Origin of the sequence: Streptomyces sp. SAI-170 (genome assembly GCF_049739565.1) — a bacterium.
GTDB lineage: Bacteria > Actinomycetota > Actinomycetes > Streptomycetales > Streptomycetaceae > Streptomyces.
In genome coordinates, this window is record NZ_JBMGQD010000001.1 from 5,227,844 (window position 1) to 6,141,629 (window position 913,786).

At 71.7% G+C, this 913,786-nt stretch carries 816 protein-coding genes, 14 tRNA genes, 1 other RNA gene, 15 pseudogenes and 3 riboswitches (2 of these 849 cut by a window edge); of the genes and pseudogenes, 435 read left to right on the top strand and 411 right to left on the bottom strand.

The genetic code is table 11. The features are described 5' to 3' along the window. Positions 1–68: the final stretch of a S16 family serine protease gene (locus RKD23_RS23375; protein WP_424855438.1), read on the top strand. It extends 724 nt beyond the left edge of the window; 68 of the gene's 792 nt are visible here — the last part of the coding sequence; its start codon lies beyond the left edge, outside the window; its stop codon occupies positions 66–68. On the opposite strand, the gene RKD23_RS23380 is transcribed toward RKD23_RS23375, so the two are convergent. From RKD23_RS23380 to RKD23_RS23410, 7 genes are all read right to left on the bottom strand, one after another. Beyond that, positions 65–238 (bottom strand): hypothetical protein, encoded by a 174-nt coding sequence (locus RKD23_RS23380; RefSeq protein WP_424855439.1) that lies wholly within the window; start codon positions 236–238, stop codon positions 65–67. The genes RKD23_RS23375 and RKD23_RS23380 overlap by 4 nt on opposite strands. Before the next feature lie 14 nt (positions 239–252). Beyond that, on the bottom strand, positions 253–828 hold the full coding sequence (locus tag RKD23_RS23385; RefSeq protein ID WP_424855440.1) for a helix-turn-helix domain-containing protein: 576 nt from the start codon (positions 826–828) through the stop codon (positions 253–255). Between the two features lie 75 nt (positions 829–903). Next, positions 904–1,872: a glycine betaine ABC transporter substrate-binding protein gene (locus tag RKD23_RS23390; RefSeq protein ID WP_424855441.1), complete on the bottom strand. Its 969-nt coding sequence runs from the start codon at positions 1,870–1,872 to the stop codon at positions 904–906. Beyond that, positions 1,869–2,678 carry an ABC transporter permease gene (locus RKD23_RS23395; RefSeq protein WP_424855442.1) on the bottom strand — a complete coding sequence of 270 codons (810 nt, stop codon included), beginning with the start codon at positions 2,676–2,678 and terminating at the stop codon, positions 1,869–1,871. The genes RKD23_RS23390 and RKD23_RS23395 overlap by 4 nt, the downstream gene beginning before the upstream one ends. After that, positions 2,675–3,913, bottom strand: coding sequence for a betaine/proline/choline family ABC transporter ATP-binding protein (locus tag RKD23_RS23400; RefSeq protein ID WP_424855443.1), 1,239 nt, complete (start codon positions 3,911–3,913; stop codon positions 2,675–2,677). Before RKD23_RS23400 ends, RKD23_RS23395 begins: the two co-directional genes overlap by 4 nt. Then, the gene (locus RKD23_RS23405) at positions 3,906–4,553 is read right to left on the bottom strand and encodes an ABC transporter permease (RefSeq protein WP_404047120.1); all 648 of its coding nucleotides are present in this window, start codon (positions 4,551–4,553) and stop codon (positions 3,906–3,908) included. Before RKD23_RS23405 ends, RKD23_RS23400 begins: the two co-directional genes overlap by 8 nt. 27 nt (positions 4,554–4,580) lie before the next feature. Then, positions 4,581–5,057 carry an Lrp/AsnC family transcriptional regulator gene (locus RKD23_RS23410; protein WP_404047118.1) on the bottom strand — a complete coding sequence of 159 codons (477 nt, stop codon included), beginning with the start codon at positions 5,055–5,057 and terminating at the stop codon, positions 4,581–4,583. A 122-nt stretch (positions 5,058–5,179) separates the two neighbouring features. Between RKD23_RS23410 and hppD the strand changes: the two genes are divergently transcribed. Then, complete coding sequence (gene hppD, locus RKD23_RS23415) at positions 5,180–6,325, top strand: 4-hydroxyphenylpyruvate dioxygenase (protein ID WP_424855444.1); 1,146 nt, start codon at positions 5,180–5,182, stop codon at positions 6,323–6,325. Here the strand turns inward: hppD and RKD23_RS23420 are convergent. After that, on the bottom strand, positions 6,322–7,725 hold the full coding sequence (locus RKD23_RS23420; RefSeq protein WP_424855445.1) for a tetratricopeptide repeat protein: 1,404 nt from the start codon (positions 7,723–7,725) through the stop codon (positions 6,322–6,324). The two genes, hppD and RKD23_RS23420, sit on opposite strands and share 4 nt — an antisense overlap. Before the next feature lie 92 nt (positions 7,726–7,817). Between RKD23_RS23420 and RKD23_RS23425 the strand changes: the two genes are divergently transcribed. Then, entirely contained in the window at positions 7,818–9,224 is a 1,407-nt protein-coding gene (locus RKD23_RS23425; RefSeq protein WP_424855446.1) for an FAD-binding oxidoreductase, read from the top strand. Positions 9,225–9,241: 17 nt separating this feature from the next. Here RKD23_RS23425 and RKD23_RS23430 read toward each other — a convergent pair whose 3' ends face one another. Continuing rightward, on the bottom strand, positions 9,242–9,718 hold the full coding sequence (locus tag RKD23_RS23430) for an SsgA family sporulation/cell division regulator (RefSeq protein ID WP_424855447.1): 477 nt from the start codon (positions 9,716–9,718) through the stop codon (positions 9,242–9,244). 253 nt (positions 9,719–9,971) lie between these two features. Here RKD23_RS23430 and RKD23_RS23435 point away from each other — a divergent pair, with 253 nt between their 5' ends. Next, positions 9,972–11,435: an RDD family protein gene (locus RKD23_RS23435; RefSeq protein WP_424855448.1), complete on the top strand. Its 1,464-nt coding sequence runs from the start codon at positions 9,972–9,974 to the stop codon at positions 11,433–11,435. An 87-nt stretch (positions 11,436–11,522) separates the two neighbouring features. Next, positions 11,523–12,218: an RDD family protein gene (locus RKD23_RS23440; RefSeq protein ID WP_424855449.1), complete on the top strand. Its 696-nt coding sequence runs from the start codon at positions 11,523–11,525 to the stop codon at positions 12,216–12,218. Positions 12,219–12,278: 60 nt separating this feature from the next. Here the strand turns inward: RKD23_RS23440 and RKD23_RS23445 are convergent, their stop codons facing one another. Beyond that, positions 12,279–12,539 carry a hypothetical protein gene (locus RKD23_RS23445; protein ID WP_424855450.1) on the bottom strand — a complete coding sequence of 87 codons (261 nt, stop codon included), beginning with the start codon at positions 12,537–12,539 and terminating at the stop codon, positions 12,279–12,281. A 359-nt stretch (positions 12,540–12,898) separates the two neighbouring features. Between RKD23_RS23445 and RKD23_RS23450 the strand changes: the two genes are divergently transcribed. Continuing rightward, complete coding sequence (locus tag RKD23_RS23450; RefSeq protein ID WP_424855451.1) at positions 12,899–15,244, top strand: immune inhibitor A domain-containing protein; 2,346 nt, start codon at positions 12,899–12,901, stop codon at positions 15,242–15,244. Positions 15,245–15,364: 120 nt separating this feature from the next. Further along, complete coding sequence (locus RKD23_RS23455; RefSeq protein ID WP_424855452.1) at positions 15,365–15,727, top strand: hypothetical protein; 363 nt, start codon at positions 15,365–15,367, stop codon at positions 15,725–15,727. Here the strand turns inward: RKD23_RS23455 and RKD23_RS23460 are convergent. Next, positions 15,720–16,307: an isochorismatase family protein gene (locus tag RKD23_RS23460; RefSeq protein WP_404047093.1), complete on the bottom strand. Its 588-nt coding sequence runs from the start codon at positions 16,305–16,307 to the stop codon at positions 15,720–15,722. The genes RKD23_RS23455 and RKD23_RS23460 overlap by 8 nt on opposite strands. 83 nt (positions 16,308–16,390) lie before the next feature. Then, the gene (locus RKD23_RS23465) at positions 16,391–17,722 is read right to left on the bottom strand and encodes a nicotinate phosphoribosyltransferase (protein WP_424855453.1); all 1,332 of its coding nucleotides are present in this window, start codon (positions 17,720–17,722) and stop codon (positions 16,391–16,393) included. 88 nt (positions 17,723–17,810) lie between these two features. Between RKD23_RS23465 and clpS the strand changes: the two genes are divergently transcribed. From clpS to RKD23_RS23500, 7 genes are all read left to right on the top strand, one after another. Then, positions 17,811–18,176 (top strand): ATP-dependent Clp protease adapter ClpS, encoded by a 366-nt coding sequence (clpS, locus tag RKD23_RS23470; protein ID WP_404047366.1) that lies wholly within the window; start codon positions 17,811–17,813, stop codon positions 18,174–18,176. A gap of 12 nt (positions 18,177–18,188) precedes the next feature. Beyond that, positions 18,189–18,782, top strand: a complete 594-nt coding sequence (locus RKD23_RS23475) for a DUF2017 domain-containing protein (RefSeq protein ID WP_424855454.1) — start codon at positions 18,189–18,191, stop codon at positions 18,780–18,782. Between the two features lie 351 nt (positions 18,783–19,133). After that, positions 19,134–20,552 carry an amino acid permease gene (locus tag RKD23_RS23480; protein WP_424855455.1) on the top strand — a complete coding sequence of 473 codons (1,419 nt, stop codon included), beginning with the start codon at positions 19,134–19,136 and terminating at the stop codon, positions 20,550–20,552. Between the two features lie 146 nt (positions 20,553–20,698). Continuing rightward, entirely contained in the window at positions 20,699–21,121 is a 423-nt protein-coding gene (locus RKD23_RS23485) for a Mov34/MPN/PAD-1 family protein (RefSeq protein ID WP_404047082.1), read from the top strand. Positions 21,122–21,200: 79 nt separating this feature from the next. Then, a complete protein-coding gene (locus RKD23_RS23490; protein WP_343234080.1) occupies positions 21,201–21,296 on the top strand; it encodes a putative leader peptide in 96 nt (31 codons plus the stop codon). Positions 21,297–21,410: 114 nt separating this feature from the next. Continuing rightward, positions 21,411–21,689, top strand: a complete 279-nt coding sequence (locus RKD23_RS23495) for a MoaD/ThiS family protein (protein WP_404047079.1) — start codon at positions 21,411–21,413, stop codon at positions 21,687–21,689. 6 nt (positions 21,690–21,695) lie between these two features. Continuing rightward, positions 21,696–22,646, top strand: coding sequence for a PLP-dependent cysteine synthase family protein (locus RKD23_RS23500; protein ID WP_404047076.1), 951 nt, complete (start codon positions 21,696–21,698; stop codon positions 22,644–22,646). 18 nt (positions 22,647–22,664) lie between these two features. Here RKD23_RS23500 and RKD23_RS23505 read toward each other — a convergent pair whose 3' ends face one another. Further along, the gene (locus RKD23_RS23505; RefSeq protein ID WP_424855456.1) at positions 22,665–23,075 is read right to left on the bottom strand and encodes a type II toxin-antitoxin system PemK/MazF family toxin; all 411 of its coding nucleotides are present in this window, start codon (positions 23,073–23,075) and stop codon (positions 22,665–22,667) included. Positions 23,076–23,280: 205 nt separating this feature from the next. Here RKD23_RS23505 and RKD23_RS23510 point away from each other — a divergent pair, with 205 nt between their 5' ends. Continuing rightward, the gene (locus tag RKD23_RS23510) at positions 23,281–24,033 is read left to right on the top strand and encodes an MBL fold metallo-hydrolase (protein ID WP_424855457.1); all 753 of its coding nucleotides are present in this window, start codon (positions 23,281–23,283) and stop codon (positions 24,031–24,033) included. Positions 24,034–24,099: 66 nt separating this feature from the next. Here the strand turns inward: RKD23_RS23510 and RKD23_RS23515 are convergent, their stop codons facing one another. Together RKD23_RS23515 and RKD23_RS23520 are read right to left on the bottom strand one after the other, a co-directional pair. Further along, positions 24,100–25,362 carry a PTS transporter subunit EIIC gene (locus RKD23_RS23515; protein ID WP_424855458.1) on the bottom strand — a complete coding sequence of 421 codons (1,263 nt, stop codon included), beginning with the start codon at positions 25,360–25,362 and terminating at the stop codon, positions 24,100–24,102. Between the two features lie 298 nt (positions 25,363–25,660). Further along, positions 25,661–26,950: a PTS transporter subunit EIIC gene (locus tag RKD23_RS23520; protein WP_424855459.1), complete on the bottom strand. Its 1,290-nt coding sequence runs from the start codon at positions 26,948–26,950 to the stop codon at positions 25,661–25,663. A 152-nt stretch (positions 26,951–27,102) separates the two neighbouring features. Here RKD23_RS23520 and RKD23_RS23525 point away from each other — a divergent pair, with 152 nt between their 5' ends. From RKD23_RS23525 to rdgB, 4 genes are all read left to right on the top strand, one after another. After that, on the top strand, positions 27,103–27,336 hold the full coding sequence (locus RKD23_RS23525) for a glucose PTS transporter subunit EIIB (RefSeq protein ID WP_404047046.1): 234 nt from the start codon (positions 27,103–27,105) through the stop codon (positions 27,334–27,336). Between the two features lie 77 nt (positions 27,337–27,413). Beyond that, entirely contained in the window at positions 27,414–28,139 is a 726-nt protein-coding gene (rph, locus tag RKD23_RS23530; RefSeq protein ID WP_424855460.1) for a ribonuclease PH, read from the top strand. A 137-nt stretch (positions 28,140–28,276) separates the two neighbouring features. Beyond that, entirely contained in the window at positions 28,277–28,678 is a 402-nt protein-coding gene (locus RKD23_RS23535) for a hypothetical protein (protein ID WP_404047041.1), read from the top strand. Between the two features lie 67 nt (positions 28,679–28,745). Then, positions 28,746–29,351, top strand: coding sequence for an RdgB/HAM1 family non-canonical purine NTP pyrophosphatase (gene rdgB, locus RKD23_RS23540; protein WP_404047038.1), 606 nt, complete (start codon positions 28,746–28,748; stop codon positions 29,349–29,351). Between the two features lie 42 nt (positions 29,352–29,393). On the opposite strand, the gene RKD23_RS23545 is transcribed toward rdgB, so the two are convergent. The 3 genes from RKD23_RS23545 to bcp form a co-directional block, all read right to left on the bottom strand. Further along, positions 29,394–29,478: transfer RNA gene (locus tag RKD23_RS23545), tRNA-Leu, on the bottom strand. An 18-nt stretch (positions 29,479–29,496) separates the two neighbouring features. Continuing rightward, positions 29,497–29,757: an HNH endonuclease gene (locus tag RKD23_RS23550; RefSeq protein ID WP_424855461.1), complete on the bottom strand. Its 261-nt coding sequence runs from the start codon at positions 29,755–29,757 to the stop codon at positions 29,497–29,499. A 687-nt stretch (positions 29,758–30,444) separates the two neighbouring features. Then, positions 30,445–30,912, bottom strand: a complete 468-nt coding sequence (bcp, locus tag RKD23_RS23555) for a thioredoxin-dependent thiol peroxidase (RefSeq protein WP_424855462.1) — start codon at positions 30,910–30,912, stop codon at positions 30,445–30,447. Between the two features lie 93 nt (positions 30,913–31,005). Here bcp and RKD23_RS23560 point away from each other — a divergent pair, with 93 nt between their 5' ends. The 3 genes from RKD23_RS23560 to sugE all read left to right on the top strand — a co-directional run bounded on the left by RKD23_RS23560 (position 31,006) and on the right by sugE (position 32,235). Then, positions 31,006–31,335, top strand: coding sequence for a DUF3618 domain-containing protein (locus tag RKD23_RS23560; RefSeq protein WP_424855463.1), 330 nt, complete (start codon positions 31,006–31,008; stop codon positions 31,333–31,335). A gap of 94 nt (positions 31,336–31,429) precedes the next feature. Next, entirely contained in the window at positions 31,430–31,732 is a 303-nt protein-coding gene (locus RKD23_RS23565; RefSeq protein WP_203634995.1) for a GroES family chaperonin, read from the top strand. A gap of 67 nt (positions 31,733–31,799) precedes the next feature. Further along, positions 31,800–31,882: riboswitch (guanidine-III (ykkC-III) riboswitch) on the top strand. Between the two features lie 32 nt (positions 31,883–31,914). Then, the gene (gene sugE / locus RKD23_RS23570) at positions 31,915–32,235 is read left to right on the top strand and encodes a quaternary ammonium compound efflux SMR transporter SugE (RefSeq protein ID WP_239766353.1); all 321 of its coding nucleotides are present in this window, start codon (positions 31,915–31,917) and stop codon (positions 32,233–32,235) included. A gap of 13 nt (positions 32,236–32,248) precedes the next feature. On the opposite strand, the gene RKD23_RS23575 is transcribed toward sugE, so the two are convergent. Continuing rightward, positions 32,249–34,654, bottom strand: coding sequence for a transglycosylase domain-containing protein (locus tag RKD23_RS23575; protein WP_424855464.1), 2,406 nt, complete (start codon positions 34,652–34,654; stop codon positions 32,249–32,251). Positions 34,655–34,864: 210 nt separating this feature from the next. Here RKD23_RS23575 and RKD23_RS23580 point away from each other — a divergent pair, with 210 nt between their 5' ends. The 4 genes from RKD23_RS23580 to RKD23_RS23595 all read left to right on the top strand — a co-directional run bounded on the left by RKD23_RS23580 (position 34,865) and on the right by RKD23_RS23595 (position 38,251). Next, complete coding sequence (locus tag RKD23_RS23580) at positions 34,865–35,665, top strand: ABC transporter permease (protein WP_424855465.1); 801 nt, start codon at positions 34,865–34,867, stop codon at positions 35,663–35,665. Between the two features lie 91 nt (positions 35,666–35,756). After that, positions 35,757–36,521, top strand: a complete 765-nt coding sequence (locus RKD23_RS23585; protein ID WP_424858317.1) for an ABC transporter permease — start codon at positions 35,757–35,759, stop codon at positions 36,519–36,521. Positions 36,522–36,527: 6 nt separating this feature from the next. After that, entirely contained in the window at positions 36,528–37,493 is a 966-nt protein-coding gene (locus RKD23_RS23590; RefSeq protein ID WP_424855466.1) for an ABC transporter ATP-binding protein, read from the top strand. Between the two features lie 32 nt (positions 37,494–37,525). Then, on the top strand, positions 37,526–38,251 hold the full coding sequence (locus RKD23_RS23595; RefSeq protein WP_424855467.1) for a DUF1707 SHOCT-like domain-containing protein: 726 nt from the start codon (positions 37,526–37,528) through the stop codon (positions 38,249–38,251). A gap of 3 nt (positions 38,252–38,254) precedes the next feature. Here RKD23_RS23595 and RKD23_RS23600 read toward each other — a convergent pair whose 3' ends face one another. Next, the gene (locus RKD23_RS23600) at positions 38,255–39,667 is read right to left on the bottom strand and encodes a GDSL-type esterase/lipase family protein (protein WP_424855468.1); all 1,413 of its coding nucleotides are present in this window, start codon (positions 39,665–39,667) and stop codon (positions 38,255–38,257) included. 152 nt (positions 39,668–39,819) lie between these two features. Here RKD23_RS23600 and RKD23_RS23605 point away from each other — a divergent pair, with 152 nt between their 5' ends. Together RKD23_RS23605 and RKD23_RS23610 are read left to right on the top strand one after the other, a co-directional pair. Beyond that, positions 39,820–41,187: a DUF445 domain-containing protein gene (locus RKD23_RS23605; RefSeq protein ID WP_424855469.1), complete on the top strand. Its 1,368-nt coding sequence runs from the start codon at positions 39,820–39,822 to the stop codon at positions 41,185–41,187. 75 nt (positions 41,188–41,262) lie between these two features. Then, positions 41,263–42,753 (top strand): MFS transporter, encoded by a 1,491-nt coding sequence (locus RKD23_RS23610; protein ID WP_424855470.1) that lies wholly within the window; start codon positions 41,263–41,265, stop codon positions 42,751–42,753. Between the two features lie 18 nt (positions 42,754–42,771). On the opposite strand, the gene RKD23_RS23615 is transcribed toward RKD23_RS23610, so the two are convergent. Then, the gene (locus RKD23_RS23615) at positions 42,772–43,224 is read right to left on the bottom strand and encodes a hypothetical protein (RefSeq protein ID WP_424855471.1); all 453 of its coding nucleotides are present in this window, start codon (positions 43,222–43,224) and stop codon (positions 42,772–42,774) included. Between the two features lie 95 nt (positions 43,225–43,319). On the opposite strand from RKD23_RS23615, the gene RKD23_RS23620 reads away from it, so the two are divergent. After that, positions 43,320–44,273: a GlxA family transcriptional regulator gene (locus RKD23_RS23620; protein WP_424855472.1), complete on the top strand. Its 954-nt coding sequence runs from the start codon at positions 43,320–43,322 to the stop codon at positions 44,271–44,273. Positions 44,274–44,371: 98 nt separating this feature from the next. Here the strand turns inward: RKD23_RS23620 and RKD23_RS23625 are convergent, their stop codons facing one another. After that, complete coding sequence (locus tag RKD23_RS23625) at positions 44,372–44,674, bottom strand: hypothetical protein (RefSeq protein WP_424855473.1); 303 nt, start codon at positions 44,672–44,674, stop codon at positions 44,372–44,374. 161 nt (positions 44,675–44,835) lie between these two features. Between RKD23_RS23625 and RKD23_RS23630 the strand changes: the two genes are divergently transcribed. Together RKD23_RS23630 and RKD23_RS23635 are read left to right on the top strand one after the other, a co-directional pair. Continuing rightward, positions 44,836–45,258 (top strand): Hsp20/alpha crystallin family protein, encoded by a 423-nt coding sequence (locus RKD23_RS23630; RefSeq protein WP_404036277.1) that lies wholly within the window; start codon positions 44,836–44,838, stop codon positions 45,256–45,258. A 217-nt stretch (positions 45,259–45,475) separates the two neighbouring features. Then, positions 45,476–45,931, top strand: a complete 456-nt coding sequence (locus RKD23_RS23635) for a DUF2267 domain-containing protein (protein WP_424855474.1) — start codon at positions 45,476–45,478, stop codon at positions 45,929–45,931. 8 nt (positions 45,932–45,939) lie between these two features. On the opposite strand, the gene RKD23_RS23640 is transcribed toward RKD23_RS23635, so the two are convergent. Continuing rightward, positions 45,940–46,284 (bottom strand): ArsR/SmtB family transcription factor, encoded by a 345-nt coding sequence (locus RKD23_RS23640; protein WP_424855475.1) that lies wholly within the window; start codon positions 46,282–46,284, stop codon positions 45,940–45,942. A gap of 96 nt (positions 46,285–46,380) precedes the next feature. Here RKD23_RS23640 and RKD23_RS23645 point away from each other — a divergent pair, with 96 nt between their 5' ends. Then, entirely contained in the window at positions 46,381–47,379 is a 999-nt protein-coding gene (locus tag RKD23_RS23645; protein WP_424855476.1) for a zinc-dependent alcohol dehydrogenase family protein, read from the top strand. 10 nt (positions 47,380–47,389) lie between these two features. Here the strand turns inward: RKD23_RS23645 and RKD23_RS23650 are convergent, their stop codons facing one another. Both RKD23_RS23650 and RKD23_RS23655 read right to left on the bottom strand, forming a co-directional pair. Then, positions 47,390–47,602 (bottom strand): DUF397 domain-containing protein, encoded by a 213-nt coding sequence (locus tag RKD23_RS23650; RefSeq protein ID WP_424855477.1) that lies wholly within the window; start codon positions 47,600–47,602, stop codon positions 47,390–47,392. After that, positions 47,599–48,447 carry a helix-turn-helix domain-containing protein gene (locus RKD23_RS23655; RefSeq protein ID WP_424855478.1) on the bottom strand — a complete coding sequence of 283 codons (849 nt, stop codon included), beginning with the start codon at positions 48,445–48,447 and terminating at the stop codon, positions 47,599–47,601. Before RKD23_RS23655 ends, RKD23_RS23650 begins: the two co-directional genes overlap by 4 nt. Before the next feature lie 219 nt (positions 48,448–48,666). On the opposite strand from RKD23_RS23655, the gene RKD23_RS23660 reads away from it, so the two are divergent. Next, on the top strand, positions 48,667–49,320 hold the full coding sequence (locus RKD23_RS23660) for an ATP-binding protein (protein WP_424855479.1): 654 nt from the start codon (positions 48,667–48,669) through the stop codon (positions 49,318–49,320). 146 nt (positions 49,321–49,466) lie between these two features. Here the strand turns inward: RKD23_RS23660 and drmB are convergent, their stop codons facing one another. The 4 genes and pseudogenes from drmB to RKD23_RS23680 all read right to left on the bottom strand — a co-directional run bounded on the left by drmB (position 49,467) and on the right by RKD23_RS23680 (position 61,258). Next, positions 49,467–51,320 carry a DrmB family protein gene (gene drmB, locus RKD23_RS23665; RefSeq protein WP_424855480.1) on the bottom strand — a complete coding sequence of 618 codons (1,854 nt, stop codon included), beginning with the start codon at positions 51,318–51,320 and terminating at the stop codon, positions 49,467–49,469. Next, entirely contained in the window at positions 51,317–54,562 is a 3,246-nt protein-coding gene (locus tag RKD23_RS23670; RefSeq protein WP_424855481.1) for a helicase-related protein, read from the bottom strand. Before RKD23_RS23670 ends, drmB begins: the two co-directional genes overlap by 4 nt. Further along, positions 54,559–56,467: pseudogene (locus RKD23_RS23675) on the bottom strand (UvrD-helicase domain-containing protein). The gene RKD23_RS23670 and the pseudogene RKD23_RS23675 overlap by 4 nt, the downstream one beginning before the upstream one ends. Continuing rightward, positions 56,464–61,258: pseudogene (locus tag RKD23_RS23680) on the bottom strand (DEAD/DEAH box helicase). The pseudogenes RKD23_RS23675 and RKD23_RS23680 overlap by 4 nt, the downstream one beginning before the upstream one ends. A 493-nt stretch (positions 61,259–61,751) precedes the next feature. Between RKD23_RS23680 and RKD23_RS23685 the strand changes: the two are divergent. Genes RKD23_RS23685 through RKD23_RS23695 form a run of 3 tightly spaced genes read left to right on the top strand, consistent with a single transcriptional unit; the run spans position 61,752 to position 65,767 of the window. Next, the gene (locus RKD23_RS23685; RefSeq protein WP_424858318.1) at positions 61,752–63,893 is read left to right on the top strand and encodes a helix-turn-helix transcriptional regulator; all 2,142 of its coding nucleotides are present in this window, start codon (positions 61,752–61,754) and stop codon (positions 63,891–63,893) included. Positions 63,894–63,896: 3 nt separating this feature from the next. Continuing rightward, on the top strand, positions 63,897–64,892 hold the full coding sequence (locus tag RKD23_RS23690; protein WP_424855482.1) for a hypothetical protein: 996 nt from the start codon (positions 63,897–63,899) through the stop codon (positions 64,890–64,892). Further along, entirely contained in the window at positions 64,889–65,767 is an 879-nt protein-coding gene (locus RKD23_RS23695) for a DUF6339 family protein (protein ID WP_424855483.1), read from the top strand. Before RKD23_RS23690 ends, RKD23_RS23695 begins: the two co-directional genes overlap by 4 nt. A gap of 9 nt (positions 65,768–65,776) precedes the next feature. Here the strand turns inward: RKD23_RS23695 and RKD23_RS23700 are convergent, their stop codons facing one another. The 4 genes from RKD23_RS23700 to RKD23_RS23715 all read right to left on the bottom strand — a co-directional run bounded on the left by RKD23_RS23700 (position 65,777) and on the right by RKD23_RS23715 (position 69,905). Next, entirely contained in the window at positions 65,777–67,324 is a 1,548-nt protein-coding gene (locus tag RKD23_RS23700) for a DNA cytosine methyltransferase (protein ID WP_424855484.1), read from the bottom strand. Positions 67,325–67,421: 97 nt separating this feature from the next. Continuing rightward, positions 67,422–68,393, bottom strand: a complete 972-nt coding sequence (locus RKD23_RS23705; protein WP_424855485.1) for a DNA cytosine methyltransferase — start codon at positions 68,391–68,393, stop codon at positions 67,422–67,424. Continuing rightward, positions 68,390–68,791 carry a very short patch repair endonuclease gene (locus RKD23_RS23710; RefSeq protein WP_424858319.1) on the bottom strand — a complete coding sequence of 134 codons (402 nt, stop codon included), beginning with the start codon at positions 68,789–68,791 and terminating at the stop codon, positions 68,390–68,392. Before RKD23_RS23710 ends, RKD23_RS23705 begins: the two co-directional genes overlap by 4 nt. Positions 68,792–68,882: 91 nt before the next feature. Next, complete coding sequence (locus RKD23_RS23715; protein WP_424855486.1) at positions 68,883–69,905, bottom strand: SEC-C domain-containing protein; 1,023 nt, start codon at positions 69,903–69,905, stop codon at positions 68,883–68,885. Between the two features lie 165 nt (positions 69,906–70,070). Between RKD23_RS23715 and RKD23_RS23720 the strand changes: the two genes are divergently transcribed. The 4 genes from RKD23_RS23720 to RKD23_RS23735 all read left to right on the top strand — a co-directional run bounded on the left by RKD23_RS23720 (position 70,071) and on the right by RKD23_RS23735 (position 72,954). Beyond that, positions 70,071–70,832, top strand: a complete 762-nt coding sequence (locus RKD23_RS23720) for a class E sortase (RefSeq protein ID WP_424855487.1) — start codon at positions 70,071–70,073, stop codon at positions 70,830–70,832. 41 nt (positions 70,833–70,873) lie between these two features. After that, positions 70,874–71,176 carry a DUF6412 domain-containing protein gene (locus RKD23_RS23725; RefSeq protein WP_424855488.1) on the top strand — a complete coding sequence of 101 codons (303 nt, stop codon included), beginning with the start codon at positions 70,874–70,876 and terminating at the stop codon, positions 71,174–71,176. Between the two features lie 97 nt (positions 71,177–71,273). Then, a complete protein-coding gene (locus RKD23_RS23730) occupies positions 71,274–71,975 on the top strand; it encodes a YidC/Oxa1 family membrane protein insertase (RefSeq protein WP_424858320.1) in 702 nt (233 codons plus the stop codon). Positions 71,976–72,096: 121 nt separating this feature from the next. After that, on the top strand, positions 72,097–72,954 hold the full coding sequence (locus RKD23_RS23735; RefSeq protein ID WP_424855489.1) for a fumarylacetoacetate hydrolase family protein: 858 nt from the start codon (positions 72,097–72,099) through the stop codon (positions 72,952–72,954). 22 nt (positions 72,955–72,976) lie between these two features. On the opposite strand, the gene RKD23_RS23740 is transcribed toward RKD23_RS23735, so the two are convergent. The 3 genes from RKD23_RS23740 to RKD23_RS23750 form a co-directional block, all read right to left on the bottom strand. Next, positions 72,977–73,840: a TIGR03620 family F420-dependent LLM class oxidoreductase gene (locus tag RKD23_RS23740; RefSeq protein ID WP_424855490.1), complete on the bottom strand. Its 864-nt coding sequence runs from the start codon at positions 73,838–73,840 to the stop codon at positions 72,977–72,979. A gap of 114 nt (positions 73,841–73,954) precedes the next feature. Continuing rightward, entirely contained in the window at positions 73,955–74,470 is a 516-nt protein-coding gene (locus RKD23_RS23745) for a heme-degrading domain-containing protein (protein ID WP_424855491.1), read from the bottom strand. Further along, positions 74,470–75,570: a Gfo/Idh/MocA family oxidoreductase gene (locus RKD23_RS23750; protein ID WP_424855492.1), complete on the bottom strand. Its 1,101-nt coding sequence runs from the start codon at positions 75,568–75,570 to the stop codon at positions 74,470–74,472. The genes RKD23_RS23745 and RKD23_RS23750 overlap by 1 nt, the downstream gene beginning before the upstream one ends. Positions 75,571–75,630: 60 nt before the next feature. Between RKD23_RS23750 and RKD23_RS23755 the strand changes: the two genes are divergently transcribed. Both RKD23_RS23755 and RKD23_RS23760 read left to right on the top strand, forming a co-directional pair. Further along, positions 75,631–76,845, top strand: coding sequence for an ROK family transcriptional regulator (locus RKD23_RS23755; RefSeq protein WP_424855493.1), 1,215 nt, complete (start codon positions 75,631–75,633; stop codon positions 76,843–76,845). A gap of 600 nt (positions 76,846–77,445) precedes the next feature. Beyond that, positions 77,446–78,045 (top strand): hypothetical protein, encoded by a 600-nt coding sequence (locus RKD23_RS23760; RefSeq protein ID WP_424855494.1) that lies wholly within the window; start codon positions 77,446–77,448, stop codon positions 78,043–78,045. Positions 78,046–78,137: 92 nt separating this feature from the next. Here the strand turns inward: RKD23_RS23760 and RKD23_RS23765 are convergent, their stop codons facing one another. Next, positions 78,138–78,266 carry a hypothetical protein gene (locus RKD23_RS23765; protein ID WP_424855495.1) on the bottom strand — a complete coding sequence of 43 codons (129 nt, stop codon included), beginning with the start codon at positions 78,264–78,266 and terminating at the stop codon, positions 78,138–78,140. A 294-nt stretch (positions 78,267–78,560) separates the two neighbouring features. Here RKD23_RS23765 and RKD23_RS23770 point away from each other — a divergent pair, with 294 nt between their 5' ends. The 4 genes from RKD23_RS23770 (at position 78,561) to RKD23_RS23785 (ending at position 81,837) form a co-directional block, all read left to right on the top strand. After that, positions 78,561–79,340 carry an HAD-IIA family hydrolase gene (locus RKD23_RS23770; RefSeq protein ID WP_404036195.1) on the top strand — a complete coding sequence of 260 codons (780 nt, stop codon included), beginning with the start codon at positions 78,561–78,563 and terminating at the stop codon, positions 79,338–79,340. A 143-nt stretch (positions 79,341–79,483) separates the two neighbouring features. Continuing rightward, positions 79,484–80,044, top strand: a complete 561-nt coding sequence (locus RKD23_RS23775) for a hypothetical protein (protein WP_424855496.1) — start codon at positions 79,484–79,486, stop codon at positions 80,042–80,044. Between the two features lie 5 nt (positions 80,045–80,049). Further along, the gene (locus RKD23_RS23780) at positions 80,050–80,712 is read left to right on the top strand and encodes a class F sortase (RefSeq protein WP_404036189.1); all 663 of its coding nucleotides are present in this window, start codon (positions 80,050–80,052) and stop codon (positions 80,710–80,712) included. A 114-nt stretch (positions 80,713–80,826) separates the two neighbouring features. Continuing rightward, entirely contained in the window at positions 80,827–81,837 is a 1,011-nt protein-coding gene (locus RKD23_RS23785) for a glycoside hydrolase family 6 protein (protein WP_424855497.1), read from the top strand. Between the two features lie 63 nt (positions 81,838–81,900). Here the strand turns inward: RKD23_RS23785 and RKD23_RS23790 are convergent, their stop codons facing one another. From RKD23_RS23790 to RKD23_RS23800, 3 genes are all read right to left on the bottom strand, one after another. Next, positions 81,901–83,838 carry a galactose oxidase-like domain-containing protein gene (locus RKD23_RS23790; RefSeq protein ID WP_424855498.1) on the bottom strand — a complete coding sequence of 646 codons (1,938 nt, stop codon included), beginning with the start codon at positions 83,836–83,838 and terminating at the stop codon, positions 81,901–81,903. Continuing rightward, the gene (locus RKD23_RS23795; RefSeq protein WP_424855499.1) at positions 83,835–85,784 is read right to left on the bottom strand and encodes a glycosyltransferase family 2 protein; all 1,950 of its coding nucleotides are present in this window, start codon (positions 85,782–85,784) and stop codon (positions 83,835–83,837) included. Before RKD23_RS23795 ends, RKD23_RS23790 begins: the two co-directional genes overlap by 4 nt. A 233-nt stretch (positions 85,785–86,017) precedes the next feature. Beyond that, a tRNA-Lys gene (locus RKD23_RS23800) sits at positions 86,018–86,091 on the bottom strand. Between the two features lie 186 nt (positions 86,092–86,277). On the opposite strand from RKD23_RS23800, the gene RKD23_RS23805 reads away from it, so the two are divergent. The 4 genes from RKD23_RS23805 to RKD23_RS23820 all read left to right on the top strand — a co-directional run bounded on the left by RKD23_RS23805 (position 86,278) and on the right by RKD23_RS23820 (position 90,052). Further along, the gene (locus RKD23_RS23805) at positions 86,278–87,603 is read left to right on the top strand and encodes a peptidoglycan-binding protein (protein WP_424855500.1); all 1,326 of its coding nucleotides are present in this window, start codon (positions 86,278–86,280) and stop codon (positions 87,601–87,603) included. Positions 87,604–87,684: 81 nt separating this feature from the next. Beyond that, positions 87,685–88,788, top strand: coding sequence for an SPFH domain-containing protein (locus RKD23_RS23810; protein WP_424855501.1), 1,104 nt, complete (start codon positions 87,685–87,687; stop codon positions 88,786–88,788). A 100-nt stretch (positions 88,789–88,888) separates the two neighbouring features. Then, on the top strand, positions 88,889–89,494 hold the full coding sequence (locus tag RKD23_RS23815) for a lytic polysaccharide monooxygenase auxiliary activity family 9 protein (RefSeq protein WP_424855502.1): 606 nt from the start codon (positions 88,889–88,891) through the stop codon (positions 89,492–89,494). 105 nt (positions 89,495–89,599) lie between these two features. Next, a complete protein-coding gene (locus RKD23_RS23820; RefSeq protein WP_424855503.1) occupies positions 89,600–90,052 on the top strand; it encodes a hypothetical protein in 453 nt (150 codons plus the stop codon). A gap of 46 nt (positions 90,053–90,098) precedes the next feature. Here RKD23_RS23820 and RKD23_RS23825 read toward each other — a convergent pair. From RKD23_RS23825 to RKD23_RS23855, 7 genes and pseudogenes are all read right to left on the bottom strand, one after another. Continuing rightward, a tRNA-Lys gene (locus RKD23_RS23825) sits at positions 90,099–90,172 on the bottom strand. A gap of 100 nt (positions 90,173–90,272) precedes the next feature. After that, positions 90,273–91,031: an IclR family transcriptional regulator gene (locus RKD23_RS23830; RefSeq protein ID WP_424855504.1), complete on the bottom strand. Its 759-nt coding sequence runs from the start codon at positions 91,029–91,031 to the stop codon at positions 90,273–90,275. Between the two features lie 228 nt (positions 91,032–91,259). Then, positions 91,260–92,093, bottom strand: coding sequence for an ectoine/hydroxyectoine ABC transporter ATP-binding protein EhuA (ehuA, locus tag RKD23_RS23835; protein ID WP_424855505.1), 834 nt, complete (start codon positions 92,091–92,093; stop codon positions 91,260–91,262). Then, positions 92,083–92,727, bottom strand: a complete 645-nt coding sequence (ehuD, locus tag RKD23_RS23840) for an ectoine/hydroxyectoine ABC transporter permease subunit EhuD (protein WP_424855506.1) — start codon at positions 92,725–92,727, stop codon at positions 92,083–92,085. The genes ehuA and ehuD overlap by 11 nt, the downstream gene beginning before the upstream one ends. Beyond that, complete coding sequence (ehuC, locus tag RKD23_RS23845) at positions 92,724–93,452, bottom strand: ectoine/hydroxyectoine ABC transporter permease subunit EhuC (RefSeq protein WP_424855507.1); 729 nt, start codon at positions 93,450–93,452, stop codon at positions 92,724–92,726. The genes ehuD and ehuC overlap by 4 nt, the downstream gene beginning before the upstream one ends. 15 nt (positions 93,453–93,467) lie before the next feature. Next, positions 93,468–94,368: pseudogene (ehuB, locus tag RKD23_RS23850) on the bottom strand (ectoine/hydroxyectoine ABC transporter substrate-binding protein EhuB). Positions 94,369–94,538: 170 nt separating this feature from the next. Continuing rightward, on the bottom strand, positions 94,539–95,270 hold the full coding sequence (locus RKD23_RS23855; RefSeq protein WP_424855508.1) for a maleate cis-trans isomerase family protein: 732 nt from the start codon (positions 95,268–95,270) through the stop codon (positions 94,539–94,541). 191 nt (positions 95,271–95,461) lie between these two features. On the opposite strand from RKD23_RS23855, the gene RKD23_RS23860 reads away from it, so the two are divergent. Beyond that, positions 95,462–96,550 carry an LLM class flavin-dependent oxidoreductase gene (locus RKD23_RS23860; protein ID WP_424855509.1) on the top strand — a complete coding sequence of 363 codons (1,089 nt, stop codon included), beginning with the start codon at positions 95,462–95,464 and terminating at the stop codon, positions 96,548–96,550. Here the strand turns inward: RKD23_RS23860 and RKD23_RS23865 are convergent. Further along, positions 96,529–98,382 carry a putative bifunctional diguanylate cyclase/phosphodiesterase gene (locus RKD23_RS23865; protein ID WP_424855510.1) on the bottom strand — a complete coding sequence of 618 codons (1,854 nt, stop codon included), beginning with the start codon at positions 98,380–98,382 and terminating at the stop codon, positions 96,529–96,531. The two genes, RKD23_RS23860 and RKD23_RS23865, sit on opposite strands and share 22 nt — an antisense overlap. Before the next feature lie 473 nt (positions 98,383–98,855). On the opposite strand from RKD23_RS23865, the gene RKD23_RS23870 reads away from it, so the two are divergent. Next, on the top strand, positions 98,856–100,118 hold the full coding sequence (locus tag RKD23_RS23870) for a M6 family metalloprotease domain-containing protein (protein ID WP_424855511.1): 1,263 nt from the start codon (positions 98,856–98,858) through the stop codon (positions 100,116–100,118). Positions 100,119–100,212: 94 nt separating this feature from the next. On the opposite strand, the gene RKD23_RS23875 is transcribed toward RKD23_RS23870, so the two are convergent. The 3 genes from RKD23_RS23875 to RKD23_RS23885 all read right to left on the bottom strand — a co-directional run bounded on the left by RKD23_RS23875 (position 100,213) and on the right by RKD23_RS23885 (position 101,407). Further along, positions 100,213–100,286: transfer RNA gene (locus tag RKD23_RS23875), tRNA-Lys, on the bottom strand. After that, a complete protein-coding gene (locus RKD23_RS23880; RefSeq protein ID WP_424855512.1) occupies positions 100,277–100,915 on the bottom strand; it encodes a bifunctional DNA primase/polymerase in 639 nt (212 codons plus the stop codon). Before RKD23_RS23880 ends, RKD23_RS23875 begins: the two co-directional genes overlap by 10 nt. A gap of 126 nt (positions 100,916–101,041) precedes the next feature. Beyond that, complete coding sequence (locus tag RKD23_RS23885) at positions 101,042–101,407, bottom strand: hypothetical protein (protein WP_404036139.1); 366 nt, start codon at positions 101,405–101,407, stop codon at positions 101,042–101,044. 129 nt (positions 101,408–101,536) lie between these two features. Here RKD23_RS23885 and RKD23_RS23890 point away from each other — a divergent pair, with 129 nt between their 5' ends. Then, positions 101,537–101,803, top strand: a complete 267-nt coding sequence (locus RKD23_RS23890) for a hypothetical protein (RefSeq protein ID WP_424855513.1) — start codon at positions 101,537–101,539, stop codon at positions 101,801–101,803. Positions 101,804–101,991: 188 nt separating this feature from the next. Here RKD23_RS23890 and RKD23_RS23895 read toward each other — a convergent pair whose 3' ends face one another. Genes RKD23_RS23895 through RKD23_RS23910 form a run of 4 tightly spaced genes read right to left on the bottom strand, consistent with a single transcriptional unit; the run spans position 101,992 to position 106,958 of the window. Further along, positions 101,992–103,332 (bottom strand): AAA domain-containing protein, encoded by a 1,341-nt coding sequence (locus RKD23_RS23895; protein ID WP_424855514.1) that lies wholly within the window; start codon positions 103,330–103,332, stop codon positions 101,992–101,994. Next, entirely contained in the window at positions 103,329–104,927 is a 1,599-nt protein-coding gene (locus RKD23_RS23900) for a hypothetical protein (RefSeq protein WP_424855515.1), read from the bottom strand. Before RKD23_RS23900 ends, RKD23_RS23895 begins: the two co-directional genes overlap by 4 nt. Next, entirely contained in the window at positions 104,918–106,111 is a 1,194-nt protein-coding gene (locus tag RKD23_RS23905) for a hypothetical protein (protein ID WP_424855516.1), read from the bottom strand. Before RKD23_RS23905 ends, RKD23_RS23900 begins: the two co-directional genes overlap by 10 nt. Continuing rightward, positions 106,008–106,958, bottom strand: a complete 951-nt coding sequence (locus RKD23_RS23910; protein ID WP_424855517.1) for a phosphatase PAP2 family protein — start codon at positions 106,956–106,958, stop codon at positions 106,008–106,010. Before RKD23_RS23910 ends, RKD23_RS23905 begins: the two co-directional genes overlap by 104 nt. Before the next feature lie 186 nt (positions 106,959–107,144). On the opposite strand from RKD23_RS23910, the gene RKD23_RS23915 reads away from it, so the two are divergent. Further along, positions 107,145–107,741 (top strand): histidine phosphatase family protein, encoded by a 597-nt coding sequence (locus tag RKD23_RS23915; RefSeq protein ID WP_424855518.1) that lies wholly within the window; start codon positions 107,145–107,147, stop codon positions 107,739–107,741. Positions 107,742–107,819: 78 nt separating this feature from the next. On the opposite strand, the gene RKD23_RS23920 is transcribed toward RKD23_RS23915, so the two are convergent. Beyond that, on the bottom strand, positions 107,820–109,253 hold the full coding sequence (locus RKD23_RS23920) for a hypothetical protein (RefSeq protein ID WP_424855519.1): 1,434 nt from the start codon (positions 109,251–109,253) through the stop codon (positions 107,820–107,822). 311 nt (positions 109,254–109,564) lie between these two features. On the opposite strand from RKD23_RS23920, the gene RKD23_RS23925 reads away from it, so the two are divergent. After that, positions 109,565–109,933, top strand: coding sequence for a hypothetical protein (locus RKD23_RS23925; RefSeq protein ID WP_424855520.1), 369 nt, complete (start codon positions 109,565–109,567; stop codon positions 109,931–109,933). Between the two features lie 45 nt (positions 109,934–109,978). Further along, entirely contained in the window at positions 109,979–110,842 is an 864-nt protein-coding gene (locus tag RKD23_RS23930; protein WP_424855521.1) for a spermidine synthase, read from the top strand. 37 nt (positions 110,843–110,879) lie between these two features. Here RKD23_RS23930 and RKD23_RS23935 read toward each other — a convergent pair whose 3' ends face one another. Beyond that, positions 110,880–111,416: a hypothetical protein gene (locus RKD23_RS23935; protein WP_424855522.1), complete on the bottom strand. Its 537-nt coding sequence runs from the start codon at positions 111,414–111,416 to the stop codon at positions 110,880–110,882. Positions 111,417–111,514: 98 nt separating this feature from the next. On the opposite strand from RKD23_RS23935, the gene RKD23_RS23940 reads away from it, so the two are divergent. The 3 genes from RKD23_RS23940 to RKD23_RS23950 all read left to right on the top strand — a co-directional run bounded on the left by RKD23_RS23940 (position 111,515) and on the right by RKD23_RS23950 (position 115,289). After that, the gene (locus RKD23_RS23940; RefSeq protein WP_424855523.1) at positions 111,515–112,213 is read left to right on the top strand and encodes a response regulator transcription factor; all 699 of its coding nucleotides are present in this window, start codon (positions 111,515–111,517) and stop codon (positions 112,211–112,213) included. Beyond that, the gene (locus RKD23_RS23945) at positions 112,210–113,619 is read left to right on the top strand and encodes a sensor histidine kinase (protein ID WP_424855524.1); all 1,410 of its coding nucleotides are present in this window, start codon (positions 112,210–112,212) and stop codon (positions 113,617–113,619) included. Before RKD23_RS23940 ends, RKD23_RS23945 begins: the two co-directional genes overlap by 4 nt. A gap of 191 nt (positions 113,620–113,810) precedes the next feature. Further along, on the top strand, positions 113,811–115,289 hold the full coding sequence (locus RKD23_RS23950; protein WP_424855525.1) for a cellulose binding domain-containing protein: 1,479 nt from the start codon (positions 113,811–113,813) through the stop codon (positions 115,287–115,289). A 67-nt stretch (positions 115,290–115,356) separates the two neighbouring features. Here the strand turns inward: RKD23_RS23950 and RKD23_RS23955 are convergent, their stop codons facing one another. The 4 genes from RKD23_RS23955 to RKD23_RS23970 all read right to left on the bottom strand — a co-directional run bounded on the left by RKD23_RS23955 (position 115,357) and on the right by RKD23_RS23970 (position 120,673). Further along, positions 115,357–116,793 carry a GH1 family beta-glucosidase gene (locus RKD23_RS23955; protein WP_424855526.1) on the bottom strand — a complete coding sequence of 479 codons (1,437 nt, stop codon included), beginning with the start codon at positions 116,791–116,793 and terminating at the stop codon, positions 115,357–115,359. 624 nt (positions 116,794–117,417) lie between these two features. Next, positions 117,418–118,323 carry a carbohydrate ABC transporter permease gene (locus tag RKD23_RS23960; RefSeq protein WP_424855527.1) on the bottom strand — a complete coding sequence of 302 codons (906 nt, stop codon included), beginning with the start codon at positions 118,321–118,323 and terminating at the stop codon, positions 117,418–117,420. Positions 118,324–118,334: 11 nt separating this feature from the next. Beyond that, positions 118,335–119,345 (bottom strand): carbohydrate ABC transporter permease, encoded by a 1,011-nt coding sequence (locus tag RKD23_RS23965; protein WP_424858321.1) that lies wholly within the window; start codon positions 119,343–119,345, stop codon positions 118,335–118,337. Positions 119,346–119,350: 5 nt separating this feature from the next. Continuing rightward, positions 119,351–120,673, bottom strand: a complete 1,323-nt coding sequence (locus RKD23_RS23970) for an ABC transporter substrate-binding protein (protein WP_424855528.1) — start codon at positions 120,671–120,673, stop codon at positions 119,351–119,353. Positions 120,674–121,634: 961 nt separating this feature from the next. On the opposite strand from RKD23_RS23970, the gene RKD23_RS23975 reads away from it, so the two are divergent. Beyond that, the gene (locus tag RKD23_RS23975) at positions 121,635–122,690 is read left to right on the top strand and encodes a LacI family DNA-binding transcriptional regulator (protein ID WP_424855529.1); all 1,056 of its coding nucleotides are present in this window, start codon (positions 121,635–121,637) and stop codon (positions 122,688–122,690) included. 114 nt (positions 122,691–122,804) lie between these two features. Here RKD23_RS23975 and RKD23_RS23980 read toward each other — a convergent pair. The 4 genes from RKD23_RS23980 to RKD23_RS23995 all read right to left on the bottom strand — a co-directional run bounded on the left by RKD23_RS23980 (position 122,805) and on the right by RKD23_RS23995 (position 125,598). Further along, positions 122,805–122,877 (bottom strand) — tRNA-His (locus RKD23_RS23980). A gap of 104 nt (positions 122,878–122,981) precedes the next feature. After that, positions 122,982–123,584: an oligoribonuclease gene (gene orn / locus RKD23_RS23985; protein WP_424855530.1), complete on the bottom strand. Its 603-nt coding sequence runs from the start codon at positions 123,582–123,584 to the stop codon at positions 122,982–122,984. Between the two features lie 130 nt (positions 123,585–123,714). Next, positions 123,715–124,932 carry a helix-turn-helix domain-containing protein gene (locus RKD23_RS23990; RefSeq protein ID WP_424855531.1) on the bottom strand — a complete coding sequence of 406 codons (1,218 nt, stop codon included), beginning with the start codon at positions 124,930–124,932 and terminating at the stop codon, positions 123,715–123,717. A 375-nt stretch (positions 124,933–125,307) separates the two neighbouring features. Further along, positions 125,308–125,598, bottom strand: a complete 291-nt coding sequence (locus tag RKD23_RS23995) for a hypothetical protein (protein WP_424855532.1) — start codon at positions 125,596–125,598, stop codon at positions 125,308–125,310. Positions 125,599–125,940: 342 nt separating this feature from the next. Here RKD23_RS23995 and RKD23_RS24000 point away from each other — a divergent pair, with 342 nt between their 5' ends. Together RKD23_RS24000 and RKD23_RS24005 are read left to right on the top strand one after the other, a co-directional pair. Then, a complete protein-coding gene (locus RKD23_RS24000; RefSeq protein ID WP_404036076.1) occupies positions 125,941–126,468 on the top strand; it encodes a universal stress protein in 528 nt (175 codons plus the stop codon). A 150-nt stretch (positions 126,469–126,618) separates the two neighbouring features. Next, positions 126,619–127,176: a GPR1/FUN34/YaaH family transporter gene (locus tag RKD23_RS24005; protein ID WP_424855533.1), complete on the top strand. Its 558-nt coding sequence runs from the start codon at positions 126,619–126,621 to the stop codon at positions 127,174–127,176. 150 nt (positions 127,177–127,326) lie between these two features. Here the strand turns inward: RKD23_RS24005 and glmS are convergent, their stop codons facing one another. The 13 genes from glmS to RKD23_RS24070 form a co-directional block, all read right to left on the bottom strand. After that, positions 127,327–129,144 (bottom strand): glutamine--fructose-6-phosphate transaminase (isomerizing), encoded by a 1,818-nt coding sequence (gene glmS, locus RKD23_RS24010; RefSeq protein WP_404036071.1) that lies wholly within the window; start codon positions 129,142–129,144, stop codon positions 127,327–127,329. A gap of 12 nt (positions 129,145–129,156) precedes the next feature. Continuing rightward, positions 129,157–129,414: a hypothetical protein gene (locus tag RKD23_RS24015; protein WP_399641824.1), complete on the bottom strand. Its 258-nt coding sequence runs from the start codon at positions 129,412–129,414 to the stop codon at positions 129,157–129,159. Positions 129,415–129,498: 84 nt separating this feature from the next. Then, positions 129,499–130,365 carry a DUF4429 domain-containing protein gene (locus RKD23_RS24020; RefSeq protein WP_424855534.1) on the bottom strand — a complete coding sequence of 289 codons (867 nt, stop codon included), beginning with the start codon at positions 130,363–130,365 and terminating at the stop codon, positions 129,499–129,501. An 85-nt stretch (positions 130,366–130,450) separates the two neighbouring features. Further along, positions 130,451–132,220: an IucA/IucC family protein gene (locus RKD23_RS24025; protein ID WP_424855535.1), complete on the bottom strand. Its 1,770-nt coding sequence runs from the start codon at positions 132,218–132,220 to the stop codon at positions 130,451–130,453. Then, a complete protein-coding gene (locus RKD23_RS24030; RefSeq protein ID WP_424855536.1) occupies positions 132,217–132,741 on the bottom strand; it encodes a GNAT family N-acetyltransferase in 525 nt (174 codons plus the stop codon). The genes RKD23_RS24025 and RKD23_RS24030 overlap by 4 nt, the downstream gene beginning before the upstream one ends. Then, entirely contained in the window at positions 132,738–134,012 is a 1,275-nt protein-coding gene (locus RKD23_RS24035; RefSeq protein ID WP_424855537.1) for a lysine N(6)-hydroxylase/L-ornithine N(5)-oxygenase family protein, read from the bottom strand. Before RKD23_RS24035 ends, RKD23_RS24030 begins: the two co-directional genes overlap by 4 nt. Next, positions 133,996–135,438: a lysine decarboxylase DesA gene (gene desA / locus RKD23_RS24040; protein WP_424855538.1), complete on the bottom strand. Its 1,443-nt coding sequence runs from the start codon at positions 135,436–135,438 to the stop codon at positions 133,996–133,998. Before desA ends, RKD23_RS24035 begins: the two co-directional genes overlap by 17 nt. A 176-nt stretch (positions 135,439–135,614) precedes the next feature. After that, a complete protein-coding gene (locus RKD23_RS24045) occupies positions 135,615–136,475 on the bottom strand; it encodes a siderophore-interacting protein (RefSeq protein WP_424855539.1) in 861 nt (286 codons plus the stop codon). Between the two features lie 126 nt (positions 136,476–136,601). Continuing rightward, a complete protein-coding gene (locus RKD23_RS24050) occupies positions 136,602–137,648 on the bottom strand; it encodes an ABC transporter substrate-binding protein (protein ID WP_424855540.1) in 1,047 nt (348 codons plus the stop codon). Positions 137,649–137,768: 120 nt separating this feature from the next. Then, a complete protein-coding gene (locus RKD23_RS24055) occupies positions 137,769–138,929 on the bottom strand; it encodes an acyl-CoA dehydrogenase family protein (protein WP_424855541.1) in 1,161 nt (386 codons plus the stop codon). 6 nt (positions 138,930–138,935) lie between these two features. Further along, the gene (locus tag RKD23_RS24060; RefSeq protein ID WP_424855542.1) at positions 138,936–139,880 is read right to left on the bottom strand and encodes a hydroxymethylglutaryl-CoA lyase; all 945 of its coding nucleotides are present in this window, start codon (positions 139,878–139,880) and stop codon (positions 138,936–138,938) included. Next, entirely contained in the window at positions 139,880–141,793 is a 1,914-nt protein-coding gene (locus RKD23_RS24065; protein ID WP_424855543.1) for a biotin carboxylase N-terminal domain-containing protein, read from the bottom strand. Before RKD23_RS24065 ends, RKD23_RS24060 begins: the two co-directional genes overlap by 1 nt. 6 nt (positions 141,794–141,799) lie before the next feature. Next, positions 141,800–143,416, bottom strand: coding sequence for a carboxyl transferase domain-containing protein (locus tag RKD23_RS24070; protein ID WP_424855544.1), 1,617 nt, complete (start codon positions 143,414–143,416; stop codon positions 141,800–141,802). Between the two features lie 88 nt (positions 143,417–143,504). On the opposite strand from RKD23_RS24070, the gene RKD23_RS24075 reads away from it, so the two are divergent. From RKD23_RS24075 to tesB, 3 genes are all read left to right on the top strand, one after another. After that, positions 143,505–144,101 (top strand): TetR/AcrR family transcriptional regulator, encoded by a 597-nt coding sequence (locus RKD23_RS24075; RefSeq protein WP_424855545.1) that lies wholly within the window; start codon positions 143,505–143,507, stop codon positions 144,099–144,101. Between the two features lie 146 nt (positions 144,102–144,247). Then, the gene (locus tag RKD23_RS24080) at positions 144,248–145,405 is read left to right on the top strand and encodes an acyl-CoA dehydrogenase family protein (protein WP_424855546.1); all 1,158 of its coding nucleotides are present in this window, start codon (positions 144,248–144,250) and stop codon (positions 145,403–145,405) included. Between the two features lie 8 nt (positions 145,406–145,413). Next, a complete protein-coding gene (gene tesB / locus RKD23_RS24085) occupies positions 145,414–146,280 on the top strand; it encodes an acyl-CoA thioesterase II (protein ID WP_424855547.1) in 867 nt (288 codons plus the stop codon). A gap of 14 nt (positions 146,281–146,294) precedes the next feature. Here tesB and RKD23_RS24090 read toward each other — a convergent pair whose 3' ends face one another. The 3 genes from RKD23_RS24090 to RKD23_RS24100 all read right to left on the bottom strand — a co-directional run bounded on the left by RKD23_RS24090 (position 146,295) and on the right by RKD23_RS24100 (position 149,103). Continuing rightward, positions 146,295–146,687 carry a peptidase inhibitor family I36 protein gene (locus tag RKD23_RS24090; RefSeq protein ID WP_424855548.1) on the bottom strand — a complete coding sequence of 131 codons (393 nt, stop codon included), beginning with the start codon at positions 146,685–146,687 and terminating at the stop codon, positions 146,295–146,297. Between the two features lie 99 nt (positions 146,688–146,786). Further along, complete coding sequence (locus RKD23_RS24095) at positions 146,787–147,575, bottom strand: phosphatase (protein WP_424855549.1); 789 nt, start codon at positions 147,573–147,575, stop codon at positions 146,787–146,789. Positions 147,576–147,642: 67 nt separating this feature from the next. After that, on the bottom strand, positions 147,643–149,103 hold the full coding sequence (locus tag RKD23_RS24100; protein WP_424855550.1) for a PucR family transcriptional regulator ligand-binding domain-containing protein: 1,461 nt from the start codon (positions 149,101–149,103) through the stop codon (positions 147,643–147,645). Between the two features lie 191 nt (positions 149,104–149,294). Between RKD23_RS24100 and RKD23_RS24105 the strand changes: the two genes are divergently transcribed. The 3 genes from RKD23_RS24105 to RKD23_RS24115 are packed head-to-tail and all read left to right on the top strand — an operon-like array spanning position 149,295 to position 153,471. Further along, on the top strand, positions 149,295–150,755 hold the full coding sequence (locus RKD23_RS24105) for a sodium:solute symporter (RefSeq protein ID WP_424855551.1): 1,461 nt from the start codon (positions 149,295–149,297) through the stop codon (positions 150,753–150,755). A gap of 56 nt (positions 150,756–150,811) precedes the next feature. After that, a complete protein-coding gene (speB, locus tag RKD23_RS24110) occupies positions 150,812–151,780 on the top strand; it encodes an agmatinase (RefSeq protein WP_404036023.1) in 969 nt (322 codons plus the stop codon). Next, positions 151,777–153,471: a thiamine pyrophosphate-binding protein gene (locus tag RKD23_RS24115; RefSeq protein ID WP_424855552.1), complete on the top strand. Its 1,695-nt coding sequence runs from the start codon at positions 151,777–151,779 to the stop codon at positions 153,469–153,471. The genes speB and RKD23_RS24115 overlap by 4 nt, the downstream gene beginning before the upstream one ends. Here the strand turns inward: RKD23_RS24115 and RKD23_RS24120 are convergent. Together RKD23_RS24120 and RKD23_RS24125 are read right to left on the bottom strand one after the other, a co-directional pair. Further along, a complete protein-coding gene (locus RKD23_RS24120; RefSeq protein ID WP_424855553.1) occupies positions 153,446–153,658 on the bottom strand; it encodes a DUF397 domain-containing protein in 213 nt (70 codons plus the stop codon). The genes RKD23_RS24115 and RKD23_RS24120 overlap by 26 nt on opposite strands. Next, a complete protein-coding gene (locus tag RKD23_RS24125) occupies positions 153,651–154,445 on the bottom strand; it encodes a helix-turn-helix domain-containing protein (RefSeq protein WP_424855554.1) in 795 nt (264 codons plus the stop codon). The genes RKD23_RS24120 and RKD23_RS24125 overlap by 8 nt, the downstream gene beginning before the upstream one ends. Positions 154,446–154,741: 296 nt before the next feature. Here RKD23_RS24125 and RKD23_RS24130 point away from each other — a divergent pair, with 296 nt between their 5' ends. Then, complete coding sequence (locus RKD23_RS24130) at positions 154,742–155,032, top strand: hypothetical protein (protein WP_424855555.1); 291 nt, start codon at positions 154,742–154,744, stop codon at positions 155,030–155,032. A 616-nt stretch (positions 155,033–155,648) separates the two neighbouring features. On the opposite strand, the gene RKD23_RS24135 is transcribed toward RKD23_RS24130, so the two are convergent. After that, positions 155,649–156,452, bottom strand: a complete 804-nt coding sequence (locus RKD23_RS24135; protein WP_404036009.1) for an endonuclease I family protein — start codon at positions 156,450–156,452, stop codon at positions 155,649–155,651. Positions 156,453–156,627: 175 nt separating this feature from the next. Between RKD23_RS24135 and RKD23_RS24140 the strand changes: the two genes are divergently transcribed. The 5 genes from RKD23_RS24140 (at position 156,628) to RKD23_RS24160 (ending at position 164,413) form a co-directional block, all read left to right on the top strand. Further along, positions 156,628–157,482: a serine hydrolase gene (locus RKD23_RS24140; protein WP_424855556.1), complete on the top strand. Its 855-nt coding sequence runs from the start codon at positions 156,628–156,630 to the stop codon at positions 157,480–157,482. A gap of 76 nt (positions 157,483–157,558) precedes the next feature. Further along, complete coding sequence (locus tag RKD23_RS24145) at positions 157,559–158,578, top strand: esterase-like activity of phytase family protein (RefSeq protein ID WP_424855557.1); 1,020 nt, start codon at positions 157,559–157,561, stop codon at positions 158,576–158,578. Between the two features lie 92 nt (positions 158,579–158,670). Continuing rightward, positions 158,671–162,384, top strand: a complete 3,714-nt coding sequence (locus tag RKD23_RS24150) for an ABC transporter ATP-binding protein (protein ID WP_424855558.1) — start codon at positions 158,671–158,673, stop codon at positions 162,382–162,384. Between the two features lie 161 nt (positions 162,385–162,545). Continuing rightward, a complete protein-coding gene (locus RKD23_RS24155) occupies positions 162,546–162,899 on the top strand; it encodes a hypothetical protein (RefSeq protein WP_404036412.1) in 354 nt (117 codons plus the stop codon). Between the two features lie 107 nt (positions 162,900–163,006). After that, the gene (locus RKD23_RS24160) at positions 163,007–164,413 is read left to right on the top strand and encodes a S28 family serine protease (protein ID WP_424855559.1); all 1,407 of its coding nucleotides are present in this window, start codon (positions 163,007–163,009) and stop codon (positions 164,411–164,413) included. Between the two features lie 53 nt (positions 164,414–164,466). Here the strand turns inward: RKD23_RS24160 and RKD23_RS24165 are convergent, their stop codons facing one another. From RKD23_RS24165 to RKD23_RS24180, 4 genes are all read right to left on the bottom strand, one after another. Continuing rightward, positions 164,467–168,606: a trypsin-like peptidase domain-containing protein gene (locus RKD23_RS24165; RefSeq protein WP_424855560.1), complete on the bottom strand. Its 4,140-nt coding sequence runs from the start codon at positions 168,604–168,606 to the stop codon at positions 164,467–164,469. 5 nt (positions 168,607–168,611) lie between these two features. After that, positions 168,612–168,944, bottom strand: a complete 333-nt coding sequence (locus RKD23_RS24170; protein ID WP_424855561.1) for a CU044_2847 family protein — start codon at positions 168,942–168,944, stop codon at positions 168,612–168,614. Positions 168,945–169,083: 139 nt separating this feature from the next. Next, entirely contained in the window at positions 169,084–170,910 is a 1,827-nt protein-coding gene (locus RKD23_RS24175) for a glycoside hydrolase family 3 protein (protein ID WP_424855562.1), read from the bottom strand. Positions 170,911–171,024: 114 nt separating this feature from the next. After that, positions 171,025–171,951, bottom strand: a complete 927-nt coding sequence (locus RKD23_RS24180) for a LysR family transcriptional regulator (protein WP_424855563.1) — start codon at positions 171,949–171,951, stop codon at positions 171,025–171,027. Between the two features lie 98 nt (positions 171,952–172,049). Here RKD23_RS24180 and RKD23_RS24185 point away from each other — a divergent pair, with 98 nt between their 5' ends. The 3 genes from RKD23_RS24185 to RKD23_RS24195 are packed head-to-tail and all read left to right on the top strand — an operon-like array spanning position 172,050 to position 174,845. Continuing rightward, on the top strand, positions 172,050–172,967 hold the full coding sequence (locus RKD23_RS24185) for an EamA family transporter (protein ID WP_424855564.1): 918 nt from the start codon (positions 172,050–172,052) through the stop codon (positions 172,965–172,967). A gap of 4 nt (positions 172,968–172,971) precedes the next feature. Beyond that, positions 172,972–174,213, top strand: coding sequence for a 3-phosphoshikimate 1-carboxyvinyltransferase (gene aroA, locus RKD23_RS24190; RefSeq protein ID WP_424855565.1), 1,242 nt, complete (start codon positions 172,972–172,974; stop codon positions 174,211–174,213). Further along, complete coding sequence (locus RKD23_RS24195) at positions 174,210–174,845, top strand: GNAT family N-acetyltransferase (protein ID WP_424855566.1); 636 nt, start codon at positions 174,210–174,212, stop codon at positions 174,843–174,845. Before aroA ends, RKD23_RS24195 begins: the two co-directional genes overlap by 4 nt. Here the strand turns inward: RKD23_RS24195 and RKD23_RS24200 are convergent. The 3 genes from RKD23_RS24200 to RKD23_RS24210 all read right to left on the bottom strand — a co-directional run bounded on the left by RKD23_RS24200 (position 174,829) and on the right by RKD23_RS24210 (position 177,484). Further along, positions 174,829–175,629 carry a sugar phosphate isomerase/epimerase family protein gene (locus RKD23_RS24200; RefSeq protein WP_424855567.1) on the bottom strand — a complete coding sequence of 267 codons (801 nt, stop codon included), beginning with the start codon at positions 175,627–175,629 and terminating at the stop codon, positions 174,829–174,831. The two genes, RKD23_RS24195 and RKD23_RS24200, sit on opposite strands and share 17 nt — an antisense overlap. Positions 175,630–176,363: 734 nt before the next feature. Continuing rightward, the gene (locus RKD23_RS24205; protein ID WP_424855568.1) at positions 176,364–176,960 is read right to left on the bottom strand and encodes a dihydrofolate reductase family protein; all 597 of its coding nucleotides are present in this window, start codon (positions 176,958–176,960) and stop codon (positions 176,364–176,366) included. A gap of 104 nt (positions 176,961–177,064) precedes the next feature. Then, complete coding sequence (locus RKD23_RS24210) at positions 177,065–177,484, bottom strand: nuclear transport factor 2 family protein (RefSeq protein WP_424855569.1); 420 nt, start codon at positions 177,482–177,484, stop codon at positions 177,065–177,067. Positions 177,485–177,583: 99 nt separating this feature from the next. Here RKD23_RS24210 and RKD23_RS24215 point away from each other — a divergent pair, with 99 nt between their 5' ends. Continuing rightward, the gene (locus RKD23_RS24215) at positions 177,584–177,964 is read left to right on the top strand and encodes a VOC family protein (protein ID WP_424855570.1); all 381 of its coding nucleotides are present in this window, start codon (positions 177,584–177,586) and stop codon (positions 177,962–177,964) included. 32 nt (positions 177,965–177,996) lie between these two features. On the opposite strand, the gene RKD23_RS24220 is transcribed toward RKD23_RS24215, so the two are convergent. After that, the gene (locus RKD23_RS24220) at positions 177,997–179,043 is read right to left on the bottom strand and encodes a LacI family DNA-binding transcriptional regulator (protein WP_424855571.1); all 1,047 of its coding nucleotides are present in this window, start codon (positions 179,041–179,043) and stop codon (positions 177,997–177,999) included. 332 nt (positions 179,044–179,375) lie between these two features. Between RKD23_RS24220 and RKD23_RS24225 the strand changes: the two genes are divergently transcribed. The 3 genes from RKD23_RS24225 to RKD23_RS24235 are packed head-to-tail and all read left to right on the top strand — an operon-like array spanning position 179,376 to position 182,508. Next, complete coding sequence (locus RKD23_RS24225) at positions 179,376–180,527, top strand: Gfo/Idh/MocA family protein (protein ID WP_424855572.1); 1,152 nt, start codon at positions 179,376–179,378, stop codon at positions 180,525–180,527. After that, the gene (locus tag RKD23_RS24230; RefSeq protein ID WP_424855573.1) at positions 180,524–181,675 is read left to right on the top strand and encodes a dihydrodipicolinate synthase family protein; all 1,152 of its coding nucleotides are present in this window, start codon (positions 180,524–180,526) and stop codon (positions 181,673–181,675) included. Before RKD23_RS24225 ends, RKD23_RS24230 begins: the two co-directional genes overlap by 4 nt. Positions 181,676–181,707: 32 nt before the next feature. Then, positions 181,708–182,508, top strand: a complete 801-nt coding sequence (locus RKD23_RS24235) for a sugar phosphate isomerase/epimerase family protein (protein ID WP_424855574.1) — start codon at positions 181,708–181,710, stop codon at positions 182,506–182,508. 9 nt (positions 182,509–182,517) lie between these two features. On the opposite strand, the gene RKD23_RS24240 is transcribed toward RKD23_RS24235, so the two are convergent. The 4 genes from RKD23_RS24240 to RKD23_RS24255 form a co-directional block, all read right to left on the bottom strand. Then, on the bottom strand, positions 182,518–182,934 hold the full coding sequence (locus RKD23_RS24240) for an effector-associated constant component EACC1 (protein ID WP_424855575.1): 417 nt from the start codon (positions 182,932–182,934) through the stop codon (positions 182,518–182,520). Positions 182,935–183,124: 190 nt separating this feature from the next. Then, entirely contained in the window at positions 183,125–184,093 is a 969-nt protein-coding gene (locus RKD23_RS24245; RefSeq protein ID WP_424855576.1) for a helix-turn-helix domain-containing protein, read from the bottom strand. A 92-nt stretch (positions 184,094–184,185) separates the two neighbouring features. Then, positions 184,186–184,812, bottom strand: a complete 627-nt coding sequence (locus tag RKD23_RS24250) for a rhomboid family intramembrane serine protease (RefSeq protein ID WP_424855577.1) — start codon at positions 184,810–184,812, stop codon at positions 184,186–184,188. A 153-nt stretch (positions 184,813–184,965) separates the two neighbouring features. Next, positions 184,966–185,817, bottom strand: a complete 852-nt coding sequence (locus RKD23_RS24255; RefSeq protein WP_424855578.1) for an MBL fold metallo-hydrolase — start codon at positions 185,815–185,817, stop codon at positions 184,966–184,968. Between the two features lie 169 nt (positions 185,818–185,986). Here RKD23_RS24255 and RKD23_RS24260 point away from each other — a divergent pair, with 169 nt between their 5' ends. Then, the gene (locus tag RKD23_RS24260) at positions 185,987–188,257 is read left to right on the top strand and encodes an ATP-dependent RecD-like DNA helicase (protein WP_424855579.1); all 2,271 of its coding nucleotides are present in this window, start codon (positions 185,987–185,989) and stop codon (positions 188,255–188,257) included. 229 nt (positions 188,258–188,486) lie between these two features. Next, entirely contained in the window at positions 188,487–189,776 is a 1,290-nt protein-coding gene (locus RKD23_RS24265) for a citrate synthase (protein WP_404035940.1), read from the top strand. Between the two features lie 975 nt (positions 189,777–190,751). On the opposite strand, the gene RKD23_RS24270 is transcribed toward RKD23_RS24265, so the two are convergent. Next, on the bottom strand, positions 190,752–193,013 hold the full coding sequence (locus RKD23_RS24270) for a heavy metal translocating P-type ATPase (RefSeq protein ID WP_424855580.1): 2,262 nt from the start codon (positions 193,011–193,013) through the stop codon (positions 190,752–190,754). Positions 193,014–193,093: 80 nt separating this feature from the next. Then, complete coding sequence (locus RKD23_RS24275) at positions 193,094–193,324, bottom strand: heavy-metal-associated domain-containing protein (RefSeq protein WP_424855581.1); 231 nt, start codon at positions 193,322–193,324, stop codon at positions 193,094–193,096. A 144-nt stretch (positions 193,325–193,468) separates the two neighbouring features. On the opposite strand from RKD23_RS24275, the gene RKD23_RS24280 reads away from it, so the two are divergent. After that, a complete protein-coding gene (locus RKD23_RS24280; protein ID WP_424855582.1) occupies positions 193,469–194,512 on the top strand; it encodes a zinc-dependent alcohol dehydrogenase family protein in 1,044 nt (347 codons plus the stop codon). Here the strand turns inward: RKD23_RS24280 and RKD23_RS24285 are convergent. The 3 genes from RKD23_RS24285 to RKD23_RS24295 all read right to left on the bottom strand — a co-directional run bounded on the left by RKD23_RS24285 (position 194,493) and on the right by RKD23_RS24295 (position 196,466). Then, positions 194,493–195,056 carry a GNAT family N-acetyltransferase gene (locus RKD23_RS24285; protein WP_424855583.1) on the bottom strand — a complete coding sequence of 188 codons (564 nt, stop codon included), beginning with the start codon at positions 195,054–195,056 and terminating at the stop codon, positions 194,493–194,495. The genes RKD23_RS24280 and RKD23_RS24285 overlap by 20 nt on opposite strands. A 53-nt stretch (positions 195,057–195,109) precedes the next feature. Continuing rightward, entirely contained in the window at positions 195,110–195,310 is a 201-nt protein-coding gene (locus tag RKD23_RS24290) for a helix-turn-helix transcriptional regulator (protein WP_221752785.1), read from the bottom strand. A gap of 238 nt (positions 195,311–195,548) precedes the next feature. After that, positions 195,549–196,466: a sugar phosphate isomerase/epimerase family protein gene (locus RKD23_RS24295; RefSeq protein WP_424855584.1), complete on the bottom strand. Its 918-nt coding sequence runs from the start codon at positions 196,464–196,466 to the stop codon at positions 195,549–195,551. Between the two features lie 143 nt (positions 196,467–196,609). On the opposite strand from RKD23_RS24295, the gene iolC reads away from it, so the two are divergent. Genes iolC through mmsA (RKD23_RS24320) form a run of 5 tightly spaced genes read left to right on the top strand, consistent with a single transcriptional unit; the run spans position 196,610 to position 202,700 of the window. Next, a complete protein-coding gene (iolC, locus tag RKD23_RS24300) occupies positions 196,610–197,560 on the top strand; it encodes a 5-dehydro-2-deoxygluconokinase (protein WP_424855585.1) in 951 nt (316 codons plus the stop codon). A gap of 11 nt (positions 197,561–197,571) precedes the next feature. After that, complete coding sequence (locus RKD23_RS24305; protein ID WP_424855586.1) at positions 197,572–198,489, top strand: Cgl0159 family (beta/alpha)8-fold protein; 918 nt, start codon at positions 197,572–197,574, stop codon at positions 198,487–198,489. A 7-nt stretch (positions 198,490–198,496) separates the two neighbouring features. Then, the gene (iolB, locus tag RKD23_RS24310) at positions 198,497–199,309 is read left to right on the top strand and encodes a 5-deoxy-glucuronate isomerase (RefSeq protein ID WP_424855587.1); all 813 of its coding nucleotides are present in this window, start codon (positions 198,497–198,499) and stop codon (positions 199,307–199,309) included. Further along, positions 199,306–201,183 (top strand): 3D-(3,5/4)-trihydroxycyclohexane-1,2-dione acylhydrolase (decyclizing), encoded by a 1,878-nt coding sequence (gene iolD / locus RKD23_RS24315; RefSeq protein ID WP_424855588.1) that lies wholly within the window; start codon positions 199,306–199,308, stop codon positions 201,181–201,183. The genes iolB and iolD overlap by 4 nt, the downstream gene beginning before the upstream one ends. A 14-nt stretch (positions 201,184–201,197) precedes the next feature. Next, entirely contained in the window at positions 201,198–202,700 is a 1,503-nt protein-coding gene (gene mmsA, locus RKD23_RS24320; RefSeq protein ID WP_424855589.1) for a CoA-acylating methylmalonate-semialdehyde dehydrogenase, read from the top strand. Between the two features lie 40 nt (positions 202,701–202,740). Here the strand turns inward: mmsA (RKD23_RS24320) and RKD23_RS24325 are convergent, their stop codons facing one another. Next, positions 202,741–203,571, bottom strand: coding sequence for a hypothetical protein (locus tag RKD23_RS24325; RefSeq protein WP_424855590.1), 831 nt, complete (start codon positions 203,569–203,571; stop codon positions 202,741–202,743). A gap of 237 nt (positions 203,572–203,808) precedes the next feature. Between RKD23_RS24325 and RKD23_RS24330 the strand changes: the two genes are divergently transcribed. From RKD23_RS24330 to RKD23_RS24345, 4 genes are all read left to right on the top strand, one after another. After that, positions 203,809–206,598 carry a CocE/NonD family hydrolase gene (locus RKD23_RS24330; RefSeq protein ID WP_424855591.1) on the top strand — a complete coding sequence of 930 codons (2,790 nt, stop codon included), beginning with the start codon at positions 203,809–203,811 and terminating at the stop codon, positions 206,596–206,598. Further along, complete coding sequence (locus RKD23_RS24335; protein WP_424855592.1) at positions 206,595–207,449, top strand: ABC transporter permease; 855 nt, start codon at positions 206,595–206,597, stop codon at positions 207,447–207,449. The genes RKD23_RS24330 and RKD23_RS24335 overlap by 4 nt, the downstream gene beginning before the upstream one ends. A 150-nt stretch (positions 207,450–207,599) precedes the next feature. Next, entirely contained in the window at positions 207,600–209,156 is a 1,557-nt protein-coding gene (locus RKD23_RS24340) for a YfbK domain-containing protein (protein WP_424855593.1), read from the top strand. Positions 209,157–209,251: 95 nt separating this feature from the next. Further along, a complete protein-coding gene (locus RKD23_RS24345) occupies positions 209,252–211,195 on the top strand; it encodes an AMP-dependent synthetase/ligase (protein ID WP_424855594.1) in 1,944 nt (647 codons plus the stop codon). A gap of 68 nt (positions 211,196–211,263) precedes the next feature. Here the strand turns inward: RKD23_RS24345 and RKD23_RS24350 are convergent, their stop codons facing one another. After that, the gene (locus RKD23_RS24350; protein WP_424855595.1) at positions 211,264–211,662 is read right to left on the bottom strand and encodes a rodlin; all 399 of its coding nucleotides are present in this window, start codon (positions 211,660–211,662) and stop codon (positions 211,264–211,266) included. A 279-nt stretch (positions 211,663–211,941) separates the two neighbouring features. Beyond that, on the bottom strand, positions 211,942–212,343 hold the full coding sequence (locus tag RKD23_RS24355) for a rodlin (protein ID WP_424855596.1): 402 nt from the start codon (positions 212,341–212,343) through the stop codon (positions 211,942–211,944). 227 nt (positions 212,344–212,570) lie between these two features. On the opposite strand from RKD23_RS24355, the gene RKD23_RS24360 reads away from it, so the two are divergent. The 4 genes from RKD23_RS24360 to RKD23_RS24375 all read left to right on the top strand — a co-directional run bounded on the left by RKD23_RS24360 (position 212,571) and on the right by RKD23_RS24375 (position 215,967). Beyond that, positions 212,571–212,987, top strand: coding sequence for a rodlin (locus tag RKD23_RS24360; RefSeq protein ID WP_424855597.1), 417 nt, complete (start codon positions 212,571–212,573; stop codon positions 212,985–212,987). A 301-nt stretch (positions 212,988–213,288) separates the two neighbouring features. Next, positions 213,289–213,522, top strand: coding sequence for a chaplin (locus RKD23_RS24365; protein WP_424855598.1), 234 nt, complete (start codon positions 213,289–213,291; stop codon positions 213,520–213,522). Between the two features lie 139 nt (positions 213,523–213,661). Next, positions 213,662–214,471 (top strand): LPXTG cell wall anchor domain-containing protein, encoded by an 810-nt coding sequence (locus RKD23_RS24370; RefSeq protein WP_424855599.1) that lies wholly within the window; start codon positions 213,662–213,664, stop codon positions 214,469–214,471. A gap of 233 nt (positions 214,472–214,704) precedes the next feature. Further along, positions 214,705–215,967 (top strand): glycoside hydrolase family 26 protein, encoded by a 1,263-nt coding sequence (locus RKD23_RS24375; RefSeq protein WP_424855600.1) that lies wholly within the window; start codon positions 214,705–214,707, stop codon positions 215,965–215,967. 38 nt (positions 215,968–216,005) lie between these two features. On the opposite strand, the gene RKD23_RS24380 is transcribed toward RKD23_RS24375, so the two are convergent. The 9 genes from RKD23_RS24380 to RKD23_RS24420 are packed head-to-tail and all read right to left on the bottom strand — an operon-like array spanning position 216,006 to position 225,728. Further along, positions 216,006–217,154 carry a GNAT family N-acetyltransferase gene (locus tag RKD23_RS24380; RefSeq protein WP_424855601.1) on the bottom strand — a complete coding sequence of 383 codons (1,149 nt, stop codon included), beginning with the start codon at positions 217,152–217,154 and terminating at the stop codon, positions 216,006–216,008. Next, a complete protein-coding gene (locus tag RKD23_RS24385; RefSeq protein ID WP_424855602.1) occupies positions 217,151–217,807 on the bottom strand; it encodes a lipopolysaccharide biosynthesis protein in 657 nt (218 codons plus the stop codon). The genes RKD23_RS24380 and RKD23_RS24385 overlap by 4 nt, the downstream gene beginning before the upstream one ends. Further along, positions 217,804–218,955 (bottom strand): glycosyltransferase, encoded by a 1,152-nt coding sequence (locus RKD23_RS24390; protein WP_424855603.1) that lies wholly within the window; start codon positions 218,953–218,955, stop codon positions 217,804–217,806. The genes RKD23_RS24385 and RKD23_RS24390 overlap by 4 nt, the downstream gene beginning before the upstream one ends. Next, positions 218,952–219,704, bottom strand: a complete 753-nt coding sequence (locus RKD23_RS24395; protein ID WP_424855604.1) for a polysaccharide deacetylase family protein — start codon at positions 219,702–219,704, stop codon at positions 218,952–218,954. Before RKD23_RS24395 ends, RKD23_RS24390 begins: the two co-directional genes overlap by 4 nt. Further along, positions 219,688–221,496 carry a lipid II flippase MurJ gene (locus tag RKD23_RS24400; RefSeq protein WP_424855605.1) on the bottom strand — a complete coding sequence of 603 codons (1,809 nt, stop codon included), beginning with the start codon at positions 221,494–221,496 and terminating at the stop codon, positions 219,688–219,690. Before RKD23_RS24400 ends, RKD23_RS24395 begins: the two co-directional genes overlap by 17 nt. After that, positions 221,493–222,851 carry an O-antigen ligase family protein gene (locus RKD23_RS24405; RefSeq protein WP_424855606.1) on the bottom strand — a complete coding sequence of 453 codons (1,359 nt, stop codon included), beginning with the start codon at positions 222,849–222,851 and terminating at the stop codon, positions 221,493–221,495. Before RKD23_RS24405 ends, RKD23_RS24400 begins: the two co-directional genes overlap by 4 nt. Before the next feature lie 5 nt (positions 222,852–222,856). Continuing rightward, entirely contained in the window at positions 222,857–224,275 is a 1,419-nt protein-coding gene (locus tag RKD23_RS24410; protein ID WP_424855607.1) for a sugar transferase, read from the bottom strand. After that, positions 224,272–225,450: a glycosyltransferase gene (locus tag RKD23_RS24415; protein ID WP_424855608.1), complete on the bottom strand. Its 1,179-nt coding sequence runs from the start codon at positions 225,448–225,450 to the stop codon at positions 224,272–224,274. The genes RKD23_RS24410 and RKD23_RS24415 overlap by 4 nt, the downstream gene beginning before the upstream one ends. A 50-nt stretch (positions 225,451–225,500) precedes the next feature. Continuing rightward, entirely contained in the window at positions 225,501–225,728 is a 228-nt protein-coding gene (locus RKD23_RS24420; RefSeq protein ID WP_424855609.1) for a hypothetical protein, read from the bottom strand. 235 nt (positions 225,729–225,963) lie between these two features. Between RKD23_RS24420 and RKD23_RS24425 the strand changes: the two genes are divergently transcribed. From RKD23_RS24425 to RKD23_RS24460, 8 genes are all read left to right on the top strand, one after another. Continuing rightward, entirely contained in the window at positions 225,964–226,203 is a 240-nt protein-coding gene (locus RKD23_RS24425) for a chaplin (protein ID WP_424855610.1), read from the top strand. Positions 226,204–226,368: 165 nt separating this feature from the next. Next, positions 226,369–227,199 carry a hypothetical protein gene (locus RKD23_RS24430; protein ID WP_424855611.1) on the top strand — a complete coding sequence of 277 codons (831 nt, stop codon included), beginning with the start codon at positions 226,369–226,371 and terminating at the stop codon, positions 227,197–227,199. 120 nt (positions 227,200–227,319) lie between these two features. Further along, on the top strand, positions 227,320–227,640 hold the full coding sequence (locus tag RKD23_RS24435; RefSeq protein ID WP_424858322.1) for a hypothetical protein: 321 nt from the start codon (positions 227,320–227,322) through the stop codon (positions 227,638–227,640). A gap of 294 nt (positions 227,641–227,934) precedes the next feature. Continuing rightward, on the top strand, positions 227,935–228,372 hold the full coding sequence (locus RKD23_RS24440) for a DUF5949 family protein (RefSeq protein WP_424858323.1): 438 nt from the start codon (positions 227,935–227,937) through the stop codon (positions 228,370–228,372). A gap of 5 nt (positions 228,373–228,377) precedes the next feature. Beyond that, entirely contained in the window at positions 228,378–228,980 is a 603-nt protein-coding gene (locus RKD23_RS24445; RefSeq protein WP_424855612.1) for a vitamin K epoxide reductase family protein, read from the top strand. Positions 228,981–229,089: 109 nt separating this feature from the next. After that, positions 229,090–229,608, top strand: a complete 519-nt coding sequence (locus RKD23_RS24450; RefSeq protein WP_424855613.1) for a hypothetical protein — start codon at positions 229,090–229,092, stop codon at positions 229,606–229,608. A gap of 213 nt (positions 229,609–229,821) precedes the next feature. Then, the gene (locus tag RKD23_RS24455; protein ID WP_424855614.1) at positions 229,822–230,337 is read left to right on the top strand and encodes a tyrosinase family oxidase copper chaperone; all 516 of its coding nucleotides are present in this window, start codon (positions 229,822–229,824) and stop codon (positions 230,335–230,337) included. Continuing rightward, positions 230,321–231,187 carry a tyrosinase family protein gene (locus tag RKD23_RS24460; RefSeq protein ID WP_424855615.1) on the top strand — a complete coding sequence of 289 codons (867 nt, stop codon included), beginning with the start codon at positions 230,321–230,323 and terminating at the stop codon, positions 231,185–231,187. The genes RKD23_RS24455 and RKD23_RS24460 overlap by 17 nt, the downstream gene beginning before the upstream one ends. 82 nt (positions 231,188–231,269) lie before the next feature. Here the strand turns inward: RKD23_RS24460 and RKD23_RS24465 are convergent, their stop codons facing one another. Then, positions 231,270–231,560, bottom strand: coding sequence for a chaplin (locus RKD23_RS24465; RefSeq protein ID WP_424855616.1), 291 nt, complete (start codon positions 231,558–231,560; stop codon positions 231,270–231,272). A 179-nt stretch (positions 231,561–231,739) separates the two neighbouring features. Here RKD23_RS24465 and RKD23_RS24470 point away from each other — a divergent pair, with 179 nt between their 5' ends. Next, positions 231,740–232,312, top strand: a complete 573-nt coding sequence (locus RKD23_RS24470; protein ID WP_424855617.1) for a DUF2087 domain-containing protein — start codon at positions 231,740–231,742, stop codon at positions 232,310–232,312. A gap of 335 nt (positions 232,313–232,647) precedes the next feature. Here the strand turns inward: RKD23_RS24470 and RKD23_RS24475 are convergent, their stop codons facing one another. Both RKD23_RS24475 and RKD23_RS24480 read right to left on the bottom strand, forming a co-directional pair. Then, entirely contained in the window at positions 232,648–233,001 is a 354-nt protein-coding gene (locus RKD23_RS24475; RefSeq protein ID WP_424855618.1) for a hypothetical protein, read from the bottom strand. A gap of 45 nt (positions 233,002–233,046) precedes the next feature. After that, complete coding sequence (locus RKD23_RS24480; protein WP_424855619.1) at positions 233,047–233,802, bottom strand: GntR family transcriptional regulator; 756 nt, start codon at positions 233,800–233,802, stop codon at positions 233,047–233,049. Positions 233,803–233,881: 79 nt separating this feature from the next. Here RKD23_RS24480 and RKD23_RS24485 point away from each other — a divergent pair, with 79 nt between their 5' ends. The 4 genes from RKD23_RS24485 (at position 233,882) to RKD23_RS24500 (ending at position 235,946) form a co-directional block, all read left to right on the top strand. After that, complete coding sequence (locus RKD23_RS24485) at positions 233,882–234,160, top strand: hypothetical protein (protein WP_424855620.1); 279 nt, start codon at positions 233,882–233,884, stop codon at positions 234,158–234,160. A 523-nt stretch (positions 234,161–234,683) separates the two neighbouring features. Next, a complete protein-coding gene (locus tag RKD23_RS24490) occupies positions 234,684–234,908 on the top strand; it encodes a hypothetical protein (RefSeq protein ID WP_424855621.1) in 225 nt (74 codons plus the stop codon). A 7-nt stretch (positions 234,909–234,915) separates the two neighbouring features. Then, positions 234,916–235,647: a GntR family transcriptional regulator gene (locus RKD23_RS24495; RefSeq protein WP_424855622.1), complete on the top strand. Its 732-nt coding sequence runs from the start codon at positions 234,916–234,918 to the stop codon at positions 235,645–235,647. Beyond that, positions 235,644–235,946, top strand: coding sequence for a hypothetical protein (locus tag RKD23_RS24500; protein WP_424855623.1), 303 nt, complete (start codon positions 235,644–235,646; stop codon positions 235,944–235,946). Before RKD23_RS24495 ends, RKD23_RS24500 begins: the two co-directional genes overlap by 4 nt. Positions 235,947–236,093: 147 nt before the next feature. Here the strand turns inward: RKD23_RS24500 and RKD23_RS24505 are convergent, their stop codons facing one another. Together RKD23_RS24505 and RKD23_RS24510 are read right to left on the bottom strand one after the other, a co-directional pair. After that, on the bottom strand, positions 236,094–236,327 hold the full coding sequence (locus RKD23_RS24505; RefSeq protein WP_424855624.1) for a TIGR02391 family protein: 234 nt from the start codon (positions 236,325–236,327) through the stop codon (positions 236,094–236,096). A gap of 83 nt (positions 236,328–236,410) precedes the next feature. After that, positions 236,411–236,869 (bottom strand): hypothetical protein, encoded by a 459-nt coding sequence (locus tag RKD23_RS24510; protein ID WP_424855625.1) that lies wholly within the window; start codon positions 236,867–236,869, stop codon positions 236,411–236,413. A gap of 382 nt (positions 236,870–237,251) precedes the next feature. Here RKD23_RS24510 and RKD23_RS24515 point away from each other — a divergent pair, with 382 nt between their 5' ends. Then, complete coding sequence (locus tag RKD23_RS24515; protein ID WP_424855626.1) at positions 237,252–240,464, top strand: tetratricopeptide repeat protein; 3,213 nt, start codon at positions 237,252–237,254, stop codon at positions 240,462–240,464. Between the two features lie 306 nt (positions 240,465–240,770). Further along, positions 240,771–241,082, top strand: a complete 312-nt coding sequence (locus RKD23_RS24520; RefSeq protein WP_424855627.1) for a hypothetical protein — start codon at positions 240,771–240,773, stop codon at positions 241,080–241,082. Positions 241,083–241,586: 504 nt separating this feature from the next. Here RKD23_RS24520 and RKD23_RS24525 read toward each other — a convergent pair. After that, positions 241,587–241,877, bottom strand: a complete 291-nt coding sequence (locus tag RKD23_RS24525; protein ID WP_424855628.1) for a hypothetical protein — start codon at positions 241,875–241,877, stop codon at positions 241,587–241,589. Between the two features lie 271 nt (positions 241,878–242,148). On the opposite strand from RKD23_RS24525, the gene RKD23_RS24530 reads away from it, so the two are divergent. Continuing rightward, positions 242,149–242,793 carry a hypothetical protein gene (locus RKD23_RS24530; protein WP_424855629.1) on the top strand — a complete coding sequence of 215 codons (645 nt, stop codon included), beginning with the start codon at positions 242,149–242,151 and terminating at the stop codon, positions 242,791–242,793. Positions 242,794–242,981: 188 nt separating this feature from the next. On the opposite strand, the gene RKD23_RS24535 is transcribed toward RKD23_RS24530, so the two are convergent. The 4 genes and pseudogenes from RKD23_RS24535 to RKD23_RS24550 all read right to left on the bottom strand — a co-directional run bounded on the left by RKD23_RS24535 (position 242,982) and on the right by RKD23_RS24550 (position 248,295). Then, positions 242,982–243,434: a hypothetical protein gene (locus tag RKD23_RS24535; RefSeq protein ID WP_352028936.1), complete on the bottom strand. Its 453-nt coding sequence runs from the start codon at positions 243,432–243,434 to the stop codon at positions 242,982–242,984. A gap of 470 nt (positions 243,435–243,904) precedes the next feature. Beyond that, positions 243,905–244,091: pseudogene (locus RKD23_RS24540) on the bottom strand (hypothetical protein). A 186-nt stretch (positions 244,092–244,277) separates the two neighbouring features. Beyond that, positions 244,278–247,433, bottom strand: coding sequence for a hypothetical protein (locus RKD23_RS24545; protein WP_424855630.1), 3,156 nt, complete (start codon positions 247,431–247,433; stop codon positions 244,278–244,280). A 400-nt stretch (positions 247,434–247,833) separates the two neighbouring features. Continuing rightward, complete coding sequence (locus tag RKD23_RS24550; protein WP_424855631.1) at positions 247,834–248,295, bottom strand: NUDIX hydrolase; 462 nt, start codon at positions 248,293–248,295, stop codon at positions 247,834–247,836. 18 nt (positions 248,296–248,313) lie between these two features. Between RKD23_RS24550 and RKD23_RS24555 the strand changes: the two genes are divergently transcribed. The 10 genes and pseudogenes from RKD23_RS24555 (at position 248,314) to RKD23_RS24600 (ending at position 255,628) form a co-directional block, all read left to right on the top strand. Then, on the top strand, positions 248,314–249,093 hold the full coding sequence (locus tag RKD23_RS24555; protein ID WP_424855632.1) for a GntR family transcriptional regulator: 780 nt from the start codon (positions 248,314–248,316) through the stop codon (positions 249,091–249,093). Between the two features lie 139 nt (positions 249,094–249,232). Next, complete coding sequence (locus RKD23_RS24560) at positions 249,233–249,583, top strand: hypothetical protein (RefSeq protein ID WP_392274716.1); 351 nt, start codon at positions 249,233–249,235, stop codon at positions 249,581–249,583. Between the two features lie 2 nt (positions 249,584–249,585). Continuing rightward, positions 249,586–250,941 (top strand): FtsK/SpoIIIE domain-containing protein, encoded by a 1,356-nt coding sequence (locus tag RKD23_RS24565; protein WP_424855633.1) that lies wholly within the window; start codon positions 249,586–249,588, stop codon positions 250,939–250,941. Positions 250,942–251,024: 83 nt separating this feature from the next. After that, positions 251,025–251,189, top strand: a complete 165-nt coding sequence (locus RKD23_RS24570) for a hypothetical protein (protein ID WP_190219733.1) — start codon at positions 251,025–251,027, stop codon at positions 251,187–251,189. Then, entirely contained in the window at positions 251,189–251,836 is a 648-nt protein-coding gene (locus RKD23_RS24575) for a DUF2637 domain-containing protein (protein ID WP_424855634.1), read from the top strand. The genes RKD23_RS24570 and RKD23_RS24575 overlap by 1 nt, the downstream gene beginning before the upstream one ends. Positions 251,837–251,855: 19 nt before the next feature. Further along, positions 251,856–252,047, top strand: a complete 192-nt coding sequence (locus RKD23_RS24580) for a mobile element transfer protein (RefSeq protein WP_424855635.1) — start codon at positions 251,856–251,858, stop codon at positions 252,045–252,047. A gap of 192 nt (positions 252,048–252,239) precedes the next feature. Then, complete coding sequence (locus RKD23_RS24585; RefSeq protein ID WP_424855636.1) at positions 252,240–252,560, top strand: SpdD-like protein; 321 nt, start codon at positions 252,240–252,242, stop codon at positions 252,558–252,560. Positions 252,561–252,647: 87 nt separating this feature from the next. Continuing rightward, a pseudogene (gene repSA / locus RKD23_RS24590) lies at positions 252,648–254,040 on the top strand (replication initiator protein RepSA). Next, positions 254,037–254,234, top strand: coding sequence for a helix-turn-helix transcriptional regulator (locus RKD23_RS24595; RefSeq protein WP_424855637.1), 198 nt, complete (start codon positions 254,037–254,039; stop codon positions 254,232–254,234). The pseudogene repSA and the gene RKD23_RS24595 overlap by 4 nt, the downstream one beginning before the upstream one ends. Beyond that, positions 254,234–255,628 (top strand): tyrosine-type recombinase/integrase, encoded by a 1,395-nt coding sequence (locus tag RKD23_RS24600; protein WP_424855638.1) that lies wholly within the window; start codon positions 254,234–254,236, stop codon positions 255,626–255,628. Before RKD23_RS24595 ends, RKD23_RS24600 begins: the two co-directional genes overlap by 1 nt. Before the next feature lie 166 nt (positions 255,629–255,794). Here the strand turns inward: RKD23_RS24600 and RKD23_RS24605 are convergent. Further along, positions 255,795–255,867 (bottom strand) — tRNA-Arg (locus RKD23_RS24605). A gap of 321 nt (positions 255,868–256,188) precedes the next feature. Between RKD23_RS24605 and RKD23_RS24610 the strand changes: the two genes are divergently transcribed. From RKD23_RS24610 to RKD23_RS24625, 4 genes are all read left to right on the top strand, one after another. Continuing rightward, positions 256,189–257,796 (top strand): dynamin family protein, encoded by a 1,608-nt coding sequence (locus tag RKD23_RS24610; RefSeq protein WP_424855639.1) that lies wholly within the window; start codon positions 256,189–256,191, stop codon positions 257,794–257,796. Between the two features lie 39 nt (positions 257,797–257,835). Beyond that, entirely contained in the window at positions 257,836–259,932 is a 2,097-nt protein-coding gene (locus RKD23_RS24615) for a GTPase (protein ID WP_424855640.1), read from the top strand. 383 nt (positions 259,933–260,315) lie between these two features. Continuing rightward, positions 260,316–260,807, top strand: coding sequence for a single-stranded DNA-binding protein (locus RKD23_RS24620; protein WP_424855641.1), 492 nt, complete (start codon positions 260,316–260,318; stop codon positions 260,805–260,807). A 279-nt stretch (positions 260,808–261,086) separates the two neighbouring features. Beyond that, entirely contained in the window at positions 261,087–262,508 is a 1,422-nt protein-coding gene (locus RKD23_RS24625; RefSeq protein WP_424855642.1) for a TQXA domain-containing protein, read from the top strand. 147 nt (positions 262,509–262,655) lie between these two features. Here the strand turns inward: RKD23_RS24625 and RKD23_RS24630 are convergent, their stop codons facing one another. Next, the gene (locus tag RKD23_RS24630; RefSeq protein WP_424855643.1) at positions 262,656–263,162 is read right to left on the bottom strand and encodes an HAD domain-containing protein; all 507 of its coding nucleotides are present in this window, start codon (positions 263,160–263,162) and stop codon (positions 262,656–262,658) included. A gap of 161 nt (positions 263,163–263,323) precedes the next feature. On the opposite strand from RKD23_RS24630, the gene ettA reads away from it, so the two are divergent. Genes ettA through RKD23_RS24645 form a run of 3 tightly spaced genes read left to right on the top strand, consistent with a single transcriptional unit; the run spans position 263,324 to position 266,086 of the window. Continuing rightward, positions 263,324–264,988, top strand: a complete 1,665-nt coding sequence (gene ettA, locus RKD23_RS24635; protein ID WP_404035760.1) for an energy-dependent translational throttle protein EttA — start codon at positions 263,324–263,326, stop codon at positions 264,986–264,988. Between the two features lie 4 nt (positions 264,989–264,992). Next, a complete protein-coding gene (locus tag RKD23_RS24640) occupies positions 264,993–265,424 on the top strand; it encodes an acyl-CoA thioesterase (protein ID WP_404035757.1) in 432 nt (143 codons plus the stop codon). Next, the gene (locus RKD23_RS24645) at positions 265,421–266,086 is read left to right on the top strand and encodes a hypothetical protein (protein WP_424855644.1); all 666 of its coding nucleotides are present in this window, start codon (positions 265,421–265,423) and stop codon (positions 266,084–266,086) included. Before RKD23_RS24640 ends, RKD23_RS24645 begins: the two co-directional genes overlap by 4 nt. Positions 266,087–266,142: 56 nt before the next feature. Here RKD23_RS24645 and RKD23_RS24650 read toward each other — a convergent pair whose 3' ends face one another. From RKD23_RS24650 to RKD23_RS24665, 4 genes are all read right to left on the bottom strand, one after another. Beyond that, a complete protein-coding gene (locus RKD23_RS24650) occupies positions 266,143–267,096 on the bottom strand; it encodes an ATP-binding cassette domain-containing protein (RefSeq protein WP_424855645.1) in 954 nt (317 codons plus the stop codon). 158 nt (positions 267,097–267,254) lie between these two features. Further along, positions 267,255–269,975, bottom strand: coding sequence for an FtsX-like permease family protein (locus tag RKD23_RS24655; protein ID WP_424855646.1), 2,721 nt, complete (start codon positions 269,973–269,975; stop codon positions 267,255–267,257). Between the two features lies 1 nt (position 269,976). Further along, entirely contained in the window at positions 269,977–273,213 is a 3,237-nt protein-coding gene (locus RKD23_RS24660; RefSeq protein ID WP_424855647.1) for an FtsX-like permease family protein, read from the bottom strand. A gap of 174 nt (positions 273,214–273,387) precedes the next feature. Then, on the bottom strand, positions 273,388–273,801 hold the full coding sequence (locus tag RKD23_RS24665) for a globin (protein ID WP_404035743.1): 414 nt from the start codon (positions 273,799–273,801) through the stop codon (positions 273,388–273,390). A gap of 83 nt (positions 273,802–273,884) precedes the next feature. Here RKD23_RS24665 and RKD23_RS24670 point away from each other — a divergent pair, with 83 nt between their 5' ends. Continuing rightward, positions 273,885–274,871, top strand: coding sequence for a methyltransferase domain-containing protein (locus tag RKD23_RS24670; RefSeq protein ID WP_424855648.1), 987 nt, complete (start codon positions 273,885–273,887; stop codon positions 274,869–274,871). Between the two features lie 6 nt (positions 274,872–274,877). Here RKD23_RS24670 and RKD23_RS24675 read toward each other — a convergent pair whose 3' ends face one another. From RKD23_RS24675 to RKD23_RS24740, 14 genes are all read right to left on the bottom strand, one after another. Continuing rightward, positions 274,878–276,344: an FHA domain-containing protein gene (locus tag RKD23_RS24675; RefSeq protein ID WP_424855649.1), complete on the bottom strand. Its 1,467-nt coding sequence runs from the start codon at positions 276,342–276,344 to the stop codon at positions 274,878–274,880. A 69-nt stretch (positions 276,345–276,413) separates the two neighbouring features. After that, entirely contained in the window at positions 276,414–277,760 is a 1,347-nt protein-coding gene (locus RKD23_RS24680) for a vWA domain-containing protein (RefSeq protein ID WP_424855650.1), read from the bottom strand. A 159-nt stretch (positions 277,761–277,919) separates the two neighbouring features. Next, positions 277,920–279,275: a PP2C family serine/threonine-protein phosphatase gene (locus tag RKD23_RS24685; RefSeq protein ID WP_424855651.1), complete on the bottom strand. Its 1,356-nt coding sequence runs from the start codon at positions 279,273–279,275 to the stop codon at positions 277,920–277,922. After that, positions 279,276–281,843 (bottom strand): tetratricopeptide repeat protein, encoded by a 2,568-nt coding sequence (locus RKD23_RS24690; protein ID WP_424855652.1) that lies wholly within the window; start codon positions 281,841–281,843, stop codon positions 279,276–279,278. A gap of 12 nt (positions 281,844–281,855) precedes the next feature. Then, positions 281,856–283,148, bottom strand: a complete 1,293-nt coding sequence (locus tag RKD23_RS24695; protein ID WP_424855653.1) for a hypothetical protein — start codon at positions 283,146–283,148, stop codon at positions 281,856–281,858. A gap of 71 nt (positions 283,149–283,219) precedes the next feature. Then, entirely contained in the window at positions 283,220–284,239 is a 1,020-nt protein-coding gene (locus tag RKD23_RS24700; protein ID WP_424855654.1) for a glutamate ABC transporter substrate-binding protein, read from the bottom strand. 14 nt (positions 284,240–284,253) lie between these two features. After that, positions 284,254–285,711 (bottom strand): hypothetical protein, encoded by a 1,458-nt coding sequence (locus tag RKD23_RS24705; RefSeq protein WP_424855655.1) that lies wholly within the window; start codon positions 285,709–285,711, stop codon positions 284,254–284,256. Positions 285,712–285,928: 217 nt separating this feature from the next. Beyond that, on the bottom strand, positions 285,929–286,897 hold the full coding sequence (locus tag RKD23_RS24710; protein WP_424855656.1) for an N-acetylglucosamine kinase: 969 nt from the start codon (positions 286,895–286,897) through the stop codon (positions 285,929–285,931). Further along, positions 286,888–288,153 carry a 6-phospho-beta-glucosidase gene (locus RKD23_RS24715; protein WP_424855657.1) on the bottom strand — a complete coding sequence of 422 codons (1,266 nt, stop codon included), beginning with the start codon at positions 288,151–288,153 and terminating at the stop codon, positions 286,888–286,890. Before RKD23_RS24715 ends, RKD23_RS24710 begins: the two co-directional genes overlap by 10 nt. Before the next feature lie 6 nt (positions 288,154–288,159). Next, positions 288,160–289,032 carry a carbohydrate ABC transporter permease gene (locus tag RKD23_RS24720; RefSeq protein ID WP_424855658.1) on the bottom strand — a complete coding sequence of 291 codons (873 nt, stop codon included), beginning with the start codon at positions 289,030–289,032 and terminating at the stop codon, positions 288,160–288,162. Then, the gene (locus RKD23_RS24725; RefSeq protein ID WP_424855659.1) at positions 289,029–289,973 is read right to left on the bottom strand and encodes a carbohydrate ABC transporter permease; all 945 of its coding nucleotides are present in this window, start codon (positions 289,971–289,973) and stop codon (positions 289,029–289,031) included. Before RKD23_RS24725 ends, RKD23_RS24720 begins: the two co-directional genes overlap by 4 nt. A 2-nt stretch (positions 289,974–289,975) precedes the next feature. Continuing rightward, positions 289,976–291,313 carry an ABC transporter substrate-binding protein gene (locus tag RKD23_RS24730; protein WP_424855660.1) on the bottom strand — a complete coding sequence of 446 codons (1,338 nt, stop codon included), beginning with the start codon at positions 291,311–291,313 and terminating at the stop codon, positions 289,976–289,978. Positions 291,314–291,374: 61 nt separating this feature from the next. Then, a complete protein-coding gene (locus RKD23_RS24735) occupies positions 291,375–292,586 on the bottom strand; it encodes an ROK family transcriptional regulator (RefSeq protein WP_424855661.1) in 1,212 nt (403 codons plus the stop codon). A gap of 197 nt (positions 292,587–292,783) precedes the next feature. Further along, positions 292,784–293,890: a mechanosensitive ion channel family protein gene (locus RKD23_RS24740; protein WP_424855662.1), complete on the bottom strand. Its 1,107-nt coding sequence runs from the start codon at positions 293,888–293,890 to the stop codon at positions 292,784–292,786. 304 nt (positions 293,891–294,194) lie between these two features. Here RKD23_RS24740 and RKD23_RS24745 point away from each other — a divergent pair, with 304 nt between their 5' ends. Next, positions 294,195–294,731 (top strand): HNH endonuclease, encoded by a 537-nt coding sequence (locus tag RKD23_RS24745; RefSeq protein WP_404035698.1) that lies wholly within the window; start codon positions 294,195–294,197, stop codon positions 294,729–294,731. 92 nt (positions 294,732–294,823) lie between these two features. Here the strand turns inward: RKD23_RS24745 and RKD23_RS24750 are convergent, their stop codons facing one another. From RKD23_RS24750 to RKD23_RS24760, 3 genes are read right to left on the bottom strand one after another with little or no spacing between them, the layout of a single operon-like run. After that, positions 294,824–296,191: an ABC transporter permease gene (locus RKD23_RS24750; protein ID WP_424855663.1), complete on the bottom strand. Its 1,368-nt coding sequence runs from the start codon at positions 296,189–296,191 to the stop codon at positions 294,824–294,826. Then, a complete protein-coding gene (locus RKD23_RS24755) occupies positions 296,188–296,892 on the bottom strand; it encodes an ABC transporter ATP-binding protein (protein WP_424855664.1) in 705 nt (234 codons plus the stop codon). The genes RKD23_RS24750 and RKD23_RS24755 overlap by 4 nt, the downstream gene beginning before the upstream one ends. Next, the gene (locus RKD23_RS24760; RefSeq protein ID WP_404035689.1) at positions 296,889–297,422 is read right to left on the bottom strand and encodes a PadR family transcriptional regulator; all 534 of its coding nucleotides are present in this window, start codon (positions 297,420–297,422) and stop codon (positions 296,889–296,891) included. Before RKD23_RS24760 ends, RKD23_RS24755 begins: the two co-directional genes overlap by 4 nt. Positions 297,423–297,600: 178 nt before the next feature. Here RKD23_RS24760 and RKD23_RS24765 point away from each other — a divergent pair, with 178 nt between their 5' ends. From RKD23_RS24765 to RKD23_RS24775, 3 genes are all read left to right on the top strand, one after another. Continuing rightward, positions 297,601–297,804, top strand: a complete 204-nt coding sequence (locus tag RKD23_RS24765; protein WP_424855665.1) for a hypothetical protein — start codon at positions 297,601–297,603, stop codon at positions 297,802–297,804. After that, a complete protein-coding gene (malQ, locus tag RKD23_RS24770) occupies positions 297,805–299,922 on the top strand; it encodes a 4-alpha-glucanotransferase (RefSeq protein ID WP_424855666.1) in 2,118 nt (705 codons plus the stop codon). A gap of 162 nt (positions 299,923–300,084) precedes the next feature. Then, complete coding sequence (locus tag RKD23_RS24775; RefSeq protein WP_424855667.1) at positions 300,085–300,348, top strand: hypothetical protein; 264 nt, start codon at positions 300,085–300,087, stop codon at positions 300,346–300,348. 94 nt (positions 300,349–300,442) lie between these two features. Here the strand turns inward: RKD23_RS24775 and RKD23_RS24780 are convergent, their stop codons facing one another. Continuing rightward, entirely contained in the window at positions 300,443–301,036 is a 594-nt protein-coding gene (locus tag RKD23_RS24780; RefSeq protein ID WP_424855668.1) for a TetR family transcriptional regulator, read from the bottom strand. A 128-nt stretch (positions 301,037–301,164) separates the two neighbouring features. Here RKD23_RS24780 and RKD23_RS24785 point away from each other — a divergent pair, with 128 nt between their 5' ends. Together RKD23_RS24785 and RKD23_RS24790 are read left to right on the top strand one after the other, a co-directional pair. Next, positions 301,165–302,667 (top strand): FAD-dependent monooxygenase, encoded by a 1,503-nt coding sequence (locus RKD23_RS24785; RefSeq protein WP_424855669.1) that lies wholly within the window; start codon positions 301,165–301,167, stop codon positions 302,665–302,667. A gap of 77 nt (positions 302,668–302,744) precedes the next feature. Next, positions 302,745–303,809, top strand: coding sequence for a DUF2332 domain-containing protein (locus RKD23_RS24790; RefSeq protein ID WP_424855670.1), 1,065 nt, complete (start codon positions 302,745–302,747; stop codon positions 303,807–303,809). Here RKD23_RS24790 and RKD23_RS24795 read toward each other — a convergent pair. Together RKD23_RS24795 and RKD23_RS24800 are read right to left on the bottom strand one after the other, a co-directional pair. Beyond that, on the bottom strand, positions 303,806–304,264 hold the full coding sequence (locus tag RKD23_RS24795) for a GNAT family N-acetyltransferase (protein WP_424855671.1): 459 nt from the start codon (positions 304,262–304,264) through the stop codon (positions 303,806–303,808). The genes RKD23_RS24790 and RKD23_RS24795 overlap by 4 nt on opposite strands. A 14-nt stretch (positions 304,265–304,278) precedes the next feature. Then, positions 304,279–304,797, bottom strand: a complete 519-nt coding sequence (locus RKD23_RS24800; RefSeq protein WP_424855672.1) for a MarR family winged helix-turn-helix transcriptional regulator — start codon at positions 304,795–304,797, stop codon at positions 304,279–304,281. 157 nt (positions 304,798–304,954) lie between these two features. Here RKD23_RS24800 and RKD23_RS24805 point away from each other — a divergent pair, with 157 nt between their 5' ends. The 5 genes from RKD23_RS24805 to RKD23_RS24825 all read left to right on the top strand — a co-directional run bounded on the left by RKD23_RS24805 (position 304,955) and on the right by RKD23_RS24825 (position 310,644). Further along, entirely contained in the window at positions 304,955–306,268 is a 1,314-nt protein-coding gene (locus RKD23_RS24805) for an MFS transporter (RefSeq protein WP_424855673.1), read from the top strand. A 72-nt stretch (positions 306,269–306,340) separates the two neighbouring features. Further along, entirely contained in the window at positions 306,341–307,300 is a 960-nt protein-coding gene (locus RKD23_RS24810; protein WP_424855674.1) for an EamA family transporter, read from the top strand. Between the two features lie 34 nt (positions 307,301–307,334). After that, on the top strand, positions 307,335–308,252 hold the full coding sequence (locus tag RKD23_RS24815; protein ID WP_424855675.1) for a DMT family transporter: 918 nt from the start codon (positions 307,335–307,337) through the stop codon (positions 308,250–308,252). Positions 308,253–308,267: 15 nt separating this feature from the next. Then, entirely contained in the window at positions 308,268–309,167 is a 900-nt protein-coding gene (locus tag RKD23_RS24820) for a LysR family transcriptional regulator (RefSeq protein ID WP_424855676.1), read from the top strand. A gap of 220 nt (positions 309,168–309,387) precedes the next feature. Further along, positions 309,388–310,644, top strand: coding sequence for a M14 family zinc carboxypeptidase (locus tag RKD23_RS24825; protein ID WP_424855677.1), 1,257 nt, complete (start codon positions 309,388–309,390; stop codon positions 310,642–310,644). A 47-nt stretch (positions 310,645–310,691) separates the two neighbouring features. On the opposite strand, the gene pepN (RKD23_RS24830) is transcribed toward RKD23_RS24825, so the two are convergent. Then, positions 310,692–313,259, bottom strand: coding sequence for an aminopeptidase N (gene pepN / locus RKD23_RS24830; RefSeq protein WP_424855678.1), 2,568 nt, complete (start codon positions 313,257–313,259; stop codon positions 310,692–310,694). Positions 313,260–313,473: 214 nt separating this feature from the next. On the opposite strand from pepN (RKD23_RS24830), the gene RKD23_RS24835 reads away from it, so the two are divergent. Continuing rightward, positions 313,474–313,944 carry a DUF1203 domain-containing protein gene (locus RKD23_RS24835; RefSeq protein WP_424855679.1) on the top strand — a complete coding sequence of 157 codons (471 nt, stop codon included), beginning with the start codon at positions 313,474–313,476 and terminating at the stop codon, positions 313,942–313,944. On the opposite strand, the pseudogene RKD23_RS24840 reads toward RKD23_RS24835, so the two are convergent. Further along, a pseudogene (locus RKD23_RS24840) lies at positions 313,941–314,958 on the bottom strand (aspartate-semialdehyde dehydrogenase). The gene RKD23_RS24835 and the pseudogene RKD23_RS24840 sit on opposite strands and share 4 nt — an antisense overlap. A 119-nt stretch (positions 314,959–315,077) precedes the next feature. Continuing rightward, entirely contained in the window at positions 315,078–317,201 is a 2,124-nt protein-coding gene (locus RKD23_RS24845; RefSeq protein WP_424855680.1) for a TerD family protein, read from the bottom strand. Positions 317,202–317,319: 118 nt separating this feature from the next. Between RKD23_RS24845 and RKD23_RS24850 the strand changes: the two genes are divergently transcribed. From RKD23_RS24850 to RKD23_RS24865, 4 genes are all read left to right on the top strand, one after another. Beyond that, positions 317,320–317,859, top strand: coding sequence for an RNA polymerase sigma factor (locus tag RKD23_RS24850; protein ID WP_404035640.1), 540 nt, complete (start codon positions 317,320–317,322; stop codon positions 317,857–317,859). 1 nt (position 317,860) lies between these two features. Beyond that, positions 317,861–318,643: a hypothetical protein gene (locus tag RKD23_RS24855; protein WP_424855681.1), complete on the top strand. Its 783-nt coding sequence runs from the start codon at positions 317,861–317,863 to the stop codon at positions 318,641–318,643. Positions 318,644–318,711: 68 nt separating this feature from the next. Further along, positions 318,712–319,233, top strand: coding sequence for an RNA polymerase sigma factor (locus RKD23_RS24860; RefSeq protein ID WP_424855682.1), 522 nt, complete (start codon positions 318,712–318,714; stop codon positions 319,231–319,233). A gap of 582 nt (positions 319,234–319,815) precedes the next feature. After that, positions 319,816–320,232, top strand: coding sequence for a hypothetical protein (locus tag RKD23_RS24865; RefSeq protein ID WP_424855683.1), 417 nt, complete (start codon positions 319,816–319,818; stop codon positions 320,230–320,232). Between the two features lie 57 nt (positions 320,233–320,289). Here RKD23_RS24865 and RKD23_RS24870 read toward each other — a convergent pair whose 3' ends face one another. Next, positions 320,290–323,583: a S8 family serine peptidase gene (locus tag RKD23_RS24870; protein WP_424855684.1), complete on the bottom strand. Its 3,294-nt coding sequence runs from the start codon at positions 323,581–323,583 to the stop codon at positions 320,290–320,292. 321 nt (positions 323,584–323,904) lie between these two features. Between RKD23_RS24870 and RKD23_RS24875 the strand changes: the two genes are divergently transcribed. Genes RKD23_RS24875 through RKD23_RS24885 form a run of 3 tightly spaced genes read left to right on the top strand, consistent with a single transcriptional unit; the run spans position 323,905 to position 325,616 of the window. Beyond that, positions 323,905–324,696, top strand: a complete 792-nt coding sequence (locus RKD23_RS24875) for a hypothetical protein (RefSeq protein WP_424855685.1) — start codon at positions 323,905–323,907, stop codon at positions 324,694–324,696. An 18-nt stretch (positions 324,697–324,714) separates the two neighbouring features. Then, on the top strand, positions 324,715–325,239 hold the full coding sequence (locus RKD23_RS24880) for a hypothetical protein (RefSeq protein ID WP_424855686.1): 525 nt from the start codon (positions 324,715–324,717) through the stop codon (positions 325,237–325,239). Beyond that, positions 325,236–325,616: a hypothetical protein gene (locus RKD23_RS24885; RefSeq protein ID WP_424855687.1), complete on the top strand. Its 381-nt coding sequence runs from the start codon at positions 325,236–325,238 to the stop codon at positions 325,614–325,616. Before RKD23_RS24880 ends, RKD23_RS24885 begins: the two co-directional genes overlap by 4 nt. A gap of 66 nt (positions 325,617–325,682) precedes the next feature. Here RKD23_RS24885 and RKD23_RS24890 read toward each other — a convergent pair whose 3' ends face one another. Continuing rightward, complete coding sequence (locus RKD23_RS24890; protein WP_424855688.1) at positions 325,683–326,222, bottom strand: CGNR zinc finger domain-containing protein; 540 nt, start codon at positions 326,220–326,222, stop codon at positions 325,683–325,685. Positions 326,223–326,374: 152 nt separating this feature from the next. On the opposite strand from RKD23_RS24890, the gene RKD23_RS24895 reads away from it, so the two are divergent. The 4 genes from RKD23_RS24895 to RKD23_RS24910 all read left to right on the top strand — a co-directional run bounded on the left by RKD23_RS24895 (position 326,375) and on the right by RKD23_RS24910 (position 329,510). Continuing rightward, on the top strand, positions 326,375–326,827 hold the full coding sequence (locus tag RKD23_RS24895; protein WP_424855689.1) for a VOC family protein: 453 nt from the start codon (positions 326,375–326,377) through the stop codon (positions 326,825–326,827). Between the two features lie 37 nt (positions 326,828–326,864). After that, positions 326,865–327,752 (top strand): pyridoxamine 5'-phosphate oxidase family protein, encoded by an 888-nt coding sequence (locus RKD23_RS24900; protein ID WP_424855690.1) that lies wholly within the window; start codon positions 326,865–326,867, stop codon positions 327,750–327,752. A 9-nt stretch (positions 327,753–327,761) separates the two neighbouring features. After that, the gene (locus tag RKD23_RS24905) at positions 327,762–328,220 is read left to right on the top strand and encodes an NUDIX hydrolase (protein WP_424855691.1); all 459 of its coding nucleotides are present in this window, start codon (positions 327,762–327,764) and stop codon (positions 328,218–328,220) included. 120 nt (positions 328,221–328,340) lie between these two features. Next, on the top strand, positions 328,341–329,510 hold the full coding sequence (locus RKD23_RS24910) for a serine hydrolase domain-containing protein (protein ID WP_424855692.1): 1,170 nt from the start codon (positions 328,341–328,343) through the stop codon (positions 329,508–329,510). 72 nt (positions 329,511–329,582) lie between these two features. On the opposite strand, the gene RKD23_RS24915 is transcribed toward RKD23_RS24910, so the two are convergent. Beyond that, positions 329,583–330,626, bottom strand: a complete 1,044-nt coding sequence (locus RKD23_RS24915; RefSeq protein ID WP_424855693.1) for a hypothetical protein — start codon at positions 330,624–330,626, stop codon at positions 329,583–329,585. 396 nt (positions 330,627–331,022) lie between these two features. After that, positions 331,023–333,611 carry an aminopeptidase N gene (gene pepN / locus RKD23_RS24920; protein ID WP_424855694.1) on the bottom strand — a complete coding sequence of 863 codons (2,589 nt, stop codon included), beginning with the start codon at positions 333,609–333,611 and terminating at the stop codon, positions 331,023–331,025. 147 nt (positions 333,612–333,758) lie between these two features. Between pepN (RKD23_RS24920) and RKD23_RS24925 the strand changes: the two genes are divergently transcribed. Beyond that, a complete protein-coding gene (locus RKD23_RS24925; protein ID WP_404035597.1) occupies positions 333,759–334,403 on the top strand; it encodes a DsbA family protein in 645 nt (214 codons plus the stop codon). Between the two features lie 19 nt (positions 334,404–334,422). Here RKD23_RS24925 and RKD23_RS24930 read toward each other — a convergent pair whose 3' ends face one another. The 9 genes from RKD23_RS24930 to RKD23_RS24970 all read right to left on the bottom strand — a co-directional run bounded on the left by RKD23_RS24930 (position 334,423) and on the right by RKD23_RS24970 (position 343,366). Then, on the bottom strand, positions 334,423–334,653 hold the full coding sequence (locus RKD23_RS24930; protein WP_424855695.1) for a hypothetical protein: 231 nt from the start codon (positions 334,651–334,653) through the stop codon (positions 334,423–334,425). Positions 334,654–334,839: 186 nt separating this feature from the next. After that, entirely contained in the window at positions 334,840–335,481 is a 642-nt protein-coding gene (locus tag RKD23_RS24935; RefSeq protein WP_404035593.1) for a superoxide dismutase, read from the bottom strand. Positions 335,482–335,586: 105 nt separating this feature from the next. Continuing rightward, complete coding sequence (locus RKD23_RS24940; RefSeq protein WP_424855696.1) at positions 335,587–336,972, bottom strand: amino acid permease; 1,386 nt, start codon at positions 336,970–336,972, stop codon at positions 335,587–335,589. A gap of 128 nt (positions 336,973–337,100) precedes the next feature. Next, complete coding sequence (locus tag RKD23_RS24945; RefSeq protein ID WP_424855697.1) at positions 337,101–337,997, bottom strand: TauD/TfdA dioxygenase family protein; 897 nt, start codon at positions 337,995–337,997, stop codon at positions 337,101–337,103. A 13-nt stretch (positions 337,998–338,010) separates the two neighbouring features. Next, positions 338,011–339,345: an LLM class flavin-dependent oxidoreductase gene (locus RKD23_RS24950; protein WP_424855698.1), complete on the bottom strand. Its 1,335-nt coding sequence runs from the start codon at positions 339,343–339,345 to the stop codon at positions 338,011–338,013. Next, a complete protein-coding gene (locus RKD23_RS24955; protein ID WP_404035582.1) occupies positions 339,342–340,067 on the bottom strand; it encodes an ABC transporter ATP-binding protein in 726 nt (241 codons plus the stop codon). Before RKD23_RS24955 ends, RKD23_RS24950 begins: the two co-directional genes overlap by 4 nt. Continuing rightward, positions 340,043–340,897 (bottom strand): ABC transporter permease, encoded by an 855-nt coding sequence (locus tag RKD23_RS24960; protein WP_424855699.1) that lies wholly within the window; start codon positions 340,895–340,897, stop codon positions 340,043–340,045. The genes RKD23_RS24955 and RKD23_RS24960 overlap by 25 nt, the downstream gene beginning before the upstream one ends. Continuing rightward, positions 340,894–341,961 carry an ABC transporter substrate-binding protein gene (locus tag RKD23_RS24965; RefSeq protein ID WP_424855700.1) on the bottom strand — a complete coding sequence of 356 codons (1,068 nt, stop codon included), beginning with the start codon at positions 341,959–341,961 and terminating at the stop codon, positions 340,894–340,896. Before RKD23_RS24965 ends, RKD23_RS24960 begins: the two co-directional genes overlap by 4 nt. Before the next feature lie 205 nt (positions 341,962–342,166). Further along, complete coding sequence (locus RKD23_RS24970; RefSeq protein ID WP_424855701.1) at positions 342,167–343,366, bottom strand: ROK family protein; 1,200 nt, start codon at positions 343,364–343,366, stop codon at positions 342,167–342,169. 417 nt (positions 343,367–343,783) lie between these two features. Between RKD23_RS24970 and RKD23_RS24975 the strand changes: the two genes are divergently transcribed. Beyond that, positions 343,784–344,365 (top strand): biotin transporter BioY, encoded by a 582-nt coding sequence (locus RKD23_RS24975; protein ID WP_424855702.1) that lies wholly within the window; start codon positions 343,784–343,786, stop codon positions 344,363–344,365. Here RKD23_RS24975 and RKD23_RS24980 read toward each other — a convergent pair. Further along, positions 344,355–345,683, bottom strand: coding sequence for an FAD-binding oxidoreductase (locus RKD23_RS24980; RefSeq protein ID WP_424855703.1), 1,329 nt, complete (start codon positions 345,681–345,683; stop codon positions 344,355–344,357). The two genes, RKD23_RS24975 and RKD23_RS24980, sit on opposite strands and share 11 nt — an antisense overlap. Before the next feature lie 145 nt (positions 345,684–345,828). Beyond that, positions 345,829–347,292, bottom strand: a complete 1,464-nt coding sequence (locus RKD23_RS24985) for an amino acid permease (protein WP_424855704.1) — start codon at positions 347,290–347,292, stop codon at positions 345,829–345,831. 228 nt (positions 347,293–347,520) lie between these two features. Between RKD23_RS24985 and RKD23_RS24990 the strand changes: the two genes are divergently transcribed. Then, positions 347,521–348,009 (top strand): ribose-5-phosphate isomerase, encoded by a 489-nt coding sequence (locus tag RKD23_RS24990; protein ID WP_404035562.1) that lies wholly within the window; start codon positions 347,521–347,523, stop codon positions 348,007–348,009. A 16-nt stretch (positions 348,010–348,025) separates the two neighbouring features. After that, positions 348,026–348,832 (top strand): Fpg/Nei family DNA glycosylase, encoded by an 807-nt coding sequence (locus RKD23_RS24995; protein WP_424855705.1) that lies wholly within the window; start codon positions 348,026–348,028, stop codon positions 348,830–348,832. 4 nt (positions 348,833–348,836) lie between these two features. Here the strand turns inward: RKD23_RS24995 and RKD23_RS25000 are convergent, their stop codons facing one another. Continuing rightward, a complete protein-coding gene (locus RKD23_RS25000; protein WP_424855706.1) occupies positions 348,837–350,087 on the bottom strand; it encodes a GNAT family N-acetyltransferase in 1,251 nt (416 codons plus the stop codon). A gap of 172 nt (positions 350,088–350,259) precedes the next feature. On the opposite strand from RKD23_RS25000, the gene RKD23_RS25005 reads away from it, so the two are divergent. Then, positions 350,260–351,435 carry a PP2C family protein-serine/threonine phosphatase gene (locus RKD23_RS25005; protein WP_404035554.1) on the top strand — a complete coding sequence of 392 codons (1,176 nt, stop codon included), beginning with the start codon at positions 350,260–350,262 and terminating at the stop codon, positions 351,433–351,435. 13 nt (positions 351,436–351,448) lie between these two features. Then, on the top strand, positions 351,449–351,880 hold the full coding sequence (locus tag RKD23_RS25010; protein ID WP_424858324.1) for an HD domain-containing protein: 432 nt from the start codon (positions 351,449–351,451) through the stop codon (positions 351,878–351,880). Positions 351,881–351,912: 32 nt separating this feature from the next. Here RKD23_RS25010 and RKD23_RS25015 read toward each other — a convergent pair whose 3' ends face one another. After that, positions 351,913–353,001, bottom strand: a complete 1,089-nt coding sequence (locus RKD23_RS25015; RefSeq protein ID WP_424855707.1) for an acyltransferase family protein — start codon at positions 352,999–353,001, stop codon at positions 351,913–351,915. A gap of 354 nt (positions 353,002–353,355) precedes the next feature. On the opposite strand from RKD23_RS25015, the gene RKD23_RS25020 reads away from it, so the two are divergent. Both RKD23_RS25020 and RKD23_RS25025 read left to right on the top strand, forming a co-directional pair. After that, entirely contained in the window at positions 353,356–353,550 is a 195-nt protein-coding gene (locus tag RKD23_RS25020) for a hypothetical protein (RefSeq protein WP_404035545.1), read from the top strand. Between the two features lie 117 nt (positions 353,551–353,667). Next, a complete protein-coding gene (locus RKD23_RS25025) occupies positions 353,668–356,571 on the top strand; it encodes a protein kinase domain-containing protein (protein ID WP_424855708.1) in 2,904 nt (967 codons plus the stop codon). A 68-nt stretch (positions 356,572–356,639) separates the two neighbouring features. On the opposite strand, the gene RKD23_RS25030 is transcribed toward RKD23_RS25025, so the two are convergent. Next, positions 356,640–356,710: transfer RNA gene (locus RKD23_RS25030), tRNA-Gly, on the bottom strand. A gap of 166 nt (positions 356,711–356,876) precedes the next feature. Between RKD23_RS25030 and RKD23_RS25035 the strand changes: the two genes are divergently transcribed. From RKD23_RS25035 to clpX, 5 genes are all read left to right on the top strand, one after another. Further along, positions 356,877–356,953 (top strand) — tRNA-Pro (locus RKD23_RS25035). Positions 356,954–357,134: 181 nt separating this feature from the next. Beyond that, positions 357,135–358,514 carry a trigger factor gene (gene tig, locus RKD23_RS25040; RefSeq protein WP_424855709.1) on the top strand — a complete coding sequence of 460 codons (1,380 nt, stop codon included), beginning with the start codon at positions 357,135–357,137 and terminating at the stop codon, positions 358,512–358,514. A 244-nt stretch (positions 358,515–358,758) separates the two neighbouring features. After that, a complete protein-coding gene (locus RKD23_RS25045) occupies positions 358,759–359,364 on the top strand; it encodes an ATP-dependent Clp protease proteolytic subunit (RefSeq protein ID WP_020136159.1) in 606 nt (201 codons plus the stop codon). A gap of 70 nt (positions 359,365–359,434) precedes the next feature. Further along, entirely contained in the window at positions 359,435–360,115 is a 681-nt protein-coding gene (locus tag RKD23_RS25050; protein WP_424855710.1) for an ATP-dependent Clp protease proteolytic subunit, read from the top strand. 194 nt (positions 360,116–360,309) lie between these two features. Beyond that, positions 360,310–361,596 (top strand): ATP-dependent Clp protease ATP-binding subunit ClpX, encoded by a 1,287-nt coding sequence (clpX, locus tag RKD23_RS25055; protein ID WP_424855711.1) that lies wholly within the window; start codon positions 360,310–360,312, stop codon positions 361,594–361,596. 70 nt (positions 361,597–361,666) lie between these two features. Here the strand turns inward: clpX and RKD23_RS25060 are convergent, their stop codons facing one another. Next, entirely contained in the window at positions 361,667–362,596 is a 930-nt protein-coding gene (locus RKD23_RS25060; protein ID WP_424855712.1) for a hypothetical protein, read from the bottom strand. Positions 362,597–362,733: 137 nt separating this feature from the next. On the opposite strand from RKD23_RS25060, the gene RKD23_RS25065 reads away from it, so the two are divergent. The 11 genes from RKD23_RS25065 to RKD23_RS25115 all read left to right on the top strand — a co-directional run bounded on the left by RKD23_RS25065 (position 362,734) and on the right by RKD23_RS25115 (position 378,244). Further along, positions 362,734–365,358, top strand: coding sequence for a valine--tRNA ligase (locus tag RKD23_RS25065; RefSeq protein ID WP_424855713.1), 2,625 nt, complete (start codon positions 362,734–362,736; stop codon positions 365,356–365,358). A gap of 114 nt (positions 365,359–365,472) precedes the next feature. Continuing rightward, on the top strand, positions 365,473–366,978 hold the full coding sequence (folC, locus tag RKD23_RS25070; RefSeq protein ID WP_424855714.1) for a bifunctional tetrahydrofolate synthase/dihydrofolate synthase: 1,506 nt from the start codon (positions 365,473–365,475) through the stop codon (positions 366,976–366,978). 10 nt (positions 366,979–366,988) lie between these two features. Continuing rightward, the gene (locus RKD23_RS25075; RefSeq protein ID WP_424855715.1) at positions 366,989–367,345 is read left to right on the top strand and encodes a DUF4233 domain-containing protein; all 357 of its coding nucleotides are present in this window, start codon (positions 366,989–366,991) and stop codon (positions 367,343–367,345) included. A gap of 65 nt (positions 367,346–367,410) precedes the next feature. Further along, on the top strand, positions 367,411–367,824 hold the full coding sequence (gene ndk, locus RKD23_RS25080; protein WP_399641489.1) for a nucleoside-diphosphate kinase: 414 nt from the start codon (positions 367,411–367,413) through the stop codon (positions 367,822–367,824). 275 nt (positions 367,825–368,099) lie between these two features. Then, entirely contained in the window at positions 368,100–369,119 is a 1,020-nt protein-coding gene (locus tag RKD23_RS25085; protein ID WP_004931372.1) for a rod shape-determining protein, read from the top strand. A gap of 158 nt (positions 369,120–369,277) precedes the next feature. Further along, entirely contained in the window at positions 369,278–370,225 is a 948-nt protein-coding gene (mreC, locus tag RKD23_RS25090) for a rod shape-determining protein MreC (protein WP_424855716.1), read from the top strand. A gap of 13 nt (positions 370,226–370,238) precedes the next feature. Then, on the top strand, positions 370,239–370,916 hold the full coding sequence (gene mreD / locus RKD23_RS25095) for a rod shape-determining protein MreD (RefSeq protein ID WP_424855717.1): 678 nt from the start codon (positions 370,239–370,241) through the stop codon (positions 370,914–370,916). A 215-nt stretch (positions 370,917–371,131) separates the two neighbouring features. Then, positions 371,132–373,435 carry a penicillin-binding protein 2 gene (gene mrdA / locus RKD23_RS25100; protein ID WP_424855718.1) on the top strand — a complete coding sequence of 768 codons (2,304 nt, stop codon included), beginning with the start codon at positions 371,132–371,134 and terminating at the stop codon, positions 373,433–373,435. Further along, on the top strand, positions 373,432–374,631 hold the full coding sequence (rodA, locus tag RKD23_RS25105) for a rod shape-determining protein RodA (RefSeq protein WP_424855719.1): 1,200 nt from the start codon (positions 373,432–373,434) through the stop codon (positions 374,629–374,631). Before mrdA ends, rodA begins: the two co-directional genes overlap by 4 nt. Before the next feature lie 74 nt (positions 374,632–374,705). Continuing rightward, positions 374,706–376,217: a CHAD domain-containing protein gene (locus tag RKD23_RS25110; RefSeq protein ID WP_424855720.1), complete on the top strand. Its 1,512-nt coding sequence runs from the start codon at positions 374,706–374,708 to the stop codon at positions 376,215–376,217. A gap of 71 nt (positions 376,218–376,288) precedes the next feature. Beyond that, a complete protein-coding gene (locus tag RKD23_RS25115) occupies positions 376,289–378,244 on the top strand; it encodes a TIGR03960 family B12-binding radical SAM protein (protein ID WP_424855721.1) in 1,956 nt (651 codons plus the stop codon). A gap of 49 nt (positions 378,245–378,293) precedes the next feature. On the opposite strand, the gene RKD23_RS25120 is transcribed toward RKD23_RS25115, so the two are convergent. Continuing rightward, positions 378,294–379,409 carry a tetratricopeptide repeat-containing glycosyltransferase gene (locus tag RKD23_RS25120; protein WP_424855722.1) on the bottom strand — a complete coding sequence of 372 codons (1,116 nt, stop codon included), beginning with the start codon at positions 379,407–379,409 and terminating at the stop codon, positions 378,294–378,296. Positions 379,410–379,546: 137 nt separating this feature from the next. Continuing rightward, the gene (locus RKD23_RS25125) at positions 379,547–380,296 is read right to left on the bottom strand and encodes a hypothetical protein (protein WP_424855723.1); all 750 of its coding nucleotides are present in this window, start codon (positions 380,294–380,296) and stop codon (positions 379,547–379,549) included. Positions 380,297–380,511: 215 nt separating this feature from the next. On the opposite strand from RKD23_RS25125, the gene RKD23_RS25130 reads away from it, so the two are divergent. The 14 genes and pseudogenes from RKD23_RS25130 to RKD23_RS25195 all read left to right on the top strand — a co-directional run bounded on the left by RKD23_RS25130 (position 380,512) and on the right by RKD23_RS25195 (position 399,472). After that, on the top strand, positions 380,512–381,636 hold the full coding sequence (locus tag RKD23_RS25130; RefSeq protein ID WP_424858325.1) for a hypothetical protein: 1,125 nt from the start codon (positions 380,512–380,514) through the stop codon (positions 381,634–381,636). Between the two features lie 46 nt (positions 381,637–381,682). Continuing rightward, complete coding sequence (locus RKD23_RS25135) at positions 381,683–382,465, top strand: TIGR03936 family radical SAM-associated protein (RefSeq protein ID WP_424855724.1); 783 nt, start codon at positions 381,683–381,685, stop codon at positions 382,463–382,465. A 263-nt stretch (positions 382,466–382,728) separates the two neighbouring features. Next, a complete protein-coding gene (locus RKD23_RS25140) occupies positions 382,729–386,943 on the top strand; it encodes an Rne/Rng family ribonuclease (RefSeq protein ID WP_424855725.1) in 4,215 nt (1,404 codons plus the stop codon). 253 nt (positions 386,944–387,196) lie between these two features. After that, a complete protein-coding gene (gene rplU, locus RKD23_RS25145; protein ID WP_356685366.1) occupies positions 387,197–387,517 on the top strand; it encodes a 50S ribosomal protein L21 in 321 nt (106 codons plus the stop codon). A gap of 14 nt (positions 387,518–387,531) precedes the next feature. After that, a complete protein-coding gene (gene rpmA, locus RKD23_RS25150) occupies positions 387,532–387,786 on the top strand; it encodes a 50S ribosomal protein L27 (RefSeq protein ID WP_404035488.1) in 255 nt (84 codons plus the stop codon). 177 nt (positions 387,787–387,963) lie between these two features. Continuing rightward, entirely contained in the window at positions 387,964–389,409 is a 1,446-nt protein-coding gene (obgE, locus tag RKD23_RS25155; protein ID WP_424855726.1) for a GTPase ObgE, read from the top strand. Between the two features lie 167 nt (positions 389,410–389,576). Beyond that, positions 389,577–389,866, top strand: a pseudogene (locus tag RKD23_RS25160) (hypothetical protein). Between the two features lie 390 nt (positions 389,867–390,256). After that, positions 390,257–391,756, top strand: coding sequence for an SDR family NAD(P)-dependent oxidoreductase (locus RKD23_RS25165; RefSeq protein WP_424855727.1), 1,500 nt, complete (start codon positions 390,257–390,259; stop codon positions 391,754–391,756). A 197-nt stretch (positions 391,757–391,953) separates the two neighbouring features. Beyond that, positions 391,954–394,038 carry a CDP-glycerol glycerophosphotransferase family protein gene (locus RKD23_RS25170; protein ID WP_424855728.1) on the top strand — a complete coding sequence of 695 codons (2,085 nt, stop codon included), beginning with the start codon at positions 391,954–391,956 and terminating at the stop codon, positions 394,036–394,038. Positions 394,039–394,258: 220 nt separating this feature from the next. After that, the gene (proB, locus tag RKD23_RS25175; RefSeq protein ID WP_424855729.1) at positions 394,259–395,386 is read left to right on the top strand and encodes a glutamate 5-kinase; all 1,128 of its coding nucleotides are present in this window, start codon (positions 394,259–394,261) and stop codon (positions 395,384–395,386) included. Positions 395,387–395,573: 187 nt separating this feature from the next. Further along, a complete protein-coding gene (locus tag RKD23_RS25180) occupies positions 395,574–396,020 on the top strand; it encodes a hypothetical protein (protein WP_424855730.1) in 447 nt (148 codons plus the stop codon). Between the two features lie 166 nt (positions 396,021–396,186). Further along, positions 396,187–397,473: a glutamate-5-semialdehyde dehydrogenase gene (locus RKD23_RS25185; RefSeq protein ID WP_424855731.1), complete on the top strand. Its 1,287-nt coding sequence runs from the start codon at positions 396,187–396,189 to the stop codon at positions 397,471–397,473. 104 nt (positions 397,474–397,577) lie between these two features. Beyond that, positions 397,578–398,228 (top strand): hypothetical protein, encoded by a 651-nt coding sequence (locus RKD23_RS25190; protein ID WP_424855732.1) that lies wholly within the window; start codon positions 397,578–397,580, stop codon positions 398,226–398,228. A gap of 170 nt (positions 398,229–398,398) precedes the next feature. Beyond that, entirely contained in the window at positions 398,399–399,472 is a 1,074-nt protein-coding gene (locus RKD23_RS25195) for a hypothetical protein (protein ID WP_424855733.1), read from the top strand. A gap of 482 nt (positions 399,473–399,954) precedes the next feature. On the opposite strand, the gene RKD23_RS25200 is transcribed toward RKD23_RS25195, so the two are convergent. Next, the gene (locus RKD23_RS25200) at positions 399,955–401,106 is read right to left on the bottom strand and encodes a M48 family metallopeptidase (protein ID WP_424855734.1); all 1,152 of its coding nucleotides are present in this window, start codon (positions 401,104–401,106) and stop codon (positions 399,955–399,957) included. A gap of 128 nt (positions 401,107–401,234) precedes the next feature. Here RKD23_RS25200 and RKD23_RS25205 point away from each other — a divergent pair, with 128 nt between their 5' ends. The 7 genes from RKD23_RS25205 to RKD23_RS25235 all read left to right on the top strand — a co-directional run bounded on the left by RKD23_RS25205 (position 401,235) and on the right by RKD23_RS25235 (position 405,726). Then, a complete protein-coding gene (locus tag RKD23_RS25205; RefSeq protein WP_424855735.1) occupies positions 401,235–401,396 on the top strand; it encodes a hypothetical protein in 162 nt (53 codons plus the stop codon). Between the two features lie 164 nt (positions 401,397–401,560). Continuing rightward, positions 401,561–401,725, top strand: a complete 165-nt coding sequence (locus RKD23_RS25210; protein WP_424855736.1) for a hypothetical protein — start codon at positions 401,561–401,563, stop codon at positions 401,723–401,725. 80 nt (positions 401,726–401,805) lie between these two features. Continuing rightward, entirely contained in the window at positions 401,806–402,510 is a 705-nt protein-coding gene (nadD, locus tag RKD23_RS25215; protein WP_424855737.1) for a nicotinate-nucleotide adenylyltransferase, read from the top strand. A gap of 16 nt (positions 402,511–402,526) precedes the next feature. After that, a complete protein-coding gene (locus tag RKD23_RS25220) occupies positions 402,527–404,332 on the top strand; it encodes a LytR C-terminal domain-containing protein (RefSeq protein ID WP_424855738.1) in 1,806 nt (601 codons plus the stop codon). Positions 404,333–404,433: 101 nt separating this feature from the next. Next, complete coding sequence (gene rsfS, locus RKD23_RS25225) at positions 404,434–404,880, top strand: ribosome silencing factor (RefSeq protein WP_404035445.1); 447 nt, start codon at positions 404,434–404,436, stop codon at positions 404,878–404,880. Continuing rightward, positions 404,877–405,548, top strand: coding sequence for a histidine phosphatase family protein (locus tag RKD23_RS25230; protein ID WP_424855739.1), 672 nt, complete (start codon positions 404,877–404,879; stop codon positions 405,546–405,548). Before rsfS ends, RKD23_RS25230 begins: the two co-directional genes overlap by 4 nt. 105 nt (positions 405,549–405,653) lie before the next feature. Continuing rightward, positions 405,654–405,726 (top strand) — tRNA-Ala (locus RKD23_RS25235). Positions 405,727–405,798: 72 nt separating this feature from the next. Here the strand turns inward: RKD23_RS25235 and RKD23_RS25240 are convergent. Continuing rightward, a complete protein-coding gene (locus RKD23_RS25240; protein WP_424855740.1) occupies positions 405,799–406,665 on the bottom strand; it encodes a helix-turn-helix transcriptional regulator in 867 nt (288 codons plus the stop codon). Between the two features lie 126 nt (positions 406,666–406,791). On the opposite strand from RKD23_RS25240, the gene RKD23_RS25245 reads away from it, so the two are divergent. From RKD23_RS25245 to RKD23_RS25260, 4 genes are all read left to right on the top strand, one after another. After that, complete coding sequence (locus RKD23_RS25245; RefSeq protein ID WP_424855741.1) at positions 406,792–408,261, top strand: MFS transporter; 1,470 nt, start codon at positions 406,792–406,794, stop codon at positions 408,259–408,261. A gap of 69 nt (positions 408,262–408,330) precedes the next feature. Further along, entirely contained in the window at positions 408,331–408,507 is a 177-nt protein-coding gene (locus RKD23_RS25250; RefSeq protein WP_424855742.1) for a hypothetical protein, read from the top strand. Between the two features lie 3 nt (positions 408,508–408,510). Continuing rightward, positions 408,511–408,744 (top strand): hypothetical protein, encoded by a 234-nt coding sequence (locus tag RKD23_RS25255; protein WP_003976229.1) that lies wholly within the window; start codon positions 408,511–408,513, stop codon positions 408,742–408,744. Positions 408,745–408,915: 171 nt separating this feature from the next. Beyond that, a tRNA-Ala gene (locus RKD23_RS25260) sits at positions 408,916–408,988 on the top strand. Positions 408,989–409,046: 58 nt separating this feature from the next. Here RKD23_RS25260 and RKD23_RS25265 read toward each other — a convergent pair. Further along, a complete protein-coding gene (locus RKD23_RS25265) occupies positions 409,047–410,657 on the bottom strand; it encodes an NADH-ubiquinone oxidoreductase-F iron-sulfur binding region domain-containing protein (RefSeq protein ID WP_404035431.1) in 1,611 nt (536 codons plus the stop codon). Continuing rightward, on the bottom strand, positions 410,654–411,970 hold the full coding sequence (locus tag RKD23_RS25270; RefSeq protein WP_424855743.1) for a cytochrome b/b6 domain-containing protein: 1,317 nt from the start codon (positions 411,968–411,970) through the stop codon (positions 410,654–410,656). The genes RKD23_RS25265 and RKD23_RS25270 overlap by 4 nt, the downstream gene beginning before the upstream one ends. A 387-nt stretch (positions 411,971–412,357) precedes the next feature. Here RKD23_RS25270 and leuS point away from each other — a divergent pair, with 387 nt between their 5' ends. The 5 genes and pseudogenes from leuS to RKD23_RS25295 all read left to right on the top strand — a co-directional run bounded on the left by leuS (position 412,358) and on the right by RKD23_RS25295 (position 421,010). Further along, positions 412,358–415,240: a leucine--tRNA ligase gene (gene leuS / locus RKD23_RS25275; protein ID WP_424855744.1), complete on the top strand. Its 2,883-nt coding sequence runs from the start codon at positions 412,358–412,360 to the stop codon at positions 415,238–415,240. A gap of 251 nt (positions 415,241–415,491) precedes the next feature. Further along, entirely contained in the window at positions 415,492–416,226 is a 735-nt protein-coding gene (locus RKD23_RS25280) for a hypothetical protein (RefSeq protein WP_424855745.1), read from the top strand. Positions 416,227–416,297: 71 nt separating this feature from the next. Continuing rightward, on the top strand, positions 416,298–417,143 hold the full coding sequence (locus RKD23_RS25285) for a DegV family protein (RefSeq protein WP_404035420.1): 846 nt from the start codon (positions 416,298–416,300) through the stop codon (positions 417,141–417,143). Positions 417,144–417,305: 162 nt separating this feature from the next. After that, positions 417,306–418,385 (top strand): helix-hairpin-helix domain-containing protein, encoded by a 1,080-nt coding sequence (locus RKD23_RS25290; RefSeq protein WP_424855746.1) that lies wholly within the window; start codon positions 417,306–417,308, stop codon positions 418,383–418,385. Further along, positions 418,382–421,010 (top strand): annotated as a pseudogene (locus tag RKD23_RS25295) (ComEC/Rec2 family competence protein). The gene RKD23_RS25290 and the pseudogene RKD23_RS25295 overlap by 4 nt, the downstream one beginning before the upstream one ends. 36 nt (positions 421,011–421,046) lie before the next feature. On the opposite strand, the gene RKD23_RS25300 reads toward RKD23_RS25295, so the two are convergent. Further along, positions 421,047–421,217 carry a hypothetical protein gene (locus RKD23_RS25300; protein WP_424855747.1) on the bottom strand — a complete coding sequence of 57 codons (171 nt, stop codon included), beginning with the start codon at positions 421,215–421,217 and terminating at the stop codon, positions 421,047–421,049. Here RKD23_RS25300 and RKD23_RS25305 point away from each other — a divergent pair. The 3 genes from RKD23_RS25305 (at position 421,200) to RKD23_RS25315 (ending at position 423,536) form a co-directional block, all read left to right on the top strand. Further along, entirely contained in the window at positions 421,200–421,445 is a 246-nt protein-coding gene (locus tag RKD23_RS25305; RefSeq protein ID WP_424855748.1) for a hypothetical protein, read from the top strand. The two genes, RKD23_RS25300 and RKD23_RS25305, sit on opposite strands and share 18 nt — an antisense overlap. Before the next feature lie 579 nt (positions 421,446–422,024). Beyond that, the gene (gene holA, locus RKD23_RS25310; RefSeq protein ID WP_424855749.1) at positions 422,025–423,011 is read left to right on the top strand and encodes a DNA polymerase III subunit delta; all 987 of its coding nucleotides are present in this window, start codon (positions 422,025–422,027) and stop codon (positions 423,009–423,011) included. Positions 423,012–423,140: 129 nt separating this feature from the next. Next, positions 423,141–423,536, top strand: a complete 396-nt coding sequence (locus RKD23_RS25315; protein WP_424855750.1) for a nuclear transport factor 2 family protein — start codon at positions 423,141–423,143, stop codon at positions 423,534–423,536. Positions 423,537–423,790: 254 nt separating this feature from the next. Here RKD23_RS25315 and rpsT read toward each other — a convergent pair whose 3' ends face one another. Beyond that, positions 423,791–424,057, bottom strand: coding sequence for a 30S ribosomal protein S20 (rpsT, locus tag RKD23_RS25320; RefSeq protein ID WP_007503526.1), 267 nt, complete (start codon positions 424,055–424,057; stop codon positions 423,791–423,793). Positions 424,058–424,294: 237 nt separating this feature from the next. On the opposite strand from rpsT, the gene lepA reads away from it, so the two are divergent. The 5 genes from lepA to RKD23_RS25345 all read left to right on the top strand — a co-directional run bounded on the left by lepA (position 424,295) and on the right by RKD23_RS25345 (position 432,301). Further along, the gene (gene lepA, locus RKD23_RS25325) at positions 424,295–426,163 is read left to right on the top strand and encodes a translation elongation factor 4 (RefSeq protein WP_399641416.1); all 1,869 of its coding nucleotides are present in this window, start codon (positions 424,295–424,297) and stop codon (positions 426,161–426,163) included. Between the two features lie 235 nt (positions 426,164–426,398). Further along, positions 426,399–428,273 carry an AMP-dependent synthetase/ligase gene (locus tag RKD23_RS25330; RefSeq protein WP_424855751.1) on the top strand — a complete coding sequence of 625 codons (1,875 nt, stop codon included), beginning with the start codon at positions 426,399–426,401 and terminating at the stop codon, positions 428,271–428,273. Positions 428,274–428,533: 260 nt separating this feature from the next. Next, complete coding sequence (locus tag RKD23_RS25335) at positions 428,534–430,342, top strand: SpoIIE family protein phosphatase (RefSeq protein ID WP_424855752.1); 1,809 nt, start codon at positions 428,534–428,536, stop codon at positions 430,340–430,342. 32 nt (positions 430,343–430,374) lie between these two features. Further along, a complete protein-coding gene (gene hemW, locus RKD23_RS25340; RefSeq protein ID WP_424855753.1) occupies positions 430,375–431,607 on the top strand; it encodes a radical SAM family heme chaperone HemW in 1,233 nt (410 codons plus the stop codon). A 103-nt stretch (positions 431,608–431,710) separates the two neighbouring features. After that, on the top strand, positions 431,711–432,301 hold the full coding sequence (locus tag RKD23_RS25345) for a Uma2 family endonuclease (protein ID WP_424855754.1): 591 nt from the start codon (positions 431,711–431,713) through the stop codon (positions 432,299–432,301). Here RKD23_RS25345 and RKD23_RS25350 read toward each other — a convergent pair. Further along, positions 432,279–433,094: a DUF3097 domain-containing protein gene (locus RKD23_RS25350; RefSeq protein ID WP_424855755.1), complete on the bottom strand. Its 816-nt coding sequence runs from the start codon at positions 433,092–433,094 to the stop codon at positions 432,279–432,281. The two genes, RKD23_RS25345 and RKD23_RS25350, sit on opposite strands and share 23 nt — an antisense overlap. Positions 433,095–433,126: 32 nt before the next feature. Further along, the gene (locus tag RKD23_RS25355) at positions 433,127–433,858 is read right to left on the bottom strand and encodes an MBL fold metallo-hydrolase (protein WP_424855756.1); all 732 of its coding nucleotides are present in this window, start codon (positions 433,856–433,858) and stop codon (positions 433,127–433,129) included. 160 nt (positions 433,859–434,018) lie between these two features. Between RKD23_RS25355 and hrcA the strand changes: the two genes are divergently transcribed. From hrcA to RKD23_RS25380, 5 genes are all read left to right on the top strand, one after another. Next, a complete protein-coding gene (gene hrcA, locus RKD23_RS25360) occupies positions 434,019–435,035 on the top strand; it encodes a heat-inducible transcriptional repressor HrcA (RefSeq protein ID WP_404035385.1) in 1,017 nt (338 codons plus the stop codon). Further along, positions 435,036–436,172: a molecular chaperone DnaJ gene (gene dnaJ / locus RKD23_RS25365; RefSeq protein ID WP_424855757.1), complete on the top strand. Its 1,137-nt coding sequence runs from the start codon at positions 435,036–435,038 to the stop codon at positions 436,170–436,172. It begins immediately after the preceding gene. Between the two features lie 99 nt (positions 436,173–436,271). Then, a complete protein-coding gene (locus RKD23_RS25370; RefSeq protein WP_424855758.1) occupies positions 436,272–437,357 on the top strand; it encodes a nitronate monooxygenase in 1,086 nt (361 codons plus the stop codon). Further along, positions 437,357–438,094, top strand: coding sequence for a 16S rRNA (uracil(1498)-N(3))-methyltransferase (locus RKD23_RS25375; RefSeq protein WP_424855759.1), 738 nt, complete (start codon positions 437,357–437,359; stop codon positions 438,092–438,094). The genes RKD23_RS25370 and RKD23_RS25375 overlap by 1 nt, the downstream gene beginning before the upstream one ends. Positions 438,095–438,125: 31 nt before the next feature. Then, the gene (locus RKD23_RS25380) at positions 438,126–438,518 is read left to right on the top strand and encodes a VOC family protein (RefSeq protein ID WP_424855760.1); all 393 of its coding nucleotides are present in this window, start codon (positions 438,126–438,128) and stop codon (positions 438,516–438,518) included. Here the strand turns inward: RKD23_RS25380 and RKD23_RS25385 are convergent. Continuing rightward, positions 438,460–438,855 carry a hypothetical protein gene (locus tag RKD23_RS25385; protein WP_424855761.1) on the bottom strand — a complete coding sequence of 132 codons (396 nt, stop codon included), beginning with the start codon at positions 438,853–438,855 and terminating at the stop codon, positions 438,460–438,462. The two genes, RKD23_RS25380 and RKD23_RS25385, sit on opposite strands and share 59 nt — an antisense overlap. 83 nt (positions 438,856–438,938) lie before the next feature. Between RKD23_RS25385 and RKD23_RS25390 the strand changes: the two genes are divergently transcribed. From RKD23_RS25390 to RKD23_RS25410, 5 genes are all read left to right on the top strand, one after another. After that, complete coding sequence (locus RKD23_RS25390; RefSeq protein WP_424855762.1) at positions 438,939–439,478, top strand: hypothetical protein; 540 nt, start codon at positions 438,939–438,941, stop codon at positions 439,476–439,478. A gap of 46 nt (positions 439,479–439,524) precedes the next feature. Continuing rightward, entirely contained in the window at positions 439,525–442,734 is a 3,210-nt protein-coding gene (locus RKD23_RS25395; RefSeq protein ID WP_424855763.1) for a S41 family peptidase, read from the top strand. 93 nt (positions 442,735–442,827) lie between these two features. Further along, positions 442,828–443,181 carry a histidine triad nucleotide-binding protein gene (locus RKD23_RS25400; protein WP_424855764.1) on the top strand — a complete coding sequence of 118 codons (354 nt, stop codon included), beginning with the start codon at positions 442,828–442,830 and terminating at the stop codon, positions 443,179–443,181. Between the two features lie 7 nt (positions 443,182–443,188). After that, entirely contained in the window at positions 443,189–444,094 is a 906-nt protein-coding gene (locus RKD23_RS25405) for a ribonuclease Z (protein WP_424855765.1), read from the top strand. Between the two features lie 20 nt (positions 444,095–444,114). Beyond that, the gene (locus RKD23_RS25410) at positions 444,115–445,104 is read left to right on the top strand and encodes an adenosine deaminase (protein WP_424855766.1); all 990 of its coding nucleotides are present in this window, start codon (positions 444,115–444,117) and stop codon (positions 445,102–445,104) included. On the opposite strand, the gene RKD23_RS25415 is transcribed toward RKD23_RS25410, so the two are convergent. Next, positions 445,101–446,288 carry an MFS transporter gene (locus RKD23_RS25415; RefSeq protein ID WP_424855767.1) on the bottom strand — a complete coding sequence of 396 codons (1,188 nt, stop codon included), beginning with the start codon at positions 446,286–446,288 and terminating at the stop codon, positions 445,101–445,103. The two genes, RKD23_RS25410 and RKD23_RS25415, sit on opposite strands and share 4 nt — an antisense overlap. Before the next feature lie 233 nt (positions 446,289–446,521). Between RKD23_RS25415 and RKD23_RS25420 the strand changes: the two genes are divergently transcribed. The 7 genes from RKD23_RS25420 to RKD23_RS25450 all read left to right on the top strand — a co-directional run bounded on the left by RKD23_RS25420 (position 446,522) and on the right by RKD23_RS25450 (position 453,494). Next, a complete protein-coding gene (locus RKD23_RS25420) occupies positions 446,522–447,808 on the top strand; it encodes a glucarate dehydratase family protein (protein WP_424855768.1) in 1,287 nt (428 codons plus the stop codon). Positions 447,809–447,902: 94 nt separating this feature from the next. After that, positions 447,903–449,024, top strand: coding sequence for a carbohydrate kinase family protein (locus RKD23_RS25425; RefSeq protein ID WP_424855769.1), 1,122 nt, complete (start codon positions 447,903–447,905; stop codon positions 449,022–449,024). A 149-nt stretch (positions 449,025–449,173) separates the two neighbouring features. Then, complete coding sequence (locus RKD23_RS25430; RefSeq protein ID WP_424855770.1) at positions 449,174–450,241, top strand: PhoH family protein; 1,068 nt, start codon at positions 449,174–449,176, stop codon at positions 450,239–450,241. Between the two features lie 13 nt (positions 450,242–450,254). Then, entirely contained in the window at positions 450,255–450,752 is a 498-nt protein-coding gene (ybeY, locus tag RKD23_RS25435; protein WP_424855771.1) for an rRNA maturation RNase YbeY, read from the top strand. Between the two features lie 21 nt (positions 450,753–450,773). Then, entirely contained in the window at positions 450,774–452,075 is a 1,302-nt protein-coding gene (locus tag RKD23_RS25440) for a hemolysin family protein (RefSeq protein ID WP_404035344.1), read from the top strand. Continuing rightward, on the top strand, positions 452,072–452,431 hold the full coding sequence (locus RKD23_RS25445; protein WP_424855772.1) for an MmcQ/YjbR family DNA-binding protein: 360 nt from the start codon (positions 452,072–452,074) through the stop codon (positions 452,429–452,431). Before RKD23_RS25440 ends, RKD23_RS25445 begins: the two co-directional genes overlap by 4 nt. Before the next feature lie 43 nt (positions 452,432–452,474). Beyond that, positions 452,475–453,494 (top strand): S66 family peptidase, encoded by a 1,020-nt coding sequence (locus tag RKD23_RS25450; RefSeq protein WP_424855773.1) that lies wholly within the window; start codon positions 452,475–452,477, stop codon positions 453,492–453,494. On the opposite strand, the gene RKD23_RS25455 is transcribed toward RKD23_RS25450, so the two are convergent. After that, on the bottom strand, positions 453,479–454,903 hold the full coding sequence (locus RKD23_RS25455; RefSeq protein WP_424855774.1) for an MFS transporter: 1,425 nt from the start codon (positions 454,901–454,903) through the stop codon (positions 453,479–453,481). The two genes, RKD23_RS25450 and RKD23_RS25455, sit on opposite strands and share 16 nt — an antisense overlap. Positions 454,904–455,012: 109 nt before the next feature. Here RKD23_RS25455 and RKD23_RS25460 point away from each other — a divergent pair, with 109 nt between their 5' ends. Together RKD23_RS25460 and RKD23_RS25465 are read left to right on the top strand one after the other, a co-directional pair. Further along, complete coding sequence (locus RKD23_RS25460) at positions 455,013–455,873, top strand: helix-turn-helix transcriptional regulator (RefSeq protein ID WP_424858326.1); 861 nt, start codon at positions 455,013–455,015, stop codon at positions 455,871–455,873. A 28-nt stretch (positions 455,874–455,901) separates the two neighbouring features. Continuing rightward, entirely contained in the window at positions 455,902–456,255 is a 354-nt protein-coding gene (locus tag RKD23_RS25465; protein WP_424855775.1) for a cytidine deaminase, read from the top strand. 136 nt (positions 456,256–456,391) lie between these two features. Here the strand turns inward: RKD23_RS25465 and RKD23_RS25470 are convergent, their stop codons facing one another. Both RKD23_RS25470 and RKD23_RS25475 read right to left on the bottom strand, forming a co-directional pair. Then, a complete protein-coding gene (locus RKD23_RS25470; RefSeq protein WP_404035333.1) occupies positions 456,392–456,730 on the bottom strand; it encodes a P-II family nitrogen regulator in 339 nt (112 codons plus the stop codon). After that, on the bottom strand, positions 456,727–458,049 hold the full coding sequence (locus RKD23_RS25475) for an ammonium transporter (protein WP_424855776.1): 1,323 nt from the start codon (positions 458,047–458,049) through the stop codon (positions 456,727–456,729). Before RKD23_RS25475 ends, RKD23_RS25470 begins: the two co-directional genes overlap by 4 nt. A 163-nt stretch (positions 458,050–458,212) precedes the next feature. On the opposite strand from RKD23_RS25475, the gene era reads away from it, so the two are divergent. Beyond that, complete coding sequence (gene era, locus RKD23_RS25480) at positions 458,213–459,166, top strand: GTPase Era (protein WP_404035327.1); 954 nt, start codon at positions 458,213–458,215, stop codon at positions 459,164–459,166. Between the two features lie 4 nt (positions 459,167–459,170). Here era and RKD23_RS25485 read toward each other — a convergent pair whose 3' ends face one another. After that, positions 459,171–460,019 carry a helix-turn-helix transcriptional regulator gene (locus RKD23_RS25485; protein WP_424855777.1) on the bottom strand — a complete coding sequence of 283 codons (849 nt, stop codon included), beginning with the start codon at positions 460,017–460,019 and terminating at the stop codon, positions 459,171–459,173. A 119-nt stretch (positions 460,020–460,138) separates the two neighbouring features. On the opposite strand from RKD23_RS25485, the gene RKD23_RS25490 reads away from it, so the two are divergent. After that, positions 460,139–460,993 (top strand): NAD-dependent epimerase/dehydratase family protein, encoded by an 855-nt coding sequence (locus tag RKD23_RS25490; protein ID WP_424855778.1) that lies wholly within the window; start codon positions 460,139–460,141, stop codon positions 460,991–460,993. Positions 460,994–461,070: 77 nt separating this feature from the next. On the opposite strand, the gene RKD23_RS25495 is transcribed toward RKD23_RS25490, so the two are convergent. From RKD23_RS25495 to RKD23_RS25505, 3 genes are read right to left on the bottom strand one after another with little or no spacing between them, the layout of a single operon-like run. After that, the gene (locus RKD23_RS25495) at positions 461,071–462,378 is read right to left on the bottom strand and encodes a GH1 family beta-glucosidase (protein ID WP_424855779.1); all 1,308 of its coding nucleotides are present in this window, start codon (positions 462,376–462,378) and stop codon (positions 461,071–461,073) included. A gap of 58 nt (positions 462,379–462,436) precedes the next feature. Continuing rightward, positions 462,437–462,703, bottom strand: a complete 267-nt coding sequence (locus RKD23_RS25500) for a protealysin inhibitor emfourin (protein WP_424855780.1) — start codon at positions 462,701–462,703, stop codon at positions 462,437–462,439. Between the two features lie 21 nt (positions 462,704–462,724). Next, a complete protein-coding gene (locus RKD23_RS25505; protein WP_424858327.1) occupies positions 462,725–463,789 on the bottom strand; it encodes a M4 family metallopeptidase in 1,065 nt (354 codons plus the stop codon). Positions 463,790–464,098: 309 nt separating this feature from the next. Here RKD23_RS25505 and leuA point away from each other — a divergent pair, with 309 nt between their 5' ends. From leuA to RKD23_RS25535, 6 genes and pseudogenes are all read left to right on the top strand, one after another. Beyond that, the gene (leuA, locus tag RKD23_RS25510) at positions 464,099–465,820 is read left to right on the top strand and encodes a 2-isopropylmalate synthase (RefSeq protein ID WP_424855781.1); all 1,722 of its coding nucleotides are present in this window, start codon (positions 464,099–464,101) and stop codon (positions 465,818–465,820) included. Between the two features lie 186 nt (positions 465,821–466,006). Next, on the top strand, positions 466,007–466,708 hold the full coding sequence (locus tag RKD23_RS25515) for a TerB family tellurite resistance protein (RefSeq protein ID WP_404035307.1): 702 nt from the start codon (positions 466,007–466,009) through the stop codon (positions 466,706–466,708). A 123-nt stretch (positions 466,709–466,831) separates the two neighbouring features. After that, a complete protein-coding gene (locus tag RKD23_RS25520) occupies positions 466,832–468,901 on the top strand; it encodes an MMPL family transporter (protein WP_424855782.1) in 2,070 nt (689 codons plus the stop codon). Between the two features lie 97 nt (positions 468,902–468,998). Further along, positions 468,999–470,165, top strand: coding sequence for a sensor histidine kinase (locus RKD23_RS25525; RefSeq protein ID WP_424858328.1), 1,167 nt, complete (start codon positions 468,999–469,001; stop codon positions 470,163–470,165). A 123-nt stretch (positions 470,166–470,288) separates the two neighbouring features. Next, positions 470,289–470,907, top strand: a pseudogene (locus tag RKD23_RS25530) (response regulator). Beyond that, entirely contained in the window at positions 470,907–471,383 is a 477-nt protein-coding gene (locus tag RKD23_RS25535; RefSeq protein WP_424855783.1) for a protein phosphatase, read from the top strand. Before RKD23_RS25530 ends, RKD23_RS25535 begins: the two are co-directional and overlap by 1 nt. Here RKD23_RS25535 and RKD23_RS25540 read toward each other — a convergent pair. Beyond that, entirely contained in the window at positions 471,371–472,897 is a 1,527-nt protein-coding gene (locus tag RKD23_RS25540; RefSeq protein WP_424855784.1) for an alpha/beta hydrolase, read from the bottom strand. The two genes, RKD23_RS25535 and RKD23_RS25540, sit on opposite strands and share 13 nt — an antisense overlap. A gap of 181 nt (positions 472,898–473,078) precedes the next feature. Here RKD23_RS25540 and recO point away from each other — a divergent pair, with 181 nt between their 5' ends. After that, on the top strand, positions 473,079–473,825 hold the full coding sequence (gene recO, locus RKD23_RS25545; protein WP_424855785.1) for a DNA repair protein RecO: 747 nt from the start codon (positions 473,079–473,081) through the stop codon (positions 473,823–473,825). 24 nt (positions 473,826–473,849) lie between these two features. After that, complete coding sequence (locus tag RKD23_RS25550; RefSeq protein WP_424855786.1) at positions 473,850–474,683, top strand: isoprenyl transferase; 834 nt, start codon at positions 473,850–473,852, stop codon at positions 474,681–474,683. A gap of 40 nt (positions 474,684–474,723) precedes the next feature. On the opposite strand, the gene RKD23_RS25555 is transcribed toward RKD23_RS25550, so the two are convergent. Genes RKD23_RS25555 through RKD23_RS25570 form a run of 4 tightly spaced genes read right to left on the bottom strand, consistent with a single transcriptional unit; the run spans position 474,724 to position 477,852 of the window. Then, positions 474,724–475,137, bottom strand: coding sequence for a Fur family transcriptional regulator (locus RKD23_RS25555; RefSeq protein ID WP_404035287.1), 414 nt, complete (start codon positions 475,135–475,137; stop codon positions 474,724–474,726). A 59-nt stretch (positions 475,138–475,196) separates the two neighbouring features. After that, the gene (locus tag RKD23_RS25560; RefSeq protein WP_424855787.1) at positions 475,197–476,099 is read right to left on the bottom strand and encodes a metal ABC transporter permease; all 903 of its coding nucleotides are present in this window, start codon (positions 476,097–476,099) and stop codon (positions 475,197–475,199) included. Continuing rightward, positions 476,099–476,896 carry a metal ABC transporter ATP-binding protein gene (locus RKD23_RS25565; protein ID WP_424855788.1) on the bottom strand — a complete coding sequence of 266 codons (798 nt, stop codon included), beginning with the start codon at positions 476,894–476,896 and terminating at the stop codon, positions 476,099–476,101. Before RKD23_RS25565 ends, RKD23_RS25560 begins: the two co-directional genes overlap by 1 nt. After that, positions 476,893–477,852 (bottom strand): metal ABC transporter substrate-binding protein, encoded by a 960-nt coding sequence (locus RKD23_RS25570; protein WP_424855789.1) that lies wholly within the window; start codon positions 477,850–477,852, stop codon positions 476,893–476,895. Before RKD23_RS25570 ends, RKD23_RS25565 begins: the two co-directional genes overlap by 4 nt. 160 nt (positions 477,853–478,012) lie before the next feature. On the opposite strand from RKD23_RS25570, the gene RKD23_RS25575 reads away from it, so the two are divergent. Continuing rightward, positions 478,013–479,395 (top strand): glycine--tRNA ligase, encoded by a 1,383-nt coding sequence (locus tag RKD23_RS25575; protein ID WP_404035275.1) that lies wholly within the window; start codon positions 478,013–478,015, stop codon positions 479,393–479,395. Positions 479,396–479,509: 114 nt separating this feature from the next. Here the strand turns inward: RKD23_RS25575 and RKD23_RS25580 are convergent, their stop codons facing one another. Together RKD23_RS25580 and RKD23_RS25585 are read right to left on the bottom strand one after the other, a co-directional pair. Next, a complete protein-coding gene (locus tag RKD23_RS25580) occupies positions 479,510–480,100 on the bottom strand; it encodes an NAD(P)-dependent oxidoreductase (RefSeq protein ID WP_424858330.1) in 591 nt (196 codons plus the stop codon). Beyond that, positions 480,021–481,055 carry an EamA family transporter gene (locus tag RKD23_RS25585; protein WP_424855790.1) on the bottom strand — a complete coding sequence of 345 codons (1,035 nt, stop codon included), beginning with the start codon at positions 481,053–481,055 and terminating at the stop codon, positions 480,021–480,023. The genes RKD23_RS25580 and RKD23_RS25585 overlap by 80 nt, the downstream gene beginning before the upstream one ends. 79 nt (positions 481,056–481,134) lie before the next feature. Between RKD23_RS25585 and RKD23_RS25590 the strand changes: the two genes are divergently transcribed. Continuing rightward, positions 481,135–482,043: a LysR family transcriptional regulator gene (locus tag RKD23_RS25590; RefSeq protein ID WP_424855791.1), complete on the top strand. Its 909-nt coding sequence runs from the start codon at positions 481,135–481,137 to the stop codon at positions 482,041–482,043. Here the strand turns inward: RKD23_RS25590 and RKD23_RS25595 are convergent. Then, complete coding sequence (locus tag RKD23_RS25595) at positions 482,021–483,064, bottom strand: chitinase (RefSeq protein ID WP_424855792.1); 1,044 nt, start codon at positions 483,062–483,064, stop codon at positions 482,021–482,023. The genes RKD23_RS25590 and RKD23_RS25595 overlap by 23 nt on opposite strands. 164 nt (positions 483,065–483,228) lie before the next feature. On the opposite strand from RKD23_RS25595, the gene RKD23_RS25600 reads away from it, so the two are divergent. Both RKD23_RS25600 and RKD23_RS25605 read left to right on the top strand, forming a co-directional pair. Then, positions 483,229–484,236: an aldo/keto reductase gene (locus RKD23_RS25600; protein ID WP_424855793.1), complete on the top strand. Its 1,008-nt coding sequence runs from the start codon at positions 483,229–483,231 to the stop codon at positions 484,234–484,236. Positions 484,237–484,259: 23 nt separating this feature from the next. Continuing rightward, entirely contained in the window at positions 484,260–484,847 is a 588-nt protein-coding gene (locus RKD23_RS25605) for a TetR/AcrR family transcriptional regulator (RefSeq protein ID WP_424855794.1), read from the top strand. Here the strand turns inward: RKD23_RS25605 and RKD23_RS25610 are convergent. Further along, on the bottom strand, positions 484,804–485,301 hold the full coding sequence (locus RKD23_RS25610) for a hypothetical protein (protein WP_424855795.1): 498 nt from the start codon (positions 485,299–485,301) through the stop codon (positions 484,804–484,806). The genes RKD23_RS25605 and RKD23_RS25610 overlap by 44 nt on opposite strands. 124 nt (positions 485,302–485,425) lie before the next feature. Then, on the bottom strand, positions 485,426–486,853 hold the full coding sequence (locus tag RKD23_RS25615) for an MFS transporter (protein ID WP_424855796.1): 1,428 nt from the start codon (positions 486,851–486,853) through the stop codon (positions 485,426–485,428). 101 nt (positions 486,854–486,954) lie between these two features. Between RKD23_RS25615 and RKD23_RS25620 the strand changes: the two genes are divergently transcribed. Continuing rightward, positions 486,955–487,860: a helix-turn-helix transcriptional regulator gene (locus tag RKD23_RS25620; RefSeq protein WP_424855797.1), complete on the top strand. Its 906-nt coding sequence runs from the start codon at positions 486,955–486,957 to the stop codon at positions 487,858–487,860. 81 nt (positions 487,861–487,941) lie between these two features. Here the strand turns inward: RKD23_RS25620 and RKD23_RS25625 are convergent, their stop codons facing one another. Then, entirely contained in the window at positions 487,942–489,333 is a 1,392-nt protein-coding gene (locus RKD23_RS25625; protein WP_424855798.1) for an MFS transporter, read from the bottom strand. Positions 489,334–489,410: 77 nt separating this feature from the next. Between RKD23_RS25625 and dusB the strand changes: the two genes are divergently transcribed. Then, complete coding sequence (gene dusB / locus RKD23_RS25630; RefSeq protein WP_424855799.1) at positions 489,411–490,553, top strand: tRNA dihydrouridine synthase DusB; 1,143 nt, start codon at positions 489,411–489,413, stop codon at positions 490,551–490,553. A 73-nt stretch (positions 490,554–490,626) separates the two neighbouring features. Here the strand turns inward: dusB and RKD23_RS25635 are convergent, their stop codons facing one another. The 3 genes from RKD23_RS25635 to RKD23_RS25645 form a co-directional block, all read right to left on the bottom strand. Beyond that, positions 490,627–492,303 (bottom strand): CDP-alcohol phosphatidyltransferase, encoded by a 1,677-nt coding sequence (locus RKD23_RS25635; RefSeq protein WP_424855800.1) that lies wholly within the window; start codon positions 492,301–492,303, stop codon positions 490,627–490,629. 102 nt (positions 492,304–492,405) lie between these two features. Beyond that, positions 492,406–494,346: a glycogen debranching N-terminal domain-containing protein gene (locus tag RKD23_RS25640; RefSeq protein ID WP_424855801.1), complete on the bottom strand. Its 1,941-nt coding sequence runs from the start codon at positions 494,344–494,346 to the stop codon at positions 492,406–492,408. Continuing rightward, positions 494,343–495,749, bottom strand: a complete 1,407-nt coding sequence (locus tag RKD23_RS25645) for an MGH1-like glycoside hydrolase domain-containing protein (protein WP_424855802.1) — start codon at positions 495,747–495,749, stop codon at positions 494,343–494,345. The genes RKD23_RS25640 and RKD23_RS25645 overlap by 4 nt, the downstream gene beginning before the upstream one ends. A gap of 130 nt (positions 495,750–495,879) precedes the next feature. On the opposite strand from RKD23_RS25645, the gene RKD23_RS25650 reads away from it, so the two are divergent. Together RKD23_RS25650 and ppdK are read left to right on the top strand one after the other, a co-directional pair. Beyond that, positions 495,880–497,082, top strand: a complete 1,203-nt coding sequence (locus RKD23_RS25650) for an ROK family protein (protein WP_424855803.1) — start codon at positions 495,880–495,882, stop codon at positions 497,080–497,082. A gap of 338 nt (positions 497,083–497,420) precedes the next feature. Beyond that, a complete protein-coding gene (ppdK, locus tag RKD23_RS25655; protein WP_424855804.1) occupies positions 497,421–500,207 on the top strand; it encodes a pyruvate, phosphate dikinase in 2,787 nt (928 codons plus the stop codon). A gap of 214 nt (positions 500,208–500,421) precedes the next feature. On the opposite strand, the gene RKD23_RS25660 is transcribed toward ppdK, so the two are convergent. The 4 genes from RKD23_RS25660 to RKD23_RS25675 all read right to left on the bottom strand — a co-directional run bounded on the left by RKD23_RS25660 (position 500,422) and on the right by RKD23_RS25675 (position 503,191). Then, entirely contained in the window at positions 500,422–500,652 is a 231-nt protein-coding gene (locus RKD23_RS25660; protein WP_424855805.1) for a hypothetical protein, read from the bottom strand. Between the two features lie 7 nt (positions 500,653–500,659). Further along, entirely contained in the window at positions 500,660–501,124 is a 465-nt protein-coding gene (locus RKD23_RS25665) for a hypothetical protein (protein ID WP_424855806.1), read from the bottom strand. Between the two features lie 193 nt (positions 501,125–501,317). Further along, positions 501,318–501,800, bottom strand: coding sequence for a hypothetical protein (locus RKD23_RS25670; RefSeq protein WP_424855807.1), 483 nt, complete (start codon positions 501,798–501,800; stop codon positions 501,318–501,320). Positions 501,801–502,030: 230 nt separating this feature from the next. Next, positions 502,031–503,191 (bottom strand): alkaline phosphatase PhoX, encoded by a 1,161-nt coding sequence (locus RKD23_RS25675; protein WP_424855808.1) that lies wholly within the window; start codon positions 503,189–503,191, stop codon positions 502,031–502,033. 221 nt (positions 503,192–503,412) lie between these two features. Between RKD23_RS25675 and RKD23_RS25680 the strand changes: the two genes are divergently transcribed. Continuing rightward, a complete protein-coding gene (locus RKD23_RS25680) occupies positions 503,413–503,841 on the top strand; it encodes an excalibur calcium-binding domain-containing protein (RefSeq protein ID WP_424855809.1) in 429 nt (142 codons plus the stop codon). Between the two features lie 74 nt (positions 503,842–503,915). On the opposite strand, the gene nirD is transcribed toward RKD23_RS25680, so the two are convergent. Genes nirD through RKD23_RS25695 form a run of 3 tightly spaced genes read right to left on the bottom strand, consistent with a single transcriptional unit; the run spans position 503,916 to position 508,066 of the window. Further along, positions 503,916–504,266, bottom strand: coding sequence for a nitrite reductase small subunit NirD (nirD, locus tag RKD23_RS25685; RefSeq protein ID WP_404035214.1), 351 nt, complete (start codon positions 504,264–504,266; stop codon positions 503,916–503,918). Then, a complete protein-coding gene (gene nirB / locus RKD23_RS25690; RefSeq protein ID WP_424855810.1) occupies positions 504,263–506,863 on the bottom strand; it encodes a nitrite reductase large subunit NirB in 2,601 nt (866 codons plus the stop codon). Before nirB ends, nirD begins: the two co-directional genes overlap by 4 nt. Continuing rightward, entirely contained in the window at positions 506,864–508,066 is a 1,203-nt protein-coding gene (locus RKD23_RS25695) for an NAD(P)/FAD-dependent oxidoreductase (protein WP_424855811.1), read from the bottom strand. Between the two features lie 212 nt (positions 508,067–508,278). On the opposite strand from RKD23_RS25695, the gene RKD23_RS25700 reads away from it, so the two are divergent. Further along, positions 508,279–509,061, top strand: coding sequence for a sulfite exporter TauE/SafE family protein (locus tag RKD23_RS25700; RefSeq protein ID WP_424855812.1), 783 nt, complete (start codon positions 508,279–508,281; stop codon positions 509,059–509,061). Between the two features lie 174 nt (positions 509,062–509,235). On the opposite strand, the gene RKD23_RS25705 is transcribed toward RKD23_RS25700, so the two are convergent. After that, positions 509,236–510,141 (bottom strand): NAD(P)-dependent oxidoreductase, encoded by a 906-nt coding sequence (locus RKD23_RS25705; RefSeq protein WP_424855813.1) that lies wholly within the window; start codon positions 510,139–510,141, stop codon positions 509,236–509,238. Between the two features lie 131 nt (positions 510,142–510,272). On the opposite strand from RKD23_RS25705, the gene RKD23_RS25710 reads away from it, so the two are divergent. Further along, positions 510,273–510,668, top strand: coding sequence for a winged helix-turn-helix transcriptional regulator (locus tag RKD23_RS25710; RefSeq protein WP_424855814.1), 396 nt, complete (start codon positions 510,273–510,275; stop codon positions 510,666–510,668). On the opposite strand, the gene RKD23_RS25715 is transcribed toward RKD23_RS25710, so the two are convergent. Together RKD23_RS25715 and RKD23_RS25720 are read right to left on the bottom strand one after the other, a co-directional pair. Beyond that, the gene (locus RKD23_RS25715; protein WP_424855815.1) at positions 510,603–511,235 is read right to left on the bottom strand and encodes a class F sortase; all 633 of its coding nucleotides are present in this window, start codon (positions 511,233–511,235) and stop codon (positions 510,603–510,605) included. The two genes, RKD23_RS25710 and RKD23_RS25715, sit on opposite strands and share 66 nt — an antisense overlap. 108 nt (positions 511,236–511,343) lie before the next feature. Then, a complete protein-coding gene (locus tag RKD23_RS25720; RefSeq protein ID WP_424855816.1) occupies positions 511,344–511,868 on the bottom strand; it encodes a hypothetical protein in 525 nt (174 codons plus the stop codon). A 309-nt stretch (positions 511,869–512,177) separates the two neighbouring features. On the opposite strand from RKD23_RS25720, the gene RKD23_RS25725 reads away from it, so the two are divergent. Next, the gene (locus RKD23_RS25725; protein WP_424855817.1) at positions 512,178–512,765 is read left to right on the top strand and encodes an NADPH-dependent FMN reductase; all 588 of its coding nucleotides are present in this window, start codon (positions 512,178–512,180) and stop codon (positions 512,763–512,765) included. Positions 512,766–512,780: 15 nt separating this feature from the next. On the opposite strand, the gene RKD23_RS25730 is transcribed toward RKD23_RS25725, so the two are convergent. Next, positions 512,781–514,403 (bottom strand): M4 family metallopeptidase, encoded by a 1,623-nt coding sequence (locus RKD23_RS25730; protein WP_424855818.1) that lies wholly within the window; start codon positions 514,401–514,403, stop codon positions 512,781–512,783. Positions 514,404–514,516: 113 nt separating this feature from the next. Between RKD23_RS25730 and RKD23_RS25735 the strand changes: the two genes are divergently transcribed. Then, the gene (locus RKD23_RS25735; protein WP_424855819.1) at positions 514,517–514,951 is read left to right on the top strand and encodes a gamma-glutamylcyclotransferase family protein; all 435 of its coding nucleotides are present in this window, start codon (positions 514,517–514,519) and stop codon (positions 514,949–514,951) included. Positions 514,952–514,954: 3 nt separating this feature from the next. On the opposite strand, the gene RKD23_RS25740 is transcribed toward RKD23_RS25735, so the two are convergent. From RKD23_RS25740 to RKD23_RS25750, 3 genes are all read right to left on the bottom strand, one after another. Next, entirely contained in the window at positions 514,955–515,407 is a 453-nt protein-coding gene (locus RKD23_RS25740; RefSeq protein ID WP_424855820.1) for a carboxymuconolactone decarboxylase family protein, read from the bottom strand. Positions 515,408–515,469: 62 nt separating this feature from the next. Continuing rightward, entirely contained in the window at positions 515,470–518,022 is a 2,553-nt protein-coding gene (locus RKD23_RS25745) for a molybdopterin oxidoreductase family protein (protein ID WP_424855821.1), read from the bottom strand. Positions 518,023–518,238: 216 nt separating this feature from the next. Further along, positions 518,239–518,916, bottom strand: a complete 678-nt coding sequence (locus RKD23_RS25750) for a SanA/YdcF family protein (RefSeq protein WP_424855822.1) — start codon at positions 518,914–518,916, stop codon at positions 518,239–518,241. Positions 518,917–519,071: 155 nt separating this feature from the next. Between RKD23_RS25750 and RKD23_RS25755 the strand changes: the two genes are divergently transcribed. From RKD23_RS25755 to RKD23_RS25775, 5 genes are all read left to right on the top strand, one after another. Continuing rightward, complete coding sequence (locus RKD23_RS25755) at positions 519,072–519,866, top strand: sirohydrochlorin chelatase (protein ID WP_424855823.1); 795 nt, start codon at positions 519,072–519,074, stop codon at positions 519,864–519,866. 108 nt (positions 519,867–519,974) lie between these two features. Beyond that, complete coding sequence (locus RKD23_RS25760) at positions 519,975–521,243, top strand: deoxyguanosinetriphosphate triphosphohydrolase (protein ID WP_424855824.1); 1,269 nt, start codon at positions 519,975–519,977, stop codon at positions 521,241–521,243. Positions 521,244–521,362: 119 nt separating this feature from the next. After that, positions 521,363–522,628 (top strand): NAD(P)/FAD-dependent oxidoreductase, encoded by a 1,266-nt coding sequence (locus tag RKD23_RS25765; RefSeq protein ID WP_424855825.1) that lies wholly within the window; start codon positions 521,363–521,365, stop codon positions 522,626–522,628. A gap of 46 nt (positions 522,629–522,674) precedes the next feature. Next, on the top strand, positions 522,675–524,576 hold the full coding sequence (dnaG, locus tag RKD23_RS25770; RefSeq protein ID WP_424855826.1) for a DNA primase: 1,902 nt from the start codon (positions 522,675–522,677) through the stop codon (positions 524,574–524,576). Between the two features lie 110 nt (positions 524,577–524,686). Further along, positions 524,687–525,955, top strand: coding sequence for an RNA polymerase sigma factor (locus RKD23_RS25775; RefSeq protein WP_424855827.1), 1,269 nt, complete (start codon positions 524,687–524,689; stop codon positions 525,953–525,955). A gap of 47 nt (positions 525,956–526,002) precedes the next feature. On the opposite strand, the gene RKD23_RS25780 is transcribed toward RKD23_RS25775, so the two are convergent. From RKD23_RS25780 to RKD23_RS25795, 4 genes are all read right to left on the bottom strand, one after another. Then, on the bottom strand, positions 526,003–527,931 hold the full coding sequence (locus RKD23_RS25780) for an ABC transporter ATP-binding protein (protein ID WP_424855828.1): 1,929 nt from the start codon (positions 527,929–527,931) through the stop codon (positions 526,003–526,005). After that, entirely contained in the window at positions 527,931–529,664 is a 1,734-nt protein-coding gene (locus tag RKD23_RS25785) for an ABC transporter ATP-binding protein (RefSeq protein ID WP_424855829.1), read from the bottom strand. Before RKD23_RS25785 ends, RKD23_RS25780 begins: the two co-directional genes overlap by 1 nt. Positions 529,665–529,800: 136 nt before the next feature. Beyond that, positions 529,801–531,234 (bottom strand): xylulokinase, encoded by a 1,434-nt coding sequence (locus RKD23_RS25790; RefSeq protein ID WP_424855830.1) that lies wholly within the window; start codon positions 531,232–531,234, stop codon positions 529,801–529,803. A 118-nt stretch (positions 531,235–531,352) separates the two neighbouring features. Beyond that, positions 531,353–531,658 carry a YtxH domain-containing protein gene (locus RKD23_RS25795; RefSeq protein WP_399641208.1) on the bottom strand — a complete coding sequence of 102 codons (306 nt, stop codon included), beginning with the start codon at positions 531,656–531,658 and terminating at the stop codon, positions 531,353–531,355. Between the two features lie 134 nt (positions 531,659–531,792). Between RKD23_RS25795 and RKD23_RS25800 the strand changes: the two genes are divergently transcribed. The 3 genes from RKD23_RS25800 to RKD23_RS25810 all read left to right on the top strand — a co-directional run bounded on the left by RKD23_RS25800 (position 531,793) and on the right by RKD23_RS25810 (position 532,221). Beyond that, a tRNA-Asn gene (locus RKD23_RS25800) sits at positions 531,793–531,865 on the top strand. 5 nt (positions 531,866–531,870) lie between these two features. After that, positions 531,871–531,943 (top strand) — tRNA-Asn (locus RKD23_RS25805). 201 nt (positions 531,944–532,144) lie between these two features. Beyond that, positions 532,145–532,221: transfer RNA gene (locus RKD23_RS25810), tRNA-Ile, on the top strand. Between the two features lie 37 nt (positions 532,222–532,258). Here the strand turns inward: RKD23_RS25810 and RKD23_RS25815 are convergent. Genes RKD23_RS25815 through RKD23_RS25825 form a run of 3 tightly spaced genes read right to left on the bottom strand, consistent with a single transcriptional unit; the run spans position 532,259 to position 534,525 of the window. Continuing rightward, positions 532,259–533,461, bottom strand: a complete 1,203-nt coding sequence (locus tag RKD23_RS25815) for an MAB_1171c family putative transporter (RefSeq protein ID WP_424855831.1) — start codon at positions 533,459–533,461, stop codon at positions 532,259–532,261. Beyond that, positions 533,458–534,033, bottom strand: a complete 576-nt coding sequence (locus tag RKD23_RS25820; RefSeq protein ID WP_424855832.1) for a hypothetical protein — start codon at positions 534,031–534,033, stop codon at positions 533,458–533,460. Before RKD23_RS25820 ends, RKD23_RS25815 begins: the two co-directional genes overlap by 4 nt. Before the next feature lie 51 nt (positions 534,034–534,084). After that, positions 534,085–534,525: a hypothetical protein gene (locus RKD23_RS25825; protein ID WP_424855833.1), complete on the bottom strand. Its 441-nt coding sequence runs from the start codon at positions 534,523–534,525 to the stop codon at positions 534,085–534,087. A 207-nt stretch (positions 534,526–534,732) separates the two neighbouring features. Here RKD23_RS25825 and RKD23_RS25830 point away from each other — a divergent pair, with 207 nt between their 5' ends. Beyond that, positions 534,733–535,155 (top strand): hypothetical protein, encoded by a 423-nt coding sequence (locus RKD23_RS25830; protein ID WP_424855834.1) that lies wholly within the window; start codon positions 534,733–534,735, stop codon positions 535,153–535,155. Positions 535,156–535,412: 257 nt separating this feature from the next. On the opposite strand, the gene RKD23_RS25835 is transcribed toward RKD23_RS25830, so the two are convergent. The 5 genes from RKD23_RS25835 to RKD23_RS25855 form a co-directional block, all read right to left on the bottom strand. Beyond that, positions 535,413–536,450 (bottom strand): rod shape-determining protein, encoded by a 1,038-nt coding sequence (locus tag RKD23_RS25835; protein ID WP_424855835.1) that lies wholly within the window; start codon positions 536,448–536,450, stop codon positions 535,413–535,415. Between the two features lie 220 nt (positions 536,451–536,670). After that, a complete protein-coding gene (locus tag RKD23_RS25840) occupies positions 536,671–541,305 on the bottom strand; it encodes an SAV_2336 N-terminal domain-related protein (RefSeq protein WP_424855836.1) in 4,635 nt (1,544 codons plus the stop codon). After that, a complete protein-coding gene (locus RKD23_RS25845; RefSeq protein ID WP_424855837.1) occupies positions 541,295–542,311 on the bottom strand; it encodes an AAA family ATPase in 1,017 nt (338 codons plus the stop codon). Before RKD23_RS25845 ends, RKD23_RS25840 begins: the two co-directional genes overlap by 11 nt. A 25-nt stretch (positions 542,312–542,336) precedes the next feature. Beyond that, complete coding sequence (locus RKD23_RS25850; RefSeq protein ID WP_424855838.1) at positions 542,337–543,992, bottom strand: trypsin-like peptidase domain-containing protein; 1,656 nt, start codon at positions 543,990–543,992, stop codon at positions 542,337–542,339. Further along, on the bottom strand, positions 543,989–544,453 hold the full coding sequence (locus RKD23_RS25855) for a CU044_2847 family protein (protein ID WP_424855839.1): 465 nt from the start codon (positions 544,451–544,453) through the stop codon (positions 543,989–543,991). The genes RKD23_RS25850 and RKD23_RS25855 overlap by 4 nt, the downstream gene beginning before the upstream one ends. A 152-nt stretch (positions 544,454–544,605) precedes the next feature. Here RKD23_RS25855 and RKD23_RS25860 point away from each other — a divergent pair, with 152 nt between their 5' ends. Beyond that, on the top strand, positions 544,606–548,211 hold the full coding sequence (locus RKD23_RS25860; protein ID WP_424855840.1) for a S8 family serine peptidase: 3,606 nt from the start codon (positions 544,606–544,608) through the stop codon (positions 548,209–548,211). A 239-nt stretch (positions 548,212–548,450) separates the two neighbouring features. On the opposite strand, the gene RKD23_RS25865 is transcribed toward RKD23_RS25860, so the two are convergent. The 13 genes from RKD23_RS25865 to RKD23_RS25925 form a co-directional block, all read right to left on the bottom strand. After that, entirely contained in the window at positions 548,451–549,806 is a 1,356-nt protein-coding gene (locus RKD23_RS25865) for a carboxyl transferase domain-containing protein (protein WP_424855841.1), read from the bottom strand. Beyond that, positions 549,803–551,245 carry an acyl-CoA synthetase gene (locus tag RKD23_RS25870; RefSeq protein ID WP_424855842.1) on the bottom strand — a complete coding sequence of 481 codons (1,443 nt, stop codon included), beginning with the start codon at positions 551,243–551,245 and terminating at the stop codon, positions 549,803–549,805. The genes RKD23_RS25865 and RKD23_RS25870 overlap by 4 nt, the downstream gene beginning before the upstream one ends. Before the next feature lie 103 nt (positions 551,246–551,348). After that, a complete protein-coding gene (locus tag RKD23_RS25875; protein WP_424855843.1) occupies positions 551,349–551,957 on the bottom strand; it encodes an O-methyltransferase in 609 nt (202 codons plus the stop codon). Between the two features lie 74 nt (positions 551,958–552,031). After that, entirely contained in the window at positions 552,032–553,099 is a 1,068-nt protein-coding gene (locus RKD23_RS25880) for a MerR family transcriptional regulator (RefSeq protein ID WP_424855844.1), read from the bottom strand. Between the two features lie 64 nt (positions 553,100–553,163). Then, complete coding sequence (locus RKD23_RS25885; RefSeq protein ID WP_424855845.1) at positions 553,164–553,754, bottom strand: hypothetical protein; 591 nt, start codon at positions 553,752–553,754, stop codon at positions 553,164–553,166. Next, on the bottom strand, positions 553,732–554,550 hold the full coding sequence (locus RKD23_RS25890) for an FkbM family methyltransferase (RefSeq protein ID WP_424855846.1): 819 nt from the start codon (positions 554,548–554,550) through the stop codon (positions 553,732–553,734). The genes RKD23_RS25885 and RKD23_RS25890 overlap by 23 nt, the downstream gene beginning before the upstream one ends. Further along, the gene (locus RKD23_RS25895; RefSeq protein ID WP_424855847.1) at positions 554,547–554,783 is read right to left on the bottom strand and encodes a Trm112 family protein; all 237 of its coding nucleotides are present in this window, start codon (positions 554,781–554,783) and stop codon (positions 554,547–554,549) included. The genes RKD23_RS25890 and RKD23_RS25895 overlap by 4 nt, the downstream gene beginning before the upstream one ends. Further along, positions 554,780–555,676 carry a hypothetical protein gene (locus RKD23_RS25900; RefSeq protein WP_424858332.1) on the bottom strand — a complete coding sequence of 299 codons (897 nt, stop codon included), beginning with the start codon at positions 555,674–555,676 and terminating at the stop codon, positions 554,780–554,782. The genes RKD23_RS25895 and RKD23_RS25900 overlap by 4 nt, the downstream gene beginning before the upstream one ends. A gap of 17 nt (positions 555,677–555,693) precedes the next feature. Continuing rightward, entirely contained in the window at positions 555,694–556,422 is a 729-nt protein-coding gene (locus RKD23_RS25905) for a class I SAM-dependent methyltransferase (RefSeq protein ID WP_424855848.1), read from the bottom strand. Beyond that, complete coding sequence (locus tag RKD23_RS25910) at positions 556,419–557,663, bottom strand: condensation protein (protein ID WP_424855849.1); 1,245 nt, start codon at positions 557,661–557,663, stop codon at positions 556,419–556,421. Before RKD23_RS25910 ends, RKD23_RS25905 begins: the two co-directional genes overlap by 4 nt. Further along, on the bottom strand, positions 557,660–561,781 hold the full coding sequence (locus RKD23_RS25915; protein WP_424855850.1) for an alpha-(1->3)-arabinofuranosyltransferase domain-containing protein: 4,122 nt from the start codon (positions 561,779–561,781) through the stop codon (positions 557,660–557,662). Before RKD23_RS25915 ends, RKD23_RS25910 begins: the two co-directional genes overlap by 4 nt. Further along, positions 561,778–562,557: a class I SAM-dependent methyltransferase gene (locus RKD23_RS25920; RefSeq protein WP_424855851.1), complete on the bottom strand. Its 780-nt coding sequence runs from the start codon at positions 562,555–562,557 to the stop codon at positions 561,778–561,780. The genes RKD23_RS25915 and RKD23_RS25920 overlap by 4 nt, the downstream gene beginning before the upstream one ends. A gap of 23 nt (positions 562,558–562,580) precedes the next feature. Further along, the gene (locus tag RKD23_RS25925) at positions 562,581–563,723 is read right to left on the bottom strand and encodes a glycosyltransferase family 4 protein (RefSeq protein WP_424855852.1); all 1,143 of its coding nucleotides are present in this window, start codon (positions 563,721–563,723) and stop codon (positions 562,581–562,583) included. A gap of 304 nt (positions 563,724–564,027) precedes the next feature. On the opposite strand from RKD23_RS25925, the gene RKD23_RS25930 reads away from it, so the two are divergent. From RKD23_RS25930 to RKD23_RS25945, 4 genes are all read left to right on the top strand, one after another. After that, positions 564,028–564,186: a hypothetical protein gene (locus RKD23_RS25930; protein WP_424855853.1), complete on the top strand. Its 159-nt coding sequence runs from the start codon at positions 564,028–564,030 to the stop codon at positions 564,184–564,186. Beyond that, positions 564,183–565,427 (top strand): PucR family transcriptional regulator, encoded by a 1,245-nt coding sequence (locus tag RKD23_RS25935; RefSeq protein WP_424855854.1) that lies wholly within the window; start codon positions 564,183–564,185, stop codon positions 565,425–565,427. The genes RKD23_RS25930 and RKD23_RS25935 overlap by 4 nt, the downstream gene beginning before the upstream one ends. 115 nt (positions 565,428–565,542) lie before the next feature. Beyond that, complete coding sequence (locus RKD23_RS25940) at positions 565,543–566,316, top strand: IclR family transcriptional regulator (protein WP_424855855.1); 774 nt, start codon at positions 565,543–565,545, stop codon at positions 566,314–566,316. Then, on the top strand, positions 566,313–567,158 hold the full coding sequence (locus RKD23_RS25945) for an SMP-30/gluconolactonase/LRE family protein (protein WP_424855856.1): 846 nt from the start codon (positions 566,313–566,315) through the stop codon (positions 567,156–567,158). The genes RKD23_RS25940 and RKD23_RS25945 overlap by 4 nt, the downstream gene beginning before the upstream one ends. 78 nt (positions 567,159–567,236) lie before the next feature. Here RKD23_RS25945 and RKD23_RS25950 read toward each other — a convergent pair whose 3' ends face one another. The 3 genes from RKD23_RS25950 to RKD23_RS25960 all read right to left on the bottom strand — a co-directional run bounded on the left by RKD23_RS25950 (position 567,237) and on the right by RKD23_RS25960 (position 570,507). Beyond that, the gene (locus tag RKD23_RS25950) at positions 567,237–568,613 is read right to left on the bottom strand and encodes an FAD-dependent oxidoreductase (protein ID WP_424855857.1); all 1,377 of its coding nucleotides are present in this window, start codon (positions 568,611–568,613) and stop codon (positions 567,237–567,239) included. Continuing rightward, positions 568,610–569,809 (bottom strand): MAB_1171c family putative transporter, encoded by a 1,200-nt coding sequence (locus RKD23_RS25955; protein WP_424858333.1) that lies wholly within the window; start codon positions 569,807–569,809, stop codon positions 568,610–568,612. Before RKD23_RS25955 ends, RKD23_RS25950 begins: the two co-directional genes overlap by 4 nt. 95 nt (positions 569,810–569,904) lie before the next feature. Next, positions 569,905–570,507 (bottom strand): toxin-antitoxin system, toxin component family protein, encoded by a 603-nt coding sequence (locus RKD23_RS25960; RefSeq protein ID WP_404035081.1) that lies wholly within the window; start codon positions 570,505–570,507, stop codon positions 569,905–569,907. A gap of 266 nt (positions 570,508–570,773) precedes the next feature. On the opposite strand from RKD23_RS25960, the gene RKD23_RS25965 reads away from it, so the two are divergent. The 8 genes from RKD23_RS25965 to RKD23_RS26000 all read left to right on the top strand — a co-directional run bounded on the left by RKD23_RS25965 (position 570,774) and on the right by RKD23_RS26000 (position 578,516). Then, positions 570,774–572,123 carry an extracellular solute-binding protein gene (locus RKD23_RS25965; protein ID WP_424855858.1) on the top strand — a complete coding sequence of 450 codons (1,350 nt, stop codon included), beginning with the start codon at positions 570,774–570,776 and terminating at the stop codon, positions 572,121–572,123. Next, the gene (locus RKD23_RS25970) at positions 572,120–573,061 is read left to right on the top strand and encodes a carbohydrate ABC transporter permease (protein WP_424855859.1); all 942 of its coding nucleotides are present in this window, start codon (positions 572,120–572,122) and stop codon (positions 573,059–573,061) included. The genes RKD23_RS25965 and RKD23_RS25970 overlap by 4 nt, the downstream gene beginning before the upstream one ends. Beyond that, positions 573,058–573,915 (top strand): carbohydrate ABC transporter permease, encoded by an 858-nt coding sequence (locus tag RKD23_RS25975; RefSeq protein ID WP_424855860.1) that lies wholly within the window; start codon positions 573,058–573,060, stop codon positions 573,913–573,915. Before RKD23_RS25970 ends, RKD23_RS25975 begins: the two co-directional genes overlap by 4 nt. Beyond that, positions 573,912–574,880 (top strand): arabinan endo-1,5-alpha-L-arabinosidase, encoded by a 969-nt coding sequence (locus tag RKD23_RS25980; protein ID WP_424855861.1) that lies wholly within the window; start codon positions 573,912–573,914, stop codon positions 574,878–574,880. The genes RKD23_RS25975 and RKD23_RS25980 overlap by 4 nt, the downstream gene beginning before the upstream one ends. Positions 574,881–574,961: 81 nt before the next feature. After that, entirely contained in the window at positions 574,962–576,467 is a 1,506-nt protein-coding gene (locus RKD23_RS25985) for an alpha-N-arabinofuranosidase (protein WP_424855862.1), read from the top strand. A 26-nt stretch (positions 576,468–576,493) separates the two neighbouring features. Further along, positions 576,494–576,955, top strand: a complete 462-nt coding sequence (locus tag RKD23_RS25990; RefSeq protein ID WP_424855863.1) for an RrF2 family transcriptional regulator — start codon at positions 576,494–576,496, stop codon at positions 576,953–576,955. 46 nt (positions 576,956–577,001) lie between these two features. Further along, positions 577,002–577,415, top strand: coding sequence for an ankyrin repeat domain-containing protein (locus tag RKD23_RS25995; protein ID WP_424855864.1), 414 nt, complete (start codon positions 577,002–577,004; stop codon positions 577,413–577,415). A 126-nt stretch (positions 577,416–577,541) separates the two neighbouring features. Next, the gene (locus tag RKD23_RS26000) at positions 577,542–578,516 is read left to right on the top strand and encodes an arabinan endo-1,5-alpha-L-arabinosidase (RefSeq protein WP_424855865.1); all 975 of its coding nucleotides are present in this window, start codon (positions 577,542–577,544) and stop codon (positions 578,514–578,516) included. A 112-nt stretch (positions 578,517–578,628) separates the two neighbouring features. On the opposite strand, the pseudogene RKD23_RS26005 reads toward RKD23_RS26000, so the two are convergent. From RKD23_RS26005 to RKD23_RS26040, 8 genes and pseudogenes are all read right to left on the bottom strand, one after another. Continuing rightward, positions 578,629–579,828, bottom strand: a pseudogene (locus RKD23_RS26005) (pyridoxal phosphate-dependent aminotransferase); the annotation flags it as partial. 82 nt (positions 579,829–579,910) lie between these two features. Next, positions 579,911–581,056 carry an aldose epimerase family protein gene (locus RKD23_RS26010; RefSeq protein WP_424855866.1) on the bottom strand — a complete coding sequence of 382 codons (1,146 nt, stop codon included), beginning with the start codon at positions 581,054–581,056 and terminating at the stop codon, positions 579,911–579,913. A 54-nt stretch (positions 581,057–581,110) separates the two neighbouring features. Next, positions 581,111–582,355, bottom strand: coding sequence for a multiple monosaccharide ABC transporter permease (gene mmsB, locus RKD23_RS26015; protein WP_424855867.1), 1,245 nt, complete (start codon positions 582,353–582,355; stop codon positions 581,111–581,113). Further along, positions 582,352–583,902, bottom strand: coding sequence for a multiple monosaccharide ABC transporter ATP-binding protein (gene mmsA / locus RKD23_RS26020; RefSeq protein ID WP_424855868.1), 1,551 nt, complete (start codon positions 583,900–583,902; stop codon positions 582,352–582,354). Before mmsA (RKD23_RS26020) ends, mmsB begins: the two co-directional genes overlap by 4 nt. Positions 583,903–583,934: 32 nt before the next feature. Then, positions 583,935–585,047 carry a multiple monosaccharide ABC transporter substrate-binding protein gene (chvE, locus tag RKD23_RS26025; protein WP_424855869.1) on the bottom strand — a complete coding sequence of 371 codons (1,113 nt, stop codon included), beginning with the start codon at positions 585,045–585,047 and terminating at the stop codon, positions 583,935–583,937. A gap of 97 nt (positions 585,048–585,144) precedes the next feature. Continuing rightward, entirely contained in the window at positions 585,145–586,113 is a 969-nt protein-coding gene (locus tag RKD23_RS26030; protein WP_424855870.1) for a hypothetical protein, read from the bottom strand. Positions 586,114–586,236: 123 nt separating this feature from the next. Further along, on the bottom strand, positions 586,237–587,241 hold the full coding sequence (locus tag RKD23_RS26035) for a zinc-dependent alcohol dehydrogenase (protein ID WP_424855871.1): 1,005 nt from the start codon (positions 587,239–587,241) through the stop codon (positions 586,237–586,239). Further along, a complete protein-coding gene (locus RKD23_RS26040) occupies positions 587,238–588,395 on the bottom strand; it encodes a mandelate racemase/muconate lactonizing enzyme family protein (RefSeq protein ID WP_424855872.1) in 1,158 nt (385 codons plus the stop codon). Before RKD23_RS26040 ends, RKD23_RS26035 begins: the two co-directional genes overlap by 4 nt. A gap of 236 nt (positions 588,396–588,631) precedes the next feature. Between RKD23_RS26040 and RKD23_RS26045 the strand changes: the two genes are divergently transcribed. Further along, on the top strand, positions 588,632–589,363 hold the full coding sequence (locus tag RKD23_RS26045) for an SCO2400 family protein (protein ID WP_424855873.1): 732 nt from the start codon (positions 588,632–588,634) through the stop codon (positions 589,361–589,363). 70 nt (positions 589,364–589,433) lie between these two features. Here RKD23_RS26045 and RKD23_RS26050 read toward each other — a convergent pair whose 3' ends face one another. Next, complete coding sequence (locus RKD23_RS26050) at positions 589,434–589,874, bottom strand: MarR family winged helix-turn-helix transcriptional regulator (protein ID WP_424855874.1); 441 nt, start codon at positions 589,872–589,874, stop codon at positions 589,434–589,436. 88 nt (positions 589,875–589,962) lie between these two features. On the opposite strand from RKD23_RS26050, the gene RKD23_RS26055 reads away from it, so the two are divergent. Next, the gene (locus RKD23_RS26055; RefSeq protein WP_424855875.1) at positions 589,963–590,961 is read left to right on the top strand and encodes an NADP-dependent oxidoreductase; all 999 of its coding nucleotides are present in this window, start codon (positions 589,963–589,965) and stop codon (positions 590,959–590,961) included. A gap of 93 nt (positions 590,962–591,054) precedes the next feature. Next, positions 591,055–591,474, top strand: a complete 420-nt coding sequence (locus tag RKD23_RS26060) for an organic hydroperoxide resistance protein (protein WP_424855876.1) — start codon at positions 591,055–591,057, stop codon at positions 591,472–591,474. A gap of 68 nt (positions 591,475–591,542) precedes the next feature. On the opposite strand, the gene RKD23_RS26065 is transcribed toward RKD23_RS26060, so the two are convergent. Both RKD23_RS26065 and RKD23_RS26070 read right to left on the bottom strand, forming a co-directional pair. Continuing rightward, entirely contained in the window at positions 591,543–592,694 is a 1,152-nt protein-coding gene (locus RKD23_RS26065) for a serine hydrolase domain-containing protein (protein ID WP_424855877.1), read from the bottom strand. 21 nt (positions 592,695–592,715) lie between these two features. Further along, complete coding sequence (locus tag RKD23_RS26070) at positions 592,716–595,256, bottom strand: M14 family zinc carboxypeptidase (protein ID WP_424855878.1); 2,541 nt, start codon at positions 595,254–595,256, stop codon at positions 592,716–592,718. Between the two features lie 102 nt (positions 595,257–595,358). Here RKD23_RS26070 and RKD23_RS26075 point away from each other — a divergent pair, with 102 nt between their 5' ends. Both RKD23_RS26075 and RKD23_RS26080 read left to right on the top strand, forming a co-directional pair. Next, positions 595,359–596,150 (top strand): EI24 domain-containing protein, encoded by a 792-nt coding sequence (locus RKD23_RS26075; protein WP_424855879.1) that lies wholly within the window; start codon positions 595,359–595,361, stop codon positions 596,148–596,150. Between the two features lie 48 nt (positions 596,151–596,198). After that, a complete protein-coding gene (locus RKD23_RS26080) occupies positions 596,199–596,813 on the top strand; it encodes a LysE family translocator (protein WP_424855880.1) in 615 nt (204 codons plus the stop codon). Here RKD23_RS26080 and RKD23_RS26085 read toward each other — a convergent pair. Beyond that, the gene (locus tag RKD23_RS26085) at positions 596,785–598,029 is read right to left on the bottom strand and encodes a pyroglutamyl peptidase (RefSeq protein WP_424855881.1); all 1,245 of its coding nucleotides are present in this window, start codon (positions 598,027–598,029) and stop codon (positions 596,785–596,787) included. The genes RKD23_RS26080 and RKD23_RS26085 overlap by 29 nt on opposite strands. A 73-nt stretch (positions 598,030–598,102) precedes the next feature. Continuing rightward, positions 598,103–599,044 (bottom strand): LysR family transcriptional regulator, encoded by a 942-nt coding sequence (locus RKD23_RS26090; RefSeq protein ID WP_424855882.1) that lies wholly within the window; start codon positions 599,042–599,044, stop codon positions 598,103–598,105. 49 nt (positions 599,045–599,093) lie between these two features. Here RKD23_RS26090 and RKD23_RS26095 point away from each other — a divergent pair, with 49 nt between their 5' ends. Both RKD23_RS26095 and RKD23_RS26100 read left to right on the top strand, forming a co-directional pair. Continuing rightward, positions 599,094–599,930 carry an NAD(P)-dependent oxidoreductase gene (locus tag RKD23_RS26095; RefSeq protein WP_424855883.1) on the top strand — a complete coding sequence of 279 codons (837 nt, stop codon included), beginning with the start codon at positions 599,094–599,096 and terminating at the stop codon, positions 599,928–599,930. Positions 599,931–599,940: 10 nt separating this feature from the next. Then, positions 599,941–600,342: a RidA family protein gene (locus RKD23_RS26100; protein WP_424855884.1), complete on the top strand. Its 402-nt coding sequence runs from the start codon at positions 599,941–599,943 to the stop codon at positions 600,340–600,342. On the opposite strand, the gene RKD23_RS26105 is transcribed toward RKD23_RS26100, so the two are convergent. Beyond that, positions 600,321–601,292 (bottom strand): aldose epimerase family protein, encoded by a 972-nt coding sequence (locus tag RKD23_RS26105; RefSeq protein WP_424855885.1) that lies wholly within the window; start codon positions 601,290–601,292, stop codon positions 600,321–600,323. The two genes, RKD23_RS26100 and RKD23_RS26105, sit on opposite strands and share 22 nt — an antisense overlap. A gap of 10 nt (positions 601,293–601,302) precedes the next feature. Then, positions 601,303–602,196, bottom strand: a complete 894-nt coding sequence (locus RKD23_RS26110; protein WP_424855886.1) for an SGNH/GDSL hydrolase family protein — start codon at positions 602,194–602,196, stop codon at positions 601,303–601,305. A gap of 262 nt (positions 602,197–602,458) precedes the next feature. Between RKD23_RS26110 and RKD23_RS26115 the strand changes: the two genes are divergently transcribed. After that, positions 602,459–602,953 carry a DUF3145 domain-containing protein gene (locus tag RKD23_RS26115; RefSeq protein WP_404035021.1) on the top strand — a complete coding sequence of 165 codons (495 nt, stop codon included), beginning with the start codon at positions 602,459–602,461 and terminating at the stop codon, positions 602,951–602,953. A gap of 108 nt (positions 602,954–603,061) precedes the next feature. On the opposite strand, the gene fabF is transcribed toward RKD23_RS26115, so the two are convergent. The 5 genes from fabF to RKD23_RS26140 all read right to left on the bottom strand — a co-directional run bounded on the left by fabF (position 603,062) and on the right by RKD23_RS26140 (position 607,961). Then, complete coding sequence (gene fabF, locus RKD23_RS26120) at positions 603,062–604,333, bottom strand: beta-ketoacyl-ACP synthase II (RefSeq protein WP_424855887.1); 1,272 nt, start codon at positions 604,331–604,333, stop codon at positions 603,062–603,064. A gap of 84 nt (positions 604,334–604,417) precedes the next feature. Beyond that, positions 604,418–604,666, bottom strand: coding sequence for an acyl carrier protein (locus tag RKD23_RS26125; protein ID WP_404035017.1), 249 nt, complete (start codon positions 604,664–604,666; stop codon positions 604,418–604,420). Between the two features lie 61 nt (positions 604,667–604,727). Next, positions 604,728–605,729: a ketoacyl-ACP synthase III gene (locus tag RKD23_RS26130; RefSeq protein ID WP_404035015.1), complete on the bottom strand. Its 1,002-nt coding sequence runs from the start codon at positions 605,727–605,729 to the stop codon at positions 604,728–604,730. A 25-nt stretch (positions 605,730–605,754) separates the two neighbouring features. After that, positions 605,755–606,666: an ACP S-malonyltransferase gene (locus RKD23_RS26135; protein ID WP_424855888.1), complete on the bottom strand. Its 912-nt coding sequence runs from the start codon at positions 606,664–606,666 to the stop codon at positions 605,755–605,757. Positions 606,667–606,755: 89 nt separating this feature from the next. Then, positions 606,756–607,961 carry a PucR family transcriptional regulator gene (locus RKD23_RS26140; protein ID WP_424855889.1) on the bottom strand — a complete coding sequence of 402 codons (1,206 nt, stop codon included), beginning with the start codon at positions 607,959–607,961 and terminating at the stop codon, positions 606,756–606,758. A 62-nt stretch (positions 607,962–608,023) separates the two neighbouring features. Between RKD23_RS26140 and RKD23_RS26145 the strand changes: the two genes are divergently transcribed. Next, positions 608,024–608,692, top strand: a complete 669-nt coding sequence (locus RKD23_RS26145) for a pirin family protein (protein WP_424855890.1) — start codon at positions 608,024–608,026, stop codon at positions 608,690–608,692. Between the two features lie 163 nt (positions 608,693–608,855). On the opposite strand, the gene RKD23_RS26150 is transcribed toward RKD23_RS26145, so the two are convergent. Together RKD23_RS26150 and RKD23_RS26155 are read right to left on the bottom strand one after the other, a co-directional pair. Continuing rightward, complete coding sequence (locus RKD23_RS26150; RefSeq protein ID WP_424855891.1) at positions 608,856–609,677, bottom strand: serine hydrolase domain-containing protein; 822 nt, start codon at positions 609,675–609,677, stop codon at positions 608,856–608,858. 19 nt (positions 609,678–609,696) lie between these two features. After that, positions 609,697–610,170, bottom strand: coding sequence for a GNAT family N-acetyltransferase (locus RKD23_RS26155; RefSeq protein WP_424855892.1), 474 nt, complete (start codon positions 610,168–610,170; stop codon positions 609,697–609,699). A 95-nt stretch (positions 610,171–610,265) separates the two neighbouring features. On the opposite strand from RKD23_RS26155, the gene RKD23_RS26160 reads away from it, so the two are divergent. Further along, positions 610,266–610,754, top strand: coding sequence for a MerR family transcriptional regulator (locus RKD23_RS26160; protein WP_424855893.1), 489 nt, complete (start codon positions 610,266–610,268; stop codon positions 610,752–610,754). Next, entirely contained in the window at positions 610,751–611,764 is a 1,014-nt protein-coding gene (locus tag RKD23_RS26165) for an aldo/keto reductase (protein WP_424855894.1), read from the top strand. The genes RKD23_RS26160 and RKD23_RS26165 overlap by 4 nt, the downstream gene beginning before the upstream one ends. 3 nt (positions 611,765–611,767) lie before the next feature. Here the strand turns inward: RKD23_RS26165 and RKD23_RS26170 are convergent, their stop codons facing one another. The 3 genes from RKD23_RS26170 to RKD23_RS26180 form a co-directional block, all read right to left on the bottom strand. Further along, positions 611,768–612,619, bottom strand: a complete 852-nt coding sequence (locus tag RKD23_RS26170; protein WP_424858334.1) for a DUF4429 domain-containing protein — start codon at positions 612,617–612,619, stop codon at positions 611,768–611,770. A gap of 57 nt (positions 612,620–612,676) precedes the next feature. Further along, on the bottom strand, positions 612,677–613,894 hold the full coding sequence (locus tag RKD23_RS26175) for an alpha/beta hydrolase (protein WP_424855895.1): 1,218 nt from the start codon (positions 613,892–613,894) through the stop codon (positions 612,677–612,679). Between the two features lie 81 nt (positions 613,895–613,975). After that, on the bottom strand, positions 613,976–614,602 hold the full coding sequence (locus tag RKD23_RS26180) for a TetR family transcriptional regulator (protein ID WP_424855896.1): 627 nt from the start codon (positions 614,600–614,602) through the stop codon (positions 613,976–613,978). Positions 614,603–614,668: 66 nt separating this feature from the next. Here RKD23_RS26180 and RKD23_RS26185 point away from each other — a divergent pair, with 66 nt between their 5' ends. Continuing rightward, complete coding sequence (locus RKD23_RS26185) at positions 614,669–616,288, top strand: MFS transporter (RefSeq protein WP_424855897.1); 1,620 nt, start codon at positions 614,669–614,671, stop codon at positions 616,286–616,288. Between the two features lie 207 nt (positions 616,289–616,495). Further along, positions 616,496–616,774: a small hydrophobic protein gene (locus tag RKD23_RS26190; protein ID WP_424855898.1), complete on the top strand. Its 279-nt coding sequence runs from the start codon at positions 616,496–616,498 to the stop codon at positions 616,772–616,774. 46 nt (positions 616,775–616,820) lie between these two features. Here the strand turns inward: RKD23_RS26190 and RKD23_RS26195 are convergent, their stop codons facing one another. Then, positions 616,821–617,582, bottom strand: a complete 762-nt coding sequence (locus RKD23_RS26195) for a potassium channel family protein (protein ID WP_424855899.1) — start codon at positions 617,580–617,582, stop codon at positions 616,821–616,823. A gap of 77 nt (positions 617,583–617,659) precedes the next feature. Next, the gene (gene aceE, locus RKD23_RS26200; protein WP_424855900.1) at positions 617,660–620,407 is read right to left on the bottom strand and encodes a pyruvate dehydrogenase (acetyl-transferring), homodimeric type; all 2,748 of its coding nucleotides are present in this window, start codon (positions 620,405–620,407) and stop codon (positions 617,660–617,662) included. A gap of 403 nt (positions 620,408–620,810) precedes the next feature. Here aceE (RKD23_RS26200) and RKD23_RS26205 point away from each other — a divergent pair, with 403 nt between their 5' ends. The 6 genes from RKD23_RS26205 to RKD23_RS26230 all read left to right on the top strand — a co-directional run bounded on the left by RKD23_RS26205 (position 620,811) and on the right by RKD23_RS26230 (position 625,298). After that, positions 620,811–621,248, top strand: coding sequence for a DUF3052 domain-containing protein (locus RKD23_RS26205; RefSeq protein WP_404034983.1), 438 nt, complete (start codon positions 620,811–620,813; stop codon positions 621,246–621,248). Positions 621,249–621,443: 195 nt separating this feature from the next. After that, positions 621,444–621,902, top strand: coding sequence for a peroxiredoxin (locus RKD23_RS26210; protein WP_404034981.1), 459 nt, complete (start codon positions 621,444–621,446; stop codon positions 621,900–621,902). A 112-nt stretch (positions 621,903–622,014) separates the two neighbouring features. Continuing rightward, a complete protein-coding gene (locus RKD23_RS26215; protein ID WP_059191513.1) occupies positions 622,015–622,590 on the top strand; it encodes a calcium homeostasis/redox stress adaptation protein in 576 nt (191 codons plus the stop codon). A 101-nt stretch (positions 622,591–622,691) separates the two neighbouring features. Continuing rightward, positions 622,692–623,267: a TerD family protein gene (locus tag RKD23_RS26220; RefSeq protein ID WP_404034979.1), complete on the top strand. Its 576-nt coding sequence runs from the start codon at positions 622,692–622,694 to the stop codon at positions 623,265–623,267. 50 nt (positions 623,268–623,317) lie between these two features. Continuing rightward, a complete protein-coding gene (locus tag RKD23_RS26225) occupies positions 623,318–624,460 on the top strand; it encodes a DUF475 domain-containing protein (RefSeq protein ID WP_424855901.1) in 1,143 nt (380 codons plus the stop codon). Positions 624,461–624,560: 100 nt separating this feature from the next. After that, the gene (locus RKD23_RS26230; protein WP_424855902.1) at positions 624,561–625,298 is read left to right on the top strand and encodes a TerD family protein; all 738 of its coding nucleotides are present in this window, start codon (positions 624,561–624,563) and stop codon (positions 625,296–625,298) included. A gap of 36 nt (positions 625,299–625,334) precedes the next feature. Here the strand turns inward: RKD23_RS26230 and RKD23_RS26235 are convergent, their stop codons facing one another. After that, a complete protein-coding gene (locus tag RKD23_RS26235; protein ID WP_424855903.1) occupies positions 625,335–626,153 on the bottom strand; it encodes a TerD family protein in 819 nt (272 codons plus the stop codon). Positions 626,154–626,340: 187 nt separating this feature from the next. Here RKD23_RS26235 and RKD23_RS26240 point away from each other — a divergent pair, with 187 nt between their 5' ends. From RKD23_RS26240 to RKD23_RS26250, 3 genes are read left to right on the top strand one after another with little or no spacing between them, the layout of a single operon-like run. Further along, positions 626,341–627,513, top strand: coding sequence for an HpcH/HpaI aldolase/citrate lyase family protein (locus tag RKD23_RS26240; RefSeq protein WP_424855904.1), 1,173 nt, complete (start codon positions 626,341–626,343; stop codon positions 627,511–627,513). A gap of 14 nt (positions 627,514–627,527) precedes the next feature. Beyond that, complete coding sequence (locus RKD23_RS26245) at positions 627,528–629,993, top strand: phosphoribosyltransferase (protein ID WP_424855905.1); 2,466 nt, start codon at positions 627,528–627,530, stop codon at positions 629,991–629,993. After that, positions 629,993–630,799, top strand: coding sequence for an HAD family hydrolase (locus RKD23_RS26250; RefSeq protein ID WP_424855906.1), 807 nt, complete (start codon positions 629,993–629,995; stop codon positions 630,797–630,799). The genes RKD23_RS26245 and RKD23_RS26250 overlap by 1 nt, the downstream gene beginning before the upstream one ends. Before the next feature lie 95 nt (positions 630,800–630,894). Here RKD23_RS26250 and RKD23_RS26255 read toward each other — a convergent pair whose 3' ends face one another. The 4 genes from RKD23_RS26255 to RKD23_RS26270 all read right to left on the bottom strand — a co-directional run bounded on the left by RKD23_RS26255 (position 630,895) and on the right by RKD23_RS26270 (position 634,140). Then, entirely contained in the window at positions 630,895–631,107 is a 213-nt protein-coding gene (locus RKD23_RS26255; protein ID WP_424855907.1) for an FmdB family zinc ribbon protein, read from the bottom strand. 30 nt (positions 631,108–631,137) lie between these two features. Next, positions 631,138–631,719 carry a DUF4383 domain-containing protein gene (locus tag RKD23_RS26260; RefSeq protein WP_424855908.1) on the bottom strand — a complete coding sequence of 194 codons (582 nt, stop codon included), beginning with the start codon at positions 631,717–631,719 and terminating at the stop codon, positions 631,138–631,140. 118 nt (positions 631,720–631,837) lie between these two features. After that, positions 631,838–633,232 carry a hypothetical protein gene (locus tag RKD23_RS26265; RefSeq protein WP_424855909.1) on the bottom strand — a complete coding sequence of 465 codons (1,395 nt, stop codon included), beginning with the start codon at positions 633,230–633,232 and terminating at the stop codon, positions 631,838–631,840. 131 nt (positions 633,233–633,363) lie between these two features. Further along, positions 633,364–634,140, bottom strand: a complete 777-nt coding sequence (locus RKD23_RS26270) for a DUF4097 family beta strand repeat-containing protein (RefSeq protein WP_424855910.1) — start codon at positions 634,138–634,140, stop codon at positions 633,364–633,366. Between the two features lie 194 nt (positions 634,141–634,334). Here RKD23_RS26270 and RKD23_RS26275 point away from each other — a divergent pair. Continuing rightward, positions 634,335–634,406: transfer RNA gene (locus RKD23_RS26275), tRNA-Val, on the top strand. A gap of 39 nt (positions 634,407–634,445) precedes the next feature. Here the strand turns inward: RKD23_RS26275 and RKD23_RS26280 are convergent. From RKD23_RS26280 to RKD23_RS26295, 4 genes are all read right to left on the bottom strand, one after another. Beyond that, positions 634,446–635,363 (bottom strand): RNA polymerase sigma-70 factor, encoded by a 918-nt coding sequence (locus RKD23_RS26280; RefSeq protein WP_424855911.1) that lies wholly within the window; start codon positions 635,361–635,363, stop codon positions 634,446–634,448. Positions 635,364–635,466: 103 nt separating this feature from the next. Further along, entirely contained in the window at positions 635,467–635,814 is a 348-nt protein-coding gene (locus RKD23_RS26285; protein WP_404034955.1) for a hypothetical protein, read from the bottom strand. Between the two features lie 163 nt (positions 635,815–635,977). Continuing rightward, positions 635,978–636,880 carry a ketopantoate reductase family protein gene (locus tag RKD23_RS26290; protein ID WP_424855912.1) on the bottom strand — a complete coding sequence of 301 codons (903 nt, stop codon included), beginning with the start codon at positions 636,878–636,880 and terminating at the stop codon, positions 635,978–635,980. Between the two features lie 55 nt (positions 636,881–636,935). After that, entirely contained in the window at positions 636,936–637,724 is a 789-nt protein-coding gene (locus tag RKD23_RS26295; protein WP_424855913.1) for an MBL fold metallo-hydrolase, read from the bottom strand. 99 nt (positions 637,725–637,823) lie between these two features. On the opposite strand from RKD23_RS26295, the gene RKD23_RS26300 reads away from it, so the two are divergent. Beyond that, positions 637,824–638,060, top strand: coding sequence for a DUF2277 domain-containing protein (locus RKD23_RS26300; RefSeq protein ID WP_424855914.1), 237 nt, complete (start codon positions 637,824–637,826; stop codon positions 638,058–638,060). A gap of 9 nt (positions 638,061–638,069) precedes the next feature. On the opposite strand, the gene RKD23_RS26305 is transcribed toward RKD23_RS26300, so the two are convergent. Then, the gene (locus RKD23_RS26305; protein WP_424855915.1) at positions 638,070–638,696 is read right to left on the bottom strand and encodes a DedA family protein; all 627 of its coding nucleotides are present in this window, start codon (positions 638,694–638,696) and stop codon (positions 638,070–638,072) included. Positions 638,697–638,941: 245 nt separating this feature from the next. Between RKD23_RS26305 and RKD23_RS26310 the strand changes: the two genes are divergently transcribed. Beyond that, on the top strand, positions 638,942–639,514 hold the full coding sequence (locus RKD23_RS26310; RefSeq protein WP_424855916.1) for a superoxide dismutase family protein: 573 nt from the start codon (positions 638,942–638,944) through the stop codon (positions 639,512–639,514). A 65-nt stretch (positions 639,515–639,579) separates the two neighbouring features. Here the strand turns inward: RKD23_RS26310 and RKD23_RS26315 are convergent, their stop codons facing one another. From RKD23_RS26315 to RKD23_RS26325, 3 genes and pseudogenes are all read right to left on the bottom strand, one after another. Beyond that, positions 639,580–640,032 carry a DoxX family protein gene (locus tag RKD23_RS26315; RefSeq protein ID WP_424858335.1) on the bottom strand — a complete coding sequence of 151 codons (453 nt, stop codon included), beginning with the start codon at positions 640,030–640,032 and terminating at the stop codon, positions 639,580–639,582. Positions 640,033–640,185: 153 nt separating this feature from the next. Continuing rightward, positions 640,186–641,835: pseudogene (locus RKD23_RS26320) on the bottom strand (alkaline phosphatase D family protein); the annotation flags it as partial. A gap of 62 nt (positions 641,836–641,897) precedes the next feature. After that, a complete protein-coding gene (locus RKD23_RS26325) occupies positions 641,898–642,542 on the bottom strand; it encodes an HNH endonuclease family protein (protein WP_424855917.1) in 645 nt (214 codons plus the stop codon). Between the two features lie 378 nt (positions 642,543–642,920). Here RKD23_RS26325 and RKD23_RS26330 point away from each other — a divergent pair, with 378 nt between their 5' ends. Together RKD23_RS26330 and RKD23_RS26335 are read left to right on the top strand one after the other, a co-directional pair. Next, positions 642,921–643,502, top strand: coding sequence for a TMEM165/GDT1 family protein (locus RKD23_RS26330; protein ID WP_424855918.1), 582 nt, complete (start codon positions 642,921–642,923; stop codon positions 643,500–643,502). A gap of 194 nt (positions 643,503–643,696) precedes the next feature. Then, the gene (locus tag RKD23_RS26335) at positions 643,697–644,365 is read left to right on the top strand and encodes an HAD family hydrolase (RefSeq protein WP_424855919.1); all 669 of its coding nucleotides are present in this window, start codon (positions 643,697–643,699) and stop codon (positions 644,363–644,365) included. A 10-nt stretch (positions 644,366–644,375) separates the two neighbouring features. Here the strand turns inward: RKD23_RS26335 and RKD23_RS26340 are convergent, their stop codons facing one another. Next, entirely contained in the window at positions 644,376–645,605 is a 1,230-nt protein-coding gene (locus RKD23_RS26340) for a peptidoglycan-binding domain-containing protein (RefSeq protein WP_424855920.1), read from the bottom strand. A gap of 160 nt (positions 645,606–645,765) precedes the next feature. Here RKD23_RS26340 and RKD23_RS26345 point away from each other — a divergent pair, with 160 nt between their 5' ends. Further along, a complete protein-coding gene (locus RKD23_RS26345; protein ID WP_424855921.1) occupies positions 645,766–647,829 on the top strand; it encodes a DHA2 family efflux MFS transporter permease subunit in 2,064 nt (687 codons plus the stop codon). Positions 647,830–647,852: 23 nt separating this feature from the next. On the opposite strand, the gene RKD23_RS26350 is transcribed toward RKD23_RS26345, so the two are convergent. Then, positions 647,853–648,353 (bottom strand): GNAT family N-acetyltransferase, encoded by a 501-nt coding sequence (locus RKD23_RS26350; RefSeq protein ID WP_424855922.1) that lies wholly within the window; start codon positions 648,351–648,353, stop codon positions 647,853–647,855. 179 nt (positions 648,354–648,532) lie between these two features. Between RKD23_RS26350 and RKD23_RS26355 the strand changes: the two genes are divergently transcribed. Next, positions 648,533–649,135, top strand: coding sequence for a hypothetical protein (locus RKD23_RS26355; protein WP_424855923.1), 603 nt, complete (start codon positions 648,533–648,535; stop codon positions 649,133–649,135). After that, a complete protein-coding gene (locus RKD23_RS26360; protein WP_424855924.1) occupies positions 649,132–649,656 on the top strand; it encodes a hypothetical protein in 525 nt (174 codons plus the stop codon). The genes RKD23_RS26355 and RKD23_RS26360 overlap by 4 nt, the downstream gene beginning before the upstream one ends. A gap of 84 nt (positions 649,657–649,740) precedes the next feature. Here the strand turns inward: RKD23_RS26360 and RKD23_RS26365 are convergent, their stop codons facing one another. Next, on the bottom strand, positions 649,741–650,163 hold the full coding sequence (locus tag RKD23_RS26365; RefSeq protein WP_424855925.1) for a DUF1992 domain-containing protein: 423 nt from the start codon (positions 650,161–650,163) through the stop codon (positions 649,741–649,743). A gap of 102 nt (positions 650,164–650,265) precedes the next feature. On the opposite strand from RKD23_RS26365, the gene RKD23_RS26370 reads away from it, so the two are divergent. Then, a complete protein-coding gene (locus tag RKD23_RS26370) occupies positions 650,266–650,658 on the top strand; it encodes a hypothetical protein (RefSeq protein WP_404034922.1) in 393 nt (130 codons plus the stop codon). Positions 650,659–650,671: 13 nt separating this feature from the next. On the opposite strand, the gene RKD23_RS26375 is transcribed toward RKD23_RS26370, so the two are convergent. Beyond that, positions 650,672–651,340, bottom strand: a complete 669-nt coding sequence (locus RKD23_RS26375) for an O-methyltransferase (protein WP_424855926.1) — start codon at positions 651,338–651,340, stop codon at positions 650,672–650,674. A gap of 32 nt (positions 651,341–651,372) precedes the next feature. Then, positions 651,373–652,569, bottom strand: coding sequence for a DUF2330 domain-containing protein (locus RKD23_RS26380; RefSeq protein ID WP_424855927.1), 1,197 nt, complete (start codon positions 652,567–652,569; stop codon positions 651,373–651,375). Positions 652,570–652,834: 265 nt separating this feature from the next. Between RKD23_RS26380 and RKD23_RS26385 the strand changes: the two genes are divergently transcribed. From RKD23_RS26385 to RKD23_RS26395, 3 genes are all read left to right on the top strand, one after another. Continuing rightward, positions 652,835–654,880 carry a bifunctional glycosyltransferase 87/phosphatase PAP2 family protein gene (locus tag RKD23_RS26385; protein WP_424855928.1) on the top strand — a complete coding sequence of 682 codons (2,046 nt, stop codon included), beginning with the start codon at positions 652,835–652,837 and terminating at the stop codon, positions 654,878–654,880. A gap of 51 nt (positions 654,881–654,931) precedes the next feature. Further along, positions 654,932–655,606: an SGNH/GDSL hydrolase family protein gene (locus RKD23_RS26390; protein ID WP_424858337.1), complete on the top strand. Its 675-nt coding sequence runs from the start codon at positions 654,932–654,934 to the stop codon at positions 655,604–655,606. A gap of 95 nt (positions 655,607–655,701) precedes the next feature. Continuing rightward, positions 655,702–657,090, top strand: coding sequence for an MFS transporter (locus RKD23_RS26395; protein ID WP_424855929.1), 1,389 nt, complete (start codon positions 655,702–655,704; stop codon positions 657,088–657,090). 25 nt (positions 657,091–657,115) lie between these two features. Here the strand turns inward: RKD23_RS26395 and RKD23_RS26400 are convergent, their stop codons facing one another. Then, positions 657,116–657,730, bottom strand: a complete 615-nt coding sequence (locus tag RKD23_RS26400) for a TetR/AcrR family transcriptional regulator (protein ID WP_424855930.1) — start codon at positions 657,728–657,730, stop codon at positions 657,116–657,118. 33 nt (positions 657,731–657,763) lie between these two features. Beyond that, positions 657,764–658,177, bottom strand: a complete 414-nt coding sequence (locus tag RKD23_RS26405) for an ATP-binding protein (RefSeq protein ID WP_424855931.1) — start codon at positions 658,175–658,177, stop codon at positions 657,764–657,766. Positions 658,178–658,270: 93 nt separating this feature from the next. Between RKD23_RS26405 and RKD23_RS26410 the strand changes: the two genes are divergently transcribed. Together RKD23_RS26410 and RKD23_RS26415 are read left to right on the top strand one after the other, a co-directional pair. After that, positions 658,271–659,107: a helix-turn-helix domain-containing protein gene (locus RKD23_RS26410; protein ID WP_424855932.1), complete on the top strand. Its 837-nt coding sequence runs from the start codon at positions 658,271–658,273 to the stop codon at positions 659,105–659,107. Next, positions 659,079–659,273, top strand: coding sequence for a DUF397 domain-containing protein (locus RKD23_RS26415; RefSeq protein ID WP_424855933.1), 195 nt, complete (start codon positions 659,079–659,081; stop codon positions 659,271–659,273). The genes RKD23_RS26410 and RKD23_RS26415 overlap by 29 nt, the downstream gene beginning before the upstream one ends. Here the strand turns inward: RKD23_RS26415 and RKD23_RS26420 are convergent. Further along, positions 659,257–660,426: a steroid 3-ketoacyl-CoA thiolase gene (locus tag RKD23_RS26420; protein ID WP_424855934.1), complete on the bottom strand. Its 1,170-nt coding sequence runs from the start codon at positions 660,424–660,426 to the stop codon at positions 659,257–659,259. The genes RKD23_RS26415 and RKD23_RS26420 overlap by 17 nt on opposite strands. 228 nt (positions 660,427–660,654) lie before the next feature. Between RKD23_RS26420 and RKD23_RS26425 the strand changes: the two genes are divergently transcribed. Further along, positions 660,655–661,890, top strand: a complete 1,236-nt coding sequence (locus RKD23_RS26425) for a cytochrome P450 (RefSeq protein ID WP_424855935.1) — start codon at positions 660,655–660,657, stop codon at positions 661,888–661,890. A 19-nt stretch (positions 661,891–661,909) separates the two neighbouring features. Here the strand turns inward: RKD23_RS26425 and RKD23_RS26430 are convergent, their stop codons facing one another. From RKD23_RS26430 to RKD23_RS26465, 8 genes are all read right to left on the bottom strand, one after another. Continuing rightward, on the bottom strand, positions 661,910–662,332 hold the full coding sequence (locus tag RKD23_RS26430; protein ID WP_404034900.1) for a transglycosylase SLT domain-containing protein: 423 nt from the start codon (positions 662,330–662,332) through the stop codon (positions 661,910–661,912). A gap of 328 nt (positions 662,333–662,660) precedes the next feature. Beyond that, the gene (locus RKD23_RS26435; RefSeq protein WP_424855936.1) at positions 662,661–663,491 is read right to left on the bottom strand and encodes an ECF transporter S component; all 831 of its coding nucleotides are present in this window, start codon (positions 663,489–663,491) and stop codon (positions 662,661–662,663) included. Beyond that, on the bottom strand, positions 663,488–665,329 hold the full coding sequence (locus tag RKD23_RS26440; RefSeq protein ID WP_424855937.1) for an ATP-binding cassette domain-containing protein: 1,842 nt from the start codon (positions 665,327–665,329) through the stop codon (positions 663,488–663,490). Before RKD23_RS26440 ends, RKD23_RS26435 begins: the two co-directional genes overlap by 4 nt. Then, a complete protein-coding gene (locus tag RKD23_RS26445) occupies positions 665,326–666,420 on the bottom strand; it encodes an energy-coupling factor transporter transmembrane component T (RefSeq protein WP_424855938.1) in 1,095 nt (364 codons plus the stop codon). Before RKD23_RS26445 ends, RKD23_RS26440 begins: the two co-directional genes overlap by 4 nt. Continuing rightward, positions 666,413–667,042, bottom strand: a complete 630-nt coding sequence (locus tag RKD23_RS26450; RefSeq protein WP_424855939.1) for an SCO2322 family protein — start codon at positions 667,040–667,042, stop codon at positions 666,413–666,415. Before RKD23_RS26450 ends, RKD23_RS26445 begins: the two co-directional genes overlap by 8 nt. Beyond that, complete coding sequence (locus RKD23_RS26455; protein WP_424855940.1) at positions 667,039–668,286, bottom strand: prenyltransferase/squalene oxidase repeat-containing protein; 1,248 nt, start codon at positions 668,284–668,286, stop codon at positions 667,039–667,041. The genes RKD23_RS26450 and RKD23_RS26455 overlap by 4 nt, the downstream gene beginning before the upstream one ends. A 98-nt stretch (positions 668,287–668,384) precedes the next feature. After that, a riboswitch (cobalamin riboswitch) is annotated at positions 668,385–668,499 on the bottom strand. A 59-nt stretch (positions 668,500–668,558) separates the two neighbouring features. Continuing rightward, positions 668,559–669,005 carry a nuclear transport factor 2 family protein gene (locus RKD23_RS26460; RefSeq protein ID WP_424855941.1) on the bottom strand — a complete coding sequence of 149 codons (447 nt, stop codon included), beginning with the start codon at positions 669,003–669,005 and terminating at the stop codon, positions 668,559–668,561. 41 nt (positions 669,006–669,046) lie between these two features. Beyond that, positions 669,047–670,072, bottom strand: a complete 1,026-nt coding sequence (locus RKD23_RS26465; RefSeq protein WP_424855942.1) for an MBL fold metallo-hydrolase — start codon at positions 670,070–670,072, stop codon at positions 669,047–669,049. A 94-nt stretch (positions 670,073–670,166) separates the two neighbouring features. Between RKD23_RS26465 and RKD23_RS26470 the strand changes: the two genes are divergently transcribed. From RKD23_RS26470 to RKD23_RS26480, 3 genes are all read left to right on the top strand, one after another. Next, positions 670,167–671,618, top strand: coding sequence for an aldehyde dehydrogenase (locus tag RKD23_RS26470; RefSeq protein WP_424855943.1), 1,452 nt, complete (start codon positions 670,167–670,169; stop codon positions 671,616–671,618). Positions 671,619–671,621: 3 nt separating this feature from the next. Then, complete coding sequence (locus tag RKD23_RS26475; RefSeq protein ID WP_424855944.1) at positions 671,622–671,855, top strand: ferredoxin; 234 nt, start codon at positions 671,622–671,624, stop codon at positions 671,853–671,855. Positions 671,856–672,008: 153 nt separating this feature from the next. Further along, on the top strand, positions 672,009–672,332 hold the full coding sequence (locus tag RKD23_RS26480; protein ID WP_424855945.1) for a hypothetical protein: 324 nt from the start codon (positions 672,009–672,011) through the stop codon (positions 672,330–672,332). A 258-nt stretch (positions 672,333–672,590) separates the two neighbouring features. Here RKD23_RS26480 and RKD23_RS26485 read toward each other — a convergent pair whose 3' ends face one another. Continuing rightward, positions 672,591–673,214: a TetR family transcriptional regulator gene (locus RKD23_RS26485; RefSeq protein ID WP_404034880.1), complete on the bottom strand. Its 624-nt coding sequence runs from the start codon at positions 673,212–673,214 to the stop codon at positions 672,591–672,593. A gap of 221 nt (positions 673,215–673,435) precedes the next feature. On the opposite strand from RKD23_RS26485, the gene RKD23_RS26490 reads away from it, so the two are divergent. Genes RKD23_RS26490 through RKD23_RS26500 form a run of 3 tightly spaced genes read left to right on the top strand, consistent with a single transcriptional unit; the run spans position 673,436 to position 676,637 of the window. Further along, a complete protein-coding gene (locus RKD23_RS26490) occupies positions 673,436–674,830 on the top strand; it encodes a glycosyltransferase family 4 protein (protein ID WP_424855946.1) in 1,395 nt (464 codons plus the stop codon). Continuing rightward, complete coding sequence (locus RKD23_RS26495) at positions 674,824–675,570, top strand: class I SAM-dependent methyltransferase (protein ID WP_424855947.1); 747 nt, start codon at positions 674,824–674,826, stop codon at positions 675,568–675,570. The genes RKD23_RS26490 and RKD23_RS26495 overlap by 7 nt, the downstream gene beginning before the upstream one ends. Then, the gene (locus tag RKD23_RS26500) at positions 675,567–676,637 is read left to right on the top strand and encodes a prenyltransferase/squalene oxidase repeat-containing protein (RefSeq protein ID WP_424855948.1); all 1,071 of its coding nucleotides are present in this window, start codon (positions 675,567–675,569) and stop codon (positions 676,635–676,637) included. The genes RKD23_RS26495 and RKD23_RS26500 overlap by 4 nt, the downstream gene beginning before the upstream one ends. A gap of 57 nt (positions 676,638–676,694) precedes the next feature. Here RKD23_RS26500 and RKD23_RS26505 read toward each other — a convergent pair whose 3' ends face one another. The 6 genes from RKD23_RS26505 to RKD23_RS26530 form a co-directional block, all read right to left on the bottom strand. Next, a complete protein-coding gene (locus tag RKD23_RS26505) occupies positions 676,695–676,988 on the bottom strand; it encodes a hypothetical protein (RefSeq protein ID WP_404034872.1) in 294 nt (97 codons plus the stop codon). A 52-nt stretch (positions 676,989–677,040) separates the two neighbouring features. After that, a complete protein-coding gene (locus RKD23_RS26510; RefSeq protein WP_424855949.1) occupies positions 677,041–678,042 on the bottom strand; it encodes an LLM class F420-dependent oxidoreductase in 1,002 nt (333 codons plus the stop codon). Between the two features lie 106 nt (positions 678,043–678,148). Further along, positions 678,149–678,985 carry a hypothetical protein gene (locus RKD23_RS26515; RefSeq protein ID WP_424855950.1) on the bottom strand — a complete coding sequence of 279 codons (837 nt, stop codon included), beginning with the start codon at positions 678,983–678,985 and terminating at the stop codon, positions 678,149–678,151. A gap of 97 nt (positions 678,986–679,082) precedes the next feature. Continuing rightward, on the bottom strand, positions 679,083–680,024 hold the full coding sequence (locus tag RKD23_RS26520; RefSeq protein WP_424855951.1) for an N-acetylmuramoyl-L-alanine amidase: 942 nt from the start codon (positions 680,022–680,024) through the stop codon (positions 679,083–679,085). A 174-nt stretch (positions 680,025–680,198) separates the two neighbouring features. Next, positions 680,199–680,849, bottom strand: a complete 651-nt coding sequence (locus RKD23_RS26525) for a class I SAM-dependent methyltransferase (RefSeq protein ID WP_424855952.1) — start codon at positions 680,847–680,849, stop codon at positions 680,199–680,201. Positions 680,850–680,960: 111 nt separating this feature from the next. After that, on the bottom strand, positions 680,961–682,697 hold the full coding sequence (locus tag RKD23_RS26530) for an MFS transporter (protein ID WP_424855953.1): 1,737 nt from the start codon (positions 682,695–682,697) through the stop codon (positions 680,961–680,963). A gap of 186 nt (positions 682,698–682,883) precedes the next feature. Between RKD23_RS26530 and RKD23_RS26535 the strand changes: the two genes are divergently transcribed. The 6 genes from RKD23_RS26535 (at position 682,884) to RKD23_RS26560 (ending at position 689,226) form a co-directional block, all read left to right on the top strand. Continuing rightward, entirely contained in the window at positions 682,884–684,329 is a 1,446-nt protein-coding gene (locus RKD23_RS26535) for an MFS transporter (protein WP_424855954.1), read from the top strand. Between the two features lie 100 nt (positions 684,330–684,429). After that, positions 684,430–685,935, top strand: coding sequence for an MFS transporter (locus RKD23_RS26540; protein ID WP_424855955.1), 1,506 nt, complete (start codon positions 684,430–684,432; stop codon positions 685,933–685,935). A 200-nt stretch (positions 685,936–686,135) separates the two neighbouring features. Beyond that, positions 686,136–686,630: a hypothetical protein gene (locus tag RKD23_RS26545; protein WP_424855956.1), complete on the top strand. Its 495-nt coding sequence runs from the start codon at positions 686,136–686,138 to the stop codon at positions 686,628–686,630. Positions 686,631–686,776: 146 nt separating this feature from the next. Then, a complete protein-coding gene (locus tag RKD23_RS26550; RefSeq protein ID WP_424855957.1) occupies positions 686,777–687,316 on the top strand; it encodes a SigE family RNA polymerase sigma factor in 540 nt (179 codons plus the stop codon). Then, the gene (locus RKD23_RS26555; protein WP_424855958.1) at positions 687,316–688,173 is read left to right on the top strand and encodes a hypothetical protein; all 858 of its coding nucleotides are present in this window, start codon (positions 687,316–687,318) and stop codon (positions 688,171–688,173) included. The genes RKD23_RS26550 and RKD23_RS26555 overlap by 1 nt, the downstream gene beginning before the upstream one ends. A 237-nt stretch (positions 688,174–688,410) precedes the next feature. After that, positions 688,411–689,226 (top strand): class I SAM-dependent methyltransferase, encoded by an 816-nt coding sequence (locus tag RKD23_RS26560; RefSeq protein WP_424855959.1) that lies wholly within the window; start codon positions 688,411–688,413, stop codon positions 689,224–689,226. 29 nt (positions 689,227–689,255) lie between these two features. Here RKD23_RS26560 and RKD23_RS26565 read toward each other — a convergent pair whose 3' ends face one another. Beyond that, complete coding sequence (locus RKD23_RS26565) at positions 689,256–689,888, bottom strand: response regulator (RefSeq protein WP_424858339.1); 633 nt, start codon at positions 689,886–689,888, stop codon at positions 689,256–689,258. 5 nt (positions 689,889–689,893) lie between these two features. Continuing rightward, a complete protein-coding gene (locus tag RKD23_RS26570; RefSeq protein ID WP_424855960.1) occupies positions 689,894–691,237 on the bottom strand; it encodes a sensor histidine kinase in 1,344 nt (447 codons plus the stop codon). 327 nt (positions 691,238–691,564) lie between these two features. On the opposite strand from RKD23_RS26570, the gene RKD23_RS26575 reads away from it, so the two are divergent. From RKD23_RS26575 to RKD23_RS26585, 3 genes are read left to right on the top strand one after another with little or no spacing between them, the layout of a single operon-like run. Further along, entirely contained in the window at positions 691,565–692,425 is an 861-nt protein-coding gene (locus RKD23_RS26575) for a MaoC/PaaZ C-terminal domain-containing protein (protein ID WP_424855961.1), read from the top strand. A 31-nt stretch (positions 692,426–692,456) separates the two neighbouring features. Beyond that, a complete protein-coding gene (locus RKD23_RS26580) occupies positions 692,457–693,533 on the top strand; it encodes a Zn-dependent alcohol dehydrogenase (RefSeq protein ID WP_424855962.1) in 1,077 nt (358 codons plus the stop codon). Next, a complete protein-coding gene (locus RKD23_RS26585; protein WP_424855963.1) occupies positions 693,533–694,483 on the top strand; it encodes a 3-oxoacyl-ACP reductase in 951 nt (316 codons plus the stop codon). Before RKD23_RS26580 ends, RKD23_RS26585 begins: the two co-directional genes overlap by 1 nt. A gap of 110 nt (positions 694,484–694,593) precedes the next feature. Here the strand turns inward: RKD23_RS26585 and RKD23_RS26590 are convergent, their stop codons facing one another. Continuing rightward, positions 694,594–694,752 carry a hypothetical protein gene (locus tag RKD23_RS26590; RefSeq protein ID WP_404034844.1) on the bottom strand — a complete coding sequence of 53 codons (159 nt, stop codon included), beginning with the start codon at positions 694,750–694,752 and terminating at the stop codon, positions 694,594–694,596. Positions 694,753–694,856: 104 nt separating this feature from the next. Beyond that, positions 694,857–696,050 carry a hypothetical protein gene (locus tag RKD23_RS26595; RefSeq protein ID WP_424855964.1) on the bottom strand — a complete coding sequence of 398 codons (1,194 nt, stop codon included), beginning with the start codon at positions 696,048–696,050 and terminating at the stop codon, positions 694,857–694,859. Between the two features lie 252 nt (positions 696,051–696,302). Here RKD23_RS26595 and RKD23_RS26600 point away from each other — a divergent pair, with 252 nt between their 5' ends. Genes RKD23_RS26600 through RKD23_RS26610 form a run of 3 tightly spaced genes read left to right on the top strand, consistent with a single transcriptional unit; the run spans position 696,303 to position 699,223 of the window. Next, on the top strand, positions 696,303–697,142 hold the full coding sequence (locus RKD23_RS26600; protein WP_424855965.1) for a Nif3-like dinuclear metal center hexameric protein: 840 nt from the start codon (positions 696,303–696,305) through the stop codon (positions 697,140–697,142). Further along, positions 697,139–697,882, top strand: a complete 744-nt coding sequence (locus RKD23_RS26605) for a zinc ribbon domain-containing protein (RefSeq protein WP_424858341.1) — start codon at positions 697,139–697,141, stop codon at positions 697,880–697,882. The genes RKD23_RS26600 and RKD23_RS26605 overlap by 4 nt, the downstream gene beginning before the upstream one ends. 12 nt (positions 697,883–697,894) lie before the next feature. Further along, positions 697,895–699,223, top strand: a complete 1,329-nt coding sequence (locus RKD23_RS26610) for a bifunctional RNase H/acid phosphatase (protein ID WP_424855966.1) — start codon at positions 697,895–697,897, stop codon at positions 699,221–699,223. On the opposite strand, the gene eda is transcribed toward RKD23_RS26610, so the two are convergent. Both eda and yaaA read right to left on the bottom strand, forming a co-directional pair. Next, positions 699,198–699,830 (bottom strand): bifunctional 4-hydroxy-2-oxoglutarate aldolase/2-dehydro-3-deoxy-phosphogluconate aldolase, encoded by a 633-nt coding sequence (gene eda, locus RKD23_RS26615; RefSeq protein WP_424855967.1) that lies wholly within the window; start codon positions 699,828–699,830, stop codon positions 699,198–699,200. The genes RKD23_RS26610 and eda overlap by 26 nt on opposite strands. A 73-nt stretch (positions 699,831–699,903) precedes the next feature. After that, complete coding sequence (gene yaaA, locus RKD23_RS26620; RefSeq protein ID WP_424855968.1) at positions 699,904–700,686, bottom strand: peroxide stress protein YaaA; 783 nt, start codon at positions 700,684–700,686, stop codon at positions 699,904–699,906. Between the two features lie 86 nt (positions 700,687–700,772). On the opposite strand from yaaA, the gene RKD23_RS26625 reads away from it, so the two are divergent. Next, complete coding sequence (locus RKD23_RS26625; protein ID WP_424855969.1) at positions 700,773–702,206, top strand: RNB domain-containing ribonuclease; 1,434 nt, start codon at positions 700,773–700,775, stop codon at positions 702,204–702,206. On the opposite strand, the gene RKD23_RS26630 is transcribed toward RKD23_RS26625, so the two are convergent. After that, a complete protein-coding gene (locus RKD23_RS26630) occupies positions 702,157–702,756 on the bottom strand; it encodes a hypothetical protein (protein WP_424855970.1) in 600 nt (199 codons plus the stop codon). The two genes, RKD23_RS26625 and RKD23_RS26630, sit on opposite strands and share 50 nt — an antisense overlap. Then, entirely contained in the window at positions 702,753–703,499 is a 747-nt protein-coding gene (locus RKD23_RS26635; protein ID WP_424855971.1) for a MerR family transcriptional regulator, read from the bottom strand. Before RKD23_RS26635 ends, RKD23_RS26630 begins: the two co-directional genes overlap by 4 nt. Before the next feature lie 137 nt (positions 703,500–703,636). Between RKD23_RS26635 and RKD23_RS26640 the strand changes: the two genes are divergently transcribed. The 4 genes and pseudogenes from RKD23_RS26640 to rnpB all read left to right on the top strand — a co-directional run bounded on the left by RKD23_RS26640 (position 703,637) and on the right by rnpB (position 706,367). Continuing rightward, the gene (locus tag RKD23_RS26640; protein WP_424855972.1) at positions 703,637–704,197 is read left to right on the top strand and encodes a Uma2 family endonuclease; all 561 of its coding nucleotides are present in this window, start codon (positions 703,637–703,639) and stop codon (positions 704,195–704,197) included. Positions 704,198–704,240: 43 nt separating this feature from the next. Continuing rightward, positions 704,241–705,059, top strand: a complete 819-nt coding sequence (locus RKD23_RS26645; RefSeq protein WP_424858343.1) for an AraC family transcriptional regulator — start codon at positions 704,241–704,243, stop codon at positions 705,057–705,059. An 85-nt stretch (positions 705,060–705,144) separates the two neighbouring features. Then, positions 705,145–705,861 (top strand): annotated as a pseudogene (locus RKD23_RS26650) (DMT family transporter); the annotation flags it as partial. A gap of 103 nt (positions 705,862–705,964) precedes the next feature. Beyond that, an RNA gene (gene rnpB / locus RKD23_RS26655) (RNase P RNA component class A) lies at positions 705,965–706,367 on the top strand. Between the two features lie 123 nt (positions 706,368–706,490). Here the strand turns inward: rnpB and RKD23_RS26660 are convergent. The 5 genes from RKD23_RS26660 to RKD23_RS26680 all read right to left on the bottom strand — a co-directional run bounded on the left by RKD23_RS26660 (position 706,491) and on the right by RKD23_RS26680 (position 709,374). Beyond that, positions 706,491–706,568 carry a DUF6087 family protein gene (locus tag RKD23_RS26660; protein WP_424858345.1) on the bottom strand — a complete coding sequence of 26 codons (78 nt, stop codon included), beginning with the start codon at positions 706,566–706,568 and terminating at the stop codon, positions 706,491–706,493. A 17-nt stretch (positions 706,569–706,585) separates the two neighbouring features. After that, positions 706,586–707,749, bottom strand: coding sequence for an ATP-grasp peptide maturase system methyltransferase (gene tgmC / locus RKD23_RS26665; RefSeq protein ID WP_424855973.1), 1,164 nt, complete (start codon positions 707,747–707,749; stop codon positions 706,586–706,588). Beyond that, entirely contained in the window at positions 707,746–708,705 is a 960-nt protein-coding gene (tgmB, locus tag RKD23_RS26670; protein WP_424855974.1) for an ATP-grasp ribosomal peptide maturase, read from the bottom strand. Before tgmB ends, tgmC begins: the two co-directional genes overlap by 4 nt. 5 nt (positions 708,706–708,710) lie before the next feature. Further along, entirely contained in the window at positions 708,711–708,968 is a 258-nt protein-coding gene (tgmA, locus tag RKD23_RS26675) for a putative ATP-grasp-modified RiPP (protein ID WP_424855975.1), read from the bottom strand. A 238-nt stretch (positions 708,969–709,206) separates the two neighbouring features. Further along, entirely contained in the window at positions 709,207–709,374 is a 168-nt protein-coding gene (locus tag RKD23_RS26680; RefSeq protein ID WP_424855976.1) for a hypothetical protein, read from the bottom strand. Between the two features lie 171 nt (positions 709,375–709,545). On the opposite strand from RKD23_RS26680, the gene RKD23_RS26685 reads away from it, so the two are divergent. Continuing rightward, positions 709,546–710,799 (top strand): helix-turn-helix domain-containing protein, encoded by a 1,254-nt coding sequence (locus tag RKD23_RS26685; RefSeq protein WP_424855977.1) that lies wholly within the window; start codon positions 709,546–709,548, stop codon positions 710,797–710,799. A gap of 16 nt (positions 710,800–710,815) precedes the next feature. Continuing rightward, positions 710,816–711,169: a hypothetical protein gene (locus tag RKD23_RS26690; protein WP_424855978.1), complete on the top strand. Its 354-nt coding sequence runs from the start codon at positions 710,816–710,818 to the stop codon at positions 711,167–711,169. A gap of 322 nt (positions 711,170–711,491) precedes the next feature. On the opposite strand, the gene RKD23_RS26695 is transcribed toward RKD23_RS26690, so the two are convergent. Further along, positions 711,492–712,505 (bottom strand): hypothetical protein, encoded by a 1,014-nt coding sequence (locus RKD23_RS26695; RefSeq protein WP_424855979.1) that lies wholly within the window; start codon positions 712,503–712,505, stop codon positions 711,492–711,494. 472 nt (positions 712,506–712,977) lie between these two features. Between RKD23_RS26695 and RKD23_RS26700 the strand changes: the two genes are divergently transcribed. The 5 genes from RKD23_RS26700 to RKD23_RS26720 all read left to right on the top strand — a co-directional run bounded on the left by RKD23_RS26700 (position 712,978) and on the right by RKD23_RS26720 (position 718,826). Continuing rightward, on the top strand, positions 712,978–714,351 hold the full coding sequence (locus RKD23_RS26700) for an MATE family efflux transporter (RefSeq protein WP_424855980.1): 1,374 nt from the start codon (positions 712,978–712,980) through the stop codon (positions 714,349–714,351). A 51-nt stretch (positions 714,352–714,402) separates the two neighbouring features. Beyond that, positions 714,403–715,539, top strand: coding sequence for a glycosyltransferase family 2 protein (locus RKD23_RS26705; RefSeq protein WP_424855981.1), 1,137 nt, complete (start codon positions 714,403–714,405; stop codon positions 715,537–715,539). Further along, positions 715,536–716,852, top strand: coding sequence for a DegT/DnrJ/EryC1/StrS family aminotransferase (locus RKD23_RS26710; RefSeq protein ID WP_424855982.1), 1,317 nt, complete (start codon positions 715,536–715,538; stop codon positions 716,850–716,852). The genes RKD23_RS26705 and RKD23_RS26710 overlap by 4 nt, the downstream gene beginning before the upstream one ends. A gap of 61 nt (positions 716,853–716,913) precedes the next feature. Further along, positions 716,914–717,795, top strand: a complete 882-nt coding sequence (locus tag RKD23_RS26715; RefSeq protein ID WP_424855983.1) for an HAD-IIB family hydrolase — start codon at positions 716,914–716,916, stop codon at positions 717,793–717,795. Further along, entirely contained in the window at positions 717,795–718,826 is a 1,032-nt protein-coding gene (locus RKD23_RS26720) for a Gfo/Idh/MocA family protein (RefSeq protein WP_424855984.1), read from the top strand. Before RKD23_RS26715 ends, RKD23_RS26720 begins: the two co-directional genes overlap by 1 nt. Before the next feature lie 2 nt (positions 718,827–718,828). Here RKD23_RS26720 and RKD23_RS26725 read toward each other — a convergent pair whose 3' ends face one another. From RKD23_RS26725 to RKD23_RS26780, 12 genes are all read right to left on the bottom strand, one after another. Further along, entirely contained in the window at positions 718,829–719,824 is a 996-nt protein-coding gene (locus tag RKD23_RS26725; RefSeq protein ID WP_424855985.1) for an aldo/keto reductase, read from the bottom strand. Next, positions 719,818–720,720 carry a lysylphosphatidylglycerol synthase domain-containing protein gene (locus RKD23_RS26730; protein ID WP_424855986.1) on the bottom strand — a complete coding sequence of 301 codons (903 nt, stop codon included), beginning with the start codon at positions 720,718–720,720 and terminating at the stop codon, positions 719,818–719,820. Before RKD23_RS26730 ends, RKD23_RS26725 begins: the two co-directional genes overlap by 7 nt. A 115-nt stretch (positions 720,721–720,835) precedes the next feature. Continuing rightward, positions 720,836–721,840: a glycosyltransferase family 2 protein gene (locus tag RKD23_RS26735; RefSeq protein ID WP_424855987.1), complete on the bottom strand. Its 1,005-nt coding sequence runs from the start codon at positions 721,838–721,840 to the stop codon at positions 720,836–720,838. Between the two features lie 8 nt (positions 721,841–721,848). After that, the gene (locus tag RKD23_RS26740; protein ID WP_424855988.1) at positions 721,849–722,820 is read right to left on the bottom strand and encodes a UbiA prenyltransferase family protein; all 972 of its coding nucleotides are present in this window, start codon (positions 722,818–722,820) and stop codon (positions 721,849–721,851) included. Then, positions 722,817–723,947: a glycosyltransferase family 4 protein gene (locus RKD23_RS26745; protein WP_424855989.1), complete on the bottom strand. Its 1,131-nt coding sequence runs from the start codon at positions 723,945–723,947 to the stop codon at positions 722,817–722,819. Before RKD23_RS26745 ends, RKD23_RS26740 begins: the two co-directional genes overlap by 4 nt. 57 nt (positions 723,948–724,004) lie before the next feature. Then, complete coding sequence (locus RKD23_RS26750) at positions 724,005–725,105, bottom strand: endonuclease/exonuclease/phosphatase family protein (protein ID WP_424855990.1); 1,101 nt, start codon at positions 725,103–725,105, stop codon at positions 724,005–724,007. 1 nt (position 725,106) lies between these two features. Beyond that, positions 725,107–726,174, bottom strand: a complete 1,068-nt coding sequence (locus RKD23_RS26755; protein WP_424855991.1) for an NAD-dependent epimerase/dehydratase family protein — start codon at positions 726,172–726,174, stop codon at positions 725,107–725,109. Beyond that, positions 726,171–727,601: an aspartate aminotransferase family protein gene (locus RKD23_RS26760; protein ID WP_424855992.1), complete on the bottom strand. Its 1,431-nt coding sequence runs from the start codon at positions 727,599–727,601 to the stop codon at positions 726,171–726,173. Before RKD23_RS26760 ends, RKD23_RS26755 begins: the two co-directional genes overlap by 4 nt. A gap of 154 nt (positions 727,602–727,755) precedes the next feature. Continuing rightward, a complete protein-coding gene (locus RKD23_RS26765; RefSeq protein WP_424855993.1) occupies positions 727,756–728,838 on the bottom strand; it encodes a LuxR C-terminal-related transcriptional regulator in 1,083 nt (360 codons plus the stop codon). A 1,172-nt stretch (positions 728,839–730,010) separates the two neighbouring features. Then, a complete protein-coding gene (locus RKD23_RS26770; protein ID WP_424855994.1) occupies positions 730,011–731,060 on the bottom strand; it encodes an aspartate-semialdehyde dehydrogenase in 1,050 nt (349 codons plus the stop codon). Positions 731,061–731,211: 151 nt separating this feature from the next. After that, positions 731,212–732,261, bottom strand: a complete 1,050-nt coding sequence (locus RKD23_RS26775; protein ID WP_424855995.1) for a LacI family DNA-binding transcriptional regulator — start codon at positions 732,259–732,261, stop codon at positions 731,212–731,214. Positions 732,262–732,364: 103 nt separating this feature from the next. Continuing rightward, positions 732,365–732,931 (bottom strand): DoxX family protein, encoded by a 567-nt coding sequence (locus RKD23_RS26780; RefSeq protein WP_424855996.1) that lies wholly within the window; start codon positions 732,929–732,931, stop codon positions 732,365–732,367. A 175-nt stretch (positions 732,932–733,106) separates the two neighbouring features. Between RKD23_RS26780 and RKD23_RS26785 the strand changes: the two genes are divergently transcribed. Continuing rightward, positions 733,107–733,430 carry a nuclear transport factor 2 family protein gene (locus RKD23_RS26785; RefSeq protein ID WP_424855997.1) on the top strand — a complete coding sequence of 108 codons (324 nt, stop codon included), beginning with the start codon at positions 733,107–733,109 and terminating at the stop codon, positions 733,428–733,430. 175 nt (positions 733,431–733,605) lie between these two features. On the opposite strand, the gene RKD23_RS26790 is transcribed toward RKD23_RS26785, so the two are convergent. Then, positions 733,606–734,370 (bottom strand): SDR family oxidoreductase, encoded by a 765-nt coding sequence (locus RKD23_RS26790; RefSeq protein ID WP_424855998.1) that lies wholly within the window; start codon positions 734,368–734,370, stop codon positions 733,606–733,608. A 134-nt stretch (positions 734,371–734,504) separates the two neighbouring features. On the opposite strand from RKD23_RS26790, the gene RKD23_RS26795 reads away from it, so the two are divergent. Beyond that, positions 734,505–736,145: an alkaline phosphatase D family protein gene (locus tag RKD23_RS26795; RefSeq protein WP_424855999.1), complete on the top strand. Its 1,641-nt coding sequence runs from the start codon at positions 734,505–734,507 to the stop codon at positions 736,143–736,145. Between the two features lie 9 nt (positions 736,146–736,154). On the opposite strand, the gene RKD23_RS26800 is transcribed toward RKD23_RS26795, so the two are convergent. From RKD23_RS26800 to RKD23_RS26815, 4 genes are all read right to left on the bottom strand, one after another. Further along, positions 736,155–737,141 carry a small ribosomal subunit Rsm22 family protein gene (locus RKD23_RS26800; protein WP_424856000.1) on the bottom strand — a complete coding sequence of 329 codons (987 nt, stop codon included), beginning with the start codon at positions 737,139–737,141 and terminating at the stop codon, positions 736,155–736,157. Further along, positions 737,138–737,434 (bottom strand): hypothetical protein, encoded by a 297-nt coding sequence (locus RKD23_RS26805; protein WP_404034767.1) that lies wholly within the window; start codon positions 737,432–737,434, stop codon positions 737,138–737,140. The genes RKD23_RS26800 and RKD23_RS26805 overlap by 4 nt, the downstream gene beginning before the upstream one ends. 97 nt (positions 737,435–737,531) lie before the next feature. Next, positions 737,532–738,707 (bottom strand): serine hydrolase domain-containing protein, encoded by a 1,176-nt coding sequence (locus RKD23_RS26810; protein ID WP_424856001.1) that lies wholly within the window; start codon positions 738,705–738,707, stop codon positions 737,532–737,534. Then, positions 738,668–739,963, bottom strand: coding sequence for a multidrug effflux MFS transporter (locus RKD23_RS26815; protein ID WP_424856002.1), 1,296 nt, complete (start codon positions 739,961–739,963; stop codon positions 738,668–738,670). Before RKD23_RS26815 ends, RKD23_RS26810 begins: the two co-directional genes overlap by 40 nt. Positions 739,964–740,063: 100 nt before the next feature. Between RKD23_RS26815 and RKD23_RS26820 the strand changes: the two genes are divergently transcribed. The 3 genes from RKD23_RS26820 (at position 740,064) to RKD23_RS26830 (ending at position 742,661) form a co-directional block, all read left to right on the top strand. Beyond that, complete coding sequence (locus RKD23_RS26820; protein WP_424856003.1) at positions 740,064–741,062, top strand: Gfo/Idh/MocA family protein; 999 nt, start codon at positions 740,064–740,066, stop codon at positions 741,060–741,062. Positions 741,063–741,177: 115 nt separating this feature from the next. Beyond that, complete coding sequence (locus tag RKD23_RS26825) at positions 741,178–741,801, top strand: TetR/AcrR family transcriptional regulator (protein WP_424856004.1); 624 nt, start codon at positions 741,178–741,180, stop codon at positions 741,799–741,801. A 137-nt stretch (positions 741,802–741,938) separates the two neighbouring features. Further along, positions 741,939–742,661 (top strand): bifunctional DNA primase/polymerase, encoded by a 723-nt coding sequence (locus RKD23_RS26830; RefSeq protein WP_424856005.1) that lies wholly within the window; start codon positions 741,939–741,941, stop codon positions 742,659–742,661. A 72-nt stretch (positions 742,662–742,733) separates the two neighbouring features. Here the strand turns inward: RKD23_RS26830 and RKD23_RS26835 are convergent, their stop codons facing one another. Genes RKD23_RS26835 through efeO form a run of 4 tightly spaced genes read right to left on the bottom strand, consistent with a single transcriptional unit; the run spans position 742,734 to position 746,993 of the window. Continuing rightward, positions 742,734–743,726, bottom strand: a complete 993-nt coding sequence (locus tag RKD23_RS26835; RefSeq protein WP_424856006.1) for a hypothetical protein — start codon at positions 743,724–743,726, stop codon at positions 742,734–742,736. Next, positions 743,686–744,558 (bottom strand): iron uptake transporter permease EfeU, encoded by an 873-nt coding sequence (efeU, locus tag RKD23_RS26840; protein ID WP_424856007.1) that lies wholly within the window; start codon positions 744,556–744,558, stop codon positions 743,686–743,688. Before efeU ends, RKD23_RS26835 begins: the two co-directional genes overlap by 41 nt. Before the next feature lie 3 nt (positions 744,559–744,561). Continuing rightward, positions 744,562–745,818 (bottom strand): iron uptake transporter deferrochelatase/peroxidase subunit, encoded by a 1,257-nt coding sequence (efeB, locus tag RKD23_RS26845; protein WP_424856008.1) that lies wholly within the window; start codon positions 745,816–745,818, stop codon positions 744,562–744,564. A gap of 17 nt (positions 745,819–745,835) precedes the next feature. Further along, entirely contained in the window at positions 745,836–746,993 is a 1,158-nt protein-coding gene (gene efeO, locus RKD23_RS26850; protein ID WP_424856009.1) for an iron uptake system protein EfeO, read from the bottom strand. Positions 746,994–747,235: 242 nt separating this feature from the next. On the opposite strand from efeO, the gene RKD23_RS26855 reads away from it, so the two are divergent. Beyond that, entirely contained in the window at positions 747,236–747,880 is a 645-nt protein-coding gene (locus RKD23_RS26855) for a PhzF family phenazine biosynthesis protein (RefSeq protein WP_424856010.1), read from the top strand. Here the strand turns inward: RKD23_RS26855 and RKD23_RS26860 are convergent. Beyond that, positions 747,829–748,608, bottom strand: a complete 780-nt coding sequence (locus tag RKD23_RS26860) for a heme oxygenase (biliverdin-producing) (RefSeq protein ID WP_424856011.1) — start codon at positions 748,606–748,608, stop codon at positions 747,829–747,831. The genes RKD23_RS26855 and RKD23_RS26860 overlap by 52 nt on opposite strands. Positions 748,609–748,656: 48 nt before the next feature. After that, complete coding sequence (gene map / locus RKD23_RS26865; protein WP_424856012.1) at positions 748,657–749,514, bottom strand: type I methionyl aminopeptidase; 858 nt, start codon at positions 749,512–749,514, stop codon at positions 748,657–748,659. A gap of 59 nt (positions 749,515–749,573) precedes the next feature. On the opposite strand from map, the gene RKD23_RS26870 reads away from it, so the two are divergent. Then, on the top strand, positions 749,574–749,807 hold the full coding sequence (locus tag RKD23_RS26870) for a hypothetical protein (protein ID WP_424856013.1): 234 nt from the start codon (positions 749,574–749,576) through the stop codon (positions 749,805–749,807). Here RKD23_RS26870 and RKD23_RS26875 read toward each other — a convergent pair whose 3' ends face one another. Continuing rightward, positions 749,808–751,103 (bottom strand): MFS transporter, encoded by a 1,296-nt coding sequence (locus RKD23_RS26875; RefSeq protein ID WP_424856014.1) that lies wholly within the window; start codon positions 751,101–751,103, stop codon positions 749,808–749,810. 172 nt (positions 751,104–751,275) lie between these two features. Next, positions 751,276–751,875 carry a hypothetical protein gene (locus tag RKD23_RS26880; RefSeq protein WP_424856015.1) on the bottom strand — a complete coding sequence of 200 codons (600 nt, stop codon included), beginning with the start codon at positions 751,873–751,875 and terminating at the stop codon, positions 751,276–751,278. A gap of 125 nt (positions 751,876–752,000) precedes the next feature. Between RKD23_RS26880 and npdG the strand changes: the two genes are divergently transcribed. Both npdG and RKD23_RS26890 read left to right on the top strand, forming a co-directional pair. Then, a complete protein-coding gene (gene npdG / locus RKD23_RS26885; RefSeq protein WP_424856016.1) occupies positions 752,001–752,708 on the top strand; it encodes an NADPH-dependent F420 reductase in 708 nt (235 codons plus the stop codon). A 4-nt stretch (positions 752,709–752,712) separates the two neighbouring features. Beyond that, positions 752,713–752,949: a hypothetical protein gene (locus RKD23_RS26890; protein WP_424856017.1), complete on the top strand. Its 237-nt coding sequence runs from the start codon at positions 752,713–752,715 to the stop codon at positions 752,947–752,949. Here RKD23_RS26890 and RKD23_RS26895 read toward each other — a convergent pair. Then, entirely contained in the window at positions 752,939–753,739 is an 801-nt protein-coding gene (locus RKD23_RS26895) for a site-2 protease family protein (protein ID WP_424856018.1), read from the bottom strand. The genes RKD23_RS26890 and RKD23_RS26895 overlap by 11 nt on opposite strands. A 162-nt stretch (positions 753,740–753,901) precedes the next feature. Between RKD23_RS26895 and RKD23_RS26900 the strand changes: the two genes are divergently transcribed. Beyond that, positions 753,902–757,198 carry a BTAD domain-containing putative transcriptional regulator gene (locus RKD23_RS26900; protein WP_424856019.1) on the top strand — a complete coding sequence of 1,099 codons (3,297 nt, stop codon included), beginning with the start codon at positions 753,902–753,904 and terminating at the stop codon, positions 757,196–757,198. Between the two features lie 10 nt (positions 757,199–757,208). On the opposite strand, the gene RKD23_RS26905 is transcribed toward RKD23_RS26900, so the two are convergent. The 3 genes from RKD23_RS26905 to panB form a co-directional block, all read right to left on the bottom strand. Next, the gene (locus tag RKD23_RS26905; protein ID WP_424856020.1) at positions 757,209–758,024 is read right to left on the bottom strand and encodes an ABC transporter permease; all 816 of its coding nucleotides are present in this window, start codon (positions 758,022–758,024) and stop codon (positions 757,209–757,211) included. Beyond that, positions 758,021–759,046: an ATP-binding cassette domain-containing protein gene (locus RKD23_RS26910; protein ID WP_424856021.1), complete on the bottom strand. Its 1,026-nt coding sequence runs from the start codon at positions 759,044–759,046 to the stop codon at positions 758,021–758,023. The genes RKD23_RS26905 and RKD23_RS26910 overlap by 4 nt, the downstream gene beginning before the upstream one ends. A gap of 227 nt (positions 759,047–759,273) precedes the next feature. Next, on the bottom strand, positions 759,274–760,149 hold the full coding sequence (panB, locus tag RKD23_RS26915) for a 3-methyl-2-oxobutanoate hydroxymethyltransferase (protein ID WP_404034723.1): 876 nt from the start codon (positions 760,147–760,149) through the stop codon (positions 759,274–759,276). 294 nt (positions 760,150–760,443) lie between these two features. Here panB and RKD23_RS26920 point away from each other — a divergent pair, with 294 nt between their 5' ends. The 3 genes from RKD23_RS26920 to RKD23_RS26930 all read left to right on the top strand — a co-directional run bounded on the left by RKD23_RS26920 (position 760,444) and on the right by RKD23_RS26930 (position 763,440). Then, positions 760,444–761,493 (top strand): endonuclease/exonuclease/phosphatase family protein, encoded by a 1,050-nt coding sequence (locus RKD23_RS26920; protein ID WP_424856022.1) that lies wholly within the window; start codon positions 760,444–760,446, stop codon positions 761,491–761,493. A gap of 102 nt (positions 761,494–761,595) precedes the next feature. After that, a complete protein-coding gene (locus tag RKD23_RS26925) occupies positions 761,596–762,819 on the top strand; it encodes an MFS transporter (protein WP_424856023.1) in 1,224 nt (407 codons plus the stop codon). 24 nt (positions 762,820–762,843) lie between these two features. Next, the gene (locus RKD23_RS26930) at positions 762,844–763,440 is read left to right on the top strand and encodes a hypothetical protein (RefSeq protein WP_424856024.1); all 597 of its coding nucleotides are present in this window, start codon (positions 762,844–762,846) and stop codon (positions 763,438–763,440) included. A 67-nt stretch (positions 763,441–763,507) separates the two neighbouring features. Here the strand turns inward: RKD23_RS26930 and RKD23_RS26935 are convergent, their stop codons facing one another. Together RKD23_RS26935 and RKD23_RS26940 are read right to left on the bottom strand one after the other, a co-directional pair. Continuing rightward, the gene (locus tag RKD23_RS26935) at positions 763,508–765,682 is read right to left on the bottom strand and encodes an acyltransferase family protein (RefSeq protein ID WP_424856025.1); all 2,175 of its coding nucleotides are present in this window, start codon (positions 765,680–765,682) and stop codon (positions 763,508–763,510) included. A 260-nt stretch (positions 765,683–765,942) separates the two neighbouring features. After that, positions 765,943–767,304 carry a glutamine synthetase family protein gene (locus tag RKD23_RS26940; RefSeq protein ID WP_399640534.1) on the bottom strand — a complete coding sequence of 454 codons (1,362 nt, stop codon included), beginning with the start codon at positions 767,302–767,304 and terminating at the stop codon, positions 765,943–765,945. 327 nt (positions 767,305–767,631) lie between these two features. Between RKD23_RS26940 and RKD23_RS26945 the strand changes: the two genes are divergently transcribed. The 4 genes from RKD23_RS26945 to RKD23_RS26960 all read left to right on the top strand — a co-directional run bounded on the left by RKD23_RS26945 (position 767,632) and on the right by RKD23_RS26960 (position 771,128). Then, positions 767,632–768,300, top strand: coding sequence for a DUF3105 domain-containing protein (locus tag RKD23_RS26945; protein ID WP_424856026.1), 669 nt, complete (start codon positions 767,632–767,634; stop codon positions 768,298–768,300). After that, complete coding sequence (locus RKD23_RS26950; protein WP_404034707.1) at positions 768,297–768,923, top strand: DUF305 domain-containing protein; 627 nt, start codon at positions 768,297–768,299, stop codon at positions 768,921–768,923. The genes RKD23_RS26945 and RKD23_RS26950 overlap by 4 nt, the downstream gene beginning before the upstream one ends. A gap of 67 nt (positions 768,924–768,990) precedes the next feature. Further along, the gene (locus tag RKD23_RS26955) at positions 768,991–770,745 is read left to right on the top strand and encodes an NAD+ synthase (RefSeq protein ID WP_424856027.1); all 1,755 of its coding nucleotides are present in this window, start codon (positions 768,991–768,993) and stop codon (positions 770,743–770,745) included. Positions 770,746–770,885: 140 nt separating this feature from the next. Continuing rightward, positions 770,886–771,128: a hypothetical protein gene (locus tag RKD23_RS26960; RefSeq protein ID WP_424856028.1), complete on the top strand. Its 243-nt coding sequence runs from the start codon at positions 770,886–770,888 to the stop codon at positions 771,126–771,128. A gap of 72 nt (positions 771,129–771,200) precedes the next feature. Here the strand turns inward: RKD23_RS26960 and RKD23_RS26965 are convergent, their stop codons facing one another. The 5 genes from RKD23_RS26965 to RKD23_RS26985 all read right to left on the bottom strand — a co-directional run bounded on the left by RKD23_RS26965 (position 771,201) and on the right by RKD23_RS26985 (position 775,071). Next, entirely contained in the window at positions 771,201–771,956 is a 756-nt protein-coding gene (locus RKD23_RS26965; RefSeq protein WP_424856029.1) for a hypothetical protein, read from the bottom strand. 314 nt (positions 771,957–772,270) lie between these two features. Then, positions 772,271–772,678, bottom strand: a complete 408-nt coding sequence (locus RKD23_RS26970; protein ID WP_404034701.1) for a peptidase inhibitor family I36 protein — start codon at positions 772,676–772,678, stop codon at positions 772,271–772,273. Between the two features lie 93 nt (positions 772,679–772,771). Then, the gene (locus RKD23_RS26975; RefSeq protein ID WP_424856030.1) at positions 772,772–773,074 is read right to left on the bottom strand and encodes a response regulator transcription factor; all 303 of its coding nucleotides are present in this window, start codon (positions 773,072–773,074) and stop codon (positions 772,772–772,774) included. A gap of 102 nt (positions 773,075–773,176) precedes the next feature. Next, the gene (locus tag RKD23_RS26980) at positions 773,177–774,418 is read right to left on the bottom strand and encodes a sensor histidine kinase (protein ID WP_404034697.1); all 1,242 of its coding nucleotides are present in this window, start codon (positions 774,416–774,418) and stop codon (positions 773,177–773,179) included. After that, a complete protein-coding gene (locus tag RKD23_RS26985; RefSeq protein WP_424856031.1) occupies positions 774,415–775,071 on the bottom strand; it encodes a response regulator transcription factor in 657 nt (218 codons plus the stop codon). Before RKD23_RS26985 ends, RKD23_RS26980 begins: the two co-directional genes overlap by 4 nt. Positions 775,072–775,214: 143 nt before the next feature. Between RKD23_RS26985 and RKD23_RS26990 the strand changes: the two genes are divergently transcribed. The 4 genes from RKD23_RS26990 to RKD23_RS27005 are packed head-to-tail and all read left to right on the top strand — an operon-like array spanning position 775,215 to position 778,838. After that, on the top strand, positions 775,215–775,766 hold the full coding sequence (locus tag RKD23_RS26990) for a hypothetical protein (RefSeq protein ID WP_424856032.1): 552 nt from the start codon (positions 775,215–775,217) through the stop codon (positions 775,764–775,766). Continuing rightward, positions 775,766–776,929: a peptidoglycan-binding protein gene (locus RKD23_RS26995; protein WP_424856033.1), complete on the top strand. Its 1,164-nt coding sequence runs from the start codon at positions 775,766–775,768 to the stop codon at positions 776,927–776,929. The genes RKD23_RS26990 and RKD23_RS26995 overlap by 1 nt, the downstream gene beginning before the upstream one ends. Continuing rightward, positions 776,926–777,639 carry an ABC transporter ATP-binding protein gene (locus tag RKD23_RS27000; RefSeq protein WP_424856034.1) on the top strand — a complete coding sequence of 238 codons (714 nt, stop codon included), beginning with the start codon at positions 776,926–776,928 and terminating at the stop codon, positions 777,637–777,639. Before RKD23_RS26995 ends, RKD23_RS27000 begins: the two co-directional genes overlap by 4 nt. Beyond that, positions 777,636–778,838: an ABC transporter permease gene (locus RKD23_RS27005; RefSeq protein ID WP_424856035.1), complete on the top strand. Its 1,203-nt coding sequence runs from the start codon at positions 777,636–777,638 to the stop codon at positions 778,836–778,838. Before RKD23_RS27000 ends, RKD23_RS27005 begins: the two co-directional genes overlap by 4 nt. A gap of 91 nt (positions 778,839–778,929) precedes the next feature. Here RKD23_RS27005 and RKD23_RS27010 read toward each other — a convergent pair whose 3' ends face one another. Next, positions 778,930–779,367 carry a VOC family protein gene (locus RKD23_RS27010; protein ID WP_424856036.1) on the bottom strand — a complete coding sequence of 146 codons (438 nt, stop codon included), beginning with the start codon at positions 779,365–779,367 and terminating at the stop codon, positions 778,930–778,932. Positions 779,368–779,528: 161 nt separating this feature from the next. On the opposite strand from RKD23_RS27010, the gene RKD23_RS27015 reads away from it, so the two are divergent. Continuing rightward, positions 779,529–782,546: a bifunctional [glutamine synthetase] adenylyltransferase/[glutamine synthetase]-adenylyl-L-tyrosine phosphorylase gene (locus RKD23_RS27015; protein WP_424856037.1), complete on the top strand. Its 3,018-nt coding sequence runs from the start codon at positions 779,529–779,531 to the stop codon at positions 782,544–782,546. A gap of 141 nt (positions 782,547–782,687) precedes the next feature. Here the strand turns inward: RKD23_RS27015 and RKD23_RS27020 are convergent, their stop codons facing one another. Both RKD23_RS27020 and RKD23_RS27025 read right to left on the bottom strand, forming a co-directional pair. Next, complete coding sequence (locus RKD23_RS27020; RefSeq protein ID WP_424856038.1) at positions 782,688–783,515, bottom strand: phosphatase PAP2 family protein; 828 nt, start codon at positions 783,513–783,515, stop codon at positions 782,688–782,690. Between the two features lie 97 nt (positions 783,516–783,612). Next, on the bottom strand, positions 783,613–784,647 hold the full coding sequence (locus RKD23_RS27025; RefSeq protein ID WP_424856039.1) for a LacI family DNA-binding transcriptional regulator: 1,035 nt from the start codon (positions 784,645–784,647) through the stop codon (positions 783,613–783,615). 378 nt (positions 784,648–785,025) lie between these two features. On the opposite strand from RKD23_RS27025, the gene RKD23_RS27030 reads away from it, so the two are divergent. The 8 genes from RKD23_RS27030 to RKD23_RS27065 all read left to right on the top strand — a co-directional run bounded on the left by RKD23_RS27030 (position 785,026) and on the right by RKD23_RS27065 (position 798,588). Then, entirely contained in the window at positions 785,026–786,294 is a 1,269-nt protein-coding gene (locus RKD23_RS27030) for an extracellular solute-binding protein (protein ID WP_424856040.1), read from the top strand. A 102-nt stretch (positions 786,295–786,396) separates the two neighbouring features. Next, on the top strand, positions 786,397–787,401 hold the full coding sequence (locus RKD23_RS27035) for a carbohydrate ABC transporter permease (RefSeq protein WP_424856041.1): 1,005 nt from the start codon (positions 786,397–786,399) through the stop codon (positions 787,399–787,401). A gap of 13 nt (positions 787,402–787,414) precedes the next feature. Continuing rightward, a complete protein-coding gene (locus RKD23_RS27040) occupies positions 787,415–788,329 on the top strand; it encodes a sugar ABC transporter permease (RefSeq protein WP_424856042.1) in 915 nt (304 codons plus the stop codon). Positions 788,330–788,553: 224 nt separating this feature from the next. Further along, a complete protein-coding gene (locus RKD23_RS27045; protein WP_424856043.1) occupies positions 788,554–790,227 on the top strand; it encodes a glycoside hydrolase family 13 protein in 1,674 nt (557 codons plus the stop codon). 94 nt (positions 790,228–790,321) lie between these two features. Beyond that, complete coding sequence (locus tag RKD23_RS27050) at positions 790,322–791,155, top strand: tetratricopeptide repeat protein (protein WP_424856044.1); 834 nt, start codon at positions 790,322–790,324, stop codon at positions 791,153–791,155. 120 nt (positions 791,156–791,275) lie between these two features. Continuing rightward, positions 791,276–792,655, top strand: coding sequence for an alpha-amylase (locus RKD23_RS27055; RefSeq protein WP_424856045.1), 1,380 nt, complete (start codon positions 791,276–791,278; stop codon positions 792,653–792,655). A 129-nt stretch (positions 792,656–792,784) separates the two neighbouring features. Beyond that, the gene (gene pulA, locus RKD23_RS27060) at positions 792,785–798,184 is read left to right on the top strand and encodes a pullulanase-type alpha-1,6-glucosidase (protein WP_424856046.1); all 5,400 of its coding nucleotides are present in this window, start codon (positions 792,785–792,787) and stop codon (positions 798,182–798,184) included. 50 nt (positions 798,185–798,234) lie between these two features. Continuing rightward, entirely contained in the window at positions 798,235–798,588 is a 354-nt protein-coding gene (locus tag RKD23_RS27065; RefSeq protein ID WP_424856047.1) for a 5-carboxymethyl-2-hydroxymuconate Delta-isomerase, read from the top strand. A gap of 9 nt (positions 798,589–798,597) precedes the next feature. Here RKD23_RS27065 and RKD23_RS27070 read toward each other — a convergent pair whose 3' ends face one another. The 5 genes from RKD23_RS27070 to RKD23_RS27090 form a co-directional block, all read right to left on the bottom strand. Then, positions 798,598–799,287: a TetR/AcrR family transcriptional regulator gene (locus RKD23_RS27070; protein WP_424856048.1), complete on the bottom strand. Its 690-nt coding sequence runs from the start codon at positions 799,285–799,287 to the stop codon at positions 798,598–798,600. Between the two features lie 69 nt (positions 799,288–799,356). Continuing rightward, the gene (locus tag RKD23_RS27075; RefSeq protein ID WP_424856049.1) at positions 799,357–800,397 is read right to left on the bottom strand and encodes a PDR/VanB family oxidoreductase; all 1,041 of its coding nucleotides are present in this window, start codon (positions 800,395–800,397) and stop codon (positions 799,357–799,359) included. Beyond that, on the bottom strand, positions 800,397–801,275 hold the full coding sequence (locus RKD23_RS27080) for a metal-dependent hydrolase (protein ID WP_424856050.1): 879 nt from the start codon (positions 801,273–801,275) through the stop codon (positions 800,397–800,399). Before RKD23_RS27080 ends, RKD23_RS27075 begins: the two co-directional genes overlap by 1 nt. A 142-nt stretch (positions 801,276–801,417) precedes the next feature. Continuing rightward, positions 801,418–803,352: a hypothetical protein gene (locus RKD23_RS27085; RefSeq protein ID WP_424856051.1), complete on the bottom strand. Its 1,935-nt coding sequence runs from the start codon at positions 803,350–803,352 to the stop codon at positions 801,418–801,420. Between the two features lie 49 nt (positions 803,353–803,401). Next, a complete protein-coding gene (locus tag RKD23_RS27090; protein WP_424856052.1) occupies positions 803,402–803,902 on the bottom strand; it encodes a tetratricopeptide repeat protein in 501 nt (166 codons plus the stop codon). Positions 803,903–804,015: 113 nt separating this feature from the next. Between RKD23_RS27090 and RKD23_RS27095 the strand changes: the two genes are divergently transcribed. Next, the gene (locus RKD23_RS27095; protein ID WP_424856053.1) at positions 804,016–804,396 is read left to right on the top strand and encodes a hypothetical protein; all 381 of its coding nucleotides are present in this window, start codon (positions 804,016–804,018) and stop codon (positions 804,394–804,396) included. 67 nt (positions 804,397–804,463) lie between these two features. Here the strand turns inward: RKD23_RS27095 and RKD23_RS27100 are convergent, their stop codons facing one another. The 3 genes from RKD23_RS27100 to RKD23_RS27110 form a co-directional block, all read right to left on the bottom strand. Further along, complete coding sequence (locus RKD23_RS27100; protein WP_424856054.1) at positions 804,464–806,023, bottom strand: DUF1996 domain-containing protein; 1,560 nt, start codon at positions 806,021–806,023, stop codon at positions 804,464–804,466. 139 nt (positions 806,024–806,162) lie between these two features. Further along, a complete protein-coding gene (locus RKD23_RS27105) occupies positions 806,163–806,816 on the bottom strand; it encodes a LuxR C-terminal-related transcriptional regulator (protein WP_424856055.1) in 654 nt (217 codons plus the stop codon). Further along, on the bottom strand, positions 806,801–808,063 hold the full coding sequence (locus RKD23_RS27110; protein ID WP_424856056.1) for a sensor histidine kinase: 1,263 nt from the start codon (positions 808,061–808,063) through the stop codon (positions 806,801–806,803). The genes RKD23_RS27105 and RKD23_RS27110 overlap by 16 nt, the downstream gene beginning before the upstream one ends. 210 nt (positions 808,064–808,273) lie before the next feature. Here RKD23_RS27110 and RKD23_RS27115 point away from each other — a divergent pair, with 210 nt between their 5' ends. Beyond that, on the top strand, positions 808,274–809,011 hold the full coding sequence (locus RKD23_RS27115; protein ID WP_424856057.1) for a hypothetical protein: 738 nt from the start codon (positions 808,274–808,276) through the stop codon (positions 809,009–809,011). Positions 809,012–809,014: 3 nt separating this feature from the next. Here the strand turns inward: RKD23_RS27115 and RKD23_RS27120 are convergent, their stop codons facing one another. Continuing rightward, entirely contained in the window at positions 809,015–809,869 is an 855-nt protein-coding gene (locus tag RKD23_RS27120; RefSeq protein ID WP_424856058.1) for an alpha/beta fold hydrolase, read from the bottom strand. A 68-nt stretch (positions 809,870–809,937) separates the two neighbouring features. Between RKD23_RS27120 and RKD23_RS27125 the strand changes: the two genes are divergently transcribed. The 4 genes from RKD23_RS27125 to RKD23_RS27140 all read left to right on the top strand — a co-directional run bounded on the left by RKD23_RS27125 (position 809,938) and on the right by RKD23_RS27140 (position 813,757). Continuing rightward, entirely contained in the window at positions 809,938–810,387 is a 450-nt protein-coding gene (locus RKD23_RS27125) for a MarR family winged helix-turn-helix transcriptional regulator (RefSeq protein WP_424856059.1), read from the top strand. 283 nt (positions 810,388–810,670) lie between these two features. Further along, positions 810,671–811,702 (top strand): glutamine synthetase, encoded by a 1,032-nt coding sequence (gene glnII, locus RKD23_RS27130; protein WP_424856060.1) that lies wholly within the window; start codon positions 810,671–810,673, stop codon positions 811,700–811,702. Between the two features lie 408 nt (positions 811,703–812,110). Next, entirely contained in the window at positions 812,111–812,683 is a 573-nt protein-coding gene (locus RKD23_RS27135) for a winged helix-turn-helix domain-containing protein (RefSeq protein WP_424856061.1), read from the top strand. Between the two features lie 72 nt (positions 812,684–812,755). Continuing rightward, a complete protein-coding gene (locus tag RKD23_RS27140) occupies positions 812,756–813,757 on the top strand; it encodes an SDR family oxidoreductase (protein WP_424856062.1) in 1,002 nt (333 codons plus the stop codon). Positions 813,758–813,805: 48 nt separating this feature from the next. Here RKD23_RS27140 and RKD23_RS27145 read toward each other — a convergent pair whose 3' ends face one another. After that, complete coding sequence (locus RKD23_RS27145; protein ID WP_404034631.1) at positions 813,806–814,168, bottom strand: arsenate reductase family protein; 363 nt, start codon at positions 814,166–814,168, stop codon at positions 813,806–813,808. Between the two features lie 263 nt (positions 814,169–814,431). Between RKD23_RS27145 and RKD23_RS27150 the strand changes: the two genes are divergently transcribed. Next, on the top strand, positions 814,432–814,746 hold the full coding sequence (locus RKD23_RS27150) for a hypothetical protein (protein WP_424856063.1): 315 nt from the start codon (positions 814,432–814,434) through the stop codon (positions 814,744–814,746). A 53-nt stretch (positions 814,747–814,799) separates the two neighbouring features. Here the strand turns inward: RKD23_RS27150 and RKD23_RS27155 are convergent, their stop codons facing one another. Together RKD23_RS27155 and RKD23_RS27160 are read right to left on the bottom strand one after the other, a co-directional pair. Continuing rightward, positions 814,800–815,987 carry a winged helix DNA-binding domain-containing protein gene (locus tag RKD23_RS27155; protein ID WP_424858346.1) on the bottom strand — a complete coding sequence of 396 codons (1,188 nt, stop codon included), beginning with the start codon at positions 815,985–815,987 and terminating at the stop codon, positions 814,800–814,802. 129 nt (positions 815,988–816,116) lie between these two features. Then, a pseudogene (locus RKD23_RS27160) lies at positions 816,117–816,866 on the bottom strand (alpha/beta hydrolase); the annotation flags it as partial. 125 nt (positions 816,867–816,991) lie between these two features. Between RKD23_RS27160 and RKD23_RS27165 the strand changes: the two are divergent. Continuing rightward, on the top strand, positions 816,992–817,273 hold the full coding sequence (locus RKD23_RS27165; RefSeq protein WP_404034625.1) for a hypothetical protein: 282 nt from the start codon (positions 816,992–816,994) through the stop codon (positions 817,271–817,273). Positions 817,274–817,357: 84 nt separating this feature from the next. On the opposite strand, the gene pspAB is transcribed toward RKD23_RS27165, so the two are convergent. The 5 genes from pspAB to RKD23_RS27190 form a co-directional block, all read right to left on the bottom strand. After that, on the bottom strand, positions 817,358–817,942 hold the full coding sequence (gene pspAB / locus RKD23_RS27170; protein ID WP_424856064.1) for a PspA-associated protein PspAB: 585 nt from the start codon (positions 817,940–817,942) through the stop codon (positions 817,358–817,360). Between the two features lies 1 nt (position 817,943). Then, positions 817,944–818,858 carry a zinc metalloprotease HtpX gene (gene htpX, locus RKD23_RS27175; RefSeq protein WP_424856065.1) on the bottom strand — a complete coding sequence of 305 codons (915 nt, stop codon included), beginning with the start codon at positions 818,856–818,858 and terminating at the stop codon, positions 817,944–817,946. A gap of 70 nt (positions 818,859–818,928) precedes the next feature. After that, complete coding sequence (locus tag RKD23_RS27180) at positions 818,929–820,338, bottom strand: hypothetical protein (RefSeq protein WP_424856066.1); 1,410 nt, start codon at positions 820,336–820,338, stop codon at positions 818,929–818,931. Between the two features lie 87 nt (positions 820,339–820,425). Next, entirely contained in the window at positions 820,426–820,692 is a 267-nt protein-coding gene (locus RKD23_RS27185; RefSeq protein ID WP_404034617.1) for a hypothetical protein, read from the bottom strand. Between the two features lie 85 nt (positions 820,693–820,777). After that, positions 820,778–821,617, bottom strand: a complete 840-nt coding sequence (locus tag RKD23_RS27190) for an NAD(P)H-binding protein (RefSeq protein ID WP_424856067.1) — start codon at positions 821,615–821,617, stop codon at positions 820,778–820,780. Between the two features lie 141 nt (positions 821,618–821,758). On the opposite strand from RKD23_RS27190, the gene RKD23_RS27195 reads away from it, so the two are divergent. Then, on the top strand, positions 821,759–822,238 hold the full coding sequence (locus RKD23_RS27195) for a MarR family winged helix-turn-helix transcriptional regulator (RefSeq protein WP_424856068.1): 480 nt from the start codon (positions 821,759–821,761) through the stop codon (positions 822,236–822,238). Between the two features lie 91 nt (positions 822,239–822,329). On the opposite strand, the gene glnA is transcribed toward RKD23_RS27195, so the two are convergent. After that, positions 822,330–823,739 (bottom strand): type I glutamate--ammonia ligase, encoded by a 1,410-nt coding sequence (glnA, locus tag RKD23_RS27200; protein WP_424856069.1) that lies wholly within the window; start codon positions 823,737–823,739, stop codon positions 822,330–822,332. Positions 823,740–823,949: 210 nt separating this feature from the next. Between glnA and RKD23_RS27205 the strand changes: the two genes are divergently transcribed. Then, positions 823,950–824,417, top strand: coding sequence for an RDD family protein (locus RKD23_RS27205; protein ID WP_424856070.1), 468 nt, complete (start codon positions 823,950–823,952; stop codon positions 824,415–824,417). A gap of 176 nt (positions 824,418–824,593) precedes the next feature. Here the strand turns inward: RKD23_RS27205 and RKD23_RS27210 are convergent, their stop codons facing one another. From RKD23_RS27210 to lipB, 4 genes are all read right to left on the bottom strand, one after another. After that, positions 824,594–825,295: a DUF4191 domain-containing protein gene (locus RKD23_RS27210; protein WP_424856071.1), complete on the bottom strand. Its 702-nt coding sequence runs from the start codon at positions 825,293–825,295 to the stop codon at positions 824,594–824,596. 59 nt (positions 825,296–825,354) lie between these two features. Beyond that, complete coding sequence (locus RKD23_RS27215) at positions 825,355–825,552, bottom strand: hypothetical protein (protein ID WP_424856072.1); 198 nt, start codon at positions 825,550–825,552, stop codon at positions 825,355–825,357. A 225-nt stretch (positions 825,553–825,777) separates the two neighbouring features. After that, positions 825,778–826,743 carry a lipoyl synthase gene (gene lipA, locus RKD23_RS27220; RefSeq protein ID WP_424856073.1) on the bottom strand — a complete coding sequence of 322 codons (966 nt, stop codon included), beginning with the start codon at positions 826,741–826,743 and terminating at the stop codon, positions 825,778–825,780. Between the two features lie 73 nt (positions 826,744–826,816). Beyond that, positions 826,817–827,617, bottom strand: coding sequence for a lipoyl(octanoyl) transferase LipB (gene lipB, locus RKD23_RS27225; RefSeq protein ID WP_424856074.1), 801 nt, complete (start codon positions 827,615–827,617; stop codon positions 826,817–826,819). A gap of 234 nt (positions 827,618–827,851) precedes the next feature. Between lipB and RKD23_RS27230 the strand changes: the two are divergent. Further along, positions 827,852–829,289 (top strand): annotated as a pseudogene (locus RKD23_RS27230) (regulator). 83 nt (positions 829,290–829,372) lie between these two features. Here the strand turns inward: RKD23_RS27230 and RKD23_RS27235 are convergent. After that, complete coding sequence (locus RKD23_RS27235) at positions 829,373–830,710, bottom strand: NAD(P)/FAD-dependent oxidoreductase (protein WP_424856075.1); 1,338 nt, start codon at positions 830,708–830,710, stop codon at positions 829,373–829,375. A gap of 197 nt (positions 830,711–830,907) precedes the next feature. Further along, complete coding sequence (locus tag RKD23_RS27240; RefSeq protein WP_424856076.1) at positions 830,908–831,798, bottom strand: TIGR01777 family oxidoreductase; 891 nt, start codon at positions 831,796–831,798, stop codon at positions 830,908–830,910. A gap of 104 nt (positions 831,799–831,902) precedes the next feature. Between RKD23_RS27240 and RKD23_RS27245 the strand changes: the two genes are divergently transcribed. Continuing rightward, on the top strand, positions 831,903–832,397 hold the full coding sequence (locus tag RKD23_RS27245) for an N-acetyltransferase family protein (protein WP_424856077.1): 495 nt from the start codon (positions 831,903–831,905) through the stop codon (positions 832,395–832,397). Positions 832,398–832,710: 313 nt separating this feature from the next. Here the strand turns inward: RKD23_RS27245 and RKD23_RS27250 are convergent, their stop codons facing one another. Continuing rightward, complete coding sequence (locus RKD23_RS27250) at positions 832,711–833,610, bottom strand: MarP family serine protease (RefSeq protein ID WP_424856078.1); 900 nt, start codon at positions 833,608–833,610, stop codon at positions 832,711–832,713. 146 nt (positions 833,611–833,756) lie between these two features. Here RKD23_RS27250 and RKD23_RS27255 point away from each other — a divergent pair, with 146 nt between their 5' ends. Further along, entirely contained in the window at positions 833,757–834,572 is an 816-nt protein-coding gene (locus RKD23_RS27255) for a peptidoglycan recognition protein family protein (RefSeq protein WP_424856079.1), read from the top strand. Positions 834,573–834,578: 6 nt separating this feature from the next. Here RKD23_RS27255 and RKD23_RS27260 read toward each other — a convergent pair whose 3' ends face one another. The 7 genes from RKD23_RS27260 to RKD23_RS27290 all read right to left on the bottom strand — a co-directional run bounded on the left by RKD23_RS27260 (position 834,579) and on the right by RKD23_RS27290 (position 845,127). Then, positions 834,579–835,097, bottom strand: a complete 519-nt coding sequence (locus RKD23_RS27260) for a DUF4240 domain-containing protein (RefSeq protein ID WP_404036363.1) — start codon at positions 835,095–835,097, stop codon at positions 834,579–834,581. Positions 835,098–835,149: 52 nt separating this feature from the next. Continuing rightward, on the bottom strand, positions 835,150–836,127 hold the full coding sequence (locus RKD23_RS27265; protein ID WP_424856080.1) for a helix-turn-helix transcriptional regulator: 978 nt from the start codon (positions 836,125–836,127) through the stop codon (positions 835,150–835,152). A gap of 60 nt (positions 836,128–836,187) precedes the next feature. Further along, positions 836,188–838,890 (bottom strand): pyruvate dehydrogenase (acetyl-transferring), homodimeric type, encoded by a 2,703-nt coding sequence (aceE, locus tag RKD23_RS27270; protein ID WP_424856081.1) that lies wholly within the window; start codon positions 838,888–838,890, stop codon positions 836,188–836,190. Positions 838,891–839,176: 286 nt separating this feature from the next. Further along, positions 839,177–839,806, bottom strand: coding sequence for a GntR family transcriptional regulator (locus RKD23_RS27275; RefSeq protein ID WP_424856082.1), 630 nt, complete (start codon positions 839,804–839,806; stop codon positions 839,177–839,179). A gap of 270 nt (positions 839,807–840,076) precedes the next feature. Next, entirely contained in the window at positions 840,077–841,873 is a 1,797-nt protein-coding gene (sucB, locus tag RKD23_RS27280) for a 2-oxoglutarate dehydrogenase, E2 component, dihydrolipoamide succinyltransferase (protein WP_424856083.1), read from the bottom strand. A gap of 57 nt (positions 841,874–841,930) precedes the next feature. Beyond that, positions 841,931–843,319 carry a dihydrolipoyl dehydrogenase gene (gene lpdA, locus RKD23_RS27285; protein WP_424856084.1) on the bottom strand — a complete coding sequence of 463 codons (1,389 nt, stop codon included), beginning with the start codon at positions 843,317–843,319 and terminating at the stop codon, positions 841,931–841,933. A 287-nt stretch (positions 843,320–843,606) separates the two neighbouring features. Next, on the bottom strand, positions 843,607–845,127 hold the full coding sequence (locus RKD23_RS27290; protein ID WP_424856085.1) for a leucyl aminopeptidase: 1,521 nt from the start codon (positions 845,125–845,127) through the stop codon (positions 843,607–843,609). 340 nt (positions 845,128–845,467) lie between these two features. Here RKD23_RS27290 and RKD23_RS27295 point away from each other — a divergent pair, with 340 nt between their 5' ends. From RKD23_RS27295 to RKD23_RS27315, 5 genes and pseudogenes are all read left to right on the top strand, one after another. Beyond that, positions 845,468–847,501, top strand: a complete 2,034-nt coding sequence (locus RKD23_RS27295) for a hypothetical protein (RefSeq protein WP_424856086.1) — start codon at positions 845,468–845,470, stop codon at positions 847,499–847,501. Positions 847,502–847,621: 120 nt separating this feature from the next. Next, positions 847,622–849,142, top strand: coding sequence for a GT4 family glycosyltransferase PelF (pelF, locus tag RKD23_RS27300; RefSeq protein WP_424856087.1), 1,521 nt, complete (start codon positions 847,622–847,624; stop codon positions 849,140–849,142). Further along, positions 849,139–850,533 carry a hypothetical protein gene (locus RKD23_RS27305; protein WP_424856088.1) on the top strand — a complete coding sequence of 465 codons (1,395 nt, stop codon included), beginning with the start codon at positions 849,139–849,141 and terminating at the stop codon, positions 850,531–850,533. The genes pelF and RKD23_RS27305 overlap by 4 nt, the downstream gene beginning before the upstream one ends. Further along, a complete protein-coding gene (locus tag RKD23_RS27310) occupies positions 850,530–851,165 on the top strand; it encodes a spherulation-specific family 4 protein (protein WP_424856089.1) in 636 nt (211 codons plus the stop codon). Before RKD23_RS27305 ends, RKD23_RS27310 begins: the two co-directional genes overlap by 4 nt. Further along, positions 851,162–851,950 (top strand): annotated as a pseudogene (locus RKD23_RS27315) (endo alpha-1,4 polygalactosaminidase); the annotation flags it as partial. The gene RKD23_RS27310 and the pseudogene RKD23_RS27315, both read left to right, overlap by 4 nt. A gap of 51 nt (positions 851,951–852,001) precedes the next feature. On the opposite strand, the gene RKD23_RS27320 reads toward RKD23_RS27315, so the two are convergent. Next, positions 852,002–852,766, bottom strand: coding sequence for an adenosylcobinamide-GDP ribazoletransferase (locus RKD23_RS27320; protein ID WP_424856090.1), 765 nt, complete (start codon positions 852,764–852,766; stop codon positions 852,002–852,004). A gap of 66 nt (positions 852,767–852,832) precedes the next feature. Between RKD23_RS27320 and RKD23_RS27325 the strand changes: the two genes are divergently transcribed. Beyond that, the gene (locus tag RKD23_RS27325) at positions 852,833–853,609 is read left to right on the top strand and encodes a hypothetical protein (protein WP_424856091.1); all 777 of its coding nucleotides are present in this window, start codon (positions 852,833–852,835) and stop codon (positions 853,607–853,609) included. Positions 853,610–853,642: 33 nt separating this feature from the next. Here RKD23_RS27325 and cobT read toward each other — a convergent pair whose 3' ends face one another. Beyond that, a complete protein-coding gene (gene cobT, locus RKD23_RS27330) occupies positions 853,643–854,722 on the bottom strand; it encodes a nicotinate-nucleotide--dimethylbenzimidazole phosphoribosyltransferase (RefSeq protein ID WP_424856092.1) in 1,080 nt (359 codons plus the stop codon). 173 nt (positions 854,723–854,895) lie between these two features. On the opposite strand from cobT, the gene RKD23_RS27335 reads away from it, so the two are divergent. Next, on the top strand, positions 854,896–855,609 hold the full coding sequence (locus RKD23_RS27335) for a class I SAM-dependent methyltransferase (RefSeq protein ID WP_424856093.1): 714 nt from the start codon (positions 854,896–854,898) through the stop codon (positions 855,607–855,609). A gap of 7 nt (positions 855,610–855,616) precedes the next feature. Here RKD23_RS27335 and RKD23_RS27340 read toward each other — a convergent pair whose 3' ends face one another. Then, positions 855,617–856,825, bottom strand: coding sequence for a bifunctional adenosylcobinamide kinase/adenosylcobinamide-phosphate guanylyltransferase (locus RKD23_RS27340; RefSeq protein ID WP_424856094.1), 1,209 nt, complete (start codon positions 856,823–856,825; stop codon positions 855,617–855,619). A gap of 130 nt (positions 856,826–856,955) precedes the next feature. On the opposite strand from RKD23_RS27340, the gene RKD23_RS27345 reads away from it, so the two are divergent. Then, positions 856,956–857,168, top strand: a complete 213-nt coding sequence (locus RKD23_RS27345; RefSeq protein ID WP_404034556.1) for a hypothetical protein — start codon at positions 856,956–856,958, stop codon at positions 857,166–857,168. Positions 857,169–857,390: 222 nt separating this feature from the next. On the opposite strand, the gene RKD23_RS27350 is transcribed toward RKD23_RS27345, so the two are convergent. After that, entirely contained in the window at positions 857,391–858,092 is a 702-nt protein-coding gene (locus RKD23_RS27350) for a methyltransferase domain-containing protein (protein WP_404034554.1), read from the bottom strand. Between the two features lie 83 nt (positions 858,093–858,175). Then, positions 858,176–858,808, bottom strand: a complete 633-nt coding sequence (locus RKD23_RS27355) for a DUF3043 domain-containing protein (protein ID WP_424856095.1) — start codon at positions 858,806–858,808, stop codon at positions 858,176–858,178. A 262-nt stretch (positions 858,809–859,070) separates the two neighbouring features. Here RKD23_RS27355 and RKD23_RS27360 point away from each other — a divergent pair, with 262 nt between their 5' ends. From RKD23_RS27360 to RKD23_RS27385, 6 genes are all read left to right on the top strand, one after another. After that, the gene (locus RKD23_RS27360; RefSeq protein WP_424856096.1) at positions 859,071–859,865 is read left to right on the top strand and encodes a PspA/IM30 family protein; all 795 of its coding nucleotides are present in this window, start codon (positions 859,071–859,073) and stop codon (positions 859,863–859,865) included. 20 nt (positions 859,866–859,885) lie between these two features. Next, entirely contained in the window at positions 859,886–860,164 is a 279-nt protein-coding gene (gene pspAA / locus RKD23_RS27365) for a PspA-associated protein PspAA (RefSeq protein ID WP_424856097.1), read from the top strand. 90 nt (positions 860,165–860,254) lie between these two features. After that, positions 860,255–861,466, top strand: coding sequence for a sensor histidine kinase (locus RKD23_RS27370; protein ID WP_424856098.1), 1,212 nt, complete (start codon positions 860,255–860,257; stop codon positions 861,464–861,466). A gap of 3 nt (positions 861,467–861,469) precedes the next feature. Continuing rightward, entirely contained in the window at positions 861,470–862,150 is a 681-nt protein-coding gene (locus RKD23_RS27375) for a response regulator (protein WP_424856099.1), read from the top strand. A 155-nt stretch (positions 862,151–862,305) separates the two neighbouring features. Next, entirely contained in the window at positions 862,306–865,413 is a 3,108-nt protein-coding gene (locus RKD23_RS27380) for an efflux RND transporter permease subunit (RefSeq protein ID WP_424856100.1), read from the top strand. A 112-nt stretch (positions 865,414–865,525) separates the two neighbouring features. Further along, positions 865,526–867,691 (top strand): protein kinase domain-containing protein, encoded by a 2,166-nt coding sequence (locus RKD23_RS27385; RefSeq protein ID WP_424856101.1) that lies wholly within the window; start codon positions 865,526–865,528, stop codon positions 867,689–867,691. A 24-nt stretch (positions 867,692–867,715) separates the two neighbouring features. Here the strand turns inward: RKD23_RS27385 and nadA are convergent, their stop codons facing one another. Next, positions 867,716–868,903, bottom strand: coding sequence for a quinolinate synthase NadA (gene nadA, locus RKD23_RS27390; RefSeq protein ID WP_404034538.1), 1,188 nt, complete (start codon positions 868,901–868,903; stop codon positions 867,716–867,718). A gap of 274 nt (positions 868,904–869,177) precedes the next feature. Here nadA and RKD23_RS27395 point away from each other — a divergent pair, with 274 nt between their 5' ends. Beyond that, positions 869,178–869,534 carry a HesB/IscA family protein gene (locus RKD23_RS27395; protein ID WP_402497558.1) on the top strand — a complete coding sequence of 119 codons (357 nt, stop codon included), beginning with the start codon at positions 869,178–869,180 and terminating at the stop codon, positions 869,532–869,534. Between the two features lie 141 nt (positions 869,535–869,675). Here the strand turns inward: RKD23_RS27395 and RKD23_RS27400 are convergent, their stop codons facing one another. Next, entirely contained in the window at positions 869,676–871,226 is a 1,551-nt protein-coding gene (locus tag RKD23_RS27400; protein ID WP_424856102.1) for a hypothetical protein, read from the bottom strand. Between the two features lie 121 nt (positions 871,227–871,347). Continuing rightward, a complete protein-coding gene (locus tag RKD23_RS27405; protein WP_424856103.1) occupies positions 871,348–871,560 on the bottom strand; it encodes a hypothetical protein in 213 nt (70 codons plus the stop codon). A 130-nt stretch (positions 871,561–871,690) separates the two neighbouring features. On the opposite strand from RKD23_RS27405, the gene RKD23_RS27410 reads away from it, so the two are divergent. Further along, positions 871,691–872,665, top strand: a complete 975-nt coding sequence (locus tag RKD23_RS27410) for a carbohydrate kinase family protein (protein WP_424856104.1) — start codon at positions 871,691–871,693, stop codon at positions 872,663–872,665. Between the two features lie 58 nt (positions 872,666–872,723). Here RKD23_RS27410 and RKD23_RS27415 read toward each other — a convergent pair whose 3' ends face one another. After that, positions 872,724–874,100 (bottom strand): cysteine desulfurase/sulfurtransferase TusA family protein, encoded by a 1,377-nt coding sequence (locus RKD23_RS27415; RefSeq protein WP_424856105.1) that lies wholly within the window; start codon positions 874,098–874,100, stop codon positions 872,724–872,726. Positions 874,101–874,340: 240 nt separating this feature from the next. Here RKD23_RS27415 and coxB point away from each other — a divergent pair, with 240 nt between their 5' ends. From coxB to RKD23_RS27435, 4 genes are all read left to right on the top strand, one after another. Further along, complete coding sequence (gene coxB, locus RKD23_RS27420; protein ID WP_404034529.1) at positions 874,341–875,300, top strand: cytochrome c oxidase subunit II; 960 nt, start codon at positions 874,341–874,343, stop codon at positions 875,298–875,300. Next, positions 875,297–877,036 carry a cytochrome c oxidase subunit I gene (gene ctaD / locus RKD23_RS27425; protein ID WP_424856106.1) on the top strand — a complete coding sequence of 580 codons (1,740 nt, stop codon included), beginning with the start codon at positions 875,297–875,299 and terminating at the stop codon, positions 877,034–877,036. Before coxB ends, ctaD begins: the two co-directional genes overlap by 4 nt. Beyond that, the gene (locus RKD23_RS27430; protein ID WP_424856107.1) at positions 877,033–877,431 is read left to right on the top strand and encodes a cytochrome c oxidase subunit 4; all 399 of its coding nucleotides are present in this window, start codon (positions 877,033–877,035) and stop codon (positions 877,429–877,431) included. The genes ctaD and RKD23_RS27430 overlap by 4 nt, the downstream gene beginning before the upstream one ends. A gap of 158 nt (positions 877,432–877,589) precedes the next feature. Continuing rightward, positions 877,590–878,849, top strand: coding sequence for an Ig-like domain-containing protein (locus RKD23_RS27435; RefSeq protein WP_424856108.1), 1,260 nt, complete (start codon positions 877,590–877,592; stop codon positions 878,847–878,849). Between the two features lie 5 nt (positions 878,850–878,854). On the opposite strand, the gene RKD23_RS27440 is transcribed toward RKD23_RS27435, so the two are convergent. Further along, positions 878,855–879,256, bottom strand: coding sequence for a hypothetical protein (locus RKD23_RS27440; RefSeq protein ID WP_404034521.1), 402 nt, complete (start codon positions 879,254–879,256; stop codon positions 878,855–878,857). A 166-nt stretch (positions 879,257–879,422) separates the two neighbouring features. Here RKD23_RS27440 and RKD23_RS27445 point away from each other — a divergent pair, with 166 nt between their 5' ends. The 6 genes from RKD23_RS27445 (at position 879,423) to RKD23_RS27470 (ending at position 886,534) form a co-directional block, all read left to right on the top strand. Further along, positions 879,423–880,043, top strand: coding sequence for a cytochrome c oxidase subunit 3 (locus RKD23_RS27445; protein WP_399640282.1), 621 nt, complete (start codon positions 879,423–879,425; stop codon positions 880,041–880,043). A gap of 79 nt (positions 880,044–880,122) precedes the next feature. Next, the gene (locus RKD23_RS27450; RefSeq protein ID WP_424856109.1) at positions 880,123–880,935 is read left to right on the top strand and encodes a c-type cytochrome; all 813 of its coding nucleotides are present in this window, start codon (positions 880,123–880,125) and stop codon (positions 880,933–880,935) included. Further along, a complete protein-coding gene (locus tag RKD23_RS27455) occupies positions 880,932–881,990 on the top strand; it encodes a ubiquinol-cytochrome c reductase iron-sulfur subunit (RefSeq protein ID WP_404034517.1) in 1,059 nt (352 codons plus the stop codon). The genes RKD23_RS27450 and RKD23_RS27455 overlap by 4 nt, the downstream gene beginning before the upstream one ends. Next, the gene (locus tag RKD23_RS27460) at positions 881,987–883,624 is read left to right on the top strand and encodes a cytochrome b (protein ID WP_424856110.1); all 1,638 of its coding nucleotides are present in this window, start codon (positions 881,987–881,989) and stop codon (positions 883,622–883,624) included. Before RKD23_RS27455 ends, RKD23_RS27460 begins: the two co-directional genes overlap by 4 nt. A gap of 143 nt (positions 883,625–883,767) precedes the next feature. Next, positions 883,768–884,832 carry an anthranilate phosphoribosyltransferase gene (gene trpD, locus RKD23_RS27465; RefSeq protein WP_424856111.1) on the top strand — a complete coding sequence of 355 codons (1,065 nt, stop codon included), beginning with the start codon at positions 883,768–883,770 and terminating at the stop codon, positions 884,830–884,832. A gap of 74 nt (positions 884,833–884,906) precedes the next feature. Beyond that, positions 884,907–885,024, top strand: a riboswitch (SAM riboswitch). A gap of 145 nt (positions 885,025–885,169) precedes the next feature. Further along, positions 885,170–886,534 carry an aminotransferase class V-fold PLP-dependent enzyme gene (locus tag RKD23_RS27470; RefSeq protein ID WP_424856112.1) on the top strand — a complete coding sequence of 455 codons (1,365 nt, stop codon included), beginning with the start codon at positions 885,170–885,172 and terminating at the stop codon, positions 886,532–886,534. Positions 886,535–886,610: 76 nt separating this feature from the next. Here the strand turns inward: RKD23_RS27470 and RKD23_RS27475 are convergent, their stop codons facing one another. Both RKD23_RS27475 and RKD23_RS27480 read right to left on the bottom strand, forming a co-directional pair. Beyond that, positions 886,611–886,892 (bottom strand): Lrp/AsnC family transcriptional regulator, encoded by a 282-nt coding sequence (locus RKD23_RS27475; RefSeq protein WP_404034509.1) that lies wholly within the window; start codon positions 886,890–886,892, stop codon positions 886,611–886,613. Next, a complete protein-coding gene (locus tag RKD23_RS27480) occupies positions 886,889–887,635 on the bottom strand; it encodes a rhomboid family intramembrane serine protease (RefSeq protein WP_424856113.1) in 747 nt (248 codons plus the stop codon). The genes RKD23_RS27475 and RKD23_RS27480 overlap by 4 nt, the downstream gene beginning before the upstream one ends. Before the next feature lie 155 nt (positions 887,636–887,790). Here RKD23_RS27480 and RKD23_RS27485 point away from each other — a divergent pair, with 155 nt between their 5' ends. From RKD23_RS27485 to RKD23_RS27505, 5 genes are all read left to right on the top strand, one after another. Further along, entirely contained in the window at positions 887,791–888,030 is a 240-nt protein-coding gene (locus tag RKD23_RS27485; protein ID WP_352348351.1) for a hypothetical protein, read from the top strand. Positions 888,031–888,067: 37 nt separating this feature from the next. Then, positions 888,068–889,417 (top strand): NYN domain-containing protein, encoded by a 1,350-nt coding sequence (locus RKD23_RS27490; RefSeq protein ID WP_424856114.1) that lies wholly within the window; start codon positions 888,068–888,070, stop codon positions 889,415–889,417. 241 nt (positions 889,418–889,658) lie between these two features. Further along, complete coding sequence (locus RKD23_RS27495) at positions 889,659–890,693, top strand: NlpC/P60 family protein (RefSeq protein ID WP_424856115.1); 1,035 nt, start codon at positions 889,659–889,661, stop codon at positions 890,691–890,693. 209 nt (positions 890,694–890,902) lie between these two features. Further along, complete coding sequence (locus RKD23_RS27500; RefSeq protein WP_424856116.1) at positions 890,903–891,919, top strand: NlpC/P60 family protein; 1,017 nt, start codon at positions 890,903–890,905, stop codon at positions 891,917–891,919. A gap of 29 nt (positions 891,920–891,948) precedes the next feature. Continuing rightward, entirely contained in the window at positions 891,949–893,139 is a 1,191-nt protein-coding gene (locus RKD23_RS27505) for a hypothetical protein (protein WP_424856117.1), read from the top strand. Here the strand turns inward: RKD23_RS27505 and RKD23_RS27510 are convergent. After that, complete coding sequence (locus tag RKD23_RS27510; protein ID WP_424856118.1) at positions 893,127–893,657, bottom strand: PadR family transcriptional regulator; 531 nt, start codon at positions 893,655–893,657, stop codon at positions 893,127–893,129. The genes RKD23_RS27505 and RKD23_RS27510 overlap by 13 nt on opposite strands. An 87-nt stretch (positions 893,658–893,744) precedes the next feature. Between RKD23_RS27510 and RKD23_RS27515 the strand changes: the two genes are divergently transcribed. Beyond that, positions 893,745–895,049 (top strand): MATE family efflux transporter, encoded by a 1,305-nt coding sequence (locus tag RKD23_RS27515; RefSeq protein WP_424856119.1) that lies wholly within the window; start codon positions 893,745–893,747, stop codon positions 895,047–895,049. Positions 895,050–895,142: 93 nt separating this feature from the next. Here the strand turns inward: RKD23_RS27515 and RKD23_RS27520 are convergent, their stop codons facing one another. After that, positions 895,143–896,378: a glycosyltransferase 87 family protein gene (locus RKD23_RS27520; protein WP_424856120.1), complete on the bottom strand. Its 1,236-nt coding sequence runs from the start codon at positions 896,376–896,378 to the stop codon at positions 895,143–895,145. A 67-nt stretch (positions 896,379–896,445) separates the two neighbouring features. On the opposite strand from RKD23_RS27520, the gene RKD23_RS27525 reads away from it, so the two are divergent. Continuing rightward, a complete protein-coding gene (locus RKD23_RS27525) occupies positions 896,446–897,588 on the top strand; it encodes a glycosyltransferase family 4 protein (RefSeq protein WP_424856121.1) in 1,143 nt (380 codons plus the stop codon). Between the two features lie 157 nt (positions 897,589–897,745). After that, complete coding sequence (locus RKD23_RS27530; protein WP_424856122.1) at positions 897,746–899,326, top strand: GMC oxidoreductase; 1,581 nt, start codon at positions 897,746–897,748, stop codon at positions 899,324–899,326. Between the two features lie 13 nt (positions 899,327–899,339). Here the strand turns inward: RKD23_RS27530 and RKD23_RS27535 are convergent, their stop codons facing one another. Beyond that, entirely contained in the window at positions 899,340–901,136 is a 1,797-nt protein-coding gene (locus tag RKD23_RS27535) for an AMP-dependent synthetase/ligase (protein ID WP_424856123.1), read from the bottom strand. 297 nt (positions 901,137–901,433) lie between these two features. Between RKD23_RS27535 and RKD23_RS27540 the strand changes: the two genes are divergently transcribed. The 6 genes from RKD23_RS27540 (at position 901,434) to RKD23_RS27565 (ending at position 906,339) form a co-directional block, all read left to right on the top strand. Continuing rightward, the gene (locus tag RKD23_RS27540) at positions 901,434–902,210 is read left to right on the top strand and encodes a metallophosphoesterase family protein (protein ID WP_424856124.1); all 777 of its coding nucleotides are present in this window, start codon (positions 901,434–901,436) and stop codon (positions 902,208–902,210) included. Positions 902,211–902,293: 83 nt separating this feature from the next. Then, the gene (locus RKD23_RS27545; RefSeq protein ID WP_404034483.1) at positions 902,294–902,737 is read left to right on the top strand and encodes an SRPBCC family protein; all 444 of its coding nucleotides are present in this window, start codon (positions 902,294–902,296) and stop codon (positions 902,735–902,737) included. Between the two features lie 19 nt (positions 902,738–902,756). Continuing rightward, positions 902,757–903,932 carry an ArsA family ATPase gene (locus RKD23_RS27550; RefSeq protein ID WP_424856125.1) on the top strand — a complete coding sequence of 392 codons (1,176 nt, stop codon included), beginning with the start codon at positions 902,757–902,759 and terminating at the stop codon, positions 903,930–903,932. A gap of 57 nt (positions 903,933–903,989) precedes the next feature. Next, entirely contained in the window at positions 903,990–904,454 is a 465-nt protein-coding gene (locus RKD23_RS27555; protein ID WP_424856126.1) for a DUF5304 domain-containing protein, read from the top strand. Between the two features lie 55 nt (positions 904,455–904,509). Next, the gene (locus RKD23_RS27560; protein WP_424856127.1) at positions 904,510–905,463 is read left to right on the top strand and encodes an ROK family glucokinase; all 954 of its coding nucleotides are present in this window, start codon (positions 904,510–904,512) and stop codon (positions 905,461–905,463) included. A 129-nt stretch (positions 905,464–905,592) separates the two neighbouring features. Further along, complete coding sequence (locus tag RKD23_RS27565; RefSeq protein ID WP_424856128.1) at positions 905,593–906,339, top strand: endonuclease/exonuclease/phosphatase family protein; 747 nt, start codon at positions 905,593–905,595, stop codon at positions 906,337–906,339. A gap of 19 nt (positions 906,340–906,358) precedes the next feature. Here RKD23_RS27565 and RKD23_RS27570 read toward each other — a convergent pair whose 3' ends face one another. Both RKD23_RS27570 and RKD23_RS27575 read right to left on the bottom strand, forming a co-directional pair. Next, entirely contained in the window at positions 906,359–906,949 is a 591-nt protein-coding gene (locus RKD23_RS27570; protein WP_424856129.1) for a hypothetical protein, read from the bottom strand. After that, on the bottom strand, positions 906,942–907,721 hold the full coding sequence (locus RKD23_RS27575; protein ID WP_424856130.1) for an alpha/beta hydrolase: 780 nt from the start codon (positions 907,719–907,721) through the stop codon (positions 906,942–906,944). The genes RKD23_RS27570 and RKD23_RS27575 overlap by 8 nt, the downstream gene beginning before the upstream one ends. A 138-nt stretch (positions 907,722–907,859) precedes the next feature. Here RKD23_RS27575 and RKD23_RS27580 point away from each other — a divergent pair, with 138 nt between their 5' ends. The 5 genes from RKD23_RS27580 to RKD23_RS27600 form a co-directional block, all read left to right on the top strand. Next, positions 907,860–908,600, top strand: coding sequence for a lysophospholipid acyltransferase family protein (locus RKD23_RS27580; RefSeq protein ID WP_424858347.1), 741 nt, complete (start codon positions 907,860–907,862; stop codon positions 908,598–908,600). Positions 908,601–908,641: 41 nt separating this feature from the next. After that, on the top strand, positions 908,642–909,859 hold the full coding sequence (macS, locus tag RKD23_RS27585; RefSeq protein WP_424856131.1) for a MacS family sensor histidine kinase: 1,218 nt from the start codon (positions 908,642–908,644) through the stop codon (positions 909,857–909,859). After that, complete coding sequence (locus RKD23_RS27590) at positions 909,856–910,527, top strand: response regulator (RefSeq protein WP_424856132.1); 672 nt, start codon at positions 909,856–909,858, stop codon at positions 910,525–910,527. The genes macS and RKD23_RS27590 overlap by 4 nt, the downstream gene beginning before the upstream one ends. A 131-nt stretch (positions 910,528–910,658) precedes the next feature. Beyond that, positions 910,659–911,687: a 6-phosphofructokinase gene (locus tag RKD23_RS27595; RefSeq protein ID WP_424856133.1), complete on the top strand. Its 1,029-nt coding sequence runs from the start codon at positions 910,659–910,661 to the stop codon at positions 911,685–911,687. 21 nt (positions 911,688–911,708) lie between these two features. Continuing rightward, positions 911,709–913,786: the 5' portion of a CHAT domain-containing protein gene (locus RKD23_RS27600; protein ID WP_424856134.1), read on the top strand. Its footprint extends 1,600 nt past the window's final position; the window shows 2,078 of its 3,678 coding nt (coding positions 1–2,078); the start codon lies at positions 911,709–911,711; the stop codon falls past the right edge of the window.

Sequence of the window (913,786 nt, forward strand, 5' to 3'; positions counted from 1 at the left end):
CCCTGAAGGGCGCGGTGGACTCGCTGGTGGCGCTGGAGACCGGCAAGGGGACCGTGCCGAGCTGCTAACGCGCCAGCGCCGGGCGCTGCTGCGGGGCGGCGAGGCGCAGCCCCACCTCGACGAGGGTCCAGCCGAGGCGCTCACGCAGGTCGGCGGGCCGGTGGGCGTCCTGGGCGAGGCGGTGGGCGTCGGCCTCGGTGCGCAGGTGGGTGTAGCGGGCGAGGTCGGGCGTCGTCATCGGGTGTGCCTTTCTCAGTCGGTGGAGATCGGGAAGGCGTGCGTGTGGATGCGGACGGCCGTCGCGTCAGGCTCTTCGCGGCCCCGGTAGCTGTCGATCAGCGCGTGCATCTTCGCGATGAGCTCCGCTGCCTCGGTGGGGGTCAGTCGCAGCGTGTAGTCGCTCAGGTCGGTGGACTGGGAGGACCACGCCGGAAGCCAGTCGTGGCGGGTGGCGACGAAGGTGGTCATCTCGCGGGCGTGGTTGGCCACCGCTTCGTGCATCAGGACATCCAGGGCGCCCCGGGTGGCGGGGTCGGCGTCGGGCACCAGGCCCTCGTCGAAGCTGATCCCGTCGTCGACCACCCGCCACCAGCGCTCACGGCCCTTGCCGCGCTCCGGGGCGTCCGTCACGAACCCGTGCGCGGCGAGCTGCCGCAGGTGGTAGCTGGTGGCCCCGCTGGACTCGCCGAGGCGCTCGGCGAGCATCGACGCGGTGGCCGGGCCGTGCAGGCGCAGCGCCCGCCGCAACTCCAGCCGCAGGGGATGCGCAAGGCCGCGCAGTGAACGGGCGTCCAGCTGGCGGGTTTTGGGCTTCTCGGGCTCGTCCATGCGTACAAAGGTAGCGTTGCAAAGAAAGCCTTGCAAGGGAGTCTTTGCAACGAACCTTTTGGAACCCGAAAAGCCTCAGCCCTCCTTCACGAACCCCTCGTCCTTCATCCAGTCCAGCGCCACGGCGTGCGGGTCCTCCCCGTCCACGTCCACGCGGGCGTTCAGCTCCTGCGCCACCGCGTTGTCCAGCTTCGCCGTCACCGGGGCCAGCACCTCCGCGATGGCCGGCCACTTCTTGAACGTCTTCGAGTTGATCTCGGGCGCGGCGTTGTAGTTGGGGAAGAACTTCTTGTCGTCCTCCATGACCTCCAGGTGCATCGACTTGATGCGCCCGTCGGTGGTGAAGACCTCTCCGTAGGTGCAACTGCCCTTCTCGGCCTGTGTGTAGATGATCCCGGTGTCCATCTGGGTGATCCGGGACGCCGGTACGTTCATCCCGTACAGCTCCTGCATGCCGCGCAGCCCGTCCGCGCGGTTGGCGAACTCGCTCTCCACGCACAGGGTGACGGCCCCCGGGTCGGACTTCGCCAGCGCGGCCACGTCGGACAGGGTCTTCGTGCCGTACTTCTTGAAGTTGTCCTGGTTCATCGCCAGCGCGTACGTGTTGTTCAGCCGCGAGGGCGGCAGCCAGGTCAGCCCGTTCTTCACATCGGCCTTGCGCACGGCCTCCCACTGCCGCTGCGGGTCGTCGATGGGCTCGCTGTTGCCCAGGTACGTGATCCAGGCCGTGCCCGTGTACTCGTACATGGCGTCCGCGTCGCCCTTGAGGACCGCCTCGCGCCCGCCGATGGAGCCCTGGATGCCGGTCCGGTCCAGGACGTCCGCGCCGGCCGCCTCGAAGGCGATGCCCGTGATCGCGCCGAGGATGAGGCTCTCGGTGAACGACTTGGACGTCACGGTCAGTTGGGCGCCCTTGAGCGGCTCACCCTTCCCGATCGAGCCGGGCCGTACGTCGTCGACCATGGGGGAGCCGCTGGTCAGACCGCAGCCGGGCAGCAGCGCGGCGAGCAGCACGGCCGGCGCGAGGAGTGCGGCCCGCCTCATCGTCCGGCCTCCAGTCCGCGCGGCCGCAGCATCAGTTCGGCCAGCGACGCGAGCCAGTCGACCAGCAGGGCGAGCGCGATGGTCAGGATCGAGCCGAGCACCAGCACGGGCATGCGCTGGTTGGTGATCCCGGCCGTGATCAGCACGCCCAGGCCGCCGCCTCCGCCGAAGGTCGCCAGCGTGGCGGTGCCGACGTTGAGGACGAGCGCCGTACGCACACCGGCCAGGATCAGCGGCACCGCGAGCGGCAGCTCCACCTTCGCCAGCACCCCGAGCTGCGACATCCCGATGCCGCGGGCCGCCTCCAGCAGGGTCGGGTCGTTGGCGCGCAGGCCCGCGATCGTGTTGGACAGCACCGGCAGCACGGCGTAGGCGATCATGCCGATCAGGGCGGCCCTGCGGCCGATGCCCAGCCAGATCACCAGCAGCGCGAGCAGACCGATCGCGGGGGTCGCCTGGCCCATGTTGGCGACGGCCATCACCAGCGGGGTGGCCCGGCGCAGGGCCCCACGGGTCAGCAGGATGCCCAGCGGGACCGCGATGACCAGCACGAAGAACGTCGAGATCACGGTGAGTTGGACGTGCTGCCACAGCGCCTTGGACACCTGCCCGTCGGACAGCGCGTTCTCGGAGATGGTGTCGAGGTCGGCCTGCTGGAACCACAGCCAGGTGGTGAGCAGCACGACGACCAGGAACACCGGCAGAAAGGTCAGCTTCTGCCAGGTGACCCGCCTGCGCTGCGGCGGACTCGGCGGCGGCGTGCGTTCCGCCTCCTGCTCCTGTTCCTCCAGCTCGGGCGTGCTCACGCCTTCCCCTCCCCCGAGAAGCCCTCCTGCTCCGCGTGGGTGCGCTCGGCCCGCGCCTCCTCCAGCTCGTGCTGGTGCTCCATGGCGTCCAGCCGGTCTGCCTCCAGCAGCTCGTGCACGGAGTTCATCAGCGTCTCCATGTCGACGACGCCGGTGTACTCCCCGCGCCGCCCGGTCACCGCCACCCGGCCGGCGTTGTCGGTGAGCACCGCCTCCAGCGCGTCGCGCAGGGTCGCGTCCCGGGTCACCGTGTCGTGCACGAGCGTGCCCGCGCGGGCGAGCGAGCCCTTGGCCCGCATCAGGTCGCCGCGCCGAAGCCACTTGTAGGGGCGGCCGCGCTTGTCGAGCAGCAGGATCTCGTTGGTGCCGCTGGAGCGCAGCATCAGGAAGATCTCCTGCAGCGGAGTGTCCACGGTCACCGTCGGATAGTCGGTGATCTCCACGTCCCGTACGCGGGTGAGGTTGAGCCGCTTCAGGGCCGCTCCGGCGCCGACGAAACCGGAGACGAAATCGTCGGCCGGGTTGGTCAGAATCGCCTCGGGGGTGTCGAACTGAGCGATGTGTGAGCGTTCGCGCAGCACCGCGATCCGGTCGCCCAGTTTGATCGCTTCGTCGAAGTCATGGGTGACGAACACGATCGTCTTGTGCAGTTCGTGCTGCAGCCTGATCAACTCGTCCTGGAGATGGTCACGCGTGATCGGGTCGACCGCACCGAACGGCTCGTCCATCAACAGCACCGGAGGGTCCGCGGCCAGCGCCCTTGCCACCCCGACCCGCTGCTGCTGGCCGCCGGAGAGCTGGCGCGGATAGCGGCCGTGGAACTCGCCCGGGTCCAGGCCCACCAGGTCCAGCAGCTCCTCCACGCGGTCCTTGATGCGGCCCTTGGACCAGCCGATCATCTTCGGCACCAGCGCGATGTTCTGGGCGACGGTCATGTGCGGGAACAGGCCGGCCGACTGGATCGCGTAGCCGACCTTGCGGCGCAGCTTGACCGGATCGATGTCCGTCACGTCCTCACCGTTGATCCGGATGCGACCACTGGACGGCTCGATCAACCTGTTGATCATCTTGAGTGTCGTCGACTTACCGCAGCCGGACGGCCCGACGAAGATGACCGTCTCGCCCGCCTTGATCTCCATGTTGACGTTGTCGACGGACGGCTGCGGATTGCCGGGATACCGCTTGGTGAGGTTCTCCAGCTCGATGGACGCCCCTGATGCACTGGACTCAGACACGGATCCCCCTCGGAATCGTCAGCCGCCCGATCAGGACGTACACGGCGTCGAACAACAGGGCCAGGACGATGATCCCGAGCGTGCCCGCGAGCACCTGGTTGAGCGCGTTCTTGCTGCCCAGGGACGCGATCCCGCGGAAGATCTCGTTGCCGAGGCCGGGCCCGGAGGCGTAGGCGGCGATGGCCGCGATGCCCATCAGCATCTGCGTCGAGACCCGGATGCCGGTCAGGATCGGCGGCCACGCCAGCGGCAGCTCCACCCGGGCCAGCCGCATCAGCCGGGACATCCCGATGCCCTTCGCGGCGTCCACCAGGGACGGATCGACCCCGCGCAGGCCGACGATCGAGTTGCGCACGATCGGCAGCAGCCCGTAGAGGATCAGAGCGATCACCGTCGGCGGCACACCGAGCCCGACGACCGGGATGAGCAGGCCGATCATCGCCAGCGACGGAATGGTCAGCACGGTGGAGGTGGCGATGGTGGCCAGGTTCCCGGCCCAGTCGCTGCGATAGGTGACGACACCGATCAGCACCCCGAGCACGGTCGCCACGACCATGCACTGGAACACGGCGCTGGCGTGCTGGAAGGCGTCCGTGAGCAGTTGCTGGTGGCGGTTGCCGAGGTACTCCCAGAAGTTCAAGCGCGCTCACCCCAAGGTCGGCTCAGATCACTCCCTCCGGTCCTCCGCGGCCTGCTCCACCAGCGGGATGACCCGCAGCGGAACGGGGTTCTCCATGACGATCGCGGTGGAGGCCCGGACGATCCCATCGAAACCGACGACCAGGTCGATCACACGCTGGAGATCGGCGTTCGAGCGGGCCACCAGACGGCACAGCATGTCCCCGCTGCCGGTCGTGGTGTGCAGCTCCAGCACCTCCGGCACGGTCGCCAAGTGCGCCCGCACATCGGCCCCTTGGCCCTGCCGGATCTGCAGCGTGGCGAACGCCGTGACCGGGTAGCCGAGGGCCGCCGGATCGACCTCGGGACCGAAGCCGCGGATGACTCCATTCGACGTAAGCCGGTCCAGGCGCGCCTGCACCGTGCCGCGCGCCACGCCGAGGCGCCGGGACATCTCCAGCACCCCGATGCGCGGCTCGCGCGCCAGCAGCACGATGATCCGGCCGTCCAGATGATCGATCGCCACAAGTCCCTCCGAGGTGGTCATCCTGTACAGAAAGCCCGCCACTACGGCCCGGTCACTGCACAGATTGCCCAGTGAATACGCGAACTATTGCGCACCTTGCAGGTCGGCGCGAGGCTTCGGCTATGACGCAGACCACACACCACACTCCCGACACCGCCCGGCAGGCCGATCCCTTCCCGGTCAAGGGAATGGACGCGGTCGTCTTCGCCGTGGGCAACGCCAAGCAGGCGGCGCACTACTACTCCACCGCCTTCGGCATGAAGCTGGTCGCGTACTCCGGACCGGAGAACGGCAGCCGCGAGACCGCGGCTTACGTGCTGGAGAACGGCTCCGCCCGGTTCGTGCTCACCTCGGTGATCAAGGCCGCCACCCCCTGGGGCCACTTCCTCGCCGAGCACGTGGCCGAGCACGGCGACGGCGTGGTCGACCTCGCCATCGAGGTCCCCGACGCCCGCGCCGCCCACGCCTACGCGATCGAGCACGGCGCCACCTCCGTCGCCGAGCCGTACGAGCTGAAGGACGAGCACGGCACCGTCGTCCTCGCCGCGATCGCCACCTACGGCAAGACCCGCCACACCCTCGTCGACCGCTCCGGCTACGACGGCCCCTACCTGCCCGGCTACGTCGCCGCCAAGCCGATGGTCGAGCCGCCCGCCCAGCGCACCTTCCAGGCCATCGACCACTGCGTCGGCAACGTCGAGCTCGGCAAGATGAACGAGTGGGTCGGCTTCTACAACAAGGTCATGGGCTTCACGAACATGAAGGAGTTCGTGGGCGACGACATCGCCACCGAGTACAGCGCCCTGATGTCCAAGGTCGTCGCCGACGGCACGCTCAAGGTCAAGTTCCCGATCAACGAGCCCGCCATCGCCAAGAAGAAGTCCCAGATCGACGAGTACCTGGAGTTCTACGGCGGCGCCGGCGTCCAGCACATCGCGCTGAACACCAACGACATCGTCGCCACCGTCCGCACCATGCGCGCGGCCGGAGTCCAGTTCCTCGACACCCCGGACTCCTACTACGACACCCTCGGCGAGTGGGTCGGCGACACCCGCGTACCGGTCGACACCCTGCGCGAGCTGAAGATCCTCGCCGACCGCGACGAGGACGGCTACCTGCTGCAGATCTTCACCAAGCCGGTCCAGGACCGCCCGACGGTGTTCTTCGAGCTCATCGAGCGGCACGGCTCCATGGGCTTCGGCAAGGGCAACTTCAAGGCCCTGTTCGAGGCGATCGAGCGCGAGCAGGCCAAGCGCGGCAACCTCTAACGCATCTCGGGCAGCGGTGTCTTCGGTGGCTCGCCGAGCGCGTCCAGCGCCCGGCGGGCCACCGGCGCGTGCAGAGGCGAGAAGTACGGATTGATCCGCAGCGCCTCCTGAAGATGCCGCCGGGCGGGACCGACCATCTCCAGGTCCCGCTCGATCATCGCGCGGTGGAAGGTGTACAGCGCGCTGCGCACCCCGCCCCCGTGCTCCGCGTCCGTCGCCCGTAGGGCGAAGGTGAGCGCCTCCTCGTCCTGCCCGGCCCGGTGCAGCGCCCAGCCCAGCGCGTCCGCCACCGCGATCCCCGGCTGCCGCTGCCACTCCGCCCGCAACCGCCGTACGGCCGCCGCCGGATCCCCGTGGTCCGCCTCCAGCACGCCGAGCACCAGCTCCTCGTCCACCCCGCCCGCGCCGGCCGCCCGCACCCGCTCGCGCAGCAGGTCGTACTGCACCCGCGCCGCCTGCCCCAGCCCCAGCGACTCGTACAACTCGCCCAGCTCCAGCGCGTACTGCGGCACCGGCTGCTTCTCCAGCGCCGCCCGGTAGGCGCTCAGCGCCTCCGTCGTGCGCCCCAGGGCCGCCAGCGCGCGCCCCTGCCCGGCCTGTGCGGCCCGTTGGTCGGGGTCCGTGCGCAGCGCCTCCTGGAAGTGGCTCAGTGCCGCCTCGCGGTCCCCGCGCTCGAACGCCAGCTGCCCGCCCCGCTCAAGCCACGCCGCCCGCTCGGCCGGCGTGCGGGCCGCCGCGGCCGCGTCCGACAGCGCCGCCGCCGCGTCCTCCCGCCAGCCCCGGTCCCGGTACACGGCCGCCGCCCGCGCCTGTACGGCCGGGCCGGAGCGCAGCTCCAGCAGCCGGTCGAGGGCCCGCTTCGCCGCCTTGTGGTCGTTCAGCCCGGTGCACGCCTCGATCAGCGGCCCGTACGCCGTCCAGCGCCGGGCGTCCGCCCTGAGCGCGGCCTCGCTGTAGCCGCGTGCGGTACGGAAATCCCTGCGGGCGTTCGCCAGCACGGCGAGGCCCTCCAGCGCCTGCGCGTTCCTGCGGCCCCGCAGGGAGGTCCGCAGCGCGCGCTCGGCCCGCGGGAACCACTCGGCGTCGGCCAGCCGCCGCCCCTGCTCCACGTACGCCGCCCCGAGCACCGCCCATGACTCGCTGTCCTTCGGATGCCCGCGCAGGTGCGCCTCCCGGTCGGCGATCAGCGCCGCCAGATCGGGCAGCGCGGCCGGCACCCCGGCCGTGACCGCCGTCTGCGCCAACGCGAGCGGCCCCGGCGACCCCGCCGCCCCGTCCCGCCCGTCCGGCGGCAGCGCCATCAGCCATCCGCCGAACCCCAGACACCCCACCAGCGCCCCGACGACCACCCCGTTCGCCAGGCGGACCCGCAGCCGTGCCGCCTTCTCCTCGCTCTCCATGCCGCTCACTGTGCGCCAGTACGACGACCGCACCCGGGCAGCCCAGGGGCGCCGCCCGCGGGGTTCACACCGATGGCCCCGGGTGCCAGGCTGTGATCATGAGCCGTATCGAAGCCGCGCCCGACGAGGCGCAGGGCAACCTCACCGACCGGCTGCGCGCGGGCCTCCCGGCCGAGGCCGTCCTGACCGACCCGGACGTCACCGCGTCCTACGCCCACGACATGGCGAGCTTCTGCCCGGCCGGCGCCCCCGCCGTGGTGGTCCTGCCCCGCACGGTCGAACAGGTCCAGCACGTCATGCGCACCGCGACCGAACTGCGCGTCCCCGTCGTCCCGCAGGGGGCCCGCACGGGCCTGTCCGGCGCGGCCAACGCCTCCGACGGCTGCATCGTCCTGTCCCTCACCAAGATGGACCGCATCCTGGAGATCGACCCGGTCGACCGCATCGCCGTCGTCGAACCGGGCGTCGTCAACGCCGCCCTCTCCCGCGCGGTCGCCGAACACGGCCTGGCCTACCCGCCCGACCCCTCCAGCTGGGAGATGTGCACCATCGGCGGCAACATCGGCACGGCCTCGGGCGGCCTGTGCTGTGTGAAGTACGGCGTGACGGCCGAGTACGTCCTCGGCCTGGACGTCGTACTCGCCGACGGCCGCCTGATGTCCACCGGCCGCCGCACCGCCAAGGGCGTCGCCGGATACGACCTCACCCGCCTGTTCGTGGGCTCGGAGGGCTCGCTGGGCGTCGTCGTCCGGGCCACGCTCGCCCTGAAGCCGCAGCCGCCCCAGCAGCTCGTGCTGGCCGCCGAGTTCGCCTCCGCGGCCGCCGCCTGCGACGCCGTCTGCCGCATCATGGCCGACGGGCACGTCCCGTCCCTCCTCGAACTGATGGACCGTACGACCGTCAAGTCGGTCAACGCCCTCGCCCGCATGGGGCTGCCCGACAGCACCGAGGCGCTGCTGCTCGCCGCGTTCGACAGCCACGACCCGGCCGCCGACCTCGCCGCCGTCGGCGCCCTGTGCGAGGCCGCCGGAGCCACCCAGGTCGTGCCCGCCGACGACCCCGCCGAGTCCGAGCTGCTCCTCAAGGCCCGTCGGCTGTCGCTGACCGCGCTGGAGGCCCTCAAGGGCACGGCGATGGTCGACGACGTGTGCGTACCGCGCTCCAGACTCGGCGACATGCTCGCGGGCGTCGAGCGCATCGCCGACAAGTACGCCCTGACCATCGGCGTCGTCGCCCACGCCGGTGACGGCAACACCCACCCCACCGTCTGCTTCGACGCCACCGACCCCGACGAGTCCCGGCGCGCCCGCGAGTCCTTCGACGAGATCATGGCCCTCGGCCTGGAACTCGGCGGCACCATCACCGGCGAGCACGGCGTCGGCGTCCTGAAGAAGGAATGGCTGGCGCGCGAGATCGGCCCCGTCGGGGTGGAGATGCAGCGGCAGATCAAGCAGGTCTTCGACCCGCTGGGCATCCTCAACCCGGGCAAGGTGTTCTGAACCACCGGGCCGACGGCTCACTCCCCGTCCATCGACTCGTCCGACGGCCACGGGTCGCGCAGCCACAGGTCGTCGGCCGGAGTCGGCGCCAGCAGCTCGGCGAGGCCGTCGTCGATGCCGAGCTGCTCCGCCTCGGAGCCCGGCGGGACCACCCGCAGCGTGCGCTCCAGCCAGGACGACACCTGCGCGGCGGGCGCCTCCAGCAGGGCGTCGCCGTCCGGCGAGCTGAGCGCCATCAGCACGACGCTGCGCCCCGCCACCTTGGTCGGCCACACCCGCACGTCCCCGTGCCCGCAGGGCCGGAAGACGCCCTCCACCAGCAGCTCACGGGCGAAGGTCCAGTGCACCGGGTGCTCGGAGTTGATGTGAAAGGTGATCTGCACCGCGAACGGGTCGTCGGTGCGGTAGCCGAGCCGGGCAGGGACCGGGATGCTGCGCTCGGGCGACAGGATGAGCTTGAGCTCCAGCTCGCGCTCCACGACGGTGTTGTGCATGTCCGTTCCTTCCTCGTACGGGTCTGGCGTACGGGTCTCACGCTGGCCCAGGGGCGGGCCCGTACGAGTGGAGAGCGGGGTGGGCCCGGAGCATTACGCGGGTTCTGAGAAATTTTTTTCCGGGCTGCGTGGAGACGGGGTACGGCGTTGCCCGGAAAGGAGTCGGTCCTGCGGGACGGGCCCTGCCGGTTGCGCGCGTCTGATAGATGTGGAGGCCCCCATACGACCCCCGAGCAGATACGGGACGACGGACATGAGCGCCCCAACCCCGGCCCCCGGTGACGACCGGCCCCGCGAGGGCTACTACCCGGACCCTTCCATTCCCGGATACGTCCGCTACTGGAACGGTTCTGCCTGGGTGCCCGGCACCAGCCGCCCGGCGCCGTCCGACGGCGAGCCGCTCGCACCGCCGCCGGGCATGGCGACGCCGCCGCCCGCCGTGGAGGAGACCGGCCCCCACTTCTTCGACGAGGACCCGCAACCGGAGCAGACTCCGGCCGAGCCGGCCTCCGCGTGGGGCGCCGACCGCAGCCGGCAGTCCGGCTTCGGCGGCGACCAGGACCGCCGTGTCTCCTGGGGCGCCTCGGGCGCCGACCCGCGCGTCCCCGCCGACGCGCCCGACGCCGACAGCGGCAACACCTTCGTCTTCCGCCGCCCGACGGCGGGCGGCGAGCAGCCCCCGGCGGGCCCGGCCGGCAGTCCGGGCGTCACCGGTTCGGGTACGAGTGCCCCCGGCACCGACGGCCCCGGCGGCGGCCCTCGCTTCGCGGGCGGGGCCGGCGGTTCCGGTGCCGCCTCGGCGGGGGCCGGTTCCCGTCCCGGTCCTTCCGACGAGGGGACCATGACCTTCCGGGCCGTCTCCCCGCGCGCGGGAGCACCCGGCTTCGGCGCGGGCAAGGCCGCCGCCGAGCGGGCCGCGGGCCAGGGCCCCACGGGAGCGGCCGCCACTCCGCAGGGCAACGCCCAGGACGGTGCTGCGCCTTCCGGCCCGCAGTCCGCCCCCGCGCCCTCGGCCCCGCAGCCCACCCCGGGCGTTCCCCCGCAGTCGGTGGGCTCGCCGCAGCCCTCCCCGGTGGCGGTCGGCTCCCCGCTCACCACCGGCCCCGGCGGGAGCCAGTCGTCCTGGGCGCAGCAGGTGCACCGCCTCGCGGCCGGGCCGGGGGAGGAGCAGCCCGTCGCGCCCTGGAAGCCGCCCGTGGAGGACATCTTCCAGGCGGCGGCACGCCGGCAGGCCTCGGCCCGCCCGGCGGGGCTCGGCAAGCGGCTGGCGGCCCGGCTGATCGACACCGTCGTCGTCGCGGGCGTCACCGCGGCGGCCGCCGTGCCCCTCGGCACCAAGGCGCTGGACCACGTCCAGGGCAAGATCGACGAGGCCAAGCTGTCCGGGCAGACGGTCACCGTCTGGCTGCTGGACGGCACCACGTCGGCGTACCTCGGCGTCGTGCTGGCCGTCCTGCTGCTGACCGGCGTCCTCTACGAGGCGCTGCCCACCGCCAAGTGGGGCCGCACGCTCGGCAAGCGGGCGCTGGGCCTGGAGGTGCGCGACATCGAGGCGCACGAGCCCCCCGCCTTCGGCGCCGCACTGCGCCGCTGGCTGGTCTACAGCGTCCCCGGCCTGCTCTGCTTCGGCGTGATCGGCGTCCTGTGGGGCCTGTTCGACCGCCCGTGGCGCCAGTGCTGGCACGACAAGGTGGCCCACACCTTCGTGGCCGGGTAGCGACGGACGGCGTAGCACGGACGGCCGGGTAGCCCGGACGGCCGCGCGCCGGATGCGCCGCCGGGGGCCTCGCGGTCCACTCGGGCCATGAGCACCGAACCGCCCCCCGGCTCCGGCGGCCAGCCGCCGGAGGACGACCCGTTCAGGAAGCAGCCCCCGCCCGGTGAGGGCTCGGGCTCGCCGTACGACGTGCCGCCGGGCGGCGGTGGCGCGCAGCCTCCCCCGTACGGCGGTCAGCCCCCGCCCCCCGGGGGCCCGTACGGCGGTGGTGGCCCCTACGGCGGCGGTGACGCCTACGGCGGGGGCGGGTACCCGGCCGACCCGCTGGCCGGCATGCCGCCGCTCGCCGACAGCGGCAGGCGCACCCTCGCGAGGATCGTCGACATGATCCTCGTGGCCGTCGTCGTGTGGCTGCTCACCTGGGGCTTCGGCGTCGACAACTACGACGTGGACGCCGACGACGTCGAGGTCGGCAAGTCCTTCGGGCAGTCGCTGGTCGCGGCTGTCCTCTACATCGCGTACGACACCTTCATGATCGCCAGGACGGGCCAGACGCTCGGCAAGAAGTGGCTCAGGATGCGGGTGGCCAACCTGGAGAACGGCGCGACGCCCTCGGTGCAGGCCACGCTGATCCGCTCGGTGGTGCTGTGGGTGCCGTTCGCGTTCTGCTGCGCCTGTCTGTGGACCGCGATCTGCGGCGGCTGGAGCTTCTTCGACAAGCCCTACAAGCAGGGCCTGCACGACAAGGCGGCCAAGACGGTCGTGGTCAGCACCAACGGCTGAACCAGCGGGAAGAAAAGGGGTGGATCAGGTCGAGCTGCCCCTTTTCGCTTGTCCGTGCCGTCAGTTGTCTGCGGCGACCGACGCCGCCACCGGCTCCTGCTGGGCGGGCGACGGCTGTGTCGCCGCGGCCGGACGCGTCGGCCGCGCGGGCGTGCGCGCCGGCACGGCCAGGGAGACCAGCAGCCCGAGCGTGAGCGCGACGGCGGCGACCACCGCGACACCCGCGGCCGAACCGGCCCCGGACAGCAGCAGCATGGCGAGCGTGGACAGGATCACGGTGCACGAACCGTAGACGAGCTGTGCGGCAGTCGGACGAGGCATGGCAATCGTGTCCTCGGAAGCGGGGGCAAGGCTCACCGCCTGCATGCCCGACCGGAACGGGGGGTAAGCGTGACCTTCCCTACAGGGCCGGTGCACAGGGGGCGCACCGAGTCATGCCGTCCATCAGCTGGACATATGCATGCGCCCGTTGAATATGACGGGAAGTCGGACCCGGCGTTCGCTGAGCGAGGCGGTGGTTCCGCATAGTGCACTTGACCTGCTCAAGTCAAGATCTGTCTTTTCCGCGCAACCTCTAGTCCAATGTCGTCACTTGAACACGCGTTGATCACGCGCGCGGGCGCCCATCCATGACCAGGACCCCTTCCTTCCGTGCGCGCGGACGCGGGGGAGGATCTCAAGTGACCAGCAGACCCTGGACGTTCAGAGCCGCGGCGACCGCCGTTGCGCTCGCTGCGGCCACCGCGACGTTCTCGACGTTCGCCGTGGCCCAGGCCGACTCGGCCGGTGCCCCCAAGGCACCCGCCGCCGACCGCCGGGACCCGGCGGCTCCCAAGGTTCTCGAGCAGGAGCACGACCTCGAGGGCCCGTTCAGCAAGACCCAGGCCGCTCAGCGCGAAGAAGCCCTGAAGCAGGTCATTTCCGGCAAGGCGGAAATCCAGAACCGCGGCGGCTCGCAGGTCGTCGAACTGGAGAGCCGTCGCGGCGACAAGTACGTCGAGCTCGGCCGGGAGAAGACCGACAAGATCTTCACCATCCTGGTGGAGTTCGGTGACCAGGTCGACAGCCGCTACGGCGGCACGCCCGGCCCGCTGCACAACAAGATCGAGCAGCCCAACCGCGCCGAGGACAACAGCACGGCCTGGCAGGCGGACTACAGCCGCGAGCACTTCCAGGACCTGTACTTCGGCCACGGCACCGCCTCGATGAAGACCTACTACGAGAAGCAGTCCTCGGGCCGCTACTCGGTCGAGGGCGAGGTGCAGGACTGGGTCAAGGTCCCGTACAACGAGGCCCGTTACGGCTCCAACGCCTGCGACCCGGACAACTGCGCCTGGTTCGCGGTGCAGGACGGCGTCAACGCGTGGGTCGCCGGCCAGAAGGCCGCCGGCAAGACCGACGCCGAGATCAAGGCGAAGCTGGCCGGCTACGACCAGTGGGACCGCTACGACCACGACAACGACGGCAACTTCAACGAGGCCGACGGCTACATCGACCACTTCCAGATCGTCCACGCCGGTGAGGACGAGTCCGCGGGCGGCGGCGCCCAGGGCGAGGACGCGATCTGGGCCCACCGCTGGTACGCCTTCGGCACCGACGCCGGCGCCACCGGCCCCGAGGGCAACAAGCTCGGCGGCACGCAGATCGGCTCCACCGGCGTCTGGGTCGGCGACTACACCATCCAGCCGGAGAACGGCGGCCTCGGTGTCTTCGCCCACGAGTACGGCCACGACCTCGGTCTGCCGGACCACTACGACACCCAGGGCGGCGAGAACTCCACCGGGTTCTGGACCCTGATGTCCTCCGGTTCCTGGCTCGGCACGGGCAAGGACACCATCGGTGACATGCCCGGCGACATGACCGCCTGGGACAAGCTGCAGCTCGGCTGGCTCGACTTCGAGACCGCCACGGCCGGCAAGAACTCCCGCCACAAGCTGGGCGTCGCCGAGTACAACAACCGCAACGCCCAGGCGCTCGTGGTGAAGCTGCCCAAGAAGGCCGTCACCACCGAGATCGTCCCCCCGGCCGGCGGCACCAAGCAGTGGTGGGGCGGTCGCGGCGACGACCTGCGCAACACCCTCACCCGCTCGGTCGACCTCACCGGCAAGACGTCGGCGGCGCTGAACCTCGACGGCTGGTACGAGATCGAGAAGGACTACGACTACCTCTACGCCGAGGTGTCCACCGACGGTGGCACCAACTGGACCGTCCTGGACGGCACGGTGGACGGCCAGCCGATCACCCGTGACGGCAGCGACAAGCCGGCCCTGACCGGCACGGTCGACGGCTGGAAGAAGCTGTCGTACTCCCTGGACGCCTACGCGGGCAAGAAGTTCGACCTGCGCTTCCGCTACCAGACGGACGGCGGCACCTCGCTGAAGGGCTTCACCGCCGACAACATCTCCGTCGTCGCCGACGGCACCGCGCTGTTCACGGACAACGCCGAGACCGACGACGCCGGTTGGGCGAAGAAGGGCTTCGACCGCGTCGGCGCCTCCTTCACCGCGCAGTACGACCAGTTCTACATCGCGGAGAACCGCCAGTACGTGTCGTACGACAAGACCCTCAAGGTCGGCCCGTACAACTTCGGCTTCGCCTCGAAGCCGTCCTGGGTGGAGCACTACCCGTACCAGAACGGTCTGCTGATCTGGAAGTGGGACACCTCGCAGACGGACAACAACACCAGCCAGCACCCCGGTGCCGGTCTGCTGCTGCCCATCGACGCCCACCCGGCCCAGCTGAAGTGGTCCGACGGCACCCTGATGCGTGCCCGCATGCAGTCCTACGACTCGCCGTTCAGCCTCTACCCGACCGACAGCATCACGCTGCACAAGGCGGACAAGGCGACCACCGTCCCGTCGCTGAAGGGTGTGTCGATCTTCAACGACCACCTGCACAGCTACTACGACGTGAACAACCCGCGCGTGGGTGTCAAGATCACTGACACCAACACCAAGATCCGGATCCTCAAGGAGGCCACGAACGGCTCCTCGATCCTGCTCCAGGTGTCGCCCGCGGTGAAGTAAACCGCATCTCTGCAGGTCACAGGCGTATCGGCGGTAACCCCTGGCGGGTTGCCGCCGATCGTGTTTAGGTGCGTGCTGTGGATTTCTTATTGACACCGGTGCGCACGGGGGTGTGACTGCATGGCCGCAGGAGGTTTCTGCAAGCTGCCGAACGGCAGCGTGGTGGTGGCGCTGAACCTGCCCAGCCCCGCCGCCGAGGGCTCCGCCGCGGTGCGGGTCCTCGTCCTCGCCCAGAACCGGGCGCGCGCCCTGACCAGGCTGCGCAATCTGGGCCTGAGGGCGGTCTACCTGCGCGGCAACGCGGCCCCGCCGACCCCGGACGAGATCACGGCCGTCCTGCACCACCCGGACGGCCTCATATGGCGCACCGCCCCCGACAACGGTGTCACCGTCGTCGGCGAGCTCTGGCACCCCATCCGCAGCCTGCTCAGACGCCCGGCCGGGCCTCTGCAGCAGCCCGCGGGCGGCCCCATGGTCAGCTGACGACCGGCTTGCCCGTCAGTTCCACCCCGGCCGCGCGCAGCTCCTCCAGGGCGCGGCCGGTGCTCTCCTCGGCGACGCCGGCCGTCAGGTCGAGCAGCACCTGGGTGCGGAAGCCCTCGCGGGCCGCGTCCAGGGCGGTGGCCCGTACGCAGTGGTCGGTGGCGATGCCGACGACGTCCACCTCGTCGATCTCCCGCGCTCTGAGCCAGTCGGCCAGCGAGGTGCCGTTCTCGTCGGTGCCCTCGAAGCCGCTGTAGGCCGCGGAGTACGCGCCCTTGTCGAACACGGCGTCGATCGCGCCCGAGGCGACGGCCGGCGCGAAGTTCGGGTGGAAGCCGACGCCCTCCGTGCCCGCCACACAGTGCGCGGGCCAGGAGTGCGCGTAGTCAGGGTTGTCGGCGAAATGGCCGCCGGGCGCGATGTGGTGGTCACGCGTGGCCACCACATGCCGGTAGCCGGCCGGAGCCTGTCCGATCAGCTCGGTGATGGCCGCCGCCACATCGGCACCCCCGGCCACCGCGAGGCTGCCCCCTTCGCAGAAGTCGTTCTGCACATCGACGACGATCAAGGCGCGACGCATGGTGGATGTCCTTCGACGAACGGCCGGAAACAAGCAAGCCTAGTGATTCGAGGCGGCCAAGGGGAGAGGGCCTTCACACGGTCTCAGCGCACATACTCGGTAGGAAGCACGGGTTCCCCCCGGGACAGCTGCGTAGCCGACAACGGCAACCCGTCCCGGGCGGCCACATGCCGGTCCCGTACGACGTCCAGCGGCTCACGAGCCACCACAGCGCCCCCCTTGATCAGCTCGACCAAGAGCTGCCGGTCCGCCAGCTCCGCCGGGACGGCCCCCGTGCCGACGACCTCCGCCTCGGCGACCCCGTCGGCGTCGACCCTCCGGGCCGCCCACTTGCGCCCGCCGATGGACGTCTTGCCGCCGGACGCCTTCTTGGCCACCGGCACCAGCGGCGCCTTGGGATCGCCCGACTCCGCCCGCGCGACCAGCTTGTACACCATCGAGCAGGTCGGATGCCCGGACCCGGTCACCAGCTGCGTACCGACGCCGTACGCGTCCACCGGAGCCGCCGCCAGCGACGCGATCGCGTACTCGTCGAGGTCGGACGTCACGATGATCTTCGTGTTCGTCGCGCCCAGCTCGTCCAGCTGCTGGCGCACCCGGTGCGCGACCAGCAGCAGGTCACCGGAGTCGATGCGCACCGCGCCCAGCTCGGGCCCGGCGACCTCGACCGCCGTACGGACCGCCTCGGCGACGTCGTACGTGTCCACCAGCAGGGTCGTGCCGCGGCCCATGGAGTCCACCTGGGCCCGGAAGGCGTCGCGCTCGCGGTCGTGCAGCAGGGTGAAGGCGTGCGCGGAGGTGCCGACGGTCGGGATGCCGTAGCGGAAGCCCGCGGCGAGGTCGGAGGTGGAGGCGAAGCCGCCGACGTAGGCGGCGCGGGCGGCGGCGACGGCGGACAGCTCGTGGGTGCGGCGGGCGCCCATCTCGATCAGCGGGCGGTCACCCGCGGCCGAGGACATCCGGGAGGCGGCAGCGGCGATCGCCGAGTCGTGGTTGAGGATCGACAGGACGACCGTCTCCAGGAGCACGCACTCGGCGAAGGAGCCCTCGACCCGCATGATCGGCGAGCCGGGGAAGTACACCTCGCCCTCCGGGTAGCCCCAGATGTCACCCGAGAAGCGGTAACCGGCCAGCCATTCCAAGGTCTCCTCGCCGACGATCCCGCGCTCACGGAGGAACGCGAGGACGCCCGCGTCGAAGCGGAAGTTCTCGACGGCGTCCAGGACCCGCCCGGTGCCCGCCACGACGCCGTAGCGGCGGCCCTCGGGCAGCCTGCGCGTGAAGACCTCGAAGACCGACCTGCGGTCCGCGGTCCCGGCCCGCAGGGCGGCCTGGAGCATGGTCAGCTCGTACTGGTCCGTGAAGAGCGCCGTCGAGGGAACATCCACCGGCAGCCCAAGGTCCGCTACGCCCACGACAGCTCTCCTCGTCATCTCGTGGCCGGTCCCGGAAGGTCGGCCGGGGGTCTGGGGGTTGTCCCCCAGGGGATGCAGCATGCGGGGCATGCTACCCCCATTTCGTCAGTGTGACGATTTATCGCGGGCATGGCAGCATGGGACTGTGACGTCAGCCGCTCCCATCGAGATCGAACGCACCGAGTCGGCGGAGGAGGTCTCTGCCGTACCGGAGCCCGACGTCCCCTGGGTCACGATCGTCCACAACGACCCGGTCAACCTCATGAGCTATGTGACGTACGTCTTCCAGACGTACTTCGGCTACTCCAAGGACAAGGCCACCAAGCTCATGCTCGACGTCCACCACAAGGGCCGGGCGGTCGTCTCCAGCGGGAGCCGCGAGGAGATGGAGCGCGACGTGCAGGCCATGCACGGCTACGGACTGTGGGCCACCCTCCAGCAGGACCGGAAGTAGACGACCTCCCCGATGCCTGGCACCTTCGAACCGATCCCCGGCGGCGGCGCGGCCGTTGCCCTCGACGACGTCGAGATCTCCATCATCCGGTCGCTGGCCGTGCAGCTCCTGGAGCTGATCGGCCCCGGCCCCGCCGAGGACGACGACGCCGACCCGCTCGCCGAGCTGTTCGCCGAGGGGCCCAGCGAGCCCCCGTCCGACCCGGTGCTGCGCCGGCTGTTCCCGGACGCCTACAGCGACCCCGAGGCGCCGGGCGAGGACGAGGAGCAGCGGGCCCACTCCGCCGAGTTCCGCCGCTACACCGAGAACGACCTGCGGGCAGGCAAGCGGGAGAACGCCCTCGCGGTGATCCGGTCGCTGGACGCGCTGAACCTCGTCGGCGACGGCGGGGCCGTGCTGAAGCTGTCGCCGGAGGAGTCCCGGCAGTGGCTGGGCGCGCTCAACGACCTGCGCCTCGCGATCGGCTCCCGGCTGGACATCACCGACGAGGACGACACCGACCTGCTCTACCGGCTGCCCGACGAGGACCCGCGCAAGCCGATGGTGATGGCCTACCTCTGGCTGGGCGGGCTGCAGGAGACCCTCGTCTCCACCCTGATGCCCTGACCGTCCGGGTGTGACCTGCGTTGCGTTCGCTCAGCGGACGCTCAGATCCGGATAACGATCCCGTCAAACGGACGGACACTTACGCCCCGTTTATGTCCGGTTGGTCCGCTTCTTCCTGTGTAGTACGTCACAAGCGGCCCGGGCGATCAATGTTGCGGCCGTGATAAATCTTCACGACCGCCCGGCGAACACCACCCTTGTTCCGCCGGGTGCGCCACCGAGCCGGCGACCGCCGGCCAGGCATTGGGCAGGCCCGCACAGTCTGCTCAGCTCCATCAATCCGGGGGGATCGAGACCCGATCCGAGGCCGACGAGAGGCCTTTGATCGGCATGGAGAAAGGCGCACTACACATGACCTCTGAGAAGGTCACCGAGGTTCCTGAAGAGGGCTACGAGCGAGGGCTCGGCAGCCGTCAGGTCCAGATGATCGCGATCGGCGGCGCCATCGGCGTCGGCCTGTTCCTGGGAGCCGGGGCGAACATCGCCAAGGCCGGTCCCAGTCTCATCCTCATGTACGCCCTGGCCGGCGTGATCATCTTCTTCATCATGCGGGCGCTCGGCGAGCTCCTGCTCTACCGCCCCGTCTCGGGCTCCTTCGCGGAGTACTCCCGCGAGTTCCTCGGCCCGTTCTTCGGCTACTTCACCGGCTGGACGTACTGGCTGATGTGGGTCGTCACCGGCATGGCCGAGCTGACGGCCGCCGCGATCTACGTCCACTACTGGTTCCCGGACGTCCCGCAATGGGTCACCGCCCTGGTCTTCCTGGTGATCCTCTTCGGGGTGAACCTGATCTCCGTCAAGCTCTTCGGTGAGCTGGAGTTCTGGTTCTCGATGGTCAAGGTCACGGCCCTCATCGGCATGATCGTGATCGGCCTCGGCGTGCTCACCTTCGGCTTCAGCTCCGCCGGTGACACCGCCGCCGTTTCCAACCTGTGGGAGTTCGACGGCTTCTTCCCCAAGGGCATCGGCTCGTCCCTGATGACCCTGCAGGGCGTCATGTTCGCCTACCTCGCGGTCGAGCTGGTCGGTGTCACGGCCGGCGAGTCGGAGAACCCGGAGAAGACCCTCCCGAAGGCGATCAACACCCTGCCCTGGCGCATCGCGCTGTTCTACGTCGGTGCCCTCACCGTCATCCTGTGCGTGGTGAAGTGGACCGAGTTCGCGGCGGGCGTCAGCCCCTTCGTGAAGGCCTTCGCGGTCATCGGCATCCCGGCCGGCGCCGGCATCGTCAACTTCGTCGTGCTGACCGCCGCCCTGTCCTCCTGCAACTCCGGCATGTACTCCACGGGCCGCATGCTGCGGAACCTGGCCGCGAGCGGCGAGGCCCCCAGGGTCTTCGAGAAGCTGTCCTCGACCAAGACGCCCGCCCTCGGCATCTTCGTCTCGGTCCTCTTCATGGGCATCGGTGTGGTCCTGAACTACATCGTCCCGGAGAAGGCCTTCGGCTACGTCACCTCCGTCGCCACCGGCGCGGGCATCTGGACCTGGCTCATGATCCTCGTCAGCCACGTCCTGTACCGCCGCGCGGTCGACGCGGGCCGGCTGCCGGCCTCCTCCTTCCCGGCGCCGGGCGGCGCGAAGTGCTCCTACGTCGCCATCGCGTTCCTGCTCTTCGTCACGGGCCTCATCGCCTACGACAAGGACTCCCGGGTCAGCCTGTACGTCATGGCCGGCTGGGCCGCCGCCCTCACCATCGGCTGGTTCGTGCTGAAGGCGCGCAACCCGCAGGTCGCCGAGCGCCGCGAGCCGCAGCTCGAGAAGGTCGGCTGACCTTCCCAGGCGTTCCTCCCAGGACGTCCGGCCGCCCGGGGACACTCGTGGAGTCCCCGGGCGGCTGCCGCTCAGGACGTCCGGCATATGGGCCGTTCCGTACCATCCCTCGGTACGGAACGGCCCTTCTGCTTATCCTTTCGGACATGCTGACCATCACCCAGGCCCTCGTCGACCAGATCGTCGCCCACGCGCGCAAGGACCACCCCGACGAGGCGTGCGGCGTCGTCGCGGGCCCGGCGGGCACCGGCCGCCCCGAGCGCTTCATCCCGATGCTGAACGCCGCGATGTCGCCCACGTTCTACGAGTTCGACTCCGGTGATCTCCTCAAGCTCTACCGCGAGATGGACGACCGCGACGAGGAGCCGGTGATCATCTACCACTCCCACACCGCGACCGAGGCATACCCCTCCCGTACGGACATCTCGTACGCCAACGAGCCCGGCGCGCACTACGTCCTGGTGTCCACGGCCGACACCGACGGGCTCGGCGACTTCCAGTTCCGCTCGTACCGGATCGTGGAGGGCGAGGTGACGGAAGAGGAGGTCAGGATCGTGGAGACCTACTGATTCCGTTATCCGGTCAGAAATCATCCAGCATGCGAGATCACACTCCGGGACCCGGGACGGGAATCGATACGATGAGCGCATGGTTCTGAACGACGTGAGCGACAAGACGCCGGGCATGCTGCTCGTGGCGCGGCTGCACGTCGACCTGTGCAGGCTCGCCAGCTCCATCTGTTGACGCTGCCCTGCCGCCGTACGGCCGTGGAGCCGCGGCGCTCACCGCACCACCCCGCATGATCCGCGCCGCCGCGCGCCCACCGACGTCATCCACTCCCGACAGGAGCCCACAGCCATGGCCATCGAGGTCCGCATCCCGACCATCCTCCGCCAGTACACCGACGGTCAGAAGGCGGTGGAGGGCAGCGGTGACACCCTCGCCGACCTGTTCACCGACCTCGAGACCCGGCACGCGGGCATCCACGCCCGCATCGTGGACGGCGAGCAGCTGCGCCGCTTCGTGAACGTCTACCTCAACGACGAGGACGTCCGCTTCCTCGACGGCATCAACACCAAGCTCACGGACGGCGACAGCGTCACGATCCTGCCGGCCGTGGCCGGCGGCATGGCCTGATCAGCGATGCGCTACGACTCTCCGCTGGCCGCGGTGGGCAACACCCCTCTGGTGCGCCTGCCGCGGCTGTCGCCGTCCGCCGACGTCCGCATCTGGGCCAAGCTGGAGGACCGCAACCCCACCGGCTCGGTCAAGGACCGCCCCGCCCTGCACATGATCGAGCAGGCGGAGAAGGACGGCCGTCTGACGCCCGGCTGCACCATCCTGGAGCCGACCTCCGGCAACACGGGCATCTCGCTCGCCATGGCGGCCAAGCTCAAGGGCTACCGCATGGTGTGCGTGATGCCCGAGAACACCTCCCAGGAGCGCCGGGACCTGCTCGGCATGTGGGGCGCGGAGATCATCTCCTCGCCGGCCGCGGGCGGCTCCAACACCGCCGTGCGCGTCGCCAAGGAACTCGCCGCCGAGCACCCCGACTGGGTGATGCTCTACCAGTACGGCAACCCGGACAACGCGGGCGCCCACTACGCGACGACCGGCCCGGAGATCCTCGCGGACCTCCCCTCGATCACCCACTTCGTGGCCGGCCTCGGCACGACGGGCACCCTGATGGGCGTAGGACGGTTCCTCCGGGAGCACAAGCCGGACGTGAAGATCGTCGCCGCCGAGCCGCGCTACGACGACCTGGTGTACGGCCTGCGCAACCTCGACGAGGGCTTCGTCCCCGAGCTCTACGACGCCTCCGTCCTCACCACACGCTTCTCCGTCGGCTCCGCCGACGCGGTGACCCGCACCCGCGAGCTGCTCCAGCAGGAGGGCATCTTCGCCGGCGTCTCCACGGGCGCCGCGCTGCACGCCGCGATCGGCGTCGGCCGCAAGGCCCTCGCCGCCGGCGAGCCGGCGGACATCGTCTTCGTCGTGGCCGACGGAGGCTGGAAGTACCTCTCGACGGGCGTCTACACGGCGGCGACGACGGAGGAAGCGATCGAGACGCTGCAGGGCCAGCTCTGGGCGTGACGCTGACGTGAGGCTGCCCTAGCTCGCAAGGTGACGGACCTGGTCCCAGAGAACCGGGTCCATCACCCCCACCCTCCGGCGGAACTCACACACCGGCACCTCCCGCAGCTCGTCGGTCTCCAGGAAGCTCGCCCGCCCCTGGGCATCGCCGACAGCGCCCGGCGGCAGCGGCACGACCCCGGCCCGCTCGTCACGGAACCGGCTGCTGATCTTCGCCACCGTGGCCCGCCGCCCCCGCACCGCCAGCACCAGACACGGCCGGTCCTTCGCCCCCGGTCCGTCCTCGAAGGGCACGTTCGCCCACCAGATCTCGGCAGGCCGCGGCCGCTCCACGCCCACCGCCCGCCCGGCCCGGCCCCGCCACACCACCGCGGCCGCGACAGCGAGCAGCGCCACCACACCGAGCGCCAGCCACCAGGACGTGTCCATACCGACGAAGGTACCGGCGCACCCACCACCCCGCGCGCCCTCCGACGCGCGGCACGCGCCCCCGGTCCAGCCGAACCGGTGACAGCACAGGTGAGTTCGCCCACAACAGCCCCTGGCGGAGGAGCGACCGGACGTTTTGCGCCTTACGCTCGACGGACCGCACGACCCCCGTCTTTCACATCCCGCCAGCGGAGGTTTCTGCTTCATGAAGCTCACCGTCGTCGGCTGCTCGGGGTCGTTCCCGTCCGCGGAATCGGCCTGCTCGAGCTACCTCGTCGAGGCCGACGGCTTCCGGCTGCTCCTCGACATGGGCAATGGCGCCCTGGGCGAGCTGCAGCGCCACTGCGGTCTCTACGACCTCGACGCGATCTTCCTCAGCCATCTGCACGCCGACCACTGCATCGACATGTGCGCGTACTTCGTCGCGCGCTACTACCGGCACGACGGCGGCCGCTGCGCCCCCCTCCCCGTGTTCGGCCCCGAGGGCACGGAGCATCGCCTGACCACGGCCTACGCCGACACCCCCTCGGCCTCCTCGATGAGCGAGGTCTTCGACTTCCACACGGTCAAGCCGTCCACGTTCGAGATCGGCCCGTTCACGGTCCACACCGAGCGGGTGGCCCATCCGGTGGAGGCGTACGCCATCCGGATCGAGCACGGCGGCAGGTCGCTGACGTACTCCGGCGACACGGGCGTCACGCCCGTCCTCGACGAACTGGCGCGCGACACCGACCTCTTCCTGTGCGAGGCCGCCTTCACGCACGGCAAGGAGAACATCCCCGACCTGCACCTCAACGGCCGCGAGGCCGGCGAGACAGCGACCCGCGCCGGCGCCCGCCGCCTGGTCCTCACCCACATCCCGCCGTGGACGGACCCCCACATCAACCTCGCGGACGCCCGCGCGGTGTACAGCGGGCCGGTGGAGCTGGCGGCGCCGAGGATGTCGTACGAGATCTGAGGGCTGAACAGGGGAAGGCCCCGGGAGCGTCCACCGCTCCCGGGGCCTTCCTCGTCCCGCGCGCTGTTACTTGGCCTCGGCCTTCAGCAGCTCGGCCAGTTCCTCGTCGGACTCGCGGCCCGGCGTCGGCAGGTTGAACCTGACGATCGCGAAGCGGAAGACGACGTAGTAGACCGCGGCGAAGCACAGGCCCACCAGGGCCAGGCCCCACGGGTTGTGCGCGATGCCCAGGTTCAGGAAGAAGTCGACCGCACCGGCCGAGAAGCCGAAGCCGTCCTTCATGCCGAGCGCCCAGGTCAGCGCCAGCGAGACACCCGTGAGGACCGCGTGGATCGCGTACAGCACCGGCGCGATGAACATGAACGTGAACTCGATCGGCTCGGTGACACCGGTGACGAAGGAGGTCAGCGCGAGGGAGAACATCATGCCGCCGACGACCTTGCGGCGCTCGGGGCGGGCGCAGTGGACGATCGCGAGGCAGGCGGCCGGCAGGGCGAACATCATGATCGGGAAGAAGCCGGTCATGAACTGGCCCGCGGTCGGGTCGCCCGCCAGGAAGCGGCCGATGTCGCCGCTCTTGCCCTGGTACTCGCCGGCCTGGAACCACGGGAAGGAGTTGAGCAGGTGGTGCATGCCGATCGGGATCAGCGCACGGTTGGCCACACCGAAGATGCCCGCGCCGACGGCGCCGGAGCCGACCAGCCACTCACCGAAGTTGTGCAGACCCGTACCGAGGATCGGCCAGATGTAGCCGAAGACGATGCCGATGATCAGACCCGCGAAGGCCGACAGGATCGGGACCAGGCGGCGGCCACCGAAGAAGCCCGCCCAGTCGGGCAGCTTGGTGCGGTAGAAGCGCTGGTAGAGCAGGGCCACGACGAGGCCCATGACGACACCGCCGAGGACCTTGGCGTCGACGGCCTGCTCGACCATCACGATCTTGCCGTCGACTATGGCTTCCTTCTTGGGCAGGCTGCCGTCCGTGAACGTGGCCAGCACGTTCTTGAAGACGAGGTAGCCGGCGACGGCCGCGAGCGCCGTGGAGCCGTCCGACTTCTTCGCGAAGCCGATCGCGATGCCCACGGCGAACAGCAGCGCCATGTTGTCGAGGATCGCGTTGCCGCCGGCCGCCATGAAGCCCGCGATCTTCGTGAGGAAGGCCGGGAACTCCGGGCGACCGAGCATGTCGGTGTTGCCGAGGCGCACCAGGAGGGCGGCGGCCGGCAGCACGGCAACCGGCAGCATGAGGCTGCGGCCGATGCGCTGCAGGACCGACATCACCCCGGCGCCCTTCTTGTCGGCCGCGGGAGCGGCGCTGGCCGTGGTCACAACTTCCTCCAGTGGGCAAGGCGCCGCCCAGGACATGGGAAGGGACGGCGGCGTCTTCGGTGGGTTGCGGCGCCCGTTCGGGACCTCCGCATGGTCTACACCACTCAGTGGTGTAGACCTGTTGTAGCACGGTGAAGGGCGTATAAGGAACCCGCGATTCCTGCTACCGCGGCGCTACGCGCAGTGCCCGGCGGGGCGACGCAAAAGGCCACGCAAAGGGCCACGGAAAAGGTCACGGAAAAGGCCACGGAAAGGCCCCTCGGACCGGGGGTCCAAGGGGCCTTGAGGGGCGGGGAGTTCAGGCCTTGGTGACGTCCTCGTGTTCCTCCTCCGGCTCGCGGCCGGGTGTCTTGAGGTCGAACTTTGTGATCGCGAAGCGGAAGACGGCGTAGTAGACGGCCGCGAAGACCAGGCCGATCGGGATGATCAGCCACGGTTTCGTGGCCAGGTTCCAGTTGATGATGTAGTCGATGAGGCCGGCCGAGAAGCTGAAGCCGTCGTGGACGCCCAGGGCCCAGGTCACCGCCATCGAGACGCCCGTCAGCAGCGCGTGCACCGCGTACAGCGCGGGCGCGATGAACAGGAACGAGTACTCGATCGGCTCGGTGATGCCCGTCACGAACGAGGTCAGGGCCACCGAGAGCATCAGGCCGCCGACCTCCTTGCGGCGCTCGGGGCGGGCGGTGTGGGTGATCGCCAGGGCCGCCGCCGGCAGGGCGAACATCATGATCGGGAAGAAGCCGGTGAGGAACTGGCCCGCGTCCGGGTCGCCCGCCAGGAACATGTTGATGTCGCCGTGCACCACGGAGCCGTCCGGCTTGGTGTACGTCCCGAACTGGAACCAGATCGGCACGTTCAGGAACTGGTGCAGCCCGATCACCAGCAGCGCACGGTTCGCGATGCCGAAGATGCCCGCACCCCAGGCACCCGCGTCGCTCAGCCAGTCGCTGAAGCTCTCCAGCGCGTCACCGATCGGCGGCCAGACCCACAGGCACAGGGCCGCGAAGGCGATCGCGACGAACGCCATGATGATCGGCACCAGCCGGCGGCCGTTGAAGAAGCCCAGCCAGTCCACCAGCCTGGTGCGGTGGTAGCGCTGCCAGAAGAACGCCGCCAGCAGACCCATCACGATGCCACCGAAGACACCGGGGTTCTGATAGGTGAACGCCGTCACCGTCGCGTCGATGTTGCCCTGGCAGCCGATGTTGGGGACCGGCTTCGTCCCCGCCGGGCAGTCCTCCGGGAACTGGCGCAGCACGTTGTAGTAGACGAGAAACCCCGCCAGCGCGGCCAGCGCCGTCGAACCGTCGGACTTCTTCGCCATACCGATGGCCACACCCACACAGAACAGCAGCGGCAGCCCCAACGCCCCGTCCAGCAGCGCCCCGCCCGCGCCCGCCATGACCTTGGACACGTCGGTCCAGCCGAGCCCGTCCTTGCCGAACACGTCCGGCTGGCCGAGCCGGTTGAGGATGCCCGCCGCCGGCAGCACGGCGATGGGGAGCTGAAGGCTGCGGCCCATCTTCTGCAGCCCCTGGAACAGGTTGTTCCAGTGAGCGCGCGGGGGACTGACGGCTTCTTCACTCATGGTTTGGCGACCGCCTGTCAGGTGGTGTAGACCAGTCACGGACGATTTCGTTGCTGTGACGTCATCCTTCGGTACCGGCGGCACAATCGCTCGCGAAAATGGGCCAACTGTGGGTTACTGCGACAAAGCGGTTCGGATCAGGGAGAAAGAACATGGCCAGCAAGGCTGAGAAGATCGTTGCCGGGCTCGGCGGCATCGACAACATCGAAGAGGTCGAGGGCTGCATCACCCGCCTGCGCACCGAGGTCCACGACCCGTCGCTGGTCGACGAAGCCGCCCTGAAGGCCGCCGGCGCCCACGGCGTCGTCAAGATGGGCACCGCCGTCCAGGTCGTCATCGGCACCGACGCCGACCCGATCGCCGCCGACATCGAAGACATGATGTGAGCCCACCGGTTCACCTGTAAGGGGCTCTTCCCACCGCGGGAGGAGCCCCTCGCGCTGCTCCCGATAGGCTCGTGGCCATGTCTCGAATCGACGGCCGCACCCCCGAACAGCTCCGCCCGGTCACCATCGAGCGCGGCTGGAGCAAGCACGCCGAGGGCTCCGTCCTCGTCTCCTTCGGTGACACGAAGGTCCTCTGCACCGCCTCCTTCACCGAAGGCGTCCCGCGCTGGCGCAAGGGCAGCGGCGAAGGCTGGGTCACCGCCGAGTACTCCATGCTCCCCCGCGCCACCAACACCCGCGGCGACCGCGAGGCCGTCAAGGGCAGGATCGGCGGCCGCACCCACGAGATCTCCCGCCTCATCGGCCGCTCCCTGCGCGCCGTCATCGACTACAAGGCCCTCGGCGAGAACACGATCGTCCTGGACTGCGACGTCCTCCAGGCCGACGGCGGCACCCGTACGGCAGCCATCACCGGCGCCTACGTCGCCCTCGCCGACGCCATCGCCTGGGCCCAGGGCAAGAAGCTGATCAAGCCCGGCCGCAAGCCCCTGACCGGCAGCGTCTCCGCCGTCTCCGTCGGCATCGTCGGCAGCGTCCCGCTCCTCGACCTCTGCTACGAGGAGGACGTACGGGCCGAGACCGACATGAACGTCGTCTGCACCGGCGACGGACGCTTCGTCGAGGTCCAGGGCACCGCCGAGGCCCAGCCCTTCGCGCGCGACGAGCTGAACGCCCTGCTCGACCTCGCGGTCGCCGGCTGCACCGACCTGGCCGCGCTGCAGACCAAGGCGCTCACGCAGTAACACACCCACAGTGACGGCGGGCGGTCCGGGCAACCGGGCCGCCCGCCGCCGCGTCACTAGGAATACGGGCGCACCGGCTCACCCCTGTGCGCCCGGCCGTTGAGGGGCCGCAAGGCCCAGAGGGAGGGACCGTTTCCATGGCCGCGAGCCGCCGACGCCGCCGTACCGCAGCCGTCGCCGCCACCCTGGCGGCCGTCGTGCTGACGGCCGGCCTGACCACCGGCTGCGACGCCGTCGACAAGGCGCTGAACTGCGTCGAGACCGCCGACGCCGTCGCCGATGCCGTGACCGACCTCCAGCAGGCGGTCGAGAACGCCGCCGACGACCCCGGCAAGACCGACGAGGCCATCGACGCCGTCGGTGAGAGCCTCGACAAGATAGACACCGAGACCGGCGACGCCGACCTCGACAAGGCCACCGAGGACCTGCGCAAGGCACTGACCGAGGTCACCACCGCCATCGACAACGGCGACGAGACGCCCGACATCAGCGGCGTCACCGACGCGGCCGGCGAACTCACCAAGGTCTGCACGCCGTAAGGCACTTCCTGGTGCCGCTCCTGAGGCACCGCGAGCGGGTCATGGCCGTACCGCGATACTGGACGCCATGACCCGCTTGATCCTCGCCACCCGCAACGCCGGAAAGATCACCGAGCTGAGGGCGATCCTCGCCGACGCAGGGCTGCCGCACGAACTCGTCGGCGCCGACGCCTACCCCGACGTCCCCGACGTCAAGGAGACCGGCGTCACCTTCGCCGAGAACGCCCTGCTCAAGGCGCACGCCCTCGCCCAGGCCACCGGTCTGCCCGCCGTCGCCGACGACTCCGGCCTCTGCGTCGACGTCCTGAACGGCGCCCCCGGCATCTTCTCCGCCCGCTGGGCCGGCCGGCACGGCGACGACAGGGCCAACCTCGACCTGCTCCTCGCCCAGCTCTCCGACATCGCCGACGAACACCGCGGCGCCCACTTCGCCTGCGCCGCCGCCCTCGCCCTGCCCGACGGCACGGAGCGCGTCGTCGAAGGCCGCCTCCTGGGCACCCTGCGCCACACCCCCGCCGGCACCGGCGGCTTCGGCTACGACCCGATCCTCCAGCCCGAGGGCGAGACCCGCACCTGCGCGGAGCTGACCCCGGCCGAGAAGAACGCGATCAGCCATCGCGGCAAGGCGTTCAGGGGGCTCGTGCCTGTGGTGCGGGAGCTGCTGGGGGGCTGACAGCGACCGGTTCGTCCCGCCGGCACACGAACCGAAGAAGAGTGCGGTCGGTGGGACTCGAACCCACACGGGATTTCTCCCACGGGCACCTAAAACCCGCGCGTATCGCCTATTTCGCCACGACCGCCCTAAAACGGACATCCGGCTAGCCGGTGCCGTCAGGTGACCACAGTGTACGGGGATGCCCGCTCGCCCCGCGCCGGGTCTTCTTACGACACCATGTGGCGGTCAGCGCATGGCAGTTAGGGCAGAGGTAGCGAAGGTTTTCCGCGCGATTGTCGAGCCAGTCGCCGTTGATGTGGTCGATCTGGAGCGTGATCGACTGCCCGAGCCATTCGCACTCAAGCGCCGCGTGGAGTCGTTCGCGGTTCGGGCGTGCCAAGCGGGGAGGGCGAATCCGAAGCACGTCCGCGGCGCGTGAGCGCGGTCGTGGAGCCGCCCCCCAGCTCCGCCGCTTGAAATGGCTGGTGTCGAGGCCCAGCCGTGATCCGCATAGCTGGACACCGCAGGGACGATCTCACGCAGACGATCTTCGGGGACGGTCGTTCGTGTGTGACGAAAGTGCGCTGTGCTGATGCCCCGTTCTCGCAGGAGGCGGCCTAGAGCTGCCCGTACTCGACCATCGTGAGGGATTCCGAGGGCCCTGGCTGTGGCCCGAATGCTGTCAGTCGACTGGGCGGCCGACCGGAGTTCGTCGTCCGTGAAGGGGAGATGGGCAAGCGTTCCGGGCCGCACAGCAGGGCCAGCCAGCGGTTGCGGGAGTCGCGCCGAGCTTCAGCGCCACCTCCCGCAAGGTCGAGGAGCACGCCGCCGCCGCGGCTATGGCCGTGTCCGAGTACTTGTGCCTGGTGAAGTGGCTGGTGTCGATGCCGTGTGCGGCAACCGCCCGCTGGAGCGCGCGCCGCTGCCCTCCGCTGGGCTTGAGGCCAAGTCGGCGCACCAGTTCGTTCCATGTGCGCGACTGGCTCACTGCGGAGGCGAGTGCCTCATGTTCCACGCGTCCCCCTTCCGGCCCGACCGGACGTTCCTCTCTCGAACGGATCAACGATCCGAAGGGCGGATGGTCACGCCGGGCCGGGCCGGGGTGGGTCGATCAGATGCCCAGATCCTTGATGATCTTGGCCACGTGCCCCGTCGCGCGGACGTTGTAGAGGGCTTGTTCGACCTTGCCCTCCTCGTCGACGACGATCGTGGAGCGGATGACGCCCATGTAGGTCTTGCCGTAGTTCTTCTTCTCGCCGAAGGCGCCGTAGGACTCCGTGACCGTCTTCTCCGGGTCCGCCAGCAGCGTGACCTTCAGGGACTCCTTGTCGCGGAACTTGGCCAGCTTCTCCGGGGCGTCGGGGGAGATGCCGATGACGTCGTAGCCGGCGCCGGCCAGGAGGTCGAGGTTGTCCGTGAAGTCGCAGGCCTGCTTGGTGCAGCCGGGCGTGAGGGCGGCGGGGTAGAAGTACACGATGACCTTGCGGCCCTTGTGGTCCGACAGGGAGACCTCGTTGCCGTCCGCGTCGGGGAGGGTGAAGGCGGGGGCCACGTCCCCGGGCTGAAGTCGTTCGCTCATGCCAACGAGACTAACGGGGGGTCCTGACAGTGCGGGCGGCCGTTGAGCTGACAGACTGTCCGGGACAGCATCAGCAGACACGGAGGCCGTACGGTGGCGGACACGTCGGACACCAGAACCCCGGCGCAGATCGAGGCGGACATCAGGCGCCGCCGCGAAGTGCTGGCCGAGACGCTCGACGAGATCGGCGTGCGGGTGCACCCGAAGACCATCGTCGGCGACGCCAAGGCCAAGGTCGTGGCGAATGTCGATCACACCCTGGGCAAGGCCTATGTACAGGTCAACCGGGTCGTGACCGAGGTCAGGGAGAAGTTCGTGGACGACGAGGGAGCGCCTCGCCTGGAGCGGGTCCTTCCGGTCGCGCTCCTCGCCGTCGGTGTCGTCGGGCTGCTCGCCCTCGGCACCCGGCGCCGCAAGGGCTGACCCTCTCGCGTCCCCAGGCGCCGAAGGCAGGTAGGTTCGAGGTGTGAGCGCCAACAGAAACGACAGCACCCATCACGACAAGCTGCCCATCCGCATGCTGCACGACCGAGTTCTCGTGCGGCAGGACACCAGCGAGGGCGAGCGGCGTTCCGGCGGCGGCATCCTGATCCCCGCCACGGCCGCCGTGGGCCGTCGGCTGGCGTGGGCGGAGGTCGTCGCGGTGGGGCAGAACGTACGGACCGTGGAGCCCGGGGACCGCGTCCTGTACGACCCGGAGGACCGGGCCGAGGTGGAGGTGCGCGGTACCGCGTACGTGCTGATGCGCGAGCGCGACCTGCACGCCGTCGCCGCCGACCGGTTCGAGGGGTCCGAGGACTCCACCGGCCTGTATCTCTGAGTACCTCTGAATCTGTGCCTGCGTGAGGGGCCGGTGACCATCGTCACCGGCCCTTCACTCATTTGCTTGCTAGATTCGAAGGAGACCCCCCGACGAGACGCGCCGTACCGGGGCCGCCGCACCTTGGCGGACGCGCAAAGACGACGCACCCCCTGACATGCTGTCTCTCGGAGGTGCTCCCCATGGCCTGGGTTCTGCTCGTCGTCGCCGGTCTGCTCGAGGTCGGCTGGTCGATCGGGATGAAGTACACCGACGGGTTCACCCGTCTCGTCCCCAGCCTGTTCACCGGCGCAGGCATCGTCGCCAGCATGGTGCTGCTGTCCTACGCCGCCCGCACACTGCCCATCGGCACCGCCTACGGCGTCTGGGTCGGCATCGGTGCGGCCGGTGCGGCGGTGCTCGGCATGGTGGTGCTCGGTGAGCCGGCCACCGCCGCCCGGATCTTCTTCATCTGTCTGCTGCTGGTCGCCGTGGTGGGTCTCAAGGCGACCTCAGGCCACTGACCTCTCGAACAGGTCACTGACCTCTGAGGTCTCCGCCGCCCGTGACCAGGCCGCCGTCCGTGTCGCCTCCGCCGCCGGCGTCCGTCCCGCCGTCCGTGGTGCCCCCGTCGCCGGTGGTGCCGCCGTCCGTGGTCGTCCCGCCGTCGCCGGTCGAGCCGCCGGTGACGACGCCCCCGCCCTCGGTCGTGCCGCCCGTGACGACGCCTCCGCCGCCGGTCACCACGCCGCCGTCCCCGGTGGTCCCGCCGTCCGTCGTGCCGCCGGGGGACGGCGTGTCGGAGGGCTCCTCTTCCTCCTCGGTCGGCTCCTGCGTGGACGGCTCGTCCGTGGGCTCCTCCTCGGAGGGCTCCTCCGTCGGCAGGTCCCACGTGCCCTCCTCCTCCTGCACCCACAGGTCGAAGTCGGTGACCGGCGTGCCCTCCAGGGCGTCCCGGGTGAACTGCGCCCAGATGTCCCCGGGCGGCCCGCCGCCGTTGATGCGGTCCAGACCCAGCGCGTTGTACAGCGGCTCGTGCTCGGCCGTCTCCGGGTTCTGGCCCATCACGGCGACCACGGTGGCCAGCTCGGGGGTGTAGCCCGCGAACCACGCGGCCTTGTCGTCCTCCGCCGTGCCGGTCTTGCCGGCGGCGGGGCGGCCCGCCTCCTGGGCGGCGTAGGCGGTGCCGTTCTCGACCACGCTCTGCAGGATCGACGTGGTGGTGTCGGCGGCCTCCCGGCTGACGGCCTGCTCGGTGCTGCGCGCGGGCAGCCGGATCTCCTCGCTGCCGTCCTTGGTGATCTTCTCGACCAGGGTGTACGTGCCGTGCTTGCCGTGGTTGGCGAGCGTCGCGTACGCCTCCGCCATGTCCAGCACGCTGGCCTGCGCGACGCCGAGCGCGATGGACGGCCCGGCCTCCTGCAGCTCGGGGGTGTCGGCGGGCAGGCCCAGGCCGATCGCGGTCTTCCTGACCTTCTCGACGCCCACGTCCACCGCCATCTGGGCGAACACCGAGTTCACGGACTTGTCGGTGGCCTCGCGGACGGAGATGTCGCCGTAGTCGACGTAGTCCTCGTTCTCCGGGGCGTAGTGGCCGCCGTCCCAGCCTTCGACCGGGCGCTCGTTGGTGCCGTCGTAGACCGTGTTCGGGGTGATGGGGCGGCCGTCCTGGGTGGTGGAGCCGTTCTGCGCGGCCGCGGTGAACACGAACGGCTTGAAGGTGGAGCCGACCTGGAAGTCCCGGCGGGTGGCGCCGTTGGTGTACTGCTTGACGTAGTCGATGCCGCCGTACATCGCGACGACCTTGCCGGTCTTCGGGTCGACGGCGGCGCCGCCCGCGCGGACGTAGTTGTCGACCTCGCGGTTCTTCTTGTCCAGCTTGGACATCAGCTGGTCGTTCACGGCCTTCACGAAGGCGTTCTGCTTGCTCTTCTGGAGCGTGGTGGTGATGCGGTAGCCGCCCCGCTCCAGCTCCTCGGTGCTGAGGATGTCGTGCTCGGTGAGGTACTGCTTGATCGCGTCGACGACATAGCCGCGCTGCCCGGACAGGCCGGTGGAGACGGTGGCCTCCTTGGGCGCCGGGAACTTGATGCCCTGCCGCTCGGCGGCGGACAGCCAGCCTTCGGAGACCATGCCGTCCAGGACGTAGTTCCAGCGGGCCTCGGCGGCCCGGCGGTTCTCCGGGTGCGCGACCACGTCGTACTCGCTGGGCGCGTTGAGCAGCGCCGCGAGGTAGGCGCCCTTGGCGGCGTCGAGTTCGGTGGCGTCGACGCCGTAGTAGGCCTGGGCCGCGGCCTGGACGCCGTAGGCGTTGCGGCCGAAGTAGCTGGTGTTGAGGTAGCCCTGGAGGATCTCGTCCTTGGACGTCTCGCGGTCCAGCTTGATCGAGATGAAGAACTCCTTCGCCTTGCGGGTGAGGGTCTGCTCCTGGGCGAGGTAGTAGTTCTTCACGTACTGCTGGGTGATCGTCGAGCCGGACTGCTTGCCCTTGCCGGTCGCGGTGTTCCAGGCGGCGCGGACCATCGCCTTGGGGTCGACGGCCGACTCGGAGTAGAAGTCGCGGTCCTCGGCGGCCAGGACGGCGTGCTGGGCGTCCAGGGAGATCTGCGCGAGGGAGACGTTCTCCCGGTTGATCTCGCCGTCGCGGGCCAGCTGGCTGCCGTCGGCGTAGAGGTAGACGTTGCTCTGCTTGGTCGCGAGCGCGTTCGCCGGCGGGATCTTGACCATCGAGTAGCCGAGGAAGAACAGGCCGGCGATCAGCAGGACGCCGACGACGAAGGTGCCCAGCACCATCCGCCAGGTCGGCACCAGTCGGCGCCACCCGGTGCGCTTGGGCCGCTTGGGCTTTCGGCCGTCCCCCGGCACCTCGCCCGCCGGGGTCCCCGGCTCGGTTCTCGGTGCCCAGCCCTCGGCCGGTCGCTGCGGCTGCGGCTCGTCGCTCATCTCGTGCACGGACTCCTGTGTCGCGTCGTACGTTCGTTCCCGTACGCCCTCGTACGCCTTCTTCGCCCCCAGATGAAGACTCTCGCACCACGCGTTCCGTTCCCGGCCAGCGGCACGCATTCGCCGGAAAACTGCGTGGCAGGTCGCCGCGCACCCCCGGTAGGCTCCTGCGCTTTGCGTGTGCAGGCGGTTCCTGGAGGGAGGTGCGGTGTGGGGACGGCACGGTTGTACGCGGCCGTCGCGGCGGGGGGATTCCGACGGTACGCCACTTATCGGGCGGCGACGGCCGCCGGGGTGTTCACGAACACCGTGTTCGGCGTGATCATCGTCTCCACGTATCTGGCGCTGTGGGACGAGAGACCTCACCTCGGCGGGTACGACCAGACACAGGCGGTCACCTACGCGTGGCTGGGGCAGGCGCTGTACTCGACGCTGGCGATCCAGGGCGGGGGCGCCGAGAAGGACCTGATGGCGCGCATCCGCACGGGCGAGATCGCGATCGACCTGTACCGGCCCGCCGACCTCCAACTGTGGTGGCTGGCGACCGACTTGGGCCGGTCGATGTTCCAGCTGATCGGGCGCGGGGTGATCCCGTTCACCTTCGGCGCGCTGGTCTTCGACATGGCGCTGCCCACGGACGTCACCGCCTGGGCCGCGTTCCTCGTGGCGCTGCTGCTCGCGATGCTCGTCAGCTTCGGCATCCGCTATCTGGCCGCGCTGGGTGTGTTCTGGCTCATGGACGACCGGGGGATCTCCCAGGCCGTGATGGTCACGGGCGTCTTCTTCTCGGGGATGCTGCTGCCGCTGAACGCCTTCCCGGGAGTGCTCGGCGATCTCGCCCGGGGGCTGCCGTGGGCGGCGCAGCTGCAGATGCCGGCCGATGTGCTGATGGGCACGTCCGGGGCGCTCGGGGCGTACGTCTTCCAGGCGGCGTGGGCGGTGGCGCTGCTGGCGGCGGGCCGGCTGGTGCAGCAGGCGGCGACCCGGCGGGTGGTGGTGCAGGGTGGCTGACAGCGCTGTGCGCGAGCCGGGCCGCGCGTACGTCGAGGGGCCGGGTTCCCGGTTCCGGGAGGGGCTGCGGGCCTACGGGCTGATCGCCGGGATGTGGATCCGCTCCACCGTCGCCTACCGCTCGTCCTTCGTCCTGACGGTGATCGGCAACCTGCTGCTGACCGCGCTGGACTTCGTCGGCATCCTGCTGATGTTCTCGCAGGTCGACTCGCTGGGCGGCTGGACCCTGCCGGAGGTCGCCCTGCTGTACGGCCTGTCGGCGACCGCGTTCGGCCTCGCCGATCTGACGCTGGGCTCGATGGACTCCCTCGGCGCCCGGATCAGGGACGGCTCCTTCGACACGCTGCTGGTGCGGCCCGCGCCGGTGCTCGCCCAGGTCGGCGCCGACCGCTTCGCGCTGCGCAGGCTGGGCCGGATCACCCAGGGCGTGCTGGTGCTGGCGTACGGGCTGGTGTCGGTGGACGTCGCCTGGAGCCTGCCGAAGGTGCTGCTGGTGCCGATGATGCTGGCCGGCGGCGCGGTGATCTTCGGGGCGATCTTCGTCGGGGGCGCCGCCTTCCAGTTCCTGGCGCAGGACGCGGCCGAGGTGCAGAACGCGTTCACGTACGGCGGGAACACCCTGCTGCAGTATCCGCCGGGCGTGTTCGGCAAGGACCTGGTGCGCGGGGTGACCTTCCTGCTGCCGCTGGCCTTCGTCAACTGGGTGCCCGCCGCCTATCTGCTGGACCGGCCCTACCCGATCGGGCTGCCGCAGTGGGCGGCGTTCCTGACGCCGCTGGTCGCGGTGGCGTTCTGTGTGCCGGCCGGGCTGGCGTGGCGGGCGGGCCTGAGGTCGTATCGGAGCACGGGGAGTTGAGGTCGGATGGCTGAGCGTTTCATCGAGGTGGACGGCGTCGAGAAGGTCTTCGACGTCCGCCGCAGGACGGGCTTCCTCAAGCGGGAGCGCAAGCAGGTGCGGGCGGTCGACGGGCTGTCCTTCACCATCGGGCGCGGCGAGATGGTCGGCTACATCGGCCCCAACGGCGCCGGGAAGTCGACCACGATCAAGATGCTGACCGGCATCCTCACCCCCAGCGGGGGCCGGCTGCGGGTGGCGGGCATCGAGCCCGCCCGGGAGCGGGTCCGGCTCGCGCACCGCATCGGTGTGGTCTTCGGGCAGCGCACGACCCTGTGGTGGGACCTGCCGCTGATCGACTCCTACCGGCTGATGCACCGCATGTACCGCATCCCCGACGCCCGCTACCGCGCGAACCTCGACCGCCTCGTGGAACTGCTGGACCTGGCCGACCTGTTGGAGGTCCCCGTACGGCAGCTCTCGCTCGGCCAGCGCATGCGCGGCGACATCGCGGCGGCCCTGCTGCACGACCCCGAGGTGCTGTACCTGGACGAGCCGACGATCGGCCTGGACGTCATCTCCAAGGCGAAGGTGCGCGCGTTCCTGCGGGAGCTGAACACCGAGCGCGGCACGACCGTGCTGCTGACCACGCACGACCTGCAGGACATCGAGCAGCTCTGCTCCCGGGTGATGGTCATCGACCATGGCCGTCTGATGTACGACGGCGCCCTCGCGGGTCTGCACGAGGCGGGGGAGAGCGAGCGGACGCTGGTCGTGGACCTGGAGCGCGAGATGCCGCCGATCGAGGTCGCCCCCGCCCGGGTGGTCCGGGTGGAGGGGCCGCGCCAGTGGCTGGCCTTCCCGGCGTCGCAGTCGGCGGCGCCGCTGGTCGCCGAGATCGCGGCCCGTTGCCCGCTGGTGGACCTGTCGGTGCGGGAGCCGGACATCGAGGCCGTGATCGCGAGAATGTACGAGGGCAGGGCGACCGCGTAGTGCGCGCGGCCCGGACCTCGTAGGCTGCTCGTATGACCGACGATGCCCCGGAGCTGCGGGCCTCCGACGCCGACCGTGAGCAGGTCGCCGAGATCCTGCGGGACGCCCTCGCGGAGGGCCGGCTGGACATGGCGGAGTTCGAGGAGCGGCTGGAGGCCACCTATCAGGCCCGTACTTACGGCGAGTTGGCCCCGATCACGCGTGACCTGCCCGGTCCGGGAGGCGCGCCGTCTGTTGTGTCCTTCACCAAGGCGCCTGCCGAGCAGGGGACTTGGGCGTCGCGGATCGTCGGCGGGGAGGGCTCGTCCACGGGCGCCTTCGCGGTGATGGGCGGCTTCCAGCGCAAGGGGCGCTGGACCGTGCCACGGAAGTTCACCTGCTTCGCCTTCTGGGGTGGCGGCGAACTCGACCTGCGCGAGGCCAACTTCGCCGACCGTGAAGTCGTGATCAACTGCGTGGCGATCATGGGCGGGATGCAGGTGACCGTGCCGCCCGGCGTCGAGGTCGTCGTACGCGGTATCGGCATCATGGGCGGCTTCGACCACAGCGAGGAGGGCGTGCCGGGTGAGCCGGGCGCTCCGCGCGTGGTCATCACCGGGTTCGCCTTCTGGGGCGGGGTCGGGGTGGAGCGCAAGGTCACTCGTGCCGAGCGGAAGGCTGCGCGGCGGGAGCGGCATGGGCGGTTGCGTGAGGACGTCGAGGGGGCGCATCGGAGGATGCTGGAGGGGCATCGGGAGCGGCGCCACGACGACGACTAGGCGTTACGGGGTAGTGCCACCCTGCGTCGTCGTTCGGCTGACGGCTCGTTGTGCTTGCTCGCGCAGTTCCCCGCGCCCCTTTGGGGCACTTCCCCTCAGGTCCGCAAGATCCACCGCCTCCGCCATCCGCGCGTACCCCCGGTCGCTCGGGTGGAGGTGGTCGCCGCAGTCGTAGTCGAAGCGCAGGCGGCGTGGGTCGTACGGGTCGCGCAGGGCCTCGTCGAAGTCGGTGACGGCGTCGAAGACGTGCCCCGCGCGGATCTCGGCGTTGATCCGCTGCCGTACGTCCTCGCGGGCGTCGGTGTGGCCGGGGTGGCCCTTGAAGGGCATGAGGGTGGCGCCGACGACCTTGATGTCCTGGGCGTGTGCGCGGCGGACGAGGGTGCGCAGGCCCGCGAGGATGCGGTCGGGGTCGGCGAGGGCGGGGTCGCGCAGGATGTCGTTGACGCCGAGGTCCACGACGACGACCTTCACGCCGGGAACGCCCAGCACGTCCCGCGAGAAGCGCCTGAGCCCGCCGGGGTTCTGCGGCAGGACCGTGCGGGCCAGGGGACGGACGTAGCCGTCGGCGAGTATGCGGTTGCCGCTGATGCCCTGGTTGACCACGCCGTGCCGCGGCACGTCCTCGCCGCGCTCGGCCGCCGCCCGCAGCCGCCGGGCCAGCACGTCGGGCCAGCGGCGGTTCTCGTCCACGCTGGAGGAGGAGCCGGCGGTGAGGGAGTCGCCGAGGACGACGACCGTGCCGTCGGCCTCGGCGCCGAGCACGTCCAGCGCGGTCACGTACCGCCAGACGTCGGCGCGCGAGGTGTAGGCGGTGCCCGCGAGGTCCCCGGTGTGCTCCCCGACGGCGGCGTAGCCGGTCTGCCGGGCGCTCGGATGGATGGTGACCGGGCCGGAGGGAACGGGGGAGTAGGTGGTGATCAGCACGTCCGCGTCGGCCGGGACGGGCAGCGCGACCGGGTCGCTGACCACCTGCCGCCCGGGCGGTACGACGACCGTGGTGCGGCCGGCGAAGGTCAGCCGGCGCATCGTGCCGGGTGCGGCGGCCGCGCCCTGCTCGTCGGCGGCCAGCGCGACCGTGGCATGGGTGAGCGTGAGGGGTCGTAGGCCGAAGAGATTGGACAGCGTGACGCGGGCACTCGTGCCCCCGACGCTGGTGTGCACGACATTGCGCACCGAGTGCCCGGCCAGCCCCCGGGCCTCGGTGCCGGGCTCGGCGGCCGCCGGGGAGGCCGACCAGGTGCCGGCCCAGACGCCCGTCGAGGCCGGGACGGCGCCGTACCCCCGCCCCGCGGCGAGCGTACGGCGGGCCGTGCCGTCGTCGGCGGCGACGGTGACGTAGATCGCGGCGGACAGCACCACGACCAGCGCGGTGATCGCGGCGAGCAGTGCACAACCCTGATGACGCCTGGTCATGCGGTGCGTTTCTCCTCGGACCGGGGAGCCCGAAGCTCCGGTGGATCACCCGATGTGATCACTTGGATAAACGCCGGGAACTCCTGTTCCGTTCCAGGAGTCGGTCATGTAGGGACAATGTCGATGTCGGGGACTGTGGACGGGTGGAGTGCATGAACCGTACGAAACCGGATCAAGCGGGCGAGAGGGCCGAGCCGGGCGCGCGCGCCACGGAGGTGCGTGCCGCGCGTGCCACGGAGGTGCGTGCCGCGCGCGCGATGAACGTCTTCAGCGCCGCCGACGAGGAGAAACAGCGCGGCGTCCGCCGGATGAAGCTGACCGCGACCGGGATGCTGCTGTTCGTCGCCCTGGTCTACGTCCTCGCGAAGTGGGGCGTGAACGCGGGCGCGGGCACCTGGGCGGGCTATGTCGCCGCGGCCGCCGAGGCCGGCATGGTGGGCGCGCTGGCCGACTGGTTCGCCGTCACCGCCCTCTTCCGCCACCCCCTCGGCCTGCCCATCCCGCACACCGCGATCATCCCCACCAAGAAGGACCAGCTGGGCGTCTCGCTCGGCGAGTTCGTCGGCGAGAACTTCCTGTCCGAGGACGTCGTACGACGCCGGCTGCGGGCCGTCGGCATCAGCAGCCGCCTCGGCGCCTGGCTCGCCGAACCCGAGCACGCCGACCGGGTCACCGCCGAGCTGGCCACCGCGCTGCGCGGCGCGCTGACCGTGCTGCGCGACTCCGACGTCCAGGCGGTCGTCGGCGAGGCGATCACCCGGCGGGCCGACGCCCAGGAGATCGCGCCGGGCATCGGCAAGATGCTGGAGAAGGTCGTCGCCGACGGCGGCCACACGCGGGTCGTCGACCTGGTGGTGACCCGCGCCCACGACTGGCTGGTGTTGCACAGCGACTCGGTCATGGACGCCGTACAGGGCGGCGCGCCCGGCTGGACGCCCCGCTTCGTCGACAAGAAGGTCGGCGAGCGCGTCTACAAGGAGCTGCTGCGCTTCTGCGCGGAGATGCGGGACATGCCGACCCACCCCGCGCGCGGCGCCCTGGACCGCTTCCTCACCGACTTCGCCTCCGACCTCCAGTCCGACACCGACACCCGCGCGCGTGTGGAGCGGCTCAAGGGCGACGTGCTGGGGCGCGGCGAGGTCCAGGACCTGATCGCGTCGGCCTGGACCGCCGTACGGTCGATGATCGTCGCGGCGGCCGACGACGAGCGCAGCGAACTGCGCCTGCGGGTGCGCGCCTCGCTGCTGTCGCTGGGCGCCCGGATGGCGAGCGAGCCACGCCTGCAGGAGAAGGTCGACCGCTGGGTGGAGGGCGCGGCCGTGCATGTGGTGACGACCTACCGCCAGGAGATCACGTCCCTGATCACCGACACCGTCGCGAGCTGGGACGCCGAGCACACCACACGCAAGATCGAGGCGAACATCGGCCGTGACCTGCAGTTCATCCGGATCAACGGCACGGTGGTGGGCTCACTGGCGGGCCTGCTGATCTACACGGTGTCGCGGGCGCTGGGGGCGTAGCTGTCCGCCGCGAAGGCGTGAAAGGGCCGGTCGGGGGCAATCGTCGGGGTGGTTTGCTCGACGAGGAGGGAGCCCATGACCGCTTCAGGAGCCAGGGCCGGGACCGGCCGCACCGTCACCACGAACATCCCCGCCCGTCTCGACCGTCTTCCGTGGTCCCGCTGGCACTGGACGATCGTCGTCGGCCTCGGCACCGTATGGATCCTGGACGGCCTGGAGGTCACGGTCGTCGGCAACATCGCCGGCAGGCTCTCCGAGTCCGGCAGCGGACTGCCGATCAGCTCCGGGCAGGTCACCGGCATCGCGGCGGCCCTCTATGTGGCCGGCGCCTGCTCGGGCGCCCTGTTCTGGGGCCGGCTGACCGACCGCTTCGGCCGCAAGAAGCTCTTCATGATCACCCTCGCGGTGTATCTCGCGGCGACGGCCCTGACCTCGGTGTCCTTCGACGCCTGGTGGTTCTTCCTGTTCCGCTTCCTGACCGGCTTCGGCATCGGCGGCGAGTACGCGGCCATCAACTCCGCGATCGACGAGCTGATCCCGGCGCAGTACCGCGGCCGCGTCGACCTGATGATCAACGGCAGCTTCTGGCTGGGCGCCGTGGGCGGCTCGCTGCTGTCGATCGTCGCCCTGGACACGGACATCTTCGCCATGGACGTCGGCTGGCGTCTGACCTTCGCCCTCGGCGCGGTCCTGGCCGTGGTCATCATTCTCGTACGACGTCATGTCCCGGAAAGTCCGCGGTGGCTGCTGATCCACGGCAGGGACCGGGAGGCCGAGGAGATCGTGACGGGGATCGAGCGGCAGGTGGAGGCGGAGAAGGGTGAGCCGCTGCCGCGCCCCGAGGGCGAGATCACGATCCACCAGCGCGGGTCCGTGACCTTCGCGGAGATCGCCCGGACGGTCTTCGGACGCTACCGCCGCCGCGCGATCCTCGGCTTCTCCCTCTTCATCGGCCAGGCGTTCCTCTACAACGCGATCACCTTCGGCTTCGGCGCGATCCTCACCACGTTCTACGACGTCCCGACCGGCGACACCGGCTACTACTTCGCGGTCATCGCCATCGGCAACTTCTGCGGCCCGCTGCTGCTGGGCAAGCTCTTCGACACGGTCGGCCGCCGGGTGATGATCTCCTCCACCTATCTGCTCTCCGGCCTGCTCCTGTTCGGCACGGCCTGGCTGTTCGACCGGGAGGTGCTGAGCGCCGGCACCCTGACCGCCTGCTGGTGCGCGGTGCTGTTCTTCGCCTCCGCGGGCGCCTCCAGCGCGTATCTGACCGTCTCCGAGGTCTTCCCCATGGAGACCCGCGCGATGTCGATCGCCTTCTTCTACGCCCTCGGCACCGCGGCCGGCGGCATCAGCGGGCCGCTGCTGTTCGCGGACCTGACGGAGACGGGCAAGGTCACGGACACGGTGCTCGCGTTCCAGATCGGGGCGGGGCTGATGTGCGCGGCCGGGCTGGTCGCGGCGGTGCTGGCGGTGAAGGCGGAGCGGCGGTCGCTGGAGGACATCGCGCGCCCGCTGACGGCGACGGCCCCGGCGGTGAAATCGCGGACGGCGGGGGCGTAGGCGGCCCGTTTGTGGGGATCAGGCGCCGGTCGTGGACCCCGGGCGGACGATCATCAGGACCGTCACCGTCGCCCACAGCAGGTTGAAGACGCCTGTCAGCATGGCGAGCCGGACGGTGGCCTCCCGACCGCCGCTGCCGCCCTCCACGAGGGCCTCCTGCCCGGGCAGGACGAGGGCGCCGAGGACGAGCGCGGCCAGGACGGTGAGGGCGATGGACACGATCAGCCAGGTGTCACCGAGCACGCCCATCGCACGGGCCGTGCCGAACCCGAAGACCGGGACGACCACGCCGACGACGGCGTACACCCGGCAGATACGGTGCAGCAGCCGCAGCGTCTGAGCAGCTTGCGGGTCGTCGGGCGCGGCCAGCGCTCTGCGCGCGGCGGGCGGGAACATGCTGGCGGCGACGGTGACGGGGCCGATCGCGACGATGGCGGCCAGGACGTGGACGGCGAGCAGGAACTTGGTCACGGCGGTGACGCTAGGCGGCGCCGGGATCATGGAGAAGGGGCGAGAATGCCAGGGTCCGACGGATTCTCGCCAGGTGGCGGTGGAGGGGTGGGGGCATGCATGTGGTGGCGGTCCTGGCGCTGGACGGGGTGATCCCCTTCGACCTCTCCGCGCCGGTCGACACGTTCGGCTGGGCGCGGCTGCCGGACGGCCGGGCGCCGTACGACGTACGGGTCTGCTCGGTGGAGGAGGAGGTCCGGGCGGGCGCGTTCACGATCCGTGCTCCGTACGGCCTGGACCTCCTGGCGGAGGCCGGCACGATCATCGTGCCGGGTGTGCAGGACCCGCCGCGCGAACTGCCCCCCGGCGTCGCGGAGGCGCTGCGCGCGGCGGCGGCGAGCGGCACGCGCATCGCGTCGGTGTGCGTGGGGGCGTTCCTGCTGGCGGCGACGGGCCTGCTGGACGGCCTGCGCGCGACGACCCACTGGATCGCGGCGCCGGACCTTTCCGCGCGCTATCCGAGGGTGACGGTCGACCCGAACGTCCTGTACGTCGACAACGGCCAGTTCCTCACCTCGGCCGGCGCGGCCGCCGCCCTCGACATGTGCCTGCACATGATCCGCAAGGACCACGGCTCGGCGGTCGCCGCGTACACGGCCCGTATGTCGGTCATGCCCCTCGAACGCGAGGGCGGCCAGGCCCAGTTCATCACCCACGACCTGCCCCCGGCCCCCGCGGGCGCCGTCCTCGAACCCCTCCTGCACTGGCTGGAACAGCACTGCGACCGCGAGTTGACCCTCGACGACATCGCCCACCAGGCCGGCATGAGCACCCGCACCCTCAACCGCCGCTTCCGCGACCAGACCGGCACGACCCCGCTCCAGTGGCTCCACCGGGCCCGCATCCGGCGCGCCCAGCATTTGCTGGAGACCACGAGCCATCCCGTGGAACACATCGCCGTCCGGTGCGGGTTCGGGTCTCCTACGGCTTTCCGGGAGCGCTTTCGGAGGGTGGTGGGGACGAGTCCTTTGGCTTATCGGAGGTCGTTTCGGGCGGGGCAGGGGGCGTAGGCGGGGGTGGCCTCCGCCGGCCGGGGGTGTGCACCGGGGCGGGGTGGCTTCCACGTAGAGGGGGCATGCACCGCGGCGGCGTGGCCACGGTCGGGTCGTCAGCCCCGCCGGTCCGCCACCGCCCAGGACGCGAGAGCCACCGCCCCCGCCACCCCGAACACCGCGGGCCAGGCCCCCACCTTCTTCGCCAGCGGGTGGGAGCCCGCGAAGGCGGCGACGTAGGCCGCGCTCAGGGCGCCGGCTGCCGGGCCGCCCGCCCGGGTGCGCCACTGCTGGGCGGCGGTGGCACCCGCGGCGGCCAGGACGACGCCGCCGAGCTGCCGCTTCTTGGTCCAGCGGGCCACGGCGTATCCGCCGACGAGTCCGGTCGCGGCGACGGCCGCGCTGGGGATCCGAGCCATGAGTGCCTCCATGCGCATGAGGTCCGAATTCAGCCCAAAGCTACGCCGGGGACGACTCGCACCTCAGACCTGAGTCAGGTCTTGTCAAGTTTCTGTCTGCGGGCTATATAAGAAGCCGTAGGGCATCGCACACCAGCACCTCAGCAAAGGAGTGACCCGTGATGCTCATGCGTACCGACCCGTTCCGTGAGTTCGACCGGCTCGCGCAGCAGGTCTTCGGTTCCGCGGCCCGCCCGGCCGCGATGGCCATGGACGCCTACCGAGCCGGTGACGACTTCATCGTCCACTTCGACATCCCGGGCGTTGACCCGGAGACGATCGAGCTCGACGTCGAACGCAACGTCCTGAACGTCCGTGCCGAGCGCAGGTCCCCCGCCCCCGAGGGTGCGGAGCTGATCGCCGCCGAGCGGCCGACCGGCGCCTTCAGCCGCCAGCTCTTCCTGGGCGACACCCTCGACACGGACCGCATCGACGCCTCGTACGACTCCGGCGTCCTCACCCTGCGCATCCCCGTGGCGGAGGCCGCCAAGCCGCGCCGCATCGAGATCAGCGGCGGGAACGACCACAGGCAGCTGAGTACCTGAGCCGGCGAGCGGCCGACTCGAACGATTCGGCCGACTCGGTCCATCCGTCCATCGCATCCCTGGAACGTCCACCGCACCCCTGGGACGTCCACCGCATCCCTGGAAGCGCCCCGCGGTCCGCACCCCCGCGGGGCGCCCGTCCGCGACCGCCGTCACCCCGTATCCCGTGACCCATGCCCCGTCTGGGGACCGTCCGTCGGCGAGGAGGAACCCCACCATGACCATGACGACGCAGGAGCGCTGCATAGCCCCGGAGGAACGGACCTCCGCGGCCCGCGCCGACTGGAACCTGCTGATCGACTCCGTACGGGAGTCCGGCCAGTACCCGACCAGAGCCGAGGCGGAACGCGTCACCCGGATCGTCCTGTCCACCCTCGGCGGCCATGTGACCGGCGACGAACGCGTCGACCTGGCCCGGGCCCTCCCTGAGGAGGCGGCCCGGCTGATCGCCGGCCAGATCCCGGTCACCAGCCCGCTCACGGCGCCCGGGTTCGTCGACTCGGTGGCGGCCCGCATCGAGGGCGCGACCCCGGCCACGGCCCGCTGGGACGTCAGCTCCGTACTGAGTGCGCTGCCGCCGCTGATCGGCGACGACCTCACGAACCGCGTCCTGGCCGCGCTCCCGCCCGGCTACGCCCTGCTGTTCGGCCGCGCCGACCTCGGCCGACGGTAGGTCGTAGGTCAGGCGGGGGACCGACGGCTGCCGTGGGCGACGGTGATCGCGTCCAGCAGCCCCGGGAACGCGGTGTCCATGTCCGCGCGGCGCAGGGCGTTCATCCGGGAGGTGCCGACGTAGTACTGCCGGATGACCCCTGCCTCCCGCAGCACCTTGAAGTGGTGGGTCGCGGTCGACTTGCTGACCGTGAGGCCGAAGCCGCCGCACGCGATGTCCTCGCCGGACGAGGCGAGTTGGGCGACGATGCCGCGCCGTACGGGGTCGACGAGGGCCTCCAGCACCTGTTGGAGATCGAAGGCGGAGACGTCGGGGTGGGGCGGGGTGCGTTCCAGGACGGACATGCGCTCCATAGTACGACGGCCATCAAAGTTTGACAGCGGTCGTACTTCGGGTCCAGGGTGGAGGTCGATCTCAAACGGGCTTCACTCAGGGGGAGTTGCTGCGCCATGTCCAGAACAGTGCGGTTCCACGAGTTCGGCGGTCCCGAGGTGCTGCGCGTGGAGGACCTGGACCCGGGCGATCCGGGCCCCGGCGAGGTGCGCGTCCGGGTGGACGCGATCGGCGTCAACCGGGCCGAGGTCCTTTTCCGCACCGGCCGCTACATCGAACCGGTCAGACACCTGCCCGCCCGCCTGGGCAACGAGGCCGCGGGCGTGGTGGAGGCCCTGGGCGACGGCGTCACCGGCCTCCGCATCGGCCAGCCGGTCAGCGTCGTCCCCGGCTTCTCCCACAACGACTACGGCGTCTACGCCGAACGCGCGCTCGTCCCCGCCCCGTTCGTCCTGCCTCGCGGCGAGGACACGGACCCGGTCACCGCGGCCGCGGTCTGGATGCCGTACCTCACGGCGTACGGCGCGATGCTCGACGTCGGCGGCATGCGCCCCGGCGACACCGCGGTCATCACGGCCGCCTCCAGCAGCGTCGGCCTCGCCGCGATCCAGACGGCCCACCGCATCGGCGCCACACCGGTCGCGGTCACCCGCACCCGCGCCAAGCGGCAGCAACTCCTGGACGCGGGCGCGACCGAGGTCATCGTCTCCGACGAGGACGATGTGGCGGCCCGCATCCTCTCCCTGACGCACGGCAAGGGCGCGGAGTTCATCCTGGACGCCGTCGCCGGCCCGGGGGTGACCGACCTCGTCCGAGCCACCGCCCCCGACGGCACCCTCTTCCTCTGGGGCGCCCAGAGCAACGCCCCGACCCCCTATCCCTCCTTCGACCTCGGCATGCCGGCGGTCAACATCCGCACCTTCACCATGCTGGAGATCACCCGCTCCGCGGAGCGGCTCCGGCGGGGGCGGGCGTACATCGAATCGGGGCTGCGGCTCGGCCACTTCGAGCCGGTCGTGGACCGGGTGTTCGAGCTGGGGGAGGTGGCTGAGGCGCATGCGTACTTGGAGGGGAACGGGCAGGTCGGGAAGGTGGTGATGCGGGTGGATCACTGAGGCGGGGCGATCAGAGGGGCGTCGCCGTGTGTTTGACGGCCTGGACGAAGACGCGCCAGGCCGCGGATCCGACGCTCATCGCGCCCCTCCCCACGGCCTTCGAGTCGCGCACGAGCGTCCCGTCGCCGGTGAACGCGCACTCGACGCACTCTCCTCCTGCTCCGTTGCTGTAGGACGAAGTGCGCCATGCGGAAAGGCCACCGGAGGGTGCTGCAGTACTCAACTCGCGAAATCCTTCAGGATCGACTCGATCAACGGGACCGAGCGCTGTGGGCTCAGGGCCGCGGCCCGTAGACCGTCGAACGCTCGGGTGTACTCACGGACATGATGCTCGCCCTCCAGGTAGACGGCATCCGTGATGCCGTCCCGGTACACGAGGTCGGGGTCCTCCGGAGCCGGGAAGCCCAGCATGGTGAACGAGCCTGTGGCCGGATACGTGCCCGAGTCGAAGGGGAGCACCTGCAGGGTCACGGTCGGCAACGCGGCCGTCTCCAGCACCCGTTCGATCTGCTCCCGCATCACCGAACGGTCTCCCATGACGTGGCGCAGCGCTCCCTCGTTGACGATGAACCACGCGTCGGGGGCGTCCGGTCGCCGCAGCATGGCCTGGCGTTCCATACGTACACGTACGGCCTTCTCGATGTCCTCGGCGGACATGTGCGCCCCGCTTCTGTGGAGCTCGCCGGCGTACGCCGCGGTCTGCATCAGGCCGGGCACGAGCTCGCACTGGTACTGGCGGAAGGTGGAGGCGTCCTGCTCCAGGCCGATGTAGATGTTGAACCACTCCGGGACTCCGGCGCCATGGGTCTGCCACCAGCCTCGGACCTTGGCCTGCCGGGCCAGTGACTTGAGGAACTCCCGCAGCTCGTCGCCGGTCCTGTAGAAGCGACACAGGGCGTCGATGTCCGACGGCTGCACCCTGCCGCTGCCCGTCTCCATGCGGTTGACCTTGGAGCCGCTCCAGTCCAGAGCCTCACCGACCTGGGCACACGTGAGTCCGCTCTGCTCGCGCAACCTCTTCAGCTCGAAGGACAGGCGTCGGCGGCGTGCCGTCGGAGATCCGGCCATGGTCAACACACCTTCCGGTAGCGGGCGTTCAGTCTCGCGCCAAGGGATGCGCATGCCAATCACTCGGAAGTGGGAATCCCTGCGTGCACATTGCACGACGGGATACGCCGGCCACACTCTGTTCTCGTGGCGCCACTCTTCGTGAGCGCCCGTGAACATTTCGTCGCCGATGCGGCGGCGACCGCTACGAAAGGGATCCGCGTGAGCCAGGGACTGTGCATGCCACGCAAGCCGTGGGACATCGCCTTCACGGCCGACCGGACGGAAGTCGCCGCGCTCCGCCGCATCATGCGGTCGCACCTGAGCACCTGGGGGCTGCACGAAGTCATCGACGAGGCACAGCTCTGTGTGAGCGAGCTGGTCACCAATGTGATCACGCATGTCGGCGCGGGCACACCGGCCACGCTCGCCGTGTCCATGCGCGGCGTCCGTCTACGCATCGAGGTGCACGACCCGGACACGCACGCTCTGCCCGTCCTGAGCGACTCGGCGCTCGACGCGGAGAAGGGACGTGGGATGGCCCTCGTCGCCGCCGTGGCCGACTGCTGGGGAGTCCAGATGCGTCTCGATCGAAAGGTCACGTGGTGCGAGCTGGCCACGCGGCTGACGTCTCCTCACGGCCACTTGGACGACCCTCGTGTCACCCGCGCCGAGTCCGTCCTGGGCCTCTACACATGGCCCTGGAGTCACCACCCATCCGATCCGGTGCGACTGGGCGCCACCGTCACCAGGGAGGCCGTGATCGAAGCGGTGACGGACCTCCTCCACTGGCTCCACGCCCACGGCTGGGACGGGGACGAGGCGCTCGACCTGGCGCAGACGCGGTTCGAGGGCCAGGTCGCGAGCCGGGACGTCCGGGCGGGACCCGAGTGAAGAGGACAGCGGGCCCCGGTGATCGGAGGATCGGTGTCGTCAGGCGGGCGAGACGCCTCGACGAGCGCCAGCCGCGAAGGACACGGATCCTCCGACCACCCACCCGGAGCTCCGTCTGTGGTGCTCGGCCTCCGGGGAACGCGGTGTCACCGTATCTGGGCGAAGAATCCCAGCCGCGGGTCCTCCGGTGTGCCGACGAGCAGGGCGCGGTCGAGCAGGATGTTTCCGTGCTCGCAGCTCGTCTCCGGCAGCATCACACAGGCATGGCAGGCGGCCAGGTTCGCGCCCGAGGAGCGTGCCTCGACGCACAGCGGATCCGCGGAGCACCAGGTGGCGCGCCGCAGCGCGGAGCGGAGCGCCTGCGCGAGGCGATCGGGCTCGCCCTGGGCCACCACTCCACCGAGACTGCCGGCGGAGTCGCTGGTCGCCGTGTAGACGAGGAGCCCGGCCATCCCGGCGTCCGTGTACAGGCGCTCGCGGAGAGCCGCGGCGGGGTAGCCGGCCTCCAGACTCCACTCATTGATCAGCACGTGCGCCAGGGTGTGCAGCAACACCATGCGGGGCGTCGCCGGAGAAGGGGGCACTTCATCGGAGGCGGTGGCACGCTCCCGCAGCATGCGGTCGTGGTTGGTGCGCATGCGCTCCACCCGAGCCGCCACCGCCACCTGCCGCGCCCAGTCGTCCAGCCGGTCCTCGTCCAGGCGCACGAAGACACCCTCGCCGCGCACCTCCATGGCCGGAAGCCAGTCGGTCGGCGTCAGGGACAGGGGCGCCTCGTGGCCCTCGGCATTCGACTCAGGGTCCGCGATGCGGGTGAACGCCTTGAGGGCGCGCACCTCGCGCAACCGCTTGACCAGCATGGGCTTTTCCACACCGAAGGGCACGAGGACGGCGGGGTCCGAGACCGGAGGCTCGCACACGAACTGTTCGTCACGGCCCTTGTCCTGCAGGGCGTTGCCGGCGCACAGCCGCTCGTACTCCTGGCGGCGCAGCGCCTGATAGCCGTTCGTCGGGCCCGCGCCCGCGCCGCCGTCCTCGTCCGGGTCCTCCGCCTGTTCGGCCTCGAGCAGCGCCATGACGGCGTCGACCGAGATCGAGTCGTCGCCCCGGAACGCTGCCTTGAGATGGATCTCGATCTCCATGCGCGAGGAATAGGCCCGCAGATCGTCCCAGTGTTCGGCGAGCCTGTCGGCAAGACCGTCGCTCCACGGCGGAATGGACAGAGCCGATTTCAGCACCGGCTGCCAGACGGACGACGAACCGCGCTGGAGCGTCCGCGGCGCCTGCGTGCAGAATTCGACGGGCGCGTCCTTGAGCCAGGGCCGCCTGCCCTCGCAGCGCACCCCGAGGTCGCTCAAGGCCGAGCGGCGGAAGGCACCCTCCATGGAGACCTCCGGCACGCCGCAGGTGCAGGAGATGAGGATGGAGCGCAGCGAGGCGCTCTGGCCGGCGAAACGCATGCGCATCTCGCCGCCGCAGTGCCCGGTTGCGCCTTCCTCCCGGTTGTTGCGGTGCAGCCACTTCCAGTACGGGAAGTCTTCGAGGTGTCCGTCCTCGCACGCGACGACGAAGCGGGACGGCACGAGCGGCTCGTCGTCGCACTCCGTGCACACATTCTTGCCCGGGGGAGGGTTGAAGCCCCGCACATGCTGCAGCGACTGACACTTCGGGCACGAGTGCCACAGCGGAAACCGTCGCACCCGCACTCCGTCCTTGCTCGTGTCCTCGGAGGCCGGGGGGAGCCGGAAGTGGCTCACACCCAGCACTCGGGCGAGCCGGTGCTCGTGGACGATCGGGGCCTCGTCGAGGGGCCAGGTCCGGTAGGCGTCGTCGATGCCGGAGACGATGAACGACTCGTTGTCGACGGCGATCAGCGATCCGACGCCGTACGTGGTGATCATCTGGGAGCGGCGGACCGCCCCGCGGCGGGGCAGTGCGAGACGGGGTGCGGCCGAAACGCCGTCGGCGCCACGCCGGCGACGCTCGCGGGGCGGGGTCATCGGGAGGCCTCCAGAAAGAGAGCGGACTGGGCGTCGACGTCGCGCAGGCTCCACAGGGTGGACCAGGCGTCGTTGTCCTCGGACTCGTCGTCGTAAGGCTTGAGCAGGGCGGGAGTGGGGTTGCCTCGGACAGGCTCGTAGAGCAGGCCGCCGTGGCCCCTCGCCATGTCCCTCCACCAGTCGACGAACTCGTCGAAGGCGTCGGAGGTGTCCTGGAGCTCCGCGCGGGCGACCTGGGAGACGCGGTCCGTCAGCAGCGGCTTGATCTCGGTCTCCAGGCGACTCAGATACGTGTCGATCCGACCGGCGGCGTCGTTCTCCCGCGCCTCCGGGATGAGAATGCGTGTCAGAGCCACCACCACGGCGTGCAGACCACGGTCGCGGGACCGGGCGGAGAACGGGGTCACGGACGTCGACTCCACCTCGCGGTACAGCGCGGAGTGGAAGTGGAGGAAGCTCTCGTAGTGCGAACGGTCCCGCGGCCGCGCCGAGTTGAGCATGACGGCCACCAGACCCGGATGGGCGCGGCCCACGCGGCTCGTGGCCTGGATGTACTCGGCCGTGGTCTGGGGCTGGCCCATCACCGCCATCAGGCCGAGGCGGTCCACGTCGACGCCGACGGCGATCATGTTGGTGGCCAGCAGGACGTCGCGGACGTCGGGGTCCGGGTACCGCTTCTCGATCTCCTTGAGTCGAGCGGGGATCAGGCTCGCGTCCACCCGGCTCGTCAGCTCCGAGTAGCGGTTGGAGACGCGTACCTCGGTGCCGTCCCGTTCGGCGAGGAGGCGCAGATAGTCCTCGACGTCGTCGTTCACCTGGAGCTCGGCGGCCGACAGCAGACGAAGGCTGTTGAAGTAGCCGACCAGCGTCCAGTACGCGTCCCGGACCTCGTCGTTCGTCCCCGCGCACATGGCCTGGTGCAGCAGGGCGGCGTATGTGCGGATGAGAAGGGTGGACTGGCTGGTGCCGGGGGCGAGCAGGCCCACGTAGCGGCGGCTGGCCTTCACCTTGCGGTCGGTCTCCACGGCGAACCAGGAGTCACGCGCGTCCAGGCCCGCCGGCGGGAACTGGCGTACGTCCCGGTCGAAGAGGTTGCGTCCCTGGTCGGAGGCACGGCGGATGGTGGCCGTGGAGGCGATCACCTTCGGCCGGCCGGCAAGAGCGTCGACCGCAGTCTCGTACAGGCCGGTCAACGTGCCCAGCGGTCCGGAGATCAGATGGAGTTCGTCCTGGACGATCAGTTCCGGGGGAGGAGTCCCGTCACCGGCGCGGTCGCGATTGAAGAGCGCGGCCGTCTGCTTGCGCCATGGCATCGAGGCGAACTTGTCGACCGTGGCGATGACGAGGGTGGGACGGGCTTTGTAGACGGTCTCGTCCACCAGATGCACGGGGAGGCCGGAGGCGAAGTCGCAGTCGGGGCCGGGACAACGCACGTCCATACGGACGTCGTCCTCGTCCACCGTGTAGTGGTGGGCGTCCAGCGCCGTCCCGCACCAGGGGCAGGCGTGGAGCTGCACCGGGTTCTCCGTCTGAAGGGTCTGGCCGCCGCGCAGCTTCAGCAGCTTGCCGGCGGCCGTCTTCAGGTCGTTGGGCGTGGCCGACCTGCCGACCCACATGCCGATGGAGATGCCTTCGTGGCCGAGACGCTCCGGATCCGCCCGGCGCATCGCCTCCATCGCGCAGATGAGGATCGTGGCACGCTCGAACTGCTGGAGGGTGAGCAGGCGCAGCGTGTATCGCATGAGCACGGTGACGCCACCGCCGTCGGCCCCGCGGCGCAGCCGGCGCAGGAACGTGGTGAAGGCGATCAGGCCGAGATAGGCCTCGGTCTTTCCACCACCCGTCGGGAACCACAGCAGGTCCGAGATCTTGCGGTCGGGGTGCTTCGGATCGTGGATGCCGCGGAGGCACAGCAGCATGAACGCGATCTGGAAGGGCCGCCAGCGCTGGACCGAGAGGTCGAGGGCGCCCCGACGACCGCCCTTCACCCACGCGCTGCGCGCACGCTGCTCCGCCATCGCGCGGTTGGCCAGCCGGAAGGCCTCCATGACGTCGGGTTCGTCGGCCAGCAGCCGGATGCCCTCGCGCATGCGGCCCAGGGCCTCCCGACAGACGTCGAGCTGAGCATGCGCGGCCTCCTCGTACGAGGTTCCGGCGAGAGAGGCCGCCTCCGAGGCCTTGGCCTCGATCCACTGCTCGTAACCGAGGGCCAACCCGCGCAGTGCGGCGAGCACCTCGTCGTCGGGCTTCTCGGCGAGCCCGAGCATGCCGAGAGCCGAGCTGTCGATCTCCGGGTTGGAGTCGGTCAGCAGCACCTCGTGCGTGGGCAGGAACTCGGTGCGGAGCTCGCTGATCGCGGCACGCTCTATGTCGGTCACTCCGACCGGCGGGGGCGCCCAGTCCCAATGGGCGGAGCAGCCGTGGCCCACGGCGAACGTGGGGGCGTGCCGGTACAGCAGACGGCTCGCCGCAAGCTCGATGTCGTCGGTCGCCACGGCGGGGGCTCGGTCGACGAAGGCGGACGCGCCGTCGGCCGCGCGGACCCGGAGACCGGGCTGGAAAAGGGCGAACGCGTCCTGGAGTTCTCGCTCGCCCACCACCTGCGCGTTGATCAGCGTCACCGTGACGGTGACCGTTCCGGAGGAGGCGTCCGCCGGTCGGACGAGGACGTGCAGTTTCACCTCGCCGGGAACGAGTTCCACCTCCTCGACCCCGGGTCGCGTGACGTCGACCGGCGTGTCCGACAGGTCCAGCTCTCTGCGCCGCCAGTGCTCGCGTTGATCGACCGTGGTCCTGGCCTCCGCGCGCCGGGCCGACACCGCTCGGCCCTCGGCGTCCACCGGGACGTACACGGCGGCTCGCGCGGAGACCACGATCTCGGAGCTGATCTCGGGCGCCACGGCGAAGGTGAGGCCCATGGTCGACGGACGGCGGTCACCGGAGACCGGCGGCTCGAAGGAGACGCCGACGTCCTCCGAGCGGTCGTCTCCGACGATGGGTGCCTCGTCCAGGCCCTCCTGTTCGGAGGCGTCCTCCTCCTGTCGCCGACGCGCCTCGCTGTCGGCCGCCCGGGGAAACAGCACACCGATCGGGTAACGGGTGATGGGGGCGTCCTGGGTGAGGACCTCGACCGGATCGTCCCCGGCGTCGACGTCCGGCCCGAGGAGCTCCCGTCGCAGCCGCGCCACCAGTTCCTCTCGGACCCGGTAGTGCTCGGCGTGCGGGCTGGTCGCGTGCGTCATCCCTCTTCCTCCCCGACACGTTCGCCGCGCCGATGCCTTCCGATTCCGGTGATCCGAGGCGCGATCCACACCCCGTGGCGGCCGAGCCCCGCGTTGGTGCCGGCCGCCGTGCTGCCCGCCACCGCTTCCAGCATGTCCACCCGCAGACCGACGATCTCCGCCGGCCAGCTGACCTCCCAGGACCGAGAGATCGTCTCCACCGCGCACAGGTCCCGCCGGAGGCGCTCGGAGGCCTCGCCGATGACTCGCTCGCGGTGCACCACGTCGTACGGCGGGCTCTCGTCGGGGCCCATGGGCAGGGCATGGCGCATCCGGAGCGTCACCGCGTCCCCCGGACGAACCTGGTCCAGCAGGTAGGCCTGCGTCTCCACGGCGGACATGCCCACCCCGTCCGAACCGGACGGCTGCTCGCGGTGGACGTCTCCCGGCAGGACCTGCATGCCGTAGCGCTCATGCTTCTTCCAACCGCCCAGGTACCAGCGGCCCGTGGGACGGTGACGTCGTATGCGAGCGGTGTCCGGACCGGTCACGTGGTACAGGTCCTCGCGGGCCCGGGTCATGGCGACGTAGAGCGCCCGCGCCTCGGCCGGTACGTCGGAGATCCTCGTGCGCCTTGTTCAACTCGGCGACCGACGGCGGAGACAACAGCAGCACCCGGTCGTACTCCAGGCCCTTGGCCCGATGCACTGTCGAGACGATCAACCGAGCGGTCTCCGGGTCCGCGAGCTCGTCGGGGAAGCGTCCCTCGGCCACGAGACGGCCCACGGCGGCGACGTCGACCAGACCCCTGCCGGTGCGTCGGGTCGCGGCGCGCAACGAACGCCAGCACCGCTGAGGATCCACCCCCGCGGACAGTGGGACACCCCCGAGCAGTTCCAGGAACCGGACCTCCGTGAGGGTCGACGACTCGGCCCGCCGCAACAGTTCGGCCACCCAGTACGGCACGGGTCGATCCTGCAACGAACGCTTCAGCGCGTGCTCGACGCCGTGTTCATGGAGCAGTTCGGAGACGGCGAGCGCCTGACGGTTGTCGCGGGTCAGGATCGCGCAGGTGCCGGGGTACGCCTTCAACGCCTGCAGCGTGAACTCGTCCGCCAGGTCCCCGAGCCCCGGCAGGTCGAACAGCCGGTCACGCAGCTCGGAATGGAGCACCGCGGCCTCCTGGCCGTCCGCGGATGCGGCCGACCTCTGCAGTCTGGCGCCGAGTCCGAGAGCGGTGCGCGCCTCGGGGCTCCTCGCCCGGAAGTTCTCGGTCAGTTCGAGCTCGACCAGGTCGTCGTAGGACGTCCGCAGCCAGGCGAAGAACCGGTCCGTCTCCCCTGCCCGCTCGGCAGGGTCGTCGATCTGGAAGCCGTAGATGCCCTGGGCCGAGTCGCCGACCACAGTGAATCCGCACGACCGCTGGAAACGGTCGAGCAAGGTCTCCACCAGGTCCCGGCGGTCGCCCACCAGATCCTGCGCCTCGTCGATCACCACGTGCGAGGGCCCCCCGAGCTCGCCGGCTTCCACCGCTCCCTTCATGATCGCGTCCGTGGCGGCACGAATCCGCTCGTCGAATCCGCGGGCGGTCCACTCCTCGTCCGGGTAGGCCGACGCGAGCAACTGATACGCCCAGGAGTCGAAGGTCTGGACCCGCACCCTGCGAGCCCGGTCGCCGTGCCGGGCGATGCGGTCCCGCAGCTCACGCACCGCGGCGCGGGAGAAGCTCAGGACGAGGATCTCGCCGGCCTCCAGCGCCTCCTCGGGATCCTCGTGCCCCACCAGGGCGTCGAGACGCCGCACCACCGTGTGCGTCTTGCCGGAACCGGCTCCCGCGGTGACGAGGAGGCGGGTGTCCCACGGGAGGTCGACGACGGCCCGCTGCTCGTCGGTGAGCGGAGGACTGTCGCCGTAGGGGTCGGTCACTTGCTGCTCCACAGGTGCTCGAACTGGGTGAAGGCCAGGGCGGTGTCGAAGTTCTGGACGTTGTCCCGGACGGTGAGGATCAGGCAGGTCTCCTTGCCACCGTTGAGGGGGCCGCGCAGGCCGCGCCCGATCATCTGCTGGTACACGTTGGGGCTGTACACGGGGCGGGCGACGACGACGGCCCGGGTGGCGGGGGCGTCGAAGCCCTGCGTGAGGACGCCGTAGTTGGTGAGGACGCGGATGCGGCCCGCCCGGAAGTCGTCGATCCGTCGGCGGCGGTCGTTGGCCGATGTCGTGGAGTCGACGGCGGAGGCGCTGATCCTCCGGTCGCGGAGCTTGGCCGCCAGGTACTTGGCGTGGTCGACCGACGTCGCGAACACCAGCACGGGCCAGTCCTCCGGCATGTCCGAGATCTCGGCCAGGATGCGAGCGTTGCGGTCGTGGTCGTCCGCCAGCCGCTGCTCGGCCGCCCGGGACAGCAGGCTCAACTGCTCGGCGCGCTGCTTCTCCTCATGGGTGAGGGTGATCGTGCCGCCCTGCAGGAGACGGTGCTCGACCTGCGCCAGCATGCCGAGGCCCTGCAGCTCGCCGTACGCGTCACCGCTCGGGAAGACGCCCTCGTCCAGACGTCGGCCGCCGAAGCGGTTGATCAGGCGGCGCGTCTCCTCCTGGTTGGTGTTACGGAAGGGGGTGGCGGTGAGGCCCAGAAGATGGCGGTCCGTGCGGGAGGCCGTGAGTCCCAGGTGGGCCAGGATGTCGGTGTAGCGGGGCGTGATGGCGGTGTGCGCCTCGTCGACGATGACGAGGGCGGCGCCCCGCAGCCACGCGTAGGCGTCGGCGGCCAGGCAGTTCGGCTGCTGGAGCTTGGCGTCCGTGGCGACGACCAACTGGGGCCGGTCGGTGACAGGAGCCGCCTCGTTCGTGGACCACAGCCGGTTGATGGCCAGCGGCGTCTCCGCGCCGACCTTCTCCCAGACGAACTTCCAGCTCTGCACCGCCTGCTCGCACAACTCCTCGGTCTGGGCGATCCACAGGATCGGCCCGTCGAGCCGCCCCACCTGCTTCACCCACCGGATCACAGCCTCGGCGGTGACGCGCGTCTTGCCCGCTCCGGTCGGCAGGGACAGCATGCCGCGCTGGGGGACGATGCGGTCCAACATGGTGAAGACGTTGGCGGCCAACCGCTCCTGGTAGTCGTGCAGTCGAGGGAAGTGCCGAGGCCCGTCCACGTCGATCCGCGGCTCCAGGGACGGCGCCCTGAAGCCGGCGAAGGCGTCCGGGAAACGGAGGTCCGCGACGAAGGCCACCGCGGTGGAGGCGCCCGTGAAGGACGCCGGAGCATGGCTGGGGTAGAGGTTCTGCAGGTCGCGGGCATGCGTCTGCAGGATGCCGTCCCCGTGCGCGTTGAACGCCATCTGCGCGATGCGGTGACCGTCGGGCTCGGCTCCGCCGTTCTCCGCGCGCTCACCGTCCATCAGGCCGGCGGGAAGACGGTCCCGGAGAGTCTCGGCCCCCAGCAGCAGAAGCAGCTTGGCCACCACGTCGTCGGCCTCGCGCACGGCCTTCAGCGCGTTCTTGACCTTCTGGTCCTGCTCCTGACGCTGCTGCGCCTCCAGTACCTGCCGGCAACCGGACTCGCCCATCCGCCAGTGGAGTTCCCGATCCACGGCCATCAGGGCCTCCAGCGGCGTGGCCGGCTCCAGCACGAGAACCACCGACCCCTGCAGGCTGCTGTTCAGCGTCTTCGGCTTCATGCCGTTGGGGGTGCGCGTCACTTCTTCGAGAGCGTTGCAACGCTGCAGGGTGTACTGGTCCACCTGCGAACCGCGCAGCTGGCGCAGCGTGGGGTACGCCTCCTTGAGCGGGACCGGCTCGCCGGCCGGCTCGTAGCGGGTCTCACGACTGATGACATCGGCGTACGGCAGCATGCCCCACTGCTTGACGAGCAGCGCGGCGTCGTCGACCGACGCGGTCAGCAGGGCGGGCAGCCCCTCGGCACGCAGCGCCCGGTACTCCTCCTGCGACGAGGCGACGGCGATCTCGCCGTCGGGGCGTGTGCCCCATGCGTCGCCGATCCGACAACGGGTGAGCGTGTCCTCGGGGAAGGACACCTCCAGACGCGTCAGGAGCACGTACGTGTTGCCGACGAACGCGTCGTCCTCGCTGTGCTGGAGCTTTTCCAGGAGCTGGTTCCAGAGGGCGTCCGGCACCTCCTCGACGCTCGCGGGGAGGCGAAGTTTCCGGGCCTTGTCGGCGCTGATCTGGGCGACCGGCAGCACATCGCTGTAGCCGGAGAGCTGCGGGCCGACCGCTTCGGAGACGCGACGCAGGCCCTGCGACGTCGGGACGAGGCCGTGCTGCTTGAGCATCCAGCGCACCGGCGAGGCCACGGCTCGACGGGTACCGACCTGGGCCCCCACCTGCAGCGTCCAGTTGTCGACGAGGGCGTCCTCGGGCAGCACCTTCAGGAAGTCGGCCCGGGCCCGGTCCGAGAGCCGGGGCAGCAGGTGCAGGGGTCCGCCGATGGCGGCGCCCTCCAACTTGATCCTTGCGAGCGTGGGGCGGGCCGTCTGGTCGGGCGGCAGGGCCGCGCAGTAGGCCCTGTGCATGACCTCCCGGTACTGCTCGAACCACGGCTCGTCCTCCGGGCGGTGCCCTCCGGTGGGCCGGTCACGCAAACCCACCTCGCGGAGAGAAGGCCATGTCGTCGGAGTGGAACCGGGCGTCCACGGCGACCTCGGGATCCGATTCCGCCGTCACGACCGGTCCGGGCAGCAGACAGTCCCGCATCGGGTGGAAGCGTCCGGCGGAGGTGCGGACGTGGAGAGTCGACAGCGGATCGGCCACCCGCCGAACCACCTCGTGCGACAGGCGACCACTCCCCGCCTGGTGGAACAGCTCCCAGAACCGGGTCCACTCCTGCGGCCCGTAGGAGGTGAATCCCTGCTCCAGCACGCTGACGAAGCGGCCCTGGACGTCCGCCTCGCGGATACCGAGCTCGGTGAGGGCGCTCGTGAGTGTCGGATCGTCGGACAGGGCGCTGTCGACGTAGACGAGGGACTCGCGCAGTCCGTCCTGGTCGGTGCGGCGGAACACCTTGCCGACGACCGGAGCCACCATGCCGTGCTCCTCGGTAAGCACGACGCGCGCCGCCCGTGCCTCGCCGGCGTACGGGGAGGCGGACCGGATCATGTCGGCGACGATGCGGACGGCGGTGGCGGACGCCTCGGGGGTCCCGTCGGCGACCAGCGCCTCCAACCACTCCCGGACCGAGGTGCGTTCGCGCCTGGCGGCCTTGAGGATGTGCTCGACCTTGCCGGAGCGAAGATCGGTGGCCTCCACCGACGGGTGCAGCCAGTCGGCGGGTCGGCCGGGGTGGGAGTTCCACAGCGTCAGCCAGCGCACCAGCGACTTGTTGTCCTTGCCCAGGGACGGGTGGATGTTCAGGTCGCGCGGCACCCGCAGCCGACCGTCCTGGTCCGGCAGCGAGGGACGGTGAGCGGTGGCCTCCCAGATCCGCTCGGTGAGATAGCGGTCGGCCCAACTGACCGTCTCGGACTCGCGGGAGCGTCCGGGAAGGAGCGGCAGATAGGCGGCCGGGTCCTCGGCGGGAGCCAGCTCGGGCAGCGACTCGACCACCAGTCGGGCCGCCACCCGGATCATCTCCTGGTTGAACGGGGAGGAGTCCAGCAGGTTCTGCCGGTCCTCGTTGGTCTTCCAGGCCCCGTTGAGGATGCCGCTCAGCGTCATCTCGTACTTGGTGGGGAAGAAGGACCAGAACCGACCCCGGCCCTGGTGAGAGGCCAGCAGCCCGTTGGCCGCCTTCTCGTACTCGCGCACCGCCCACGAGATGTCGAGCGAGACCCGGTCGTGCAGTTCGCCCGCACTGGAGCGGGCGTCGGCGGTCGGCTCGTGGGTGAGGGTGAAGACTCGCCACCGGATGGCCGAGGGGTGCCGGCCCGGGCGTTCCTCCCGCACGGTGTGCAGCTCGCGTTCCCGCTCCACCGTGAGGGTCCGTCGGACGACGGGGCGCGGGCGGCGGTCCTCCAGGGTCACCTTGGCGACGTGGGGGGAGAAGAGCTGGAACCCGACGGGGAACTCCTCCCGGCCGCCCGACGGGCCTCCGTGCATGTCCTGGCCGAGTCGATCGGCCGCTCCGTCGAGCAGCGGCAGCCGCACCACGGTGGTGGCCCAGCCGAGGAGTTCGTCGAGCACGGGGTCGGCGACCCGCTCGGCGGCCTCGTCCAGCGGGCGGGCCATGCGCAGCACGGGGGCCTCGAACTCCTCGCCCAGACGGGCCGTCACGCCGGGGACGGCACGGATCTGCGCATGGGCCCACTCGCGATCGAAGCCGAAGGCGCCGGTCCGACTGAAGAATTGGGGCGTGTCGGTCACGACGAGTACGGACTTCACGCCGACGCCGAAGCGTCCGATCTGGCCGCCGCGCTTTCGGGACATGCTCATACGGAGAATGGTTTCCGCGCCTTCGGCGGTGACGGGATCTCCCTCGTTGGCGCAGTAGAGACGTTCGTCCGTGAGGACGACGTGCACGCGGCCGCCGGGCTGGGCGGCGATTTCGTCGGCGGCGTTCTGCACGAGTTCGAAGAGCTGCCGGTCGCCGTATCCGCCCTGGGTGATTCGCCTTTCCCCGTTGGCATGTTCAGGAATGAGGCCCGGATCGACCGCGTACGTCTGGAGGACGCGGGAGGACTGTTCGAGCACGGTCTTGATCACGGGGAGCGCTTCGGGGGACACAGGACTCCGTTCCTGGAGCGACGGCCTGAGCGGCATAGGTGACGCTGAATCAGATGCCTTGCGAGGTAAGGATGATGGCATGGACGCTGCTTTGGTGAAGGCGGTTCCGAAGCCCTCGCTGAATTTCCGAGGGGAGACGGGGAATTGCGACGCGAGTGGCCTGGAAAAGTGAAGCGGGCGCGTTGAAGTGGCCCGAGGCGGTACTGCGTGTGCCGTCGCCGAAAGAGAGTGTTCAGAGAAAGACGGCACACTTCTGCCATGGCATCGGAGAAAATGTTTCTTCCGGGGCGGGTGGGGCCGCTGGAGGGACCGTACTCGGCAATGTCGAGGCGACGCAAGGGGATTCGGAGGACTGACTCTCGACTCAGATATGGATGAACGGGATGGATCGGACGAAGGTGATTGAGGGGATTCGGGTTCGAGCTCGGACCTCTGGTCAAAGGTTGTTTGACAAGGGAGTTGGCTGTCAAAGGGCGCGGTAGGGTGGACGTCGTCCGAGGCAGTGAAGCAGGACCGAGAGCAGGTGACCGTGGACGCAGGCGAGGACTTCGGCCCATGGCTGGCGCGGCAGTTGAAGCTCGCCGACATGACACAGACCGAGTTGGCCCAGGCGGTGGAGGTGACGCGAGCGGCCGTGTCGGCGTGGATCACCGGGCGGGCCGCACCGCGCCCGGAGACGATCGAGCGCATCGCCCGGGCCTTGAAAACCGATCTGGCCACGATGCACACCCGCACCACCGACACCCAGGCCGGCCTGCCCGTCGCCTGGTATCACCGGCCCGGCTATTCCGACGGCGGACGTGACGGCGGCAATGCCGCGGCCTTCGCCTTCGACGCGGACGTCCAGGTCCTCGCCCGGGAGACCTGTCAGAACAGCCTCGACGAGCGGTTGACGGAGAACGGTCGCCCGGTCCGCGTTCGGTACACCATCCATGAGCTCACCGGCGAGAAGCTGGAAGCGTTCCGCAAGGCCATCCTCTGGGACGAACTCCACCCGCACTACATGGCGGTGTCGCAGTCCGCTTCCCATCAGAAGGTGGGGCGGGTCGTGGACGCCGGTGTCCGAGACATGTTCGAGAAGGGCCGGTTGGTCCTGCTGCGTATCGACGACTACAACGCCTCCGGTCTCACCGGTGACGACTACGACGACGGCAAGTTCGCCGCCGTCGTGCGTCGCCAGCTGGAGAGCCTCAAGTCGGGGCGGGACGCGGGCGGTTCCTACGGCCTGGGCAAGGCGACGCTCTGGGCGACGAGCGCGCTCGGCATGGTGCTGATCAACTCCACACTGTCCGTACCCCACGAGGGCCGAACCGAGCGGCGCGTCATCGGACGACTGGAGTTGCCCTGGCGTTCCGTAGGCGACAGAACGTGTGCCGGTCCCGCCTGGCTCGGGCGGCCCGACCCCGATAGGCCGGGCGGGGACGTGGTTCGCTCCTGGTGGGCCGACGAGGAGACGGTCGAGAACCTCTACCTGACCCGTGACAGCGACGACCCCGGCACCTCCTTCCTCATCGTCGGTGCCCATGACGTGGCCAGCCTCGACCAGGGCGGTTCGAGCCCCGACACGGACGACGAGGACGGGGACGAGGACGACGGGACCCGTGACATCGAAGCCATGCACAGACGACTGGTCGAGGCACTGGGGCGGAACTTCTGGGCCGCGATGACCGGCGGTGAAGGCCGGCTCCCTCTCCTGGAGACCTCGGTACGCACTCTTCGCAACGGCGAGGTCGTCATCGAGGAGCAGAAGGTCGACCCGACCGACGAACAGCCCTCTCGGACCCGGGCGTTGCGTGCCTTCTACGACGGGACGACCGTGGACCGGCTCACCGAGGCCGGTCAGGTCGCCCTGCGCACGGTCCCGCTCCGGCTGCCTCTCTCAGGCGGACGCCGTGGCGTGCTCGGAACGCACCCCGCAGTTCTGCTGGTCACGAGTGCCGAGGACAGGGACGGCATCCCGAACCAGGTCCACTCGCTGCGCGGCAACCGCATGACCATCAAGAAGTCGGGTGTCGCCGGGCTCCCGCTGGGAGTCAACGCCTTCCAGGCCGTTCTCCTGACGGGGCACGCCGCCGGAGATTCGGCTCCCTTCGCAGACGAGGCCGAAGAGTTTCTGCGCGCCGCCGAGCCGCCGGAGCACGACAGTTGGGGACAGACCGAGGAGTTGACCCTCCGCTGGTCCCACACCGCGCACCATCGCATCAAACGGTTGACCACCGAGGTCAACGCGGCGGTGAAGGACCTGGTCGCCCGGCCGAGGCGTTCCGGCGGCGAGGGGGGCGCGAAACTGCGGAAGGCACTCACTGTTCCGCGCAAGTCCGGGCCCAGGCGTGGTTCGGGCGTGGTGCTTCCCGAGTTGGACGGACTCGACGCCTCCATCGGCGCGGCTGGGGAGTGGCAGATCACGGCCGAGGTGAAGCTGCCTCGTGGTGACGAACTGCCCATCATGACACCGGTGGTTCTGCTCGACGTGCGCTCCGGCAGCCGCCCCAAGCTCGATTGGGCCGAACTCGTCGCCATGGACGGCTGTGAGGTCGAGGACGGTGCGCTGCGCTTCACGCCTGGTGCCCGTCGCGCCGTCTTCCGGGGTTCCACCGACGTGAGCGGCCATCCGGTTCGTACCGCCCTCACCCGTCTCGTTCTCGAACTGCGTGCCGGCAAGGGGGAGTGAGACATGAAGTTCTACCCGTACAAGAGGCTGAACCGCCCGATCGCCCTACGTGTGACCTCGGCTTCCCTCAAGCTGCCCGACGGCTCCCGAGACCACCTGGACACCTCGGCGTTCTCCACGCAGCAGCGGACCGTGGCCCTCGGCGTGGCGCAGCACGAAGACTGGGTGTCGGCCAGGATCGGCCTCTCCGCCACTTTGCCGCCCGGCGCCACCGCTCCCGACGCCCCGTGGAGCGAACTGCGTGTCCTGGCGGTGCTCGCCGACGGGGAGACCAACGTGCGTACCTCCGTCGAGCTGCGGCAGGACGCCCCGGGGAGCAAGGAGTGGTCCGGAGCCATCGAGGTGTTCCGGGACGACCATGTCGGCCGTGCCGGTCTCGCCGTCCATGCCGTCGCCACGGTCGACGATGTGCCCGGCCGAGCGATCGCCGAGACCGACGAGGACTGGACCGTCGATGTGACCGCCGAGGAGCCCCTCGGTGGTCTGCGCCTCGACGTGAAGCAGACGAGTTTCTCCAAGAGCGCACGGGACTGGCTGAATGCCTACTCCGACGCGCCCTGGATCGTGGATGCCTCGGGCCGGCTACCGACTGTGCTGGTCAACACCGACATCGAGGGATTCTCCGATCTCCTCGGCGGTGAAAGCGGAGGCATCGAGAGCAGGGTCCACGAGATGCTGGTCTCGCAGATGGCCACCGACGTCTGGACCGCGGTGTTCCACAGCTCTGTGGGCGACCTGGAGACCGAACCCGACGGCTCGCCGATCTTCCCCACCGACTGGCAGGGCGAGGTGCTGCGGGAGATGCTCCCCGACGTGGTGCCGGGCATGCACGTCGAGGAGGCGCTCCGCCAGGTCCACCGGCGCCGCACCGGCGATGCGGGGTGGGTGGAGCTCCAGACGCGCATCCACTACGCGGCAGTGCGTCGAGCGGGAGCGAGTAAGGCGCTCGCCAACGCCTTGCGCGGACTCCAGCAGATGAACCGAGGGGACAGAGCATGATCGAGAAGCCGCACCACGTTCCCGACCGCCTCGGTCTGCTGTCCGCGGCGGCGGCCGAACCCTTCCTCACCGAGGACCTGCTCAAGGGGGTCGAGGGCCACGGGGGCGTCGATCTCGCCAGGGTCGTCGATCCGTTGCCGGAGGACGACCCTCGGTGGGAGGCCGAACCGTTGAGGGAACTCGTGGAGGACGCCATGCACGAGTTCCGGGACAATCGGACCCATGCCGATGCCTGGCTGGCCCCACGGCTGCACGCCGCTCTGCGGATCGTTCGGCGAGAGGCCGCGGACCGAAGACTCTGGAACCATCTCGCGTTGGCCGTCGCGCCGGACTACGTTGCGTGGCGGCACCTGTCGACGCCGGCGTCGGAGCAGAGCGAGTCGCGTATCAACCCGGCCCGCTTCAGGGGAGCGCTCGACCGTCAGTGCTTCTCGCGCCTGTGGTGGGCGGCGGAGATGTTCCGGGACGGAGCCGACTACTCCCCGGTGGTGACGGCCTGCGCCAACCAGGATCTGATCCACTCCGCTCTGCGACGAGATCTGATCGACCACCGTCCCACCGCGCAGGCACTGGTGCGCGTCCTGGGGCGAGGGATCGCCACCACCGGTCGTGAGATCGAGGGCCTCATGACGGCGATCAGCGCAGCCGGCGCGACCCTCGTCTATGACGCGCTGGCTCCGGACGAGCCGCGCGACCCCGAGGCGCTGCGCCAGTGGGTGGCGGAGGCCGAGTCCGCACCACCGGTCCCGCGGCGCTCCCTGCCGGCCGGGCCCGACGAGGAGCCCGTCCCGGAGGACTCGGTGGCCGCACTCACCGAGTTCTTCGCCGAACTCTTCGAGACGGCCCCGGTCAGGGGACGTACGCCCCAGGGCTGAGTTCGCGGATCAACTTCCGTCGAGAGCAGGCCTCTTCAGGTCGCGGTGGTCACAGATCTTCACGGGCTTCCCGGGCTTCCAGGACTCCAGGTCCGCGGCGGCCCGCTTCAACCTGTCCTTGGCCTCGTCGCGGCTCAGTTCGGGCTCGAGCACGTGCCGCAGCACATGCAGGGCAAGCCTGGGAGGCACGGCGTTGCCGATCTGCTGCGGCACGTCGTTGCCCTTCCAGGGGTAAGCGACAGGGAACGTCTGGAGCACTCCTGCCTCGGCGGGGCTGAAGCGGTTGAACTCGTCGAGGTCGGTGTCGGTGCCCTTGTGGACCACGCGGTTACGGGACACCTTCCCGGTGATCGTGGCCGAAGGGGCGTCGTGGTCGCGTCGGCCGCGCGCCTCGGGGATCCCGCCGGTCCCGTAGTTCGAGACAACGGTGAAAGCAGGGCGCTTGGGAAGATCCCGCTTGATGCCACGGGCCCTTTTGAGCGCCTTCTCCATGGAGACCCAGCTCTCCTTCGATGTCTCCAGCGGGAGCATGTCCGCGTGGCGACCGGCCTTCGACGACCGGGTGGCGGAGCCGCCCGGCTGGTAGCGCTCGTGGGTCTCCTCCACTTCCGGGAGGTGGCCGGGACGGACTCCGCCCTGGAGGGCGGCGCGATCGAGGCGAGCCATCAGCACTGCGCGTCGTCGGGTCTGCGGTACGCCGAAGGCCTCGGTGTGCATGAGCTGTGTCCCGGTCCGATAGCCGAGGGTGCCGAGGACCTTGGCATACTCCGTCCACACCGGCATCACCGCGGGCACCTGCTCCAGGACGACGGCTTCGTAGGGCTTCAGGCCGGGGCGCCTGCTGCGTTCGATGACCCACCACAGGGGTTGCAGAACCAACCCCGTCCGCTCGTCCCCCAGATCCTCGAGCTTGTCCTTCGCCTTGTCGAGCTCGTCGCTCAGGTCGCTGAACTCCCTGAGCAGACCCTTGAGCGTGTCATCCGTGGTGTCGAGGGTGTGCGGTGCCTTCAGCTTCTTCAGGAACTGCCGGACTTCTTCCGCAGGGGTCCCCGACTCCGCCAGCCTGTGCTTCATGGCCTTGCGCTTCGTGGCCCTGAGCTCCTCGATCCTGCGCTTGTCGGCCCTGACTTCCTTGGCTTCGAGCTCTCTGATCCTCAGCTCCTCGGAGATGTTCCTCCACGTGCGGAAGATCTGCGCCCAGTCCCGGCCGTTCTCGGGGTGCACGGCCTCGTGCAGGCGCTCGATGTACTGGATCACCTCGTCCAGCGCTCTACGGCCCGCCCCGTGTCCGGCCACGGTGAACGTCTGGCAAGGGGGCCCACCGGTCAGCACCTGGGCCGCAGGGAAGAAGGCGGCGCGGTAGCGTCGGACATCGCCCTGGAACGTGTGCATCCCCGCCTTGCTGCGGGTGGCGCACGCCCCCGGGTCCCACTCGATGCCGGTCACCTCGTAGCCCAGAACCGTCGCGGCCACATCCAGTCCACCCGGTCCCGCAAAAAGGTCGACGATCACGCGGGGTTTGTCCTGGTTTGCGTCCGGATGAGGTGCTGGGGTCATGAGGTGGAAGTGTAGCCGGCGATGCGAGGCGGCCGTTGCCGTACGTCGGGGTCGGTCGAATGGCCGCAACAACGGCTCCCACCTGGCATCTCTTCGCTCACGAGCGAAGTGCCTCGGCGACGGCCCGACCGAGCGCTTCGCCCACGGGCGGAGGAGAGGCGTGCCCGACCTGGCGGTAGCGGGCCGTCTTCTTCCCGGTGATCAACCATTCGGTGGGGAATCCCTGGAGGAGGGCCGTCTGCTCAATGGTGAGCCGCACCAGGCCGTCCCTGCCCAGTTCGGGCGCCCACGAGAAGTCCGGTCCCGGGATCTCGTCACCCAATGAGTGGGCGTTCACCCCCAGCTTCTCCCACTTCCTCTTGGCTCCGGAAGGTCCCAGGTCCGCCCCACCGCGGTTCTTCGATCCGCCGACCAACGTCGGAGCCACGGTGGCCGCCTGGACCGCCCACCGGTCGGCGTCCCGCCAACCGCGCGACCGCATGGAATCCTTCAGAGTCTCGCCGACCGACACGTGGTCCGCCGCAGTGGGGGCCGGGGGCCGAAAGGCCGGGAACCACTCTTTCTTGATGGCGATCAGCACGCCCTGCTTGCGATCCTGCGGCACGCCGAAGTCGGCGGCGTTGAGCACGAAAGCGCTGAACTGGTAGCCCAGATGCTCCAGTTCTGCACGGGCGAACTCCCGGAAGTCACGGAACCTGTCGCTGTGCGCCAGCGTGGGCACGTTTTCCACGAGGAGCGCCCGGGGCCCGACGGCGTGGGCGAGGTAGACGGCGGCCTTCAGGAGTCGCTCCTCGTCCCCGGACTCGGCCCGCACCGTCGTGGCGTTCGACTTCACCCGAGGCAGCCCCGCCGACAGCAGATCCACGTCGTAGCTCTCGGGATGCTCGCTCGGATCGAAGTCGAGAAGATCCGCCTGGAGCACGTTCCAGTGCGGACGGTTGGCCCGCAGGGTCCGGCAGGCGTCGTCGTCCTCGTCCAGCAGCAGGCGCGGCTCGAAGCCGGCCCGCTCCAGTCCCAGGGCGAGCCCGCCCGCCCCCGAGCACACGTCGACGAAGGTCAGCCCGTTCAACGATTTCTCCCCCGGCCCAGTTGTGTCTTGCGCCGCTCCACCGCCGCCGCGACCCTCACCGCCACATCCTCCGGTGCCTCGTGCTCCCAGAAGCGCAGCACCTGCCAGCCGGCGGACGTGAGGTGTTCGGTCGTCTCGGCGTCGCGGGCCATGTTGCGGTCCAGCTTCCGGCGCCACCACTCGGCGTTGGACTTCGGCTGGGTGGCGTGCTGCGGGCAGCCGTGCCAGAAGCATCCGTCGATCAGGACGGCGACCTTGACCGAGGTGAAGGCCACGTCGATGCGGCGGCGGGCCATGCCCGGGACCGGGTACTCGACGCGGTAGCGCAGTCCCGCGGCGTGGAGGAGGCGTCGGACGGCGAGCTCGCAGCCCGTGTCCTTGCTGGCCTGCCGGCTCATCCGGGCCGAGACGGCCGGGGACAACGGCTTCATCGTGATCGACACCGGCAGCGACTCCGGGTCGTGGCTCGGTCGGTTCGGCCGGTCCTCCTCAGACTCCCGGGACCCCATGACACTCCCCATACCCCCGCCCCGACCCACACCAACACCCAGCCCCCCGCCCCGGAGGCCAAGCCACAGCCCGCCCCCGCGAAGCCAAGGTCGTCGCGTACTGCGGCAGCAGCGTCGCGTCGGAAGGCGAGGCTCCCTCGGAAGCCGCGAAGGCCTCGTAGGAGGGGACCGTGCCGGTGACGATGCCGAGGTTGCCCGTGCCGGAGGCGGCGAGTTCGCGGAGGGCGGACTCGGTGGTGGTGAGGTGGTCCTCGTAGGAGGGGTACTCCGTCGCGAGGGCCGGGTACGCCTCCAGGAGTTCGGTGAACTCCTGTGCCGGCCAGTGGAGGATCGCGACCGGGAAGGGGCGGGACAACGCCTCCCGGTAGGTGCCCAGTTCGGCGCGCAGGCGGGTGATCTCCGCCTCCAGTTCGGCCGGGTTGTTCGAGCCGAGGGACCAGACGCGCTTCGGGTCGTGCAGTTCGTCCAGCGACACCGGGGAGGAGTGGAGCATGTCCGCCAGGGTGTCCCAGTCGTCGTGGGGGACGCCCAGCATGCGGCGGACCCGGTGGCGGCCGAACAGGAGAGGGTGCGCGGACTGGGCGGGGGTCTCCTGGTCCGAGGGGATCAGCAGGCGGGCGGCCTCCGTGAAGGTCGCCTCCGCCGCCTCCAGCTCGTCGTGCGACTCCAGGGCCTCGGCGACGATCACCCAGGGGGCCGGGTCCCGCGGGGCCGACGTGCGGATGCCTTCGATGATCGCCCTGGCCTCGGCCTCGTGGCCGTACTCCCACAGGTTCGACGCCTTCAGGGCGCGGATCAGGGCCGGGTCGTCCAGGCTCTCTCCCGACGCCAGCAGGCGGTCGTAGAGCGCGGTCGCCTCGGGGCGGGCGCCGGACAGTTCCAGGTGGGCCGCGGCGCGCAGCAGGAGGGCTTCGGCGTCCTCGGGATACAGGCCGGCGGTTCGCTCCAGGCGTGCCGCTTCGGCGGAGTGGTCGACGTTCTCGGCGGGCGTGTCGGGGCGCATGGTCCACACCGTACTGCCGGGCGCCGACAAAGGAGAGAGATCCTCGGGTCCCGAGCCTTCCCGACCCCTCCCGAGCCTTCCCGACCCCTCCCGACCCCTTCCGACCCTGGTGACCTCTGCCTCTTCCCTTTATCGTGCCCGCGGTCCCTGTCCCGGGAGGCTCCCATGCGCGTGCCCGTCGTCCAGCACCGCACCCTCCGCCGCCGCGCACGGCGCCGCCGTGCCTTACGGGCCGGCGGTGAGCTGCTCGTCACCCTCGGTGTCGTCCTGCTGCTACTTGTCGTCCATCAGACGTGGTGGACCAACCGGCAGGCCAGGGCCGGAGCCGAGCGCACCGTTCACGCCCTCGAGCGCCAATGGGCCGCCCAACCCTCCACCCGGGTTCCCCCTGCTTCTCCGACTCCTGCGCCCACCCGTTCCCGTCCCGGAACCCCTGCCCCCGTCGCTTCCGCCGCCACAACGGCCCCCGCCCCCCACCTCCCCGCCTACGCCATCCTCACCATCCCCCGCCTCCACCTCCGCGTCCCCGTCGCCGAAGGCGTCCGCCGGGCCGATGTCCTCGACCGCGGGTACGCCGGTCACTACCCCGGCACCCAACAACCCGGCCAGGCCGGGAACTTCGCGCTCGCCGGGCATCGCAACACCCACGGGGAGCCGTTCCGTCACCTCGACCGGGTGGGCGAGGGGGACCGGGTCGTCGTCGAGACGGCCCTCGCCTCGTACACGTACGTCGTCGACCGCGTCCTGGCGCGCACCTCGCCCCGCGACTCCGGTGTCCTGCGGCCCGTGCCCGCCAGCCTCGTCCATCCCGGGCAGGGGTACCGGGAGCCCGGGTACTACCTGACCCTCACCACCTGCACGCCCGCGTACTCGTCGGCGTACCGCCTCGTGGTGTGGGGAAAGCTGGCCTCGGTCAGGCCTCGTTGACCCGGGGCAGTAGCCTGGGGGCCGAGAGAAGGGAGCAGCCTGTGATCCGTCGCCATGCCGGCGTGCTGCTGCTCCTGGTGCTCGGCCTCGCCGCCGCCCTCCTGGACTCCGGCGGCCTCTACGCCACCGTCGCGCTCGCCGCGACCGCCGCGGCCGGGGCCGCGCTCACCGTCTGCGCGGTGATCACGGCGCGCTGCACGCCGTCCGTGCCGCCCACGCGCGTGCGTACGGCGATCCGCGACCGGGACCGGCGTACGGCCTTCCTGCCGCAACGCGACCCCGACGCACGGGGCCGCCGCCGTCCGCGAGCACCCGGGTACGCCCTCCCGGCGACCCCCGCGTAGAGCAGCTCTCCCAAGACGTCTGCCCGCGCGGGTCGTCATGCCGTCATGTCCGCATCCGGCACGACCTGCCCCGGAGGGCTCACCCATGTCTGCCTTCATGTCCGTCTTCGCCAGTCTTGTCGAGCAGCTCGCCGATCTGCTCGGCCCCGTGTTCCACGGGTCCGCGGCCGCCGCCGCCATCGTCCTGTTCACCGCTGTCGTACGACTCCTCGTCCACCCCCTCTCGCGGGCCGCGGCGCGTGGCGCGCGGGCGCGGGCCGCGTTGCAGCCGCGGATCGCCGAGCTGCGGAAGAAGCACGTGAAGAACCCCGAGAAGCTGCAGCGGGCCGTGCTGGAGCTGCATGCCGAGGAAAAGGTGTCGCCGCTGTCGGGCTGTCTGCCGAGCCTGTTGCAGGCGCCCGCGTTCTTCCTGCTGTACCACCTGTTCTCCAGCTCCGACATCGGCGGCGAGCCCAACGCGCTGCTCGGGCACCAGCTGCTGGCCGCGCCCCTCGGGGACCGGTGGGCCGACGCGCTGACCGCCGGTGGGGTCTTCGGGGGTGCCGGGCTGGTGTACGTCGTCCTGTTCGCCGTCGTCACGGCCGTCGCCGTCTTCAACTTCCGGCGGGCGCGGACGACGCCGGCCGGCAGTGCGTCGACGCTGGACACCACGGGCGCCGGGGGTGTCGCCAAGGTCATGCCGTTCCTGTCCTTCTTCACCCTGGTCACCGTCGCCGTCGTACCGCTCGCGGCCGCGCTGTACGTCGTGACCAGCACGGCCTGGAGCGCGGTGGAGCGCGCCCTGCTGTACCCGGCGTAGCGCTACGGTCCAGTACGTGAACCGGGTCTTGCGGAGTGGACGGTGAGCTTGGAGGATCGGCCAAGTCCTGAGATGGCTGCACACATCGGCGGGGCGAACGCGATCGAGGGAGATTGTGATCATGAAGCTGCTGCGTGTCGGGACGGCCGGAGCGGAGCGACCCGCTCTGCTGGACGCCGAGGGAACCCTGCGGGACCTGTCGGGGATCGTCCCGGACATCGACGGACCGCTGCTCGCCGACGACGCCGCGCTGGGCCGCGTCCGGGCCGCCGCCGACTCCGGTGAGCTGCCCGTCCTGGACGCGACCGGCCTGCGCATCGGACCGCCGGTGGGGCGCATCGGCAAGATCGTGTGCATCGGGCTGAACTACCACGACCACGCCCGCGAGACCGGAGCCGAGCCGCCCGCCGAGCCGGTCGTCTTCTTCAAGGCGGCCGACACGGTGGTGGGGCCGCACGACACCGTCCTCGTACCGCGGAAGTCGGCGAAGACCGACTGGGAGGTCGAACTCGCGGTCGTCATCGGGCGTACGGCCCGCTACCTCGACTCCGCCGAGGAGGGGCTCGCGCATGTCGCCGGGTACGCCGTCGCGCACGACGTGTCCGAGCGGGAGTTCCAGATCGAGCGGGGCGGGACCTGGGACAAGGGGAAGAACTGCGAGACGTTCAACCCCTTGGGGCCCTGGCTGGTGACCGCCGACGAGGTTCCCGATCCGCAGCGGCTGGGTCTGCGGCTGTGGGTGAACGGGGAGCTCAAGCAGGACGGCACGACCGCCGAGCAGATCTTCCCCGTCGGCGAAGTCGTGCGGTACGTCAGTCAGTTCATGACGCTGTACCCCGGGGACGTCATCAACACCGGGACGCCCGCGGGGGTGGCCATGGGGCAGCCCGAGCCCAAGCCGTATCTGCGGGCCGGGGATGTCGTGGAGCTGGAGGTCGACGGGCTCGGGCGGCAGCGGCAGGAGCTGAAGGACGCCTGACGGGGAGGGGCCGCGGGGTTTCTCACCCGAGCAGCGTCGCCAGGCGGCGCCACGTCTCCCTCGGCAGGGTCTCCCGCGGGTTGCCGTCCACCACCTGGAGGGCCACGTGGTCCGCGCCCGCGTCCAGGAACGCGTTGATCCGGTCGCGGATCGCGTCCTCCGTGCCCCAGGCGAACACCGAGTCGACCAGGCGGTCGCTGCCTCCGCCGCGCAGGTCGTCCTCGGTGAAGCCGTGGCGCAGGAAGTTGGACGTGTAGTTGGGCAGGGTGAGGTACGGGGCGAGGAAGGCGCGGGCGAGCGTGCGGGCCCGGGCCGGGTCCGACTCGGGGACGACCTTCAGCTCCGGGGCGAGCAGGGGGCCCTCGCCCAGGGTCTCGCGGGCGGCGGCCGTGTAGTCGGGGGTGACGAGGTACGGCACCGTGCCCGCGGCACGCTCGCGGACCAGGCGCAGGGCGCGCGGGCCGATCGCGGCGACGACCCTGCGGTCCGCGGGGACGCCCGCCGCGTCCAGGGCGTCGAGGTAGGCGGCCAGGGCGGACACCGGGCCCCGGAACGGCTTCGGGGCCCCGCCGTGCCCCACGCCCAGGCCCAGCACGAACCGGCCCGGGTGGGCGGCGTCGACCTGCGCGAAGGCGGCGGCCGAGACGGGTGCCTCGTACTGCCAGATGTTCTGGATGCTGGTGCCCACCGCGATCCGCCCGGTGGCCGCCAGCAGGGGTGCGGCGTGGCGGGCGGTGCTGTTGCTGCCCAGCCACAGGGCGCCGTAGCCGAGCTGCTCCAACTCGGCGGCGGTCTCGGCCTGTTCGGAGCGGCGGGCCGGGTCCTCCGCGCGCAGGCCGATGCTCCAGATGCCGTACCGGCCAACGCTTTGTTTCGTCGGGTTCATCGGGCGACCTCTCCGGTGGGCGGCGGTGAGTGCTGCTGTCTCGGCTCTCTGCGGAACCCTGCGGTTCCCGCGGACATCCCAACGCCGCCGGCCCTCCGGAGTCATCCTCGGCCGTCAGACTTTCAGGAACTCCTCCAGCGCCTCGACCACGAACCGGTGGTCCTGGAGCTGCGGCAGACCCGAGACCGTCACCGCGCCGATCACGCCGACGCCCTCGACGTTGATCGGGAAGGAGCCGCCGTGGGCCGCGTACTCGTCCGGGTCCAGGCGGGAGGAGTCCTCGAAGGTGGTGCCCTTGGCGCGGAAGCGGGCGCCGACGAGGTAGGAGGAGGAGTGGTAGCGCTCCACGACCCGGCGCTTGCGGGCGATCCAGGTGTCGTTGTCGGGCGTGGCGCCCGGCAGCGCGGCGTGGAACAGCTGCTGGCCCGCGCGGTGGATGTCGATCGCGACCGGCGCCTGCCGCTCGCGGGCCAGCTCCACCAGGAGCGAGCCGAGCCGCCAGGCGTCGTCGGCGGTGAACTCCCGGAAGACCAGGCGGCGTTCCTGCGCCTCCAGCTCCTCGATGCCGGGGGTGAGCTCGGGGGTGATCTTCGGGGTCATGGCCGGCTTGTGCGTGCTGTGCGTGTTCATCAGAGGGAGACCACCACTCCGTCTCGGGCCGAACGGCGGGCCGCTTCCAGTACGTCGAGGGCGGCGGCCGCCTCCAGAGCGGTCACCGGGTTCGGGGCGCCGTCGCGCAGGGCGGCGGCGACGGCAGCGTAGTACGCCGGGTAGTCGCCGGGCAGGGTCGGCACGGGGCGGCCGCCGCCGGTCAGCGGGGACTCCCCGGAGCCGAGGCCGCCCCACATCGCCTCGGGCTCCGTGCCCCACTCGGTGCCGTCGCCGGGGCGGGCGCCCTCGCGCAGGGCCGCCTCCTGCGGGTCCAGGCCGTACTTGACGTAACCGGCCTGCGAGCCGAGGACCCGGAAGCGGGGGCCGAGCTGGGCGGTGGTCGCCGAGACGTACAGGTGGGAGCGGACGCCGCCGGCGTGCGTGATCGCGATGAAGGTGTCGTCGTCGGCCTGCGCGCCCGCGCGCCGGACGTCCGACTCGGCGTACACGTGGGTGGCCGGGCCGAAGAGGACCAGCGCCTGGTCGACGACATGGCTGCCGAGGTCGTACAGCAGTCCGCCGATCTCCGCCGGGTCGCCGGACTCCCGCCAGCCGCCCTTGAGCTGCGGGCGCCAGCGCTCGAAGCGGGACTCGAAGCGCCATACGTCGCCCAGCTCGCCGTCCTCCATCAGGGCCCGCAGGGTGAGGAAGTCGTTGTCCCAGCGGCGGTTCTGGAACACGGACAGCAGCAGGCCGCGCTCCTCGGCGAGCGCCGCCAGCTCGCGCGCCTCCGCCGCGGTGCCGGCGATCGGCTTGTCCACCACGACGGGGAGGCCCGTCTTGAGAGCGGCCGTGGCCAGCGGGACGTGCGTCTTGTTGGGCGAGGCGATCACGACGAGGTCCAGCTCGTCGGCGCGGGCGAGGAGGTCGTCCGCACTCGCGGCGACGCGTACGTCCGGGAACTCGGCACGCGCCTGCTCCTGCCGCTCGGGGTTCGAGGTGACGACCGTGTCGAGAGCGAGGCCCTCGGTGGCCGCGATCAACGGGGCGTGGAACACGGACCCGGCCAGGCCGTATCCGACGAGGCCCACGCGCAGGGGGGCGGAGGAGCTGCCGAGGGGAGGAGTGCGACCAGTCATGCAGCCCACTTTCGCAACGCTGTTGCCAAAGTGCAAGCGCGGGGGAGAATGGGGGGTGTTATGAGGGGGGAGACGGGTGTGGATGGAGGGGGTGGCGTCGTCGCGGGCGGGGTGAGTGGCTTTGAGGGGGCTGGTGTGCAGCAAACTCCAGGAACGGTCGGTCGGGTCGGCGGAGCACGCCGTGCTGCCGGGGTGAACCTGCCCGCCCTGCGCAGTCACAACGCCGCGCTCGTGCTCGGGCTCCTGCGGGCGGCCGGGAGGGACGGGATCAGTCGGCTGGAGCTGGCCGAGCGGACGGGACTGACCCCGCAGGCCGTCAGCAAGATCACCGCGCGGTTGCGGGAGGACGGGCTGGCGGAGGAGGCCGGGCGCAGGGCCTCCACGGGAGGCAAGCCTCGTACGGTCCTGCGGCTGGTGCCCGGGGCCGGGCACGCGATCGGCATCCACCTCGACCGTGACGAGCTGCGCGCGGTGCTGGTCGACCTCGCGGGGGCGGTGGTGGGGGAGCGGCGTACGGCTCTGGACCTGGGCGCGGGTGCCGAGGCCGTCCTGGAGGCGGTGGGCCGGGAGGCGGCCGCGCTGGCCGAGGTGGAGTCCCTCGCCGACAGGCCCACCCTCCTCGGGCTCGGGGTCGCCCTGCCCGGCCCCCTCGACCACACCCGCGGCGTGCTGCACCGCGTCACCGGGTTCCCGGAGTGGGACGGGTTTCCGTTGCGGGACGCGCTCGCGGCTCGGCTCGGGGTGCCGGTGGTCGTGGACAAGGACACCAACGCGGCCGCCCTCGGGCTCGCCGCGTCCGGTGAGGGCGGGTCCTTTGCCTATCTCCACCTCGGTACGGGACTGGGGGCCGGCCTGGTCATCGGCGGGGCCGTGCACCGGGGTGTCCGCACCGGGGCGGGGGAGTTCGGCCACCAGGTCGTCGCCCTCGACGGCCCGCCCTGCCCCTGCGGCAACCGCGGCTGCGTCGAGGTGCTGTGCCTGGACGCCGTCGCCCGCGGCGAGGTCGCCGAGGCGGCCCGGGTGCTCGGGGTCGGGGCCGCCAACGTCGTCGGGCTGCTGGACATCGACCTCGTGCTGCTCGGCGGCCGTACCGTCGCCGCCGCGCCCGACGCCTTCGTACGAGGTGTCGGCGCGGTCCTCGACGCCCACGCCCGGCGCGGCGGCGGCCCCGGCTCCCCGGTCCGCGTCCGCCTCGCCCCCGGCGGCACCCGCGGCGTCGCGGAGGGCGCGGCCCAACTGCTCCTGGCCCCCCTCTTCGGCCGGGCCGACGGCTGAGAGGCCGAAACCGGCCCCTGTGCGGCAGCTGACCCGCCCTGGCGGCACTTGGGACGGACCCCGCCGAACTGCTCCTCGCCTCGGTGCCTGAGGCAGGCAAACGGGCCCCCATGCGGCAGCTGTCCCGCCCTGGCGGCACTTGGGACGGACCCAGCCCAACTGCTCCTCGCCCCGGCGCCTGAGGCACACAAACCGGCCCCTGCACGGCAAGCTGCCTCCGCCCCCGGCCGGCCATTCGCGGAGGGTGCCGCCCAACCCACCGCAACCCCTCCTCCTCCACCTACAGCAACCCCCTCCCCCGACCGAGCGCACTCGCCCACCCCCACGGTGCGGCACCCGTTCCGCCCCCACCCCGCCCGTCATGCTCATGTGTTCATGCGACGAATGTCCCCGCCCTCACCCCTCGCCCTCCGCCTCGCGGCAGCCGCAGCCACAGTCACAGCCGCCGCCGGGCTTCTCGGTGTGCCGGCCCCCGCACACGCCGTCGAGGCCGGCCCGGCGTGTGCTGCGCAGGAGGGGCGTGCCTTTCCCCTCACCACCCGTATCCATGGCGGCCCCGGCACCTATGAACCGGGCGGGGCACCAGGTGTGTGGTCGCTGGTGCTGACCAACACGACCGACCGCATCTGCACCGGCATTCACCCGGTGGTCGTGCTGACCGACGAGGAACGTGCCCTGCGCCCGGGCCAGCCGCGCCTCGACTTCTACGCCGGAGGCCGCCCGCACCCGGTGCGGTTCGAGGTCACCGACGAGGACGAGCTGGTCGGGGCGTTCGCCGACGACGCCGCGAAATTCCCGGGGTTCAGCGTGGGTCCGGGAAGGACGCTCACGGTGAAGGTGCGGCTCGCGCTCGCCGAGGGCACCGTGCCGAACGAGGTCACCGCCACCGCGGCCGTCGTACAGCGCCGGGACGACGACGGGGACTGGGTCGGCCACTCGAACGACTACCGCTTCACCATCGGCACCGACCCGGACGCCACGGATTCCACGGACGCCACCGACCCCACGGATTCCAGCGGCTCCACCGACCCCACCGATCCGACGGCCCCGTCCCCTCCCACTGCCCCCCGCTCCGACCGCCTCCCCTCCGTAGGAGAGCTCGCCCGCACCGGACCCGCCGCGCTGCCCGCCGCCCTCGCGACCGCGGCCCTGCTGCTGGCCACGGGAGCCGCGCTGCGACACCGCAGGAACGGCCGCTGACGGGAGCCCGGCCCTGCGGGCGGCGGTCACGCCCCGTCCGACCATGGTCAGCCAGTCCTCGCCGCCGTACGTGGAGCGGGACTTGACCGCGTTCACCAGTTGGCCGACCACACCGACGCGAGCGGCCACGGCGGCTCCACGTCCCCGAACGCCAGACCTTCCTGCACGGCCGCCCGCTCCAGCAGCCGCAGCCGGACGACTTCGACGCCCCGCGCGCCCAACTGCGCACCCGCACCGACGAGACCGGCATCCCGTCCGGCCTCCTCGTCCGCACCTACACCGCCGACGTCCCCTCCCGCACCGAGACCGTCCCCCTCCAGGTCCCGCCCGGCGCGACCACCGCCCGCGTCCGCTTCCGCTACACCGGCGGCAACAACTGGTACTGGGTGATCGACGGGGTACGAATCAGCGGCTCCTGACTAATCTTGGGGGCGTCGGTACGCCGTGGTTCCGGCGCCCCCGTTCCGCTCGTACGCATCGTTCCGCTCGTACGCAACGCCAGGAGACCGAAGCACATGGCAGACCGCAAGCCCATCGAGTCGTGGCTCACCGACATGGACGGCGTCCTGATCCACGAGGGCGTCCCGATCCCCGGCGCCGACTCCTTCCTGAAGAAGCTGCGGGAGTCCGGCAGGCCCTTCCTGGTGCTGACCAACAACTCCATCTACACCCCGCGCGACCTGCACGCCCGGCTCAAGCGGATGGGCCTGGACGTGCCGGTGGAGAACATCTGGACCTCCGCCCTCGCCACGGCCAAGTTCCTGGACGACCAGCGCCCCGGCGGCACCGCGTACGTCATCGGTGAGGCGGGCCTGACCACCGCGCTGCACGACATCGGGTACGTCCTCACCGACCACGAGCCCGACTACGTCGTCCTCGGCGAGACCCGCACCTACTCCTTCGAGGCCATGACCAAGGCGGTCCGCCTCATCAACGACGGGGCCCGCTTCATCTGCACCAACCCCGACGAGACCGGCCCCTCCACCGAGGGCCCGCTCCCGGCGACCGGTGCCGTGGCCGCGCTGATCACCAAGGCGACCGGGAAGCAGCCGTACTTCGCGGGCAAGCCGAACCCGCTGATGATGCGCACCGGCCTGAACGCCATCGGCGCCCACTCCGAGAACAGCGCCATGATCGGCGACCGTATGGACACCGACGTCCTGGCCGGCATGGAGGCGGGCATGCAGACCTTCCTGGTGCTGACCGGCCTGACCCGGCCCGACCAGGTCGAGAACTTCCCGTACCGCCCGTCGAAGATCGTCGACTCGATCGCGGACCTCGTCGAGCGGATCTAGGCGGAGCTCCGCGTCCTGACCGGCACCCGGCCTGGCTGAAACGTCTCTGCCGGGAAAAGTGACCCGTTCGGAGCAACCGGACCCCGCTCGAGGATGCGGGGTCCGGCCGCGCGGGGGAGGCTCCAGGGAACTGGAGGTTCACGATGGGTTCCCTACGAGTCACTCTCTGCACAGCGGTCCTCGCCCTCACCGCCCTCACCACCCCGGCGGCCCACGCGGCGGACCCAGGTGTCTCGATCCGGCCCCAGGCCCCGGCGCCCGGCGGCGAGGTCTCCCTCAAGGTCACCGGCTGTCCGGGCCGCACCGCCACCGTCGCCTCACCGGCCTTCGTCTCCGACGCCCGCCTCACGGGCAGCGAAGGCAGCCTGACCGGCGAGACCCGGGTGCGCACGAGCGCCGAACCCGGCTCCCACGCCCTCACGGTCAGCTGCGGCGACCTGCGCGGCAAGGGCTCGATCACCGTCGCCACCCACCCGTCCGCCCCCGCCTCCCCGATCGCGCCCGTCCGCGCGGGCGGCGGCGGTGCGGCGCACCTCGCCTCCCCCGTCGACGCCCGCACCACCGGACCCGGCACCGCCCAGGCGGTGACCGGACTGGTCCTCGCCGGCGCCGCCGCCTTGGCCGTCGTCCTGCTGCCCCGCGCCCTCGGTTTCGCGCGGTCCGGCAAGACCTCCGAGGCTCGGCGGAGCCGCGGACGGAAGTGACCGCCGTGTCCGGTCATGAACACCCCTCCGGGACGGGCCGGCTGCTGACCGGCCTGGCCTGGACGGTCCTGCTCCTCGGCCTGTGGCTGTGGGGCCACGGGATCACCGACGGCCACCACACGTCCGCCCCCACCACCGGCGACATGGCCGCCGTCGGCCGCCCTCCCCACGACAGACTGCCGCCCGCGGTGAAACCCCTCGGCGACGCCCTGCCGCAGCGCGTCGACATCCCCGGCCTCGGCATCCAGGCCCCCGTCGTCGCCCGCGGCCTGGACCGCGAGGGGGCCGTCGAGCCGCCGCCGTACGACCAGGCCGGTGTCGTCGGCTGGTACGCGGCCGGAGCCGCACCGGGTGCTCCCGGCGCGGCCCTCCTCGTCGGCCATGTCGACACCGAGACCCGCCCGGCCGTCTTCTACAAGGTCAGCGCCCTCCAGCCGGGCGAGACGGTCCGGGTGATCCGGGACGACGGCACGGTCGCCGAGTTCACCGTCGACGACGTCGACGTCATCGCCCGCGACCGCTTCGACGCGGCCCAGGCCTACGGCCCCCGCCAGGACGGCCGCGCCGAACTGCGCCTCATCACCTGCGGCGGCACCTTCGACCGGGCCAGCCGCAGCTACACCGCCAACGTGGTGGTGTCGGCGTACCTCACCGGCACCGGCGTCTGAGCGGACGTTCGGGGGGTAACAGGTCTCTGACATCGAGCCGGACGACCTCCAAGGCGTCCCCGCGCCTATGTCAGGATTGAGCCTTGAAACACTGCACTGTCGAGGGGGAGCTGGATGTACGGCAGCAGGGGGGCGGCCGGAGTACGGGCGACCGTGGCGGTGCTGGGGGCGGCACTGCTGGTCGCGGGGTGCTCCTCCGACGGCAAGGACGAGCCGGACAAGGCCGACATACGCATCACCCAACAGCCCAAGAACATCACGCCGTTCTGGGTCAACCCGGACGGCAACGCGGTCGACCAGGTCGCCGCGTACGAGAAGGACGGCAAGAAGGCCGAGGCCGGCCAGATCCGCAAGATCGCGCAGCAGCCGACCGGCGAGTGGATCAGCCCCGAGGACCCCGAGAAGGAGGCCCGCGGCTTCACCGAGGCCGCCGCGAAGGCCGACCGCACGGCCCTCCTCGTCCTCTACAACATCCCGCACCGCGACTGCGGCCAGTACTCCGGTGGCGGCGCCGCCGACGGCGACACCTACCGCGCGTGGATCGACGGCGTCGCCCAGGGCATCGAGGACCGCTCCGCGACGGTCGTCCTCGAACCGGACGCCGTCCTGCACCTGGTCGACGGGTGCACCCCGGACGAGTTCCACGAGGAGCGCTACGACCTCCTCGAGTACGCCATCGACAAGCTCACCGCCCTGCCGAACACCAAGGTCTACCTGGACGCGGGCAACGCCGGCTGGGGCCACCCGGACCAGATCCACGAGCCCCTGAAGTGGGCCGGCATCGACAAGGCCGACGGCTTCGCGGTGAACGTCTCGAACTTCTACACCACCGACGCCTCCATCGCCTACGGCAAGCAACTCTCCGCCAAGGTCGGCGACAAGCCCTTCGTCATCGACACCAGCCGCAACGGCAACGGCCCCTACACCGAGGGCGAGGAGTCGGAACGCTGGTGCAACCCCCCGGGCCGCGCCCTGGGCGAAGCCCCGACCACCAAGACGGCCGACCCTCTCGTCGACGCCTACCTGTGGGTGAAGCGCCCAGGAGAGTCGGACGGCGAATGCAAGGGCGGCCCGAAGGCGGGGGAGTGGTGGGCGGCTTACGCTCTTGGGTTGGCGCGAGGCTGATGCCCTAAGGGGCGCGGGGAACTGCGCGAGCAACCACGCAGTTCCCGCACCCGCCATCAAACGCTAGGGAACCCGAACCCACTGCGCCTGAGACGGCACCCCTTCCCCATCGGTCACAAACAGCATGTACCACCCAGCCTGCACCAGATTCCGATTCTCAGGCACGGTGACAGTCACCTTGTCCCCCTCCACGCCGAAGTCCAGCTCGATCGACCGCTGATCCACATCGGTCACATGCGTGGAGGCCGAAGGCCGAATCAACCGCACCTTCTTGATGGCAGAGGCCTGCGCCGAGGTGAACGTCCCCGACTCACCCCGCGCGATGCTCTCGGGCCCCCCGGACAGGGACGGCCGAGCCCCTCGGTAGAGATACGGCGGCGTGTAGATCTCGATCCGCTGCTCGAACTCCCCCGGCTTCGTGTTCGCCTTGTCCGCGTACAACGAGTCCGACCCGAAGAACATCACCCGCCCGTCGGGCAGCAGAATCGACCCGGAGTGGTAGTTGCGCCCCACCAGCGGATCGGCGACCTGCTCGAACGAGTTCGTGTCCGGGTGATAGAGCCGCGCCTGAAGGATGTTGGAGTCCCCGCGCCCGCGGTAGTCCTCCGAACCGCCCGACACCAGCACGGAGTCGTCCGGCAGGATCGACGTCTGCGGATACCGGGTCCCCTTCTCCAGCGTGGGCCCGTCCACGAACTTCGGCTGATCCGCCTTGAGATCGACGATCCGCGTCCTGTTGCTCGACTCCTTGGACTCGCCGACCCCGCCGCCACCGACGACCATGTACTTCTCGTCCTGCGCCGGAGGCAGCAGCACCGTGCCGGACGTCTCCATCCGGTCGGCGTCGCTCAGCCCGGGGATCTTGGTGAACTTGTTGGTGTCCACGTCCCAGACACCGGGCTCACGCCCCACGTCGTCGGGCCCGTAGCCCGCGTTGGACCCCGAGTAGAACAGCTTCCCGTTCTGCATCAGGAACAGCGCCGGGTACGTCGGGAACTGACGCATGGTGCCGGTGTAGGACCAGTCCTTGGTCTTCGGGTCGAACACCTCGTTCTTGCCCGGCACCAACTGCCCGATGTCGTCGAGCCCGGACACACTGAGGACCTTCCCGTCGCTCAGCGTGGTGAGCGTCGGGTACCAGCGGGCCTCGTTCATCGGGTCGACCTTGATGTACTTCTCGGCGACCGGATCGAACTCGTAGGCGTCCCGGATGCCCTGGAAGTCCTTCTTGTCCAACGCCAGCTTCTGCGCGATGCCGTACGTGTTCCTGGCATCCGCCCCGCTGAGCCCCTGCACCCGGTAGTTGTCCTGGGTGCCCGTCTCGTACTCGGCGCCGCTCTTCTGCGCCTCGACGTAGATCCGGCCGAGGCCCGGGTCGTTGCGCACGAACTCGCCCGTCACCGGGTCGAAGACCTTCTTCGCGCGCGGCACCAGCACCGGGTCCTTGGAGACGAACGTCTTGCCGTTGCGCTTGCCGGTGAACTTGGTGCCGGCGGGCAGCGTGATCGGCTTGTCCGGGTTCTCGTTGTGGACGATCATCAGGCCGCCGGCCTTGGTGACATCGCCCTTGAGCTTCTCGTACCGCTTGGTGCCGCCCGCGATCAGCAGATTGCCGTTGGCGAGCTGCGTGTGGCCGGTGCAGAACAGGTCGCTCGGGGTCGGCACCTTCTTGATCGTGCCCTTGACCGGGTCCCAGATCCGGGTGTCGAACTGCTTCGCGTCGAAGTTGTCCTGGTTGTTGCCGGAGCCCGCGACCAGCAGGATCTTGCCGGTGTGCAGCAGCGCCGCGTGAATGGTGTTCTGCCGGTACTCCTCCGGGAAATCGATGATCTCCCAGTGGCCGTTCTCGGCTTTGTACTCGGATTTGTTGATCTGGTACTGGTGGTACTTCTCGGTGCTGAAGCGGTAGAGCCACGGCCCGTTCGTCCCGGCCAGCGCGAGTACCACCGCCGTGCCTATCGCGAGTCGACGGGCGCGACGGCGGCCTGCACGGTCCTTCATTCCTTACGTCCCCCAAGGGCGATCTGCATGGTCTGGTCGGTGCCTCCGCCGGAGGCGGCCCACCGCTGCTGGTGCGGCACCCCGTGCGCGGGGGCCGAGGCGGGTACGGCGTCCTGTACGGGCAGGTCGGCGGCCGCGTTCACGGCGGGCTTCTTCCTCTCCCGGCGCAGTTCGTAGCGCCAGACGAAGATCGGCGCGGCGGTGATCAGCAGCGCGAAGGACGCCCAGATGATCATCGCGGGGTGGGAGTGGCCGAAGACGAAGCCGGCGGCGATCGAGCCACCGAAGATCAGGATGAAGTACCAGTGGTACCGGAACGTCCCGAACCAGCGGTCCGGGCTCGCCGAGTCGCCCTTGGGCGTGACCACGAACTTGCTCTTGCGGCGCAGAGCCGAGTCGATCAGCGCCTTGGCGTACAGCGGCGCGGACAGCGCGGACATCACCATGCCGGCCACACCGCCGGAGCCCTCCGGCTCGTGCGGGGAGACGTTGTGCCGCCGGTTCCAGATGTACAGGCCGATCTGCAGCGCCGAGGCGTTGCCGTACAGCATCAGCCACACGGTCGGGTCGATGTTCACACCCGAGGCGCCCAGGCCAAGGAACAGCGCACAGCTCAGGGCCGCCAGGATCCAGTTCAGGGCCGAGATCGGGTAGAAGATGATCATCATCGTGTAGTTGAAGAGCTTGCCGGGCGGCATCGTGCCCCAGCCCTTCCAGAACTGCTTGAGGATCGTCTCGTACGTCCCTCGCGACCAGCGCATCTGCTGGGTGAAGAAGTCCGTCCAGGCGCTCGGCCCCTCGCCGACCGCGAGCACGTCCGGCGTGTACACCGAGCGCCACTTGTTGCCCGTCGCCGGGTTCTTGTGGCGGTGGATCTCGAAGCCGGTCGCCATGTCCTCGGTGATCGAGTCGTACAGACCGCCGATCTGCTTCAGCGCCTTGATGCGTACGGCGTTGGAGGTGCCGACGAACATCGGGGCGCCGTACTTGTTGCCCGCGCGCTGGATGAGGGCGTGGAAGAGGAACTGCTGCGACTCGGCGGCCTTGGTGACGAACGAGTCGTAGTTGCCGTACACCTGCGGGCCGATGACGAAGCCGACGTCCGGGTCGCGGAAGAAGCCCAGCATCCGCTCCAGGTAGTTGGGCATGGGGACGTGGTCGGTGTCGACGGAGGCGAAGAAGTCGTAGTCGTCGCCGTGGGCTTCCAGCCAGGCGTTGTAGTTTCCGTGCTTGGTCTTGGCGCGGTGCGGGCCCTTGGCCTGGTTCCACTTGGCGACGCCCTTGCGGGAGAAGTGGTGCACGCCGAGGCGCGCGCAGACCTCCTTGACGGCCGGGTCGTCGCCCTCGTCGAGCAGCCATACGTGCATCAGGCCCCGGTGGCGCAGCTTGACGGCCGCTTCCAGGGTCTTGGTCACCATCTCCAGCGGCTCCTTGCCGGGCACGAAGGAGGTCAGGAAGGCGACCCGGGTGCCGGTCTCGGGGACGACGGGGATCGGGTCGCGGGCGACGAGCGTGGCGTGCGCGTTCGACAGAACGTTCATGCAGCGGAAGAACTCGATCAGACCGATCGAGACGAGCATGACGACGTCGAGGGCCGGCAGGAAGTCGTAGGCCGGATAGTCACGTTCCGTCCAGTGCTCCGGCTGCAGCAGCCAGAACAGCAGGACCAGCGAGAGCACAGGAGCCGCCGCCAGCATCAGGGCCACCCGGATGCGGTGCGGCTCCTGGGATATCAGCGAGCGGTACTGCACCCTGTACGGCTTGTTCGGGTCCGGCTGGGTGAGGGGCCCTGAGAGCCGGCTGTAGTGCTCGTAGTCGTAGCGCGGCAGTGTCGTCTTGATCCGGCGGAAGGCGCCGGTGTTGCCCGTTCGATGCCACGGCACCCGGAGCTGGGTGGTCTGTGACGGGTCGGAGTTCTGCCCGGCGCCCGTCGGCGTCGACGTCATGAGTCATCCCCCCACACGCGAGTCACTGCGTGTATGTCGGTCCTTTCGCCTGGTGACGGTCCCCCTCGACCTGCACAAGGCGTGTGTGTGGTGGGCCTGGATCCCACGTCGTGCACACCTTATAGACAGGGAACCCGGACCTTCCGGTTGCATGATGCACCCCTCGGCACCGGTACCGGTACCGGAACGGAAGAAGGCCCCCCGCTGCTGCGAGGGGCCTTCTTCTTCGTCTGTGCGCCGCCAGGGACTCGAACCCCGGACCCGCTGATTAAGAGTCAGCTGCTCTAACCAACTGAGCTAGCGGCGCCTGCTGACGTCGACAACTTTACATGACCTCCGGCGGTGCTTCCGACCACCCGGAACCAGGCGATCTACCCCGAACGGGCGCGCGTACACCATTCGGACCGTCAACATGCGCACCCATAAGCGGGTTGGGAAACTGCTCCATGTGCACAGGCCTGGACATTTCCACCTGGAGTGTGAGGGGAATCGCATGGAGCCTCCGGAGACTCCGGTTTTCGAGGAATTCGATCCCGCGAGCGATTGCGACTGCCCCGGCTGCGCCCTCGCCCGGCAGCGTCTCCCACCGCGTCCCGGGGCGGCGGGCCACCCGGCCGCCCATCGGGTGCTCGCGGTGACCACGGTCGCCACCGCCGCCCTCGGCGGGGCCCACGCCCTGCCGGCCGCCGCCGCTCCCGACACCGCCCAGCGCCCCGGCGTTCCCGCAGGTGACGAGCCCGACACCCCGCAGGGCAGCGCCGCCCCGCTGCACGGCCCGGCGGGCCGCCCCGCCCAGGGCTCGACCGTCACCGAGGCGCCCCCGATCACGCGCGCGGAGATCATCAACCGCGCGAAGAAGTGGGTCGCGGCGCAGGTGCCGTACAGCATGACCGCCTACTGGTCCGACGGTTACCGGCAGGACTGCTCGGGCTTCGTGTCGATGGCCTGGAACCTGCCGGGCAACGAATGGACCGGCACCCTCGGCCGCTTCGGCGACCGCATCGCCAAGGAGGACCTGCAGCCCGGCGACATCCTGCTCTTCCACAATCCGGTGAGCCCGCAGAGCGGCTCGCACGTCGTCCTCTTCGGCGGCTGGACGGACTACACCCACAGCTACTACATCGCCTACGAGGCGACCCGCCCGCACGCGCGCAGGCAGGCCACCCCGTACGCCTACTGGAGCCACTCCGGCCAGTACCTCGCCTACCGGTACAAGGGGCTGATCCCGGCCACGGGCGGCTCCGAGCCGGAGCCCGTGCCGGAGCCGGTGCCCCAGGCGCGGACGCCGTACCCGGGAGCGGCGTCCTTCGGCCCCGGTGCGAACAACGAGTACGTCACGCTCCTCGGCCGCATGCTCGTGGAACGCGGCGCGCGCTCCTACTACACCTCCGGCCCCGGCCCCCGCTGGTCGGACGCCGACCGCAGGGCGACCCGCGCCTTCCAGCTGGCCCAGGGCTGGACCGGCGCCGACGCGGACGGCCTGCCGGGGCCCCGCACCTGGGCGCTGCTGACGACGGGCGGGGGCCGTGACATCGCCACCGGCGCGGCAGGCCCCCCGGCCCCCTCCGTGCCGAGGGTCCCGCCCTTCCCCGGCCGGGCGGTGTTCCGCCCCGGAGCGGTCAGCCCCCAGGTCACGCTGCTGGGCCGGCAGCTCGTGCAGAAAGGGTTCGGCAGGTACTACACCACGGGCCCGACCCCGCGATGGGGCGAGGCGGACCGCAGGGCGGTCGAGGCGTTCCAGCGGGCCCAGGGCTGGAGGGGAGCGTCCGCGGACGGCTACCCGGGCCCGGAGACGTGGCGTCGCCTGTTCGCCCTCTAGGGGCGCGACAGCCACATACGGCCCGCATCCGCGGGCCGCGGCACACCCATGACGCATCTGGCGCGGAGGCTGGAGGCAAGCATGACCACGACCACTCCACAGACCCCGGAATCGGAGGGCCCGTCGAGGCCCGCCCGGCTGATCCAGAACGAGTCGACGACCGAGATCCCCGTCCACCTCCTCTTCCGGGACGACCCGGACCCGGAACTCCTGCCGCTGAAGCCCGCGGTGGTCGCCCGCAGACAGGGCACGGGAGAGCAGCCCCGTGTCCGCCGCCCGGCGGCAGCCACCCCGCGTCCGCTCCCGGAGCCGGACCCCTCGTTGGCGGAGCGGCCCGCCCGGGTCCTGCCCGGCACGGCGGGCGTACTGGCCGGAGCCTGCGGGGCGGCGGGCTGTGCGGCCACGTCGTGGTGGGCGGGCCTGCTGCCCCCCACCGCGCTGGAGGCCCTGGGCCTGCCCGTGCCGCACGCGGCGGGCCTCGGCCCGGCCCAGTGGGCGGCGTACGCGGGGGCGGGTGCGCTGGCCCTGGTCGGTTTCGGCGGTCTGGCGCGCGGCCGCACGGGCCGGGCGTGGGTGCTGGGCCTGTTCGGCCGCTACCGCGGCACGGTCCGGCGCACCGGCCTGATGTGGATCAACCCGCTGCTGCTGCGCCGCCGTGTGGACGTACGGCTGCGGCACTGGAGGAGCGAGGCCATGCCCGCGGCCGACGCGAGCGGCGTCGCGCTGCGGGTGGTCGTGCTGGTGGTGTGGCGGGTGAGGGACACCGCGCGGGCGGTGCTCGGGGTGGAGGACCACGAGGCGTACCTGCGCGAGTGCGTGGAGGCGGCGCTCGCCCGGGTGCCGGTGGAGACGCCGGGGGAGGGGTCGGTCGCGGCGACCGGGGAGGGCCTGACCCGGCTGGTGGCGGCGGAGGCCGCGCCGGTGGGGCTGGAGGTGTTCTCGGTGCAGCCGGTGCGGGTGGAGTACGCCCCGGAGGTGGCGGCCGCGATGCACCGCCGCCGGATCGCCGCGCTGGACGCCCGGAACCGGGCGAGCGTGCTGACGTCGGTGGTCGACTCGGTGGAGGACACCCTGACGCGGCTGACCGTACGCGGCCTGGTCGAGCTGGACGACTACGAGCGCAAGGCGCTGGTGAAGGACCTGACGGTGGCGTTCTGCGCGGGGCGGGGCGAAGCCGGGCCGTGATTGGTATGGACATGTTCAACTCACGGCAATAATCTCGAACTTGGTCTAGACCTACCCTGCACGGCTCACTGAACTCCCCACGTTCTCCAGGAGCGGCAGTATGCGCAAAAAGACCAAGTTCTACGCCGCCGCGGTGGGACTCGCCACCACCGGAGCGTTCGTGCTCTCCTCCGGCGGCGCCAGCGGCCACGGCTACACCGACCTCCCCATCAGCCGGCAGAAGCTGTGCCAGAACGGCACCGTGACCGGCTGCGGGGCGATCCAGTGGGAGCCGCAGAGCGTCGAGGGCCCGAAGGGCTTCCCCGGCTCCGGCCCCGCCGACGGACAGATCTGCAACGCGGGCCTGGGCCAGTTCGCCCCGCTCAGCTCGCCGCGCACGCCGTCCGGCGGTGCCTGGCCCGCCACCAGGGTCACCGGCGGACAGAGCTACACCTTCCGCTGGCAGTTCACCGCGATGCACGCCACGACCGACTTCAAGTACTACGTCACCAAGCCGGGCTGGAACCAGAACCACAACCTCGCCCGGTCCGACCTCAACCTCACCCCGTTCCTGACCGTCCCCTACGGCGGTCAGCGGCCCCCGTCCACCCTCTCCCACAGCGGGACCCTGCCGTCCGGGCTCAGCGGTCGGCACGTGATCCTCGCGGTCTGGACGATCGCCGACACGGGCAACGCGTTCTACGCCTGCTCGGACGTCACGTTCTGAGCAAGGCTTGAGCGAACACACCTCCCCCCGCGGGTAGGTTCCCCCTGCGCCGCCACGACCACGGCGGCGCCGGGGGAACACCGACACGACTTCGGGGGAAGCGTGATGGACGTCATCTTCTATCTGGGCCCGGCCCTGATCATGGCTCTGGCCGTCGGCATGGCCTGCTTCGTCGTACGCAGCTGGCTGCGGCTGCGCGCGGCCTGGAACAGCGGGCTCACCGCCGAGGCGCGCTGCCTGCGCGTGTACACGACCACGCACGGAGGCCGTGACTCCTCGGTGCGTACGGCCCTGCGCCATGTCTACGAGTTCACCGCGCGCGACGGCCGGGTCGTGCGGTTCGAGGAGGAGGGCGGGCCCGGCACCGTGATCGAGGGCGACTTCGTCACCGTGCGCTACGCGGAGGGGGCGCGGGTGGCGGCCACGGCTCTGGCCCCGCGGCGCGGTCTCGCTGCGGCGGGCACCGCTGGGGTCCTGGTGTTCCTCGGCGGGATCGTCGTCCTCTGCGTCGGCTTCATGGTGGCCTACGCGACGATCTCCTCGTATCTGCCGCTGTGACCGAACGCCGAAGGGCCTCTCGCTCTCGCGAGAGGCCCTTCCACTGTGCGCCGCCAGGGACTCGAACCCCGGACCCGCTGATTAAGAGTCAGCTGCTCTAACCAACTGAGCTAGCGGCGCATGACCCTCGCCTTCCGCTTCTCGCGGCCGGCGACGAAGAAAATACTACCTGGTCCCGAGGGGTGCTCGTGACCACCAGCCTCGGGACCGGGAGCAGCGGCTAGATCGCCAGGGAGAGCAGGACGGGAGCCGCGTTCCGGTTGAGGGTGTCGGCGGCCTGGCGGAGCCGGTGGGCGTGTTCCACCGGCAGGGACAGGGCGAGGCAGCCGACCGAGGAGCCGGCGGTGATCGGGACGGCCGCGCAGACCGTGCCGACGGCGTACTCCTGGAGGTCCAGGACGGGCACGGTCGGAGGCTGGGCCTCCAGCCGGGACAGCAGCAGCTTGTCGCTGGTGATCGTGCGCGAGGTGAGGCGGGCCATCTTGTGGCGAGAGAGATGGTCGCGCCGGCCGTTGTGGTCGAGCTGGCCCAGCAGGCTCTTGCCGACCGCGGTGGCGTGCGCGGAGTAGCGGAAGTCCACCCACTCGTTGACCGCGGGCGTGGCCGGGCCGTCGGCGTACTGGGTGACCTTGACCTCGCCGTCGACGTACCGGCTGATGTACACGGCGGCGCCGACCGAGTCGCGCAGCCGGTTCAGGGTCTGCTGGAGCTTCTCCCGCAGGGCCTCCTCGTGATGATGGGCCGAGCTCAGCCGGGCGAGCGCGTCGCCGGTGACGTACGCGCCGTCGGCGACCTGCTCGACGTAGCCCTCGCGGCGCAGCATCAGCAGGAGGCTGGTCAGGCGCTCCGTGCCGAGGCGGGTCTCGCGGGCGAGTTCGGCGTCGGTGACGCCGGTGGTGTGCCGTGCCACGGTCTCCAGGACGCGCAGGGCGTCCTGTGCCGAGTGGTACGGCGCGGTCGGCTCGTGCTTGAGCGCCACGGTTTCCCCCTGCGGTCGCTTCTCAGTGCCGTGATCCGAGGCTCGGACCCACTCAACGATAACTGTCAAACGGCTTGTAGTGAGCGGGTGTTGACGAGATTCCGGCCCCGTCAGCAGGCGGATGCCCCGCTGGCATATGCCAGCAGCAAGTCCAGTTGCTTGGCCTGTCGCGTGTCCGGCCACTGTGGGGACGCCGCCCGGCGGTTCGGCGCGGGCGGCGCCCCGGTGTCACAGGACCGCGCTGAGGAATTCCCGCGTCCGCTCCTGCTCCGGTTCGCCGAACAGCTTCTCCGGCGGGCCGGACTCGATGACCTTGCCCCGGTCGAACATCATCACGCGGTCGGAGACGTCCCGGGCGAAGTTCATCTCGTGGGTCACGCACAGCAGCGTGATGTCCGTGGTGTGCGCGATCTCCCGCAGCAGATCGAGCACCCCGGCCACCAGCTCCGGGTCCAGGGCCGAGGTCACCTCGTCGAGCAGCAGGATCTCAGGCCGCATGGCGAGGGCCCGGGCGATCGCCACCCGCTGCTGCTGACCGCCGGACAACTGGGTCGGATGCGCGGTGACCTTGTCCGCCAGGCCCACCGTCCCGAGCAGCTCCCGGGCCCGGTCCTCGGCCTCGGCGCGGTCCATGCCGAGCACGTTGACCGGCGCCTCCGTGATGTTCTGCAGCACGCTCATGTTCGGGAACAGGTTGAACTGCTGGAAGACCATGCCGATCTTCTTGCGGATCTCGCGCTGGTACTTCTCGTTCGCCGGCCTGAGCGAGCCGCTCGGGCCCGGCATGTGGGTGAGCGGCTGCCCGTCCACCAGGATCATGCCGTCGCTGACCCGCTCCAGCGTCATCAGCAGCCTGAGGATCGTGGTCTTGCCCGAGCCGCTCGGCCCGATCAGGGTCACGTGCTGGCCGCGCTCGACGGTGAAGTCCAGCTGGTCGAGGACGACATGGTCGCCGTAGCGCTTGACCACCCGGTCGAAGGCGACCAGATGGTCCGCCGCCTGAGGGAGCCGCGCGTCGCGCTCGTCGTCGGGACTCGTCTTCGTCAGGGGATCAGTGGCCAAGGCGCCTCTCCAGCTTTCTCATCAGCAGCGAGGTCGGATAGCTCGCCGCGAGGAAGATCAGGCCCGCGAGCGTGAAGGTCTCGGCGTAGACGAAGTGGTCCGCGCCGTACTCCCGGGCCTCCGCGACCATCTCCGTGACCGTGATCACGGCCAGGAAGGGGGTCTCCTTGAACATGGCGATGCCGTAGTTGCCGAGCGCGGGCAGCACCTTGCGCACCGCCTGCGGCAGGATCACCGCCTGCCAGGTGCGGCGCGGTGACATCGACAGCGCCCGGCACGCCTCCCACTGGCCCTTCGGCACGGCGTCGATGCCCGCCCGGTACACCTCCGACAGATAGGCGGCGTAGTGGATGCCGAGCACCGTGATGCCGATGGTCAGCGGTTCCACGGTGTCGAAGATCGCGTAGGCGCCGACCAGCTGCACCAGCAGCGGGGTGGACCGCACGAACTCGGTGGCCGCCCGCACCGGCCAGGTCACCAGCCGGGTCGGGGCCCGCCCGGCCATCGCGACCACCAGTCCGAGGACGGCGGCCACCAGCGTGCCGAGCACCGTGGCCAGCAGCGTCGTACGGAAACCCTCCAGCAGGATCGGCAGCGCGTCGCGGAAGGCCTCCCAGTCCCAGTCGTAGCTCACCGGACACCTCCCGGCACGCCGGGCGCCTTCACGGCGGCGCTGCCGGCGCGGGCGTTCGCGGGCCGGCCGAGCCGGGCCTTCGCGTGCCGCTCCAGGGCGTTCATCAGCAGCGTCAGGGCGTAGGCGAGGACGAAGTACATCACCAGCAGCGTCACGAAGGCCCAGGTCGTCTCGCCGGTGCGGTCACGCATCTGCTGCACCACCGTCGTCAGGTCGCTCGCGGTGATCAACCACAGCAGCGGAGTGCACTTCAGCAGCTGGATCAGCAGGTTCGTGAACGACGGGATCATCTGGACCCACGCCTGCGGCAGCACCACCCGGCGCATCCGCTGCAGCGGCGTCATGTTCAGCGCGACCGCCGCCTCCCACTGCCCCTTCGGTACGGCGTTCAGCGCGCCGCGCACCACCTCGGAGCCGTACGCGCCGTAGTTCATGCCGAAGGCCAGGACACCGCAGAACAGCGGGGTGAGCTCGTAGCCGAACAGGAGCGGGAAGGCGTAGTACAGCCAGAACAGCTGGACGTACAGCGAGGTGCCGCGGAAGAACTCCACGACGACCCGCGACACCCCCCGCGCGAGCGCGGGCCCGCTGTTCGCCATGAGACCGAAGACGAAGGACAGCGCGAGCGCGACGAGCGCGCCGAGCACGGTGGCCTCGACCGTCACCCACAGCCCGGAGCCGACGTCCGGGAGATGGTCGAAGAAGTATGCGTAGAAGTCACCCATGGGCAGGCGTCCCCGTCAGGCCTTGCACAGGTCGGCGGTGCGCAGGTTCGCCGGCGGGATGGTCTCCTTGCCGAAGCCGTACTCGCCGATGAGCCGCACATAGCGCTCGGCGTCGGCGGTGATCTTCTTCAGCTCGCCGTTGAAGGCGTCCCGCAGCTCCTCCTGGCCCTCGCGGAAGACCGCGCCGCCGGGGCTGTACTGCTTCACCCCGTCCAGTTCCGGGACGAAGGGGTCGGTGACCTCCAGGCCGCTGTTGTTCTTGGCGAGCCAGTTCAGCGAGATGCTGGTCAGCAGGAACGCGTCGATCCGGCCGCTCTTGACGGCGTCCGCGCCGTCCTGCGGCTTCTGCAGCGTCTTCAGGTCGTCCTCGGCGATCCCGGCGGCCGTGGCGTAGGTCTTCTCCACCGCTCCGGCCATCACACCGATGCTCGCCCCGGCCTTCTTCGCCGACGCCAGGTCGGTCAGCTTGCGCGGGTTGCCCCGCTTCACCAGCAGCGCGGTGGGGGAGATGAACTCGGGCTCGGAGAACAGGGCCTTCTCGCAGCGCTCCGGGACGATGGCCATGCCCGCGCTGATCACGTCGTACTTGCCGGCCTGCAGCCCGGGGATCAGGCCGTCCCACTCGGAGAAGGTCGGGCGCAGCTCGCCGATGCCCAGGGCCTTGAAGATCTCCCGGTGCAGCGTAGGCGCCTCGCCCTTGAGCTGCCCGGCCCTCCTCGTAGCCGTAGGGGGCCTCATTCGCGTACGCCACCCGGACATAGCCCTGCTTCTTCAACTGCTCCAGGCTCGAGCTCTCGCCGTCGGCGCCGGCCGTCTTGCTGCAGGCGGCCAGCAGCCCGGGGACGGTGAGCAGGCCGCCGACAGCCGCGGTTCTGTTGAGGAAGCCCCGGCGGGACAGGTTCGGGAACTCGGACATGGACACGCGACCTCCAAGAGCCTTGCCAGATCTGCCCGTACACAGACCGGTGGTGGCGCCTGCCCGCTCCCCGGGAGCTATGCGGACTCATGGAGGGACGTTATGCAACGGTGATATGAGCGTTATTTGTTCGTTTCCCGCTTCTTCGCTCTACGACTGTTCGTACGCACTCACACCTGAACGATCGGCTCCCGGGTGAACAGGGCGCCCAGTGCAGGCGCGTTCACCCGGCGGTCGGTCAGCCGCAGCGCCTCCCAGACCGTCACCTGGTTGGCCGTCAGGACCGGTTTGCCCAGCGACTGCTCCAGGGCCGGCAGATGGGCGGCCGTGTGCAGGGCCGTGTCCGGGACGAGGACCGCCTCCGCCTCGCCGCTGTCGGCCTGCTCGGCCAGCGCGAACAGCTCCGGCCCGCCCCAGGTCGCGGCCTGTGCCGCACTGCCGACCCCGGCGGCGCGCACCGCGACCACCTCCAGGCCGGCCGACCGCAGGAAGTCCGCGAACAGCCCCGCCACGTCGTCCGGATAGGTGGCCGCGAGCGCCACCCGGCGCACCCCGATCTCCTGCGCCGCGTGCACGAAGGCGAACGACGTGGAGGACGCGGGCATCCCGGCGGCGCGGGCCAGCGACCGCACCTGCTCATGAGCGCCCTCCCAGCCATGGACGAAGCTGCCGCTCGTGGAGGCCCACACCACCGCCTCGGCGCCCGCCAGCCGCAGGGCCTCGACATCCGCCGCGAGCCGGTCCGCGGCCCCCAGCCGGCGCAGCACCTCCACCCGGCGTGCGTCCTCGTCGGTGTCCGTGCCGATCACATCCACCCGGACGTCGCTCGCGAGCAGCTGCTCGATCCGCGGATAGTCGTCCTTCGGGTGATCGCTCGGGCAGAGGAATCCGAGTGCGGTCATGTCGCCCCTTCCGGCTGTTCGTCCGGCCGTTCTTCCTTGGCATGTCGAGCAGTACGGGTACCCAGCAGGCACGGCGTAGCCCCCCTCGTCACCCGACATCCCCTCGTACGGGCCCGAGCCCGGGGAAATAACCGGAGACAGTCTCCTGTTAAGGCGTGGAGGACAGCACAGCAGCACTCTGGAGGCACCCCGTGACGGCAGACGAGATCCGAGGCACGACCCGGGGGAGCGCCCCCGTCCCCCTCTCCGTACTGGATCTCGCGACCGTCGGTTCCGGCCGGACCGCCACCGACGCCCTGCGCACCAGCGTGGCGCTCGCCCGGCTCGCCGAGTCCCGGGGCTTCCACCGCTACTGGGTCGCCGAGCACCACTCCATGCCCGGCGTGGCCTCCTCCTCGCCGGCCGTGATCCTCGCCCACCTCGCCGCCCACACCGACCGCATCCGGCTCGGCTCGGGCGGCGTGATGCTGCCCAACCACGCCCCGCTGGTCATCGCCGAACAGTTCGGCACGCTGGAGGCCATGGCCCCCGGCCGTATCGACCTCGGCCTGGGCCGCGCCCCCGGCACCGACGGCGCCACGGCCGCCGCGCTGCGCCGCTCCGACACCCTGGACGAGGGCGCCGACGACTTCCCGCAGCAGCTCGCCGAGCTGACCCGGTTCCTCGACGACGACTTCCCCGACGGCCACCCCTACCGCCGCATCCACGCCGTCCCCGGCCCCGTGCAGGCGACCTCGCCGGGCGGCGTGCAGTCCCCGCACCGGCCGCCGCTGTGGCTGCTGGGCTCCTCCGGGTTCAGCGCCCGGCTGGCCGGCCTGCTCGGGCTGCCGTTCGCCTTCGCCCATCACTTCTCGGCGCGCAACACCGTCCCCGCGCTCGACCTGTACCGGGAGTCCTTCAAGCCGTCCGCCGTCCTCGACGCGCCGTACGCCCTGATCGGCGTGTCCGCGCTCGCCGCCGACGAGGAGAGGGAGGCCCGCCGCCAGGTCAGGGCCGCCGCGCTGAGCATGATCCGGCTGCGCACCGGCCGGCCGGGCCTGGTGCCCTCCCCGGAGGAGGCGGAGGCCTATGAGTTCAGCCCCCTGGAGCAGGAGTTCATGGACTCCTGGAACGCCAACGTCATCCACGGCACGCCCGACGAGGTCCGCTCTGGCCTGGACGACCTCCAGAAGCGCACCGGCGCCGACGAGCTGATGATCACCGGCAACGCCCACAGCGGCGAGTTCCGGCTGCGCTCCTACGAACTCATCGCCGACGCCTACGGCTTGCCGACGGCGTAGGACGTCGTCCTCGCCCGCAGGCCGGAGATACGATCCGGCGCCACCGGCCGTGAGTACAGCCAGCCCTGGCCGGTGTCGCAGCCGATCCGCCGCAGCCGTTCGGCCTGCGCGGGCGTCTCCACGCACTCCGCGGTGACGGTCAGCCCGAGCCGGTGGGCGAGCTGGATCATCGCCTCCACGACGACCTCGTCGGCCGGGTTCGGCGGCGCGCCCTCCCCCTCGTACTGGAAGCCGCGGACGAAGGAGCCGTCCAGCTTCAGCACGTCCACCGGCAGCCGGGAGAGATAGGCGAGGTTGGAGTAGCCGGTGCCGAAGTCGTCGATGGCGATGCGTACGCCCATGGCGCTGAGGGCCTGGAGCACCTGGAGGGGGCGGCCGGCGGAGCCCATCACGGCCGACTCGGTGAGCTCGATCTGGAGCAGTTCCGGGGCCAGCCCCGTCTCGGCCAGGACCCGGTCCACGTCCGCCACCAGGTCGGAGTCCCACACCTGGCGCACGGCGACATTGACGCTGACGAACAGGGGTTCCTCGGCGGGGTGTTCGAGCTGCCAGCGGCGGGCCTGACGGCAGGCGGTGGCCAGCACCCAGCGGCCGAGCGGCACGATCGCGCCGTCCTCCTCGGCCAGTCCGATGAACCGATTCGGCGTCAAGATGCCGAACTGCGGGTGGTCCCAGCGCACCAGCGCCTCCACCCCGCGCAGCCGCCCGTCCGCCATGCCGACCAGCGGCTGGTACTCCAGCCGGAACTCACCGCGTTCGATGCCGGGCCGCAGGGTGGAGGCGAGGGCCTGACGGGTCATGCGGTGGGCGTTGCGCTCGGGGTCGAACAGCGTCCAGCGGTCCTTGCCGTCGGCCTTGGCCCAGTACAGCGTGGTGTCGGCGGCCTGCATCAGCCCCGTCGCGGTGGTGTCGGCGGCGAGCCGCTCGACGACCCCGACGGACGCGGTCACCGACAGCCGCCGGCCGGACAGGTCGAAGGGCGCGCGCAGGGCGCGCAGCACCGACTCGGCGAGATCGGCGAGCTGTTCGGTGCCGGTGGAGTCCTCCACGAGCAGCGCGAACTCGTCGCCGCCGAGTCTCGCGACCAGCGGCGCGCCGGCGCGCGCGAAGCCGGCCTCGTCGGCGCAGCGGGTGAGACGTTCGGCGACGGCGGCGAGCAGGCGGTCGCCGACGCGATGGCCGAGGGTGTCGTTGATCGCCTTGAAGCCGTCCAGGTCCAGATAGCACAGGCCGATCCGGCCGGTGCTGCCGCGCTCCTCCGGCTCGGACTCCAGGGCGGCGGTCAGCCGTTCGAAGAACAGGGTGCGGTTGGGCAGCCGGGTCACCGGGTCGTGCATCTGCAGATGGCGCAGCCGCGCCTGGAGTTCGCGGCGGGCGCTGATGTCGGCGACGGACAGCAGCACGCCCTGGAAGCCCTCGTGCAGCGGGGCCACGGTGACCTGCACCCACATCGCGTGTCCGTCCGGGTGCTTGACCCGGCGGGTGCAGCGCAGCCGGGCCCGCCGGCCGCGCAGCACCTCGCGGTAGGCGTGCCAGGTGCGACCGTCGGAGGTCAGGTCGACCAGCTCGGCGGCGACCTGTCCGGCGGGCGGGCGCGCGGCGGTGCCGAAGAGCGCCGTGAAATTGTCGTTGGCGGTCACGACCAGTCCGTCCCGGTCGACGACGGCCATCGCCAGCGGCGCCGAGGCGAACGCGGACCGGAAGGAAGCTCCCGCGTCCGTCGCCCGGGTGACCTCCGTGCCGGTACGACGAGAAGCTTCGGGATCACTGTCTGTGACGGCCGGCCGGACGAGGTCTGCCGCGGCCGTCGGCCCTTCGGACGCTGCGCTCACCGCTCGCTCCCGCAGTGCACTCGATCTGCTGGGTCTGTGCTCGATCTCTGCTCGATCTCTGTCCGGGCAGGAAGTGTCAGGAAAGTGTGCCGATCATAGAGGCTGCCTTCCGGCCCTTCCAGCCGTTCTTCAGTGTCCCCCGTACGCCGCGTGATGACCCGCCTTTCTGATGGATCGTTTCTGCCCCTGGCTGGACGGGTTTCTTCGGCAGCCGACCGATTGTGACGGTCCGTGAGCGGTTCGGGGGTGTCGGGGGCGCGGCCCGGCGCTCGGTGGCGTATGCGCCGGCTCCTAGGAGGCGTGACCGCCGAGTGCTCGGGGCGTGCCTGCCGGGTGCTCAGGGTGTGCCTGCCGGGTGCTCGGGGAGGTGCCCACCGGGTGCTCACCCGTCCGATGCAGGCAAACAGGGCATATGTCAATGAAGTCGCACAGGCTGGACGCGGTGTCCCCGTGTACCGCATCCGGAGGTTCCTGTGCCGCGTCCTTTTCCGCGCCCCCCACTGCGCAGCACCGCGGCCGTCCTCACCACGATGTCGGCGCTCGCCGCCACGTCCTTCATCGGCGCCCCCTCGGTCGCCGAGCCCTTCTCTTCCTCCCCCTGCGCCCTCACGCGCACCGACGCTCATCACTCCGAGGGCGTCGACACCTGGAACGCCGCCTATCCGAAGCCGGTCCGCGAGCTGAACGCCGTCCTGGTCTTCCTGTCCTTCCCGGACGCCCAGCCGCTGACTAGCCCGGAGCAGCTGACAGCCGATCACTTCCCCGTCACCAGCGCCTTCTTCGAACGCGCCTCCTACGGCCGGTTCACCCTGCGCCCCCGCCCGCTGCGGCAGTGGCTCACCATGCCCCGCCCCTCCACCGCGTACGCCATACGGCGCGACTGGAACGCCGCCCATCGCGCCGCCTACCTGCGCGACGCCCTCGCCGTCGCCGACGGACGGGTCGACTTCTCGGCGTACGACATCGTGTACTTCGTCGCCGACCCGGACGCGCCCGGTGTGGACTCCGACGCCACCAAGGTCGTCAATCTGGACGTGCCGCTGCGGGCCGACGGCACGGAGATCCGCCGGTTCGTCACCGTGTTCGAGAGGCATCCGCCGGACCGGCTCGTCCTCGCTCATGAGACCGGGCATGTCTTCGACCTGCCGGACCTCTATCACCGGCCGGCCGACGACACCGGCGACTGGGACACATACGTCGGCGACTGGGACCTGATGGGCAGCCAGTTCGGCCTCGCGCCGGACCTGTTCGCCTGGCACAAGTGGAAGCTGGGCTGGCTGGAGCCGCGCCAGGTGGTGTGTGTGCCGGGAGGCGGGCCGACGTGGCTCACGCTGGAGCCGCTCGGCGCGGGCCCCGGCGTCGCGGTGGCCGGGGCCGCGGGCGCGCCGGTCTTCGGGCTGGGCCGCGGCACCAAGCTGGCCGTCGTGCGCACCGGGCCGGACAGCGCGCTGGCCTTCGAGGCGCGCGGCCCCGTCGGCAACGACGAGGATGCCTGCCGCTCGGGGGTGCTGGTGTACCGGGTGAGCAGCACGGCCGCCTCCGGGCGCGGGCCGGTCGAGGTGATCGACGCCCACCCGGAGACCGAGGCCTGCTGGGACACCTCCGTCTATCCGCCTCTCGCGGACGCGCCGGTCGGCGTCGGCGAGAGCTTCACCGTGCCGGGCGACGACGTACGGGTGGAGGTGGAGGGGCGGACCCTCGCGGGGGCGTGGACCGTGAAGATCGCCCCGGCGTGAGACCGCGTACGGGCAGCGGCATCGCGTACGGAGAAACAGATGAGCGCCCTCGGAGAACCGAGGGCGCTCATCCAGGTCAGCGACCTTTTAGCTGTGCGCCGCCAGGGACTCGAACCCCGGACCCGCTGATTAAGAGTCAGCTGCTCTAACCAACTGAGCTAGCGGCGCCTGCTGACGTCGTAGACCTTAGCATCCTGATCGGCGGGAGGAAAAATCGATATCCGCACCGCCGCACGGGCCGCCCGTACGGCCGCCCAGAGCAGTACCTCCGCCCCCGGCAGCCAGGGCTGACGGGTGTCGGGGGCCACGAGCCAGCGGGACTCCAGGGGGCCCGGTTCGCCGGGGCCGCCGGCCGGTGCGGGGACGGTCACGGCGTCGCCGGTGCCATGGCAGAGCAGGGGCGGGATCGCCGCCGTACGGCTGCCGCCGCCGAGGTCGGGGTCGTGGTCGCGGTCGTCGCGGTCGCGGTCGCGGTCGCGGGAGCCGAATTCCTCCCACTCCAGCAGCGACGGCAGCCGCTGGGCCGTGCCAGGCGCGGCGAACAGCAGCATGCGGCCGCGGTAGGCCGCCACCGGGCCGGAGCCCGGACCGTCGTCCCACAGCCGGTCCAGCATCCGGCGGCCGAACATCGTGGGCGCGCTCACCACGTCGAAGGCCGAGCCGCACGGCAGGACCACCGGGGCGTCCGGGCGCTCCTCCCAGAAAGCGAGCGTGCTGCGCGGATACGTTCCTGCCGAGGCGAGCCAGGCGGCTCCGTCCGGGGTGACCCCCGCGAGTTCGTTCCGAAAGCTGCTCATGCCCATCAGATGTACCGGGCGTGAGTGTGCCGTCTCCCTGGGTTGCCGGAAATCGGGACAGGGGCGGGCGGGCAGGAGTATCTTGCCCGCCCGGCTGGCATATGCCGGGCGGGCGGTCGGGTCGGGTCAGACCGGGTCGGCGTGGCCCGCGCCGTTCTCGCCGCGCAGCAGGCTCTGGCCGAACTCCACCATCTTCTTGGCATAGTCCTCGGTCCACTCGGCCCGCTCCGCGATGGCCGCGGCCGTGAGCCGGTCGAAGCGCCGCGGGTCGGCCAGCTGCGCCGCCGCGATCGCCTGGAACTCCATCGCCCGGTCGGCCGCCGCACGGAACGCCTGCGTCAGCTCCGTCGCCCGCGCGAGCAGCGCCCGCGGGTCGTCGATCGACTCCAGGTCGAAGAAGTGCTCCGGGTCCCCGGCGGCCTCGGCGGGCTCGAAGAGCAGGGGCGCGGGGCGTAGCCGCGGCTCGTTCGGGCGCGGCGTGTGCTCCGCCATGTCATGTCCTCCTCGTACGTGTCCGATGGCGCGCCTGCGGGCGGACCACCCTCCATTGTCGCGCGGGGGCGCAAGAGGGCCTCTGGCGCGAGCCCGTGACCGGTCGGGCTCCGCGGCGTTTGTCACGGCATGCGCAAGATCATCACCTGCGGCCTGCTGGCCGCCGCTGCCCTCATGACCACCACGCCCGCCTCCGCCGACGACGGCGACTCCAACTTCGGCCCGGGCGTCAACGCGGCCAAAAACTGGAACTTCACCGCCGGCGCCGCCTGCAGGCAGGAGGTCGCGGTCGTGCCCGTCCTGGGCGACTGGGTCGGCGACCACCTCGACAACTGCTCCAACGGCAACGTCATCGACCGGGCGGTCGAGGCCGTCGGCTCCCTCACCCGCCACTGACGCACCGCCCTGGCGGCCCGCCTCAGGGCCGCCAGCTGACCCGGTGTTCCGCCAGGCGGGCCAGGACCGCGTGGTTGTCCTCCCAGCCATCGGGGCTGTGTTCATCGGCCGCCTCCGGCGGCGTGCCGGACTCCGTCCGGCGGGCGGGAGTGCGATGCCGTCGATTTGTGGAGGGCGGCCGATCGGGGTCAGGGCCGCCAGCTGACCCGGTGTTCCGCCAGGCGGGCCAGGACCGCGTGGTTGGCCTCCCAGCCATCGGGAAACTTCACCACCGTGCCCAGCTGGACCGGCTCCGTGGACGGGTAGTCGTCCAGGAGGTCCGTCACGCCTGCGCGGCAGATCATGATGCAGGCGTGGCGGTGGCGGGAGGCGAGGACGCAGAGGCGGCCGGTCTCCAGGTGGAAGGCGGTGGCGTCGGGGCGGCCGGACAGGGGGTGAAGGACGACCGTGACATCGAACTCGCGGCCCTGAAGGCGGTTGGCGGTGTCGACGGTGACGTCCGCCGCGCCCAGCTCCGCCAGGGCCGCGCGGATCGCGGCCGCCTGGTCGCGGTGGGCCGTGCCGACGGCGATGCGGTCGGCCGTGAGGGGCGTCGGGTCCGGTGAGCGCTCCGAGAGCGCGGCCCCGCCCCGGTCCAGCAGGCGCCGTACCACCGCCGCGACCGCCCGTACGGCCTCCGGGTCCGTGCGGGGCGTGTGCCGGGCGGGCAGCTCCAGCAGGCCCCAGCCGGACTCCGCCGCCTCGTCGATCACCCGGTCGGGGCCCGAGCCGTCCGAGCGCACGGCGAAGGTGAGCCGCCGGTCGCCGTGCCCGGTGCCGCTGCGGAACGGCGTGTACGGGTAGAACGCGTCCGACACCAGCGGCGCCGCCGAGGCCGGCAACCGCCAGGACACCGGCAGGCGGTGCTGCGGCAGACCCGGGTTGTGCGCCAGCAGGGTCGTCACCGCCGATGCCGACGGGTCGTACGACAACCCCGCCCACTGCTCGCTGCCCACGATCGCGAACGGGTCCAGCTGGCCCGGGTCACCCACGAACAGCGCCCGCTCGAACAGGCCCGCCACGGCCAGCAGCCCGTCCGAGCGCATCTGGTACGCCTCGTCGACGATCGCGTGCCGCCAGGGCTCGTCGACCTTCACATGCGCCCACTTCGCCGCCGTGGAGATCACCACCGGCAGGCCCGCCAGCTCGCCCGCCTTCGCCGACTTGCGTACGTTCGGAAGGTCGTCCAGCGCCTTGTCGTACGGGTCCGAGTCGCTGCTGTGCAGGCGCCCCACCGGCAGCTCCGGGTTCTTCTCGGCTAGCCGCAGCACCAGGTCGTCGACCTGGGCGTTGGTCTGCGCGACCACCATCAGCGGGCGGCCCGCCTCCGCCAGCTCCAGCGCCGCGCGCACCACCAGCGTGGACTTGCCGGCCCCGGGCGGGGAGTCCACCACGACACCGCGGTCGGTGCCGTGCAGCGTGTCGTGCAGGATCGCCTCGGTGGCCCGGGTCGCGGCGGCGCCGGGGTCGAACGCGGTCTGCGTGGTCACAGCAGGTCCTCCTCGGTGACGGGGTCGGCCGCGGGCGCCGGCTCCTCGCCGGGCGGGCCGCCGTGGGTCCACGGGGTGTTCTCCGGGTCGGGCAGCTTCGCGCCGCCGCGCTGCTCGTGCTCGAAGGCGGTGAAGCAGAGCGCGTCGCCTTTCTCCGGCACCGAACCGGGCTCCGGCTCCTTGCCGCGGCCCATCTTGTCGAGGATGCGCAGCACCACCGATGCGTCCTGCGCGCTCTCCTCGTACCCCACCACCTCGGCCGTCTGCGGCTTGCCGCCCAGCGAGCGATACACCCGCGCGCGCTCCCCGAGGTGGGGCCGGTCGTCGGTGCGGAGCGTCACCAGCGGGCGGGGGCTGGGCCGTTTGCCTTCGGAGTACGCCATGACGACGTCGACGACCTCACCGGCGAACGCCTCCCCGGCCAGCCGTCGCCCGGCCATCACGAGCGGGTCGTCGAGGGCTTCCTGCGCCTCCAGGCGGGCCTGCTCGCGCTCGCGCGCGGCCAGCTTGTTCGCCGCCGTCACCGCGTCGTCGCGGCGCGGCTGCGGGGGCTCGCCCGCCAGCACCCGGTCGCGGTGCCCGGTGAACGACCAGCGGTCGCGCGTCCACCGCTCCTCGGCGTGTGCCGCCTCCGGCAGGGCCCGCAGCAGGTTCAGGCCCCGCCAGAGCGCGTCCCAGGTGGGGCGGGTGCGGCTGAGGACGAGGTCGCGGATGTGCTGCTCGGCCGCGGTGAGCTCGCCGAGGCGGTCGTCGGCCTGGAGGCCGTCCTCGGCGGCGGCGAGCGCCGCGCGCGCCTTGTCGTAGCGCTCGAACGCAGGCGCGAGCAGCTTGTTGTCGAACGCCGGGTCGGTGGCCGGGCCCGCGGGCGGCCACTCCAGCTGCCCTTCGGCGTCCCGCGCCAGCTCGGCCCGCAGTGCGGCCTCGGCGCCCGTCGAGCCCTCGGGCGGGTCGATCCACGCGAGCAGAGCGCCCAGGTGCTGGTCCTCCAGGGTGGACTGGCCGGTCGCCCAGTGCCGGGCGAGCACATCGGTCAGGGCCAGCAGCAGCGAGGAGCCCGGCACCCGCGCCCGCTCCCCGAAGTGGGTGAGCCAGCGGCCCAGCAGCGGCACGCGCGGCGGCGCCGGATACGGCGTCTCCGGGTCCTGCTCGGCCGTACGCCGAAAGCGCATCGAGCGCCCCAGCAGCCGTACGTACTCCACACCGGCCCGGCTCGGCACGATCAGCTGCGGCGCGTCCGCGCACAGGTCGACCTCGACCTTGACCCGCTTGCCGGTCTCCGGATCGGTCTCCGTGCGCTCGGCGGCCTCGACGACATCGGCGTACGACTCGATGTACGGCAGGACGACGTCCGCCAGGTCGGCGAGGAACGCGGACCTCAGGTCGCGGTCGCGCGGCTGCGGCACCACCAGCAGCCGGGGCGTGTCCCGGTCGGTGCCCACCAGCGCGCCCAGCGGAGCGCCCGCCTCACCCGCGGTGGTCAGCGGCACGCACACCAGCGGCCGCTCGGACAGATGCCGGTGCCGCACCGTGGCCAACGGCTGCGCGACCCCGGTCTCGACGGCCTCGAGCCGGGCGAGCGTGGCGATCAGCGACATACGGCGACCTCCGCCCGCGTCCCGCCCAGGGCCTCGGCCCGCAGCCGGGCCGCCCGGCGCAGTGCCGCCACCGCCGGGTCATCGGGGTCGCCGCTCTCCCCGCGCGCGGCCGCGAGGACGTCGGTGACCGTGGTCAGGGCGCCCAGCTCCGCGCGGACCGGGCGGCCCAGGGTGGTCACCACGTCGGCGGCGCGGGCCCGGTCGCGGCAGTGGAAGGCCAGCTCACAGGCGGACAGGCACTCCGGCGCGTAGGTCGCGGGCACGCAGGCGACGGCCGCCGCCAGCTCCTCGGCCGGCAGCTCGGGGGAGAAGCACACCCCCTCCGGCAGGGCGTCGGCGATCTCCTCCAGCCGGGTGAGCCGGGCCAGCTGGCGACGGGTCACCGCCCGCTGCTTGCGTACGTCGACAGCGGAGGCGGTGGGCTGGTTGGAGAAGTCCTTGGGGCACACCAGCACGACCCGGTGATGCACGCGCGGGGGCGCCTCCAGCCGCGCGGCGACCTCCTCCAGCGCCAGCACGTACACCGCGGCCTGCCGGGCGGCCGCGCCCACCTTCGCCGGGTCCGCCGAACCGTCCAGCATCGGGAACGACTTGATCTCCACCACCGACCAGGACCCGTCGGGGTGCACCACGACCGCGTCCGGCTCCAGGAAGGCCGGCGAGCCCGCGACGTCCAGCGCGAGCATCGGATGGTCGAGCAGCGTCCAGGTGCCCGGCGCCTCGACGGCCTCGCGCAGCGCCAGCGCGGTGCGCGCCGTACGGCCCTCGGGGCCGATCGCCGACAGGTCGGGCACGGACGCCTCGTGCGGCGGCTCGGTGCCCGGTGCCAGCGCCCGGTGCACCAGGCGCAGCAGCTCCGCGCCGCCGTCCGCCTTGACCTTCGCCTCGAAGGCGTTGCCGCGCGTGAGCGCGAACTGGGACTGGCCGAAGGCCGAGGGGGAGCCCAGGGCGCTCGCCAGCGCCGCCTTGTTCACCCCCGCCCCGTCGAGGATCGCGCGCCGCCGGCACCCGGGGTTGGCGGCCAGCGCCGCGAGGGCGCGCGCGTCCAGCGCCCTCGCCGCCACCTCGGGGCCGCGCAGCTCAGCGAGCCGCTGCCGGAGCCCCGTCGCCCGTGTCCGCGGGGGAGGCGTCCGGCCCGGCTCCCTGGGGGAGGGCGGACTCACGCTGCCGTGGAAATCGCTCACCCGCCGAAGTCTGGCATCCGCCACTGACAATCGGGGCCTGTGCGCCCTCGGAGACCTGCGGGGAACGCCCGGACCGCAGCGCCACGGACCCGCGGACGCGGTCCGCCGCCCGCAGCACCAGCGGCGTCAGCAGCAGGCCGACGCCCATCACGGCGGCGCCCGCGGCGGCGTCGAGGAAGTAGTGGTTGGCGGTGCCCATCACCACGATCGTGGTCACCAGCGGGTAGACCACACCGGCCGTCTTCGCCAGGCGCGTCCCGCCGAACCGCCACAGCATGACCCCGCACCACAGCGCCCAGCCCACGTGCAGGCTCGGCATCGCCGCGTACTGGTTCGTCAGATTGCCCATCCCGCGCGGTGCGCTCGCCTCGCCGCCCCACCAGCCGTACGAGCTGTACTGGGCCATCGTGTCCACGAAGCCGTGCCCCGCGTCGAGCAGCCGGGGCGGGCAGGTCGGCAGCAGCGAGAACCCGATCAGGCCGAGGAACGTCGAGGTCATCAGCCAGGTGCGGGCCGCGCGGTAGCGCACCGCGCGCGAGCGGAACAGCCACACCAGCAGCGCGGGCGTGATCAGGTAGTGCAGCGAGGCGTACCAGAAGTCGGCCGGCACGCCCAGCCAGGCGTGACGGGTGAACAGCCGGTTGAGCGGGTGCTCGGCGTTGAGGTGGAGGAACTTCTCGACGCGCAGGATCGCCAGGCCGTGGTCGACGGCCGTCGTGACGTCGTCCCGGGCGAGGAGCCGGCCCGCCGAGTAGCAGGCGTAGACCAGCAGGATCAGAGGCAGCTCGGTCCACCAGCGCAGACGCGGTGGTGCCGCCTCCGCGCGCAACATCTCGGACTGCGGCATCCGATCGCCCTCCCCCTGTCTCCGTGCGTGGCGCCGGATGGCCCGGTCGGCCACTTTACGCCGTATGCCACGCCTGTGCGGGGCTCCGGCCCTCAAAGACGCAGCCCCCGGCCCCGGGGTTGCCCCGGTACGGCGTGCGCGATGATGGAGGGGTTCCGCCTGTGGTTTCTCCCGGAAAGGCCCCCCATGGCACCGCGCATCCTGCTGGCCCGGCACGGACAGACCGAATGGTCGCTGTCCGGCAAGCACACCGGCCGGACGGACGTGCCGCTGCTGGAGGAGGGCCGCCGCGGCGCCAAGCTGCTCGGCGAGCGCCTGCACCGGGCGCCGTTCGACGGGCTGCCCGGCGTGGAGGTGCGCACCAGCCCGCTCGTCCGCGCGCGGGAGACCTGCGAACTCGCCGGTTTCGGCGACCGCGCGACCACCTGGGACGCGCTCATGGAGTACCACTACGGCGCCTACGAGGGCATGACCCCCGCCGAGATACAGGCGATACGCCCCGGCTGGCTGATCTGGCGCGACGGCGTCCCCCAGGGTGAGACGCTCGCCGAGGTGAGCGCCCGCGCGGACGAGGTCGTCGCCTGGGCGCGCGAAGCCGACCGGGACGTCCTCGTCTTCGCCCACGGGCACATCCTGCGCACCATCGGCGCGCGCTGGCTGGGCCTGCCGATCGACTTCGCCGCCCGTATCCGCCTCAACCCGACCTCCCTTTCGGTGCTGGGCTGGGCCTACGGCGAGCCGGCCGTCGAGAGCTGGAACGACCTGGGGCACCTGGCCGGCTGACCCGCGCCACCCGGCGGCCGAGGCGCTCACGCCGTACGCACACGCGTGAGCGTCACCTCGTACGCACACGCGTGTGCCTCACGCCGTACGCGGCAGCGAGGCGTGCTTCTCCAGGAACCGCGACACGCCCGACGCCCGCCGGTGCGGCAGCAGCACGCGCGCGGTGCCCGCGAGCATCGTCTGGATGCGGGAGGACTGCACCTCGCCCAGCAGCTCCAGCACCCGCAGCCCGGCGGAGGCCGCCTCGTCGGGGCGGCCCCCGCGCGCGAGGTCGTCCGCCAGCTCGGCCGTGTAGAGGGCGATGTTGCGGGTGAAGTGCGGGTCCTGCAGATGCGCGGCCCGTGCCGCGTGCCGGGCCGCGCGCGGCCAGTCGCCCAGCGCGGACCAGCACTGCGCCTTGAGGCCCTCCAGTTCGGCCTCTCCGTAGAAGCTCATCCACTCGGGGTCGGCGTCCGAGGGGCCTCGCTCGTAGAGGGCCTGCGCTCGCGCGAGGGCCTGTTCGCAGCCGGTGCGGTCGGCGAGCCCCGCCCAGCCGCCCGCCTCGCGCAGTGCCAGCAGCGACATCAGCCGGGGCGAGCCGAGCGGCCGGGCGATGCGCTGGGCGGCCTGCGCGGCACGCACCGCCTCGCGCGGGCGCCCGGCGTCCCGCGCGAGGAACGCGGTGTTGCAGAAGGCGTGCGCCTCCAGCCCCGCGTCACCGTTCATCCGCGCGGTCGCGAGCGCCTCCGCGTAGTGCGAGCGGGCGTCGTCGAACCGGCCCGAGTCGTGCGCCAGCCAGCCCACTGAGATCGCCAGCTCACCGGCGCCGGAGTGGAGCCGGTCGGCGGTCGTCTGCCGGGTCGTACCGGCGTCCAGCAGCGCGTACGCGGCGCGCAGCGGGGCCGCCGCGCGCCGGTAGAGACCGTCGGCGCCGTGCCGGTCGTCGAGCAGCCGGATCCTGCGGACGGCTTCCTCCAGGGCACCCGCCTCGCCCGACCCGACGCGGCGGCCGAGGTGTGGCGCGGCCGTGGCGTCGAGGGCCAGACCGAAGGGTCCCAGTGAGGCGGCGGCCACGGTCGCGCCCCCGCCGGTCATGAATGCGCGACGCAGCACGTCGCTCTCCTCATAGTTGTCGTACGTCTCGAAGGGGTCCTGCGGGTCATACGGATCGGGGCCCTCCCGTGTCTCACCGGTGGGGTACGCCGGGCTCGCGGGGGAGTCCGGCGGGGCGGGGCGCGCGGCGCGGCCGCGGACCGCCGAACGGGGCGCGAAGCCCAGGTCGGTGAGCGTGCGGCCGGGGAACATGTGCAGGAACACCCGTTCGTACGCGTAGTTGGGGCAGCGGATCTCGCCCGCCTCCACCCGGCCGATGTAGCGCGCGTCACAGCTGACCTGCTCGCCGATCTCGCGGGCGGCCCGCCGTACGTCCGCGGCGAACTCGGCCGGGGAACGCCGGCCGCGCAGCCGACGGAAGGCGAGGTTCGGCCGTGGGGGCCGGTGGGGCTGGGACGAGGTCACCATGGACGACGTCATGGCCGGGTCCTCTCGTGCGAACCGTCGAACCATGCCGGAGGACGGGCGACTTGACGGATGTGGCCTTATGTCTGACCTGTCCCACTGTGACGCCCGGATTCCGGCGGGCAAGAACGTACCTGCTGCGACCGGGCCGCCACGCGGTGTTTGGCTACAAACCGGATATCTCATCCAGGATCTGCCATGAACTGCCATCCTTTGCGGCTGACTTCCGCCGTAGCCGTTGACGCGGCCCCGCGTTGAACCCCATGGACCGGGAGCCGCCCGACTCCCGACCCGCACGAACGAGGAGGTTCGTAGTGGAGGGCGGGATGCAAGCCAGTACGCCGTCGCCCGCGTGGGACCTGGTGACGGTGCCGGCGCGGCAGGGTCTGGAGGCGGTCGACATCCTGCGGCGGGGCGCCGGTGACGGGGTCGGGCCGGTGCTGCACGACGACGGCTGCGGGACGCTGGGCTTCCTGGTGCCGTCGGGTACGGCGGCGGCGTGGGACGTGCCCGGCAGCACATGCGTGGAGACCGAGGGGCGAGGGCTGAGCCTCGTCGCCCCCGAGCCGCCGGTGGAGGGGTCCGACTGGCTGCTGCCGCCCGGGGACGCCGATCTGGCCACCGACCCGGCCGTCCTGCGGGCCGCGCTCGGGGAGGCGGCCCGGTTGATCGAGGCCGCCGACAGCTGCCGGTGAGGTCTCCCCGCGCCCCCCGGGTCCGTGTGCTGGGACAATGCCTTCATGGGAAAGTCCAGGAATGCCCGGCGGGGTGCCGTCGAGTCCGTCGTCGAAACCGTCGACGGGGGACTCGCCGAACTCATACCCGACCGGGACCGGGCGCGGGCCTGGACCCTGCTCATCGACGGGGCACCGCAGTCGCACGTCGACCTGGACGATCCCGGGTATCTGTCCTTCGAGTACCAGCGGCGGCTCGGGCACGTCGTCGATCTCGCCGCGCCCGCCGGGCGGCCCATCCAGGCGGTCCACCTCGGCGGCGGCGCCCTGACCCTCGCCCGCTACGTCGCCGCGACCCGGCCCCGCTCCACCCAGCAGGTCGTGGAGTTCGACGCGCCGCTGGTGCAACTGGTGCGGCGCGAGCTGCCCTTGGAGCCGGGCGCACGCATCCGGGTGCGGTCGGTGGACGCCCGCGAGGGGCTCATGAAGGTGCCCGACGGCTGGGCCGACCTCGTCGTCGCCGATGTCTTCAGCGGCGCCCGCACCCCGGCCCACCTGACCTCGACGGAGTTCCTCGACGAGGTCCGCCGGGCGCTGAAGCCGGGCGGCCTGTACGCCGCCAACCTCGCCGACGGGCCGCCGCTCACGCATCTGCGCGGCCAGATCGCCACGGCAGCCGCCCGGTTCGCCGAGCTGGCGCTGCTGGCCGACCCGACCGTCCTGCGGGGCCGGCGCTTCGGCAACGCCGTGCTGGTCGCGAGCGACCGCCCCCTGCCGCTGGCCGAGCTGACCCGTCGTACGGCCTCCGACCCGCACCCCGGCCGTGTGGAGCACGGGCGGCCGCTCACCGACTTCGCCGGGGGTGCGGTACCGGTGACCGACGCGGCGGCGGTGGCCTCGCCCGCGCCACCGGCGTCGGTGTTCCGCTGACCGGTCAGGCGGCGGACGCGGCGCGGGGTGCCGTCGCTCAGTAGGTGCCGACCTCGACCCGCGGCGGGCCGTCGTGCCAGGTGCAGAACACCGACACCCGGTCCGCGCCGGAGCTGAACTCCACGCGGATCCACGACTCCGTCTTCCACACCTGCATCGACCAGCCCGTCTCGGGCGTCGCCGTCACCAGCGTCGCGTACGACCCACGCAGGTCGAACACGGCCCGGCCGCCGTCGGTGGCGTAGCTCTTGACCTGGCCGGAGGAGGGGGACGGGGCCGGGCCCGTGGAGGCGGGCGACGACGGGGTGCGGGTCGGCGCCGGGGAGCTCGGCTTCGGGGACTCCTTCGCGGGCGCCGACGCCGACGGGCTCGGCGACGGGTGCGGCCGTTGCGTGCTCGCCGAGGTCGCGAGCGGCTTCGACCCTCGCGCGGTCGCGTCCGCCGTGACCGGCAGGGCGCGCGGCGGGTCGTACGCCGTGGAGTCCAGGACCGTGCGCACACCCCACCACGACAGCGTGACCGCCGCGCCCGTGGCGAGCGACCAGGCCAGTGCGTGTACGAGTCCTCTGCGCATCGCGGGCCATACTGCCTCACCCGCCTCGCCGTGTGCACAGGAGCCGAGTTATCCACAGGCTCCGATCCGGCTCGGCGGCATGGCGTACGGTGCGGCGCATGGCAAGTGTGCTCGTGGTCGAGGACGACCAGTTCGTCCGCTCGGCGCTCATCCGGCATCTGACCGACGCCGCCCACCTGGTGCGCAGCGTCGGCACCGCGCTGGAGGCGCTGCGCGAGGTCGCCCATCACCGTTTCGACCTGGTCATCCTGGACCTCGGCCTGCCCGATCTGGACGGGTCCGAGGCGCTGAAGATGCTGCGTGGCATCACCGACGTCCCCGTGATCATCGCCACCGCGCGGGACGACGAGACGGAGGTCGTCCGGCTGCTCAACGCGGGCGCGGACGACTACCTGACCAAGCCGTTCTCGGTCGAGCACCTCTCGGCCCGCATCGCCGCCGTCCTACGCCGCTCCCGTGCCGCCACCGCGGAGGCCGCGCCCTCGACGGTGCTGCGGGTGGGCGGGCTGACCGTCGACCCGCTGCGCCGCCAGGCCGAGCTGGACGGCGTCCGGCTCGACCTCACCCGCCGCGAGTTCGACCTCCTCGCCTTCCTCGCCGGCCGCCCCGGTGTCGTCGTACCGCGCCGAGAACTGCTCGCCGAGGTGTGGCAGCAGTCGTACGGCGACGACCAGACCATCGACGTCCATCTGTCCTGGCTGCGCCGCAAGCTGGGCGAGACGGCCGCCGACCCGCGCTATCTGCACACCCTGCGGGGCGTCGGGGTCAAGCTCGAACCGCCGGGGCCCGTGCGATGAGGTGGGCACTGGTCAAGGTCTCGCTCGCGGTCACCGCGATGGTGGTGGTCGCCTTCGCCGTGCCGCTCGGCCTCGTCATCCGGGAGATGGCCCGCGACCGGGCCTTCTCCAACGCCGAGCGGGACGCGGCGGAGATCGCCCCGGCGCTGTCCATCACCACCGACCGCGAGCAGTTGGAGCGGTTCGTCGCCTCCGCCGGATCCTCCGGCACCGCGCTGCACATACCGCGAGGCGAGGGCAGCCCGGCCGTGGAGATCGGCCGCCGGCGGGCCGCCGCCGAGGACATCGAGGCCACCCGCAGAATGGGCCGCGCCTCCACCGCCGAGGCGCCCGGCGGCTCGGTCCTGCTGCAGCCGGTCGCACTCGGCTCCGGCCAGATCGCGGTGGTCGAGGTGTATGTGCCCGACGCCGCCGTCGACAAGGGCGTCGGCACCGCCTGGGCCGTGCTCGCCGGGGTCGGACTCGCTCTGATCGTCGGCTCGGTGGCCGTCGCCGACCGGCTCGGGGTGCGCATGGTGCAGCCCGCCCAGCGGCTCGTCGAGGGCGCCCGCGAGCTGGGCGAGGGCAAGCTGGGCGCCCGGGTGCCCGAGGAGGGGCCGACCGAACTGCGGCTCGCCGCGGTCGCGTTCAACTCCATGGCCGACCAGGTCGTCCAGCTCCTCGCCAACGAGCGGGAACTCGCCGCCGATCTGTCCCACCGGTTGCGCACCCCGCTGACCGTGCTGCGGCTCAACGCGGCCTCGCTGGGCGACGGGCCGGCCGCCGAGCAGACCCGGGCCGCGGTCGCCCAGCTGGAGAGGGAGGTCGACACCATCATCCGTACCGCCCGGGAGGCCAAGCCGCAGACCGCGGCCGCCGGGCCCGGCGCGGGCTGCGACGCCGCCGAAGTGGTGCGCGAACGCATGGGGTTCTGGTCGGCGCTCGCCGAGGACGAGGGCCGCAAGTGGCGGGTGGCCGGCGTGGACCGGCCGGTGCGCGTACCCGTGGCCCGCGCCGACCTGGCCGCCGCGCTCGACGCCCTCCTCGGCAACGTCTTCCGGCACACCCCGGAGGGCACCGCCTTCGCGGTCGACGTCCACAACGGCGAGGACGCGGTCATCGTCCTCGTCTCCGACGCGGGCCCCGGCATACCCGACCCGGCCGCGGCGATGGCCCGCGGCCGCGGCTCCGGCACCGACGGCTCCACCGGCCTCGGCCTGGACATCGTCCGCCGCCTCGCCGAGTCCACCGGCGGCGACGTGACGATCGGCGCCTCCGTCCTGGGCGGCACGGAGATCCGCGTCTGGATCCAGCTCGACGCCCGGGCGGGCGAGCCACGGCGCCGAGGGCACCGGGGGCCGGTACGCCGCCGGCGAGGCGGCTCGCGCCGCGCCAGGGTGGAGAGACCGGGCGGGGTGACGGGCTGAGGGGCACCGGCCAAGGAGCCCAGGACCTCCGAATTGGTCTCGACCTTTAACCGGTCCCGATGCCTTCCTTAAGCGGGTCCTAAGATCTCGAACCCCCGTCCGGATCAGGCCGATTGCCCGATTCCGGCTCGCTAGCGTGCTGCCGCACCTCACCCCCGAGGACGCTCCGAACGGCAGAAGGCAGGCACGCGATGAGTACGCACCGGCGCAGGACCGGCGGCAGGACCAAGGCGATCGGCGGACTGGTCGCCGCGGCGGTGGTGGGCGGCGGGGCGTTCCTGTTCACCGGCACCGCACAGGCCGCGGGCGTCGGCGCCGCGTACACCAAGACCAGCGACTGGTCGACCGGCTACACCGCGCAGTACGTCGTGACGAACAACAGCGGGCAGAAGAAGGCCGACTGGAAGCTGGAGTTCGACCTGCCGGCGGGCGCGAAGCTGGGCTCGCTGTGGAACGCGGAGTCGAGTGTGTCCGGGCAGCACGTCACCGTGACGCCGCCCAAGTGGGACACGGACGGGCTGAGCGCGGGCGAGTCCGTCACCGTCGGCTTCGTCGTCGACGGCACGGCCGATCCCACGGGCTGCCGTATCGACGGCGCGACCTGTTCCACCGAAGGCGGCGCCACCCCAGAACCCACCGGCCGCCCGACCCAGTCCCCGACCCCCACCGCAAGCCCCACAGCACCCCCGAAGCCGACCGCGACCCCCACCGCGACCCCGACCGCGACCCCGACGGCCTCCCCCTCGGAGAGCACCGGCACCGGCACTGGCACCCCGGCCACCGCCGGCTTCGCCCCGTACGTCGACACCAGCCTCTACCCGTCCTTCGACCTGGTCGCGAACGCCCAGGCGACGGGCGTGAAGCAGTACAACCTCGCCTTCGTCACCGACGGCGGCGGGTGCACACCCAAGTGGGGCGGCGTCACCGACCTCGCGAGCGACGCGGTCGCCGCGCAGATCGGGTCCCTGCGGGCCAAGGGCGGCGACGTCCGGGTCTCCTTCGGCGGTGCCGCCGGCAGCGAACTGGCCACCGCCTGCACCTCCGTGGACGCCCTCGCGGCGGCCTACGGCAAGGTCGTCGACACCTACCGGCTCACCAAGGCCGACTTCGACGTCGAGGGCGGCGCGCTGCCGAACACGGCCGCCAACACCCGCCGCGCCCAGGCGATAGCCAAGCTCCAGCAGCAGCACCCCGGCCTGGACGTCTCCTTCACCCTCCCGGTCATGCCCGAGGGCCTCACCCAGGACGGCGTGAACCTCCTGGCGGACGCCAAGAAGAACAACGTGAAGATCAGCGCCGTGAACATCATGGCCATGGACTACGGCCCCGCCTACAGCGGCGACATGGGCACCTACGCCGAACAGGCCGCCACCGCCACCCAGGCCCAGATCAAGGGCGTGCTCGGCCTCTCGGACGCCGCCGCCTGGAAGACCGTCGCCGTCACCCCGATGATCGGCGTCAACGACGTCACCTCCGAGATCTTCAAGGTCGACGACGCCACCCAGCTGGTGAACTTCGCCAGGTCCAAGGGGATCGGCTGGCTCTCCATGTGGTCCGCCACCCGCGACCAGCAGTGCACCGGCGGCGCCAAGAACTACGCCGACGCCACCTGCAGCTCGATCCTCCAGGACAAGCACGCCTTCACGAAGGCGTTCGCGGCCGGCAACTGACCAAGCAGCCCCCCACGGTGAAACGGGGCGCGGCACCCGGGGAGGAGGGTGCCGCGCCCCGTTGCCGTCAGAGGGTGTCCAGCTCCGGCAGGACGCCGGACCGGGCGGCACGGCCGTACCAGTGGGCGCTGGACTTCGGGGTGCGGGCGAGCGTGGCGTAGTCGACGTAGACCGCGCCGAAGCGCTTGCCGTAGCCGTAGGCCCACTCGAAGTTGTCCATCAGGGACCACAGGTAGTAGCCGCGCACGTCGGCGCCGTCGGTGATGGCACGGCGTACGGCGGACAGGTGGCTGTGCAGGTAGGCGATGCGCTCGGGGTCGTGGACGCGGCCGTCGCCGTCGGGCTTGTCGTCGTAGGCCGCGCCGTTCTCGGTGATGTACAGCGGGACACCCGGGGCCTCGCGGCTGAAGCGCATGATCAGCTCGTGCAGACCGGTCGGGTCGATGGTCCAGCCCATCTCGGTGCGCTCGCCGGGCGTCTGGTGGAACGCCACGTCCTCCGAACCGGGCCACGGGGAGTGGTCGCTGGCGCCGTGACCGTCGGAGCGCGGGCCCTGCGGGGCGCGGTCGGGGGCCGAGACGAGGGTCGGCGTGTAGTAGTTGATGCCGAGCGCGTCCAGCGGCTGGTGCGCGGTGCGCAGGTCGCCGTCCTGGACGAACGACCAGTCGGTGACGTCCGCGGTCGCCGACAGCAGCGACTCCGGGTAGGCGCCGTGCAGCATCGGGCCGTGGAAGACGCCGTTGGCCAGGTCGTCGATCCGGCGTGCGGCCGCCAGGTCCGCTGGGTCCTGCGAGAGCGGGCGTACGACCGAGGAGTTGAGGCTCACCGCCACCGAGTTGCGGGCCGGCATCACCGAGCGCAGCGCGGTCGTGCCCAGGCCGTGCGCCAGGTTGAGGTGGTGCGCGGCACGCAGCGCGGCCGCGCCGTCGGTGCGGCCCGGGGCGTGCACGCCGGAGCCGTAGCCCAGGAAGGCGCTGCACCAGGGCTCGTTGAGGGTGATCCACTGCTCCACGCGGTCGCCGAGGGCCTCGCCGACGATCTGCGCGTACTCCGCGAACCGGTACGCCGTGTCGCGGGCCGGCCAGCCGCCGGCGTCCTCCAGCTCCTGCGGCAGGTCCCAGTGGTAGAGCGTGACCGCCGGCTTGACGCCCTTCTCCAGGAGCTCGTCGACCAGCGAACGGTAGAAGTCCAGGCCCCGCTGCACCGCGGGCCCCCGGCCGGTGGGCTGCACCCGGGACCAGGAGATCGAGAAGCGGTACGCGTTCAGGCCCAGGTCGGCCATCAGGGCCACGTCGTCGCGGAAGCGGTGGTAGTGGTCGACAGCGATGTCACCGTTGTCGCCGCCGGCCGTCTTGCCCGGGGTATGGCTGAAGGTGTCCCAGATCGAGGGCGTGCGGCCGTCCTCCCGCACCGCCCCCTCGATCTGGTACGCGGATGTCGCCGCGCCCCAGAGAAAGGCGGGAGGAAAGGTCACCGGGGTCACCGGCTGTACGGACTCAGGCATGGAAGCGCTCCCATCGAGGGTCGTCGAGACCATAGGAGGAACAGGGGGAAGAGGGGGGTGTCGAGAAGGGCCGGGGCGGCGGTGACCTGGCCCTGTGGAAGGGGGCGGCGGGCGTGGCACCCGGGTGAGGTGCCGTCCGTGGTCGCGGGGGTGTCACGGGGAGCTCCGCGTGATGCCGGGGGTGGTGCGGTGGGCGGTGCCTCGGGCTGGGGGGCGGTGACGCCGGAGCGCGGGGCGCCGGTACGACGTCCACCGGTACGACGTCCACCGGTACGACGTCCACCGGTACGACGTCCACCGGTACGACGTCCCGCGGTGCGAGGCCCCGGACGGCGAGGCGCCTCCGCGCTGAGGCATCCGCCGGCCCGTCGCGGCCGAGGCACCCCCGCATGGAGGTCCCGGATCGCCCATGGCGGCTGAGGCACCTCCGCGCTGAGGCACCGACCGGCCCGCAGCAGTCGAGGCACCTCCGCACCGAGGTCCCGAGCCACCCGCGGCAGCCGAGGCATCTCCGCACCGAAGTCCCGAGCCACCCGCGGCAGCCGAGGCGCACCGAGGCCGAGGCCCCCCGGCCCCAGCCCCGCCCCGCGGCACAGGCACCCCCGGCCCCCCGGCGCGGCCGGGTCAGCCCTTCACCGCGCCCTGCATGATGCCGCCCACGATCTGCTTGCCGAAGATCGCGAAGACCAGCAGCAACGGCAGCGTGCCCAGCAGCGCGCCCGCCATGATCAGGGACTGGTCGGGCGTGTAGCCGCGGCCCAGACCCGCCACGGCGACCTGCACGGTCGGGTTGCCGGTCTGGCTGAGCACCAGGAACGGCCACAGGAAGTCGTTCCAGGTCTGGACGAACGTCAGCATGCCGAGCACGGCCATCGCCGGCCGGGCCGCCGGGAACACGATGTGCCACACCACCCGCCAGCTGCTCGCCCCGTCCACCCGGGCCGCCTCGATGACCTCGTCCGGCAGCGCCTGGAGCAGGTACTGCCGCATGAAGAACACACCGAAGGCGCTCACGATCGACGGCAGGATCACCGCCTGCAACTGGTCCGACCAGTTGAGCTTGGCGACCATCATGTACAGCGGGATCACGCTGAGCTGCGGCGGAATCATCATGGTGCCGACGACGATCAGCATCATGGCGTTACGGCCCTTGAACCGCAGCTTGGCGAAGGCGAACCCGGCGATCGTCGACAGGAACACGATGGTGGCCGCGGACACCCCGGCCACGAAGGTGGTGTTGAGGAACGCCTCGCCCAGGTTGGCGTCGGTCCAGGCCAGTTCGAGGTTGTCGAAGAGGTTGGAGCCGAACCACAGCGGCGGCGGGGTCTGCGCCAGGCGCTGGTTGTCCCGCGAGGCGGCGATCGCGGTCCACACCAGCGGGAACAGCGAGCCGATCGTGAACAGCGCGAGCACGATGTACGCGATGGGCCCGGCGTGCAGCGTGCCGCCCGCCCGGGCGGCCCGGAGCCCGCGCGTACGGGCCTTGGGCGGCGCGGTGCTCTTGCGCGGCGGGGTCAGTGTCGTCGTCACGGCCGGTTCTCCTAACTACTGGCGCGCAGCCGGCGCGAGATGACGTAGTTGACGAGCCCGATCACGATGAGGATCAGGAACATCGTCCAGGCGATGGCGGAGGCGCGGCCCAGATGCTGGTTCACCCAGCCCTGCTCGTAGAGGTACAGGCCGAGCGTCTGGAACTGGTGCTCGCTGCCGCCCGAGGCACCCCGGGTCGCGTCGAACAGCAGCGGCTCGCCGAACAGCTGCGAGGCACCGATGGTCGACACCACACAGGTGAACAGGATCGTCGGACGCAGCGCGGGCAGCGTGACATGCAGGAACTGCCGCCAGCGGCTCGCCCCGTCCAGCGCCGCCGACTCGTACAGATCCTGCGGGATGGCCTGCATCGCCGCGAGGTAGATCAGCGCGTTGTAGCCGGTCCAGCGCCAGATGACGATCGTGGACACCGCGATCTGCGAGGGCCACTTGTCGTTCTGCCAGTCGACGTTGTCGAAGCCCACCGAGTTGAGGACCCAGTTGATCATGCCGTAGTCGCGGCCGAAGAGCAGCACGAACACCAGCGAGGCCGCGGCGATCGAGGTGGCGTACGGGGCGAGCATCGCGACCCGGTAGAAGGTCGAGGCCCGCAGCTTGTAGTTGAGGATGTGCGCGATGCCGAGGGCCATCAGCAGCTGCGGGACGGTGGAGATGATCCCGATGGTGAGGGTGTTCTCCGCCGCGTTCCAGAAGAACTCGTCGTCCAGGATGCGCGTGTAGTTGCGCAGGCCCACCCAGTCCATGTCGGTCGGGGCGGTCACCTCCACCTGGTGCAGCGAGGCCCAGCCGGTGTACAGCAGCGGGAACAGGCCGAAGGCGATGAACAGCAGGAAGAACGGGGAGACGAACGCGTACGGGCTCCAGCGCACGTCCCGCTGCCAGCGGCGGGACAGCCGGGCCCGGTGCCGCTGCTCCTGTGCGGTTGCTTCACCGGTCGGGCGGACCGGGGCCGCGCCCCCCTCCTTCACGGGGGGCGCGGCGGTTTCGTGCCGGGCGGCCATGCCGGTCACTGCTCCAGCTTGTTGTCGATGGTCTTCACGGCCGCGTCCCAGGCCTCCTGGGGCGACTTGCCCTGGGCGGCGAGAGCGACGCCGTTGTCCGTCAGACCCTGCTGGACGATCAGGTCCTTCGGGCCGATGATCTGTACCGGGATGTTCTTGGCGGCTTCGGCGAAGATCGTGCCGATCGGGGTGTCACCGGTCATCTCGTTCTTGGCGCCGGTCACCTCGGGCGAGGTGTACACCGCCGGGGTGCTCGGGAAGCTGCCCTGCTTCGCGAACAGCTTGACCTGCTGCTCGGGCGCGGTCAGCCAGGCGGCCAGCTTGGCGGCCTCCTCGGCGTGCTTGCCGGACTTGGGCACGGCCAGGAAGGCGCCGCCCCAGTTGCCGGACTTGGGCGCCTGGGCCACGTCCCACTGGCCCTTCGCCTCCGGCTTGGACTTGCCCTTGATGGTGCCGAGCATCCACGGCGGGCAGGAGATCGCGGCGAACTTGCTGTTGGCGATCGTCTGGTCCCAGGCCGGCTGGAACTGCGTCTGGTTGCCGACCACGCCGTCCTGCGCGGCCTCGGCGGTGAGCATGAAGCCGTTCTTGACGGCCGGGTTGGTCTTGTAGACGACCTCGCCGGACTCGTCGTAGAACTTCTTGGTCTCGCTGCCGAGGATCGCGTTCAGCAGGCCGCCGGGGGAGTCCATGAAGTACGTGCCCTTGGGGGCCTTCTTCATGTAGTCGCGGCCGACGTCGACGAGCTTCGCCCAGTCGCCCGCCCACAGCTTGCTGACCTCCTCGCGGTCGGTCGGCAGACCGGCCTGCTGGAAGAGGTCCTTGCGGTAGCAGATGGCCATCGGGCCGACGTCGGTGCCGAGGCCGACGGTCTGGCCGCCCTCGGTGGTGGCCTGCTGCCACTTCCATTCCAGGTAGTCGCTCTTCTTGCCGTACTTCGACAGGTCGAGCAGCTTGTCGGACTGGGTCTGGACGACCTCGGAGATGTTGGCCACCTCGACGGCCTGGATGTCCATCAGACCGCTGTTGGTGGTGAGGTGGTTGACGAGCGCGGGGTAGTAGTTCTCGTTGCGCTCGATGACGTTCTGCTCGATGTTGATGTCCGGGTTGAGCTTCTCGTACTCGTCGAACAGCCCGGCCTCCTTGAAGCCGAACGTGCCGAACAGGCCGACGGTGAGGGTGGTCTTGCCCTTGCCGCCGCCGTCGCCGCTCGAGGTGTTGTCAGACCCGTCGCCGTCGTCGGCACAGCCTGCCAGCAGTGCGGCGCCCAGCGACGCGACGGCCGCGAGGGCGATCGCCCTGCGACGGGTACCGATACGTGCTCGCATTGCGTCCTCCTGTTGCCCTGACGTGCCGACCCCCCGGCCTGAAAATGGTGCTGCTCGGGCCCCTTGTGACGTGCTGCGGCTCGGGCGGGGAACGTGCGGGATGTGTATGACCCAGGTACTGTGGGAGCGCTCCCATCAGTGATGTGTTGAAGGTTCGTCGCTGCGGGCGAGGGTGTCAAGGGAGTCGGCGGAGTCAGATGCGTTCGGTTATCGGGCTGTTAACTGGAACAGGGTCGGCGCGTGAAGCCGGACCGGAAGGGCGTACGGCACGGTGACAGCACGACCGGAATCCACACCCCCCTCCGCATGGAACCCGCCCACCGCCCGGAACGGAACCCGTCTGCACACCACGCTGCCGCTGGGCGAAACGGGAACGCGCTCGGCTGCTCCGAAGCCCCGCGCTCGGCCGACGGGGGAGCCCCGTGCCCGGCGAGACCGGAACGACTGCGCGGGCCGACCGGGAACCCTGTGCCCGACGAGACCGGAACGCCCACGCTCGTACGCCGGGGAGCCCGTGCTCAGCCGACCCGAAGCCCCGTGCTCGTACGGTGGGAAGGCCCGTGCCCGGCGAGCCGGAGGGCCCGTGCTCGTACGACAGGAACCTTGCGCGCGTGCGACCGGAACGACCCTGCGCGCCCATCGGGCAAGCCCGCGCCCTGCGAGACCGGAAGGCCTGTGCTCGTACGGTCCGAAGCCCCGGGCCCGTTACGGCCCGAAGCCTGTCCGTGTGCGCCCAGGCCGATCCTGCGCGCAAGGCCTGAACCCTCTCCACGTACGACCCGAAGGGCGCCCGCCGGGCGGCGACGGCGGGTCGGGCAGGGCGAGGCGGTGGGGGGAAACGGGGAGCTTCGGGGAGGGGTCGGCCGGTCTGCGGAGCGGGGATGCGGAATCCGGGACGATGGTCGTGTCCTGCGGGACTGTTAGATTCCAGGCCGATGTGTTGTGACGGGAGGGCGGACCCATGGCAAGCCACGGAGCACGAGGCCGCAGTGGCGGCAGGCCGACCCTCGAAGAGGTCGCCGCCCGGGCCGGAGTGGGCCGGGGCACGGTTTCACGGGTGATCAACGGCTCGCCCCGGGTGAGTGACGCGACGCGCGCGGCCGTAGAGGCGGCGGTCGCGGAGTTGGGTTACGTGCCGAACACGGCGGCGCGGGCCCTCGCGGCCAACCGCACCGACGCGATCGCGCTGGTGGTGCCCGAGCCGGAGACCCGCTTCTTCGCCGAGCCCTACTTCTCGGGCATGCTCAAGGGTGTCGGCGCGGAGCTGTCCGACACGCAGATGCAGTTGCTGCTGATCTTCGCGGGCAACGACCGGGAGCGGCAGCGGCTCGCCCAGTATCTGGCCGCGCACCGCGTGGACGGCGTCCTGCTGGTGTCGGTGCACGCCGACGACCCGCTGCCGGACCTGCTGTCCCAGCTGGAGATCCCCGCGGTGATCAGCGGCCCGCGGTCCGTGGACGAGACGCTGCCCTCGGTCGACTCCGACAACTACGGCGGCGCCCGCTCGGCCGTCGAGCACCTGCTCTCCCGCGGTCGGCGCCGCATCGCGCACATCACCGGCCGGCTGGACGTCTACGGCGCCCAGCGGCGCATCGACGGCTACCGGGACGCCCTGAGCGACGCGGGCCACGAGCCGGACGAAGGGCTGATCGAGGCGGGCGACTTCACCGAGGAGAGCGGGACGCAGGCCATGGCGGCGCTGCTGGAGCGCCGCCCGGACCTGGACGCCGTCTTCGCCGCCTCCGACGTGACCGCGGCGGGCGCCCGGCAGACGCTGCGCGCGGCCGGCCGCCGGATACCGGAGGACGTGGCGCTCGTCGGCTACGACGACTCCGCGATCGCCCGCCACATGGAGCCGCCGCTGACCAGCGTGCGCCAGCCCATCGAGGAGATGGGCCGGAGGATGATCGACCTGCTCCTCAGCGAGATCGCCGACCGCCGTCCGGCGGTGTCGCGGGGGCTGGAGCGCCGGCAACTGGTCCTGCCGACGAAACTGGTGCCGCGGGCGTCGTCCTGAGGCGTGTGGCCTGCGTCTCCCTCGGGAGGGGGCGTAGGCCACCGGCCCACCGGAGGCGCCGGGAAACGCATCAGGCGGTGACCTTCTCGCGAAGGTCACCGCCTGATCACACAGGGTGAGTGACGGGACTCGAACCCGCGGCATCCTGGACCACAACCAGGTGCTCTACCAGCTGAGCTACACCCACCATGACCGGTGTTCGAGGAGTGTTTTCCCCGACCGGCCGAGAAGAAGTCTACAGGGTCCGAAGGGGTGCTCGCGCACAGGTTTTCGCGCGGCCCCCGGGGACCGCTACTGAGCGGGCAGGACGTGCTTGGCGGCGATGGCCTTCGCGGTGTCGGAGTCCGGGCCGGGCTGCGGCACGAAGACGGCCTCGCGGTAGTACCGCAGTTCGGCGATCGACTCGCGGATGTCGGCGAGGGCGCGGTGGTTGCCGTTCTTCTCGGGGCTGTTGAAGTAGGCCCGCGGGTACCAGCGCCGGGCGAGCTCCTTGACGGAGGAGACGTCGACGATCCGGTAGTGGAGGTAGTCCTCCAGCGTGGGCATGTCCCGCAGCAGGAAGCCGCGGTCCGTGCCGACCGAGTTGCCGCACAGCGGAGCCTTGCCGGGCTCCTTCACGTGCTCGCGTACGTACGCCAGGACCTGCTCCTCGGCGTCCCTGAGCGTCGTGCCGTTCGGCAGCTCCGCGAGCAGGCCGGACGCGGTGTGCATCTGGCGCACCACCTCCGGCATCGTCTCCAGGGCGGAGTCCGGCGGACGGATGACGATGTCCACGCCTTCGCCGAGCACGTTCAGCTCGGAGTCGGTGACGAGGGCGGCCACCTCGATGAGCGCGTCGTCGGACAGCGAGAGGCCGGTCATCTCGCAGTCGATCCACACCATGCGGTCGTTCATGTGTCTCACCTTACGGGCCGTGGTGTGGGGCTGAGGAGCTGCGGGCGCCTACTGAGTGGGAGCTGTGAAAAGAGAAGCACCTTCCCCGCGCGGTCCCGGAAAGGACGGCGCGGGGAAGGTGCGGTTCCCGTCAGGTGCCCGTGCGGGGACCCGGGAGGCTGGCCAGCGGGACCGCTCCCGCGGTGGCCGTGCGGCGGGTCTGGAGCGGGACAGGGTTGTCCGGGTGGAGCACCTGCGGGGGGCCCGGCGGTGGGGGCAGCTGGGCGGACGGGCCGGTCGGGGCGGTGGCGGGGCTCGGTGTGCCCTCACCGCTGTCCGGGCGTTCGCTCTGCGGCCTGCGCGCGCGGTACGCCGCCCGGTACGCGGCCGGTGACGAGCCGAGCTGCCGCCGGAAGTGTCCGCGCAGCGCGACGGGGGAGCGGAAGCCGCACCGGCCCGCCACCTCGTCCACGGAGTAGTCGGACGTCTCCAGCAGGCGCTGGGCCTGCAGGACCCGCTGCGTGATCAGCCACTGCAGCGGTGCCGAGCCGGTCAGCGACCGGAAGCGGCGGTCGAACGTACGACGGCTCATGTACGCGCGCGCGGCCAGGGTCTCCACGTCGAACTGCTCGTGGAGGTGTTCCAGCGCCCAGGCGACGACCTCGGCGAGCGGGTCGGCGCCGATCTCCTCCGGTAAAGACCTGTCGAGGTAGCGCTCCTGACCGCCCGACCTGCGCGGTGGCACGACCAGCCGGCGGGCCAGCGCGCCCGCCGCCTCGTTGCCGTGGTCCGTCCGCACGATGTGGAGACAGAGATCGATCCCGGCCGCCGTACCGGCCGACGTCAGCACATCGCCGTCGTCGACGAACAGCTCACGTGGATCGACATGCACCGACGGATAGCGCTTGGCCAGCGTCGGCGCGTACATCCAGTGGGTGGTCGCGGGCCGGCCGTCGAGCAGTCCGGCGGCCGCGAGCACGAACGCTCCGGTGCACAGTCCTACGATCCGGGCTCCCTCTTCGTGGGCTCGGCGCAGTGCGTCGAGCGCCTCCGCCGGCGGCGGGGAGGTGATCGACCGCCAGGCCGGCACGACGACCGTGCCCGCCCGCGAGATCGCCTCCAGGCCGTGCGGCGCGGTGAGTTCCAGGCCCCCGGTGGTCCGCAGCGGGCCTTCCTCGCCGGCGCACACCAGCAGCCGGTAGCGCGGTACGCCGGCGTCCTGGCGGTCGATCCCGAACACCGACAGCGGAATGGAACTCTCGAAGATGGGCCCGCCGCTGAACAGCAGCACCGCGACGATCTCCTTGCGGCGTCGCCCGGTCAGTTTCCGGGCCGCGGCGTCCGCGGTGGCAGTGGAGTCGTGGCTCATACTGCTAAGCCCCCCTCGGTGGTCGCGGCTCCTCGGTTGTGTCGCTCCTGCACGTTTCCCCTCGGTCCTGCACGAGTCCCCCGCCGTAAGACAAGATCGAATCTACTGCGTCACGCCGTGCCTCGGTGACCAGTCTCTGCACCCGGCACATTGTCGACATGGCAACTTGGCGTAAAGCATTCGATCACGAAGGGTTGCACTCGCGAGCCGCAGAGGGAAGTGCGCCTCCTCGCAGTGGCCAATCCGCGTAGGGTGCGCGGGTCACCGGAGACCCTTTCCGTGCAGGTCGAACGGGGGTTGGGGGGTGTTCGGGAGGGGGGTTCGGCGGGTTTGGGAAGTTGGCCGAAAACAGGTGGGCAGGGGCGCCAAAACCGGTCAGTCAACCGGTGAATTCTCGCCCGCGTGACGGCCTCCGCGCGACCCCGCCCGCGCGGCGCAGCGCTCGGAGCGGCGCAGCAGCACCCGGCACACGGCGGTGACCGCGGCAAGCCCGAGCGCGCTGCCGGCGGCGCCCCCGAGCGAGGTGCCGTACCAGACCAGCACCACCGGGACGAGGACACAGCTGAAGGCCGCCCAACGGACCACGTCGTCGGCCGACTCCGGTGCGGCGGCGCCGTGTGCGGGCCATCCTTCGGGCGGGCGCGGGGAGGTGCGGGGTGAGGCCATGGCGTGCTCCCTGGGGCGGAGGTTCGCCGTGATCAACGCCCGTTCGACTGGTCGGTCACTGTCGACGGCGCCGTACCGGCGGCACGATGATCGTGTTCCCGGTGTGCCGGGGGAAATTTACTTGAATCCTGATCGGATCGCCTGTACAGGGCAGCAACCATTGCGTTCCGGGCGCCCCCTCGTGCATGCTCCCTGGAACCCCCGTGCAGTTGCGCGGGATCTGGGCTAAGGAGGCGTGCCGCCGTACCCTTGGGGGTATGGGGTTGGGAAGATGATTCCCGGACACAGCTCCGCCGCACACTGTCGTCCCACCCACTTAAGGATCACGACCCCGAGACAGCCATGGCCGGTCACGAATTCTTCGAACACGCGGACCGCAAGCGGCCCGTCGCCGACCCCACGGCGGCCGAGCCCCTGGCGGCGGAAGAGCCACGCCATCCGTGCGACCCCGCTTTCAAGCACGGGGTGGTCGTCGGCTTCGACGGCTCGACCTCCAGCGAGCGTGCCCTCGCGTACGCCATCGGCATGGCCCGCCGCTCCGGATCGGGCCTGATCATCGTCCACGTCGCCAACCGGCTGCCGACCACCGTGTGGGCGGGCTGTGAGCCGCCCGTCTTCGTGGACGTGCCGGACCACCGCACCGAGGTGCTCGGCCTGGAGCTCGCCTGTGCGGACTACCTCGCCGAGGTGCCGTGGATCCTCGTCGAGCGCGGCGGTGACATCTGCCACGAGCTCGAAGAGGTGGGGCGCGAGTACGAGGCCGACGCGATCGTCGTCGGCTCCACCCATGGCATCGTGGGGCGTATTTTCGGCTCCGTCGCCGGGCGGCTCGCCAAGCGCGCCAAGCGCCCGGTCGTCGTCATCCCGTAACTCGCCCTCGTCCCAGGTGAGATGCGGACTCGGCGTCTCCAACTCCCTTTGTGCAGTGCGCGAATCTACTCGCGCGTAGAGGTGTTTGTGCTCTTGTGAAGGGCATATACCGGTCACCGCACAACTGCACATGCATGAAGGGAGCCCGCCGTGGACAACGACGTCTCTGCGGGAGGCACCACCACGATCGCCGGCCGACTCGCCCTGGGGATCACCCTGTTGGCCTTCGGGCTGGGGTACACGGACGTGATCGACGGCGTGACGGCGGCCGACGCCGTATCCATCGCCCACTACATCGGCGGCGTCGCGCTGTTCGCCGCCGGTCTGTTCGCCTTCCGGGACCGTGACGCGGGGACCGGTACGGCATTCTCGGTCCTGGGTGCGATGTGGTTCACCTGGGCCGTGACCGACGCGGGTTCCGCGAACGCGGCGGGGCTGTTCTATCTGCTGTTCGCGCTCGTCGTGCTGTCGCTGGCCGCGGCGGGTGGGGATCAGCTGACTCGGGGGACGTACGGGCTGTTCCTCGTCGGGCTGGCGCTCATGGCTGTCGGTGCCTTCGCCGACAGTGGGTCCCTGGCCAAGGCCGGTGGGTGGTTCGCCGTGGCCGCCGGTGCCGTTGCCTGGTATGCCGCGACTGCGGCTCTCGCGCACTGGCCGACCGTGCTTCCGAAGCGCGCTGCCGGTCGGGGGGTGACGGCCGCCGGCTGATCGCAGCGCCGGGTCGGGGCGTGGCCCCGGGCCCATATGTGACAGACCCCCACGTGTTCGGTGGCGTACGTGGGGGTCTGTCCTGTTTTCTTGCCTGTTTCTGTTGTTTGTTGCTGGTCGCGCAGTTCCCCGCGCCCCCAAACAGGCCTACTACTCCACGGTCACCGACTTCGCCAGGTTGCGCGGCTTGTCGATGTCGCGGCCCAGGGCCAGGGCCGTGTGGTAGGCGAGGAGCTGGAGGGGGATGCCCATGAGGATGGGGTCGAGTTCGTCCTCGTTCTTGGGGACGAGGATGGTCTCGTCGGCCTTCTCCTGGGGCTGGTGGGCGACGGCCATGATCTTGCCGCTGCGGGCCTTGATCTCCTCCATGGCGGCGCGGTTCTTCTCCAGCAGGTCGTCGTCGGGGACGATCGCGACCGTGGGGAGGGCCGGCTCGATGAGGGCGAGGGGGCCGTGCTTCAGCTCGGAGGCGGGGTAGGCCTCGGCGTGGATGTACGAGACCTCCTTGAGCTTGAGGGAGGCCTCGCGGGCGACCGGGTAGCCACGGACGCGGCCGATGAAGAGCATCGAGCGGGCGTCGGCGTAACTCTTGGCCAGCTTTTCGATCTCCGCCTCCTGCTCCATGATCTCGGCGATCTGGGCGGGCAGCTTGCGCAGGCCCTCGATGATCCGCTTGCCGTCACGGACGGACAGGTCGCGGGTGCGGCCGAGGTGCAGGGCGAGCAGGGCGAAGGAGACGCAGGTGTTGGTGAAGCACTTGGTCGACACCACGCAGACCTCGGGGCCGGCGTGCACATAGATGCCGCCGTCGGCCTCGCGGGCGATCGCCGAGCCGACGACGTTGACGATGCCGAGGACCCGGGCGCCCTTGCGCTTCAGCTCCTGGACGGCCGCGAGGACGTCGTAGGTCTCACCGGACTGGGAGACGGCGATGTAGAGGGTGTCGGGGTCCACGACCGCGTTGCGGTAGCGGAACTCGGAGGCCGGCTCGGCGTCGGCGGGGATGCGGGCGAGCTCCTCGATCATCTGGGCGCCGATCATGCCCGCGTGGTACGAGGTGCCGCAGCCGAGGATCTTCACGCGGCGGATGCGGCGGGCCTCCCGGGCGTCCAGGTTGAGGCCGCCGAGGTGCACGGTGGAGAAGCGGTCGTCGATGCGGCCGCGCAGCACGCGGTCGACCGCCTCGGCCTGCTCGTGGATCTCCTTGTGCATGTACGTGTCGTGGCCGCCCATGTCGTAGGAGGCGGCCTCCCACTCCACGGTGGTGGGCTCGGCGGTGGTGCGCGTGCCCTCGGTGGTGTAGGTGCGGAAGTCGTCGGCCTTCAGCGTGGCCATCTCGCCGTCGTCCAGGGTGACGATCTGGCGGGTGTGGGCGACCAGGGCGGCGATGTCCGAGGCGACGAACATCTCCTTCTCGCCGATGCCGAGGACGACCGGCGAGCCGTTGCGGGCGACGACGATGCGGTCCGGGAAGTCGGCGTGCATCACGGCGATGCCGTAGGTGCCCTCGATGAGGCGGAGGGTCTCGCGGACCTTGTCCTCGAGCTTCTCGGCGCCCGAGCGGGCGATGAGGTGGACCAGGACCTCGGTGTCGGTCTCGGAGAGGAACTCGACGCCGTCCGCCTCCAGCTTGCGGCGCAGGTCGGAGGCGTTGTCGATGATGCCGTTGTGGACGACGGCGACCTTGAGGTCGGCGTCCATGTGCGGGTGGGCGTTCACGTCGGACGGGGCGCCGTGGGTGGCCCAGCGGGTGTGGGCGATACCGGTCGTGCCCTTGAAGCGCGCCGGGACCTTGGCCTCCAGGTCGCGCACCCGGCCCTTGGCCTTGACCATCTTCAGGGCCGGCGTCTTCGGGGAGGAGACGACGACACCCGCCGAGTCGTAGCCGCGGTACTCCAGGCGCTGCAGGCCCTCCAGAAGGAGGGGGGCGACATCACGCTTGCCGATGTATCCGACGATTCCGCACATACAGACGTATTCCTAGCCGTAGACGATCCGGCGCAGCTGCCGGAGCGAGAGCTCCGGCGGTGCCACCGCCCGGTATTTGAGGTCCGCCTCGATCCGTTCGAAGATCTCCGCGTTCAGCAGGCCCTGGGCCTGCAGCTCGCGGTGGCGGCGACGGACGAACTCGGTGGTCGTCTCGTCGAAGTAGGCGAGCACGTCCTGGATCACCCGCAGCGCCTCGCCCCGGTTCAGGGGTGTCGACCGCGTCAGATGATCAACCAGTTCGTCGTGCACCCGTAGATCCTGGAGGAGTCGAAAACGTTACGCAACAATCCTGCCCGATTTCGGGCAGGCGAGCGCGATGGATGGGCCTCTTTGTCACATTCGCTTGAGGATCGCCTGTTTCGCCAGGGTGAACTCCTCGTCCGTCAGGACGCCCGTGCGGTGCAGGTCGCCCAGCTCGCGCAGCCGCCGCAGCAGGGCGTCGTGGTCGTCCTCGGCCGTGGGGGACTCGAGCGGTGGCGGCTGGACGGCGTCCGCGGGCGCCACCGGGTGCGGAAGGCGGGCCTGGACGGCCGCCGCGACCAGGGCCATCAGCGGGTCCTTCTTGAAGCCCCACAGCTCGACGGCGTGCGGGTCGTACTTCGGCGGTGCCTTGGTGGGGGAGTGCTTCACCGTGAAGCGCAGATGGCCGTTCTCCAGGCCCGCCGCCGGCAGCCACTCGACCGCCGCTATGTCGGAGACCGCGATCGTACGGACGCCCGCCGAGGCCTTGGCGTCCTCCGTCTTCCAGTTCCACTCCAGGCGCACCTGCTCGCCGTCGAACGCGGCCGTGCCGTCCCCGGCGGACGCCGACAGCGGGACGGCCGGGCCCGGCAGGAGATAGCGGTCCACCGGGCCGGACGGCACATGGTCCAGCAGCAGCGCGTTGCGCACCTCGTCCGTGAGGTACTCCGCGACGCCGTAGCGGTCGGACTCGACGAGCAGCTGGTACGGGTCCTGCGGTTCGGTGAGCCGGCCGCCCGTCGCCTGGATCAGCGGATCGGCCCCCTCGCGCAGCCGCAGCCTCAGCCGCCCGGTCCGCTTGCCCTGCTCGAAGGAGACGCCCGCCAACGCCTCCAGCGGTACGACGAGTTCACCCAGATCGCGGCGGAGCAGTCCGACGCTCTTGTCCCGTCCCGGTGTCAGACGCAGCGCATCGCCGTCGAAGACCCACGTGCCGTCTCTCTGGATGATTTCCGCCATGTGGGGGATTGTTCCACCGGTTCCGGGAAACCGGCGGGCGCCCCGAAGGACCGTACTCCGGGGCGCCCGCTCGTTCTCGGGGACGTCAGAACCCGGCGATCGGGTTCCGCAGGGTGCCGACCAGCTGGAGCGCGGCCGACGGGTCCGCCAGGTCCACCATCTGCTTGTTGTTGCGCAGCTGGAGGCGGTTGAGGCAGGACAGGGTGAACTCGGGGGCGAACATGTCGTACTGGCGGAACCTGTCGGCCAGTTCGGGCGTCGCCTCCTGGTAGTCGCGGGTGACCTCGGCGACCGTGCGCCAGAAGTCGCCTTCCTCCAGGACCCCTTCGGCGGCGAGGTTCGCGGCGAGGAAGCGGAAGAAGCAGTCGAAGACGTCCGTGAAGATCGACAGCAGCTTCTGGTCCTCGGGGACCTCGACGCGGATACGGGCGACCTCGGGCGGCAGCACCGCGTCCGGGTCCATGACGACGATCTCCTCGGCGATGTCCTTGTAGATCGCGCGCTGCACGGCCCCGTCCTTCAGGACGAGGATCGTGTTCTCGCCGTGCGGCATGTACGCCAGGTCGTAGGCGTAGAAGCTGTGCAGCAGCGGGACGTAGTACGCCCGCAGATAGCGGCGCAGCCACTCGGCCGGGGCGAGGCCCGAGCGCTCGATCAGCGCGGCCGCGAAGCCACGGCCCTCGTGGTCGACGTGCAGCAGCGAGGCCATCGTGGCGAGGGACTCGCCGTCCTGGAGGGAGGGCACGGGGCTCTCCCGCCACAGCGCGGCGAGCATCTTGCGGTACGGCGAGTAGCGGTCGGTCGCCTGCTCGTACTCCAGGTGCCGGTAGCCGACGGCGGCCCGCTCGCGGATGATCGACAGGCCCGTCGACTTCAGCACCGGGTCGCCCTCGATCAGCTGGGCCAGCCAGTCGTTGATCGCCGGGGTGGCCTCCATGTAGGCGGCCGAAAGCCCGCGCATGAAGCCCATGTTGATGACGGACAGGGCCGTCTTGACGTAGTGCTTCTCGGGCCGCGAGCTGTTGAAGAAGGTCCGGATGGACTGCTGGGCCAGGTACTCGTCCTCGCCCTCGCCCAGGCACACCAGGTGCCGGCGGGCGACCTCGGCGGCGAAGGTGACGGTGAGCTTGTTCCACCACTGCCAGGGGTGGACGGGGATGAGGAGGTAGTCGGCCGGGTCCAGGCCCTGGTCCGTGAGCTGCCGCTCGAACCGCTCGACGGTTCCCTCGCCCAGCTCCTGCCGTACGAACGTCTCGTACTCGATGCCGACGCCGGCCGTGAACGCGGCCCGCGACCGGTGGGCGGCCAGCCACACCAGGCGGACCGGGCTCGCGGTCTCGGGGGCGTACGACAGGTACTCGTGGACGCCGAAGCCGAGGCGGCCGTTGTTGGCGACGAAGCAGGGGTGGCCCTCGGTCATCCCCGTCTCGATGGCCTGGAAGCCGCTGTCGATCAGCTCGGCGACCGGGATCTGCGGCTTGGTGAGCTTGAAGCAGGTGCCGGAGAGAGTGGAGGAGATCTCCTCCAGGTACACCGGGAGGATCTCCGCGCTCAGCCCGAGGGCATCCTTGAACTCGACGAAGAAGTCCAGCGCGGCCAGCGGGAGTTCGGCTCCGTCGCGGTGGCGGGATATGGAGTCGGCGTCGACCTGCCAGTGGTCCAGGGCGCGGCGTACGGCGGTGAAGCGGTAGGAGGTGAGGCCGTCGTCGCTGCGGACGACGTACGACTCGCCCTCCGGCTCGGGCGTGAGCAGCCGCTCGTGCGCGAACTCGGCGAGCGCCTTGCGGATCAGCCGGCGGTTGGCCTGCTCCCAGCGCTCGGGGGTGAGGTGGGCGACGGCGTCGGCGAGGGTCATGCCGCCACCGCCTTCTCGAACTGCTCACGGGTGCAGAAGCTGAGCAGGGCCTTCTTCTCCGGCTTCTGGATCTCGCGCTCGGGCACGAAACCGACGGCCGCGTTCAGCGCGTGCACCGCCTTGTTGGCGATGTCGGGCTCCACGACGACCCGCCGGACGGCCGGGTCCTCGAAGAGGTGGGCCATCACCGCGGTGATCACGGCCTTGGTGAAGCCGTGCACCGGCGTGTCCGTCGGCGGGGTCAGGAAGTGCATGCCGATGTCCCCGGGCTGCGGCTCGTACAGCCCGACCAGCTCCCGGCGGGCGGGGTCGTAGTGCTCCATCAGGAAGGCGGGCACACCGTCGCTCAGCCCGAGCAGCGCGTGGTGGTGCTCGTCGGCCGCGATCTCCATGTAGGCGCGCTCGACGTCCTCAAGCTTCGCGTCCTGCATCATCCAGAACGCGGCCTTGGGGTGGGTGACCCAGGTGTGCAGGAGCTCGGCGTCCTTCAGCGGGTCGAGGGGGCGGAACGTGAACGTCATACGGCGAACTCCTGGAAGGCGATCGACTTCTCGACCGGGTAGTACTCGGAGCCGAGCAGCTCCCTGATGATGCAGCTGTTGCGGTACGCGCCCATGCCCAGGTCGGGGCTGGTGATGCTGTGGGCGTGGACGCCGGCGTTCTGCAGGAAGACACCGCGGCCGGTGACGTCGATGGCGTAGTTGCGGGCCACGTCGAAGTTGCCGTGGGAGTCACGCACCAGCCGGTCGTCGATCGGCGTGAGGAACTCGGGCTCGGCGTAGGCGTAGCCGGTGGCGAGCACCAGGCCCTCGCTCTGGATCTCGTACTCCTTCTCCTGTTCCTCCTGGCGGAAGGAGAGGGTGTACGTGCCGTTCTCGTACCGTGCGCTGTTCAGCGAGGAGTTGGTGAGCAGGCGGGTGGGGACCGGGCCGCCGAGGTTCTTCTGGTAGAGCAGGTCGAAGATCTCGTTGATCAGGTCGCCGTCGATCCCCTTGAACAGGCCCTTCTGCTGCTGGGTGAGGCGGTAGCGGGTCGCCTCGGGCAGCGCGCGGAAGTAGTCGATGTACTCCGGGGACGTCATCTCCAGCGTGAGCTTGGTGTACTCCAGCGGGAAGAAGCGCGGGGAGCGGGTGACCCAGTTCAGCCGGTAGCCGTGGACGTCGATCTCGGCGAGCAGGTCGTAGTAGATCTCGGCGGCGGACTGCCCGGAGCCGACGATCGTGATCGACTCCTTCTTCTGCAGCTCCGCCTTGTTCTGCATGTAGCGGGAGTTGTGGAAGAAGTCCCCGCCCAGGTCGCGGACGGCCTCCGGGTAGTGCGGGGAGGTGCCGGTGCCGAGCACGAGGCGGCGGCCCCGGTAGGCCGTGCCGTCCGCCGTGCGTACGACGTACACCTCGTCCTCGTACGTCACTTCGGTGACGGTCGTGCCGAAGCGGACGTTGCTCAGCTTGTTCGCGGCCCAGCGGCAGTAGTCGTCGTACTCGACGCGCAGCGGGTAGAAGTTCTCGCGGATGTAGAACGAGTAGAGCCGGCCCTTCTCCTTCAGGTAGTTCAGGAAGGAGTACGGCGAGGTCGGGTCGGCCAGCGTGACCAGGTCAGACATGAACGGCGTCTGGAGGTGGGCGCCGTCCAGGAACATGCCGGCGTGCCACTCGAAGTCCGGCTTGGACTCCAGGAAGACGCCGTCGAGCGCGTCGACCGGTTCGGTCAGGCAGGCCAGGCCGAGGTTGAAGGGGCCGAGCCCGATGCCCACGAAGTCATACGTGTGGCTGGTTTCAGGAAGCGCGGTCAAGGGATTCTCCCAGGTACTGCTCGGCGTGGCCGGCGATCAGGTCGAGGACGGCGGCGATGTCGGACGCCTGCGTCTCGGGGTTGAGCAGGGTGAACTTCAGGTAGTGGCGGCCGGCGACCTTGGTGCCCGCGACGATCGCGTCGCCGGAGGCGAACAGAGCCTTGCGGGCGTAGAGGTTGGCGCGGTCGATCTCGGCCGGGTCGGTGACGGCCGCCGGGATGTAGCGGAAGACCAGGGTGGACAGCGAGGGCTCCACGACCACGTCGTAGCGCGGGTCGCCGGCCAGCAGCTTCCAGCCCTCCTCCGTCAGGTCGCACACCTCGTCGAAGAGCTGTCCGATGCCGTCGGCGCCCATCACGCGCAGGGTCATCCACAGCTTGAGCGCGTCGAAGCGGCGGGTGGTCTGAAGGGACTTGTCGACCTGGTTGGGGATGCGCTCGGCCGCGGCGCGGCGCGGGTTGAGGTAGTCCGCGTGGTAGGTGGCGTGGCGCAGGGTGGCCGCGTCGCGGACCAGGATCGCGGAGGAACTCACCGGCTGGAAGAAGGACTTGTGGTAGTCGACGGTGACCGAGTCGGCGCGCTCGATGCCGTCGAGCAGGGCGCGGCGCTTGAGGGAGGCCAGCAGGCCGCAGCCGTAGGCGGCGTCGACGTGCATCCAGGTGCCGAACTGCTCGCACAGCTCGGCGATCTCGGGCAGCGGGTCGATGGAGCCGAAGTCGGTGGTGCCGGCGGTGGCGACGACGGCCATGGGGACCAGGCCGGCGTCCCGGCAGCGCTGGAGCTCGCGGGCGAGGGCGACGGTCTGCATGCGCTTGTCGTGGTCGACGGGGACGGTGACGACGGCGTCCGGGCCGAGGCCGAGCAGTTTCGCGGACTTCTTCACGCTGAAGTGGCTGACCTCGGAGGCGAAGACGCGCAGTCTGCCGAATTCCTGGGTCTTGGCCTCCTCCCTCGCCAGCAGCAGCGCCTGGAGGTTGGACTGCGAGCCGCCGGAGGTGAACACGCCGTCGGCGGCGGGGCCGAGGCCGATGCGCTCGGCGGTCCAGTCGATCAGCCTGCGCTCGATGAGGGTGCCGCCGGCCGACTGGTCCCAGGTGTCGAGGGAGGAGTTGACGGCGGACAGGACGGCCTCGCCGAGCACGGCCGGGATGACGACCGGGCAGTTGAGGTGCGCGAGGTAGCGGGGGTGGTGGAAGTAGACCGCGTCCCGGAGGTAGACGTCCTCCAGCTCGTCGAGGACGGCGGCGGTGTCGTACAGGGGCCGGTCCAAGTCGATCCGCTCGATGCGGGGGGCGAGGGTGTCGACGGCCACGCCGGTGAACGGGCGGTCGGTGGTGGCGAGTTTGGCCGCCACCCGCTCGACTCCTTCGGTCACGGAGCGGCGGTAGTGCTCCGCGGTCGTGTCATTGAGCAGGTGCGAGCGCATGCGGGGGGCCTCCGGGTGGGGATGGACCGTGAGGGAGTCCGAGAGGACATAAGGAAGAGGGGCGGAGCCCCGGGCTTCGAACTTAGGTTAGCCTAACCTAAGTTGAATCCGCGACACTCCACCCCTCAAGTGACGGCCGTCACGCCGACGGGAACCGCCGGTCGGAAAACGGCAGTTCAGTCCTCGGGCTGCTCGCGCAACTGCTCTTCGCTCAGCCCACGCCGCCAGTACCCGACGAACGTGACCTGCCGCCGATCGACGCCGCGCTCACCGACGAAGTGCCGCCGCATCTCCTTCATGCAGCCGGACTCGCCCGCGAGCCACACGTACGGCTGCTCGGCGGGCGGCAGTTCGGCCTCCTTGATCGCGCCGAGGGCCATGGGGGACCCCTCGGCGCAGCTTCCGTCCTGCACCAGCCAGGTCACCTCGGCATCGGCTGCCGTCTCGACGTCCTGGATGTCCCCGGCATCCGTGACCTCGACCCAGGCACGCACCGGCATCCCGGCCGGCAGCGTCTCCAGGCTGGCCAGCAGGGCGGGCAGAGCCGTCTCGTCCGCCCACATCAGCACGAGGTCGGTCCCCTCGGGCGGCCGGAACCTGATCGCCCGGTTGTCGGCGACAGCGGGCCCGATCAGCACGACCTTGTCACCGGCTTTCGCCTTGGCGGCCCACCGCGAGGCGGGCCCGGCCGGAACGGCGGCCCCCGGCTCGACCCCGTGCAGCACGAAGTCGATGTCGATCTCGTCGGGCTCGCGCCGGAGGCTGCGCAGCGTGTACGACCGCATCACCGCCCGCACGTCATCGGGCTGTTCACGCCAGGCGGCGTACCAGTTCTCGCCCTCTTCGATCGGCACGCCGGGTTCGGCCCGCCCCTCGGCCGGGATGAACAGCGACAGCGACTGGTCACGCCCGTCGGAGTGGAAATGGGCGAGGTCGTCCCCGGCGAAGGTGACGCGCACGAGGGAGGGCCCGAGGGGCCGGGTCCTCACGACATGAAGAGAGAAGAACCGAAAGGCAAGGGCATCGGGCGTACTCATGAAGGCTCCTGGGGGTGATGTGCCCTTTTTAGGGGTGCGGGGCTGTGTCTGATATGCGGCTACCGCCGCGTGGGCGCGACCAGCCCCAGGCGGCCCGCAGCTCCCCACGGCGAGAAGCGACCAGGCTCAGGCGACCTTCTTGGCCTTCTCCAGCGCCTCGGCCAGGTCCTCCACCAGCGCCACACACTTGTCGTACGACAGAATCGGCTCGGGCGAACGCGCGATGACCTGCCCGGCCTTCACCGCGGGCAGCTTCTTCCACGTGCCCTCGGTGATGTCGGCGGGCTGAATCGTCGAGGACCGGTCGTCCATCATGATGATGTCGGCCCCGTACTTGTCGACGTTCTCCCAGCTGAGCGACTCGTACCAGCCGCCCCCGACCGCCTTCGCCTTCTCCGACGGCTCGATGAAGTTCACGCCGAGCGCCTTGAAGTACTCCAGGTCGAGGGACAGGTTGGAGCCGGAGACGTAGAACAGGTCCTGGCTGGCGGACCCGGCCATCACCTTGATGTTCGGCTTGGCCTTGGCGGCGGCACGCAGTCGCGCCGAGGCGTCCTCGAACCGCTTCTTCGCGTCGGCCACCTTCGCGGAGGCGACATCCGCGCCGAGGGACTTGGCGAGCTCCAGCATCCGCGCGAGGGAGACGTCGAGCTTACGGTCGTAGGCGGAGATGGCCACGCTCGGGGCGAGCTGGGCGATCTTGTCCTTGGACTCCTCGGGGACGTACCAGAGGGTGCCCGCGGAGTCGAAGGTGGTGGTGATGAGGACCTCGGGGGCGAGGGCCGCGTACTGCTCGACGTTGAACTGGCCCCAGACGTTGCCGAGGACCTTCACCTTGGTGATGTCCATGTCGCCGGCCTGGACGTCGGGCTTGCCGTCCTGCGTCTTGGTCGGGCCGAAGACGCCCTTGACCGAGATGCCGTAGTCGAAGAGGGCGGCGGCGACACCGGTGAACGCGACGATGTTCACCGGCACCTTGTCCAGCTTCACGGTCGTGCCGCGGTCGTCCTTGAACGTCCAGGGGCCCGACGCCTTGCCGGAGGCCTTGGTGTCCGAACCACCGCTTTTCGCGTCGTCGTCACCGCAGGCCGCGAGGACGGCACCGAGGCCGAGAACGCCACCGGCGGCGAGGATGCCGCGGCGGGTGAGGTGGGTGGCACGGGCATGGGACATGGCTGGCTGCTTTCGAACAGGGCGGAGGGCCCGCCGGACGATTCGAAAGGTAGGTTAGCCTAACCTCAGATCTTGTCCAGGGGCGGACCCTCCCGCAGCCGGACCCGTCGCCGGGACGGCTCAGCCGGTGAGCCCCAACTCCCGTGCGATCAGCATGCGCTGGACCTCGCTCGTGCCCTCGCCGATCTCCAGGATCTTGGAGTCGCGCCACATGCGGGCGACCGGGTACTCGTTCATGAAGCCGTAGCCGCCGTGGATCTGGGTGGCGTCACGGGCGTTGTCGACGGCGACCGTCGAGGAGTGGAGCTTGGCGAGGGCGGCCTCCTTCTTGAAGGGGGCGCCGGAGACCAGGCGGGCGGCCGCGTCGCGCCAGGCGAGGCGGGCGGTGTGGGCCTTCATCTCCATGTCGGCGATCTTGAACTGGATGGCCTGGTTCGCGCCGATCGGACGGCCGAAGGCGTGACGTTCCTTCGCGTACTTCACCGACTCGTCCACGCAGCCCTGCGCCAGCCCCGTGGCCAGCGCCGCGATGGCGATCCGGCCCTCGTCGAGGATGCGCAGGAACTGCGCGTAGCCGCGGCCCTCCTCGCCGAGCAGGTTCGCCGCGGGGACACGGACGTCGACGAACGACAGCTCCCGCGTGTCCGAGGCGTTCCAGCCGACCTTCGAGTACGGCGCCGCGACGGTGAAGCCCGGGGTGCCCGAGGGCACGATGATCGCCGAGATCCGCGGCCTGCCGTCCGGCTTGCGGCCGGTGACCGCGGTGACCGTCACCAGACCGGTGATGTCGGTGCCGGAGTTGGTGATGAAGCACTTGGTGCCGTTGATCACCCATTCGTTCGTGTCGGGGTCGAGCCGGGCCGTCGTACGGGTCGCCCCGGCGTCCGATCCGCCGTCCGGCTCCGTCAGGCCGAACGCGCCCAGCATCTCGCCCGAGCACAGCCGCGGCAGCCACTCCCGCTTCTGCTCGGCCGTGCCGAACAGATGGATCGGCATCGCGCCGAGCGAGACCCCCGCCTCCAGCGTGATCGCGACGGACGAGTCGACCCGGGCCAGCTCCTCCAGCGCCACGCCGAGGGCGAGATAGTCGCCGCCCATGCCGCCGTACTCCTCGTCGAACGGCAGCCCGAACAGGCCCATCCGGCCCATCTCGCGCACGATCTCGTACGGGAACTCGTGCCGCTCGTAGTAGTCACCGATCTTCGGTGCGACCACGTCGTGCGCGAACTCCTCCACCGTGCGGCGCAGTTCTTCCAGTTCGGGGGTGAGACGGTAGTCCATGGTGTGTCACTGCTCCTGGTGGGAGAGGGCTCGTACGGTGCGGGAAGGGCTGGGTCGGCCCAACTGGCCGGCCATCCACGCGCTGGTGGCGACGAGACGGCCGAGGTCTACGCCGGTGTCGATGCCGAGGCCCCGCAGCATCCACACCAGGTCTTCGGTGGCGAGGTTCCCGGTGGCGGACTTGGCGTACGGGCAGCCGCCCAGCCCGCCCGCGGAGGCGTCGACCGTGGTGACGCCGTGCCGGAGGGCGGCGTAGGTGTTGGCGAGTGCCTGCCCGTAGGTGTCGTGGAAGTGGACGCCGATCCGGTCCGTGCCGACCCCCGCCGCGTTCAGCGCGGTCAGCAGCGCGGTGACCTGGCCCGGGGTCGCCACGCCGATCGTGTCGCCGAGGCTCAGCTCGTCGCAGCCCATGTCCATCAGCGCCTTGCACACCCGCACGACCTGGTCCGCCGGGACCGGGCCCTCCCACGGGTCGCCGAAGCACATGGAGAGGTAGCCGCGCACATGGCCCTGTTCGGCCTTCGCCCGCGCCACCACCGGCTCGAACATGGCCAGGGCCTCGTCGACCGTGCGGTTGAGGTTGGCCTTGGCGAACGACTCCGTGGCACTGGCGAACACGGCCACCCGCCGGGCGCCGAGGGCCAGCGCCCGCTCCAGGCCCCGGTCGTTGGGCACGAGGACCGGCAGCTCCACGCCGTCGAGGTCGCGTACGAGCGGGAACAACTGCTCGGCGTCCGCGAGCTGGGGCACCCACTTGGGGTGGACGAAGCTCGTCGCCTCGATCGTCGTCAGGCCCGCGTCGGCCAGCCGGCGCACGAACTCCGCCTTGACCTCGGTCGGCACGGTCGCCTTCTCGTTCTGCAGGCCGTCGCGCGCGCCGACCTCGTGGATGCGCACCCGGGCGGGCAGGCCCGGTGCGGGGACCACCATGGGAAGCTGTGGCTCCGTCATCACTCCGCCTCCTCGTGCGGCGCGATGACCGCGAGAACCTGGTCCATGGCGACCGTGGTGCCGGGCGTGACGTCCAGTCCGGTGACGGTGCCGGCGTGCGGGGCGGAGATGACGTGCTCCATCTTCATCGCCTCCACCACCAGCAGGCTCTGACCGGCCGTCACCTCGTCGCCGACGGCGACCTTCACGACCGTGACCGTGCCGGGCATGGGCGCGGTCAGCGAGTCGCTGCCCGCGTGGGCGGCCCGGTCCAGGGACGCGGCGACCGGGTCGTGGTCGCGCACATGCCAGGCGTCGCCGTCGCGGCCGATCCAGTCGGCGGCGCGGTGGAAGGTGTGCCGGACGCCGTCCAGGGTCACGCAGACGGAGTCGTCCGTGACCGTGTGCGTGCCCCGCGGGGAGTACTCCACCGGCTCGGTCACCCGCAGCGGGAACGCGGCCGGCTTCGGCTCGCCGCCGAGGCGCCACCCGCTCGGCACCGAGAACGGGTCGGTCCAGCCCGCACCGGCGGGCCGCAGCGCGTCCAGCCGTACGGCCGCCGCCGCCTCGTACACCTCCTCAGGTACGTCGGTGACCACCAGGTCGTCGACCGCCCGCTCCACCAGGCCGGTGTCCAGCTCGCCCGAGACCACGTCCGGGTGGGCCAGCAGCCTGCGCAGGAACCCGGCGTTGGTCTGCACGCCCAGCGTGACCGTCTCCGCGAGGGCCGCCCGCAGCTTGCGCAGGGCCGTCTCGCGGTCGGGGCCGTACGCGATCACCTTGGACAGCATCGGGTCGTACAGGCTGCCGACCTCCGTGCCCTCGGTGAGCCCGGAGTCGGTGCGCACGCCGTCGCCCTGCGGTTCGCGCAGCCGCAGCACCCGGCCGCCGGAGGGCAGGAACCCGCGCGCGGGGTCCTCGGCGCAGACCCGGGCCTCGATGGCGTGCCCGGTGAGGCGTACGTCGTCCTGGCCGAAGGCCAGTGGCTCACCGGCCGCCACCCGCAGCTGCCACTCCACCAGGTCCAGGCCCGTGACCAGCTCGGTGACCGGGTGCTCCACCTGGAGGCGGGTGTTCATCTCCATGAAGTAGTACGCGGACGGGTCCCCGCCGGGCACGATGAACTCCACCGTGCCCGCACCGCGATAGCCGCAGGAACGGGCCGCCTGCACGGCCGCCTCGCCCATGGCCGCGCGGGTCTTCTCGTCGAGCAGGACGGACGGCGCCTCCTCGATGATCTTCTGGTGGCGGCGCTGCAACGAGCACTCGCGCTCGCCCAGGTGCACCACATTCCCGTGGCCGTCGGCCAGGACCTGGATCTCGATGTGCCGGGGCCGGTCGATCCACCGCTCCACGAGCAGGGTGTCGTCACCGAAGGAGGCGCGGGCCTCGCGGCGGGCCGCCGCGATCTCGTCCTCCAGCAGGCTCAGGTCCCGCACCAGGCGCATGCCCTTGCCGCCGCCGCCCGCGCTGGGCTTGAGCAGCACCGGCGCGCCCAGCTCCCGGGCGGCCTCGGCGAGTTCCGGGTCGCGGCCGCCGGGCACCACGGGCACCCCGGCCGCCTTCACGGTCTCCTTGGCGCGGATCTTGTCGCCCATCAGGGCGATGGCGTCCGCGGGCGGCCCGATGAACACGAGCCCCGCCTCGGCGCAGGCGCGCGCGAAGCCCGCGTTCTCCGCGAGGAAGCCGTAGCCCGGGTGCACGGCCTGGGCGCCGGTGCGGGCGGCGGCCTCAAGGAGCCGCTCGACGGACAGATAGCTCTCGGCGGCCGGCGCCGGACCGATCCGTACGGCGGTGTCGGCCTCCCTCACATGCCGCGCGTCGGCGTCGGCGTCGGAGAAGACGGCCACCGAGCGCACGCCCAGTGTCCGCAGCGTGCGGATGACACGGACGGCGATCTCGCCGCGGTTGGCGACAAGGACGGTGTCAAACATGGGTCCTCACATCCGGAAGACGCCGAACTGGGGGTCACCCAGCGGGGCGTTGGCGCAGGCGGTCAGGGCCAGACCCAGCACCTGGCGGGTCTCCAGGGGGTCGATGACCCCGTCGTCCCACAGGCGGGCGGTCGCGTAGTAGGCGTTCCCCTGGCGCTCGTACTGCTCGCGCACGGGCGCCTTGAACGCCTCTTCGTCCTCCAGCGGCCAGCTCTCCCCGCGGGCCTCCAGCTGGTCCCGCTTGACCGTGGCGAGGACCGAGGCGGCCTGCTCGCCGCCCATCACGGAGATCTTGGCGTTGGGCCACATCCACAGGAAGCGGGGGGAGTAGGCGCGGCCGCACATCGAGTAGTTCCCGGCGCCGTACGAGCCGCCGACGACGACGGTCAGCTTCGGTACGCGCGTGCAGGCGACGGCCGTGACCATCTTGGCGCCGTGCTTGGCGATGCCGCCGGCCTCGTAGTCCCGGCCGACCATGAAGCCGGAGATGTTCTGCAGGAACAGCAGCGGGATGCCGCGCTGGTCGCACAGCTCGATGAAGTGGGCGCCCTTCTGGGCGGACTCGGCGAACAGGATGCCGTTGTTGGCGACGATCCCCACCGGGTGGCCGTGGATCCGGGCGAAGCCGGTGACCAGGGTCTGCCCGAACTCGGCCTTGAACTCCTGGAAGCGCGAGCCGTCCGTGATCCGGGCGATGATCTCGCGGGCGTCGTAGGGCGTGCGGGAGTCGACCGGGACGGCGCCGTACAGCCCGTACGGGTCCACCTTCGGCTCGGCCGCCGGACGCACCTGCCAGGGCAGCGCCCCGCGCGCGGGCAGCGTGGCGACGATGTTGCGCACGATCCGCAGCGCGTGCGCGTCGTCCTCCGCGAGGTGGTCGGTGACGCCGGAGACCCGGGAGTGCACCTCGCCGCCGCCCAGCTCCTCGGCGGTGACGACCTCGCCGGTGGCGGCCTTCACGAGGGGCGGGCCGCCCAGGAAGATCGTGCCCTGGTTGCGGACGATCACGGCCTCGTCGCTCATGGCGGGCACATAGGCGCCGCCGGCCGTGCACGACCCGAGGACGGCCGCGATCTGCGGGATTCCCGCACCCGACATCCTGGCCTGGTTGTAGAAGATCCGCCCGAAGTGCTCCCGGTCGGGGAACACCTCGTCCTGCATGGGCAGGAAGGCGCCGCCGGAGTCGACCAGGTACACGCACGGCAGGCGGTTCTCCAGGGCCACCTCCTGGGCGCGCAGATGCTTCTTCACGGTCATCGGGTAGTACGTGCCGCCCTTGACGGTGGCGTCGTTGGCGACGACCACGCACTCGCGCCCGGCGACCCGCCCGATCCCGGCGATCACCCCGGCGGCCGGGGCCTGTCCGTCGTACATCCCGTCGGCCGCGAGGGGAGCGAGCTCCAGGAAAGGCGAACCGGGGTCGAGCAGGGTGTCCACGCGGTCGCGCGGCAGCAGCTTGCCGCGCGCGGTGTGCCGCGCCCGTGCCTTCTCGCCGCCGCCGAGGCGGGCCGCGGCGAGCTTGCCGCGCAGCTCCTCGACGAGCGCCCGGTGGGCCTCCTCGTTGGCCCGAAAGGCCTCCGACGCGGGATCTGCCGCGCTCTGAAGCTCCGGTGCCTCATCCATCCTTGCGGGTCCCCTCACCTTGTTAATGAGCGTTAACGCATTTCCTCCAGGTTAACGAGCGCTAACCTCCCTGTCTAGAATTGGTTCCATGGCCACCAGAACCGACGCCCCCACCCGCCGCGAGCAGATCCTCAAGGAGGCCGCACGGCTGTTCGCCGAACGCGGCTTCCACGGTGTCGGTGTGGACGAGATAGGGGCCGCGGTCGGCATCAGCGGGCCGGGCCTCTACCGCCACTTCCCGGGCAAGGACGCGATGCTCGCCGAGCTGCTGGTCGGCATCAGCGGCCGCCTGCTGACCGGCGCCAAGCTGCGGGTCGCCGAGGCGGACGGCGTCCCGGCCGGCCGGCTGCTGGACTCCCTGATCGAGGGCCACATCGACTTCGCCCTCGACGACCGGCCCCTGATCACCCTGCACGACCGCGAGCTGGACCGCCTGCGCGACAGCGACCGCAAGCTGGTCCGCCAGCTCCAGCGGCAGTACGTCGAGCTGTGGGTGGAGGTCGTCCGCGCGGTCTACCCCGACCTCGGCGAACCGGCCGCCCGCTCGGCCGTCCACTCCGTCTTCGGCCTCCTGAACTCCACCCCCCACCTCGGCCGCGCCGGCTCCCTCCCGGGCCGGGCCGCCACGGCGGAGCTGCTGCACCGGATGGCCCGGGGGGCGTTCGCGGCGGCGGGCAGCGACTGAGCCGGGCGGGGGAGGACTCCTGGGAGGAGCCGCACCGGCAGCCGCGTGACGAGCGTTACGGCCGTCGGTCTCTGGACGGCTCTCGCTACCGGCCGGTACGGTTGGGTCTGAGCAAGCGCTTAGACATGTGACCTGGAGGTGGCGGCGTGCGCCGTACGGTGTTCAACGAGGATCACGAGGCGTTCCGGGAGACCCTTCGCGCCTTCATCGAGGCCGAGGTCGTACCGGTGTACGACGAGTGGTTCGCGGCCGGCCAGGCGCCGCGCGAGTTCTACTACAAGCTCGGTGAGCTGGGCATCTTCGGCATCAACGTGCCGGAGGAGTTCGGTGGCGCCGGTATGGACAGCCACAAGTTCGAGGCCGTCCTGTACGAGGAGACCGCCCGCGCGGGCGTCCAGTTCGGCGGCTCCGGCGTGCACGTGCTGCTCGCCCTGCCCTACATCAAGATGCTGGCGACGGACGAGCAGAAGAAGCGGTTCCTGCCGAAGTTCGTCTCCGGCGAGGAGATGTGGGCCATCGCGATGACCGAGCCGGGCACCGGCTCCGACCTCGCGGGCATGAAGTCCACCGCCAAGCTCTCCGAGGACGGCACGCACTACGTCCTCAACGGCGCCAAGACCTTCATCACCGGCGGTGTGCACGCCGACAAGGTCATCGTCTGCGCCCGTACCGCCGCGCCGACCGCCGAGGACCGCCGCCACGGCATCTCCCTGTTCGCCGTGGACACCAAGTCCGAGGGCTACTCCGTCGGCCGCAAGCTGGACAAGCTGGGCCTGCGCACCTCCGACACGGCCGAGCTGGCGTTCGTCGACGTCAAGGTGCCGGTCGAGGACCTGCTGGGCGAGGAGAACAAGGGCTTCTACTACCTCGGCCACAACCTCGCCTCCGAGCGCTGGGGCATCGCCTTCGGCGCCTACGCCCAGGCCAAGGCCGCCGTCCGGTTCGCCAAGCAGTACGTGCAGGAGCGCACCGTCTTCGGCAAGCCGGTCGCGCACTTCCAGAACACCAAGTTCGAGCTGGCCGCCTGCCAGGCCGAGGTCGACGCCGCCGAGGCCGTCGCCGACCGCGCCACCGAGGCGCTGGACGCCGGCGAGCTCACCCCCGCCGAGGCCGCCTCCGCGAAGCTGTTCTGCACCGAGGTCGCCCACCGCGTCATCGACCGCTGCCTCCAGCTGCACGGCGGCTACGGCTACATGAACGAGTACCCGATCGCCCGCCTGTACGCGGACAACCGCGTCAACCGCATCTACGGCGGCACCAGCGAGATCATGAAGTCGATCATCGCCAAGGACATGGGCCTGTAAGGACACGGGTGACCCAGGCACTTCAGGATCTCCTCGATCTGCTCGACCTGGAGCAGATCGAGGAGAACATCTTCCGCGGCCAGTCCCGCTCCGCCGTCGTCCCCCGGGTCTTCGGCGGGCAGGTCGCCGCCCAGGCGCTGGTCGCCGCGGGACGCACGGTCCCGGCCGACCGGCTCGCCCACTCGCTGCACGCGTACTTCCTGCGCATGGGCGACCCGGGCGCGCCCATCGTCTACAACGTCGAGCGCATCCGCGACGGCCGCTCCTTCACCACCCGCCGGGTGGTCGCGGTCCAGCACGGCCGGCCGATCTTCTCGCTGTCCGCGTCCTTCCAGACGTACGAGGAGGGCCTGGACCACCAGGCGTCCATGCCGTCCGCGCCCGACCCGGCGACCCTGCCCACCTCCAGCGACCGGCTGCGCGGCTACGAGCACCTCGACCCCCGGGTCGTCGAGCACTTCCTCGCCGCCCGCGAGGCGATCGACCTGCGCTATGTCGACGAGCCGCCGTACGGCCGGTACGGCGCACCGCGCGAACCGCACTCCCAGGTCTGGTTCCGCACCAACGGCAAGCTGGCGGACGACCCGCTTCTGCACGTCGTCCTCGCCACGTACGTCTCCGACATGACCCTGCTCGACTCGGTCCTGCTCGCGCACGGCCGCGGCGGCTGGGCGGTCGGTGACGTGGTCGGCGCCTCCCTGGACCACGCGATGTGGTTCCACCGCCCCTTCCGCGCCGACGAATGGCTCCTGTACGACCAGGAGTCCCCGTCGGCGTCCGGCGGCCGCGGCCTCGGCCAGGCCCGCATCTACACCCAGGACGGCAGCCTCGCCGTGTCGGTCATCCAGGAGGGCGTGGTCCGCGTCCCGCGGTGACAGGACTCAGCCGGTCAGCTGCACCAGCGGAACGAGGCGTTGTTGTTGTAGGTGTTCACCAGCCGCCGCCACCCGGAGCCCGCGGCGATGGTGTCCGAGGCGCCCGCGTAGTAGCTGTTGTAGTACAGCCGCCCGCACCGCTCGGTGTAGTTGTAGGCGCTGGCCGCGTTGTTCTTCACCGGCTCGCCGTTGTCCCAGGTCCAGCCGGCGAAGTTGGCCACGTTGGCGTTGAGCGGGACCATGTCGCCGCCGTAGTCCGAGTTGTAGAAGATGCAGAAGTTCAGGCCGACCGGGACGTTGACCGCCTGGCAGTCCTGCAGCGGCGTGGCCTCGGCCGCCGTACCGCTCATCAGGCCGGTGACGGCGGCGAACCCCAGCAGGACGGTGCCGACTCGCTTGAAACGCACTTGATCCCCCTTGATCGAAATGTGGTCGAGCATGATCGTAGACCAGGGGATGTGCGACAACTACGGCAATGATCCGGCCAGTTGACGGCCGGAAAGTGCCTAGCCCAGCCCCGCCTCCGACAGCAGGTAAGCCGTCATCGGGTCGTAGTGGCGGGGGCTGACCACGTGGTCGTCGAGGGGGATCGTCACCTGGACGGTGCCCTCGGCCTCGGCGAGGAAGAGGGCCGGGTCGTTGCAGTCGGCGTAGCCGACGGAGTCGACGCCGTGCTGCCCCGCGTAGCCCGCCCAGCCGTGGTCGGCGACCACCAGGTCGGGCAGGGGGCTGCCCTCGCGCTCCAGGGCGGTGAGGATGGCCTTCATCGGCTCGCCCGAGTGGGTGTGCCACAGGGTCGCGCCGTGCTCCAGGACGGCCACGTCCGCGAACTGCATGACGTAGCCCTCGTCCGTCTGCAGCCCGTCCGGGATGACGACGATCTCGCAGCCGGCCGCGCGCAGGGCGGCCGCGGTCGCGCGGTGCACGTCGAGCAGGCCGCCCGGGTGACCGGTCGCGAACAGCACCCGCTGCCGGTCCTCGGCCGCCTTGCGCAGCCGGCCCGCGAGCCGCTCCAGCGCGTCCACCGTCAGCTCCGGGTCGATGGTGTCCTGCCCGTAGCGGTGCTCCGGGTCGTCGTTCACCCCGCAGCGCTCCGCCATCACCGCGAGCACGTCCTGCTCGTCGGTCCAGCGGTCGCCGAGCTCCAGGCCGAGCCAGTAGTGGCGGTTGCCGTTCGCCAGCTGTCGGTAGTGGGAGAGGTTGTTCTCGCGCGGGGTGGCGACGTCGCCCGCGATACGGGTTCTGACGAGGTGTTCGACGAGCTCGGCGCGGCTGGGTGTCCCGGGTATCGGCATGATTCCCATTGTGAGGCAGACCTCCCTGCCGGTCCCGGTCGTCCCGCGCGCTGGGACGCGCGTCACGTCACCCGGTGCGCCGCAGCGCGAACCACAACTCCATGCGTACGTCCGGATCGTCCAGGTCCGCTTCCAGCAGGGCCGCGCAGCGCGTGATGCGCTGGCGGACGGTGTTGCGGTGCACCGACAGGGCGACCGCGGTGCGGTCCCAGCTGCCGTGCAGCGACAGCCAGGTGCGCAGGGTCTCCGTCAGCGGCGGATGCAGCGGGGCGAGCAGACTGCGGGCGTGCGCCTCGGCCTCGTCCGCCGGGATCAGGTCCCCGAGGGCCGGGCGGTCGCCGTGCCGGACCAGGGCCGTCCGGGTGGCACGGGCCCGGGCCAGGGCGCGGGCCGCCTGTGTGTCGGCGACCGGCCACTCGGCGGGCTCCACGGCCGCGCTGACCCCCAGCGTCCAGCCCTGCTGCGGCCCCGGCTCCCGCCCGGCGGGCAGCAGCACCCGTACGACGTCGTCCGCCAGGTCGGCCAGCGGGGAGCCCAGCGCCGCCCCGAGCGCGGACGCCGCCACCGGGTCGGGGCCACCGGGCCCGTCCGGGCAGGCGTGCACCACGTGCCACGGCCCGGCCCCGAGCAGCCCGGCCACCTCACCGGGCGCCGCGCCCAGCAGCAGCCGTACCAGCGCCGAGGAGCGGGCCGCGCCCGGACCGCTCTGGTGCTCCCCGGTCAGCAGCGACAGCAGGACGGCCGCGACCGACGCGATGGTGTGGTCGCCGGGGTCCCGGCCGGGCGCCGCGACGGCGAGCACGAACCCGTGCCCGGCACCGAGGGCGTACGCGGTGAGGTGCGCCCCGCCGACGGTGTCGCTGGCGGAGGCGGACCCCCGCGCGACGACCAGCCCGGCGAGTGCCGCGAGAGCGGCCCCCACCTCCGGGTCCGGCCGTCCCGCCGCGGCGATCTCCGTCCCCTCCGGCCCGTACAGCACGGCCCGCCCCCCGACCCGCTGGGCGAGCCGGCGCAGCACCGACGGCACCGGGTCCGGGCGGGCCGCGGCGGCGGCGAGCGACTGCTGGGCCTCGGTGACCCGGCGCAGCTCCGCCGTGCGGGCCCGGGCCATGAGCTGCCACACCGCGCGGGCCACCCCGGAGAACGTGGTCTGCGGCGGCACCTCCAGCAGCGGCAGGCCGTACGTCTCGCAGGCCGCGACCAGGGCGCGCGGGACCGTGTCGTGGACGGGTGCGAGCCCGAAGCCGAGGGCCGCGCCGCCCGCGGCGACGATCCGGGAGACGTAATCGGCGAAGTAGTCGACGTACGTGCCCGAGCCCGCCGCCTCCGGGATGTGCACCCCGGCCGTCAGCAGCAGCTCACCGCCCAGCAGGTACGGATACGGGTCGGCCATCTCCGAGGTGTGCGCCCAGTGGACGACGACCCCCGTGGCGGGCGGCCCGGCGATCTGGCGCAGGCCGAGGTCCTCCCGGGCCAGGAGTGACGCCAGGGGCACGGGGGGAGTGGGTGGAACGGCCGGCTCCGGCATGGTGTGCGTTTCCTCCATCCGGCAGGGCTCGAATGGATGAAACGTACACTTCGCAGTCGCTTTCCGGCCACCTACTGTCGTTCGGGACCAGGCGGCCGCGGGTACGGGCGGATGTCCCCGCGTGAAGCCGCCGCACTCACCTCGTATCCCTGCACGACACGCCACCGAGAGTGCGCGAAGGAGGGCCCCGCATGGCCGTCGACTACACAGTGATCGTCGTCTATCTGGCCGGCATGCTGGCCATGGGCTGGTGGGGCATGCGCCGCGCCAGGTCCAAGAGCGAGTTCCTGGTCGCGGGCCGCAGGCTCGGCCCGGCCATGTACTCCGGCACCATGGCGGCGATCGTCCTCGGCGGCGCCTCCACCATCGGCGGCGTCGGCCTCGGCTACCAGTACGGGCTGTCCGGCGCGTGGATGGTCTTCACCATCGGGCTCGGCCTCCTCGCCCTGTCCGTGTTCTTCTCCGCCCGCATCGCCCGCCTGAAGGTCTACACCGTCTCCGAGATGCTCGACCTGCGCTACGGCGGCCGGGCCGGTGTCATCTCCGGCGTGGTCATGTGGGCGTACACCCTCATGCTCGCGGTCACCTCGACCATCGCCTACGCCACGATCTTCGACGTCCTGTTCGACATGAACCGCACGCTCGCGATCGTCCTCGGCGGCTCGATCGTCGTGGCGTACTCCACGCTCGGCGGCATGTGGTCGATCACCCTCACCGACATGGTGCAGTTCGTGGTGAAGACCATCGGCGTCCTGCTGCTCCTGCTGCCGATCGCCGTCGTCAAGGCGGGCGGCTTCGACGAGATGAAGGCGAAGCTGCCGACCGAGTACTTCGACCCGCTGGGCATCGGCGGCGAGACGATCTTCACCTACGTGCTGATCTACACCTTCGGCATGCTGATCGGCCAGGACATCTGGCAGCGCGTGTTCACCGCCCGCAGCGACAGGACCGCCAAGTGGGGCGGCACGGTCGCCGGCACCTACTGCCTGGCCTACGCCGTGGCGGGCGCGGTCATCGGCACGGCCGCCAAGGTGCTCTACCCGAACCTCGCCAGCGCCGACGACGCCTTCGCGACGATCGTCAAGGACGAGCTGCCCGTCGGCGTGCGCGGCCTGGTGCTGGCCGCCGCCCTCGCCGCGGTGATGTCCACCTCCTCCGGCGCCCTGATCGCCTGCGCGACCGTCGCGAACAACGACATCTGGTCCAGGCTGCGCGGCCTCGTGAGGTCCGCCGAGGAGGAGCACGACGAGGTCAAGGGCAACCGGGCCTTCATCCTGATCATGGGCGTCGCCGTGATCGTCACGGCCATCGCCCTGAACAACGTCGTCGAGGCGCTCACCGTCGCCTACAACCTGCTGGTCGGCGGCCTGCTCGTGCCGATCCTCGGCGGCCTGCTGTGGAGGCGCGGCACCGCCCAGGGGGCGCTGGCCTCCGTCACCGTTGGCGGCCTCGCGGTGATCGTCCTGATGGCCACGCACGGCATCCTCGCCAACGAGCCCGTCTACTACGGCCTGCTCGCCTCCCTCGCCGCCTACGTGATCGTCTCCCTCGCCACCCCGGCGACCGACGCCGCCGTCCTGGCCGCCTGGCGCGACCGCCTCGCCGGCCGGTCCCCGGAACCCGTGTCCGCACCCGTCCCGACTCACCAGTAGAGTCGTACGACAAGAAGTACATACGCGACGAAGCGTAAGAAAGAAGGCAATTGACCATGAGCAGCAACGAGACGCCCCGCGGCCCCGTCGACTCGTCCCGCATCCCGCGGTACGCCGGTCCCGCGACCTTCGCCCGGCTGCCCCGCCTGGACGAGGTCGGCCGCGCCGACGTCGCCGTCGTGGGTGTGCCGTTCGACTCCGGCGTCTCGTACCGGCCGGGCGCCCGCTTCGGCGGCAACGCCATCCGCGAGGCGTCCCGGCTGCTGCGCCCCTACAACCCCGCGCAGGACGCCTCGCCCTTCGCGCTCGCCCAGGTCGCGGACGGCGGCGACATAGCCGTCAACCCGTTCAACATCAACGAGGCCGTCGAGACCATCGAGGCCGCCGCGGACGACCTGCTCGGCACCGGTGCCCGCCTGATGACGCTGGGCGGCGACCACACCATCGCCCTGCCCCTGCTGCGCTCGGTGGCGAAGAAGCACGGCCCCGTCGCCCTGCTGCACTTCGACGCGCACCTCGACACCTGGGACACGTACTTCGGCGCCGAGTACACCCACGGCACGCCGTTCCGCCGCGCGGTCGAGGAGGGCATCCTGGACACCGAGGCGCTGTCCCACGTCGGCACCCGCGGCCCGCTGTACGGCAAGCAGGACCTCACCGACGACGAGAAGATGGGCTTCGGCATCGTCACCTCGGCGGACATCTACCGCCGCGGCGCCGACGAGGTGGCCGACCAGCTGCGCCAGCGCATCGGCGACCGCCCGCTGTACATCTCCATCGACATCGACTGCCTGGACCCGGCCCACGCGCCCGGCACCGGCACCCCCGAGGCGGGCGGCATGACCTCCCGCGAGCTGCTGGAGATCCTGCGCGGTCTGGCATCCTGCAACCTGGTCTCCGCGGACGTCGTCGAGGTGGCGCCCGCGTACGACCACGCCGAGATCACCTCGGTCGCGGCCTCCCACACCGCGTACGAACTGACCACCATCATGTCCCGCCAGATTGCCGAGGCTCGCTCGAAGTGACGCACGACCACGACCTGGTACTCCGCCCGACGCCGGCCCAGACGGAGGCCGCGCTGAATCCTCCCCCCGGCCGCAACGGCGGAGACCTGGTCGTGGAGACCCTGGCCGGGCTCGGCGCGACGACCGTCTTCGGCCTGCCCGGCCAGCACGCCCTCGGCATGTTCGACGCCCTGCGCCGGTCCGACCTGCGGTACGTCGGCCTGCGCGTGGAGAACAACGCGGGCTTCGCGGCGGACGCATACGGCCGCGTGACGGGTGAGGCCGCCCCCCTGCTCCTCTCGACGGGCCCGGGCGCGCTGACCTCGCTCGCGGCCCTCCAGGAGGCGGCGGCCGCCAGCGCCCCTGTCCTCGCCATCAGCAGCCAGGTCCCGACGGCGGGCCTGGGCGGCGGCCGCCACGGCTATCTGCATGAACTCCCCGACCAGGCGGCCTCGTTCCGGGGCGTGGTCAAGTCGGTCCACACCGTCCGCACCCAGTCCCAGATCCCGTCGGCCATCGCGGAGGCGTGGGAGTCGGCCCTGACCGCCCCGCACGGCCCCGTGTGGGTGGAGATCCCGCAGGACGTGCTGCTGGCGGAGACCCACCTGCCGGTGGTGACGGCGGTGGACGCGACGCCGGAGGAACTGGCGCCGCGGCCGGAGCTCACGGCGGTGGCGGCGGACCTGCTGTCTTCCGCCGCCCGGCCGGCGATCATCGCGGGCGGTGGCGTCGTACGATCCGACGCCTCGGGCAAGCTGAAGGCGCTGGCCGAGAAGCTCCAGGCCCCGGTGGTGACCACGTTCGGCGGCAAGGGTGCCTTCCCCTGGGAGCACCCGCTGTCGTTGCAGTCCTGGCTGGAGGACCGGCACACCACGGACCTCCTGGAGGACGCGGACGTCCTGCTGGTGGTCGGCTCGGGCCTGGGCGAGCTGTCGTCCAACTACCACACGTTCAAGCCGCGCGGCCGGGTCATCCAGATCGAGGCGGACCTCGGCAAGCTGGAGTCCAACCACCCGGCCCTCGGCATCCACGCGGACGCCCGGCTGGCGTTGCAGGCGCTGCTGGAGACGGTCTCGCAGCGGGACGATGCCTCTGCGCCTGAGCGGGTGCGGGCCTTGCTGGCGAGGGTGCGGGATCGTATCGCCGCCCAGGAACTCACCCTGGAACAGCAGGTGCTGGCCTCGGTCCGGGCGGCGCTCCCGTCCGACTCCCCGTCCTTCTGGGACATGACGATCCTCGCCTACTGGGCCTGGTCGGCCTTCGACCCCAAGGGCCCCAACCACATGCACTCCGCCCAGGGCGCGGGCGGCCTCGGCTACGGCTTCCCCGCCGCACTGGGCGCGGCCGTGGCCGACGGCAGCCGCCCCGTCCTCGCGGTGTCCGGCGACGGAGGCGCGCTGTACTCGATCGCCGAGCTGGCGACGGCCCGCCAGTACGACCTCCCGGTCACGTGGCTGATCATCGACGACGGTGGCTACGGCATCCTGCGCGAGTACATGACGGACGCCTTCGGCCAGCCGACGGCAACGGAGCTGACCCGTCCCGATTACGTGGCCCTGGCGGAGTCCTTCGGCGTACCGGGCGTTCGTACGACGCCGGAATCCCTGGAGGCGGACCTGTCGAAGGCACTGGCCACGCCTGGGCCTTCAGTGGTCGTACTCCCGGCCGTCCTGCGCATGTTCGCGCCTACGCACCTGCCTTCAACGCCCTGACGAAGCACGACCAACCGGCCGTGGAGAAGACCACGGCCGGGCCGTGGGGGTTCTTGGAGTCGCGGACGGGGACGCCGGTGGGGTGGTTGTCGAGCACTTCGAGGCAGCTGCCGGCTTGGTCATTGCTGTAGGAGGACTTGCGCCATCCGTGCAGTGCTGCCGCGTTGGTGATCGTTCGGTCAGTCATGGCGCTCGTAGTCCCTTGCTGTTGCTCTGAGCAGAGCCAGTGATTCCCTGAGTGGAAGTGCGTTGCCCAGCGCGAAATCGTAGCGATGTTGCAGCTCCTGGACTACGGAGGGGGCGTCGTGGATCTTGCCCATGTGCAGGCCCTCGGCGTACGCGGTGGGTGGCTGGTCCTCGAACCACATCAGAGTGAGCATGTTGCTCAGGAGCGGATGCTCGCCCAGCTCGAACGGCAGCACGTGCACCTGGATCCGGCCGCTCTCGCCGAGCTGTACGAGGTGCTTGAGCTGCTCCGCCATGACGCCCGGCCCACCGATCTGGCGCCGTAGTACAGCCTCGTCCAGCAGTGCCCACACGGCGGGCGTCACCGGATCGTCGAGGATTTTCGCGCGCTCCAGGCGTGTGACAAGGCGCCTGTCACATTCCTCGTCACTCACCCGCGGGAACGACGTGTTCAGAACCGAACGCGCGTACCCGGCAGTCTGGAGGATGCCCGGCACGAACGAGAGCGCGAACTCACGGATCATCACCGCTTGTTGTTCGAGCTCTAGGGCCACCTCGAAGTAGTCGGCAACCGCGGCCTCCTCCTCCGGCAGGAAGCTGCTCAGCACATTCCCCGTGTTCAGAGCCAAGTCCAGCCGCCGAGCATCCTCCCGGGACGGCACCCGTCGGCCCGCCTCGATGTGCGCGATGTGCGAACGCGTCATGACCGCCATGTCGGCCAGCTGCTGCTGCGTCAGGCCGGCCGTCTCGCGCTGCTGCCGGAGCCAGTCACCGTACGTGTTGGTCATGGCCAACTCCCTTGTGACAAATGCCTGGTCACATCCGACCCCCTGGTCAGGCTAGCCCGGCACGTCTCACTCTGTGAGTGGATCGCTACACAAAGCGATACCCCCGCGACCGTGCGACCGGTCCGGGGGCGTGGTCATCAACTCTTCCTAGGGGCCGACGACATGCGTCACCGTATCGCCGTTTTCTTCCTCCGTGCGCGACTTCGGCGCCAGGCGCCACCGCCTCCGGGCCCGGCACCGCTGCTCGGCATCGGCATCGGTTCTCTGGGGATGCCGCCCGCGAGGGAGGCGGTCAGGTGAGCGACGCCCGCCTGCTGCCCTGGGAAGGGACGGAAGGCAAACCCTGCTACCTGGTCACGGACGGAACCGGCTACCTCTCCCGCGTGGCCGACACCATCGAGTGCGTGCAGCTCGGGATGGCCGGCGACCTCCTCGGCCACGCGGCCGATCTGCTGGCCGACGACACTGCGACCAACGCCCAACTCCGGTTCATGCTGGCCCGGATGCGCGAGGCGCTGACGGATGTGCGCCGGATCGCCGAGAGCAGGGGCGCACGACTGCCGGCGCCCGGCGGCGAGGGCCCGTGATGCGAGCCGCTCCCGTCGTGCGAGGTCACGACGGGGGCGGCTCACGTGCGAGACCGGACGTACCGAGCGGCTCGCCAAGTTGCTTGCAGCACTTGGGCGTTGATGTCGAACAAGAGCCCGCCTGCTCGCCCGAAGCCCACTATGCTCTGCGCTACCGGTACTTCGTTCGCCGTCCAGTGCTCCGGTCCTGTCCCAGGGCCGGATCCCGCCGCGAGGCGGGACACTACGGCGAGAGGAGTCCGGCCATGGCAAGGCGAAGGCGTGGCACGGCAGGTGGCGAGCCGGAACCGCTTCCCCGATGGGCGCGGACGGCGGTCGCGATCCTGACACCGCTGGCGCCCCTTGTCGCGGTGTGTGTGCAGGTGTTCGCCAGGTAGAGGCGACGAGAGGTGTGGGGCGGACCGGAAGGTCGACTCGCGGCATGCTGGGCGAGTCCGACCGCCCATTACTCGGCCGGACCCACCCGGCGCACGCACTGCGGTCCGGCCCCGGTGCCCGCCGGGGTCGGACCACATTTCCGCGCCGGCCTGCTCCCGTCGTACCCGTCCCCCGACTCGGACCCGACAGGTGCCTGCCACCTCTACTCTGGCACGTTCGCCCTACGTGCGCGTCGGCGTTACCAGATCGCCTCGACCCACTCCGGGTGGTCGATGAACGGGTTCCGGTTGTGCTGGTAGGTGTCGTAGATGACCTGGTTGCGGCGCTCCTCGAAGGCGTCCGGCGGGTCCTCGGCGCTCCAGGCCTTCAGGACGGAGAGGCGGCCGTGGTACGGGGTGCCGCCGGTGTTCACCGCGTCCTTGGGCTCCAGGTTCGGCCAGCCGTCGTCGCCCTCGTAGCGGACGGCCATGTAGAGGATCATGCGGGCCACGTCGCCCTTGACCGCGTCGCGCGGCTCGAAGGAGTCGGAGTCCATCAGGCTGCCGCCGCTGTTGGTGAAGCTGGAGCCGCCGTTGTCGAAGTCCAGGTTGCCGCGACGGGCGTTGACGGTGACGTCCTCCGGGCGGATGTGATGCAGGTCCGTGCCGGGCCCTGCGGAGGTGCCGAAGTCGCCGTGGGACTGGGCCCAGACGTGCTCCCGGTTCCAGTCGCCGGTGTCGCCGCCGTTGAGGGACTTGCTGCGGGAGATGCCCGAGTACAGCAGCTTCACGTTGTTGCTGTTGTTCGGGTCCTGGTCGGTGACCTTCAGGGCCTCCCAGAGCCCCGAGTAGGACAGCTTGGTCTGGCTGCTGATGATGGTGTGCAGCGAGGACTTCAGGCTCGTGCCGGTCTTGCCGATCGCGTTCTTGTAGTACGTCGAGTCGTACGCGGTCGTCGTCGCGGCGGCGGGCGTCGCGGTGAGTGTGGGGGCGGTGAGCCCGGTCAGCAGGGCGGCGGTGGCGAGGGCCACCGACCTCCAGCGTCGGGCGCGGGAAGACGGCATGTGGGGTCCGTTCTACGCGGGTTGATGGAGCGGCACCCGGGAGAGTGACATGCACATGTACTCATTGGGGTGAACGAACAGTGTCGGTTGCATGACAGAAGCTGTGAAGGGCCGCCCGGGGAACTTCCGATCGAAAGCGTGCAACTATCCGTCAACTTCGTGAGTCAACAGGGGCATGACGCACCAGAGACGCGCGAGAGCCCTCGCCGCCACCCTCGGCGCCGGCCTCCTGATACCCCTTGCCGCCGCCTCACCCGCCGACGCGGCAACCCCCACGGTCAGCTGCACCTCCGCCAAGGCGGGGCTGGCCACCAAGCTGCGGCAGGACATCCAGGCCGCCGTCAACGCCCGCAGCGGCACCATCGCCGTCGGCGTCTACGACCGCAGCACCAAGACCATCTGCACTCTGCGTCCGACCGTGCGCTACGACTCGGCCAGCGTCGTGAAGGTGACCGTCCTCGCCGCCCTGCTCTACGACACCCAGCTGCAGGGCCGCGGACTCACCGACCGCGAGATGTCCCTCGCCCGGAAGATGATCACGGTGTCGGACAACGACGCCACCACGGCCCTGTGGAACCAGCTCGGCGTCACGAAGATCAAGCGCTTCCTCGCCGCCGCCAACATGACCCACACCGTGCCCGGCCCGTACGGCACTTGGGGCATCACCCAGATCAGCGTCACCGACGAGCAGAAGCTGCTGAAGATGCTCACCGCGAGCAGCTCCACCGTCCTCAGCCCCGCCCGGCGCGCCTACGCCCTGAAGCTGATGCGCGAGGTCGTCTCCTCGCAGCGCTGGGGCACCCCGTACGGCGCCCCCTCCACCGTCACCAAGGCCGTGAAGAACGGCTGGCTGCAGCGCTCGACCGACCACCGCTGGCGCGTGCACAGCATCGGCGCCTTCAAGGGCAACGGCCACGACTACTTCATCAGCGTGCTCACCCTCAACAACACCGGCAGCACCTGGCAGTACGGCATCAACACGATCCAGAACATCTCCAAGGTCGTCCACCGCGACCTGCACGCGAGCTGACGCCTGACCGACGTCCCACTCGCGACTTCACGGCGCGGTCTCCCGCCCGTCACCGGTCCGCCCTACGGTGGCGCCCATGCGCCTGAGAACCGTACTCGCGACCGCGACCGCCGTCCTGGCGGCGGCCAGCTCCCTGACCGCCGCCGGGACCGCCAACTCCGCGGAGAACCGCGCCTGTTCGCCGTCCGTCGCTGTCGAGGGCTTCTCCGACGCCCTCGACAAGACGACGTACGAGGGCATATTCGTCGGCAACTTCTCCGCGCTGGCGACCGACGCCGACGGCTCCCTCGCCGCAGTCTCCGACCGCTCCTCCCTGTTCCGCCTCGACCCGCGGACCCTCCAGCCGCGCGCCGTCGTCCCGCTCGCCGACGAGCAGGGCCGGGCGCTGGACTCGGAGGGGCTGGCCGTCGACCGGGACGGCACCTACCTCGTCTCCTCCGAGACCGAGCCCGCCGTACGCCGCCACGGCCGCGACGGCGCGATCCTCGACAGCCTCCCGGTGCCGGACGCCCTGCGTGTCGCCCCGGCCGGCCGTGCCCGCGCCAACCAGACCTTCGAGGGCCTCACCCTGCTGCCGGGCGGGCGCACCCTGATCGCCTCCATGGAGTACGCGATCTCCGGCGACACCCCCGGCCTCGTCCGCCTCCAGACCTGGCGGCGGCACGGCGCGGACTTCCGCCTCTCCGCCCAGTACGCCTACCGCACCGACGACGGCCTCGGCGTCCCCGAGATCCAGGCCCTGGCCGACGGCCGCCTCCTCGTCCTGGAGCGCGGCTTCACCGCGGGCGTCGGCAACACGGTCCGCCTCTACCTCGCCGACCCGCGCCACGCCACCGACACCAGCGGCGTCGAGGAGCTGACCGGGCAGGACGACGTACGACTGGTGCGCAAGACCCTCCTGGCCGACCTGGTGAACTGCCCGTCACTGGGAGCGACCGCCAAGCAGCCCCAGCCGAACCCCCTCCTCGACAACATCGAGGCCATGACGGTCACCGGGCACGGCCCCCACGGCCGCCTGCGCGTGCTGCTGGCCAGCGACGACAACCAGAACGCGGCACAGATCACGCGGTTCTACCGGCTGACCGTGCGCCCCTGAATTGTTGCGGAGGGATGAAATCCGCTTCGGTCCGTGTTGGAGCCTTCCGGTAGATCAGGACGACTGGATCAGCACGACCGGAGGGCACCGACGTGGAACCGAAACGGGGATGGGCACGGAGACTGGCGTCCTACGCCTGGCGATATCCCAAGGACGTCGTCCTGGCCCTCGCCTCCTCCCTCCTCGGCATGGCCGTCATGGCGCTCGTCCCGCTGCTCACCAAGGTGATCATCGACGACGTCATCACCGCCCGGACCCGTGACATGGCGCCCTGGGCCGCCGGCCTGATCGGCGCGGCCCTCCTCGTCTACGCCCTCACCTACATCCGCCGCTACTACGGCGGCCGCCTCGCTCTCGACGTCCAGCACGACCTGCGGACGGAGATGTACGAGACGATCACCCGGCTCGACGGCCGCCGCCAGGACGAGCTGTCCACCGGCCAGGTCGTCGGCCGTGCCACCAGCGACCTCCAGCTGATCCAGAGCCTGCTCTTCATGCTGCCGATGACCATCGGCAACTTCGCCCTCTTCCTGATCTCCCTGATCGTGATGGCCTGGCTGTCGATCCCGCTGACGCTGGTCGCGCTCGCCGTCGCGCCCGCCCTGTGGTTCATCGCCAAACGCAGCCGCGCCAAGCTGCACCCCGCCACCTGGTACGCCCAGGCCCAGGCCGCCGCGGTCGCGGGTGTCGTCGACGGCGCCGTCAGCGGCGTACGCGTGGTCAAGGGCTTCGGGCAGGAGGAGCAGGAGACCGGCAAGCTGCGCGAGGTCGGCCGGAAGCTGTTCGCGGGCCGGCTGCGCACCATCCGCCTGAACAGCAGGTACACCCCCGCCCTCCAGGCCGTCCCCGCCCTCGGCCAGGTCGCCATGCTGGCCCTCGGCGGCTGGCTCGCGGTCCGCGGCCACATCACCCTCGGCACCTTCGTCGCCTTCTCCACCTACCTCGCCCAGCTCGTCGGCCCCGTCCGCATGCTCGCGATGGTCCTCACCGTCGCCCAGCAGGCCCGCGCCGGCACCGAGCGCGTCCTGGAGCTGATCGACACCGAGCCGTCGATCAAGGACGGCACCAAGGAACTGCCCGCCGACGCGCCCGCGACCGTCGAGTTCGACGACGTCTCCTTCGGCTACGAGCCCGGACAGCCGGTCCTCGACGGCCTCAGCTTCGAGATCCGCCCCGGCGAGACCCTCGCCGTCGTCGGTTCGTCCGGCTCCGGAAAGTCGACCGTGTCGCTGCTGATGCCGCGCTTCTACGACGTGACGCGCGGCGCCGTCCTGATCGGCGGCCACGACGTGCGCGAGCTGACCCAGGAGTCCCTGCGGGCCGCGATCGGGCTGGTCCCCGAGGACTCCTTCCTCTTCTCCGACACCGTTCGCGCCAACATCGCCTACGGCCGCCCCGACGCCACGGACGAGCAGATCGAGGCCGCCGCCCGCGCCGCCCAGGCGGACCGTTTCATCGCCGAGCTGCCCGACGGCTACGACACCAAGGTCGGCGAGCACGGACTGACCCTCTCCGGCGGCCAGCGCCAGCGTGTCGCCCTCGCCCGCGCGATCCTCACCGACCCGCGGCTGCTCGTCCTGGACGACGCCACCTCCGCCGTGGACGCCCGGGTCGAGCACGAGATCCACGAGGCGCTGAAGCAGGTCATGGAGGGCCGCACGACCCTCCTCATCGCCCACCGCCGCTCCACCCTCAACCTCGCCGACCGCATCGCCGTCCTCGACGGCGGCCGCCTCGCCGACCTCGGCACCCACGACGAGCTGCAGGAACGATCCGCCCTCTACCGCCGCCTGCTCACCGACCCCGACGAGCTCGGCGGTGTCTCCCCGGGCCACACCCAGCCCCTCGCACCCGCCGAGGACACCTCCGTACGGGACGAACTGGACGCCGAGTTCGACGCCGAGCGCGGCATCACGCCCCGGCTGTGGGCGGGGGAGCGCGCACCGAGGGACGCCGCGATGTCCGGCACCCCCGCCACCCCCGAGCTGCTCGCGCAGGTCGAGGCGCTGCCCCCGGCCACCGACGCCCCTGAGGTCGACGAGGCCCGCGCGGTGCGCGCCGAGGACCAGTACGGACTGCGCAGACTGCTGAAAGGTTTCGGCCTGCCGCTGCTGATCAGCCTCGCCCTGGTCGCCGTGGACGCGGGGATGGGTCTTCTCCTCCCGGTCCTGATCCGGCACGGCATCGACAGCGGCGTCACCGAGGCCGCGCTCGGCGCGGTGTGGGCGGCCTCCCTGCTCGGCCTCCTCGCGGTCCTCGTGCAGTGGGCCGCGCAGACCGGCGAGACCCGGATGACCGGCCGTACCGGCGAGCGGGTCCTCTACGCACTGCGGCTGAAGATCTTCGCCCAGCTCCAGCGGCTCGGCCTCGACTACTACGAGCGCGAGCTGACCGGCCGGATCATGACCCGGATGACCACGGACGTCGACGCCCTGTCGACCTTCCTGCAGACCGGCCTGGTCACGGCCTTCGTCTCGGTCGTCACCTTCTTCGGCATCATGGTCGCGCTGGTGGTGCTGGACCTGGAGCTCGCCCTCGTCGTCTTCGCCACCCTGCCGCCGCTGATCGTCGCCACGTACTTCTTCCGCCGCGCGAGCGTGAAGGCGTACGAACTCGCCCGCGAGCGCGTGTCGGTGGTCAACGCCGACCTCCAGGAGACCGTGGCCGGGCTGCGGATCGTGCAGGCCTTCAGGCGCGAGCACGACGGGGCGCGCAACTTCGCCGAGCGCAGCGACAGCTACCGCCGGGCCCGCGTGCACGGACAGTGGCTGATCTCGATCTACTTCCCGTTCGTGCAGCTCCTCTCCGCGGCCGCCGCGGCCTCGGTGCTGATCGCCGGTTCCGGCCGGGTCACCGAGGCCAGCCTCACCACGGGCGCGCTGGTGGCGTACCTGCTGTACATCGACCTGTTCTTCGCGCCCGTCCAGCAGCTCTCCCAGGTCTTCGACGGCTACCAGCAGGCGTCCGTCTCCCTCGGCCGCATCCAGGAGCTGCTCCAGGAGCCGACCTCGACGAAGTCGGCACGGCAGCCGCGCGACGTGCCCTCCCTGCGGGGCGAGATCGCCTTCGAGGACGTGCACTTCGCCTACGGCTCCGCCGATGAACCGGAGGAGGCGCTGACCGGCATCGACCTGCGCATCCCGGCCGGGCAGACGGTCGCCTTCGTCGGCGAGACCGGCGCGGGCAAGTCGACGCTGGTGAAGCTGGTGGCCCGGTTCTACGACCCCACGTCCGGCCGGGTGACGGTCGACGGCGCCGACCTGCGCGACCTCGACCTCACCTCCTATCGGCACCGCCTCGGCGTCGTCCCGCAGGAGGCCTACCTCTTCCCCGGCACGGTCCGCGACGCCATCGCCTACGGCCGCCCCGACGCCACCGACGCCGAGGTGGAGGCCGCCGCCCGCGCGGTCGGCGCCCACGAGATGATCGCGCGCCTGGAGGGCGGCTACCTCCACGAGGTCGCCGAGCGCGGCCGCAACCTCTCCGCCGGACAGCGCCAGTTGACCGCCCTGGCGCGCGCCGAGCTGGTCGACCCCGACGTCCTGCTCCTCGACGAGGCGACGGCCGCGCTGGATCTGGCCACCGAGGCCCAGGTCAACCAGGCCACCGACCGCCTCGCCGGCCGCCGCACCACCCTGGTGGTCGCCCACCGCCTGACGACAGCCGCCCGCGCGGACCGGGTCGTCGTCATGGACCACGGCCGGGTCGCCGAGGACGGCACCCACGACGAACTCCTGGCCCTGGGCGGCCGCTACGCCGAGCTGTGGGCGACGTTCGTGGGGGAGCCGGTGCCGGCGCCGAGCTGAGCGCGAGGGGGCGGGCCCGTGTCCCGGGCCCGTCCCGGTTGTGCAACCATCCGACACACGCCTGGCGTCCGTACAGCAGTACGGCGATGGTCGTGTGGCTCGGGAGGACGACAGTGGACAGGGGTGACAAGGGCGCGATACGCCGACGGCTCGCGCTCGGCATGGCCGTGCTGACCGCGTCCGGACTGCTGGCGCTCGGCGCGCCGGGAACGGCCCAGGCCGCCTCGGCGGAGACCTGCGCGGGCCGCAAGGTGCGCACGCTGTCGTTCTCCACCGGCGCGGTGCACGTCTACAAGAGCGGCGGCGTCGTCTGCGCCGTCACCTACGCCAGACGCCCCGGCCCGCAGCACTGGATGACGGTGAGCGTGCAGGCACGGGGCTTCCGCCCGGCCCACAAGGAAGGCCTGCGCACCCGCCGGATCGGCCCCGTGCGCACCTACGCCGGACAGCGCTGCGTGCGGGTCAAGGGCTCGCGGGGCAACGGGTCGGTGGACTCGGGCTGGATTCTTTGCTGATCGCGTCCGATCAGTGCCTTTTGCGCAACTGTTAGCTCAACCTCCCCTGGTGTGAACCGAGTTGCTCCGATAGCTTCCGGCGCACATCTGTTTCCCAGGGAGGGTGCATGCGCAAGGCGCTCAGATGGCTGCTCGCGCTCGCCGTGCTCATAGGCACGCTGAGCACGGCCGGGGCGGCCACCGCCGCCCAGCCGGAGGCCACCGATATCAAGGACCGGCTGCTTGCCGTACCCGGCATCAGCCTGATCGAGGAGAAGCCGTACCCCGGCTACCGCTTCTTCGTCCTGAACTACACCCAGCCGGTCGACCACCGGAACCCGTCGGCGGGTACGTTCCAGCAGCGGATCACCGTCCTGCACAAGGACGTCAGCCGCCCGACCGTCTTCTACACCGGCGGCTACAACGTCTCCACGACCCCCAGCCGCCGCGAGCCGACCCAGATCGTGGACGGCAACCAGGTCTCCATGGAGTACCGCTTCTTCACCCCGTCCCGGCCGGCCCCGGCCGACTGGAGCAAGCTGGACATCTGGCAGGCCGCCAGCGACCAGCACCGCATCTTCAAGGCGCTGAAGGGGATCTACTCCAAGAACTGGATCTCCACCGGCGGCTCCAAGGGCGGCATGACCGCCACCTACTACGAGCGCTTCTACCCGCGCGACATGGACGGCGTGGTGGCCTACGTGGCCCCCAACGACGTGGTCAACAAGGAGGACTCCGCCTACGACCGCTTCTTCGCGTCCGTCGGCACCAAGGAGTGCCGCGACCGGCTGAACGCCGTCCAGCGCGAGGCGCTCGTACGCCGTGAGCCGCTGGAGAAGAAGTACGAGGCGTACGCCGCCGAGAACGGCCTCACCTTCACCACCATCGGCGGCCTCGACCGCGCCTACGAGGCGGTCGTCCTCGACTACGTGTGGGGCTTCTGGCAGTACAGCCTGCTCGCCGACTGCGAGACGATCCCGGCGGACGCGGCCCACGCCACGGACGACGCGATCTGGACCTCGATCGACACGATCTCCGGCTTCTCCGCGTACGCCGACCAGGGCCTGGAGACGTACACGCCGTACTACTACCAGGCGGGCACCCAACTGGGCGCGCCCACGATCCAGTTCCCGCACGTCGAGAAGCAGTACATCCGCTACGGCTACCAGCCGCCGCGCAACTTCGTCCCGCGTGACATCCCCATGACCTTCCAGCCGTGGGCCATGCGCGACGTCGACAGCTGGGTCCGCCACAACGCGAACCACATGCTCTTCGTCTACGGCCAGAACGACCCCTGGGGCGCCGAGCAGTTCCGCCTCGGCAAGGGCGCCCGTGACTCCTATGTGTTCACGGCCCCCGGCGCCAACCACGGGGCCCGCGTGGCCGGCCTGGTGGACGGCGAGAAGAACCTCGCCACCGCCCGGATCCTCGACTGGGCGGGTCTGTCCTCGACCGTCGTGTCCGAGGCCAAGCCGCTGGCCAAGTTCGACTCGAAGCTGGACCGGCGGATGCCGGAGCGGGGGCTTCGGCGGTAAGTGACTGTGAGTTGACTTCGACGGCGGGCTCTCGGGGGCCCGCCGTCGGGGTTTCAGGGGCAGACGGAGGCGTCCGAGTCGCCGGGGACGTAGGCCTTTTGCTCCAACGCGGTGAGGTCGCGGCTGAAGGTGCGGCAGACCTGCCGGAGCGCCTCGTCGGCCTCGGGGATGTCGTCGATCCTCCACAGCCGCGCCGTCCCGTCGTCGCCCGCCGTGGCGAGGGCGCGGCCGTCGGGGCTGAAGGCCAGTGAGTTCACACCGCTGAAGCTCGCGAGGACGGCGACACGGGCCTTGCCGCTGTTTGCGTCCCACAGCCGGACGGTTCCGTCGTCGCTGCCCGTCGCGAGGATGGCACCATCGGGGTGGAAAGCGACGGTCTCCACAGCGGCCCTGTGTTTGGTCATCTCGATGAGCGGCCGGCCCCTGTCCGCGTCCCACAGCCGGACCGTTCCGTCCAGGCTGCCGGTGGCGACCCTGCGGCCGTCCGGGCTGAATGCCACGGAAAACACCGCATCGTGGTGCCCCCTGAGAGTGTTGATCTTCCGTCCGGAGGCCACATCCCACAGAGTCGTCGTCGAGTCGTCGCCGGCCGTGGCGAGGACTCGGCTGTCCGGGCTGAACGCCACGTCGTAGATGGGTCCGCTGTGTGTGGCGAGCGGGTCGATGAGGACCGCACCCGTGTGTGCGTCCCGCAGATAGACGGTGCCGTCCTCGTCGGCGGTGGCGAGGATTCGACCGTCGGGACTGAACGCCGCCGAACGCACCAGGTTCTGATGCTCCTCAAGTTTGGCGCGCTCCTGAGTGGTGTCCGCATCCGCATCCCACAAGCGGACGGTCCAGTCGTCGCTCGCGGTGGCGACGGTGTGGCCGTCCGGGTGGAACGCCGCCACGTTCACCTCGCCCCCGAGCTTCAGTTCCCGGAGGCGCTCGCCGGTGTCCGGGTCCCAGAGCTGCGCGGTCTCGTCGGCGCTCGCGGTGGCGACCTTGTCACCGTCTCGGCTGTAGGCGACCTTGTAAACGGTGCCGGTGTGGCCCCTGAGAGTGGTGTTGTCCTTGCCAAGGCTCGCGTTCCACAAACGCACCGTCGTGTCGCGGCTGGCGGTGGCGAGGGTGCGGTTGTCCCGGCTGAACGCCAGCGCGAGTACGTCGTCGTAATGCCCGATCAGGGTGCCTCTGGGGCCCTTGGTGTCGGTGTCCCAGAGCCGTACGTAACGGTCGGTGGCGGTGACGAAGGACTTGCCGTCCGGGCTGAAGGCGATCAGAGACGCTGACTCGTACAGCGGGCTGTGCTCTTCGCCGCTTCTCGGGTCCCTCAGATAGACGTAGGCGTCGTCCGCGGTTGCGAGCATGTTGCCGTCCGGGCTGAAGGCCACTGATGTGACCGGCAGCAGGTGCTCATCGAGCGTTTTGTACGATCTCCGGGTCTCCAGGTTCCACAGACGGACGGTGGTGTCGTCGCTTCCGGTGGCGAAGGTGTTCCCGTCGGGATGGAAGGCCACCGCCCTGACCGGTTTGGTGTGCCCCTTGAGCGTGCCGAGGGGTTCACCGGTGTCCGGGTTCCACAGCCGGACCGTGTTGTCGTCGCTTCCCGTCGCGAGGATCTGTCCGTCCTTGCTGAACGCCACCGCCCTGACCGGCCCGGTGTGGCCGGAGAGTGTCCTGAGGAGTTCGCCGGCGTCCGGGTCCCACAGGCGGACGGTTCCGTCGTCGCTGCCGGTGGCGAGGCGTTCGTCCTTGCTGAACGCCACCGCGTTCACCGGCTGTCGGTGGTGGGTGAGCCTGAATCGGATCTTCAGCGTCTTCGCGTCCCGCAGGAGGACGATGTGATCGTCCCCGGCGGAGGCGAGGATGCTGCCGTCCTCGGCATAGGCGACGGCCCGCACCGGGCTGTCATGCCCGGACAGGCGACGGTGGGCGGGCAGAGCCGAGGCGCTGCGCACGGTGTCGACGGCCTCGGGCGTGTCCTTCGTCCGGTACGCCTTCACCGCCAACAGCGCGGCCAGCTCCGGGTCGGTGTAGAGCAGCTCGTTGGACTGTGCCGCCAGCTCCCGCGACAGGGACCTGTCCTTCGCATGCCCCACGCGCTGCCACTGCCAGATCACACCCACCACCGCGATCAGCGCGAGCGCCAGCAGTCCCGCCAGCACCGCGATGACACGCCGGCTCCGCCGCACGCCCGCCCGCTGCCGTTCCTGGCTCGCCGTCAGGAACTCCTCAATGTCCGAGGGGAGCCGCCGCCCCCCGGACAGCTCCAGGGCCTCGCCCAGGGCCGACCCAGCGAGCAGGTCGCCTGGGTGTTTGTTGGCCGCCACCCAGCGAGCCTCGCGTTCGCGGGTGCGGCGGAGCCAGTCCTGGAAGCGGTGGTCGTCATCGACCCAGTCGCGCAGGGCGCCCCAGTCACGGATGAGGGCCTCGTGGATCAGCTCGGCCACCGGTTCCCCATGGGGAGCACCGGCGCGCTCCGGGGCCTCAAGCTTCTGTGTGGTGATGATGCGGCGCCGCGCCAGGGTGACGATGACGGCGTCGACGTCGCCCTGATCCTCGGAGTGGCCGGGGTCGGCCGCCAAGTCGCGTAGTTCGTCCAGCGGCACCTGTGTGCGGACCGGGTTGATGTTGCGGCCAGGGTCCGCCGGGTGGACCAGGGACGTCAGCGCGCGCCGCGCGATGGCCCGCTGCGCTGGGGAGAGTTCCTCAAGGGTGCTGTCGCACCAGGTCGTGAGGCTTCCGCTGACGCCCCCGATGCGCCCGTAGGCATCGTGGGTGAGGTAGCCGTCCTGGCGCTGCTCCCACAGCTGCTGGAGCGTCATCTCCAGCAGCGGCAGCACCGTGACGGGCGCCTGATGGCGGTCGGCCGCCTCAGGGGTGATCTCGAGGACGTCGCTGGTGATCCGCTCGGGTAGCCCGGGCTGGAAGCGCAGGCCCACGTCGGCGGCGGGCTCGACGATGATGTCGTGCAGGTCGTCCTGGCTCAGCGTGCCCGGCACATTCAGCAGCCCCGGCATCGCGGCGTCCAGCAGCCGGGGCGCACGCGCGGCCAACTGGGGATAGAAGTCGTCACGCATGATCAGGATCACGGTGATCTTGGTGTACCAGTCTGCCGACGAGGTGACCTCGTCGATCACCGCGAGGGTGTCCCGCAGGCGGCCGTTGGTGCTCTGCACCAACAGCTCCTCGAACTGGTCGATGACCAGCAGGATGCGATGGTAGGAGGGCTCCGCGGCCAGCCTGCGGTTGACCGCCGCGATGATGCCGTCCCGTCTCGCCCCGGGAAGTCCCGCCTGCTCCAGCTCACCGAGCATGTCCTGCCGCGGCCGCGCCAGCACCGGAAGCCAGCGGTCGCTGCCCGGCAGTCCGCCCTTCGCCAGCTCGCGCAGCACACCCGCCTGGATCAGCGACGACTTGCCCGATCCCGACGGCCCCAGCAGCAGGGTCAGCCGCCGCTGCCGGCGCAGGTTCGCCACCACCTGCTCCACCGCGTCCGACCGGCCCTGGAACCAGCGCGCGTGCTCGGCCGTGAACGGCTCCAGGCCCCGATAGGGGCACACCCCTTGGTCGGCCAGCCCCGGCAGGATGTCCCGCAGCACCTGGGCCGGGGTGGCGTAGGCGATGCCCAGGCCCCGTTCGTAGGCGTCGGGCGCGGTGATCTCGGTGAGCATGCCGATGACCAGGCCGGTCACGTCGTCCAGCACGGGCCCGCCGCTGAACCCGGTGGTGAGGTCGTTCGCGTCGGTCAGTTGGAGTTGCGCGCCCCGGCCCTCCGAGGCGGGCAGCACGTCGCCCGCCTCGCCGTAGCCGTAGTGCCCCTCGGCCCTGGCCTGGGTGGGAAAGCCGTACGACCGCACCTCGTGGCCCCGGCAGCCCTCCGCCGACCCGAGCGGCAGGACGCGCGCCCCGGCCGGCGCGGCGGTCAGCCGGACGAACGCCACGTCCTCCGCGTCGGACGACCGCCACAGCTCCGCCGGGACCGTGCCCGCCACCCGGTCCGCGCCCGTCACGTGCGGGAAGGACAGCACCGCGCTCGTACCGGGACCGCCGCCCGCCGCCTCCACGACATGCGCGCAGGTCACCAGCACGCCCTCGGCCACCAGGAACCCCGTCCCGGCCACCCGGCCGTCCGGCGCGAGGACCTGGGCCACCGCCGCGAGCAGGTCGGACGTCAGGCCCTCACCCGGCCCGCTCTCCGCGCCCGTCACCGCGATCAGCCCCCGTCGTCGGGGCCGGCGTTCTTCCAGGACACGGTCACCTTCAGATGACAGCCGGCCTGAGTCTTGGTGATCACGGCTCCGGCCTCGAACGCCAGCTCCACACCGAACTCGACGGTGATCTCGTCGGGGCGGGCCTTGCGCAACTGCGCGAGTGTGGCGCGCGCGGCCTGAGTGACCGGTTCCAGGGCGGTTTCCAGTGTCACCGGCAGCTCGCGCACGGTGTCGCCGATCCGGCCGGCCTTCACCGGCCCGCCGTCCGGCAGGCCCGGCTGCTCCACCAGCACAAAACCCCCGCCGTCCAGCGGAATCTGAGTCAGAGCTGCCACGACGCCTCCTCGCCGGCCCGGCCCCGGCAGCGGCTCCTGCGGGACTCCACCACCGTCCTCGAAGGCGGAGCCCCTCGCACCCGGGAGTGGGCCGAACGCGTGTCCGGCATGCGCACACGCCGGACACGCCCGCGAGGGGTCAGTACGTCAGCCCGTGCCCGATCGGGTACAGCACCTTCGTCGGGTCGTCCGTCCGCTGCACCGGCACCGGCAGCTTCCCGCGCGGGGACACCTCCCCGGCGATGACCCGGGCGGCCGCCCGCAGTTCGACGTCCGTCCAGGAGTACGTCGCCAGGTACGCGCGTACGCCGGGCAGGCGGGCCACGTCGTACGGGTTGCGGACCGCCACCGCGACGACCGGCACGCCCGTCGCCAGCAGGCGTTCCACGAGGGTCTTCTGACTGCTGGTCGCCGAGACGTTGTACGTCCCGACCACCACCGCGTCGGCCTCCCCGGCCGCCGCGACCGCACGGTCGATCACCGCGGCCGAGGGCGCCGTACCGGTGGACATGACCGTGGTCGTGAAGCCCAGTTCGGCCAGCGCGCCGGCCAGGACGCCGGTGGGCGGGCCCGTCGTGCCCGAGGGGGAGGCGAGGTCGGCGCCGAGGACGAGGACCTTGCCGTGCGAGGCGGGGGAGAGGGGCAGCAGGCCGCCCTCGTTGACCAGCAGGGTCGTGGTGCGCTCGGCGATGCGGTCGGCCGTGGCCAGGTGAGCGAGGTTGCCGACCGCGCGGTCGACGCCGCCGGGGACGACGTACGGGTCGTGCAGCAGCCCGAGCTTCGCCTTCAGCCGCAGCACCCGCAGGACCGACTCGTCCAGCCGCTCCTCGGTCAGCTCCCCGTCCTGGACGGCCTTCAGCACCGCGTTCCACGCCACGTCCAGCTTGGGCGGGTTCAGCAGCTGGTCCACGCCCGCCTTCAGCGCCAGCACCGGAACGCGGTCGTCGCCGTACTTCTGCCGTACGCCCGCCATGTCGAGGGAGTCGGTGACCACGACCCCGTCGTAGCCGAGCTGCTCGCGCAGGATGCCGGTGAGGATGGGGCGGGAGAGGGTGGCCGGGTCGCCGGAGTCGTCCAGGGCGGGGACCAGGATGTGCGCGGTCATGATCGAGTCGATGCCCGCCGCGACGGCCGCGCGGAACGGCGGCGCGTCCAGCGCCTCCCACTGCGCGCGAGTGTGCGTGATGGTCGGGAAGCCGTAGTGGCTGTCGACCTCGGTGTCGCCGTGCCCGGGGAAGTGCTTGGCCGTCGCCGCGACCCCGGAGTGCTGGTACCCCTCGACCTCGGCCGCCACCAGCCGGGAGACAGCGGCCGGGTCGGCGCCGAAGGACCGTACGCCGATCACCGGGTTGGCCGGGTTGACGTTGACGTCGGCGACCGGCGTGTAGTCCTGCCGGATGCCCATCGCGTGCAGCTCCCGGCCCGCGATCCGGCCCAGGGTGCGGGCGTCCGCGCGGGAGCCGCCCGCGCCCATCGCCATCGCGCCGGGGAACAGCGTGGCGGGCTTGCCGACCCGGCACACGATGCCGTGCTCCTGGTCGGTGGAGATCAGCACGGGCAGGCCGCGCGGCTGGTCCAGGGACGCCCGCTGGATGCCGTTGGACAGCTCGGTGATCTGGCGCGGGTTGCGGGTGTTGTGCGCCCACACGAAGTAGATGACGCCGCCGAGCCGGTACTTGGCGATCAGTTCGGCGGCCGTGCGCACGCCGAAATCCTTGAGGTTGGCGTCGATGTCCGCCTGGTCGGGGGCCGTGGCCGAGTGGCCGTAGACGCGGGAGACGAAGAGCTGGCCGACCTTCTCCTGAAGCGTCATGCGGGAGATGATGCCGCGCAGCTTCTTGTCGTCGACGTCCCCGGCGGCGAGGGCGGGCCCCCCGACGGCGAGCGCGGCGGTGGCGGCCGCGCCGGCGGTGAGGACCGTACGTCTGGAGGGTTTCGCGGTGCTTCCCGTGCTGGTGTCGTGCACGTGCACTCCTTCCGGAGGCTGCGAGGGTCCGCTGAAGGAAACTTCCGAGGAGTCACCAATATCCAGGAAGTTTCTGCCAGTCAAGGGAGTGCACAGGGGGTGTTGCCGGGGGTGTCAGTCCGCCGTGACCGGTGTCCGCGCGGCCGGCGCGGGCCAGTGCTCCTGCAAGGTGCGCACCGTCTCGGCGATCGCCGGACGCCGGGAGACGCCGGTGCGCCACAGTGCGTACAGCCGCCGTACCGGCGTCGGATCGAGCGCCACCTCCACCACCCCGCCGGGCAGCGGGCCACGGCCGAGCCGCGGTACGAGCGACACGCCGAGCCCGGCCGCGACCAGTGCGACCAGCGTGGGGTTCTCGTCCGCCTGATGCACGATCTCCGGCTCGTGCCCGGCCGCGCGCAGCGTCCGCATCAGCCAGTCGTGGCACACCCGCCCCGGTGGCTGGCACACCCACCGCTGGCCGCCCAGCTCCTCGCGCCGCACCGACTCCCGCCCCGCGAAGGGGTGTCCCTCGGGCACCAGCAGCGTGCACCGGTCGTCGCCGATCACCGCCTGCTCCACCCCCGGCGGCACCCGCAGCGGCGCGATGTCCCAGTCGTGCGCCACCACCAGATCCAGCGCGCCCTTGGCGACCATGCCGACCGACAGATGCGGGTCGATCTCGCTCAGCCGGGTGTCCAGCGCCGGATGCCGCCGCGCCAGGTCGGCCAGCACGCCCGGCAGCAGCCCGCGCGCCGCCGACGCGAACGCCGCGATGGTCAGCCGACCCGCCGGCACCCCGCGCCGCTCCTCCAGCTCCGTCTCCGCCCGCTCGACGATCGCCAGCAACTCCTGGGCCGTGGCGACCAGTTGATGGGCCTCGGCCGTCAACCGGACGCCCCTTCCCTCCCGTTCCAGCAGTACGGTCCTGGTCTCCCGCTCCAGTTTGGCGATCTGCTGGGACACCGCCGACGGCGTGTAGCCGAGCGCGGCCGCCGCGGCACCGACACTGCCGTGCACCGAGACGGCATGCAGGGCACGCAGACGCTGGAGATCGAGCATGGAGGGCTCCTGAAGGCTCCTGGATTAAGCATCACTGAAACGAACCGTGCATCAATCATCGCTGGTCCTGCACAGTACGGGCGGGTGATCCTCGACGCATGCGCCCCGCACACCTCGCCCTCGCCGTCCTCGTCGCCGCCGTCTGGGGCGTCAACTTCACCGTCATCGAGATCGGCCTCGACCACTTCCCGCCGCTGCTGTTCTCCGCCCTGCGCTTCCTCGTGGCCGCGCTCCCGGCGGTGTTCCTGGTCGGCCGCCCGAAGGTCGCGTGGAAGTGGATCCTGGGCGTGGGCCTGGTGCTGGGCGTCGCCAAGTTCGGCCTGCTGTTCGTGGCCATGGACACCGGCATGCCGGCCGGGCTGTCCTCCCTGGTGCTCCAGATCCAGGCGGTGTTCACGGCCCTCATCGCCTACGCCGCCCTGCGTGAACGCCCCACCCGGACCGGGGTGGTGGGCATGGCGGTCGCCCTGTCCGGGATCGCCGTGGCAGCGGTCGACGAGGGCACCTCGGGCCCCCTCGGCGCCTTCGCCCTCTGTGTCGCCGCCGCGGCCTGCTGGGGCGCCTCCAACGTCCTCACCCGCAAGGCGGCACCCCCCGACGCCCTCAACTTCATGGTGTGGGTGAGCACGGTCCCCGTCCTGCCCCTGCTGGGGCTGTCCCTGCTGACCGAGGGGTGGGACCGCGACGCGGCCGCCCTGCGCGCGCTGGACTGGCAGGGCGCCGGCACCGTCGTCTACGTCGCCTGGGTCACCACCGTGTTCGGCTTCGGCGCCTGGGGCTGGCTGCTGCGCCGCCACCCGGCCTCCACCGTGGCGCCCTTCTCCCTCCTCGTCCCCGTGTTCGGCATGTCCTCCGCCGCACTGTTCCTGGGCGAGCCCGTCAGCGGCCTGCGCTGGGTGGCGGCCGCCCTGCTGGTCGGCGGCGTGGCACTGACGTCCTTCGCACCGGCGGGCCGCCGGAGCCGGGTCCACCCCGTGGACGCCCCGGCGCCCGAACCGGCCGTCGGCCGATCATGACGCCATGCCCGTAGCCGACATCCCCGGATCCAAGTCCATCACCGCCCGCGCCCTCTTCCTCGCGGCCGCAGCCGACGGCGTCACCACCCTCGTACGGCCCCTGCGCTCCGACGACACCGAGGGCTTCGCCGAGGGACTGGAGCGCCTCGGCCACCGCATCGGCCGCACCCCGGACACCTGGCGGATCGACGGCCGCCCCGAGGGCCCCGCCGTCGAAGAGGCCGACGTCTACTGCCGCGACGGCGCGACCACGGCCCGCTTCCTGCCGACCCTCGCGGCGGCGGGCCACGGCACCTACCGCTTCGACGCCTCCCCCCAGATGCGCCGCCGCCCGCTGGGACCCCTCACCCGCGCCCTGCGCGACCTCGGCGTGGACCTGCGGCACGACGAACGCGAGGGCCACCACCCCCTCACCGTCCGGGCCTGCGGTGTCGAGGGCGGGGACGTGGTCCTGGACGCCGGCCAGTCCAGCCAGTACCTCACCGCGCTGCTCCTGCTGGGCCCCCTGACCCGTACGGGCCTGCGCATCCGGGTCACGGACCTGGTCTCGGTGCCGTACGTCGAGATCACGACGGCGATGATGCGGGCGTTCGGCGCGCGGGTGGAGCGCGACGGGGAGGTGTTCGTGGTGGAGCCCGGCGGCTACCGCGCGACCACCTACGCGATCGAGCCCGACGCGTCGACGGCGAGCTACTTCTTCGCGGCCGCCGCCCTCACCGGCGGCGAGGTCACCGTCCCCGGCCTGGGCAAGGACGCACTCCAGGGCGACCTGCGGTTCGTGGAGGTGCTGGCGCGAATGGGCGCCGAGGTGGAGGTCGGCCCCGACACGACACGAGTGCGCGGCACGGGCGAGCTGCGCGGCATCACCGTCAACATGCGGGACATCTCCGACACCATGCCCACCCTGGCCGCCCTCGCCCCCTACGCCACCGGCCCGGTCCGCATCGAGGACGTCGCCAACACCCGGGTGAAGGAGTGCGACCGGCTGGAGGCCTGCGCGGAGAACCTGCGCCGGCTCGGCGCCGAGGTCGTGACGGGCGAGGACTGGATCGAGGTGCGGCCGGCCGCGCGGCTGCGGCCCGGCACGGAGATCAGGACGTACGGCGACCACCGCATGGTGATGTCCTTCGCGGTGACGGGCCTGCGCACCCCCGGAATCTCGTTCGACGACCCGGGGTGCGTCCGCAAGACTTTCCCCGACTTCCACGAGGCGTTCGCGGAGCTGACGAGGGGTTTGGGGCAATGACGTTCAAGCTGGAGGGGCCGGTCCTGGAGGGCGAGTCGGTCCGCCTGGAGCCGCTGAGCCCCGAGCACGCGGCGGACCTGGCGCGGGCGGCCGAGGAGGACCGCTCCGGCTACTCCTTCACCTGGGTGCCGAGGGCCGAGGAGGTCGACGCGTACATAGCCGAGCAGCTGGCCCGCGCGGCGACGGGCCGCCTCGCCCCGTACGCCCAGATCTCCCTGGAGTCCGGCCGGGCCGTGGGCGCGACAGCCTACTGGGAGCCCCGCTGCTGGCTCTCCGACGACCACCTGGACGCCGTCGAGGTCGGCTTCACCTGGCTCGCCGCCTCCGCCCAGGGCACCGGCCTCAACACCGAGTCCAAGCTGCTGCTCTTCCGCCACGCCTTCGAGGTCTGGCAGGTCTCCCGGGTCGACCTCAAGACCGACGCCCGCAACGCCCGCTCCCGCGCCGCCATCGCCAAGACCGGCGCCCGCTTCGAGGGCGTCCTGCGCAACTGGTCCCGCTCCTGGGCCCCCGGGGAGAGCGGCCTGCGCGACTCGGCGATCTTCTCCGTCACCGCGCAGGAGTGGCCGCACTGCCGAGGGCTCATGGAGGCTCGGCTGGCGAACGGGCGCCGGCCTACGCCGAGTCGTTGAGCAGCCGGAGCAGGTGGTCGTGGCCCCTGCGCAGGAGGCCGGGGAGCGGGCGGGCGCTGTCGTACCAGCGCTTCTCGTACTCCCAGCACAGCCAGCCGTCCCAGCCGTGCCGGGACAGCACGTCCACGCACTCGGTGAGCGGCAGGACACCCGCGCCGAGCGCGAGCGGCGTGGTGTCCTCGGCGGACGCGATGTCCTTGACCTGGACATAGCCGAGGTAGGGGCCGAGCGCGGCCAGCGTCTCGGAGGGCTGCTCCCCGCCCAGCCAGGTGTGCATCACGTCCCACAGCGCACCCACCTGCCGGTGCCCGACCAGCCCCAGGATCCGCAGGGCGGCCGCGCCGGTGCGGTGCGAGTCATGCGTCTCCAGCAGGATGCGTACGCCCGCGTCGGCGGCATGCTCCGCGGCCGTGCCCAGCCGCCGCGCGGCCGTCGCGTCCGCGTCCGCGGCGGGCTGCTCGGCATCGGCGCCCGGGAAGACCCGGATGTACGGGGCACCGAGGTCATGGGCCAGATCCACCAGCCCCCGCAGCTCGTCGATCACCGGCTCGTCGGGGCCGGGCGTCGCCACCCGCGCGTACCCCGCGACACACAGCGGCTCGATCCCGGCCTCCTTGAACCTCGCGGCCGCCTCCGCCCGTTCGGCCGCCCCGATCCCCGGATGAACCGGTTCCTCCGGATGCGCACGCACCTCCACCCCGTGAAAGCCGTGCTCGGACGCGAGCCGCAGGACATCGGGCAGAGGCATACCCGGTACACCGAGAGTGGAGAACGCCAGCTTCATGCTCAACGACCTTACTGGCGCGGGGGCCTCGAGGGGATGTCCTGCACGGCGTGACCCGAACCTGGCGTGGCCGGGCCTTGGCCGACGCGGCCGACTCCGGGCTCGACGCCTTCCGGCTTCGGCCCGCGGGGTCGTGTCCTGGCCGGGGCATTCGGCTTCGGCCCGCGGGTCGGCTTGGGGCCGCGCGTCATTCGGTCTCGATCCGCGGGTCGTCCTCGGGTCTGGCGTCGTTCGCCTTGGCCCGCGGGGTCATGTCCTGGCGGGGGGCATTCGGCTTCGGCCCGCGGCCTCGTCTTACGGCCTGGTGTCGGGCTGGACGTCACTCCGGGCCCGGCCTTGCTCCGCCTCCGCCCGCAGGGTCGAACCCGCATCTGGCGTCGTACGGCCTCGCCCGCGGGGTCGTCTCCGGGCCGGGGCCATTCGGCTTCGGCCCTTGCGGTCGGCTCCGCACCTGGCGTCGTTCGGCCGCGGCCCGCTCGGTCGTCTTACGGCCTGGTGTCGGGCCGGGCGTCACTCCGGGCCCGGCCTCGCTCCGCCTCCGCCCGCACGGTCGAACCCGCACCTGGCGTCGTGCGGCCCCGCCCGCGGGGTCGTCTTCGGGCCGAGGGCCGTTCGGCTTCGGCCGGTACGGCCCGACCTGGGCCGGGCCTATTCCGCCTCGGCCCCCGTGGTCGGCTCTCGCCGGGCGTCGCTCCGCCTCGGTCCGCAGGGCGGGACCGACCCCGGACCCGGCCTCACTCCGCCTCGGCCCGTCGGTACACGTTCACCAGCGTCCCCGTGTTCGCCCGCTCCGTGGAGACCAGCTCGAAGGGGAACTTGGCGCCGCCCTCGGGGAAGACCGACTTGCCGCCGCCCAGGACCACCGGCATCACGATGAGGCGCAGTTCGTCCGCGAGGCCCTCGGCGATCAGGGTGCGGGCGAGGGTGGGGCTGCCCATCACCAGCAGGTTCCCGCCCTCGGACTCCCGCAGCTTGCGGACCTCCGCGACGGCCCCGGCGCCCGGCAGCAGGGTGGTGTTGTCCCAGGTCAGGTCGGACTCGCCGAGGGTGCCGGAGACGACGTACTTGCGGATCGAGTTCATCCGGTCCGCGAAGGGGTCCCCGGCCCGCTCCGGCCACGCCGCCGCCATGGTCGCCCAGGTACGGCGCCCGAACAGCAGCGCGTCCGCCTCCCGCATGGCCGCGTCGAAGGCGCCGCCGACGACCTCCGGGTCGAAGAACGGGTGCGTCCAGCCGCCGTGCGCGAACCCGCCGTCGGTGTCCTCCTGCGGACCGCCCGGCGCCTGCACGACACCGTCGAGGCTGATGAACTCGCTGATGACGATCCGCATGGTGGTGCTCCTTCAATTCGTACGTATGCCTGGTGCTTCAAGGTCGTTACAGTCATACAGACGGACGCGGCATCGGAAAGTCATCGCACTGGAGGAGAAAAGTTTCAGCGGGTGACCTCCACCCCTGCGGGCGGCTTCCCCTGCGTCCACACCGCCCGCACCGCGACCCGCTCGAACCGCCAGCCCTCCTCGGTGCGGCGCAGGTCGCCCTCCCACCGGCCGCCGACCATGAGGACCGACTCGTCGGCGTGCACATGGGTCATCAGCGCGTTCCAGGAGGCGGAGGCCCGCTCCCCGGTGACCTCGGCCAGCACCCCGGAGGCGATGTGCTGCGTACGGACGTACCGCCCGAGCGCCACCTCGGTGTCCTGCACGGCCGCGTCGCCCGTGCTGGTGCCGAGCGGCGTCTCCATGCGGGCGTCCTCGGCGACGTAGGGCCGCATCCAGCCGGGCGTGAAGTCGCGGGCGTCCAGGGCGCGGAAGAGGCGGTGGACCAGGGTCTCGATCTCTGCGTGCGTGTTCATGCACCCCACCCTCGTCCCTCAAGCGGACTTGAGGTCAAGGGGGTTCCGCGGGCGCAATTCCCTTGCACCGTGAACGCCGGACATGGTCCGGTGTCCGCCATGACCTCACTCATCCGCCACATCACCGTGGACTGCGCCGACCCCTACGCCCTCGCCCAGTGGTGGGCCCAGGCCCTCGACGGCAAGCTCGGCGAGGACGACTTCCCGGGCGACCCGGAGGCCCTGGTGAGCACCCCGGGCGGCGACGTGCTCTTCATCCGCGTCGACGACCCCAAGTCCGTGAAGAACCGCGTCCACTTCGACCTCCAGCCCCAGGACCGCACCCGCGACGAGGAGGTCGACCGCCTCCTCGCCCTCGGCGCCGCCCTCCACGCCGACCACCGCCGCCCCGACGGCACCGGCTGGGTCACCCTGAGCGACCCCGAGGGCAACGAGTTCTGCGTGGAACGCAGCGCGGCGGAGCGAGCGAAGCAGGCGTAAAAGGGGGCTGGCTGCCCCCCCGGGGGCCGTGCTCAGCCCTTCGGCACCCCCGTCGACCCCCGCACCATCAACTCGCCACGCACCGTGGCGATCCCGCCCGGTGGCTGCTCCTCGCGGCCCATCGCGATCCGCCCGGCCCGCGCTCCCGCCTCGGCGAGGGGCAGTCGTACGGTCGTGAGGGACGGCACCGCGTCCACGCTGAACGGCAGGTCGTCGAAGCCGGCGACCGAGACGTCCTCGGGGATGCGCAGCCCCGACTCCCGCAGGGCCGCGCACGCGCCCAGGGCGACGGAGTCGTTCGCGGCCACGACGGCCGTCAGGTCGGGGTCCCTGCGCAGGAGTTCGAGCGTTGCGTCGTAGCCGGACTGGCGGTCGTAGCGGCCGTGGACGGTCCAGCCGGGCCGCTCCTCGATGCCGGCGGCGGCGAGTGCCGCGCGGTGGCCCTCCAGGCGGTGCCGGGTGGTGGTGCGCTCCTCGGGGCCCGCGATGTACCCGAGCCGCCGGTGGCCGAGGCCGATGAGGTGCTCGGTGAGTCGCTGGGCGCCGCCGCGGTTGTCGAAGGCCAGCGCGACGGCGTGCGCGTCGGGAGCCGGCGGCCGCCCGCACAGCACCACCCGCGTGCCGGCGTCCGCCAGCTTGCGCAGCTTCGCCGCGACGGCCGCCGCGTGCGGCTGGTCCTCGACCGCGCCGCCGGTCAGCACCACGGCAGCGGCCCGCTGCCGCTGGAGCAGCGTGAGGTAGGTCAGTTCACGCTCGGGGGAGCCACCGGTGTTGCAGACGACCGCCAGCCGCTCACCGCCCGCCCGCCCTCCCGGGCCGCCGATCTCCGACTGGATCGCGCTCGCCATGATCCCGAAGAACGGGTCGGCGATGTCGTTGACGAGGATGCCGACCAGGTCGGACGTGGCGGCGGCGAGCGAGCTCGCGGGTCCGTTGAGGACGTAGTCCAGCTCGTCGACCGCCTTGAGCACCCGCTCGCGGGTCGAGGCGGCGACGGGATAGTTGCCGTTCAGCACGCGCGACACCGTCGCGGGCGAGACCTGGGCGCGGGCCGCCACGTCCGCCAGGGTCACCGTCATCTCGTAGTCCTCCGGTCGCGCAATTTCGTCGTACCTCGTCGTACACGTGCCCCGCAGGGGCAGCGGTTTCATCCGACCGCACGTTCCCGGCCCCGTCATCGGTTCCGCGGCGATCGTCGCCGGTTCGGTATCGGGCCCATGGACCGGCGTGGTCAGCGCGGTGCCGTCGTACGACCGTCACCCCGTCGTTCGCCCCCTCGAACAACTCGAGGTGACCCGCGGCCTTGTCCGGCCGCTGATCAGAGGCTAGCTTCTTTCTGCATAGAAAGCGCTTGCTGTACTGCTGACCCGGCACGGCCCGGCAGTCGTACGACGCCAACGAAGGGAACGACGTGACACGCAAGACGGTGCGTATCGCCATGAACGGCGTGACCGGGCGCATGGGCTACCGCCAGCACCTGGTCCGCTCCATCCTGGCCATCCGCGACCAGGGCGGGCTCGACCTCGGCGACGGCACCGTGCTGTGGCCCGAGCCGGTCCTCGTCGGCCGACGCGAGCACGCGCTCACCGCGCTCGCCGAGCGGCACGGCCTGCAGTACTGGGCGACCGACCTGGACGCGGTCCTCGCCGACGACAGCGTCGAGATCTACTTCGACGCCCAGGTCACCTCCGCCCGCGAGGAGGCCATCAAGAAGGCCATCGGTGCCGGAAAGCACATCTACACCGAGAAGCCGACGGCGACCGGCCTGGAGGGTGCCCTGGAGCTGGCCCGACTGGCCGAGGCCGCGGGCGTGAAGCACGGCGTCGTCCAGGACAAGCTCTTCCTGCCCGGCCTGCTCAAGCTGAAGCGGCTCATCGACGGCGGCTTCTTCGGCCGGATCCTGTCCGTGCGCGGCGAGTTCGGCTACTGGGTCTTCGAGGGCGACTGGCAGGAGGCCCAGCGCCCGAGCTGGAACTACCGCTCCGAGGACGGCGGCGGCATCGTCGTCGACATGTTCCCGCACTGGGAGTACGTCCTGCACGAGCTGTTCGGCCGCGTCACCTCCGTCCAGGCCCTCACCGCCACCCACATCCCGCAGCGCTGGGACGAGGAGGGCAAGCCCTACGACGCCACGGCCGACGACGCCGCCTACGGCATCTTCGAGCTCGAGGGCGGCGCCATCGCCCAGATCAACTCCTCCTGGGCCGTCCGCGTCAACCGCGACGAACTCGTCGAATTCCAGGTCGACGGCACCGAGGGCTCCGCGGTCGCCGGCCTGCGCAACTGCCGTGTCCAGCACCGCAGCGCCACCCCCAAGCCGGTCTGGAACCCCGACATCCCCGCCACCGAGGTCTTCCGCGACCAGTGGCAGGAGGTCCCGGACAACGCCGAGTTCGACAACGGCTTCAAGGCCCAGTGGGAGCTCTTCCTCAGGCACGTCTACACCGACGCGCCCTACCACTGGGACCTGCTGGCCGGCGCCCGCGGCGTCCAGCTCGCCGAACTCGGCCTGCAGTCCTCGGCCGAGGGCCGCCGCCTCGACGTCCCGGAGATCGCCCTGTGAGCATCCGACTCCCCGACGGCCGAGGCGGCCTGCGCACCTACGAGCCGCGCAGCGAGCCCCTGACCGTGCACACCGGCGCGCCCCTGACCTCCCGTACGGTCTTCTCGGCGGCCCATGTCGTCGCCGACCCGTACGCGGACACGACCCCCGACTCGCCCGCCGCCGTCGACTGGGACGCCACCCTCGCCTTCCGCCGCCACCTGTGGTCCCACGGGCTGGGTGTCGCCGAGGCCATGGACACCGCCCAGCGCGGCATGGGCCTGGACTGGGCGGGCGCGGCCGAACTGATCCGCCGCAGCGCCGCCGAGGCGCGCAGCGTCGGCGGCCGGATCGCCTGCGGGGTCGGTACCGACCAGATCGCGGGCGGTTCCCTCGCCGAGATCCGTTCCGCCTACGAGGAGCAGCTCGCGGTCGTCGAGGAGAGCGGGGCCCAGGCCATCCTCATGGCCTCCCGCGCCCTGGCCGCGACGGCGCAGGGCCCCGAGGACTACCTGGAGATCTACGGCCACCTCCTGCGCCAGGCCGCCGAGCCGGTGGTCCTGCACTGGCTGGGCCCGATGTTCGACCCGGCGCTGGAGGGCTACTGGGGTTCGTCGGACCTGGACGCGGCGACGGAGGTGTTCCTGGAGGTCATCGCCGCGCACCCGGACAAGGTCGACGGCATCAAGGTCTCCCTGCTCGACGCGCAGCGCGAGATCGACCTGCGCCGGCGCCTCCCGCACGGCGTGCGCTGCTACACCGGCGACGACTTCAACTACCCCGAGCTGATCGCCGGCGACGACCAGGGCTTCAGCCACGCCCTGCTCGGCATCTTCGACCCGCTGGGCCCGCTCGCGGCGGAGGCGGTGCGGGTCCTGGACACAGGGGATGTGCGCGGCTTCCGCGAACTGCTCGACCCGACCGTCGAGTTGTCCCGCCACCTCTTCCAGGCGCCCACCCGCTTCTACAAGACGGGCGTGGTCTTCCTGGCCTGGCTGGCCGGCCACCAGTCCCACTTCACCATGGTCGGCGGCCTGCAGTCGGCCCGCTCCCTCCCGCACTTCGCCCGCGCCTACGAACTCGCCGACGGACTGGGCCTGTTCCCCGACCCGAAGCTGGCGGAGGAGCGGATGAGGAGCCTGCTCGCGGTGTACGGGGTGGACCAGTGAGCAACGGCCTTCGGCGCTTCAGCATCAACCAGATGACGGTCAAGCAGCTGTCTCTGCCCGAACTGGTCAGCGCATGCGGGGAGTTGGGCATCGCCCAGGTGGGTCTGTGGCGCGAGCCGGTCCAGGAGTACGGCCTGGAGGCGGCGGCGAAACTGGTCCGGGACGCGGGCCTGACGGTCACGACCCTGTGCAGGGGCGGCTTCCTGACGGCGATCGAGCCGGCAGCGCGTGCACAGGCCCTGGACGACAACCGCAGGGCGGTCGACGAGGCGGCGACGCTGGGCACGGACACCCTGGTCCTGGTGTCCGGGGGCCTGCCCGCCGGCTCGAAGGACCTGCACGGGGCCCGGGAGCGGATCGCCGACGCGCTGGGCGAGTTGGCGCCGTACGCGCAGGACCGTGGCGTACGCCTCGCCATCGAGCCGCTGCACCCCATGTACGCGGCCGACCGCTGTGTGGTCTCCACCCTCGCCCAGGCCCTCGACCTGGCGGAGAGGTTCCCCGCGCACCAGGTGGGCGTGACCGTGGACACGTACCACATCTGGTGGGACGACCAGGCGCCCGCGCAGATCGCACGCGCCGGGGCGTCCGGCCGTATCCACACCTTCCAGCTCGCCGACTGGACGACCCCGCTGCCGGAGGGCGTGCTCACCGGGCGCGGCCAGATCGGCGACGGCTCGATCGACATGCGCGAGTGGCTCGGCCACGTGGAGGCGGCCGGGTACACGGGCGCGATCGAGGTCGAGCTGTTCAACGACGGCCTGTGGGCGAGGGACGGACGGGAGGTGCTGGAGGAGACGGCGAGCAGGTTCGTGACCCATGTGACGGGCTGAGCGGAGCTCTCAGCGCACGCGGTCGCCCCCGTCGCTCTCCTGGCTCTCGCGGGCGGCGGCCGCGTCCAGGACCGTGCCGAGGTCGCGGACGAAGGCCGCCCGCTCCAGGAAGGTGAACCGGCGCACGATCGCCGAGGTGAGCACGATCCGCGTGCCGTCGGCCCGGGTCAGGGACACCGCGCAGTCGCGGCGCGCCGCGAGCCAGGCGACCAGGCTGCCGGCGAACGCCTCGGTGACAGCGCCGGGTTCGAGCACCGCGAGCAGCACCTGCGGACGCGCCTCGGCCGAGCCCGGCGGCAGGACCAGGGAGGTGTCGGCGCGGACCCGCCCGCGCAGGGCCGGTTCGGTCGCCAGTCTGCGCCACAGCTCATGGACGCCGGTTCCGGCGACCCGGCTCTCCACGGTGATCCCCACACGCATGTCCATCACCCCGTACGGTGGTGTGCGGCGACCACGGCTGCGTCCGCGGGCACCGCACACCGGCTTCCCCCGGCTTCCCCCTGCTTCTCCCCGACGGGACGAAGCGGTGCGGAGAAAAAGCATGGCCACGCCGGGCGGCGGAATTCATTGGCCAAGAGTGCACGGATCTTGGCGATTTCTGCACGTTCCTGTGCTCTCACGTGTGATGCCGGTAATCCCTGGGCGACATGCCGTACGCCCGCCGGAACTGCCGGCTGGACGCGGCCGGGTCCCGGAACCCCCACCGCGCGGCCAGCGCCGCGATCGGCCGCGACCGCAGCCCGGGGTCGGCGAGGTCCCGCCGGCAGTGCTCCAGCCGCCGGTGCCGTATCCACGCCGCCGGGGTGGCCCCCTCCTCGGCGAACAGCTGGTGCAGATGCCGTACGGACACCCCGTGCGCGGCGGCGACACTGGCGGGCGACAGCGCGGGGTCGCCGAGGTTGCGGTCGATGAAGTCCAACGCCCTGGTGTGCAGGGCCCGTCGCCGCGACTCGGGACTCATCGCGTCCTCGGCGTCGAGGGCCTGCCCCAGCACGGAGGTGAGCAGATCAGTGGTCACGCCCCCGAGCGTGACGGCGTCGGAGGGGGCGAACTCGTACGACCGGGAGGCGACTTCGGCGAGCCAGCGGTACAACACACCGCCGATGCCGTGCCCGAGGGGAAGGGGCACGGCTAAGACTTGGCGGAGGGTGCGGGGCGGCAGCGGCAGCAGCGCATGCGGAACGGTGACGACGACGCAGGTTCCATTCACCTCGGGCCCCGGCGGAAGGTGCCGGGCCTCGTACGGCAGGCTGCTGTCGACGATGACGAGGTCGCCCGGGCCGAACAGGTCCTGCCGCCCGTTGTGCGCGAGCCCGCCCTTCCCCGTGAACTGGCAGTTGATCTGGTACACCTCGGGGTCGAACCGCCGTATCGCCCGGGGCGTCCGCACCGACTCCAGCTGCGGGAACGACAGATCGGCCACCTGTACGTCCCCGAGCGCGAGCACCCGCATCACGGCCCGGAAGTCCTCGTCCTGCTCACTCCTGAGCAGGTTCGGCAGATGCGTCCGCGCAGCGATGTCCTGCCACAACTCCCACCGCTCCCCGGCGGCCACGACCTCGGTCCGGTATTCCTTCACCAGCATGGCCACGCCCCCACGCCCCCAACGCGTCCCGCACGGCTACTGCTTGAGAGCGCAACATCCTAGGGAGAGGCGGCGTGAATCGACCCCGTGGGTCAGGGGGTTGCCGGTCTGCCGACCGGCTCGTCCGTCCGCTGGAGCAGGGTGAGCCCCGTTCCCAGGGCGGCGCCGACCAGGAGGCCCACACCGTGGTTGTCGGCGAGCAGGCACAGCACGGTGCCGGCGGCGGGCACGAGCAGGGCCAGGCGACGCACGCCGGGGACAGAGCCGCGCAGCGCGTATCCGGCGGCCAGCGCACCGACCAGAGCACAGACGGCCACGGAATTACCCGCTCCGTGCGGACTCCAGCCCGCCGCGCTCACGACCTGTGCCGCTACGCCGCCGGTGACGTAGACCCCCAGCATGCGCACGGTGCCGAACAGCCACTCGGCGACCGGGGCGACGGCGATGAGCGCGGCCAGATTGAAGACGATCTGGAACCACCCCGAGGACTGCACCAGCAAAGCGGTCAGCACCCGCCACCACGCACCATCCGGCACGCGCTCCAGGCGCCCGACCATGGCGGGGAAGGCGCTCTGCGCGACAGCGAAAGCCGTCATCAACGCCACCAGGGCTGCCGCGCCCACGGGGAACGGCCGCCGCCAGGCCCCGAGCGGCACCAGCGGGCCGCCCGCCGCCCGCCCCGGCCCGATCACCGCCGCCAGGATCTGAGTCCCGGGCATGACGACAGCCGCTGCACAGCCATAAAGGAGCACGGTTCGCACAGTCATGATCCACAGCCTGCCAGGCCCGGGAGAGCGCGGGCATGGCCAGGGTGGGCCCGCTTTCTTGGCAAGGTGGGGCCGCCCGACAACGCCTCTCGGCCACGAGGTCCGTCACGTGGCCGACGGCCGTGGCTGTTCGGGCGGGACCGAGGTCTCGGCCATCTCCATCCACCGGTCGAGGTCGGCCTGGGTGAACTCCGTCCAGGCCGGAACCCCGGGCAGTTTGCGCAGAAGATCGAAGGCCGCCGCGACGCGTGATCCGTGCAGCACAGGTGTGTGGCAGCCGGCGACGACCTCGGCGCCCAGCCGCTGGAAGTCGTCCACCACCGCCCGGAACTTCTGGTCGTCCAGCAACGCCACCCAGGGAGAGACCAGCCGCCCGCCGAAGTACTGCCCGTCGCGGAACTCCTCGTCGGACAGGCCGGCGACGTCGGGCAGGGGAGCGGGCACGTTCGTCGCGAAGGTGTCCACCGCCCACAGGACCCTCGTCTTCGAGTCGAAGAGGGAGCGGGTCGTCGGGTTGTCGTACAGCGGCGGCCGTTTGGCCACCAGGGTGCGGTCACCGATGTCCACCGTGTCGCCGTCGATCATGAAACGGCACCGGTTGACCGGTGTCTCCCACTCCTCCGCCATCCGCCCGATCGAGAACCAGGTCGTCAGCAGGGTCGCGTTCGGGCATTCGGCGAGGACGGCCAGCAGGTTGCCCGCGTGGTCACGGTCGTCGTGGGTGAGGAAGATCCACCGCACGTCCAGCGGGTCCACCACGGACCAGGCGGCCTCCAGCCACTGGGATCGAACCGCCGGCGCCCCCGTGTCCACGAGCACCGGTTCGGCTCCCCGGATCACCATCGAGTTCATCGGGAAGTGGCCGACCGGCGGAGCCTCCAGGGCCCACGGGATGACGAACGTCTCCTCGGCGACTCTGTACGGCTGCAGAAGTTCGAAGGTGTCCGTAGTAGTCATCGCCGCGCTCCTTGGAATGGCCTCCGGCGGCTGTGCCTGTTCATCCAGTCCAGCCCCATGCCACGCCCGCGTCAAACGCGGGACGGCCCCTTTGTTCAAGGCTTGCGCCGAGGCGATCGAAATCGACACCCGCCCCCGGACTGTCACACCCCACCGCTACCGTCGACCCATGCCCCACGGAACGGCGAACCCCACCGGCGAGCGGCGTATGGCCGTGCTCGAAGGCGTGCTGGAGAGGATCACGTACGCCAACGAGGACAACGGCTACACGGTCGCGCGGGTGGACACCGGCAGAGGCGCCGGTGATCTGCTGACGGTCGTCGGGGCGCTGCTCGGTGCCCAGGTGGGGGAGTCTCTCCGGATGGAGGGGCGCTGGGGATCGCACCCTCAGTACGGCAAGCAGTTCACCGTCGAGAACTACACCACCCTGCTGCCGGCCACGGTGCAGGGCATCCGGCGGTATCTGGGGTCGGGGCTGGTGAAGGGCATCGGGCCGGTCTTCGCGGACCGGATCACGCAGCACTTCGGGCTGGACACGCTGCGGATCATCGAGGAGGAGCCCAAGCGGCTCATCGAGGTCCCCGGGCTCGGACCCAAGCGGACGAAGAAGATCGCGGACGCCTGGGAGGAGCAGAAGGCGATCAAAGAGGTGATGGTCTTCCTCCAGACCGTCGGCGTCTCCACCTCCATCGCCGTCCGCATCTACAAGAAGTACGGGGACGCCTCCATCTCCGTCGTGAAGAACCAGCCCTACCGCCTCGCCGCCGACGTCTGGGGCATCGGCTTCCTCACCGCCGACAAGATCGCCCAGTCCGTCGGCATCCCGCACGACAGCCCCGAGCGGGTCAAGGCGGGCTTGCAGTACGCGCTGTCGCAGTCCACCGACCAAGGGCACTGCTTCCTTCCCGAGGAACGGCTCATCGCGGACGCCGTGAAGCTGCTCCAGGTCGACACGGGCCTCGTCATCGAGTGCCTCGCCGAGCTGGCCGAGCCGGACGAGGAGAGCGGCGAACCGGGCGTCGTACGAGAGAAAGTGCCCGGGCCTGATTCATCGTCCGACGAGCCCGTCACCGCGATCTACCTCGTCCCCTTCCACCGCGCCGAACTGTCCCTGTCCGGCCGGCTCCTCCAGCTCCTGCGCACCGAGCAGGACCGGATGCCCGGTTTCCGCGAGGTCGACTGGGGCAAGGCCCTCGGCTGGCTGAAGGCCCGCACCGGGGCCGAGCTGGCTCCCGAGCAGGAGGCCGCCGTCAAGCTGGCGTTGACCGAGAAGGTCGCCGTCCTCACCGGTGGGCCGGGCTGTGGCAAGTCCTTCACCGTCCGGTCGATCGTGGAGCTGGCCCGCGCCAAGCAGGCGAAGGTGCTGCTGGCCGCTCCCACCGGGCGTGCCGCCAAGCGGCTGGCCGAGCTGACCGGGGCCGAGGCCTCCACCGTGCACCGGCTCCTGGAACTCAAGCCCGGCGGGGACGCGGCGTACGACAAGGACCGGCCCCTCGACGCCGACCTGGTCGTCGTCGACGAGGCGTCCATGCTGGACCTGCTGCTCGCCAACAAGCTCGTGAAGGCCGTGCCGCCCGGGGCGCACCTGCTCTTCGTCGGGGACGTGGACCAGTTGCCCAGCGTCGGGGCGGGGGAGGTGCTGCGGGACCTCCTCGTAGACGGCAGCCCGGTGCCCGCCGTGCGGCTCACGCGGGTGTTCCGGCAGGCGCAGCAGTCCGGCGTGGTCACCAACGCGCACCGGATCAACGCCGGGCAGCATCCGCTCACCGACGGCATGAAGGACTTCTTCCTCTTCGTGGAGGACGACACCGAGGAGGCCGGCCGGCTCACCGTCGATGTCGCGGCCCGGCGGATTCCGGCCCGGTTCGGGCTCGACCCGCGCCGGGACGTGCAGGTGCTGGCGCCGATGCACCGGGGACCGGCGGGCGCGGGCACGCTCAACGGCCTGTTGCAGCAGGCCATCACGCCGGGGCGGCCGGACGTGCCCGAGAAGCGGTTCGGCGGGCGGGTCTTCCGCGTGGGGGACAAGGTCACCCAGGTCCGCAACAATTACGACAAGGGGAGGAACGGTGTCTTCAACGGCACCGTGGGCGTGGTCACCTCGCTCGACCCGGTCGACCAGCGGCTCACGGTGCTGACGGACGAGGACGAGGAGGTGCCGTACGAATTCGACGAGCTGGACGAACTGGCGCACGCCTACGCGGTGACCATTCACCGCTCGCAGGGAAGTGAATATCCAGCGGTCGTGATCCCCGTCACGACCGGTGCGTGGATGATGCTCCAGCGGAACCTGCTGTACACGGCGGTCACCCGGGCGAAACGGCTGGTCGTCCTCGTCGGTTCGCGCAGAGCCATCGGCCAGGCGGTGCGCACGGTGTCGGCGGGCCGGCGCTGCACAGCGCTGGACTTCCGCCTCACAGGCGGCCGAACCGGCGGTTGAGCGCGCTTCATACTCCTTGCGACGAAAAATGATCGATCAAACGAGTCGCAAAGGTCACAGAGCACTTCCCGTGGCCCGGTGGAGGGGGCAGGATGGGCAAGTTGGCGGCACTGAGTGCCGCCGATAAGCCCAATGGTCGACCCCGAGTGCACTCTCCTGAGCCAAATGGGGGATGGTAGAGACAGTCAGGGCACCTCGAAGATGAGGCACTACGTCGGTGAGGGAAGACGTGAGCGACAACTCTGTAGTACTGCGGTACGACGGCAGCGAGTACACCTACCCGGTGATCGACAGCACCGTCGGGGACAAGGGCTTCGACATCGGGAAGCTGCGCGCCCAGACCGGTCTCGTGACCCTGGACAGCGGGTACGGCAACACCGCCGCTTATAAATCCGCCATCACCTATCTCGACGGCGAGGCGGGGATTCTTCGCTACCGCGGCTACCCGATCGAGCAGCTCGCCGAGCGCTCCACCTTCCTGGAGGTGGCGTACCTGCTGATCAACGGCGAGCTGCCGACCGTCGACCAGCTCACCGCGTTCAAGAGCGAGATCACGCAGCACACCCTGCTGCACGAGGACGTCAAGAACTTCTACCGCGGCTTCCCGCGTGACGCCCACCCGATGGCGATGCTGTCCTCGGTGGTCTCGGCGCTGTCCACCTTCTACCAGGACAGCCACAACCCGTTCGACGAGAAGCAGCGGAACCTCTCCACGATCCGCCTTCTCGCCAAGCTTCCGACGATCGCGGCCTACGCCTACAAGAAGTCGGTGGGCCACCCGTTCGTCTACCCGCGCAACGACCTCGGCTACGTCGAGAACTTCCTGCGGATGACCTTCTCGGTGCCGGCGCAGGAGTTCGAGCTCGACCCGGTCGTCGTCGCCGCGCTCGACAAGCTGCTGATCCTGCACGCGGACCACGAGCAGAACTGTTCGACGTCGACGGTCCGTCTGGTCGGCTCGTCGCAGGCGAACATGTTCGCGTCGATCTCCGCCGGTATCTCCGCGCTCTGGGGCCCGCTGCACGGCGGCGCCAACCAGTCCGTCCTGGAGATGCTGGAGGGCATCCAGGCCTCCGGCGGCGACGTCGACTCCTTCATCCGCAAGGTGAAGAACAAGGAGGACGGCGTCCGTCTGATGGGCTTCGGCCACCGGGTCTACAAGAACTTCGACCCGCGCGCGAAGATCATCAAGGCCGCCGCGCACGACGTCCTCTCCGCCCTCGGCAAGTCCGACGAGCTGCTGGACATCGCCCTGAAGCTGGAGGAGCACGCGCTCGCCGACGACTACTTCGTCTCGCGCAACCTCTACCCGAACGTCGACTTCTACACCGGCCTCATCTACCGGGCCATGGGCTTCCCGACCGAGATGTTCACGGTCCTGTTCGCCCTCGGCCGCCTCCCGGGCTGGATCGCCCAGTGGCACGAGATGATCAAGGAGCCGGGCTCCCGCATCGGCCGCCCGCGCCAGATCTACACGGGTGTCGTCGAGCGCGACTTCGTCCCGGTCGAGGAGCGCTGACACCTCCGGTGAGGGGCGTCGCTTTCCTGGCGCCCCGCCGCTGAGGGTGTGTGTCCGCCCTCGGGTCGAGTCCTACGGCATCGACGCGTGGTGGCTCCAAGGCGCTGCCGGGGGTCCGGGGGTTGTCCCCCGGGTCAGCACAGCACGGGTGTCGTCGAGCGCGACTTCGTCCCGGTCGAGGAGCGCTGACACCTCCGGTGAGGGGCGTCGCTTTCCTGGCGCCCCGCCGCTGAGGGTGTGTGTCCGCCCTCGGGTCGAGTCCTACGGCATCGACGCGTGGTGGCTCCAAGGCGCTGCCGGGGGTCCGGGGGTTGTCCCCCGGGTCAGCACAGCACGGGTGTCGTCGAGCGCGACTTCGTCCCGGTCGAGGAGCGCTGACCCTCACTTCGGAGGACTCGCACCTGATCAGGCCCCGCCCCGTTCCGATGGGTGCGGGGCCTCGTCGTAGGCGGACAAAGTCGTAGGCGGCAAAGAAGAAGGCGCCCCGGTGCGTCGGTCCCCCCACGGGCCGACGACCAGGGCGCCTTCCCATGTCCCGGTGCGGATTCCCCCCACGGGATCCGGCCGGGCGCTTGTGAGGACACAGCGCCTGAATCGCTGTCGAGCGGCAGGGGCAGGAAAACTGCCCGCGCCGCTCCAAAAAGGGGCTGCGGTCTGCCGGGACAACGCACGCTGGGAGGGCCGCTCAAAGCTTCCCGCGTGCGTGCCCCGGCAACGCAAACTCTGAGGCAGTCCCCCAAGACAACCTCAGACGTCGGTCAGCGCCCCCCAAGACGCCTTCCGACATCGCCAACTTAGACCTTCGAACCCCTTCGATGGTTACGTTCACATCACTGTGATCTGCGTCTCTTGCAAATGTCCCCTTAGATGAGCAAGAGACATGTTCGGCGAACGATGCCCCAGCGTAAGGAAGATGCGCGAGACTTGTGAAGAGCTTATGTGAGGCCCGCCCGGGACTCCAGAGGGCCCCCGTCCTTACCGTCCGGTACGTCCATGAGCCGCGTCCGCCGTACGGAACGTCCGCAGCCGCAGGCTGTTGGTGACGACGAAGACGGAGGAGAAGGCCATCGCGGCGCCCGCGATCATCGGGTTGAGCAGCCCGGCCGCGGCCAGCGGCAGCGCGGCCACGTTGTAGCCGAACGCCCACACCAGGTTGCCCTTGATCGTGGCCAGCGTCCTGCGCGACAGCCGGATCGCGTCCGCGGCCACGCGCAGATCCCCGCGGACCAGCGTCAGATCGCCGGCCTCGATCGCCGCGTCGGTCCCCGTGCCCATCGCGAGCCCCAGGTCCGCGGCGGCCAGCGCGGCCGCGTCGTTGACGCCGTCGCCGACCATGGCGACCACACGCCCCTCGGCCTGCAGCCGCCGTACGGCGTCCACCTTGTCCTCGGGCAGCACCTCGGCGACCACCCGCTCGATGCCCACCTCGTGGGCCACGGCCTCGGCGACCGCCCGGTTGTCCCCGGTGAGCAGCACCGGAGTGAGCCCCAGCGCGCGCAGCTCGCGCACCGCCTCGGCGCTGGTGTCCTTCACGGCGTCGGCGACGGCGAGAACTCCGCGCGCCTCCCCGTCCCAGCCCACCACCACGGCCGTACGCCCGCCGCTCTCGGCCTCGGCGCGCGCCCGCGACAACTCCTCACCCAGCGGCCCGAAGAGGCGCCCCACCGCCACCTCATGGCCGTCCACGCGCCCGCGTACGCCCCGCCCGGGGACGTTCTCGAAGTGCTCGACCTCCGGCAGCGGCCCGACGCGCTCCTCCGCGCCCGCGACGACCGCCCGGGCGACCGGATGCTCGGAGGCGTGCTCCAGGGCGCCCGCCAGCCGCAGCAACTGCTTCTCGTCGGTGCCCTCGGCCGCGTACACCTCGTGCAGCGTCATCCGGCCGGTCGTCACCGTCCCGGTCTTGTCGAGTACGACGGTGTCGACCCGCCGCGTCGACTCCAGGACCTCGGGGCCCTTGATGAGGATGCCGAGCTGCGCGCCCCGGCCGGTGCCGACGAGCAGCGCGGTCGGCGTGGCGAGGCCCAGCGCGCAGGGGCAGGCGATGATCAGTACGGCCACGGCGGCCGTGAAGGCCGGGGTCGGCCCGGCCCCCGAGCCCAGCCAGAAGCCGAGCGTGCCCAGCGCCAGCGCGATGACGACCGGCACGAACACCGCCGCGACCCGGTCGGCGAGCCGCTGCACCTCGGCCTTGCCGCTCTGCGCCTCCTCCACGAGCTTCGCCATCCGCGCGAGCCGGGTGTCGGCGCCGACCCGGGTGGCGCGTACGACGAGACGGCCGCCGGCGTTGACGGTCGCGCCGGTCACCGGGTCCCCGGGCGCCACGTCGACCGGCACGGACTCGCCGGTGAGCAGCGAGGCGTCCACGGCCGAGGCGCCCTCGGCGACCACGCCGTCGGTGGCGATCTTCTCGCCGGGGCGCACGACGAACAGGTCGCCGACGCCCAGCGCGTCGACGGGCACCCGCACCTCGCGCCCGTCCCGCAGCACGGCCACGTCCTTGGCGCCCAGCTCCATCAGCGCCCGCAGGGCGGCCCCGGCGTGGCGCTTGGCGCGGGCCTCCAGATAGCGCCCGAGCAGCAGGAAGGCCGTGACTCCGGCGGCGACCTCCAGATAGAGCGTGGAGGAGGCGTCGGTCCGGGAGACGGTGAGGTCGAAGCCGTGCCGCATGCCGGGCATGCCCGCGTCGCCGAGGAACAGCGCCCACAGGGACCAGCCGAAGGCGGCCAGCGTGCCCAGGGAGACGAGGGTGTCCATGGTGGACGCGCCGTGCCGGACGTTGGTGAAGGCGGCCCGGTGGAAGGGCAGGCCGCCCCAGACGACGACGGGCGCGGCGAGGGTGAGGGAGAGCCACTGCCAGTTGTCGAACTGGAGGGCCGGGACCATGGCGAGCAGCACGACGGGTGCGGCGAGCAGGGCGGAGACGAGCAGGCGCCCTCGCAGGGACACCAGCTCGGGATCGTCCTGCGGGGCCTCTTCCTGAAGAGCCTCGACAGGCGTCGGCTCCTCGGCCGTGTAACCCGTCCGCTCCACCGTCGCGATCAGGTCGGCGACCTCGACACCGGCCGGGTAGCTGACCCGGGCCTTCTCGGTGGCGTAGTTGACCGTCGCGGTCACGCCCTGAATGCGGTTGAGCTTCTTCTCGATGCGGGCCGCGCAGGAGGCGCAGGTCATCCCTCCGATGAGCAGCTCGACCTCGGCAGCGGGGGCCGTGGGTGCCTCGGGGGTGCTGGTCATCGTCGTACTCCAGAAAACGGACCGGGCCGTACCAGGCCAGTATCGGCGGCCGGTACGGCCCGTGGGGAGGCGGGTGGGGCTCAGGCGCGGCCGGTCAGCTCGTAGCCGGCCTCGTCGACGGCGGCGCGGACGGCCTCCTCGTCCAGCGGGGCGGTGGAGACGACCGTGACCTCGCCACTGGCGGCGACGGCCTTCACCGAGGTGACGCCGGGCAGCTGGGAGATCTCGGCGGAGATCGCGCCCTCGCAGTGGCCGCAGCTCATGCCGCTGACCTTGTAGACGGCGGTGACGGTGTCGGTCTGGGCGGTCATGTCGTTACTCCTCGTCGAGGCGCGGGTGGCTGGTGGGGTCCACGGTGGGTCCCGCACTCCTCACTGTATACCCCTGGGGGGTACTTCACCAAGCGGTGACACGCGCGTGCCGCGTTAACGTTCGGGCGGAGAGAGGGGTCGCACATGCGCGCAGTGGTGTTCGAGCGGTACGGCGAGACGGCCGAGGTGCGGGAGGTGCCGGACCCGCGTCCGGCCGGGCACGGCGTCGTGGTGCGGGTGGAGGCGACGGGGCTGTGCCGCAGCGACTGGCACGGCTGGATGGGCCACGACCCGGACATCACGCTGCCGCACGTGCCCGGTCATGAACTCGCCGGGACCGTCGAGGCCGTCGGCGACCGGGTGACCAGCTGGCGGCCCGGCGACCGGGTCACCGTGCCCTTCGTGTGCGGCTGCGGCACCTGTGCGTCCTGCGCGGCCGGCGACCACCAGGTGTGCGAGCGCCAGACGCAGCCGGGCTTCACCCACTGGGGCTCCTTCGCGCAGTACGTCGCCCTGGACCACGCCGACGTCAACCTGGTCGCGATACCCGACGACCTGTCGTACGCCACCGCCGCCTCGCTCGGCTGCCGGTTCGCCACCGCGTTCCGCGCGGTCGTGCAGCAGGGGCGGGTCGCCGCGGGGGAGTGGGTGGCCGTGCACGGGTGCGGCGGGGTCGGGCTGTCCGCGGTGATGATCGCGGCGGCCTCCGGCGCGCGGGTCGTCGCCGTCGACGTCTCGCCGCGGGCGCTGGAGCTGGCGCGGGCCTTCGGGGCGGCCCACGTCCTGGACGCCTCCCGGGTCCCGGACACGGCGGCCGCCGTCCTGGACCTCACCGGCGGCGGCGCCCATCTGTCGCTGGACGCCCTGGGCTCGCCCGCCACCTGCGCCGCCTCCGTCAACGGCCTGCGCCGCCGCGGCCGCCATGTCCAGGTCGGCCTGCTGCCCTCCGCCGACGGCACCACCCCCGTGCCGCTGGCCCGCGCCATCGCCCTGGAGCTGGAGCTCCTCGGCAGCCACGGCATGGCCGCGCACACCTACCCGGCGATGCTGGAGGCCGTCCGCGCGGGCGTGCTGCGGCCCGACCTGCTGGTCACGTCGAGCATCGCCCTGGACGCCGTACCGAAGGCGCTCGCGGAGCTGGGTACGGCGCCCGGGGCGGGGGTGACGGTCATCGAGCCGTGGCGCTGAGGGCGGCCCACTCCCGGTCCAGCACGGCCATGATGACCTCGTCGGCCCACTCGCCGTCCCGCAGGGCCGCCTCCCGGCGGATGCCCTCGACGGTGAAGCCGACCTTCTCGTAGACGTGCAGGGCCCGGTGGTTGTGGCCGTAGGCCGTCAGCTCGATGCGGTGCAGGCCCAGTTGCTCGAAGCCGTGGCCGACGATCAGCCGCATCGCCTCGGTGCCGAGCCCGCGCCCCCGGCCGCGCGGGCCCAGCAGGGTGCGGAAGGTGCAGCTGCGCGCGTGCGGGTCCCACTCGTAGAGCACCACCTCGCCGACGACCTCGCCGGTCTCCCGGTCGGTGACGGCCAGGTCGAGCCGGTCGGTCTGCTCGGAGCGTGTGGCGTACCAGGAGCGCACCTTGTCCAGGTCGAGGTCGCTGCCGGGCTCGTAGGTGAAGCGGAGCACCTCGGGGTCGCCGATGATCTCCCACATCGTGTCCGCGTCGGCGGCGGTGAAGGGCCTGAGCACGGCCCGTTCGCCGGTCAGCACCGGCTTGGTCGAGAAGTCCATGGACGGCACTGTGCCCCACCCGGCAGGTGGGGCACAGCTGGATTTCCCGGGGGTCAGTCGGCCCGGCGCCCCCGGTTCCCGGGCCGGGAGGCGACCCATGCGCGGACGGTGTCGGCGTACCAGTAGGGCTTGCCGCCCTCCACGTGGTCGGGTGGTGGCAGCAGCCCGTGCTTGCGGTAGGAGCGCACGGTGTCGGGCTGCACCTTGATGTGCGCAGCGATCTCCTTGTAGGACCACAGCCGTCGGTCGGTCATGAGTCGCACCTCCCTGCGTCGCGCCGCGGCGCGGCCGGGGGTGGCCGTCGGGGGAGCCGGGCGCAGTGCTGGCGATCACCAGGCCTGTGCCCGGTGAACGACGCGGCGTGACGGAGAGGAAGCGGCCGTGGGCAGGGTGTGACGGAGGGGCCGCGTGCACGGGACATCTGTGACAAGGGGGTGGTGTCGGTGACAGAAGTGATACATGGCGTACACGGGCCGCACAGGTGTAGGTCCGTCAGGCCCCGCAGGACCGCAGATAGGCCCGTGTCCTGCGGGCGATCGGCAGCGGCCGGTCCGGCTCGCAGGGGTACATGTCCTGCTCGACGATCGCGAACAGGTCCACGTCCAGCTTCCGCGCCGCCTCCAGTACGGGTCCCAGCGCGGGCACCCCGGCCGGCGGCTCGCACATGACGCCCTGCGCCACGGCCGGCCCGAAGGGCGTCCCGTTCGCCCGTACGTCCGCGAGGATCTCCGGGTCCACCTGCTTGAGGTGCAGATAGCCGATGCGCTCGCCGTAGGTCTCGATCAGCTTCACGCTGTCGCCGCCGCAGTAGGCGTAGTGGCCGGTGTCCAGGCACAGGGACACGAGCGAGGAGTCGGTGCCGTCGAGGAAGCGGGTCACGTTCTCCTCGGTGTCGATGTGGGTGTCGGCGTGCGGGTGGACGACGATTCCGAGCCCGTAGCGCTCGCGCACCTCGCGGCCGAGGCGCTCGGTCAGGGAGGTGAGGTCGCGCCACTGCCCGGGGGTGAGCGTGCTCGGCTCCAGCACCTCGCCGGTCTTGTCGTCCCGCCAGAAGGAGGGGATGACGACGAGGTGCCGGGCGCCCATCGCCTGGGCCAGGGCGGCGTTGTCGGCGACATGCGCCCAGGTCCGGTCCCAGACGTCCGGGCCGTGGTGCAGGCCGGTGAAGACCGTGCCCGCCGACACCTTCAGGCCGCGTTTCGCCGTCTCCTCGGCGAGCACGGCCGGGTCGGTCGGCAGATACCCGTACGGGCCCAGCTCGATCCACTCGTAGCCGGACGCGGCGACCTCGTCGAGGAAGCGCTGCCAGGGCACCTGGCGGGGGTCGTCGGGGAACCACACGCCCCAGGAGTCGGGCGCCGAACCGATGCGGATGCGGGACAGTGAGGACTGAGGCGACAGCGACGTCATGGGCGCCAGCGTGCGGGGCCCCGGAAAGGGTGTCAAGCACTGGTCCGAATGTCCGGACAAAATATTGACAGGGCCGCGGGGACAGGGCTAGAAACCGGAACAGACACCGGAGTCAGCCGATCCGACGGCACGAAGGGAACGCGATGGCGTACGACCTGATCACCATGGGGCGGCTGGGCGTGGACCTCTACCCGCTCCAGGCGGGGGTCCCGTTGGCCGAGGTGACGGCCTTCGGCAAGTTCCTCGGCGGCTCCGCGGCCAACGTCGCCGTCGCCGCGGCCCGCCTCGGCCGCCGTACGGCGCTGATCAGCCGGACCGGGGACGACCCCTTCGGGGCCTATCTCCACCGGGCGCTGCGGGAGTTCGGCGTCGACGACCGGTGGGTGACGCCGGTGCCCGCGCTGAAGACACCCCTCACCTTCTGCGAGATCTTCCCGCCCGACGACTTCCCGCTGTACTTCTACCGGCAGCCCAAGGCCCCCGACCTGGAGATCGACGCCCACGACCTCGACCTGGACGCCGTACGCGAGGCCCGCGTCTTCTGGATCACCGGCACCGGCCTGAGCGAGGAGCCCAGCCGTACGGCGACCCTCGCGGCGCTCGCCCATCGCGCGAAGGCCGGCACGACGGTCTTCGACCTCGACTGGCGGCCCATGTTCTGGCAGGACCCCGACACCGCCCGCCCCTTCTACGCCGAGGCCCTGCGGCACGCCACGGTCGCCGTCGGCAACCTCGACGAGGTGGAGGTCGCCACCGGCGAGCGCGAACCCCACGCCGCCGCACGGGCGTTGCTGGCCGCGGGCGTCCGGCTCGCGGTCGTCAAGCAGGGCCCCAAGGGCGTCCTCGCGGTCGGCGCCGACGGCGAATCCGCCGAGGTGCCGCCCCTGCCCGTGACCGTCCTCAACGGCCTCGGCGCCGGGGACGCCTTCGGCGGCTCCCTGTGCCACGGCCTCATCGAGGGCTGGGACCTGGAGACGACCGTGCGTCACGCCAACGCCGCCGGCGCGATCGTCGCCTCCCGCCTGGAGTGCTCCTCGGCGATGCCGACCCCGGCCGAGATCGAGGCGGCCCTGAGCGCGGGAGCGGTGCTGTGAGGGGCGGCCGGGTGGGCGGGTCGCACACCCACCGGGCGCTCGCGCTCCCCGACGTCGACGTCGCCGAGCTCGTACGGCTGCGCACCCGGCACCCCGAGGCCGTCGCCGAGGCGGCCGCGCGGCGGCTGCGCAGGCCGCTGATCGGGGACAGTGGCCGGCTGATGATCGTGGCGGCCGACCACCCCGCGCGGGGCGCGCTCGGGGTGGGGGAGCACCGCCTCGCGATGGCCAACCGGGCCGATCTGCTGGCACGGCTGGTCCTGGCGCTGTCCCGGCCCGGCGTCGACGGGGTGCTGGCCACCGCCGACATCCTCGACGACCTGCTGCTGCTCGGAGCGCTCGACCACAAGGTCGTCATGGGCTCGATGAACCGCGGCGGACTGCAGGGCGCCCGCTTCGAGCTCGACGACCGCTTCACCGGCCACCGCCCCGAGGACATCCAGCGCCTCGGCTTCGACGCCGGGAAGCTGCTGCTGCGCATCGACTACGACGACCCGGGTTCGCTGGCCACCCTGGAGTCCACCGCCCGCGCGATCGACGACATGGCCGCGCGCCGACTCCCCGTGTTCGTCGAGCCGTTCCTCTGCGGACGCGACCCGGACGGACGGCTGCGCAACGATCTGTCCGCCGACGCCGTCACCCGGTCCCTCGCCATCGCCTCGGGCCTGGGCGGCAGTTCGGCCTACACCTGGCTGAAGGTGCCCGTCACCGACGAGCCCGACGACATGGCCCGCGTCATGGAGACCACGACCCTGCCGGCCGTGCTGCTCGGCGGGGACGTCGGCGACGATCAGGACCGGGCGTACGAGAAGTGGCGGGGCGCGCTGCACCTGCCCACCGTGCGCGGCCTGGTGGTGGGCCGCTCGCTGCTGTACCCGGCGGACGGCGACGTGGCCGCCGCCGTGGACACCGCCGTCGGACTGCTGTGAGGGCCGCATGAGCAAGGAGCTGCACATTCCCCGGGGTGCCACCGCGAGCGGCCCGTACGCCGTCGACATCGACCCCGAACGGGCCGGCTGGACCTACAGCAGTCTGCGGGTCGTCGAGCTGGAGGCGGGCGGCGACCACACGTTCTCCACCGGGGACAGCGAGTGGATCGTGCTTCCGCTGCACGGCGGCTGTAGCGTGCACACGGCGGACGCCGACTTCCAACTCCTGGGCCGGGACAGCGTCTTCGCGTCGGTCACCGACTTCGCGTACGTGCCCCGTGACACCCGGGTCCAGATCGCCTCCGGTGCGGGAGGCCGCTTCGCCCTGGCAGGAGCGAAGTGCGAGCGCCGACTCCCCGCCCGCTACGGCCCCGCGCCGGAGGTCCCCGTCGAACAGCGCGGCAGCGGCGGCTGCGCCCGCCAGGTCCGCAACTTCGCGTCCGCCGACGCCTTCGACTGCGACCGGCTGATCGCCGTCGAGGTGATCACACCGGGCGGCAACTGGTCGTCGTACCCGCCGCACAAGCACGACGAGCACCGGCCGGGCGAGGAGGCGGAGCTGGAGGAGATCTACTACTTCGAGATCGAGGGCGAGCACGGCTACGGCTACCAGCGCGTGTCCCCCTCCCGCGAGGGCGGCGCGGACGTCCTCGCCGAGGTCCGCTCCGGCGACGCCGTCCTCGTCCCCGACGGCTGGCACGGCCCGTCGATCGCCCAGCCCGGCCACGCCATGTACTACCTGAACGTCATGGCGGGCCCCGGCGAGACGCGCGAGTGGCGGATCTGCTTCCACCCGGCCCACACAGAGGGGTACCGATGACCATCAGGCTCACCGTCGCTCAGGCACTCGTCCGCTTCCTCGCCGCCCAGCACACCGAGCGCGACGGCGAGCGGCGTCGGCTGATCGGCGCCACCTGGGGCATCTTCGGCCACGGCAACGTCGCCGGGATCGGCCAGGCGCTGGTGGAGTACGCCGACGTCATGCCGTACCACCAGGGCCGCAACGAACAGGCCATGGTGCACGCGGCCGTCGGCTACGCCCGCCAGTCGAACCGCCTGTCCACGCACGCGGTGACCACCTCCATCGGCCCCGGCGCGACCAACCTGGTCACGGGCGCCGCCCTCGCCACGATCAACCACCTGCCCGTGCTGCTCCTGCCCGGTGACATCTTCGCGACCCGGCCCGCCGACCCGGTCCTGCAGCAGCTGGAGGTGCCGTACGCGGGCGATGTGTCGGTCAACGACTGTCTGCGCCCGGTGTCGAAGTACTTCGACCGCGTCCACCGCCCCGAGGCCCTGATCCCCGCCGCCCTCCAGGCCATGCGCGTGCTCACCGACCCCGTCGACACCGGCGCGGTCACCCTGGCCCTGCCGCAGGACGTCCAGGCGGAGGCGTACGACTGGCCGGAGGAGTTCTTCGCCGAGCGCACCTGGGCCGTACGACGTCCAGGGGCCGACCCGGCCGAGCTGGCGGAGGCCGTCCGGGCGGTACGGCGAGCCCGCCGGCCCCTGCTGATCGCGGGCGGCGGCGTCCACCACAGCCGCGCCGAGGACGCCCTCGCCGAGTTCGCGCAGACCACCGGCATCCCGGTCGCCTCCACCCAGGCCGGCAAGGGCTCCCTGCCCTACGACCACCCTCAGGACGTCGGAGGCATCGGCCACACCGGCACCGCCACCGCCGACGCGCTGGCCCGCGAAGCCGACCTGGTGATCGGGGTGGGCACGCGGTACACGGACTTCACCACCGCCTCCGGCACGCTCTTCGCCGGCGACGGCGTCCGCTTCCTCAACCTCAACATCGCCCCCTTCGACGGGCACAAACTGTCCGGCATCCCGCTCGTGGCGGACGCACGCAGCGCGCTGTCGGAGCTGACCGAGGCCCTGGCGATGCACGGACACCGGGTCGACGACTCGTACATCGCCTCGTACACGCGGGACAAGACGCGCTGGGAGCAGCGCGTGGACACCGCGTACGCCGCCGACGACCCCGGCGTACGCCCCAGCCAGACCCAGGTGCTCGGCGCGCTGGACGCGGTGGTCGACGGGACGGACATCGTCATCAACGCGGCCGGGTCCCTCCCTGGCGACCTGCACAAGCTGTGGCGGGCCCGGTCGGCCGACCAGTACCACCTGGAGTACGGCTACTCGTGCATGGGATACGAGATCCCGGCGGCCATCGGGGTGAAGCTGGCCGCGCCGGAGCGCCCGGTGTGGGCGCTGGTCGGGGACGGCACGTATCTGATGATGCCGACCGAGATCGTCACGGCCGTGCAGGAGGGCATCGCGATCAAGATCCTGCTGGTGCAGAACCACGGCTACGCCTCCATCGGCGGCCTTTCGGAGTCGGTGGGCGGCGAGCGCTTCGGCACCGCCTACCGCTTCCGCGCCGACGACGGCAGCTACAGCGCGGCCCCGCTCCCGGTGGACCTGGCCGCCAACGCCGCCAGCCTCGGCATGCGGGTGCTGCGCGCGAAGACGGTGGCCGACCTGCGGTCCGCGCTGGCTCAGGCGCGGGCGGCCGACACTGCCACATGTGTCTACGTGGAGACCGAAACGGCAGACACAGTGTCGGGCGCGCCGCCCGCGCAGGCCTGGTGGGATGTTCCTGTGGCCGAGACCGCGACCCGCCCGTCGGCGGTGAAGGCCCGCGAGGAGTACGACCGGCACGTTGCGACCCGACGCCGCCATCTGTGAAGGAGTTACTGGGAATGACGAAGATCGTCAACCACTGGATCGGCGGCAAGACCGTCGAAGGCGCGTCGGGGAATTTCGGCCCGGTCACCGACCCGGCCACCGGCGCCGTCACCACCAAGGTCGCCTTCGCCTCCGTCGAGGAGGTCGACGCGGCGGTGCAGTCCGCGAAGGAGGCCTTCCTGACCTGGGGCCAGTCCTCGCTGGCCCAGCGCACCACCATCCTGTTCCGCTTCCGCGCGCTGCTGGACGCCCACCGCGACGAGATCGCCGAGCTGATCACCGCCGAGCACGGCAAGGTGCACTCCGACGCCCTGGGTGAGGTGGCGCGCGGCCTGGAGATCGTCGACCTGGCGTGCGGCATCAACGTGCAGCTGAAGGGCGAGCTGTCGACGCAGGTCGCCAGCCGTGTCGACGTGGCCGCGATCCGGCAGCCGCTGGGTGTCGTCGCGGGCATCACGCCGTTCAACTTCCCGGCGATGGTGCCGATGTGGATGTTCCCGCTCGCCATCGCGTGCGGCAACACCTTCGTGCTGAAGCCGTCCGAGAAGGACCCGTCGGCCTCGCTGAAGATCGCCGAGCTGCTGTCGGAGGCCGGTCTGCCCGACGGCGTCTTCAACGTCGTCCACGGCGACAAGGTGGCCGTCGACCGCCTCCTGGAGCACCCGGACGTCAAGGCCGTGTCCTTCGTCGGCTCGACCCCGATCGCCCGCTACATCCACACCACCGCCTCCGCCAACGGCAAGCGCGTACAGGCGCTCGGCGGCGCCAAGAACCACATGCTGGTCCTGCCGGACGCCGACCTGGACGCGGCCGCGGACGCCGCGGTGTCGGCGGCGTACGGCTCGGCGGGCGAGCGGTGCATGGCCATCTCGGCCGTCGTCGCCGTCGGCTCGATCGGCGACATGCTGGTGGAGAAGATCCGCGAGCGCGCCGAGAAGATCAAGATCGGCCCCGGCAACGACCCGGCCTCCGAGATGGGCCCGCTGATCACCGCCGCCCACCGCGACAAGGTGGCGTCGTACGTGTCCGGCGCCGCCGCCGAGGGCTGCGAGGTCGTCCTCGACGGCACCGGCTACAGCGTCGACGGCTTCGAGGACGGCCACTGGATCGGCATCTCGCTGCTCGACAAGGTGCCCACCAGCGCCAAGGCCTACCAGGACGAGATCTTCGGCCCGGTGCTGTGCGTGCTGCGCGTGGACACCTACGACGAGGGCGTGGCGCTGATCAACGCCTCCCCGTTCGGCAACGGCACCGCGATCTTCACCCGTGACGGCGGTGCCGCCCGCCGCTTCCAGCTGGAGATCGAGGCCGGCATGGTCGGCGTGAACGTCCCGATCCCGGTGCCCGTCGGCTACCACTCCTTCGGCGGCTGGAAGGACTCCCTCTTCGGCGACCACCACATCTACGGCAACGACGGCACGCACTTCTACACCCGCGGCAAGGTCGTCACCACCCGCTGGCCGGACCCCTCCGAGGCCCCGGCGGGCGTGGACCTGGGCTTCCCGCGCAACCACTGAGCCCGTTTCCTGTGAGCCCGGGCGCGCGGGGTGCCCGGGCTCAGCCCTGCTGCGTCTGCATCTGCTCGATCTGCTCCGTGAGGTCTCCCGTCTCGGCGGCGGGCGGAGCCTCGACCCCGGCGGTGGCGCCGAACTTCAGGAAGTCCATGGTCATGCTGACGTTGCCGATGTCCTGCTTCATGCGGACCGGCAGGTCGTCCGCACCCACCCAGATGTCCATCACGATGGTGGACGGGTTGCCCGCCAGGCTGGTGAACGGGTTGTCCTCGGTGTAGGCGTCGGCGAACTTGCCCAGTTCCTTCTCGCCCAGCTCGGCGCGGTAGTGCACCGTGCTCTTGCCGTTGATCGTCTCCTTGCCGAGGTCCTCGACGTCCTTGGCGAACTTCAGGCCCCGCATGGAGGCGGCCGGGCTGCTCGCGCCGGGGCTCGTGCTGAGCGCCTGGGCGCCCTTCTCGCCGAGCACCGCCGACGCGTCGATCTTCATCCACTCCTTGCCCGCGATCGGGCCGGAGGACTGCGGGTCGATGTCGTAGTAGTAGGCGCCGTCCACGAACAGCATGCGCGTGGTCGGCGCGTCCTGGAGCGCCTGCATCTGGGCGGCGGCGGTGTCCATCTCGACGTCGAAGGCGTACCCGTCGCCCCAGGAGTACGTGCCGTTCATGCTGACCGGTGTGCCGTTGCCCATGTCGGCGGTCATGTTCATCTGCGCCGACCCGATCTTCTCCGTCCGGTCGGTCGCCCGCGCCAGCGCCGCCATGATCGTGTCGGCGTTGTCGACAGCGGCCTTCTGCGCGCTGCCACCGCACGCGGAGGTCGTCACGAGCGCGACGGCCGTCACGCCTATCCAGGCAGCCGTGTGCCGCAGCTTCATGTATCCCCACCCCATAACTGTGTGTCAGTTGTGAACGGCGACTGTAGCGGAGCCCACTGACAGCCCCGTGACCGCCCGGGTTTGCCCAGGTGAACTCACCGGCGCCCCTCAGGGGCCCGGGCCTTCGTCCGTACCACGGCTGCGGTACACCCGGCGGGGCCCGTACGCCCGGGGAAGGTCGGAGGGTCCGACCGGAGGCTGTTCCGGGTTGTCGGTGGCGGCCCGTACCGTGGGCGCATGGATCTTCGAGTGCCCGGACTGCGGGGCCTGCTGCGCGGACCGCGGCGGCTGACGGCCGCCGTGGCCGCCGTCGTCGTGCTGGCCGGGGCCGGGACATGGACCGCGGTGGCCTCCGACGAGCAGTCCGAGGTGCGCCGCACCGACCAGGTGCTGGCCGGGGCGGGCGGTGCGCGGATCGACACCTCCTACTTCACGTCCGCGACCGGCGGCCGCCGCCCCGCGGTCCTCCTCGCGCACGGCTTCGGCGGCAGCAAGGCCGACGTCCGCGAACAGGCCGAGGAACTGGCCCGCGACGGATACGCGGTGCTGACCTGGTCCGCGCGCGGCTTCGGCGAGTCGACCGGGCGGATCGGGCTGAACGCCCCGGAGGGCGAGGTCGCCGACGCCTCGAAGCTGATCGACTGGCTCGCGCGGCAGCCCCAGGTCCGGCTCGACGAGCCGGGCGACCCGCGCGTGGGCGTCGCCGGTGCCTCCTACGGCGGCGCGGTCGCCCTCCTCGCCGCCGGGCACGACGACCGGGTGGACGCCATCGCCCCGGCCATCACCTACTGGAACCTCGCCGACGCCCTGTTCCCCCACGGCGTGTTCAAGAAGCTGTGGGCGGGCATCTTCGTCAACTCCGGCGGCGGCTGCCGGGCGTTCGAGCCCCGGCTGTGCGCGATGTACGAGCGGGTCGCCGAGTCCGGCACCCCGGACGCCGAGGCCCGCGCACTGCTTCAGGAGCGCTCGCCGTCCGCGGTCGCCGACCGCATCGACGTGCCCACCCTCCTGGTGCAGGGCCAGACGGACTCCCTCTTCCCGCTGGACCACGCCGACGCGGCGGCGAAGGCGATCCGCGCCAACGGCGCCCCCGTCGACGTCGACTGGATCGCCGGCGGCCACGACGGCGGCGACCTGGAGGGCGAGCGCGTCCGCTCCCGGGTCACGGCCTGGTTCGACCGCTACCTCAAGGACGACAAGGCCGCCGACACCGGCCCCGCCTTCCGGGTCACCCGCACCGGAGGCGTCGACTCCACCGACGGCACCGCCCAGTTGCGGGGCGCCGACGCGGACGCCTACCCGGGCCTGCGCTCCGCCGCGCGCGAGATCGCGCTCAGCGGCGGCGAGCAGACCTTCGCCAACCCGGCCGGCGCGAGCCCGCCCGCCGTCTCCGCCCTGCCCGGCCTCGGCACCGGCGGCGGCCTCGCCCAGCTCTCCTCCCTCGGCCTCGGCGTCTCCCTCGACTTCCCCGGCCAGTACGCCCGCTTCGACTCGGCGCCACTGCGGCAGAGCCTGCGGATCACGGGCACGCCCACGGTCAGGGTCCACGTGGCCTCGACGAGCCAGGACGCGGTCCTGTTCGCCAAGGTCTACGACGTCGGCCCGGACGGCAGGCAACAGGTGCTGCCGTCCCAGCTGGTGGCGCCGGTCCGGGTGGAGGGTGTGAAGGGCGGTGAGGGCGGCAGGGTCGGCGCGGGCGCCGGGAAGGCCACGAGCGGCCAGGGCAGCGCGGGCGCCGGGAAGCCCACGAGCGGCAACGGCAGTGCGGGCTCCGGGAAGGCCCCGACCGCCGAGCCCGCGACCGGCAAGGACGTCACCCTCACCCTCCCCGCCATCGACCACGAGGTCGACAAGGGCCACCGCCTGCGCCTGGTCCTGGCCTCCACCGACCTCGGCTACGCCTCCCCGGCGGCCCCGGCGGCGTACACGGTGTCCCTGGAGAGCGCCCTGTCCGTGCCGACGGCCCCGCGCGTGGAGACCGCCGCCGCCCCGCTGCCCGCATGGGTGTGGTGGCTGCCGCTGGCCGGTGCCGTGACCGCCCTGGCCCTGCTGCTCGGCGCCCGTCGCCGCACCGCCGCGCCCGCGCCCGACCCGGAGCTGGCCGAGGTGCCGCTGCAGATCACCGATCTGAGCAAGAAGTACGCCAAGGGCGACCGCTACAGCGTCCGCGACCTGTCCTTCCGGGTGGAGAAGGGCCAGGTGCTCGGCCTGCTCGGGCCGAACGGCGCGGGCAAGACCACCACCCTGCGCATGCTGATGGGCCTGATCCGGCCCGACGCCGGTGAGATCCGCGTCTTCGGTCAGGCCGTCCGCCCCGGGGCGCCCGTGCTGTCCCGGGTCGGCGCCTTCGTCGAGGGCGCGGGCTTCCTGCCGCACCTGTCCGGCCGGGAGAACCTGGAGCTGTACTGGCGGGCCACCGGCCGCCCGCCCGAGGACGCCCGTCTGGAGGAGGCCCTGGAGATCGCCGGGCTCGGCGACGCGCTGGCCCGCGCGGTGCGCACCTACTCCCAGGGCATGCGCCAGCGCCTCGCCATCGCCCAGGCCATGCTGGGCCTGCCCGACCTGCTGATCCTGGACGAGCCGACGAACGGCCTGGACCCGCCCCAGATCCGCGAGATGCGCGAGGTGATGATCCGGTACGCGGCCGGCGGCCGTACGGTGATCGTCTCCAGCCATCTCCTGGCCGAGGTCGAGCAGTCCTGCACCCACCTGGTCGTGATGGACCGCGGCCGCCTGGTGCAGGCCGGCCCCGTCGGGGAGATCACCGGCAACGGCGACACCCTGCTGGTCGGCACCGCCGCGCCCCTGGAGGAGGCGGTGGTGGAGAAGGTGGCCGCGCTGCCCGGTGTCGCCTCGGCGGCCCGCGCGGACGAGGGCCTGCTGGTCCGGCTGGACACCGAAGGCACGGCCGGCACCCCGCAGCGCCTGATCGCCGAACTCGTCCGGCTGGACGTGCGGGTGACCTCGGTCGGCCCTCACCGCCGCCTGGAGGACGCCTTCCTCACCCTGATCGGAGGTACCGCATGAGCACGCTCACCGAGGCCGCCTCCGGCTACCGGGCGGGCCGCACCCTGCCCCTGCGCGTCGAGCTGGTCCGCCAGCTCGGGCGCCGCCGCACCCTGGTCATGGGCGCGATCCTCGCCGCGCTGCCGTTCGTGCTGCTCGTCGCCTTCGCCATCGGCGGCGAGCCGGACGGCGCCGACGGCCGCGTCACCCTGATGGACACCGCGACCGCGTCCGGCGCCAACTTCGCCGCGGTGAACCTGTTCGTCTCGGCGGGCTTCCTGCTCGTCATCCCGGTCGCCCTGTTCTGCGGGGACACGGTCGCGAGCGAGGCCGGCTGGTCCTCCCTGCGCTATCTGCTCGCCGCCCCCGTGCCCCGCGCGCGGCTGCTGTGGTCCAAGCTGGCCGTCGGGCTGGGGATGAGCCTCGCCGCGATGATCCTGCTGCCGGTCGTCGCCCTCGCCGTCGGCACCGCCGCCTACGGCTGGGGCCCGCTGGAGATCCCCACCGGCGGCGAGCTGGCCGCGGGCACGGCCGCGCAACGGCTCGTGGTGGTCGTCGGGTACCTCTTCGTGTCCCAACTGGTCACCGCCGGGCTGGCGTTCTGGCTGTCGACCAAGACCGACGCCCCGCTCGGCGCGGTCGGCGGCGCGGTCGGCCTGACCATCGTCGGCAACGTCCTGGACGCGGTGACCGCCCTCGGCGACTGGCGCGACTTCCTGCCCGCGCACTGGCAGTTCGCCTGGGCCGACGCCATCCAGCCCCGCCCCGAGTGGTCCGGGATGATCCAGGGCACCGCCCTGTCCGTAACGTACGCGCTGGTGCTGTTCGCGCTGGCCTTCCGGGGTTTCGCCCGCAAGGACGTCGTCTCCTAGGTCACCGGAGGATCACCCACCGGTCTCGGCGGGCCCCTGTCGTGCCCGCTTCGAGACCCATCCGCAACACCCCGTCGCGCACGTTCCGGTCCGTCACGCCGTCACAGTCACAACAGACCACGGCGTCAACGGACCGAGGGGGCACAGCGGATGGAGCGACACGGGACACAGAGGCGGCGGTGCGGACGGCGGATCGGCGGGGCGCTGACCGCCCTCGCCGCCGCCGGCGGACTGCTGCTCACGGGCTGCTCGGGCACCGGGGACGGCAGCGACGCCTCGAAGGCCGAGCGCGGCTTCCCCGCCCCGCGGCAGAGCGCCGGCGACCAGGACCTGCGCGACGACACCTCGCGGGACCCCGACGACACCTCGCAGGACCCGGACGACACCGAGCGCGCACCCGACCTGCTCTCCACCTTCGCGCTCGACGTGGACACCGCCTCCTACGGCTACACCCGCCGTGTCCTGGCCGAGGGCCGCACCCCCGACCCGGCGCAGGTGCGGCCCGAGGAGTTCGTCAACAGCTTCCGCCAGGAGTACCCGCGCCCGGACGGCAACGGCTTCACCGTCACCGTGGACGGCGCCCGCACCGGCGAGGAGGACTGGTCGCTGGTCCGGGTGGGCCTCGCCACCCGGCTGCCCGAGCGGGAGAGCGAACGCCCGCCCGCCGCGCTCACCTTCGTCGTCGACGTCTCCGGCTCCATGAGCGAACCCGGCCGCCTCGACCTCGCCAAGGAGTCCCTGGACGTGATGACGGACCGGCTGCGCGACGACGACTCCGTCGCCCTGGTCACCTTCTCCGACGAGGCCGAGACCGTGCTGCCGATGACCCGGCTCGGCGGCAACCGGGGCACGGTCCACGACGCCGTGGACAGCCTGGAGGTCCTCGGCTCCACCAACCTCGGCGCGGGCGTCGAGACCGGCTACGCCACCGCCGTCGAGGGCCTGCGGGAGGGCGTCACCAACCGGGTCGTGCTGGTGTCCGACGCGCTCGCCAACACCGGTGACACCGACGCCGACACCATCCTGGAGAAGATCGGCGCGTCCCGCCGCGAGCACGGCATCACCCTGTTCGGCGTCGGCGTCGGCAGCGACTACGGCGACGAGCTGATGGAACGCCTCGCCGACCGCGGCGACGGCCACACCGTGTACGTGTCGGACGCGCAGGACGCCCGCGAGGTGTTCTGCGAGCAACTCCCGCGCCATGTCGACCTCACCGCCCGCGACGCCAAGGCCCAGGTCGCCTTCGACCCGGCCACGGTGAAGGAGTTCCGCCTGGTCGGCTACGACAACCGGGCCGTCGCCGACGAGGACTTCCGCGACGACCGGGTCGACGGCGGCGAGGTCGGCCCCGGCCACACGGTGACCGCGCTGTACGCCGTACGCACGGCTCCCGGAGCCTCGGGGCATCTGGCCACGGCCACCGTCCGCTGGCTCGACCCGAGGACACGGACCCCGCACGAGCGCTCCGGCCAGCTGGACGCGGTGGCCCTGCACAGCTCCGTGGGCGCGGCCGCCCCGCGGTTCCAGGTCACCGCGGCCGCCGCCTACTTCGCCGACGCCCTGCGCGCCTCGGGCGACACCCGCCTGCCGGGAGCGCCCAGCCTCGCCCAGCTCACCGAGGACACGGAGGAATTGGCCGACCGCACCGAGGACCCCGCGGTGGAGGATCTCGCCGACGCGGTCCGGCAGGCGGACCGGCTGCTGTGAACCCCGTCTGCCGGACCCATTGACCTTTCCTTACGCGCGAGTAAGTTGACGTCGCACCAAGGTCGTTCACCGGCACGTTCGCACCGGGAGCCGTCATGGGCGTACGCAGGGATCTCCAGCGGGCCAAGCAGCGCACCGACCTGGCCGGCCGTGCCCCGGTCGAGCTGACCAGGGACGACACCGGAGCGGTGCGCGAGGCCCGCGCCGCGCCCCTGGCGGCCGCCCAGGCCTCCGGCAGCATCGCGGACCTGCCCTTCACCAACGCGGCCGAGGCCCCCGACGCGGTGGTGCTGCGCCGCCGGGAACCGGCCGGCTGGCGCCCGGTCACGGCCGCCGCGTTCGCCCGTGAGGTCACCGCCGTCGCCAAGGGCCTGGTGGCGGCGGGCCTGGAGCCGGGCGGCCGGGTCGCGGTGATGTCCCGCACCCGCTACGAGTGGACGGTCCTGGACTTCGCGATCTGGGCGGCGGGCGGCCAGGTCGTGCCGATCTACGCCACCTCCTCCGCCGAGCAGGTGGAGTGGATCGTCCGCGACTCCGGCGCCCGGTTCGTGATCACCGAGACCGCCGAGAACACCGCGACCGTCCGCGAAGGCACCGCGGAGCATCCGGAGCCGCCGCGTGTCTGGGAGCTGACGCGGACATCAGCCGCTGACGCGGAGGGCGGCGCCATCGCCGACCTCGCCTCCCTCGGCCGGCATCTGTCCGACGAGGACGTCACCAAGCGCCGCACCGCCCTGACCACCGACTCGGTCGCCACCCTCTGCTACACCTCCGGCACCACCGGCCGCCCCAAGGGCTGCGTCCTCACCCACGCCAACCTGCACGCCGAGGCCGCCAACACCGTCGAGCTGCTGCACCCGATCTTCAAGGAGGTCACCGGCCAGACCGCCTCCACCCTCCTCTTCCTGCCGCTCGCGCACATCATGGGCCGCACCCTGCAGATCGCCTGTCTGCTGGCCCGTATCGAGATCGGCCACTGCCCCAGCATCAAGCCCGACGAACTGCGGCCCGCGCTCAAGGAGTTCCGCCCCACCTTCCTGGTCGGCGTGCCCTACCTCTTCGAGAAGATCCACGACACCGGCCGCGCCACCGCCGAGAAACTCGGCCGCGCCGCCTCCTTCGACCGCGCCCACCGCATCGGCGTCCGCTTCGGCGAGGCGTACCTGGAGAAGTTCCTGGGCCGCGGCAAGGGCCCGGGACCGGGGCTGTACGCCGCGTGGGCGCTGTACGACCTGCTGGTCTACCGCCGGGTCCGCAAGGAGCTGGGCGGCCGGGTGCGCTACGCCATCAGCGGCGGCTCCCCGCTGGACCGCGAGCTCAACCTGTTCTTCCAGGCGGCCGGGATCATCGTCTACGAGGGCTACGGCCTGACCGAGACCACCGCGGCCGCCACCGTCGTCCCGCCGCTGGAACCCCGCCCCGGCACGGTCGGCCGGCCCGTGCCCGGCACCGCGGTCCGGATCGCCGACGACGGCGAGGTGCTGATCAAGGGAGGCATCGTCTTCGGCGCGTACTGGAACAACCCGCGGGCCACCGAGGAGGCCCTGACCGACGGCTGGTTCGCCACCGGCGACCTCGGCTCCCTCGACGACGACGGCTATCTCACCATCACCGGCCGCAAGAAGGACCTCATCATCACCACCGGCGGCAAGAACGTCTCTCCGGCCGTTCTGGAGGACCGCCTGCGCAGCCGCGCCCCCGTCGGCCAGTGCGTCGTCGTCGGCGACAACCGGCCCTTCGTCGCCGCGCTGATCACCCTCGACCCGGAGGCGGTCGCCCACTGGCTCGCCGTACGCAAGCTGCCCGCCGACACCCCGATGGCCTCTCTGGTGCGCGACCCGCGGATGCGCGCCGAGGTGCAGCGGGCCGTCGACCACGCCAACCGGGCCGTGTCCCGCGCCGAGTCCATCCGCGCGTTCGCCCTGGTGGAGGGCGAGTTCACCGAGGACAACGGCCTGCTCACCCCGTCCCTGAAGGTCAGACGCCATGCGGTGACCCAGGCGTACGCGGAACAGATCGAGCAGCTCTACGCCCACTGAGCCCCGGGCATGCGAACGGCGGGCCACCGTGAGGAACCGGGGCCCGCCGTCGCGGAGAGCGAGATGGCTCAGCCGTTGCCGTCGCCGTTGCCCGCGAGGACCGAGATGTCGTCCAGGATGTGCGACAGCGGCTCGTCACCCTTGGCCTGGGTGGAGTTCTCGACACACTGCTGGTTCTGCGGCGCCGACAGGATCGGCACGTCCTGCAGGACTCCGACGGCGACGATGCCGAGGAGACCCTGTGCGTTGAGCTTGGCCGGCAGGCCGATGCAGGGCTTGTTCAGCGAGCCCTGGACCAGCGAGAGCTGCGGGCTCATCTTGCCGAACGTGGCCGAGTTGCCGAACTCCTGCGAGGCGCCGTTGCCGCTGGCGGACTGGGTGCCGTCGCCGTCGCCGATGGCCATGGCCGGGGAGGCGATGCCGGCGACGGAAGCGGCGATAGCCGCGGTTGCCCACAGCTTCTTCATGTTCGTTCCCTTCGAAAAAGCGGACTCCGGTGGGGAGTTGCATGATCGTCAACGGCAGGAACGCCGCCCAGGTTGCGGGAAATGGCCCGATCGGCGCAGCGCACTCCGATCATGGGACGAACGCCCCCTCGGCGGCCGCACCCCTCAGGGGCAGGCCGCTGGTCACGCGACGCAACGCAGAACAGCGGGCCGCCGGGAATTCGGCGGCCCGCTGGCGGACTGATTCGGAAGATCAGTCCGCGAGAGCTGTGCAAGACAGCCCGTTCACCCCGTACGACGTCAGCCGTTGCCGTCGCCGTTGCCCGCGAGGACAGAGATGTCGTCCAGGATGTGCGACAGCGGCTCGTCGCCCTTGGCCTGGGTGGAGTTCTCGACACACTGCTGGTTCTGCGGGGCCGACAGGATCGGCACGTCCTGCAGGACGCCCACGGCGACGATGCCGAGGAGTCCCTGGAGGTTGGCCTTGGCCGGCAGGCCGATGCAGGGCTTGTTGAAGGAGCCCTGGATCAGCGCCATCTGCGGGCTCATGTTGCCGTAGGTGGCCGAGTTGCCGAACGACTGGGAGGCACCGTTGCCGCTGGCGGACTGGGTGCCGTCGCCGTCGCCGATGGCCATGGCCGGGGAGGCCGCGCCGACAACGGAAGCGGCGACCGCGGCGGTGGCCAGAACCTTCTTGATCACTTGGTTAAGTCCCTTCTGGAGAAACCCCGTCCACCGGAGCGCCCTGACCAACATGCCCCGGCCCTGCTTGGTTGCCCCTATTCACTCCGATGGCTCAATCGGGTGCCCGGCGATCCTTACGGGTGAATGGCCGCAACCAATCCCGTGGCGACGGGTTGATGCGAGAGCAGGCACCCGCTTGAAGGGGCAGCAGGAACCCGCGTCGCGGGTCAGGAAAGGAAAGCGAAATGCTGAAGAAGGCAATGGCCGCGGCGGCGATCGCCGCGTCCGTCGTAGGTGCGTCGGCGGCTGCCGCACCCCAGGCGCTTGCCATCGGTGACGGTGACGGCACCCAGTCCGCGAGCGGCAACGGCGCGCACTCCGCGTTCGGCAACGCGGTGACCAAGGGCAAGATGAGCCCGCAGGCCACCCTGGTGCAGGGCTCGGTCAACAAGCTCTGCGCGGGTGTGCCGGTGAAGGCCAACCTCCAGGCCATCCTCGGCATCATCGCCGCCGTCGGTGTGGCGCAGGACGTGCCGATCCTGTCGGCCCCGCAGAACCAGCAGTGCGCCGACAATTCCACCCAGGCCAAGGGCGACGAGCCGCTGTCGAACATCCTCAGCGACATCTCGGCGCTGTCGGGCAACGGCGAGCGCAACGGCTGATCAGTCGTCAGAGGCCGCCCGGGAAACGGTGTTGCACACGCCGTCCCTGGGCGGCCTTGTTCGTGCCAAACATGTCCGCTGTTGAATATCCCCACTCAGGTGAACCGTTTCCTCTCCTGTGCTGCATCGGTGTCAATTCTATGAGGGCGGAAGAGTGAATTCCCCCGCGACGCGCGTTCATTAGTTTCTTCGGCTGTCTATCCCTCGTTCTACAGCCTGCCGGTCATGGTGCGAGCCATCCCAGTTGAGCTCGCTCGGCTTCGGCCGTCAAAAGGGCGTGACCGCAGAGAAGGGAAAGTCCATGAAGAAGACCGCTGCTGTCGTCGCGGGCGTGATCCTGGCCCTGGGCGGGGCCGCGCCGGCCTTCGCCGACGGCGGAGCCGAGGCCACGGGTGTCGCTGTCGGCTCCCCGGGATTCCTGTCGGGCAATGTCGTCCAGGTCCCGATCCACGTGCCGATCAACGTCTGCGGCAACACCGTCAACGTGATCGCGCTGCTGAACCCGGCCATCGGGAACACCTGCATCAACGACTGACGTCGTCGAGGCGAGCAGCAACCGCGCGGCTGCGCATCGGCCGGCCCCGGACTGAACCTCAACCATGTTCCGGGGCCGGCCTTTCCCATCCTCATCAAGCAGGAAGACAACGAGATTGCGACAGACCCTGAGTAGGGGAATGGTCGCGGCCGCTGCCGCGACGAGCATCCTGTCTCTGTGCGGCAGCCCCGCCCTCGCCGACTACGTCGCCGACGGGTCCGCCTCCGCCTCGCCCGGCGCGACGTCGGGCACCCACCGCACGGCTTCGGCCGACGACGTCCACGACGAGGACTCGCCCGACTCCTTCGGCGGCGGCTCCGGCCACACCGCCCACTCGCCCGCCGCCCTGCCCACCGACATCTGCGCCGACACGGCCGACGGGTTCGGCGGCGGCAGCGGCGTCCACGGCGAGTGCGACGGCTCCGGGGGCCCGTCGCACGACGAAGGCGGCGGTTATGGGGGCCCGTCGCACGACGAAGGCGGCGGATACGGGGGTCCGTCGGACGACGAAGGCGGTTACGGGGGCCCGTCGGACGACGAGGAGGGCGGTTACGGCGAGACCCCGACGAAGCCGCCCCACACCAAGCCGCCTCACACCAAGCCTCCTCACACGACGCCGCCGCCGCATACGACGCCCCCGCACACCACTCCGCCGCCGCATACGACGCCGCCTCACACGACGCCGCCGCATACGACGCCCCCGCACACCACGCCGCCTCACACCACGCCCCCGCACACGACGCCGCCTCACACGACGCCCCCGCACACCACCCCGCCGCACACGATGCCGCCGCACACGATGCCGCCCGGTGGGCACCACCACGGGCCCCCGCCGCACCTGCCCGACACGGGCAGTGAGGCGATGATCGCCGCCTCGGGCGTCAGCGCCGTGCTGATCGTGGGCGGAGTCCTGCTCTACCGACGAGGCCGAGCCGCGTCCCGTCGATGACCACAGGTGCCCGGCACCCGTGACCTGCCGCGCCCCGGCTGACGACCCGTTGTCGTCAGCCGGGGCGCGCGCATGTCCGCGCCCCCGTCACCCGTGCGGTGGCAAGGCGCACTCGGACGCCGTATCCGCACTGGCGTACCGCCCGTTCATATGACTCAGTGTCAATGACTCGTGACAAAAAAGACGAGAGAGCACGTCAGAAGAACAGCGCGAGAGTGGAGAAAGGAGCAGGCATGGCCCCACGACAACGTCGGTCCCCGTCCCGGCGGCTGGCGCTCGTCGCGGCGACGGTCGCGGCGTCGGCCGCCCTGGCGTCCGGTCCCGGTTTCGCCGCGGGACTGGGAGTGGTGGCGGTCGGCGACCCCTCCGCTCCCACGCCGACGTCCTCGGCGCCCGCGGTGACCGAACCGTCCCTGTCCCCCGAGGCGACCCCGACGAAGAAGCCGGCCTTCGGCGCCTACCTCGACTACGGGGCGCGCGGTGTGGCCCGGATGGCCGAGTTCAGCGAATGGCTGGGCGGTGCCGAGCTGCGTGTCGCCCACACCTATCTGCCCGGCGACCTCTGGAGCAACATCGAGGGGCAGCCCGGGTTCCTGGACGTGTGGGCCGACTGGCGCACCGAGCAGGCCGACCGGATGTTGGTCCTCAACGTCCCCATGCTGGAGCGCAACGAGGAGGGCCTGTCCGACTCCCAGGTGCGCGGCCTGCTGCGGCGCGGCGCGGCCGGGGAGTTCGACCATCACTTCCGGGCCCTGGCCGAACGGCTGGTCGAGCTGGAGGTGCCGGACACGGTCCTCGTGCTCGGCTGGGAGATGAACGGCATCACGTACACCCACCGCTGCGGCCCGGACCCGGAGTCCTGGAAGGCGTACTGGAACAGGATCGTCACCGCCATGCGGTCCGTGCCGGGGCAGAAGTTCAGGTTCGACTTCACCCCGAGCCGCGGCCGGGACGCCGTTCCCTGGACCCAGTGCTATCCCGGCGACGACACCGTCGACATCATCGGCATGGACGCGTACGACCAGCCGGAGGGCCTGTCGTTCGACGAACAGGTGAGGGAGCCCTACGGACTTCAGCAGCACGTGGACTTCGCGAAGGCCCACGGCAAGGCCGTCTCGTATCCGGAATGGGGACTTTTCCGCAACGGTGACAACGCGGAGTACATGCGGCGGATGCTCGCCTGGATGGACGAGCACGACGCGCTGTACCACACGGTGACCGACTACTGTCCGCACGGCGTGTGGCAGTGCTCGCGCAATCCGCAGGCCTCGCAGGTGTACCGGGCGATCATGTCGGGCCGTACGGAGGAACCGGCGCCCGAACCGACCACCCCGGCACCTACCACCCCGGCACCCACCACCCCCGTCCCGACGCGGCCTGCGCAGCCCTCGCAGCCGCCGGTCGACTGTTCGCCGCTGGAGCTGGGCGACTGGGTGGAGTACTGGCTCGGCGGGAAGCTGTGCGTCAAGTTCGACTGGTGGTCGCGGCTGAGCTGAGCGGACGAGATATACGGACCCGGTGGCGGCAGGCCCCGTCAGGACCTGCCGCCACCTTCGCGTTCCCGCCACCGCTGCAGCAGCTGCTTGGCCCGGCGCCGGGCCCCGGCCTGCGCGAGCGCGGCGCCGAGCAGCGGGGCGGTGCTCCGGCGGGCGAGCAGCAGCCGCTGGTTGACGACCGGTTCGGGCCGCCAGCGATGCTTGTACGACTCGTCACCGCGCAGCAGGCTCAGCGTGCCGCGGCGTCCGGTCAGGACGTGCTCGGCGCAGGCGTCGAGCAGCATCACCGCCACGTCCGCCTTGCGCTCGCGCAGGAGCGGGTGGGCGCCGTAGAGGTAGCCGCCGGCCAGGCGCGGGGACGCCAGAGCGACGTCGACCGCGACCACGTCGCCGTCGAGGCGGAACTCCGTGACCACGGCGTCCCCGGAGCGCACCATCGGGCCGACCGCGCGGACGAGGTGCTCGGCGAAGCGGGGCCGCAGATGCTCGCCGGTCACCTTGCGGCCCTGCCACTGCAACCGGTGCAGGGCGAGCAGCCGCCGCACCGCCCCGTCCACCTCGGCGGGCGGGACGACCTGCCGCCGGATGCCGAGCGCGCCCAGCTTGCGCAGCTTGGCGCGCACCCGCTGCTGGGTCTTGGCGGAGGGCAGCCGGGCGATCAGCTCGTCCATCGGCAGGGCGGGCAGCTCCAGGCACACGGAGTCGCTCACCCGTCGGCGCGGGCCGCTCCAGCGGGCGTAGATCCGCTCTGCGGCGGCGCCCGGTCGTACTTCGCGCAGGTCGATCAGCGCGGTACGGGCGGCCTCGGCGAGGCGGCCGGTGAGCGCGGCGGCCGCGCCCTCGGCGTGCTCGTCGTCCAGCAGGACGTCGCCGTAGTCGGAGATCGTGCCGCCGAGCGGCACCAGGGCGGGCAGGGGGCGGCGTACGGCCATCAGGGGGGCGGCGGCGAGGAGTTCGCCGTCGGCGCCGCGGACCAGGAACAGCCGCAGCCGGCCCGGTCGGCCGTACGACAGCCACCACGAGTGCAGCCAGGTGTGACTCTGGAACGGGGTCGCCGCCGAGCAGCGCCGGTAGAGCCGGTCCCAGGCGGGGGCGAGCGCGGCGAAGGCGGTGTCGTCGGTGACGAGTTCCGCGGTGCAGGCGGGGGCTCTTCTGGTGCGTACCGGGTTCTCGGTGCTCGTGGTCACAGCGCTCCGCGGGTGTCGGCGGCGACGGCCGGGGCGGGCAGGGAGGCGGTGGGGCCTTCGGGGCGCTCGGTGCGGCGCGGGCGGACCAGCAGCAGCATGCCGCCGAGGAGGCCGCCCGTGCTCGCGCCGACCAGGCCGGTGAGCGGCGGGGACGCCGAGGACGGCTCGGTGGGTGCGACGGCGCGGGCGAACTGCTGGAGTTCGACGTGGGTGGCGTCGGAGGCGTCGTTGGCGTGCCGGGTCAGCGCGCGGGAGACGGCGTTGGCCATGTCGGCGGCGAGGTCGGGCCGCGAGGACGTGGCGGTGACGGCGACCATCGGCGCGTCCGGCGAGGTCGCCGTCCGCACGCTGGACCGCAGGGTGCTCACCGGCACGCCCGCCCACACCTGGGCGTCCCCCAGCACCGCGATCTGTGTGGCGACGCGGCCGTAGGCCTGGGCGAAGCCGAGCGCGTCCGACGGGTCGGACCTCTCGGCGGGGACGGCGACGACATAGCTGGTCGCGCTGTAGGTGGGGGTCTTCAGTGCCCCGTACGCGCCGCCCAGCGCACCGCCCGCCAGGACGCCGGCCGCGACCAGGGCCCACGGCGGCAGGGCCTTGGCGCGGGCCAGCGGGCGGACCGCGCGGTGCTGTGCGGAGGTCTTGTCGGTCATGCGGAACTCACTCCTGGGGTGGTCGGGACGTCGAGGGGGCGGACCGCTGCCGCGTACACGTCCATGAGCCGGGCGGCGCTGCGGCTGATGCTGTAGTGGTGGGCCGCCTCGGGGGCGGTGCGGGGCGCGGCCCCGGCCGCACGGGCCTGGGCGATCGCGTCGGCGAAGGCGTCCGGGCCGCCGGTGACGCGGCGGGCGGCGGACGCGGCGCTCGCGGGCAGGTCCTCGACGGCGGGGCAGGAGGCGTAGAGCACGGGCAGCCCCGCCGCGAGGGCCTCCACGATCGCCAGGCCGAAGGCCTCCTCGGGGGACGGCGAGGCCAGCAGGTCCATGGCGCAGGTCAGTGACGGCAGGTCGGGGCCCGGGGAGCCGTCGGGCAGACAGGGGCGTTCGCCGGTGAACAGCACCCGGTCGGCGACCCGGGCCTCGTGCGCGAGGCGACGCAGCACGTTCTCCTCGGGGCCGCCGCCGACCAGCAGCAGCCAGTGGTCCGACGGCAGCCGGGAAAGGGCCCGGACCAGGACGTCGAAGCGTTTGCCCGCGGTGAGGCGGCCGACGCCGCCGACGACGTAGGCGTGTTCGGGCAGGCCGAGGCGCCGGCGGGTGCGACGGCGCTGGAGCGGGTCGAAGCGGAAGCGGGCCAGGTCGATGCCGTTGGGGACGACCTCGATCCGGGGTCCGGGGACGCCCCAGCGCCGGAGGCGGTCGGCGACCGTGGGGGAGACGGCGACGGTGGAGCGGCCCAGGCGTTCGGTGGCCAGATACAGGGCGCGCACGCCCCGGGTGAGCCGGCGGCCCTCCAGCTGGGAGTCGCCCAGGGAGTGCTCGGTGGCGACGATCCCGCGCACTCCGGCGAGGCGGGCGGCGAGGCGGCCGTAGACGCAGGCGCGGTAGAGGTGGGTGTGGACGAGGTCGTAGCCGCCGGTGCGGATGTGGCGGACCAGGCGGGGCAGCGCGGTGAGGTCGCGGTTGCCGCCCATGCCGAGGTGCGTGACCCGCACCCCGTCGGCCGTCAGCCCGTCGGCGACCGCGCCCGGGTTGGTGAGGGTCACCACGTCGCAGTCGACCGGCAGATGCCGCAGCAGCAGCCGCAGTTGCTGCTCGGCCCCGCCCACGCCGAGCCCGGTGATCACATGCAGCGCCTTCATCGCGCGACCTCCACGGGACGGCGGCGCAGCCGGTGCAGCCGGTGCTTGAGATACAGGCGTACGGCGGTGTCGCGCTGGCCGATGTGCACGCGGGGCAGCGCCAGCGGGCCGGTGAGCGGGCCCGGGTCGATGGCGCAGGCGTAGGCGTACCCGGCGTCGGCCACGGCGGTGACGGCTCGGCGGTCGACGGCGCCGTACGGGTAGCAGAACCCGGCGACCGGAGCACCGGTCAGCTCCGAGAGCAGTGCTCTGCTCTCGGCGACCTCCGCTTCCAGGACCGGGTCGGCGGCCCGGGTGAGGTCGATGTGGGTCAGACCGTGCGAGCCGATCTCCACGCCCTCGCCCGCGGCGCGCCGGATGCCTTCGGCGGTCAGCAGGGGCTTGCGCGGGCCCAGCGGATCCCACGCGTTGTCACCGCCGAGGCGGCCGGGCAGCACGAACAGGGTGGCGTTGCAGCGGTGGCGGCGCAGCACCGGCAGGGCGGCCGTGACGAAGTCGGCGTAGCCGTCGTCGAAGGTCAGGCCCACCAGGCCGTGGGCCTCGCCGCGGGCGCGGGCGGTGAGCAGGTCGGCGAGGGAGACGCCGGTCAGTCCGCGGCGGCGCAGCCAGGCCAGCTGCCCGTCGAGGCGTTCGGGGGTGACGGTGATGCGGTAGGGGTCGTCGGTGCAGTCGGCCACGGAGTGGTACATCGCCACCCAGGGGGTGGAACTGCCCGGCGGTCGTCTGTCGGTGTCAGCGGTTACGGCCATGCGCGTGCCTTCGGGTCGCGGGACGTACGGATCGGAGTGCGGGTGCGATGCCCCGGGCGCCGAGCGCCCGGCCGAGCAGGACGAAGACGACGGTGACGGTGGCGCCACCCGCGGCGAGGCCGGGCAGCGGGTCCGGGAAGCGGCTCGCGACGAACGCCCCGGCGACACCCGCGCCGAGCGCCGCGCCCAGCGGACGGGACAGTTCGCGCAGCACCGGTCGGACCCGGACGGGGACGCTGCGGGTGCGCATGCCGGCCAGCAGCAGGGCGGCGGTCACGGTGATGCCGACGGCGTTGGCGGCGGTGATGCCGAGCACCCCCCACGGGCCGACGGTGAGGGCGCCGAGCCAGGAGGTGGCGACGATGCCGAGGGCCATCGTGCCGACCGGGTACCAACTGGGGAGGGCGGCGGAGAAGTAGGAGCGCACCAGGACGCCGACCAGGGTGTGGCCGAGCAGCCCGAGCGCGTACACCCGCATCACGGCGGCGGTGGCGTCGGTGTCCCTCGCCGTGAACGCGCCGCGCTGGAAGAGCAGTTCGACGATCTGCGGGGCGCAGGCGGCGACCGTCGCGGCGCCGAGCAGCACCACCCACGCGGTCAGTACGAGGTCGCGCTCCACCCGGTCGCGGGCCCGCTCGGTGTCGCCGTCGGCCAGGGCGCGGGCGACGACCGGGAAGGTGACCGTGCACAGCATCAGCGCCAGCACCATCGGCATCTGCGTCACCTTCTGGGCGTAGTTGAGGTGCGAGATGGCGCCGGAGGGCAACTGGGAGGCGAGGAAACGCTCGACGAGGACCTGGGACTGGCGGCACAGCGCGAACAGCAGCACGGTCGCGATCAGGGCCAGGCCGACCGGGCGCTCCTGCTCCTGCCGCTCACCGAGGACGCGAGGGCTCTTTCGTCGCAACTGCCCCAGAAGAGAAGGTAGTTGCACGGCCAGCATCAGGCAGCCGCCCACCGCCACGCCCATCGCCGCCGACCGCACACCCCAACGGCCGCCGAGGACGAACATCCCGGTGATGATCCCGGTGTTGTACACGACGTAGATCGCGGCCGGCGCCAGGAAGCGGCGGTGGGCGCGCAGGGCCGCGCTGCAGTACCCGGCGAGCCCGAAGGTGAGCACGCAGGTCGCGGTGAGGCGGGTGCAGTCGACCGCGAGGTCCGGGTCGGGCAGACCGGGGGCGAGGGCCCGGACCACCTGGGGCGCGGCCAGCACGATCAGGCCCCCGACCGCGACGAAGGCGAACGTCAGCCGGGGCAGGGTGCTCGCCACCAGCGCCCGCACCGGGTCACCGGCTCCGCCCCGCGCCCGCCGGGCCAGCGCCACGCTGAAGGCGGGCACCAGCGCGAACGCCAGGCCGTCCTCGATCAGCAGGGTCGCCGCGAACTCCGGCACGGTCCAGGCCACCAGGAAGGCGTCCGTGTCACTGCCCGCCCCGAACAGCCGCGCCAGCGCCTGATCACGGACCAGGCCGAGGACGGCTCCCGCGAGGGAGAGCGAGGCGGTGACGAGGGCGGCTCGGGCGAGGAAGCGGTGGGAGGGGTGTTCGGCGACGTCCTCGGGGCGGGGGCTGGGGCTGAGGCCGGGGCCGTCGGGCGTGTCGCCGGGGCGGGCTTGCGGGAGTTGGGCGGTGCCCTCGGCTCGGGTGGTGGGGTGGGTCGGGGGAGGGGGTTGCGCGGAAAGGGGCTGCGCGGAAGGGAGCCGGGCGGTGCCCTCCGCACAAGTCGTGGGCTGCTGCGGAGGGTCGGTCGTCTCCTCCGCGCGAGGCGGCTGGGAAGGCGTGACCGTCATCGCGTCGCACCCTCCGCGCGCAGCGCGGCGTGAGCCGGAGTCATGCCCTCGGCCTCTGCGTCCCCGGCCTCCCGCCCGCCGACCAGCGCCCACCACGCCGCGAGCCCGAGGGCCACCGCGGTCAGGACCGTCGAGGGCCCGCCGATGTCGGCGTACACGAAGTCGGTGAGCTGCCAGACCAGCAGGCCGCAGGAGACCAGCGCGCAGTCCGGGCCCAGGCCCGTGCGGCGGGCGCGCCACAGGCCGGTCAGGGCGCACACCAGGAGAGCCAGCCAGCTGCCGGCGAGGGCGAGCAGGCCGACGAGTCCCTGCTCGGCGAGGACGAGCAGGTACATGTTGTGCGGGGACAGCAGCGGCTGACGGCGAAACGCGGCGCCGGCCCCCTCGGTGTCGCTGCCCGAGGACAGCGCGAGCGAGGCGTGGCTGTCGCGGTGCTCGGGGAAGCCCTTGAGGCCGACGCCGGTCAGCGGATGCTCGCGCCACATGCCGGTGGCGGCCGCCCACATGGTGTACCGGTCGGTCACGGACTGGTCGGGGGCGTCGGCGACCTGGGTGATGCTGGCGATGCGCTCCTGGAGCATGGCCGTGCCGATGCCGAGCCCGCCGACGAGCAGCACGCCCGCCGCGAGCAGGACCGCGCCCGCCTTGAGGGCCCTGCGCATCCCGGCCAGGCAGAGTTGGGCCGCGCAGGTCACCGCGGTGGCGATCCAGGCGCCGCGGCTGAAGGACAGCGCGAGCGGCACCAGCAGCGCGAGCGCGCAGGCGACGGCCACGGCCCGCTGCCGCAGGGAGGCCTGCCCGAGGGCGAGGCCGACCGCGCAGACCAGGCCGAACGACACCACGGTCGCCATGCCCATCACGTCCACCACGCCGAAGGTGCCGACGGCCCGGATCTGCTGACCCTGGTAGGAGGCGCCGGTCCCGGTGACGTACTGGTGGACACCGACCGCCCCCTCCCAGCCCGCGAGCCCGACGAACGCCCAGGCCAGCAGCCGGAAGTCGGCGCGGTCGCGGATCAGCAGCACGACCGCAGCGGGGACCAGCACGAACACCTGGAGGTAGCGGCCGAGGCCGGTCAGCCCGGCCCCCGCCGAGGACGCGCCGACCGCGGCGAGCGCGAGCCCCACCACCGGCAGGCCCAGCACCACCGCGGCCGTACGGGACAGGGGACGGCGGCGCCGGCGCAGCAGGCGGACCACGCAGAAGCCGACGACGAGCGCCGACAGCGCGTCCGCCGGGCCCGCCCCGCCCTCCGCGCCGGGAGTGAGGGGCAGACCGAGCAGGGCGACCACGGCCACCACCGGCCACACCGGCGACGGTGTCCGACGGGGAGCCAGCGGCAGGGCGAGGGTCATCGGTGTCAGCTCCCGGTCGGACGCACGAGCGAGGCCGCGGTGCGCAGCAGGATGCAGATGTCCTGCCACAGCGACCAGTTGTCGATGTAGGCGTTGTCGAAGCGGGCCCGGTCCTCGATGGAGGTGTCGCCGCGCAGCCCGTTGATCTGGGCGAGTCCGGTGATGCCGGTGCGCATGCGGTGGCGGGCCGCGTAACCGGGATAGGTCTGGCTGAACTGGCTGACGAAATACGGGCGTTCCGGGCGCGGGCCGACCAGGCTCATGTCGCCGCGGAAGACGTTCCACAGCTGGAGCAGCTCGTCGAGGGAGGTGCGCCGCAGGAAGCGGCAGAACCACGGCATGTCCCGCTGGCCGGCCACGCTCCAGCGGGTCGCGGCCTCGTGCGCGTCGACGGGGCGGTGGGTGCGGAACTTCAGCAGCGTGAAGGGGCGCCCGTCCTTGCCGATGCGCTCCTGGCGGAAGACCACGCCCGGCCCGTCGGTCAGCCGCAGCACCGCCGCGCACACCAGCAGCAGCGGGCTCACCGCGAGCAGCAGCGCCCCGGACACCACCACGTCCAGCGCGCGCTTGCCCGCGCTGTCACGCAGGCCCGAGCCGAGCCGCAGCCGCCGGCAGGAGAACCCGGCGAGCAGCTCCAGGGCCTCGTGGGAGGGCGAGTCGGCGTCCAGCTCCCACACCGCGCACCCCGATTCGGACAGGGCTCGCAGCAGCGGCGCCTGCCGCATCCGCGCGGAGGGGTGCACGACGAGGATGTCGCGTACGGCGTTCTGGATGAGGGCCCGCTGCACCTCGGCCCCGGTGGTGAGCACGGGCAGCCCGCCGGTGCCGTCGGGGTGGTCGGCGACCACCCCGACCGGCCGCACCCCGCAGCGCGGGTTCCGCAGCACCGCGGCGGCCACGCGCTGCGCGGTGTCCGCGGGCCCCACGACGAGCGCGGCGCGCGGGCGGCGCAGCAGGCCCGCGCGGCGCTCCCAGTGCACGAGTGCGCGTCCGGCGCAGCCCGCCGCCGCCTGGGTGGCGATGCCGAGGGCGAGCGTGCGGGCGGACAGGGCGGCCTGCGGGGAGTACGCCGCGACGAGCGCACCGAGACCGAGCCAGGAGACGGTGATACGGCCGCACACGGCGGGCAGTTCGTCGAGGACGCCGTCGACGCGCCGGGGGGAGCGCGGGTGCAGCAGTAACGACGCGGCGATCAGCAGCGCCATCAGGACCGGGCGGTGTTCGGCGAGCGCCAGCGCGCCCACCGCCGCGGCCGAGGCGTCGCACAGCAACAGCGGCAGGGGCGAGTCGGGGCGGGACCGGGGTCTGCGGGCGGGGAAGGGGAAACCGGCGGCGCGGCCGCGGGGCGGCAGCACCGACAGGGGGTGGAATCCGTGGTCCCGCGGCTGGGCGCCGGGCGAGGGGACGGTGCTTTCCGCGGTCACGAGTGGATGGACTCCCTGTACTCGGTGGGCGCGACACGCGCCGCAGTCCGTACGCCGTCCAGCAGTTCGCGGTACACGCCCCAGGCCGCGGCGGCGGTGTGCCGCACGTCGTGTGCGGCGAGGACGTGCCGGCGCCCCTGGTGGCCGAGCGACTCCCGCAGCAGCGGGTCGCGCAGCAGACCGGTGAGGGCGGCGGCGAGCGCCGCCGGATCGCCCGGGGGCACCAGGCAGTGGGGCGCGAGCGCGGGCGGCAGGCTCTCGCGGGCGCCGTCCACGTCCGTCAGGACCACCGGCCGCCCGCACGCCATCGCCTCCAGCGGCGCCAGCGCCATGCCCTCCCAGCGCGAAGGCAGCACCACCAGATCGGCGGCCTGGTACCAGGGCACGGGGTCGGCCACGTCCCCCGCGAACAGCACCGACTCCGGCGCGGACGCGGCCAGTTGCTCCCGCCCGGGGCCGTCCCCGACGAGCGCGAGCCGGGCGCCCGGCACCTGCCGTAAGACCGTGCCCCACGCGTCGAGCAGCACGTCCTGCCCCTTTTGCGGACACAGCCGCCCCACACACACCACGAGCGGTGCCGCGGGCCCGAAGTCCGGCAGCAGGGCGGCCCGTACGGTGTCCACGGCGGCCGGGTGGAAGACCTGCGGGTCGACGCCGTTCGCCACGACGCTCCAGTGCGCGGCGATTCCCGCGCGCACGCCCCGCTCCCGCTCGGCCTCGCTCACGCACACCGTGCGATGGGTCCAACGTGCCCCGAAACGCTCCCACTTGAGGGCGAGTGAGGCGGTGGCGCCGCCGACCGCCTCGAACGACCAGGCGTGCGGCTGGAACACCGTCGGGATCCGCCCGCGCACCGCGAGACGCCCGGCCAGACCGGCCTTCGCGCTGTGCGCGTGCAGCAGTTCGGGGCGTACCTCCTCGATCAGCCGGCCGAGGGAGCGCACTTCACGGGCCAGCGCGGGCCCCGGCGAGCGGGTCGCGGCCCACGGCCGCACCTCGGCACCGGCCGCGCGCAGTTCGGCGGTCAGCGGGCTGTCCGGACAGGCCACGGTGACCTGCGCACCGGCGTCGAGCTGAGCACGGACCAGTTGGGCGACCACGCGGGCGACCCCGCCGTCGACGGGCTGCGTGACGTGGAGGACCCGCAACGGAGGGTCGGTTGCTGACGGGTGCATGCGCGGCTTCCTCGCTCACGGGTGACGCTGGCAACGTGCGGGAACGCGCATCACTGCTTTGCGTCGACGGCCGCGAAGAGCGCGCCGGCCCACGCCGCGTCCCGTGAGGAAACGAGCCGGAAGGCCCGCTGGTCACCGCCGCGCCGCGCAGCCGCGCCCCGTTCGAATGCCTCCTCGGCGCGGCCGCGCGTGCGCGCGTACGCCGGTACACGCGCCCCCGACGCGCCGACCAGGGAGTAATGCGGACGGAGCAGCAGCGGACCGAAGGGAGAGCGCATGAGCGGCGATGTCCTTTCGTGCGATTTGCTGGCTATAGGCGTGGGGCGGGAGGTCCGCAACTCTAGCCGCTATCCGTATTAATCAACTGATATCGGGCAAGTGTGTCGAATGGTGAAGCCGGGCCCTCGGTGAGATCACCCCATTGGCGGCACAACTCCCCGGCGCGTCGCGCGTTTTCACAGCGCCGGGCATCCCCGCCCGGCTGTTTGCGTCAACCCCAAGGAGCACCTCTCCATGTCGCGTATCGCGAAGGGCCTGGTCCTGACCTCCGCCGCTGTCGCGGCCGTCGCCGGCGGTGCCGGTGTCGCGTCCGCCGGCGCCGACGCGGCCGGCGCCGCCGCCCACTCCCCGGGCGTGCTGTCGGGCAACGTCGTCCAGGTTCCGGTCCACGTGCCGATCAACGTCTGCGGCAACACCGTGAACCTGATCGGGCTGCTGAACCCGGCGTTCGGCAACACCTGCGTCAACGACTGACGTCGCGACGCGTACCTGCGCGACCGGCCGCCCTCCTCGTCCGGAGGGCGGCCGGTTCGTCGTGTGCGCCGTATGGGGGTGCATGGGGTGATCGTTCGGTTGCAGGAAGTGACCGTCACTCGCACGGTTGATCCAAGGCCCGACGCACCATCGAAAGGAACCCTCATGCGTGGTCTGCCCGTACTGCGTCTCGCGTCCACCGCCCTGTGCGCCACCCTCGTCCTCGGAATCGCCGGCCCGGCCGCGGCAGCGGCGGACAGCGGCTCCGCCCAGGACCGCACCCAGGCGGCGTCCCGAGCGTCCCTCCCCGGCGCGGCCGCGCTTCTCGCCCAGGCCGAGAGCCTGAGCGGATTCGGCTCCGTCCTCACCCCTGCCGGTGACCTCGTCACCGAGACCCTCCGGTCGGACGACGGCCAGCTGACCAAGGAGCAGGCCTCGGCGCTCGCCGACGCCGTCGCGAAGGCCATGGACGACCTCGAGACCGCGGCTCCTGCCCCGCCACCGGCCACACCACCGGTCGCGTCTACGGCACCGTCCGCGACGCCGTCGGTGACGCCGTCCACGGCGCCGTCCGGGACCGCGCTGCCGGCCGCGCCCTCGCTGCCCGCCGCGCCGTTGGTGCCGGCCGCCCCCTTGCTGCCTGCGGCGCCTTCGTCGCCGGCGGCGCCCTCGGTGCCCGTCGCGCCTTCGTCGCCCGCCGCGCAGGTGCTTCCGGCTCTCGACGCGAGCGACGACGCGGTGTCGTACACCGACGCCCTGGACGAGGCGCTCGCCGCCCTGGACGAGGCGGTCGACGCGTTGCTCGAGGCCGCGACCTCCGGTGAGGTCGTCGGAGTGCTCCCGGCGGCCGACGACGTGGTGACCGGGCTGGTCGACCTGCTCACGTCGTTGCTGCCGGCGGGCGCCCTGCTCGCGCCGGCCCTGCCGGACGTACAGCTGCCGTCCCTGACGGACGTACAGCTGCCGACCTTGCCGGACGTACTGCCCGGCACCTGACGCCACGCCGTATCTCGTATGAGGGATCGGAGGTGCAGAAGTTTTTCTGCGTACGGGGTTTCCGGCCCGCGGGGTAGGTCGTTGTGCACGGCGTCGGAATTCCTCCTGGAAAGGAACATGATGAAGTCCCTGAAGGCTGCCGCTGTCGTCGCCGGTTCCCTCGCCCTCGCCGGTGCCACGGCTCCCGCGTTCGCCCAGAGCCCCGCCGACCTCACGCCCACCAGCCTCACCGGCGCCGTGAACACCCTCACCAGCGCCGGCGGCGCCGTGAACCACATGACCAGCGGCAACCTCACGGCCAAAGACGTGATGCCGCTGCAGAGCCAGTCGGACGCGCTCAACACCGAGAACAAGGACTCCGTGCTGAACACCGTCAAGGGTGCGACCACGGCGCTGAACTCCAGCGGCGGGCTGCTCGGCGGCCTGCCGCTGCAGAGCTGAGCATTTCCTTTTCGAAAGCGGCGCCGCATTCCGCAGAGTCGATTCCGCAGAGCCGATTCCGTGGAGCCGATTCCGTCGAGCCGGCTCCACGGAATCGGCTCTCGGCGTCGCCCATAGCGCCTTTTCGCCGACCGCGTTCGAGGCGCGTCCCTCGTTCGTGTGGAGCGCCGGGAAAGCGTCCCCCGGGCGGGTGAGAACACGCCCGGCGGCATTCCGCCCCGCCGATAAGGTCGCGCGGTGACCACAACCCCCAGCGCACCCGTCCGCCCCGCCGACCTCGGCACCCTCGTCGTGATGACCTGGAGCGGCGAGGCCCCCGACGGCAGCGACATGCCCTACCTGCTCGCCTACCCCCTCGGCGACGGCCCCGACGGCCCGGAGGCGACCAGCGCAGCCGTCGCCCAGATGCTCGCCAACAACGGCCTGCCCGTCGGCGGCGACCTCGTGGACGGCAACGCCAGGCCCAGCCTGCCGGTCAGCCTGCTCGTCGAGGCGGGCCAGGCCGTCCTCAACCTGCCGCCGCTCAACGCCCAGTGCCCCGCGCCCCCGGAGTGGCTCGCCGCCGTCGGCGAACGCGGCTACGCCTACCTGGTGTTCACCACCCGGCCCTGGCCCGAGGCCGAGCCCGGCAAGCCGGTCGAGCCCGAGGCGCTCGCCGCGTTCGCGGGCGCCGACGAGACGCTGACCGCCGCCGCGCACGTCGTCCTGCCCGCACGCAGCCTGCGCGTCTGACCGGCGTGAGCGCCGCCACCGAGGAAGCGCGGGCGGAAGGCACCGGCCGGGCCTTCGCCCTGCTGCTGGTGATCACGGGAGCGGCCGGACTGCTGGCCTCCTGGGTCATCACCATCGACAAGTTCAAGCTCCTTCAGGACCCCGGCTTCACGCCGGGGTGCAGCCTGAACCCGGTGGTCTCCTGCGGCAGCGTCATGGAGAGCGACCAGGCCGAGGCGTTCGGGTTCCCCAACCCGATGCTCGGCCTGGCCGCCTACGCCGTCGTGATCTGCGTCGGCGCGAGCCTGCTGGCCGGCGCCGCCTTCCCCCGCTGGTACTGGCTGACCTTCCTGGCCGGCTGCCTGTTCGGCGTCGGCTTCGTCTCCTGGCTCCAGTTCGAGTCGCTGTACCGGATCAACGCGCTGTGCCTGTGGTGCTGTCTGGCCTGGGCCGCCACGATCGTCCTGTTCTGGTACGTCCTCTCCCTCACCGTCCGCCGCGGCTTCCTGCCCGCGCCCGCCTGGGCGAGGACGTTCCTCGACGAGTTCGCCTGGGTGCCGCCGGTGCTGCACCTGGGGGTGATCGGCATGCTCGTGCTGACGCGTTGGTGGGACTTCTGGACAAGCTGACCACTCGTACTACTGCGGCAGTCGGGGGAATTGTGCGCGCTCGCCGCGTACGGAGTCGTTACGAGGTACGGACGTTGAGAAGCCGATCCAGGAAAGGCCCGTACCTGACATGAAGCCGACCACCCGAGGAACCCTCGCCGCCGTCCTCACCGGCGTCGCGGCCGCCGTCGGTGCCGCCGCCGCGACCCCCGCCGCAGCGGTCGGCACGGTCCCCGTCCCCGTGCCGCTGCAGGGCGTCGAGAAGTCCCTGGGCATGGAACTGCCCGAAGTCGGCGGCGAGCTGCCCCTGCTGATGCCGGGCGCCCCCGAGGGCCCCCGGTACGTCGAGGGCCGGCTGCTGCCCGAGCGGGCCGTCCCACAGCTGCCGGTCAGCGGCGGCTTGCCCGGCCTCGGCCTGCGCGCCCCGGTGCCGCACGTCCTCGGCGACGACTTCGACCACGTCGCCCTCGGCACCCCCGCGTCCGACCTGCACACCCTCGCGCCCGGCCTGACCCTCGACGCGCCCCTCACCCCGCCCAACCCCGAGGCCTTCGGCCTCCCCGACCTCAAGCTCCCGCAGGCCGGCCTCCTCGCGCCGGTCCTGCAGACCGTGCCGGGAGCCGAGCTGGGAGCCGGCGGGGGGCTGTAGGCCTCACACGGCCGTACGGGGGACGGGACTTCGCCTGTACGGCCGTACGGCCCAAGGGGTGCGGCCGTGCGTGCGGGGCCCGGGCGGCAGGCGGCGTCCGGGCCCCGTGCGTTTGCCGGGGTGTTCCTCATATGGACGTACCGACGGTGACCGGGCGGGGCGATCGGCGGTTACCGATAGGAGTGCACAGCCCAACCGGACGAGGAGAGCGTGATGGTCGTAGGTGTCGGCGGAGTGCCGGTCGGAGCGGAACAGGGACCCGGGAGACCGGCGGGGCCGGCGCGGGTGAGCGGGACCCGGCGGGACGTGATGCGCGGGCTGCTCGCCTCGGCGGCCGCCCTGACGCTGGCGCCGGTGGTGGCGGCCTCCCGGCCCGTCGACCGGGAACAGCCGGACGACGGCCGGCCGGGTGACGGCCTGCCGGGCGACGACACGTTCGACGAGATGTACCAGGGCCACCACATCCGCGGCGTCAAGAACCTGCCCGGCCGCACCTTCGGCGACGGCGAGTGGCATGTCACCGTCGACGGCCGCCCGCTGCACCTGATGCGCCGCGCCGACGGCACCTGGCTGACCATGGTCGACCACTACGCCTCCTACGCCACCCCGCTGGAGGCGGCCCGCGCGGCCGTCGACGAACTGGGCCCGGCCCAGAAGCTGCGCGAGGAGGCCGGACGGCACGCACAGGAGCACATGCACCAGGGGGGACACGATGGCGTACGTCCGTAGGGACGTCAGCACCCTGACGAGCGCCGAGCGGCGCCGGTTCGTCAAGGCGATGCTGGAGATCAAACGGCGCGGCGAGTACGACGAGTTCGTGCGGATCCACATCGAGCACTACGTCTCCGACGGCGAGGGCGGACTGCGCACGGCCCATATGGCGCCGTCTTTCCTGCCCTGGCACCGCAAGTTCCTGATGGAGCTGGAGAAGGCGCTGCGCCGGGTCGACGCGTCCGTGTCGCTGCCGTACTGGGACTGGACCCGGGACCGTACGGCGTCCTCCGTGCCGTGGACGTCCGACCTGCTCGGCGGCAACGGCCGCAGCTGGGACCGGCAGGTGACGACCGGTCCGTTCGCCTACCGGACGGGCAACTGGACGCTCAAGGAGGGCGTGACCGACGGGGAGTTCCTCACCCGCGACCTGGGCCGCCGCCGCGATCCGATCGCCCTGCCGACCAAGAGCGACCTGGAGTGGGCGCTGAGCGACCCGGTGTACGACGTCTCGCCCTGGGACTCGACGTCCCCCCGAGGCTTCCGCAACAAGCTGGAGGGCTGGGGGAGCGGCCGGGGCAGCGCGGCCTGGCGCACCCACAACCGGGTGCACCGCTGGGTCGGCGGGGCGATGGTGGGCGGCGCCTCCGTCAACGACCCGGTCTTCTGGCTGCACCACGCCTTCGTCGACCTGCAGTGGCAGCGCTGGCAGCGGCGCCACAGCCCGCACCGCTACCTGCCCGCCACGCCGCCCGGTTCCGGCCACAGCCAGCAGGGCAGGGTCGTGGCCCGGCACGAGCGGCTGCCGCCGTGGGATGTGACGCCGGATCAGCTGGAGGATGTGAGCCGGGTGTACCGGTACGGCTGAGCCTGGTGGTTGTAGGACTGTGGAACAGGGGAGAGCCCCGGCGCTCGGAGTGCCGGGGCTCTCGGTTCGCGGACGCGAGCGGTCAGCTGCCGTAGCCGCCCTTGTCGTCGTCGTAGCCACCGTCGTGGTCGTCGCCGATGTTGGCGCAGGTGTTGCCGAACGCGGGGTTCAGCAGGCCGATCACGTCGACGGTGTTGCCGCACACGTTGATCGGAACGTGGATGGGGACCTGGACCAGGTTGCCCGACAGCACGCCGGGCGAGCCGACGGCCTCGCCCTGGGCGCCCGCCTCCGCCAGCGCCAGGCCGGCCCCGCCGAGGACCATGGCGCCGGTGCCGAGAGCGACTCCGGCCGCCTTCGCGATGCGAGACATCACGTTCTCCTTCTTGACTCGATGAGCACGACAGCTGGACTCGCCGCCGCACTTCTCGTTCAACGCGAGGGGTGTGGGCGGGTCACGGCGCAGACGGACGGATCACTCGTTTTGAAGCAGGACCACGACGGTTGGAAAACGACTCCGCCCAGGCAGGGACGCTCCACTAGCCTCGCGGAATGACGACGACGAACACACGAGCGGCACAGGAGCGGTCCGCCGTACGGCTGATCGGGCTGTGGGCGGAGGAGAACCGGGTACGGGCCTTCGCGGCCGTGGCCCTCGGCGCGGCAAGCCCGGCGGAGGTGGCCGAACGGGCCGGCCTGACCCCGAAGGCGACGGCCACGGCCCTGCTGCGACTGCGCGAGCAGGGCGCGGTGACGGCCGACCAGGACGGCGCCCTGCGCGTCGGCTACGACCTCTTCCGCGAGCTCGCCCGCGCCACACGCCCCGAGCCCGCGACCGACGCCCCGGCCACCGGCGACGAGCGCACCGACATGCTCATCCGCACCTTCGTCCGCGACGGCCGCCTGCTGCGCCTGCCGGCCCAGTGGACCCGCAAACAGCTCGTGCTCCGCTACATCGCCGAGCAGACCTTCGTGCCGGACGTCGACTATCCGGAGCGCGTGGTGAACGACAAGCTGCGCGCCTGGTGCGAGGACGGCGACGTCGACCATGTGACGCTACGGCGATATCTGGTCGATCTTCGGCATCTGAGCCGGAGCGAGGGGGTGTACCGGCGCTTGGCCTGAGCCTGGCCCCGCTGGGTCCCAGGCATGAAAAAGACCAGCGTTTCCGCTGGTCAGAGGGTGTTTGCGCCCCCGGCAGGACTCGAACCTGCGGCCAAGCGCTTAGAAGGAGCTTGGTGGTTGGGGTGCAGAGCGGGCGCTGACCTGCTGTTTGCTTGGTGTCGCATGCCTGCTCGACCGGGCTTCGACACGCATTCGACAGGCCGTGGCTAGGCCCCTCTCGCCGTGGTACCCGTGGCTAACTTTCCTGGAGTTCAGTCCGCATGAGTTCCCCGAACTGCCTGACAAGCCGCTGCATCGTGTCCAGGTCGTTGGCCTCTGTGGCCACCTGCCATGCCTCAGCGAAGCGGCGGGGCCTCCTCACTGCCAAAGGCGTGCAGGGCGATGAGGGCCTCCATGCTCATTTCGATGCGCTTGGTCTTCGTCCAGTACTGCTCGACTTCTCGAAGCTTCTCGGTCTTGCCGGACCGTTCGTACCTCAGACGGCGCACATCGAGGACGGCCACGCGGAGTGCTTCGAAGTACGCATCACGCCGCTCCTTCCGTAGGTATGTGCGCTGCTCGGCTTCTAGTGACTGCGCAACCATCCGCTCTGCATGTGCTCTACCTTGCGCTCCGGCGAGCCACGTGAAGGTGACTCCGAGGGCTCCTGAGACTCCGGTGACCACAGCGGGAATCCACTCCGATGCCATGCAATCATCCTGCCCGGATGCGTCAGCACCCAAGACGATCTAGGGCTAGCGGTTGATCGGAATCTCGTAGACGATCTCGCACTGAGCGGCGGGCACGACGATGTCCGCCGTCTCCACCGGCCGGCCCTCGTCGCTGTAGTACGTCCGCCTGATGTGCGTGACGAGTGCGGACTTCTGAATGCCCAGGAGCGAGGCCTCCTCGGCGGTCGCCTGCCGGGGCTCGGGCTGTTCCACGGCATGGCTGACGGTGATGCCGATCGCGGCCATACGGTTCACGACCCCGACACCGGCGTGTGGCCCTCCCTCGGGGAGGATGACGAGCGTGCCGGCGGTGAGGTCGTACGGCTCCCAACTGGTGGACAGTTGCAGCGGCCGGCCGTCGGCGAGGAACTCGTAAGTCGTGCGGACGCAGAGGTCGCCCTCGGCGATGCCGAGCCGCGCTGCGATGTCGGCCGGCGCCGGTACCTTGGCGTCGGTCCGGCTCTCCCAGTCCCCTTGCTTGCCCAGGGCCTTCATGTCTGCCCGGAACGGCGAGCCGTCGGGATGCTCACGCGCGGACGACCGCACCATGCGCACCCGCTGCCGGGGCTCGGCGACGTAGGTGCCCGACCCTGCGCGCCCCTCCAACACACCCTGCGAGATGAGGAGTTCCTGCGCCCTGCGGACGACGTTCTCGCCCACCCCGCACTCCTGGCCGATCTGGGCGCGGGACGGCAGGCGATCCCCGGGCTCCCATACGTGCTCCGCGATCCGCCGCCGGAGTTCGTCGGCGATGCGGAGATAGGGCGGCTGCTCAGGCATATGGAAAATCTAGTCCACTAGCTCTAACCTAGTTAACCAGCTTTACTTAAAGTGATCGCCGGTTGACGGAGGCTGCCCTGTGCCCGCTTCGGGAGTTAGCGCAGCGGCCATCGCTGCCCGGCTGTCCGCCGTCGGGTTTTCGGCACGCGTGGAGGAGCACGACCGGTTCACGACGGTCGAGGTGGAGCTGCCGGAATCACTCCCCGCCGACTTATGGCGGGAGGTCCTGGAGGCGGTGGCCGACGCCGACCGGTTCGGTCTCCTGGCCACCAGCCTGAACGGCCGCACCCTCTGGGCGGTCGTCGACAAAGCGGTCCCCACGACGGGCGATGTCGGGGGACCGAGCCGTCAGCGATAGGAGCTGAGCAGCGTGCTCAACCGTATCCGCCGTGCCGCCTCGCTCACCAGGGCGAGGTACTTCCCGAGGGGCAGGCATCGCCGCTCCTTAACGCCACCCGGAACGCCAACCAATCCGTTCTGCCGTACGGGGACTGACGGGGCGCCGGCTGTCCTGGGTCCGGCTCCCACGAGCGGGAGTCACTGGGACTCGCTCCCGGGTGAGGACGTCGCGCTCGTCCGCCCGTACGTGCTGGCCTGGGAGAAGCGAGCGCGTACGCGCCCTGTGGTCGTCGCTCCTCACTTACCGGCTGAGGCCTGGTCGACCCTTGCGGGGGCCCATTGATGTCTCCTCGCCGACAGCCCTACATCGCGGCAGCCTCGACAGCCCCCTACAGATCGACGGCATGCCGGATCGGCACACACCCAGCCTGCTCAGACTCCACCCCTGCCTCGGCGCCGACCGACCTCCCGGTGGTCTACGAGGTGTGCGACTGCCCATGCCACTCAGCGTCCGACTGGCCCACGCTCAGGGAGGTGCAGCGGTGATCGAACGAGCCCCTCACGGCGCGCTGGTCACCAACATCGAGGTCACGGCGGCCACTGTGCAGCGTGGCGACGTCATCCAACTCGGCGGCAGAGCCTACCGAGTGAGGGATCTCTTCCAACTCCCCCAGGGAGCCAAGCAACTCCTCTTCGAGTCGGGCGAGCTGCTGACCATACACACGCGAACGAGGCTCGACGCCGTGCGCATGCTGAGAAGGCGGTGACCGGCCTGTGTCCCCTCGCCATCTGGACATCGCCAACGACCTCCGGCACCAGATCACGAACGGCCACATCAAGCCCGGCGAACGCCTCCCGTCCGAGACAGCCCTCGCCGACCGCTACAAGGTCAGCACAGTGACCCTGCGGCGTGCCCTCGCAGTCCTCCAGGGGGAGGGGCTCGTCGAGAAGATCCATGGCAAGGGCAACTTCGCTCGCCGCCCACTCCGCAAGATCGTGTACGTCGGCGGATGGGGCACGCTGGACCCATGGACGGCCGCTGAAGCGGCTCTACGCGTCACCGTCCGCAGCAGCACGGTTCAGGCACACGGGCACCTGACGGCGCTGCTGAAGGTGCCCACCGGCAGCCCTCTCGCCGAACTCCGCTGCGTCACCTACGCGGGAGATTCCCCGCACGGACTGGCCCGCATCTACACCCCGCGCGACCTGGCGCCGGTCGGCGTACTCGACGACGAGTCCTCGCGCCGGGAAGCAGCCAGGAGATTCGGCCTCCTCGGCCTGCCGCCGGCGGCTGTCCAGGAAACGGCATGCGCCCGCCCACCGACACCGGACGAAGCATCGACCCTCCGAACCCACTCAGCCGCACCCGTCCTCGCAATCACCCGCGTGCCGACCGACTCCACCGGGCGGGTGGTGGAGGCCGCGCTTCTGGTGTTCCCGGGAGACCGCGTCGACGCGGTCTTCACCACCCGCCACGTGACCGACAAGGGGCAGACACAACCATGACGGCACCGAATGACCTACGCCTCCTCCCACGGTCGGGACCGGAGGGCAAGCCCTGCTATCTGAGCACCGACGACAGGGGCGGCTTCATGTCCCGCCTGGCGGACAACATCGAGGCGGTACAGCTCGGAACAGCGGCGGAACTGCTGGAGCATGCCTCGGAGACCCTCGACGACCAGGACACGGGCTTGGAAGACCTGCGCCGACTGGCGAAGGAACTGACCGGGTCTCTCGGTGCCGTGCTCCGCGTGGCGACCAGCCGCGGTCTCCTTCTGGCGATGAGTGAGCCGCATCGCCCCTGACAGCTCAGGTGCCCGAGGCGACGGCTGGCGTGCACGCACGGTCCACTCCGATGGGGAGAGTTGCGCGGGCCGAGATCCCGGGCAGCTCTCCTCGTTTATCGCGCAGCCTCAAGGGGCCGTCCGGGCTCGCGCAACCGCAACTTGCGATCACGTGCCCGATGAGGCGACCTCGCGTTTCTCGTCTTCGATGTCGAGGCGCCGCATCAGAAAGCTGGCAAAGACCAGCATTTCGTCAGCCTCGTCACGAGCATCTTTCTCGTCTGGGCCGTGCATGCGAGGGTTACGCAGCGCGCCCCTCGCGAATTGGCGCCTCAGGGGGCTCCAATGCAAGATCATCTCCAGGGTTTCTCCACGCCGGCGTTCCCGCTCACTGCGCGCCATGCGGGGGTCGGTGTGGGGTCCGCACATCCATGATTCTCTGACTGGCCGCCCGCCTAGCCGCGAAGTACCTCGGTCCTCGGAGGCTACGCCCTACGGCGCTGGCTCGGAACGGCGATGTATAGCTGTCGGAGACCGTGGAGAGCGGCATGGAAGGCAGCCGCGATCTCGCGCGCCTTCTCCTCGCTCTCGATCGCCCACATCGAGATGTAGTCAGCCGCAATGTTGGCCTGCGTCACTGTGCCAGCGACTACCAACGCTTCAGCCGCGGACTGCAGGACCTTCACTGCCCGGTCCGGGATGGTGGGCCCGCTGCTGGAAAAAGCGTCAAGCTCCACCTTCCAACGCTGGCCCTGGCGAGCGATGCACACAAAGATCGCGTTGTTGGTCTTGGCGCTTTTGTAGGCCGCGTGGTGAGCTTCCGGTTTGGTGCAGTCGGGGATGAGTGCAGCTGGGAGAGGCATTCCAGACGTCGGCATGCTCACATCGTCGCAGGTGATCACACCCTTAATCAGGCGAACGCCCATCATCACAGCCGTCCCCACGCCGTCTACCCGGGCTGTCGATAACCTGAAGCGAGAGAACGGCCCGGCATCGGCTGGAAATCGGGTGCGGGCTCTCCCAAGCGTATGCACGTGCTGTCGCATGGTCGCGCGGACGCGCCCTCTCTCCCCGACTTCCTCATCGCCACCACAACGGAACTACCAGGCCATCTCTCGCCGCCGCTCAGCCGATACTGGCCCGCCGTGGGGGACACGTACGCTCTGTGCTGGAGAGCGAGACATCCAGCCGGCCTGCAGAGGGGACTGAGATGAGGGCAGGCAGTAGGCCGTCGGTGCGGCAGACTTCTTCAGTACGGGCCATGCTCCGAAGCGGCAGAGCAAAGTCGACGGTCACCGTTCGCCACGAGAGTCGGCAGGTCCTACGGTGAGGGACTACACCTTCCAGGCCATGGGGGCCGGATCCGTCGCCGCCCATCACATCGGGACAGCGATCACCGGCTCGGTCAACGTTCTGACGGCCGAGTTGCTGAACTCGGCGCGCGATGTCCAGGCACCTGCCGGGCTCACCAACCTGCCGCCGCTCCCACTGTGTTTCGGCCGCGCGAGCGAGCTGGGCTGGCTGCGTGGCACGCTCGGGCAGCCGACCGCCGGGGCTGTCGTCGTTCAAGGCCTCGGCGGCGTCGGCAAGAGCACCCTGGCGCTTGCGTATGCCCACAGACACCGTCACGACTACACCGTGATGTGGTGGATTGCCGCCGCATCACCCGACCACATCGAGCAATCGCTGGCCGACCTCGCTCTGCGGCTGATCCCCGTGTGGGCCGGCGGCGCGTCTACCGAAGAGCGTGCCGCCTGGGCGATGTCGTGGCTGCAGTGGCATCCGGGGTGGCTGCTGATCTTCGACAACGTTGAGGATCCGGCCGATCTGCAGCCCTACGTCAGCACGTCTAATGGCCACGTCATCGCCACCAGCCGCCGATCAGCTAGCTGGCCCACCTCCGTCGCAACGCTGGCCCTCGACGTACTCGACCTGGCTGCAGCGAGTGAACTCCTCTGTAGCCAGGCGCTCGGCGCGACTTCGCCGACCCACCGTCAGATACAGGAGACCCGGGCCCTCTCAGCCGACCTGGGGCAGCTTCCCATCGCCTTGATGCAGGCCGGCGCCTACCTCGCGCAGAACCCCACGATCAGCATCGAACGTTACCGCCGAAGGCTGGTAGGCGCGTTGGACAAAGCTCCCGAAGGTGTAGACCCTGAGCGCACCGTCGCCCGAATCTGGCGCCAGACGATTAGCACCCTCACGGAGCGCAACCCCCTGGCAGTCCGGGTCCTGTCCACACTGGCGTGGCTGGCCCCCGACGACATTCCAGTTGGACTGCTGACCCCTATCACCGACGACAGCGACGACCTTCACGAAGCCCTTGGGGTGCTTGCTGTCTACTGCATGGTCATCCTCACCCAGGACTCGGTGAGCATCCACCGCCTCGTCCAGACCACACTCCGGAACCAGCCGCCCATCGGTGACAGCGCGCCAACCGGCAGGCTAGAAGCCGAACGGCTGCTGAGCGCTGCGGTCGCCCCCCTGGGAGAACCGCCCGACTCTGGCCGGTCCCCCGCCTGGGATCGACTGCTCCCGCACCTCGTCGCACTCGCGGCCACCACTCCTGACGGACACGCTGACACCTTTCCCGCCGGACGCTACGCGAGCGCTGCACTCTATCTCCAGGGCCTCGGTCATGACGCCCGCGCCGTCCCGCTGCTCACGGCGGCCCTCGCCCGCTGCGAAGCGCTCGCTGGTGCCGAGCACGAACTCACCATGAAGGTTCGTTCGAACCTGGGCAACGCCTACCACGGAGCCAGGGACTTCGAACGGTCCATCGCCATCCTCGAACCGTTGGTCGCCCAGTGCGCGCAGGTATTCGGCGACTTTCATCCGGGGACGCTCACCGTCGCCACTACCCTTGCCAACTCGTACCGTGACCACGGCGATCTGGCCCGTGCCATCACACTTCACGAGGAGACGTTGGCTCGGCGTAGGCACGCACTTGGCAATGATCACCCCGACACTCTCGTCAGCTGCGAGGAACTGGCCTGCACTTACCATGCGGCCGGCGACTTGGATCGCGCTGTCTCTCTGCATGAGGCCACACTCACGCAATACCAGAGACTCCTAGGACCAACCCACCCTGCCACGCTGTCCAGCCAGCACGGTCTAGCGGCGGTCTACCTCGCTTCAGGCGACCTGTCCCGTGCCATTCCGATGTACACCGCCGTCTTCGCACAACGACAGCAGGCGCTCGGCGACAGCGATCCCGAAACCATCACGAGCCGGAACAACCTTGCCTACGCCTATCTGACCGCCGGACGCCTTGACCAGGCGGCGCAGCACCTCAAGACGGCCCTGGCCCGGTGCGAGGAGGTGTACGGCGAGGCGCACCCAGAGACCATTGCCATCCGTGCGAACCTTGGCTGCGCCTACCGGGACGCTGGAGACCCCACCCGTTCGCTTCCACTGCTGGAGACCGCGGCCGCGCAGAGCGCCCACCTCCTCGGCGATGCCCATCCCCAGACCCTGACCACCAGGAACGGGCTGGCGCGGGCATACCAGGCCGCCGGCCACGATGGACGGGCGATCGCCCAGTACGACACCGTCCTCAAGCACCGTGCCGCGCTGCTCGGCGAGACCCATCCCCATACCCTCGCCACCCGAAGCGGCCTCGCGAATGCACACCTCGCGGCGGGCGACCCAGATCGCGCCGTCCCGCTGTTCGAAACCGTCGTCGCTGAGTGCGAGCAGGTCTTCGGCGAGTCCCACCCAGACACCCTGTCCAACTACATCGGCTTGGCCGACGCACTTCGCCAGACGGACAATCCGGTACGGGCCGTGTCCCTCTCGGAGTCAACCCTGGAGCGATGCGTCCGTTCGCTTGGCGAGGACCACCCGCACACCATCGTGTGTCGGAGCAACCTGGCCCTCGCACACCTCACAGTCGGCGACGCCCCAGGCGGCGTCCAGCTCCTTGAAGCCGCCGTGCGCAGCGCCAGCTTCATCTTTGGCGACACGCACCCGCATACGGTCACCAGCCGGACGAACCTGGCCGCCGCTCATCTGCAGTCCGACAACGCGGCACAAGCAGTCGCCGTCCTGGAGGACGTCCGCGCCCAACTGGACACCGAACTTGGCAGCGTCCACCCGCGAACACTTCACTGCACCGCCACGCTGGCCCGCGCCCTCGGCGGGGCCGACGGCCTCCCCCGGGCGACCGAGCTGCTTGAACAGAGCGTTGCGCTCACCGAGAAGGAACTCGGCATCACCCACCCGGACACACTCACGCAACGGCAGTATCTAGCTGAGATCTACCGGGCCAACGACCGACCCGACTTGGCTGTGCCGCTGTACGAAACCAACCTCACTCACTGGCAGCAGACCCTCGGGGATCATCCCAATGTCCTAAACGCCCAACTCACCCTGGCGGACACCCACCAGGAAGCCGGTGCACATCAAATGGCGATCGCCGTCTATCGCGTAGCCCTCGGCCGGATCGAACCCACCCTGGGCCCGGAGAACCCGCTCGTCGCACAGATCCGCGCAAGGATCGACGCAGCCGAGTACGCCGCTTTGAGGTCTGACCGTTAGTACTCCATTGAGGTGTCCCTGGTCAGCGAGCTGCCAGTCGGGAGCGTAGCCAGGCGGGCCAGGGGCGGGAAGGTGTTCGCTGGCTCGCGTGGAGGAAGACCGGTCGACGTTTCGCGTATGCAGAGTTGCCGTGTGCACGCTGGCTGGGCGACTAATCTGATGCCCTGGCGTCAGTCATTGACAGGATTTCGGGGGTGGGGTGTGGGAGCAGAGATCGTGCAGTTTCTGGGGCAGGCAGGGCCGTATCTAAGCGCAGCTCTAGGTGCCTATGGTGCGGGGGTCCTGGCCCGAGCTGAGGATGCTGCGGTGGGAGCCACGGCGAATGCAGGGCGCAGCATCTTGCACGCGATCTGGCGGCGTCGGAGCCCGGCCGAACGCCCCGAGCTGGAGGCAGCGGTGCGTGAGGCGGCCGAGGAGCCGGAGGACGCTGATGCTGCAGCCGCCCTCCGTCAGCAGATCAAGCGGACGCTAAGAGAGAATCCGCAGTTGCTTGCCGAACTGGCCGCCCAGCTTCCCCCGACTGGTGCGGTGACGATCACCGCGTCCGGTGAACGATCTATCGCCGCACAGACAATCGGCACGGCCGTCACCGGAGACAACACCACGATCCGTCCGTGACCCCACTCCGGCTATGAAGTTCTTGCCACCAGTCTTCGAACTGTGCGTGATGGCGTCGACCCTGGTTTGATCCACTCGGCAGGGCTTCAGTCTGTGGCAGACGACAGCGGACGTCGCCGGAATCAGTGCTGCTTGAGACCACGATTTAGACCGCTGTCAGCCTGTCGTCACGCCGGGCTCAACGCGCCCGCGGCGCGACGTCCGCGAAGCGCTTTACGGACTTCTCCAAGATTTCACCAGAGAGGCCCTCAGAGACAGGTCAGGCCCGGTGCTGATCTCTCAGTACCGGGCCTGACCTGGTGTTTCGCTGCCGGGGTGGCGGGATTTGAACCCGCGACCCCTGCATCCCGAAGCGACTCGCGCAGCCGCCGACCTTTGGCCCGTGTTCCCGTGACCTGCTGCGCTGGTCCGTGAGCGTCCGGGCTTGTCCGTCGCTGTCCGTCGGCGTTGTCACGCAGTTAGACACTCACCCTGCAGCTGGCGCGGCTCTTGCCGGTCCTGTCTTCAGGGACCAAGGACACCCAGCGCGCCGAGTATGAGGCAGACGGTACCGAAGAGGAAGAACCCGCCCATGGCGATCAGGCCTGCACCGAGCCTCCCGACGCCGGCGCTCTTGCCCCCTTGCGGCACCAACGAGCCCGACGCCTTTTGTCCGATGTCGAGATACGCAGGTAGCCGCCCGGTTCGCCGCAGCATCCGCCCGACACTGATGAGCGCTATGCCAAAGACCAGCGTCAGCACGCTCGTCTGGAGCTGATAGGCCGGGTCATGCCCGTCCGAAACAGCGATGATCACCGAAGTCCCCCCAGGATATGCCAGACAGGGCTTCTGTCCGGCGGAAAGAAGCGCCCCATCTTGCCGGACGGCTACCCCTGGGCGGAAACCCGTAGTGGTCGAGAGGCGCTGACCTTGGGTTTTGTTGCTGAGGACTGTGGGCCGGCTGTCGCTGTCGGTCGTCGTTGGTCGGCCTCGGGGAGCGTCGGACGGCCCAGGGACGGCCCAGTAGGTTGATCACTCGACCCTCATGCTTGACCTGCGGTCGGCCGCCTCCTGCCATGCTTAGGGCGTGCCGATGCCGATGTTCTCTGCCCACGAGCAGAGCTCCACGCTCCCTGCGGCAGCCGTTGTGGCAGGGTGCGCTTTGGTCTTCACTGTGGTCTCGTTCTGGTGGCTCAACGCACGTCAGGGCAAGCTCAAGGCGTACGAGCCGTACTCATTCGCGGGCGCCGCGACTCCGGGCCTGACGATCTTGCGGCTCCCGCTGGTCCTTTTCAACACCGGACCCGTGCCGATCGTTGTCCAAGATCTCAGGATCCGGTTCCCTGACGAGCCCGACTCGCTCCTTCCGTTGCCCTGGCGGAACTCGTGGCCTCAGCTCAAGCCAGTAGGCACGGACCAAGCTTCCATGCCCGGAGTCTTCGCCGTGGAGGGCCGGAAGGCTGAGCAAAGGTTCATCGAGTTCGGCGCGCCCTTCCCTGGCTTTGTGCCTCAGGCTCGCGACTACGTGGTCTCGCTTGAGGCCAAGCTCGGCCATCGCAAGGAATGGCGGCCGTTGCTCACCTTCACCCTCCGCCTCGCCCACATGACCAGCCCTGGTCAATACATCACCTACAGCAACTCAGCACGCGACCTGACAAAGAAGGACCGCGAAGCGGCCGATGCAGCATTGGAGGCCTTGGCAGCCAAACTTGCCGAGCAGCAAAACCCGTGAGGTGGCCGACAGTGAGCACCGATTTAGGAGTTCGATCTATGTCCGCCTCTGGCGGCGTGGTCAGGTGGTTCGACGCTCGTCCAAGGGCGTTGCTGTTCCTCCCTCCGGCCTCGTTGATGTCAGCCGTGGATGTCAGAACCTTCCGTAGCTCTTCGTCCAGTCGAGCGACGTCACCTTCCGGCGGCCGGTCAAGATTCGCGTCGGTTCGCTTCGCAGCGTTTGAAGAGATAGTAGCCCACGGTTTCACCCTTAATGGCGACGTTCTGACCGGACGACATGAACTTGTCGCGGCTCTGCTGTCCCTGCTCCACGAAGACGAAGGAACCGTTCACTAGCTCCCACCCCTCTCGGCATACGGCGTTGAGGACGACTACGGGATCTGTCGTTTGCTTGGTGGTCGTGCTGCCAACCATCGCGACGATGACCGCTTGCTGGCTCATGACGTCGATCGAGCATTGATATACGAGATCCCCCTGCTCGAAGCACTGGCGTGCCTGACCCACGGGTGTGGACAGAAACGCCCGTCGGTCGCGTTCGAGTCGCTCGGCCTGCTGCTTCTCCTCTGCCTCCTGCCGCTTGCGCTCCTTCTCTGCGGCCGCCTGCGCCTGTTGCTCTGGGCTCTTCTTCGAGATGAATGCCATGCCGCTCTCCTCCTGATTTGACGGCCGTCACGCTACCCTCCTGGCGTGCTCAATGACCGTCAGTCGTGACAGTTGGGCAGCGGCGTATGTGCTGATTCAGAGCGACGCCAGGGAGTCCCACTCCACCTACACCGTCACGGCCGCACCGTGGGACCCACATGTAAGGTTCAGCCCGTGACAGTCTGCCGCGATGGCGGGTGCTCCGACCCGTCAGGCGCGCGGGTGCCTCGCTGTACCCCCGCCTGCCTTCACCACGCTGCCAGTGCCGTCGACTAGAGCAAGCGACGACAGCCGGCATACGCTGCTAAGCCCTCAGCTTGGGAAGGTGCGATCATTTGGGGCTTATGTGGGAGCTGACCTGCGCGAATGGCCCGGATGTGGCGTCTTTGGACGGCTGCTTTCACCGTGATTCCCCGCTCGATCTGGTGCGCTTGTGGTGCGCGCACTCGTGATGCACGCTCCGGGGTCACCTACCGCTTCTGTGCCCTGTAGCGCTTCATCAACGCAGTGATCCGTGCGTGGTCCGCCTGGCCATTGAGCTCGGCCACGAGATCGTCAGGACACAGCTCGTACAGGTCGCCCCACCGACGTCCCCGGTTGTCCCAGATCCGGTAAACCACCCGGTACGCCCCTGGCAACGTAGCGTCTCCTGCTCACGGTTCCCCGTTCCCGGCACAGCCCGTGCCGCCCTTTAGCGAGTCACCGCTGACGCGCGAGCCGACCCCAAACGCTTTCCAACCCTCAGCAGCTTGATCAGCGCGGTTGAATTAACTGACCGAAAGGATATGTCGCCGCAAACGCACTTACCCTTGCCGTCTGCCGTCGTCGATGTCAGGCATGAACTCAATCCATTAGACCTCTCTCCATCAAGGTGTTGCGGAGGCGCCGGTAATTAGCAGTATCGACAAGTGAAGCAGCAGAGAGAAGCGAACTTCTAGCGTACGCTGCAACCTCTCTCCGGTCCCACTCTTGCTCAAGCCCTCTAATAAGTGAATCGAGTATGGCCAAAGTCTGTTCTGACTGTTCCTGATCCGCAGCTCTCTCAGCCACAGACTGCGACAAATCGATCTTTCCGTGCGTGGTACTCAGGGTGCTTAGCGTGAGGTCATTCCATGTGTCGTCGGCGATGATCTTCACTTCGGCCATCCAGCCAAAGCCGAAAAGCTCGCGCGGATGTTCCTTTACGGCTAGCCTCCAGAACTCTGCAGCCGTCCCCGCATACTCTTCCGGCATGTTGTCGCCTCTCAGTACGAGACCAAGCGCTTTACCTGCCTCGGAGATCTTGCCTGTAGTTTCAGAGAGGAAGCCGAGATTTTCACTCGGGGCATAACCCTGAACTCTCCAAAGCATTGCAATCATGCAATGGATGAGGGAGTTCTGCACTCCTCTACGAACGGAATCCCTAACGAAACCCCGGTAATTCTCAAGAAGCCATTCATAGGGTTGCCCCCACTGCAAGGCGAGATCGACAGCTGTCTGCCCCATTGTCGGAGGTGCTTCGTCGCCGAACAGTTTTGGTGCGATGACCTCAAGCCAATCGGGAGAAATGTATGCGATGAATCTGGCTTTGGGTGCGATGATTGCCCTAGCCTCGGCACCGTCACGGCCCGTTAGCATCAGCAGTGAGTCGATGATACGCAAGCCTTCTGGACGTACATTGCCCTCTTTGCGCTCCATCGAAATAACGGAGAAAACAGCCTCCAAGGCTCGCGTGAATGGCCTATTGATCGCCGTCGCTAGGTAATCAACTGAGCCTGAGATGATGCCGGAGGTTTCTGATCTGTCCTCGACTTCACTCGCGAGGACGGACCAGACATATTCATCGCGTCCCCCAAAACCTATACTCGATTGCGCGAGCGCCTGAATAAGAGATATGCCCGCGTGTTCCGTCGGTCGCCACGTAGGGTCGTAGTCGAAATCATCCTTTCCCATAACCACCACTGGCCAGGGGTGAGTACGAGTCAACTCGATCAGATCAACCATCTTGCCGGCAGCCTCCGCTCCTATTGCGGAAGCACCATTGGCCAAGCCTTGCATGTAATGAGCTATGTATGTGGGGTGGCGAAGCTGGCTGGCAATGACCACTGGATCTCGCGCCCATTCTTCGCAATTGGACGACACGGTCGATTCTAGCGCTCTTCCGAGCTCGCGTGCACTTACCAGCCACTCGGCATCGCTGGGTGACCAGTTGGCAATCCACTGCGCCGCTTCCTGAGGCGACATGGCGCTCAGTTCTTCGCTGGTTATCGGACTTCTGCCATATCCAAACGTTGCCCGAATGGGATCTTTGCGCTTTACCGGTGGCCCATAGGCGCCTGAGATCACCGCCACCGCAGTTGCCCATGGTGCGCACACTTGGGAGGGAAGGAAGGCGCTCCAGTGGTAAGCTCGACGCCATTCGTCATTTACATTTCGCTCGGCCAAGGCGGTCCCGAGCGCCTGCAGCTCAGGTGGAGTACCTAGCGAGGTCTGCCATGCGGAGACGTATGAGTCATCTGGGCATTCGTCAACTACGCGCTGAATCAATACATCATCATCTGCAAGTGGATCACGTTTCGCGATGGCAGACGTCAGCTCCTGAGCAATTGATTCAATTTCAGCATCCTGCGAATTCGCCAGAATGAACGCCCTGGCTCGTTCTCGAAGGGAATTGGGAAGCGGGCTGACCGACACCATCAGATCGCTGGGTGCACACGTTGTCACCAGAGTCTTGAGGCAGGAGGCCATCCCATCCAACAATGTTGGAAGGATCCCGCGATCGCTATCGTCTGCGGCATACTCGCCCAAAGATGCGTTCTGCATTACGAAGAGCGCGTAATTAAGTTCCTCCTCTGGAACATCGGATATTCGGTGTGCAAGAATCTTTAGGCGCCTGAGGCCATTATTCTGGGTCACCCCTGAGCAGTAGGCACTCATGAAGTTCTTGACGTAGACCTGAGAGTGCTCCCAGTTTCGGTGATTCAGTGCAACATTAGCAACGAACTCTATGAACGCCTCTGCGTCGGGGTGCTTTTCACAGGCGCTCACGGCGAAGCTGGATATAGCCGGTGATCGCGGGTGCTTTTTCAGGCATAGTTTAAGAGTTGGGTGGCCGTGCTCTCCAATATCAAGAGCTGCTCGTGCGGGATACCATGAGGCCGACTCGGTGTGGATGGATTTCTTAGCTATTCTTTCGATAATGCCTGCCAATTCAGGGGCGTGATCCTCCTTGAGCTTGTCAACCGCAGAGAACATTGGCCACCCTTGGTGATCTACGGGCGGGTCCAGTAGTTGCGTATCCACAAGAAGGTCAAGCCATGCCAGGTGATCGAGTTCTCCCATAAACCTACGAAGATGGTAGGGGCTCACAATCAACAACTTCAGCTTTTCAAGGTCTTGCGATGTTGGAGCCTGCAAGCGTGCCAATTCGTCGAGTTCCGCAATGCGAATCTCGGGGGGTGTGAATAGTTGCCGGAGTATCGACACGCATTCGTGCCACAGAGCTCTGGCTGCTCCGATCGCTATCCCGCTGTGCAGACCTCTATCTAGGCGGCTCAGAATCCGCTGATAAGAGGTGATCGGTGCTACGTCCCCAGCGGTAAGCGGCTGTGTACCAGTGCGGTTCACGATTACCGAAATCAATCGTCGCTGATGTACGGCGTCCTGTTTATGGAAAACGTCGAGAGCGTCAACCGTAGCGAAAAGATGCTGCATTGCACCTTCTCTATCTTCGGCAGTAAGGTCAGCCGTGGCCGCAAGTCGTTGTTTTGCCTCGACGACTTCGCGGGACAGGGTCTTCCATTCCCCGCCGGTACTAGCTGAGCTCTGCGAAGAAGGAATTGCCTTCATTGCTTCTCTTAGAGCATACGCAATAAGGGATCCGTGCTCTGGTATGGAGTCGTCGTCAAGAGCTATCAGAGCTTCGGCCGATCGTAGGAAACTAACCGCCCGCTTCCCGTCGTCGTTCAGCTCATCAACGAGGTGGGACAGCAGCGTCTCGTCCAGCTCCGGGGTCTCCATATTCCCTTTTAGCACATCGCTGCAATCTGCAACACCTCGTTGAACAGGAAGCTGAGCTACGTAGGTCGGCGGAGCGGCTTTGGGCTGGAGCTGCTTTGGCGCGAGTGATCATGGCCCCGTAAGCTTCCGGCGAGTCGGGCAGTCTGTTGACCTGCCCGTTAAAGCACGACGTTGGGGCCATGATCTGCGAGGCTCGCGCCAAAGTGGCTGCCTAAAGCCGTGGAGCCGATCGCCCCAGCCACAACGTATCCCTTCTCTGGGATCAGGCGGCTGCATGCTTTGAGTGCGGCACGGGCGCCGGCCGGGGTGGAGCGGGGCGGAGACAGGAGCGCAGGCCCGGCCGGGGGCCGGGCCGCGCGCGGGGAGCGGAGCGAGCCGCCTTGATGAAGTAGGGAAAGTCTTATCCCGCTGGGTTGAGCCGCTTGCCGTCGTGGCTCCGCACGTGCGGGCCGTTGCCGTCCAACGCGTCCAAGAGTCTGATCGCGAACACCTCGGCCATGCGTTCGCTGACCTCCTCGGGTGTCAGCCACTCCACGGCCGTCGACTCGCTCGACGTGCGCTCGGTGCCCCCAGAGGGCTTGCAGCGGAAGACCAGGGCCACGATGCCGCGGGTCGTGTTCTTGTAGACGCCGGTGAGTTGGTCCACCTCGACGTGGATGCCCGTCTCCTCGAGGACCTCGCGGGCTACGCCAGCCTCGGGGGTTTCGGTGAGTTCGAGTACGCCGCCGGGGAGCTCCCAGGTGCCGTTGTCGGCTCGGCGGATTGCCAGGAGGCGGCCGTCCTCGCGCACTACGACCCCGGCGACGGAGACCGAGTGGAGTGGCGGCAAAGTTGCTTCCTGGGTACTCATATACAGGAGCATAGGAGGCGGGGAAGGACTATGGGAACCGAAGCAGGTGGGGGCAGGTCCGGGCCTCGGTACGTGCAGATCGCGGACGAGATCGTGCAGCAGATCCGGGCTGGTGTCCTCAGGCCTGGTGACATGGTGCCGAGTGAATCCGAGCTGGTCGACCGGTACGGCGTGTCCGGGGGCACGATCCGTAAGGCCATGGTCGAGGTGCGGGCGAGTGGGCTCGTCGAGACCCGGCACGGTAAGGGCTCGATCGTGAAGGATCGGCCGCCGGTACGGCACCGTTCCTCCGATCGCTTCCGGCGCTCGCTCCGGCGTGGCGGCAAGGCTGCCTACCTCGCCGAGTCGGCGCAGTCCGGTGCTACCGCCAAGGTCAGCGTCCTGTACATCGGGCCGATGGAGGCGCCGGAGGATGCTGCTCGGCGGCTGGGTGTTGATGCCGGCGCCCAGGTGCTCGCCCGGCGCCGCCTCTACTTCCGCAACGGCACCCCGGTCGAGACCGCCACCTCCTACCTGCCGTGGGACGTGGTGAAGGAGATCCCCGAGCTGTTCGCCGAGAACCCTGGTGGCGGTGGCATCTACGCCCGACTTGAGGACCACGGGCACGAATTCGCCGAGTTCGTCGAGACGCTGCAGGCACGGCCGGCCTCCAAGGCCGAGGCGTCGGAGCTCGCGCTCAGCCCTGGTTCGCCGGTGGTTCATCTGATCCGTGAGGCTCGTACGACCGAGGGTCGCGTGGTCGAGGTCTGCGACACGCTCATGGCCGCTGACCAGTTCGTTTTCGAGTACCGCATCCCAGCCGAGGACTGACGGCTCCTCAACTCCCCGCAGCCCGTCGCGACTTCGTACTCGCGACGGGTTGACTCATGTATAGGAGTCATGCACTCTTCTTCATGTCACTCATGTACATGAGTGACGGAGTTCCACCCCTGTAGAGGAGTGCTTTGCCATGCGTCAGATCCCCGTCGACACCACCGCCGCCACCGTCATGGTCGCCAAGACCCCGCAGCCTAAGGTCCGTGACCGCCGCACCGGTGAGATCGCCACGGACGCCGACACCGGCGCCAAGCTCATGACGGTCGACGTGATGTTCGCGGCCAACGACGAGGTCGAGATCCTGTCCATCACCGTCCCCGAGACCGGCATCTCCGGTGAGCTGGGCATGGGCACCCCCGTTGCCCTCACCGGCCTCATCGCCCGGCCCTGGGAGAACGAGTTCAACGGTCAGAAGCGGCACGGCATCGCCTTCCGCGCCGTCGCCGTGACCTCGCTTGTCGACACCGCCGCGAAGGCGGCCTGATCATGACCGCCTTCACGGTCGCGCTTGTGCTGGTCGTCGCCACTGCGGGTCTCCTGCGGTGGCGGCGCCCCGCCTGGTACTGGCTGACCTTCGGGGTCATCCTGGCCGCGCTGCGCGTCCTGATCCGGTACGGCTCGGTCATGGACGCCTGCGGGCTGACCGTCCCGCCCTCGCGCTGGCGCCTCGCTTTCGCCCGGATGACCAACCGGCCGGTGCCCGAGTCGCGACCGCCGCGCATCCTGCGGTTACGGCCCACCCGCACCGGACTGGTCCTACGGCTCAAACTCCAGCCCGGGCAGGACGCGTTCGACTTCGCCGCCGCATCCGACCGGCTCCGCCACTCCTTCTCGATGTACGGCGTCACATCGCGTGAGCTGCGCTCGGGTGTGGTCGAGCTGAGGATGACCGGTTACGACGTCCTCAAGCGCGTGCAGATGCCGTCCAGGACCGACATCCGGCCGATGCGGGTCCCGGTCGCTCTGCGCGAAGACGGCTCGGTCCACTACCGCGACTACCGGGCGATACCCCACGCGCTCACCCTCGGTGCCACCGAGTCCGGCAAGTCCGTCTACCAGCGCAACCTCGTTGCCGGGCTCGCCCCGATGGACGTCGCCCTGGTCGGCATCGACTGCAAGGAGGGTGTGGAGCTGTTTCCGCTGGCCCGCCGGTTCTCCGCGCTCGCCGACGACCCCGACACGGCCGCCGAACTCCTCGACGCGCTCGTGAACCGCATGAAGGGCGTCTATCAACTCATCCGCGCCGAGCAGCGCATCACCGCCGACGTCCCGGACGCCGAGATCGCCGCCGATATCTGGAACCTGCCCGACCACGTCCGCCCGACCCCCATCGTCGTCCTGGTCGACGAGGTCGCCGAACTCGCCCTCTTCGCCAACAAGGAAGAAGAGAAGCGGCGCGACCGCATCATCACCGCCTTGGCTCGCCTCGCCCAGCTCGGCCGCGCGGCCGGCATCTACCTCGAAATCTGCGGCCAGCGCTTCGGCTCTGAACTCGGCAAGGGCATCACCATGCTCCGCGCCCAGCTCACCGGCCGCACCGCCCATCGCGTCAACGACGAGACCAGCGCCAACATGGCCTTCGGCGACATCTCCCCGGACGCCGTCCTCGCCGCCATCCAGATCCCCGCAGAGACGCGCGGCGTCGCCGTCGCCGGTGACTCGACCGGTGGTTGGCACCGCATCCGCGCCCCGCACACCACGCTCCGCCAGGCCGTCAACATCTGTAATCGGCACGCCGACCGCACCCCGGAACTGCCCGAACTGGCACCCTTCCGCCCCGCGCTGACCGGCACTGCCTCAGCCCCCGTGCCGCTGTCCAAGACAGCCGCCGTCACGGCCTGACCTTCCGCACTCCCCGGTCGGCGTGACCACCTTCGCGCCAAGTCCCTACCCCTGCCATGCCTGATGAAGGGAGAACGGCCGCCATGTGCCCCGACTGCGAGGACTTTGCCCGCACCGTCCTCCTCCTCGGTCAACTCGCCCTGTACGCCGACATGAACGGCGCCGACCTCGACTTCGTCGAAGCTGTCAGCCCCTCGCTGGCCGCCTCGCTGCCCGAGCCGCCTGACACCGCCGCGGAGGGCTCCTGATGGCTGCCCACGCCGGTCTGCGCGTCGACGCCGTCCTGGTCCAGGCCGTCATCGCCGGAGCCCTGTCCTTCGCCCACCTCCATGACCTCGCCGCCGCTGCGGGACAGGACGGCTGGAAGGCCTGGGCCTACCCGGTCAGTGTCGACCTGTTGCTGGTCGCCGCCTGGCGACGGCTCCGCAGTGAGGGACCCTCCCGGCTCGCCTGGTCCTGGTTCCTCATCGCCCTGTTCGCCTCGCTCGGCGCCAACGTTGCCACCGCCGGGTTCCTCGACCTGGCCGATCCGCCCGCTCTGCTCCGCTTGGGCATCGCCGGATGGCCCGCGCTCGCCTTCCTCGGCGGCACCCTCCTCGCCCACTCCGCCAAGCCTCAGTCGCAGCCGGAACCGTCGGCGCCCGAGCCCGAGTCCGCATCCGAGCGCGACCCGGCTCCGCTGCCCGAACCGGAGCCGCCGGCCCCCGCGGCCGACGAGACACCGGCCCTTCCGGCCCCAACCCCCGCGGTTCCTCCCGTCCTTGTCGACCACGCCCGCAAGGTCGCCGACGAGTACCGCATCCGCACCGGCTCACCGATCGACACCGACACCCTCCGGGCCCGCCTCGGCGTCCCGCCCCACCTGGCCGACGCGATCGCCGCCCAGCTCACCTGATCCGGAAGGAGAACCGGCCATGCCCGCCCGCGACCACTTCCACTCCGTGATGCGCATCGGCCCGGTGCAGATCGGCACTCACCGCGACCGCCGGGGCCAGACCAGGCACGCCGCCGTGTGCACCTCGGACGGCTGCGGCTGGTCAGCCGACTACACCAGCCAGTCCGCCGCCCAGCTCGCCGCCCGCACCCACCGCTGCCGCGTCCGCTAGGAGGCCACCGCCATGCAGGTCCCGCTCTGGCTCGCGCTGCTCGTCGTCGGCTACCTCGGCGTCAAGCTCATCCGCCCGCCCGCCCGCCTGGCTCATCGCCGTGCTGCTCCTCGGCGGTTTCCTCCTCGCCGACAGCGTCCTGGCCCCCGCGATCAACACCGTCGTCAAGTAGTCCGCGAAAGGAGACCCCCGATGTTCCGCCCGAAGATCCCCACCATGCCGATGCCGACGGGCGTCACCACCCCGCCCCTCGTCGTCGAGACGACCACCATCACGCCGAACGCCGCGACTCCGCCAGCCGCCTCCGCGACGCCAGAATCGCCGTCCCGGCCCACGGTCCAACTCACCCCTGGCGCCGCCCTCGCCCTCGTCGGCGGCGGCACCGCCGTCGTCCTGGTCCTCGGCGCCGTCCTCGTCTCGATGCTCCTGGCCGTCGCCGTCACCAGCGTCTCGGTCGCCATCTGCGCCCTGGTGATCCGCTCGCTCGTCAACGCGGACGCCAAGCGACGCTGACCGGCCCCCGGGCGGCCTCGATACCGCCAAGCATCCGCCGCCCGGGCGCCGCCCCGTCCGATCTCGCAACCGGAAGGAACCCCCAGCATGGCCTACCGCGCCTCATCCGCGACACCGAGTGCGCCCACGCCAGACACCTTGCTCGACCCGATCACCCTCGGCGACGTGCTCCGAGTCGCCTCGGCCTCCGACTACGCCCGGTGGGAGGACCAGATCCGCCGCACTGGCGGCTGCTCCGACCCGATCCACCTCACGGGATGGGTCCTCCACAAGGACAGGACCAGCGGCGAGACCCTGCGCCACTACTCCACCGCGAACGAGCCCGGCGGACGCCTCCGCCTCGCCTGCGGCAACCGGCGTGCCTCCCGTTGCCCCGCCTGCGCCTGGACGTACGCGGGCGACACGTACCACCTCATCCGCGCCGGTCTGGCGGGGGACGACCGCCGAGACGTCCCCGCCACCGTCCGCGATCATCCGCGCGTCTTCGCCACGCTCACGGCACCGTCGTTCGGCCCGGTCCACAACCGTCCCGACCGCGGCGCCTGCCGCTGCGGCGCCTCGCATGCGCCCGACGCCCCCGAGCGACCCGGACACGTACGACTACGCGGGCGCCGTGCTCTTCAACAACCACGCCGGGCAGCTCTGGCAGCGGTTCACCACCCGGCTCCGCCGCGAACTTGCCGTCCGCGCCGGCCTGACCCGCCGGGAACTCGCCGAGCACCTTCGCGTCTCGTACGGCAAGGTCGCCGAGTTCCAGAAGCGCGGGGCCCTGCACTTCCATGCCGTCGTACGCCTGGACGGCCCGGAGGGGCCCGGGACGCCACCGCCTGCCTGGGCCACCGTCGACCTCCTCACGGACGCCCTACGCGCCGCAGCAGCGCACTCGTACACGTCCGTCTCGGTCCCGGCTGCCGGGGGCCAACCCGCCCGCACCTTCCGTTGGGGCCGTCAACTTGACGTCCGCCCGGTCAAGGCTTTCGGGGACGGCTCCGACATCACCGAACAGGCCGTCGCCTCCTACGTGGCCAAGTACGCCACCAAGGCTGCGGAGAACACCGGCACGCTGGACCGCCGCATCGGTGAACTCGCCGAACTCGACCGCCACCAGGTCCCCGACCACACGCGCCGGCTCATCACCGCGTGCCGTGACCTGGACAGCCTCTACCCGGACCGGCGCCTCTGGGCCTGGGCGCACATGCTCGGCTTCCGTGGGCACTTCTCGTCCAAGTCGCGTACGTACTCCACCACCCTCGGCGCCCTCCGCCAGGAACGCGCCGACTACCGGGCCGCCCAAGAGCGCGAAGCCCTCGGGCTGGACGACACCGAGCCTGACACGGTCCTCGTCCTGACGGACTGGCAGTACGCCGGCCACGGCCACACACCGGGTGAGGCCGCACTCGCCGCGACCATCGCCCGCGAGCTCCAGACCAATCGCGAGACCGCCCGCGAAGCCCTCCTGAGCGAAGGGAGCAAGGAATGACCACGGCCGTTCGAGCACGCAGCATGCTCACCCTCGCGGAGGTCTGCGAGGAACTGGCCATCTCCCGCTCGACCTTCTACGACTGGCGCGCCAAGCGTCGTGCCCCGCGCTGCATCAAGCTCCCGAACGGTGACCTCCGGGTCCGGCGGAGCGACCTCGAACACTGGCTCGACGACAGTGAGGACGCCGCCTGATGGAGACGACGTACGACGTCAAGGTCTACAAGATCCTCACCTACAAGGGTGCACGGAAGACCACGTACACCGTGCGGTGGGTCGTCGCGGGGAAGCGCTGGCGTGAGCCCTTCGACACCGTCGCGCTAGCAGAAGGCTTCCGCTCCGAACTCATCCGGGCGACGGGCAAGGGTGAGGCCTTCGTCGTCGCCACTGGCCTCCCGGTGTCCCACCGCTCCAAGGCGGCGACCATGAGCTGGTACAAGTTCGCCGTCGAATACGTGGACGCCCGCTGGGCCCAGCTCGGTGGCAACAGCCGTAAGAACATGGCCAAGACCCTGACCGCCACCACCATCGCCCTGTTGAAGGCGAAGCCGAGCCAGTTCGAACCGGCGGCCGTGCGCACCGCTCTGCGGGAATGGGCGTTCAACACCAACCGGCGCCCGGACGCGCCGCGGGACGTGGTGACCATCCTCCGGTGGGTTGAGCGGAACTCCTTGCCCGTCTCGGTTTGGGAAGACCCCGAGAAGGTCGACGACGTCCTGCGCGCCATCGACACCCGCCTCGACGGCAAGCAGGCGGCGGCCTGGTCGCGGAAGCGCAACCGGCGGATTCTCAACGTCGCGATGAAGTACGCGGTCCGGCGGCGCATCCTGCGGGCCAACCCGCTGCCCAAGGGGAAGGAGTCGACGGCTGCCGTGAAGACCTCGAACGCCGTCGACAAGCGCTCGTTGCTGAACCCCGAGCAGGCCGCTGCGATCCTTGGCTGGGTACGCAGCCGGCCGCGCGGTGGCAAGCGGCTCCATGCCTTCTTCGCCACCTTGTACTACTGCGGTCCTCGGCCCGAGGAAGCCGTGGCCATGCGGGTGGAAGACGTGACCCTGTCCGCACCCGACGCTGAGGACCAGTGGTGCGAGCTGCTGATCCACACAGCGACCCCGGAGGTCGGGAGGCAGTGGACCGACACTGGGGAGATCCATGAACGACGCGACCTGAAGGGCCGCGCGGAGGGTGAGACACGGACCGTTCCCGGACATCCAGCACTCACGCGCATTCTGCGGCAGCACATCGAGGACGAACAGCTCCGGCCGGGTGACCTGCTCTTCCAGGGCGAGGGTGGCGGCATCCTCGCCGGTTCGGTCATCCGCCGGGCGTGGCGCAGCGCCCGTAAGGCCGTGCTTCCCCCGCATGTCGTCGAGTCGCCTACCGGGCGGCGCGTGTACGACAACCGGAACACCCGCCTGACGAAGTGGCTCAACGACGGGATTCCGCCCGCCCAGGTGGCGGAGTGGGCCGGGAACAGCGTCGCCGTACTTCTGGCCACGTACGCCCGATGCATCGACGGGCAGCTGCCGGATCTTAAGCGGCGCCTGGAAGCTGCGGGCGACCTGCCGGAGGCACCTGGCCTTGGCTGAGAACTTCGACACGTATTCGACACGGCCACCCGCGAAAACCCGGTGACAGCCGGACAGCCCCGGACTCTGCCCTTGATCATCGAGGGGGCTTCCGGGGCTGACGGGTGTCGAGCTTCACCCGGTCTGACCAGCAAAAATGCCCTCCCGGAGGGAGGGCGGAAGCTTGCGCCCCCGGCAGGACTCGAACCTGCGGCCAAGCGCTTAGAAGGCGCCTGCTCTATCCACTGAGCTACGGGGGCCGGTGTGGTGGCCTGGTGTCGTGGTGCCCCGGTGAGGGCTGTTCCCCGACGTCGCCGGGGACAAGGATAGGGCTCCGCGATCCATGTCCCTGTCGCCTCGCCTCCGTGGCTCGATGTGGAGGTTCGGTGAAGCGGTCCTGATAATCGCAGGCAGTTACGAATCGTGCAGCGGTTTTTGCGGGTTGAACCACGGGTGTTGTGCACTCGTTATGCCTGGCCTTGCCCGGTGTCCCGGTCGCACCTTCCGCCCCTTCTGTCCTGTCGGCGCGCAGAGATGCCTATATGCTTCAGAATTCCCCTAAAATTGGGCATTCTTCGCATGTGGTGACCTTGGACGTAAGGCCTCAACTGCTCGACGCACTCTCCGCCCTGCGCGACCGTGTCGCCGCCGCACGCTTCCCGCTGCCCCTGGCGGGGGCGCCACGCGCGCGTGCCAACCGCGACGAACTGCTCGCGCAGCTCGACGACTACTTGGTGCCCAGGCTGAGAGACCCCGAAGCCCCGCTGCTCGCCGTCGTGGGCGGGTCGACCGGCGCCGGCAAGTCGACCCTCGTCAACTCCCTCGTGGGGCGGCGGGTGAGCGAGGCGGGAGTGCTGCGGCCGACGACCCGCACTCCGGTGCTGGTGTGCCATCCGGAGGACCATCACTGGTTCAGCGGCATGCGCGTCCTGCCCGACCTCACCCGCGTGTGGGTGCCCCACCAGGAACCGGGCGACGACCTGCTGCTGCCCGGCGAGCACCCCGCGCGCGTGCTGCGCGTCGAGACCGCCGACTCCCTCCCGCGCGGCCTCGCCCTGCTGGACGCGCCCGACGTCGACTCCCTCGTCGCCGACAACCGCGTCCTGGCCGCCGAGCTGATCTGCGCGGCCGACATCTGGATCATGGTCACCACGGCCGCCCGGTACGCCGACGCCGTGCCCTGGCACCTGCTGCGCACCGCCAAGGAGTACAAAGCCACCCTCGTGACCGTCCTCGACCGGGTGCCCCACCAGGTCGTCTCCGAGGTGTCCCGGCAGTACGGCGCCCTGCTCACCAAAGCCGGGCTCGGCGACGTGCCCCGCTTCACCGTGCCCGAGCTGCCCGAGTCGGCCTGGGGCGGCGGTCTGCTGCCCGCCACCGCTGTGGCCCAGCTGCGCGCCTGGCTCGTCCACCAGGCCCAGGACCCCGCCGCGCGGCAGCACGCCATGGCCCGTACCGCGTACGGCGTCCTGGACTCCCTCAAGGCCCGGATGCCCGAGCTGGCCGGTGCCGCCGCCGCCCAGTACGCGGCCGCCCTGCGGCTCACCGCCGCCGTCGACGCCGCCTACGACAGCGAGCACACGCGCGTGCGCGGCCGGCTCCAGTCGGGCGCCGTCCTCGCCGGTGGCGCGCTGAAGCGCTGGCGGGCCTTTCCCCTCGACTGCACCGCGGGCGAGCTGCTCGACGCGCTCGTGGACAGCCTGAGCGCCCTGCTGGTGTGTGCCGTCACCGCCGCCGACGAGCGCATCGACGACGCCTGGCGCCGCGAACCGGCCTCCGACGCGCCGGAGCTCCGGGCCCGCGAGGCCGAGCCGGAGAGCGCGGAACACCGTATCGGGATGGCCGTACGGCGCTGGCGGCGCGAGTTGGAGGAGTACGCCGAGGACGAGATCCGCGACCTCGACCGCGGCCAGGCCCCCGACCCCGAGGTGATCGCCGCGCTGGTCGCCACCGCGCTCCTCGGCGGGCGCCGGGCCCGGACCGCGGGCGAGGGGCTCGCCGAGCGGCTCGGGGCGCACGGGGCGCTGCGGCTGCGCGACCGCGGCGGGCGGCTGCTCGCCGAGCACGTCGACCGCGTACTGCACACCGAACGCGAGCGGCGCCTCGCACCCCTGGACGCGCTCGACGTCCATCCCGAGCCGCAGGCCGAGCTCATCGCCGCGCTGTCCGTACTGCAGAAGGAGAGGTGACCGGTGACCGCCGTCGCCGATCAGGATCACACGGACCACATGAACCATATGGACCACACCGACCGCACCGAGAACACGGACCACACCGACAACACGGGGAGTCCGGAGATGGCTGTGAACAGCGACATCAGTGACAGCACCGGCGACCTCAGCGATAGCGGCGACAACGGGGACCGTGCTGCTCGTGATGAGGATTCGGTGAGTGGCGGGGAGCGCGCTGTCGAGCGAGAGGAGGCGGCCGAGCCGGAAGCCGGTGCGGCTGAGAAGTCGGCGGACAGGGGGCACGCGCGCGTGGCCGGGGAAAATCGGCGCAGCCGTGCCGATACCGGTGGTGCGTCGCGCCGTACCGACGACGACACCTCGCGTCGTACCGACGACGACACCTCGCGTCGTAGCGGCGATGACGCCTCACGTCGTCCTGGTGACGAGCCCGCGCGGGGTGAGTCCGGGGACGTCTGGGACGACGGGCTGATCGCGCGGCGGGTCAACGAGGGCGACCAGGCGGCGGCCTCGGTGATGGAGATCCGGGCGTCCGTGCCGCAGACCTCCGCGCCGCTGGCGTACGACGGGGGACTGCGGTCGCGGCTGGACGCGTTGCGGGAGCTGGTGGGGCTGTCCCGCACCCGGCTCGACAGCCGGACCCTCGCGGAGGCGGGCCGGGTCCTCGACGAGGCGGCCGCGCGGCGCAGGCTGTCCGGGCAGCACACGGTCGTCGCGATCGCGGGCGCCACCGGCAGCGGCAAGTCCCAGCTGTTCAACACGCTCGCCGGGGTGACCATCTCGGAGACGGGCGTACGCCGGCCGACCACCGCCTCGCCCATCGCGTGCAGTTGGAGCGACGGGGCGGCGCCGCTGATCGACCGGCTCGGGATTCCGGGACGGCTGCGCCGGCGGCCCGTGCAGAGCCCGGAGGGGGAGGCGCAGTTGCGCGGCCTCGTGCTGGTCGACCTGCCCGACCTGGACTCGGCGGCCGTACAGCACCGTGAGCAGGCGGACCGGGTGCTCGCTCTCGTCGACGCGATCATCTGGGTCGTGGACCCGGAGAAGTACGCCGACGCGGTCCTGCACGAGCGCTATCTGCGGCCGATGGCCGGGCACGCGGAGGTCATGTTCGTCGTCCTCAACCAGGTCGACCGGCTGCCCGGGGAGGCCACCGAGCAGGTCCTGGACGATCTGCGCAGACTGCTGGACGAGGACGGGATCGCCCTCGGCGAGCACGGCGAACCGGGCGCCCATGTGCTCGCCCTGTCCGCTCTCACCGGGGAGGGTGTCGGCGAACTGCGCGAGTGCCTCGGCCGGTTCGTCACCGAGCGCGGGGCGCCCGCCCGGCGTATCGCGGCGGACCTGGACGCGGCGGCGGCCGGGCTGCGGCCCGTGTACGCGACCGGGCGGCGGACCGGGCTCAGCGAGGAGGCGCGCGAGGAGTTCGCCGCCCGGCTCGCGGACGCGGTCGGTGCCACGGCGGCGGGCGAGGCCGCCGAGCGCGCCTGGCTGCGCAACGCGAACCGGGCGTGCGGGACGCCGTGGCTGCGGCTGTGGCGGTGGTACCACGAGCGGGGCGAACCCCCCACGGGGCGGCTGATGTTGCGGGCCCAGGCCGACGAGGAGGCCACCGCGCGGCAGCGCGTGGAGCAGGCCGTGCGGATCGTGGCCGACCGGGCCGTGGCCGGGCTGCCCGCGCCCTGGGCGCAGGCGGTGCGCGAGGCGGCCGCGCGGGGCGCCCATGGGCTGCCCGAGGCGCTGGACCAGCTGGCGGCTCGCGCGGGGCTTCCGCCGGGACGGCCGCCGCGGCCGGGGTGGTGGCCGGTGGCCGTGCTGGTGCAGGCCGCGATGACGCTGCTGCAGGTGGTCGGCGGGCTGTGGCTGGTGGGGCAGATCGTCGGTGTCATGGCGCCCAATCTGGGGGTGCCGGTGCTGCTGATGGTGCTGGGCATCGTCGGTGGGCCGTTGGTGGAGTGGAGCTGCCGGATGGCCGCGCGGGGGCCTGCCCGGCGCTACGGGCAGGAGGCCGAGCGCCGGTTGCGGGAGGCGGCCGCGGGGTGCGGGCGGGCGCGGGTGCTGGATCCGGTGGCGGCGGAGTTGCTGCGGTATCGGGAGGTGCGGGAGCAGTACGGGCGGGTGGTGGGGGTGGGGTGAACGGGGTGGGGTGAACGGGTTGGGGGTGGGTTGAGGCTGAGGGGATCGGGGGTGTGGTGCGGGGCCTGGAGGTGCGGTGAGGGGCGCGGCGGGCGGCTGACGCCCCAGAGGTGCGGCAAGGGCCGCGGCGGGCGCTGACGGGCTGGAGGTGGGTCCCGGAGGGGCGCTGAGGTGGGCCGATCCTCGTGGAGATCACCTGTGGGTGATCTCGTCCGCGCTGGGGTTCACCCGGGCGGGTGGCGGGGTTTTCCACAGGTGGGGGCGTGATCCACAGGGCCCGGCGAGAGGGGTGCGGTGCGGGGCAGTCTGGCTCCGCAGCCGTACGGGACTGGCCCGTACGCGAGTCCGTCCGGCACACAGGCCGGGCGCGGGAGGGGTTCGCGATGAACGAGACGATGATCTGCGTGGTGGGCCGGGTGGCGACCCAGCCGGTGTACCGGGACCTGACCTCGGGGCCGTCGGCGCGGTTCCGGCTGGCGGCGACCGCGCGCTACTGGGACCGCGAGAAGGAGGTGTGGACGGACGGACACACCAACTTCTTCACGGTGTGGGCCAACCGGCAGCTCGCCACCAACGCGGCGGCGTCCCTGGGTGTCGGCGACCCCGTCGTCGTCCAGGGCCGGCTGAAGGTGCGCCAGGACGTGCGCGAGGGGCAGAGCTGGACGTCGGCCGACATCGACGCGGTGGCGATCGGCCATGACCTGGCGCGGGGCACGTCGGCGTTCCGGCGGGGCGGCGCCAGGGCGGAGACCGGTGAGGCGGGGGCGGCGCAGCAGCCCGAGCCCAACTGGGAGACACCGGTGGAGGATTCGGCGGAGGGTGAGCAGAAGGAACAGAGGGGCCAACTGCCCGCCACGGCAGCGGCAGTGACGTGACGTCAGGCCGATCGTGACGACGCGTGGATGATCGGTGGCTTATCGGCGGATGCGCTGTGGATGAACTGGTGGATTTGTCGATAAGCCCTGCTCGGAGGCCCGTTCCGGCGATAACGATTGCGAGTCGGATCACCGGTCCGACTATCTGACGGGGAAGAGGGGTCCGCTGTCTCCCTAGGATGCGGGGCGTAGCTCTTGGGGCTTCTGATGCCGCTGGTGGGAGCCGGGTCGGGTCCTCCGGTGCCGCTCAACTGGTCCTGCTCGAAGGGGAATCGTGTGATGTCTTCGCTCTCCGCGCCGGCCGCGGTGCCCGCGCGCAGGCGGGGCGCGGCGCGCCTGGCCGCCGCGACGCTGGTGTCCGGACTCGTCGCCGCCGGTGCGCTGGTGGGCGCGGGCCCGGCCGCCGCCGAGGACGCGGCGGTGCGGGGGCAGGGCGGGGCGGTCGCCACCATGGACGGGCTGGAGACGTACGGCACGGCCGTGATCCACGGCGAGGACGGGGACCAGGAGGTCCCGGCGGGCCTGTTCGAGATGTCCGTCGAGGGCGGCGGCACCCTGCAGACCTACTGCGTCGACCTCTACAACCCCACTCAGCGGGAGGCCAAGTACCGGGAGACGTCCTGGAGCGGGACCTCGCTGGGCGCCAACAAGGACGCCGGGCGGATCCGCTGGATCCTGCAGAACTCCTACCCGCAGGTGAACGACCTCGCGGCGCTGGCCCGCCGGGCGGGCATCGGCGGAGGCCTGACCGAGCAGGACGCGGCGGCCGGGACGCAGGTGGCGATCTGGCGCTGGTCCGACGGCGCGGACGTGGCGGCCCTCGATCCGCAGGCCGAGCGTCTCGCCGACTACCTGGAGAAGAGCGCCCGCTCGCTGCCGGAGCCGCGTGCCTCGCTGACCCTGGACCCTCCCGCGGTGTCCGGGCAGCCGGGCGGGCTGCTCGGCCCGGTGACCGTGCACACCAACGCGCAGGGCGTGACGCTGACGCCGCCGGTGGACGCGGTGTCCAGCGGGGTGCGGATCGTCGGCAAGGACGGCAAGGACGTCACCGCCGCCCGGGACGGCAGCCAGATCTTCTTCGAGGTGCCCGCGGACGCGGCGGCCGGCTCCGCCGAGCTGACCGTGCAGGCCTCCACCACGGTGCCGGTCGGACGCGCCTTCGCCGCCGAGAGCCGCAGCCAGACGCAGATCCTGGCCGGCTCCAGCGAGTCGACCGTCTCCGCGACGGCGAGTGCGACCTGGGCGGAGACCGGGGCGATACCGGCCCTGTCGGCGCGGGAGAACTGCGCCGAGAACGGGGTGGACATCACCGCGGCCAACTCCGGCGACCAGCCGTTCACCTTCGAGCTCATGGGCGTCGAGCACACCATCCCGGCCGGCGCGTCACGCACCGTGACCGTGCCGCTCCAGGAGGACCAGGCCTACGACTTCACCATCGAGGGCCCCGACGGCTTCGCCAAGCGCTTCACCGGCGTCCTCGACTGCCACACCCAGGGCGACACGACCTCCGACGACCGCACCCAGCTGATGACCGAGCCCAGCCCGGCCACCGTCGGCGGCTCCACCACCGACGTCAACCTCGCCGAAACGGGCGGCACCGACATCACGCCCCTCATCGGCGGCACGGCCATCGGCCTGGTGGTCATCGGCGGGGCTGCCCTGGTGCTGCTGCGGGACCGACGGCCGGGGACGGGCGACTGATCGTTCGCCGTTCCTGGGGGCCCGGCCACCGGCGCGCCGGGTCTCCGCTCGGCGGGTAGGCCGTACCGCGGCCGGGTCCGGCTCACTCCATCGCGTCCGGCGCGGGACCGTGCGAGGGCGCGTACTCCCTCCGGCCCGCACCAGCCCTCAGCTCGACACCACGCCACGGAGCCAGTCGGCGAGCTCCGAGAAGTCGGTGTCGCGCAGGCCCTTGGCCGGGTCCACGCGGTGGAGGAGTGACGGGCCGGGGTGGGCGGCCGCCACCCACTGGCGGTCCATCGAGCTGATCTCGTCGTCAAGCCAGATGAAGGGCCGGCCGTCGGCTCGCTCGACGAGGGGGCGGGTCTTCCAGTGCAGGCCGTGGGGGCCGGGCTCGGGGGAGGTGGCCGGCCACTCCAGCACGGGCAGCCTGGGGAGTCCGATGCGTGGGGCGACGACGTCGTTCGCCTCCTCCTGCCAGGTCGTGGCCCAGACGAGGTCGCAGCCCAGGGCCAGCAGGCGCCTGCCGGTGGCGGGGTCGAGGCGGCTGAGCAGGGGATTTGCCCGGTCGGCGGGTGTGGGGGCGGGGCCGGTGACGGCCTGGGCGTCGCGGAAGGGGATGAGGGGGCCGTCGATGTCCAGGAAGAGAAGGGGGCGCTGTGGGGCGCTGGTCATGGGGGCACCGTAGCTCCGCTCGGTGGAGGAGGGGGAGTCGCGGGTGGTGAAAGCCCAGGTCACAGGCGACCGGCTATACGGGTTTCCCCCAAGGGGTGGCAGTCCGGCAAGATGGGGTGTATCTGCCCACTGCCTGATTTCAAGCTGCCGGACGGTTTCTCTTGGCTGAGTACATCTACACCATGCGCAAGGCGCGCAAGGCGCACGGCGACAAGGTGATCCTTGACGACGTCACGCTTAACTTCCTGCCCGGCGCGAAGATCGGTGTGGTCGGTCCGAACGGTGCCGGTAAGTCGACCGTTCTGAAGATCATGGCGGGGCTCGAGCAGCCGTCGAACGGTGACGCCTTCATCTCGCCCGGGTACAGCGTCGGCATCCTGATGCAGGAGCCCAAGCTGAACGAGGAGAAGACCGTCCTGGAGAACGTCCAGGAGGGTGTCGCCGAGATCAAGGGCAAGCTCGACCGGTTCAACGAGATCGCCGAGCTGATGGCGACCGACTACTCCGACGCGCTGCTCGACGAGATGGGCAAGCTCCAGGAGGAGCTCGACCACGCCAACGCCTGGGACCTCGACGCGCAGCTCGAGCAGGCCATGGACGCGCTGGGCTGCCCGCCCGGCGACTGGCCGGTCGTGAACCTCTCCGGTGGTGAGAAGCGGCGTGTGGCGCTGTGCAAGCTGCTGCTCGAAGCCCCTGACCTGCTGCTCCTCGACGAGCCCACCAACCACCTCGACGCCGAGTCGGTGAACTGGCTGGAGCAGCACCTCGCCAAGTACGCCGGCACCGTCGTGGCCATCACCCACGACCGGTACTTCCTCGACAACGTCGCCGAGTGGATCCTCGAGCTCGACCGCGGTCGCGCCTACCCGTACGAGGGCAACTACTCCACGTACCTGGAGACCAAGCAGACCCGTCTCAAGGTCGAGGGGCAGAAGGACGCCAAGCGGGCCAAGCGCCTCAAGGAAGAGCTGGAGTGGGTCCGCTCCAACGCCAAGGGGCGGCAGGCCAAGTCCAAGGCGCGTCTCGCTCGCTACGAGGAGATGGCCGCCGAGGCCGAGAAGATGCGGAAGCTGGACTTCGAGGAGATCCAGATCCCGCCGGGCCCGCGTCTGGGCTCGATCGTGGTCGAGGTCAACAACCTCTCCAAGGCCTTCGGCGAGAAGGTCCTGATCGACGACCTCTCCTTCACGCTGCCGCGTAACGGCATCGTGGGTGTCATCGGCCCGAACGGCGCCGGCAAGACCACCCTGTTCAAGATGATCCAGGGGTTCGAGACGCCCGACTCCGGTTCCATCAAGGTCGGCGACACCGTCAAGATCTCCTACGTCGACCAGAGCCGCGAGAACATCGACCCGAAGAAGACCCTGTGGGCCGTCGTCTCCGACGAGCTGGACTACATCAACGTGGGCCAGGTCGAGATGCCCTCGCGCGCTTACGTCTCCGCCTTCGGCTTCAAGGGCCCGGACCAGCAGAAGCCCGCCGGTGTCCTCTCCGGCGGTGAGCGCAACCGGCTGAACCTCGCCCTCACCCTCAAGCAGGGCGGCAACCTGCTGCTCCTCGACGAGCCGACCAACGACCTCGACGTCGAGACCCTGTCCTCCCTGGAGAACGCGCTGCTCGACTTCCCCGGCTGCGCCGTGGTCGTCTCCCACGACCGGTGGTTCCTGGACCGAGTCGCCACGCACATCCTCGCCTACGAGGGTGAGTCCAAGTGGTTCTGGTTCGAGGGCAACTTCGAGTCGTACGAGAAGAACAAGATCGAGCGGCTCGGTGCGGACGCCGCGCGTCCGCACCGTGCCACCTACAAGAAGCTGACCCGGGGCTGATCTCGTGCGCCACCTCTACCGCTGCCCGCTTCGCTGGGCGGACATGGACGCGTACGGCCACGTCAACAACGTGGTGTTCCTGCGCTACCTGGAGGAAGCCCGTATCGACTTCCTCTTCCGCCCGGAGAAGGACTTCAAGCAGGGGTCGGTGGTGGCGCGCCACGAGATCGACTACAAACGGCAGCTCGTCCACCGGCAGTCGCCCGTGGACATCGAGCTGTGGGTCACGGAGATCCGTGCGGCGTCCTTCACCCTCTCCTACGAGGTGAAGGACGGCGACGTCGTCTATGTGCGTGCCTCGACGGTGATCGTCCCGTTCGACTTCGAGGCGCAGCGGCCCCGCCGGATCACCGCCGAGGAACGGGAGTTCCTGGAGGAGTACACCGACGACGTCGACGACACCGTCGCGTCCGAGGAGGAGGCCGTCGCCGCATGACGGTGCTCCAGCTGGCCGACGACGGGGAGGCCGCGGATCTCGCGGCCTTCCTCTCCCGGCTGCTCCACTACGACCGCGCGGCCGCGGTGCGGCTGCAGGCCGCCGGGACCGCGCTGGCCGTCTTCGGGCGGCCGCCGTCCTTCGAGGTGCTCGCGATCCGGGCGGTGCGGCTCGCCAAGCCGTACGAGAACGGGCTCGACGTCACCCTCGATGTCACCGTCTCCGCCGGTGAACTCCTCGACGGCATCGAGGAGTCGGCCGCCACCGCCGTCGTGCCGGCCGCGGTGACCGGGCCTCCCTGGGCCGGCGTGCTGCCGCCGCGTGGGGGGTGGGCGGCCGTGGCCGGGCTGCCGGCCGCCGACTCGCTCCGCTCGATGGTGGCTTCTGTCGTGGCCGAGTTCCGGTCCCGTACGGAGGAGTTGGCGCCTGATCTCCGCACCCGGGCTGAGCTCGACCGGATCGGGCGCGATATCTGGTCTCGGACCGTTGCCGACACCGGGCTGCCTGTGCGGGCCGTGCATGCCGCACAGGCTTTGGGGTTTCTGCGCGGGGGTGATCCCGTACTTCTCTCGTCCGGGACTTGGCTCAGGCTGCGGACGCCCTTCGGCTCCATTGCTGTACGCCGTGCCGGTGTTGGCGCGCTCGGGATCACTGTTCGCTGATCAACGTCCTTCGGCTTTCGCGCCGTTGTGGCTTGTCGCGCCGTTCCCCGCGCCCCTCAAAGGCCGTCTTCATCAGGCCAGACTCCTATGTGATCCGGCTCCAGCTCCAGCGCCACCCTGTCGCGCATCCCCAGGGCCTTCGTGTACTCGGCCGGCAGCTGGAGGCGGCCCGCTCGGTCGAGCATGGCGTACTCGCGGGCCACGACCGTCTCGTGGCCCGTCTCTTCGTCGATGCGGCTGCGGCGCAGCACCTCGGTGGAGGTGCGGCCGTCGCGGATGGCGACGGTGCGGCGGACCTCGGTGGCGACGGCCTGGTCGTGGGTGACGATGACGACGGTCGTGCCGAGCTGCTCGTTGGCGGTGCGGAAGGCGCCGAAGACCTGCTCGGCGGTGTGGGTGTCGAGTTCGCCGGTGGGTTCGTCGGCGAGCAGGACGGCCGGGTCGCCGGCGAGGGCCACCGCGATGGCGCAGCGCTGCTGCTGGCCGCCGGACATCTGGTGCGGGCGCCGGTCGCGGCAGTCGGCGATCTGGAGCATGTCGAGGAGTTCCAGGGCGCGTTGGGCCTGGGCGCGGCGGCGTCGGAGCGCGCCGGACAGCCGCATGGGCAGCATGACGTTCTGCGCCGCGGTCAGATACGGCAGCAGGTTGCGGGAGGTCTGCTGCCAGACGAAGCCGACGACCTCACGGCGGTAGGCGAGGCGGTCCTTGGCCGTCATGGTGAGCAGGTCTCGGCCCGCGACCCGGGCGGCGCCCGCGGTGGGGGTGTCCAGGCCGGCGAGGATGTTCATCAGCGTGGACTTGCCGCTGCCGGACGCGCCGACCAGGGCCATCAGCTCGCCCTCGCGGACCAGCAGGTCCAGCCCTTGCAGGGCCTGCACCTCGACGCCGTCCGTGGTGAAGATACGGACCAGCCGGTCGCAGGTGATCAGCGCGTCGTGGCCGTAGGCGGGGGTGGCGCGGGCGGCCGTGGCGCGCTGGGCCAGGTCGGCGAGCGTGGGATTCGTCGTCATCGTGGCTCTCCTCCACAGCGGCATGGCGTGGTCGTCGCGCGTTCCCGGACAAAGGCTTCGTACGCGTAACGGCTTCGTACGGTCATCGCGCGTCCCCCGACAGGCAGCGGCCCTTCACGGTCATCGCGCGGCCCCCGGCAGGCAGCGGCCCTTCACGGTCACCGCGCATCCCCCACCCGCAACTCCGTCACCGACCCGCGCCGCCCCGTCCACCAGGCCTGCACCGCGGCCACGCCCACCGTGACCAGCAGCACCGCGGCCGCGGGTACGGCGAGGGACAGCGCGTCCGTGTGCAGCTCGGCGGGCACCGGTGCGGAGGTCGCAGGCGGCAGGGCGAGGGCCGTCAGGTCGATGCCCGGGGCGAGCAGGCGGATGGTGGCCCAGCCGGTGAGGACGCCGCCGAGTGCGGCGAGGCCCGCCTGGGGCAGGGACTCCAGGACCAGCAGGCGCCGGCCCTGAGCACGGGTCAGCCCCATCGTGCGCAACCGGGCCAGCAGCGCGCGGCGTTCGGGCGCGGTGCGCAGCAGGGACAGCAGCAGGGTGAGGACGGCGTAGCCGGCGCCGGCCGTGACGGCGGCGACGTAGACGCGCTCGGCGCCGGACTGGAGGGGCGAGTCGACGTAGCGGTCGCGCTCCTCGGCGCGCAGTCGGACGTCCGCGCGGGGTTCCGCGACCCGGCGCAGGGCGGTTCCGTCCAGGCCGCCGCCGGTCAGCAGCAGCACCGTCGGGCGGGCGGCCTCACGGCTGAGCCCGGCGCGGTCCACGATCAGGAAGTCGGTGCCCGAAAGGGCCGGGGTGCGGTCCCGTACGACGGTGATGCGGACGGTGATGAGCGTGCCGTCCTGCATACGGATCTCGAAGGGCGCGGTGCCGTGGTTCTGGGCCGTGGACGGGGAGGCCAGCGCGGGGAGCGGGGCCTTTGCGGAGGCCGGCCGCCGCAACTGCTCCCCGTCGAAGGCGCCGAGGTCCGTGCGGTCGGCGAGGGCCGCGTACGCGGTGGGGTCGACGCCCGCGACCGGCAGGGTCTGCTGGCGGCCGCCCGGCCGGGCCTGGTAGGCGATGCTCAGCTCGGTCAGGCCGGACACGCCGGGCGTACGGCGGACTTGGCCGGGCAGCGCGGACGGCAGGCCCTCGACGGCCTCGACGCGGGCGTCGGCGCCGACCGCGAGCAGCGCGGCGGCGTCCCGGGCCTCACGTACGCCCGCCAGGACCGAGCCGCCGAACGCGGCGGTGGTCAGGGCGGTCGACAGGGCGAGCAGCGGCAGGATCGCGGAGGTGGCGCCGCGGCCCGCGCGGGCCAGCGACAGATGGCCGATGGCGCCCCGCAGCCGGGCGGCCGGACGGGCCAGGCCCCGCAGCGGCAGCGGGTAGAGGCGCACCAGCAGCAGGGCGGCGATGATCGCGACCAGCACGGGTGCGGCGGACATGAGCGCGTCGCCGTCGGCCGTGCCGCGCCGGCGCAGCGTCTCCACCGCGCCCGCCGCCAGCACCAGCAGGGTGAGCTCGGCGACCGTACGGCGTCGGGAGGGCCGTACGGCGGTGATGTCGGTGCGGGCGCTGTGGACGCCGACGGTGCGGTGGGCGGCCGCGGCGCGCAGCGGCAGGGCGAGGGCGGCGACGGCGGTGACCGCTAGGGCGGCGAGCGCGGCGGGCAGGAGGCGGGCGTCGGGCACCGCGAGCACGGCGGCGGTGAGGCCGACGGCGGCCGCGGGCAGCGCCACGGTCGCGGTCTCGCCGAGCAGCCGGACGGTCAGTCCGCGCAGGGAGGCGCCGCGGGCGCGCAGCAGGGCGAGTTCGGCGCGGCGGCGGTCGGCGGCGAGACCGCCCGCCATCAGCAGCACGACCAGCGCGACCGTGCCCGCGCCGAACGCGGCGACGGCGATCAGCGGGGCGATGCCGTCGTCGAGCCGCTCGTAGGAGCCGAGGACGGCGTCGAGGTCGGTGGTGACCTCCGTGCGCTCGTCGGTGTGCAGGCGGGCCTCGCGCAGGGCGGGGCCGTTCTCCAGGGAGGCCAGGGCGGACTTGAGGCGGTCCACGTCGTAGCCGTGCAGGCCGTGCGGGTCGGGAGCCAGGTTCCAGTAGCGGACGGGGTCTCCCGCGGTGCCGAGGAGGACCGGGCCGGCCTCGGGCGGGAGCAGCAGCGCGCCGAGCCAGTAGGCCCGGCGGTCGGGGTCGCCCGGGAGGTAGACCAGGGCGGGGGTGCGCAGGAGGGACGCGGTCGACCAGTAGGCGCCGGACGGCTCGCGCGGGGTGACGATGCCGGTGACCCGGACGGCGACGGGGCCGCGCAACAGGCCGGGGACGTGGACGACCGAACCGACCTCGATACGAAGGTTCTCGGCCGTCTCGGCGGTCACCGCGGCCTCGACCTCGGCCGTGGTGCGGTGGACGGCTCCGGCGGCGGCGCGCGGCAGCCGGCCCTCGGTCAGCCGGGAGTGGCCGGCAAGCCCGCTCTGGGCGGCCAGCGTGACCTGCGCGGGCAGTCCGTGCGGGCGGGCGAGGAAGGTGTCCGGGACCTCCATGGGGACTTCGGTGCGCACGCCGTACGACGACTGGGCCGGGTCGACGGCGAGCGGGGCGGGGACGCTGTCGAGGATGCCGGAGTACTCCGTGGCCAGCCGGGCCGGCCGCATGGACTTCTCCTGCTGCTCCGGCGTCATGTCCGGGCCGGGCTGCGGCGCGTCCAGCCGGAGGGTGCTGCGGTCGGGCTGGGCGTCGGCGACCGCCCGGCGCAGGCCCGCGTCCTGGTGGCGGTCCAGGGCGCGCGGGAACGCGGCCGCCAGACACGCGGTCAGCGCCACCAGCAGGGCCAGCGCCCACGCGGCAGCGGGCGCGGCCCGCAGCCGGGTGCGCACCCAGGGGGCGTACAGGGATCGCATCTCACTCACCCCCCTGCCGCAGCGCCGTCGCCGGATCCGCGCGGCGCAGGGCGAGTACGGCCGTGACCAGCAGCGGGGTGAGGACCACCGCCGCGAGCAGGAGCGCCACCCGGCCGGGCGGGAGCTCCACCAGCAACTCCGGGACCGGGCGGGTGGCCTGCGCGGTCAGCACGATCAGCGGGATCACCGCCCGGGTCAGCACGGCGCCCAGGGCCCCGCCCGCCAGCAGCGCAAGGCCCACGAGGACGCCCTGTTCGGCGGCGATCGTCCGGGCCAGCCGGCGGCGGCTCGCACCGAGCGCGCGCAGCACCGCGAACTCGGCGTCCCGCTCGCGCAGCGACCCGGCCGCGCTCACCGCGAAGCCCACCGCGGCCAGTGCCGCCGCGACGATCGCCGCGGCCGCGAACGCGGCGCCGGGCCCCGCGCCGAAGGGGTCGTCGCGCAACTCGGCGGCGATCTCGTCGCGCACCAGCACCTGGGCCGGGTCCAGGTCGGGCCGGGCCCGCAGCGCGGTCGCCGCGGCGCGGGGGCTGTCGGAGGTGAGCCACCACTCGGTGGGGGTGATGCCGTTGTCGCGGTCGGCGAGGACCTGGTTGACCGAGCGCAGGTCGACGAGGATCGCCGCGCCGTCGTTCTCGGCGGGCGTGGTCGGCAGGGCCCGTACCGCGGCCACGATCTTCACCGGGAGGGTCTCGCCGCCGAAGGGGAGGTCGACCTGGTCGCCGGTGTGAGCGCCGGTCGCGGTGAGGTAGCCGTCGGTGGCGACGGCGGTCAGCTCGGGTGCCTCGGGCTGGGCGACGGCCAGCCGGACGGTCAGCGTGAAGGGCAGGACGTACTGCTCCGCGGGCGTGTGCCCGGTGCCGTACTCGACGGTGAAGGGCCGCTCGGAGGTCACCCGCGGCTCGGTCGGGATGGTGAGGGAGTCGGGGAAGGGGTCTTCCTCGTCGGTGGCCACCGTGGCGTCCCAGGTCGGGGGGAGTACGAGTGGCCGTACGGTGCCGTCGGCGGACTGCGCGGTGATCTCCCGCAGCGTGACGCGGTGCTGCTCGCTGACGCCGACCGGCTGCGGCATGACCAGCTCCAGGGCGGTGAGCCGCACCTCGGCGGGTACGGCGGGCAGGTCGACGGTGACGGTGTGCGGGCGGCCGTCGGCGGGGAGGGCGGCCGACGCGGGGAGCCGGTAGGGGACGCCGTGGCCGTCCACCAGGCCGACCGTCACATCCGCCGCCGTACCGGGGCCGGGACGCGCACCGAGGCTCAGCGTCAGCCGCAGCCGGGTGGTGTCCGCGGGCACGACGCTGCCGGCCGGGTCGTGCCGCGGGCCGAGCCCGGACAGCAGCCGGCGTACCGGCTCGGGGGAGAGGTCGGGGCGCAGCAGCACCGCGTCGCCGGCGTGCGCGGTGTCCAGCGCGAGCACGGTCGCCGAGCGGTCGCCGGACAGGGTCTGGGTCTGGCGGACGGCCGGGGCGATGCCGGTGACGTGCGGGGCGGCCGCGTAGCTCTCGGTGCGGCCGAGCCCGGCGTCCCCGGCGGCCAGCACCCGGATCGGCGCCCCGGCACGGAAGTCGGCCTGGTCGTCCTGCGAGCGCTCCCAGGAGGCGCCCTGGGCGAGCGCCAGCATGCCGAGCGCGATGGCCAGCACCAGCAGCAGCACCGGGCCCGCGCCGCGCATCGGGCGGCGGCTGAGCTGCCAGCCCGCCAGCGCCGCCGCAAGGCCCCGGCCGGCGGCCGCGCGGCGTTCGGCTAGCCGGGCCATCGGCGGCAGCAGACGCAGCGTCAGTACGGTGCCGGCGAGCAGGGCGAGAGCGGGCGCGGCCACCAGCAGCGGATCGATGCCGAGGGTGCCGGAGGCGTCGTCGGTCACCGCGCCGGAGCCCTGCTGGTCGAGCTGCCAGTACGCGACACCGGCCACGACCACCAGGGCCAGGTCCGCGCCCGCGCGCAGCGGGGCGGGCAGCGCCTGGGCCCGGCCCGCCCGGAAGCCCTGCGCGGTCAGCGCGGGCAGCGTCACCGCGAGGGCGCACCCGAGGGCCGTGCCGCCCGCGACCAGCCAGACCCCGAGGTCGCCACCGCCCGGGGCGTCCAGGTGCAGGCCGATCCGGGCCAGCGCCCCCTGCCCGGCGAGCAGCTCGGTCAGCGGCCCGGCCAGCAGCGGCGCCGCGACGACCGCGGGCAGGGCGAGCAGCAGCGCCTCCAGCGCGGCGTGCCCGGCGATCCGGGCGCGCGAGGCGCCGCGGGCCCGCAGCAGCCGGGTCTCGCCCGCGCGTTCGCTGCTCAGCAGCCGCGCCATGAGCAGCAGCGCGTACAGGGCGAGCAGCACGAGCAGCAGGGCGACGATCAGGAGCGTGGAGCGGGAGACGAGCTGGGAGCGCTCGACGCGGTCCAGGACCACGGGCAGGTCGGTGGAGGCGGCGGTGGTGCCGCGCAGCGCGGGCTCCTCGCGCAGGGAGCCGCTGTGGGTGCGGGCCGCCTCGCGCAGGGCGTCGACGCCGTCGGTGGTCAGAGTGGAGAAGTCCGCCGAGGCCAGCCAGCCGACGGGGCCCTCGCTCACCTGGCCGCCCGTCACGGTGGCGAGGGTGGTCAGCAGCGGCCCGTACGTGGTGAAGCCGCCCTGCTTGACGCCGCGGCCGCCGAGGTCGTCGAGCTCCCAGTACGGGTGGTCGGCCTGCGCGGGCCGGTAGACGCCGGTGATGGTCACGCGCGCGTCGGGGCCGTCGAGCCGGTCGGTGAGGGTGAGGCGGTCGCCCGGCTCCAGGCCCAGGCGCTCGGCGGCGCTCTGCGGCACGGCCGCCTCGACCGTGCCGCCACCGGCCGGCCGCGGCAGCCGCCCGGACACGAGCTGCACCTGGGCGGCGTCCAGCGCGGCGAAGTACGTCAGATCCGGTTCCGCGCCCTCGTCCGCGCCCGGCAGCCCGTAGGGGCCGGAGCGGGTCAAGGTGCGCACGGTCACCGGGAGGCCGCCGAAGGTACGGCGCGTACCGTCGCGTACGGCGGTGTCGGCGGCGGCGCGGTCCTCGCGCGGGACGTCCGCCTTGACGATCAGGGCGGTGTCGGCGGCGCTCTGCGGATCGCGCAGGGCGTGCCGCAGGGCGGCGTCGCCGATCGCGCCCGAGTAGGCGGTGAGGGTCGCCAGCACGGCGGTGGTCAGCAGGACGGTCAGCAGGGCGGCGGCCAGCAGCAGCCGGTGCGCGCGTGCGCGCAGCAGCACGAATCCCGCAGCCCCCGTGAACCCCGTCACCCGGCCCCCCGCCGTCGTGCCACCGCCGTTGCCAGACTTTCGGGCGATGCTGTCAGAGGGCGGCGACAGGGGTAAGCGCTTGTGGATCAGGCTTGACCGGATTGTGACCGGAAATCGGCGTAGAGGGACCGGAATGCGGAATTCAGGGTCGGGCCGGTGTGAGGGCCCTCGGACTCAGTCCGCGGTGTTGACCATCGACGCGGCCGCGTACTCCAGGTAGTTCCACAGCGTCCGCTCGTGCTCCTCGGACAGGCCCAGCTCGTCCACGGCCACCCGCATGTGCCTCAGCCACGCGTCGTGCGCCGCGCGGTCCACGGTGAAAGGGGCGTGACGCATCCGCAGCCGCGGGTGGCCGCGGTTCTCGCTGTACGTCGTGGGGCCGCCCCAGTACTGCATGAGGAACAGCACCAGGCGCTCCTCGGCCGGACCCAGGTCCTCCTCCGGGTACATCGGCCGCAGCAGCGGGTCCTCGGCGACTCCCTCGTAGAAACGGTGGACCAGGCGGCGGAAGGTCTCCTCCCCGCCGACCTGCTCGTAGAAGGTCTGCTCCTGAAGCGTGCCGCGCCGAATCTCTCTCACGTCCCCCATGGTCTCAGACGGGGGGACCGAGGACTCAAGGCTTAGGACCCGCGGTGCTCGCCCCCGGCCGGGATGCGCAGGACAGTGGAGGCATGGGCACTGCCGACGTGAACCTGGAGGATCTCGCCGCCGTCGCGCGGGCGGACCTGGTGCGGGAGATCGACGCGAGCGGGGCGTTCGACGCCGACCCGGTGTGGCGGGAGGTGTTCCGCGCCGTCCCGCGCCATCTGTTCGTGCCGTTCTACTACGTCACCGTCGCCGGCGGATACGAACGCCGCTGGGCCGAGCATCCCGACCCCGCGGCACGCCGGCGCTGGCTGCGCGGCGCGTACGCCGACGAGCCGCTGGCCACCCGGCTGCGCGACGGGGAGCTGCTGTCCTCCAGCAGCCAGCCCTCGCTCATGGCGGAGATGCTCGCCGCGATCGGCGTACGCGACGGCGACCGCGTCCTGGAGATCGGCGCCGGCACCGGCTACAACGCCGCGCTGCTGGCCCACCGCCTCGGCGACGACGCGCTCGTCACCACCGTCGACCTCGACCCGGAGATCACCGAGTCCGCGCGCCGGCACCTCGACGCGGCAGGCCATCAGCCGCTCGTCGTCACCGGGGACGGGGCTCGCGGGGTGCCGGGGCGCGCCCCCTTCGACCGGGTCATCGCCACCTGCGCGCTGCCGAGCATCCCCGGGGCGTGGCTGGAACAGTGCCGGCCCGGCGGCCGTGTGCTGACCCCGCTCGCCACCGGCCTCGTCCTGCTGGAGGTGACCGACGCCACACACGCCGAGGGAGGCTTCCTGAACACCCCCGCGTACTTCGTCCCCCTACGGGGCAGCACCCGGCCCGTCCCCGACCCGGCCTCGCTGGCCGGCGTCCCCAGGCATGCCCGCGAGGACGACCTGTTCCGCTTCCTGCTGGCCCTGACCCTGGGGGCCCTCGACCCGCAGGAGGCGTACGCCCTGTGGGAGAGGGAGGGCCGGCCCGGGAGGCAGCGCTACGGCATCACCGTGTCCGGCGAACACGCCTGGGCGTGGCTGGACGATCCGACGGGGCCGTACGGCTGGCCCCTGCCGAATCGCCCCTGACGGGGCTCAGCCGCGGCGCACCGTGATGGTGGTCCAGGCCCCTACATGCACCCGGTCGCCGTCCTGAAGCGGCACCGGCACGAACGGCTGGATCGGCTCCTCGGAGTTGTTCACGGTCGTACCGTTCGTCGAGTTCTGGTCGACGACGGCCCACCCGCCGTCCGGCTGCTGCACCAGCACCGCATGCTGATGCGAGACACCCGGATCCTCCGGCGGCACCGACAGGTCGATGTCGGGCGTCTCCCCGGTGGAGTGCCGACGCCGGCCGATGGTGAGCTGGTTACCGGTCAGCGTGCGCTGCTGCTCCGGCGAGTACGCGGGCAGGTTCAGCCCCGCGGCCTCGGGCCCGGAGCGCTGCATCATCGCCATGAAGTACTCGCGGTCCGGCCCGATCGTCGCCGTCCAGGTCGCCGGTCGCGGCGGCGCGGGCGGGGCGGCCTGGGCCTGGCCCTGGCCGGGCTGCGGGTAGCCGTAACCGCCGGGCTGCGGGGCGCCGGGGCCGCCCGGGCCGGTGGAGGACGGCGGCGAGAGCAGCCAGTCGTCGTCACCGCCGGTGGGGGCGCCACCGGGGTGCGGCCGGCCGTTCTCCTGAGGGAACGCGGGCGCGGGCGGCGGACCGGGCCGGTGGAAGGCCTGCGGAGCACCGGGGCCCGCACCGGGGGCGCCGGGGCCGCCGGGGCCCGGAGCGCCGGGGAAGGTCGGACCGGAGCCGGGGCCGCCCGGAGCAGCTCCCGGACCGCCGGGGCCGCCGGGACCCGGAGCACCAGGGAACGCGGGACCCGAGCCCGGACCGCCCGGACCCGGAGCACCGGGAAACGTGGGACCCGAGCCAGGACCGCCCGGGGCAGCCCCCGGACCACCGGGACCACCCGGACCGCCCGGACCCGGAGCACCGGGGAACGCGGGACCCGAGCCAGGACCACCAGGCATACCCGGACCGCCGGGCATGCCCGGCGCACCCGGTGTCGGTCCCGGCGGAGGCGGCACCGGTCGCGAGGGGTCGGAGCCGAACGGCGGGCCGGGCGGGATCGGCTCGGCGGGCCGGTTCATCTGGGACGGGCGCGAGCCCTGGTAGTCGAAGGAGTCCGTGCCGCCGTACGACGGCCCCGCGGGCGGCCGCTGGAAGGGCGCGCCCGGACCACCGGCCGGCGGGCGCGGTGCCGCGGGGGTGTACGAGGTGGCCGTGTTGGTGAGGAAGTTCCACCGGCACTCCTCGCAGAACGGCGCACCGCCCTCACGGGGCGTACGGCACTGCGGGCACAGCTCCGGCTCACGGTTCGGGGCCGCGCCCGGGTGCGGGGCGGGCCCGCCGCCGGGGCCGCCCGGTGCGGGAGGCGGCGGCGGGAAGCCGTAGCCGCTGGTCGGCGCGGGCGGCGGGGGCGGCGGGGGAGGTACGGCACCGGCCATGCGGTGACCGCAGACCTCGCACCAGTCGTCGGAACCCGACTGGTGTCCGTTCGGGCAGGTCGGCATGTCGGCGCGTCCCCCTTTCCTTCCGTGTCCTGCAAGGGTCCTACAAGGGCCGTACAGGGTCGTACGGCGTTACTTCTTTACACGAACAGTCTTTGTGGACCGGGTCTCGAGGGTCATTTCATCGGCCTCCGCGACCTTCGCCTTCAGTCGCACAGTACCTGTCGCCGCGTCGACCACGTCCACCACCTTCGCAAGCAGTTTCGCAGTATCGGCATTCCCGGAGGCGCTCGCGAGCTGAACGGCGCGGCCCAGTTTGGCCGTTGCTCCATCGGAATCGCCCGCTTTGCGCGCATCCAGCCCCTGTTGGATGACCTGCGCCAGTTCTGCCTGGCCGGTGTAGTGGGCGACCTGGGGGTTGATCGAGGTGGAGGCGGCCATGTCGTCGGTCCACACGGCCCGTACAAGGCCTTGTGCGCCCAGGTTCTGCACGCTGCCGTCGGGCTGCGGGATCACCAGGGACACCCGCGCGGCCAGCATCTCCTGGCCGATGCCGGCGGACGGCACCTCGACGCACACGTGGTAGTCACGGGACTCGTCTCCCCAGGAACCCGTCGGATAGTCCCCGGCGCGCGGCCCCGCCTCGGAGCGGCGGTCGGTCAACTGCTCGACGGTGGGCGCGACTTGCTTGACGAACTTGATGGTCGTGCCGACCGGCGTCCACAGCCTGAGGGCGACGTCGGCGACCTCCTTGCCCATCGCCGTCTCCATCATCTGCGTGAAGTCGGCGGCGAGCCCCGCCGGGTCGGCGACGATGTCGGCGGTGCCGAGCAGGGCCGAGGCGATCCCTGTGACTTCTTTCACTTCCCAGTCGGTGCCCACGCCGCGTGCGTCACAGGTGAAACGCCCGGCGCAGGCGTCCAGTGCGGCGCGCAGATCCTCGGGTGACTCGTGTTCGTTACGGCCGTCGGTGAGCAGGATGCCGTGCCGGATGGCGACGTCCGCGGAGGACAGCAGACGGTCGGCGAGCCGCAGCCAGGTGCCGATGGCGGTGCCGCCGCCCGCGGAGAGCCGGCGCAGCGCCTGCTTGGCCTGCTCGCGGGTGGTGGCGTCGGCGACCGCGAGGCGCCCGCCGCCCGGGTAGACCTCCTTGGCGACGTGGGTGCCGCCGATCACGGCGAAGTGCGTGCCGTCGCGCAGGGTGTCGATCGCGGCGGCCGTGGCGTCGCGGGCGTTGCGCATCTTGGTCGGCGGGTAGTCCATCGAGCCCGAGCAGTCGACCATGAGGGCCACCGCGGCGGACGGGCCGTGGCCGTGGGTGTAGACGTGGGACGCGGTCACCGCGGTGCCGATGGTGCCGCCGCCGGTCGCGGTGACCGTGACGATCGCGTTGACCTCCCGGCCGTCCTCCGGCAGGTACTCGTTCTGGTACACGTCCACCGAGAACTGCGGCACGTTCGACTTCGAGAAATTGGCCATGCGTGGTGAATCCCCCTCGACGGCCCCACCGCGGCGGGGCCGATGACTGTGGGCGGGCCGGTCCCCTCCGGCCCGCCGCTGCTTCCCCGTTGTGTCTGTGGTGTGTGTCTGTGACGTGCTGTGACGCGTGGTGCGGCGCTTCGCGGGCTCCTTCGAGCCTCAGGCCGATCCTGCCCCCTGGGGCGGCGCGGGGAACGGCACGACGGCCACTGTTACGTTGTCGTGGCCACCGCCGTCCAGGGCGTGGCCGACCAGAACGCGGGCGCTGTGCAGCGGGCGTACGGCCGCGTCCTGCGGGACGGCGTCGGCCATCTCCTCGGCAGCCTCGGCGTAGTTCCACAGGCCGTCGGTGCAGACGATCACCACGCCGGGCCGGTCCGGCTTGAACGACGCGGTGTGCGGCTCCAGTTCGTACGCGTCGGCGCCCAGCCAGCCGGTGATCGCGTGGGCGCGCTCGTCGGCGTACGCCTCGGCCTCGCTCATCAGACCCGCGGCGACCATCTGCGCGGCCCAGGAGTCGTCCTCGGTGAGCCGGGCGGCGGGCGCGGAGCGGTCCAGCGGCACCCAGTAGGCGCGGCTGTCGCCGACCCAGCCGACGACCAGCAGCCCGGCGGTCACCACCGCGCCGACGATGGTGCAGGCCGGGGCGTTCTGGTGCGGGGCGTGCTCACGGGCCGTCTCGGGCTCGTCGGCGAGGGAGTTGACGGCGTGCGAGGCCGCGACGATCGCCTCGTGCATCGCCGTCTGCGGGTGCGTGCCGCGCGGCAGCGCCGCGAGCAGGGACTCGCTCGCCGCCTGCGACGCCGCCAGCGAGGCCTCGTCGGGGCGGGTCGCGGAGGACACGCCGTCGCAGACGACGGCCAGCACGGCCGGGGTGCCGTCGGGCAGCGCGGCCCTGGCCACGGCGAACGCGTCCTCGTTGCGGTGGTGGCGCAGACCGCGGTCGCTGACGGCGGCGACCGGGCCGCACTCCTGCTCCATGTGGTCGCGCTCCCGCGGCTGGGCGTGCCCGCAGTTCTCGCAGTACCCGTCCCCGTCCACCCGGCCCGCCCGGCAGGCCACGCACAGCGTCGGCTCGTCGCCCAGCCCGCCGAGCTCCGCCACCCGCGGGTCGGGGGCCTGCAGCGGGTACTCGTCCGGCTCGGTGGCCGGATGGTCGAAGCGTACGTCCGCGGCGGGCGGGGCGGCCGGAGTGGCCGGAGCGGCGGCGGGCGGCGGCGGGACGGGCGGGGCCACGTGCAGCGGGCCGCCGCCGGAGTCCGTGCCCGCGAGGTCCGCCGGGACGTGCACCGGGGCCGGGGTGTCGGAGGAGTCCGGCTCGGCGGCTCCCGGCCAGGGCGCGGCGGCGGCCGGCGCGGAGCCGTTCATGGCCAGGGTCGGCTGGTCGTCGGGCCGTTGGGGCACGGCGGACAGGTCGTATCCGCACGCACCGCAGAAACGGTCACCCGACTCCAGCGGCTCCGCACAGCTCGGACACCTCGACAACGAGGCCTGCTGGGGCATCTGCGACATCAATTACACCCATGTCCGGGGGCGGTAACGGTTGGCACGTTCCACCAGGTCGATCCTCTCCTCGCCGCCCTGCGCCAGCCGGGCCAGCGTGCGGTACGAGCGTTCCAGGCCGAATCTGAGGCCCCGCTCGTCCAGTCCGCTGCCGAGCAGCGTCCGTCCTCCGGCGGCGGGAGGAACGGAACCCTGGCCACCGGAGAGTATCCAGTCCAGGGCGCAGCCGAGCACTTCCGCCGACAACTGCTCGCGCCGGGTCGGGTCCAGACCGTACGCGTCCAGCGCCTCGACCTGCCGCGCGGCGGCGGTCAGATCCTCCAGGAACGATACGTCGCCGGCGGTCGCCGTCCGCTGCCGCAGCCGGGCCCGGACCGCCGCGACCCGGGCCGCGGTGTAGTGGATGGACGACTCCGGCACCGACTCCAGCGTGGTCACGGCGGCCCGCCGGTCGCCCGTCGCGAGCTGCACCCGGGCCAGCCCGAACGCGGCGCTGACATGGCCGGGGTCGGTCGTCCACACCAGCCGGTAGTACTCGGCGGCGTTGTCCAGCTGGCCCAGCACCTCCGCGCACAGGCCGAGCGCCAGCTTCGGGGCCGTCTCGCCGGGGAAGGCGTCGTAGAGCGCGTCGAACGCGAGCGCCGCGCCCTCCCGGTCGCCGGTGACCAGCGAGGCCACGCCCCGGTACCAGACGACCCGCCAGTCGTCGGGCCGCTCCGCCTCCAGCCCGGTAAGGGCGTTGAGCGCGGCCGCCGCGTCGCCGTTGTCCAGCCAGGCCCGGATCTGCCGCAGCCGCGTCTCGATCGACGGGGCGGGAGCCGCCGCGAGGGCGCCCAGCAGTTCGGTCGGCGCGGTCGCCAACAGGCCCGCCAGGAAACCGGCGTTGGGGTCCGACGGGTCGACCCGCGGCACGGGCAGCGCGAGGGCGGCGGCCGGGGCGTTGACGGCCTTGACGAGCCCGGCCCCTCCGGCGCCCAGCGCACTCGCGCCTCCGGCGCCCGACACCTGTGCGCCTCCACCAGGCTGAGGCCCCCCGACCGCCCCGGCACCTCCGGTGCCGGCAGCCCGCCGGCCCGAACGCACCTCGCGCGTCCCCAGCCGCGACACCTCCCCCTCCAGCCGCGGCACCAACTCCGTGTCGGTCACCCGCAGTTCGGGCCCGAACAGCGTCGACAGCGCCGGACGCGCCCGACCCGTCTGGAGGGAGACCACCTCGCGCAGGACACCGGTGAGCTGCTCGCTCATCTCCTGCGCGGAGGCGAACCGGCGCGCCGGGTCGGGGTCCGTGGCGCGGACCAGGAGCCGGTAGAAGGACTCGTAGCGGCGGAAGACCTCGATGGTGTCCGGGTCGGGCAGCGAGTCGGCGTAGACGCGGGTGTAGCCCTGGAAGTCGAAGGTGAGGACGGCGAGCGTGCGGCCCACCGTGTACAGGTCGCTGGCCACCGACGGGCCGACGTCGGCGACCTCGGGCGCCTGGTAGCCGACCGTGCCGTAGATCGCGGACTCGTCGTCGTCCATGCGGCGCACCGCGCCCATGTCGATCAGCTTGAGCTGGTCCTCGGTCTGGATGGCGTTGTCGACCTTGAAGTCGCAGTAGAGGAGGTTGCGGCTGTGCAGGTGGCCGAGCGCCTCCAGGGCCTCGATGCCGTACGCGCAGGCCTGCTCCACCGGCAGCGGGTCGCGGTGGCCGTCGGGCGTACGGCGGGCGTTGGCGATCTCCTTGAGGGACTTGCCGCCGACGTACTCCATGACGATGTAGCCGTCGAGGGAGCCGGTGCGCTGGTCGAGGTGCTCGACGAAGTTGTAGATCCGCACGATGTTGGCGTGCTCGATCTCCGCGAGGAAGCGCCGCTCGGAGATCGCGGCGGCCATCGCGTCCTGGTCGCCGGTGTCCAGCAGGCCCTTGAGGACCACCCAGCGGTCGGAGACCGCCCGGTCGACGGCGAGGTAGACCCAGCCGAGGCCGCCGTGCGCGAGACAGCCCGCGACCTCGTACTGGCCGTGCACCACGTCACCGGACTTCAGCTTCGGCACGAAGGAGTACGGGTGGCCGCACTTGGTGCAGAAGCCCTCCGTGCGTCCGGGCCGGTCGCCGCGGGCCCGGCCCACCGGGGCCCCGCAGGAGGACTGCGAGCAGAACCGCTTGCGCTCGGGCACCTCCGGGTTCTCCAGCACCATCGCGCGCGGGTCGGGCCGCGGCACCTGCGGCACCTGCACCAGGCCCGCGCCCAGCCGGCCGCGGCCGGAGCTGCCGGAGGCGGAGCCGGAGCTGCGCACCGACACCGAACGGCTGGTGGCGGCGCCCGACAGCGAGCGCGAGAGCCGTCCCGACACCGAGCGGCGCGACTTCGACGACTGCGACGACGTACGGGAGCTGGCGCGTGAGCCGGAGCGGGAACTTCCGCTGCTCGACGAGCTGTTGCCGCCGCCGGTGATGCCGGTCGGCGCCGAACCGACGAGGCCGGACGCCGACACCACCGGCGCGAGACCGCAGGTGTCGCAGTACAGCTCGCCGCCGCCGACGTCCTCGTACGCGCCGCCGCAGCCCGGCCGCTGACAGGTCTGCTGTGCCTGACTCATGACCAACTCCCCCTAGCCTCTGCGGTCCTCGGGCCCGCCCTGCTCGGGCACGCGGGTGCCGCCGCCCAGCAGTTCGGCGGCCGCGTGCTGGTAGCGCAGCACGGCCTGTTCGGCTACGCGCAGGTCGCACGGCGCGCTCCACAGCATGCGCCGCGCGGCGTCGTACCGCTCGACCAGCAGCGGGTCCTCCGCCAGGCCGTGCCGGGCGACCTTCGCCTTGTACGCGTCGAGCCGGCCGCGCAGTTCGGCCCGTACCGCCAGTGGTGCGGTGACGGCCGTCAACGACTCGCGGGCGCGCAGCAGTTCGTCCTCCGCCTTCACCTCGAGGGACTCCAGGAGCGGTGACAGACGGTGCCACTGGGCCGTCCTGCGGAACTCGGCGGCCGTGGCCAGTTGCTCCTGGAGCACGGTCGGCGGCCCGCTGACCACCGGCACCTCGGTGGCGGCGATCTTCGCGAGGACCTCGCCGCGCGCGGTGCGCGCCTCGGCCAGTGTGCGGTCCGCGCGCGAGAGGACGTCCCGCAGCCGGATCAGCCGCTGCTCGGCGTCCTGGCGCACGGTGAGCACGGCGTCGATCTCCCGGCGCACCTCCTCCAGGGCGCGCGCCTCACGGTCGTACACCGTGGTGTCCGGACGGCCGCCGCCGGGCGCCGAACTGCCCTCGGCCGGCACCCAGTGGGCCAGCGGGTCGGACACCACCTCCTCACGCAACTGCGCGAGCGTGCGCGTGATGCGCTCCAGGTCGTCGCCCGCCGGGTGTTCCCCGGGGCGTACGCCGACCGAGTGCGCGAGCTGCCGGGTGCGCTGGAGCTCCGCGGCGAGGAGATCTATCCGGGCGGGCAGCGCCGACCACACCGCGTCCGCGGCGACGACCATGTCCAGCGAGGCGGCGTACAGCTCGTTCATCCGGTCGACAAGACCGGCCAGCGAGAAGCTCTCGCTGAGCCGGCCCGAACCCGAGCCCGAGCCGGGGACGGTGACGGACGTGCCGTGCAGCAGCTCGGTCAGCTCCACCAGGTCCTCACGGCTGGACCAGCGGCGCCGGGCGCGGATCTCCCGCGCCGAGCGCAGCGCGGCCGTGTAGGCGTCGAAGTACGACCACAGCAGGGTGATGGACGCCTCGGTGGTGTCCCACCGCTCCTTGGTGACGCCGGTGAGCTGCGCGCCCTCGAGGAGTCTGCGGCCCGCGTGGTCCTGCAGGGCGAGGAGCGAGGTCTCGATCGCCTCGTGCTCCGCGCCGAGCCGCGCCAGCGCACGGTCCACCTCGTCCCGGTCCATCACCGGCCCGGTGGGTCCCGCGCCCATCGATCACCTCTCGTCGCTTCGTGTCGCGTGGTCCGTCCGTCCGTCCCGTACGTCCGGCCGCGCGGTGTCGCCTACTGGTACGTCGGTACGGGCGCGGTCGCCGACTCGGAGTCCGCGCCCAGCGTGGGCCGCAGCCAGTGGTCGTAGGAGGCCCGCCAGCCGTCCGGGTCGGTGCGGTACTGCTCCAGTATCCGGTTGACCCGGCGGACCAGATCGGTCGCCTTCTGGTTCATCGCCACGCCGTAGTACTCGGTCGTGAACCGCTCGCCCTTGAGTTCCACCGTCGGGTCCTGCGCGGCCTGGCTGGCGGCGAGCGCGCTGTCGGTCACCACCGCGTCCACCTGGCCGAGTTGGAGCCGCACCAGGCAGTCGAGCTGGTTGGGGACGGTGGTGGAGATGTCCGCCGAGGCGTCCAGCTTCCCCGCCTTCTTGTCCTCGTCCAGCTTGTCGTACGCCGTCGAACCGGCGGCCGAGCAGATCTGCTTGCCCGCGAGGCTGCCGTCGTAGCCCTCGATGTCGGAGCTGACCGGGGCGAGGACCTGCTGGCCGGTGAGGAAGTACGGCGCGGAGAACGCGACCTGCTCCAGGCGGGCGCAGGTGATGGTCATGGTGCGCACCACCATGTCGACGCGGCCGCTCTGGATCGCCGGGACGCGCTGGTTGGTGGGGATCGCCTTGAAGCGGATCTTGTCGGGAGAGCCGAGCAGATCGGTGGCTATGCGGCGGGCGAGGTCGATGTCGAAGCCCTCCAACTGCACGTCCTCGTCCGTGCTGTTGGGGTTGCGGTAGCCCCAGCGGTAGCTGTTCTGGTCGACGCCGACCGAGAGATAGCCGCGCTTCTTGATCGCGGCCACGGAGGCGCCTTCGGCGGAGGACGGGGCGAGGCTCTGGTTCTGAGGGGCCTCGCAGTCGTCGGCCCTGACCTGGGTGCCGTCGGCGAGGCCGGGGCCGCCGACGCCGGTGCTGCCGTCGCCGTGCGGCTGGGTGAGCGGCAGCAGCAGCGCGAACACCGCCGCGACGGCGCACACGACCGCCATCGCACCCACGCCGCCCCAGCCCCTCAGGCCGGCGCGCAACTGTCGTGCCCGCATCGTCACGCCCCCTCTCACCGGTACTCCGACAGCCTGCGGCCGATGCCGATCAGGGCGCCGGCCGCGCCCAGCACCGCGAGGACGGCTGCGCCGACCGTCAGGCCGGTCATGGCGTCCCGGCCGCCGTCCGCGGCCTGCTCGAACTGGCTCAGCTCGTGCTTGAGGGCCACGTCCAGATTGCGGTCCACGGCGTCGAAGCACTCGCCGGTCGGCTTGTCGGCCGCCTCACCGATGACCTTGTCGCGTGCGGTCTGGTAGTCGCCCGCGTCGTCGGCGTCCCGGGCGTCCTGGTGCCGGGACTGCCACTCCTTCATGTTGCCGCCCGCCGCCTTCACCGGCTCGGTGCCTGCGGAGTCGTCGGCGAGGCCCTCGGCCGCGGTGAGCCCGGCGGCGAGGTCCTTCATCGAGTCCTTGAAGGCGACGTCGAACTTGTCCTGGAACTCGCCCGGCTTCACCTCGACCGTCTCCGCGCCGCGGTTGACCAGTGTCAGGTTCTCGTTGCCGCGGGCCTTCAGGGAGGCGATCCGGGCGTCGTTGAGGACGTTCAGCGAGCGCACGCCGTGGTCGTAGGAGTCGTTGAGCCCCGCCCGGGCCACGGTGTGCCCGACCACCACCCACAGCAGCACCACCGCGGTGGCGGCCGTGCCGGCGACCAGGCCGTGGTTCAGGACCCGGTTGGTGCGCCGGTAGTTGCGGTGCTGCGCCCAGCCGAGCGCGCCGAGCGCGAGCACGCCGGCGCCTATCGCGAGCCACGGGTAGGGCGTGGCGTCCGCGTAGTCGGCGCGCAGCCGTTCGTTCTGCGAGACGTACAGCTTCTCCGCCGCCGGGAGCATCTCGGTCTGCATCTTGTCGTTCGCGTAGCGCAGATACGCGCCGCCCAGCGGGTAGCCGAGCCGGTTGTTGGCGCGGGCGCGCTCGATCAGGCCCTTGTACTCGGGCAGCAGCCGGTTCAGTTCGGCGATGGTGGCGGACGCGGGGGAGTCCGGCTCGGAGTTCTCCGCGGCCTCGACCAGGCCCGCGGCGGCGCTGCGGATGTCCTTCTCGTAGCGGTCGCGGGACGCCTCGGTCTCCTGGCCGCCGGCCAGGAAGCCGCTGGAGGCGGCGGTGTTGGCGTCGGCGAGCGAGCGGTAGATGTCGGCCGCGGCGGAGCTGAGCGGCTGGCTCTCGTGCAGCACCGCGTCGGCGGCGGACGCGCGGTCGGAGGTCTGCCAGGCGGTGACGGCGCCGAACGCGACGACCAGGGCGGCCAGGACCGCGCCGATGATGCGCAGCCGGCCCGGCTCGGTCGTCGCGGCCGCGCGCAGCCGGTCCACGCCCTCGGCGAAGGCGGTCCTGCGCGGGGCGGCCGCGGTGTCCGGGCTGACGGGCACACCGGAGCGGCCACCGGGCCCCGGCTGGGCGGGCACGCCGGGCGCGCCGACCTGCGTCGGCGGCACCGGTGGCGCCGCGCTGCTCTTCGGCGGGTGTGTCACTGCTGACCTCCCCCATGGTCATCCGTCGCCGCAAGTATCGCTGTCGGCACCGACATTCGCACCGGCCGTGTCTGGATCTTGATCGGATCGCAGTGCGGCAGCCGTCTCCGACAGTGCGCCCTGCCCATGAATACGCCCCGCGAACCGGTTCGGTTCCCTCCTGTCCCGGTGGGAGGAGGGCGCCGTGTGCGGTGTGCGCGGGGCGTACTCGGGGCGCTCAGGCGAAGTGGGCGCGCGCCCTCTCCTGGGCGGTGGTCCCCGCCCCGACGTGGTCCAGGCCCAGGAGGGCTGCGCCCATGACCGGGCGGGCGGTGACGACGTGTGGGACGGCCTTGGGGGCGCGGGCGGCGAGGCGGGTGTGGATGCCGTCGTCGAGGAGGGCGTGCCGGGCGGCGAGGATGCTGCCGCCGAGGACGACGGGTGTCTCCTCGGCCAGCAGGTCCAGCCGGGTCAGGGCGACCGTGGCCATGGCGACGACCTCGTCGGCGAGCCGGTCCACCAGCGAGCGGGCGACCGGGTCGCCGTCGGCGGCCGTGGCGAACAGCACCGGCGTCAGCTCATGGCGCCGGGCCTGAGGGATGTGCTCCAGATACAGCGCCTCGATGAGCGCGTACATGGAGGCCAGGCCGAAGTGCGCGGGCAGCGTGCGCGCGAGGGCCGTCGGGCCGCCGCGCCCGTCCTCCGCGCGCGCGGCGTGGAACAGGGCCTCCTCGGCCATCCCCCAGCCGCCGCCCCAGTCGCCGGAGATCCGCCCGACCGCGGGGAAGCGGGCCGTACGGCCGTCGGGGCGCATGCCGACACAGTTGATGCCGGCCCCGCACACCACCGCCACCCCGCGCGGCTCGGCGACCCCGGCGCGCAGGATCGCGAACGTGTCGTTGCGGACATCCACGGACGTCCCCCACCCGCGCGCGTGCAGCGCCACCGCCAACTGCTCCTCCTCCACGGGGAAGTCGGCGTTGGCCAGGCATGCCGACACATGGTCGACGCCGGCCACCCCCGCCTGCGCGAAGGCCCGCCCCACCGTCTCGGCGACACTGTCCACGGCCTCCGCCACGCCCACCGCGGGCGGCCGGAAACCGCCGCCGCGCGCGGTGGCCAGCACCTCGCCGTCCGAGGTCACGACCGCGACGTCGGTCTTGCTGTTGCCCGCGTCGACGGCGAGCACGGCCGCTCTCACGCCCACGCGAGGTGCTCCCGGTTGTGTGCGATCAGCCGGTCGGTCAGCGCCTCGGCGTACTCGTACTGCCCCACCAGCGGATGGGCCAGCAGCGCCCGGAACACCCGCTCGCGTCCGCCGTGCAGGGCGGCCTGGAGCGCCAGGTCCTCGTACGCCGTCACGTTCGCCATCAGTCCCGCGTACAGCGGGTCCACCGAGGCGACCGGCAGCGGGGCCGGTCCCTGCGCGGCCACGGCCGCCTGGACCTCGATCACGGCGTCGTCCGGGAGGAACGGCAGCGTGCCCCGGTTCAGCGTGTTCACCACCTGGTACGGGCTGCCGCCGCCGCCCAGCAGCGCGGCCGCCAGGTCGACGGCCGCCTCCGAGTAGAAGGCCCCGCCCCGCCTGCCGAGCAGTTCCGGCTTCTCGTCCAGCGCCGGATCGCCGTACATCTGAAGCAACTGCCGTTCCATGGCCGCTACTTCCGCCGCCCTCGACGGCCGCGTGCGCAGTTCCCGTACGACCTCGTCGTGCGCGTAGTAGTAGCGCAGGTAGTACGACGGGACCACGCCGAGCCGGTCGAGCAGGGGACGCGGCAGGTGCAGGTCGGCGGCGATGGCTTCGCCGTGGTCGGCGAGCAGCTTGGGCAGGACGTCCTCGCCCTCGGGACCGCCGAGGCGGACGCCGGTCTCCCAGGTGAGGTGGTTGAGGCCGATGTGGTCCAAGTGCACCTGCGAGGGCTCGGTGTCCAGCAGCGCGGCGAACTTGCGCTGCAGCCCGATCGCCACGTTGCACAGCCCGACCGCCTTGTGGCCGGCCTGGAGCAGGGCTCGGGTGACGATGCCGACCGGGTTGGTGAAGTCGATGATCCAGGCGCCGGGGTTGGTGCGGCGGACCCGCTCGGCGATGTCCAGCACCACCGGCACGGTCCGCAGGGCCTTCGCCAGGCCGCCCGCGCCGGTGGTCTCCTGGCCGACGCAGCCGCACTCCAGCGGCCACGTCTCGTCCTGCTCACGGGCCGCCTGTCCGCCGACGCGCAGCTGGAGCAGCACGGCGTCCGCGCCGGCCACGCCCGCGTCCAGGTCGGAGGTCGTCACGATCCGGCCGGGGTGCCCCTGCCGGGCGAAGATCCGCCGGGCCAGGCCCCCGACCAGCTCCAGGCGCTCGGCCGCCGGGTCGACCAGCACCAGCTCCTCGACCGGCAGGGTGTCGCGCAGGCGGGCGAAGCCGTCGATCAGTTCGGGCGTGTAGGTCGAACCGCCGCCGACCACGGTGAGTTTCACGTGTGTCTAACCCTTCACTCCGGTGAGCGTGACACCCTCGACGAACGCCTTCTGCGCGAAGAAGAACACGAGGATCACGGGGGCCATGACCAGAACGGTGGCGGCCATGGTCAGGTTCCAGTCGGTGTGGTGCGCGCCCTTGAAGGACTCCAGGCCGTAGGACAGCGTCCAGGCGCCGGGGTTCTCGGAGGCGTAGATCTGCGGGCCGAAGTAGTCGTTCCAGGCGTAGAAGAACTGGAAGAGCCCCACGGCCGCGATGCCCGGCTTCGCCATCGGCAGCACCACCCGCAGCAGGGCGCGCAGTTCGCCGCAGCCGTCCACTCGTGCGGCGTCCAGATACTCGTCCGGGATGGTCAGCAGGAACTGGCGCAGCAGGAACACCGAGAACGCGTCGCCGAACGCCATCGGGATCAGCAGCGGCCACAGCGTGCCGGACAGGTCCAGCTGCTTGGCCCAGAACAGGTACATCGGGATCACGACGACCTGCGGGGGCAGCATCATCATCGAGATGACCAGCATCAGCGACAGATTCCGGCCCCGGAAGCGGAACTTGGCGAGCGCGTAGGCGACCGGGAGCGACGACACGACCGTGAGGACCGTGCCGAGCCCCGCGTACAGCAGCGTGTTGCGCCACCAGGTCAGGAAACCGGGGGTGTCGAAGACCTTCTGGTAGTTGCCCCACTCCCAGGTGTCGGGGACGAGATCGCGGCTGAGTGCCTGGCTGTCGCTCATCAGCGAGGTCAGGAACACGAACACGAAGGGAAGGGTGAAGAACAGCGCGGCGGCGATCCCGAGGGAGTGGACGGCGATCCACTCCAGGGTGGCCTTGCGGCGCGCGACGGGCGTCGACTCCACCGGCTTTTCCAGTACGTACGTCATCGTTCACCTGCCTGGATCAGACCGCCCCGGCGGCGCATCAGCAGCGCGGTGAACGCCATCGACAGCGCGAACAGCACCAGCGCCACCACGCACGCCGAGCCGTAGTCGAAGCGCTGGAAGCCCAGGTTGTAGACGAGCTGGGGGAGGGTGAGGGTGGATTTGTCGGGGAAGCCGGGCTCGAACTGCGTGCCGGAGCCCTGGATGACACCGGAGGCGACCTTCCCGGCGACCAGCGGCTGCGTGTAGTACTGCATGGTCTGGATCACGCCGGTGACCACGGCGAACATCACGATCGGGGAGATGTTCGGCAGCGTCACGAACCGGAACCGCTGCCACGCGGAGGCCCCGTCCAGCTCGGCCGCCTCGTACTGCTCCTTCGGTACGTCGAGCAGCGCGGCCATGAAGATCACCATCAGGTCGCCGATGCCCCACAGCGCGAGCAGCGTGAGGGCGGGCTTGGACCAGTCGGGGTCGCCGAACCAGCCCGGTGCGGGCAGGCCGACGCCCTCCAGCAGCGCATCGACCGGTCCGGTGCCGGGGTTGAGCAGGAAGGCGAAGGCCATCGTCGCGGCGACCGGCGGGGCGAGGAAGGGCAGGTAGAACAGGGTGCGGAAGACACCCGTGGCCGTCTTGATCTTCGTGATCAGCAGGCCGATGCCCAGTCCGAAGGCGACCCGCAGGGTCACCATCACCACGACCAGCCACAAGGTGTTGCGCAGGGCGGGCCAGAACAGCGGGTAGTGCTCGAAGACGTAGACCCAGTTCTTCGTCCCGCTCCAGGCCGGCGGCCGGAAGCCGTCGTAGTGCATGAAGGAGAAGTACAGGGTCGAGATCATCGGATACGCGAAGAACACGCAGAACCCGATGATCCAGGGCGACATGAAGGCGGCGGTACGCAGCGCCGCCCGGCGGCGCTTGGCACCCAACGTGTACGTGCTCATGGCTACTTCGCCTGCGCGATGTCCGTGTCGATCTGCTGGGCGGCCTTCTTCAGGCCGGCCTTCAGGTCGGTGACCTTGCCGCTCTCGTAGTCGTAGCCGAGCTGCTGGATCGTCACCAGGTACACACCGCCGTTGACGGACGCGGGCGTGGTGGTGGAGTGCGGGTTCGCGGCGATGTCCAGGAAGGTCTTGAAGCGCGGGTCGTACTTCAGCTTCGGGGACTTCAGGGCGTCCAGCGTGGAGGGCACGTTGTGGATGGCGTTGGAGAAGCCCACCACCGCGTCCGTGTCGGTGGTCATGTACTTCACCAGCTCCCAGGCGGCGTTCTGCTTCCGGCTGGTGGCCGCGACGCCGGCGATGGTGCCGGTGATGTAGCCCTTGCCGTACTGGTCCGCCTGGTCGTCGGGCACGGGCAGCGGGGCCACGCCGATCTCGAAGCCGGGCTTCGCGTCCGTCGCCATGCCGAGCCGCCACTCGCCGTCGAGCTGCATGGCGACCTGGCCGGTGTGGAAGGGGTGCTTGGGTCCCCACTCGTCGCCGAGACCGGCCCGGTAGGTCTCCAGCTTCCTGAACCCGCCGAGGTCGTCGACGAGTTGCTTCTGCATCTCGAAGCCGGCCTCGAAGGCAGGGTCCTCGGCGATGTTCGACTTGCCGTCGGGGGTGAAGTAGGTGGGGGAGAACTGCCCGAAGTAGTGCTCGGTGGTGGTCTCCCACCCGTGGTAGTTCGGCATGAAGCCGAGCTGCTTGTACGAGTCGCCCCGGGGAATGGTCAGCTTCTTGGCCGTGGCGGCGAACTCGGACCACGTCCTCGGCGGGGCGTCGATGCCCGCCTCCTCGAACGCCGTCTTGTTGTAGTAGAGGCCGTAGGCGTCGCCCAGCAGCGGGACCGCGCAGCGGTTGCCGTCGAACTGGGTGTACTCGTTCATCGCCTTCGGGAACGTCTTCGCCGGGTCGATGCCCGCCTTCTCGAAGAACGGGTTCAGGTCGACCAGCGCGCCGGAGGAGCAGAACTTGCCCACGTTGTTGGTGGTGAAGGAGGAGATCACGTCGGGGGCCTTGGAACCGCCCGCCCGCAGCGCCTGGTTGATCTTGTCGTCCGTCATGTTGCCCACGACGGTGACGTGGATGTTGGGGTGCTCCCTCTCGAAGCCCGCGACCAGGTCCTTGACCGCCGCGACCTCGGACGGCGCGCTCCAGCCGTGCCAGAAGGTGAGCGTGGTCTCCTGCGAGGGGTCGTCGGAGGCCCCTGCGTCCGAGGAGCCCGTACAGGCGGTGGTGAGCAGGGCGAGGGACGCGGAGGCGGCGAGCGCGAGCATGACTTTTCGCGATATTCCGGGCATGGCGAAGCTCCCAGGGGGACCGGGGGGACGGGTGAGGGACTGACGGGGGGTGGTTCGGGGCTCAGCGAGAGGTGTCGAAGACCTCGTCGCGCGTGGTCGCGAGCGCGCTCTCCAACGCGCCACGCAGCACAGGGTGTTCGGTCACATCGCCTACGACGAGACGGGGCCGGGCCGCGGCCAGCTCGGCCAGCTCCGCCTGGACCAGGCCGCGCAGCACCTCGCCGCCCGCGGTCAGACAGGCGCCGCTGAGGACGACGAGTTCGGGGTCCAGGACGGAGACCAGCGAGGCCAGACCGGTGGCCAGCCGGGTCGCGTAGGTCTCCAGGAGGCTGCGGTGGGGGCCGCTCGCATGATCGGCCGCGCGCGCGACGAGGGCCGCGGCGACCTCGGCGTACGGCCCGGAGGGGATGTCCTCGATGCCGAGCTCCCGGGCGAGCCGGGGCACCGCCTGGGAGCCGGCCAGCTCCTGGTAGCCGCCGCTGTTGGCCCGGGTCACCTGGCGGACCAGGGGCGCGCCCGGCACCGGCAGGAAGCCGACCTCGCCGGCGCCGCCGGTCCAGCCGCGGTGCAGCCGGCCGCCGAGGACCAGGGCGGCGCCGAGGCCCCCCTCGTTCCACAGCAGCACGAAGTCGCCGTGGCCCCTGGCCGCGCCCAGTCGCTGCTCGGCCAGGGCGACCAGGTTGACGTCGTTCTCGTACTCGACCGGCATCGGCAGCGCGGCGGCGAGTTCGTCGAGCAGCGTGGGGGAGTGCCAGCCGGGCAGGTGCGAGGCGTAGCGCAGCCGGCCGGTGGAGGGGTCGAAGGCGCCGGGGGTGCCGATGACCAGCCGGTGGACGTCGTCCCGGGTCAGGCCCGCCGCCTTCACCGCGCCGTCGAGCGCGGCGGTGACCTGCTGCACGACGGGCTGCGCGGGGCGGCGGCCGGGCGTGGCCAGCTCGAACTCCCCGACGGTCGCGCCGGTGATGTCGGCGACGGCGGCGCGGATGCGGTCGGGCGTGACGTCGAGCCCGGCGGCATGGGCGGCGCCCGGGTTCACGGCGTACAACTGGGCGCTCGGCCCCGGTCGGCCCTCGCTGGTGCCGGTCACGCGGACCAGTCCGGCGGCCTCCAGACGGGCGAGCAGCTGCGAGGCGGTCGGCTTCGACAGGCCCGTCAGCTTGCCGATCCGGGTGCGGCTCAGCGGCCCGTGCTCCAGCAGCAGATCCAGGGCGGCCCGGTCGTTCATGGCACGCAGCACGCGGGGGGTACCCGGCGTACCGGCGGTTCCTGCCATGTCGACACCTGCCTTTCGGGGGCCAAGCTTCTCACGCTGCGCCGCGCTCGGGAAGATCACTGTTAGGAAGGTTTCCTATCAGTGGCAGGAAGGTATGCCGGGCGGGGAGGGGCCGTCAATAGGCGACGAGGAGGCGTGCAAAAAGGAGGCGGTGCCCCGGGCTGTCCGGGCACCGCCTCCGTCCGTCCGTGCGCGAGCTACTTCGTCGTGCTCGGCGGCGTCAGCGGGGAGGCCGCCGAGGCCTGCGGGGACGAGGTGTTGGCGAAGGCCGAGGGGGCGGCCATGCCGGCGGTGGGGTCCGACTCGTCGGACTCGGCCGGAGCTGGGATGCCCCCGACCATGTGGATGCCCGCGTTGTCGAGAGCCCGCTTGATGCGCCAGCGCAGTTCGCGCTCGATGGTGAGGGACTTGCCCGGCATCGTCTTCGCGGAGACACGCACGACCATGGAGTCCAGCAGCACACTGTCCAGGCCGAGGGTCTCGACCGGCCCCCAGAGGAGCTCGTTCCAGGGCTCCTCCTTCGACATCTTCTCGCCGACCTCCGACAGGACGGCCTTCACCTCGTCCAGGTCCTCCGTCGGGCGGACCGTGACATCGACGCCGGCCGTGGCCCAGCCCTGGGAGAGGTTGCCGACCCGCTTGACCTCGCCGTTGCGGACGTACCAGATCTCGCCGTTGTCGCCGCGCAGCTTGGTGACCCTGAGGCCCACCTCGACGACCTCGCCGGAGGCGACGCCCGCGTCGATCTGGTCGCCGACGCCGTACTGGTCCTCCAGGATCATGAACACGCCGGAGAGGAAATCGGTGACGAGGTTGCGCGCGCCGAAGCCGATCGCCACGCCCGCGACACCCGCCGAGGCGAGCAGCGGGGCCAGGTTGATCTCGAACGTCGCCAGGATCATCAGCGCGGCCGTGCCGAGGATCACGAAGCTGGCCACCGACCGCAGCACCGAGCCGATCGCCTGCGAGCGCTGCCGGCGCCGCTCCACATTGACCAGCAGGCCGCCGATCGCCGTGCCGTCCACCGCCTGCGCGGTGCGGTTCATCCGGTCTATCAGCTTGGTGATCGCCCGCCGCACCGCCACCCGCAGCACCGCCGCGATCACGACGATCAGCAGCACCCGCAGCCCGATCGCGAGCCACGTCGACCAGTTCTCCTCGACCCAGCTCGCGGCCTGGGTCGCGCTCTCCTGGGCGTCCTGGATGCTCGGCACCGTGGGCGCCGTCTCCGAGGGGGACGGGGCCGGACTCGCGGCGGTGAACAGGGCGGGCAGGAACGACACGTCGGGTACCTCCAGGTGCAACGGTCCGCCCCCCGGCAGGTGGTCAAGTCGTTCAAGGTCACGAAAAGGTCACCGGAGGGCAGGCTCACCACACTATCGGGGCATCGTGTGCGGATCGGTGCGGTGTTCGAGGGAGAAACCGTGTGGACCCGGGGATGAACAGGGGGGATGAACCGTTCACGATCCAGGGGAGGAATCAGATGTGGTCGAAAACACTCCCAGCCCGTTACCGGGACATGGTGGCGCGTTCACCAGGCATGAGGGGAGACTGACTGCAGATCGTCCCGGCGCGAGCCACGCGCCGCCGGCGTACAAGGAGGCATCCGTGCCGCATGTCCTGGTCCTCAACGCGTCGTACGAGCCCCTCGGCGTCGTACCGCTCCGCCGCGCGCTCGTCCTCGTCCTCGAGAACAAGGCCATCTGCCTCGAGGAGTCCGGCGCCTTCCTGCACAGCGCAACCGTCACTGTCCCCGCACCCAGCGTGGTCCGGCTCAAGCGATTCGTGCGGGTTCCCTATCGGGGGCCCGTTCCTCTGACCCGCCGGGCGCTGTTCGCGCGCGACGGGGGCCGGTGCATGTACTGCGGTGGCGTCGCAACCAGCGTCGACCACGTCATCCCGCGCAGCCGCGGGGGCAAGCACGTCTGGGACAACGTGGTGGCGTCCTGCCGCCGCTGCAACCACGTGAAGGCCGACCGTCACCTCGGCGAGATCGGCTGGCGGCTGCGTCACAAACCCGCTCCGCCCACCGGACTGGCCTGGCGCATCATCGGCACCGGCCATAGGGACCCGCGCTGGCTGCCCTACCTGCAGCCGTACGGCGCGGACGACGCCCTGGCCCGGATCGACGGCATCTCCGCCTGACCCTCGATCCGGGCTTTCGCATTCCCGACGCCGCGGCGCCGCGACGGGACCGGGGAGACCCCCGTCCACCCCGGTCCCCGTGCCGCGCGCGCTCAGGTGTAGCGCAGTTCCGCCGGGCGCAGTGTGCGCCGCAGCAGGGGCAGGGAGGTCGCCGCGGCCAGCAGCGTCATGGCGTACACCGCGACCGGCACCAGCAGCCCCTCCCACGGCACCGACGCGGCGCCGTCGTCGGTGAGCGACGCGTACCCGGTGCCGATCACCATGCCGCCGAGCCCCGCCAGCAGCACCGCCGGCGCCAGCGGCAGCGCGGTCTCCAGGAGCAGGGCCCGGGCCAGCACCCGCTGGGGCACCCCGGCGGCGGTCTGCGCGGCCAGGCCGCGACGCCGCGAGGCCAGCGACTCCGCGGTGCCCACGGCGAGCGCGCCCAGCGTGATCAGCAGGGCCAGGCCGATCGCGGCGCCGGTCAGGTCGAGGCCGGTGGTGTAGAAGGACGTGTCCTCCGCGAGGTGCTTGTCCGAATCCAGCACCTCCAGCATCGTGTGCCGGACCCCGGCGAACCCGGTGCCGACGACCGTCACCAGCAGCACCGCCGCATGCGTACGGGCCGCCGCCCACGGGTCGTCGCGCAGCCGCTCCGCGGCGATCAGCACCGCCGGGCTGTCGGTGCCCGCCGCCAGCCGCCGCCCGGTCAGCTTCGAGGTGGCCCCCGCCAGCCACAGCGCGCCCATGCCGACGACGAGCACCCCGGCGAGCACCGTCAGCGGGCCCTCCGGGCCGGGCCGCGGCCGGTCCGCCAGCCGCACCAGCGACACCACCGCCAGGCCGATGAACGTCAGCGCCGCCAGCAGGAAGGCCGCACCCGGCCGGGACTGCCGCCGCACCCGGCGCACCTCGCCCAGCGGTGAGGCCACCACCCGCCGCAGCGCAAGGACGCTCACCAGCGCGCCCACCACCGGCACCGCGCACGCCACCACCGCGATCCCCGCCCAGGCGAGAGCGGGCGCCTTTGTCCACTCCCGCAGCAGGAACAGCACCACGAAGACGGTGACGACCACCGAGCCCACCGCGCACGCCAGCCCCGTCTCGGCCGCCGCGATCCGCCGCACCTGCCAGGGCGAGGCCCCCGCCAGCCGCAGCCCCGCCAGCCGCCGGTCCCGGTGCACGGCACCGATGCGGGCGCACTGCCCGAGGAACCCGAACACCGGCACCAGCAGCAGAAGCAGCGCCACGATCACACCCGAGCGCTCTCCCGGCCGGTCGAACAGACCGTTGCCCACCGACACCCGGTACTGGCCCTCCATCGCCGCCAGCACCGTCGCCGCCAGCGCGAACCCGGTCGCCAGCAGCGCCCCGAACGCGGTCAGCGCGATCCGCCACCACTCGCGCCGGTCCGAGCCGGACACCAGCAGCCGGGCCAGCCGCAGATCGGCGCCCAGTCCCCGCAGCGCCCCCGTCCTCATCGGATCACCGCCGACGCGTCCGCGCCCTCGGCCGCCACCGTGCCGTCGTGCAGCGTCACCTCGCGATCGGCGTACGCCGCCACCCGCGCGTCATGCGTGATCAGCAGCACGGAGATGCCCGACTCACGGGCCGTGTGCGCCAGTGCGGTCATCACCTGCTCCCCGGCCAGCGAGTCCAGCGCGCCGGTCGGCTCGTCGGCGAACACCACCTTCGGACCGGTCACCAGGGCCCGCGCCAGGGCCACCCGCTGTGCCTGGCCGCCGCTCATCTCACCGGGCCGCAGCTCGCCCTGCCCGCGCACCCCGAACCGCTCCAGCCACTCCGCCGCCACCGCCCGCGCCACCGTACGGCCCCGCCCGGCCAGCAGCAGCGGCAGCGCCACGTTGTCCAGCGCGGTCAGCTCCGGTATCAGCTGCCCGAACTGGAACACCACCCCGAAGTCGGTGCGCCGCAGCTCGCTCAGCCGCGCCTCCGGCAGCCGGTCCAGCCGCTCACCGCCGTAGACCACCTCGCCCTCGTCCGGGCGGACGATGCCCGCCAGGCAGTGCAGCAGCGTCGACTTGCCGCTGCCGCTGGGCCCGGTGACCGCGAGGATCTCGCCGGGCGCGAGTTCGACGGAGGCGCCGCGCAGCGCCTGGGTCGGGCCGTGCGTCTTGACCAGGCCACGGGCCGTGAGGAGCGGGGTCGTGTCGGTACTCATACGGTGTCCACCTCCGCGGTGAGGGAAGCGAGCCGGGCGCCGGTGGTCGTCATCCAGCGCAGATCGGCGTCGAGATGGGTCAGGGCGTAGTCGGCCGACAGGACCGTCGACAGATCCGCCCCGGGAGCGGTCTTGACCGCCGTCAGGTCACGCATGCGGGCCATGTGCGCCGCGCGCTGGTCGCGCAGGTACGCCTCCGGGTCGCCGGCCGCGAGGATCGCGACCACGACCTTGGCGAAGATCTCGTTCGCGACGAACGGCGCGGGCGGCGTCACCTCGGCCGCCCAGCGCGCCAGTTCGCGCGCCCCGGCCTCGGTGGTCCGGTACAGCGTGCGTTCCGGACCGCCGTCGGAGTCGGTGCCGTCGACCTCGGCCAGTCCGTCACGGACCAGGCGCTGCAAGGTCGTGTACACCTGCCCGTAGGCCAGCGGGCGGGCCTGCGGGAAGCGTTCGTCGTGCCGTCGCTTGAGGTCGTAGCCGTGGCTGGGACCCGTGGCGAGCAGCCCGAGCAGGATGTGGCGGGTGCTCATGGAGATCATTATGTACTCAGTACATGTACTGAGTGAATAGCGGGGAGGGGTGGATTCCCGAGGCCCGCAGGGATTGTGGCGACTCGCGGTATTCGTCATCTGTGACGTCTGCCGTCGCGCCCGCTGGGTAGGGCTGTGTTGGTCCGACGCATGTGTACCCCTACCGAAGGAGCCCCCCGTGGCCGCATCGGCACACCTTCTGCTCTCGGCCCTCTCCAAACGCCCGGCGGAGCCCGCCACGGCCGCGCCCGTGCGCGTGTTCTCCGCCGAGAGCGCCTGCTCGCAGACCCCGCTGACCAGCGAACCCCCGCTGCCCGACGCCGAACCCCTGACCAGCGAGCCGCCGCTCGCCGCCCCGGACGCCCACTCCACGAGGCCGTAGATGACCGCACCCAGCCCGGACCGCCCCCTGGACGAGGAGCTGGCCCGACTCGCCGACCTGCACGGCGTCGCCACCTCCTACCGGCCCGCCCCCGACCGCACGGTCACCGCCTCACCGGCCGCCCTCGTCCGCGTCCTCGCCGCCCTCGGCGTCGACGCGAGCACCCCGGACGCCGTACGCGCCGCGCTCGCCGCCCGGGAGCGGGAGACGGGCCTACGGCTGCTGCCGCCGACGGTCGTGGTGTGGCAGGGGGCGGACGGCGGCCTGCCCGAGCTGCCGGCCGGGACCCGGCTGCGGGTCGAGACCGAGGACGGGGCCGTCCACGAGGGGTCCGGCGGGACCGTCCACAAGGGGTCCGTCGCGGCGCTGCCCGTCGGGGTGCACCGGCTTCAGGCCCACGCGCCGGACGGACGCACCGCCCAGGCGCATCTGATCGTCGCCCCGGACCGGCTGCCGACCCCGCCGGGACGGTCGTACGGCCTGCTCGTCCAGCTCTACTCCCTGCTCTCCCGGCGCTCCTGGGGCATGGGCGACCTCGGGGACCTCGGCGAGCTCACCGCCTGGGCGGGACGGGCGCTCGGGGCCGGGTTCGTGCAGGTCAACCCGCTGCACGCGGCCGTGCCCGGCAGCCCCACCGACCCCTCGCCCTACCGGCCCTCCTCCCGCCGCTTCCCCGACCCCGTGCATCTGCGCGTCGAGGACGTCCCCGAACTCGCCTACGTCGACGACCGCGAGCGCGTCGCCGGGCTCCTGGAACGCGCCGCCCGGCTCAGGGAGTCCGTGCTCGACAAGGGCGCGCTGATCGACCGGGACGCCGTATGGGAACTCAAGCGCGAGGCCCTCGAACTCGTCCGGGCCGTACCCCTCGGCCCCGGCCGGCGGGCCGCCTACTGCGACTTCCTCGCCGCGCAGGGCCGCGACCTGGAGGACCACGCCACCTGGAACGCGCTCGCCGAGGTGTACGGCGGTGACGTGCAGCAATGGCCTGCCGCGCTGCGCGACCCGCGCTCGGCCGAGACCGCCCGCGCCCGGACCGAGCTGATGGACCGCGTCGACTTCCACACCTGGCTGGCCTGGCTCACCGACTCCCAGCTCGTCGCCGCGCAGCGCGTCGCCCGTGAGGCGGGCATGCCGGTCGGGCTCGTCCACGACCTGGCCGTCGGCGTGCACCCCGGCGGCGCCGACGCCTGGGCGCAGGCCGAGTACTTCGCCGCCGGCATGTCGGTGGGCGCCCCGCCCGACGCCTTCAACGCCCACGGCCAGGACTGGGGCCTGCCGCCCTGGCGCCCCGACCGGCTGGCGGCGTCCGGCTACGCGCCCTACCGCTCGCTGCTGCGGGGCCTGTTCCGCTACGCGGGCGCCCTGCGCATCGACCACGTCATGGGCCTGTTCCGGCTGTGGTGGGTCCCGCAGGGGCTCCCGCCCACCGAGGGCGCCTACGTCCGCTACGACGCCGAGGCCATGCTCGCCGTCCTGGTGCTCGAGGCGTCCCGGGCCGGGGCGGTCGTCATCGGGGAGGACCTGGGGACGGTCGAGCCGGGAGTCCGCGAGGCGCTGCGCGAGCGGGGCGTGCTCGGCACGTCGGTGCTGTGGTTCGAGCGCGACTGGGAGGGCGACGGGCTGCCCCTGCCGCCCTCCGCCTGGCGCGCCGACTGCCTCGCCACCGCCACCACGCACGACCTGCCGCCCACCGCCGCCCGGCTCACCGGCGAACACGTCGAACTCCGCGACCGGCTCGGGCTGCTGGGCCGTCCCCTCGCCGAGGAACGCGACGAGGCCGCCACGGACGTCGCCGAGTGGCTGGCCCTGCTCACCCGCCTCGGCTTCCTGGCCGGCACCGGCGGCGGCTCCGACCTCTCCTCCGAGGAGGCCGAGGTCCAGGCCGTCCACCGCTTCCTCGCCCGCACCCCGGCCCGCCTGGTCGGCCTCTGGCTCCCCGACGGCATCGGCGACCGCCGCCCCCAGAACCTCCCCGGCACATGGGACCAGTACCCGAACTGGCGCCTCCCCGTCGCCGACGCCGAGGGGCGCCCGGTGCCGCTGGAGGAACTGGCGGAGTCGGGGCGGTTGCGGGCTTTGGTGGAGGTGCTGAGGGAGGGGGTGAGGGGGAGGGGGTAAGGGGAAGCCGCCGACGGCGAGCGGGCGAAGAAGGAGAGCCGAGCCTCTCGGCTGACTTGTAACGGGCGGTGCGCGGGTGGGAGAAGGAAACAACAGCGCCGCGAGCCGACTAACGGACCCCCGGACGAGCGGCCCCGACAGACGTTCGCTAACTTTGGCACCGTGGACAAGAAGAACGCCCTGCGCGCCGGCGCCCTGGCCGCCGGTACGACGCTGATGATGCTGCTCATGTCGTCCCCCGCGCTCGCGCTGACGCGTGACGACGGTGACGACCCCGGCACGGGCCTGAGCGTCATCGAGACGCTGGGCCAGTTCGTGCTCGCCCCGCTCGCCCTCTTCGCGGTCATCGCCGGCCTGGTGATGGTCCTCGACCGTTCGAAGGACCGCACCCCGAAGGTGAAGGCCAAGGCCAAGGCCCGCGCCTGACCGTCCCCCGCTCTTCCCGAGGGCGCCGACCCCGCCGCACACCGCGGCAGGGGCCGGCGCCCTCGTTGCTTTTCGGGTGTGGCGGCCGCTGCTCTCAGGGGTGCGCGGCCGTCAGGTACCGCTGCACCGTGGGCGCCAGCCACGCCACGATCTCCTCCGGGTGCAGCGCGACGACCGGCGGCAGGCGCAGGACGTAACGGGTGAGCGCCAGCCCGAGAAGCTGTGTGGCGCACAGCGCGGCCCGGGTCGTCACCTGCTCGGCGTCCGGGCACACCACGCGCGCGACGGGCAGCAACTGGTCGCGGAAAATGCCCTGCATCCGCTCGGCCCCGGCCTGGCTGGTGGCGCCGACGCGCAGGAGGGCGGTGAGGACCTCGCTGTCCTCCCACAGGTCGAGGAAGTGCCGCACCAGCGCCCGGCCGACGTCCTCCCGGGCCAGGGCGTGTACGTCCGGCATCCGCAGATCGACCGCGACGGCGGCGGCGAACAGGCCCTCCTTGTTGCCGTAGTACCGCATCACCATCGACGGGTCGATGCGCGCGTCCCGCGCGATGGCGCGGATGGTGGCGCGCTCGTATCCGTCCGCCGCGAAGCGTTCCCGCGCTGCGTCGAGGATGGCGGCGCGGGTGGCGTCGGACCGGCGGTTGGGCGGGGCGTCCGAGGCGGGGGTGGTGGTGCCGTCTGTCATGTCAACGAGCGTAGGCCAACGCGTGTGTGCCAACAAGTGTTGACCCGCGCCGCCTCCCCCTCTATCGTCGTCCACGAGCGCTGGTCAACGGCTGTTGGCCAACAAGCGTAGGCACCCAGGAGGCCATCATGACCGGCACCACCGGCACCACTGGCACCGCCCGCTCCACCACCCGCTCCACCACCGGCGAGACCGTCCGGGACGCCGCCGTGATCGTCGTCGGCTCTGGCCCCACCGGCCTCCTCCTCGCCGGTGACCTCGCCACCGCCGGCATCCCCGTCACCCTCGTCGAGAAGCGCCCCGCGAAGATCAGCAACCTCTCCCGCGCCTTCGCCGTGCACGCCCGCACCCTGGAGCAGCTCGACGCCCGCGGCCTCGCCGACGAGCTGGAGGCGGCAGGCCGGCAGCTCGACCGGCTGCGGCTGTTCGGGCGGCTCACCGTCGACCTCGCCGCGCTGCCCTCCCGGTTCAACCACCTGCTGGTCATCCCGCAGTACGAGGTCGAGAAGGCCCTGCGTCGGCGCGCCGAGGAGGCCGGGGTCGACTTCCGCTACGAGACCGAGATGACCGGCCTCGCCCAGGACGCGGACGGCGTGACCCTGAAGGTGCGCACCCCCGAGGGACGCGAGCAGGAGCTGCGGGCCGCGTACGTCGTCGGGGCGGACGGGATGCGCAGCGCGGTGCGCCAGGAGATCGGGCTGCCCTTCCCCGGCCATTCGGTCATCCGCTCCGTCGTCCTCGCGGACGTCCGGCTCGCCGAGGAGCCGGAGGCGCTGCTCACCGTCAACGCCGTCGGGGACGCCTTCGCTTTCATCGCGCCCTTCGGCGACGGCTATTACCGGGTGATCGGCTGGGACCGCCGGCGGAACGTCCCCGACCACGAGCCGCTGGAGCTGGAGGAGGTCAAGGAGATCGCCCGGCTCGCGCTGGGGCGGGACTTCGGGATGTACGACGCCCGGTGGATGTCCCGGTTCCACAGCGACGAGCGCCAGGCACCCGCCTACCGCGTGGGCCGCGTGTTCCTCGCCGGGGACGCCGCGCACGTGCACACCCCGGCCGGCGGCCAGGGCATGAACACCGGCCTCCAGGACGCGGCCAACCTCGGCTGGAAGCTGGCCCAGGTGCTCGGCGGCCACGCGGGCGACGACCTCCTCGACACCTACCAGGCCGAGCGTCACCCCGTCGGCAGGTCGGTGCTGCGCAGCAGCGGCGGCATCGTCCGCCTCGCGATGGCCAAGCGGCCCTGGACCCTCGCCCTGCGCGCCGCTCTGGCGCACTTCCTCGGTGCGGTCGGCCCCGCCCGCCGCAAGGCCGCCGGCCAGATCACCGGCATCGGCTACCGCTACCCCGCCCCCCGCGGCGCCCACCGCCTCACCGGCACCCGCGTCCCCGACATCGCCCTCGCCGACGGCGGCCGCCTCTACGAAGCCCTGCGCGGCGGCCGGTTCGTCCTGATCACCCCGGACGCCTACGACGACGGCGGCACCCGCAAGGACCGGCTCAGCACCGCACGCTGGGCGAGCGACCGCCGTACGACCCTGCTGGTACGCCCCGACGGATACACCGCCTGGGCAGCCGACCGGCCCACCCCGGCCGAGCTCGAGGCCGCTCTCGCCGCCCACGTGGGCTGAGCACCTCCGGCCCCGGTCGACGCCGTTCGTGAAAGGGTCGCCGTAATCGCCAGGACCGACCGCAGGGAGCAGCACTCATGGCCAGGCCCCGCACGCTCGCCGAGGTGTACCGGCGCTTCGGGGAGGTCGATGCCGCCGGGACCTCGGCGCTGTACGAGCGGGTCGCCGTCGCGCTGAGCGAGTCCGAGGCGGCCCTGCGCGCCATCGAGGCGGCGCCGGCGAGGAAGAGGCAGCCCGCACTGATCCTGGCCGCGCTGTACGACCTGGCCCTCGCGGGACGTGCCCCGGAGCTGGCCGCCGCGTACGCCGCCGGGGACGGGGACGCCGCCGCGCGGGCGGCGGTCGAGACGCTGCTGGGCAGGGCCGACGAGATCGTGGCCCTTGCCGCGCACCGCCGGACGCGGACCGACGTGACGGGACGCTGCGCCGTGCTCTACCCGGCCGTCGCCGAGGCGGCACGTCGGGTCGGCGCGAAGGCGGTGGGGTTGATCGACGTGGGCTGTGGGGCGGGGCTCAACCTCGATGTCGACCGCGTCGGCATCACGTACGGCGACGGCCAGGTGCTGGGCGATCCGGCCTCGCCCGTGCAGTTCACCTGCTCGGTCGTGGGGGACCGGCCTGTCCCGGCGCGGGCGATCCCCGAGGTCGTCGCCCGTATCGGCATCGACTCCGAGCCGGTCGATGTGACGGACCCGGACGAGGTCCGTTGGCTGCGGGCCTGTCTGCCTCCCGACCTGCCGGAGCGCCGGGCGAGGCTCGACGCGGAGCTGGCGCTCGCGGCGACGGACCCGCCGCTGCTGCTGCGGGGCGACGCCCTCGACCTGCTGCCCGACGCCCTCGCCCGGGTGCCCGAGGAAGCCCTGCCGGTCGTCACCACGACGTGGGCGCTGTCAGCTCTGCCGCCGGAGAGCCGGCCGCGCTTCCTGCAACGCCTCGACGAGGCGGCGACCCGGCGGCCGGTGGCCTGGGTGTCGGCGGAGGGCGTCGGGGTCGCGCCGGCGATCCCGACGTTCGGCGACCGCCGCGCCTCCGGCCACAGCATCATCGGTCTCGCGGTGTTCGAGCACGCGGCCCTGCGTGCCGAGGCCGTCGGGCGGTGCTGGTCACGGGGCCGCATGCTGGCGTGGCTGGCGGACGCCTAGCTCTCCCGCTTGCGCTCGACAGGCTCGCGGACCATGAACACGTCCACCGGGTCCTCGCTCTCCAGCACGAACCCGTGCCGCTCGTACAGCCGGCGAGCCGGGCTGCCGTTGAGGACGTTGAGCCGGACCCGCACCCCGTCGGCGTCGCAGCGTTCCAGCAGGGTGCGCAGGACGGCGGTGCCGACTCCGTGGCCGTGCAGGGCGGGGTCGAGGTAGAAGTGCTCCAGCCAGTGGGCGTCCTCGGCCGGGCGCAGGGCCACGCAGCCGGCGAAGGCGCCGGACACCTCGATCGCCCAGGTGTGGGCGGGGTCGAAGGAGTCACGCAGACGCTGCCGGACCCGTACGTCGTCGTAGCGGCCCAGTCGTACGAGGTCGGGGCGCATGGCCTCGGCGCGTATCGCGACCGCCGGTTCGAGGTCGGCCGGTGTGGCCGGGCGCAGTTCCCAGTCCGCCATGGTCGTCCCCTTTCTCAGTGGTCCTGGGTGCCCGCGAGCAACTTGCGCAGCAGGCCCGCCAATTGTTCCGCCTCGGCGGGGTCCATCTCGGACAGGGCCTCGGTCTGGACGGCGAGGCCCGCGCCGACGGCTTCGTCGATCAGGGTCAGGCCCTCGTCGGTGAGGGTGACCTGGAGGCCGCGGCGGTCGTGCGGGTCGGGGGAGCGGCGCAGCAGGCCCGCCCGCTCCAGCTTGTCCAGGCGGCCGGTCATGCCGCCGGTGGTCAGCATCAGCGTGGAGGACAGCTGGCGCGGCGAGAGGGTGTAGGGCTCGCCGGAGCGGCGCAGCGTGGCGAGGACGTCGAACTCGCCGCGTGAGATCCCGAAGCGCGCGTACGCCTTCTCCATCCGGTCGCCCATCGTGCGCGCGAGCCGGTAGACGCGGCCGAAGACCTCCATCGCCTTGGTGTCGAGGTCGGGGCGTACGGCCGCCCACTGGCCGATGATCGCGTCCACCGCGTCCGGGCGGTCCTGGGGCTCGGGGTTCGGGTTCATGGGCAGGAGTATCCGCCGCGGACCGGTCGGCCGCAAGAAAGTAGCTCGGATGAAAGTAGGTCAGTGCAAAGTGGCTTGCATAAAAGTTGCTTAGCGCTAAGCTACTTCCCATCAAGCCGCTTCGGCGGTCGATCGCGGATCACAGCAGGGGGACGTCATGCGCAAGAAGCGCGAGCGCGTAGCAGGGGAGTGGGCGCTGCCCGTAGCGGCCGCCGTCAACGGCATCGGGACGGGCATGTACGTCCCCTTCACCCTGGTGTTCTTCCACTACGTCACCGGCCTCTCCTTCGCCGTCGTCGGCGCGGTCCTCACCGTCACCGGGCTCGCCGGACTCGGCGCGCTCCCGGCCGCCGGGGCGGCGATCGACCGGTACGGCGCCAAGCGGGTGCTGTACGTGCTGTACGGCGTGCGGGTGGTCGGCTTCGCCCTCTACCCCTTCGCCCAGTCCCTCGCCGCCTTCGCCGCGGTCGCGCTGGTCACCGCGGCCGCCGACCGGGCCTTCCCGGCCGTCAACCAGTCGCTGATCGGCGAGGTGGCCAGGGGCGAGGGCCGCGACCGGCTCCAGGCGGCCACCCGCGCGCTGCAGAACGGCGGCAACGGCGCCGGCGCCCTGCTGGCCACCCTCGTCATCGCCCTCGCCGGTCCCGCCGGCTACACCTACGCCGCCTGGGGCAACGCCCTGTCCTTCGCGCTCGCCGCGCTGCTGGTGCGTCCGCTGAAGCCGGTGCGCTCCACCGAACCGGCCCCGACGCGCAAGCCCGGCGCCGGATACCGGCTCGTCCTCACCGACCGGCCCTTCCTGGTCCTCACCGGCGCCAACTTCCTCAACGCGCTCAGCTACTCCGCCCTGTCGGTGCTCTTCCCGCTCTTCATCGTGCAGTCGCTGAACGGCCCAGCCGTCCTCACCGGCTCCGCCTTCACCGTCAACACCGTGCTGTGCGCGGCCGCCGGGGTGTACGTCGGCTCCCGCGTCCGGCGGGCCGGGGCCCGGCGCACCCGGGCCGCGGGACTGGGCGGGGCGCTGTTCGCCGCCGCGTTCGCCGCGAACATCGTGCTCGGCACGCTGCGCCCGCAGAACGACACCGTGCTGGGCGCCGCCCTGCTGGTCGTGGTCGTCCTCTACACGCTGGGCGAGCTGATCCACAGCCCGGCCGCCGAGGTGCTCGCGGTGTCGGCGGCGCCCGAGGCGGTACGGGGCCGGTACATGGCGGCGTACCAGATGTCCTGGTCGCTGGCCAAGGCCGTCGCGCCCTCCCTGTTCACCACGCTGCTCGCCCTCGACGGCCGCGCCCCCTGGGCGGTCCTGATCGTCACCTCGGCCATCGCGGCCGCCCTGCTGATCCGCGTCGAGCGGCGGCTGCCGGCCGAGGCGGTCCGGCCCGTGCCGGTGACGGTGGCCCGCAGTGCCGGGCCCGCGGAGAGGCCCGCCGAGGCGGCCGAACCCGCCGAGCCCGCTCGTCTCGCGGCCTGACCCTCAAAGCTCCCGCTCCGTCAGAACCCCTCCGCTCCGCAAGAACCCCGTCGCTCCGAAAGGACTCCGGCCATGAAGCGCTCCGCCACCGTCCTGCTCACCGCCCTCGCCCCGATCTCCTGGGGCACCACCTACGCCGTCACCACCGAGTTCCTGCCGGCCGACCGGCCCCTGTTCACCGGCCTGATGCGGGCCCTGCCCGCCGGGCTGCTCCTGCTGGCCCTCGCCCGGGTGCTGCCGCGCGGTGCCTGGTGGTGGAAGGCGGGGGTGCTGGGCGCGCTGAACATCGGGGCGTTCTTCCCGCTGCTGTTCCTGTCGGCGTACCGGCTGCCCGGGGGCATGGCCGCGGTCGTCGGCTCGGCGGGCCCGCTGTTCGTGGTGGGGCTCTCGGCGGTGCTGCTCGGGCAGCGGGCGACCCTGCGCTCGGTGCTCACCGGGATCGCGGCGGCGTTCGGCGTCAGTCTGGTCGTGCTGAAGGCGGCCGGGGCGCTGGACACCGTAGGGGTGCTGGCGGCCGTCGCCTCCACCGCGTCGATGTCCACCGGCACGGTCCTCACCAAGAAGTGGGGCCGCCCCGAGGGCGTGGGCCCGCTCGCGCTGACCGGCTGGCAGCTCACCGCGGGCGGCCTGCTCATCGCCCCGCTCGCGCTGCTGGTCGAGGGCGCCCCGCCCGCGCTGGACGCCCCCGCGATCGGCGGCTACCTCTACCTCGCGCTGGGCAACACGGCGGTGTCGTACTGGCTCTGGTTCCGCGGCATCGGCCGGCTCAGCGCCACGCAGGTCACCTTCCTCGGTCCGCTGTCGCCGCTGACCGCCGCGGTCGTCGGCTGGGTGGCGCTCGGGCAGACGCTCAGCCCGGTCCAACTGGCGGGGATGGGGCTGGCGTTCGGGGCGACGGTCTTCGGCCAGATCGGCGGACGGCCGGCACCGAAGGCCGAGAAGGCCCAGAAGGCTCAGGGATCATTCAGTTCTACTGAAAAGAACGAACAGAAAGTTTCGATGGACGTGACAGGTCCTGCACTGCGACGGTAGATCCCTCACCGATCACCGCGCAGAAAGGACCTCCGTGGCCCAAACGCTGAAGACCGCCACCACCACCCGTACGAGCCCGAGGACGGCCACCCCCGTCCTCGGGCTCGCTCTCGCTCTGCTGGCCACGGTCGTCTGGTCCGGCAGCTTCGTCACCTCCCGGGGCCTCGCCGACAGTGTGCCGCCGGTGCAGCACGCCTTCTGGCGCTGGGTGGTGGCACTCGCGGTCGTGGCACCCTTCGGCGCCCGGCAGGCCTGGCGGCAGCGGGCCCTGATCCGCCGTCACCTGCGCTTCGTCCTCCTGGCGTCCTTCCTCGGGGTCGCCCTCTACAACACGCTCGTCAACCAGGCGGGCCTGACCACCCCCGCCGCCAACATGGGCATGATCATGGCCGCGTCGCCGGTGCTGATGGCCGTGTACGAGCGCGCGGCGGGCGTACGTCTCGGAGCGCGCCGGGTGGCCGGGCTGCTGACGGCGTGCGCGGGGGTGCTGCTGCTGGTCGGCGGCGGGACGGGGGCGTCGTTCTCGGCGGGGGACGTCTGGATGGTCGCGGCGATGGCGAGCTTCGGCTCGTACAGCGCGCTGCTGCGCCGCCGCCCCGCCGAACTCACCGGTACGGCCTTCCTGTTCACGACCTTCCTCCTCGGCACCCTGATGCTGCTGCCCGCCCAGGCGGCGAGCCTCGCCCTCCAGGGCGGCTTCACCCCGACGCCTGGCACGGTCCTGCCCCTCCTCTACGTGGGCATCGCCTCCTCGGCCGTGGCCTTCTTCGCCTGGAACCGGGCGATCGCGCTGGTCGGCCCGTCCCGCGCCGGCGTCGTCTACTACCTCCAGCCGGTCTGTGTGGCCCTGCTGTCCTGGGCGCTGCTCGACGAGCCGACGGGCTGGGCGCAGGCGGGGTGCATGGCGCTGATCCTGGGCGGGGTGGTGCTGGGCGCGGGCGCGCGGCGGTGACGTAGGTTGCGGGCCATGGCCGAGTGGGACATCCGGAAACTGCACATCCTGCGCACCCTGCGGGAGGAGGGCACCGTCACGGCCACGGCCGAGGCCCTGCGGATGACCCCGTCGGCGGTCTCCCAGCAACTGACCAACCTGGCAAGGCAACTGGGCGTGCCCCTGCTGGAGGCGCACGGCCGACGCGTCCGGCTCACCGACGCGGCCCGCCTGGTACTGCGTCACGCCGAGTCGGTCTTCGAGCAACTGGAGCGCGCCGACGCCGCGTTGGCCGCCTACAGCCAGGGCGAGGCCGGCGAGGTCCGGGTCGGCGCCTTCGCCACGGCCGTACCGGCCCTGGTGGTCCCGGCCGTACGGGCCCTGCGCGCGGAGCACCCCGGCGTGACGGTCCGGGTCCGCGAGACGGAGGCGGCCGAGGCCTACGACCTGCTGGCCGCGGGCGAGGTCGACCTCGCCCTGTCCCTGGCGGCCCACGCCCCCACCACCCAGGACCCCCGCTTCGACCTCCACCCCCTCCTCGCCGACCCCCTGGACGTGGCCCTTCCCCCCGACCACCCCCTGGCCGACGCCGACCCCCTGCACCTGCGCGACCTCGCCGCCGAACCCTGGATCTTCGGCGGCAGCGGCCCCTGGTCCGACATCACCCTCTCCGCCTGCGAAGCCGCCGGCTTCCGCCCCCTCCAGGCCCACTCCGCCGCCGGCTGGACCGCCATCCTCGCCATGGTCGAGGCCGGCATGGGCGTCGCCCTCGTCCCCCGCCTGGCCGCCGTCCGCCGCGAAGGCGTCGCCATGCGCGAACTCACCGCCGACCGCCCCGTCCGCCACATCCTGACCGCGGTCCGCCGAGGCGCATCCGAGGCCCCGGCGGTGTCCCGGGTGCTGGAGGCCCTGCGGACGGCGGCCGGGGCCGACTGACACCTCGTGAAGAGTGAACGTGTGTGCTTGACACGGATGTTCGCTCGCGTGACCCTTGGCGCAAGCTCATGACGGGGCTTTTGCTCCGGCAAGTCCGATGCGTCGTAGGCGATTTGTGCGAGGGGAGCCCGCATGGCCGAGAAGATCGTCATTCGCCCGCTGGACAAGAAGGAGACCACGGGGGACAGCAACTCGCAGGGTGCCTGAGCGGAGCGCCGGGGTGGGGACCTCGTCGTATCCGACTGTCGGTGATCTGGAGCGGCGGGCTCGGGCGCTGGCCGATGCCGTGCCCGGGGTGACGGGCCTGCGGGTGGTGGGGGAGAGCCGGGCCGGTCGGCCGCTGTGGCTGCTGTCCGTGGGGCGTGGTGAGCGGCAGGTGCTCACGGTGGCGGGCGCGCATGCCAATGAACCCGTGGGGGGAGCCTCGGCGCTCCGGCTGGCCGGGGTTCTCGCTCGTCGGCCCCAGCTGCTGCAAAGGCTGGACTGCGCCTGGCACTTCCTGCTCTGTCTCGACCCCGACGGCGCCCGGCTGGCCCAGGGCTGGCAGCCCGAGGAGCCCGCGCCCTCTCTGCAGGAGTGCCATCTGCGGCTGTACCGGCCCTTGTTCGCCCGTCAGCCGGAGTCGCTGCCCGCGCTGGGCGAGGAACGGCCTGCGCTGCCCGAGTCCGCGGCGCTCGTCCGGCTGCTCGACGAACTGCGTCCGGTCGCCCAGTTCACGCTGCACGGCATCGAGTTCGGCGGCGCCTTCGCCATGATGACGCGGCAGGTGCCCGGGGCCGCCCGCGCCTTCCGCAGGACGGCCGCGCTGCTGGACATCCCGCTCGACGACCAGCCCTGCGACGGCCCCGACTGGCGGCCCGACCCGCCCGGTGTGCTGCTGCTGCCCGCCGAACGCACCGGCAGCGAGCGCGACCCGAGCGGCTTCGTCGCCGAGAGCACCTGGCTGTACCCGCGCCGCTACGGCACCCTCACCACCCTCGTCGAGGCACCCGCCTGGGGCGTCGCCGCGCTCAGCGACCCCCGCCCGCCGGCCGACCCCGAACGTGCGGTGGCCCGCGTCGTCGAGGTGCTGCTCGACCGCACCCGCGAGCTGACCGCCGTACTGGACGCAGGGAGCGGTACCGACGACGTGCCCGAGTCTCTTGCCCCGCTCCGCGACGCCGCCCTGGAGCTGATCGACGTCGCGCCGTCCGTCGCGGCGACCTGGACCGCCGAGGAACTCAGCGGTTCCCGGGGGCACTTCGCCACGCTCGGCATGGGCGCGCGCCGTATCCCGCTGCGCGCCGCGGCCATGATGCGCCGGGCGCTCGCCCCTGTCGACGCGGCCACCGCCGACGCGCTCGGCGACCTCGTCCGCGAGTGGTGCCAGGAGCTGGAGAAGGCCTACGCCCCCCGCTGGGTGCCCGTCTCCGCCCAGACCGGGCTGCATGTGCGCACGATGCTCGACATCGGCCGCCGGGTCTGCGCACAAACCTGAGGGGCGCCCGCAGCGGCTCGTACCACTGCGGGCGCCCTGAGAAGGACCTACGCGGCGTCCGCCGCCTGCGCCCTCAGCGCCCGCTCGACGCCCGAGCGGGACTCCGAGATCAGACGGCGCAGGGCCGCGCCCGGCTCGGCGGAGGCCAGCCAGGCGTCCGTGCGGTCCAGGGTGTCCTGGGAGACCTGGACCGACGGGTAGAGGCCGACGGCGATCTGCTGGGCCATCTCGTGGGAGCGGGAGTCCCAGACGTCCTTGACCGCGGCGAAGAACTTCTCCGTGTACGGGGCGAGGAGTTCACGCTGGTCGGTCTGGACGAAGCCGCCGATCACGGCCTCCTGCAGAGCGTTGGGCAGCTTGTCGGACTCCACGACCGACGCCCAGGCCTCCGCCTTCGCCTCCGCGGTCGGACGCGCGGCGCGCGCGGTCGCGGCGTGACGCTCACCGGCCGCCGTCCGGTCGCGCTCGTACTCGGCCGCGATCTCCGTCTCGTCGAACCGGCCGACCGCCGCGAGCCGCTGCACGAACGCCCAGCGCAGCTCGGTGTCCACGGCCAGGCCCTCGATCGTCTCCGAGCCGTCCAGCAGGGCCTCCAGGAGGTCCAGCTGCTCCGGAGTACGGGCCGTCGCCGCGAAGGCACGCGCCCAGGCCAGCTGGTGGTCGCCACCCGGCTCCGCGGAGCGCAGGTGCGCCAGCGTGGCGTCGGTCCAGCGGGTCAGCAGCGTCTCGCGGGCGGCCGGGTCGGCGTACAGGTCGATCGCCAGCTTGACCTGCCGCTGGAGCGACTGCACCAGGCCGATGTCCGACTCCTTGCCGATGCCGGACAGCACGAGCGAGAGGTAGTCGCGGGTGGGCAGCTCCGCGTCCCGCGTCATGTCCCAGGCCGACGCCCAGCACAGGGCGCGGGGCAGCGACGCCTCGAAGTCGCCGAGGTGCTCGGTGACGACCGCGAGGGACTTCTCGTCCAGGCGGACCTTGGCGTACGACAGGTCGTCGTCGTTGAGCAGCACCACGTCCGGGCGGGCCCGGCCGGTCAGCTGCTCGACGGCCGTCAGCTCGCCGTCCACGTCCAGCTCGATGCGCTCGGTGCGCACCAGCTTGCCCGTCGCCGCGTCCACGTCGTACAGGCCGACGGCGATGCGGTGCGGGCGCAGCACCGGCTCGCCCTTGGCGCCCGCCGGCAGCGCCGGGGCCTCCTGGCGGATGCCGAACGAGGTGATCACACCCTGGGCGTCCAGCTCGATCTCCGGGCGCAGGATGTTGATGCCGGCCGTCTCCAGCCACTTCTTCGACCAGGTCTTCAGGTCGCGCCCGGAGGTCTCCTCCAGCGCGCCCAGCAGGTCGGACAGGCGGGTGTTGCCGAAGGCGTGGCGCTTGAAGTAGGCCTGCACGCCGCGGAAGAACTCGTCCTCACCGACGTACGCCACCAGCTGCTTGAGGACGGAGGCGCCCTTGGCGTACGTGATGCCGTCGAAGTTGACGAGCACGTCGTCCAGGTCGCGGATGTCCGCCATGATCGGGTGCGTGGACGGCAGCTGGTCCTGCCGGTACGCCCAGGTCTTCATCGAGTTGGCGAACGTGGTCCACGAGTGCGGCCAGCGGGAGCCGGGGGCCGCCGCCTGGCACGCGATCGACGTGTACGTGGCGAACGACTCGTTCAGCCACAGGTCGTTCCACCACTCCATGGTGACCAGGTCGCCGAACCACATGTGCGCCAGCTCGTGCAGGATGGTCTCGGCGCGCACCTCGTACGACGCGTCCGTCACCTTCGAGCGGAACACGTACTGGTCGCGGATGGTCACCGCGCCCGCGTTCTCCATCGCGCCCGCGTTGAACTCCGGCACGAACAGCTGGTCGTACTTGGCGAACGGGTAGTCGTAGTCGAACTTCTCCTGGAACCACTCGAAGCCCTGCCGGGTCACCTCGAAGATGGCGTCCGAGTCCAGGAACTCCGCCAGCGACGGACGGCAGTAGATGCCCAGCGGCACGGACTGGCCGTCCTTCTCGTACACGCTGTGCACCGAGTGGTACGGGCCCACGATCAGCGCCGTGATGTACGTCGAGATCCGCGGCGTCGGCTCGAAGACCCAGACGTTGTCCTTGGGCTCCGGGGTCGGCGAGTTGGAGATGACGGTCCAGCCCTCGGGCGCCTTCACCGTGAACTGGAAGGTCGCCTTCAGGTCGGGCTGCTCGAACGACGCGAACACGCGCCGGGCGTCCGGCACCTCGAACTGGGTGTACAGATAGGCCTGGTCGTCGACCGGGTCGACGAACCGGTGCAGGCCCTCACCGGTGTTGGTGTACGCGCAGTCCGCGACCACGCGCAGGATGTTGCGGCCCTGGAGCAGGCCGGGCAGCGCGATCCGCGAGTCCGCGAAGACCTCGGCCGGGTCCAGCGCGTCGCCGTTGAGGGTCACCTCGTGGACGGCCGGCGCGACCAGGTCGATGAACGACTCGGCGCCGCCCCGGGCGACGTCGAAGCGCACCGTGGTCACGGACCGATAGGTGCCGCCCTCCTGCGCGCCGGAGAGGTCGAGATCGACCTCGTACGAGTCAACGGTGAGCAGCTCCGCCCGCTGCTGCGCCTCTTCGCGAGTCAGGTTTGTGCCAGGCACGCGGTCATCTCCTCGGTCCACCTCGATGTGTCGGTCCGGCCATCCTTCCATGTGAATGTCCCGGTCCGGGGTGGTCGACGGCCGTCACGGACGACCCGAGGGGAAACCCTCTGCCCCGGCCCCTGCGGCCCGAACCGTCCGCCTCCGGCCGGTTGCGGAACGCCACGTCCGGAATCCGCCGGTGCCCGTCTCGTCACGCGGCGACGCTGGAAGCATGACGACACACATCGCACGAGCGATCGAGCCGGCGGTCCTGAAGGAACTGCGCGCCGCCGACGACCAGGGGCGCGAGCCGGTCCCCGTGACGGACGAGGAGGGCGGCGCCCCGCTGCGCTGCTGCCTGCGCCACAGCCGGCCGGGCGAGCGGATCGCCCTGGTCTCGTACGCCCCGCTGCGCCGCTGGGCGGCACGGACCGGCGCCCGCCCCGGCCCGTACGACGAGCAGGGCCCGGTCTTCGTCCACGCCGACGACTGCGCCGGGCCACAGGGCGGCGAGCTGCCCTTCACCAACGCCCACCGGGTGCTGCGGCGCTACTCCGCCGACGGGCACATCCTCGGCGGGGAGCTCGTGGAGAGCGGCTTCGAGGAAGCCCTCGCAAAAGCGTTCGACGACCCGGCCGTGGCGCTGGTCCACGTCCGGGCCGTCGAGTACGGCTGCTTCTACTACGAGGTCAGGAGGGCTTAGCCCTTCAGCTCCTCGGCGACCAGCTCCGCGATCTGCACCGCGTTCAGCGCGGCGCCCTTGCGGAGGTTGTCGTTGGAGATGAACAGGGCGAGGCCGTTGTCGACGGTCTCGTCCTTGCGGATACGGCCGACGTACGACGGGTCCTTGCCGGCCGCCTGGAGCGGCGTGGGGATGTCGGTGACGACCACGCCCGGGGCGTCCGCGAGCAGCTCGGGCGGCGCGCTCGGGGCTGATCGGACGGGCGAAGCGGGCGTTGACCTGGAGGGAGTGGCCGGCGAAGACCGGGACGCGCACGCAGGTGCCGGAGACCTTCAGCTCGGGGATCTCCAGGATCTTGCGGGACTCGTTGCGGAGCTTCTGCTCCTCGTCGGTCTCGTTCAGGCCGTCGTCGACGATGCTGCCGGCGAGGGGCAGCACGTTGAAGGCGATGGGGCGCTTGTAGACGGCGGGCTCCGGGAAGTCCACGGCCTCGCCGTCGTGGGTGAGCTTGTCGGCGTCGGCGATCACCTTCTGCGCCTGGCCGTGCAGCTCGGCGACGCCCGCGAGGCCCGAGCCGGAGACGGCCTGGTACGTGGCGACGACCAGGGCCTCGAGGCCGGCCTCCGCGTGCAGCGGGCGCAGCACGGGCATGGCGGCCATGGTGGTGCAGTTCGGGTTGGCGATGATGCCCTTGGGGCGGTTCGCGATCGCGTGCGGGTTGACCTCGGAGACCACCAGCGGGACCTCGGGGTCCTTGCGCCAGGCGGAGGAGTTGTCGATCACGACGGCGCCCTGGGAGGCGACCTTCTCGGCCAGGGCCTTGGAGGTCGCGCCGCCCGCGGAGAACAGCACGATGTCCAGGCCGGTGTAGTCGGCCGTGGCCGCGTCCTCGACCGTCACGCCGTCCAGGACCGTCCCCGCGGAGCGGGCCGAGGCGAACAGGCGCAGCTCGTCGACCGGGAAGTTCCGCTCGGCCAGGATCCTGCGCATGACCGTGCCGACCTGGCCGGTGGCTCCGACGATTCCTACCTTCACGGGGACTCCTCTGCGTGACGTGCCTGTGCGTGCCCGGACGGCCGGGACCCTTCCATGATGCGGGGGACCCCGGCGTCCGTGTCCAATCGTTTGCCCGAGGAGTGGACGATCACTCCTGGTCAGCCGCGCCGCTCCAGCCCCCACTCGCCGAAACCACGGACCTGGAGGAATCCGCCCGGGACCCGGTGCGTACCGCGGGATCTTCCGATATGACGCACAGGGAACAGGTTTTCGTCCAGCTCGAAGAGGTGGATCAGGTCGGACAGCATGTCGTAGTCGTGGGTGAGCAGCATCTCGGTCTCGGGCCCGGTGTGACGTACGACTCCGAATCCGCGGCCCGTCACCCGCTCGGTCCGACCGCCGATCTCGGGGGCCTCGTCGAGCGGCACGGGCTCGACACGCCAGCCGACCTTGTCACCGGCCTGGACACGTACGAAGCATGAGCCCTCCGGGGCGACCCAGAGGGGGCCGACGACGGGACGGCGGCGGGTGTCGGTGTCGGCGATGAGGGTGCGCTGGCCCCGCGGGTGGTTCAGCGCGTGCGCCGCCAGATAGCCGGCCTCCTCGGTCGTCCGGGACAGGGTGAGCAGCGTGGGCGGGCCCTGGTAGCGCAGCAGGGCGCTGCCGGTGCCCTCCAGGGGGCCTTTGAGCAGGGGCGCCTCCTCGATGGGCAGCAGCCGCAGCCGCCACTTGCCCGCGCGGCGGATCTGCAGGGTGCGCTGCTGCTGGCCCGTGGTGAACAGCGCATCGGTGCCGCGCTCGCCCTGTCGGAAGCCGTTGAGCCACTCGCCGTCGGAATCGCCGTACTCGTCGAGCAGGGTCACCGTGTGGCCCTGGTCGTCGGCGTTGCGGATGTCGTACTCCAGCAGGGCCGGGTGGCCGGGGCGCGGATTGGCCAGGGTGACCGTGGTGTCCCGGCGTCCCTTGTAGACGCTGTCGGCGGGGGCGGCCGAGCCGTCGAGGACGGGGATGGGGGCGGCCCTGAGCCGCCAGTCGCCCTCGCCGTTGGTCACGGCGACGAACACCGGACCGCGCTGGAGCGGCGCGGTCTTGTCGACCCGGCCGATCTCGTTGAAGAGCAGGCGGCTGTTGTGGAGGGCGGTCAGCCGGTCGGGCTCGTGGCTTTCCACACAGAACAGCTCGGAGTTCCTGCCGCCGTCGAACCACCCCTCGAGGTCGGCCGCGGGTCCGTCCCAGCGCAGCACCTCCGGGCCGGTGCCGCGCACCTCCTCACCGGTGGCGAGCGGGCGCGCCGCGGACAGCGGCCGTACGGTGATCTTCCACGCTCCCTCGAACTGCACACGCAGCCGCAGCCGGCGGTCCTCCGGCACCACGGCCAGGCTCCGGCCGAGGTAGGGGGACAGGCCGCTGTTGTGGACGAGGCGGTCCGGCTTCTTCTCGGCGTCGAGGGTGTCGACGCAGAACAGGCCCTCGCCGTCGTGCTCGCCTTCCACGATCACCGGGCCCGCGGGCAGTTTCACCGAGATCTCGCGGTCGCCGCGGCCGCTGCGGGTCCAGGGGCGGAACTTCGGGCCGAAGGGGCCGACGGACTTGGAACCGTTCGCGCCCCGCACCGCGGGCACGGGGGGTGCGGCAGGCGCGGTGGACGGGGCAGGCGCGGCGGGTGCCGACGGGTTCGGCGCCGGTGTCGCCCCGGCCGGCGGACCCGCCACCTTCGACACCCCGGTGTTCACGACCGGCCCCCGGGGCACCGCCGGCTGCGCCACCTCGATCCCGAAGTCCGTCGCAAGACCCGCAAGGCCCGAGTCGTAGCCCTGCCCCACCGCGCGGAAGCGCCACGCGCCGTCGCGGCGGTAGAACTCGCCGAGCACGAAGGCCGTCTCGGTGGAGGCGTCGGTCACCTCGTAGTGCACGGCGATCGTGCCGTCGTACGCCACCACCTGGAGGTAGAGCCCCGGCACCTGCCCGAAGGTCCCCCCGTCGCAGGAGCCGGCGATCACCACGCGCTGGACGGACGCCTCGACGTTCGGCAGGTCCAGCTCCAGCCACTCGGCGAACTGGCCGTCGGCCCGGCCGACTCCGGCGTGACGCACCGCGCCGGAGGGGTGAAGGGGCTGGTTGTGGAAGACGAGGTCGGCGTCGCCCCGTACCCGGCCCGCGGCGTCGAGGAGCAGCGCCGAGGCGTCCACGGACGGCGTGCCCGGGGCGGCCGCGCGGCCGACCGCCACCCGCAACGGACCGGCGGGGACAGGGGCGTTGGCGCCTTTGGTGATGTGCGTCATGAGGCACATGCTGACAGTGGAGAAGGTGTGAAGGAAAGATCGACGAGGAGATTCCGGAAACCGGGCCGAACGTTTCCGCCCCCACCCGCGTCATAGAGGAAACGCGGCGAGGAGAGGGGTGGCTGTGCTGCGCAGAAAGGCCCGCCGCGGCCAGGGGGCGGACCACGCTGTGGACGACCCGCTGGACGCGGCGCAGGAACGCCGGGTACGGGCGGTGCTCGCGCTCGGCGGGGTGCCGCAGACGGACCTGATGGACGGGGTGCAACAGGTCCGTCTGCGGCTGCTGGAGCGGGCCGCGAGCGGGCGCGAGGCCCCGCGGGACGTGTCGGCGTGGGCGGCCGTGGTCGCCTCCAACCTCGCCATGGACTGGCACCGCGCCAAGCGCCGCCAGGAGCGGCTCGGCGAACGGCTGGCATCCCTGCGGCAGCACGAGCACCCCTCGGGCGAGGACACCAGCGTGCTGTCCCTCGCCGTCGCCCAGGGACTGGACGAACTGCCCGACGCCCAGCGCCAGGTGCTGATCCTGCGCTTCTACGCCGATCTGCCGGTGCGCGGCATCGCCGAGGAGCTCGGCATCCCCGAGGGCACCGTCAAGAGCAGGCTGCACACGGCGGTCCGGGCCCTGCGCTCCCGGCTGCACGAGGACGAGGTGGTGTGACGTGACCGTCGAACACGACGGCTACGACGGCTCGGAGGACTTCGCGGGAGACGGAGCAGGCCCCGACCCGCTGATGGCCGTCATCACCGGCGAACCCCTGCCCGACGAGGCCCGCACGGACGCCGCGTTCATGGCCGAGCACCGCTCCGCCGAGGCCGATGTGGCGCTGCTGCGCGAGCAGTTGGGCCTCCTCGGCCACGCCCTCGGAGAACCCGAGCCCGAGCCCGAACCCGAGCCCGCACCAGCTCCCGTCCGACTCCCCGTCCGCCGGCGCCGCCCCTTCGTCCTCGCGTTCCGTGCCGTCTCGGTCGCCTGTGCCGTGGGGGTGTTCTCCCTGCTGGGCTGGCTCGTGGTGTCGTCCGTGCCCGGTGGGGCGGACGACAGGGGCGGCAGCGCCGACAGCGCCGACAGCAAGGCCGCCGCCGGTCAGACGTCGGGCGGCGACGAGGCGGCGGACATGTCCGCCCCCGGCTACGTCGCCTGCGCCCGGCTCATCGCCGAGGGCGACGTCACGGCCGTGGAATCCGTGCCCGGCGCCGCGCAGGACCGCATCACCCTGCGCGTCACCCGCCACCTCAAGCCCGGCCGGGGACCCGCCGAGGTCAGCTTCCCGATGGACCACGACGTGGACCCCCGTCTGCGCACCGGCGACCATGTCCTGATCAGCATCCCGAAGGGCGCCGCCATGCCGGACATCTGGAGCGTCGGCGCCCAGGAGGTGGCCGAGACCAGGGCCTGGATCACTCAGGCGCTGCCGGAGTCACGGAGCATCCCGTGTGAGTGACCGGGGCGGGAATCGAACGATCCGTGCTGCTCCCGCGTCATAGGAGAAACACGATCGAGAGGAACGCAGTGCCGACGAGGAGTCATCGGGACGCGGACACCGACCTGCTGGACGCGGTGCAGGCGGACCGGGTCCGCGCCGTGCTGGCCCTCGGCGGGGTTCCCCAGGACGACCTCCAGGACGGCCTCCAGCAGGTGCGGCTGCGGCTGCTGGAGCGCCGGGCGCGCGGGGAGGACCCGCCACGGGACGTCGGGGCCTGGGCCGCGGCCGTGGCGTCGAACCTCGCCGTGGACTGGCACCGCAGCAAGCACCGGCAGGAACGGGTCAGCGAGCGGCTCACCCTGCTGAGCACGCCGGACACCCAGGTCGCCGACGGCCCGGAGAACGGCCTGCTGGCCCTCACGGTCGCCGAGGGCCTGGACGCGCTGCCCGCCGCCCAGCGGCAGGTGCTGATCCTGCGCTACTACGCCGATCTGTCGGTGCCGCAGATCGCCGAGCAGCTCGGCGTCCCCCTGGGCACGGTCAAGAGCAGGCTGTACGCGGCGGCGCAGTTCCTGCGCAGGCGCCTGTGCGTGGAAGAGACGGTGTGAGGGTGCGCAAGGACGACAGGGACGGGCACGACGAGCTGATGGCGGTCCTCCTGGGCGAGCCGGCCCCCGAGACGGACGCGGAGTCCGCCGACCGCCACGCGGCCGCCGACCGGGACATGGCCGTCGTACGCGAGCAGCTGCGACGGATCGGCGACGGCCTGGCCCGCAAGGCCACCGAGGCACAACACCCCGGACCCCGGCTTGAGCCCGAGGTCCGGCTTGAGCCCGGGGCCCGGCCTGAGCCCGAGCCCCGGCCCGAGCCCGAAGCCGAGCCCGAGCCCGAGGCCCAGCCCGAGCCTGAAGCCGAGCCGGAGCCCCGGCCCGAACCCGAGCCCCGGTCTGAGCCCGAGGCCCGGCCCGAACCCGGGCCCCGGCCCGAACCCGGGCCCCGGCCTGCGCCCGAGATCCGGCCTGCGCCCGAGATCGCGGCCTGCGCCCGAGCCCCGGCCCGAGCCCGAGCCCCGGCCCGAGCCCGAAGCCGAGCCCGAGCCCGAAGCCGAGCCGGAGTCCGAAGCCGAGCCGGAGCTCCCGCCTGCTCCGCGCAGGCGGCGTCGGACGGGGATCTACCTCCTCGCCGCGTCCGTGGCGGTCGCGCTGCTGGGTACCGGGGCGGCGTATCTCGTGGCGCACAACGGCAGTGTGGGCGGAGGCTCCGAGGCGCTGCTCACCGACGAGGGGGTCGTCGCCTGCTCCCGTCAGATCGCCGAGGGCACGGTCGCGGAGGTCGAACCGCTGGGTGCGGGCGAGCGGTTCAGGATCGTCCTCGACGTGGAGCGGTCGTACAAGCCGCGGCCGGGCGAGCCGCGGCTGGTGTTCACCGACCGGGGGCCCGGCGTGCCGGAGTACTACAGGCCCGGGACGCGCATGCTGGTCCTCGTCTCCGGCATCGAGGGCGAGCCGCCGCTGACCTACCCGGCGGGCGACCTCGACCAGGGGCGGCGGATGGTGGAGCGGGCCCTGCCGGGCGCGGCGGACCTCGGCTGCACCGGCGCCGGCTGACGAGAAAGGGCGGGCGCCCGTACGGACGCCCGCCCCTCTCCTGCCGTACACGCGGTGTTACGGCGTGACCTTCTCGATCCTCACCTGGCCGAGGCCCGCGACCGTGCCGCGCGCGTTGACCAGGGAGACCTGGCCGAAGAACGCGCGACCCTCGGGGGCCGGGGCGGCGGCGGTGACGGTGCCCGTGACGGTCGCCGAGGCGCCCGTGCCGAGCTTGACCGGGGTCGTGTCGTCCACCGAGACCGAGCCGAGCGCGGCGGAGTAGAACACGTCCAGGTAGTCGTACGCGGTGGAGCCGGCCGGGACCGCGTAGCCGTCGACCTCGATGCGGTAGGTGCCGGCCGCCGGGTTCTTGATGGAGACGGCCTCCTCCGAGTCGCCGTCGGCGGAGCTGGCGACCTTGGTGCCGGCCGCGTCGTACACGGCCAGGTCCAGGTCGGCGGCCGCGTCGGAGACATTGCCGATGGCGACGTCCAGGGACGTGGCGCCCGCGGGCACCTCGACCGTGGTGGTCTGCAGCTCACCCTGCTTGATCGTCGGGCGGGTGCTCTTCGACGAGCCCAGCGGGCCGCCGACCAGCTTGCCGTCGATCGCGGCGAGGTTGTTCGTCACCTTCCAGGAGGCGGCGACCGGCGTGCCGACCTTGGCCTCGGGCAGGACGACGGTCTCCGGGTCGAAGGCCGCGCCGAGGGCGGAGACGTCCAGCGTGAAGGGGTTGTCCAGCAGCGGCGACGTACGGCGCGACTCGACCTCGATCTCCCAGACGCCCGGCTGCGGGTCGGCGTAGGAGCGGACGTCGGGGCGGCAGCCGTTGCCGTTGTTGTAGTTGTTGTAGCAGTTGGGGGTGCCGGTCGGGTCGGACGGGACACCGTAGGGGTGGATGGCGATGAAGCGGGTCTGGCTCTTGTCGGCCAGGCCGCCGATCGCGACCTCCAGCGACTTCGCGCCCTCGGGCACGGTCATGAAGTACGACTTGTGGGCGTTGCGCTGCACGGAGGAGGACGCCGAGTAGGTGTACTTCAGCGGCGCGGACACCACGACCGTGGACAGGATCTGCTTGTCGATGCCCTCGGTGCGCGGGTCGTCGAGCTCCAGGATCGCGCTCTTCAGACCGGCGGAGCGGGGCGCGGCCTCGACCTTGACGGTGACCGGCTTGTTCAGCGGCAGGCTGATCTCGTCGGAGCCGACGATGCGGAAGGTCCGCCCGGCGTTGTTCTCGAAGTGCAGCTCGTGCCGGATCGCACGGTCGGCGCCCGTCGTACGGGTCACGGTGATCTCGTACGTCTTCTTCTGACCGGCCTTCAGGCCGCCCTCACGGTCGTACAGGCCCGTGCCGAAGCCCGGGGTCTTCAGGAACTGGTCGATCGCGGTGTCGACCGGCGCCTTGACCGAGTACTCGTGGGCGTCGGCGTCGTCCAGGATCGCGTCCCAGGCGTCGCCGATGTTGATCAGGCCCGCCCCCTCGGCGTACGCCTGCACGCCGGGGATGTGGTCCGCGGTCGAGGTCAGCGCGGTGCGCAGGGTGGCCGGGGTCAGCTCGATGCCCTTGCGCTTGGCGGCGGACAGCAGCAGCGCGGAGGCGCCGGCGGCCTGCGGGGAGGCCATCGAGGTGCCCTGGAGCATGGAGTAGCCGGGCGGCAGCTCGTAGCCCGCCTCGGGCACCGGGCCGCCGGGCAACCAGGTCTGCGTGGTGTTGATCGAGGCGCCCGGGGCGACCAGGGTCGGCGTGAAGCCGCCGTCCTCACGCGGGCCGCGCGAGGAGAAGGGCAGCATCGCGTACTCGGTCTCCACGGCCGAGCCGTAGTTGGCGGCCCAGGTCTCCTTGGAGACGGACGCGCCGACCGAGATGACCTTGTCGGCGAGACCGGGGTCGCCGATGGTGTTGGCGCCGGGGCCGGAGTTGCCCGCGGAGATCACCAGCTGGACGCCGTAGGTGTCGATCAGGCGGGTGTACAGCTCGGCGCGCGCGTTGTTGCCGTCGTTCAGCGCCGGCAGACCGCCGATGGACATGTTGACGATGTCGACGCCGCGCTGGGTGACGAGGTCGATCATGCCCTCGGTGAGCGCGACGTTGGTGCAGCCGCCGCTCCAGGTGCAGGCGCGCGAGGAGACGATCTTGGCGCCGGGGGCGGCGCCGTTCATCTTCCCGCCGAACAGGCCGTTGGCGGAGGTGATGCCGGCGACGTGGGTGCCGTGCTCGGACTCGATGACACCGATGTTGACGTAGTCGGCCTTGGCGCCGGAGGCGTTGTAGACGACGTCCTTGCGGATCTCGACGACGAACGGGATGCGCTCGGCGATGGGGGTCGCCGGGTCGTCGGTGCCGAAGTACGAGACCTGGAAGCCGTCCTTGTACGGCTTCATCGCCGTCTCGTCGGTGAAGTCCAGGTCGTCGTCGAGGTCGACGCGCACGGTGCCCGCGGCCGCGTCGTACAGCACGCCCCAGACGTCGGTCTTGTCCCCGTCGCGGTTGAGGTCGCCCGCCATGTCACCGCCGGTGGTGGCGGACTCGGAGAAGTAGTTGAACCGGTAGGCGCCCTCGGGGGCCTTGAAGCTCTCCGTGCCCAGCGCGGCCGTGGTGATCGAGAAGGACGGGCCCGCGACCGAGGTGGTCATCCGGCGCCAGGTGAGGTCGCCGTCGCCCACCGGGTCGGTGGACGTGACCCAGTCGACGATCTTGCGCTCGCCGGTCGTGGTCTTCTGCAGCGCCGGGTGGCCGAGGTCCACGCCGGAGTCGAGGATGCCGATGGTGACGCCCCGGCCGTCCGCCTTGGGGTGGTCCTCGACGAAGTCGACCGCGCCCGTCTCGAAGGACGGGTTGTACGGGTTCTCGGCGGGGGTGTTGCGGCCCGGCGCGGGGTACGACCCGGCGGCCGTGCCCGCGCTCTGCTTCGAGCCCGACGGAGCCGGGTCGTCCAGCGCGATCTCCTGGCGCAGGTCGATGCCGTGCACGGAGGAGAGCTTGGCGGCGGCGGAGATCGCCGCCTCGGCCTTGTCGGTGGGGACGGTGGCCCGGACGTAGCCGAGCTTGTCGAAGGTACGGCCGACCAGGCCGCCCTCGACCGCGTCCAGCTGCTCGGCGACCTGCTCGGTCTGGCCGGGCGCGGTCGCGACCATCATGGTGACGGTCTTGTCGCCGTCGGCCTTGGCCTCGGCGAGCAGATCGGCGTCGTCGGAGCCCAGCTTGGCCTGGGCGGACTTCACACCGGGGTCGGCCGCGGCCGGGCCGCCCTCGTCGGCGAAGGCCAGAGGGACGGGCGCGCACAGAGCGGCCACCAGACCCGCGGCGACAGCGATGCGCGCGGTGCGTCTGGTGGCCGGTATGGATTCGCGCTGGGGGTGGTTGGTCATCGGCATCCCTTGCACGTAAAGGAACGAGGAGTCCGGATTGCGCACCCGGACGACCGCTCAGCCTTACGCAAGAGACAGCCCCTTGGGGAGAGTTGACCGAACCGAAATGGATGTGTGGGGAAAACCCGCTATGCACCTTGCGGGGGTTGGTCCCCGTAACGTCGTTTTGCGCCCGGGCGTGTCGGCCGCGTGCGTGTGCGTCGAGGCACCCCCGCACGCATCTATCTTGCCGTGCACGCGTCAATACCCGTACGCTGCGCCGTCAGTTGATCTTGATGTGTCGGGTGGGTCGGAGGGTTGGCGCAGATGCCGGAATTGCGCGTGCGCACATGGAGAATATGGGCCGCGGCACTGGTGACGGTGGCCGTGGCGGGCGGGGTGGCGGGCACGGTGGCCATGCAGTCGCCCACGGCCGCCGAGGCCAGAAGCCTGGACAAGGAGCCGGAGGTCGTCGCCCACGCAGTGGAGTCCGTGGTGTTCGACAGCGTCGGGCAGATGGCCGTGACCTCGACCGCCGTGGTGCGGGCGAAGGTGACCGCGGCCAAGCCGGGCCGTATCGTCGGCGCCGAGGAGACCGCGGAGCCCGGCGAGGAGAGCGCGGCAACCCAGGCCCGTGATGTCACGCTCCAGGTCACCGAGGCCTATTCGCGAAACAACTGGTACAAGTTCCCCAACCCCATCACCGTCGAGGAATGGGGCTGGGACGCGAGCGGCGACGGTTACCAGGTCAACAATTACTCCTGGAGCGAGATCGGCAAGGAATACCTGTACTTCCTCACGCCGACGAGCGACCCGCTGCGCTGGAACGTGATTTCCACCGAAGGCCGCGCCGCGATCGACGAGTGGGGCTACTTCCACTCCTCCGCCGAGCCCGGCTCCGACATGGCGGTCAGCATCGAGAACTACGACATCTACTCGCTGCCGTTCTACCTCCGGTCGATCTACGACACGAAGAACCCGCCCGAGGACATGCCGACCCCGGCCGACATGCCGGACGCCCCGCCCAGCGGCTACGAGAGCGGCGGCATCGCGACGCCGACCGCCGAGCCCACCGACCTCGGCACCAACGACGGTTCCGAGCCCACGCCGTACCCGTCCCCGACCGCGAGCTGACGCACCATGGGAGAGAAGATGCCACGTCTGACACGCGCGCCCTGGCTGGCCGTCGCGGGAGTGCTGCTGGCCTCCCTGTCCTCGCCGGCCCACGCCAGCCACGACGACGACGGGTTCGACCCGGACAACCGCAGCCAGGCCGTCAAGGGCTTCAACCTGACCGTGAAGGGTCAGGGGGCCATGGAGTGGGGCAAGCAGCAGCTCGAACGCAGTGTCATCAGCACCTCCTGGGGCGGCGGTGACCTGGAGGTCCACGACTACAAGACCACCGGCGTGGACTGGGCGGCGCAGACCCGCTGCAAGGACTGGAACGCGCTGTGGACGTCCTGCGACGTCTTCACCATCCAGTTCAACACCGCGATGTACCACAGCGACTGGGAGTGGCTCGTCATGGGCTGCCACGAGTTCGGCCACACCGGCGACCTCGGTCACCGCTCGAAGAGCAACGACACGGACAACAACTCCTGCATGCGCAGCTCGGTCGACACCGCCTACTACAAGTTCGACAGCCACGACCTGAACGCGATCCAGGCGGGCACGTGAACCGGCGCACCGGACTGCGGGTGGGCGTCGCCGCGGTCGTCGCCGTCCTCGGGGTGGGCTTCCTGGGCTACCAGTGGGCGACGGCGGACGAGTTCGCCGACGCCCACGCCCAGCGGTCCTTCTGCGAGGCGGCGAGCCCGCTGGACCTCTCGAGCGGGCACGAGCTGACGCTGCACGAGAAGGAGCACATCCTCGAGGACGCGCGCGCGTTCGCCCCGGACGGCGTCCGCGGCGACTTCGACACGCTGCTCGACTGGTACGAGCACTTCCACCCCGAGGACGAGGAGGACGCCCGCGAGGCGAGCTTCGCCGTGGGGGAGTTCATCGAGCGCAGCTGCGAGGACATCAACATCGGCGGGATCCGGGCCAAGGACTGACCCGGCAGGTGAAGGACCGGACAGGGCGGGCCCCACGCAGGGGGTCCGCCCTTTCGCATGCCCGGATCAGTCCTCGTCGCGAGCCTTCGCGTAGTGGCGGGACGCCTTCGCGCGGTTGCCGCACACCGCCATCCGGCACCAGCGGCGGGTGCCGTTGCGCGAGGTGTCGAAGAAGTGCAGGACGCAGTTCTCGTGGGCACAGGCGCGGATGCGGTCCGGGGCGGTGGTGAGCAGCTCCAGGTAGTTGCGGGCGGCGAGCCAGGCCGGCCCCCAGGCGGGGTCGGCGAACTCGGGCTGCTCGCCGGGCCCGTCCGCGGTGAGCACGGGCCGGATGCGCCCGTGCGCGAGCACCTCGTCCACGGCGTCCGCGCCCTCGGCGAGCGAGCCGTCCACCGCCGCCCGCAGCGCGTCCCGGGCGCGCAGCGTGTGCCGCAGGGTCTCCTCGTCGGCGGCGAACCGGCCGTCGAGCCCGTTCGCGCCGAGCCACACGGCGAGCCCTTCGGGGCCGGTCAGCAGGTCCTGGAGGACCCCCTCGCGCATCCAGTTGGTGTTCAGCAGATCCAGAGCGAGCGGCTCGCCGGTCAGGGGGCGGGGGTCGGCGGTCATCTCGGGGGCTCCCTTCGCGCTAACCGGTCAAGAGTACGTGACCGGTTGCACTTCTCGATTCTAACCACTAACGTCATGAACACCGGTTAGTCGCTCTGTCATCCCGGCCGGGTGGCACCGGAACCTCACACGTCAGCCGAAGGGGAACAGCCATGACCGCCACCACCCTGCGCACCGGCCACATCGGCCTGAACGTCACCGACCTGGACCGCTCGCTCGCCTTCTACCGGGACGTCCTGGGCTTCACCGTCCTCGGCGAGGGCAAGGAGGAGAGCCGCCGCTTCGCCTTCCTCGGCGACGGCGAGAAGCTGCTGGTCACCCTCTGGCAGCAGGCCGACGAGCCCTTCGACGGCGGTCGCGCCGGACTGCACCACCTCGCCTTCGAGGCGGAGTCCATCGACCGGGTCCGGGAGTACGAGACGGCCCTGAAGGAGTACGGCGTCGCGTTCGCCTACGAGGGTGTGGTCGCCCACCGCGAGGGCTCCGCCTCGGGCGGCATCTTCTTCCACGACCCGGACGGCACCCGCCTGGAGATCTCCGTGCCGACCGGCGCCGAGGAGGCGCCCGCGCCGGTCGAGTCCGCCCCGACCTGCGGCTTCTTCTGAACCCCGACACAAAGACACACAGCCACGGGGAGGAACCATGACCGTCTACCACGCGGGTTCGCGCACCCTCCAGGACCGCCTGGGGGTGCGCGCCCTCGCCGACCACGTCGGCCGCTCCATCGGCCCCGGCATCAAGCCGGTCGCCGCGGCCTTCCTGGAGCTCCAGCCGCTGCTGATCGCCGGCGCCGCCGACCCGGCGACCGGCGCGGTGTGGGCCTCCCCGCTGACCGGCCCGCCGGGCTTCGTCCGGGCCACCGGCCCGCACTCCGTCTCCGTGGCGGGCGGGCCGGGCCCGGCCGACCCCCTGGCGACGGCCCTCGCCACCCCCGGCACCCCGGTCGGCACCCTCGCCCTCGACCCGCGCACCCGCCGCCGCATGCGCCTGAACGGCCTGGCCCGCCCGTCCGCGCGAGGCCTGGCGATCGACGCCGACCGGGTCTTCGCCAACTGCCCCAAGTACCTGCAGAAGCGAGAGTCGTACGAGCTGCTGCCCGACCGCACCCCGGGCCCGGCCCGTCACGGCACCGAACTGACGGCGGCGCAGCAGGCGTTCGTGGCCAGGGCCGACACCTTCTTCCTGGCCAGCGTGTACGAGGGCGGCGCCGACGCCAGCCACCGCGGCGGCAACCCCGGCTTCGTCGAGGTCGTCTCCCCGCGCGAACTGGCCTGGCGGGACTACCCGGGCAACTCCATGTTCCTCAGCCTCGGCAACCTCACCGCCGACCCCCGCGCCGGCCTGCTCTTCCTGGACTGGACGGACGGCACCGCGCTCCAGCTCACCGGTGAGGCCCGCACCGACATCGCCGACGACGGCGAACGCACGGTCCGCTTCACGCCGAAGGAGGTGATCCAGACACCCGCGGCCGTGCCGCTGCGCTGGTCCGCGCCCGCATACTCACCTGCCAATCCGGCCGAGGCGCGTTAACTTCCCTGGATGCGCAGGAAATTGAGGGTGGCGGCCTACGCCGTGTGCGTGACCGACGGACAACTCCTGCTCGCCCGCTCCGCGGACGACGACGGTGTCCCCGAGTGGGTGCTGCCCGGCGGCGGCATGGAGCACGGCGAGGACCCGTACGACACCGTCCGCCGGGAGGTGACCGAGGAGACCGGCTACCGCATCGAGGTCACCGGCCTCCTCGGCATCCACTCCAACCGTTTCGCCCGGCCCCGCCGCGGCCTGCGCCGCGCGGTCGACCACCACGGCGTACGCCTCCTGTACGAGGGCCGCGTCACCGGCGGCGAACTGCGCCCCGAGATCGGCGGCTCCACCGATCTCGCCGCCTGGCACGACCTCGACGCACTGCCCGGTCTGCGTCATGTTGCCCTCGTCGACATCGCCCTGAGACTGTGGCGCGAACGGCCCGCCGGGGGCCGGGCGTCGAAGAAGGGCTGAAATACGATCAACCAGGACGACGCGGGGCAACCTTCCTGGCGCGCCCCGGGTTATTCCCCCCGACCGAACAGGCATCACCCGGCCTGCCCCGTGCAGGCAGGTGAGAAGGGGGAGACCGACATGACGGCACGAGTACGGCGGACCCGCGTGGCCCTGGTCGCGGCGACGGCCGCCGCCCTGTCCGCGGCCCTGGCGGGCCCGGCCCTGTCCGCACCCGCGGTGCAGCAACAGGTCGTCCAGCAGCACCGGGCGACGTACGACGCGATGCGGGCCGCGGTGCGCGACGGCGTCCCCGGCGTCACCGCCACCGCCCGGGACACCCACGGCACCTGGCGGGCGACCGCCGGCGTCGGCGACCTGCGCACCGGCGCGCCGCGCACCCCGGCGGACCGCTACCGCGTCGGCAGCATCACCAAGACCTTCGTCGCCACCGTCCTGCTCCAACTGGAGGCCGAGGGCCGCCTGTCGCTCGACGACTCCGTCGACAAGTGGCTGCCCGGCCTGGTGCGCGGCCACGGCCACGACGGCACGAAGATCACCGTGCGGCAGCTCCTCAACCACACCAGCGGCGTCCACGACTACACCTCGGACAGCGACTTCGTCCGCAGCTACTTCCTCAAGGACGGCTTCTTCCGGCACCGCTACGACAGCCTGCCGCCGGCCGGCCTCGTCGCCATCGCCATGAAGCACCGGCCCGACTTCGCGCCCGGCACCGACTGGAGCTACTCCAACACCAACTACGTGCTGGCCGGCATGGTGATCGAGCAGGTGACCGGCCGCCCGTACGGCACCGAGATCCGCGACCGGATCATCGAGCCCCTGCACCTGAGGGCCACCTCCGTCCCCGGCACCCGGGTCACCGTCCCGCGGCCCAGCAGCCGCGCGTACGGCAAGCTGGCCGAGGAGCCGACCGGACCGACGTACGACGTCACCGAACTCAACCCGTCCCTCGCCTCCTCGGCCGGCGAGATGATCTCCGACTCCGCCGACCTCGGCCGCTTCTACCGGGCCCTCCTCGGCGGACGCCTGCTGCCCCCGGAGCAGCTGAAGGAGATGAAGACCACCGTCAAGGCCGGCGACATCCCCGGCGCCCGCTACGGCCTCGGCCTCATCGACCGCGAACTCGGCTGCGGCGTCCACGTCTGGGGCCACGGCGGCGGCATCCACGGCTCCACCTCCGAAGCGGTCACCACCCCCGACGCCCGCCACTCGCTCGCCTTCAACTTCAACGGCGACTGGTCGGGCGACAACGCGGCGGTGATCGAGGCGGAGTTCTGCGGGGACAGCTGAACACGAGGAGGGGCCGCCCGGTGTGACCCGGCGGCCCCTCCTCTCCCCTCCTGATGCGATCCCGGCAGGCGTCTACCGGGGCAGCACCACGACATACGCGGCCGGGTCGCGGTCGCCCGAGGCCATCAGGGCCGTACGGACGACCGTGGCCTGCTGGTCCATCGCGTCGCGCAGCTTGCGCGGCGTGATGTGGACGACGGTGATGCCGAGCCGCTCCAGGTGCTCGCGCTTGCGGGCGTACTCCGACCACAGGGCGTCGTCGTCCTGACGGGGAGCGCGCGTGTCCAGCTCCACCGCCACCGCCTGCTCCGGCCAGTAGGCGTCCACCCCGCCCAGATGCGGCCCGCCCGGCAGGCGCAGATCGACGTTCCACACCGGGTCGGGCAGGCCGTGCTCGCGCACCATCCGGTACAGCCGGTCCTCCGCGATGGCCCGGCCCTCCGCCAGCAGCGAGTCCACCGCGTCCACCACGTGCGGGAGCGCGAGCAGCCTGGCCCGGTTCAGCTCGCGCACCACCGACGCCGCCTCGCAGTGCCCGGCGCGCACCGCCTCCGTCAGCAGCCGCCGCACCACGCCCGCGTCCGACAGCTGAGCCACCGCGTCGGCCAGCGCCCGCGGCACCGGCGCCACCGGCAGGCCGGTGACCTGCCGCGGGGTGGGCATGTCCGGGGTGCGCACGATGGTCACGCAGCCCGTCGAACGCAGCCGGCGCAGCCGCGGCACGAGCACGTCGATCCGCTCCAGCGACAGCAGCGGCGGCGACGCGGAGAACCCGTGCAGGGTCAGCGCCGCCAGGCCGGTGATCATCGCCTCGGTGTAGCCGGGACGGTGCGGCTCGTCCGCGCCGGGCTGCACCGGCACCCCGGTCGACGACGGGGTCTCGCGCGCCGCGTACAGCAGCACCGCGTGCAGCCGCTCCTCGCTGGTGGGCGGGCCGGGGTGGAGCAGGAACACGCCCGGGAGGATCTGCTGCCACGGGCCACCCGGGCGGCACTGCTCGCTCACCTCCGCGGCCGTGACGCCGTGGGAGCGCAGCTGTGCGGCGGTCAGCACCCGCCGGTGCAGCTCGGAGACGTGGCGGAGGGGGCGGGGGGAGAGCGGGGTGTTGTGGTTCATGACCCGGGGATTCCCACCCCCGCGCCGCCCCCTAACCGCTGTTACAGACCCGTCGACAAACCTGGACAACCCCGCACTAAAGTACGCGTGTTCGGATGCCGAGAGGCGATACGCCATTCAGGCAACGCACCGACCACCCGCCCCGCCCCGCCCCGCCCCGCTCCGGCCCGCACCGCCCTGCCCCGCCCCGCTCGGCTCCGCTCCGCACCGCTCGGCTCCGCTCCGCACCGCTCGGCTCCGCCCTGCTGTGGGCGGTCGCCCCCACCGCTGTGGGCAGTCCCCCCCCCCACCGCTGTGGGCAGTCCCCGCCACCGCTGTGGGCAGTCGTTCCGCAGGGCGGAACGGGTGGGCACAGCCGACAGCGCCGACCCACCCGTCGACAGGCCCCAGGGGCAGTCAGCCCGCGACCCCCGCGTCACAAGCCTGCCCCCGCAACGCCCGCGCCAGGTCATCCCGGGCCTCCAGCACCAGCCGCCGCAGCGCCGGAGCCGCGTCCTCGTGGGCGGCCAGCCACGCGTCCGTCGCCGCCAGCGTCTGCGGCGAGTCCTGGAGCGACGGGAACAGCCCCCGCACCACATCCATGCCGATCTGGATCGACCGCTCGGCCCACACCCGCTCGATCACCGCGAAGTACTTCTCCACGTACGGCGCCGTCAGCTCCCGCTGCGACGGCTGGGCGAACCCCGCGATCGTCGCCTCCACCAGCGCGTTGGACAGCTCGTCCGACTCCACGACCTGCGCCCACGCCTGCGCCTTGACCGCCGCCTGCGGACGCGAGGCCAGACAGCGCACCTGGTGCCGCTTGCCCGAGGCCGTGTCGTCCCGCGCGAGTTCCGCCGCCAGCTCCTTCTCGCCGACCACCTCGTGCACGGCCAGCGACTCCAGGAACGCCCACCGCAGCTCCTGGTCGACGTCCAGCCCCGGCAGCGTCAGGGTGCCGTCCAGCAGCGAGGTCAGCAGCTCGAACGCGGCCGGCACATCCGCGACCCGCGCGAAGAACCGCGCCCACGCCAGCTGGTGCTCGCTGCCCGCCTCGGCGCCGTACAGCTGCACGGACGCGCCCTGGCACAGCTTCCGCCCGGTCTCCTCGCGCTGCTCGGGCGCCGTGTAGTGCACCGCCGCCGACTCCGCCCACGCGTGCAGCATCTGCAGCACACCGATGTCGGTCTCCTGGCCCGCGAACTTCAGCACCAGGTCGATGAACTCCCGGGCCGGCAGCAGCGCGTCCCGCGTCATGTTCCACAGCGCCGACCAGCACTGCGCACGCGCCAGCGGGTCCGGCATCCAGCCGAGGCTGCGCCGCAGCGCGGCCAGCGAGGTCTCGTCGAAGCGCGTCTTGCAGTACGTCAGGTCGTCGTCGTTGACCAGCACCAGATCCGGCGCCTCGGCACCCGCCAGCTCCGCCACGACCGTCCGCGGCCCGTCGACGTCCGCCTCGGCACGCGCGTACCGCTCCAGCGACGGAAGCCCGTCCTTCTCGATACGCCGGTACAGGCCGATCGCGACCCGGTGCGGACGCAGCTCGGGGTGCGACTCGGGGGCCTCCTGGAGCACGGCCAGCTCGTCGATCCGGCCCTCCGCCGTCAGCAGCACCTGCGGCGTCAGCGAGTTGACCCCGGCGGTCTGCAGCCAGGCCCGCGCCCACGCGCCCATGTCCCGCCCGCTGGTCTCCTCCAGCACCGACAGCAGGTCGCCCAGGCGCGTGTTGCCGTACGCGTGCCGCTTGAAGTAGCGCCGCGCGCCCTCCAGGAACGCGTCCTGACCGACGTACGCCACCAGCTGCTTGAGCACCGAGGCGCCCTTGGCGTACGTGATGCCGTCGAAGTTGAGCTTGGCGTCCTGAAGGTCACGGATGTCGGCCGTGATGGGGTGCGTGGAGGGCAGCTGGTCGGCGCGGTAGGCCCAGGCCTTGCGGCGGTTGGCGAACGTGATCCAGGCGTTCTCGAAGCGGGTCGCGCCGACGTTCGCGAAGGTGCCCATGAAGTCCGCGAAGGACTCCTTCAGCCACAGGTCGTCCCACCACACCATGGTGACCAGGTCGCCGAACCACATGTGCGCCATCTCGTGCAGGACGACGTTCGCCCGCGCCTCGTACGACGCCTGCGTCACCTTGCCGCGGAAGATGTACTCCTCGCGGAAGGTCACCAGACCCGGGTTCTCCATCGCGCCCAGGTTGTACTCCGGCACGAACGCCTGGTCGTACTTCCCGAACGGGTACGGGTAGTCGAAGTGCTCGTGGAAGAAGTCCAGGCCCTGCTTGGTCACCAGGAACACGTCGTCCGCGTCGAAGTGCGGCGCGAGCCCCTTGCGGCACATCGCGCCGAGCGGGATCTGAAGCGTCGTACCGTCGTCGAGCGTCCGCGTGTACGAATCCGTCACATAGTGGTACGGACCCGCCACCACGCACGTGATGTACGTCGAGATCGGCTTGGTCTCCGCGAACCGCCAGACCCCGTCCGCCTGCCGGCCCACCCCGTTGCTCCACACCGTCCAGCCCTCGGGCGCGCGCACCTCGAAGCGGAAGGGGGCCTTGAGGTCGGGCTGCTCGAAGTTCGCGAACACCCGGCGGGAGTCGGCCGGCTCGTACTGCGTGTACAGATACACCTCGCCGTCCTCGGGGTCGACGAAGCGGTGCATGCCCTCGCCGGTGCGCGAGTAGGCGCACTGCGCGTCCACCACCAGCTCGTTGTCGGCGGCCAGGTCCTCCAGCAGGATCCGCGAGCCGTCGAACACCTCACCCGGGTCCAGATCACGGCCGTTGAGGGAGACCGCCGTCACACCCGGCGCGAGAAGATCCGCGAAGCTGCTCGCGCCCGGCTCGGCGCAGCGGAACCGGATGGTGGTCACGGACCGGAAGGTCCGCGGCCCGTCCCCGCTGTGCTCACCGATCGCCGAACGCAGGTCGAGCGACACGTCGTAGCCGTCGACGGACAGCAGTGCGGCCCGCTCCCGGGCCTCGTCGCGGGACAGATTCTCACCGGGCACGGGCGATTCTCCCTCAGGGCGTCTCGAATGCTGAACAGGGCCGATCCTGCCATGTGCACCTGACAAGGCACAGCAGGGAATGGGCGGGGCGAGCACGGACGTTCCCCTGTCGTTGACCGGTGAAGCAACCCCTTTTCGAGGAGAGACATGTCGGACAAGACCCCCGTCGACTTCTGGTTCGACCCGCTGTGCCCGTGGGCGTGGATGACCTCGCGCTGGGTGCTGGAGGTGGAGAAGGTCCGCGAGATCGAGGTCCGCTGGCATGTCATGAGCCTCGCCGTCCTCAACGAGAACCGGCTGGACGAACTGCCCGAGGAATACCGCGACATGCTCGCCACCAAGGCCTGGAAGCCGGTGCGCGTGGTCACCGCGGCCTGGCAGAAGCACGGCGACGCCGTCCTCGGCCCCCTCTACACCGCGCTCGGCACCCGCTTCCACAACAACGGCGAGGGCCCGACCCTGGAGGCCATCGCCGCCGCCCTGGCGGACGTGGGCCTGCCCGCGGACCTCATCGAGTACGCCGAGCAGAAGGACTTCGAGTTCGACGCCGAGCTGCGCGCCTCCCACAAGGAGGGCATCGAGAAGGTCGGCCAGGACGTCGGCACCCCGGTCATCGCCGTACCCGGCCCCGACGGCGAGCAGATCGCCTTCTTCGGCCCGGTCGTCACCCCGGCCCCCAAGGGCGAGGAGGCGGCCCGCCTGTGGGACGGCACCCTGGCGGTGGCCTCGGTGCCGGGCTTCTACGAGATCAAGAGGACCCGCACCAAGGGCCCGGACTTCAGCAACCTGTAAGGCGCTTCCGGGCGGCGGTTCAGAAGCCTTCGGGCAGGTTGCCGCCCATCTGCCAGTTGTCCTTGCGTTGGACGCGGCGGCAGCCCTTCGTGGTGCACCGGTGGTAGGCCTGGGGGCGGAACTTCTCGTCCCGCTCGCTGGGGTACTTGTTCACCACCGCCTTGGTGGCCGCCGCCTCCGCCTCGTTCAGGTCCCTGAACCGCCGCAGGGGTCCGCCGCAGGTCGGGTTGGGGCATCGGACGTCGGACATGGCTGCCTCCTCGGGCCCGGGACTGAGGAGGGTAGACCGCCCGGCGCGGTCGCGGTGAGCCCGGAACCGGCCGTGCCGGGGACCGGAAGGGGAAGCCCCCGTGAGTCACGTCCTCACGGGGGCTTCCTCTGTGCGCCTGCCGCGTGAAGGGTGAGAAGACGATCACGAGCAGGACATCTCGGACGCTCAGGGCGCCAGCAGCAGCACATCCGTGCGGGACTTGGCGGCCGCGTACCGCCGGGCCACGTCCTGCCAGTTGACGACCTGCCACATGGCCTCGACGAAGTCGACCTTCTGGTTGCGGTACTGGAGGTAGAAGGCGTGCTCCCAGGCGTCGAAGACCAGGATCGGCGTCGAGCCCTGGCCGACGTTGCCCTGGTGGTCGTAGACCTGCTCGACGATCAGCCGCCCGCTCAGCGGCTCGTACGCCAGCACGCCCCAGCCGGAGCCCTGGGTGGTCGCGGCGGCCTTGGACAGCTGGGCCTTGAACGCGGCGAAGGAGCCGAAGGACTCGGCGATGGCGTCGGCCAGTTCGCCCACGCCGTCCACGGCCAGCGGCTCGCCGCCGCCCTCGCCGGTCATGTTCTGCCAGTAGATCGAGTGCAGGATGTGGCCGGACAGATGAAAGGCCAGGCTCTTCTCCAGCCCGTTCAGCGCCGCCCACCGCTCCTTGTCCCGGGCCTCGGCGAGCTGCTCCAACGTGTCGTTGGCGCCCTTCACATAGGCCGCGTGGTGCTTGTCGTGGTGCAGCTCGATGATCTCCGGGCTGATCACGGGCGCGAGCGCGGAGTAGTCGTACGGCAGGTCAGGCAGCGTGTAGACGGGCATGAAGGTCCCCTCCGACCTCTTATTGCAAGCAGTTCGCAATAACAAGCTAGCAGCAAAAAGCCCCCGTGTGGATCACACGGGGGCTTTCGGGCCGAGGGGGTCGGGTCAGTCCCCGGCGCGCGCCTTCTGCCAGGCGTAGCCGGCGGCCGCCAGCGCCAGGGTCATGCCCCCGGTCGAGTACAGCTGGACGCGCGTGTCGGGCTCACGGGCCATCAGCACGAAGATGACCACCACGCCCGCCAGCGCGACCCAGGTCAGCACCGGGAACGCCCACATGCGCACGACCAGCTTCTCCGGCGCCTCGCGCTCCAGCCGGCGGCGCAGCTTCAGCTGGGAGGCGGCGATGAAGAACCAGACGACCAGGATCACGCCGCCGATCATGTTCAGCAGCCAGGAGAAGACGTCGTCGGGCCGCCAGTAGTTGAGGGCCACGCAGACGAACCCGAAGAAGCAGGACGCCAGCACCGCGATCCGGGGCACCCCGCCGGACACCTTCGCCAGCGCCTTCGGTCCCTGGCCGCGCTGGACCAGCGAGTAGGCGATGCGCGAGGAGCCGTAGATGTTGGCGTTCATCGCGGACAGCAGGGCGACCAGCACGACGACGTTCATCAGCTGGCCCGCGCCCGGGATGCCGAGAGTGTCGAGCGCGGCGACGTAGGGGCCGTGCTCGGCGATGGCCTTGGAGTCCCAGGGCACGAGCGTGACCACGACCGCCATCGAGCCGATGTAGAACAGGCCGATGCGCCACATCGCGGTGCGCACCGCGCTCGCCACGCCCTTGACCGGGTCGGCCGACTCGGCCGCGGCGATGGTGACCGTCTCCAGACCGCCGTACGCGAAGACGGACGCGAGCAGGCCGATGATCAGGCCCTCCCCGCCGCCGGGCAGGAAGTCGGTGAGGTTCGAGGCGCCGGGGGAGTCCGTGCCGGGCAGCACACCGAGCACGGCGAGCACGCCCAGCACGAGGAACAGGCTGATCGCGCCGACCTTCAGCGCGGCGAACCAGAACTCGAACTCGCCGAAGTTCTTCACCGCGGCCAGGTTCGCCCCGCAGAACACCACCATGAACAGCGCCACCCAGGCCCACTCGGGCGTCCCCGGCAGCCAGCCCGTGACGATCTGCGCGGCGCCGATGCCCTCCAGGCCGACCGCCGTGCACAGCAGCACCCAGAACGACCAGCCCGCGGTGAAGCCCGCCCATGGCCCGAAGGCGCGCTCGGCGTGCGCGGAGAAGGAACCGGAGGACGGATACGCGGCCGACATCTCGCCCAGCATCCGCATCACCAGCATGACCAGCAGGCCGGACAGCGTGTAGGCGAGGACGATCGAGGGACCCGCGGCGGCGATGCCCGCCTTGGAGCCGACGAACAGGCCGGCGCCGATCACGCCGCCGAGGGCGATCATCGACAGATGGCGCTGCTTCAGGCCGTGGGACAGCGTGGCCGGGGCGTCCGCCTGCGGCGGTGCCTCGGCGGGGGTGGTGCTGGGCATGGAGCGGATCGTCCAATACATGAGACAGCAGGCACGGGAAAAACGTCCACAGTCTGGGCGGCCTCCCCGCCCAGCGGGGGAGGCCGCCCACTATCCGGACGCGCCCTGCGCGGACGGTGCCGGTCCGGTTACTCGGCGGCGACGGTCGTGTAGTGCGCCGCGTCGCCCTCGATCGACCAGCTCTCCTTGCCGTCGATCCCCACCGGCACGTCCCCGGCGACCGTCACCCGGTGCAGCCGCCGCGGCAGGCCGTCGTAGTTGTCGACGGCGTAGTGCTGGGTGATCCTGTTGTCGAACAGCACCAGCTGGTCCGGCGACCAGCGGTGCCGCAGGATGTTCTCCGGCCGGACGACGTACGCCTGGAGCAGATCGAGGATCGTGCGGGACTCGGCCGCCGACAGGCCCACGATCCGCTGCGCGAAGCCGCCGATGAACAGGCCCCGCTCACCGGTGAGGGGGTGCACCCGCACCACGGGGTGTGCGGTGCGGTACGTGATCGACGTGAACTGGGCGCGCCGGGCGGCCTGCTCCTCGTCGATCTCCTCCGTGGGCACGGCGTAGTCGTAGTCGTTGGTGTGCTCGGCCCACAGCCCGTCGGCCAGCCGCCGCAGCGGCTCGGGCAGGTTGCGGTAGGCGGCGGCCGCGTTCGCGATCAGCGTCTCGCCGCCGTACGGCGGAATGGTCAGGCTGCGCAGGGTGCTCGCCTGGGGCGGGTTGAGGACGAAGGTGACGTCCGTGTGCCAGTGGTTGGCGGCGCGGCCGCCCTCGCTGTCGACGGGCAGCACGTTCGGCGCGCCCTCCACCGCCGGTACGGTCGGATGCGCGGTGGTCAGCTCGCCGAAGTGCCGGGCGAAGGCCTGCTGGCCCTCGTCGTCCAGACCGGTCGCGTCGAAGACCAGCGCCTTGTGGACGTTCAGGGCCTCCCGCAGCGCGGCGACGGTCTCCTCGTCCAGCGGTTTGCCGATGTCCACGCCGGTGACCTCGGCGCCGATCGTCGCGGTGACCTTGCGGATGTCGATGCTCATGGGGTGTGTCCTCTCAGACCAGGGTGGCGAGGGTGTGCTGGTTGGCGGGGCGGGGCAGGCCGTAGCGCTCGCGCAGGGTGCGGCGGGGGCCGTAGTCGGTGCGCAGCAGGCCGCGGGCACGCAAGCGCGGCACGACGTGGTCGACGAAGGCGTCCAGGCCGGAGGGCAGGACGGCGGGCATGATGTTGAACCCGTCGGCGGCGCCCCGGGTGAACCAGGTCTCGATGGTGTCGGCGATCTGCTCGGGGGTGCCCGCCAGGGTGAAGTGGCCGCGCCCGCCGCCGAGCCGGCCGATGAGCTGCCGTACGGTGAGCCGCTCGCGCCGGGCCAGCTCCACCACGAGCGTGTAGCGGCTGCGGGCGCCCTCGATCGCGGTGTCCGGCGGCAGGTCGGCGGGCAGCGGGCCGTCCAGGTCCAGGCTTCCCGCGGGCAGCTGGAGCAGCCGCTCCAGGTTGGCCACGCCGTGCGTGTGCACGATGTGGTCCTCCAGTTCCTGCTCCTTCTCATGCGCCTCGGCCTCGGTGGAGCCGAGCACCGGGACGATGCCGGGCAGCACCTTGACGTGGTCCGGGTCGCGGCCGGCCGCCGCCGTGCGGGCCTTGAGGTCGGCGTAGAAGGCCTGCGCGTCTGGAAGGGTCTGCTGCGCGGTGAACACCGCCTCCGCGTACCGGGCGGCGAAGTCCTTGCCGTCCTCCGAGGAACCGGCCTGCACGAGCAGGGGGTAGCCCTGCGGTGAGCGCGGCACATTGAGGGCGCCCTCGACACTGAAGTAGGTGCCCTGGTGACGCGGCGGATGGATGCGGGAGTCGTCGCCCCACACGCCGGCCGCCTTGTCGGCGACGATCGCGTCGTCCTCCCAGCTGTCCCACAGCTTCAGCGCCACATCGAGGAACTCGGCGGCCCGCGCGTACCGTTCGGCGTGCGCCGGCTCGGCGTCCAGGCCGAAGTTGCGGGCGGCCTCCGCGCCCGCGGTGGTGACGATGTTCCAGCCCGCCCGGCCGCCGCTGACGATGTCCAGCGAGGCGAACCTGCGAGCCAGGTTGTAGGGCGAGTTGTAGGACGTGGACGCCGTCGCGATCAGGCCGATGTGCTCGGTGGCCGTCGCCAGCGCGGTCAGCAGCGTCAGCGGCTCCAGCGCCCCGGCCGGCCGCTGGGCCACGCTGCCCCACAGATGCGGCCCGTCCGCGAGGAACAGCGAGTCGAAGGTGCCACGCTCGGCGATCCGCGCCAGGCGCACATAGTGGGCCAGGTCCACATGGGCGTACGGATCGCTCTCCGGCAGCCGCCAGGACGCCTCGTGGTGGCCGGTGTTCATCAGGAACGCGTTGAGGTGCAGCTGTCTGGTCATGCGTGGTCCTCCGTCACACCCAGGGCGGCCAGCAGCCGCTCCCGGTACTCGCCGAGCCGTGGATCGCGGTACGACCGCGGGTGCGGGCGGTCGATGGTCAGGTCGAGGCCGATGCGGCCGTGCTCCAGCACCAGGACGCGGTCGGCGAGCACGATCGCCTCGTCCACGTCATGGGTGACCAGCAGCACCGAGGGCCGGTGGCGCTCCCACAGCTCCCGCAGCAGGCCGTGCATCCGGATCCGGGTGAGCGCGTCGAGCGCCCCGAACGGCTCGTCGGCCAGCAGCAGTTCGGGCTCTCGCACCAGCGACCGGGCGAGCGCGGCCCGCTGCGCCTCACCCCCCGACAGCTCGTTCGGCCAGGCCCGCTCGCGCCCCTTCAGCCCGACCTCCGCCAGCGCCGCGCGGCCCTTGTCCACGCCGTCCGTCCCCAGCAGTACGTTGTCCAGCACGCGGCGCCAGGGCAGCAGCCGGGAGTCCTGGAACACCACCGAGATCCGCTCCGGCGCGGTCAGCTCCCCGCTGCCGGTCACCTCGTGGTCCAGGCCCGCCACGGCCCGCAGCAGCGTGGACTTGCCGGAGCCGCTGTGCCCGAGCAGGGCGGTGAACTGGCCGGGCGGGAGGTCCAGGTCGATGCCGTCGAGGACGGTGCGTCCGTCGAAGGACCGGGTCAGGCCGCGCAGCCGCACCGCGGGCCGGGTCAGTTGCTCAGTGTGCGGCGCCATGACAGCACCCTCCGTTCGATGAGACGGACCGTGCTGTCGGAGATCAGGCCGAAGACGCCGTAGACGACCAGGCCGACGAGGATGACGTCCGACTGGCCGTAGTTCTGGGCCTGGAACATCATGTAGCCGAGCCCGCTGGTGGCGTTGATCTGCTCCAGCACCACCAGGCCCAGCCAGGAGCCGGTCACGCCGAGCCGGAGTCCCACGAAGAACCCGGGCAGCGCGCCGGGGACGACGATCTGCCGGACGAAGGCCCACCGGGTAAGCCCCTGCACCTCGGCGAGTTCGACGAACCGGCTGTCGATGCCGGACAGCGCGGCATGCGTGTTGAGGTAGATCGGGATGTAGACGACGATCGCGATGATGGCGATCTTGAAGGTCTCGCCGATGCCCAGCCAGAGGATGAACAGCGGGATCAGACCGAGGGTGGGGATCGCCCGGTTGAGGTTCACCGTCCCGTCGATCAGCGCCTCCCCGACCCGGCTCAGCCCCGAGGCCAGCGCCAGGGCGACCCCGGTGAGCAGGCCGATCGCGAAGCCGGACGCGGCCCGTTGCAGCGAGGTCAGGATGTCGTCGGGCAGGGTGCCGTCGGTCCACAGCCGGGCGCCGGTCTCCACCACCGTCCAGGGCGCCGGGATCGCGTTCGCGTCCAGCCGGCCCGCGGCGGAGGCCGCGGCCCACAGCGCGAGGAACAGCAGCGGGCCGATCAGCCGGGTGGCGGGCAGCCGCCTGCCGGGGGAGAGACTGCGGCGTTTCCTCCGCGTCCTCGGCGGTGCCTCGGCGACGACGGGCGTGGCCGTCGAGGTCGTGGTCGTGGTCACGGCGCTCACCTCCGGTACTCCGCCGGTACGGACCGCGCCGCGATGCCCTCGAAGCGGTGGTCGAAGAGCGAGGCCACGTCGAACTCCTTCACGAAGCCGCCCTCCGCCAGCAGATCGGCGGTCTCCTGCTCCCAGCGGATCGCCTCGTCCCAACGCGGCGGGAAGTACGGCTTGTTGGCGAGCTCGCTGATGCCCTGCGCCTGCTGGAGCGTCAGGTTCTGCGTCTTGACGTAGAACTCCTCGTTCCAGACGTCCGGGTGCTCGTACGCCCACACCGTGCCCTTCGCCCAGTGCGGGATGTACGCGGCGACCGCGGCGGCCTTCGCCCGGTCGTTCAGCACGCTCGTCGGTGCCCACAGCAGGTTCAGCAGGTCGACCACGTCGGTGGTGATGACCCGGGCGCCCTTGGACTCGTACTGCGCGAGATAGGCGGGCGACTGGGTGTTGCCCAGCGGGGCGATGTCCACCTGGCCCGACTGCAGGGCGGTGAGGAACTGGTTGCTGGTCAGCGGGACCAGCTCCACCTCGTCGTAGGCGAGACCGGCCTGCTTCAGGGCCCGCAGCAGGACCACACCCTGCGCCTGGCCCTGCGAGAAGGCGAGCTTGCGGCCCTTGAAGTCGTCGACGGTGCGGATGTCGCTGCCGGGCTTGGTGGCGAAGACGTAGTTGGGCTTACGGGTGACGTTGATCGCGACGATCTTCGCGTCGAAGCCCTGGTAGTGCGCCTGGATCGGCGGGATGCCCGCGTTGTTGGCGAGGTCCAGGGAGTTGGCCCGGAAGGCGTTGATGACATCGGGACCAGCGGCGACGTTGACCCAGCTCGACACCTCGAACGGCAGCTTGCCGAGCCCGGCCAGCTTGAACTGCAGCTGCTGCTGGCCCTGGAAGGAAGCGACCTTCAGGCTCGTACCGGCCGGGACCTTGCTCGCGAGCGGGGCCGTCGAGGCGCCCTTCGCGGAGGTGGCGGCCCTGCTCTCGGCGCAGCCGCTGAGCCCGGCGACACCGGCGGCGGCACCGAGCAGGGAGGTGAGGAAGAGACGGCGGTCGACGCCGGCGAGGGGTGGAGAGGACATGGCGGGACTCCCTGACGCACAGAGCGATAAAGGCAGGAGGAATGACGGGCGAGGACGCCCGGAAAGGGAAATTCACGCAGCAGGAAATGAGCGCTTCACACGGGGCAACGTGTCAGCAACAAGAGGCACAACAGTGCAGGCGAACGCTCATGACCAGGATGTTCGTTGCTTTCCCCGGAACCTGTCAACATTCCGAGTTTCTGAATTAATTCGCCCCAGGTGATACGCCCAGCGGGTCCCGGTAGAACGCGTCGAGAACCACCGAGCCGCCCGCGACGGCCAGCACGGAATCCGGGAAACTCGTCGGATGCACATCCGCCGCCCGCAGTGGACCGACCTCCTCGCGCAGAGCCGCCATGCAGTCCTCGCGGTGCATCACGCCGAGCTCGGTGACGACGACCGTCTCCGGATTGACCACGTCGAGCAGCAGCCCGGCCGCCCGCCCCACCAGCCGGGCCCGCTCCAGCAGCAGCCGCACGGCCACCGGGTGCCCGTCCTGCGCGGCCGCGAGGACATGCAGCGGGTCCGCCCCGTCGGTCACGCCCGCCGCACGCGCCCTGCGGCACAGCGTCCGCTCGCTCAACTCGGCCTGCAGGCAGCCCGTCCGGCCGCAGTCGCAGGGCTCGGTGCCGCCGGGCAGCGGCAGATGGGCGATCGCGCCGGACTGTGAGCGCGGCCCGTGGTGCACCTCGTCGTGCGTGGCGAACGCCGCGTCCACCACATTGCCGGCGAACAGATGCAGCAGACTGCGGCTGCCGCGCGCCCGCCCGAACAACCGCTCACCGTCGACCAGCGCCCGCGCGTGCCCGTCCACCCGCACCGGCAGCCCCGTCAGCGCGGTCAGCCGCTCCCGCACCGGCACCTCGCGCCAGCCCAGCAGCGGATGCTCCACGACCGTGCCCGCCTGCCGGTCCACCCAGCCGCCGACGGCCACCCCGACACCGAGGGGCCGCCGGTCCGGTACACCCGTGAACAGCGCCGCCAGCGCGGACGCGGCCCGCGCCAGCACCCGCGACGGCTCGGTGCTCTCGTGCCCCAGCCGCCGCTCGGCCAGCACCCGGCCGCGCAGATCCAGCAGCGCGACCGTGGTGTACGGCACGGCGACGTGCACCCCGCCCACCACCCACCGCGCCACGTCCAGGTCGACCGGCACATGCGGCCGGCCCACCCCGCCGGGCCGCCGTGGCGCGACCGCCTCACGGAGCAGGCCCAGCCCGGCGAGCCGGGCGCAGTGCTCGGTCACCGACGCCGGCGAAAGACCGGTCAGCCGGGCGACGGTGCTGCGCGCCACCGGCCCGTGCTCCAGCACGGACCGCAGGACGACGCTGGCGCTGGTGCGCCGCCGGTCGCTGTCGGCGGCGCGGGGCACGGGGGAGACAAGGGTGGATTCCGCGGTGCGGGGCATGACGGTTCCTCAGGGGCCGGTCCGACGCTGAGCCGTGAACCGGGTGAGGCACAAAGACGCGAAGGCGCGGTCGCCTCACCCGGCAGGGCGGCGACAGGTGGCCGTGCCCTGGCGGCGCAGGTCGACATAGCGACGCGACGTGAGGTTCCGGGCCTGGGCGAGCATGACCGGAAGGGTAGGCCCTGCCCTCCGGTCACGGCCAGGGCGCCCCGGCCTGTTTGGTGGGACCCCACAGACGGCCCGTGTGACCGGATCGCCGCTGCCTCAGTGACCGGCGTCACGCGGGGCCTGCTCCTTTGTCGGGAGCCCACCAAGTCCGTGTTCGGGCGTTTGTCGACTACTGACGGTGATCGGCCGAGACGCTCTGGGATAGCGTCGCCGTTGTCCCGAAGTGCCCCCAACCTCCGCGGAGTCCCCATGAGCACCGCTGCCGTCGCCCCCGCCCGCCACGGGCAGGTCCTCGCCGACCTGATCCCCGCCTCCCGCGTCCGCGACATCGCGCTCGTCGTCGGCGGCGCCGCGCTCACCGGCCTCGCAGCCCAGCTCTCGGTGCCCGTCCCCGGCACTCCGGTTCCGGTGACCGGCCAGACCTTCGCCGTGCTGCTCGTCGGCACGGCCCTCGGCGCGGGCCGCGGCTTCCTGTCCCTCGCGCTGTACGCGCTGGCCGGCATCGCCGGTGTGCCGTGGTTCGCCGGTGGCCACTCCGGCGCCGCCGCCCCGACCCTCGGCTACATCCTCGGCATGATCCTCGCCTCCACCGTCGTCGGCGCGTTGGCCCGGCGCGGCGCCGACCGCACCGTGCTGCGCACGGCCGGGGCGATGCTGCTCGGCGAGGCGATCATCTACGCCGTCGGCGTGCCGTACCTGGCCCTGGCCACGGGCATGTCCGCCTCGGCCGCGATCGCCGCGGGCCTCACCCCGTTCCTGATCGGCGACGCCCTCAAGGCCGCCCTGGCGATGGGCCTGCTGCCCACCGCCTGGAAGCTCCTCAAGCGCTGAGCCCCAGCTGTTCCCCGAAGAGGCTCGCCGGGTCGTACGTCGACTTCAGTCCGGCGAGCCTCTCGCGTGTCCGCGCGTCGAACAGCCCCTCGCTCCGGTCGCCCGCCCCGAAGGCGAAGTTGACCGTACGGCCGATCGTGCCGGGGGCGAGCAGCGCGAAGGCCGGGTCCAGCATCGCCCGGGCCTCCTCCCGGCCGCCCATCACCAGCAGCCGCACGAGAAAGCGCCCCTCGCGGTGGGGCACCGCGTTCGGCGCCGGCCGGGACAGCGCCCCGCCGAGGTGGTTGACCTGGACGACACCCATCAGCGGCGCGCCGGGCCCGGTCAGCCGCAGCACCTCGGCCGCCCGCTCCACGTCCAGCTCGCTGACCACCGCGCTGTCCCCGTAGTAGGTGTGCGGGAAGTCCGGGTCGCTGTGGATGGTGTGGCTCTCGGCGTACGGCATCTCCCGCAGCGAGTCCGCGAGCACCGGCCCTAGCTCCCGCAGCGGCGCCACGATCCGCTCCCCGTCGGCCCCGGTGTACGCCACCCGCACCGAGAGCACGTACCGCCCGCGCAACCGCTCCGGCAGCGCCGGGACGTCCGGATACGGTACGGCGGCGAAGGACGAGGTCAGCCCGTCCGGCACGGTCCGGGTCCACGCCTCGTACGCCCGCAGCACCTCGGCCGGTTCCACCTCGCCTCCGTCGAACGCGAGCGCGCCGCCGTAGAGCCGGGCGACCGGGACGAGGCCCGTCTCCAGCGCGGTGACGATCCCCAGCGTGTGCCCGCCGCCGAGCAGGCCCCAGTACAGCTCGGACTCCTGGGTCACACGGCGCGGTTCGCCGTCGCCGGTGACGACCTCCAGGGCGTGCACATGGTCGGCCGCGTACCCGAACTGCCGCGCCAGGATGCCCAGTCCGCCGCCGAGGGTGTAGGACACGGCCCCGACCGAGGGCGCCGAGCCGTTCAGCGGGGCCAGCCCGTGCGGTGCCGCGGCGGTCACGACCTCGCCCCAGCGGACTCCCGCCTCGATCCGGGCCGTACGGGTGGCGGGGTCGACGGTCACGCCCTTCATACGCCGGGTCGTGACGAGGACGCCGCCCTCGCGTGCGCCGGGCAGCCCGTGGCCGGTCGCCTGCACCCGGACCGGGAGCCCGCGCCGGGCGGCGTACCGCACGGCGGCGGCCACGTCGGAGGCCGAGGCGGCGGCGAACACGGCGTCGGGGCGCTGGGCGAACCCGGTCTGGAATCCGGCGAGTTCCGCCTCGTAGCCGTCGTCGCCGGGACGGAGCACGAGCGGTTCCCCTTGGCCGTCGATGCTGTCGATGCGTTCCATGCGGCTGATCGTGCCCGCATAACCTGACAGGACTCGTCAGGTATACGCAGGACTCGTGAGGTGTACGCAGTACTCGTCAGGTGTACGAACGGAAGAAGGCCCCGCGGCAGCGCGGCCGCGGGGCCTTCTCACGAGTTCACGGGGATCAGCCGGTCGTGACCTTGTCCACCGGCTCGGCCGCGTGCTCGGCGGCGACGGCCGGGCGGCCGGCGCCCAGCTTCTGCCGGACCAGGGCGATCGCCAGCACCACCGCGGCCACCAGCAGCGAGAGCAGCACGGTCTCGCGGCCGTCGTGCTCGGTGTCGGTGAGCATGTAGCCGAGGACGAAGACGATCAGCGCGGCCGCCGCCCAGGTCAGGTACGGGTACAGCCACATCTTCACGACGAGCTTCTCCGGCGCCTCGGCCTGGATGATCTTCCGCATGCGCAGCTGCGAGAAGCAGATGACCAGCCACACGAACAGCGCGACCGCACCGGAGGAGTTGAGCAGGAAGAGGAAGACGGAGTCCGGGAACTTGTAGTTGAAGAACACCGCGACGAAGCCGAAGACCACGGAGACCAGGATCGCCGCCCGCGGCACACCGTTGGCCGTGGTCCGCGCGAACGCCTTGGGCGCGTCACCGCGCCGGCCGAGCGAGAAGGCCATGCGGGAGGCGGTGTACAGGCCGGAGTTCAGACAGGACAGCACCGAGGTCAGCACGATGAAGTTCATGACCTGGCCGGCGTGCGGGATGCCGAGGGAGTCCAGCGCGGCGACGTAGGAGCCCTGCTCCTTGATGGAGGGGTCGTTCCACGGCAGCAGCGTGACGACGACCAGGATCGAGCCCAGGTAGAAGACGGCGATACGCCAGATGATGCTGTTGGTGGACTTGGTGACCGCGCGCTGCGGGTCCTCCGACTCACCGGCGGCCAGGGTCGCGATCTCGCTGCCCATGAAGGAGAAGACGACGAGCAGCACACCGGTCAGGATGGCGCCCGGCCCGTTCGGCAGGAAGCCGCCGTGGTCGGTGAGGTTGGACAGTGCGGCCTTGTCGCTGTCGACCCCAGGAAGTACACCGAAGACGGCGAGTCCGCCGACGACGATGAACGCGGCGATGGCGACGACCTTGATCCCGGCGAACCAGAACTCGAACTCGCCGTAGGAGCCGACGGACACCAGGTTGGTGGCGGTCAGCACGAACATCACGATCAGCGCCCACGCCCACTGCGGTACGGCGGGGATCCAGCCCTCCAGGATCGCTGCACCGGCGGTCGCCTCGACGGCGAGCACGACGACCCAGAAGAACCAGTACAGCCAGCCGATGGAGAAGCCGGCCCAGCGGCCGAGCGCCCGGTCGGCGTGCGCGGAGAAGGAACCCGAGGTGGGGTTGGCCGCGGACATCTCACCGAGCATCCGCATGACCAGCACCACGAGCGTGCCGACCAGCGCGTACGACAGGAGGATGCCGGGGCCCGCGGTCGCGATGCCGGAGCTGGAGCCGACGAACAGGCCGGCGCCGATCACGCCACCGATGGCGATCATCGACAGATGGCGGTTCTTGAGACCCGCGTGGAGTCCGGGTCCGGGGTCGCCGTTCGCGGATTTCGTCGGGTTCGGCTGCGAGGTCATTGGATGGATTTCCTTTGCGCCGGGGGAGCGGTTCTCTCGTGCAGTTGGGGGACTGGCTCACGAGTCGGTCCAGTGAAACGGAGGTGACGAGATTCGTGAACCTTTGAATCCATATCGTTACTTGAGGTTTTCCTGAGGTTCTGTAGTCTGGGTCACACGATTGGGCCCCGGCCGTGTCCGCGGCGACCCGCTCCGCCGCTACCCGCCCGCGCATGACACACTCCTCCCATGCGCGTGTATCTCGGATCGGACCATGCGGGCTTCGAACTCAAGAACCACCTCGTCGAGTGGCTGAAGGCCGCCGGCCATGAGCCCGTCGACTGCGGCCCCCACATCTACGACGCCCAGGACGACTACCCGCCCTTCTGCCTCCGTGCCGCGGAGCGCACCGCCGCGGACCCGGACGCCCTCGGCATCGTGATCGGCGGCTCCGGCAACGGCGAGCAGATCGCCGCCAACAAGGTCAAGGGTGTCCGTGCGGCCCTCGCCTGGAGCGAGGAGACGGCGTCCCTCGGCCGCCAGCACAACAACGCCAACGTCGTCGCGGTGGGTGCGCGCATGCACACCCAGGAGGAGGCGACGAAGTTCGTCGAGACCTTCCTGAACACGCCGTTCTCCCAGGACGAGCGCCACATCCGCCGCATCGACATGCTCTCGGCGTACGAGACCACGGGCGAGCTGCCCCCGATCCCGGCGCACCACCCGCAGCAGCCGTAAGGAAGGGCAGGGCACCGTGCCGGAAGGGCACACGATTCACCGGCTGGCGAAGGACTACGCCGCCGCCTTCTCCGGCACCGCCCCGCGTGTGACCAGCCCCCAGGGCAAGTTCAGCGACGCCGCCGCCCTCCTCGACGGCGGTGTCCTGCACACCGCCGACGCCCACGGCAAGCACCTCTTCCTGGGCTTCGCCGAGTCCTGGGTGCACATCCACCTCGGCCTCTTCGGCAAGGTGGCCTTCGGTGACGCCCCGGCGCCCCCGCCCACGGACACCGTCCGGCTGCGGCTGGCGAACAGCACCTCGTACGTCGATCTGCGCGGGCCCACCACCTGCGCGCTGATCACCGACGGCGAGAAGCACGCGATACACGACCGGCTCGGCCCCGACCCGCTGCGCGCGGACGCCGACCCGGCAGCCGCGTACCGGCGGATCTCCCGCAGCCGGACCACGATCGCCGCGCTGCTCATGGACCAGAAGGTGATCGCCGGCGTCGGCAACGTCTACCGCGCCGAGGTCCTCTTCCGGCACGGCATCGACCCCTACCGCGCGGGCCGCGACATCACCCCCGCCGAGTGGGACGCGATCTGGGCCGACCTCGTCGCCCTGATGCGCCAGGGCGTGCGCGACAACCGCATCGACACCGTCAGGCCCGAGCACACGCCGGAGGCGATGGGCCGCCCGCCGAGGGTCGACGACCATGGCGGAGAGGTGTACGTCTATCGCAGGGCGAACCTGCCCTGTCACATCTGTGGCGGCGAGATCCGCACCGCCGATCTCGCCGCCCGCAACCTCTTCTGGTGCCCCGGCTGTCAGACCTCCTGACGGCTCAGAACCCGTGCGGCAGCCACGGGGCCACCGGTGAGCCGAACCCCACCGCCGCCTCCGCGAGCGCCCCCTCGCGCAGCTCGCGCACCCGCCCGGCCGCGCCCAGCGCCGTGAGACTCACCCCGCCCAGGTAGGCAGCGCCCAACTCCCGTACGGTCAGGGCGAGATCGGCCGCGTCCGTCGTAGGCTCGCACACCGCGCCCTTGGCGTCGCCGGACAGCCGCCAACGGCCCGTGTTCCAGGGGCAGAAGGCGTCCTCCACCTCGAACACCACGTCCACCGGCGCCTGATAGGTCCGCGCCCCGAGCGCCGCCCCGACGTCCACGAGACGCACGTACAGCGCGTCCCGCAGCTGAAGCCGGCACCGGCGGATGTCGGACACCTGGAACTGCCACGCCTCGTCGACCGGCCGGCCCCGCACCACCAGCCTCGCCATCAGGTCGATCCCGAACAGGAACCGCCACAGCGCGGCCTCCGTGGCCGGGTCCGTGCCCTCCAGATCCACCAGCGTGACCGTGCCGTCGTGCCCCGACGGGCCCCAGCCCAGCTTCGTACGGAACCGGGCGTACCCGGTGACCTCCCCGTCCCGCTCGGCGACCACGCACTGCAACGGCGAGCCGCCGTCCCTGCTCTCCTCCGGGTCCAGCACCCCCAGCCGCTCCCAGCCCGGCTGCCGGGCGAGCATCCCCGGACGCCCCGGCACCCGCCGCGCGTACACCGCCTCGCACACGTCGAGGACCTCGGCCGGCACCGCGTACCGCAGCCGTACGTCATCGGTGCCGGGCGGCACGGACAGCCGTACGCGACGGGTGTCGATCTCGGCGCTGAGCCCGAAGGTGCCCGCGGCGTACCCGAACCGGCCGTAGATGTCCGGCTCGGAAGCCGTCAGCACGGCGAGCGGCTCGCCCCAGGAGCGGATGTCGTCCAGCTGCCGGCGCATCATCGCCGTCAGCAGCCCGCGCCGGCGGTGCGTCGCGGCCACGCTCACCATCGTGATGCCCGCCGCCGGCACCGACGCGCCGCCCGGCACCGTCAGCCGGAACGAGAACGCCCCGGCCGTGCCCACGCACTCCGTCCCGTCCCAGACACCCAGGGAGCGGGTCGGCTCGGTCAGCGCGTCCCACAGCTCCCGCTCCTCGGCGGGCTCCGGCACCGCGCCGAACGCCCGGATCAGGTTGTCGTACCACGGACCCCAGTCCTGCGGCCGCAGTTCCCGTATGACCGGGCCCGTGCCCGCCTCGTCAGTCGCCATGGGCCATCCCTACCAGTGCAATGCGGGACGAGCCAGCCAATTTCTCCGTGCCCGGGGCGAGCCCGGCGCGCGTGCAGTTCACTGTCGACGACGGCGGAGTCCGGCCTCGGACGGGGGACAAGTGGGACCTCCCGTGCCATGCGGCCGGTCGGGTGGATAGGGTCCCGGACTAATGGCAGCAGGACGAGCGCGGCGCACCGCCGCCGAGACGTTCCCGGCCCGGGTGCGGATGCAGTGGCACCGGGTCCGCGTCGGCCTGCGCAGAAGCGCCGTCGACTACTTCCGCGGCGACGGCTCCGACTGGGTCGCGCTGGCCGGACTGCTGCTCACCGTTCCGCTGATCGCGGCCACCACCCTCGCCAACCCGATGTGGTGCTCCCCGGCCGCGCTGGTCCTGCCGATCGTCGCGGGCGGCCTGCTGCTGCGCCCGGCGAGCCTGCTCGGGCTGTACGCGGCCGCGGCCACCGCGCTGATCGTGGAGTCGGTGCAGCTCGGGCCGTACACCCAGGGCAGCTCCCGGGTCACCCCGGGCGTCGTGCTGGTGGTCGCCGCCTGCGGGTTCTTCGGACTGCTCATCGCCCAGTTCCGCAGCCGGGTCGGCGTGCCCTGGCGGCGCGGCGGCACCATGCTGTTCGACCTGCGCGAACGCATCCGCACCCAGAGCCGGCTGCCCAAGCTGCCGCGGGGCTGGCACCACGAGATGGCGCTGCGCCCCGCGGGGGGCCAGTCGTTCTCCGGTGACTTCGTTGTCGCGGCCCGCACCAATGGCGGGCGCACCCTGGAAGTCGTCCTCACCGACGTCTCCGGCAAGGGCATGGACGCGGGTTCCCGCGCCCTGCTGCTGTCCGGCGCCTTCGGCGGACTGCTCGGCAGCCTGCCCCCGCACGCCTTCCTCCCCGCCGCCAACGGTTACCTCCTCCGCCAGGACTGGGAGGAGGGCTTCGCCACCTCCATCCACCTGGTGCTGGACCTCGACTCCGGCGACTACGAGCTGTACTCCGCGGGACATCCGCCCGGCCTCCAGCTCAGCGCGGGCAGCGGCCGCTGGGAGGAGAAGGCCGCCGAGGGACCGCTGCTCGGCGTGTACGACGGTGCCCAGTTCGACCCCGTGAAGGGCGTGCTGCGCCCCGGGGACGTGCTGATGCTGTTCACCGACGGCCTGGTGGAGACCTCCGACCGTGACATCGTCGAGGGCATCGACCGGCTGACGGGTGAGGCCGACCGCTATGTCGCCGCCGGTTTCCGCGGTGCCGCGTGGCATCTGATCGAGGCCGTCGCGAAGGACGTCAACGACGACCGGGCCCTGCTGCTGATCTGCTGCGAGGGGCCTACGGCGCAGTCGGGCTGAGGAGGCTTTCGTGCTGAGACTTGAGGAGGTCGAGGCCCTGGCCCGGGCCGCGCACCAGGGCCAGACCGACAAGGCCGGACGACCCTACGCCGAGCACCTGGCCGCCGTCGCCCGGGGCGTGCGCGAGCGCGGCGGCGACCCCGACCAGATCGCGGCGGCCTGGCTGCACGACGCCGTCGAGGACGACGCCCTGTCGCGGGAGTGGCTGGAGCGGGCCGAGCTCAGCCGTCGCACCAAGGACATCGTGCTCGCGGTCACCAAGCGGGCGGGGGAGCGGCCCGAGGACTACGCCGCACGCATCCTCGCCACGCCGGGCGCCCTGCTGGTCAAGGAGGCGGACCTGGCGCACAACGCGGACCCGGGCCGGCTGGCGGTGCTGGACGGGGCGACGCGGGTGCGGCTGACCGAGAAGTACGCGAGGATGCGCGAGCTCTTGGGTCTGTGAGGTCGGGTTTTGGGTCGGAGTCGGAGTCGGGGTCACGCTCGCACGCGCGCCCTGGCGGCTTCGGTGGCATCCCGCCGGAACGCCCACTCCATCCGAGGCTCCATCACACACCGGAAGACCCTCCGCACCGGCGGGGTGCACAGCAGCGTGACAGCGACGCCCGCGAGCAGGGTGACGAGGACCTCGCCGAGCGGCCCGTGCAGCCAGGCGCGGTCGTACCAGCCGTAGAAGTCACCGGACTTGGTGAGGAAGCCGTGCAGCAGATAGCCGTACAGCGTGCCCGCGCCCAGGGCCGTGAACCACATCGTGCGGCCCGGCACCCAGGCGAAGAAGCAGGCCGTCAGCAGCACCGAACAGCCGAACAGCGCGACCACCATGACCGGCCCGCACCACCACGGCGCGCCCAACTCCTGCGCGGAGTCGCGGTGGTAGAGCCAGCCGGTGTTCATGCGCGGCACGCTCCACCAGGCCACCGCGAACGCGACGGCGAACACCGGCACCGCCGCGATCCGCACCGAGCGGCGACGCACGAGCCGGAAGTGCTCGGGCTTCAGGCACAGTCCGAGGACGAAGTACGGCAGGAACTGCAGGATGCGCTGGAGATCGAGGTCGTTGCCGACGCCGGGGGTGACGGACGCGAGGACGGCGACACCGAGTGCGACGGGGAGGGGACGGCGGATCAGTTTCCACAGGGGCGTGGTCATCCGCCACACGAACAGGGCGACCAGGAACCAGGTGAGATACCAGGGGTCGAGCAGCGAGATCGGCTGGGCCGGATCGTCGTCGGCGAGGCGTTTGAACAGGGAGTAGGCCGTCTCGAAGACGAGATACGGCACGAGAACTCCGGTGACCAGTCGCTTGAGGCGGTCGGGGCGCATGTCGAAGCTGCGTGAGAAATAGCCGGAGACGATGATGAATGCCGGCATATGGAAGGCGTACACGAACATGTACGCGCCCTCCAGGACGCGGCTGTCGTCCTTCAGCGGTTCCCAGGCGTGCCCCATGGCCACCAGCAGGATCGCCAGGTACTTGGCGTTGTCGAAGAACGCGTCACGGTGTGGGGGGAGTGATGTTCTGTCGGGACTCTGCGTCCGGAGTGGGGTCGTCGCAGCGGTGAACATCTGAGGCACCCTAGCGCCGCTCTCGCGATTCCGTAAAACACCCCAGCTGAATTCGCATTCCCTGTGAACCAGATGTGTGGGAGCGGAAACGTGGGCATGGAAACAATGTGCGGAAGTGAGGTGTGAGAATTCCCCGTCCGGGTAGAAGCTCGAATTCTCTTACGGCCCGCGGGCGTTCACCCTGGACGGCGTGGGCGAGAGCCCGCAGGAGCGGCGGGGAAGGGGCCGGCGTTCGTCGCTGATGTGTCATGCGCCGCATGGGGCGGGCCGGTTGGTGGCACGATGGTTCAGGCGGGGGTGTGCGGGGCAGTGCCTCCGGCGGGAGAGCGGACCGACCCAGGGGTGTGATCAGTCGTGGCCATTTCGCTGTCAGTCGTACTGCTGTTGGGGGTCATCCTGGTGGTGCTCATGCGGGGCGGCTCGCTCAAGGGAGGCCCGGCCATCGTGGCAGTGCTCTTCGGGTTCTTCCTCGCCTCGACCGGCATGGCCCCGTCGATAAACCGCTTCCTCGACTCGCTGGCAGAAACGATCAACTCGATCAGTTTCTGACGCCGGTGCGGCCGATCGGGCCGCAGGCCGGTGCGGATACGCTCATCTGTGATCGCCGGCGGGCAGCGCCGACTTCCCGGCCGGCGCGGGTGACGCGGAACGGGGGACGGCACGGGGATGGCGCTGCGCGATTCTGACCCGGTGGAGGTGGGCGGCTACCTCATCGAGGACCGCCTGGGCTCGGGCGGCATGGGCGTGGTCTACCTCGCCCGCTCCGCCTCCGGACGCCGCCTCGCGGTGAAGGTCGTGCACGACCAGTACGCCGACGACGACGAGTTCCGCACACGCTTCAGCCGCGAACTGGCTGCCGCCCGCCGCGTCAGCGGTGCCTTCACGGCCCCCGTGGTCGACGCCGACGCCGACGCGCCGCGGCCCTGGATGGCCACGCTCTACATACCGGGGGAGACCCTCGGGGCACACGTCCGCGCCCAGGGCCCCCTCCCGCTGCCGCGCCTGCGCGAACTCGCCGCCGGCCTCGCCGAGGCCCTGCGTGACATCCACCGCGCGGGCGTGGTCCACCGCGACCTCAAGCCCGCCAACGTGATGCTGGCCGAGGACGGCCCTCGCGTCATCGACTTCGGCATCTCCCGCGCCACCGAGTTCGCCACCGCCGACGCCCTCACCCAGACCGGCCGCGTCATGGGCACGCCGCCCTTCATGTCCCCCGAACAGTTCTCCGCCCCGCACGACGTCGGGCCCGCCGCCGACGTCTTCTCCCTCGGCGCGATCCTGACCTTCGCCGCCACCGGCCGCGGCCCCTTCGACAGCTCCAACCCCTACGAGACCGCCGTACGCGTGGTCGAAGGCACCCCCGACCTCCAGGGCACCCCCACCGAACTCCTCCCCGTCATCCACCTCTGCCTCCAGAAACACCCCCACTCCCGCCCCACCGCCCACGAACTCCTGACCCACCTCCACGAGGGCCGCCTGCCGCGGCTGCGGGGGGCGGGGTCCGGGGGCGCGTCTGCCCACCTGGCCGGGTCGGGTGCAGGGCCTGCCGGCCGGGCGGCGGAGGGCGTCGGGCGCGGGGGTGTGTCTGCCCACGCGGCTGGGTCGGGTGAGGCGCCTGCCCACCCGGGGCGGGAGGCGGCGAGGTCCGCCGCGGCGCCCGCCGACCGGGCGTCGGAGGGTGCTGTGGCCTTCGGCTCGGTACGGGATGGGGTCGGGTCCACCGAGGCTCCTGCCGACGGGGCGCCGGAGCGTGCTGTGGCCTTCGGCTCGGTGCGGGACGGGGCCGGGCCCGGTGCGGCATCCGTCGACCGCGCGTCGTACGCGGTCGGCCCCGAGGAGGCGGCTGCCGGCCAGATGCCGGAAGGACTCCGGCCCGGTGCTGCGCCGGCCGGCCGGGTGCCGGAGGGTGCCCTGCCCGGTGCCGCGGCTGCCCGCTCGGAGTGGGAGGCGTCCGAGTCCCGGGCGTCGGCTTCCGGCCCGCAGTGGGAGGCGGCCGGGTCTGGTCCGGCGGCGGCCCGCCCCCAGCCGGAGACGGCCGGACCCGGTGCGGTGGCTCCCGGCTCGGAGTGGGAGGCGGCCGGACCTGGTGCAGCAGAGGCCCGCTCGGACTGGGAGGTGTCCGCGAGCCCTGCGCGGCAGCGCCACGGTGGCGGACCTGCCGCGCGGGAAGGCCTCGACCCGAGCCCGTACTTCGCGCCCGACCCCGAGACCGTCCCGGCAGCCCGCCCCGACGGCACGCGACAGGCGCCGCGATCCAGGGCGGGCGGCGGAGAGCAGAACGCAGCCGAACCGGCGCGCCGCCCCCTGTTGCGGCGGCTGCTCCTGGGCTGGGGCGCCGCCGCGGTCGCGCTCGTGGCCGTCGCCGCGGGGGCCCTCGCCCTTCAGGACGGTGGGTCCGACGAGCGTACGGCCGTGAGCGAGCTGCCCACGGGATGGAAGCCGTGGCACGGCAAGGCCAAGGGCCGGGAGGGCACCGGCGCGTCCTTCGAGCGCTGTGCCGCCGTTCGGGCCTCCCTGGTGTGCGCCGGGGACGACCTCATGGCCGCGGGCTGGGCCCTGGCGGACGGCCGCGGCCACTGGTCCCGGCCCGTCGACCCCACCCACGGCCCGGAGGACGGCTACAGCAGCATGGGCGCGCTCATCGGCGTCCACGAGGGCAACGTCCTGGCCTTCGGCGCGGACGACCCGCCCTCCGACGGGGACGGCACCCAGCAGGCCCGCTACACCGTGCAGTCCCTCGACGCCGCGACGGGCCGCGTGGTGTGGCAGACGGTGACAGGCCGGGGCGAATGGGCGTCCGCGGCCGACCCCTCCTCGGGATTCGCGACGGCTATACCGGAGGGCGTCATCGCCGTCTACGGCGACCGAGGCGACAGCTACGCCCTGCTCGACGCCGACGACGGCAAGGTCGTCTGGCAGCGGAAGCTCCCGCGGACGGACGACTGTGAGCTCAGGACGGCGGCTGGGGAGCCCTACCTGCTCTGCCGGACCCACTCGGACGAGGCCACCGCCCGCACCAGCGTCGCGCACCTGGACCGCACCACGGGCAAGCCGCTGTGGACCGTGGAGGCGAAGGGCGCCCTGGGGCTCCTGGGCCAGGCCGGAGACCGCCTGGTGCTGGCCGAGCAGTACGCCGAGAACCAGATGACGACCCTCGCCCTGGTCGACCTCTCCGCCCGGGCCGTCACCCGCACGCGGCTCTCACCCACGCCCCCGGACACCGGCGTCCCGCACCTGGTCCACGGCACGGTCTACTTCACCCTGTCCAGCGGCAGCATCCGGGCGTACGACCCGCACACCGGCGACCAGCGCTGGGAGAACAACTCCACCGTGGAGCACCCCGGCCCGCCCACCGTCTCGGGCGACCGCATCTACGTCGCCTCCTCCACCGGCCGTATGGCCGCCCTGAACCTGCGCACCGGCACCGTCGAGGGCAGCCGCCCCGGCCGCGACGACGCCACCGGCTCCGACTTCCTCGCCACCGGCTCCCCCCTGGTCCTCGTCGACGACGCCCTCTACGTCCCCTACGGCCCCCGCTCCGTCTACACGGTCGACGTCAACGACCTGTGACACCGGCCCCCGCAAACGCCTCAGGGCCAGGCGGAGGAAGATCCTCTGCCTGGCCCTGAGCCATGAAGAGCGGGCGACGGGAATCGAACCCGCGTAGCTAGTTTGGAAGACTAGGGCTCTACCATTGAGCTACGCCCGCACAGGACGCGCCGCAGGTCCGAAAGGCCGCGGCACTGCAGGCATCGTAGCGGGTCGCACCCCCCGGCCGCACACCCCATTGCCGGTCGGCGAGGTCGTGCGCGAGGCGCGTGGGAAATGCGGCGGTCCGGCTGTCTGCGGGCATGTACCCTACGTCTCGCACCAGACGGGGTGTGGCGCAGCTTGGTAGCGCGTCCGCTTTGGGAGCGGAAGGCCGTGGGTTCAAATCCCGCCACCCCGACCATCCATGCGTTCCACCCGGTCGGTCACCTCGCGGTGATCGCCTTTTGGGGCGTTCGGCGGCTGCGGTTACTATGCAAGCTGCGCGCCCGTGTGTCTCTCACCAAGTCCTCCGGGCGGCGAAATCCGCCGGAGCCGTCTGGCCCCGGCAGAATCCAGAAGTCAGCCATCAAGGAGACCGAACCGTGAAGAGCGCCGTTGAGAACCTGAACCCGACGCGGGTTCGGCTCACTGTCGAGGTGCCCTTCGAGGAGCTCAAGGACAGCCTCGACGCGGCGTACAAGAAGATCAACCAGCAGGTCACGGTGAAGGGCTTCCGCAAGGGCAAGATCCCCTCCCGGGTGATCGACCAGCGGTTCGGCCGTGGCGCCGTGCTGGAGGAGGCCGTCAACGACGCGCTGCCGAAGTTCTACACGGCCGCCGTCAACGAGGCCGAGCTCTCCGTCCTGGGCCAGCCCGAGGTCGACATCACCGAGCTGAAGGACGGCGAGACGCTGAACTTCACCGCCGAGGTCGACATCCGCCCGACCATCGAGATCCCGGACTACTCCGGCATCGAGGTCGAGGTCGACGCCGTCGAGGTCACCGACGAGGACATCGAGAAGTCCGTGCAGCAGCTGCGCGAGCGCTTCGCCTCCACCTCCCCGGTGGAGCGCGCCGCCGAGGACGGCGACGTCGTCACGATCGACCTCGAGGCCAAGGTCGACGGCGAGGTCCTGGAGGACGGCATCGCCAACGGCGTCTCCTACACCATCGGCTCCGGTGAGCTGCTGGAAGGCATCGACGACGCCGTGAAGGGCCTGGAGGCCGGGGCCGAGGCCACGTTCACCTCCGAGCTCAAGGGCGGCTCCGCGGCCGGCAAGGAGGCCGAGGTCACCGTCAAGGTCACCCAGGTCGCCGCCCGTGAACTGCCCGAGCTGGACGACGACTTCGCGCAGCTCGCCTCCGAGTTCGACACGCTGGACGAGCTCAAGGCCGACAGCCGCAAGCGCCTCGAGAACATGAAGCAGTTCGACCAGGCCACGCAGGCCCAGGAGCGCGTCCTGGAGAAGCTGCTGGAGCTCGTCGAGGTGCCCGTCCCCGAGAAGCTCCTCGAGGACGAGATCAACACCCGTAAGCACAACCTCGAGCACCACCAGCTCGGCCAGATGGGTCTCACCCTCGACAAGTACCTGGAGCTCCAGGGCAAGACCGCCGAGGAGTTCGACGCCGAGACCCGCGAGGCCGCGGTCAAGGGCATCAAGACCCAGTTCGTCCTCGACGAGCTGGTCAAGACGGAGAAGCTCAACGTCAACCAGGACGAGCTCACCGAGCACCTGATGCGCCGTGCCGCCTCCTCCGGCATGTCCCCCGACCAGTTCGCGCAGGCCGTCGTCGAGCAGGGCCAGGTCCCGCTCCTCGTCGGTGAGGTCGCCCGCGGCAAGGCCCTGGCCGTCGTCGTCGAGGCCGCCACGGTCAAGGACACCAACGGCGAGATCGTCGACCTGGACGACGAGGAGGACGAGGCCGCCGACGCCGCCGCCGAGGGCGCCGAGGCCGAGGCCGAGGAGAAGCCGGAGGCCTGAGCCTCCCGGCCCCTTCGATCACGAGCCTTCGGGCGCAGCTGATCGCACCGAACGGACCCCGAGTACTTCGAACTCGGGGTCCGTTCGGCTACCCCCGCCTCACACTCCGCTACGCCCCCGGCGAACACCCCCGTTACCGGGATTCCCCAGGAGGGCTACGGCGTTAGGGTCCATGAATACGTAGTACACGTGAGACGGCCCGGCGCCGTCGCAAGACGAGCAGGTGGATACGTTGACGAATCTGATGCCCTCCGCCGCCGGCGAGCCCTCCATCGGCGGTGGCCTCGGCGACCATGTCTACAACCGACTGCTCAACGAGCGGATCATCTTCCTCGGCCAGCCGGTCGACGACGACATCGCGAACAAGATCACCGCGCAGCTGCTGCTCCTCGCCGCTGACCCGGAAAAGGACATCTACCTCTACATCAACAGCCCCGGCGGCTCGATCACGGCCGGCATGGCGATCTACGACACCATGCAGTACATCAAGAACGACGTGGTGACCATCGCCATGGGCCTCGCCGCCTCCATGGGCCAGTTCCTGCTCAGCGCCGGCACCCCGGGCAAGCGCTTCGCGCTGCCGAACGCCGAGATCCTGATCCACCAGCCCTCGGCCGGCCTCGCCGGTTCTGCCTCGGACATCAAGATCCACGCCGAGCGGCTGCTGCACACCAAGAAGCGCATGGCCGAGCTCACGTCCCAGCACACGGGCCAGACGATCGAGCAGATCACCCGCGACTCGGACCGCGACCGCTGGTTCGACGCCTTCGAGGCCAAGGAGTACGGCCTCATCGACGACGTGATCGCCACGGCCGCCGGCATGCCGGGCGGCGGCGGCACCGGGGCCTGAGCCCCCACCGCGGGGCCCGTACGCCCCGCAGCGCCTCCAGCCGACCGCCAAAGCCCCTAGGAGACAGACAGTGAACGACTACCCCGGCAGCGGCCTGTACGACCGCACGCGCGCCGAGTACACGGGTCCGGCCGCCGAGTCCCGGTACGTGATCCCGCGGTTCGTGGAGCGCACCTCGCAGGGCATCCGCGAGTACGACCCGTACGCGAAGCTCTTCGAGGAGCGCGTGATCTTCCTCGGCGTGCAGATCGACGACGCCTCCGCCAACGACGTCATGGCGCAGCTGCTGTGCCTGGAGTCGATGGACCCCGACCGCGACATCTCGGTCTACATCAACAGCCCCGGTGGTTCCTTCACCGCGCTGACGGCGATCTACGACACGATGCAGTTCGTCAAGCCGGACATCCAGACGGTCTGCATGGGCCAGGCGGCCTCCGCCGCGGCCGTGCTGCTGGCCGCCGGTACGCCCGGCAAGCGCATGGCGCTGCCGAACGCGCGCGTGCTGATCCACCAGCCGTACAGCGAGACGGGTCGCGGCCAGGTCTCCGACCTGGAGATCGCCGCGAACGAGATCCTGCGGATGCGCGCGCAGCTGGAGGAGATGCTGGCCAAGCACTCCACCACGCCGATCGAGAAGATCCGCGAGGACATCGAGCGCGACAAGATCCTCACGGCCGAGGACGCGCTGTCCTACGGCCTGATCGACCAGATCATCTCCACCCGGAAGATGAACAACGCCGAGGTCCGCTGAGGCGGACAGTGGAGTATCGTCTGCCGCCCCTTGGCATGGTTTCACCCGGTGCCCGAAAGGTGCACGTCAAAGTGAACCCTGCCAAGGGGGGCCCGAACGGGGGGCCCGGCAAGGTACCGTCGGAATAAGGCAGCACCAGGAGCCGCTGGAGGCGAAAGCGTCCAGTCGTCTCCCAGGCGAAGGGGAAGCACACCGTGGCACGCATCGGTGACGGCGGCGATCTGCTCAAGTGCTCGTTCTGCGGCAAGAGCCAGAAGCAGGTCAAGAAGCTCATCGCAGGCCCTGGTGTGTACATCTGCGACGAGTGCATCGATCTCTGCAACGAGATCATCGAGGAAGAGCTGGCGGAGACCAGCGAGGTGCGCTGGGAGGAACTGCCCAAGCCTCGCGAGATCTACGAGTTCCTCGAGGGCTATGTGGTCGGCCAGGAGGCCGCCAAGAAGGCCCTGTCCGTGGCGGTCTACAACCACTACAAGCGCGTCCAGGCCGGCGAGAACGGCGGCGGCAGCAGCCGCGAGGACGCGATCGAGCTGGCGAAGTCCAACATCCTGCTGCTGGGCCCCACGGGCTCGGGCAAGACACTGCTGGCCCAGACGCTGGCGCGCATGCTGAACGTGCCGTTCGCCATCGCGGACGCCACGGCGCTGACGGAGGCCGGCTACGTCGGCGAGGACGTCGAGAACATCCTGCTGAAGCTGATCCAGGCGGCCGACTACGACGTCAAGAAGGCCGAGACCGGGATCATCTACATCGACGAGATCGACAAGGTCGCGCGGAAGAGTGAAAACCCTTCCATCACCCGCGACGTGTCGGGCGAGGGCGTCCAGCAGGCCCTGCTCAAGATCCTCGAGGGCACCACGGCCTCGGTCCCGCCCCAGGGCGGCCGTAAGCACCCGCACCAGGAGTTCATCCAGATCGACACGACGAACGTCCTGTTCATCGTGGGCGGTGCCTTCGCGGGCCTGGAGAAGATCATCGAGTCCCGGGCGGGCGCCAAGGGCATCGGCTTCGGCGCGACGATCCGCTCCAAGCGCGAGCTGGAAGCCAAGGACCAGTTCGAGGACGTCATGCCCGAGGACCTGGTCAAGTTCGGCATGATCCCGGAGTTCATCGGCCGTCTGCCCGTCATCACCTCGGTCCACAACCTGGACCGCGAGGCGCTGCTCCAGATCCTGGTGGAGCCCCGCAACGCCCTGGTCAAGCAGTACCAGCGCCTCTTCGAGCTCGACGGCGTGGAGCTGGACTTCGAACGCGAGGCCCTCGAAGCCATCGCCGACCAGGCCATCCTCCGCCAGACCGGCGCCCGGGGCCTGCGCGCCATCATGGAGGAAGTCCTCATGTCGGTGATGTACGAGGTCCCGTCCCGCAAGGACGTGGCCCGCGTCGTCATCACCGCGGACGTCGTCCACTCCAACGTCAACCCGACCCTGATCCCGCGGGACGCGCGGGGGCGGGGGCCGGGGGAGCAGAAGACGGCGTAAGCAGCTCTCAGGACATCGCGAAGGGGCCCCGGTCGACCGACCGGGGCCCCTTCGGTGTCGAGCGGGCGCGTCACGCCGGGACGCGGACCTCCTTGCGGAGCTTGCCCGCGAGCTCGGAGGATTTCTCCAGGTCGGCGGCCTTGCCGGCCATCGCCTCCGCGATGTTCATGTCGATCACGACACCGATGGTGCTGTAGTCACCCCAGATGCAGACCGGCACGCTGAACTCCTTGGGGCCCTGGCCCGAGCTGTCACCCGGGGTCTTGGCCTCCTGGCACTTGAGGACGGCGCCGTCGAGCTCGAACTCCTTCGGGCTGCCGACGACCTCGCCCTCGCCGTCCTTGCCGGCTTCCTTCTTCAGCTCGGCGAACATCTCGTCGACGACCTTCTCGGGGTCCTCGATCTCGCCGTACACGCCCATGAACTGGAGCATGCGCATGGACAGGGGGTTCTCCTCGTCCCCGGCCTGGTACTGCGCGTCCACGTCCTTGGCGTTCTTCACGCCGTGCTTCTCGGCGTCCTTGAGGTCGTCGAAGCCGCTGCTCTCGGAGTCGTCGCCCTTCTTGTAGTCGGTCAGCACCGTGTCGGGCGTCGTCAGCTTGTGCGGCCCGTCGTCCGCGATGTCGGACCCGGCACCCCCGCCGCCGCCCAGCACGAAGTACGCCCCCACCGCGATCGCCGCGACCACCGCGACCGCGCCGATGATCAGGCCCGTCTTCTTCTTGCCGCCGCCGGAGGCCGGAGGCTGCGGGGCCGCGCCGTAGGGGGCCTGGCCGTACGGGGGCTGCTGGCCGTAGCCCTGCTGCGGGGGCACCGGCTGCTGCTGCGGGTAGCCGTAGCCCGGCTGGGGCTGGGCCGGCTGCTGGGGGTAGCCGTAGCCGGGCTGAGGCGCCGGCGGCTGCTGCTGGCCGTAGGGGCCAGGCTGCTGCTGCGGCTGCCCGCCGTACGGACCCGGCTGCTGAGGCTGCCCGCCGTACGGGCCCGGCTGGTTGTAGCTCATTTCTGGGTTCCCCTCCAGATGCTTATGCGTTCCAGACATCCTGGCCCAGACCCCCTGCCCGCACGGCACCCGGGGTCCTGACCGTTACAAATCAATCGAGTTTCGGGACCGGCCCGTGACACCTCTAAACTGAGCCCGTGACCGAGAACACTCAGCAGCAGCACTCAGCGCCCACCACCGAACTGCCGACCCAGTACGCGCCGGCCGAGGTAGAGGGGACGCTGTACGAGCGCTGGGTGGACAAGGGTTACTTCACCGCCGACGCGGCGAGCGACAAGACCCCGTACACCATCGTCATCCCGCCGCCGAACGTCACCGGCAGCCTCCACCTGGGCCACGCCTTCCAGCACACGCTCATGGACGCCCTCACCCGCCGCAAGCGCATGCAGGGCTACGAGTCGCTGTGGCTGCCCGGCATGGACCACGCCGGCATCGCCACCCAGAACAAGGTCGAGCAGCAGCTCGCCGAGGAGGGCAAGTCCCGCCACGACCTGGGCCGCGAGGAGTTCGTCGAGCGCGTCTGGCGGTGGAAGGAGGAGTACGGCGGCAAGATCCTCGGCCAGATGCGCCGCCTCGGCGACGGCGTCGACTGGTCCCGCGAGCGCTTCACCATGGACGAGGGGCTGTCCCGCGCCGTCCAGACCATCTTCAAGAAGCTCTACGACGACGAGCTGATCTACCGCGCCGAGCGCATCATCAACTGGTGCCCGCGCTGCCTGACCGCCATCTCCGACATCGAGGTGGAGTACCAGGAGGACGCCGGTGAGCTGGTGTCGATCAAGTACGGCGAGGGGGAGGACACCCTCGTCGTCGCGACCACGCGCGCGGAGACGATGCTCGGTGACACCGCCGTCGCCGTCCACCCGGACGACGAGCGCTACAAGCACCTCGTCGGCAAGCAGATCAAGCTGCCGCTGACCGACCGCACCATCCCGGTCGTCGCCGACACGCACGTCGACCCCGAGTTCGGCACCGGCGCCGTCAAGGTGACCCCGGCCCACGACCCGAACGACTTCGCGATCGGCCAGCGCCACAACCTGCCGTCCCTGACGATCATGGACGAGCACGGCGTCATCACCGTCCACGGCCCCTTCCTCGGCCAGGACCGCTACGAGGCCCGCTCGGCCGTCGTCGGCGCGCTGAAGGCGCAGGGCCGGATCGTCGCCGAGAAGCGCCCGTACATGCACTCCGTCGGCCACTGCTCCCGCTGCAAGACCACGGTCGAGCCGCGCCTGTCCATGCAGTGGTGGGTCAACGTCAAGCCGCTCGCCAAGGCCGCCGGCGACGCCGTCCGCGACGGCCGCGTGGCCATCCACCCGGCCGACATGTCGAAGCGCTACTTCGACTGGGTCGACAACATGAACGACTGGTGCATCTCGCGCCAGCTGTGGTGGGGCCACCGCATCCCGATCTGGTACGGCCCCGACGGCGAGGTCGTCTGCGTCGGCCCCGACGAGCAGCCGCCCACCGGCGAGGGCTGGCACCAGGACACCGACGTCCTCGACACCTGGTTCTCCTCCGGCCTGTGGCCGTTCTCCACGCTCGGCTGGCCGGAGAAGACCCCGGACCTGGAGAAGTTCTACTCCACCGACGTCCTGCTCACCGGCCACGACATCATCTTCTTCTGGGTCGCCCGGATGATGATGTTCGGCCTGTACGCCATGGACGGCGAGGTCCCGTTCAAGACCATCGCCCTGACCGGCCTGGTCCGCGACGAGCGCGGCAAGAAGATGTCGAAGTCCTTCGGCAACGTGGTCGACCCGCTGGACTGGATGGACAAGTACGGCTCCGACGCCGTCCGCTTCACCCTGGCCAAGGGCGCCAACCCGGGCACCGACGTGCCGATCGGCGAGGACTGGGTCCAGGCGTCCCGGAACTTCGCCAACAAGATCTGGAACGCCACCCGCTTCGCCCTGATGAACGGCGCCACGGTCGAGGGCGAGCTCCCGGCCGCCGAGCAGCTGTCGGCGACCGACCGCTGGATCCTCTCCCGCCTGAACAAGACGGTCGCGCAGGTCGACGCGTACTACGACGACTTCCAGTTCGCCAAGCTCAGCGAGGCGCTGTACCACTTCGCGTGGGACGAGGTCTTCGACTGGTACGTCGAGCTGTCCAAGACCACCTTCATGGCGGGCGGCGAGGGCGCCAAGGCCTCCGGCCGGGTCCTCGGTGAGGTCCTGGACGTCCTGATGCGTCTGCTGCACCCGGTGATGCCGTTCGTCACCGAGACGCTGTGGACCACGCTGACCGGCCGCGAGTCGATCGTGATCGCCGACTGGCCGAAGGACAGTGGCTTCCGCGACGACGCCGCCGAGGCCGAGATCGAGAACCTCCAGCAGGTCGTCACCGAGGTCCGCCGCTTCCGCGCCGACCAGGGCCTCCAGCCCGGCCAGCGCGTCCCGGCCCGCCTCACGCTGGACGGCACGGCCCTGGCGCCGCACGAGGCCGCCATCCGCCAGCTGCTGCGTCTCCAGCCGGAGGGCGACACCTTCACGGCGACGGCGACCCTCCCGATCGCGGGCGCCGAGGTGGCCCTCGACCTCTCCGGCACCATCGACGTCGCGGCCGAGCGCAAGCGCCTGGCCAAGGACCTCGCGGCGGCGGAGAAGGAGAAGGCCCAGGCGAACGCCAAGCTCGGCAACGAGGCGTTCCTGGCGAAGGCCCCGGACAACGTGGTGGAGAAGATCCGCACGCGCCTGGCGAAGGCGGACGAGGACATCGCGAGGATCCAGACGCAGCTGGAAAACCTGCCCCAGCAGTAGTGCCGCCAGGGGCGCGGGGAACTGCGTGATCAACCACGCACGACCCCGCGCCCGCCGGACGGCATCAGCCCCACCTGCTTAGGCACTGTCAGTCCCGCTCCGTAGACTGGCACTGTGACCCACCCCAGCGACGACCAGCCCGATCCCTTCGACCCCTTCGACGAGATCATCGACGCCGAGACCGACCGCGACCCCGACCTCGCGGTCATCGAGGCCGGCAGCCGTACCCTGCGCACCCAGGGCGCAGCCCCTGCGCAGGACGTCCCCGCGCGTCCCGAGGACCCCGAGGTCGACAAGGCCCTGCGCGAGGTCGAGGCCGACCTCGCCACCCGCTGGGGCGAGACCAAGCTGGAGCCCTCGGTCAGCCGTATCGCCGCGCTGATGGACGTCCTGGGCGAGCCGCAGCGGTCGTACCCCTCGATCCACATCACCGGCACCAACGGCAAGACGTCGACGGCCCGCATGATCGAGGCCCTCCTCGGCGCCTTCGAGCTGCGCACCGGCCGCTACACCTCGCCCCACGTGCAGTCGATCACCGAGCGCATCAGCCTGGACGGCGCCCCGATCTCGGCCGAGCGGTTCATCGAGACGTACCAGGACATCAAGCCGTACGTCGAGATGGTCGACGCCCGGCAGGAGTACCGGCTGTCCTTCTTCGAGGTGCTCACCGGCATGGCGTACGCGGCGTTCGCGGACGCGCCGGTCGACGTGGCGGTCGTCGAGGTCGGCATGGGCGGGTCCTGGGACGCGACGAACGTCATCGACGCGGACGTGGCGGTGGTGACCCCGATCGACCTCGACCACACCGACCGGCTGGGCGAGACGCCCGCCGAGATCGCGGGGGAGAAGTCCGGGATCATCAAGCAGGGCGCGACCGTGATCATGGCCCAGCAGCCGGTGGACGCCGCGCAGGTGCTGCTGAAGAAGGCCGTCGAGGTGGACGCGACCGTGGCCCGGGAGGGCCTGGAGTTCGGGGTCGTCGACCGCCAGGTCGCCGTCGGCGGCCAGCTGATGACGCTGCGCGGGCTGGGCGGCGAGTACCACGAGGTGTATCTGCCGCTGCACGGCGCGCACCAGGCGCACAACGCCGCGGTGGCGCTGGCCGCGGTCGAGGCGTTCTTCGGGGTGGGCTCGGTGCGCGCCGAGCCGCTGGACACGGACACCGTGCGCAAGGCGTTCGCGGCGGTGTCGTCGCCGGGCCGCCTGGAGGTCGTACGGCGCTCCCCGACGGTCGTGCTGGACGCGGCGCACAACCCGGCGGGCGCGCGGGTGACCGCGGAGGCGGTCGGCGAGGCGTTCGACTTCAGCCGGCTGATCGGTGTGGTCGGAGCGAGCGGCGACAAGAACGTACGCGGTCTCCTGGAGGCCTTCGAGCCGATCTTCGCCGAGGTCGTCATCACCCAGAACTCCAGCCACCGCGCGATGGACGCCGACGAGCTGGCCGCGATCGCCGTGGAGGTCTTCGGCGAGGACCGCGTCCAGGTCGAGCCGCGGCTGCCGGACGCCCTGGAGGCGGCGATCACGCTGGCCGAGGAAGAGGGCGAGTTCGCCGGCGGCGGCGTCCTGGTCACCGGTTCCGTCATCACGGTGGGCGAGGCCCGCCTGCTCCTGGGGAAGTGACCTCTCGACCATGCGTACGCTCTGTTCCTCGACCCTGATCGGCGAGTTCTTCGTGATTGGCTTCGCCGGGCTGGTCGCGATGAAGGACGACTCCCTGTCCATGGGCACGGTCTGGACCGTCAGCGGCATCGCGATGCTCCTGTGTCTGCTCCTGTGCGGCCTGGTCACCCGCCCCGGCGGCATCGCCCTCGGTTGGGCCCTCCAGCTCGGCCTCATCGCCTCCGGCTTCGTCGTCCCGATCATGTTCTTCCTCGGCGCGATGTTCGCCGCCCTGTGGTGGGCCTCGGTCCACTTCGGCCGGAAGATCGACGAGGCGAAGGCGAGATTCGCGGCGCAGGGCGACCCGGCCCAGGCTGACGCTGCGTAACGGTTGCCCCAAAGGGCCCTGTAGCCTCGTCACACCGCACACCTGTAGGTAGAAGGAGTCCTGTCGTGACCCAGCGCACCCTCGTCCTCCTCAAGCCCGACGCCGTCCGTCGTGGCCTGACCGGCGAGATCATCAGCCGTATCGAGCGCAAGGCCGGCTGGTCGATCACCGCGCTGGAGCTGCGCGAGCTGGACCAGGACACGCTGGAGCAGCACTACGGCGAGCACAAGGGCAAGCCGTTCTACGAGCCGCTGGTGGCGTTCATGTCGTCCGGCCCGGTCGTGGCGATGATCGTCGAGGGCGAGCGGGTCATCGAGGGCGTGCGTCAGCTGGCCGGTCCGACCGACCCGATCGCCGCCGCGCCGGGCTCCATCCGGGGCGACTTCGGTGTGATCGTCCGGGAGAACCTGATCCACGCCTCGGACTCCGAGGAGTCCGCCGAGCGCGAGGTGAAGATCTTCTTCCCCGGCCGCGCGTAACCGCGTACTCTTCGCCGCAAGCCACACGGAAGTCCGGGGGTCAGCCTCCGGACTTTCCTGGCATGTGAGCGGCGATCGAGGGAACGTGTCTCCCCGAACGCACGTCTCCAGAAGCGAACCCGCACATCATCTGCTGACAATGGCGGAGACCCTCACGCAGGGTCCGTGAAGGCGCGTCTACGATGGAAGCCTTCACGTCACAGCACCCACCACGCCGACCTGATATGCCCTCAAAAGCCAGCAGGAAGGCCAGACGAATCCTGATGGGGAACTCAATGTCGTTCATCGGCCGTGACATGGCTGTCGACCTCGGGACCGCCAACACGCTGGTGTACGTCAGGGGTCGCGGGATCGTACTCAATGAGCCGTCCGTCGTCGCGATCAACACCAACACCGGTGGGATTCTCGCGGTCGGCGCCGAAGCGAAGAAGATGATCGGGCGCACGCCCGGCAACATCGTTGCCGTACGTCCGCTGAAGGACGGCGTGATCGCCGACTTCGAGATCACCGAGCGGATGCTCCGCTACTTCATCCTGAAGATCCACAAGCGGCGGTATCTGGCCCGGCCGCGGGTCGTCGTCTGTGTGCCCTCCGGCATCACCGGCGTCGAGCGCCGCGCCGTCATCGAGGCGTCGTCCCAGGCCGGCGCCCGTCAGGTGCACATCATCGAGGAGCCCATGGCCGCGGCCATCGGCTCCGGCCTGCCGGTCCACGAGGCCACGGGCAACATGGTGGTGGACATCGGCGGCGGCACCACGGAGGTCGCGGTCATCTCCCTCGGCGGCATCGTCACCGCCCAGTCCATCCGCGTCGCGGGCGACGAGCTGGACAACGCGATCATCCAGCACATCAAGAAGGAGTACTCCCTTCTGCTGGGCGAGCGCACGGCCGAACAGATCAAGATCACGATCGGTTCGGCGTACGACCTCGACGCTGACGAACACACCGAAATCCGCGGCCGGGACCTCGTCTCCGGGCTGCCCAAGACCGTCGTCATCTCCGCCGCCGAAGTACGCAAGGCGATCGAGGAGCCCGTCAACGCCATCGTCGACGCCGTGAAGACGACGCTGGACAAGTGCCCGCCGGAGCTGTCCGGCGACATCATGGACCGCGGCATCGTCCTCACCGGCGGCGGCGCCCTGCTGCGCGGCCTCGACGAGCGGCTGCGCCGGGAGACCGGCATGCCGATCCACATCGCCGAGGACCCGCTGGACAGCGTGGCGCTCGGCTCCGGCAAGTGCGTCGAGGAGTTCGAGGCGCTCCAGCAGGTGCTGGACGCCCAGCCCCGCAGATGACGCAACTCGTCGATTCCGCCGTACGAGATGATCGCCTCTCGTACGGCGGATCGTTGATATAGAGGCATAAGCTGCCACAAACGAGCCCCTCGGACTTCCCAGGGGCTACCCCGTTTCCGACTGAGTTTCCAATTCGAGGAAGGGCACGGCCGCCGCACGTGAGGGACACACGAGAGAGCCGGCTGCTCCTGGTGCTGCTGATCGCCATCGCGTTCGCACTGATCACGGTGGACATCCGCGGTGGGGAGGATTCACCGGTCGACGGTGCCCGCCAGGCCGCGGCCTCCGTCTTCGGCCCGATCGAGAACGGCGTCGCCTCCGCGGTCGACCCGGTCGGCAACGCCGTCTCCGCCGTACGCGACTCCGGCGACCGGCACGACCGTATCGCCGAGCTGGAGAAGGAGAACGCCGCCCTCAAGGCGCAGCTCGGCAGCGACGACCGCAACCGCAGCCGCCTCAAGCAGCTCGACAAGGTGCTGAAGGTGGCCGGCGAGGGCCAGTACGGCATCAAGGGCGCCGAGGTCATCGCCATAGGAGCCGCACAGGGCTTCTCCTGGACCATCACCATCGACGTCGGCGCCAACGACGGCATCAAGCGCGACATGACCGTCCTCAACGGCGACGGCCTCGTCGGCCGCGTCACCACCGTCGGCCCCAACGCCTCGACCGTGCTGCTCGCCAACGACCCCGACTTCACCGTCGGCACCCGGATGGAGGGCAGCGACGAACTCGGCTTCGCCTCCGGACAGGGCGACCGCCCGCTGCGCGTCGAACTCCTCAACGGCAAGGCCCAGATCAAGAAGGGCGACCGCCTGGTCACCTTCGGCTCGCAGGCCGACCGGCCCTTCGTGCCCGGCGTCCCCGTCGGTGTCGTCTCCCGCGTCGACCCCTCCGGCGGCGACCTGACCCGCACCCTGTACGTCACGCCGTACGTCAGCTTCAGCAAGCTCGACATCGTCGGCGTCGTCGTGCAGGCCCCCAGCAAGGATCCGCGCGACACCGTGCTCCCGGACAAACCGAAGCCCACGCCCAGGCCGACCGTGACGGTCACCGTCACCCCGTCGGCGCCCGCCGACGGCCAGTTCCAGCAAGAGCAGCAGCAGTAGGGGAGCTGAACTGATGCGCTTCAACCGGATCCTGCTGTCCGTTCCGCTGGTCGTCGTCGCGCTGGTGCTCCAGGTGAGCGTGCTCGCCCGGCTGCACCTGCCGGGCGCCGTGCCCGACCTGGTGCTCCTCACCGTCCTCGGCCTCGCGCTCGTCTACGGCCATGTCGGCGGCGCCCTCGTCGGCTTCGGCGCCGGACTGCTCTCCGACCTCGCCCCGCCCGCCGATCACGCGGCCGGCCGCTACGCGCTCGTGCTGTGCGTCATCGGCTATCTGGCCGGCCTGATCAAGCCGGAGAACGGCAGACTCAAGTCGGCGACCGGCCCGCTGGCCGTGGTCGCCGTCGCCGCGATCGGCTCCACCCTGCTGTACGCCGGTGTCGGCGCGCTCGTCGGCGACACGGCAGCCCGTCATGTCGGGCTGCCCGGGCTGCTGTTCACGGCCATGCTGTACGACCTGCTGCTCGCGCCCTTCGTGGTGCCGGGCATCATGGCGCTGGCCCGGCGCGCCGACAACGACCCGCTCGCCGAGGCGAACTCCGCGGGCTCGGCCGACATCTCCTCCGGCTGGCTGTCCTCCGGCACCGGGCTGCGCATCGGCAGCCAGCGCGGGGGCCTGGGCGGCCTGAAGGTGAAGGCGGCCCGGGCGCGCACCGCCCGCGCGGGACGCATCAAGGGGGTCAAGCGGCTGTGACCACCGCGGAGTTCACCCGGACGGGGGACCCGGGCCGGAACCGGGCGGCGCGGGCCGTTCGTTCATCATTCGTACGCACACCGATTTCGTCGTCGCTGGTCCGCACACCGGCCTCGTCGTCACCCGCACGCACACCGGCGTCAGTGGTCGGCACACCGATGGCGCCCGTCGGCACACCGGCATCCGCACGCGCTCGCTGAGAGGGGGAGACACCAGTGACCAACATTCCCGAGACCGGGCGGACCCCACGCGTCCAGATCCGGCTCGTCGTCATCCAGATCCTCGTCCTCTCCCTCCTCGGCACCCTGGGCGGCCGCCTGTGGTACCTCCAGATCCGTGAGGGAGACGCCTACGCCAAGGAGGCCTCCGGCAACCACGTCCAGCAGGTCGTCCAGCCCGCCGTGCGCGGCTCGATCCTGGACGCGCGCGGAGTGCCCCTCGCGGACAACGAGACCCGGCTGGTGGTCTCCGCCTCCCGCACCGAGCTGCTGAAGATGAAGGACGACGGCGACGCCGTCCTCACCAAGCTCGCCGGCGTCCTCGGCATGACGCCGAAGGAGGTCAGGGAGAAGGTCCGGCTGTGCGACGCCGAGACCCCCCAGCCCTGCTGGAACGGCTCACCGTACCAGCCGATCCCCATCACCGACGAGGCCACCCCGCGCCAGGCCCTGCAGATCCGCGAGCGCGCCGAGGACTTCCCCGGCATCACCGCCGAGCCGGAGGCCGTCCGCCGCTACCCGGCACCCGGCAAGTCCAACACCGCCCAGGTGCTCGGCTACCTTTCCCCGGTCACCGACGAGGAGATCAAGCAGGCCCAGGACACCGACTCCCCGTTCCTGCGCTCCGACCAGGTCGGCCGCTCCGGCCTGGAGCGCCAGTACGACAAGGAGCTGCGCGGCAAGGCCGGCGTCACCCGCTACGAGGTCGACAACCTCGGCCGCGTCATCGGCCAGGCCGAAGCGGACGCCGCCCAGCCCGGCTCCCACCTCGTCACCAGCATCGACGCCCGCGTGCAGCGCGTCGCCGAGTACGAGCTGAACGCGGCGATGAAGGAAGCCCGCAAGGCCTGGGACCGCAACACCCAGGAGCGGTACAAGGCCGACGCGGGCGCGGTCGTCGTGATGGAGGCCAAGACCGGCCGGGTCGTCGCGATGGCCTCGAACCCGACCTACGACCCCAACGCCTGGGTCGGCGGCATCTCCGCCAAGGACTACGCGAAGCTCACCGGCAAGAGCTCCAACTACCCGCTGCTCAACAGGGCCATACAGGGTCAGGCGGCGCCCGGCTCCATCTTCAAGGTGGTCTCCACGGCCGCCGCGGTCCAGGCCGGCTACGACTTCGACGGCCGCTACGAGTGCTCCAGTGCGTACAACGTCGGCGGCCAGGTCTTCAAGAACTTCGAGTCCCAGAACCACGGCGCGATCAGCCTCGGCCGGGCCCTGGAGGTCTCCTGCGACACCGTCTACTACCGGCTGGCACACGCCCAGTGGCAGAAGGACGGCGGCATCGACCCCAAGGGCAAGCCCAAGGACTGGTTCTTCAAGACCGCCCACCAGTTCGGCCTGGGCGAGGAGACCGGCATCGACCTGCCCAACGAGGTCACCGGCCGCATCCCCGACCGCCAGTGGAAGCAGCAGTACTGGGAGGCCAACAAGGACGCCTGGTGCAAGACCGGCAAGAAGGACGGCGACTACGTCGAGCGCATCTCCTACGAGAACTGCCTCGAAGGCAACAAGATGCGCGCCGGTGACGAGATCAACTACTCCATCGGCCAGGGCGACACGCTGGTGACGCCGATCCAGATGGCGACGATCTACGCCGCCATCTCCAACGGCGGCACGCTGTACGACCCGACGGTCGGCAAGGCCGTGGTCAGCGCCGACGGCAAGAAGGTCACCGAGATCAAGCCCAAGGCACACGGCAAGCTGCCCGTCAGCCGGGCGACCCTGGCCCAGATGGACGAGGCGCTCGCGGGCGTGGCCACGCGCGGTACGGCCGCCTGGCGGTTCGGCGGCTGGCCGCAGGACAAGATCGAGATGCACGCCAAGACCGGTACCGCGGAGGTCTACGGCAAGCAGACGACCTCCTGGTTCGCCACGTACACCAAGGACTACGCGATCGTCATGACGATCTCCCAGGGTGGTACGGGCTCCGGCGCCTCCGGTCCGGCGGTGCGCAACATCTACGACGCCCTGTACGGCGTCTCCGACGACGGCGTCATCACCAAGAAGAACGCCCTGCTGCCCACCCCGCAGAAGAACCTGCCGCGGATCCAGGCGGACGGCACGATCCGCCCGCCGAAGCTCTCCAAGGACCCGGCGAAGGACCAGCAGACCTACCAGAAGCCGGCCGAGGGCGAGGGCGCGGTGGAGACCGTCGCCACGAACCCCGACGACGGCACCGAGCCGGGCGGCGGCGGGCAGCCGACCGCGGCCACCGTGGCGAGCCCGGAGGCGGACAACCGAGAGACACGGCGTCGGCGGCGGTCCCGCCGCCCCGGCCGGAGGAAGTGCACATGACCGGCGTCAACAGCTTCCAGGTCTCCGGCTACGGCCCCGAGCGGGCCGGCTGGACCCGCCTGTTCGCCCGGGACTCCCTCGCCCGCCGGCTGGACTGGCCGATACTGCTGGCCGCGCTCGCGCTGTCGCTGCTCGGCTCCCTGCTGGTGTTCTCGGCCACCCGCAACCGCACCGAGATCAACCAGGGCGACCCCTACTACTTCCTCGTCCGGCACATCATGAACACCGGCATCGGGTTCGCCCTGATGATCGGCACGGTCTGGGTCGGGCATCGCACGCTGCGCACGGCGGTGCCCATCCTGTACGGCGCCTCGGTGTTCCTGATCCTGCTGGTGCTCACGCCGCTGGGCTCGACGGTCAACGGCGCGCACTCCTGGATCGTGCTCGGCGGCGGCTTCTCGCTCCAGCCCTCGGAGTTCGTGAAGATCACGATCATCCTGGGCATGGCGATGCTGTTGGCGGCCAGAGTGGACGCGGGTGACCGGCCCTACCCCGACCATCGCACGGTCCTGCAGGCGCTGGGCCTGGCCGCCGTGCCGATGCTGATCGTGATGCTCATGCCCGACCTCGGCTCGGTCATGGTCATGGTGATCATCGTGCTGGGCGTGCTGCTGGCCTCCGGCGCCTCCAACCGGTGGGTGTTCGGCCTGCTGGGCTCGGGCACGCTGGGCGCGCTGGCGGTGTGGCAGCTGGGGGTCCTCGACGAGTACCAGATCAACCGCTTCGCCGCCTTCGCCAACCCCGAGCTGGACCCGGCGGGCGTCGGCTACAACACCAACCAGGCCCGTATCGCCATCGGCTCCGGCGGCCTGACGGGCTCGGGCCTGTTCCACGGCTCGCAGACCACCGGCCAGTTCGTGCCCGAGCAGCAGACCGACTTCGTGTTCACGGTGGCGGGCGAGGAGCTGGGCTTCGTCGGGGGCGGCCTGATCATCGTGCTGCTCGGTGTGGTGCTGTGGCGGGCCTGCCGGATAGCGCGGGAGACGAGCGAGCTGTACGGCACGGTCGTGGCCGCGGGGATCGTGGCCTGGTTCGCCTTCCAGGCGTTCGAGAACATCGGGATGACCCTGGGGATCATGCCGGTGACCGGTCTGCCGCTGCCGTTCGTGTCCTACGGAGGCTCGTCGATGTTCGCCGTGTGGGTGGCGGTGGGGCTGTTGCAGTCCATCAGAGTGCAGCGACCGCTGTCGGCGTGAGCGGCCCGTTCTCCCGGAGTTTCCAACCCCGTTGGGCCCTGTCGTCCGGCCATGGCGGCCACTAGATTCGGTTCATGGCGGACACCAAGCGCGAGATCGAGCGGAAGTACGAGTCCGACGACAGCGGCCTGCCCGACCTGACCGGCGTCGCCGGTGTCGCGGCCGTGATCGACAAGGGTGTCGCGCACCTGGACGCCACCTACTACGACACGGCCGACGGCCGCCTGGCCGCCTCCTCCATCACCCTGCGGCGCCGCACGGGCGGCTCCGACGCCGGCTGGCATCTGAAGTTCCCGGTCGGCCCGGGCGTGCGGGACGAGATCCGGGCCCCGCTGTCCGACGCCGTGCCCCGCACGCTCGCCGGGCTGGTGCGCTCCCGGGTCCGGGACGCCGAGCTGGTGCCCGTCGTACGGCTGCGCTCGGACCGGGATGTGCGCGACCTCACCGACGCGGCGGGGCGGCTGCTGGCCGAGGTCAGTGTGGACGCGGTGTACGCCGAGCGGCTCGACGGGGACGGCGGCGACGCCCAGTGGACCGAGATCGAGGTGGAGCTGGCCGACGGGGGAGACCCTGCGTTCCTCGACCGGGTCGAGAAACGGTTGCGCAGGGCGGGCGTGCGGCCGTCGGGGTCCGCGTCGAAGCTGGCCCGGGCGCTCGCGGAGACGGGCCCCCGCCCGAAGAAGAAGCGGAAGGGGAGTGCCGCTTCGGATGCCGGCCCGGTGTCGGCCGGCGATCACGTCCTGGCCTGTCTGCGCGCCCAGCGCGACGCGATCGTCGAGCTCGATCCCGCCGTACGGCGTGACATGGACGACTCGGTGCATGCCCTGCGGGTCGCCACCCGCAGGATGCGCAGCGCGTTCCGCTCCTTCGGCACGGTCCTCGACCGCTCGGTCACCGACCCGATCGGCGAGGAACTGAAGTGGCTGGCCGGAGAGCTGGGCGTGGACCGCGACCAGGAGGTGCTGACCGAGCGGATCACCGCCGCCCTCGACGCGCTGCCCCGCGCCCTGGTCACCGGGCCGGTGCGCACCCGGCTGCGCACCTGGACGCACGCCCGGCGCGGCGGATCGCGCCGGCGGCTGATCGCCGTACTGGACGGCAAGCGGTACCTGGAGCTGCTCGGCACGCTGGACGCGCTGATCGCCGACCCGCCGCTTTGCAAGGCGGCGGCCGGAGCGCCGGAGAAGGTGATCGCCAAGGCCGTACGCAAGGATCTGGCGCAGGTGTCGGACCTGGTGGAGCGGGCCCTTGACCTGCCGCCCGGCCACGATCGCGACCTCGCGCTGCACGAGGCGCGCAAGCGGGCCAAGCGGACGCGCTACTCGGCGGAGGCGGCGACCGCGGCGCTCGGCGATCCGGCGGCGGCGCTCGCACGGTCGATGAAGGCGCTGCAGAACCTCCTCGGCGACCACCAGGACAGCGTGATGACCCGCGAGGCCCTGCGCGACCTGGCGGCGCAGGCACAGGCGGCGGGGGAGAGCTCCTTCACCTACGGGGTGCTGTACGGGCGGGAGGAGCTGCGGGCGGTGCGGGCCGAGGAGGCGTTGCCGGGGGCGTGGTCGCAGGTGAGGGCGGTGACCCTCTGAGCGTGCGGGACAGTCCGCCGGGCGGGTTACGCTTGATGGTCACCCCTGTCAGCTCACGAAGGTCCTCCGCGATGTCTGCCGAGTCGGTTTTCCCGCAGCTCGAAGCTCTGCTCCCGCACGTGCAGAAGCCGATCCAGTACGTCGGCGGCGAGCTCAACTCCACGGTCAAGCCGTGGGAGGAGTGTGACGTCCGCTGGGCGCTCATGTACCCGGACGCGTACGAGGTCGGGCTGCCCAACCAGGGCGTCATGATCCTCTACGAGGTCCTCAACGAGCAGGAGGGCGTCCTCGCCGAGCGCACGTACAGCGTGTGGCCGGACCTGGAGGCGCTGATGCGGGAGCACGGCGTCCCGCAGTTCACGGTGGACGGCCACCGGCCGGTGAAGGCGTTCGACGTGTTCGGCCTGTCCTTCTCCACGGAGCTGGGCTACACGAACATGCTGACGGCGCTGGACCTGGCGGGCATTCCGCTGGAGTCCAAGGACCGCACGATCGACGACCCGATCGTGCTGGCCGGCGGCCACGCGGCCTTCAACCCCGAGCCGATCGCCGACTTCATCGACGCGGCGGTCATCGGCGACGGCGAGCAGGCCGTGCTGGACATGACGAAGATCATCCGCGAGTGGAAGGCGGAGGGCCGGCCCGGTGGCCGCGAGGAGGTCCTCTTCCGGCTGGCGAAGACGGGCGCGGTGTACATCCCGGCGTTCTACGACGTGGAGTACCTGCCGGACGGCCGTATCGCACGTGTCGTACCGAACAAGTCGGGTGTGCCGTGGCGCGTGTCCAAGCACACGGTGATGGACCTCGACGAGTGGCCGTACCCCAAGCAGCCGCTGGTCCCGCTGGCGGAGACGGTCCACGAGCGCATGTCGGTGGAGATCTTCCGCGGCTGCACGCGCGGCTGCCGCTTCTGCCAGGCGGGCATGATCACCCGCCCGGTGCGTGAGCGTTCGATCACCGGCATCGGCGACATGGTGGAGAAGGGCCTGAAGGCGACCGGCTTCGAGGAGGTCGGCCTTCTGTCCCTGTCGTCGGCGGACCACTCGGAGATCGGCGAGATCGCCAAGGGTCTGGCGGACCGCTACGAGGAAGACAAGATCGGCCTCTCGCTCCCCTCCACCCGTGTGGACGCCTTCAACGTCGACCTGGCCAACGAGCTGACCCGCAACGGCCGCCGCTCCGGCCTGACCTTCGCCCCTGAGGGCGGCTCGGAGCGCATGCGCAAGGTCATCAACAAGATGGTCTCCGAGGACGACCTGATCAGGACCGTCTCGACGGCGTACGGCAACGGCTGGCGCCAGGTGAAGCTGTACTTCATGTGCGGCCTGCCGACCGAGACCGACGAGGACGTCCTGCAGATCGCCGACATGGCGACGAAGGTCATCGCCAAGGGCCGCGAGGTCTCCCGCTCGAACGACATCCGCTGCACGGTGTCGATCGGCGGCTTCGTCCCCAAGCCGCACACGCCGTTCCAGTGGGCGCCGCAGTTGTCGGCGGAGGAGACGGACGCGCGTCTGGAGAAGCTGCGCGACAAGATCCGCGGCGACAAGAAGTACGGCCGTTCCATCGGCTTCCGCTACCACGACGGCAAGCCCGGCATCATCGAGGGCCTGCTCTCCCGCGGCGACCGCCGCGTCGGCGCTGTCATCCGCGCGGTCTACGAGGACGGCGGCCGCTTCGACGGCTGGCGCGAGCACTTCTCCTACGACCGCTGGATGGGCTGCGCGGACAAGGCGCTGGCCCAGTTCGGTGTGGATGTCGACTGGTACACCACCCGCGAGCGCACCTACGAGGAAGTCCTCCCCTGGGACCACCTGGACTCCGGCCTGGACAAGGACTGGCTCTGGGAGGACTGGCAGGACGCCCTCGACGAGACCGAGGTCGAGGACTGCCGCTGGACCCCCTGCTTCGACTGCGGCGTGTGCCCCGCCATGGACACCCACATCCAGATCGGCCCCACGGGCAAGAAGCTGCTGCCGCTGACGGTGAAGAACGCGGCGCCTGCGGCGAGCGGGCACGCTCACTGAGCCGACGGTGTGTGCCGGGCCCTTTCCCTGGGGGGAGGGGCCCGGTTTCTCATGCCGGTTGGGGGCGGGGTGCGCCGAGGGCGAGCTTGGTGCGGGCGAAGTCGCGGTTGGCGAGGACGCGTTCGCGGTGGGCCTCGGGGAGCTTTCCGCCGTCCAGCAGCTTCTCGCAAGCCTCCAGCGACTCGCGGTACTCGCCCATCCAGTAGGCGGCCACCGCCAGCTCGTCCAGGGCCTGCCAGTCGTACCAGCCGTGCTCGACGAAGAGGATGTCGTCGGGCTGCGGGATCTCCACCGCGCGCCGCGCGAACAGGTAGGCCAACGGCCAGCGTTCGCCCTGGACGCGGCACAGGTGGGCGAGTTCACCGAGGGGTTCGGCCCGGGTGGGGCGGTACGCGTGGGCGTCCAGGAGGCGCGCCATGACCTCGGGCGTCTTGCGCTTCAGCTCCATGGCGAGGCGGGCGGCGTAGAGGCGGGAGCAGAACGCCTCCTCGACGAAACCGTCCATCTCCGCGCGCCGGTCGTAGGCCGCGAGCGCCTTCGCCGGTTCACCGGCGTCGCGCCAGCTCTGGGCCAGGTAGAAGGCGTACCGGGTGTTGCCGGGCTCCTTGGCGAGCCCGTCCTTCAGGAGCGCGGCGTCGCGCAGGTACTTCTGGCGCTGGCTGACCTGTGACCGTCCGCCGCCGCCCATGATGACCGTGCGCACCCCGCCGAGGGTCGCCCGGCTGAACTCGGCGTCGCACTCCAGGTATTCGTGCAGGACACCGACGTACCGCCAGGGCAGGCGGGTCGACACGATCGTCGGGCGCCAGTGGACGACGGGGCCGTGGCGGACCTCGGCGTCGTAGCAGTCGTGGGTCAGGTCCGGCAGCGTGAAGCCGGGGTCGGTCTGCAGCACGTCGTCGGCGTCGATGAACAGCAGGTGGCGCGCCCGGTCCCGGGCCCGTTCGATCGCCTCCGTACGGCTCTGGCCGAAGCCCCGCCAAGGGCTTTCGTAGAGGGTTCCGGGCAGGTCGGAGAGTGTGTCGCGGACGATGTCCTGGGTCCCGTCGGTCGAGCCGGTGTCAAGGATCACCCAGGTGTCGATGAGGGGGCGCACGGATTCGAGACAGCGCCGGATCACATGCGCCTCGTCCTTGACGATCATATTGAGGCAGACCGTTTTCATGGCTTTTTTCTTTTCTGCGGCGAAAAGGGGCGGCCGGTGAATTTATCGAGCCGCGGTGGCCCGTACAAGCAGCCAAGGGGCCCTGGCGGACGTGGCGATCTGCCGGGGCCCCTTGTGCGTCGCCCGAGTGAGCGGGCCTACGGGACGGGAATCCCGCCGTTCTCCTCGCCCGGAGCCGGCTGCATGTTCACGAGCTCCCAGTCGTCGTCGCAGTCCAGCGTGCGGTCGCTCGTGTCCACCTCACAGGTGGTCTGGTAGATCTCGCCGGTGGTGGTGACGACATCGATCCGCACCTCGCCGTCCACGCCCTGACTGTGCTGGACGATGGAGATGCCGCAGGCGTTCTCCGGGTAGTCCTCGTTGTCGCTGAGGTCCGACCACAGGTAGGGGCCGGGCTCCGCCGTGGTGAGGTCGCGGATGCCCGCGTACGCCGTGTTGTCCGGCGGCACCAGCGCGGCGCGCAGCTCGTAGTTGTTGCTCATCTGGTGGGCGTCGATGTCGGCGCAGATGGCCGGGCCGGTGGCACCGGTGGCACCCGTTGCGCCCGTCGCCCCGGTCGGGCCGGCGGGACCCGTCGCGCCGGTGGCACCCGTCGCACCGGTGGCACCCGTCGCGCCGGTGGCGCCCTTGCAGTGGTCCTTGTCGCCGCCGTACGGGGTCGCGGTCGAACTGTGCTTGCCGGGCTTGCCGGGCTTGTCGGGCTTGCAGTCGTTGCCGGCGGGCTGGGTGACGGTCGTCCGCTCGCTGGAGACGGCTCGGGCGGCCGCCGCGGCGGGCGTGGCCACGCCGGCCGCGAGGACCAGCGTGAGGGAGGTCAGCGTCCCTGCCTTCTGGAATCGCAGCCTGGCCGTCGGGCCGAGCGGGGACGTCCTCGGTCGAGAACTCATAGACATGCTCCTTGGCACGTAGCGCTCCGGGAACGTCCCGGACCGCGGTGCGAGAGTGACCCGAGCCACCCGCGGTGACGGGCGAACGCGGGGGCAACGCGCCGTCAAATAGGCAAAACGGTCTAGCGGAAGGTGTGATCGCGGCGAGGCGAACGTGATGGCATCGCAATCCCTCAGGGCGCATCCGCGGCACCGCCCGTCGCGTCATGACAGGTATGGACCCGCAGAAGCCGCTGCCCCAGCCCCGACAACCGGAGGGCTGCCTCGCCGTCGCCATCCGCATCCCGGTGCGGATCGTCGTGCTCGTGCTGGTGGTGCCGGTACGGATGGTGTGGGACGCCCTTGTCGTGGCGTGGCGGTTCCTGACGGATGCCGTGTTCCGGCCGGTGGGGCGGGCGTTGCTGTGGGTCGGGCGGGCGTTGTTCGTGTGGCCGTTCGTCGGGCTGTGGCGGTACGTCGTCGTGCCCGTGGGGAGAGGGCTCGGCTGGCTCGGGCGGATGGTGCTCGTCGTGCCGGCCGCGTGGCTGTACCGGTCCGTGCTGACGCCGCTCGGGCACGCGATCGCCTGGCTGGCACGGGGCCTGGGCGCGGGGATCGGGGCCGGGCTGCTCTGGGTGTACAGGTGGGTGCTCGCGCCGGTGGGGCGCGGGATCGCGTGGGTGCTGAAGGGGATCGGCCTGGGGCTCGGGGCCGTCGGGGCCGGGGTGTTCGCGGTGGTCGCCTGGCTGGTGCGGTATCTGGTCGTCGTGCCGGCCGAGTGGCTGTACAGGTGGGTGCTCGCCCCTGTCGGGCGGGCTGTGGCCTGGTGCGCCAAGGGGCTGTGGTGGCTGCTCACGGCGATCGTCACCGGGATCGGGGTCGGCCTGTACTGGATCGCCCGGGTGCTGCTGGTGCTGCCCGCGATCGCGGTGTGGCGGTACCTGCTCGTGCCGGTGGGACGCGTGCTGGCCGTCGTCGGACGGGAGGTCGCCGACGCGCTCGGGCACGCCTGGCGCGTGGCGGGGCACATCTCGCGCGCGGTCGGCCGGTTCCTCGCGACGCTCTTCCGGTGGATCTTCGTCGAGCCGGTGCGGTGGGTCTACCGCACGGTCCTCACCCCGGTCGGACATGTCGTAAGGGACGCCGTCCTGCGGCCCGCCGCGGAGGCCGCACGCAGTGTGCGCAGGGCGACACGGCAGGCGCTCACCGCGGCCCGGGACAGCACCCGGCAGGCCCGCGCCGACTTCCGCCGGATGCTGTTCGGCGAGCCGGGCAGCGCACCTGAGGTGGCCCGGCGGGAACCTGCGGGCCGCGAGACACGTACTCTAGGTAGCAGTACGACCGTTCTCACGAAGGACTAGGACACTGGGCAAGCGACAGCCTGAAGGCCCGCCGCCGGCACCCGCGGTGCAGCGCATCCGACTGCGTTACACCAAGCGCGGCCGCCTTAGGTTCACCAGCCACCGCGACTTCCAGCGCGCTTTCGAGCGGGCGCTGCGCCGCGCCGAGGTCCCCATGGCCTATTCGGCGGGCTTCACGCCGCACCCGAAGGTGTCCTACGCCAATGCCGCACCCACCGGCACGGGCAGTGAGGCGGAGTATCTGGAGATCGCGCTCACCGAAGCGCGTGACCCGGAGACCCTGCGCGTTCTCCTCGACGAGTCGCTGCCCCCCGGGCTCGACGTCGTCGACGCGGTCGAGGCCCGTACGTCGGGGCTCGCCGACCGGCTCGCGGCCTCGGTGTGGGAGCTTCGCCTGCCCGGCGTGGACCCCGCCGACGCGGCCCGGGCGGTGGCCGCCTTCAACGGCGCCGAGACCGTCGAGGTCCAGCGGATGACCAAGAACGGCGTCCGCACCTTCGACGCCCGCTCCGCGGTCGTCGGCCTGGAGAGCGCGGACGCAAGCACTGAAACGCACAGTTCGCCGGCTGATAGGCCGACCGACCAGCCCTGTGCGATACTGCGGCTGGTTGTTCGGCACGTGACGCCTGCCGTGCGACCCGACGACGTCCTGTCCGGTCTCCGCGCCGTGGCCGACCTGGCGCCGCCGGTCCCCGCAGCGGTGACCAGGCTGGCGCAGGGGCTGCTCGATGAAGAGACCGGCACGGTGACCGACCCGCTCGCGCCCGACCGCGAGGCAGCAGCGGCCCAACCGGCCGCTACGACTGCCACCGCGAAGGAGCCGGCGTAAGGAAGGTCCCGCGAAGGGACGGACGTCGAAGCGCCGCCCTCGTACTCGGGAGCCACCTGGGTCGGGCAGCGCACCGACCACAAGACTTTCGCCAGGCCGTACGCGACAAGGCGTACGGAACCGGCGAGACAGGACACAGAGAGCTCCCGTGCGGCGCCCGCGCCCCGGACGGCGGCACACGCGCACCGCGCGAGCCGCGGACGTCACCGGCCACCTGCCGGACCATGCGCGGCGCCCGGGAGCCTGACGGGAGATACGCCCGCATGCTCGAGCCGACCGAACCCATCGAGGGTTCCGAACCGAACACCCCCAGCGACACCCTGCCGCCGCGCCGTCGGCGCCGTGCCGCATCGCGTCCGGCGGGTCCGCCGGCCGCCACCTCCGAGGCGCCGGTGGAGACCGTCGCTCCGGCCGTACCGGCCGATGAGGAGCCGCAGACCGACGTCGACGTCGAGTCCGAGACCGACGCCGAGGAGACGGCCGTGACGGCTGAGGCGGAAGAGACCCCTGCGACGTCCGAGCCGGCCGCCGAGGAGGCTGCCCCGGCCCGTCCGCGTCGGCGTGCGACGCGTCGTGCGTCCGCGCCCGCCGGTGCGCCGAAGGCCGCCGAGGTGGTCGTCGAGGCCGCCGAGCCCGCCCCGGCGGAGGAGATCGCCGGCACCCCCGCGGCGTCCGAGGAGGCTGCCCCGGCCCGTCCGCGTCGGCGTGCGACCCGCCGGGCCTCCGCGCCCGCCGGTGCGCCGCAGGCCGACGTCGTCGTGTCCGCGGAGGAGCCGGCCGAGACCGCCGTGGCCGAGGCGCCTGCCGTCGAGCCCGCTGAGGCCGTCGCCGAGGAGCCCGCGCCCGCCCCTCGTACGCGTCGGCGTGCCACGCGCCGCGCCGCCGCGCCGGCCGGTGCGCCGCAGGCGGAGGCTGCCGAGGAGGCCGCCCCGGTCGTCGAGGCCGAGCCGGCCGCTGAGCCCGTTGAGGCTGCTGAGGTCGCCGAGGCCGCTCCGCGTCGTACGCGTCGCCGTGCCACCCGGCGTACCGCCGCCCCGGAGGCGACCGCCGAGGTCCCCGTGACCGCCGAGACCCCCGTCGCGGTCGAGGCCACCGAGATGCCGGCCGCCGAGGCCGCGCCCGTCACCGAGGCCGCCGCGCCCGAGGCGGCCGCCGCCGAGCAGGACGAGGCCGCCGCGCCGCGCCGTCGGCGCCGTGTCGTCCGCAAGGCCGCGACCGGGTTCGCCGAGCCCGCTGCCGTAACGACCAAGGCCAAGGCCGAGGCCGAGGACGAAGCCGAGGTGCAGGCGGAGGCCGAGCCCGAGTCGCCGCGTCGCCCCGCGCGCCCCGCCGTCGCGGTGTTCCAGGCGCCCGTGTTCACCGAGCCGAGGTTCCAGACGCCCGAGCGCGCCGCCGCCGCGGCTGCCGCCGAGACCGTCGAGGAGGTGGAGGAGGCCGACGTCCTCGAGCCCGAGGAGCTCGTCGAGGAGCCGGCCGCCCCGCGCCGCCGTCGCCGCCGCCGGGGCACCGGCTATGGCGACGAGGCCGAGACCACCGTCGAGACCGCCCCCGCGCCCGCCGTCGAGGAGGAGCCGGAGGAGGCAGAGGAGGCCGCCGAGGACTTCGCCGAGGGCGAGGACGAGACGGAGGAGACCGGTTCGCGCCGTCGTCGTCGCCGCGGTGGCCGTCGTCGTCGCCGTGGTGAGTCCGCCGACGCCGAGACGGGCGAGTCCGGTGACGCCGAGGCCGACGAGCTCGCTGCCGAGCAGGCCGCGCAGGACGCCGAGGACACCGCCGAGCAGGAGGACGAGGACGCCGAGGAGGGCGAGGAGCCCGGCGGCTCCAGCTCCTCCAGCCGCCGTCGCCGTCGTCGTCGGCGCCGCGCAGGTGACACCTCCACCGACACCGAGCCCGGCGAGGGCGACCCGGAGCGCACCGTCGTCAAGGTCCGCGAGCCGCGCAAGCCCTCCGAGCCGTCCGACGAGGTGCAGTCCATCAAGGGCTCGACCCGTCTGGAGGCCAAGAAGCAGCGCCGCCGCGAGGGCCGCGAGCAGGGCCGCCGTCGCGTCCCGATCATCACCGAGGCCGAGTTCCTGGCCCGCCGTGAGGCCGTCGAGCGCGTGATGGTCGTCCGTCAGCACGGCGACCGCACCCAGATCGGCGTCCTCGAGGACAACGTGCTCGTCGAGCACTACGTCAACAAGGAGCAGTCGACGTCGTACGTCGGCAACGTCTACCTGGGCAAGGTCCAGAACGTGCTGCCGTCGATGGAGGCCGCCTTCATCGACATCGGCAAGGGCCGCAACGCCGTGCTGTACGCCGGTGAGGTCAACTTCGAGGCGCTCGGCATGGCCAACGGGCCGCGCCGCATCGAGTCCGCCCTCAAGTCCGGCCAGTCCGTGCTCGTCCAGGTCACCAAGGACCCGATCGGGCACAAGGGCGCCCGTCTGACCAGCCAGGTCTCGCTGCCGGGCCGTTACCTCGTGTACGTCCCCGAGGGCTCGATGACCGGCATCAGCCGCAAGCTGCCCGACACCGAGCGGGCCCGGCTGAAGACCATCCTCAAGAAGATCGTCCCCGAGGACGCGGGCGTCATCGTGCGCACCGCCGCCGAGGGCGCGAGCGAGGACGAGCTGCGCCGGGACGTCGAGCGTCTGCAGGCGCAGTGGGAGGACATCCAGAAGAAGGCCAAGAGCGGCAACGCCCCGACGCTGCTCTACGGCGAGCCGGACATGACCGTCCGGGTCGTGCGCGACATCTTCAACGAGGACTTCTCCAAGGTCGTCGTCAGCGGTGACGAGGCCTGGCAGACCATCCACGGCTATGTCTCGCACGTGGCGCCCGACCTGGCCGACCGGCTGTCCAAGTGGACCAGCGAGGTCGACGTCTTCGCGACGTACCGGATCGACGAGCAGCTCGCCAAGGCGCTGGACCGCAAGGTCTGGCTGCCCAGCGGTGGCTCGCTGGTGATCGACAAGACCGAGGCCATGGTCGTGGTCGACGTCAACACCGGCAAGTTCACCGGCCAGGGCGGCAACCTCGAAGAGACCGTCACCAGGAACAACCTGGAGGCGGCCGAGGAGATCGTGCGCCAGCTGCGGCTGCGCGACCTCGGCGGCATCGTGGTCATCGACTTCATCGACATGGTCCTGGAGTCCAACCGCGACCTGGTGCTGCGCCGCCTCCTCGAGTGCCTGGGCCGGGACCGTACGAAGCACCAGGTGGCCGAGGTGACCTCGCTGGGCCTGGTGCAGATGACCCGTAAGCGGGTCGGCCAGGGTCTGCTGGAGTCGTTCTCGGAGACCTGCGTCCACTGCAACGGACGCGGTGTCATCGTGCACATGGACCAGGCCACCGCGGCCGGTGGTGGCGGCAAGCGCCGCAAGCGTGCCCGCGCCGGTGCCGACCACGAGCACGAGGCGGCCGTCGAGCCGGCGGTGACCGCGGAGCAGGAGGCCGAGGCCGAGGAGACCGAGACGCCGGCCGAGGTCGCCGCCGAGGTCGCTCAGCCCGTCGAGCTGCCGGCTCCCGAGTTCGCGCCGGACGAGGAGCTGTACAGCAGCGTCGCCGAGGCGGAGGCCGCCGCGGGCCGTGGCCGCAGCCGCCGCCGGGCGAGCCGCAGGGCTTCGGCCCCGGCGGGTGCGCCCAAGGCGGAGGCCCCCTCCAAGCGCGAGCAGCGCACGGAGCGTCAGGCCGCTGCCGCGGCGGAGGCCGCCGTGCCCACCGCCCAGCAGGTGACCGTCGCCGAGGAGGTGGCGCGTCCGGTGCAGCCGGAGTCCGCCGCCAAGGCGCAGGCCGAGCCGGCGGCCGTCGAGGACCCGACGCTGCACGCGGCGCCGTCCGTCAAGGAGGCCGCGGAGGCTGCGGAGGCCGCGCCCAAGGGCCGTACGCGTCGCCGCGCCACCCGCAAGGTGTCCGCGCCGGCCGGTTCGCCTGCGGGTGCCGAGGCCGCCGTGGTCACGGTGGAGCCGGCCGCGCCGGTGACACCGGAGCCCGTGGCCGTCGAGGTCGCTGAGACGGTCGAGGCCGCCCCGGTCGCCGAGCCCGCTCCGGTCGCCGAGGCGCCCGCGGAGAGCGCCGCCCCGGCCCGTCCGCGGCGCCGGGCCGTGCGCAAGGCCACCGCGCCGACCGCGTCCGAGGAGGCCGCCGTGGTGGTCCTCCCCGCGGCCGAGGCTCCCGCGGCACCGGCCCCTGAGGCGGAGGCTCCCGCAGCCGAGGCCCCCGCGGCCGAAGCCGTCGTAGAGGCCGAGGAGGGTGCCGAGGAGGCCGCTCCGGCCAAGAAGGCGGCCGCGCGCAAGACGGCGAAGAAGGCCACCGCGAAGAAGGCCGCCACCAAGAAGACGGCGGCCGCGAAGAAGACCGTCGCCAAGAAGACGACGGCGAAGAAGGCGACGGCCAAGAAGGCCTCCACCGCCACGAAGAAGACCGCGTCGAAGAAGACCGTGGCGGCGGCGCAGCAGGCGCAGCCCACCGTCACGGCCTCAACCGACGAGGACTGAGCGCGACCGGTGGCCGGGCGGGTGTCCTCAGGGGCGCCCGCCCGGCGTGACCGACCGCACTCGCACGGGGCGCGACCCGGTTTGACCCCCTCGGCCACCGCCCCGTAACCTTGACCGTCGGCGTGTCCTTCTAGCACGCCACATCCCCGTAAACCTCTTCCTCCCGGGCACACGGTGGTCGGGAGAGGTCGTCCGCGCTGTCCGCCGGGCGGCTGGCCTGCGGGGTGCCGTTCCGAGTGAAAGAGAGATCCGCGTGTACGCCATCGTGCGCAGCGGCGGTCGCCAGCACAAGGTTGCTGTCGGCGACGTCGTCGAGGTTGACAAGATTTCCACCGCCAAGGTTGGCGACACGGTCGAGCTCTCGACCCTGCTCGTTGTCGACGGCGACGCCGTGACCAGCGACCCGTGGGTGCTGGCCGGCATCAAGGTCCAGGCCGAGGTCGTGGACCACCACAAGGGCCAGAAGATCGACATTCTGCGCTACAAGAACAAGACGGGCTACCGTCGTCGCCAGGGTCACCGCCAGCAGTACACGGCGATCAAGGTCACGTCCATCCCGACGGCCGCGAAGTAAAGAGGGACTGAGCAATGGCACACAAGAAGGGCGCATCGTCCACCCGGAACGGTCGCGACTCCAACGCCCAGCGGCTCGGCGTGAAGCGCTTCGGCGGTCAGGTCGTGAACGCCGGTGAGATCCTGATCCGTCAGCGCGGCACGCACTTCCACCCGGGTGCGGGCGTCGGCCGTGGCGGCGACGACACGCTGTTCGCCCTGCAGGCCGGTGCGGTGCAGTTCGGCACCCACCGTGGCCGCAAGGTCGTGAACGTCGTTCCGGTCGCCTGAATCTGCTGATTCAAGCCGATGAAACCTGAGACATGGTTTCGACCGAACGTTTCGTTCTGAACGTTTCCTTCTGGACGTTTCGTTCCGCGAGGCGGACCTCACTTCCCGGTCGGGAAGGCGGGTCCGCCTTTCGCGTGTTACGTAGTAGACATTCCCGTACGTATCTGGAGGCACCACATGACCACCTTCGTGGACCGCGTCGAGCTGCACGTCGCCGCGGGTAGCGGAGGTCACGGCTGTGCCTCCGTCCACCGTGAGAAGTTCAAGCCGCTGGGCGGCCCGGACGGCGGCAACGGCGGGCGTGGCGGTGACGTCATCCTCACCGTCGACCAGTCCGTGACAACGCTGCTCGAGTACCACCACTCGCCGCACCGCAAGGCCACCAACGGCAAGCCCGGTGAGGGCGGCAACCGCTCCGGCAAGGACGGCCAGGACCTGGTCCTCGTCGTGCCGGACGGCACCGTCGTCCTCGACAAGCAGGGCAACGTCCTCGCCGACCTGGTCGGCCACGGCACCTCCTACGTCGCCGCGCAGGGCGGCCGGGGCGGGCTCGGCAACGCCGCGCTGGCCTCCGCCCGCCGCAAGGCGCCCGGCTTCGCGCTGCTCGGTGAGCCGGGTGACCTCCAGGACATCGTCCTGGAGCTGAAGACGGTCGCCGACGTGGCGCTGGTCGGCTACCCGAGCGCGGGCAAGTCCTCGCTGATCTCGGTGCTGTCCGCGGCCAAGCCGAAGATCGCCGACTACCCCTTCACGACCCTCGTGCCGAACCTGGGCGTGGTGACGGCCGGCAACACCGTCTACACCATCGCCGACGTGCCGGGTCTGATCCCGGGCGCCAGCCAGGGCAAGGGCCTGGGCCTGGAGTTCCTGCGGCACGTGGAGCGCTGCTCGGTGCTGGTGCATGTGCTGGACACCGCGACGCTGGAGTCCGACCGTGACCCGGTCTCCGACCTGGACATCATCGAGGCCGAGCTGAAGCAGTACGGCGGGCTGGACAACCGGCCGCGCATCGTCGTGCTGAACAAGATCGACGTGCCGGACGGCAAGGACCTCGCCGAGATGGTGCGGCCGGACCTGGAGGCGCGCGGCTACCGCGTCTTCGAGGTGTCCGCCGTGGCGCACATCGGCCTCAAGGAGCTGTCCTTCGCGCTGGCCGACCTGGTCGGCCGGGCGCGTGCCGCCAAGCCCAAGGAGGAGGCGACCCGGATCGTCATCCGGCCCAAGGCCGTGGACGACGCGGGCTTCACCGTCGTACGCGAGGACGCCGGCGGCGAGCCGCTGTTCCGGGTGCGCGGCGAGAAGCCGGAGCGCTGGGTGCGGCAGACCGACTTCAACAACGACGAGGCCGTCGGCTACCTCGCCGACCGGCTCAACCGCCTCGGTGTCGAGGAGGAGCTGATGAAGGCCGGTGCCCGCTCGGGCGACGGCGTCGCCATCGGCCCCGAGGACAACGCGGTCGTCTTCGACTGGGAGCCGTCGGTCATGGCCGGTGCGGAGATGCTGGGCCGGCGCGGTGAGGACCACCGCCTCGACACGGCGCGGCCCGCGGCGCAGCGACGCCGGGACAAGCAGGCCGAACGCGACGAGGCGCAGCAGGAGTTCGACGACTTCGAGCCCTTCTAGAGCCTCACGGGATAAGTGAACTGACGGGCGGTCCGCGTTCTGCGCGGGCCGCCCGTTTCCGTTGCTCTGCTTGTCGTGCTCGCGCTCCTCCCTGTTCAGTGGCCGGTCCACGCCGCCGTGGGAGCTCCCCGACTGTCCGAGTGACAGCGAAGACAGGGGAGTTGCCGATGACACGCGTGACCGGAGCTCGGTCGCGGGACCGACGCCTTCTGCTGACCGCGGGCGCGGCCGTGCTCGGCACCGCCGCCTCGGCGCAGCTGTGGCTGCCGGAGAGCGCCGCGCGTGCCGTGGAAGCCCCCTGCCGGACGGGGTGTTCAGCCTCGGCGTGGCCTCCGGCGACACCCTGCCCGACGCCCGCATCCGCGTCGTCGACACCGTGCGGCAGCCGACGTCCGCCGGGAGCACCCTGGCCCGGCTGCGGGTGGAGGCCGGGCGGCCCGGGGTCCAGGCCGGGTGAGCCGTACGGGCGAGTTGGGCGGGTGAGCCGTACGGCGACGGCCGGGCGGGGGAGTCGTACGAGAAGTCGATTGCCGCGGAATCGAGTTCCCGAATTCCGCGGCAATCGGTCCGGCGGGCGCGCCGCGTTCTCGGCATGTACGCAACGAACCGGTGATGTATATGAAGAAGACCTGCACCTGTGCGCCACGGAGTGAAGATCCGTTTCCGCGGAGTGGAGTAACTCACAGGAATTCCATGGCCCGCACTCGGGAATGATCCGTCAATCACCGTGAGCGCAAGGTGAATGACAGGTTGCGTACGCATATGAGGTGAAGGACACCCGCCTTGCATCGCGGTGACGGAGAGTGGGACGATTTCGAAGTCCCTGTCGCCCCGAGGTAGGTCATCTGTGTCCCAGCCGCTAGCCAAGCCCCGCACGACCGCCGTCGTCCTCGCCGGTGGTACCGGTCAGCGCGTGGGTCTGTCGATCCCCAAGCAGCTGTTGAAGATCGCCGGCAAGGCGGTCATCGAGCACACCCTGACCTCCTTCGAGAACGCGGATTCGGTCGACGACGTCATCGTGTTGATGGCCCCCGGCTATGTGCCCGATATCGAGCGGATCGTCGACAAGGCCGGATTCCGCAAGGTCCGCCGGATCATCGAGGGCGGCGCCACCCGCAACGAGACGACCGAGCGCGCCATCGAGGCCCTGGGCGAGGGACTGGCCGAGGGCGAGGACGTCAACGTCCTCTTCCACGACGCCGTACGTCCGCTGCTGTCGCAGCGCGTCATCGACGACTGTGTCGCCGCGCTGGAGCGCTACCAGGCCGTCGACGTGGCGATCCCGTCCGCGGACACGATCATCGTGACCCGCACCCACGGCGAGGACGGCGAGTTCATCACCGAGATCCCGGACCGCTCCCGGCTGCGCCGCGGCCAGACCCCGCAGGCCTTCAAGCTGTCCACGATCCGGCACGCCTACGAGATCGCCGCCGGCGACCCGCACTTCCAGGCCACCGACGACTGCTCCGTCGTACTGAAGTACCTGCCCGACGTGCCCATCCACGTCGTGGCGGGTGACGAGTACAACATGAAGGTCACCCAGCCCGTCGACGTCTTCATCGCCGACAAGCTCTTCCAGCTCGGCTCCACCGCCGCGCCCGAGCCGACCGGCGAGGAGGCCTACCGCGAGCTGCTGACCGGCAAGACCGTCGTCGTCTTCGGCGGCTCGTACGGCATCGGCAAGGACATCGCCGAGCTGGCCGGGTCCTACGGCGCCGAGGTGTACGCGCTCGGCCGCTCCACCACCGGCACCCATGTGGAGAACCCCGAGGAGGTGGACGACGCGCTGTCCAAGGCGTACGCCGAGACCGGGCGCATCGACTACGTCGTGAACACCGCGGGTGTCCTGCGCATCGGCAAACTCGCCGAGACCGACAACGCCACCATTCAGGAGGCGCTGCGGGTGAACTATCTCGCGCCCGTGCAGATCGCGCGGTCGGCGTACAAATACCTGGCCGAGACCAAGGGGCAGCTGCTGCTGTACACCTCCAGCAGCTACACCCGCGGCCGCGCCGAATACAGCCTCTACTCCTCCACCAAGGCGGCCATGGTGAATCTCACCCAGGCGCTGGCGGACGAGTGGGCCGCGGACGGCGTCCGGGTCAACTGCATCAACCCCGAGCGCACCGCCACGCCGATGCGGACCAAGGCTTTCGGCCAGGAGCCGACGCACAGTCTGCTCTCCTCCGAGGCCGTCGCCCGCACCTCCCTCGACGTGCTGCTCTCCGAGCTCACGGGGCATGTCATCGACGTCCGCCAGCAGGACCCGACGGCGGCCGCGGGCAAGGCCTCGGGATTCGAGCAGGCGCTGGCGAGCGTCCTGGACCGACAGGACGGCATGGCATAATCGAGATCAATTAGCTTTCTTTCATTCAGGCCTCTGTGATGTCCGTTCGGGAGTCGTTCGGAAAGCATTCGCAGGGGCCTGAATCCGTAAATTTCGGGAAAGTGACCCTCATGTTTTTCCGATTTTACGGAGACCGGCTCCAGTCGGTCGACGGACGCAGGACTTTTACCACAGGTACCCCACAGAGCAGGTTCTCCGTGATAACCACCGCTATTCGCGTAGCCCGGGTCGGCAGCGCGGCCGAACTGGCCGCAGCGGTCCTCCTGGCGCTGGCCTTCCCGGCACTCATGGTGGCCGCGCTCGTGCCGAGCGTGCCCGCCTTCGTCGCCGCGGCCGCCGTGACGTACCTGGCGGACCACTATCTGCACCACAAGGGCAGTTATCTGATCAACCGCCTCAGCAAGGTGCGCGCGGGTCTGTCGATCCGCTTTCTGATCAGGCAGCTGCTTCTCGTCCTGCTGCTGTCCCGACTGGACCTCTCGGACAGTGTGATCTTCTACAGCACGGTCGCCTGTTTCATCGCGTTCTACGGCCTCCAGGCCCCGCACGGCGCGCTGGTCACCCTGATCCGCAACCGCCGCAGGCTGCCGGTCGTCACCCGCAACATCGACCTGGCCTCGCGCATCCGCATCCCCGACGCCCCGCCGCGCGCCCTGCTGCACCGCTCCGCGGAGAAGGTGCTCCACCTCGACCTGTTCGCGGTCGTCGGGATACTGCTCGCCGCCGGCACCGGCAGCGACCTGGTCGGCTTCGTCGGCATCGTCCTCACGCTGGTGCTGGCCGCCGCCTACGACCTGGCCCTCGCGCCGTACGTGCGCGGCGACAGAATCCCGCCGAACGCCGAGAAGGTCCTGGACGCCGTCGACGCGTGGCTGCGCGCCTACCGGCCCGAGACGGTGCTGTACTTCTCCGGCTCCAAGGACTCCGCCTACCAGGTCAACATGTGGCTCCAGACCATGGAGCAGCTCGACTCCACCCCGCTGATCATCCTGCGCGAGCGCACGATAATGGAGCGCCTCACGCCCACCACCGTGCCCGTCCTGTGCGTGCCCGGCGGCGTGCATCTGATGAACATGGACCTGTCGACCGTGCGGGTCGCGCTGTACGCGGCGAACGTCGGCAAGAACATCCACATGCTGCGCGTGCCCACCATGAAGCACGTCTTCATCGGCCACGGCGACAGCGACAAGCTCGCCAGCGTCAACCCCTTCAGCAAGGTCTACGACGAGGTGTGGACCGCCGGCCGCGCGGGCCGCGACCGCTACGCCATCGCGGATGTCGGCGTCCGCGACGACGACATCGTCGAGGTCGGCCGCCCCCAGCTCGCGCCCATCCGGACCTGGCAGGGCGTGCCGGAGGGCCGTATGCCCACCGTCCTGTACGCGCCCACCTGGGAGGGCTGGGACGACAACCCCGGCAACACCTCGCTCGTGCTGGCCGGCGAGAACATCGTGAAGGCGCTCGTGCAGGCCGACCCGCCGGTGCGTGTCCTGTACAAGCCGCACCCCTTCACCGGCACGGTCAGCGCCCAGGCCAAGGCCGCCCACCAGCGCATCACCGCCCTCGTCGAGCAGGCCGCCGCCGAGCGCGTCGCCGACCCGGCCCTCGCGGCGGACCCGGAGGCGTCCGCGCACGCCCGGGCCGAGCTGGCCCGCATCGAGTCCCGCCTGGCCGAGCTGACCGGCTCCACCGAGGCGCGCGACGAGGCCGAGGCCACACGTGACGGACTCGTCGACATCGAGCGGCACCAGGAGATCGCCCGGCTGCGCACCGAGTGGAACGCCGCCTACTGGCGAGCCTTCCCCGCCTGGGAGCACCGGGTCATCACGGGCGCCGAGCCGCATCTGTACGACTGCTTCAACGTCTCCGACGCGATGGTCTCCGACATCTCCTCCGTCGTCTCCGACTTCATCGCCAGCGGCAAGCCGTACGCCGTCACGGACTCGGCCGGGCTCGGCGCGGAGGAGTTCAAGCGGCAGAACACCGCCGTGCGAGCCGCGGTGATCCTCTCCAACAGCGCCGCCGAGATGGGCGCCCTGCTGGACGCCGTCCGCGATCCGGCGACGGACCCGCTCGCCGAGGAGCGGGCCGAGCTCAAGCGGTACCTGCTCGGTCCGGACGAGCCGAAGTCCATCGACCAGTTCGACACCGCGGTCGCGAACCTCGCGCTGAAGGCGGAGAGCCGGAATCTGGGGCAGACGGCCAGGGCCGCGGCGATGGAGGCGGGGGCCGGGGCCGAGGGTGCGGGCGTCGTTGAGGCCGAGGCGGGCCGGGCGGGGTAGTGGCCCCGGGGCCGATGGTGGCTTCACGTACGGCCCCGCCGCGTGTCGCAGCGGGCCCGCTCGGTGTGGGCCGCGTGTCGTCGGGCCACCTGCCGGGTGGCCGCAGGACCCGTGGGGTGATGGGGTGATTCCGGGGGTTGGAACTCCCGCGCGTGAGGCGTTTCCCTTCGCGTACATTGCGGGCGAGTGATCCAAGAGCTGTGAGGGGACGGAAAAGCGAGTGTCAGGGGCAAGGCAGGCCGTGCGCGAGGCCCACAGGATCGTCGTCAAGGTGGGTTCTTCGTCGCTGACCACCGCCTCCGGCGGGCTCGACGCCGACCGGGTCGACGCGCTCGTCGACGTCCTCGCCAAGAGCCGCAGCGGAGGTGAGAAGGAGATCGTCCTGGTCTCCTCCGGCGCCATCGCCGCCGGGCTCGCCCCGCTGGGCCTGCGCCGCCGCCCCAAGGACCTCGCCCGCCAGCAGGCCGCCGCCAGCGTCGGCCAGGGCCTGCTCGTCGCCCGCTACACCGCCTCCTGCGCCCGCTACGGCATCCGCGTCGGCCAGGTGCTGCTCACCTCCGACGACATGAGCCGCCGCGCCCACCACCGCAACGCCTCCCGCACCCTCGACAAGCTCCTCGCGATGGGCGCGCTGCCCATCGTCAACGAGAACGACACCGTCGCCACCGACGAGATCCGCTTCGGCGACAACGACCGGCTCGCCGCGCTCGTGGCGCACCTGGTGCGCGCCGACCTGCTCGTGCTGCTGTCCGACGTGGACGGCGTGTACGACGGCGACCCGAGCAAACCGGGCACCTCGCGGATCGCCGAGGTGCGGGGCCCCGCCGACCTGGAGCACGTCGAGATCGGCAGCGCCGGCAAGGCCGGCGTCGGCACCGGCGGCATGGTCACCAAGGTGGAGGCGGCCCGGATCGCCGCCGCGGCCGGCATCCCCGTCGTCCTCACCAGCGCCGTCCACGCCGCCGAGGCCCTCACCGGCCAGGACACCGGCACCTACTTCCACTCCACCGGCAAGCGTTCCGCCGACCGGCTGCTGTGGCTCCAGCACGCCTCCGCCCCGCAGGGCGCGCTCATCCTCGACGACGGGGCCGTACGGGCCGTCGTAGAGGGCCGCAAGTCGCTGCTGCCGGCCGGTATCGCCGCCGTCGAGGGCGACTTCAGCGCCGGTGACCCGGTCGAGCTGCGCGACGGGCAGGGGCGCGCCGTCGCCCGCGGGCTCGTCAACTTCGATGCCAAGGAGATCCCCCTTCTGATCGGACGCTCCACCCACGAGCTGGCCGCCGAACTGGGACCGGGGTACGAACGCGAGGTCGTACACAGGGACGACCTCGTCCTCCTGCACCCGTAAAAGAGCCGGAAAGGTCCGCCCCCGGCGGGGGACGTTCCGTAAAACCGCCCCACAGAGGCTTGCGGCCTGCTCAACTTTGTGTGAGGGACGCGTTCTGGGAGCAGTTTCGCCCAGGCGCGACATGGGCCCGTCGGGGCGCCCGGTCGTTGCCGGGCGGCCCCCGGCACTGCGGAGTAAGGAGGCCGTCGTGAGACGAGTGCGCCCTGGGGCGGCGGCGTCCCGCGCGGCCGGCGAAGAGCGCGCCCTGACCAGCGTGGCGGCGGGCGACCGGTACGAAGGGGAGCAGGTCGACCTGCCCCGGCTGTGGCACATCACTCTCAGCGTCTCCGGCGAACCCGCCCCGCTGAAGGAGGTGCGGCGGGCGCTGGAGCAGCTCGCACACGACCACCCCTTTCTGCTGACCAGCCGGTACGCCGACGACCACGCCGAGATCCGGTACTGGGAGGAGGCCCGCGATCTGCACGACGCCGCCGCGGTTGCGCTCCGCCTGTGGGGCGAGCATCGGCAGACCGCGGGGTTGCCGCCGTGGGAGATCGTCGGCCTCGAGGTCATCGACCGGGACACGTACCACCAGCGGATCTCGGAGGGGTACGGGCCGCCGCCGGCCACGCCGGTGGGAGTGCACCCCTACTGAGCCGACGGGGTTCGTGGGGGCTGGTCGCTGTCGTTCGCCGGGTGCACGTCGTACGTGGCTGGTCGCGCAGTTCCCCGCGCCCCTGGGGGACGTGCAGTGGGAGCCCGTGTCTCGGGCTGTGGGACGTCGCGTGGAAGGGTGCCCCGGGCGCACTACCCTTTCTTGCATGACCACGCTCTCCCCGTACGACTCCATCTCCCCGGTCACCCAGGCCGCCTACCGGGCCAAGGCCGCCGCCGCCACGCTCGCGCCGCTGCCGCGGGCGGACAAGGACGACGCGCTGCTGGCCATCGCGGACGCGCTGGAGGTCCGCACGAGCGAGATCGTCGAGGCCAACGCCCTGGACCTCGCCAAGGCCCGTGAGAACGGCATGAGCGAGGGCATGGTCGACCGGCTCACCCTCACCCCGGAGCGGGTGCGGGCCATCGCCGCCGACGTACGGGACGTCGCCGCCCTGCCCGACCCGGTCGGTGAGGTCGTCCGCGGCTCCACCCTCCCCAACGGCATCGACCTGCGCCAGGTCCGCGTCCCGCTCGGTGTCGTCGGCATCATCTACGAGGGCCGCCCCAACGTCACCGTCGACGCCGCCGCCCTGTGCCTGAAGTCCGGCAACGCGGTCCTGCTGCGCGGCTCGTCCTCGGCGTACCAGTCGAACTCCGCCCTGGTGCGGGTCCTGCGCGACGCCGTGGGCGGCGCCGGGCTGCCCGCCGACGCCATCCAGCTGGTGCCCGGCGAGAGCCGCGACAGCGTGCGCGAGCTGATGCGCGCCCGCGGCCTGGTCGACGTGCTGATCCCGCGCGGCGGCGCCTCGCTGATCAACACCGTCGTGCAGGAGTCCGTCGTCCCCGTCATCGAGACCGGCACCGGCAACTGCCACGTCTACGTCGACGCCGCCGCCGACCTCGACATGGCCGTCGAGATCCTGATCAACTCCAAGGCCCAGCGCGTCGGCGTCTGCAACGCCGCCGAGACCGTTCTGGTCCACCAGGACATCGCCGCCGAGTTCCTGCCGCGCGCCCTGGACGCCCTCGCCGAGGCGGGCGTGACCGTGCACGCCGACGACCGGGTCATGGCCTACGCCAAGGACTCCCGGGCCACCGTCGTCGAGGCCACCGCGGAGGACTGGGAGACCGAGTACCTGTCCTACGACATCGCCGCCGCGGTCGTCGACTCGCTCGACCGGGCCGTGGAGCACATCCGGCTGTGGACCTCCGGCCACACCGAGGCCATCGTCACCACCTCCCAGCAGGCCGCCCGCCGCTTCACCCAGCTGGTCGACTCCACCACCGTCGCCGTGAACGCCTCCACCCGCTTCACCGACGGCGGCCAGTTCGGCTTCGGCGCGGAGATCGGCATCTCCACCCAGAAGCTGCATGCCCGCGGCCCGATGGGCCTGCCGGAGCTGACCAGCACGAAGTACATCGTCACCGGCGACGGGCACGTACGGCGCTGAGCCGTCCGCTGATCGGTCCGCTGTTCCGGACTGATCCGGGCTGTTGAACCGGGCTGGTCCAGGCTGGTCCGGGCTGCGGAGAATTTCCGTACCGTCTGCCCAAAATGACCCCCCAGGTCTACTCTGGACCCGTGCCGGAGGACGTGGGGGGTACGCCGTTTCCCGACGGCTGGGAGCCCGACGACGACCACGACCGCGGGGTGTCGGACGAAGAGTTCGCCTCCGTGGTCTTCGACGAGGCCTTCGTACGGGCGGCCGAAGTACATGAGCCGACCGCCGTCGAACGCCTCCTGGCCGCCGCGCAGGCCAGAGCCGAGGCCTCCGAGGCCGAGGCCGCCCGCCGCGCCCACGGCGGCAGCGACCACTACGGCGACGGCCACGGCCCCGACGGCAGGCCCCACCGCACCGGATTCGGCCATGATCCGGACCTCGACGATCTGGACGACCCGGACATCCTGGAGGGCCGCTACGGCTTCGCCGGACCCTACGGCCGGTACGGCCGGTACGGCCGCTGGCACCGGCCCGTCGCCTGGGTGCTCGCGCTCGTGATGGGTGTCGGCATGGTCGTCCTGGCCTTCGCGGCCGTCTACCGAGGCGCCTCCTCGGGCCGCCAGGACCCGGCCCCGCCGCCCGCCACCACCGAGCTGGAGCAGGGTGGCGCGGCTTCCCGGCTGGAACAGGGCGGCACGGCCTCCCCGCCCGCCTCAGCCGAACCGCCCCGGCCGGTCGTCTCGACGGTCCCGCCCCCACCCTGATCCGGACCCCCGCGCAGGGTCCCGTCCGGGTCCCGCTGTCTCTGTCCAGGAGCCCCCGCGCGAGCCCCTCACCAGTCCCGTCCGAGCCCTGCCGGACCTGGTGAGAACCTGTCAGAACTTGTCGTGTACCAGGGCGTTTACCGGGCCTTCCGGAGACCTACCCTGAAGGTATGGGAGGGCCAGGAGAGCCACCGGAGGGGACACCCGACGGCGCCCCCGGCGGTGCGGACGACGAGTACCGATCCGTCGTGTTCGACGAGTCGTTCGTCCGTGCTGCCCGCCTCCAGGAGTTCTCCGCCCAGGAGCGCATGGCCGACCATGCGCCCGCCGTCCGCAGCCGCCCGCCGCTGCGCCGCGGCCTGCCCCGCCAGGCGCTCTTTCTCGTCCTGCTGATCGCCCTGGCCTTCGGCACCGCGATCTACATGGGCGTACGGCACCCGTACCAGACCTCCCGCGCCACCTCCCAGCCCACCGAACCGCTGCGGATGACCGTCGTGCCGCTCGCCCCGCACGGCAAGGTCCCCGGCGCCACCGTCCCCGCGGAGCTGTTCGCGCACAGCCCCGCCGCCCCGTACCGCGTCGGCGCGGAGGGCATCCCGCTGCCCGCCTCCCGGCGCACGGCGAACTTCTCCGACAGCCAGGTCGTCAGCGCCCTGACCACCGCCAAGGACTACATCGTCCGCTCCTCCCTGTATCCCGAGGTGGTCACCGGCCGGCAGGTCCGTCCGGTGCGTGTGCTTCTCGCTCCCGACCAACTCGCCCAGTTCGACGAGAGTTTCGCCCGCCCCGCCGCCGATGGCCTGCACGCGCCCACCGGCTGGCTGATCCGCTTCGACCCCTCCGACACCGAGCTCGCCGACCGCGGGATCCGGGTCCGCGGCACGCTCCACGCCGTCGAGGCCGACGCCTCCACGCTGGAGGTCACCGCGGACCACACCTTCGTGTACGCCCTGCGGCCCGCCGATGCCGGGCCCGGTGCCAAGGCGTCGCTGTTCACCGTCCGCCGTGAGCTGCGCTTCCGCTTCGACCGCGACGACCTGCGGCTGCACCAGGCCCACCTGGCCCTCTCCTCCGTCCAGGCCGGACCGCTGTCCTGCACCGAGGACTCCACCAACCATCTGCGCCCCCTCCTGGCCGGCCAGACCGCCGAGCAGGGCGGCCCCGCGGGCACCAACCCCTTCGCCGGCGGCGTCACCCCCGCGCTGTGCGGGACGCTGGCGGACGAGGCCCAGCCGCGGGTGTGAGGGCGGGGCTGGGGGGAGGGGCCCGGGGGTAGAAGGCCCTGGGGAAGGGAGGGCTGGGGGAGAGGGGCCCCGGGGTGGAGGGTTCTGGGGAAGGGAGGGCTGGGGAGAGGGCCCCGGCGCGGAAGGCCCGGTTGCCGACGGTCCAGGGGCTTGGGTCTCGGGGCAGGAGGCTCGTGGGTAGGTGGGCTGGGGCGGAAGGGCTGGGGAGACCGGCCCGGGGGAGGGCGCTGGCGCTGAGGGGCTGGTTGCATACGGCTCAGAGGAGAGGTCCCCGGGGCAGAGAGCCCCCGGCGAGGGTCCCCGGGAGGGCCCCGGGCGGGAAGGCGCCCGGGTCAGACAGCCCAGGGGAGAGGTCCCCGGGTGCGGAAGGCCCGGGGCAGACGGATCAGGGGGAGAGGTCCCCGGGAAGAGGGCCGGCCCCGGGGAAGGCGGCTCAGGCCGAGAGGTCCCCCGGCAGAGGGCCCTGGGGAAGAGCGCTCGGGTCAGTTCTCGTCGCGCGGAGGCTCGTCCCGTGGGGGCTGGTCCTTCGGCGGGGTGTCGGTCGGCGGGGTGTCCGCGGAGCCGTTCGCTCCGGCTCCGGCGGAACCCGGGCTCGCGCCGAAGCCGCCGAAGCCGCGCCGCACCCGGCTGCCGAGGTCCCCGGCCCCGCCGGCTATGTCGGTGACCAGCTTCATCAGCGGGTCCTTGGAGCTTCTGACATGCCCGGCGTAGTGCGCCGCCGACTCGCGGAAGGAGTCCGAGACCGAGGTGTCCTTGTCCTCGCTGCGCCGCGGGTAGTGGCCGTCCATGATCCGCTGGTAGTCCCGACTGGCCGCCCACTTCTTCAGCTCGGCCGCGCGCACGGTGGCGAACGGGTGGGAACGCGGCAGCACATTGAGGATCTTCAGCACCGAGTCGCGCAGGTCACCGCCCGCCTCGTACTCCTCGGCCTGCTCCAGGAACGCGTCCACGTTCATCTCGTGCAGATGGTTGCCGCCCGCCAGCTTCATCAGGCCGCGCATCGACGCCCGGAGGTCCTGGCCCACCAGCAGTCCGGCCCGGTCGGCGGACAGCTCCGACTTGCGGAACCACTCCCGCAGCGCCGTCACGATCGCCATGACCGCCACATTGCCCAGCGGGATCCACGCCACCCGCAGCGCGAGGTTCGTCAGGAACAGCAGGACCGTCCGGTACACGGAGTGCCCTGACAGCGCGTGGCCGACCTCATGGCCGATCACCGCCCGCATCTCCTCCTCGTCGAGCAGCTCGACGAGCCCCGTGGTGACCACGATGATCGGCTCGTCCAGGCCGATGCACATCGCGTTGGGCTGCGGGTCCTGGTTGACGTACATCGGCGGGACCTTCTCCAGGTCCAGGATGTAACAGGCGTCCCGCAGCATGTCGTTGAGATGTGAGAACTGCCGGTCCGAGACACGCACGGAGTCGGACAGGAACAGCAGCCTCAGGCTTCGCTCGGGCAGCAGCCCGCTCAGTGCCTTGAAGACGGTGTCGAAACCGCTCAGCTTGCGCAGCGCCACCAGCGCGGAGCGGTCCGCGGGATGCTCGTAGGCACGCGAGGAGATCTCCGGAAAGCGCCTGCGCTGCCGGCTGGGCACGTGCTCGTGCCCGGTGTGCTGGTGGCCGTCGTCGGACATGTCTTCCCCCATGTACGTATGAGTGCCGTGCTCTGGAGCGCTGTGCTGTGCCCTCCGTGCCCCGCGGAAGGGCCCAGCCTAGGCCGGGTTACCGTGGACGGGCAGCACAGCGAACGGAGTCCAGCACCATGGAGCACAGTCCCGCAGCCGCCTGGCTGGCCCAGGCCGCAGGTGCCGCCGAGCAGCAGGGAGCGGGAAATCTGCTCCGGGTCGTACTGATCGTGATGGTCGTGGGTGGCGTGTTGACCGCGTGGCTGCTGCTGCGCGGCTACAAAAATAAAGACGACTGACGGCACCGCCGAGTTCCTTCCCGCGCTCGGGACGACCCCGACCTTTCACCTAGGGGTTCGCCCGGACGTCCCCAACGGCGGAGTCGGCGTGAGCCGCATGGAGCCGCCCGCTTACGATGGGCCGACATCTTTATCCCGCCCACACCGGATAGGTCCTGCCGAAGATGAGCTTCCACAGCGCTGCTGCCCAGCTGGTCACCCTCGCCGCCGAGGGCGAGGAGCACGGTGGCAACCACGACAGCCTCAACCCCCTGGTCACCGGAGGCGGCGCGTTCATCATCCTGTTGCTGCTGCTCTGGGTCACCACCCGCTTCAACCGCGACCGCTGAACCCGGGTAAGAGCCCGCAGCGCGGGCAGCGGGGAACCGTCGGCCGACGCCCACAGCCCGGGCCGGTAGGGTCTGCACGCATGGGAGAGCAGGACATGCCTACCGGTCCGGCGCATGAAGCGGCCGACGCCCCGGACACCCGGCACCGCCCGGCAAAGGCACGCATAGGTGGCCCCGGGCAGGGCCCGGCCCGCAGCAGCAAGCGCCGGCTCGGCGTCATGGGCGGAACGTTCGATCCGATCCACCACGGTCACCTCGTGGCGGCCAGCGAGGTCGCGGCCCAGTTCCACCTGGACGAGGTGGTGTTCGTCCCCACCGGCCAGCCCTGGCAGAAGTCCCACCGCAACGTCTCCGCCGCCGAGGACCGCTATCTGATGACGGTCATCGCGACCGCCGAGAACCCGCAGTTCTCCGTCAGCCGCATCGACATCGACCGCGGCGGCCCCACCTACACCGTGGACACCCTGCGCGACCTGCGCGCGCTCAACCCGGACACGGACCTGTTCTTCATCACCGGCGCCGACGCCCTGGACCAGATCCTCACCTGGCGCGACACGGAGGAGCTCTTCTCCCTCGCGCACTTCATCGGTGTCACCCGGCCCGGCCACCACCTGGCGGACCCCGGCCTGCCGGAGGGCGGCGTCTCCTTCGTCGAGGTTCCCGCCCTCGCCATCTCCTCCACGGACTGCCGTGCGAGAGTCGCCAAGGGCGACCCCGTCTGGTATCTGGTGCCGGACGGAGTCGTGCGCTACATCGCCAAACGAGAGCTGTACCGCGGCGAGTGAGCCGAGAGGGGCACCGGTGAACGACCGATACGACGCTGGCCACGGGGGCGACCAGTACGAGCTCGTCGGCTACGACGAGTACGGCCGACCTGTGTACCAGCAGGTCGCCCAGCCGCAGCAGGCCCCCGGGCAGGCCTACGACCCTTACGCTCAGCAGGGCTACGGCTACGACCCGTACGCGACGGGCACGCAGCAGCCGGTCCCCTCGTACGACCCCTACGACACCGGTAACCAGCCGCCGGTCCCTGCGTACGACGCCTACGACACCGGCACTCAGCAGCCGGTCCCCTCCTACGACCCGTACGACCCCTACGGCACGAGCGCGCGCACGGCGCCCGGTACGGCCTACGACCCGTACGGCCAGGCCGCGCCCGACGACAGGCAGCCCCGCGTCGCGGAGCAGACCGCCTACATCCCGCAGCAGGCCACACCCGCCCAGGAACCCCAGGCTCCCGGACACCCAGGCGGTCAGGGGAACGGCGGCACCTGGACCGGGTCCGACGGCCACGACCAGGAATCTCAGGGCGACCGCGAAGACGACCGCGACTACCGCACGGAACAGTTCGCCTTCGTCGAGGAGCCCGACGGTGACTCCGAGGACGTCATCGACTGGCTGAAGTTCACCGAGAACCGCACCGAGCGCCGGGAGGAGGCCAAGCGCCGCGCCCGCAGCCGGGTCATCGCCCTCGTCGTCGTGCTCGCGCTGGTCGCGGTCGGCGGCGTCGGCTACCTCTGGTACGCCGGGAAGCTGCCCGGCCTGTCCTCGACGGACACCGACAGAGCCGGCGACACCTCCGTGGCCGCCCAGCAGCGCGATGTGATCGTCCTGCATCTGCACGACACCAAGAAGGGCGGCACCTCCACGGCGCTGCTCGTCGAGAACGCCACCACCAAGCAGGGCACCACCGTGCTGCTGCCCAACTCCCTCGCCCTGACCTCGGACGACGGCACCGCGACCACGCTGTCCAAGTCCGTCGACGACGACGGCTCCTCCGGCACGCGCGAGGCCCTGGACACCGTCCTGGGCACCCAGATCCAGGGCACCTGGCGCCTGGACACGCCCTTCCTGCAGAACCTCGTCGACCTGGTCGGCAACATCGACATCGACACCGACACCGATGTGCCCGACCCGGCCGCCAAGTCCAAGAGCGCGGCGCCGCTCGTCCACAAGGGCGAGAAGCAGACGCTCAGCGGAAAGATGGCCGTCGCCTACGCCACCTATCGCGCCTCCGGTGAGGACGACAACGCGCAGCTCCAGCGGTTCGGGCAGGTCATGCAGGGCGTGCTGCGCAAGCTGTCGTCCGACCCGCAGGCCGCGACCGTCACCGTGCAGACCCTGGCGCAGATCCTCGACCCGTCGCTGACCGACAAGGACCTCGGCACCTTCCTGGCCAAGCTCGCCGACCTGGCCAAGGGCGGCGACTACAAGACGGCGCTGCTGCCCGTCCAGGACGACGGCACGCTGAACACACAGGCCAGCGCCGGTGTGGTCAAGGACATCCTGGGCGGCACCGCGAAGAGCCCCGCCAAGGACGCCGCTGTCCGGGTGTCCGTGCAGAACGCCAGCGGCGCGAAGGACCGCACCGAGAAGGCCCGAGTCGTCCTGCTGAACGGCGGCTTCACCTTCCTGGACGGCGGCTCCGCCTCCGGCACCGAGTCGGAGTCCCAGGTCGTCTACGCCGACGCCGCAGACAAGGAGAACGCCACCGAGGTCGCCAAGACGCTCGGCCTGCCCGCCGGCTCCGTCAGCAAGGGCGAGGTCTCCTCGAACGCGGATGTGACGGTGATCCTCGGCGAGGACTACAGCCCGGCGTCGTCGTAGGCGCCGCTCGGCCGGGGGCTGCCCCGATTTATTGGCGTGGGGTGCCGTCGGCGGTCCGTGAGACCCTTGAGGTCTAGTGACCGCCGACGGAAAGCCATGTAGTGACCGCCACTGACCGCTCTCTCGAGCTCATCACCACCGCCGCGCAGGCGGCAGCCGACAAGCTCGCCCACGACGTCATCGCCTATGACGTCAGCGACGTGCTGTCGATCACGGACGCCTTCCTGCTGGCGTCCGCACCCAACGACCGCCAGGTCAAGTCGATCGTCGACGAGATCGAGGAACGGCTCCTGAAGGAGCTCGGCGCCAAGCCGGTCCGCCGCGAGGGCGACCGCGAGTCCCGCTGGATCCTGCTCGACTACGTCGACATCGTCGTCCACGTGCAGCACAGCGAGGAGCGCATCTTCTACGCCCTGGAGCGGCTGTGGAAGGACTGCCCCGAGATCGAACTGCCCGAGGACGCGAAGGCCACCCGCGGCAAGGCCGAGGAGCACGCCAAGCTGCAGGCCGCCGAGGACGCGGCCGAAGCGGGTGGTGAGTGGCGATGACCACACCGGGTGCCGGGTCCGACCGGACGCCCGGTCGCGGCCGCCGCATCATCCTCTGGCGGCACGGCCAGACATCCTGGAACGTGGAACGCCGCTTCCAGGGCACCACGGACGTCGAGCTCACCGAGACCGGCGTGGCCCAGGCCCGCCGCGCCGCCCGGCTGCTCGCCTCCCTGCGCCCCGACGCGATCGTCTCCTCCGACCTCCAGCGGGCCGCGGACACGGCCGCCGAGCTCTCCGCGCTCACCGGCCTGGACGTCTCACGCGACGAGGCCCTGCGCGAGACGTACGCGGGTGTCTGGCAGGGCCTGACGCACGACGAGATCATCGCCCGCCACGGCGAGGAGTACGCCGCTTGGAAGCGCGGCGAGCCGGTGCGCCGCGGCGGCGGCGAACTGGAGACCGAGGTCGCCGACCGTGCCGCTCCCGTCGTGCTGCGGCACGCCGAGAAGCTGCCCGAGGACGGCACCCTCGTCGTCGTCAGCCACGGCGGCACCATCCGGACCACCCTCGGCCGTCTGCTCGGCCTGGAGGCCCGCAACTGGGAGAGCCTGGGCGGGCTCTCCAACTGCTGCTGGTCCGTCCTCGGCGAGGGCGCCCGCGGCTGGCGCCTGCTCGAGCACAACGCCGGCACCCTGCCCGAGCCGGTCCTCGGCGACGACGACTGAGCCCGCGCACCACGCCCGCGACCCCGCCGGGACCCGGATTTCACTTTCCGGCAGGTCGCAGGCTAAAGTTCTTCTTGTTCGCCCCGCCGAGCGGGAAGAACACAAGGGGCTATAGCTCAGTTGGTAGAGCGCCTGCATGGCATGCAGGAGGTCAGGAGTTCAATTCTCCTTAGCTCCACAGAACGACACTCTGTCGAGTTGTCAAAGAGCAGTGACGAGGATCCCGTCCCCGGTCAGGGGGCGGGATTTTTCATTGCCCCACGGCGGTCCCCGCGATGGCCTGTCGCCGGCAGTGCTCCCGCAGCACCGCCATGCCGCGCACCGTCTCCTCGTCCTCCGGCGTGTAGACGACGATCCGGCACTCCGGCACCCCGTCGATCGACAGCGACTGCGACGTCATCCGCAACTGGCCCACCAGCGCGTGCCGGAACGTCTTCACCCGGCGCCCGGGCAGCTGCACGTCGCCGGACTCCCACAGCCGCGCGAAGAGCGGACTGGCCGCCGACAGCCGGCGTATGAACTCCTCCCAGGCCGGCTCCCCGATATGGGTCCCGTACGCCGCCCGCAGGGTGGCCACCATGACCGGCAGCTCCTCCTCGCGGAACAGCACCGGGCAGGTCTCCTCCGGCTCCTGGAACAGCGTCCACAGCGCGTTCGGCGCCTCGGGGAGCTCGCTGTCCGCGAAGAACAGGTCGAGATAGGCGGTGTTGGTGGCCAGGACGTCGTAGCGCGTGTTGTAGACCACCGCGGGGCGCGGATCGAGGGCGTCGAGGATGCCCTGGATCTCCGGGCCCACGGCCCGCGCCACAGTCCCCGGCGCGGGTACGTACGGCACTTCGGCGAGGTGGTACAGATGCTCCCGCTCCGGCGCGTCCAGCCGCAGTGTGCGCGCCACGGCGTCGAGGACCTGCGCGGAGGCGTTGATCGGGCGTCCCTGCTCCAGCCACGTGTACCAGGTCACCCCGACACCCGAGAGCTGGGCGACCTCCTCGCGGCGCAGCCCCGGTGTGCGGCGCCGCAGGCCCGGCGGCATTCCCACGTCGGCCGGAGTCACCCGGGCGCGCCTGCTGCGCAGAAAGGCGGCCAGCTCGGGCCGGCGGCGCTGTGCGGTTCCCATCTCGTCACGTCCCCCCAGTCGTCACGCGTTCATCGTCCGCGGCGGCCCCCCGCGTTGCCAGGTGCTGCCAGTACCAGCATCGGCGGGCTCTCGGCACCCGTACCGGAGGGCCGTCAGGCTCCAGGCATGACGACGACTCCTCGTACGGGCCCGCCTGTGGCGCCCGTCTCAAGTCCTGTGGCCAGTAAAGCGCCTGGCACTGACAACGGGCCCCGGCCGCTGCTCGCGGTGGTGCTCGCGGCCATGTTCATGGCCCTGCTCGACGTCTTCATCGTGAACGTCGCGGCCCCGACGGTGGGTTCCGACCTGGACGCCTCGGGCGCCGAACTTCAGCTGGTGATCGCCGGCTACACCATCGCGTACTCCGTGCTGCTCATCACCGGCGCCCGGCTCGGTGACCGGCTGGGCCACGGCCGGGTCCACCTGGCGGGACTCGCGCTGTTCACGGCCGCCTCGCTCGCCTGCGGCCTGGCGCAGGGGGTCGGTCAGCTGATCGTGTTCCGGCTCGTGCAGGGCGCCGGGTCGGCGCTGATGATCCCGCAGGTGCTCAGCCTGATCCAGCGCACCTTCACCGGCGAGGCCCGGGTGCGGGCGCTCGGCGCCTACTCGGCCGTCCTCGCGGTCGGCGCGGCGTCCGGCCAGATCGTCGGTGGCGTCCTGGTCAGCGCCGACCTGTTCGGCACCGGCTGGCGGCCGGTGTTCCTGGTGAACGTGCCGGTGGGCATCGCCCTGATGGTCATCGGCCGACGCGTCCTGCCACGTGGCGGGGCACCGGCCGCGGAGCGGGCGCGCCCGTTCGACGTGCCCGGACTGCTGCTGCTCGGAGCGGCGGTGTCGCTGTTCACGGTGCCGCTGGTGCTCGGTCAGGAGCTGGACTGGCCGTGGTGGTCCTGGCTGTCGCTCGGTGCCGCGGTGGTGGTGTTCGCGCTGTTCTGCGGCTACGAGGCACGGCTCGCCCGGCGTGGTGGCGCCCCGCTGATCGCGCCCCGGGTGCTGCGTCATCAGGGCATGGCCCTGGCCGTCGTACGGATTCTGGCGGTGATGGCCGTCAACGCCGGGTTCCTGTTCACCCTCACGCTGCATCTGCAGGGCGGCCTCGGTCAGAGCGCGCTGCGGGCCGGGCTGACCTTCGCGCCGACCGCCGCCGTGTTCGGCGTGGTCGGGCTGACCTGGAGCAAGTGGCCCGCCTCCTGGCGGCGGGTGCTCATCCCGGCGGGATTCGTGCTCACCGCGCTGTCGCTGGCCGGGGCCGGCTGGGCGCTCAAGGGCGGCGGCGACGGGGGAGTGGCGGTGTTCGTGGCGTACGGCGCCGTGGGCGTGGGGCTCGCCCTCGCCTACAGTCCGACTCTGACCCGGGCGCTGGCCACGGTGCGGCCGGATGACGCCGCGGACGCCAGCGGACTGCTGGCGACGGTGACCCAGCTGGGGCAGCTCGTCGGGGTCGCGGCCTTCGGCACACTGTTCCTCAACCGGCTTGAGTCACTCGGCGCCCCGGGGGCGTATACCTCTGCGCAGGCGCTGTGGGTGTGCATGTGTGCGCTGGCCGGGACGGCGGTGGTGGGTGCTGTGGCCGGACTGGTACCACGGCGTCGCTGACCGTATTGGTCCGGCCGTGGCAGAATCAAACGGCCGGAAGGGGGCGCGGCCCGACGGGAGGGAGTAGCGATGCCTGCGAGCATCCTCGAGGAGGTCGGCCACCTCCTCGGCGAAGCGGCGTTGATACGGAACACGGCCACCCGGCTCAGCTGCCCTTCCTGCGGTTCCGCGCATGTCGCCCAAGTGCTCGGCGACAACGGCGGGATCTCCTACGTGTGCACGGCCTGCGGCCACAGCTGGAGCTGATCGATGGGTGCACACAGGCGGAAGTGCGACTGGTGCGGCAGCGGTACGCCGATCGTCCGCGACATGGAACCGGTGAATCCCGACTACCAGTACTGGTGCGAGGAATGCGCGCGGGCGCTGATCATAAAAGGCGACCCGATCGAGACCTACCGCGAGCTGGAGGGCGAGCCGATCTACGGGCGGCTCCTGGAGGAGCACTGCACCCTCAAGCGGTTCTACTCGTTCGTCACGGCCTGACGCCGGGACCTGCCGGTTCCGCGTCGGGCCGCTTGCGTCGGATCGGACATTCCCCGACCTAGCGGTGCAGAGCGGAAACGATTTGGTGTTCCACCGGGGGGACCGTGTAATGTTCTCTGTGTCGCCGCGAGGGGGCCCGAAAGGGAAAACGAAGCGGATGACACACCGCAAGGGGCTATAGCTCAGTTGGTAGAGCGCCTGCATGGCATGCAGGAGGTCAGGAGTTCAATTCTCCTTAGCTCCACAGACAAGATCCCGCCGGACCGATCGGTCCGGCGGGATCTTTCGTTTCCCTACGGTGCTCAGCGCCCGAGCGCCCGCCGGCCGCGGCCCTGCGACAGCACCGGCAGCGTGTTGCGGGCCGGCTGCACGCGCGTGTCCTCCTCGAGGCGCAGCGCCAGCGCCGGACAGCGCCGTACCGCGCGCAGCGCCTTCGCCTCGGCGTAGCGGGGCACCGAGGCCTGGGCGACCGTCGGGAAGCCGTCCGCGCCCAGCTCGAAGACCTCCGGCAGGATGTCCGCGCACAGGCCGTGGCCCCGGCACAGCGTCCAGTCGACGTAGATCTTCTGACGGCTGGGGCCGTTCTCCTGGGCCTCGCCGCCGCCGGGGATGCCCGTGGGGGCCCTGCCGCCCTCGAAGAGTGGCAGAACGCCCTGTACGGGCCTTCCGCAGCCGTTCCCGAGGACGTGCGCCGCGAGGTCGTCGGTGAACGCCTTGATGGTCGACTCCAGGAACATCGCCGAGCCGTCCGGGTGCGAGCACGCCCCGCGCCGCTTCACGTTCCTTGCGACCTGCTTCAGCGCCTCCAGCGCGGCCGGGCCGCCACCGTTGAGGATGTCCTCCATCCCGCGCGCGGCCGCGGGCAGTCCGAGGTAGCAGGGGCCGCACTGGCCGGCGCTCTCCTCCGCCAGCCACTGCGCCACCCGCAGCGACTCGCCCAGCGGGCAGGTCTCCTGACCGATCGGCAGGATCGCGCCGGCACCCAGCGAACCGCCCACCGCGTCCAGGGAGTTGCGGGAGACGATCGCCTCGTTCACGGTCGCTGCGTCGATCCACTTGCCGTGGTAGCCGCCGGTCAGCACGCCCTGCGGCATCGGCGGGGCGCCTGCCAGCTGCAGGACGTAGCGCAGCGGCACGCCCGTGGGGACCTCGATGACCATCGGCCGGGCGACCGCGCCGGAGACCGTCAGCATGACGGTGCCCGGTTCGTCGTACAGGCCCGTGTTGCCGTACCGCTCCGGGCCGATCCGGGCGGCGATGGCCAGCTGGGCGAACGTCTCCGCGTTCGACAGCAGGGTCGGCGCTCCGCCGACCCCGCTCTGCGAGGCGCTGATCTTGCGGCCCGGCGGGATCGCCGGGCCGCCGTCGATGGAACGGATCAGCGAGGCCGCGGCACCGGTGACCATGCGCACCGGATTGCGCTGCACACGCGCGCGTAGCGCCGATCTTCGCCCGTTGCTCAGGCCGCGCTCGGCGAGCGCGGCCTCCATCGAGCGCTGGGTGGACTCCCGCGTCACCCCGACGACGAGCGTGCGGGCGCCGAGCGCCTCGGCACACAGCAGCGCGCCGTCGAGGATCAGATGCGGGGCACGGTTGATCAGCACCGTGTCCTTGCGGCAGGCCGGTTCGTCCTCACTGCCGTTGATCACGACGACCGGCCGTACGCCGCGGCGGATCGCCGACTCGGCGACCGACCGCAGTTTCTTGTGGAAGGGGAAGCCCGCACCTCCGCGGCCCCTGAGGTTGATGCGTTCGGCGAGCTGGGCGAGCTGCTCGCCGGCCATCGGCTCGAGCGGCCCGTGCACCTTCAGATGCATGGGCAGGTCGAGCCGTTCGACAAGGTCGAAGCCAGACGTGAGCTGCGGAAGTCCGACGACGCGGACTTCCGGGACGTCGGGCAGGGCCTCGTTCACTTAAAGCCTCCGGAAGGCGTGTTCCAAGGTTCGCCCGAACCCGGTGCCTCGTAGTCGTAGTCGTAGTCGTAGGAGGCACCGGGGAATGGTTCAGTGGCGGGACCGCTGTTGTACGTGTCACTCGGGTTGTACGTGCCATAGAGGGTGTTCGACTCAGCGGTGTCGTACACGTCACTCGAACCGTAGGTTTCGGTGCCCGAATTGCCATAAGCGGGGACGGTGTATCCCGTGTCCGCGAGCGGGTCGTATGCCGACGGCGGGGCCTCGCCGACCGGCGGCGGCGACGGGATCGGCCAGGCGCCGGAGGCCGACGAGCCGCTGTCCGTGAGCGGCAGGGACTGGGTGCTCTGGAAATCGGGCAGGTCCATCCGCGCGGTCTCGTCGGCCGTGAACGGCTGTCCCGCGCGGGGGCGCCGCGACACCGCGCGGTAGGCGGCCGCGAAGCCGCCCGCGCGCTCGGCGGGAGCCTCGTAGGCCCGGGAAGCCGTCCGCTGGTCGAAGCCCGCCCGGCGACCGGCCCGGCGACCCGCGCGGTGGCCCGCTCCGGCCTCCCTGCCGTATCCGGGCAGCGCGGAGACCTCCGTCCGGTCGCGGTCGCCCGCCGGCTCCTCGCGGCCCGGCCCGTCCTGTGTGCCGAGCAGCGCGGTGATCCGGTCGGCGACCTTGCGCTTGACCGGGCGAGGGGCGGAACGCAGCGCCAGGGCGGCGATCACGGCCACCAGGGACAGGCCGTAGAGGACGACGAAGACCGGCTTCGCCTCGCGGCCGGCGTACAGACCGTGGAGCAGGGCGGCGCACCAGGCCGGGTACGCGAGCATGTGCATGGCGCGCCAGCGGGCGGCGACCGGGGCGGGGGAGGCGAAGGCGCCACGCAGGGCGCCGGTGATGCCCACGAAGATCATCAGCAGTCCGGCCAGGCTGCCCAGGCCGATCAGCCCCGCGCTGCCGGTGACGCCGAGCGCGAAGGGGATCACCGCGGCGACCAGTTCCACATGGTCGAGGGCGATCTTGGTGGTGATGTGCAGCAACAGGAACGCGATCGAGGCGACCGCGGTGGTCCGGTGCACCGCCTGGCCGATGATCCGCTGGCGTGTGTTCAGGAAGATCCGGTCCTGGGCGACCAGCCCCCAGATGACCGAGCAGCTCAGCGACACCAGGCACAGGACGCCGGCGCCGAAATTGAGGAAGTCCCGGAAGGCGTCACCTCCGACCAGCACGACCAGGGGTATGAGGATCAGAGCGGCAGCCGTCACCGCCCCATAGGCCGAGCGGCCGGGTTGGGGGAGCGAGGGGGACTTACGTCGAGGGTTCATGGGGGCAACTCCGAGCGGTTCGGGAAAGCGGTCCCGCTGCCGCACTCTAGGTCGCGCCATACCGGTGGGTACGAGGTTTGAGTTATTGCGTTGTTATCAAATGACAATGGGCTTGTTGTGATGCCCTTTAGTGGCTGTTACGCGAAGTAACCATTGACTCTTGTTCAGCGCCTGCCGTGGAAGGCCGTCGCGGGCCGCTCGACCGCTGCGGTACCCTGACGCCATGCGTGCCGTACGCCTTCTGCTTAGCGAGCCGCGCTGATCAGTCCCGGCCACGGGTGAACGGAGTGGCCGGAATCGGCGCGGCGTCCCCTCCTGTGCGAGGGGATTTTTCGTTTCCCGAGTGACACGCCGCTGGCAGAGACGATCGATGGAGCTTTGAGGATCATGAGCGAGACGAACCCCGCTGCCGCCACTGGCATGTCGGCGGATGCCGCGCCGCACCGCTACACGGCCGCCGTGGCCGCTGAGATCGAGGCACGCTGGCAGGACTTCTGGGACGCCGACGGCACCTACGAGGCGCCCAACCCGAGCGGTGACCTGGCGGGTGACCCCGAGCTGGCCGCCAAGCCCAAGAAGTTCATCATGGACATGTTCCCGTACCCCTCCGGTGCGGGCCTGCACGTGGGCCACCCCCTGGGCTACATCGCCACCGACGTCACCGCCCGCTTCCAGCGGATGACCGGCCACAACGTCCTGCACACCCTGGGCTTCGACGCCTTCGGCCTGCCCGCCGAGCAGCACGCCGTCCAGACCGGCGAGCACCCTCGGATCACCACCGAGGCGGCCATCAACAACATGAAGTCCCAGCTGCGCCGGCTGGGCCTGGGCCACGACAAGCGCCGGTCGTTCGCCACGATCGACCCGGACTACTACAAGTGGACCCAGTGGATCTTCCTGCAGATCTTCAACTCCTGGTACGACGACGAGGCCAAGAAGGCCCGCCCGATCTCCGAGCTGATCGCCCGGTTCGAGTCCGGTGAGCGCGCCGTACCCGGCCACACGCGCGCGTGGAGCGAGCTGACCGAGGCCGAGCGCGCCGACGTCCTGGGCGAGTTCCGCCTGGCCTACGCCTCCGACTCGCCGGTCAACTGGTGCCCCGGCCTGGGCACCGTACTGGCCAACGAGGAAGTCACCGCCGACGGCCGCTCCGAGCGCGGCAACTACCCCGTGTTCAAGGCCAAGCTGCGCCAGTGGAACATGCGCATCACCGCCTACGCGGACAGGCTGCTGGACGACCTGGAAGAGCTGGACTGGCCCGAGGCCATCAAGCTGCAGCAGCGCAACTGGATCGGCCGCTCCGAGGGCGCCCGCGTCGACTTCCCGATCGACGGCGAGCGCATCACCGTCTTCACCACCCGCCCCGACACCCTGTTCGGCGCGACCTACATGGTGCTGGCGCCCGAGCACCCGCTGGTCGAGAAGTTCACCCCGGAGGCCTGGCCCGAGGGCACCCACCAGGTGTGGACCGGCGGCCACGCCACCCCGGCCGAGGCCGTCGCCGCGTACCGCGCGCAGGCCGCCTCCAAGTCCGACGTGGAGCGCCAGGCCGAGGCCAAGGACAAGACCGGCGTCTTCATCGGCGCCTACGCCACCAACCCGGTCAACGGCGAGCAGGTCCCGGTCTTCATCGCCGACTACGTCCTGATGGGCTACGGCACCGGCGCGATCATGGCCGTACCGGCCGGCGACCAGCGCGACTTCGAGTTCGCGCGCGCCTTCGAGCTGCCGATCCACTGCATCGTCGAGCCCACCGACGGCCGGGGCACGGACACGTCGACGTGGGAGGACGCCTTCGCCTCGTACGACGCGAAGATCATCAACTCCTCCAACGACGAGGTCTCCCTGGACGGCCTGGGCGTCGCCGACGCCAAGGCCCGCGTCACGGAGTGGCTGGAGCGCAAGGGCATCGGCGAAGGCACCGTCAACTTCCGCCTGCGCGACTGGCTTTTCAGCCGCCAGCGCTACTGGGGCGAGCCCTTCCCGATCGTCTACGACGAGGACGGCGTCGCCCACGCGCTGCCGGAGTCGATGCTGCCGCTGGAGCTGCCCGAGGTCGAGGACTACTCCCCGCGCACCTTCGACCCGGACGACGCCGACACCAAGCCCGAGACGCCGCTGTCGCGCAACGAGGACTGGGTCAACGTCACCCTGGACCTGGGCGACGGACCGAAGAAGTACCGGCGCGAGACCAACACCATGCCCAACTGGGCCGGTTCCTGCTGGTACGAGTTCCGTTACCTGGACCCGCACAACGACCAGAAGCTGGTCGACCCGGCGATCGAGCAGTACTGGATGGGCCCGCGCGAGGGCCAGCCGCACGGCGGCGTCGACCTGTACGTCGGTGGCGCCGAGCACGCCGTCCTGCACCTGCTGTACGCGCGCTTCTGGTCGAAGGTCCTGTTCGACCTGGGTCACGTCTCCTCGGCCGAGCCGTTCCACAAGCTGTTCAACCAGGGCATGATCCAGGCCTACGTCTACCGCGACAGCCGGGGCATCGCCGTGCCGGCCGCCGAGGTGGAGGAGCGCGACGGCGCGTTCTACTACCAGGGCGAGAAGGTCTCCCGCCTGCTGGGCAAGATGGGCAAGTCCCTGAAGAACGCCGTCACTCCGGAGGCGATCTGCGCCGAGTACGGCGCGGACACGCTGCGCCTGTACGAGATGGCGATGGGCCCGCTGGACGTCTCCCGCCCCTGGGACACGCGTGCGGTGGTCGGCCAGTTCCGTCTGCTGCAGCGGCTGTGGCGCAACATCGTCGACGAGACGACCGGCGAGGCCACCGTCGTCGACGCCGAGCCCGACGAGGACACGCTGCGTGCCCTGCACAAGGCGATCGACGGCGTGCGCGGCGACCTGGAGGGCATGCGCTTCAACACCGCCATCGCCAAGATCACCGAGCTGAACAACCACCTGACCAAGACCGGCGGAGTCGTGCCGCGGTCCGTGGCCGAGTCGCTGGTGCTGCTGATCGCGCCGCTGGCCCCGCACATCGCCGAGGAACTGTGGCGCAAGCTGGGCCACGGGGACTCGGTCGTGCACCAGGACTACCCGGTGGCCGACCCGGCGTACGTCGTCGACGAGACCGTCACCTGTGTCATCCAGGTCAAGGGCAAGGTCAAGGCCCGCCTGGAGGTGCCGCCGGCCATCTCCGAGGAGGAGCTGGAGAAGGTGGCCCTGGCCGACGAGAAGGTCGTCGCCGCGCTGGGTGGTGCGGGGATCCGCAAGGTGATCGTGCGGGCGCCGAAGCTGGTGAACATCGTTACGGCGTAGGCGTCGGTCTTACTGGGCTGGGGCTGTGGCTGGGGATAGGGCTGGTGTCGGGGTCGGCGTTTCCGGCGCCGGCCTGACCTGGCCCGGCCTTTGGCTCTCGGTCACCGAGGTCGGCACGGGTGCCGGTCGGCGACTCGGGGTAGTCCCCTACGGGCAGGTTCGGGGTTCTTCTGGAACTCCGGGCCTGCCTGTTGCGTTTACGGTTTAAGTGCGGCGCGGAGCGTGCCGCGGCAGTGCGGAGGAGGAGCGTCGTGGAAGCAGTGGTCGCAGTGGTCGTCCTGCTCTTCGCGTTGCTCCTCGCAGGGGCCGCCTACGCCACGGTGAAGGCGGTGGGTGCCGCCAAGCGCGGCGTGGACCGCACCCTCACCCAGGCCCGCCGCACCGTCGAGGACCACACCCTGCGGGCCAAGTCCTTCGCCCAGCCGGGCCCGGCGGGCGAGATCGCCCAACTACGGCTGTCCCTGCGCACCTCGATGCGTGCCACGCAGGACGCGCTGCACGCGGGCGTGGCCGAGGACGAGTCGCTGAAGGAGTCCCTCGGCCTCTTCCAGCGCCTCAGCGCCCACGGCCACGAGCTGGACGCCGAGCTGCGGCGCCTGGAGTCGGAGCCGGACCGGGCCGCGCTCGTCGAGCGGCTGCCCGCACTGCGCGAACGCACCGAGCGCATCACACGCTCGGCGGACTCCCTGCGCTGGGCCGCCCGTGACCGGGCCCGCCGGTTCGCCGACGACGACCTGGACTCCCTGAGCACACAGATCGACCTGGAGGCGGGTGCCCTGCGGCACTGGACGACCACCGACTCCGCCACACCGCCGCCGTCGTGGCCCGAGGCGCCGAGCGCCGACACCGCGTCGGCCGGACAGACCTCGCCGGGACCCGCGCAGCGACGACCGGCCGAGGAACCGGCACGGCAGGCCATCACCCCGCCCGGGCAGCGTCCCGCCTACCCGTGGCAGAAGAAGCCCCGACCTGAAAGCACCACCTGAGGCGCTGCTGAACTCCCAGGTGAGCGGGGCCGGGCTGCCGCGCGGGCGCTACGCCAGGTAACCTCCAGCTCATGTCCCGCCATGTCGCGATCGTCACGGATTCCACGGCCTACCTGCCGCAGCGGACGATGGAGCGCCACGGCATCACCGCGGTACCGCTGACCGTGGTGCTCGGCGACCAGGCACTCGAAGAGGGCACCGAGATCTCCACCCGGTCGCTGGCCCAGGCACTGCAGAAACGACGCCCCGTCACCACCTCGCGCCCCAGCCCCGAGCTCTTCGCGCAGCACTACCGCAAGGTCGCCGAGTCCGGCGCCACTGGCATCGTCTCGCTGCATCTGTCCGCGGAACTGTCCGGCACCTACGACGCGGCGGTCCTCGCGGCCCGCGAGGCGCCCGTTCCGGTGCGGGTGGTCGACACCGGCATGGTCGCGATGGCGCTCGGCTTCTGCGCGGTCACCGCGGCCGAGACCGCCGAGTCGGGCGGCACGGTGGACGACGCCGTCACCGCCGCGGAGAAACGAGCCGCCGGCACCTGCGCCTACTTCTACGTCGACACCCTCGACTTCCTGCGCCGCGGCGGCCGGATCGGTGCCGCGCAGGCGCTCTTCGGCTCCGCGCTCGCCGTGAAGCCGCTGCTCCAGCTCGAGGACGGCCGGATCGGCCCGCTGGAGAAGGTCCGTACGGCGTCCAGGGCCATCGCCCGCCTGGAGGAGCTGGTCGTCGACCGGGCAGGAGGCGCACAGGTCGATATCGCGGTCCACCATCTGGCCGCTCCCGACCGGGCCGGTGCGCTGGCGGACCGTCTGCGTGAGCGGGTGCCAGGGCTGGCGGATCTGCATGTCAGTGAGGTCGGAGCGGTGATCGGGGCGCACACGGGTCCTGGGCTGCTCGGGGTCGTGGTCTCGGCGCGTTGAGAGACAGCGGGGACACGACCGTCGGTCGTTGCCGTTGCCGTTGCCGTTCGGTGAGGGAGTGGACCCACTCGTTCGGGTGACGGAGTTATCCACAACTGTGCGGCGATCCACGGAACTTGAGCGGGAGCGTCGTGGGGCCTCGATCTGCGTGATCCTCGTGGCATGGCACTTCGATCACATCCACGTACGCCGTCCGCGACGAGTGGGCCCGGCCGGGCCCCGTCCTCCGACGGCCGCATCCGACACCGTCACCGCCGTCGGCCCGTCCGGGCCCGGCATGGTCACCACCGGACTGCCGATGAACTGCGACGCCGCGCGGAGGCGCTGTTCGTGGAGTCGCCGCCCGTGCCGCGGAGGGAGGCGGGGGCCGGACCACCACGGGTGGTGGAACGGGGCTCGCCGCCGACGTGGCGAGAGGAGGTCGAGTCGGCGCCCGGCGGGGTGAGTGAACGGGAGCCGGCCGAAGCCGTTCCGGTCGGCGGTGGTGACAGCCACGACTTACGGGGGCGGGTCGGTCTCGCTCTGCGGGAGCGGATGCCGGTGTGGCTGCAGGCCAGGTGCGGGCTGGAGCGGCGCAGCGTGGCCGCGCTCGCGGTGGTGCTGGTCGTGGCCGGGGGCCTCGCGGTGACGCACTTCTGGAGCGGCCGTACCCAGCCGGTGCAGGCGCCCGAGATCGTGCGCGCGGCCGGTTCGTACGAGGAGCAGCAGGCGGGGGATGCCGCCGCGCCCAGCTCTCCGCCGGTCAGCGCGCCGGTAGGGGGGCCTGGTGGGGCGGCGTCGGCCGAGATCGTCGTGGACGTCAGCGGCAAGGTCCGCGAACCGGGTATCCACCGGCTGCCGGCCGGGTCGCGGGTCGCGGACGCGTTGCGGGCCGCGGGAGGGGTGCGGCCCGGCACGAACGTCGACGGACTCAATCGCGCGCGGTTCCTGGTGGACGGGGAGCAGGTGATCGTCGGCGGCCCAGCCGTGGCAGGCACCGGAACCGGCACCGGCACCGGTGGAGCCGTCGGCGGTGTGCCACCAGGTCTCGGGGCGCCCGCCGGGCCCATGGCGCCGGTCTTCCTCAGCACGGCCACGGTCGAGCAGTTGGACGGTCTGCCTGGGGTGGGTCCGGTGCTCGCCCAGCACATCATCGACTACCGCACCCAGCACGGCGGTTTCCGCTCGGTCGACGAGTTGCGGGAGGTCAACGGCATCGGTGAACGCCGCTTCGCCGATCTGCGCGACCTGGTGCGGCCATGAGCACGGGGGCTCCGGACGCTCTGGCCTCCGGTGTACGCCGGGCGGTGCACAGCGCGTCCGGCAGTCGCCTGGGAGACGCTCACCCTCGGCAGGAGGCACCGGCCGATCTGAGGCTCGTCCCACCGGCGGTGGCGGCCTGGGCGACGGCCGCTGTCACGCTCGGCGCGCCGCCGAGGTGGGTCACCGGCGTGGCGATCGGCTGCCTGGCCGTGGCTGGGGTGCTGCTCTGGAAGTGGAGGCAGGGGGTTCGCGGTGGCCGGGGTTCCGGTCGGCGCGGGTGGCCGCTCGGCGCGGTGGCGGCTGTCCTGCTCTGTGTCGCCGCGGCCGCTGTCTCGGCGGGGCTGCACGGGGCCGACCTGCGGCGCGGGCCCGTGCCGGGGCTGGTGCGACAGTTCGCCACGGTGACGGCGGAGGTCGAGGTCACGTCCGATCCACGGCTCTCCAGACCCCGGGTCAGGGGGAACCGCATGGCGCCGGGTGTCGTGCTGATCCAGGCGGAGGTGCGCCGGGTCGTGGCGCCGGACGGGGCGGAGTCGGTGACGCGGACGCCCGTGCTGTTGATGGTCGACGCGCACAAGCGTGAGGGCGGGCCGCCCTCGGCGGCGAGTGCGGTGTCGTCGCCGTGGCTCGACGTGCTGCCTTCGACGCGGCTTCGGGTGACCGGGCGGCTGGCACCGGCGGTCGTGGGCGGTGATCGGATCGCGGGTGTGCTGCGGGTGCGCGGGTCGGGGGCGCCGGAGGTGACGGGTCAGCCGTCGGGGGCGCAGCGTCTCGCGGGTCGGCTGCGGGAGGGCTTGCGCGAGGCGACCGAGGGGCTTCCGGCGGATGCGCGGGCGTTGCTGCCCGGGCTGGTCGTCGGGGACACCTCGCGGATCACGCCGGAGCTGGACGAGGCGTTCAAGGAGACCGACCTGGCGCATCTGCTGGCGGTGTCGGGGAGCAACCTCACGATCGTGCTGGCCCTGCTGCTCGGCCCGCCGGGTCTGGCGCAGCGGGTCGAGCGCCGTGGGCTCGCGCCGCGCCTGGGGATCTCGCTGCGCACGACGGCGGTGCTGGGCGGGGTGCTGACGCTGGGGTTCGTGGTGGTGTGCCGGCCGGACCCGAGTGTGCTGCGGGCCGCCGCCTGCGGGTCGGTCGCGCTGCTGGCGCTGGTCACCGGACGCCGCAGATCGCTGATCCCGGCGTTGGCGACGGCTGTGCTGCTGCTGGTGCTGTACGACCCTTGGCTGGCGCGCAGTTACGGGTTCCTGCTGTCGGTGCTGGCCACGGGCGCCCTGCTGACGGTGGCGCCGCGCTGGAGCACCGCCTTGCAGAGGCGCGGGGTTCCGCCGCGGGTGGCCGAGGGACTGGCGGCGGCCGGGGCGGCACAGGCTCTGTGTGCGCCGGTCGTCGTGGTGCTGTCGGCGCGGGTCAGTCTGGTGGCGGTGCCGTGCAATCTGTTCGCGGAATTCGCGGTGGCACCGGCCACAGTGCTGGGCTTCGCCGTGCTGGCGGTGGCGCCGGTGGCGATGCCGGTGGCCAAGGTGCTGGCGTGGGTGGCGGGTTGGCCGGTGGGGTGGATCGCGGATGTGGCGCGTGCCGGGGCGGCGCTGCCCGGCGGGGGAATGGACTGGCCGGAAGGCTGGGCGGGGGCGGCGCTGCTCGCGCTCGTCACGGTGGTGGTGCTGGTCGTGGGGAGGCGGTTGCTCGGCCGGCCTTGGCTGTGTGCGGTGTGTGGGGTGCTGCTGTTGCTGGTGGTCGTGCAGCCGCCGCCGTTCGCGAGAGTGATCAAGGGGGGGGTGGCCGCCGCCGGGCTGGCGGCTGGCGATGTGCGACGTCGGGCAGGGCGACGCGCTGGTGCTGGCGGCGGGTGCGGGCAGCGGTGTCGTGGTCGATGCGGGGCCCGATCCGGAACCGGTCGACCGCTGTCTGCGGGCGCTCGGCGTCACCAAGGTGCCTCTGGTGGTGCTCACGCACTTCCACGCCGACCATGTGGCCGGGCTGCCGGGTGTGTTGCGGGGCCGGTCGGTGGGGGAGATCCAGACGACCGGGTTCGAGGAGCCTGTGGAACAGGTGGAGTTCGTGCGCAGAGAGGCGGCCGCGCGGCGCATCCCGGTCACCCGGGCCGTGGCGGGCGAACGCCGACGCACCGGTGATCTGGCGTGGCAGGTGGTGTGGCCGCCACCGCCGGGGCCGCCACCGCCGGGGTCGCCACCGCCGGGGGCGCCGCCGAGTCGGGGCGGTGGCGTGGCTGCGTCGGTGCCGCTGTTGGAGCCCGAGGGGCCGAACGATGCGAGTGTGACGTTGTTCGTGCGGTCGGCGGGGCTGCGGATGCTGTTGCTCGGGGATCTCGAACCGCCTGCGCAGCGGGCGTTGTTGAGGTCGCCTGCGGCTGCTCTGTTCGAGGGGGTGGATGTGCTGAAGGTCGCTCATCATGGTTCGGCGTACCAGGATCCGGACCTCATACGGAGGGTGGCGCCACGGCTGGCGCTCATCTCTGCCGGGGTGGACAACCCGTACGGTCATCCGGCTCCTGGCACGGTCGCCGCGTTGCGGGCCGGGGGTGCGGTGGTGCTGCGGACGGATGCCGGTGGGGCGGTGGCGGTGACCGGTGCGGGGGAGGGGATGCGGGTGGCGCGAGGCTGACCGCGTGCCGACGGTGCGGGGGCTCAGGGTTGCGGGTCAGGTCTCGGGGCGGTGGGGATGGTCCAGGTCGGGGACCTCGTCGACCTTGGGACGCTCGGAGGCCTCGGGGCCCTCGGCGACCTTGGGACCCTCGGCGACCTCGGGACCCTCGGCGACCTCAAGGCGAGGGCCGTGGCGGAAAATGGGGGCGTGAGTGATGTGAGACATGTGCTGGTGCTGCCCGATCGTGATGCCGCGGAGGAGGTGGCGGAGGCGCTGGGGGAGCGGTTCGCCGTCGATGAGGAGCCCCGGCTGCTTCGGGATGCGCTGGCCGGGGAGGACGACGCGGAGGATGCGCAGTGGCTGGTCGTGCTGCGGGACGAAGAGGGGAGGCTCGATCCTCGGGAGCTCGATGAGTTCGCCGGGGAGTGGGACGGGTGGCGTGAGGAGCCGTAGGCCGACCTTCTTGGCGGGTCCTCGGCGTGTTGGCTGAGCCCGGGGCGTGACGCTCGCCCGCGCTGGCGGGGTGCCGCTGCGCCCACCCGTGCCGCCCCAGCGGCACGACTGCCCGCAGCGGGGATGGCCGGGTGTCTGAGCGTGGCCAGGGTGGCGGGCGTCTGCCGTGGCTGGGAGGGGTGCCAGGTGTCTGAGCGTGGCCAGGGTAGCGGGCGTCTGCCGTGGCCGAGAGGGCCACGCACCTGCGCGCGAGGGCGGCATGCCGTCTGCGTGCGGCCGGACGGCCAGGTGTGTGACCGTGGCCGGCTCGGCCGGTGTCTGTCGTAGCCAGGACGGCAACGTGTCTGTGTGGTGAGCGTGGCAAGCCGTCGGCGCGGGGCCAGGACGACCGGGCGTCTGTGCGCGGCCAGCTGGGCGAGTGGCTTTCGTAGCTGGAGGGCAAGGCGCGGTCACCCCGTGGCCTTCGGGGCGTGTCTGCCATACACGGGACGTTGGCCCGGCCCGGCCTCGTCGCCGCCCCCGGCCGGGGCATCAGCGACGGCGGGAGGATTGTCGGTGGGGCGTGACATGCTTGGGGCGATGGCCAGGAAGACTGCGAATGACGACCCTCTTGCCCCGGTGACGCTTGCGGTGGGGCAGGAGGACCTTCTGCTCGACCGTGCGGTGCAGGAGGTGGTGGCTGCTGCGAAGGCCGCGGATGCCGACACGGATGTGCGGGACCTGACGTCGGACCAGTTGCAGCCCGGCACGCTCGCGGAGTTGACGAGTCCGTCGCTGTTCGCGGAGCGGAAGGTCGTGGTGGTGCGCAATGCGCAGGATCTGTCGGCCGACACGATCAAGGATGTGAAGGCGTATCTGTCGGCGCCGGCCGAGGAGATCACGCTGGTGCTGCTGCACGCCGGTGGCGCGAAGGGCAAGGGGCTGCTGGACGCCGCGCGCAAGGTCGGGGCGCGGGAGGTGGCGTGTCCCAAGATGACCAAGCCCGCGGACCGGCTGGCGTTCGTGCGGCAGGAGTTCCGGGCGAAGGGGCGGTCCGCGACACCCGAGGCCTGTCAGGCGCTCGTCGACGCCATCGGCAGTGATCTGCGGGAGCTGGCCTCCGCGGTGGCGCAGTTGGTCGCGGATGTCGAGGGGACGATCGACGAGGCCGTCGTCGGGCGGTACTACACCGGCCGTGCCGAGGCGTCGAGCTTCACGGTCGCCGACCGGGCCGTGGAGGGCAGGGCTGCCGAGGCGCTGGAGGCGCTGCGGTGGTCGTTGTCGACCGGTGTGGCCCCGGTGATGATCACCAGCGCGCTCGCGCAGGGCGTGCGGGCGATCGGGAAGCTGTCCTCGGCCCGGGGAGGCCGCCCCGCCGACCTCGCGCGCGAGCTGGGCATGCCCCCCTGGAAGATCGACCGGGTGCGTCAGCAGATGCGCGGCTGGACCCCCGACGGCGTGTCCGTCGCGCTGCGGGCCGTGGCGGAGGCGGACGCCGGAGTGAAGGGCGGCGGCGACGATCCCGAGTACGCCCTGGAGAAAGCCGTGGTGATCATCGCGCGAGCGGCCCGTTCCCGAGGCCGCTGAGCCGTCCGGGCCGAGCGCCGAGGGGCCCCGCTGTGGAAGTCGGCGGTCCCGCAGGACGACTGCCTCCCCCGGGAGGAAAATCGTGTCTGGCAGCCATCCAACGCCGAACGAGGAGAGGTGGCGGTCGCCATGGCTGAACACCCCCATGCGCAGCTGGTCCGTAAGGGTTATGAGGCGTTCCAGCGCGGGGACATGGACGCGCTGCGGGAGCTGATGACGGCGGACTGTACCCAGCATGTGCCCGGAAGCCACCAGCTCTCAGGTGACTACAAGGGGCAGGACGCGATCATCGGGCTGTACGGCAGGCTCTTCGAGGAGACGGGCGGCAGTCTGCGGATCGAGCTGCAGAAGGTGCTCGTGGACGGGCGCGGGCATGCCGTCGGCGTCCACCACGCGACCGCCCGGCGGGGAGCCAAGCGCATCGAGATGGACGAGTGCCTCCTCTTCCGGATCGTCGGGGACAAGGCCACCGACATCGACCTCTGCGTGGACGACATCGACAAGGACAACGACTTCTGGACCTGACCCCCGCGCAAACGGGACGGACCGGCCGACCGCGCACGGTCCGCGAACCGGCCCGCCCACCGACCGCAAACACCAAAGGCCCCGGCCTCCTCCCGGGGAAGGGAGGAAGACCGGGGCCTCAGGTTCAAGCTGTTCAAGCTCTTGAGCCCGTACCCGCGTGGCGAACGCAGGCCGCGTACAGGCTCGGGGGGCTGGTCGGGGGCGGATGAGAGAGGGCCCGCCCTGGGTCCTTCCAGCGGTCAGATCAGAAAGGGTCAGCCCTTGAGCGCGACGACCTTGGAAGCAAGCGCCGACTTCTTGTTGGCGGCCTGGTTCTTGTGGATGACGCCCTTCGAGACGGCCTTGTCGAGCTGACGCGCAGCGGCGCGCTGGTACTCGGTGGCCTTCTCGACGTCACCCGCGGCAGCGGCCTCGCGGGCCTTGCGGATGGCGGTCTTCAGGGAGGACTTGACGGCCTTGTTGCGCAGCCGAGCCTTCTCGTTGGTCTTGATCCGCTTGATCTGGGACTTGATGTTCGCCACGAATGAGCCTTTTCAGGTTCAGGCACAGAACGAGAAGGGCCGACGGCCCCCGCATCCCGTACCGAGTGATTTCTTGATGACGTGCCTCGCGCTGAGAGGGCATGAGACACAGCCACCCAGGCTACCAGTGCCCCCGCGGCCAGCCCAAACCAGCCGCCGGTCGCCGCCCGTGGGACCATGGAGGCTACGTATCGATCCGACCCGAGGCATAAGGCGCCTCAAGAGACAGGACCCTGCGTGCCCGCGACCCCTAACAATGTGCCCGAGCCGAGCCGTACCGACCCGGCTCTGATCCGCAATTTCTGCATCATCGCGCACATCGACCACGGCAAGTCCACGCTCGCCGACCGGATGCTCCAGCTGACCGGTGTGGTCGAGCAGCGGCAGATGCGCGCTCAGTACCTCGACCGCATGGACATCGAGCGCGAGCGCGGCATCACGATCAAGTCCCAGGCGGTGCGTCTGCCGTGGGCCCCGACCCACGACAAGAGCAACACGCACATCCTCAACATGATCGACACCCCGGGGCACGTCGACTTCACCTATGAGGTCTCGCGGTCGCTGGCCGCCTGTGAGGGGACCATCCTCCTCGTCGACGCCGCCCAGGGCATCGAGGCCCAGACCCTCGCCAACCTCTACCTGGCGATGGAGAACGACCTCACGATCATCCCCGTACTGAACAAGATCGACCTGCCGGCCGCGCAGCCCGAGAAGTTCGCCGAGGAGCTCGCCAACCTGGTCGGATGCGACCCGTCCGACGTGCTCAGGGTCTCCGCGAAGACCGGTGTCGGTGTCGACGCGCTGCTGGACAAGGTCGTCGCCGAGGTCCCCGCGCCGGTCGGCGTCAAGGACGCGCCCGCGCGCGCCATGATCTTCGACTCCGTCTACGACTCCTACCGCGGTGTCGTGACGTACGTCCGTGTCATCGACGGCCAGCTCAACAAGCGCGAGCGCATCAAGATGATGTCGACCGGTGCCACGCACGAGCTGCTGGAGATCGGCACCAACTCGCCCGAGATGCTGGGCGCCGACGGCCTCGGGGTCGGTGAGGTGGGCTACCTCATCACCGGTGTGAAGGACGTTCGCCAGTCCAAGGTCGGTGACACCGTCACCAGCCAGCACAAGGGCGCGACGGAGGCGCTCGGCGGCTACAAGGACCCGAAGCCGATGGTCTTCTCGGGCCTGTATCCGCTGGACGGGTCCGACTACCCGGAGCTGCGTGAGGCGCTCGACAAGCTCCAGCTCAACGACGCCGCGCTGGTCTACGAGCCGGAGACCTCCGCCGCGCTCGGCTTCGGCTTCCGCGTCGGCTTCCTGGGGCTGCTGCACCTCGACGTGATCCGTGAGCGGCTGGAGCGCGAGTTCGGGCTCGACCTGATCGCCACCGCGCCGAACGTGGTCTACCGGGTCGTGATGGAGGACGGCAGCGAGCACACCGTCACCAACCCGAGCGAGTTCCCCGAAGGCAAGATCAACGAGGTGTACGAGCCGGTCGTGCGGGCCACGATCCTCGCGCCGACCGAGTTCATCGGCTCGATCATGGAGCTGTGCCAGACCCGGCGCGGCACCCTCCTCGGCATGGACTACCTCTCCGAGGACCGGGTCGAGATCCGCTACACCCTGCCGCTCGCGGAGATCGTCTTCGACTTCTTCGACCAGCTGAAGTCCAAGACCCGTGGCTACGCCTCGCTGGACTACGAGCCCACCGGCGAGCAGACCTCCAGCCTGGTCAAGGTCGACATCCTGCTGCACGGCGACAAGGTGGACGCCTTCTCCGCGATCACGCACAAGGACGCGGCGTACGCCTATGGTGTGCGGCTCGTCGCCAAGCTGCGCGAGCTCATCCCGCGGCAGGCCTTCGAGGTGCCGATCCAGGCGGCCATCGGCTCCCGGGTCATCGCCCGCGAGACCATCCGCGCCATCCGCAAGGACGTCCTCGCCAAGTGCTACGGCGGTGACATCTCCCGTAAGCGGAAGCTGCTGGAGAAGCAGAAGGAAGGCAAGAAGCGGATGAAGATGGTGGGTTCCGTGGAGGTTCCGCAGGAGGCCTTCATCGCGGTGCTCTCCAGCGATGACAGCGCGGGGTCGGGCAAGGCCAAGAAGTAACCCGCAGCACACCCGCAAAACGGACATCGAGGGGCCCGTCGTGCAAAAGCGCGGCGGGCCCCTCGCATGTGGCGGGTATGTATCTGTAGGAAGTGACAGGGCGCGGACTCTTACGCAGCGGGCGGCCGGGCTCTACCCTGTCCCTGCTCGATAGTTACTCACGAGTTAAACAACGGCACGTGAGTGAAAAACAGCCACTGAGCCAGCCGCATCGTCGCGGGCCCCGGAGGACGTCGTGAGCGACACACAGACCCTGATCGAGAACCGTCCGCCCTCCGTGGCGGGCCTCTTCCTGGAGCGCGTGGCGGCGACGCCGGACGCCGAGGCGTACCGGTACCCCGTACCAGCCCCGTCCGGTCAGGGCCCCGACGAGTGGAAGTCGCTGAGCTGGGCCCAGGCCGCCGACCGCGTCTACGCCGTCGCGGCCGGACTCATCGAGCTCGGTGTCCAGGCCGAGCAGCGCGTCGCCCTCGCCGCCGCCACCCGCCTCGAGTGGCTGCTGGCCGACCTGGGCATCATGTGCGCCGGCGCGGCCACCACCACCATCTACCCGCAGACCAACGCGGACGAGGCGGCGTACATCCTCGCCGACTCCGGCAGCCGGGTGCTCATCGCGGAGAACGCCGAGCAGCTCGCCAAGGCCGTCGAGAAGCGCGCCGAGCTGCCCGAGCTCACCCATGTCGTGGTGATCGACGCCGAGGGCGTGGAGACCGGCGACTGGATCCTCTCCCTCGCCGAGCTGGAGAGCCGGGGTGCCGCCCGGCTGGAGAAGGACCCCGAGCTGATCAAGGAGCGGGTCGCCGCGATCACCAGCGACCAGCTCGCCACCCTCATCTACACCTCCGGCACCACCGGCCGCCCCAAGGGTGTGCGCCTGCCGCACGACAACTGGTCGTACATGGCGAAGGCGATCGCCGCGACCGGCCTGATCACCGCCGACGACGTGCAGTACCTGTGGCTGCCGCTCGCCCATGTCTTCGGCAAGGTGCTCACCTCCGGGCAGATCGAGGTCGGCCACGTCACCGCCGTCGACGGCCGCGTCGACAAGATCATCGACAACCTGCCGGTCGTCCAGCCGACCTACATGGCGGCCGTGCCCCGCATCTTCGAGAAGGTCTACAACGGCGTCGCCGCCAAGGCCCGCGCCGGCGGCGCCGCCAAGTACAAGATCTTCCAGTGGGCGGCCGAGGTCGCCCGCGAGTACGCCAAGGTCACCCAGGACAACTTCCGCCGCACCGGCACCGCGAGCGCGCCCTTCGGCCTCGCCACCAAGCACAAGGTCGCCGACACGCTCGTCTACTCCAAGCTGCGCGAGGCCTTCGGCGGCAACCTGCGCGCCTGTGTCTCCGGCTCGGTCGCCCTCGCCCCCGAGATCGGCTACTTCTTCGCCGGCGCCGGCATCCACATCCTGGAGGGCTACGGCCTGACCGAGACCTCCGCCGCGTCCTTCGTCAACCCCGGCGAGGCCTACCGCACCGGCACCGTCGGCAAGCCGCTGCCCGGCTGCGAGGTGCGTATCGCCGACGACGGCGAGATCCTGCTGCGCGGCCCCGGCATCATGGAGGGCTACCACAACCTGCCCGAGAAGACCGCCGAGGTCCTGGAGGCCGACGGCTGGTTCCACACCGGCGACATCGGCGAGCTGTCCCCCGACGGCTACCTGCGCATCACCGACCGCAAGAAGGACCTGTTCAAGACCTCGGGCGGCAAGTACGTCGCGCCGACCGAGATCGAGGGACAGTTCAAGGCCGTGTGCCCCTTCGTCTCCAACATCCTCGTCCACGGCGCCGACCGGAACTTCTGCACCGCGCTCATCGCGCTCGACGAGGCCGCGATCAGCGGCTGGGCCGCGGAGCACGGGCTCAAGGACAAGTCGTACGCCGAGATCGTCGCGGCCCCCGCCACCGTGGAGATGGTCGAGGGCTACATCCAGGAGCTCAACTCCGGCCTGCAGAGGTGGCAGACGATCAAGAAGTTCCGGCTGCTGCCGCGGGATCTCGATGTGGAGCACGGGGAGATCACGCCGAGCCTGAAGCTGAAGCGGCCGGTCGTCGAGCGGGAGTACAAGCATCTGCTGGAGGAGATGTACGAAGGCACGCGCGAAGCGTGAGGGGGTGGCGGGGGCTGTTCGGCGGCCTCGCGTGCGGCGTGGTTGATCGCGCCCACGCGGCGGAGCCGCAGATCGACACAGCCCCGCGCCCCTGACCACCATCCCCATGACGCGTGAAAACGGTCGGGTTCTTCCACCTCCGTAGCACAGAACACCCCCAAGGCGGTCTACTTCGGTAACTCCCCGCTTTTGGACACGACCTGTCTGTCACTCTGGCGGCAGACCGAGGTCAATACGTCCGAAAGCTCGGGGAGTTGTCCATGAGGGCCATTCCGGTGCAACGGGAGACCGTTGCCTCCGCGCGACCCTCCGAGCTCCGTACGAAGCTGGCCGGAGGGCCGCCGGCGCCCGGGATCGCGCGAGCGCTGGCGCGGGCTGCCTTCCAGGAGTGGGTGCCCGACACGGAGCGGCTGGTCGGGGACGCGCTGGTGGTCGTCAGTGAGCTGGTCACCAACGCCGTCGTGCACGCCGGGACGGACGTCGAGCTGTACTGCCGGCTGGAGGACGGCTGCGGCGCCCTCGTCGTCGAGGTGACCGACCGGCATCCGGCCCGCCCGCCCCGCAGCACCACCCCGGAGGCGCAGGAGTACGGGCGGGGCCTGCGGCTGGTCGCGGGGCTCGCCGAGGCCTGGGGCGTCACCTACCGCAAGGGCGCCAAGACGGTGTGGGCGCGGCTGACGCCCGAGGACAGCGGAGGCTGTGCACCGGAGGGCGCCCTCGACGCGGCCGCGCTCCTCGCGCCGGAGGGCCGGTGCGCGGAGCACGACGGGGACTGGCTGGGACGCGGCGCGCTGTCCTTCCTCGCCGAGGCCTCCGACCTCCTCGCCGGGCAGCTCGACGAGAACCTGGTCGCCGCGCTCACCGGCCAGCTGCTCGTGCCGAGGCTCGCCGACTGGTGTGCGATCTGGCTTGAGGACGAGGCCACCGGACGCGGCTGGAGCGAGGGCGGCGGGCTGCCCGGACCCCGCCTCGGCCGGGTCTGGCACGGCCACGAGGACCGTATCGAGGAACTGCGCCGCGTCCTGGAGAAGGAACCGCCCCGCCCGACCGACGGCCTGCGCTCGGGCCCCGAGGCCTACCCCTGGCCCGCCGCCGCGCTCGCCCCCGGCGCCCCGCACGGCTCGGCGCTCGCCTACCGGCTGATCGCCGGCGGACGCCCGCTGGGCACCCTCGTCATCGGCCGCGCCGGCATCCTGCGCTTCCCCGACGAGATCACCGGCCTCGTCGAGGACCTCGCCCGCCGCGTCGCCCTCGCGATCGGCGCGGCCCGCCAGTACGCGCGCCAGGCCACCATCAGCGCCGTCCTCCAGCGCGGACTGCTGCCCGGCGCGGTCGCCCAGATCCCCGGGGTGCGCAGCGCGCTCGTCTACGAGCCGTGCGACAAGGGCGGCCCGAGCGGCGACTTCTACGACCTCTTCCCGGCCGGCCACGGCCGCTGGTGCTTCGCCGTCGGGGACGTCCAGGGCAAGGGCCCCGAGGCCGCCGTCGTCATCGGCCTGGCCCGGCCCTGGCTGCGGCTGCTGGCCCGCGAGGGCTACCGCGTCGCCGACGTCCTCGACCGCCTCAACCAGCTCCTCCTCGACGACGCCACCGAGGCCGCCGACGCCGCCGCCCGCGCCCTCGTCGGCCCCGGCGGGCCCGGCGACGGCCCGCAGACCCGCTTCCTGTCCCTGCTGTACGGCGAACTCGTGCCGTTGGAGGGCGGCGGGGTCCGCTGCACCCTGGCCTCCGCGGGCCACCCGCTGCCGCTGCTCCTCGGGGCGGACGGCAGCGTCCGTACGGCGGCACGGCCGCAGACCCTGCTCGGGGTCGTCGAGGACGAGACGTACACCAGCGAGACCTTCGAGCTGTGGCCCGGCGACAGTCTGCTGTGCGTCACGGACGGGGTCACCGAGCGGCGCGACGGCATCCGCCAGTTCGACGACGCCGACGGCCTCGCCACCGCCCTCGCCGGATGTGCCGGACTGGACGCCGAGCTGATCGCGGAACGCATCCGCCGGCTCGTGCACGACTTCGGCGGGCAGCCGCCGGAGGACGACCTGGCGCTGCTGGTGCTCCAGGCGGAATAGAGCCACCTCGGACATGGGGGACACTGGAAGACATGCCTTCCGCACTCCCCGACGGCGAGCCCGTCCCCGCCGACGGCGCGCTGCCCGCCTCCGCGCTCGCCGGCGCGGCCGACCGGCCCCTCGGCTTCTATCTGCACGTTCCGTACTGCGCGACCCGCTGCGGCTACTGCGACTTCAACACCTACACCGCGACCGAGCTGCGCGGCACGGGCGGGGTGCTGGCCTCCCGCGACAACTACGCCGAGACGCTGATCGACGAGATCCGCCTCGCGCGGAAGGTGCTGGGCGACGACCCGCGCGAGGTCCGTACCGTCTTCGTCGGCGGCGGCACGCCGACCCTGCTGGCCGCCGATGATCTCGTACGGATGCTGGGGGCCGTCCGCGACGAGTTCGGCCTGGCGCCCGACGCCGAGGTGACCACGGAGGCGAACCCGGAGTCGGTCGACCCGGCGTACCTGAGCACCCTGCGCGAGGGCGGCTTCAACCGCATCTCCTTCGGCATGCAGAGCGCCAGGCAGCACGTCCTGAAGATCCTGGACCGCACCCATACGCCGGGACGCCCCGAGGCATGCGTGGCGGAGGCGCGCGCGGCCGGCTTCGAGCACGTCAACCTCGACCTGATCTACGGCACCCCGGGCGAGTCGGACGACGACTGGCGGGCCTCGCTGGAGGCGGCGCTCGGCGCCGGCCCCGACCACATCAGCGCGTACGCCCTGATCGTCGAGGAGGGCACCCAGCTCGCGCGCCGCATCCGCCGGGGCGAGGTCCCGATGACCGACGACGACGTCCACGCGGACCGGTACCTCATCGCCGAGGAAATGCTCGGGCAGGCGGGCTTCGACTGGTACGAGGTCTCCAACTGGGCCACCTCGGACGCGGGCCGCTGCCTGCACAACGAGCTGTACTGGCGCGGCGCCGACTGGTGGGGCGCGGGGCCGGGCGCCCACTCGCACGTGGGCGGGGTGCGCTGGTGGAACGTCAAGCATCCGGGGGCGTACGCGGCGGCACTGGCGGAGGGGCGCTCGCCGGGGGCGGGGCGTGAGCTGCTGTCCGAGGAGGACCGGCGGGTGGAGCGGATTCTGCTGGAGCTGCGGCTGCGGGAGGGGGTGCCGCTGTCGCTGCTGCGGGAGGAGGGGCTTGCGGCTTCGCGGCGGGCGCTTTCGGAGGGGCTGCTCCAGGAGGGGCCGTACGAGGAGGGGCGTGCGGTGTTGACGCTGCGGGGGCGGTTGCTGGCGGATGCGGTGGTGCGGGATCTGGTGGACTGATCACTCCGGCGAGTGAATACCTCCGGAACGCCGGTTCGGTCCCTAACCTGGTTCGTAGGCTGCCGCCGTAATTGACGGTGGCGGATACCGGAGGGCTGCGGAGATGACCGCTGTGGACGACCGACCGATGACCACCGGCATGGTGAAGATCTTCGACGAACTCGAACCTCCTGAGGGCGTCAAGATGGAGCTCCTCCGGGGGGTGATCGTGATGATGGCCGGCCCAGATCTGGTGCACAACCTGATCGTGCTGCACGCCCAGCGGCAGATCCCTATGGACCGCTGGTATCCCATCCAGACGCAGGACGTCGACATCGTCGGCGAGGAGAGCGTGCTCGTCCCGGATTTGGTTGTCGCGGCGCCGGATGTACTGCCCACGTCAGGGCATCTTTTGCCATCAGTGCTGGTTACGGCGGTGGTCGAGGTCGTCTCCAAGTCCAGCGTCCATCAGGACTACGTCGTCAAGCGCTCGATCTACGCCGCCGGCAAGATCCCCGCCTACCTCATCCTCGACCCGATCATGGCGCACTGCGTCCTGCTGACGAAGCCCGCAGGCGACGGTGATGACGCCGACTACCGCAGCCAGGAGATCATCAAGTTCGGCGACCCAGTCCCGCTGGAGATTCTGGGAGTCGAACTGGACACCAGCGAATTCGGAACGTTCCCCAACGTCAGGCCGCACCGCTACCCGTGACGAAGTCGATCAGCTCCTCCACCCGCCCCAGCAGCGCCGGTTCCAGGTCCTTGTAGGACCCCACCCGCTTCAGGATCGCCTGCCACACCGCGCCCGTGTTGTCCGACGGCCAGCCCAGCGCCCGGCACACGCCCGTCTTCCAGTCCTGCCCGTGAGGCACCCGCGGCCACGCCTCGATCCCCAGCGACGACGGCTTCACCGCCTCCCAGATGTCGATGTACGGGTGGCCCACCACCAGGGCGTGCTCACTCGTCACCGACTGGGCGATGCGCCACTCCTTCGAGCCCGGGACCAGGTGGTCCACCAGGACGCCCAGTCGCGCGTCCGGGCCGGGGGCGAAGTCGTCGACGATCCTCGGCAGGTCGTCCACGCCCTCCAGGTACTCCACCACCACGCCCTCGACGCGCAGGTCGTCGCCCCAGACCTTCTCGACCAGCTCGGCGTCGTGCCGGCCCTCGACGTAGATGCGGCCGGCGCGGGCCACGCGGGCCCGGGCGCCGGGCACCGCGACCGAGCCGGATGCCGTACGGGTGGGACGTACAGGAGAACCAGCCGCAGGCCGCACCAGCGTCACCACCCGGCCCTCCAGCAGGAAGCCCCGCGGTTCCAGGGGGAAGACGCGGTGCTTGCCGAAGCGGTCCTCCAGGGTGACCGTGCCCGCCTCGCAGCGGATCACCGCGCCGCAGAAGCCGGTGCCGGGCTCCTCGACGACCAGACCGGGCTCGGCCGGGACCTCAGGGACGGGCTGCGGCTTCTTCCAGGGAGGGGTCAGGTCGGCGGAGTACTGGCGCATTCGGATGACGATAGGAACAAGCCCCCGCGCCTTCAGGGCGACACGCCGAAACGGGACGCCAGCTCGTCCCGCTGACGTCGTACGAAGCCGGCGTCGACCACCGCTCCGTGACCGGGTACGTACAGCGCGTCCTCGCCGCCGAGGGCCAGCAGGCGGTCCAGGGCGTCGGGCCAGCGGGACGGCACCGCGTCGGAGCCCGCCTGGGGTTCGCCGGACTCCTCGACCAGGTCGCCGCAGAACACCACCTCGGGGGAGCCGGGGACCAGGACGGCGAGGTCATGGGCGGTGTGGCCGGGGCCGACGTTGGCCAGCAGGACCTGGCGGCCGCCGCCGAGGTCCAGCGTCCACTCGCCGGAGACATGATGGCCGGGCGCGATCAACGCCTCCGCCGCCTCCGTGGCCGCCTCCTCGTCCAGGCCGTTGCCGATCGCGTCCGCGCGCAGCTCCTCGCGGGCGTGCCGGGACGTCAGCGCCGCGGCCACGCCGACCGCGCCGTACACCTCGGCGTCCGACAGCGCCGCAGCCCCGAAGACATGATCGAAATGGGGGTGGGTCAGCGCGAGATGGGTCACACGGCCGCCGGACAGCCACTCGGCGCGGGCCCGCAGCTCCGACCCCTCCCGAAGGCTCGAACCCGCATCGATCAGCAGCGCGTTGCCCTCCCCGACGACCAGCCCGGCCGTGCAGTCCCAGCCCGGCAGGCGGCACCGGCCGACCCCGGCCGCCAGCCGCTCCCACCCCAGCTCTTCCCAAGTCACCGTCATACGGCGACGCTAGCGGTGGCACCGTCACCTGGCGCGGCGGTGCGGTACCTGCCTTGCCGGAAGCCCGCCCGACCGCCGTACACTGGGCCGGTAAGGCTGGCACTCGAATGCTCAGAGTGCCAGGGGAAGCGCCGAGGTGACGACTTCTGGAGGTGTGCGCATGCTCAGTGAACGAAGGCTCCAGGTGCTGCGTGCCATCGTCCAGGACTATGTCGGCACCGAGGAGCCGGTCGGTTCCAAGGCGCTCACCGAGCGGCACAGCCTGGGCGTGTCCCCGGCGACCGTGCGCAACGACATGGCGGCCCTGGAGGACGAGGGCTACATCGCGCAGCCGCACACCAGCGCCGGGCGCATCCCGACCGACAAGGGCTACCGGCTCTTCGTCGACAAGCTCGCCGAGGTCAAGCCGCTCACCGCGCCGGAGCGGCGCGCCATCCAGAACTTCCTCGACGGCGCCGTCGACCTCGACGACGTCGTGGCCCGCACGGTGCGGCTGCTCGCGCAGCTCACCCGGCAGGTGGCCGTCGTGCAGTACCCGTCGCTGACCCGGTCCACGGTCCGGCACGTGGAGCTGCTGTCGATGGCCCCGGCCCGGGTGATGCTGGTGCTGATCACCGACACCGGCCGGGTCGAGCAGCGGATGGTCGACTGCCCGGCGCCGTTCGGCGAGGCCTCGCTCGCGGATCTGCGGGCGCGGCTGAACAGCCGGGTCGCGGGCCGTCGCTTCACGGACGTGCCGCAGCTGGTGCAGGATCTGCCGGAGGCCTTCGAGCCGGAGGACCGCGGCACGGTCCACACGGTGCTCTCCACCCTCCTGGAGACACTCGTCGAACAGACGGAGGAGCGGTTGATGATCGGCGGCACCGCCAATCTGACCCGCTTCGGACATGACTTCCCCCTCACCATCCGCCCCGTCCTGGAGGCCCTGGAGGAGCAGGTCGTGCTCCTCAAACTCCTGGGCGAGGCGGGTGATTCGGGCATGACCGTGCGCATCGGTCACGAGAACGCCTACGAGGGACTCAACTCCACGTCGGTGGTGTCGGTCGGCTACGGTTCGGGCGGCGAGGCAGTCGCCAAGCTCGGCGTGGTCGGACCGACCCGCATGGATTACCCGGGAACGATGGGAGCGGTACGCGCAGTGGCACGGTACGTCGGACAGATCCTGGCGGAGTCGTAAGTGGCCACGGACTACTACGCCGTTCTCGGCGTGCGCCGCGACGCGTCGCAGGAAGAGATCAAGAAGGCCTTCCGTCGGCTCGCTCGCGAGCTGCACCCGGACGTCAACCCCGATCCGAAGACCCAAGAGCGGTTCAAGGAGATCAACGCCGCCTACGAGGTGCTGTCGGACCCGCAGAAGAAGCAGGTCTACGACCTCGGCGGCGACCCGCTCTCGCAGTCCGGCGGCGCCGGCGCGGGCGGCTTCGGGGCGGGCGGCTTCGGCAACTTCTCCGACATCATGGACGCCTTCTTCGGTACGGCGTCCCAGCGCGGGCCGAGGTCGCGTACGCGGCGCGGCCAGGACGCGATGATCCGGATCGAGGTCGAGCTGGACGAGGCGGCCTTCGGCACGACCAAGGACATCCAGGTCGACACGGCCATCGTCTGCAACACCTGCAACGGCGAGGGCGCCGCGCCCGGCACCTCGGCGCAGACGTGTGACATGTGCCGCGGCCGCGGTGAGGTCTCGCAGGTCACCCGGTCCTTCCTGGGCCAGGTCATGACCTCGCGGCCCTGCCCGCAGTGCCAGGGCTTCGGCACCGTCGTGCCGACCCCGTGCCCCGAGTGCGCGGGTGACGGCCGGGTCCGCTCCCGGCGCACCCTCACGGTCAAGATCCCGGCCGGTGTGGACAACGGCACGCGTATTCAGCTCGCGGGCGAGGGCGAGGTCGGCCCCGGCGGTGGTCCCGCCGGTGACCTCTACGTCGAGATCCACGAGCTGCCGCACCCGATGTTCCAGCGGCGCGGCGACGACCTGCACTGCACGGTGACCATCCCGATGACGGCGGCGGCCCTCGGCACCAAGGTGCCGCTGGAGACGCTCGACGGCATGGAGGAGGTCGACATCCGGCCCGGCACGCAGTCCGGCCAGTCGATCCCGCTGCACGGGCGCGGTGTCACCCACCTGCGGGGCGGCGGTCGAGGCGACCTGATCGTCCACGTCGAGGTCCAGACCCCGGGCAAGCTCGACCCGGAGCAGGAACGCCTGCTGCGCGAGCTGGCCAAGCTCCGCGGCGAGGAAAGGCCTACCGGGCAGTTCCAACCTGGGCAGCAGGGGCTTTTCTCGCGGCTGAAGGATGCCTTCAACGGGCGCTGACGCGAGCTGGGCCTCCTGCTGGAGGCCCGGGAAATGTTGGCTTATGCCAAGGGGAAGGGCCGATTCGGACTTGTTCGGAGGACGTGACAACATGCGGTCATGTCCTCCGCGCTGACCGGTCTCCTCCCCTGTCCGATCGTGCAGGCCCCCATGGCGGGCGGCGTCTCCGTGCCGAAGCTCGCCGCTGCCGTGTGCGAGGCCGGCGGGCTGGGGTTCCTGGCCGCCGGGTACAAGACGGCCGACGGCATGTACCAGGAGATCAAGCAGCTGCGGAGCCTGACCTCCCGCCCCTTCGGGGTGAACCTCTTCATGCCGCACCCCGAGTACGCGGACCCCGCGGCCGTCGGCGTCTACGCCCACCAGCTCGCCGGCGAGGCCGCCTGGTACGAGACCGAGCTGGGCGACCCCGACAGCGGCCGCGACGACGGCTACGACGCCAAGCTGGCCGTCCTGCTGGGCAACCCCGTGCCGGCGGTCTCCTTCCACTTCGGCGTGCCCACCCCCGAGGCGCTGCAGGCCCTGCGCCGCGCCGGGACGGTCACCCTGGTCACCGCGACCTGCGTCGACGAGGCGCGTGCGGCGGAGCAGGCCGGTGCCGACGCGGTGATCGTGCAGGGCGTCGAGGCCGGCGGACACCAGGGCACGCACCGGGACCTGTCCGAGACCGACGGGACCGGCATCGGGCTGCTCTCCCTCCTCGCGCAGATCCGCGAGGCCGTGTCCCTGCCGCTCGTCGCCGCGGGCGGCATCATGCGCGGCAGCCAGATCGCCGCCGTCCTCGCCGCGGGCGCGAGCGCCGCCCAGCTCGGCACCGCGTTCCTCGCCACCGACGAGTCCGGCGCGCACGCCCTGCACAAGCAGGCCCTGACCAACCCGCTGTTCGTGCGCACCGAGCTGACGCGGGCGTTCTCCGGCCGCCCGGCACGCGGCCTGGTGAACCGTTTCCTGCGCGAGCACGGCCCGTACGCGCCCGCCGCCTACCCCGACGTCCACCACCTCACCGCGCCGCTGCGCAAGGCGGCCGCGAAGGCGGGCGACGCCCAGGGCATGGCGCTGTGGGCGGGGCAGGGGCACCGGATGGCGCGCGCGATGCCCGCCGGGCAGCTGGTGGAGGTGCTGATGGGCGAACTGGCCGCCGCCCGCACAACGTTGTCGAACCTGCCGGCGCAAGGAGGTGCCCTCTGATGACGGCTCCGGTGTTCGTGGTCGAGCAAATCGATCGCGGCGGGCCCCAGTTCGTGCTCGACGGCCCCGAGGGACGGCACGCCGTCTCCGTGAAGCGGCTGCGGCCCGGCGAGGACGTCGTCCTCACCGACGGGCGCGGGCGCTGGGCGGAGGGCGTGGTCAGGGCCGCCGAGGGCAAGGACCGGCTGGTGGTGGACCTCGGCGCGGTCGAGGAGGAGCCCGAGCCGCAGCCCCGCATCACGGTCGTGCAGGCCCTGCCGAAGGGCGACCGCGGTGAACTCGCCGTGGAGACCATGACGGAGACCGGCGTCGACGCGATCGTCCCGTGGGCCGCGTCCCGCTGCATCACGCAGTGGAAGGGCGAGCGCGGTCTGAAGGCCCTCGCCAAGTGGCGGGCCACCGCACGGGAGGCGGGCAAGCAGTCCCGCCGGGTGCGCTTCCCGGAGGTCGCGGACGCCGCGAGCAGCAAACAGGTTGCCGCACTTCTCGCCAAAGCCGACTTCGCCGCCGTACTCCACGAGAGCGGTGAGGAGCCCCTCGCCACGGTCGAACTGCCCACCGAGGGCGAGATCGTGCTGGTCGTCGGCCCCGAAGGGGGCGTGTCCCCGGAGGAGTTGGCGCTGTTCGCGGAGGCGGGCGCGAAGCCGTACGTCCTCGGGCGTACCGTGCTGCGTACCTCGACCGCGGGGACCGCGGCGGTGGCCCTGCTGCTCGGGCGCACCGGCCGCTGGTCCTGAACGACGTCCTGAACCTCAGGGGGAGCACGCCATGGAACTCGCACAGGTCCGGCTGCTGGTCACCGACTTCGCCGCCTGCTACCGCTTCTACGCCGATGTCCTCGGCCTCAAGCCGCAGTCGGGCGCCGTCGACGGGCCGTACGAGAAGTTCAGCCCGGCCACCGGCTCGGCGGGCGTCGCGCTGCAGGACCGGGCCATGATGGCCGAGATGCTGGGCGAACTGGGCGACGCGGCGAGCGGGCACCGGTCGCTGGTGGTGCTGCGGGTGGACGACCTCGACGCGTACTGCGAGGAGATCACCGCGCGCGGCGCCGAGCTGCTGCACGGTCCGGCACCCATGTCCGACCGGCTGCGGGTGGCCCACGTCAAGGACCCGGAGGGCAATCTGGTGGAGCTTCAGGAGTGGCTGCTGCTGCGCGGCTGACCACCGCGGCGGGCAGCAGCTCCCAGCCGTCCAGGTCCCCGTCTCCGGGCAGCAGTCCGCGTCGTACGGCCTCGTCGACGAGGGCGCGCACGTTGCCCGGCTGGTTGAGGTTGAGCCCGTTGCCGTGCTCGTCGATCACGTATCCGCCGGGCTGGTAGCCGCCCGCCACGGCCCGGCCGGGCCCCTCACGGAAGACGATCCGCGTCCGGGTCCCGTCCCGGTGCAGCGTGAGCACCTCCTCGCACGGCCGCCCGGCACCGTGCCGGTGCCCCACCGACCACAGATAGGCGGTCGCCGAATCCACCACGAGCCTTCTCAGGGCGCGCTTCCTCCGCATCCGGCAAGGCTAGGCAAGGCGCGGGCCGTGCGTGGCCGTATGTGCTCTACCGCGACGGCCGGGACAGTGGGACGCTGCCCTCCATGGGGGCATTGCGACGGATTTGGGAAGCGGTGAAGCGGCCACGGGGCCGACGGACGGCGGCCGCGGTGGTGTTCGCGGTGGTCAGCGTGGGCGGCGCCGCCGCCTGCGACCCGGCGGGCGGGCTGAACTCGGCGACGGTGGCGTACACCACCGACCAGTTGGTGACGGCGGAGCTGGAGCGGCAGAAGGCGGACGTGCGCTGGCTGACGTGCACCGCGTCCGTCGACGACGGGGACAGCGCGTCCCCCTCCGCCACGGCCGACGACCTCGCCGCCGTCGACTGCCAGGGCGAGACCGACGACGGCAAGGACATCACCGTCACCGGCCGGGTCACCCGGGCCGTCAGCGGCGCGTGCGTACGCGGGGACCTCACCGCGAAGATCGACGGCAAGGAGTGGTTCCACGTCCAGGGCCTCGGCGACTGCGACGCCACCACCGCGCCGCCCGCGGGCGGACCCCGCCCCGCCGTCACGGTGACGGTGACGCAGACCGTGTGGTGCGACGACTTCCCAGAGTGCAGGCCGGTCGAGGGCAAGTGATCCAAACGCCCGACCCCGAACGGCCGCTCTGCATAGGCTTGATCGGGTGACGCAGCCCTCTTCCTCCGCCATACCGGCGTACCTCCGCTTCCCGCACGTGCACGGCGAGTCGGTCGCCTTCACCGCCGAGGACGACGTCTGGCTCGCCCCCCTCGACGGGGGCCGGGCCTGGCGGGTCAGCGCCGACAACGTGCCGGTGTCGCACCCGCGCATCTCGCCCGACGGCACCACCGTCGCCTGGACGTCCACCCGCGACGGCGCCCCCGAGGTGCACATCGCCCCGGTCGAGGGCGGACCCGGCAGGCGGCTGACGTACTGGGGCAGCGGCAAGACCCAGGTGCGCGGCTGGACCCCCGACGGCGAGGTCCTCGCGCTGAGCACCCACGGCCAGGCCACCCTGCGCCGCACCTGGGCGCGCGCGATCCCGCTCGACGGCGGCCCGGCCACCACGCTGCCCCACGGCCCCGTCGGCGACGTGGCGTTCGGCCCGGCGACCGTGCTGCTGTCCGCGCCGATGGGCCGCGAGGCGGCCTACTGGAAGCGCTACCGCGGCGGTACGGCGGGCAAGTTGTGGATCGACCCCGACGGCACCGGCGAGTTCGTACGGCTCCACGCCGACCTCGACGGCAACATCGAGCACCCCTGCTGGGCGGGCGAGCGCATCGCGTTCCTGTCCGACCACGAGGGCACCGGCGCGCTCTACTCCTCCCTCGCCGACGGCTCCGACCTGCGCCGCCACACCCCCCTCGACGGCTTCTACGCCCGCCACGCCACCAGCGACGGCACCCGGGTCGTCTACGCGAGCGCCGGTGAACTCTGGCTGCTCGACGACCTGGAGGGGGCCGAGCCGCGCCGCCTGGACATCCGGCTCGGCGGGCAGCGAACCGACCGCCAGCCGCACCCCGTGGACGCCGCCCGCTGGTTCGGCTCCGCCTCCCCCGACCACGCGGCCCGCGGCAGCGCGGTCGGCGTGCGCGGCGCGGTCCACTGGGTCACCCACCGCTCGGGGCCCGCCCGCGCCCTCGCCGCCGAACCCGGCGTACGGGCCCGGCTGCCGCGCACCTTCCGCGTGGAGGGCGAGGAGTGCGTGGTGTGGGTGACGGACGCCGAGGGCGAGGACGCCCTGGAGTTCGCCCCCGCCACCGGACTCGCCCCGGGCGCGACCCCGCGCCGTATCGCCGCGGGCCTGCTCGGCCGGGTCCTCGGCCTCACCATGTCCCCCGACGGCAGCCGCGCCGCCGTCGCCGCGCACGACGGACGCGTCCTGCTCGTCGAGCGGGAGACCGGCGAGGTCCGCGAACTGGACCGCAGCGAGCACGGCGACGTCACCGGCCTCACCTTCTCGCCCGACTCCGGCTGGCTCGCCTGGTCCCACCCCGGCCCGCACCCGCTGTGCCGGCTCAAGCTCGCCAACACCACCGACCTCACGGTCACCGAGGCGACGCCGCTGCGGTTCCAGGACTACGCGCCCGCCTTCACCCTCGACGGCAAGTACCTCGCGTTCCTGTCCAACCGCTCCTTCGACCCGGTCTACGACGAGCACGTCTTCGACCTCGCCTTCGTCACCGGCTCCCGCCCGCACCTGATCACCCTCGCGGCGACCACGCCCTCGCCGTTCGGACCGCAGCGGCACGGCCGCCCCTTCGAGGTGTCCGACAAGGACGAGACGCCCGACAGCGAGGGCACCCCCACCACCCGTATCGACCTCGACGGCCTCGCCGACCGGATCGTGCCCTTCCCGGTCGAGGCCGCCCGCTACTCCAACCTGCGCGCCGCCAAGGACGGCGTCCTGTGGCTGCGCCACCCCGTGCGAGGGGTCCTCGGCGTCTCCCGGGCCACACCCGAGGCGCCCGACCCGCACACCGAGCTGGAGCGCTACGACCTCGCCCAGCAGCGCATCGAGCACCTCGCCGCCGACGCCGACCACTTCGAGGTCAGCGGCGACGGCAAGCGGGTCCTGCTGTGGACGGACGGCCTGCTCAAGGTCGTGCCCAGCGACCGGCGGGCCTCCGCCGACGCCGACAGCGACAGCAACGTCACCGTCGACCTCGCCCGGGTGCGCCGGCTGATCGACCCGGCCGCCGAGTGGCGCCAGATGTTCGACGAGACCGGCCGCGTCATGCGGGACAACTTCTGGCGGGCCGACATGAACGGCGTCGACTGGGACGCCGTCCTCGACCGCTACCGGCCCCTCCTCGACCGCGTCGCCACCCATGACGACCTCGTCGACCTCCTCTGGGAGGTCCACGGCGAACTCGGCACCTCCCACGCCTACGTCGTCCCGAACGGCGGCTACGGCAGCGGCGACCGGCAGGGCCTGCTCGGCGCCGACCTCTCCCGCCACGAGGACGGCACCTGGCGCGTCGACCGCATCCTGCCCACCGAGACCTCCGACCCCGACGCCCGTTCCCCGCTCGCCGCGCCCGGCGTCGCCATCCGCCCCGGTGACGCGATCGTCGCCGTGGCGGGCCGGCCCGTGGACCCGGTGACGGGCCCCGGCCCCCTTCTCGTGGGTACGGCGGGCCACCCGGTCGAGCTGACCGTCTCCCCGTCCGGCGGCGGCGAACCCCGCCACGCCGTGGTCGTCCCCCTCGCCGACGAGGAACCCCTGCGCTACCACGCCTGGGTCGCCGACCGCCGCGCCTACGTCCACCAGGCCTCCGGCGGCCGCCTCGGCTACCTCCACGTCCCCGACATGCAGGCCCCGGGCTGGGCCCAGATCCACCGCGACCTGCGCGTGGAGGTCGCCCGCGAGGGCCTCGTGGTCGACGTCCGCGAGAACCGCGGCGGCCACACCTCCCAACTGGTCGTGGAGAAGCTGGCCCGCCGCATCGTCGGCTGGGCCGTCCCCCGCGGTATGCAGCCCTACAGCTATCCGCAGGACGCCCCGCGCGGCCCCGTCGTCGCCGTGGCCAACGAGTTCTCCGGCTCCGACGGCGACATCGTCAACGCCGCCGTCAAGGCCCTCGGCCTCGGCCCCGTCGTCGGCACCCGCACCTGGGGCGGCGTCGTCGGCATCGACAGCCGCTACCGCCTCGTCGACGGCACCCTCATCACCCAGCCCAAGTACGCCTTCTGGCTCGAGGGCCAGGAATGGGGCGTCGAGAACCACGGCGTCGACCCGGACGTGGAGGTCATCCAGAGCCCCCAGGACTGGGCAGCAGACAGGGACACCCAACTGGACGAGGCGATCAGGCTCGCCCTGGAGGCACTGGACCAACAGCCCGCCAAAACGCCGCCGAGGGTGATGCCCTAGGGGCGCGGGGAACTGCGCGAGCAACCGACGATCACCCGCACCCGACGACGATACGATGCGAAAACGAAAAGCCGCTCTACCCCCGGAGGGACCATGGCAGGCGAACCCCAGGAAGACTGCCTGTTCTGCAAGATCGTCGAAGGCCACATCCCCGCGGACGTGGTCCGCGAGACAGAAACGACGGTCGCCTTCCGGGACATAAACCCCCAGGCCCCCACCCACGTCCTGGTCATCCCGAAGGTGCACTACGCCAACGCCGCCGAACTGGCCGCGGCGGAACCGCAGATCGCCGCGGACGTCCTGCGGGAGGCCCAGGCCGTCGCCGACGAGGACAAGCTGGACAGCTACCGCATCGTGTTCAACACGGGGACCGGCGCGGGCCAGACGGTCTGGCACACCCACGCGCACATCCTCGGCGGCCGCGGCATGCAGTGGCCCCCCGGGTAAGGGAAACGTGTCCGTACGCGAACTCGTGGTGCTCGGCACCGCCAGCCAGGTCCCGACCCGGCACCGCAACCACAACGGCTACCTCCTCCGCTGGGACGGCGAGGGCCTCCTGTTCGACCCCGGCGAGGGCACACAGCGCCAGATGCTGCGCGCCGGGGTCGCGGCCCACGACCTGAACCGGCTCTGCGTCACGCACTTCCACGGCGACCACTCCCTCGGTCTCGCCGGGGTGATCCAGCGCATCAACCTCGACCAGGTGCCGCACGAGGTCACCGCGCACTACCCGGCCTCGGGCCAGCGCTTCTTCGACCGCCTCCGGTACGCGACGGCGTATCGCGAGACGGTCCGGCTGACGGAGTCCCCCATGGCGCAGGACGGCGTCATCGCCGCCACGCGGGACTATGTGCTCGAGACCCGCAGGCTCTCCCACCCCGTCGAGTCCTTCGGCTACCGGCTGGCCGAGCCCGACGGCCGCCGCATGCTGCCCGAGCGGCTCGCCGCGCACGGCATCAAGGGGCCGGACGTGGGCCGCATGCAGCGCGAGGGCATCTTGAACGGGGTCGCGCTGGAGGAGGTCAGCGAGGTGCGGCGCGGGCAGCGGTTCGCGTTCGTCATGGACACCCGGCTGTGCGAGGGCGCGTTCGCGCTCGCCGAGGGCTGCGACATGCTGGTCATCGAGTCGACGTTCCTCGACGAGGACGAGCAACTCGCCGTGGACCACGGTCATCTGACGGTCGGTCAGGCAGCCCGGGTGGCCCGGGAGGGCGGCGTGCGCCACCTCGTGCTCACCCACTTCAGCCAGCGCTACTCCGAGCCGGAGGAGTTCGAGCGCCAGGCCCGCGCCGCCGGCTACGAGGGCGAGCTGACGGTGGCGTACGACCTGATGCGGGTGCCGGTTCCGAAACGACGGTAAAGCGGTCGTACGATTCCGTAATGCCCCTCCCCAAAGCAGAACTGCACCTGCACATCGAAGGCACCCTGGAGCCGGAGCTGGCTTTCGAGCTGGCCGCGCGCAACGGCGTGGAGCTGCCGTACGAGGACACCGAAGAGCTGCGCACGGCGTACCGCTTCGACGACCTCCAGTCCTTCCTGGACCTGTACTACGAGCTGATGGCGGTGCTCCGTACCGAGCAGGACTTCGCGGATCTCGCGAACGCCTATCTGGCCCGCGCGGCGGCCCAGGGTGTGCGGCACGCGGAGATCTTCTTCGACCCGCAGGCCCACCTCGCGCGGGGTGTGGAGATGGGGACGGTCGTCGAGGGCCTGTGGCGGGCGCTCGCGCACAGCGAGGAGAACCACGGCGTCTCCACCAAGCTGATCATGTGCTTCCTGCGCGACGAGTCCGCCGAGTCGGCGATGGCGACCCTGGAGGCCGCGGGGCCCTATCTGCATCGCATCACCGGTGTCGGACTGGACTCGGCGGAGGTCGGGCATCCGCCGGTGAAGTTCCGCGAGGTGTACGAGGCAGCGGCCGGGCTGGGGCTGCGGCGCGTGGCGCACGCCGGTGAGGAGGGCCCGCCGGAGTACATCACCGAGGCGCTGGACGTCCTCGGCGTCGAGCGCGTCGACCACGGCCTGCGCTGCATGGAGGACCCGGAGCTGGTCGCCCGGCTGGTCCGCGACCGCGTCCCGCTGACGCTGTGCCCGCTGTCCAACGTCCGCCTGCGGGCCGTCGACGTGCTCGCCGAGCACCCGCTGCCCGCGATGCTGGACGCCGGCCTGCTGTGCACGGTCAACTCCGACGACCCCGCCTACTTCGGCGGCTACGCGGGCGACAACTTCGACGCCGTACGCCGTGACCTGCACCTCGGCGAGGAGCGCCTGCGCGAGCTGGCCCGCAACTCCTTCCTCGCCTCCTTCCTGGAGGACGACGAGGAGCGACGGGCGCGCTACCTCGCGGAGGTCGACGCGTACGAGTTCTAGGCGGCGGTCGCCGTCTGTCGGGCGGGCGTCTCCACCGGGATCTCGACGACCGGGAGCATCCGCCGGCCGGCGCCTCGTGCGACCACTGTCATGGGTACGGCGATCACCAGCAGCCCGGCCGCGAGGACCGCGCCCATCACCGGGAAGCCCGCCTGTGCGGACAGGAGGCTGCCGGTCAGCGGGCCCGCCGCCGTGCCCAGGGAGGACGCGGAGCCGACCAGGACCGCCCAGCGGCCGCGGGCCGGGTCGAGGGAGGCGGCCAGCCCGATCAGGTACGACAGGACGATCGGGTAGCAGGTGTTCCAGGCGATCTCGCCGCCAGCGAAGCTCGCCAGGTCGGTGGCGGACGCGCTCAGCACGATGCACCCGGCGATGAGCGCCGTACCGGCGCCGATGGGCAGCGCGCGGCCGAGCCGCGGTCCGAGTGCCCCCGCGCCGAGGACGCCGAGCAGTCCGGCGCCCAGCGCGACGGCGAAGACCACGCCGACGGCCGCCTCGGTGAGATGGGCCTGGGTCAGGCCGATCCGGCCGCTGACGCCCCACAGGGCGTTCTGCGCGAGCGACCAGCAGGGCATGACCGCGACGAGGACCAGCCCGGAGCGGCGGTGGGGGAGCGGGGCGGGTTCGCGGCGGGTGTGGAGGGTGGCTCCGGCGGCGGGCAGCCGGCCGGTGAGCGGCCACACGGCGAGCGCGGTCAGCGCGATCGCGGCGAGCGGCAGCCCGTGTCCGGGGCCGAGGTGGGGGACCGTCAGATAGACCGCGCCCGCGAGCGCCGAGACGCCCAGCAGCCCGAGCGTGGAGGTCCGGTGCGGATCGCGCTGGGCGGCGATCCGGGTCGCGGCGACCGCGGTGACGGTGCCCGAGCCGAACCCGCCGAGGACCGCCCCGGCGACCACGGCCGGCACGGCGTGCACGAGCGCGGCACCTCCGTATCCGGCGAAGGCGAGCGCCAGCCCGGCCCGGGCGAGCCTGCGGGCGCCGATCCGCTCGACGAGCGAGGCCAGCAGGAACCCGGCCGTCGCCGAACTCAGCAGCAGCGCACTGCCGATGGCGCCCGCCTGCGTGGCGGTGACGGGCAGATACGCGTCCAGCCGGCCGACGACCGTCGGCAGCAGGTACGGGGCGAGGTACCCGGCCGTGAAAAGGGCGAGGACGGGCCAGGGAGTGGTGCGGGGGGAGGACACGGGCGTTCCCAGGGCATGCGAAAGGAGCGGCACAAAAAGGGGGATTGGGCGACGACTGTCGACGGACAGGAACGCGCGGGCAATTTGTATCAAGTGGGGGCGGGCGCCAGCGAGGGCGGGTGGTGTGATCTGGAGCACTTTTCGGTTTGGTGCCTCGACCGCCGGGTAGAAGGGCGATCGCTTTTCATCCACTCGATCGGTGTTCTCATACATGAACCCGCAGGAGGCGCCCCGTGACCCCCGCCCCGACCGTCGCCGAGGTCCGGCTGACGCCCGTCCTGGTCGCCGACCCGCCCCTGCTCAACACCCAGGGCGTCCACCAGCCGTACACGCCCCGCCTGATCGTTGAGGTCGTCACGGACGACGGCACCACCGGCGTCGGAGAGACCTACGGCGACACCAAGTACCTGGAACTGGCCCGGCCGCTCGCCGCCCGGCTCACCGGACGCCGGGTGGACGACCTCAACGGGCTGTTCACGCTCGTGGACGAGGTCGGGGTGGACGCCTCACGCGTGGAGAACGCCGTCGACGTCGGCGGGCTGCGCGGTGTCCAGACCGCGGACAAGCTGAGGCTGTCCGTCGTCTCCGCCTTCGAGGTCGCCTGCCTCGACGCCCTCGGCAAGACGCTGGGGCTGCCCGTGCACGCCCTGCTCGGCGGCAAGCTGCGCGACTCGGTCGAGTACAGCGCGTACCTCTTCTACAAGTGGGCCGCACATCCCGGGGAGGCGGCCGACGACTGGGGCGCCGCCCTCGACCCCGCCGGGGTCGTCGAGCAGGCCCGCCGCTTCACCGAGCGTCATGGCTTCACCTCCTTCAAGCTCAAGGGCGGTGTCTTCCCGCCCGACGAGGAGATCGCCGCCGTCCGCGCCCTCGCCGAGGCGTTCCCCGGGCAGCCGCTGCGACTCGACCCCAACGGCGCCTGGTCGGTGGAGACGTCCGTGAAGGTCGCCGACGCGCTGAAGGACGTCCTCGAGTACCTGGAGGACCCGGCCCTCGGCACCGCCGCGATGGCCGAGGTCGCCGCCCGCACCGACGTGCCGCTCGCCACCAACATGTGCGTGACGACCTTCGCCGAGATACCCGGGGCGTTCACCCGCGGTGCCGTGCAGATCGTCCTGTCCGACCACCACTACTGGGGCGGGCTGCGCAACACCCAGCACCTGGCCGCCGTGTGCCGGACCTTCGGCGTCGGCATCTCCATGCACTCCAACACCCACCTCGGCATCAGCCTGGCCGCCATGACCCACGTCGCGGCGACCGTGCCCGCGCTCCACCACGCCTGCGACTCCCACTACCCCTGGCAGTCCGAGGACGTCCTCACCGAGCGCATCCCCTTCACCGGCGGCCGCGTCACCGTCTCCGACGCACCCGGCCTCGGCGTCGAACTCGACCGCGACCGGCTGGCCTTTCTGCACCGCAGGTGGCTCGAAGACGACGGCCGGCTGCACGACCGCGACGACGCGGCGGCGATGCGGGTCGCCGAGCCCGGGTGGACGACACCGACCGTGCCCCGCTGGTAGCGGCACGCGCGGTCCCCGCCGGGAGCGTCGGCGCCCCCCGCGCGCGGTGGTGCACACTGGCCTGAATCCGCACCGTGCGTCAGGGAGCGCCATCGTGATCGCGTCCGAGGTGTCCATCGCAGGGGGACCGCACCGCCGGTCCCAGGTCGACCCGCTCGCCGGGCTGCGCGCGCCCGCCGATCCGCCCTGGGACGTCTACCTCACCGGCACCGTCTTCCTCGACATCATCTTCACCGGCCTGGACTCCGCGCCCGTGCGCGGCACCGAGTCCTGGGCCCGCGGCATGGGCTCCAGCCCCGGCGGCGTCGCCAACATGGCCACCGCGCTGGCCCGGCTCGGCCTGCGCACCTCTCTCGCGGCGGCCTTCGGCGACGACCACTACGGCGAGTACTGCTGGGACGCCCTGGAACAGGGCGAGGGGATCGACCTCGGCCCGTCGCGCACGGTGCCCGGCTGGCACTCCCCGGTCACCGTCTCCATGGCCTACGAGGGCGAGCGCACGATGGTCTCCCACGGCCACGAGCCCCCGCCGGAGGAGCCCGCCCCCGACTGCCCGCCCCGCGCGCGGGCCGCGATCGCCTCCCTCACCCCGGGCAGGCGCGCCCCCTGGATCGCCCAGGCCGCGGCGAAGGGCACCCGCCTCTTCGCCGACGTCGGCTGGGACGACACCGGCGCCTGGGACCTCGCCGGGCTGGCCGACCTCGAACACTGCGAGGCCTTCCTGCCGAACGCCGAGGAGGCCATGCGCTACACCCGCACCAGCTGCCCGAGGGCGGCGGCACAGGCCCTGACCTCGTACGTCCCGGTCGCGGTCGTGACGCTGGGGGCGGAGGGGGCGTACGCGGTGGACGGCCGTACCGGCGAGACGGCGGAGGTCCCCGCGATCGCCGTCGAGGCGCTGGACCCCACCGGGGCGGGGGACGTCTTCGTCGCCGGGTTCGTCACCGGCACGCTGGCCGGCTGGCCCCTCGCCGACCGGCTGGCCTTCGCGGGCCTCACGGCGGCGCTGTCCGTCCAGGAGTTCGGCGGCTCCCTGTCGGCCCCCGGCTGGAGCGAGGTCGCCGCCTGGTGGCGCAAGGTCCAGTCACTGGAGGCCCAGGACCCGGCGGCACTGCAGCGGTACGCCTTCCTGGACGCCCTGGTCCCGGAGGAGTGCGTACGCCCCTGGCCGCTGAGGAGGGCGGTCCCGACGATCGGCTTCGGGAGGTCGGCGTAACCCGGAGTGTCCCTGCCCAGGCGCCCGCGGACAGCCCTGGCGAAAAGCCCTACGGCCTTGTCGGTCCACCGTCGTACCCTGGAAGCGCGAGGCCGCCCTCAGCCACGCGGCCGTGAAGAGGAGGAAACGCAGGCCTTCAGAGCCGGCCCATGACTCAGACATCCACAGCTCACACCCCTGCGCAGGGGCAGGCGCGAGCGCAGTTCACCGTCCCCGCCCAGCACCCGATGGTCACCGTGCTGGGGTCCGGCGACTCCCTGTTGCGCGTGATCGAGAAGGCCTTCCCGGCGGCCGACATCCACGTCCGGGGCAATGAGATCAGCGCGGTCGGCGACCCGTCGGAAGTCGCCCTGATACAGCGCCTGTTCGACGAGATGATGCTGGTGCTCCGCACCGGGCAGCCGATGACGGAGGACGCAGTGGAACGCTCGATCGCCATGCTGAGGGCGAGTGAGAGCGGCGACGGCCAGGAGGAGACCCCGGCCTCGGTGCTCACGCAGAACATCCTGTCCTCGCGCGGTCGCACCATCCGCCCCAAGACGCTCAACCAGAAGCGCTACGTCGACGCGATCGACAAGCACACCATCGTCTTCGGCATCGGCCCCGCCGGTACCGGCAAGACCTACCTCGCCATGGCCAAGGCGGTGCAGGCCCTGCAGTCCAAGCAGGTCAACCGCATCATCCTGACCCGGCCCGCGGTGGAGGCCGGCGAGCGCCTCGGCTTCCTGCCGGGCACGCTCTACGAGAAGATCGACCCCTACCTGCGCCCGCTCTACGACGCGCTGCACGACATGCTCGACCCGGACTCCATCCCCCGCCTGATGGCCGCCGGGACGATCGAGGTCGCGCCGCTCGCCTACATGCGCGGCCGCACCCTCAACGACGCCTTCATCATCCTGGACGAGGCCCAGAACACCAGCCCCGAACAGATGAAGATGTTCCTCACCCGCCTCGGCTTCGACTCGAAGATCGTGATCACGGGTGACGTGACGCAGGTCGACCTGCCCAACGGCACCAAGTCCGGCCTGCGCCAGGTCCAGGACATCCTGGAGGGCGTCGAGGACGTCCACTTCTCCCGGCTGTCGTCCCACGATGTCGTCCGGCACAAGCTGGTGGGCCGTATCGTCGACGCGTACGAGAAGTACGACGACACGCACGGCACGGAGAACGGCACGCACAAGGGCGGCCGGAGCAAGGCCGGGCACAAGGGGAAGTAGACCGAGCAGCACCATGTCGATCGACGTCAACAACGAGTCCGGAACCGAGGTCGACGAGCAGGCGATCCTCGACATCGCCCGCTACGCACTCGCGCGGATGCGCATCCACCCGCTCTCCGAGCTCTCGGTGATCGTCGTGGACGCCGACGCCATGGAGCAGCTCCACATCCAGTGGATGGACCTGCCCGGCCCGACCGATGTCATGTCCTTCCCGATGGACGAGCTGCGCCCGCCCACCAAGGACGACGACGAGCCCCCGCAGGGCCTGCTCGGCGACATCGTGCTGTGCCCCGAGGTCGCCAAGAGGCAGGGCGACGAAGCACCGACGCAGCACACCATGGACGAGGAGCTCCAGCTGCTCACCGTCCACGGTGTGCTGCACCTGCTCGGCTACGACCACGAGGAGCCCGACGAGAAGGCGGAGATGTTCGGCCTGCAGGCGGCGATCGTGGACGGGTGGCGCGCGGAGAAGGGCCTGACCGGCCCGTCGCCCGCCCCGACCGTCTCCTAGGCGCGGGCGGTCACCCCGGTCATGAGTCCGCAACTCGTCCTCGGCGCGATCCTGCTGGTCGTCGTCGCCTGGCTCGCCGCCTGCGCGGAGGCCGGCATCGCCCGCGTCTCCAGCTTCCGCGCCGACGAGGCCGTCAAGTCCGGCCGCCGCGGCAGCGCCAAGCTCGCCCAGGTGGCGGCCGACCCGACCCGCTATCTCAACATGGCGCTGCTCGTGCGCGTCGCCTGCGAGATGGCCGCCGCCGCCCTCGTCACCTACGCCTGCCTGGAGGAGTTCTCCTCCACATCACAGGCCCTGCTGATCGCCATCGCGGTCATGGTCCTCGTGTCGTACGTCGCCGTCGGCGTGTCCCCGCGCACCATCGGCCGCCAGCACCCGCTGAACACCTCCACCGCTGCGGCCTACGTGCTGCTGCCGCTGGCCCGGGTGATGGGCCCGATCCCGTCGCTGCTGATCCTCATCGGCAACGCGCTCACCCCCGGCAAGGGCTTCCGGCGCGGCCCCTTCGCCTCCGAGGCGGAGCTGCGCGCACTGGTCGACCTCGCCGAGCAGGAGTCCCTCATCGAGGACGACGAGCGCCGCATGGTGCACTCCGTCTTCGAGCTCGGTGACACCCTGGTGCGCGAGGTGATGGTGCCGCGCACCGACCTCGTCGTCATCGAGCGCTACAAGACCATCCGCCAGGCCCTCACCCTCGCCCTGCGCTCCGGCTTCTCCCGGATACCGGTCACCGGCGAGAGCGAGGACGACATCGTCGGCATCGTGTATCTGAAGGACCTCGTCCGCAAGACGCACATCAGCCGCGACGCCGAGTCCGAGCTGGTGTCCACCGCGATGCGGCCCGCGTTCTTCGTGCCCGACACCAAGAACGCCGGCGACCTGCTGCGCGAGATGCAGAAGGAACGCAACCACGTCGCCGTCGTCATCGACGAGTACGGCGGCACCGCCGGCATCGTCACCATCGAGGACATCCTCGAGGAGATCGTCGGCGAGATCACCGACGAGTACGACCGTGAACTGCCGCCCGTCGAGGACCTCGGCGAGGACCGCTTCCGGGTCACCGCCCGCCTCGACATCGGCGACCTCGGCGAGCTGTACGGCCTGGAGGAGTACGACGACGAGGACGTCGAGACCGTCGGCGGCCTGCTCGCCAAGGCCCTCGGCCGCGTCCCCATCGCCGGCGCCTCCTCCATGGTCGGCCTCCCCGACGGCCGCGAGCTGCGGCTGACCGCCGAGTCCTCCGCGGGCCGCCGGAACAAGATCGTGACCGTGCTGGTGGAGCCGGTCGATCCGGCCGGCACGGAGCAGAAGGAGGACGAGTGACACCTCAGGAACTGCGCGCCCTGTGCCTGTCCTTCAACGCCGCCGTGGAGGACTTCCCCTTCAGCCCCGAGATCTCCGTCTTCAAGGTCCAGGGCAAGATGTTCGCCCTCAGCTGGCTCGACAACCGGCCCCTGACCGTGAACCTCAAGTGCGACCCCGAGGACGCCGTCCGGCTGCGCTCCGAGTACGAGGGCCTGATCACGCCCGGCTACCACATGAACAAGCGCCACTGGAACACCGTCACCGTCGACGGCGACCTCCCCGACCGGCTGGTCAAGGAGCTCGTCGAGGACTCCTACGACCTGGTGGTGGCCGGCCTGCCGAGGGCGGACCGGCTGCGGCTCGACCGGCCGTAAACGCGTTGCCGGGGCCGGGTGACCCCGTGTCAGAATCCGCCGCATGGCCGTTCGATACCCGCGCCCGCTGCGCCCCGGTGACCGTGTCGGTGTGACCTCCCCGTCCAGTGGGGTCCCCGAGTCGATGCGGGGGCGCCTCGAGGTGGCGCTCCAGGACATCCGGGAGCGCGGGTACGAGGTCGTCGTCGGCCGGTGCATGGACGGCGCCACGCACATCAGCGCCCCGGCCGGCGAGCGGGCGGCCGAGCTGACCGAGATGCTGACCGACCCGACGATCCGGGCCGTGATCCCTCCGTGGGGCGGCGAGACCGCGATCGACCTGCTGCCGCTGCTGGACTTCGACAAGATCGCGCGGGCCGAGCCGACCTGGCTGATCGGCTGGTCCGACATCTCCACGATCGCCACCCCGCTGACTCTGCTGACCGGCGTCGCGACCGTCCACGGCAACAACCTCATGGACACCCCCTACCGGACGCCCGAGGGCCTGCTGTCCTGGTTCGACGTCGTCACCGCGCCGCAGGGCGAGCCGCTCACGCAGACCCCGCCCGGGCGTCACCGGTCCTCCGGCTGGGACGACTACACCGAGCACCCCGACATCCGCGACTTCACGCTCGACGCGACCGGGCACTGGACCCGCCTGGACGGCTCGGGAGACGTGGACGTGACGGGCCGGCTGATCGGCGGGTGCCTGGAGGCGCTGGTCAACGTGGCCGGAACGCCGTACCTGGACGTGTCCTCCCTGGCCGGCGACGGCGGCACCCTGGTCTACATCGAGTCCGGCGGCAGCGACGCCTACACCGTCTGCCGGAGCCTGCACGGCATGCGCCTGGCCGGGTTCTTCGACGGCGCCAACGCCGTGCTCGTCGGCCGCAGCCCGGCAGCCGACGGGCGGACCCTCACCCAGCACGAGGCCGTCCTGGACGCTCTCCGCCCGCTCGGCGTGCCGATCGTCGCCGACGTCGAGTGCGGCCATGTGGCGCCGTATCTGTCCCTGGTCAACGGCGCGCGCGGCCGTGTGGTGCACACGGCCGCGCGCAGCGAGATCGTTCAGACCCTGGGCTGACCCCGGCGCAGGCCCAGCGCCACCAGCCCGGACGCCACCAGCACGATCACCGCGTCCAGCGCCATCACCGTACGCACCCCGGAGAGCAGGTCGTCCGCCGTCGTCGCCAGCACGCCCAGCAGCGGGATGCCGAGGGTGATGCCGACCTGCTGGGTGGAGGTGACCAGGCCGGTGGCCAGGCCCTGCTCCTCGTCCGGGACGCCCGAGGTGGCGGTCAGACCGTAGGAGATGATCGCGCCCAGGTGGAACATGCTGGCCAGGGACACCGCGGTCACGGCGATCCACACCGACCAGCCGTGCGCGTTCAGGCCCAGCAGACCGGCGGTCAGCGCCCCCTGCCCGGCCAGCGAGCCCACCAGCGTGCGGCGGGCGCCGAAGCGGGCGATCACCCTCGGGGTGAGCGAGCCCGCCACCACCGACAGCACGCCCTGCACGCCGAACACCAGGCCCGTCTCGAACGCCGACAGGCCGAGGATCTCCTGGAGATACAGGGTGAGCACGAACACCACGGTCGGCATCATCGAGAAGGTGACGAGCCCGCCCAGGTTGCCCCACGCCACCGTCCTGCGGCGCAGCATCGGCAGCGACACCAGCGGCGCCTGGCTGCGGTTCTCCACCACCACGAACACGGCCAGCAGCAGCACCCCGGCGACCAGCGTGAGCCGCACGTCCGTCTCCCCGAAGCCGCGGTCGGCGGCCGTCGACAGAGCGTAGATCAGCGACAGCAGACCACCCGTGACGGCGACCGCTCCGGGCACGTCGAGCCGCGGCCGCTGAGGGGTGCGCGACTCCGGCAGCAGACCCGGCGCCAGCGGCAGCACCAGCAGCGCGAACACCGCGAGCAGCCCCATCGTGGAACGCCAGCTCAGCAGATCCGTCAGCACACCGCCGGCCACCATGCCCACCGTGAAGCCCAGCGACATCAGCGTCCCGGAGATGCCCAGCGCCCGGTCCCGCGCGGGTCCCTCGGGGAACGTCGTCGTCAGCAGCGACATACCCGTCGGCACGATCGCCGCCGCGCCGACCCCTTGCAGCGCCCGCCCGGCGAGGAAGGAGGCCGGGTCCCAGGCGACGGTCGCCAGCACCGACGCCGCCGCGAACAGCGCGAGACCGGTGAGGAACAGCCTGCGGCGGCCGTAGAGGTCGCCGACCCGGCCGAACAGCAGCAGAAAACCGCCCGACGGCAGCGCGAACGCCGTCACCGCCCACTGCAGCGCGGACGGGCTCATCCCGAGGTCCGCGCCCAGCACCGGCAGGGCCACGTTCAGCACGGAGAAGTCCAGCGCGACCATGAAACCGGCCGCGCACAGCACGAAGAGGACGAGCCGGTCGCGCGCCGACAGCCGGGGGGTGCCGAGGGGACGTGCTTGCGGGGCCCGGGACGTGAGAGATTCGGTGTCTATCGCCATGCCGATGATCCTGCGGGCCGTGGAATCACCGTGGGGAGCGGCAAGTTGTGCTGGTGGTGGCACCACCAGGCTGGACGTACGAGGGGGACGGCAGGTGGCCGACAACGCGATGGACCGACACCGGCGCAGCGAGCTGAAGCAGTTCCTGATGAGCCGCCGGGCCCGGGTCTCCCCGGCCGAGGCGGGCCTGCCCGACGGGGGCGCGCGCCGCCGCACGCCGGGGCTGCGCCGCGAGGAGGTCGCGGTCCTCGCCGGGGTCGGCGCCTCCTGGTACCAGTGGCTGGAGCAGGGCCGGGACATCTCCGTCTCCCCACAGGTCCTGGACTCCGTCGCCCGGGTGCTGCGGCTGACCGACGCCGAACGCCGCCACCTCTACGTGCTCGCCGGGCTGAACCCGCCCGCGCCCGAAGTCGCCCCGGAGAAGCGGGACATGTGCGACGGGCTGAAGCGGCTCATCGACACGTGGATGCCGTACCCCGCGCACATCATGGACATGTACTACAACTACGTGCTGCACAACGACGCCGCCGCGATGGCGCTCGGCATGCGTCCCGACCTCACGCAGAACTGCGTCGTCGACTTCTTCACCGACCCCATGTACCGCTCCCGCTCGCGCAGTTGGGAGCGCAACGCGCGCACGGTCGTCGCCCAGTTCCGGGCCGCGTGCTCGGCCTGCCCCGACGACGAGGGCTTCCAGGAGGTGCTGGCACGGGCGAAGGCGGCCAGCGAGGAGTTCACCGCGCTGTGGGAGGAGCGGGACATCGAGGACGCCGGGCAGATCCGCAAGGAGCTCGACCATCCGCTGGTGGGGCTGCTGGTGATGGAGTCCACCGCGATGAAGGTGCCCGCCCGGCCCGACCTCACCATCGTGCTGCACACCCCGCTGGACGAGGCGAACACCGCGGCCAAGCTGGAGTGGCTGGCCAGTCCCGAGGGGCGGCGCGGGGCGATGTACCCCGTCGCGGGGTGAGCGGGCCGTGCCTACGTATCCTCGGACCATGACCGACAGCAACGCGCTCGACCCAGAGGACCGCAAGATCGTCACCCTGGCCCGTTCGGCCCGTGCCCGCAACGGTGTGCCGGAGGGGGCGGCCGTCCGTGACGACACCGGCCGTACGTATGTCGCCGGGACGGTGTCGCTGGACTCGCTTCAGCTCAGTGCGCTGCAGACCGCGGTGGCTATGGCGGTGGCGTCCGGGGCGAAGTCCTTGGAGGCCGCGGCTGTGGTGACCGACGCGGAGTCGGTGTCCGAACTGGACCGGGCTGCTGTGCGGGATCTTGGTGGGGCGGGGACGCCGGTGCTCGTGGCTGGGCCTGATGGTGAGGTTCGAGTGAGTCTTACCGCGGGGTGAGCGGGGGCTGTGGGGGGACTTGTTGTGCGCCGCCGGGTGCGGGGCGTCTGTGGCTGGTCGCGCCCACGCGGCGGAGCCGCATATCGATACAGCCCCGCGCCCCTGACTACGTGCCCCTACGGGACGCTCTGAAAAATCACAGGGCGTCCGGGCCTCGCTCGCCCGTCCTCACCCGTACGACCGTCTCCACCGGCAGCGCCCACACCTTGCCGTCGCCGATCTTGCCGGTCTGGGCGGCCTTGACGATGGCGTCGATGACGGCGTCGGAGTCGGCGTCCTCGACGACGACCTCGATGCGGACCTTGGGGACGAGGTCGACCTGGTACTCGGCGCCGCGGTAGACCTCGGTGTGGCCGCGCTGGCGGCCGTAGCCGCTGGCCTCGCTGACGGTCAGGCCCTGGATGCCGAGCTCCTGGAGGGCGTTCTTCACCTCGTCGAGGCGGTACGGCTTGACGATCGCGGTGATGAGCTTCATGCCTGGGGCCTGACCTTCTGCGCGGTGGGGACGACGGAGTGGGCGACCGGGGCGCCGTGGCCCAGGACGCCGTGATCGTATGCCGTCTCCGCGTGCACCGTAAGGTCGAGGCCGGTGTGCTCCTGCTCCTCGCTCGCGCGGAAGCCCAGCAGCTTGTCGATGAGCTTGCCGAGGCCGTAGGTGACGCCGAAGGCGTACGCCCCGACCGTGACGACGGCGACCAGCTGCTTGCCGAGCTGCCCGAAGCCACCGCCGTACAGCAGGCCCTCCGTGCCGCCGGTCATCGACTCCACCGCGAAGACACCGATCAGCAGCGTGCCGATCACCCCGCCGACCAGGTGCACGCCGACGACGTCGAGGGAGTCGTCGTAGTTCAGCTTGAACTTCCAGCTCACCGCGTACGAGCAGACGACACCGGCGGCGAGGCCGACCACGAGCGCGCCCAGCAGGGACACCGAGCCGCAGGACGGGGTGATGGCCACCAGGCCCGCCACCGCGCCGGAGGCGGCGCCCAGCGTGGTGGGGTGGCCGTCGCGCTTCTGCTCGACGAACAGCCAGCCCAGCAGGCCGGTGCAGCCGGCGGCGAGGGTGTTGAGGAACGCGGCGGCGGCGAGGCCGTTCGCGCCGAGGGCCGAGCCCGCGTTGAAGCCGAACCAGCCGAACCAGAGCAGACCGGCGCCGAGCACCACCATGGGCAGGTTGTGCGGGCGCATGGAGTCCTTCTTGAAGCCCAGGCGCGGCCCCAGCACCAGGCACAGGGCGAGACCGGAGGCGCCCGAGGTGATCTCGACCGGCAGCCCGCCCGCGAAGTCCAGCGCGCCCAGCTTGTCGAGGATCCAGCCGCCCGGGCCCCACACCCAGTGGGTGACGGGAACGTATACGAGCAGCGCCCACAGCGGCACGAACACCAGCCAGGCCCCGAACTTCGCCCGGTCCGCGATCGCGCCGCTGATCAGCGCGGCCGTGATGATCGCGAAGGTGAGCTGGAAGGTGGCGAACAGGACGGTGGGGACCGTGCCCTGCACGCTGTCCGGGCCGATGCCGGACATGCCGAGGTGGTCCAGGCCGCCGATGAGGCCGCCGGCCGCGTCCTCGCCGAAGGCGAGCGAGTAGCCGGCCGCCAGCCAGACGACCGTCACCAGGGCGATCGACACGAAGCTCATCATCAGCATGTTGAGGACGCTCTTCGTGCGGACCATGCCGCCGTAGAACAGGGCCAGGCCCGGGGTCATCAGCAGGACGAGGGCGGTGGCGGCGAGCAGCCAGGCGGTGTCGCCGGTGTCGACATGCGCTGCGGCGAGGGGCGCGGCAAGGGTCACGGTCGTCTCCAACGGAGGGGGGCTTGCGTCAGAGAGTCACCGGTGACGGTTTCCGGTCGTGTACAGGTGTGTTTCGGCGACGTTTCGTTGCGGACGGGTTTCCGGGACCTCACCGTGTGGTGCGTGGTGCGGCACGGCTTCGGGGATCAGGGAGAATGGGCGCATGAGCGTTCGCACCCAGTCATCCGAGCAGTCTGCTGAAGAAGTCCACCGGGCCGGCTTCGCCTGCTTCGTGGGCCGCCCCAACGCGGGGAAGTCCACCCTCACGAACGCTCTGGTCGGGCAGAAGGTGGCGATCACCGCCAACCAGCCGCAGACGACCCGGCACACCGTGCGCGGCATCGTGCACCGCCCGGACGCCCAGCTGATCCTGGTCGACACCCCCGGCCTGCACAAGCCGCGCACGCTGCTCGGCGAGCGGCTGAACGACGTCGTACGGACCACCTGGGCCGAGGTCGACGTCATCGGTTTCTGTCTCCCGGCGAACGAGAAGATCGGTCCCGGTGACCGCTTCATCGCCAAGGAGCTGGCGGGGATCAAGAAGTCCCCGAAGGTCGCCATCGTCACCAAGACGGACCTCGTCGACTCCAAGACCCTCGCCGAGCAGCTGATCGCGATCGACCAGCTCGGCAAGGAGCTGGGCATCGAGTGGGCGCAGATCGTTCCCGTGTCGGCGACCGCGAACAAGCAGGTCGACCTGCTGGCGGACCTGCTGATCCCGATGCTGCCCGAGGGCCCCGCCCTCTACCCCGAGGGCGACCTCACCGACGAGCCCGAGCAGGTCATGATCGCGGAGCTGATCCGCGAGGCCGCCCTGGAGGGCGTACGCGACGAGCTGCCGCACTCCATCGCGGTCGTCGTGGAGGAGATGCTCCCGCGCGAGGACCGCCCCGCGGACAAGCCCCTCCTCGACATCCACGCCAACGTCTACATCGAGCGCCCCTCCCAGAAGGGCATCATCATCGGCCCCAAGGGCAAGCGCCTGAAGGACGTCGGCATCAAGTCCCGCAAGCAGATCGAGGCCCTGCTCGGCACGCCCGTCTTCCTCGACCTGCACGTCAAGGTCGCCAAGGACTGGCAGCGCGACCCGAAGCAGCTGCGCAAGCTCGGCTTCTGAGGCGTCAGGCCCCGTCGGCCGACATGTCCTGGAGGCCGACCACGCCCAGCAGGCGCAGCCGGTCGTGGGACTCCGTCCCGGGGCGGGCCGAGTGGACGACCAGTGACTGGCGGTGGTCGGGGCTGAGCAGGACCTCGCAGTCGAGCTCCAGCAGGCCCACCACCGGGTGCCGGAACCTCTTCGTCGGCCCCCGCCGCGCTGCCACGTCGTGCTCCTCCCACAGGCGCGCGAACTCGGCGCTCTGTGCCCGTAGCTCCGCCACCAGCGCGGCCGCCGCCCGGTCCTCCGGGTGCGCCGCCGTCGCCGCGCGCAGCGCCGCCGTGTGCGCCCGGGCGTTCACCGGCCGGTCCTCCTCCGGGAACAGCTCGCGCGCGACCGGGTCCAGGAAGAACAGCCGGGCCAGGTTCCGCTCCCGCGGCGGACGCGCCTCCACGTCCCCCACCAGGGCCTTCGCCGGCGCGTTCTGCGCCAGGACGTCCCCGATGTCCGTCACCACCTGCGCCGGGGTGTCGTGCAGCCGGTCCAGGATCAGCAGCAGCCCGGGACGGACGTACCCCGACGCCGCCTCCCGGCGCGGCGGCTCCTCACCGGTCAGGTGGAACAGGTGGTCGCGCTCCTCCTCGCCCAGGCGCAGCGCCCGCGCCAGCGCGGTCAGCATCTGCCGGGACGGCCGCGGGCCGCGCGCCTGCTCGAGGCGCGTGTAGTAGTCCACCGACATACCGGCCAGTGCCGCCACCTCCTCCCGGCGCAGTCCGGGCGTACGGCGGCGGGCGCCCGCGGTCAGCCCCACGTCGGCGGGGGACAGACGGCCGCGGCCGCGGCGCAGGAAGTCGGCGAGTTCGGCTCGGTCCACCCCTCAAGCGTGCGGGACGCCGTCCGGCTTATCCAGGGACTGCCAGTCCCATGATCGACGGGTCTCTCCCGTCGCACGCCCGGCCGCCGGAGGCTGGTGTCCGACGAGAGGAGCACATCATGCTGACGTTGGTGACCGGTGCGACAGGGCAGGTCGGACGCCGTTTCGTGCCCAGGCTGCTGGCCCAGGCCCGGCCGGGGGAGAAGGTCCGGGTCCTCGTACGGGACGCCTCCCGCGCGGACGCCTTCGCCGATCTCGGCGCCGAGGTCGTCCTCGGTGACCTGCGCGACGAGGAGGCGCTCGGCAAGGCGGTCGCCGGGGTGGACGCCGTGGTGAACGTGGCCGCGGCGTTCCGGGGCGTGCCGGACGAGGAGGCCTGGGCCGTCAACCGCGATGCCGCCCTGGCGCTGGGCCGGGCGGCCGCGGCCTCGGGCGTCCGGCGGTTCGTGCAGACCAGCACCGGGCTGGTGTACGGCACCGGGCGGGGAAGGCCGCTGACGGAGGACGACCCGGTCGTCCCCGGCGGGGACATGTGGGGCGCCTACACCGCGTCCAAGTGGGAGGCCGAGCAGGGGCTGTTCGCGATGGAGGGGCTGGGGGTGCGGGTGGGCCGGCTGACCTTCGTCTACGGCGACGGTGACCCGCACCTGGCGCAGTCCCTGATGTGGGCGTCCCGCTGGGCCGGCGCTCAGCGGCTCCAGATGGTCCACCATGCCGATGCCGCACAGGGGCTGCTGCGGCTGCTGCACGCGCCGGGCGTCGACGGGCGGCTGTACAACATCGCCGACGACGCCGTCGTCACCGCGGTGGAGCTGCATCAGCTGAACGGGGTCGAGGTGCCGGAGGCGCTGTTCGAGCGTGCCGACCCCGATCCTTGGTTCGGGATCACCTCGACCGAGCGGATTCGGCGCGAGCTGGGGTATCGGCCGGTGTACCCGTCTGTTCATGCGGCTCGTGAGGCGGGGGCGTTGTAGCGCCTTCTCGCCGTGGGCGGTGCTGTCGTCCTGCGTCTGCCGCCTCGTCGTGGTTTCTCGCGCAGTTCCCCGCGCCCCTAAGTACGCTGCCGTCCGAGTACGTCCCGAAACCAGGTGTACGACGCCTTGGGTGTCCTCTTCTGGGTCTCGAAGTCCACGTGCACCAGGCCGAAGCGCCGGGCGTATCCTTCCGCCCACTCGAAGTTGTCCAGCAGGGACCACACGAAGTAGCCCCGTACGTCCACGCCTGCGTCGATCGCCCGGTGGAGGGCGCGGATGTGGGCGTCGAGGTAGGCGATACGGTCCTGGTCGTCCAGGCCCTCGTACGAGCAGCCGTTCTCGGTGATGACGACGGGCGGGAGGCGGTCGCCGTAGCGGGTGCGGAAGGCGGTGAGGAGGTCGGTGAGGCCCTCGGGGACCACCGGCCAGCCGAAGTCCGTCAGGGGGACGCCGTCGATCTGCCGGACCGAGAAGGGGAGTTCGGCGGGCATGCGGACGCCGCCGAAGTCGATCTCCGTGCCCTGGGGGGCGCCCACCCGGGTCGGCGCGTAGTAGTTGATGCCGTACCAGTCCAGCGGCTCGGCGATGACCGACAGGTCGGCCGCCACGTCCCCCGGCATCAACTCGCCGATCCCGTCGGGGTATTCGCCCAGCAGCAGCGGGTCGGCGAACAGCCGGTTCAGCAGCAGGTCGTAGAAGTCGGCGGCCTCCACGTCGGCCTGCTCGCGCGAGGCCGGCCAGGTCGGGCCGTGGGAGTTGGCGATGCCGATGTCCGAGGCGCCGGCCGCGCGCAGGGCCCGGACGGCGAGGCCGTGGGCGAGGAGCTGGTGGTGGGCGACGGGGAGGGCGTCGAAGAGGAGCCGTCTGCCGGGGGCGTGGACGCCGAGGGCGTGGCCGAGCAGAGTGTGCTCGGCGGGCTCGTTGAGGGTGATCCACTTCTTCACGCGGTCGCCGAGGCGCTCGGCCACCACCGAGACGTACTCGGCGAACCGCGCGGCCGTGTCCCGCTCCAGCCAGTCCTCCCCGACCGGCAGGTCCCAGTGGAAGAGGGTCGGCACCGGGCGGACGCCCGCCGCGCACAGGTCGTCCACCAGGCGGTCGTAGAAGTCCAGGCCGCCGTCGGTGAGGACGCGCGGCCAGGAGACGGAGAAGCGGTAGGCGTCCACGCCCAGCCCGGCCAGCAGGGCCACGTCCTCGCGGTGGCGGTGGACGTGGTCGCAGGCCACCGCCGCCGTGGAGCCGTCCTTCACCCGGCCCGGCTCGGCCGTGAAGACGTCCCAGACGGAAGGGGTGCGCTCGTCCGCGGCGCCCTCGATCTGGTGGGCGGACGTCGACACGCCCCACACGAAGCCGGGCGGGAACTGAGGTATCGCGTTGGTCGCCATGCGCCGGATCATCCGTACCGGGGGTAACCGAAGTCAACGGGCCTGAACCGATCGCGCGTTATGCGCCTTCCTTCAGCACCCTTGTGATCAGCCTGCGCTGGTCGTCGGTCAGCCGGGGGTCCGCGCAGTACACCGTCTTCCCGTCGACCGTGATCTCGTAGCCGAACCCGTCCGGCACCCCGGCCGGGGGCGTGCCCCGGCCGGTCGCGAGCGTGCGCTCGGCCAGGGCGTGCCACTCCTGGGCGTCGGCGCGGCCCGAGGTGTCCACCTCGGCGTACCGCTCGATGCCCGCGAAACCTCCCGTGCGCCTCACCTGAATCCGCATGGGTCCCTGTCTAGTACGGAACTACAGCGTGCGCACGCCGACCTGCTCCCAGGCCTTGCTGACGGCGGTGAGTTCGTCGCCCTCGCCGTAGCGGGCCCTGGCCGCCTTCACGGTGAGCGTGGCGAAGTCCGTGAACAGGGCGTCCTCGTGGAGTTCGCCGCCGGTCAGCACGTCGTACCAGACGCGGCCCGCGCGCTCCCAGGCGTGGCCGCCGAGGGCGGTCGCCGCGAGGTAGAAGGCGTGGTTGGGGATGCCGGAGTTGATGTGGACGCCGCCGTTGTCGCGGCCGGTGTGGACGTAGTCGTCCATCGTCGCGGGCTGCGGGTCCTTGCCGAGGACGTCGTCGTCGTACGCCGTGCCCGGCTCCTTCATCGAGCGCAGCGCGGTGCCGGTCACGCGCGGGGCGAGCAGGCCCGCGCCGATCAGCCAGTCGGCCTCGGTGGCGGTCTGGCCGAGGGTGTACTGCTTGATCAGCGAGCCGAAGACGTCCGACAGGGACTCGTTGAGGGCGCCGGACTGGCCGAAGTAGGCGAGGTTGGCGGTGTACTGGGTGACGCCGTGGGCGAGTTCGTGGCCGATGACGTCGACGGGGATCGTGAAGTCGAGGAAGATCTCGCCGTCTCCGTCGCCGAACACCATCTGCTCGCCGTTCCAGAAGGCGTTGTTGTAGTCCTCCTCGTAGTGGACCGTCGCGTCCAGCGGGAGGCCCGAGCCGTCGATCGAGTCGCGCGCGAAGGCGGTGAGGAACAGTTCGTACGTCGCCCCCAGGCCGGCGTACGCGCGGTTGACGGTGGCGTCCCTGCCGGGCTCCTCGCCCTCGGCGCGGACCTTCTTGCCGGGCAGGGTGGTCCGGTGCCGGGCGTCGTAGATGGTGCGGTTCGGTTTGCCGGACTCGGCTCCCGTGGGCGGGGCCACGGCGGCGGCGCCGATCACCGTGGTCAGGCGGCGCTGGGTGCGCTCGAAGGCGTCGCGCTGGAGGGTGCGGCGGGCGGGGCCGGAGAGGCGGGGGTCCTCCGCCCGGGCCAGCTGGTCGAGAACGTGCGGCGGGACGATGGTGCAGAAGACTGGCGTCATGCCCGGCACCATCGCACTGAGATATGTCGCTGTCACTACCAGCAACCATGATCGGTGAAAAACGGGGGAAGTGAGCCCGAATCGGCCTCTGGAAGTGGTATAGCGCACTTTTTGTCCGATTTGACGTCTGCGGTCCCGCATACTGATACGAACCTTCGCGGCGAAGGCGGCTCGGCTAGCATGCTGCGCATCATGCGTTTCGGGCTGCTTCTCCTTAGCTGCCGCGGCGAGGGCCTGTAGTCCAGGTCGACTCCCTCCCCGCGGAGCTTGGCGTTGCGTCGTCGGCCGTCCTTCCGGACATCCTGAGGAGCCTTACGCATCATGGCGAACCGCCAGCAGCCCACCTCCATGCCGATCCACAAGTACGGCCGCTACGAGCAGGTCGACATCGCCGACCGCACCTGGCCGAACCGACGGATCACCGCCGCCCCCCGCTGGCTGTCCACGGACCTGCGCGACGGCAACCAGGCCCTGATCGACCCGATGTCGCCCGAGCGCAAGCGCCGGATGTTCGACCAGCTGGTCAAGATGGGCTACAAGGAGATCGAGGTCGGCTTCCCCGCCTCCGGCCAGACCGACTTCGACTTCGTACGCTCCATCATCGAGGAGCCGGGCGCCATCCCGGACGACGTCACCATCTCCGTGCTGACCCAGGCCCGTGAGGACCTGATCGAGCGGACCGTGGAGTCCCTGAAGGGCGCCAAGCGCGCCACGGTCCACCTGTACAACGCCACCGCCCCGGTCTTCCGCCGGGTCGTCTTCCGCGGCTCCAAGGACGACATCAAGCAGATCGCCGTCGACGGCACCCGCCTGGTGATGGAGTACGCCGAGAAGCTGCTGGGCCCCGAGACCGAGTTCGGCTACCAGTACAGCCCGGAGATCTTCACCGACACCGAGCTGGACTTCGCGCTGGAGGTCTGCGAGGCGGTGATGGACGTCTACCAGCCCGGCCCGGGCCGCGAGATCATCCTCAACCTGCCCGCCACCGTGGAGCGTTCCACGCCCTCCACCCACGCGGACCGCTTCGAGTGGATGGGCCGCAACCTGTCCCGCCGCGAGTACGTCTGCCTGTCGGTCCACCCGCACAACGACCGGGGCACCGCCGTCGCCGCCGCCGAGCTGGCCCTGATGGCCGGCGCCGACCGCGTCGAGGGCTGCCTGTTCGGGCAGGGCGAGCGCACCGGCAACGTCGACCTGGTCACGCTGGGCATGAACCTGTTCTCCCAGGGCGTCGACCCGCAGATCGACTTCTCCGACATCGACGAGATCCGTCGTACGTGGGAGTACTGCAACCAGATGGAGGTCCACCCGCGCCACCCGTACGTGGGCGACCTGGTCTACACGTCCTTCTCCGGCTCCCACCAGGACGCCATCAAGAAGGGCTTCGACGCCATGGAGGCCGAGGCCGCCGCGAAGGGCGTCACCGTCGACGACATCGAGTGGGCGGTCCCCTACCTGCCGATCGACCCGAAGGATGTCGGCCGTTCCTACGAGGCGGTCATCCGCGTCAACTCGCAGTCCGGCAAGGGCGGTGTCGCGTACGTCCTGAAGAACGACCACAAGCTGGACCTGCCGCGCCGCATGCAGATCGAGTTCTCCAAGCTGATCCAGGCCAAGACCGACGCCGAGGGCGGCGAGGTCACGCCGAAGGACATCTGGGCCGTCTTCCAGGACGAGTACCTGCCGAACCCGGACAACCCGTGGGGCCGCATCCAGCTGAAGGCCGGCCAGTCCACCACCGACAAGGACGGCGTGGACACGCTGACCGTGGAGGCCGAGGTCGACGGCACGGAGGTCACCCTGGTCGGCACCGGCAACGGTCCGATCTCCGCCTTCTTCCACGCGCTGCAGGGCATCGGCGTCGACGCCCGACTGCTGGACTACCAGGAGCACACCATGAGCGAGGGCGCCTCCGCGCAGGCCGCCTCGTACATCGAGTGCGCCATCGACGACAAGGTCCTGTGGGGCATCGGCATCGACGCCAACACCACCCGCGCCTCGCTGAAGGCGGTCATCTCCGCCGTCAACCGCGCCGCGCGGTAACCCCCGCCCCTCGTCGCTTCGCTGCCCCGCCCGCCGTACGCACGGCCGGCGGGGCACCGTCGTATACCAGCCATATGAACCCCCAGGTCACGGAAAGGTCTCGTCCGGGGTGCTGACTAGGGCTGGGCGATGTGGCTAACATCACGCCAGCGCGGCGATGTTGCCGCGCGGTGACGGAGGTGCGACGTGCTGCCAGGACGGGGACGAGACGGCCGAGCCGACAAGGCTGTGCGCATCCTGGGCACCCGCGTCGCGTGGACCGCCGTCGGTGACGGGCAGTTCTTCTGCCCCGGCTGCGGCGGCGACCGCAACTACCAGCGGCTCACCGGGCGCCGCCGCTTCACCCTGCTGGGCGTTCCGGTGCTGCCGCGCGGCGAGACCGGGCCCGCCGTCGAGTGCGCGGACTGCAGGCGCCGCTACGGCACGGAGGTCCTCGACCACCCCACCACCAGCCGTTTCGCGGCGATGCTCCGGGACGCCGTGCACACCGTCGCCCTCGCGGTCCTCGCCGCGGGAGGCGGGCCCCGTGCGCGGCTCGCCCTGACCGCGGCGGCCGGCGCGGTGCGGCAGGCCGGCTTCGACGACTGCACGGAGGACAAGCTCAACGCGCTGGTCGAGGCCCTCGCCGCGGACACCGGCCGGGTGTACGGCGCCCCGTGCGGGCCCGGACTGGCCATAGAGCTGCACGAGGCACTGGACCCGCTCGCCCCCCACCTCGCCCCCTCCGGGCGGGAGTCGATCCTGCTCCAGGGCGCGCGGATCGCCCTCGCGGACGGCCCGTACACGCCCGCGGAGCGGGAGGTCCTCGCGACGGTCGGGTCGGCGCTGACGATCGCGGCCGACGAGGTGACACGGCTCCTGGCCGCCGCAGTACTCCCCCGGGAGTAACCGGCCCCTCACATCACCCCGGGCAGTACCCCCGAACTCGGCCGCAGGCGCGACGAATCGGCCCTTCCTCGCCGGGAGTCTGGAGTCACATCCAGACATTCGTGCCGGAGGGAGGCCCGATCCATGGGGGCCGCAAACACACGGACACGGCGCAGAGCCGTGCCCTGGCTGGTGCTCGCGCTGTGGGTCGGCGTACTCGCCGTCGCCTCGCCGTTCGCCGCGAAACTCGCGGACGTGCAGCGCGACCGCGTCACCGACTACCTGCCCGCGAGCGCCGACTCCACCCAGGTGGCCGAGCTCCAGGAGAAGCTGCCGGGCGGCGAGAGCACCCAACTGGTCCTCGTCTACCACCGCGACGGCGGCCTCACCGCGGCCGACCGGCGCACGGCGGACGAGCAGGTCGCCGCGATCGACGGCGAGCACGCGCTGACCGCCACCCCCGAGGGCGTGCCCTCCCAGGACGGCGCGACCCTGATGTACCCGGTCGCCAGCAACGAACCCGGGGACGACGAGAAACTGCGCGACGCCTTCGTCAACGACGTGCGCGACACCGTCCACGGCGGCGACGGCCTGACCGTCGAGGTCGGCGGCCCCGGCGCACTCCTCACCGACTCCGCGGAGGTCTACAACTCCCTCGGCGGACCGCTGCTCTACACCACCGCCGCCGTGGTGGCCGTGCTGCTGATCCTCATCTACCGCAGCCCCGTGCTGTGGCTGCTGCCGCTCGTCGTCGCCGGCGTCGCCGACTACCTGTCCATGGCCGTCGCCTACGGCCTCAACCAGGCGTTCGGCACCGCCGTCTCCGGCGCCGGCTCCGGCATCATGACGATCCTCGTCTTCGGCGCCGGCACCGACTACGCCCTCCTCCTCGTCTCCCGCTACCGCGAGGAACTGCGGCGCATCGAGCGGCCGTACGACGCCATGAAGGCCGCGCTGCGCAGTTGCGGCCCCGCCGTGCTCGCCTCCTCGGGCACCGTCGCCGCGGGGCTGCTCTGCCTGCTCGCCGCCGACCTGAACTCCAACCGCGGCATGGGCCCGCTCGGCACCGTCGGAGTGCTGTGCGCGCTCCTCGCCATGCTCAGCCTGCTGCCCGCGATCCTGGTCCTGCTCGGCCGCCGCGTGTTCTGGCCGCTCGTCCCCGCCTTCGGCAGCACCCCCAAGGCCCGCCGCTCGCTGTTCGCCGCGATGGGCGGCTCCGCCGGACGCCGCCCCGTCGCGGTCCTCGTCTCGGGCGCCGTCGCGCTCGGCGCGCTCGCCCTCGGCGCCCTCAACCTGCCCGGCACGGTCAAGCAGGAGGACTCCTTCGTCGACCGGCCCGAGTCCGTCACCGCCATGCTGACCCTGGCCGAGGCCTACCCCGAGAGGTCCAGCCAGCCCATCACCGTCATGACCCCGGCCGACCGCGCCGCCGCCACCCTCGCCGCCGCACGTGACACCGACGGAGTCGACAGCGCCCGGCTCGGCCGTACCGGAGACGGCTGGACCGAGGTGTCCGTGACCGCCTCCGCCCCACCGCAGACGGCCGCCGAGACCCGCACCATCGAGGCGCTGCGCGAAAAGCTCGACGGCTCCTACGTCGGCGGACCCAGCGCCCAGCAGCTCGACCTGAAGGACGCCAGCGCCCGCGACCAGAAGGTCGTCGTGCCCCTCGTCCTCGTCTCCGTCCTGCTCATCCTGATCGCCCTGCTGCGCTCCCTGGTCGCCCCGCTGATGCTGGTGGCCGCCGTGGTCGCCGTGTGGGGCGCGGCCCTCGGCATCGGCGGGCTGGTGTTCGGGCCGCTGTTCGGCTTCGAGGGCACCGACCCCGGGCTCGGGCTGCTGTCCTTCGTGTTCCTGGTCGCCCTGGGCGTCGACTACGGCATCTTCCTGATGCACCGCATGCGCGAGGAGTCGCTCCGCGGCGCCGAACCCGCCACGGCCGCGCTCACCGCGCTGCGCACCACCGGCGGGGTCATCGCCTCCGCGGGCCTGGTCCTCGCCGCGACCTTCGCGGTGCTGATGAACATGGGCCTCGTCCAGCTCGTCGAACTCGGCTTCGTCATCGCCGTCGGCGTCCTGCTCGACACCTTCCTCGTGCGCACCTACCTGGTCACCAGCGCGAGCGTCGCCCTCGGCCGCAAGGTGTGGTGGCCCGGCCGGATGTCCCGGGCGCCGGAGCCCGAGCCGGCGGTCCGCCAGCCGGAACGCGTCTGAACCTCCAGGCGCCCCTCCCTCCCGGAGGGGCGCCTTCCTCACGGAAGATGAGGCCGTGCCCGAAGCAGCCCCGAAACCCCGCGTCGGTGAGCGGATCATGGCGGTGATCAACCGCGACCCGCTGACCGCCCCGCACGCCCTGCGCAACGACATCCTGCTCGTCCTCGCCACCACCGCCCACGCCGTCGCCGTCGCCCTGGCCACCGACCCGGCCCGCCGCCCCGACGCGCTCGGCTGGGCCCTGCTGCTCGCCGGGCAGGTGCCGAACGTGTGGCGGCGCCGCCGCCCGCTGCTGGTGCTGGCCGCGACGGTCGCGCTGCTGCTGCCGTACCACGCCCTCGACAACAACCACACCGCGCCCGTCCCCGCCTCCTACCTCGCCCTCTACACCGTCGCCGTCACCTGCCGGCCCCTCTACACGCTGCTCACCAGCGGCACGGCCCTGGCCCTGGCGATGAGCATCATGGTGTTCGTCAACAAGCACCAGGCCGCGGAACTGCTGCGGACCTTCGGCTGGGTGATCGCCGTGGTCTTCGTCGGCATCGACGTCCGCTTCTACCGGCAGTACGTCGCCGCCATCGTCGAGCGCGCCGAACGCGCCGAACGCACCCGCGAGGAGGAGGCCCGCCGCCGGGTCGCCGAGGAACGCCTGCGCATCGCCCGCGACCTGCACGACCTGCTCGCCCACAGCATCACCCTCATCGGCGTGCAGACCTCCGTCGCCGCCCACGTCCTGAACGCCGACCCCGAACGGCTGGACCGGGCGACCGTCGCCAAGGCCCTCGACGACATCGCCGAGACCTGCCGCAGCGCGCGCGGCGAACTGCGCACCACCCTGGAGGTGCTGCGCGAACACGGCACACCCGACGCGCGCGGGCCGCTGCCCGACCTGCGCGGTCTGCCGGGCCTCGCCGAGGCCGCCCGGGTCGCGGGGGCCGAGGTCGACCTGTCGGTCTGTGCCGGGGACGTGCCGCCCGCCGTCGGCGCGGCCGCCTACCGGATCGTGCAGGAGGCCCTCACCAACGCCGTACGCCACGGCGGGCGCGACGACCTCGGCATCCGGGTGGGCGTGCACGCCGGGCAGGGCGCCCTGCGGGTCACCGTCACCGACGACGGAGCCGGCCAGGGCGGCGGCACACCCGGATTCGGGCTCGTCGGCATGCGCGAGCGGGCGCGCAGCGTCGGCGGCACCCTGGACGCCGGGCCGCTGCCCGGCCAGGGCTTCGAGGTCAGCGCCGTACTGCCGTTGGGGGCGGCGCAGTGAGCGGCGCCGCCTGGGGAGGAGCCCAGTGATCAGCCTCGTACCGTCAGCGTCCCCGGGAGGAACCCCGTGACCATCCGTGTCCTGCTCGCCGACGACCAGACCCTCGTACGGGCCGCGTTCGCGATGCTCGTCGAGTCCGCCAAGGACATGGCGGTCGTCGGCCAGGCCGGCACCGGCCGCGAGGCCGTCGAACTGGCCCGCAGCGAGCGCGCCGACCTGGTGGTGATGGACATCCGCATGCCCGACCTCGACGGCATCGAGGCCACCCGGCTGATCGCCGCCGACGAGGACCTCGCCGGGGTGAAGGTCCTCGTGCTCACCACGTACGACACCGACGAGCACATCGTCGAGGCCCTGCGCGCCGGGGCCTCCGGCTTCCTCGTCAAGGACACCCGCCCCGCCGAACTCCTCGACGCCATCCGCACGGTGGCCGGCGGCGAGGCCCTGCTGTCGCCCGGACCGACCTCCCGGCTCATCGCCCGCTTCCTGCGCAGCCCCCGCCACGACCCCGCTCGAGGGCGGCCCCGAGTGCCTCTCCGAGCGCGAGCGCGAAGTGCTCTCCCTGGTCGCGCGCGGCCTGAACAACACCGAGATCGGCGACGCCCTCCACCTGAGCCCCCTCACCGCGAAGACCCATGTCAGCCGCATCATGGGCAAGCTGGGGGCCCGCGACCGGGCGCAACTGGTCATCGTGGCGTACGAGTCGGGGCTGGTCACGCCGGGGACGGTGGGAGGGGTCTGATGGCGGGGACGGGTGAGACCTGGGAGGCGGGGGCGCCCGGGGTGCTGCGGTTGCCGTCGGGGCGGTCGGTGCGGGGGCGGGGGCTGCGCCGGCCGCTCGACGCGCAGGCGCCCCTGCCGACGTACGGGGTCTATCTGCTGGGCCGGCGGCCGCCCGCCGTGCCCTGGGAGAGCCACTGGCTCCGCTGGCCCGACTTCCGGCTCCCGGCCGACCGCCGGGAGGCCCGCACGGTGCTGGCCGAGGCGTGGCGGCGGGCCGCCGCCGAGCGCGTGGAACTCGCCTGCGGCGGCGGACGCGGCCGCACCGGGACGGCCCTCGCCTGCCTCGCCGTCCTGGACGGGGTACCGGCCGAGGAGGCGGTGGCCTATGTGCGTGCGCATTACGACCGGCGAGCCGTGGAGACGCCTTGGCAGCGGAGGTATGTGGAGCGGTTCGGGAGCGAGGGTGGCGGGGCCGGCGCCGGTCAGCGGCAGTAGAGGTCCGTGGCGGGGCGCCGGCCCGTGGCCAGGAACCGGGTGACGGTGGCGTCGCCGCAGGCGTTGCCGTTGGCGAGGTAGGCGTCGTGGCCGGTGGAGTCCACCGTCACCATCACGGCACGCCGGCCCAGGGCCTCGCGGAGCTTGCGCGCACCGCTGAGCGGCGTGGCCACATCGCGCTCGTTCTGCACGAGCAGGAACGACGAGCGGCCCTTGTCGCCGATCCGCACCGGCGGCTCCTTCGGCGCGAACGGCCAGGCGGCGCAGGCCATCGGGCCGCGCGGCATGCCCGCGGTGAGGGGGAAGGCGGCGCGGCTGTCGTGGACGTCCTGCTGGTAGCCGGCGGCCGAGGCGGGGAACGCCACGTCGTTGCATATCGTGCCGATCGCGACCGCCGTGACGTTCTGCAGCACCGCCTCCGGCGGGGCGGGCGGCGCGGGCGGCACCTGCCCCTTGCGGGCGGCGTTGATCAACTGGGCCAGGGCGGGGTAGCCGTCAGGGTCGTAGAGGCTGGTCAGCATGGCCTGGCGCAGTTCGTTCCCGTCCAGCACGGGCGGGTTGGCGCCGGGGCGGGGGAGCGGTGCGCGGTCGAGCCGGGCGGCCAACTCCAGGAAGACCCGGCGCACTTCGGCCGAGGTCGCGGCGACACGGTCCGGGGTGCCCGGGGTGGAGGCGTACCTGGCGAACTCGGGGAAGGTGTCCTCGACGCCCTGCTCGAACCCCGCGAGCCAGGCGCGGCCGACTCGATCGGGGTCCGGGTTGTCGTTGCTGTCCAGCACGAACCTGTCCGTGCGGTGCGGGAACAACTCGCCGTAGACCGCGCCGACATACGTCCCGTACGACACACCCCACGCCGAGATCCGCCGCTCGCCCAGCGCCGCCCGGATGCGGTCCAGGTCACGGGCCTCGTTCGCCGTGCTGATGTGCCGGATCAGCTCACCGCCGTTGCGTGCGCAGGCCTCCGACATCCGGCGGGCATTCGCCATGTTTCCCTCGACGGATCCGTCCGGCGCCGGCCACGGCCTGAGCTTCGTCGCCGCCAGGTCGGAGGTGTCGAGGTCACATGTCACCGCCGTGGACGGTGCCATGCCTCGCGGTGCGAACCCGATGAGGTCGTACGCGTCCCGGACCTCCTGCGGGAGAACCTTCGCCTTCTCCGACGGCTGCCCGATGCTCGTCCCGCCGGGCCCACCCGGGATCAGCAGCAGCGCCCCGCGCCGGGCGGAGGGGTCCTCGCTGGGCAGCCGCGAGACGGCGATCCGGATCTGCTTGCCGTCCGGCTTCGCGTAGTCCATAGGCACGGACAGGGTCGCGCATTGCTGACGGGGATCGAGACCGGGGCCGCCGCCTTCGCATGCGCCCCATCGGAGGGTCGAGGGGGAGGCCGTTGTCATCGAGGGGCTTGCCGTGGCGGGAGCCGTGAGACCGAGGCCGAGACCGGCTGCGGCTGTGGCTCCGGCGAGGCCGAGCAGTGTGGCACGGCCGGCCCGGGAGTGACGCGTCGACTTCTTCATGCCCCGAGCCTCGCCGATCTTGCCGGCCCACCACATCCGGGCAACGTCCCTATTCCTCCTGGGGTTTACCCGAGGAGGCCCCTCGGGGTCACCCCTGAGCCCCGCCGGCTCCGCCTCCGCGTAGCGAGTGATGTCGGGCACGCGGGCACAGGGACCGGAGCCGGTGCGGGAGAATGGGGGTATGAGTCTGTTCCGTGATGACGGCATCGTGCTGCGCACCCAGAAGCTGGGTGAGGCGGATCGGATCATCACGTTGCTGACGCGGGGGCATGGGCGGGTGCGGGCCGTGGCTCGGGGGGTGCGGCGCACCAAGTCGAAGTTCGGGGCTCGGCTGGAGCCCTTCTCGCATGTGGATGTGCAGTTCTTCGCGCGGGGCAGTGAGCTGGTGGGGCGGGGGCTGCCGCTGTGCACACAGAGCGAGACCATCGCGCCGTACGGGGGCGGGATCGTCACCGACTACGCCCGCTACACCGCCGGGACGGCCATGCTGGAGACCGCCGAGCGGTTCACCGATCATGAGGGGGAGCCTGCCGTGCAGCAGTATCTGCTGCTGGTGGGGGCCTTGAGGACGCTGGCGCGCGGGGAGCATGCTCCTCACCTCGTGCTCGACGCCTTCCTGCTGCGCTCCCTCGCCGTCAACGGCTACGCCCCCAGCTTCAGCGACTGCGCGAAGTGCGGGATGCCCGGTCCCAACCGGTTCTTCTCCGTGGCCTCGGGCGGCTCCGTGTGTGTGGACTGCCGGGTGCCCGGTAGCGTCGTACCGTCGCCGCAGACGCTCGAACTGCTCGGCGCGCTGCTCACGGGCGACTGGGAGACCGCCGACGCGTGCGAGCCGCGGTACGTGCGGGAGGGCAGCGGGCTGGTGTCCGCCTATCTGCACTGGCATCTGGAGCGCGGGCTGCGCTCCCTTCGGTACGTCGAGAAGTAAGAAGCAAGAGGAGACGAGACGCACATGGTCGTACGCGGGTTCCTGGGGCGCCAGCGCCGCGAGTACAGGACGCCGGAGCCGCACCCGTCCGGCGCGCGGCCGCCGAAGCTCCCGGGTGAGCTGATCCCGAACCATGTGGCGATCGTGATGGACGGGAACGGGCGGTGGGCCAAGGAGCGCGGCCTGCCCCGTACCGAGGGGCACAAGGTCGGCGCCGAGCGCGTGCTCGACGTGCTGCAGGGCGGCATCGAGATGGGTGTCGGGGCCATCTCCCTGTACGCCTTCTCCACCGAGAACTGGAAGCGGTCGCCCGACGAGGTCCGCTTCCTGATGAACTTCAACCGCGACTTCATCCGCAAGACCCGTGATCAGCTGGACGAGCTGGGCATCCGGGTGCGCTGGGTGGGCCGTATGCCCAAGCTGTGGAAGTCGGTGGCCAAGGAGCTGCAGATCGCCCAGGAGCAGACGAAGGACAACGACCGGCTGACCCTGTACTTCTGCATGAACTACGGCGGTCGCGCCGAGATCGCCGACGCGGCGAAGGCCCTCGCGGAGGACGTGAAGGCGGGCCGGCTGGACCCCGCCAAGGTCAGCGAGAAGACGCTCCAGAAGTACATGTACTACCCGGACATGCCGGACGTGGACCTGTTCCTGCGCCCGAGCGGTGAGCAGCGCACGTCCAACTACCTGCTGTGGCAGAGCGCCTACGCGGAGATGGTGTTCCAGGACGTGCTGTGGCCGGACTTCGACCGCCGTGATCTGTGGCGGGCCTGCCTCGAGTTCGCCTCCCGGGACCGGCGCTTCGGCGGGGCCATCCCGAACGAGGAGCTGCTCGCCATGGAGGGCCGGCAGGAGTAAGGCGCGGGGGAGGGGGCGCGGCAGCGCCCCCCGCGGCCGGTCAGCCCTTCGTCGCGCAGTCCGCGCAGGTGCCGAAGATCTCCACCGTGTGCGCCACGTTCACATAGCCGTGTTCCGCGGCGATGGCCTCCGCCCAGGTCTCCACGGCCGGGCCCTCGACCTCGACGGCCTTGCCGCAGGCGCGGCAGACGAGGTGGTGGTGGTGTTCGCCGGTCGAGCAGCGGCGGTAGACGGACTCGCCGTCGGAGGTGCGCAGGACGTCGACCTCGCCGGCCTCGGCGAGGGACTGCAGGGTGCGGTAGACCGTGGTGAGGCCGACGGAGTCGCCCTTGTGCTTGAGCATGTCGTGCAGATCCTGCGCGCTGCGGAACTCGTCGACCTCGTCGAGCGCGGCCGCCACCGCGGCACGCTGCCGGGTGGAGCGGCCCTTCACGGGCGGTCCAGCGGTCGTCACCGGTTGCCTCCTCACGTCTCGCCTTGCCGGGCCATTGTGCCAGCCCGGGCAGGGGGCGGTCAGACGCCGACTTCCTTCTCGGGGCCCCGGCTGGCCGGAATCGCACACTCCGCCGGGTCTCCCGCGGGCACCGCGGCGGCCGCCGCCCGGGCCCTGCGACGGGCCAGGGGAGTGGCCAGCGCGGTCAGGGCGATGAAGGCGGCGATGGCGAGCAGCACGATCGTCGCGCCGGGCGGTACGTCCTGGTAGTAGGAGGTCACCGTGCCGCCGATGGTCACCGTCACGCCCAGCGCGACCGCGATGACGAAGGTGGTGGCGAAGCTGCGGCTGATCTGCTGGGCGGCGGCCACCGGGACCACCATCAGGGCCGAGACCAGCAGCAGGCCGACCACGCGCATGGCGACCGTGACCGTCACCGCGGCCGTGACGGCGACGAGGAGGTTCAGCGCGCGCACCGGCAGCCCGGTGACCCGCGCGAACTCCTCGTCCTGGCTGACGGCGAACAGCTGGCGGCGCAGCAGCAAAGTGGTGAGGATCACGAATCCGGCGAGGATGCAGATGGCCTGGACGTCCGCCTCGGACACCGTGGACAGGGAGCCGAAGAGGAACGACATCAGGTTGGCGTTGGCGCCGCCGGGCGCGAGGTTGATCAGCATCACGCCGCCGGCCATACCGCCGTAGAAGAGCATGGCGAGGGCGATGTCGCCGCGGGTCTTGCCGTACCAGCGGATCAGTTCCATCAGGACCGCGCCGGCGACGGAGACCAGCGTGGCCATCCACACCGGGGACCAGGACAGCATGAAGCCGAGGCCGACGCCGGTCATGGCGACATGGCCGATGCCGTCGCCCATGAGGGCCTGGCGGCGCTGGACGAGGTAGATGCCGATCGCGGGCGCGGTGATGCCGACGAGGACCGCGGCGATCAGGGCCCGCTGCATGAAGGCGTAGTTCAGGAATTCCATCAGCTCAGCAGTCCTGTGCGGATCGGCTCGGCGTCGTGGGCCGCGTGCGGGTGTACGTGGTCGTGGCCGGGCAGCGCGTGCTGGCCGACCGCCTCGGGCGGCGGGCCGTCGTGCAGGACGCAGCCGTCGCGCAGGACGACCGCCCGGTCGATCAGGGGCTCCAGCGGTCCGAGTTCGTGCAGGACCAGCAGGACGGTGGCGCCCGCGGCGACCTGGGTGCGCAGGGTCTCCGCGAGCACCTCCTGGCTGGCCAGGTCGACGCCCGCCATCGGCTCGTCCATGATCAGCAGCTCGGGCTCGGAGGCGAGCGCGCGGGCGATCAGCACGCGCTGGTGCTGGCCGCCGGAGAGGGCGTCGACGGAGTCCTTGGCGCGGTCGGCCATGCCGACGAGGTCCAGGGCACGGCGTACGGCCGCGTGGTCGGCCTTGCGCAGGACGCCGAGGCGGGCGCGGGACAGGCGGCCCGCGGAGACGACCTCGGTGACGGTGGCGGGCACGCCGCCCGCGGCGGTGGTGCGCTGCGGTACGTAGCCCACGCGCGCCCAGTCGCGGAAGCGGCGGCGCGGGGTGCCGAACAGCTCGATCTCACCGGCCGACACCGGCACCTGGCCGATGACGCTGCGTACGGCGGTCGACTTGCCGGAGCCGTTCGCGCCGAGCAGCGCGACGACCTCACCGCGCCGGACGGTGAGGTCGATGCCGCGCAGGACGGTGCGCGAACCCAGCTCGGCGCGTACGCCGCGCAGGGATATGACGGGCTCGGTGCTCGCGCCCATGGCGTCCTCCGTGAAGCTCATTTGGTTCCCAGGGCGGTCTGGAGCGCCTTGAGGTTTGCCCGCATGACCTGGAAGTAGTCGTCGCCGCGGGACTTGTCGGTGATGCCCTCGACGGGGTCGAGGACGTCCGTCTTCAGGCCGGCGTCGGAGGCGAGGGTCTTCGCGGTCTTGTCGGAGACCAGTGTCTCGTAGAAGACGGTGGTCACGCCGTCGGCCTTGGCCTCCTCCTGGAGCTCCCTGACGCGGGCGGGGCTGGGCTCGCTCTCCGGGTCGAGGCCGGAGATGGCCTCCTGGGTGAGGCCGTAGCGCTCGGCGAAGTAGCCGAAGGAGGCGTGGTTGGTGAAGAAGACCTTGGTCTTCGTGTTCTTCAGGCCGTCCGCGAGGTCCGTGTTCAGCTCGCCGAGCTGCTTGACCAGGGCGGCGGTGTTCTTCTCGTAGTCGGCGGCGTGGTCCGGGTCGGCCTTCGCGAAGGCCTTGCCGACGCCCTTGGCGATCTCGGCGTACTTGACCGGGTCGGTCCACACGTGCGGGTCGAGGTGGGCGCCGTCCTCTTCCTCGGAAGCCTCCGAGGCGCCATGGTCATGGCCGTCCTCGGCGCCGTGGTCCTCGAGGTCGGTCAGCTCGGCCGCGTCGATCTTCGTGTCGATGCCGGACTGCTTCACGGCGTCGTCGACGGCGGGCTGGAGGCCGGCGAGGTAGAGGGCCGCGTCGGACTCCTCCAGCTGTGCCCGCTGCTGGGCGCTGATGTCCAGATCGTGCGGCTCCTGGCCGGGCTCGGTGAGGGTCGTCACATGGACGTGGTCCCCGCCTATCCGCTCCGCGAGGAACTCCATCGGGTAGAACGACGCGACGACGTCGAACTTGTCCGTGTTGCCCGCAGCCGAGCTGTCGGAGGAGCAGGCGGACAGGGTCGCGAGACCGAGAGCGGTGGCCGCCGCGATCGCGATCCCGGATATGTGCTGTCGTCGTACGTTCATGACACTCATTTTCAGCAAAGATGGAAACCATTGTCAACAAAGCTGCTGAACGGGCCGAAGACCGGACCGATTTGGTCGAGGGGCAGCCTGCGCCGGTAATCTGAAGCATTCGCTGGAAGCACCTCGCTTCGTCGCCCGTCGTCGTAATGAAGAGAGCACCGTGGCCGCCGACAAGATCGACACCATCGTCAGCCTGAGCAAGCGCCGTGGCTTCGTTTTCCCCTGCAGTGAGATCTACGGCGGTCAGCGCGCCGCCTGGGACTACGGACCGCTGGGTGTCGAGCTCAAGGAGAACCTGAAGCGCCAGTGGTGGCGCTACATGGTGACGTCGCGCGAGGACGTGGTCGGTATCGACTCCTCCGTGATCCTCGCCCCCGAGGTCTGGGTCGCCTCCGGTCACGTCGCCACCTTCTCCGACCCGCTCACCGAGTGCACCTCCTGCCACAAGCGGTTCCGCGCGGACCACCTGGAGGAGGCCTACGAGGCCAAGCACAACCGTGCGCCGGAGAACGGCCTGGCGGACATCAACTGCCCCAACTGCGGCAACAAGGGCCAGTTCACCGAGCCCAAGCAGTTCTCGGGCCTGCTCGCCACCCACCTCGGCCCGACGCAGGACACCGGCTCCATCGCCTACCTGCGCCCCGAGACCGCCCAGGGCATCTTCACCAACTTCGCCCAGGTGCAGGTCGCTTCGCGCAAGAAGCCGCCGTTCGGCATCGCGCAGATGGGCAAGTCCTTCCGCAACGAGATCACGCCCGGCAACTTCATCTTCCGCACCCGCGAGTTCGAGCAGATGGAGATGGAGTTCTTCGTCAAGCCGGGCGAGGACGAGAAGTGGCAGGAGTACTGGATGGAGCAGCGCTGGAACTGGTACACCGGCCTGGGCCTGCGCGAGGAGAACATGCGGTGGTACGAGCACCCGAAGGAGAAGCTCTCCCACTACTCCAAGCGCACCGCCGACATCGAGTACCGCTTCCAGTTCGGCGGCAACGAGTGGGGTGAGCTGGAGGGCGTCGCCAACCGCACCGACTACGACCTCGGTGCCCACTCCAAGGCCTCCGGCCAGGACCTCGCCTACTACGACCAGGAGGCCCAGGAGCGCTGGACGCCGTACGTCATCGAGCCCGCGGCCGGTGTCGGCCGCGCGATGCTGGCGTTCCTGCTCGACGCGTACGTCGAGGACGAGGCGCCCAACGCCAAGGGCAAGATGGAGAAGCGCACCGTGCTGCGCCTCGACCACCGCCTCGCCCCGGTGAAGGTCGCCGTCCTGCCGCTGTCCCGCAACGCGGAGCTGTCGCCGAAGGCCAAGGGCCTCGCCCAGGCGCTGCGCCAGCACTGGAACATCGAGTTCGACGACGCCGGTGCGATCGGGCGCCGCTACCGTCGCCAGGACGAGATCGGTACGCCGTTCTGTGTGACCGTCGACTTCGACACGCTGGACGACAACGCGGTGACCGTGCGTGAGCGCGACACCATGAAGCAGGAGCGGGTGTCCCTCGACCAGATCGAGGGCTACCTCGCCTCGCGGCTTATTGGCTGCTGAGCTTCGCTGCTCTTGAGGTACCAGGGGGCTCCGCCCCCTGGACCCCCGGCCTTTGCCCACCCTCCGCCCGTTACCACTCGGCTGGAGGGTGGGCTCGTCCTTTTCCGCTGTCTCTCAGCGATGCGCCACCGTGATCAGCTGCTCCCCGCCCGGCCTCTCCAGTTCGTCCACCGCCGCCACCGCCAGGTCCTCCGCGCTGATCCACGAGCGGCCGTCGGACGCCGTCAGCAGGGTGTCCGTGCCGCGGCGGTACGTGCCTGTGCGGGTGCCTGGTTCCAGGAGGGCCGGTGGGGCGAGGTAGGTCCAGGCGTGGTGGGGGTGGGCGCGGCAGGCGGCGAGCTGGGCCAGGCCGGCCGCGGCGACGGGCCTGATCTCCGCCGGGACGTAGGCCGGGTTGTCCGCGACCAGCAGGTCCGGCTCGGCCGGGCTGCGCAGGACGCCGGCGCCGCCGACCACCAGGGTGCGTATGCCCAGGTCCAGCACCGCGACGGTCGTACCGACGAGGAAGGGCTCGTCGACCGGGTTCGTGCGGACCGCGACCACCACCGCGTCCACGCCCGTCAGGGCCGCGCGCAGGGCGTCCGTGTCGGTCGCGTCGACGGGGACCGGCGTGATGTGCGGGTGGTCACCGGCGGGCTTGCGGGACAGAGCGCGGATCCGGTGTCCGCGGCCGGCCGCCTCGGTGATCACTCGGCTGCCGACCATGCCGGTCGCGCCGAGGACGGCGATCGTCAGAGGTGTCGTCATGGGATGCGTTCTCCTTGGTGTGCGGGTTGCTTCCGCGCAGGCGCGGCGCGCTGAACTGCGCGGCGAGCAGCGAGGCGAGGGCGAGGACGAAGCCGAGGGCCTGGAGGGGGCCGAGGGTCTCCCCGAGGGCGAGACCGACCAGGGTCGCGACCAGCGGGGACAGCAGCACCAGCGGGGCGGAGGCGGCCACCGGCAGCCTGCCGAGCCCGCGGAACCAGAGCGTGAACGAGATCAGCCCGCCCATGCTGCCCAGCCAGAGGTAGCCGGCGACGGCGTCCACGTCGACCGGCGGGGGCGTGATGCCCTCCACGGCGAGGGTGAGGGGCAGCAACACCAGCCCGCCCACGGTGAGTTGCCAGCCCGCCAGGGTCATCGCGCCGACCCCGGCGGGGCGGCCCCAGCGCCGGGTGAGGACCACGCCGGTGGCCATGCCCGCCGTGCCGCCGAGGCCGGCGAGCACGCCGACCGCGTCCAGCCGGGCCCCCGGCCCGAGCACCACCAGGCCGACACCGAGCACGCCGATCACGCCCCAGCTCCAGGTCCAGGCCGTCGGCCGGGTGTGCAGCACCCCGATGGCGAGAGCGGCGACCAGCAGCGGCTGGACGGCGCCGAGGGTGCCGGCGACCCCGCCGGGCAGGCGTTCGGCGGCCACGAACAGCAGCGGGAACAGTGCGCCGATGTTGAGGGTGCCGAGGACGGCGGCCTTCCACCACCAGTCGCCGCGCGGCAGCACCCGGGTGATCGCCAGCGCCAGCAGTCCGGCGGGCAGGGCGCGCATCACCGCGGCGAACAGCGGATGCCCGGCGGGCAGCAGCTCGGTGGTGACGGCGTACGTGGTGCCCCAGGAGACCGGGGCGAGGGCAGTCAGGGCCACGGTCGCCGCACGCGGTCCGTACGAGGTCGAGGTCTGCATGCGAGGAGTCTCGGCCCCTGAAGTCCATGGCTCCAAAGCATGGTTGCGATGGCAGCCATGGCCCAGGACGATGAATCCTGTGGATCTTCAGCAGATGCGGTACGTCGTCGCCGTCGCCGAGACGCGCAACTTCACCCGGGCCGCCGAGCGGTGCTCCGTGGTGCAGTCGTCCCTGAGCCACCGCATCGCGGGACTCGAACGGGAGCTGGGGGTGCGGCTGTTCGCGCGGTCCAGCCGCCGGGTGGAGCCGACGCCCGCGGGGGAGGCGTTCGTCGTGCGGGCGCGGGAGTGCCTGGAGGCGGCCGACCGGGCGGTGGCGGACGCCTCCGCGGCGGCGGGCGTGGTGCGGGGCAGGCTGGCCGTCGGGGTGATCGTGACCGCGGCCGCCGTCGACGTACCCGAACTGCTGCAGCGGTACCGGGCCCAGTACCCGCAGGTGCGGGTGGTGCTGCGGTCCGGGCGCAGTGACGATCTCGTGGCGGCGATCCGGGACGGCGAGCTGGACATCGCGTTCCTGGGGCTGCCGGAGGGGCAACTGCCCACCGGGGTCGAGACGTTGGTGCTCGACCATGACGAGCATGTGCTGGTGGTGCCGGGCGGGCACCGGCTCGCGGGGGCCTCGCGGGTGGCGTTGCGGGACATCGCCGGGGAGACGTTCGTGGACTTCATGGTGGGCACGCCCGCGCGGGCGCAGTCCGATCAGGCGTTCGCCGCCGCGGGGTTGGCGCGGGACGTGGCGTACGAGGTGGGGGTGGTCGAGATGATCACCCGGCTGACCGCGCGCGGGCTCGGGGTCGCGCTGCTGCCCTCGGCCTTCATCCGGCCGCTGGCCGCGGGCGACCCCGAGCTGGCGCTGGTGCCGGTGGTGGACGGGCCGCACCGGCTGGAGTGTCTGGCGTGGAGCCGGTTCAACCCGAGCCCGGCGACGCGGGCGATGCTGCGGGTGCTCGGGGTGCCCGCCGGGGTCAACGCCCCTGAAGCGCCTTGACGTTGTCGCCGAAGGTCCAGCCGCGTGCACCGTCCCAGTTGACCGACCAGGTCATCAGGCCCTTGAGCGACGTGCCGTAGTGCCGCCAGGCCTGGGCGACCAGGCTCGGGGACATATAACCGCCGCCCGCGCCCGACTGGGCCGGCAGACCCGGCACCTGCTTGTCGTACGGGACCCGGATCGTGGTGCCCTGCACGACCAGGCCCCTGTTGAGGCAGTCGGTCTGGGCGACGAAGCCCTCGACCGTGCCCGCGGAGTAGGAGTCGCCGGAGCAGCCGTACATGCTGCCGTTGTAGTACTGCATGTTCAGCCACCACAGGCGGCCGTTGTCGGCGTACTTCTTGATGATCGGCAGGTAGGCGCCCCAGATGGAGCCGTAGACGACGCTGCCGCCGGTGACGTACGCCGTCTCGGGCGCCATGGTGAGGCCGAAGCCGGCCGGCATACGGGCCAGGATGCCGTCGATGATGCGGATCAGGTTCGCCTGGGACGTGGACAGCTGGGTGATGCTGCCGCTGCCGACCAGGCCGGTCTCGATGTCGATGTCGATGCCGTCGAAGTTGTACGTCTTCAGGATCGGCACGATCGTCGCGACGAAACGGTCGGCCACCACCGTGGAGTTGAGGTCGATGCCGGCCGTCGCGCCGCCGATGGACAGCAGGATCGTCCGCCCGGCCGCCTTGGCCGCGCACATCTCCGACGGCGTGGCCACCTTCACGCCGCTGTCCATGCCGTCCTCCCACAGCGCGGTGCCGTCGGAGCGGATCACGGGGAAGGCCGCGTTGAGGACGTTGTAGCCGTGCGCGGGGATGCGGGAGTCGGTGATCGGGGTCCAGCCGAAGGGCGGGTGGACGCCGTTCGCGGCGCCGTCCCAGTTCTCCCAGTAACCCTGGAGGACCTTGCCGGCGGGGCGGGGTTTCAGGGCGCAGGTCTCGGCGGCCGTGGCGGTGGGCGCGGTGGTGAGTCCCAGGGGGGAGAGGAGCGCCGCGGTGAGGGCGCCGGCGAGCAGACGTCTGAGCATGCGAGGCCTCCCGGTGGGGGTGCGGTGAGGTGTCGTAGACATGACAGTCCTCTGGTCCAGACCTTTCGTCAAGAGGTCTGGACCGGGACGCGTCATCAAAGGAGATGACAAGTTTGGACTGACAGATATTGAAATCTGTCAGCTGTCATGGCAAGGTGGATGCCATGACGATCCAGACACGCACCCTCGGCACCACCGGCCCCCACGTCTCCGCCCTCGGCCTCGGCTGCATGGGCATGTCCGCGCTGTACGGAGAGGCGGACCGGGCCGAGTCCATCGCGACGATCCACGCGGCCCTGGAGGCCGGTGTGACGCTGCTCGACACCGGCGACTTCTACGGCATGGGCCACAACGAACTGCTGATCGGCGAGGCCCTGCGCACCGCCCCCGCGGCCCGGCGCGAACAGGCGCTGGTCAGCGTGAAGTTCGGCGCCCTGCGCGACCCGGACGGCGGCTGGAGCGGCTACGACGGACGGCCGGCCGCGGTGCGGAACTTCGCCGCCTACTCCCTCCAGCGCCTGGGCGTCGACCACATCGACGTCTACCGCATCGCGCGCCTCGACCCCACCGTCCCGATCGAGGAGACGGTCGGCGCGATCGCCGAGCTGGTCGAGAAGGGGTACGTCCGGCACATCGGCCTCAGCGAGGTCGGCGCCGACACCGTCCGCAGGGCCGCCGCCACCGCCCCGATCTCCGACCTCCAGATCGAGTACTCGCTGATCTCCCGCGGCATCGAGGAGGAGATCCTTCCCGCCACCCGTGAACTGGGCATCGCGATCACGGCGTACGGCGTGCTGTCCCGGGGCCTGATCTCCGGCCACTTCACCGCCGACCGGCAGCTCGGCGCGGGCGACTTCCGGGCCCTGTCCCCCCGCTTCCAGGGCGACAACCTCCGGCACAACCTGAACCTCGTCGAGGCGCTGCGCAAGATCGCCGCGGAGAAGGGTGTCAGCGTGGCCCAGATCGCGATCGCCTGGGTGCTGTCGCGCGGCGAGGACATCGTCCCGCTGGTCGGCGCCCGCACCCGCGAGCGGCTGGCCGAGTCCCTGGGCGCTCTGGACGTGACCCTGGAGGCCGCCGACCTCGCGGCTATCGAGGAGGCCGTCCCGGCCGGCGCGGCGGCGGGCGAGCGCTACCCGGCCGCGCAGATGGCTCACCTCGGGAGCGAGTGACGGCGGCGGGTACCGTCTAGGACATGGCAGCGACCACCGAGACCCTGACCGCCGAGCGCATCCTCGAGGCGACCGAGGAGGTGCTGCGCCGTCACGGACCGGCCAAGGCCACCGTGGTCGACGTGGCCCGCGCGCTCGGGGTCAGCCACGGCAGCGTCTACCGGCACTTCCGCACCAAGGCGGCGCTGCGCGAGGCGGTCACCAAGCGGTGGCTGGACCGCACCGCGGAGACGCTCTCCGTGATCGTCGCCGAGGAGCGCGACCCGCGGGCCCGGCTGCGGGACTGGCTGGCGGGGCTCTTCGAGGCCAAGCGGCGCAAGGCCGGGGACGACCCCGAGCTGTTCGCCACCTACATGGTGCTCACCGGGGAGAACACCGCGGCGGTCGGCGAGCACATCACCGACCTGGCCGGCCAGCTCACCCGGATCGTCGAGGCGGGCGTCGCCGACGGCACCTTCACCGCCGCCGACCCGGCCGCCACCGCCCTCGCGGTGTTCCAGGCGACCGGCCGCTTCCACGACCCGTGCTACGCCAAGGAGTGGGAACAGCCGGGCATCGAGGCCGAGTTCACGGCTGTGGTCGACCTGGTGCTGCGGGGGCTGCGCGCCTGAGGCGCAGCTCGGAGGCGTAGCCGGCGCCGATCGCGAGCAGCGCGGCGGTGACGGCGAGGACCGGGGCCGTACGGTTCGCCACGCCGTAGTAGGGATCCGAGGTGTAGACACTGCCGTCCTCGCGGACGCAGTCGAACGCCAGCGGCAGGTAGGACGCCCGGTGGTGGGACAGCCCCTCGACGGTCTCCGGCGGGATGTCGTCGTCGCGGCACGCGGGGGCCGGGACCGAGTCGGCGCCGTCACCGAAGGCGCTCTCGGAGGCCGCCACACCGAAAGCCCCCCACAGGTAGACGGCCGCGGCCCCCGTGGCGGCCAGCCAGGCGGCCCGCCGCACCAGGAGCCGTCGCCAGTCCTCGGGCCGGCCCGGCAGGGCGGCGCTCAGGACCGCGACGACGGCGAGGACCGCCCCGAGGGCGGCGGCGAGGAAGGCGGGGCCGGCCAGCAGCACCATCATGGTCCGGCTTCCTCCCGGTGAGCGCGTGTGTGTCCGCCCACCCCACCAGCGGCCCTCCCGCCGGGCTGTGACGGAAGCCACTCCTCCGGTCACAGCCCTGTCACAGGTCGCGGGGGAGCAGGCCTCAGGCGATCGTCCGCGGCAGCCGCAGGCTCAGCAGCCCCGTCACCACGATCCCCGCCAGCTGCACCAGCAGCGTCACGACGAGGGCGTCCCGCATGCCCATCGACGGGACGAGCGACAGGAACAGCGAGCCGAGCGTGGCCACGCCGAGCGCCAGCGCCGACTGCTGGGTCGTGTTCATCACGCCGCTGCCGACCCCCGCACGCTCCGGCGGCACCTCGGACATCACGATCCGGAAGATGACGGGCAGTTGCAGCGCCTGCCCCGCCCCCGCGATCGCCCCGCCCGGCAGCAGCGCCAGGAAGCCCGGGTCCGGCCAGGTGCGCCAGAAGGCCAGCACCATCAGCCCGATGCCCACCGCCTGGAGCACCGCACCGGCGGTCACCACGCGCGTGCCGAACCGGGTCACCAGCCGCGGCCCCGCCAGCGACAGGAAGAAGAACGCCACGGCCAGCGGCGCGAGCGCCAGCCCCGCCGCGACCGGCCCGAGCCCCGCGCCCTGCTGCAGGGCGACGGCCACCACGAACATGAACCCGCTGAACCCGATCGAGAACGGCAGGATCATCACCAGCCCGCGCCGCAGGGACTTCACCGCGAACAGGCTCGGCGGCACCAGCGGCGTCCGCCCCGCCCGGTCGGCCCGCCGCTCGACCGCGTAGAACCCGGCCGCCGCGAAGGGGAACGCGGCCAGCGACAGCCACGTCCACAGCGGCCAGCCCGCCGCCCGGCCCTCGGTGAGCGGGGCCAGCAGCGTCAGCAGGGACACCGCGAGCAGCACCGTGCCGGGACCGTCCAGCGGCTCCGGGCGCGGCGAGCGCGTCTCCGGCAGCGCACGCGCGGCCAGCGCCAGACCGGCCAGCACGACAGGTACGTTCACCAGGAACACCGCCCGCCAGCCGATCCCCGCCACGTCCGCGGCGACCAGCAGACCGCCGAGGATCTGCCCGGCCACCATGGACAGCCCGGCCGTCGCGCCGTACAGGCTCATCGCGCGGGCCCGGCGCGGTCCGGTGGTCGTCGCCTGCACGGTGGCCAGCACCTGCGGCAGCATCGCGGCGGCCGCCGCGCCCTGCGCGATGCGCGCCGCGACCAGACTCCACGCGCCCGGCGCGAGCCCGCACGCCAGCGAGGTCAGCCCGAAGGCCGCCATGCCGGCCAGGAACAGGCGGCGCCGCCCGAACTGGTCGCCGAGCCGTCCGCCGAGCACCAGCAGCACCGCGTACGCGACGCCGTACCCGGCCACCACCAGCTCCAGGACCGACTCGCCCGCCGCGAGGTCGCGGCCGATGTCGGGCAGAGCGACATTGACGATGAAGAAGTCGATGAGAGGGAGTGCCGCTCCGAGCAGCACGGTGAACAGTCCGAGGTCGCTCAGCCCGGGAGGGCCCACCGGCGAGCGGACCTGGCGTGAAGTCATGGTTTCGGTCACGACGTCGAGCCTGGGCCACCGCTCAGGCTGGTACCAGAGTGTCCTTGTCCTGGTACAAGGACTACCTGGCAACAGGGTCGGGGGCCCGGCACGATGGGGGCATGACGACCATGGCTGCCCAGGAGACCCCGGCCGCGCAGCAGGCGGCCTCGCGCCCCGCCGTCGCCGAGATCCGCCGGCACGAACTCGCCGCCTTCCTGCGCCATCGCCGTGAGCACATCACCCCCGAGCAGGTGGGCCTGCCACGCGGCCGCCGGCGCCGTACGCCCGGACTGCGCCGCGAGGAGGTGGCCCAGCTCTCCGCGGTCGGCGTCACCTGGTACACGTGGCTGGAGCAGGCGCGGCCCATCCAGGTCTCCGTGCAGGTCCTCGACGCCCTCGCCCGCACCCTCCTGCTCGACCCGGGCGAGCGCGCCCACCTCTTCCAGCTCGCCGGGGCGATCGACCCGACCCCGGCGACGGCGTGCCCGTCGGTGACGCCCGCGCTGCGGGCCGTCCTGGAGCAGCTGGAGCCGTTCCCGGCCTGTCTGCAGAACAGCCGGTACGACATCCTCGCCTACAACCGCACGTACGGGATGCTGCTGTGCGACCTGGACGCGGTGCCGGCCGAGGACCGCAACTGCATGATCCTCTCCTACACGAACGAGGAGTGGCGCTCCTCGATCGTCCACCTCGCCGAGGCCCAGCGGCTGATGGCCGCGCGCTTCCGTGCCGCGATGGCCGGGCATCTCGGGGAGCCCGCCTGGAAGATGCTCCTCAAGCGGCTGCGCGCGGAGTCCCCGGACTTCTGCGAGGAGTGGGACCGGCACGAGGTGGTCGCGCACCGGACCAAGCGCAAGGAGTTCCTCAACCGGCACGTCGGCCTGATCGTCGTCGACCACACCGACCTGTGGCTCAGCCCCGAGGTGGGCCCGCGGATGGTCACCTACGCGCCCGCGGACGAGCTGAGCCGGGAGCGACTGGTGCGGCTGCACGAGCTCGCGCTGGAGCGCGGCGCCAGGCCCTAGGGCGCGAGACCGGCCTCATCCGGAAGACAGGCCTGCGACAGGCCCTGGTCCGCGACACCGGCCAGATCCGGAAGACAGGCCTCAGCCTCGCGCGGTCTGCGGCTGCTCGCGCGGAGCCTCCTGCCCCCACACCCGGTCCGCCGTCCCCCGGGCCCAGCCCCCGCTGCTCGCCAGCCCCACCACCAGGACCGCCGCCCCGCAGCCCACCAGCACCCACCAGCCCGCCCCCGACGCCAGGACCGCGCCCACGACGGCCACGCCGAGGGTCTGGCCCAGTTGGCGGCTGGTGGAGGCCACCGCGGCGGCCACGCCTGCCTGGGCGCGGGGCATGCCCGACACCGCCGTGTTGGTGATCGGCGCGTTCACGAAGCCGAAGCCGATGCCGAAGAGCAGGTAGCCGGTGAAGAGGCCGGCCGTGGAGGTCTGGGCTCCCGCGGCGAACATGACCGCGCTGGTCGTCATGGTGAGGCCGGCGATCAGCAGGGGGATGCGTGGTCCGCGGCTGCCCACCAGGCGGCCCGACAGGGGTGCGCACAGGAAGGTCGGTGCGGCCATCGGGAGCATCCACAGGCCGGCGTGCAGGGCGTCGAGCCCCCGCTCGTTCTGCAGGTACAGCGTGGACTGGAACAGGAACCCGCCGAGGGCCGCGAAGGCGCTGATGGCGATCACCGTGGCCCCGCTGAAGGGAGCCGAGCGGAAGAAGCGCAGGTCGATGAGGGGTTCGGCGCGGCGGGGTTCGTACAGGACCAGTCCGGTCAGGGCGGCCACGGCCACCGCCGCGAAGGGCAGGACGGTCGCGAGGCCGGCGTTCGGGGCCTCGATGATCGCGTACGTCAGGGAGCCGAAGAGGGCGATGACCAGGAGCTGGCCCACCGGGTCGGGGCGGCGGGGGTGCGGTGCGCGGGACTCCGGGATGTGGCGCAGGGTCAGCAGGAGGGCCGCCAGGCCCACCGGCAGGTTGAGCCAGAAGATCGAGCGCCAGCCCACCGACTCCACCAGGACCCCGCCGACCAGCGGCCCCGCGGCCATCGAGATGCCGACCACCGCGCCCCACACCCCGATCGCGCGGGCGCGTTCGCGTGGCTCGGTGAAGGTGTTGGTGATGATCGACATGGCGACGGGGTTCAGCATCGAGCCGCCGACCGCCTGGACCGTGCGGAACACGATCAGCGCCTCCAGGGTCGGCGCCATGGAGCACAGGGCCGAGCCGAGGGTGAAGACGACCAGGCCCGCCATGAAGACCCGCTTGCGGCCGATCCGGTCCGCGGTGGAACCCGCGAGCATCAGCAGCGAGGCGACCACGAGCGTGTAGGCGTCGATCGTCCACTGCAGGCCGGAGGTGCTCGCGCCCAGGTCGGAGCGCAGGGAGGGAAGGGCCACGTTCAGGACGGTGACGTCCAGGCTCACGATCAGCAGGCTGGTGCAGCAGATCGCCAGGACGAGATGACGGTGGCGGGTGCTCGGCTCGGGCATGCGTTCCACACTACGCCTTTCAATAGTGCGCCTAACTAAAGACATTCCCAAGGTTCGGGGCACGGCACAATGGAGGCATGTCCACGCCCGCGTCCACGCTCACGATCGGACCCCACTCCGTCCAGCCGCCCGTCGTCCTCGCCCCCATGGCCGGGATCACGAACGCGCCCTTCCGCACCCTGTGCAGGGAGTTCTCCGGCGGCAAGGGTCTTTTCGTCAGCGAGATGATCACCACCCGGGCGCTGGTCGAGCGCAACGACAAGACCATGCAGCTCATCCACTTCGACGCGACCGAGAAGCCGCGCTCGATCCAGCTGTACGGCGTCGACCCGGTCACCGTCGGCAAGGCCGTCCGCATGATCGTCGAGGAGGACCTCGCCGACCACATCGACCTCAACTTCGGCTGCCCGGTCCCCAAGGTGACCCGCAAGGGCGGCGGCTCGGCCCTGCCGTACAAGCGCAACCTGCTGCGCGCCATCCTGCGCGAGGCCGTCGGCGGCGCCGGTGACCTGCCCGTCACCATGAAGATGCGCAAGGGCATCGACGACGACCACCTCACCTACCTCGACGCCGGCCGGATCGCCGTAGAGGAGGGCGTCACCGCCATCGCCCTGCACGGCCGCACCACCGCCCAGCACTACGGCGGCACCGCCGACTGGGACGCCATCGCGCGCCTCAAGGAGCACGTGCCGGAGATCCCGGTGCTCGGCAACGGCGACATCTGGTCCGCCGAGGACGCCCTGCGCATGGTGCGCGAGACCGGCTGCGACGGAGTCGTCGTCGGGCGCGGGTGCCTGGGCCGGCCGTGGTTGTTCGCCGATCTGGTCGCCGCCTTCGAGGGGCGTACGGACGACATCGCGCGGCCGTCCCTGCGCGAGGTCGCCGACGTCATGGTCCGGCACGCCACCCTGCTCGGCGAGTGGATCGGCGACGAGGCGCGCGGGGTCATCGACTTCCGCAAGCACGTCGCCTGGTATCTGAAGGGCTTCGCGGTCGGCTCCGAGATGCGCAAGCGGCTCGCGATCACGTCCTCCCTGGAGGAACTGCGCGCCGGACTCGACGAGCTGGACCTCGACCAGGCCTGGCCGGTCGGCGCCGACGGCCCCCGCGGCCGTACGTCCGGCAACAACCGGGTCGTCCTGCCCGACGGCTGGCTGAAGGACCCCTACGACTGCGCGGGCGTCGGCGAGGACGCCGAGCTGGACACCTCCGGCGGCTGAACAGGAGCTGGGGACAGCGCCGTACGCCTCCGGCGGCTGACGAGCGGCTGACGAGCGGGAGACGAGCGGCCGGTCAGCCCTTCGTCGGACTCGGCACAGACCCGTACGCCCGCAGGAACCGGTCGCGGAACGCGCTCATCCTCCACACCGGGGCCGAGTGCGCCGGCCGCAGGCCCTCCGTCCAGCCCCAGTCGTCGATCGCCGCCAGCACCTTCGGGTCCTTGGCGACGATCGACACCGGCACATCACGGCTCGCGTGGTCCCCGCTGACCCGGGCGATCGGCTGATGGTCGCCGAGGAACACCAGCACCGTGTCGTCGGTGCCGTACCGCTGGAGCCACTGGGTCAGGCTGGTCACCGAGTACTGCACCGACCTGCCGTACTCCCGCTTCGAGCGCGCCGAGTCGGCGATGACGTCCTCCGGGTTCAGGCCCGCCTTCTCGATGCCGTCGAAGATCCGGCCGTCGCCCAGCTCGTCCCAGCCGACCGTGCGCGGGATCGGCGCCCACGGCTGGTGACTGGACGTCAGGATGACCTCCGCCATCAGCGGCTTGTCGTGCCGACGGCCGTGCTCCAGGCGCTGGAACGCCTCCAGCGCGTACTGGTCCGGCATCGTCGACCAGCTGAACTTCGGCCCCTGATAGCCGAGATGGTGGGCGTCGTAGACATGGTCGAGGCCGTAGAACTTCGCCTCCGGCCAGCCCTTGCGCACCCCGGGCACGATGCCGACCGTGCGCCAGGCGCCCGTCTTCCGGAACGCCCTGGTGAGAGTGAGGTGGTCGCCGGAGGTGACCGTGCGATAGCGGGCCTGGTTGGCGATCCACAGGCCCGACAGGAAGGTGGAGTGCCCCAGCCAGCTGCCGCCGCCGTACGTCGCCGAGGTCAGCCAGCCGCTGCGGGCCCGGTAACCGGCCTTCTCCAGGGCCTTCGTGCGCGCGTCGAGCGTGGCCGTGACCCCGGGCGCGATGCCCGGGTCCTCGATCGCGCTGCGGCCGTAGCTCTCGACGAACGCGAAGATCATGTCCTTGCCGCGCAGGTTCGGCACCAGCTGCCCGGGCGGGGTCGCGCCGAACGCGTCGGCCCGCGCCTCCTGCGCGAACTCCGCCTCGTCCCGCAGGGTCACCTGCACCCGCCGCGCCTGGCTCAGCGCCGCCTGCGCCGCCCGGTCGGCCGCGAACGGCACACCGCCGATCTGCAGCCCGATCGCCGCGCAGGTCACCCACACCGTCCCGGCCACCAGCACCCCCAGGGACGCCTGCGAGCGATGCCGGTCCAGGGCACCGGCCAGCCGTACGGTGGCCCACGCGAGCAGGGCGAACAGGGCGCCGACCCCCGCGAGCGTGCCGGCCGTCGCGGCCAGCGCGGCCGTGCCGCCGAGGGTGTCCCGCAGATAGCCGTGGGCGTCGTCCAGCAGCTCCCAGTCGAGTACGGGGTTGAAGCCGCGGCCCAGATACTGCCGGAAGCCGATGTCCAGCACGTTCAGGACCGTCAGCGCGGCCAGCCCGACACCGATGGCCACCGCCACGGGCGTACGGCCCCGGCGCGGCAGGGCGAGCAGCACGATCGCGCCGATCACCGCCTCGCCGGGCAGCCGCAGAAAGCGCACCGGACGCAGCGCGACGAGCGCGTTCGGCAGCAGCAGGGCCCCCAGCACCAGCACGGAACAGAAGACCGTGACCGCGATGTGCCGGGTACCGCCCTTCGGCCAGAGGGCCTTCGGCCCGACGCCTTTCAGCCCAAAACCCCTCACCCGAGGTCCTTCCCCTACGACGACGACGGCGGACCCGGCACGGGGAGCCGGGCCCGCCGCCCCTTCGTACGGGGCGTCAGGGGACAGCGTTCAACCGAGGCGCTACGCCCCTCCCACCGCGGTCAGCAGCGCCAGCGGAGCCGCCGCCGCGCGGGACTCGCGGATACACGCGTACGGGAAGGGCACCGGCTCGGCGTGGGCCTCGCGGGAGTAGCCGGCGAGTACCTCCGGCAGCCGGTTGCCGGTCGCGGCAGCCGCCTCCACCAGGGCGCCCGCGACCGCACGGGCCTCGTCGTGCAGGCCGTAGCGGGCCAGGCCCAGGGCGATGAGCGCGTTGTCGTGCGGCCACACCGAGCCGCGGTGGTAGGACAGCGGGTGGTAGGCGGGCTGCCCCGCGGCCAGGGTGCGCACGCCCCAGCCGGAGAAGAAGTCCGGCTCCAGCATCCGCCGGCCGACCAGTTCGCCGTACTCCTTGTCCAGCAGCCCGGACCACAGCAGATGCCCGGCGTCCGAGGCGAGGGCGTCGACCTGGCCGCCCTCGCCGTCCAGGGCGAGCGCGGGGAAGGAGCGGTCCGGCATCCAGAAGTCGCGCTGGAAGCGGTCGCGCAGATCGGCGGCGGACTGCTCCAGCAGTGCCGCGTAGGTCGGGTCCTCCCACACCGTGCGGGCCAGCCACGCCGTGCGGCGCAGGGCGTCGTAGGCGTAGCCCTGGGCGCCCGCGGCCATCACCGGGCCCGTGGGGCGGGTGCCGTCGGCCCAGCAGATCGCGCCCGGGGAGTCCTTCCAGTTCTGGTTGGCCAGCCCGCCCTGGTCGGCGCGGTAGACCAGATAGCCGCGCGAGGTCAGACCGCCGTGGTCCAGCATCCAGCCGATCGCGGCGCGCGCGTGGGACTCCAGGCGGCGGGCGAGCACGGTGTCGCCGGTGTGCTCGGTGTAGGCGCCGAGCAGGACGAGGAAGAGCGGGGTGGCGTCCACCGAGCCGTAGTAACGGCCGTACGGCACCTGGTGGAAGTAGGCCAGCTCGCCGTGGCGCACCTCGTGCACGATCTTCCCCGGCTGCGCCACCGACGCCGGGCCGCTGTGCTCACCGGCCTGTGTGGCGGCGAGCGCGGGCAGGGTCGCGGCGGCCAGCTGCGGGCGGTACGGCAGCGCGAACAGCGAGGTGAGCAGCGCGTCGCGGCCCAGCAGGGTGAGGAACCAGGGTGCGCCCGCCGCCGGGACGCGCAGCTCCTCGCCGTCCGGGCCCCGCGCCGGGACCTGGAGCGCGGCGAGGTCGGCCAGGCCCCGCTCGCAGGCCGCGGCCAGCTCCGGCCACCCGGTCGGGAAGGCCATGCCCTCCACGAAGCCGGCCTCCAGCGCCCGCAGCTGTCCGTCCACCGCCGCCGGGGAGGCCGGCACCCGCAGCGCCCGCTGCTCGCCGTGCGGCCGGGCCATCACCCGCAGGGTGAGCTCGGCGGTGCCGTACGGCTCCAGGTCCAGCGTCCACACCAGGCGCCGGGCGCCCGTGCCGGTCTCCTCCACGCCGTCGGGGGCGGGCTCGGAGCTGACCGTCGTACGGGAGAGCCATTTGCCGCGCTGGTAGGTGAACTCCACGCCGTGGTCGAGGGCCTGGCGGTGGCGGACCGCGCCGGGCTTGGCGTAGGTGCGGTGGTCGGAGCGCAGCTCGAACTGGTCGGCGAAGTCGGCGTCGGCGGTGATCGCCAGGCGCAGGGTGGTCGGCACCGGGCGGTTGCTGGTGATGCGCACCGCTTCCACGAACGAGCTGTCGGCGACGGCCTGTTCCCGGAACAGCGTGTACGCGGCGGGCTCCAGGCGGCCGCCGCGCGGCACCAGGACACAGCGGGCCGTGTCCCCGTCGGCGACCGGGGTGAGCGTGTCGGGCACGGCCCCGTCGACCGTGAGCTGCCAGCGGCTCAGATGCCGGGCGTCCCGCACGAACAGCCCGTCGGGAAAACTGCCGCCCCGCACCCCGCTGATGTCGCCGCCGTCACCCACGGCGGCGAAGGTCCCGCCGTACACGAGCAGATGCTGCCGATCGGTCATGCCCGGTCCCCTCCCTTGTCCCTCATGTCCCTCAGGTCGAACGTCGGCGTGTGCAGCAGGTCCAGCGCGAGCGCGGCGGTCCAGCCGAAGCCGGTCGCCCCGCAGGCCTCGCCGGTGTACGGGTCGACGTACTCGGCGAAGCCGCTCTCGCGCGCGGTGTCCAGCAGCGCGCGGCGCAGGGCGTCGGCGTGCTCCCGCTGCCCGTGGAGGCGCAGGCCGCGCTCCAGCAGCCAGTTGGTGTTGAACCAGGCCGGCCCGCGCCAGTACCGGTGCGGGTCGAAGGCCTCGCCGAGCAGGTCGTAGCTCGGTGCGAGGCGGGTGGCGGTGCCGAGGCCGAAGTGGGGTCCGGTCAGGGTGCGCACCAGCGATACGACGGTGTCGCGCGGCAATGTCGGCAGGAGCAGCGGGACCAGCCCGGACACGCCCCGCTCATGGACGAGTCCGCCGCCGCGCAGGTCCCGGCACAGGAACTGGCCCGTCCGCGGGTCCCACAGCCGCTCGATCAGGGCCGCGGTGAGGCGTTCGGCGCGGGCGTGCCGGGCCGTGCCGCCGGCGCCCAGCTCGTGCGCGATACGGGCCAGCGCGTGCTCGGAGGCGATGAGGAGGGCGTTGAAGGAGGGGTCCTCGACGGCGAAGTCGCTGGGCCCGTCGGCATAGCCGCGGTCCCTGTAGTCCGCCGCCAGCCGCACGTACCGTCCGTAGTCCAGGTCCGTCGGCCGGTCCTCGGGGGCGCCGTGGTCGAGGTCGGCGCGGCGGAAGGAGCGCGCCGGGGCGGGGGTGACGCGGGCGAGCGGGGCGTCCCAGCTGGGGGCGTTGTCCATGCCCTGTTCCCAGGGGTGCACCACGGAGGCGAGGCCCCCGCCGCCGAGGTCGCGGCGGTGCAGGAGGTAGCGGTGCCAGGCGGCCAGCCGGGGGTGGAGACGGGCCAGGAAGCCGCGGGCCCGGGAGAGTTCGGGGTCGGCGAGGTGCACCAGCCAGGCGGCGAGCGCGTGCACCGGCGGCTGCACGATTCCCGAGGTCTCCACCCCGCGCGGGGCGCCCGCGGCGCGGCCGGCGGTGGAGGAGCGCCAGAAGTCGGGGCTCGGGAAGTACGCGTCGAGCGGCACCGAGGGGTTGAACACGATGTGCGGGACGCGCCCGTCGGCCCACTGGGCGGACAGCAGCGTCTCCAGCTCGGTCTGCGCCCGTAACGCGGACAGATGCCTGAGCCCGATCGCGATGAACGCCGAGTCCCAGGACCACTGGTGCGGGTAGAGGCCCCGCGAGGGAACCGTGGAGGTCCCCGTCCAGTTCTGCTCCAGCACCCGCGCCGCGCCGACGTGCAGCGGATGGGCGTGGAGGGCCGGATCGTATGCAACGGACGTTTCGGTCCGGTGGGCGATGAGCTGGGCAGTGCGATCCACTCGGGGCTCCCGCAAGAATGGCACGGGCGGAACTGTCGACCGGTTCGGCAGTGGCTACCGCAGGGTTACGCCTATTTAACACGCAAAACTCAATATGTAATGCAAGCTTGGGAAACACAAGGGGGTGTGCATGACTGCCAGGAGTCAGGCGAGTGCGGGCGAGCTGCTCGAACTGGTGCGCAGCGGACGCGCCACCACGCGCGGAGCGCTGCAGCAGGCGACCGGGCTGTCCCGGGCCACCGTCGGGCAGCGCCTGGAACGGCTGTTCCGCGCGGGCTGGCTGCGCGAGGGGGCGGGCGGTCCGGTGGACTCCCCGCTCGGCGGACGCCCCTCCATCACGCTTGAGTTCGACGACGAGCACGCGGTGGTGCTCGCCGCCGACCTGGACACCCGGCACGCGCGCGTGGCCCTGCTGTCGCTGACCGGCGAGATCCGCGCCGAGCGCAGCGGCACGCTGCTGGTCGAGGACGGCCCGGACGCGGTGCTCGACGCGCTGGGCCGCTGGTTCGCCGAGCTGCTGCCGCAGGCCGGCCACCGGCCCGAGGAGGTGTGCGGCATCGGGCTCGCGGTGCCCGGCCCCGTGGACAGCGAGACCGGCCGCGTGGTGCAGCCGCCGATCATGCCGGGCTGGCACGGCTACGACATAAGAGGCCGGCTGGCCAGGGCCTTCACCGAGTACACCGGCGCCGGGCAGGTACCGGTCCTGGTCGACAACGACGCGAACCTCATGGCGTACGGCGAACAGCGCACGGCCCACGCCGACTGCTCGGCGTTCGTCCTGGTGAAGGTCTCCACCGGCATAGGCGCGGGCGTGGTCGTGGACGGCTCGGTCTACCGGGGCATCGACGGCGGCGCCGGGGACATCGGGCACATCCGGGTGCCGGAGGGCGCGCAGGCGCTGTGCCGGTGCGGTTCCTACGGCTGTCTGGCCGCGGTCGCCAGCGGTGGCGCGGTGGCCCGGCGGCTGGCCGAGGCGGGGGTGCCGGCGGCCTCCGGCTCAGATGTGCGCGCTCTGCTCGCGGCCGGGCATCCGGAGGCGGTGGGCCTCGCCCGGGAGGCGGGGCGGCTGGTGGGGGAGGTGCTGGCGACCGTGGTGACGCTGCTCAACCCCGGTGTGCTGATGATCGCCGGCGATCTGGCCGGAACTCCCTTCCTGACCGGCGTACGGGAGCTGCTGTACCAGCGGGCGCTGTCGCGTTCCACCGCTCACCTGGACATCGTCACCTCGCGGCTGGGGGAGCGGGCGGGGCTGGTGGGGGCCGGGGCGCTGGTGGTGGAGTACCTGTACGCGCCTGCGCGGGCCGAGGAGCGGCTGCGGGCGCTCGGGGTGTGAGGCACGCTGGTGACAAGCGGGTTTCCGGTCCGGACGGGGGTCCGCATGGTGATATCCGGGTGCCTGTGACAGCGTGATTCTCGCCACCCATGATAAGGGTTGCGCTCAGATGAGCGGATCAAGCGCGACTGCACTTCCTCAAGGGGTGGCACTGAGTGCCACCCCTTGATCGTTCATCGATCGAAATCAGACGTGCTGAAGTGCGCTCATCTGAGCGAGAAACTCGGTCTGCGGGTGGTCGTGCGTTCAAGAGTTGAAAACAGCGCGGCTCGTTCGCTTACCAACCTTTGACTTTCGATCCGGTGGCGGACGACCGGTTACAGGCACATGACGCGCAAGTGGACGTACCCAGGTGCCTTCGATCTGGGTATGTTCCTCGACGTCAGGGCAGCCACCGCGTCCTCCAGGAGTTGGGACCCGTGTCGGAAATTCAAAAGTTCGTTTACGACTTCACCGAGGGCAACAAGGACCTCAAGGACCTTCTCGGCGGTAAGGGTGCAAACCTCGCCGAGATGACCAACCTGGGTCTTCCCGTCCCTCCGGGCTTCACCATCACCACCGAGGCCTGCAAGGTCTACCTCGACAGTGGCGAGGAGCCGGTGGCACTGCGTGACGAGGTGAGTGCGCACCTCGACGCGCTGGAGCAGCGCATGGGCAAGCAGCTCGGCCAGGCCGACAACCCGCTGCTGGTGTCGGTCCGCTCGGGCGCCAAGTTCTCCATGCCCGGCATGATGGACACGGTCCTCAACATCGGCCTCTCCGACAAGTCGGTGCAGGGCCTGGCCAAGCAGGCCGGCGACGACCGGTTCGCCTGGGACTCCTACCGCCGCCTGATCCAGATGTTCGGCAAGACGGTCCTCGGCGTCGACGGCGAGCTGTTCGAGGAAGCTCTCGACAAGGCCAAGGACGTCAAGAAGGTCACGGTCGACACCGACCTGGAGGCCGCCGACCTCAAGAAGCTGGTCACCACCTTCAAGAAGATCGTCAAGAAGGAGACCGGCCGGGACTTCCCGCAGGACCCGCGCGAGCAGATGGACCTCGCCATCAAGGCGGTCTTCGACTCCTGGAACGGCGACCGCGCCAAGCTCTACCGCCGCCAGGAGCGCATCCCGCACGACCTGGGCACCGCGGTCAACGTCTGCTCCATGGTCTTCGGCAACCTCGGCCCCGACTCGGGCACCGGCGTGGCGTTCACCCGTGACCCGGCCTCCGGCCACCAGGGCGTCTACGGCGACTACCTGCAGAACGCGCAGGGCGAGGACGTCGTGGCGGGCATCCGCAACACCGTCCCGCTCGCGGAGCTGGAGTCGATCGACAAGAAGTCGTACGACCAGCTGATGCAGATCATGGAGACGCTGGAGAACCACTACAAGGATCTCTGCGACATCGAGTTCACCATCGAGCGCGGCCAGCTCTGGATGCTCCAGACGCGCGTCGGCAAGCGCACGGCGGGCGCGGCCTTCCGCATCGCGACCCAGCTGGTGGACCAGGGCCTGATCGACGAGGCCGAGGCGCTCCAACGCGTCACCGGCGCCCAGCTCGCCCAGCTGATGTTCCCCCGCTTCGACGAGAAGGCGAAGGTCGAGCAGGTCGGCCGCGGCATCGCCGCCTCGCCGGGCGCCGCGGTCGGCAAGGCCGTCTTCGACTCCTACACCGCGGTGAAGTGGTCCCGCTCGGGCGAGAAGGTCATCCTGATCCGCCGCGAGACCAACCCCGACGACCTCGACGGCATGATCGCGGCCGAGGGCATCCTGACCTCGCGCGGCGGCAAGACGTCGCACGCCGCCGTCGTGGCCCGGGGCATGGGCAAGACGTGCGTGTGCGGCGCCGAGGAGCTCGAGGTCGACACCAAGCGCCGCCGGATGACCGTGCCCGGCGGGCACGTCGTCGAGGAGGGCGACGTGATCTCCATCGACGGCTCCAGCGGCAAGGTCTACCTGGGCGAGGTCCCGGTGGTCCCCTCCCCGGTCGTGGAGTACTTCGAGGGCCGGATGCACCCCGGCGCCGACGACGCCGACGAGCTGGTCCAGGCCGTGCACCGCATCATGGCCTTCGCCGACCGCAAGCGCCGCCTCCGAGTACGGGCCAACGCCGACAACGCCGAGGACGCGCTGCGCGCCCGCCGGTTCGGCGCCCAGGGCATCGGCCTGTGCCGCACCGAGCACATGTTCCTCGGCGACCGGCGCGAGCTGGTCGAGCGGCTGATCCTGGCCGACACCGAGGACGAGCGCGAGGAGGCTCTCCAGCAGCTCCTTCCCCTCCAGAAGAAGGACTTCGTGGAGCTGTTCTCCGCGATGGACGGCCTGCCGGTGACGGTCCGGCTCCTGGACCCGCCGCTGCACGAGTTCCTCCCCGACATCACGGAACTCTCGGTCCGCGTGGCCCTCGCCGAGTCCCGGCAGGAGCCGCACGAGAACGACCTGCGCCTGCTCCAGGCGGTCCACCGCCTGCACGAGCAGAACCCGATGCTGGGCCTGCGCGGCGTGCGCCTCGGCCTGGTCATCCCCGGCCTGTTCACCATGCAGGTCCGCGCGATCGCCGAGGCGGCCGCCGAGCGCAAGAACGCCAAGGGCGACCCGCGCGCGGAGATCATGATCCCGCTCGTCGGCACCGTCCAGGAGCTGGAGTTCGTCCGCGAGGAGGCCGACCAGGTCATCGCGGAGGTCGAGGCGGCGACGGGCACGTCGCTCAAGCTCTCGATCGGCACGATGATCGAGCTGCCGCGCGCCGCGGTGACGGCGGGCCAGATCGCCGAGGCGGCGGAGTTCTTCAGCTTCGGCACCAACGACCTGACCCAGACGGTGTGGGGCTTCTCCCGCGACGACGTGGAGGCCTCGTTCTTCACGGCGTACCTGGAGAAGGGCATCTTCGGCGTATCCCCGTTCGAGACGATCGACAAGGACGGCGTCGGCGCCCTGGTCAAGGCCGCCGCGAAGGCGGGCCGTGAGACCCGCCCCGACATCAAGCTCGGCGTCTGCGGCGAGCACGGCGGTGACCCGGAGTCGGTCCACTTCTTCCACGAGGTCGGCCTCGACTACGTCTCCTGCTCCCCGTTCCGCATCCCGGTCGCCCGCCTGGAGGCCGGCCGCGCGGCTTCCCAGTCGGAGGGCAGCGACCACCGCTGACCTTCCGGTGAGGGGCAGCGACTACCGCTGACCTCCCGCCGGAGGGACAGCGACCACCGCTGACCTCCCGCAAGCCCCGGAGCCGCCGCTGGTCCCCGACCCTCAGTACCGATCGGCGGCGGCTCCGGACCACGAAGAAGAGGCGGCACCCGTGCGGGGGTGCCGCCTCTTCGTGCTGCCTGACGTGCCTCCGGCGACGCGCTCCGCAGGATGCCTACCTGGACGCCGTCCGCGACATCCACGCCCGGCAAGCCCATTGGGAGACTGCGCCGACGACGAGGGACACGACGATGGCACCCGCGTCGATGACGTGCGGCAGGCCCGGGAAGAACGCGAAGAACGCGAGCGTCACGAGAAGGCCGGTCATGAAAGCGGCGATTCCCGCCCTGCGCCGCCGCGTCTGCCCTGCCTGGTCCAGCTCGCTTCCGTGATGTTGCTCGACCATGGCGGACTCACTTCGTGATGTTGTGGCACTGGCTCACACGTCGCACACCGCCGACGTAGAGGCGGGCGCAGGCTTTGCCGTAACGAGGCAGCGTCTGCGGATGGTTGTTCCGCATGGGGTCGATCTTGCACTCGCTGTGCGTCTTGCCGCGCGAGGTGCGGTAGGTCCGGTTGTTGGTGTCGGCGTAGGTGAAGTCGATGCGCCAGTTGCAGAAGCCGCTGTTGAGCGCACCGACGAAGCCGCAGTCGACGCCGGCGTTCTGGTAGGTGATCTTCTTGCCGCTCCCGCGGATGATGTGCGTGAACATGCAGCCGGTCGGGACCTTCATCGTCACGCCGCCCACGCTGTAGGAGAAGGTTTGCACAGGTGCCGAGCCGATGGCTGTGGCGTGTGCGTCCGTCGCGGTGCTTAAGACGAGCGCTCCGAGTGCGGCAAGGGCGGTGGTGAGGCGTGTGCCGTAGCGCGAGATCACGAGGTCCCCTTCGTCGGTATCTGGAAGGCACCTGGCACAACGGAGCATGATCGAGGCCGTTGCTGCGGACAGGGCGGTCCCACTGGCATGAATGATCAACCTGTGTCGCGGTTGACCAGCGGAAACGTTCCGCGTCGAGTTGGCCTCCAGTGCGCGCCGTCACCTCGTACGTGAGCGCGATGTCGCCATGGGTTCAGCCGCGGGCCGCCCCTTCGGGCCACACGACGTCGACGGGCAGCCCGGCCTCGCGGGCTTCGAGCACAGTGTCGGCGGTGCCCCCGCCCTTTCCGCTCGGGGGAGCCCCGTCCCATACGGCTGCGAGACGGTCGGCACGACGAAGGAGCTCGTGGTTGGCTTCCTCGTAGGCCGCACGGTTCGCGGTCTCGTTGTCGAGCACGATCACTTCGTCGGCGGCCTCGACGAGCCGGTCGAACGTCGCCGCATGGCCGGGCTTGACCTTGTTCGCCCTGTAGTCCTTCGACGGGATGATCGCGATGAGACGACCTCCCAGCTCCAGGACCACTTCGGCGAACAGGGAGTCGGCCCCCTTGGCGATGCACGAGACGCCCGTGAGGTCGCCGGAGTAGGGCTTGAGCGTCTCCCGCAGGGCGTCGCGTACCAGAGGCACGCTGCTGTCGGTCAGATCCATGTGCCCGGTCACGGCGATCGTGGTCACGTTGCTCCTCAGCTCGACAGGGCTTCGCGCATCCTGGCCCGCGCCTCGCCGACGGTACGCGAGGCGGACCGGCCCACCGTGTGCGCGGCATCCGGAAACCGGCACAACCTCACGTTCTCCGAAGTCTTCCTCGTTCTTCCGGACCTGTGAGCGGGGACGGTGGGGGGCTCGCGCGGCGAAGGGGCGGCACCTCGCCGCGGTGCCGCCCCTTCGTGTGTACTCACACGGGCTTACGACCGGAACGGCCCCGTCACCTCGTACGTGATGCCGCCCGAGGACGACCCGGTGGTGCCGCGCTGGCTCGAGAAGTAGAGGCGGCGGCCGTCGGGGGAGAAGGCCGGGCCGGTGATCTCGGAGGAGGACTGGCCGTCGATGCGGAGGAAGGGGGCGACGATGTCGTCCGGGGTGATCAGGCAGATCTCCATGTTGCCGCCGTCCTCGGCGACGTAGAGGTCGCCGGAGGAGGAGCCGGTGATGTTGTCGACGCCGGTGAGGGGGGCCGTGCCCGAGGTCACCAGGGAGTCGTCGTAGGCCAGCTCGTAGGTGCTGGTGGCGAGGTTGAGCTGCCAGACGCGGTTGTCGCCCTTGGTGGTGAACCACACCGTGTCGTCGGCGTAGTGGCAGCCCTCGCCGCCGTTGAAGGACTTCGACCCCGAGACCTGGGTGCGGGTGGTGGTCGGGGAGCCGTCCGGGTCGGGTACGTTCGCCCAGCTGAAGGACCCGGAGGTGCCGGAGCCGGCGACCATGACCTGGAGGGTGCCGGAGGAGAGGTTGCCCCAGGTGGTGGGGACGAAGCGGTAGAAGCGGCCGTCCGTCTCGTCCTCGGTCAGGTAGACGACCTTGCGCACCGGGTCGGCGGCAGCCGCCTCGTGCTTGAAGCGGCCCATCGCCGGCCGCTGCACGGCCGCGTTCACGCCGAACGGGTCCGTCTCGTAGACGTAGCCGAGCGACACCTCCTCGCAGGACAGCCAGGTGTTCCACGGGGTCTTGCCGCCCGCGCAGTTCTGCCGGGTGTTGGACAGGATCCGGTACGCGCCGGTGATCTGGCCGGTCGAGGAGAATCTGACCGCGCTCGCGCCGCCGCCGGGGTTGATCTCCGAGTTGGAGACGTAGATCCAGCCCGTGCCGTTGGCGTAGCAGGCGCCGCCGTCGGGGGCGTTGTGCCAGGTGTAGGAGGTGCCGGAGACCGTCTGGCCCGACCGGGCGACGACCCGGCTGGTGAAGCCGCTGGGGAGCCGGATGCCGTTGGCGTCCGGGGAGCCGAGGGACCCGTAGGGGCCGGTGCCGGGCTGGGCCGGGGCCGCGTAGGCGGCGCCCCGCCACAGGGTCCCGCCGAAGACGGCGGAGGACCCGCCGAGGAGGGCCGCACGCAGGACAGTACGACGTTCCACGTTCACTCCAAGAGGGTGCCGTGACCGCCCGCCGTCGGGCAGACGACGGGGCCGTGCGCTGATGGACCCTAGGGGAGCGCGGTTGACGGGCCATGGACAACCCATGACGCTCCGCCGTACGGCAGATCCCTCACGCGCGGTCACGAAACCATTACACGTCCTTCACAAGCGGGGGCGCGGCCGTACGGTCGTCCCCTGATCCGACACCCGTGGGGGGCCACATGAACAAGCCTTGCAAGCGCTCTGTGCTGTCCGTCCTCGCCCTCGCCCTCCTCCTCGGAGTCGGCGCGTGCGGGAGCGGCGACGGCGATGACGGCGATACGGCGACCGATGCCAAGGCCCTTGCGGCCTCGGCCGCGCCCACGGTCACCGTCACCGCGACCGCCACGGTCACCGAGACCCCGGCCGCCGCCGAGCCGGAGCCGGCCGTCACCGTCACGCGGACGGTCCGGGTCAAGGAGACCGTTCGGGTGACACGGACCGTCACCGCCGAGCCCGTCGAGGACTACGGCAGCGACGACTCGGGCGGCTCCGTCTCCTACGACAACTGCAGCGAGGCCCGCGCCGCCGGTGCCGCGCCCGTGTACGCGGGCGACCCCGGCTACGGCAGCCACCTGGACCGCGACGGCGACGGGGTCGGCTGCGAGTGAGAACGCCGCGAGGCGCGCACCCGGTCGGCGTCGGGTGCGCGCCTCGCGGCGGGCCGAAAAGGATCCAGAAGGATTCAGTACGTACGGACCTCGTACGTCGTCACCCGTACCGCGTCGTCGTCCAGGCAGACACCCGTCTCCAGGTCGAAGCGCTGCTTCAGGAGCGGCGAGGCGACGTAGATGCGGCCCTCGTGGGTGCCGGTGAGGCCGCGGGAGAGGACGGCCGCGCCGTTGAAGGGGTCGCGGTTGTCGATGGCGTACAGGCGGCCGGAGCGGTCGCGGAAGAGGGCGACCTGGTTGCCGTCGGGGAGCAGCGCGGCCACGCCCCGGCCCGGCAGCAGCCGGCTCAGATCGCAGACGGTCAGCCAGTCACCGGCGAGCTGGATCTGGACCTTCAGGTCGGTCGTCTCGGGTGCCAGGGTCATCGCTGGGCGCTTCCTTCCAGGGGACGGTGGCCGATGGTCAGCAGCGGCAGGTCGGGCTTGATCTGGTCGCGCTCGGGGACGAAGCCGACGACCGGGTCGGGGGTGTCGGGCGCGTTCACGAAGGACACGAACCGGGCGAGCTTCTCGGGGTCCTGGATGGTCTCGGCCCACTCGTCGCGGTAGTTGGCGACGTGGTCGGCCATCAGCGACTCCAGCTCCTCGCAGATGCCGAGGGAGTCCTCGACGACCACGTCACGGACGTGGTCCAGGCCGCCCGGGATGCGGTCCAGCCAGGTGGAGGTGCGCTCCAGGCGGTCGGCGGTGCGGATGTAGAACATCAGGAACCGGTCGATCAGGCGGATCAGTTCCTCGTCGGTGAGGTCCTGCGCGAGCAGGTCCGCGTGGCGCGGGGTCGCGCCGCCGTTGCCGCCGACGTAGAGGTTCCAGCCGTTGGAGGTGGCGATGATGCCGAAGTCCTTCGACTGGGCCTCCGCGCACTCGCGGGCGCAGCCCGACACGGCCGACTTCAGCTTGTGCGGGGAGCGCAGGCCGCGGTAGCGCAGCTCCAGGTCGATCGCCATGCGGACCGAGTCCTGCTGGCCGTAGCGGCACCAGGTCTCGCCGACGCAGGACTTCACCGTGCGCAGCGCCTTGCCGTAGGCGTGGCCGGACTCGAAGCCGGCGTCCACGAGGCGGGTCCAGATCAGCGGCAGCTGCTCGACGCGGGCGCCGAACATATCGATGCGCTGACCTCCGGTGATCTTCGTGTAGAGACCGAAGTCCCGGGCGATCTCGCCGATCACGATGAGTTTCTCGGGAGTGATCTCACCGCCGGCGATACGAGGGACGACGGAGTACGAGCCGTTCTTCTGGAGGTTGGCCAGAAAGTGGTCGTTGCTGTCCTGCAGCGCGGCCTGCTCGCCGTCCAGGACATAGCCGCTCGCGCCGATCGTCGGGGCGAGGGAGGCGATGATCGAGCCGACCGCGGGCTTGCAGATCTCGCAGCCGTCGCCGCCGCGGGCCTCCTCGCGGCCGTAGCGGTCGAGCAGCTCCTGGTAGGAGTTGATGCGCAGCGCCAGGACGATCTCGTACAGCTCCTCGCGGGTCTGCGAGAAGTCGCCGCACAGGCCCTTGTCGACCTCGACGCCGCTCGCCTCCAGCTCGGCGTCCACGAGCTGGCCGAGGACCTTGATGCAACTGCCGCAGCCCGTACCGGCCTTGGTGCACTTCTTCACCTCGGGCACGGAGGTGCACTGGTGGTCGGTGACCGCGCCGCGGATCTGGCCCTTGGTGACGTTGTGGCAGGAGCAGATGATCGCCTCGTCCGGCAGCGCGGTCGGGCCGAGCTGGGCGGACTCGCCCGCACCGGCCGGCAGCACCAGGCTCTCCGGCGCGATCGGCGGGACCGTACCGGTCAGCGCGCGCAGCGTGCCGTACGCCTCCGCGTCGCCGACCAGGATGCCGCCGAGCAGCGTGCCGTCGCTGGCGATGACCAGCTTCTTGTACAGGCCCGAGCGGGAGTCGGAGTAGACGACGTCCAGGGAGTCCTCGGCGGCGCCGTGCGCGTCACCGAAGGACGCCACGTCCACGCCGAGCAGCTTCAGCTTCGTCGACAGGTCGGCGCCGGTGAAGGAGGCCTCGTCGGCGGCGATGGTCGCGGCGGCGGTCTTCGCCTGCTCGTAGCCGGGGGCGACCAGGCCGTACACCCGGCCGTCGGCGGCCAGCGCGCACTCGCCGATCGCGAACACGCTCGGGTCGGTGACCGTACGGCACTGCTCGTCGACCGAGATGCCGCCGCGCTCGCCGACCGCGAGGCCGCTCTCGCGGGCCAGCTGGTCGCGGGGGCGGACACCGGCGCTGAACACCACCAGGTCCACGGAGAGTTCGGAGCCGTCGGACAGCTTCATGCCGGTGACGGCGCCGTCCTCGCCGACCACGATCTCCTGCGTGCCCACCCCGGTGTGGACGGTGAGGCCCATGCCCTCGATGGTGCGCAGCAGGGCCGCGCCGCCGCCCTCGTCGACCTGCACCGGCATCAGCCGGGGCGCGAACTCCACGATGTGGCTGTCCAGTCCGAGGCCCTTGAGCGCGCCCGCGGCCTCCAGACCGAGCAGACCGCCACCGACGACCGCGCCGGTCGTACGGGTCTTGGCGTACTCCTCGATGGCGAGGAGGTCCTCGATCGTGCGGTACACGAAACAGCCGGCGGCGTCCTTGTTCGGCACCGGCGGCACGAACGGATAGGAGCCGGTGGCCAGCACCAGGTAGTCGTACGCGACGACCAGACCCGAGCGGGCCGTGACCGTCTTGGCCTCACGGTCGATCGTCTCCGCCGGGTCGCCCAGGTGCAGCTCGATGCCGTTGTCCTTGATGAACTCCATGTCCGTCATGGACAGTTCCTCGGGCGAGGTGCCCGAGAAGTACGAGGTGAGGTGCACGCGGTCGTACGCGGGGCGGGGCTCCTCGCACAGCACCACCACGCGGTGGTTCGCGGTCAGGCCGCGCTCGGCGAGCGACTCCAGGAAGCGCTGGCCGACCATGCCGTGGCCGACGAGCACGATCGTGGGAGTGGGGGTGGCCCCCGGGGTGGCGGACATTCAGGAGCCTCCATCGTTGGTGAGCAGGTGGAGCAGAGGGCCGTCGTCGGGGAGCGGCTCTGCTCCCTCCCAGGCGCGCGCCAGCGCGCCCACGGTGCCCAGTTCGCCGACGAGAACCCCGCCGACCAGGCGGTCGTCGCGGACGACGACCTTGCGGTAGGTGCCGCGGGTGGCGTCGGCGAGCTGCACGACGTCGTCCCCGGGCTGCGGCACGGTCTCGCCGAACGCGGCGAGGTCCAGGCCGGTCAGGGTGAGCCGGGTGAGGGAGCGGGTGCCGCGGTAGCGGGCGGCCGACCGGCCGGCGAGCAACTCGGCGAGCACGTCGGCCTGTTCCAGCGCGGGGGCGGCGAGGCCGTAGATCTCGCCGTCGTGCTGGGTGCAGTCGCCGATCGCGAAGATGTGCGGGTCGGAGGTGCGCAGCTCGTCGTCGACGAGGATGCCCTTGTGCACGGAGAGTCCGGCGTCCTTGGCGAGGCCCACCCGCGGGTGGACGCCGCAGGCCAGGACGACGATGTCGGCGTCGAGGGCGTATCCGTCGGCCATCTCCACCGAGCGGACCGCGCCGCCGACGCAGCGCACGTCACGCACCCGGCACTCGGTGTGCACCTCGACGCCGAGGCCGGTCAGATGCCGGCGGACGAGCTTGGAGGCGGCCGGGTCGAGCTGGCGCTCCATGAGCCGCTCGGACTGCTGGGCGAGCACCACCTGGGCGCCGCGCAGGGCGAGCGCGCGGGCGGCCGACACACCGAGGAGCCCGCCGCCGATCACGACGGCCTTGGTGCCGGGCCGTACCGCCTTGGACAGGCCCAGGCAGTCGTCCATGGTCCGGAACGCGTGCACGCCCTCGGGCAGCACATGGTCCGGGGTGAACAGGCCCCGCAGCGGCGGCAGCACCGGGTTGGAGCCGGTGGCCAGGACCAGCGTGTCGTATGCGATCTCCGAGCCGTCCGCGCACGCCAGCGTCCGCGCGGCCCGGTCGATACCGGTCACCCGGGCCCGCACCAGGTCCGCCGGGGCGGGCAGCGCGATCACATCGGGGCTGTACCGTCCGGCCAGCACCTCGGCGAGCAGCACCCGGTTGTAGGGCCGGTGCTCCTCCTCGCCGACGAGCGTCACGGGCGTGCCCAGCTCACCGAGCCGCCGGGCGAGCCGTACGCCCGCGAGGCCGGCGCCGATCACCACCACACGCGAATTCGAGGTCATGGCATCGAGCGTGCGGTGCGGGTGTTACCCGACCGCATCGCGTCTGTTTCGCGGGGGGAACTCTGCCCTCAGCGGGAGCGGACCTCCTGTGTGAGGGAACGCCGGGAAACTCAGGAGACCTCTGTGAGGGAACGCCGCGAAGCTCAGGAGACCCTCAGAACCCCCGAAACAACATGGACACGGCATGTATCCCGTCCCGTAGGGTCGCCGTCGTGCCCGACATATCTCTCGCCATGATCGCCCTGTTGTGCCTGGCCGCCCTCGCGGCCGGGTGGATCGACGCCGTGGTGGGCGGTGGCGGGCTGCTGCTCCTGCCCGCCCTGCTGCTGGGCCTGCCGGTCTCCACCCCGGCCGCGTACGCGCTGGGCACCAACAAGGCGGTGGCGATCGTCGGCACCACGGGCGCGGCGGTGACCTACGCCCGCAAGGCCCCGGTCGATGTGCGCACGGCCGTACGGATCGGACTCGCGGCGCTCGCCGGATCCTCGGCGGGGGCGTTCTTCGCGGCGGGGATGAGCACGGAGGTGCTCAAGCCGGTGATCATGGTGGTGCTGCTGGGCGTCGCCGCCTTCGTGATCCTGCGGCCCGCCTTCGGCACCGCACCGGCCCCCGGCCCGGCCACCCCCCGCCGCATCCTCGCCGCGATCGGCCTGGCCGGCCTCGGCATCGGCTTCTACGACGGCCTGATCGGCCCCGGCACGGGCACCTTCCTGGTCCTGGCGCTGACCGCCGTACTCCACCTCGACCTGGTGACCGCCTCCGCGACCGCCAAGATCGTCAACTGCTGCACCAACGCCGGCGCCCTCGCGATGTTCGCCTGGCAGGGCACCGTGCTGTGGCAGCTCGCCGCGCTCATGGCCGTCTTCAACCTCGCCGGCGGCACGCTGGGCGCCCACACCGCACTGAAGAAGGGCAGCGGCTTCGTACGGGTCGTCCTGCTGACGGTGGTGTTCACGCTGGTGGCGAAGCTGGCGTGGGAGCAGTGGCTCGCCTGAGGTGACCCATGGCAACGGCCGTCAGGCCGGGTGCCGGGGGCGCGGCCGCTGCGCGTGGCGGACCGGTGGTCGGCCGACGCCGACGGCTCGCCGTACTCGTCCGACGGCTCGCCCTACTCGTCCGTCGACGGGCACCCGACGCCGACGGCCCGCCGTTCCCGCCGATGACGGCCGTCAGGCGGTGGCCGCGCTGCCGTCCAGCAGGGCGATCACCCCCGCGTTGTCCTCGTCGCCGTGCCCCGACTCCACCCGCCGGCGCATCAGATCGAGGTACGGCGTGAGGAGCTCGGTGCTCACTCCCAGCTCCTCGGAGGTGCCCAGGAACGTGCCGCTGCTGGCGACCTGCATGGCCAGGCTGGAGACGACGTCGGTCGTGAAGTCGCCGCTCTCCAGCCTCTCGGCGGCCACATGCACCAGGGACGACATCGCGTTCAGCCACCCCTCCAGCAGCGGCGCGAACTCCTTCGGCGCGATGTCCTGCCCGCGGATCAGGGCGAAGGCGTGCGCGATCCCGCCGAGCATGCCGTACATCCCGCTCAGCAGCGCCACGTCGTGCAGCGCGGCGGACCCGGCGTCCGGACCCACGTACCGGGTGCCGGCCGGTACGGCGAGGGCGGCCCGGTGCTCCTCGAACAGCTCGGCCGAGCCGCTGTAGAACACGAAGGCGCCCGACTCGGCGGCACCGATCATCGGCGGTACGGCCATGATCCCGCCGTCCAGGAACCGGGCGCCGCGCGCTGCGGCCCAGGCGGCGCGGGCGCGGCCCTGGCCGGGCGTGCCGGTGGTGAGGTTCACGACGTCCCGGCCGGTGAGGTCGGCCGGTGCGAGGGCCTCGCCGACCGAGGCGTCGTCGAGCAGGCAGACGATCACCAGCCGGCTCGCGGCCACCGCCTCGGCCGCGCTCGCGGCGACGGTCGCGCCCTCGGCGGCGAGGGCCTCGGCCCGGGCGGGGGTGCGGTTCCAGACGGTGACGGGGTGGCCGGCGGCGAGCCAGGCACGGACCAGGGCGGTGCCCATGGCGCCGGTGCCGAGGACGGTGAGAGGCGTGCGGGAGCTGAGGGAAGGGGCGTTGTCAGTCATGGCGGTTAGCCTCGTAGAGGGTGGATCACCTGCTCAAGTACGCACTTACGAGTGGGTGGTTACCGCGGCGAAAGCATCCTGGCAGAGCATGCAGGCAAAGCATCCAGACAGAGGGGACGGGGGGACGGGGCATGACGATCGGACGGCGGCCGGGTTCGTACATGTGCGGGACGGACGCGGCGATGGACGTGATCGGCGGCAAGTGGAAGGTGCTGATCCTGTGGGCGCTGCATGTGCGCCCGCACCGCTTCGGGGAGCTGCGCCGCGAGCTGCCGGGCGTGACGGAGAAGGTGCTCACGGCACAACTGCGCGAGATGGAGGCGGACGGCATCGTGCACCGCGAGGAGTACGACGAGGTGCCGCCGCGGGTGGAGTACTCGCTGACCGAGCGCGGCGAGACCCTCAACACGGCGCTGGAGCCGCTCGCGGAGTGGGGGAAGGCGAACCTCCTGGGCGGAGTCTCAGCGCACGCTGCCGGTCAGCCGGGCGAAGACGACCACGTTGCCCTGATACCCGGTCGTGCGTGAGTAGCCGCCGCCGCAGGTGATGACCCGCAGCTCGGGCCGGGGGGCGGCCCCGTACACCTTGCGGTCGGGGAAGTTCCGCGCCTGGTACACCTCGACGGCGTAGACGGTGAAGCGCGCGGTGCTGCCGTCGCGCCGCTCCACGTCGATGCCGCTGCCCTTCTTCAGCGCGCCGAGGGCGTAGAAGACGGCGGGGCCGTCGGCGTTGTCGACATGCCCGGCGACGATGGCGGTTCCGGTCTCCCCGGGCGTGGTGCCGGCCTCGTACCAGCCGGCGAGGTTCTTCTTCTCCGCGGGCGGCACATCGAGGCTGCCGGACGGGGTGAGGCCGAGGCCCATCAGGGGCGCGTCCACCCGGATCGCGGGGATGCGGATGCGGTCGGGCGGGGAGGGTGGCAGGGCGGGGGCGGAGGTCACCCGGCCGTGGCCTGCGTGATCGGTGCCGGCGGCCTCGGCTGCGGAGGGCTGCGGCGGGGCGTGCGGGGCGGCGCCGTTGTGCAGCAGCCAGGCTCCCGTGCACAGGGCGGCGGCGGTGACCGCCGCTATGACGGTGTTGCCGTATCTGCGCACCTGGACCTCCCTTCGGTCCCCGGGTCCCCCTCCGGGCCGCGAGGGGCGGTCGGACCCGGAGGGGGAGGGGACATGCGGTACCGGCGGACGGACAGCGGAGGGTGTCCGTCAGATCCCGTCGCCTCTCGCCCGGCGATGCAGGAGCCAGGTACCGCCCGCGGCGGCGACGGCGAGAGCCGCCACGCCTGCCGCGGTCTGCACGGGGTCGGGGCCAAGAGCGCCGCCGACCCCCGTCTTCACACTGCCGCGCGGCTGCACGGGAGTGAGCGTCACCACGAGGTCGCCGTGCACCTCCCGGCCGTCGTGGCCGCACGTCGCGACGATCTCGTACGTCCCCGGCTGGGCGCTCGGCGGCACCTTGAACTGGCCGATCACCTCGCCCTCGCGGCTGCTGGGCGCCAGGGTGAAGACCCCGGCCCCGACCGCGCTGGCGTCGCCCTCCGCCGCGGCGGACTCGTCTCCGCAGGCGGTGGTGCCGACGGTGACGGTGCCGCCGGGGACCACGGACGACGGGTACACCTCCAGGCCGGCGGACTCCACGGCGCCGGCGGCATACGCGCTCGCGGCGAGCGGTCCGCCGACGACGACGGCGGCGAACACCGCGCCGGTCAGCAGCCTGGCGGTACGTCGCATCGGTCGCTCCTTCACGAGCTCCTCGTCGAGCCCCTCGGTCGAGCCTGTCGCGGCCCCTGCTCTTCCCTTGCTCTTCCGAGGAAAAAGGCAGGGCGCCGAGCCCGCTTCCTGAGGGAGCGTCAGAAACGCGGTGAACGGGCCTGCGCCGGGCACCCCCGAGAGCGCGTTTCAGCAGGTCACGGCCGCACGGCAGGCGTGTCGCGCAAGAACACCCGAAGAGCGCAGGGCGACGGGGTGAACGGGTGACCGCCGCCCGTGCGGGAACCTGGGCTTGACCTCAACAAAACTTGAGGTACCAGCCTGTCCCGCATGACCACACAGAACACCAGCCCGCTCCATGTCACCGTCGTCCTCGGCAGCAACCGCCACGGCCGCTTCGGCCCGGTCGTCGCCGACTGGCTCCTCGACCGCCTCCGCACCCGCGAGGACCTCACGACCGACGTCCTGGACGTCGCGGAGACGGACCTGCCCACCTCGATGACCCGCACGCCGCAGGCGGCCGAGGCCCTCGCCGCGATCACCCCCAAGCTGGCCTCGGCGGACGCGTTCGTCGTCCTCACCCCCGAGTACAACCACTCCTACCCGGCGGCCCTGAAGAACCTGATCGACTGGCACCACACCGAGTGGCAGGCCAAGGCCGTCGCCCTCGTCTCCTACGGCGGCATCTCCGGCGGCCTCCGCGCCACCGAACACCTCCGCCAGGTCTTCGCCGAACTCCACACCGTCACCGTCCGCGACACGGTCTCCTTCCCCAACGCTGCGGGTGCCTTCGACAGCGAAGGCACCCTGAAGGACCCGACGGGCCCGAACGCGGCGGCGAAGGTGATGCTGGACCAACTCGTCTGGTGGGGGCGGGCGTTGAGGGAGGCGAAGGAGAAGCGGCCTTACGGGGGATAGGTCGCCGGGGGCGGGTCAGCCCACCTTCACCGCGCTCCAAGCGGCGCCCACCGCCGCGTACTCCCGGCTCCCCGCCCCGTAAAGATCCCGGGCGGCGTTCAGCGTCGCCGTGCGCGCGGCCGCGTAGTTCGTCGAGGACGTCATGTAGACCGTCAGGGCGCGGTACCAGATCGCGCCCAGGGCGGTGCGGCCGATGCCGGTGACGGTGGAGCCGTTGCAGGTGGGGGAGTCGTAGGTGACGCCGTTCAGGGACTTCGGGCCGCTGCCCTCCGCGAGGAGGTAGGCGAAGTGGTTGGCGACGCCCGAGGAGTAGTGGACGTCCAGGGTGCCGGTGGTCGGGCTCCAGCAGTCGGCGGACTTGCCGTCGCGGCTGGGGCGGTCCATCCAGCGCAGGGCGGCCTTGCCGAAGCCGGAGCGGACGATCTTCTCGCCGATCAGCCAGTCGCCGGGGTCCTGGGCGTTCGCCGCGTGGAACTCCACCAGGGTGCCGAAGATATCGGACGTGGCCTCGTTCAGGCCGCCGCTCTCGCCCGAGTACGTCAGGGCCGCCGTCTTGGACGTCACACCGTGGGACATCTCGTGCCCGGCGACGTCCAGGGAGACCAGCGGGCCGAACTGCTTGCCGTCACCGTCGCCGTACGTCATGCAGAAGCAACTGTCGTCCCAGAAGGCGTTGTTGTACGCACTCCCGTAGTGCACCCGGTTGTACGAGCCCTTGCCGTCACCGGCGATGCCCTTGCGGCCGTGGACCTTCGCGTAGTAGTCCCACGTCATCGCCGTGCCGTACTGGGCGTCCACCGCCGCCGACGCCCGGTCGGCCTGCGTGCCGTCACCCCAGTGGTTGTCCGCGTCCGTGAAGACCGTGGCCGGGGCGCGGCTCACGCACACCGCGCCCAGCAGACACAGGTCCGTCCCGTTCGCCGCGTCACCGGTGTACGTGCCGCCGCGCAGCGGGTCCTTCAGGCTGTACGAGGATCCGCTCGCGGTCGTCTCCAGCGCGACCGTGCCGCCGTAGAGGGACCGGCCGTCGCCCGTCGCGGTCTCCAGCGCGTCCCAGGCGGCCAGTTGGGTGCCCGTCGTCGCGTCCGTCAGCACCGTGCGCGCGACCGGGTTGCCCCGCTCGTCCAGGGCGGCCGCCTCGGTGCGCCAGGCCAGCCTCGGCGCGCCGTGCAGGGCGTCGACGACCAGCTCGGGGCGCGAGGTGAGCTTGCGCAGGGCCGTGCCGAGGTTGGTCGCGCGCAGGGCCTGCGCCGCCAGGTCGGCCGCCTTGGTGGCGGGCAGCGCCGGGGTCACGCCGAGCGAGATCTGCCGGGTCGTCGCGCGGGAGGTGCCGCGGAGGGTGCCGTCGGGCGACAGGTGCAGCACGAAGTCGCCGCCCAGCACCGGGAGTTCGCGGTACGTGCGGTCGTAGCGCACGTGCTGGGTGCCGTCCGGGTCGACGATCACGTCCCGGACCTTCACCGACTGTCCCTCCGCCAGCCCGAGTTCACTCCGGTGGGTGTCCAGCGCCGCCGCCGCGTTCTCCAGCGGCGTGGGTTCGGGCGCGGCGCCGGCCGCGGGGGAGAGCACCCCGGCCAGCAGGGCGACGGCGGCGGCGGTGGTCAGGCTGCGGGCGGCGTACGGCCGTATCCGGCTCATGGGTCTCCTCGGTGCGGGGACGGCGGCGGGAGGTGACCAAGATTCAAAGCGCTGCGGACCTGTCATGGCCATAGCGATTACGTGGAGGTGTGTGAGGAGTGAGAATCGTTTCTGTGACGCCCGAAAGCCCCCGCCACCTCCCCTTCTTCGTCTACGGCACCCCCCGCCCCGGCGAGGTCAACCACGACCTCTTCCTGCGCGGCCGCACCCGCGCCGAGGATCCGGCCCGGCTCACCGGAGCCGCCCTCTACGACGGCCCCGGCTACCCCTATGCCGTCGAGGAGCCGGGCGGTGTGGTGTGCGGGGAGCTGGTCACCGCGCTCGACGAGGCCTACGCCGAACTCCTCGGCGCGCTGGACCAGTTGGAGGAGTACCGCCCCGGCGACCCGGGCCGCAGCCTCTATCTGCGCGTCGAGCGCGAGGTCCTGCGGGAGGCCGACGGTGCCGCCGTCCGGGCCTGGGTCTATCTCGCCGCGCCCGCGGTCGCCGCCCGGCTGCGGGAGCGCGGCAAGCTCATCGAGAGCGGCGACTGGAGGAACCGCCGCTGACCGTCACATCGTGCCGGGGGTCTTGCGGGTCGTCACGTTCATGCGGTTCCACGTGTTCACCGTGAAGATCAGCGCGATGAGCTGCGCGAGCTCCTGCTCCTCGAAGTGGCGCGCGGCCTCGTCGTACACATGGTCGTGCACCCCCTGCGGCAGCAGCGTGACCGCCTCGGTCAGCGCCAGGGCCGCCCGCTCCTTCTCCGTGAACAGGCTCGACTCCTCCCACGCGGAGAGCTGGTAGATGCGGGCCTCGCTCTCACCGGCCTTGCGGGCGTCGCCCGTATGGTAATCGAGGCAGTACGCACACCGGTTGAGCTGCGAGGCCCGGATCTGGACCAGCTCCAGCAGGACCGGATCGATGCCCTGCCTGGCGGCCGCGTCGAGGGCCAGGACCGCCTTGAACACCTTGGGGGCGACGGCGGCGAAGTTCATGCGCTGAGGTACCTGGTGGGTCGTCATGCATCGAATCTACGAAGCCGAACGACCCACCAGGGGGTGCATTTCTGTCCCGGAACCATGGGTCAATCCGCGACGGGCGGCACCGCCTCCAGCCGCACCGCGCACGCCTTGAACTCCGGCATCCGCGAGGTCGGGTCCAGGGCCGGGTTGGTGAGCGTGTTCGCCCGGCCCTCACCGGGCCAGTGGAACGGCATGAACACGGTGTCCGGGCGGATGGACGTCGTGATCCGGGCCGGCGCCACGGCCCGGCCCCGCCGGGACACCACCGCCACCGGGTCGCCCTCGGCCGCGCCCAGCCGGGCCGCGAGCCGCGGATGCAGCTCCACGAAGGGTCCGGGCGCGGCGGCGTTCAGCTCCGCCACCCGCCGGGTCTGCGCGCCCGACTGGTACTGCGACACGACACGGCCCGTCGTCAGCAGCACCGGGTACTCGTCGTCCGGCTCCTCGGCGATCGCCCGGTAGGACACCGCCACGAACCGGGCCCGCCCGTCGGGCGTGGCGAACCGGTCGAGGAAGAGCCGCGGGGTGCCGGGGTGCGGCCCGGCGACACGGGCCTCGGCGGCCTCGCCGGCTTCACCGGCCTCTCCGGCGGCACCGGTCGGCTCCTCGGCACCCGCCTCCAGCGCGGGGTCGTCCGGCAGCGGGGCGTCGAGCCCGGCGTCCTCACCGTCGTCGACGGGGCCCGCGGGGGCGGCCGTCGCCCCTGTGGTTGCCGTGGTTGCCGTGGAATCCGCCGGCTCGTGGCCGGTCGTGCCGGCCTGGGCTGCCGAGCCCCCCGCCGGGCCGGAACCGGCCGTGCCCGTCAGCCCGTCCACCGCGGCCGTACCGGCGGAGCCACCCGCCGCGGCCGTACCGGCGGAGCCACCCGCCGCGGCCGTACCGGCGGAGCCACCCGCCGCGGCCGTACCGGCGGAGCCACCCGCTGCGGCCGGCCCGCCCAGGCCCTCCGCGGCCGCCGGCGGCGCCGAGGTCACAGCCCCCGCCGCCCCCGCCGCCCCCTCCGGCTCCACCGGACCCGGGCAAGGCCAGAACACGCCGTTCTCCTCCGCGAGCCTCCGGTACGTGATGCCCGAGTAGTCCGCCGGTCCGCCCGCGCTCGCGCGGCGGAGTTCGGTGAAGATCTCCTCCGGGTCGGTCGGGAAGCCCTTCTCCACGCCCAGCCGGGCGGCGAGGCCGTGCAGGACCTCCAGGTCGCTGCGCACGCCCTCGGGCGGGGTGATGGCCTGCCGGCGCAGCAGCACCCGGCCCTCCAGGTTCGTCGTCGTGCCCGTCTCCTCGGCCCACTGGGTCACCGGCAGCACGACGTCGGCCAGCTCGGCCGTCTCCGACAGCACCACGTCGGCCACGGCCAGGAAGTCCAGCGACCGCAGCCGCTCCTCGATGTGCGCGGCACGCGGCGCCGACACCACCGGGTTGGACCCCATCAGCAGCAGCGACTTGATGTCTGTGCCCAGCGCGTCCAGCAGCTCGTACGCGCTGCGCCCCGGCCCCGGCAGCGAATCCGGGTCCACGCCCCACACCGCGGCCACGTGCCGCCGGGCCTCGGGGTCGTCCAGCTTGCGGTAGCCGGGCAGCTGGTCGGCCTTCTGGCCGTGCTCGCGGCCGCCCTGCCCGTTGCCCTGCCCGGTCAGGCAGCCGTAGCCGCTGAGCGGCTGTCCGGCCCGCCCCGTCGCCAGGCACAGGTTGATCCACGCGCTCACGGTGTCGGTGCCTTTGGCCTGCTGCTCGGGCCCGCGCGCGGTGAGCACCATCGCGGCCTCCGGCTCGCAGAACAGCCGTACGGCCTCCCGCAGTTCGGGGACGGAGATGCCGGTGATCCGCTCGACGTACTCCGGCCAGTGCGCCATCGCCGCCGCCCGGGTCTCCTCCCAGCCGGACGTACGGCGTTGGATGTACTCCTCGTCGGTGCGGCCCTCCGCGACGACCAGGTGCAGCAGACCCAGCGCGAGCGCGAGGTCGGTGCCCGGGCGCGGGGCCAGATGCAGATCGGCCTGCTCGGCGGTACGGGTGCGGCGCGGGTCGACGACGATCAGCGTGCCGCCGTTCTCCTTCAGCTCGGTGAGGTAGCGCAGCGCCGGCGGCATCGTCTCGACCAGGTTGGACCCGACCAGGATCACGCACCCGGTCTTCGGTATGTCCTCCAGCGGGAACGGCAGCCCGCGGTCGAGGCCGAACGCCTTGGTGCCGCCCGCCGCCGCCGACGACATGCAGAACCGGCCGTTGTAGTCGATCTGCGAGGTCCCCAGCGCGACCCGCGCGAACTTGCCGAGCGTGTACGCCTTCTCGTTCGTCAGCCCGCCGCCGCCGAACACGCCGACCGCGTCGGGCCCGTGCTCGGCGCGCGTGCCGAGCAGCGCGCCGGCGATCCGGTCGAGCGCCTCGTCCCAGCCGGCCGGCACGAGCGCGCCGCCCTGCCGGACAAGGGGCGAGGTCAGCCGGACGCCCTTCGCGAGAACCTCCGGCGAGGTGCGGCCCTTGCCGCACAGCGCGCCCCGGTTCACCGGGAAGTCCGTGCGCTCGATCACCTCGACGCCCCCCTCGCGTGCGGGCGACAGGTTCATCCCGCACTGCAGGGCGCAGTACGGGCAGTGGGTGGGCGTGAGGGTGCTCTTCATGCACTTCAGCGTGGGTCGGGCGTGTTACGCCCCATGACGGCCGATTGTTAAACGAAGCGCACGGCGACCTCTTCGCGCGCGCGGCCGGACCGTGAGGTGGGCCCGGTCCTGCCCTGGGCCCGGCGGCCGGGCGTCCCTCGCGCCCGCCCGCCTGCCCGCGTCTCGCCGTCCGCGCCTGCGAGCCGTCATGGGTTGCTCGCGCAGTTCCCCGCGCCCCTAAAAGCCACCCGTCAGGGCTCGCGTCACGCCGTGCTCCCTGCGCCCCAGGAACCGCGGATCGGGCTCGATCACCGCGTCCAGCGCGGCCTTGCCGGAGGCGAGGATCTCCCGTACGCCGCCGTAGTACCAGGTCGAGTCGTGCGGCTCGGCGACCCCGACGCCGTACGAGACGATCCCCGCGTCCTCGCACAGGGCGACGGCCCGCCGGATGTGGAAGCCCTGGCTGATCAGCACCGCCTCGTCGACGCCGAAGATCTTCTTCGCCCGTACGCACGAGTCCCAGGTGTCGAAGCCCGCGTAGTCCGACACGATCCGCCGGTCAGGCACCCCGCTGCGCACCAGGTAGGCGCGCATCGCGTCCGGCTCGTCGTACTCCTCACGGCTGTTGTCCCCGGTGACCAGCACGACCTTCACCCGGCCCGCCCGGTACAGCTCGGCCGCCGCGTCCAGCCGGTGCGCGAGGTACGGCGACGGCTCGCCGTTCCACAGCCCCGCCCCGAACACCACCGCGACGTCCGTGCGCGGCACGTCCGCGGTCGTGCGCAGCCGCCCGTCCGTCACGACGTGCAGCCACGCCGCCGGCACCAGCGCCAGCGCGCACACCGCCATCACGGCCTGCACGAGCCGCCGCCGCCCGGCCCGCGTGCGCGGCAGACGGGGTCGCACGATCTTCATCCAGCCATCCTCCGGTCGCCTACGACCAGGAAGGACGCGCCCCGCACGGATCCGGTTCACCTCACACCGATCGCCCTCGCCCCGTGAAGCACCGGAAAACAACCGTGATACGGCCGTGCAACGGGGGCGCAATCTCGGCCAGCCAGGATCCTTGCATGACGGCGCATCTCATGAACCGGATCAGCAGCGGGCTCGCCGGCCGCCTCGGCCTCGCCCCGCTCGACGGCCAGCCCGCGCTGGTCCTGGTCGCCCACGGCAGCCGCGACCCCCGCGCCCTGGAGACCGTCCGCGAGCTGGCCGACCGGGTCCGCGCCCTGCGCCCCGGCCTCGCCGTCCGCCTCGGCCACATCGAGCTGAACGCCCCCCTGCTGCCCGACACCCTCGCCTCCCTCGGCACCGACGAGGCCGTCCTGGTCCCGCTGCTGTTCAGCCGCGGCTTCCACATCAAGCAGGACATCCCCGACATGGCGGCCGAGGCCAGGATCCGCACCCGCCAGGCCGACCCGCTGGGCGCCCACCCCCTTCTCGTCCAGGCACTCCACGAACGCCTGACGGAGGCGGGCTGGCGTGCTCCCCGTACGGCGTCCGATCGCCGTACGACAGCCGTCGTCCTGGCCGCCGCCGGCTCCCGCGACCCGGAGTCGGCCCTCGGCACCCGCCGCATCGCCGACCTCCTGGCCGAGCGGCTGGGCGTCCCCGTCCTCCCGGCCTACGCCTGCGCGGCCACCCCGACCGTGGACGCCGCCATCCGCACACTCAGGGCCCGGGGCCGCCACCACATAGCCGTGGCCTCCTGCTTCACGGCCCCCGGCCGCTTCGCGACGGAGTGCGCGAACAAGGCGCCCGGAGTGGCGTCGGCCCCACTGGGAGCCCACCCGTCGATGGCGGCCCTGGTCCTCCACAGATACGACCAGGCACTGGAAAACGCGGCTGTGGGACGTGCCGCCTAGGGGCGCGGGGAACTGCGCGAGAAGCGCGAACGCCCCGCAGACGCACTCAAAACACAACCAGGCAGACGGGTAGGCGCAATTGTCACTCCCGCCCCGTACTGTCAACACATGGCAGGCACCCTCCACGACTACGACGACGCAGCCACAGAACGCTACGCCCCGGAGCCCGACAAACGCCCCGGCCGCACCGCCTTTCAGCGTGACCGCGCCCGAATCCTCCACTCCTCCGCCCTCAGAAGGCTCGCCGGAAAGACCCAGGTCGTCACCCCGGGCACGAGCAGCACAGCCTGGGACGCCAGTCCGAGAACCCGCCTCACCCACTCCCTGGAATGCGCCCAGGTAGGCCGAGAGCTGGGCGCGGCCCTCGGCTGTGACCCGGACCTGGTCGAGGCCGCCTGCCTCTCCCACGACCTCGGACACCCGCCTTTCGGCCACAACGGCGAACAGGCCCTCAACGAGTTCGCGGCCGACTGCGGCGGCTTCGAGGGCAACGCCCAGTCGCTCAGGCTCCTCACCCGCATCGAGCCCAAGCGGTTCACCCCGGAGGGCTCCGTCGGCCTCAACCTCACCCGGGCCGCCCTGGACGCCGCCACCAAGTACCCGTGGCCGCGCGGCGCCCACCCCACCGACCCGGACTCCACCAAGTTCGGCGTCTACGAGGACGACCGGCCCGTCTTCGACTGGGTCCGCAAGGACGCCCCCGGCACCCGGACCTGCTTCGAGGCGCAGGTCATGGACTGGTCGGACGACGTGGCGTACTCGGTGCACGACGTGGAGGACGGCCTGCACGCCGGGCACATCGACCCCAACATGCTGCACGCCGAGCCGGAGCGGCAGGACGTGTTCGCGGTCGCCGTCGGCCGGTACGTGCCCGCGGACACCGACCCGGCCGAACTCGCCGAGGCCCTCGACCGGCTCCAGGACCAGGAGTGGTGGCCGCACGGCTACGACGGCACGGCCCTCGCCCAGGCCCGCCTGAAGGACGCCACCAGCCAGCTCATCGGCCGGTTCTGCCTGGCCGCCGAGGGCGCCACGCGGGCCGCGTACGGCTCGGGCCGGCTGACCCGGTACGGGGCTGAGCTGGTCGTACCGCGGGGGACCCGGATGGAGTGCGCCGTACTGAAGGCGGTCGCCGACCGGTACGTCATGCAGCGCGACGAGCAGACGCGGCTGCGCGCCGACCAGCGGATCGTGGTCGCCGGACTCGCCGAGGCGCTCACCGCGCGCGCCCCCGACGGCCTCGACCCGCAGTTCCGCGCCCTGTTCGACCAGGCCGGCGACGACCGGGCCCGCAAGCGCGTGATCGTCGACCAGATCGCGTCGCTCACCGACGCCTCGGCGCGCTCCCTGCACGACCGGCTGACGGGGCGCCCATGACGGCGCCGCCGACCTGGCGTACGTAACCCTGCGTGGCCTGATCGGGTCACTCCCTCTTCCCCCATCACGCTGCGTGCGGGACGCTCGCATGTGGCGCCACGTCAACGAGGAGGCAACAAGTGGTCGACGCGGATCAGACATTCGTCATCGTCGGAGGCGGTCTCGCCGGTGCGAAGGCGGCCGAGACGCTCCGCGCGGAGGGGTTCACGGGGCGGGTGATACTGATCTGCGACGAACGCGACCACCCCTACGAGCGGCCGCCCCTGTCGAAGGGCTATCTGCTCGGCAAGGACGAGCGCGACAGCGTCTTCGTGCACGAGCCCGCCTGGTACGCGCGCCACGACGTCGAGCTGCACCTCGGGCAGACCGTCGACGCGATCGACCCGGCTGCGAAGACCGTCCGCTTCGGCGACGACGGCACCCTCGTGCGCTACGACAAGCTGCTGCTCGCGACCGGCGCCGAGCCGCGCCGCCTGGACATCCCCGGCACGGACCTCACGGGCGTCCACCATCTGCGCAGGCTCGCGCACGCCGAGCGCCTCAAGGGCGTCCTCGGCGCACTCGGCCGGGACAACGGGCATCTGGTGATCGCCGGGGCCGGCTGGATCGGCCTGGAGGTCGCGGCGGCGGCCCGCGGGTACGGCGCGGAGGTCACGGTCATCGAGCCGGGGCCGACCCCGCTGCACGGCGCGCTCGGCCCCGAGCTGGGCAACGTCTTCGCCGAACTGCACCGCGAGCACGGGGTCCGCTTCCACTTCGGGGGCCGGCTCACGGAGATCGTCGGCCAGGACGGCCTGGTCCTCGCCGCCCGCACCGACGACGGCGAGGAGCACCCGGCGCACGACGTCCTCGCCGCGATCGGCGCGGCCCCGCGGATCGCGCTCGCGGAGGCGGCCGGGCTGGAGATCGCCGACCGGGCGCACGGCGGCGGCATCGTCGTGGACGAGCGGCTGCGCACCTCCGACCCCGACATCTACGCGGCCGGCGACGTGGCGTCCTTCCCGCTCGCCCTGTTCGACAGCCGGATCAGGGTCGAGCACTGGGCGAACGCGCTCAACGGCGGACCGGCCGCGGCGCGGGCCATGCTCGGCAAGGACGTGGTCTACGACCGGATGCCCTACTTCTTCACCGACCAGTACGACCTGGGCATGGAGTACAGCGGCTGGGCTCCGCCGGGGTCGTACGACCAGGTGGTGATCCGCGGGGACGCCGGGAAGCGGGAGTTCATCGCGTTCTGGGTGAAGGAGGGGCGGGTGCTGGCCGGGATGAACGTGAACGTGTGGGACGTCACAGAGCCGATCCAGAACCTCATCCGTTCCCGGGCCCAGGTGAACACGGAGGCTCTCGCCGACCCGCACGTCCCCCTGGAAACCCTCGTCTCCTGACCTCACGGGGAGCGGCACTGTCACAGCACCCCCGTAGAATTCACGCGTGGCAGGACGGATCAACGACGAGGATGTGAAGGCTGTTCGGGACGCGGTCCCGATCGACGCCGTGGTGTCCGAGTACCTCCAGCTGCGGAACGCGGGCGGCGGCAACCTCAAGGGGCTGTGCCCGTTCCACGACGAGAAGTCGCCGTCCTTCCAGGTCAGCCCGAGCAAGGGACTCTTCCACTGCTTCGGCTGCCAGGAGGGCGGCGACACCATCACGTTCGTGATGAAGATCGACCACCTCTCCTTCTCGGAGGCGGTCGAGCGCCTGGCCGGCCAGGCCGGCATCACCCTGCGCTACGAGGAGGGCGGCTACAACCCCGCCCATCAGCGCGGCGAGCGCATCCGCCTGGTCGAGGCCCACAAGATCGCGGCCGAGTGGTACGCGGAGCAGCTCGCCACCAGCCCCGAGGCCGACACCGGGCGGATCTTCCTCGCCGAGCGCGGCTTCGACCAGGCGGCGGCCGTGCACTTCGGCGTCGGCTACAGCCCCCAGGGCTGGGACCACCTCACCCGCTTCCTGCGCGGCAAGGGCTTCACCGACAAGGAGCTGATCCTCTCCGGGCTCAGCCAGGAGGGCCGCCGCGGACCCATCGACCGCTTCCGCGGCCGGCTGATGTGGCCGATCCGCGACATCGGCGGCGACGTGGTCGGCTTCGGCGCCCGCAAGCTCTACGAGGCCGACAACGGCCCGAAGTACCTCAACACCCCCGACACGGCGATCTACAAGAAGTCGCAGGTCCTCTACGGCATCGACCTCGCCAAGCAGCACATCGCCAAGTCCAGCCGGGCCGTCGTCGTCGAGGGCTACACCGACGTCATGGCCTGCCATCTCGCCGGGGTCACCACCGCGATCGCCACCTGCGGCACGGCGTTCGGCGGCGAGCACATCCGCATCTTGCGACGCCTGCTGATGGACAACGGCTCGGCGCGGGTGATCTTCACCTTCGACGGCGACGCGGCCGGACAGAAGGCCGCCCTGCGCGCCTTCGAGGACGACCAGAAGTTCGCCGCCGAGACCTACATCGCCATCGCCCCGGACGGCATGGACCCCTGCGAGCTGCGCCTGGCCAAGGGTGACGACGCGGTCGCCGACCTCGCCGAACCGCGCACCCCGCTGTTCGAGTTCGCGCTGCGGCAGATCGTGAGCCGCTACGACCTCAACACCCCGGCCGGCCGTGCCGCCGCCCTCGACGAGGCCGCGCCGATCGTCGCCCGCATCAAGAACAGCGGCGCCCAGCACGAGGTGGCCGTCCAGCTCGCCGGCATGCTCGGCATCCTCGACACCCAGTTCGTCGTCAAGCGGGTCGCCCAGCTCGCCCGCTGGGCCCGCGACCGCGGCGGCAAGGGCCCCGCCCCGTCCCGCGGCCCGCAGCAGCCGTCGTACGACGCCGCCCCCCGCCCGGGCGCCTCCGGCCCCGCCCTCACCCTGCGCAACCCGGTCTACGCCACCGAACGCGAACTGCTCAAGCTCGCCCTCCAGCGCCCGGAGCTGGTCTCCCCGGCCTTCGACGCGTACGGCGTCGACGAGTTCACCGCCGCCCCCTACGCCGCCGTACGCCAGGCCATCCTCGACGCGGGCGGCGCGGAGTTCGGCACGCAGGACCCGCAGGAATACCTGGTCCGGGTGCGGGACGCGGCCCCCGACGACACCGTGCGGGCGATGGTGACGGAACTGGCCGTCGAGGCGATCCTGCGCAAGACGGTCGACGAACACTACGCGGGCGTCCAGCTGGTGACGGTCCGTCGACGCGCCGTCGCCCGTCGCCTCGCCGACCTCCAGAGCCTGCTGGCCCGCCTCGGCAACAGCGATCCCGCCCAGTCGGCGGCGGTGCAGAACGAGATGATGGTCCTCACCAGGTACGACCGCGCGCTGCAGGACGAGGGCCCCGGCTCGCTCTGAGCGACCGCCGCAGCTCCGGTGGAGCGTTTGGCGCCCCGTCACGAAGCGACCGCAAAAAGTCACCGCACGCCCCTCGTGGCGGGGATGTGTCGTACCCCACACTGGTTCCGGTGCCTGAGTCCTCGGAGCGCGGCCGATCCGTCCCCCACGGATCCCTCACCCCCGCGGTTCCGCTCATCGCTCACGGGACGGACAGCGGCGAGGCCGCCGACTCCGCTCCCGAAGCAGCGCTGCCGTACCACTCCGCAGCGATCACCCTGGAGGTCGCCCCCGTGCAGACCCAGACCCTCGTCCAGACCGACGCCACCACCGACGGCCCGGAGCCCGACGCCGAGCCGGGCGTGCTCGTCGCCGTACCGCCGCAGGGCCGTGCCCCGCTCCACCCGGAGGCCCCGGCGGAGCCGTCGGAGCCGCCCACCGAGGCGCTGGAGGAGGCCGAGCCCGCGCCCGTACGCGCCGACACCTCCGGGCCCTCCTCCGACCTGTTCCGCCAGTACCTGCGGGAGATAGGCCGTATCCCGCTGCTCACGGCCGCCGAGGAGGTCGAGCTCGCCCGCCGTGTCGAGGCCGGCCTGTTCGCCGAGGAGAAGCTCCTCAACTCACCCGAACTGGACACCCGGTTGGCGCTCGACCTGGACCGGCTGGTCGTGATGGGCCGGATGGCCAAGCGCCGCCTCATCGAGGCGAACCTGCGCCTCGTGGTGTCCGTCGCCAAGCGGTACGTCGGCCGCGGCCTGACCATGCTCGACCTGGTGCAGGAGGGCAACCTGGGGCTGATCCGGGCCGTCGAGAAGTTCGACTACGCCCGCGGCTACAAGTTCTCCACCTACGCCACCTGGTGGATCCGCCAGGCCATGTCCCGCGCCCTCGCCGACCAGGCCCGCACCATCCGGGTGCCCGTCCATGTCGTCGAGCTGATCAACCGCGTCGTACGCGTCCAGCGCCGGCTGCTCCAGGAGCGCGGCTACGAGCCCACGGCGGAGGACGTCGCCGTCCAGCTCGACCTGCCGCCCGAGCGGGTCGGCGAAGTGCTGCGCCTCGCCCAGGAGCCGGTCTCGCTGCACGCACCCGTCGGTGAGGAGGACGACGTCGCCCTCGGCGACCTCATCGAGGACGGCGACGCCGCGTCCCCCGTCGAGTCGGCCGCGTTCCTGCTGCTCAGGGAGCATCTGGAGGCGGTCCTCTCTACTCTCGGGGAACGCGAACGCAAGGTCGTCCAGCTGCGCTACGGCCTCGTCGACGGCCGCCCGCGCACCCTGGAGGAGATCGGCCGCATCTTCGGCGTGACCCGGGAGCGGATACGGCAGATCGAGTCCAAGACCCTGAACAAGCTCCGTGATCACGCTTTCGCGGACCAGCTGCGAGGCTACCTGGACTGAGGGGGCTCAAAAGGAAAGGGGCCGCCACCCGGCGGCCCCACCCCCGCTCAGTCCACCTCGGCCACCGCCTGCGCGAACTGCGCCTTGTACAGCCGCGCGTACGCCCCGTCCGCCGCCAGCAGCTCGGCGTGCGCGCCCTGCTCGACGATCGAGCCGTTCTCCATCACCAGGATCGTGTCCGCGTCCCGGATGGTGGAGAGCCGGTGCGCGATCACGAACGACGTACGCCCGTGGGCGAGTTTGGCCATCGCCTTCTGGATCAGCACCTCGGTACGGGTGTCGACCGAGGACGTGGCCTCGTCCAGCACCAGGATCACCGGGTCGGACAGGAACGCCCGCGCGATGGTGATGAGCTGCTTCTCGCCCGCGCTCACCCCCGTGCCCTCGTCGTCGATCACGGTGTCGTAGCCGTCGGGCAGCGTCCGGATGAACCGGTCGGCGTGCGCGGCCCGCGCGGCCTCCTCGATCTCCCCGCGGGTGACCTCGCGCCCGGACCCGTAGGCGATGTTCTCGGCGATGGTGCCGCCGAACAGCCAGGTGTCCTGGAGCACCATGCCGATCCCGGAGCGCAGTTCGTCCCGGGACATCTTCGCGATGTCGACCCCGTCGAGGGCGATCCGGCCGCCGGACACCTCGTAGAACCGCATGAGCAGGTTCACCAGCGTGGTCTTGCCCGCGCCGGTCGGGCCGACGATCGCGACCGTCTGCCCCGGCTCGACCGTGAGCGACAGGTCCTCGATGAGCGGCTTGTCGGGGTCGTAGCGGAAGGACACCTGCTCCAGCGCCACCCGCCCGCGCAGCTCCTCCGGCCGCACACCCGGCACCGGGTCCGCCGACTGCTCGTCCGCGTCGAGGAGTTCGAAGACCCGCTCGGCCGAGGCGACACCCGACTGCACCAGGTTCGCCATCGACGCCACCTGCGTCAGCGGCATGGAGAACTGCCGCGAGTACTGGATGAACGCCTGCACGTCACCGATCGACAGCGACCCGGTCGCGACCCGCAGACCGCCGACCACCGCGACCAGGACGTAGTTGATGTTCGAGATGAACATCATCAGCGGCTGCATGATGCCGCTGTTGAACTGCGCCTTGAACCCGGCCTCGTACAGCGCCTCGTTCTGCTCGGCGAACGCTTGCGCCGACTCGTCCTGCCGGCCGAACACCTTCACCAGCGCATGGCCGGTGTACATCTCCTCGATGTGCGCGTTCAGCTTGCCGGTGGTGCGCCACTGCTGCACGAAGTGCGGCTGCGACCGCTTGCCGACCCGGGTCGCCACCACGAACGACAGCGGCACGGTCACCAGCGCGACCAGCGCCAGCAGCCAGGACACCCAGAACATCATCACCAGCACACCGACGATGGTGAGCACCGAGTTGATCAGCTGGCCCATCGACTGGTTGAGGGTCTGCCCGATGTTGTCGATGTCGTTGGTGGCCCGGCTGAGCACCTCACCGCGCTGGCGCTTGTCGAAGTACGACAGAGGCAGCCGCGACAGCTTCGTCTGCACGTCCTCGCGCATACGGAACATGGTGCGGTTGACCGCCCGGTTCACCAGCCGGGTCGCCACCGCCATCAGCAGACCGGCGGCCACGAACACACCGAGCGCGATCAGCAGCACATGCCCTACGGCGGTGAAGTCGATGCCCTCGCCGGGGGTGAAGTCGGTGCCGCGCAGCATGTCGGCGATGTCGCCGTCGCCGCGCTCGCGCATCGAGTCGAGCACCTGCTCCTTGGTCGGGCCCGGCTCCATCTGCCGGCCGACGATGCCGCCGAACACCAGGTCGGTCGCCCGGCCGAGGATCTTCGGCCCGGCCACCGACAGGCCCACGCTGATCACCACGCACAGCAGCAGCGCGTAGATCGTCAACCGTTCCGGCCTGAACTGGGCGACGAGCCGTTTGCCCGAGCCCTTGAAGTCCATCGAGCGCTGATCGGGGCCGCCCCCGGCCATCATCCGCCCCATCGGCCCCGCCATCAGGCAGCCTCCGCTTCCGTCAGCTGGGAGAGCACGATCTCCCGGTAGGTCTCGTTGTCCGCCATCAGCTCGTGGTGCCGGCCCGTGCCGACCACCCGGCCCTCGTCCAGGACGATGATCCGGTCGGCGTCCCGGATGGTCGCCACCCGCTGGGCGACGATCACCACGGTCGCCTCGGCCGTCTCCCGCGACAGCGCGGCACGCAGCGCCGCGTCGGTGGCGTAGTCGAGCGCGGAGAACGAGTCGTCGAACAGATAGATCTCCGGGCGCTGCACCAGCGTGCGCGCGATGGCGAGGCGCTGGCGCTGACCGCCGGAGACGTTGGTGCCTCCCTGCGCGATCGGCGCGTCCAGGCCGCCCTCGAGACCGGCGACGAACTCCTTGGCCTGCGCCACCTCCAGCGCGTGCCACAGCTCCTCGTCGGTGGCGTCGGGATTGCCATAGCGCAGGTTCGTCGCCACGGTGCCCGCGAACAGATACGGCTTCTGCGGTACGAGGCCCACGACCCGGGCCAGCAGCCGCGGATCCACCCCGGCCACGTCCACGCCGTCGACCAGCACCTCGCCCTCGGTCGCGTCGAACAGCCGCGGCACCAGACCCAGCAGGGTGGACTTGCCGCTGCCGGTCGAGCCGATCACGGCGGTGGTCTCACCGGGCCGGGCCACCAGGTCGACGTTCTTCAGGACCGCCTCCTCGGCACCCGGGTAGCGGAACCCGGCGCCGCGGATCTCCAGATGGCCGTGCCGGCGCAGCTCGCGCACCGGGTTCACCGGCGGCACCACACTGCTGTCCGTGTCCAGGACCTCCTGGACGCGCTCGGCGCACACCTCCGCGCGCGGCACCATCATGAACATGAACGTGGCCATCATGACGGCCATCACGATCTGCATCAGATAGGCGAGGAACGCCGTCAGATCGCCGATCTCCATCCCGCCGCTGTCGATGCGGTGCGCGCCGAACCACACCACCGCGATCGACGACAGGTTCACCACCGTCATGACGATCGGGAACATCAGCGCGAGCAGCTTGCCGGTGCCCAGCGACATGTCGGTCAGCTCGGTGTTCGCCTTCCGGAACCGCTGCTGCTCGTACTCGTCGCGGACGAACGCGCGGATCACCCGGTTGCCGGTGATCTGCTCGCGCAGCACCCGGTTCACGGTGTCCAGCCGCTCCTGCATCGACCGGAACAGCGGCCGCAGCGCCCGCACGATCAGCGTCACGCAGATGCCCAGCACCGGCACCACCGCGACCAGCACACCCGACAGCGGCACATCCAGACCGAGCGCCATCACGATGCCGCCGACGCACATGATCGGCGCCGATGCCAGCAGCGTGAACGCCATCAGCGCCAGCATCTGCACCTGCTGGACGTCGTTCGTCGTCCGGGTGATCAGCGAGGGCGCGCCGAAGTGACCCACCTCACGCGCGGAGAACGACTGCACCCGGTCGAACACCGCCGCCCGCACGTCCCGGCCGAGCGCCGAGGCCGTACGGGCGCCGTAGTACACGGCACCGACGTTGCACACGACCTGCACCAGCGAGATCGCGATCATCAGGGCGCCGAAGGAGAGGATGTAGCCCGTGTCCCCGTTCACGACACCGTTGTCGATGATGTCCGCGTTCAGGGTCGGCAGGTAGAGGGTGGCGCAGGTCTGCAGGAACTGCAGCAGCACCAGCAGGGCGATGGGTTTCCTGTAGGGCCTGAGGTAGGTCCGCAGAAGTCGTATGAGCACGTCGCTTCTCTCGGAAGTGGGCGAAAAGACGGTCGGCGAAGGGGCGGTCGGTCGCCCTTGGCACCTATCGTCGAACACTCCACCCGCGTTACCTCAACTGATTAACCCATCAGGCGTGTGCTACGGGCCCCCGGACCTAGGCGCGGAACGCCCCCGGGTGGGTCTGCTCCCGCACCGACACGAACTGCTGGCGTACGGCCTGCCCCACGGCCAGCTCCTCGCCCGGGTCGAGCACCTGGGCCGCGGCGCCCTGCCAGGCCGGCGGGGTGCGCGGGTCGAGCGTGCCCTGGGAGACGCCGAGGGCCCAGGCGGCCTGCCGGGCGGCGCCGATCGCGGCGTAGTCGGCCGGCTGCGGCACCACCACCCGCGCCCCGAACAGCGAAGGCGCGGCCGCCTGCACCGCGGGCAGCTCGGCGGCCGGGCCCAGCAGGAAGATCCGCCGCACGTCCACGCCCCGGCCGCGCAGCACGTCGAGCGCGTCGGCGAGCCCGCACAGCATGCCCTCGAACGCCGCCCGCGCCAGATGCTCCGGCCGCATCGCCTCGCGCCTGAGACCCGCGAGGGTGCCGGCGGTGTGCGGCAGGTTCGGGGTGCGCTCGCCCTCCAGGTAGGGGAGCAGCACCAGCCCGTGCGCGCCCGGCGTCGACTTCATCGCCAGGTCGGACAGGCTCTCCAGATCGGGCAGCCCGAGCAGCTCGGCCGTGCCCCGCAGGGTCCGTACGGCGTTCAGCGTGGTGACGACGGGCAGGTGCATGCCGGTCGCGTCGGCCAGGGAGGTGATCGTCCCGGTGGCGTCGTGCAGCGGCTCGGGGTGCACGGCCATCACGGACCCGGAGGCGCCCAGCGACACCACGGCGTCCCCGAAGCCGACCCCGAGCCCGAACGCGGCGGCCATGGTCTCGCCTGTTCCCGCCGAGATCAGCAGTCCCTCCGGCGTCGTACCGGCCGCCTCCGAGGGGCCGATGACCTCCGGCAGCATCGCCTGGTGGCCGAGCGCCAGCTCCACCAGATCGGGCCGGTAGGCGCCGGTGGTCGCCGACCAGTAGCCGGTCCCCGACGCCCCGCCCCGGTCGGTCGTACGACGCACCGGGCGGCCGAGCAGCTGCCAGACGAGCCAGTCGTGGGCCTGCATCAGCATGGCCGTGCGCTGGGCGTTGTCCGGCTCGGTCTTCTGCAGCCAGCGCAGCTTGGTGACCGGGTGCGCGGCGGTGGGGACGCAGCCGACGGCCTGCGCCCAGGCCTCCCGGCCGCCGAGCGCGTCGACGAGGTCGGCCGCGGCGACCTGCGCCCGCTTGTCGCCGCCGATCATCGCCGGGCGCACGGTGGCGCCCTGTGCGTCCAGCGGGACCACCGCGTTGGCCTGCGCCGAGACCCCGATGGCCTGCACGCCCTCCAGCAGGCCACCACCGGCCGCCTCGCCGAGCGAGAGCAGCCACGTCTGTGGGTCCACGTCGGAGCCCTCTGCTGGGTGAGGTGCGTACCCCTGCCGCAGTACGGCCCCGGTGTCCGTGTCACAGACGACTATGCGCGTGAAATCGGGTGAGCTGTCCAACCCGGCGACTATCCCCATGAGCCTAGATTTTGCCGTACCCGGCGACCGTGGTGGTGCGTGTGGTTCGAGGGGTGCGGGTCGTGTGTGGCTGGTCGCGCAGTTCCCCGCGCCCCTGGGTGGGTCGACCCGAGGTCCTCTACGTGTTCGTGGTGCCCCAGTCGTCCTCCTCCGGGAAGCTGCCGTTGCGGTCGCGCAGGTGGCGGACCCGGTCGGCCACGGAGGCCGGGACGCGGTCGCCGACCTTCTCGCTGACCGTGTGGATCGCCTTGCCGGCGAAGTGGCGGCCCTGGTGGGCGGCCGACTCGGCGGTGTTGCGGACGGCAGGATTCTGCGCGACCTGGCGTGCGGACTTCTTCAGCTGTTCGTAGCGCTCGCGCCCGGCACGTGTGCCGAGCACGTAACCAAGCGCCAGTCCGGCGACGAACGTGAGCTTGTAGCGCATGGCCGAGCCACCCTTCCGTCATGAGGGAGTACCGATTGGCGGAGCACCCCCCTGCTTGCGCTAATGTATGTGTCGCAGCGAGCGAACGCCCCCTGGCGAATACCCAGGTAGGTACGTTCGATGCAACGAGGCATTCCTCCGTAGCTCAATTGGCAGAGCAGCCGGCTGTTAACCGGCAGGTTACTGGTTCGAGTCCAGTCGGGGGAGCTCGGTCCTCCGTAGCTCAATTGGCAGAGCAGCCGGCTGTTAACCGGCAGGTTACTGGTTCGAGTCCAGTCGGGGGAGCATCGTGAACGAGGACCCCGCCGGGGTCCTTTTTCATGTCCGGCTTCCACGGGTTGCGGGCCCGGGGGAACCGCCGGGAGTCCGGCGGAGTCCTCATGGTCACGAAGGCCGTGCGAAGCCGACCATGCCGGAGCAGGAGATCGTATGAGCGGCTATGCTGCGGCAGACGGCGCGCACACATGTACGCGACACGCCGCTTTGGGGGCGGTAGCTCAGCCGGTTAGAGCAGCGGACTCATAATCCGTCGGCCGTGGGTTCGAGTCCCACCCGCCCCACCAAAGCACTTCCTGCAGGAACGTTCTGACCTGCGTGACCTCAGTGATCGGCCGGGACTGTCAGGGCCTCCGCGGTGCTGAGGACCAGGGGATGCCGGAAGTGGTCGGCCAGGAGTTCCATCCACGCGAGCGTGTCGCCGCCGGTGTCGGTGCCTCTGGAGCAGGGCTCCACATTTCCGCCGGGCGCCGGGGCCGGCCGGGCCGGGGACGCCTGGGCGATGGCGCAGCGCAGTCCGACGGCCTTGGTGGCCGCGTCCAGGCCGGGTCCGGTGAAGCCGTGGGCGGAGAGCCGCTCCCGCGCGGTCGCCTCGACGGCGGGGCTGCGGAACGGTTCCAGGGCGAGCAGCGCGTCGCTGATCTCGATCGCGTACCGGTACAGCACGAGTTCGGGCTCGGCCCGCAGCGGCTCCGGCAGCGGCAGGACGACCTGGGGGACGGCGGCGCACAGCGTCCGCCACAGCGGTTCGAGACGGCGCAGCCGGCGGCGGGCGGCACGGGCGTGCCGGCGGGCCGCCAGGGCCGGCCAGGCGATGCCCGTGCCCGCCAGCAGCAGGGAACCGGCCAGCAGGACCTGGGTGGTGGGCACCACCACGGCGTCCTCGAACAGCGGTGTGCCGGAGTCGTGCAGGGCCAGGTAGGCGCCCCGGTGCAGGGCGTAGACGAGGGCGGTGGCCGCGCCCGCGCCGAGCAGGTTCAGCGACGTGCGCAGGGGGCCCGGCGGGGCCTGCCGGTGGTGGCGCAGGCACAGCACGCCGACCGTGGTCACGCCCCGCAGCACATAGCCGGTGAAGACGGCCCAGTAGACGACGAGGGCCGCCGAGTGACCGGTGGTCAGCAGGTACTCGTCGCCGCTCGGCCGGGGCGCCAGGAAGAACGCCGTGATCATGGTGGCGGCGGCCAGCGGCAGCGGCAGCCGGTCGCGGGCGCGGCGGCGGACGGGCGCGCCGGCCGCTGCGGACATGTGGCGCACGAACCCGGTCAGACAGGTGATCGCGGAGATGCCCAGCAGATGCCCGAGGAGATTGGTGAAGCTCTGCACGCCGGTCACGCTGTCGATCGGGCGGCGCACCAGCGGAACCCCCACCGTGACCGACAGGGTGACCAGCGCGACGACCCCGGCGAGCAGCCGGGACGGCGCCGCCTCCGGCAGGGCGCGGTTGCGCAGCGCCCGGTAGCCGGTGTGCAGGGTGAGCGGCCACATCGGAACCAGCAGGACGACCTCGTAGGTCCGGATCGGGGTCATCGGGGGCGCACCGTGCCGAGGGCGCGGGCCCATCGGTCGAGGACGTCCGAGCCGTGGTCGGGCGGGGGAGCGGTGCGCGAGGCGCCGGCGGCCGAGCGCTGATGGATCAGAGTGGCCATCAGTTCGGCCTGCCGCTCCTGGAGTTCGGTGTAGTCGGTGCGGCCGCGGGCGAGCAGTCTGCGCACCATGGCGGGGTCGAGGCCGGGGAAGAGGGCCTCCATCCCGGGCCCGGACAGGTCGTCGTCGCGCCCGGCCCGGTGGTCGAGCAGCAGGTGGGAGATCTCGTGCAGGATGATGTGCCGCTGGTGGAAGGCGCTGGTGGACGTCTCGTAGAAGATGTGGTCGGCCTCGCCGAGACTGATCCACAGGCCGCACAGGCCGGCGGTGGCTCCCGCCGCGCTCGGCAGCGGTGACAGGGTCAGTGCTCTGCCGTGCCGCTCCTCGATCGCGGCGCACAGGGCGTCGATCGTCGGGGGCTGCGACGGGTCGAGCGGGAGGTCGTCCAGGATGGCGTCGCACCTGGTGCGGAAGTCGCTCCAGGTGTCCGTCCGTGCTCGTCTGCCGTCCCCCATCGTGCCCCCCGACCCCGTCGACGACGTGCGGCGCGATCATAACCGGCCGGGTCAGACGCCTTTGTCGTCGTGCTGTCGTGGCTGGTCGGCGGCCTGTTCGACGAGGCCGCGCACCACGTCCAGGCCCTCCGCGCTGAGCGTGGCCACGGCCGCCGCGCGCAGGGCGACCGCCTTGACGTCGTTGTTGCGCATGGCCGTGATGAGGGCGAGCTGGGCCATGGTGCGGTCGGCGACGGCGTCGTCTACGAAGTAGCCGACCGGCACACCGAAGAAGGCCGCGAGCGCGCGCAGGGTGCCGATGGTGGGGTTCGGTGCCTTGCCGTTCATCAGCATCGACAGCCGGCCCACCGAGAGGGAGACGCCTCCCGGGTCCTCGACCGCCTTGATGCCCTCGACGACTTCCTGGAGCGTGTGGCGTCTGCCCAGCGGCTGTACGTGCTCGAAGAGGTACTCGAGCCGGGCGGCCAGCCGCTGCCCCTCGGTCTCACTCACGGTCGCTCACCTCTCGTGCCTGCTGTGGTGCGGGCATTATCCCGTCTGGCGGGCGGGCTCGGTGGCGCTGCACATATATGTGAAGCCTGCGGGGTTCGGTGTGGCGTGATGTCCTTCCAGTGACTCTATTTGCCCGAAGGGCTTTCACTTTAGTGAAAGTCGTGGCTAGTGTGGGCCCCGTAACAACCACACCGAAGGAGACTTCACATGGCTGGAACGTTCGGCAAGGTGGCGGCTGCGGCGGCAGCGGCGGCGGCGGTCGTGACGCTCGCGGGAGGCCAGGCGAGCGCGGCGGACGCGGCGTACAACACGCGGAGTGTGTACCTGGACGGTGCACCGGTCCCCAGCGATCCGCCCGCCTGTGTCTCCAGGAGCATCTACCTGGCCGCCGGCAACTACACCTGGACCCAGATCCTCAACAGCTCCCGCACCCCGTCCCGTGACATCTACCTGGCCGCGGGCACGTACACCTGGAAGGACTGCATCAGCGCCGGCACCGGCTACTACCTGCAGAACTCCAGCCTCACCAAGTCCGGTGGCGGCACGGCCTGGCTCAGCGACCCCAACCACCTGGACCTGTCCGCCGGCACGTACACCATGGGCTCGCTGCTGGACCCGCACTTCATGTGATCGACACCCCGAGCGCCCCGGGGCGGGCCGGCCACTGGCCGGTCCGCCCCGGCGGCTTTCCTCCCCGAGGACCCTCGGGCGCCCCGGGCCGCCCCCGCATAGGGCCCGGGATGCGGCTGACCGTCAGGACAACGACGAAGCCCTTCGGGTGGCCGGGCGGTTGACGGAGGATCTGGGCCGCCTTGCGCCGTAGGGGTTCCGTCGTCTTCGGGTGCCGCGTCGTCGTGGCTTGTCGCGCAGTTGCCCGCGCTCCTCGGCTACGTGCCCGTGGGGTCCAGTTCCAGGGGCTGGATCCTGCCTTCCAGCATGACGCCGAGGCCTTGGACGGCGCACACGTCGGGTCGTTCGGCGATGTGGACCGGCATGCCGGTGGCCTGGCGGAGCATCTGGTCGAAGCCGGGGAGCAGGGCGCTGCCGCCGACCATCATGATGCCGCGGTCGGCGAGGTCGGCGACCAGGTCGGGCGGGCAGTCGCGCAGGACCTTGCCGATGCCGTCGAGGACGGCGGTCAGCGGGGTCTGGATGGCGTCGCGGACCGCGGCCGTGTCGACCTGGACCGAGCGGGCGAGGCCGGTGGCGACGTCGCGGCCGTGGATCTCGGTGGAGGCCGGTCCGTGCGGGGTCAGGCCGTTGCCGGACAGGGCCAGCTGGAGAGGCCGTACCGACTGGCTGGGCAGCATCAGCTCGTGCTCGTGGCGCAGGTGCTGCACGATCGCGTGGTCCACGGCCTCGCCGCCGACGGGCAGGCGTGCGGCGGTGACGATCGAGCCGAGGGAGAGCACGGCGACCTGGGTGGCGGCGGCACCGCAGTCCAGGACCATCGTCGCCTCCGGCTGTTCGACCGGGAGGCCGCATCCGACGGCGGTGGCGATGAGGGTGTCGACCAGCTCGACACGGCGGGCGCCGAGGCCGACGAGGGTCTCGATCGTGGCGCGCTGGGCCAGCGGGTCGGCGTCGTGCGGGGTGCAGGCGGCGGCCCGCAGGAACGGCTTGCGGCGCAGCTGGCGGCGGATCTTGTCGCCGATCAGGTGCCGCAGCATGCGCTGTGCCATCTCGATGTCGACGACCGTGCCGCCGGAGACGGGCCGGACAACGCGGATGTAGTGCGGGGTGCGGCCCGTCATCTTCTCCGCGAACTCGCCGACCGCGATCAGTGCGCCGGTGCGGGTGTTGACGGCGGCGGCGGACGGCTGGTCGACGACCAGCCCGGCGCCCTTCACGTACACCCGCGTCCGCGCCGCGCCCAGGTCGACGGCGAAGTGGCAGCGGCGCAACTGCTCCAGACTGGCGGTCATTGGCAGAGTCCTCCCGAGAGCGCGGACCGTGGGGCCGCCCGGGGGCGGGCCTCGCTGTGCGGGCCGCCGGGCCGGCGGGCCGTACACGCATCGTGCGGGGGCCGTGGGGGCGGGCGCCTTCTGGGATGCGCCGGGCGGGGCGCCGCCGAATGGTTGATTCGCCCCATTTGTCCGAAGTAAGCCAGACGTAAAGGCGCGTTCAGCCGACGCGCAGGCCCGCTCAGAGCGTGCGCGCCGCCTCCAGCACAGGCTCCAGCGACGGCACCGTGACCTCGCAGCCCGCCTCCAGCAGATGCTGCTCCAGCATGGGATTGCGGCCCAGCCCGATGCACGGCACACCGATGCGCCGGGCGGCGGTCACCTCGGCCACCGAGGAGGAGATGAGCAGGGCCCGCGGAGGGGCGGCGGGGTGGTGTTCTCCCACCGCGCGCTGCAGACAGCTCGGGTCGGGCATGAGCTGCCGGAGGTCGTCGTCGCGGCCGTGGACGCGCGCGGAGAGGCGGTGGTGCCGGGCGTACCGGTGGACCGCGGCCTCGCTGACGTCCGTGACCACCGCGACCTGACGGCGCGCCATGTGCAGCAGGTCGATCAGCGCGCCGGAGCGGTGGGTGGCCGGCGAGTGCCGTACGGCGAGCAGCTCCAGCTCCTCCAGCCGGGCCCGCATCAGGGGTCCGAGCCGGTCGCGGGAGAAGGCGCGCAGCACGTCCAGCGGGTGCGGGAACGCCTCCAGCGGCGCCGGGCGCGGCAGGGGCCGGCCCTCCAACGCCTCCGCCGGGTCCCGGTGTTCGGCGACGACCGACAGCAGGTCGCGCACCGCCTCGCGGGCGGTCTGCGCCGAGAACAGCCGGGTGAGCGGGCCGTCGAAGCCGACCAGGACCAGCTCCGCGTCGGCGAGCAGCTCGGGCAGGGGACGCGGGGCGGTGGCCGAGGGCAGGTTGTCCGCCCCAGCGCGGACCAGCCGCACCGACCAGGTCACCACCAGCCCGGGTACCGGCCGATTGCTCGCCAGGGCCGCCGTCACCGCGCGCTCGGCGCCCGCCGCGTGGCGCAGGGAGTAGCGGCGGGTGATGCGTGAGGCGCTGTCCTTCAGATGGTCCAGCAGCCGCGGCAGCACGCGGTCGGGTCCGCCGTGGACGAAGGCGACCGGGTCCGTGACATGCCAGGACAGGTCGACCACCGCCGGGAAGCCGCCCTTGCCGGAGCTGGGCAGGCCCAGCCGGCGGCTCGCCTCGTGCGGGGTGAGGTCCACCTCGTAGTACGTCGTGGCGCGCGGCGGGCCCACCCCGTGCGGCTGGGCCGGGTTGAGCAGGGTGAGGGGGCGGTCGGGCGGAGCGTGCACCACCGCCGTACGGCCCGTGTCCGGTACGCGCAGCTCGCGCAGGTCGCGGGCGACCAGCGGGCCGCGCACCAGGTCGCGGTCCTCACCCGGCGGGGTGGCGCCCGGCACCAGCGGGCAGTACCAGGCCAGCGGCGGCGCGTCCACGGGACCGTACAACGGGCGGAACCGGTGCGGGCCCAGGGCGGCGGAGCTGGCGGCGAACCGCCCGTGGAGGGCCGGGGGGACGCAGACCAGCAGCGGCGGCTGCACCGGCGGCTGCGGGGCGTCCTGGAAGGTCACCCGCACCGGCGGCGCGTCCCGCAGCCCGGCCAGGGCGTCCGGGAGGCTGCGCAGGGCGGCGACCAGGACGGGCAGCAGGTCGGCGCCGGGCTCCGTGTGGACGAGGTAGCCGTCCTCGCGGACGGTCACCTCGTACTGCTGCGGGGTGAGCGCACCACGGACGAGGGCGTCGTGCACCGCGTACTCGAGCCTGATGCGGGCCTCGGGCCGGCCGCTGAGGGGGGAGGTCGTGAGCGTGAGGGCGGGGACGGCCGGGGAGGGGCCGGGGCCTGCCTCCTCGCGCAGTTCCCGGCCCAGTTCCAGCAGCTCGGGGCTGCGGCCGCCGGAGACCTCGTACTCCTCGAACACCTCCAGCGCCTGCGCCGTACGGCCCTGGCGGCGCAGCGCGATCAGATACAGCCGGCGGAAGTCCTCCCGGGCGGGGTGCGCGCGGACCAGACCGGCGAGGTCGGCGGCCGCCCGGTCCACCTCGCCGAGGTCCAGGTCGAGTTCGGCGCGGGTGCGGCACAGGGTGAGGTGGAGCTGGAGGAGGCGGGTGCGGGCGGTGCGGGCGGCGGGGCCGGGGACGTTGTGCAGGACGGCGTCGGCGTGCCAGAGGCCCAGCGCGTCGGTGATGTGGGCGTGGGCCGCCGCGAGGTCCTCCGCCGCTCTGGCCTCGTCGGCGCGCCGGACCAGGCGGTCGCACTGGACGACGTCCACGTAGTCCTCGCTGGTGTGCAGGGCGTAGCCGTCGGGGCGGGTCGCCAGGGCGGCGAAGGGGCCGAGGGCCGTGCGGAGCCGCGACGCCGTCGCGCCGAGGACGCCCAGGGCGTTGCGCGGTTCCTCTCCGGGGCCCCATATCCCCGCGCGCAGTTCGTCATGGGTGACCACGCGACCGTGCCTGAGCAGCAGGAGCGCGAGCATGGCCCGCTCGGTGTCGTCGAGCCGGGGGGTGGCGGCCCCCTCGACGAGCAGGGTGCCCAGGGCGCGGTAGCGGCGCATCCCGTACGCGTGCTGCGCGGCGGACAGCAGCTGCGGGTCCGCGAGCACCTCCAGGCCCCTCAGCTCGGCCCGCGTCAGCCGGGCCACGGCATCCGCGTACGGCTGCCGCAGCGGGGCCGGCAAGCGGGCGCCCCGGTCGGCGTCGGCCGGGCTCTCCTGGGGGCCCGTGTCCGAGGCCAACTGCTCCAGCATCCGGCCCAGGGCCCGCAGATCCGCCGAGCGTCCTTCCGGGCCGGGCGCGCGGCCGGGCTCGAAGAGGCTGAGTTTCGCCGTGCCGTCGGGCAGCAGCATCACCCGGGACATTCCGAGGTTGCCGTGTGCGATCCCCGCCTCGTGCAGGGCCCGGACCGCCTCGGCGAGCCGGCCCGCGACCGACACCAGCAACGGGGGCGGAAGCCGGTAACCGTTGGGCGCGGCCAGGCTGTTCAGCGGGATGCCGTCCAGATGCTCCATGGCGATGTAGGGGGTGTCGCCGTCGAAGCCGGCCTCGTGGACGGTCACCACGCTCGGATGACGCAGCTCCTTCAGCCGCCCCGCGTCGCGCAGGAACGCCTCCCGCCGCTCCGGGTCGGTGACCGGCTCGTACAGCCGCAGCGCCACCAGCCGCCCGTCCGGGTCGCGGGCCTGCCACAGCGTCCCGGTGCGGGCCAGCCGCCGCAGCAGCCGGAACCGGCCTCCCAGCTCCGCGGACACCGACACAGATCTGCTGCCACCGGTCAACTGCCGCGCGCTGCGTGGGCTGACCGTCGCGAACGCCTCCCCCTCCTGCGAGGGCTCCGTCCCGCCCTCCGCAGGAGTCGTCGCCACGAACTCCCCCCGCGCCCGCCCCGCGCGGCGGTCGATGAGGCCGCCGACCCGTTCCAGCAGGTCGGTGGTGTGCAGCCGGGCGGTGCGGGGGACGGCGCGCAGCAGGAGGTCGCGGACCTCGGGGCGGAAGGTGTAGCTGCCGGGCGGGCCCGGGGCGGTGGTCAGCAGGCCGCTGAGGATGACCTCGGCGAGGTGCTGGGGGCGCGGGTCGGGTTCCAGGGCGGCGTGGATCAGCCGCATGACCGGCAGGTCGGGGCGGCCCAGGGCCAGGTGGCCCGCCAGGCGGAAGGCTTCGGGGGAGGCGGTGGCGCGGAAGCGGAGGACCAGTTCCTCGGGGGTGAGCAGAGACAGGTCCGTGAGGCCCGTCGCGTCCGGCGGGGTGGCCGGCAGGGCCGCCACCGCCGCCGGGTACCGCGTGCCTCCGGGTGAGGCGGTCAGCGACGCCCAGTTCGCCAGCCAGGCCGGGTCCGGTTCGAGGACCGGCAGGGGGACGCCTGCCTCCACGGTGTCGTCGTACGGCGTGAAGGTCAGGGCCGCCGTCGGTGCCGCCGGGTGGGGGGAGGAGAGGCGGCCCGGCGTCGTCGGCAGGGCGGTGTCGCGCCACAGGTGTTCCGGCAGGGGCTGGATCAGGGCGACCGGCATGCGGTGGGACCAGCGGCGCAGGGTGGTGTACCAGCGCGTGGCCGCCGGGCCCTTGCGCCACTGCGGGCCCATGCAGTCGCTGATCAGGAGCGTGACCGTACGGCCGTCGGCGGGGGCGTGCGCGGCGTCGGTGCCGACCGTGCCGTCGGGGGAGGCGCGGTGCAGGGTCACCGTGCGGAAGACGCCCGACTGGGCCAGCGCGGTGTGCAGTTCGCCGACCAGGGGGCGCCAGACCGGCATGGTCGGGCCGGTGTCGTGGACCAGGCGCAGCCGCAGCCAGCGCTCCTGCGCCGGGCGCATGACCGGCAGCCACCACTCGGGCGACGCGCCCAGACGGGCGATGCGCTCGGCCGTCGCCCGCTCGTCCAGCTCACGGCCGGTGGGCGCGTCCGTACGGCGTTTCAGCGGGCGCAGGGCGCGTTGCAGGCCGAGGGGGTGGCGCAGCATCGGGGGCGCGGGGGCCAGGAGGGAGGCGTGCCGGGGTGACGTGGCCGGGGCGTCGGCCGCGCGGGGGGAGGGGAGGTGCAGCGGGGCCCGCGCCTCGGGGGCCGGGGGTGTCGGTGGTGCCTCGGGTTCGGGGGCCGGGGGCGGGGTGGGCTCGGGGCTCGGGGGCTTCGGCTGTGCTGCCTCTGCCTCTGCCTCCGCCTCCGGCTCCGCTTCCGCCGAGAGGCCTTCCACGTCCTCCATCCGCCGTGCCAGCCACAGCAGTTCGGCCAGCTCCCGCCCGGTCGGCCGTACGCCGGAGCCGCCCGCCTCGGCCAGCAGGTCGGCGAGGCGGGCCAGCGGATCGGGGGCGTCAGAAGGCATCTGTCTGCGGGTCCTGCCCCAGATACGGCATCAGATGCGTGGCCAGGTCGTCCAGGGAGTGCGCGGGGAGGTCGGAGGTGCGGGCCAGGTAGATGGCGTTCAGGAGCTGGTCGGTGGCCAGGTCGCCGCCGCCGACGCGGGAGAGGAACCGGTCGATGAGGCGGCGGGCGTGCTCGTCGGGCTCGCCCAGATGGGCGCGGACGATGTCGGCGAGGTGCCCGTCGTCGGGCTGGCTCAGCCGGAGGGTGACACAGCGGCGCAGGAACGCGGGAGGAAACTCGCGCTCGCCGTTGCTGGTCAGCACGACGAAGGGAAAGGCGCGGCAGCGGACCCGGCCGCGCTCGACGGGGACGCGCTCGTCCGTGCCGTCGGCCATGACCTCGGCGACCGGCGTGTCCCTGGCCGCGCGGACCAGCTCCGGGATCTCGTACTGGCCCTCCTCCAGGACGTGCAGCAGGTCGTTGGGCAGGTCGAGGTCGCTCTTGTCGATCTCGTCGACGAGCAGGGCGCGCGGGCGGGCGTAGGGCAGGAGCGCGGTGCCCAGGGGGCCGAGGCGGAGGTGGTTCTCGACGCCCGCGCCTCCCGTCCCGGAGTCCGGCCCCTCCAGTGACTGCCGGGCCGCGTACAGCCGGGACAGCGGGTCGTACTGGTAGAGGCCGTCGTGCAGGGTGCTGCGGCTGGTGATGTTCCAGCGCAGCACCGGGCCGAGCCGCAGCTCCCGGGCGACGGCGTAGGCGAGGGAGGACTTGCCGGTGCCGGGCGGGCCGGTGACCAGCAGCGGGCGGCGCAGATACAGGGCGGCGTTGACGAGCTGGACCGTCTGCTCGGTGGCCCGGTACGTCGCGGCGCGGTGGGTGCGGTCGGGGGAGTCGGCGGCGGCGGTGTCGTCCGTGGGCGCCTGGAGCACCGGGCCGCCGTCGAACGCCCGCCACGGCGGGGGCGCGGGCAGCTTCAGGATGCCGTCGTGCGGCTCGTCGGTGCCGGTGTAGACGGGCCACAGGGGCATGCGGGGCTCTTCTTTCATGTTTCGCTCAGGCGACAGGTGAGTGCAGACAGGCGGTCGGCTCGGGGAAGCAGCGCGGGTCGTCCCACAGCAACTGGAGGCCGTGGGCCCAGTGCCGCTCCGGCTCGTCGGCGGCCTCCGCGGTCTCGCGCAGGGTCAGGACGAGGCGGGGCAGGTCCGCGGGCGGTACGCCGGTGACGGACTCGGCGAGTTCGTCCAGGAAGGTGCCGCCCGGGCAGGGGCCCGTGTGGGCGGCGCCGGGGCAGCCGGTGCGCGGCCACAGCAGGACCGGGACGGGCACGTTGACGGCGACCTCGAAGTGCTCCCGTACGGCCGTGGGCGGAGCGCCGTACGCGGTGAGCCCCGCGTCGTGCTCGCGCAGCCGCTTGCGCAGGCTCAGGGGCCGCTCGCGGGTGCCGCATTCGACGCGGTGCAGGGACGTGGTGCCGGCGTCCAGCTTCTGCCACTTCTTGGCGAGCTGGTGGCGCAGCCTGCCGCTGCGGTGCCGGGAGCGGTCGGCCACCACGAGCGGGTAGGCGCAGCCCAGCGGGGTGGGGTCGTCGGGGCTGCACTCCCAGCGGGACACCGGCTCGTTCAGCCACTCCCTCGGCAGCACGAAGGTCAGCAACTCCTCCGCGTCCGGGGAGAGTTGGGTGAACGCCTCGTCGATGCGTTCCTGCACGTACGCGCGGACGCCGGACCGCGGCAGACGGCGGGCGCCGACCGGGCGGCGGTGTCCGTCGCGGTAGGCGGAGACCTCGACGGTGACCTGGTCGGCGCCCGCGCCGCTGTGCTCGATCTCCACGACGATCGGCGACCAGGCCGCCTCCGGGCGGGCGGGTGTCTCGTCGCCGTGCAGCAGTTCCTCCAGCCGGTCGGCGAACCGGGTCACCGCCTCCGCCTCCGGCACCTCCCACTGCACGTACCCCGCCGCCCGCTCCAGCGACGGGAACCCGCCCGGCGGCAGCGGCGGTCCGAAGGGGCCCACCGCGTCGACGTACAGCCGGTCGGGGTCGAGCCCCGCACGGGCCTCCTCCTGCGCGCGCCGCACCAGCGTGTACAGCCGCCGGCGTGCGTCCGCCGCGTGGCCGGCCGTCGGCACCAGTTCGCCCAGGCCGCTCCAGTAGCGGGCCATGACCTCCGTCGGCAGCATGCGGCCGACCCGCACCTCCCGGGAGCCCGCGACCGCCGACACCATCCCCACCACACTGCCGTCCGGGCGGGTCACCGCCGCCCCGCTGAACCCCGCCGCCAGCGGCTGCCCGTGCGCGGTCAGCGCCTCCAGCTGGACCCACTCGCCGGAGATCAGCGGCCCGGGCAGGGCGCGGTAGGCGGCGAGCATGCCCTCGTCGTAGCCCTTCGGGAAGCCGTACGCCACCAGTTCGCCGCCGTGCTCCGCGCCGGGCGGCGCGAACGCGGCCGGGGCCAGCGGCACGTCCCGCTCCAGCTCCAGTACGGCGAGGTCGCCCGGGTCGGCCGCGCCGCCCCGCCAGCCGCCGTGCACGGCGACCGACGCACGCACGCCGCCCAGCTCACGGCGTCCCGGGAAGGACACGGTGACCTCGGCCGCGTCACTGCACCGCACGACATGGGCACAGGTGAGCACCCGGCGCGCGGACACCAGGAAGCCCGCGCCGACTTCATTCCCGCACTCGATCCGGGCGTGCCAGGTGGCGTCGCTCATGCGGGGCGGCCGTCGGCCGATGGTGCGGCCCCGGACGCCGGGCTCGTGGACGCGTCGGCCGCCCCCGCGGCACCGCCGGCCGGGCCCGGTGACCAGCTGAGCTTGACGATCAGGTGGCCCTCCGCCGCGCCCTTGGCGATGATCGCGCCGGTCTCCGCGCTCAGCTTGACCCCGAACTCCAGCTCCACCGAGTCCGGCCGGAGCAGGCCGTCGCGGAACACCCGCAGCGCGGACTCCGCCGCCGCGCGCACTCCCTCCAGGGCGCCCTCGAAGGTGCGCACCGCCTGCGCCGGTCCGTCGCCGCGCGAGACCAGCCGGGCGCCGGACGCGTCGTCCTCGGCCGCCTCCACGACGATCCGCGCGCCGTCCTCGGTCTTGAACTCCACCAGGCCGTCCATGGCGCCGTGCCGCTCCCCCGTGTGTTGCGTGACGTCGGTGAACTCCATTGTGTCGGAGAGCACTTCGCCTTGTCCCGCCGCAAACGCCGCGCGTCCCGCGGCGGTGGCGGAAACCCGCCACATCGACGATCCGCTGCTCCCGGTCAACTCCCCTGCAACACAAGGCACATCACACTGCTCCCACCACTCGACCCGCTCGACCGAGAGAGGTGGGGATGACCAGAGGACCAGTCGGGCGCCGGGCCGCCGTGACGGCGGCCGTCGCGGCGCTCCTGCTGTCGCCGACGGTGCACGCGGAGGGCGACACCCCGGCCCTCGCGCACACCGGGAACACCATCGGGAACAACGGGAACACCGAGCGGCCGGTGCAGAACATCACGCTCGTCACCGGCGACCGCGTGACCGTCACCGACGTCGGAGGCGGGAAGCGCACGGTCGCCGTACAGCGGCCCGAGGGCGCCGGGGGAGCGGTGCGTGTCCGGTCGGCCGACGGCCGCATCACCGTCGTACCGGACGAGGCCCTGCCGTATCTGCGCGCGGGCACGCTCGACGAGCGGCTGTTCGACGTGAGCGGGCTGATACGGCAGGGCCTCGCCGACGAGCGGGCCGCCGAACTGCCGCTGATCGTGACGTACGACAAGGGCGCGCGGGCCGCCGTACCGCGCGGGGCGGAGCGGACGCGGGTCCTGCCCAGTGTGCGCGGGGCCGCCGTGGAGGCGGGCCGGGGGCGGGAGTTCTGGCGGGCGTTCACCCGGCAGGACGGCATCCGCGCGGTGTGGCTCGACGGGCGGGTGCGCGCCGACATGGCCGAAAGCAATGCCCAGATCGGCACGGCCGCCGCCTGGGAGGCCGGGCTGACCGGCAAGGGCGTCACCGTCGCCGTCCTGGACTCCGGCGTGGACGCGGACCACCCCGACCTCGCCGGACGCGTCACCGCGAGCCGCAGCTTCGTCGAGGGCCAGGAGGTCGCCGACCGGTGGGGCCACGGCACGCACGTCGCCTCGATCCTCGGCGGCAGCGGGGCCGCCTCCGCCGGTGCCGAACGGGGCGTTGCGCCCGGAGCCGCGCTCGCGATCGGCAAGGTGCTCGGCGACCAGGGCACCGGCAGCGAGTCGCAGATCATCGCCGGGATGGAGTGGGCCGTCCGCGAGGCCGGCGCCGACATCGTCAGCATGAGCCTCGGCACCACCGAGCCCAGCGACGGCACCGACCCGATGGCGCAGGCCCTGAACACCCTCTCGCGCGAGACCGGCGCCCTGTTCGTGGTCGCCGCCGGGAACACCGGCGCGCCCTCCTCCATCGGCTCGCCCGGCGCCGCCGACGCCGCGCTCACCGTCGGCGCCGTCGACTCCGCCGACCGGGCCGCCTGGTTCACCAGCGCCGGTCCGCGCCTCGGCGACAACGCCCTCAAACCCGACCTCGCCGCGCCCGGCGTGGACATCCTCGCCGCCCGCTCCGGACTGACCGGCGGCAGTGGGCCGTACACCTCCCTGAGCGGTACGTCGATGGCGGTGCCGCACGTCGCGGGCGCGGCCGCGCTGCTCGCCGAGCAGCACCCCGACTGGCCGGGCGACCGGCTGAAGGACGCGCTGATGTCGACGGCGAAGCCGCTCGACGCGTCCGTGTACGAGCTGGGCGCCGGGCGGGTGAGCGTGCCGGACGCGGTACGGGCCCCGGTCACGGCGACCGGCGGCGTCGACCTCGGCTTCCTGCGCTGGCCCTACGCGGCGAACCCGCCGGTGACGCGGACCCTCACCTACGCCAACTCCACGGACACGGACGTACGGCTGCGTCTGTCGGCCTCCGACGAGGCCGCCGTGCTCGCCGACAGCACGCTGGTCGTGCCCGCGCACGGCATCGCGTCCACGACCGTCACCAGGGACGGCACCAAAGCCCCGGTCGGCGCCACCAGCGGCCGGATCACGGCCGTGTCGGACGACGGCACGCCTCTCGCCCGCACCGCGTACGGCCTGGTCAAGGAGGACGAGCGGTACACCCTCACCGTGCACGTCAAGGACCGCGACGGGGAGCCCGCCGCGGCCGACCTCACGGTGCAGCGCCTCGCCGAGGGCAGCGACCCGTTCCCGGCCCGGGCCGGCGACTCCGGCAGCCTCGCGCTGCGGCTGGCGCCCGGCACCTACAGCCTGACCTCCTTCCTCGACGTGCGCGGCAGCCACGGCACCGACTCGCTCGGCCTCGGCTTCCTCGCCGCGCCCGAGGTCGTCCTCGACCGCGACCGCGAAGTCACCCTCGACGGACGGGAGTTGCGCGAGCTGCGCACCGAGGTCGACCGGCGGACCGAGCGGCGCCAGCTCGTCATGGAGTACGCCCGGAGCGGGGGCGGCTCCGACGCCTTCGGGGCGGTCATGGTGCCGATGACGTACGACAGCGTGTTCGCGGCGCCCACCGCACGGGTCGGCCAGGGCCTGTTCGAGTACCGGACCGTATGGCGGCTGGGCAAGCCGCTGCTTCAGGTGCGGGGCGTCGCCGACGCGCTCGTGCAGTCCGGCGGCACGCTCGTCGAGGGCCGCAGGAGGCTGCCGCTGGTGGAGGGGTCGTTCGACGACGCCCGGGGCAAGGCGGTGCTCGTGCGCCTCGCCGAGGGAGCCGAACCGGGTGCGCTCGCCCAGGCCGCGCAGGACGCCGGGGTGGCGGCCCTGTTCGTCACCGACGACCGGCCCGGCCGGCTCAGCGCCTGGTGGGGCGCGGACGACGGCTCCGACCGGCCCTTCCCCATCGCCACGCTCGACGCCGCCGACGCGGCCCGGCTGCGGCAGGCCGGGGCCGTCGACATGACCGGCACACGCAACACGCCCTATGTGTACGACCTTTCGCAGGGGCACCGGGGCGCGATCCCCGACCGGGAGCTGACCTACCGGCCCGGCGAGGACGAACTGGCCGTGCTGGACACCGCGTTCCACGCGGCGGTGCCGCGCAGCGGCAGCGAGTTCCGGTACTCGCTCACCGACGCCTTCCCGGTCGGCCTCGGCTTCCCCGAGCGCGTCGACCAGCCCGCCGCCCGTACGGACTTCGTCTCGGCCGGGCCCGGGCAGCGCTGGCAGGAGTCGGTGACGACGGCCGACGGGGCGCTGGAGCAGCGCGGCGGTGTCGTCCGGTACCGGGGCGGCACGCACCGGGAGCTGTCGTGGTTCCGGCCCGTCTGGCATCCCTGGCTCGGCACCGCGCTCGACCGGGGCCCGGTCCGCACGGGCGACCGGCTGGAGTTCAGTCTGCCCGGCTGGGGCGACTCCGGGCCCGACCACTCCGGCTTCGGCGACGTGTGGAGCGAGGAGAGCGGTATGCGCCAGTCCACCGAGGTGTACCTGGACGGCGAACTCGTCGACCGGCGCCGGGGGGCCGACGCCTATGTCTCCGGCGCGCCCGCCGGCGAGCACACCTACCGGGTCGTCACCGACACCGCGCTCGACGCGGGACGCTGGGGCCTCGCCACCGAGGGGCACACCGAGTGGACCTTCCGCTCCGCGGCCACCGCCGAGGAGACCCGGCTGCCGCTGATCAACCTCTCCTTCGACCTCGGCACCGACCTCGCGGGCCGGGTGCCGGGCGGGCGCCGCGTGCCCGTCGGGATCCGGGCCGGGTACGTCGCCGGGGCGGCGGGCACCGGGGTCGTCGGCGGGGTCGCGCTGGAGGTGTCGTACGACGACGGTGTCACCTGGCGGAGGGTCGCGCTGGACCGGTCGGGGCGCGGGGTACTGGACGTCCCGGAGGGCGCCGGGTCGGTGTCCCTGCGGGCGTCGGCGCGGGACGACCGGGGCGGGTCCGTGCGGCAGGAGGTGATCCGGGCCGCGGGGGTCCGCTGACACGCGGACGGCGCCGCCTCCCTGGGACGGGGAGACGGCGCCGCCGTGCGTTCTCGGGACGGCCTCAGACCAGCCAGCCGATGAAGTGGACGAGGCAGGCGAGGGCGTCGGTGAGAAGGTTCATGATCGAGCTACTCCTTGCAGAGGTTCACATGGGACATGCGCGTGGTCGATCACGGTCTGCAGCCCGTCGTTCGCGCACAGTGAGTATGTCCCGCCCCGCAGGCCTCAGTTGACCCTCACGGTTGACGATCACCTGTTCCAGGGAACAACTGATCCCCTGTTCGGATCAGTCGGAGCTCCGCCAAGTCCTGGGGCCGCAGCCGGAGTTGACCGGCGGTCGCCTCGACCTCCTCCGGCGGGCGCTTCAGGATCGCGGCCGCGAGCTCCGGCGCGATGACGGAGAAGTAACTGTCCGGCGTGGCCCAGGTGTTGCCGGGCGCGGCCAGTGCCAGCGCCCCGCCCGAGCCGCCCTCGCCGATCAGCAGCGTGGTCAGCGGGGTACGGGCGCCCGCCACTGCGGCGAACAGCTCCGCGATCGCCGCGCCCGCGCCCTGCCGCTCGGCCTCGGCGTCGTTGGCCGCGCCCGGGGTGTCCACCAGGGTCAGCACCGGGATGCCGAGCCGGTCCGCGAGCCGGATCAGCCGGGTCGCCGTCCGGTAGCCCGCCGGGCGGGTGGCGGTGCCGCACTGCGCGGCGTACGCGACCGTACGGCCCCGATGCTCGCCGAAGCCGCACAGCATGCCGGGGTCGGTACCGCCGCAGCGGTCGCCGCTGATCGCCACCCGGTCGGTGAAGTAGGCGTCCAGATAGGCCTCGGCGCGGGGGCGTTCGGGGGAGCGGGCCCGCCGGACCGCGTCCCAGCCGGTGCGCGGGAGATCGCGGGCGCCGAGGGGCTCGGGCGGGGGCGCGGGTTCGGCGGAGGGCGTCGTCAGCAGCCGCAGCCAGCGGCCCAGCACCTCGCGCAGCTCCTGCGGCGGTACGACCGCGTCGGCCGCGCCCGCCGCGACCTGCGCCTCGGCCGTGTACGCGGCCGGGTCGGCGTCCGCCGGGCGCACCCGCGAGCCGGCGAAGCCCACCTGGGCGCCGGGGAGGGCGAGGACCACGTCGGCGCCCGCGCCCAGGGTGGCCCAGCCGCCGCCGGTCGTCGGGTCGCGCAGGACGGCGATCTGCGGCAGCCCGGCCTCACGCGTGAGCACCGACTGCCGGGCCACGCGCTGGAGTTGGGTCAGCGCGACCATGCCCTCCTGCATCCGGCTGCCGCCCGTGGCGATCAACGGCACGACCGGCAGCTGGTGTTCGCGTGCGTGGACGTACGCCGCCTCGATGCGGTCGCCGGTGCGTTCGCCGAGGGAGCCGCCCAGGAACCCGAACTCGAAGGAGATCAGCACGGCCCGTGTGTCCCCGACTCGGGCGGTGCCGCACACCACCGACTCCGGCTCGCCGGTGCGCTCGGCGGCGCGGGCGCGGGCGGCGTCGTAGCCGTGCCAGCCGAGGGGGCCGTCGGGGGCCGGCTCGCGCTCGGGCGGAGGCAGTTCGGTGAAGTCCTCGGCGACGAGGGCGATCGCCTGCCGTGCGGTGAGGCGGACGGTCATGAGGCCAGCGCCCGCTTCATGATCTTGCCCATGTCGTTGCGGGGCAGCGCGGCGAGGTGGTGGACGACCCGGGGCCGCTTGTGCGGGGCGAGCCGCCGGGCCACGTGGTCGGCCAACTCGGCGAGGGTGGGCGGAGCTTCGGGGTCGGCGGGTACGATCCAGGCGACGATCCGCTCGCCCAGGTCCGGGTCCGGCTCCCCGGTCACGGCGGCCTCGCGCACACCCGGGTGCTCCAGCAGGGCGTTCTCGATCTCACCGGCCCCGATCTTGTAACCGCCGCTCTTGATCAGGTCGGTGGCCTTGCGGCCGACGATGCGGACATAGCCGTCGGGCTCGCGCACCGCCATGTCCCCGGTGCGGAAGAACCCGTCCGCCGTGAACGCGGCCGCGGTGGCGTCGGGCCGGTTGAGGTACTCGGTGAACAAGTTCGGCCCGCGCACCTGGATCTCGCCGACGGTCTCCCCGTCGTACGCCGTGATCCCGGAGCCGTCCTCCTCCACCAGCCGCAGCTCCACGCCGGGCAGCGGCACACCGACGGTCCCGGCGCGGGCCTCGCCGTCGGCGCGGACGCTGGTGTTCATCAGTGTCTCCGTCATGCCGTACCGCTCGATGACCCGGCGCCCGGTCGCCGCCGCGATCCGCTCGTGGTCGTGCACCGGCAGCGCGGCCGACCCGGACACCAGCAGCCGCGCCCCCGCCAGCGCCTTCGCCAGCTCCGGGTCGCCGGGCAGGGTCTCCGCGATCCGGTGGTACATCGTCGGCACCCCGAACAGCATGGTCGCGCCGGACGCCAGCTCCCGCGCCACGCCCTCGGTGGTGAACCGGCCCAGATGCCGTACGCCGCCGCCCCGGCGCAGCGGGCCGAGGATGCCGAGCACCAGCCCGTGCACATGGAACAGCGGCAGCCCGTGCACCAGCTCGTCGGCGTCCGTCCACTGCCAGGCGTCGGCCAGCGCGTCCAGCGTCGAGGCGATTGCCCGGCGCGGGATGACGGCGCCCTTGGGCGGGCCGGTCGTGCCGGACGTGTAGACGACCAGTGCGGGGTCGGCGTCACCGGCCGACTCAGCGGGCAGGGCGCCTTCCGCGTGCACGTCGACCTCGACACGGGCCAACCCCTGGACGGCCACAGGCAGTTCGGCACCCGGCCCGACGAGGACGACGTCCGGCGCGCTGTCGGCCAGGATGTGCGCCAGCTCCTTCTCGCCCGACTTCGGGTTCAGCGGCACCAGCGGCAGCCCGGCGAGCAGCACGCCCACCGCACCGACGGCTGTCTCCAGCTCGGGCGTCGCCCACACGGCGACCCGGCGCGCCCCACGCACCCCCTCCGCCACGGCACCGGCCGCGGCGGCGAGTCGCGCGTACGTCAGCGACCGCGCCCCGAACCGGAGCGCGACGCGCTCGCCCGGTCCACCGGCGAGCGCGGGAAAGAGGGAGGACACGCGGGGCACTCCTTGACGGTCGGAAACGGCCGGGAAATTCGACGACGACCCGTTCCTACCCCAACCCCGCCCAAGGCCGCAGGAGCCCGGACCGTGACAACGGTCACCGAGCGACGCGGCGCGTCCCCACGACCACGCTCAGATCCGGCGCGAGCCGCAGTTCCACGGTGTGCAGCGCCGGGTGGTCCAGCCAGTGCAGCCGGGCCAGGTCGGGGCGGCCGTCGTGGAGGGGCGGCCAGGTGGTGGCGGGGGTGAAGTCGTCGACGACGACCGTGCCGCCGGGGGCGAGGAGCCGCTCCACGTCGGCGGGCGCGTCACCGGGCGTCTTGCCCTGTCCGCCGCCGTCCAGGACCAGCAGGTCGAACGGCCCGTGCTCCTCGACGCGCCGCCAGTCACCGGTGAGCACCTCCACACCGGGCCGGTCGGCGAACAGGGCCGCCGCGGCGCGGGCCCGCTGCGGATCGCGTTCCACGCTGACCAGCCGTACGTCTTGCCCGGCGCCGGACGCCAGCCACGCCAGGCCGACGCCGAGCCCGGTGCCGGTCTCCCCGATGACCCGCCGGGCCCCGCCCGCCAGGGCGTGCAGCAGGCGGCCCTGTTCGGGGCGGCAGGAGTGGGGGAAACCGTGCGCCCGGGCGGCGGCGACGGCGCGGGCGACGAGCGGGGGCAGGGGACCGGCAAAGGCGTGGGCGGCGGTTCCGGTGAGGGACATGCCGCCGATCCTGCCGGACCGGGCCGGGGCCCGCTGGACGATCGGGCCTCCCGTTTCCTGAACGGACCTCTTGATCAGGCCCCGGCCACCACCACGTCCGCGACCACACAGCTGATGTTGTCCGGGCCGCCGGCGTCGTTCGCGGCGTCGGTCAGGGTGCGGACGGCGTCGTCGGGGGAGCCGGCGTCGGTCAGAAGCCGTCGGATGTGTTCGTCGGGGACGGTGACGGACAGTCCGTCGGAGCAGAGCAGGTAGCGGTCGCCGGGGCGGGCCTCGTGGAGGCGGAGGTCGGGGAGGGGGTCGGTGTCCGCGGAGAGGGACTTCAGGAGCAGGAAGCGCTGCGGATGCGACTGAGCCTCCTCCGGTGTCAGCCGGCCCTCGTCGAGCAGGGACTGCACGACGGTGTGGTCGTGGGTGATGCGGAAGAGCGCGCCGTCGCGCAGGACGTAGGCCCGGGAGTCGCCGATGTGCGCCAGGGCCAGCGCGGAGCCCGTCCAGAGCAGGGCGGTCAGGGTGGTGCCTGTCTCCTCGGCCCCCGCGGTCTCCCGCACGGCGCGGGACGCGTCGCGCACGGCGTCCTCCAGCAGCCCGAGCACGCTGCCGTCCGGCAGGTCGCCGGTGTCCAGCGCGGCCAGGGCATCGAGGGCGGCGCCGCTCGCGCCCTCGCCGCGTGGCCCGTAGCCGTCGGCGACCGCGAGCAGCCGCCGCCCCGCGTAGGCGGCGTCCTGGTTGGCGGGACGCGTCCGGCCTCGGTCGGAGTGCGCGGCATAACGGAGTTCCAGCATGGTGGTGTCCTCCCGTGTCGGGGTCGACAGATGGTCGACGAGGAACGCGGCGAGGTCCCGCCGTACGGCCGTCTCCGCCTCGACGCGCGCCCAGTAGGCCCGGATCTCCGCGGCAGCCGCACGGGCGTCCCGCTCCTGGAGGTCACACACCTCGCGGATCGACGCCAACGGCATGCCGAGCCGCCGCAGCCACGCCACGAGCCGGGCCCGCTCCAGCTGTCCGGCCGCGTAGTACCGGTAGCCGGTGTCCGGGTCGACCCGTGCCGGCCTCAGCAACTCCAGCTCGTCGTACAGCCGCAGTGCCTTGGGCGACAGCCGGCTCACCTTCGCGAAGGCCCCGATCGTCAGCATCTCCATGGAGTACCTCGCCCCGTCCTCGTCTCTTCCGCCACCGATGCTGGGGCTTCACCGAAGGGGAAGGTCAACCACCGCCCACCGCCGTCCGCTGGAGCAGCCCCCAGGTGAACTCCGCCACCACCTCCCGGCGTACGCCCTCGGCGTCCGGGGCCGTGAACGTCAGACCCCACCGGGTGGGGGCGGTGCCCTCCAGGGGGCGGGCCGGGGCGAAGGCGCGCGCGGCCTCGTCGACCGTGCAGGACCAGGGGGTGAGGTCCGCCAGCGTCCTCAGGACCGGGGCCTGGGCTCCCGCGGCGCGGACCAGCCATTCGTTCCAGACCGTGCCGTTGGGGGCCAGGAGGATCTCGAAGCGCAGGTCGGGCCAGAGGGGGAGCGGCCACTGCCAGGCCTCGCAGTCCAGGTCGCCGATGCGGCGGGGCGTGACGGACTCCGGGGGGCCGAGGACCGAGCGGTAGCGGCTTGCGGCCGGTCTCGCCCGGGGTGAGCGCGTCATCGCCTGCCAGCGCTTGTTGGCCTCGCGCATCTCCGCCACCGACACGCCGAGTTCATGGCGGGCCCGCTCCACCAGGACCGGGTTGTGGTCGGCCATGCGGCGCAGCAGCACCAGCTGGAAGTGCAGGGGCGTGAAGGGGCTAGCTGACGGCATGCGTCCCATCGTCGCGCACCCGCGCCCCGCCCGGGCGGCGGCCGTCCGGGAGGAACAGCACCGAGTTGACGTACCGCGGCCGGTCCCCGAAGGGCAGGACACGGCGGGCCAGCCCGTGGGAGGCGACATGGGCGGCACGGGCCTGGTGCGCCTCCAGGGGGAAGGCGGACAGCGGGACCCAGGTGTCCGCGGGCAGCACCCAGCCCTCGTAGCCGAGCAGGCGCAGATACGTCACCACCGGTGCGACCGGCTGGATACGGGACTCCAGCTCCACGAACAGGGCGGGCCGGTCGCGGGAGAGCAGGGCCGTCGCGCCGCGCAGGACCGCGGGCTCGCTGCCGTCCACGTCGACCTTGACGAAGCCGACGTCCTTCAGGCCGAGGTCGTCCAGCGCCACCACGCGCACCGGGACGGCACGGGCGTGGATGTCCCGCCGTACGAGCGAGGACACGCCCCGGTCGCCGGGGTCGCCCGCGGGCAGCCAGAGGCGGGCGGTGCCGGGGCGGTCGCCCGCCGCGGCCTCGACGACCCGGACGTTCGCCGGGGCCGTCGCCGTGAGCAGGCGGGCCAGGTGCGGTACCGGCTCCACCGTCACCACCCGGCGGGACCGCCCGGCGAGCCGGTGGGTCCAGGGGCCGTACCAGCCGCCGACGTCCACCGCCGTCCCGCAGCCGGGCGGGCAGAAGTCGCCGAGGCGGGCCAGCTCCGGCTCGAAGCGCGGGTACACCGCACGCGCGGCGGCCGCGACCAGGCGTGGCGGCAGGTGCGGGGCGAGCCGGGCCGCCAGGGTGGGCCGCCCGGTCATGGTGCCGTCCCGGGCGCCTCGGGGTGTCCCTGGGAAAGACGCCGCAGGAAGTCCTCGTGCTCGTCGTCCCCCAGCTGCTCCCCCGACGACGGCAGCAGTTGCGGGACGCCGTCCACGATCGGGTAGAGGCGGCGCAGCCGCGGGTTGTACAGGGCGTCGTCGGCCAGCAGGTGCAGCGGGCCCTTGTCGAGCGGGCAGGCCAGGATCTTCAGCAGGGGGTCGTCCGGTTTCACGTGAACTCCTCGGCTGGGACGGGGACTTGCGGGGCCGGGTCGTGCTTCGGCACGGACAGCAGCACGCCGACCGCCAGGCAGATGCCCGCCAGCCGCAGCGCGAGCCGCACCGGATCGCCCGGCAGGGCCTCGCCGAACGACAGCGAGCCCAGCACGGCCGTGTACAGACACGTCACCGTCGTACACACCGGCACGATCAGCGACGCCCGGCAGCGTTGCAGCGCGGCTTGCGACATCACCAGGCCGAACGCGCCGGTGAACAGCAGCAGATAGGGGTACGGGGAGCGGGCCAGCCCGGCCAGGGCCTGCCCGGGCGGGCTCCCCGTCAGGCAGCCGGACACGCCCTTCACGGCCAGCGAGCTCACCCCGTACAGCAGGCCGACCGCCACGCCGTACTCGACGCCCGTGGTCGGCATCCGGTGGCGGCGCGCGGCCCGGCGCTCGGCGGCCCGGTACAGCCACACCCCGCCCGCCAGCGACGGCACGCACACGAGCAGTACCAGCGGGTAGGGCGCCGACCGGCCCACCTGCTCGGTGTCCTCCAGCGACAGCACCACCATCAGCAGCGCGGCGAGGATCGCGGCCAGCGCGTACCGCTCACGTCCGCTGGTCTCCTCCCGCAGCAGCCGCGCCGACAGCAGCACCAGCAGGACCAGGCCGGAGACGAAGATGCCCTGCGCGGCGGCGATCGGCAGGGTCCGGTAGACCACGAGCTGCGCCCCGAACCCGGCCGCGAGCGCCGTCGAGCCCGCCAGCCACAGCGGGCTGCCCAGCACATGCCGCAGCAGCCGCGCCGGGCGCCGCACGGACACCTCCGGCATGCCCGCCAGCGCCCGCTTCTCCAGCACGAAACCGCTGCTGTACAGCACGTTCGCCAGCAGGGCCGCGGCCACTCCCCACCACACGGGCCTCAGGTCCTTCGCGCGTGCAGCAGCAGGATCGAGGCCAGTGACGGTCGCGCGCAGGCCAGCCGGTCCAGCGGCCTGAGCGGCCGGGGCACCCCGTGGAAGGGCGCCCCGGCCAATGTCACGACCTCGAAGCCGGACGCGGCGACGAACTCCCGCAGCGCCCGGGCCGTGTACAGCCGCAGATGCCCTACGACCTCCCGGCCCGGCCGACCGTGGACCGCGCGCAGGCTCACCTCGGAGAACACCGGCTGCACCCCGGCCAGCAGCAGGCCGCGGTTGTACCAGGCGGCCAGGTTGGGGGTGGACAGCATCAGATGGCCGCCCGGGCGCAGCACCCGGCGCAGTTCGTCCAGGGCCGCGTCCGGGTCGACGAGGTGCTCGATGACCTCGCTGAACAGCACCGCGTCCGCCGATCCGGCCCTGAACGGCAGTCCGCGGCCGGTGAGTTCACCGCGCACGGCGTACGGCAGCCGGGCGCGGGCGCGGCCGAGCGCGTCCTGGGACCAGTCGACGCCGACGAGGTGATGGCCCGCGAGGAGGGGAGCCGCCGTGGCGGCCGCGGTGCCGTCGCCGCAGCCGATGTCGAGGATGGTGCGCGGGGTGGTGGTGGCGGGGCCGATCGCTGTCGCGAGCATGCGCGCCTGGCGCAGCGAGCGGGCGCTGCCGGAGGCGACCGGCACGGCGGGGTTCTCGTAGAAGTCGCGCAGTTCCCCAGGGGCGACGGCCGTCATGCGGGGACCTCCGTGGTGTGCAGGTGCTCCTCGAACAGCTCGCGCAGATGGGCGCCGTCGCCGGGCCCGAGCAGGGTGCGCGACCAGCGCAGGGCCAGGTGGAGGCGGCCGGCGGTGGAGGCGGTGGTGACGGTGAGGCCGCGCGGCATCCGGGCCGGCGCCGAGAACCACACTGCGTGCGCGCGGCCGCCGTCCTCGCCGAAGTCCAGCGGGTACGGGATGCGGCCGATGTTGCTGAGCAGCGTCGTCGACATCCAGGGCGCGGCCGCCCGGCGCAGCCCTCGCGTGAGGGCCGCCCGCCACGCGACCGGCGTGACCGGCTTCGTCAACAGGGCTGCCCCGTGCCCGAGTTGGGGGCGGGACTGGGCCTTCAGTGCACGGGTGCGGGTCGCCGTACGGTGCAGCAGCTCGGGCATGGGGAGGTGCAACTCCTCCGGTGCCAGGGTGACTTCGACCAGGCGGGTGCCGTTGCCGATGGGCATGGAGGCGTCCCTCGGGCGGTCGTCCACGGGCATGGTGATGCGCAGTGGGCGGGGGCGGACGCCGTGCGCGCCGTTCCAGTGGGCGACGGTGAGGGCGGTGGCGGCCATCAGCTGGTCGTTCACCGTGTAGGGGGCGCCTTTCGGGCGCCGGGGCAGGGGCAGTTCGGTGACGAGGAGGCCGTTGCCCGGCGTGGGCTCGGGCGCGCCGGGGGCGATCCTCGCGGGACGGGCCCAGGGGGAGGGCGCGGGTGGCGGGGGTGCGGCCTCCTGCTTCCGTACGGGGGGCGTCGAAGGAGCGTTGTCCCGGCCGCCGTACAGCTCCGCAGCGGTGGCGAGGACACGGAGGCAGGCGGGGCCGTCCAGGGCGGTGTGGTTGACGGTGAGCAGCAGGACGGTGCCGGCCTCCTCGACGACCTCCATCCGTATCGGCGGCGACACCGACAACGGGGGCGCGTACGCCAGCGCCCGGGCCCGCGCGTCCCGTAACGCCGTCCTGCCCGGCTCCGGGAACGTCACCACCTCCACGTCCGGGTCCGTCGTCAGCTCCCACAGGTAGCGGCGGTGGTACCAGCGGGCCGGCGCCTCGCGCATCAGGATGCGGGGGTGCTGGTGCAGGGCCTCGTGGAAGGCCTTGCGGAGACGGCCGGGGTCGAGGCGGCCCGGGAGGTGGACCTCGATGTGGACGGTCTCCGGTTCGGCCTCCTGGTGGCAGTGGCGGGAGATCTCGTCCACGACGGGGAACGGCACCCGTGTCGTCATGCCCGGCCCTCCTTCCGTGCTCCCGGCTCGCGCACGCTCACCAGCGCCGCGAACAGCCCTGTCAACGCCAGCAGTTGAGCGACCGGCCCGAAGGCCCCGGCCCCTTCCGTCGCGGGCCGTCCCGCGCCCGTCGCCGCCACGAGACCCGCGGCCGCGAGGGAGGCGAACGCCAGCGGCACGAGAAGAGCGTGGCGGCGACGGGCCACCAGGGCGAGGGCCGGGACCAGCAGGGCGAACCAGCCCGCGATCACCACGCCGACCAGCGTCAGCGCCACCGTGCCGAGCCAGAACCCCGGCGCGGGCGGCACCGGCTGCGGCTCGTCCGGGTTCTCCGCGCGCCTGCGCCACAGCACCAGACAGGCCAGCACGGCGATCCCGGCCCCGCTGCCGATCAGCGCCCCCTCGTAGGCCGTCGACGGCTCGTACGTCAGCTTCACCGTGCCGCCCGCCCCGGCCGGTATCCGCCAGCCCTGCTGCCAGCCGTCGAGCCGGACCGGCGTCAGCTCCTCGCCGTTCAGGGTGGCCTTCCAGCCGTCGTTGTGGTTCTCGTACGTCGTCAGGTACGAGGCCGCGCCCGAGCCGACCGTCACCTCGCGGCGGTCGCCCAGCCAGTCCCGTACGCGCAGCTCACGCCCGCTGGTGGACGGCTCGGGGAGCGTGCCGCGGGTCAATGTCACGTCGGTGAGGAGCAGCGGGCCGGCGTCGGCCGACTCCAGCCGATGGGCGCCTTCCGGGAGATCGAGCGACCCGCCCGGACACAGCGTCACGTCCACCGCCCGGTGCTGGACCAGGTCCCGCACCGTCCCCCGCACGCGCGTCTCGTACCGCTGCCCGTCCACCGAGACCGCCGGCCCCTTCCCGCAGGGCAGGGAGAAAGTGCGGGAGGCGGCGGGCTGCGGCACGCGGTAGCGGTCGAGGGACGGGACGTACGCCTCGGTGAGGCCCACCGGCAGCTGGAGGTCCTCGTCGACGACCGGGTTGTGCAGGGTGAGCGGGGCGGTCGCGGTGACGGTGATGTCGAGGCGGTCGGTGGTGATCGGCGGGAAGCGCACCCAGCCGTTGTCGTCGACGGCGGCGACCGCAGCGCCGTCCGGGGAGCTGAGGTGCACCTGCGTGGGCCGGGTGGTCAGCCCGCCCGCCGGGGCCAGCACCAGCTCGCCCACCGGCTGCTTGTCCGGCCAGCGCAGATGCAGCGTCGGGCGGTCCCCGGCGATCCAGGCCGTCGTCAGGTCGCCGTCGGTGAGGTTGCGGGCCGACAGGCCCACGCCGAGGCGGGCGGTGGAGTCGGCGGTGGCGGTGATCCGGCCGGCCTGGTCCGGCGCCACCTCGTACAGCAGCCGGTCCAGCTGCTCCCCGGGCACGGGGATCGCGCTCGCCCGGAACCCGTACGCGCCGGGCGTGTTGACGGAGAAGCCACGGCGCAGGCCGGACTCCATGCCGGTCGGGGAGACGCTCGCCGGGTCGGCCGTACGGTGCAGGGAGACCACGTCCGCGGCCGAGCCGGAGTCCCGGGTGTCGGCGGGCAGCCGCAGCAGCCGGGTCACGGTCACCCCGGGCAGGTCCACCTCGGAGAAGCCCGCCCCGGTGAGTCCGGCGCGCCGCTCGACCGAGTCGACGATCGTCAGCCGCATCCAGCGCGTCGGCCCGGGGAACGCCCGGATGCTCTGGGCCGTGCCGTCGGGCCGCAGGAAGCTGGTCGCCGAGCCCCGCTCGGTCTCCACCCGCACCCGGGTCGGCGCTGCCCGCACACTGCCCTGCGGCAGCGGAGTGACCTCGAACGACGACGGCATGTCGTAGGACCCGCTGAAGCCGATCCGCAGCCACTGCCCGTCGGGCGAGCCGTCCGAGCCCTCCGCCCAGGCGGTCGCCGGGTCGCCGTCGAAGGCGTTCACCGGGTCGAACTGCGGCAGATGGAAGAACCAGCTGCCGTACGACGACGCCGTCACCGACCGCGCCCCGCGCAGCTCGGCCACCGTCTGGTGCTCCACGCCCGTCACCGGCAGGATCTGGTGCGGCTTCTCACCGGGGTCCTGAAGGGCGTCTGGCGCGTTGCGCTCGTCGCGGGTGTACGTGTACGAGGTGTTGGCGTCGACGAGGCCGAAGCGGGTGTCCGCGCGCCGCAGCCCGTCGCCGGTGACCTGCACGGGCGGGGTGCCGAGCCCGGGGTGGTTGTCGCCGGTCAGCACGGTCGCCCGGCCGCGCATCGCGGAGGCGAGCGGCAGCAGCGCCTCCGGGCCGCCGGAGACCACGGCCGTGTCGGCGACCGCCGTCAGCCGGGCCTGTCCGGGCCGGGGCACGGCCTCGTCGGCGGGCCGGTAGATCTCCACCGCCCGCACCCGCGGGTACAGGCCCTCCACCTGGAGCGGGGTGTCCTCGGCGATCCGGCCGACGGTCGTCACCGGGCCGAGCCCGGTCACCCGCTCGTAGCCGGACTGCTCCAGGGTCCGCTTCACGGTCGTGGTCGGGGTCCAGCCGATCTGGTCCGGGTCGAGGTCGTTGCGGACAATCACGTAGTACAGCCCGGCCCGGCTCAAGTAGTCGGCCAGGCCGGGCACTTCACCGCCGGTGAGCAGGGCCTGCTGGACGGCGTCCATGGCGCGGCGGTTGCCGGGCGTGCCGAAGGGGACGTAGTCGCGCTGCGCCCAGCGGGAGCCGGCGACCACGTCGAGGGGCTGGTCGATGGTCGAGCCCCAGGTGTACACACCGTGCGCGGTCGCGGGGACGACCAGGGCCCGCGAGTCGGGCGAGTACTTCTCCAGCCAGTCGGCGGTGGCCTTCCAGTACGCGGGGATCTCCCGGAACGAACCCGGGTTCAGGATCGACCCGTTGAGATACGGCCACACCAGCCCCGGCAGCACCAGCACGGCCGCGGCGAACGGCAGCACGCGCCGGCCGCGCACCGCCCGCGCCCCGCGCGGCTCGGCGGCCACCGCGACGAAGTGCGCGAGCCCGAGGGTGAGCGCGAGGGCCACCCCCGTCTGGAACTTGTAGATGTTGCGGAACGGCGCCAGCGTCCCGTCCAGCCAGCCCTGCACGGCCCCGTGGAAGGGCGCCCCGACCGTGCCGCCGTACCCGGCGAGCAGCACCAGCGCGCACACCAGCACCGTCAGCACCAGCCAGCGTCGCTCCGGCAGATCCCGGCGCGCCAGACCCGCGAGCCCGAACCCGGCGGCGAGCGCCGAGCACACGATCACCGCGACCGCCGAGACCACCGTCCACCCGGCGGGCAGCCATGCCTCGCCGAAGTGCAGATACGCCACCCAGTTCCCGGCACCGCGCAGCGCCTCGGTGGCCGACATCGTCTCGGTCGTGGTCTGCGAACTCTCCACATAGGGAAGAAAGTTCTCGCCGTACGCGCCGAGCAGCAGCAGCGGCACCCACCACCAGGCGGTGGCCACCACCATCGCGGGCGCCCACCAGGCGATCAGCTTGCGCCGCCGGGGCCCGGCCGGCCGGGACAGCAGATAGAGACCCACGGGAAGCAGACTGGCGAGGGTGGACACGGCGTTGACACCGCCCATGAAGGGCACCAGCAGCGCCGAACGCAGCGCCGCCACCCGGGCCGTGTACCGCTCGTCCGCCAGCGGCAGCAGCACCCACGGCAGGAACGCGCCCGGCAGCACGGCCGCCGACGTCGACCCGACCACGATGGTGAACACCGGCCACAGCGCGTACGCCACCGCCCCCAGCAGCCGCGAGGCCCCGCTGCCGACACCGAGCCGCTCGGCCAGCCGCAGCGCGCCCCAGAAGGCGACCGTCACCACCAGCGACAGCCACAACCGCTCCGCGAGCCACACCGGCACATGGGCCGTGCGGCACATCCAGTGGAAGGGCAGCATCGGCCACAGGTAGCCGACGTACTGGTCGGAGATCCCGCCGAAGCCGCCCCGGTCGTGCCACAACTGCCCCAGGTCGGCGAGGAACTGGCCCGGATCGGTGGTCACCCCCAGCTTGGTGTCGAAGGTCTGCCGCCCCGGCCGCACCGCGAGGAACAGGACGAGGACCACGGCCCAGAACCCCAGCAGCCAGCGCCGTGACCGCGGCCCCTCGGGTCTGTCGGGCGCGGTCGCGGGCGTGGGGACGGCCGCCGGGGGAGGAACCTGGACCGTGGTCGTCATGGGGCACACCGCCGGAGGATGAGGAGAAGGTTCCAGGTGGCGACCTCACGGAGTCCCGGCACCTTGACGATGCCCTCCGCGAGGAACGGCCAGTAGCGCGACCGCGCCGACACGATCCGCACGTCGTCGCGGGCCCGCACCTGCCGCAGGGTGGGGCCGATGTGCACGGCGAACAGGTTCTCGCCGAGCGTGTGCTTGGCCGGGCGCCCGGTGCGGCGCCGGTACCTCTCCCGGGCCCGCTCGGCGCCGAAGTAGTGCCAGGGCGCCCACTCGTGACCGCCCCACGGGGACAGCCAGTTGGTGAACGACACATAGATCAGCCCACCCGGCCGGGTCACCCGCACCAGCTCGCTGAGGAACGTCTGCGGGTCGGCCACATGCTCCAGCACGTTGGAGGAGAACACGACGTCCGCGACACCGTCGTAGAGGGGGAGGAGGTACCCGTCGGCGACGACGGCACCCCCGGGCGGCTTCTCGCCCAGCTCCCGTAAGTCCGGCTCGAAGAGGTACGCGTTGGCCCCGCGCCGCCGGAACTCCTCGGTGAAGTACCCGCCGCCTCCGCCGACATCGACGACGGTACGGCCGTCGACGGACCCGTCGTACGCCTCGACCTGATCGACGGCGTCCCGGGCGAGGACCGAGTAGCAGTGGACAGGGTCGTGCTGCTCACGGAGGAAGGCCCGAAGGAGAAGGACCGAACGCTGAAAAGATGGGTCGGCCTTATAGGGGCGCGGGGCTGTGTTCGATATGCGGCTACCGCCGCGTGGGCGCGACAAGCCACGACGACGCCGCAATCCGCTCACGGCGACCAACCCCGCACGGCCTCGGCGGCCACCGCCCGGAACTGCCTCACCGTCCGGTCCCACCGATACCGCGCAGCCCTGTCCTGAGCCGCCTTACCCATGACTTCACGGCGACGAGTGGACAACGCGAGCGTGCACCAGGCCGCAGCGAAGGACGACTCACCGGACGCCAGCACCCCGGTCACCCCGTCCATCACGGAATCCCGCAGCCCAGGCACGTCAAAGGCGATGGCAGGGGTCTGCCGAGCGGCGGCCTCGGTGACGACGAGCCCCCACCCTTCCACGGCGGAGGGATGCAGCAGCAGCCACGCCGCACAGAGCAGCCGGTGCTTCTCGGCCTCGGAGACATGCCCAGTGAACTCGACGCCCTCACCGGCCAGCTGCCGCAGGCGAATCCGTTCAGGCCCGTCCCCGACGACGACCAATCGACCGCCCGTCACCGGGCGCACCCGCTCCCACAACCGCAGCAGCAGATCGATCCGCTTGTACTCGACGAGCCGCCCGACGGCCACGAACAGCGGCTCCGGCGAGCGCCCGGTGTGCGGACCCGGCTCCTCGACGCCGTTGTGCACGACCCGGATGCGGTCGCGCTCGACGCCGATTCCGTGCAGGGCGTGCGCGGTGGAGGGGGAGACGGCGACGAGCAGGCCGTCCGGCCGGGCCCCGGTCAGCGCCCAGTGCTCCAGCCGTCGCCCGAGGCGCGCGGCCGGGGCCAGGGGCCCGCCGAAGCGCATGCTCCACAGGTCGGTGTGGACGTGGTTGACCAGGCACAGCGTGGGTCCCCGGTGCCACAGCGGGGAGAGGTACGGCATGCCGTTGCACACCTCCACCAGCAGGTCGGTCTCGCCGACCTGGCGGGCGAAGGCGGAACGGGCGCGCAGATAGTGGCCGTAGGCGCCGCCCGCGGAGACGACCCGGTAGTCGCGGTGGGCCGCGGGGCCGCCGCACAGCAGCGTGACCTGGTGGCCGAGGCGGGTGAGGCCGTCGGCGAGCCGGTCGACGAGCAGTTCGGAGCCGCCGGCCGACGGGTTGCCGAGGTCGCGGTGGGCGAGGAAGACGATCCGGCGCGGTTCGGGGGGAGGCGCCGTGGGGTGCTGCGCCCGGGGGAGTGCGGCGCGCAGCGAGGACTGCTGGGGCATCGGTGCTCCGACTCGTCTCAGGGTGCGGAACTCAAGTGGGGGGAGGGTGCGTGGGGGACAGTGGGGGAGGTGCGTGGGTGACTGTGGGGTGGGGTTCGCAAGTTTTCGCCCAGGCGTTCGTCACGGCTACTCACGAGCGTGACAAATTCGGCGGCTATTAGATCTGACGTAATGTCAATTCGTGAGCCCTGGTAGGGGTTGCCCTTGACGGTGCTTCGAAGCCGTGTCGAGACTGGGCATCCTGAAGCAGGGGGTGGAACACCGGGGTGGGGCGACCTTTCGGATCGGAGAGGGAGACCCTGAGATGCCCAGACTGCTCGCCGCAACCGTCACCGTCGTGGCCGCCGCCGTGCTCGCCGTGGGCGCCGCCGTCGGCGCCGTCGCCCTGCTCCGGGCCACCCCCGAGCAGCCCGACACCCCGCTGATCACCTATGAACAGGCGGCTGAGGGGAGCACGCCGTGACCGCCCGCCCCACGGCCGTCGCGGCGCCCCGCTCCGCCTGGCACGACGTGCCGCCCCTGAAGGTGCGCCGGTTCGCGGCGATCGCCCTCGCCGAGGCGCCGGAACTCGCGCAGGAGATCATGCGGGAGATCCGCCGCGAGTACCCCCATCTGCCCGTCGTCCTCGACGACAACGGCGAACCCATGGCCCTCGTCGGCATCCGCCGCGCCATCGAGGTCTTCGTCCGGCATCTGGAGCACACCGACCGCTCGGCCGGCCGCCCCACCGTCCCGCCCGGCGTCTTCCACGACTTCGGCCGCGGCGAGGGCCTCGGCGGGCGCAGCCTGGACTCCCTCCAGGCCATCTACCGCATGGGCGTACGGCTGGCCTGGCGCCGCTTCGCCGACATCGGCCAGCGCGTACGGATCCCGCCGCCCGCGATGTACGAACTCGTCGACGCCGGATACGAGTACCTCGACGGCCTCGTCGACCAGTCCGTGCGCGGCTACGCCGAGGCCGCCGCCCGCCAGGCCGGGGAGCGGCTGCGCCTGCAGCGCCGGCTCATGGAGCAGCTCCTCGCCGACCGGCAGCGCACCGAGGGTGCCGACGCCCTCGCCGAGCGCGCCTCCCGGGTCGGCTGGCCGCTGCCCCGCCGGGTCGCCGTCGGAGTGCTGCTGCGCCCGGCGCGGGAGGCCGTCGCGCCCGCGGTGGGGCAGGAGGTGCTGCTCGACATGGACTACGAGCAGCCGCGCATGGTCGTGCCCGAGCCGGACGCGGCCGGCCGCCGGGACCTGCTGCACCGGGCGCTGGCGGGCTGGGCGGGCGCGATCGGGCCGCCGGTGCCGCTGGCCGACGCGGCGAAGTCGCTGCGCTGGGCCGAGGCCGCCGTACGCCTGATGGAGCGGGGGCTGCTGCCGGCCGGCGAGGTGCTGTTCTGCACCGAGCACACCGAGGCTCTCGTGCTGCTCCAGCCCGAGGAACTGCTCGACGACCTGGCGCTGAGATGCCTGGCCCCGCTGACCCACTGCGGGCCGGCGCACGGACGGCGGCTCGCGGAGACACTGCTGGCCTGGCTGGAGACCCGCGGCGGTGCCCCGGAGGTGGCCGCGCGGCTCGGCGTCCATCCGCAGACGGTCCGCTACCGGCTGCGGCAGATCCGCGAACTGTGGGGCGACGAGATCGACGACCCGGACCGCCGCTTCGAGCTGGAGCTGGTGCTGCGGGCCCAGCGGCTGCGGGGGCGGCTGGGGGAGAGCGGCTGAGACCGGTACCGCTGGGGCATTGCCCGGTGAAACGGACTTTGAGTAGCCTGTGTTCGTCATTCCGATCGGCTGTTGAAATTTCGAACAGCCTCGCAGATCAAGGGAGGGGGCCGACGTGGGACGCCTCGTGCCTGCCGTGACCCGGGCTCTCGACATACTCGAGCTCTTCCTCGACGGAGACGGCACACTCTCCGCCCCCGACATCGTGCGCAAGCTCCAGCTGCCGCGCACCACCGTGCACGAGCTGGTGACCACGCTCGCCGCCCGCTCGTACATCGTCGCCGTGCCCGGCCAGCCCGGACGCTACCGGCTCGGTGTACGCCCCTACCAGCTCGGCAGCCGCTACGCCGAGCAGCTCGACCTCGCCGCCGAGGGCCAGCAGGTCGCCCGCTCCGTCGCCGAGACCTGCGACGAGACCGTGCACGTGGCGATCCTCGAAGGCACCGACGTCATCTACATCGCCAAGGTCGACTCCACGCACGCCGTCCGGATGGTGTCCGCGGCGGGCCGCCGGCTCCCCGCGCACTGCACCTCCGTCGGCAAGATGCTGCTGGCCTCCCTTCCCGAGCCGGAGCTCACCGCGCGCATCCCCGACAACGCCGAGCTGGTCGCGATGACTCCGAACAGCATCACCGACCCGGCCGCCCTGCGCGAGGCCCTCGCCGAGATCCGCACCCGCGGCCTCGCCGTCGAGAACCGCGAGTCCAACCCGGACGTCTCCTGCGTGGCCGCGCCCGTCCACGACCGCACCGGCCGGGTCGTCGCCGCGCTGTCCATCTCCGTGCCCATGATCCGCTGGAGCGAGGAGCGCCGCGCCGAGCTGGAGCAGCTCGCCGCCAAGGGTGCCGCCGAGCTGTCCGAGCGGCTCGGCCACCGGAGCGCCGTATGACCGCCTACGAGGTCGCCGTGCAGGCCGAGGCCGCGCTCGGCGAGGGCCCCACCTGGGACGCCGCGGCCGGCCGGCTGCTGTGGGTCGACATCCTCGGCTCCCGCGTGCACACCTACGACCCGTCGACGGGCCGCCGCACGGTGCGCCGCACCGACCAGCACGTCGGCGCCGCCAAGCCGCGGGCCGGCGGAGGCCTGGTCCTCAACCTCCGCGACGGGGTCGGTCTGCTCGACCCCGACGACACCTTCCGCTGGCTGCACCGCGACGTCGTCCCCGGCCGCCGCGGCAACGACGCCGCCGTCGCCCCCGACGGCTCCCTGTGGGCCGGCACCATGCGCTACGACGAGGCCCAGGGCGGCGGCACCCTGTCCCGCCTCACCGGCACCGGGACCGTCGAGGTCGTCCTCGACTCGGTCGCCGTCAGCAACGGCACGGGCTGGAGCCCCGACGGGCGCCTGATGTACTACATCGACTCCCCGACCCGCCGCGTCGACGTCTTCGACGTCACCGGCGACCGGGTGTCCGCCCGCCGCCCCTTCGCGGCCGTCGAGGACGGCGCCGGCTTCCCCGACGGCCTCACGGTCGACGCCGACGGCTGCGTGTGGGTCGCGCTGTGGGACGGGGGCGCCGTACGGCGCTACACCCCGGACGGGGTCCTGGACCGCGTCGTACCCCTGCCCGTGAGCCGCCCCACGGCCTGCGCGTTCGGCGGCGCCGAGCTGACCGACCTGTACATCACGACGGCCCGTACCGGGTTGGCGGCGCCGCATCCGATGTCGGGGTCGGTGCTGGTGATCCCCGGGGCGGGGAAGGGCATCGCGCAGCCGGCGTTCGAGGGCTGAGGTCTCCCTTCTCCGTCGTTCGGGCGCGGGTTGTCGTGGGCTGGTCGCGCAGTTCCCCGCGCCCCTGGGGACATGCAGCTACGGCAACCCCGCGGCCTTGCGCTCCCTCACCGTCAACGGCGGCCCGCTCAGCGGAGGTTTCAGCGGGCCGACCAGCGCCGCCAGCATCACACTCGGCGCGAGCAGAGTCCCCCCGCCCCGCTCCAGCGAGGTCACGTCCGTCACCCGGCGCGCGATACGGCCGTTCCCCGTCGCCGTGTACAGCAGCCGCGCCGTGTACGCCGCGACAAGGCGATCCCGCAAGGCAGGGCCGTGGTCGGTCGCGCCCGGGTAGAAGCTGTCCTGGCCGACCGCCAGGGACCACGCCGCGTCCACCGGCCGGGCCACGGCCCGCTGCACGCGGCGGGACAGGCCGGGCCGGCCGAGGCCCCGGTGGCGTACGGCATCCCGCAGGAGCAGCACGCTCTGGGCGGCGACCGAGAGGCCGTGGCCGTAGAGGGGATTGAGCGCGGCGAGGGCGTCGCCGAGGACGACGAGGCCCTCCGGCCAGGCCGGCATGCGTTCGTAGAAGGTGCGGCGGTTGGCGGTCATGCGGGTGAAGGCCACGTCCGAGAGGGGTTCGGCGCGTTCGATCAGGTCGGCGATCAGCGGGTGCCGGAGCTGTTCGCGGGCGAACCGGGCGAAGAGGCCGTTCTCGGGGGAGGGGTGGCCGCCGCGGGTGCCGGAGAGGGTGACGAGCCAGCGGCCCTCCTCGATCGGCAGGAGGATGCCGTTGCGGCCGGGGCCGCCGGAGCGCGGGTCGGGTTGCACGTTCACGAGCGGGAAGCCGGTGCGGGCGTCCGGCGGGGCGAGGAAGAGGCGGCTGGCGTAGGCCAGGCCGGGGTCGACCTCGCGTCGCTCGGCGGCGGGCAGACCGAGGGCGCGTAACCAGCGCGGCGCCGCCGAGCCGCGCCCGGTGGCGTCGACCACCAGGTCGGCGGGGAGGTGCCGTTCGTCGCCGCCGTGCCGGACCCGGACCCCTGTGACAGCGGTGCCCGTCCCCGTCAGGCCCAGTACCTCCGTGCCGTCGAGGAGTTCGATCCGCTCGTCGGCGAGGACGCGGGCCCGGATCGTCGCGTCCAGCAGGTCGCGGCCGGCCAGGACGACATGGTGGGACTCGGGCCAGCGGCGGTACCAGCCGTGCGGGGAGAGCGCCACGACACCGCTCGTGACGGGCGTCCGGCGGGCCCCGGCCGCACGCAGTGCGTCGCTGACGCCGGGCAGCAGGTCCTCCAGGGCCCGGGTGCCGCCCGACCACAGGACGTGGGTGTGGCGGGCCTGGGGCAGACCCCTGCGGGGCGTGGGGCCGTGCGGGAGGACGTCACGCTCGACGACGAGCACCCGGCCGGCCGGCCCGGCCAGGGCCTGCGCGGCGAGCATGCCGGTGTGGGAGCCACCGAGGACCACCGCGGTCATGCGCGGGCGCTCTCGGCGGGGGCGGCCGTGCGGGCGCGGACCGCGTGCAGTTCGTCGGGCCGGCTCAGCGCGCGGGAGACGGCCTGGATCTCGCGCATCAGGTACCCCATGTCCGCGGGCGCTCCCGACTCCCGCCGGGTCTCCACCGCGTCCAGCAGCATCACCGCGGCGGCCAGGGCCTCGGCGCGGACGGGCGGGTGGCCGAGGGCGAGGGCGGCGTCGTACGCGCGGACGCGCAGGTCCTCGTCGAGGTGGCGGGACAGCTGGAGCAGGGCGTCGCGGATGAAGGTCTCGCGGCGCACGAGGCGCAGTTCGCCGGTGGCGCGCGGGGCGAGCGGCTCGCGGCCGCCGGTGACGTCCCGCATCAGCAGGTACAGCGGCCGCAGTTGCCGGCGCACACTGCGAAGCCGCCAGTGCTCGTGGAGGTACTGCCCGGCGTGCGGGACGATGAAGCCGACCGCGACCAGCGTCGCCGAGGCGCAGGCGGCCGTGGGCGCCACATAGGTGCTCAGCCAGTCCAGGTCGCGCCCGGTCCAACGGGCCGCCACGGCGGTGAGCTTGGAGGCGTCGAACAGCAGGTTCAGGCTGTAGCCGACGGCCAGGATGCGCAGGCCCCAGCGCAGCCAGGCGTCCAGCCCGTCGGTGCGGATCCAGTTCCAGATCAGCCGGGCCGTGACGGTGCAGGCCAGGGTGTGCGCGAGGAGGTAGAGCAGGATCTGCTCGCGCATGAACGGGGTGGTGGCGTAGTACGTGTCCAGGTCGCGCGGCCGTTCCACCGGGGCGTCCGCGAGGGCGAACAGCACCCATAGCCCGACGACCACGCCGGCGTAGGCGACGACGACGCGGCGGGTCGCCCGGCGGGTGGCGGCCGAGCGGCCGGTGCCGTTGCGCCAGGCCACGATCAGCAGCAGCCAGGACGCGCACAGGGCGGTGATCAGGGAGTACACCCAGGGCGCCGCGATGTTCGGCACGCCGGTGACGCGGTTGGTCCAGGCGATGGTGGAGGGCGCCGCGGACACGAACACCGCGCAGCCGAACAGCAGCAGCCCGCCGACGGCCCGCAGCAGCGGGTCCCGCCACATCTTGACGATGCTGGGCAGTTTGATCGCCAGCGCGGCCGCCAGCAGCACGGTCGGCAGCCACACGGAGACGTTCAGATCGGTGAGCAGCCGGGACGGATCCAGGGCGAGCGGCACGGGAGCGGCGGCAGCCGGCCGGGCCACCCCGATGGAAGCGGAACGGCGGGCTCTGCTCGCCCGAGGGCGTGCGGCCGTCACGGGGGCGGTGCCGGTCACCGGGTCGTGCCTCCGCGGCCCCGGTAGCCCAGAGAGCGCTGCACCGGATCGAGGGGCGGGCGCGGGTCCGGGCCGTCGGTCAGAAAGGGGCGGAAGGCGGCGGCGAGACGGTGGCCGAAGTCGTCGGCCTGGGCCTCGTCGGCCTGGCGTGAGCCGTTGCGGGCGGCGACCGTCAGGGCGGAGCCGCCCCAGCCGGCCAGGGCGCGGGCGGCGGTCGCCTCGTCGACGCCGTGATGATGGCGGTGACCGGCGTGCAGATGCCACAACTCATGGCCGAGGATGACCAGTTGCTGGGAGGCCTCGGCGCGTTCCTCGACGATGACCAGGTCGAAGTCGCGGAACTCCACGCACAGCCCGGTCACTTCGATCTCGTCGGGGAACCGCTCGAAGCGCAGCTCGACGGGCCGTCCGCCGCGCAGCGCGGTCATCTCCTCGCACAGCACGCGGCACAGGTCACGGACGTCGGCGGGCGGCCGGGGTCTGGCCCGGAGCGCCGCGGTCAGGTCGCGGGCGAGTCCCCGCATGGCGGAGGCCGCGCTCGGTCGCCGTAGCGCCGCCGCGGCCCGGGCCGCCGTCCGTCGCGCGCCCGCGATGTCCATCGCGCCCCCTTCCACCGCCGTTCGGCGGGCTGTTCGAGACTACGCGGGGAGAACTGTCCGCGTCATGCGATCCGACGACGGTGGTTGCGGTCCGAACCATCGTTTGGTCCGGTCCTGGCCGAGAGTTGTTGCTGTCGGACCCTGTCCAACCCATTGACGTCGGCGCGTGGGGAATCTACGGTCCCGTTCGAAGTTACGAGCGGCATCCGATATTTCGAACGACCGGTTGTGGCCGGCTCATCGAACCAAGAACGTAAGGGCAGGCAATGGGACGACCTGGCCTCGATCGCAGGCAACTACTCGCCGCCGCGGGCGGACTGGCCGTGGCCGGCAGCTTCGGCTTCGCGGCACTGGGCACCGGTGCCGACGCGCTCGCCTCCGGCGCGGACACCCGCGTGCGCTACTGGAACCTCTTCAGCGGCGGCGACGGCGCCAACATGATCGCCATGCTGGACGCCTTCCGGAAGGAAAACCCCGGCATCGACGTGAAGGACTCCACCCTCCAGTGGGGCAACCCCTTCTACACGAAGCTGGCCATGGCCGCCGCGGGCAACCGCGCCCCCGAGCTGAGCGTCATGCACCTGGGCCGGGTCGCGGGCTTCTCACCGGGCCGCCTCCTCGACCCGTGGGACATGGACCTCCTCGCCAAGTACGGCGTACGGAAAGAGGACTACAACCCCGCCCTGTGGAACCGCGGCGTCATCGACGGCAAGCTCTACGCCCTGCCGCTCGACATCCACGTCCAGCTCTGCTTCTACCGCAAGGACGTGCTGAAGAAGGCCGATCTGCTCGGCGACGACGGCCGGATGATCCCGGTCGGCTCCACCACCGAGTGGTTCGACGTCCTGAAGAAGGCCAAAAAGGTCCAGAAGAAGGGCCTGCAGACCATCGGCCTGTGGACGAACGACCAGAACTTCCAGTGGTGGTTCTTCGTCGCCTTCTACACCCAGCTCGGCGGCCAGTGGTTCGACGAGAGCCGCACCCAGGTCCTCTTCGACGCCGACAAGGCCACCCAGGTCCTGGAGTTCCTGCGGCAGCACGTCACCGACGGCTATGTCGTCCCCGGCGCCCCCACCGGCGAACAGTTCATCAACGGCGCCCCCTTCACCTGGGAGGGCAACTGGTCGGTGCCGGTCTTCTCCGGAGCCGGGCTCGACTACGGCGCCACCCCCCTGCCGCCCGTCTTCGGCGAGCCGGCCACCCACGCCGAGTCCCACGCCTTCGTCCTGCCCCACCAGTCCGGCCGCGGCGGCGCCACCAACGAGGCCGCCCACCGGCTCGCCGCCTACGTCGTCCAGCACGCCCAGCAGTGGGCGGCCGGCGGCCACATCCCCGCGTACACGCCGACCCTCACCTCGGCCGCGTACCGCAAGCTCGCCCCGCAGAACGAGTACGTGAGCGCCATGGACCACCAGGCCACCGAGCCCAAGGTGTGGTTCGCGGGCTCCACCGGCGTGCTCGCCCAGGACCTCGGCCCGATCGTCGTCTCCTCGACGATGGGCTCCGCCAAGCCCGCCGCCGTCGCGGCGCGCATGAGGTCCCGGCTCACCACGCTCCTCGCCTCGAAGAACCCGATGGACGGCAAGACAGCCGCGCAGGGAGGTGCGGTCGCATGACGACGACCAGTGCTGAGACCGTCCTCGCCCCCGCGAGGACCAGGGCCGCCGCGGCCGGCGCGACCGTCCGCCGCAAGCAGGGCTTCCAGCACGGGGGCTGGTTCGTCGCCCCGTTCCTGGCCCTGTTCGTGCTGTTCGTGATCTGGCCGCTGCTGCGCGGCATCTGGCTCAGCTTCACGGACGCCAACATCTCCGGCGAGAGCGCGAGCTTCGTCGGCCTCGACAACTACCGCGAGGCGCTGGGCGACTCGATGATGTGGGACGCGCTCGGCCACAGCGCGTACTTCACCCTCCTCGTCGTCCCCTGCATCACCGTCCTCGCCTTCCTGCTCGCGATGCTCGCCCACAACATCGAGCGCGCCAAATGGCTGTGGCGGCTGTGCTTCTTCGCGCCGTTCCTGCTGCCGTCGACGGTCGCCGCCAACATGTGGCAGTGGCTGTTCACCCAGGGCATCGGCCTGTTCAACGAGACCCTCGGCATCGACACACCCTGGCTGACCGACAAGTCGTACACGATGTTCGCCATCGTCATCGAGACCCTGTGGTGGACGGTCGGCTTCAGCTTCCTGCTCTACCTCGCCGCCCTCCAGGGCATCCCCGGCCACCTGTACGAAGCGGCCAAGCTCGACGGCGCGAACGCATGGAAGCGCATGGTCCACATCACCCTGCCGATGCTGCGCAACATCACCGGCCTGGTGATCGCCCTGCAGATCCTCGCCTCGCTCCAGCTCTTCGACCAGGCCGTCGTGATGATGGACTTCGGCCCCGGACCGGAGCTCAGTACGCGCTCGTTCGTCCAGTACACCCTCGAACAGGGCTTCACCAGCTACCGCGTGGGCTACGCCTCCGCGATCTCCGTCATCTTCTTCGTGATCATCGCAGTCGTCGCCCTGGCGCGGATGTGGCTGCTGCGCAACCGTGAGGAGGGCGCTCGATGAGCAGCACCCAGATCCGGCTCAAGCCCCGCAGTACCTGGACACCCGGCCAGATCGTCCTCACCCTGCTCGGCGTCGCCGTCTCCGCCCTGTTCATGGCCCCGATCGCCGCGGCCCTGTTCACCTCCCTCAAGTCCGAGGCCGAGGCGGCCGAGATCCCGCCGCACTGGCTGCCGGACGAGTGGACCGGCCAGGCCTGGAAGGCCCTGTTCGAGACCGGCAACATCACCAACTGGTTCATCAACTCCCTGGTCGTCTCCGTCTGTGTGACGACCGTGGTGCTGGTGGTCAGCGCCCTCGCCGGATACGGCTTCGCCCGCACCGACTTCCGCGGCAAGAACGCCCTGCTCGGCCTGGTCATGGCGGGCCTGATGATCTCCCCGGCCGTCCTCGGCGTACCGCTGTTCACGACCGTCCAGCAGATGGGCATGGTCGACACCTACTGGGGCATGATCCTGCCCCAGTGCGCGCCCGCCGCGATGGTCTTCATCCTCTACAAGTTCTTCCAGGGCATCCCGCGCGAACTGGAGGAGGCCGCCTTCATCGACGGCGCCGGCCGCTGGCGGGTCTTCTTCACCATCGTGGTCCCGCTCGCCCGCCCCTCCCTCGCGGCCGTCGGCATCTTCACCTTCATCGCGTCGTGGAACAACTTCCTGTGGCCCTACATGGTCACCAACAACCCCGACCTGATGACCATGCCCAACGGCATCGCGACCGTCATGAACTCCTACGGCATCCAGTGGGCCCAGCTCATGGCCGGCGGTCTGATGGCCGGGCTGCCCCTGATCGTCGTCTTCGTCTTCTTCCAGCGTCAGATCGTGGCGGGCGTCGCCCACACGGGATTGGCAGGACAGTGACCGTGCGCACCACTCTCACGGCCGTGGCGACGGCCACCCTCATGGCCCTGATGCCCCACGCCGCCCAGGCGGCCGAGAGCTACCCCGACCCCCGCCCGATCACCGGCCAGGAGATCATCCACGACCCGACGGTGATACGCCTCAAGTCCGGCGGCTACGCGGCCTACTCGACCGGCGGCGTCATCGGCGCCCGCCTCTCCTCGGACGGCAGACACTGGCAGGACTCCGGCAACGCCTTCGCCGAGCCGCCGAGCTGGTGGTACGAGTACAACGACACCGGCGATCCCTGGGCCCCCGACATCTCCTACCGCGACGGCACGTACTGGCTCTACTACGCCGTCTCCTCCTGGGGCACCAACCACTCCGCGATCGGCGTCGCGACCTCGGAGACCGGCCTCCCCGGCACCTGGACCGACCACGGCAAGGTCTTCTCCTCCGAACGCACCGACTCCTGGAACGCCATCGACCCGGCGCTCATCAAGTCCCAGGGCCGCCTCTGGATGACCTTCGGCTCCTACTGGACCGGCATCCGCATGGTCGAACTGAACCCGGACACCGGCAAGGCCCTCCCAGGCGCCGAGGTCCACCACCTGGCCACCCGCCCCGACGCCCCCTACGCCGTCGAGGGCCCGTACGTGGTCAGGCACGGCCGCTACTACTACCTCTTCGCCTCCTACGACGCCTGCTGCTCGGGCGTGAACTCCACCTACAAGATCAAGGTCGGCCGCTCCACGTCCGTGACGGGCCCCTACGTCGACAGCAAGGGCAAGCCCCTCCTGGAAGGCGGCGGCGACCTCCTCCTGGAGGGCCACGGCGACTACATCGGGACGGGCGGCCAGTCGGTCTTCAAGGACCGAGGCGAGGACTGGCTGGCCTACCACTACTACGACGCCCAGGACAACGGCACCCCGAAGCTGGGCCTCAACAAGCTGAACTGGGAACAGGGTTGGCCTGAGGTCGCCTAGGGGCGCGGGGAACTGCGCGAGCAACCACAGACCACAGTCAGCCGCACCGGAAACACAAGCCACCCACCGCGAAAGGCGAACATGCGCACCGCCCGCTTCACCCTGGACCCCGCCTTCACCGTCGCCCAGGTAGACCCCCGTATCTTCGGCTCCTTCGTGGAACACCTCGGCCGCTGCGTCTACACGGGCATCTTCGAACCGGACCACCCGACGGCCGACGAGGCCGGCCTCCGCACCGACGTGCTGGAGCTGGTCAGGGAACTCGGCGTCACCGCCATCCGCTACCCCGGAGGCAACTTCGTCTCGGGCTACAAGTGGGAGGACTCGGTCGGCCCCGTGGAGGACAGGCCCCGCCGCCTCGACCTCGCCTGGCGCACGACGGAGTCCAACCGCTTCGGCCTCTCCGAGTTCATCGCCTTCCTCAAGAAGGTCGGCCCCCAGGCCGAGCCCATGATGGCGGTGAACCTCGGCACCCGGGGCGTGGCCGAGGCCATCGAACTCCAGGAGTACGCCAACCACCCCGCCGGCACGGCACTCTCCGACCTCCGCCGGGCCCACGGCGACAAGGACCCGTTCGGCATCCGGCTGTGGTGCCTCGGCAACGAGATGGACGGCCCCTGGCAGACCGGCCACAAGACGGCCGAGGAGTACGGCCGTATCGCCGCCGAGACGGCGCGGGCCATGCGCCAGATCGACCCGAAGGTCGAACTCGTCGCCTGCGGCAGCTCGGGCCAGTCCATGCCGACCTTCGCCGAGTGGGAGGCGACCGTCCTCCAAGAGACGTACGACCTGGTCGACTACATCTCCCTGCACGCCTACTACGAGCCCCTCGACGGCGACGTCGACTCCTTCCTGGCCTCGGCCGTGGACATGGAGTCGTTCATCGAGAACGTCGTCGCCACCTGCGACCACATCGGCGCCCGCCTGAAGTCGAAGAAGAAGATCAACCTCTCCTTCGACGAGTGGAACGTCTGGTACCTGTCCCGTACCGAGGCCGAGGTCAGCGCCCTCGACTGGCCGGAGGCCCCGCGCCTGCTGGAGGACAACTACAGCGTCACCGACGCCGTCGTCTTCGGCTCCCTGCTGATCGCGCTGCTCCGGCACGCCGACCGCGTGACGGTGGCCTGCCTCGCCCAGCTGGTCAACGTCATCGCGCCGATCATGACCGAGCCGGGTGGTCCGGCCTGGCGGCAGACGACGTTCTTCCCGTTCGCGCAGGCCTCGCAGTACGGCCGGGGCGAGGTGCTGGACGTCCGCGTCGACTCACCGACGTACGAGACGAAGAAGTACGGCGAGGCCGATCTGCTGCACGCCACCGCCGTGCGCGCCGAGGACGGCACGGTCACCGTCTTCGCGGTCAACCGCAGCCGCACCGAGGCCCTCCCGCTTCAGGTCGCGCTGGCCGGCCTCGGCGTGACGCGGGTCGTCGAGCACAGCGCCCTCGCCGACGCCGACCCGGAGGCCCGCAACACTCTCGACGAGCCCGAGCGGGTCACCCCGCACGCGGTCGAGGGGACCGAGGTCCTGGACGGCGGCCTCACCGCCGTGCTGGAGCCGCTGTCCTGGAACGTGATCCGGCTGGCCTGAGCCCAGCCCTGACCGACAATGGCCGCATGAGGATCTCGGCACGGGCGGACTACGCGGTGCGGGCGGCACTGGAACTCGCCGTACGGCAGGAGGACGGCGATCCGGTGAAGGCGGAGACGATCGCCGTCGCGCAGGCCATTCCGCACAAGTTTCTGGAGGGGATTCTCGGCGACCTCCGCCGCGCCGGTGTCGTGGACAGCCGGCGCGGCGGAGGCGGCGGCTACCGCCTCGCCCGCGCCGCGTCCGCGATCACCGTCGCGGACGTCATCCGCGCCGTCGACGGCCCGATCGTCTCGGTGCGCGGTGAACGCCCCACGGGCCTGAGCTACCAGGGCACCGCCGAGCCGCTGCTCCCGCTGTGGATCGCCCTGCGCGCCAACGTCCGCAGAATTCTGGAGGGCGTCACCCTGGCCGACCTCGCCGCGGACACCCTGCCGCAGCCGGTACGGGACCTGGCGGCGGAACCGGCGGCGTGGGAGAACCCGTGAAAATCGGGACGACACGGGCCGGTGCGCCGACATAGGGTCGGCGGCCGTGAACAGGCGTAAGCGGAAGAAGCTGTCGCGGCGGCTGACGACGGCGGCATGGCTGGGCGAGACGGACACGGTACGGACGCTGCTGCGCTCCGGAGCGGATCCGAGGGCGGCCGACCCGGAGGGCAGCACGCCGCTGTACCGGGCATCGGTGAACGGCGCCACGGACATCGTCCGCCTGCTGCTGGCGGCCGGTGCCGACCCGGACGTGGAGAGCGGACACGGCCACGAGGGCCTGCCCCTGTGCGGGGCCGCCTGCTGGGGCCACACCGACACGGTCCGGGCCCTGCTGGAGGCCGGCGCCGACCCGTCGCTGCGCGAGGACGGCGGCACGGGCCTCACCGCGCTGGAGTGGGCGCAGACCGGCGAACACGCCGAGAGTGTCGCGGTGTTGCGTGCCGCACAGGGCGGCTGATCCACAACTTCTGTTGCTGCGTGAACCATTGACGCACGAGGGGTTCGATTCTACGGTCCCGTCCGATGACGCGACCGTCGTTCGTGATACCGAACACGACGACAACCCCACCTAAGGAGCGTCCCCTTGAGCCGCACACGTCTTCGCCGCACCCTGCTCGCCGTCCCCGCGGCGGCCCTGCTCGCCCTGCTCCCCTCCACCGCCTCGGCCTACCCCAACCCCGGGACCGTCACCGGCTCCACCGTCGTGCACGACCCGACGATGATCCGGACCTCCTCCGGGCAGTACCTGCTGTACGCCACCGGAGGCGGCCTCGCGAGCAAGACCTCCAGCGACCGGATCGCCTTCAGGGCCGGGTCCGACGCGTTCTCCTCACGGCCGGCCTGGTGGTCGACGTACTCCTCCGTGCCGGAGGCCTGGGCGCCGGACATCTCGTACCAGGGCGGCAAGTACCTGATGTACTACTCCGTCTCCAAGTTCGGCACGAACACCTCCGCCATCGGCCTCGCCGGGTCGACCACCGGGCAGCCGGGCAGCTGGACCGACTACGGCATCGTCCACAGCTCCAGCTCCTCCAGCGACTACAACGCCATCGACCCCAACCTCTTCGTCGACGGTGACGGCAAGTGGTGGCTGTCCTTCGGCAGTTGGTGGACCGGCATCAAGATGATCCAGATCAACCCGTCGACCGGGAAGCAGCTGTCGACCAACACCACCCGCTACTCGCTCGCCTCCCGCCCGAGCGGGACCAAGGCCGTCGAGGCGCCCTTCGTCGTCAAGCGGAACGGGTACTACTACCTCTTCGCCTCGTACGACGTCTGCTGCCAGGGCACGAGCTCCACGTACAAGGTGAAGGTCGGCCGGGCCACCTCCGTCACCGGTCCCTACTACGACAAGAACGGCGTCGCGCTGATGAACAATGGCGGCACGCCCGTGCTGGAGTCGCACGGCAGCGTCGTCGGCCCCGGCGGGCAGTCGATCATGGCCGACGCCGACGGGGACCTGATCGTCTACCACTACTACGACGGCAACGACAACGGCACGCCCAAGCTCGGCATCAACCTCCTGAACTGGAGCAGCGGCTGGCCCGTCGCCTACTGACCCGACGCTCTTTTCAAGAGGCTCACCCCATCGCTCCGGCCTCGGGCCAGCCCACCACGCCCCGGAACTGGGCCGCGGTGAGCCCGCCCTGAGCCCCGCTCCGGGCCCCGCCCTGAGTCACCAGCCGATCGACAGCCGCCGTACCCGAGCTGTAACTGGTCCCGGTGCCCAGCTCGGATACGGCGGCCTCCCTCCTGGACGTCCCGTAGAGCACCTGGTCCAGGCCGGACACCAGGCGACGCACGTCGACCTGGGGGCGCACCACGAGCCGCAGGAAGCGGCTGGAGGAACCGATCTTGTTGCCGCACTCGCGGACCAGGATCCGGGCTTCAGTGAGCAGCCGGTCGCGGACCACGGTGCCCTCGGCGCCGACGGGCAGGCGCACGAAGAGGAAGTTGCCCTGGGAGGGGTAGACGGTCAGGCCCGGCAGCGCCGACAGCGCGCTCGCCATCTCCAGCCGGTCCCGGCGCACCTGCACCAGGCTCTGCGCGTACTCCGCGCCGTGCTCCTTCAGCATGAACACCACGTGCTCGGCGAAGGAGTTGAGGTTCCACTTGGGCAGCATCGCGCGGACCTTGCCCGCGAGGGCCGGAGAGGCGACCAGATAGCCGAAGCGGACGCCGTGCAGGCCGAAGTTCTTGCCGAGGCTGCGCAGCACGATGACGTTGGGCCGCAGGATCGCCTCCTGGACCACCGACGGTTCCGGCTCGGCGTCGGCGAACTCCAGGAACGACTCGTCGACGATCACCAGGTCCAGGTCCGCCATCGCGTCCATGAACTGCACGACCGCCTGCCGGTGCAGATAGCCGCCGTCGGGGTTGTTGGGGTTGCACAGGACCGCGACCCGGGTGCCCCGGGCACGGATGAAGTCGGCGTACCGCGCGAGGTCCAGGGCGAAGCCGCCGGACTCCTGGAGCGGGAACATGTCGACGCGCTTGCCGGTCTCCATCGGCTGGTCGGTCCAGCGGCCGAAGGTGGGGACGGGGACGGCGAGGGACTCCCGGACCAGCAGATGGTCGATCCAGGTGATCAGCTCCGTGGAGCCGTTGCCCATCGCCACGCACTGCGGCGGAAGGCCCAGCAGCGTGCACAGCTCGGCGGTGATGGTGTCGGCGCCGCTGGGGTAGTAGGTGACGATGTCGCGCAGGCCGGCCGCCAGCTCGTCGAACATCGCCGGGGTGGGGAAGTACGGGTTGCAGGGGATGCAGAAGTCCACCGGGCCGGCCCCGTCGCCGCCCTCGCGTGTCAGCGCCGCCATGGACGGGCTGTGGGCCGATCCGGAGCGGAACAGCGAGGTGACACCACCGGGCAAGGGAAACCTCCGTGTGTGGGTGGCCCGTGCGGGGGAGCACGGGCCGCCCTTACATACGGAGGGGGGTCAGGCGGTGTTCAACTCAAGCGAAGGAGTGGACGGTTGTGGATCGGTAGACCTGCCCCGGGCGCAGCACCGTCGACGGGAACGCCGGCTGGTTGGGCGAGTCCGGGAAGTGCTGGGTCTCCAGGCACAGCCCGTCGCCCTGGCGGTAGACCGTGCCGCCGGTGCCGACCAGGGTGCCGTCGAGGAAGTTGCCCGAGTAGAACTGCAGTCCCGGCTCGGTCGTGGCGATCTTCAGGGTGCGCCCGGAGGACGGGTCGCGCAGGGTCGCGACGTGCTCGGGCCGGCCCGAGATGCCCTTGTCCAGCGCCCAGTTGTGGTCCAGGCCCTGCCCGTACAGCAGCTGCTGGTGGGCCACGCGGATGTCGCGGCCGACCGGCTTGGCACGGCGGAAGTCGAAGGGCGTGCCCGCCACCTTCGCCAGTTCGCCGGTGGGGATCAGGCCCGAGTCGACCGGCGTGTAGCGGGAGGCGGCGATGGACAGCTCGTGGTCGTAGATCGTGCCGCTCGACTCGCCGGCCAGGTTCCAGTAGACGTGGTTGGTGAGGTTGCAGACGGTCGCCTTGTCGGTCGTGGCCTCGTAGTCGATGCGCCAGTCGCCGTGCCGGGTCAGGGTGTAGGTGACCTTCGTCTTCAGCGTGCCCGGGTAGCCCATCTCGCCGTCCGCGCTCGTGTAGCGCAGGTGCAGCCCGACGTCCGTGCCCTTGGTGAACGGCTCGACGTCCCACACCCGCTTGTCGAAGCCCTGGGCTCCGCCGTGCAGGCTGTTGTCGCCGTCGTTGACGGAGAGCTGGTACTCCTTGCCGTCGAGGGTGAAGCGGCCCTTGCCGATGCGGTTGCCGTAACGGCCGATCAGCGCGCCGAAGTAGGGGCTCGACGAGACGTAGTCCGCCAGGTTGTCGAAGCCCAGCGAGACGTTGGCGTACCGCCCGCGCCGGTCCGGTATCTCCAGGGACTGCACGATGCCGCCGTAGGACAGGACCTTCAGCCGGGTGCCGCCGTTCTCCAGCGACCAGCTGTGGACCTCGGTGCCGTCGGCGAGCTTGCCGAAGAGCGTCTTCACCGGCTTCCTGCCTCCCGTGGCGTACGCCGTGCCGCCCGCGGTGGCGGCGGTGATGCCGGCGGCCGCGGCCCCGGCGATGAGGGTGCGTCTGTTCAGTTCCATACAGCGGCTCCTGCCATATGAAGCGGGCCCCGCCTCGAGGCGGGGCCCGGTGTCCTATGAACCGACCTTGCGCTTGTTCCACACGTCGAACCCGACCGCGGCCAGCAGCACCAGTCCCTTGATGACCTGCTGCCAGTCCGTGCCGATGCCGACGAGGTTCATGCCGTTGTTCAGCACGCCCAGGACGAGACCACCGATGATCGCGCCGAGGACGGTACCGACACCGCCGCTCATCGACGCCCCGCCGATGAAGCTCGCGGCGATCGCCTCCAGCTCGAAGTTGAGGCCCGCCTTGGGCGAGGCCGCGTTGAAGCGGGCGGCGAAGACCAGGCCCGCCAGGGCCGCGAGCATGCCCATGTTCAGGAAGACCAGGAAGGTGACCTTCTTGTCCTTCACACCCGACAGCTTGGCCGCGGGCAGGTTGCCGCCGATGGCGTAGATGTGGCGGCCGAAGACGGCGTTGCGCATGAGGTAGCCGTAGCCGACCACCAGCACACCGAGGATGATCAGCACGATCGGCGCGCCCTTGTAGCTGGCGAGCAGCAGCGTGACGGTGAGCACCGCCGCGACCAGCGCCACGAGCTTGAGCAGGAAGAGCTTGGTGGGCAGCACTTCCAGGGCGAACTCCTGCTGCCGCTTGCGGTCGCGGAACTCCTGGAACACCACGAACGCGATCACGGCGAGGCCGAGCAGCAGGGTGAGGTTGTGGTAGTTGGTGTTCGGGCCGACCTCCGGCATGAAGCTGTTGGCGACCTTCTGCAGGCCCTCGGGGAACGGGCCGATCGTCTGGCCTTCGAGGAAGATCTCGGTCAGACCGCGGAAGGTCAGCATGCCCGCGAGGGTCACGATGAACGACGGGATGCCGAGGTACGCGATGAGGAACCCTTGCGCGGCGCCCGCGGCCGCGCCGATGGCCAGGCACAGCACCAGGGCGAGCTGCCACGATATGTCGTGGTCGACCATCAGGACGGCGCCCATGGCGCCCACGAACGCCGTCAGCGAGCCGACCGACAGGTCGATGTGGCCCGCGATGATGACGAGCATCATGCCGATCGCGAGGATCAGGATGTAGCTGTTCTGCAGCACCAGGTTGGAGACGTTGCGCGGCAGCAGCAGGTCACCGTTGGTCCAGACGGCGAACAGCACCACGATCAGGCCGAGGGCGAACAGCATGCCGTACTGCCGCATGTTGCGGCGCATGCCGTCGAGCATCAGCTGGAGCAGGCCGTCGCCCCCGGCGGCCCCGCTCCCGCCCGGCGGCGCGGGGGCCGGGCTCTTGGCGGTCACATCCGTGCTCATCGCGTTACCTCTTTGTCCTTCGTCATCTGGCGCATCAGCGACTCCTGCGAGGCCTCGGCCCGCGAGAACTCACCCGTGAGGCGCCCGGCGGCCATCGTGTAGATGCGGTCGCACATGCCGAGCAGCTCGGGCAGTTCGGAGGAGATGAAGACGACCGCCTTGCCCTGGGCGGCCAACTGGTCGATGACCGTGTAGATCTCGTACTTGGCGCCCACGTCGATACCGCGGGTCGGCTCGTCCAGGATCAGCACATCGGGACCCGCGAAGATCCACTTGCTGAGGACGACCTTCTGCTGGTTGCCGCCGGACAGCTTGCCGACCGGCTCGAACACGGTGGGCGCCTTGATGTTCATGGACTTGCGGAAGCCCTCGGCGACCTGGCGCTCCTCGTGCTCGTCGACCACGCCCCGCCGGGCCACCTTGCCCAGCGCGCTGAGCGAGATGTTGCGGTTGATGGTGTCGATGAGGTTCAGGCCGTAGTGCTTGCGGTCCTCGGTGACGTACGCGATGCCGTGCGCGACCGCCTCGGGGACGGTCTTCGTGCGGATCTCCGCGCCGTCCTTGAGGACCGTGCCGGCGGCGTAGCGGCCGTACGTCCGCCCGAACACGCTCATCGCCAGTTCGGTGCGGCCGGCGCCCATCAGGCCCGCGATGCCGACGATCTCGCCCCGGCGTACGGACAGGGACACGTCGTCGACGACCTTGCGCTGCTGGTCGATCGGGTGGTGCACGGTCCAGCCCCGGATCTCCAGGGCGGGCGCCCGGCCCTCCTCCGGCTCGTGCGGGCTGCGCTCGGGGAAGCGGTTCTCCAGGTCACGGCCGACCATGCCGGAGATGATCCGGTCCTCGGTGGTGCTCTCGGCCTTCACGTCGAGGGTCTCGATGGTCCGGCCGTCGCGGATGATCGTCACCGAGTCGGCGACCCGGCGGATCTCGTTGAGCTTGTGGCTGATGATGATCGAGGTGATGCCCTGTTCCTTGAGGTCCAGGATCAGGTCCAGCAGCTTGCCGCTGTCCTCGTCGTTCAGGGCCGCCGTCGGCTCGTCCAGGATCAGCAGTTTCACCTGCTTGGACAGGGCCTTGGCGATCTCCACCAGCTGCTGCTTGCCGACACCGATGTCGGCGACCCGGGTCTCCGGGTGCTCGTCGAGGCCGACGCGGCGCAGCAGTTCGGTGGCGTGCTTGAGGGTGTCGTTCCAGTTGATGAAGCCGCGGGTGGCGTGCTCGTTGCCGAGGAAGATGTTCTCGGCGATGGACAGATACGGCACCAGCGCCAGCTCCTGGTGGATGATGACGATGCCGTGCTGCTCGCTCGCCCGGATGTCCTTGAACCGGCAGGTCTCCCCTTCGAAGAGGATGTCCCCTTCGTAGGTGCCGTGCGGGTGGACGCCGGAGAGGACCTTCATCAGGGTCGACTTGCCGGCGCCGTTCTCCCCGCAGATGGCGTGGACCTCGCCCTGCCGGACGGTCAGATTGACGTCCGACAGCGCCTTGACGCCGGGAAAGGTCTTGACGATCGAGCGCATTTCCAGGACGGGTCCCGCCATGGTCGTGCCTTCCAATCCTTGAGGGACGGACGTCAGTTGAGGTCGCTTTCCTTGATGTAGCCGGAGTCGACGACGGTGGCCTTGTAGTTGGCCTTGTCGACGCTCACCGGCTCCAGCAGGTACGCCGGGACGACCTTGGCACCGTTGTCATAGGTCTTGGTGTCGTTGACCTCGGGCTTCTTGCCCTTGAGAGCCGCGTCGACCATGTTCGAGGCGACCTTGGCGAGCTCGCGGGTGTCCTTGTAGACGGTCATCGACTGCTGGTCGGCGATGATCGACTTCACCGAGGCGACCTCGGCGTCCTGGCCGGTGACGATCGGCCACGGCTTGGCCTTGGAGCCGTAGTCGTCCGAGCGCAGCGCGGACAGGATGCCGATGGAGATGCCGTCGTACGGCGAGAGGACGGCGTCGACGCGCTCGGTCTTGTAGGCCGAGGTGAGGATGTCGTCCATGCGCTTCTGCGCGGTGCCGCCGTCCCAGCGCAGGGTGGTGACCTGGGTGAGCTTGGTCTGGCCGGAGCGGACGACGAGCTGCTTCTTGTCGATGTAGGGCTGCAGGACGTTCATCGCGCCCTGGAAGAAGTAGCGGGTGTTGTTGTCGTCGTTGGAGCCGGCGAACAGCTCGACGTTGAACGGACCCTTCTTGCTGCCGTCCTTCAGGCCGAGCTTCTCCACGATGTAGGTGCCCTGGAGCTCGCCGACCTTCTCGTTGTCGAAGGACGCGTAGTAGTCGACGTTCGGGGTGCCGAGGATCAGGCGGTCGTAGGAGATCACCGGGATGCCGGCGTCCTCGGCCTGCTGCAGGACGTTGTTCATCGACTTGTTGTCGATGGCCGCCACGATCAGGGCCTTCACGCCCTGCGTGATGAGGTTCTCGATCTGCGAGACCTGCTGGTCGGGGTCGTCCTCGCCGTAGACCAGCTTGGTCTTGTAGCCCTTGTCCTGAAGGTGCTGGACGACGTTGTTGCCGTCGGCGATCCAGCGCTCGGAGGACTTGGTGGGCATCGCGATGCCGATGGTGGCGCCCTCGGTGCTGCCGCCCTTGTCCTCGCTGCCGCCCTCGGAGTTCTGGCCGCAGGCGGTGAGGGTGAGGGCGAGGGTGGCGGCGGTGGCTGTCGCGACGAGTGCGGCTCTGCGAGTGCGCATGATCATCATCCTTGATGTCGTGACCGGGCTGAGTGAGCGGGTGTGTGGGATTCTGTGGGACTGCGTCGACTTATGTGAAGGGGTGTTCGCCGGAACGTTATGAGGGTGTGTCGAAGCGGCGCAGCGCGCCCGGCAGTCGCGAGCCGAGCGGCGCCATGTCGCCGTCCGCGCCGTGCCGGGCGAGCAGGTCCAGTGCGAGGCGGCCCCGCCGCACCCGCTCCCGGGCGGTGGACAGGGTCAGATCCCGCAGGTGGTGGCCGTACGGGTAGATCCCGGGGGCCTTGGAGAGGCCGAACTTCAGATAGAGCGGCGCGCCGCGCCGGATCAGCTCGGCGACCTCGTACATCCGGATGTAACCGCCCAGGTCGTCCGGCGCCTCGATGTACATGTCCATCGGCGCGGCCGACACCCGGCGGATCTCGGTGAGGTGGTCCAGCGTGAGGTCGCTGGGCACGTTGATCGAGTCGCCGCCGAGCTGCTCGTAGACGGCGTACGCGGCCGGGTTGACCGGGCCGATCAGCGCGGAGACCTTCAGGGTGGTGTCGGCCGGGATGAGGCCGGCCAGGCGCGCCCGGTGCAGCGTCCACAGCACGCCCTCGTCGGCCACCAGCAGGCACTTCACGCCCAGCTCGGTGGCCCGTACGGCGTCCTCGACGCAGCCGGCGACGGCGTCGTGGCCCCGCGCGCGCAGGCCGGCGCCCCGCGAGTCGGTGCGCACCGAGCCGCCGATGTCCCAGGTGCCGCGCGGGCCGGTGAAGAGGCAGAGCTCGATGTCGCGCTCGGCGGTCGCCTCGACCATCTCGGTGATCTCGGCGTCGCTGAGCATCCACACCCCGCTGCCCTGGCTGATCCGGTGGATCGGCACATCCAGGCGCGAGGCCTCCTTCAGGACGACGGCCAGCGCTTCGGGGCCCTCGCACGAGGGGATCTCGGTGCGCCAGCGGCCGCCGCCGGGGAAGGTGTGCGGCGAGGCGTCGGCGGGGTCGGGCGCGGGCGTGCCCAGGCCGAGCGCGGCGAGCGCCTGCTCACCGGGTCGCCGGGCTGCCGTGGCGGAAGCGTCGGTCACAAGCTGTCCTTCGTGTTCGATATATCGGACGTGGTTCGCGTCCCTCGGCGTGAAAAAGGGCGCGAAAGACTTGGTGGTACGCCGGTACGGCGGCCGTCAGGTAACCCCCGTACCGGCGTACGTCTACGGGCGCAGCAGGACCTTGCCGACCTTCGGGTCACCGGACCCCACCAGCTCGATGGCCCGGGAGAACTCGGCCAGCGGCAGCTCGTGCGTCACCAGCGGCACCGGGTCGAGGAGCCCTGCGGCGAAGACCCGCACGGTGTGCGACCAGGCGTCCGGCGGCGCACCGAAGACGGTGTGCACCTCCAGCTGCCGTACGACGAGCTCGGTCGGGTCGAGCCCGTCCGCGCCCGGCGCCGGGATGCCGGTCAGCACCAGCCGGCCCCCGCGCCGCAGCAGCGCGGCGGCGGTGCGGGCCGCGTCGGCGGATCCGGCCGTCTCGATGACGACGTCGAAGTCTCCGGGCAGCTCCTGCTCCTTGGTGCGGAAGTCGGTGGCGCCGAACTGCCGCGACAGCGCCTCCCGGTCCCGGCGCGTGCCGACGACCAGCAGCTCACCGGGGGAGGAGGCGCGCAGGAACTGCACCGCGAACATCCCGAGCGTGCCGGTGCCGACGACGGCCACCCGCTCTCCGGGCCGCGCGTTCGCCTTGAGGGCCGCCGCCGCGATACAGGCGGCCGGCTCCAGCAGGGCCGCCGCGGTCAGGTCGGCGTCCTTCGGCAGGGCGTGCAGCAGCCGGGCCGGCAGGGTCAGGGTGGCGGCCATCGCGCCGGGCTGGGTGAACCCGGTCTCCTCGTAGCCGTCCGTGCACAGGGTCGTCTCACCGGCGTGGCAGCGGTCGCAGACCTGGCAGTTGCGAAAACCCTCGCCGACCACCTTGCGGCCCACCAGGCTCACCGGCACCCCGGCGCCGACCGCCTCCACCGTCCCGGACCACTCGTGACCGGGCGTCAGCGGGTAACGGACGTACCCCTCGGGCCGGTTGCCCTGGTACACCTCGCGGTCGCTGCCGCAGATGCCGGCCGCGTGCACCCGGACCAGCGCCTCACCGGCACCGGGCGCGCGCGGCGTGTGCTCCTCGACGCGATGCACGCCCGGAGCCTCGACGACGACCTGGGAACTCACTTGGTGCCCTTCGGCTTACGCTGCTCCCAGCCCTCGGCCCACAGGTCGAAGCGGGCCTGTTGCTGCGGGAACTCGGCGGCCGCGTCCACGTCCAGCTCGACGCCGAGGCCGGGCGCGTCGGACAGGTGGAAGTAGCCGTCCACCACCTGCGGGGCGCCCTTGACGACCTTCTTGATCTCCGCGTCGGCGAAATCGTTGAAGTGCTCCAGGATCTTGAAGTTGGGGGAGGTGAACCCCACCTGGAGGGACGCGGCGGTCAGCACGGAGCCGCCGACGTTGTGCGGCGCGACCAGCATGTAGTGGGTCTCGGCGGTCGCGGCGAGCTTGCGGGTCTCCCAGATGCCGCCGATGTGGCCGACGTCGGGCTGGATGATGTCCACGGCCTGGCTCTCGAACAGCTCGCGGAACTCGATCCGGTCGTGGATGCGCTCACCCGTGGCGACCGGGACGTCCACCTTCGCGGCGACCTTCTCCAGCGCCTTGAGGTTCTCCGGCGGGCACGGCTCCTCCAGCCACGCGGGCTTGAAGGGAGCGAGCTCCTTGGCGAGCCGGACGGCGGTCGCGGGCGAGAACCGGCCGTGCATCTCCAGCATCAGCTCGGACTCCGGGCCGATGGCGTCGCGCACGGCCTCGATGAGGGAGACCGCGTACAGGGTCTCCTGGTGGTCCAGCTCGAAGTGCCCGGTGCCGAACGGGTCGATCTTCAGGGCCTTGTAGCCACGCTCCATGACCTGCTGCGCGGCCTTGTGGTAGGCCTCCGGGGTGCGCTCGGTGGTGTACCAGCCGTTGGCGTACGCCTTGACCTTGTCGGTCACCTTGCCGCCGAGCAGCTGCCACACCGGCACGCCCAGAGCCTTGCCCTTGATGTCCCAGCAGGCCATCTCGATCACGGCGATGCCGGACATCACGATCTCGCCGGCCCGGCCGTAGTCGCCGTACTTCATGCGCTTGACGAGATCCTCGACAGCGAACGGGTCGGAGCCGAGAATGTGGTTGACCTCGGCCTCCTTCAGATAGCCGAGCAGAGCGTCGGTGTGTCCCAGCATCCGGGTCTCGCCGACTCCGGTGATGCCCTCGTCGGTGTGCACCTGGACGTAGGTCAGGTTGCGCCACGGCGTCCCGACCACGTGTGTGCTGATTCCGGTGATGCGCACGGCAGTTGCCCCTCGTGAACGTTAGCTTTTGTTCGAGATTTCGTCACTCGTTCGAAATGCTGGCCAGACAGTAAGGACGGGTGGGCGGGGGTGTCAATGGGTCGCACAGATTACGGTTTCGGTACTTTCGAAACCTCTCGCGCCCAACTCGCCACGCCGGTGGGCCCTCTTCCCCACCAAACCTTCACGACCACGTCTAGGAACGTGACGCGTCAGGAACTTAATCTTCCGGCGTCATGGACTACTGCCACCCCTGCCGACGGCATCTCAACGGCGCCCTTGCCTGCCCGGGCTGCGGCGTGCCCGCCGAGCAGCTCCCGGCGGAGCCCACGTACGACGACCCGGCCGCGCACGAGTCCGCGGCCGACGCCCGGGCCGACGCCCGCGCCGGCGAACCCCCGCAGGGCCGCGCCGCGTCCCGCCGCCCCGGCGAGAGCCGCCGCGACCGCAAGGCCGCCGCCCATCGCAGGCGCCGCCGCAGGACCGTCCTCATCACCGCCGGCTTCCTGCTGGCCGCGGGCGGCCTGAGCCTCGCCGAACTGGGCCTGGACGCACCCGGCTCCGCCCCGCAGCCGGCTGCGGCGGAGGGGGACGAGCAGACTGACGGCGGCGCGTCGCAGGAGGCCGGCACCGATCCGGCGGATCCCCTGTCCGACTCCCAGGACTCCACCACGCCGGGCGACCACGACCCCAGCGCCTCCGCCTCGGAAGCCTCCCCCTCGGCCTCCGCATCGACGAGCGAGTCCCCCGACGCCGGCAAGAGCCCCGGCGCCATCACCCGTTCCCCGTCCACCGGCACGGACACGGGCTCCGACCCCACCGCGGAGCCCCCGGCCCCCGCCGACTCGGCCCCGCCCGAGAACCCGGCCCCGGCGGACACGCCGACGGTCACCCCGACGACACCGGTCCCGGACCCGGAGCCGTCTCCCACGCAGGAGTGCGATCGCTTCTTGTGGTGGTGCACCTGAGGTAGTTGGGGGCGCGGGGAACTGCGCGATCAGCCACAACGAACGGAAAGCCGGAAGCGAACAACGGCCCCTACGGCGCAGCCGAGAGCATCCGCTGCAACAACTCCCGCAAAACAACCCGCTCAGCCTCGGAAAGCCCAGCCAACGGCTCCCGAGCGAACCGCAAAGACTCCCGCAACGACCGAGCCACAGCACGCCCCTCCGTCGTGGCGACAGCGACTTTCACCCGCCGGTCCGCGGGATCGGGCCGCCGCTCGACCAGCCCCCGCGCCTCCAGCCGGTCCACGATCCCCGTGACGTTCGACGGCTCGCACTTCAGCTTCTGGGCCAGCTTCCGCATGGGCAGCGGCTCCAGCGTGAGCAACCCGAGCAGCTTCGCCTGCGCCCCCGTCAGCGCGTGCTCGGCGGCAGCCTCCTCGTACTCCTCGTGATAGCGCGCGACGACCGATGCGATGAGGTCGACGACCTCCAGGGTCAGTTCGTCGGGACGGTTTCCGTGGGCAGTGGCCATGCCCCAAGGATACCCGGATTACTTGACAACCTGAAATATCCAGGCGCATGGTTGTTTCAGGCACTGAAGTAATCGAAAGGCACCCCCCATGATCAACCGCGAATGGCACCTGCTCAGCCGTCCCGCCGGCTGGCCCAAGCCCGAGGACTTCGCCCTGGTGGAGGCCGAGGTCCCGACGCCGCGCGAAGGTCAGGTGCTGGTGCGCAACAGGTACCTCTCCGTCGACCCGTACATGCGCGGCCGCATGAGCGCCGCCAAGTCCTACGTCGCCCCCTTCGAGCTCGGCAAGGTCATGCAGGGCGGCGCGGTCGGCGAGGTGATCGAGTCGAACGCCGAGGGCATCGAGCCCGGCGACCACGTCCTGCACTTCCTCGGCTGGCGCGAGTACGCCGCCGTGGACGCGAAGCACGCCGTCAAGGTCGACCCGCAGGCCGCGCCCCTGTCCACGTACCTCGGGGTGCTCGGCATGACCGGCCTGACCGCGTACGCGGGCCTGCTGCGCACCGCCGCGTTCAAGGAGGGCGACAGTGTCTTCGTGTCCGGCGCCGCGGGTGCCGTGGGCAGTCAGGTCGGCCAGATAGCGAAGCTCAAGGGCGCCTCGCGGGTGATCGGCTCGGCCGGCTCCGACGACAAGGTCAAGCTGCTGGTCGAGGAGTACGGCTTCGACGCGGCCTTCAACTACAAGAACGGCTCCGTCGCCGAGCAGCTGCGCGAGGCCGCGCCGGACGGCGTGGACGTGTACTTCGACAACGTCGGCGGCGACCACCTGGAGGCCGCGATCGGGCAGCTCAACGAGGGCGGCCGGATCGTCATCTGCGGCATGATCTCGGTCTACAACAACACCGAGCCCGCCCCCGGCCCGAAGAACCTCGCCCGCCTCATCCAGACCCGCGGCCGCATCGAGGGCCTCCTGGTCGGCGACCACTACGACCTCCAGCCGCAGTTCGTCCAGGAGGTCGGCCCCTGGGTCGCCTCGGGCGCGCTGAAGTACCGCGAGACGGTCGTCGAGGGCATCGAGAACAACCTTGAGGCGTTCCTCGGCGTCCTGCGCGGCGACAACACCGGAAAGATGATCGTCCAGCTCTGAGCTTCCCGCTGTTTCCGTCATGCGGTAACTTCATTCCGAAACCGCCGTCGATCGTGGGCGCGAGTCGCGGCGGACGAGGAGGAAGATCACCGCATGCCCATTCAGCAGTCCGACGTCCTGTACACCGCCGTCGCCACCGCCGAGAACGGCCGTGACGGCCGGGTCGCCACCGACGACGGCCGGCTCGACGTGATCGTCAACCCGCCCGTCGAGATGGGCGGCAGCGGCACCGGCACCAACCCGGAGCAGCTGTTCGCCGCCGGCTACAGCGCCTGCTTCCAGGGCGCGCTCGGCGTGGTCGCCCGCCAGGAGGGCGCCGACATCTCCGGCTCGACCGTCACCGCCAAGGTCGGCATCGGCAAGAACGACGACGGCTTCGGCATCATCGTCGAGCTCTCCGCCGACATCCCGAACGTGGACGCGGAGGCCGCCCAGGCGCTGATCAAGAAGGCCCACGAGGTCTGCCCGTACTCCAAGGCGACTCGCGGGAACATCATCGTGACGCTTGCCTGAGTTCAGTCGTTGCGTACGACGAGGGCCGCACCCTTGGACGTGGGGTGCGGCCCTTGCCGTACGTCCGCTCAGCCGGCCAGGGCCGCGCTGTGCACCGCCTTCACGAACCGCTCGTTCTCCGGCGCCGCGCCGCCCGGGTAGGCGAACCGGCGGCGGGTGTAGCCGTAGGCGAGACCCGAGCGCGGGTCGGCGAAGCCCTGGGAGCCGGCGGCGCCGCTGTGGCCGAAGGTGCCGGCGCCCAGGAACGGGTACGCCACGTCGGCGGTCGCCTGGAAGCCGAGCCCGAAGGCCCGGTGGCCCCGGGCCACCAGGTCGCGGCCGACGGAGTGGATCTGGCCGGCCTCGGCGATCGTGTCGGGCTTGAGCAGCGGCGGCCGCCCGTCCAGCTCGCTGATCGCCGCCGCGTACATCCCGGCGATCCCGCGCGCGGCCGCCACGCCGCCCGCCGAGGTCGGCCCCTTGGCGCGGACCAGCCGGGAGTTGGCGTGGTCCACCAGCGTCCCCGCGTCCGGCACATGGGTGTTGAACGCGATGGAGCCCAGCGTGTGCGGCCCCGGCGGTGCCGCGTCCAGCTCCGCCTGCTGCTCCGGCGTCGGCGCCATCGGCAGCGCGCTGCGGAACCGCGGCTCCAGCGCCTCGGGCAGCCCGAGACGGAAGTCCAGCCCGTACGGCGCCCGCACCCGCTCCTCGAACAGCTCCTGCGTCGTACGGCCCGTGGCCCGCCGCACCACCTCACCCGTGAGCGCGCCTATCACGAGCGCGTGGTAGCCGAACGCCGTGCCGGGCCGCCAGAACGGCCGCTGGTCGGCGAGCCGCTCGGCGATCACCCGGTCGTCCGCCAGCTCCTCCCGGCTGAACCCGGCGTCCAGGCCCACCACACCGGCCCGGTGCGCGAGCAGATCCCGCAGGGTGACCCCGCCCTTGCCCTCGGCGCCGAACTCGGGCCAGTAGTACGTGACCTTCCGGTCCAGCTCCAGGGTGCCGTCCTGCACGAGCAGCGCGACCACGAGGTGCGCGGCGCCCTTGGTCGTGGAGAACACGCCGTACAGCGAGTCGGCCTCGGCGCCCTCGCCGGCCCACAGGTCGACGACCCGCCTGCCGTCGACGTAGGCGCACAACTGGCCCTCGTAGTCCGGACGTTCCTCCGCCACGAACGCGGCGAACTCCTCGCGGACGGCCTCGTAGCCGTCGGCGACGGTGCCGTGGATCTCCTGCGTCATCCGCTCTCCCTCAACCTCGCATCAGCCTCTGCCGGCCTGTCCCATGATCAACAATGCCCGGGCCACCTGGGGGAATTCCCCCTTGGGGTGCGCCCGGAAGAGCGGTTCCGTCCCGAACAGAACAGCGTGCGGGCCACTGACGACCGAGGCCCGGCCGGCCGCGTCCGCCGGGCCGCCGGTGCCGTCGTCCGACGGCCGCCAGTGCCCGGACACGAGCGGGTCGCCGCTCGCGTAGGACTGCTCGACGCGCACATCGGGGCCGAGGCCGGTGAACCACACCGGCGCGTAGACGAAGCTGTGGGAGGGCGAACCGGCCGTCAGCGGGCCGGAGTTCAGCACCCGCACCACGCCGTTGGCGTCCCCGTTGCCCTCCACCGCGTGCGCCTTCAGCAGCCCCGTGGCCGCGCTCAGCTCCGCCCCGACGGCCCCGCGGCCCACCAGCCCGTGCCCGGCCGCCAAGAACGCCTCCAGCGCCCCGCGCGCGGCCGGGGTCAGCGCCCCGTGGTCCAGCCCGGCCGACACGAACAGCACGTCCACCCCCGACCAGTCGAAGCCCGCGTTCAGCACGGCCGTCGACACCGGGGTGACCTCGAAGCCCATCTCCCGCAGCGCGAACAGCTCACCCGCAGTGACCGCGGCGGCCACCCGGGTGCGGTGCAGCGCGGTGCCCTGGCCGAACTTCGCCGAGGAGAAGACCACGTCGTACGTCCCTGCCGCCACGGCCGCCGCCTCGCGCGCCGAACCCGGCACCAGCACCGACCCGTCCGCGGCCCGGCGCACCGGCACGCCCTGCACCAGCAGCGAGTTCAGCGCCGCCACCTCCGCCGGATCGGTCAGCCGCAGCCGCAGATCCCCGCGCGGGGCGACGTACCCGACGGGCGCCGCCTCCCGCACGGCGCGCAGCGGCAGCCCGGACAGGCGCCCGGACGGCACGGGCTCCACCCGGGCGCCCCACAGCCGGCCCAGGCTCCAGCCCGAGATGTCGTACATCACCGACACCTTGTCGCTGATGTCCCGCCCGTCCGCGAGCAGCGCGTTCGCCATGCCGCGCTTGGCCTGGCGCAGGTCGACGACGTACGAGCCCCGCGGCCAGGTCCGTCCGCCGAGCCGGAACGCCTGCCAGGCGCGGCTGACGCGGACGTCGTCGGCGAGCAGATGGCCGACGAGCCGGGCGGCGGCGGTGGTGCCGCCGGGGATCACATAGGCGCGCGGGAACTCGGTGGTGTACACGTCCTCAGGCCCGATGCCGGGCACGCCGGGCACGGTCTCCTCGGACACCGGCACCTGCGCCTCGCCCGCCTGCCCGCGCCGGAACACCTCGATCTGGTCGGCGATCAGGGACGTGCGGTGCGTGCGGACGAACTCCAGCGTGGCCCGCATCGCGGCGCCCGCCACCTCGACGTTCACCGCCGCCCGGCGGCGCAGCTCCGCCACCGGCAGGCTGCTGTAGGCGGAGTTGTTCACCGGCAGCGGGATCTCCACGGTGTGCGCGGCGACCGTGCCGTGGTAGGCCGCGTACTGCGGGGTGAAGATGGGCGGCCAGTCGTCCCAGCCCTCCTGCTGGTCCCGGAACGGGATCTGCGCGGGCTCGACCCCGTCCTTGTCGGGGGTGTACCCGAGGCCGTTGACGGCGGCCTCCATGCCGAGGGCGTTGGCGTAGGTGTTCTTCAGGAACAGGTCGTACTCGTAGTTCTCGCCGTGCGGGGGAGTGGTCGGCTCGATGAGGGTGCCGTTGACGTAGCCGTGCAGGTCCAGCATGACCGCGGGCTGCTTGTCGATCTCGATCTGCCGCATCGCCCGGGTCTCCGGCTGCGAGGCGGTCACGAAGTCCCGGTTGAGGTCGAAGCCGCCCGCGTTGGCCCGCGTCCCGGCGATCCGGCCGTCCGGGTTGGCGGTGATGTTGAAGTACAGGCGGCTGGTGCTCAGCAGCTGCCGGGTGCGCGCGTCGTTCGCGGTCGCGAGGCGCTCGATGAGCTTCAGGGCGGCGTCCGTGCCCTCCCACTCGTTGCCGTGGATGTTGTTGTTGAAGAACACCGACGTCTTGTACGCCGCTTTGACGGCCGGGTCCTTCGCGGCCGCCGCGGGCGCGTTCTCGATCAGCTCGCGCATCCGCTCCTGGGCGCGGGTGCGGGCGGCCGACTCCGGCGCGGTGACCGTGACCAGATAGAGCCGGTGTCCGCCCGCCGAACGCCCGGCCACCTCCACGCTGACCCGGTCGCCGAGCGCCTGAAGGGTGTTCAGCCTGGGCGCGATGCCGTGGTACGGGACGAGGCCCAGCTTCAGGGACCTGTCGGCCGGGTTCTCCGGGTCCGGGGCGAGGACCTGCTGCCGCGGATAGCCGCGGGAGGTGTCCGAGAGATCGGGGGCGGGCGAGGTGAGCGCTCGACGCGCAGCGGCCTCGGGTGTCTTGGCGGCGCCGCTGTCCAGGGCGGGCTCGTGGCGGGTGACGGGGTCGGGGCCGGGCTCGGGGCGGGCCTGGGCCGGGGCGGTGAGCAGGAGGGAACTGGTCGACAGGGTGAGGGCCAGGGCGGTTCTCGCAAGGACGCTACGGGTGGTGCGCACGCGTACCTCCTCCGGGCTTTCTGCGGATCGGTACGGCGAGATCTACCTGTTCGACTCAAGGGCAACAAGAGGGACTCGGTGTCACCCGGTTAGAGTTCCGCCATGCGTGATCTCGGGGCGGGTTTCCAGTACCTCATCAAGGGCCAGCGGTGGGTGGCCCTGCACCGCAGGCAGTTCGAGTTCGGGCTGATCCCCGGCCTGATCACCCTCGTGCTGTACGGGGCCGCGCTGGTGTCGCTCGCCGCGTGGGGCGACGACGCCGTGTCCTGGGCGACGCCGTTCGCCGACGACTGGTCGAGCCCCTGGCAGGGCCTGTTCCGCGGCTTCCTGACGGTCGTGCTGTTCGCGCTGGGCCTGTTGCTCGCCGTGCTCACCTTCACCGCGGTGACGCTGCTGATCGGCCAGCCGTTCTACGAGAGCCTCTCCGAGGAGGTCGACCGGGACGCCTCGCCCGACGGCACCGCGCCCGAGTCGGGGCTGCCGCTGTGGCGGGAGCTGTGGATCTCGGCCCGGGACAGCCTGCGGATCGTCCTGCGCGCCCTGTGCTGGGGCGTGCTGCTGTTCGCGCTCGGGTTCGTCCCGATCGCCGGGCAGACCGTCGTGCCCGTCGTCGGCTTCTTCGTCACCGGCTTCTTCCTCACCGAGGAGCTCACCGCCGTCGCCATGCAGCGCCGCGGCGTCGAACTGCGCGACCGCCTCGCCCTGCTCCGCTCCCGCAAGACCCTGGTCTGGGGCTTCGGCACGCCCCTGGGCCTGGCCTTCCTGGTCCCGTTCGTGGCGGTCTTCCTGATGCCGGGCGCGGTCGCGGGCGCCACCCTCATGGCCCGCGACCTGCTCGGGGAGGAGACCGTCGGCGACGGGGCCGACGACGAGTCCGAAGCAGAGACCGTGTGACCGAGTCCGAAGCAGAGACCGTGTGACCGAGTCCGAAGAGGAGACCGCGTGACCGAGATACTCGCCGTAGCCGTCATCACCGTGCTGGCCGTCATCGCCCCCGGCGCCGACTTCGCGATGATCGTCCGCAACAGCTATCTCCACGGCCGCCGCACCGGCCTCCTCGCCGCCACCGGAGTCGCCGCCGGCGTGCTGGTCCACGTCACGTACACCATGCTCGGCGTGGGCCTGCTGATCGCCTCCTCGACCTTCCTGTTCACGGTCATCAAGCTGATCGGCGCCGCCTACCTCGTCCACATCGGTGTGCGCACCTTCCGCGCCCGAGGCGAGGTGAAGGTCGACCTGGAGGACAAGACCGGGCTGACGCCGCTCGCCGCGCTGCGCAGCGGGTTCCTCACCAACGTCCTCAACCCCAAGACGACCCTGTTCGTCGTCTCCACCTTCGCCCAGGTCGTCAGCCCCGGCACCCCGCTCTACCAGCAGGCGGGCTACGGCCTGTTCATGTCGCTGGCCCACCTGCTGTGGTTCGGCGTCGTCGCCGTGTTCTTCTCGCAGGAGCGCATGCGCACGCTCATGCTGCGCGCCCAGAAGGTGCTCAACAAGGTGATCGGTTCGGTCCTGGCCGGCCTCGGCGTCAGCCTCGCGTTCGCCCCGTCGCACTGAGCGCGGCGGACAGGATGGCCCGCACCTGCGCGACGATGTCCAGCCGATTGCGCACGAACTCGGGGTCGGTCACCTCCGTGGTGTTCCCGGCCCCGAACTGCAGCACCGGCGTGTGCACATGCCCGCCCGGCAGGGTGTCGTGCAGGCCGAGGCGGTCGCGCAGCAGGGTCGCCCGGTAGGCGATCTCGTTGGACAGGTAGTTGCCGCCGCCCCCGGCCCGCGCGGTGGAGCCCGGGGTCGGCCCGTCCGGCCGTACGACGGGTTCGGTGCCCCCGGCCGGGATCTCGGTCACGCCGGTGTTGTCGTAGACCGGGAAGGGGCCGGTGCCCGCCGCGACGATCCGCGCGTACGGCAGGGTCGTGGAGGTCCACTGGGGCTGCGAGGCCGGGTCGGTGACCGGGACCGTCTCCGTGCGGCCGATGTTCTCGTTGTCGGGGAAGCCGCCCCGCCAGGCCCCGTTGGTGCGCTCGACGTCGAAGCGGCCGACGCGGCCCTGGCTCACGGTGGTGAAGAGGTCGACGTGGGCCAGGTGCGGGCGCAGGGTCCGCTCGACCGTCCCCTCGGCGAAGTCCCGCCAGCGGACCGGGAACACGGCCGTCTCCACCCGGGCCGGACCGTCCGCCGTCTCGATCACCGTGCCGTCCAGGGCCAGCGCGGTCGCGCCCGACGGGTTGGAGATCCGGATGTCCCGGTCCAGCGTGAACGGGTCGAAGCCGGTGACCAGGACCCGCCGGACGCCCTTGCCGCACGGGAAGCGGATGTCGCTCTGTCCGCGCGAGGTCCGCTCCAGGGCGTCGAGCAGCTTGGCGCGTCGCTCCTCGTCGAGTCCGAACCCGGGCCGGTAGGCCCGCACCTCCCGGGTCATCCCCAACCGCGCCCAGTACAGCGGCCGGTCGTCGTCCCGGCTCAGATCCCCGCCCGCCGGACCGCGTCCCTGCACCCGGTCCACGGCCCGCCGCCACAGCGCCGACCCCTCGCGTACGACGATCCGGTGGGCCTGCGCGTAGGAGCCGGCGTCCGCGAGATCCCGGGCGAACTCCGCCGCCACCGTGTCGAATCCCGAGCGGCGCAGGATCTCCTGCGGTACGGCACGGTCGAGCCGCTGCTCCTCGGCGGTCGGCGGGGCGTCGACCCCGGCTGTGGCTCCGGGGGCCGCCGCGAGGCCGACGGCCAGCGCCAGCACGGTGACGCCGATCCCAACCCGTATGACACTCACGTGACTTCAGGTCCTTCCCGTTGCGGTGGAGGTGCCAGGTCCTACCCGCCTCCGCCGCGCCGGAATCCCTTGTTCACAGTGCCGGAATCGTCTCCGCCGCCTCCCGCAGCGCCGCCAGGAACATCCGCGCGGCCGGGGCCGGGCCACGGCCCTTCACCGTCGCCGCGTACACCGCGCGGGCCGCCGCGCCCTCGTCCAGCACCGGCAGCAGCGCGATGTCCGGGCGCACCGAGGCGGCGGCCAGGGCCGGGATCAGCGTGACGCCGAGCCCTGCGGCGACATAGCCCTGCTTGGCCGTCCACTCGGCGACGACATGGGTCACCCGCGGGCGGAAGCCCTGGCGCAGGGCCGCGTCCAGGAGGGTGCCCTCGGGCTGGGGGCCGCCCGCGATCCAGTCGGCGTCGGCGAACTGCCCGAGCCGGACCGGCCCCTCGTGGCCCGCGAGGGGATGGTCCGCGGGGACGGCGACGTACAGGGACTCGTCGAGCAGATGGTGCAGGTCGTAGGCGTCCAGCGGGGCCCGGCCGGTCGTGGAGACCACCGCCAGGTCCAGATGCCCGGCGGTGAGCCGGTCGAGCAGGGCCGGGGTGAGGCCCTCCTCGCGGGTGACGCGGACGCGGGGGCGGCGGGCCCGGAAGGCGGCGAGGGCGCGGGGCACCAGCGCCGCGTCGGCCGTGGCGAACGCCCCGAACCGCAGCCGCCCGGCCGTCCCCGCGCGCAGGTCCGCCAGCTCCCGCCCGGCGCCCCGCAGGGCGTCCGTCACGGCCTCGGCGTACGGCACCAGGACCCGCCCGGCCTCGGTCAGCCGTACGCCCCGCGGCAGCCGGTCGAACAGCGGCTCGCCGCCCAACGCCGACTCCAGCGAGGAGATCTGACGGGAGACGGCCGACTGGGTCCAGCCCAGCGTGCGGGCCGCCACGGTGAAGGAGCCCTGGCGGGCGACCTCGAGGAAGGCCCGGAGCCAGACCGTCGACAGCTCCGGCAGTACGTCATGCGTGTTCGGCATGCCTGCCATGCTGGACATTCGCTTGTCGCATGGCAAGCCCCCGGCCTAGCGTCGGGGCATGGAGAAGATCGCCTTTCTGGGGCTCGGCCACATGGGCGCCCCGATGGCCCGCCGACTGCTGCGCGCGGGCCACCCCCTGACCGTCTGGAACCGTACGGCGGCGAAGGCCGACCCGCTGGTCGCCGAGGGCGCGCTGCGCGCCGGCACGCCCGCCGAGGCCGTCCGGGACGCGGACGTGGTCATCACGATGCTCGCCGGCCCCGACGCCCTCGACGCCGTCGCCACCGAGGCGGCCCCCGTCCTGCGGCCGGGCGTCCGCTGGCTGGAGATGTCCAGCGTCGGCCCGGACGCCGTGCGGGAACTCGCCGCCCGGCTCGGGGACGGCACGAGGGTGGTCGACGCCCCGGTCATGGGCAGCACCGACAAGGCGGCCACGGGCGAACTCGGCATCCTGGCCAGCGGAGACGTGGATTCCGTCGCCGGCATCCTTGCCCACCTGGGCACGGTCACCCGCACCGGCGGCCCCGGCTCGGGCGCCGCCCTCAAACTCGCCGTCAACACGGGGGTGATCGGCGGGGTCGCCCTGGTCGCGGAGTCCCTCCGGCTGGCCGACGCGCTCGGCGTCGACCCCGCCACCTCCCGGGCCGCCCTCGCCGCCGGACCGCTGGGCGGTGTCGTCGCCCGCGCCTTCGCCGAAGGGGTGCACTTCGGCACCGGGCTCGCCGTCAAGGACCTGGACCTCGCGGTGAAGGCGGCCGAACTGCCGGTCGTGGCGGCCGTGCTGGAGCGCCTGCGGAGCGCGGCGGAGGCCGATCCCGCACTCGCCGACGCGGACATCGCAGAGGCCGCGGCACACCTGCGTACCGCCGGCAGCAGCCCCCGTACCGCCGACTGAAGGAGCACCCGTGCAGGTCACCCTGGACAACCCCGAGAACGCCCCCGAGCCGCTCAGCCCCTACTACTCCCAGGTCGCCCGGGTCGCGCACGCCGACGGCAGCGCGCTGCTGTTCGTGTCGGGGCAGATCGCGGAGGGCGCCACCCTCGCCGAGCAGAGCGAGGGCGTCTTCCGGACCCTGGACGCCCTGCTCAAGGCGCACGGCGCGACCCTGGCGGACATCATCAACATCCGCACCTACCTCACCGACATCTCCCGGCTGGACGAGTACGGCCAGGTGCGCCGCCGCCATCTCACCGGCACCCCGCCCACCAGCATGACCTTCGAGGTGCCCAAGCTGTTCCGGCCCGAGGCGCAGATCGAGGTGGAGGTGGTGGCGGCGGTCCCGGCTCAGCGCACCCCGAACCCGTAGACCGTCTCCGAGCGGAACACCTCGCCCGGCCGCAGGACCGTGCTCGGGAACTCCGGCCGGTTGGGGGAGTCGGGGAAGTGCTGGGTCTCCAGCGCGATGCCGTCGCCCGGCGCGAACGGGCCGGAGAGGTGGTCGGCGGTGTACAGCTGGAGGCCCGGCTCGGTCGTCGACACGGTCAGCACCCGCCCGGACGCCGGGTCGTGCAGCTCGGCGACCTCGACCGGCCCGTCCGTGACGCCCTTGTCCAGCACGAAGTTGTGGTCGTAGCCCGAGCCGGTCGCGCGGGCCGTACGGAAGTCGAAGCGGGTGCCGGTGACGTCCGCGAACTCGCCGGTCGGGATCAGGTCGGCGTCGACCGGCGTGAACCGGGAAGCGGCGATCCGCAGTTCATGGCCGCCCGCGGGACCGGAGCCGGACAGGTTGAAGTAGCTGTGGTTCGTCACGTTCACCACCGTCGGCGCGTCCGTCACCGCCTCGTACGCGATCCGCAGCGCACCCGACTCCAGGAGCGTGTACGTCGCCGACAGCTCCAGGCGGCCCGGGAAGCCCTCCTCGCCGTGCGGGCTGACCCGGGCGAGGCGGACGCCGTGCTCGACGGGCGTCATGTCCCACACCCGCTTGTCGAAGCCGTGCCCGCCGCCGTGCAGCGAGTTGGGGCCGTCGTTCCGCTCCAGCGGGTACGTCACCCCGTCCAGCGCGAAGCGGGCGCCCGCGATCCGGTTGGCGTACCGGCCCACCAGAGCGCCGAAGTACGGCCCCTGGTGCGCCAGATAGCCGTCCAGGTCCTTGAACCCCAGCACCACGTCCGCGCGGAGCCCCTCGCGGTCCGGGAACTCGACGGACTGGACGATTCCGCCGTAGGACAGCACCCGCACCCGGACCCCCGCGCGCTCCAGGGTGCAGCGGCGCACGGGGGTGCCGTCGGAAAGTGTTGCGAACTGTTCGATCATGCCGGAAACCCTAAGTCAGGTCTCCTTCGCGGGTGACCGTCCGGTAGGCGATCTCCGCCAGCCGCGCCTGACCGTCGACGCTCGGATGGAACCAGTCCCAGTGGCTGAGCTGGTCGGTGCCGAACCGGTACGCGTACACCGCGCCCCCGTCGAAACGGCAGCGCTCGTCGCGCGCGCACACCTCGCGCAGCACCTTGTTGTAGTCCTCCACCCGCTTCTGCACCGTCGCCCGGCGCAGGTTCGCCGCCGCGTCCAGCGCGTCCGCGTCGTCCAGCATCGACGGGCATATCCCGAGCTTCCACACCTGCTTGCCCAGCAGGTTCGTCCGGCCCTGCGACCACAGCCGCTTCAGGTCCGGCACGCTCGACACATACACCTGCGCCTTGGGCAGGGCGCCGCGCAGGGTCCGCATCGCCTCCTCGAAGGAGGTCCTGAACGCGGCCACCGACGTCATCTCGTCCGCGGAGTCCCGGCAGGCGTCGTTGGCCCCCGCCATCACCGTGACCAACTCCGGGGAACGGGCCACCGCCCGGGCCATCTGGCCCGGCACGTCCGCCATCCGCGCCCCGGTCCGCGCGTAGTTCCAACTCCGCTCCGCCGCCCGCGCACGCCCCAGCAGGCGTACGGCGAGACTGTCGACGTCCTCGCGGCTGCCGGTCGCCCACGACGCCTCCGGGCAGTCCGTCAGAATGCCGCACGCGTCGAAGCCGCGGGTGATCGAGTCGCCCACCGCCACGATCGACTCCGGGCTGCGGTCCCACACCGGCGTCGGCGACGGCTTCACCCCCCGCGTCCCGCTCGGCGCCGGCGACTCACCGCCCACCGCATCACACCCGGCGACTCCCACCACAGTCGCCGCCACGGCGGCCACAACAGCCGCTAAGACATGGTTTCGCTTCCGCATCCCGGTGATCCCCTCGGTCGACCGACACGGCCTCGTCCCCACAGAACTCCTCACCAAGACAACGCGCGGGAGTTCCCGGATGCGCGCGCCGTGATCGTCCGCCCACGTACAGGCGTCCTGCCGAGTGAATGGTGTGTGTTTCCGGGCACCGGGACCGACGGTACGTCACCCTCCTTGCCCCGCCGCACGGTAGCCTCGCCATCAGCGTGGCTGCCCGCCACCACCGCTCGGCCCGCCTGTCCCGCTCTGCCCGGAGGTCCCGGTGACGACACGTGGAGTTCTGTACGTGCACTCCGCTCCGCGCGCGCTGTGCCCGCACGTCGAGTGGGCCGTCGCCGGGGTGCTGGGCACCCGCGTCAACCTCGACTGGATCCGGCAGCCCGCCGCGCCCGGCACCTGGCGCTCGGAGTTCTCCTGGCAGGGCGAGGTCGGCACCGCCTCCAAACTGGCCTCGGCACTGCGCGGCTGGCACCTGCTGCGCTTCGAGGTGACCGCCGAACCCTGCCCCACCGCCGAGGGCGAGCGCTACAGCTGCACCCCCGACCTCGGCATCTTCCACGCCGTCACCGGCATCCACGGCGACATCCTCGTCCCCGAGGACCGCCTGCGCGCCGCCCTCCTGCGCAGCCAGCGCGGCGAGACCGACCTGGAGGCCGAACTCTCCAAGCTCCTGGGCAAGCCCTGGGACGACGAACTGGAACCGTTCAGATACGCGGGAGAGGGAGCCCCGGTCCGCTGGTTGCACCAAGTGGTCTGACCCAAAGGGGCGCGGGGAACTGCGCGAGAAGCGACCACGGCCCGGCACCCGGCAACGAAACGGCCCGGACCCCACCACGGAGTCCGGGCCACTTTCGATCCGACGGCGTCACACGGTACGGAACGCAAGAACCACGTTGTGACCACCGAAGCCGAACGAGTCGTTCAGCGCGGCGATGCGGCCCTCCACGGGCAGCTTGCGGGCCTCGCCCCGGACGACGTCGGCGTTCGCCTCGGCCTCCGGGTCCAGGTTCTCGATGTTGATGGTCGGCGGGGCGACCCGGTGGTACAGGGCGAGCACGGTCGCGACCGACTCCACACCACCGGCGCCACCGAGCAGATGCCCCGTCATCGACTTCGTCGCGCTGACCGCGAAGTGGTCCGCGTCGTCGCCGAAGACCTTCCGCAGCGCCTTCAGTTCCGCGATGTCACCGGCCGGCGTCGACGTGGCGTGCGCGTTGACGTGCACGATCTCCGCGGGGTCCAGGTCGGTGTTGTCCAGCAGGCTCTGCAGCGCGTGCGAGATGCCGCGGCCCTCGGGCTCGGGCTGCACGATGTCGTGGGCGTCGGCGGAGATGCCCTGCCCGACCGCCTCGGCGTACACCCGGGCACCGCGCTTGGCGGCGTGCTCCGCGGACTCCAGGACGATCACGCCGGCGCCCTCGCCGAGGACGAAGCCGTCGCGGGCCACGTCGTAGGGACGCGAGGCGCCCTGCGGGTCGTCGTTGTTCTTGGACATCGCCATCATGTTGCCGAACGCGGCGATGGGCAGCGGGTGGATCGCCGCCTCCGTGCCACCCGCGACGACGACGTCGGCGCGGCCGGTGCGGATCATCTCGATGGCGTAGCCGATCGCCTCGGCGCCGGACGCACACGCGGAGACCGGCGTGTGCACACCCGCGCGGGCGCCCACGGCCAGACCGACGTTCGCCGACGGGCCGTTCGGCATGAGCATGGGGACGGTGTGCGGGGAGACGCGGCGGACGCCCTTCTCCTTGAGCACGTCGTACTGGTCGAGGAGCGTCGTCACGCCGCCGATGCCGGAGGCGATGACCGCGCCGAGGCGGTCGGGGTCGACGGAGGTGTCCTCGCCGGCCTTGCCGGTGAACCCGGCGTCCTTCCACGCCTCCTGCGCCGCGACCAGCGCGAACTGCGCGGAGCGGTCGAGACGGCGGGCCTGCGGCCGGGGAATGACCTCGGTGGGCTCCACGGCGACCGGAGCGGCGATCCTGACGGCCTGCTCGGCCGCCCACTCCTGCTCCAGGGGCTTGACGCCGGACTTGCCGGCGACCAGGCCCTCCCAGGTAGAGGCTGCGTCGCCACCCAGCGGTGTGGTTGCGCCGATACCGGTGACGACCACGGTGCGATTGGTCGGGCTCACGGGAATTCTTTCTCCAAGTAATGGGGATTCAGCGGCGCCACCGCCGGGTGGCGGGGCAGTCAGCCCAGGGGGTTGATCGGTGGATCAGGCCTGGTGCTTGAGGATGTAGTCGGTCGCGTCACCGACGGTCTTCAGGTTCTTGACGTCGTCGTCCGGGATCTTGACGTCGAAGCGCTCTTCGGCGGCGACGACGACCTCGACCATGGACAGCGAGTCGACGTCCAGGTCGTCGGTGAACGACTTGCCCAGCTCGACGTCCTCGACCGGGATGCCGGCGATCTCGTTCACGATCTCGGCGAGACCGGCGACGATCTCTTCCTGAGTGGCGGCCATGTCGGCGCTCCTTCGTAGATGTTTCTCAAGGGGTGTGGCAGTTCGCCTGGTGGCAGTGTGCCTAGGGGAGGGTAACGACCGTCGCGGCGTACACGAGACCCGCCCCGAAGCCGATGACGAGCGCGGTGTCGCCGCTCTTCGCCTCCCCGGTCGCCAGAAGCCGCTCCATCGCGAGCGGGATCGAGGCGGCCGAGGTGTTGCCGGTGGTGCGAACGTCACGGGCGACCGTGACGGACTCCGGCAGTTTGAGGGTCTTCACCATCGAGTCGATGATCCGCTCGTTGGCCTGGTGCGGGATGAAGACGTCCAGTTCGTCGGGCGAGATCCCGGCGGCGTCCAGCGCCTCCTTGGCGACCTTCGCCATCTCGAAGACGGCCCAGCGGAAGACGGCCTGGCCCTCCTGCGTGATGGCCGGGAACTTCTCGACGGTGCCGTCGCGGTAGTCCGTCCACGGCACGGTCTGCTTGATGGTCTCGGACTTGTCGCCCTCGCTGCCCCAGACCGTGGGGCCGATCGCGGGCACGTCCGAGGGGCCGACGACGACCGCGCCGGCGCCGTCGCCGAACAGGAAGGCCGTCGCGCGGTCCTCCAGGTCGGTCAGATCGCTCAGCCGCTCCACGCCGATGACCAGGACGTACTCCGCCGAACCCTCGACGATCATGCCCTTGGCGAGGGTGAGGCCGTAGCCGAAGCCCGCGCAGCCGGCCGAGATGTCGAAGGCGGCGGCCTTCGCCGTGCCGAGCTTGTCGGCGATCTCGGTGGCGACGGCCGGGGTCTGCTTGAAGTGCGAGACGGTGGAGACGACCACCGCGCCGATCTTCTCGGCGTCGATGCCGGCGTCGGCGAGCGCCTTGCCGGACGCCTCCACCGACATCGCGGCGACGGTCTCCTGGTCGTTCGCCCAGTGCCGGGTCTGGATGCCGGAACGCGAACGGATCCACTCGTCGGAGGAGTCGATCGTCTCGAGGATCACCTCGTTGGGGACGACCCGCGTCGGGCGGTAGCCGCCCACACCCAGGATGCGCGCGTACGGGGCACCCTTGGCGGGCTTGATCTTCGACATGTCCGTTCGGCTCCTTCTGGGGACGTCAGCTGTGCGCGGCGATGAGCTCGCGGGCCGCGTCGAGGTCGGCAGGGGTCTTCAGCGCCAGCGTCTGCACGCCCGGCAGGGCCCGCTTGGCCAGACCGGTGAGCGTACCGCCGGGGCACACCTCGATCAGCGCCGTGACCCCGAGCTCCTTGAAGGTCTCCATGCACAGGTCCCAGCGGACCGGGTTGGCGACCTGGCCGACCAGGCGGGTCAGCACCTCGGCGCCGGAGGCGACGGTCCGACCGTCCTTGTTGGAGACGTAAGGAATCTTCGGGTCGGTCGGGTCCAGCTCCTCGGCGGCCTTGGCGAGGGCCTCGACCGCGGGCGCCATGTGGTGCGTGTGGAACGCGCCGGCGACCTTCAGCGGAACGACCTTGCGGACGCCCTCGGGCTTGTCCTCGGCCAGCGCGGCGAGCTGCTCCAGCGTGCCCGCGGCGACGATCTGGCCGGCGCCGTTGACGTTCGCCGGGGTCAGGCCCAGCTTCTCCAGGTGCGCGACGGACACCTCGGGGTCACCGCCGAGCAGCGCCGACATGCCGGTCTCGGTGACCGCGGCGGCCTCGGCCATGGCCAGGCCCCGCTTGCGCACCAGGGTGAGCGCGGCGGTGTCGTCCAGGACGCCCGAGAAGGCGGCGGCGGTGATCTCACCGACGCTGTGGCCCGCGACGGCGCCCGGGGCGATGTCACCGAGTGCCGCGGCGGACAGCAGACCGGCCGCGACGAGCAGCGGCTGCGCCACGGCCGTGTCGCGGATCTCGTCCGCGTCGGCCTGCGTGCCGTAGTGGGTGAGGTCCAGCCCTATGGCGTCCGACCATGCGGCCAGCCGGTCGGCGGCGCCGGGCAGTTCGAGCCAGGGGGACAGGAAGCCGGGCGTCTGAGCGCCCTGGCCGGGAGCGACGAGTACGAACACTCTCACACTCTCTCTTGTCGAAGGGCATGCCCGCCCGTGGGGACTAGGACGAAGAACGCGAGGGGGATTTGTAGCTCCCCGACAAAACGCTAGGAAGGAAGATCACCGTCGGCGAGACGCCCCAGGATCAGCGCGATCCGCAGCGTGAACGCGGAGCGTACATCCGATGGCGACCATCCGGTGACGTCAGTCACACGTCGAAGCCGGTAGCGCACGGTGTTGGGATGCACGAACAGCATCCGCGCGGCCCCCTCCAGGCTGCTCGCCTGTTCCAGGTAGACGCTCAAGGTCTCCAGGAGCGCCGATCCGGCCTCCTCCAGCGGTCTGTAGATCTCCTCCACCAACTGCTCGCGGGCGCTCGGGTCTCCGGCCATCGCGCGCTCCGGCAGCAGATCGTCCGCCAGCACCGGCCGCGGCGCGTCCTGCCAGGCGGAACACGCCTTCAGTCCGGCAGCAGCGGCCTGCGCGGACCGGGTGGCGGCCTGCAGGTCGGGCACCACCGGGCCGGCGACGACGGGGCCTGCCGCATAGGGGCCGATCAGCGACTTGGCCACGGCCAGCGGGTTGTCGCTGCCGCCCGCGATGACGACCAGCCGGTTGCCCAGGACGCCGGTGAGGACCTGGAGCTTGGCGTGCCGGGCCGCGCGCCGGATGGCCTCCACGGTCAGCTCGGAGTCGCCGTCGGGTGCCGTGCCCAGCACCACGCAGACGTGCTCCGGCGAGTTCCAGCCGAGCGCCGCGGCCCGGGAGACGGCGCCCTCGTCGGCCTCGCCGCTGAGCACGGCGTTCACCACCAGCGACTCCAGGCGGGCGTCCCAGGCACCGCGTGCCTCGGCGGCCTGCGCGTAGACCTGGGCGGTGGCGAAGGCGATCTCGCGGGCGTACACCAGCAGCGCCTCGCGCAGCACGCTCTCGTCGCCGGGCGCGGCCACCTCCTCGATCGCGCTCTCCATGACCTCGATGGTGGTGCGCACCATCTCCACGGTCTGCCGCAGCGTGATGGCCCGGGTCAGTTCGCGCGGGGCGGTGCCGAAGACATCGGTGGAGATCGCCTGCGGGGCCTCCGGGTGCCGGAACCACTCGGTGAAGGCGGCGATGCCCGCCTGGGCGACCAGCCCGATCCAGGAACGGTTCTCCGGGGGCATCGCCCGGTACCACGGCAGCGTCTCGTCCATCCGCGCGATGGCCTGGGCGGCGAGGGAGCCGGAGGACTTCTCCAGCCGCTTCAGCGTCGCCGCGTGCGGATGGACGGGGCGCGCTGCGGCTCGGTCGGTACGGGCTTCGGGTTCGGGCACGGGGACAAGACTGCCTTATCCGGACGGGAGGATGCGCTACGGGGTCTACGGTGGGGCCTGTGATGGACGTACGGCGCGCCGCAGAGCGCTACCGCGGCGGGGAGCCGGAGGCCGGGATCGAGTCCTGGCACGCCTTCTCCTTCGGCCCGCACTACGACCCCGACAACCTCCGCTTCGGTGCGCTGATCGCCTGCAACGAGGAGCGGCTCGCCCCCGGCGCCGGCTTCGACGAGCATCCCCACAGCCACACCGAGCTGGTCACCTGGGTCGTCGAGGGCGAGCTGACGCACCGCGACTCCACCGGCCACGAGAGCAGGGTGCGCCCCGGCGACGTCCAGCGCCTCAGCTCGGCGGCCGGGGTGCGGCACGTCGAGCGCAACGACGGGGACACCCCGCTGACCTTCGTACAGATGTGGCTGGCGCCCCGCGACCCCGGCGGCGACCCGGTGTACGAGATCGTGCACGGCATCGCCGACTCCACGCCGTACGCCGTCCCCGAGGCGGGCGCGATGCTGCACGTGCGGCGGCTGACGGCGGGGGAGCGGACCGCGGTGCCGGACGCGGCGTACGTCTACGTCCATGTCGTACGCGGCGAAGTGCGGCTCGGCGACGTCGACTTGGGGCCGGGCGACGCGGTGCGCGGCACGGAGACGCGGGACCTGGAGCTGGTCGCGGGGGCCGGCGGTGCGGAGGTCCTCGTGTGGGAGATGGCGGCCGATTCGAACGGGTGACCGTCACTCGAACGCTGTCACTGGCGGTGGGTGACCGGTCACGCGCTGTTCGGCTTGCGCCGAGGACGCCGACTGCGGCACCGGCCTCACCACGCTGCACTCGCGCGGCTGAGCGTGACAAGCCCGAGGGCGAGCCTGGACGCCCGCCCGGAGCAGGCCGCGGCTACGGGCGCAGCTCCGCCAGCACGGCGTCGGTGAACCCCGGCCACGCCTCCACCGCCCAGGGCCCGAACGCCCGGTCCGTCAGCGCGACACAGGCCACGCCAGCCTCCGGGTCGATCCACAGGAACGTGCCCGACTGGCCGAAGTGGCCGAAGGTGCGCGGCGAGGAGGAGGCCCCCGTCCAGTGCGGCGACTTGCCGTCGCGGATCTCGAAGCCGAGGCCCCAGTCGTTGGGGTTCTGGTGCCCGTAGCCCGGGAGCACGCCCTTGGTGCCCGGGTACTGCACGGTCATCGCGTCCGCGACCGTGCGCGGGTCCAGCAGCCGCGGTGCCTGCACCTCGGCGGCGAACCGCAGCAGGTCCTCCACCGTCGACACGCCGTCCTTGGCGGGCGAGCCCTCCAGCGACGTGCCCGTCATCCCGAGCGGCTCCAGCACCGCCTGGCGCAGGTACTCGGCGAACGGGATGTCCGTCGCCTTGGCGACATGGTCGCCGAGCTGCTCGAACCCGGCGTTGGAGTACAGCCGCCGCTCGCCCGGCGCGGACATCACCCGGTGCTCGTCGAAGGCCAGCCCCGAGGTGTGCGCCAGCAGATGCCGGACCGTCGCACCGGCGGGCCCGGCCGGCTCGTCCAGCTCGATGGCGCCCTCCTCGTAGGCGACGAGCACGGCGTACGCCGCGAGCGGCTTGGTGACCGACGCCAGCGGGAACGGCCGCCCGGCCGGGCCGTGCGTCCCCACGACCGTGCCGTCGGCGCGGACCACACCCGCCGCGGCGGTGGGGACGGGCCAGTTCTCGATCAGCGCGAGGCTCTTCAACGACATGCCGTCGAGCCTATGCGTCTCACAGCCGCAACCGCATCGAGGGGTCCGGCTTGCGGACGAAGCCCAGGGACGCGTACAGCGGCTCCGCCTCGGCGGACGCGTTCAGGTCGACCTGGACGGCGCCGCGCTCGCGGAACCAGGCCAGCAGTTCCTCCATGCACGCGCGCGCGTACCCGCGGCGCCGGGCGTCCGGGTCGGTGGCGACGCTGAAGACGTACCCAACTCGCCCGTGCGGATTGTCCGCCCGCCCGATCCGGTACTCGATCGTCCCCGCCACCAGCGCGGCCAGCGCCCCCGGCCGCTCCGGGTGCTCCACGACGAACGCCGCGAAGTCCCCGTCGGGCTCCGCGAGACGCGCCCGCAGCGTCGGCAGGGACGCGGAGTGCCAGCCGTCGTCGCCGGACACCCCCGTGAACACGGAGTCGATCATCACCTGACGCAGCCGCAGCACTTCGGCGGCGTCCCCGGGCTCAGCACGTCGTACGAGACTCATGACGGCAAGCTAACGGTGAAGATCACGCCAAGTCCCGCTGTTTACCGTCGGTTCTCGCTTGCTTGGAGTCCACTCCAAGGCCATAGCGTGGGGGCATGACGGTGATGCAGACCACGGCCGTGACCACCGAAGGAGCCCCGCGGACCCCGGCGGACATCTGTACCGCCCCACCCCGACGGCACCCCCGCCCGGACGGCGAGGACCGCTACACCATCAGCGAGGTCGCCGCCTTCACCGGTCTCACCGCGCACACCCTGCGCTGGTACGAGCGGATCGGCCTGATGTCCCACATCGACCGCTCGCACACCGGCCAGCGCCGCTACACCAACCGCGACCTGGACTGGCTCGACCTCGTCGGAAAGCTGCGGCTGACCGGCATGCCGGTCGCCGACATGGTGCGGTACGCCGAGCTGGTGCGCGAGGGCGAGTCCACCTACGACGAGCGGCGCGAGCTGCTGGAGTCCACCCGCAGGGACGTGCTGGCGCGGATCGCCGAACTGCACGACACCCTCGCCGTGCTGGACCGCAAGATCAGTGTGTACGGCGGCGCCGACCGCGCCCGCGAAACGGAGACGAACCGATGAACGACACCAGGATCCCCACCGCCCGCCTCGGCGCCGACGGTCCCGAGGCGGGTGTGCAGGGCCTGGGCTGCATGGGCATGAGCTTCGCCTACGGCCCCTCCGACGCGCAGGAGTCCCGCGCGACCCTGGAGCGGGCCCTCGAACTGGGCGTCACCCTCTACGACACGGCGGACGCCTACGGCGCGGGCGACAACGAGCGCTTCCTGGCGCCCTTCTTCGCCGCCCACCGCGACGAGGTGCTCATCGCCACCAAGTTCGCCCTGTCCATCCCCGAGGACGACCCCACCCGCCGGATCATCCGCAACGACGCGCCCTACATCCGCCAGGCCGTCGAGGCGAGCCTCAAGCGCCTCGACGTCGAGGTGATCGACCTCTACTACATGCACCGGCGGGACGTGAACGTCCCCATCGAGGAGACCGTCGCCACCATGGCCGACCTGGTCCGCGAGGGCAAGGTCAAGCAGCTCGGCCTCAGCGAGGTCACCGCCGACGAGCTGCGCGCCGCCCACGCCGTCCACCCCATCGCGGCCGTGCAGTCGGAGTGGTCCCTGTTCAGCCGGGACATCGAGGCCAAGGTCGTGCCCGCGGCCGGCGAACTCGGCGTCACCCTCGTCCCGTACTCCCCGCTCGGCCGGGGCTTCCTCACCGGCTCCTTCGCCCGCGCCGAGGACCTCACCGCCGACGACTTCCGCCGCCATCAGCCCCGCTTCACCGGCGACAACGCCACGGCCAACGCCGCCCTGCTGGAGCCGGTGCGCGAGGTCGCCGCGAAGCACTCCGCCTCCCTGGGGCAGATCGCCCTGGCCTGGGTCCAGCAGCAGGCCCGGGTCCACGGCCTGCCCGTGATCCCGATCCCGGGCACCCGCAGGCCGACCCGGGTGGAGGAGAACGTGGCGGCCGTCGCCATCACTCTGGACGAGGAGGACCTAAACCTCCTGGACCCGATCGCGGCCCAGGTGGCCGGCGACCGGTACGCCGACATGCGCCACGCGTCCGCCGGCCGGGAGTGACCTTCAGAGCTCCGCCAGCAACTCCGCCTTCTTCACGGAGAACTCCTCGTCCGTGACGAGTCCCGCCTGGTGCAGCTCTCCCAGATGCCGAATCCTGTCCGCGATGTCGGCCGGGTCCCTCCGGGGCACGGCCGACACCGCGGCGCCCGGCCCCTTCCCCCGTACGGCGGCCAGCACGGCCGCGGCGAACGGCAGCGACTCGTGCACCGGGCCGTACCCGAGCCCGAACACCACGGCGGCCGGGTCCTGGTCCGCCTGCGTCGGCTGGGCGTCCCCGGTCAGCAGCCGCAGATGCCCCTCGAAGACCTCCGGCGAACGCCACTCGACCCCGCTGAGCTCGTCGACGGCGAAGCTCTGGTCCCCGGCCTTCCACTTCGCCGACGACGCCCCGGTCCAGAACCACCGGAAGTGCACGTGGGACCCGTCGAAGGACGCCTTCGCGTCGTACGCCTTGAACCGCAGCGGCACCTCGGGCGCCGTCACCAGGAACCGGTCGGCGGGCTCGGGGTCGCCCTTGAGGCTCGCCCGCAGCTCGTCGGCGTAGTACTCGGCGAGCACCTCGCGCTCGGCCGGCAGCACCAGCCGATAGGGGTCGCTGTGCTCCTTCAGCTGCCCGGCGGCAGCCTCCAGGAGCGGATCCGCGCCCGGCCGCAGCTCGGCGCGCAGCACCACGGTCCCCCGCCGTCCCGGCGTCAGCGACACCCCCTGCACCGCCTCCAGCGGCACCCGGCGCTCCCGCAGCGCCTGGAACAGCTTGGGTGTCCGAATCCCCCGTTCGTAGCGGATGAGCACGGAGTCGGACTCGAACTCCCAGGCGGCATGAAATCCGGCCAGTACGTCACCCATGCGGCTCATCGTATGCGGCATGAGCTCCTCCGTCCCCTCCCCGCGCAAACCGCAGTTTCTGCGCCTCTACGCGCGTCCCACCGGCGTCGTGGCGGACAAACCCGCCCGGCATGTGCCCAGATCGTCGGCGCAGTCCACCGAGCGGTACGCGCCAGTGCCGATCTCGGCGAAGTTCTGGAGGCTGTCCGTGCCGGGCACGAAGTAGCCCGCGTGTCCCTCGGCGTCGCGTGCCGACAGCACCCGCGCGCCGAACTCGGCGGTCACCGGGTCGGCGCCGTGGCCGAAGCCGCCGAGCTCCAGATGGGGCACGTCCCCGATCCAGTCGTCGGCGTCCCGCATGGCCCACACGCGCGCGGACGTGCCGAGCCCGGAGGCCTTCTCGGCGCGCATCCCGGGGCTGCCGGCCACCGCGATGTCGGCCACCCGTGCGGGCAGCGTGTGCGCGGCCACCCCGCAGACCACGGAGCCGTAGCTGTGGCAGAACAGCGACACCGGCGCCTTGCCGGGCAGGGCCCGCACCAGCGCGTTCAGCCGGACGGCGCCGCCCTCGGCGCGCAGCGCGGTGGCCGCGTCCATGCCGATGCCGCTGGGCGCGGTGTAGTCGGCCCAGGCGATGACGGCCGTCCGCAGGCCGGGGCGGGCCCGGCGCTCGGCGTCGTAGAGGGAGCGGGCCATGCCGACGGGGGCGGAGTGGTAGCGGTAGGTGCGCTGGAAGGTGAGCAGGTCGGTGTCGACGCCGGGCACGACGACGGAGATCCGCTCGGCCTCGGTGAGGTCGCCGAACACCTCGGCGACCCGGCCCGAGCCCTCCGGGTCGAAGGCGAGGATGTGCCGGCCCGGCTCGGCGAGCGACTCCAGGCGGTGCATACGGCGTCCCGCCTGCTGCTGCCCCGCGGGGTTGAGGCGGCTGTCGTGCATCCGGGCCAGCTCGACTCTGCGGGCCTTGCCGAGCGCGACGCGGTTGGCGCGGTAGCGCAGCTCGACGGGGGCGCCGTTCATGTTGCCGACGGCGAGCGGGTAGCGGGCCGCGAGCGTGGCCTGCTGCCGGTCGGTGAGCGTGGCGAAGAAGCGGGCGATGCGGGTGGGGGAGGCGTCCGGGTCGGGCAGCCGGTGGCCGGCGATGCTGCCGTCCTCCCAGGCGGACAGGGAGGCCTGGAGTGCGGTCACCGGGCGGTCGCTGCGCAGCGCGGTCCAGCCGGTGGTCGCCAGCATCACGAACACCACGGCCAGCGCGAGCAGCATGCGCCAGACGTTGAGTTGCGGGGAGGTGTCGAAGGAAGTCACTGGGAGGACACACTAGGAGAACGGGACGGTCTCGCGTGAACCGAGTGACGCAGATCACGTTTGACGAATCGCACAGGGATGTCAGGATGCGCGCCACTTCTCGGCGAGCGCCGGCCCTACGTGGTCGAGATACGCCGCGGTCAGCTCGCGGATCGCCTCCAGGTTGAGGTCCTCCCGGGCGCTCCACTGCCGCTCCGTGACCCGCATCACCGCACCGAACACCGCCACCGCCACCCGCGGCCGCGGGTCGGCGTCCACATCGAGCCCCTCGCGCTCGGCGACCAGCCGCGCGAACCGCTCCTCGGTCTCCGCGGAGCGCCGCAGATGCGCGGCGAGCAGCACCGGCGTCGACTCCACCACCCGGTACATCCGCAGGTACAGATCGACCGGTACGACGGACTCGATGACCTCGCTGATGGTGTCCCAGCCCTCCAGGACGGCCCGGCGCAGCGCCTCCAGCGGCGGCTCGTGCGGCGGACGGGCGCGCACGGCCTCGTAGAAGTGGTCCTCGGTGAGGCGCTGGACCGCGAGGGCGGCGTCCTCCTTGCCCGCGAAGTAGCGGAAGAAGGTGCGCTGCGAGACATCGACCGCCTCGGCGATCTCGTCGACGGTCGTGCGGTCGTAGCCCTGGGTGGTGAACAGCTCGAACGCGGCCCGCACCAGTGCGTCCCGGGTGCGCTGCTTCTTGCGCTCGCGCAGAGTTTCCATAGATGTCAGTTAGTGACGACTGAATTGCTTTGTCAAATGTCAGAGGCTGTCACTAGCCTCGTTCGTATGACTGGTCAGACCACCATCGACAAGACGGGGCCGGGGGACAGGGCACCGCTCACCCCGTCGGACCCGGCCCCCGCCCAGGGCCTGCGCGGGCACCCGTGGTTCACCCTTCTCACCGTCGCCGTCGGCGTGATGATGGTGGCCCTGGACGGGACCATCGTGGCCATCGCCAACCCGGCCATCGGGGCGGACCTGAAGGCGAGCCGCGAGGACCTCCAGTGGATCACCAACGGCTACTTCCTCGCCCTCGCCGTCACCCTGATCACCGCGGGCAAGCTCGGTGACCGCTTCGGACACCGGCAGACCTTCCTGATAGGCGTGGTCGGCTTCGCCGCCGCCTCCGGCGCGATCGGCCTCTCCTCCTCGATCGGCGCGGTCATCGCCTTCCGCGTGCTCCAGGGCCTGTTCGGCGCACTGCTGATGCCGGCCGCGCTCGGCCTGCTGCGTGCCGCCTTCCCGGCCGAGAAGCTCAACATGGCCATCGGCATCTGGGGCATGGTCATCGGCGCCTCCACCGCGGGCGGCCCGGTCCTCGGCGGCGTCCTCGTGGAGAACGTCAGCTGGCAGTCGGTGTTCTTCATCAACGTGCCCGTCGGCGTCCTCGCGCTCGTCCTGGGCGTGCTGATCCTGCTCGACCACCGGGCGGAGAACGCCCCGCGCTCCTTCGACCTGCTGGGCATCGCCCTGCTGTCGGCCGCGATGTTCTGCCTGGTCTGGGCCGTGATCAAGGCCCCCGAGTGGGGCTGGGGCGACGGGCAGACGTGGACGTTCATCGGCGCGTCCATGCTCGGCTTCGCGCTGTTCGCGTTCTGGGAGCTGCGGGTGCGTGAGCCGCTGATCCCGCTGGGCCTGTTCCGCTCGGTCGCGCTGTCCGCCGGTGTGGTCCTCATGGTCCTGATGGCCATCGCGTTCATGGGCGGCCTGTTCTTCGTGACGTTCTACCTCCAGAACGTGCACGGCATGGGCCCCATCGACGCCGGCCTCCACCTGCTGCCCCTCACCGGCATGATGATCGTCGGCTCCCCGCTCGCGGGCGCCCTCATCACCAAGCTCGGCCCGCGGGTGCCGCTCGCGGGCGGCATGGCGGTGACCGCGATCGCCATGTACGGCATGTCCACCCTGGAGGCGGACACCGGCAGCGGCGTGATGTCCATCTGGTTCGCCCTGCTCGGCTTCGGCCTCGCGCCGGTCATGGTCGGCGCCACCGAGGTCATCGTCGGCAACGCCCCGATGGAGCTGTCCGGCGTGGCCGGCGGCCTCCAGCAGGCGGCCATGCAGATCGGCGGCAGCCTCGGCACGGCCGTCCTGGGTGCCGTCATGGCCTCCAAGGTCGACAGCGACCTCGCCGGCAACTGGGCCGACGCGGGCCTGCCCCCGCTCGCTCCCGAGCGGCTCGACCAGGCCTCCGAGGCCGTCCAGCTCGGGGTCGCACCGATCACGCCGGGCACCCCGGAGCCGCTGGTCACCAAGATCACGGACGTCGCCCACGACACCTTCATCTCCGGCATGAGCCTGGCGTCCCTGGTCGCGGCGGGAGTGGCGGGCGTCGCCGTCCTCGTCGCCCTCCTCACCAAGCGGGGCGCGAACGCGGAGGCGGGCGCGGGCGCCGCCCACATCTGACGGCGCCCCACCCGGCGGCATTTCCCCTATCAGGGTGAGAGAGCTAAAGCCCCCTCCTCCTGGGCGGCCGTCGCAGGTGACAGTGGGACACATGCGGCGCGCTGCAGGAGGGGGGCAGCGCGCCGCAAAAGGCGTGAATGAACCGCGCGACGGGGGTACCCGCCCGACATCGGAACCCAACCGACCTGCTGGTCCAGGGAGTTGACGATGGCGAGCTTCGGACATCGAACGCGCGGGTACCCCCGCTCACGCGGCCGGACGTGGCAGCGGACCGGGCCGGACCGCGCGTCGCTCGCCATCACCGGAGCCATCTGCGCCGTGGCCGGCTTCTTCGTCCTGGGAATCCTCCTGGGCCCCACAGCCATAGCCTGCGGCTGGCTCTCCCTGGACCGCACCCGCAGGTCCCCCCGCAAGGTACCGACTCTGATCGCACTGGTCCTGGGAACCATAGACACGCTGCTAGCACTGACGTGGCTTGTCTTTTAGGGGCGCGGGGAACTGCGCGAGAAGCGAAGGCGGCCCGCAGCCGCGACTAAACAGAACCCCGCTCTTCAGTAGGCGCACCCGACCGCGCCCCGGACAACGCGGCAACCTCAGCCCGAAGCGCCCTGACCTCCTCGGTCAGCGCAGCAATAGCCGCGGTCTGCCGCCGTTCCTCCGCATCATCCATCTCGAACCGCGCAATGAACCACGCGGCGATGTTCGCGGTGACCACACCCAGCAACGCGATCCCGGACAGCATCAGCCCCACGGCAAGGACCCGCCCCAGCCCGGTCGTCGGCGCATGATCCCCGTACCCCACGGTCGTCATCGTCGTGAACGACCACCACACCGCGTCACCCAGCGTCCGGATGTTCCCGTCGGGTGCCTCCCGTTCGACGGACAGCACGGCCAGTGAGCCGAACATCAGCAGTCCGACCACCGCACCGGCGACGTACGTCGTCAGCCGGATCTGCGAGGCCATCCGCGCCCGCTTGCCGACCAGCAGCAGCGTCGAGACCACCCGCAGCAGGGCCAGCGGCCGCAGCAACGGCAGGACCACGGCGCACAGATCGAGCCAGTGCCGGCGTATGAACTCCCAGCGCCGGGGCGCCAGCACCAGCCGCACCAGATAGTCGAGGGCGAACGCGCCCCACACCACCCACTCGGTCACCGCGCACACGCGCGTGAGCTTGTGCCCGGCCGAGTAGTCCACGATCGGCACCGCGTAGGCGACCGCGAAGACGACGGCGAGCGCCAGCAAGGGCCGCTGGGTCAACTGCTCCCAACGGCCCTGTGCGGTTTCTTCCTTCATGCACGCAATCGTAGGTCTGCGCGCTCAGGCCCTGTCTTCCGGATCATGCCGGCGTCGCGGGGTCTGGAAGACAGGCCCTACGCGTCTCCGCCCGCGGCCCCCGGATCGGCGGCGGAGACGTCGAGCAGCTGGTACCGGTCGACGGCCTGCTTCAGCACCGACCTGTCGACCTTGCCCTCGCGCGCCAGCTCGGTCAGCACCGCCACCACGATCGACTGGGCGTCGATGTGGAAGAACCGCCGCGCGGCACCGCGCGTGTCGGCGAAGCCGAACCCGTCGGCGCCCAGGGACTGGTACGACCCCGGCACCCACCGCGAGATCTGGTCCGGCACCGACCGCATCCAGTCGGAGACCGCGACGAACGGCCCCTGCGCCCCGGCGAGCTTGCGCGTCACGTACGGCACGCGCTGCTCCTCCTCCGGGTGCAGCAGGTTGTGCTGCTCGCACGCGACGGCCTCGCGCCGCAGCTCGTTCCAGGAGGTCGCCGACCAGACGTCGGCACGGACGTTCCACTCCTCGGCGAGGATCTTCTGCGCCTCGACCGCCCACGGCACGGCGACACCGGAGGCCATGATCTGCGCCGGGATCGACCCGCCCGTGCCCTCGCTGAAGCGGTAGACGCCCTTGAGGATGCCCTCGACGTCCACGCCGTCCGGCTCGGCGGGGTGCTGGATCGGCTCGTTGTAGACGGTGAGGTAGTAGAAGACGTCCTCGCCGTGCGGGTGCTCCTCGCTGCCGCCGTACATCCGGCGCAGACCGTCCTGCACGATGTGCGCGATCTCGTACCCGAAGGCGGGGTCGTACGCGACACAGCCCGGGTTGGTCGAGGCGAGCAGCTGGGAGTGGCCGTCGGCGTGCTGGAGGCCCTCACCGGTCAGGGTCGTACGGCCGGCGGTCGCGCCCAGCACGAAACCGCGCGCCAGCTGGTCGGACATCTGCCAGAACTGGTCGCCGGTGCGCTGGAAACCGAACATCGAGTAGAAGACGTACACCGGGATCAGCGGCTCGCCGTGCGTGGCGTACGCCGAGCCCGCCGCGATCAGCGACGCCGTGCAGCCCGCCTCGGAGATGCCGTCGTGCAGCATCTGGCCGGTCGGGGACTCCTTGTAGGCGAGCAGCAGCTCCCGGTCGACGGCCTCGTACTGCTGGCCGAGCGGGTTGTAGATCTTCGCGCTCGGGAAGAACGAGTCCATGCCGAACGTGCGGTACTCGTCCGGCGCGATCAGCACGAACCGCTTGCCGAGCTCCTTGTCCCGCATGAGGTCCTTCAGGAGCCGGACGAAGGCCATGGTCGTCGCGATGGACTGCTGACCCGAGCCCTTCTTCACGGTCGCGTACGTCTTGTCGTCCGGCAGCGCGAGCGGCTGGGAGCGGACCACGCGCGTGGGGACGTAGCCGCCGAGGCCCTTGCGGCGGTCGTGCATGTACTGGATCTCCTCGGAGTCCCGCCCGGGGTGGTAGTACGGCGGGAGCCCGCTCTCCAGGTCCTTGTCGGAGATCGGCAGGTGCAGCCGGTCGCGGAAGCGCTTGAGGTCGTCGACCGTCAGCTTCTTCATCTGGTGCGTGGCGTTGCGGCCCTCGAAGTTCGGGCCCAGCGTCCAGCCCTTGATCGTCTTGGCGAGGATGACGGTCGGCTGCCCCTTGTGCGCCTTGGCCGCCGAGAACGCCGCGAAGATCTTCTTGTGGTCGTGACCGCCGCGGCCCAGGTGCAGGATCTGGTCGTCGGTCATGCCCTCGACCATCGCGCGCAGCCGGTGGTCGTCGCCGAAGAAGTGCTCGCGGATGTAGGCGCCGGACTCGGTGGCGTAGGTCTGGAACTGCCCGTCCGGGGTGGTGTTCATCTTGTTGACGAGGATGCCGTCGCGGTCCTGGGCGAGCAGCGGGTCCCAGGTGCGGTCCCAGATGAGCTTGATCACGTTCCAGCCGGCGCCGCGGAACACCGACTCCAGCTCCTGGATGACCTTGCCGTTGCCGCGGACAGGGCCGTCCAGGCGCTGGAGGTTGCAGTTGACGACGAAGGTGAGGTTGTCCAGGCCCTCACGCGCGGCGATGGTCAGCTGCCCCAGCGACTCCGGCTCGTCCATCTCGCCGTCGCCGAGGAAGGCCCACACATGCGACTTGGAGGTGTCGGCGATCCCGCGCGCGTGCATGTAGCGGTTCATCCGCGCCTGGTAGATCGCGCCGATCGGGCCGAGGCCCATCGACACGGTCGGGAACTCCCAGAAGTCCGGCATCAGCCGCGGGTGCGGGTACGAGGACAGGCCGTACGGCGCCTTCGACTTCTCCTGGCGGAAGGCGTCGAGGTTCTGCTCGCTGAGCCGGTCCAGCAGGTACGCGCGCGCGTAGATGCCCGGTGAGGCGTGGCCCTGGAAGAAGACCTGGTCGCCGCCGTCGCCCTCGTCCTTGCCGCGGAAGAAGTGGTTGAAGCCGACGTCGTAGAGGGACGCGGAGGACGCGAAGGTGGCGATGTGGCCGCCGACGCCGATGCCGGGGCGCTGGGCGCGCGAGACCATCACGGCCGCGTTCCAGCGCGTGGCGTTCAGGACCCGGCGCTCGATCTCCTCGTTGCCCGGGAAGAACGGCTCGTCCTTGGTGGCGATGGTGTTGACGTAGTCCGTGCTGCGCATCTCCGGCACGGCCACGCGCTTCTCGCGGGCCCGCTCGATCAGCCGCAGCATGAGGTAGCGGGCACGCTCCCGCCCGCGCTCGTCGATGGCGGCGTCCAGGGAGTCGAGCCACTCCTGGGTCTCGTCGGGGTCGAAGTCAGGAACCTGACTGGGAAGGCCGCCAATGATGATCGGATTGCGATCGGATCCGGGAACCACGCTGTTCCTTACCTGTCGGAGGGCCGTACTTCGGGGGTTCGGCGGGGGTTCGGGTCTGCCTGCACCGCTCCTAATCGTGTACCTCGGGGCGGCAAACGTCATCTCTACCGAGAGGTAACCGAGAGGTAACGGGCAGACCCGGCAACTCGGTGCAACCATGTTCGAGCCTCGTACCCAGAGATGGTTCCCAAACGCCCAAACGGGGCAGAAAGGTGTGGTGTGCGTCACCATTGATCGAGAGCGCATGCCTGAAGTTGCGGTGACAGCGCCAGGATCGTCACCGTTTCGGCGGTCTGGACGGCCGGGTACTTGCGCGATCCGTCCCGCCCGTGTGGACTACGGCCAATGCTTCGCGCACGCGCGTGGCTGAGTTATTTCCCAAGACATGATCAGGAGGCAACCCGTGAGCGCGACCGCGGACCACGCGGAGGAGCGGACGAGCCCTGCCGTCAGGCTGGGGTTCCAGCCCGGGCAGGTGGTCCAGGAGATCGGCTACGACGACGACGTCGACCAGGAGCTCCGCGAGTCCCTCGAGGAAGTCATCGGCAGCGACCTGGTGGACGAGGACTACGACGACGTGGCCGACGCCGTGGTGCTCTGGTTCCGCGACGACGACGGCGACCTGACGGATGCGCTGGTGGATGCCACCACGTACATCGAAGAAGGCGGCGCGATCCTGCTCCTCACCCCGAAGACCGGGCGTGCGGGCTATGTGGAGCCGAGCGACATCTCGGAAGCCGCGACGACGGCGGGGCTGTCGGCCTCCAAGAGCGTCAGCGTGGGCAAGGACTGGAGCGGCAGCCGGCTGGTGACGCCCAAGGCGGCCAAGACGAAGAAGTGACCCCGGCCCCGTCCTGAAACCCAAGAGGACGGGCCGAGCCTCCCGCTCGGCCCGTCCTTCGGCATGTCCGGGCCGTCTGCGCGGAGTGTCTGCCCGGATGTCGCCGTCTGCCCGGGTGTCCCGCCCGCCCGGCCCTCCCGGCTCCCTCGTAGGGTGGTCCCACCCGAACAGCCCCACCGAAGGGAACTGCCCGAGATGACCGTCCAGGTCGGCGAAAAGGCTCCTGACTTCGAGCTCAAGGACAACCACGGCCGCACCGTGAAGCTCTCCGACTTCCGCGGTGACAAGAACGTGGTGCTGCTCTTCTACCCCTTCGCCTTCACCGGCGTGTGCACCGGCGAGCTGTGCGAGGTGCGCGACAACCTGCCGAAGTTCGCCGACCGCGACACCCAGGTGCTCGCCGTCTCCAACGACTCCATCCACACCCTGCGCGTCTTCGGCGAGCAGGAGGGCCTGGAGTACCCGCTGCTCAGCGACTTCTGGCCGCACGGCGAGGTCTCCCGCGCCTACGGCGTGTTCGACGAGGACAAGGGCTGCGCGGTGCGCGGCACCTTCGTCATCGACAAGGAGGGCGTCGTGCGCTGGACCGTCGTGAACGGCCTGCCGGACGCCCGTGACCTGAACGAGTACGTCACGGCGCTCGACACCCTCTGATTCTTCGCCCCAGGGCCTGCGTGGCGCGGGAACCCGTCACTAGGATCGACTCGTTCGATCCGATGACAACGCACGACGGGGCACCCCGCCCCTGGACACCAATGGAGGACTCGTGGGAGTCAGCCTCAGCAAGGGCGGCAACGTTTCGCTGACCAAGGAGGCCCCGGGCCTGACCGCGGTCATCGTCGGTCTGGGGTGGGACGTCCGCACCACGACCGGCACGGACTTCGACCTCGACGCGAGCGCCCTGCTGCTGAACAGCTCCGGCAAGGTCAGCAGCGACGCCAACTTCGTCTTCTTCAACAACCTCAAGAGCCCCGACGGCTCGGTCGAGCACACCGGCGACAACATCACCGGTGAGGGCGAGGGCGACGACGAGCAGATCAAGGTCAACCTCGCCGCCGTTCCCGCGGACATCGAGAAGATCGTGTTCCCGGTCTCGATCTACGACGCCGAGAACCGCCAGCAGTCCTTCGGTCAGGTCCGCAACGCGTTCATCCGTGTCGTGAACCAGGCGGGCGAGGCGGAGATCGCGCGCTACGACCTCTCCGAGGACGCCTCCACCGAGACCGCCATGGTCTTCGGTGAGCTCTACCGCCACGGCGCGGAGTGGAAGTTCCGCGCCATCGGCCAGGGCTACGCCTCGGGCCTGCGCGGCATCGCCCAGGACTTCGGCGTCAACGTCTGACAGTCGCGAGAAAGTCACCGTCCGGCGTCGCACGGTTTATGTGCGGCGCCGGACGTGCAGGACAGCCACGTAAAGCAACACCTCGGGGAGGGACCAGCATCATGGGCGTCACGCTCGCCAAGGGAGGAAATGTCTCCCTGTCCAAGGCCGCACCCAACCTCACGCAGGTGATGGTCGGGCTCGGCTGGGACGCGCGCTCCACCACCGGAGCCCCCTTCGACCTGGACGCCAGCGCGCTGGTGTGCAGCGGCGGGCGGGTCATGGGGGACGAGTGGTTCGTCTTCTACAACCAGCTGACCAGCCCGGACGGCTCGGTGCAGCACACCGGTGACAACCTCACCGGCGAGGGCGACGGCGACGACGAGTCCCTGATCATCGACCTCTCCAAGGTCCCTGCCCAGTGCGACAAGATCGTCTTCCCGGTCTCGATCCACATGGCCGACGAACGCGGCCAGACCTTCGGTCAGGTCAGCAACGCCTTCATCCGTGTCGTCAACCAGGCCGACGGCCAGGAGCTCGCCCGCTACGACCTCAGCGAGGACGCGTCCACCGAAACCGCGATGATCTTCGGCGAGGTGTACCGCTACCAGCAGGAATGGAAGTTCCGGGCAGTAGGCCAGGGGTACGCGTCCGGTCTGCGGGGCATCGCTCTAGACTTCGGAGTCAACGTTTCGTAAAGCCGAGTGCGGCGCGGGGGATTCCCGTACACGTATGGATTGGGTAGCCAGTGCTTCTGAAAACCTTCGGCTGGTCGTTCGCGGTCACCGCGCTCGGCCTGGTCGCGGCGGTCTTCTACGGGGGGTGGACCGCCTTCGGCATCGTGGCGATCCTCTCCGTCCTGGAAATCTCGCTGTCGTTCGACAACGCGGTGGTCAACGCCGGAATCCTGAAGAAGATGAATGCCTTCTGGCAGAAGATCTTCCTCACGGTCGGTGTCCTCATCGCCGTCTTCGGCATGCGGCTCGTCTTCCCCGTGGTCATCGTCGCCATCAGCGCCAAGATGGGCCCGATCGAGGCCGTCGACCTCGCGTTCTCCGACAAGGACCGCTATGAGCAGCTGGTCACCGACGCGCACCCGGCGATCGCCGCGTTCGGTGGCATGTTCCTGCTGATGATCTTCCTGGACTTCATCTTCGAGGACCGGGACATCAAGTGGCTGGGCTGGCTGGAGCGCCCGCTCGCCAAGCTCGGCAAGGTCGACATGCTGTCGGTCTGCATCGCCCTGGTCGTCCTGCTGGCCTCCGCGATGACCTTCGCGACCCACGCGCACCTGCACGCCGGCCACGCCGACAAGGCAGAAACCGTCCTGCTGTCCGGCATCGCCGGCCTCATCACGTACATGGTCGTCGGCGGTCTCTCCGGCTACTTCGAGGACAAGCTCGAAGAAGAGGAGGAACGCGAGCACGAGGCCGAGGAGGAAGCCGAGCGCACCGGCAAGCCCAAGTCGGCGGTCGTCCTGGCCGGCAAGGCCGCGTTCTTCATGTTCCTCTACCTCGAGGTCCTGGACGCGTCCTTCTCCTTCGACGGGGTCATCGGCGCCTTCGCCATCACCAACGACATCGTCCTGATGGCCCTCGGCCTCGGCATCGGCGCCATGTACGTCCGGTCGCTCACGGTCTACCTGGTCCGCCAGGGCACCCTCGACGACTACGTCTACCTGGAGCACGGCGCCCACTACGCCATCGGCGCCCTCGCGGTGATCCTGCTGGTCACCATCCAGTACCAGATCAGCGAGCTCATCACCGGCTCCATCGGTGTCATCCTGATCGGCTGGTCCTTCTGGTCCTCCGTGCGCCGCAACCGCGCGCTGGCGGCCGCCGAGGGAAATCCGGGCTCGGACGAGAAGACTGAGGTCTCGTCCGGGGTGTGACACCCTCACGGGTGAGGAACGCTTTCCGGCGGGGCGGCGTCGAGGACCAGTCCTCCGACGCCGCCCCGCCGGGGTTTTCTACGTCAATTGGGGGCGGGACATGGGCTTGCTGGACGGACTCTGGCGCGGGCGGGACACCCAGTTCGACTCGGGCAGCGCGTCGAGCAACGCGATCGAACTGACCAGACGCCACAGCCAGGTCTCCCTCACCAAACAGGGCGCGGCCACCGGCAACCTCCGCGTCAACCTCTCCTGGCGGATGCGCACCTCCGACCTCGGCGGCCCCCAGCGCGAGAGCCTGCTGCGCCACCCCTTCAAGGCACTCAGGCCCCCGGAGGTCATGGGCCACACCCAGAGCATGGTCAACGTCGACCTCGACCTCGGCTGCCTCTACGAACTCCAGGACGGCACCAAGGGCGTCGTCCAGCCCCTCGGCGGCTATCTCGGCGACGTCAACGCCCCGCCCTACGTCAAGCTCAGCGGCGACGACCGCTTCGGCTCGGGCTCGGGCGAGACGATCTACGTCAACCTCGACCACCGCGAGCAGATCAAGCGCCTGCTGGTCTTCGTCTACATCTACGACCAGACCCCGGCCTTCGACCGCACCCACGCCGTCGTCACCCTCTACCCGAGCAACGGCCCCCGGATCGAGATCAGCCTCGACGAACGCCACCCCCAGGCCCGCTCCTGCGCGGTCGTCCTGATCGAGAACGTCAAGGACGAGATCATGGTCCGCCGGGAGGTCAAGTTCGTGTACGGCTTCCAGGCGGAACTGGACCGGCTGTACGGCTGGGGCCTGCAGTGGGGCAGGGGCTACAAGACGAAGGCCGAGAGGTGACGTGGCCGTCTTTCAGGGGCGCGGGGCGGGCAGACGCTACCGCCCGATGAACTGCGGCCCTTGAGGAGGCAGCTGGAACTCCCCGACCGGCTGCGGATAGCCGTAGGCCGGCTGCGGATACCCATAGGCCGGCTGCGGATAGCCGTACCCCGGCTGCTGAGGCACCGCGGTGGTCGGCGCCTCCGGAGGCAGCGGCTGCGCGGCCTCGGGCGCCCCGGCCTGCGGGGACTCGCCCTGCGAGGACTGGGAGGACTGGGAGGCCTGCGAGGAGGCCTGCGAGAACTGCGAGGCCTGCGAGGACTCGGCCACCTCGCCCTCGTCCACGGAGATGCCGTAATCCGTGGCCAGCCCCTTCAGCCCGTCGGAATAGCCCTCCCCGAGCGCCCGGAACTTCCACCCGTCGCCGCGCCGGTACAGCTCCCCGCAGATCAGCGCGGTCTCCTGACCGGTCTCCGGCTTGATGTCGAAATACGCCAGCGGTTCACCCTCACCCGCCGACGGGTCGTACAGCGAAATCCGCAGCGAACGTACGCGGTCGAAAGTCACCCCGTCGGCCGAAGCGACCAGCAGAATCCGGCCGACTCCGGACTCGACACCGGCCAGATCTGTCTGGATCGTGTCGGTCAGGCCCTCGGTGACCCGCTTCTTGCCGAGCCGCCACACCTGCCCGGAGGGGTGCCGGGGCTGGTTGTAGAAGACGAAGTCCTCGTCGGAGCGCACACGACCGTCGAGGCCGAGGAGCAGCGCCGAGGCGTCGACGTCCGGAACACCCTGCCCGGGCGTCCAGCGCAGCACAGCGCGCACCGTGGTGGCTTCGACCGGGACGTTCGACCCCTTCAGCATCGCGTGCGTCATGCGGCCATCCTGCCTTCTCGGTCCTGGTCACGACAATGCGGGGGTGCGGTGGAGAAACGGACGGCTGTGCGCGCCCGCGTTACCGGAAATTCATGCCCTGAGGGAACCTCGGACATGGACTCCTACGTACTATTACCGGCCACCCATCGTCACCTCACAGGTCAATCCGGCACCACGGGGGAGCTTTATGCGTCATTTCGGGCACATCGCCCCTGAGGTGCGACAGCGCCTCTTCCATCAGGAGCCGTGCGCATTCACCGCCGGCTCCCCGGCCCGGCTGCTGTCCGCGGCCCTGGGCGCCACGCTGTACAGTCCGGCGACCCGCCCCCGGCTCGCCGACGACATCGTCAAGCAGACGGCACGCGGCGTGGTGTCGATGGTGCTGTGCCTGGAGGACTCCATCCACGACGCCGAGGTGGCGGGCGGTGAGGAGAACCTGGTCCGCCAGTTCACCGAGCTGGCCGGGCGTGCCCCGTACGCCGAGGACCCCCCGCTGCTGTTCATCCGCGTCCGCGCCCCCGAGCAGATCCCCGACCTCGTGCGGCGCCTCGGCCCCGCGGTCCGGCTGCTGTCCGGCTTCGTGCTGCCCAAGTTCACCGAGGAGCGCGGCATCCCCTTCCTGGAGGCGCTGAGCGTCGCCGAGGCCGCGAGCGGACAGCGGCTGTTCGCGATGCCCGTGCTGGAGTCGCCCGAGCTGCTGTACCGGGAGTCGCGGGTGGAGACCCTGGAGGGCATCTCCCGCGCGGTCGACAAGTACCGCGACCGCGTCCTCGCCCTGCGCCTCGGCGTGACCGACTTCTGCTCCTCGTACGGCCTGCGCCGCGCGCCCGACATGACCGCGTACGACGTCCAGATCGTGGCCTCCGTGATCGCCGACGTGGTGAACATGCTGGGCCGCGCCGACGGCACCGGCTTCACGGTGACCGGCCCGGTGTGGGAGTACTTCCGCGTGCAGGAACGTATGTTCAAGCCCCAGTTGCGCCGCAGCCCCTTCCTGGAGGGACAGGCCGAGGAACTGCGCGAGGCGCTGCTCGAGCACGCCATGGACGGCCTGCTGCGCGAGATCACCCTCGACCAGGCCAACGGCCTCACAGGCAAGACCTGCATCCACCCCTCCCACGTGCTGCCCGTCCACGCGCTGTCCGTCGTCAGCCACGAGGAGTACAGCGACGCCCAGGACATCCTGCGGCCCGAGCGACTCGGCGGGGGTGTACTGCGGTCGGCGTACACGAACAAAATGAATGAGGTGAAGCCGCACCGCGCCTGGGCCGAGCGGACCATGCTGCGCGCCGAGGTGTTCGGCGTGGCACGTGAGGACGTCGGTTTCGTGGAGCTGCTCGCCGCCGGTATCCCCGGCTGAAGACACAGGAACTCATGAAGCATTCAGAGAACAACGGGGTCTGGTCCGGCGCCTGGGTCGCGGAGCGGCTCGGGGTCGGACTGGAGGGCGACGACAGCCTGACGGCCCTCTTGGGCCTCGCTCTGCGCCGCAACCCCAAGCGGGCCCACCTGCTGGTGTCGAACGTGCTGGGCAAGCACGTGCCCCAGTCGCCGTCCGTCGTCCATGGCCACGGCGTCGCCCTCGGCCGCCGCGTCCGCGACCTCCTCGGCGAGCAGGAGGCGGCCCGCGCGGTCGTCCTCGGCTACGCGGAGACGGCGACCGGCCTCGGCCACTCGGTCGCCGACGGCCTCGGCACCGCCCCCTACCTCCACTCCACCCGCCGCCCTGTCCCCGGCGTGGCCCCCGCGGGCGGCTTCGAGGAGTCCCACTCCCACGCCACCTCCCACCTCCTCCTCCCCGAGGACCCGGCCCTCCTGGCGGGCGACGGCCCCCTGGTCCTGGTCGACGACGAGTTCTCCACCGGCAACACGGTGCTGAACACGATCCGCGACCTGCACGCGCGCTACCCCAGGCGCCGCTACGTGGTGGTGGCCCTGGTGGACATGCGCTCCCGCGAGGACGCGGGCCGCCTGGAGGAGTTCGCGCGGGAGATAGGCGCGAGGGTGGACCTCGTGGCCACGGCCTCCGGGACCGTACGCCTGCCCGAGGGCGTCCTGGAGAAGGGCCAGGAACTTGTGACGAGGTTCGAGGTGGGTAACTCAGGGGCGCGGGGAACTGCGCGAGCAACCCACGACAACCCGCAGCCGCCCGACAACGAAATCACCCACGTCGATCTGCGTTGGCCACAGGACCTCCCCGACGGCGGAAGACACGGCTTCACCCCAGCCCACCGCGAGCACCTCGACGCAGCCCTCCCGGAAATGGCAGCCCGCCTGGCAGAGGCCCTCCCGGCCGAGTCGCACAGCGTCCTCGTCCTCGGCAACGAAGAGCTGATGTACGCCCCCCTCCGCCTGGCCCAAGAACTGGAACAACTCCTCCCCGCGACGCAGATACGGTTCTCCACAACGACCCGCTCACCGGTCCTGGCCATAGACGACCCGGCGTACGCCATCCGCACCCGCCTCGTCTTCCCGGCCCACGACAACCCCGCCGACGGCCCCGGCGACCGCTACGCCTACAACGTCGCCGGCGCCGGCTTCGACGCCGTCGTAGCCGTGGTGGACTCGGCCGGCGACACAGAACAACTGCACGCCCCCGACGGCCTCCTCGCCCAGCTGACGGCACACATCCCGCACGTCGTCCTCGCCGTCGTGCCGTCCTACGTCCCCGAAAGGCCCACCATGCTCCCCGAGCCGCTCCGCGGCCCCGCCTTCTCCTCGTACGCCCCGGAGGAGGTCGGCTGGCTGCTCCAGGACCTCTCGGACGTCACGCTGGAGGCCCCCACCGAGGAGCGCGAGGAGGCCATCCAGAGCGGCGGCGCGCACTACGCCGAGTCGCTGCCGGTGGAGTACCAGCCCAGCGAGCAGTACCAGGCGCTCTTCCACACGGCTCTGGAGGAGTCGGCGGCCCGCCTCGCCCAGGCGGTCGGCGCGGTCACCGAGCTGGTGCTCGCCGAGCGGTCGCCCCGCCCCGTGCTGGTGTCGCTGGCCCGCGCGGGCACCCCGGTGGGCGTGCTGATGCGCCGCTGGGCGCAGGCCCGGCACGGCGTGGACCTGCCGCACTACGCCGTGTCGATCGTGCGCGGCCGCGGCATCGACGCCAACGCGCTGCGCTGGCTGGCCGCCCACCACGACCCGGCCGACGTCGTCTTCGTCGACGGCTGGACCGGCAAGGGCGCCATCACCCGCGAACTGGCCGCCGCGATCGAGGAGTTCGAGGCGACGGGCGGCCCGGCCGGCTTCGACCCGGAGATCGCCGTCCTCGCCGACCCCGGCTCCTGCGTCCGCACGTACGGCACCCGGGAGGACTTCCTCATACCCTCGGCCTGCCTCAACTCCACGGTCTCCGGCCTGATTTCGCGTACGGTGCTCAGGGCCGACCTGGTGGGCCCGCACGACTACCACGGCGCGAAGTACTACCGCGAACTGGCGGGCGCCGACGTCTCGGTGGCCTTCCTGGACGCGGTGTCCGCGCGCTTTGCGGAGGTCCAGGACGCGGTGGACGCGACGGTGAAGGAGCTGCAGTCCGGCGACCGCGAGCCGACCTGGGAGGGCTGGGCGGCGGTCGAGCGGATCAGCGAGGAGTACGGCATCCACGACGTCAACCTCGTCAAGCCGGGCGTCGGCGAGACCACCCGGGTGCTGCTGCGCCGGGTGCCCTGGAAGATCCTGGCCCGGACCGGGGCGGGCGCCGACCTCGACCATGTACGGCTGCTCGCCGAGCAGCGCGGTGTGCCCGTCGAGGAGGTCGACGGCCTGCCGTACACCTGCGTCGGGCTGATCCATCCCCAGTACACACGCGGCGCGACGGGCGCCGACGGAAAGGCGGTGGCGCTCTGATGCCGGTGCTCGTGGCGAGCGACCTGGACCGGACCCTGATCTACTCCTCGGCGGCCCTCGCGCTGACCATGCCGGACGCGCGGGCGCCCCGGCTGCTGTGCGTCGAGGTGCACGAGAGCAAGCCGCTGTCGTACCTGACGGAGACCGCGGCGGAACTCCTGACGGAGCTGGGCGACGCGGCGGTCTTCGTGCCGACGACGACCCGCACCCGCAAGCAGTACCAGCGCATCAACCTGCCGGGCCCGGTCCCGAAGTACGCGATCTGCGCCAACGGCGGCCACATCCTGGTCGACGGCGTCTCCGACCCGTACTGGCAGGCGGCCGTCACGGCCCGGCTCGCCGACGAGTGCGCCCCGCTCGCTGAGATCCGCGACCACCTCATGGCCACCGCCGACCCGGTGTGGGTCCGCAAGCACCGGATCGCCGAGGACCTCTTCGCCTACCTGGTCGTCGAACGCGAGCTGCTGCCCGAGGAGTGGGTCAAGGAACTCGCGGTCTGGGCGGAGAACCGCGGCTGGACGGTCTCGCTGCAGGGCCGCAAGATCTACGCCGTCCCCAAGCCGCTCACCAAGAGCGCGGCCGTACGCGAGGTCGCGAGGCGCACGGGAGCGGACCTCACCCTCACGGCCGGCGACTCCCTCCTGGACGCGGACCTGCTCCTCGTCGCCGACCAGGGCTGGCGCCCGGGCCACGGCGAACTCGCCGAAGCCGACTGGACGGCCCCCCAGATCACCGCCCTGCCGGAGAGAGGCGTACTGGCGGGAGAGCGCATCCTCCGCGAGTTCTTGAAGGCGACCCGAGGGTAGACGCCCCTAGGGGCGCGGGGCTGTGTCGATATGCGGCTCCGCCGCGTGGGCGCGGGCAACCACGAAGCACCCGCACCCGACGACGAACGGCAGGGTCAGCCGCAACACCCTCCACCACAGCAACCGCCCCCGCCGCCCGCCCTCTGCGCGGGCGCGGCGGCGGTGCCACCGACCGCGACGGTCGACAACAGCTTGACCGTGTCGTCATGCCCGGAGGGACACGCGGCGGGGTCGGAGGACTCCGCCATCGGCCGACTCATCTCGAACGTGTCACCGCAGGTACGGCACCGGTACTCATAGCGAGGCATGCGCACAGATTAACCGCGCCGACCAGCAGGTCAACCGCCATCCTTCGGCGGCAGGGAGTCCCGGGTGCGCGGCCCGGTCGAGAGATCCGGCGCCCGCTGCTCGGCCTCCGCCTGCCCCGGGTGGCGAGCCCGCCAGTACGGGTTGTCGTGCGGCAGCGCAGAACCGACCCGCCCGTACATCCCGAAGGTCATCAGCAGGATGCCGACGACAAAGCTGAACAGGCAGTTCTGGATCTCGAAGGCCAGGAAGTTGTACTCGGTCTCCAGCAGGCCCAGATTCAGCAGGCCGTTGATGATGAACAGCACGCCGAGGACCATGTTCAGCGTGGACGCGAAGTTCCCGCCGATCACCATGCCGACGAACAGGAGCAGGCCGACGACGATCGACAGGACGCTGAGCGCGCCGTTGGTGTTCAGGCCGGCGACCTGGTCACCGCCGGTGTCGAAGAAGCCGATGTTGTTGGTCAGCCCGAGGATGCCGAAGGCCAGCAGGACCAGGCCCATCAGACCGGCTCCGACTCGGTAGACCTTGCTCAGCCGGTGGTCGACGGGAAGGTGTTCGTCGAGCTTCAACCCCTGGCGCGATCCGGAGTGGAACGCGTGTGTGGCCATGTCCGCCTCCCTTGGGTGCGGTACTAGCGGAGGCCTACTGCGTACCCCCAATATCCGCCCGGCTCACACGGTGCGCAAATGGCGTGCACATGGCCGTGCACCGGGCCGGGCCGGGGGCTCAGTGACCGGTGCCGCGCTCCTCGCGGATCTGCGCCACCACCCGCGCCACGCTCTGCCGCACGCCCTCCGTCTCGGTCAGGAAGTGCCAGTAGTCGGGGTGCCGGCCCTCCAGCGTGCCGATGGCCCGCTCCAGGCGTGCCACCGAGTCGTCCAGCGGGCGGGCGTGCCGGGGATCGGGGGTGCTGCGCCCGGCCATGGCCAGCCGCTGCGCGTCCCGGATCGCGAACCGGGTCCGCTCGATCTCCTGCTGCGGGTCCTTCTGCACGGCGTTCAGCCGCTTCAGCCGGTCCCCGGCCGCCGAGACGGCCTCGTCCGTGCTGTTCAGCAGCGCCCGCACGGTCGACAGCAGGGCCGTGGCGTCCGCCCACCGCTGCTCGTCGCGCGCGGCCCGCGCCTCGGCGAGCTTCGCCTCGGCCTGCCGTACGTGCTCCTCGGCCTGCTCCGGCACATGCTGGAGGTCCTGCCAGCAGGCGACGGTGAACCGTCGGCGCAGCTCGCTGAGCACCGGCTCGACCTGCCCGGCGCGGGTGGTGAGCGCCTGGGCGCGGGTGCGCAGGGACACCAGCCGGTGGTCGATCTCGGCGGCCCGCTCCGGCAGCCGCTCGGCCTCCGCGCGGATCGCCTCGGCCTCCCGCGACACGCGCTCGGCCCGGTCCAGGGTCTGCGGCACCCCGTGCTGCCCGGCGCCCTGGTTGAGCCGGGTCAGCTCCGGGGCGAGGGCCGCGAGCCGGGCGGCGAGGTCGTCGGCGCGCAGGCCCGAACCGCGGACCGCGTCCAGCGCGTTCGAGGCGGCCAGCAGCGCCTGCCGGGCCCGCTCCACGGCGGGCGCGAGCCGGGCCAGCTGGGTCTCGGCCTTGCCCAGCAGCGGGCCGAGGCTCTGCGCGAACCGGTCCAGGTCCGCGTTGACCCTGACCAGCTCGTCCTTGGCCGCGGTCAGCTCGGTGCGGGCGCGGGCGGCCGCCGACGCCTCCAGGTCGTCGCGGTCCAGGTCATGGGCGTCCACGGCCTGGATGTAGCGCTGACTGGCCTCGTCGATCCGGCGGCCCAGGTCCGTGAAGTCGGCGGCGGCCCGCTTGGCGGCGGGGGAGTCGTCGACCGCGGAGATGGTCTCGATCGAGATCCGCAGATCCCGCTGGGCGGTGTCGAGTTCGTAGAACGCGGCCGCCGCGTCGTCCTTCGCCGCCTGCGCCTCCGCGCGCTGGCTGTCCGCCCGCCCGCCGAACCAGCGCCGGGTGCCGCCACCGGCGAACGCGGCGGGCAGCGCCAGGCCGACGGCCAGGGGCAGCGCGGCGAGGGCGAGGGTGTCGCGCAGGGCGTCCCGCAGCGCGGGCCGCGCGGGGCGGCGGGCGCGCCGCTTCGACGGCGAATACGGCTGCGGTGGTGTCGCCGTCACATCCCTCTCCCGTGCTGTCGCGCCCTGCCGGTGTCATTCTCCCACCGGTTAAGGACGAACACACGGGCCTGTCAGTTCGCGACGGAGACGGCGAGTTCGGGAAGGACCGTGGACGCAGGGCCGCGCCGGCTTCATCCAGCCGTGTCGGCCGTGTCGACCGTGATGCCCCCGTCGCCGGTCTGGGCGGATATCAGGTGGCGGCTGGAGTCGTCGCGGGGGACGTCGACATGGACGGAGCCGTCGCCGGTGCGGGTGGTGACGTGATAGGTGGCGCGGGGCAGCTCGAGGTGGACCGAGCCGTCGCCGGTGCGGGTCTTCACCACGTCCGGCACGGCGCCCAGGTCGAGGTGGATGGAGCCGTCGCCGGTCTCGGCGTTGACCTGCCGGGCGGTCGTCTCGGCGCGGATGGAGCCGTCCCCGGTGCGCAGGTCCAGCGGGCCGGTGCTGTCGCTGACCCGGACCGAGCCGTCGCCGGTGCGGATGCTGAGGGCGTCGTGGAAGCCGCTGGCCTCGACGCTTCCGTCCCCGTCCTCGACCTTCACCTCGATGCCGCGCGGCACCTCGATACGGTGTCTGGCCTCGCAGTCGGCGATGAACCCCGAGCAGTCCACCCGGAGCTTCAACCGGTCGTCCGCCATGGCCCAGCTGATGTCGGGGCTGTCGCCGAGCACCACCTGGCCGTCGAACCACCGGGTGACCTCGACGCTGTCCCGCTGCCCGCCGTCCACGGCGACTATCTCCAGCGCCGAGTCCTCGGAGTCGATGGTGAGGGTGCGTCCTTCCAGTGCGAAGGAACGGCTCTCCGGCTTCTTGTCGTCCCCGGAGGACGCGCATCCGGCGAGCCCGCCGACGACGAGTGCGACGGCACCGGCGATGACGGCCGTGCGCACGATGACGGAGCTGCCCATGACGATTCCCCCTGGTCTTCCCTGAAGACGACTGCGCCCGGCCCGGCGGCCGGTACGACACTCTCCGACCGTACGGTCCGCCCGGGCACCGGGGGATCCGGGCCGCTCCCGGATTCATGGTGGGGTTTTCCCCCGGAACCTCTAAGGGTTTGCGGGGCACCACCCCCGGCAATGTAGGCTGTCGACTCGTTCACGGGTGCGTAGCTCAGGGGTAGAGCGCCTGCCTTACAAGCAGGATGTCGGCGGTTCGAAACCGTCCGCGCCCACATCGACGGCCCCCCGGAGTGATCTCCGGGGGGCCGTTCTCATGAGCGGCGGGCCTGCCGTACCTCGCGGTCCGCGGCCCAGGCGTCGCCGACCGGGCCGAGGTGGGCCAGTTTGTCGGGGTTGATCACCGTACGGATGGCTTCGATGCGGCCGTCGACGACGTCGAGGGCGAGGGTGTGCAGGACGCGGCCGTCGCGGTCGCGGAAGATCGCGCCGGGCTGGCCGTTGATCCGGTGCGGCTCGAAGGTGATGTCGACCCGGGCCATCAGGGGGAAGACGGAGCCCAGCAGGCGGGCCACGTTCTGCGCGCCGACGACGGCCCTGGCCAGCTGCGGGGCCTTGCCGCCGCCGTCGCCGACGAACTGGACGTCGGCGGCCAGCAGGTCCTGGAGTCCGCCCACGTCGCCGTCCCGCAGCGCGTCGAAGAAGCGGGTCGCCAGCCTCTGGCGCTCCTCGTCGTCCGCCGTGAAACGCGGCCGCCCGGCCTCCATGTGCCGCCGCGCCCGCACCAGCAGCTGCCGGCAGGCCGACTCCGAACGCCCCACCGCCGAGGCGATCTCGTCGAAGCCGAAGGCGAACACCTCCCGCAGCACGAACACCGACCGCTCCAGCGGGCTGAGCCGCTCCAGGAGGACCAGGGCCGCCATGGACACCGAGTCGGCCAGTTCCGCCGACCGCGCGGGATCGTCGTACGGGTCGTTCAGCAGCGGTTCGGGGAACCAGGGGCCGACGTACTCCTCCCGTCGCACGCGCGCGGAACGCAGTACGTCGATGGAGATCCGGGTGACCGTGGCCGACAGGAACGACTTCGTCGACCTCGGGACGGTCGTGGTGTCGGCGTAGCGCAGCCAGGTCTCCTGTACGGCGTCCTCGGCCTCGCTCACGCTGCCCAGCATGCGGTAGGCGATCGAGAACAGCAGCGGCCGCAGCTCCTCGAACTCCTCGATCTTGCTCACGCCGTCATCCCCCTGAGACTCTCGCGCCCGGCGGCGCGGGCGGCTTGTCGTGAACACCATGATCACGGCCGGTCAGCTTAACGCCCGCGCTTTCGGGGGGCGTTCAGCTTTCCGCGTCCTTGTGGGCGTTCTCATGGGCATGCTTGAGCTGGGAGCGTGCGGTCACGCGGTCCGGGCCGGAGATCTCCGACCAGAAGCGGTGGGTGGTGATGAAGACGGCGAGTTCGTGTTCGCGGCGGCGGAGCTTCTCCACCTCGGCCTGTTCGTCCTCGGTCCAGCCCGGGGAGGCGGGGCGCTCGACCTTGCGCCAGCCGCCGCTGTCGCTGAAGCCGTCGAGGGGTTCCACCGACCAGGGAAGACGTTTCAGCAGGGCCGACAGCTCGGCCCGGACCTGATGCAGCTCCTCCTGACCGGCTAGCAGGTCGCTCGGGAAGTCATAGGTCGTTGCCACGCGGCAATGCTACGCCTGTTCGATTTTGAGGTGCGAGCAGCTTCCCGTGGTTCACACGAACGGTGTACCGGCGGATGAACGAGTGTTCGGGGCGCATGCGCGCGCGGGTGCCCAGGGCGTCGATCCGCCCAGGACACCCGCGTGTACCGCAGAGGCGAGCGGCTCAGCCGGCCGTCGCCGTCAGCTCGGACACCAGCCGCGTCGCCACCGGCACCGGCACCCCGTGGCGCTGCGCCGCGCGCAGCAACGCGCCGCCGATGGCGTCCAGTTCGAGCGGTCGGCCGGCCTCGGCGTCGCGCTGCATGGACGACTTCGTGGCGGCCGGGAAGGCGTCGTAGCGGGCGAGGGCCTGGGCCGGCTCGGCCGGACCGCCGCTGGCGCCGCTGACCGCGGCCGTCTCCTCGACCAGGGCCGTCAGCTCCGCGCGGTGAGCGGTGCGTACCTCGCCCAGGGGGAGGCCGAGCCGGGTGGTGAGCAGCGCGAAGGGTGCGAGGAAGGACATCTTGGCCCACAGCGCGGCCGCCTCGTCCGGCACGACCCGGGTCTTCGGGCCGGCCGCGGTGAAGGCCGCCGCGAGGGCGTCCAGGCGCTCGTCCGGCACCGGGTCCCCGGCGAGGTCGATCTCGGCGAACGGGCTGCCGTGCTCGATCTCCCCGGGCGCCACGCGCGTGGACTCCACCCGGATCACCGCGGGCGCGACCCGGTCGGCGCGGTAGTGCTCGCGCAGGGTGGCCGGGTGCTCGACGCCGTTGAGGAACGGCACCAGCAGTCCGTCGCCGAGGGCCTCGGCCGGCACGCGCGCGAGAGCCTCGCCGAGCGTCGTCTGCTTCACGGTGACCAGGCAGGCGTCGACCGGCTCGCGCAGCTCGGTGTCCGCCTCCACGCGCGCGGTGAAGTCGCCGAAGAGGCCGCTGCGGACGCTGATCCCGGAGGTGCGCAGGGTGTCGGCCGTCTTCTCGCCGGCCAGGCAGATCACGCGGTGGCCCGCGCGGGACAGCAGCGCGGCGAGCAGGCCGCCCACGCCACCGGGTCCTAGTACGGCGATGCCGAGGTTGTCGTGCGCCATGGATGTGGCTCCTTGTCGTCGGTCGGCCCCGATGCGGTGGCCGCCTCGTTGTCGATCATGACAGAGGCGGCAGGGCCACGGAACCGCCGGGGCTCAGCAGATGCAGCCGCTCGGACAGGCCGGCGGCCTCGAAGGCCTTGGTCAGCGTGGGGCCGTCCTCGGTGAAGTGGCCCCAGTGCTCGAAGTGCAGCGGTACGACATGCCGGGCGCCGAGCAGGGTGGCCGCCTCGGCGGCACGCTCGCTGGTCAGGGTCAGCGGGGCGTCCGGCACGAGGGGCGTGCGGGCGGCCCCCGCGAAGAGCACCGCCACGTCGAACGGGCCCTCGCGGTCGGCGATCTCCCGGACCCGGTCCAGCGAGGCGTTGTCGCCGCTGACGTACACCTTCGGCAGGCCCTCACCGGACAGCACGAACCCGGTGACCTCCCCGACCAGCGGCTCCGACCCCTCCGGGCCGTGCAACGCGGGTACGGCGGTGACGCGCAGCGGGGTGCCAGGGGCGTCGGGGCGCTCCACCTCGACATGCTCCCAGGGCGCCAGACCCCGCACCGGGCCGCCCACGCGCGCGTGCGCCGACGGAGTCGACAGCACGACCGGCACCTCGCCGAGATAGGCACGGCCCGAGGTGTCGAGGTTGTCCGGGTGGTGATCGTGCGACAGCAACACCGCGTCCACCACCCCCACTTCCTCCACCCCGACCGCCGGCCCGACCTTCTTGACCAGCGTCCGCGACCCGACCGCGTACTCGCCCGGCGCGTCGAAGGTGGGGTCGGTCAGCAGCCGCAGTCCGCCCAGGGTGAGAAGAGCCGTGGGGCCGCCGATGTAAGTGATCTCCAAAGTGGTCATGATCGGCACAAGGGGGGAGTGGCCGGATGTATTTCCTCCGGTTCCGCTGGGGGTGGACGTTCGCCTGCGCGGCGCATCCTGCGGCGCAACACTGGAGGCATGTGCCGCAGCATCAAGACCCTCCGCCCGCCCGTGCTGCCCGAGGAGGCCACCGAGGCCGACATCCGGGCCGCTGCCCTCCAGTACGTCCGGAAGGTTTCCGGCTTCCGTGCCCCGGCAGCTCATAACCGCGAGGTCTTCGACCAGGCCGTGGACGCCGTGGCCGAGGCGACGGCCGCGCTGCTGTCCGGCCTGGAGGTGCGGGGACAGGGGGCGGCGGTCAGAAGGGCGAGCTAGGGGCCCGGCCTACGCAGGCTCCGCGACCTCGCGCGGTCTGCGCATCAGGTACGCCGCGCCGGAGCCGGCCGCGAAGAGGGCCAGGACCGAGACGCCGGTGGCGAGCCAGCCCGCGCCGAGCCAGTGGGTGCCGAAGTAGCCGAGGGCGACGCTGTAGGTGGCCCAGGAGAGGCCGGCAAGGGCGGACCAGGGCAGGAAGTCGCGGGCGCGGCTGTGGGCGGCGCCCGCGCCGAGGGAGACGACCGAGCGGCCGGCCGGGGCGAACCGGGCGAGGACGACCAGCGCGCCACCGCCCTGGGCGAGGGCCGTACCGAGACGTTCCTGCGCGAGGGCCAGCCGCGGCGAGCGGGCGATCGCACGGGCCAGCCGCGTGCCGTCGCGCCAGGCCAGCCGGTACGCGACGAGGTCGCCCAGCACCGAGGCCGTGGCGGCGCACAGCGTCAGGGCCAGGATGTCGGGCACGTCGTGCGGGACCCGGCCGGCCGCGGCGCCGGTCCCCGCGGCGGCCGCGGTGGCCCCCATGATCACCAGCACCCCGCTGGGCAGCACCGGCAGAAACACGTCGAGCAGGACGGAAACGCCCACCAGGGCATAGATCCATGGACTTCCGGCCAATGAGCCGAGACTCTCGAACACAACCACTCCCCGTACGACCCCCCGTGGCCCGGCCTGCCGCGATGGCGCGCGGGGAGCGGCAAGAGGGGCCGTTGACAGCCATACAGCGTACGCGGCGGCTGTGACGGGAGGTTCACAGGGGGCTCGTGTGCCCGGCACGCCGCCTTCACCGCCGCGTCACCTGGCAACGGGAGCGGACCCGCAGCCGATGAACGGGTACATAAGGCGCGTAACACACGAACCTGATGCGAGGGACGGTACAGATCATGGTGGGAGCTCTCTGCGCCGGAGCCGTCGCGGCGGCCCTGGTCGCCACAGGCCCCGGCGGCGCGGGCGGACACGTGGCAGGCGCGGACGGACGCGCGGACGGCTACTGGATGCGCACGCAGGCCCGGTTCGCCCCGCCCACCGCCTTCGTGCCGTCGGCGGCGATCACGTACGACATGGACCTCGTCCCGGCCGCCGCCTGGATCGAGGTCTCCCAGCACACCGAGCCCCTCGGTGCCACGACCGTCCGGCTGCGGGTCGAAGGGATGAAGCCGGGCCACGCCTACGGCGTCCAGGTGCACCAGAAGCCCTGCGGCGCCGACCCGGCCGCGGCCGGGGAGCGCTACCGGCACGCGTCCGGCACCGGCGAGCACCGCGCCGGCCCCGAGAACGAGGTGTGGCTGGACTTCGCCCCTCGCGCCGACGGTTCCGCCGAGGCGGCCGCGCATCACAGCTGGGGCTTCCGGCAGGGCGAGGCGTCCTCCGTCGTCCTCCACGACCGGCCCGGCGGCGAGGGCACCCGCGTGGGCTGCTTCACCGTGCCCTTCGGCTGGGTCACGGGCGCGGGCTGACCCGGACACGGGAACGGCGCCCTTCCCCCGGCATGCCGAGGGGAAGGGCGCCGTACGGCACCGGCTTACGCCGCGACGGGCGACGTCTCCGCCGCCTGCTCCGTCCGCCCCGCCGAGCGGCGCGTGAGCAGGCGGTCCAGGCCGAAGGCGCCGGAGCCGGTGAAGACCAGCAGGAAGAAGGCCCAGCAGAACATCGCCGAGGCCTCGCCGCCGTTCTGCAGCGGCCACAGGGCCGAGCCCTGGTGCACGTCGAAGTAGGCGTACGCCATGGAGCCGGAGGCCAGGAACGCGGCGGCGCGGGTGCCCAGGCCCAGCAGGACCAGGCTGCCGCAGACGAGCTGGATGACGGCCGCGTACCAGCCGGGCCAGGTGCCCGAGGGGATGGTGCCGCCCGTGCCGGCGGCGCCGCCCAGGACGCCGAAGAGCGAGGCGGCGCCGTGGCAGGCGAAGAGCAGGCCGACGACCACGCGGAACAGGCCTAGGACGTAGGGCTGGGCGGAGTTCAGTCGGTCGGTCATAGGGGGAGACTCCTTCGGTCGGACCGGTCCGGGGCGGACCGGCCGGGGGACGTGCCGAGCGGGTGACCGAAAGGTTAGGGTGACCTCATCATTGCTTGCAACTTCAACATTTAGCCACTCTTGACGCGCCCCGCCCCCTGATCCCGCCCCGTCCTCCGTCACCCGGACCTCCTCCACCGTCACAAGACGCGCCCCACCCTCGCCCTTGCCGCCGCCCCCGGACTCCGCCCGGGCCCGCTCCAGCCGCAGCATCGCCCCGCGCCCCCGCAGCGTCAGTGTCATCAACTGGTTGCCGAACCACGGCCCGCCCGTCCTGTGCCAGTCGATCGAGGGCCGCGGCACCTTTCCGCGCCCGGCGAGGGCGCGCCCCAGCGCCCGCCCGAGCCGGCTCCAGCCGAACCGGAAGCCCAGCCGCATCGACAGCGGCACGGAGTTGTGCACCGGGGAGCAGGTCAGCTGGAGCGTCCGGGCCTCGGGGCCCGACCCGGCCGGCCAGGACGGCTCGGCGATGTACGCGTGGTGCACGTCCCCGGAGAGGACCAGCACACTCGCGGGCGCCCCGGGACCCGAGCCCACCTCGGCGATCAGCGCCGCAAGCGCCTCGAAGGAGCCCGGGAACGCCGCCCAGTGCTCCAGGTCCGCCGCCCGCCGCAGCCGCTCCCCGAACCGCGCCCGGCGTGACCCCTCCTCGCCCCGGCACAGCGCCGCGCTCCAGCCCTCGGCGTCGTGCACCAGGTGCGGCAGCAGCCACGGCAGCGAGGTGCCGATCAGCAGGTGGTCGACCTCGTCCCGCGCGTCCAGGGCCTGCGCCCGCAGCCACGCGGCCTCACCGGGGTCGAGCATCGCGCGCGCGTCCTCCGCCAGCACCCGCGCCGCCCGGCTGTCCACCATCAGCACGCGCACCCGCCCGAAGTCCCGGCGGTAACTCCAGCGCACGGAGGCCGGGTCGGCGTCCGCCCGGCAGGCGAAGGCGCGCAACGCCTCGGTGCCGTCGGGGACTTCGCGTACGGCGGCGTAGAGCGGGTCGGCGGCCAGTTCGGCCGGGCTGAGGTTGCCGAGGTGCTGGTGGACCCAGTACGACATCAGCCCGCCCAGCACCCGCTCGCGCCACCAGGACGTGGCCCGCATGTCGGCGACCCAGGAGGCGGAGGTGTTCCAGTCGTCGACGACATCGTGATCGTCGAAGATCATCAGGCTCGGCACGGTCGACAGCAGCCAGCGCACCTCCGGGTCGAGCCAGGACTCGTGGTAGAGCCAGGTGTACTCCTCGTAGTCCGCGACCTGGCTGCCCGGCGGGTCCTTCAGGTCGCGGCGCGCCGCCAGCCGGCGCCGGAACGCCGGGGAGGTCTCGTCGGCGTACACCTGGTCGCCGAGCAGCAGCAGGACGTCGGGCCGCTCGGCCCGCGGGTCGGCCGCCAGGCGGGCGGCGAGGGTGTCGAGGGCGTCGGGGCCGACCGGGTCCGGCTCGCCGGCCGGGGGAGCGGCCCAGCGGCAGGAGCCGAAGGCCACGCGGACCGGCCCGTCCCGTCCGGTCAGGCGGATCTCGGAGGGCGGGGCGTCCGGCAGCGGCCACACGCGTGTGCCGTCCAGGATCACCTCGTACGCCGTCGAGGTGCCGGCGGTGAGGCCCGTCACCTCGACCAGGGCGTAGTGGTGCCCCGCGATCTGGAAGGTGGCCGCGGAGCCGCGGGCACCGTCCGCGCAGCGCACCTCGGTGGTGCAGGGGCGGCTCGTCTCGACCCAGACGGTCGCGGACGAGTCGCCGGTGTGTCTGAGCAGTGGTCCGAGCCGGAGTCCCGCCACGCGACCCCCTCCTTCGTCGCCCCGTACGGTACGGAAGGAGGGGGCTGCGGGCGAGGTTCCGGTCAGCAGGGGGCGAGGTAGTTCTGCAGTGCGGTCTTCTCGGCCGAGTCGACCGACAGGCCGTAGTAGTACTTCACCTGTACCCAGGCGCGGACGTAGGTGCACCGGTAGGCGGTGCGCGACGGCATCCAGGTGGCCGGGTCCTGGTCACCCTTGGCCTGGTTGACGTTGTCGGTGACCGCGATGAGCTGCGGGCGGGTCAGGTCGTTGGCGAAGGCCTGGCGGCGGGAGGTGGTCCAGCTGTCGGCGCCGGAGTCCCAGGCCTCGGCGAGCGGGACGAGGTGGTCGATGTCGAGGTCGGAGGCGGCGGTCCAGGTGGCGCCGTCGTAGGGGGAGTACCAGCTGCCGCTGGTGGCGGCGCAGGAGGAGTCGGTGACGACGTTCGAGCCGTCCCGCTTGAGGACCGTCTCGCGGGTGTTGCAGGTGCCGGAGACGGTGATCCAGTGCGGGAAGAGGTCGCGGCTGTAGCCGGTGCGGTCCTCGGTCGCGACGGTGAGGGCGGCGAGGTAGCTGCGGGCCGTGGCGCCGCTGACCGGGGTGGGGAGGGCGGCGGAGGCGGTCGGGCCGTTGAAGAGGCCGACGGAGGCTATGAGTCCGGTGAGTGCCGCGACTATGCTCAGGCGTCGACGCGCGTAGAACCTGGCCATGCTGAACTCCCTTGGGGTGTGGGGGTGTTGCGTGCGGGCGTGGGAATGCTCGCGGTGGGGCGTTGCGAACGGATGTGCGCCGGGTGAGAAGTTAGTGACGTGCGCATGACACGACAAGGTTCGGGTTCGAACTTCTCCTCGCGTACGATGGGCGGCGCAGAAGGGGAGTAGCTCTTCGCCGGACCGTCGACATACTGCTCAGCCCAGGCTGGGCCGGCGCCCGGAGCCGGGTCCTCACCAGGACCGGCCAGCGAGACCTTCGGCAAGCAGTGCCCGCCCGTGCCGTACGGCAGGGGTGACGTGCGCTGCCCTTGCCGAGGTCGCGTCCGAAGGGTTCACGCACTCTCGGTGGGGGCAGTCCCGACCGATTGAGGAACCTTGATCAGCCTGTCCGTCACGGCGCTCGTCTTCGGCGTCGTCTTCCTCGCCGAGCTGCCCGACAAGACCGCGCTCGCCGGTCTCGTGCTCGGCACCCGCTACCGCGCCTCCTACGTCTTCGCGGGCGTCGCCGCCGCCTTCGCGCTGCATGTCGCGCTCGCCGTCGCGGCCGGCAGCGTGCTCACGCTGCTGCCCCAGCAGATCCTTCACGCGCTGACCGGTGTGCTGTTCCTGGGTGGCGCGGCCGTTCTGCTGATGAAGAAGGACGAGGACGAGGAGGAGGTCCGCCGGCCGGAGAACCAGTCGTTCTTCAAGGTCGCCGGGGCCGGGTTCATGCTCATCCTGGTCGCCGAGTTCGGCGATCTCACGCAGATCATGACCGCCAACCTCGCCGCCCGTTACGACGATCCGCTGTCCGTCGGTCTCGGTGCGGTGCTGGCCCTGTGGGCGGTCGCCGGGCTGGGCATCGTGGGCGGAAAGGCCCTGATGAAGCGGGTTCCGCTGGTGCTCATCACCAAGATCGCCGCGCTGCTGATGCTGGGCCTCGGGCTGTGGAGCCTGTGGGAGGCCGTGGCCGGATGAGACGGCCGGGCGAGCTGAACGGAAGGTGAAGGTTTCCGCAGAGGCTGGCGCGATGCCGGAAATGTTTTGTACCGTGGAGAAACAAAGTGGCTCCCGCCCGTTTTCCCTGACCGGCGGGCGGGGCCGCCTTGTTCCTCCGGGGGAGACGGCGGGGCCACCCCCCGCGCCCCCTGACCTGCTTGGAGATGCTGCCGATGACGGCCACGACCGTGCTCACCGCCCGTGCCCTCCTGCTCGACATGGACGGCACCCTCGTCAACTCCGACGCCGTCGTCGAACGCGTCTGGCGGCGCTGGGCCGAGCGGCACGGGCTCGACGGCGACGAGGTCATGAAGGTCGTCCACGGCCGCCAGGGCCACGCCTCCATGGCCGTGCTGCTGCCGCACCGGCCCATGGAGCACAACCACGCCGACAACGCCCGCATGCTCGCCGAGGAGACCGCCGACATGGACGGCGTCGTCCCCGTCCCCGGCGCGCCCGCGTTCCTCGCCGCCCTGCGCGGCCTGCCGCACGCCCTCGTGACCTCCGCCGACGTCGCCCTGTCCAGCGCGCGCATGGCCGCCGCGGGGCTCCCGCTGCCCGACGTCCGCGTCACCGCCGAGTCCGTCGGTGCCAGCAAGCCCGACCCCGAGGGCTTCCTCAAGGGCGCCGCCGAACTCGGCGTCGACCCCGCCGACTGTGTCGTCTTCGAGGACTCCGGCGCGGGCATCCAGGCGGGCCGCGCGGCGGGCATGCGCGTCGTGGGCATCGGCCCGCGCGCGGGCTTCCACGGCCCGGACGTCCTCGTCCGCGACCTCACCCAGGTGCGGGTGGAGGCCGGGCCGGACGGGGAGATCCGGCTGTACGTGGATCAGGCGCTGTAGGTCCGAGCGCCTACGGCTCGTCGGTCTCCGACTCCAGCATCGCCCGGGTCGGCTGGTCGTACACGCCCAGCTCGGACTCGTCCTGGAGGCCGCGGGCCCACTGGTAGTTGCGCAGGGCGTCCTCGACGGGCGGTGTGAAGTTGCCGTTGATCTCGCCGTTGTAGAGGTACAGCTGCCGCAGCCGGTCCTGGAGCTCGGCGACCTCCCTGCCGGAGTCACCGCGGCGCAGCACCGCGCCGCCGTCCTCGCTCTCGACCGGCTCCGCGGAGGCCGTCGTGGCCGTCGGGGTCGGCGACGCAGTGGCCGACGGCGTGGGGGTCGGCGACGCACTGGACTCGGACGGCGAGGGCGACGCGCTCTCGCTCGGGCTCTCCGACGCGGACTCGGACACCGAGGGCGACGGGGACGCGGTCGTGGGGCTCGCCGACGTGCCGGACGTGGCGGGCGCCGGGTCGGCCGCCTCGCTCGTGCGCACCTCGGGCGCGGCCTCGCGGACGTCGCTCGGCAGCGCGGTGTCCCGCGTCGGCGTGTCGTAGGAGAACATCCCGCTCGCCAGCCCCGCCGCGGCCACCACCGCGACGACGGCTCCGCCCGCCGCGAGCAGCACCGTACGGCTCCTGCGGCCCCGGCGCGACACGCCCCGGCCCCCTCCCGCCGGGCCCGGCCTCACGGCAACCGTCTCGAACAGCCGCAGGTCGTTCTCACTGGGCGGCACCGCGGGGGGCGCCAGCGGGGTGGGCAGAGCCGCGGTGGCCGCCTCGGCCGCGGCGGCGGCCGGCACCGGGGGCAGGGCCTGGGTGGGCTCGTCGTCGGGCTGCGCGGGCCCCGGCTCGGCTCCGGTGTACGACTGCGGGTGCGCGGGCCCCGGCTCGGCTCCGGCCCGGTCCGTGTCGCTGTACGGCCGTGGTTGCGCTGGGCCCGCCCCGGTCCCGGCCGAGTCACGGTCGCCGTAGGACCGTCCGTGCGCGTGGTCCGCCCCGGCCCCGGCCGTGTCGCCGTACGGCCCCGTGTGCGCCGGTCCCGCCCCGGCCCCGGCCGCGTCCACGACGGCCCCCGCCCCGTCCAGGTCGACGTACGGGCGGATGCGCAGGGGGTCGAAGTCCTCCGCCGCGGCCGCCTCCGCCGTGCGGGCCTCCAGCAGTGCCTCGGCCGCGCGCAGGGCGCACCCGCAGGACGGGGTGTTGTCCGGCCCCCGCAACGCCCCGCATTCCGGGCACGGATGCCCCTGTGTGTCGGTCATGTGTTCGGTCCTCCCCCTAGCGAACACACGTGATTATGCAGACACGACCACCGCATCCGCCCGAAGCCCCCGGAATTTCGGCCTCCCACGGGACTCGACAGGCCATAACCGGACACACCCACCACGATGGAGTTGTCGAAGAGAGCCTCGGGAGGTCTTCATGGCCCACGACGCGCAGGGGAACACCGGACAGACGCTGCGGGTGCCGCGGGGGCAGGCCGGTGAGGAGCACGTCCCCGGCAATGTCCTCGTCTCCATCGGCGCCCTGCTGCTCGGGATGCTGCTGGCCGCGCTCGACCAGACCATCGTGTCCACCGCGCTGCCGACCATCGTCAGCGACCTCGGTGGCCTGGAGCATCTGTCCTGGGTGGTCACCGCGTACATGCTGGCCGCCACCGCCGCGACCCCGCTGTGGGGCAAGCTCGGTGACCAGTACGGCCGCAAACGGCTCTTCCAGTCCGCCATCGCGATCTTCCTGGTCGGCTCCGCCCTGTGCGGGCTCGCCCAGGACATGCCGCAGCTGATCGCGTTCCGGGCCGTGCAGGGGCTGGGCGGCGGCGGGCTGATGGTGCTGTCGATGGCGATCGTCGGCGATCTGGTCCCGCCCCGCGACCGGGGCCGCTACCAGGGCCTGTTCGGCGCGGTCTTCGGCGCCACCAGCGTCCTCGGACCGCTGCTCGGCGGACTGTTCACCGAGCATCTGAGCTGGCGCTGGGTCTTCTACGTCAACCTGCCCGTCGGCGCCGTCGCGCTCGTCGTGATCGCGACCGTGCTGCGGCTGCCGCCCAAGTCGACCCGGCACACCATCGACTACCTCGGCACGTTCCTCATCGCCTCCGTCGCCACCTGCCTGGTCCTCGTCGCGTCCCTCGGCGGCACCACCTGGGCCTGGGACTCGGCGCAGATCATCGGGCTCGCGGTGCTCGGCGTGCTGCTGGCGGTGGCGTTCGTGGCGGTGGAGCGGCGGGCCGCGGAACCGGTGCTGCCGCTGAAGCTGTTCCGCATCCGCACCTTCACGCTGTCCGCCGTGATCAGCTTCATCGTCGGCTTCGCCATGTTCGGCGCGATGACCTATCTGCCGACCTTCCTCCAGGTCGTGCACGGCATCAGCCCGACCATGTCCGGCGTCCACATGCTGCCGATGGTGCTGGGCCTGCTGCTGTCCTCGACCGTCTCCGGCCAGATCGTCAGCCGCACCGGCCGCTGGAAGGTCTTCCCCGTCGCCGGCACCGCCGTCACCACCCTCGGACTGCTCCTGCTGCACCAGCTCGACGAGCACAGCGCCACCGCCGAGATGAGCGTCTACTTCTTCGTCTTCGGCCTCGGACTCGGCCTCGTCATGCAGGTCCTGGTCCTGATCGTGCAGAACGCCGTCGGGTACGAGGACCTCGGCGTGGCGACCTCCGGCGCCACCTTCTTCCGTTCCATCGGCGCCTCCTTCGGCGTCGCCGTCTTCGGCACGGTCTTCGCGGGCCGCCTCGGCGACAAGCTCTCCGACGCCTTCCGCGGCGCACAGCTCCCGCCCGGCGTGTCGGCCGACTCGCTCGCCTCCGACCCGCGCGGCATCGGCTCGCTGCCGCCGCCGCTGCGCCCGGCCGCGCTGCACGCGTACTCCTCCGCCATCACCGACGTGTTCCTGTACGCCGCCCCGGTCGCGCTCCTCGGGTTCGTGCTGGCGTGGTTCCTGCGGGAGGACCGGCTGCGGGCGTCGGTCACCGCGCCGGACGTGACGGAGACGCTGGCCAGCAACCCGGTCGAGCGGTCGTCGTACGACGAGGTGTGCCGGGCGCTGTCGACGCTGGGCACGCGCGAGGGGCGGCGCGAGGTCTACCGGAGGATCACCGCGCGCGCCGGGTACGACCTGCTGCCCGCGGCGAGCTGGCTGCTGCTGCGGATCAAGCGGTACGGGGCTGTGGAGCCGGCCGTGCTGGCCGACCGCACCCCGGTTCCGCTGGGCGTGATCATCGAGGCCGGCCGGCAGGTGGAGGAGCGGGGGCTGGCCCGGCGCGAGGGCATCGAGCTGGTGCTGACCGACACGGGCCGCGAGGTCGCCGAGCGGCTGGCCGATGCCCGGGAGGAGTCCCTGGCGGAGATGCTCGGCGACTGGTGGGGCCCCGACCGTCCCACCGACCTCGTCCAGTTGGTCAAGGAGCTGAACGGCGAACTGTGCGGCTCGGAACGGGAGGAGCCGCATGAGGACGGGGCGGTGGCGCGGACGAGGTGAAAGCGTCCCGCTCGCCTGAAACCTCAGTTCACAGCCAGCTCCTTCGTGAACCAGTGCTCCGCGTAAGGATCGTCGTTGTGCCGCTCCGTCTCCCGGTAGCCGAGCCGGGCGTACACCGTGCGCGCCTCGACGAGGTCGCTGCGGGTGTCGAGGATCATCCGCTGCGCGCCCAGCTCCCGGGCCACGGCCTCGGCGGCGGTCACCAGCAGGGTCGCCCCGCCCTTGCCGCGCATGCCCTCCTTGAGGAACACCCGCTTCAGCTCCCCCGTCCCCGCGTCCTTCAGCCGGACGCCCGCCATGCCGGCCGGCTCGCCGCCGTAGCGCGCCAGCAGCAGCCGCCCCGCGGGGGGTACGAGCCCGTCCACCGCCCCGGCCGCGATCTCCCGTTCCAGCTCGTCGGGGTCGGTGCGACGGCCCTGGTGCAGCAGGTACCAGCGGTCGCTGACCTCGGTGTAGTAGAGGCGCCACAGCTCGGCGGCGGCCGGCGAGTCGACGGGTTCGGGGGCGATGGTCCACGTGGTCATGCGGGCCATTCTCCGGAGGCGTCCGGCGGACGGCGCAAACGATTAAGCACACCGGATCTGGCCGAAACACGCCGGTCAGGCCCGGCCGGGGCCGTTTCAGGCGGGCCTCCCGGGCAACCCGGCCCTCGAAACCGGCCCCACGAGAGGGCCGACGGGGATCGAGAACCCGGAAGGCATCCATGTCCACAGGACTGATCATCGCTTTGATCGTGATCGGGGCGGTCCTGGTCATCGCCGTCGCCGCCTTCTTGGCGTTGCGGGCCCGCAGCCCGCGCGGCGGGCGGGACCTGCGGCGGCGCTTCGGACCCGAGTACGACCGTGCCGTGGCCCGGCACGACGGGGACACCAAGGCCGCCGAGCGCGAGCTGAACCAGCGCGTCGAACGCCACGGCGACCTCCACCCGGAGCCGCTGGACCCGGTCCGGCGCGAGCGGTTCGAGGCCCGCTGGGCGGCCGCGCAGGAGCTGTTCGTCGAGGCGCCGCGCGCGGCCGTGTCCGAGGCGGACCATCTGCTCGCCGAGGCCGCGGAGGCGCGGGGCTTCCCGGACAGCTCGCACTACGACGACCAGCTGTCCGCCCTCTCCGTGCACCACGCCGTGCATGTGCAGGGCTACCGGCACGTCCATCGCCTCGCCCACGAGCCCGACGGGAACGGCGTGGCCGAGGAGCGGACCGCCACCGAGGAGATGCGCGAGGCCATGGTCGAGGCCCGCGAGCTGTTCGAGGACCTGGTGGGGGCCGGAGCCGGGGGCGCGGACAAGAAGGGGAGTCGAGGCATATGACCCAGGTGACAGGACCGGCCGGCGGCCACACCGCCCTGCTGGCACGCGAGGAGTGCGACCGGCTCGAGCAGCGGCTCCAGCACGCCGTGGCCGAGTTCGTGGACGAACCCCGGCACGCCGTGGAGGAGGCCGACCGCACGCTGGAGGAGATCGCCGCGCGCTTCACCGACGCCGTCACCCGGCGCCGGCGCACCCTGCGGATGTCCTGGCAGAACGCCGACGCGCCCGGCAGCACGGCCGACGACACCGAACAACTCCGCCTCGCCCTGCGGGACTACCGCGAGCTGGCGGAACTGCTGCTGCACGAGGGCGGCGGCGACGGCGCCCACAACGGCACGGGATCGGCAGGCTCCATGCTGTCCGGGTCCGAGGCGGGCTCCATGCGGCCCGAGGCCCGGCCCGCCGCCACCGATGCCCAGCGGGACGCGATGGCCAAGCCGCAGGAGGAGTCACCGACGGTGGCGCCCACACCGCGGTCGGCCGAGTACCCCCAGCGGACGGACCGCGGGGACATCGCCTGAGAGCCGAACCCCGAGCCCGACCGAGACCCGAACCGCGAACCCGACCGCGAGACGAACCGCCCCGCGGACCGAGAGCACCCGGACCTAACCGTCCGGGTGCTCCTTCTTCGCCCGGACCGCGCGCCAGTGCCGTACGACCTCGTCGACGTCGTACGGCTTCAGGCCCAGGGGAGGGCCGGGCGGCGGGCGGAACATCATGTCGCGGATCTTCGGGTTGATCGCCTCGACGATGCGGCGGGCGGCGCCCTCCGAGGGGGCGCGCAGCGCGGCCGCCAGAGCGTCCTCGGCTTCCTTGCGCAGGGCGAGGGTCGGGGGGAGGACCGCCAGGCCCTCGCGGGCCATCTTCCGCTTGATCCACCACAGTTCCTCGTAGGGCTGCTCGACGTCGGCGGGAAGGGGCTTGCCCGCGCCGGGAAGTCGGGCGAAGTCGCCGCGGGCCTCCGCGTCGCGGATCTGCTTGTCGGTCCAGGACTCGAAGCTGACGCCCGGTGGCTTTCGCTCGGTCATGAGCCCATTGTGCCGGACGGGACCCCCTCGGGCGTTTTAGTATGCGGCGGCGGCGAAACGACCGGGCCGCCGCCGTTCGAGGACCTTCCAAGGGGAGCGCACGTGCTGGAACTGACCATGGCCACCGTCTCCGGGGCGGACGCGGGCGCCACGGCCGGAATGCTCATGGCGGACGCGCCCAGCGAGCCCGGCGCCGTGCTGCGGGTGGGCCGGGACAAGTCCGTGTGCCGGCTGGTGACGCCGGACGACTGGCTGTTCGTGTCCCGGGCGCACCTGGAGTTCGCCTGCGGACCCGACGGGGTGTGGCAGGTGACGTGGCTGCGGGGCTCGCAGGCCGAGCCGTCCTCCGAGGTGCGCCTCGCGGTCGGCGAGTACGCGCAGACCATCGCGTACGGCGGCACGGTACGGCTGCCGCGCGGCGGCAACGGCGAGATCGTCGTCCAGGACCGCACCGCGCCCCGCAGCGTCAACGTCGGCTTCTACCACGAGGTCTGACCGGGTCCCGGTCTCACAGCACCCGCGCGAGCGCGAAGCCGTCCCAGCCCTTCGTGCCCACCGTCTGGACGGCTGTGCCGCTCAACCGCGGGTGCGTGGCGATGAGTTCGAGCGCGGCGCGGGTGCCCTGGACGTCGGGTGCGGTGCTGTCGGCGTCCAGGACGCGGCCGCCCCGGACGACGTTGTCGAGGACGATCAGACTGCCCGCGCGGGTCAGCTTCAGGGCCCACTCCACGTAGTGCGGGTTGTTGACCTTGTCGGCGTCGATGAAGACCAGGTCGAAGGGCGGCGGGTTCTCGTCGGCGAGGCGGGGCAGGGACTCCAGGGCCGCGCCGACGCGCACCTCGGCGATCTTGTCGAGGCCCGCGCGGGCGAGGTTGCGGGTGGCGACCTCGGCGTGCCGGGCGTCGTACTCCAGGGAGATCAGCCGGCCGTCCTCCGGGAGGGCGCGGGCCAGCCAGATGGTGCTGTAGCCGCCGAGGGTGCCGATCTCCAGGACGGTGCGGGCGCCCTGGACCTGGGCGAGGAGCTGGAGCAGCTTGCCCTGTGGCGCGGAGACGGCGATGGGCGGGAGACCGGCGGCCTCGCTCTCGCGCAGGGCGGCCTGGAGGGCGTCGTCGTCCTGCGCGAGGAGGTCCGCGAAGTAGGCGTCGACTTCGTCCCAGGGCTCTGACTGGCTCATGTACCGTGCCTTTCATATCTTCGTTAGAAGCGCTAACTAGCTGCCCTAACGAATGTAGCCGTCCTGCGCCTGCTGCGGGTGCGGAACACGACAACTGCCGCCCCCGAGGCCAGAACCAGTCCTCCACCGACCGTCAGCAGCCACGCCGGGACACCCCCGACCATGAGCAGCCGGCCGTCGTGGATCACCTGCTGGTACGGCGCGTCCGTGGCCGCGCGGGTCAGCTCGTGGTCGCCGGAGATCCGGGACGGCTCGGGGAACTCCTGCGTGATCGCCGTGAGATACGGCGTCCCCTGCGCGAGTCGCGCCAGCGGCCCCGAGCCGGCCGTCGTGAGCCGCCCGGCGAAGGTCACCTCCGGCCGCTCGCCGCCGATCCGCGAGCGCGGCTCCATGCGGTGGTCGGCCAGCACGTAAAGGCCCAGCGACTGCGGGGTCGCCGCAAGCCGCGACAGCCGCATCGGGTACACCGGCTCCTCGGCGGCGAAGCTGAGGTGCAGCGGATCGAGCGCACCGGCCAGCACACCCCCGGAGGGAAGGCCGTACGACGGTGAGGGCGAGGGGGAGGGGGAGCCGGCAGGCGTCTCCGCCACATCCGGGGCCAGCCGGATCGCCACGTACTCCCAGCCCAGCTCCACGTAGGGCCGCAGGGCCACCCTCAGGCGCTCGGGGAACGTGAAGCCGTTGTCGCGCAGCCAGCCCTCCAGGGCGTCCGGGTCCGTCGCCGTCAGCCGGGCCACGTCGAAGGGGCCGAGGCGCTGGCGGCCGACCACGCCGACGCCGGGCGCGGCGGCGTCCGCGCGGGGCGGCGCCCCGGCCGTGTCGCCGTCGGTGGAGTCGAAGGGCCAGTCGCCGTCGCGGGGCCAGAAGTAGTACCGGTCGCGGTGTACGGGCGCGGTCGCGGACGCCAGCTCGTCGAAGACACCGGGGTCGCCGAGGCGCACGGTCGCGCGGTGCGGCACCGGCATGATCCAGGCGGCACGCCGGGCGTCGCCGCCCACCGTCAGCCGCATCACGATCTGCTCGTGGCCCCCGTCCCAGCGGACCACGGACTCCTCGCGGTCCACCTGCACCCGCTGTCGCGCGTCCGGCAGCATCGCGCCGCAGCCGCAGGCGTACGCGGGTGCCACCAGCTGGGTGCCGAGCTGGACGCCGAGCAGCGCCAGCAGGACCGTCAGCACCCGCAGGTGTCGCCGTGCGCGCGCCTGTTCGAACCGCAAGAAACCGGCCATTCCCCCGAGCCCTCCCAAGAGCCGACTACGAGCTTGCGACGACTTTGCGGAAGCTTCGGTTCCCGGCCCGACCTGCTGCGTTCCACCTCCCTGCGGCAGGCGGCGGCCCAAGTCCTTCCCGATCATCGTGATCCGGACAAAACGAGTTCGGACGTCAGGTGGACCGAGGGCCGTCCGCGTCTGTCTCCTATGGGGGCGAACCCCCATAGGGTTCGCAGAAGCACCTCACGTACACGAGACGGACGGGGCGGGAGGCCGACGAGGCGTGGCGAATGCGGAGCACAGCGGACGACCGGTGGAAGCCCTCGGAGCGACGGCCGTCGGCGCGGCCCGGACCCGGCTGCGCGCGGCCCGGCTCGCCGTATGGCTGGTCGCCGTGGTCCTCGCCGTACGGCAGATGGCCGTGGTCCTCGGCTCGCCGCGCGGCGAGCGGCTGACCGACCTGGAGACCTGGGTGGGCCCGGACGGCGTGCTGCATGTGGAGGGCTCGCTGTACGACTCCTCGCGCTTCACGGGCACGCCGTTCGGCGGTCTGGTCCTCAAGCCCCTCACTCGTTCGGCTGAACAGGCACTCGGCTGGGGCTGGACCTTCGGCACGCTGCTGCTGGTGGTCGCGCTCGGCCTGGTCGCCGCGCGGGCCCTGCCCCAGCCGGCCGGGCGGCGCACCTCGCTGTTCGCGGCGCCCGTCGCGATCTGCCTGCTCATGCTGTCCCTGCCGGTGCGCAACACCCTCTGGCTCGGCCAGACCAGCATCATCCCGGTGCTGCTGGTCCTGCTGGGCTGCTTCGCCGTACGCGGCCAGCGGGCCGGCGGGGTCCTGATCGGCCTGGCGGCGGCCCTGCAGCCGACGCTGCTGCTGTTCGCGCCGCTGCTGTGGTTCACCGAGAGACGCAAGGCCGCCGCGACCACGGCGGGCACCCTCGCCGCCCTCACCGCGCTCGCCTGGGCGGCGATGCCGCACGACTCGTACACCTACTGGGTCCACCACCTGGCCGGCACCGGCCTCGGCGGCGCGGCCGACGCGCTCGCCAACCAGTCCCTGCACGGCGCCCTGCTGCGGCTCGGCCTGTCAGGACCGCTGGAGATCGCGCTGTTCCTGACGCTGGGCGCCGCCGTCGTCGTCCTCGGCCTGCGCCGGGCGGTGCGCTACGCCCGCGACGGCCAGCTCCTGCTCGCCGTCGCCGTCACGGGCTGTACGGCGATCGTGGTCGCGCCCATGGCCTGGCAGCACCAGCTGCTGTGGGTGCTGCTCGCGGTGGTCGGCCGGGTGGGCAGGCGCGCCTCGGACCGGTTCGTCTGGCCGGTAGCGGTCGTACTGGTGATGACCCTGCCGGCGAAGATGCTGCTGCCGAACATGGCGACGCTGTACCCCCTGCGCGACAACGCCGTCCTGCTCGCGGCGCTGCTGGCCGCGACCGCCCTCCCCTTCCTCTCCCGGACCTCGCCGTACTACCAGGAGCCGATCCCGACGCGGTACGCCCCGCAGGTCGAGGCCCGCTGGCGGCACATCCCCCTCCTGCCCTTCCTGCGCAGAGTGCTGACGCGCCCGAACCTCCTCCTGGAACTGCTGCTGATCCGCGTCACGTACGCCGCCTACCAGCAGGTCCGCCTCGCGGCGACCGGCGGCAGCAACTCGGCGGGCCGCGCGCGGGCGGAGGAGCACGGCGAGCAGATCCTGTCCCTGGAACGCTTCCTGCACCTCGACATCGAGCACGCGGTCAACCACGCCGTGGTGAAGATCGACTGGCTGAGGGAGTTCTTCGACTTCTACTACACGTCGTTCCACTTCGTGGTCCCGCTGACCGTCCTCGGCGTCCTGTACTGGCGCCGCCCGGTCGACTACCGCTGGGCCCGCTCCAGCCTCGGCCTGACCACCCTGCTCGCCCTGGTCGGCTTCTGGCTCTACCCCCTCGCCCCGCCCCGCCTGATGCCGACGCTCGGCGTCATCGACACCGTCCACGGCGTCCAGGACTTCACCCAGCCCGACTACGGCACCCTGACCGCGCTGACGAACCAGTACGCGGCGATGCCGTCCCTCCACTTCGGCTGGTCCCTGTGGTGCGGCCTGGCCATCGCGATCGTCGCCCGCAGGCCCTGGATGAAGGCGCTGGGGCTCTTGCACCCCTTGTTCACCGTCTCGGCCATCGTCGCGACCGGCAACCACTGGGTCCTGGACGCGGTCGGTGGCGCCGCCGTCGTCGGCGCGGGCTTCGGGCTGGCGTACGTCTTCCAGGGGCCGCGGGCGCGGGTGGCTGTTGCTGCGGCGGAGGAGGCGAGTGGGGAGGAGGAGCGGGTGCCGGTGAAGAGCTGAGCCACGGGCTCTTGAGAAATACATACGACCGACTGTATGTTCTTCTCCGTGATGCAACCTTCCTTCACCGAGGCGACCGACCCGTTCTGCCTGGACCAGGCGGACGCCGCGGCATTGCTGGCCGGGGCCCCGTGGCGCAGGTTCGCCGTTATTGGGGACAGCCTTTCGGCGGGAGTCGGGGATCCCACCCCGGGCTACCGGGACCAGGGCTGGTCGGACCGGGTGGCTGGTGTGCTGCGGGCCGTCCGGCCGGAGTTGGAGTACCTCAACGTCTGCGAGAACGGGGCGACGACCGCCCAGGTGCTCGAAAGGCAGGCGGCCCGCATGGTCGCCTTCTCCCCGGACCTGCTCCATCTGCCCTGCGGAGCCAACGACATCGTGCGGCGCAGGCCGGACTTCGCTGAGATCGAGCGAACGCTTCGGCGGATGTACGAGTCGGCGAAGGGCACCGGTGCCCTGCTGACCACCTTCACGCTCGGCCGGGCGTATGTCGTCCCGGGCTTCCCCGACTGGCCGGAGCGGATCGCCGCGGTCAACGAGATCGTCCGCGCGCTGGCCTCCGAATACGGCGCCGTCGTGGTGGACATGTGGGACCACCCGGTCAACGACCGCGACAACCTGCTCAGCGAGGACCGGCTCCACTTCTCGACCTCGGGGCAGGCCGTGATGGCCTCCGAGGTGGTCAAGAAGCTGGCCGGTTCCCTGGGGCGCACCACATCGGCGTAATCCTCCCCGTGACAAAGAGGTCCCTCATCGTGGCGAACAGCCAGCAGACAACTACTCAGCCCTTAGCGGTGGACAGAGCCGACGGCATTCCATGGATGACGATGTCGGTCGTCCTGGCCGCCCTGTTCATGGCGGTCCTCGACTCGTTCATCGTCGTGGTCGCCGGCCCCTCGATCGTGGCGGACCTGCACGCCTCGGACAGCGATGTCCAGTGGGTCCTGGCGGGTTATCAGCTGAGCTACGCGGTCTTCATCATCACCGCCACCCGCCTGGCCGACCTGTACGGCCGCAAGGGGGTCTTCCTCATAGGGGTGGCGCTGTTCACCCTGTCGTCGGTCGCCTGCGCGCTGTCGCCGACCGCGGGCGGTCTCATCGCGGCGCGTGTCGTCCAAGGGCTGGGTGCCGCCCTGATGGTGCCCCAGGTGTTCGCGTTCGTCACCGTGCTGGTGCCCGCGGCGAGGCGGCACAGCGTGTACGGCGTGGTCGGCATCGTCATGGGGATGGCCACCATCGGCGGTCAGGTCATCGGCGGACTGCTGATCGGCGCCGACCTGTTCGCCTCCGGCTGGCGCCTGGTGTTCTGGGTGAACGTGCCGATCGGCGTCGTCCTGTTCCTGCTCGCCGTGCGCCACGTGCCGAGGACGGGTTCGGCCGCCGCCCGCAGGCTGGACCTGCCCGGCGTCCTGGTGCTCAGCGCGGCCCTCTTCCTCCTGGTGCTCCCGCTGATCCAGGGGCAGGAGGAAGGCTGGCCGAGGTGGGTGTGGGCGTGCTTCGCGGGCAGCGCGGTCGCGTTCGGCCTGTTCGTCGCGATCGAGCGGGGCCTGGAACGGCGGGGCGGGGACCCGCTGGTACCGCTGACGCTGTTCGGCCAGCGGTCGTTCTCGCTCGGGATCGTTCTCGTCCTCGCTCTGTACGCGCTGATCTACTCGTACTACCTGGCCCTGTCGGTGACGATGCAGCAGGGCCTCGGCCTGTCGGCGCTCGGCGCGGGCCTGGTCCAGGTGCCGGCGGCCACGGCGTTCTTCGTCTTCAGCATGGTGGCGAGCCGGATCGTCCCGAAGTACGGGCGACGGGTCCTCGAGGTCGGAGCGGTCGTCCTGGCGACCGGCTATCTGTCGACCGGCCTCCTGCTGGTGTCCGGCCCGCGGATCACTCCGCTGCTCGTGATCCCCACCCTCGTGCTGCAGAGCGTCGGTGGCGGACTGGTCATCACGCCCGCGCTGAACACGGTGCTCAGCCGCGTCAAGCCGGAGTCGGCCGGAGTCGCGTCCGGGGTCCTGTCCACGGCCCAGCAGGTCGGCGGAGCGCTGGGCGTCGCCGTCATCGGAGCGGTCTTCTTCGGCTCGTTCCGTCCCGCGGCGCTCGGCAGGGTCGCCGCCGCCGGCCACGCCTTCGCCGTCGCGTCCTTCGGGGTGCTGGTCTTCGCCGTCATCGCGGGCGTCGTCGTCTTCCTGCTGCCGAAGCGGCCGGCGACCCAGGGCTGAGTGCGACGCCCGTCCGTCGACATCCCTACGGCGCGGTGAGCAGGCCCTCCACGATGCGGCGGACCTTGCTCACCGCACTGTCGTCCCCGAGCCGCAGCGCCGTGTTGGCGGCACACAGCACCGCGTCGATCTGGAAGACGGCGAGTTCGACGTCCAGGTCCGCGATCTCACCGGCGTCGACGGCGTGGCGCAGTTCGCCGGCGATGACGCCGAGCCACGCCTCCTGGTCGCGGAAGAGCGCGTCGTGGACGGGCCCGGTCCTGCCGTCGAACGCCGCGAGGTTCGCGGCCCGGAAACATCCGCCCGCGAACAGCGGCGTCGAGGCGTAGACGACCCACTCGTCGAGCAGCGCGCGCATCCGTGCGACGCCGTGCGGCGCGGACCCGGCAGGCCGGACCACGTTGTCGACGAACATCTCCCGGGCGAAGTCGATGACCGCCAGCTGCAGCGCTTCCTTCGTCCTGAAGAGCGTCTGGATGCCCGCCTTGCTGACCCCGGTGTCCGTCGCCAGACGTCCGAAGCTGAGACCGTCGAGACCGTCGAGCGAGGCGATGTCGACCGCCCGCTCCAGTACGACCTTCCGGGTCCGGGCCCCCCGCAGGAGGCGTTTGTCGGTGACATCTGCCGAGGAACTACCCATACGGTCGATCGTATCCCAGGACGCCGGGCCCGATCAGTGACACTCGAACCACACCGTCTTGCCGTCCCCCGGTGCCGGGCTCACGCCCCACTTGTCCGTCACCGCGTCCAGGAGGTGGAGGCCGCGGCCGTGCTCCGCGTCCAGGGGGAGGCCGGAGAGGGGGAGGGGGTGGTGGGGGTTGCCGTCCGTCACCTCCACGCGTACGCCGTCCTGCTGACGCAGGATCAGCAGCGTGCAGCGGCGGTCCGGGACATGCCGTACGACGTTCGCCAGCAGCTCCGTCAGGGCCAGTTCCGTCGCCTCGGTGAGCGCCCGCATCTCCCACTCCTCCAGCAGCGAGCGGGCGATACGGCGGATGGGGGCCGCCGAGTGTTCGCCCACCGTCAGGCTCATGCGGTAGTGGGGGGAGTACGGCGCCAGGAGAGTCGGGGGAATGTATTCGTTCACAGGACGAGGCTGGCCTGCCGTGACTACGCTGGGCTACTGAACCGATACAACGGGTCCCGCCGTGGGCGGAGTTGGTCGAGAGGGGCTGCACTCATGGTTCACATCAACGTCCTCGACCCGGGTGCCTCGCCACTCGACTACTACGGCTTCGAGCTGCGCAGACATCGGGAAGCGGCCGGGCTCACGCAGCGGCAGCTCGGGGAGGTCGTCAGTTATACGGGGTCGCTGATCGGGCAGATCGAGACCGCGCGGAAGGTTCCTACGCTGGAGTTCAGTGAGCGGGTGGATGCGGCTCTGGGGACTGGGGGCTTACTGTCGCGTCTCGTCGAGCTCGTCCTTCGTAGTCAACTGCCCGTCTGGTTCCAGCAGGTTGCCGAACTGGAGGTGCGGGCCGTCGAGATCTGCACCTTCCAGACGCACATGGTGCATGGCCTGCTTCAGACGGAGGGCTACGCGCGTGCGGTGCTCGGTGCGCTGGACGAGACCGACCTCGACGACCGCGCTGCCGCACGACTCGCCCGTCAGCGGATCTTCGAGAAGCAGGAGCCGCCCGTCTTCTGGATGGTGCTCAGCGAGGCCGCGCTGTGCCAGGGGATGGGCGAGCCGTCCGTGATGCGTGAACAACTCGCCCACCTGTTGTCGCTCGAGAGCGACCCCCGGATCAACGTCCAGGTGCTGCCGTTTTCGGCCGGGGCGCACGCGGGATTGCAAGGCTCGTTCAACGTCTACCGCTTCGCGCGCGACCCCGCCATCGTCTACACAGAGGGCTACGGCGCCGGTCATCCGACCGCCAATCCGGACACCGTCAAGGACTGTTCGCTCCGTTACGATCATCTGCGGGCCGCCGCTCTCTCCCTCAAGGATTCGGCGGAGTTGATCCGGCGAGTGATGGAGGAACGCTATGGAGAACCGCGAGATTCAGTGGCGTAAGTCCACCTACAGCGGCGACCAGGGCGGCGACTGCCTCGAAGTCTCCGGCTGCCCCGCCACCGTCTCCGTCCGTGACTCCAAGAACCCCGCGGGACCGGTCCTCATCCTCCGGCCCGCGGTGTTCTCGGCGTTCGTAGGATGGGCAGCGGCTACAGCCGCTGAATGATCGTGCCGGTCGCCAGTGCGCCGCCCGCGCACATGGTGATCAGCGCGAACTCCCTGTCCGTGCGCTCCAGTTCGTGCAGGGCGGTGGTGATCAGTCGGGCGCCCGTCGCGCCGACGGGGTGGCCCAGTGCGATCCCACCGCCGTTCACGTTGACCTTGTCGAGGTCCTGGTCGAAGACCTGCGCCCAGCTCAGGACCACGGACGCGAAGGCCTCGTTGATCTCGACCACGTCGATGTCCTTCAGGGACATGCCCGCCTTGCCCAGGACCGCGTTCGTCGCGTCGATCGGGCCGTCCAGGTGGAAGTGGGGGTCGGCGCCGACCAGGGTCTGGGCGACGATCCGGGCCCTCGGCTTCAGTTTCAGGGCGCGGGCCATCCGTTTCGAGGCCCACATGATGGCCGCGGCTCCGTCGGAGATCTGGGAGGAGTTGCCGGCCGTGTGCACCGCCGTCGGCATGACCGGCTTCAGGCGGGCCAGGGCCTCCATCGACGTGTCGCGCAGGCCCTCGTCCTTGTCGACCAGGCGCCACATGCCCTGACCGGCGAGCTGTTCCTCCTCCGTCGTGGGGACCTGGACCGCGAAGGTCTCCCGCTTGAAGCGCTCCTCCGCCCAGGCGGCGGCCGCGCGTTGCTGGGAGAGCAGGCCCAGGGCGTCGACGTCCGCCCGGGTCAGACCGCGCCGGTGCGCTATGCGTTCCGCCGCCTGGAACTGGTTCGGGAGGTCGACGTTCCACTCGTCGGGGAAGGGCTTGCCCGGGCCGTGCTTGCTGGCTGAGCCCAGCGGGACTCGGGACATGGACTCGACGCCGCAGGAGATGCCGACGTCGATGACGCCCGCCGCGATCATGTTCGCTGTCATGTGGCTGGCCTGCTGGGACGAGCCGCACTGGGCGTCGACCGTCGTCGCGGCCGTCTCGTAGGGCAGGCCCATCGTCAGCCAGGCCGTGCGTGTGGGGTTCATGGTCTGCTCGCCGGCGTGGGTCACGGTGCCGCCGACGATCTGCTCGACGCAGTCGGCGGGGATGCCGGTGCGGCCCAGGAGTTCGCGGTAGGTCTCGCCGAGGAGGTAGGCGGGGTGGAGGTTGGCGAGCGCGCCGCCGCGCTTGCCGATGGGGGTGCGGACGGCTTCCACGATCACGGGTTCGGCGGCCATGGGTGCGGGTCCTCTCGGAGAGGGAGGTGGGGGTGGCTCTCCTGGCTCACGGGCTTCCTGGCACAGCGAAGAACGCAGAACTAGTACGTGTTCTAGTTCCGCTCAGCAGTCTGCTGATGTGATGCCGGTCACCGCAAGGGTCTTGCAGGTTGTAGCGGCTCGAACTACCTTCTCGCCCGTCTGTTTCTGACGAGCCGTCAGAACTGCTCGGATGGCTGGGAGCTGCCGATGCCCTGTCCAGCGCTTCCCGACGGGTTCGACTTCACCGACCCCGACGTACTGCACCACCGCGTGCCCCTGCCCGAGTTCGCCGAGCTGCGCAGGGCCGAACCGGTCCGCTGGATCCCGCAGTCGGGGAACGTGGCCGGATTCCAGGACGAGGGCTACTGGGCGGTGACCCGGCACGCCGACGTCAAGCACGTCTCCACGCACCCGGAGATCTTCTCGTCCACCCTCAACACCGCGATCATCCGCTTCAACGAGCACATCGAGCGGGAGCGGATAGACGCCCAGCGCTTGATCCTGCTCAACATGGATCCGCCCGAGCACACCCGGGTCCGGCAGATCGTCCAGCGCGGCTTCACGCCCCGGTCCATCAGGGCGCTGGAGGGGCGGCTGAGGGAGCGCGCGCGGATGATCGTAGAGGCGGCGTCCGCGCGGGAGGGGGACTTCGACTTCGTCACAGAGGTCGCCTGTGAGCTGCCCCTCCAGGCCATCGCCGAACTGATCGGGGTCCCGCAGGACGACCGGGCGAAGATCTTCGACTGGTCGAACCGGATGATCGCCTACGACGATCCCGAGTACGCCGTGACGGAGGAGGTCGGCGCGCAGTCGGCCGCCGAGATCATCGCGTACGCCATGAACATGGCGGCAGCGCGGAAACAATGTCCGGCGAAGGACATCGTGACCACGCTGGTGGCGGCCGAGGACGAGGGCAATCTCGCCTCGGACGAGTTCGGGTTCTTCGTGCTGATGCTGGCGGTCGCCGGGAACGAGACGACCCGGAACGCCATCACGCACGGGATGCACGCGTTCCTCTCCCACCCCGACCAGTGGGAACTCTTCAAAAGGGAACGGCCGCACACGGCGGCCGAGGAGATTGTGCGCTGGGCGACTCCGGTGGTCGCCTTCCAGCGCACGGCCACCCAGGACACCGAGCTGGGCGGGAAGGTCATCAGAAAGGGGGAGCGGGTCGGGATCTTCTACGCGTCGGCGAACCGCGATCCCGAGGTCTTCCAGCGGCCGGACGACTTCGACATCACCCGTGATCCCAATCCCCACTTCGGTTTCGGTGGGGGTGGACCGCACTTCTGTCTGGGCAAGTCGCTGGCCGTGCTGGAGATCGACCTGATCTTCAACGCCGTGGCCGATGCGATGCCGGGGCTACGGCTGGTCGGTGCGCCCCGGCGGCTGCGTTCGGCGTGGATCAACGGCGTGAAGGAGCTGCGCGTCAGCGCCGTATGAGCTGCGGATGACCTGCGGCTCAGTACCAGCCGTTGGCCTGCCAGAAGTTCCAGGCGCCGACCGGGCTGCCGTAGCGGGAGTTCATGTAGTCCAGGCCCCACTCGATCTGGGTGGCGGCGTTGGTCTTCCAGTCGGAGCCGGCGGTGGCCATCTTGGAGCCGGGCAGGGCCTGGACCAGGCCGTAGGCGCCGGAGGACGGGTTCGTGGCGTCGACGTCCCAGCCGCTCTCGTGCTCGACGATGTGCGAGAAGGCGTTGTACTGCGCGGCGTTCGGGATCATCCGCTTCGCGATCGCCTGGGCCTGGGACGCGGAGGAGACCGAGGTGGTCGCGGCGTGCGCGGGAGCCGCGGAGAGCGCGATACCGGCGGTGGCGGCGGCCACGGCGGCGGTGGTGAGGGCCTTCTTCGGGGACAGGGCGTGGCGGATGCGGGCGAGAGTCAAGACGATGCCTTTGCTTCGGGGACATTGCTGTCGCGGTGACGTCCCTTCGTGTGCGGGACATGCGTCGGCGCCGAGGCCCGTGGGGCACGTCGGCGCCGTGCGACGTCATCCAGAGAAACAGGCTCGGCGGCCGCCCGCAATCACCCCTTTTACTAGTTGTGGCCGGATCCGCCGGGAAGGTCGTTTGTGTGACGTGGCTCTCAATCCGCAGGTCAGACCCCATTATGACGCGTACATGGTGTCCTGATTTGTCTACTATGCCGGGTCGTTCGTGATCTGGGTCATGTGGGGTGCTTCACCGGCCGGGTGACGGCCCGTGGGTGAGTGCTCACGGTGGGGGGCCGTCGAATGTGACGGGCGCCTCGAAAGCGGCCCGGCGGGTGCCCCGGCGGAGCGCCTTGAGGAGGGCGGGGCCCACGGCGAGGGTGAGCGCGAGGGTGCAGAGTGCTCTGCCGAGGTCCCAGCCGAGGGAGGTGGCCAGGTGGAACGCGAGGAAGCGGACGCCGTTCGCGACCGGGCCCACCTCCGGGTCCATCGCGATCGTCGTGGTCTTCGGGCTGAGGAAGGTCCAGCCCGCCATGTCCATCAGCAGGCCGTAGCCGAAGGCGGCCACGAAGCCGTACGCCGCGAGGAGCAGCGTCTCCGCCCTGCCGCGCAGCCGGTCCCCGTCCGGCAGCAGGGCCGCGCCCATGGTGAACCAGCCCATGGACAGCATCTGGTACGGCAGCCAGGGGCCGACCCCGCCGGTCAGCAGGGCCGAGGCGAACATCGTGACGCAGCCCAGGGCGAAGCCGAAGCCGGGGCCCAGCACCCTGCCGCTGAGGACCATCAGGAAGAACATCGGCTCCAGGCCGGCCGTGCCCGCCCCGAGGGGCCGCAGCGCGGCACCGGCCGCCGCGAGCACGCCCAGCATCGCCACCGCCTTCGGGCCGAGCCCCGCCTCCGCGATCGTCGCCGCGACCACGGCGACCAGAAGGGCGAGGATGCCCGAGAACAGCCAGGGCGCGTCCTGGGCGTGCGCCACCGCGGAGGAGGTGGGCGGCGCGAAGAAGGGCCAGGTGAGAGCCGCGATGCCGACCGTGCTGACCAGGGCGAGGGACGCGGTGGAGCGGGGGCCGAGACGGACGGCACGGGCCCTTCGGTCACGCGGCGTCTTCATGCCAGGGCCCTCCTCACCTGGGTCACCGTGAGCCACTTCTGCGGGGCGAGGATCTTCGCCACCTGAGGGGCGTAGGAGGGGGAGGAGACCACCACGTCGGCGGCCGGGCCGTCGGCGATGACCTCGCCGTCGGCCAGCAGCACCACCCGGTGGGCCAGCTCGGCCGCCAGCTCCACGTCGTGCGTGGCCAGCACGATCGCATGGCCCTCGGCGGCGAGGCCGCGCAGCAGCGTGACCAGGCGGGCCTTCGCCGCGTAGTCCAGACCGCGGGTCGGCTCGTCCAGCAGGAGGAGAGGCGGCCGTGCGGTGAGGACGACCGCCAGGGCGAGCGACAGCCGCTGGCCCTCGGAGAGGTCCCTCGGGTGCGTGTCGTCCGCGACGCCCGGCAGCAGCTCCGAGACCAGCGCCCGGCAGGTGCCCGGCTCCGCGCCCGCGTCCCGGTCCGCCTGCGCGCACTCGCCCGCGACCGTGTCGGCGTACAGCAGGTCCCGCGGTTCCTGCGGTACGAGGCCCACGCGGCGGACCAGCTCGCGCGGGGGCGTGCGGTGCGGGGTGGCTCCGCCGGTGCGGACCGTGCCCTTGGCGGGCTCGACCAGGCCGACCAGGGCCGACAGCAGGGTGGACTTTCCGGCCCCGTTGCGGCCCATCAGGGCGATCGTCTCGCCGGGGCCGACGGTGAGGTCGACCTCGCGCAGAGCGGGGACGCGGCCGCGGCGGACCGCCAGGGAGCGGACCTCGGCGACGGGGGCGGGGGTGTCGGGGGTGGCCGGGGTGGGGCGTGCGAAGAGGCGGCGGATGGAGGCCGGGCGTGTCCGGGCCTCGGTGGCTGGGTCGGGTGTGGTCAGGGGCGTCTCGGGGCGCCGGCCTTCGCCCTGGGGGCTCGGGGTGTGCGCCGACTGCACGGCGTTCCTGGTCGCTCGCGCCCACGCGGCGGCAGCCGCAGATTCGGCACAGCCCCGCGCCCCTGGGGCCGGCCGGCCTTCAGCCGTCGCCGGTTCCTGTCGTACGGCCTCCGGGTCCTGCCCTGCCAGCCGTTCCCGCAGGTCCGTGGCCCTGCGGCGGGCGTCCCGGACGGTCAGGGGCAACGGCGACCAGCCCGCCGTACGGCCCAGATCCACCACCGGCGGGCAGACCGGGGACACGGCCATCACCTCCGAGGGGGTGCCGAGCAGCGGGGGCTCTCCCGGCGCGGGGAGCAGCAGGATGCGGTCGGCGTAGTGGATCACCCGCTCCAGGCGGTGCTCGGCCATGAGGATCGTCGTGCCGAGGTCGTGGACGAGGCGTTGCAGGACGGCCAGGACCTCCTCCGCGGCGGCCGGGTCCAGCGCGGAGGTCGGCTCGTCCAGGACGAGGACGCTCGGGTGGGCGGTGAGGACCGAGCCGATGGCGACGCGCTGCTGCTGGCCGCCGGAGAGCGTGGCGAGCGGGCGGTCGCGCAGGGGGGCCAGGCCGAGCAGGTCGAGCGTCTCCTCCACCCGGCGGCGCATCACCTCCGGCGGCAGGCCCAAGGACTCCATGCCGTAGGCGAGTTCCTCCTCCACCGAGTCCGTCACGAAGTGCGACAGCGGGTCCTGGCCGACCGTGCCGACCACGTCCGCGAGGTCGCGCGGCTTGTGCGTGCGCGTGTCACGGCCCGCGACCGTGACCCGGCCGCGCAGGGTGCCTCCGGTGAAGTGCGGCACCAGTCCGCCGACCGCACCGAGCACCGTGGACTTGCCCACGCCCGACGGGCCGACCAGCAGGACGAGTTCGCCCTCCGGCACCTCGAAGTCGACGCCACGGACGGAGGGTCCGGCCGCGCCCTCGTAGGTCACGGAGACGTCCTCGAAACGGATCACGACGGCTCCTCCTGGGCTGACGCGGGGGACTTCGGGGCCGGGGTCACGAACGCCGGGAGCAGGCCCAGCAGACAGGCCGCCGCCGGCCACAGCGGCAACTCCGGCGCCACCAGCGGGACCACGCCGGGCGTCAGCGCCCCGGGGTCGCGGCTCGCCGCCAGTGCCAGCAGCGCGGCGACCCCCGCGCCGGAGGCCGCCACCACCCAGGCCCGTACGTCCCAGGGGTCCGGGCGGTAGCGGGTGCGCGGTGTGCGGCGGCCGCCCAGCCACAGCCCGGCCACCGCCGCGGCGAGCCCGGCCAGCAGCACCGGCAGCCCGTACGTGCCGCCCGCCGCGGTCAGCAGCCCGTACGTCCCCGCGCACACGCCCAGCAGCCCCGCGACGGTCAGCGCGGCCGTCGTACGGCGTACCGCCGCGGGGACCCGGACCGTACGGCCGTACCCGCGCGAGTCCATCGCGGCGGCGAGGGCGACCGAGCGCTCCAACGCGCCCTCCAGGACCGGCAGTCCGACATGCAGCAGCCCCCGCACGCCCCGGTCGGGACGGCCGCGCAGCCGGCGGGCGGCGCGCAGCCGCTGCACGTCCGCGATCAGGTGCGGGGCGAAGGTGAGGGCGACGACCACCGCGACGCCCGTCTCGTACAGCGCGCCCGGCAGGGACTTCAGCAGCCGGGAGGGGTTGGCCAGCGCGTTCGCGGCGCCGACGCAGACCAGCAGCGCGGCCAGCCGCAGGGCGTCGTAGAAGGCGAACACCAGGCCCTCGACCGTCACCCGGCCGCCCAGGCGGATGCCCTGCGCCCAGTCGGGGAGCGGCACTTCGGGGAGCGTCAGCAGGACGTGCGAGCCGGGGATCGGGGAGCCGAGGAAGAACGCGAACAGCAGCCGCACGGTCAGTACCGCGAGGCCGAGTTTGACGAAGGCGCCGTAGGAACGGGCCCAGGGGGCGTCGGGGCGGCGGACCGCCACGACGTAACCCGAGACGGCGACGAGCAGGCCGAGCAGCAGGGGGTTGCCGGTGCGGGTGGCCGCGGTGCCCAGACCTAGGGCCCACAGCCACCACGCACCGGGGTGCAGCGGGGTGCCGTCACGCACGGCGGCGTGCCTGCCAGAGCGCGGCCGCGCCGAGCAGCACGATCACGGCGACGCCGCCGATCAGGCCGAGGGAGGGGCCGTCGTCGGTGTGCTTCTTCGTCTTCTTGTGCTCGGTGTTCGCCGACACCTGCTCGCCGCAGCCCTGTTCCGGGTAGCCGGAGATGGCGCACAGCAGGGCGTTGGTGTCGTAGCGCAGGGGTTTCGCGACGGCGGCCAGGGCCTCGGCGGTCGTCGCGTCCGGGGAGACGCGGGCGCACGCGGTGCGGGCCGGTGGCGGGGTCTCGCCGGAGGGGGCGTCGGCGGGCGTGCCGAAGTCGAGGAGCAGGGCGACGCGCTTCTTGCCCTTCTGCGCCGGGGTGTCGGCGCAGATCGCCGCGAAGTCGGCCGTGCCGCGCGGCTGGTCGGCGTCCTGGGAGTCCTCGCTGACCGCGAACCGGAAGCCCTGGACGTCGCCGTCGGAGGGGCGGGCCGTGGCCGGGCCCTGGGTGGCGTACACCCAGCGGGCGCCGTCGCGGTCCCAGAAGGACCAGTAGCGGTAGCCGGCGGCGTGGGCGGACTGGGCCGTGGCCGCGCCCGTGAACAGGAGCGCGGCCAGGAGGGGCAGCAGGAGGCGGCGGATCATGCCTGGGACTTCTGCTCGGGCTTCTTGCGGGCGCTGATCAGGAAGCCGACGCCGATGCCGCCGACGAGGCCGACGCCGACGATCCACCAGACGCTGACGCCGCCGTCGTCGTCCTTCTCGGCCGCCTGGTCGTCGGCGTCCGGGGCGCGGCTCTCGTCCGCGGCGGGCACCTGCTCGGGGGCCGGGCCGGTGGCGTTCAGCAGGGCGATCAGGTCCTTGCCGCCGAAGTCGCGGGGGTTGATCCCCCCGGCCTGGGCGGCGAACACGAGCTGGGCGTACGCGGCGGGGCCGGACTGCTCGGCCCACTTCAGGGAGTTGGCCACCAGCCAGCGGGCCGAGGCGGTGGCCTGCTCGCCGAAGCCGCCCGCGGCGAGGGCGACGACGGCGTCGGCGGTGTTGCCGTAGTCGGGCTGGTTCTCGGCGCCGGGCATCACGGACGTCAGGTGCTTGTCCTTGGCCATGACCTTGGCGAGGTAGGCGGCGCCGTTGTGGGCCGCCTGCTCCGGGTCGCCGGGCTTCTCGCAGGAGGTGGCGACGTTGTCGCCGGCGGCGTTGTGCCCGGCGAGGGGCTCGCCGTAGGCGCCGATGACGGCCGCGGCGGTGGCGTCGGCGTTGGCGGCGAGCGCGCCCTTCTTGTCGGGCTGGTAGGCGAAGGCGCCGGCGTCCTTGCCCGTGCAGGGCAGGGCGAGCTTCAGCAGGGCGTCGTAGGGGGACTTGCCGCCCTTGACGGTCTTGCCGGGCTGCTGGCCGGCCGCGGCGAGGGCGCCCACGACGACCGAGGTGGAGTTGGCGTCGCTGGGGCTGCCCGGGTTGTAACCCCAGCCACCGTCCGCGTTCTGCACCGACTTCAGCCAGGCGACCGCCTTGCGCGGCACGTCCTCGTGGCCGCCGGTCGCGGCGAGCGCCTGCACGGCGAGGGCGGTGGCGTTGGTGTCCAGCATGGTCTTGGCGTCGCAGGCCTTGGCGGTGTCGGCGCGGTAGGAGGCGAAGCCGCCGTTGGCGCACTGCTGTCCGGCCAGCCAGTCGACGGCTTCGCCAGCCGGGTCCACGCCCTGCTCGGTCTGCGCGAGCAGCGTCAGCGACTGCCGCCACACACCGTCGTACGTCGGGTCGCCGGTGCCGTACAGGGCGTCGGGGAGCTTCACCGACGGCGAGGGCGAGGGACCGGCGGCGAAGGCGGGCGCGGCGCCGCCGAGTACGGCGACGGCGGCGGCCAGGGCCGCGGCGCTGCGGCGGACGTTCATGCGGGAGCCTCTCCCCTAGGGGGAACCGGGCAGCACGGGACGACCCCGGGCGGCTCGGCTCCGTAGACCTCGACGGTGCGTGAGCCGTTTCACGTACGGACAGGGCGATCCGGCTCGCCGGCCCTGCTCGGGCGACGGCTCACGGTTGCGGGTCAGCGCCGGATTTGCACCGGCTTCCCCCTGTACGGGTGTGATGACGACGTCGCCACTTTACCGGCCCGTACGGGGCCGGCCGAGGGGAGGCCGGGGGATGCGGACCTGCCGGGGTCCTGTCAGGAGGCGGCCTGCGGGGTCGGTCCGGCGAAGGGCAGGAACAGGGTGCGGGAGGAGAGGAGCCAGCCGTCACCGGTGCGGCGGAAGGTGTCCTCGTAGTGGCCGACCTGGACCGGCGGCCCGGCCGGGACCATGCCGCCGGTGTGGCCGTCGACGCGGTACGTCGTGAAGTACGAGGTGGCCTCGGCGGTGTCGGGGGAGGTCACGGTGACGAGGACGTTGGCCATCAGGCGGCGCGAGAGGCGGTCGGCGGGGCGGGAGCCGAAGTACCCGCGCAGGGCCTCCCGCCCCTCGACGCGCCGCTCGCCCTCGGGCCACTCCCAGGTGCCGTCCTCGGTGAACAGCTCGGCCACGGAGGCCGGTTCGCCGAGGTCGAGGCGGTGCACGAAGTCGAGGACCAGGCGCTCGCAGGCGCGCTCGGCGAGGAGGTGCTCCAGAGGTTCCATGATCCCTGGGTATCAGCGGCGCGGTCGCGGCCGCGAGCGGATTACGCGGCCACGTAGGTGACCGGGTCGCTGCCCGGGACGGCCTCCGCGCGGCCCAGCTTGACCAGGCGGCGCAGGTGGGCCTCGGCCTCGGAGACGGCGATGTTCCGTGACCCGTAGGGGATCTGGGGCCAGGGCCGGTTCCAGTCCATGCGCTCGGCGAGCTGCCAGGCGGTGAGCGGGGTGGTGAGCAGGGAGAGGAGGCCCGAGAGGCGCTGCTCGTGGTGGGCGAGGAGTGCGGTGACGCGGGCGGGGGCGTCGGTGAAGGGGTGCTGGTGGGCCGGGAGGATCTCGGCGGGGGTGAGGCGGGCGACGCGTTCGAGGGAGTCCAGGTAGTCGCCCAGGGGGTCGGTGACCGTGAGGTCGTCGGGGTCCTCGTACAGGCCGATGTGCGGGGAGATCCCGGGCAGCAGGTGGTCGCCGGAGAACAGGCGGCCGCGGCCGGGGAGTCGCGCCGGGTGGTCCTCCTCCAGGTGCAGGCAGACGTGGCCCGGTGTGTGGCCCGGGGTCCAGATCGCGCGCAGGCGGCGGCCGGGCAGCGGGAGCAGGTCGCCGGGGACGATCTCGCGGTCGGGGAGGGCGGGGGAGAGGCCGGGGAGTGTGCCGCGGGCCCTGCGCAGGGGCGCCACGTGGGACTCCGGGGCGCCCGCCGCCGTCAACTTGGCTGCCATGTAGGCGTACCACTGCCCGGCCGTGCCCGACCGGGTGCGGCTCACGATCGCCGCGTCCGCCGCGTGCATCGCCACCCAGGCACCGGAGGCCTCGCGGACCCGGCCGGACAGGCCGTGGTGGTCGGGGTGGTGGTGGGTGATCACGACGCCGTGCACGTCCGAGACGGTCGTCCCGCAGGCCGCGAGCCCGGCCCGGAGCGTGTCCCAGGAGGCCGGGTCGTCCCAGCCGGTGTCGACGAGCACCGGCCCGCTGTCCGTGTCGACGACGTACACCAGCGTGTGGCCCAGCGGGTTGTCGGGGATCGGCACCTCGACCGACCGCACACCGCCGCCGTGATCGAACGTCCTCGTCGTCATCCGTCCTCCCCCTCCACCATTGCCCACTATAACTAGAACTGGTATCAGTTCTGAAACATCGTCAGATACTGGCTGCCCCGGGAGGCGTTCGGCCATGGCGGAGCTCGTGGAGCACGGACAGCTGTACATCGGCGGGGAGTTGACCGACCCGCTCGGGCAGGACGTCATCGAGGTGGTCTCGCCGCACACGGAGGAGGTCATCGGACGGGTGCCGCACGCGTCGCGGGCCGCTGTGGACCGGGCCGTGGCGGTGGCGCGACGGGCGTTCGACGAAGGGCCCTGGCCGCGGCTGCCGTTGGCGGAGCGGCTCGCGGTCGTCACGCGGATCAAGGACGGGATCGCCGCGCGGCACGAGGAGATCGCGCGGGTCATCACCGCCGAGAACGGCTCGCCGTACTCCTGGAGCGTCCTCGCGCAGGCACTCGGCGCGATGATGGTCTGGGACGCGGCGATCAGGGTCGCGCGGGACTTCCCCTACGAGGAGCCGCGCGACGGCGTCCTCGGGCGGATCCTCGTACGGCGCGAGCCGGTCGGGGTGGTGGCGGCCGTGGTCCCGTGGAACGTGCCGCAGTTCGTCGCCGCCGCCAAGCTCGCGCCCGCGCTGCTCACCGGCTGCACGGTCGTGCTCAAGCCGTCGCCCGAGTCACCGCTGGACGCCTATCTGCTCGGCGAGATCGCCCGGGAGGCCGGGCTGCCGGAGGGCGTGCTGTCGATCCTGCCGGCCGACCGGGAGGTCAGCGAGTACCTCGTCGGGCACCCCGGCGTCGACAAGGTCTCCTTCACCGGGTCGGTCGCGGCGGGCAGGCGCGTGATGGAGGTCGCGGCGCGGAACCTGACCCGTGTGACGCTGGAGCTGGGCGGGAAGTCGGCGGCGGTCGTCCTGCCGGACGCGGACGTGGCGACGGCCGTGGCCGGCATCGTCCCCGCGGCCTGGATGAACAACGGGCAGGCCTGTGTGGCCCAGACCCGCATCCTGCTGCCGCGCTCGCGCTACGACGAGTTCGCGGAGGCCTTCGCCGCGGCGGCGAGCGCGCTGACGGTGGGCGACCCGATGGACCCGGCGACCCAGGTCGGACCGCTGGTCGCCGAGCGCCAGCAGCGCCGCAGCCTCCACTACATCCGCCTCGGGCAGGAGGAGGGCGCCAAGATCCTCACCGGCGGCGGGCGCCCGGCCGGCCTCGACCGCGGCTGGTACGTCGAGCCGACCCTCTTCGGAGACGTCGACAACAGCATGCGCGTCGCCCGCGAGGAGATCTTCGGCCCCGTGATCTGCCTGCTCCCCTACGGCGACGAGGCGGACGCCGTGCGCATCGCGAACGACTCCGAGTACGGGCTCAGCGGCAGCGTGTGGACCGGCGACGTCGAGCGGGGCATCGAGGTCGCGCGCCAGGTTCGTACGGGCACGTACTCGGTGAACACCTTCAGCCTCGACATGCTCGGCCCGTTCGGCGGCTACAAGAACAGCGGACTGGGGCGGGAGTTCGGCCCCGAGGGGTACGGGGAGTACCTGGAGCACAAGATGATCCACCTCCCGGCGGGGGCCTGACCCATGGGCGACCGCTGGCATGTGGAGGTCGACCGGGCGCTGTGCATCGGCTCCGCCCAGTGCGTCCACCGCGCCCCGGACGCCTTCCACCTCGACACCGCCCGCCAGTCCCGGCCTCTGCGCCCGGACATGGACGCCGACGAGCGCGTCCTGGAGGCCGCCGAGAACTGCCCTGTGGAGGCCATCGCCGTCACGCTGCTGGGCAGCGGGGAGGCGGTGTTCCCGCCGGAGGAGTGAGCGGGTTCGGGGTGTGTGAGACTTCGCCCTACGTCTGTGAGTCCTGGGGTGGGAGAGAGCGCGTGCGTGGGGTGGGGTTGGCCCCGCAGGGACTCAGGCCGCACAGGCAGGAACCGCAGCCCCTGGAAGCCCCCGGCTCTCGCCGCCTCCCTGATGTCCCCGCGCACGGAGCCCGTGGTCACTTGGGGCTCCTTCCCGGACGCCGGAGAACCCGAAGTCCGCTCACCGGACCCCCCGCCACACCCCGCCAACACCGCGATCGCCACCACCGCGGCCGCCGAAGAGCTGGGGCGGCGCGGTTGGGAGGTGGGGCAGAGGCTGGAGGATGCCCAGGGATACGGCTACCTGCCCGTGAAGGACCGCTGGGACTTGCAACTCGCTGCCGGCCCGCGTCTGAAGGGGCTCGATTTCGCCGGGGTGACGTTCTATGCGTGGAGCATGATCTGCGAGCTCACCACGGCCACTCCTGCACCCTGAAAAATCTTGCCCTCCGGGGGTTCCATCCACCCCTGGGCGTTTTATCCTGGAATCAGCCTACGAGGCGAGTGAGGGAGTCCGAACCGGAGTAGCCGACTTCGGCGGAAAGCAACGCTTTCGCCGGTGCCGACGTCGACGGTCCGGGCTGAGAGGTCCGAAGGTGGTAGTCGAACCTGAGGGCGACCCCCATCACCTGATCCGGGTCATACCGGCGAAGGGAACCCGTCTCGTAGGTCTTTTCGTGCGCCCGAGCCGTGTTCAGACGTCGTCGATCAGGCGGCAGACCGTCTCGATGTCGATGCGGACCTGGGCGATGGAGGCGCGGCCGGAGAGCCAGGTGATCAGGGCCGAGTGCCAGGTGTGCTCGATGACGCGGACCGCGGAGAGCTGGGCCGGGGTGGGGTCGGACAGGTTCATGGCGTCCAGGATGATCGCCGTCGTCTGACGGGAGACCTGGTCCACCTCGGGGGACACGCTGCGGTCGGCGAAGGTCAGGGCGCGGACCATCGCGTCGGCCAGATGGGGCTCCCGCTGAAGGGCGCGGAAGGCCCGCATCAGGGTCTCCGCGACGCGCTCCGCCGCGGTGTCGCCCGCCGGAGGCTTCTTCTTCAGCGTGGTGTGCATGTGCTCCAGCTGGTCCTGCATCGTGGCGACCAGCAGATGCACCTTGGACGGGAAGTAGCGGTACAGCGTGCCGAGCGCGACCTGCGAGGACTCGGCCACCTCCCGCATCTGCACCGCGTCGAAACCACCCCGGCTCGCCAGCTGCGCGCTCGCGTGCAGGATGCGCCGCCGGCGCGCCTGCTGCCGCTCGGTCAGCGGCGCGGACGCCGGTCGTACGTCACTGGCCTCGACCTTGGCCGGCTTGGCTTCCGCAGGCATGGATCCCGTTCCGTGACAGTCGGTGAGGAGGCAAGGAATAAGGAGTGATCGGACAGAGCATGCCAGGCTCAGGCCGTGGCGTGAATCACCTGATCCACTTCTCACAGCGGGGCTACCTGCCGGTAGATTCAGAGCCTCTTGAACGATCAAGTCTGTAACTTGTTCTAGATTAGCGTCCCGGCGTAGTCTCGCGGGACATCGCAGGCAGAAGGGGGCCCAGAGTGACCGCTGAGGCCAGTCAGGCGGGCCCTTCCCAGGGCCTCGCCGCAGACGGCGAGCGACCGCTCCGTATCGCACTCCTCACCTACAAGGGAAACCCGTTCTGCGGCGGCCAGGGCGTCTACGTCCGCCACCTCTCCCGCGAGCTCGCCCGCCTCGGTCACCGCGTCGAGGTCATCGGCGCCCAGCCCTACCCCGTCCTCGACGAGGGCTTCGACGGCCTCACCCTCACCGAGCTCCCCAGCCTCGACCTGTACCGCCAGCCCGACCCCTTTCGCACCCCCGGGCGCGGCGAGTACCGGGACTGGGTCGACGCCCTCGAGGTCGCGACGATGTGGACCGGCGGCTTCCCCGAACCGCTGACCTTCTCGCTGCGCGCCCGCCGTCATCTGCGCGCCCGCCGCGGCGAGTTCGACGTCGTGCACGACAACCAGACCCTCGGCTACGGCCTGTTGGGCGACGTCGGCGCGCCGCTCGTCACCACCATCCATCACCCCATCACCGTCGACCGGCAGTTGGAGCTGGACGCCGCCGAGACCTGGCAGCGCCGTTACTCGGTGCGCCGCTGGTACGCCTTCACCCGCATGCAGAAGCGCGTCGCCCGCCGCCTGCCGTCCGTGCTCACCGTGTCCGGCACCTCCCGTCAGGAGATCGTCGACCATCTCGGCGTACGGCAGGACCGCGTGCACGTCGTGCACATCGGCGCCGACACCGACCTGTTCTCGCCCGACCCGTCCGTGCCGCGCGTGCCGGGCCGGATCGTCACCACCTCCAGCGCGGACGTCCCGCTGAAGGGGCTCGTCTTCCTCGTCGAGGCCCTCGCGAAGGCCCGTACGGAACACCCGGCCGCGCATCTGGTCGTCGTGGGGAAGCGGCCCGCCGAGGGGCCGGTCGCCCAGGCCATCGAGCGCTACGGCCTGGAAGGCGCGGTGGAGTTCGTCAAGGGCATCTCCGACGCCGAACTCGTCGACCTGGTCCGCTCGGCGGAGGTCGCCTGCGTGCCGTCCCTCTACGAGGGCTTCTCCCTGCCCGCCGCCGAGGCCATGGCCACGGCGACGCCGCTGGTCGCCACGACCGGCGGGGCGATCCCCGAGGTCGCCGGACGCGACGGCGAGACCTGCCTCGCGGTGCCGACCGGGGACGCCGGCGCGCTGGCCGCCGCCCTCGTACGACTGCTCGGGGACGCCGAGTTGAGGGCGCGCCTCGGTGCGGCCGGGCGCGAGCGGGTGCTGGCCCGGTTCACCTGGGCACGGGCCGCCGAGGGCACGGTCGCCCACTACCGCGAGGCGATCGGCGAACGCCGCCCGGCGGCCGCACCCCCTGAGGCCTCGCCCGCCCCAGCAGCAGTAGAAGCAGTAACAGCTGTATCCAACGCCGAAAGCAGGGCCACGTGCTGACCGTCGACTTCTCCCGGTTCCCGCTCGCCCCGGGCGACCGCGTCCTGGACCTCGGCTGCGGCGCCGGCCGGCACGCGTTCGAGTGCTACCGGCGCGGCGCCCAGGTCGTCGCGCTGGACCAGAACGCCGAGGAGATCCGCGAGGTCGCCAAGTGGTTCGCGGCGATGAAGGAGGCCGGCGAGGCCCCCGAGGGCGCCACCGCCACCGCGATGGAGGGCGACGCCCTCGCGCTGCCCTTCCCCGACGAGTCCTTCGACGTCGTGATCATCTCCGAGGTGATGGAGCACATCCCCGACGACAAGGGCGTCCTCGCCGAGATGGTGCGCGTGCTCAAGCCCGGCGGCCGCATCGCGATCACCGTGCCGCGCTACGGCCCCGAGAAGGTCTGCTGGGCCCTGTCCGACGCCTACCACGAGGTCGAGGGCGGCCACATCCGCATCTACAAGGCGGACGAGCTGGTCGGCAAGATCAAGGAGGCCGGCCTCAAGCCGTACGGCTCCCACCACGCGCACGCGCTGCACTCGCCGTACTGGTGGCTGAAGTGCGCGTTCGGCGTCGACAACGACAAGGCGCTGCCCGTGCGGGCGTACCACAAGCTGCTGGTCTGGGACATCATGAAGAAGCCGCTGGCGACGAGGGTCGCCGAGCAGGCGCTGAACCCGCTGATCGGCAAGAGCTTCGTCGTCTACGCCACCAAGCCGCACCTGCCGCGTCTTCCCGAAGAGGCGGACGGCGCGTGACGACACCCCGCACGGAACACCTCGTCCTGCCGGGAGTCCTCACCGCCGAGCAGGCCGCCACGACCGTCGCCGGCATCCTCGCCGTGCAGCGGGAGGACGGCGCGATCCCGTGGTTCCGGGGCCACCACCTCGACCCGTGGGACCACACCGAGGCCGCGATGGCGCTGGACACCGCCGGCGAGCACGAGGCCGCCGAGCGGGCCTACGAGTGGCTCGCACGGCACCAGAACGAGGACGGCTCCTGGTACGCGGCCTACGCCGACGGGGCGCACGACGACGTCACCGACCGCGGGCGCGAGACGAACTTCGTCGCCTACATCGCCGTAGGCGTGTGGCACCACTACCTGTCCACCGGCGACGACGTCTTCCTGGACCGCATGTGGCCGACCGTCTACGCGGCGGTCGAGTTCGTGCTGCGGCTCCAGCAGCCGGGCGGGCAGATCGGCTGGCGCCGCGACGACGACGGCACCCCCACGCACGACGCCCTGCTCACCGGATCGTCCTCGATCCACCAGGCCCTGCGGTGCGCTCTGGCGATCGCCGAGCAGCGCGAAGAGCCCCAGCCCGACTGGGAGTTGGCGGTGGGCGCGCTGCGGCACGCCATCCGGCGGCACCCCGAGCGGTTCCTGGACAAGGACCGCTACTCGATGGACTGGTACTACCCCGTCCTGGGCGGGGCGCTCACCGGCGCCGAGGCGAAGGCGCGGATCGAGGAGTCCTGGGAGCGGTTCGTCGTGCCCGGCCTGGGCGTACGGTGCGTCGTGCCCAACCCCTGGGTGACCGGGGGCGAGTCCTGCGAACTCGCGCTGGCGCTGTGGGCGACCGGCGAGTCCGACCGGGCGCTGGAGATCCTTCAGTCCGTCCAGCATCTGCGGGACGAGGACAGCGGGATGTACTGGACGGGGTACGTGTTCGACGACGACGCCGTCTGGCCGCGGGAGTTGACCACCTGGACCGCCGGGTCGCTGCTCCTGGCCGTCGCCGCGCTCGGGGGCCACGAGGCCACGTGTGCCGTGTTCTCCGGGGAGCGGCTGCCTCTCGGGCTCGACCCTGATTGTTGCGCCTGATCGGTCGGGTGCGGGGCTTTCTGTGGTTCTCGCGCAGTTCCCCGCGCCCCTGGCCGGCTAGTGCCGGTGCACCCTGTTCGCTATGGCGTGGCCCACGAACAGGTACACCACCGCCGCCAGGCCGTAGCCCGCGACGACCCTCGCCCATGCCTCGTCGAAGGTGAACAGGTCGTAGGACCAGCCCGCCAGCCAGCGGGCGACGTCGTGCACGAACTGGACGAAGTCGTTGGAGCGGTTGGCGTCCAGCAGGTACATCAGGATCCACAGGCCCAGGATGACGGCCATGACGTCGGCCACGATCGCGATGACCGTACCGGCCTGGTTGGCACTGGTGCGATGTCGAGGGGACATGCCCATCGGGTAGCCCGGTCAAGGGAGTTGAAACCCGGTTCCGCGTGATCGCCTACGTGTTGAGCTCCGCCAGCACGCGCAGGCTCTCCGCGTCCGGCGCGAGGGCGAGCAGGTCGGTCACCGGGCCCGCGCGCCACAACTCCAGCCGCTCAGCGATGCGTTCGCGTGGGCCGACGAGGGAGATCTCGTCGGCGAAGGCGTCGGGGACGGCCGCGACGGCCTCCTCGCGGCGGCCCGCGAGGAAGAGGTCCTGGATGCGGTGGGCCTCGTCGGCGTAGCCCATTCTCGCCATGAGGTCGGCGTGGAAGTTGCGGGCCGCGTGCCCCATGCCGCCGATGTAGAAGCCGAGCATGGCCTTCACGGGCCTGAGGCCCTCGGTGACGTCCTCGCAGACGCGGACCTGGGCCATGGGGGCGACCAGGAAGCCCTCGGGGAGGTCGTCGGCGCCGATCAGGGGGCGGGTGGGGGACCAGTACAGGGGCAGCCAGCCGTCGGCGATCCTCGTCGTCTGCGCGATGTTCTTCGGGCCCTCCGCACCGAGGAGGACGGGCAGGTCGGGGCGCAGCGGGTGGGTGATGGGCCGGAGCGGCCTGCCGAGGCCCGTGGCGTCCGGTCCGTCGTAGGGGAGCGGGTGGAAGCGGCCGTGCAGCTCGACCGGGCGTTCGCGGCGCAGGACCTGCCGTACGACATCGACGTACTCCCTCGTCGCGGTCAGCGGCGACCTCGGGAACGGGCGCCCGTACCAGCCCTCCACCACCTGCGGGCCCGACAGGCCCAGGCCCAGCATCATGCGGCCGCCGGAGAGGTGGTCGAGGGTGAGGGCGTGCATGGCGGTGGCGGTGGGGGAGCGGGCGGCCATCTGCGCCACCGCTGTGCCGAGGCGGATGCGCGAGGTGTGCGCGGCGATCCAGGCGAGCGGGGTGAAGGCGTCCGAGCCCCAGCTCTCCGCCGTCCACACGGAGTCGTAGCCGAGGCGCTCGGCCTCCTGGGCGAGCGCGATGTGGCCGGGGTCGGGGCCGCGGCCCCAATAGCCGAGCGCGAGACCGAGTCGCATGCCGTCGCCTCTTTCTGACGGAGTGTCAGGAAGCTGTGGGGATGCGACTGTACGGCAACGGCCCCCCGCCCGGAAGGGCGAGGGGCCGTGACGTCGTACGGCGGACTCAGCCGCGCTGGATGCCGCTCGTGTCCTGGAGGACACCGCGACGGCCGTCCTGCGTCTGCGCGACCAGGGCCGCACCACGCTGCTCGACGGCCAGGTACCAGGTACCCGGGGCCAGTTCGGCGATCGGGGTCTGCGAGCCGTCCTCCGCGAAGAGGGGGCGCGGGACCGGGACCGCGAACCAGAAGGGCGAGAAGTCAGCGGCCGGCTGCGGCTGAGGCTGCTGGGCCTGCGGCTGGCCGGGCTGCGGCTGGCCGGCGTACGGCTGCTGCGGCGCACCGGCACCGTAGGGCTGCTGCTGGGGCTGCTGCGCGCCCGGGTAGCCGTAGCCACTGGGAGGCTGGGCGCCGTACGGCTGCGGGGTCACGGGGCGCGCCGCCGGCAGCAGGGAGCCCTTGAGCGCGGGGAGCAGCGGGGTCGCCACGGCCGCCGCGGCCATCACCAGCGTGGCGATGAGCGCGAGGATCAGGCCCGTGCCGGGACCGAAGATGTCCGCGACGCTGCCTTCTCCGTTGTCGAAGCCGCCCGCCGGGTCGAAGATGTTGCCGAGCGCGCACCAGGCGGCGAAGACCGTGAAGCCCACGCCGAACTGGCCGAGGTCCAGCCCCGCGACCTTCGGCACCTGCGGCAGACCGCGGGTCACGACGACGAGCGCGGCGCCGATGACGCCCGCCAGCACCACGCCGAGCAGGACCGGCCCGCTGCCCCACAGGCTGGGGATGTCGGCGTCGTCCGAAGCGCCATCGATCGAGTAGAGGTCGAGGAACGACGCGATGAACAGCAACACCGCTGCTCCGATCACCACGCCGTCGCCTCGAGTGAGGGAGCGGATATTCACTACTTGTCCTTCGTCAGTCGTCGTCTCGTCATCGGGGGCAGCGATGACACTATCGTTCGCACGATCGGCATGTCCGCCCGGTCCGGGAGGCTGATCACTACCCCCGCAGGAAACTCACGATTCCCTCGGAGAGCCCCAGCGCCGCCTTCTGCCGCCAGGCGCCGCTGGTGAGCAGCGCCGCGTCCTTGCTATCGCGCATGTTGCCGCACTCGATGAACACCTTGGGAACTGTTGAGAGATTGAGACCGCCCAGGTCCTCACGTGTGACGAGACCGGTGCCGTCGCCCACGTAGTTGGAGGGCGCGCTGCCGGTGGCGCGGACGAAGTTGCCCGCGATGCGCTCGCCGAGGTCACGGGAGGAGTCCACGATCGGGCGGGTGTCGGCGGCGCCCTGGTGGACGGCGCCGGGGAGGATCACATGGAAGCCGCGGTTGCCGGACACCGAGCCGTCGGCGTGGATCGACACCACCGCGTCCGCGTGGGCCTGGTTGCCGACGCGGGCCCGCTCGTCGATGCACGGGCCGTACGGCCGGTCGGCGTCGTGCGTCAGCTTCACCGTGGCGCCCTGCTGTTGCAGGAGCGCGCGCAGCCGGTGGGCCACGTCGAGGGTGAAGTCGGCCTCCGGATAACCGGAGTTGGTCGAAGTGCCGGTGGTGTCGCACTCCTTGCGGCCCGTGCCGATGTCGACCTTGCTGTTGATCTCGGTCGCGTGCCGGAAGTTGTTCGGGTTGTGCCCGGGGTCGATCACCACGACCTTGCCCTTCAAAGGGCCGTCGGGGGCGCCGGGCTTGTCGTCGTCGCGGCTCGGCGTCGGTGTCGGTGTCGGCGTCGGGGACGCCGGTGCCGGTGCCGGGGCGGGGCTGGAGGCGGCCGTGCGCTGCGAGCCGCGGCCGTCGGACGCGTTGGTGTCGGACGCGGTGGTGTCGTACACCAGCCAGCCGAGCAACGCCCCCGGCACCAGCGCCGCGACGGCGACGGTCAGCGGGCGGCGCAGGCGGCGCGGCGGGGCGGGATCGAAGTCGGGGCCTGTGTACGACACGCCTGACACCCTAACCGCCGGACAAACAAGGTGCCGGTCGCCGTCACCCCGTACTACGGTTGCCGTCGTTCAGGTGCGCCGGCCGCGGCTACTTCCCTTACTCGAGAACAAGTGCGCCGCCGCCACTCTTGATCTCTGAACGCCTGCCGGGCTCCCGGGTCGTTCCCGGGTCCCTCAGATCCCCGCGCCCGTGCGGCGCAGCACACGCAGCGAGCCCGTCGCCGAGACCTCCGTGAACGCCCCGGAGCCGAGCGCGCGCAGGTAGACGCGGTACGGGGCCTGGCCGGTGAACTCGTCCTTCGGGTCCGGGAACACGTCGTGGATGACCAGCAGGCCGCCTTCGGCAATGTGCGGGGCCCAGCCCTCGTAGTCGGCGCTCGCGTGCTCGTCGGTGTGGCCGCCGTCGACGAAGACCAGGCCGAGCGGCGCGTTCCAGATCTTCGCGACCTGCGGGGAACGGCCGACCAGCGCGACCACGTGCTCCTCCAGGCCCGCCCGGTGCAGGGTGCGGCGGAAGGTCGGCAGCGTGTCCATCAGGCCGATCTCCGGGTCCACCGTCTCCGGGTCGTGGTACTCCCAGCCCGGCTGCTGCTCCTCGCTCCCGCGGTGGTGGTCGACCGTGAGCGCGCTCACCCCGGCCCCACGGGCCGCGTCGGCCAGCAGGATCGTGGAGCGGCCGCAGTACGTGCCGACCTCCAGCAGCGGCAGCCCGAGGGCGCCCGCCTGCACCGCGGCCGCGTACAGCGCGAGCCCCTCGTCCACGGGCATGAACCCCTTCGCGGCCTCGAAGGCGGCCAGGATCTCGGGCTTGGGGGCCGCGGGCATGGGGGTCCTCTCGGTCGTACCGGCTGGTCGGAGGCCCATGGTGTCGTACCCCCTGCCGCCTCGGCGACAGGGGGTACGCGTGGGATGGATCTCAGGCCCTCACGGGCCTCGTCACGCCGTGACCGTCTCGCCCGGCAGGGACAGGTCGAGGTCGACCGGGTGCTCCTCGCCGGTGTGGGTCGCGGGGGCGGCCAGCGGGCCGTGGCCGGCGGCCCGGGCGGCGAGGACGTACGCGCCGCCCGCCGGGACCGCGAGGGCGTAGCTGCCGTCGTCGGCGGTCAGGGCCGAGCCCGCGCGGCGGCCGCCGTGGTCGATCAGGGTGACCCGGGCGCGGGCGACGGGGGCGCCGTCCGCGGCCAGGACCCTGCCGCGGAAGCCGACCAGGGCGGCCTCGGCGCGCTCCAGATTGGCGTCCTCCTCGCTGCTGGCACGCAGCCGCGGGGCCCGGTTCGGCTTCGGCAGGAACAGGGCCATCAGCAGGCCGACCGCCACCGCGCCCGTCGCGATCAGGAAGGAGAGCCGGAAGCCGTGCATGGTGGGGATCGCCACGCCGCCCACGTGGTCGGCGGTGTTGGCCAGCACCATGCCGATGACCGCGCTGGACACGGACGTACCGATGGAGCGCATCAGCGTGTTCAGGCCGTTGGCCGCGCCGGTCTCCGACGCCGGGACCGCGCCGATGATCAGGGCGGGCAGGGAGGAGTAGGCGAGGCCGATGCCCGCGCCGAGGACGACCGCGATGACCAGGCTCTGCCAGGCGGCGCTCATCAGGCCGAGGCCGGCGCCGTAGCCGATGGCGATGATCAGCAGGCCGAGGATCAGGGTGGCCTTGGGGCCGTAGCGCGCCGACAGCCGGGAGTAGACGGGCGCGGTGAACATCATCGTCAGGCCCAGCGGCGCCACCAGCAGGCCCGCGACGACCATCGACTGGCCGAGGCCGTAGCCGGTGGCCTTCGGGAGCTGGAGGAGCTGGGGCAGCACGAGCGAGACGACGTAGAAGGAGACACCGACCATGATCGACGCCAGGTTGGTGAACAGTACCGCCGGGCGGGCCGTCGTGCGCAGGTCGACCAGCGGGGCGGCGGTGCGCAGCTCGTAGACGCCCCACAGCACCAGCACCGCGGCCGACGCGCCGAACAGGCCGAGCGTGGTCGCGGACGACCAGCCCCAGTCGCTGCCCTTGGTGATCGGCAGCAGGAACAGCACCAGGCCCAGGGACAGACCGAGCGCGCCCGGCAGGTCGAAGGAGCCCTTCGCCCGCATCGGGGACTCTGGTACGACGGTCAGGGTGAGGGCGATGGCGAGCACGCCGAGTCCCGCGGCGCCGTAGAAGAGGGCGTGCCAGTCGGTGTGCTGGGCGACCAGCGCGGCGGCGGGCAGCGCGAGGCCACCGCCGACGCCGATGGAGGAGCTCATCAGGGCCATCGCCGAGCCGAGCCTCTCGCGCGGCAGCATGTCGCGCATCAGGCCGATGCCGAGCGGGATGGCGCCCATCGCGAAGCCCTGGAGGGTACGGCCGACGATCATCGGGAGCAGTGCGCTGGTGACGGCGCTGATCAGCGCGCCCGCCACCATCACGGACAGGCTCGCGACCAGCATCCGGCGCTTGCCGTACAGGTCGCCGAGGCGGCCCATGATCGGCGTGGCGACGGCGCCGGAGAGCAGGGTCGAGGTCAGCACCCAGGTGGCGTCACTGGGGGCGGTGTCCAGCAGTTGCGGCAGGTCCTTGATGACCGGTACCAGCAGGGTCTGCATCACCGCGACCACGATGCCCGCGAAGGCGAGCACGGGCACGAGGGCGCCGGACGCTCTTCCGGTCGGCTGGTCGGTCGTCGTCGTACGTGTCATGTGTAGCGTGAACTCGGTGCGCCAGGGCAACTATTCCTTTGCTTTGAGTAGCTAACGAATTCTTGACCTGCTCTTGAAGAACCGGGGGGAAGGCTTGCGGGCGCGGCCGCTTCTGGCTGAAAGGTGTCGCCAGACTCTCGGACGTCGCGATGCAGGGGCTGTCCATCTGTTGGGACGATCCCACGCATGCTCCGAGCCGCCGGCGCCATCCAGTCGCGGCGCAGCGTGGCGTCCGCCTGGCCTGTGGTGGGCATCGCCTGCGCGGGACAGTTCCTCGTCGTCCTCGACATCTCCGTCGTCAACGTCGCCCTGCCCTCCATCCGCAGCGACCTCGCCCTCAGCGGCACCGCCCTGCAATGGGTGGTGAACGCCTACGCCATCGCCTTCGCCGGCTTCCTGCTGCTGGGCGGGCGCGCGGGCGACCTCTACGGCCGTAAGCGCATGTTCCTGACGGGCCTCGCCCTGTTCACCCTCGCCTCGCTGGGCGGCGGGGTGGCACAGGAGGGCTCGCAGCTGCTGGTCGCGCGGGCGGTGCAGGGCATCGGCGCGGCCGTCCTGGCACCCGCCACCCTCACCTTCGTCACCGCGGCCGTCCCCGAAGGCCCGGCACGGGCCAGAGCCGTCGCCACCTGGACGGCCGTCGGTGCGGGCGGCGGGGCCGCGGGCGGGCTGGTCGGCGGGGTGCTGGTGGACGGCCTGTCCTGGCGCTGGGTCCTGCTGATCAACGTCCCCGCCGGGGCGGCCGTCTTCGCCGCGGCCGTGGGACGGCTCCGCGAGAGCCGCGCCGACGACGGGCGCCGCCTGGACCTGCCCGGCGCCCTGCTGGCCACCGCCGGACTCGCTACCGTCGCGTACGGCATCTCGCAGACCGAGGCCGCCGGCTGGACCGCCCCGGCCGCCTTGGGGCCGCTCTTCGTCGGCCTGCTGCTGCTCGCCGTGTTCTTACTGGCCGAGCGGCGCCGGACCGCGCCGCTGATGCCGCTCGCGCTGTTCCGGGAACGGTCGGTGTCCTCCGCGAACGGCGCGATGTTCGTCTGCGGCGCCGCCATGTACTGCATGTGGTTCTTCATGACCCTCTACACGCAGAACGTCCTCGACTACACGCCCCTGGAGGCCGGCCTCGCCCTCGTGCCCAGCTCGCTCGCCGTCGTCGTCGGCTCCAAACTTGCCCCGCATCTGATGCTGCGGGCCGGCCCGCGCCGCCTCGCCGTGCTGGGCGCGCTGGTGGCCGCGACCGGGTTCGCCTGGCAGTCGACGATGACCGCCGACGGCACGTATGTCACGGCGATCATGATCCCGGGCATCCTGATGATGCTGGGCGCGGGCCTCGCCACCACCCCGCTCGCCGCCCTCGCCACGTCCGGGGCTCCGCCGGAGGAGTCCTGTCTGGTGTGCGGGCTGATCAACACCTCCCAGACCATGGGCTGTTCGCTGGGCCTGGCGGTGATGTCCACCATCGCCACGGCCCGCACCCACGGGGGCACCACCCCCGAGGCCCTCACCGAGGGCTACGCCTCGGCCTTCCGCGCCTGCTCGGTGCTGATGCTGGCCGGGGCGTTGCTCATGGCGGTGTGGCTGCCGGCGAAGGGGCGGAGCCTGGAGATCACGGTGCAGGGGGCGTATCGGGGGTGAGGCGTGGAGGGCGTCCTGGCGTGGGGTCGAGACAGGGCGGGTCGGGGCGCGGATCGGATCCGGGAAATCACTGTGCAAGGGGCGTAGCGGGGTTGAGACCATGACAGGCATGCTGAGAGCCGCCGACGCCACGCCGATATCCCGACCCCGCCGTCCCGCGCCGCCCGCCTGGCTGGTGGTGGCCCTCGCCTGCGCGGGACAGTTCCTCGTCGTCCTGGACATCTCCGTCGTCAACGTGGCCCTGCCCTCGATGAGGGCCGACCTCGCCCTCTCCGGCGCGGGCCTGCAATGGGTGGTCAACGCCTACACCATCGCCTTCGCCGGCTTCATGCTGCTCGGCGGACGCGCGGGCGACCTCTACGGCCGTAAGCGCATGTTCCTGACGGGCCTCGCCCTGTTCACGCTGGCCTCGCTGGGCGGCGGGCTGGCGCAGGAGGGCTGGCAGCTGCTCGTGGCCCGGGCGGCGCAGGGGCTCGGCGCGGCCGTGCTCGCCCCGTCCACCCTGACCCTGGTCACCTCCTCCGTCCCCGAGGGCGCCGCACGGGCGCGGGCCATCGCGACCTGGACGGCCGTCGGTGCGGGCGGCGGGGCCGCGGGCGGCCTGGTCGGCGGACTGCTCGTGGACGGCCTGTCCTGGCGCTGGGTGCTGCTGATCAACGTCCCCGTGGGCGCGCTCGTCCTCCTCGCCGCCCTCGTACGCCTCCCGGAGAGCCGCGGCGACGGACGCCACCTCGACCTGCCGGGCGCGCTCCTGGTGACCGCGGGGCTCGCCACGCTCGCCTACGGCATCTCCCAGACGGAGTCCGAGGGCTGGACGGCCTCCGCCACACTGCTGCCGCTGGCCGCCGGTGTCCTGCTCGTCGCCGCGTTCCTCCTGGTCGAGTCGCGTACGGCGGGCCCGCTGATGCCGCTCACGTTGTTCCGGGTGCGCTCGGTGTCCTCGGCGAACGCCGCGAACTTCGTGTCCGGGTCGGCGATGTTCTGCATGTGGTACTTCATGACCCTGTACGCCCAGAACGTGCTCGGCTATTCGCCCCTGGAGGCTGGCCTCGCCCTGGTGCCGAGCTCGCTCGCCGTCGTCGTCGGCTCCAGGCTCGCGCCGCGTCTGATCCCGGGGCTCGGGGCGCGCAACCTCGCCGTGCTCGGCACGCTGGTGGCCGTCGCCGGGTTCGCCTGGCAGACCACCATGACGGCCGACGGGGCGTACGTCACGGCGATCATGATCCCGGGCGTCCTGATGATGCTGGGCGCGGGCCTCGCCGCCACTCCCATCGCCGCCCTCGCCACCTCGGGCGCCGCCCCGGAGGAGGCCGGCCTGCTCTCCGGCCTCATCAACACCTCCCGCACGATGGGCGGCTCCCTCGGCCTCGCCGCCATGTCGACCGTCGCCGCCGGCCACGCCCACGGAGCCGCCACACCCGAGGCCCTCACCGACGGCTACGCCGCCGCGTTCCGCGTCAGCACGGCCGTGCTGCTCGGCGGGGCGGTACTGATGGCGGTGTGGCTCCCGGGCAAGACCCGGCCGGGGAAGAGTCCTGCGGGGCAGGGCGAGGGAAGCGCCGCGGAGCAGGGGGCGGAGGGCTTGGCGGGGAGGCCGGTGGAGTGAGGGGGCCGGTGGCGTGACCGTGGCGCCCGAGAGGTCGATGTGCTTCGCTGGGCGCGGTAACTGCCGTACGTAGAAGGGGAGTTGACGTGCACCCAGAGCGGTGGGGCTTGGCCTTGGCAGTGGGCTGTGCGCTGATCGGCCTCTCCGCCTGCGGGGGAAGCGACCATGGTGACTCGGACGTCGGGCTCACACCGGCGCAGATGCGCAGCGCGATGCCCGACCGCGAGCAACTCCCCGTCGGGTGGCGAGGCGAGGCCGCCCCCGAGGTGATCGAGGGCGAGGAAGCCCGCACCCAATGCCTGATGATGGCCGCGAGGTGTGCCTCCGCCGGTGTGGTCGCCATCGGATCCGACACGTACGACGAAGGCACGGTGAACCGGCCCGACGGGGACAGCGAGCACAAGGCCCAGGTCGTCGTCCTGTCCTTCGAGTCCGCGAAGGGGGCGAGGACGGTCATGAGGAACCTGGTGAACGTCGGCCGAAGCGCAGGGTCACAGCAACTGGTGAAGATCGAGGCGGGCGCCCAGGACACCGAGACCTGGTCGAAGCGCGAGTCGGGCCTCTACGCGACCCAGGTGGTGCTGCGCGTCGACAGGGTGGTGATCCTCCTCGCGGGGGAACACCTCAAGCAGCCCGCTGACCTCGAACCGGTCGCAAAGACGCTGGTCGCACGGGTCAAGGAAGCGGCACGGTGAAGGTGGTTCGGCGGGTTCGGCGGTACGGCGGGTACGGCGGGTACGGCAGTACGGCGGGTGTGCGCGGCGCTGAGGTTCGGCGAATCCGGGAAATGAGGCAACGGTCCTGAGGGCCCATGGACTCCTTTGAATATCAGGAGGTGCCCATGGGGGACAGGAAGCAGGCCGGGGACCAGGAGTTCCAGGCGTTTGTCATCGGTCGCTGGCCGCGGCTGATGCGTACGGCATTTCTCCTCGCGGGGGAGCAGCACGCGGCAGAGGACCTCGTCCAGTCGACGCTGGAGCGGGTCTATGTGGCCTGGCGCCGGGTCGGCGCGGCCGACGACCCGGAGGCCTACGTACGCCGCGTGCTGATCAACACACACGCACGCAGACACCGCAGAAAACTACGGGAGTTCCTCGCGCCCAAGGACGACTCGGGGATCGCGCCCGAGGTGCCCGACACCGGCGACCGCATCGCCCAGGCCGAGGACAGGGGCGTGCTGCTCCAGGCCCTCGCCCAACTCCCTCCACGGCAGCGCCAGGCGGTCGTCCTGCGCTACTGGGAGGACCTCACCGAGACCCAGACGGCCGAGGCGATGGGCTGTTCCGTGGGCGCGGTGAAGAGCAACGCCGCCAAGGGGATCGCGAAACTCCGCGGCATACCCGAGCTGACCGACATGGCGACGTACGGAGGGCGGAAGTGATGAGCGCGGAGCGGGAGTTCGAGCACGGAATGACGGACCGGGACATCACCCAGCTGCTGGCCGACGCCGCGAGCGAGGTCGAGATCGGCATAGCCCCCACCCAGGCCCTGATCCGCGGCGGCCGCAGACGCCGAGCCCGCCGCTGGGCGATCGCCGCCGTCACGGCCGTGGTGGTGGCGGGCACCACGGGGGCGCTTGCGGTGACGGGGCTGCCGGGCGGGGACGGCCGAGAGGTGACTCCGGCCACCCAGCCGCCGACTCCACGACCCCCGCTGGTCGTCGAGCCGGAGCGGACCACCCTGGCGACCGGGACCGACGGAGGCCGGCCCTGGAAGGTCGTCCTCAATGTCTGGCCGGCCCCGAAAGACGAACTGGAGGCCGTGGCCACGCTGGAGGCGATGGCGGAGTTCGGCGACTTCCCGGGGGACATCAGGCGGCCCGAGGACCTGATCGGCAAGAGCGCCTACTTCCTGCACGGCGGCATCGAGAAGACTGACAGGGCGCTGGAGGGCATCACCGCCGGGGGCCTGACCACCGAGGCGGACCGTATGTCCGGCACCGACCTCGAGAGCGTGGCGGCCCCCCTCGACCGGGAAACGGAACACCGTCGGCGCCTGGTCATCGGTCATGTGGCGAAGACAGCACAGGAGGTGACCTGCACCTGGAAGGACGGCACCACAACCGTCCTCCCCAGGGCGATCAACGGCGTGACCGGGCTGCACACCATCAACCCCGACCACGGAACCTCCGAGACCGACATCCCGTCGATCCGCGCCGCCAAGGGCTCGCCCTACGCCTGGTTCGTCTGCCTGGCCCCCCAGGGCACGGCCTACAAGTCGGCGAAGGTGACCAAGTAGGGGCCGTGGGCACACCCTTCGAAAAAGTGGCGGCGACGCGGCGCGGAGGGCCCCCGCCCCGGCCCTCCGCGCCCGCGACCCCGCCCCTTCGGGCCCCCGGAGGGTGATCCCTCCCAAGGCGGTCCACCGCCCCGGCACGCCTCCGTCCAGCCACTTCGCCGCCCTGGCCGAGCCCCGCTGCGCCCTGGGGCCCTGGAGCCCGCCGACCTACGATCACGAGAGGCGAAAGGGGGCCGCATGGAACGGCACATACGCTCTGTGGACGACGTACTCCGCCTGCTGGACGGGCTGTTCGCACCGGAGGCCGACCGCTGGACCGAGCAGGGCGCCGACTGGTGGGACGGCTTCTATGCCGACCGCTCCCGCCCGGTGCCCTTCTTCGTCGACAAGCCCGACGAGAACCTGGCCTCCTACCTCGACGGCGGCCTCCTCCGCCCCGGCCGCGCTCTCGACCTCGGCTGCGGGCCCGGCCGTAACGCCCGCTACCTCGCCGCGCAGGGCTTCCAGGTGGACGCCGTCGACCTGTCCCCGGCCGCTCTGCGGTGGGCCCGGGAGGCCGGCGGCGAGGTCCGCTACCTCTGCGGCGACGCCTTCACCCTCACGGCGACGGAGCTGACCGGACCCTACGACCTCGTCTACGACTCCGGCTGCTTCCACCACCTGCCTCCGCACCGCCGCATCAGCTACCTCGCCCTGCTGGACCGCGTCCTGGCCCCCGGCGGCTCCTTCGCCCTGACCTGCTTCGCCTCCGGCGGAATGGGCTCCGAGCTGTCCGACACAGACCTGTACCGCACCGGCCGCCTGCACGGAGGCCTCGCCTACACCGCCGAGTCCCTGCGAGCCATCTTCACGGGCCTGACTGATGCGGGGGACCCGACCGGACCGGCCGACCCGACCCGTCTGACCGGGCCGACCGGGCCGACCGGTCCGACCGGTCCTGTCGGTCTCACGGAGGTCGAGCTTCGCCGGATGCGTGCCCAGTCGGAGGACTCCGCGTGCTTCGGGGAGGACTTCCTGTGGACGGGGCTGTTCCGGCGGGGGCAGGCCACGTAGGGCACCTGCCCGCCCGGGCGCCCGCGGAGTTACAGCCACCCCTGGCGGCGGGCCTCGCGCAGGGCCTCCATGCGGTTGCGGGTGTGGGTCTTGCCGATGGCGGCGGAGAGGTAGTTGCGGACGGTCGACTCGGAGAGGTGGAGCTGGGCGGCGATGTCGGAGACCGTGGCTCCGTCCGCGGAGGCCTTGAGGACGTCGCACTCGCGGGTGGTGAGCGGGTTGGGGCCCGCGCCCAGGGCGGCGGCGGCCAGGGCCGGGTCGACGACCGTCTCCCCGGTCAGCACCTTGCGGATCGCCGCGGCCAGTTCCTCCACGGGCCCGTCCTTCACCAGGAAGCCGGCTGCTCCTGCCTCCATCGCCCGGCGCAGATAGCCCGGGCGGCCGAAGGTGGTGAGGATCAGCACCCGGCAGTCCGGCGCCTCCGTGCGGAGCGCCGCCGCCGCGTCCAGGCCGCTCATGCCCGGCAGTTCGATGTCCAGCAGGGCCACGTCCGGGCGGTGCAGCAGCGCCGCGTCCACGATCTGGTCACCGGCCGCCACCTGGGCGACGACCTCGATGTCCGGCTCCATCCCCAGCAGCAGCGCCAGCGCCCCGCGCAGCATGCCCTGGTCCTCGGCGAGCAGCACCCTGATGGATTTCGCAGGACGGTACGCATGGGGCATTTCGTTCACAGGCCAAGGGTAGGGGCGTTCGCGGCCGGAAGGAGCGGTTCGGTGACCGGTAGTTCGGCGGTGACCAGGAAGCCGCCGTCGGGCGCGGGGCCGGAGGTCAGACGCCCGCCGGCCGCCGCAAGGCGCTCGGTCAGACCGCGGAGGCCGGTCCCGGCGAGGTCGGGCGAGCCGGTGGGTGTGCCATCTGGGCCACTGCCGAACGGTGTTGGCTGCCTCTCGTTTGGTGTGCCTGGGGTGTGGTTGGCCGCTGTTGCTGCCAGTGCCTGGTCCGGCGGGCTTGGTCTGTCGTCGCCCCCTGTTGTTCGGGCCTGCCCCCGCACCTCTGGCCCGTCGCCAACCTCCGGCACCCGAACCCGCCCCCGCACCCCCGGCCCATCGTCCGCCACCGTCACCCGCACTTGATCCCCCGTTCCCGACACGGTGATCGTGCAGTGGTCGGCGCTGCTGTGCCGTATGACGTTGGTGGTGGCTTCTCGGACCACCCAGCCGAGGAGGGTTTCGGCCGATGCGTCCAGGGGTGGGCCGGAGCGTTGGACGACAGGGGTCACTCCCGCTGCGGCCAGGGCCGAGGAGGCGCGGTCGAGTTCTGTGGTGAGGCTGCCCTTGCGGTAGCCGGTGACGGCCTCGCGGATCTCGGTGAGGGCCTGGCGTCCCACGGACTCGATGTCGGCGAGCTGGGCAAGGGCGGCGTTCACGTCTCTGGGGGCCAGTCTGCGGGCCGCCTCCGACTTCACCACGATCACCGAGAGGGTGTGTCCGAGCAGGTCATGGAGGTCGCGGGAGAAGCGCAGGCGCTCCTGCTCCACGGCCCGGAGGGCCAGCTCCTCGCGGGCCGCGCGCAGTTCCTTGACCGTGTCGGCCAGGGACAGCAGGGCTCCGGTCACCGCCGTCGAGACCAGCGTGGCGTAGGTGATGCCCAGTCCGGCCCAGCCGTCGTGTGCCACCGACACCGCGCCGGCGAACAGGCCCAGCCCCAGGGCGGTCCACCGCAGGGTCTCGCCGCGCAGTGCCGCGCCCGTCGCCAGGCCCAGCAGCGGGAAGAACAGCAGCCAGGTGCCGCCGTAGCCGATCGCCAGGGCGCAGGTCAGCGCGCCCAGGAGGGCCAGCGCCAGGCGGGTGGAGACCGACTCCCGCGTCTCCTTCACGAAGGCGCGTACGGCGACGTAGATGTACAGCGAGTTGAAGGCCAGCAGGCCCAGGCCGCCGATCAGCGGGTGGGCGGTGCGGTCCTGGAAGAGGTTGGAGAAGGCGCCCATCCCCAGCAGCAGCCAGGGGAGCAGGGCGAACGCGCCCGGTGAGCGGGCTTTTCGGCAGTCGTCCGTCGCGCAGTGGTCCGTCATGGCTTTACCCCCGTGGTCCCCGTCGTTCAGTCCAACAGTCCAATGTCGTTGCGGATCGTGATCCCGATTCCCGTACGCCTATGACGCTACGAGCCCCTCGCCCCACGCGGCAGGGCCGCCCGTACCGCATCCGCCAGGACAAATGTCCCAGCCGCCCGACTCAACGGCTCATCTGACATACCGTCAGAACCCTTCCAAACCCAAGCCCCCTCCGCTATACAGAGGTCGCCGGACTGGAACGCGTTCTAGGTTCCCCGTGAACGACCTCGGTGCGGCCGACGGTGCGGACGCCCGCGCCGAGGTCTCGGACCCGTCAGGAGCCCGCCCATGCCCATCGACGCCGCCAGGGCGCTCGCCGCCGAACCCCGTTCCGGCGAGATCGCCTGGACCCCCAAGGACGTCCTGCTCTACCACCTCGGCATCGGCGCGGGCCTGCCCGCCACCGACCCCGACGAGCTGCGCTACACCCTGGAGAGCCGGCTGCACGTGCTGCCGAGCTTCGCCACCGTCGCCGGCTCCGGTGCGCCCGGGGTGATCAGCGGACTGTCGATGCCCGGCATCGAGGTCGACCTCGCCCGCGTCCTGCACGGCGGCCAGAACCTCACCGTCCACCGCCCGATCCCGGCCACCGGGAGAGCGACCGCCACCTCACGTGTCGCGGCCGTGTACGACAAGGGCAAGGCCGCGATCCTCGTGCTGCGCACGGACGTCGCCGACGCGGACGGCCCGCTGTGGACCAACGACGCCCAGATCTACGTACGCGGCGAAGGCGGCTGGGGCGGCGACCGCGGCCCCGACACCCGGCTCGAGCCGCCCGCCGGACAGCCCGACCGGACCCTGGAGCGGACCGTCCGCGAGGACCAGGCCCTGCTCTACCGCCTCTCCGGCGACTGGAACCCGCTGCACGCCGACCCCGACTTCGCCAAGACCGCCGGCTTCGACCGCCCCATCCTGCACGGGCTGTGCACCTACGGCATGACCCTGAAGGCGGTCGTCGACACGCTGCTCGGCGGCGATGTGACCCGCGTGCGGTCGTACGCCACCCGCTTCGCCGGCGTCGTCTTCCCCGGCGAGACCCTGCGCATCCGCCTCTGGCAGCAGGACACCGGGACCGTGCGGGCCGCCGTGAGCGCCGTCGACAGGTACGACGCCCCCGTCCTCGCCGACACGATCGTGCACCACTCCTGAGCCGCCACGCACCTCCGAAAGGAGCCCCACCATGCGCGCAGCCGTACTGCACGAGACAGGCCAGGACAAGCTGGAGGTCTACGACGACGTAGAGGCGGTCGGTTTCGGGCCCGGCAGGGTGAGGATCCGCGTGCGGGCGACGGGGCTGTGCCACTCGGACCTGTCCGCGATGAGCGGCGTGCTGCCGCAGCCCGCGCCCTTCGTCCCCGGCCACGAGGGCGCGGGCGAGGTCGTCGAGGTGGGGGAGGGCGTCACCCGGGTCAAGGCCGGTGACAGAGTGGTCGTGTGCTGGCTGCCCTCCTGCGGCGAATGCCCCGCGTGCAGGCGCGGCCAGACCGAGCTGTGCCTGGCCGGGTTCATGAACGCAGGCACCCCCAACTTCAGGCGGTCGACCGGCGACATCTTCGGCTTCGCCGGCACCGGCACCTTCGCCGAGGAGATCGTCGTGGACGCACGCTGCGCCGTGCCGATTCCCGACGACGTGCCGTACGACATCGCCGCCCTCATCGGCTGCGGCGTGACGACCGGCCTCGGTGCCGCGCTCAACACCGCCGACATCGAGGCCGGTTCGTCGGTCGCGGTGATCGGCTGCGGGGGCGTCGGGATCTCGGTGGTCCAGGGCGCCCGGCTGAAGGGGGCCGCCGAGATCGTCGCCGTCGACCCGGTGCTCTCGCGCCGTGAGGCCGCGCTCAAGTTCGGTGCCACCAGGGCGGTTTCGCCCGACGAGCTGCCCGACGCCAAGCAACAGCTCACCGGCGGCGAGGGCTTCGACCACGTCTTCGAGGTCGTCGGCCGTTCCGCCACCACCCGCACCGCGTACGACCACACCCGGCGCGGCGGCACCCTGGTCGTCGTCGGCGCCGGAGCCATGGACGACCAGCTCCAGCTCAACATGTTCGAGCTGTTCTTCGACGAGAAGCGCATCCTGCCGTCCCTGTACGGCGGCGGGGACGTGCTGCGTTCCTACGAGCGCACGATCGCCCTGTGGCGGGCCGGCCGCATCGACCTGGAGGGCCTGATCACCCACCGGGTGCCGCTGACCGGCATCAACGAGGCCCTGGACCAGATGCGGACGGGGACCGCCCTGCGCACCTGCGTGGAGCTGTGATGGCACAGCCGCCGCGCCGGCCGCTGCACGGGCTCTCCGCGATCGTCACCGGCGCCGGGCGCGGGCTCGGCCGGGCCGAGGCGCTGGAACTCGCCCGGCTCGGCGCGGCCGTCGTCGTCAACGACTACGGGCAGCCCGGCCGCGACGGGTCCGGCGCGGCCTCCGCCGGACCCGCCGAGGACGTCGCCGCCGAGATCCGCGCCTCCGGCGGCACGGCCGTCGCCCACACCGGGGACGTATCCGACTTCCAACAGGCCCAGGAGCTCGTCCAGTTGGCCACAGCCGTGTTCGGCAGGCTGGACATCCTCGTCAACAACGCCGGCATCCTTCGCGACCGCATGGTCTTCTCCATGGCGGAGGAGGAGTGGGACTCCGTCGTACGGGTCCATCTCAAGGGCCACTTCAACACCACCCGGTTCGCCGCCGCGCACTGGCGGGAGCGGGCCAAGGCGCAGGGCGGGCCGGTCTACGGGCGGATCGTGAACACCTCATCGGAGGCGTTCCTCGCGGGCTCGGCCGGACAGCCCAACTACGCGGCCGCCAAGGGCGGGATCGTCGGGCTCACCACCTCCACGGCCCTCGCGCTCGCCAAGTACGGCGTGACCGCCAACGCCATCTGCCCGCGCGCCCGCACCCGTATGACCGAGGACGTCTTCGCGGGCCTCGCCGCCCCCGCCGAGGGCCTCGACCCGCTCGCCCCCGAGCATGTCGCGCCCCTCGTCGGCTACCTCGCCTCGCCCGCCGCCGCGCGGGTCAACGGCCAGTTGCTCGTCGTGCACGGCGGCATGGTCGCGGTCGTCGAACGGCCCCGGGTGCAGGCCCAGTTCGACAGTAAGCAGGACGCCTTCAGCTACGACGAACTGGACGCGCTGCTCACGCCGTACTACGCGCAGAGGCCAGCGGGGGAGACCTTCGCGGCCACCGAGGTGCTGGGACTCAAGCGGGCCTGAGCGCACCCATGAGGGACTCCAGCGCGCCTGAGCGCATACAGCAGGGGAACACGACCGCGGCCCCGCTCGCCGCAAGGGCGAACGGGGCCGTGGGATGTGCCGAGCGGCCGTCAGGCCGCCGTCTCGCGCTGCTGCTCCACCGGCTTGCGGTGGCGCCCGCGCGGGGCCGACTCGGTGTCGTGTGCCGAGACCGGCCCCCGGTGCTTGCCGTGGCCGGTCGCCTCATGGGCGTCGGCGGACAGCGGCTGGGACGTGCTGGCGTCGCTCATCGCGCTCATCGAAGAATTCACCCCGTCAAACATGATCTTCTTACAGCCGGGGGAGTCTAACCGGCACACCTCGGGCCGAATCCAGGCGGCCACGCCAACCGCCACTACTTCGTTACAAGACGCCCCAACGGCGCCTGCTGCAACGGCACCGGACGCGGTGCGGAGGGAGCCGGGGGGTCCGGTTCCGGAGGCTCGCCCGGTGCGTCGCCCGAGCCTGCGGACGCGTCCCCGGAGGCCGTCTGCGGCGAGGCCGAAGGCGCCCCCGATTCCGTCGGCTGTTCGGTCTCCTCCCACGGCTTCGCCCACTCGGCCACACCACAGGGCGTGTCCTCGGTCGCGTACGGCAGCCGCAGCGCGCCGCCCTCCGTCCACAGCCCGGCCCCCACCAGCCAGCCCAGCGGCGCCGGCAGATGACGTACGAGCCGGTCGGCGGGCCGCCACACGCCCAGCCACGTGCCCACCGGCCCGTCCACCCGCAGGGCCACCGCACAGCTCTCCGGCGTCAGTACCTGCCCCGGCTGGATCGCGAACGGCGTCACCGCGCACCCCTCCACCCGCAGGCACTCCGGGAACCGCACCGGCAGCGTGCTGCCCAGCACGCCCCAGCCCAGCCGCGCCCGGCCCGGCGAAGGCGCGTCCGAGCTGATCAGCAGCAGTCCGCTGTCCGGGTCGGCGCACAGCAGCCGGTCGTCGCTGCCGTCGGCGATCTGCAACAGCGGCGACACCTCACCGCCGCGCGCCAGGTCGACCACGACCGTCTTCGTACGGCCCCCCGACTCCTGGTCCAGCGCCAGCAGCCGCCCCGTACGGTCCAGCCACACCCCGCCCGAGCAGCGCCCCGGCAGCTGCGCGACCCGCTCGGGCCCGAAGGCCGAGCCCGCCACCAGCCACAGCGTGCTGGAGCGGGCGTCCACCGTGAGGGCGTACGCCCGGTCGCCGCCCGGCGCCGGCGGCAGCAGCCGCGGCCGGCCCTCCACCGCGCCCAGCAGCAGCTCGCCCGTGCCCGGCCCCGTCGGGTACAGCAGGGAGAAGACATGCCGTCCGTCGGTGGCCCGGCTGATCAGCACCCGCCCGTCGGCCAGCGGCTGCACCTCGGTGCCGGGCTCCTCCGGCTGGTTGGCGGGCAGCGGCACCGCGTACGGCTCGGGGCCGTCCAGCGTCCACCGCTCCGGGAACCAGGAGTCGCCGCTGCGGGCGAGCCGGGCGGCGTACGCGCCGTCCGCCGTGATCACACACCCCGCCGCCGGGTCGGGGTCGTCCGCGTCCGCCGCAGTGGGTTCGATCGCACAGGCCGTCATCGGTCGGTCACCTCCGGCCACGAAGCTAGTTTTCGCACGCACAGACGTGGGACCGCCGGGCTGCCGCTTCACACATAAGGGTGGCCGCACGCGGATTCGCCTGAGGAAACGGGGGCATGTGTGCTGTTCGGGGTGAACGGGTGCCACTGTCCGGGATGTACCGATGGCCGGGGTGCCCGCCCAGGTCCGCCCGGCTGCCCGCACACGTCCACACGGGTACATTCGCCGGAAACGGCCAGGTAGCCTTGCCCCGTGCCCCGTCTGTCTGAAGTCATCGCCGCGCTGGAGAACCTGTGGCCCGCCGAGCGGGCCGAGTCCTGGGACGCGGTCGGCACGGTCGTGGGCGACCCCGGCCAGGAGGTCACCCGGGTCCTGTTCGCCGTCGACCCCGTCCAGGACATCGTCGACGAGGCGGTGAAGCTCGGCGCGGACCTGCTGGTCACCCACCACCCGCTCTATCTGCGCGGTACGACGACCGTGGCGGCCTCGCACTTCAAGGGCCGGGTCGTGCACACGCTGATCAAGAACGACATCGCGCTGCACGTCGCCCACACCAACGCCGACACCGCCGACCCGGGCGTCTCCGACGCGCTCGCGGGCGCCCTGGACCTGCGTGTCGTACGACCGCTCGTGCCGGACCCGACCGACCCGGAGGGCCGTCGGGGCCTCGGCCGCGTCTGCGAGCTGGACCACCCGCTGCCGCTCAGGGAGTTCGCCGCGCGCGCTGCCGAACGCCTGCCCGCCACCGCGCAGGGCATCCGCACGGCCGGCGACCCCGAGGCCCTGATCCGCACGGTCGCCGTCAGCGGCGGTTCCGGCGACAGCCTCTTCGACCAGGTGCGCGCGGCCGGCGTGGACGCCTTCCTCACCGCGGACCTGCGCCACCACCCGGCGTCCGAGGCCGTTTCCCAGAGCCCCCTCGCGCTGCTCGACGCGGCGCACTGGGCCACCGAGTGGCCCTGGTGCGAGCTGGCCGCCGCCCAGCTCGACGAGATTTCCGACCGCCACGGCTGGGACCTGCGCGTCCACGTCTCGAAGACGGTCACCGACCCCTGGACCATCCACTCCCCTTCCCTTGGAGCCCCCAACTGAACGCCGCGCCCGCCGACCAGATCCGCCTCCTCGACGTCCAGGACCTCGACGTACGGCTCCAGCAGCTCGCCCACAAGCGCCGGTCGCTGCCCGAGCACGCCGAGATCGAGTCGCTGACGAAGGACCTCACCCAGCTGCGTGACCTGCTCGTCGCCGCCCAGACCGAGGAGAGCGACACCTCCCGCGAGCAGACCAAGGCCGAGCAGGACGTCGACCAGGTCCGCCAGCGTGCCGCCCGCGACCAGAAGCGCCTGGACTCCGGCGCGGTCGCCTCCCCGAAGGACCTGGAGAACCTCCAGCGCGAGATCGCCTCCCTCGCCAAGCGGCAGGGCGACCTGGAGGACGTCGTCCTGGAGGTCATGGAGCGCCGCGAGTCCGCGCAGGAGCGGGTCGCCGAGCTGACCGAGCGGGTCTCCTCCGTCCAGTCGAAGATCGACGACGCGACCGCCCGCCGGGACGCGGCCTTCGAGTCGCTGGACGGCGAGGCGGCCTCGGTGACGAAGGAGCGCGAGGTCGTCGCCGGCACCATCCCCGCGGACCTGCTCAAGCTGTACGACAAGCTGCGCGAGCAGCAGGGCGGCATCGGCGCGGCCAAGCTGTACGCGCGCACCTGCCAGGGCTGCCGCCAGGAGCTCGCCATCACCGAGCTGAACGAGATCCGCAAGGCCCCGTCCGACACCGTGGTGCGCTGCGAGAACTGCCGCCGCATCCTGGTGCGTACGGCCGAGTCCGGGCTCTAAGAGGTCGTCGACGTGCGGGAGTTCATCGTCGAGGCCGACGGAGGGTCGCGGGGCAACCCCGGCCCGGCGGGCTACGGCGCGGTCGTCTTCGACGCCGTGACGGGGGAGACGCTGGCGGAGGCGGCCGAGTTCCTCGGGGTCGTCACCAACAACGTCGCCGAGTACCGGGGGCTGCTGGCCGGGCTGCGCGCCGCGCACGCACTCGACCCGGCGGGCCGCGTGCACGTCCGCATGGACTCCAAGCTCGTCGTGGAGCAGATGTCGGGCCGCTGGAAGATCAAGCACCCCGACATGAAGCCGCTCGCCCTGGCGGCGGGCCGGGTGTTCCCGGCCGACCGGGTCTCGTACGAGTGGATCCCGCGCGAGCTGAACAAGCACGCGGACCGGCTGGCGAACGAGGCGATGGATGCGGGTGCGGCCGGGGTGTCCCGGCTGGCGGAGGCATCTGGGCTGATGGAGGCATCGCAGGCGGTGGGGGCGCCTGAGCCGGTGGGGGCGCCTGAGCCGGTGGGGGCACCTCAGTCGGCCGGGGTATCTCAGCCGGTGGGGGCATCTCAGCCGGCCGGTGGGATTCCGGCGGCTGCCGCGCCCGGGCCTCCGAGCGCCTCCCCCTCCCCGTCCCCTTCTTCCCCGTCTCCTTCCCCCGCGAAGGCCGGGACCGATGTCCGCGCCGCCAAGGCCGTGGCGTCGTCCCCGGGGTGGGCCCCCGCCGACATGGGCGCGCCGGCGACCTTCGTGCTGCTGCGGCACGGGGAGACGCCGCTGACGCCCGAGAAGCGGTTCTCCGGCAGCGGAGGGACCGACCCGGCCCTTTCCGAGGTCGGGCGGGAGCAGGCCGAGAGGGTCGCCGTGGCGCTGGCCCGGCGCGGGACGATCCAGGAGATCGTGGCGTCGCCGCTGGCCCGGACGCGCGAGACCGCGGGGATCGTGGCGGCCCGGCTGGGGCTGGACGTCACGATCGAGGACGGCCTGCGGGAGACCGACTTCGGCGCGTGGGAGGGCCTGACCTTCGGCGAGGTGCGCGAGCGTCACCCCGAGGACCTGAACGCCTGGCTCGGCGACCCCGAGGCGCACCCCACCGGCGGCGGCGAGAGCTTCGCGGAGACCGCCGAGCGCATCGCGGCCACCCGGGACAAGCTGGTGGCGGCGTACGCGGGCCGTACGGTCCTGCTGGTCACGCATGTCACGCCGATCAAGACGCTCGCCCGGCTCGCCCTGGGCGCCCCGCCCGAGTCGATGTTCCGGATGGAGCTGTCGGCGGCGTCCCTGTCGGTGATCGCCTACTACGCCGACGGCAACGCCAGCCTGCGCCTGCTCAACGACACGTCCCACCTGCGCTGAGCCCGGCCGCCTCCCGCGCGAGCCGCTCGATGCGGTCCCAGTCGCGGGCCGCCACCGCGTCCGCCGGGAGCATCCAACTGCCGCCCACGCAACCGACGTTGGGCAGGGCGAGGTACTCGGGTGCGAGGGCGGGCCCGATGCCGCCGGTCGGACAGAACCGGGCCTGGGGGAGCGGCCCGGCGAGCGAGCGCAGATAGGCCGTGCCGCCAGCGGCCTGAGCCGGGAAGAACTTCATCTCCCGCACCCCGCGCTCCAGCAGCGCCACGACCTCGGACGTGGTCGACACCCCCGGCAGGAACGGCACCCCGGACGCCCGCATCGCCTCCAGCAGTACGTCCGTCCAGCCCGGGCTGACCAGGAACCGCGCCCCGGCCCCCACGGCCTCCGCCACCTGCGCCGGCGTGATCACCGTCCCGGCGCCGACGACCGCCCCGGGCACCCCGTCCGTGATCGCCCGGATCGCGTCCAGAGCCCCGGCCGTCCGCAGTGTCACCTCGATCGCCGGCAGCCCGCCCGCGACCAGGGCACGTGCCAGCGGTACGGCGTCGGCGGGGTCCTCCACGACCACCACGGGGACGACAGGGGAGAGCTCCAGGACTGAGGTCATGCGCCTCATCCTGCCGTTGGTGTGCAGCATGCGCAAAGAGCGTTGCGCATGCTGCAATGCGCTGATCGGGGCCTTAGTGGATCTCCTCCACGAGCACATCCAGCGACCAGGAGCTCCCCGCCTTCGCGGGCGCCTCGGCCTCCACCACGTACCCCAGCTCCCGCAGCGCCTCCACCAGCTCCGCCGGGCTCCCCGGCACGGCGCCCGCCTGGAGCAGACTGCGCACGATCCGCCCCTTGGTCGCCTTGTTGAAGTGGCTGACCACCTTCCGCGTGGGCGCGTGCAGCACGCGTACGGACGCCGTACGCGCCGCGACCTCGCCCTTCGGCTTCCAGGCCGCCGCGTACGCCGCCGACCGCAGGTCCAGCACCAGCCCCGACCCGGCCGCCTCCGGCATCACCTCGGCCATCGGCCTGCGCCAGTGCGCGCCCAGCGCGCCGAGGCCCGGCAGCTTCACGCCCATCGAGCAGCGGTAGGAGGGGATACGGTCGGTGACCCGCACCGCCCCCCACAGCCCCGAGAACACCAGCAGCGAACGCGCCGCCCGCTGCTTGGCGGCCGTGTCCAGCGTGGCCAGGTCCAGGGCGTCGTACAGCACGCCCGTGTAGATCTCCCCGGCCGGACGCGTGCCCGCGCCGCGCAACCCGGCGTTCTTCGCGACCTCGCCCCGCAGCCCCTCGCTCAGCCCCAGCACCTCACGGGCCTTCTCCTCGTCCCCCGTGCACAGCTCGACCAGCTCCTCCAGCACGGCCGCCCGCGCCTCCCCCAACCCGGGCAGCGACAGCGACTCCGGCTTCAGCGGCGCACCACGACCGGACGCGGCCTTGCCTTCGGAGGGCGGGAGCAGGACGAGCACGGGTGTTTCTCCTTCGGACCTTCGGGGGGACGGCTCGGGACAGCGTACGGCGTGCCGCCCGCCCACCCCCGGCCTACGCTCGCTGTATGCCTCGCCGTCCCATTCGCGTGACCGGTGCTCCCGAAGCCCCGCTGCGGGCCGCGCTCGCCGCGCTGCGTGCCGAGTTGGGGATTCCCGCCGACTTCCCGACCGAGGTGCTCGCCGAGGCGGAGCGAGCCGCGCGGGAGCCGGTGCTGCCGTCGTACGACGCCACCGACATCCCCTTCCTGACCATCGACCCGCCCGCCTCCACCGACCTCGACCAGGCCCTGCACCTGTCCCGGCAGGGCACCGGCTACCGGGTCCGCTACGCCATCGCCGACGTCGCCGCCTTCGTCGCGCCCGGCGGAGCCCTGGACGCGGAGGCGCACCGGCGGGTGATGACCCTGTACTTCCCCGACGGCAAGACCCCGCTGCACCCGGCCCAGCTCAGTGAGGGTGCCGCGAGCCTGCTGCCCGGACAGACCCGGCCGGCGGCCCTGTGGACGTTTGACCTCGACGCGGACGGCAACCCGCTCGCCGTCGACGTACGCCGCGCGCTCGTGCGCAGCCGGGCCAAGCTGGACTACGCGGGCGTACAGCGGCAGATCGACAGCGGCACCGCCGAGGAGCCGCTCGCCCTGCTCCGGACCGTCGGCCTGCTGCGCGAAGGGCTGGAGGTGGACCGCGGCGGCATCTCGCTGGACGTGCCCGAGCAGGAGATCACCGAGCACGACCACACCTACGACCTCGCCTACCGCGCCCCGCTGCCCGCCGAGGGCTGGAACGCCCAGCTCTCCCTGCTCACCGGCATGGCCGCCGCCGATCTGATGCTGTCGTCCGGCACCGGCGTGCTGCGCACCCTCCCCGCCGCCCCCGACGGCGCGGTCGGCCGGCTCCGCCGTACCGCCACCGCCCTGCACATCGACTGGCCGCACCACGTCTCGTACGCCCAGCTGGTCCGCTCCCTCGACCCGCACGAGCCCCGCCACGCGGCTTTCCTCCAGGAGTGCACCACCCTCCTGCGCGGCGCCGGCTACACCGTCTTCCGCGACGGCACGCTCCCCGCGCTCACCACCCACTCCGCCGTCGCCGCCCCCTACACCCACTGCACGGCCCCCCTGCGCCGCCTCACCGACCGCTACGCCACCGAACTCTGCCTCGCCGCCTTGGCCGACCGTCCCGCCCCCGACTGGGTCCTCGCCGCCCTCGACGCCCTGCCTCAGCAGATGACCGACGGCGGCCGCCGCGCCGCCCAGGTCGAGCGGGAGTGCGTCGACATCGTCGAGGCGGCCCTTCTGAAGGACCGTATCGGCGAGGTCTTCGACGCCTGCGTGATCGACGTGGCCGACGGCAAGCCGACCACCGGCACCGTCCACCTCGAATCCCCCGCGGTCGTCGGCCGCATCGACGGCGACCACCTCCCCCTCGGCGAACGCCTGCGCGTCCGCCTCACCCAGGCCGACCCGGGATCGGCGAAGATCCGTTTCGTGCCCGCGTGAGTTCCGCCACGAGGAGAGCGTCGTCGTCGGCGTGCAGCCGTACGACCGTGACCTCTCGGCGCTGCCCCAGAAAGGTGACATGGGTGACGGGTTCGGCCAGCTCCAGCGTCACGGACGTCCGATGCCCGACCGCGACATCCAGCTCACCCGCCCGACGGCCCGGCGAGGTCCGCAGCTCACGCCGTACGCCGCTGACGGCGGCCAGCGGTATCCGCAGGTCCACATGGGCGGCGTACCGCACGCGCAGCGCGTCCGCCTCCAGCAGGTGCGGCCGTACGACGGACGCGGCGTGCAGCCCGATCACCACGACGACCGTGTACACGTCCAGGAACAGCACCACGGCGTGCACGGTCGGCCAGCCCCGCAGCAGCACCGACATGGTGAACGTCTCGACCACGCACACGAAGGCGAATCCGAACAGCACCGCCCCCTCCCCACGCGCGTACCCGAAGGCCCGCCCGCCGGCGAGGTGCGGCCGCCGGGCGACCCACCGGACCAGGCTGGTCAGCAACCGCACCTCGTGCGCGGCCAGCCGCAGCACGAGCCTCATGCCGGCCGCCCGAGCAGGGCGAGCGCCTGACGGATCGCGGCGGCCTGAGCGGGGGCGAAGTCGGCGAGGAACGCGCGCAGAAAGCTGTGGTCCGCCTCGACGGGCGCGTCCTGCGGGAGCATCCCGCGCGGAATGACCCCTGCCAGCGTCCGCGCCGCCTCCGCGACCCGCGGATCGTCCGGCGCGGCGTCGACGAGCGCGTCCAGCAGCGCGTACGCCTCCTGCGCCCGCGCCGCCGCCTCCGGACTGCCGAGCGCGCCGCTCAGCGCCGCCGCCATCCGTTCCCGTACCTCGGGTGGCGCGCCGGTGTCGATGAGCGCGAGGATCTCCCGGTCCTTGGCGGCCATGGGCGAGTCCGGGTCGGCCTGCTGCCGGAACAGCGCGGCCAGCTCCGCAGACACCGGCGCCTCCGCGGGCAGTTCCTCCGCCTCCAGCAGCACCTTCAGCCGCGCCCGCCGCTCCCTGATCGCGGCCTCCTGCCGCGCCAGATCCTCGTCCAGCTCGGCCAGCACCTCCACCAGGTCCTTCCCCGCGTCCTCCGCCAGCACGTCCCGCACCTCGGCCAGCCCCAGCCCCAGCTCCGTCAGCCGCCGGATCCGCGCCAGCACGACCGCATGCCGCAGGGTGTAGTCCCGGTAGCCGTTGCCGAGCCGCTCGGGCTCGGGCAGCAGCCCGAGGTGGTGGTAGTGCCGCACGGTCCGCGTGGTCACGCCCACGGCGGCGGCGAGTTCTCCGATACGCATGGGTTCAGTGAAGAGGGTGACGTCGCGGCAGGGTCAAGCCGCCACGATGGAGTGACGGCGGCGGGATTCCCGGCACGGTGATTCGCGACGCGGCAGCGTGGTGAGCCCCCAGGAGAGAGGGCATTACCGCTGTGGCCATGGACCCCATCACGCAGAAGATCCTGCTGGACTGGTTCGTCGACCTGGACACCCCCGAGGGCCTGCGGCTCGAACTCGTGGAGGGGGACATCGTGGTGACTCCGGTGCCGGACGGCCACCACGAGCACTGCGTCAGCCAGGTCGTGCATCAGATGCTCAGCCGATCCGGCACAGACCTGGGCTTTTCGGGCAACAAGGGGCTGCTGCTGCGGAACGCGGACGGCTGCCCCCAGGATCATGTGATCCCCGATGGCACGCTGGTGCCCCACGACCTGGGGCTCTTTCGAGGCGCCGCCCCGTGGATGCCGTGCGAGGGCGTCGCGATGGTGCTGGAGGTCACGAACTCCAGGCCCGCGGCCGACCGCGAGGTCAAGCGTCGTTGCTACGCCCGCGGCGGCATCCCGTTCTACCTCCTGGTCGACCGTGACACCGCGCGGACCACTCTCTTCGGCGCCCCCGAGACGACCGACTACCAGGAAATCCACGAGGTGGCCTTCGGCAAGCCACTTCCCCTCCCCGCCCCCTTCTCCTTCGACCTGGAGACCGCGGACTTTCTCTGACCCGTCCGGCGTTGCACCCTGAGGACCGGAAGGGGTGCGCGGGGTGGCGGAGCAGGCGTTGTGGACGAGGGCGCGGCTGGGCAGATGCGGCCCGCCGCTGGACCTTCTGACAGCCCGCTTCCAGCGCCACGTCTACGCCCCGCACGCGCATGAGGAGTTCACGATCGGGGTGTGCGTCGGCGGGTCCGAGATCATCGACTACCGGGGCGGACACATACGCACCGGCCCCGGCTCGATCGTCGTCCTGGCACCGGGTGAGATGCACACCGGCGGACCGGGTTCCGCGACCGGCGGTTACGCCTACCGCGCCCTGTACGCCGCGCCCTCCCTCCTGACCGAGGGCACCCTCGGCTCCCCGCACTTCCGTGAGCCCCTCCTCGACGACCCCGAGCTGGCCGCCGCCCTGCGGCTGACGCACACCGAGCTGGCCGCGTGCCCGGACCCGCTGGAGGCCGAGTCGCGGCTGCCGTGGCTGCTCACGGCCCTCACGCGCCGCCACTCCACCGCCCGCGCGACGACCGACCTCGTCCCCGGCGCCGACCGCATCGCCGTCGCCGTACGGGACCGCCTCGCGGACGAACTGCTCGCCCCGCCCTCCCTGGCCGACCTCGCCGCGGACCTGGGCCTGTCCCGCTATCAGCTGCTGCGTGCCTTCCGTACGACGATGGGGGTGCCGCCGTACGCCTGGCTCGCCCAGTACCGGGTGACGAGGGCGCGCGGTCTGCTGGACGCCGGGCTGCGGCCGGCCGAGGTGGCGGGTCTCGTCGGCTTCGCCGACCAGGCGCATCTGACGCGCTGGTTCCGCAGGGTGCTGGGCGTGACGCCGGCGGCGTACCGCAACAGCGTTCAAGACAGCTCCTGAGGGTCCGGCCGAAACTCGCCGTATGACTGCACGCGGCTGGTTCCTGTTCTCCCTGATGGGAGTCGTCTGGGGCATCCCCTACCTGATGATCAAGGTGGCGGTGGAGGAGCTGTCCCCGTCCATGGTGGTGTTCACGCGCTGTGCGCTGGGCGCCGCCCTCCTGCTGCCCTTCGCCCTGCGCCAGGGCGGCCTCACGGACACCGTCCGCGCCCACTGGCGCCCCTTGCTGGCCTTCGCGTGCATCGAGATCGTCGGCCCCTGGTGGACTCTCACCGACGCCGAACGCCACCTCTCCTCCTCCACCGCCGGCCTGCTCATCGCGGGCGTCCCGATCGTCGGCGTGGCCCTGGCCCGCTTCTTCGGCGACACCGAGCGGCTGGGGATGCGCAGGGTGGCAGGCCTGACCCTGGGCCTCGGCGGAGTCGCGGTCCTGACGGTCCCGCACCTGACCGGCGGCGACGCCCGCTCCCTGGCCGAGGTGCTGCTGACGGTGGTCGGCTACGCGACAGCGCCCCTGATCGCGGCCCGCTGGCTGAAGGACGTGCCGTCCCTGCACCTGACGACCTCCTGCCTGGCCTTCGCGGCGGTCGTCTACGCCCCCGCCGCGGCGGCCGGCTGGCCTGCGCAGATGCCCTCCGGCCAGGCCCTGGCGGCCCTCGCCGGCCTGGGCGTGATCTGCACGGCGGTGGCCTTCGTCGCCTTCCTGGAGCTGATCAAGGAGGCGGGCCCGACGCGCGCGACGGTCATCACGTACGTCAACCCGGCGGTGGCGGTGGCGGCGGGCGCCCTGTTCCTGAACGAATCCCTGACGGCATCCATAGCCGTGGCCTTCTCCCTCATCCTCGCCGGCTCGGTGCTGGCGACATCCGCCTCCCGCAGGCCGGTAACATGGTCGACACGGCAGACGAGCCGGGCGGGCGGCCGCGTGGAATCCCCTTGAGGGGCTCCCCGAGGAACGTCCGGGCTCCACAGGGCAGGGTGGTGGCTAACGGCCACCCGGGGTGACCCGCGGGACAGTGCCACAGAAAGCAGACCGCCCAGCACTTCGGTGGTGGGTAAGGGTGAAACGGTGGTGTAAGAGACCACCAGTGCCCAGGGTGACCTGGGCAGCTAGGTAAACCCCACCTGGAGCAAGGTCAAAAGGAAACACCCCGGTGTTTCTGCGCGGACGTTCGAGGGCTGCCCGCCCGAGTCCGCGGGTAGACCGCACGAGGCCGGTGGCAACACCGGCCCTAGATGGATGGCCGTCGCCCGGGGCTCCGCGAGGAACCCCGGGAACAGAACCCGGCGTACAGCCCGACTCGTCTGCCGCCTAGGTCACTGACCTGCGTATATGTCCTCCAGATCGGCTGGAATCCTGGCGCTGGGGAGAAACTGGGGAGATCCCGAAGCCTCTGAGCGCGGGACCGTCCCGGCGCCACCCGTCGCCGGTCACAGAGGTACGGCGCGGAGCTGCCCGATCCTCGCGTCGCGACGCTCGGCCCACTGGGAGAGCGGTTCGTCGTCCATGTCCGGAACGTAGTGGGTCAGGTGATCCGGTCCTCCCAGCGCAGGGAGGGGGCCTGGTCGATCCAGTACTGGTGGGACGCGGGCGTCACGCGGAGCCGTACGCAGTCGATCTCCGGCGCCCCGGCGTCCTGCCAGGCGACGAGCGAGCGTTCGACGTCGTCCCACAGGGCCACCGGGCCGCCTTGGCGGACGGTCCAGCTCTCGCCGTCGACGAGGAATTCGGCGAACGACTCCCTCTCCGGATCGAACAGGTACCGCAAGGGCGAGCCGTCACCGCCTGTCGCGCGGACGAACTGAGCGCCCGGCGCGGCCAACTGCGCGAGAAATGCGGGCATCCACTCCTCCAGGACGAGAGGCGACACCAGAACGCGCCGCTCGCTGTCGGCGTACGCGCTCCGGGCGGATAGGTCGCCCGCCAGAGGGGCCACCGCCTGGGCCCGCGCCTGCATGAAGGAGGAGCGCCCGACGATCCTGCCCTCTGCGGTCCCATCATCGCCGACGGTGAGTTTCGCCAGACCGGTTCCCCACGGCCACGAGCCGACCGTGCCGAGGACGATGCCGCCGAGGTTCGTCTGCCTGATCCAGGCGTACGGGATGCGGCGGACCGCGCAGGTGGCGATGACGCGGTCGTACGGTGCCCGGTACGGGTGGCCGAGGAGCCCGTCGTCCGTCACCGTCCACGTCGAGAAGCCGACGGCTTCGAGAGCGGCATCGGCGCGGGCGGCCACCTGCGCGTCGACCTCGACCGTGGCGACGTTGTCCTCGCCGAGGTAGTGGCACATCAGGGCGGTGGAGTAGCCGGTGCCCGTACCGATCTCCAGGACCCGGTGGCCCGCCGAGAGGTCCAGTGCCTCGATCATGCCAACGACGGTGGCCGGGTCGGTCGAGGAGGACGTGGGTACGCCCACGACGGGTCCGCCGGCCTGGTCGGCGGTGAGATGACCGTCGAGCTGGGTGGTAAGGGTGTCTACGCTGTACGCGATCTTCAGCCAGTCGTCCGGGTTCGCACCGTCGGCGGTGACGGGCCGCCAGGTCCGACCCTCATCGAGGAAGACTCCTGGGCGGAGGAACTGCTCCCGGGAGACCGTCTCGACGGCCGCACGCAGCCAGGAGGCCTTCAGGACGCCTTTGTTCACGAGCGCGGTTGCCAAGTGACGTCGTTCGGATGCCGGGTCGGTCATCGGCGGTCTCCTTGTGCGAGTAGGTCGGCGAAAGCGGCGGACATCGGGAGGCCGGTCTCGGTCTCCAGCCATGCCCACTGTCCGTTGGGATTGAGCTCCAGCCACCAGTAGTCCCCCGCTCGGTCGATCGCGAGGTCGAAGCTTCCCGACACCAGCTCCAGTCGGTCCAGGAAGGCATGCAGCGCTTTGTCCACCCGGTCCGGAAGGTGCTCCACGGTGTAGGTGAGCGCGCTGTAGTCCTTGCGCCAGTCCAGCAGTTCGGAGTCGATGCGTACGGCGAACGTGTGCCGGCCCACGAGCAGTACGCGAACGTCGGCGACCTTGTCCACACGGGCCTGGAACAGGTGGGGCGCGACCCGAACGCTGTCGTCGATCTCGTCAGGGGTGACGGGGTCGGCCCATCCGGTCACCGGCACGCCGTCACGCGCGTAGGGGGTCCACCGCAGAGTCTTGAAGATCCCGTCACCTTGGCTGCGGAGGAATTCGCGCGCCTCGGTCGGATCGTTGGTGACGAGGGTACGCGGGACGTTGAAGCCGAGCTGCTGGGCGAGAGCGAGCTGAGCGGGTTTGTAGTCGGCCGCAGTGATGCGCAACGGATGGTTGACCCAGAGAGGGCCGTCCAAGGCGAAGAGCATGCCCCCAAGCCCGTAGCGGACCTGCGCCGCAGCGAAACAGGAGTCATCCGGCGACAGGTGGGAGAAAGACGGCCACTCTGGGCGGCGCCAGTACACCGATCGAACACAGGCCAGGTTCGCGGTTCTCGACGGGGTGCGCACGTGCCCGACCACTGGGGTCGGGCACGTGCCGAACCGAGCCGAGACCGTGAGGTCCCCTCCGATGTCGGCGAGGTTGAACCGGACCACCGGCACATGGCGCCGGTTGAGTTCGCCGATCACCATGTCAGCGGTGACGTCATCCGCCTCCGTGGCCACCAGCACCGGCCTCTTCTCGGTCACGGTCGTCAGTCCTGACTGCTGTCCTGGTCGTGGCCCTGGTCGTTCCGGGAGTCCGAGTTCGTCGTCGTGGAGGTCTCGGTGCCGGAGCTGGTGCCGTGCTTGCCCATCTCGACCACCTGTCCGGCACGGTCGCGGAACACCCCGAGTTGGGTCTCGGCGTCGATGCTGACGGTGGTGTGCGGCCGACGGACGGTGGTCGGGTAGGGCGCGAGCCGGCTCGCGCCCCAAGGGCGGGTAAGGGTCGGAGAGGCGGAGGTGCTCATAGGACTCCTTGGAGGGCGGAGATGAGGCGCTTGCCTCAGGGAAAGGCGGGTTGAATGTTGTCTGCGGCCGTCGTCCACTCGATTCCGGACGGGGGCCGGATGTACGCGAGTCGGACCGTGCCGTGGCTGTGAAGTGCGTGTGTGACGGCGACGAGCACACCTTCTCCGCGTGACGCGACGTCTCGGACGGTCGTGTTCAGGAGAGGGTGTCGCTCGTAGCCGTCGGAGCCCACCGGGTTCACGTACCGGTGTCCCGCTGGGTCTCGACGCGGCGCATGAACCTCTCCCAGCCGTTCGCCGCTCGTATCCGGAGAGCCCGGCTCGGTACGCCGGGGACGGGCGCCGGCAGGCTGAGCGTACGGTCGGTGGCGATGTCGGGTGGCCTGCGGGGCGGTTCGGATGTCATTACGTTCTGCTCCTCTCTTCGAGAAGCCGCCAGAAGGGTTTCTGACCCCACGAGCGGTGTGTGACCAGTGAACGACGATCCGTTACGGTCTCCCAGAGCGGACCCCAGGCAATGCCCAGGCGTTTCACAGGCGTTGCGTCCAGGGAAGGGCGTACTCGTAAGGAGAGGCCGATGGCGTCGAGGCGTGAGCGCTTCGCCGAGCGGCGTGTGGCGCAGGGCTATTCTCAGGAGGACTTCGCAGAAGCGCTTGCGGTGGCCGCATCCACCGTGGTCCGTTGGGAGAGCGGTCGTGCCACCCCGCGACCGCACCAACGGCCAAAGATCGCAGGGCTGTTAGGAGTGACCCTCCCCGAACTGGAAGCCCTCCTTTCCGAAGAACAGCCGGCTGAGACCGCCGCGCTTCCCGACAATCCGCCTCTCCAGCATGGTGATGATGACGACATGAAGCGTCGCGAAGTCTTGGGTCTGCTTGCCGTCACGGGCGCGCTGGTCACCCTCCCCGACTCCGACGGGATCTCCCGGGGGCGTACGGCGTCGGCCCTCCTGGAGGCGGGGGACGACCTGCATCGCAGCCTCTGGAAGGTCTACGCGCTCTCGGATTCCAAGCAGGCCGTCTTCCCTGCCGTCCGCGGGCAGCTCGACACAATGTCGAAGGGTCTGGCCGAGGCCCGTACATCGACCGAGCGGGCCCGGCTGTGCCGGATGACCGCCGACCTCTACCAGCTCGTCGGCGAGCTGTTCTTCGACGCCAACCGGTACACAGACGCAGCCAGCTACACGCTGGCCGCCCACGCCGCTCATGCCGGCGGGGACCACGACCTCTGGGCCTGTGCCATGACCCGCCACGCGTACGTCGAGCTGTACGCGCGCCGTGCGCCCGCCGCCCAGCCCTTGCTGACGGCGGCCGCCCGGGTCGCTCAGGCAGGTGATGGCACGCTCTCCACCCGCCATTGGGTTGCCGCCGTCCAAGCGCAGGTGTACGCGGCGATGGGCGACCTCGATGCCTGCAACCGGGCTCTGGACGAAGCCGAGGAGGTACACGCACTCGATGGCAAGTGCTCCCACAACGGCGGCTGGCTCCGCTTCGACGGCTCGCGTCTCGCCGAGGAAAGAGGGGCCTGCTACCTCCGACTGGGCCGTCCCGACCTCGCGGAGGAGGCGCTCGTCGCGGCACTCGCCCAGCCCTTGTCGCTGCGCCGCCGCGCCGCCGTTCTGAGCGACCTCGCCGCCCTCGGGGCGTACCGGCGGGACGCCGACCAGGTCATGCACTACGCGGAGCAGGCTCTCGGACTGGCCGACCGGTCTCACTCTGGATTCATCGGCAGGAAGTTGGACGGACTTCGAGGGTCTCTTGCCCCGCTCATGGCCGATGACCGAGTCTCGGGTCTGGATCACCGAATCGCGGCGCTTCCGCGTACCGCATGACGAGAGGGAAACGTGCATGAGTGACGGTCGGATCTTCCGCGAGGCGTGGATCGCCGGTGTGACCAAGCACTACCCCGGTGAGCCGAAGCCCGGCTACATCACGCCGTGGGACGAGACGCCCGAGTGGGAGCGCGAGGCGGCCGCCGCAGTGTGCGGACAGGTGCGCGACTTCATCGAGGTCAGTGGAGGACACGCGACCCGGCTCACCCGCGAGCAGAAGGGCCGTTTCGTCGCGATCTGCTGGACCGCCCAGATGTTCCGGCACTTCGAGAACCCGAAGCCCGGATACGTCGCTGACTGGGCCGACCTGCCAGCCTGGCAGCGGGAGACGGACGCGGACATCTTCGAGCACATCGAGCAGACCTTCTGAGCGTCGGAACGGCGAGATCTCCGTCCGGTGCGCCCTGGACGGAGTCGTCTCCTTACGTAGCCGTGGCGGTAGCCAGGAAAGCGCCGTCCTGGATGTTTGTGCAGGTCATAGCGGTGTGATGACAGTCCCCGGCGTACAGCCCGGCTCGTCTGCCGCCCAGGCCTCCGCCCGTCCTACCCGTCCGGACAGGTCCTGGAGCCGCTCCAGCGAAGCAACTCCTCCGGCAGAGCCGCGAATCCCGCCTCGGTCGGTCGTAGCCCTGGGCGGGGCAGCTTTGGATCACCTGCCTGGTGGGAGGAGACGGCGGAGGGGAGCCATCGGGTCAGTACCGCCCGGAGAGCTCTTCGAGGAAGTCCAAGGACGGGGCCTCCTGGGGAGTGTCTTCGACGATTTCTCCGGCCTGCGATGATGGTGCGCTCTGTGCCGACCAGGCCAGTGCTGCCAGAGGGGTGAGCCCCTGGCGGTGCGCGGTGCGTAGGCGCAGCAGCCACGCGGCTCCGAGCCGGAATGCTTCCTCCCCTGCGGCGGTTCGAGGTTCGTAGCCCGCGGCGTCATCACCGAGGGAGGCCCAGACGTAGCCGAGCGTCCTTCCGTTCCGCCGGACCGTGAAGTAACGAACGGGATGGTCGGTGCTCTCCTCGTACTCGTCCTCGGAATCGGGGATTCCTGAACGGAGCAGGCGCGATCGCTCGGCGATCTCGAAGGTCCCCCATGAGTCGGTGTAGGCGAGTCCTTCGATTCTCGGATCCTCGAATCCCTCTGCCGAAGGTGTGGCGTGGCGGTTCATGGCGCCCGGTGTCGGAGTGACGCCGAATACGCGGGAGATGCCCTGCAGGGCGCCGGCGAGCCGAGGCGCGTTCACCGCATGGAGGTCGGGCTGTTCCCGGCCGCGCGTGTCCATCGTCAGCCACGCGTCCCCGTACGTTTGCAGGGTGGCGACGAGCAGGCTGCTCTTCCAGATGTCCACCTGGATGGCGAACAGCTTTTCCGCCCGGTGCCTCGCGCCTGATTCCAGCCAGTAGCCGGGGCATTCGACCCGTACACCTACGACGAATCCACCTTCGAGGGAGTCAACCTCGGTCATCGCGTGCGACAGGGCCGTATCAGGAGACAGAGGATCCTGCGCCAGCGGCAGGCCGACGGCCTGGACGCGCACGTCCCGCGCCTCCTCTACAGAACGGGCTGAAACGCTGACCCGTCCCGTGGGCTGCGCCAGGCCATAGCTTTCGAGGACATTCCAGACCGTCACGGCAGCCTCTGCGGCCTGGACCGGACGGAGCTCCTCGCCCGTTGTGACTTCCCATGTCCAGTCGCCGATGGGTTCTGAGGTGATCACAGTGTGTCCTTGGGGTGAGCTTGCTGCCGGGCGGAACGGCAACTTTGCCGTCCTCGAGGCGTATGACAAACGTGCTGCCTTCGCCCTTCGGTCCCTTTCGGCCAGGCGCAATGCGATTGATGCCGATGTGGCTTGATCTCGAACATGAGCGGCCATCGGGCCGCCGATGGCATCCCGTGCTCGTGGGTGGTGAGTGTCAGAACCCGGCTCCGCACCCTCCCCGTTCGACCCCCCGCACACCCACCCCACCCACCTCGGTCACACCCACCCACCACCCTCGGTGACACCCGGCCCGCTGCAACCCCGGAGGACGGGTGCTTTGTCAGGGGAGAGGGTCTTTCCTGGCGTGACTCTGCGCGACTTGGGGCGGGGAACGCGTGGCTCAGTATCGACCCCCTCAGTCAGATAGCGCTTTCTGCGAGTCCGGCCCCGCGGTTAGCATCTCGGCGTCCGTCAGGGGGGAGACGAAATCGTGCCACCTGCAAGAAAACTCGGGGTTTTCTCTCTGAGTTGGCCGATTTTTCTTCAGTTGACCTGCACCTATTTCATGGGATTGGTCGACGTCTGGGCGCTGGGGCGGATTTCCGACGACGCGGCCGCGGCCGTGGGGTCGGTCAACACCGTGGCGACGTTCGTGCTGATGATGTTCTCCTTCATGGGGCAGGGCGGGAGCCTGGTGTACGCCCGGGCGCTGGGGAAGGGGGAGGCGGAGAAGGTAAGGGAGTTCTACTCCGTCGCCCTGGTGCTGCATCTGCTGCTCGGCGCTGTCGTGAGCCTCGGGCTGTTCGCGTTCGCGGAGGACGTCGCGCGGATGCTCGGGCTGGGCGGGGCGCATCTCGCCTACGGGACGGCCTTCCTGGAGATCGTCGGCGGAACTGCGGTCGTGCATTCCCTCGTCGCCATGCTCGGCGGGGTCATGGCCGCCAACGGTTTTACGCGCCATGCCATGTTCGCCGCCGTCTTCACCAACCTCGTCAACGTCGGGCTCATCTTCGTCCTCGTCCTCGCCGACTTCGGGCCCCGGTGGGGCGTCCGCGGGGTCGCGCTGTCCACCGCGCTCGCCACCGGCGCGGGGCTCGCGTACAGCGCGTGGCTGGTGTTCTTCCGGATCCGGATCCGCTTCCGGCGGCCCGCCGACGGGCGGCAACTGCGCGCCCACGCAGGCCTGCTGCTCGCGTTCTCGCTGCCGACCATGCTGGAGCCCGCCTTCTGGCAGGCCGCGCAGATCGCCACCACCCGGATCATCGCGGCGGTCGGCACCGACGAGCTCGCCGCCCGGATGTACACCCTGAGCATCACCAACATGATCGGCATGTTCTCCTCGGCCCTGTCGCAGGGCCTCCAGATCGCCCTCGGGCATCTGGCGGGCGCCGGGGACACCGGCCGGCTGCGGAGCATCGCCCGCCGCACCCGCCTCGTCGGGGTGACGGCGGCCCTCGTGCTCGCGCTCGGCGTTGCACTGTGCGGCGGTCTGATCATGGACGGGTTCACCGACGACCCGGACGTCGCCGACGCGGGCCGACTGCTGCTGTGGTGCGGGCTGCTCTATCTGCCCGGCTCCTCGCTGATCATGACGACCGCGAGCGCGCTGCGGTCCGTCGGGCAGGTCACCTACCCGGCCGCCGTCGGCATCCTCGTGCTCTGGTGCGTCTTCGTGCCCCTCGCCTACACGCTCTCCCTCCCGCTCGGCCTCGGCATCGTCGGCGTCATGGCCGCCATGGCCGTCGACGAGAACCTCCGCGCGCTGCTGCTCGGCCTGCGCTGGCGTTCCGTCGCCGCGTCACAGCCGCCGCCCGTGCAGAACACCGGGCCTCGGCAGAAAGCGCCCTCCTCGCCCGAATTCTGACCTGCCCTGTATTCCCCTTTCCTGTACGTCACCGTGCTCCCGGAGAATCCCGTGAAAGCCAGCCTTGTCATTCCCGCCTACAATTCCAGGGAACTCCTCGAACCCTGTCTGCTCTCCCTCAACCACCAGCAGCTCGACGCCCCCGACACCTTCGAGGTCGTCCTCGTCGACGACGGCTCGACCGACGGCACCGGCGACATGGTCACCGCGCTGCCCCTGAAGTACGCGCTGCGGTACGTGTATCTGCCGCGGACCGGGACGTCCTGCCGCTCGGCCGCCCGCAACGAGGGCATCCGGCAGGCCGAGGGCGAGGTCGTCGTCTTCGCCGACGGCGACCAGATCATCGACCCCTCCTTCCTGCGGGAACATCTGCGCTGCCACCGCGACCGCACCGACGTGGTGGCCATCGGCTTCCGCGACTACCTCGCCCCCGGCAGCGTCGACCGCGACCTGCTGCGCGCCGGGTTCGACCGCGCGGCCCTCCCGCCCGTCGCCGCCCCCGACGAACGCGCCGAGGTCACCGATCTGCTGTCGCACAACCTGGGCGCCCTCGCCACCGGCTGGCATTTCCTCTACGGCTGCAACGTCTCCGTCCGCAAGGAACACCTCCTCGCCGTCGGCGGATTCGACGAGGACATCCGCAAGTGGAGCTTCGAGGACGTCGAACTCGGCTACCGCCTGCACCGGCACGGACTCACCCTCCTGCACACCCCGTACGCCCGCGTCCTCCACCAGTTCCACCCCGAGTCCGACCGCGAGCGGCACTCCGAATGGCGGGAGAACTACGCCTACTTCGCCGCCAAGCACCCCGAACTCGAGGTCCGCCTCCAGTGGATCCTCGACGCCTACTTCGACCCCGACCGCCCCGACGGACCCAGCTGGTTCGAGGCCTACCTCCGCTTCGAGTTCGCCTGCCGCGCGCTGGCCGGACGGCTTCCGCTCGGGCAGTCGTACGACGTCCTGCGCATCAGCAGCGCCGACGGGGCTCTGGACCGCATCGCCGAGGCCGGGGTCGCCGCCGATCTCCTCGTCGTCGACACCACCGACGACCGGGATCTGGCCCTCGCCGTGCAGACCCTGCGCACCGGACGGGAGCTGGCCTACTTCAAGCAGCCCGACCGGAGGACGCTTCAGCGCGCCGCCCGCACCTTCGGCTGCCCCGCCCTCGCGGAGGACGACGGCCGATGACTGCAGAAACGTTCAACGGGGACAGTCACGACATCCACCGGCTCGTCCTCGACGTGGCAGGAGGCGGCCCCCTGTCTCCTTACCGCCACGCGCCCTCCCTCGGCCATCGGGCCCTCGCGCGGGTCCTGGACCAGGAGCCCGGGCGGCTCCGCCCCGACGCCCCGGACTCCGTCTTCCACCGCGAGCCGACCGCCGAAGGCCCTGTTCCGTTCCTCCCCAAGGACCGGCTGCTCACCGCCGAGGAACAGCGCGTCGCCGTCGACTGCTTCGCCCGGGCGCTCGCCACCGGCGAGCTGACCAGCGGCCCGGCGGTCGCCGAGTTCGAGGACGCGCTCGCCGGCTTCCTCGGGCTGCCCCACGCGATCGCCACCGGCAGCGGCACCGACGCGCTGATCATCGCCCTGCGCGCGGTCGGGGTGGGCCCCGACGACGAGGTGATCATGCCCGCGAACAGCTTCGCCGCGACCGAGAACGCCGTGTTCGCCTGCGGGGCCGTCCCCGTCCTGGTCGACGTGGACCCCGTACGGCACACCCTGGACCCCGCCCTCGTCGCCGAGGCCGTCACCCCGCGCACCCGTGCGGTGCTGCCCGTCCATCTGCACGGCCGGCTCGCCGACGTCGAGGGCATCGCCCGCGTCACCCGGGAGCGGGGGCTGCGGGTGGTGGAGGACGCCTGCCAGGCGATCGGCGTCACGGGGGTCGGAGCCCACTCCGACGCGGCCGCGCTGAGCTTCAACCCGTACAAGAACTTCGGCCTGACCGGGAAGGCCGGTGCCGTCCTCACCCGGGACACCGAACTCGCCGAGCGGATACGGATGTTCGCCTACCACGGGTTCGAGCCCGGCCGGAAGAACGTCAAGGCCGAGGCGTACGGGCTCAACTCGCGCATCGACAACTCCACGGCCACGGTGGCGCTCGGCCTGCTGCCCCGGCTCACCCTCAACAGCTACCGCCGCGCCTTCCTCGCCCACCGCTACATCGAGGCCCTCGCCGGCACCCCGCTGGGCGTCCCGGTCTTCGAAGCCGACCACGCCTGGCACCTGTTCCCCGTGACGGCACACCCGGACGACCGGGAGGCGCTTCGCGCACGGCTGCGGGCCGCCGGGGTGGAGACCGACCTCTACTACCCCGTGCTCACCCACCACCAGCGCACCCCGCTGCACCACAAGCTGTTCGCGTCGGCCCGGCTGCCGCACACCGAGCGGCTGCACGCCACCGTGTTCCACCTCCCGCTGCACAACAACCTGTCCGTCACCGAGCAGGACCGAGTCATCGAGGCACTGCATGCTGCGCTCCGGCACCCCGGCCACTGACGCGCCCGAACCGTTCATCCCGGCCACTGACGCGCCCGTATCGTTCACCCCCGCCACTGACGTGCCCGTACCGCTCGTCCCCGTCGCCACCGACACCCCCGTACCGCTGCCCCAACCGGCCCCCGTACGGACCATCGCCTTCAGCGACTTCGACGAGACCTACCTCGCCCACACCCCCACCCCGGCACGCATCGCCGACCGCCAGGCGCTGGAGGACTACCTCGCCGAGGCGGCCTCGCGGCACGGGCTGCTGTTCGGGTGGGTGACCGGCAGCTCGCTGACCTCCGTGCTGGACAAGGTCCGTGCCCACGGGCTGCGGACGCTGCCGCACTTCGTCGCCTGTTCCCTCGGCACCGAGCTGCTGGTCACGGACGGGCACGAGCTGCGTCCCGAGCCCGGCTGGCAGCGTCGGCTGCCGTCCCCCGCCGACGTCACGGCCCGCGCCGACACCGTCGTACGCGAACTGGCGGCGCAGGGCGTGGCGTTGGAGCCGCAGCCGGGCCGTGCGCCCGACAGCCTCGTCAAGAGCTTCTACCACTACAGCCGCGACCCGGACGCCGACGCCCGCGCCCTCGCCCGGGTCGCCCCGGTGGCGGCCCGCTTCGGGCTCGCGGCGCAGACCAACCGCTGCAACCCCGGCGCGGGCGACCCCGAGGACGCCTACGACGTCGACCTGCTGCCGCCCGGCTGCGGAAAGCGGCACATCGTCGCGTACGTCTGCGCCCTCCACGGCGTCGACCCCGCTGACGCGTTCGCCTTCGGGGACAGCGGGAACGACCTGGAGATGCTCGCGGCCGTCGGCCACGGACTCCTGGTCGGCAACGGCACGCAGGAGGCGCGCGAGCGCCACCCCCAGGTGTCCGAGCGCCTCTACGCGGACGCCGTCCTCACCGCGCTGCGCGCCGGACTGGACCACGACCACGCCGGGAAGGGCCTGAACTGATGCGAGTCGGGATCGTCGGCGCCGGGAACATCGGCCGGGTGCACGCCCGGACCGTGCTGGCCTGCGAGCGGACCACCCTGGCGGGGCTGTACGACATCGACGCGGACCGCGCCCGCGAGGCCGCCGGTGAGCTGGGCGTGCCCGCGTTCGCCTCTCTGGAGGAGCTCTGCGCGGCCGCCGAGGGCGTGGTCGTCGCCTCGCCCAACCGCACCCATGCCGCCCACGCCCTGGCCGTGCTCGACCATGGCAGGCATGTGCTGTGCGAGAAGCCGATGGCCGTGTCCCTCGCCGAGGCGGCCGCCATGCGCGAGCGGGCCGCCGCGTCCCCGGTGACCGCCGGCGTCGGCTTCAACTACCGCTGTCTGCCCGTCGTACGGGCCGTACGCGAGCGCGTCGACGACGGCCGGCTCGGCCGCGTCCTGCACGCCGACCTCGCCTTCCGGCGGGCCAGCGCGCTCACCCGCAGGCACTTCACCTGGCGGGACGGCGCCGCCGAACGCTCCACCAGCGGCGCCCTCGGCGACCTCGGCGTGCACCTCCTCGACCTGCTGCACTTCCTGTTCCGCAGCCCCGTCGACACCGGGGCCTGCCAGGTGGCGCTGCGCACCAAGGTCGGCACCAAGGGCGGCCGGCCGGTCGAGGTGGACGACCACGCCTTCGTCAGCGGCCGGCTGCACACCGGCCCGCACTTCACCCTCACCGCGTCCAAGGCGTCCACCCCCGACGACGTCGGCCTCAGCCTCACCCTGACCGGCAGCCGCGGCGAACTCGCCTATCACTCCCGCGACGGCTCCCTCCTGCTGGAGCGCACCGGCGTCGACTGGGAGCCGGTCAAACTCCTCGGCCCCGCCCGGCTGGACGACCCGCCCGGCGAGGTCCCCGGCTGGGCCGACTCCTTCCTGGACCAGCTCCTCGACTGGACGTCCGCCGCACGGGGCGGCACCGGCGGCACCCTCGCCGGGTTCGAGGACGGCCGGCTGGCCCAGCAGGTGCTGGAGGACCTGCTGGGCCGGGCGGGACGCGCGAGCTGAGGTCACCGCGCCCGCAGGCGCCCCAGCGGAGCCAGTTCGTCGAGCCGGCCCCGGATCTCCTCCGGCAGCTCCAGGGCGAGCCCGTCCAGCGCCTCGTCGAGCTGGGCGACGCTGCTCACGCCCAGCACCGGCATCACCGGGACCGGGCCGCCCGCCATCCAGGCCAGCGCGAGCTGGTTGGCCGTCACCCCGAGCCGGCCGGCCAGCTCCCGCAGCCGGGCCAGCCGCCGCGCGTTGTCCGCGCCCCGGTACTCGGGGCTCAGCTGCCGGTCCGGCCGGGTCAACGCGCCCTGCAGCAGCGGCGAGTAGCCCTGCAGCACGGCTCCGTGCTCCTGCGCGAAGTGGACCAGCGGCCGGTCCAGCGGCACCTGCGGCCGGATGTCGGCCGAGGGGTCCGGCCACAGATACGAGTGCCGCACCTGTACGACGCGGTAGGCCGCGGTCGCCTCGCCGTCGGCGGCCAGCTCCTCGGCCTCGCGCAGCCGCTCCACGGCAGGGTTGCTCGCGCCGAGCACCCCCACCCGGCCGGAGCGCACCAGCTCCGACAGCGCGCCGAACGTCTCGGCGAGCGGGGTCGACGGGTCGTCGGCGTGCGTGAAGTACACGTCGACCGTCTCGCAGCCCAGCCGCTCCGTGCTGCGCTGGAACTGCTTGAGCACCACCTCGGGCGCCAGCCCCTCCGCGGACTCCGGGAACGGCCCGTCCAGCGGGTCCGGCAGACAGCCCACCTTCGTGGCCAGCAGCATCTCCGCACGCGCGCCCGTCGCCGCCAGCCAGCGCCCGAGGACCAGCTCCGACTCCTCACCGGTGCCGCCGGGCACCCAGAAGGAGTAGCAGTTGGCCGTGTCGAGCAGCCTGCCGCCGCGCTCGGCGAACCGGTCGAGGACCGCCCGCGAGGTCGGCTCGTCGACCGTGGTGCCGAAGTACATGGTGCCGAGGGCCACGCGGGTCGAGCGGAGCCGGTCCAGGACGGATTCCTGGAGCGGGGTGTTCAGCATGGACTTTCCTTTCGTTCACGCAGGGATACGGGGGTCAGGGACACTCGGCGTGCGGCGAGGGTGCCGTAGCCGAAGGCGAGGACGTCCGCCGCGGCCAGCACCAGCCGGCTGCCCGCCGCCGCGAGCGCGGCTTGCGGCGCGGGCAGCACCGAGGCCAGCGACACCGCCAGCAGCGCCTCGCGCACACCGAGCCCGTCCGGTACGACGACCACGACGCTGGCCAGCGACGTGGCCACCGCGAACCCGGCCACACAGGGCAGCACCGCCGCGAGCGGGTCCGCGCCCAGCGCGACCGCCAGCAGCCACAGATGGACGCCGGTCACCGCCCACGACAGCGCGCACAGCCACACCGCGCGCCGCAGCACCGGCCCCGGCACGGGAGCGAGCCGGCGCGCCAGCGCGGGCACCGCCCTGAACAGCCGTACCGCCACCGTGAGGAGCGGGGGCAGCAGACACAGGGCCAGGGGCGCCAGTACGGCGGTCAGGGCCGCGGCCGTCGGGCCGTACGCGTGGTCCGCCAGGGCGGGCAGGCCCACGACCGCGCCCGTCGACAGGGACACCGCGGCGTACGCGCCGAAGGCCGCGGTGAGGTGCAGGACCGTGATGCCGGAGGCCGCCGTCAGGCGGCTCTGCAGCACGATGGACCACATCACGCCGGGGACGTACTTGCCGAGCTGGCCCGCGGCGAAGACGCGTACCGCTTGGGGGCGGGGGAGGGGGGCCGACAGGGACTGCAGGGGTTCTCGCCAGGACAGGGCGGTGAGCCACAGGCCGGTCAGGGCGGCTGCGAGGGCTGGGGGGAGGTAGGGGCCGAGGTGGGTGAGGGCTGTTGTGATGTGGGCGTCTTCTGTGGTGAAGGAGCGGATGAGGAAGGCCGCGGACAGGGTCAGCACCATGAGGGTCAGGGCTCGTCTGAGCCAGGGTGCGCGGTCTCGTCTGCCATCGGCCGAGGTGGTGCGGCTTTCCGTTCGTTGTGGCTTGTCGCGCAGTTCCCCGCGCCCCTCAAAACCCTCACGCACGGCTGTACCTGTGGCGGAACGTCGGTGAGAGCAGCCAGTGGGCCGCCCCTGCTGTCGCCGCCAAGCCCGTCGTCGCGGTCATCAGGAAGTGGAGGCCGGTCATCAGCGGGAGGGCGCGTATGCCCGCTGCCGTGCGGAAGTAGCGGAGCAGGCCGCGTTCCTCCGAGACGAACAGGGCCAGGCCCGCCGCCGAGGCGGCCGCGCCCGCGGCCGGCCACAGCGGGAGGGCGGCCAGGCCCGCCAGGGCCAGGCCGGTGCCCGCCACCGCGCGGGGCCGGTAGGCGGTGTCCGACAGCTGGGGGCGGCCCCTTCCCCGGTCGGCGAAGAGGGACACCAGGGTCGCCGAGCGGCGGCACTGCTTGCGCAGCAGGACGCTCAGCCGGTCGTCGTCGTCATGGCGGCCGACGATGCGCGGGTCGAGCAGCACCGTCGAGTCGGCCGCGAGCCGGGCGCCGTACTCGATGTCCTCGGTGTCGCGCAGCGACTCGTCCAGCGGGCCAGCCCGGTCGTAGGCGGTGCGCGGCATCGCGCCGAGGGAGAAGTACGCGGCCTTGACGGGGCCGGCCGTGCGGCGCCGCCAGTAGTGGCCATGCAGGACCTTGTAGCGCTCGACGGCGCCGTCGTCGATGAGCGGCACGGAGTCGTAGATGCCTCCGACGAAACCCACCCGCGGGTCCGCCTGAAGGACCTCGACGGCGATGCGGACCGCGTCGGGGTGCAGCGCGATGTCGGAGTCGAGGAAGAAGAGGATGTCGCCGCTGCTGTGCCGTACGCCTGTGTTGCGGGCGGCGGACACCCCGGCGTTGGCGGTGCGCACCAGCCGGACACCCGGGTGGGCGGCGGCGATCCGCGGGGAGTCGTCGGTGCTGCCGTCGTCGACGACCACGATCTCGATGTGCGGGTACGTCTGCTCGGCGACGGCGCTGAGGCAACGGCCCAGTGTGCGGGCGTAGTTGTGGTTGGGGATGATGACGGAGACGGTGGGCGGCACGGTCATGGGGCACCTCACAGGAGTCGGCCGACGGCCAGACAGGCCAGCCACAGCAGGGCGTTGACGACGAGCGGCGCGTCCGTGAGGACGTCACGGCCGGGCTCGCCGCCGCGGCGCTGCGAGACCAGCTGGACGTAGCGGCACACGGCGAACACGGCGAACGGCACGGTGACGACCGCCAGGACGGGCGCGTGCGGATGCGGCGCCGACAGGGCGAACAGCTCGTAGCCGATCAGGGTCGCGGCCAGCAGGACGGCGATCAGCTGGTCCAGCAGCGGCACCGAGTAGCCCGCGAGCGCGGGCCGTCCCGCGACGGCCTGGCCGCGCAGTTCGGCGGTGACCAGTTCGTGCCGGCGCTTGCCCAGCGACAGCAGCAGACAGGTGCAGTACACGGAGATGATCAGCGCCGGGTTGAAGGGCGCGGCCACGGCGACGCAGCCCGCCACCGCCCGCAGGACGAAGCCCGTCGCGACCAGGCTGACGTCGATCAGCGGATAGTGCTTCAGGGCCAGGCAGTAGGCGAGGTTGAGCACCGCGTACCCGGCGATCGCCGCCTGGGCGCCCGGCGGCAGCGCCAGCCCGGTCACGACGAGCGCGGCCAGGCAGGCGGCGCCCAGCACCAGCGCGCCGGCCGGGCCGATCCGGCCGGAGGCCAGCGGGCGGTGCCGTTTCACCGGGTGCAGCCGGTCGCGCTCCCGGTCCAGCCAGTCGTTGAGCACGTACACCGCGGCCGAGGCCGCCGTGAACGCCAGCAGCGCGGCCAGTGCCCGGCCCGGGTGCCGCAGCAGGGCCGCCGGGTCCACCGCCAGCGGGGCGATCAGCACGAAGACGTTCTTCACCCATTGACGGGGGCGCAGGAGCAGCAGCGGCGCCGGCAGGCGCGAGCGCCTCGGTACGGCGGCCGCGCTCAGCAGGACGTACGGGGGGCCACTGCCCGGGGGTGCCGGCCGGTGTTCGTCCACCGCCTGTGTGCTCTTCAGGGTCATGACCCCGCCTTCAGCCGGCGGAACGCCTCCTCGTGGGCGTCCAGGAACGCCTCCCCGCCGAACAGCTTCGTCGCTGCCTCGCGGCCCGACTCACGGTCCTCGGCGGGCAGTTCGGCCAGCTCCAGCAGGGCCTCGCGCAGGGCGGCCGGGTCGCGGGGCGGGACCAGGCGGCCGAAGCCGGTGGCGGAGACCGGGTAGCGGGAGCCGGAGAGGTTCGTGGACACCGGCGGGACGCCCGCCATCATCGCCTCGACCTGGACGATGCCGAAGGACTCCGACACCGACGGCAGCGCGAAGACGTCGATGGAGGCGTAGAAGTCCCGCACCGCCTCCCCGCGCAGCAGCCCGGTGAACCGGATGCGCGGGTCGCCGCCGGCCTCGCGGCGCAGCTCGTCGATGTTGCTGCCGCCCGCGACGGTCGTGTAGTCGCCGGCGATCAGCAGCCGGGCTCGCGGGTCGTCCATCCCGCGGAAGGCACGGATGAGGTACTCGATGCCCTTGTCGACGGTGATCCGGCCCATGAAGCCGATGTGCAGCCCGTCCCCGTCCCGCATCCGGGGCGCGCCTCCGCTGCGGTCGACACAGGGGGACGGGATCGGGGCGAGCCTGCGGCGCCGGATGGTCGGCCAGATCCGCGAACCGCGCGCCTGGTCCTCGCTGTTGGTGATGACCAGATCCGCCCGGCGCACCGCCGACCGGCACACCGCGTCGACCGCCCGCATCCCGAACCGGTTCACCGGCGAGTCGGGCAGGAACACGTCGATGTGGTACGTCACCACCAGCCTGGCGTCCCCGGCCAGCGCGGCGACGAACGCGGCCTCGGGGTTGGGCAGATGCATGTGCACGATGTCGGAACGCCTGGCCAGTCTCCGCGCGAGCAGCGGCAGCGCGGGGGAGACGAAACCGCGGCTGACCCGGGCCAGGACGGGCGCCCGGTACACATGGACGCCGTTCATCACCTCCTGGCGGGGCAGCGCCGGGTCGTGCTGGGCACAGACCACGGCCACCTTCCAGCCGCGCGCGGCCAGGCCCTCGGCGGTCATCCGGGCGGCCTCGGTGAGCCCGCTGACGTAGGGGGCGTAGTAGTCGAGCATCACCGTCACGTCGTATCTGCGGGGTTCCCGCATGGTGGGGTCCCTCCTCGGGAGTGATCAAGGGTGTGCTGCAGGAAAGGAAAGGGGAGTTCAGGAGGCTTCTCGCGGTACGACGACCCGGACGCTCTGGGCCACATGGTCGGAGAACGCCTCCCCGCCGCCCAGGCGGTAGTCCGGCACACCGACGCCGCCGCCGGTGAACAGCCAGTCCAGCCGCCACAGCCGGGGCAGCGGGTAGTCGGAGACGGGCCAGGAGAACCCGGCGAAGGGGGAGCCGTCGGGCCGGTGGCCCTCGGTGCCCGCGCCGAGCGGACGCAGGCGGCCCATCCAGGGGGAGTTGAAGTCGCCGGCCACGACGGCCGGATGCGGGTTGGCCTTCAAGTCGGCGCGCAGGGCGCTCAGTTCGCGGTCGCGGCGGTCGTACTGCTCCTTCAGGAAACTTCGGAAGCCGGAGCCGAGCGGGTTGTCCCCGACGCGGAAGGGCACGGGGAGGTGGACGTTGTAGAAGGACACCGTGCGGCCGCCCGCCCTGATGTCGGTGCGCTGTGTCTTGGCGCCCTGCCAGTACCAGCCGTCGCCCGAGGCGGGCACCTCACGGTGGTGCTCGGCGACGACCGGCAGCCGGGACAGCGTCAGCAACTCGCCCTCCACGGACAGCCGGTAGCCGGGGAACTCCCGGCGCAGCCGCGCCGAGTCGTCGATCCGCACCGGCCGGTCGTCCACCCAGTACAGGTACTCCTGGAGCAGATACACATCGGCGTCCTGGCGGCGCAGGAAGGCGTAGAAGGCGTCCTTGTCGTCGGTCATCTGCCAGTAGTCCGTGGACCAGGCGAAGACCCTGACCTCGGTGCCCCGGACGGCCCCGTCCGGGAACCCGGGCACCAGGTCCGCCAGATACGCCCCGACGGCCAGCGGCACCACCAGCGCGGCCGCGAGCCACCGGCGTACCGGCCGGGCCAGGGGGGTCAGCGCGAGCAGCAGCAGCGGCACCGCGACCAGGGCGACGGGCGGCACGGCCTCCACCACGAGCCACGGCCACCACCGCCCGGCCAGCAGCACATGCAGCACCAGCAGCACGGCCCACAGGACGGAGGCCCCGACCAGCAGCCGGGTGCCCAGGCACCAGCGGGGCTTCACGGAGGGTCCGGGCTCCCGGACCCTGGCCTCGGGCACCTCCTCGGTCACGGCCATGTCAGAAGAAGGCCTTCACGAGGCCCAGCGCGCCTTGCCGCCAGGGGTCCGTGCTGGTCGGACCGCCCGAGGCGCTCGCGCTCGCGGCGGCCGTCGTGCGCTGCCCGCGCCACCAGTCGTACGTCCGCAGGATCGCGTCCCGGTTGGAGAACTGAGGGCTGAAGCCGAGCCGTTCGCGGGCCTTGTCGACGGACACGTAGGAGTCGGCGAGGAGCTTGTGCAGCAGCCGGCCGTACACCGGGGAGAGCCGGGTCCGCTCCAGCGCCCGCAGCACCGCGACCGCCGGGCGGCCGGGCACGGACACCACGCGTCTGCCGTGGCCGGCCGCGTCCAGCACGGCCTGGAAGTCCTCGCGCAGGGTGCCGAACTCCGCGGCCCCGACGTTGTACGTGTCGCAGGCCACCTCGTCCGGGGCGCGCAGCACGGTCAGGACGGCGTCGCCCAGGTCCTCCAGGGCGAGCATCTGGATGCGGACGTCGCCGCGGCCGAGGACCGGGAAGTGGCGGCCCTCCTCCGCCCACTGGAAGAGCATGTCGAACAGGCCCATCCGGCCGGGTCCGAGGAAGGTCTTCGGCCGCAGCACCGGCAGCCGCATGCCCTGCGCGCGGAACCGTTCGGCGACCGTCTCGGCCTCCGCCTTGGCCGCGCTGTAGGCGTCGACGGGGGCGTGCGGGTGCTCCTCCGGGGTGGGCACCAGCTTCGGCAGCCCGTACACGGCGGTCGAGGAGATGTGCACGACCCTGGGTACGGCCGTGGCGTGGGCCGCCTCCAGCACCGCGGTGGTGCCCTCGACGACGATCGAGCGGATGTCGGCGGCCGGGTAGCTGGGCAGCGCCGAGGCGCAGTGGACCACCGCGTCGGCGCCGTCCAGCGCCTCGGTGACCGCACGCCGGTCGCGGATGTCCCCGGTGAAGGGCAGCAGGCCGGGTGCGGCGGGCACCGGGCGCCGGTCGAAGGCGCGCACCTCGCAGCCCTCGGCCAGCAGCCGCCGTACGAGATGCCCGCCGAGCACCCCGGCGGCCCCGGTCACCGCGACCCGTCCGGGCAGGCTCGTGGAAGCGTCGGTCACCACAGCGAGCTCACCCGCTCCCGCACGAACCGGCCCACCAGACGGCCCAGGCCCTCGGCGAGGGTGGCGTCCAGGGCGTCGAGGAACCGCTCGACCTCCTCCGGCCCGGCCACCAGCGGCGGGCTGACCACCAGGGGGCTGCGGCCGTTGAGGGTGTTGTACGTGTAGATGTCGTGCTTGCGGTACAGGGTGTCGATGACCGCCGCCGTGATGATCTTCGTGCGGATCAGCGGGTCCTTCGCGGGGCCGGCCGCCGGGAGCTTGCCGATCAGGTCCAGCACCTTCGGCCCGCCCTGCAGGAACACCCCGAACAACGCGCCGTGCCCGCGTACGTCGGCGATCGACTCCGGGTACGTCTTGCGGATGCGCTCCAGGCCCGGCCGCAGCACCGCCTCGATGGCCCGCGCCCGCGCCGGGTAGTCGTCCTCCACCGCCACCGAGATCGCCTCGACGGCCGTCGCCGTCTCCTCGCCGAAGCCGTAGTACGTGGTGCTCGTGCTCTGCATCATGGCGTCGGTCATGTTGTCGTAGGCCCGCCGGAAGACCGGCTCGCGCGCCACGTACGCCGACACCGACGACTTGCCGCCGCCGAACGACTTCGACGTGGTGACCACGTCCGGCACCAGGCCCTCGTAGCGCGTGAAGTGGAACATGCTGCCGGTCTTGCCCCAGCCGGTGTAGATCTCGTCGAAGACCAGCACGATGTCCTCGGCCGTGCACAGCTCCCGCAGCCCGCGCAGGAACTCCTCCGAGCACCAGCGCATCGTGGACGCGCTGAACGGCTCGATCAGCAGCGCGTACACATCGCTGCGGCCGTCGGCGCCGCGGGCCTCGGCCAGTGCGGCGCGCACCGAGTCCAGGTCGTCGTAGGCGAAGGTGCGGATGCCGGGGATGGTGGGGAAGTCGAAGTGGTTCTGCGTGCTGCCGGTCAGTCCGCCGGAGCCGAGGAGCTTGCCGTGGAAGCTGATGTCGGAGCGCAGGATCGTCTGCCGCCTGCCGCCGTGGTACTTGTACGCCAGCTTCACCGCGCCCTCGACCGCCTCGGCGCCGGAGTTCGGCAGGAACGAGCGGGTCAGGTCGCCGGGCAGCACGGCCGCCAGGTTGTGCCCGAGGGCCGCGAGATACGGCGAGAAGTAGGTCTTGTGCACCTCCATGCGCCGCTGTTCCTGGAAGCGCTGCCGGGCGGCCAGGATGCGCGGGTGGTTGTGTCCGTGGTTGAGCACGCCGACCCCGCCGGTGAAGTCCAGGATGCGGCGGCCGTCACGGGTGTGGACATAGGCGCCCTCGGCGTGATCGACGAGCTCCCGGCCGAAGCCGAAGGAGGTCATCAGCCGGACCTGGCTCTTGTTGATGTAGGTGCGGTACAGCTCGTGCACCTGGTCGACGTCCAGTTTCTCCGCCTCTTCGAGGCTGATGAGTGCGGTCATCGCTCTCTCCCATACGACCTTGTGCGACCTTGTACGGCCTTGTGCGACCTTGCGGGCCTTGTGGTCAGCCGGTGTTCGAAAAGGTCGCACGGGAGAGAGGGCGGGCACGAGGCGTCACCGGCGTCCTGTGCTGGCGTGGCAGGTAGTGGACAGCTCAACCGGTCGAGCGCGGGTCACCGTCCGTGAGGTCCTTGCCGGCCGTGAGGTTCCTGCTGTCTGTGAGGTCCTTGCCCGCCGCGGCCTGTCTGCGGCCGATGAGGACGCCCGCCTGGAAGCGGCTGGTGGCGCCGAGTTCGTCCATCAGCGCCGAGATGTAGCGGCGGCAGGTGCGGGTCGCCATGCCGAGGCGGCGGGCGATCACCTCGTCCTTGAGCCCCATCGCCATCAGCCGCAGGATCGACGACCGTAACTCGGCGCCCACCTGCTGGCTGTCGTCGTCGCCGTCCGGGCCGCTGCCGAAGGGCCGGCCGACCTGCCAGGCGGCCTCGAAGGACCGGCACAGATACGCCACCAGCGTCGGGTCGGTGACCACGGCGGCGCCGGGCGGTTCGCTGCCCTTGCGCTCCATCGGCACGAACGCGATCCGCCGGTCGTAGACGAGCAGCCGTTCGGAGAGTTCCTCCGCGGTGCGCACCTCGGCGCCTTCCGCGCAGATCTGCCGTACATAGGTCCGTGTGGTGAGACTGGACCGGGCGGTGTGCTGATAGAGCGTGCGGATTCGGACACCGCGTCGCAGCATTTCCTGGGTCTGTACGACATCCTGCTGGAGGAGTTCCGCGGAGCGGCCGCCGCCGGGTTGGAGACTGAGCCGCTCCTGGGTGCAGCGATGGCGTGCCAGGTCGATCTCGCGGCGAACGTCGTCGGCGTTGTCAAGAACGCGGATCGGGACATCCGTGGAATGCGCGGAATGCGCACGCTCGATTGAGCGGTATAGTCCGGCAAGTGAGTGCAACTGCCGGTGAATTTCGGCTATCCGGCGCCGTTCGCGGGCGATCGACATCTCCAGCGGCGTGACCAGTTCGGCCTCCACCACCTCCGGGTCGAGCGGCACCACCGGGCCGTCCTCGCCCGATGTGCCCAGCAGTCGTAGGTCCAGCAGCGTCTTGCGGGCCTCGGCGACCCGGGCGGCGGGCACGCCGAGTTCGGCGGCGACCTCCTCGTCGACGAAGACACCCGCGCGCAGCGCGGACCGATAGGCGTCCAGCGCCAGTTCGTCCAACAGGGGTTGGCTGTCCAACGTGTGCCCCTCCACTCCACGTCCAGCCGCTATCCACTTGTGGCCGAGCCATCATAGGACACCGATTGAGCCTCGAACCGGCTTCCTTTTCCTGGCAGGCTGCTGCCCGGAAACGGCAGTGAAGTGAAGTCGAATTCAATCGAATGGGCGGCGAAATGACGGTGAAAGAGCGGCGAGTTGTGACCCGGGCGCTGGGGATCCTCCTCCTCTCCGGCACCCTCGGAATTCTCGGTTCCGTGACGGGCACGAACCCATTCGGCGACACCGGCCCAGCCCGGGACGTCATCACCGTCGCCGACGACAAATGGGACACGGGGCGCCCGGACTAGGCCCGATCGCCCGGACCCCTACGCCGTGCCGCCTGCACGATCCGGGGGCCAGTCCCTGACCCACGCCCGCGCGCCTGCGCCGGCTGCTCCGATGCGGACCGCAGGTCCTGCTCCGTGCCTGTGCCCGCTCCGGTCGGTGCGTTCCGGGTGACGGTCCCTGTCCCACGCCCGTGGGCGCGATCGGGGTTGCGGGCTGTGATCCGACGGCCGTGTCCGTGCCGGTCGGTGCGACCGGGCCGTAGGTTCTGATCCAAGCCCCCGCGCTCCGGCCGATGCGATCCGGTGACGGGCCCTGCCCCCCCGTGGGCGCGACCCGGGCCGCAGTCTGTGACCCCATGGTCGCGCCCGTGCCGGGCAGTGCGATCGGGGCTGCAGGCCGTGACCCCACGGCCGTGTCCCCTGATCCACGCCCGCGCGCTCCGGTCGGTGCGTTTCGGGTGACGGGCGCTGTCCCACGCCCGTGGGCGCGATCAGGGTCGCCGGTTGTACTCCACGGCCGGGTTCGTGCCGGGCGGTGCGACCGGGCCGCAGGGGCTGATCCACGCCCGCGCCCGCGCCAGGCAGTGCGATCGGGGCGCAGGCTGTAACCGAACGCCCGCGCCCGCGGGGGGATGCGGACCACCGGACCTGATCCACGCCCGCGCACGCCGGCTCGACTCGGACCGCAGGTCCTAACCCACGCCCCGCCCCAGGGCGCAGCCCGGACCACCGGACCGAACCCCCGCCCGCGCCCGCCGGCGCGACTCGGACCGCAGGTCCGAACCCGCCCCCGCCCGCGGGCGCAGCCCGGACCACCGGGCCGGACCCCCGCCCGCACCCACCGGCGCGACCCCGGCCGCAGGGCTAACCCACACCCGCCCCCGCGCCCGCCAACGCGATGCGGGCGATTCGCAGCAGGTTGAGGGCCGCGCCCGCGCGGAGGTTGTCGAAGACGAGCCAGAGCCAGATGCCGCGTGGGTTGTGCGGGGTCACGCGGATGCGTCCTACGTGGACGCGGTCCGGGTCGCCTGCGGTCAAGGGCGTGGGCGGGGCTGCCGTACAGCCGCCGTCGTGGACCACGACCGCCGGAAGCGAGGCCAGCAGTTCGGTCAACTCCCCGCGGACGACCGGTGACTCGGCCTCCACATACACCGCGGCGGCGTGCCCGTGGGCCACCGGGACTCGTACGCAGGTCGCCGTGACGTCAAGGTGGGGTCGGTCCAGCACCCGGCGGGTCTCCTGGACCAGCCGCCGTTCCTCGCCGCTGGACCCGTCCGGGAGCAACTGTCCCACCAGCGGGAGGACGTTGAAGGCCAGGGCCGGACGGAAGCGGTCCGCGGGTGGCTCCGCGTCCGGGTCGTGCAGTGCCAGCTCGGTGCCCTCCAGCAGCTCCTCGACGCCCTGATGGCCGAGCCCCGAGGCGGCCTGGTAGCTGCTCAGCACCACCTGGCGCACGCCCCAGCGGTGCTCGATGCCGTGCAGCAGCGGCACCAGCGCGACGGTCAGCGGGCCCGCCCCGGCGACCGGGCCGGACGGACGCCGGTGCAGCAGATGCCCGTTGACCTGAGGGACGACCACCGGTGTCGCCGGGTCGGCGCCGAACGCGCCCGAGGCGTCCACCACCAGCGCGCCCTGCGCCGAGGCCGCGTGCGCCCAGCGGCGGCTCACCGCCTCACCGGCGCAGAACAGCACCAGGTCGGCGGCGCCGAAGTCGACGTCCTCCAGCCCGACCACCGGCTGCAACCGGCCCCTGAGCGGCGCCCGCCGCCCCGCCGAGCCCGCCGAGGCGACCAGCTGGACGTCCCGGTACGCCATCCCCAGGTCCCCGATCAGCTCCACGACGGCGGAGCCGAGCGCGCCGGTCGCACCGACCAGGACGATCCGGGGAGCCGCGTCCCGCGTGACATGTGCCATCGGACCTCCGACCACGATCCACAAGACGGACGAACCGGGCTTGCGAGCAGATTCCGGTCTGCTGCCTCCATCCAATCCCCTCCCGCGGCCCCCTGGACACCCGCCCACGGCGTCCGCAACTGGACAGTCCGCAGGCGGCCAGCGCCCGCTGTCAGGCGGACGCGCGCAGCACCAGTTCCGTCGGGGTGATCACGGAGGACAGCGGGTGCCCGGCGCCGTCCCCGGCGGGGCCCTCGGTGTCGCGCGGGAAGAGCAGGTGGGCCATCAGCCGGCCCATGCCCTCGATGTCCTGGCGGACGGTGGTGAGCGGCGGGTCCGTGGCCTCGGCCACCGGCGCCAGGTCGTCGAAGCCGACGACGGCCACGTCCTGCGGCACCCGTCGCCCGCGCTCGCGCAGCACCTCCAGGGCGCCGGAGGCCATCAGATCGGAGGCCACGAAGACGGCGTCCAGGTCGGGGCACCGGTCCAGGAGTTCGCCCATTGCGGCCCGCCCGCCCCGCAGGGTGAAGTCGCCCTCGGCGATCAGCTCCGCCGGCCCGTCCAGGAGCACGTCCCGGTAGCCGTCCAGGCGGTCGATCGCGGCGGCCTGGTCCAGCGGCCCGGTGACGGTCGCGATCCGCGTCCGGCCGAGCGCGCGCAGATGCCGTACGGCCTCCCGGGCGCCACCGCGGTTGTCGGCGTCGACGTAGGTGTAGCCGTGCCCCGCCTCCCCGGCGCCCGGCACCGGCCGCCCGCCGAACACCGCGGGCAGGCCGGTCCGCTCCAGCATCCCCGGCAGCGGGTCGTCGGCCCGCAGCGAGAACAGCAGCGCCCCGTCCACATGCCCGCCGCCCAGGAAGTGCCCCACCCGCTGGTAGTCGTCGGCCTCCTCGATGAACAGCAGCACCGGCTGCACCTCCTGCCGGACCAGCTCCTGCCGGATGCCGCCCAGCAGCCGGTCGAAGAAGGGGTCCACGAAGAGCCGGTTCTGCGGCTCGGTCAGCACGACCGCCACCGCGTTGTTGCGCCGGGTGACCAGGCTGCGCGCCGCCTGGTTCGGCACGTACCCGAGCTCGGCCACCACCTTCCTGATCCGCTCGGCGACCGAGGCCCGCACCCCCGCCTCGCCGTTGATCACGCGTGACACGGTGGACCGCGACACCCCCGCCTCGCGCGCCACGTCCTGGAGTGTGGGCCGCTGCCCGTTCGCCCGCTCAGTCAACGCCGTCTCCGATCCGGTGCCGCGGTCCCGTCGCCCCGGCTGCCTGACCGACCACGTTAGACGTCAACTGCGTTGCGTCCGGCGGGTTCTGGCCGGACTGCGGCTACTCCCCGAGCAGCGACTCCTGGTCGTCGAACAGGGCCGCCTGCTCCTCCCTCTCGGACTTGCGGAGCTGCTTGTTGCGGGTGCCGACGACCACCGCGGTGGCCGCCGCCGTCACCCCGAGGGCCACCGGGACCATCCAGCCGCGGTCGAAGACGTGGCCGAGGGCGTGGTCCAGGGAGAGCCGGCCGGGCCCCGTGACGGCGAGGCCGGTGGCGGCCAGGCCCAGCGTGGCCGCGTACTCGTAGCCGCCGCCCTGGTTGAAGAAGCCGTTGGGGGTGTGCACCGCGGCGGCGCCCGCCATCGCGCCGGCCGCCGCGGCGCCCGCGGCCGGAGTGGCCAGGCCCAGCGCCAGCAGGGTGCCGCCGCCCGTCTCGGCGAGCCCGGCCGCCGTCGCGCTGGCCCGGCCGGGCTTGTAGCCGACGGACTCCATGAACTGTCCTGTGCCCTCGATGCCGTGGCCGCCGAACCAGCCGAACAGCTTCTGCGTGCCGTGCGCGGCGAGCACCCCTCCGGCGCCCAGCCGGAGCAGCAGCAGACCCAGGTCACGTCGGTCGTAGCAGGTCACGATGACTCCCAGAGAGATACCGAAGAGACGCGAGGCACCCGGACGCCGAAGACCCGCCCGCCTTGTGCTTCGTCCCTCCACCGTCCCATCACCGGGATCGGCCGGCCCGGCCCGTGCCGCCGTTCGGGTGGCACACCCGGTGGCGGGTCCCCGGCCCCGGTGTGACGCTGACGGCATGACGATTCAGACCGCCAGACTCAGCGACCCGGCCGTCCGCGCCTTCGTCACCGCCGTCAACGCGCACGACCGCGAGCGGTTCATGGACCTGCTCGCGCCCGGCGCGACCATGTCCGACGACGGCACCGACCGGGACCTCACCGATTGGATCGACCGGGAGATCTTCTCCTCCAACGGCCACCTGGACGTCGACCGCGAGTCCCAGAACGGCCGCGACCTGGTCGCCAACTACCGCAACGACACCTGGGGCGAGATGCGCACCCGCTGGCACTTCGAGGTCGAGGACGGCAAGATCGCCCGCTTCGAGACCGGCCAGGCATGACACGGCAGCCGTTCCACGGGTAGGTGAGTTCCGTGGAACGGCTGCCGCCTTCCCCCCTGGGATTGGCCGGAACCACAGAGCTTCAAGTGTGAAGCTCTTGTGGAGATGAGTCGACCATACGTCCTCTACCAGCCGCAATAGGGGGGAACTTCAAATTTCGGTTGTGCAACTCGCGTCAGCCGCGCCCCACGTACGGCATCGCCGTCGCCAGCACCGTCGCGAACTGCACATTCGCCTCCAGCGGCAGCTCCGCCATGTGCCGCACCGTGCGCGCCACATCGGCCACGTCCATCACCGGCTCGGGCCGGATCTCGCCGTCGGCCTGGAGCGCGCCCGTCTGCATGCGGACCGTCATGTCCGTCGCCGCGTTGCCGATGTCGATCTGCCCCACCGCGATGCCGTACGCCCGCCCGTCCAGGGACAGTGACTTGGTCAGGCCGGTCAGCGCGTGCTTGGTGGCCGTGTAGGCGACCGAGTGCGGCCGGGGCGTGTGGGCGGAGATCGAGCCGTTGTTGATGATCCGGCCGCCCCGCGGGTCCTGCTCCTTCATCTGCCGGTACGCCGCCTGCGCGCACAGGAACGCGCCGTTGAGGTTGGTGTCCACCACGTGCCGCCACGCCTCGTAGGACAGCTCCTCCACGGGCACGCCGCCCGGCCCGAACGTGCCCGCGTTGTTGAACAGCAGGTCCACACGGCCGAACCGCTCCACGGTCGCCGCGAACAGCGCGGCCACGTCGTCCGGCTGTGAGACGTCCGTGCGCACGGCGAGCGAGACGCCTTCGGGTGCGAGCGCCGCCGTCTCCCGCAGCGTCTCCGTACGGCGGCCCGCCAGCGCCACCGACCAGCCGGCCCGCAGCAGCTCCACGGCGACCGCGCGGCCGATCCCGGAGCCGGCACCGGTGACCACCGCGATCCTCTTGCCAGTTTCCTTCGCGTTCATGGCCCCGCAGCGTACGGGACGGTCCGGAATGCGGAACTCATCCGTCCGCCATGTGGGTGTCGTGCACCCGTCAATCAGCGGTCGTCCGCGGTCACTCCAATGCCCCCTGCACCCATTCGCCAGGGGAGGACCGCATGACACCCGACGCCCGCCGGCCCGAGCACACCCCCGCACTGCGCGCCGCCGCCCGCCACCTCGGCCGCCGCCGCTTCCTCACCGCCACCGGCGCCGCCGCCGCGCTCGCCTTCGCCGTCGGCCTGCCGGCCGCCGGCACCGCGGCCGCCGCCGAACTCGACCCCGCGCGGATCACCGACGACCCCTTCACCCTCGGCGTCGCCTCCGGCGACCCCCAGCCCGGCTCCGTCCTGCTGTGGACCCGGCTCGCCCCCGCCCCCTACCAGCCCGACGGCGGACTGCCCGCCGAACGCGTCCTGGTGCACTGGGAGGTGGCCCACGACGAGAACTTCCGCCGGATCGCCCGCCGCGGCACCGCCTTCGCCCACCCCGAGTTCCACCACACCGTCCACGTCGAGGTCTCCCACCTCGCCCCCGGCCGCCCGTACCACTACCGCTTCCGCACCGGCGCCTGGACCAGCGAGACCGGCCGCACCCGCACCGCCCCCGCCCCCGGCGACAGCCCCGCCGCCCTGCGCCTCGCGGCCGTCTCCTGCCAGGCGTACCACGACGGATACTTCACCGCGTACGGCCATCTCGCCCAGGAGGACCTCGACGCCGTGCTGCACCTCGGCGACTACCTCTACGAGTACGCCGTGAACGCCACCGGCGGCTCCCGCGCCTACACCGACCGCACCCTGCCCGCGCACTTCAACCGCGAGACCATGACCCTGGAGGACTACCGCCTGCGGTACGCCCTCTACAAGACCGACCCCGACCTGCGCGCCGCGCATGCCGCGCACCCCTTCGTCGTCACCTGGGACGACCACGAGACCGAGAACAACTACGCGGGCGACACCCCCGAGAACAGCGTCCCGCCGGAGGAGTTCCTGCTGCGCCGCGCCTCCGCCTACCGCGCCTACTGGGAGAACCAGCCGCTGCGCCGCCCGCAGCGGCCCCAGGGCCCGGACATGCGGCTCTACCGGCGGCTGCACTGGGGCGACCTCGCCCAGTTCGACATCCTCGACACCCGCCAGTACCGCTCCGACCAGGCGTACGGCGACGGCGCCCGCGTCCCCGGACCCGAGGCCGACGACCCGGCGCGCACCATGACCGGCGAGACGCAGGAGCGCTGGCTGCTGGACGGATGGCGGACCTCACGGGCGCTGTGGAACGTCGTCCCGCAGCAAGTCGTGTTCTCCCAGCGCAAGTTCGACCTCACCGAGCCCTCCCGCGTGTCGATGGACGCCTGGGACGGCTACCGCGCCTCGCGGCGCCGGGTGCTCCAGGGCGCGCAGGCCGCAGGGGTGGAGAACCTGATGGTGCTCACCGGGGACGTCCACGTGGGCTACGGCTTCGACATCAAGGCCGACTTCGACGACCCCGCCTCGCGCACGGTCGGCACGGAGATCGTCGCGACCTCCGTCAGCAGCGGCCGCGACGGCTCCGACCGGCCCGCGAACTGGGACACGTACATGACCGCCAACCCGCACCTGAGGTTCTACAACGGGCGGCGCGGTTACGTCACCGTCGAGCTGGGGCGCGAGCTGGCGCGGGCCGACTTCCGCACGGTGCCGTACGTGACACGGCCGGGGGCGCCGGTGACGACGGCCGGCTCGTACGTGACGAAGGCGGGCGAGCCGGGCCTGGAGCCTGCCTGAGCGGTCAGGTCACTCGGCCGGGGGCCAGGAGTCGCCCCACTCCGCGTCCCTGGCCGCCTTGTACAGGTCCCCGTGCCGCTTGGTGACCGTCGTACGGCGCAGGTGCTCGTCGGCCTCGCACAGGTCGAGGAGCACCTGCCCCTTGCGGATCTGCGGCCGCCGTACGACCCGGGCGGGCGCCGGGGTGACGGGCAGGCGGGTGGCGGCCACGTAGGCGAACTTCTCGTCCTCGTACGCCAGCGAGCCGCCCTTGACCTGCCGGTGCAGGGAGGAGCGGCTGACCCGCGCCGAGAAGTGGCACCAGTCCTCGCCGGGCACGATCGGGCAGGCGGCACTGTGCGGACAGGGCGCGGCGATGTGGAACCCGGCGGCGATCAGCCGGTCGCGGGCCTCGATGACGCGGGCGTAGCCGGCGGGGGTGCCTGCCTCGACGATCACGACGGCCTGCGCCGCGGAGGCGGCCGCGTCCACGAGCGCGGCGCGGTCCGCCTCGGTCAGCTCGTTGAGGACGTACGACACCGTCACGAGATCGGTGCTCTCGATCGTGAGCGCCGCTCCGATCCGAGAGCGCTGCCACCGTACGCCGCTCAGCGCCGGGTTGGCGGCGGCGATCTCCCGGCCCAGCGCCAGGGCGGGCTCGGCCCAGTCCAGGACGGTCACCTCGCGCGGCCCGTCCCAGGTCGCGCTCACCGCCCAGGTCGCCGCGCCCGTCCCGCCGCCGACGTCCACATGGCTGCCGGGCACCCAGCCGGGCACGGCGTCCGCGAACGCCGCGAGGGCCGCGGAGACCGCCTCGAAGGTGGCGGGCATCCGGTACGCGGCGTACGCGGCCACGTCCGCCCGGTCCCGCAGGATCGGCGCGTCGGTGGGGGTGGCTCCCCGGTAGTTGGCGATCAGTCGCTCGACCGCCTGCGCGGCCTGCCGCGGCGGGAGGCCGTCGAGCAGCCCGGCGAGCGAGGCGCGCAGGGTTTCGGCGGGGCTGACGGGGACGTTCACCCGGCGATTGTATGGGGGGCCGAGGACAGCGACGGACTGTCCGCGAACGCCTTCTCCCCGTCGACCTCGTAGCAGGCGTTGACGCTGGCGTCGCCGAGCGTGGTGTCGACGAAGCGCTGGACGTCGTCGACGGACCGCGACTCCCACAGGCACGTCGCGGCCGAACCGTCCACGCGCGGGTAGAACTGCAGCACCCTGGTGCCCTCCGGCGCCCCGCGGCCCTCGATCAGGGCCGTACCGCGGCTCCACGCCGCCTCCGGGTTCGAGAAATTGTGCTGGACCACGACGTACATGACGGCCTCCTGGTCCGATGCCTGTCCTTCACCGACTTCCATTGTGGGCAGGCGGGGCATGCCTGTACAAGAAGCGCAGATCGGGACAGACCTCCGCTCATGCCCCCCGGACCGCCCGCACCGCCCGCGCCACCCGCGTCCCCGCCGCCGCCCGCGGCGCGCTGTCCGCGGGCCTGCGGCGCGGGTGCACGGTGTTGGCCAGCAGGACGAGGAACGTGTCCGTGGCCGGGTCGATGACCAGGGACGTCCCCGTGAAGCCCGTGTGGCCCGCCGCGCCGCGGCCCGCCAGCTCGCCCATGAACCACGCCTGGTCCAGCGCGAACCCGAGCCCCGGCGGGGTCAGCAACAGCTCCACGAAGTCCGGGCCGAGGATGCGCGCGGGCCCGTAGGAGCCGCCGGCCAGCAGGGCGCGGCAGAACACCGCCAGGTCAGGACCCGTCGAGAACAGTCCCGCGTGCCCGGCGACCCCGCCCAGCGCCCATGCGTTCTCGTCGTGCACCTCGCCCCGCAGCATCCCGCGGTCCGCCTTCGCCCACGGCCGCCGCTGGTCCTCCGTAGCCGCCGCCCCAGGACACGGCCCGAACCGCGTCGCCGTCATCCCGAGCGGCCGGGTGATGCCCTCATGGATCAGGACGTCCAGGCCCCGCCCGGTGATCCGCTCCAGGACGTGCTGGAGCAGCAGCATGTTCAGGTCGGAGTACACGTACGCCCCGGGCGCGGAGACCGGCTCCTCCGCCCGCAGCAGCGCCAGCCGCTCCTCGGCGTCCGCACAGTCGTACAGCGGCAGCTCCGGCCGCAGCCCCGAGGTGTGCGTGAGCAGCTGCCGTACGGTGATCCCGTGCCCGGCCGCCCCGCGGAACTCCGGCAGATACGCGCCGACCAGCGCGTCGATGCCCAGCGTGCCCCGCTCGATCTGCTGCACCGCGGCCACCGAGGTGAACAGCTTCGTCAGCGACGCCAGGTCGAAGGGCGTGTCCACGGTCATCGCCACCCGCCGCTCCGGCGGCACCTCCACGCCCCGGTCGGCCACCGCGTCGAAGCCCGCGTACCGCACGGCCCAGCCCGCGGCCTCGGCCACCGCCACCACCGGGCCGCGCCCGGCGACCACGACGGCACCCGCGGCCCAGGGCCGCTCCCCGGTGGTGAGGTCATGGACCTCACCGACCAGGCGGTCGATCTCCGCGCGGTCGAGCCCGGCCCGTTCCGGCGTGCCCGTGCGCAGTCTCGGCGCGCTCAGCTCTCCTCCCCGGGGGTCTCGGCCGTGGCACGCCACGGCCGGCACAGCAGCGCGAAGAAGCCGGCCGCGAGCAGCGCCGCCGACAGCTGGACGACGGCCATCGGCACCGCGGTGTCCTCCCCGGCGATGCCGACCAGCGGGGAGGCGACCGCGCCGATCAGGAAGGACGACGTGCCGAGCAGCGCGGACGCCGACCCGGCGGCGTGCTTCGTCCGCATCAGCGCGAGCGCCTGGGTGTTGGGCAGCGTGATGCCCATCGCGGTCATCAGCACGAACAGCGCGGCCGCGACCGGCGCGAGCCCCGTCTGACCGAACACGCCCAGCGCCATCAGCAGCAGCGCGGTCGCGGCGACGGCGACCACGGCCAGGCCCACGCCCAGCACCCGCTCCAGCCGGACCCGGCCCACCAGCACCTTGCCGTTGAGCTGCCCGGCCGCGACCAGCCCGACCGAGTTCAGACCGAACAGCAGGCTGAAGGTCTGCGGCGAGGCCCCGTGGATCTCCTGGATCACGAACGGCGAGGCCGAGATGTACGCGAACAGCGCCGCGAAGGCGAACCCGCCGGTCAGCAGGAACCCGGTGAACGGCAGGTCGGCCAGCAGCCCGCGCATCGAGCGCAGCGCCTCGCCGACCCCGCCCGCGTGCCGCTCGGCCGGCGGCAGCGTCTCCGGCAGCCGGAACCACACCAGCGCCGACAGCAGCACCCCGATCACCGTCAGGACGACGAACACGCCCCGCCAGTCCGTCACCCGCAGGATCTGCCCGCCGATCAGCGGCGCCACGATCGGGGCCACGCCCGAGATCAGCATCAGGGTGGAGAAGAAACGGGCCATCGCCACACCGTCGTACAGATCGCGGACCACCGCCCGCGCGATCACGATCCCGGCGGCGCCCGCGAGCCCCTGCGCCAGCCGGAACGCCACCAGCGTCTCGACGGTCGGCGCGAACGCGCACAGCGCGGTGGCCACGACGTACACCGCCAGCCCAATCAGCAGCGGGCGCCGGCGGCCCCAGCGGTCGCTCATCGGGCCGACCACCAGCTGGCCCAGCGCCATGCCGAACAGACAGGCGGTGAGCGTGAGCTGCACGGTCGCGGCGGGCGCGTGCAGCTGGCGGGTGACCTCCGGCAGCGCCGGGAGGTACATGTCCATCGCCAGCGGGGGAGTGGCGGTCAGTCCGCCCAGGACGAAGGTGACGAGCGCGCCGGTACGGCGCGCGCCATGCAGGGGCGGCCGCGTCGGGGGTGCGGCCGCCCGTGACAGATCAGGTGTGGACGCCCCGCCCTCGGCCATGTGCCCCTGCCCCTCCTCGTCGCGCCGTGCGCTCCCTATGCTCTCAGCTCGAACACAGTGCTGATTGGCTGATTGTCACCGGAACGAGGGTGGGGCGGGAATGACGACGGACGTGGTGCGGTGGGGAATCCTGGCCACTGGGGGGATCGCGGCGGCGTTCACGGCGGATCTCGTGGATCTGCCGGACGCGGAAGTGGTCGCGGTGGCCTCGCGCACCGAGGCCTCGGCGAAGGCCTTCGCGGAACGCTTCGGCATCCCGCGGGCCTACGGCGACTGGGCGACGCTCGCGATGGACGAGGACGTCGACGTCGTCTACGTCGCCACCCCGCACGCGGCACACCGGGAGGCGGCCGGGCTGTGCCTGGAGGCCGGGCGGAACGTGCTGTGCGAGAAGGCGTTCACGCTGAACGCGCGCGAGGCCGAGGAACTGGTCGCGCTGGCACGCGAGCGCGGGAGCTTCCTGATGGAGGCCATGTGGATGTACTGCAACCCGCTGGTACGGCGGATGAAGGCGCTGGTGGACGACGGCGCGATCGGCGAGGTGCGCAGCGTCCAGGCCGACTTCGGCCTCTCCGGCCCCTTCCCGCCCGCGCACCGGCTGCGTGACCCCGCACAGGGCGGAGGAGCGCTGCTGGACCTGGGCGTGTACCCGGTGTCCTTCGCGCAGCTGCTGCTCGGCGAGCCCGCGGACATCGCGGCGAGAGCAGTGCTCTCGGACGAGGGCGTCGATCTCCAGACGGGTGCGCTGCTCTCCTTCGAGAGCGGTGCTCTGGCTTCGGTGCACTGCTCCATCGTCGGCGGTACGGCCGTCCAGGCCTCGGTCACCGGCTCGCACGGCCGCATCGACATCCCGTCCGGCTTCTTCCACCCGGACCGCTTCGTCCTGCACCGCGACGGCCGCGACCCCGAGGAGTTCACCGCCGACCCGGCCGACGGCCCCCGCACCACCCTCCGCCACGAGGCCCGCGAGGTCATGCGCGCCCTGCGCGCCGGCGAGACCGAGTCCCCGCTCGTCCCGCTGGACGGCACGCTCGCGGTGATGCGCACGCTGGACGCGATCCGGGGGCAGGTCGGCGTGCGGTACCCGGGCGAGGCCTGAGCCCGCGGCTGGTCACAGGGGGCCGGTCACAGGGGGGGGCGGGCTCAGAAGTGCCGACTCAGGGGGCGGCAGACTGAGGCGAGACGCCGCGTCTCGCCCCTGCTATCGTCCCCCCATGGTCGACAAGCACGCCCCCGACGCCAGCCGCCGCAGCGAGAAATCCCGCCGCGCGATCTACGCCGCCGCCCTCGCCCTCGTCGGCGAGGTCGGCTACCCGAAGACCACCGTCGAGGGGATCGCCGCCCGCGCCGGCGTCGGCAAGCAGACCATCTACCGCTGGTGGTCCTCCAAGGCCGACGTCCTGCTGGAGGCGTTCCTCGACCTCGGCGACCAGGCCGCGCAGGCGGCGGGCGCCGAGGACGGGCAGTCGTACGGCATCCCGGACACCGGCGACCTCGCCGCCGACCTCAGGGCCGTGCTGCGCGCCACCGTCGACGAACTCCTCGACCCCCGCTTCGAGGCCCCCGCGCGCGCCCTCGCCGCCGAGGGTCTGGTCAACGAGGAGCTCGGCCGCCGGTTCGTCGCCCGGCTCCTCGAACCCCAGCTCCAGCTCTACGTCGACCGCCTGCGCGCCGCCCAGGCCGCCGGCCAGGTCCGCCCCGGGGTCGACCCGCGCATCGCCCTGGAACTGTTCGTCTCCCCGCTCGCCCAGCGCTGGCTCCAGCACACCGGACCCATCTCCTACGAGTACACCGACACCCTCGTCGACTACGCCCTGTACGGCCTGGCGCCCCGATAAGTCCCGCTCCGCGCCGAACGCCGGTGTGGGGTATGTCTCGCCCCACCCTTCCCGGTTGTCGGCTCCGGCCCCCCGGGGCGCAGGATGGTGGGACCATGAGGCATGCTGTCCGCACCACAGCGAGGGCGAGGGGATAGATGAGCGGGGAGTTCGGTGGCCTGACCGGCCTGCGGGGCAGACTCACCCAGTGGCTGCGCAGAAGCGGCCCCGAGACCGCCGACGACGGCGGCCGTGAGGCCCTGCTGATCGCCGCCGCCGCAGCGGGCCTGCCGCTCGCGCCCGCCGCGCACCCCGCCCCCGGCTACCGCTGTTCCTGCGACCGCGTCGGCTGTCCCACCCCCGCACGGCACCCGGTGTCGTTCGCCTGGCAGACGCAGTCCACCACCGACCGCGCCCAGATCGAACGCTGGGCCCGCCATCAGCCGCAGGCCAACTTCATCACCGCGACCGGCATGACCCACGACGTCCTCGACGTCCCCCTGGAGGCCGGCCGCGAGGCCCTGGCCGGGCTGCTCGCGGCGGGGATCGACGTCGGGCCGGTCGCCGAGAGCGACGACGGCCGCATGCTCTTCTTCACGCTGACGCGTGGCACGCCTGAGGACGAGGACGAGTGGTGGCCGTGCGAGCTGGACTGCCACCCCGAGACGATGGACGAGCATCCTGGGCTGCGGTGGCACTGTCGGGGGTCGTATGTGCTGGTGCCGCCGGCCAGGCTTCCCGGTGACGACGACCGGAGCGTGCACTGGGTGCGGGGCCTGGAGTACGCCCTGCCGGACCCGTTGACGTTGCTGGAGCACCTGACCGATGCGTGTGCCCGGCACACGGGGCATGTGCCTGCGGCCTGGCCTCTGCGGCACTGACCGTAGCTCCGACCGTTGTGTCGTCTGCGCGCCGCCGTTGTGGCTGGTCGCGCAGTTCCCCGCGCCCCTGGGTTACTCGCCCTTGGCCCCTGTCAAACCCTGAATGCGCCCCAGCATCTCCACCTCGGCACCCTTCTTCGGGTCCAGGACCACCTCGTTGGAGACGAACTCCATCGTCAGGGACTGCTTGATCTCGCCGGTCGTCAGGGCCAGGACGTCGTCGCCAGGGGTCGGCACGCTCGTGCCCGCCGCCGCGGTCTGCTTCTCGAAGTGGCGTGTGGCGAAGAAGACCAGCGCGCCCCCGTCGGCGGTGCGCAGGGCGAGCGGGGCGTAGTCGCCCCCGGACAGGGGCTCGTCGATGTACTGCCGGGCGAGACCGGGGCGTTGGGCGTTCTTGTCGCGCAGTTCGCGCCACTCGGAGGTGTGTGTGCCGTCGGCGAAGACGGTGTCGCCGTCCTGGAGGTAGGAGGCGTAGTCCTGGCTCAGGTTCTTGGGGGCGATGGCCAGTTCGGGCGAGTCGGCGGGGACGGCCTCGACATGGCCGTCGGCGTCCTTCTTCAGGTCGGGGACGGAGCCGGGCGCGACCAGCGTCAGATAGGCCACTTCCCAGGGGGCGTCCTGCTTGTCGCGGGTGAAGACCAGCAGCCAGCGGGCGTCACCGCCCTTGTTGCCCTTGGCGTCGGCGAGGAACCAGCGCGGCCAGCCGGCCTTCTCGACGATGGTGAACTTCGCGTCCGTCAGCTCCAGCGGCGTGTGGTTCGCGTTGCCGTCCGGGTGGTTGGCGTGGCCCGCCTTCAGCCGGGCCCCGTCGATGTCGGCGAGGGCGCCGGTGACACGGCCGGCGTCCAGGGAGCTGTCGTAGGCCTTGTCGGCCGCGTTGTAGGCGGCCGTGAAGTCCTCAAGTGCCTTGGCGGCCTCGCTCTGTGTGGCGGCGGGGAGCACCTCGCGCTCCCCGTGCACCACCACGCATCCGCTCAAGGTCAGCGACAAAGCGGTCAGCGTGGCCGCTATGACGCCGTTCCGGTCACGCCTGCGAAGCCTCAGACGGCTGCGATCCCTGCTCATCGGGCTCCTTCACCTTCCCCTTCCCGGAGGCGAACCCTACCGGGGCGAGGAACAGCGCGAGCGTCGGGATCAGGTACAGCAGCCACACCGTGACCTGGAGGACGGTCGGATCGGGCTGGAAGTTGAAGATGCCCTTCAGCAGCGTGCCGTACCAGCTGTCCGGCGGGATCGCGCCGCTGATGTCGAACGCCTTGTCCGTCAGGCCGGGCAGGAAGTCGGCCTCCTGAAGGTCGTGGAAGCCGTACGCGAGGACGCCCGCGGCGACCACGACGAGCATGCCGCCGGTCCAGGTGAAGAACTTCGCCAGGTTGATGCGCAGCGCGCCCCGGTAGAACAGCCAGCCCAGGAACACCGCGGTGGCCAGGCCCAGTCCGGCGCCGATCAGCGGGCGCGGGGAGCCGTCGCCGGCCGCGCGCACGGATGTCCACACGAACAGGGCGGTCTCCAGGCCCTCCCGGCCGACGGCGAGGAAGGCGGTGACGACCAGGGCGACCGTGCCGGTGCTCAGGGCCGAGTCGAGCTTGCCGTGCAGTTCGGCCTTCAGATGCCGGGCGGTGCGCCGCATCCAGAAGACCATCCAGGTCACCAGACCGACCGCGATGACCGACAGCGAGCCGCCGAGCATCTCCTGCGCCTCGAACGTCAGCTCCTGGGAGCCGAATTCGAGGGCGCAGCCGAAGCCGAGGGCGAGCGCGACGGCGACGCCGATGCCGGTCCAGATCGGCTTGAGGGCGTCACGCCGGCCGGTCTTGACGAGGTAGGCGATCAGGATGCAGACGACGAGGCTGGCCTCCAGGCCCTCGCGCAGTCCGATGAGGTAGTTGGAGAACACGGCTCAGGCCTCCTTCGCGAACAGCGTCCGGCCCCACCAGTCGTCCTTGTCGCGGACGCCCGGCGGGATCGCGAAGACCGCGGAACCCACGTGCTGGATGTACTCGTTGAGCGCGTCCGTGGCCAGGTTGCGCTGCACGGGCACGAAGCCCTTGCGGACGTCCCGTTGGTACGCCAGGAAGAACAGGCCCGCCTCCAGCCGCCCCAGGCCGTCGGTGCCGTCGGTGAAGGAGTAGCCGCGGCGCAGGATCGTCGCCCCGTGGTTGGAGTCGGGGTGGGCGAGCCGCACGTGCGCGTCGGGCTTCATCGCCTTCAGGAACGGCTCGTCGCGCTCCTTGGCCTTGCCGACCGGGGCGCCCTCGCCCTTGTCGCGGCCGAAGATGTCCTCCTGCTCCTGCAAGGAGGTGCGGTCCCAGGTCTCGATGTGCATGCGGATGCGGCGGGCGACCAGATAGGAGCCGCCGGCCATCCAGTCGGGACCTTCCTTCTCGCCGACCCAGACGAACTTCTCCAGCCGGTCCGTCTCGGTGCCCGCGATGTTGCGGGTGCCGTCCTTGAAGCCCATCAGGTTGCGCGGGGTCTGCGCCTCGGGCGTCGTGGAGGAGGTCTTGCCGAAGCCGAGCTGGGACCAGCGGATGACGACCTTGCCGAAGCCGATGCGGGCCAGGTTGCGGATCGCGTGCACCGCGACCTGCGGGTCGTCGGCGCAGGCCTGGATGCACAGGTCGCCGTTGCTGCGGGCCGGGTCGAGGTTGTCGCCGGCGAACTTCGGCAGGTCGATCAGGGCGTCGGGGCGCCGGTCGGCCAGGCCGAACTTCGTGAACAGCGAGGGCCCGAAGCCGATCGTCAGGGTGAGCCGGGACGGCTTGAGGCCGAGGGCCTCGCCGGTGTCGTCCGGCGGCGCCTCGGCGAGCCCGCCGTACGCGCCCTCGCCGACGGCCTGTCCGGCCGTCATCCGGCGGGCGGCCTCGGTCCAGTCCTTGAGCAGCTGGACGAACTCGGCGCGGTCGTCCGTCTTCACGTCGAACGCGGCGAAGTGCAGCCGGTCCTGGACCGGGGTGGAGATGCCCGCCTGGTGGGCGCCGTGGAAGTCGATCGCGGCGCCCGCCTCGGCGCCCGCGGGGTCGACGTCGTTGCCCGTACGGGTCATGGCGACGGCCCCGCCGGCCGCGACGGCGCCGAGCGCGAGGCCCGCGCCGCCCCAGCCGAGCAGCGAACGCCGGGACGGGATGGCGGCCTGGGTGCTGTCCGTGTCGGTCATGTCCGGTTGCCCCTCGTTCACTTCACGACAGCGGCGGCGAGCTGGGAGAGCGGCTCGGCGAGCGCGTTCACCGCGTCCGACAGCTCCTTGCGGTCGGCCTTGCCGACCTTGTCGTACGAGGTGAACTCGTACGAGGTCTTGTTCGGGCGGTACTTGTCCAGCAGAGCGTTCAGCGCGGCGAACTGCTTGTCCAGGTCGGCGGTGAGGGCCTTGTCGTTCTCCTGGGCGACCGGCTTGAGCAGCTGGTAGGACTTCTCGGCGCCCTCGACGTTGGCCTTGAAGTCGACGAGGTCGGTGTGCGAGTAGCGCTCCTCCTCGCCGGTGACCTTGCCGGTGGCGACCTCGTCGAGCAGCTCCTTGGCGCCGTTGGCCATGGAGGTGGGGGTGATCTCGGCCTTGCCGACCCGGTTCTGCCAGTCCTTCAGGTCCTTGACGAGCAGGTCGGCGAGCTCCTTCTCCCGGTCGCCGATCTTCTTGTCCTGCCACAGCGCCTTCTCCAGGCGGTGCCAGCCGGTCCAGTCGGTGGCCGGGTCCTGGCCGTCCTCCAGGCCGTCCTCGCGGACGTCGACCTTGGGGTCGATGTCGCCGAAGGACTCGGCGACCGGCTCGGTGCGCTCCCAGCCGATGCGGGAGGGGGCGTAGGCGGCCTGGGCGGCCTTCAGGTCGCCGTCCTTGACGGCCGCCGCGAACTTCTCGGCCAGCGGCAGCGTCTCGTCGGCCTGCGCCTGGACGTAGGCGCGGTAGGCGGCCACGGCCTTGTCGAGGCGCGGGTCGCGCTTGGCCGCGGCGCCGCCGCCGGTGGCCTTGATGTCCTGCCGGATGCCGTCGCCCTTCATGCCGGGCTTGCAGGCGATCTGGTAGTCACCGGCCTTCACCTCGGCGGTGACCCGCTGCTTGGTGCCGGGGCCGATGTTCTCGCGCTCGGTGACCACACGGTCGTCCGGGAACAGGACGTAGACCTCGGTGACCTTCGAGCCCTTGTTCTCGATGGCGAGTTCGAGGTGCCCGGCGGGCACCTCCTTCTTCGACACCTCGCACTTGTCGTCGGTGGCGGTCACGGTGATGACGTTGTCCGCGCTCGCGTCGCCCTTGCTTTTCTCGGTGCAGCCCGTGACGGCGGTCAGGGCCGCCGCGGTGGCGGCGGCGGTCACGACGGAGAGGCGGACGGCACGCATACGAACTCCAGACGAGTGGCGGAAAATCTATGTGACCCACGTCACTTCGGCATGGGTAGGCTCGCCTAACTTATCTGAGCCTTACCTGTGCGATACCCAAGCGAACGGTGATTCAGCTCTCATCGACGCTGTATGAGCACGGCCTGATCACGCCGACCCAAACCGCACACCATGGGCAGGTCAAGAAACCGCCAAGGGCGGCGGTGTGAGCCCGTCGTCGCGGCCGATGGTTGAATTCCCCGGTGACTGACTACGACGTGCTGCGCGTCTTCTGTGCGCCGAACGGCGGATACGGCAACGAACTGGGTGTCGTCCGCGAGGGCTCGGTGCTGCCGGAGCGCGAGGACCGCCAGGCGTTCGCCGCCAAGCTCGGCTTCAGCGAGACCGTGTTCGTCGACGACCCCGAGCGTGGAGTCGTCGACATCTACACACCCACCCTGCGGCTGCCCTTCGCCGGTCACCCCTGCGTCGGCACGGCCTGGCTGCTGGACGTGCCCGAACTGGTCACCCCCGCCGGGACGGTGGGCGCCCGCCAGGACGGCGAGTTCAGCTGGATCGAGGCCCGCGCGGAGTGGGCGCCCCCGCGCACCCTGCGCCAGTACGCCACGGCCGCCGAGGTGGACGCCCTGCCGGTGCCGCCCAAGGGCGAGTGGATCTACGCCTGGGCCTGGGAGGACGAGGCCGCGGGCCGTGTCCGTGCCCGGGCGTTCCCCGGCCGCGACGACGGCATCGACGAGGACGAGGCGACCGGCGCGGCGGCGCTGCTGCTGACCGCCCGACTGGACCGCGCCCTCAACATCGCCCAGGGCAAGGGGTCGCAGATCCTGACGGCGCCTCAGCCGTACGGATGGGTGGAGATAGGCGGGCGGGTGTTGTTGGAGAGGTGAGCGTCGCCGGTTCCGTGCGGCGCCGTTGTGGCCGGTCGCGCAGTTCCCCGCGCCCCTTTGGGGCGCTCCTCGCTCAGCGCCCTGAAAACCCCTGTGTTCAGGGCGAAAGCCCGCTTGCACTCAGCGACGATCCGCTGTTTCTCCGACTCGTCCGCCATGACCGAGTCCAGCCGCTCCCGGTAACCCCGCTTGAACGCCGCCGGGTTGGGGATCTGCTCGAAGACGTAGAACCGCACCCCGTCGCCCTTGCGTGCGAACCCCCACGTCCGCTCGGCCTTGTCGCGGATGATCTGCCCGCCGGACAGGTCGCCGAGATAGCGGGTGTAGTGGTGGGCGACATAGCCGCCGGGCCAGCGCCCGGCGCAGTACCGCACCCGGTCCGCGTACGCGCGCGTGGCGGGCAGCGCGCTCAGTCCCGCCCGCCACCCGGGCCCGCGCAGATGCTCCAGGTCCCGCTCCAAGGACCCGAGCCGGAACAGCTCCGGCCGGATGAACGGCCCCGCGACCGGATCGGCCGCCAGCCGCTCGGCGCCCGCCTCCAGAGCCTCGTACACGAACCACAGCTGCTCGGTGTAGCGCGCGTACGCGTCCACACCGAGCCGGCCGCCGAGCAGGTCGCTCATGAACGTCGAGCTCTCCGCCTCCGTGTGCTGCTCCTGGGACGCGGTGCGGAGAACGGCGGAGAAGGGGGAGGAGGGGTAGGAGAGGGGGGAGAACTCCGGATCCATACGGATCACCCATACCGGTGCAATATCCGACAACCTGTCGGTAAGAGCCTACGGCAGGGTGAGGATGTCCGCTCCCGACTCCGTGACCACCAGCGTGTGCTCGAACTGGGCCGTCCGCCTGCGGTCCTTCGTCACGACCGTCCAGCCGTCGTCCCACATGTCGTACTCATGGGTGCCGAGCGTCAGCATCGGCTCGATCGTGAACGTCATCCCCGGCTGCATGATCGTCGTCGCGTGCGGGCTGTCGTAGTGCGGGATGATCAGGCCCGAGTGGAACGACGAGTTGATGCCGTGACCCGTGAAGTCCCGCACCACCCCGTACCCGAACCGCTTGGCGTACGACTCGATGACCCGGCCGATCACATTGACCTGCCGGCCCGGCTTGACCGCCTTGATCGCACGGGTGAGCGACTCGCGAGTGCGCTCCACCAGCAGCCGGCTCTCCTCGTCGACGTCACCCACGAGATAGGTCGCGTTGTTGTCGCCGTGCACCCCGCCGATGTACGCCGTGACGTCCAGGTTGACGATGTCGCCGTCGCGCAGCACCGTCGAGTCCGGGATGCCGTGGCAGATGACCTCGTTGACGCTGGTGCACAGCGACTTGGGGAAGCCCCGGTAGCCGAGCGTGGACGGGTAGGCGCCGTGGTCGCACAGGAATTCGTGCGCCACCTTGTCCAGCTCGTCCGTGGTGACACCGGGTGCGATGATCTTCGCGGCCTCGGCCATCGCCCGCGCGGCGATCCGGCCCGCGCGGCGCATCGCCTCGATCGTCTCGGGCGTCTGCACCTCCGGACCGGTGTACGGCGTCGGCGCGGGCTTGCCGACGTACTCGGGGCGCCGGATGTTTCCGGGTACGGAACGGGTGGGAGAGAGCTCCCCTGGTACGAGCAGCGACTGGCCAGACATGCCAGCGAGTCTAAGACAGCGGTCATGGGGGACCATGTCCGTGGCGAAAGGAGCCGGTCATGGCCCTGTTCAAGAAGCGCACCGTCGGCAAGCCGGGCGAGTGGTACTACTGCCTGGAGCACAAGAAGGTCGAGGAGGGGCCGGAATGCCCCGCGAAGGACCGCTTCGGCCCGTACACCACCCGCGCGGAGGCCGAGCACGCCATGCAGACCGCCCGCGAACGCAACCTGGAGTGGGAGAACGACCCGCGCTGGCACGACGCGCCCACGGGTCAGGCCACCGACGAGGACTGATCAGGTCTGGGGCTGGGGCCGGGCCGCGGCGGCCGTCTCCCGCTGCTCCCGCACCCGCGCCGCGTGCTCGTCCGTGCGGGCGTCGTACGTCATCAGCTTCGGCAGGCACAGCGCCAGCAGCCCCACCGCTCCCGCGCACAGCAGCCCGCCGGACCACACCGACGCCCGCACGCCCCACCATGCGGCGAAGGCGCCCGACCTGACCTGGCCGAGGGTCGGCCCGACCGAGTACGACAGCAGCTCGATCCCCGCGAGCCGGCCGCGCAGCTCGTCGGGGATCGTCTGGTTCCACATCACTCCGCGGAAGATCCCGCTGACCATGTCGCAGCCGCCGGCGACCGTCAGGAACAGCAGCACCAGCCAGACGTTCCCGCACAGCCCGGCCGCCGCGATCGACACGCCCCACAGCGCGGCCGCCAGCGCCACCATCCGCCCGTGCCGGTGGATCCGCCCGGTCCAGCCGCTGGTCACGCTCACCAGCAGCGAGCCCAGCGGCACCGTGGCGTACATCAGCCCCAGCGCCCACTCGGCGTCCAGCTCGTCCGCGAGGAACGGCAGCACCGCCAGCGGCATCGCCAGGAACATCGCCGCCAGGTCCACGGCGTAGGTGCCGAGCAGCTCCTTGCGGCTCCAGGCGTACCGGGCGCCCTCCGCGATCGCCCTGAGCGAGGGCTTCGCGGCCTCGCGCGCGGCGGGGGAGGAGGCGAGGGGCAGGATCAGCACCACCGACACGACGAAGGTCAGCAGGTCCGCCGCGTACGCCCAGCCCAGCCCCGCGTACGCCACCACCACACCGGCCAGCGCCGGGCCCGCGACCCCGCCGACCGTCCAGCGCAGCGAGTTCAGCGAGGCCGCGGCCGGCAGATGCTCGTGCGCCACGATCCGCGGCCACAGCGAGTCCAGCGCGGGCCGCTGCACGCTGACCAGCGCGGAGGAGAGCGCCGCCACGAGGTACAGCGGCCAGACCGCCGGCTCCGGGAGCAGCGCGTTGACCAGCAGGATCGCGCTGAGCACGCCCTGACCGGCCTCCGTCCAGACGATCAGGCCGCGCTTGTCCAGCGCGTCCGCCAGCGCGCCGCCGTACAGGCCGAAGACGATGAGGGGGATCAGCTCCACCGCGCCGATCGCCCCTACCGCCGCGGTCGACTCGGTCAGTTCCTTGATCTGTACGGGCAGTGCAACGAAGGTCAGGAAGCTGCCGAAGTTGGAGATCGCGCCCGAGATCCAGAGCAGTCGGAAGTCCCGGGAGGCTCGCCAGGGGGTGAGGTCGGGGAGGAACGAGCGGTGAGCGGTCACGAGAGGTCATGGTCGGTGGGGCGTGAAACGGGGTGCAACCGAGTTTTTGCTGCAGCCCGCGCGGACCGTGGAGTTCCTTGAACGCCGTCGGCGGCTGCGGGTTCTCTGTGGCTGGTCGCGCCCGCGCGGCGGAGCCGCATATCGACACAGCCCCGCGCCCCTTAAAGGGGCGCTACCAGGCTGTGGGTGGGGGTGCCGTCAAGGTCTCGGCCAGTCTCGACAGGCGGTCGCGGAAGCGGCGGCGGGCACGCGGTAGTGGGGCCGCGTTCTCGCCCGCTGCCGCGCTCACCAAGTGCTGGACGCTGTCCAGGTCCAGCTCGGCGCCCTCGGGGACCGGAAGGGCCTCGTGGGCCATGGTTTCCAGGTCGCCGCCGCCTGTGCCGAGGGCCAGGACCGTCGCGCCGGCCCGGCGGGCGCCGTGGACCCGCTCCAGCAGGCCCGCGTGCTCGTCGGGGGCCACCACCAGCAGGGTCTCCCCGCGCCCCGCCGCCTCGATGCGGCCGAGTCCGACCGCGAGGTGCGCGGGACCGGACGGGCGCGCGGCATGCCGTACGAGCGTCGGCGCCAGCTCCGGCGTGCCCGACCAGGCGGCCTCGTCCACCAGGTGCGCCGCCAGATGCCACGGCTCGTACTCCGGCGTCCCCACCACCAGCAGCCCGCCCCTGTGCGACACCACCGACCCGCGCAGCGCCCCGGCGAACCTGCGGGTGGCGGCGGGCCATTCGGTCCCGGCGAGCACTTCGCGCAACAACGCGACCCGTACGGCGTCCATGCGCCCGCATCCTGCCCCAACCTCCCCTCCCCGGCCCGCGGTTCGGCCGGAATTCGCCCGAACCGGGGCGCCCTCGCCGCTGAGCGCGGGACGGGGCCCGCACACGCGCACGTAGAGTCGGGCGCATGACCTCTACCGACAGTGCTGCACAGAAGGCCCCCGCCAAGGACCCCTGGGACCTGCCCGATGTCTCCGGGTTCGTCGTCGGCGTGCTCGGCGGAACCGGACCGCAGGGCAAGGGCCTCGCCTACCGGCTCGCCCGGTCCGGCCAGAAGGTGATCATCGGCTCGCGGGCCGCCGACCGCGCACAGGCCGCCGCCGAGGAACTCGGCCAGGGCATCGAGGGCGCCGACAACGCGGAGACCGCCCGGCGCAGCGACATCGTGATCGTCGCCGTGCCGTGGGACGGCCACGCCAAGACGCTGGAGTCGCTGCGCGAGGAACTGACCGGGAAGCTGGTCGTCGACTGCGTCAACCCGCTCGGCTTCGACAAGAAGGGCGCCTACGCCCTCAAGCCGGAGGAGGGCAGCGCCGCCGAGCAGGCCGCCGCCCTGCTGCCCGGCTCCCGGGTCACGGCCGCCTTCCACCATCTGTCGGCCGTCCTGCTCCAGGACCCCGAGATCGAGCAGATCGACACCGATGTGATGGTCCTCGGCGAGGAGCGCGCCGACGTGGAGATCGTCCAGGCGCTGGCCGGCCGCATCCCCGGCATGCGCGGCGTCTTCGCGGGCCGGCTGCGCAACGCCCACCAGGTCGAGTCGCTGGTCGCCAACCTGATCTCCGTGAACCGCCGCTACAAGGCGCACGCGGGGCTCCGCGTCACGGACGTATGAGCCCATGGGGGACACTGGTGGGCATCAGCAGCACAGCAGTGTCCCCCTCCAGGAGCCCCTCATGCCCCGCCTCGCCCTCTACGCCCTGATCGTCTGCCTCCTCGCCGTCGCCGCGGCCGTCGTCTCCTTCGCGCAGGGCAGCTTCCTCGGGATCGTCTGGGTGCTGCTGGCGGGCCTGTCGTCCAACATGACCTGGTACTACCTCAAGCGCGAGAAGGTCAGGAAGTCCGTCACGGGCTGACCGAACAGATCTCGTCGGTGCCGCGCCAGAAGCGGTACAGGTCGTAGCCGCAGTACGTGTCGAAGTCGCTGATCCCGAGACCCCTCAGGATCGCGTCGATCACGTCGAAGAACGCGTTGTTCAACGACGGGATCCACAGCAGCGCGAACACGATCAGCAGCCCGAACGGCGCCAGCGGCTCCACCTGCCGCCGCACGTTGTACGACAGCCAGGGCTCGATCACGCCGTAGCCGTCCAGGCCCGGCACCGGCAGGAAGTTCAGGATCGCCGCCGTCACCTGGAGCAGCGCGAGGAACGCCAGCGCGAAGCGGAAGTCCCGCGGCACGCCGTCCAGCGCGTCCAGCCAGAACGGGGCCGTGCACACCAGCGCGAACGCCACGTTCGTCAGCGGGCCCGCCGCCGAGATCAGGCTGTGCCGCCAGCGGCCTCTGATCCGGCCCCGCTCGATGAACACCGCGCCGCCGGGCAGGCCGATCCCGCCCATGATCACGAACAGCACCGGCAGCACGATGCTCAGCAGCGCGTGCGTGTACTTCAGCGGGTTCAGGGTGAGATAGCCCTTCGCGCCCACCGAGATGTCCCCGCTGTGCAGGGCCGTGCGCGCGTGCGCGTACTCGTGCAGACACAGCGAGACGATCCACGCCGCCGTCACGAACAGGAACACGGCCAGGCCCGGCTGCTCGGCGAACCCGGTCCAGGTGGCCCAGCCGGTCACCGCCGTCACGGCCGCGATCCCCACGAAGACGGGGCTGATCCTCCGGTCGCTGTGCCGGCTGGTGGCGGTGGTCATGGGGCGGGACACCTCCGTGCTCGGGCGGCTTGGGTGCCCGACCGTACCGGGCGCACAGGGACAACGTCCCGGGAACGGACGAGGGTTCCTGAGAAAAGGGGCCGACTTGACGCGAGCCTCGCCGCAAAACCCCGTGACCCGGCCCCCACCTCACCGGAGAGAATGGCTCCCGTGCGCTATCGCATCCTCGGCACCACCCAGGCCTTCCGCCCCGACGGCACCCCCGTCCCGGTCGGCGGGGCGCGGCTGCGTGCCCTGCTGACCGTGCTCGCGCTGCGCCCCGACCGGGTCGTGCCGGCCGGGCTGCTGGTGGACGAGGTGTGGGCCGGTGACCCGCCCGCCGACGCCACCGGCGCCCTCCAGGCACTGGTCGGACGCCTGCGCAGGGCGCTGGGCGCCGACGCGGTCGTGCTGGCCGACGGCGGCTACCGGCTCGCCGCCTGCCCGGACGACATCGACCTGCACCGCTTCGACCGGCTCACCGGCGAGGGCCTGCGCGCCCTGGCCGACGGCGACCCCGCCAAGGCCGCCGGCGTCCTCGACGACGCCCTCGCCCTGTGGCGCGGCCCCGCCCTCGCCGACCTGCCCGACCGCACCCCCGAGGCCGCCCGCTGCGACCGCCTCCACCTCGACGCCCGCCGCGCCCGCCTCACCGCCGCCGTCGCCCTCGGCCACGCCGACCGCGCGCTGCCCGAGCTGACCGCCCTCTGCGACACCCACCCCCTCGACGAGCCCCTCCAGGCCCTCCGCCTGCGCGCCCTCCGCGCCACCGGCCGCACCGCCGAGGCCCTCGCCGCCTACGACGCCGTACGCCGCCTCCTCGCCGACGCCCTCGGCACCGACCCGGGCCCGGAACTGCGCACCCTGCACACGGAGCTACTGGGGAACGGACCTGCACCGGCTCATGCCCCTAGGACCGCCCCCGACACCGGGACCGTCCCTCCCCGCCCCCGAGGCAACCTCCGCGCCCGGCTCACCTCCTTCGTCGGGCGCGAGGACGACATCGCCGCCATCCGCGACGACCTCGCCACAGCGCGGCTCGTGACCCTCCTCGGGCCCGGCGGCGCCGGGAAGACGCGGCTGTCGCAGGAGGCCGCCGAAGGGGTGGCCGACCTCGCGCCGGACGGGGTGTGGCTGGCGGAGCTGGCGCCGGTGGACGACCCGGCGGCGGTGCCGGAGGCGGTGCTGACGGCGATCGGGGCGCGGGAGACCGTGCTGTACGGCGCCGGGGCGGAGAGCATCCGGGCCGCCGTCGGCGATCCGCATCACGACGACGCCGTCACCCGGCTCGCCGAACACTGCGGCAGGCGCAGACTGCTGATCGTCCTCGACAACTGCGAGCACGTCGTCGACGCCGCCGCGCGCCTCGTGGACGAGCTGCTCACCCGCTGCCCCGGCCTGACCGTGCTGGCCACCAGCCGGGAGCCGCTGGGCGTGCCAGGCGAGCTGCTGCGCCCGGTCGAGCCGCTGCCCGAGCCGTACGCGCTGCGGCTGCTCACCGACCGCGGTGCCGCAGCCCGGCCCGGCTTCAGCCCCGAGGAGGACCCGGAGGCCGCCGCCGAGATCTGCCGCCGCCTGGACGGCCTGCCGCTCGGCATCGAACTGGCCGCCGCCCGGCTGCGGATGCTCACCCTGCGGCAGATCGCCGACCGCCTCGACGACCGCTTCCGGCTGCTGACCACCGGCAGCCGTACCGTCCTGCCCCGCCAGCAGACCCTCCGTGCCGTCGTCGACTGGTCCTGGGAACTGCTCGACGCCGACGAACGCGACGTCCTCAGCCGCCTGTCGGTGTTCGCCGGCGGCTGCGACCTCGCCGCCGCCGAGGCCGTGTGCGGCCCCGCCGCCCTGGACGTGCTCGGCCAGCTCGTCGACAAGTCCCTGGTGGTGGCGGCCCCCTCCGCGAACGGCGAGATGCGCTACCGGCTCCTGGAGACCGTCGCCGAGTACGCCCGCGAACGCCTTCAGGAGGCAGGACAGCGCGCCGCAGCCGAGCGCGCCCACCTCATCCACTACCGCGAACTCGCCCGGACCACCGACTCGTTGCTGCGCGGCTCCGGCCAGGCAGCCGCCATCGCCCTGCTGGAGCTGGAGTACGAGAACGTGCGCACCGCCCTGCGGCACGCCGTCGCCGAGCGCGACGAGCAGGAGGGCCTCGTCCTGGCGCTGTCGCTGGTCCTGTACTGGCAGATGCGCGATCTGCGCCAGGAGACCCGCCACTGGTGCGCCGAGGTCATGGCCCTGGGCCCCGACCCCTTCACCGAGCCCGTACGCAAGGCCGTCTCCGTGGCGGAACGCCTGACGGCCGCGCCGCCCCCGCTGACCGGCGAACTGCTCACCGAGGCCCGCCGCGGCGTGCACCTGGCCCACCTCGCCTGCATGGACGCCGAGCCCGACTCCTGGAGCACCCCGCGGGCGCAGGCCAGGCTGCGGCTCATCGCGGCCACCTACGAGCCCGGCCAGCCGCAGACCTGCCGGATCCCCGGCATGCTGTGGTTCTACGCCGTGATGCTGACCGGCGACCTGTGCCGCCTGTACACGATCGTCGACGCCTGCGTGGAGACCTGCCGCGCCACCCCCGGCTTCGAGTGGGAGCTCGCCGTCAGCCTCCAGATGCGAGCCAACTTCCGCGCCAACACCGCCCAGTGGGCCGCCGACGCCTCCCGCGACGCCGACGAGGCACTGGAGATCTTCCGCCGTCTCGGCGACGACTGGGGCTACGCCGAGGCCCTCTCCGCGCGCGGCGAGGCCCATGAGGCCCGCGGCGACTTCGCGCTCGCCGCCGCCGACTACCAGGAGGCCGGCACCTACGCCGAACGGCTCGGCGCCCGCGCCCATGTGGCGGTGCTCGCCGCGCGGTTCGGCGCGGCCCTGCTGGAGACGGGGGAACACGAGCGCGGTGAGCGCATCCTGCGCGAGGTGATCGCCGAGCACGACGGCGGCCTCAGCGAGGGCATGCCCGCCGCGCGGCTGTTCCTCGCCGGCTGGCTCAGCCTGACCGGCCGTACGGCCGAGGCACGGGAGCAGATGCGGCTGCTGCGCGAGGGGTTCAGGATGGCCCACTTCGCCGTCTTCGCCGCGTTCCTGCTGGGCGCCGAGGCCTGGCTGGAGGTGGTCGACGGCCGCTACGAGGAGGGCCTGGAACTGGTGCGCGAGGCCCTGGAGAAGGCGGCCGACCCGCTGGCCCAGGCGATCCGGCCGGCCACGCGCTCGGCATACCTCGCCGTCGCCGCGGTCGCCCTCGCCGAGCACCAGCGGGGCCGCCGGGCCGCCGACGCGGTCCGCTGCCTGGGCGCGGCCGACGCCGCACTGCCCCCGGGCCATGTCCCCTCCCTGGTCGAGCGCACGGTCCGCGAACGGGCCGAGTCCGCCGCACGGGCCGCACTGGGCGAGACCGCCTACGACACGGCGTACGCCGAGGGCGGTGGCCTCTCCCCCGAGGAGGCCACCGCCCTGGTGTGAGCCGCACGACTCACTTCTTGGTGCGGAACTTGTGGACCGCCACCGGCGCCATCGTCACGGTCAGCAGCACCGACCAGGCCAGCGTCACCCACAGGTCGTGCGCGACCGGGCCGCCCACCATCAGCCCGCGCGCGGAGTCGGCCAGCGCGGACAGCGGGTTGTAGTCGGTGAAGTTCTGCAGCCAGCCCGGCATCGACTGGGTCGGCGCGAAGATCGACGAGCCGAACTGCAGCGGCATCAGCACCAGGAAGCCCATCGCCTGCACGGACTGCGCGCTCTTCATGACGACGCCCAGCAGCAGGAACACCCACATCAGCGCCGAGCCGAACACCATGGACAGGCCCACCGAGGCGAACAGACCGGGCCAGTTGGTGATGTCGAAGCCCACCAGCACACCGACGATCAGCAGCACGGTGGTCGCGAACAGCATCCGCAGCAGTTCCACCGCGATCTTCGCGAACAGCACCGAGCCGCGCCCGATCGGCAGGGACCGGAAGCGGTCCATGACACCGGTGTTGAAGTCCTGGTTGAAGCCGGTGCCCACGCCTTGGGCGATGTTCATGCCCATCATCGCCATCAGGCCGGGCACGACGTACTGCACGTACGCCTGCTGCCCGCCGCCCAGCGACTGGCCGATCGAGCCGCCGAAGACGTACACGAACAGCAGCGTGAAGATGACCGGGAACAGCACCGCGTCGAACGTCGACTCCGGGTCCTGCCGTATCCACAGCAGATTGCGGCGCACCAGGGCGCCGGTGTGGCGCAGATGGGCCCGCAGCGGGATACGGGTGTCGGCGGCAGCGGTCACGGCGGATACGGCGCTCATACGGCGACCTCCTCGCGGGCGTCGGTGGACTGGGTGGGGAGCGTGGTCTCGGCCCGCTTGCCGGTGAGGCTCAGGAACACCTCGTCCAGGCTGGGCAGTTCGGTGGTGACGGAGGCGAGCGTGATGCCGAGCGCGACGGCCGCGCCGATGACGGCGGTGAGCTGCTCGTCGCTGAGGACGGGCACCAGGACCGTGCCGCTGTGCGTGTCGACGTCGGCGGTCGCGAGGCCGGTGATGCCCAGCTCGTCCAGGGCGCGGGCGAGTTCCCGCAGCCGCAGCGGGTCGGCCGGCCGGATCCGCAGCCGGCGTCCGCCGACCCGGGACTTCAGCTCGTCGATGCCGCCGCCGGCGATGACCCGGCCCCGGTCGACGACCGTCAGCTCGGAGGCGAGCTGCTCGGCCTCCTCCATGTACTGGGTGGTGAGCAGCACCGTCACACCGTCGCCGACCATCGCCTTGACCTCGTCCCACACCTCGTTGCGGGTGCGCGGGTCCAGGCCGGTGGTGGGCTCGTCGAGGTAGAGCACGGCGGGGCGGCCGATCATCGACGCGGCCAGGTCGAGCCGCCGGCGCATACCGCCGGAGTACGTCGACGCCGGGCGCTTCGCGGCCTCCGTCAGCGAGAACCGCTCAAGGAGCTCGTCGGCACGGACCCGGGAGTCCTTGCGGGACAGGTCCAGCAGCCGGCCGATCAGATAGAGGTTCTCCCAGCCGGACAGCTTCTCGTCCACGGAGGCGTACTGCCCGGTGAGGCCGATCACCCGGCGCAGCTGCCGGGGCTGGCGTACGACGTCGTAGCCGGCCACCGTCGCCTGTCCGGCGTCCGGGGCGATCAGCGTCGACAGGATCCGTACGAGGGTGGTCTTCCCGGCGCCGTTCGGCCCGAGCACCCCCATCACGGTCCCCTCGCGCACGTCCAGATCGACACCGTCCAGTGCCTTGGTCTCGCCGTAGTGCTTCACCAGCCCCCGCACGGAGACGGCGGCGCCCGTCGCCGCGGGCTTCTTCTCGATTCGCGTCATGTCCAAGACGGTGTCAGGACCGACCGACAAACCACCGACAAGTCACCGACGCCGCCGACAAGCCGCCGACAGCACCGCGTCTTTCCCGACGACGACGGCGACCATCGATTGAGGAACCACGACGGCGAGCAACCAGATCCGCGAGAGCGGCGCCGGCTCAGGCGCAAAAAATGGCACAGCCCCGCCGACGGGGGAAGATCGGCGGGGCTGTGTCGTACCGCGGTGGCTCAGTGGACGGAGTGCTCCTCCAGCGGGAACGTTCCGCCGACGACGTCCTCGGCGAAGGCCTTCACCGCGTCGCCCATGACCTCACGCAGGTTGGCGTACTTCTTCACGAACTTCGGCACCCGGCCACCGGTCAGCCCGAGCATGTCGGTCCACACCAGCACCTGGGCGTCCGTCTCGGCGCCGGCGCCGATCCCGACGGTCGGGATGTGCAGCGTGCGCGTGACCTCGGCGGCCAGCTCGGCCGGCACCAGCTCCAGGACCACCGCGAACGCGCCGGCGTCCTGCACGGCCTTCGCGTCGCGCAGCAGCTGCTGGGCCGCCTCCTCGCCACGCCCCTGGACGCGGTAGCCCATGGCGTTGACCGACTGCGGGGTCAGGCCGATGTGCGCCATGACCGGGATGCCGGCCTCCACCAGGAGCCGGATCTGGTCGTACGACCGCTCGCCGCCCTCCAGCTTGACCGCCTGGACGCCGGCGTCCTTCACCAGCCGGGTGGCCGAGCGCAGCGCCTGGACGGGGCCTTCCTGGTACGACCCGAAGGGCAGGTCGCCGACGATCAGCGAGCGCCGGGTGCCGCGCACGACGGCCGCGGACAGCATGGTCATCTCGTCGAGGGTGACGGGCACGGTGGTCTCGTAGCCCAGATGGCAGTTGCCCGCCGAGTCGCCGACGAGGATCACCGGGATGCCGGCCTCGTCGAAGACGGACGCGGTCATCGCGTCGTAGGCGGTGAGCATGGGCCACTTCTCGCCCCGCTCCTTGGCGAGGGCGATGTCGCGGACGGTGATGCGGCGGGTGCCCTTTCCTCCGTACAGCGCCTTGCTGCCGTCGGAGGTGCCTGCCTGTGCAGTCTGGGCAGCCGAAAGCTGCGTCATTGCAACGGCTCCTTACGTCATCTCGAGGCGCCCTCACGGCGTCCCCGGACCACCTCCATGGTGGCACCTCGCCCGGACGAGGGCCAGACCACCCCCGGGTGGCGAGGAGCACGCCGGCCCGGGGTCCGTATGTGCGCGTCCCGGGGTGCGAATGTGCGCGTTTCGTCACAAGGGAACCCGACGGAAACCGCGGCCACCACCGGCACCGTCATGCACGGCAGGAACGGAGCCGATCATCCCCTAGGGTCGTAGGCGGGGGACGACGGTGTGCACGGCAGGTAGCGAGGCGACGGTATGGCGCAACAGGCGTACGCAACGGAGACGGACAACGGCGGCTCGGGGCCCGAGCACCGCGGCTCTCGGCTTCGGCGCCTGGTCCACCGGCTGTTCGACGGCTGGCGCGGGGACCCGCGGATCTGGCGCCGGGGCATCGTGGTGGCGGCCCTCGGGGTGCTGCTGGCCCTGGTGATGCTGCTGCACGCGCAGATCCCGAACCGGATCGGCAACCTCGGCAGCCTGGGGGAGACCTTCCTGCCGTGGTTCGGTGTGTTCATCCCTCTCCTCCTGGTGCTCGCGCTGGTGCGCAGGTCGGCCACCGCGCTGATCGCGCTGCTGATGCCGGTGATCGTGTGGCTGAACCTCTTCGGCGGCCTGCTCACCGACAAGGCCGCGGCCGGCGGCGACCTGACCGTGGCCACGCACAACGTCAACGCCGACAACTCCGACCCGGAGGGCACCGCCCGCGCGGTGGCGGCCTCGGGCGCGGACGTCGTCGCGCTGGAGGAGCTGACGCAGGGCGCGGTGCCGGTGTACGAGAAGGCGCTGGCGCCGGCGTACAAGTACCACTCCGTGCAGGGCACGGTCGGGCTGTGGAGCAAGTACCCGCTGAGCGGGGTCAGGCCCGTCGACATCAAGCTGGGCTGGACCCGCGCGATGCGGGCCGCGGTGGCCGCGCCGGGCGGACAGGCCGCGGTCTACGTCGCCCATCTGCCCTCGGTGCGGGTGAAGCTGGAGGCCGGGTTCACCGCCCGGCAGCGCGACAAGAGCGCCGACGCGCTGGGCGAGGCGATCGCCGACGAGCCGCTGGACAAGGTGCTGCTGCTCGGTGATCTCAACGGCACGATGAACGACCGCTCGCTCAACGCCGTCACCGCGCAGATGCGCTCCACGCAGGGCGCGGCGGGCAGCGGCTTCGGCTTCAGCTGGCCGGCGTCGTTCCCGATGGCGCGCATCGACCAGATCATGGTCCGCGGCATCGAGCCGGTCAGCTCCTGGACCCTCCCGGAGACCGGCAGCGACCACCTCCCGGTGGCGGCCCGGGTCCGGCTGGCCTCCTCGGATTAACCCCCTGGTACACGGCCGGTACGCGATCGGAATACTGGGCCTGAGAGACTTTGTTCCGCAAGAGAACATAAGAACCTCTCCCTGAAAGGCACAGGCCCCTTCATGCCCCTGGCCCTGCTCGCCCTCGCCGTGGGCGCCTTCGGCATCGGCACCACCGAATTCGTGATGATGGGCCTGCTGCCCGACGTGGCCGCCGACCTGGACATATCCCTCCCCACCGCGGGCCACCTGGTCTCGGCGTACGCCCTCGGCGTCGTCATCGGCGCACCCCTGCTGGCCGCGGCCACCGCCCGCATGTCCCGCCGTACGGTGCTCATCGCGCTGATGGCGCTGTTCGTCGCGGGCAACGCGCTGTCGGCACTGGCGCCGGGCAACGGCGCACTGCTGGCGGCCCGGTTCCTGAGCGGCCTGCCGCACGGCGCGTTCTTCGGCGTCGGCGCGGTGGTGGCGACCGGCCTGGTCGCCCCCGAGCGCCGGGCCCGGTCGGTGTCCCTGATGTTCCTCGGCCTCACGGTCGCCAACGTCGTCGGCGTCCCCGCAGCCACCCTCATGGGCCAGCACCTGGGCTGGCGGGCGACCTTCCTGGCCGTCTCGGCGATCGGCCTCGCGGCGATCGCGTCGCTGGCGCTGCTGATCCCGGCGGAGCGGGGCGAGGGCACTCCGCGGGTGGGCCTGCGCGGCGAACTGGCGACCCTGCGCTCCGTGCCGGTCTGGCTCGCCCTGGGCACGACGGTGGCGGGCTTCGGCGCGCTGTTCGCGGCCTACAGCTACATCACCCCCATGCTCACCGACGCCGCGGGCTACGCCGACACCAGCGTGACCCTGCTCCTCGCCCTCTTCGGCGTCGGCGCCACCGCGGGCAACCTCCTCGGCGGCCGCCTGGCGGACCACGCCATGCGCGCGACCCTCTTCGGCGGCCTCGCGTCGCTGGTCGCGGTGCTCGGCCTGTTCCCGTTGCTGATGCGCACGGAGTGGACGGCCGCGCTCGCGGTGATCCTGCTGGGCACGGCGGCGTTCGTCACCGGCTCCCCGCTCCAGCTCATGGTCATGGAAAAGGCAGCCGCCGCCCCCTCCCTCGCCTCCTCCGCCAACCAGGCCGCCTTCAACCTCGCCAACGCCGGCGGCGCCTGGATCGGCGGCCTCGCCCTCGCCGCGGGCTACGGGGTCACGTCCCCGGCCCTCGCGGGCGCGGCCCTGGCCGTACTGGGCCTCGGCGTCGCCGCGGTCGCCTACGGCGTGGACCGACGCCGGGGTGCCCTCGCCGGAGCCCATGAACGCCTGGTGGCGGGCTCGTCACGACGGGACGCGGAGGCGGTACGGGGCTGAGCGGGTGCGCTCTAGGCTGAACGCATGGACGCTGTCGGAGTGTTGGGGGAGCAAGCCGCGCTGCGGGCCGAAGCCGAGGGGGTGTACCGGGACCTTCGGCTGGGGGAGTTGCTCGCCGAGGTCGGTACGCCGACCGTCGTCGGGAGTACGGCGCTGGGGCTGATGGTCCGCAGGGACCTGGACGTGGACGTGACGTGCGAGCGGCTCGACGACGCTGCCGTGGCGGCCGTCGCCGGGGTCGGCGGCCGGCTGGCGAGGCATCGCGACGTCCGTCTCGTGACCTTCCGCAACGACCGCGGGGCGTGGAACCAGGAGCCGGACGCCTACCCCGACGGCCTGTACCTCGGCGTGGAGTGCCGGGCGGCCTCCGGGGACATGTGGAACCTGGACATCTGGTTCCTCGACGAGCCGGCACGTCAGCCCTCGACCGCCCACCTGACGAGCCTGCGCCCTCGCCTCACGGACGAGACCCGCGCGGCGATCCTCGGGATCAAGCGGGCCTGGGCCGACCGCCCCGAGTACGGCACGGCCGTGCGGAGCTACGACGTCTACCGGGCGGTCCTCGACGACGGCGTCCGCGACCCCGCCGGGTTCGAGGCCTGGGTGAGGAAGAGGGGCTGAGACGCACCGGGGCCCGCTGCCGTACGCGGAAACGTACGCCAGCGGGCCCCGGTCGGAGCTCCCGGGCTCAGGCCCCCGGCCGCTTGCTCAGGTCGTCCCCGAACAGCCGGAGCAGTTCCTGCTCCACGACGGGGGTCAGGGCCTCGACGTAGCCGTCGGCGAGGTGGCCGTAGTCGCGGTAGACCATCGTGTTGCCGACGACGATCGGGCAGTTGCCGGACGGGGCGCAGACCCAGTCGTAGGGGTCGATCGTGGGCACGTCCTCGGCGGTCGCGGCCGCGCGGATGGCCTTGGTGACGTCCGGCTTGGGGTCGGCCTCGGAGCGGTCGCGGGCGCAGGCGCCGAGGTCGCCGGAGTTGGCGTTGGCGCAGTCGACCGCGTTGTTCTTCGGCCAGGGCGTGTCCAGCAGGGTCGCCACCTGGACGCCGCCCTTGTGCAGCATCCGGTAGGTCTCCGCCTGGCCCTTGCCCCAGGCCTCGGCGGTGTCGCCGTCGCCCCACAGCTTCGCCGAGTTGGAGCTGGAGGTGAGGACCAGCTCGGGCTTCATCTTCAGGATCTTGTCGATGGTGGTGGCACGCCAGTCGTCACACGTCGAGTACGGGCCCTTGTTCCACTCGATGGTGATCTGCGAGACCTTGCACGCGTTCTTGGTGAACGAGTACAGCTTCCAGTGGTGCTCCTTGGCGATGGCGTCCAGCGCCGGGAACCACTGCGCGACATGCGAGTCGCCGAACAGGACGACCGTGCGCTCCGCCTTGGTGTCGCCGTACAGACACGGCTGCGTCTGCACCTTGTCGGTCATCGTCAGCGCGCAGTCGTCGGTGTACACCGCGGACCGCTTGTACGCCGTGTCGCGCATGCTCGGGGTCAGGTTGGAGGGAAGCTTGTCGACCTTCTGCTCCAGCAGCTTCGTCAGCTCGGCGCGCGGGTCTGAGGCCTGGGCGAGCGCCTCCCTGGTGTTCTGCCGCGCCCCGCCCTCGGACAGGCTCGGCGGGAACTGCGCGGCGACCACCGCGAGGGACGCGGCGACGGCCGACAGACCCAGGCCGAAGACCAGACCCCGGCCCGCCCGCGCCTTGAAGGCGCGGTGGAAACGCATCGGGTTCTCGACCAGGTGCAGCGTCAGCCAGGCCAGCGGGATGCCGCACAGCGCGGCGATCAGGCGCAGCGGCCCGTCGTGCTCGCCGAACCCGGCGGCGGCCGGGACGATCAGGATGAGCGGCCAGTGCCACAGGTACCAGGCGTACGAGATGCCGCCGACCCACACCATGGGCCGCAGCGACAGCAGCGCGCCCGCGCCCCAACGGCCGCCCGCCGCGCCGCAGGCCAGCACGGCGGCGGCGCCGAACACCGGGACCACGGCGTTGTGGCCGGGGAAGACGGTGCTGTCGTCGAACATCACGGCCGCGTAGGCGATGGCGGCGATGCCGGCCCAGCTCACGACCACCGCGACCGGGCGCGGGATGTCGTCGAGCCGGTCGGCCACCAGCGCGAGCAGCGCGCCCACCGCGAGCTCCCAGATACGGCCCTGGGAACCGAAGTACGCCCAGGAGGGGGCGGTCTCGGTGAGATGGAGGTTCACCGCGAACGAGCCGGCGGCCAGCGCGAGCAGCGGCAGCCCCAGCAGGGCCCGGCGGCGGAACAGCTTCAGCGCGACGATCAGGACGATGGGCCAGATCAGGTAGAACTGCTCCTCCACCGCCAGCGACCAGAAGTGCTGGAAGGGGGACGGCGGCACGTCCGTGTTGAAGTAGTCCGTTCCGGCGTCGGCGAGCCGGAAGTTGACGACGTACCAGGCGGAGGCGATGGCGTCCTTGGCGTAGTCAGCGAACCGCAGCGGACCGAGGAACAGCCACGAGCCCGCCAGCGTCGCCACCACGACGAGCGTGGAGGCGGGCAGCAGCCGCAGCGCGCGGCGGGCGTAGAAGCGGCCCAGCGAGATCCGGCCCTGGCGGCTGTGCTCACGGAGCATCAGCGAGGTGATGAGGAAGCCGGAGATGACGAAGAACACGTCCACGCCGACGTAACCGCCGGCCACCTGCGTGACCCCGGCGTGCGACAGCGCCACGAGCGACACGGCGACCGCGCGCAGGCCCTGGATGTCCAGTCGCAGTCCGGAGCCGCCCGTCGGCTGTCCGGACCGCTTCCCGCCTTCCCCTGGTGCGCCGTCCGGGGTTCTGGACGCCGTCGGGGGCGCCTCCGGAGCGGGCTCTGCTGGGTGCGCGATGCGGGGGACGGGCACCGTGGGGATCTCCTTGCTCGTAGGGCGTCGTCCGAGACGTGCACCGACGCCTACGGACACCGAATCCGGGGCTCGTCGCCACCGGGACGACCGGCCGACGCCGGTGATCGCCCCGGAACAGGCGATCGAACCTACCCTTGAGCAGAACCGTTTGTTATGACGCTGTCATCACATCGTCATAACAAACGGCGGTGGACGGGTTTGAACCGTCCGGGTTGCCGCTCGGTGAACTCAAGGCTCCGCGTCGGCGCGGACCCGCCTCACAGTACCGGCAGGTTCTTCCGCAATTCGAACGCGGTCACCTCGCTGCGGTACTCCTCCCACTCCTGGCGCTTGTTGCGCAGGAAGAAGTCGAAGACGTGTTCGCCGAGGGTCTCGGCCGCGAGGTCGCTGCGCTCCATCAGCGACAGGGCCTCGCCCAGGTTCTGCGGGAGCGGCTCGATGCCCATCGCGCGGCGCTCGGCGTCGGACAGCGCCCACACGTCGTCCTCGGCGCCCGGCGGAAGCTCGTAGCCCTCCTCGATGCCCTTCAGACCGGCGGCGAGCAGCAGCGCGTACGCCAGGTACGGGTTCGCGCCCGAGTCCAGCGAGCGGACCTCGACACGCGCCGAGCCCGTCTTGCCCGGCTTGTACATCGGTACGCGGACCAGGGCCGAGCGGTTGTTGTGGCCCCAGCAGATGTACGACGGGGCCTCGCCGCCGGCGCCCGCGGTGCGCTCGGAGCCGCCCCAGATGCGCTTGTAGGAGTTCACCCACTGGTTGGTGACCGCGGAGATCTCGGCGGCGTGCTTCAGCAGGCCCGCGATGAAGGACCGGCCGACCTTGGAGAGCTGGTACTCGGCGCCGGACTCGTAGAACGCGTTGCGGTCGCCCTCGAAGAGGGAGAGGTGGGTGTGCATGCCGCTGCCCGGGTGCTCGGAGAACGGCTTCGGCATGAAGGTGGCCTGGACGCCCTGCTCCAGCGCGACCTGCTTCATGACCAGGCGGAACGTCATGATGTTGTCGGCCGTGGACAGCGCGTCGGCGTAGCGCAGGTCGATCTCCTGCTGGCCCGGGGCGCCCTCGTGGTGGGAGAACTCCACCGAGATGCCCATCGACTCCAGCATGGTGATCGCCTGGCGGCGGAAGTCCATGCCGATGTTCTGCGGGGTGTGGTCGAAGTAGCCGGAGTTGTCGGCCGGGGTCGGGCGCGAGCCGTCCAGCGGCTTGTCCTTCAGCAGGAAGAACTCGATCTCCGGGTGGGTGTAGAAGGTGAAGCCCAGGTCGGAGGTGCGGGCGAGGGCGCGCTTGAGGACGTAGCGCGGGTCCGCGAAGGACGGGGAGCCGTCGGGCATGAGGATGTCGCAGAACATCCGGGCCGTGCCGGGGGCCTCCGCGCGCCACGGCAGGATCTGGAACGTCGACGGGTCCGGCTTGGCGATCATGTCGGACTCGTAGACCCGGGCGAAGCCCTCGATCGCGGAGCCGTCGAAGCCGATGCCCTCGTCGAAGGCCTGCTCCAGCTCCGCGGGGGCCACGGCGACGGACTTGAGGAAGCCCAGCACGTCCGTGAACCACAGCCGTACGAACCGGATGTCGCGCTCCTCCAACGTCCGGAGCACGAACTCCTGCTGCTTGTCCATCTTCCGCTTCCCCATCCTTGCTGGTCAGGCCGCCTGCTCTCGCGCCACGAGAGGCGGTCGGGCACCTGAGCATCCCACCACAACACCATTTCATGCGCGTTGCGGCCCATGATCGTCCGGCCGACTCCGGCCCGAACGCCCGCCGACCGCCAGGTGAACACTCTCCAGCCCATCTTGCCTGCTGACACCGACATCCGTAATGGCCGACGACCACGGGGACCGGCCCAGGGACCGGCCAATCACGAGCCCGCCCTACGAAACGGGCTGTCGTGCCCATTACGATCAGCGCACTCGTCCGTCCCACTCATCCCCAGAAGGGGTCCCCCCATGGGTTCCGCGAAGAAGAGCAGCAGCGCCGACCGCAAGGCACGTATAGAGGAGATGCGGCGCGCCGAGCACGCTCGTGAGCGTCGCAACCGGATCCTCACCATCGTGGCCAGCGCGGTGGTCGTCGTCGGCCTGGTCGCCGGTGCCGTCGTCCTCGTGCAGACCCAGTCCGACGACAAGGACGACACCGCGAGCGACGGCAAGACCAGCTCCGGGAAGTTCGTCACGGGCGAGGACGGGGTGAAGACCTGGAAGGGCACGCTCTCGCGCACCCACGTCGACACGCCGGTGAAGTACCTCTCCGAGCCCCCGGTCGGCGGTGACCACAACCAGGTGTGGATGAACTGCAACGGCGACGTGTACACGAAGGAGCTGAAGAACGAGCACGCGGTGCACTCGCTGGAGCACGGCGCCGTCTGGGTGACGTACACCTCCAAGGCGGACAAGGCCGACGTCGAGGCGCTCGCGGCGAAGGTGAAGAAGACGCCGTACACCCTGATGAGCCCGGACGAGAAGCAGGCCGACCCGATCATGCTGAGCGCGTGGGGCCACCAGCGCACGGTGACCGGCGCCGACGACCCGAACGTGGACAAGTTCTTCGAGAAGTACGTCCAGGGCGAGCAGACGCCGGAGAAGGGCGCCGCCTGCCAGGGTGGGCTGTCCGAGTGAGGCAGGCGCAGGCCGGGTGGATCGCCGGGGCCGCGGCGGCGGCGCTGGTCGCGGTCGGGGCCGTCACCTACGCGGTCGCCGGGGACGGCGGGTCGAGCGCCAAGCCGTCCGCGGACTCCGCCGACGCCGGGTTCGCCCGCGACATGGCGATCCACCACCAGCAGGCGGTGGAGATGTCGTACATCGTGCGCGACCGCACCGACGACGTCGAGGTACGGCGCCTGGCCTACGACATCGCGCAGACCCAGGCCAACCAGCGCGGCATGCTGCTGGGCTGGCTGGACCTGTGGGGCCTGCCGAAGGTGTCCGCCGACCCGCCGATGAGCTGGATGGGCATGGGCGACATGCCCTCCGAGGGCGAGGGCTCGCTGATGCCCGGCATGGCGACCGACGCCGAGATGAAGAAGCTCGGGACCCTCAGCGGGCGCAAGGCCGAGGTGTACTACCTCCAGCTGATGACCGACCACCACAAGGGCGGCATCCACATGGCGAAGGGCTGCGCCGAGAAGTGCGCGGTCGGTGTGGAGAAGCAGCTCGCCCAGGGCATGGTCGACGCCCAGCAGTCGGAGATCGACCTGATGGCCGGGATGCTGAAGGAGCGGGGCGCCCCGCCCCGCGACTGACGGGCCGTGGGCGGGGCCACACCCCGCCCCACCCCCATCGCGTCGCTCTGACGATTACACTGTGGGCGTGCCTCAACTTCGCCTCGCCCTGAACCAGATCGACTCCCGTGTCGGCGACATCGCCGGCAACACCGAGACGATCCTCCGCTGGACCCGGCACTCCGCCGAGCAGGGAGCGCACCTGGTGGCGTTCCCGGAGATGGTGCTGACCGGGTATCCCGTCGAGGACCTGGCCCTGCGCTCCTCCTTCGTGGCCGCCTCCCGCGCGGCCCTGCGCACCCTCGCGGCGCGGCTCGCCGAGGAGGGCTTCGGAGAGCTGCCGGTCGTCGTCGGCTACCTCGACCGCAGCGACAGCGCCCAGCCGAGGTTCGGCCAGCCGGCGGGCGCCCCGCAGAACGCGGGCGCGGTGCTGTACCGCGGCGAGGTGGTGCTCAACTACGCCAAGCACCACCTGCCGAACTACGGCGTCTTCGACGAGTTCCGCTACTTCGTGCCCGGCGACACCATGCCGGTGCTGCGGGTGCACGGCGTCGACGTGGCCCTCGCCATCTGCGAGGACCTCTGGCAGGACGGCGGCCGCGTCCCCGCGGCACGCTCCGCCGGGGCGGGCCTGCTGCTGTCGATCAACGCCTCCCCGTACGAGCGCGACAAGGACGACACCCGCCTGGAGCTGGTCCGCAAGCGCGCCCAGGAGGCCGGCTGCACCACCGCCTACCTCGCCATGATGGGCGGCCAGGACGAGCTGGTCTTCGACGGCGACTCGATCGTCGTCGACGCGTCCGGCGAGGTGATCGCGCGGGCCCCGCAGTTCTCCGAGGGCTGTGTGGTCCTGGACCTCGACCTGCCGGCCGCCGCCGCAGACGCGCCGACCGGCGTGGTCGACGACGGCCTGCGCATCGACCGCGTGGTCCTGTCCGAGGAACCGCTGCCCGCCTACGAGCCCCAGCACACCGGCGCCTACGCCGACCGCCTCGACGACGACGAGGAGGTCTACTCGGCGCTGGTCGTGGGCCTCAGGGCGTACGTCCAGAAGAACGGCTTCCGCTCGGTCCTCATCGGCCTGTCCGGCGGCATCGACTCCGCCCTCGTCGCGGCGATCGCCTGCGACGCGGTCGGCGCGGAGAACGTGTACGGCGTCTCGATGCCGTCCAAGTACTCCTCCGAGCACTCCAAGGGCGACGCCGCCGAACTGGCCCGCCGCACCGGCCTCAACTTCCGTACGGTGCCCATCGAGCCGATGTTCGACGCGTACATGGGCTCCCTCGGGCTCACCGGCCTCGCCGAGGAGAACCTCCAGTCCCGGCTGCGCGGCACCCTGCTGATGGCGATCTCCAACCAGGAGGGCCACATCGTCCTCGCGCCCGGCAACAAGTCGGAGCTGGCGGTCGGCTACTCCACGCTCTACGGCGACTCGGTCGGCGCCTACGGCCCCATCAAGGACGTCTACAAGACGTCGATCTTCCGCCTGGCCGAATGGCGCAACCGGGCCGCCGCCGAGCGCGGCCAGACCCCGCCGATCCCGGAGAACTCCATCACCAAGCCCCCGAGCGCCGAGCTGCGCCCGGGCCAGGTCGACACGGACTCCCTGCCGGACTACCCGGTCCTCGACGCGATCCTCGCCCGCTACGTCGATCGAGACGAGGGCGCCGACACAATCGTCGCGGCCGGCTTCGACCACGCCCTGGTCACCAAGACCCTCCGCATGGTCGACACGGCCGAGTACAAGCGCCGCCAGTACCCGCCGGGCACCAAGATCTCCCCGAAGGGCTTCGGCAAGGACCGCCGCCTGCCGATCACGAACGGGTGGCGCGAGACCGTGTAGTTCGGTACGAAACCTGTCTCTTTATACAGAATCGCCGTTTTGTCTTGACCCGGTGAGGTGCAGGGGAGAAGCGTGGGCCGGGACGCGTCAGTCCGAAACCCTCCGCCGCGGCGGGGAAACGGGACTGGAGGCAGATGGTTATGACGACCAGACCCACGGTGAAGCGGCTCGTCACGGCGCTCGGCGCCGGGGCGGCCGTATGCGCACTGAGCCTCGGCGGCGCGACCGTCGCCGATGCCAAGATCCAGCCGGTCGACACCCAGTGCAGCAACAACGGTGGCCAGACCCCGAAGGGTCAGCAGCCGACCTGTACGGGCGGCGGCCTGAACCAGGAGACCGAGAACCAGAACCCCTCTGGTTTTGCCCCACCAGGACAGAACTGAGCCGAGCGCCCGCCGGAGCGGGTGATGGATCGCCGCGGCGTCAACGCGCCGCGGCTTTCTGGTGCCGGCCCCTCAGCCGTCCCGCGTCAGGGTGGCGGCCGTGCGCAGCCGGGCCGTGTTCGCCGCGCGGACGGCCTCCAGCTCCTCGGTGTGCTGGTCGATGAGGCGCTTGTGGTAGGCGGACTCGACGGTGAACCAGACGCCGACCAGGTTGGTGCGCTGCTTGCAGCGGATGTCGGCCGTGGCGGTGGCGATCGTGCGGCGGCTCGTGCTGCCGGTGAGGGCCGGATCGGCGAGCGGGGCGAGCGGGTCGGCGTAGTCGTGGCCGCTTTCGGCCATGCACGCGGACCAGGCGCGGATCGCCCCGCGCACCCGGGAGTCGGCCCTGGACAGGTCGAAGGCGCGGAAGGACAGCTGCTGCGGCAGCCCCGGGTCCGTCCCCGCGGGCGCGACCGAGCCGAGCGAGCGGTCGGCTTGGGTCATACAGCCGCCCTCGGGGACCTTGCGGCCCTTGATGCTGGAGCGGCCCTTGCCGAACAAGACGGTCTCCGCGTCGGCGTGCAGGACCGGGCGTGCGGGCGGCTTCTGCAGGGCCGGGTCGCGCTTCCCGAGCCCGTAGCCGTACGCGGCGGCGTCCGCGGCGTCGGTGATGCCGTAGCGGCGCTCGGTGGCGCTGCGCGGGCCGTAGTCGGCGGCCGGCTGGCGGACCGCGTACGTGAATCCGAAGTCATGCATGCACCGGTCGATGAGGACCACCCGGGCCCGGTCCAGATCCCGCAATTGACGGTCGTCGAGAAGATAGTCCTGGAGCGGCAGCCGGAGATCCACGGCCGCGGTGATCCGGGGAATGTCCGAAACTGTCGGTTCGGAATTTTGCTCGCTTTTCCGATGGCCGGAACCCGAGCCACCGGAACCGGAGGAGCAGGAGATGAGGACGGTCATTGCGAGAACGGCGGTGCACACTGTCGTCCCCGTCCGGCCTAACGCCGACCTTACGAACGGTTTGCGAGCGTGGAGGTGCAATCGGGGCATCGTGAACTCCGCGAATCTCGATTACGATCAGACAGCCGAGTGCCCTGCCCAGCTGCAATGGGCAGGGCACCGGTCCTGACTGGTGTTTCCTTCTGTGCGGTGCTGTCGCGTCAGCTGAAGTACGCCGACGACACCGTGTTCTTGTACGTCGAGTTCAGGTTGCCGTACGCACCCGGCGAAATGTATCCGCACGAGCCGGAGTAGTTGTAGCCGGTGCACACCCACCAGGTGTAGGTGTCACGGTTCCAGTCCGACTCGGTGTTGTTGTCCGCGCGGATGCCGGTGCCCGGGAAGACGTCGTTGCTGAAGTCGGCGTCGGAGTAGTACAGGTCGAAGATCGGCGTCCCGTAGTTGGCGAGGTAGTAGAGCCCCAGCTCGCCGGTCTCCACGACACCGTTCTTGTGGGTGGCGGCGGACGCCGAGCCGGCGCCCGCCATGCCGATGCCGCAGAGCGCGGCCACCGCCGCGCCGGTGGCGACGGCGCGGCGGAGGTTCCGCCTGACGTTGGTTCGGACCATTGCTCCTCCAGAATTCGAGCGCCCGCGTTGTCCGGTCCCCCGGCCGGGGACGGTCGGGCCTAAGCAATGGCACCAGATCGTGCAGCTGGGCAGCTATTGGCCCTTGGGACAGTTCTGCACGTGGTAGACGTACGACACCAGAGCGGCCTGGAATCTCCCGTTGACGGCCAGCTTTGCCACGATGCTGGCAATGTGGGCCTTGACTGTACGCTCCGTGATGTAGAGAGCGCGGGACACGTCCCGATTCGACGATCCCAGGGATAACAGGCGGAACACATCCCACTCGCGTTCACTCAGGAACTGGACTCTTTCGAGTGCGGACATCCCGCCGACGGCCCCCGAGGCGCAATTCAAACTGAAGAGCGCACACGTCTGGCATCTGTAAGAAGCATCCATTAGTCCCCCCGATCCTTCTTCCCCGCTCAGGGAGGGTACCGGGAGGAGTAAGGGCGCGTCAGTAAAATGACATCAATTCTCGAATTCTATGCCCCGCAGTAACTATTCTTCGGCGTTGTTGTCACGCAGTGCCGGGAGCGTGACCCGCACCGTGAGCCCGCCTCCGGCACGCGGTGCCGCGTCCGCCTCGCCGCTGTGCGCCCGCGCCACCGACCGCACGATGGACAGCCCGAGCCCCGTGCCCTGCGCCGAGCCGACCCGGTCGTCGAGCCGGCGGAACGGCTCGAACAGCGCGGGCACCTCGTACGGCGCCACCTCCGGCCCGCTGTTGTCCACCGTGAGCACTGCCCCCGCCGGGCCGTCGCCGCCGCACACCACCCGCACCCAGCCGCCGTCGGTGTTGTACCGCACGGCGTTCTGCACCAGGTTCTGCGCCAGCCGCTCCAGCAGCACCGGATCGCCCCGCACCCAGACCGGGACCGCGTCCAGCGTGAGCGTCACCCCGGCCCGCCGGGCGTCCGGCTGCGACAGGTCCGTCACCCGGCGCACCACCGCCGACAGGTCGACCGGCACGGGATCGGCCACCGCGTGCTGGGAGCGCGCCAGGGTCAGCAGCCCGTCGATCAGCCGCTCATGGCGGGCGTTGACCGCCAGCAGGTTCTCCCCGAGCTGGGTGACCTGCGGCGGCGCGTCGGGGCGGCCCATCGCCACCTCCAGCAGCGTCCGGTTGATCGCCAGCGGCGTCTTCAGCTCGTGCGAGGCGTTGGCGACGAACCGCCGCTGCCCCTCGAAGGCGGCGTCCAGCCGGCGCAGCATGTCGTCGAAGGTGTCTGCCAGTTCGCGCAGCTCGTCGGGCGGTCCTGTCAGCCCGATCCGCTCGTGCAGACTGCGGTCCGCGACCCGCCGGGCCGTCGCCGTGATCCGGCTGATCGGCCGCAGTGTACGGCCCGACACCAGCCAGCCGATCAGCAGCCCGCCGGCCGCGAACAGACCGAGCGCCACCGAGCCGCCCACCACCAGCGGGCGCAGCGTCCGCTGCCGGAAGTCGGCCCGCAGCCGCCGCGCGGCCTCGCTCGCCTGCTCCTTGTACTGCTCCTTGGCCGCGAGGGGATCCTCGTTCCCGGCGCCCTCCGCTCCGCCACCGGGCGTCTGCGCGGGCGCCGACGCCCCCGGCGGCGGATACACCGACGTGATGTCGATCGGCTGCGTGGCGATGATCCGGTCCAGCATCACGTACGTCACCAGCAGCAGCGTCACTCCCGACAGCATCACCAGCCCGCCGTACAGCAGCGTCAGCCGCACCCGGATGGTCCGCTTCGGCGGCTGCACCACGCCCGCGCTCATGGGATCCGGTACCCGAACCCGGGCACGGTCAGCACCACTTGGGGCGGTCCCAGCTTGCGGCGCAGGGTCATCACCGTCACCCGGACGACGTTCGTGAACGGGTCGATGTTCTCGTCCCACGCCTTCTCGAGGAGCTGCTCGGTGCTCACCGCGCTGCCCTCCGCGCGCAGCAGCTCCTCCAGCACCGCGAACTCCTTCCGCGACAACGCCACATACCGCCCGTCCCGGTACACCTCGCGCGGCCCCGGATGCAGCGAGATCCCGGCCCGCGACAGCACCGGGGGAGTGGCGGGCCGGGCCCGCCGCCCCAGCGCCCGCACCCGGGCCACCAACTCCCCGAACGCGAACGGCTTCGGCAGATAGTCGTCCGCGCCCAGCGACAGCCCGGCGATCCGGTCGGCGACCTCACCCGCCACCGTCAGCATCAGGATCCGGGTGCCGTAGCCCTCCGCGACCACCGTCCGGCACACCTCGTCGCCGTGCACCCGCGGCAGGTCCCGGTCCAGCACCAGCACGTCGTAGTCGTTGACGCCCAGCCGCTCCAGGGCCGCGGCGCCGTCGTAGGCGACGTCCACCGCCAGCGACTCCCGCCGCAGCCCCTCCGCGATCGCGTCGGCGAGCATCTCCTCGTCCTCGACGACGAGTACGCGCACGTCGGCCCACCTCCCCCTCGGTCCCGGGCGATGCTGCCCGAGCCTCCATAAGGCGTTCATAAGCGCCAATCCTGACAGTGGACTTACACACCGTCGTATGTCATCTGCGGACAGTAACCGCAACCACGGGGAGAGAACACGACATGACGGGACACAGCACCCGCCGCACGCGGCGCACCGGCCTGCTCGCCGCCGTACCCCTGCTCGTCCTCGCACTCGGCGTCACCGGGTGCGGCGGCTCCGACGACACGCCCTCGGTCGCCACCGCCCAGACGTCCCCCGGCGCCGGCGGCAGCCGGGTCGACGACGAGGAACAGGCCCAGAAGTACGCCCGCTGCCTGCGCGACCAGGGCGTCGTGATGAAGGAGACCACCGAGGGCGCCCCCGAGATCGACAAGGAGAAGACCTCCGTCGAGAAGATCATGTCGGCCACCGAGAAGTGCCGCGCCCTCCAGCCCGCCGCCTCCGCGCCGCCCCGCCTCCCGGCGGAGGACATCGAGAAGCGCGGCCGCTATGCCGCCTGCCTGCGCGAACACGGCCTGCCCGACTACCCCGACCCCGACCCGCGGACCGGCGAGGCCGAGCTGGACGAGGACCTCGCCCGGCGCATCAAGACCGACCCCGAGGCCCGCAAGGCCCTCGAAGCCTGCCGCAACCTCCTGCCGCGCTCCGGCGGAGGGTCGGTGAACGGCTGATGACCGCCCCGGCACCCCGCCACCGCCGTACCCGCGTCGTGCTGGGCGGCGCGGCGGTGGCGGCCACCGCGGCGGCGGTCACCGTCGCCGCCCTCGGCCTGGGCGGCGGCCGGTCCGACGCCGCCCCGCCCCCGGACGACACCCCGACCGCCACCGCCCACGTCGTACGCCGCACCCTCACCGACGCGACGACTCTCACCGGCCGCCTCGACTACGGCGCCACCACCCCGGTCGTCTCCCGGGCCACCGGCACCGTCACCTGGCTGCCCCCCGCCGGCAGCCTCGTCGGACGAGGCGACGCGCTGCTGCGCGCCGACGACCGGCCCGTCGTCCTGCTCTACGGCACCCTGCCCATGTACCGGGCCCTCGCCGAGGACGCCAAGGGCCCGGACGTCCTGCAGTTCGAGAGCAACCTGGCCGCCCTCGGCTACACCGGCTTCAGCGTCGACGAGGAGTTCACCGACAACACCGCCGCCGCGGTCAAGCGCTGGCACCGCGACCTCGGTCTGCCCAGGACCGGCACCGTCGCCCTCGACCAGGTGATCTACGCCCCCGGCCGGCTGCGGGTCGCCCAGCAGACCGTCCGCCTCGGCGCCACCGCGAACGCCCAGGTCCTCACCTGCACCGGCACCACCAAGGTGGTCACGGCCGAACTCCAGAGCGGCGAGGCGGGCTGGGCGGCCCGCGGCACACGGGTGCGGATAGGCATCGGAGGCGGCAAGTCCGTGGAGGGCAAGGTCACGGCGGTGGGGGACACCTCGACAAGTGGAGGGAGCGGAGGCGGGACCGGGGGCTCGGACGGGTCCGGGGAGTCCTCCGAAGGGACGTCGGACAGCGGGTCCGGCTCCGGGTCGCAGAACGACACCGTCACCGTCACCATCGCCGTCGCCCGGCAGCAGGCCCTGCGCGGCACCGACCCCGGCCCCGTCGACATCCGCTACACCGCCGAACGCCGCGAGAACGTCCTCGCCGTCCCCGTCGTGGCCCTGCTCGCCCTCGCCGAGGGCGGCTACGGCCTGGAGGTCGTCGAGGACTCCGACGACACCGGCACCAGGCCCCGTACCCGCATCGTGCCCGTGCGGACCGGCCTCTTCGCCGAGGGACTGGTCGAGGTGCACGGCGCCGGCCTCGCCGAGGGCACGACCGTGGGGATGCCCGAATGAGCGACGACGGTACGGCGACAGCCACGCCCGTGGCCGAACTGCGCGGCGTGTCCAAGACCTACCCCGGCGGCGTCACCGCGCTGCGGGACGTCGACCTGGACATCCGCCGCGGCGAACTGCTCGGCATCGTGGGCCCCTCCGGCTCGGGCAAGTCCACGCTGCTGCACATCCTCGGCACCCTGGACCGGCCCACGTCGGGCACCGTACGCATCGACGGCCACGACATCTCCCGCCTCACCGACCGCAGGCTGTCGGCGCTGCGGGCCTCCCGCATCGGCTTCGTCTTCCAGCAGTTCCACCTCGCGGCGGGCGTCCCGGTGCTCGACAACGTCGCCGACGGGCTGCTCTACGCCGGCGTGCCCCTGCGCGAGCGCCGGGCCGCCGCAGAGGCCGCCCTCACCCGGGTGGGCCTCGCCCACCGCCTCGTCCACTCGCCGCACCAGCTGTCCGGCGGCGAACGGCAACGCGTGGCCATCGCCCGCGCGGTCGCCGGCGAACCGGCCCTCCTGCTCGCCGACGAACCCACCGGCAACCTGGACTCCGCCTCCGGCGCCGGCGTGATGCGGGTGCTGCGGGACCTGCACGCGGCCGGCACGACGGTCGTCGTCATCACCCACGACCGGGAGATCGCCGCGTCGCTGCCCCGCCAGGTGCACGTACGCGACGGCTCGCTCACACCGGCCCCGAGAGCGGAAGGCGGCACCCGATGAGCACACCCTCGCCCCTGCGCCCGCACGCCCGGCTGCGCCCCGCCGACGTCGCCCGGGTCGGCGCGGCAGGCCTGCGGGCCCGCCCCCTGCGGGTCTTCCTCTCCGCGGTCGGCATCGCCATCGGCATCGCGGCCATGCTCGCGGTCGTCGGCATCTCCGCCTCCAGCCGCGCCGACCTCGACCGCACCCTGGACCGGCTCGGCACCAACCTGCTCACGGTCAGCCCCGGCACCACCCTCTACGGCACCGACGCCCGGCTGCCCCAGGAGTCGGTCCGCATGATCGACCGGATCGCCCCGGTCCGCTCGGTCTCCGAGGTCGGCCGGATCGAGGCGCACGCCTACCGCAACGACCACGTCCCCAGCGGCAGCACCGGCAGCATCGAGGTGCTGGCCACCCGCGCCGACCTGCTGCGCACCCTCGGCGGCCGGGTCACCACCGGCTCCTGGCTGAACGCCGCGACCGCCCGCCACCCGGCCGTCGTCCTCGGCGCGAAGGCCGCCCGGCGGCTCGGCGTGCACACCCCGGGCGTACGGATCTGGCTGGGCGGCGAGTGGTTCGGCGTGGCCGGCATCCTCGACCCCGTCCCCCTGGCCAAGGAACTGGACACGGCCGCGCTGGTCGGCTGGCCGGCCGCACAGCGCCACCTCGGCTTCGACGGGCACCCGACCTTCGTCTACGTACGCTCCGCCGAACCCTCCGTGGAAGCCGTACGGTCCGTCCTCGCGGCCACCGCCAACCCCGAGGCGCCCAACGAGGTGCGGGTCTCCCGCCCCTCCGACGCGCTCGCCGCCCGCCGTGCCACCGACCGGACGCTGGGCGCGCTGCTCCTCGGCCTCGGGGCCGTCGCCCTGCTGGTCGGCGGCATCGGGGTGGCCAACACCATGGTGATCTCCGTGCTGGAGCGCCGCCCCGAGATCGGCCTGCGCCGGGCCCTCGGTGCGAGCCGAGGCCAGATCCGGCTCCAGTTCCTCGCCGAGTCGCTCCTGCTGTCCGCCCTCGGCGGCCTAGGCGGCGTCCTCCTCGGCATCGGGGTCACCGCGGGCTACGCCGCCACCCAGTCCTGGCCCGCAGTGGTCCCCCCCTGGGCAACGGCCGGCGGCCTGGCGTCGACGCTCCTGATAGGCGCAGCAGCAGGCCTCTACCCCGCGATCCAGGCCTCCCGCCTCTCCCCGACGGAGGCCCTCGCGGCCCCGTGAGGAGGGAGCGTGGTCATGGTTTGTCGCGCCGAGGCGGCCCCGGAAACGTTCCTTCCGGTGGCTCGGGGTGCAACAAACCATGACCACACCGTCAGGCGTCCTCCGCCAGCGCCGCCAGGACCTTGTGGAGGGGTTCCGTCAGGCGGCGGCGGTACTCCTGGATGGCCCAGCCGTTGCCGTCGGGGTCCTTGAAGTACATGAAGGTCGCGCCGTCCTGCGGGGCGAACTGCTGCGGCTCGGTGACCTCCAGGCCGCGGGCGGTCAGCTCCTCGTAGGCGGCCTTGGCGTCGGTGACACAGAGCTGGAGGCCGTGGTACGTGCCGGGCTGCGGGGTGCCCGTCGGCACCTGAAGGCCGTCCACCAGGGCGATCGAGCAGCCCGAGCCGGGCGGCGTGAGCTGCACGATCCGTACGCCCGGCATCACCTCGCCGTCGAGGTCCACATGGAAGCCGACCTTGTCGCGGTAGAACTCCTTGGCCCGGTCCACGTCCGACACGGGCAGCAGGACCACCTCGAGGCTCATCTGCATGGCGGGACTCCCTTCGCATTCGCCGAAAGCGTTCACCCCACCGAACTCGAAAGCCGCCCCCGCCGCCACCCCTACGGTCCGTCTCACGGGCAGAACTCGGCAGCGCCCCCGGCCGGGACTGCGGTTACGCTCGACTGCGAACGACCTTGAGGAGGCGGGGCATGACGGCGCCGGGGCGCAGAAGCAGTACCTTCACACGGCTGCTGCGGCACGGTTTCACCGACGCCACCGCCGCCGAACGCCTCCTGGACAGCACCGAGCTGGCCGCCGTGCGCAACGACCCCGTGCTGCTGGAGGCCCTCGGCGCCACCGCCGACCCCGACCTCGCCCTGAGCGCCCTGGTCCGCCTCCTGGAGGCCCAGCCCGCCCCCACCGCGCGCCGGGAACTGCTGGACACCCTGATAGCGGCCAAGCCGCTGCGCGACCGGCTGCTCGGGGTGCTCGGCGCCTCCGCCGCGCTCGGCGACCATCTGGCCCGGCACCCGGACGACTGGCGGGCGCTGGTCATGTATGAGCCGCGCGATCTGCACCCGGGCGTCGAGGAGTTCGAGCGGGGCCTGGCCGAGGCGGGCGACCCGGTCGCGCTGCGGGTCGCCTACCGGCGCTGTCTGCTGTCCATCGCCGCCCGCGACGTGTGCGGCACCACCGACATCGCCCAGACCGCCGCCGAGCTGGCCGACCTCGCCACCGCCACGCTCCGCGCCGCCCTCGCCATAGCCCGCGCGGACGCGCCCGGCGACGCCGCGCTGTGCCGGCTCGCGGTGATCGCGATGGGCAAGTGCGGCGGACACGAGCTCAACTACGTCTCCGACGTCGACGTCATCTTCGTGGGCGAGGCCGTCGACGGCGCCGACGAGGGCAAAGCCCTGCGCGCGGCCACCAAGCTCGCCTCGCACATGATGCGGATCTGCTCCGAGACGACGATCGAGGGCTCGATCTGGCCGGTCGACGCCAACCTGCGCCCCGAGGGCCGCAACGGCCCGCTCGTGCGCACCCTCAGCAGCCACCTCGCCTACTACCAGCGCTGGGCGAAGACCTGGGAGTTCCAGGCCCTGCTCAAGGCCCGCCCGGTCGCCGGCGACCTGGAGCTCGGCGAGGCGTACGTCGCCGCGCTGCAGCCGCTGGTCTGGCAGGCCGCCGAGCGGGAGAACTTCGTCGCCGACGTGCAGAAGATGCGCCGCCGGGTCGTGGAGAACATCCCCGCCGCCGAGGTCGACCGCGAGCTCAAGCTCGGCCCCGGCGGCCTCAGGGACGTCGAGTTCGCCGTGCAGCTCCTCCAGCTGGTCCACGGCCGCACCGACGCGGGCCTGCGCAGCGGCACCACCCTGGACGCGCTCCAGGCCCTCGCCGCCGGCGGGTACGTCGGCCGGGAGGACGCCGGCCGGCTCGACGAGGCGTACCGCTTCCTGCGCTCCATGGAGCACCGCATCCAGCTCTACCGGCTGCGCCGCACCCACCTGGTGCCCGAGGCCGAGGCCGACCAGCGCCGCCTGGGCCGCTCGCTGGGCCTGCGCACCGACCCGGTCGCCGAGCTCAACCGCGAGTGGCGCCGCCACACCGGTGTCGTACGCCGACTGCACGAGAAGCTGTTCTACCGCCCGCTCCTGGACGCCGTCGCCCAGCTCGCCCCCGGTGAGGCCCGGCTCAGCCCCGAGGCCGCCCGCGAGCGGCTCATCGCCCTCGGCTACGCCGACCCGGCCGCGGCCCTGCGGCACCTGGAGGCCCTCGCCTCCGGCGTCACCCGCAAGGCCGCCATCCAGCGCACCCTGCTGCCGGTGCTGCTGGGCTGGTTCGCCGACTCCGCCGACCCCGACGCGGGCCTGCTGAACTTCCGCAAGGTCTCCGACGCGCTCGGCAAGACGCCCTGGTATCTGCGGCTGCTGCGCGACGAGGGCGCCGCCGCGCAGAACCTCGCCCGGGTGCTGTCGGCCGGCCGGCTCGCCCCCGACCTGCTGATGCGCGCCCCCGAGGCGGTCGCCCTGCTCGGCGACGGCGACGGCGGCGGGGCCGGGCCCGTGGGAGGGCTCGCCCCGCGCACCCGCGCCCATCTGGAGCAGGAGGTGCTCGCCGCCGTCGGCCGCGCCGAGAACGCCGCACAGGCCGTCACCGCCGCCCGTGGCGTCCGCCGCCGCGAGCTGTTCCGCACGGCCGCCGCGGACATCGTCGGCTCCTACGGCACCGAGATCCGGCCCGCCGAGGCCGACGAGGGCGCGCTGGTGGACCGGGTGGGCGGCGCCGTCTCCGACCTGACGGCGGCGACCCTGGCGGGCACCCTGCGCGCGGTAGTCCGCGAGGGCTGGGGCGACACCCTGCCCACCCGGTTCGCGATCATCGGCATGGGCCGCTTCGGCGGTCACGAGCTCGGCTACGGCTCCGACGCGGACGTCGTCTTCGTCCACGAGCCCCGCGACGGGGTCAGCGAGCGGGAGGCCGCCGAGGCGGCGAACAAGGTCGTCTCCGAGATGCGCCGCCTGCTGCAGATCCCCAGCGCCGACCCGCCCCTGCTGATCGACGCCGACCTGCGGCCCGAGGGCAAGTCGGGCCCCCTCGTCCGTACGCTCAAGTCGTACGAGGCGTACTACCGGCGGTGGTCCCTGGTGTGGGAGTCGCAGGCGCTGCTGCGCGCCGAGCCGTTCGCGGGGGACGCGGACCTGGGCCGCCGCTTCGTCGAGCTGATCGACCCGCTGAGGTACCCCGCGGGGGGCCTGCCGGAGGAGTCCGTCCGGGAGATCAGGCGCCTGAAGGCCCGCATGGAGACGGAGCGGCTGCCCCGCGGCGTCGACCCCAAGCTGCACGCCAAGCTGGGGCCCGGCGGGCTGTCCGACGTGGAGTGGACCGTGCAGCTGCTCCAGATGCGGCACGGCGCGCAGGTGCCCGGACTGCGGACCACCCGGACACGTGAGGCGCTCGCCGCCGCGCTCGCCGCGGGGCTCCTCTCGGAGGAGGACACCCAGACCCTCGACAACGCCTGGGTGCTCGCCACGCGCGTGCGCAACGCCGTGATGCTGGTACGGGGACGGGCCGGGGACACGTTCCCGTCCGATCCGCGCGAGCTGGCCGCGGTGGGGCGCTACCTCGGGTACGGGCCCGGGCACGTGGGGGACATGCTGGACGACTACCGGCGTACGACCCGGCGGGCCCGTGCGGTGGTGGACGAGCTGTTCTACGCCGACCGTTAGGGGGTGTCGGCGTTCGCCGGCGGCTGCGGGTGGTTCGTGGCTGGTCGCGCAGTTCCGCGCGCCCCTGAGGGCACGCACCTTAAGGGGCGCGGGGAACTGCGCGAGCAACCGCACACGACCCGCAGCCGCCGACGGACGGAATCAGCCACCCACGGCCCGCGGCAACCGATACGGCAGGTCCCCGTACCAGACCCGCGCCACGGCGTACCCGAACGTCAGGCACAGCATGCCGCCCACCGCGTCCAGCCAGAAGTGGTTGGCGGTGGCCACGATGACCACCAGCGTGAGGGCCGGATACACCAGACCCAGCACCTTCACCCACGGCACCGACGCCAGCGCGAAGATCGTCAGGCCGCACCACAGCGACCACCCGATGTGCATGGACGGCATCGCGGCGTACTGGTTCGACATGTTCTTCAGGTCGCCGGAGGCCATCGAGCCCCAGGTCTGGTGGACGACCACGGTGTCGATGAAGTCCGCGCCGTTCATCAACCGGGGCGGCGCGAGCGGATACAGGTAGTAACCGACCAGGGCCACGCCGGTGGTGGCGAACAGGACCAGGCGGGTCGCCGCATAGCGTCCGGGGTGACTGCGGTAGAGCCACACGAGAACACCGAGCGTGACGACGAAGTGCAGGGTGGCGTAGTAGTAGTTCATGCCGACGATGAGCCAAGTCACCGAGTTCACGGCGTGGTTCACGGACTGCTCGACGGCGATGCCGATGCTGTGCTCGGCCTGCCAGATCCAGTCGGCGTTGCGCAGCGCCTGCGACTTCTGCTCCGGGACGGCGTTGCGGATGAGCGAGTACGTCCAGTAACTCACCGCGATCAGAAGGATCTCGAACCACAGCCGGGGCCGTCGCGGGGCGCGTACCCGGTGCAGCAGACTCTGCCCCGAATTGTCCGTGACAGTCTGCGGAACGACCGCCTCTTCGCGGCCTTCCAGTGTCGTCACGGTCGTCTCACCCATGGGCACAGAGTCTGCCAGACATTCCCCATCCCCCCGATCATCCCCCGGTCGGCTCGGGGACGCACCCCCGGGGCCCGGGAGGAGCCCCGTCCCGGCCCTACGGGCGATGGTGGTTGCCGGGGGCCGACGCGGTCGAGCCGCGCACCACCAGCTCCGGCATGAACACGAACTCGCTGTGCGGGGCGGGCGTCCCGCCGATCTCCTCGAGCAGCGTGCGCACCGCGGCCTGGCCCATCGCCGGAACCGGCTTGCGTACGGTCGTCAGAGGCGGGTCGGTGAAGGCGATCAGCGGGGAGTCGTCGAAGCCGACCACGGAGATGTCCCGGGGGACCTCCAGGCCGAGCTGCCGGGCCGCCCTTATCGCGCCGAGAGCCATCATGTCGCTGGCGCACACCACGGCCGTGCAGTCCCGCCCGATGAGGGCCGTGGCGGCCGCCTGACCGCCCTCCAGGGTGTACAGCGAGTGCTGCACGAGGTCGGACTCCACGCCCTCCGGGTCCAGGCCCAGCTGCTCCTGCATGGCGCGGACGAAGCCCTCTATCTTCCGCTGGACCGGCACGAACCGCTTCGGCCCGAGCGCGAGCCCTATCCGGGTGTGACCGAGCGAGGCGAGATGCGTGACCGCGAGGCTCATCGCCGCCCGGTCGTCGGGGGAGATGAACGGCGCCTGCACCTTGGGGGAGAAGCCGTCCACCAGCACGAAGGGCACGCCCTGCGCCCGCAGCTGCTCGTAGCGCTGCATGTCGGCGGTGGTGTCGGCGTGCAGTCCCGAGACGTAGATGATGCCGGCCACCCCGCGGTCGACCAGCATCTCGGTCAGCTCGTCCTCGGTCGAGCCGCCGGGGGTCTGGGTGGCGAGCACCGGGGTGTAGCCCTGGCGGGTCAGCGCCTGGCCGATGACCTGCGCCAGGGCCGGGAATATCGGGTTCTCCAGCTCGGGCGTGATCAGGCCGACGAGGCCGGCGCTGCGCTGGCGCAGCCGCACGGGACGCTCGTAGCCGAGGACGTCGAGCGCGGCCAGCACGGCCTGGCGGGTGGTGGCGGCGACGCCTGGCTTCCCGTTGAGGACGCGGCTGACGGTCGCTTCGCTCACCCCCGCCTGCGCAGCGATGTCCGCAAGCCGTGTGGTCACGGCAGTGGACTGTACCGGTCGTATGTCGCCTTGCACACCAACCGGACGCCGGGTGCGGGCGGTTGACCGGCGCGCTGGTTGCTGCGGCATGGCGTCCCCTCGTGAAAAGTGCGGCAAGAGCTTGCAGAGTCTTGCACAAGTGTTCCTCTCCGCGCTGATCACTGGCAATACCCGGTCTCCGGACGGCCCTCAGGAGGTCACGCAGACGTAACGTCTGAGATCCCTTGCACTTTTTTTCTGCAAGGTCTTTCGCGGCGCTTACATGGCTGTTACGTTCACGTCGCCCGGCGGCGGCAACGGCGCAGTCGGCAAGTCGGCAGGGACGGATGACGGGACCGCCCCCTGCACCACACGGGCTTTACCCCTCAAGGAGAACTCATGCGGCGTGGCATAGCGGCCAGCGCGCTGGTGGCGTCCCTCGCTCTCACGGCGACGGCCTGCGGCGGCAGTGACAGCGGTGACTCGGCGGACGGTCCGGTCACCCTCACCTGGTGGGACACCTCCAACGCGACCAACGAGGCGCCGACGTACAAGGCCCTGGTCAAGGAGTTCGAGGCCGCCAACAAGGGCATCAAGGTCAAGTACGTCAACGTCCCCTTCGACCAGGCGCAGAACAAGTTCGACACCGCCGCCGGTTCCAAGGGCGCCCCGGACATCCTGCGCTCCGAGGTCGGCTGGACCCCCGCCTTCGCCAAGAAGGGCTACTTCCTGCCGCTGGACGGCACGGAGGCCCTCGCGGACCAGGCCAAGTTCAAGTCCAACCTGATCGAGCAGGCCAAGTACGAGGGCAAGACCTACGGCGTTCCGTTCACCACGGACACCCTCGCCCTGGTCTACAACAAGGAGCTCTTCCAGAAGGCCGGCGTCGACGCGCCCACCACCTGGGACGAGCTGAAGAAGGCCGCCGCCACGATCAAGACGAAGACCGGCGTCGACGGCTACTGGGGCTCCACCCAGTCCTACTACGCCCAGTCCTTCCTCTACGGCGAGGGCACCGACACCGTCGACGTCGCCGCCAAGAAGATCACGATCGACACGCCCGAGGCCAAGAAGGCCTACGGCACCTGGCTGGACCTCTTCGACGGCAAGGGCCTGCACAAGGCCGACACCACCGCCGACGCCTACGCCCACATCCAGGACGCGTTCGTCAACGGCAAGGTCGCCGCGATCATCCAGGGCCCGTGGGAGATCACCAACTTCTACAAGGGCTCCGCGTTCAAGGACAAGAACAACCTCGGCATCGCCACCGTCCCGGCCGGCTCCTCCGGCAAGGCGGGCGCCCCGACCGGCGGCCACAACCTCTCCGTGTACGCCGGCTCCGACGAGGCCCACCAGCAGGCCGCGCTGAAGTTCGTGAACTTCATGACCTCCGCGCACGCCCAGGAGACCATCGCGCTGAAGAACGCCACGCTGCCCACGCGTGACGACGCCTACACCGCGAAGGTCAAGGCCGACCCGGGCATCGCCGGCTACCAGGGCGTCCTCTCCGCCGCCCAGCCGCGCCCCGCGCTGCCCGAGTACAGCTCCTTCTTCGGCCAGCTGGACACCGAGCTGCTCGCCGTCGCCGGCGGCAAGAAGTCCCTCGACGAGGGCCTGAGCAGCGCCGAGACCAACATCGCCAAGCTGGTGCCGGACTACAGCAAGTGACCGCCCGTGGCCGCCGGAACGCCCTGATCATGGGGGGAGCGTTCCGGCGGCCACCGGCCAGTGCGCCGTACTCCCCCTGAACTTTCCAGAAGGTGTCGAACCATGACAGTCGCCATCGACCGAGCGACCGGCAAGAGCCGTGGTGACCACGGGCAACGCCCCGGGCTCGGGCAGCGCCTGAAGCAGGCCTACCAGAAGCACTGGTACGCCTACGCCATGATCGCCCCGGTGGCGATCGTGCTCGGCGTCCTCGTGCTCTACCCGTTGGCCTACGGCTTCTACCTCACGCTCACCGACGCCAACAGCCTCAACACGGCGCGCACCATCGGCGTCAACGAGATCGAGGCGACGTACAAGTTCATCGGCTTCGACAACTACGCCGACATCCTGTGGGGCGAGACCTCCTACGACCGGTTCTGGTCGCACTTCATCTGGACGATCGTGTGGACGGCCGCCTGTGTCGCCCTGCACTACGGCATCGGCCTGGGCCTCGCGCTGCTGCTCAACCAGAAGCTGCGCGGCCGCACCTTCTACCGGCTGATCCTCATCCTGCCCTGGGCGGTGCCGACCTTCGTCACCGTCTTCGGCTGGCGGTTCATGCTCGCCGACGGCGGCATCATCAACTCCTTCCTGGAGTTCCTGCACCTGCCGACGCCGGCCTGGCTGGAGGACACCTTCTGGCAGCGGTTCGCCGCGATCATGGTCAACACCTGGTGCGGTGTGCCGTTCATGATGGTCTCCCTGCTCGGCGGACTGCAGTCCATCGACGCCTCCCTGTACGAGGCCGCGGAGATGGACGGCGCCAACGCCTGGCAGCGCTTCCGCTTCGTGACCCTGCCGGGCCTGCGCTCCGTCTCCTCCACCGTCGTCCTGCTCGGCGTGATCTGGACCTTCAACCAGTTCGCCGTGATCTTCCTGCTGTTCGGCGACACCGCCCCGGACGCCCAGATCCTTGTCACCTGGGCCTACTACCTGGGCTTCGGGCAGCAGCCGCGCGACTTCGCGCAGTCCGCGGCCTACGGCATCCTGCTGCTGGCCATCCTGATCGTCTTCACCTCCTTCTACCGCCGCTGGCTGAACCGCAATGACCAGCAGCTCGCGATCTGAGGCAGGAGCTCCCATGAGTACGACCACCGCCCCGACCTCCGCCGAGCACAAGCAGGCCGGCACCCCGGGCACCGACCCCAAGGGCGCCTCCCGCCGCCGCGGCGAGAACAGCCTCCTCGGCAGCCTCGCCTCCCACGGCATCCTCGTCGTGGCCAGCCTGATCGCGCTGTTCCCGATCGCCTGGCTGGTGTACCTGTCCCTCGGCCCGGACAAGGACGACTACCTCCACCCCGGCGGGATCTGGGAGAAGATGTCGTTCGAGAACTACTCGTACGTCCTGACCGAGACCAACTTCTTCGACTGGCTGAAGAGTTCGCTCGCCGTCTCCCTCGGCACCACCGTCATCGGCGTGATCATCGCCGCGACCACCGGCTACGCCGTCTCGCGCATGCGCTTCCCCGGCTACAAGAAGTTCATGTGGGTCCTGCTGGTCACCCAGATGTTCCCGATCGCCGTGCTGATCGTGCCCATGTACCAGCTGCTGTCCGAACTCCAGCTGATCGACACCTACTTCGGTCTGATCCTGGTCTACTGCTCGACCGCGGTGCCGTACTGCGCCTGGCTGCTCAAGGGCTACTTCGACACCATCCCGTTCGAGATCGACGAGGCCGGCCGGGTCGACGGGCTCACCCCCTTCGGCACCTTCTTCCGGCTGATCCTGCCGCTGGCCAAGCCGGGTCTCGCGGTCGCCGCCTTCTACAGCTTCATCACCGCCTTCGGTGAGGTCGCCTTCGCCTCGACGTTCATGCTGAGCGACACGAAGTACACCTTCGCGGTCGGTCTGCAGAGCTTCATCAGCGAGCACGACGCCCAGCGCAACCTCATGGCCGCCACGGCGGTGCTGGTCGCGATACCCGTCTCCGCGTTCTTCTACCTCGTGCAGAAGAACCTCGTGACCGGCCTCACCGCGGGTGGCACGAAGGGCTAGCCGCCGGGGGAGGGACTTCGCGCCGTCTTTCGGCTGCGGCTTTCGTCGTGGCTTGTCGCGCAGTTCCCCGCGCCCCTTGGGGCGCGTCCCTCAGGCGCCTTGTCGCCCCCAGGTACCCGAGGCGGTCGCGGTGGCCATCCGACCCCGCTGCCACCGCGTCCGCCTCGTCACCCGCCGCCGTACGCAGCCACATGACCTCGACCCAGTTACACATCAAGGACGCCATGAGCCAGCACTCCTCAGCGCCGAACTCCGCCGTAGCCACCATCGCCAAGCGCCGTGACTGGTGGCGGGACGCGGTGATCTACCAGGTGTACCCGCGCAGCTTCGCCGACAGCAACGGCGACGGCATGGGCGACCTGGAAGGCGTACGCTCCCGCCTGCCGTACCTGCGCGACCTCGGCGTGGACGCGGTGTGGCTCAGCCCCTTCTACTCCTCCCCGCAGGCCGACGCCGGCTACGACGTCGCCGACTACCGCGCCGTCGACCCGATGTTCGGCAACCTGCTGGACGCCGACGCGCTGATCCGCGACGCCCACACGCTGGGCCTGCGCATCATCGTCGACCTGGTGCCCAACCACTCCTCCGACCACCACGAGTGGTTCAAGCGCGCGATCGCGGAGGGCCCCGGCTCGCCGCTGCGCGAGCGCTACCACTTCCGCCCCGGCAAGGGCGAGAACGGCGAACTGCCGCCCAACGACTGGGAGTCCATCTTCGGCGGCCCCGCCTGGACCCGGGTCACCGAGCCCGACGGCACCCCCGGCGAGTGGTACCTGCACCTGTTCGCCCCGGAGCAGCCCGACTTCAACTGGGAGCACCCGGCGGTCGGCGACGAGTTCCGCTCGATCCTGCGCTTCTGGCTGGACATGGGCGTCGACGGCTTCCGGATCGACGTCGCCCACGGCATGGTCAAGGCGGAGGGCCTGCCCGACCTCGGCACCCACAACCAGCTCCACCTGCTGGGTAACGATGTCATGCCGTTCTTCGACCAGGACGGCGTCCACGAGATCTACCGCCAGTGGCGGCTGATCCTGGACGAGTACTCCGGCGAGCGCATCTTCGTCGCCGAGGCGTGGACCCCGACCGTGGAGCGCACCGCCAACTACGTCCGCCCCGACGAGCTGCACCAGGCGTTCAACTTCCAGTACCTGGGCACCTACTGGGACGCGCAGGAGCTGCGCACGGTCGTCGACCGCACCTTGGAGGCGATGCGCCCGGTCGGCGCCCCGGCCACCTGGGTGCTGTCCAACCACGACGTCACCCGGCACGCCACCCGCTTCGCCAACCCGCCCGGCCTCGGCACCCAGATCCGCACGGCCGGCGACCGCGAACTCGGCCTGCGCCGGGCCCGCGCGGCGACGCTGCTGATGCTGGCCCTGCCCGGCTCGGCGTACGTCTACCAGGGCGAGGAGCTGGGCCTGCCGGACGTCGTCGACCTTCCCGACGAGGTGCGCCAGGACCCGGCGTACCACCGCGGCGAGGGCCAGGACGGCTTCCGCGACGGCTGCCGGGTGCCGATCCCGTGGACGCGCGAGGGCTCGTCGTACGGCTTCGGCACGGGCGGCAGCTGGCTGCCCCAGCCGGCGACCTGGGGGGAGCTGAGCGTCGAGGCCCAGACCGGCACGGCCGGCTCCACCCTGGAGCTCTACCGCGCAGCCCTCGCCACCCGCCGCGACCACCCCGACCTGGGCGCCGGTGACTCGGTCGAGTGGCTGCGCGCCCCCGAGGGCGTCCTCGCCTTCCGCCGCGGCGATTTCGTCTGCGTCGCCAACACCACGGACGAGTCGGTCACGACCCCGGCGTACGGGCGCGTGCTGCTCACCAGCGGTGAGGTGGCCGAGGTCGACGGCGAGACCAAGGTCCCCGCGGACACCACGGTGTGGTTCACCACGGCCTGACCCACCCGGACACCGTCGCCCAGGGCCCGTCACCGACTCCGGTGGCGGGCCCTGCCGTTACCCGGCCGGGCACGCCCCCGTAACCTCACCACCCGTGAAGCTCTCCGCACCGCGTTCCTTCCGCTCCCGGCGCCTCGACGCCCAACTGAAGCGCGCGCTCCGGCTTGCGAAGGAGGACCGGTTCGAGGAGGCCGAGGCCGAGGCCAGGGCCTGCGAGGCGGGGGCCCGGCGCCTGTGGCGGCAGGGGCGCCGCCGTGCGATGACGTGGTGCGCGAAGGTGACGGCTACGGCGGTGGCGTGCGCCCACGGACGCGGTGACGAGGTGCTGGCCGAGATGGAGACCCTCATCGCGGAGCTGGACGGCGCGCCCGGGGCCCTACGGACCTTCCCGGTCATGCTGCGCAACAACCGCGCGGCCGTCCTCGGCTGGCAGGGCCGCCACGCCGAGGCCGAGGCCGAGTCACAGGCCCTGCTGCGCGAGCTGTCCCGCCTTAAGCACCTCACGAAGGTGTGGACGCTGGAGCTGAGCGTGCTGGACGGTCTGGCGGAGGCGCTGTGCGGGCTGGGCCGCCACGAGGAGGCCGAGGCGATCGCCCGGGGCAACCTGCCCCGCGCTGCGGGCATCGACGGAGCCGAGGCCGCACTGCACGCCACCCTGGTGCGCAGCCTGAACGGCCAGGGCCGGTACGCCGAAGCCCTCGCCGAGGCGCGCCGGTTCACGCCGAAGCAGGAGCGGGGGCACACCGGGAAGCTGGACCTGGTGACGGCCGGCGCCCTGCAGGGCCTGGGCCGCCTCGCCGAGGCGGAGGCCACGGCCCGCCGCGCCCTGGCCGACTGCGAGACGCGTCTGCACCCGTCCCATCCCCGCATCCAGGAGGCCCGCACCCTGCTGGCCCGCCTCACCGCCGGCCCCGGCACGGCTGTGTAACGTCTTGCAGCAACTTCTGTCGGCCCGCTGCCTTTTTGGCCAGCGGGCCTCTAACATCTGGCCACCGCAAGGTTTCTGAAAGATTTCAGCAAACCCCTTCAACGGTGAAGGACTCCCCACATGGCCAGAACTCTCCCGGGCGCGCTCGCCCTCGCCGCCGCGGCCGCCGTGCTCATACCCGGCACCGCCGGCACCGCCCAGGCCTCCCCGCCCGGCACCAAGGACGTCACCGCCGTGATGTTCGAGTGGAAGTACTCCTCGGTCGCCGCCGAGTGCACCAACCGGCTCGGCCCGGCCGGCTACGGCTACGTGCAGGTCTCCCCGCCTGCCGAGCACATCCAGGGCTCCCAGTGGTGGACGTCGTACCAGCCGGTCAGCTACAGGATCGCCGGCCGGCTCGGTGACGCCACCGCCTTCAAGAACATGATCAACACGTGTCACTCGGCCGGCGTGAAGGTCGTCGTCGACACCGTCATCAACCACATGGCGGCCGGGAACGGCACCGGCACCGGCGGCTCGTCGTACACGAAGTACAACTACCCGGGCCTGTACTCCTCCTACGACTTCGACAACTGCACCGCGCAGATCACCAACTACCAGGACCGCTGGCACGTCCAGAACTGCGAGCTCGTCGGCCTCGCCGACCTCGACACCGGCGAGGACTACGTCCGCTCCGCGATCGCCGGCTACATGAACACCCTGCTCTCCTACGGGGTCGACGGCTTCCGCATCGACGCCGCCAAGCACATCGCGGCCGCCGACCTCGCGAACATCAAGTCGCGGCTGAGCAACCCGTCGGTGTACTGGAAGCAGGAGGCCATCTACGGCGCCGGAGAGGCCGTCCAGCCGACCGAGTACACCGGCAACGGTGACGTCCAGGAGTTCCGCTACGCCTATGACCTCAAGCGGGTCTTCAACAACGAGAACCTCGCCTACCTGAAGAACTACGGCGAGGGCTGGGGCTATATGAGCAGCTCCGTCGCCGGTGTCTTCGTCGACAACCACGACACCGAGCGCAACGGCTCCACCCTGAACTACAAGGACGGCGCCACCTACACCCTGGCCAACGTCTTCATGCTCGCCTGGCCCTACGGCGCCCCGGACATCAACTCCGGCTACGAGTTCTCCGACATCGACGCCGGGCCGCCCAACGCCGGACAGGTGGGCGCCTGCTGGCAGGACGGCTGGAAGTGCCAGCACGCCTGGCCCGAGATCCAGCGCATGGTGGCCTTCCGCAACGCCACCCGCGGCGAGTCGGTCACCAACTGGTGGGACAACGGGGGCGACGCCATCGCCTTCGGGCGCGGCAGCAAGGGCTACGTGGCCATCAACCACGAGTCGTCGTCCCTGACCCGCACCTACCAGACCTCCCTGCCCGCGGGCACGTACTGCAACGTGCAGAACAACACGCCCGTGACGGTCAACGCCGGCGGCCAGTTCACCGCCACCCTCGGCGCGAACACGGCACTCGCCCTCTACACGGGCAAGTCCTCCTGCTGAGACGTCGACGCGCAAGGGTCGTGAAAATCCTTTCCGTTACTTTCACGACCCTTGCTGCAAGCCTTTCGCGGCGATAGCGTCGCGCCGGGGTCGGACCCAATGAGCCGTAATCGCAAGGAGTTCACGTCCGTGATATCCAGATGGCCGGCGCCGGGCAGGCGCCGCACCGTGCAGGGCAGACGGGTCGCGGCCGTCACCGTCGCCGCGCTCGCCGCGGCCCTGGTCCAGCCGCTCGCCGCCCACGCCGACACCCCGCCGCCTCCGCCCTCGGACGCGGCTCTGGCCAAGGCGGCCGCCCGGCACGACCTGACCCGCGAGCAGTTCTACTTCGTCCTGCCGGACCGTTTCGCCAACGGCGACACGGCCAATGACAAGGGCGGCCTCACCGGCACCCGCCTCACCACCGGCTACGACCCCACGGACAAGGGCTTCTACCAGGGCGGCGACCTCAAGGGCCTGACCGGGAAGCTCGACTACATCAAGGGCCTGGGCACCACCGCGATCTGGATGGCGCCCATCTTCAAGAACCAGCCCGTGCAGGGGACCGGCGCCAACGCCTCGGCCGGCTACCACGGCTACTGGATCACCGACTTCACCCAGGTCGACCCGCACTTCGGCACCAACCAGGACCTCGAGAACCTCATCGACAAGGCGCACGCCAAGGGGATGAAGGTCTTCTTCGACGTCATCACCAACCACACCGCCGACGTCGTCGACTACGACGAGAAGTCCTACGGCTACCTCTCCAAGGGCGCCTTCCCGTACCTGACCAAGGACGGGCAGCCCTTCGACGACGCCGACTACGCCGCCGGGGGCACCCGGTTCCCGCGCGTCGACCGGGACTCCTTCCCGTACACCCCGAAGGTCACCAGGAACAACAAGGTCCCGTCCTGGCTGAACGACCCGCGGATGTACCACAACCGCGGCGACTCCACCTTCGCCGGCGAGAGCTCCACCTACGGCGACTTCTCCGGCCTCGACGACCTGTGGACCGAACGTCCCGAGGTCGTCCACGGCATGGAGCGCATCTACCAGCGCTGGGTGCGCGACTTCGACATCGACGGCTTCCGCATCGACACGGTCAAGCACGTCAACCTCGAGTTCTGGACCCAGTGGGCCACCGCCCTGGACGCCTACGCGGCGAAGCAGGGCCGGGACGACTTCTTCATGTTCGGCGAGGTCTACTCCGCCGACACATCGGTCACGTCGCCGTACGTCACCCAGGGCCGGCTCGACGCCACGCTCGACTTCCCCTTCCAGGAGGCGGCCCGCCAGTACGCCTCCCAGGGCGGCAGCGCCAAGAAGCTCGCCTCGGTCTTCGGTGACGACTACAAGTACACGACCGACAAGGCAAACGCCTACGAGCAGGTCAGCTTCCTCGGCAACCACGACATGGGCCGCATCGGCACGTTCCTCAAGCAGGACAACCCGAACGCCTCCGACGCCGAGCTGCTGAAGAAGGACCGGCTCGCCAACGAGCTGATGTTCCTCAGCCGCGGCAACCCGGTGATCTACTACGGCGACGAGCAGGGCTTCACCGGCGCCGGCGGCGACAAGGACGCCCGCCAGCCGATGTTCGCCTCCCGCACCGCCGACTACCTCGACGACGACCAGCTCGGCACCGACCGCACCCACGCGAGCGCCGCCTTCGACACGAGTGCGCCGCTCTACCGGCAGATCAGTGCGCTCGCGAAGCTCCGCAAGGCCAACCCGGCCCTCGCCGACGGCGTCCAGACCGAGCGCCACGCCACCGACGGACCCGGCGTCTACGCCTTCTCCCGCACGGACGCGAAGACCGGCGTCGAGTACGTCGTCGCCTTCAACAACGCCGCCGAGGCCAAGTCGGCGACCTTCGCGACCGGCTCGGCGGACATGCGGTTCGACGGCATCTACGGTGCCACCGGAGCGCTGACCTCGGACGGCGACCGCAAGCTCACCGTCACCGTCCCCGCCGGCTCCGCCGTCGTCTACAAGGCCACCGGCAGGCTCGCCGCGCCCGCCACCGCGCCCACCCTCACCCTGACCGCCCCCGCCGCCGGAGCCACCGGCACCGTCGAGCTCACCGCCGACGTCCGGGGCGGACAGCTCGACCGGGTCGTCTTCGCCGCGCAGGTCGGCTCCGGCAAGTGGCGCGTCCTCGGCTCCGCCGACCACGCCCCGTACAAGGTCACGCAGACCATCGGCAAGGACGTGGCCCCCGGCACCGCCCTGCGCTACAAGGCCGTGGTGATCGACACCAAGGGCCGTACGGCGTCCGCCACCGCCGCGTCCACCACCGGCACCCCGCCCGCCGAGGAGACCCCCACCGCCTCCTCCCGCGACTACGCGGTCGTCCACTACAAGCGCACGGACGGGAACTACGCCGACTGGGGCCTGTACGCCTGGGGCGACCTCGCCGACGGCGAGGCCACGAACTGGCCGGACAGCCACCCCTTCACCGGCCGGGACGCCTACGGCGCCTTCGCCTACGTCAAGCTCAAGCCGGGTGCCTCGAACGTCGGCTACCTGGTCATCGACAAGCAGGGCAACAAGGACGTCTCCACCGACCGCTCGATCGACGTCACCAAGACGGGCGAGATCTGGATCGAGCAGGGCAAGGAGACGGTCCTCACCGAACGGCCGTCCGGCGTCTACCCGGCCCCCGACAAGACCAAGGCGGTCCTGCACTACCACCGCGCCGACGGCGCCTACGACGGCTGGGGCCTGCACACCTGGACCGGTGCCGCGAACCCCACCGAGTGGTCGAACCCCCTGAAGCCGGTGAAGACTGATGCCTATGGCGCGGTCTTCGAGGTGCCCCTCGCCGAGGGTGCCACCAGCCTCAGCTACATCCTCCACAAGGGCGACGAGAAGGACCTGCCCACCGACCAGTCCCTGGACCTCACGGCCAGTGGCTACGAGGTGTGGATGGTGAGCGGCCAGGAGAAGTACCTGCTCCCGCAGCCCAAGGGCTCCGCGGCCGCGCTCGACCTGACCACCGCCAAGGCGGTCTGGATCGACCGGAACACCGTCGCCTGGAACGGCTCCGAGGCCGCCGCCTCCACCCAGCTCCAGTACTCCCTCACCGGCTCCATCGAGGTGAAGGACGGGGCGCTGACCGGCACCGACGAGCGCTGGCTGCGGCTGGCGAAGACCGACCTCACCGAGGCGCAGAAGGCGAAGTTCCCGCACCTGAAGGACTACACCGCCTACTCCGTCGACCCCCGCGACCGCGACCGGGTCCGCCAGGCCCTGCGCGGCCAGCTCGTCGCCTCCCAGCACGCCGCCAACGGCGCCGTGCTCACCGCGACCGGCGTGCAGATCGCGGGCGCCCTCGACGACCTGTACCCCGCGACCGACGCCGACCTCGGCCCGGTCTTCCACGACGGCCGGCCCACCCTGTCGGTGTGGGCGCCGACCGCGCAGAGCGTCGCCCTGGAGATCCAGGACACCACCGTCGCCATGCGGCGCGACTCCGCCACCGGCGTCTGGTCGGTGACCGGCCCGAGCTCGTGGAAGAACAAGCCGTACCGGTACGTCGTGAAGGTCTGGGCGCCCAGCGTCCGCAAGGTCGTCACCAACAAGGTCACCGACCCCTACTCCGTCGCCCTCACCGCGGACTCCGAGCGCAGCCTGGTCGTCGACCTCGCCGACAACGCGCTGAAGCCGGCCGGCTGGACGACGTACACCAAGCCGAAGGCCGTACCGCTGAAGGACGCGCAGATCCAGGAGCTGCACATCCGGGACTTCTCGGTCGAGGACCGCACGGCCCACGACCGGGGCACGTACCTGGCCTTCACCGACAAGCTCAGCGACGGCTCGAAGCACCTGCGCGAGCTGGCCGAGGCCGGCACGTCGTACGTGCATCTGCTGCCCGCGTTCGACATCGCCACGATCCCCGAGAAGAAGACCGATCAGCAGACCCCCGACTGCGACCTGGCCTCCTTCGCCGCCGACTCCGACCAGCAGCAGGAGTGCGTGGCGAAGGCCGCCGCCAAGGACGCCTACAACTGGGGCTACGACCCGTACCACTACACGGTCCCCGAGGGCTCCTACGCCACCGACCCGGACGGCACCGCCCGTAACGTCGAGTTCCGCAAGATGGTCAAGGCGCTCAACGAGGACGGCCTCAGGGTCGTCATGGACGTCGTCTACAACCACACGGCGGCCAGTGGCCAGGCGAACACCTCGGTCCTGGACCGGATCGTGCCCGGCTACTACCAGCGCCTGCTGGCGGACGGCTCGGTCGCGAACAGCACCTGCTGCGCCAACACCGCCACCGAGAACGCCATGATGGGCAAGCTCGTCGTGGACTCCATCGTCACCTGGGCCAAGGAGTACAAGGTCGACGGCTTCCGCTTCGACCTGATGGGTCACCACCCGAAGGCCAACATCCTGGCGGTAAGGAAGGCCCTCGACGAGCTCACCGTCGAGAAGGACGGCGTCGACGGCAAGAAGATCATCCTGTACGGCGAGGGCTGGAACTTCGGCGAGGTCGCCGACGACGCCCGCTTCACGCAGGCCACGCAGAAGAACATGGCCGGCACCGGCATCGCCACCTTCTCCGACCGGGCCCGTGACGCGGTGCGCGGCGGCGGCCCCTTCGACGCCGACCCGGGCGTCCAGGGCTTCGCCTCCGGCCTGTACACCGACCCCAACCCGGCCGCCGACAACGGCACCGAGGCCCAGCAGAAGGCCCGCCTGCTGCACTACCAGGACCTGATCAAGGTCGGCCTGTCCGGCAACCTCGCCGGCTACCGCTTCACCGACACCGCCGGCAAGGAGGTCAAGGGCTCCGAGGTCGACTACAACGGCGCCCCCGCCGGTTACGCCGCGGCCCCCGGCGACGCCCTCGCCTACGCCGACGCGCACGACAACGAGTCGCTGTTCGACGCCCTCGCGTTCAAGCTCCCCGCCACGGTGAGCGCGGACGACCGGGCCCGGATGCAGGTCCTCGCGATGGCGACGGCCACCCTCTCGCAGGGCCCGGCGCTCTCCCAGGCCGGCACCGACCTGCTGCGCTCGAAGTCGCTGGACCGCAACTCCTTCGACAGCGGCGACTGGTTCAACGCCATCCACTGGAACTGCGCCGACGGCAACGGCTTCGGCCGCGGCCTGCCCCCGGCGGCCGACAACGCCGCCAAGTGGCCCTTCGCCAAGCCGCTGCTGGCCAAGCTGAAGGTCGGCTGCGAGCAGATCCAGGGCGCCTCGGCGGCCTACCAGGACCTGCTGAAGATCCGTACGACAGAGCAGGCGTTCTCCCTCGGCACGGCCGAGCAGGTGCAGGCGCAGCTCTCCTTCCCGCTGTCCGGGACCGAGGAGACGCCCGGCGTGATCACCATGAGCCTCGGTGACCTGGTCGTCGTCTTCAACGCCACCCCGCAGGAGCAGCGGCAGCAGGTGAGCGCGCTGGCCGGCACCGGCTACGGGCTGCACCCGGTGCAGGCGTCGGGGGCCGACCCCGTCGTGAAGAACGCGGCCTACGCGCAGGAGTCGGGCACCTTCACGGTCCCGGCCCGCACGGTGGCCGTTTTCACCCGCACCGGCTGACCCGGGGCTGCGGTTAGGGTGCTCCTGTCCGCCGTAGAACAGGAGCACCCATGCCGCAGATCACCGTCGAGCGTTCCGGGTATCTGGACGCCGTCGACTGGGAGGAGTTCGCCATCGCGCTGCACCCGCTGGTCGTCGACATCGCGGGTGCCAAGCCGGAGGCCTGCAAGACGCGGGTCCTGCGCACCGAGGACGAGGCCGTCGGCGCCGAGCGCGAGGGCCACGCCATCGTGAACGTCTCGATCGCCCTGCTGGCCGGCCGCAGCGAGGAGACCAAGGCCCGGCTCACCGAGGCCGTCGTGGAGCTGCTGCGCAAGCACATCGAGCCGCAGGACGGCCTGAAGCTGCATCTGTCCGCCGAGGTCCGCGACCTCGACCCGTCCTACGCCAAGGCCGAGGTCTGAGACGACCCGCTACGAGGCGAGCGCGATGAGCCGGCTGACGAGGTCCGTGAACGGCCCGTCGGCCGGCTCGTCGGCGAGAATACGGCGCAGCAGCGCGCTCATCTCCTCGTCGTAGGCGGCGCTGACGGCGGCGAGCGCGGCGAAGTCGTGCACCAGCTGCGCCTGGAGCTCCTCGCGCGGGATGCGCCGCCCGTCCAGCCAGATCAGCGCGGTCGACTCGGCCAGCGAGATCCACGAGCGCACCACCAGCTCCAGGCGGGCCGGCGGGTCGGTGACGCCGAGGTGGGCCAGGATCTGCTCATAGGCGGCCTGGCGCACGCCGTCGATGAGGGCGTTGGTGGTCGAGGAGCCGACGGCCGGGCCGCCGCGCATCAGAGCGGAGAAACCGGGGCCGTGCTCGTCGACGAAGTCGAAGAACCGGGCCATCACCCGCAGCAGCCGCGCCCCGAGCGGCCCGTCGTGCGGCTCGGCGAACCGGCCCGCCAGATCGTCCGAGGCACGCTTCAACGCGGCCTCGTACAGGCTGAGTTTGCCGGGAAAGTAGTGGTAGACCAGCGGGCGTGAGATGCCGGCGGCCGACGCTATCTCGTCGATGGAGACCTCGTCGGGAGAGCGGCGGCTGAACAGCTCGAGGGCGACCCCGATCAGCTGCTGCCGTCGCTCCTCGACCCCCATCCTGCGGCGAACCCCGGTAGACATACGAACACCTTACCGATCGGATCCGGCCTCGAACGGGCCGGACCGGCCGCGATGTTCACCGGGTGCCCGTCACATGTCCAGCACCAGACGCTCACCTCGGGCCCGGGAGACACAGATCAGCATCGAGTCGTCCCGCTCGCCGTCGGTCAGCAGCTCGTCCCGGTGGTCCACCTCGCCCTCCAGCACCCGCTGCTGGCAGGTCCCGCAGAAGCCCTGCTCGCAGGAGTAGAGGGTGTCCGGCAGCTCCTCGCGTATCGCGGCCAGCACACTGGTGCCGGCCGGGACGGTCACCGTACGCCCGCTGCGGGCCAGTTCGACCTCGAACTCCCGGTCGCCGTCGGTGGAGGTGCGCGGCGCGAACCGCTCCAGGTGCACGTCCGGCGCCCGCTCCGCCACGGCAGCCATCAGCCCCTCGGGCCCGCAGCAGTAGACGGTGGCGTCGGCGGGCGCGTCCGCGAAGAAGCCGTCCAGGTCGGGCAGCCCCGTCTCGTCCTCGGCCGCGACGACGACCCGCGCCCCGCCGAGCTTGAGCACATCCTCCAGGAACGGCATCGACGCCCGGTTCCGCCCGCAGTACAGCAGTCGCCACTCGGTGCCTTCCGGCAGCGCCCGCAGCATCGGCAGCACCGGGGTGATCCCGATGCCGCCCGCGACGAACACGTACGACTCCGCCCGCACGAGCGGGAACCGGTTGCGCGGCCCGCGCACCTCCAGCTCGACGCCCTCCTGCACCTGCTCGTGCACCTCGCGCGAACCACCGCGCCCGTCCGGCACCAGCCGGGTGGCGACCGTGTAGGAGGAGCTGTCCTCCGGGTCGCCGCACAGCGAGTACTGCCGTACGAGACCGGAAGGCAGGACCAGGTCCAGATGCGCGCCCGGCTCCCAGCGCGGCAGGTCGTGCCCTTCCAGCCGGAGCTGTACGACCCCGTCGGCGATCTCCTCGTGCGCGGTCACCAGCAGTCTGAGCGCCCGTGAGCGCGGCCGCCCGGAGACCGGCTCCTCCAGCGCGGGCATCGGCCACAGCGGCGAGGCCTGGATCCGGCGCCGCATGGCCCGCCGCACGAGATAGGCGGCCCCCGCGACAGCCACGTACGTCATCGGCCTGGGCATCACGCGGCCCCCTTCTCTGCGGCGAGCGCGGCCGGTGAACTGGCGAGATACGCCACGGCCTGTGCGGTGGAACCCTCCTGCGAGGGGTGGTACGTCCGGCTGAGGTAGGTCGGGATCGACCTCAGCATGTCGCCGGTCGCGGGCAGGGTGCCCCGTCGCCCGCGCAGATAGAAGTCCTTGAAGGACGCCTTGCCGTCCAGCAGGGTCGGGTCGTTCTCCATGAAGAACCGCGCCCCGCGCTGCCACAGGAACACCAGCGTCGCGAACGCCGTCGCCCAGGTCCGCGCCCGCCGCCGGTAGCTGCCGTCGACATGCATGAACAGGTCGAACGCCACCGACCGGTGCTCGACCTCCTCCGCCCCGTGCCAGCGCAGCAGGTCCAGCATGGTCGGGTCCGCCCCGCGCCGGTCCAGCTCCTCGGCGTTGAGCACCCAGTCGCCCAGGAACGCCGTGTAGTGCTCGATGGCTGCGATCAGCGCGACCCGCTCCATCAGCCACCACCGCCGCGCCCGCCCCGGCGGCAGCGTCCGGTCGCCCAGCAGCTTCTCGAACATCCAGTCCACCTGCGCGGTGTACGGCGTCGGATCGAGCCCCAGCTCACGCAGGTGCGGCAGCACCTCGTCATGGGCCTGGGAGTGCATCGCCTCCTGCCCGATGAACCCGATCACGTCCTGCCGCAACTGCTCGTCACGGATGTACGGCAGCACCTGCCGGTAGACATGCACGAACCAGCGCTCGCCGGCCGGCAGCAGCAGATGCAGCACATTGATGGTGTGCGTGGTGAAGGGATCGCCCGGCACCCAGTGCAGCGGTGTGTCCTCCCAGGCGAAGGACACCTTCCGCGCCTTGAGCGCCACCCGCTCGTGCTTGTTAGACATGGCGTCAATGTACTGACGGGTAAGCGAGGGGGGAAGACCCCGAACTTTTGGAATCTGCCTGGGGGTCGGGTACCTCAGGGGCGCGGGGAACTGCGCGATCAACCACAGACAACCCGCACACGGCAACGAAACAGCAAGCCCCTCATCGGAGCCCGCTGATCACCCGCCCATCCTCCAAGGCACCCTTCAACTCGGCTTGAGCCCCCTGCTCAGCCTCCACGGCCAGCAAGTTGCCCTGCCCGGACCCCGTGACCCCACCCTGCGCCTCGACGGAAGCCACGGTCCCGCTGCCGGCGGCGAGCAGATACCACCCACCGCCCTCCGCCTTCCACAACACCCCGGCGAGCACATGCGGATCACGCGGCCCACACGCAGCCACGTTCTCGGCCTTGGCCACCACAGCCCCATAGGTGCCGCCCGGCGTACGGAACTGCGCCAACACCCTCGGCCCGCCACCCCGCCACGTCTCCGCCCGCGTACACACCCACTCCGCCGTCCCACCAGCCTCCGGCAGCACCTGCGAGGCATACCTCCAGGAGTTCACCGCCCGCACCCCCTGCCCCCGCAGATCGGCAAGAGAACAGGCATACGGCGCCCAGCCGCGCAGCGCCCCCGCGCCGGTGACATCGCGCTCCGAGCCGGGCCGGCCGGCGGTCAGCCGGGCCGGCACCAGCTCACCGAGGTCGCTGGCAAGAACGGTGCCGTCCCGCCCGGACAGCTCCAGCGCGTTCCAGGAGGCGCACGCGCCGGTGCGCGTGGCCGGGCTGGCCAGCGGCGAGGTGATCCCGTCGGTCAGGGTCAGCTCCATCGCCCCCGAGCCCGGCTTCAGCAGGTCCCGCTCGGCGGCCTTCGTCACCCAGGGCGCGGTCAGGTACCGCACATTGCCGTCGGCCCGGTCCAGCACGACCGCGCTCGCCTCCGGGCCGCTCGCGCCGTCGGCCCGCGCGAAGTCCATCGCGGCCCCGGCCGTGCCGTCCTTCGGCTCGGCGTACCGGGCGATGCGCAGACCGTCGTACAGGATCACCACGCGCGCGTTGTCGACATTGCCCGCCCACAGCAGCTGCGCCGGACCGGGCGGGCCGCCCGAAGGGGTGCCGGGGGTCACCGAGACATGGACGCGCTCGCCGGGGCGGGCCCACACCGCGAGGGCCCGGCGCAGCAGGGCCGTGTCGTCGGTGAGGTCGCCGCGGGCCGGCCACACCGAGAAGTCGGTGCGGGCGGAGCTCTGCCAGGCGGCGGGCGCCACCTTGACCAGCTTGGCCGGGTCCAGCGCCGCCTCGGCCGAGGGGTTTCGCGCATACGGCGGGGCGGCGGCCCCCTCACGGCCCCAGCCGTCACCGGGCAGCCCGAGCAGCGCCCCGCACACTGCGAGGGCCGCGACGGCGGCGAGGGCGGCCTTGCCGTGCTGGCGGCGCCGCATCAGATCGGTCGGCCGGGCCTGGAGCGAGCAGGCGTCGAACTCGGGCGACTCCAGCAGCGCGTACTGCGCGGGCACCCCGTCGGCCTCGGCCAGCGCCGCCTGGGGGTCACCGGCCCCGGCCGCCGCGAGCAGCCTGCATACGTCGCCGTCCGCCAGCCCTTCCAGGCCGCGCAGCACATACGCGGCGCGGGCCTCGGCGGACAGCGCGGACAGCCGCTGGTCCAGGGCGAGTTCGTCGGCGCCGCCCGAGCGCGGGAACAGCTTCAGGCCCCACACCTGCGGCAGCAGCACCGGCAGTTGGGCGCGCCGGGGCCAGGCCCGGAAGGTCAGCGGCAGTCCAGCCTCCAGGGCCGAGCGCAGCACCCGCTGCCGTACGAAGGCGTAGCCCGGGTCACCGGCCCGCGCGCCGGTGCCGCCCGGCTGGGCCTGGGCGGGGATGGCGGGGGCCGCCGTACGTCCGCGCGGCAGGGCGCGCTGGGTGAGGGCGTGCGCGGTCAGCACCCGGCGGCTCCGGCCGAGGCCCGGCGGCAGCACCAGATAGGCCAGCCGGACCAGCCGCGGATAGTGCTCGACGAGCGCGGCCTCGGCCTGCTCGACGTCGACCACCGGGTCGGTGGGGGAGGGGGCGGGGCGCGGAGCGACATCCTGTGACTGCACGTTCAGCAGAACGAGCGAACGGTGCGTTGGTCACCGCCGCCCGGGCGACTCAGTCCCGCGGATCGACCAGCGCCCGCGCGTAGTTGCCCATCGACCGCTGATAGCGCGGCAGATGCGGGGCCAGCGCGCCCAGCACGAGCGACAGGCCCTCCCGGTCGCGGCCCAGACTCGACAGGCACAGCGCCAGTGCGGCCCGTACGGCGTCGTCCAACTCGTCCGAGGGGCCGTCCAGTTCGGGGGTCAGCAGCTTGACGCCCTCCTCCGGCTGCCCGATGTTGCGCAGCGAGCTGGACAGCTGGATCTTCGCCCGCCGCCCCTTGTAGCCGTCGAGCCCGCGTGCCAGCGCCTCCCGGTACAGGGGCACCGCCTTGTCGGAGTGGCCCGTCGAGTCCCAGGCGCAGGCCTGCTCGAAGGGCCCGGCCGGGTGTCCCTCGGGCAGTTCGGCGACGAGCGCGTCGATCACCGCCCGGAAGGCGGGGGCCTCCTCCTCGGGGTAGTCGTCGAAGGTCGCCCAGGCGGCGGTCACACGGTCTTCCCAGTCCTTGTCCACGGGCTCAGCCTCGCACGCGTGTGCCTGCCGGGGCACCCGGTTTGAGCGGGGCGGGCGTGACAGCCGTATCGAACTCAGGCACCCTGCTCGCCCGCCGTCCGCCCGGAGGAACCATGAGGCTGTCCCGACCGATGATCACCCTCGCGCTGCTGGCCCTGACGGCCTGCGGCTCCCCGGACGGGGAGGCATCCGTGCCCCCGACCGCCACCGGCAGCCTGGAGCACCTCGCCGCCGAGGCGGACTGCGCGCCGGACCTGCAGACCGACGCCGACGAGATCCGCCAGGCCATCTGCGAGACCGGCGACGGGAAGTTCGTCCTCGCCACCTTCGCCACCGACCGCGGCCAGCGCGAGTGGATCGACTCCGCCAAGGACTACGGCGGCCACTACCTCGTCGGCCGCAAGTGGGTCGCCGTCGGCGACATGGACGTCGTCACCGCGCTGCGCGGCACGCTGGGCGGCACGATGGAGGAGGGCCGGACGCATCATCACTAGGGCACAGAAATGAGCGGGCGGCGGGAACCCTGGGGATTCCCGCCGCCCGCTCACCTTGGGGAGGCTGTCACCGGCAGCGCGCACCGGAGTTGATGCACTGGACCATCTTGTTCATCAGGCCCTCGTCGAAGACGTTGATGAAGTCGTCATGGTCGGTGATCGCCTTGTGCAGCTGCTCGGGGAAACCGTCCACCGCGAACGCGTTCTGCACCTGGCCGTTCTCGATCACCGGCGCCTCGACGTCGTAGACGAGCCGCATGACGAGCTGCGGGATCGCCTGGAAGCCGTTCTGGCAGCGGCCGTCGCCGTCCGCGAACGCCACGTGCGTACGGTGGTTGGCGCTGTCGATGTTCTGGCCGTCCCAGCAGCTCTGGAACTTGAAGGTGCGCACCACGTCACTGCCGTCGGGGCAGATCGGGTACTTGTCCTTCAGCTGCCGGTCCTCGAAGCCGGTGCAGCTCCAGGAGGCGTTGGCGTTGCCGGGGCCGTTGGTGAAGGCCTTGGCGTCGCCGGTGATGATCCGCAGGAACTTCGGCATCGCCACGACCTTGGACTTCGGGCTGCCGACGAACTTGATCTGCGCCTGCTTGGCCTGCAGGATCCGGCCGACGTTGCCCTCCTTTCCGCCGCCGTCGTTGTTCTGGTCGAAGTCCTGCGAGCCGTCCTGCACCCGCAGCACCGGCCAGTAGTACGACGACTTGTCGCCCTGGTTGGCGCAGCTGGTGCCGGCGTCCGCGAACGTGTCGTTGTTCGCGAAGGCGTCGTTGGCCTGGTTGCCGACGTAGTCGTGCAGATGGTGGGCGCCGTTGCTGACGCCGGGCGCCACGATGACGTTGTCGGTGTTGAACTTCTTGTTCTCGTTCACACCGCACTTGCTGGTGAACGAGCCGGTGGAGGCGTTGCGGCCGCGGTCGACCTGCTGGACGTTGGGCTGGACCGTGGTGATGTCCACGAAGTCGTCGGCTACGGGGCCGTTGCCGGCCTGACCGCCGTTGCCGTTGCCGTTCCCGTTGTCCTGCTGGCCGTCGCCGTTGTCCTGCTGGCCGTCACCGTTCTGGTCCTGGCCGCCGTCCTGCTGCTGGCCGTCGTCCTGTTGCTGGTCACCGTCCTGCTGCTGACCGCCGTCCTGCTGGCCGTCGTTGGTCTGCGGCTGCTCCGAGGGGGCGGCGGTACAGCCGGACAGTCCGTCGAGGTCGTCGGGGGCGTCGCCGCCGGCCCGGTCGATCTCCAGCTGGATGCGGTCGATGACCGCCTGGCGGCGGTCCTTCAGCGGCTGGAGGATGGCGTTCTGGACGAAGTTCGGGTCCCGCGTCTGCGCGTCCCGGGTGGTCGCCAGGCGCTGGTAGGCCTCGGTGATCTGCTCGTCCAGCGTGGCCAGCTCACCGTCGACCTCGCCGCGGGCGCGGTCCGGCACGTCGGAGAGCTGCTGGCCGACGTCCGGGCAGTCGACCGTGGCCACCTGCACCCCGGCCGCCTTGGTCCGGTCGGTCCAGGTGTTGTGGTCCTCGTGCGCCGAAGCGTAGAAGTTCGCCCAGATCAGCCCGCCCCCACCGAGCGCTAGGGCCGCCGATGCGGCTATGGCCTTGGTGGCCAGCGGCGTACGGCGTTTTCGTGTGTTGCGTCCCATGGAACTCCTCTGACTTCCTTGCGGGGCAGCATCGAGGCGCCCGACAGGAGTGAAGCGGCTCCGTTCCATACGGACGCGGTCCCACGGGTGTTCAAACGTCACAGAAATCAACACCCGCCAAGGAGCGGGGTGTTGAAGATCAGCGTTCCCGGTCCAGGAAGGCGAGGACGGCCAGCACCCGCCGGTTGTCGTCGTCGGAGACCTCCAGGCCGAGCTTGGCGAAGATGTTCGCCGTGTGCTTGGTGATGGCCCGCTCGGTCACGGTCAGCTTGGCGGCGATCGCCGCGTTCGAGCGGCCCTGCGCCATCTGCTCCAGCACCTCCCGCTCCCGCGGGGTGAGCCGGGCCAGCGGCCGGTCCTCGCCCGAGCGGCGGGCCAGCAACTGCTGGATGACCTGCGGGTCCATCGCGGTGCCGCCCGCCGCGACCCGTCGTACGGCGTCCACGAACTGCTCCGCGTCGAACACCCGGTCCTTGAGCAGATAGCCCACGCCTCCCGCGCCGTCGGCGAGCAGCTCGCGCGCGTAGAGCTGCTCCACGTGCTGCGAGAGCACCAGCACCGGCAGCCCGGGCCGCTCGGCGCGGGCCCGCAGCGCGCACTGAAGTCCCTCGTCCGTGTGGGTCGGCGGCAGCCGTACGTCGACCACGGCCACGTCGGGCTGGTGCTCGCGCAGCGCGCGGTCCAGCTCCGGTCCGGTCTCGACCGCGGCGGCGATCTCGAAGTCGAAGGCTTCCAGCATCCGTACCAGGCCGTCGCGGAGCAGGAAGAGGTCCTCGGCTAGGACAACACGCAAGGGATCTCCATGGTCACCATCGTGGGACCGCCCGCGGGAGAGCTGACGGCCAGGACGCCGTCGAATGTACCCAGTCGCCGCTCCACCCCGGACAGCCCCGAACCGGCCCCGATCGACGCGCCACCGCGGCCGTTGTCGGTCACCGAGGCGAACAGCCGGCCCTCGGAGTGATAGAGGTCCACCCAGATCCGGTCGGCCTCGGCGTGCTTGACCGCGTTGGTGAGCAGCTCGCTGACCGCGAAGTACGCCGCCGACTCCACCGGCGCCTCGGGGCGCCCGGCGAGGTCCACGCTCACCTCCGTGGCGATCGGCATCCGCAGCGCCAACGCCCGTACGGCGTCGCCCAGTCCGCGCTCGGCCAGCACCGGCGGATGGATGCCGCGCACCAGGTCGCGCAGCTCGGCGAGGGCGTCCGCGGAGGACCGGCGGGCCTCGGCGAGCATCTCCTTCGCCTTCTCCGGATTCCTGTCCAGCAGCGCCTCGATGGTGCCCAGGTCCATGCCCATCGCGACCAGGCGGGCCTGGGCCCCGTCGTGCAGGTCCCGTTCGATGCGGCGCAGTTCGGCGGCCGAGGCGTCGACGGCGTCGCGCCGGGTCTCGGTCAGCCGCTCGACCCTGCGGGTGAGTTCCTCGTGCGAGGGGGTGAGCACGCTCCGGGTGAGCGAGAAGTGCGCCTGGAGGAGAGCGGGCGCCCAGCGCAGCGCGACGGCCAGCCAGACCAGCCCCAGCAGCGGAGCGAGCAGCGCGGTCCCGGTGCCGGTCACGGGCAGGAAGGTGTACCAGTAGATGCCGCCGTCGTCCACGGTCGACTGCCACAGCCCCAGCGGCACGACCAGCCCCAGCAGGCCCTGCACCAGCAGTGCCGGCGCCAGGATGGCCAGGCCCGCCCCGGCCAGTACGTCCACGCACAGCCAACGCAGATCCCGCCAGGTCCCGGGGTCCCGCAGCAGCGCGTACGTCAGCTCGGCCCGGCCCATGATCCCGGGCCTTGGCTTCGGCGGCTCCGCGTACCGGGCGGGGATCTGCACCCCGCCCCACTCCTCGGCCAGCTCCCGCCGCTTCTCGGCGTACGCGCGGACCGCGGTCAGCACGGTGGGCAGGGCCAGCACCCCGATCCCGAGCGGGATGTAGACGATCGACACCACGGTCAGCACGGTGAGCGCGATCGAGGCCGTCCACCCCATCACCGCGAGCCCCAGCCCCTGCGCCCCGGCCACCAGCACGTCCCGTGCCTTCGCCACCGCCATGACCCCCACCTCTCTGTGACCGGGGTCCAGTCTGGCCGAATCCCTGCGGGAGATCACGGGGGCGAGGGCCCGATCGGGGGGTGGTGCCAGCTACACCGTCCCGCCGCCCTGTGACGCAGGTTACGCCGGGCCGCGTCCGTGACCACTGAGTAACTCCGTTCGGGATCTCGTACATAGCGGCGACCTCTCCCCGACTCCCAGGAGGCGCGCATGTCGCGTAGGAGGACTCTCAGTACGAGGAAGAAGCTGGCGCTGCTGGTGAGCGCGGCCACGGTGGCGGGAGGCGGCGCCTTCGTCATGGCGGCCACCTCCAACGCCGCGCAGTCGGCGGCGGACTCGACCGTCTGCCAGGGCCTCGCCACCGCGCTCGGCAACAACGAGCGGTTCATCGAGGGCCAGCGGGCGAATCCCGACGCCCAGTCGGCGGCGCGGATCGCCAACCGCGAGGCCGTCATCGAGCAGATCAAGAAGCAGCAGGAAGCTGCCGGATGCACCGTTGGGGAGTCGGCTCAGGGCTCCCAGGCGGGACAGAACGGCCAGCAGGGACAGCAAGGTCAGCAGGGACAGGGACAGGGACAGGGACAGCAGGGCCAGCAGGGGGGCGGCGCAGAGCAGTCCGCGCCGCCCGCCGAGGCATCGCCGCCGCCGGCCGAGGCGTCACAACCGCCCGCTGACGCCTCCCAGCCGCCCGCGGCCTCCGGCCGGCAGGTCTGCAACGGCTCCACCGTCACCCTCTCCGGAGAGGGCGGCGCCCCCGCCGCGTCCAGCAACCAGTTCCCGGCCGGTACGAAGCTGAAGGTGACCAACCTCGACAACAACAAGTCGACCACCGTCGAGGTCACCTCGGTCTCCGGCAGCTGCGTGCTGCTGAACAACTCCGCCTTCGAGCAGGTCCGCGAGCCCGGCAAGTTCCTGATCCGCCGGGCCCTGATCGAGAAGGTGGGGTGAGGCTCAGGCCGACAGGAAATCGCTGAGGCGGCCCGCCAGAGACGCCGGCGCGGACTGCGGCAGCGCGTGATGGGAGACGTCCGCCAGGATCTCGACCTCGGCACGCGGCAGCAGTCCGGCCGCCCGGGCCGCCACCCCGGACGGGTCATGGGTCCTGCTGTTCGCGGCCACGAGCAGCAGGACCGGCACGTCCAGGCCGCGCAGTCCCTCGGGTGCGGGCCGCGGTCCGGTCACCGGCTTCGCGGAGGGGAAGCCGGCGGCCGCCTCCTGGAGCCGCAGCCAGTCGGGATCCAGTACGGCCCCGGCGGTCTCCCACTCCAGGAACGCCCGCACCCGGCGCGGCGAGGGCCACAGCAGCATCGGCGCGGCCCGCAGCAGGTACGGCGCCTTGTACCCGGCGAAACACCCCGTCGGGTCCAGGAGGAACAGGCGGCGCACCCGCGCGGGCGAGCGCAGTGCGTGGTGCAGGGCGATCCAGGCGCCGTAGGAGTGCCCGCCCACGTCGGCCACGTCGACGCCGAGCCCGTCGAGCAGCGCGTCCAGCCAGGCCGTGAGGTCGGCGACCGAACGGAGGGGACGGTCGCCGCCCCGCGCGCTGCGCCCCGGCGCGCCGACCAGGTCGACGGCGTGCACCCGGTGCGTGCGGGCCAGCTCGCCGACCTGCGCGTACCAGGAGGCGGACGTCGCGCCCCCGCCGCCCGGCAGCAGCACCAGCGCGGGCCCGTCGACGGGGCCGCAGACATGGACGTACGTCGTCCCGTACGGCGTGGGCACCTCGACCGCCTCCCGCCCGGTCGGCCACTTCGCCGTGACCTTGTCGTACGTGGCGAAGAACCCGTCGATGTCGTACGTCCCCATGGCGTCCCCTTATTATCTCGTTCAGCGAGATTGTCGTGGAGCGAGATGATAGCCGGAGGAGACGCGGGATGCGGGAGCCGGGACCGGAACTGGAGATCGTCCATCTGCTGCGTGCGGTGACGCTCGAACTCGGGCAGCACAGCGCCCGGTTCGCGAACCGCAACGACATGCACCCCACCGACGTACGCGCCCTGATCGCCCTCATGGACGCCGCCCGCGCCGGCGAGGAGATGACGGCGGGCCGGCTCGGTGCCGCGCTGGGCCTGAACTCCGCCGGTACGACGGCCCTGGTCGACCGCCTGGAACGGGCCGGGCACGTCCGCCGGGTGCGCGGCGAGCGGGACCGGCGCCAGGTCGTCGTCCAGGTCGAGGAGCGCGCCGTCGAGCTGGGCTGGGCGTTCTTCGGCCCGCTGATCGGGCGGGCGGTGGAGCTGCTGCGGGAGTGCGACGACAAGGAGCTCGCGGCCATCCGCCGCTTCCTGGGCGGCGTACGGGACGCGGCGGCCGAGGCGGAGTGACCGTCTCGCCCTCACGCCGAGCCGTGCATTCCCCTCGCATACGAAGGGCCGCCGCGGTCCCCTCTTGCGCCTGCGAACCGGCAGGGCCGCGGCGCCCCGCACACGGCGCCGCCTCACGACGTGAGACAGGACACACCAACACCAGGTAACACGGGGTTCACATTCGAGCAATGACCGGGAAATCGCCTGTTGACAGGCTGCCGGGCATCGACGGCGGCGCTCCGGTGCCGCAGCGCCGCAGCAGCACCCGCAAGTGCAGACCCACCCCCGAAGGAAGTGGCCCGTGACCTTCAAGGCTGAGTACATCTGGATCGACGGCACCCAGCCGACCGCCAAGCTCCGCTCCAAGACCAAGATCATCGCGGGCTCGCCCGCCGGTCTGGACGCGCTGCCGATCTGGGGCTTCGACGGGTCCTCCACGAACCAGGCCGAGGGCCACGCCTCGGACCGCGTCCTCAAGCCGGTCTTCACCTGCCCGGACCCGATCCGCGGCGGCGACGACATCCTCGTGCTCTGCGAGGTCCTGAACATCGACATGACGCCGCACGAGTCCAACACCCGTGCCGCGCTCGCCGAGGTCGCCGAGCGGTACGCCGCCCAGGAGTCGATCTTCGGCATCGAGCAGGAGTACACCTTCTTCGACGGCGCCCGCCCGCTCGGCTTCCCCGAGGGCGGCTTCCCGGCCCCGCAGGGCGGTTACTACTGCGGTGTCGGCGCCGACGAGATCTTCGGCCGCGAGATCGTCGAGAAGCACCTCGACAACTGCCTCGCCGCCGGCCTCGGCATCTCCGGCATCAACGCCGAGGTCATGCCCGGCCAGTGGGAGTTCCAGGTCGGCCCGCTGGCCCCGCTGGAGGTCTCCGACCAGCTGTGGGTGGCCCGCTGGCTGCTCTACCGCACCGCCGAGGACTTCGGCATCTCCGCCACCCTCGACCCCAAGCCGGTCAAGGGCGACTGGAACGGCGCCGGCGCGCACACCAACTTCTCCACCAAGGCGATGCGCGAGAACTACGACGCGATCATCATCGCCGCCGAGTCGCTCGGTGAGGGCTCCAAGCCGCTCGACCACGTCAAGAACTACGGCGCCGGCATCGACGACCGCCTGACCGGTCTGCACGAGACCGCCCCGTGGGACAAGTACTCCTACGGCGTCTCCGACCGCGGCGCCTCGGTCCGCATCCCGTGGCAGGTCGAGAAGGACGGCAAGGGCTACATCGAGGACCGCCGCCCGAACGCCAACGTCGACCCGTACGTCGTGACGCGTCTGCTCGTCGACACCTGCTGCGCCGCCCTGGAGAAGGCCGGCCAGGTCTGAGCCACGGCTCGCGCTCTTCGAAGGGGGCGTCCACCTCGCGGTGGACGCCCCCTTCCGCATGCGCCGAGGGGAGTTGCCGGCAGGGACCCGGGCCACCGGGTGGGCGTCCGGTACGTGAGAGGAGGGTCCTCGCAGGGCGCGTCGTCTGCTTCAATATGGGCATGGCCAGCTTCCAGAACCGCAGCGCGACGGGTCGCCATGACCTCGAGCCCTTCTGGCCTTCCCGTCAGCACCACGACTTCGACCGGGTGTGTTGCCGCGCGACGAACGCGCGGGCCCTCTAAAGCCGTACACCCACCCGGCCTTCGGCCCAGCGCGCCACGACGTACGTCCCTCGACGAGCCCGACCACGACCTCGCGGCCGTCGACCCTCCTGACGAACCTCTCGCGCGAAAGAGCTGACGTCTCATGGCGACCACCCGTTCCCTGTCCCCGCTCTCCACCCTTCCGGCCCCCGAGCCCGACCCCGCCGAGCCCCCGGCACGGCACCGGCTGCGTGCCGTCGGCCCGGACGAGGTGCCCGACCTCGCGGACTTCCTGCCGCCGGGCGCCACCTGGCTGCCGGCCCCCCAGCACACCCTGCCGACCCTGCCGGGCCGCCCGCCGATGGTCGGCTACCTCGTGCTCGTCCCGGCCGATCAGCAGCCGCCGCTGCCGGTGGAGCCGTCGGTCGCCGAGGGCGGCGCGAACTCCGTGGTCCGCATCGACCCGGTGCAGCGCACGGCCGAGGTGGCGGGCCGCGAACTCGACCTGACCTACCTGGAGTTCGAGCTGCTGGCCCACCTGGTCGCCCACCCGAACCGGGTCCACACCCGCGACCACCTGGTCACCACGGTGTGGGGGTACGGCCATGTCGGCGACGGCCGCACGGTCGACGTCCACATCGCCCGGCTGCGCCGCAAGCTGGGCGCCGAGTACCGCCAGGCGATCCAGACCGTGCGCCGGGTGGGCTACAAGTACACGCCGCCGACCGCGCACTGAACCGTACGAGCCGTTCTGCCGACGGCTAAGCGCGCTTCCCACCGCCGACCCGCAGCGGGCAGAGTCACCTGCATGAGACTTCTGGTGCTGGGTGGTTCGCACTTCGTCGGACGGGCCGTCGTGGAGGCCGCGCTCGGGCGCGGCTGGGAGGTGACCGTGTTCAACCGGGGACGGGAGACACCCGTCCCCGGCGTACGGTCGCTGATCGGCGACCGCACCGCACCCGGCGGCCTGGACGCGCTGGCCGAGGGCGAGTGGGACGCGGTCGTCGACACCTGGTCGGCCGCGCCCCGCGCCGTACAGGACACGGCCCGCCACCTGCACGGGCGCGTGGGCCGGTACGTGTACGTGTCGAGCTGCTCGGTGTACGCCTGGGCCCCGCCCGCCGGCTACACCGAGGACGCGCCCCTCGTCGAGGGCGCCGCCCCGGACGCCGGGCAGACCGACTACGCGCACGACAAGCGCGGCGCCGAACTGGCCGCCGCCGAGGCCTTCGGCACGGACGCCGCCCTGCTCGTGCGCGCGGGCCTGATCCTCGGCCCGTACGAGAACATCGGCCGGCTGCCCTGGTGGCTCACCCGGCTCGCCCGGGGCGGTCCCGTCCTGGCGCCCGGCCCCCGGGACCTGCCGATCCAGTTCATCGACGTCCGCGACCTCGCCGACTGGACGCTCGGCGCCGTCGAGCGCGAGCTGAGCGGGCCGTACAACCTCATCAGCCCCCAGGGGCACGCCACGATGGGCGCCCTGCTGGAGGCCTGCCGGCAGGTCACCGGCGACACGGCGGAGCTCCGCTGGACCGACCCGTCGGTCGTCCTCGACGCGGGCATCGAGCCGTGGACCCAACTCCCCGTCTGGGTCCCGCCGGACACCGACCTGCACGAGGCCCTCCACCGCGCCGACGTCTCCCGCGCCGTCGCCACCGGGCTGACCTGCCGCCCCGTCACCGACACGGTCGCCGACACCTGGACCTGGCTGCGCTCCCTCGGCGGCAGCGCCCCCCAGCGCCCGGACCGGCCGGCGGTCGGGCTGGACCCGGCGCTGGAGGCGAAGGTGCTGGAGGCCGGGAGCCGCTGACAGGGGCGCGAGTGCGAGCGCCCGCCGCGGGAGGCGCCGGCGCGGACGTCACTTACGCGTCAGCGCGTCCCGCACGGCGTCGTCGGTGCGGCCCACCACGGCCGTACCGTCGTCCGCGGTGATGATGGGCCGCTGGATCAGCTTCGGATGCGCCGCGAGCGCCGCGATCCACCGCTCCCGCGAGGCCTCGTCCCGCGCCCACTCCTTCATCCCCAGCTCCTTCGCGTCCGCCTCCTGCGTCCGCGTGATGTCCCACGGCTCCAGCCCGAGCCGCTCCAGCACCGCCCTGATCTCGTCCTCGCTGGGCACGTCCTCCAGATACCGGCGGACGGTGTAGTCGGCGCCCTCGGCGTCGAGCAGGCTGATGGCGCTACGGCACTTGGAACAGGCGGGGTTGATCCAGATCTCCATGGCGTACACGGTACGCGGGCCGCCCGGACCGTGTCCCTGACGTCACCCGGCGGACCCGCTGTTCGAATTCGAGCGGTGTCGCGTGCCCCTCCTGTGGCGGGTGTGACACCCCGCCAATTTCCTCGCTCACCTGGGCATTTGACGGCCTGACGGCCACCCCGATTGTCAGTGCCCCGCAGTAGAATAGAGGCAGTGTTCGAGGGTGTTGCCGAGGCCGCCGGATGGCCACGGCGAGGCGCCCCGACCGCGACAGGAGGATGCCCGTGCCCGCTGCCGCACTGAAGACGAAGCCGCTGCCGACCCAGTCCACCGCGAAGCGTCCCGTTCTGCTCGACCTGCCGTACGCGCCCGTGCACAAGCGGCCGCTGCCGCCCGGCCGGCCGCGCGAGTGGTACGTGGCGCACAACCGCCGCCTGAAGGCGATGCGCCTCGCCATCGCCCTGCTCGACTCGGGCGTCTACGTCCCCCAGCAGGCCCGCAACGAGACCATACGCAGCGCCGCCGAGCAGATCGGCGTGCACCCGCCGTCCGACACGACCTGCCACATGGTCCGGGCGTTCCTGCGCTACAACCGGTGATCTGACCACGCCGGGTGCCCGCCCCGCCCCGCCAGGGCACGGCACCCGGCGCCTCAGCCCGCCAACTCCCGCTCCAGCGGCGTACGGAAGCGCGGGGTCAGGCGCGTGCCGCCGACCCAGCCGCGCAGCCGTTCCGCCTCCGCCGCGATCGCCGCCTCGGCCTCCCGGCCCACGCCGTCGCCGTCGAGGACGCGCCAGACGATCTCGCCGTCGGGCCGCTGCGCCCAGCCGCCGACGACCCGGCCGTCCCACCACACCGTAGGGCCGACGTTGCCGCTGCGGTCGAAGAGGGCCGCTCTCAGCTCCGGCGCCAGATACCAGTCCCGCTGCTGCCAGGCCATCGCCGTCGGGTCCAGCGCCGGCAGCAGCGCCGCCCACGGCTCCGCCGCACCGCCGGTCACCGGCTCGGCGTCACCGGCGGCCACGAAACCCGTGCCCTCGGCCAGCGCGACCTCCTGCGCCCCGATCGCGGCCAGGGCCCGCCGTACGTCGGTGACCTTCCAGCCCGTCCACCACTTCAGGTCCGCCTCGGTGGCCGGGCCGCAGCAGGTCAGCCAGCGCTCCAGCAGCTCCGCCTGCGCGGCGGCCTCCTCCAGCTCGGGGTGCGGGGGAGCGGGTGCCCAGCGGAACTGGCTCGACGTCCACGAGCCCAGCGGGCGGCCCCGCACCACCTTGCCCTCCGTGCCCAGCACCCGCAGCAGCTGGGTCGAGACCGTGTGGACGCCCTCGTAGCTCTTCCCGGCCGCGTACACGTACTGCTCCCGCAGTCGCGGCTCGTCCGTCGCCAGCTCGGCCGCCGTCGCCTGGCCCCGCCGCTCCAGCGCGGCCAGCGTCGCCGCCTCCACCTCCGCGAGCCACGCCGCGTCCGGCGCGCCGGCCGCCGCCATGTTCTTCAGCAGCCCGGCCCGCTCCTTCGCGGCCACCGCCAGGCCCGTCGACGCGTGCACCACCGCCGTCAGCTCGGCCGGGAACACGAACACCGTGCGCCGCATGCCGTGCATCCGCACCAGCGAACGGTCCTCGTACAGTGCCCGCTCCGTGTCCGCCACCGTCTTGCCCGGCTCCACGAGGCGCGCCCCCACCGCCAGGAACACCGTGGCCGGGTCCGTGCCGTGCAGCGCCACCAGCGATTCGGCGACCTCCTCCGGGCTCTGCGCCCGCGCACCACCCGCCAGCCGGTGCCGCACCCCCAGACGGACCCGCCGCTCCTCCGGCCCGACGAACCGCAGCCCAGCACCCATCCCGACCTCGCCCTCCCCGCCGTACGGAACCGCTCGTGTCTCCATCCTGCCGCGCCCCACTGACAATGCGGCGGGCTCAGTGGCCAGGGGGACGCCCAGGACCGTACGGTCGTCGACTCGCGGGAGCTACTTGGCCACCCCTGCGCGGGTCGCCGCACAGCCGCCCTCGGTCAGGCCCGTCAGCAGCGACGTCACCAGCTCCCGGCGGTCCTCGGCGTGGTCGCGCAGCCACATGCCGAGGAAGTGGTCGGCGTCGGGCAGGTCGAGGCGGCTGAACCGGGCGCGGGTGCTCAGCGCGTCCTGGACCGCCTCGGTCACCGCCGGCGGGATGACGTGGTCCGTGCCCGGCACCACCAGCACCGCGCGGCCCTCGTACGCCCGCAGCGCCGCGAGTGCGGCCGAGTCGCGCCAGCCCTCCGGCCGGCGGATGAGCGCGCTGAACCGTCCGTCGCCCTGCCCGAACGGGACGTCCCACGCCTCGGCGGCGTACACGGCGGGCGCGCACAGCCCGAGGGCCGCGACCCTGTCGCCGTAGTGGGCGGCGAGGTCGGCGACCGTCTGCCCGCTCATGCTGAACCCGACGAGGATCAGCGGATGGCCCGCGGGCACCTGGGCGTCGACCACCGCGACCGCCTGCTCGAAGCGCCGCCGCAGGCTCAACTCGGCGAGGTCACCGGTGCTTTCACCGTGCCCGGAGAAGTCGAAGGCGATCGCGCCGCAGCCCTGGGCCGTGAACTCGCCGAGCAGCGGCAGCAGTCGCTCCTTGCTGCCCTTGCCCGCGCCGTGCAGCAGCACGGCCGTGGCGGTCGTACCAGCGCTGTACGCGCCGCTGAGGCATTCACCGTCGAAGTCCTGCGTGAAGAAGGCCGGTTCACTCATGGGCCCCATTGGATCAGGCCGCCGCCGGAAAAAGGAGATGCACCCGCGGTGACCGGCTTCCTACGCTGGTAGCGCGTCGTCAAGGACGCGGACCCACACATCCACCTACACGGAAGACACCAGTCATGAGGAATCTCATCATGGCCGGAACCGTGGTCCTGGTGGTCCTGGGATTCGGTGACCACGTCTGGTGGCTGGCAGCCGTCGCCCTGCTCTACCTGTACGCACAGTACGGGCGGGGCTCGTCCGCGGCGGCCCGCGGCGGAACCCCTACGGGTTCGGCCACGGGCCCTGCGCCCGCCACCTACCAGGCGTACCGGGCCCGCCGTGACCAGCAGGCCAAGTGGGAGCGCCGCTACCGCAGGGAGCGCCCCCAGGAGGCCCGTCGCCAGGAGCGCGGCAAGTAGACCGGCCCGCCGCCGTGCACCGGCCCGCCGCCGTGGGGCGGCACCCACCGACCCGACCCACCCACGACACGGGGCTCCCGGGCGTCACAGCCCGGGGGCTCCCCACAGCGGGAACCAGCGTCCGAGGTCCTGCTCGATGCGCAGGTCGCCCTCCAGCGCGGCCCGCACCCGCAGCTCCAGCGCGTTGTCCCGCCGCTCGGCCGTGCCCGGCAGCGGCGCGAAGGGATAGAAGGTGCCCCGCTTGTAGAGGTAGACCAGCGCGAGGCCGCGGCCGTCCTCGTTCCGGAAGCCCGCCAGCGAGCACAGCAGCTGCGGGCCGAAGCCGTTGACCTCCAGGGAACTGTTCACCGCGTGCAGATCGTTGACGAGCTGGGGCAGCTCGTCGGGGGAGCGGCGCGAGACCAGCCAGGAGTAGCCGTAGGCGTCCTCCTCCAGCTCCACCGGCGGCCCCTCCCGTCCCGCGTCCGCGTCCAGCAGCGCCCGTACCTCGCGGTGCGTCTGCTCGAAGGCGGCGCCTTCGACGGTCGCGAAGCACACGGCGCCCTGCCCGGTCGGCGTGAATCCGGCCGTGACCTCCAGCGTGACCGCCGCCGACGGCAGCGCGAACAGCTGGTCCAGATCCGGCTCGACGGGCTTCGTACGGCCGAGAAGGATGTCCAGCAGCCTCATCTCAGCCGGCCCTCCCCGGCTCGGCCGCCTCGCCCAGCTCACCCGAGATCCGGCCCAGTTGTTCGAGTCGCTGCTCCAGGGAGGGATGCGTGGAGAACAGCCGCGCGAGGCCGGAGCCGGCCGCCGGGGTGAAGTAGAAGGCGTTGAAGGCCTGGACGGTCCGCAGGTCCTTCGCCGGAATCCGCGCGATGTCGCCGGTCACCTTCGTCAGCGCCGACGCCAGCACCGACGGCCGCCCCGTGAGCAGCGCCGCCGCCCGGTCCGCGGCGAGCTCCCGGTACCGCGAAAGGGCCCGGATCAGCAGGAAGCTGAGCGCGTACACGGCGGCGGACACGCCCAGCACCGCGGCGAGGACGACGGCGGTGTTCTGATCCCTGCGCCCGCCACCGAACATCTGCGAGTAGAAGGCGAACCGCACGATCAGCCCCGCGAGCACACCCAGGAACGACGCCACCGTGATCACGGCCACGTCCTTGTGCGCCACATGCGACAACTCGTGCGCGAGGACCCCCTCCAGCTCGGCCGGCTCCAGCCGCCGCATCAGCCCTGTCGTCACACACACCACCGCGTGATCGGCATTGCGCCCCGTCGCGAACGCGTTCGGCATGTCCATCGCCGACACCGCGACGACCGGGCGCGGCATGTCCGCCAGAGCGCACAGCCGGTCCACGACCGCGTGCAGCTCGGGCCACTCCTCCCGCTCCACCACCCGCCCGCGCATCGCGTACAGCGCGATCCGGTCCGAGAACCAGTACTGCGCCCCCAGCAGCCCCGCCGCGACCACCACGACCAGCACCCACGACTTCAGCAGCACGACCAGCGCGCCCACGAAGGCGACATACAGCAGCCCGAGCAGGAACAGCGTGACCGCCATCCGCGCGGTCAGCCCCCGATCACCGCGAAATCGACTGCGCACGGCCCATCACCCCAGACACAGGCACGGCCCCTGTGCCCCAGTGTGCACCCGCCGCAAGCCCTTGGGCCTCTCAGTACGGCAGCCCGGCCGCCCGTCTCAGGTGCTCGAAGCAGTACGCGTCGCCGAACAGATGCCGTGCCCGGTCCAGCAGCTCGCCCACCGCCGGGTCCCCGAACCGTACGTCCGCCTCCGGCCGCCAACCGCGCACGGACTGCCGGGCCCGCAGACGCAGCTTGAGGTCCGTGTCGTCCACGAGCGCCACCGCCGCCCGCAGCCGCCCCAGCCCGCCGCGCGCGCCGAGCAGCCGGAACGCGGCCACGCGCTGGTGCCGGGGCCGTCCGGCCTCGAGGCGCTGCGTCAGCCACGCCTCGGACAGAGCCGCGGCGGACGGCAGCAGCGCGAGGACCGTCTCGCGTACGACCCCCGGGGCGGGGTCGTCCAGCAGCGGCCTCAGCCGTGCCGCGTCCGCCACGTCCAGCATCCGCAGTCCCGCCACGGCCCGCGCCCGCACCCGGGCCTCCGGGTGCCCGAGCAGCGGCCACAGCAGAGCGGCGTCCGTCCGCTGCCCGCACTCGGCGAGCCCGATCACCGCCCCCGCAGGCACGTCCTGCGGCCGCGCGCACCGCTCCCGGTACCACGCGAGGGGGTCGTCCTCGCCCTGTCGTACGACATACCGAGCACAGGCCCTGACCAGCGCCGACCGGTCGGCGAGGAACACCACCGCCGCCTCGGGCCGCCCGGCCGCCCGCAGCGCGGTGACCCCGGCCGCCCGTGCCTGCGTGTTCCGCGCCCCGAGCAGCTCCGGCAGGACGTCGTCGTACGCCCCGCCGCGCACCACGGCGGCCAGCGCCGCGTCCGCGCACAACCGCTGTACGACGATGTCGTCGTCGCGCGCTGCGACGCGGGCCAGCTCGGCGGGGGAGAGGAGCCCTTCCGCCACGGCGAGCCGACGGGCGAAGCGCCGCACCGCCCGGTCCGCGTCGGCGTACAGCGGCTCCAGCAGTCCGCCGGGCGCGTGCCGCAGCAGTTCCCCGAGCAGCCGCACGGCATACCCGCCGTGCTTGCGCCGGCCCAGCCGCAGGACGAGGGCCGCGAGCGTCACCGCGCGTGCCGCGTCGAGCCGCTCCTCCAGCAGCCGTCGGGCCCGCTCGCGCACGGGCTCCGCCCAGTCGGCGCTGCGGATGACGACCAGCGGCAGGAGATCGGGATGGTCCCCCGCCCTGTCCAGCGCGGCCTCGCGGATCCGGCCGTCCGGGTGGCACAGGGCGAGGGCCAGCTCGGACTCGGTGAGCTGCTTCACGCGCCGCAGCCGGCCTCTTCCTGGCCGGGCGGGCAGCAGCGCCGGTGGGACGTGGCCGCGCACCCCCAGGTCGAAGGCGGTCCACCCACCCGGGTCGGTGACGTCCAGCGCCTCACGCAACGGCAGGCCCTCGGCGAGCAGCATCGCGCCCACTCCGCCGATCCAGATCTCCTCGCTCACCGGGCCGCCCCCCTCGCTCTCCCGCCCATCCGGCGATGGTAGGGCCCAGGTCGGCGGCCGGTCGCGTGAGATTCGGGGCGGGACGGCTCAGTACGGCGAGCGCGTGTTGAGGTACCCGATCACCACGATCACCAGCACCACACAGCCGAGGACCACGGCCGTGGAGACCCAGGAGGAGCGGCGCGGACCGGAGGTGGTGGGGTCGGCGCGGAAGGGGACCGGGCCGGGTGGGTTCTGCTTCCAGCGGGCCGCGAGCATACGGGCCCGGGCGGAGGGTTCCTTGTGCTCGGCGGAGTCCGCCCAGCGCAGGTCGTACTCGCGCTCCTGGTTGTCGTCGTGGTCGTGCGTCGGCATCTACGGCCCCCCGTGTCGCCTCGGACGAAGGAATCTGTGTCCCATAGAACATACGCCCGATGACGCGCCGCCGGTTCAGGGGCCGTCAGCTTCGGGTGAAGGCGGCCGCGTTCTCGACGGCCCACTGGCGGAAGGTGCGGGCGGGCCGGCCGAGGAGGCTGTCGGTGGTGTCGTGGACGACCGCGGGGGTGCCGTCGGCGGCCGCCCAGAAGTTCAGCAGGGACGTCACCATCGGCGCGGGCATGTGCGCGCCCATCTGCCGCTCGGCCTCGGCGCGGCTGATCCGCTCGACCGGGATCTCCCGGCCGAGGACGTCGGCGAGGACGGCGAGCTGGGCGCGGAAGGTGAGCGACTCGGGGCCGGTCAGCGTGAGCGCGCGACCGGTGAGGGACGTGCCGGTCAGCGCCTCCACGGCGATGTCGGCGATGTCCTCGGGGTGGATCGGCGCGAGCTGGGCGTCGGGATAGGCGAGCTGGATCGGTCCCCGGCCCAGGGTGTACGCCCAGCTCAGGGCGTTGCTGGCGAAGGCGTCGGGGCGCAGGAGGGTGCAGGTGGGGGCGGCGTCGGCGAGGGCGCGCTCGACCAGCAGGCTGTGGCGCGCGAGCGGGTCGTGCTCGGCGTCCGGGCCGAGGACGGAGGCCGAGGAGAGCAGCACGATGTGCTCCACGCCCATGGCCTCGGCGGCCTTGACCAGGTCGTGGACACCGGCGGGCTCCGGATAGAGCAGGACCTGGCGGACCCCCCTCAGCGCGGCTTCGAGGCCCTCGGGCCGGTCCAGGGCCAGCTCGGTGACCTCGACGCCGGCCGGGACGGTGAGCTCGGCGGGGCGAGCGCTGGCGGCGCGCACCGGAAGCCCGGCGGAGTGCAGGCGGGCGAGGACCGACCGGGCGATCTGGCCGCGGGCGCCGGTGATGAGCGTGGTCATGAGAGAACTCCCCGTTCGTAGGAGGCCGGGAAGGGACAGCTGGACAGCCCCATGACCCGGCGAAGACATATGCATGATTGCATGCACACGTTTTCAGGTCAACACATGTCTTCGCGGGGGTACATAGGTAGGCTGCGGCGCATGACGAAGCACGAGCCTGAATCGGCCGACGAGCTGCTGGACGCCGTCGGCCCCGCGTTCGGGAAGCTGCGCCGCTCCTCCCTCCTGGAGGTCGACAACCCGATCTCCCAGAAGGACCTCGGCCGCACCCTGGTCCTCAACATCGTCCTGGAGGCCGAACAGCGCGGCACCGGCGAAGTCACGGTCGGCGCCGTGGCCGAGCACCTGGGCGTGGACCCCTCCGTGGCCAGCCGCATGGTGTCCGACTGCATCTCCGCCGGCCACCTGGTCCGCGCCGCCTCCCAGCAGGACGGCCGCCGCACGGTCCTCCACCTCAGCCCCGAGGGCGAGGAGCTGATGGCCCGCTTCCGCCGGCACCAGCGCTCCGCCTTCGAGCAGATCACCGCGGACTGGCCGCAGCAGGAGCGCGTCGAGTTCGCACGGCTGATGCTGAAGTACGTCGCCGCGCAGGAGGCCCTCCGACGGGGAGCCACCGCCTGAAACGGCCCGAAAGACGAAGGAGGCCGCCACCCCAGCGGGGTGACGGCCTCCTCGATGATCAGCCGACCTCGGTCAGCAGGTCGTCATCGGCTCACACGTCGAAGTACAGCTCGAACTCGTGCGGGTGCGGACGCAGCTGCAGCGGCGCGATCTCGTTCGTGCGCTTGAAGTCGATCCACGTCTCGATCAGGTCGGACGTGAAGACGTCGCCCTGGAGGAGGAACTCGTGGTCGGCCTCGAGGGCGTCGAGGACGGCGTTCAGCGAGGTCGGGACCTGGGCGACGCCCGCGTGCTCCTCGGGGGCAAGCTCGTAGAGGTCCTTGTCGATCGGCTCGGCCGGCTCGATCTTGTTCTTGATGCCGTCGAGGCCCGCGAGCAGCAGGGCCGAGAAGGCCAGGTACGGGTTGCCGGAGGAGTCGGGCGCGCGGAACTCGACGCGCTTGGCCTTCGGGTTGGAGCCCGTGATCGGGATGCGCATGGCCGCCGAGCGGTTGCGCTGCGAGTACACCAGGTTGATCGGCGCCTCGAAGCCCGGCACCAGACGGTGGTAGGAGTTCACCGTCGGGTTGGTGAACGCCAGCAGCGACGGGGCGTGCTTGAGGATGCCGCCGATGTAGTAGCGGGCGGTGTCGGACAGACCGGCGTAGCCCTGCTCGTCGTAGAAGAGCGGCTCGCCGTTGGTCCACAGCGACTGGTGGACGTGCATGCCCGAGCCGTTGTCGCCGAAGATCGGCTTCGGCATGAAGGTCGCGGTCTTGCCGTTGCGCCAGGCCACGTTCTTCACGATGTACTTGAAGAGCTGCAGGTCGTCGGCGGCGGCGAGCAGCGTGTTGAAGCGGTAGTTGATCTCCGCCTGGCCGGCGGTGCCCACCTCGTGGTGCTGGCGCTCGACCTTCAGGCCGACGTTGGCCAGCTCCAGGGAGATCTCGGCGCGCAGGTCGGCGAAGTGGTCGACCGGCGGGACCGGGAAGTAGCCGCCCTTGTAGCGGACCTTGTAACCACGGTTGTCCTCCAGGGCACCGGTGTTCCAGGCGCCCGCCTCGGAGTCGATGTGGTAGAAGGACTCGTTCTCCGACGTCTTGAAGCGCACGCTGTCGAAGACGTAGAACTCGGCCTCGGGACCGAAGAACGCGGTGTCGGCGATACCGGTCGACGCCAGGTACGCCTCGGCCTTCTTCGCCACGTTGCGCGGGTCACGGGAGTACTGCTCGCCCGTGATCGGGTCGTGGATGAAGAAGTTGATGTTGAGCGTCTTGTCGCGGCGGAAGGGGTCCACCCGCGCGGTCGACAGGTCGGCGCGCAGCGCCATGTCGGACTCGTGGATGGCCTGGAAGCCGCGGATCGACGAACCGTCGAACGCCAGCTCCTCGTCGGGGTCGAACGCCTCGACGGGCAGCGAGAAGTGCTGCATGACGCCCGGCAGGTCGCAGAAGCGGACGTCGATGAACTTGACGTCCTCGTCCGCGATGAACTTCTTGACCTCGTCGGCGTTCTGGAACATCCAGGTCCTCCTACTCCCGACCGCCATGCCGGGGTGGTAGTTCGTTCGTGCGGCCAGTGCGGTGGCACACGCTCGCACCTGACCCTAGGGACGGGTGATTTCTCGGGCGTGACCCATTTGTTTCGCAGAAGTTAACCGGCTCACCTTCCACGGTAGCTCCGACACACCCCGCCGTGCTCCGGTCGAAAACGGGCGCAGTACCGTGTACGGGTGGACAAGAGGCAAGCAATCGGATCATGGCTCTCCGGGCCCCGCGCGGCCATGGAGGAAGCCGGTGCCGACTTCGGACATCCGGGTGAACAGCTCGGCCTCCCGCAGCAGGGGCCCGGCTCGATCGCCCGCCCCGGCAGGCGCCTCGGCGCCCTCGCCGTCGACTGGGGGCTGTGCATGCTCATCGCATACGGCCTGATCACCGACGGGTACGGCCAGGCCACCGGCAACTGGGCCCTGCTGATCTTCCTGGCGCTGAGCGTCCTCACCGTCGGCACGATCGGCTCCACGCCCGGCAAGCGCCTCTTCGGCCTGCGCGTGATCGCCGTCGACACCAAGACGGTGAACCCGGTGCGCGCCCTGGTCCGCTCGGTCCTGCTGTGCCTCGCGATCCCCGCCCTGATCTGGGACCGCGACGGCCGCGGCCTGCACGACCGGCTGGCCGGCACGGTCGAGGTCCGCATCTGACCTTCGTATACGCCGAAGATCGTATACGGCGAAGATCACACCATGTGGTACGCCCATGACGGTCACGCCGACGACGGTCACGCCGACGACGGTCACGTCTACGACGGTCATGTCTACGACGAAGGGGCGCCCGGTGCTGTCGAGCACCGGGCGCCCCTTCGTGTACGAGGAGTGGGTCAGCGACCCTTCGGGCCGCCCTTCGGCAGCTTCATGCCCTTGGGCATCGGGCCCTTCGGCAGCGGCATGTTGCTCATCAGGTCACCGAGGGCGCGCAGCCGGTCGTTGGTGGCGGTGATCTGCGGGCCGGTCAGGACGCGGGGGAGCTTGAGCATGGTGGTGCGGAGCTTCTTCAGCTCGACCTGGCCCTCGCCCGTGCCCACGACGATGTCGTGCACCGGCACGTCCGCGACGATGCGGTTCATCTTCTTCTTCTCGGCGGCCAGCAGGCTCTTCACCCGGTTCGGGTTGCCCTCGGCCACCAGGACGATGCCGGGCTTGCCGACCGCCCGGTGCACCACGTCCTGGCTGCGGTTCATCGCCACCGCGGGGGTCGTCGTCCAGCCCCGGCCGATGTTGTCCAGCACGGCCGCGGCGGCGCCCGGCTGGCCCTCCATCTGCCCGAAGGCGGCCCGCTCGGCCCGGCGGCCGAACACGATCGCCGTCGCGAGGAAGGCGAGCAGCAGGCCCAGGATGCCGAGATAGACCGGGTGGCCGATCAAGAAGCCGATCGCGAGGAACACACCGAGGACGCCGAGTCCGACGGCCGCGAGTACAAGACCGATCTTCTTGTCGGCCTTGCGGGTCATCTTGTACGTGAGAGCGATCTGCTTCAGTCGCCCTGCGTTCGCGGCGTCCGCCGCGGTTTCCTTCCTCGCCATGCCACGAAGTCTACGTGGCCCCGGGAGCGCCTTCGACGGCAGTGCCGGGTGGACCGGATTCAGGAGCGGGCGGCGGCCTGGTCCAGCACGCGCTGGGCCTCCACCCGGTCCTTGGCACGGCGGCGGTCCTCCAGGACGGAGGTCCAGGCGTTGCGGCGGGCCGTGCGCTGGCCGCCGCTCATCAGAAGCGACTCGACGGCGCGCAGGGCGTCGGCGAAGGACGGGATCGCGGTGGCGCGAACGGGCGCGGCCTGCATGACTGTGGGTCCCCCTCGGTGCGGGTGCACGTGGCGTGAGTAAACCGTCACTGATTGGTGTTACCAGGGCATGACCGGGGGGTCAAACGCCGATGAAACCTTTCGACGTGGACTTTCGAGGGTCCGGGCACAGCGAAGCGGCCCCGGCGTACGCCCCCATCTGCGGGGACGGCCGGGGCCGCTGCCAACTCGCCTCTACTGGCGGGTAGTTGCTTGTGCCTGAATTCACACAGCCTGGGTGGCGGTGAAGCTGCCGCGCTTCTCCTTGGCCATCTGGTACAGGCGGCCCGCACGGTAGGAGGACCGCACCAGCGGGCCCGACATCACACCGGAGAAGCCGATCTCCTCGGCCTCCTCCTTCAGCTCCACGAACTCCTGCGGCTTCACCCAGCGCTCGACCGGATGGTGGCGCACGGAGGGGCGCAGGTACTGCGTGATGGTGATCAGCTCGCAGCCCGCGTCGTGCAGCTGCTTGAGCGCCTCGCTGACCTCCTCGCGGGTCTCGCCCATGCCGAGGATCAGGTTCGACTTGGTCACCAGGCCGAAGTCGCGGGCCTCGGTGATCACCTTCAGGGAGCGCTCGTAGCGGAAGCCGGGGCGGATGCGCTTGAAGATCCGCGGGACGGTCTCGACGTTGTGCGCGAAGACCTCGGGGCGGGACTCGAAGACCTCCCGCAGCAGCTCCGGGACGGCGTTGAAGTCGGGGGCCAGCAGCTCGACCTTGGTGCGGCCGGCCTCACGGGAAGCGGTCTGCTGGTGGATCTGGCGGACCGTCTCGGCGTACAGCCAGGCGCCGCCGTCCTCCAGGTCGTCGCGGGCGACGCCGGTGATGGTGGCGTAGTTCAGGTCCATAGTGACCACGGACTCACCCACGCGGCGCGGCTCGTCGCGGTCGAGCGCCTCGGGCTTGCCGGTGTCGATCTGGCAGAAGTCGCAGCGCCGGGTGCACTGGTCGCCACCGATGAGGAACGTGGCCTCACGGTCCTCCCAGCACTCGTAGATGTTGGGGCAGCCGGCTTCCTGGCAGACCGTGTGCAGGCCCTCGCCCTTCACCAGGTTCTGCATCTTGGTGTACTCGGGGCCCATTTTCGCCCGGGTCTTGATCCACTCGGGCTTGCGCTCGATGGGGGTCTGGCTGTTGCGGACCTCCAGGCGCAGCATCTTGCGTCCGTCGGGTGCGACTGCGGACACGACCGGCTCCCTAGCGATTGATTCTTCGGCGTCCTCAAGGGTACGCCCGTGGATTTGAATGCCCCGAGCGCCGTCAGGCAGCCGGCGTCTTCTCGATCTCGCGCGGCTTGAGGTCCGCGTTCTCCAGTACGTCCTTCAGGTGCCGCTCGGCCACCGGCAGCACGTCCTCGATGGTGACCTCGCGGCCGAGTTCGTAGGAGAGGGACGTCACGCCCGCGTCGCGGATGCCGCAGGGAATGATCTTGTCGAAGTTGGAGGTGTCCGGGTTCACGTTCAGGGCGAAGCCGTGCATGGTGACGCCCTTGGCGACACGGATGCCCATGGCGCAGATCTTGCGGTCCTCGCGGCGCTGGCCCGCGTTCGAGGGCGCGTACTCGGGGCCGTTCAGCCGCGGGTCGAACTCCGGGTCGGTGGTCCGCGGGTCGAAGTCGAGCGTGAGCCCGCCGAGCGCAGGGCGCTCCTCGACCGGGTCGCCCAGCACCCAGACGCCGGCCCGGCCCTCCACCCGCGAGGTCTCGATGCCGAACTCGGCGCACACCCGGATCATCGCCTCCTCCAGGCGGCGCAGATGCGCGACCACGTCCACCGGGCGGGGCAGCTTCTGGATCGGGTAGCCGACGAGCTGGCCGGGACCGTGCCAGGTGATCTTGCCGCCGCGGTCCACGTCGATCACGGGCGTGCCGTCGAGCGGGCGCTCCTCGGGTGCGGTGCGGCGGCCCGCGGTGTACACCGGCGGGTGCTCCAGGAGCAGACATGTGTCGGGCACCTCGTCCGCGAAACGGGCGGCGTGCACGCGGCGCTGCTCGTCCCAGGCGGCCTGGTAGTCGACCATGTCCGCGCCGAACCCCATACGGACGAACCGCAGCTCACTCACGGCAAGCGCCTCCTCGAAGTCGTAAGGCATGAAACGCGCCCACGCCACTGTACGACTCCCGGTCGCACGTCAGCCCGGCAGGCAATCCTCACACGATCGGATGAATGGGCGTCGAAGAGTGTGGTCACCTGCTCACGCTCCGCTACATTCACGCCGTTCACAAGGCCATAAGGGCTGCTCACAGGCAATTCCAGGCACTTCGGAACGCCCGGAAGGCAGGAGACCGCACCGCACATGACGGATCGCCCCGCGCAGCGCACCCCCAACCGTCAGCTCGCCGCCCTGATCGCAGAAGCGGGGTTCTCCAACGCAGGTCTCGCCCGCCGTGTGGACCAGCTCGGCATGGAGCACGGGCTCGATCTCAGATACGACAAGACGTCCGTGACCCGATGGCTGCGCGGACAGCAGCCGCGCGGCACCACCCCCGCCCTGATCGCCGAGGTCTTCACCCGTCGCCTCGGCCGCCGCCTCACCGCCCAGGACCTCGGCCTGGACGCCTGCGCCCCCGTCTACGCCGGCCTGGAGTACGCCGGCAGCCCCGAGGAGGCCGTCGACATCGTCAGCGGCCTGTGGCGCAAGGACTCCGGCAGCCACGCCGAACTGCGCAAGATCGCCTTCACCCCGGCGGGACTCGTCGTCCCCAGCCGGGACTGGCTGATCGGGCGGCCCGACGACTCCGTCACCCGAGGTGAGCAGCCCGCCCGGGTGCCCGCCCAGGGCCGTCCCGCCGTACCGCGCCAGCGCGGCCAGAGCGAGCGTGGCCCCGGCCAGAAGGTCACCGCGGGCGACGTCGCCGCCCTGCGCTCGGTGGGCGACCTGTTCCGCACCCTGGACGACATGTACGGCGGCGGCCACGCCCGCCAGGCCCTGGTGCGCTACCTGGAGCACGAGTGCGAGCCGATGCTGCGCGGCACCTACGGCGAGCAGACCGGCCGCCGCCTGTTCGCCGCGGCCGCGGATCTCACCCGGCTCGCCGGCTGGACGTCGTACGACATCGCCGCGCACGGCCTCGCCCAGCGCTACTTCGTCCAGGCGCTGCGGCTCGCGCAGGCCGCGGCGGACCGGGCGTACGGGTCGTACGTGCTGGTCACCATGAGCCGTCAGGCCGTCTACCTCGGACACGGGCGCGAGGCCGTGCAGCTCGCCCGGGTCGCCCAGCAGGGCGTCGGCGGGTCGGCTCCGCCGGTCGTGCAGGCACTGCTGCACGCGGCCGAGGCGCGCGGGCACGGGGTGCTGGGGGAGGTCCGGGCCTGTACGGCGGCCCTGGTGCGGGCCGAGCGCGCGCTGGAGGCGGCCCGGCCCGGGGACGAGACTCCGTACTGGGCGCGGTCATTCGACGAGGCGCAGCTCGCCGACGAGTTCGGGCACGCGCACCGGGATCTTCAGCTGTTCCGGACGGCCGCGCAGCATGCGGAGAAGTCGTTGCAGATGCGGGGGGCCGGGTTCGCCCGGAGCCGGTTGTTCTGCCGGGTGGTGCTGGCTACGGCTCGGCTGGGGTTGGGGGAGCTGGATCAGGCCTGTGCGTTGGCCGCGGAGGCCGCCCGGGCAGGCGGTGGAGATGCGGTCGGTTCGGGCGGTGGAGTACATCAGGGACTTCGAGCGGCGGTTGGAGCCGTACAAGGACGCTGCGCCGGTCAGGGGGTATCGCGAGAAGGTCGCGGCGTTGCAGTAGGTTCCGCCGTGGGTCCGACCGTTGTGTTCCGTCTTGCCGTTCGTTGTGGCTGGTCGCGCAGTTCCCCGCGCCCCTGAGGGCGTTCAGGCGGCCCGCGTTGTGAGCATCGGGTCCTCCTGGTGCGTCGAAGGCGTCAGGCCCAGGTCCGTCAGGAGGGCCTGGGACGCCCTGTGGCCCGAGTGGAGGGCTCCCTGGACTGTGCTGGTGTCGCGGTGGTCGCCGCAGACGTAGAGGCCGGCCAGGAGGCGGACGGGGCGGTGGAGGTCGTGGGGTGGGCGCATGGCCGGGACCGCCTCGGGGGTGTGGTGGACGGCGAGGGTCTCCCAGCGGGCGGTGGAGGTGCCGTAGAGGCGGGAGAGGTGCGTACGGACGGCCGTGTCGAGGTCGGGGGGCGGGGTGCCGAGGACCGTCGAGGAGATCAGGGCCCGGCCCGCCGGGGCCCTGGTGGGGTCGAGGTCGCTCATCAGGGCCGTGTGGGAGACGGGGCCTCCGCGGTCGGCGTCCAGGACGAGAGAGGCACCGGTCGTGGGCGGCACGTCCGTGGTGTGGTGGATCACCGTCACCGGGTGGAAGTCCGGCACGCGCAGGCCGGGCAGCAGGTCGGCGGCCGTACGGGCGTCGGTGGCGAGCAGGACCGCGCGGCAGCGGAACTCGCCGTGCTCGGCCGTGCCGACCGAGGTCGTGGAGACGGAGGTGACCTGGACGCCGGTGTGCAGGGTGCCCGGCGGCAGGGTGCGCGCCAGCAGCTCCGGCAGCACCTCCGCGCCGCCCTCCGGCACGCACAGCCGCCCCGCGGCGAAGGCGCGCAGCGCGAGGTCGGCGCACCGGCTGGACGTGGTCAGGTCCGGGTCGCACAGCAGCGCGGCGAGCAGCGGGCGCAGGAAGCCGTCGATCGTGCGGGCGGGCAGGCCGCGGGCGGTGAGGGCCTGTGCGGCGGGCAGCTCGGGGCGTGCCAGGAGGCGTTCGACCGGGGTCGCGGCGAGCCGGGCGAGGGCCGTGCCCAGCCGGGCCTGGTCGACGGCGGTGCCGACCGGCTTGCCGGGCTGCTGCGGCCGAGGGGCGCTCGCGAAGGCGCGCACTGCGTGAAGTGCGCCCCTCGCGCTCCCTCGGTGGACCTGGGCGCCGACGCGGTGCCGGCGTCCGTCGCTGTGTATCAGGACGCCCGGCTCGAAGCGGCGCAGGGCGAGTGCGCCGAGGCCCGGGGTCGCGCCCAGTTCGGGATACGCCGTGGACAGCAGTTGCCCGATCCGGTCGAGCCGGAAGCCGTCGACCTTCTCGGTCGACATGCGGCCGCCGGGACAGGGGGCGGCTTCCAGGACGGCGGTGGTGACTCCTGCGCTGGTCAGCCTCTGTGCGGCGGCGAGACCGGCGACCCCGGCTCCCACCACGACGACGTCCGCCTGATACGCGGGCTGAAGCACGTGCCCCTCCTCGAGGTTGAGGTTGCGCGGCCGGTGGAGACCTCATGCCCCCAATGGACTCCGGGGATACCCGAGTTCTGGTCGAGGTTAGGGCCGCGGCCGATCGGAGGCAGTCGCGCATGGGCAGGGCACGGTCGCACGGCGGTCGCACATGGGCGTCAACCGCCGCTTCCCGAAGGCGCCTTCCGGTCGCGTCCTCAGTCGAGCGCGGCCCGGATCGTGTCCTCGATCCCCGGAAAGGCGAACACGAACCCCGACTCCAGCAGCCGCATCGGCAGCACACGGGTGCTGCCCAGCACCTCACCGGCCATGTCACCGAGGACGGTCCGCAACACCGGCGCGGGCACGGCGAGTACGGCGGGGCGGTGCAGCACACGGCCCATCGCCGCGGTGATCTCACGGTTCGTCAGCGGCTCGGGCGCGGTCACGTTGAACGGCCCCGACAGGTCGTCGCGGTCGAGCAGATGCCGGATCGCGGCGACCTCGTCGTGCAGCGAGACGTACGACCAGTACTGCCCGCCGTCCCCGAACCGTGTCCCCAACCCCGCCTTGAACAGAGGGAACAGCCGCCCCCACGCCCCGCCGCCGCGGGCCACCACCAGCCCGGTGCGCACGAACGCCGTGCGGACCCCGGCCTCCTGCGCGGGCGCCGCCGCGGCCTCCCACTCCACGCACACCGACGGCAGGAAGCCCTCCCCGGCGGGCGCGTCCTCGTCGACCGCGCGCTGCCCGGTGTCGCCGTAGTAGCCGACCGCGCTGCCGTTCACGAAGACCCGCGGGCGCGGCTCCAGCGCGGCGATCGCCCGGGCCAGGGCGAGGGTGCCCAGCACCCGGCTGGCGCGGATCTCCTCCTTGTAGGCGCGCGTCCACGGCCGGTTGCCGACGCCCGCTCCCGCGAGGTTCACCACCGCGTCGCACTCGGGCAGATCCACCCGGCCGCCCCGCGGGTCCCAGCGGATCTCGTCCGCCGCCCCCGGCTCCCGCCGCACCAGCCGCACCACCTCGTGCCCGTCCGCCCTCAACGACCGCACCAGGGCCCGCCCGATGAGCCCCGACGCCCCGGCCACCACGATTCGCGCATGCTCCATCCCCCCATCCTGCCGGGTGCACCCTGCACATCCGGGCCGGGCCTGCCGTCCGCGCCCCGGATAATCCCGGACCCGCCCCGGCACGTCGCCGTACAGTGGCGGGCATGCCGGATCCGCAGATACGCATACGCGTCGCGACGTACGCCGACGAGCCCGCGTTGAGCCGCCTCGACCATGTGACCTGGTCCTACGGGCACGCGGTGACCCCGCGGCCGGGGCTCGACGAGCCGTTCTTCCGGGAGACGGCGGGGCCGGGGGACCATCTGGTCGCCGAGCTCGACGGACGGCTGGTGGGGTACGTCCGGCTCGGCTTTCCCACGCCGCTGCCGTCCAACGCCCATGTCCGCCAGATCCGCGGCCTCGCCGTGGACGACACGGCGCGCGGCAAGGGAGTCGGCCGGGCACTGGTCCGCGCCGCGGTCGAGCGGGCACGAGCCCTGGGTGCCCGCCGCCTCACCCTGCGGGTCCTCGGCCACAACACCGCCGCCCGCGCCCTGTACGAGGCCGAGGGCTTCGCCGTGGAGGGCGTACAGCCGGAGGAGTTCCTCCTGGACGGGGCGTACGTGGACGACGTACTGATGGGGCAGCGGCTGGTCTGAGACCCCGTGACGCGACGAGGCGCCCGCGCGGGACGAGGCGGCCGTCCCGGTCGGGGCCACCGCGCTCGTTCGGGGCGGCGTGAGGGACGGATCGGCGTGCCGGACAAGCTGACCGGGCCGACATGGGGGTCGCGCCGCACGACGTGACCGCGCCGGATGAGGCGATCGCGCTCCCCGCGGCGCCGGCGCCCGAGGAGGCGGCCCGCCCCAGGAGCGGTCCGGCCTCACCTCGTGATGGCGCTGGACGAGGCGATCGCCCCCCGGGCGGCGCCCTCGCCCTAGGAAGCGGCGTGCCTCACCTCGTGACCGTCCCCTACGACGTGACCAGCTCGCCCGTGTCCACCTGAGCCGTCGCGTCCTCGCCGCGGTCCGCCTCGGGGGCGACCTCGTCGGCGGTCAGGACGTAGGCCGTGTCGTCGTCCGAGGTCGAGCGGGCGAAGACGACGCCGAAGACGCGGCCGTCGGGGGTCAGCAGGGGGCCGCCGGAGTTGCCGGGGCGGACCGTGCAGTGGATGGCGTAGACGTCGCGGGTGACCGCCTCGTCGCTGTAGATGTCCTGCCCGGTCGCGCGGACCCGGTCCGCGATCGTGGCCGTCTGCAGTTCGAGGCCGCCGTCCTGCGGATACCCGGCCACCACGGCCGCCTCCCCGCGCTCGGCGTCGTCGTCGAAGCGCAGGACCGGCGCCCGCAGTCCCGGCACGTACAGCACGGCCACGTCCTTGTCCGGGTCGAAGAGCACCACGCGCGCCCCGTACGGCCGTCCGAGCCCGCCGACCCGCACGCTCGGCGCGTCGATGCCGGCCACCACATGGGCGTTGGTCAGCACATGCTCCGGCGCGTACACGAACCCGCTGCCTTCGAGGCCCTGGTTGCCGGAGGCGCCCTCGATCTTGACGCTGCTGCGCTGGGCGGCCCGGGTCGCCGCGGGGGTGACGGTGTCGCCGGAGGGCCCGGCCACCTCGGCCGAGGACACCTGCGGGAAGCCCGCCGCCGGCGCCTGCTGCACGGTCGGCGGGGGCGCCGCGGCCGCGGCCGGCACGCCCGCCGCGGCCCACGCCACGATCAGCGCCGCCAGCGACCTCGCCACCGCCCGGGCGGCGCCGTCCGCCGCTCTCAGCGGACCCCGGCCCGTCCCGGTCCGCCGCCCCGGCCCACGGCCCGCCACCGCCGGGACCAGGATCGGCGGCAGCAGAAGGATGACGAGCAGGTCCACACGCGTCGCCTTTCTCTCGGACGCCCCTCGGCACGGGCCCGATGATCAGCCGTGTACCCCGGAAAACGTCCCCGACCGGGACGAACGTTCCTCCGGCTGGCAGAGCACACATCGCGGACGGAAGAGAACGGACCGACAGTGGGTCCATGCGTGTCGAGCGACTGGCCCACCGCGCGCGAGCCGCGGCCCGCCGCTGTGCCGCCGTGCCGATCCCCGGCCCCGCCCTGCCGGTGCTGGGCGCGCTGCCCGGGCTGGCCGCCGCCGTGGCGCTGGCGCTGTGCGCGGCCGGGGTGGAGCGGCCGGCCGCCGTGCGGGCCGCCTCCCGCCCCGTCTCGGGTGTGCACGCCGCGCCCCGGCCCACGATCGTGCCCCGCTCGGCCTGGCTGACCGACGGCACCGCCCCCGCCAGCCCCCCGCCGCCGCGCTACGACGACCGGGTCGTCGCCGTCTTCGTGCACCACACCGACTCGCCCAACGCCTACGACTGCGCCGAGACGCCCCGCATCATCCGCTACCTCTACGCCGGCCAGACCGGCGCCCGGGACTGGGACGACATCGGCTACAACTTCCTCGTCGACCGCTGCGGCATCATCTACGAGGGCCGCGCGGGCGGCGTCGAGCGGGCCGTCACCGGCGCCCACACCCAGGGCTTCAACCACCGCACCGCCGGCATCGCCGCGATCGGCACCTTCACCGAGGGAACGCCGGTGCCGCGCGTGATGAGCGACGCGATCGCGGCACTGGCCGCCTGGAAACTGGGCCTGTCGGACACCGACCCGCGGGCGCGGGTCCGCCTGGTCTCCAGCAACAGCCGCAGCCGCTTCAGCGCGGGCACCGCCGCCGCACTGCCCGCCCTCGCGGCCCACAAGGACGCCTTCATGACCAGCTGCCCCGGGGCGTCCCTCAGCGCCCTGCTGCCGGAGATCCGCCGACTGGCGGCCCGCCTGCAGGGCCGGGCCTAGCTGTGTCTAACCCCTGAACCGCTCCCACAGCCGTGGATAGCGGGCCGCCAGCTCCCCGTCGTCCTCGAAGTCCAGCGCCGTGCCCTCCGGCTCCGAGGGCGCGGGCGGGATGCCGAGGTCGGGGGCGACGGTGCCGGTGAGCTGTTCGTAGGCCTCGTCGGCGGCGTAGCCGAGTTCCTCGCCGTCGCCGTCGATCTCCTCGTCGAAGTCCTTCAGCAGGTCGGCGAGCGCGTCCGGGTCGTGCAGCGCGCCCTCGAACACCTCGCGGCCCTGCCCGATCAGCCAGCAGCGGAAGAAGTCGAAGGCGTCGTCGCTGGCCCCGTCGAGCAGCACCCATGCGGCGCCCCACAGGTCCCAGTGGTAGGCGCGGTTGTAGCGGGCCTCGAAGTGCCGGGCGAAGTCGAGCACGGACTCGGGATCGAGGGCGGTGAGCCGCTCCACCAGCAGGTCGGCCTGGTCCTCGGGGTCGCCCTCGGCGGCCTCGCGGGTGCTGTCCACCAGCTCCCAGAACTCCGTCTCGTCCATCACGGGTCCAGCATCGTCCCTCGGCCGGGGGCACGCACCCCGAAGCCCCGCATCAGACCCGCCCGTACAGCTGTGCCAGCCGCAGCGCGCGCTCCGCGAACCGGGCCCGCAGCGGCTCGGGCGCCAGCACCTCGGCCTCCGGCCCCAGCGCGGTGAGCTGGGTGAGGGCGACCTCCTCCGACTCCACCCGCAGGGTCAGGACGACCCACCCCTCGGCGTCCGGCTCGCCCGCCTCCGCCCGTGCGTCCCGCGCGGCCACCGGGTCGACCGCGTGCGGCAGCAGCCGCAGCCCCTCCGGCGACACCCGCACCACCACCTCGGCCCGCAGCAGCGACCGCGCGAACCGCTCGGCCTGCGCCGCCCAGAACCCCGGCAGATCGAAGTCCTCGTCCCTGCGGAACCGCTCCTGAAGCGGCTCGACCCCGGCGAACCGGTCGATCCGGTACGTCCGGAAGGCACCCTCCGGGACCACCCGCGCGCACAGGTACCAGACCCCCGCCTTCAGCACGAGCCCGTACGGCTCCAGCACCCGCGCGGCCTCCTCCTGCCCGCGCCGGTAGCGCCCGGCCAGCACCCGGTCGTCCCACACCGCCTCCGCGACCGCGGGCAGCAGCTCGGGCGTCTCCGGCTCCCGGAACCAGCCCGGCGCGTCCAGATGGAACCGCTGCGCCGCCGTACGCGACGCGTCCCGCAGGGACGGCAGCAACGCCGCCGACACCTTCAGCCGCGCCGCCGACGCCGCGTCCTCCAGACCCATCTCCCGCAGCGCCCCCGGCACCCCCGACAGGAACAGCGCCTCCGCCTCACCGCGCGCCAGCCCCGTCAGCCGGGTGCGGTAGCCGCCGATCAGCCGGTACCCGCCGGCCCGACCCCGGTCGGCGTACACCGGCACCCCGGCCTCCGACAGCGCCTGCGCGTCCCGTGTGACCGTCCGCTCCGACACCTCCAGCTCCCGCGCCAGCTCGGCGGCGGTCATGGAGGGCCGGGACTGGAGGAGAAGCACCATCTTGATCAGCCGGGCTGCGCGCATACGGCCATCATGCAAGGAGGCCCCCGCCGAAGCGGAGGCCTCCCGAAAAGCGAGCGGTCCTTACAGGCCGTACTTCTCCCGCGCTTCCTTCACCGCGGTCGCCTTGACCTCGCCGCGCCGGGCGAGCTGGGCCAGGGCCGCGACGACGATCGACTCGGCGTCGACACCGAAGTGGCGGCGGGCGGCCTCGCGGGTGTCGGAGAGGCCGAAGCCGTCGGCACCGAGCGAGGAGTAGTCCTGCTCGACCCACTGGGCGATCTGGTCCGGGACCTGGCGCATGTAGTCGGAGACCGCCAGCACCGGGCCCTCGGCGCCCTGGAGCGCCTGGCGGACGTACGGCACGCGCTCCTCGCCGCGCAGCAGGGCCGCGTCGGCCTCCAGCGCGTCACGGCGCAGCTCGGTCCAGGAGGTCGCGGACCACACGTCGGCGGCCACGCCCCACTCCTCGGCGAGCATCCGCTGGGCCTTCAGCGTCCAGTGGATCGCGGTGCCCGAGCCCAGCAGCTGGATGCGCGGGGCGTTGGCAGCCGGGGACAGCTCGGCCGACTCCGCCGTGTTGAAGCGGTACAGGCCCTTGACGATGCCCTCGTCGATGCCGAGGCCCGAGGGCTTCGCCGGCTGCGGGAGCGGCTCGTTGTAGACCGTGAGGTAGTAGAAGACGTTCGGGTCCTCACCCGGGGCCGCCTCGCCGTACATGCGGCGCAGACCGTCCTTGACGATCGTGGCGACCTCGTACGCGAACGCCGGGTCGTACGTCAGCGCCGCCGGGTTCGTCGCCGCGATGACGGGGGAGTGACCGTCGGCGTGCTGCAGGCCCTCGCCCGTCAGCGTCGTACGGCCGGCGGTGGCGCCGACGAGGAAGCCGCGGCCGAGCTGGTCGCCGAGCTGCCACATCTGGTCGGCCGTGCGCTGCCAGCCGAACATCGAGTAGAAGATGTAGAACGGGATCATCGCTTCGCCGTGCGTGGAGTACGCGGTGGACGCGGCGATGAAGTCGGCCATCGAACCGGCCTCGGTGATCCCCTCGTTGAGGATCTGGCCGTTCTTGGCCTCCTTGTAGTACATCAGCTGGTCGCGGTCGACCGGCTCGTACGTCTGGCCCTTCGGCGAGTAGATGCCGAGGGACGGGAAGAGGCTCTCCATGCCGAAGGTGCGCGCCTCGTCGGGGACGATCGGCACCCAGCGCTTGCCGGTCTCCTTGTCGCGGACCAGGTCCTTGATCAGACGGACGAACGCCATGGTCGTCGCCACGTTCTGCGAGCCGGAGCCCTTGTCGAAGGACGCGAACGCCTTCTCGGCCGGGGCCGGCAGCGGCGCGACCGGGTGGACGCGGCGGGCCGGGGCCGGACCGCCGAGGGCGGCGCGGCGCTCCTGGAGGTAGCGCACCTCGGGGGAGTCGGCGCCCGGGTGGCCGTAGGGGACGACGCCGTCGACGAAGTCGCTGTCCTTGATCGGCAGCTCCAGCAGGTCGCGCATCGCCTTGAACTCGTCCACCGTCAGCTTCTTCATCTGGTGGTTGGCGTTCTTCGACGCGAAGCCCTCGCCGAGGGTGTGGCCCTTGACCGTCTGGGCCAGGATCACGGTCGGCGCGCCCTTGTGCTCGACGGCGGCCTTGTACGCGGCGTACACCTTGCGCGGCTCGTGACCACCGCGGGACAGGTGGAAGATCTCCAGGATCTTGTCGTCGCTCAGCAGCTTCGACAGCTCGGCGAGCTCCGGGTCCTTGCCGAAGAAGTCCTGGCGGATGTAGGCGGCGTCGCGGGTCTGGTACGTCTGGACCTGCGCGTCGGGTACCTCGCGCAGACGGCGTACGAGCGCGCCGTTGGTGTCGAGCCGGAACAGCTCGTCCCAGGCGGAGCCCCACAGCGTCTTGATGACGTTCCAGCCGGCGCCGCGGAACTGGGCCTCCAGCTCCTGCACGATCTTGAAGTTGGCGCGGACCGGACCGTCGAGGCGCTGCAGGTTGCAGTTGATGACGAAGGTCAGGTTGTCCAGCTGTTCACGCGCGGCGAGCGCGAGGGCCGCCGTCGACTCCGGCTCGTCCATCTCGCCGTCGCCGAGGAACGCCCACACGTGCGAGGCGGAGACGTCCTTGATGCCGCGGTTGGTGAGGTAGCGGTTGAAGCGCGCCTGGTAGATCGCCGACAGCGGGCCGAGGCCCATGGACACCGTCGGGAACTCCCACAGCCAGGGCAGGCGCCGCGGGTGCGGGTAGGACGGCAGGCCGTTGCCGCCGGACTCCTGGCGGAAGTTGTCCAGGTGGGCCTCGGTCAGGCGGCCGTCCAGGAAGGCGCGGGCGTAGATGCCGGGGGAGGCGTGGCCCTGGATGTAGAGCTGGTCGCCCGAGCCGTCGGCCTCCTTGCCCTTGAAGAAGTGGTTGAACCCGGTCTCGTACAGCCAGGCGGCCGAGGCGAAGGTGGCGATGTGGCCGCCGACGCCGTACTTGCTGCCACGGGTGACCATCGCGGCCGCGTTCCAGCGGTTCCACGCGGTGATCCGGGCCTCCATGGCCTCGTCACCGGGGACGGCCGGCTCGGCGGCGGTCGGGATGGTGTTGACGTAGTCGGTCTCGAGGAGCTTCGGCAGCGCGATGCCGGCGCCCTCGGCGCGCTCCAGTGTGCGGCGCATCAGGTACGCGGCACGGTGCGGGCCGGCCGCCTTGGCGACCGCGTCCAGCGAGGCCTGCCATTCGGCGGTCTCCTCCGGGTCGCGGTCGGGGAGCTGGTCGAGCGCGCTCGGCTGGATGGCGTTGGGGTCGGTCATGTCGCCGCCTTCCTCAGTCGAAGGGGGTTCCCTCATCTGCGTAAGGGTTCGGGGGTGCCCTAGGTCTTTGGCAGGACAGGGCGAGACTTCGGTGGAAGTCCGTCGGCGACTGTAACCCCCTGATCGATGATCGATCAAAGGGTTCCCGGCGAAAACCTCCCGATCACGAGAAAGTAGGCACGCGGTGCCTCGACCGAAGACACCGGGTGCCTTGCTTTCGAAGGCTTTTCGCAGGTGGGGCCACGTGTGAGCGAACGTTCACAGCCTCGTTTGAGCGAGGGTGCGCTCAGCCCTCGTGCCGGGGCGCGCACCCCAGCACATGCGCCTTCACCAGTTCCGCGATCCGCGGGTCCCGCCGCCTGAAGGCCTCCACCAGCTCCTGGTGCTCCTCCGCGTACGACTGCTGTACGGTGCCCAGCCAGCGGATGGACAGGGCCGTGAAGACCTCGATGCCGAGGCCTTCCCAGGTGTGCAGCAGCACCGAGTTGCCCGCGGCGCGCACCAGTTCACGGTGGAAGCCGACCGTGTGGCGGACCTGGGCCGTGCCGTCGGCCTTGCTGTCGGCCTCGTAGAGGGCGGAGACATGCGGTTCCAGGGCCGAGCAGTCCTGCGCCAGCCGGTCGGCGGCGAGCTCCGCGGCGATGGCCTCCAGGCCGGCCCGGACGGGGTAGCTCTCCTCCAGGTCGGCGGCGGTGAGGTTGCGGACGCGCACGCCCTTGTTGGGAGCCGACTCGATCAGCCGCAGCGACTCCAGCTCGCGCAGGGCCTCGCGGACGGGGGTCTGGCTGACCTCCAGCTCCGTCGCGATACGGCGCTCCACGATGCGCTCGCCCGGCTGCCAGCGCCCGCTGATGATCCCCTCCAGGATGTGCTCGCGGATCTGTTCGCGCAGCGAGTGGATGACGGGGGCGGTCATGAGGGCTCCTTAGGGGCGCGGCCGACGTTTAGACAATACGGCCAGGGCGCTTCGCTGGAGGAGCGGACGGGGACGCTTTCGCGCAGGTGAGACGAGACTTACACGGCCTGCGGCCGGGGCGGGGCGCCCAGTGACGCGGTGCCGTCCGTTGTCGGGCGGCTGCGGGTTGTCCGTGGTTGTTCGCGCAGTTCCCCGCGCCCCTGGGGGACGTCGATGCCCCCGCCCGTTTTCACGGACGGGGGCATCGGACTTCAGCCGTAGGGCGCTGCCTTACAGACCCAGCTCGACCTCGAACTCGCCGGCCTCCAGGATCGCCTTGACCGCCGTCAGGTAACGCGCGGCGTCGGCGCCGTCCACCAGGCGGTGGTCGTAGGACAGGGTCAGGTACGTCATGTCGCGGACGCCGATGACCGTGCCCTCCTCCGTCTCGATGACGGCCGGGCGCTTGACCGTGGCGCCGATGCCGAGGATCGCGACCTGGCCTGGCGGCACGATGATCGTGTCGAAGAGCGCACCGCGCGAACCGGTGTTGGAGATGGTGAAGGTCGCACCGGACAGCTCGTCCGGCGTGATCTTGTTGGCGCGGACCTTGCCCGCCAGCTCCGCCGTGGCCTTGGCGATGCCGGCGATGTTCAGGTCGCCCGCGTGCTTGATGACCGGGGTCATCAGGCCCTTCTCGGAGTCCACCGCGATACCGACGTTCTCGGTGTCGAAGTAGGTGATGGTCCCCTCGGCCTCGTTGATCTTGGCGTTGATGACCGGGTGGGCCTTCAGCGCCTGTGCGGCGGCCTTGACGAAGAACGGCATCGGGGAGAGCTTGACGCCCTCACGCGCGGCGAAGGAGTCCTTCGCCTGGGCGCGCAGTCGCATCAGCTTGGTGACGTCCACCTCGACGACCGACGACAGCTGCGCCTGCTCGTGCAGCGCCTTGACCATGTTGTCGCCGATGACCTTGCGGATGCGCGGCATCTTGACGGTCTGGCCGCGGAGGGGGGAGACCTCCAGGGCGGGCGCCTTCTTGGCGGCGGCCGGAGCAGCGGCGGCGGCCGGAGCCGGAGCGGCGGCGGCGGCCTTCGCTGCCTCGGCGGCGGCGAGGACGTCCTGCTTGCGGATACGACCGCCGACGCCGGTGCCCTTGACGGAGCCCAGGTCGACGCCGTTCTCGGCGGCGAGCTTGCGCACCAGCGGGGTGACGTAGGCACCCTCGTCGGTGGCCTGCGCGGCGGCGGGAGCCGGAGCGGCCGGGGCCGGGGTGACCGGGGCCGGGGCCGGGGCGGCGGGAGCGGCCGGAGCCTGGGCGGCCGGAGCCGGAGCCGCAGGGGCGGCCGGGGCGGCCGGGGCCGGAGCCGGGGCGGCGGGCGCGGCGGGAGCCGGAGCCGGGGCCTCGGCGGCCGGGGCCGGAGCGGCGGGAGCGGCCGGAGCCGCCGGGGCCGGAGCGGCACCCGGAGCGCCGATGACGGCGAGCTTGGCGCCGACCTCGGCGGTCTCGTCCTCGCCGACCGTGATCTCGAGCAGCACACCGGAGGCCGGGGCCGGGATCTCGGTGTCGACCTTGTCCGTGGAGACCTCGAGCAGCGGCTCGTCGGCCTCGACGGAGTCGCCGACCGACTTCAGCCAGCGGGTGACGGTGCCCTCGGTGACGGACTCACCGAGCGCGGGCAGGACCACGTCCGTGCCCTGGGCGGAGCCGGCGCCCGCGGCGGCCTCGGCGGTGGGCGCCGGAGCCGGGGCGGCCTGCTCGGTGGAGGGCTGCGCGGCCGGGGCCGGCTCGGGAGCCGGCGGGGCGTACTGCTCGGCGGCCGGGGCCGGCTGGGCCGCCGGGGCGCCGCTGCCGTCGTCGATGATCGCCAGCTCGGCGCCCACCTCGACGGTCTCGTCCTCGGCGACCTTGATGGAGGCCAGGACACCGGAGGCAGGGGCCGGGATCTCGGTGTCGACCTTGTCGGTCGACACCTCGAGCAGCGGCTCGTCGGCCTCGACGCGCTCACCCTCGGCCTTCAGCCAGCGGGTGACAGTGCCCTCGGTGACGCTCTCGCCGAGCGCCGGAAGGGTTACGGAAACCGCCATGGTTTCTGTTGCTCCTTACGAATTGCGGAAGTCTGTGTCGTCGCGCGCGAGGGCTGATCAGTCGTGCGCGTGCAGCGGCTTGCCCGCCAGTGCCAGGTGGGCCTCGCCGAGCGCCTCGTTCTGCGTCGGGTGGGCGTGGATGAGCTGGGCGACCTCGGCCGGCAGCGCCTCCCAGTTGTAGATCAGCTGGGCCTCGCCGACCTGCTCGCCCATGCGGTCGCCGACCATGTGGACGCCGACGACGGCACCGTCCTTGACCTGGACGAGCTTGATCTCGCCCGCGGTCTTCAGGATCTTGCTCTTGCCGTTGCCCGCCAGGTTGTACTTCAGAGCGACGACCTTGTCCGCGCCGTAGATCTCCTTGGCCTTGGCCTCGGTGATGCCCACGGAGGCGACCTCCGGGTGGCAGTACGTCACCCGCGGGACACCGTCGTAGTCGATCGGCACCGGCTTCAGACCGGCAAGACGCTCCGCCACCAGGATGCCCTCGGCGAAGCCGACGTGCGCGAGCTGGAGCGTGGGGACCAGGTCACCGACCGCGGAGACGGTCGGGACGTTGGTGCGCATGTACTCGTCGACCAGGACGTAGCCGCGGTCCATGGCGACGCCGGCCTCCTCGTAGCCCAGGCCCTGCGAGACCGGGCCGCGGCCGACGGCGACGAGCAGGACCTCGGCCTCGAACTCCTTGCCGTCGGCGAGGGTGACCTTGACGCCGTCGGCCGTGTACTCGGCCTTGGAGAAGAAGGTGCCCAGGTTGAACTTGATGCCGCGCTTGCGGAAGGCGCGCTCAAGAAGCTTCGAAGAGTTCTCGTCCTCGACCGGGACGAGGTGCTTCAGGCCCTCGATGACCGTCACGTCGGCGCCGAAGGACTTCCACGCCGAGGCGAACTCGACGCCGATGACACCGCCGCCGAGGATGATCGCGGACTTCGGTACGCGGTCCAGGACGAGGGCGTGGTCGGAGGAGATGATCCGGTTGCCGTCGATCTCCAGGCCCGGCAGCGACTTCGGCACGGAGCCGGTCGCCAGCAGCACGTGGCGGCCCTGGATGCGCTGACCGTTCACGTCGACGGAGGTGGGGGAGGACAGCCGGCCCTCACCCTCGATGTAGGTCACCTTGCGGGAGGCGACGAGACCCTGCAGGCCCTTGTAGAGGCCCGAGATCACGTCGTCCTTGTACTTGTGGACACCCGCGATGTCGATGCCCTCGAAGCTGGCCTTGACGCCGAACTGCTCGCTCTCGCGCGCCTGGTCGGCGATCTCGCCCGCGTGGAGCAGGGCCTTGGTGGGGATGCAACCCCGGTGCAGGCAGGTGCCGCCGACCTTGTCCTTCTCGATCAGGGCGACGTCCAGGCCCAGCTGCGCCCCGCGCAGGGCCGCGGCGTAACCACCGCTACCACCGCCGAGGATCACTAGGTCGAAAACGGTGCTGGCGTCGTTCGCCACGTCACGTCCTCCATGCATGTGCGCCACGCCGGTCTCCAGTGACCGGTCGGCGGCTGGTGTCCGGCCGCTCGTTCTTCGGCCCTTAGGTGGGGGCCCTGTCCTGCCGAGCCCCATCTTCGCACTAGTCAGTGCTTGACGAGACGCGGGGCCGGTGTGTGAGACGTCCCACTGCTGAGATCGACGTGGCGGGCAGCGCCCTCAGGGGCGCGGGGAACTGCGCGCCCAGCCACATACGGTCCGCAGTCGCGATACGACAGACGGAACCGAGTGACTGGGCGCACAATGGCTCAGCCCAGGTCGCCGGAGGCGGTCAGCTCCGCGACCCGCACCAGCGTCCGCACCGCGGACCCGGTGCCACCCTTCGGCGTGTACCCGAACGGCGCAGCCTCGTTGAACGCGGGACCGGCGATGTCGATGTGGGCCCAGGTGATGCCCTCGCCCACGAACTCGCGCAGGAAGAGACCGGCGACGAGCCCGCCACCCATGCGCTCGCCCATGTTCGCGATGTCGGCGACCGGCGAGTCCATGCCCTTGCGCAGGTGCTCCGGCAGCGGCATCGGCCAGGACTCCTCGCCGACCTCCTCCGCCGCCTCCACCACCGCGGAGCGGAACGCGTCGTCGTTGGCCATGACACCGAACGTCCGGTTGCCCAGCGCCAGCACCATCGCCCCGGTCAGCGTCGCCACGTCCACGATCGCGTCCGGCTTCTCCGCGGAGGCCGCCCACAGCGCGTCCGCGAGGACCAGCCGGCCCTCGGCGTCGGTGTTGAGCACCTCGACCGTCTTGCCGCTGTACATGCGCAGCACGTCACCGGGGCGGGTCGCGGAACCCGACGGCATGTTCTCGGCGAGCGCCAGCCACGCGGTGACGTTCACCTCCAGGCCGAGGCGCGCGACGGCGACCACGGCCGCGAAGACCGCCGCCGCACCGCTCATGTCGCACTTCATGGTCTCGTTGTGACCGGCCGGCTTCAGCGAGATGCCGCCCGAGTCGTAGGTGATGCCCTTGCCGACCAGCGCGAGGTGCTTCTTCGCCTTGGCGGAGGTGTAGGACAGCTTCACCAGGCGCGGAGCGGCCGCCGAGCCCGCGCCGACGCCGAGGATGCCGCCGTAGCCGCCCTTGACGAGCGCCTTCTCGTCGAGCACCTGCACCTTGAGGCCGTGCTCCTTGCCCGCGGTCTGCGCGATCGCGGCGAAGGCCTCCGGGTCGAGGTCGTTCGGCGGCATGTTGATCAGGTCGCGGGCGCGGTTGAGCTCCTCGGCGACCGCGACGGCACGCTCGACCGCGGCCTTCTGGGCCTTGTCGCGCGGCTTGCCGCCCAGCAGGGCGATCTCGGCGAGGGGAGCCTTGCCGTTCTTCGCGTTCTTGCCGTTCTCCTTGTACGCGTCGAAGGAGTAGGCGCCCAGCAGCGCGCCCTCCGCGATCGCGCCCGCGTCGCCGGAGTCGGCGAGCGGCAGGGCGAAGCCGGCCTTCTTGGTGCCGGTGAGGGCACGGGCGGCCGCACCGGCGGCGCGGCGCAGCGCCTCGGCGTCGAACTCGCCGTCCTTCTCCGGCGCGGCGCCCAGGCCCACCGCCACCAGGAGCGGCGTCTTGAAGCCGGCCGGCGCGGGCAGCTTGGTCACCTCGCCCTCGGCACCGGAGGCGCCGAGGGTCTCCAGAACGCCGGCGAGCTTGCCGTCGTAGGCCGCGTCCACGGCTTCGGCGCCCGGCGCGACGACAGGGCCCTTGGCGGCCTTGGCGACACCGATCACGATCGCGTCGGCCCTCAGATTGGGTGCCGCGGACGTGCTGAGAGTGAGAGCAGTCACGGTGGTGAAATCTCGCTTCCGATGTGAAGTTGCTGTGGCCGAACGGTGTGGGTCGGCCGGGCCCGACAGCCGACCCTAGAACCGGGGTGAGCCCTTGCTCTCACCGGGGTCCGCACCAATGCGGCGTATGCCTGGCACGAGACTACGCGCGTACGCCGAGTTCGCTCATTCCTACGGGCGTTCACCTGTGAGTGGCGTCGTTGCTATTTCCCGATCCTCACACTCGGTGACTTGAGTCACACTCATCGCATTCGGATGAGCGGCGGCGATGCCGCTTTGAATGATTTCCACGGATCCCCCGTCAAGGAGCACAGGGGGATCTTTGGGGGGAGGACCAGAAATGGCGCAGAGCGCGCACAGGCGGAGAAACACGGCCGTGACCCTGGGGGTCGCGGGCCTGCTGGCCGTGGGGGTGGGGGCCCCGCAGGCGTCGGCCGCCACGGCACCGCGCATCGACCTCAGGGTGCTGCTCGTGGACAACGGCGACAGCGCGGTCCGCGCGATCGCCGCACAGCTGCGCGGTACGGGCGTCCCGTACACCACGCTCGACCTGACGGACCCGGCCCGCCCGACCGTCACCGACGCCTTCCTCAGCGACACCGTGAACGGCACGCCGCGCGCCAAGTACCAGGGCGTCGTCCTGCCCCACGAAGCGCCCTTCGGCTCCGGTTCGGCCGAGCAGACCGCGCTGGAGAACTACGAGCGGACGTACGGCATCCCGCAGGTCGACGCCTACACCTGGGCGCATCCCGGGGTGGGCCTCGACTACACCAGCGAGAGCGGCTGGGCCGGCGCCCTCGACGGCCAGGAGGCCTCCGTCACCGCCGCGGGCAGGGCGGGCCGTTTCGGCTACCTCGACGGCGCCTTCGCCTTCGAGGACAACGACCCGGCCGTCCAGGAGAGCTACGGCTACGCCGCCCGCCCGCGCACCGGCTTCACCTCGTACGTCGACATCCCGGTGCCCGACGGCACCGGCCGCGGCAGCCTGGTCGGCGAGTACGTCCACGACGGCCGCCGCGAGCTGGTCGTGACCTTCGCCTACAACCAGCACCAGCGGCAGTTCCGGCTGCTGGCCCGCGGCATCGTGGAGTGGCTGACCGACGGCGTCCACCTGGGCCGGGACCGCAACTACTTCGCCGTGCACGTCGACGACGTCTTCGCGCCCGACAGCCGCTGGAACACCGACCGCAACTGCACCCCCGGCGACTTCGACTGCCCCGGCGGCGACGACGGCGGCGAGAACCCCATCCGGATGACCGCCGAGGACGCCGCCTACGCCGCCCAGTGGCAGCGCGACCACGGCTTCACCATGGACATGGTCTACAACGCGGGCGCCGGCGAGGAGTGGAAGGCCGGGCACGGCGGCACCGACGCGCTCACCGACCGGCTGCTCGCCGACAAGGCGCAGTACCGCTGGATCAACCACACCTACACCCACCCCTTCCTGGGCTGTGTGCAGGACACCACCACCGTGCCGTGGACCTGCGCGAAGAACACCGACGGCTCGACCAGGTACATGAGCCGCTCCGAGATCTCCGCGCAGATCCGCGACAACAACAACTGGGCCTCCCTCAAGGGCCTGCCCGTCGACCGCACCGAACTGGTCACCGGCGAGCACTCCGGCCTGAAGACCCTCCCGCAGCAGCCCGCCGACAATCCCGACCTCGCCGGCGCCCTCGCCGACAACGGCGTGAAGTGGATCGCCTCGGACAACTCCCGCGAGCCGCAGCAGCGGTCCGTCGGAGGCGCGCTGACCGTGCCGCGCCACCCGATGAACGTGTACTACAACGCGGGCACCGAGGCCGAGATGGCCGACGAGTACAACTGGATCTACACCTCCGCGGCCGACGGCGGCAGCGGCCTCTGCGAGAACAACCCCACCTCCACCTGCCTGCCCGACCCCCTGGACCCCGCCACCGGCTACGACGACCACATCGTCCCGCAGGAGGCCCGCACCGCCCTCGGCCACGCCCTCGCCAACGACCCGCGCCCGCACTACGCCCACCAGTCCAACCTGGCCGAGGACCGGATCCTGTACCCGGTCATGGACAAGGTGCTGGCCGACTACCGGGCCCTGTTCGCCGACAACACCCCGCTGGAGAACCTCCGCCAGAACGCCATCGGTACGGAACTGAAGCGCCGCGCGGCCTGGGAGACGGCCGTGGCCAACGGCCGAGTGACGGCCTACCGCGTCGGCACGACCGTGACCGTCACGGCCCCCTCGGGAGTCCAGATCCCGGTGACGGCCCCGGAGGGCACGAGGAAGCAACTCCTGCTGGGCACCAGCACCTTCGGCACCCCGTACGCGGGCATGCGCTCCGCATGGACCACCCCGGAGCCGCTGCAGTCGGCAGTGACGCTGAAGTTGGCCTGAGCCGGATGCCCTGAGGGGCGCGGGGAACTGCGCGACCAGCCCACGACGACCCGCAGTCGGCGGACGGGCGGCGGTTCCCCGCACGACAACCGCACAAAACAGGGGGGACCCGCCGCAGCGATGCGCAACGGCCGTCACGTCACCATGCTCACAGAAGGCACGTACCCGCACGTCCACGGAGGGGTCAGCACCTGGTGCGACCAACTCGTCAAGGGCATGCCGGACGTCGACTTCCACATCGTCTCGATCACCGGCACCGGCCGCGAGCCGGTCACCTGGGAGCTGCCGCCCAACGTCCGCCACCACACCACGGTCCCCACCTGGGGCCCGAAGCCGGGCCACAGACGCGCCCCGTACGGCAAGGCCCGCCGCCGCTTCACGGACACCTACGAAAGGTTCCTGCTCTCCTTCCTGGACCAGGACTCCCGCTGCGACTTCGGCGAGGCCCTCACCGACCTGGCCCGCCTGGCCCGCGAAGGCCGCCTGTCCGCAGCCCTCCGCACGGAGACCGCGCTGCGCTCGCTGATGTGGATCTGGACGATGCCGCATCTGCCGACCGCGGCCGCCCGCCCCACCGTGCACGACGCGCTCACCGCCACCGACCTGCTGGAACACGCCCTGCGCCCGCTCGGCACCCGCATCGCGCAGGACTCGGTCGCGCACGCCGTGAGCAGCGGTCTGGCCACCCTGCCGGCGCTCGCCGCGCGCGCTCTGGACGGCGTACCGTTCCTGCTCACCGAGCACGGCATCTATCTGCGCGAGCGCTACCTCGGTTACCGCAGCGACGCCCAACGCTGGCCGGTGAAGGCGTTCATGCTCGCCTTCTACCGTGAACTCAATTCACACGGCTACCGGTCCGCCGACCTGATCACACCGTGCAACCAGTACAACCGCCGCTGGGAGGAGCGCGGCGGCGCCGCCCCCGACCGCATCCGCACGGTCTACAACGGCGTCGACCCCGCCGCCTTCCCGCACGCCGGGCCCGAGCCCGAGGTCCCCACCCTCACCTGGTGCGGCCGCGTCGACCCCATCAAGGACCTGGAGACCCTGATCCGCGCCTACGCCATGGTCCGCGCCGAACTGCCCGAGACCCGGCTGCGCCTGTTCGGCCCGGTCCCGCCCGGCGGCGAGGCGTACCGGACGAAGCTGGAGAAGCTCGCCGCCGAACTCGGCGTCACCGACGGCCTCACCTTCGAGGGCCGCATCAGCGAGGTCTGGCGCGCCTACGCGGCCGGCCATGTCGTCATGCTGTCCTCCATCTCGGAGGGCTTCCCGTTCTCCATCATCGAGGCCATGTCCTGCGGCCGTACGACCGTCTCCACCGATGTCGGCGGAGTGCGCGAGGCCGTCGGCGACACCGGACTCGTCGTACCGCCGCGCGAACCGGAGAAGATGGCGGCCGCCGCGCTCACCCTGCTCAAGGACGACGAACGGCGCCTGGAACTCGCCGAGTTGTCCCGCCAGCGGGTCATCGACCGGTTCACGCTCCGCCGCTGTGTGGAGAACTTCCGCACGATCTACCACGAACTCGCGGGGCTGCCCGAGGTGTACGAGCCGACCGTCGAGACCGTCGCCGACTGGACCCTGGAGCTGCGCGACCCCTGGTACGCGGCCGTCGCCACGGAAGGGGCCGACTGGTGAGCGGAAGCGTCTGGCTGCCGCCCGGCGCCCGCCTGGACACCCTGCCCGCCGTCCCTCGCCGGCGCACCGCCCCCGGCTGGGCCGCGCCCGACCCGATCGACGAACTCGCCGACCGTCTGGAGGACTTCGTCGCCGCGGCCGTCCACCCGGACGAGATAGCCGCCCTGCTGGAGTCCGACGGCATGTCCGACGACCGGATACGCACGGCGTACGGCGTGAAGGACTCCTTCGCGCTCGCCGAGGAGCTCTACGTCCGCGTCGACCGCCGCCACCCCGAACCCGAGGGCCCCGTCCACGACCCCTGGCAGATCGGCCTGCTCGGCTGCCTCGTCAGGGGCGTCGTCTTCGCCCTCCCCGGCCTCGCCTACGTCCTCCTGTCGACCGCCACCCTCCCCCTCCTCGCCGCCGCCCTCACCGGCTGGACCTGGAACCAGGGCCTGTCCCACCGCGCCTACGCCTGGCTGGGCCTCGGTGACCGCACCGCCGCCCGCCGCTGCCTCCTGATCGGCGCCCCCGTGGGCGCCCTCCTTGGCGCACTGAGCGCCCTCGCCGTCACGGGCCCCACCGACCCGGGCGCTCTGGCCTTCGCGACAGGCCAGTCGCTCTACCTGGGCGCCGCGACGGTCCTTCTGGTGATGGGCCGCGAACGCGCCTTGCTCGCAGCGCTGTTGCCGATGGCGGCGGGGGCCGCCGTCACACCCGTACTCCACATCCCCCCACTGCTCCGGTACGCCCTACTGCTCGGCTCCCTGCTGGCGGTGGTGACCCTGGCTGCATGCCCTCAGGGGCGCGGGGAACTGCGCGAGCGACCACGACGAACCGGCAGTCGACCACCGGTCATGGGCCCCCCACTGCCGGCCTCGTTCCCCTACGCCCTGTTCGGCCTGGGCAGCGGCATCCTGGTCCTGGACACCGCCCTGAAAAGCGCGCCGGGCGCGGTCGCCCTCACCCTGAGCATGGGCGCAGCCGAATGGCTGCTGTACCGCTTCCGCAGCGCCGGCCTCGCAGAGCTACGCTCCACCGGCACCCCGGGCGCCTTCCGCCGGGCGACCGCCCTGATGGTCGCCCGCTGCCTCACCTGCTACCTCGCCGTGCTCACCGCGCTCGCCCTGGCCGGCGCCGCCCTGTGGCCGGCCTCCCCTCACCTGGCAGGCCCCCGCCTGACCGGTCTGCTGTTGCTCGGCGTGGTCGTGTGGACCGGCCTGCTGCTCCAGTCCTTCGGCGCGATCCTCAGCGCGGCCGCGGTGACCTGCGCGGCGGCCCTCGCCCACACCCTCCTCCTGCTCAGGGGGGCGCCGGAGTGGACGGGCCCGGCGGTGTACGGCGTGGCGGCGGCGGTGCAGGTCGCCCTGGTCTGTGCCCTGCTGGGAAGGGCGACGGCCCACCGATGAGCACCCTGCTGGTCCCGTACTACGAGCACCCGGACGTCCGCCCCGCCGAATGGGAGGCGCTCCTCGCCGCCGCGCCCCGCCTGTACGGCGTCGTCCTCAACCCGGCCAGCGGCCCTGGGGAGCGCCCGGACCCGGCGTTCGCGCAGGTCGCGGCCCGGTTGCGGGAGGCAGGCGTCCGGGTCCTCGGCTACGCCGACACCGCCTACGGCGACCGCCCGCACGCCGACGTCGTCCGCGACCTCACCCGCCATCACGCCTGGTACGGCACCGACGGCGTCTTCCTCGACCAGGCCGCCTCGGCCCCGCAAGCCCTCCCGTACTACCGCCGCCTCGCCTCGGCGGCCTGGACCTCCGGCTGCACCGCCCTCGTCCTCAACCACGGCACCCCGCCCGACCCGTCGTACGCCAGGATCGCCGACGTCCTGGTCACCTTCGAGGGCCCCTGGGAGACCTACCGGACCCTGCCGCCCACACCCTCGTACGGCTCCGGGGTCCGGGTCTGTCACCTGGTGTACGGCGTCCCCGCGGAGACCGGCCTGCGGGTGCGGGGGGCCGACCTGCACTGTGCGGTACCGGGGGCGGGGGATCATCCTTGGGGTACGTTGCCGCACACCCTGGAGCCCGCCCGGTGAGACGCCCTCTCCTGCTCGTCGCCCTGCTGCTCCTGCTCGCGGGCTGCACCTCGGCCCCCGACGACCACGAGGGCGAGCCTGCCCCCGGCGAGCGCTGGCGGCCGCGCCCCGGCATCACCTGGCAGTGGCAGCTCAGCGGGCGTCTGGACACCTCCGTCGACGTGCCGGTGTACGACATCGACGCCTTCGACCACGACGCCGGCACGGTCGCCGCCCTGCACGAGGACGGCCGCAAGGTCATCTGCTACCTCTCCACGGGCGCCTGGGAGGACTGGCGCCCCGACGCCGAGGAGTTCCCGCGCGCCGTGCTCGGCCGCGGCAACGGCTGGGAGGGCGAGCGCTGGCTCGACATCCGCCGCACGGACGTCCTGGAGCCGCTGATGGCGGCCCGGATGGACATGTGCCGCGAGAAGGGCTTCGACGCGGTCGAGCCGGACAACATGGACGGCTACGCCAACACGACGGGCTTCCCGCTGACCCCCGCCGACCAGCTCCGCTACAACCGCCTGATCGCCCGCCTGGCCCACGACCGGGGCCTCGCGGTCGGACTGAAGAACGACTTGGACCAGATCCCGCAGCTGGTGGGGGAGTTCGACTTCGCGGTGAACGAACAGTGCGCCCAGTACGACGAGTGCGACACGCTCACCCCGTTCGTCGAGGCGGACAAGGCCGTCTTCCACGTGGAGTACGAGCTGCCGACCCGCGAATTCTGCCCCGAGGCGAGGGAGTTGGGCCTGAGTTCGATGCTGAAGCACTACGAACTGGGCGCATGGCGACGCCCCTGTGTCCAGGGGCGTGGGGAACTGCGCGACAAGCCACGACGGCGCCGCACGGTCTCAGCCGAGCGCCAGCACCACGAGCGCCGCGGTGACGGCCGTCTCCTCGAGCCCCCCGAACACATCGCCGGTCACTCCACCGAACCGCCGCACACAGCGCCGTAGCAGCAACTCGGCGGCACCGACGGCGACCACCACGGCGAGGGCGCCCCACACGAAGTCGTACGCCCCACCCGCCACCACCACGACGGCCAGCGCCACCCCGACAGCCCAGCGCACCGGCACGACCCCGGCCACGGCGGCCCCCAGCCCCTCCGGCCGCGCCGCGGGCACCCCCACCCGCGCGGCGAGCGTGAGCGCGAGCCGCCCCGCCGTCGCGGAGACGACCACGGCCAGCGCCCCCCGAGTCCAGGAACCGTCGTACAGCTGAGCCACGGCGGCGACCTGGGCGAGCAGCACGAACAGCAGCGTGATGACCCCGAACGGCCCGATGTCCGACTGCTTCATGATCCGCAGGGCGTCCTCGGCCGGCTTCCCGCTGCCCAGCCCGTCCGCGGTGTCGGCGATCCCGTCGAGGTGAAGCCCCCGGGTGAGCACGGCGGGCACCGCCACGGAGGCGACCGCGGCGAGCAGCGGCCCGGCCCCGAGGACCAGCAGAAGCAGCCCCACCGCACCGGCGGCGATGCCCAGCACCGCCCCGACCAGCGGAGCGCACAGCATGCCGCCCCGGGCCGCCTCCCGGTCCCAGCGCGTCACGCGCACGGGCAGCACGGACAGCGTGCCGAAGGCGAAGCGGAGGCCGTGAGCAGCGGGTATCGAGGACACGGCGGAAGGCTACGCGACGGCGTAACCCGACAGGCGGCCGCACCCGCGCGGACGGAGACTGCGCATATGGGCGACTGGTTTCACCGCAACATCACCGAACCCGGCAAGCTGCCGCTGCTGCTCGCCCTGCTGGCGTTCGTGGTGACCTTCCTGGTGACCCGCACGATCACCCGCCTCATCCGGGCGGGCAAGGGCCCGTTCGGCAACGTCCAGGCGGGCGGAGTGCACATCCACCATGTCGTGCCGGGTGTCGTCCTGACCGTGATCGGCGGGTTCGCCGCGGTCGCCGGTGGCCGGCACGGCTTCGGCTCGGCGCTCGCCGCGGTCGTGTTCGGGATCGGCGCGGGCCTCGTCCTCGACGAGTTCGCGCTGATCCTGCACCTCGACGACGTCTACTGGACGCAGGCCGGACGCCGGAGCGTGGAGGTGGTGGTGCTGACCGCCGCGCTGGTGGGCCTGCTGCTGCTCGGCTTCTCGCCGTTCGGGGTGAACGGCCTGTCCGACGACGAGGTCCAGAACCGGGGCACGGCCCTCGCGACGATCGGCGGGAACTTCCTGTTCGCGCTGGTGGCCCTCGGCAAGGGCAAGATCCGCATGGCCCTCTTCGGCGTGATCGTGCCGCTCGTCGCCCTGGTCGGCGCGCTCCGGCTGGCCCGCCCCGGCTCCCCGTGGGCCCGCCGCTTCTACCGCCGCCGCCCGCGCGCCCGGGCCCGCGCCGGGCTGCGCGCCTACCACCACGACCGCCGCTGGGCGGGACCGGCCCGCCGCTTCCAGGACTGGATCGGCGGCACCCCGGACCCGACACCTACGCCACCGCAGCCGCCCACGCGTGACTCCCGCTGACGGGGGCGCCGCACTCCCCCCGTTTCCGGCGGATCACCCCTTCTCGGGCTCCTCCTGCGGCTTCTCCTCCGGCCGTTCCGGCAGCTCCGCCGCCAGCGCCGCCGCGGACTGCACCAGCGGCAGGGCGAGCAGCGCCCCCGCGCCCTCGCCGACCGTCACGCCCTGGTCCAGGAGCGGCTCCAGGGCCATCCGGTCCAGCGCCTTCGCCTGCGCGGGCTCCCCGCTGAGCTGCCCGGCCAGCCACCAGTCGGGCGCCCGGAACGCGATCCGCTGCCCGACGAGCGCACAGGCCGCGGCGACCACACCGTCCAGCACGACCGGCACCTTGCGCACGGCGGCCTGGAGCAGAAAGCCCGTCATCGCGGCGAGGTCGGCCCCGCCGACGGTCGCCAGCAGCTGCAACTGCTCCCCGAGCACCGGCCGCGCCCGCCGCAACGCGTCCCGGATCGCCGCGCACTTGCGCATCCACGCCAGGTCGTCGATCGCCAGCCCGCCCCGCCCGGTCACCACCGACGCGTCGGTCCCGCACAGCGCGGCGACCAGCACCCCCGCGGCCGTCGTCCCGCCCACGCTCACATCGCCGAGCACCAGCAGATCCGTACCGGAGTCGGCCTCCTCGTCGGCCACCGCCGCCCCCGCCCGGAAAGCGGCCTCCGCCTCCTGAAGGGTCAGCGCGTCCTCGACGTCGATCCGCCCGCTGCCACGCCGCACCCGATGCCGTACGACGTCCGCGGGCAGGGTCTCCGGGTCGCAGTCCAGCGCCATGTCGACCACGCGCACCGGCACGCCCTGCCGCCGGGCCAGCACCGCCACCGGACGGGCGCCCTCCAGGATCTCGCGCACCAGCACCACCGCGCTGCCCGCCGGCCGCGCCGACACCCCGAGCCCGGCGATGCCGTGGTCACCGGCGAACAGCACGACCTTCGGCCGCTCGACCGGCCGCACCGGCACCACGCCCTGCGCGGCGGCCAGCCACTCACCCAGTTCGTCCAGGCGCCCCAACGATCCGGGCGGCACGATCTGACGCTCCCGGCGCGCCTCCGCGTCGCGGCGCACCCCGCCGTCGGGGCGCTCGATCAGATCGGTGAAGTCGTCGAGATTCAGCGAGCTCATTCGCCGAACAGTACCGGCACCGCTCGAACAGAACGGCGTCACATCGACACGTCGAATCGCCACCACACCCCCACGACGTCGTTGCACCCAAGATCGGGATCCCATACGTTCCGTTTTGCAGTGGATTGTCGTACACCGCTGTCCGCCGCCCCGGCCGTCCCTGGGAGTCGCCGATGTTCCCCGCCCCCGCCGCACCGCGCCGCGACGACTGCCCGTGGTGCGGCTCCAGGAGCCTGCGCACCAAGCCGGGTTCGCCCGTCGTCGACGAGTGCGGCGACTGCGCCCACGTCTTCCAGAACCCCAGACAGCCGGGCCTGCCGACGCCCGACGCCCCCACGGACGGGGTGCGCGCCGCCGTCACCCGTCTGCGGCACCGCCTCGCCGCCCGCGCGATGCTGCCCTTCCCCGAACCGGAGAGCTGGCTCGACGTCGGCACGGGCCACGCCGACTTCCCCGAGACGGCCCGCGCGCTCTTCCCCTACACCGCCTTCGACGGCGTCGACCCCACCTACCGCGTCCACCAGGCCCTCCTGGCGGGCCGCCTCGACGAGGCCCACATCGGCCCCCTCACCACGTACGCCGTCCTCACCCGCCTGCGCGCCCGCTACGACGTGGTGAGCCTCCTGCACCACCTGGAGCACACCACCGACCCCCGCGGAGAGCTGCGCGCCGCCCTGACCGCCCTGCGCCCCGGCGGCCACGTCCTGATCGAGACGACCGACCCCCGCCGGCTCCCGCTCCCTCGCGTCCCCCACCTCGTGCCTCCGGCCAACCTCCGCGCGGAACTCTCGGCGCAGGGGTGTGAGCTGGTGACGTCCACGGTGCCGACGCTGCTGCGCCGCGCTCGGGTGTCACGGGCGTACCGGGTGATCGCGCGCAAGAGCTAGGGCACGGTCAGCCCCGCAGCACCACCGCCTGGCCCGCCACCACCAGCAGCACCTGCTCGCACTCGGTCGCGAACGCCGCGTTCAGGCGGCCGAGTTCGTCGCGGTAGCGCCTGCCGGAGGCGGTGGCGGGCACGATGCCCGAGCCGACCTCGTTGGACACGGCGACGACGACCCGAGGCGTCTGCCGCACGGCCTCCGTGAGCTCCCGCACCCGCTCCCGCAGGGCCCGCTCGCCCCCGTCGGCCCACTCCGCGTCGTCCCACGCCCCGACCGCGTCCATCGCGTCCGTCAGCCACAGCGACAGACAGTCGATCAGCAGCGGCGGCCCGTCGTCCTTCAGCAGCGGCACCAGGTCGCACGTCTCCGTCGTACGCCACGACCCCGGCCGCCGCTCCCGATGCGCCGCCACCCTGGCCGCCCACTCGGTGTCACCGCCCCGCGTCCCGCCGGTCGCCACGTACAGCACGTCGGGGAACGCCTCCAGCCGCCGCTCGGCCTCCACCGACTTCCCCGACCGCGCCCCGCCCAGCACCAGCGTCCGCCGCGGCACGTCCGGCACGTTCTCGTACGCCCCCACCGCCAGCGTCGTCCCGTCCGGCACGGCCCGCGCACCGGCCGCCGCGAGCCGCCGCCGCAACTCCGCGCCCGGCGGCACGTCGTGGTCCAGATGCACCGCCACCACATCCGTCGTCGGCCCCACCGCACCCACCGCCCGCAGCCGGGCCAGCGCGTCCGGCCGCCCGACGACGTCCACGAGCACCATGTCGTACGGCTCCCCGAGCGTGCTGCCCTCCTCGAGCCCGGCCGGTGCCCCGCCCGGCGGCAGATACAGCAGCCGCTGCCCCTCCGGCCCCGTCACCGCGTACCCGGTACCCGGCGCGTCCATGGCCACCGCCCGCACCCGATGCCCCGTCAGCAGCGCCAACTCCCGCCCGTCCGGCACCCGCCCCGGCTGCGGCAGCCCCGCCGGGACCTCGACGGCGGGCCCCTCGTGCGGATGCGACAGCAACACCTGCCCCACGCCGGACAGCGACCGCCCGGCCCGAGCCGCGGCGAACGCCGCCCCCGGGGTCAGGTCCAGCAGCAGAGCCCCGTCCACCAGCAAGGCGGTGGCGGCCCGTGCGTCCGCCCCCAGGGCGGTGGCACAGGCAGCGCAGGGACAGTCGGGCCGGGGAAGCCCGGCGGGGGCACCAGTGCCGAGAAGCGTCAGTTCCACGCCCCGATTCTCGCCGGTCACCGATGAGGACGCCCGGCGGGTACGTCTCTCAGGGGCGCCTGACCGTGCCGCAGACGCCCCGCAGTCGAACGACTACGCTCGACCCAGTCAAACGATCAGGGAGGCCTGCATGGCGACATGGACGTGGCGGTTCGAGAAGGCCGACGGGGCGGAGGTCCAGCCGGCGGTGGAGCCCGAGGAGTTCACCACGCAGGGCGACGCGGAGTCCTGGATCGGCGAGCACTGGAAGGACCTCGCCGCAGGCGGCGCCGACCAGGTGCGCCTGTTCGAGGACAGCACCGAGATCTACGGCCCGATGAGCCTGCACGCCGAAGAGGTGTGACCGGCGGGGGCGGCCGGCTCAAGGCTCACTGCTGTCCCGCTCGAAGGCGAGCGCGATCCCCGCTCTCCGGCCCGGCCCGGTCGGCCGCCCCACCCCGCCGCACCCCGACCACGGCGACCCCGACGGCGCGGAAACGGGAAGCGTCCATGCCCCGAGTCTCACCTCGGGGTGAGGACCCGGCTTGTCCGGCTCACCCGATCGAGCGCAGTCGGCACCCGCGGTTCAGCCGCGTACCCCGCACAGATGCAGCAGCGCCGCGACCGCGCGGTACGGGTCCGTGCGGCCCGCCCGCTCCTCGGCCGCCAGCAGCCGCTCGACGTCCTCGGGGACCTCAGCCCCGTCGGCCGCGGTGTCGGTGAAGACCCGGACGCCGTACCAGGCGTGCAGCGGCGCGCCGATGCCCGCCAGCGTCGCGGTGAGGGTCTGCAGACGGTCCGCCCGCACGTCCAGGCCCAGGCGGTTGCGGTAGGCGGTGGTGTCGAAGGAGGCCAGCGCCCCGGCCCAGTCGCCGGACAGGCCCGGCCGCATGGCCAGCGCGTCGGCGTTGCGGACCAGCAGCGACAGCAGCCCGCCCGGCGCCAGCACCCGCGCCAGGCCCGCCAGCAGCGGGTCCGGCTCCTCGACGTACATCAGCACGCCATGGCACAGCACCACGTCGAAGCTGCCCGGCAGGAAGTGCACACCGGTGTCCCGGCCGTCGCCCTGCACGATCCGCATCCGCTCCCGGATGCCCTCGGGCTCGGCGGACAGCGCCTCACGCGCCGCGGCGATCATCGTCGCGTCGCGCTCCACACCGGTGACCTGGTGGCCGATCCGGGCCAGCCGCAGCGCCTGCGTGCCCTGCCCCATCCCGACGTCGAGCACCCGCAGCCGCTGCCCGATCGGAAAGCGCTGGGCTATCTGCTCGTCGAGCTGCCGGGCCACCAGCTCCTGTCGTACGACATCACGCAGCCCACCGAGCTTGTCCAGCCAGGCGTCGGCCGCATCCCCGGAGAACGAGGTTGTGCTCAGGGCCGCTCTCCGCGCTTGACCTGCGGCTTGGGCAGCCGGAGCCGGCGCATCTGGAGGCTGCGCATCAGGGCGTAGGCCACCGCACCGCGCTTGTTGTCGTCGGGGAAGCGCTCACGCAGCGCCTTCTTCAGGCGGAAGCCGGTGGCGATCGAGTCCAGCACGATCAGCACGATCACGACGAGCCACAGCAGCAGCGCCAGCGTCTGCACGTTCTGTACGCGGATCACGCTCAGCACGAGGATGACCACGGCCATCGGCAGGAAGAACTCGGCGATGTTGAAGCGCGAGTCGACGAAGTCGCGGGCGAAGCGGCGCACCGGACCCTTGTCGCGGGCGGGCAGATAGCGCTCGTCACCGCCGGCCAGCGCCTGGCGCTGCCGCTCCAGGGCGGCACGACGCTCCTCGCGCTGCCGCTTGGCGGCCTCCTTGCGCGTGGTCGGCGTACTGGCCACGCTGCGGCGCTGGGCCTGGGCCTGGCTGCGCTTCGGCGTCGGCCGGCCCTTGGGGGCCTGCGGGTCACGGGGCTGCTTGGAGTCGGTCAGCGGCGCCTTGTCGGCGACGGCGGCCTTCTCTTCCTTGGTGGCACGGCTACGGAACACAAAACCCAAGGGTACGGGGTACCGAGGCATGGACCCCAGCCCCGCGGGGAACGATCCGGCAACACCAGTCGTCTGTACAGGGACAGAGGGCACGTCGCGCGCACTCCGGAAGGACCGCTCCGGGCCCTCGGGGATCACCTACTCCCTACGCCGGAGCCGGGGCGTACGCAGTCGTCCTCGGGGATGAGCGCATCCGACCCGGAACAGTGCGTCAATGGATGCAGGGCCCGTACTGTGGGTTCTGTCGCAGACCTGTGAGCCGGAGTCCGTCAGAAGGGGGCGCGGAAAGCCCATGAGCGGTGTCATGAAGCGGATGGGGATGATCTTCCGCGCGAAGGCGAACAAGGCCCTGGACCGGGCCGAGGACCCGCGCGAGACCCTCGACTACTCGTACCAGAAGCAGCTGGAGCTGCTCCAGAAGGTGCGCCGCGGTGTCGCCGACGTGGCCACCTCGCGCAAGCGCCTGGAGCTCCAGCTCAACCAGCTGCAGCAGCAGTCCTCCAAGCTGGAGGACCAGGGCCGCAAGGCGCTCGCGCTGGGCCGCGAGGACCTGGCCCGCGAGGCGCTCTCGCGCCGGGCCGCCCTCCAGCAGCAGGTGACCGACCTGGAGACGCAGCACGCCACCCTCCAGGGCGAGGAGGAGAAGCTCACCCTCGCGGCGCAGCGCCTCCAGGCGAAGGTGGACGCCTTCCGGACGAAGAAGGAGACCATCAAGGCGACCTACACCGCGGCCCAGGCGCAGACCCGGATCGGCGAGGCGTTCACCGGCATCTCCGAGGAGATGGGCGACGTCGGCCTGGCCATCCAGCGCGCCGAGGACAAGACCGCCCAGCTCCAGGCCCGCGCCGGCGCGATCGACGAACTGCTGGCCTCGGGTGCCCTCGACGACCCCACGGGCGTCGCCAAGGACGACATCCAGGCCGAGCTGGACCGGCTGTCCGGTGGTACGGATGTAGAGCTGGAGCTGCAGCGCATGAAGGCCGAGCTGGCGGGTGGCTCCGCCGACCGGCAGGCCATCGAGGGCGGCCAGGGTCAGGGGCAGTCCCAGCAGCAGCCGCAGGATGCTCCGCGGTTCGACAAGCAGTAGGCCACGCCGAGGGAGGCGACATGATCGTCAGGATCATGGGGGAGGGCCAGGTGAGGCTGGAGGACAGCCACCTCGCCGAACTGAACAAGCTGGACGACGAGCTGCTGGCCGAACTGGAGGGTGGCGACGAGTCCGGCTTCCGCCGGACGTTCAACGCCCTCCTGGACGCCGTGCGTCGTCTCGGTGTGCCGCTTCCCGACGACTCTCTCGAACCGTCGGACCTCATCCTGCCGGCGCCGGACGCGTCGCTGGAAGAGGTCCGTGAGATGCTCAGCGACGATGGACTGATTCCGGGCTGATTCGGGTGGCTGATGCGCGTACCGGTCCGCGGATTGTCCGTGGCTGGTCGCGCAGTTCCCCGCGCCCCTGAGTAGGGAACGTAGAGCCCCGTGACCACGCTCGACCGCGTTCGTGCTCGCATGAAGGCGTATCCCCTTGCACTGGACGCGACGCTGGCGGCCGGTGTGCTGCTGTGCATGGTCGCCGGTTCCTTCGTGGATCCCCGGGGGGAGAACGGGGTCACCTGGGGGCTGCGTACGCCGGACCCGCTCAGCCTGGTGCTGATGGCGTTCGGGGCGGTCGCGCTGGTGTTCCGGCGGCGGGCCCCCCGGACGGTGCTGGCCGTCACCGGCGGGCTGTCTCTCGTGGAGTGCGTCACCGGTGACCCGCGCGCGCCGGTCGCCATGGCCGCCGTCATCGCGCTGTACACCGTCGCCGCCACCACCGACCGGCACACCACCTGGCGGGTCGGCCTGCTCACCATGACCGTGCTGACCGGCGCGGCCATGCTCGCCGGGCCCCTGCCCTGGTACGCGCAGGAGAACCTCGGCATCTTCGCGTGGACCGGCATGGCCGCGGCGGGCGGCGACGCCGTGCGCAGCCGGCGGGCGTTCGTGCAGGCCATACGGGAGCGCGCGGAGAAGGCGGAGCGCACGCGCGAGGAGGAGGCGCGGCGGCGGGTCGCCGAGGAGCGGCTGCGGATCGCCCGGGACCTGCATGACGTGGTCGCGCACCACATCGCGCTGGTCAATGTGCAGGCCGGAGTCGCCGCACATGTCATGGACAAGCGCCCCGACCAGGCCAAGGAGGCCCTCGCCCATGTGCGGGAGGCCAGCCGGTCGGCGCTGAACGAGCTGCGGGCGACCGTCGGGCTGCTGCGGCAGTCCGGCGACCCCGAGGCACCGACCGAGCCGGCGCCGGGGCTGGACCGGCTCGACGAGCTGGTCGGCACCTTCCGTGCGGCCGGGCTGCGGGTCGAGGTCGCCCGCACCGACCAGGGCACCCGTCTGCCGGCCGCCGTCGACCTGGCCGCGTACCGGGTGATCCAGGAGGCGCTCACCAATGTGCAGAAGCACGCCGGGCAGGGCGCGAAGGCCGAGGTGAGCGTGGTCCGGGTGGGGCCGAGCATCGAGATCAGCGTCCTCGACGACGGCAGCGGCGACGAGGCCCCGGCCGACGGCGGAGGGCACGGTCTGCTCGGCATGCGCGAGCGCGTCACCGCCGTACGCGGCACCCTGACCACCGGTCCCCGCTATGGGGGCGGTTTCCGCGTCCATGCGATCCTGCCGGTCAAGACCCGCACCAGCTCAAGCGAGGACTGACGTATGACGATCCGTGTCCTGCTCGCCGACGACCAGGCCCTGCTGCGCAGCGCCTTCCGGGTGCTCGTCGACTCCGAGCCGGACATGGAGGTGGTCGGGGAGGCGTCCGACGGCGCCGAGGCCGTGCGGCTGGCCAAGGAGCAGCGGGCTGACGTCGTCCTGATGGACATCCGCATGCCCGGCACCGACGGGCTCGCCGCGACCCGGCTGATCAGCGCCGACCCGTCGCTCGCCCAGGTCAGGGTCGTCATCCTGACGACGTTCGAGGTCGACGACTACGTCGTGCAGTCGCTGCGCGCGGGCGCCTCCGGGTTCCTCGGCAAGGGGTCGGAGCCCGAGGAGCTGCTGAACGCGATCCGGGTCGCGGCCGGCGGCGAGGCGCTGCTGTCCCCGGCCGCCACCAAGGGGCTGATCGCCCGGTTCCTCGCCCAGGGCGACGACGGCGAGGGCCCCGACCCCGCCGGCTCCGAGCGGCTGGACGCGCTGACCGTGCGCGAGCGCGAGGTGCTGGTGCAGGTCGCGGGCGGACACTCCAACGACGAGATCGCCGAGCGGCTCACCGTCAGCCCGCTCACCGTGAAGACCCATGTCAACCGGGCCATGGCCAAGCTGGGCGCCCGGGACCGGGCCCAGCTGGTGGTCATCGCGTACGAGTCGGGGCTGGTCCGTCCAAAGGCTGACTGACCTCATCCGGGCCCTACTGCACCCGCAGTATGCGCGGCATAAGGAACGGGACCTGGGGGCTACGCGGCACGGCCCGGGGATGGCCCAGGGTGTTGGGGTGGGTGCTGCTGTGCGCCCGTATCCCCGCTCCGGCCGTCGAAAAGAGACCCTGACCCATGTCCTGGCTGTCGAGATTCAGCCTCGCGCAAAGGGCCCTGATCGGGCTGATGTCGATCATCGCACTCGCCTTCGGGGCGATAGCGATACCCCAGCTCAAGCAGCAGTTGCTGCCCACCATCGAACTGCCCGTGGTGTCGGTCCTCGCGCCGTACCAGGGCGCGTCCCCGGACGTGGTCGAGAAGCAGGTCGTCGAGCCGATCGAGGACAACCTCGAAGCCGTCGACGGCATCACCGGCGTCACCTCCACGGCGAGCGAGGGCAACGCCGTGATCATGGCGTCCTTCGACTACGGCAACGACACCAAGCAGCTCGTCGCCGATGTGCAGCAGGCCGTCAACCGCGCCCGCGTCCAGCTCCCCGACGACGTCGACCCGCAGGTCATCGCCGGCTCCACCGACGACATGCCCACCGTCGTCCTGGCCGTCACCTCCGACAAGGACCAGCAGGCCCTCGCCGACCAGCTGGACCGCACGATCGTCCCCGACCTGAAGGACATCGACGGTGTCGGCCAGGTCACCGTCGACGGCGTGCGCGACCTCCAGGTCACCGTCACCCCGAACGAGCGAAAGCTGGCCGCGGCGGGTCTGACCTCGCAGTCCCTCGCCCAGGCCCTCCAGGCGGGCGGCGCCACCGTCCCGGCCGGCTCCTTCGACGAGGCCGGCGCCAACCGGACCGTCCAGGTCGGCGGCGGCTTCACCTCGCTGTCGCAGATCGAGGACCTGATGGTCACCGGCGAGGCCGGCAAGCGGCCGGTGCGCCTCGGTGACGTGGCCTCCGTGCAGCAGGAGCAGGCCCGCGCCGACGCCCTCACCCGCACGAACGGGCGGCCCAGCCTCGCCGTGATGGTCACCATGGACCACGACGGCAGCGCGGTCGCGATCTCCGACGCCGTCGAGGACAAGCTGCCCGAGATGCGCGAGGCCCTCGGCTCCGGAGCGACCCTCACGATCGTCAGCGACCAGGGCCCGGCGGTGAAGAAGTCCATCGAGGGCCTGACCACCGAAGGCGCCCTCGGTCTGCTCTTCGCCGTCCTGGTCATCCTGGTGTTCCTCGCGTCGATCCGCTCGACGCTGGTCACCGCCGTGTCCATCCCGCTGTCGGTGGTGCTGGCGCTGATCGTGCTGTGGACGCGTGACCTGTCGCTGAACATGCTCACCCTCGGCGCGCTGACCATCGCCATCGGCCGGGTCGTGGACGACTCGATCGTCGTCCTGGAGAACATCAAGCGCCACCTCGGCTACGGCGAGGAACGCGAACCGGCCATCCTCGACGCCGTCCGCGAGGTCGCGGGCGCGGTCACCTCCTCCACCCTCACCACCGTCGCCGTGTTCCTGCCGATCGGCCTCGTCGGCGGCATGGTCGGCGAGCTGTTCGGCTCCTTCAGCCTCACCGTGACGGCCGCCCTGCTGGCGTCGCTGCTGGTGTCGCTGACGGTCGTGCCCGTGCTGTCGTACTGGTTCCTGCGCGCCCCCAAGGGCACCCCCGAGGACGCCGAGGAGGCACGCCGCCTGGCCGAGGAGAAGGAGGCGAACAGCCGCCTGCAGCGCCTCTACGTCCCTGTCCTGCGGTTCGCCACCCGGCGCCGGATGACCAGTGTGGCGCTGGCGATCGTGATCCTGGTCGGCACCTTCGGCATGGCACCCCTGCTGAAGACGAACTTCTTCGACCAGGGCGACCAGGAGGTGCTCACCGTCCGTCAGGAGCTGGCGCCCGGCACCAGCCTGGCCGCGACCGACGCCCAGGCCAAGAAGGTCGAGAAGCTGCTCGCCGGCACCGAGGGCGTCAAGGACTACCAGGTCACCGTCGGTTCCTCCGGGTTCATGGCGGCCTTCGGCGGCGGCACGGACACCAATCAGGCGCAGTACAACGTGATGCTGGAGGAGTCGGCGTCCTCTGACGACGTCACCGACCGCATCGAGGCCGGGCTGAAGAAGCTGACCGGCATCGGCAGCACCACCGTCGCGGCCGGTGACGGATTCGGCAGCCAGGACCTCAGCGTGGTCGTGAAGGCCGCCGACGCCGGCGCCCTGCGCGAGGCCGCCGAGCAGGTCCGCGGCACTGTAGCCGAGCTCGACGACGTCACCGACGTCACCAGCGACCTCGCCCAGAGCGTCCCGCGCATCTCGGTCAAGGCCAACAGCAAGGCCGCCGCGGCCGGGTTCAGCGACCAGACGCTCGGCATGGCCGTCGCCCAGGCGGTCCGCGGCACCACCGCCGCCCAGGCCACCCTGGACGACACCGAGCGCGACATCGTCATCCGCTCGGCGAAGCCCGCCGAGACCCTCGCCGAGCTGCGCAAGCTGCCGCTGGGCAGGGTGCGGCTCGGAGACATCGCGACCGTGAAGCTGGTCGACGGGCCCGTCTCCATGACCCGGATCGACGGTCAGCGCGCCGCCACCGTCACGGCCCGCCCGACCGGCGACAACACCGGCGCGGTCAGCGCCGACCTGCAGTCGGCGATCGACAAGCTGAAGCTGCCCGCGGGCGCCACGGCCGAGATCGGCGGAGTCTCCTCCGACCAGGACGAGGCGTTCGCCAACCTGGGCCTGGCGATGCTCGCCGCCATCGCGATCGTGTTCATGCTGCTGGTGGCGACCTTCCGCTCGCTGGCCCAGCCGCTGATCCTGCTGGTCTCCATCCCGTTCGCCGCGACCGGCGCGATCGGCCTGCTGGTGGCCACCGGCACCCCGATGGGCGTGCCCGCGATGATCGGCATGCTGATGCTGATCGGCATCGTCGTCACCAACGCGATCGTGCTGATCGACCTGATCAACCAGTACCGCAGGCAGGGCCACGGCGTCGTCGAGGCCGTCGTCGAGGGCGGCCGCCACCGGCTGCGCCCGATCCTGATGACCGCCCTGGCGACCATCTTCGCCCTGCTCCCGATGGCCCTCGGCATCACCGGCGAGGGCGGCTTCATCGCCCAGCCGCTCGCCGTGGTCGTCATCGGCGGCCTGATCACCTCCACCCTGCTGACCCTGCTCCTCGTCCCGACGCTCTACGCGATGCTGGAGCTGCGCAAGGAGCGCCGCGCGAGGAAGCGGGCGGCCAAGCGGGAGAAGAAGGCCGCGGCACCCGCCCGGAAGGAACCGGCGGGCGTCTGACGGGATTTTCGGCGGCCGGGTTCCATGCCTCATGCACGGAACCCGGCCGTCGGCGTGTCCGTGCCTCGTATCCTGCTGTCTCAACTGGCATACGGGGGAGAGGGATCGGAGCGTGCCGCTGCACAAGGACGATCCGAGGTCGGTCGGCGGGTACAAGCTGCTCGACCGGCTGGGAGCCGGTGGCATGGGCGTCGTCTACCGGGGCAGAGCGCGCTCCGGACGCGAGGTCGCCGTCAAGGTGGTGCACGCCCAGTACGCGGAGGACGCCGTCTTCCGCGCCCGGTTCCGGCAGGAGATCGCGGCGGTCCGCAAGGTGAGCGGCGCCTTCACCGCCCCGGTCGTGGACGCCGACCCGGAGGCGGCCCGGCCCTGGATGGCGACGCAGTACGTGCCCGGCCTCTCGCTCGCCACCCGCATCCGCGAGCAGGGCCCGGTCAAGGAGGCCGAAGTCCGCCGGCTGGCCCTGGGTCTGGTGGAGGCGCTGCGGGACATCCACCGGGCCGGGGTGGTCCACCGCGACCTCAAGCCGGCCAACGTCCTGATCGCCGGCGACGGCCCCCGCGTCATCGACTTCGGCATCTCCCGGGCCGCCGAGAACAACACCCTCACCGAGACCGGCCAGATGATCGGCACCCCGCCGTTCATGTCTCCCGAGCAGCTCACCGACGCCCGCTCGGTCGGCCCCGCCTCCGACGTCTTCTCGCTCGGCGCGCTGCTGGTGTTCACCCTCACCGGCCGGGGCCCCTTCGACGCGGACAGCCCCTATCTGACGGCGTACCGGGTGGTCCACGACGCCCCCGTCCTGGACGGCGTACGACAGCCCCTGCGCGACATCCTGGAACGCTGCCTGGCCAAGGAGGCCGCGGACCGGCCGGAACTGGACGAGCTGGCCCGGGAGTTCGCGGCCGTCCTGCCGGAGGAGGGGGACGACGACCCGCCCACGGTGATCCTCGGCGCGAAGGCTCCGGCGGAGGCGGGGGCCGCGGCCGAGCGAGCCGGTCGTCGGCGCCGTGTGCACCCGCTGCTCGCCGCGACGGGCACGGTCGGCGCGCTGGTCCTCGGGCTGACGGCGTACCTGCTGATCGGGCCGGGGCTGGCGGAGAGCCGGGAGCCGACCGTGCCGGAGGGCTGGCGGCCCTGGCAGACGACGGTGTTCGACACGTCGACCACGGGCGCGCTGGTCGTGGGATCAGTCGGCGGCAGCATGATCGGGGGCGAGCCCAACTGTCTGACGCGCGGGGACGCCGTCTACTGCGCGGGCGACAGCATCAGGCCCGTCCGTCTGGACGCCCGGACCGGGAAGACCGTCTGGCGTGCCGAGATCCCGAAGATCGACCCGGAGACGGAGTCGTACAGCGCCACGCTGCTCGGCGTACGCGACGGCATGGTGGTGCTGCGCCAGTCCCTCACGGAATCCGCCGAGACGGATCGGGTCTATGTACTCGGCCTCGACGCCGAGACCGGTGAGCAGCTCTGGAAGCACCGGTCGGACGACACGAACCTCGACCTGGCCCTGTCCGCGGGCCTGGCCATCACCTCCGGCGGGGGCACCGCCGTGACGGCCCGCTCCCCGCGCACCGGAGCCGAGCGCTGGACCGCGAAGATGCCCAAGGGCGACTACTGCTCGTTCCTGCCGGACGGCGCCGAGGTGTACGCCCAGTGCATGGGGGACATGGAGGCGTCCGACGACTCCGTGCTGCTGGCCCTGGACCCGGACGACGGCTCGCAGCGGCGCCTCACGGTCCCGTCCGGCAGCGGTGTCCTCGGCCTCCTGGACGGGAAGCTGCTCCTGCTCCAGTCGGGCCCCACGGACGAGTCGTCCCTGGACGCCCCGCTGTACGAACGGGTCGTGCTGATCGACCCGGCCACCGGTACCCGTACGACGGCGAAGCTGGCGAAGGGCTACGACGGGGAGCCGACGCTGTCGGGCGGCCTGCTGTGGTTCGTCTCCGAGAGCGGCGTGGTGACCGCGGTGTCCCCGCGCACCGGCGAACAGGAGTGGCAGGCCCGCACCAGCCTGGAGGAACCCGGCGAGCCCACCTACGACCCGCGAACGCACACCCTGTACCTGGCCAGCGGCACCGGCAGGGTGGCCGCACTCGACGGGCGCGACGGCAGCCTCCTGTGGGAGACGCTGCCGCGGCCGGGGGTGACCTCCAGCGGCATGACAGGGCCCGGCGTGCTGCTCTACAAGGGCGCCCTGGTGGTCGCCACCGGCGACGGCACCGTCTTCAGCCTCGACCCCGCCGACCCGGAAGGGAAGACCCTCCCGGACTGACGGCGGGGCCGCGGCGGGCCGGTTTTACGGCAGGGCGAGCATCCGCTCCAGCGCCAGCTTGGCGAACGCCTCGGTCTCCTTGTCGACCTCGATGCGGTTGACGAGGTTGCCCTCGGCCAGGGACTCCAGGGCCCAGACCAGGTGCGGCAGGTCGATGCGGTTCATCGTGGAGCAGAAGCAGACCGTCTTGTCGAGGAAGACGATCTCCTTGCCCTCGGGAGCGAAACGGTTCGCCAGGCGGCGGACCAGGTTCAGCTCCGTGCCGATGGCCCACTTGGAGCCGGCCGGGGCGGCCTCCAGCGTCTTGATGATGTACTCGGTCGAGCCGACGTAGTCCGCCGCGGCGACGACCTCGTGCCGGCACTCGGGGTGCACCAGGACGTTCACGCCCGGGATGCGCTCGCGCACGTCGTTCACCGAGTCCAGGCTGAAGCGGCCGTGCACCGAGCAGTGGCCGCGCCACAGGATCATCTTCGCGGCACGCAGCTCCTCGACGGTCAGGCCGCCGTTCGGCTTGTGCGGGTTGTAGAGCACGCAGTCGTCCAGGGACATGCCCATGTCGCGGACGGCGGTGTTGCGACCCAGGTGCTGGTCGGGGAGGAACAGCACCTTCTCGCCCTGCTCGAACGCCCACTCCAGCGCCCGCTGGGCGTTGGAGGAGGTGCAGATGGTGCCGCCGTGCTTGCCGGTGAAGGCCTTGATGTCGGCCGAGGAGTTCATGTACGACACCGGCACGACCTGCTCGGCTATGCCCGCCTCGGTCAGCACGTCCCAGCACTCGGCGACCTGCTCGGCGGTGGCCATGTCGGCCATGGAGCAGCCGGCGGCCAGGTCCGGCAGGACGACCTTCTGGTCGTCGGTCGTCAGGATGTCCGCGGACTCGGCCATGAAGTGCACACCGCAGAACACGATGTACTCGGCCTCCGGGCGCGCGGCCGCGTCCCGGGCCAGCTTGAAGGAGTCGCCCGTGACGTCCGCGAACTGGATGACCTCGTCACGCTGGTAGTGGTGGCCGAGCACGAACACCTTGTCGCCGAGCTTCTCCTTGGCGGCACGGGCCCGCTCGACCAGGTCCGGGTCGGACGGCGACGGAAGGTCACCGGGACACTCGACACCGCGCTCGCTCTTCGGGTCGGCCTCACGACCGAGGAGCAGCAGGGCGAGCGGAGACGGCTGGACGTCGAGGTCCGGGGTGGTCTGGGCGGTGGTCACGACACGCACCCTTTCTTCTTCTCGTCGAACTGACGCTATCTATCATAACCGCTTCACGTCAGTTTGACGATGGCCATAGTGTCGATGTGACGTGAATCCCGATGCCGCCCCGGCGGGCTGTGCCGCAGGACATTTCCTGCCAGGGAGCCGGTGTGCGAGCATGAAAAGAAGGACCGGCCCGGCTTGAGAAGAAGGACCGGCCCGGAATGAATCCGAGGCCCCGCCGGTTGCAACCGTCGGCAAGCAGTCTCCGTACAACCCGGGAGAGATGTAGATGTCCGTATCGGACGAGACCAGCACCGTCACCGACGGCATCATCCTGACCGACGCCGCCGCGTCCAAGGTCAAGACCCTGCTCGACCAGGAAGGCCGTGACGACCTCGCCCTGCGCGTCGCCGTCCAGCCCGGCGGCTGCTCCGGCCTGCGCTACCAGCTCTTCTTCGACGAGCGCTCGCTCGACGGCGACGTCGTGAAGGACTTCGGCGGCGTGAAGGTCGTCACGGACCGCATGAGTGCCCCGTACCTGGGCGGCGCCACGGTCGACTTCGTGGACACGATCGAGAAGCAGGGCTTCACGATCGACAACCCGAACGCGACCGGCTCCTGCGCCTGCGGCGACTCGTTCAACTAAGTCGTACAGTCTGACCTTCCGAGGCGGCACGACAACGACGGCGGCGGTCCCCCTGACGAAGGGGGGCCGCCGCCGTCGGCGTATCCGCTCGCTTCAGGGCCCGGGCCGTGAGGCCTCAGGTCCCGGGCCGCGAAGCCTCGGCTACCGGGCCGTGGACGCCTCCGGCAGCCGCGCCCCCGGCTTCTCCAGCGGGACGCTCCTGTCGTTCGAGCCGACCACCCGGCGGTCCCCGAGCGGCTCTTCCAGCTGCACGGTCCGGTGGAAGACCTTGGCGATGAGGATGCACATCTTGCCCGGCCACGGCTTCTCGGTCACCGTCACCGTCACCCGGTCCGCGCTCTCGGCGGCCGCCACCGTGTAGTCCGCGCACACACCGCCCGTGAAGCGCACGGTCAGCTCACGGCCCTCGGCCTCGTACGCCTCCACCCGCACATCGCGCGGGCTCGGCGCGGAGGTCGGCTCGTCCGGGCCAGGGCCGGTCGGCCGCGGGCTCGGCGGAGCGGTCGGCTCACCGGGCGGCGGGTTGCCCGGGGCGGGCGAGGCGAGATAGCGCGGCTCGACCGCCGGATGCGTCACCGTGAAGGTGTCCTCCGTCCCCGGCGCCCGCACCTCGAACAGCCACGACGGCACCAGGGCCTGCCGCCCGTCCACGACATGCGACGCCAGCCCGAAGACCGCCCCGCGCACCTCGATCGTCTGCTTGTCCAGCGGCTCGGGCTCACAGGGCGCGATCTGCCCCGACTCCTCCAGCGGCTCGGGGCTCGCGCAGCCGCCGACGCCCGACCCCGCGCGGACCGAGCCCGCGTTCATCCGCTCCAGGGTCTCGCGCGCGCCCAGCACCGGGTATGTGTCGCCCTTCACCGGCGCCTCGAGCTGGCCGTTGCCGCCGACGATCTCGCCGTCCACGCCGACCGTCAGACCGGTCGCCCAGCCGTACGTCGGCAGCCCGCCGATCTCCGGGTCGGCGTTGACCAGCCGCTGCGCACCCATGACCTGGCTCGCGTCGACCTTGGCGTCGTCCTGGCCGACGGCCTTCAGCACCGGCGCGGCCGCCTTCTTCGCCGCGTCCTCGCTCACCGGGTCGGCGGCCGGGGCCATCGGGCCGCGGTGCGGGCACTCGGTGGCGTTCGGCTTGCAGTTGTCCGTGCCGGGCGCGTACCGGTGGAACGTCCAGGTGCCCGGCGCCTGCCGGTTCACCTGGAGGGTCGGCCCGGAGTCGTCCCGCGCGCCGACCCGCCAGGACTGGCCCTGCAGGACCGGCGTGCCCGCGATGTCCAGCGCGGCCGCCAGCCTCGCCACGTCGTCCTGGGTGACCTCGCCCTTCGCCCGGTAGACGGGCGCCGAGTCCGGGCCGTCGGGCAGTGTGCCCCCGGCCCGGTAGACGGCGCCGTTCGGGTCGGGCTCGCCCGGCGCGATACCGGCGCCGCCGCCCTCGGAGTAGCCGTCCAGGGCGAGTGGTGGGGGAGTGCCGTCGTCGCCGGGCGCACCGGAGGACGCACGGCCGGAATCGCCGGAACCGCCGGTCACGGACGCGGCGAGGTAGGCGCCGCCGCCCGCTACGAGCAGCACGGCCGCGGCGACGGAGGCCACCACGGGCGGACGGCGCCGCCCCGGCCGCTCCTCGGCGGACGTGCCTGCCTCACCCGCGACGGCGTCGTCGCGATCGGGGTTGTCGGATCGCTCGGTGTTCACCGCATCGCTCCTGCTGCTGGAGGGTCGTATCTCGCTTCCCCCCGAGGGGGGACGGCGATGAGACGCAGCGGGGGAGCGTGAGGTTCCCTGCCATGCGCTGGTTCACCCGTTCGGGCGCCCCTCAGTCCCCGTAGTCCGACATCGCGTCCAGGAGCCGGGCCGACGCCGGCGGCACCGTCACGCCGTGGATGCTGGACGGGGAGACCGGGCGGGCGTCGAGCCGGTCCGCGACCGCCCAGTGCGGGGCCATCCGGGCACAGTCGCCGCGCAGGGACGCCAGGTCGCCGTCGAGGTCGGCCCGGGCGGGGACGGCGGGAGCCTTGAGGTTCGTCATGACCGCACCGTATGCACGACCGCACTCACGAAGAAAGATCTACTATCGGGTAGTTTTGCCTGCTTCTGGGCCGCACCGCATACCGGGTAGCGTGGACTGTCATTACCCCTCCACCCAGGAGACCCACGCCGTGCGCATCGCAGTCACCGGCTCCATCGCCACCGACCACCTCATGACCTTCCCCGGCCGGTTCGCCGACCAGTTCGTCGCGGACCAGCTGCACACGGTCTCGCTCTCCTTCCTGGTCGACAACCTCGACGTACGGCGGGGCGGCGTCGGCGCGAACATCGCGTTCGGCATGGGCCAGCTCGGCACCCACCCGATCCTGGTCGGCGCGGCCGGCTTCGACTTCGACGAGTACCGGGCCTGGCTGGACCGGCACGGCGTCGACACCGGCTCGGTCCGCATCTCCGAGACCCTGCACACCGCCCGCTTCGTCTGCACCACCGACGCCGACCACAACCAGATCGGCTCCTTCTACACCGGCGCGATGAGCGAGGCCCGCCAGATCGAGCTCAAGACCGTCGCCGACCGCGTCGGCGGCCTCGACCTCGTCCTCATCGGCGCCGACGACCCCGAGGCGATGCTCCGCCACACCGAGGAGTGCCGGACGCGGAAGATTCCCTTCGCGGCCGACTTCTCCCAGCAGATCGCCCGGATGAACGGCGAGGAGATCCGGATACTGCTGGACGGGGCGACGTACCTGTTCTCCAACGAGTACGAGAAGGGGCTCATCGAGTCCAAGACCGGCTGGTCGGACGCGGAGATCCTGGCCAAGGTCGGCCACCGGGTGACCACGCTCGGGTCGCGCGGCGTGCGCATCGAGCGCGTGGGCGAGCCGGTCATCGAGGTCGGCTGCGCCGAGGAGGAGCGCAAGGCCGACCCGACGGGTGTCGGCGACGCGTTCCGGGCGGGGTTCCTCTCGGGGCTGGCGTGGGGGGTTTCGCTGGAGCGGGCGGCGCAGGTGGGGTGCATGCTCGCCACGCTGGTGATTGAGACCGTTGGTACGCAGGAGTACCAGTTGCGGCGGGCTCACTTCATGGATCGGTTCACCAAGGCGTACGGGCATGAGGCGGCGGACGAGGTTCGGGGGCATCTCGGCTGAGTTTCGTCCGCGGGTTGTGGGGGGCTGGTCGCGCAGTTCCCCGCGCCCCTTAGGTACGTCAGCTGGATCTACGCACCACGTACGCGGTTCCCTTCTCCGCCTTCTCCTCGCCCACGTATTCCTGTTCGCGCATCTCGCACCATGCCGGGATGTCCAGTCGAGCTGCCTCGTCGTCGGACAGGACCCTTACCAGGCCACCCACGGGTACGTCTCCGATCACCTTGGCCAGTTCGATGACCGGGATCGGGCAGCGCTTGCCGAGGGCGTCGACGACCAGCTCGTCCTTGTGGACGACCGCGGACGGTGTCGGCGCCCCCAGCTTCTCCCGTACGGCGGTGACCGTGCCGGGCAGGGTGTCCAGGAAGCCCTCGACGTCCTCGGACACCGCGCCCATCGGCAGGGACACGCGGACGTTGCCCTCGGTCAGGACGCCCATGGCCTTCAGGACGTGGCTGGGCGTCAGGGTGCTGCTCGTGCAGGAGGAGCCGGAGGAGACGGAGAAGCCGGCCCGGTCCAGTTCGTGCAGGAGGGCCTCGCCGTCGACGTAGAGGCAGGAGAAGGTGACGATGCCGGGCAGGCGGTGGTCCGGGTCGCCGACGACCTCCACGTCCGGCACCAGCCGAGGCACCCGCGCGCGGATCCGCTCCGTCAGCTCCCGCAGCCGTACGGCCTCCTGGGCGGCCTCGGCGCGTACCGCCCGCAGGGACGCGACGGCCGCGACGATCGCCGGGATGTTCTCGAAGCCGGCGGCACGCCCGGACTCCCGCTCGTCGACCGGCCCTTGGGCCGCGAAGCGCACGCCCTTGCGGACGACGAGCAGCCCGACCCCGGACGGACCGCCCCATTTGTGGGCGCTCCCCGTCAACAGGGACCACTCGCCCTCCACCGGGCCCCACCCCAGCGACTGCGCAGCGTCCACCAGCAGCGGCACCCCGGCCGCTCGGCACACCTCGGCCACCTCCGCCACCGGCTGCACGGTCCCCACCTCGTGGTTGGCGGACTGCAGACATGCCAGCGCGGTGTCCTCCCGCAGCGCCTCCGCGTACGCCGACGGGCTCACCCTTCCCGTCCAGTCGACACCCACTTGAGTGACCGTGCCGCCCTCCCGCTCGTGCACCTCGGCCGAATGGAGCACGGCGGAATGTTCGACCGATGACACGATCAGGTGGCGTCCGACGCGCCGCCGCCCGGCCAACGCCCCCGCCACGCCGCTGTGCAGGGCCCGCGTCCCGGAGCCGGTGAAGACCAGTTCGTCCGGCCGGCAGCCCACCGCCTCCGCGGCCGCCTCCCGCGCGGCGTCCAGCAGCATCCGCGCCCGCCGCCCTTCCCGGTACAGACGTGCGGGATCGGCCCACCCCTCATCCAAAGAGGCCAACAGGGCCTGACGAGCCACGGGATGGAGAGGCGCACTGGATGCAGCGTCGAAATAGGACACACCGCAACGCTAACTCCCCAGGGGCGCGGGGAACTGCGCGAACAGCCACAAACAACCCGCAGCCGCCAAACCAGCGAACCACCCGAGACAGTAGGCCCCCCTCCCCGCGAACCCCCGGAGGGCGTCGGCTAGGGTTTGGTCCGCATAAACATCCAAACCCCTGCCCGACGCAGGGCGGCGACCGACCAGCGAGAAGGCCGCAGCCAATACGCGCGGGCGAGACTCTCGGGAAGGCGCTACGTGAGTCCCAACGGCTCCGACCGCTCGCCGCGGCGCCCGATGCGGCGGAAGCTGCTGCAGGCAATGACCGCGGGCCTGGTCCTGGCGACCGCCACCGGTTGCACATGGAAGGACTTCCCCCGCCTTGGCATGCCCACCCCCACCACAGAAGAGGCTCCGCGGATCCTCTCCCTGTGGCAGGGCTCCTGGGCTGCCGCGCTCGCCGTCGGCGTGCTGGTGTGGGGCCTGATCCTCTGGAGTGCCATCTTCCACCGGCGCAGCCGCACCAAGATCGAGGTACCTCCGCAGACCCGGTACAACGTGCCCATCGAGGCCCTGTACACGGTGGTCCCGATCATCATCGTCTCGGTCCTGTTCTACTTCACGGCCCGCGACGAGTCGAAGCTCCTCGACATGTCGAAGAAGCCCGACGTCACGGTCAATGTGGTCGGCTTCCAGTGGAGCTGGTGCTTCAACTACATCGAGAACGTCGAAGGTTCCACGGGCGACGCCAAGAAGGCCGAGGAACTGAACGCGATCCCGGACCGCTACAGGGACGCGTTCCCGGCGAACGCCGGCGGTGTCTACACCTGCGGCACGCCCGGTGAGCGCAACCCGCAGACCGGCAACCCGGGCCCGACCCTGTGGCTGCCCAAGGGCAAGACGGTCCGCTTCGTCCTGACCTCGCGCGACGTCATCCACTCCTTCTGGGTGGTGCCGTTCCTGATGAAGCAGGACGTCATCCCGGGCCACACCAACGCCTTCCAGGTGACCCCCAACCAGGAGGGCACCTTCCTGGGCAAGTGCGCCGAGCTGTGCGGCGTCGACCACTCCCGGATGCTGTTCAACGTGAAGGTCGTCTCCCCGGAGCGCTACGAGCAGCACCTGAAGGACCTCGCCAAGAAGGGGCAGACCGGTTACGTTCCCGCGGGCATCGAGCAGACCGCCCATGAGAAGAACCGGGAGACGAACAACCTGTGAGCATCCTCAACGAACCTCAGGGTGCCGGGGCAGCCGAAGACTCGTACTACGAGGACGAGCTGCCGGTCCGGCGCAAGCAGCCCGGCAACGTCGTGGTGAAGTGGATGACGACCACTGACCACAAGACGATCGGAACGCTCTACCTGGTCACGTCGTTCGTGTTCTTCTGCATCGGTGGCGTCATGGCTCTGCTCATGCGCGCCGAGCTGGCCCGTCCGGGCCTGCAGATGATGTCGAACGAGCAGTTCAACCAGGCGTTCACGATGCACGGCACGATCATGCTGCTGATGTTCGCGACGCCGCTGTTCGCCGGCTTCGCGAACTGGATCATGCCGCTCCAGATCGGTGCCCCCGACGTCGCCTTCCCGCGACTGAACATGTTCGCCTACTGGCTGTACCTGTTCGGCTCGCTCGTCGCCGTCGGCGGCTTCCTCACCCCGCAGGGTGCGGCCGACTTCGGCTGGTTCGCCTACTCCCCGCTGTCGGACGCGGTCCGCTCGCCGGGTATCGGCGCCGACATGTGGATCATGGGTCTGGCCTTCTCCGGCTTCGGCACCATCCTCGGCTCGGTCAACTTCATCACCACGATCATCTGCATGCGCGCCCCTGGCATGACGATGTTCCGCATGCCGATCTTCACCTGGAACGTCCTGCTGACCGGTGTCCTGGTCCTGCTGGCCTTCCCGGTCCTGGCCGCGGCCCTGTTCGCGCTGGAGGCCGACCGCAAGTTCGGCAGCCATGTCTTCGACGCGGCCAACGGCGGAGCCTTGCTGTGGCAACACCTCTTCTGGTTCTTCGGACACCCAGAGGTGTACATCATCGCCTTGCCGTTCTTCGGCATCATCAGTGAGGTCATCCCGGTCTTCTCCCGCAAGCCGATGTTCGGCTACCAGGGTCTGATCGCGGCGACCATCGCCATCGCGGGTCTGTCCGTGACCGTGTGGGCGCACCACATGTACGTCACCGGTGGCGTGCTCCTCCCGTTCTTCTCCTTCATGACGTTCCTCATCGCCGTCCCGACCGGCGTGAAGTTCTTCAACTGGATCGGAACGATGTGGAAGGGCTCGCTGTCCTTCGAGACGCCGATGCTCTGGGCGACCGGCTTCCTGATCACCTTCACCTTCGGTGGTCTGACCGGCGTCATCCTGGCCTCGCCGCCGATGGACTTCCACATCTCGGACTCGTACTTCGTGGTGGCGCACTTCCACTACGTGGTGTTCGGCACCGTCGTCTTCGCGATGTTCTCCGGCTTCCACTTCTGGTGGCCGAAGTTCACGGGCAAGATGCTCGACGAGCGCCTGGGCAAGATGACGTTCTGGACGCTGTTCATCGGCTTCCACGGCACCTTCCTGGTCCAGCACTGGCTGGGCGCCGAGGGCATGCCGCGTCGTTACGCCGACTACCTGGCGGCCGACGGCTTCACCGCCCTGAACACGATCTCGACGATCAGCTCGTTCGTGCTCGGCGCCTCGATCCTGCCGTTCTTCTACAACGTCTGGAAGACGGCCAAGTACGGCAAGAAGATCGAGGTCGACGACCCGTGGGGTTACGGCCGCTCCCTGGAGTGGGCGACGTCCTGCCCGCCGCCGCGGCACAACTTCCTCACCCTGCCGCGGATCCGCAGCGAATCCCCGGCGTTCGACCTGCACCACCCTGAGATCGCCGCGCTGGAGCAGCTGGGCCACGGTGGCCAGGAAGCCGCCGCGCTGGCGGGCGGCAAGGAGGCCGGCAAGTGAAGATCCAGGGCAAGATGTTCATGTGGCTGAGCGTCTTCGTGCTCGCCATGGCCGTGTTCTACGGCGTGTGGTCGAAGGAGCCGGCCGGTACGACGGCGCTCTTCCTGGCCTTCGGCCTGTGCATCATGGTCGGCTTCTACCTCGGCTTCACGGCCAAGCGGGTCGACACCGGTGCCCAGGACAACCAGGAGGCCGACGTCGCGGACGACGCCGGTGAGCTGGGCTTCTTCAGCCCGCACAGCTGGCAGCCGCTGGCGCTGGCGGTCGGCGGTGCCATCGCGTTCCTCGGCGTGGCCGTGGGCTGGTGGCTGCTGTACTTCGCCGCCCCGATCATCCTGATCGGCATCTGGGGCTGGGTCTTCGAGTACTACCGCGGTGAGAACCGCACCCAGTGACCTGAGCGCCGAGCACCGCGCGCAGTAACACGAGCCGAGCGCTCCGGAACCCGGACACTCCGTCAGGAGGGTCCGGGTTCCTCCGTTTCGCCTACTTCCCGTACCTCGTCCGTGTCACCCGGCGCGCCGCCGTTGACGAAGCTTCCTACGTTGAGGTCATGAGCACCTCACCGCGCATCGTCGCCGGCTGCACCCTGCTGGTCATGAGCCTCGGCCCGGCCCTCGCGGCCTGCGGCGCCGACGGCAACCCGCTGTCCGCGGCGCCGTACGACGCCGCGGACCAGGTCTCCTTCAACGCCCCCGAGGGCGACGGGAAGAAGGCCGATCCGGACAAGCCCCTGGAGATCACGGCCGAGGACTCCGACGGCCGTATCACCGACGTCACCGCCGTGGACGCCACAGGACGCCATGTGGCGGGCGAACTCTCCGCCGACGGCACCCGGTGGCACAGCACCTCACCGCTGGCCGCGGACGCCCGCTACACGGTCCGGGTGAGCACCGAGGACGAGGACGGCGCCCCCGGCCGCAAGGTCGTCACCCTCGACACCGGCAAACCCCGCACCCAGAAGCGCCTGGACGTCACCTTCGGCCCCAAGACCGGCACGTACGGCGTGGGCCAGCCCGTCACCGCCGAACTCGGCATGCCGGTCAAGGACAAGGCCCAGCGCGCCATCGTCGAACGCGCCCTGAAGGTCCAGTCCACCCCGTACGCCGAGGGCGCCTGGCACTGGGTCGACGACAAGGAACTGCACTACCGGCCCAAGGAGTACTGGCCCGCCCACGCCACGGTCCGGGTGCGCAGCAACCTGGAGGGCATCAAGATCAGCGACCGGCTCTGGGGCGGCAGCGCCAAGCCCGTCACCCTCACCATCGGCGACAGCGTCATCGCCGTCACCGACGCGGCCTCGCACCAGATGACCGTCTACAAGAACGGCAAGGAGATCAACTCCATGCCGGTCACCACGGGCAAGCCCGGCTTCGAGACCCGCAACGGCGTCAAGGTCGTGCTGGGCAAGGAGTACTACGTACGTATGCGCGGCACCAGCATCGGCATCGCCGAGGGTTCCGCCGAGTCCTACGACCTGCCCGTCTACTACGCCACCCGCGTCACCTGGAGCGGCGAGTACGTCCACGCCGCCCCCTGGTCCGTCGGCTCCCAGGGCTACGCCAACGTCAGCCACGGCTGCACGGGCATGAGCACGGGCAACGCCGAGTGGTTCTTCGAGCACGTCCGCGAGGGCGACGTCGTCCGGGTCGTCAACTCCGGCGGCCACACGATGGAGGCCTTCGGGAACGGCTTCGGCGACTGGAACATGCCCTGGGAGAAGTGGCGCAAGGGCAGCGCCCTGCTCGGCAACGGCACGTCACAGGCCTCAGCCCCCCAAGAGGTGGCGAGACTGAGGCCGCAGAGCGTGTGAGCGGGTCAGACGCCCTGAAGCCGCTTCTGGCGCAGCAGAGAGGCCAGAGCGGAGGCGAACTCCACGGGGTCCACAGGATGCGTCACAGCCGCGTCGGCCCGGCTCCACGTCGCCAGCCACGCATCCTGCGGCCGCCCGATCAGCAGCAGCACGGGCGGGCAGCCGAACACCTCGTCCTTGATCTGCCGGCACATCCCCATGCCCCCCATGGGCACGGCCTCACCGTCGAACACACACACATCGATGCCCCCGCGGTCCAGCTCGCGCAGCACCGCCGCGGGCGTCGCGCACTCCACGAACTCCACCGCGGGAACGTCCGGAGCCGGTCGTCGGCCCGTGGCGAGCCGCACCTGCTCCCGGGTGTTGGAGTCGTCGCTGTAGACCAGCACCGTGGCGGTCGGCTGCATTGTTCCTCCGAGACGTCAGCGTCGTACGGACAGGACGGGCGGGGCCGTTGGGCCGGATGCTACTCCTGTCGTCCTCCCCCTGAACACCACGTCAACACCGGTTCGGCGGGCAGCAACACTCCGAACGGCACCCCCCGGAGTGAGGGCGGGATAAGCGACCGACATAATGTCGGTCGTGGCGACAGCAACGACAGTAGAAACCGGGCACGCGCACCCGTCGGTCAATCGACCGAACCTCACCAGCGTCGGAACCATCATCTGGCTGAGTTCCGAGCTGATGTTCTTCGCGGCCCTCTTCGCGATGTACTTCACCCTGCGATCGGTGACCGGTCCCGAGTTCTGGGCGGAAAAGGCCGAGGCCTTGAACTTCCCGTTCTCGGCGACGAACACCACGATCCTGGTGCTCTCCTCCCTCACCTGCCAGCTCGGCGTGTTCGCCGCCGAGCGCGGTGACGTGAAGAAGCTCCGGATGTGGTTCATCGTCACCTTCGTGATGGGTGCGATCTTCATCGGTGGCCAGGTCTTCGAGTACACCGAGCTGGTGAAGAAGGACGGGCTCTCCCTGTCCTCGGACCCGTACGGCTCGGTCTTCTACCTGACGACCGGCTTCCACGGCCTGCACGTGACGGGCGGTCTCATCGCCTTCCTGCTGGTCCTCGGGCGTACGTACGCGGCCCGCAGGTTCACCCACGAGCAGGCGACCGCCGCCATCGTCGTGTCCTACTACTGGCACTTCGTCGATGTCGTCTGGATCGGCCTCTTCGCCACGATCTACATGATCAAGTAGCGGGACCCGATCCACCGCGCGATCCCGAAGCGCACATCCAGAAGCATCGACGCAGAAGATCCTGACACCGGGGTAATCCGTGAAAAAGCTCTCCGCACGACGACGCCATCCGCTGGCGGCGGTCGTCGTCCTACTCCTCGCGCTGGCGGCCACTGGGGGGCTGTACGCCGTGTTCGCGCCCGCGGACAAGGCGCAGGCCGATGAAACAGCCCAGTCCCTCGCCATCGACGAGGGCAAGAAGCTCTACGCCGTAGGCTGCGCCAGCTGCCACGGCACCGGCGGTCAGGGCACCTCCGACGGTCCGAGCCTCGTCGGCGTGGGCGCCGCGGCCGTCGACTTCCAGGTGGGCACCGGCCGTATGCCGGCGGCGACCTCCCAGGGCGCCCAGGTGCCGCGGAAGAAGAACATCTACTCGCAGGCCCAGATCGACCAGCTCGCGGCGTACATCGCCTCGCTGGGCGCCGGCCCGTCGGTCCCGACCGACGAGCAGTACGGCCCGGAGGGCGCGGACATCGCCAAGGGCGGCGAGCTCTTCCGCACCAACTGCGCGCAGTGCCACAACTTCACCGGCAAGGGTGGCGCGCTCACCAAGGGCAAGTACGCTCCGACGCTCGAGGGCGTCGACCCCAAGCACCTCTACGAGGCCATGCAGACCGGCCCGCAGAACATGCCCTCGTTCCCCGACACCACGCTGTCGGAGCAGAACAAGAAGGACATCATCGCGTACCTCGACGCGGTCAACAGCGACGACACCGAGAACCCCGGTGGCCTCGAGCTGGGCGGCCTCGGGCCGGTCACCGAGGGCCTCTTCTCCTGGGTCTTCGGTCTCGGCGCGCTGATCGCGGTCGCCGTCTGGGTCGCCGCTCGGACCGCAAAGGCCAAGAAGTCATGAGTAGCCAAGACATTCCAGAAGAGAACCTGCCCGCTGAGCAGGGCACCGCGCACGGCGCGGTGAGCGTCGCGGACGAGAAGAACCCGTTCGCGGACCCGGGCCTGCCGCCCCACGAGCACCGGATCCAGGACATCGACGAGCGGGCCGCCAAGCGGTCCGAGCGCGCGGTCGCCCTGCTGTTCACGGTGTCGATGCTGGCCACCGTCGGCTTCATCGCCTCGTACGTGGCGATCCCGCACGACAAGGCCGTCTTCGTCTTCCCGATCGGTCACCTCAACGCGCTGAACTTCGCGCTGGGTCTGACCCTCGGCACGGCCCTGTTCTGCATCGGCGCGGGCGCGGTCCACTGGGCCCGCACCCTGATGTCCGACGTGGAGGTCGCCGACGACCGTCACCCGATCGCGGCGTCCGAAGAGGTCCGCGCGAAGGTCCACGAGGACTTCCGCCAGGGCGCCAAGGAGTCGGCGATCGGCCGGCGCAAGCTGATCCGCAACACCATGTTCGGTGCGCTCACCCTGGTGCCGCTGTCCGGTGTCGTGCTGCTGCGCGACCTCGGCCCGCTGCCCGAGGACAAGCTGCGTCACACCCTGTGGCGCAAGGGCAAGCTGCTCGTCAACATGAACACCAACGAGCCGCTGCGTCCCTCCGACGTGGCCGTGGGTTCGCTGACCTTCGCCAAGCCCGAGGGCCTGGAGGAGCACGACCACGACTTCCAGAACGAGATCGCCAAGGCGGCCCTGATGATCGTCCGGCTCCAGCCGGAGGACATCAAGGACAAGCGCGAGCTCGACTGGTCGCACGAAGGCATCGTGGCGTTCTCCAAGATCTGCACCCACGTGGGCTGCCCGATCTCGCTGTACGAGCAGCAGACGCACCACGTGCTGTGCCCCTGCCACCAGTCCACCTTCGACCTGTCCGACGGTGCCCGGGTGATCTTCGGTCCCGCCGGTCACGCCCTGCCGCAGCTGCGCATCGGCGTGAACGACGAGGGCTACCTCGAGGCGCTCAGCGACTTCGACGAGCCCGTCGGCCCTGCCTTCTGGGAGCGCGGATGAGCACCAACCAGACCACCGACTCCCGCGCACGCGGGAAGGCACCGGCCGGCGAGCGGATCGCCGACTGGGCCGACGGCCGGCTCGGGATCTACTCCCTGGCCAAGGCCAACATGCGCAAGATCTTCCCCGACCACTGGTCGTTCATGCTGGGTGAGATCTGCCTCTACAGCTTCATCATCATCATCCTCACGGGTGTGTACCTGACGCTGTTCTTCCACCCGTCGATGAACGAGGTGGAGTACCACGGCAGTTACGTGCCGCTGCAGGGCCAGCTCATGTCGGAGGCGTTCTCCTCCACGCTGGACATCAGCTTCGACGTCCGTGGCGGTCTGCTCATCCGGCAGATCCACCACTGGGCCGCGCTGATCTTCCTCGCGGGCATGTTCGTGCACATGATGCGCGTGTTCTTCACGGGCGCGTTCCGCAAGCCGCGTGAGATCAACTGGCTGTTCGGCTTCCTGCTGTTCGTCCTGGGCATGTTCACCGGTTTCACCGGCTACTCGCTCCCGGACGACCTGCTCTCCGGCACCGGTGTCCGCTTCACGCAGGGCGCGATCCTGTCGACGCCGATCGTGGGCACGTACATCTCGATGTTCCTGTTCGGCGGCGAGTTCCCGGGCACCGACTTCGTGGCCCGCTTCTACTCGATCCACATCCTGCTGCTGCCGGGCATCATGCTCGGTCTGGTGGTCGGCCACCTGATCCTGGTCTTCTACCACAAGCACACGCAGTTCGCGGGTCCCGGCAAGACGAACAAGAACGTCGTCGGCATGCCGCTGCTGCCGGTCTACATGGCCAAGGCCGGAGGCTTCTTCTTCCTGGTCTTCGGTGTCATCGCGGCCATCGCGGCGATCGCGCAGATCAACCCGATCTGGGCGATGGGCCCCTACCGCCCGGACCAGGTGTCCACCGGCGCCCAGCCCGACTGGTACATGGGCTTCGCCGAGGGTCTCATCCGCTTCTTCCCGGGCTGGGAGATCAACCTCTGGGGCCACACGCTGGTCCTGGGCGTGTTCATCCCGCTGGTCCTGTTCGGTGTGGTGCTGATCGCGCTCGCGGTCTACCCGTTCATCGAGTCCTGGATCACCGGCGACAAGCGCGAGCACCACATCCTGGACCGTCCGCGCAACGCCCCGACGCGTACCGCGTTCGGCGTCGCCTGGATCACGCTGTACATGATCACGCTGGTCGGCGGTGGAAACGACCTCTGGGCCACCCACTTCCACCTGTCGATCAACGCGGTCACGTGGTTCGTCCGGATCGGCTTCTTCGCCGGACCGATCATCGCGTTCATCCTCACCAAGCGGATCTGCCTCGGCCTGCAGCGCCGCGACAAGGACAAGGTCCTGCACGGTCGCGAGACCGGCACGATCAAGCGCCTGCCGCACGGTGAGTTCATCGAGGTGCACGAGCCGCTCAGCCAGGAGGCGCTGCACACGCTCACCGCGCACGAGCAGTACAAGCCGGCGGAGATCGGCCCGACGGTCGACGAGAACGGCGTCGAGCGCAAGGTGAAGGGTTCCGAGAAGCTGCGCGCGAAGCTGAGCAACGCGTACTACGGCGAGGACTCCCAGATCCCGAAGCCGACTGTCGAGGAGTACAAGGAGATCACGAGCGGCCACGGCCACCACTGATCGCTGCGCTCGCCACACCAGTGAAGGGCCCCCGTCCGGTGTTCGGACGGGGGCCCTTCGCCGTGCCGTCAGCTGGATAGGGTGGGTGCAGGAGTCTTCACGACCCGGCACCGATACTTTCTCGTACTCACTAGGAGCGGCTGATGAGCGCTGTGACCCCCGCTGGAGGCGACACCGCGGCGGGCCGTTCCTGGCCCGAGGTGCTGAACGCCCTGCTGGACGGGTACGACCTGAGCGCGGAGGCGACCGCGTGGGCGATGGACCGGATCATGCGCGGCGAGGCCACCGACGCGCAGATCGCCGGGTTCGCGGTGGCGCTGCGCGCCAAGGGCGAGACCGTCGAGGAGATCACCGGTCTGGTGCGTGCGATGTACGAGCACGCCAATGTCATCGAGGTGCCCGGCGACACGGTCGACATCGTCGGCACCGGCGGCGACGGCGCCAAGACGGTGAACATCTCCACCATGTCCTCCATCGTGGTGGCCGGCACCGGCGCGAAGGTCGTCAAGCACGGCAACCGCGCCGCGTCCTCCGCCTCGGGCGCCTCCGACGTGCTGGAGAAGCTCGGCGTCAACCTGGAGCTGACCCCCGCGCGGGTGGCCGAGGTCGCCGAGGAGGCCGGCATCACCTTCTGCTTCGCGGTGAAGTTCCACCCGGCTCTGCGTCATGTGGCGGCCGCCCGCGGCCAGTTGGGCATCCGCACCACGTTCAACTTCCTCGGCCCGCTGACCAACCCGGCCAAGGTGAGGTCCCAGGCCGTCGGTGTCGCGCACGCGCGCATGGCGCCGATCGTCGCGGGCGTCCTCGCCGAGCGCGGCAACTCGTCGCTGGTGTTCCGCGGCGACGACGGCCTGGACGAGCTCACCACCACGGCCACCTCCCGGGTGTGGGTGGTCCGCGACGGCAAGGTCACCGAGGAGTCCTTCGACCCGCGCGAGGTCGGCCTCGACCTGGTCCCGGTGGAGGCCTTGCGCGGCGCCGACGCCTCCTACAACGCCGAGGTCGCCCGTCGTCTGCTCGACGGCGAGACCGGCCCGGTCCGTGACGCGGTCCTGCTGAACTCGGCGGCCGCGCTGGTCGCCCTGGAGCCCACCGGCGCCCCGCTGGCCGAGCAGATCCGGGCCGGCATGGCGAGAGCCGCGGAGTCGATCGACTCGGGCGCGGCCAGGCGCACCCTGGACCGCTGGGTGGCGGTCAGCAACGCCTGACCGCCTCGGGTGTCGTCCCGCGATCCGGACACGGGTTGCGGGGCGACGATCTTTTCGCGTACGTTCCTGTACCAGGTCATGAGTGACAGTCATGAGGCCCCGGCCGACTGTCCGGCAACCCTCCGTCCGTGGCGGGGTGCCCCGGGTGAAGACCAGGCCGCACGGCAGCAAGGCCTGCGGCAAGCGCGGACCCCTCGCGAAACCAGGGGTCCTGGGTCGTTCGAGGGAGTCTCCCGTGAGCAAGCGAATGCGTTAGGGCCGCCGAGCCCCGCCTCCGCACACCCCTTTTCCTTCCTCCCCGTACCTCTTACGGGGCATCTCTCACGGGAGTTCCGCCATGTCCGTCTCCACCGCTGCCGCCGACCAGTCCGTTTGTGCCCCTCTGCCCGTTCTGGGGCGGGATGTCACCGTCCCGCTCGTCACCGGCGGCGAGGTCACCTACGCGGCCCTCGACTACGCGGCCAGCGCCCCCGCCCTGCAGCGGGTCTGGGACGACGTGGCCGCCTACGCCCCGTACTACGGCAGCGTCCACCGCGGCGCCGGCTACCTCTCCCAGCTGTCCACCGACCTCTTCGAGAACGCCCGCGTGACGGTCGCCGAGTTCCTGGACTGCCGCGCCGACGACCAGGTGGTCTTCACCCGCTCCACCACCGACTCCCTCAACCTGCTGGCCCGCGCCCTGCCCGCCGACTGCCAGGTCTTCGTCTTCGAGACCGAGCACCACGCCTCGCTGCTGCCCTGGCAGGACGTGGCCCGGGTGACCTACCTCAACGCCCCGCGCACCCCGGCCCAGGCCGTCCAGACGCTGGAGCGGGCCCTGGCCGCCCGTGACCCGTACGGCCCGGCCCTGGTGTGCGTGACCGGTGCCTCGAACGTCACCGGCGAGCTGTGGCCGGTCCGTGAGCTGGCCGCCGCCGCGCACGCCCACGGCGCCCGGATCGTCCTGGACGCCGCCCAGCTGGCCCCGCACCACCCCGTCTCCGTCCGTGACCTCGACGTCGACTGGGTCGCCTTCTCCGGCCACAAGCTGTACGCCCCCTTCGGCTCCGGCGTCCTCGCCGGCCGCGCCGACTGGCTGCGCGAGGCCGAGCCCTACCTCGCGGGCGGCGGCGCCAGCCGCAAGGTCACCCGCCGCGAGGACGGCGGCGTCACCGTCGAGTGGCACGAGAGCGCGGCCCGTCACGAGGCCGGCTCCCCGAACGTCATCGGCGTCTACTCCATCGCCTCGGCCTGCAAGGCCCTCACCGAGGCGGGCTGGGACACCCTGGTCGCCCGCGAGCAGCACCTGATCGCCAAGGTCCGCGAGGGCCTCGCCGACGTCCCCGAGGTGAAGATCCTCTCCCTCTTCGGCGACGACGCCCCGAGGGTCGGCGTGATCTCCTTCGTGGTCGAGGGCTGGAACAGCTCCCACTTCGCCGCCGCCCTCTCCGCCGAGTACGGCATCGGCGTCCGCGACGGCCTCTTCTGCGCCCACCCCCTCGTCCGCACCCTCCTCGGCACCGACCCCCAGACCCAGGGCGAATGCGGCGCCCCCGAGGCCGCCCCGGGCGAAAAGTCCCTCAACGCCATCCGAGTGAGCTTCGGAGCGGGCACGCCGGACGAGCACGTCGACCGTTTCGTCGCCGCCGTGAAGGAGCTGGTGACGGAGGGCGCCAAGTGGACGTACCGCACGGAGGAGGGTCGCTGCGTACCGGTGCGCTAGGGGCGCGGGGAACCGCGCGAGCGACCCGCGACAACCCGCAGACGCACAAAAGCCCGCGGCCCCGAGTCGGTAGGCGTCAGGAATCGAGCCCGATCGCAAACGCGGCCTCGAGGTCATGCTGCGAGTACGTCCGAAAAGCGACATGCGTGTCCGTCGCCTCGACGCCCGGGATCTTGCTGATCCGGCCCGGGATGACATCCGCCAGATCCTCGTGCTCCCGCACCCGAACCATGGCGATCAGGTCGTACGTACCCGTCACGGAGAAGACCTCGCTCACCGTCTCCAGCGAAGCGATCTGCTCGGCGATCTCGGGAATGCGGTCCACGCTGGTCTTGATGAGGACGATCGCGGTGATCACGGTTGGTTCTCTCCCTCACGGGCCGGCGTCGACGGGCTGGCCTTCACTCTAGTCGTACGGCCGTACCGGGCCCACGCGTAGCAGAAGCCCAGCCCGAAGCCCACCAGGTGGGCCAGGTACGCCACCCCGGGCCCGTCCGGGGCGCGTCCCGCGGCGAGCCACTGCAGGGCCGCCCAGAAGGGGAGCACGACCCACGCGGGGAACCGCAGCGGCAGGAAGAACAGGAACGGCAGCAGGCTGGTCACCCTGGCCCTGGGGAACAGGGCCAGGAACGCGCCCAGCACGGCGGAGATCGCCCCGGAGGCTCCCACCAGCGACTGGTCGGAGTCGGCGTTGGCGGCCGCGTAGCCCAGCAGGGCGAGATAGCCGCAGCCGAGATAGAAGAGGGTGAACTCGATCCGCCCCATGCGTTCCTCGGTCATCATGCCGAAGACGTAGAGGAACAGCATGTTGCCGAGCAGATGCACCCAGCTGCCGTGCACGAACAGCGCCGTCGCCGGGGTCAGCGCGGAGCCCGCCGCGCCCTCGAACAGCTCGGCCGGGATCACCCCCCAGCGCCGGAAGTAGGCCCGCTGGGCGGCGAACAGCTCCTCCCCGGAGCCGTAGGCCGGGTTCAGGCCCGCCGCCGGGCCGATCAGGAAGATCAGGCAGCACAGGCCGATCAGTGCGTATGTCATCGGCGCCGCCGGCCGCCGCATCGCCTCGGCCGCCCGCCCGGCCACCGCGCTCCAGTTGCTGACCATGACCCCAGAGCATGGCGTAACCGGACGCATACGCACAGATCGCCTCGCCGCCGTGGACAGACGGGCATGGTGTCGTCGGCAGGCCGTAGGGTTACGAGCCACACGCGCCGGTAAGCCGGTGCATCACGGAGACTAGAAGGAAGCGAACAGTCACGATGACGGTTCCCCTGCCGACCGCCACGACCCGGTGGCGCTGCACCCTGTGCGGCAACCTCACCCGCTTCGATGTGACCCGCTCGTCGAAGGTCGTCGAGTACGTCCACCTCGACCTCGCCGGAGAGCCGAGCGTGGAGGAGCGCGAGGTGGTCAGTGAGACCATCGAGTCGGTGCGCTGCCGCTGGTGCAACGCGGTGGACCAGGTGGAACTCGTGGACAGGCCGGGTGCCGGCTCCTGAGGGGAGCGGGCCCCGCACAGGCATTGGGGTGTGACGGATGGTGGAGACCGCAGGCGGGGGGCCGGGCGACGGCGCCGCTGAGGTGCTCGACCGTCCGCTGCCCGACGGCGTGCGCCGCCGGGTCGTGCAGATCGTCTCGGACGGCTTCGGCGGGCTGACCGTCGCCGAACTGCCCGCCCAGCTCAGACAGTACGCCCGGTTCGCTCCGAACCGCAGGGCCAAGTTCGCGGGCAACGCGATGGCCGCCGCGCTGGAGACCGACCCGCTGTTCCGCCAGCGGATCGGCGAGAAGCTCCGCGAGGCCCAGCCCGAGCTGACCGGCGCGCTGGACGCGGGGTCGCCGCCGCCGGCCGCGGACCCGCTGGACGTGGCGGCCGCTGCCTATGTGCTGCGCCCCACCGGCTGGGTGAAGCTGGTGACGGCCGCGGGCGAGGAGGCCCTGCGCGCCGACGCCGAGCGCGCGGACGAGGAGAGCCGGGCCGAACTGGAGCGGCTGCGCGCCGAACTGGCCGTCGCCCGTGAGCACACCCGCGCGGAGACCGAGCGGCTGCGCACCGAGCTGGAGTCGGCCCGCAAGGAAGCCGAATCGCTTCACCGCAAGCTCCGCGCGGCGCTCAGCGACGTCAAGCGCGGCGAGGCCGCGCTGCGCAAGACCCACGCCGAGATGGACACCGTACGGGCCGAGAGCCATGCGCAGGTGTCCGCCGCGGAGAGCGAGGCGCGGCGGCTCAAGGCGCGCCTGGGGGAGACCGAGGCCGCCCTGGAGGCCAGCCGCAAGGCGGCCCGTGAGGGACGCAGCGTCGAGGACATGCGGGTACGGCTGCTGCTGGACACCGTGCTCGACGCGGCGCAGGGGCTGCGGCGTGAACTCGCCCTGCCGCCGGTGTCGGTGCGGCCCGCGGAGACCGTGGACGCGGTCGAGCCGGGGCGGATGACGCCGAAGGACATCGCCGCGCGGGCGCTGAGCGAGGACGACCCGGCGATCCTGGACCAGTTGCTGGCGCTGCCGCAGGCGCATCTGGTGGTCGACGGCTACAACGTCACCAAGACCGGCTATCCGCAGATGCCGTTGGAGAAGCAGCGCCTCAGGCTCCTCGGGCAGCTCTCGCAGCTCGCCGCGCAGACCGGCGCCGAGGTCACCTGTGTCTTCGACGGCGCCGAACTGGTCGCGCCGGTGCTGCTCGCGCCGCCGCGCGGGGTGCGGGTGCTGTTCTCCAAGCCGGGCATCACGGCGGACGAGCTGATCCGTCAACTGGTGCGCGCCGAGCCGCCGGGCCGGCCGGTCATCGTGGCCTCCACCGACCGTGAGGTGGCCGACGGAGTGGCCCGCGCGGGGGCGCGCCCGGTGGCGTCGGCGGTGTTGCTGAAGCGGTTCTCGAGGAGCTGAGCCGTTTGCCCCATGGGCAACGTACGCCCCATCGGCAACGTACAGGCTCATTGCCCGAATTGGCCGGGTCTTCACGCAACGTAGCGTCAAGCGCGCATCACCCCATGTGAGTTGCGGGCAAAGAATGCGCTCCGTGAGCGGAATTTTTGGGCTCAGGATTTGAACTGATCACAGCAAGGTCACTAGGTTTAGCGCTCGAACCTCCGATCGGGTGATCACTCACAAGAAGGAGTCCACCCCCGTGGCGTCCCACCGTCGACCCAAGCAGCCCAGTCGCGCACGCGTGACCGTGCTGACCACCGCAGCCGCCGCCGCCGTCGCGATCAGCGCGCAGGCCGCCAATGCCGCGCCCAGCGAGAAGCCGAGCAAGGACGAGGTCAAGGCCAAGGTCGACAAGCTCTACGAGCAGGCGGAGCAGGCCACCGAGAAGTACAACGGGGCCAAGGAGAAGCAGCAGAAGCTGCAGAAGGAGATCTCCACCGTCCAGGACAACGTCGCGCGCGGTCAGGAGGAGCTCAACGAGCTGCGCGACGGCCTGGGTTCGATGGCCAGCGCGCAGTACCGCAGCGGCGGCATCGACCCCTCCCTGCAGCTGTTCCTCTCCGCGGACCCGGACGACTACCTCGACAAGGCCTCCACGCTCGACCAGTTGAGCGGCCAGCAGGTCGAGGCGCTCGGGGACATCCAGGACAAGCAGCGCGAACTCGCCCAGCAGCGCGCCGAGGCCACCGAGAAGCTCAAGGACCTCGCCGCCACCCGCGAGGAGCTGGGCAAGAAGAAGGAAGAGGTCCAGGGCAAGCTCGCCGAGGCGCAGAAGCTGCTCAACTCCCTCACCGCGGCGGAGAAGGCCGCGCTCGCCGCCGAGCAGGAGCGCGCCAACCGCTCCTCCGAGGAGCGCGTCGACCTCGGCAACACCGCCCCGGCCTCCGGCCGCGCGATGGCCGCCTTCCAGGCCGCCCAGAGCAAGATCGGCTCGCCGTACGTCTACGGCGCCTCCGGCCCGTCCTCCTTCGACTGCTCGGGCCTGACCTCCTGGGCGTTCGCCCAGGCCGGCGTCTCCATACCGCGCACCTCGCAGGCCCAGGCCAGCGCCGGCACGCGCATCTACAGCCAGTCCGACCTCAAGGTCGGCGACCTGGTCATCTTCTACGGCGACCAGCACCACGTCGGCTTCTACGCGGGCAACGGCCAGGTGCTGCACGCTCCGCGCACCGGCACTGTCGTGCGCTACGAGTCGATCGGCAACATGCCGTTCCAGTTCGGCGTCCGCATCTGACCCGTAAGGCTGACGCCTTCAAGATCAGGACACCGCACCGCCCGAACGGGCGAATCCTCGAGGCGCGTTGTGACTCCACGCCCCGCCGCTGACCTGCGTCGGCGACGGGGCGTCACCGTGCGTGCTCGCGGAGGTCTTTGGCCGGTGCCCCGTCCCGGGGTTACTGTCTGCCGCGTTTCCAGCCGCCAGTGGAAGGAGCGCGTGCCGACGTGGGCTCTCATCGCCGCCTTGCGCCGTCCGGGTTCGACCGCGGGATCACCGCCCTGTGCGCCCTGTCCGCCGCGGCCCTCGGTGCCGTACCGGCCGCCACGTCCGCGGTGGCCGCGCCGCACGACGACACCCGGGCCGAGGTGGACCGCCTCTACACCGAGGCGGAGAAGGCCGCCGAGGCCTTCAACCAGGCCGACGAGCGCGCGGACGCGCTGCGCGAGCAGGTGGGCGACGCGCAGGACCGGATCGCCCGCCAGCAGGAGCGCATCAACTCCATGCGGGAGGCGCTCGGTTCACTGGCCGGCGCCCAGTACCGCTCCGGCGGCCTCGACCCCACCGTCGCCCTGCTGTTCTCCGAGGATCCGCGCGACTACCTCGACAAGGCCGCCACCCTGGACCGGATCAGCGCCCGCCAGGCCGGACAGCTCGACGACCTCCAGGACGCCATGCGCGAACTCGCCCAGGAGCGCGCGGAGGCGACCCGCAAGCTCGTGGAGCTGGAGAAGAGCCGCAGGGCGGTCGCCTCCCACAAGCGCACCGTCGAGCGGAAGCTGGCCCGGGCCCGTCACCTGCTCAACTCCCTGCCGGATGCCGAGCGCGACGCCTACGACCGCGCCTCCCGCTCCGGCCGCGCGGACCTGCCCGGCCTCTCGGAAGCCGCCCCGGCCTCGGGCCGCGCCGCCGCCGCGGTGGCCGCCGCCCGCTCCGCGCTGGGCCGGCCGTACGTGTGGGGCGCCAACGGGCCCGGCGGCTTCGACTGTTCCGGCCTGATGCAGTGGTCGTACGCCCAGGCCGGTGTCGCCATCCCGCGCACCTCGGGGGACCAGCGCTACGCCGGGCGCCAGGTGCCGCTGTCCGAGGCGCAGCCCGGTGACCTGGTCGTCTACCGCTCCGACGCCAGCCATGTCGGCATGTACGTCGGCGACGGGCAGGTCATCCACGCCCCCTATCCGGGCGCTCCGGTGCGCTACGACCCTGTCGGGATGATGCCCATCGCCTCGGTGACCCGGGTCTGATCCGGCCGGACGGCCTTACGATCGGAAAGGTGGCTGGTCGAGGGCGGGTACGGGGCGCGGTGGTCGCGGCGCTCTGTGTGCTGCTCGTCTCCCCGTCCGGCTGCGGCCGGCCGACCGCCGAGGACAGCGCCCGCACCGAGGTGCAGCACCTGCTCGACCGCCGCGCCGAGGCGCTCGTCGACCACGACGCCGCCGCCTACCGGGACACCGGCGGCGCGGCGGCGTACGAGCGGCTGCGGGCCGTGCCGCTGGCCGACTGGTCGTACGAGCTGACCGGCCTGCGCCGGGACGGCGACACGGCCACCGCCGACGCCGAACTGCGCTACCGCCTCACCGGCTACGACGCCGCCCCGGTCAGCGCCGGCCGCACGCTGAGTCTGGCCCGCGGCGCGGACGGGGACTGGCGGGTGGTGTCCGACCGGCCCGCCGAGAAGGCCGCGCAGCAGCTGTGGGACCAGGGCCGGGTGGACGTGGTGCGCGGCCGGCACAGCATCGTGCTGGGTGTCGGGCGGTCGCGGGAGTCGCTGCGGGACTTCGCGGGCCTCGCCGACCACGCCGTACCGGCCGTGTCCGACGCCTGGGGCGGGCAGTGGAGCCGGCGCGTGGTGGTGCTGGTGCCGGAGTCCCTGGACGGCATGGCGGGGCTGCTCGGCTCCCCGGCCTCCGCCTACCGGGGCATCGCGGCGGTGACCACAGGCGAGGTCGGCGGCTCGGGGCGGGCGCCCGCGGACCGGGTCATCGTCAACCCCGACGCGTACGGCGTGCTCGGCCCGGTGGGCAAGCAGGTCGTGCTCACCCACGAGACCACGCATGTCGCCACCCGCGCCCACACCGGCGAGGCGACCCCGCTGTGGCTGTCCGAGGGCTTCGCCGACTGGATCGGCTACCGCGGCACCGGCCGCACCCCGGCCGAGGCCGCCCCGGAGCTGGCCCAGGCCGTGACCGAGGGCCGGCTGCCCGGGGCGCTGCCGGCCGACGGCGACTTCGGCTTCGACGGCGACTCGGCCGCGCTGGCCCGGGCGTACGAGGGCGGCTGGCTGGCCTGCCGGATGATCGCCGAGCAGTGGGGCGAGGACCGGCTCGGCGCGTTCTACCGCGCGGTGGGGGAGCACCGGCAGCGGGCCGGGGCGGTGGAGGACGCGCTGGAGCGGGTGCTGGGGACGAGCCTGGAGGACTTCACCGGGCGGTGGCGGGAGTACCTGCGGGCTCAGCTCGGCTGACCGAGCAGCTCGATGGCCTCCGTGAGCCACTCCCGCTCGGCCTTCCCCGTCGCCCGGGCCACCCGCAGCATGCCCTGCCGGAACAGGTCGTCGGCCTGCTCGGCGCGCACGGGTGAGCCGCCCTTGTAGAAGAAGCTCGTCGGGGCGTCGAGGAAGTCCAGCCTGCGGCGCAGCACCGCGGCCTGTTCGTGCCGGTCGGGCAGATGGCGCAGGAAGGCGAGCAGGGTGTTGAAGCGGACCTGGTCGGAGATCTCGGTCTGCTTCGGGTGCCGCAGCCGCTCCAGCAGGTCCGCACGGCCCTTGTCGGTCAGGGACAGCACCCGGCGGGGGGCCGCGCTCGCGCCGTCCTCGGTGTGCTGGTCCAGCTTGCCCGCGGTGACCAGGCGGGTGATCGCCGGGTACAGCGCGCCGTCGCTGACGGGGCGGACATGGCCGCTGAGGGCCTTGATGCGCTCCTTGAGCTCGTAGCCGTGCAGGGGTTCCTCGGCGAGGAAGCCGAGGATCGACAGCTCCAGCACGTTTCCTCCTTGTGGTTCGCCGCGTCGTCATGCTACCTCTTATCGAGCTACCTCGTTTCGATGTAGCTCAGTAAGAGGGGGATGTTCGTGAACGCCCATCGCAGACAGCTCGTCTCGCTCGCCCACCCCGTCTACTTCTCGCTCCTGGCCTCCGTGGCCGCCGGGATCATCAACACCGTCTGGGTCGCCCGGCTCGGCGGTCCCGCCATGGCCGCCGTGGCGGTGGCGACCAACACCGAGAACGTGCTGCTCGGCGTCGCCCTGCTCTTCGGCTCCGGCACGACCGTGCTGGTCGCCCACGCCAGAGGCGCACGTGACCCCGCCGCGCTGCGGGCCGCCGTGCGCGGCGGCTGGGCGGTGTTCGGGCTGATCACCCCGGTCGTGGTGACCGCCGGCTTCCTGCTGCGCGAGCCCCTGGCCCGCCTGGTGCTCGGCGGAGGCGCGGCCCTGCCGCTCGCCGTCGGCTACTTCGCGATCTCGATCCCGGGCGTCGCCGTGTTCTTCGCACAGCAACTGGTCGACGGGATCCTCAAGGGAACCGGCGACACCAGGACCCCGATGCGGCTCGCCCTGCTCGTCAACGGCCTGATCCTCGTCTGCGACCCGTTCCTCATCCACCTCTACGGCGTCCAGGGCGCCGCCGCCTCCACGGTGCTGTGCCGCTGCCTGGCGCTGGGTGTGGGGCTGCTGGCCCTGCGGCGCAACGCGCTGCTGCGGAGCACGGCCGGGGTGCGCTCCGGCGCCCTGGTCCGTCGCACGCTGAGAACCGGGCTGCCGATGGCCGCCGACTTCACCCTCCGCCAGGGCGGCACCCTCGTGCTGGTCGCGATCGTCGCGCGGATCGGGGTGACGACGGTGGCCGCGTACGCCATCGCCTGCAAGACCCTGTACGTGGCCACCATGGCCTTCTACTCGGTGCGGCAGGCCGCGGCCATCCACACCGCGCACACGCTCGGCGCCGGGCGCGAGGAACGCCGGGCCATCGGGCGGCAGGCGGTGCTGCTCTCCTCCGCGGTGGGCGCGGTGGCCGCGGCCGGGCTGGCCCTCGCCGCCCCGTGGATCATGGCCGCGTTCGGCGCCGAGGGCGCGATCGCCCACGAGGGCGTGCTGTTCCTGCGCTGCATCGGCCCCTACCTGCTGCTCATGGCGGGGTTCATCGCGCTCGGCGGGGTCTTCGAGGGCAGCGGGGGAGCGGGAGCGCTGCTGCGGGTGACCGTGCTCGGCACGGCCGTACAACTGCCGCTGGCGTACGGCCTGTCGGGGCTCGGCCTGCCCGGGATCTGTCTGGCGATGGCGCTGTCGATGGGCTTGCAGGGCGCGGTGGCCGCGGCGCTGTTCCGGCGGGCCGGGCGCCGGGCGGAGGCCGCGGTGTCGCTGATCAAGGCGGCCTGAGGCGCCACAAAGGCGCCCCGAGGTGTGCGTCGGCAGGCGCCTGCGGCCTTCAGGAAGGCGCCCGAGGCGTGCGTCGGCAGGGCGCCTGCGGGCTCAGGAAGAGACCGGCGTCTCCTTCACCGGAGCGGTCTGGCCGGGCAGCGGCGCGGGGGCGCGGTGGGCGGTGGTGGCCCGCCACAGCTCACGGCCCGCGAGGGCGGCGGCCGTCACCAGCATGCCGTTGCGCAGGACCAGCAGCGTCACCCCGAGGGTGTCGCTGGCGACGACATGCCCGAACCACACCGGGAACTCCAGCACCGTCACCAGCGACGCCGCGATCACCAGCAGGCCCGGCAGCCGCATCCGGCTCTCCCGGTAGCCCAGGCACACCGCGGCGAGACCGACCAGCCACACCATGTACTGCGGGCTGATCACCCTGCTGGTGGCGGTGAACAGCAGCACCGCCGCGAACGCGGCGTCGGCGAGCGTCGTCGCCGTGAAGCGCACCGCGGCCAGCCGCCACAGCAGCAGCCAGCCGAACGCCATGCCGGTCAGCGCCAGCGCCGCCGTGCTCACCACGTCGACGTACGGGCCGAGGAATTCCACCGAGCCGTAGTTCAGCAGCACCTGGCCCTCCCAGCCGTGGTGCCGCGCCACATGGAAGACCAGCGAGCCCAGCGACTCCACCTCGGTGCCCCGGTCCCTCTGGAACGTCAGGAACGCGAACGCGCCCGGCATCGCCAGCGTGAACAGCGCCGCGAGCCCGGCCACCGTCGCCGCGGCCGCCCCCCAGGCCCGCCGCCGCACACAGCCCACCAGCAGCAGCGCCGGCCACACCTTCAGCATCGCCCCGAACCCGGCGAGGGCCCCCATCAGCCGCGGCCGCCGGGCCCCCGCGAGCAGCGCGGCCACCGCGACCGCCGTCACCATCAGGTCGTAGCGGGCGTACACCGTCGGCCCGAGCAGCGGCACGCCCACCACCCACACCCAGGCGCCGCGCAGCGTACGCCCCGGGCGCTGTCCGACGAACAGCAGCAGCGCCAGGACGGCGAAGTCGGCGAGGAAGGCCAGCACGAAGAAGGCCTGCGCGTAGTCCAGGAACGGCAGCAGGGCCGGGGACAGGATGGCCAGCGCGGCGGCGGGCGGGTACTGCCAGGTGACGTCCTCGCGCGGGAACGTTCCCTCGCGCAGGACCTCGTACCAGCCGTGGTAGATGAACGACACGTCGCTGGTGACGTCGGGGCCGGGGAAGACGAACACCTTGAAGACGAACAGCAGCAGCGCCAGGCGCGTCACGCCCCACACGGCGAGCAGCCCGAAAGCGGCGCGCCTGTCGTCCGTGTTGTCCACCCGTGCCCCAATTTCCGATTCGCGGCCGTGCCGACCCGCGAGTCTACGTTGGGTAAGGTCGGCGACGATGCGCAAGACCCTGATCGTGACCAACGACTTCCCGCCGAGGCCGGGCGGCATCCAGGCGTTCCTGCACAACATGGCGCTGCGGCTCGACCCCGAGCGCCTTGTCGTCTACGCCTCCACCTGGAAGCGGAGCCGGGAGGGCATCGAGGCGACCGCCGCCTTCGACGCCGAGCAGCCCTTCACCGTCGTACGCGACCGCACGACGATGCTGCTGCCGACCCCCGGCGCCACGCGTACGGCGGTGCGCCTGCTGCGCGAGCACGGCTGCACCTCGGTGTGGTTCGGGGCGGCGGCCCCGCTCGGCCTGATGGCACCCGCCCTGCGGAAGGCCGGTGCCGAGCGGCTGGTGGCCACCACCCACGGCCACGAGGCCGGCTGGGCCCAGCTGCCCGCCGCCCGCCAACTGCTCGGCCGTATCGGCGAGGCCACCGACACGATCACCTACCTCGGCGAGTACACGCGCTCGCGCATAGCGACCGCACTGAGCCCGGCCGCCGCCTCCCGGATGGTCCAGCTCCCGCCGGGCGTCGACGAGAAGACCTTCCACCCCGCCTCCGGCGGCGACGAGGTCCGCGCCCGCCTCGGCCTCACCGACCGCCCGGTCGTCGTCTGCGTCTCCCGCCTGGTCCGCCGCAAGGGCCAGGACACCCTCATCCAGGCCATGCCCCGCATCCTCGCCGCCGAGCCGGACGCCGTCCTGCTGATCGTCGGCGGCGGCCCGTACGAGAAGGACCTGCGCCGGATGGCGGCCGAGGCCGGCCTCGGCGACTCCGTCCGCTTCACCGGCCCCGTCCCCTGGTCCGAGCTCCCCGCCCACTACGGCGCCGGCGACGTCTTCGCGATGCCCTGCCGCACCCGGCGGGGCGGCCTCGACGTCGAGGGCCTCGGCATCGTCTACCTGGAGGCCTCCGCGACCGGCCTCCCTGTGGTGGCAGGCGACTCCGGCGGAGCCCCCGACGCCGTCCTCGACGGCGAAACCGGCTGGGTGGTCAGAGGCGGCTCCCCACAGGACGCCGCCGAGCGCATCATCACCCTCCTCGGGGACCCCGAACTGCGCCGCAGGATGGGCGAGCGGGGCAGAGAGTGGGTCGAGGAGAAGTGGCGCTGGGATCTCTTGGCAGAAAACCTGAAGACGCTGCTTTAGGTGACGTAGCTCAGGGGCGCGGGGAACTGCGCGAGCAACCACGCACAACCCGCAGTCGCCAACGCAACGGGACCCGGCAGAACCCTTGGCGGAACCCCGAACTCGGCGCATGCTGCGCAGCATGACCCCACACCTGACGAGACGTCAGATCCTAGGAATGGCCGCGCTGCAAACGGCCGCGGCCCTCGGATTCACCCGCATCGACCTCCAGTCGGCCCGGGCACAAGAGGCCCCAGCCGCCGACAACGCCCCAGCCATGGTCGTCGGCTCCGGCTACGGCGGCGCAGTAGCCGCCCTCCGCCTGGGACAGGCCGGCATCCGCACACTCGTCCTCGAAATGGGCCGCCTCTGGAACACCCCGGGCAAGGACGGCAAGGTCTTCTGCTCCACAGCCGCCCCCGACGAACGCAGCATGTGGTTCCGCACCCGCACCGAGGCCCCCCTCGCCACCTTCCTCTGGCTGGACGTCGTCAACAAGGACATCACGCGCTATCCAGGCCCCCTGGATCGCGTCCGCTTCGACCACATGTCCGTCTACGTCGGCAGAGGCGTCGGCGGCGGCTCCCTGGTCAACGGCGGCATGGCGGTCACCCCGCCCCGGGCGTACTTCACCGAGCAGTTCCCGACGGTCGACGCCGACGAGATGTACGGCACGTACTTCCCGCGCGCCCGCTCCATGCTGGGCGTCAACACGATCGACCCGTCCTGGTTCGAGTCCACGCCGTGGTACCGCTTCACCCGGATCTCCCGCAAGCACGCCGCCAACGCCGGCCTCAGGACCACCTTCGTGCCCAGCGTCTACGACTTCGAGCACATGCGCCGCGAGGCAGCCGGCACCGCCCCGAAGTCCGCCCTGGCCGGCGAGGTCATCTACGGCAACAACCACGGCAAACGCAGCCTCGACAAGACCTATCTGGCCGCCGCGCTCGGCACCGGCAACGTCACCGTGCACACGCTGGAGCGGGCCACCGCGGTGAGCCGCGCGCCGGACGGGACGTACGTCGTGACCGCCGAACGCATCGACCCCAGCGGCGCGGTCGTGGAGAGGAAGGAGTACGCCTGCACCCACCTCTTCCTGGCCGGCGGCAGCCTCGGCACCACCGAACTCCTCCTCAGGGCAAGGGAGTCCGGCGCGCTTCCCGATCTCGACGCGAGCGTCGGCGCCGGCTGGGGGCCCAACGGCAACGTCATGCTGGGGCGGGCCAACCATCTGTGGGACACCGTAGGAGAGGACCAGTCCACCATGCCGGTCATGGGCATCGACGACTGGGCGAACACCGCCAACCCGGTCTTCGCGGAGATCGCCCCGCTGCCCACGGGCCTGGAGCACTGGGTGAGCCTCTACCTGGCGATCACCAGGAACCGGGAGCGGGCGTCGTTCTCCTGCGCGGACGGCTCCTTGAAGCTGGGCTGGAGCGCCTCGCAGAGCTCCGTGTCCGCGGGCATGGCGAAGAAGCTCTTCGACCGGATCAACGCGGCGAACGCCACGATCTACCGCTACGACCTGTTCGGCAGCGGCAACCGGGTCTTCGCCGACGACTTCACCTACCACCCGCTGGGCGGCTGCGTGCTGGGCAAGGCCACCGACGGCTACGGCCGGGTCAAGGGCTACCGGCGGATGTACGTCACCGACGGCTCGCTGGTGCCCGGCTCGATCGGGGTGAACCCCTTCGTCACCATCACCGCCCTCGCCGAACGCACCATGGCGCGGGTCCTCGTGGAGGACACCGCGCCATAGAGCACCGCCGAGGTCACTTGGCGTAGATCGCCTCGATCTCGGCCGCGTAGTCCTTCGCCACCACGTTGCGCTTCAGCTTCAGCGACGGCGTCAGGTGGCCCGACTCCTCCGTGAACTGGGAGGGCAGAATGCGGAACTTCCGCACCGATTCCGCCTTCGACACCGCGGCGTTGCCGTCGTCGACGGCCGCCTGGATCGCGGCCTGCAGATCCGCGTCCTCGCGCAGCGACGCCGCGGTGGACCCCGCCGGCTTGCCGTGCTCGGCCGCCCAGCGGCCCAGGAACTCCTCGTCGATGGTGACCAGCGCGCCCACGAACGGCCGCCCGTCACCGACCACCATGCACTCCGCGACCAGGGCGTGCGCCCGGATGCGGTCCTCGATCACGGCCGGAGCGACGTTCTTGCCGCCCGCGGTGACGATGATCTCCTTCTTGCGGCCGGTGATCCTGAGGTAGCCGTCCTCGTCGAGGGTGCCGATGTCGCCGGTGTGGAACCAGCCGTCGGCCAGCGCCTCCTCGGTCGCGCCCGGGTTGTTCCAGTACTCCTTGAACAGGTGCTCGCCGTGCAGCAGCACCTCGCCGTCGTCGGCGATCCGCACCACCGAGCCGGGCAGCGGCTGGCCGACCGTGCCGATCTTCTGCCGGTCCCAGGGGTTGAACGCGGTCGCCGCGCAGGACTCGGTCAGGCCGTAGCCCTCAAGGACCGTGAAGCCGATGCCGCGGAAGAAGTGGCCCAGGCGCTCGCCCAGCGGGGCCCCGCCGGAGATCGCGGCCTCGCCGCGGCCGCCGAGCACCGCGCGCAGCTTGCTGAAGACCAGCTTGTCGAAGACCTTGTGCTTGATCTTCAGGCCGAGGGACGGGCCCGCCGGGGTGTCCAGCGCCTTGCTGTAGGCGATCGCGGTGTCCGCGGCCTTGTCGAAGATCTTGCCCTTGCCGTCCGCCTGCGCCTTGGCGCGCGCGGAGTTGTACACCTTCTCGAAGACGCGCGGCACGCCCAGGATCAGCGTCGGACGGAACGCGGCCAGCTCGTCGGTGAGGTTCTTGATGTCGGGGACGCAGCCCAGCTTGATCGGCGCGATCATCGGGGCGATCTGCACCAGGCGCCCGAAGACATGGGCGAGCGGCAGGAAGAGCAGGACGCTGCACTCACCGGTGCGGAACAGCGGGCGCAGCCGCTCGACGACATTGCCGCACTCGGCGAAGAACGCCCGGTGGGTGAGGACACAGCCCTTGGGGCGGCCGGTCGTGCCGGAGGTGTAGACGATGGTCGCCGGGTCGTCCGCCTTGGCGACCGAGCCGCGCTCCTCCAGCGTCTCGTCGGCCACGTCCTGGCCGAGCCGGCCCAGCTCCTCGACGCCGCCGGCCTCGATCTGCCAGACGTGCTTGAGGGCGGGCAGCGACTCGCGCACCGACTCCACCGCGGCGGCGTGGCTGGCCGTCTCGACGATGCAGGCGGTCGCGCCCGAGTCCGACAGGATCCACTGCACCTGCTCCGGCGAGCTGGTCTCGTACACCGGCACGGTCACCGCGCCCGCGCTCCAGATCGCGAAGTCCAGCAGCGTCCACTCGTAGCGGGTGCGCGACATCAGCGCGACCCGGTCGCCCGGCTGCACACCGGCGGCGATCAGGCCTTTGGCGGCCGCGTGCACCTCGGCGAGGAACTCCGTGGCGGTGACGTCCTGCCAGCGGCCGGACACCTTGCGGGCGATGACGGCGACGTCCGGATGCTGCGCGGCGTTTCTGCGGACGATGTCGGTCAGATTCCCGTCCGCGGGGACCTCGTACAAAGCCGGAAGGCTGAACTCGCGCAAGACTGCTGCTCCTCATAGGGCGCCGGCGCCACGACGTTGTGCGATGCGACGGTGCGGTCCAAGGCTCGGGCAAGTGCTCGGGAATTCACATGTTGAAAACCTGAGCACGACTGGACTGCCCGGACGTTACCCGCCGGTATGGCGTCTACGACAGGGGGTCCCGGCGAGATGTTCGCTGCGTCACACAGTTGGGTGTTCCTTCGCGCACAGTAGTCGACGGCGTTCGGAACCAGCCAGTAACCGCAGGTCCGGCCAGCACTGTTCACAAGGGCCGCGCGCCGCCTACGCTTGATCACCATGGCATCCACCCGCGTTCACGTCGTGAGCGACGTGCACGGCAACGCCGCCGACCTGGCCCGGGCCGGGGACGGCGCCGACGCCCTGATCTGCCTGGGCGACCTCGTCCTGTTCCTCGACTACGCCGACCACTCGCGCGGCATCTTCCCCGACCTGTTCGGCGTCGAGAACGCCCACCGGCTCGTCGAGCTGCGCACCGCCCGCCGCTTCGACGAGGCCCGCGATCTCGGCCGGCAGCTGTGGGCCGGAGTCGGCGCCGACCGCGCCGCCGTGATCGAAGGGGCCGTGCGCAAGCAGTACGCCGAGCTGTTCGCCGCCTTCCCCACCCCGACCTACGCCACGTACGGCAATGTCGACATGCCGCCGCTGTGGAAGGAGTACGCCCGGCCCGGGACGCGGGTCCTGGACGGCGAGCGGGTGGAGATCGGCGGCCGCACCTTCGGCTTCGTCGGCGGCGGCCTGCGCACCCCCATGCGCACCCCGTACGAGATCTCCGACGAGGAGTACGCCGCCAAGATCGAGGCTGTCGGCGAGGTCGACGTGCTGTGCACCCACATCCCGCCCGAGGTGCCCGAGCTCGTCTACGACACCGTCGCGCGCCGCTTCGAGCGGGGCAGCCGCGCCCTGCTGGAGGCGATCCGCCGGACCCGGCCCCGTTACGCCCTGTTCGGGCACGTCCATCAGCCCCTGGCGCGGCGGATGCGGATCGGGGCGACGGAGTGCGTCAACGTCGGGCACTTCGCGGGCAGCGGCCGCCCCTGGGCCCTCGAATGGTGACCGGCGGCGCGCGGTAGCCTTCACGCTGCACATACGTGCGCACCACGACTTCTTGCCGGACCGCATCTGGAGGAGCCACGAAGATGGCGGAACACACCAGCTCGAGCATCACGATCGAGGCGGCACCGGCCGACGTCATGTCGGTGATCGCGGACTTCGCCCGCTATCCGGACTGGACCGGCGAGGTCAAGCAGGCCGAGGTCCTCCGGGCGGACGAGCAGGGCCGCGCCGAGCAGGTGCGGCTCGTCATGGACGCCGGGGCGATCAAGGACGACCAGGTGCTCGGATACACCTGGACCGGCGAGAACGAGGTCTCCTGGACCCTCGTGAAGTCCCAGATGCTGCGGTCGCTCGACGGGTCCTACGTACTGAAGCCGGCCGGGGCGGGCGCCACCGAGGTCACGTACCAGCTGACCGTCGACGTGAAGATCCCCATGCTCGGGATGATCAAGCGCAAGGCCGAGAAGGTCATCATCGACCGGGCGCTGGCCGGGCTGAAGAAGCGGGTGGAGTCGGGGGCGAAGTAAGGGGGTTACCGTCACCCTCATGCGCACCCTCCTGATCATCGGTCCGGGTGGCAGTGGCCGGACCACTGCCGCCGCCGCCACCGCGCTCGCCGCCGCCGGGGAAGGCCTTCGGACGCTCGTGCTGAGCGTCGACCGGTCCGACTCGCTGGGCGCCGCCCTCGGTACGGCCACCGGGCCCGACCCCGTCCGGGTCGGCGAGCACCTCACCGCATGGCGGCCCGACCCCGCGGTCGGTTTCCGGGACGGGCTGGCCGCGCTGCAGGAGCGGGCCGGCGGGGCGCTCGATCTGCTCGGGGCCGCTCGGCTGGAGCCCGAGGAGATGTCGCCGCTGCCCGGAGCCGACGAGCTGGCGCTGCTGCGGGCGCTGCGGGACGCCGCGCTGTCGGAGGCGCACGACCTGGTCGTCGTCGACCTGCCCCCGCTCGACCGGGCCCTCGCGCTGCTCTCCCTCCCCGAGGAACTGCGCCGCTGTCTGCGCAGGCTGCTGCCGCCCGAGCGGCAGGCGGCCCGCGCGCTGCGGCCGGTGCTGGGCCGGCTGGCCGGGGTGCCGATGCCGGCGGAGTGGCTGTACGAGGCGGCCGCGCGCTGGGACGTGGAGCTGGGGGCCGTCGAGGCCGTGCTCGCGGACAAGGACACGCACGTACGGCTGGTGGCCGAGCCGGGACCGGCCGGAGCCGACGCCGTGCGGGCCGCCGCCCTCGGACTCGCCCTGCGCGCCCGGCGCCCCGAGCGGCTGGTGGCCAACCGGGTGGTGCCCGAGTCGGAGGCGGGCCCCGGCAGCTGGCTCACAGGACTCGTGGTGCAGCAGCGCAAGGCGGTGGAGGAGTGGCAGAGCGTGTACGACGTCCAGGCCGCGCCCCACCTCGGACGTGACCCGCGCGGCACGGAGGACCTGGCCGCACTCGCCCTCTCCGCCGAGCCGGGCAGCCCCTCCACTGTGGAGTGGCCGGTCGAGGACCGGCTCGCGCAGGACGGCGTCCTGGTGTGGCACATCCCGCTGCCGGGCGCCCGGCGCGACGAGCTGGACCTCATCCGGCGCGGCGACGAACTCGCCCTCGGCGTCGGCCCGTTCCGCCGGGTCGTCCCCCTGCCCTCCGCGCTGCGCCGGTGCACCGTGGCCGGGGCGAGCCTGCGCGAGGACGAGCTGCGCATCCGCTTCGCGCCGGACCCCGCGCTGTGGCCGACGGGGCGCTGAAACCGCGGCACCCGGTCGGGTAACGTCGTAAGAACGAACCGTAGTCAGGAGCCCGCCATGAGCGAAGAGCACCCCGAGGCAGGGGAGCGCCCGACCGCGGCCGACGCCGACGCCTGGGCGACGGCGTGCGCCGAGGATCTCGCGGCGGAGAAGGCCCGGCGCCAAGGCCGGCAGGGCCCGCCTCCCGGCTCCGCCGCCGAGGAGCTGCGCAAGCTCGTCGACACCGTCGCCGACAAGCTGGCCGGACTGCAGTCACCGCTGCTCGGCGCGGTCGCCGGACCCGCCGCCCAGCAGGTCGTGCAGCAGGTCGTCCAGCAGGCCAAGGCGGCCGTGGAACCCGTCATCGAACGCAACCCCGAGGTCTTCGACCACCTCGCCGTCGCAGGTCAGGAACTCCTCGCCGCCTACCGCTCCGCCGTCCAGGCCCAGGAGAAGCGCTGGACCACCCGGACCGCGGACTTCGAGCACGGCCCCGACGAGGGCGACAGCGGTCCATCAGGCGAACGCATCGACCTGGACTGACTGCCTCCTCGGGTACGGTTGGCCGTAGCGGGGCTCGACCGAAACTGAGGGATTCATGGGACTCACCATCGGCGTCGACATCGGCGGCACGAAGATCGCGGCCGGCGTGGTCGACGAGGAAGGCAACATCCTCTCGACCTTCAAGGTGCCGACCCCCACCACGCCCGAGGCCATCATCGACGCCATCGCCTCGGCGGTGGAGGGCGCACGCGCGGGGCACGAGATCGTCGGCGTGGGCATCGGTGCCGCGGGCTACGTCAACCGTCAGCGCTCGACGGTCTACTTCGCGCCCAACATCGACTGGCGCAACGAACCGCTCAAGGAGAAGGTCCAGGCGCGCACCGGCCTCCCGGTCGTCGTGGAGAACGACGCCAACGCCGCCGCCTGGGGCGAGTACAGGTTCGGCGCCGGCAAGGGCCACCGGAACGTCATCTGCATCACCCTCGGCACCGGCCTCGGCGGCGGCATCATCATCGGCAACAAGCTGCGCCGCGGCCACTTCGGCGTGGCCGCCGAGTTCGGCCACATCCGCATGGTGCCGGACGGCCTGCTGTGCGGCTGCGGCTCTCAGGGCTGCTGGGAGCAGTACGCCTCCGGCCGCGCCCTCGTCCGCTACGCCAAGCAGCGCGCCAACGCCACCCCGGAGCGCGCCGAGGTGCTGCTCGCCCTCGGCGACGGCACCCCCGACGGCATCGAGGGCAAGCACATCTCCATGGCCGCCCGCCAGGGCGACCCGGTCGCCGTCGACTCCTACCGCGAACTGGCCCGCTGGGCCGGCGCCGGCCTCGCCGACCTCGCCTCCCTCTTCGACCCGTCCGCGTTCATCGTCGGCGGCGGCCTCTCCGACGAGGGCGACCTGGTCCTGGACCCGATCCGCAAGTCCTACAAGCGCTGGCTCGTCGGCGGCAACTGGCGCCCGGTGGCGGACGTGATCGCAGCCCAGCTCGGCAACAAGGCCGGCATGGTGGGAGCAGCGGACCTGGCCCGGGAGCCCGACCCGATCATGTAGGTACCTGGTTTCTTAGGGGCGCGGGGCTGTACATACATGCGGCTCCGCCGCGTGGGCGCGACAAGCCACACGAACGGTCAGTCGCGCACATACCTCGCGCCCCGAGTCATGGGGCGTACATTGATCCACATGACGCCGCTCCCCAAGTCCCGCACGGACTCAGACGGTTCAGCAGTCATCAGGGTTCTCAGCTACAACATCCGCTCGATGCGCGACGACACCGACGCCCTCGCCCGCGTCATCAGGTCCTGCGCTCCCGACCTGGTCCTCCTCCAGGAAGCACCGCGGTTCTTCCGCTGGCGCAAGAAGCTCGCCCGCCTGGCCGAGGCAGCCGACCTCGTCGTCCTCTCCGGCGGCGCCACAGCCGCGGGCCCCGCCCTGCTCTGCAACCTGCGCGCCACGGTCGAGCACACCGAGGACGTCCTGCTGCCCCTCACCCCTGGGCAGCACAGACGAGGCCTCTCCACGGCAGTGGTCCGCTTCGGCGCCGCCCGCGTGGGCGCGATCAGCTGCCACCTCTCCCTGGACAGGGCCGAGCGCCAGGAGCAGGGCGGCCTGCTCCTGGACCGCGTCGCGGCACTCGGCACGGACCACGTCATCGCGGGCGGAGACCTCAACGAACGCCCCACCGGCCCCACCTTCCAGCGGCTCGCGACACAGCTCCAGGACTGCCACACCACGGCCCCCTGGGGCAGCTCGGACACCTGGATCCGCGACGAACCCCACCGCCGTATCGACGCGATCTTCGCGACCAAGGGCATCGAGGTGCTCGGCTGCGGTGTGCCCCTGGACCAGCCCGGCATCACCGCACACGACCTGAGGGCGGCCACGGACCACCTTCCGGTCCTGGCCGCCCTCAGAGTCCCAGCCGCCTAGACGACGGGATCCCAGCCGCTCAGACGACGGCGCCCCGCCCCGGATCGTCGCTCTCGTCGTCATCGGTGCGCATGCGCGCCACCAGCGTGGCGAAGCCGCCCAGGAAGCCGCCGATGCCGAGCGTGGCCAGCCACCAGGTCATGTCCCAGCCCAGGACGACGGCCAGCAGAAGCAGCACCGGGCCGCCGATCACGGCCAGCCAGGCGAACTTGGAGGTGGTGTCGGCGGCGGGCAGCGGCGGCGGCTCCGGCGGCACGAAGTGCCCCTCGTCGCTGTCGTCGAAGTCGTCCTCCGCCGGCTCGGCGACCGAGTAGTCGCGCGGGCCGACACCGGGCGCGAAGGCGACCGAGCTGCCCAGCGGCTTCGGGGTCTCGTCCTTCTTGGCGGCCGGGGCCTCCCCCTCCGGGTCGGCGTTCGTCTCGGACTCCAGCAGCGCCAGGTCCTCCACCGACTTGAACGGCTTGGCGCCGGGCGGGTCCGGCGGCTCCTCGCCGTAGCCCTGGACGATCGCCGCCCACGCGGCGTCCTCGTCGAAGGGCACGCTCTGCTCCTCCGGACCGAGGCCGTCGCGCTCCTCCCGGTCTCTGCTCTCGGAGTCGTGCTCAGCCACCTGCGGCCGTCCCTTCCTTGCCGACACTGGGTGCGAGCCGGCCGATGAACGCGTAGCTCTCCGCGAAGATCCGGTCCGCGTCGTGGTCCAACGTAGCGACGTGGTAGCTCTGTTCCAGCAGCAGCTCGGTGACGTCCGTGGAGGACACCCGGCTGAGGATGCGGGCCGAGTCGGCGGGCGGTACGACATGGTCCTGCGGGCTGTGCAGGACCAGCAGGGGCTGGGTGACCTGGGGCAGCTCGCCGTCGACCACGCGGAAGAACTGCCGCAGGGAGTGCGCGGCGTGCAGCGGCACCCGGTCGTAGCCGACCTCGACATTGCCGGGCTTGGCGATGTCGCTGGCGATGCCCTTCGTCGTACGGACCAGATGCCGGGCCACCGGAAGGGCGTACGCCGACAGGCCGTGCACCTTGTTCGCCGGGTTGACGAGGACCAGCCCGGCCACCTCGTCGCCGTGTCGCGCGGCCAGGCGCAGGGAGAGGGCGCCGCCCATGGACAGGCCGAACACGAAGACCCGCGCGCAGCGCTCGGTGAGGGCGCGCAGCTCGCGGTCCACCTCCGCGTACCAGTCCTGCCAGCCGGTGAGCTGCATGTCCTCCCAGCGGGTGCCGTGGCCGGGCAGCAGCGGCAGGGACACGGTCAGACCGCGCTCGGCGAGGTACTCCGCCCAGGGGCGCAGCGACTGCGGGGAACCGGTGAAGCCGTGGCACAGCAGGACGCCGACCTCGCCGCCCTCGTGGCGGTACGGCTCGGCTCCGGGAAGGACCGGCACCTTCGGTCTCCTTGTGGGTGAGAGAGGGGCTGTGGCCTTCACCGTACGCGACCGCACCGACACCGACCAGGGCCGTCGGGCCACTCGCGCGACCCCCGGGTTAAGGTCTGATCCACAGACACAGGAGGCACTCGGTTGTTGTACGGCGCGATGAAGGTCACCGTCGGGGGTTCGCTGAAGCTCGTCTTCAGGCCCTGGGTGGAGGGCCTGGAGAACGTCCCCGCCGAGGGCGCCGCGATCCTGGCGAGCAATCATCTGTCGTTCTCGGACTCCTTCTTCCTGCCCGCGGTGCTCGACCGCAAGGTGACGTTCATCGCGAAGGCCGAGTACTTCACCACCCCGGGCGTGAAGGGCCGGCTGACGGCCGCGTTCTTCAAGGGCGTGGGCCAGCTGCCCGTGGACCGCTCGGGTGCGCGCGGTGCCGGTGAGGCCGCGATCAAGAGCGGCATCGAGGTGATCGAGCGCGGGGAGCTGTTCGGCATCTATCCCGAGGGCACCCGCTCGCCCGACGGCCGCCTCTACCGCGGCAAGCCCGGCGGCCTCGCCCGCGTGGCGCTCGCCACCGGCGCCCCGGTGATCCCCGTGGCGATGATCGACACCGAGAAGATCCAGCCGCCCGGCAAGGTCGTCCCGAAGGTCATGCGCCCCGGCATCCGCATCGGAAAGCCCCTGGACTTCAGCAGGTACTACGGCATGGAGCACGACCGGTTCGTGCTGCGGGCGGTGACCGACGAGGTCATGTACGAGATCATGAAGCTCTCCGGCCAGGAGTACGTCGACATGTACGCGACCGCCGCCAAGCGGCAGATCGCGGAAGCCGCCAAGGCCGAGAAGGAAGCCGCGAAGGAAGCGGCGAAGGCCGCGAAGAGCGGAACGTAGGAGACACGGGCGGGGATCCGGGGGAATCGGGGGGTGGGCCGGTGGCGCGGCGCGAGAAGGTCATGAGGATGTCGGTCGAGCTGCCGCTGTGGCGTGCGCTCACCGGCTTCCGCGTGCTGACCATGCTGTACGCGGTCGGCCTGTTCGCCACCGCCTACGACGAGTTCCGCCGCCCCTGGCTCGCCGTCGGCTACTACGCCGTCCTCGGCGTGTGGACCCTGGCCACCCTGCCCCGGGTGCAGAACGCCGCGAGCTGCACACGGCGCTTCCTCGCCGCCGACCTCACCGTCGCGCTCACCGGCATCCTCCTCACCCCGCTCGCGGACGCGCCCGCGCGGGTCGCGGACGGCGGCCCGACGCTGCCGTCGATATGGACCGCGGGATCGGTGCTCGCCTTCGCGATCAAGGGGGGCTGGCGCTGGGCGGCCGGCGCCTCCACCGCGGTCGCCGTCGCCAACCTGATCGAGCGCGGCGCCCCCGCCCGGGACACCGTCCACAACGTCATCCTCGTCTGGGTCGCCTCCATCGCCATCGGCTACGTCGTCGAGGTCGCCCGCGCCTCCGAGCGCACCCTCGCCCGCGCCCTGGAGATCGAGGCGGCCACCCGCGAGCGGGAGCGGCTCGCCCGGGACATCCACGACAGCGTGCTCCAGGTCCTGGCCATGGTGCAGCGCCGGGGCGCGGTCATCGGCGGCGAGGCGGCCGAGCTGGGCCGGATGGCCGGAGAGCAGGAGGTCGCCCTGCGCACCCTGGTCTCCGGCGGCCTCACCCATGTGTCCCGGGTGTCGGAGGACGCCGCCGAGGGGGCCGTCGTACGGGTCGTGGAAGAACCCGACCCCGACGACGGGCCGGTGGACCTGCGCCCGCTGCTCGCCCCCTTCGCCTCCGCCCGGGTCAGCCTCGCCGAACCCGGCGCGCCGGTGCCGATGGAGCCCGCCGCGGCGCGGGAGCTGGCCGCGGCGGTCGGCGCGGCCCTGGACAATGTGCGGCAGCACGCGGGGGACGGCGCCCGCGCCTGGCTCCTGGTCGAGGACTGGCCCGACGAGGTGATCGTGACCGTACGCGACGACGGCCCCGGCATCCCGGACGGCCGGCTCGCGCAGGCCGAGGGCGAGGGGCGCATGGGCGTGGCCCTGTCCATCCGCGGACGGCTGCGCGAGCTCGGCGGCAGCGCCGAGCTGATCTCGATCCCGGGGCAGGGCACGGAGGTCGAGCTGAAGGTACCGAAGGTCTCACGGGGGAAGGCAGGACAGCGATGACCGAGCAGGCGATCAAGGTGATGGTGGTCGACGACCACCCCATGTGGCGCGACGCGGTCGCCCGTGACCTGGCCGAGTCCGGCTTCGACGTGGTCGCCACGGCGGGCGACGGCGAACAGGCCGTACGCCGGGCCAGGGCGGCCTCTCCCGACGTCCTCGTCCTCGACCTGAACTTGCCCGTCAAGCCCGGCGTCCAGGTCTGCAAGGAGCTCGTCGGCCACAACCCGGCGCTGCGCGTCCTGGTCCTGTCCGCCAGCGGCGAGCACGCCGACGTACTGGAGGCGGTCAAGTCCGGCGCGACCGGCTATCTGCTGAAGTCGGCCTCCACCGAGGAACTCCTCGACGCGGTGCGCCGCACGGCCGTCGGCGACCCGGTGTTCACGCCCGGCCTGGCCGGTCTGGTCCTCGGCGAGTACCGCCGCCTGGCCTCCGAACCCGCCCCCGCCTCCCACGCCGACGAGCCCGACGCCCCGCGCCTGACCGACCGTGAGACCGAGGTGCTGCGCCTGGTCGCCAAGGGCCTGAGCTACAAGCAGATCGCCGAGCGCCTCGTCATCTCCCACCGCACCGTCCAGAACCACGTCCAGAACACCCTCGGCAAGCTCCAGCTGCACAACCGCGTCGAACTCGTCCGGTACGCCATAGAGCGGGGCCTCGACGACGAGTGACCGCGTGAACCTCGCGCCCGCGACTTCACCGGAAAGGCCCGGCCGGGCCATGCCGAAGTGACCTGGGTCACGGCTAGCGTGCTGCCGTACGGCACTCGCGTGTTCGGCAACCGTGGCGAAGGGACATTTCCATGCGGGTCGGAGTACTGACCGGAGGCGGCGACTGCCCCGGGCTCAACGCCGTCATCCGCGGCATCGTCCGCAAGGGCGTCCAGGAGTACGGCTATGAATTCACCGGCTTCCGGGACGGCTGGCGCGGCCCCCTGGAGGGCGACACCGTGCGCCTGGACATCCCCGCCGTGCGCGGCATCCTGCCCCGCGGCGGCACCATCCTCGGCTCCTCGCGCACCAACCCCCTCCAGGCGGAGAACGGCATCCGGCGGATCAAGGAGAACCTCGCCAAGCTGGAGGTCGACGCACTGATCGCGATCGGCGGCGAGGACACGCTCGGCGTCGCCGCCCGGCTCGCCGACGCGTACGGCATGCCCTGCGTGGGCGTGCCCAAGACGATAGACAACGACCTGTCGGCCACCGACTACACCTTCGGCTTCGACACCGCGGTCGGCATCGCCACCGAGGCCATCGACCGGCTGCACACCACCGCCGAGTCCCATATGCGCGTCCTGGTGGTGGAGGTGATGGGCCGGCACACCGGCTGGATCGCCGTCCACGCCGGACTCGCCGGCGGCGCCAACGTCATCCTCGTCCCCGAGCAGCGCTTCGACGTCGACCAGGTCTGCGCCTGGGTCACCTCCCGCTTCAAGGCGTCGTACGCCCCGATCGTCGTCGTCGCCGAGGGCGCCATGCCCAAGGACGGCGAGGCCGTCCTCAAGGACGACTCGCTGGACTCCTTCGGGCATGTGCGGCTGTCCGGCATCGGCGAGTGGCTCGGCCGGGAGATCGAGCGACGCACCGGCAAGGAGGCCCGCACCACCGTCCTCGGGCACGTCCAGCGCGGCGGCACCCCCAGCGCCTTCGACCGCTGGCTCGCCACCCGCTTCGGACTCCACGCGATCGACTGCGTGCGCGACGGGGACTTCGGCAAGATGGTCGCGCTGCGCGGCACGGACATCGTGCGCGTACCCATCGCCGAGGCGACGGCGAGGCTGAAGACGGTCGACCCGAAGCTGTACGAGGAGGTCGGCGTCTTCTTCGGCTGACACAGCTACGGGGGAGCGAGCATGGCGGGACTGTTCGACCGGCTGGGGTTCGGTGCGCTGCTGGAGGGGCACAAGGAGGAGCTGGCCGCCGTCTGGCCCGCCGTGCGCGACGGCGGCGAGCCACCCGCGCCGGGCCTGCTCCGGCAGGCCGGGCTGACCGCCCTGATGCGCACCGCGGCCAAGGCGGGCAGCGGCGAAGGGGCGCCGGAACACGCGGTGTTCCTGCTCGCCGCCGCCCTGCTGCACCGCGCCCTCCCCGACGCCGTCCCGCCCGGCTTACGGCCCCTCGTCGATGTCCGCGCGGACATCGACGAGGACACCGCCGCCTTCGCGGGCCGCATGTCCGCGCTGCTGGTGCAGCGGGCGCAGGCCACCGACACCCCCGACGCACTGCGCCGCTGGTGCCTGGACGCCGCCCTGCTGTGCGGCGGCCGCTGTCTGCGCGGCCGGCCCGCCGACGACCCGCTGCTCGGCGCGGTCCACGAGGTGCTCTCCCGCGCCGCCGAGCAGCGCTTCCGTCTCAGCGGCGACCCGGCCGACGAGGACACCGCCCTTGATCACGCCCGCGCCGCCCTGGACGCCGCCGGCGGCGCCGACCGCGCCCCGCGCGCCGGACGCCTCTCCGCCCTGCTCACCGCCCGCGCCTCACGCACCCGCGACTCCGCCCGCATCGAGGACGCCGTCGAGCTGGCCCGCACCGCCCTCGACGGCCTCGACCCGACGAGCCCGCAGTGGCTCGGGCAGGCCGCGATGACCATGTCGACCTATCTGACCGCCACCGCCCGGGAGAAGACGGACGTCACCCTGCTCGACGAGGCCCTCGCCCTCCAGCGGACCATCCGCCGCCACCCGCTCTACCCGCGCATCGAGGCACAGCTGCGCGGCCACTACGCCGACCTGCTCGCCCAGCGCTTCGCCCGCCGCCGCGACGAGGACATCCTGCGCGAGGCCATCGACGCCTACACCGAGCTGCACACCGCCGAACCCGCCCGCTACGCCGCAGACCTGGGCCGGCACCTCCAGTACCGCTACCAGCTGCGCGGCGACGCGGCCGACCGCCGCCGGGCGCTGGAGCTGATGGCGCAGGGCCTCGCCGGACCGCATCCCTCGCGCGAGGCCGCGACCTCCTTCTGCGCCGCCACCGTCCACGAGTACCGCGAGACCGGCGACCCCGCGGGCATCCCGCCCGCCCTGGCCCTGCTCACCCGGCTCACCGCTCCGGGCGCGCCCTACGCCGAGGACTCCGGGGTCCTGGCCTCGTTCGTCGACCTGCACCTCGCCCGCGCCGAGCAGGAGACGAGCCCCGACTTCGGCCCCGCCGAGGCCGTCGCCCGGCGGGCCCTCGCCGCCGCGGACACCCCTGGGCGCCAGGCCGAGGCGCTGGCCCGGCTCGGCGGCGTCCTCGTCTTCCGCTACCGCGCCACCGCCGACCTCGCCCTCCTCGACGAGGCCGTCGCCCGACTCCGCGAGGGCCGCGCCGTCCTGACGCCCGGCGCCGAGGTGCCCGAGCAGCTCCTCGGCAACCTCCTGCTCGCCCTCGGAGAGCGGCACTCGCGCACCCGGCACCTCGCCTCCCTGCGCGAGGCCGTCGACGCCGCCCAGCAACTGGCCGACCGCACCTCGCAGTTCGGCGCCGAGTTCCCCATCGCCCTCGGTAACCTGGTCACCCTGATCGTCGCGTACGCCCGCCAGTCCGGCGACACCGGCGAACTCGACCGCGGGCAGCGGCTGGTGGAGCGCGCCCTCGCCACCACCGCCCCCGGCCACGCCTGGCGCGCCGCCCTGCTCAACGCCCTCGGCTCCATCCTGCTCGCCCGCACCCGGCTCCCCGGCGCGGGCGTCGAGGCCGCCGACGCCGCCGTACGCCACTACGAGCAGGCCCTGCGGGACGCGCCCGACGACCCGCAGCGCAGCGTCATGCTGTACGGCAACCACGCCTACGCCCTGTGGACGCGCCACCGGCTCGGCGGGGAACGGGCCGATCTGGACCGGGCGCTGGAAGGGGCACGCGCCGCCGCGCACATGCTGCCGCCCGGTGACCCGCGCCAGGGCACCGCGCTGGCCGTGCTGTCGCGCGTCCTCTACGACGTGGCCCGCGC

Bases quoted from the DNA above. Each gene is read 5' to 3' on its own strand.
- RKD23_RS23700 (WP_424855484.1), bottom strand. From the start codon at position 67,324: ATGACCCCAGCACCTCATCCGGACGCAAACCAGGACAAACCCCGCGTG.
- RKD23_RS24435 (WP_424858322.1), top strand. From the start codon at position 227,320: ATGAAGTCCCTGAAGGCTGCCGCTGTCGTCGCCGGTTCCCTCGCCCTC.
- RKD23_RS25315 (WP_424855750.1), top strand. From the start codon at position 423,141: ATGGCTGAACACCCCCATGCGCAGCTGGTCCGTAAGGGTTATGAGGCG.
- RKD23_RS25620 (WP_424855797.1), top strand. From the start codon at position 486,955: ATGACGACCATGGCTGCCCAGGAGACCCCGGCCGCGCAGCAGGCGGCC.
- RKD23_RS27005 (WP_424856035.1), top strand. From the start codon at position 777,636: ATGAGCACACCCTCGCCCCTGCGCCCGCACGCCCGGCTGCGCCCCGCC.
- speB (WP_404036023.1), top strand. From the start codon at position 150,812: ATGAGCAGCAACGAGACGCCCCGCGGCCCCGTCGACTCGTCCCGCATC.
- RKD23_RS25110 (WP_424855720.1), top strand. From the start codon at position 374,706: ATGGCGGACACCAAGCGCGAGATCGAGCGGAAGTACGAGTCCGACGAC.
- RKD23_RS24845 (WP_424855680.1), bottom strand. From the start codon at position 317,201: ATGACGCACATCACCAAAGGCGCCAACGCCCCTGTCCCCGCCGGTCCG.
- RKD23_RS25535 (WP_424855783.1), top strand. From the start codon at position 470,907: ATGGCGGGGACGGGTGAGACCTGGGAGGCGGGGGCGCCCGGGGTGCTG.
- orn (WP_424855530.1), bottom strand. From the start codon at position 123,584: ATGAACGACCGCATGGTGTGGATCGACTGCGAGATGACCGGCCTCTCG.
- RKD23_RS25820 (WP_424855832.1), bottom strand. From the start codon at position 534,033: ATGGGGGACGGCAGACGAGCACGGACGGACACCTGGAGCGACTTCCGC.
- RKD23_RS25500 (WP_424855780.1), bottom strand. From the start codon at position 462,703: ATGCGGATTCAGGTGAGGCGCACGGGAGGTTTCGCGGGCATCGAGCGG.
- RKD23_RS27405 (WP_424856103.1), bottom strand. From the start codon at position 871,560: ATGACGAACCTCAAGGCTCCCGCCGTCCCCGCCCGGGCCGACCTCGAC.
- RKD23_RS23790 (WP_424855498.1), bottom strand. From the start codon at position 83,838: ATGAAGGACCGTGCAGGCCGCCGTCGCGCCCGTCGACTCGCGATAGGC.
- RKD23_RS26220 (WP_404034979.1), top strand. From the start codon at position 622,692: ATGGGCGTCACGCTCGCCAAGGGAGGAAATGTCTCCCTGTCCAAGGCC.
- RKD23_RS27295 (WP_424856086.1), top strand. From the start codon at position 845,468: ATGGCGCAGAGCGCGCACAGGCGGAGAAACACGGCCGTGACCCTGGGG.
- RKD23_RS24680 (WP_424855650.1), bottom strand. From the start codon at position 277,760: ATGGCCAATTTCTCGAAGTCGAACGTGCCGCAGTTCTCGGTGGACGTG.
- RKD23_RS24545 (WP_424855630.1), bottom strand. From the start codon at position 247,433: ATGGAGACCCCGGAGCTGGACGAGACGCTGCTGTCCCACCTCGTTGAT.
- RKD23_RS24220 (WP_424855571.1), bottom strand. From the start codon at position 179,043: ATGACGGTGACCCTGGCGGACGTGGCGGCCCGCGCCCAGGTCTCGCCC.
- RKD23_RS25780 (WP_424855828.1), bottom strand. From the start codon at position 527,931: ATGGCGGGGCCGATGGGGCGGATGATGGCCGGGGGCGGCCCCGATCAG.
- RKD23_RS23820 (WP_424855503.1), top strand. From the start codon at position 89,600: ATGGACGTCATCTTCTATCTGGGCCCGGCCCTGATCATGGCTCTGGCC.
- RKD23_RS27065 (WP_424856047.1), top strand. From the start codon at position 798,235: ATGCCGCAGATCACCGTCGAGCGTTCCGGGTATCTGGACGCCGTCGAC.
- RKD23_RS23520 (WP_424855459.1), bottom strand. From the start codon at position 26,950: ATGAGTGAAGAAGCCGTCAGTCCCCCGCGCGCTCACTGGAACAACCTG.
- RKD23_RS24030 (WP_424855536.1), bottom strand. From the start codon at position 132,741: ATGACGTTCACGTTCCGCCCCCTCGACCCGCTGAAGGACGCCGAGCTC.
- RKD23_RS24155 (WP_404036412.1), top strand. From the start codon at position 162,546: ATGGCCGTGCTGACCGCGTCCGGACTGCTGGCGCTCGGCGCGCCGGGA.
- RKD23_RS23445 (WP_424855450.1), bottom strand. From the start codon at position 12,539: ATGCCTCGTCCGACTGCCGCACAGCTCGTCTACGGTTCGTGCACCGTG.
- RKD23_RS27525 (WP_424856121.1), top strand. From the start codon at position 896,446: ATGCGCAAGACCCTGATCGTGACCAACGACTTCCCGCCGAGGCCGGGC.
- RKD23_RS24195 (WP_424855566.1), top strand. From the start codon at position 174,210: ATGACGTTCAAGCTGGAGGGGCCGGTCCTGGAGGGCGAGTCGGTCCGC.
- RKD23_RS23950 (WP_424855525.1), top strand. From the start codon at position 113,811: ATGAGTACGCACCGGCGCAGGACCGGCGGCAGGACCAAGGCGATCGGC.
- RKD23_RS24550 (WP_424855631.1), bottom strand. From the start codon at position 248,295: ATGCTCCTGTATATGAGTACCCAGGAAGCAACTTTGCCGCCACTCCAC.
- RKD23_RS24760 (WP_404035689.1), bottom strand. From the start codon at position 297,422: ATGAGCACCCGCCACATCCTGCTCGGGCTGCTCGCCACGGGTCCCAGC.
- leuS (WP_424855744.1), top strand. From the start codon at position 412,358: ATGAGCGAGACGAACCCCGCTGCCGCCACTGGCATGTCGGCGGATGCC.
- RKD23_RS26745 (WP_424855989.1), bottom strand. From the start codon at position 723,947: ATGCGGGAACCCCGCAGATACGACGTGACGGTGATGCTCGACTACTAC.
- RKD23_RS24970 (WP_424855701.1), bottom strand. From the start codon at position 343,366: ATGCCCCGCACCGCGGAATCCACCCTTGTCTCCCCCGTGCCCCGCGCC.
- RKD23_RS26995 (WP_424856033.1), top strand. From the start codon at position 775,766: ATGACCGCCCCGGCACCCCGCCACCGCCGTACCCGCGTCGTGCTGGGC.
- rpmA (WP_404035488.1), top strand. From the start codon at position 387,532: ATGGCACACAAGAAGGGCGCATCGTCCACCCGGAACGGTCGCGACTCC.
- RKD23_RS25455 (WP_424855774.1), bottom strand. From the start codon at position 454,903: ATGGCGATAGACACCGAATCTCTCACGTCCCGGGCCCCGCAAGCACGT.
- RKD23_RS23920 (WP_424855519.1), bottom strand. From the start codon at position 109,253: ATGACGTCGTCCATGGTGACCTCGTCCCAGCCCCACCGGCCCCCACGG.
- RKD23_RS26190 (WP_424855898.1), top strand. From the start codon at position 616,496: ATGGCGAGCTTCGGACATCGAACGCGCGGGTACCCCCGCTCACGCGGC.
- RKD23_RS23910 (WP_424855517.1), bottom strand. From the start codon at position 106,958: ATGCCGCAGTCCGAGATGTTGCGCGCGGAGGCGGCACCACCGCGTCTG.
- RKD23_RS26380 (WP_424855927.1), bottom strand. From the start codon at position 652,569: ATGGCCGGTTTCTTGCGGTTCGAACAGGCGCGCGCACGGCGACACCTG.
- RKD23_RS27260 (WP_404036363.1), bottom strand. From the start codon at position 835,097: ATGGACGAGACGGAGTTCTGGGAGCTGGTGGACAGCACCCGCGAGGCC.
- RKD23_RS23640 (WP_424855475.1), bottom strand. From the start codon at position 46,284: ATGGAGCGCATGTCCGTCCTGGAACGCACCCCGCCCCACCCCGACGTC.
- RKD23_RS24420 (WP_424855609.1), bottom strand. From the start codon at position 225,728: ATGCGCTCTCCCTTCGGTCCGCTGCTGCTCCGTCCGCATTACTCCCTG.
- mreD (WP_424855717.1), top strand. From the start codon at position 370,239: ATGCGCTTCAACCGGATCCTGCTGTCCGTTCCGCTGGTCGTCGTCGCG.
- RKD23_RS26195 (WP_424855899.1), bottom strand. From the start codon at position 617,582: ATGAAGGAAGAAACCGCACAGGGCCGTTGGGAGCAGTTGACCCAGCGG.
- RKD23_RS24985 (WP_424855704.1), bottom strand. From the start codon at position 347,292: ATGACCTCGCAGCCGAACCCGACGAAATCCGCGAACGGCGACCCCGGA.
- RKD23_RS27185 (WP_404034617.1), bottom strand. From the start codon at position 820,692: ATGCCGACGCACGACCACGACGACAACCAGGAGCGCGAGTACGACCTG.
- RKD23_RS26075 (WP_424855879.1), top strand. From the start codon at position 595,359: ATGCGTGATCTCGGGGCGGGTTTCCAGTACCTCATCAAGGGCCAGCGG.
- RKD23_RS27145 (WP_404034631.1), bottom strand. From the start codon at position 814,168: ATGGAGATCTGGATCAACCCCGCCTGTTCCAAGTGCCGTAGCGCCATC.
- RKD23_RS23770 (WP_404036195.1), top strand. From the start codon at position 78,561: ATGGCAGACCGCAAGCCCATCGAGTCGTGGCTCACCGACATGGACGGC.
- RKD23_RS23855 (WP_424855508.1), bottom strand. From the start codon at position 95,270: ATGACCGCACTCGGATTCCTCTGCCCGAGCGATCACCCGAAGGACGAC.
- RKD23_RS26580 (WP_424855962.1), top strand. From the start codon at position 692,457: ATGCGCGCAGCCGTACTGCACGAGACAGGCCAGGACAAGCTGGAGGTC.
- RKD23_RS26450 (WP_424855939.1), bottom strand. From the start codon at position 667,042: ATGATCCGCCGCCTCCTGCTGCCCCTCCTGGCCGCGCTCCTGTTCACG.
- RKD23_RS26690 (WP_424855978.1), top strand. From the start codon at position 710,816: ATGAGTGACGGTCGGATCTTCCGCGAGGCGTGGATCGCCGGTGTGACC.
- RKD23_RS26460 (WP_424855941.1), bottom strand. From the start codon at position 669,005: ATGGAACCTCTGGAGCACCTCCTCGCCGAGCGCGCCTGCGAGCGCCTG.
- RKD23_RS24180 (WP_424855563.1), bottom strand. From the start codon at position 171,951: ATGCTCGATCTCCAGCGTCTGCGTGCCCTGCATGCCGTCTCGGTGCAC.
- RKD23_RS26315 (WP_424858335.1), bottom strand. From the start codon at position 640,032: ATGACCGACCGACTGAACTCCGCCCAGCCCTACGTCCTAGGCCTGTTC.
- RKD23_RS27055 (WP_424856045.1), top strand. From the start codon at position 791,276: ATGGCCAGAACTCTCCCGGGCGCGCTCGCCCTCGCCGCCGCGGCCGCC.
- RKD23_RS26905 (WP_424856020.1), bottom strand. From the start codon at position 758,024: ATGAGCGCCGTATCCGCCGTGACCGCTGCCGCCGACACCCGTATCCCG.
- desA (WP_424855538.1), bottom strand. From the start codon at position 135,438: ATGCGCTCGCACCTGCTCAATGACACGACCGCGGAGCACTACCGCCGC.
- RKD23_RS25125 (WP_424855723.1), bottom strand. From the start codon at position 380,296: ATGAGTTCTCGACCGAGGACGTCCCCGCTCGGCCCGACGGCCAGGCTG.
- RKD23_RS27310 (WP_424856089.1), top strand. From the start codon at position 850,530: ATGAGCACCCTGCTGGTCCCGTACTACGAGCACCCGGACGTCCGCCCC.
- RKD23_RS24665 (WP_404035743.1), bottom strand. From the start codon at position 273,801: ATGGGGGACGTGAGAGAGATTCGGCGCGGCACGCTTCAGGAGCAGACC.
- RKD23_RS26925 (WP_424856023.1), top strand. From the start codon at position 761,596: ATGCCCCTGGCCCTGCTCGCCCTCGCCGTGGGCGCCTTCGGCATCGGC.
- RKD23_RS26895 (WP_424856018.1), bottom strand. From the start codon at position 753,739: ATGACCACCGCCACCAGCCGGCACAGCGACCGGAGGATCAGCCCCGTC.
- RKD23_RS25640 (WP_424855801.1), bottom strand. From the start codon at position 494,346: ATGACCGATCGGCAGCATCTGCTCGTGTACGGCGGGACCTTCGCCGCC.
- RKD23_RS24270 (WP_424855580.1), bottom strand. From the start codon at position 193,013: ATGACCAGCACCCCCGAGGCACCCACGGCCCCCGCTGCCGAGGTCGAG.
- RKD23_RS23785 (WP_424855497.1), top strand. From the start codon at position 80,827: ATGTACGGCAGCAGGGGGGCGGCCGGAGTACGGGCGACCGTGGCGGTG.
- RKD23_RS27265 (WP_424856080.1), bottom strand. From the start codon at position 836,127: ATGCGCGCAGCCCGGCTGATCAAGATGGTGCTTCTCCTCCAGTCCCGG.
- RKD23_RS26230 (WP_424855902.1), top strand. From the start codon at position 624,561: ATGGGCTTGCTGGACGGACTCTGGCGCGGGCGGGACACCCAGTTCGAC.
- RKD23_RS23380 (WP_424855439.1), bottom strand. From the start codon at position 238: ATGACGACGCCCGACCTCGCCCGCTACACCCACCTGCGCACCGAGGCC.
- RKD23_RS23970 (WP_424855528.1), bottom strand. From the start codon at position 120,673: ATGCGAGCACGTATCGGTACCCGTCGCAGGGCGATCGCCCTCGCGGCC.
- RKD23_RS23925 (WP_424855520.1), top strand. From the start codon at position 109,565: ATGCAAGCCAGTACGCCGTCGCCCGCGTGGGACCTGGTGACGGTGCCG.
- RKD23_RS24650 (WP_424855645.1), bottom strand. From the start codon at position 267,096: ATGACGACGAATCCCACGCTCGCCGACCTGGCCCAGCGCGCCACGGCC.
- nirD (WP_404035214.1), bottom strand. From the start codon at position 504,266: ATGACCCTGGCACCCGAGACGACCGACCTGAAGGTCCAGATCCAGCTC.
- RKD23_RS25495 (WP_424855779.1), bottom strand. From the start codon at position 462,378: ATGGCGACCAACGCGATACCTCAGTTCCCGCCCGGCTTCGTGTGGGGC.
- RKD23_RS26640 (WP_424855972.1), top strand. From the start codon at position 703,637: ATGGACCCCATCACGCAGAAGATCCTGCTGGACTGGTTCGTCGACCTG.
- mmsA (WP_424855589.1), top strand. From the start codon at position 201,198: ATGACGAAGATCGTCAACCACTGGATCGGCGGCAAGACCGTCGAAGGC.
- RKD23_RS23435 (WP_424855448.1), top strand. From the start codon at position 9,972: ATGAGCGCCCCAACCCCGGCCCCCGGTGACGACCGGCCCCGCGAGGGC.
- RKD23_RS23460 (WP_404047093.1), bottom strand. From the start codon at position 16,307: ATGCGTCGCGCCTTGATCGTCGTCGATGTGCAGAACGACTTCTGCGAA.
- RKD23_RS27030 (WP_424856040.1), top strand. From the start codon at position 785,026: ATGCGGCGTGGCATAGCGGCCAGCGCGCTGGTGGCGTCCCTCGCTCTC.
- RKD23_RS25140 (WP_424855725.1), top strand. From the start codon at position 382,729: ATGCTCGAGCCGACCGAACCCATCGAGGGTTCCGAACCGAACACCCCC.
- RKD23_RS25875 (WP_424855843.1), bottom strand. From the start codon at position 551,957: ATGTCCCTCACCGGAACCGCCGCCCACGCCTTTGCCGGTCCCCTGCCC.
- RKD23_RS23595 (WP_424855467.1), top strand. From the start codon at position 37,526: ATGACCGACGATGCCCCGGAGCTGCGGGCCTCCGACGCCGACCGTGAG.
- RKD23_RS24450 (WP_424855613.1), top strand. From the start codon at position 229,090: ATGAAGCCGACCACCCGAGGAACCCTCGCCGCCGTCCTCACCGGCGTC.
- RKD23_RS25505 (WP_424858327.1), bottom strand. From the start codon at position 463,789: ATGGTGCCGGGCATGACGCCAGTCTTCTGCACCATCGTCCCGCCGCAC.
- RKD23_RS24910 (WP_424855692.1), top strand. From the start codon at position 328,341: ATGACGGCACGAGTACGGCGGACCCGCGTGGCCCTGGTCGCGGCGACG.
- RKD23_RS25015 (WP_424855707.1), bottom strand. From the start codon at position 353,001: ATGTTCACCGCTGCGACGACCCCACTCCGGACGCAGAGTCCCGACAGA.
- RKD23_RS26325 (WP_424855917.1), bottom strand. From the start codon at position 642,542: ATGGCCAGGTTCTACGCGCGTCGACGCCTGAGCATAGTCGCGGCACTC.
- RKD23_RS24475 (WP_424855618.1), bottom strand. From the start codon at position 233,001: ATGGCATCGGAGTGGATTCCCGCTGTGGTCACCGGAGTCTCAGGAGCC.
- RKD23_RS26750 (WP_424855990.1), bottom strand. From the start codon at position 725,105: ATGGCCGTGACCGAGGAGGTGCCCGAGGCCAGGGTCCGGGAGCCCGGA.
- mmsA (WP_424855868.1), bottom strand. From the start codon at position 583,902: ATGGCGGGACCCGTCCTGGAAATGCGCTCGATCGTCAAGACCTTTCCC.
- RKD23_RS25390 (WP_424855762.1), top strand. From the start codon at position 438,939: ATGGGGGCATTGCGACGGATTTGGGAAGCGGTGAAGCGGCCACGGGGC.
- RKD23_RS24100 (WP_424855550.1), bottom strand. From the start codon at position 149,103: ATGCCGGAGCCGGCCGTTCCACCCACTCCCCCCGTGCCCCTGGCGTCA.
- RKD23_RS24350 (WP_424855595.1), bottom strand. From the start codon at position 211,662: ATGAAGAAGCTGTGGGCAACCGCGGCTATCGCCGCTTCCGTCGCCGGC.
- RKD23_RS24965 (WP_424855700.1), bottom strand. From the start codon at position 341,961: ATGTCCTCTCCACCCCTCGCCGGCGTCGACCGCCGTCTCTTCCTCACC.
- RKD23_RS24340 (WP_424855593.1), top strand. From the start codon at position 207,600: ATGGAGCGACACGGGACACAGAGGCGGCGGTGCGGACGGCGGATCGGC.
- RKD23_RS25130 (WP_424858325.1), top strand. From the start codon at position 380,512: ATGGACCCGCAGAAGCCGCTGCCCCAGCCCCGACAACCGGAGGGCTGC.
- RKD23_RS27545 (WP_404034483.1), top strand. From the start codon at position 902,294: ATGGCGGAACACACCAGCTCGAGCATCACGATCGAGGCGGCACCGGCC.
- RKD23_RS27125 (WP_424856059.1), top strand. From the start codon at position 809,938: ATGCGGGAGCCGGGACCGGAACTGGAGATCGTCCATCTGCTGCGTGCG.
- RKD23_RS23390 (WP_424855441.1), bottom strand. From the start codon at position 1,872: ATGAGGCGGGCCGCACTCCTCGCGCCGGCCGTGCTGCTCGCCGCGCTG.
- RKD23_RS24390 (WP_424855603.1), bottom strand. From the start codon at position 218,955: ATGAAGGCGCTGCATGTGATCACCGGGCTCGGCGTGGGCGGGGCCGAG.
- RKD23_RS23930 (WP_424855521.1), top strand. From the start codon at position 109,979: ATGGGAAAGTCCAGGAATGCCCGGCGGGGTGCCGTCGAGTCCGTCGTC.
- RKD23_RS23955 (WP_424855526.1), bottom strand. From the start codon at position 116,793: ATGCCTGAGTCCGTACAGCCGGTGACCCCGGTGACCTTTCCTCCCGCC.
- trpD (WP_424856111.1), top strand. From the start codon at position 883,768: ATGAGCGCTGTGACCCCCGCTGGAGGCGACACCGCGGCGGGCCGTTCC.
- RKD23_RS25000 (WP_424855706.1), bottom strand. From the start codon at position 350,087: ATGGCGACTGACGAGGCGGGCACGGGCCCGGTCATACGGGAACTGCGG.
- RKD23_RS24820 (WP_424855676.1), top strand. From the start codon at position 308,268: ATGGCCGAGTGGGACATCCGGAAACTGCACATCCTGCGCACCCTGCGG.
- RKD23_RS25595 (WP_424855792.1), bottom strand. From the start codon at position 483,064: ATGCTCAGACGTCTGCTCGCCGGCGCCCTCACCGCGGCGCTCCTCTCC.
- RKD23_RS24975 (WP_424855702.1), top strand. From the start codon at position 343,784: ATGAGCACCGCTGCCGTCGCCCCCGCCCGCCACGGGCAGGTCCTCGCC.
- RKD23_RS24655 (WP_424855646.1), bottom strand. From the start codon at position 269,975: ATGCGATCCCTGTACGCCCCCTGGGTGCGCACCCGGCTGCGGGCCGCG.
- rdgB (WP_404047038.1), top strand. From the start codon at position 28,746: ATGACCCGCTTGATCCTCGCCACCCGCAACGCCGGAAAGATCACCGAG.
- RKD23_RS23625 (WP_424855473.1), bottom strand. From the start codon at position 44,674: ATGGCTCGGATCCCCAGCGCGGCCGTCGCCGCGACCGGACTCGTCGGC.
- RKD23_RS25345 (WP_424855754.1), top strand. From the start codon at position 431,711: ATGACCGCTGTGGACGACCGACCGATGACCACCGGCATGGTGAAGATC.
- RKD23_RS23915 (WP_424855518.1), top strand. From the start codon at position 107,145: ATGGCACCGCGCATCCTGCTGGCCCGGCACGGACAGACCGAATGGTCG.
- RKD23_RS24575 (WP_424855634.1), top strand. From the start codon at position 251,189: ATGGCTGCCCACGCCGGTCTGCGCGTCGACGCCGTCCTGGTCCAGGCC.
- RKD23_RS27595 (WP_424856133.1), top strand. From the start codon at position 910,659: ATGCGGGTCGGAGTACTGACCGGAGGCGGCGACTGCCCCGGGCTCAAC.
- RKD23_RS24625 (WP_424855642.1), top strand. From the start codon at position 261,087: ATGTCTTCGCTCTCCGCGCCGGCCGCGGTGCCCGCGCGCAGGCGGGGC.
- RKD23_RS27555 (WP_424856126.1), top strand. From the start codon at position 903,990: ATGAGCGAAGAGCACCCCGAGGCAGGGGAGCGCCCGACCGCGGCCGAC.
- RKD23_RS23750 (WP_424855492.1), bottom strand. From the start codon at position 75,570: ATGACTGGTCGCACTCCTCCCCTCGGCAGCTCCTCCGCCCCCCTGCGC.
- RKD23_RS26980 (WP_404034697.1), bottom strand. From the start codon at position 774,418: ATGAGCGCGGGCGTGGTGCAGCCGCCGAAGCGGACCATCCGGGTGCGG.
- RKD23_RS23755 (WP_424855493.1), top strand. From the start codon at position 75,631: ATGAGGGGGGAGACGGGTGTGGATGGAGGGGGTGGCGTCGTCGCGGGC.
- RKD23_RS26355 (WP_424855923.1), top strand. From the start codon at position 648,533: ATGTCCACAGGACTGATCATCGCTTTGATCGTGATCGGGGCGGTCCTG.
- RKD23_RS24260 (WP_424855579.1), top strand. From the start codon at position 185,987: ATGCCCCACGGAACGGCGAACCCCACCGGCGAGCGGCGTATGGCCGTG.
- malQ (WP_424855666.1), top strand. From the start codon at position 297,805: ATGACCGCACCCAGCCCGGACCGCCCCCTGGACGAGGAGCTGGCCCGA.
- hrcA (WP_404035385.1), top strand. From the start codon at position 434,019: ATGCTCAGTGAACGAAGGCTCCAGGTGCTGCGTGCCATCGTCCAGGAC.
- dusB (WP_424855799.1), top strand. From the start codon at position 489,411: ATGTCCACGCCCGCGTCCACGCTCACGATCGGACCCCACTCCGTCCAG.
- RKD23_RS24735 (WP_424855661.1), bottom strand. From the start codon at position 292,586: ATGGCAGGAACCGCCGGTACGCCGGGTACCCCCCGCGTGCTGCGTGCC.
- RKD23_RS24095 (WP_424855549.1), bottom strand. From the start codon at position 147,575: ATGCCGATACCCGGGACACCCAGCCGCGCCGAGCTCGTCGAACACCTC.
- RKD23_RS26910 (WP_424856021.1), bottom strand. From the start codon at position 759,046: ATGACGCGAATCGAGAAGAAGCCCGCGGCGACGGGCGCCGCCGTCTCC.
- iolC (WP_424855585.1), top strand. From the start codon at position 196,610: ATGGCGTACGACCTGATCACCATGGGGCGGCTGGGCGTGGACCTCTAC.
- RKD23_RS27195 (WP_424856068.1), top strand. From the start codon at position 821,759: ATGACGAAGCACGAGCCTGAATCGGCCGACGAGCTGCTGGACGCCGTC.
- RKD23_RS27155 (WP_424858346.1), bottom strand. From the start codon at position 815,987: ATGGGTGCTGGGCTGCGGTTCGTCGGGCCGGAGGAGCGGCGGGTCCGT.
- RKD23_RS25490 (WP_424855778.1), top strand. From the start codon at position 460,139: ATGCTGACGTTGGTGACCGGTGCGACAGGGCAGGTCGGACGCCGTTTC.
- RKD23_RS23975 (WP_424855529.1), top strand. From the start codon at position 121,635: ATGGCAAGCCACGGAGCACGAGGCCGCAGTGGCGGCAGGCCGACCCTC.
- RKD23_RS24470 (WP_424855617.1), top strand. From the start codon at position 231,740: ATGACGACGACGAACACACGAGCGGCACAGGAGCGGTCCGCCGTACGG.
- RKD23_RS26725 (WP_424855985.1), bottom strand. From the start codon at position 719,824: ATGCTGAACACCCCGCTCCAGGAATCCGTCCTGGACCGGCTCCGCTCG.
- RKD23_RS26680 (WP_424855976.1), bottom strand. From the start codon at position 709,374: ATGACATCCGAACCGCCCCGCAGGCCACCCGACATCGCCACCGACCGT.
- ehuC (WP_424855507.1), bottom strand. From the start codon at position 93,452: ATGGGTGACTTCTACGCATACTTCTTCGACCATCTCCCGGACGTCGGC.
- RKD23_RS25885 (WP_424855845.1), bottom strand. From the start codon at position 553,754: ATGGGACGCATGCCGTCAGCTAGCCCCTTCACGCCCCTGCACTTCCAG.
- RKD23_RS24905 (WP_424855691.1), top strand. From the start codon at position 327,762: ATGCGCAGGAAATTGAGGGTGGCGGCCTACGCCGTGTGCGTGACCGAC.
- RKD23_RS27530 (WP_424856122.1), top strand. From the start codon at position 897,746: ATGGCCGCGCTGCAAACGGCCGCGGCCCTCGGATTCACCCGCATCGAC.
- RKD23_RS26045 (WP_424855873.1), top strand. From the start codon at position 588,632: ATGGACTACTGCCACCCCTGCCGACGGCATCTCAACGGCGCCCTTGCC.
- RKD23_RS25985 (WP_424855862.1), top strand. From the start codon at position 574,962: ATGCGCACCGCCCGCTTCACCCTGGACCCCGCCTTCACCGTCGCCCAG.
- RKD23_RS24795 (WP_424855671.1), bottom strand. From the start codon at position 304,264: ATGGCGGACTGGGAACTGCGCCCGGCCACACCGGCCGACCTCGAACCG.
- RKD23_RS26890 (WP_424856017.1), top strand. From the start codon at position 752,713: ATGGGGGACACTGGTGGGCATCAGCAGCACAGCAGTGTCCCCCTCCAG.
- RKD23_RS24585 (WP_424855636.1), top strand. From the start codon at position 252,240: ATGTTCCGCCCGAAGATCCCCACCATGCCGATGCCGACGGGCGTCACC.
- RKD23_RS24140 (WP_424855556.1), top strand. From the start codon at position 156,628: ATGACGCACCAGAGACGCGCGAGAGCCCTCGCCGCCACCCTCGGCGCC.
- RKD23_RS24075 (WP_424855545.1), top strand. From the start codon at position 143,505: ATGGCCACCAGAACCGACGCCCCCACCCGCCGCGAGCAGATCCTCAAG.
- RKD23_RS24980 (WP_424855703.1), bottom strand. From the start codon at position 345,683: ATGGAACGCATCGACAGCATCGACGGCCAAGGGGAACCGCTCGTGCTC.
- RKD23_RS26535 (WP_424855954.1), top strand. From the start codon at position 682,884: ATGCTCCGAGCCGCCGGCGCCATCCAGTCGCGGCGCAGCGTGGCGTCC.
- RKD23_RS25465 (WP_424855775.1), top strand. From the start codon at position 455,902: ATGACCGACAGCAACGCGCTCGACCCAGAGGACCGCAAGATCGTCACC.
- RKD23_RS24600 (WP_424855638.1), top strand. From the start codon at position 254,234: ATGGAGACGACGTACGACGTCAAGGTCTACAAGATCCTCACCTACAAG.
- RKD23_RS26480 (WP_424855945.1), top strand. From the start codon at position 672,009: ATGTCCCCGCGCACGGAGCCCGTGGTCACTTGGGGCTCCTTCCCGGAC.
- RKD23_RS26240 (WP_424855904.1), top strand. From the start codon at position 626,341: ATGCGTCATTTCGGGCACATCGCCCCTGAGGTGCGACAGCGCCTCTTC.
- hppD (WP_424855444.1), top strand. From the start codon at position 5,180: ATGACGCAGACCACACACCACACTCCCGACACCGCCCGGCAGGCCGAT.
- RKD23_RS23485 (WP_404047082.1), top strand. From the start codon at position 20,699: ATGCTGACCATCACCCAGGCCCTCGTCGACCAGATCGTCGCCCACGCG.
- RKD23_RS27010 (WP_424856036.1), bottom strand. From the start codon at position 779,367: ATGCAGATGAGCCTCGAGGTGGTCCTGCTGCCCGTGTCGGACGTGGAC.
- RKD23_RS26290 (WP_424855912.1), bottom strand. From the start codon at position 636,880: ATGGCGCACGACAACCTCGGCATCGCCGTACTAGGACCCGGTGGCGTG.
- RKD23_RS24240 (WP_424855575.1), bottom strand. From the start codon at position 182,934: ATGGACATGCGTGTGGGGATCACCGTGGAGAGCCGGGTCGCCGGAACC.
- RKD23_RS25460 (WP_424858326.1), top strand. From the start codon at position 455,013: ATGGACCGACACCGGCGCAGCGAGCTGAAGCAGTTCCTGATGAGCCGC.
- map (WP_424856012.1), bottom strand. From the start codon at position 749,514: ATGTCTGGCCAGTCGCTGCTCGTACCAGGGGAGCTCTCTCCCACCCGT.
- RKD23_RS24670 (WP_424855648.1), top strand. From the start codon at position 273,885: ATGGGCACTGCCGACGTGAACCTGGAGGATCTCGCCGCCGTCGCGCGG.
- chvE (WP_424855869.1), bottom strand. From the start codon at position 585,047: ATGCGCACTCGCAGAGCCGCACTCGTCGCGACAGCCACCGCCGCCACC.
- aroA (WP_424855565.1), top strand. From the start codon at position 172,972: ATGCCCGTAGCCGACATCCCCGGATCCAAGTCCATCACCGCCCGCGCC.
- RKD23_RS26060 (WP_424855876.1), top strand. From the start codon at position 591,055: ATGCCCATTCAGCAGTCCGACGTCCTGTACACCGCCGTCGCCACCGCC.
- obgE (WP_424855726.1), top strand. From the start codon at position 387,964: ATGACCACCTTCGTGGACCGCGTCGAGCTGCACGTCGCCGCGGGTAGC.
- RKD23_RS25915 (WP_424855850.1), bottom strand. From the start codon at position 561,781: ATGACGACCACGGTCCAGGTTCCTCCCCCGGCGGCCGTCCCCACGCCC.
- RKD23_RS26255 (WP_424855907.1), bottom strand. From the start codon at position 631,107: ATGCCTCGCTATGAGTACCGGTGCCGTACCTGCGGTGACACGTTCGAG.
- RKD23_RS26920 (WP_424856022.1), top strand. From the start codon at position 760,444: ATGGCGCAACAGGCGTACGCAACGGAGACGGACAACGGCGGCTCGGGG.
- ybeY (WP_424855771.1), top strand. From the start codon at position 450,255: ATGTCGATCGACGTCAACAACGAGTCCGGAACCGAGGTCGACGAGCAG.
- RKD23_RS23475 (WP_424855454.1), top strand. From the start codon at position 18,189: ATGCCTGGCACCTTCGAACCGATCCCCGGCGGCGGCGCGGCCGTTGCC.
- RKD23_RS24280 (WP_424855582.1), top strand. From the start codon at position 193,469: ATGCGCGCAGTGGTGTTCGAGCGGTACGGCGAGACGGCCGAGGTGCGG.
- RKD23_RS27075 (WP_424856049.1), bottom strand. From the start codon at position 800,397: ATGCCCAGGCCGATGACGTACGTGGCTGTCGCGGGGGCCGCCTATCTC.
- RKD23_RS27355 (WP_424856095.1), bottom strand. From the start codon at position 858,808: ATGCCTCGGTACCCCGTACCCTTGGGTTTTGTGTTCCGTAGCCGTGCC.
- RKD23_RS23805 (WP_424855500.1), top strand. From the start codon at position 86,278: ATGGAGCCTCCGGAGACTCCGGTTTTCGAGGAATTCGATCCCGCGAGC.
- RKD23_RS26180 (WP_424855896.1), bottom strand. From the start codon at position 614,602: ATGGAAACTCTGCGCGAGCGCAAGAAGCAGCGCACCCGGGACGCACTG.
- RKD23_RS26390 (WP_424858337.1), top strand. From the start codon at position 654,932: ATGCAACCTTCCTTCACCGAGGCGACCGACCCGTTCTGCCTGGACCAG.
- RKD23_RS26065 (WP_424855877.1), bottom strand. From the start codon at position 592,694: ATGACGCAGGAGATCCACGGCACCGTCGCCGACGGCTACGAGGCCGTC.
- RKD23_RS26570 (WP_424855960.1), bottom strand. From the start codon at position 691,237: ATGACGGACCACTGCGCGACGGACGACTGCCGAAAAGCCCGCTCACCG.
- RKD23_RS25470 (WP_404035333.1), bottom strand. From the start codon at position 456,730: ATGAAGCTCATCACCGCGATCGTCAAGCCGTACCGCCTCGACGAGGTG.
- RKD23_RS25560 (WP_424855787.1), bottom strand. From the start codon at position 476,099: ATGGAATTCCTGAACTACGCCTTCATGCAGCGGGCCCTGATCGCCGCG.
- RKD23_RS23795 (WP_424855499.1), bottom strand. From the start codon at position 85,784: ATGACGTCGACGCCGACGGGCGCCGGGCAGAACTCCGACCCGTCACAG.
- RKD23_RS25410 (WP_424855766.1), top strand. From the start codon at position 444,115: ATGCCCCTCCCCAAAGCAGAACTGCACCTGCACATCGAAGGCACCCTG.
- RKD23_RS25450 (WP_424855773.1), top strand. From the start codon at position 452,475: ATGGCCGTTCGATACCCGCGCCCGCTGCGCCCCGGTGACCGTGTCGGT.
- RKD23_RS26770 (WP_424855994.1), bottom strand. From the start codon at position 731,060: ATGGCACATGTCACGCGGGACGCGGCTCCCCGGATCGTCCTGGTCGGT.
- RKD23_RS26145 (WP_424855890.1), top strand. From the start codon at position 608,024: ATGGACGTACGGCGCGCCGCAGAGCGCTACCGCGGCGGGGAGCCGGAG.
- RKD23_RS24385 (WP_424855602.1), bottom strand. From the start codon at position 217,807: ATGACCGACAAGACCTCCGCACAGCACCGCGCGGTCCGCCCGCTGGCC.
- RKD23_RS24045 (WP_424855539.1), bottom strand. From the start codon at position 136,475: ATGAGTACGCCCGATGCCCTTGCCTTTCGGTTCTTCTCTCTTCATGTC.
- nadD (WP_424855737.1), top strand. From the start codon at position 401,806: ATGGGAGAGCAGGACATGCCTACCGGTCCGGCGCATGAAGCGGCCGAC.
- RKD23_RS24050 (WP_424855540.1), bottom strand. From the start codon at position 137,648: ATGTCCCATGCCCGTGCCACCCACCTCACCCGCCGCGGCATCCTCGCC.
- RKD23_RS25335 (WP_424855752.1), top strand. From the start codon at position 428,534: ATGAGGGCCATTCCGGTGCAACGGGAGACCGTTGCCTCCGCGCGACCC.
- RKD23_RS25945 (WP_424855856.1), top strand. From the start codon at position 566,313: ATGACCGCCTACGAGGTCGCCGTGCAGGCCGAGGCCGCGCTCGGCGAG.
- pspAB (WP_424856064.1), bottom strand. From the start codon at position 817,942: ATGAGGCTGCTGGACATCCTTCTCGGCCGTACGAAGCCCGTCGAGCCG.
- RKD23_RS25290 (WP_424855746.1), top strand. From the start codon at position 417,306: ATGGCACTTCGATCACATCCACGTACGCCGTCCGCGACGAGTGGGCCC.
- RKD23_RS23420 (WP_424855445.1), bottom strand. From the start codon at position 7,725: ATGGAGAGCGAGGAGAAGGCGGCACGGCTGCGGGTCCGCCTGGCGAAC.
- RKD23_RS23880 (WP_424855512.1), bottom strand. From the start codon at position 100,915: ATGAGCAGCTTTCGGAACGAACTCGCGGGGGTCACCCCGGACGGAGCC.
- RKD23_RS26350 (WP_424855922.1), bottom strand. From the start codon at position 648,353: ATGACCACGTGGACCATCGCCCCCGAACCCGTCGACTCGCCGGCCGCC.
- RKD23_RS23430 (WP_424855447.1), bottom strand. From the start codon at position 9,718: ATGCACAACACCGTCGTGGAGCGCGAGCTGGAGCTCAAGCTCATCCTG.
- RKD23_RS25210 (WP_424855736.1), top strand. From the start codon at position 401,561: ATGAGCTTCCACAGCGCTGCTGCCCAGCTGGTCACCCTCGCCGCCGAG.
- drmB (WP_424855480.1), bottom strand. From the start codon at position 51,320: ATGACCCCGCCCCGCGAGCGTCGCCGGCGTGGCGCCGACGGCGTTTCG.
- RKD23_RS26165 (WP_424855894.1), top strand. From the start codon at position 610,751: ATGAACGACACCAGGATCCCCACCGCCCGCCTCGGCGCCGACGGTCCC.
- RKD23_RS27440 (WP_404034521.1), bottom strand. From the start codon at position 879,256: ATGCAGCCGACCGCCACGGTGCTGGTCTACAGCGACGACTCCAACACC.
- RKD23_RS26335 (WP_424855919.1), top strand. From the start codon at position 643,697: ATGACGGCCACGACCGTGCTCACCGCCCGTGCCCTCCTGCTCGACATG.
- RKD23_RS25245 (WP_424855741.1), top strand. From the start codon at position 406,792: ATGACGACGACTCCTCGTACGGGCCCGCCTGTGGCGCCCGTCTCAAGT.
- RKD23_RS24160 (WP_424855559.1), top strand. From the start codon at position 163,007: ATGCGCAAGGCGCTCAGATGGCTGCTCGCGCTCGCCGTGCTCATAGGC.
- RKD23_RS27095 (WP_424856053.1), top strand. From the start codon at position 804,016: ATGAGGCTGTCCCGACCGATGATCACCCTCGCGCTGCTGGCCCTGACG.
- RKD23_RS25755 (WP_424855823.1), top strand. From the start codon at position 519,072: ATGACGGCGCATCTCATGAACCGGATCAGCAGCGGGCTCGCCGGCCGC.
- RKD23_RS26815 (WP_424856002.1), bottom strand. From the start codon at position 739,963: ATGGCCGAGGGCGGGGCGTCCACACCTGATCTGTCACGGGCGGCCGCA.
- RKD23_RS23710 (WP_424858319.1), bottom strand. From the start codon at position 68,791: ATGAGCCGGCAGGCCAGCAAGGACACGGGCTGCGAGCTCGCCGTCCGA.
- RKD23_RS26235 (WP_424855903.1), bottom strand. From the start codon at position 626,153: ATGACGCACGCGATGCTGAAGGGGTCGAACGTCCCGGTCGAAGCCACC.
- RKD23_RS24700 (WP_424855654.1), bottom strand. From the start codon at position 284,239: ATGCGGGCACGACAGTTGCGCGCCGGCCTGAGGGGCTGGGGCGGCGTG.
- RKD23_RS27040 (WP_424856042.1), top strand. From the start codon at position 787,415: ATGAGTACGACCACCGCCCCGACCTCCGCCGAGCACAAGCAGGCCGGC.
- RKD23_RS27035 (WP_424856041.1), top strand. From the start codon at position 786,397: ATGACAGTCGCCATCGACCGAGCGACCGGCAAGAGCCGTGGTGACCAC.
- RKD23_RS25845 (WP_424855837.1), bottom strand. From the start codon at position 542,311: ATGCCCCTGTGGCCCGTCTACACCGGCACCGACGAGCCGCACGACGGC.
- RKD23_RS24440 (WP_424858323.1), top strand. From the start codon at position 227,935: ATGACCTGGAGCGGCGAGGCCCCCGACGGCAGCGACATGCCCTACCTG.
- RKD23_RS26130 (WP_404035015.1), bottom strand. From the start codon at position 605,729: ATGTCGAAGATCAAGCCCGCCAAGGGTGCCCCGTACGCGCGCATCCTG.
- RKD23_RS27120 (WP_424856058.1), bottom strand. From the start codon at position 809,869: ATGGGGACGTACGACATCGACGGGTTCTTCGCCACGTACGACAAGGTC.
- RKD23_RS26300 (WP_424855914.1), top strand. From the start codon at position 637,824: ATGTGCCGCAGCATCAAGACCCTCCGCCCGCCCGTGCTGCCCGAGGAG.
- efeO (WP_424856009.1), bottom strand. From the start codon at position 746,993: ATGCGTGCCGTCCGCCTCTCCGTCGTGACCGCCGCCGCCACCGCGGCG.
- RKD23_RS24955 (WP_404035582.1), bottom strand. From the start codon at position 340,067: ATGGCGCCGCACACTGAGCAACTGACCCGGCCCGCGGTGCGGCTGCGC.
- RKD23_RS23715 (WP_424855486.1), bottom strand. From the start codon at position 69,905: ATGCGCCCCGACACGCCCGCCGAGAACGTCGACCACTCCGCCGAAGCG.
- iolB (WP_424855587.1), top strand. From the start codon at position 198,497: ATGAGCAAGGAGCTGCACATTCCCCGGGGTGCCACCGCGAGCGGCCCG.
- RKD23_RS24125 (WP_424855554.1), bottom strand. From the start codon at position 154,445: ATGACCAACACGTACGGTGACTGGCTCCGGCAGCAGCGCGAGACGGCC.
- RKD23_RS23775 (WP_424855496.1), top strand. From the start codon at position 79,484: ATGGGTTCCCTACGAGTCACTCTCTGCACAGCGGTCCTCGCCCTCACC.
- RKD23_RS25650 (WP_424855803.1), top strand. From the start codon at position 495,880: ATGACTGCCAGGAGTCAGGCGAGTGCGGGCGAGCTGCTCGAACTGGTG.
- RKD23_RS24020 (WP_424855534.1), bottom strand. From the start codon at position 130,365: ATGGCGGAAATCATCCAGAGAGACGGCACGTGGGTCTTCGACGGCGAT.
- RKD23_RS26425 (WP_424855935.1), top strand. From the start codon at position 660,655: ATGCCCTGTCCAGCGCTTCCCGACGGGTTCGACTTCACCGACCCCGAC.
- RKD23_RS23605 (WP_424855469.1), top strand. From the start codon at position 39,820: ATGAACCGTACGAAACCGGATCAAGCGGGCGAGAGGGCCGAGCCGGGC.
- RKD23_RS25185 (WP_424855731.1), top strand. From the start codon at position 396,187: ATGACCACGCTCTCCCCGTACGACTCCATCTCCCCGGTCACCCAGGCC.
- RKD23_RS23945 (WP_424855524.1), top strand. From the start codon at position 112,210: ATGAGGTGGGCACTGGTCAAGGTCTCGCTCGCGGTCACCGCGATGGTG.
- RKD23_RS26245 (WP_424855905.1), top strand. From the start codon at position 627,528: ATGAAGCATTCAGAGAACAACGGGGTCTGGTCCGGCGCCTGGGTCGCG.
- RKD23_RS25385 (WP_424855761.1), bottom strand. From the start codon at position 438,855: ATGCGGAGGAAGCGCGCCCTGAGAAGGCTCGTGGTGGATTCGGCGACC.
- RKD23_RS26465 (WP_424855942.1), bottom strand. From the start codon at position 670,072: ATGACGACGAGGACGTTCGATCACGGCGGCGGTGTGCGGTCGGTCGAG.
- RKD23_RS26685 (WP_424855977.1), top strand. From the start codon at position 709,546: ATGGCGTCGAGGCGTGAGCGCTTCGCCGAGCGGCGTGTGGCGCAGGGC.
- RKD23_RS27015 (WP_424856037.1), top strand. From the start codon at position 779,529: ATGACGGCGCCGGGGCGCAGAAGCAGTACCTTCACACGGCTGCTGCGG.
- RKD23_RS23670 (WP_424855481.1), bottom strand. From the start codon at position 54,562: ATGACGCACGCGACCAGCCCGCACGCCGAGCACTACCGGGTCCGAGAG.
- RKD23_RS23940 (WP_424855523.1), top strand. From the start codon at position 111,515: ATGGCAAGTGTGCTCGTGGTCGAGGACGACCAGTTCGTCCGCTCGGCG.
- RKD23_RS24060 (WP_424855542.1), bottom strand. From the start codon at position 139,880: ATGACGGAGCCACAGCTTCCCATGGTGGTCCCCGCACCGGGCCTGCCC.
- nirB (WP_424855810.1), bottom strand. From the start codon at position 506,863: ATGTCCGCCACCCCGGGGGCCACCCCCACTCCCACGATCGTGCTCGTC.
- RKD23_RS27335 (WP_424856093.1), top strand. From the start codon at position 854,896: ATGTTCCCCGCCCCCGCCGCACCGCGCCGCGACGACTGCCCGTGGTGC.
- RKD23_RS24455 (WP_424855614.1), top strand. From the start codon at position 229,822: ATGGTCGTAGGTGTCGGCGGAGTGCCGGTCGGAGCGGAACAGGGACCC.
- RKD23_RS27485 (WP_352348351.1), top strand. From the start codon at position 887,791: ATGACGGTTCCCCTGCCGACCGCCACGACCCGGTGGCGCTGCACCCTG.
- RKD23_RS27165 (WP_404034625.1), top strand. From the start codon at position 816,992: ATGAGGAATCTCATCATGGCCGGAACCGTGGTCCTGGTGGTCCTGGGA.
- RKD23_RS24335 (WP_424855592.1), top strand. From the start codon at position 206,595: ATGAGCACGCTCACCGAGGCCGCCTCCGGCTACCGGGCGGGCCGCACC.
- eda (WP_424855967.1), bottom strand. From the start codon at position 699,830: ATGACCTCAGTCCTGGAGCTCTCCCCTGTCGTCCCCGTGGTGGTCGTG.
- RKD23_RS23810 (WP_424855501.1), top strand. From the start codon at position 87,685: ATGACCACGACCACTCCACAGACCCCGGAATCGGAGGGCCCGTCGAGG.
- RKD23_RS25720 (WP_424855816.1), bottom strand. From the start codon at position 511,868: ATGCGACGTACCGCCAGGCTGCTGACCGGCGCGGTGTTCGCCGCCGTC.
- RKD23_RS25580 (WP_424858330.1), bottom strand. From the start codon at position 480,100: ATGGTCGGCAGCCGAGTGATCACCGAGGCGGCCGGCCGCGGACACCGG.
- RKD23_RS26410 (WP_424855932.1), top strand. From the start codon at position 658,271: ATGGTTCACATCAACGTCCTCGACCCGGGTGCCTCGCCACTCGACTAC.
- RKD23_RS27245 (WP_424856077.1), top strand. From the start codon at position 831,903: ATGCCGGATCCGCAGATACGCATACGCGTCGCGACGTACGCCGACGAG.
- RKD23_RS24940 (WP_424855696.1), bottom strand. From the start codon at position 336,972: ATGCCCAGCACCACCCCCGCCGAGGCACCGCCGCAGGCGGACGCCCCG.
- RKD23_RS23995 (WP_424855532.1), bottom strand. From the start codon at position 125,598: ATGGCCTCACCCCGCACCTCCCCGCGCCCGCCCGAAGGATGGCCCGCA.
- RKD23_RS26930 (WP_424856024.1), top strand. From the start codon at position 762,844: ATGGACGCTGTCGGAGTGTTGGGGGAGCAAGCCGCGCTGCGGGCCGAA.
- RKD23_RS26505 (WP_404034872.1), bottom strand. From the start codon at position 676,988: ATGTCCCCTCGACATCGCACCAGTGCCAACCAGGCCGGTACGGTCATC.
- RKD23_RS25745 (WP_424855821.1), bottom strand. From the start codon at position 518,022: ATGAAGAGCACCCTCACGCCCACCCACTGCCCGTACTGCGCCCTGCAG.
- RKD23_RS25250 (WP_424855742.1), top strand. From the start codon at position 408,331: ATGCCTGCGAGCATCCTCGAGGAGGTCGGCCACCTCCTCGGCGAAGCG.
- RKD23_RS23455 (WP_424855452.1), top strand. From the start codon at position 15,365: ATGGCCGCAGGAGGTTTCTGCAAGCTGCCGAACGGCAGCGTGGTGGTG.
- RKD23_RS24935 (WP_404035593.1), bottom strand. From the start codon at position 335,481: ATGCCCGTCTACACGCTGCCTGACCTGCCGTACGACTACTCCGCGCTC.
- RKD23_RS23510 (WP_424855457.1), top strand. From the start codon at position 23,281: ATGAAGCTCACCGTCGTCGGCTGCTCGGGGTCGTTCCCGTCCGCGGAA.
- RKD23_RS26050 (WP_424855874.1), bottom strand. From the start codon at position 589,874: ATGGCCACTGCCCACGGAAACCGTCCCGACGAACTGACCCTGGAGGTC.
- RKD23_RS26415 (WP_424855933.1), top strand. From the start codon at position 659,079: ATGGAGAACCGCGAGATTCAGTGGCGTAAGTCCACCTACAGCGGCGAC.
- RKD23_RS24070 (WP_424855544.1), bottom strand. From the start codon at position 143,416: ATGGATGAGGCACCGGAGCTTCAGAGCGCGGCAGATCCCGCGTCGGAG.
- RKD23_RS25400 (WP_424855764.1), top strand. From the start codon at position 442,828: ATGGCAGGCGAACCCCAGGAAGACTGCCTGTTCTGCAAGATCGTCGAA.
- RKD23_RS26365 (WP_424855925.1), bottom strand. From the start codon at position 650,163: ATGACCGAGCGAAAGCCACCGGGCGTCAGCTTCGAGTCCTGGACCGAC.
- RKD23_RS23935 (WP_424855522.1), bottom strand. From the start codon at position 111,416: ATGCGCAGAGGACTCGTACACGCACTGGCCTGGTCGCTCGCCACGGGC.
- RKD23_RS25380 (WP_424855760.1), top strand. From the start codon at position 438,126: ATGGAACTCGCACAGGTCCGGCTGCTGGTCACCGACTTCGCCGCCTGC.
- RKD23_RS26105 (WP_424855885.1), bottom strand. From the start codon at position 601,292: ATGATCGAACAGTTCGCAACACTTTCCGACGGCACCCCCGTGCGCCGC.
- RKD23_RS23690 (WP_424855482.1), top strand. From the start codon at position 63,897: ATGAAGTTCTACCCGTACAAGAGGCTGAACCGCCCGATCGCCCTACGT.
- RKD23_RS24330 (WP_424855591.1), top strand. From the start codon at position 203,809: ATGGATCTTCGAGTGCCCGGACTGCGGGGCCTGCTGCGCGGACCGCGG.
- RKD23_RS24730 (WP_424855660.1), bottom strand. From the start codon at position 291,313: ATGCCCGGAATATCGCGAAAAGTCATGCTCGCGCTCGCCGCCTCCGCG.
- RKD23_RS24460 (WP_424855615.1), top strand. From the start codon at position 230,321: ATGGCGTACGTCCGTAGGGACGTCAGCACCCTGACGAGCGCCGAGCGG.
- RKD23_RS26900 (WP_424856019.1), top strand. From the start codon at position 753,902: ATGGCTCCCGTGCGCTATCGCATCCTCGGCACCACCCAGGCCTTCCGC.
- RKD23_RS24870 (WP_424855684.1), bottom strand. From the start codon at position 323,583: ATGACCAACCACCCCCAGCGCGAATCCATACCGGCCACCAGACGCACC.
- RKD23_RS25525 (WP_424858328.1), top strand. From the start codon at position 468,999: ATGGCGGTGATCAACCGCGACCCGCTGACCGCCCCGCACGCCCTGCGC.
- RKD23_RS26870 (WP_424856013.1), top strand. From the start codon at position 749,574: ATGGCCCTGTTCAAGAAGCGCACCGTCGGCAAGCCGGGCGAGTGGTAC.
- RKD23_RS23740 (WP_424855490.1), bottom strand. From the start codon at position 73,840: ATGAACCCGACGAAACAAAGCGTTGGCCGGTACGGCATCTGGAGCATC.
- RKD23_RS27070 (WP_424856048.1), bottom strand. From the start codon at position 799,287: ATGTCTACCGGGGTTCGCCGCAGGATGGGGGTCGAGGAGCGACGGCAG.
- RKD23_RS27490 (WP_424856114.1), top strand. From the start codon at position 888,068: ATGGTGGAGACCGCAGGCGGGGGGCCGGGCGACGGCGCCGCTGAGGTG.
- RKD23_RS24500 (WP_424855623.1), top strand. From the start codon at position 235,644: ATGACGGCACCGAATGACCTACGCCTCCTCCCACGGTCGGGACCGGAG.
- RKD23_RS23730 (WP_424858320.1), top strand. From the start codon at position 71,274: ATGTCCGTCTTCGCCAGTCTTGTCGAGCAGCTCGCCGATCTGCTCGGC.
- RKD23_RS26625 (WP_424855969.1), top strand. From the start codon at position 700,773: ATGCCTCGCCGTCCCATTCGCGTGACCGGTGCTCCCGAAGCCCCGCTG.
- RKD23_RS27455 (WP_404034517.1), top strand. From the start codon at position 880,932: ATGAGTAGCCAAGACATTCCAGAAGAGAACCTGCCCGCTGAGCAGGGC.
- RKD23_RS23585 (WP_424858317.1), top strand. From the start codon at position 35,757: ATGTGGATCCGCTCCACCGTCGCCTACCGCTCGTCCTTCGTCCTGACG.
- RKD23_RS25865 (WP_424855841.1), bottom strand. From the start codon at position 549,806: ATGACCGTCCGCCTCACCGCACGGCAGGCGATCGCCCTCGTCGCCGAG.
- RKD23_RS25815 (WP_424855831.1), bottom strand. From the start codon at position 533,461: ATGACCCCGATCCGGACCTACGAGGTCGTCCTGCTGGTTCCGATGTGG.
- RKD23_RS24570 (WP_190219733.1), top strand. From the start codon at position 251,025: ATGTGCCCCGACTGCGAGGACTTTGCCCGCACCGTCCTCCTCCTCGGT.
- RKD23_RS25795 (WP_399641208.1), bottom strand. From the start codon at position 531,658: ATGCGCTACAAGCTCACGTTCGTCGCCGGACTGGCGCTTGGTTACGTG.
- RKD23_RS26730 (WP_424855986.1), bottom strand. From the start codon at position 720,720: ATGGTGCTGACCCTGTCCGCGGCCTTCCTCATCCGCTCCTTCACCACA.
- RKD23_RS25750 (WP_424855822.1), bottom strand. From the start codon at position 518,916: ATGAAGATCGTGCGACCCCGTCTGCCGCGCACGCGGGCCGGGCGGCGG.
- RKD23_RS27565 (WP_424856128.1), top strand. From the start codon at position 905,593: ATGACGCCGCTCCCCAAGTCCCGCACGGACTCAGACGGTTCAGCAGTC.
- pspAA (WP_424856097.1), top strand. From the start codon at position 859,886: ATGATCGTCAGGATCATGGGGGAGGGCCAGGTGAGGCTGGAGGACAGC.
- RKD23_RS27480 (WP_424856113.1), bottom strand. From the start codon at position 887,635: ATGGTCAGCAACTGGAGCGCGGTGGCCGGGCGGGCGGCCGAGGCGATG.
- bcp (WP_424855462.1), bottom strand. From the start codon at position 30,912: ATGAGCGAACGACTTCAGCCCGGGGACGTGGCCCCCGCCTTCACCCTC.
- RKD23_RS26805 (WP_404034767.1), bottom strand. From the start codon at position 737,434: ATGTACGTCGTGGTCCAGCACAATTTCTCGAACCCGGAGGCGGCGTGG.
- RKD23_RS25570 (WP_424855789.1), bottom strand. From the start codon at position 477,852: ATGAACGTACGACGACAGCACATATCCGGGATCGCGATCGCGGCGGCC.
- RKD23_RS24950 (WP_424855698.1), bottom strand. From the start codon at position 339,345: ATGACCAGACAGCTGCACCTCAACGCGTTCCTGATGAACACCGGCCAC.
- RKD23_RS25970 (WP_424855859.1), top strand. From the start codon at position 572,120: ATGACGACGACCAGTGCTGAGACCGTCCTCGCCCCCGCGAGGACCAGG.
- RKD23_RS26055 (WP_424855875.1), top strand. From the start codon at position 589,963: ATGATCAACCGCGAATGGCACCTGCTCAGCCGTCCCGCCGGCTGGCCC.
- RKD23_RS26585 (WP_424855963.1), top strand. From the start codon at position 693,533: ATGGCACAGCCGCCGCGCCGGCCGCTGCACGGGCTCTCCGCGATCGTC.
- RKD23_RS23525 (WP_404047046.1), top strand. From the start codon at position 27,103: ATGGCCAGCAAGGCTGAGAAGATCGTTGCCGGGCTCGGCGGCATCGAC.
- RKD23_RS26510 (WP_424855949.1), bottom strand. From the start codon at position 678,042: ATGCGACTCGGTCTCGCGCTCGGCTATTGGGGCCGCGGCCCCGACCCC.
- RKD23_RS25600 (WP_424855793.1), top strand. From the start codon at position 483,229: ATGACGATCCAGACACGCACCCTCGGCACCACCGGCCCCCACGTCTCC.
- RKD23_RS24645 (WP_424855644.1), top strand. From the start codon at position 265,421: ATGACGGTGCTCCAGCTGGCCGACGACGGGGAGGCCGCGGATCTCGCG.
- RKD23_RS25680 (WP_424855809.1), top strand. From the start codon at position 503,413: ATGAACAAGCCTTGCAAGCGCTCTGTGCTGTCCGTCCTCGCCCTCGCC.
- RKD23_RS23500 (WP_404047076.1), top strand. From the start codon at position 21,696: ATGCGCTACGACTCTCCGCTGGCCGCGGTGGGCAACACCCCTCTGGTG.
- RKD23_RS26550 (WP_424855957.1), top strand. From the start codon at position 686,777: ATGGGGGACAGGAAGCAGGCCGGGGACCAGGAGTTCCAGGCGTTTGTC.
- RKD23_RS24790 (WP_424855670.1), top strand. From the start codon at position 302,745: ATGGCCAGGCCCCGCACGCTCGCCGAGGTGTACCGGCGCTTCGGGGAG.
- RKD23_RS25930 (WP_424855853.1), top strand. From the start codon at position 564,028: ATGCCCAGACTGCTCGCCGCAACCGTCACCGTCGTGGCCGCCGCCGTG.
- RKD23_RS27445 (WP_399640282.1), top strand. From the start codon at position 879,423: ATGTCGGTCGTGGCGACAGCAACGACAGTAGAAACCGGGCACGCGCAC.
- RKD23_RS25950 (WP_424855857.1), bottom strand. From the start codon at position 568,613: ATGACCGCGGTGGTCCTCGGTGGCTCCCACACCGGCATGCTCGCCGCG.
- RKD23_RS27215 (WP_424856072.1), bottom strand. From the start codon at position 825,552: ATGCAGGCCGCGCCCGTTCGCGCCACCGCGATCCCGTCCTTCGCCGAC.
- RKD23_RS24990 (WP_404035562.1), top strand. From the start codon at position 347,521: ATGCGCGTGTATCTCGGATCGGACCATGCGGGCTTCGAACTCAAGAAC.
- RKD23_RS23735 (WP_424855489.1), top strand. From the start codon at position 72,097: ATGAAGCTGCTGCGTGTCGGGACGGCCGGAGCGGAGCGACCCGCTCTG.
- RKD23_RS26090 (WP_424855882.1), bottom strand. From the start codon at position 599,044: ATGGCAGGCATGCCGAACACGCATGACGTACTGCCGGAGCTGTCGACG.
- RKD23_RS27100 (WP_424856054.1), bottom strand. From the start codon at position 806,023: ATGGGACGCAACACACGAAAACGCCGTACGCCGCTGGCCACCAAGGCC.
- RKD23_RS26945 (WP_424856026.1), top strand. From the start codon at position 767,632: ATGGGTTCCGCGAAGAAGAGCAGCAGCGCCGACCGCAAGGCACGTATA.
- RKD23_RS26185 (WP_424855897.1), top strand. From the start codon at position 614,669: ATGACTGGTCAGACCACCATCGACAAGACGGGGCCGGGGGACAGGGCA.
- RKD23_RS23600 (WP_424855468.1), bottom strand. From the start codon at position 39,667: ATGACCAGGCGTCATCAGGGTTGTGCACTGCTCGCCGCGATCACCGCG.
- RKD23_RS24465 (WP_424855616.1), bottom strand. From the start codon at position 231,560: ATGTCTCGCATCGCGAAGGCGGCCGGAGTCGCTCTCGGCACCGGCGCC.
- RKD23_RS25075 (WP_424855715.1), top strand. From the start codon at position 366,989: ATGCGTACGCTCTGTTCCTCGACCCTGATCGGCGAGTTCTTCGTGATT.
- RKD23_RS27550 (WP_424856125.1), top strand. From the start codon at position 902,757: ATGCGCACCCTCCTGATCATCGGTCCGGGTGGCAGTGGCCGGACCACT.
- RKD23_RS24290 (WP_221752785.1), bottom strand. From the start codon at position 195,310: ATGACCGACCGACGGCTGTGGTCCTACAAGGAGATCGCTGCGCACATC.
- RKD23_RS26660 (WP_424858345.1), bottom strand. From the start codon at position 706,568: ATGGACGACGAACCGCTCTCCCAGTGGGCCGAGCGTCGCGACGCGAGG.
- RKD23_RS25710 (WP_424855814.1), top strand. From the start codon at position 510,273: ATGACGATCGGACGGCGGCCGGGTTCGTACATGTGCGGGACGGACGCG.
- RKD23_RS25960 (WP_404035081.1), bottom strand. From the start codon at position 570,507: ATGGACATCGCGGGCGCGCGACGGACGGCGGCCCGGGCCGCGGCGGCG.
- RKD23_RS26735 (WP_424855987.1), bottom strand. From the start codon at position 721,840: ATGACCGTGCCGCCCACCGTCTCCGTCATCATCCCCAACCACAACTAC.
- RKD23_RS27590 (WP_424856132.1), top strand. From the start codon at position 909,856: ATGACCGAGCAGGCGATCAAGGTGATGGTGGTCGACGACCACCCCATG.
- RKD23_RS24925 (WP_404035597.1), top strand. From the start codon at position 333,759: ATGTCGGACAAGACCCCCGTCGACTTCTGGTTCGACCCGCTGTGCCCG.
- RKD23_RS25430 (WP_424855770.1), top strand. From the start codon at position 449,174: ATGACTCAGACATCCACAGCTCACACCCCTGCGCAGGGGCAGGCGCGA.
- RKD23_RS23495 (WP_404047079.1), top strand. From the start codon at position 21,411: ATGGCCATCGAGGTCCGCATCCCGACCATCCTCCGCCAGTACACCGAC.
- RKD23_RS24425 (WP_424855610.1), top strand. From the start codon at position 225,964: ATGTCGCGTATCGCGAAGGGCCTGGTCCTGACCTCCGCCGCTGTCGCG.
- RKD23_RS24785 (WP_424855669.1), top strand. From the start codon at position 301,165: ATGACCGGCACCACCGGCACCACTGGCACCGCCCGCTCCACCACCCGC.
- RKD23_RS25190 (WP_424855732.1), top strand. From the start codon at position 397,578: ATGACCCCCCAGGTCTACTCTGGACCCGTGCCGGAGGACGTGGGGGGT.
- npdG (WP_424856016.1), top strand. From the start codon at position 752,001: ATGACCTCTACCGACAGTGCTGCACAGAAGGCCCCCGCCAAGGACCCC.
- RKD23_RS24250 (WP_424855577.1), bottom strand. From the start codon at position 184,812: ATGCCCGGGACTCAGATCCTGGCGGCGGTGATCGGGCCGGGGCGGGCG.
- RKD23_RS27000 (WP_424856034.1), top strand. From the start codon at position 776,926: ATGAGCGACGACGGTACGGCGACAGCCACGCCCGTGGCCGAACTGCGC.
- RKD23_RS25965 (WP_424855858.1), top strand. From the start codon at position 570,774: ATGGGACGACCTGGCCTCGATCGCAGGCAACTACTCGCCGCCGCGGGC.
- RKD23_RS24395 (WP_424855604.1), bottom strand. From the start codon at position 219,704: ATGGCCGTAACCGCTGACACCGACAGACGACCGCCGGGCAGTTCCACC.
- RKD23_RS27395 (WP_402497558.1), top strand. From the start codon at position 869,178: ATGTCCGTATCGGACGAGACCAGCACCGTCACCGACGGCATCATCCTG.
- RKD23_RS24065 (WP_424855543.1), bottom strand. From the start codon at position 141,793: ATGTTTGACACCGTCCTTGTCGCCAACCGCGGCGAGATCGCCGTCCGT.
- RKD23_RS24205 (WP_424855568.1), bottom strand. From the start codon at position 176,960: ATGCGGATCGTCATCAGCGAGTTCATCAGCCTCGACGGTGTCGTGCAG.
- RKD23_RS24415 (WP_424855608.1), bottom strand. From the start codon at position 225,450: ATGCACCCGTCAGCAACCGACCCTCCGTTGCGGGTCCTCCACGTCACG.
- RKD23_RS26565 (WP_424858339.1), bottom strand. From the start codon at position 689,888: ATGCCCCATGCGTACCGTCCTGCGAAATCCATCAGGGTGCTGCTCGCC.
- RKD23_RS24755 (WP_424855664.1), bottom strand. From the start codon at position 296,892: ATGAGTACCGACACGACCCCGCTCCTCACGGCCCGTGGCCTGGTCAAG.
- RKD23_RS26940 (WP_399640534.1), bottom strand. From the start codon at position 767,304: ATGGACAAGCAGCAGGAGTTCGTGCTCCGGACGTTGGAGGAGCGCGAC.
- RKD23_RS25520 (WP_424855782.1), top strand. From the start codon at position 466,832: ATGGGGGCCGCAAACACACGGACACGGCGCAGAGCCGTGCCCTGGCTG.
- RKD23_RS23565 (WP_203634995.1), top strand. From the start codon at position 31,430: ATGCTGCACGACCGAGTTCTCGTGCGGCAGGACACCAGCGAGGGCGAG.
- RKD23_RS24000 (WP_404036076.1), top strand. From the start codon at position 125,941: ATGGCCGGTCACGAATTCTTCGAACACGCGGACCGCAAGCGGCCCGTC.
- RKD23_RS26295 (WP_424855913.1), bottom strand. From the start codon at position 637,724: ATGACCACTTTGGAGATCACTTACATCGGCGGCCCCACGGCTCTTCTC.
- RKD23_RS27240 (WP_424856076.1), bottom strand. From the start codon at position 831,798: ATGGAGCATGCGCGAATCGTGGTGGCCGGGGCGTCGGGGCTCATCGGG.
- RKD23_RS24295 (WP_424855584.1), bottom strand. From the start codon at position 196,466: ATGACGTCGCTGTCGCCTCAGTCCTCACTGTCCCGCATCCGCATCGGT.
- RKD23_RS25565 (WP_424855788.1), bottom strand. From the start codon at position 476,896: ATGAGCTTCACGGAGGACGCCATGGGCGCGAGCACCGAGCCCGTCATA.
- efeB (WP_424856008.1), bottom strand. From the start codon at position 745,818: ATGACCGACACGGACAGCACCCAGGCCGCCATCCCGTCCCGGCGTTCG.
- RKD23_RS23890 (WP_424855513.1), top strand. From the start codon at position 101,537: ATGCGCAAGATCATCACCTGCGGCCTGCTGGCCGCCGCTGCCCTCATG.
- rph (WP_424855460.1), top strand. From the start codon at position 27,414: ATGTCTCGAATCGACGGCCGCACCCCCGAACAGCTCCGCCCGGTCACC.
- RKD23_RS26740 (WP_424855988.1), bottom strand. From the start codon at position 722,820: ATGACCCTGAAGAGCACACAGGCGGTGGACGAACACCGGCCGGCACCC.
- RKD23_RS27435 (WP_424856108.1), top strand. From the start codon at position 877,590: ATGAGCACCTCACCGCGCATCGTCGCCGGCTGCACCCTGCTGGTCATG.
- RKD23_RS24360 (WP_424855597.1), top strand. From the start codon at position 212,571: ATGCTGAAGAAGGCAATGGCCGCGGCGGCGATCGCCGCGTCCGTCGTA.
- rodA (WP_424855719.1), top strand. From the start codon at position 373,432: ATGACCGGCGTCAACAGCTTCCAGGTCTCCGGCTACGGCCCCGAGCGG.
- RKD23_RS26760 (WP_424855992.1), bottom strand. From the start codon at position 727,601: ATGACCGCACTCATCAGCCTCGAAGAGGCGGAGAAACTGGACGTCGAC.
- RKD23_RS25120 (WP_424855722.1), bottom strand. From the start codon at position 379,409: ATGAAAACGGTCTGCCTCAATATGATCGTCAAGGACGAGGCGCATGTG.
- sucB (WP_424856083.1), bottom strand. From the start codon at position 841,873: ATGGCGGTTTCCGTAACCCTTCCGGCGCTCGGCGAGAGCGTCACCGAG.
- RKD23_RS24890 (WP_424855688.1), bottom strand. From the start codon at position 326,222: ATGACCGCCGACCCCCGCCCCCTGACCGGCGAGCCGCTCGCTCTGGAT.
- RKD23_RS25205 (WP_424855735.1), top strand. From the start codon at position 401,235: ATGGAGCACAGTCCCGCAGCCGCCTGGCTGGCCCAGGCCGCAGGTGCC.
- tgmC (WP_424855973.1), bottom strand. From the start codon at position 707,749: ATGACCGACCCGGCATCCGAACGACGTCACTTGGCAACCGCGCTCGTG.
- RKD23_RS25355 (WP_424855756.1), bottom strand. From the start codon at position 433,858: ATGACGGTGACTTGGGAAGAGCTGGGGTGGGAGCGGCTGGCGGCCGGG.
- RKD23_RS25990 (WP_424855863.1), top strand. From the start codon at position 576,494: ATGAGGATCTCGGCACGGGCGGACTACGCGGTGCGGGCGGCACTGGAA.
- RKD23_RS24245 (WP_424855576.1), bottom strand. From the start codon at position 184,093: ATGCTGGTGAAGGAATACCGGACCGAGGTCGTGGCCGCCGGGGAGCGG.
- RKD23_RS24430 (WP_424855611.1), top strand. From the start codon at position 226,369: ATGCGTGGTCTGCCCGTACTGCGTCTCGCGTCCACCGCCCTGTGCGCC.
- RKD23_RS26420 (WP_424855934.1), bottom strand. From the start codon at position 660,426: ATGGCCGCCGAACCCGTGATCGTGGAAGCCGTCCGCACCCCCATCGGC.
- RKD23_RS26435 (WP_424855936.1), bottom strand. From the start codon at position 663,491: ATGAAGACGCCGCGTGACCGAAGGGCCCGTGCCGTCCGTCTCGGCCCC.
- RKD23_RS23885 (WP_404036139.1), bottom strand. From the start codon at position 101,407: ATGGCGGAGCACACGCCGCGCCCGAACGAGCCGCGGCTACGCCCCGCG.
- RKD23_RS27020 (WP_424856038.1), bottom strand. From the start codon at position 783,515: ATGGGTGAGACGACCGTGACGACACTGGAAGGCCGCGAAGAGGCGGTC.
- RKD23_RS26360 (WP_424855924.1), top strand. From the start codon at position 649,132: ATGACCCAGGTGACAGGACCGGCCGGCGGCCACACCGCCCTGCTGGCA.
- RKD23_RS25790 (WP_424855830.1), bottom strand. From the start codon at position 531,234: ATGGGGATAGTCGCCGGGTTGGACAGCTCACCCGATTTCACGCGCATA.
- RKD23_RS24560 (WP_392274716.1), top strand. From the start codon at position 249,233: ATGCGTCAGATCCCCGTCGACACCACCGCCGCCACCGTCATGGTCGCC.
- RKD23_RS24210 (WP_424855569.1), bottom strand. From the start codon at position 177,484: ATGAACACGCACGCAGAGATCGAGACCCTGGTCCACCGCCTCTTCCGC.
- RKD23_RS24750 (WP_424855663.1), bottom strand. From the start codon at position 296,191: ATGAGGACGGGGGCGCTGCGGGGACTGGGCGCCGATCTGCGGCTGGCC.
- glmS (WP_404036071.1), bottom strand. From the start codon at position 129,144: ATGTGCGGAATCGTCGGATACATCGGCAAGCGTGATGTCGCCCCCCTC.
- RKD23_RS25610 (WP_424855795.1), bottom strand. From the start codon at position 485,301: ATGATGGTGCTGCTGGCCGGCCCCGCCTTCCTCGCCGCCGCCCTCGGG.
- RKD23_RS26785 (WP_424855997.1), top strand. From the start codon at position 733,107: ATGACGATTCAGACCGCCAGACTCAGCGACCCGGCCGTCCGCGCCTTC.
- RKD23_RS24945 (WP_424855697.1), bottom strand. From the start codon at position 337,997: ATGAGCATCGACATCCGCAAGGTCACCGCGACGATCGGCGCCGAGGTC.
- RKD23_RS27135 (WP_424856061.1), top strand. From the start codon at position 812,111: ATGGCGACCACCCGTTCCCTGTCCCCGCTCTCCACCCTTCCGGCCCCC.
- RKD23_RS25705 (WP_424855813.1), bottom strand. From the start codon at position 510,141: ATGACTGACAACGCCCCTTCCCTCAGCTCCCGCACGCCTCTCACCGTC.
- RKD23_RS24615 (WP_424855640.1), top strand. From the start codon at position 257,836: ATGAACCATATGGACCACACCGACCGCACCGAGAACACGGACCACACC.
- RKD23_RS26475 (WP_424855944.1), top strand. From the start codon at position 671,622: ATGGGCGACCGCTGGCATGTGGAGGTCGACCGGGCGCTGTGCATCGGC.
- RKD23_RS26880 (WP_424856015.1), bottom strand. From the start codon at position 751,875: ATGGACGCCGTACGGGTCGCGTTGTTGCGCGAAGTGCTCGCCGGGACC.
- RKD23_RS26210 (WP_404034981.1), top strand. From the start codon at position 621,444: ATGACCGTCCAGGTCGGCGAAAAGGCTCCTGACTTCGAGCTCAAGGAC.
- RKD23_RS25585 (WP_424855790.1), bottom strand. From the start codon at position 481,055: ATGCAGACCTCGACCTCGTACGGACCGCGTGCGGCGACCGTGGCCCTG.
- recO (WP_424855785.1), top strand. From the start codon at position 473,079: ATGAGTCTGTTCCGTGATGACGGCATCGTGCTGCGCACCCAGAAGCTG.
- RKD23_RS24505 (WP_424855624.1), bottom strand. From the start codon at position 236,327: ATGGCGCGCAGTGAGCGGGAACGCCGGCGTGGAGAAACCCTGGAGATG.
- RKD23_RS24720 (WP_424855658.1), bottom strand. From the start codon at position 289,032: ATGACGTACGTACTGGAAAAGCCGGTGGAGTCGACGCCCGTCGCGCGC.
- RKD23_RS24375 (WP_424855600.1), top strand. From the start codon at position 214,705: ATGGCCCCACGACAACGTCGGTCCCCGTCCCGGCGGCTGGCGCTCGTC.
- RKD23_RS26150 (WP_424855891.1), bottom strand. From the start codon at position 609,677: ATGTCGTTGAAGAGCCTCGCGCTGATCGAGAACTGGCCCGTCCCCACC.
- RKD23_RS26345 (WP_424855921.1), top strand. From the start codon at position 645,766: ATGGCCCACGACGCGCAGGGGAACACCGGACAGACGCTGCGGGTGCCG.
- RKD23_RS24025 (WP_424855535.1), bottom strand. From the start codon at position 132,220: ATGACCCTCGCCGACGCCGTCGCCCACCTCACCCCCGAGCGCTGGGAG.
- RKD23_RS25540 (WP_424855784.1), bottom strand. From the start codon at position 472,897: ATGAAGAAGTCGACGCGTCACTCCCGGGCCGGCCGTGCCACACTGCTC.
- RKD23_RS24880 (WP_424855686.1), top strand. From the start codon at position 324,715: ATGCCACGTCTGACACGCGCGCCCTGGCTGGCCGTCGCGGGAGTGCTG.
- RKD23_RS23900 (WP_424855515.1), bottom strand. From the start codon at position 104,927: ATGTCGCTGATCGCCACGCTCGCCCGGCTCGAGGCCGTCGAGACCGGG.
- RKD23_RS26170 (WP_424858334.1), bottom strand. From the start codon at position 612,619: ATGAGCCGCATGGGTGACGTACTGGCCGGATTTCATGCCGCCTGGGAG.
- RKD23_RS25005 (WP_404035554.1), top strand. From the start codon at position 350,260: ATGGCAGCAGGACGAGCGCGGCGCACCGCCGCCGAGACGTTCCCGGCC.
- RKD23_RS25550 (WP_424855786.1), top strand. From the start codon at position 473,850: ATGGTCGTACGCGGGTTCCTGGGGCGCCAGCGCCGCGAGTACAGGACG.
- RKD23_RS26825 (WP_424856004.1), top strand. From the start codon at position 741,178: ATGGTCGACAAGCACGCCCCCGACGCCAGCCGCCGCAGCGAGAAATCC.
- RKD23_RS25045 (WP_020136159.1), top strand. From the start codon at position 358,759: ATGCCCTCCGCCGCCGGCGAGCCCTCCATCGGCGGTGGCCTCGGCGAC.
- era (WP_404035327.1), top strand. From the start codon at position 458,213: ATGAGCGTTCGCACCCAGTCATCCGAGCAGTCTGCTGAAGAAGTCCAC.
- RKD23_RS25240 (WP_424855740.1), bottom strand. From the start codon at position 406,665: ATGGGAACCGCACAGCGCCGCCGGCCCGAGCTGGCCGCCTTTCTGCGC.
- aceE (WP_424856081.1), bottom strand. From the start codon at position 838,890: ATGACCGACCCCAACGCCATCCAGCCGAGCGCGCTCGACCAGCTCCCC.
- RKD23_RS26635 (WP_424855971.1), bottom strand. From the start codon at position 703,499: ATGCGTATCGGAGAACTCGCCGCCGCCGTGGGCGTGACCACGCGGACC.
- RKD23_RS26160 (WP_424855893.1), top strand. From the start codon at position 610,266: ATGACGGTGATGCAGACCACGGCCGTGACCACCGAAGGAGCCCCGCGG.
- leuA (WP_424855781.1), top strand. From the start codon at position 464,099: ATGGCGAACCGCCAGCAGCCCACCTCCATGCCGATCCACAAGTACGGC.
- RKD23_RS23815 (WP_424855502.1), top strand. From the start codon at position 88,889: ATGCGCAAAAAGACCAAGTTCTACGCCGCCGCGGTGGGACTCGCCACC.
- RKD23_RS25350 (WP_424855755.1), bottom strand. From the start codon at position 433,094: ATGCGCCAGTACTCCGCCGACCTGACCCCTCCCTGGAAGAAGCCGCAG.
- RKD23_RS24800 (WP_424855672.1), bottom strand. From the start codon at position 304,797: ATGAACCCGAACCCCGAGCCCCAGGACCGCCCGGACGCGGTGGACGCG.
- RKD23_RS26630 (WP_424855970.1), bottom strand. From the start codon at position 702,756: ATGAGGCTCGTGCTGCGGCTGGCCGCGCACGAGGTGCGGTTGCTGACC.
- RKD23_RS26575 (WP_424855961.1), top strand. From the start codon at position 691,565: ATGCCCATCGACGCCGCCAGGGCGCTCGCCGCCGAACCCCGTTCCGGC.
- RKD23_RS24535 (WP_352028936.1), bottom strand. From the start codon at position 243,434: ATGGCATTCATCTCGAAGAAGAGCCCAGAGCAACAGGCGCAGGCGGCC.
- RKD23_RS25085 (WP_004931372.1), top strand. From the start codon at position 368,100: ATGTCGTTCATCGGCCGTGACATGGCTGTCGACCTCGGGACCGCCAAC.
- RKD23_RS24185 (WP_424855564.1), top strand. From the start codon at position 172,050: ATGCGCCCCGCACACCTCGCCCTCGCCGTCCTCGTCGCCGCCGTCTGG.
- RKD23_RS25440 (WP_404035344.1), top strand. From the start codon at position 450,774: ATGAGTCCGCAACTCGTCCTCGGCGCGATCCTGCTGGTCGTCGTCGCC.
- sugE (WP_239766353.1), top strand. From the start codon at position 31,915: ATGGCCTGGGTTCTGCTCGTCGTCGCCGGTCTGCTCGAGGTCGGCTGG.
- RKD23_RS24695 (WP_424855653.1), bottom strand. From the start codon at position 283,148: ATGGGCGCGGGACCCACCGGGCCGGTGATGGACCGGGACGAGGTGGAC.
- RKD23_RS27325 (WP_424856091.1), top strand. From the start codon at position 852,833: ATGGGCGACTGGTTTCACCGCAACATCACCGAACCCGGCAAGCTGCCG.
- RKD23_RS26710 (WP_424855982.1), top strand. From the start codon at position 715,536: ATGACTGCAGAAACGTTCAACGGGGACAGTCACGACATCCACCGGCTC.
- RKD23_RS23635 (WP_424855474.1), top strand. From the start codon at position 45,476: ATGACCATGACGACGCAGGAGCGCTGCATAGCCCCGGAGGAACGGACC.
- RKD23_RS25890 (WP_424855846.1), bottom strand. From the start codon at position 554,550: ATGACCGGGCGGCCCACCCTGGCGGCCCGGCTCGCCCCGCACCTGCCG.
- RKD23_RS26270 (WP_424855910.1), bottom strand. From the start codon at position 634,140: ATGGGCAGCTCCGTCATCGTGCGCACGGCCGTCATCGCCGGTGCCGTC.
- RKD23_RS26540 (WP_424855955.1), top strand. From the start codon at position 684,430: ATGACAGGCATGCTGAGAGCCGCCGACGCCACGCCGATATCCCGACCC.
- cobT (WP_424856092.1), bottom strand. From the start codon at position 854,722: ATGAGCTCGCTGAATCTCGACGACTTCACCGATCTGATCGAGCGCCCC.
- RKD23_RS26790 (WP_424855998.1), bottom strand. From the start codon at position 734,370: ATGAACGCGAAGGAAACTGGCAAGAGGATCGCGGTGGTCACCGGTGCC.
- RKD23_RS25975 (WP_424855860.1), top strand. From the start codon at position 573,058: ATGAGCAGCACCCAGATCCGGCTCAAGCCCCGCAGTACCTGGACACCC.
- RKD23_RS26990 (WP_424856032.1), top strand. From the start codon at position 775,215: ATGACGGGACACAGCACCCGCCGCACGCGGCGCACCGGCCTGCTCGCC.
- RKD23_RS25300 (WP_424855747.1), bottom strand. From the start codon at position 421,217: ATGTCTCACATCACTCACGCCCCCATTTTCCGCCACGGCCCTCGCCTT.
- RKD23_RS26395 (WP_424855929.1), top strand. From the start codon at position 655,702: ATGACGATGTCGGTCGTCCTGGCCGCCCTGTTCATGGCGGTCCTCGAC.
- RKD23_RS26560 (WP_424855959.1), top strand. From the start codon at position 688,411: ATGGAACGGCACATACGCTCTGTGGACGACGTACTCCGCCTGCTGGAC.
- glnA (WP_424856069.1), bottom strand. From the start codon at position 823,739: ATGTTCCAGAACGCCGACGAGGTCAAGAAGTTCATCGCGGACGAGGAC.
- RKD23_RS24345 (WP_424855594.1), top strand. From the start codon at position 209,252: ATGGGCGTACGCAGGGATCTCCAGCGGGCCAAGCAGCGCACCGACCTG.
- RKD23_RS23660 (WP_424855479.1), top strand. From the start codon at position 48,667: ATGCCACGCAAGCCGTGGGACATCGCCTTCACGGCCGACCGGACGGAA.
- RKD23_RS24620 (WP_424855641.1), top strand. From the start codon at position 260,316: ATGAACGAGACGATGATCTGCGTGGTGGGCCGGGTGGCGACCCAGCCG.
- panB (WP_404034723.1), bottom strand. From the start codon at position 760,149: ATGACGCAGCTTTCGGCTGCCCAGACTGCACAGGCAGGCACCTCCGAC.
- RKD23_RS24555 (WP_424855632.1), top strand. From the start codon at position 248,314: ATGGGAACCGAAGCAGGTGGGGGCAGGTCCGGGCCTCGGTACGTGCAG.
- RKD23_RS25625 (WP_424855798.1), bottom strand. From the start codon at position 489,333: ATGCCCGAGCCGAGCACCCGCCACCGTCATCTCGTCCTGGCGATCTGC.
- RKD23_RS25270 (WP_424855743.1), bottom strand. From the start codon at position 411,970: ATGAACCCTCGACGTAAGTCCCCCTCGCTCCCCCAACCCGGCCGCTCG.
- RKD23_RS24930 (WP_424855695.1), bottom strand. From the start codon at position 334,653: ATGTCCGACGTCCGATGCCCCAACCCGACCTGCGGCGGACCCCTGCGG.
- RKD23_RS24480 (WP_424855619.1), bottom strand. From the start codon at position 233,802: ATGCCTGAGCAGCCGCCCTATCTCCGCATCGCCGACGAACTCCGGCGG.
- RKD23_RS25880 (WP_424855844.1), bottom strand. From the start codon at position 553,099: ATGGAGATGCTGACGATCGGGGCCTTCGCGAAGGTGAGCCGGCTGTCG.
- RKD23_RS26530 (WP_424855953.1), bottom strand. From the start codon at position 682,697: ATGACACGTACGACGACGACCGACCAGCCGACCGGAAGAGCGTCCGGC.
- RKD23_RS23990 (WP_424855531.1), bottom strand. From the start codon at position 124,932: ATGAGCCACGACTCCACTGCCACCGCGGACGCCGCGGCCCGGAAACTG.
- RKD23_RS25830 (WP_424855834.1), top strand. From the start codon at position 534,733: ATGGCTGGAACGTTCGGCAAGGTGGCGGCTGCGGCGGCAGCGGCGGCG.
- RKD23_RS26340 (WP_424855920.1), bottom strand. From the start codon at position 645,605: ATGACCGACACACAGGGGCATCCGTGCCCGGAATGCGGGGCGTTGCGG.
- RKD23_RS25850 (WP_424855838.1), bottom strand. From the start codon at position 543,992: ATGAGCGACGCCACCTGGCACGCCCGGATCGAGTGCGGGAATGAAGTC.
- RKD23_RS24595 (WP_424855637.1), top strand. From the start codon at position 254,037: ATGACCACGGCCGTTCGAGCACGCAGCATGCTCACCCTCGCGGAGGTC.
- RKD23_RS27115 (WP_424856057.1), top strand. From the start codon at position 808,274: ATGTCGCGTAGGAGGACTCTCAGTACGAGGAAGAAGCTGGCGCTGCTG.
- RKD23_RS23490 (WP_343234080.1), top strand. From the start codon at position 21,201: ATGGTTCTGAACGACGTGAGCGACAAGACGCCGGGCATGCTGCTCGTG.
- RKD23_RS27460 (WP_424856110.1), top strand. From the start codon at position 881,987: ATGAGCACCAACCAGACCACCGACTCCCGCGCACGCGGGAAGGCACCG.
- RKD23_RS25025 (WP_424855708.1), top strand. From the start codon at position 353,668: ATGGCGCTGCGCGATTCTGACCCGGTGGAGGTGGGCGGCTACCTCATC.
- RKD23_RS23720 (WP_424855487.1), top strand. From the start codon at position 70,071: ATGCGCGTGCCCGTCGTCCAGCACCGCACCCTCCGCCGCCGCGCACGG.
- RKD23_RS23620 (WP_424855472.1), top strand. From the start codon at position 43,320: ATGCATGTGGTGGCGGTCCTGGCGCTGGACGGGGTGATCCCCTTCGAC.
- RKD23_RS24675 (WP_424855649.1), bottom strand. From the start codon at position 276,344: ATGCCGACCTGCCCGAACGGACACCAGTCGGGTTCCGACGACTGGTGC.
- RKD23_RS23965 (WP_424858321.1), bottom strand. From the start codon at position 119,345: ATGGCCGCCCGGCACGAAACCGCCGCGCCCCCCGTGAAGGAGGGGGGC.
- RKD23_RS25760 (WP_424855824.1), top strand. From the start codon at position 519,975: ATGGCAGGCACCCTCCACGACTACGACGACGCAGCCACAGAACGCTAC.
- RKD23_RS26125 (WP_404035017.1), bottom strand. From the start codon at position 604,666: ATGGCCGCCACTCAGGAAGAGATCGTCGCCGGTCTCGCCGAGATCGTG.
- RKD23_RS25840 (WP_424855836.1), bottom strand. From the start codon at position 541,305: ATGCCTTCTGACGCCCCCGATCCGCTGGCCCGCCTCGCCGACCTGCTG.
- RKD23_RS25255 (WP_003976229.1), top strand. From the start codon at position 408,511: ATGGGTGCACACAGGCGGAAGTGCGACTGGTGCGGCAGCGGTACGCCG.
- RKD23_RS26455 (WP_424855940.1), bottom strand. From the start codon at position 668,286: ATGAACGTCCGCCGCAGCGCCGCGGCCCTGGCCGCCGCCGTCGCCGTA.
- RKD23_RS23440 (WP_424855449.1), top strand. From the start codon at position 11,523: ATGAGCACCGAACCGCCCCCCGGCTCCGGCGGCCAGCCGCCGGAGGAC.
- RKD23_RS26260 (WP_424855908.1), bottom strand. From the start codon at position 631,719: ATGGCCACACACGCGTTCCACTCCGGATCGCGCCAGGGGTTGAAGCTC.
- RKD23_RS27140 (WP_424856062.1), top strand. From the start codon at position 812,756: ATGAGACTTCTGGTGCTGGGTGGTTCGCACTTCGTCGGACGGGCCGTC.
- RKD23_RS26375 (WP_424855926.1), bottom strand. From the start codon at position 651,340: ATGAGCCAGTCAGAGCCCTGGGACGAAGTCGACGCCTACTTCGCGGAC.
- RKD23_RS26970 (WP_404034701.1), bottom strand. From the start codon at position 772,678: ATGGTCCGAACCAACGTCAGGCGGAACCTCCGCCGCGCCGTCGCCACC.
- RKD23_RS26860 (WP_424856011.1), bottom strand. From the start codon at position 748,608: ATGGATCCGGAGTTCTCCCCCCTCTCCTACCCCTCCTCCCCCTTCTCC.
- RKD23_RS26555 (WP_424855958.1), top strand. From the start codon at position 687,316: ATGAGCGCGGAGCGGGAGTTCGAGCACGGAATGACGGACCGGGACATC.
- RKD23_RS27345 (WP_404034556.1), top strand. From the start codon at position 856,956: ATGGCGACATGGACGTGGCGGTTCGAGAAGGCCGACGGGGCGGAGGTC.
- RKD23_RS27375 (WP_424856099.1), top strand. From the start codon at position 861,470: ATGACGATCCGTGTCCTGCTCGCCGACGACCAGGCCCTGCTGCGCAGC.
- RKD23_RS24780 (WP_424855668.1), bottom strand. From the start codon at position 301,036: ATGACAGACGGCACCACCACCCCCGCCTCGGACGCCCCGCCCAACCGC.
- RKD23_RS26400 (WP_424855930.1), bottom strand. From the start codon at position 657,730: ATGGGTAGTTCCTCGGCAGATGTCACCGACAAACGCCTCCTGCGGGGG.
- RKD23_RS26720 (WP_424855984.1), top strand. From the start codon at position 717,795: ATGCGAGTCGGGATCGTCGGCGCCGGGAACATCGGCCGGGTGCACGCC.
- RKD23_RS26110 (WP_424855886.1), bottom strand. From the start codon at position 602,196: ATGCGGAAGCGAAACCATGTCTTAGCGGCTGTTGTGGCCGCCGTGGCG.
- RKD23_RS27275 (WP_424856082.1), bottom strand. From the start codon at position 839,806: ATGACCGCCCCCGTCATCCACTCGCTGCGCGAACAGATCCGCGAGCAC.
- RKD23_RS26830 (WP_424856005.1), top strand. From the start codon at position 741,939: ATGAGCGGGGAGTTCGGTGGCCTGACCGGCCTGCGGGGCAGACTCACC.
- RKD23_RS25925 (WP_424855852.1), bottom strand. From the start codon at position 563,723: ATGCCCCAGCAGTCCTCGCTGCGCGCCGCACTCCCCCGGGCGCAGCAC.
- RKD23_RS24325 (WP_424855590.1), bottom strand. From the start codon at position 203,571: ATGAAGCTGCGGCACACGGCTGCCTGGATAGGCGTGACGGCCGTCGCG.
- RKD23_RS24120 (WP_424855553.1), bottom strand. From the start codon at position 153,658: ATGACTGACCGAACGATCACCAACGCGGCAGCACTGCACGGATGGCGC.
- RKD23_RS27045 (WP_424856043.1), top strand. From the start codon at position 788,554: ATGAGCCAGCACTCCTCAGCGCCGAACTCCGCCGTAGCCACCATCGCC.
- RKD23_RS24630 (WP_424855643.1), bottom strand. From the start codon at position 263,162: ATGACCAGCGCCCCACAGCGCCCCCTTCTCTTCCTGGACATCGACGGC.
- RKD23_RS23630 (WP_404036277.1), top strand. From the start codon at position 44,836: ATGCTCATGCGTACCGACCCGTTCCGTGAGTTCGACCGGCTCGCGCAG.
- RKD23_RS27470 (WP_424856112.1), top strand. From the start codon at position 885,170: ATGTCCGTCTCCACCGCTGCCGCCGACCAGTCCGTTTGTGCCCCTCTG.
- RKD23_RS24255 (WP_424855578.1), bottom strand. From the start codon at position 185,817: ATGACTACTACGGACACCTTCGAACTTCTGCAGCCGTACAGAGTCGCC.
- RKD23_RS27110 (WP_424856056.1), bottom strand. From the start codon at position 808,063: ATGGCGGTGGCGAAGGCACGGGACGTGCTGGTGGCCGGGGCGCAGGGG.
- RKD23_RS24915 (WP_424855693.1), bottom strand. From the start codon at position 330,626: ATGAACCACAACACCCCGCTCTCCCCCCGCCCCCTCCGCCACGTCTCC.
- RKD23_RS24805 (WP_424855673.1), top strand. From the start codon at position 304,955: ATGCGCAAGAAGCGCGAGCGCGTAGCAGGGGAGTGGGCGCTGCCCGTA.
- RKD23_RS26250 (WP_424855906.1), top strand. From the start codon at position 629,993: ATGCCGGTGCTCGTGGCGAGCGACCTGGACCGGACCCTGATCTACTCC.
- RKD23_RS27255 (WP_424856079.1), top strand. From the start codon at position 833,757: ATGCGTGTCGAGCGACTGGCCCACCGCGCGCGAGCCGCGGCCCGCCGC.
- RKD23_RS27210 (WP_424856071.1), bottom strand. From the start codon at position 825,295: ATGGCGAGGAAGGAAACCGCGGCGGACGCCGCGAACGCAGGGCGACTG.
- holA (WP_424855749.1), top strand. From the start codon at position 422,025: ATGGCCAGGAAGACTGCGAATGACGACCCTCTTGCCCCGGTGACGCTT.
- RKD23_RS24690 (WP_424855652.1), bottom strand. From the start codon at position 281,843: ATGAGTCAGGCACAGCAGACCTGTCAGCGGCCGGGCTGCGGCGGCGCG.
- RKD23_RS23655 (WP_424855478.1), bottom strand. From the start codon at position 48,447: ATGGCCGGATCTCCGACGGCACGCCGCCGACGCCTGTCCTTCGAGCTG.
- RKD23_RS24405 (WP_424855606.1), bottom strand. From the start codon at position 222,851: ATGACCCTCGCCCTGCCGCTGGCTCCCCGTCGGACACCGTCGCCGGTG.
- RKD23_RS25285 (WP_404035420.1), top strand. From the start codon at position 416,298: ATGTCCCGCCATGTCGCGATCGTCACGGATTCCACGGCCTACCTGCCG.
- RKD23_RS27080 (WP_424856050.1), bottom strand. From the start codon at position 801,275: ATGTCTAACAAGCACGAGCGGGTGGCGCTCAAGGCGCGGAAGGTGTCC.
- RKD23_RS24275 (WP_424855581.1), bottom strand. From the start codon at position 193,324: ATGACCGCCCAGACCGACACCGTCACCGCCGTCTACAAGGTCAGCGGC.
- RKD23_RS24285 (WP_424855583.1), bottom strand. From the start codon at position 195,056: ATGGACTTCTCGACCAAGCCGGTGCTGACCGGCGAACGGGCCGTGCTC.
- RKD23_RS25740 (WP_424855820.1), bottom strand. From the start codon at position 515,407: ATGACGACCCACCAGGTACCTCAGCGCATGAACTTCGCCGCCGTCGCC.
- RKD23_RS24565 (WP_424855633.1), top strand. From the start codon at position 249,586: ATGACCGCCTTCACGGTCGCGCTTGTGCTGGTCGTCGCCACTGCGGGT.
- RKD23_RS24580 (WP_424855635.1), top strand. From the start codon at position 251,856: ATGCCCGCCCGCGACCACTTCCACTCCGTGATGCGCATCGGCCCGGTG.
- RKD23_RS24235 (WP_424855574.1), top strand. From the start codon at position 181,708: ATGACGGTCAAGCAGCTGTCTCTGCCCGAACTGGTCAGCGCATGCGGG.
- RKD23_RS26095 (WP_424855883.1), top strand. From the start codon at position 599,094: ATGGAGAAGATCGCCTTTCTGGGGCTCGGCCACATGGGCGCCCCGATG.
- RKD23_RS23505 (WP_424855456.1), bottom strand. From the start codon at position 23,075: ATGGACACGTCCTGGTGGCTGGCGCTCGGTGTGGTGGCGCTGCTCGCT.
- clpS (WP_404047366.1), top strand. From the start codon at position 17,811: ATGCTACCCCCATTTCGTCAGTGTGACGATTTATCGCGGGCATGGCAG.
- RKD23_RS25905 (WP_424855848.1), bottom strand. From the start codon at position 556,422: ATGACGGCCGTCGCCCCTGGGGAACTGCGCGACTTCTACGAGAACCCC.
- RKD23_RS23610 (WP_424855470.1), top strand. From the start codon at position 41,263: ATGACCGCTTCAGGAGCCAGGGCCGGGACCGGCCGCACCGTCACCACG.
- RKD23_RS24105 (WP_424855551.1), top strand. From the start codon at position 149,295: ATGGCCGTCGACTACACAGTGATCGTCGTCTATCTGGCCGGCATGCTG.
- RKD23_RS25660 (WP_424855805.1), bottom strand. From the start codon at position 500,652: ATGGTCGAGCAACATCACGGAAGCGAGCTGGACCAGGCAGGGCAGACG.
- RKD23_RS24145 (WP_424855557.1), top strand. From the start codon at position 157,559: ATGCGCCTGAGAACCGTACTCGCGACCGCGACCGCCGTCCTGGCGGCG.
- RKD23_RS26010 (WP_424855866.1), bottom strand. From the start codon at position 581,056: ATGGAACTGAACAGACGCACCCTCATCGCCGGGGCCGCGGCCGCCGGC.
- RKD23_RS26310 (WP_424855916.1), top strand. From the start codon at position 638,942: ATGGTGGGAGCTCTCTGCGCCGGAGCCGTCGCGGCGGCCCTGGTCGCC.
- RKD23_RS26595 (WP_424855964.1), bottom strand. From the start codon at position 696,050: ATGACGGCCTGTGCGATCGAACCCACTGCGGCGGACGCGGACGACCCC.
- RKD23_RS23745 (WP_424855491.1), bottom strand. From the start codon at position 74,470: ATGAACACGCACAGCACGCACAAGCCGGCCATGACCCCGAAGATCACC.
- RKD23_RS24900 (WP_424855690.1), top strand. From the start codon at position 326,865: ATGACCGTCTACCACGCGGGTTCGCGCACCCTCCAGGACCGCCTGGGG.
- RKD23_RS23385 (WP_424855440.1), bottom strand. From the start codon at position 828: ATGGACGAGCCCGAGAAGCCCAAAACCCGCCAGCTGGACGCCCGTTCA.
- RKD23_RS25060 (WP_424855712.1), bottom strand. From the start codon at position 362,596: ATGAGCTACAACCAGCCGGGCCCGTACGGCGGGCAGCCTCAGCAGCCG.
- RKD23_RS25725 (WP_424855817.1), top strand. From the start codon at position 512,178: ATGACCACACAGAACACCAGCCCGCTCCATGTCACCGTCGTCCTCGGC.
- RKD23_RS26155 (WP_424855892.1), bottom strand. From the start codon at position 610,170: ATGAGTCTCGTACGACGTGCTGAGCCCGGGGACGCCGCCGAAGTGCTG.
- RKD23_RS26820 (WP_424856003.1), top strand. From the start codon at position 740,064: ATGACGACGGACGTGGTGCGGTGGGGAATCCTGGCCACTGGGGGGATC.
- RKD23_RS25605 (WP_424855794.1), top strand. From the start codon at position 484,260: ATGGCAGCGACCACCGAGACCCTGACCGCCGAGCGCATCCTCGAGGCG.
- RKD23_RS24135 (WP_404036009.1), bottom strand. From the start codon at position 156,452: ATGCCGTCTTCCCGCGCCCGACGCTGGAGGTCGGTGGCCCTCGCCACC.
- RKD23_RS27380 (WP_424856100.1), top strand. From the start codon at position 862,306: ATGTCCTGGCTGTCGAGATTCAGCCTCGCGCAAAGGGCCCTGATCGGG.
- RKD23_RS24895 (WP_424855689.1), top strand. From the start codon at position 326,375: ATGACCGCCACCACCCTGCGCACCGGCCACATCGGCCTGAACGTCACC.
- RKD23_RS26525 (WP_424855952.1), bottom strand. From the start codon at position 680,849: ATGCCCGCGGCCCCCAAGCCCGAGATCCTGGCCGCCTTCGAGGCCGCG.
- RKD23_RS23695 (WP_424855483.1), top strand. From the start codon at position 64,889: ATGATCGAGAAGCCGCACCACGTTCCCGACCGCCTCGGTCTGCTGTCC.
- RKD23_RS25910 (WP_424855849.1), bottom strand. From the start codon at position 557,663: ATGACGACACGGGTGCCGTTCCCCGTCGTGGACGAGATCTCCCGCCAC.
- RKD23_RS23480 (WP_424855455.1), top strand. From the start codon at position 19,134: ATGACCTCTGAGAAGGTCACCGAGGTTCCTGAAGAGGGCTACGAGCGA.
- RKD23_RS24400 (WP_424855605.1), bottom strand. From the start codon at position 221,496: ATGACGGTCACGCCTTCCCAGCCGCCTCGCGCGGAGGAGACGACCGAC.
- RKD23_RS27190 (WP_424856067.1), bottom strand. From the start codon at position 821,617: ATGACCACGCTCATCACCGGCGCCCGCGGCCAGATCGCCCGGTCGGTC.
- RKD23_RS24810 (WP_424855674.1), top strand. From the start codon at position 306,341: ATGAAGCGCTCCGCCACCGTCCTGCTCACCGCCCTCGCCCCGATCTCC.
- RKD23_RS25695 (WP_424855811.1), bottom strand. From the start codon at position 508,066: ATGACCTCGAATTCGCGTGTGGTGGTGATCGGCGCCGGCCTCGCGGGC.
- RKD23_RS26835 (WP_424856006.1), bottom strand. From the start codon at position 743,726: ATGAGCAGGGATCGCAGCCGTCTGAGGCTTCGCAGGCGTGACCGGAAC.
- RKD23_RS26590 (WP_404034844.1), bottom strand. From the start codon at position 694,752: ATGAGCGACGCCAGCACGTCCCAGCCGCTGTCCGCCGACGCCCATGAG.
- iolD (WP_424855588.1), top strand. From the start codon at position 199,306: ATGACCATCAGGCTCACCGTCGCTCAGGCACTCGTCCGCTTCCTCGCC.
- hemW (WP_424855753.1), top strand. From the start codon at position 430,375: ATGCCTTCCGCACTCCCCGACGGCGAGCCCGTCCCCGCCGACGGCGCG.
- RKD23_RS24725 (WP_424855659.1), bottom strand. From the start codon at position 289,973: ATGAGCACGTACACGTTGGGTGCCAAGCGCCGCCGGGCGGCGCTGCGT.
- pelF (WP_424856087.1), top strand. From the start codon at position 847,622: ATGCGCAACGGCCGTCACGTCACCATGCTCACAGAAGGCACGTACCCG.
- RKD23_RS27560 (WP_424856127.1), top strand. From the start codon at position 904,510: ATGGGACTCACCATCGGCGTCGACATCGGCGGCACGAAGATCGCGGCC.
- RKD23_RS23575 (WP_424855464.1), bottom strand. From the start codon at position 34,654: ATGAGCGACGAGCCGCAGCCGCAGCGACCGGCCGAGGGCTGGGCACCG.
- RKD23_RS24215 (WP_424855570.1), top strand. From the start codon at position 177,584: ATGACCTCACTCATCCGCCACATCACCGTGGACTGCGCCGACCCCTAC.
- RKD23_RS26975 (WP_424856030.1), bottom strand. From the start codon at position 773,074: ATGGATGCTTCTTACAGATGCCAGACGTGTGCGCTCTTCAGTTTGAAT.
- RKD23_RS25835 (WP_424855835.1), bottom strand. From the start codon at position 536,450: ATGACCGCCAGTCTGGAGCAGTTGCGCCGCTGCCACTTCGCCGTCGAC.
- RKD23_RS23535 (WP_404047041.1), top strand. From the start codon at position 28,277: ATGGCCGCGAGCCGCCGACGCCGCCGTACCGCAGCCGTCGCCGCCACC.
- RKD23_RS25860 (WP_424855840.1), top strand. From the start codon at position 544,606: ATGACCAGAGGACCAGTCGGGCGCCGGGCCGCCGTGACGGCGGCCGTC.
- RKD23_RS26470 (WP_424855943.1), top strand. From the start codon at position 670,167: ATGGCGGAGCTCGTGGAGCACGGACAGCTGTACATCGGCGGGGAGTTG.
- RKD23_RS27360 (WP_424856096.1), top strand. From the start codon at position 859,071: ATGAGCGGTGTCATGAAGCGGATGGGGATGATCTTCCGCGCGAAGGCG.
- RKD23_RS25230 (WP_424855739.1), top strand. From the start codon at position 404,877: ATGACCACACCGGGTGCCGGGTCCGACCGGACGCCCGGTCGCGGCCGC.
- RKD23_RS23645 (WP_424855476.1), top strand. From the start codon at position 46,381: ATGTCCAGAACAGTGCGGTTCCACGAGTTCGGCGGTCCCGAGGTGCTG.
- RKD23_RS26795 (WP_424855999.1), top strand. From the start codon at position 734,505: ATGACACCCGACGCCCGCCGGCCCGAGCACACCCCCGCACTGCGCGCC.
- RKD23_RS25730 (WP_424855818.1), bottom strand. From the start codon at position 514,403: ATGAGCCGGATACGGCCGTACGCCGCCCGCAGCCTGACCACCGCCGCC.
- RKD23_RS24835 (WP_424855679.1), top strand. From the start codon at position 313,474: ATGACGACACACATCGCACGAGCGATCGAGCCGGCGGTCCTGAAGGAA.
- RKD23_RS24365 (WP_424855598.1), top strand. From the start codon at position 213,289: ATGAAGAAGACCGCTGCTGTCGTCGCGGGCGTGATCCTGGCCCTGGGC.
- RKD23_RS25115 (WP_424855721.1), top strand. From the start codon at position 376,289: ATGTCTGCCGAGTCGGTTTTCCCGCAGCTCGAAGCTCTGCTCCCGCAC.
- RKD23_RS26960 (WP_424856028.1), top strand. From the start codon at position 770,886: ATGACGACCAGACCCACGGTGAAGCGGCTCGTCACGGCGCTCGGCGCC.
- RKD23_RS26485 (WP_404034880.1), bottom strand. From the start codon at position 673,214: ATGCCTGCGGAAGCCAAGCCGGCCAAGGTCGAGGCCAGTGACGTACGA.
- mmsB (WP_424855867.1), bottom strand. From the start codon at position 582,355: ATGAGCACGGATGTGACCGCCAAGAGCCCGGCCCCCGCGCCGCCGGGC.
- RKD23_RS24370 (WP_424855599.1), top strand. From the start codon at position 213,662: ATGGTCGCGGCCGCTGCCGCGACGAGCATCCTGTCTCTGTGCGGCAGC.
- RKD23_RS25200 (WP_424855734.1), bottom strand. From the start codon at position 401,106: ATGTCCGACGACGGCCACCAGCACACCGGGCACGAGCACGTGCCCAGC.
- RKD23_RS25370 (WP_424855758.1), top strand. From the start codon at position 436,272: ATGTCCTCCGCGCTGACCGGTCTCCTCCCCTGTCCGATCGTGCAGGCC.
- RKD23_RS27540 (WP_424856124.1), top strand. From the start codon at position 901,434: ATGGCATCCACCCGCGTTCACGTCGTGAGCGACGTGCACGGCAACGCC.
- RKD23_RS24200 (WP_424855567.1), bottom strand. From the start codon at position 175,629: ATGAAGCTGGCGTTCTCCACTCTCGGTGTACCGGGTATGCCTCTGCCC.
- tgmA (WP_424855975.1), bottom strand. From the start codon at position 708,968: ATGAGCACCTCCGCCTCTCCGACCCTTACCCGCCCTTGGGGCGCGAGC.
- RKD23_RS23590 (WP_424855466.1), top strand. From the start codon at position 36,528: ATGGCTGAGCGTTTCATCGAGGTGGACGGCGTCGAGAAGGTCTTCGAC.
- RKD23_RS25195 (WP_424855733.1), top strand. From the start codon at position 398,399: ATGGGAGGGCCAGGAGAGCCACCGGAGGGGACACCCGACGGCGCCCCC.
- RKD23_RS25375 (WP_424855759.1), top strand. From the start codon at position 437,357: ATGACGGCTCCGGTGTTCGTGGTCGAGCAAATCGATCGCGGCGGGCCC.
- RKD23_RS26545 (WP_424855956.1), top strand. From the start codon at position 686,136: ATGCGCAGCGCGATGCCCGACCGCGAGCAACTCCCCGTCGGGTGGCGA.
- RKD23_RS24055 (WP_424855541.1), bottom strand. From the start codon at position 138,929: ATGGACTACCGTCTCACCCCCGAACTGGAAGAACTGCGCCGCACGGTG.